Raw genomic sequence first — 909,266 nt, forward strand, 5'->3', positions numbered from 1 at the left:
ACGCCGAGCGCTACATCGCCTCGCACACCGGCGTCGAGGTCGACTACGCGATCAACCTGTGGAGCAAGACTTACTGAACACGCACTGAGCTGCGGTGAACCTGAGCCTCCACTACGGTGAGCAATCGCACCCCGACGTAGGAGGCGCCAAGCCGGAATGGACGGACTGCTGCTCGACAGGCTGCCCGGGGTGCCACAGCGGCTCCAGCTTGTCAGAGGTGAGCAGCGAGCCCTGGTAGTGCCGGATGCGACTACCGCCCGCCGGTTGGCCGATCTGGTCAGCGGACTCGAGGAGCCGTCGCCGGGCGCGACCATCGAGCGCAGCGGCGCCGTCCGCCTCGTACCGGCCGAAGGTGGTCTCCTCCCCCACCTCACTGTGCTCGAGAACGTCGTCCACGGCCACACGGTCACCCACCGCGTCACCCGTCGCGCAGCAGAGGAAGAGAGCCGGGTCACCGCACAACGCTGTGGACTGGAAGACGTACTGAAGAGCTACCCCCACGAGATCACCTCCGGTCGTCGCCGCCTGGCCGGAGTCGCTCGTGCGCTTCGTGCTCACCCCGCTGCGATCGTGCTGGAGGATGCGGCAGGCCTGCCTACCTGGGGATCGCTTCTGTGGTTCGACAACCCCGAGCTGTGGTTCCCGGTGCTCCTGCTCATCACTACCGACCAGGCCCGTACTACGGGATTCCACTATGCCGACTAGCCGCCGGGCCTTCCTCGGCGCCTCCGCCGCACTCCTGGCCACCGGCTGCTCCGGTACTGCGGATGTCCTCGGCCTCCGCCGAGCCGTGCGGATCGCAGTGAGCTGGAGCGGTCAGGAGCTGCGCGCCTTCCACTCCGTCCTCGACGGGCTCGGGCAACTGGATTACCCGGTCGAGGTGTTACCGCTCGGCGACGACATCTCCACCGCCTTCGGACCGCGCTCTGCTCGCCGGCCGGACCTGGTGATGCTCCCGCAGCCGGGGCTCGTCCCACCTCACCAGAAGGATCTGGAATCGATGCCGGACGACCTGGCCGCTCGGGGCCGCGCGCGGCTCTGGGACGAGCTACTGGTGGTCGACGGCACGACGTACGGGCTGCCGTTCAAGACGGCTCACAAGTCCGCGGTCTGGTACCGGCCATCGGTACTGCGTCAGGTAGGGCTCAAGCCGCCCACTCAGTGGAGCGAGTGGCTCTACTTGAACAGGACGTTGTCGCTTAGTGGCATCAGGCCGTTGGCACTGGCGGCTGGCGACGGCTGGGTGCTCACCGACTTCCTGGAGAACGTACTGCTGGGTTCCTCGCCCTCTACGTACCGGGCCTTGGCCACGGCGGCCCATCCTCGGCCATCCGAGCAGCCGGGCGTTGCTGCGGCTCTGCGTCTTCTGGGGACGATGTGGTCGGCACCTGGAGCGCTGGCGGGCGGAGTGGAGCGATCACTCGTGCAGCAGTTCCCCGATGCGATCGTGGAGGTCTTCGGGCATCGCCGGGCGGCCATGGTGCTCGCATCCGACTTCGCCGAACCCGTGGTGCGATCCTTCGCCGCGGATCCTGATGACATCGGCATGTTCACCTTCCCGCCGATCAGTCCTGGCGCAGCGGCGCCCGTGGTGGTCGGTGGCGACGTGATGGTGCTGCCCAAGCCGACCAGCGACGACGCCCGCGACCTCGTACGCCGTTTGGCCGCGCCCGCCGCTGTCGAGCCGTGGATCGCGGAGGGTGGCTTCCTGGCGGACGGTGTGACCAGTGGGTACTCCCCCGAGCTCACCCGGCTCGCCCTGCAGTTGGTGACGCCTGGTGCGTCGCTGCAGTTCGACCTGTCCGACCGGCTCGGGCCACTGGGCGACATCAACGGGCTGTGGCGCGTACTCACCGACTTCCTCGTCCGGATCGGCGGCCGCGGGACCGACGTCGTACCGGAGGCCGTTGAAGCTGCTCTGGCCGAGCTGAAGAAGGTGGAGGGCTGATGGGGCTGCAGAGCAACGGCCTGTCGCTCGAGATCGTCGGGCGTGAGATCAGTGGCCGTCCTGTGCCGGGCAAGCCGCGACGGCCTACAGGCCCTTATTTACTTGGCCTTCCGGCGCTGCTGCTGAGCTGCGTGCTGCTCATCCCCATCGCGGTGACCGTGGTGGCCGCCTTCAAGCGTCCGGACGGATCCTTCGGGCTCGGGAACTTTGCGGTGATGGGCGACCCGGCCGCCTTGCATGCTGTCGGCAACAGCCTGGCGTGGATCGCAGTGGCGCTCGGACTGGTCGTGGTCGGATTCCTGCTGGCGCTGGTCAGCTATCGGCTGCCGGGGTTGTCGACGTTTCTCCAGCCGGCGTTGGTGATTCCGTTCGCTGTCTCGGTGCTGGTGTCGGGGGCGACGTTCCGGCTCATCTATGACGCGACACCCGAGCGTGGCACGGTGACGGCGATCTGGACCGAGCTGTTCGGCTCCAGCCCGGTCTGGCTCGGGCCTGGGCTGTTCTGGCTGGTACTGGTGTCGGCGTTCGGCTGGACCTGGCTCGGGTACGTCGTTTCGCTGTTCCGGGCAGGGCTGGATGCGATCCCGGATGACGTGAGCCGGACCCTGACGACTGAGGGCGTCACCGGGTGGCGACGGCTGCTGGCGTTGGAGTTGCCGTTGCTCAGGCCGATCACCGGGGTGGTGACGCTGACTCTGGTGATCGCGGCGGTCCGGGTGTTCGACCTGGTGCTCATAGTCGTCCCTGGGCCGATGCAGCGCGATGCAGACGTACTCGGGCTGAACTGGTGGCGGGCCACCAGCACCGGCGAGCCTGCGGGCCGTACGGCGGCTATGGGTGTGGTGCTGTTCGCGATAGTGGCCGCTGTGGCGGTGATCGGCGTCCGTGGATTGCGACGGCGCCGGTGGGCGATGCCGGTAAGTGTGGTGCCGGTGAGCGTGGTCCGGCCTTCCGTCGCCAGATCGAGGCCTAGCCGGCGGGCACGGCGGATCGGCTGGACGGTTGGTTTTGCAGTGGGCTTGATCTGGATCCTGCCCGCTCTCGTACTGGTGGCTACTGCGCTGCACTCGCCGCGGGAGGCGGGGCTGCGGGGGTGGTGGTCTCTCCACGGGATCGGGCTGGAGTCCTTTGCGGCTGCCGCCAATGCGGGCTTGTTGCGGGCGCTGCTATCGACACTGTTGATCTCTGCGGTCGCAACCCTTGTTTTATTGGTGATTGCGGTTCCTACTGCCTACCTGGTGGCCTGGGGTGGGTTGCCGCATTGGCTGGGGCGAGTGGTCACCTCGGCCTTTGTGGTGCTCGCGGTGACGCCGGTGCAGATGTATGCGGCGCCACTGCGGGATGCGATCGGCACGGCGGGCCTGGCTGGATCGCGGGTTGCTTTGGCGCTGGTACATGCGGCGGCTGGGTTGCCGTTCGCAGTACTGCTGCTGCGGTCGGCGTTTGCTTCGGCGTCGCCCGTGTTGGTGGCCGAGGCGTTGCAGGGGCCGGCTCGACAGAGCGCAGTACTGGCTACTGTGCAGCGTCGCTACCGGCCTGCTCTGGTGGCTGTTGCCGTGCTGGAGTTCGCTCTGGTGTGGAACGACTTCATCGTCGGGTTCCTGATCAGCGGGCCCGGTACTACGCCGTTGTCGCTGGTCTTGTGGGGAGAGGCCCGGCAGTTCTCGGCATCTAGCGGGACTGTTGCCGCTGCGGCCGTGGTGGCATCGATCGTGCCGGTGGTGTTGCTGCTGTCGTTCTGGCCGACCGTGGTGCGCGGGCTGACTGTGGGGAGCAAGCCGTGACAGCGCCTGAGCCGGATAAGCCCGAGAAGCCCGAGCCTCGGCGGCGGGGCGACATCCTGGGGATCAGTGCCCTCGCGGCCGGGCTGTTGTCCGGGCTGGCCGGCGACAAGCTTTCGCAGAGCATTGACGCCAGCGGCTGGATCAAGGTGGCGGGGATCAGCCTGACGATCGTGCTGGCGCTGATCTGGGCGATCTACAACGCTCCCGTGGGGTTGCGCCGGTATCGACGCTGGCGTTCCCGGACGCCCCGGCAGCCCACTGAGCTGCATGCGGCCGCGGAGGAGGCTGAGCAGTGGCTGGTGTCGCTTGGCTCCGATGCGGGCGGGTTGGCTGCGGCGGAGTGGTTCCAGCAGGAGGAGCCGCGGTTGCGGGAGTTGCTGGTCGCGGAGAAGCCGCAGGAGGCCAATGCGGATGACATCGGCCGGATCTGCGATGCACTGGAGGCTTGGTACCTCCGGCGGCAGGACGGTCGGGGGTTGCTGGAGATCAGTGAGTTGCTGGCGGCGGTGGGTGATGCCTGTGGTCGGCGCGACCTGACAGAACTCGCGGCGGCGCGGGCGGCTACGGCGTACCGGCTTCTTGGGGATCTGGAGGCGGCGAGTACGCGGCTCGGGGTTTCGTCCAATGTGGCGACGCGGGGTCGGACTGCTGCGGCTCTGACCACGCGTCGGCAGGTCGAGCGGGCGCTGCTGCACCTTGCGCGGGCGGAGCAGGCACCGGCTGGGAACGACCGGGATGAGGCGGTACTGAACGCGCGGGACCGGTTGGACGACGCACGGCTTCGGAGGCCAGGGCCGGATCTCGCTGGTGAGATCGCCATCCAGCTCAACCTCGCGATCGTTCACCTCTATCAGCAGGATCCGGAGAGCGCGCTGGATCAACTGCGGCCCGCGGCCGCGCGGGCATCGGTCGCCGGCGATGCCAGCGCGCACGCCCACGCCCTCGAACTGCACGGCGTCGCCGCCTGGATGCAACGAAGCCCCAAAGAAGCCATGCGCTGGTGGCGCCAAGCCGCCCACCTGTACTCCGAGGTCGACGAACCCGAAGGCCGCGCCCGCTGCCTCCAACACCTCGGCTCAGCAGAGGTAGTCGCCCAACGCCTCGACAACGCCCGCGCCTACCTCGAACAAAGCGCAGCCCTCCGAGGCACCGAAACAGGCCACCCCCTCCTAACCCGCTACCTAAAAGCAGCCCGCACCTCCGGCGAACCCTCACCCACACCCGAGGACCCACCCAACAGATCCACCACCAACTGGCTCCGCCAAAAACTCACCCGCTGGCTCCGCTGAACAACCTGTGGATGGGGAACCTCGGTTTGTCGGTGGGGTCAATTAGGTTGTCAGCATGGTGAAGGCAGCGGGGTCGACCAGGTCGAAGGCGGCGGGCAAGTCGCCGTTCGCGTGTAGCGAGTGTGGCTGGACGACGGCTCGCTGGATCGGGCGATGTGGTGAGTGCCAAGCGTGGGGGACGGTCGCCGAGGTCGGCGCCCCCAAGGCTGCCCGGATCACCGCTGGCCCGGTGTCTTCTCCAGCGATGCCGATCAGCAAAGTGTCCGCGGTCGAGGCCGAGTCGCGCCCAACCGGGATCGGCGAACTCGACCGGGTGCTCGGCGGCGGGGTCGTCCCAGGCGCCGTCATCCTGCTCGCAGGCGAGCCCGGCGTCGGCAAGTCGACGCTCCTGCTGGAGGTCGCGGCACAGTCGGCCCGCCGAGGACAACGCACGTTGTACGTCTCCGGCGAAGAGTCAGCCGCGCAGGTCCGGCTTAGGGCGGGCCGCACAGACGCGTTGGTGGACGAGCTGTTCCTAGCGGCCGAGACAGACCTCGGAGCCGTCGTCGGCCAGGTGGATGCGGTCGACCCGAGCTTCCTGGTGATCGACTCCGTACAAACGATGGCCCACCCCGAGGTCGACGGCGCTCCGGGCGGCGTCACCCAGGTCCGCGAGGTGACGGGCGCCCTGGTCCGACTGGCGAAGGAACGCAACATCGCCGTCGTGCTCGTCGGCCACGTCACCAAGGACGGCGCGATCGCCGGCCCGCGGATGCTCGAGCACCTGGTCGACGTCGTGCTCGCGTTCGACGGCGACCGGCACTCCGGCTTCCGGATGGTGCGCGCGACCAAGAACCGCTTCGGCCCATCCGATGAGGTCGGCTGCTTCGACATGGTCGACACCGGCATCGTCGAGGTGAGCGACCCGACCGGCCTGTTCGTGTCCGAGCACGCCGAGCCCGTCGCGGGGACGTGTGTGACCGTGATGATGGAAGGACGCCGGCCGTTGCTGGCCGAAGTACAGGCTCTGGTCGGGCCGTCGGCGGCGCCACAACCTCGGCGTACGACGTCAGGCTTGGAGTCGTCGCGGGTCGCGATGGTGCTGGCCGTGCTGGGCAATCGCGCGGGGCTGAAGCTGACCGACCAAGAGGTGTACGTCGCGACCGTGGGCGGGGTGAAGATCACCGAGCCCGTCGCGGATCTCGCGGTCGCCATCTCGGTCGCGTCGTCGGTGATGGACAAGCCGATCCATCCCGGCCTGATCGCGATCGGTGAGGTCGGCCTCGCGGGCGAGGTGCGTCGCGTCGGCGGCCTGGAGAAACGGCTGGCCGAGGCCGCCCGGCTCGGCTTCACCAAGGCGATCATCCCGGCCGACGTCCCGAACCGGTCCAAGGACTCCAAGCCGATGGACATCGAGGCCAAGTACGGCCTGCGCACCTTCGCAGCCGGTGACATCCGCGCCGCCCTCACCGCCGCCGGCCTCACCTGAGCGGCAGAGCTGGACCCTGTGGTCCAATTCACAGCCGCGGTGTGACGGTGAGACGGGTATCTACGCGCCAGTAGTAAGGAACGTATTCTGAGGGTGCCCCCAAACAACGGCCACCCGACCCAGGCCGTCCCCCTCCCGGAGGAGCACGCGAGATGACCGGTTCCAGAGTTGTCGCCCTCGGCCATTACCAGCCCGAGCGGGTGCTCACCAACGCCGAACTGTCCACCATGGTCGAGACCAACGACGAGTGGATCCAGAGCCGGGTCGGGATCAAGGAGCGCCGGATCGCGGCGCCGGACGAGCAGGTCGACGAGATGGCCTGGCGGGCCGCCGAGAAGGCCGTCGCCAATGCCGGCATCGACACCGCCGAGATCGACCTGGTCGTCGTCGCAACCTGTACTGCGCTCGACCGCTCCCCCAACATCGCCGCCCGGGTGGCCGCCCGGCTCGGTCTGGGCAGCCCGGCCGCGCTCGACGTGAACACCGCCTGCTCCGGGTTCAGCCACGCGCTGGCGACGGCCGACCACGCGATCCGCGCGGGTGCCGCCTCCAAGGCGCTGGTGATCGGCGTCGAGAAGCTGAGCGACTTCACCGACTGGACCGACCGGACCACCTGCGTGCTGATCGGCGACGGCGCCGGCGCGGCGGTCCTGGTCGCCAGCGATGAGCCGGAGGTCGGCCCGGTCGTCTGGGGCTCGGTGCCGGAGATGTCCGACGCGGTCCGGATCGAGGGCCGCAACGGCACGTTCGCCCAGGAGGGTCAGAGCGTCTTCCGCTGGACCACCACCCAGCTGCCGGTGATCGCCCGGCAGGTCTGCGAGAAGGGTGGCGTCACGCCCGAGGAGCTCGGCGGCGTCGTGCTGCACCAGGCCAACCTGCGGATCATCGAGCCGCTGGCCAAGCGGCTCGGCGCGGTCAACGCGGTGATCGCCCGCGACGTGATCGAGTCCGGCAACACCTCGGCCGCGAGCATCCCGATCGCCTTGTCCAAGCTAGTCGAGCGGCGCGAGATTCCGGTCGGGGCGCCGGTGCTGCTGTTCGGGTTCGGCGGCGGCCTGTCGTACGCCGGACAGATCATCCGCTGCCCGTAGTACGGGCCTGGACCCCGGAGCTGCCAGCCTGAGCGCATGAGTCAGTTCGAGCTGGAGACCCGGTACCACCTGCACTCGCCGGGTGGAGCGGTGCAGTTGGCGATGTACCGCTGTGCGGCGTACGCGACCGTGGTCGGGCTGTTCGTGCTGCTCGGCTCCAACTGGCTGGACCGCAGGATCATCACCAGGTCGGCGACCGGGGTGACCCAGGAGCACCTGCATCGCACCGGGCTCGACCTCTACGTCCAGGAGCCGCTGGCGCTCGTGCCGTACCTGGCCGCACTGGTGTTGGCCGTCGCGCGGCCGCCCCAACGGCTCTCCTCGTTGGGCGCCGCGATCGCCGGTCTCGCGGTCGTCGTCCTGACCCTTCCGCTCGCGATCGAAGACCACACGAGCGGCGACACGCGGTACGACGACAGTTGGTCACCTGTTATCGGATTGGTGATCGTGTTGTGGCTGGTGCTGGCCGGAATCGCCGTCCAGGCCCGCCGGGTGGCCAAATAGCGCTCAGCCCGGACCTGCACGATGCGGTTGCACGATGCGATGCACGTGCGTTTGCAAACGCGACCGGATCGCCGCAGCCGCTGCGGCCGCAAAGCCGGTGGTGCGGTCACGCCGGGGCCGCGCGCCGCATAGACTCAGGGACCGTGGCCCCGAATTCCGACAAGAACAGCACCAACGCCCGGATGCGTGCGACCCTCGCCGCGGTGGCGCCTGGTACCGAACTGCGTGAAGGCCTGGAACGGATCCTGCGGGGCCGGACCGGCGCCCTGCTGGTGCTCGGCCAGGACAAGGTGGTCGACTCCATCTCCACCGGCGGCTTCGAGATCGAGGTCGAGTTCACCGCGACCGGCCTGCGTGAGCTGAGCAAGATGGACGGCGCGATCATCCTCGACCGCGACATGTCCCGGATGCTGCGCGCCGCCGTGCACCTGATGCCGGACCCGTCGATCCACACCGAGGAGACCGGCACCCGGCACCGCACCGCCGACCGGGTCGCCCGGCAGACCGGCTTCCCGGTCATCTCGGTCTCCCAGTCGATGCACATCATCGCCCTGTACGTCGACGACCAGCGCTACGTGCTCGAGGACTCCGGCGCGATCCTGTCCCGGGCGAACCAGGCACTGGCCACTCTCGAGCGCTACAAGCTGCGCCTCGACGAGGTGTCCGGCACGCTGTCCGCGCTCGAGATCGAGGACCTGGTCACGGTTCGCGATGTCGCCGCCGTCGCCCAGCGGCTGGAGATGGTCCGCCGGATCGCCACCGAGATCGACGGGTACGTCGTCGAGCTCGGCACCGACGGCCGGCTGCTCACCCTGCAGCTCAACGAGCTCGTCGCCGGTGTCGCCGGTGAGCGCGAACTCGTCGTCCGCGACTACCTGCCGCCCGCGGCCGGCCGTCGCCCGAAGACGGCCGAGGACGTCCTGCTCGAGCTCGACGCCGTCAGCCCGACCGATCTGCTCGACATCGGCCAGGTCGCCCGCGCCCTGCAGCTCGGTGGCGCCGAGCAGCTCGACGCGGCCGTCACCCCGCGCGGCTACCGCCTGCTGGCCAAGGTGCCGCGCCTGCCCGGCGCTGTCATCGACCGCCTGATCGAGCACTTCGGCCACCTGCAGAAGCTGCTCGCCGCGAGCATCGACGACCTGCAGACGGTCGACGGCGTCGGTGAGAACCGCGCCCGCACGGTCCGCGAGGGCCTGTCCCGCCTCGCCGAGTCCAGCATTCTCGAGCGCTACGTCTAGAACTCCCCGTACTACGCAGCGCGGCGCCGGCTGACCTTTGTCAGCCGGCGCCGCGTTTCTTTGCGCCGGGACTTGCCGGGACTTGCCTGGTCTGCCGTCGAAGAGTAATACTCCAGATGGAATAGTTCGTACGGAATGATCGGAGTGGGTGATTTGGCCGCCTTGACGCCACTGGCGATCGCGGTCCTGGCGTTGCTGGCCGAGCGGCAGATGCACGCGTACGAGATGTACCAAGTGCTGCTGCAGCGGCGGAACGACCGGCTGGTCAAGGTCAAGCCCGGCTCGCTCTACCACACGGTCGAGCGGCTGACCGGCCAGGAACTCGTCCGCGCGACCGGCACCGAACGGGCCGGCAACCGCCCCGAGCGGACGACGTACGAGATCACCACCGCCGGCCGGGCGGCGCTCGAGGAGCGCGTACAGGCCGGGATCGAGAGCTACGAGTACGAGTACCCGCTGTTCCCCGTCGCCCTGAGCGAGGCGCACAACCTCGAGGTGATGGACGCGGCCGAGCGCTTCCGTCGCCGGCTGTGCGATCTCGACGAGGAGCTCGCCGAGGTCGAGACCACGATCGCGGACGTGACCGAGCGGCACGTGCCGGAGCCGTTCTGGCTCGCCGCTGGTTACAACCGGGCCATCCTGGCCGCCGAGCGCGACTGGCTGACGACCCTCCTTCAACGGATCGAGAGCAAGGATCTTTCATGGCAACACCGCAAGAACAAGTGACACCCGACGTCCGGCCCTGGCCGGCGTTGTGGGCCCTGGTGCTGGGCTTCTTCATGATCCTGGTCGACTCCACCATCGTCTCGGTGGCGACGCCCTCGATCCTCACCGACCTGCACACCGACGTCGGCAACGTCGTCTGGGTGACGAGCGCGTACCTGCTCGCGTACGCCGTACCGCTGCTGATCACCGGCCGCCTGGGTGACCGGATCGGCCCGAAGAAGCTCTACCTGGCCGGCCTGACCCTGTTCACGATCGCGTCGGTCTGGTGCGGGCTGACCAACTCGATCGAGATGCTGATCATCGCGCGGGTCTTCCAGGGCCTGGGCGCGTCGATGATGACGCCGCAGACGATGGCCGTGATCACCCGGATCTTCCCGGCCAACGAGCGTGGCAAGGCGATGAGCCTCTGGGGCGCCACCGCCGGCGTCGCGACCCTGGTCGGCCCGATCCTCGGCGGCGTGCTCGTCGACGGGCTCGGCTGGCAGTGGATCTTCTTCATCAACGCCCCGGTCGGCGTGGTCGGCTTCGTCCTGGCCTGGCGGCTCGTTCCGGACCTGCCGACGCACGACCACAAGTTCGACCTGGTCGGCGTCGCGCTCTCCTCGATCGGCCTGTTCTGCCTGGTGTTCGGCATCCAGGAAGGGCAGAAGTACGACTGGGGCCAGATCAGCGGACCGATCTCGGTCTGGGGCCTGATCATCGTCGGCCTGGTGGTGATCGGGATCTTCCTGTTCTGGCAGGCGAAGAACAAGGGCGAGCCGCTGCTGCCGCTGTCGCTGTTCAAGGACCGCAACTTCTCGCTGGCCAACACGGCGATCACCACGGTCGGCTTCGCGATCACCGCGATGACGTTCCCGCTGATGCTGTACGCCCAAAGCGTTCGCGGGCTGACGCCGACCCGGTCGGCGTTGCTGTTAGTGCCGATGGCGGTCATCTCCGGCATGCTCGCGCCGTTCGTCGGGCGGCTGACCGACCGGGTGCACCCGCGGTACCTGGCCGGCTTCGGGCTGGCCTGCTGCTCGATCTCGCTGTTCTGGCTCAGCCAGGTGATCGAGCCGACCGTCGCGATCTGGAAGCTGCTGCTGCCGATCGCGTTGCTCGGTGTCGCCAACGGCTTCATGTGGGCACCACTGGGCAGTACTGCGACCCGCAACCTCCCGATGCACCAAGCCGGCGCGGGCGCGGGCGTCTACAATACCACGCGGCAGGTCGGTGCGGTACTGGGCAGCGCGGGCATCGCCGTACTGATGGAGTCGCGGCTGGCCACCAATCTCCCCGCAATGCAAGGGACCGTGGGCGAAGGCGGCGTCGGCAAACTGCCGGAGGCACTGCAGCAAGGCTTCAGCGACTCGATGGCGCAGGCGATCGTGCTACCGGCAGCCGTCTTGCTGATCGGCTTCGTCGCGGCATTGTTCTTCGTCAAGCCGGCATTCATGAACAAGCCGGCCAACATCCCTGCTACCACAGGGGTTGTGGAGAACTAGACAATCATGAAGGCCTGGAGGGTCGAGGCGTGTCCGTCGTAGACCGCCTTGGCCACATAGGTTCCCGGCTTCGCCTGTAGCTGTCCGGGCAGGCAGCCGGGGCGCGACCGGCGGCCGTCCCACGGGATGGTCGTGGTCGATTGCTTGCTCTTGGCAAGGATCAGGGTGGCGCGCGGAACGACCTTCTCGCAGTGTTCCGTGGTCCAGATCTGGTCCTTGCCCGAGGTGATCGTCAGCGACAGCACGGTCGGGTCGACGGCGACCCGGCACTCGTCCCGGACGGCACTCAGCTGGATCACCAGGTTCATCGAGTTGCCCGCGGCGAGCCGCCGGGTCGCCGGTACGACGTCGATCTTCACGTCCTTGCCGGTGCAGTCGACGTCCTTCGGTGTTCCGGTGCTGGTCGGCGCCGAGGTCTTCGTCGTCTTGGTCCCCGAGGTCTTCGCGCCGGGTGTCGGCGTGGGCACGACGGTCGGGGCGGTCGAGGGGTCCTGCCCGGGGTCGCTGGCCGCGGAGTTCTTCGGGTCGTCGCCACCGCCGCCGAGCACCCGGATCAGGACGAAGAGCAGTGCCACCAGTACGACGAGCACAAGTGCGCGCCGGAACCAGTACACGCTGGCGGGCAGATGCCCGACCGGTCGGAGCAGGCTGCTCATGCTCGCACCTTAATGTCAGGATTGTGCTCGACATGTCAGACTCGCCGCTCCTCCCCCCATCAGGCCCAGCATCGGCGCTGCACGAGCCGATCCTCGACTGGTACGCCGAGAACGCCCGCACCCTGCCTTGGCGGGAGCCCGACGCGGGCGCATGGGCGGTGATGGTCAGCGAGTTCATGCTGCAGCAGACACCGGTCGCGCGGGTGCTCCCGGCGTACGAGGTGTGGATGCGGCGCTGGCCCAAGCCGGCTGACCTGGCTGCGGAGGCTCCAGGTGAGGCTGTGCGGGCTTGGGACCGTCTGGGGTACCCCCGCCGTGCGCTGCGGCTCCATGCGGCGGCTAGGGCGATTGTGGAGGAGCACGGCGGCGTAGTACCGGATGACCACGCGGCACTGCTCGCACTGCCGGGCGTGGGGACGTACACGGCGGCTGCGATCGCGTCATTCGCCTACGGCCAGCGGCACGCGGTAGTAGACACCAATGTGCGCCGAGTCTTCGCCCGAGCCCTCACTGGAGCGGCTCAGCCGAGCATCTCGCCCACAGCCGGGGACCTGCGCCTGGCTGTCTCCGCGCTACCCGCAGACGAGTCCACTGCAGCCCGCTGGGCTGTAGCGACGATGGAGCTAGGCGCCCTCATCTGCACCGCCCGCACCCCACGCTGCGCCGACTGCCCGATCCGCGCCCAATGTGCCTGGGTCCAAGCCGGCAGCTCGCCCTACGACGGCCCACCCCGCAAAGGCCAAACCTACGAAGGCACAGACCGCCAGGTCCGCGGCCGCCTACTCGCAGTACTACGAGCCGCCCACGGCCCGGTCGCCAAGAGCGAACTGGACGCCTGCTGGCCGGAGCAGATCCAACGCGAACGAGCCCTCGACGGCTTGGTCGCCGACGGCCTCGTAGACCCAGTAGACAAAAACAGCTACCGCCTACCGGCCTGACCGGCCGGCCCGGACACGGCAACAGCCCGAGCGGCGAGCCGGTCGGGTGGGGTGGTGCGGCCGACCCGGGGAGCGGGCGGGGTGCTGGGGGCCGGCCCGGGATCGGGCCGGCCTCAGCGGGTCGTACGGGTGGTGATCAGTTCTTCTTGCTGCTGTTCGCCGTCGCCTCGTCGGCGTCGTCGGTGAGCAGGTCCAGCGGCATCGCCGGGCTGCCGGACAACGTGGCCAGCATCTGCCGGACGTTGGTCAGCTGCGCGTTGATGCTGTCGCGACGCTGGGTCGCGGCGGCCAGCTCGCGCTCGGACTCGGCGCGGATCCGCTCCGACTTGTCCTTCGCGGCCGCGACGATCTCCTGCGCCTGACGGTTGGCGTCGGCCAGCTGCTGCTGGGCCAGGCGCTCCGCCTCGGAACGGGACCGGTCGGCCTCGCGCTGCACCTGGGCCGCACGGTCGGTGACCGCCGCCAGCTGCTGCTCGGCCAGCGCCGTACGGGCCGCGAACTCCTGCTCGACCTTGCCCCGGCGCTCGGCCAGGGTGGTCTCGAAGGCAGCCGCCGCCTGAGCGGACTTGGCGCGCTCCTGCTCGTACAGAGCCTGGGCCTCGCTGCGGCGCGCGGTCGCGTCGCGCTCGGCTTCGTCACGCATGTCGTCGGCCTGGGTACGCGCCTCCTCGAGGATGCGGGCAGCCTCGGCGTCGACCTCGCTCTTCCAGTCCAGGGAGTACTGCTCGGCCTCCTTGCGGACCTTCTTGGCGTGCACGTCGGCGTCGGCGACGATCGCGTCGGCGTCGGTACGGGCCCGGGTGACCAGGTCGCGGGCCTCGTCGTCGGCCAGCGACAGGATCTTGGCGACCCGCTCACCGAACTCGGTGAAGGTGGGCGTGCGGTCCTTGTTGTCCTCCTGGGCGGTGATGACGGCCGACTCGGCCGCATCCGTCCGGGACTGCAGCTCCTGAACGTGGCGCTGCAGCTGCTCCGACTGCTGCTGCAGTGCGGTCAGCGAGGTGGTCAGCTCACGAACGTGCTGGTCCACCTGGGCAGGCTCATAGCCACGCAGAACGGTGCGGAACGGGGTTGGGGATTCACTGCTCATGTCTTCTGATGCTCACTTCGGTGGGTGGGTGGATCACACATTGTCACTGACAAGGATCTGACTGTCACGTCCTCATCCTGATTCCCCCGTGGAACCCTCGCTACCGGACATTCCACCACCTGCGCGGAACCCCGGTACAGCGAGTGCCTCGATCACACCCGAAAGCTGGGTGAGCTCCTTGGTGATCTCGTCCCTGCGCTGGTTCAGCGCAGCGACCCTCGCCTCGGCGTCGGCGAGAAGTTTTCGGGCCTGCGCGCGCAGCTCGTCGGAGTGCTCGCGGGCCTGCGCCTCGAGGCCCTGGGCCTCGGCGCGTGCCTTGCGGATCAGCTCGTGCGACTGGCGCTGGGCATTGGCCAGATCGTTCGCAGCCTGCTCGCGCAGTACCTGGGTGCTGACCTTGGCCTCGGCCTCGCGGCGGTTGGCCCGGGTGATGATCTCCTGGGCCTCCACCTCGGCGTTGGCCTTCAGCCGGTCGGCCTTCGCCTGCGCCTGCGAGGTCACCTTGTCGGCCTGCTGGGTGATCGAGGCCAATGTCGTCTCAGCCTGCTCGTTGGCCGAGGCCAGCGTCTTCTCGGCGAGCGCGGTCAGCTCCGCGTTCTCCTTGGCGATCGTGGTCTGGGTCTCCTTGAGCCGGCTGGTCGAGCGGCTGACCACGCGGCGCAGGTGCGCACGCTTGGCCCGGGCCAGCTCGGCGACCTCGATCGCGGCCCGGTCGCGGATCCCGCGGGCCTCCTGCTCGGCCGTGGCGACCAGGTCGTCGACGGTCTTCTTGCTCCAGGCGGTCTGCTTCTCGGCCTCGGCGAGCGCCGTCTCGGCCGCCTTGTTCGCATCCTCGACGATCCGCTGCGCCTCCGCGGCCGCCGTACGCCGGTCTGCCTCGATGCTGTCGACGACGAGCTTGGCCTGCGCCCGCGCGTCGGCCATCAGCCGCTCGTTCGCCTGCTCGGTCTCGGCCTTCCGGGCGGCGATCTCCTCGACCGCGGCGGCCCGGAGCTTGTCGATCTCGAGCGAGATGGCGGCGAGCTTGGCGCGCTCGGTCTCCTCGAGCTCAGCCGTCCGGCGCTCGAGCTCGCTCCGGTTCTCACCCCGCAGGCGCTCGATCTCGGCGTGCGCGGCGGCGATCTGGGCGCGGGACTTCTCCCGGGCCGTCTCCGCCTCGCGTTCGACGGTGGTCCGCAGCTCGATCGCCTCGGACTCGGCGCGGGCGATCAGCTCGGCCTCGTTGCGTACCGCGGCCTGCGAGACGAGTGCTGCCTGCTCGCCGGCGTCGGCGACCAGCAACTGGGCCTCACGGCTCGCCCGGTCCACTGCCTGCGCGGCTGCCTCGCGGGCCTGCTTGGCCTCTTCGACGAGATCGTCGGCTTCTTCCTTCAGCTGCGCGGCCTCGGCCTCCGCCGCGGCGATCCGCCGATCGGCCGCTGCCTGCGACTCCTCTCGCAACCGGTCTGCCGTCGCGTGCGAGTCGCTGTGCAACTGCTCAGCAGCCGCCTCGACCTCACTGCGTCGCTTCGCCACCTCGGCATCGACCGCGCTGCGCAACTCCTCAGCAGCGCTCTCCGACTCAGCCTTCAACCGCTCGGCCATCGCGGTCGCCTCGGACCGGACCCGCTCGGCCTCAGCAGTCGACTCGGCCCGCAACCGCTCGGCCGCCTCGGTTGACTCGGCCGTCAGTCGCTCGGCCGCCTCCTGGGCCTCATTGCGAACCCGCTCGGCCTCGGCCGTCGAATCGCCACGGAGCTTCTCGGCAGCGACGGTCGACTCGTGCTGCAAGCGCTCGGCTTCGGCGCGGGCTTCGGAAAGTACTCGGTGAGCCTCATTCTCGGACTCACTGCGAAGCTGCTCGGCCGCGTGCTCGGCATCGCTGAGCAGTCGCTGGGCGCCGGCTTGGGCATCGGCGCGCAGCTTCTGGACCGCTTGCTCGGCCTCCGCACGCAGCGCCTGCGTCTCTTCCTCGGCCGCCGCGCGCAACTCCTGCGCATGCCGCTCAGCCTCAGCCTGCAGCCGCTCGGACTCGGCGCGGATCCGCTCCGCCTCTTCCAGCGCGTTGTCGTTCTCGTACTCCGCCTGCTCGCGCAGGGTGTCCGCGATCCGCTGCGCCCGCTCCAGCACACCGCCCGCTTGCCGCACGCCAAAGGAACCGGCGTCGGGGACCGGTTCCTGGGTCAGCGGCAGACGCTGTGCGTCCATGCGACGAGATGATTCCATCTCCGGCCCCCTCTCCAACAGTCCGGGTCCCAAAGCCGTGGTCACGTAGCTACAACGAGCGAGTTCAGGTGACGGGTAACTTCTTTTCATGCCGCTGCGCGATCTTCCCACTGAATCGAAGGCCGCGGCGGCCCTGCTCCGGACAGAGGAGCTGGGACACCGAAGGACCTTACGACGAACCCAGTGGCAAGGTGTAACCCTCGCGTGTCTCTCGGTGGTCTCCGCGGTGGCCATCCTGTTGCCAGGCAGCGCGAGCACAGGCTGTTACCTCTGGCGGGCAACAACCCAGCCCGTGAGCGGCCGCGGCGCGGCTCTCCTACTACCCCTCACGCTGATCGCCCTGGTACTCGCGGATCGCTTGTCTGCGGACAGAATCGCGCTTCGCCGGCAGGTGCGCGGTTGGGGTGCGGTAGCGGTCGTACTCGTCGCCGCGACCGCATGGACCGGCCTTGCCTGGCAAGGGCGATCAGGCTGCGCGACCTCACCGGCTGTGATCGGTTTCGTCGTCTCGGGCGGGCTGGCAGCGGTCATCGCCACCTATTGGGCGACCAGGTTGCCGACTGTTTCACCGCTGCTCGGCGACTCCTCGGCGGCGGAAAATTCTTCGAAAGAAAGTCTCGATCAGTCCGAATTGCGAGCAATCTTCCTCGAATTGGTCGCATCAACCGAGCGGCCGGCGATCTCGCGCCCGGTCGTCGTCCCCGTTCTGGCCGGCTCGCTCGCCGCGATGCTCCTGCTTTCAACTGTTCTCCCCTGGCGCGAACTCCGCGACCCGGTATCCCTCGGCCCGGCCGGCGCAGAGGCCGGCCTGATCCGCGTCCAACTCTGGGAACTCCCGTACGCCGAGACCTGGGCTGTACTGCTCGCCCTAGCCGCCATCGCCGTGCTCTGCGCAGCTGTCGCTCGGTTGATGCCAGTGCTGCGACCTGCATCCGTACTGGCCGGCACTCTCGTAATAGCAGGCGTTCTCTCGGCACTGGTCCAATTGCCGGACCAGCTGTCCGATGGCGTCGGCTACCGACCGGGGATCGGCGCCTGGCTCGCACTGGGACTCGGCGTCGCGTTGCTCGGCCTCGGGTTGCTCGATGTCGGGTTGCTCGGCGTCGGTGTTGCTCGCGGACGCCAACTGCTTGCGGCCTTACTGGCTGGGGTTGTCGGCGCAACGGCCGGAGCGTTCGCACCTTCCGCTGCAGGTGCGAAGTACGAGCCTCTAGTGGTTGCAGGGGTTCCGCATCGGCTGCTGGATCTGCAGAGCGGGCAACTGGTCGACAGGTTCGGCATGCGCGTCGCAATCGGCACGTCGGACCCGCTGGACTCGATCGCCGGGCGACTGGACGGTTCGCCGGGCCAGTGGCTTCTCGGGCGTACTGGTTCGGAAGGGTCGACTCTGTTCGAGTACCGCGACGGGGTGGCGCTCCCGCGGGTCACCTTGGGGCATGGCGTGACACCACCTGCCCTGCTCGGTGTCGAGGACAACAAGATGGTCATGCTCGCCGGTGGAGCCGGCAGCCGCCCCTGGGCGATCCTGGCCGTCCCACTGACGCTCGTGACGGCCGACGTCAGCCTGAGCCACAAGAACCCCGATAACACGTACTACGTGACGCCCGACGTGGATGTACTTGCTACCGGCCAAGGCCCGGCTCTCACGCATCGCAATGCGGACCGGTCGGTCGTCATCTGGGGAGGCGCAACCACGTGGCAGATCCCGGCCGATCGCTTGCGGCCTGGCCTGGACCTCAGTGCCTACGTGGTGGACCCGGGGCCGGGTGCACCGGGCAATGCGGTCTCTAGCGGGCCGGACGGCACTACTGCTTGGCGAACCAGTCGTACTGGGCTGGCTCTGCTCCGGCCGGGCTCCAAGCCGCAGCAGCTCACCGGGATCGCACCGGCTGGCTGTTCGCTGAGCAGAGACGCTGCTAGCTCGTCGCTGACGGTCGACGCCTTCGCTGTCGACGTACACGGCAACGTGTGGCTCGGGGGTAGCTCCCCGACTGCAGTCGTCACACCAGATGGCGTACTGCGTGAGCTGCCGGGCGGAGCCGCTGGGGTGGACAGCATCGAGGCGCGGCCGGATGGGTCGGTGTTGGTGGGGACGTCGCCTGGTGGTGGCGACCAGGTGCTTGAGATCGCGGGTGCTGCCGATGCGGCCTCGTCATACCCTGCTGCGCCCGAGCCGGACGCACGGTGTGATCGCCGGACGCCGGCTGGTGGGAGTACGGAGTACAGGGCGACTGTGTTGCCGGTGGTGCCTGCTGTGGATCCGCCGGGGAAGGTAGCGGCCGGTACTGCGACTCAGCTCGGGCTGGACGGGACTGGGCGGCTGGTGCAGGTCCGCTTGCCCAATGCGGCGCATGTATGGGCTCCGGACGGTCTGGGCGGTGTCTGGTGGACTGTGAGCGGACCGGGTAAGGCGTCCAACGAAGTCGGTGTCCATCTGGTGGGTGGCTCGACCACGGTCGTACGGGATCCTGCGCCTGGACTGCCTAGCCAGCGGGGCGAGTTCGCGGCTGCTGCTGGGGATCGGCTCGTTACTGCGATCGGTGGGAACCTCTACAACTTCTATGGGCCAGGTGCGCAGGTCAGGCGGGTCCAGGTGGCGGGCGGGCTGCGGCCGGACGGCCTTGTCCAGTTGAGTTCTGGGGATGCGGCGATGGTGCTCGATGAGCGGCTTGTGCTGGTGGGCCGGAACGGGCGGACCACTCCGCTCTTCGGTGGGGCCGCCACCGGCTGGCCGATTTCGTCGACCAGCGTCGCGCCGAGTCAGTGGACGACGGACGGCAGCTGGTCCGCCGGGCCAGACGGCAAGCTCTGGGGGTACGACGGCAGCAACCTGGTCCGCGTCGAGGGTCCTGGACGGATCACCACGATCGGCGGTCCGGCCCAAGGAGTACCGCAAGCAGCCGACGAAGTCACCGTCATCGGCAAGACTCTTTTCTTTGCCTTAGGCAACGACATCGTCCGGCTGGACCCGCGATGACCGAACTGCCACCCGACGAACAACTCCCGGTGAAGCTCGACGCCCTCGAGCAGGAGCTGGCTACTCAACAGCACCGATGGTTCGCCCTCGCGATGCTGCTGGCGGCCGTCGCAACCGGACTCACATTGCTGCTCCCGTGGACCTTCAGCCGCCGCCTGGGCCTGTCCGTCTGGCAACTAGGCATAGAAATCCACCCCACCCTCGCCCTCACCTGGGCAGCCGCCCTCATCACCACCATCCTCACCCTCGCGCTACCTCCCGGCCCCAAATCCCAAGCCAGCGCAGCAACCACCGCCGTCATCACCCTCATCCACCTAGCCACCTGCTGGCAGTCCGAGGCCCTCCCCCTCACCGACACCTGGCCAGGCCCAGGCCCCACCCTCGCCCTTATCACCACCACCATCTGGCTCCTAACCACCACAGCCCACCTCCTAACCACCCACCTCCACCCCCAACCCCCAACCCCCGACTCCCTAACCACCGCCCACTCCCGCCTCCGCCACCTCCACCGCCCCATCTCGCCCACCCCGCCCGGCGCCCCGAACTTGCCGAGCCGAGCCGGCCCACCCGGCGCCCCGAACTTGCCGAACCGAGCCGGCCCACCCGGCGGCCCACCGAACCGAGGAGGCTAATAGCCCGATCCGGGCGTACAACCCACCCCAAAGCCGGCCAGAAACCTCCCCGACCCCACACCCACCCGCTCCCCAAACGGGCGGGCCCCGCCCAACCCCACCACTGGCGACCTCGGACCCCCACCGGCCACCTCGGACACCCCGTGACGACCTCGGACAAGCAATAACTTGTTCAAGGTCCCCAGTTGGTGTCCGAGCCCACCACTGGCGGGCTCGGACAACCACTGGCCACCTCGGACATCCAGTGGCTACCTCGGACATCCAGTGGCTACCTCGGACATCCAGTGGCTACCTCGGACATCCAGTGGCTACCTCGGACAGGCAATAACTTGTTCAAGGTGCCTAGTTGGTGTCCGAGGTCGCCAGTTGTGGGGCGGTGTGGGGCAGGGCGCTTTCTGGGGGGCGTGGCGGGTTTGGGTCGCTCGGTGGAGGGAGGGGGTCCCTCGCGGGGTTGAGGTGGTGGGGGTTGGGGTGCGGGAAGGTGGAGGGGTGAGCCTCATCGCTGTCCGCCGGATGCGGGTGTGGTTGCCCGTGGTGGTGGCTTGCCTGTCGCTGGGGCTCGGGGGCTATGGGGTCGTCGGGCTGTTCGGCGGAGTCGGCGGGGTGTTCGGCGGAGTCGGCGGGGTGTTCGGCGGAGTCGGCGGGGTGTTCGGCGGTGGTCCGGTCGGCATCGGAGGGTTGGCTGGGGTGTTCGGGGCTGATGGGCTCGGCTTCCTGCCGGGGCGGGTGGGTGCGGGGGCCGTGGCAGTGCTGGGGTTGAGCGGAGTACCGGCTGCTGTTGGGCATGGGCGGACTGAGTGGAGTCCGGCGGCGTACCGGCCGTTGTTGTGGTTTACCGGGCTGCAGGTGGTGGGGGCTGCGGGAGTGTTGGTGGCGTCCGGGGCCGGCCCTGGGATGCGGGTGTACGCGGTCGTGCTGGGTGCGGGCTGGGCGGCGCTGGGGGTCCGAGGGCTTCGGGGACTTCGGTACAGCCGCATGAACAGCCACACGATCAGTCGTACGAACTGATGGGGACAGCGAAGGGCCCCGCGGACGTGGCGTCCGCGGGGCCCTTCGGTGCTACTAGGGGACTCAGGTGTCCTGGAGGCCCGAGGTGCCGCCGCCGGCGATCTCGGTGAGTTCCAGGTCCGGGTCCGCAGCGGTGCTCTTCTGAGCGCCGGTGAAGGTGAAGAACTCCGGTACGCCGTCCTCGCTGACGGTGCCCTCGGGGGCGACGTCGACAAGCACGATCTGGCCGGGACGCAGTTCCCCGAACAGGATCTTCTCGGCGAGCACGTCCTCCACGTCACGCTGCAGCGCGCGACGCAGCGGGCGGGCGCCCAGGATCGGGTCGAAGCCACGCTCGGCGACCAGTGCCTTCGCCGCCGGGGTGAGCTCGATGCCCATGTCCTTGTCCTTCAGCCGCTCTTCCACCTGCGCGACCATCAGGTCGACGATCTGCACGATCTCTTCCTTGCCGTGCTGGTGGAAGACCACGATCTCGTCGACGCGGTTCAGGAACTCGGGACGGAAGTGCTGCTTCAGCTCGTCCGTCACCTTCGCCTTCATCTTGTCGTACGACCCGACCACGTCGTTGGCTCGCTGGAAGCCGGTGCTGACCGACTTGGCGATGTCCCGGGTGCCCAGGTTCGTGGTCATGATGATCACGGTGTTCTTGAAGTCGACCACGCGGCCCTGGGCGTCGGTCAGACGACCCTCGTCCAGGATCTGCAGCAGCGAGTTGAAGATGTCCGGGTGGGCCTTCTCCACCTCGTCGAACAGCACCACGCTGAACGGCTTGCGGCGGACCTTCTCGGTCAGCTGGCCGCCCTCTTCGTAGCCGACGTACCCGGGAGGCGAACCGAACAGCCGCGAGGCCGTGTGCTTCTCGGAGTACTCCGACATGTCGAGGCTGATCAGCGACTTCTCGTCACCGAACAGGAACTCGGTCAGTGCCTTGGACAGCTCGGTCTTACCGACACCGGACGGGCCGGCGAAGATGAACGAGCCGCTCGGCCGGCGCGGGTCCTTCAGACCCGCACGGGTCCGCCGGATCGACCGGGACAGCGCCTTCACGGCGTCGACCTGACCGATGTACCGCTTGGCCAGCTCCTCCTCCATCTTCAGCAGTCGCGAGGACTCCTCCTCGGTCAGCTGGAAGACGGGGATGCCGGTCGCGGTGCTGAGCACCTCGGCGATCAGCTCCTCGTCGACCTCGGCGACGACGTCCATGTCGCCGGCCTTCCACTGCTTCTCCCGCTCGGCCTTCGCGTTGATCAGCTTCTTCTCGTCATCACGAAGAGAGGCCGCCCGCTCGAAGTCCTGGGCGTCGATCGCCGACTCCTTCTCCCGGCGCACGTTCGCGATCTTCTCGTCGAACTCGCGCAGGTCCGGCGGAGCGGTCATCCGGCGGATCCGCAACCGGGAACCGGCCTCGTCGATCAGGTCGATCGCCTTGTCCGGGAGGAAGCGGTCCGAGATGTACCGGTCGGCCATCTGCGCCGAGGCGACCAGGGCCGGGTCGGTGATGGTGACCCGGTGGTGCGCCTCGTAGCGGTCCCGCAGACCCTTGAGGATCTCGATCGTGTGTGCGATCGAGGGCTCGGCCACCTGGATCGGCTGGAAGCGGCGCTCCAGCGCGGCGTCCTTCTCGACGTACTTGCGGTACTCGTCGAGGGTGGTGGCGCCGATGGTCTGCAGCTCGCCACGGGCCAGCATCGGCTTCAGGATGCTGGCCGCGTCGATCGCGCCCTCGGCGGCACCCGCACCCACCAGGGTGTGGATCTCGTCGATGAACAGCACGATGTCGCCGCGGGTGCGGATCTCCTTGAGGACCTTCTTCAGCCGCTCCTCGAAGTCACCGCGATAGCGCGACCCGGCCACCAGCGCGCCGAGGTCGAGCGTGTAGATCTGCTTGTCCTTCAGGGTCTCGGGCACGTCGCCACGCACGATCGCCTGGGCCAGGCCCTCGACGATCGCGGTCTTGCCGACGCCCGGCTCACCGATCAGGACCGGGTTGTTCTTGGTCCGCCGGGACAGCACCTGCATGACCCGCTCGATCTCCTTCTCGCGCCCGATCACCGGGTCGAGCTTGGACTCGCGGGCGGCCTGGGTGAGGTTCCGGCCGAACTGGTCGAGCACCAGAGAGCTGCTCGGGGCACCTTCGGTGGCCCCGGAGCCGGCGGTCGCCGTCTCCTTGCCCTGGTATCCCGAAAGCAGCTGGATGACCTGCTGCCGGACCTTGTTCAGGTCCGCTCCGAGCTTGACCAGGACCTGCGCGGCGACACCCTCACCCTCGCGGATGAGGCCGAGCAGGATGTGCTCGGTGCCGATGTAGTTGTGGCCCAACTGCAGGGCCTCACGCAGGGAGAGCTCCAGTACCTTCTTGGCGCGAGGGGTGAACGGGATGTGGCCGCTCGGAGCCTGCTGTCCCTGGCCGATGATTTCCTCGACCTGAGAACGGACAGCCTCCAGCGAGATACCAAGGCTCTCCAGAGCCTTGGCGGCGACACCCTCACCCTCGTGGATCAGGCCGAGCAGGATGTGCTCGGTCCCGATGTAGTTGTGGCTGAGCATCCTGGCCTCTTCCTGGGCCAGGACGACTACCCGACGGGCGCGGTCCGTAAATCGTTCAAACATCGCCAAAGCGCTCCTTGCCTCAGAGGAGTCGGACGTGCCGTGTAGGCCGACCCCCGTACATGCATGCTAGTCCCCGGCACCGACGGGCTCGCTCTCAGCGAACAAGCGAAGTCCTCCGGTACGGCCGCGAAGTGGGGATCACAAGGGAACAACCCCGCTCAGCGCCCCGGTGTTCCCGGCGCGCCCGGTGTTCGCCACCAGCGAATTCATCCGCATTGCTGCCCGGTCAGGGACCGGCTCGCGCCGACCCGCCCGGATCTGTCCACACTGTGAAACGGCCGGAATGCGGACGGTCCCGGCGCCTTCAACAGGCACCGGGACCGGCAAAGTCCGGAAAAAACTACTTCGCGTCGTTGTAGGCCGCGCGGACCTCGGCCGAGATCCGGCCGCGCTCGCTGACCTCGTAGCCGTTGTCCTTGGCCCACGCGCGGATGTCCGCGGAGTCGGTCGCGGACCGGCCGCGGCCGCGGGTCCGGCCGGCGCTACCCCGGCGGCCGGAGACCCGGCGCCCGGCGCCGACATAGCCGGCCAGGGCGTCGCGCAGCTTGGCCGCATTCTTTTTCGACAGGTCGATCTCGTACGTCGAACCGTCCAGTCCGAAGGTCACGGTCTCGTCGGCCTTACCGCCGTCGAGATCGTCCTCGAGAACCACCTGAACCCTTTGCGCCATCTTGTGACAGTCCTTTCCGCGCCCGCCACCGGGCACAATCCCCCTGCCGAATTTCTTGTTACTGATTTCTACAGCACAAACCGGCAACTTGTCATTCAACAGGCGGAATGGGCAGGAAAGATGTGACTAAAGCCTCCGAACCCGCCGACGCAGCGCATCCGTCGTGACGATGGGTATTCATCGCGCTCACCCGCCGGATCGTGGAAAGAATCGGACCCGGGAATGGATTTGGCCGTTGGTTGTGCTATGCAACGGCCGGGTGCCGATTCAGAAAGTCGGCCGGCCGGCCGGGCCCGGCAACGGCTGTGCTACCAGGCGTTCACGCCGGATCACCGGATCGTTCAGCTCCGGATAGTCACCGATAGCCGGCCGAATCCTAATCGCCGATAGCCTGGTGACCGACCGCCACCGGCAACGAATCCTTTGCCCGTACTACGTCCCTCCGGGCCACCAGAACACCCGTAACCACTGCGCAGCCGACGGCGAGCACCCCGGCGACGACGAAGGTGGCCCGAGGCCCGAGCAGCGAACCGGTGACGCCACCCAGGAGTAGAGCCACCAACGAGCACGCGCGCGCAGTACCGGTTAATGCAGCCACTACCCGGCCACGGAGAGCATCGAGCGAGCGGGTCACTACCAAGGTGCTCGTTGCGGCATTGAGCATCCCTCCACCGAAACCCACTGTTACCGCCCCGATCACCAGCGGAACCACTCCACCGGCCAGGCCCATGAGTACACAGGAGGCGCCAATGGCCGCAGTACCGGCCAAAACTGCCCGGGTGCGAGTCAGATCGCTCTTCAACCGGCCCGTGAACCAGGCCCCGGCGATGGCACCTGCTCCCTGGGCGGCCAGTACCAGTCCGTAGCCGGTCGGGCCGAGACCTATCTCGTTCCTGATCAGCAGGACCTCGACCACATTCACCGCCTCCCCGACCAGGATGAACACCCACAGGGCAGGTACGAGCACCTGCAGCAGCTTGTCGGCGAAGAGGCTGCGTAGACCGGCCGTCATGGCCCCACGCTCCTTCGGTGCTCCCGGCAACGGAGTACGGCGGGTCCGAACCAGCTGGGCGATGACGGCCAGCCCGAGGAAGGTCGAGGCATCGACCAGGAGAGCGACCCGGTCACCTGTGAGCCCGACCAGTACGCCGCCCGCGGCCGACCCAACCAGAGTCGCTGCACCGATCAGAGCCTGGCTGGCCCCGGTGGCCCGGCCCACCAGCTCGTCGCCGACGATCCGTGGGATCAGCGCTGCCCAGGCCGGTCCTGCGACCGCTTGGCCGACCTGCAGCAAGCAGACCAGCGCCAAGGTGGCCGCCAGGCCGTGACTGAGGGCGAGCCCGATACCGGCCGCCGCCTGGAGCAACGACGCCAACACCAGTACGCGACGCGAGTCGTACGCATCCACGATCCGGCCCGCGAACGGGATCATCACCACGGTCGGCACGGCGAAGGCCAGCAGCAACGCGGTGATCGCCGCCGTCGAGCCAGTGCCGTCGGAGACCCGGAGCATCAACGCCACCAGGGCGATCGAGTCCCCGGCGTACGAGACCGCGCGGGCCGGCAGGACCAGCCGGATGTCGCGGTGCGACCAGAGCGGAGCCGCTGCCGTAGTACCGGAAGTGTGAAGTGGTTGCTTCATAACTCTGAAGCTAATGCTTCAGATATCGGATCGTCAAGGGACCGGCTACGCTGTCGGGCGTGGCCGCGAAGAAGAAGCGCGTGGTGCTGACCGACCCGCGAGCGATCCGCGCCCTGGCGCACCCGGCCCGGCAGCGGATCATCGACGAGCTGTACTCCGGCCGCGTGCTGACCGCGACCGAATGCGCCGAGCTGGCCGGGCTGACCCCGTCGGCGACCAGCTATCACCTGCGCGCACTCGAGCGCTGGGGCATCATCGAGCGGGCCGAGAGTTCGACCGACGGGCGCGAACGGCCCTGGAAGGCGCCCGCCACCAGCCTGGTGGTGCCGAACCAGCCCAACGGCGCCGGCCGGCTGGCCAGTCAGGCGATCATGCGCAGCAACGTCGACCGGATGATGGAGCAGTTCGAGGAGCTGCCCAGCGACGACCCCTGGGACGGCGTCAGCGCGCTGAACCGCAGCCGGCTGTGGCTCACCAAGGCCGAGACCAAGCAACTCGACAAGGACCTGCTCGAGGTGCTCGACCGCTACCGTCGCGGCCGCTCGGCCGCCAATCACCCGGCCGGCACCCGGCAGGTCAGCACCTTGCTGGCAATTATCCCCACCGGCAAGCCGCCGGCCGACGACTGAACGTCACGGACCGTCACCGAACGATTCAGCCGAAGAAACCCTGAAATTCCCCCGGAATAGCTCCCAGATCAGCTATTCGCTTGCCTCGCGGTGCCAGGATGGGGGTATGGGGGCAACGACATTACATGCGCTGGCGATCGCGATCCCGACCGGTGGGGTGGCGATCCTCGCCTATCTGGTGGTCGGCCTGGTGATCGGGGTCGAGTCGATGGGTGTGCCACTGCCCGGCGAGACGACGCTGATCGCCGCCGCGCTGCTGGCGTCGCAGCACGACCTGAACATCGTCTTCGTGATCGCCGCGGCCGCGGCCGGCGCGATCATCGGCGACTCGATCGGGTACTTCATCGGCCGGAAGGCGGGTCGCGGGCTGTTCGAGCGGCTCGGCCGGCGGTTCCACCACTTCTCCGAGGAACGGATCGTGAAGGCGGAGAGGTACTTCCACAAGTACGGCGTCTGGACGGTCTTCTTCGGCCGGTTCGTCGCACTGCTGCGGATCTTCGCCGGCCCGATGGCGGGCATGCTGCGGATGCACTACCCACGGTTCCTGGCCGCCAACGCGGCCGGCGGTATCGCCTGGTCGACCACGATCGGCGTGGTCGCGTACAAGGTCGGGGACAACGCCGACAAGATCTTCGGCGAGGTGTCGGTCTGGGCCCTGGTCGCGATCGGCGCCGCGCTCGTGGTGGCGTACGCGGTCTACAAGATCCGCAAGCGGCGCCACGCGGTACCGGCGGTCACGGAACCCGCGGCCGACGCGGGCGCAGTACCCGCTGAGTCAGCGGACGCTTAGGGCCAGGGTCTGGGTCGTCTTGCCGAGCATCGGGCGGCCCAGCGACATCGCGGCGGGGACCACGAACCGGTAGGCGAAGATGCCGGGCTGGGTGACCTTGAAGGCGATCACTGCCTGTCCCCTGCGCATCGGGACCCGCAGGCTGACCCAGTGCCTGGACTGCTTGTTCCAGGACTGGAAGGTGACCACCGTGTTCATGGCCGGCCTGACCACGACGATCGCGGTGACCGTCTCGCCGCGCTTCTTCATCGCGCCGCCGAGGAAGCCGGTCGTCTGGATCCGGACGACCGTGCGAGTCAGCCGCGCCTTGCTCGTCGACTGCGAGGCGACCGAGCCGACCTCGCTGTAGTCCTCGGTCATCACCTTGTATGGCCGGCTGGCGCTCGTCACGACCGGGATCTCGTAGTGCCCGCCCGAAGTGGTCTTGCCACGCCCGGCCGGTGTCCAGCGCCCACGGGGAGTCACCTGGGTCAGTACCACGACGGGCAGCCCGGCGGACGTCGTACGTTGCTGCACGCAGCTACCTTCGTCGGCGCAGACAACCTGCTGGAGGATCGACCGGCCGCGGATCTTGATCGGCAGCCCGTACTGCGCGACGGCGGGGATCGAGGCCTCGGTGGTACTGGTCCGGGCCGTGATCTGGCCGCCGACGGCCGTCGACCACTCGTTCTGGGCGCGCAGCTGGAAGAGGTACGGCGGCTTCAGGTTCTTGACCACCTGCCGCGTCGAGGTGGTGCCCGGGCCGGCGCTGCGCAGCGGTTGGCCAGGGCGGCCGACGACGGGGACGTACAGCTGGGTCTGGGCGGCCACGTCGAGCGGGTCGTTCAGGGTGAAGTCCTCCGGCTGGGGCGGTACCGTCCAGCGGATCAGGACGTCGCTCTTGCCGGTCGGGGTCGCCGACGCGCCGTTCGGCCGGACGGGTCCGCTCGTGTCGAAGACCGGTGAGCTGGCGAGCTTGCTGGTCATCCCGCCGGTCGAGGTGCCGATGCCGACGGAGACCTTGTAGCTGCCGTCCGGCGGGAAGGCCGACGCCGGGATCGCCCAGGTGTTGGGGGCGTCGGCGGCGATGAACTTCACGTACGACGGGCTGGTGCTGAGCACGCCCTCGATGGTGATGCGGTTCGGGGCGCTGGAGTCGTCCCAGCTGACCTTGACCTCTTGCCGGGTGCTGTCGGCCCAGGCGATCGTCACCTTGGTCGGGATGGGATCCGACGAACAAGCGGTCAGCAGGGTCGCGCCGATCGCGGTCGCCAGGGCGGCCGATACGACGCTGCGGAACCTCACCATCTGGCCTCACCCAAACTCGCGGACGGTCGCGTAGACCATACCTACCGGCCCCAACCCGGATCCCGGCTAGGGTCGGCAGCGTGCGACTGACTGCGGACACCTGCCGCGAACGGTTCACCGCGGCCGACCATGCCTACCTCGCCAGTATCAGCCCGGGCGACCCACTCCGGCCGCATCTCGTCCCGGTTGTCTTCGCCCTCTCGGCCGACGTGATCGTGATCGCCGTCGATCAGAAGCCCAAGTCGACCACCGACCTGCGACGACTCCGCAACATCGCCGCCAACCCCCAGGTCGCTCTGCTCTGCGACCGGTACGACGCCGACTGGCGGCAACTCTGGTGGGTCCGAGCCGACGGCACCGCCCGGGTGGACGCGGAGAACCCGGCCGCGATCGAACTGCTCGCGGCCAAGTACCCGCAGTACGTCGCCGATCCCCCACGCGGCCCGGTGATCACCGTCGCGATCGAGACCTGGTCCGGCTGGTCCTTCAGCTAACTTGGTAAGTCAGCTCCGAGGGGGAATCTCAGATGGCATTCATCAGTCCGTCCACACCACCACCCGGCTTCCTGGACGACAACCGCGCTGCCGCCGGCCACATCCCGAACTTCGTCGCGATGTTCGCTTCCCGCCCCGACGTCTACGAGGCCTGGAAGCAACTCAACGGCGCGGTGAAGGCCAACATGGACCTCCGCCGCTACGAACTCGCCACCCTGGCCGCCGCCACCGCCCTGAAATCCAGCTACTGCACCCTCGCCCACGGCCAGGTCCTGGCCGACACCTTCCATGAAGACGTCGCAGCCCTGGTCGACTCCCCTGCCCCGGACCCCGTCGACCGCGCCGTGATGGCCTTCGCCCGCAAGGTAGCCCTGGCCGCCGACACCGTGACCCAGACCGACGTCGACGAACTACGCTCCCTCGGCCTCTCCGACGACGACGTCCTCGACGTCTCCCTGGCAGCCGCCGCCCGCTCCTTCTTCTCCAAAACCCTCGACGCCACCGGCACCACCCCGGACCCAGCCTTCAAAACGCAACTCCCCGCCACCCTCGTGGAAAAGCTCTCGGTAGGCCGCGCGATCGAGTGACTACTCCGGCCGGTTGTGGCTGGAGCCGTCGAGGCGGTACGGGGTGGTTACTCCTTCGTACATGAGGTGGGTGATCAGGCCTTGGGCTGCGTGGGGGAGGTTGTGGCAGTGGTCCATCCAGATGCCGGGGTTGTCGGCTACGAAGGCGACTTCGTAGGTTTCGTTGTCTTCTACGTTGAGGGAGTCGGTCCACCAGGGGCTGCCGGTGGCGGGGGTGCCGTTGCGGCTGAGGACGACTACGTGGTGGCCGTGGAGGTGCATGGGGTGGACCTGGCCTGAGGTGTTTTTGATGGTCATCGTGACTACGTTGCCTTCGGCAACCATGAACATGGGGACGTCGGGGTACTGGTGGCCGTTGATCGTCCACCAGAGACCGGGTTTGCCGTTGAAGAAGCCGATGCGGCGGCCGATTCGGTAGTCGAAGTGGCGGTCCGCTTTCGACGGATCGAAGGGTAGGGCGGCGGGCTTTCCGTAGGTCAGGAGGTCTACGCGATCCTTGGGCTCGGTGGCGGTCGGTGCGTCACCGTCGCCGATCACCAGCGTGGTGGGGCCACCGCCCAGGCCGATCCGGACGGCCTTGCCGGGCGGGAGGGTGAGCTCTAGGTCAATGCGGCCGCCTGCTGTCACCAGTACGGACTTCCCCTCGACAGCGGTCGGTCCGTTCACCGCAGTACCGTCCACTGCGAGCACGCGGTAGCCGGTGCCGTTTACCCAGGCCGCCATTGGGCCGTTGTCCGTGTTGATCAGTCGCAGCCGCACGGTGCCGGTCGCTGCGACTCTGCGCTCGCCGTAGCCGCCGTTGACCGTTCGGAGCTTGTCGTAGGTGTGCACGGCGGCCACCAGGTCCGTAGTACCGGGTGAGATGACGAGTACGCCGTACAGGCCCTTCTTCACCTGTTCATGCGACTGCTGGTGCGAGTGGTACCAGTACGTCCCCGCGTCGACCGCCACGAATCGGTAGGTGAACGTCTGGCCCGGCTGCACCGCGTCCTGCGTGACACCGGCGACCCCGTCCTCGGCAGCCGGTACGTCGACGCCGTGCCAGTGCAGGGTCATCCCGTCCGGCACGGACTCGTTGACCAGGGTCACCTCGACCAGATCGCCTTGCCGAGCGTTGATCTGCGGGCCCGGCGAGGTGTGGTTGAGCGTGTACCCCTCCATCGACCCGCGGCCGGCGATGTCGAAGCGTTCCTTGCGCGCAACCAGCCGCACCGAGACGTCGGCGGCCCGATCGGCGGCCGGCTTGAGCTCCGCCACGCTGCTGCCGTGGTGATGCCCAGCCGGCATCGCCGGTCCGCCGCCGTAGTCGGCGTACCCCATGTCCATCGCCGACAGGCCGTCCGGCACCAGGCTCTGCTGCCAGAACCAGCCGATCGGGGCGAGCACCACCAACGTGGCCGCGATCGCGGTCACGGTGCGGCGATGCTTCATCTAGATGGCCGCCTCCGTCCCGGCCTGGACCTGTTGTCGGGCAGGAGCCGCGCGTCTCGCGGCGATCCCCGCGACCCCGGCCAGCGCTACCGCGTTGGCGGCGTGGAGCGCTCCGATCACCGGCAGCGCGAAGGATGCGAAGGCCAGCGCGATCTGCAAAACGACCAGGCCGAACACGATCAGCGCCCATTTGATCCCGCCGTCCACCCGGGCGAAGAACGACACGATCAGCAACAGGATCGCCAGCAGCGGGATCACCGCCGTGCCGACGACGCTGTGCAGCTGGTGGCCGAAGTTGCCGTCGTAGTTCTTGTCGATCACCAGGCCGTCGTCCACGTCCTTGAGGGCGGTGAACCAGGCCAGCCCGATCGCCATGACCTGAACCAGGACACCTACAGCGATCAGGTTCGCGAGTGCGCGATAGATGGATTTCATGATCCTCCCCCGGACCACGCGACCCGCGCGCTGCGACCACAGGACCAGCCCGTGGCCCCGGACCTCCCCGCCCGGGGGTCGCTCACCTCATCGTGATCCTGTGACGCGCTGTGCACAAGACCGCGAGCCGGTGAGACCGGACGAACCGAGAGTGACCGTCAGTTGTTGCGGGTGAAGGCGTAATGCAGGCCTTGCAGGGTGAGGAAAGGCTCGTGGTGCTGGATCTGGCTCGACTCGTCCACGACCAGCGAGGCCAAGGCGCCGGTGGCCACCACGGTGACCTGTTCGAAGCCCTGCTCGGCGATGATCCGGGTGATCAGTCCGTCGACGAGCGACGCGAACCCGAAGATCGCGCCCGACTGCAGGGCCTCGACGGTGTTCTTCGCAACGACCGAGCGCGGACGGACGAGCTCGATCCGGCGCAGTTGTGCCGCTGAGGCACCGAGGGCGTCGACGGCGGTTTCGATGCCCGGGGCGATCGCGCCGCCGATGAAGGCGCCGTTGGCGTTGACCACGTCGACGGTGGTCGCGGTGCCGAAGTCGGCGACGATGCAGGGGGCGCCATACCGGTTGACGGCGGCCAGCGCGTTGGCGATGCGGTCGGTACCGACCTCACGCGGGTTGTCGACGAGCACCGGCAGGCCGGTCTTCACACCGGGCTCGACGACGACACTCGGTACTTCGCGGTAGTACCGAGCAACAACATCCCGCAACTCGTGCAGCACATGCGGTACTGCGGAACACACCGCGACCCCCGACACCGGGGACTCGCCGGCGAGCAGCCCGTCGAGCAGGACGGCCCACTCATCCGCAGTACGGCGTGGATCCGTCCCCACCCACCAGTGGCGCTTGACCGTGCCCTCGAAGATCAGGCCGACCAGGGTCCTGGTGTTCTCAACGGCGACGGCGAGCAGCATCAGGCAGCCTGGAGATCCATCGCGATGTCGAGCACGGGTGCCGAGTGTGTGAGCGCGCCGACCGCGAGGAAGTCCACGCCGGTCTCGGCGACCTCGCGGGCCACCTCGAGCGTCAACCCGCCTGAGGCCTCCAGGCGAGCCCGGCCGGCCACTTTCTCGACGGCCTCACGCAGCATTGGGACCGCCATGTTGTCCAGCAGAATCAGCTCAGCACCGGACTCGACGGCAATCAGAGCGTCCTCGACACTGTCCACCTCGACCTCGACGGACAGGTCCGGGTAAGCCTTGCGGACCAGCCGGAACGCCTCCGCGACGCCACCAGCGGCGATCACGTGATTGTCCTTGATCAGCGCAGCGTCGGACAGTGCCATCCGGTGGTTGCGCCCGCCACCACAGCGGACCGCGTACTTCTCCAGCTGGCGCAGCAGCGGCATCGTCTTGCGGGTGTCGCGGATGACCGCCCCGGTCCCCTCGACGGCCTGGACCCAGCGACTGGTCAGCGTGGCGACGCCGGAGAGGTGACAGAGCAGGTTGAGCGCCGTGCGCTCGGCCGTGAGCAGCTGCCGGGTCTTGCCGCGCACAGTCATCAGCACCGCGCCCGCCTTGACCTGTGCGCCGTCGGCGACGGAGTGCTCGATCTCGACCTCGTCCTTGCCCGCGATCAGCCGCACCACCAGTTCGGCGATCTCCAGGCCGGCCACGACACCGTCGGCGCGGGCCACGAACTCGGCGACCGAGACCTGGTCCGCCTCGACCGTCGCGGTGGTGGTCACGTCGACCCCGCCGGCCAGGTCCTCCTCGATGGTGGCCCGGACGAGGTCCTCGACCCATTGCTTGTCGAGCGTGTCATCCATTACTTGTTCCCCTCAGGTGTTGCTTGCGCCACGAACTTCGCGGCAGGCCGTGCCGAATCATCCTCGGAAGGCAGCGTCAGGTCCAGACTGCCCGACCAGTGCTCGTCGTCGCGATCCGGGTAGTCCTCCCGCCAGTGCGAGCCGCGGCTCTCCTCCCGGGTGGTCGCCGCCTCGATCAGCGCGGACGCCACGGTGGCCAGGTTCGTCGCCTCCCAATCGGGTGTTCCGGGCTGCTCGGCCGGCTGCTCGATCAGCTTGGCGAGTCTGTCACCAGCCTCCGACAGTCCGCTGGCGCTCCGGATCACCCCGGCACCGACCGTCATCACGCGTTGCAGCTCCGGTACTACGTCCGCCGCCACGAGCCCTGGCACGCGATGGTCGGGGGCGGGCTCCCGTAGTACCGGCAGGTCGGCCGCCAGGGTTGCAGCGATCCGGCGGGCGAAGACGAGGCCCTCGAGGAGCGAGTTGGAGGCGAGCCGGTTCGCACCGTGTACGCCGGTGCACGCGACCTCTCCACAGGCGTACAACCCGGGCACGGAGGTCTGGCCCTGCAGATCCGTCCAGACCCCACCGGACGAGTAGTGGCAGGCCGGCGCGACCGGGATCAGCTCGTGCACCGGGTCGATGCCGTGCGAGCGGCAGGAGGCGAGGATGGTCGGGAAGCGCACCCGCCACTTCTCGTCGCCGAAGCCACGGGCGTCGAGGAACATGTGATCCTTGCCTGAGGCAAGCATCTGGCGCATGATCGCCTTCGCCACGATGTCGCGCGGGGCCAGGTCGGCCAGCTCGTGCTGACCCTGCATGAACCGCTTGCCCTCGTGGTCGACCAGGAAGGCGCCCTCGCCGCGGACGGCCTCGGACACCAATGGCTGCTGGCCTTTGGCACCCTTACCGAGCCACAGCACGGTCGGGTGGAACTGGATGAACTCGAGATCGCGCACCTTCGCACCGGCCCGCAACGCGAGCGCCATCCCGTCACCGGTCGAGACGCTCGGGTTGGTCGTCGCGGCGTACAGCTGGCCGAGTCCGCCCGAGGCGAGGATCACCGCGCGGCTGCGGATCGCGCCGACGCCGTCCAGCTGTCCCTCACCCATGACGTGCAGGGTCACGCCGGCAACCGCGCCATCTTCAGCTTTGAGCAAGTCGAGCACCAGTGCGTGCTCGATGATCCGGATGTCGGGCGCCCGCTTCACCGCGGCGACCAGAGCCCGCTCGATCTCAGCACCGGTGGCGTCACCGCCCGCATGCGCGATCCGGTTGCGGTGGTGGCCGCCTTCACGGGTCAGCGACAGGTCTCCCCCGGCGACCTTGTCGAACACGGCGCCAAGCTCGATCAGGTCGCGTACTGCGTCTGGCCCCTCGGTCACGAGCACTCGAACGGCCTCTGGGTCCGACAGCCCGGCCCCGGCGACCAGGGTGTCCTTCAAGTGGTCCTCAGGCGAGTCCTCCGGGCTGAGCGCCGCAGCGATCCCACCCTGGGCCCACTGCGTCGACCCGGAGGCCACGACGTCCTTGGTCACCACCAGTACCGAACCGAGCTCACGAGCCCTCAGGGCGGCCGTCAGCCCCGCTATCCCCGAGCCGATCACCACCACGTCGACCGTGTCGGTCCAGCCAGGTTCAGGCGCAGCCAGCCGCTGCGGCACAGCAGGAGCAGTCATCCCGCGACGGTATCAATCGATTTCACCGGAGGGTTATGGAAATGTTGTCAATGAGACGAGTACTACCTACTCGGGCCGCTATGAGCATCCTGGCCTCGCCGGGGCCGATCACTGGGCCCAGGTCGGGGGCTCTGAGGGCCAGGTAGTCGATCTGCACCGACGGGACGGCCTCCAGTTCCGCGTGGGCCGCAGCAAGTACTGCGTCCGGCCCGTTCATCCCGGCCTTCGCACCGGCAGTCAGGGCGCGGTACAGGACCAGTGCCTCGTCACGCTCGGTCTCATTGAGGTAGCGGTTGCGTGAGGACAGCGCCAGGCCGTCGGGCTCACGGACGGTCTGCACCGGTACTACGTCCACATCCATGTCGAGGTCGCAGACCATCTCGCGGATGAGGGTGAGCTGCTGGTAGTCCTTCTCCCCGAACAGCGCCAGGTCAGGCTGAGTCAGGTGCAGCATCTTCGACACCACCGTCAGCACCCCGGTGAAGTGCCCCGGCCGGACCTGTCCCTCAAGCTCGTCGGCCAGTGGGCCGGGATGCACGGTGATGGACGGCTCGTTCGGGTAGAGCTCGTCGCGGGACGGGTTGAAGACCAGGTCGACGCCCTCGTTCTTGGCGATCGCGAGGTCGCTGGCGAGCGTCCGCGGGTACCGGTCGAAGTCCTCGGACGGCCCGAACTGCAAGGGGTTCACGAAGATCGTCAGCACCACGCTGCCGTCCGGCCCGACGCGTTCGCGAGCCTCGGCGAGCAACGCCGCATGGCCCTCGTGCAGCGCGCCCATCGTCATCACGACCGCACGCGGCCGGATCGCCGCGGCCGCCCGCAGCTCGGCCTTGGTCTGGGTGAGTCTCACCGTGGTGCCTCCCCTGTTCGATCCCGCTCAAGCACAGGTTGCGCTGCCAGTACTTCGTAGAACCGCTCGGCCGTACTGCGCTCCAGCCGGCCGTCCGCCGCCGCCAGGTCCACCGTCGCCCGGGCCAGCTCGGCGTACGTGCTCGCGGTGCGCCCTCGTAGTACCGCCAAGTGGGCTGCCACCGTCTCGACATCGCCGCGCGCAATCGGCCCAGTGAGCGCATCATGACCGGACCGCAGCGTGTTGTCGAGCGTTGCGGACAGCAAGGGTCGCAGAGTCGCCGCTGGGTCGGTGATGCCGGCATCTCGTAGTACGGCGAAAGCCTGTGCGAGCAGGGTGGTCAGGTGGTTGGCGCCGTGCACCACACCCGCGTGGTAGCGGGCGCGCTGGTCCTCGGCGACCCACTGGAGATCAGCCCCTAGTGCCTTGACCAGACGCTCCACTACTGGCCTTGCCCTTTCGGGCGCAGTTGCGGTGAAGGTGATGGCGCTGAGGTCGGGGCGGTCGCCGGTGAAGGTCATGGGCGGGTGCAGCGCTACAGGGATCGCCACTGTCGGTTGCAGGACGGCTAGGCCATGTGCGCCGGACAGGTGGACGACGTATTGCTCTGCTGTCAGCGGGAGACTCCGGGCGACCTCACTGATCGCACTGTCCGGTACTGCGACCAGCACGACGTCTGCCCGAGCCGTCACCTCGTCGGCCGCCAGGACCGGGACGTCCGGAAGGAGTCTCGCGGCGCGATCCAACGATGCCTGCGAGCGTGCCGTGACGCCGGTGACGGGATGCCCGGCCGACGCCAAGGCTGCTCCCAAGGCGCTGCCGGCCCGGCCGGAGCCGATGATGCCGATGCGTTCCATATCCACTCTCGTACGTTCCAGTCCCCTGCCGGGGTACCAGACGAATTGATGCGGTTCAGGACAGCGTAGTGCTCATTTGTCGCCTTGGGTCGAGTGCTCCGTCACAAGTGGGACGATGGGTCGGTGAGTGGACAACCTGACCCCTGGGCGGCGCGGACAGGACTGACTGCGATCTTGATCACGGTCCCCGAGCTGACCGACTTCACCGATCGATGGCGCTCCGTCTCGTACTCGTCTGCGCGCCCGACGGCCGCCCTCACCGAGCTCATCCCGCCGCACGTGACAGTGCTCGTGCCCTGGCTGCAGGACCCGTCGCCGGAGGACGTCCAGCGGCTGCAGGACGCCGTCGTCGACATCGAGCCGTTCGACCTCTGCTTCAAGACCGCTGGGCAGTTCCCCAACGGCACGACCTGGCTGCGGCCAGAGCCGTTCGAGCAGGTACGCGAGCTGGTGGCGACCGTACTGGCGACCTTCCCCGAGTGCCCGCCCTATGGCGGTCAGTTCCCGGATCCGCATCCGCACCTGACGATCTCGTCGTCGGACCAGGGCGGCCCCGGCCTGGTCGCCGAGGCCCAGGCCGCGTTGGCGGGCGAGGAGGTCCCCGCCGTCCGCCTCGACGACCTGACCATCTGGCGCGAGGGCGACGACGGCATCTGGCAACTCACCGGCTCTGTCCCACTGGGCGGGGACCCTGCGCAGTGAGGTTCCGCCAGGCCTGGGATGCGGCGCTGTACGGCCCGTCCGGCTTCTACCGGCGTGAACGCCCCGCCGCCCACTTCCGCACCTCCGTGCACGCGTCACCGCTGTTCGGTCAAGCAATAGCCCGACTGGCCGAGCAGGTGGGCGCCACGCAGGTGAGCGACATCGGCGCCGGCGAAGGCGAACTAGGCCGCGTACTACGAGCCGCCGGCCTCACGGTGGTCGACGTGGAACTGGACGACGACCTACCGCCCCACCTCACCGGACTCGTCATCGCCAACGAGTGGCTCGACAACCTCCCCTGCGAGGTCGCCGAGCTGGATGAGGCCGGAGTACCCCGCTACCTGCTGGCCGACCAGACCCTGGGTGATGTTGTCGAAGGCAACGACCTGACCTGGCTGGACAAGTGGTGGCCCCTGGCCGACCCCGGCGACCGAGCCGAGATCGGCCTACTCCGCGACGAGGCCTGGGCCAACGTAGTCAGCCGCCTGGACGACGGCGTCGCCATAGCGATCGACTACGGCCATGTACTACCCGAGCGACCGCCGTACGGGACGCTGACCGGCTTCCGCGCCGGCCACGAATGCGAGGTCACCCTGGACGGCTCCTGCGACATCACTGCCCACGTAGCCCTCGACTCCCTGGCTGCAGCTGTCGGCGGCGAGCTGACGACCCAGCGCGACGCACTGAAAGCACTGGGCGTCTCCGCCGGCCGGCCCAGCCAGGAGCTCGCCCGCACCGAGCCCCTGCGCTACCTCGCCGAGCTGTCGTCTGCAGGCGAGGCAGCCGAGTTGTTGAACCCGTCCGGGCTCGGCTCGTTCGGCTGGGTCTGGGCGGGCACTGAGTCCGCAGCACGGCGTGCTTCTCGTGCCCTGACGGCCTGAGCCTGTACTAGCGCCGCAGCCTCCTCCTGGTCGCGATGGAGGGCGATAGCGTCCGTCGGACCCTCAGGGGTGTCTACATGGACGTTGGCGAGGCGTAGGCGCCGCTGGAGCGGTCCCTGGTGCAGACGGACCGACTGGGTCTTGTGGTGAAGCACGATGGACGTACGGCGGCTCACCCAGCCTCTAGTAGTCACCAGTACCTGGTCGTCGAAGCCATAGGCCAGATAGCGCCAGCCAACCGGCCGCAGCCACTTCGCTCGCGCCGGTGCCTGATGCATCGCGACAGCGGACAGGTTGAAGCCAGGCAGTACCCGCGAGAGCACCCCGATCACTTCCTGGTGCGGACCAACGGGCAGCAGTTGGGCACCTTCGTTCTCGTCCTCGCCGTCCCCCTTGGAGCCGGCCACCCCAGCGATGTCCAGGTCGACCCGGGACCAGCCGAGCAACCGCCAGATCAACGGCTCGGTGATCAGCAGCCCCTGCACGCGCCCCGGCGGTACGGTCTGCCGCTGTACGTCGAACAGACCGCGCTTGGTGCGCAGACCCTCATGCGTCTCCGAGAGCGTGAACCCGTGGTTGCCGACGACCTGCTTCCAGATCGGCTGCACAACACCGAGCAGGAGCGGCAGACCGGCGAACAGACCGGCATGAGCATCCAGCACGGTGACCGACACGATCAGTACGACCAGACCACCGGCACTGGCGAGCACTGTCGACGACAGCAGGGTCGCACCGAGCAGGCGTCCGGTCGGGACGACCAGTAGCGGCTCGGGCTGGACCTCATCAGCCGGGTGCTGCTGGATGGCGTGCTCACCCTTGGCCCGGACCAGCAGGGTTGCCCGCAGCTTCTGCGCTTCGTCGTACGTGAAGTAGCTCAGCCGCCCGTCGTTCTTGCCGCCGCCCGCCACGTCCATCCGCAGCTCGGCCATCCCGAACAGTCGCGCGACGAACGGCTGCGCGACGTCGATGGTCTGGATCCGGTCGAACCGGATGATCCGGGTCCGCCGGAACAGGAAGCCGCTGTCGACCCGGATCGCGTCGCCGGTGAGCTGCCACTTGGTGAACCACCACGACAGCGCGCCGAGCAGGATGCCGCCGACGAGCACGCCGGCCAGGCCGATGCCGGCGATCTTCAGGTTGGTCCGCAGGCCCTCGTTGTTGGCCATCGCGAACGCCGCGACGACGAAGTACCCCCAGCCCTTCACGAAGGGCGTCAACGGATGCAGCCGCGCGCCCAAGACTTCTTCGGCGATCGGCGGCGCCTGGAGCTGGTCCTGGCGTTGGGGCGGCTCGGTCACAGGCCCCACGCCTGTGCTTGGCCGAGCGCGGACAGGCGGTCACGCAACCGGCTCGCCTCGTCGGGATGCAGCCCGGGGATCTTCGCGTCGGTGGCAGGGGTGGCCGTGTGCAGCTCGACCGTGGCGACCCCGAAGGAACGCTCCAGCGGACCGGCCGCGACATCCACGAACTGCATCCGCCCGTACGGCACCACGACCAGCTGGCGGAACATGATCCCGTGGCTGACCAGCAGCTCGTCCTCGCGCTCGGCGTACTTCCAGGACCGCTGATTCCGCCCGATGAGCACCCATGCCCACCCGTAGCCGAGCACGACGAGCACCGCCGCCAGTACGCCGTACACCCAGTCCAGCAGCATCCCTAGCAACAGGAGCCCGGCGATGGCCAGTACGCCGAACATGACTGCCGCGCTGACCCGGCGTACCGCCGCAAGCTTGGGCGAGACCGGCGTCCAGCTGACATCGGAAGGAGCAAAGAGGTCGTCCACCCTCTTAGCCTGTCACGATAGGGGTCATGAGTACGGAACGCGTGGTGGGAATCGGGGCCGGTGCCGCTGCCTTCGAGCGGGGCGGGACCGATCCGGGGTCCGAGCTGCCCACCACCGACATGGTGCTCAACATCGGGCCGCAGCATCCCGCGACGCACGGCGTACTGCGGTTGCGGCTGACCCTGGACGGTGAGCGGATCGTCGGTTGCGAGCCGATCATCGGCTACATGCACCGGGGCGCGGAGAAGCTGTTCGAGGTCCGCGACTACCGGCAGATCATCGTGCTGGCGAACCGGCACGACTGGCTGTCCGCGTTCTCCAACGAGCTCGGCGTGGTGATGTCGGTCGAGCGGATGATGGGCCTGGAGGTCCCGGTCCGCGCGGTCTGGCTGCGCACGCTGCTGACCGAGCTCAACCGGATCCTGAACCATCTGATGTTCCTCGGCTCCTACCCGCTCGAGCTGGGCGCGATCACGCCGGTCTTCTACGCGTTCCGCGAGCGCGAGACGATCCAGGCGGTGATGGAGGAGCTGTCCGGCGGTCGGATGCACTACATGTTCAACCGGGTCGGCGGGCTGAAGGAAGATCTGCCCTACGGCTGGCTGGATCGGGCGGGGGCGGCGAGTTCCGCAGTACGGCGCCGGCTGCCCGATATCGAGAACCTTGTCCTGGGCAACGAGATCTTCCGGGCCCGGACGGTCGGGGTCGGCCGGCTCTCACCGGAGCTGATCGCGGCGTACGGGGTCTCCGGCCCGATCGCCCGCGCCTCCGGTGTCGACGCCGACCTGCGACGCGACGAGCCGTACCTCGCGTACGAGGAGCTCGCGCGCGACGGCGTACTCCGCGTAGTCACCCGCACCGACGGCGACTGCTTCTCCCGCTTCTCCGTCCTGCTGGAACAGGTGAAGGTCTCCCTGGACCTGGTGGACGCCTGCCTGGACCGCCTCCGCACCATGCCCGCCGGCCCGGTCAACGTCCGCCTCCCCAAGATCCTCAAGGTCCCCGAAGGCCAGACCTACACCTGGACCGAGAACCCGCTGGGCATCAACGGCTACTACCTGGTCTCCCGGGGCGACAAAACCCCCTGGCGCCTGAAGCTCCGCTCCGCCAGCTTCAACAACATCTCGGTCCTCCCCGAGATGCTCCCCAACACGATCATCGCCGACATGATCGCCATCCTCGGCAGCATGTTCTTCGTCGTCGGCGACATCGACAAGTAACCGGTACTCCGCGGCTGCGCCGCCCAAAGGCTCAGCTCCGGCCGGTGCGCCGTCGCCAGGCGGCTGCGGCGGCCACTGCTCCGATGGCGAGTAGCCCGCCTCCCACCACCTGCCCGCCCTTCCGGGCGCAGCCGACGTTGGCGCAGTCGGGCGGTGTGTACGGAACGCCCGGATTCAACTCATGCGTCTCGTCCGCCGACACATAGGCCGTCGTAGCCGGAAAGTCCCAGCCCTCCGCATTCAGCAGCCGATACCAGTACGCGTCGTCCCACGCCTTCGTCCGGCAGACCACGTTCACCGACGGCGACTGATACGGCGACGGCCCCAGATGCCCGATCGGCACATGGTCCTGGTTGTAGACGGTGACCGTGCCCTGCGGGTCGTTCATCGTCACTGCCGGGAAATTCGCGTCCAACCCCATGAGAACCCCTCCCCTTCCCAGCAGTATGGGAGGCAGGTCAGGAAGCTGCCAGACCTCGCAGCTTGAGGTCCACGACGGTGGGGGCGTCGGCCTGCGAGTGCTTGTCGCCGGCAGCGACCACGGTGGCGACTTCCTCGTCGATCTTGTCGAGGCGCTGGTCGATCTTGTCGAGGCGGCGCTGCATCAGGTCGACGAACTCGGCGTTCTCGACGACCCGGGCGCTGGTGATGCGGGAGTACTCCTGGGCCACCTGGGCGCGGTCGTCGCTGTGGGCGAGGCGCTCGATCAGGAGCTGGTGGCGGGTCAGGACGGAGGCGCCGATCGCGACCGCCACGGCGGCGACTGCGGCCGCGCGCAGAATCCACTGGTTCTGGGAGAACAGGGAGACGCTGACCCCGACGCAGATCACGACGAGCAGCACGTTGGCGACCACGAGAACCGTGGCCCTGGTACGACGGCGGCTACCCCTTGACCCCATGGACCGACATGTTAGGGGGTCTCGTCGGGGTCATCGGGGATCCGACACGCCCGTTCGAGCATCAATCCGGCCGTGACGACCAGCACTGAGATCACCGCCGCAGCACCGGCTGTGATCACGCGGTTGCGCGGACCCGAGGAGCTCACCGCGCCCAGGAAGGATAACGCGAACCCTGCGTAAACACCGGTGCACAACGCGCCGACGAACGCGCTCGCTTTTCCGATCAGCAGCAGGAAGACCGCGCGCGACGCCTCGACCCGTTCACGCCGGACCTGGATCCGCTGATGGGTGTTCCGGGCCGCGACGAACAGCAGCGCGGCCAGGAAGCTCCAGGCGACCAGCGTGAGCCACGACACCATCGGCGCGACGCCGCCGCCGGACTCGATCGCCTTGACCAGCGTCCAGCCGATCGCCGCCCCGAGGACGACGATCGCGACCAGCAGCCGACGTGAGGTCGGCCGGACCGTACCGGGCGGCGGCTCCTGGCCGGCTCCCGGCGCCCGGTCCGGACCGGGACCGCCTGACACCACTACTGCAGCTCGATGGTGAGGTCGTCGAGCTTCTTCACCCCGTCGCTGCCCACCTTGGCGAGCAAGTCGGCCACCGGGCCAACCCCGGGCAGGACCGCGTCGGGCTCGATGTCCAGCCAGGGCGCGAGCACGAAGGCGCGCTCTTGGGCGCGCGGGTGCGGCACCGTCAGCTCCTCGGTCTCGATCGTCTTCTTACCGAAGGTGATCAGGTCGACGTCCAGAGTCCGGGGCGCACCAGGTGCCTCGTACTCCCGGCCGAAGGCCTGCTCGACGGCGTGCGCGCGGTCCAGCAACGTGTCGACCGACAGGGTCGTGTCGGCCAGCAGCACGATGTTCAGGTACGGGCCGGACTCCTCCGGACCGATCGGCTGGGTCTCGTAGACCGGCGACACGTCGACGACGACCACGTCCGGGGTGTCCCGCAGCGCGTCGACGCCGCCCTGCAGATTGGCTTCCCGATCACCGAGATTGCTACCGAGCGACAGGATCACCTGCCGGATCGGCTTGAGGCCACCGCTCAGGGTGTCCGCGTCGATCACATAGGGACTAGGGGTCTCAGTCACGAGGATTCTCCGGCTCTGCGCTGCACGGTCAGGACAACGTCGTCGAACGGCACCGAGATCGGCGCCGAAGGTTTGTGGATGGTCACCGCGGTACCAGTCACCCGCCGGTCGGCGAGGCACAGGTCCGCGATCCGTTGTGCCAGTGTCTCAATCAGGTCCACCGGGTCGCTCTCGATGGCCGCGTGCACCTGCTCGGCCACCAGACCGTAGTTCACGGTGTCCGCCAGTTTGTCGGAGGCCGCCGCGGGCCGGGTGTCCAACTCGAGCCGGACGTCCACGACGAATTCCTGCCCGTCGGCCCGCTCGTGCTCGAACACCCCGTGCCGGCCGAATCCCCGGATGCCACGGATCTCGATCACATCAGGCGCGAGGAGATCAGGACCGCTCACTCTGCCTCCTCCTGTCGACCCCCAGACGACAGTACCGGGGAGGCGTGGTGGATCCACAACCGCCAGCCGGAAGTCGTCTTGCGGAAGACGTTGGTGGCCAGCGCCTTGCCACCGGCGAAACCCTCCTCCGGCGCCCCTTCACCGGACGACAGGACATTCTCCGTACACGTGACGTAAGCCACGTCTTCATCCACTCTTACCTGCACGTCGGTCAGGAAGAACTGGATGTACGGCGTGTTCGCGAAGATCATCGCCCAGGCCCGCATCATCTCCGGGTAGCCGTAGATCGCCGCGTTGCCCGGATGGATGCAGACCGGATCGGGTTCCGGCAGCCAGACCGCCGCCATCAGGTCCAGGTCGCCCGCCTCGAACGCGTTGTAGAACGCGGTGTTCGCGTTCAGCACCACGGTCTCCGCGGTCGCGGTACCTCGGCGCGTACCGTCCGGCTCTTCGCTCATACCGCTCCCCACCGGCGCGCAACCCGTACCGCATCCGCACTCGGCGCCACCGCGTGAGCCCGGACACACCAGGCTCCGGCCGCGGCGGCGAGGGCGGAGACAGCCGCGCTCGCGTCGTCTCGTCGTACGGCCGGTCTAGGCTCACCGGTCTCCTCGTCGGCGAGCAGCCTACCCAGGAACGCCTTGCGCGAGGCACCGATCAGCAACGGCCTTTCCAGTACGCCGAACTCGCGCAGCCGGCCCAGTACCTCCCAGTTGTGGTCCGCGTTCTTCGCGAACCCGATCCCGGGGTCGACCGCGACCCGGTTCAAGTCCACTCCAGCCGCATCGATCGCCTCCAGCCGCGCGGCCAGTTCGGCGACCACCTCGGCCACCACGTCCTGGTACTGCGCCCGCTTCTGCATCTCTGCCGAGTGCCCACGCCAATGCATGCACACGTACGGCGTACTACGATCCGCCACCAGCCCGAGCATCTCGGGGTCGGCCAGCCCGCCCGACACGTCATTGACCATCACCGCACCGGCGTCCAGCGCCAAAGCGGCCACGTCAGCGCGCATCGTGTCGATCGAGATGAGCGCGCCCTCGGCGGCCAGCGTCTCGATCACCGGCAGCACCCGGCGGATCTCCTCGGCGGGCGCCGGCCGCTCGGCACCTGGCCGGGTCGACTCACCGCCGACGTCCAGCAGGTCGGCACCCTCGGCCATCAACTCGCGGCCGTGCTTGATCGCGGCCGACGGCTCGAACCACTCACCGCCGTCGGAGAACGAGTCCGGGGTCACGTTGACGACGCCCATCACCAGACAGCGATCGGGTCTGGGCAGGCCTTCGACATGATTCGGTGGGGCAGTTCGCACCCGACCACCGTAGTGGCCGCGCCCGAACTACCCCACCTAGGTACCAGGCCCCCATCGGCTCCGGGCTCCCGCCCGGGGCCGCTAACCCAGTACCAGCGAGGCGCCGCTAGCGGACAGCGCCTCACCGATCGGTTGTGAGTAGGACTCGTTCTGCTGGCCGTGCTTGTCGAGGCACTGCCCGCTGATCAGGGCGGCGCCGCTGGTGATTCCCTGCGCGTAGTCACCGGTCATGTTGGCGCCGCCGGAGTCACCGGCCTCGACGCACGCGGTGTGCTCGATGAGTCCGCGCACGACCTTGTTGTTGCCGTAGTTCACCGTGACGTTGCGGGCGACGATCTTGCCGCAGGTCCAACCGGTGCTCTTTCCAGACTTGCACAGATCCGAGCCCACCATCGCGTCGGCCGTGCCGCGGACCTGGACGTCGGTCGCGCCCCATCGCTCGACCCGGCCCTGCTGGTCCCAGCCCTCGATCACGCTGACCGTGCCGAAGTCGTTGCCGGGGAAGCTGGAGCTGCGGGTGTTGCCGATGATGTAGCCGTTGCGGGAGAAGGACGGCTTGCCCGCCGTACAGTGCCCCGCGGTCACGAAGATCCGGGCGCCGTCGCTGGTGGTGGCGTTGAAGCCGAGCGAGCAGGTGTAGCCGGTGTTCTTGTCGACCTGGTAGCCGCCCAGCAGCCCGAACTGCTCGTCGGTGGTGGTGACCCGGCCGGGCGACCGGCGCAGCGTCACCTTGCCGCCGTTGGCGAGCGCCTTGCGCAGGAACCGCTTGGTGATCGAGTCCTGGACGCCGGTGGGCACGCTGACGACGACGGTGCCGGTGATCGGGTCGACGTACCAGGACTTGACCTGGCCCGCCGTCGAGCCGAGCGCGATGTGGTCGAGCTGCGCCTGTACTGCGAACAGCTGCTCGGCCGTGTAGCGGACGAGCTTGGGGACAGCCCCGGCCTGACGGACGAGTGCCGCGGTCGCCGCATCCGAGACCGCGACCACGAGAGCCCCGGTGTCGTCGACGTAGCTGCCGATCGCGCGCGAGCCGAGCCGGCCGTCGAGCGCTTGCGCCCGGTCCTGGATCTGGAGCACGTGCTGGTCGGCCGTGGGGAGCTTGGCGACTCCCACTGGGACGTCCGCGGCGCCACCGTCAGCCTGGGCGCCGTTCGCCGCGATCAGTCCGGCAGCCGTCAGTACGACGATCCCGGTGAGTGCGGCGCCGACCCGAAAACGCCCTGACATACCTAATCCTCCTCACGCCGGCACCCTGCACCCGAGTCAGAACGCCACTACGGACCGTAGGCGTTCGGACACGGAATGTCCATGGGTTACGGCTTCGGAAGTTCAACGAGCCTGCGGCCGGTGGGGCTACGCGATACCGGAAACTTCCTGCCCAAGCAGGGAGTCAGCCGACGATCAGGCTCATCGCCTCGGCCCGGGTGACCGGGTTGCGGAGCTGGCCGCGGACCGCGGAGGTGATCGTCTTGGCGCCCGGTTTCCGGACGCCGCGCATCGTCATGCACAGGTGCTCGCACTCGATCACCACGATCACGCCACGGGGCCGGAGGATCTCCACCAGGGACTCGGCGACCTGGGTGGTCAGCCGTTCCTGCACCTGCGGCCGCTTGGCGAAGACGTCGACCAGCCGGGCCAGCTTCGACAGCCCGGTGATCCGCCCATCCGTACCGGGGATGTAGCCGACGTGGGCCACCCCGGTGAACGGCACCAGGTGGTGCTCACACATCGACCAGACCTCGATGTCCTTGACCAGGATCAGCTCGTCGTGGCCGAGGTTGAAGGTCGTGGTCAGTACGTCCTCGGCGGTCTGCCCGAGGCCGGCCGTGATCTCGGCGTACGAGCGGGCCACCCGGGCCGGGGTGTCCCGCAGACCCTCGCGATCGGGGTCCTCGCCGATGGCGATCAGCAGTTCGCGAACGGCGGCCGCGGCCCGCGCATGATCGAAGGTCGGCGAAGTCACCCGGCCAACATAAGCGATGCCCCGGGATCCGTTGGGATCCCGGGGCATCGTCTCAGCTGGGTGTCACTCGACCGGCGGGGTCGGGCCTCCGCCGTAGTTCGGGCCCTTGGCCGCCTCGTCCGGTCCGATCGATCCGCCCGGGATGACGTCCTGGAGCGAGCCGTTCTGCTCGGCCCGCGGCAGCGGCATCACCGGCGGCTGCTCGGACGGGATCCGGGTCGAGGACCCGGTCCAGGCCGGCCGCAGCTCGCGCTTCTGGATCGGCTCGAACACCCGGGCGATCTCGGCCTTGTCCAGGGTCTCCTTCTCGAGGAGCTCCTCGACCAGGGCATCGAGCACGGCGCGGTTCTCGACCAGGATGTCGAACGCCTCCTGGTGCGCGTTCAGGATCAGCTTGCCGACCTCTTCGTCGACCGCCGCGGCGATCTCCTCGGAGTAGTTGCGCTGGCTGCCCAGGTCGCGGCCCAGGAACGGCTCGCCGGAGTCCTGACCGAACTTGATCGCACCCAGCCGCTCGGTCATGCCGTACTGCGTGACCATCGCGCGGGCGAGTGCGGTCGCCTTCTCGATGTCGTTGCTGGCACCCGTGGTCGGGTCGTGGAAGACCATCTCCTCGGCGGCCCGGCCACCGAGCATGTAGGCCAGCTTGTCGAGCATCTCCGACCGGGTGGTCGAGTACTTGTCCTCGTCCGGCAGCACCATCGTGTAGCCCAGCGCGCGACCGCGCGGCAGGATCGTCACCTTGTGCACCGGGTCGGAGTGCGGCAGCGCGGCAGCCACCAGAGCGTGGCCGCCCTCGTGGTACGCCGTCAGCACCTTCTCCTTGTCGGACATCAACCGGGTCCGGCGCTGCGGTCCGGCGATCACGCGGTCGATCGCCTCGTCGAGCGCGTTCTTGTCGATCTGCTGCTTGTTCAGCCGGGCGGTGAGCAGCGCGGCCTCGTTCAGCACGTTGGCCAGGTCGGCGCCGGTGAAGCCCGGCGTACGACGAGCGACCGCGCGCAGGTCGGCGTTGTCCGACATCGGCTTGCCGCGGGCGTGCACCTTCAGGATCTTCTCGCGACCCGGCAGGTCCGGCGCGTCGACCGCGATCTGGCGGTCGAAGCGGCCCGGGCGCAGCAGCGCCGGGTCGAGCACGTCCGGCCGGTTCGTCGCGGCGATCAGGATCACGCCGCCGCGGACGTCGAAGCCGTCCATCTCGACCAGCAGCTGGTTCAGCGTCTGCTCGCGCTCGTCGTGCCCACCACCGAGGCCGGCGCCACGGTGCCGGCCGACGGCGTCGATCTCGTCGATGAAGACGATCGCCGGCGCGTTGGTCTTGGCGGTCTCGAACAGGTCGCGGACCCGGGAGGCGCCGACACCGACGAACATCTCGACGAAGTCCGAACCGGAGATCGAGTAGAACGGCACGCCGGCCTCACCGGCGACCGCCCGGGCGAGCAGGGTCTTACCGGTACCCGGCTGGCCGTAGAGCAGGACGCCCTTAGGGATCTTGGCGCCGACTGCCTGGAACTTCCCGGGTTCCTGCAGGAACTCCTTGATCTCGCCGAGCTCCTCGATCGCCTCGTCACACCCGGCCACGTCCGCGAAGGTGGTCTTCGGGGTGTCCTTGGTGATCAGCTTGGCCTTCGACTTGGCGAAACTCATCACCCGCGAGCCGCCACCCTGCATCGAGTTCATCAAGAAGATGAAGACGACCGCGATCAGCAGGAACGGGATCAGCGTCGAGAAGACCTGGCCGATGAAGCTCGGCTTCGGGTTCTCCACGTCGTACTTCTCGATCTTGCCGTCCTGGAACAGCTTCTGCAGGTCGGTGCCCAGCGTCGTGCCCTGACCGTCGACCCAGTGCGCCCGGACCTTGGTCCCGTCGGTCTTCTCGACCCGGATCTCCTGGTCGGGATCGATCAGGGTGACGGACTTGATCGACTTGTCGCTCGACGCCGTGGCCTGCTGGATCAGTTGCACGACCTGGCCCGTGGGCTGGGTCTTGAACCCGGTCGAGCCGGTCAGGAGCTGTCCGATCACCAACACGCCCAAGAAGGCGATGACGATCCAGAACAGGGGTCCGCGGAAGATGCGCTTCACGTCCATGATCAGGGCAGGCGCCCCGTCCCTCCTAGCTCAGCAGGCCCGGGATAACGGGCTTGTGACGGTAATACCAGCTCAAGTGTCTCGTGTCGGGCAAGCGTGCCCACCACGAGGGTCACCGAACGACGGTACGACCCTGTCTACAGCCTGTCACCAAGTCCCCGTCTCGAGGTCCTTGACGGGTCAGCATGCCAGGGTTGCGCGGGACGTCAGGAGTAGACGTGCGGGGCGAGCGTCGCCACGCAGCGCAGGTTGCGGTACTTCTCCGCGTAGTCGAGCCCGTAGCCGACGACGAACTCGTCCGGCAGCTCCAGTCCGACGTACTTCACCGGGACGGCCATCTTGGCCGCATCCGGCTTGCGGAACGCGGTGCAGATCTCGACCGAGGCGGGCTGGCGGGACTGCAGGTTGCTGACCAGCCAGGTCAGCGTCAGCCCGGTGTCGATGATGTCCTCGACGATCAGCACGTGCCGGTTGGTGATGTCGGTGTCCAGGTCCTTCTGGATCCGCACCACACCCGACGACTTGGTCCCCGAGCCGTACGAGGAGACCGCCATCCAGTCCATCTCGACGTGCCGGCTGAACGAGCGGGCGAGGTCGGCCATCACCATCACGGCACCGCGCAGGACGCCGACGAGCAGCAGGTCCTTGCCCTCGTAGTCCTGCTCGATCCGACCGGCCAGCTCCCGGAGCTTCTCCTGGATCTGTTCCTCGGTGAAGTGAATCTGGGCCAGGTCCTTCTCGATGTCCGACGCATCCACGATGCTCAGCCTGTCATACCTTTTGCCAGGATGAGGAATCCGCCCTTTCTTGCTGCTTTGACAGCTTGTGGGAGGTCGATCCAGCGTTGGCCTCGCCAGTCGGTGATGAGGGCGTCGACGGCCGCGATGTGGCCGGCGGTGAGGTCGTTGGCGCGGCAACCGGCTTCCAGCGCAGCTTGTCTGAGCACCCGGGTGCGGAGCGCTGAGGGCTCCACCTCCAGTACCGAGACCTCGCAGAGCACTTCCCCCTCCGCGTGCTGCACGGCGGTCTCTGCCAGGTCAGCAGCCAGTACGTCGAGCGCGTCCGCGTCGGCACGCAGCAGCCCCGCAGTACGGGCCAGGGCCTCTGTCACGCCCGGGCCCAGCGCTTCCTCGAGCACAGGCAGTACTTCGTGACGCACCCGGACCCGCCTGTACTGCGGATCGTCGTTGTGCGGGTCGTGCCACGGGCGCAGACCCGATGCGATGCAGGCGGCGGCCGTAGTGCTCCTAGGCACCTCCAGCAGCGGCCGCCGGAGCGGGCCTGCGGTTGGAGCCATGCCCGCTAGCGAGCGGGCGCCGGAGCCTCTGGCCAGGCCCAGTAGGACGGTCTCTGCCTGGTCGTCGCGGGTGTGGGCTAGCAGGACGACATCCGCGCCTAACTCGTCGGCCGCGTCCCGCAGGGCGTCGTACCGGGCAGTCCTGGCCGCGCCTTCGGGTCCACCCTCGGTACCGACCTCCACTGCCCGCACGACCACGGGCTCGAGGCCCAGCCCGCGACACTGCTCGGCTGCTGTCTCCGCAGTCTTGTCAGACCCGTCCTGCAGCCCGTGGTCAACAACCACAGCTCCAGCCGTCAGACCCAGCTTCGGTGCCTCGAACGCAGTAGCCGCAGCCAGTGCCAAGGAGTCGGCCCCGCCGGAGCAGGCGACCAGCACGGTTGTCCCGCGAGGAAGCTCAGCCAAGGCAACCCGCGTCGCCTCCCGCACCCTCGCGACGGCGGGGTGAAGGCGGGGGCGGCCGGGTGCCCGCTCCTCCGGTGTCGGCTGGCCCATGCCGGCTTGGCGGTCAGCCGTGGAGTCTGGTGACCCAGGCATCGGGGTTGGCGATCTCGTTCTTGGTGGGGAGGGTGTTGGGGCCGGTCCAGACGCGGTTGAAGCCGTCCATGCCGACCCGGTCGACGACATGCCGGACGAAGGCTGCGCCGTCCTGGTACTGGCGCATCTTGGCGTCCAGGCCGAGCAGCTTCTTCAGCAGCTGGTCGAGCGGGTTGCCACCGGTCCGACGCGAGGTGAACTTGGACCTGATCGCGTCGACGGTCGGGATCACGCTCGGCCCGACACCGTCCATCACGAAGTCCGCGTGCCCTTCCAGCAACGACATCACCGCGGTCAGCCGGTCCAGTACCGCGCGCTGCTCCGGCGACTGCATCAGGTCGACCAGGCTCAGCTCCGCCTCACCCTTCACCGACCGCCCGAGCCGCTGAAGTGCCTCACGGAACATCGCCGCGTACGCCGACGCGTCCAGCTCCGCCTGGTCGAGGAACAGCGCGATCTCCGACCGCAGGTGATCCCGCAGCCAAGGCACAGCCGTGAACTGCACCCGGTGGGTCTCCTCGTGCAGGCACACCCACAACCGGAAGTCCCGCGGCACTACGCCCAGCTCGGACTCCACATGCATCACATTGGGCGCGACCAGCAGCAGCCGCCCGGTCAGATCGGGTCGAGCCGGGTCGGGCTCGGCCGGGTAGAACGGGTCGAACTGCCCGAGCACCCGAGAAGAGAGGAAGGCCAGCAGTGCCCCCGCCTCGATGGCGGTGACCCGGGAGCCGACACTGGCGGACAGCCCGCCCATGCGCTCCTGCTTCTCGCGCAGCTTGTCGGCCAGCGGCTGCAGTACCGTCCTGAAGCCGTCCGCGTTCGCCTGCACCCAGCCCGGCCGGTCCACGATGACCACGGGAGCCGTGGCCGAAGTCGCCTGCAGCCCGGTGAAGTCACGCACGTGATGCTCCGAGTCGGCAGCGAACTGCCGCAGCTCGGCGACCACCTGGTCCGCCTCGGCCCGACTGACCGCAGGCCCCGGCCGGAGCAGCTTGCGAGCCACCCCGATCGCCAGCTGCCAGTCGACCATCTCAGTCGCGGTACTACCTTCAGCCGTACTCATACATCGACCCTAGTGGCATGTTCCAACATGCGCTCGCTGTCAGCAGCCGCAGGCGGCCAGCGCTGAGGTCACCCGGTCCAGGGCAGCGCGGGCGTCCAGGGCCTTGGCAGGCGGCGCACTGTCGGTAGCTACGGCGAAGACCAGCAACGTCCCCGACTTGTCCCGTGCATACCCGGCCAGTGAGTGGACGCTGGTGAGAGTGCCCGTCTTGGCCCGGACCATGCCGGTACCAGTGGCCGTCCCCGGTCCGGCGAAGCGCTCCTTGAGGCTCCCGGTGAACCCGGCGATGGGCAGCCCGGTCAGCAGGTGGCGTAGCTGCGGGTTGTCCTCAGAAGCAGCCACCCGGACAGCACCGGCCAGCACCTCCAGCGGCACCTGGTTGGTACGGGACAGCCCGCTCCCGTCCTCGATCCGCGCCCCGCTGACGTCCAGCCCCAGCTTGGTCAGCGTCGCCCGCACCCCGGCCACACCACCGGTATAGGAGCCACCGTTCTTGGTCGCCAGTCCCACCTGCCGCAGCAGGACCTCGGCGCCGTCGTTGTCACTGTGCAGGTTGATGTACTCGACGATGTCGCCCAGCGTCGGCGAATCCACCTGAGCGAGAGCCTTGGCGCCCGCGGGCGCTACTGCCGGCTTCATCCCGGTCGCCTTGATCCCTACCTTCGCCAGCTGGGCAGCGAACGCAGTGGCGGCCGCTGCGGCCGGAGAGTCGGCCCGCTTGGCCATGCCGGCCGACAGCCGCCCCTCGTTCACCCAGAGCGCTGAGGTCCGGGCAGCGATGCCCTCGGTGAGGTAGTTCGGTTCCCACTTCGGGTTGGCGGCCGGCCCGGTGAACAGGCTGGCGTCGTACCCGAACGTGACGTTGGACACCCCATCCGCCTTGAGCGCCTTCGCAGTACTGGCGGCCAGGTCCTGCAGAGTCGCCCGGGCCGGGAAGTCCAGGGGGTCGGTCTGCCGCTTGGCGACCAGCAGCGGGTCACCACCACCGACCAGGATGATCGAGCTGCCGGAACGCACGACCTTGGTCGCGAACCGGTGCTCGGGGCCTAGCGTCTCCAGGGCCGAGACCGTGGTCAGGAGCTTCATGGTCGAGGCGGGGACGTACGGCTTCGCAGTACCGAGCGAGTAGAGCTCCTTGCCGCGGGACGCGTCGTACACGTAGACCCCGTGGTGCTTGCCCAGCGACGGGTCGGCCAGGGCGGCCGCCACTGCCTTCGCGATTCCGGCTGCGGTGGGTGCAGCGCCCTCCGTCTTGGCGGGGGCGAGTACCGGCGGCGCCGCCGTAGTACCGGCTGCTTTCTGCGATGCTCCCGGCACTGCTTGTGCACTAGTGACCAGTCCGGCCAAAACACCAGCGGTCAGCAGCGTGACGAAGACCGCACGGGAAGGACGGGCCACCTGGCTACTCCTGTCATTGCATCGGTCGGAACCGTGACAGTATCTGCCGTATGGAGTTCGACGTCTTCATCGAGATCCCCAAGGGCACCCGCAACAAGTACGAGCTGGACCACAAGACGAACCGGCTGCGGCTCGACCGCACCCTGTTCACGTCCACTCAGTACCCCTCCGACTATGGGTTCATCGAGGACACCCTGGGGCAGGACGGCGACCCCCTGGACGCACTGGTCCTGCTGCCGGAGCCGACCTTCCCCGGTTGCCTGATCAGGGCCCGGGCGATCGGCATGTTCCGGATGACGGACGAGAAGGGGCCGGACGACAAGGTCCTCTGCGTCCCGGCCGGCGACCCGCGCCAGGAGCACCTGCGCGACATCCACCACGTGCCGGAGTTCGACCGGCTCGAGATCCAGCACTTCTTCGAGGTCTACAAGGACCTGGAGCCGGGCAAGTCCGTCGAGGGCGCCAGCTGGGTCGGCCGCGCGGACGCCGAGGCCGAGGTCACCGCCTCCTTCGAGCGCCTGAAGAACGAAGGCCACTGAACCACCGTCGCCTTTCGAACGCCTGAAGAACAAAGGCACTGAACACCGTCGACCCATCAGCCCCGGCCACCGGCCGGGGCTGAGCTGTTTCCCCCGCAGGTTCAGTCTTCGGCCAGGCGGCTCAGTAGGCCCAGCAGCGTCTTCCGCTCGGCTGCGCTGAGGGGCTCGAGCCAGCGCGCCTCCGCAGCCAGTACGAGCTGGTGCAGCTCGCCCAACAGCTTCTCGCCGGCCGGCGTGATGGCGACGATCTTGCGCCGCCGGTCCGTCGGATCGGTCTGCCGCACGACATGACCCAGCCGCTCCAGCTCGTCGAGCACCGAGACGAGATCGCTGCGGTCAAAGGAGATCCGGTCAGCCAGCGCCGCCTGTGCCGCGGCGCCGTCATCGGCCAGGCTCGCGAGCACGTGGTAGTACTGCGTCCGCACGTTCGCCGCCTGCAGCTCGCGCCGGGCCAACCGCTGCCACTGCTGGCTGGCCCTGGCCAACTGCCAGACGACCCGATCGCCGAGGCGGTGCTGGGACGACTTCACCCTGCTCACTCTAGAGCTGACCCCGCCGATCCCTTATCGTAGGAACATCCCATTATTTACAACTCCCACGATTTGGAGCCGGCAGATGCGCGCGATCCGGTACTACGAGCACGGCGGCCCGGAAGTCCTCCAAGTGGCCGACGTCCCCATCCCCGAGCCCACCGACGGCCAGGTGCTGATCGAGGTCAAGGCGGTCGGCGCGAACGCGATCGACACCACGTTCCGCAGCGGCAACACCCCTTGGCCCCGGCCGCTTCCCGGCGCGCTCACCGGTGATGTGGTCGGCCGCATCACCCGAGTTGGGTCGGACGTACGTACCGGCGTACAGGTTGGTCAGCGAGTGGCGGCCTTGTCGGAGGACGCCTTCGCCGAGCAGGTGGTCGTCGACGCCGAGTGGTTGGCGCCGATCCCCGACGATGTCGACGCCGGGCAGGCGACCACACTCTCGATGCCCGCTCCCCTGGCGCTTCGGCTGCTCAAGGCGGGGCAGCTCCAGCGCGGCGAGACCGTCCTCATCCAGTCGGCAGCGGGCGGCATCGGGCATCTGGCGGTCCAGTTGGCCCGTGCACTCGGGGCAGGAACAGTCATCGGTACTGCGTCCTCGGCCAGCAAGCTCGACTTCATCCGTGAGCAGGGCGCTGACCTGGCCGTCGACCTCAGCGACGGCGACTGGACGGAGCAACTGCCGCCGGTCGACCTCGTCCTGGACTCGGTCGGCGGCAAGACCTTCGATCAAGGCCTGAAGGCACTCGCACCGCTCGGCCGGATGGTGACGTACGGCGCGATCAGCGGCGAACTTCCCACCGTCCACGCCAGCAGCCTCTTCAACCTGGTCTCCGTCACCGGCGTCGCCCTGCTCGCCTGGCGATCCGCCCGGCCGGCCGAGGCGCGCGCCGACATCACCGAAGTCACCCGCCTCCTGCAGTCGGGCGACCTCCGCCCCGTCACCAGCACCCACTTCCCTCTCACCGAGGTCAGGAGCCTCCACCAAGCCCTCGACGCTCGCACCAACCTCGGCCGCCTGATCGCGACGCTCTGAAGCGGACCAGCGCCGAGACCGACGAGGCAGTCGCTACCAGCCGATCAGCGAGTACGACATCGGGGCCGTGCGATCGGCGATCGAGTTCAGCTCGCTCGGCGCGTCGGAGCCGCCACGCGTCGACGGCGGCTCCACGACTCCGAGCTGATGGTCCGTCGCCGTCCGAGCCGCCGACCTCGCACCGGCTCGCCGCCGGTTAGCCGGCCGGACCACCGACATCGCAGCCGCGATCATCGAGCTGCTGCGCAATGACTTCATCACTGGCACCTGTCCCGCACGCCGACGGCGGAGATCGGCTGGTCTAGTCGTTCAGGAACTGAAGCGCCTCACGCTTACTGCCCCACGCCGGAAACCTCAGGGGCGGCCGAAGAAGTCCGGGGCTTCCCAGTAGTAGATGCTGTCCGTGGTCACCGGCCGGCCGGGCCGCGGCGCGTGGATCATCCGGCCACCACCGAGATACATGGCCACATGGAAGATCGTGCCGGGGTCGTTCGAGTCCTCGGCCCAGAAGATCAGGTCGCCGGGCCTAAGGTCGTCCTCGGAGATGTGCTTGATCTGCTCGTACTGCGCGACGCTGTAGTGCGGCAGTTGCACACCGGCCTTCTTCCAGGCGCCCATCGTCAGCCCCGAGCAGTCCCACGAGCTCGGACCGGCGGCCGCCCAGATGTAGGGCTCACCCAGCTGCGCGAGCGCGAAGTCGATTGCAGCTCGGGCACCGCGCGAGTTGTGCCCGGAGCCACCATCGTGCTTCTTGCCGCCGCCACCCTTGCTCGGCTTGTGCCTCTTCGGGGGCTTCTTCTCGTCTTGCTTGTTGTTGTTCCGCTCTTCGCGAGCCTTCCGCGCCGCTTCCTCGCGAGCCGCCCGAGCCTCGGCCGCCTCCCGCGCGGCGATCCGCCGACGCAGTTCCTCAGCCTTCTTCGCGGCCAGCGCCGCAGCCCGCTGCCGGGCCAGCTCTTCCAGCCCGCGCTGACGCTGATTGGCCACCTGCACCGAGGTGTTCCGCAGTACGGCGAGCTGAGCAATCTGCTGCCGACGCTGCGTGCCGATCGACGCGACCGCCGACCGCTGCTCGGCCTCGGCCGCCTCAGCCGCCTGCTTGGCCTTGGCTGCCTCGTCGCTCGCGGCCTTCACCTTGGTGACGGCCGCGTCCTTCTGCAGCTTGAACGCGTTGGTGACCACCTGGCTCGCGGTGTACCGGAGGTACGAGCCCTGCATCGCCTGCGACACCGAGCGCGCGGCGCCGGCGGAGTCGAGCAGCTGCTGCGGACCATCAGCGGTGAACAGCGGCCCGAGCTTCGCCAGATCACCACCGCCCTGGTACGACGCTGCCGCGAACCGGCCGATCTGCTGCCGCTGAACCGCGAGCGTCTTCTCGGCCTTGTCGGCGCGATCCCCAGCCGCCTTCGCCTCGGCCTGCGCCTGCTGCAGCCGGTACATCGCGCCGTTGTAGAGCTCACCGGCCTTGGCCGCCTGGACGCCGAGCTGCTCGAGCCTGGCGCCGGCACTCGCGAGCTGCTGCTCGATGGCGGCGACCTGCCCGGCCTTCGCGGCGGCCGCCTTCTTCGCGGCGTCGACAGTGGATTGCGACGGAATGACCGGCGGCTTGGGATCAGCCTGAGCCGGTACCGCGATCAACCCCATGGTTCCCACCAGGGAGACCGCCAGCACCCCCGAGATCGTTCGCATCGGGTCTTCCTTCCGCCGAGCCCAATTGGTCCATCTGGACCCAATACGTGACACTAGTTGCCTCTAGCCCCATTGGGAACACTAATCCCACTAATAACTTTGTTGCACCTGCGTGTCGGCTTGACAAACTACAAGCTTGTAATTCACGCGCAGCAAAATCGGCGCCCACCTGCGCAGGTGGACGCCGACTTGTTGAGCCGAAAGCTACTTGAGCGTGAAGGTGCCCACGACCGGCAGGTGATCGGAGCCGTTGGTGGTGATCACCGCGGACGCCAGCGGCTCGACGCCCTGGCGGGTGTGCAGCAGGTAGTCGATCCGCGCGGTCGGGTTGTCCGCCTCGATCGTGTAGCCGGGACCGACCCCGACCTCGGTCCAGGTGTCGCGCCAGACCTTGGTGAGGGTGGTGATCTCCGGCGAGGTCGGCCGCGCGTTCAGGTCGCCGACCAGGATGGTCGGGATCTTCGAGTCGTCCAGCAGCTCGACGACCTTCTTCGCCTGCTCGAGCCGCTCGGCGTTGTTGTTCGAGGTCAGGTGGGTGTTCGCGAGGCGCAGGTAGACGCCGCGGATCTTGATCGCCGCCACCGACAGCCCGCGCTGCTCACCCGTCGGGTACAGCGGCAACAGGGTGTTCTTGAAGTCCTTGATCGGATTCTTCGACAGCACCGCGGTCCCGTACTGCCGACGCGGCTCACCCGGGTTCAGCGGCGGCAGATCGAGGTTGGCCGCATAGGCATAGTGCATCTTCAGCCGGGCGGCGAACCACGCCGCCTGGTCCACCCAGTTGCTGCGCTCACTCCAGTGGTTGTCGACCTCCTGCAACCCGACCAGGTCGGCGCCGGAGTCCTCGATCACCTTGGCGATCCGCTCGAGATCCAGTACGCCGTCCGTCCCGGCGCCATGGTGGATGTTGTACGTCAGCACCTTCAGCGGCTGGCCGGGCTTGTCCGCTCGGTCGCTGCCCTGCGTGTTCGCGGCGGCCGCCGACGGCAGCACCATCAGCAGCCCCGCGAAGGTGGCGAGCAACCGGGTAGGAAGTTTTCGCATGACCCCATCCTGGCCGTCAACAGGCGACACCCGCGCGAAGTACGGGTGTCGCCACGCTGAACTATCTAGCGGCCAACGGCCAGTCGTGCGACCCGGCCGTCCTTGCCGGAGCCCCAGCAGCCGGCCTTGGCGCCGTGTCCCGCGCACTCCACGCTGTCGAAGTACCCGTCGTCGAACTGCGTCCAGCTCCGCCCACCGTCCAGGCTCACGTCACTGCCCGTCGGCCCGACAGCGACGAAGGTCGCCGCCGACCACGGCACGAAGGCCGACCCGCTGCGGTACTTCTTCGGCGCCTTGTCCGCCGGAACCAGCTTCCAGCTCCGCCCGCCGTCAGACGTGTACGAGGCAGCCTTCACCGCGTCGCCGGTCGTCCCGAAGTCGCCACCGACTGCAACCCCGTGCAGCTGACCACGGAAGGAGAGGCTGAAGATGCCGGCCGCCTCGCCACTGGCCATCGGCGAGTCGGTCACCTTCCAGCTCCGCCCGCCGTCGACGGTCCGGAACACCCGCGGCACCGCACCGCCACCGGTAGCGAACCACGCCGTCCGGCCGGCACCAGCCACCAGACAGGTCCCGCTGGCCGCGAAGGCGAACTCGCCCGGCAGCGCCGCCGGCATGCCCTTGGTCGACTGCACCTTCCACGACTTGCCACCGTCGGCGGTCGCCGCGATCCGGAACTTGCCGTCCACCGGGTCGCTCAACGCGAGTCCGTGCCGGGAGTTGTTGAAGTCGAGGCAGTCGTAGAACGCAGTCGGCTCGGTGTTGCGGAACGCCTCCGACCAGTGCTTGCCACCATCGGCGGTCCGGTAGATCCGCGAGTCCTCACCAACCCCGATCGCCAGGATCACGGCGTGCTGCGCATCGAACGCCTCGACGTCGCGGAACAACAGCGTCTGTCCGGGCGGGCTCACGTTCTGCCACTTACGGCCGCCGTCGACAGTCCGCAGTACCTGCCCCGCACTCCCCGCAACCCACGCCACATTCTTGTCCACCGCGGCCAGCCCGCGAAATTGCGCGGCACTCCCCGTAGGTTTCAAATCCCACTTGTACTTGGGCCCGTGGTGCCCGACCGCTTGAGCCGGCACCAACTGGGACATCGCGAGCAGGACTCCAGCCGCAAGCGCGGCAATGCGCAGGGTCTTCATGTCGGGAAACGTAATACACCGACCCGACAGAACAGAAGGTCCGGACTTGCGAACGGTGTTTCAGTGGCTGTCGGTTGCCAGGGGTCGACGGTTGGTCACGTAAGTGTGGTGTTTGTTGCGGGTTGCTGAGGTGACTGTGATTCGCGGTCTCCGCTGATCCCGCGGAGAGGTATGAGCCGATCAGTCACCTTGACAAAGGTTGTCGAGGGCAACGGGTGGCGACGGGTGCACCCACAACTCGCCGGGGCAAGCACTTACTCCCGCATGTCGGAGCGGATCCTGGAGGTTGTGCCACTGGCGTGATGCTTGACGCCAGCGGCCCGAAACCTGCTGTTGGCCCAGCCCGTCAGGGCCGGGCGACGCGATCCACAGTCCTCACCAGCAGCAACCCCGATTCCACAACACGGAAGCATTGCGCCCGAAGTACCGGAAAGCTCCGGTACTTCGGACGCAGCGCGTAATCGGTCAGCTCAGTTTGAAGGACTGGGTGGCGCCGCCGTTGCAGGTCAGCTGGACCAGTTGGGTGCTGTCGGCGGTGGATCCGCCGGGGACGGTCAGGCACTTGCTGCTGAGGCGGCTGACGAAGTGGAAGTAGCCGCTGCCTTCCGAGACCGCCTGCCATTGCTGGTTGGTGCCGTTGCTGTAGGTCCACAATTGCAGGCCGGCGTTATCGGCTGCCGACACACCCGTCACGTCGATCACCTTGGTGGCGTCGCTGTGGTTGTTGACGCGGGTGAAGCCGCCCGAGGTCGGCTGGAACTGGAACTGCTGGGCCAGGGTGCCGTTGCAGGTGTACTGCTGGATGACGGTGCCGTTCGCGGTACCGGCCGCGCGGGCGTCGATGCACTTGCCGTTGCCCTTGTTGGCCGCGGTGTACCACGCGTTGGCGTCCGGCTGGTCGACCGGCGGGACGGTCGTACCGCCGCCACCGAGCCACTTGATGGAGTCCATCAGGAACTGGTTCTGCGCCGGGCTGTCGAAGGTCGACGAGGTCCGGGTGTTGGTGTCGTAGTTCATCGCGTTGTGGCCGAAGTTGGCGTAGATCACCTTGTAGTTCTTGTTCGTCCACACGATCGGGTAGTAGCCACTCGTCCAGACCTGCGTCGTACCGACCGGGAAGCTGGACGGGTCGATCGACGCCAGTACCTGGATGTTCGGGTTGTTGCGCAGGTCGTTCTGCCAGCTGTACCACTCACTGACCGACGAGCGGAACGTCGCCGGGGTGTTCGCCAGCGCCGGGTGCGACCGGTTCTCGGCCTTCAGTGTGACGGCGGTCGGCAGCCACGTGTTGCTGACGAATCGGCCGGTGCCCAGCAGGGTGTTGTTGAACCACGGCCAGCCACCGCTGGAGTCGTTGTAGTTCGAGACGTGGAAGCCCAGGAAGCCACCACCGTTCTCGATGTAGCGCTGGAACCCGGTCCGCTGCGCGTCGCTGTGCGGCGAGTCGTCCAGGAACATCACCACCGCGGCCTGCGCGGTGGTCAGGGAGTTCAGCCGGTCCCAGTTGTTCGTCTGCTCGTAGGTGAAGCCGTTCTGAGCACCAAACTGCGGGAACCGGACCGCCGCCTCCTTCTCGAAGTCGATGTGCGCGGCGTCGAAGGTGCCGCTGTAGAACGCGAGCACCTTGAAGGTCGCGTCGGTCTTGTCGGGTGCGGCCACCCGGGCGAACGCGCTGGCTGAGGTCAGGCTCAGACAGGCGACCACCAGGAGGGCCAGTAGTCGGGCGATAGTGCTCTTGCGGACCATGTGCATGGGGGCGGGTCCTTCCGTGAATTACTACTTCAATGGGCGATAACGAAGTCCGTATCCGAACGGAAACAGCGGCGTCTGCCCGTCGCCGACGTTGATGGGTTGTTGCGCGGCGCTCTTCATCCACGTCACCGGCAGCTGCCCGGTCGGGTTGTAGTCGCCGAACAGGACGTCAGCGACGCCCTGGCCTTCCGTACCCGGCAGCCAGGCGGCGATCAGCCCGGCCCAGTCGGGCAGCTGCGCTGCGATGTCGAGCGGCCGCCCGGAGATCAGTACGACGACCACCGGTACGCCGGTTGCCTTCAAGCGGGCCAACACGTCCAGATCCGCCTGGTCGAGTCCCATGGCAGCCGGCCGGTCACCCTTGTCCTCGGCGTACGGGGTCTCGCCGATCACCGCGACCGCGACGTCGTACGAGTCGTCGACGCCCGTCGCATCCTTGCTGTAAGCAACGGTCGTCGACGGTGCCGCCGAGTGCCGGATCCCTTCCAGGATGGTGGTTCCGGGCGTGACCGGGCCGCTCGCGCCTTGCCAGCCGACGGTCCAGCCGCCGGCCTGGTTGCCGATGTCGTCGGCGTTCTTGCCGGCCACGAAGATCTTCTGGCCGGCCTTGGCGAGCGGGAGCACCCGGCCGGTGTTCTTCAGCAGTACCTGCGATTCGCGGACCGCCTGGCGGGCCAGGTCGCGGTGCTCCTTGCTGCCGATGGTGTCCAGGAAGCTGCGATCGGTCAGCGGGTGCTCGAACAGCCCGAGCTCGAACTTCTTGGTCAGGATCCGCCGGTTCGCGTCGTCGATCCGGGCCTGCGGAATCCGGCCGGCCAGTACTTCGGCGCGCAGCGTGTCGATGAACTGCTTCCACGCGAACGGCACCATCACCATGTCCATGCCCGCGTTGATCGACGCGGTCACCTCGGCCGGCGTGAACCCGGCCTGGCCGTCGATCTTGTCGATCCCGTTGTAGTCCGAGACGACGATGCCGTCGAAGCCCAGCTCGCCCTTCAGCACGTCGTTGATCAGGTAGCTGTTCGCGTGCATCTTGACCGAGTTGACGCTGCTGTAGGAGATCATCACCGAGCCGACGCCACGACGGACGGCCTCCTTGAACGGCGGCAGGTGGATCGCGCGCAGCTCGGCCTCGCTGATGTTCGTCTCGCCCTGATCCTTGCCACCGTCGGTACCGCCGTCGCCGACGTAGTGCTTGGCGGTCGCGAGCACCGAGCCCGGATCGGACAGGGACTTGCCCTGCATACCGTTGATGATCGGGGCCATCGTCCGGGCGAGCATCGGCAGCTCACCGAACGACTCGTACGTCCGCCCCCACCGGTCGTTGCGCGCCACACACAGGCACGGCGCGAAGTTCCAGTCGATGCCGGTACCGGAGACCTCCTCGGCCGTCGCCCGGCCGATCTTCTCGGCGAGCACTCCGTCGCGGGTGGCGCCGAGGCCGATGTTGTGCGGGAAGATCGTCGCGCCCTTGACCCCGTTGTGCCCGTGCACCGCGTCGACCCCGTAGATCAACGGGATCCCGAGCGGCGACGACAACGCGGTCCGCTGGAACCCGTCGTACATGTCGGCCCAGGTCTCCGGCGTGTTCGGCGTCGGCTGGGAGCTCCCGCCGGACAGCAACGACCCGAGCCGGTACGTCGCCACGTCCGCCGGATTGGTGATGCCCAGCCGCTCGGCCTGGATCATCTGGCCGAGCTTGTCGTCCAGCGTCATCCGCGCCATCAGGTCCTGCACCCGGACCTTCACCGGCTGGGTGGCGTCCTTGTAGGTGGGTACGGCGTCCGCAACCGGCGAGGCCGGCGCAGGCGCGGGAACAGCCAGGACGAGCGCTCCAGTGAGGAGGCCGACGAGGGCAGGCAACAGCTTCCGAGCGGGCATTGGGCGGATCCCCTCAGCGAGCATGGTGTTACGTAGGGTTCAGAAATTCAGGGCTTAAATTAACCCACGGCCGAACCCTGGTAAAGACTTCGGCAAGCCTTTTCCGAAAAGATCTTCAGTTTTCCGCGCCGAGCAGCCGCTGGCTGCCGAGAACGGAGAGCAGTTCGAGCCGCTCGGCGCTCACACTGCCCGGCTGCGCGGTGAAAACCAGCAACGTTTGCTGCTGCTCCAGGTCGTCGAGAAGCTGACAGTGCAGCTCCAGCTCGCCGACGCTCGGATGCAGGAACCGCTTGACCCCCACATGCCTGATCCCGACCTCGTGCACGTCCCAGAGCCGGCGGAACTCCTCGCTGCCCTCCAGCAGAGCCCGCACGATGCTGCCGGCCTGCGACTTGTCTCCGTCGGTGGCATAGACGGACCTCAGCCCCGACACCATGACGCGGCTGTGGTTGGCGCGCGTCTCCTCCTCGGCGTACAGGTCCCGGCTGCCCTCGCTCAGGAACCATCGATGGGCAGCGCTTCGATCGAGTCCCTCGAAGTTCGTCAGGTCGCCCTCGAAGGCGATGTCGAGCGGCGTCTGCAGCAACGTCTCGCCGAGCCGGTTCATCACCTGGGCAGGAGTGTCGCCGAGGCGGTCCATGATCCGCAGCAGGCCGGGGTTCACGTGGTTGCCGCCGCTGGTTCGTGGTGGCACGCCATGGCCCGCGAGCACGTAGAGGTGGTCGCGCTCGTCCAAGGTCAACCGGAGTGCGCGCGCTATCGCGGCCAGCATCTCGGTCGACGGTTGGGGGCCGCGGCCGCCTTCGAGCCGGCTGTAGTAGTCCGTGGACATCACGGCGAGCGCAGCGACCTCTTCGCGCCGCAGGCCCGGAGTACGGCGTCGGCGGCCGCGTGGCAGGCCGATGTCCTCTGGCTGCAACGCCTCGCGGCGCTTGCGCAGGAAGTCCGACAGTTCCCCGTAGTCCATGACTCCATTGTTCAGCAGCTGGGCGCGTTAGCCACTGCTTGTCGAGCAGTGGCTGAACCGGGCCTGGTTGCCCGGCCTTCGAACCTGAAGGCTGGAGCCATGAAAACCACAGGGAACACGATCTTCATCACCGGCGGTACTTCGGGACTCGGGCTGGGCCTGGCGCTGCGCTGGCACGCCCTCGGCAACCACGTGATCATCGGCGGCCGCCGCAAGGAGCTGCTCGACCAGATCGCGACCCAGCACCCCGGCATCGACACGGTCGTCCTCGACGTCGACGACCCGGCCTCGATCCAGTCGGCGTACGACGAGGTCACCACGCGCTACCCCGACCTGAACGCCCTGCTCACGATGTCCGGCATCATGCGGGCCGAGAACCTGCTCGACCCCGCGCACGTGGAGACGGCCGAGGCGATCATCACCACCAACCTGCTCGGCACGATCCGTACCATCGCGACCTTCACACCGTTCCTGGTGACGAAGCCCGACGCGACGATCCTCACGGTGTCGTCGGGGCTGGCGTTCACCCCGCTCGCGCTGACGCCGGCGTACAACGCGACCAAGGCCGCCATCCACAGCTACAGCCAGAGCTTGCGACTGCAGCTGGCCGGCACCGGCGTACAGGTGATCGAGCTGATCCCGCCGGCGGTACAGACCACGCTGATGCCAGGTCAGGAGACCAGCGAGCACGCGATGCCGCTGGACGAGTACCTGACCGAGACGATGGACCTGCTCGCCGCGCAGCCCGACGCCGAGGAGATCACCGTCCAACGGGTCGGCTTCCTCCGCGACGCGGAACGCGAGAACCGGCTGCCCGAAGCGATCGCGGCCCTCAACAGCCACTGACCTCGCGGCGCAGCACTAGTCGGCCAGCGCTTGCTCGATCCGTTCGACCTTGGCGGTGAGCTGCCCTGTGAACCCAGGCCGAATATCAGCCTTCAACACCAAACTGACCCGAGGCGACACAGCAGCAACAGCCTCCACAGCCTGCTTCACCACCGCCATCACCTCGTCCCACTCCCCCTCGATGTTGGTGAACATCGCGTTGGTCTCGTTCGGCAGCCCGGAGGCGCGAACGACGCGGACCGCCTCAGCGACCGCCTCGCTCACGCCCCCGGTCTCGTCCCCACCGGCCGGGCTGATGCTGAATGCAACGATCATGCAGCCCAGCCTAGATGTCGTCCTGCAATCTGCCGGCTGCTTCCTCCTCGGCCCGGCGCTCGGCGCCCGACGTGGTCAGCAGCACCTTCTCCTTGATGAACAGGACAGCGATCAACGCGAGTACCGCGAACGGGACCGACATCATGAACAGGTCGGCGGTTGCGTCGCCGTAGGCGTTCTCGACTACTGTGCGCGCCTGCTCGGGGAGGTCGGCGATGTTGGGGACGGTGCCGCCGCCGGAGGAGGAGCCGCCTGGGTTCAGGGTTTCGGTGACCTTGTTGGCGAGGATCGCGCCCAGGACGCTGACGCCGATCGTGCCGCCCATGCTGCGGAAGAAGCTGACCGCCGACGTGGCCGCACCGAGCTCACGCGCCGGTACGTCGTTCTGCGCGGCGAGTACCAGGTTCTGCATCACCAGTCCGATGCCGACCCCGAGCACCACCATGAACGCCCACAGCATGTACTTCGAGGTGTGCGCGTCGATCGTGCCGAACAGCGCCAGCCCGATCGGCAGCAGCACGCTGCCGATCACCAGGTAGATCTTCCACTTCCCGTACTTCGTGATCAGGCCACCCGCGATCGTGGAGGCGACCATCATGCCGAGGATCAGCGGCAGGCTCATCAGCCCGGCCTTGGTCGGCGAGTAGCCCTGCGCGATCTGGAAGTACTGCGCCAGGAACACCGATCCGCCGAACATCGCCAGACCGACCAGCGCGCTGGCGATGATCGACAACGTCACCGTGCGGTTGCGGAACAGGTCCATCGGGATGATCGGCTCCGGGTGCCGGCGCTCGACCAGAACGGCCGCCACCAAGGCCACCACGGCCACGCCCACCAGCAGGAAACTCCAGCCGGAGGCCCACTCGAACTTGTTGCCCGCGAACGACGACCACACGAGCAGCGTGCTCACCCCGGCGGTGATCAGGAACGCACCCCACCAGTCGATCTTCACCTCACGCCGCACGGTCGGCAGCTTCAGCGTGCGCTGCAGCAACACGATCGCGGCCAGTACGAACGGCACGCCGACCAGGAAGCAGGCCCGCCACCCCAAGGGCGAGTCGACCAGAAAGCCACCGAGGAGCGGTCCACCGACAGTCGCCGAAGCGAAGATGGCGCCGAAGATTCCGGAGTACCGGCCGAGCTCGCGCGGCGGGATGATCGCCGCCATCACGATCTGCACCAACGCGGTCAGACCGCCGGCGCCGAGACCCTGCAGGACCCGGCTGCCCAGCAGCACTTCGATGTTCGGGGCGAAGCCGGCCACCAGCGAGCCGACCACGAAGAAGCTCAGCGACAACTGGACCAGCAGCTTGTTGTTGTAGAGGTCGGCGAGCTTGCCCCACAACGGCACGGTGGCCGTCATCGTGAGCAGCTCGAGGGTGACCACCCAGGTGTACGACGACTGGCTCGCGCCGAGGTCGTGGATGATCCGCGGCAGCGCGGTCGAGACGACCGTACCGGCCAGGATCGCGACGAACATGCCCATCATCAGGCCCGAGATGGCCTGGATCGTCTGGCGCGGGGTGAGCTGGGCGGCCGGGGCGTCGATGACATCCGCCCCGGCCGGGTCCGGCGAGGGCGAAGAGGTCGTTGTCATGCTTGACCTTTCTGATCGGTACGGGAATCTCGGGTCGGGTCGTAGTGCGGATCGAGGCCGGTCGCCAGCAGGCTGAAGCCCTCGTCGACGAGGGCTCTGATCGAGCGGTCCGAGCCGGCCTTGCGCTGCTCGACCGCCACCCGGACGGCCATCGAGGTCGCACTGACGATCAAGGCCGGGAGCGGCGAACCGAGCGGCTCGCCCATCTGGTCGCCCAGCGCCGCCGCGAGGTCGCGCTCGTCCTCGCTGCCGAGCACCACGAACTGGGCCAGCAGGTTGGGCGACTCGGTGATCAGCCGGATCCGCTGCGCCAGCGCGGTCTCCTGGTCCTCGATCGACTCCAGGTCGTCGAGCACCCGGGCCACGATCGCCCGCATCGTGGCGAACGGCGACTCACCGGCCGGCGCCTCGCGGATCCGGCGCAGCGCCAGCTCGAGGTCGTCCGGGTCGCGGCCGAGGATGGCGTGTTCCTTGTGCGAGAAGTAGTTGAAGAAGGTCCGCACCGAGACGTCGGCCGCCTCGCTGATCTCCTCGACCGTGACGTTGTCCGGCCCCTTCTCCAGCGCCAGCCGGAGCGCCGCGGCGGTCAGCGCCGCCCGGGTCTCCCGCTTCTTGCGCTCCCGCCGGCCAGGCGCGGCAGTCTCCTCGATCTCCATCACGGATCCACGGTACTCAAATTTGCAGTCACTGCAAATTGTTATTGCTGCAATTTTGCAGAACTGCACAATCGGGCACGTGACGCTGGTCACCAGCACTGCTACTCCAAGCGTTCGACCCGCTACGGTGCGTCGATGCGCCTTTTGGAGACTGACCCGTCCGTTATGTCCCGCCGCCGGTTCGCCGGCCTGACCGCGTTCACCTCCGCGGCCGCCCTCGGCCTCACCCAGATCAGTACTGCCCGCGCGACCACCTCGTCGCCCAAGCGCGATTTCGTCCCCGCTGTCGTGATCGGCACCGGCTACGGCTCAGCCGTCACCGCCCTCCGTCTGGGCGAGGCGGGGATCACCACGACGATGCTCGAGATGGGCCAACTCTGGAACAAGCAGGGCTTGGACGGCAAAGTCTTTTGCTCGACCCTCAACCCCGACTCCCGCTCGATGTGGTTCAACCGCCGCACCAAGGCGCCGCTCGACACGTTCCTCTGGCTCGACGTGGTCAACCGCGACATCGGTACGCCGTACGCCGGCGTGCTCGACCGGATCGACTTCCCCAATATGGGCGTCTACGTCGGCCGCGGCGTCGGCGGCGGATCACTCGTCAACGGTGGCATGGCGCCGACCCCGAAGCGTTCGTACTTCGAGAAGATGCTGCCGCACGTCGACGCGGAGCAGATGTACAAGCGGTACTTCCCGCTCGCCAACAAGATGCTCGGTGTGAACACGATCGACCCGCGCTATCTCGAGCAGACCCCGGTCTACCGGTACGCCCGGGTGTCGCGCCGGCACGCGCACCAGGCCGGCTTCAAGACGACCGTCATCCCGAACGTCTACGATTTCCGCTATCTGCAACGGGAAGAGCGTATGCAGGTGCCCCGGTCGGCGCTCGCCGGTGAGGTCATCTACGGCAACAACCACGGCAAGCAGAGCCTCGACAAGACCTACCTCGCGGATGCGGTCGGCACCGGCAAGGTGACGATCCAGACCCTCACCCGGGTCACCGCGATCCGCCAGGACAAGACCGGCTACGTCCTGACGCTCGAGCGGATCGATGCCTCAGGCAAGGTTGCCCGCCGCAGCGAGCTGGGCTGCAAGCACCTCTTCCTCGGGGCCGGCAGCGTCGGTACCACCGAACTGTTGCTCAGGGCCCGCGAAACCGATGCCCTGCCCAACCTTTCCGCGACGATCGGCACCGGCTGGGGCAGCAACGGCAACGTGATGACGTCACGCGCCAACCACCTGTGGGATCCGACCGGCTTCCTCCAGTCGACGATCCCGACGCTTGCCATCGACAACTGGGACGACCCGATCCACCCCGCCTTCGCGGAGATCGCGCCCTTGCCAGTCGGCATCGAGACGTGGGCGAGCCTCTACCTGGCGATCACGGCCAGCCCCGAGCGCGGCCGGTTCAGCTACAACTCTTCCACGGATCGAGCCGAGCTGCTTTGGGGCGCGACGCAGAGCAACCCGTCCATTGCGACCGCCCGGGCGCTGTTCGATCGGATCAATCGCGCGATCGGTACGACGTACCGGCGGGATCTGTTCGGTGGGAACCGGGAGTTCGCGGCGGACTTCTGCTACCACCCGCTCGGTGGTTGCGTGCTGGGCAAGGCGACCGACGACTACGGCCGGGTGCGCGGCTACCGCAATCTCTACGTGACGGACGGATCACTCATCCCGGGCTCGATCGGCGTGAACCCGTTCGTCACCATCACAGCCCTTGCCGAACGCAACATCGCCCGAGTGATCGCCACCGACCTTCGGACCTGACGCAGGGCAGTATTGCCTCATGACTTCTGTCGCCACGGACCTGGCCCCTACTGGTGTACTGCGCGCCTCGATCAACCTGGGCAATCCAGTGCTTGCCCAGGGCACCCCATCGGAGCCGACTGGAATCACGGTCGACCTCGCCCGGGAGATCGCGGCGCGGCTCGGCGTGGAGGTGGAGTTCCTCTGCTTCGACGCGGCACGCAAGTCGTTCGAGGCGATGACGTCCGGTGCGGCTGACCTCTGCTTCCTCGCGATCGACCCGGCGCGGGAGGCAGAGGTCGCCTTCACGGCCCCGTACGTCGTGATCGAAGGCGTCTACGCCGTGCCGCAGGACTCGCCGCTCACGACTGTGGCGTCGGTGGACAGCCCGGGAGTGCGGATCGGTGTGAAGCAGGGGTCCGCGTACGACCTGTACCTGACTCGCACCCTGCAGCACGCGACGGTGGTCCGCGGCACCGAAGGTACGGATGCCTTCCGGGCGGAGTCGTTGGAAGCGGCCGCGGGCATTCGTCAGCCGATCACGGCCTTCGTCGCGGCGAATGACGATGTCCGGCTGATCGACGAGCGGTTCATGCAGATCCAGCAGGCGGTCGGGACGACGAAGGACCGGCAGCCGGAGACCGTTCAGTTTCTCAGCGAGTTGGTCGAGGAGTTGAAGGCGAGCGGGTTCGTGGCCGAGTCGCTCAAGCGGGCCGGTCAGTCGGACGCCACGGTCGCGCCCTAGGGATCCACGCTGGGACAGCTTTGCAGTACTCGTCGTATTGCGAGGCGTAGCGCTGGCGGAGTACGGGTTCTTCGTACCAGCGCACGAAGGACGCCATCGTCGTCCAAGCTAGGGCCGCGTAGGCGAGCAGCCACGGGTCAAGGAAGAGCAGTGCCTGGGCCAGGATGATCGCCAGCACGCCGACGTACATGGGGTTGCGGACGAAGCGGAAGTCGCCGCCGATCACCAGGCGCTCGGTCGGTGCGATCGGCGCCGGGGTGCCGCGGCCTTCACGGACGAAGCGGATGAAGGCGCGCACCACGACGAGCAGGCCGGCGATGATCAACAGGGCTGCCGGCCAGAACCTCGGGTCGGCCCAGCCGCTGATCCACCACGGGATCACGCCGGCGACCACGCAGGGCGCCGCGAAGAAGAAGAGCGTGCTGCCGAGGGCTGCCTTAATCATTGGCGAGCCGGGCGATGACGCGGTCGGAGAGGTTGCAGAAGGTTTCGAGCTCAGCCGGGGTGAGATCGGCGAACCAGTCGGCGACGGCCGCGTAGTCGCCTGCGTCTCGTTCCTTCCAGAAGGACGCGCTGTGGTTTGTTGCTGAGAGCAACTTGCGGCGCCTGTCGGCCGGATCCGGCTCGACCTGCAGGAGATCCTTGCGGACCAAAGCGGCGACGATCTGGGCCACATTCTGGTGAGTACTGCCGAGAGCGGCCGCCGCTTCGGCCAGCGACGGGTTGCCGGCTGCCACGACGACGGTGATCAGCGCAGCCTGCTGAGTGGTCAGGCCGTCCTCGCGGAGCCGCTCGTCCATCGCGTAGCGCAGTCGTTGGGCCAGCGTGAGCGTGGTCCGGAACGCCCGGATGGACGGCTCCAGCGCCGACTCAGGGCCGATCCCCAGCAAGTCTTCGGTCTTGTCCCGCGGTGACATAGGCAATATATTACCTATCATCGTCGGAGGGGGCAAGATCGTGATCTGCTTACTGCCACACTGCGCCTACCTGTCCGAGACCTCGCGGATGCTCGAGCTCCACCGCGCCCTGACCGAGCTCGGCCTGCCGGTCCGCGTCGCCACCCATGGCGGTCCGCACGAGCGGCTGTTGGCCGGCATCGCGTACGACGTACTGGGGCCTGGCCTTTCGCCGGCGCGGGCTGCGCGGTTCGTCGGTTCGGCCATCGGGCTGGGCGATCCGGGGCAGAGCATGTACGACGATGAGGAGATCCGTTCGTATGTGCAGGCGGAGGCGGAGTACTTCCGCGCTCATGGCGTCACCGTGGCGGTCACTGGCTTCACACTGACCGCATTGCTGTCGTCGCGGCTGGCCAAAGTACGGGTGGTGACCGAGCATGCGGGGAGTTTCGTGCCGCCGGTCTTCGAGCGGTTTCTCCCGCCGGATCGGAAGCCCGGGCGGATGGACGCCTATTGCTCGGGCTTCAACCGGGTCGCCGATTCCCTTGGTACAGAAGGGATTCCCAGCCTTGCGGCGTTGCTTTTGGGTGATCTCTCGCTGGTACCGGAGGTCGCCGAGGTCTTGGGTGTCTCCGCTCTTGAGCTGGCCGCGTGGAATCCGGACGGTGATCCCGGCTATCGGGCGGGCTCGCGACTCAAAGCCGTCGGCCCCCTCTTCGCGCACCTCGACCTTCCGCTCCCCGATCGGGTCCAGAAGTTCCTCAACCGGCCCGGTCCGACCATCTACCTCGCCATGACATCGACCCCAGCCGCCCAGATCCGCGCCGCCATCGCCTCGCTCAGCACCCTCGATACCCGCATCCTGGTCGCGGGGACCATCCACGATCTGTCCGACCTGGCGACCGACCGCATCCTGATCGAAGGCACTCTCCCCAGCCATCTCGTCATGCCCCAGGTCGACCTCGCCATCACCACCGCCGGCCAAGGCAGCGTGCAGACCGCGATGGCCAGCGGCACACCCCTCCTCGGCATCCCCCTGCATCCCGAGCAGGACCTCAACATCGCCTTGGTCGAGCAGCTCGGCGCTGCACTGAAAGCTTCGGCCGACAATCTCGTCGCCCAGGCAACGCAGATGCTCGACAACAGGTCTTTCGGGGCTGCGGCAGAACGCATCCAGAAGCTCTACGCCGCCGTCGACGGACCAGCCGAGGCCGCCGGGATCATCGCCTCCGTGAGCTGACTCACCCGCTCTGGATATACATAGCATTCCTATGTATAGTCGTCTTACGTGATCGCTTCGACAGATCTTTCTCAGCTCGGGGTCGACGTCGTCGTCGCCTCGGCGCGGTTGACCCGGCTCGCCAGCCGGGATGTGAGCGCGTTGCCGCATGCGGCGATGCGACTGATGGGCCGGCTCGACGAGCTCGGGCCGACCCGGATCAGCGAGCTCGCCAAGGCGGACCGGTGTTCGCAGCCGACGATGTCCAACCTGGTCCAGCGCCAGGAGGAGAACGGCTTCGTACTCCGTGAGCCCGATCCCGCCGATTCCCGGGCCAGCCTGATCAGCCTCACCCCGGCCGGCCGCGACGAACTCGAGCGCGCCCGGCACGAAGCGGGCGAGGCCATCGCCGCGCGACTCCAACTCCTGTCGCCGGAAGACATCGAAACCCTGCAGGCCGCGGTCACGGTCATCCACCGAATTCTCAAGCCCTTGGAGGAGAGCAACCGGTGAGCAGCAACTCGTTCCTGAAGCAACCCAAGTCCGTCTGGGCGGTCGCCTTCGCGTGTGTGATCGCGTTCATGGGCATCGGCCTGGTCGATCCGATCCTCAAGCCGATCGCCGAGCAACTGCACGCGAGCCCGTCCCAGGTGTCGCTGCTGTTCACCAGCTACATGGCCGTGATCGGCGTCGCGATGCTGATCACCGGCGCGGTCTCCAGCCGGATCGGCGCCAAGCGCACGCTGCTGATCGGCCTGGCCATCATCGTCGTCTTCAGCGCACTCGCCGGCCTGTCCAACTCGATCGGCATGATCGTCGCCTTCCGGGCCGGCTGGGGTCTGGGCAACGCGCTCTTCATCGCCACCGCACTGGCCACGATCGTCAACTCTGCCAGCGGATCCGTCGCTCAAGCGATCATCCTGTACGAAGCGGCGCTCGGCGTCGGTATCGCGGCCGGCCCGCTGGTCGGCGGTGAGCTCGGCACGATCTCCTGGCGTGGCCCGTTCTTCGGCGTCGCGGTGCTGATGACGATCGCGCTCGCCGCCACCGCGTTCCTGCTCCCCGCTTCGCCGCCCGCTCCCCGGCGTACGTCGATCATCGAACCACTGAAGGCCCTCCGGCACCGGTCGCTCGCCACCGTCGCGGTCACCGCACTGCTCTACAACTTCGGCTTCTTCACCCTGCTCGCCTTCACCCCGTTCCCACTGGGCATGTCGGCCCGGCAGATCGGCCTGATCTTCTTCGGCTGGGGCATCGGCCTGGCCCTCACGTCGGTCTTCGCCGCCCCCCGCCTCCAACGCCGCTTCGGCACCCTGCCTGTCGTGATGACGTCGCTCCTGCTGTTCGCCGCCGACCTGGCCCTGATGGGCGTCTACGCCCACCACCCGCCGGTACTAGCCGTAGGCGTGATCGTCGCCGGCCTCTTCCTGGGCGTGAACAACACCCTCATCACCGAAGCAGTCATGGCCGCCGCCCCGGTCGAACGCGGCACCGCCTCCGCCGCCTACAGCTTCGTCCGCTTCTCCGGCGGCGCAGTAGCCCCCTGGCTAGCCGGCAAACTAGGCGAAGAAATCAACGTCCAGGTCCCCTTCTGGGTAGGCGCCTTCGCAGTACTACTAGGTGTAGGCGTCCTAGCCACCGGCTGGAAACCCCTAGCCCACCTCCGCACCCCAGTAGCCCACTCCCAAACCGAAGCCACCACCCTCACCGCCGCCGACGCCTGAACCCAATACACCTCAGCAGCCTGGCGCCCTAGGCTGCTGAGGCATGACGAGCGCTGCGGACGAGTGGTTTCTGGACGGCCGCTACTACACAACAACCGTCTTCAGCGAGGGCTCTACCCGGGACGGCCTCGGCTGGGAACTGGAAGACATCGCGCCCGCACCGGGCCGAGGCAAGGCGATGGAGGTCTTCCGCTACGACTCCGCCGCGGTCCCGATCATCAGCTGCAGCACCTTCCTGCCGGTGCCACCAGAGGCCGTCGACCAACTCACCCGGAAGGCCGTCCCCGACCTGCTGTACGACGTTCTCAGCCAGGAGCGGACCAGCCGGTTGGCGCCGGACATAGCCCAGGCGCTGGCGCTGACCGGCCGCACCGTACTCCGGTGGAGCGACCCGGAGTGGCCGATCGTCGAGGCTGTGGATTCACAGCAGCCGCATCACGACGGTGAGCTCCCCACCGGGCTGATCGAGTGGGTCAAGGTCGTCGTGAATGACGACCCGGTCCCGGGCGAGGTGACCCTGGGCATCGGTGATCGACCGGTGGCGTTTCAGCTGAAGTGGTCGGAGTAGCTACGTCATACCAAACAGTATGGTATGTTTTTGGCATGGTGACTACCAAGGCCGATTGGCTTGATGCTGGGTTGAAGGTGCTGGCCGGTGAGGGGTCGCCTGCGTTGACGATTGAGCGGTTGACTGCTGAGTTGGGGTTGAGCAAGGGGTCGTATTACCACCATTTCAAAGGGGCTGGTGGGTTTCGGACTGCTTTGCTTGAGCATTTTGAGAAGAGGTTTACTACTCGGCTGATTGACACCGTCGAGGAGCAACCCGAGGCTGCGGCCGCTAGCAAGCTGACTCAGTTGATGGAGTTGGTGCTGGCTGATGCGGATCATGTGCGGTTGGAGATCGCGGTACGGGCCTGGGCTTTGCAGGATCCGGAGGCGCGAGCTGCGCAGGAGCGGGTTGACCACGCGAGAACCGCTTATTTACAAGAGCTTTGCCGTGGGATCGACTCGGTTGAGGAGCCGGAGCATTTGGCTCGGTTGCTCTATCTGATCCTGATCGGCGCTGAACAGGTCGTACCACCGGTGCCGGCCGCCGAGTTGCGTGCGCTCTACGCGACGACGCTGACCCTGGCCACCGGCAAACCGTTCCTCAGTTGAGGTTGAGAAGGAGCCCGCCATGCCCACCTACGCCGATCTTCCCGAACTAGCCGATCTCCTGCCGTCCGCCGACGTCATCGACGTGAAGACCGTGACTGGTCCCGTCAGCCTCCGGGAGTTCGTGGCCGGTGCCCTGGGCAACAGTTCCGCGGCCGGACGTTTCCTCTTCGCCCTTCGCGTACCAGTGGCCAAGCTGCTCGGCCTGGGGATGGCCGGGATGCCACCCAAGACCAAGCTCACCCCGGAGGACGTCAGCTTCACCCCGGGCGACCACTTGTCCTTCTTCACCGTCGACCGCGGCGAGGAGGAGCACTACCTGCTGCTGAAGGTCACCGACAACCACCTGATCGGCTACCTGGCGATCATCGTCGACGACTCCGGCCCGATCCGCGCCTTCAAGGCCGTCACCCTGGTGAACTACCTCCGCCCGGCGGGCCGCTTCTACTACAACCTGATCCGCCCGTTCCATCACCTCGTCATCCGGGCGATGTGCCACGCCGGCGTTACTCGCGGCCGCCGAGCAAGCTGATCGGTTGCGACTTGGTCGCCACCCAGGCGGTACCGGCGGCGGTGGCTCCGACGACGATCAGGGAGCTGCCGAGGATCAGGGCGAGCAGGCGCCAGGGGATTGCGACGACTACGACGCCGTACGTGCTCGCAGTACCGGTGGCGATGCCGGCCAGGGCGGCGGCTGCCACGATGCAGCCGAGCAGGACGCCGATGAAGACGACGGTCAGCGACTCGACCAGGGCGACCAGAACGACTTGTGCCCTGGTCAGGCCGGCCATCCTTGCGAGTGCGAACTCGCGTCGTCGCTCGGCCGCCGCCATCACGATCGCATTCACGACGGCGACCGCGGCGTAGACACCGGCCAACCCCATCAGTACCGCGAAGATGGCCGTATTGCCGCGCTGCTGCGCCTCGCCCCGGCTCTCCGCCCAGTCGGCCACCGTACGACCACCAAGCCGATGCTTTGCCGCCGTCTGGTCGGCGCCGTCGGCGAACTTGACCAACGTCTCCGTCCGGCCGGTCGGCGTCAGAGCGCGCGGGACGAAGAAGTTGTCACCGATGTCCAGCGTCTCGGGCAGGATCGCGACCACCTTCAGCTTGACCTGGCGCCCGTCAATGGTTGCCGCTAGCACCGAATTGAGTTTGTAGCCCTCGGCGCTCATGCCCGGACCGATCGCGATCGTCCCGCCGGTCAGCCGGTCGAGCGATCCCTTGCGGGGAAGGAGTTTGTGGGTACGCCGCCAGGCAGTCGGGTCGATGCCGATCGCCTCGGAGTACACGGTGGAGCGGTTGCGCCGGACCGTGATCGCCACAGTCGTTTGCGGTGAGGCGACGGCGATGTCGGTGGCGGGCGGGACAGTGCCGCTCACCACCAGATCGGCAGTGACGAGTTGGCGTTGCTCCTCGCCGACCGCTTTGGCCAGCGAGCCGAAGGTCCCCCATAGACCGAGCAGCAGGCCGACCAGCACGATCAACGGAGCGGCTGTCGCGGCGCTGCGGCGTACTGCGTGAAGCACGTTGGCGCGAGCCAGGCCGGCGACGAGACTGCCGCGCAATACGAGCGCGGGGAGCCGTCCGGCGAGCGGTACGGCGATCGGGCTCAGCTGGCTCAGGGCGACCGAGCCGCTGACCATCACCAGCAACGCGATCATCAGTCCGGCGACCAGATCACTCGCCGCTTGAGCGACGACGACGAACAGGACGGTCACGCCGACGGCCGACAGACCCCAGAACCATCGCCACCCCGTCATGACGCGCTGGTTGCTCGGCGCATCCGACAATGCTTCGAGTGCGGTGATCCGTGAGGCACGCCAGGCAGCCGCGAAGACTCCGACGAGCGCGGTCGAGACGCCGACCACGGCCGCGGCCGACAGGGCTCCGGGATCCCAGGGCGCTTTGAACCAGTGCGGCAGCATTCCCAACGAGACAAGGAGTTTCGACTGCGCGAGCGTGCCCAGTACGCCGAGCGGTACGCCGACTGCCGTTCCCAGCAAGCCCAGCAGGAGAGCCTCGCCGAGCAGCATCAGCCGGAGGCTGCCGCGTTGCGCTCCGATCAAGCGGAGCAACGCCAGCTCCCGCCGCCGTTGCGCGACGGTGAAGCCGAACGTCGTACTGACGATGAACACGGTCAGGAAGACGGCGAGCATCACCGCCATTCCCAGCAGGGTCGCGGCGCCCGCGTAGCCGTCGCGGATGTGCGCTCGCTCAGCTCCTGAGAGCCCGGCCGGTAGTACGGGTCGGTCTGTCGCCGCCATCACCTGCAGCGCGGACTGCACCAACCCCACTCCGAGCGCCACCGCAACCACCGCACCGGCGAACAGTTGCCACCGGTCGCGGAGCGCCCCCACAGAAATCCTCAGCATGCCCACCAGCCAACCGGCCGGATCGCTTGCACGCCCTACCCCCAACGCCCGTCGTCGGTAGCGCTGAAGCTACCGACGACGACGGAGTGGGCTACTGCTCGAGGGCTACGTCCAGGGTGATGTCGACGCCGGTGAGGGCCTTGCTGATGGGGCAGGTGGCCTTGGCGTCTGCAGCGGCCTTGGCGAAGCCGTCGGCGTCCAGGCCGTCTACCTCGCCGCGGACCGTGAGCTTGATGCCGGTCAGCTTGAAGCCGCCGTCCGGGTCCGGGCCGAGGGTGACGTCGTCCTGGATCTCCAGCGCGATCGGGGTACCACCGGCCTCTGCGATCAGCGCCGAGAACTGCATCGCGAAGCAAGCCGAGTGGGCCGCCGCGATCAGTTCCTCCGGGCTGGTGGTGCCGTTCGCGCCCTCGGCCGCCCGCTTGGGGAAGGAGACCTCGTAGGTGCCGATCTTGGAGCTGGTCAGCTCGACCTGGCCGGACCCCTCCTGCAAGGTGCCGTTCCAGGCGGTACGAGCAGTACGTGTGGGCATGTCTGTCTCCCTAGAAGTTCGACTGAGAACACAGGTAGACTAACTAGTCACTCTTGCTGAGGTCAATCAAGCGGGCCCGCCGAAGATGGGATAGTGACGGAGATGACAGAGGACACCAGCGCCCCCGAGCGCACCGTCCCCGTGCGGGACCGGCTGATCGAGTGCGCGAGCGAACTGTTCTACGGCGAAGGCATCCGGGCGATCAGCGCCGACCGGATCATCGCCGGCGTCGGCACCACGAAGGCGACGTTCTACCGTCACTTCCCCACCAAGGACGACCTGGTACTCGCGTACCTCGAGCGCCGGGCCGACTGGGAGCGGATCGCGGTGACCACCGCCGCCCGGGACGACGACCCGCGCCGCGCGATGGCCGCGGTCGCCAAGCTGCTGGCCGACTCGAGTTGCCAGCCGGGCTTCCGCGGTTGCCCGTTCATCAACGCCGGCGCCGAGTACGCCGATCCCACGCATCCGATCCGGCGACTGGTCGACGAGCAGCGCAGCTGGTGGTGGACCTTCTTCCGGTCGCTGGCGACCCGGCTGGGCACCCCGGCGGGCAAGCCGTCTTACGCCGTCGCCGACCAGATGCTGATGCTCCGCGACGGCGCGCTGATCGCCGGCTACCTCGGCGACTCCACCCGGGTCGGGGACCGGCTGACCACGGCCCTCAACGCAATCGTCGACGCCGCCCTCTGAGCTGAGTCAGCAGCCCTTCAAGATCAACCAGCAGCGCGGAGCGGGCAGCCAGTACCAGCGCGATTCTCAAGGTCGGCCCGAATCGCGGCCAGCTCAGCCATCCGGTCATCGACGACCTGGATCTTCGCCGCGAACAACGCGGACAACGCCGCCGCCTGATCCGGTACGTCGCTCAACTCGGCGCCATGCCGGCCGATCTCCGCCAGCGAGAACCCCAGCGTCTGCGCAGTGCGGATGTACCGCACCCACTCCACCATCCCAGGCCCGAAATCCCGGTACCCGTTGGCCAGCCGATCGCCGCTGACCAGCCCGACCTTCTCGTAGAACCGGATGGTGTCCTTGCTGGTCCCCGTCCGCGCGGCCAACTCCCCGATACGCATGATCCTCCGCCGGAATCTCGACTTGACCTTGGACAGTACTCCACTGTTTACGGTCACCTCATGAACCGTCCCAGCTACCTTCGCCTCGTCCGGACCAGCGCCTGGTACGACCTCGTCGTCACCGCCGGATTCGCCACCCCGTGGACCTATCGGCTGCTGCACGACCTGATGTCGTCACTGGGCGCCGGCGAGCTTCCCGCGCTCGATCCGATCCAGGTCCTGTACGCGAACCTGATGGGTTCACTCGTGGTCGTCTGGTCCGTCCTCCGCATCGTCAGAGCCCTGCCGGTCTACGGCCTGTACGACGGAATCGCACGTGTGCTGTTCGCGACCTGGCAGGCCTACGCGCTCGGCCAGGGAGCCTTCCGACTCCTGTGGATCTTCCTCGCCTTCGAGGTCGCCTTCGGCATCGCCCAGCTCGCTCCCTGGCTGACGCGGGTCCGCGCCGCTAGCGGAGATGGGTCAGCAGTGCGGTGAAGTCCGCGTGATCATAGGGCCGGGCGCCGATCAGGGACTGGAGCAGGATGCCGTCCAGCGCTGCGACCAGGAGGCTTGCCTTCTGGGGGTCCGTAGTGAAGTTCCGGGCGATCTGGGTGAGCGGTTCGAGCCAAGCGGCGGCGGCTTCACGGAGCGCGGGCCGGCGAGCTGCCAGCAGATACAGCTCGTACTCCGCGAGCGTGCGGCCGCGCCGATAGACCAAGCAGTGTTCGATCAGCCGAGCAAGCTCATCGGCTGGGCGGGCGCCCATCTCGTTGACGCGCTCATGCAACTCGGCCGCCAGGTCATCGGCTGCCCAGGTCAGCGCCGCCACGAGCAGGTCATCCAACGAGCTGAAGTGGTAGGTCGTCGACGCCAAGGAGACCCCAGCCTCGGCCGCCACCGCTCGGTGGCTGACTCCGGCGACACCGTCCCGCTCGATCACGGCCAGCGTCGCCGTCAGGAGCTCCACCCGACGCAACCGACCGCGCGCACGACGCCCATCGACGGCCTTGCCCGCCACCTCATCACCGCCCTCACCACCGGCTCGTCAACCCGCCTGACCTGCGCGAATGGCAAAGTACCAGGACAGACGTACTGATTGTTTTTGCCCCCTGGAATCGGCTGGATCCACTCCGGAGGCGGCCTACGCTTCTTGTCGTGACTGACCCCCAGCAGCCCCCAGCCACTCCCCCGAACGCCCCGATCAGTACCGCCATGCGGCGCGCGCTGAAGCGGGCCGACGACGGCAAGACGCTCGACCCGGCAGAGGTCGAGGTACTGCTGTCCGCCTCCGGCTCCGCGCTCGAACAGCTGATGTCGACCGCAGCCCGGGTGCGTGACCAAGGACTGGCCGACGCGGGCCGGAGTGGGATCATCACCTACTCCAAGAAGGTGTTCATCCCGCTGACCCGGTTGTGCCGGGACCGCTGCCACTACTGCACGTTCGCGACCACGCCCGGCCGCGTGCACTCGCCGTACCTGAGCCCGGACGAGGTGCTGGAGATCGCCCGCCAGGGTGCCGCCCTCGGTTGCAAGGAAGCGCTCTTCACCCTCGGCGACGCCCCCGAGGATCGGTGGGACGCGGCCAAGAAGTGGCTCGAGGAGGCCGGATACGACAGCACCCTCGACTACGTGCGCGCCATGTCGATCCGCGTGCTCGAGGAGACCGGCCTGCTGCCGCATCTCAACCCGGGCGTCATGTCGTGGCAGAACCTTCAGCGGCTGAAGCCGGTCGCGCCGAGCATGGGCATGATGCTCGAGACCACCTCGCGGCGGCTGTTCGAGGAGAAGGGCCAGCCGCACTACGGTTCGCCCGACAAGGACCCGGCGATCCGGCTGCGGGTGCTGGAGGATGCGGGCCGTTCCAACGTGCCGTTCACCAGCGGGCTGCTGATCGGCATCGGGGAGAACCTCGAGGAGCGGGCCGACTCGATCTTCGCGCTGCGCAAGATCGCCCGGCAGTACGGCGGGATCCAGGAAGTCATCATCCAGGGCTTCCGGGTGAAGCCGGACACGGCGATGCGCAACGACGCCGACGTACCGCTGGAGGAGTGGCTCGCCGCGATCGCCGTCACCCGTGTCGTGCTCGGACCGCGGATGCGGGTCCAGGCGCCGCCGAACCTGGTCGACCTGGCCGAGGCGCGGTTGCTGCTCGATGCGGGTGTCGACGACTTCGGTGGGGTCTCGCCGTTGACGCCGGATCACGTGAACCCCGAGCGCCCGTGGCCGCAGATCGACGACCTGGCCAAGGTCACCGCCGACGCCGGTTTCACCTTGCGCGAAAGGCTTACCGCGCACCCGGAGTACCTGCGTGAACCCTGGCTCGACCCGCGCCTGATCTCACACGTCGAGGCTTTGGTCGACCCCGAGACCGGCCTAGCCAACGAGTCCGCGTTCCCGAAGGGCCTCCCCTGGCAGGAACCCGACGGCGGCTGGGACAGCGTCGGCCGCACTGACCTCCACACCGCCATCGACACCGAAGGCCGTCGTACGGAAACGCGCTCGGACTTCGACGCGGCCTACGGCGACTGGGACGTACTCCGCGAAGACGTCAAGAACCGGGTAGCACCAGAACGAATTCAAGGTGACGTCAAAGAAGCCCTGGCGGCTGCTGAACGGGATCCGGCGGGGCTTTCCGATGCGCAAGCGTTGACGTTGATGACGGCAACGGGTCCGGCGCTCGATCAGCTGGCCAAGATCGCCGATGATCTACGCAAGGCAGTCGTCGGCGATGACGTCACCTACGTCGTCAACCGGAACATCAACTTCACCAACGTCTGTTACACCGGTTGCCGGTTCTGTGCGTTTGCTCAGCGACGGACCGACGCCGACGCCTACTCGCTCTCGATGGACGAGGTCGCCCAGCGGGCCGAGGAAGCCTGGGTGATCGGTGCGACCGAGGTCTGCATGCAGGGCGGCATCCACCCCGACCTCCCCGGTACGGCGTACGCGGACCTCGTCCGGGCGATCAAAGAGCGCGTCCCGGAGATGCACGTCCACGCGTACTCCCCGATGGAGATCGTCAACGGCTCGGTCCGTACCGGCCTGTCGATCGAGGACTTCCTGATCTCCGTCAAGGAGGCCGGCCTGGGCAGCATCCCCGGTACCGCCGCCGAGATCCTCGACGACGACGTGCGCTGGATCCTCACCAAGGGAAAGTTGCCCACGGCAAGCTGGATCGAGGTGATCACGACGGCGCACAAGGTCGGTCTGCCGTCGAGCTCGACGATGATGTACGGCCACGTCGACGCCCCGCACCACTGGGTCCAGCACCTGCGCACGATCGCCGCCGTCCAGGACCAGACCGGCGGCTTCACCGAGTTCGTACTGCTGCCGTTCATCCACACCAACTCGCCGATCTACCTGGCCGGCGTGGCCCGCCCCGGCCCGACGTACGACGAGAACCGCGCGGTGCACGCGATGTCGCGGATCATGCTGCACGGCCGGATCGACAACATCCAGTGCTCCTGGGTGAAGCTCGGCACCGACGGCTGCGTCGACGTCCTGAACGGCGGCGTCAACGACATCGGCGGCACCCTGATGGAGGAGACCATCAGCCGGATGGCCGGCTCCAAGCACGGCTCCCGCAAGTCCATCGAAGAGCTCACCCAGATGGCGACGGCCGCCGGACGTCCGGCCCGCCAGCGCACCACGACGTACGGCGAGGTCCCGCAGACCTCGCACACGGCGCTCGAACTGGCCTGAAAAACAAGCGTTTCCCGAAGTACTGGTCCCCAGATTCACAACCAGTACTTCGGGAAAAAGAAACGCCGACCGTGTCGGGCGTCGGTCACCACCTCACTGGCGACCGGCGCCCCGGCGACACGGCCGGCGTCCTGCTTTGCCCCGAGAGGGCGGTTCGGCCCGAAGGAGGGAGGAACCGCGGACTCATTCCGTGACCGGCAGGGGAGGTACAGTCCGGTCGCGGACGGGAGTCGCGGTGCCACCTGGAGCCTTTTCGTCAGCGACCCGTCCGTCGCCGACAACTGAACGTTGTCACGGGGTAGCAGACCGCCGCCATGAGCACGGTCAAACATTTGCATTGATCTAGCGCAGGGCGACGCTGCGTATATACGGCGTCGCTTTCCGTACCCGTCAGTAGACAAGTTGCCTACCGCAACAACAATCCAGCGCTCAACCACCCCGACCGGTCTGGTCCGGTTAGGGGGTCGAGGCAACGATCAGTACGGGTAGGTGTCGTCCCGGCGGGTCGGGTCCAGGTCCCAGAGGGAGAACTGGACGACCTTGTGCGACTCCTCGCCACCGGCCGGGGTGAGGCCGACGGTGTCGTAGTCCTTGGAGCCGAGGCCGTCGAGGTAGCCGAGCAGCTCGAAGGCCGACCGGGCGTCCTCGATGTCGTCGATCACCTCGTCGTTCTGGGCCTCGTCCGCGCGGCTGCGGACGTAGGCGACGAACGCCTCGGGATCGGTCACCACGAAGTCGTACCGGGCCTGGTAGCTGAGCCGGATCCCGTTCTCCGGGACGATCGCCTCGTCCAGGTCGTCCAGGTCGCCGCGCTCGACCATCTCGCGGTAGTCGTCGGGGTCGTCGAAGTCGTCCGGACCCAGCGGCAGGTCGTCCAGCTCGTCGGGGTCGTACGAGTCGATGCCGAGGAAGATGTCTCCCCAGCCGCGCTCGTGCACCGCGTCGGCGAGGACCCGGGCCTGGACCCGGACGTTCTCGATCGCCGTGGTGGCCCGCAGATCGTGCAGGTCCAGGGCGTCGGCTTGCTCCAGCAGCACCTTCGCCAGTTCGCGGGCGGCCTCGGCGGCCGATGCGGGCTCAATCGGCTCACTCATGCTGAGACGGTACAACCATGGGCACATCCACCGCCGCGCCCGGTACGCCGAACGCGTCCACCAGCTCCCCGGCGTACGGGCGAACAGCCGCGCAAAGCTCGTTCACCAGGGCCGTGATCGCCTTCGACCGGCCGCCCGACAACCGCCCGTGCTCGATGTACCAGGCCCGCTCCGCCTCGATCGTCACGAGCGCGTGCAGGTCGTAGAGATCGCGCAGCCGCTCCCGCGGAGTACCTTCCGGCGCAGCCTGTACTGCGGCCAGGAACGCCTCCGACACCACCCGCTCCACATGCGCCCGGCCGGCCGCGATGACGTGATCCTGGCACCGGTTGAACACCTCGAACGCCTCGACTCCATCATCGATCCCGCGCTTGAGCCGTCGAGCCACCCCCGCCAGCATGTGCTCCTCCCGGAAGCGCAGCATGCCGGAGTGGTACGCGTCGTCCCGCAACCCGGCATCCGGGTCGGCCGAGTCGTTGCGGTTCGGCACCACGTCGCGCAGGCGCTCGATCAGCGTCCGCAGCGCCGTCTTCTCCACCGCGATCTCGACCGCCTGCGCCGCGATGAACCGGGCCGTCCCGAGCGGGTCGAGCTTGCCGAACGACTCCCGGTAGTTGGTCAGCAGCCCCTTCGCGACGAGCTGCAGCAACACCGTGTTGTCGCCTTCGAAGGTGGTGAAGACGTCGGTGTCCGCCTTCAGGGTTGCCAGACGGTTCTCCGCCAGGTACCCGGCCCCTCCACACGCCTCGCGGCACATCTGGATGGTCTCGGTCGCATGCCAGGTCCCCAGCGCCTTCGTACCGGCCGCCTGCGCTTCCAATGCGCGCTGGTCATGGTCGTTCTTTTCACCGTCGCCACCGAACAGGCGGACGAACTCCTCCACCAGCTCGGCTTGGGCGAAGTGGAGCGCATACGTCCGGGCGAGTAGCGGCAGGAGCCGGCGCTGATGCATGCGGTAGTCGAGCAGCAGAGCCTCGTCCGCGCTGCCGGGGGCGCCGAACTGGCGGCGGCGATCGGCGTACCGGATGGCGATGGTCAGGGCGACCTTGCTTGCGTTGATCGCGGCGCCGCCGACCGAGACTCGGCCCTGGACGAGAGTGCCGAGCATGGTGAAGAAGCGGCGGTCCGGGTTCTCGATCTCGCTGGAGTAGTTGCCTTCCGCATCGACCTGCGCGTAGCGGTCGAGCAGCGCGGTCCGCGGGACCCGGACCTGGTCGAAGACGATTCGGCCGTTGTCGACGCCGTTCAGGCCGAGCTTGGCACCACAGTCGGAGAGCGTGACGCCGGGCAGCGGGTCGCCGTCCTTTGTACGGATCGGGACGAGCAGGCAGTGCACGCCGTGCGTCTCGCCGCCGACCACGAGTTGCGCGAAGACGGCGGCCATCCGGCCGTGGCGGGCCGCGTTGCCGATGTAGTCCTTGCGCGCGGCGGCGGTCGGGGTGTGGATGACGAATTCCTCGGTCGCGGGGTCGTACGTCGCCGTAGTACCGAGTGCTTGGACGTTGGAGCCGTGACCGGTCTCGGTCATCGCGAAGCAGCCGAGCAGGCGGCCCTCGATCGCGTCGGTGAGGTACTCGTCGTGGTGCCGGGTCGTGCCGAGGTGCAGGATCGCGCCCGCGAACAGACCGAACTGCACACCTGCCTTCACCATCAGCGACAGGTCGCCGAACGCGAGCGTCTCGAACCCGGCGATGAAGCCGCCCAGATCGCCCTGCCCGCCGAACTCCTTCGGGAAGCCGCGGCCGGTGTGCCCCTCGGCGGTGATCTGCTGCATCACCGCTAGCACTTTGTCCCGGTACTCCGACCGGCTCAGCTCGAGTCCAGCGTCCAGCAGTTCGGCGTTCGCCGCCAGCCCGTCGCGGACCAGATCCCTTGCCGCTTTGTGCGGCCCGTCCAGATATTCGCGCAGCCCCGTGCTCATGGTGACAACCTAATCCGCGGGCTCAGCGGGCGCTGTGACGACGCTCGCGTTCGTGGCCGGTAACCGAAAATGGCATACAGAATGCGCAAATGCGGCGATAAGATGCCGTTCATGCCGAATTTGCGGATCAGTGAGGCTGCTGCGCTGCTCGGAGTCAGTGATGACACCGTGCGCCGGTGGGTCGACCAGGGGCGGTTGCCGGCCGTTCAGGACGGTGGCCGGATGGCCGTCGAGGGTGCGGCGCTGGCCGCCTTCGCGCAGGAGCTGGCGGAGTCGCCCGAGCCGGGTGCCACCACGGCCGCGTCGGCCCGCAACCGCATGCGCGGCATCGTCACGCGCGTCGTCAAGGACGGCGTGATGGCTCAGGTGGAGCTGCAGGCCGGCCCGTTCCGGGTCGTGTCGCTGATGAGCCGGGAAGCGGCGGACGAGCTCGGCCTGGAGCCGGGCGTGATCGCTGTCGCGTCCATCAAATCCACCCATGTCGTCGTCGAGATCCCGGAGGCCTGATGTTCCGCCGCACCCTTGCAACCGCCGTCACTGCCGTTGCTGCCCTGACCTTGGTGAGCTGCGGGGACGACACCCCGGCGGCCTCGTCCCCGAGCAGCAGCTCCAGCAGTACTGCGAGCCTCTCGGGCACGATCAACGTATTCGCGGCGGCATCGCTGACCGGGACCTTCACCCAGCTCGGCAAGGACTTCGAGGCCGCGCACCCCGGCGTCAAGGTGGTCTTCAACTTCGCCGGCAGCTCCGCGCTCGCCGAGCAGATCAACCAGGGCGCGCCCGCTGACGTCTTCGCCTCGGCCGCCCCGAAGAACATGGACCAGGTGACCGACAAGGGCACCCCGACCACGTTCGTCAAGAACGAGCTGGAGATCGCCGTCCCCAAGGGCAACCCCGGCAAGATCACCGGCCTTAAGGACTTCACCGACAAGAACCGCAAGATCGCCCTCTGCGCCGTCGAGGTCCCCTGCGGCGCCGCCGCCGACAAGGTCTTCAAGGCAGCCGGCCTCACTCCCCAGCCCGACACCTTGGAGAAGGACGTCAAGGCAGCCCTCACCAAGGTCAGCCTGGACGAGGTAGACGCCGCCCTCGTCTACAAGACGGATGTCCTCGCCGCCAAGGACAAGGTAGAAGGCATCGAATTCCCCGAGGCGTCCAAGGCGATCAACGAATACCCCATCGCCACCCTCACCAACTCCAAGACTCCCGACACCGCCAAGGCCTTCGTCGACTACGTCCTCTCCCCAGCCGGCACCAAGCTCCTAACCGCCGCCGGCTTCGAAGCCCCTTAACCAACCCCGCCCCACACCCGGCCCGAGACCACGGTGCCCCTCCACCCCGCCCCCGCCCCACACCCGGCCCGAGGCCCGTGCCCCCCTCCACCTCGTCCCCATCTCAGGGGTTAACCCCCCACGTTGTGGGTTGCCACCCCATTTTCGCGGGTGGCAACCCACGATTTCGGGGGTTAACCCCCGAAATGGGGACGGGGTGGGTGGGCCGGGGGGCGCGGAGGGATGGGTCGTGGGGTCTACCGAGGGGTGGGTTCGTGGGGGGCTCCACTCTCCTGGCGACTGGTCTGCGTGGAGCGCGGGGCGGCGGGTTCTGGGAGGTGAGGTGAGATCTTGGGTGGCGTGAAGAGGCGGCGGCAGCGGGTTGGTGGGCGGTTGCCTGCTGTGTTGCTGCTGCCTGCGCTGCTCGGGTTGGCCTTTCTCCTAGTACCGCTGGTTGGACTACTGGCTCAGGCGCCTTGGTCGACGTTGCCGGAGCGGTTGTTCAGTGCTGCGGTTGGGGAGGCGCTGAAGCTTTCGTTGATCTGCGCGACGAGTGCGACGGTGATCTGTTTGGTTTTTGGGGTGCCCCTGGCTTGGTTGCTTGCGCGGGCGGAGCTTCCTGGGCGGGGGATCATCCGGGCGTTGGTGACTGTGCCGTTGGTGTTGCCGCCGGTGGTTGGTGGGGTGGCGTTGCTGCTGGTGCTCGGGCGGCGCGGGCTGGTGGGTGAGCGGCTGGATCTGTGGTTCGGGTTCACGTTGCCGTTCACGACCGCCGGGGTGATCGTCGCCGAGGCGTTCGTGGCGATGCCGTTTCTGGTCATCTCGGTGGAGGGCGCGTTGCGAGCCGCCGATCCGCGGTACGAGGAAGCGGCGGCCACGTTGGGCGCCAGTCGGTGGCTGACGTTCAGGAGGGTCACGTTGCCGTCGATCGCGCCGGGCATCGTGGCGGGTGCGGTGCTGTGCTGGGCCCGTGCCCTCGGTGAGTTCGGCGCGACGATCACCTTCGCCGGCAACCTCCCCGGCCGTACGACGACGATGCCCCTCGCCGTCTACCTCGCATTGGAGTCCGACCCCGACGTCGCCGTAGTACTCAGCATCGTGCTCCTGGCGGTCTCGGTCGTCGTACTGGCCTGCCTGCGCGAGCGTTGGATCAGTGGTCTCCGATGACCCTGTACGCCGATCTGCACGTGACCCGCGACGCCTTCCGACTCGACCTCGACCTAGCCGTCGAGCCGGGCGAGGTCGTCGCCCTGCTCGGCCCCAACGGCGCCGGCAAGACCACGGCCCTCCGCGCGATCGCCGGCCTGCTCCCGATCACCGACGGCAGCATCCGCCTCGACGACACCCTCTGGGACGAACCGCCGAAGACCTTCCGCTCGGCCGACCACCGCCCGATCGGAGTCGTCTTCCAGGACTACCTGCTCTTCAACCACCTGAGCGCCCTCGAGAATGTCGCCTTCGGCCTCCGCGCCCGCGGCACCGACAAACGCACAGCCCGCGCCGTGGCGGCCCGCTGGCTCGAGACGGTCGGCCTCACGGAGTACGCGAAAACCCGCCCACGCGCCCTCTCCGGCGGCCAAGCCCAACGCGTAGCCCTGGCCCGCGCCCTGGCCACCTCCCCCGACCTACTACTACTCGACGAGCCCCTCGCAGCCCTCGACGCGAGCACCACCCTCCACATCCGCGCCGAGCTGGGCCAGCACCTCCAGCGGTACGAAGGCCGCACCCTCCTCGTCACCCACGACCCCCTCGACGCGATGGTCCTCGCCGACCGCCTGGTCATCGTCGAGCACGGCAAGATCGTCCAAGAGGGCCCACCCACCGAGATCGCCCGCCGCCCGCGCACGGAGTACGTAGCACAACTCGTAGGCCTCAACCTCTACCGAGGCACGGCAGCCGGTACCACCGTCACCCTCACCGACGGCGGCACCCTCACCATCGCGACTCCCTCCGAGGGCAAGGTCTTCGTCGCCTTCCCACCCTCAGCCGTCAGCCTCTACCCGGAACCCCCGACCGGCACCCCACGCAACACCTGGCCCATGCAGGTAGCCGGCATCGAGCAACACGCCCACACCGTCCGCGTCCGCCTGACCCCTCACAACTCCCCCGCCCCCGCAACCCTCCTCGCCGACATCACCACCGCAGCAGTAGCCGACCTCCACCTCGCTCCCGGCCAAAAACTCCACGCCACCCTCAAGGCCACCGAGGTCCAGACGTACCCGGCATAAGTTCATCTGTCGGTTGCCTGGTGCAACATTCGGGAGGGCGGATACTGGGTGGGACCGCTGGATCCACCCGATGGGAGAAGCCGTGGCCGAGCCGAGTACCGACTGGCGTGAAGTGATCGACCCCGGGGAGGCCGCGCGGCACGAGGCGCAGGGCAAGGCCTTCGCCGAGATGCAGGGGCGGAAGGACGAGAAGTTCGGGACCGGCCGGGCGCTGCACCGCAAACAGCTCGCGGCCATGCGGGCGACGCTGGAGGTACCGGGCGATCTGCCCGCGCACGCCAAGCAGGGCATCTTCTCCATCCAGAACAAGTACGACACCTGGCTCCGGCTCTCCAACGGCGGCTTCAACCGGGCACCGGACAGTACTCCGGACATCCGCGGCTTCTCCATCAAGGTGCTCGGCGTCTCCGGCAAGGGCGCGCTCGGCGGCGAGGCGACCTCGCAGGACTTCGCGCTGATCAACCACGAACGGTTCAGCTCGCCGACCAGCGAGGACTTCACCACAGTCGTCACCACCGGCGGCAGTACCCCGGGCAAGCTCCTGCTGCGGGTGCTCAAGAACCCCGGAATGATCCCCCAGCTGAAACTCGTCCAGACCGCGCTGAAAGAGCCCTTCAGCGGTTTCGCCACGAACGACTTCTTCAGCGCCGCCCCGGTCTCCTTCGGCCCGTACGCCGTCCGGGTGAAGCTGGCCGCTGCGTCCGACCAGGTCAACGCTCAAGCGAGTGAGGACTGGGCCGCCGACCTCTACCAGCGGCTCGACCAGGGGCCGCTGAGCTACGACTTCCAGGTGCAGTTCTTCACCGACGAGCAGCACACCCCGATCGAGGACGCCTCGAAGGTCTGGGACGCGCCGTACCTGACCGTCGGCAAGCTGACGATCTTCCGGCAGCACCCCGACCCGGACTTCGGCGCGGAGGTCGAGTCGGCCAAGTTCGACCCCTGGAACGCACTCGTCGAGCACCGCCCGCTGGGCGAGGTGATGCGCGCCCGAAAGGTCGCCTACTTCGCCAGCCAGCAGCACCGGTCGGCCGAGTAAGACCTCGCACGAGGAAAGTCGCGACAAGTTACGCCCTGTTACGTCACCGCCACTGAATGGCATCATGTAACAGCGTTTTCACCGCTCAAAGTGATCGCGACGTAACAAAGAGTGGTTACTTACCCACTCGTAGGGTGTGAGTTCTTCACGGTCTAGTCGTGACGTCATGCACTACGCCAGCCCTCCTCCCGTTGCCCAAGATGTGCCGGGCACACCAACGAGAGGGGGGATGAATCGTCATGGAAAGTTACGAGCTCTACTGCTTGGCCGACCGGCGGTTCTACGACTCCCCGACCAACCGTGGTGCCGAGCACCCTGACTTCGCGCTCTGTGCGCGGCCGGTCCCGGCCGGCTGGAGCCACGTCCCCGGCGAGACCTGGATGCACTACGCGCCGGACGGTCTCGAGCTGCCGGCCCAGGGCTGGAAGATCCATGTCTCCTCCGGGCTCGAGGACGCCGAGAAGACACTCGCCGTGGTGTGGGACTACTGCGTCCCCCGCGGCATCGCGTTCAAGTTCCTGCGCAACGAGCCCGTGATGGTGATGGTCAACTCGAAGTCCGCCCCGCGCGGTTCGAGCGGCAAGCTCGTCACGATCTACCCGACCGACGAGGCCCAGCTGGAGCTCGTCCTCAAGGAGCTCGACGGCCTCCTGCAGGGCGTCCGCGGGCCGTACATCCTGAGCGACCTCCGGTACGCCGAAGGCCCGCTCTTCGTCCGGTACGGCGCTTTCGTCAGCCGGTACTGCCTCAACGAAGGCGGCGAGCGCGTGCTCGCCCTCTCCGATGACTCCGGCGGACTGGTCCCGGACCATCGCGGCCCGACCTTCTCGATGCCGCCGTGGATCGCCCTGCCGCCTTTCCTGCAAGAGCATCTGGACGCGCGCAACTCGGTCACCACGAACGAGCTGGCGTACACGATCGAAGGCGTCATCCAGTTCTCCAACGGCGGCGGCGTGTACCTCGGCCACCACAACGAGACCGGCGCGAAGGTCGTACTGAAGGAGGGCCGGCCGCTCGCCGGGCTGGACATGAGCGGCCGCGACGCGGTCGCCCGGGTCGGCCACGAGCGCGACATCCTGCAGCGCCTCGAGGGCCTCGACGTGGTCCCGAAGGTGCACGACTACTTCGAGCTGGGCGAGCACCACTTCCTGGTCCAGGAGTTCGTCGACGCGAACCCGCTCCAGCGCGAACTGGTCCGCCGCTACCCGCTGACCCACCCCGACGCGACCGAGGCCGAGCTGGCGGAGTACGCCGAATGGGCCGCGCGCATCGTCACCGACGTCCAGGCCGCTGTCGCTCAGCTGCACGGGCGAGGTGTCGTCTTCTGCGACCTGCACCCCGACAACGTCTTGCTCAGCAACGGTGAGCGGATGGTGCTGATCGACTTCGAGGTCGCGACGCTCGTCGAGGAGCAGGCCCGGTCGGCGCTCGCCCATCCCGGGTACGCCGCTCCCGGCGACCGGCAGGGCCCGGACGTCGACCTCTACGCACTGGCCTGCATCACGCTCGGCCTGTTCGCGCCGCAGACGACGATGCTGCTGAATCTCCATCCCAGCAAGGCTTTCCAGCTCGCCGACATGATCGCCGAGACCTTTTCGGTGCCTCGCCAGACGCTCGATCAGGCAGTCCGCACGATCGTCGGTCCCGAGCTGACCAGCGACCCCGAGATGGAGTCGCTCGCGCTGCCGGGTCGCGCCGAGTGGGTCGATGTGCGAGCGGCGCTCGCCAAGGCGATCGTGGCCAGCGCCACTCCCGAGCGCGACGACAGGTTGTTCCCTGGCGACATCGCCCAGTTCCAGCCCGGCGGGGGGACCAACCTTGCCACTGGTGCAGCGGGGGTGCTTTATGCCCTTGCTCAGACTGGGGGCGGGCGCTTCCCGGAGTACGAGGACTGGCTGCGCAAGCACGCCTTGACCAGCGAGATGGGCCCGGGCCTGTACGACGGGCTGCACGGTATCGCGCATGTCCTCAACGACCTCGGTCATGAGCAGGACGCGCTGGACCTGGTCGAGCGCACGCTGGCCGACGAGCTCGCGACGCGTGAGCTCGGACTGCACAGCGGCCTGGCCGGTATCGGTCTCAACCTGCTGCACTTCACCGGCGAGCCAGTCCTGCGGGCCAAGGCGATCCATGTGGTCGACCTGGTGGCAGACCGACTCGGCGACGTCACCGACGTACCGGAGACCAGCGGTGGGGACAAGCCGCGGGCCGGGCTGATGTACGGCTCGTCCGGACCGGCGCTGCTCTTCCTCGAGGCTTACGAGCTGACCGGCGACACCGGACTGCTGGATCTGGCCGAGATCGCCATCCGGCAGGATCTGCGGCGCTGTCTCCAGACGCCCGACGGCACTCTCCAGGTGAACCAGGGCTGGCGCACACTTCCTTATCTGGAAGAGGGTTCGGCCGGTATCGCCCTCGTGCTGCAACGGTTCCTGGGGCTCCGGCCCGACTCGGAGCTGGCGCCGCAGCTCGAACCCCTGCGACGGGTCGCCCGTTGCTCCTACTACGTCCAGCCAGGCCTGTTCATGGGTCGCGCCGGTCTCCTCCTCGCCGCTCCGGCGCTGGGTGTCGAGACCACCGACCTGGTGCGCGGACTCGGCTGGCACGCGATGCCGTTCGAAGGCGGCCTCGCGTACCCCGGCAACCAGTTGCTCCGTCTCTCGATGGACCTGGCGACCGGATCGGCCGGCGTCCTGCTGGCCCTGGGTGCGGCGCTGCACGAGCAGCGCGTCACCCTCCCGTTCCTCGGACCTCCCCAGTGGTCCGAGTCCCCATCCCTACTCACCTCGAAGGAGGTGTAAACAAATGGCACTTCTCGACCTTCAGGGTCTGGAGACCCCGGGCTACGGTCACGGCGGGCACGGCCACGGTGGCTCCACGCTCACCGTGCTGGGCTGTGGTTCCCAGCGTCCGAGCAACCTGAGCCTTCTGCTCTGCCACTGATCGGGCCACGGGGCCGCGCCGCCGGACGTCGAGTGATGACGAAGGCGGTGTGACCCTCAGGTTCCGGGGGCCCTGGGTGGGCAGCATTCCCACCCAGGGCCGAACCTGTTTTCCCCCAACGGGAGGAGGCACCCGTGCAAGACTTCGACCTGAGCTACCCCGACGCCGAGCGTCTGCCGCTCGTCGATCACCTGCACGGCCACGCGATCCCCGATCCGTATCGCTGGCTGGAAGACGCCGCCACGCCGCAAACCCAAGCCTGGCAGGCGATCCAGGACCAGCTCTGGCTGAACCAGGCGACCACGCTCCCCGGGCGGTACCAGCTCCGCAACCGGGTCCGAGCACTGTCCAGCGTCGGCTCGGTCTCCACTCCCGTCTGGCGCGGCGACCGCTGCTTCGTCCTCCGCCGCTCCGCCGCGCAGGAACATCCGGTCCTGTACGTCGATGACGCGGTCCTGCTCGATCCCCAGCAACTCGACCCGACCGGCCTCACCACGCTCGACAGCTGGCAGCCCTCCCCCGACGGAGCCCTGCTCGCTTTCCAGGTCTCCCGTGGCGGCTCCGAACAGTCGATCCTTCACGTCCTCGACGTCGCCTCCGGCGTCATGGTCGACGGTCCGCTCGATGGTTGCCGCTACTCCCCTATTGCTTGGCTCCCCGATGGGAAGTCCTTCTATTACGTACGATTCCGGCAGGTGCTGCGCCATGTCGTCGGCCGGTCCGACGACGAGCGGGTGCTTCCCGGCGAAGCGTCGTACGGGCTGGATCTCAGTGCCGACGGCCGCTGGCTGACGATCTCGGCGGCGCGCGGTACTGCGAACGATCTGTGGCTCGCCGATCTCACTTCGGACCAGCCGCCGGCCGTCGTCCAGCAAGGCGTCGACGCGATCACCGTCATGTCGGTGTGCCGCGAGGGACGCCTGTACGTCGTGACGACCCGCGATGCGCCGACCGGCAAGATCTGTGTCGGCGATCCCGAGGACCCGACGGTCTGGCGCGACTACGTCCCGGCGGATCCTTCAGCGCCGTTGAGCAGTCTGGCGATTCTCGACAAGGTGGTCCTGGTCGGGCGGACCAGGAACGCGGTCGGCGAGATCGCGATCCACGACCTCGTCACCGGGCGGTACCTGGGCGACGTACCGCTGCCGGGCGTCGGCTCGATCGGTTCACTGGTGAGCCGGCCGGAAGGCGACAACCAGGTCTGGTTCTCCTACACGGACAGCGTCACGCCGGCGGCGGTCTACCAATACGACGTGACCTCGGGTCGTACGACGCTGTGGTCGCCGCCGCCCGGCGCGATCGGCGCCGCGGATGCCGAGTCGTGGCAGGTCGACTTCGCCTCCGCGGACGGCACCGAGCTGCAACTGCTCGTCGTCGGCAAGCCGGGCGAGCACGGCCCACGACCGGCGATCCTTTATGGGTATGGGGGTTTCGGGCAGTCGCTCACCCCGACGTACTCCGCCTTCGCGCTCGCTTGGGTCGCGGCCGGCGGCATCTTCGTCACGGCCACCCTGCGTGGCGGCGGGGAGCGCGGCGACGACTGGCACAGGGCAGGCATGCTCGACCAGAAGCAGAACGTCTTCGACGACTACTTAGCCGCCGCCGAAACGCTGATCGCCGAAGGCTGGACCACGCCCGACCAGTTGGCCCTCTGCGGCGAATCCAACGGCGGCCTCTTGGTCGGCGCCGCCATCACCCAACGCCCAGAACTCTTCGCCGCCGCCGTCTGCTCAGCACCGCTGCTGGACATGGTCCGCTACGAACACTCCGGCCTGGGCGCCAGCTGGGTACCCGAGTTCGGCTCGGCCTCCAACCCGGCTGAGTTGGCGACGTTGCTCTCCTACTCCCCGTACCACCGAGTCCAGCCAGGCGTGAAGTATCCGGCGGTCCTCTTCACCGTCTTCGGCGGTGACACCCGAGTAGACCCCTTACACGCTAGAAAAATGTGCGCCGCCCTCCAACACGCCACCGACGGCGACCGCCCCGTCCTCCTGCGCCTCGAGCCAGACTCCGGCCACGCGGGCGGCTCCGCCAGCAAAGGCATCGGCCTGGCCGCAGACATGCTCGCCTTCCTAGCCCACCACACCGGGCTCATCAAATGACTCCCACCAGCTTTGGCGCTGTCGCCCGGCATGGGGGCTGGTGGTTGCCGGTGATCGCCGTGACCGCATTGGCTGGTAGTGGGGTGGCGCTCGCTTTGCCTTCTGTGCTTGGGCATTCGGTTGATGCGATCGTCGCCGGGGTTGGCTACGGCAAGTGGTTCGCCATCGCCGCCGCATTGATTGCCACCGGCATCATCTGTAGCTTGATCGACGTTTTCGCCGGTACGGCGTGTGTCGCCGGTACGACCGCCTGGCTGCGTCACCGCCTGGTCAGCCACGTCGTCAACGGCGGCCCGGAAGGGACCCGCGAGTTCGACCCCGGCGACCTGGTCAGCCGCGTCTCCGGGAACACCTCCGACGCCGCCCAAGCAGGCCCGGCAGCCGTCACCACAGTCGCCGCGATGGCTCCCCCGATCGGCAGCCTCGTCCTGCTCGCGCTCATCGACCCCTGGCTGGCCGTCGCTTTCTTCGGCGGTGTCATCCTCGTCGTCGGCGTACTTTTCGTCTTCGCCCGCCGCACCGCCGAGCTCAGCCTCGCCTACCAAGAAACCCAAGGCCGCATCTCCGCCCTCCTCACCGAGGCAGTCGCCGGCCTCCGCACCATCTCCGCCGCCGGCACCACGGGCCGCGAGGAACGTCGCATCCTCGGCTTCCTCCCCGACCTCCACAAACACGGCCTCGAGACCTGGAAGGTCCTAGCCCGCTCCGGCGCCCAAGCCGCGATCGTCGGCCCACTGGTCCTCGTCGCCGTCCTCGCCGTCGGCGGCCTCCAACTAGTCGACGGCCGCATCACCGCCGGCGAACTCTTCGCCGCCAGCCAGTACGCCGTACTAGGCGCGGGACTCGGCAGCCTCACCGGCGTCATCGGCGAGATCGCCCGAGCCCGCGCAGGCATCCACCGCGCAGCCGAGGTCTTCGCCATCACCCCCGTCGCCCACGGCCTACTCCACCTGCCGCCCGGCCCCGGCCGCCTGACCTTCGACGGCGTCACCGTCTTCGGCGAAGAATCCGCCCTGCTCCAAAACATCCACCTGGACCTCCCCGGCGGCGCAACCGTGGCCGTGGTCGGCCCCAGCGGCGCCGGTAAGTCCGTCCTCGCCGGGCTGGCCGCGCGCCTCCGCGACCCCCACTTCGGGCAGGTCCTGCTGGACGGCGTACCGCTCCAAGCCCTCAACCGCCAAGCCCTCCGTACTGCGGTCGGCTGCGCCTTCGAGCGCCCGACCCTCGTCGGCACGACCGTCGGCGACGCCATCTCCCACGACGCCATCGGCCCCGTCCGAACCTTGGCCGCAGCCCGTGCCACCCACGCGCACGACTTCGTCAGCCGCCTCCCCGACGGCTACTTCACCCCGTTGCCCAAGGCCCCTATGTCAGGTGGCGAGCGCCAACGCCTCGGCCTGGCCCGTGCCTGGCCAGCGAATCGCCTGCTGGTGCTGGACGATGCGACCTCCAGCCTCGACACCGCGACCGAGATGCAGATCAGCAAGACCCTCACCGAGGACCGACACCACCGGACCCGCCTGATCGTCACCCACCGAACCGCGACCGCAGCCCGAGCCGACCTCGTCGTCTGGCTCGACGGCGGCCGCGTCCGGGCAGTCGGCGAACACCAGGAGCTGTGGCAGGACGAGTCCTACCGCGAGGTCTTCGGATGAGGCGCGAACTCGCTTACGGCGCCGCCGCCCTGCGCAAACGATCGACGGTCAAGCTCGCACTCTGGTCGATCCCGGACATTCTCCCGACGGCCATCTACGGTGTCGCCGTCGCCCACGCCACCGACAACTTCCTCGACGGCCACGCCTGGCAAGGCATCGCCTGGCTCGGCGGGCTGATCGCAGCGGCCTGCTTCGGCGCCGCCGGTTCCCACCAGGTCTACGGCCGCCTCGGCCACCTCGTCGAACCCTTGCGAGACGACCTCGTACGCCGGGTTGTCGGTGGCGCCCTGCGAACCGGTGACGAGGCAGCGGTGGCCCGCTTGAACCGCCAAGTCGAGATCGTCCGCGACACGTTCGCCGGCCTCGTGCTGGTGATTCGCAACTTCGCCGTCACGCTGCTCGGAGTACTGGTCGGGCTGTTGTCGTTGGCGCCTTTGGTCGCGGCGTTCGTCGTACCGCCGTTCCTGGTCGGCTTTGCGTTGTCGCTGGGCGTGCTCGGGATGGCTGCCGATCGGGTGCGTGCCTCGTTGCAGGCCGACGAGGAGTTGGCGACGGCCGCTGGGATGACGTTCAGCGGAGTACGGGATATCGCGGCTACTGGGGCTGAGGAGTTCGCGGAAGGCCTTGTGGGGAAGCCGATCGAGGCGCAGGCGGCAGCCGAGCGATCGCTCGCGAAGGTGGCGGCCCTGCGGACGTTGTGCTTTGCAGTCGGTGGTTGGATGCCGTTGCTGATCCTGATGGCAGTAGGCCCGTGGTTGGTTGGGCGCGGGATCAGCACCGGCACGCTGCTCGGTGGTCTTACCTATGTACTTGTCGGGCTCCAGCCGGCTTTGAGCACCGTGATGGGCGCGCTCGGCGAGAGTGGGCTGCGGTACGTCATCACGCTCGGGCGCATCCTCGATTCGGCGGCCCCGACACCGGCGCCGCGTCCTGTCGATGAGGTGAACGGGTACCAGCTTCGCCTGCGCGGCCTGACCTTCGCCTACGGACCTGCCGCGGATCCCGTGCTCGAGGACCTCGACCTGACCGTGGCTGAAGGCGAGCACCTGGCCGTGGTCGGGCCGAGTGGCATCGGCAAGTCCACTCTCGCCGGACTCGTCTGCGGCATGCTCGCACCGACGAGCGGGCGGCTGTCGCTCGGCGGCGTACCGCCCAGCGAAGTACCGGTCGAGCGGCTGGCCGCGACGCGGGTACTGATCCCGCAGGAGGCGTACGTCTTCAGCGGGCCGTTGATGGAGAACCTCACCTACTTGCTTCCGGACGCGACGATCTCCGAGGTCATGCAGGCCGTCGAAGCCATCGGTGCTGAGCGATTGGTCGAACGACTCGGTGGCTACGGCGCTCGGGTACGACCGAGCGACCTGTCCGCCGGCGAGCGTCAGCTGATCGCGCTCACCCGTGCCTACCTGTCACCGGCGCCGCTGGTCGTCCTCGACGAGGCGACCTGCTTCCTCGATCCGGAGACCGAGCGACGCGCGGAGGAGGCGTTCGCCAGGCGCGGCGGCACGTTGATCGTGATCGCCCACCGGATCAGCTCCGCTCTGCGCGCCCGCCGCATCCTCGTCCTGGATGGCAGCAAGGCCGCGATCGGCACCCACCACACGCTGATGCGGAGCTCACCGCTCTACCGCGAACTCCTCGGCCACTGGCAGCCGACCGCCCATCAGATGCAGGGCGAGCGGGATCAGATCCAGCCCGCGTCCTGAGCCTTGCGGATCGCCTCGATCCGGCTGCGCGCCCCGGTCTTCGCGAGGATCCGGGACAGGTAGTTCCGCACGGTGCCGGCGCTCAGGCTGAGGGTCCGGGCGATCTCCTGCGCGGTCGCGCCGGTCGTCACCTGCCGCAGCACCTCACACTCGCGATCGGTGAGCGGATTGTCACCTGCCTTGAGTGCGGCGACCGCGAGCCGGACGTCGACCACCGGCAGTCCCTTGGCGACATCGCGCACCGCCTCGACCAGCTGGTCGGTCGACGAGTCGGTCGCGATCAGCCCGATCCGGGGCGCCTGCTTGACCAGTGCGAGGCTGGTCGCGGCGATCGCCTCGTGGTCGATCAGCACCAGCACGCCACGGCCGGTCAGTTTGCGGCACAGGTCCTCGATCCCGACCTTGCCAGGCAGTTGGGGATCGAGCAGCACGACGTGCGGCCGGCGGCCGATCGCGATCATCACCTCGTCCGAGGACTCCACCTCGGCCACCACGTCCAGGTCGTTCTCTCGGGACAACACCGCGGCCAGTGCACCTCGCACCATCGTGCCGCGGTGGCCGAGGAGTACTCGGATCACCGCACGCCCCCATCACGTCGATTGCCTCAGCACGGCACCGCCCAGGCGTTGGCCGGGTGCCGTCCTTCCCTCAACGAGCGAACTCCGAAGAGGGCACGCGTGAATCCGGTCGGGTGCCTGAAGCAAGCGCTTGTCCACAAGCTGAGAAGACCGGCCTGAAACCGATCTGTTTCAGGCGGGAAACCGTTCTGTTGTTGGGTTTTCGGGATCTTCGGAGTCTGCGAAATCTTCTGCGGATCTACTCATCCCTCTTGCGTTCCGGGATTCCTTCGAGCACGATGGGCCGATCACGTCGTTACCGATGCGTGATCATTCGGACGCTGTCTCGTGATCTGCCCGGATGCCCGTCCCCTGCACCCCGAAGGGAGTGGTACCTCACCAGACTGCGGAGCCCGGTACGGCCGTTCGAGCTCGGACGGCCGGTGATCCGAGCCTCACGCACCCAGGTGACGTCCACCTTCACCACCCTCCGGCCGCACTTGCCCGGAGTTCTGGTTCTCGGGGCAAGTGCGCACGCGGCTGAATCATCCGGGCAAGAGAAAACTCACCATGCCCACAGCTCATGAGGAGCAGACCCCTGATGTCCAAAGCTCGACATGCCCGCCCCCGGCGAAGTACCCGCCGGGTAGTCCGGACCCTCTCGATCGCCGGCCTCGGTGCCGGGATCACCGCCGCAGGAGCGGGTGGCGCGTTCGCCGCCGACTACAAGGTGAAGGCCGGTGACACGCTGTCGGAGATCGCCCAGGCCAACGGCGCCGACTGGCACCAGCTCGCGAAGCTGAACAATCTGAGCAACCCGAACCTGATCCTGATCGGTCAGACCCTCAAGCTCGACGGCGTGAGCGCGACCGCCGTCCGGCAGACCGAGAAGAAGAAGCGGGTCGCCCCCAAGACCCGGACGGTCAAGAAGTCCACGGTCCACAAGAAGACGTACAAGGCTCGCCCGACCCGCTCGAACGATCGCCCCTCGACCGGCAGCGGCAATGCGAACCTGAGTGGTGCCTGGGCCAAGGTGGCCAACTGCGAGTCCAGCGGCAACCCCAAGGCCGTGAACCCGGCGGGCTACTACGGCCTGTTCCAGTTCGACCTGCAGACCTGGCGCAGTGTCGGCGGCTCCGGCAACCCGACCAAGGCGTCGGCGGCCGAGCAGCTGATGCGCGCGAAGAAGCTGTACGCCCAGCGTGGCGCCTCCCCGTGGCCGGTTTGCGGGAAGTACCTGCGCTGACGCGCCACTGCGGCCCGCGGGCGGACCCCCAACCCCTCGCCCGCGGCCGCAGTTCTTCTTACTTGCTCAGTACCAGCATCTGATCCGCGCCGACCTGGAACTCGTACGGCACCTTGCGGATCTCGGATCGCACCGGGCGTAGGTCTTCGAGCAGCTCCGGTAGATACGAAACCTCCTCGCCCGCTCCCTGCTGCACGAGCGGGAAGATCCGTACCTCCGAACGGCTGACCCGGACAAGTTCCCGCAGCGCGGCGAGATGCCAGTCGCGGTCGTACTTGTCGGCCCAGGTGAAGAGCAGGTGCGAACACAGCACCAGGTCGAACCGCCCGTCCTCGAACGGCAACTCGGGCAGGCTGCCCGCGACGTACCGCTCGGGCGCCGTCATCACATCCTGCAGAAAGCGATCGGCTGCCTCGATCCGCAGGTCGTCCTTCCGGCCGGGATCCCCGTACCAGTGCCAGACGAAACTGGCTGCGTGCTCATCGACGATCTGCGCGCCGGCCGGCAGGCTGCGGCGTACCGTGTCGACGAGGTCCGGCGTCGGCAGCTCGTAGGCCTGGTCGACCGCGACGGCGTCGACGCCCCGAGCGGCCGCCTCGGCGGTGAAGCTCGACCCGCCGGCACAGCAGTCGAGGATCGAATCGGGCAACTCGGTCAAGTCGAACATCGCCTCGTACTCGGCGTACGAGCGAGATGTCACCAACACGGGGAACTACCTCTCGACGGTCTGTCTGCTGAGTCGGCGGTCGAGAAGGGTGGCCCCGGCTGCCAGAGCGAGGAACAGTAGCGCGACGAACAGACAGTTCAACAGGACCTGGCCGTAGCCGTGCAGGCTGACGTCGATGAACGGGTACGGATAGAAGCCGGTGCCCTCGCCGCGGATCAGCGTGAACGCCACCCAGAGCAGCGGATAGACCACCGACCAGGCGACGATCCTGCTGTCGGTCTGCCCGCGCGGTCCGGTCAGCAACCACCCCAGTACGCCGAGCAGCGGAGTGGCCGTGTGGACCAGCAGGTTCGCGACCCACGCCCAGCCGGACAAGCTGTCGCTGCCGGCGAGCACCAGGTGGTACACGATCCCGGTGACCGCGATGCAGAGCACGCCGTTGAGCCGAAGCGTCTTGAAGAGCGTGCCATCACCTGCTTTGCCGAGCGCGAGAAGCAGACAGGTCCCACCGAGCAACAGGTTGGACTGGATCGTGAAGTAGGCGAAGACGTTGAGAACCCGCTCGGGATTCTCCTTGTAGAACCCCTCACCGCCGGCGGACGTCGCCGTCACGAGGCACTGCATGACGACACCCACTGCGACCACCAGCGCCGTCACACCGGCCCAGACCCGCCCCGCCTTTGTCATGCTGAGCAATCTACGGCTTGGGAGCGGGTCTGGCCGGGAGGTCAGGCGGCTTGCTCGACCTTCTTCTTCTCGTCCTCGTCGGCGTCCACCTTGAAGCTGAACGAGACGAACCAGTCGATCACGAGCACGATCGTCCAGGTCCCCGCCGGGCCGAGCAAGGCGTCGAAACCTCTGCCGGACAGCAGGCCGAGAGCGATCATCACGGCTACACCGACGGCGTACGCGAGCAAGTGGCGGTACCAGCCGCGACGCTCGTGCTGCGCCTTCTCGCGAGACCCCTTCTTCAGCTTCCGCGGCCGCGGCCCACCGGCCAGCTTGTACGCCGCCCAGCCGTCTGCCCACTTCAAGCTCTGGTGGCCGAAGCCGACGCTGACCCCGATGAAGATCGCAGCCAGCGAATGCCTGAACGCCGGCTCACCACCGGACCGGATGTCGATCACGCTGGCGACCAGCATCACCACGTCCACCAGCGGCACCATCGCGAGCAACACCATGCCTACCTTCGGCAGGCGCAGCAGGTAGCGCGTCACCATCCCGGCGGCGAGCAGGACCCAGAAGCCGATCTCACAGCCTGCGATCACAGCGAGCAGCACGGAACTCAGCCCTCCATTGATTTCGTACGCTTGTGTTTATACAGCGACTCTAACACGATTGTGCTAAAAAGGGCAGATGCCGAAGATCGTCGACCACGACACCCGCCGCGAGGAGATCGCCCAGGCGCTCTGGCGGGTGGTCCGCCGCGACGGCATCCGCGCCGCCTCGGTCCGCTCCGTCGCTGCCGAGGCAGGATGGTCCGCCGGCGCCGTCCGCTACTACTTCCCCGACCAGGCGGGCCTGGTCGCCTTCGCGATGGACCTGGTCTCCCGCCGGGTCGGCGACCGGATCAGAGCACTCGACACCACCGGCCCGCTGACCGACGTCGTACTGCGCTTCCTCGAAGAGGTGATCCCGCTCGATCCCGAACGGCAGGCAGAGTTCGACATCTGGCTCTCCTTCATCGCCCAGGCCCAGGCCGAGTCCGGCGCCGGCGGCCTGCGCGAAGTACTCACCCCGGTCCACCAAGGCCTCCGCGACCTCTGCAAATCGCTGCTCCACTCGCTGTCCCAGGCCGACGCCCTCCGCCCGGATCTCCACCTCGACCTCGAGACCGATCGCCTCCATGCCCTCATCGACGGCCTCTCCCTGCACGCGGCCTTGCAGCCCACGGCCAGCACCCCGGAACGGGTCCGCGAGATCCTTCGCGCCCACCTGATGGACCTACAACCGTTGCGGCCCTGAAGAATATGGATCAGCCCTGACTAAAAGGCTCTCCCACGTGGCACGATCACCCACATGGAGACCGAGGGGGTGATCGTCATCAGCGGGATCATGGCGGCCGGCAAATCCACCGTCTCCCAACTTCTCGCCGAACGATTCCAATACGGCGTCCATCTGCACGGTGACGTCTTCCGCCGGATGATCGTGAGTGGTAGGGCGTCGGCCGCGACCGACAACGGCGACGAGGCGCAGAAGCAGCTCAAGCTTCGCTACCGGCTGGCCTGCCTGGTGGCCGACGGCTATGCGCAGGGCGGCTTCACGGTAGTACTCGAGGACGTCGTGATCGGCGAGCTGCTGCGGGAGTTCCTCGACGGCATCGAGACCCGCCCGCGCTACCTCGTCGTACTCACTCCACGGCCGGACGTGATCCACGACCGGCTCGGCTACGGCCACGAGCATTCGATCGACGAGCTCGACTACGAGCTGCACGCCTTCAGCCCGCGCCGCGGCCTCTGGCTGGACAACTCCGACCTCTCCCCGCACGAGACCGTCGACGCCATTCTCGGCCGACTCGACGAGGCGAAGTTCGAGTAGTCGGCATGGCTACTCCAGAGTAGGTTGGCTGGATGGCGACCGTACGGCGTACTTCGTGCAATCTGTGTGAGGCCATCTGCGGCGTGCTCGTGACCGTCGAGAACGGCCGCGTCACCGACATCCGCGGCGACGAGGCGGATCCGTTGTCCCGTGGACACATCTGCCCGAAAGCCGTCGCCCTGCGCGATCTCCAGGAGGACCCCGACCGCCTCACCCAGCCGGTACGCCGTACTGCCACCGGCTGGCAAGAGCTCGGCTGGGACGAGGCGTTCACGTACGTCGCCACCCGGCTGCGAGAAGTCCAGCAGGCATCCGGCCGGAACTCGATCGGCGTCTACCTCGGCAACCCGAACGTGCACAGCGTCGGCGCGATGACGCACATGCCGACCGTGGTCCGGCTTTTGAAGACCCGCAACCGGTTCAGCGCGACGTCGGTCGACCAGCTGCCGCACATGCTCGCGGTCCATCTGCTCTACGGGCATCAGCTGATGGTCCCGGTCGCGGACATCGACCGGACGTCGTACCTGCTGATGCTCGGCGCGAATCCGCTCGCGTCGAACGGCAGCATGATGACGGCGCCCGGCTTCGGGCGGCGGCTCAAGGAAGTACAGAAGCGTGGTGGTCGGGTCGTGGTGATCGATCCGCGGCGGACCGAGACGGCCGCGGTCGCCGACGAGCATCAGTTCGTGAAGCCGGGTACGGATGCTGCGTTTTTGTTGGCGTTGATTCACGTCATCTTGGCTGACGGGGTTGTTGCGGTGCCTTCTTATGTCGATGGGTTGTCGACTATTGAGGAGGTGACGCGGGAGTGGACGCCGGAGCGGGCGGCTTCGGTGACCGGGATTGCGGCGGAGGACATCCGGCGGCTGGCGCGGGAGTTCGCGGCTGCCGACAAGGCTGCTTGTTATGGGCGGCTCGGGGTGTCGACCCAACAGTTCGGGGCGATCTGCCAGTGGGCTGTGCAGGTGCTCAACATCATCACCGGCAATCTCGATCGGCCGGGTGGGTCGATGTTCCCGCGGCCGGCGGTCGATACCTTGCGTGGAATCGGGCGGGGGCATATCGGGGCGTGGACTAGCCGGGTACGGTCGCTGCCGGAGTTCGGGGGCGAGTTGCCGGCGTCGGTGATGGCCGAGGAAATTCTGACGCCTGGTGACGGACAGATCCGCGCGATGGTGACGATCGCGGGCAACCCGGTGCTGTCGACCCCCAACGGACGGCGGCTGGACGAGGCGCTGCCGACGCTGGACTTCATGGTGTCGGTCGATCCGTACATCAACGAGACGACGCGGCATGCTGACGTGATCCTGCCGCCTACTCCGCCGTTGGAACGGGAGCACTACGACTTGGCTTTCCACCAACTCGCAGTACGGAACACTGCTCGGTGGAATGACGCCGTACTGCCCCGGCCGTCCGAGTCTCGGCACGACTGGGAGATCTTCCGCGGGCTGGGGCTTGCTCTCCTCGGCCCTGTTGGGCGGAACCGCAAGAAGCTGATCACCTCCCTGCGACTGCGCTTGTCGCCTCGTCGGATCGTCGATCTGGGGCTGCGGATCGGGCCTTACCGTTTGTCCGTCCGTAAGCTGCGGAAGTCTGTCGGTGGGGTGGATCTCGGACCGCTACAGCCTTGTTTGCCGGGGCGGCTGTACACGAAGACGAAGCGGATCGATCTCGCGCCGACGATGATCCTCGACGATCTGCCTCGGGCTTTCACTGCATTGTTCTCTGGTACTTCATCTGGCGCTTCCGAGGATGGGCTGTTGCTGATCGGGCGGCGGCACCTGCGCAGCAACAACTCGTGGATGCACAACTCGGCCCGCCTGGTGAAGGGCAAGCCGCGCCACCAATTGCTGATGAACCCGTCCGACCTGCTGTCCCGCGAGCTCGTCGACGGCCAGTTGGTCGAGATCACCTCGGCGGCCGGCTCCATCTCGGTAGAGGTTGCCTCTAGCAACGACATGATGCCGGGCGTGGTCAGCCTGCCGCACGGCTTCGGGCATGGGCGGCCGGGCGCAAAGCTGTCGGTGGCCAACGGGGTCGCGGGCGCTAGTTCCAACGACATCACCGACCCGCTTTTCACTGACCCCATCGCGGGTACTGCCGCGCTCAACGGCGTACCGGTGAAGGTGACGGCTGCTCGCTGAATCAGGCGGGTGGCGGCCCCGAGCTGCCGCGCACGACCAGCGCGGGGGTGGAGTAGAGGTGCGACTGCGGCATCGCGCCCTCGAGCAGATCGAACAGCCGGTGGGCGACTTCGGCGCCGTAGGCAACGATGTTGTGGCTCATCGCGGTCAGCGTCGGATGGGTCAGCCGGCACAGCGTCGAGTCGTCCCAGGCGACCAGCGTGACGTCATCCGGCGACTTCAAGCCCAGACCGTTGACCACCGACAGACCGGCCACGGCCATCAGGTCGTTGTCGTAGATGATCGCCGTCGGCCTTCCCTTGCTCGCCATCAGCTCCCTGGTCGCGACGGCGCCTTCCTCACCGGAGAAGTCGGTGTGCACGACCCGAGCCTCCAGCCCGAGCCGCCGGCTCATCGCCGCGAAGGCCTGGTCGCGGATCCAGACATGACCGTGCTCCGGCGGCCCGGCCACCCGGGCGATCTCCCGATGACCGAGAGCCGCGACATGCTCGACGGCGGCGGACATCGCCGACGTACCGTCGGTCCAGACGCAGGCCAGCCCGTCCGCGAGCGCTGGATCCCCGACCAGCACCGCGGGCAGCTCGAGCTTGCGCAGCAACGGGATCCGCGGATCGTCGACCCGCAGGTCGACGACGAGCACACCATCCACCCGGCGTTCGGCGGCCCACTTGCGGTAGGTCGCCATCTCGTCGACCAGGTCCGGTACGACCTGGAGGGCGAGCGCGTACGACCGGTCACTCAGCACGGACTCGACGCCACCGACGAAGCCCATGTAGAACGGTTCCTCACTCAGGGTCTTGGCGGTCCGGGCCAGCACCAGCCCGAACGTCTCACTCCGCGCCGCCGACAACTGCCGCGCCGCCCGGTTGGGCACCCACTCCAGCTCCTCGGCGACCTTCAGCACACGAGCCCGGGTGGCCTCACTGACCCCCGGCTGGTTGTTCAGCGCGTACGACACCGCACCTTTGGAGACGCCGGCCCGTCGGGCAATCTCCTTGATCGTGATTCGGGGCACGATGGCCTCCTTCGAACGGGCGGTCCGAACCGTGACGGGCGGTCCGGTAAGCCCCCATTCTGCGACCCCCGTGTACTCCCTGTCTCCAGGTAAACGCTCTCCACCACCCTCCGCAATCATTTGATCAAACATCCAACGTACGACCACGAAACGTAGTCAATCGACTACAACAGCACAGAGCCAACCAACAACCACCAGAGAGAAGAGCAAAACAGAAAGGAAAAGACCTTCAAAACAAGCTAGAGACGGGACCAACGCTCACCCCAAGACCGCGCCCCGCCTCAGTTCGAAGACCCCTGACAAACAAGAACTTCAGAGAGAAGAAGAGTCGGCGACTACCTGGGCTCCTCGCCGCCGGTCCATTCGAAGACGCCTGCTTGCCGGATCTCGGTGCGGGATTCGCCGCCGGACCTGAGGACCAGGTGATACCCCGGGGGCGAACACCAACCGCACATTGCCGCTCTTGAAGACAACACCTGAGACCAGCTTGGTGCCGATCACTAGCCGCAGGTCTTCGATCGGCAGAGGTAACGCCGTGGCGAGGCTGGCTTGGGTCGTGTCCGTCAGTTCGGGTGCCGCATTGCTTGTGACGGTGACACCGCCAGTCAGCTCCAATGTGCAACCGTCAACGGATGCCGAGGCCCGGACGACCTGCTCACCGCGCAACTGCAGGATCCGGCGGTCGTCAAGCTCACTGGGCATCGTCATCAGGAGGTGACTCGGGTGGGCCAGGTGCCGACGAAGAAGTACTCGATCTGGCGGGCGGTTGGAGATTCCATTTTCAGGCCGAGGTCTTCTGTCAGGGACAGGAGCATGTGCACGATGCGGACGAAGGCGTGGAAGTCCGTCCGGAGTACCTGGTCGAAGTCCTCCAAGAGGATGGCGAGGGGCTGCTTGTTCTCGCCTGTCAGTACGTCCCACAGACGATCACTGAAGGCGCCCCAATGGCCGGCGCCCAGGGGCGAGAAGGACAGCGCCTTGCTCAGCACGATGAGGACAGACTCTTCGAGGTCTGGGCCGAGCTCGCCCGCATCTACCCTCACCACCTGAAACTCCAGGGATTCAAGGCTGTCGACGGTCCTGGTGAGCTGGTTCTTCGACAACAGGTACGGGCTGGTGGTGAGCCAATCCATGGCACCTCGGATGTCCACCCACGGGTTGAAGTCCCGTGGAAAGTAAGAGCCCACAGATCATTTTCCCTTGTTCTCGGGAGCCGGGGCCCAGTCGGCGGATGGGGAGGCGCTGGTTTCTAAGGCGTGACTACTTCGAGGCCGGCGGTGTGTTGGAGGTGGGTGTCGGTGATGGTTACGCGGGTGCGCATGCCGCCGGCGTAGCCGCGGGCGCCGGCTGTGTTGGCGGGGAGGGCGGCGAAGAAGGCGGCTGTTTCGGGGGCGCCTAGTTTTTCGAGGATGGCTTGTTGGGCTGCTACTGCGGTGGGTAGGGCGTTGTCTTTCAGGCCGGTGTCGGCGCTGAGGTACAGGCGGCCGATCGAGTCGGGCTTCGAGCCCTTTTCGGCGAACAGGTTGAGTTTGTCCTTTGTGCAGGACAGGCCGGACGAGGTCGGGAGCTCGCAGGAGAAGCCGAGTTGGGTGGCGATCTGTTCGAGTTGCGCGAGCGAGCCTGCCAGCGGCGGTACGGGGCTGGCGGATGGGTTCCAGTCGGCACGCCGGAGAGCGAGCTGGCTGTTCGAGACGGTCGGCCTGCTCATGGTCCCGGTCCCCCAATCGAGAGTCAGGTCCCGGTCGTGCGGGCCGCGGGCCGCCAGGTTCTCAGACACCGTCACCAGGTCGGCCGCCTCGAGTCCCGCCGCCTTGACGACGTCCCCGACCAGTACTTCGAACTCCTCACGCGCGCCATCCTCGTGCCCACCGAGGTAGGCGACCGAGATCGCGATCCTGCCGATCGTGCCGTCGCCCGACGCCTCGAACTCGGTGAGGACATCGTGGTCGAAGTCAGTCCGGTAGCACCCACGACGCAGGCCCAGGCGCTCATCGGCGTACAGGTCCGAGCAGGTCATACCGCGCGCCCGCAGCGCCTCGGTCAACGCACTCGCCTGTCCCTTGGCCGGGCCGGCGGTGTCCGGCATCGGTGCGTACCGGCTCTCCTCGGGCTGAAAGGTCCACCGCACCCCCAGCCAGCCGGCGACGACGACCGCGATCACCACGAGCCCGATCAGCAGGCTACGACTCGGGCGCTTGGGCGCAGGCGACCGCGGCAGGGACGGGGCGGTTGTCATGGCGGCATCATGCCAGTTCGCAGGCTCTCCACCCAGGCGCTGGGTAAGCGCTTGCCTTCAGGGGGTGAAGGCGGCTCGACTGGTGGTTATGGGGTGGTCTGGGGGCGGTTCGCTGGGATAGGCTGCGGCGAGTTACTTAACCGGTTCGGCTAGTCCAGTCCGGGGGCTTCCATGGGCAGCGGGAGTCGCCGAAGACGAGGAGAGAAAAACATGGTCGCAGTGGACAATCTGTCCCTACAGCTCTACACGGTCCGGTACAAGCTGGAGGAGGACTTCGACGCCACGCTCGCCCGGATCGCTGAGATCGGGTACCGCAAGGTGGAGCCCTTCGGTGTCGTCGGCCTGGCCGACCAGCTGGCCGAGGCGCTGCCCAAGTACGGTCTGTCGGCTCCCACGACGCACGCGGGGCTGCTCCGCGACGAGAGCGACCCGATCTTCGAGGTGGCCAAGAAGCTCGGTATCAGCACCGTCATCGACCCGTTCGTCGACCCGGCGCGCTGGCAGTCCGCCGATGACATCAAGGCGACGGCCGCGGCGCTGAACGAGGCTGCCAAAGAGGCGGCCGACCACGGCATCACTATCGGGTACCACAACCACCACTTCGAGCTGGAGTCGGTGATCGACGGAGTGCACGGCCTGGAGATCCTGGCCGACAACCTGTCCGACGACGTCATCCTCGAGCTCGACACGTACTGGGCTGCCGTCGGCGGCGCGGACGTACCGGCTCTGCTCGGCCGGCTCGGCGACCGGGTGAAGGCACTGCACGTCAAGGACGGCGACGGCACCCTGAACAACAAGGCGCAGGTCGCGGTCGGCGCCGGCTCGATCGCCGTCAACGACATCCTCAAGGCGTCGCCGGGCACGCTCCGCGTCGTCGAGCTCGACGACTTCGAGGGCGACATCTTCGACGCGGTAGAGGGCAGCTTCGCCTACCTCACCGGGGAGGACGTTGCATGAGTGCTGTCGGCGTAGGTGTGATCGGCGCCGGAACCATTTCCGACGCCTATATCAAGAGCATGCAGAGCTTCCCCGACCTCAAGGTGGTCGCGATCGGCGACCTGCGCCCGGAGGCCGCGGAGGCGAAGGCAGCGGAGTACGGGATCGAGGCCCACGGCGGCCCCGAGGCCGTGCTCGGCCACCCCGACGTGGAGATCGTGGTCAACCTGACCATCCCGATCGCGCACGTCGAGGTCGCCCTGGCAGCCGTTGCCGCAGGCAAGCATGTGTGGAGTGAGAAGCCGTTCTCGCTCGATCAGGACAGCGGCCTCAAGCTGCTCGCGAGCGCTCAGGACGCGGGACTCCGGCTGGGTTGCGCCCCTGACACCATCCTCGGCCCGGGTCTGCAGCAGTCGCGCCGGATCATCGAGCGCGGCGACATCGGCCAGCCGCTGACCGCGCTGACCCTGATGCAGTCCCCCGGCCCGGAGTCCTGGCACCCGAACCCGGCTTTCCTTTTCCAGGAAGGCGCGGGGCCGCTGTGGGACATCGGCCCGTACTACCTGACGACCCTCGTGCAGCTGTTCGGCCCGGTCGCGGCAGTCGCCGGGCTCGGGTCGAAGTCGCGGGAGAAGCGCACGATCGGATCGGGCCCGCTGGAGGGCACCGACTTCGACGTGACGGTTCCGACGCATGTCAGCGCGATCGCGCGGTTCGAGTCGGGGCAGTCGTCGCAGAGCATCTTCAGCTTCGACTCGCCGCTGTCGCGGGGCGGGTTCGTGGAGATCACCGGCGCCGACGCGACGCTCGCCGTACCGGATCCGAACCGGTTCGACGGTGAGATCAAGATCCGTCGCCGCGGTGACGAGGACTGGGAGGTCCTCGAGACCACCGAGGCGACGGCCGAGCGTGGTACCGGCGTACTGGAGATGGCGCGCGCGATCCGCGAGGACCGCCCGCACCGGGCCACCGGCGCGCTCGCGTTCCATGTCGTCGACGTGATGGCCTCCATCACCGAGTCGATCGACACCGGCTCCTTCGTCGACGTCACCAGCACCGTCGAGGTCCCGCCCGTCCTGCCGGACGACTGGGACGTGCAGGCCTCGACCATCTGATGAACCATGCATTCCTGGATCCCCGGCGGACCATCGTGTTCGCCGGGGACTCCGTCACCGACTGCGGCCGCCGGGACGACCCGGCCGGCCTCGGCGACGGCTACGTGAAGAACCTGTACGACGAGTTGGGCCCGGACCGTCCGCGGATCGTCAATGTCGGCATCTCCGGGAACCGGGCGGTCGACCTCGTCGCCCGCTGGCAGACGGACGTACTCGCGTACGCGCCGGACGTCGTCTCGATCCTGATCGGCATCAACGACACCTGGCGCCGGTACGACAAAGACGACCCAACCTCGACCGAGTCCTTCGAGCACTCGTACCGCGCGATGCTGGACGGGCTGCAGGCCGAGCTCGTCCTGGTGGAGCCGTTCCTGCTGCCGGTAAAGGAAGAGCAGCACACCTGGCGTGAGGACCTAGACCCCAAGATCGACGTCGTACGCCGCCTCGCTGCCGAGTACGACGCCCTCCTCGTCCCAGCCGACGTCGAGTTCAACCGCCAAGCGGCAACAGTCGGCGCGACCACACTGGCCGACGACGGTGTGCATCCGACCGCGGCCGGGCACGCGTTCCTGGCCGACCTCTGGCGCAGGACAGTCCGGGCTTGATCAGCGCCGTCACCTGGGCGGGGTCAGGCGGCCGGCCGGAGCAGGTCGGCGACCCGGCGCATGCGTTCGCGGACCGTGTCGATGTCGGCGGTCGCGTCGACCTCATGATGGATGCCACGGCCGGCGTACAGGGCGACCAGCGGAGCAGTCTGGTCGTCGTACACCTGGAAGCGACGGCGAATGACGTCCTCGGTGTCGTCCGAGCGGTGCTCGATCTCGGCCCGCCGGAGCAGGCGCTTGAGCAGGTCTTCGGGGTCCACCCGCAGGACGACAGCCGCGTCGAGGGACCGGCCCTGGGCGACCAGGATCTCGTCCAGTACGGCCGCCTGATCGAGCGTCCGAGGATAGCCGTCGAGGAGGAAGCCGGCGCGGGTGTCGCCGGCGGCCAGCCGCTCGCGGACCATCGCGTTGGTGACCTCGTCGGGGACGTACTCACCGGCGTCGAGGAAGCGCTGCGCGGTCCGGCCGAGTTCGGTCGCGGCGGCGACCTGGGCACGGAAGATGTCGCCGGTGGAGACCACGGGCACGCCGAGCCGTTCGGCGAGGTGGCCGGCATGCGTTCCCTTGCCGGCTCCCGGCGGTCCCATCAGGACGACAGTCGTCACGGCGGTCTCCCCACTATCGGTAAGTCCCCCAGACTATGGACGCTGCCGCCCGGGCGATACGGCGAACGTCACTCCGGCACTGTGACCTAGAATTTCTTTTGCTCGTCAAGTAATCCGTCCGAAAGAGAGAACCGGCTGTGACATCGACGCTCAGGACTGTTTTGCTGACCACCGCGGGTGGCGCGGCGTGGACCGTGCAGGCGACGGAGGGGCCGGTACCGGAGGGGAGCAGTGCGTTGCTCGCGGCGCCGGTGGCGGCGACTGTTCCCGGGGAGGTCTACAGCGATCTGCTGGCGGCCGGGGTGATTCCGGATCCGTTCGACGGGGACAACGAGGGCAAGCTGCACTGGATCGGGAAGACCGATTGGAGCTACCGGACGGAGTTCGACTGGGAGCCGGACGAGCACGCCGTTCAGGAGATCGTCGCGGAAGGTCTCGACACGGCAGCGCGGGTCGTACTCAACGGCATCGAGATCGGGCAGACCTGCAACCAGCACCGTTCGTACCGATTCGCAGTGACCGGTCTACTGATTGCCGGACGCAACGAGCTGATCGTCGAGTTCGCGTCACCCGTTGCCACCGCCAACCGGTTGCGCGAAGAGTCGGGAATGTGGCCGCACACGAACCTCCATCCCTACAACGCGATCCGCAAGATGGCGAGCAACTTCGGCTGGGACTGGGGCATCGACGTCGCGACGGCCGGGATCTGGCGGCCGCTCCGGATCGAGTCTTGGACCGGCATCCGGATCGACTCGGTCCGGCCGCTCGCCGGGCTTGACGGCGACCGCGGCGTCCTGGACAGCAAAGTCTCCCTGGCATGGTCGGAAGGCGCGACCGATGACGCGACCGTCACCGTCGAGGTCGGCGGTACCACCACCGAGATGACCGTTGCCGCAGGCACCCAAGAGGTCGGCGTCACGTCGACGATCGACGCCGTTGACCGTTGGTGGCCGCGTGGCCACGGCGAGCAGCCCTTGTACGACGTCACAATCTCGGTGGCCGCAGGCAACCACAGCGACGAGCGCCAGACCCGAGTTGGCTTCCGGACAGTCACGATGAACGTTGCCCCTGACAAGGACGGCGGTCCGTTCATCCTGTCGGTCAACGACAAGCCGATCTACATCCACGGCGCCAACTGGATCCCCGACGACGCCCTGTTCACCCGGCAGACCCGCGAGACCTACGCCCGTAGCATCCAGGACGCGGTCGACGCCAACATGAACCTGCTCCGGGTCTGGGGCGGCGGCCTGTACGAGAGCGAAGACTTCTACGACATCTGCGACGAGGAGGGCGTGCTCGTCTGGCAGGACTTCCTCTTCGCCTGCGCGGCGTACTCCGAGGACGAACCGCTCTGGAGCGAGGTCGAGGCGGAGGCCCGCGAGGCCGTCACCCGGCTGAGCAGCCACGCCAGCCTCGCGCTCTGGAACGGCAACAACGAGAACATCTGGGGGTACGTCGAGTGGGGCTGGCGCAAGCCGCTGGCCGGCCGGGCGTGGGGTGAGGGCTACTACATGGACCTCCTCCCCCGCATCGTCGCCGAGCTCGACCCGCGTACGCCGTACTCGGCCGGCAGCCCGTTCTCGTACGACCGCTACATCCACCCGAACGACGAGCGCAACGGCACGATGCACATCTGGGACGTGTGGAATCAGGTCGACTACTCGACGTACCGCAAGTACAAGCCGCGGTTCGTCTCCGAGTTCGGCTTCCAGGGACCGCCCGCCTGGTCGACCCTCACGAGTGTCGTGCACGACGAGCCGCTCGACCCGTACGGCGAGCAGATGCTCGTGCACCAGAAGGCTTTCGAGGGCAACCTCAAGCTGGAGAAGGGGCTCGGCGATCACCTGCCGATGTGGAAGACGATGGACGACTGGCACTGGACCACGCAGCTCAACCAGGCGCGTGCGATTGCCTATGGCATCGAACACTTCCGCAGCCTGTTCCCGTTGAACACCGGCGCGATCGTCTGGCAGCTCAACGACAACTGGCCGGTCGTTTCGTGGGCCGCGGTCGATGGGCTCGGCGTGCGGAAGCCCCTGTGGCACACGTTGAAGCGCGTGTACGCCGATCGCCTGCTGTCCGTGCAACCGCGCGAAGATGGACTGGTGGTGGCTGCGCACAACGACACGGACGTTGCCTGGAGCACCGAGGTGACGGTCGCGCGACGCAGTACGGCGAAGGGTGGCGAGGTGCTCGCCAGCGAGACCTTCGTACTCGAGGTCGGAGCGCGGGACGGAGTGATCAACTCGTTGCCGGAGTCGGTGGCGACGGCCGGTGACGCGGCGGGTGAGTACATCGAGGTGCGGGCGGCTGGTGGCGGTACGGCGTACTGGTACTTCGTCGAGGACACACAACTGCAGGTCGTCGGCGACGCCTATACGTCCGAGGTCACCGCGACCCGCGACGGGTACGACGTGACCGTGACGGCGATCGCGCTGGCCAAGGACCTCGCGCTGTTCCCGGACCGGCTGGAGAAGGACGCCAAGGTCGACAGCTGCCTGATCACCCTCAGCGCGGGCGAGTCGCACACCTTCCACGTCACCAACGCCTCGGCTCCGGTGACGCCGATCGGCAAGCCGGTACTCCGCTCCGCCAACGACCTCATCGCGGAGTAAGCGCCTCGAGGTGTGAGTGCAGTAGCCGCAGCAGGCGTTTGTGGGTGAAGGTTTTCGGGTCGAAGAGGGCTTGTACTACGAGGCCGTGAGTGAAGGCGGCTAGGGCTGCCACCAGGTCGTCGGGGTTGTCTGGTGGTAGGTCGCCGTCGGCTTGGGCTTGTTCGACGAGGGGCTTCAGGCGGGCTCTCCAGCGGCGATAGCGGGCCTTCTCCATGGCGTGGAGTTCGGGGTTGGCCAGGGCAGCGTCCCAGGAGCTGACCCAGACTCGGTTGATCTCGATGCCCTCGGGAGTGAGCGGCAGTACTGCGGTCAGGGCCTGGCGGAGTGCCTCCAGACCGCCGGCCGCATCGACGACGGGGGCCCGCGATCGGGTGCTCGCCTCCGCCAACTCCAGCGCGTGCACGATGAGCGCCTGTTTGGAGGGGAAGTAGTGCGTGACCAGGCCTGTGGTCGCGTTCAGCTCTGTTGCGACGGCACGCAGAGTCAGGCCGCCGAAGCCTTCGGCGGCCAGCACCCGCCAGACGGCGGCGGAGACGTCTCGTCGTCGGGCCTCGTGATCCAGCTTTGCCGGCATCGTCCTATAGTAGGTACATAACAGTTGATATGTACTCCGGGGAGGCAGCATGTTGTTCGGGTCGAAGCTCACCGAGGGCGCCGAACTGAGGGCGCTCGAGCCGTGGCAGGCTGCCGAGTTTCTCGCGCATATCGACAAGGCGAGGGTCAATATCGAGCCGTATGTCTCCTTCGTCGATGTGGTCGTCGACGAGCAGGGTGCGCGTGAGTTTCTGCAGCGGTACGCCGATCGGCAGGCCGGCGACAGCGGGCGGCTTTACGGGATCTGGTTGGACGGCGAGCTGGTCGGCGGGCTGCTGTTCCGGACCTTCGAGCCGCGGACGGGGTGCTGCGAGATCGGGGCCTGGCTCTCCGCCGAGGCCGAGGGGCGCGGCCTGATCACCCGGGCGGTCCAGCAGTTGATCGACTACGCGATCGGTGTCCGCGGCATGAATCGGGTCGAGTGGCGCTGCTTCACCACCAACACCCGCAGCGTGGCGGTCGCCAAGCGGCTCGGGATGACGCACGAGGGCACCCTGCGGCAGGACTTCCCGTACCGCGGCCAGGTCCACGACAGTGAGGTCTGGGCGATGATCCGCGACGACTGGGAGCACCGCACCTGGGCGTGACCGGCGCGCGAGGCATACTCGGACCTCGTGACTGTTCACTGGGGGATCAGGATCGCCGCGCTCGCCGCGGTCGCGTCCGTAGTACTGGCCGGCTGTGGCGACACCCCGGCCACACCAGGAACAGCAGCCGGTACGCCGACGCTCGGCGACCCAGTCCGGACGACGACACCAACACCGCCCACCACCCCGACCACCGGCGCGAGCACCCCGCCAAAGCCGAGCAGCCCGAGCCAACAGCCCAGCGGACCAACCAGTAGCCCGCCGAGCACCACAGCGCGGCCAGGTGAGTCGCACCAGACCAACCTGATGCCGGTGATCCAGCACGGGCCGCGGGGCAAGAAGTGGGTCGCGCTGACCTTCGACGCCGACCTCACCGCCCTCATGCGCAAGCGCCTCCAGCACGGCAAGGTCAAGTCGTACTACAACGAAGCCCTGATCACGAAGCTGCGCCACGACCACGTCCCGGCCACCCTGTTCCTCACCGGCATGTGGATGGAGCAGTACCCCGACCGTGTCCGCGAACTGGCCGCCGACCCGCTCTTCGAGCTAGGCACGCACACCTACGACCACAAGGGCTTCACCAAGCACTGCTACACCCTCGGCACGGTCCCCAAGGCAGACATGCTGCAAGACGTCCGCCAGGCCATAAGCCTGCTCGACCAGCTCGACAGCCACGCCACCAGGTGGTTCCGCTTCCCCGGCGGCTGCTACGACAGCACAGCCTTGCATGAGCTAGGCCCTGCCGGCGTCACCGCGGTAGGCCTCGACGTACCCGGCGCCGACGGCTTCGCCAAGTCCCCGAAGCCGATCGTCAGGCAGGTGCTCACCCACGTCCAGAACGGCTCCATCGTCGTCCTCCACATGCACGGCGGCGACAACGCGCCGTACACGGACGAGGCGATCACCCCGATCATCGCCGGGCTGCGGCACCGCGGCTTCCGCTTCGTCACGGTGACCCAACTGATGAACGGCTGACGACAGCGCCTCACGCCAAGCGGACCGCCGGGGTGGCACCCTGGGGGGACGATGACGACGACAGCTGATTCGCGGTCCCGTGGGCGGAGCCTGCGACGGGACGCACTGGGGTTGGGTACGTCCACCGCGATCGGGATCTCCTCCTCCGCGCCGGCGTACTCGCTGGCCGTAGCGGTCGGACTACTGGTCGCGTACGTCGGTACGGCGGCTCCCATGGTCCTGGCGCTCTCGGCGGTGCCGGTCGTCCTGGTCACGCTCTGCTTCCGGGAGCTGAACAGGGCCGAGCCTGACTGCGGTACGACGTTCCCGTGGACCGAGAAGGCGTTCGGCCTAGGTGTCGGCCGCATGGTCGGCTGGACCACGGTCATGGCCTGTGTGCTCGTCATGAGCAACCTGGCTCAGGTCGCGTCGGTCTACACCTACGTACTGTTCGGCCTGGACGGCGCAGCCGACTCCCGAGTGGCCCAGGCCGGCCTGGGCGCCGTGTTCATCATCGTGATGGCACTGCTCGCCTACCGCGGCATCCAGATCGCCGCCTGGACCCAGGCGATCCTGCTGACGGTAGAGGTCGTCGCACTGCTCTGGTTCGCCATCAATGCGTTCCGGGAGGCGGGCACCCTCAGCCTCCCGACGGACACCGGCGAGGGCAAGTGGGCGACCGGCCTACTGGTCGCAGTGTTCCTCTACTGGGGCTGGGACTCGTCCTTCAGCGTCAACGAGGAGACCCGCGACCCACGCCGCACCCCTGCCATCGCAGCACTCATCGCCAACGGCTTCCTGGTCATCCTGTACGTCGTAGTCGCCTGGTCCGCCGTCGCCTACGCAGGGGTTGGCCCACTAGCCGACATAGCCGACGACGACTTCTTCTCCGTCCTCAGCAACGACCTACTCGGTACTGCGGGCGGCAAGCTCCTCATCGGCGCAGTACTCGTCTCCGCCCTCGCCTCCACCCAGACGACCATCCTGCCGACCGCCCGGACGATGTTGTCGATGGCCCGGCGGGACGCGTTCCCAGGACAGTTCGCGCGGATCTCCACTCGCTTCCACACCCCCAGCGTCTCCACCTTGGTCTTCGCCGTGGCCAGCCTGGTCATCTACGTGACGCTGGTGCTCACCTCGGACGCAGTACTGGCCGATGCCGTCGGGGCCGTCTCTGTGCTCGTGTCGATCTACTACCTGGCCACTGCGATCGCAGTACCGGTGTACTTCACCGGGGCGATCAGGGGCCGGGTACTGCAGCGGGTAGTCGTCCCCTTGCTGGCGGCGGCGTCGTTCGTCGTAGTACTCGTCCTGGCCGTCTCTGAGGTCGGTACCGGGCCCCTGGTTGTCGTGGGTGTAACCATGGTGGTCGGCGCGCTGATCATGTTCTCGATGAAACCGCCGGCCGAGGGGGAAGGCAGGGCATGACGCAACAACCATCAGACAAAGCGCGGAGAAGGATGCGCAGCGCGGGCATCACGCTCGGGCTGACCGCGCTGGTCGCCGCGTCGCTCACCGGGTGCAGCAGCGGTGACGACGAGAAGGCGGACTACGCCGCGATCTGCGTCGACCCGGAGACCCAGCAGCGCACCGACGACGACAAGTGCAAGGACGACCGCGAGTACCACGGCTCCGGGGCCGGCTTCTTCTGGTTCTACATGGCCACCCGCGGCGGCTTCCTTGTACCACCGGTCGGCGGCCGCTACAACGCCGGCGACGGCAGCTACACCAGCTCGAACCTGCGCAACTCCTCCGGCGGTACGGCGACGATCCAGCGTGGCGGGCTGTCCACCAAGGGCGGCAACATCGGCACCATCGCCCGCGGCGGCTTCGGCAAGGCGAGCAAAGGGAGTCACGGCGGCTGATGTGGCGGCACTCGATCAAGCCCCGCCCGGGCTGGAAGGACAAGGTCGTCGAGCAGGGGCTGGTGTTCCCGATGACGGACCTGCCCGACGGCAGCCAGACCCCGTACTGGAACGAGAGCGCCTGGTACGAGGTGACCATGGACGAGGTGCTGCACCTCGAACGGGTCACCGAGGAGCTCTACGAGATGTGCAAGCACGCCGCCTCGGTGATGGCCTCGGGTGACCGCTTCAGCGACGCCCAGCTCGGCCTGGCGTCCGGCACGCTGCCGATGGTCCGGGAGTCGCTGAAGCGCGACGACCCGTCGGTCTACGCGCGGTTCGACCTGGTCTGGAACGGGGTCGAGCCGAAGATGCTGGAGATCAACGGCGACACCCCGACCGGGCTGGTGGAGTCGGCGGTGATCCAGTGGAACTGGCTGGAGGACGTCTTCCCCGACGCCGACCAGTGGAACTCGGTGCACGACCGGCTGGTCAAGTGGTGGGGCGACCATCGGGCGGCCGGTACGTTCCCGGGCAACGAGGCGCACTTCTTCAACTCGGCCGCCGAGACCACCGGCGAAGAGGCGATGACAGTCGCCTACATGCGCGACACCGCCGCGATGGCCGGCCTGGCGACGTACGGGCACGAGATCGAGGACCTCGGCTGGGAGTCGGAGCAGCGTGCGTTCGTCGACTGGGGCGGGCGCAAGATCCACACCGCGTTCAAGCTCTACCCGTGGGAGGACATGCTCGACGAGGAGTTCGGCAAGTACATCCTGTCCGGGCTCGAGCGGGAGCCGGTGCGCTGGATCGAGCCGATCTGGAAGACGATGCTGTCCACCAAGGCGATCCTGCCGATCCTCTGGGAGCTCTACCCCGACCACCCGAACCTGCTCCCCGCGTACTTCGGTACGCCCGGCGATCTGCTCGAGTGGGTGGCCAAACCGCTGCACGGCCGGGAGGGCAGCAACATCCGGATCCACACCATCACCTCGACCGAGGACGATGTGCACGACGGGCCGTACGACACCGACACGATGGTCTACCAGGAGTGGAGCCCGCTGCCGTCGTACGAGGGCAACCGGGCCGTGATCGGCAGCTGGATCGTCGACGGCGTCGCGGCCGGCATGATGGTCCGCGAGTCCGACGGGCCGGTCACCGACTACTACGCGCGGTTCGTCCCGCACGCGATCGGCACCGAGGCCCGCCCGGACGAGGAGACCATCCAGAAATGGCTCGTGGAGTAATCAGTCCACGGCGACCGCGACGTACTTGATCTCCAGGTACTCGTCGATGCCGACGGTGCCGCCCTCACGGCCGAGGCCGGACTGCTTGACGCCGCCGAACGGTGCCGCCGGGTTGGAGACGATGCCCTGGTTGAGGCCGATCATGCCGGTCTCGAGCCGTTCGCTGACCCGCAGCGCGCGGCTGATGTCGTTGGTGAACAGGTACGAGACCAGGCCGAAGTCGGTGTCGTTGGCCATCGCGACCGCCTCGTCCTCCGTCTCGAAGGCAGTCAGCGGGGCGACCGGGCCGAAGATCTCCTCCTTCTGCAGCCGGGCGGACTTCGGTACGCCGGCCAGCACGGTCGGCGGGTAGAAGTAACCGTTGCCCTCGGCAATCGTCGCGCCGGTCAGCACCTCGGCACCCTGGGCCACCGCGTTGTCGACCAGGTCCTTCACCTTGTCCCGCTGCTTGGCGTCGATCAGCGGGCCGAGGTCCACCCCGTCCTCGGTACCGCGGCCGACCTTCAGCGCGGACATCCGCTCGGTCAGCTTGGCGGCGAACGCTTGCATCACGGACGACTGCACATAGATCCGGTTGGCCGCCGTGCAGGCCTCGCCGCCGTTGCGCATCTTGGCCAGCATCGCGCCGTCGACGGCCTTGTCCAGGTCGGCGTCCTCGAAGACCAGGAAGGGCGCGTTGCCGCCGAGCTCCATGCTGGTCTTGAGGACCTTCTCGGCGGCCTGCTCGATGAGCTTCACCCCGACCGGGGTCGAGCCGGTGAAGGACAGCTTGCGAGCTCGGCCGTCGCGGATCAGCGGCTCCATCACGCCGCCCGAGTCTTGGGTGGTGACGACGTTGAGTACTCCCGCCGGCAGACCCGCCTCGGTCATCAGCTCGGCCAGCTTGAGCATCGACAGCGGCGTCTGCGAGGCCGGCTTGATCACCATCGTGCAGCCGGCGGCGACGGCTGGGCCGATCTTGCGAGCACCCATCGCGGCTGGGAAGTTCCATGGCGTGATGAGCAGGCAGGGTCCGACCGGCTGGCGCATCACCAGCAGCCGGCCCTTGCCGTTCGGGGCGACCTGGTAGCCGCCGTCGATCCGGACCGCTTCCTCGGCGAACCAGCGGAAGAATTCGGCGGCGTACGCGATCTCGCCCTTGGACTCCGCGACCGGCTTGCCCATCTCGAGCGTCATCAGCAGGGCCAGGTCGTCGGCCCGTTCGGTCATCAGCTCATACGTGCGTCGGAGGATCTCGCCGCGCTCCCGGGGGGCCGTGGCAGCCCATTCGGCCTGGGCCGCGACGGCGGAGTCCAGGGCGGCCAGTCCGTCGGCAGGACTTGCGTCGGCGACCTGGCACAGCCTCGTACCGGTGGCTGGGTCTTCTACCGCGAGGGTCTTGCCGCCCTCGGCCGGTCGCCACTTGCCTGCGATGAAGAGTTCGGTCGGACAAGCCTCGACGACTTCCTGCTCCCGCGACATCAGCCAGCCTTTCAGTAGTGGACATCGCCCACTTTAGGCCGGGAGGCTCAGGCAGTCGCCACGAAGTGGGGAGTGTGGCGGGGGACGCTGCGGATGGCTCGGGTGAGGCCTGCGGCGACAGTACGGAGGATGGCCGACCGTACGAGGCTGTCGAAGGCCAGTGGGACCAGCATGAGCTCGTCGGCGCCAGTACTGGCTGCAACCGTCGCCAGACCCGCTGCAACACCAGAGCGGGTGCCGACGACGTACCCGGGCTCGTTCAGCAGCCGCTCGGCCTTGAGCCGCTCGCGCCCGGTGATCGGCGGCTCCAGCAGCTCCATGAGCTCCGCCGGCGTCGCCCTGTTGGCCGCAGTCTTCAGCCGCGACTTCACTCGCACGTACTCCCCCAGCCGCGCGACTGCGTCCTCGTCGGTGTCCGCGGCCACCACTGCCACGGTCACCCCGACGTACGACTTCCCTGTCGGCCCAGTCGGCTCGAAGTTGTCCCGGTACGCCGCTGCCGACGCCAGCGTCCCCGCAGGTGCGCTGTGATGCCCCAGGAAGAGCGGAAGCCCCCGTACTGCGGCCACCTGCGCGCTGGCTGGGTTATCGGTCATCACGAAGACAGGCGGCGGCAGTCCGGCCAAGGCGAGCCGTACGTCGCCAACAGGTGCACGCCCCGGCAGACCGTCCCGGAGGAATCGGCAGAGCTCATCCAGTCGCTGAGGGAAGCTATCCCAGCCCTTCTCGGTCAGACCAAGCGCAGCCGCAGTACTGGGCGGAACAGCCGGCGCCCGGCCGACACCTAGGTCGATCCGGCTCGGGTACGCCGCAGCCAGCGCCGCGAACTGTTCAGCGACTACCAGCGGCCGGTGGTTCGTCAGCAGCACACTGCCCGAGCCCAACCGGATCCGGTCGGTCCTAGCGGCCAGTACCGCGGCCAACACGGCAGGGCTTGCGCCACCGGCACCCCGGACGCCATGCTGCTCTGCAACCCAGAACCTCCGGTAGCCAAGGTCATCGGCGGTCTGAGCCACCTCCACGGTCTCGCGAAGCGCCGCCGCGGCAGACTGGCCAGGCAGCTGCGGCACCACATCGAGTACCGAGTGGGCTGAGACCGGGAGTCCGGGCGTCGCGAGGCTATACACCCGCTCACCGTCGCAGCCCGACCGGCTTTGCGCATGGGGGCTCGGCACCCATGTTCTCGTCCACCCGCCCCCACGCTCCCGGGCCGTCGGCCGGGCGCGAAATTGGGTATCCGAAGCCCTTCCTGACCACTCTGCCCGTCGGGCATCGTTCTCGGCGTCGGCAGTTCGGCAGCACCCAGTGGCCGAACGGCCGACAAAACCACCGGTTCCTGCGCCGTACGGCCTTCCACCAAAGGACGTCCGGCACAGGCGATGCTGGACCGCGGGATGGCTACCCCCAGTCGACATCCCGCGGTACAGCACCCTTTTCTGCCCGTCACCAACTCGTTACCGGCCTCGTACGGAATATGGGGGATCCGTACCCATGCCAGAACCCACGCCGCGATGGCACTCTGAGCGCGTGCTCAACTCCGCAACCGCCGGGACCTCCCGGACCGACCAGTCGACAGCCTGGTGGTCTGCCGGGATAGGTCCCCATGAGCAGGGCCTCTCCATGCCTGCCTGGGCGGAGTACGTCGAACGCAGTACGGCCATGCCGGTCAGTAGGGAATCGATGACACAGGGTTGGCAGCAAGCCCTGGTCCGCTGCCTCGAACCTCTGCTGGCAACGGCGCGGCAAGACCTTACCGCGGCCGGGCAGGACGGCGTACTGACCGAGGAGTTCCTGGACCGGCTGGGGCTGCGCCTGGTACGGCTGGCCTCGCGGACCCTGGTGCTGGAACTCTCCCGGGCCCGCAACCGTGGCGAACTGGCCGGCGCGACACCGGCCGAGCGTTTTCTCGACTTCACCCACCGGCTCGTCGGAGGGAGCGAGCTGGCGGAGTTCCTGGCCGCATACCCGGTGCTGGCCCGGGTCCTGGGCGAGGCGTGCCGACAGGCCGTCGAGGGTCACCTCGAACTGCTGGCCCGCCTCGCCGAGGACCGCGAGCAACTCATCACCGAGCTCCTGTCAGGTACCGACCCAGGCCCCCTGCTGAGCATCGACCCCGGCGGCGACCCCCACCGAGGCGGCCGCTCCACCGCCACCCTCACCTTCACCAACGGCCGGCAACTCATCTACAAACCAAGACCCCTGGACCTCCACGCCCACTTCAACGACCTGGTCCACTGGCTCAACGACAAGACGGCGCTGGACCTCCGTACCGTCGCAGTGCTCCGCCGGCCCGGCTACGGCTGGCTCGAGTACATCCCCCACACCCCTTGCCAGGACCTGTCCGAAGTACGCCGCTTCTACCACCGCCAGGGCGCCCTGCTCGCCTTGCTGTACGTCCTCGACGGAACAGACATGCACTACGAGAACCTGATCGCCAACGGCGACCAACCAGTCCTCGTGGACGTAGAAACCTTGTTCCACCCGAGCAACCCGGTCCATGGTGTGCTCAGCCAGGATCCAGCCCACGCGGCCTTGAGCAGCTCGGTGTATCGCACAGCCCTGCTGCCACTGCTGTTCACCGGCGAACACGGCGTCACCGACATCTCCGGTCTCGGCGGCGACGAAGGCGTGGTCTCACCCACGAACCTGGTGGACTGGGCCGACCCCGGTCTCGACTCCATGCATCTGGTCCGGCGGCCAGGCAAGACCCCGGGCGGACGTAACCGGCCAAGGCTCGACAAGACCGTGGCCGAGCCCCGAGACCACGAAATCGCTTTGATTACTGGGTTCCGGGCCGCGTATGAGGCGATCGCCCGGCACCGCGAGGACCTGCTCGGCCAGGACGGTCTGCTCGCCCGCTGTGCCACCGACGAGATCCGGTACGTCGCCAGGCCGACCCAGACCTACGTAGCCCTGCTCGACGAGTCGACCCACCCCGACGCGCTGCGCGCCGCCGACGGCCGGAGCGCCTTGCTGGACCTGCTGTGGGATGCGGATGCGAGCCTGCACCGGCTCGTACCGTTCGAGCTGGCCGACCTGTGGTCAGGCGACGTTCCACTGTTCACCGCTCGCCCGGCCAGCCGGGACGTCTGGGCAGCCGACGGCACCCGGGTCCCGCAAGTCCTCGCCGCCGAAGGGCTCGCAGCGGTCGAGGCCAAGATCGTGGCGATGGGCGAGATCGACCAGCACCGACAGGAGTGGCTCATCTCGGCCTGCCTGGCCACCCGCCCCGAGCCAGTGGTCCATGCCAGTACTACGAAGCGCCTCGGCCCCGGCGCCGTCGAAGCCGACCCGGAGCACCTGCTCGCCGCCGCGACCGACATCGCCGACGAGATCACCGCCCACGTAGTCGGCAACAGCGGCGGCCCGGCGAACTGGCTCGGCCTTGAACTCATCGACGAGCACCACTGGGCAGTCATGCCGATGGGCGCCGGACTGTCCAACGGGTACGTCGGTACTGCGGTGTTCCTGGCCCAGATCGGCGCGCTGACCGGCGCTGAGAAGTACAGCGAGCTCGCCCGCGACTCGATCCGCAGAATCCCTTCCCTGCTTGACGCTCTGGCCTCCGACCTCGACTCCGCCCAGGCCGTCGGTTCCGGCCTCTACGGGCTCGGTGGAATCAACTACGGCCTCAGCAGGCTGAGCCAGTTGCTGGACGACTCAGAGATCGCCAGCTGGCTCACCACCTCACTTGAACTCTCCGCCAGGCTCCCCGTCACCGACGAGTTCCCGAGCTACACCGAGGGCGCCGCCGGTGGGCTGACCGCCATGATGGCGATCTCCGACCATCCACTCGCGACCCAATTGGCCACCCGGTACGCCGGCGAGCTGCTGCGGGCCGTCGAGGCCGGAGTACACCGCGGCCGGCTGGAGCCCGAGGCGGGTTTCGCCCGCGGGTACAAGGGAATCGCCTGGGCGCTGGGGCGGTACGGCGTACCGGGTAACAAGTACAAGAACGCGGCAGCGGTCGCGATCGACCTCGACCGGCAGAGCGGTCCCGCCAACCCTGGTTGGTGTTCAGGCGATGCCGGTACCGCGCTGGCGCAGCTGACCGCGACTGCCCCGACCGACCTCGAGACCTATCTCAAGGTCGCCACAGAACGTCCGGTGCTCGCCGACATGAGTCTCTGTCATGGCGAGCTCGGCGCGGTCGAGCCACTACTGTGGCTGACCGAACGCGAACACCCAGCGATTGAGGCGGTCCGGCGTCGCCGGGCCGGGCTGGTGCTCGCCGCAGTACAGCAGTACGGACCGCAATGTGGTACGCCGAGGGGGGTGACCTCGCCCGGCCTGCTGACCGGTCTGGCGGGTGTCGGCTACGGGCTACTGCGTCTCGGGTTCGGGAGTCGCATCCCATCCGTCCTGCTGCTCGAACCGAAGACGGGTACCGAGCACAGCACCGGTACCGGCCCGAACATCATCGACAGGGGAAATCATGACCGCCCAGCACACGCATGACGATCAACTGGAACCTCAGCACCAGCCTGATGGCGCCGAGTCCGGCACCGATCCGGTGGGTCCGATCCATCTTCCGCTCCGCTCCCGTCTGGGCAGCCGGGCGAACGCGCTGGTCGGTGTCGTCGGCGTCGCCGCCTTCGGCATCGTGATGGCCACTGACGGCTGCAGCACCTGGCCGACCATCAGCAAGCCCTGACTAGGACAGAGGATCGTCATGACCGCCCAGAACCTTCCGAACGAAGACCTTCCCGAAGCCGAGGCCGGAGCCGAAACCGACCCGCTCGGCCCGATCGTGGTACCGGCCCGCTCCCGGATCGGTAGCCGCGCGCTGGCCCTGGTGGGCACCGTCGGTCTCACCGCGCTCGGCCTCGCCAGCGTCCTCGACGGCCCCAGCACCTGGCCGACCATCAATCACCTGTGAGCTCACCGGCTCGCTGATTGCCGGAGACAACGATCAACCAGCGGCCATCCCGGACCCGGCGCCCATCCACAGCGCCGGCTCCGGGTGGTCCACCTCTGACAAAGGACCCCTGCCATGAACACCCAGCCCAACCTGAACGCTCCGACCGACAAGCAGCCCGAGACCGACCCGATCGGCCCGATCATGGTCCCGGTGCGCTCCACCATCGGCGCCCGCGCCCTGGCCCTGGTCGGCACCGTCGGCTTCGCCGCCCTCGCCGTCGCCGTCGCCGACACCTGCAGCACCTGGCCGACCATCAGTGTCAACTGACCGTTCTGCCGGGCCGGCGGACCAGACCAGATCCACCGGCCCGGCAGAACGAACGTTTGACCCAGTCCCGGTCTGGAACATCACGAGGCAGGACCAACGTGCCGATATGACTGCGACGGCAACAAGTCGTCGTTAGAGTAAGCAGGCATGCAGACCCATGCGCCCAAAGTGGTCGGCAGAGCCGGGGAGATCGCTGATCTCGACCGGCTGCTGACCGAGGCTCGTGCCGGTCGTGGGGGTGCGGTTTTCCTGCTCGGCGAGCCTGGCATCGGCAAGAGCAGGCTGGCCGCCGTCAGTACCACCATCGCTCTCGACACCGGGATGGCCACGCTACGCGGCCGAGTAGGTGCAGTGGGCAACATGGTCGCCTTCCGGCCGTTCACCGAGGCGCTGCTGTCGTTGATCCGGCGCGGTGAGATGCCACAGTCGGAGGGGCTCGGACCGTACCGGCAAGTGCTCGGCCGGCTGGTCCCCGACTGGGATGACGGGACGGCCCACGAGACCGCGAGTTCTGCCGTCGTCCTGGGCGAGGGCATCCTCCGGCTGCTGACGCTGGTCGGCAAGGACCGCGGCTGCCTGCTGGTCCTCGAGGACCTGCACGGCTCCGACCCGGAGACGCTGGCAGTGGTCGAGTACCTGCTCGACAACCTCGCCGAGCAACCGATCGCGCTGGTCGCGACCGTGCGCTCCGAGCGCTGCGCAGCTCAGGAGCTGGCAACGCTGTCAGCCCAACGCGGCACCGCCGAGTTGATCGATCTGCAGCCGTTGCGCCGGGACGAGGTCGGCGAGCTCGCGGCGGGGTGTCTCGAGGTACCGGCGGCCGGCGTACCGGATCAGCTGACCGGCCAGCTCTGGCGGGACAGTGCCGGAATCCCTTTCATCGTTGAGGAACTGCTGCAGGAGTTCAGCCGGTCGGGGCAGCTGCTGTCGGCTCCGGACGGCAGCATCCAGCTCGTCGAAGGACTGCAGACCAACGTGCCCGCCGCGGTCATCCGCAGCATCAGCAGCCGGACCAACCAGCTGGGCCCGCAGTCGCGCGACCTGCTGATCCTGGCGGCAGTCATCGGGCATCGCTTTCCCCTGAGCGTGGTCCGTAAGGCGACGGGCACCGACGAGCGTCTGCTGCTCGCGACCCTGCGAGCCGGGCTGGCGGCGCAGCTGGTCGGCCCGGACGAGCCGGTACCAGACTGGTACGCGTTCCGGCACCCGTTGACCGCAGATGCGCTGCTGGCCGGGCTCACGCCGACCGAGCGGGCGATGCTCGCTCGCCGCTGCGCCGACGCGATCGAGGAGCTGCACCCCGGCCTGCCTGGCGAGTGGTGCCAGATGGTCGCCAAGCTTGCCGAGACCGGTGGGGACATGGCTCGGGCGGGGCGACTGTTCGCCACCGCCGGCCGGAGGTCCTTCGACGACGGCTCGATGGGCTCGGCGGTGAACCTGCTCGAGCGGGCCACCACGCTGCTGTCCGACGACCCCGACACCAGCTACCGGGCCGAAGTACTGGGCTCTCTGCTGATCGCGCTCAGCGAGACCGGCTTGTTCGACGAGACCGGCCGGCATGCGGAGACCATCGAGGAGATGGCTGACCGCAACCTGGACAGCCGCAAGGTCGCCGCACTGCACATCCAGCTGGCCAACCTCGAACACATGGCCGGCCACTGGTCTACAGCGATGACCCAGGTCGCGACTGCCCGCTCCTTGCTCGGCCCGGCGGGCAGCGACGCGGACCTGGCGCCGCTGGACGCCATCGCCGCCCACCTCGAGCTGGCCCGGCCCAGCCCTGGTCGGCTCCGCTCGGCCACCGAGCTGGCCACCCGTGCAGCCGAGGCCGCCGAGCGCGCCAAGCTGCCTGCGGTCGCCTGCGACGCGCTGCAGTTGCTCGGCATCCTGTCGCGCGAGCACGACCTGGCAAAGTCGATCGAGTACTTCCACCGCGCCCGGCAGGTCGCCGAAGAGCACAACATGACCTTCCAGCGGGTCTGCTCGCACCTGTTCCAGGCCGGCACCATCTGCCTCACCAACGGGAGCATCGTCGAGCTGGAACGGGCCCAGCAGCAGGCGCTGCGGATCGGTGCCATCCCGCTCGCGTACGAGGTCGACGGCATCCTCGGTCAGCAGGCGATCCTGCGCGCGGAGTACGACAAGGCCGCGGTGATCCTGGAGGAGTGCCTGGAGGTGACCACCCGACTCAAGCTCGGCCGCGGCGCCACCTACATCTTGGTGACCAAGGCGATCATGTACGCCCACCAGGGCCGCCGTGGACTGATGGAGCAGACCCTCCAGGAAGCCGCCGGCTGGGGCGAACGCGGCTCGACCGAGCTCCCCTACTCCTACGGCCTGGCCAGGACGTTCTGCGCCCTTCTCGAGGAGAACCGGGAACTCGCCGACTCGGAGATGGCCCAGGCGCTCGCGTACGACGCCCAGAACCCGACCACCTTCCACACCTCCGGCAAAAACGGTCTCGGCCTGCTGCTCGGTGTACTGGCGAAGCGGCACAGCTGGCCGCACCTCGAAGCGGTGACCGCCACCGCGGCGAGCGGGATGCGCTGGAACCAGCAGTTCGTCCAGTTGGCCCACGCCGTGCTGCTCGGCCGCGACGAACAGTTCGCCGAGGCAGAGGCGATGGTCGCGGAGGCACTGGAGACTTCGTCGCTGTACCCGATGGCTCAGCACCTTGGTCTGCGGCTGGTTGCGGAGGCTGCGGCTGAGGACGGGTGGGGGGAGCCGGTGGTTTGGTTGCGGCAGGCGGAGGATTACTTCCATAACGCTGAGGTGCCGGCGGTGGCTAGTGCTTGTCGGAGTATGTTGCGGCAGTTGGGGGCTACCGTTTCGCAGCGGCGTACTGGGTCTGATCAGGTGCCGGCTCATCTCAGGCAGCTGGGGATCACTACGCGGGAGTTCGAAGTTGTGCAACTGCTGGTGGATCGGATCGGGAACAAGTCGATCGCTTCGCGGTTGCACATCTCGCCGCGGACGGTGGAGAAGCATGTCGCGAGCTTGATGACCAAGACTCAGCAGCCGGATCGGGAGGCGTTGAGCAGCTTTGCGCGGACGGTGCTGCAAGACTGAAGTTGCAGGACTGATCCCGGGCCGGGCGCGTGTGCTGGGCCGCGGGACGTGGTTCGGGTGATAGTTGTCGACTCACGGAAATTCCGGGCGACCGCCCGCCCTGGAAACTCCGGCGGCACACGCGCAACTGGCCGGATAATTTATGAACGCTCGCTTTATATATAGGATGGGCGAGTGGCAGGCAAGGGGTCGGACATGGGCAAGGGAACGGTCGGCGGCGGCGGTACGACGATGCTGCGGCGGATCAACGTCGCCGCAGTGCTGGACGCGGTCCGCCGCTCGGCACCGGCACCGCTGCGCGTCGCAGAACTGGTCGAACGGACCGGACTGGCCAGGCCGACGGTGGCCCAGGCCGTCGACGAACTGCTGGACGCCGGCTGGCTGCAGCAGCACGGTCCTGACTCCGCGGACCGCTCGCTGGGCCGCCCGGCCATCCGGGTCTCCCTTCGCGGGCGCGCGGCGCCGGTGCTCGGGCTGGACGTCGGCCCGCACCGCGTCACGGTCGGAGTCTCCGACCTGGCCGGCCGCAAGCTCTCCCTGGTACGCCGGTCCGGCCCGGGCTGGACGGCCCAGGAGCTGCTGGGCGTCATCAGCGAGGTGATTACCGAGGCACTGGCCGAGGCAGAGGTCCCCGCTGAGGACATCGCGGCAGCCGTCGCAGCCAGCCCCGGCATCGTGGACGAGCACACTGGCCGGGTCCAGCTGGTCCCGTCCGTACCGGGCTGGTCCGCGATCGACCTGACCAAGCACGTCCGCAGCCTGCTCGACTGCCCGGTCATGCTGGACAACGACGCCAACCTGGCCGCGTTGGCCATTGCCGCGGCCCGCGGCGGTACGGGCACTCTCCTGGCTGTTCAGTGGGGTGAGCGGCTCGGTGCCGGCATCGTGATCGACGGCCGGCTCCACCGCGGTACGGGTGCGGCCGGTGAGATCGGCTTCATCGCCACCGCTCCGGACGACGTGATCAACCCCGAGGACAGCCGCGGCCCGCTGGAGCGGGCTGTCGGTTCCGAGGCCATTGCCGAGCTGGGCCGTCAGGCTGCGCTCGCCAACCCGGACTCCCGGCTGGCCGAGCTTGGTCGCGACCAGCTCGACACGGCGGACGTGTTCGCCGCAGCGGCAGAGCGCGACCCGGTGGCGCAGGCAGTGGTCCAGCAGGTCGCCCGGGACTTCGCCCGCGCGCTGGCGCCTGCAGTACTGGTCCTCGACCCCACTGCCGTCGTCATCGGTGGCGGTGTCGCTCGGGCCGGAGCAGTACTGCTCGACGCCATCTCCGACCAGCTCCGGCTGCTCACCCTCAACCACCCCAAGCTGGAGCTCTCCGCCCTGGCCGAGGACGCAGTAGTCACCGGCGCGATGCGGATGGCCCTCGACGAGGTCTGGCAGCGCAAGCTCCCCACCCCCGCCCTCACCACACCTGCCTAAAAGCCTGCGATGGCCTTGGCGATGGCGTCGGGCCGGTCCAGGTGGACCAGGTGCGCCGAGTCAGGCAGTACTTCGACAGTGGCGTTCAGCTTGGCGGCCAGTGCTCGTTGACCGGCCACCCAGCCGTTCGCTGTAAAGCGGGAGCTGCCCCCGGTCGCCACCAGGACGACAGTGGGCGGCAGTACCGCCGGTGGAGACTCCAGTAGCCGGGCAACCTCGGCCGCGAGCTCCCAACTGCCAGTCAGCTCGTCCCAGAACAGCAACCACGAGTCAGCAGCGCCGTACCGGAGCCGGGCCGTCGCGGCCGACAGCAAGTCTTTGTTCCGCGTGCTGCCAACCCGGATGAACAATCGCCGCGCAGTAGTACCAAGCAGCTGCGGTACTCCGAACCGCCCCATCCCCCGCAACACCGCCCTCACCACGCGGTCCCCCACCGTCCCCGGGTAAAGCCACCGCCATCCGGTCTCCGACGTAAGACTCGAGTCGATCAACACCACCCGGTCAACTTCCCCCGGATGCGTGAGCACCCACCGCAACACCGCCAGCCCGCCGATCGAATGCCCGAGCAACCCGACGGGAAGCGTCAGGCCCCGGCGCAACTCCGATACCGGTGCCGTGATCGGCGTGAGCCACGGGTCGAGCACGTGCAGCTCACTGCCGGACAGCATGGAGCGGACCTCGCCGAACTCCTCAGGAGCCTCCGCCAGTCCCGGCACCATCACCCAGCTGCTACTCATCGAGTGAGAGTCTCCCGCAGACCGGGCATCACTGTTGCGAGCATCAGGCAGACCAGTACCACCGACGCGCGTTGGAGGATCCCAGGCGGGTGCGCGTCGTCGCCGTTCAACTCCTGGATGCCGATCGCGACAGTGAGCCAGATCTGGCTGACAAGCGCCGCTCCGGCCATCACTGCGGCGGTCCGGCCGCGCAGCCTGCCCCAGCCCACACGCCGCAGTATCAGAAGAACGAAGACCGCCATCGCCACGCAACCGACCCCGGCGACGGTCGACAGCGTCGCGTGGAGGAACAAGGCCAGACCGGCCCGGCCGCTGTCCTCCGATTCCAGGCAGGCTTGGCTCACCGACGGCGCACAGTCCAACGGGAGGAACACAGTGCCGACCGTCCCGACACCGAAGAGCGCGGTGCTGATCAGGAGCCCAGCGACGTCACGGTGCATGCGGGCGGCCGAGCGGGCCAGCACGGCCGCGAGCACCAGCAAGATCCCGGTAGCCAGGTCCATCGCTCGCGCATAGACACTGGTGGGCTGATCCAGCGCCCCCAGTTCACTGAGCATCGAATACCGGAGACCGAGCGGAAAGCCGGCCGCCAGTTCCAGTAGCAGGCTGCAGTAGAGCACTGCCGCGGCGACCATCAGGCCCCGGATCAACCGGTAGGGAAACAGGGCGGGGACGACCATCATGACCGAAGAGTCGCATATGAGACCAAAGTCAACACCGGAGGATGGGATGATCGCTGGGTGTCGTCGGAACGTGTCATCCCGCAGTGGCAACAGCGCGCGGCCGTCTGGGTCGGGCGGGTCGTCGTGTTCGCCTCGATCTGGTCGTTCCTCGCGATCCCGTTGCACCTGTTCGCGCCCGCCTATGTGAAACGGGTCGACCAGGCCTTCGACTTCTTCGGCATCCCCGCCGGCCACACGTTCTTCTCGGCCGTCTACCTCGCCGTCGTCGGCAGCGCGCTGTTGCGTGGCAAGCGCGCGGCGCTGCTCTGGGTCCTGTGGGTCTTCGAGGCGCTGTGGCTGCTCACCGCGGTCGCAGCGGTGGGGCTGGCCAGCGTCCGGCTGGCGAATCCGCGGGACCAGGACCTGATCAACGAGTTCGGCGAGGCCAAGCCGCAGGACCTCGAGCTGGCCATCGTCCAGGTGATCGTGGTGGCCGCGCTGGTGCTGCTGCTGTGGAAGATCCGCGCCGCCTTCCCGGCCCGGCTCGCGCCCGGTACCCGCCGGCTCGCGGTCGGCGCGCTGATCGGTGGCCTGCTGATCTCGATCACGGTCAGCATCATGCTGACCCAGGCCTTCCCCCGGACGCTGACCGGCCAGCGGGAGAAGGTCGGCTGGGCGGTGATCGCCGCCCTCGGCCAGAGCCGCAGCAAGATGGGCGAGGGGCACGAGGGCCACGGCTGGGTCGGCCTGACCGTCGGCGCGATCTCCGCGGCCTCGCTGGTGTTCGCCTTCGCAATCTTTCTCCGGTCGGTACGCCGGGTCCGCTACCTCAGCCAGGCCGAGGAGCTGCAGGTACGCCGGCTGTTGCTCGAGTACGGCGAACGCGACTCGCTCGGCTACTTCGCCACCCGGCGGGACAAGGCCGTCGTCTTCGCGCCCGACAACCAGGCAGCGATCGCCTACCGCGTCGTCAACGGCGTCAGTCTCGCCAGCGGCGACCCGATCGGCGATCCAGCGGCCTGGCCCGGCGCGATCCAGCGCTGGCTGGCCGAAGCCCAGAACTACGGCTGGTCCCCTGCCGTGCTGTCTGCGAGCGAGGAGGCCGCGCACGCGTATGTCGACGCCGGTCTGCGCGCGCTCGCGATGGGCGACGAGGCGATCATCGACGTCGCGGACTTCACACTCGAGGGCCGGACGATGCGCCCGGTCCGCCAGGCGGTCACCCGGGCACAGCGGGCCGGCTACCACGCCGAGGTGCGGCGTCATGGCGACCTTTCCCCCGAGGCACTCGCGGAGTACGTGAAGCTCGCCGAGAAGTGGCGTGGCGCGCAGACCGAGCGGGGTTTCTCGATGGCGCTCGGGCGGCTCGGCGATCCCGCCGACGCCCGCTGCGTGATGGTCGTCGCGCGCGACTCCGACGGTGCGGTCCGGGGTCTGCTCTCGTTCGCTCCCTGGGGACTGCGCGGGGTGTCGCTGGACCTGATGCGGCGCGATCCCGAGTCCGTGAACGGCCTGATGGAGTTCATGGTCAACGCCCTGGTCGAGGCCTGTGGCGATCTGGGCGTGCACCACATCTCGCTGAACTTCGCGATGTTCCGGGAGATCTTCAGCGACGCCGAGCGCGTCGGCGCCGGGCCGGTGCTGAGGCTCACCAACGCCTTACTGACCGCCGCGTCGAGGTTCTGGCAGCTGGAGAGCCTGTACCAGTCCAACGAGAAGTATCTGCCGCGCTGGTCACCGCGGCTGATCTGCTACTCGCGTGGCGCCTCGCTCGCCCAAGTACTGCTGGCCGCTGGTACTGCGGAAGGCTTCCTGCCCGCACCCCGGCCGTGGACCCGGGTCGACAGCGCCGAGACCGCCGAGCGGCACGCGATCATGGCTGCCGACGGCGGGCAGTTCGCGGCCGCCGTACGGGAGCAGGAGCGAGAGCTGCTGCGGCCGGTACTGCCGGATCGCAAGCTCACCGAGCAGGAGCAGATCCGGCGTGCCAAGCTCGCCAAACTCGTTGCCAAGGGCATCGAACCGTACCCGGTCACGGTGCCGCGAACCGAGACGCTGGAACGGATCCGGGCGCTGCACCAGAACCTGCCGCCCGACCACCACACCGGTCACGAGGTCTCGATCACCGGCCGGGTGCTGCGGATGCGCGACCATGGCGCAATGTCGTTCGCCTTGTTGCAGGACGGTCTGTCCAGCCTGCAGGTGATGCTGTCGAGCGGCGCGGCCGGCGCGGAGTCGGTCGAGAACTGGCGGCGCCTGGTCGACATCGGTGACCACGTCAGCGTCACCGGTGAGGTCGTCACCAGCCGCCGGGGCGAGTTGTCGATCGCCGCGACCGAGTGGTTGATGGCGGCCAAGTGCCTGCATCCCCTGCCCGACAAGCGAAAGGGCTTCACCGACCCGGAGGCGCGGGTGCGGCAACGGCACCTCGACCTGGTGATGAACCCCGACTCGCTGCAGATGATGCAGCAGCGCAGTACGGCGGTCCGGGCGTTGCGGAACGGGTTCGAGACCCGCGGCTTCATCGAGGTCGAGACGCCGATGCTGCAGGCGGTGCACGGTGGCGCCAACGCGCGGCCGTTCGTCACGCACATCAACGCGTACGACACCGACCTGTTCCTGCGGATCGCGCCCGAGCTGTTCCTCAAGCGGCTCAGCGTCGGCGGGATGGGCAAGATCTTCGAGCTCAACCGCAACTTCCGCAACGAGGGCGCGGACGCCACGCACAACCCCGAGTTCACCTCGGTCGAGGCCTACCAGCCGTACGCCGACTACAACGTGATGCGCGAGTTGACCCGTGAACTGCTGATCGAGGCCGCGACGGCGGTGTTCGGCAAGCCGGTGGTGCAACGGCCCGACGGCGAGGTCGACATCTCCGGCGACTGGCCGGTGATCACCGTGCACGACGCGGTCGGTCGCGCGACCGGTGTACCGGTCGATTCATCCACCCCGATCGAGCGTTTGCGTGAGCTGTGCGCGGAGCATGGCGTGCATGTCGGTTTCGACATGTCCGCAGGCGAACTCGTGCTCGAGCTGTACGACGAACTGGTCGAGCCGACGACGACCCTGCCGACCTTCTACACCGACTTCCCGCTCGAGACGTCGCCGTTGACCCGCACCCATCGCAACGACCCGCGGCTGGCCGAGCGCTGGGACCTGGTCGCCTTCGGTGCAGAGATCGGTACGGCGTACTCCGAGCTCGTCGACCCGGTCGAGCAACGGCGGCGGCTCACCGAGCAGTCCCTCAAGGCGGCCGCGGGTGACCCCGAGGCGATGTCGCTGGACGAGGACTTCCTCAGCGCGCTCGAGTACGCGATGCCCCCGACCGGCGGGCTCGGCATCGGCGTCGACCGGGTGATGATGATGCTGACCGGCCAGAACATCCGCGCCACCCTCGCCTTCCCGTTCGTCCGGCCCACTCCGCGCAACTGAAGTGGAACCGGTCCTCGCGTTCTTACGTCTGACCTGCTCTATTGCTGACCTAAAGGGGCCGCTGGGCTCGCGGGGAATCCCTTTGCCACTTAGGGTTTGCTGACAAGGGGAACATCGAGGACCTGGGGGCATTCATGCGCAGAACTCTGTCCATTTCCGCCGGCATCGCCGCGCTGGCGCTGGCGGCAGGATGCGGCGGTTCGGACGACGGTGCGAAGACGCTGGCGAGCGTCGACCCGACGACCAGTACGTCGTCCACCGAACCGACGACCGCACCGACGTCGGCGCCCACTTCGGCACCGGTCTCGACCGCGCCGCCGAAGCCGGCCGGGCCGTTGACGCAGGTGCAGTACCAGGGTGAGCTGCTCGGGATCGACAAGCGGCTGGCCAACGACATCAACGCGCTGGGCCGGGTGAAGACCGAGGACAGCCTCGATACCGCGATGCAGAACCTCACCCAGACGCTGAACGCCGAATCGCTCAAGGTGGGATCGATCAAGCCACCGGCCCGCGCAGTCGCCGCGAACCGGGTCCTGCAACTGCGGTTGAAGAACGCGGCCACCTCGCTGTCGAACGGCGACACCAGCGACATCGGCTGCGGCGGGCTCGCGTACGTCTCGCAGGCAATCCAGCGCCAACTCACCGCGACGCTGTCGCCCGCGGCCGTGCAACTGCGGTCCATCGGGCTGATCTTCGGCCGGACGCTGCCCGACCTCGGCCCGGAGCCGACCGACAACCGCCCGTCGAACGGTGACGTCATCGTCCGCAGCGGCAAGGGCGGCTCCGGCGCGCTGCGGGTCAAGAACGGGTCGTCCACCGATGTGGCGGTCTCGATCGTCACCACCGGCAAGGCGCCGAGCAAGCCGCACATCATGCTGTACGTCCAAGCGAAGAAGACCGCGACCGTCTACCGGATCGGCGGCGGGTACCAGCTGTACGTGAAGAGCGGCAAGGACTGGAACCCGAAGCGGCGCCAGTTCAGCTCCGACTGCTCGTTCAAGAAGTTCGACCAGCCGTTCAGCAAGAACCAGGGCTGGGAGGTCCAGCTGCAGGCCTCGGTGCTGGGCAACGCGTCGTCGAGTGAGGTCGACCCGTACTAGATCTTCTCAGCTATGTGACATCGGCCATGTCACGATGACAGCGATCCACCCCGGGGTCACCATGAGTTCATGAGCGCTACTGCGACCGTGACCGTGGCCGGTGTTCCCGGGGTGGAGATCGCGTACGACCGCAAGGGCGCCGGCCCGCCGCTGGTGCTCCTGCACGGCATCGGCCACCACCGGCAGGCGTGGGACCCGGTGATCGAGCAGCTGGCCGAGTCGCGGGACGTGATCGCGCTGGACTTCCCGGGTTTCGGCGAGTCTCCCGACGTACCGGCCGGCATCCCCGACGAGGTCGACTCCTTCGCCCACGCGGTCGAGGCGTTCTGTACTGCGCTCGACCTCGGCAAACCCGACGTAGCGGGCAACTCGATGGGTGGCCTGGTCGCCCTCCGCCTCGGCCAACTCGGCTCGGTCCGCTCCGTCACGGCACTGTCCCCGGCCGGCTTCTGGACTCCTCGCGAACGTTCCTGGGCCCTCAACGTCCTGACCAACATGCGCCGCGTGGCTCAACGCACCCCCGACGCGACCATCCGCAGAATGGCCCGTACTACGGCCGGCCGGCGCGTGATGACAGGCATGATCTACAACCGCCCGGCCCAACGCAGCCCCGAAGCCGTGGTCGCCGAAACCTTCGCCATGCGCACCGCCCCAGCCTTCGACCGAGTAGCCCGCCTGGCCAAATCCGGCACCACCTTCGAAGGCGACGTACCGGACATCCCAGTCACCATCGCCTGGGGCACCCACGACCGAATCCTCCTCCCCCGCCAAGCCGCCCGAGCCCACCTCCAACTCCCCCAGGCCCGAATGATCCCCCTCTACGCCTGCGGCCACGTCCCCATGAACGACGCCCCAGCCCTAGTAGCCCAAACCATCCTCAACACCGCCCCCTGAGCGAGCCCTCCGTGGCGGGCTTGAACACCAAACGTTGGGCTTGAACATGCTGTGCCCTGTTCAAGGTCACCGTTAGGTGTCCGAGCCCACCACTGGTGGGCTCGCGGGGGACGCGGTGGGCTCGGACACGCAATGGTGGGCTTGAACAGGCAACGGTGGGCTTGAACAGGCAATGGTGGGCTTGGACACGTTATTTCTTGTCCTCAGGCACCGTTTGGTGTTCAAGGTCGCCACAACAACCTCGGGTGGCAGGCCGTTGAGGATCAGCGTTCGCCAGCGCGACGCGCAACTGCCTTGCGGACCTCGTCCTTGGTCGCAGGTTCGCCGCTCCCGTCGAGGTTCGGCCAATCGAGCGTCTCGTCCTCCTCGTCAGTCAGGGCTTGCAGGCCCAGGACTGAGAGGAGGCGGAGTTTTTCGGCGGCTTCGGTGTCGGGGGCGGCTGTATAGACGACCAGGCGGAGGTCGCTGCCGGGGGCGGTGAGGACATCGCAGTCCAGTTGCATCGGGCCTAGTTCGGGGTGGTTGATCGTTTTGACGTTGGACTCGTGGAAGCCGACCACGTGGTCGTCCCACATGCGGGCGAACTTGGGGCTGCCGGTGCGAAGTTCCTGGATCAGGGCGCGGAGGTCGCCGTCGTTGGGGTAGCGCGCGGTGGCTGCCCTCAGGTCGGTGACCATCGCCCGCGTGAAGTCGGCGGCCTGCTCCGGGGTTTGGGCGACGCGGTTGAATCCCACGGTCCCGCCCAGCATGAAGTGCCGCCAGATGATGTTGCGCTCGCGACCCCGTAGTACGGACGGGTCACCGATCAGTGCCGACCAGAGCGGGTTCCAGGTGATCATCGTCCAGGAAGCGGCGCACACGCAGATCGGCGCACCTCCGAGCTGGCTGATCAGCCGCTGCACCCCGGGCGGGATGTACGTCGAGATCGCACCGGGCCGCGGTGGCGTCTGACCGGCCAGGACGAACAAGTGGTCGCGCTCTGAGTCAGTCAGGCGGAGCGCCCGGGCCAGCGCCGTCAGCACCTGGGTCGACGGCGCGGATGACCGGCCCTGCTCGAGCCGGAGGATGTAGTCCACCGACAACCCAGCGAGCAGCGCCAGCTCTTCGCGCCGGAGCCCCGGCGCCCGCCGCCGCCCACCCGCGGGCAGGCCGGCCTCGGCGGGAGTCACGCGATCTCGCCAGGCGTGCAGGGTCTTGCCGAGTTCAGACACGACTCCAGTATCCCCCGCAGCGCCCGGGACAGCCTGGGTACTGCCAGTCCCCAGGACAAAGCGTGCACTACCTGCAACACCGCCCAGCGACGAGATTGGAGCCATGACCACAACATTGATCACCGGGGCCAACAAGAGCCTCGGCTACGAAACAGCCCGTCAACTCGTTGCCCTCGGCCACACCGTGTACGTCGCCGCGCGCGACCCCGAGCGTGGACAGAAAGCGGCCGACGAGCTGGGCGCCCGCTTCGTCCAGCTGGACGTGACGGATGACGAGTCGGTCCAGAACGCCGCCAAGCACGTCCAGGCCGAGGCCGGCCATCTCGACGTACTGGTCAACAACGCCGGTATCTCCGGACCGTTCAGGCCCGCGGACGAGCTGACCGCCGACGACTTCCAGGCCGTCTACAACGTCAACGTCTTCGGCGTCTTCCGGGTCCTGCACGCCTTCCTGCCGTTGCTCAAGGCAAGCGACAACCCGGTCGTCGTCAACGTGAGCAGCGGTCTCGGCTCGATCGGGATGGCCACCGATCCCACCGTCCGCGAGTCCGCCTGGATCCCGACCCCGATCTACAGCTCCTCGAAGTCCGCCCTCAACATGCTCACCGCCCAGTACGCCCACCTCAACCCGGAGATGCGGATCAACTCGGTCGACCCCGGCTACACCGCCACCGACTTCAACGGCCACCGAGGCCACCAGTCCATCCCCGAAGGCGCCGCCAGCATCGTCCGCCTGGCCACCATCGACAAGACCGGCCCCACGGCGACGTACCAGCGCAACGCCGGCATCGTCCCCTGGTGATGGCAGCCAAGGTGGCAACGCGCCTGTCATGACAACGGGTCAGGGACGCAGGGTTTCCAGCAGGGCGACCAGCGCTTCCGCGATCGTCGTCGGGCGCGGGCGCTCCGGCGGGCCGCTCGGGGTGACCGGCGGCTGCCCCGGCGTACTCGGAATGCCAGGCGTGCCAGGAGTGCCAGGCGGTTGGGTGGCCGGTGGCCGGGGTGGCGTTTTAGTTGCCGGAGGCATCGAAGGCAGCGGCCGCTCGGCCACACTCGGCACCGGCTTCAAGGGATGACGCGTACCACCCGTCGGCCCCGAAGTCGGCCCGGCGGTCGCTCTCGGCTCCTCCGGTGAACCATCGGTCGGCGCCTTAGTCGGACCACCCACCGGCGGCTTCGCCGCACGGCAAGCCTGATCCGGCCCCGGCAGGCACGGCAGCTCAGTCTCGCGAGGCGAAACCGGTGGCGTCTGCCCCACTGGCACCGGCGGCAGCGGCTGCCCCGGCTCCCCGGACCTCATCGGCCCAGCAACCGGCTCCGCCGCTTCCGGCCCACCCCCACCCGGCAACGGAATCAGCGGCGCCCCGATCCGCGGCCCACCCAGCACACTCACCAGGAACAAAACGGCATAGACGCCCACCGGCACGGCGACAACAACGGCAACTCGGCGGGGCATCCTCACAAGACCCGCACCGTACCGTTCAAAGGAGTGTTTAAAACACCCCTTGGCCGCATCTTTCCTCGCCAGCGCAGACTATTTCTGAGAACCTGGCCCGCATGTCATCGCTCGTGTTGCTGCATGGACTGGGAGCTACCGGTCGGGTTTGGGATGGGTGGGCGCAGCCGCGGGTTGCGCCGGACCTTCCGGGGCACGGGAGTGCGCCCACGCTTCCGCAGTACACGTTCGGGTCGATGGCTGCCGCTGTTGCCGACGCGTTGCCGGCACGACGTGGGGTGGTCGTCGTCGGGCATTCGCTTGGCGGGGTCATTGCGCTCGAGCTGGCCAGTGGGCGGTACGGCGTACAGGTGGATCGGGTTGTTGCGTTGGGGGTGAAGGTGACCTGGTCGGCGGATGACCTCGGGCGGGCCGGTGCGTTGGCGCAGAAGCCGATCGGGTGGTTCGACAGTCGCGACGAGGCGGCTGCCCGATTCCTCAAGGTCTCCGGACTGCAAGGGCTGGTCGACCCCGCGAGCAACTCCGTCGACCACGGGCTCAAAGAGGTCGACGGCCGCTGGCGGCTCGCCATGGACCCGGGCACCTGGGGAGTAGGCGCTCCGAAGATGGCTGAGTTGATCGCAGCGAGCCAGGCGGACGTCGTACTGGCCAGGGGTGAGCTCGACCCGATGAACACCGATGCCGAACTGACCGCGTTAAGCGGTCCGGTGCTCACCCTGACAGGTCTCGGGCACAACGCTCATGTGGAGGATCCGTCAGCACTCGATCACGTTCACGGCCAGGCCGCCTCGTGACGTCTCCTTGTACTTGATCTTCATGTCGGCGCCGGTCTCGCGCATCGTCTTGATCACCTTGTCGAGCGAGACGACGTGCACGCCGTCGCCGTGCATCGCCATCCGGGCCGCGTTGATCGCCTTCATCGATGCCATCGCGTTGCGCTCGATACACGGGATCTGAACCAGCCCGCCGACCGGGTCGCAGGTCAGGCCGAGGTTGTGCTCCATCGCGATCTCGGCCGCGTTCTCGACCTGCTCCGGAGTTCCACCCAGTACTTCGCACAGCCCGGCGGCCGCCATCGAGCAGGCCGAGCCGACCTCACCCTGGCAGCCGACCTCGGCCCCGGAGATGGACGCGTTCTCCTTGTACAGAACGCCGATCGCCGCCGCGGCCAGCAGGAACCGGACCACACCGTCTTCCGTTGCCCCCGGCACGAATCGCCGGTAGTAGTGCAGTACGGCGGGAATGATGCCCGCGGCACCATTCGTCGGCGCGGTGACGATCCGCCCGCCGGACGCGTTCTGCTCGTTCACCGCGAGCGCGAACAGGTTGACCCAGTCCATCACCTTCAGCGGGTCCACCGAGTACTTGTCGCTGCTCAGCTTGGCGTGCAGCGCGTGGGCCCGGCGCGGCACCTTCAGCCCGCCCGGCAGCGTGCCCTCGGTCTCGCAGCCCTCCTCGACGCAGTCCTGCATCACCTGCCAGATGTGCAGCAGGCCCTCGCGGATCTCGGGCTCGGTCCGCCAGGCCAGCTCGTTGGCGAGCATCACCTCGCTGATCGGCAGCCCCGACTCCTGGCAGCGGACGAGCAGCTCGTTGCCGGACAGGAACGGGTACTTGAGCGGAGTACGGTCCGCGACGATCCGGTCGCCGGCCGCGGCGTTCTCGTCGACCACGAAGCCGCCGCCGACCGAGTAGTACGTCCGCTCGCGCAAACAGGATCCGTCGGCGGCCCGGGCCACGAAGGTCATCCCGTTGGGGTGGTACGGCAGCGCCTTGCGCCGGTGCATGATGAGCTGGTTGTTCTCGTCGAAGACGATCTCCCGCTGCCCGGCGAGCCGCAGCCGGCCGGCCGAGCGGATCGCGGCGACCCGGCTCTCGACCGTACGGGTGTCGACCGTCTCCGGGTCCTCACCCTCCAGGCCAAGGATGACGGCCTTGTTGCTGCCGTGGCCGTGACCGGTGGCGCCGAGCGAGCCGAAGAGTTGCGACTCGACGGCGGTCGTACGGTCGAGTAACCCGTCCGCGACCAGGCCGAGAGCGAAGGTGCGGGCGGCTCGCATCGGTCCCACGGTGTGGGAGCTCGACGGGCCGATCCCGATGCTGAACAGGTCGAACACGCTGATCGCCATGCTGGAGGCCTCCTGGTCGTCATTGACCGATTGGTATGCCTCCCCGCTCTGTCAGGCAGTGTGCCTTCCAGAGGTGCCTCGCCCGTACGGTGAAGGTGCCTGAGAGATTCTTGGGGAGAGTTGCTCCTACGGCGCCCGGGTCTGGCCCGGGTCTCTCCCGCACGGGTTCATGCGGCTGCTGATTTCAGTACTCGCCGCGACGGTACGGCGGACCGGCCGGGCGCGTCAATCCGGCAGCGGGTGAACTCAGGACAACCGGTTGGTGCGCTGCGCCCAGAGCTCGAAGAACCAGGTGAACAGCGGCGGGATGCTGGCCGCCAGCGCGGCCAGCGTGACCGGGACGGTCCAGCGCAGCGGCTTGCGGACCGTCAGCACCGTGATCACGTACGCGATGAAGATCGTGCCGTGCACCGGGCCGAAGATCTTCACGCCGATCTCGTTGTCGGACAGCACGTACTTGAACAGCATGCCGATCAGCAGGCCGGTCCAGGAGATCGCCTCGGCGATCGCCACCGCCCGAAAGACGGTGGCGTGCTTCGATCCGGCTGGGCCTCTATCAGCAGATGCAGTTGCAGCGGTCGTCGTCTCAGTCATCAGGTCAATGACCCTAACAAGTCCCCCAAGGCCGGCCAGGGGTTCGGGTCGGGTCCGTCCCTGATGTGCACTGGAAGACGTTTACCGAGGATCGGGGGATGAAGCTCATCACCTGGGGTGCGGTCGTCGGCGTCATGTTCGCCGGCCTGACCGCGGTACCGGCAACAGCCGTGCAGTCCAAGGCCTTGCAGTGGTCGCAGTGCGAGGTCAAACCCAAAGAAGATCCCAACGTCGTGGCCGGCTCCGAATGCGCGACCCTGCAGGTCCCCGTGGACTGGAACGACCCGAACGGTCCCACCTTCGGCCTGGCCATTGCCCGGCGTACTACTAAAGACCCGATCGGCACGCTCGTGTTCGGCCCGGGCGGTCCCGGCGACTCGGGCGTCGACCGGATCCGGACCGGGATGAGCCGGTTCAGCGATGCGCTGGAGGACAAGTTCGACATCGTCAGTTTCGATCCGCGTGGGATCGCCCGCAGCAACCCCGTCGTCTGTTCGGCCGCGCTACTCGCCAAGCAGCCCTCGCCGCAGATCACCAGCCGGGCCGGGTTCGACCGGACGATCCGCTACAACCGCGAGCTGGCCGAGGACTGCCGCGCCCACACCGGGCCGGTGTACGACCACATCGACACCCTGCAGACGGTCCGCGACGTCGACGCGATCCGCGCGGCGCTGGGTGAGACGAAGATCAGCTTCCACGGCAGTTCGTACGGGACGTTGCTGGGTGAGCTGTACGCCGAGAAGTACCCGCAGCGCCTGCGCGCGCTTGTCCTGGAGAGTGTCTTCAACCATGGCGACCAGACGACCAGCGAGTTCCTCGACGCCCAGGCGGCGACCGCGCAGGACTCGTTCAGCGAGTTCGTGAAGTGGTGTGCTGAGGCGACCGCGTGTTCGCTGCACGACCGCGATATCCATGCACTGTGGGCGGATCTGCTCGCCCGAGCCGGTCGCGGCGAGTTGCCGGATCCACGGCAGGCGAGCGTCAAGGCGACGCCGTACACGCTGACCTTCGGGGTGTTCCGGATGCTCTACGAACCGCAGTGGGCCGCGCTCGCCGACACCCTGAAACGGCTGGAGACGAGCCAGCCACCGACGGGTGAACCGCCGGTACCGACCGGGTTGGCGCCGAATACGCTCGCGCCGTTTTGCCAGGACCTCAGTCTGCCGGTGCGTTCGTACGGCGAGTTCTCGGCGCTCGTACGGCGGCTCGCCCGGAACAACCAGGACCTGAAGATCCCGCCGACGCTGCTCGCGGTGACCAACTGCCTGGGCCTGCCGAAGGCGGCGAATCCCCAGCAGGACTTGAGAATCCACGGTTTGCGGACGCCCGCTCTGCTCGCGAACGCGCTGCACGATCCGGCCACCGGCTACAGCTGGGCAGCCGACGTTGCCCGCCAGTTCGGCCGGCAGGGCGTGCTGCTCACCTACCAGGGCTGGGGTCACGGCAGCTACACCAAGAGTCCTTGCGTCGGGCAAGCAATCGACAACTACCTGATCTCGCTGACCGTCCCACGCCGCGGCACCAGCTGTCCCGCAGTACCGCCGACAGCCTGAGCAGTTGAAACGACGGTCCCCCCGCCGGGCATGGCGAGGGGACCGTTGCTTGGTTCAGACGCAGACCAGGTGCGCTTCCTGTACGCGGGTCAGCGACCCGCTGCGCAGCACCTCGGTGGACAGCTCGAGCAGTCGGGCGCAGGCGCGCTCGAGAGCTTCGGACTGTGACCTGCAGCGGTCGACGAACCAGTAAGGATCGTCGGGCTGCAGATCATCCGTGTCATCGATGTCGGCGTACCAGTGGTGGTCGCCGGCGCACGTACAGTGCACTACCCGCACTCGCAGGTTCATCATGTAAATCCCCCCGTGCCGTAAATCCCTGGGATCCCCCCCGGGTTCCCAGTCGGGGCCAGCTCGGCCGGTGCGCAGCCGCGGCCCCCCACTACCGCGCACCAGGCCGAGATTGACCCTCCCCCGCTCCTTACATCGTGCAGGAAGCCCCGGCGTTACCACTCATAGCTGAATTATTTTAAGTGATTGCTTGACTACCCACAGTCGCTGCTTTGACCACGTTCTGCGAGAACACCAGCAACACGAACCACACCAGCGCCACGAACGCCAGCCCGACCGACAAGAAGCTCAGCAACCCGACGACTTCGCCGATCCGATCGCCACCCGACACCACGACCTGCCGCTGCCCGATCAGCAGGCTCAGCACCACCGAGACCGCCTCCACACCCCGCAACCATCGCGCGCGCTGCTCCAACGATCGATCCCCGGCCTTGTCGGCCGCCCGCATCAATCCGGTGCAGGTCAGGATGATCACCATCCCACCGACCACGGTCAGCAGCACCAGCCGGATCTCGCCACCGAACACGGGCCGGCCGCCCAGCAGCGGGAGCAGCTCGGGCAAGGAGGCGACGGCGCCGACGAAGGCGAAGCCGCAGGCCACCCGGAAGGCGTTGTCGAGTCGCCAGAGGCGGCGCAGCCCGAAGTACAGCATGAGCCAGCCGGCCAGGTCGACGACAACGTCGACGCCTCCGTACCTGAAGTCGAGCAGGACGACCAGCATCCCCCAGCCGATCAGCTTCATGCCATCACGGTACGCAACACCTAGGTCACTTTGGGAGGTGGGATTGGGTCCAGGTTTCGAGGCCGTCGGTGGTGATGGGGAGGGCTTCGGTGAGGATTTCGAGGCGGTCGGAGTGGACGACCACGTTGTCTTCGATGCGGATGCCGATGCCGCGGAGTTCGGGTGGGATGGTTTCGTCGTTGGGGTGGAAGTAGAGGCCGGGCTCGACAGCCAGGGCCATGCCGACGTCCAGGTCGGCGGCGAAGTAGGTCTCGGGGCGGGCCGCGTCGCAGTCGTGGACGTCCAGGCCGATGTAGTGGCCGAGGCCGCAGACGACGTACCGGCGGTGCTGTTGACCGTCCGGCCCGAGCGCCTCGTCCAGCGAGACGTCGAGGACACCCCAATCCTGGAGTCCCTCGATCAGCACCCGCATCGCCTCGTACTGGAAGGCACGGTACGGCGCACCCGGGCGGACCGCTGCCAGGGCGGCGACCTGAGCCTTATGGACCAGGTCGTGCACCTGCCGCTGAGCCGGCGTGTACTCACCGGTCACCGGGAAGGTCCGGGTCACGTCAGCCGTGTAGAGCGTGCGCGTCTCCACCCCGGCGTCGAGCAGGATGACATCGCCCTCGCGGACGGCGCCGTCGTTGCGGACCCAGTGCAGCACCGGTCCATGGTTGCCAGCAGCAACGATTGACGCATAGCCCGGCCCGTTGCCCGCAGTACGGGCTCGCCGGTCGAAGGTGCCCTCCAGCCAACGCTCGCCACCACCCCGTACGGCCTCAGGCAGCTCCCGAGCCACATCCCCGAACGCCTGCACACTCGCGGCGACCGCCTCGCGCAGCTGATCGAGCTCCCAGTCATCCTTGATCCGCCGCAACTCGGCGAGCACCTGCCGCAGCTCCTGCGTGCCACCACCCCCGACGAACGCGTCCAGCAACGGCTCCACGCCGTACGTCGTGAGCATCGCCGGTACTGCGCCGCGCACGGCAGTAGGCAACTCCTCGATCGGCCGGCACGGCAGCTGCAACGCATCGGACCAGTCCTTCAACCCAGGTACCGGCCCGATCCACAGCTCCCCGTCCCGCGCGTTCGCGAAGAAGTCGGCCTCGCCAGGCCCCGCCGTCTCGCGCAGATAAAGCGTCGCGTCGCCATCACCGGAGATGACCAGCACCGAGCCCTCGGCCTGACAACCAGTGAGCCAGACGAAGTCGCTGTCCGCGCGGAACAGGTAATCCGTGTCGTTCGACCGAACCGGCGCCCGGCCGGCAGCGACCGCGATCCGGCGCCCGGGCAGCGCGGCACTCAGCTTGCGCCGGTGCTCAGCCGCGGCATCGGCGAGCCCGTCCGGCAACACCACCGACCGGTCGACCGGCCCCCAGTCCCGTGCGATCGATGCCCGGAACCCGGCCGCGTCGATCGGCCGGTAGGACTTCCGCTGCTCTTCGGTCCGGTCTTCGGTCATCTGCTGCTCCCTATCAGGGCTCGCGATAAACGGCATCCGGCACGTCGGTCACGAACATGTGCCCAGGGGCGTGGGTGATCGCGAACGGGGGCCTGGAATCCATCAACGCAGCTTGAGGGGTGACTCCGCAAGCCCAATAAACAGGAACATCACCAGACTCCGCATCCACCGGGTCGCCGAAGTCGGGATGCCCCGGGTCCGCGATGCCCAACGCTTCGGGCGAACCCACGTGAACAGGCGCGCCGTGCACCCGAGGCATCCGCGCTGTCACCTGTACCGCGGTCGCCACCAACGCCGCCGGGATGGGCCGCATCGACACCACCAGCGGGCCACTCAACCGTCCCGCCGGACGGCACTCGCGATCGGTCCGGTACATCGACACGTTCCGCCCCTGCTCGATGTTGCGCACCGGGACACCCGCGTCGAGCAGCGCGCGTTCGAAACTGAAACTGCAACCGATCAGGAAGCTCACCAGATCGTCCCGCCACAGATCGACGACGTCAGCCGGCTCGTCGACCAGCTCCCCGTTCCTCCAGACCCGGTACTTCGGAAGATCGGTGCGCAGGTCAGCGCCCGGCGCCAAGACCGTGCTGGTCGACCCCGCATCGGTGACGTCAAGCAGGGGCACGGGCTGCGGGTTGCGCTGGCCGAACAGCAACATGTCGTACGCCCAGTCGCGCGGCAGTACGACGAGGTTCGCCTGCGTGAAGCCAGGCGCGTGGCCCGAGGTCGGCGCGACCAGCCCACCCCGGTACTGCGCTCGCGCGTCGGCCGGGGTCAGCATGCGTCACCTCGCCTTGAAGGCGTCCAGCAGTCCTTGCTCGGAGTCACGGAGATACGTGTCGAGTGCTTCGACGGCCTCGTCGTACTTGTGCTCGGAGAGCAGGTCGAACAGGCCACGGTTGCGCGCGATGTACGGCTCGTGCAGCTCCTGCGGCGTCGCGATGACGTGGAAGAGCAAGCGGAGCTCGGCCAGCAGGCGACCGGTGATGTCGTCGAGGCGACTGCTGTCGGCCAGGCCGATGAGGTGACGGTGGAACTGCATGTTCGCAGTACCGACTGCTGCCCAGCGGTTCGTGAGCGCGGCGGCCTCGGCCGTCTCGACCTCGGCCAGCAATGGCTCGAGTCGTGTGTCGGGAAGCTCCGGGACCCGATCCGCCAGGCCGCGGACGACATCGACCTCGAGGACGCGGCGGAGGCGGTACAGGTCGACCACGTCCTGCTCGTCCAGCTCCGGCACGAAGACGCCGCGGTGCAGCTTGTAGACCAGCAGCCCTTCGTGGGTGAGCAGCCGGAAGGCCTCGCGCAGGGTGTTGCGGCTGACGTCGAGGACCTCGGTGAGCTCGATCTCGGAGAGCTGTGCGCCGGGCTGCAGCGCACCCTCGGTGATGCTGCGGCGGAGGATGTCCGCCGCGCGCTCGGCGGAGCTGCTGCGATCCTGCCGGGCCACGTCCGCGGCGACACCCCGAAGCCAGGCCTGCCGGCCCTCGTCGTCACCGCGCTGACTGATGGACATCTCTGCATCATCGCTCACTCCCCGGTGCGGTGGGAAATTTAGATTCAACAAGAGTCTTGCAGGATTGTTGAACAATCTCTACTCTCAAAATCACTCAAGGCGGTCCAATACCTTCCCCGCCCCACCACCCCAGTCAGACACCTACCGACCGTCTGCAGGAGACCGACCGAAAGCTTTCTGAAGACCCAGGAGCCACCGCCATGTCGAAACCCCCGACCAAGCCCCTCTCCAAGCCGCCCCGCCGCCAGCCGACCCGTAGTACCGGCCATTCGTCCGGCCGGCAGCTGCCTCCGGCCGCCGGCAAGAAGACGCCCGACACCGCGATGAAGGCGAGCACCAAGTCGACTCTGATCGGCGCGATGTTCCTGATGGCCACCTCGGCCATCGGACCCGGGTTCATCACCCAGACGACGACCTTCACGGTCTCCCTCGGCGCCGCGTTCGCGTTCGCGATCGCCATCTCGATCCTGGTCGACATCGCACTGCAGCTGAACGTCTGGCGGGTGATCGGCGTCTCCGGCCGGCGCGCCCAGGAGCTCGGCAACCTGGTCGTTCCCGGGCTCGGCTACGTGATGGCGGCGCTGCTGTTCATCGGTGGCCTGGTCTTCAACATCGGCAATGTGTCCGGCACCGGACTCGGCCTGGACGCGATGCTCGGGCTGGATCCCAAGATCGGCGGCGCGCTCTCCGCATTGATTGCCATCGGCATCTTCTTGTCCAAGCGTGCCGGCCTCGCGATGGACCGGGTCGTCCTGGTGCTCGGCACGCTGATGATCCTGCTCACCACCTACATCGCGGTCACGTCCGGCCCACCGGTCGGTACGGCGCTGAAGAACGTGGTGATGCCCGGCCAGGTTCAGTTCCTGTCCATCACCACGCTGATCGGCGGCACGATCGGCGGCTACATCGTGTACGCCGGAGCGCATCGGCTGCTCGACTCCGGGGTGTCCGGCCCGCAGCATGTCCGCGACATCACCCGCGGCTCGATCACCGGCATCCTGATCACCGGCGTGATGCGGATCGTGCTCTTCCTGGCGATCCTCGGTGTCGTCGCCGGGGGCGAGGCGCTCGACCCGAAGAACCCGGCCGCCTCGGCCTTCCAGCACGCGGCCGGCGAGTTCGGGCTGCGGGCCTTCGGGGTGGTGCTCTGGGCGGCCGCGATCACCAGCGTGATCGGCGCGTCGTACACGACCGTCACCTTCGTGACCTCGCGGACGAAGACGACCGACAAGACCCGGACCATCCTGGTGGTCGCGTTCATCGCGGTCAGCACGGTCATCTTCCTGTCCGTCGGCACCGCTCCGACCCAGCTGCTGGTCTTCGCGGGCGCCTTCAACGGGTTGCTGCTGCCGGTCGGCATCGGTGTGCTTCTCTGGGTGGCATGGCAGCGCAAGGATCTGCTGCGTGGGTACTCGTATCCCCGCTGGCTCCTCGCGCTCGGCGGCGCGGCCTGGTTGCTGACCATCTACCTGGCCGTCCGGTCCGTGAAGCCCGTGTTCGAACTCTTCAGTTAGGGGTGACCTGATGGACCTCAATGCCGATCTGGGTGAGGGCTTCGGCTCGTGGACGATGGGCGACGACGGCGCGTTGCTCGACGTCGTCACCAGCGCCAACGTCGCCTGCGGCTTCCACGCCGGCGACCCGTCGATCATGCGCCGGGTGACCGGCCAGGCGGTCGAGCGGGGCGTCGCGATCGGCGCGCACGTCGGGTACGCCGACAAGCCCGGTTTCGGCCGACGCTTCCTCGACATCGAACCCGCCGTACTGCGCGACGAGGTCGTCTATCAGATCGGCGCGCTGGACGCGTTTGCCCGGATCGCGGGCGATCGCGTCCGGTACGTGAAACCGCACGGGGCGCTCTACAACACGATCGGTACGCACGAGGAGCAGGCGGCGGCCGTGGTCGGCGCGATCGTCGACTACGACTCGTCGTTGCCGGTCCTCGGACTTCCCGGGTCAGCCTGGCTCCGGCTCGCCGCCGAGGCCGGGCTGACCGTGGTCCATGAGGCCTTCGCAGACCGCGCCTACACGCCTGCGGGCACTTTGGTGTCCAGGCGTGAGGCCGGCTCGGTGCTGCATGATGGCGCCGAGATCGCGTTGCGCTGTACTGCGATGGCGACGGGCGGGGTGATCTCGGACAGTACGGGCGGCTCCTTGAGCCTTTCGCCGAGGTCGATATGCGTGCATGGCGACACTCCGGGCGCGGTCGAGATCGCGGTACAGGTCCGCAAGGCGCTGGAGGGAGCGGGTGTCACGTTGACCCCGTTCAGCCGCTGATGCGCATTCTTCCGGCGGGCGACCGCGCAGTACTGGTCGAACTCGAGAGCCTCGACGCAGTTCTCGGGTACTACGCGGCGCTCGCCGACTCTCCACCCGCAGGCGTCATCGACATCGTCCCCGCTGCCCGAACCGTCCTCCTCACCACCGACGGCACCGACCTGACTTCGTTGACCCGAGCGCTGTGGGCCGTCCAGCCGACCGACGGCTCACAGACGGCCGGCGATCTGCTGGAGATCCCAGTCACCTACGACGGCGAAGACCTCCCCGACGTCGCCGCCCACCTCAACTGCTCGATCGACGACGTCATCAAACGCCACACCGCCGAAGACTGGACGGTCGCCTTCTGTGGCTTCTCCCCCGGCTTCGGCTATCTGACCGGCACCGGCTCCTGGGACATCCCCCGACGCAAATCCCCCCGCACCAAAGTCCCCACCGGCGCCGTGGCCCTGGCCGGCGAGTTCAGCGGCGTCTACCCCCGCGAATCCCCCGGCGGCTGGCAACTACTAGGCCACACAACCCTCAAAATCTTCGACCAAATCCGCACCCCCGCAGCCCTCTTCCACCCCGGCCGTCGAGTCCGCTTCGTCAAGGCGGAGAGCTGATGAGCCCAGCGACTGCGGCGATCGCCCGGGGGTGGCGATGACGGGGTTGACCGTGCTGGAGACGGGGCCGCTGGCAACTATCCAGGACCGTGGGCGGGTTGGGCAGGCTGCCCTTGGGATCCCCCGCTCCGGAGCATGCGACCAGCGGTCGTATGAGTTGGCCAATCGGCTGGTTGGCAACGAGCCCGGCGCTGCCGTGATCGAGGTGACCTTTGGTGGACTTGCCCTGCGTGCCGAGACCGAGGTCGTCATCGCCACGACCGGCGCTCCGTGTGCCGGCGCGCCCCTCAACGCACCCAGCACCCTTCGGCCAGGCGATGTTCTGCGCCTCGGCCCACCCAGGAGCGGCCTGCGCACCTACGTCGCCGTCAGAGGCGGTATCGCCGTTCCGACAGTCCTCGGGTCCCGGTCGACCGATCTGCTGTCAGGCCTCGGCCCAGCGCCCTTGCGCGCCGGTGATCTCCTACCCGTCGGCGACGAGTACGCGCCGATGCCCGGTGTCGATCTTGCCGCGGTGGCCGATCCGGCGGCAGGCGAGGTCGTAGTACGGGTGACTGCTGGGCCGCGGGCGGACTGGTTCGCGCCGGATGCTTTGCGCGGGCAGACGTACACCGTCAGCAGCAACAGCAACCGCATCGGCGTACGCCTCGAAGGCCCTGCCCTGCAAAGAGTTCAGGAGGGCGAGCTGCCCAGCGAAGGGATGGCCCTGGGCGCAATCCAAATCCCACCCTCCGGCCTCCCCGTGATCTTCCTCGCCGACCACCCGGTCACCGGCGGCTACCCCGTCATCGCCTACGTAGCCACCGCCGACCTCCCCACCTGCGCCCAACTCCGCCCCGGCCAACCCCTCCGCTTCACAACACAAAGCCCGTAGGGAACGGATCCGTCGGGTCGAGCAGATACTGACCCATCCCGGTGATCCAGGCCCGACCGGTGACAGTCGGCACTACGGCCGGCCGATCGCCGACCGTCGTCTCCTCCAGCAGGCGCCCAGTGAAGCGGGTGCCGATGAACGACTCGTTGACGTAGTCCTGGTTGAGGTTGAGTTCGCCCCGGGCATGCAACTGCGCCATCCGGGCGCACGTGCCGGTGCCACACGGGGAGCGGTCGAACCAGCCCGGGTGGATCGCCATCGCGTTGCGGGAGTCGGCGCCGTCGGTACCGGGCGCGGTGAACTGCACGTGCTTGCAGTCGTTGATCGACGGGTCCAGCGGATGCACCGGCCGGTCGGTCGCGTTGATGGCGTCCATGATGTCCAGCCCGGCCTGCAGGATCCGGTCCTTCTCCGACCGGTCGAACGGGATGCCGAGCTGCTCCAGCGGCAGGATCGCGTAGAAGTTACCGCCGTACGCGAGGTCGTAGGTCACCTCACCCAGGCCATCCACCTTCACCGTGACGTCAAGGGCGTGCGAGTACGCCGGTACGTTCTGGATCGTCACGTGCTCGGCCCGACCGTTGCTGACCGCAACATCCGCGACGACGAGCCCGGCCGGAGTGTCCAGCCGTACCTGCGTGAGCGGCTCGGTCACCTTCACCATGCCCGACTCGACCAGCACCGTGGCGACACCGATGGTCCCGTGCCCGCACATCGGGAGGCAGCCGGACACCTCGATGTAAAGCACACCCCAGTCCGCGTCCGGCCGGGTCGGGGGTTGGAGGATCGCACCGCTCATGGCTGAGTGGCCGCGCGGCTCGTTCATCAGGAAAAGACGCAGGTCGTCGTCGTGCGCCAGGAAGTACTCGCGCCGCTCGGCCATCGTCGTACCGGGGATGACGCCGACGCCACCGGTGATCACCCGCGTCGGCATCCCCTCGGTGTGCGAGTCGATCGCGCTCAAGGTCCGGATCGACCTCATACCAGCGACTCCACTGCCTTCTTCATGTCCTGCTCGAGCTGGGCGAGGTGCTCCGGTACCAGCGGTCCGCGCGGCGGGCGGCAGGGACCGCCGTACCGGCCGACGTAATCCATCCCGTACTTGATCGCCTGCACGAACTCGACCCGCGAGTCCCACCGGAACGCGGCGACCAGCGGCTCGTACAGCGCCCGCGCCTCGGCCAGGTTTCCTTCGAGCGCAAGGTTGTAGAGCCGTACCGACTCAGCTGGGAACACGTTGGGGAACCCGGCGAACCAACCGGTCGCGCCCATCAGCAGCGCTTCGAGCGTGAGGTCGTCCGCGCCAGCGACGACGGTGAGGCTCGGCGCCAGCTCGCGGATCTCCAGGATGCGCCGGACGTCGCCGGTGAACTCCTTGACCGCCACGACGTTCTCGATCTGCGCGAGCTCGGCCAGCAGGTCCGGCGTCAGGTCGACCTTCGTGTCGTGCGGGTTGTTGTAGACCATCACCGGCAGTCCGGCCTTGGCGACCTCGGTGTAGTGGTGGATCACCTCGCCGCGGTTGGCGCGATACATGGTCGGCGGCAGACACAGTACGCCGTCCGCCCCGTCCTCCGCCGCCTTCTCGGCCCACGCCCGCGCCTGATGCGCGCCGGCGCCGTGCACGCCGACCACGACGATCCCGTCGTTGCCCACAGCATCGATCGCGATCTGTGCCACCGTCCGCCGCTCGTCATCGGTCAGCGACGAGTACTCCCCCAGCGACCCGTTGGGCCCGACCCCGCGGCACCCGTTCTCCACCAGCCACCGGCAGTGCTCCGCGTACTTGTCGTAGTCCGGCCGCAATCCCGCCGGCGCCGACGCGTCCTCCGCGTACGGCAACGCGGTAGCAACAATCACACCATCAAGCTTCTCGCTCACAAATCCTCCAGTACGTCCGCATCGGCCAAATCCGTCAAACGCACAGGCACCGCAAGCGGCCGCCTGTACCCATCCTTCACCCCGGTGATCCCAGCGACGTTCCGCCCACAAACGCGCCCCTGACACAGGCCCAGCCCGGCCCGCGACGAAAGCTTCAGGCTCCGCGCCGCCTCCACGTCCCGCGCCCCGACCGCCTCGTCAACCTCGCCCCGCGTCACTTCCTCGCAGCGGCAAACCAGCGTGTCCGCACCGCTCCACTTCAGCCATCCGTCCCGCACGGGATAGGCAGCGTCCAATGCCCGCGCGAACCGCTTGCCCTTGGCAACCGCGCCCCGGTCTACCTCCGCCCCGGCGGCTGCGGCTCCGGCGACGCGACCTTCTGCCGCCGACAGAACTGCGCCACCGATACCGGTGAGCTCGCCCGCGGCCCATACCCCGGGCGTACTGGTTTGCTGGCTTTCATCGACGAGTACCGCCGGCCCGTCGATCAGCTGACAACGGGCCGAAACGGCCAGCTCGAGATTGGGAGTGAAGCCGAAGCCCAGGCAGACCGCGTCCACCTCGATGCGCTCTTCCGTACCAGGGATCGGGACCCAGTCGGCGTCCAGCCGGACCGTGGTGACGGCCTCCACGCGATCGGTGCCGTGGGCTGCGATGACGGTTCGGCCGTGGCGGAAGGGGATTCGGTGGCGGGCCAGAAGAGCCGCGTAGCCGAGGCCTTCGGTGAGTTTGGTGGAGGCCGCCAACGGGTCGGTGCGCCAGCCGCGCACGACGGTGCTCGGTTTGTTGGCTTCGAGCAACGCGACCACCTCGGCTCCGACACCGAGCAACGACTCGGCGACGGGCAAGAGGAACGGTCCGGTACCGGCGACCACGACTCGCTTGCCGATGCTGATCCGCTGACCTTTCGCCAAGGCTTGTGCGGCACCTGCGGTGTAGACGCCTGGCAGATCCCAGCCGGGGAACGGCAGCACCCGGTCGTACGCGCCCGTCGCCAGTACGAGCGCAGGTGTCTCGACAGCCGATACCTTCCGCCCGGCCGAGTCAGCTGCGCCGGTCTGCAACCAGAGCCGCGTGCGTGGCGCAGCGGCATTGGCGGCATTGGCGGCATCGGCGGGGCGCTCAAGAGCCCACACGCTCGTCTCCGTCAGATGCGTGATCCTCGGATCGTCGGCAATCCGGTCCCGCAGCCGGGCAAACGCCGACCACCCGTGCTGCAACTTCTCCGGCCGCTTCGCCCCGAACTCGACCGGCAACTGCCGGTTGAACTGCCCGCCAACACTCGCACCGGCATCAACCAGCAACACCGAGCTCCCAGCATCAGCCGCAGCCACTGCCGCACTCATCCCCGCCGGCCCAGCCCCCACCACAACAACAGGCACCACCTGTACGCCATTGCCCAGGGCACCTTGTGCACCACCTGAGCGTTTGGCCTCCTCCAAAACGCTCACACCGAGCACAAAGTCGTCCTGCCGGGCCGCAGGCGGACCCGCAGACGTCCCGGTGGGTGCTGCGGCGGCCGTTGCCGACGGCAGCACTGCGCCGTGCTGCGTCTCGACCTGGTCGCCGGGCCGCAGCACTCGCTGGCAGGCTCGTACGTCCGGCAGGCCGTTCACGACCACCAGGCAGTCGAAGCAGGAGCCGATGCCGCAGAAGACGCCTCGGGCGCGGTCACCGCTACGCGTCGTGCGCCAGGAGTCCCGGCCGTCGGCCATCAGGGCGGCAGCGACGCTCTGGCCCGGCAGCGCCTTGACCGGCTGGCCGTCGACCGTGATCTCGATCGGCTCGCCGGGCTGTGGCTCAGCTGGATCGCCCTCAGCAGGGCGGAGATACGGGCTCATGAGACACCAAGCAGAGCGGGGCGATCCACGCGGAACGGCAAGGGATCGACGTGTGGCGACAACCCGAGGAACAGTTCGGTGATCAGGCGGCCGGTCGATGCGGCGAGCCCGATGCCGGCGCCTTCATGCCCGGTCGCGTGCCACAAACCCTCGACCCGCGGGTCGGCCCCGATCACTGGCAGATGGTCCGGCGCATAGGGCCGGAACCCGCCGTACGCCCGCATCACCGGCACCTCGCCCAGGAACGGGAACAACCCCACAGCCTTCCGCGCCAACTCCCGCAACACCCGAACCCGCACCGAGTCGTCGAACCCGATCCGCTCCCGGCTAGACCCGATCAGCACCGTCCCGCCCCGCGTCGACTCCACCACCGTCGACGTCTGCAGCTCGGCGTCCCCGCTGCCGACCGCCCCGACGTAGTCAGCGTCATAAACCTTGTGCCGTACGCATTCCGGCAACGGCGCGGTCACCAGGATCATCCCGCGTCGCGGCAGGATCGCCAGCGGCCCACCGGCCGCCTCACTGAACGCCCCGGCCCACGGCCCACACGCATTCACCACAGCCCCACATGCGAAGTCCCCCGCGTCCGTCGACACCCCAACCACGCGCCCAGCGGTTCGGAGTACCGACAAAGCCGTCACGCCACCCCGTACCAAACCACCACGAGCCCGTACTGCGGCCAGCAGCGCCGTCGCCGCCAGTACCGGCTGAAGCTGAGCATCATCCGGGTAATGGACCCCGACGGTCACCGCAGGAGTCAGCAACGGCTCCAACTCCAAAGCATCCGCGGGCTTGAGCACCCGAGCATCCACCCCAGCACCCCGTTGCGCCGCAGCGAAGTCCTCCAACGGCCCAGGCTCGCCAGTCGCGACGACCAGCCCGCCCTTCGGCTCCCACTCGACATCCGCAACCCGCCGAGGCAGCCGATCGAGCACCTTGAGCCACTCGGTCCGCGACGCGATCGCCAGGTCGAGCTCCGGCCCGGGCCCCTTGTCGGAGACGAGGATGTTGCCCTCGCCGGCCGCCGTCGTACCGGACGCAGGCGCCCCGCGATCCAGCACGAGCACCCGGACGCCGGCAGCCGACAGGGCTTCGGCGCAGGCGGCACCCACGATGCCCGCCCCGACCACCACCACGTCGACCTCAGTCATCCGAATCCTCGCAGATCGTTCAGTAAAATGAACGATTCGAGAGTACGTCCGTCACCCGCCCCAGGTCAACGGCCGCAGCGATGGCCCCAGTGACAGCCCCGTGACGGCCTCAGTCCAGATGCAGCCCATCCAGCGCGACCGGCTGCACATCCGGCGGATACTCCAGCAGCAACACCGACCGCACCAGCCCGTCCAGCGCCTCGTACTCATGCGCCCCATGAGCCCGAAAAGCTAGATAGTCCCCGGCCCCCAGCTCGAACTGCTGCCCGTGAGCCCCGATCCGCAACCGCCCAGCCAGTACTACGTGATGCTCCGTCCCCGGATGTCCCGCCGACCGCTGCACCGCCCCCGCCCGGATCTGCTGGTCGTACACCTCCATCAGCGCCCCCGGATGCTCCAGCCGCCGCAACATCCGCAGATCCACCGCGTCACCGGTCAGCACGTCGACATCCGCCGACCGCACATGCACCAGGTCGGACGCCGCCGGCTCGTTCAGCAGCGATGACACCGGCACCCCGAGAGCGTTCGACAGACTGAACACTGTCTCGATCGTCGGATTGCCCGCGCCGGACTCCAGCTGCGACAGCGTGCCCTTGGCGATCCCCGACCGCCGGGCCAGCTCCGACAGCGAGATCCCCTGCTCATCCCGCCGAGCCCGCAGATTGACCCCCAGCACCCGCCCGGCGCCCTGGCCCGACCCTTGACCCACCCGTTGACCCACCACAGCCCGGAGCATGCCACACCCACCCCACCCCCACCCGTGGGCGGCCTGGCCGCATCCGCGCCGACCGACTGCCCCCATTTCGGTGGTTAACCCCTCAAATAGGGGGTTGCCCCCCGGGAATCAGGGGTGACAACCCCCTATTTGAGGGGTTAACCACCGAAATGGGGGTGGGCAGGACCGGGGTAAGGGCGGAGGCGGGAGCGCCGCGGCGCGGGGGCGGGGCGGGAGCACTGGGTGGGGTGGGTCAGGGGATGATCCGGTCCCGGCGCAGCGTCTCGAAGATGCCGAAGAACATCGCCTCGGTGTCGACGTACTCGTGGAAACCGGCCCGCCGCGCCTTCGACCCATCGGCGAAGAAGTCGTAGTCCCAGCCGAAGACGAAGTCCGCGAACGGCCAGGACGAGACATCGGCGTACGGCGTCGCCACCAGCCCATGCCCCGCCTGGAGCTCCTTCCACAGCGGCTCCTTGTCAGCCATCACCGTGGTCAAGGACATCTGCAGAGGCGGCGCCACCTCGAGGTCGAACCACCGGGCGAGCTTCGGCCACAGCTCGTTCCAGCGGAACAGATCGCCGTTCGTGATGTTGAACGCCTGGTTCGCCGCAGCTGGCGCGGTGGCCGCCCAAACGGTTGCCTTCGCCAACAACCCCGCATCCGTCATCTCCAGCAGCGAGGAGTACGCACCGGGCTTGCCGGGGAAGCGCAACGGCACCCCCAAGGCCTTCGAGATCGACGCATAGACCGCGATCCCGACCGCCAGGTTCATCGGGTTGCCCAGGGCCACCCCACCGACGACGGACGGCCGCAACGCCGACCACTCCCAGCCACCCCGAGCCGCCCGCGACTCCAGGAACTGCTGCTGGTCGACGTTGAACTCCGGCGGCAGATGCGGCGGGTCGTCCTCCCGGGCAGGAGTCTTGAACGGCCCGAGGTGTGCGCCGTACACCTTGTACCCCTGCATCAGACTCACGTGCCGCAGGCCGCGCGCGACCGGCTCGATCGCGTCGACGACGTTCACCAGCATCGCGAGGTTCGGCGGGACGAGCTCGGCCCAGGTCGGGCGGTCCTGGTACGCGACGTAGAAGACGTGCGTTACGTCCGTCAGCCCGGACAGCTTCGAGCGGGTGTCGTCGGGGTCCAGCAGATCGACCGCAACGTGCTGCACGCGAGCAGAAGAGACACCGCCTCGCCGGGACAACCCGATCACTCGCCAGTCCGGCAGCGACTCCAAGTGCTCGACCAGATTCGTCCCGATCACTCCGCGCGCACCGACCACCAGCGCGACCTTCGTCTGCTCCATATCCCCAGCCTGTGGCTAACCCTGTGGATAAGTCCAACGCATAGTTCTCACCGATCCCATAAGCTCTGTTCATGGCGACGCTCCGGCAGCTCGAATATCTGGTGGCCGTCGTCGACCTGGGCTCCTTCACCAAGGCCGCCGAGCTCCTGCACGTCACCCAGCCCGCGCTCTCCCACCAGATCCGCGCGCTGGAGCGGTCCACCGGCAGCCCGCTCCTCGAGCGCCTCCCCCGTGCGATCCGCCTGACCCCGACCGGCCGCGCGATGCTTCCGCACGCCAGAGCCGCCCTCGCCGACGCCGAGCGGGCAACGTGCGCCGCGCGCCAGGCCGCTGGTCTGGAGGTCGGCGAGCTACAGATCGCGACCCTCTACTCGATCAGCCTCGGCATCCTGCCGACCGCGCTCAAGGCGTGGCGGCGGACCCACCCCAACGTCGGGATCCGCCTCTTCGAGCACCGGCACACCGACGAGCTGATCGAGGCGATGAGCGCCGGCCAGGCGGACCTCGCGGTCGGCCCCACACCGAAGGACTGGCCAGGCAGCACCCACATCCTCGGCAAGGAGGAGTTGGTCGTGGTCGTCGCCAAGGACGATCCGGTCGCGGGCCGGAAGTCGATCCGGTTGAAGGACCTAGCGGGCCGCAATTGGGTCCACTACATGCCCGGCCACGGATTGGCCGACGTACTCAATCAGGCCTGCGCGAAGGCTGGTTTCGAGCCCAAGGTCGCCGTCCACACCGAGCAGACCGCTGCCGCCCCTGCCTTGGCGGCCGCTGGGCTGGGTCCGGCCCTGGTCCCGTCCAATATCCTCCCGCCCGGATTCGACGGTCAGGTACTACGGACCGAGCCGCCGACTCGCCGGACGCTCACCGCCTACACGCGCGGCAGCCCGGATCCACTCGCGGCGGCGTTCATCGAAGTACTGACTGAGACTTGGGTGTAGTTACTGCTGAGGCCGGTTGCCGACGATGGCGGCGATGGGTGGGATGACCGCTGCGACGGCGCTCATGCCGATGGCGGCCGGGATCGAGAACAGCCGGACGACGAACCAGGCGAGCACGATCAGGCCGATGCAGGTTCCCATCAGCCAGAAGTAGACCTTGCGCTTGTCCCGCTTCGCCACGGTCCCAGTCTCCCACCGAACCGGCGAACCTGAAGCTGCGAACCTGAAGCTGCGAACCTGAAGCTGCGCTGAAGGCCGCGCGTCCGTAGTACGGGCGAAGTGCCCAGCGATGGCACGATGGGCGGATGGTGGCGAGAGTCCTCGTGGTCGAGGACGCGGAGGCGATCCGGACCGCTGTCGGGATCGCCCTGGAAGAGGCCGGCTGCGAGGTGCTGACTCGCGCCGACGGCGAGACGCTCGAACGCGACCTCGCCGCCTTCCGGCCCGATCTCGTCCTGCTCGACGTGATGCTGCCCGGCCGGGACGGGTTCGCCCTGCTGGAGGTCGTCCGCAAGGTCTCGAACGCTGGGATCGTGCTGCTCACCGCTCGGGACGCTGTCGAGGACCGGCTGCACGGCTTGCGGACCGGCGCCGACGACTACGTGGTCAAACCGTTCGTCCTCGCTGAGCTGATCGCGCGCGTCGAGGCGGTACTGCGCCGGATGGGCCGGCTGCGGACGGTACTGGAGATCGGCGACCTGGCGATCGACGTCGAGGCCAGCTCGGTGAGCCGTGCCGGTCGCCAACTTGACCTGACGACGACCGAGCTGAAGCTGCTGACGTTCCTCGCCGGACGCCGGGACAAGGTGGTCGGCAAGGCGCAGATCCTGGCCGCGGTGTGGGGGTACGACGACTACGCCGCGAACCTGGTCGAGGTCCACGTGAGCGCCCTCCGCCGCAAACTCGGTACACCCCCACTGCTCCACACCATCCGCGGCGCGGGCTACATCCTGCGAGCGCCTTCGTGAACACCCTCTCGCTGCGCCGCCGGGTGACGATCACCGCTCTCCTCGTCCTGCTGATCGTCCTCCCCATCACCGGCCTCGCGGTGAAGGCGATCTTCGACGCCCAAGCCGAACGCAACCTCAACACCCTGCTCAACGGCCGCGCCCAGCTAGCTCAGCAACTCGCCCGCCAGAACGTTGCCCCCAACAACCTTGTACGCCGGATCGATGCCGACGGCATCCGTGTCACCCTCACCCTCCGCAACGGCCAGGTCTTCGGTGCGCCTGCTGTTGAGGCCGACAAAGGCACCCGGCAGGTCAAGAGCACCCTGACCGCGGGCCAACGCACCCGCGGCGCCACCCTTCTCCTCTCCGCCGACACCTCCCTGCTCGATGGCGCAAGCCGAACCCTGCAACGCGTTCTGTGGCTAGCCGGCGCCGCAGCCCTCGCCATCACCGCGATTGCCCTGATCCTCGGCATGCGTGTCGCCCTCGCGCCCCTCGACGCGATGACCTCGCTCGCCCGCTCGATCGCCGCCGGCCGCCGTGGTGGCCGACTGCAACCAACTCGCCGCGACACCGAGCTCGGCCGTACCGCCGCCGCCTTCGACGAGATGCTCGACTCGCTCGAAGGCAAGGAGCAGTACATGAGGCAGTTCGTCGCCGACGCCGCCCACGAACTCCGTACTCCCGTCACCGGCCTGCAAACCGCCGCCGAGACCCTCCTCCAACTCGACCCAGACGCCCCGACCGAAAGGCGTGAAGAGCTGGAACTCCTCCTGGTCAGGGAATCCCGCCGCGCCGGCACCCTCGTCGCCGACCTGCTGGAACTCGCCCGCATCGACGCAGGCCTAGTACTACGCAGGCAACCCGTCCTGCTCAAGCACCTCGCCCAGACCCAGGCCGATCGCCTCCACCTGATGGCACCGAGCCACACCATCGAGGTCAACGGCCCGGAGCTCGAAGTCGAGGCCGACCCCGACCGCATCACCCAGATCCTCGCCAACTTGCTCGACAACGCCCGCAACGCCACCGGTGACCAAGGCACGATCGAGGTCCTACTCAGCCAGGAACCTGGCCACGTGCGAGTGGTTGTCCAGGACAACGGTCCCGGGGTTCCACCAGATCACCGGGAGCGCATCTTCCAGCGCCTCGTCCACGGTGAGCGCAGTCGCGGCTCCGGCCTCGGCCTCCCGATCGCCCGGGGTTTCGCCCGCGCCCACGGTGGCGACCTGATCGCCACCGACCGGATCGACGGCAAGCCCGGCGCCGCTTTCGTGCTCACACTTTGAGCAGGCCATCGACGTTCCCCTGGTGCCCGTCGAGGATCTTCTCTCCATCAGCACCCAGTACGTCGCGCAGTACCGTCCCGTAGACGTCGCGGAAATCGGTTGTCGCGACCAGATCACCGTTGGACAGGTCGGTCAGACTCGGTTGCGCTCCGTAGAACCCGCCACGGATCTTGTCGCCCAGCATGAACAGCGGTCCGGCCGTCCCGTGATCCGTCCCGTCGCTCCCGTTCGCATGGACCCGCCGGCCGAACTCGGAGTACACGAGCACGACGACCTGCTTGCCGCGATCGGTCTTCCGCATCCGTTGTACGAAAGGCGTCAGCGCGCCATCGAGTTCGCCGAGCAAACGCTCCTGGGTGCCGCGCTCGTCTGCGTGCGTGTCGAATCCGCCGAGGGAGACGGAGTACGCCCGCGTCGGCACGCCTGCCTCGACGAGTCCGGCGACGAGGTCCAACTGGGCGCCGAGTTGCGACCCGCCGCCGGCTGAGGCTCCCTTGGTGCGAGCTTCGTCCTCGTCGTCTTCACGTTCAGCCTGGTCGTGGACGGCGCCGCCTAGTACGCGGACCGCGTTCTGGAGATCGGCTAGCGACTTTGCCGCGGTGGCCTGCCAGTGCTCCTCGTTGGGGCTGGCTTTGGCTAGCGCAGCGTACGCAGTACCGACTTTGCCCTTGGGAAGCTTCAGGCCACGGACGGGTAGTGACGCTGCCGCCGTCGTTGCCCCTGCTAGCAACGGCGGCAGCGTCGGCTCTACCGAGACGGCGTGCAGCGGATCGGCACCGGCCACATCGAGCCAGCGCCCGAGCCAACCCGTCGGCACCGGTGTCTTCGGGGACGCGGTCTGCCAGATCGCCATCGACCGGAAGTGGCTCCGGTCCGGTTGCGGGTAGCCGACCCCGCGCACGATGGCGAGCGCATGGTCGTCCCACAACCCCTTCAGGCCTTTGAGTCCTGGGTTGAGCCCGAGGCCGTCGCCGAGGTCGAGCACCTCGTTTTGCTCGTAGGCGAGGTCCGGCCGGGCTTTCTGGTACTCCGGGTCGCCGGCCGGTACGACGGTGTTGAGCCCGTCGTTGCCGCCGTACAAGGTGACGACGACGAGTACGGAATCCTCACTGTGCAAGGGATTCTCGACCGCCGCGCTCATCAGATCGGACCAGCTCACCTGGGTCGCACCCACCGCGAGCGCTCCGGCGGCGGTGACTCCGCTCATGGTCAGGAACCGGCGTCGGGTCAGGTTGTCCATGATTCTCCTCAGCCACTCACTACGTATTCGGGTGCGCAGGCCGCGACCGCGACCAGCTGCTCGGGATCCGTCAATCCTGCAAGGGCATTCCGCGTCCGCTCAGTCCAGGCGTCGACACCCAGCAGAACCCGTACGCCGTCGACGCGCGCACTCGATTTCGCCAACTGCCCGAGCTCAGCTTCTTTGGCCAACAATTGCGCCAACTGCAAACGGGCTACCCCGGCGGAGGTGGTCAACCAACTCGCCCCCGACGGCCAGCCACCAACGCTCGGTGGCCGGAACGGAACCTGCCCCATCCCCTTCAGCCCAGCAAGCACCTTCAACTTCGTCTTGTCATCAAGCGCCGACGGCCTGATGCCGAGGGCTCGCATCAACCCGACCGCCCACTCCACCGGCTGCTTCACCATCGCCGAAGCACTGTCCCGAAAGGCCGGCTCAGCCGCGATCGCCTTCAACACCGCCTGGATATCGCGCCCACTCCCGTACGCCGCAACCAACCGCGTCAGCGTCGCAGAGGTCGGCGGTGCAGGCGACACAAGCCGGAACCAGAGCCGCCCAACCACAAAGGCCGCCGACTCAGGCTTCGCCAGGGCCAGCTCCGCAAAGCCGGCCGCGTCGATGTCACCGGTCTTACCGAAGATGGTCTTCGGATCCCCGTCATGGCGCTTGGCAACGAAGACCGGCTTCGCCGAAGTACGGCGTACCGTCCAACCGGTCAGCGCCCGCGCACCCTCGAAGACGTCGACCTCGGTGTAGTGCCCGATCCCGAGCGTGAAGAGCTCAAGAAACTCCCGCGCCAGATTCTCGTTGGGCGACCCCTTGCGGTTGTCGTTCCCATCCAGCCACTTGATCAACGCCGCATCCACGATCATCGCCCGCGCCAACCCGGTGAAACTCCCGCGCCCCTGAGCCCGGAAGACCTGATTCTGCGCCAGCATCAACGGCGCACTCCGGACCTTCTGATTACTGGTCGCAAAATGTCCATGCCAGAACCAGGTCAGCCGCTCGGTCGCCCGCTCCCCGGCCACCATCCGATCCAGCCACCAGGCCGAGACCTTCAACTCCTGCCCCGCCCGAGCCTTGTTGGCCGCCTTCTTCGCGTCCTTATCGCCCTTGGCCACCATCCCCAAGCCCGGCAACGCAGGCGCCGCCGCCCCAGCCTCGACCCCAGCACCGAACAACCGCGCCGCAGTCGTCTCGAACCCCATATCCAGCGCCCCAGGCTTCGGCCCAAAGCCAAAGCGATCGTGCAACCGCCGCACAGCAGCGCGCTCCGTGATCTCAGCCATACCCCGATCCTGGCCAGCCCTGCGCCCACTCACCACCCTCCGCCGCCGATCTTCAGCCAACCCACAGCCTGTGGAAATCAAGCGATCCCAGACACCCCATCGGCTTAGACTCCGGCCATGTCACTCGAAGTCGACGCCCGTGCGGTCAACACAGCAGTCGGCCTGGCCCGGGCAGGGCTGGTCGATCGCGAACTGATCGCCGAGGTGGTCGTCCTCTGCGCGGTCGCCGGTGAGCACCTGCTGGTGATCGGCGCACCCGGTACGGCGAAGTCCGAGGCCGTCCGGCGGGTCGCGGCGGAGCTGGGTGGCAGCTACTTCGAGTATCTGCTCGGCCGGTTCACCGAGCCGAACGAGATCTTCGGGCCGGTCGACCTGCGCCGGCTGCGCGAGGGCGTCGTCGAGATCGAGACCGCGGGAATGCTGCCGGAGGCGGAGATCGCGTTCCTGGACGAGGTTTTCCTCGGTTCGACCGCGATCCTGAACACGCTGCTGGGCGTACTGAACGAGCGCACGTTCCGGCGCGGCAGCACGGCACTGACCGTCCCGCTGCGGGTCTGCGTCGGCGCCGCGAACACGCTGCCCGAGGACCACACGCTCGCCGCCTTCGCCGACCGCTTCCTGGCCAGGCTCTTCGTCGAGCCGGTCGCCGACGCCCGCCTGGAGGAGCTCCTCGAAGCCGGCTGGCGCGCCGACCACGCGGTCGCCAAGCCTGGCTCCCACGACCTGCTCGGCTCGGTCGACCGCCTGGCCGCCGCTGCCCAGCAGGCAGACCTCACCCAGGTACGCTCCCTGCTCGGTACTGCGATCAGACGCCTACGCGGAGCCGGTATCGCCCTGAGCGACCGTAGAGCCGTCCGAGCCCAACGCCTGATCGCGGCCGCGACGGTCCTCGACGGTCGATCCGTGGCCTCCGAAGCCGACCTCTGGGTCCTTCCGCTCATCGCCCCGGCCGCCGACACCCAGGTCCTGGCCCGCGAAACCCTCGCCGACCTCCTGACGCGCTCCCGCAACAGCAGCCTCGTCCACTCCGCCGAAGAACTCTCCCGAGGTGCCGATGCAAGAGCGGAACGCCTCCACCAAACAGGCACGGCCTTGCTCGAAGCGCTGGACACCACCCCTGACGCACGTCTCCGCCTGGAGGCCACCCTCCGAGAGATCGACGCAGCCTTCGCCCACACCGACCTCCCGCCCGCCCTCGCAGACCTCCGCACCACCCTCATCACCAAGCTGGAACCGTGATGCCAACCGGGGAGTCCGTCGCCGAGGCGCAGTCCGGATCCGGTGCGCAGGACGTGAAGCCGGTCGAGGTGGTGTGGAGCCGGCGGGAGCCTCCGTTGGAGGTTGTGGGGGTTGCCGCGGGCGGGAACGTGGCCGAATTGTTGCGAGAGGCAACCGTCGCGCGCTTGGCGGAGCAGAGGTACAGGGTTGTGAGTGGGGAGGGGTGGTTGGTGGTGCTCGGGGAGGAGTTGCCTTGGGCTGATGGGGCGATCTACCTCGGCTGGGACAGCGGCGTACTGGTGCCTACTACTGTCGTGCCCAGCCCGCCGGTCGCGTTGCTGCGGAGTGCGTTGCCTGAGGGTGAACTCGTCGTACTGTTGCCGGATCGGGTCCTGGTGGCGGATGCACCGGCACGGGCTGCCGATCCGGCCTTGCTGGGTGGATGAAGCGTGCAGCTCCCTCCTGCCCTTCAACCCTGGGCTGAACCACTCTCCGCCCTCGACGCCGAACTAGCCGTCGCGCTCGGCCCACTCATCCGGCAACTCGATCAGCTCCTCACCCGCCAGGACACCGCCGCCGGCACCCACGGCCCGCTCGACGGGTACGACGGAATCACCCGCCAGGGTTCGCCCACGCGCATGCTCATGTCCGAGTGGGCTCTCGCCGATACCGTCCCCGACGAGTTCCTCCGCCGCGCCGTCAACGCTGAGCTCCTGTACCTCGAACCGGCGTACCAGCAAGACCGCGACCGCGGCTCCGTCGCAGTACTGCTCGACACCGGCCCGGACCAACTCGGCGCGGCCCGGCTCGTCCAGCTAGCCACCCTCATCGTCCTTCTCCGCCGTACCACCGCCCGCGGCCAAGACCTGTCCTTGGGCATCCTCACCTCTCCCCCCGGCACCTGGCACACCGGCGGCCCCAACCACCTCCTCGACAAATGGCTGGCCGCCAGAACTCCCATCGATCCCACCGCTGACTCCGTCGCCACGTGGATCACCGCGGACGCGGAAACCACCTTCGGGGAAGTGTGGGTGCTGGCTGGGCCGCGGCTGGCCAAGGCGTTGCCGGGACAACGGCGAGTGCTGGTGACTCGGGAATGTGCGTGGGACGAAGGTGGAGCGACCGCAGCCGAGGTGCAACTGGCCGGAGATCGCGTCGAGCTTGCGCTGCCTCGGCACGACCTGGCGATCCGCGCCTTGCGTGGCGCCGCCCTCCGCGCTGTCCCCGGCCCCTCGAGCACCCCCACTGGCGCGCACTTCGGGACCTTCACCGGATCCCCTCGCCGACTACTTGCTCGCGGCAACGAACTGAACGAGCTCGTCGCCCTCACCATCACCGGCAGCCCGAACACGAAACCCAAGCGGTACCAGCTCCCCGGCCCCGTCGTCGCCGCTGCCTGCTTCGACCGCCGCACCCTCGCCCTGTACCTACTCGACGACCACTTGCAGATCCGATCGTTCGGCAAGACTCTGGGCCGCCTCACCCAGCTCTCTGTCCCCCTCGACGAGCTCGGACTATCCGTTGCCGACATCAATGACTTCGCCGAACAGGACCTACCACCCCTGTACTTCTCCTCCGGCGCGGTCCTCTTCCACCTGGCCGGCAAATGGTGGCGGCTCTTCCCTGGCGACCCGGCCCAGCCCGCCAACGTCGCAGCCGTAGCCACCGGCAACAAGCTCGACGAGCCGCTCCTGGCCGAGCCTCACAACCATGAACTGGTCCTCTCCCCCAGCTGGGCCAGGCTGGTGAACACCCAGCGAGTGGTCCTCGGCCGGCAGGGCCTCGTCGCCCGCTTCGACGGCCACTCCTGGTGGCTCCGGCAGATTCACCACGCGCAGGACGCCACCGAGCTCCCGCTCGATATCCCGCCCGGCGCGGAACCCTTCGCCGTCCTCGTGCTCGACGAGCATCCGTCGGTCCTCTGCCACACCCCAGCAGACGGCTCGATCCAGCTCTGCACCGACAGCGGCCACCGCACCCTGATCGACCTCCCGAGCGTGCGGCGCACTCCGTCCCTGCATCCCTTCGAGCCTTGGCTGGCCCTTGAGCTCGACCACCGCATCGACGTCATCAACCTCACCGACAACTCGCTGGTCGCCACGCTGCGCGGTGACGAATGACCGCTGACGACCGATCCGCCTTCCGCGGTACTACGCTCGCCCACGCCCTACTCCTCGACGTACCGACGATCGGCATCACCGAAGCCCGTCGGCGAGTCCTAGCAGCCTGGCAATCCGACTCGACGCTCCGAGCCCTCCCCGACGGCACCTGGCTCCTCACCCTGCCCGAGCCACTCGCCGTCCGAGCCGAGTTCGCCCCCGGCCTCCCCCTGATCAAGCACCCCACCGGCTGGACCACCCCTGGCCTCGACCCGATCGAGTCGAGGCCGGCAGGCGAGCTGATCCAGCTCCCGCGGGCAGGCGAAGTCAGGTCGATCCCCATCACGGCGACCACCGAGGTCGAGACCCGCGGCTGGTTCGACCTGTCCGGCCTGCCAGTGCATCGCCTGACCCCGATCGACCGCGCTCCCGAAGAACCCCAGGTCCCGATCGCCGCGACCACACCCCCAACCCCCGACCTTCGCGAAGGTGCCCGCCTAGGCACGCCGTCGTCCGACGCGACCACCTTCCGCAGCGGCCTCACCGAAGCAACCACCAGCCGCACCAGCCGCTTAGGCGGCGCCCCACCCGAGATCCTCCGGCTCCGCTGGATCCTCGCCTCGACAGTGTTCCTAGTCACCGCCGCGGCCGTCCTGATCGCGACCTCCGCTCGTCCCGCATTCCATCTGAAGAGCGTGCTGATCGTCATCGTGGCGAGCACCTTGATCCGGCTCGTCATGGGCGGGAGCTCGGCCGGCGGAGGCAACCGCCGCAGAGCCGCACGAGGTACAGACGCTGGGACCTCAGCCACCCAACCGACCACGCCCCGCGGACCGGGCCTGCTGAACCGACTCTGGTCGGCGCTGGTCTGGCGATCCCCAGCCGGGCATTTCCTCAACCGCAAGCAACAGCGTTACCTGCAGGAGCTGACCCGGAAGTTCGAACGCCGCGAGTTCGACCAGGCCCTCCGCGACGCGATCGGCCTCAACGGCACAGCTCTCAGCAAGCTCGCCTCCCTGCGACTGCCGACCCCACGAACCTCCATCAGGCCCGGCAGTTCGCCACCAGCCACCTCATCGGGCTTCGGCGGCTTCACCAACGCCTACGAGCACCTCAGAGGCTTGTACCTCCAAGCAGCCCGCACCCTCGAGGCTGCAGGCCAGATCGATGAGGCCGCCTTCGTCTACGCGGACCTCCTGGACGACACCCGCGCCGCGGTCGACCTGCTGGAGCGCCATGACCGCCTTGCTCTCGCCGCCCAGCTCGCCGAGAGCAGAGGCCTGGAAGCGCCCCTCGTCGTCCGTCTCTGGTGGCGAGCAGGCGACCGCACGCGCGCCATCGAGGTCGCCCGCAGCCGGGCGGCCTTTGCCACCGGCATCGAACGGCTTCACGCCGTCGATCCGGCCATGGCTCGCGATCTGCGCATCGCCTGGGTCGACTACTGCCGCCAAGCAGGCGACCCGGTGGCAGCAGTGGACGCAGCCTGGCCGGACGCCACCCTGCGCGCGACGGTTGTTCCCGACATCGCCGTCGGCATGGCGATGGGTGGCCCGCGTGCCGCCTACCTGTTTGCTCATCTGGTGACTGAGCACCCGACTCCGGAGAACCTCGACCGGGCCCTGGCCTTGCTCGATTCGGAGGATGCCGAGGCCAGGCAGCGCTTCACTTTCGCCTTGGTGGGCTTACGTAGTACAGATCGAATGCACGACAAACGGCTCGCCACCGCGGCCCTCCGCTCGCTCCTTCGAGACGGCGCGGCCGACCAGCAACCCGTACGCCGAGCTGTCGCGGTACTGCGAGATCGCTGCGACCCCCTCGTCCGCGCAGACCTTCCTCGGCTGCAAGCCAACTCGGCCTCTGTCCCTGGCCAATCGGTGAGCTTCAATCTGGAGGACGAGCCCGGCGCCCTCCCCGTGTACGACGCGGCCGCGTTGCGGGGTGGAGCAGTACTGGTTGCCCACGGCGAGCAAGGAGTACGCCTACTCACCCACGACGGCCGGACCCGGGCGCGATGGGACGTGCCGGTGCACTCGCTCGTGGTCGCTGACCACGGCGGCACCGCGTTGCTGGTGACCAAAAGCGAGTCCCTGCAGACGATCAACCGCCTCGACCTCGCCACCCGGACCGTCCGGCCGTGGACCACCCTGCCCAGTTGGAAGCTGCTGGAGTCCTACGACGGCGGGACGGTAACCGTGATCGACGAGGACGGCCTCTCCTTCGTCGACACCCTGTCAGCGCGCCCCAAAATCCTGTGGCGCGAACTCGACGCCCTGCACGGCATCGTGGCGGTCAACCGTACGCCTGACGTGCTGAGCTTGCTCGCCAACGTGACCTTCGCCGACCGGGTCCTACAGCCCAAGGTCCAGCTTTTCAGCTGGGAGCTCCCGTCGATGACGTTGCGCCATCGACGCAATCTGCCGCCGGAGGGTTTGGGCTGGTCGCAGGCGGTTCTGCCTGATCAGGTGGTCGCCGCCGGCGACGAGCTCACGTCGTACCGGCGGCAGGAGAACCCGGCCACCCGCGAACTGCCGGCGCGCGAGCTGATCAGCAGCGGCAACGCGCTGGGACTGCTCACCGAGGACGGCCGCCTGACCATCGAGTTCGACGGCCGCGAGGTCGCCGCCGTCGACTGCCCGATCCAGCCGCGTCTGCGAGAGCGCGACGGCCTGGTCACGCTCTGGCTCGCAGACGGCCGGATCGCGGTCATCGACCCGGCCGGTCCGACCGTGCTCGCGAACTTCCGCACCAGGCGCGGTAGCTAGACCTTCGCAGTCGGCAAGGCGAGTTGGGCGAGGGCATCTACGAGGGGGGCTAGTTCGGGGAACTCGGCTGCCTTTTGGAGGGCGGTGGTCAGTACTTCGTCGTGGGTTGGCTCGGCCTCGGCGAGGAGGGCGCGGCCGGCCTCGGTGACCTCGGTGTAGATGCCTCGGCGGTCCGTGGGGCAGAGGTACCGCTCGAGCAGGTGCCGGTCTTCGAGGCGGTTCACCAGGCGGGTGGTGGCCGACTGGCTGAGCACGACCGCGTTCGACAGCTGGTTCATCCGCAGGTGGTGCTCGTCCTGGCGGGCGAGGGCGTCGAGGACCGAGTACTCGCTCACGGACAGGCCGTGCTTCTTCTGGAGAGCGCGCTCCAGCTCGTCCTCGATCCGGGCATGCAGGGCCGCCAGCGTCCGCCAGCCCTGGGCGCGCGCCTCGGCCGCGTCGTCTGAATACCCCACAACTCCTCCTCGGATCACCCCGTACGGGGGCCTCGCTTGAGCAATACCGTTGCATGATGCAGTATAGGGCTCATGCAATAGTCCGCGTCTGCAACTATCGCGGACGCCGGTAATAGTCACAAGACTACCTTCAAGGAGAAGAGAAGCCATGCCTGCCGCGTTGCTAGCGCTGGCCATCGGTGCCTTCGGGATCGGCACCACCGAGTTCGTCATCATGGGTCTGCTGCCCGAGGTCGCCACCGACTTCGGCGTCAGCATCCCCTCGGCCGGTCTACTGATCTCCGGCTATGCCCTCGGCGTCGTCGTCGGCGCCCCGCTGCTGACCGCGATCGGGTCCAAGATCTCCCGCAAGACCGTGCTGGTCGCGCTGATGGGCGTCTTCATCGTCGGCAACCTGATCTCCGCGCTCGCGCCGACGTACGGCGTGCTGATGACCGGCCGGATCGTCGCGGCCCTGGCGCACGGAGCGTTCTTCGGCGTCGGCTCGGTGGTCGCCGCCTCGCTCGTCCCGAAGGCCAAGCAGGCCAGCGCGATCGCGTTGATGTTCACCGGCTTGACGGTCGCCAACGTGTTCGGCGTACCGGGTGGTACTGCGCTCGGGCAGGCCTTCGGCTGGCGGTCGACCTTCTGGGCCGTGACCGTGCTCGGCGTGATCGGGCTGCTCGGCATCGTCTTCCTGGTACCTCGGCAAGGGGTGAGCGAGGGGCCGGGGCTGCGCAGCGAGCTGGCCGTCTTCCGCAACCTGCAGGTCTGGCTGGCGCTCGCGATGACCGCGCTCGGGTTCGCCGGGGTGTTCGCGTCCTTCACCTACATCGCGCCGATGATGACCGAGGTGGCCGGCTTCTCGTCCGGCGCTGTCACCTGGCTGCTCGTACTGTTCGGCGGCGGGCTGGTGGTCGGCAACCTGTTCGGCGGCAAGCTGGCCGACCGGTCCCTGATGCCCAGCCTGTACGCGATCCTGGCGACGCTGGCCGTAGTACTGGTGGCCTTTGTCTTCACCGCTCATGGACGGGTACCGGCAGCGGTGACGATCGCGCTGTTCGGCGCGGCCGGCTTCGCGACCGTGGCGCCGTTGCAGAAGCGGGTGATGGACAAGGCGGCCGGAGCACCGGCGCTCGCCTCGGCCGCGAACATCGCGGCCTTCAACCTCGGCAACGCGGTCGGCGCGTACCTCGGCGGCCTCACCATCGAGCGCGGCCTCGGCTACACGGCACCCAACTGGGTCGGCGCCGCCCTGGCCACCGCGGGTCTGGCTGTCGCTCTCACCTCCGGCCTGCTGGACCGCCGCAAGCGCACCGCGGCCACCCCTGAACCCGCTCTTACTACTGTCTAAGAAAGAGATTCTGATGATTCCCACCGTGAAGCTCAACAACGGCGTCGAGATGCCGCAGCTCGGATTCGGCGTCTTCCAGGTGCCCGAGACCGAGACCACCGCGGCGGTCACCACTGCCCTCGAGTCCGGCTACCGCAGCATCGACACCGCTGCCGTGTACCAGAACGAGGCCGGCGTCGGGAAGGCACTCGCCTCCTCCGGCATCGCCCGCGAAGAGCTCTTCATCACCACCAAGCTGTGGAACGCCGATCAGGGATACGAGGAGACGCTCGCCGGCTTCGAGCACAGCCGTGGCCTGCTCGGGCTCGACTACCTCGACCTGTATCTGATCCACTGGCCGGCTCCCGAGCTCGGCAAGTACGCGGACAGTTGGCGCGCGCTGGAGAAGCTGTCCGCCGATGGAGTGGTCCGCGCGATCGGTGTCTCCAACTTCCAGCCGGCTCACCTGAAGCAGCTCGCGGCGGCCTCGTCCGTCGTACCGGCCGTCAACCAGGTCGAGTTGCACCCCTACCTGGTACAGGCCGAAGTACGGGCCTATGGCAACGAGCACGGGATCGCCACCGAGGCGTGGAGCCCGTTGGCCAAGGGCGGCTCGCTGCTGACCGAGACCGCCGTGACGGAGCTGGCCGCGAAGTACGACCGGTCGCCTGCCCAGGTCATACTTCGCTGGCACCTCCAGCTCGGCAACATCGTGATCCCCAAGTCGGTCACGCCGGCCCGGGTTCGGGAGAACTTCGCGGTGTTCGACTTCTCGCTGACCTCCGACGACCTGGCGTCCTTGGACGCGCTCGATCGCGGTGAGCGGACTGGGCCGGACCCGGACACCTTCAACGTCGCCTGAGCGTTCAGCAGGTCGCGTAGAAGTTGCTCACGGCGTGGAAGGACTTCTTCGGTTCCCAGCGGTACTTCGACGCTGGGTCCGAGGAGTTCTGCCGGATCACCTTGCACAGACTGAACGCGGCGATGTCCTCGTCGTACTTGCGTTCTCTTCGGTGGGGGGCATCGGGTGAGATGAACGTGTACGGCGAGGCGCCGAGGAAGCCCTCCTCGGTGAAGACCTCCAGCATGTGCCGCAGATGGTCGGCCTGCTCCTGCTCGTCGCGGTAGTACCTGGGTTTGATCTGGACCGGGTCGACGGTGAAGTCGACGATGTCCCAGCCCATGCCGCCCAGCTCCGGGGCGCCGGTGAAGGTGCAGCAGCCGAACTCCAGGATCATGATCGGCTTCTTCCACCGCTTGAACGGCGCCAGCTCCTTGGTGTGCCCGGCGCGATCCGCGTGGTACGAGTAGTAGTCCAGCCCGACGATGTCGAACAGACTCCAGTCGATCTCCTCCAGATCCGACGCCGCCCCGTAGGTGATCCGCCCCTTGAAGTTGCTCCTGGCAACCTTCACTGCTTTGGCGACGTACACGCTGAGCTTCCGCTGCAGCTCAGCCATGTCGAACTCCTCCTTGGTCAGATACTCGACCCGCTCGAAGAAGTCCGCCCCCGGCACGATCCCCGGCGTGAACAACATGAACTCACACCCGATCACCAAAATCACCTCCGGCCGGTACTTCGTCCGCAACCGCTCCATCTCCCGAGCCGTCTCCCGCAACTGCTCCAACGCGTCAGCTTGCGGCTGATCAAACGCCCGAGGCTGCACCGAAACCTTCAGCCCGGTCTTGAGTGCCTCCTCCGCCGTCTCCCCCAACCGCCGAACGTCGCTCCCATAAACACTCACCCAGTTAGCGTTCAACCGCTCCTTGACAGCCCGAATCTCCTCCCGCATCACCCCCCGACTCCACCGCACCCGACTCTCATCCCCCAAAAACCCAGTCCCCACGTCATAAGCCACCCCCTTGAAAGCCAACCCCCGCCGCCCGCCCCCACCTCCTCCTGCGACCTCCGCGCCTTCCCTTCCCGCGCCCGCCGCCGCGCTATCGGCGGGCGCGGCACCGGCAGCTAGTAGCCCAAGAGCTACTGCTCGAGTGATGAACTGGGCTCTGTTGATGCGCAGGTTTTCCTTCATGGGTTGAGTTTTCGCCGTCCTGACAGCAGATTCATCGATCCTCGGTCGACAGTGCTGCGACTTAAGTCGTGGCACGGGACTGCGCCGTCACCGATGTGCCCGGCGAATTCCTTGCGCTACCCACAGTGAACGCTCGATTGTTCTCTGTATCCGGCCGCATCCGCCCATTCGCGGCCCGAGACAACTCTGGAGTGTGAGGCATGACCGGAAAGCTCAAGTTGCGTGCAGTGCTCGCCATCGGCGTACTCGCCCTCGCGTCGCTCGGCGCGATCGGCACCGCCGAGGCGCGGACCCCACCGGTGACCAACATCGTCGGCGGCAGTACCGAGACGACCGCCAACATCCCGTGGATGATCGCGCTGAACAACAGCCGCTCGTCGTCCCCGGTCGGCCAGTACTGCGGCGCCACCCTGGTCAAGGCGAACAAGATCGTCACCGCGGCGCACTGCGTCACCCAGCCGATCAGCACGTACACCGCGATCCAGGGCCGCGACAACCTGAACTCGAGCACCGGCGGCAAGACCTCGAAGATCTCCAAGATCTGGAAGGACCCGCAGTACGGCCGGGTCGGCGGCCACGACGTCGCCGTCATGACGCTGACCACGCCCTTCACCGGCGTCGCCACCCTCCCGCTGGAGACCAGCCGCGCCAAGGACGCCGTCGGCGCCCAGTCGGTCGTCTACGGCTACGGCGAGACCGAGGGCACCGGCCCGGCGAACCGTCTGCAGAAGGTCCTCGTCCCGGTCCTCGGCGACGCGTACTGCGGTGACGTCTACTCCGGCGAGGGCTACGTCGCCAACGGCGAGATCTGCGCCGGCTACAAGAACGGCGGCAAGGACTCCTGCCAGGGTGACTCCGGCGGCCCGCTGGTCCTGAACGGCCGGCTCTTCGGCGTCGTCTCCTGGGGTCTCGGCTGCGCCGACGCCGGCAACCCAGGCGTGTACGCCGAGGTCGCCTCCTACGCCTCGGCCCTGACCACCCAGATCAACAGCTGACACACCCCCGATCGAATGGCCGGTCCCACGGGGATCGGCCATTCGTTTGCCCGCCACTAAAACGCTGCCTTGCGTGCTGGGACGATGTTTCAGCTAGGATCCGGGGATGGCGCGCGAGGCTGATGAGAAGACTGTGCTCGGGTCGGTCTGGTTGCGGGCCGATCCGGCCGAGACGCGGGCGCCGCTGAGTCGTGAGGACATCATCCGGGCGACGATCGAGATGCTCGACCGGGACGGGCTGGAGAAGCTGTCGATGCGACGGCTCGCGGCCGAGCTCGGTACGGCGGCGACCTCGGCGCTCTACTGGCGAGTGGCGAACAAGGACGATCTGCTCGAGCTGACGGTCGACACCGTCCTGGCGGATGCGCTGGTACCGGCCGACGAGGGCGACTGGCGCGACCGGTTGACGGCGCTGGCGCACGCGGCGTACGACGTACTGGCTGAGCATCCGTGGGCGTCGCAACTGATGGCGAGCCACGCTGGTCTGGGGCCGAACTATCAGGCCTATGCCGAGCGGATGCTGTCGATCCTGAAGTCGGCCGGCTTCAAGGGCGTCTATCTGGACGCGGCGGTTTCTGCTGTCTTCCACTACGTCGTCGGAGCCGCCGTGACGGATGCAGCTTGGAGCGCGACCGTCCGCAGAAGCCGTCTCACAGAAGCCGAATGGGCATCAGCCGCCGGCGATCAGCTCGGAATCGGCGCCGGAACGCTCGCCGCGTACCTCAGCCGAGAGGACTCAGCCGGCCCGGAAGCACGCTTCCAGACCGGCCTCCGAGCCATCTTGATCGGGTTGAGACCCCGTCAGCTGATCTAGAGATCGGCGAGGATCGAGGCCGGCGACTCGAAGGCGTCGGCGACGAAGCGGAGGAAGCCGGCCGCGGTACCGCCGTCGCAGACCCGGTGGTCGAAGACGAGCGAGAGTTGGGTGAGCTTGCGTACCGCGAGCTGACCGTCGACCACCCACGGCCGGTCGATGATCCGGCCGACGCCGAGGATCGCGACCTGCGGATGGTTGATGATCGCCGCGCTCCCGTCGACACCGAAGCTCCCGTAGTTGTTCAACGTGAACGACCCCGCCGATAGCTCCCGCGCGGTCAGCTTCCCGTCCCGGGCCGACGCAGTCAGCCTGCGAATCTCCGCATCCAACCCGCGAGCCGTCAGCAGATGCGCATCAACTACAGCCGGCACGACAAGCCCACGCTCGGTCTGCGCCGCGAGCCCCAGGTTCACTCCGTCGTACTGCACCAACTCTTCACGCTCGGTGTCGACGAACCCGTTCAACTCCGGATACTTCTTCAACCCAGCAACAACAAACCGAGCCATCAACGCCAACAGTCCCGGCCCAGCATCCGTTGCCGTCCGCAACGACTCCCTGACTTCGAGCAGTGCGGTCGCATCCACATCAACCCAGGTAGTAGCCTCCGGAATCTCCCGGCGACTCCGACTCAAGGTCGCCGCCACAGCCTTACGGAACCCACTAACCGGCACCCGCCGAAGCTCAACCAACCCAGTCCGCGACTCAACAGTTTCCTCAACCACAGCAGGCTTTTCGACCTTTGCGGCGATCGCCTGCTCGACGTCTCGCCGGACGATCACGCCGCCAGCGCCGGACCCAGCCAGCGCATGCAGATCAACTCGAGCATCCTTGGCCATCCGCCGTACCAACGGCGAAATCACCAACGGAACGGCTCGCGCCTTCGGAGCCGCTGGAGCGACAGCGACCGCAATACCGCGGGGACGCCGACGGCGGCCGGAAGCTGCTGACTCGGGGGTGCCGTAGCCAATGAGGACGTTGCCGGAGCCGGCCTTTTCCTCTTCGCGGTAGGTTTCGGCGGCGGCCGCCAGTACTCCGACGGTGATCAGCGGTTTGCCGACGTCGATGGTGTCTCCGGCGGCGCCGTGCAGCTCGGCGACGACGCCGGCGTACGGAGTGGGGACCTCGACGATCGACTTGGCTGTTTCGACCTCGGCGACCGGCGCGTCGACAGCGACGACGTCACCGACCTCGACCAGCCAGCGGACGATCTCGCCCTCCGTCAGGCCTTCGCCGAGGTCCGGCAGCAGGAAGGTCTGCGTGTTGCTCACGAGTCCTCCCACTGCAGCGAATCCACCGCGTCGAGGATCCGGTCGACGCCAGGCAGCTGGTGCCGTTCCAGCTTCGGCGGCGGGTACGGAATGTCGAACCCGGTCACCCGCCGAATCGGCGCCGCCAACGAGTGGAAGCACCTCTCGGTGACCCGAGCAACGATCTCCGACGACACACTCGCAAACCCACTAGCCTCGGCAACCACCACAGCCCGGCCCGTACTCCGAACAGCCTCACAAACCGTCGAGTCATCAAACGGCACGATCGACCGCACATCCACAACCTGCAGCGATCGCCCTTCCGCAGCAGCAGCGGAGGCCGCCTCCAACGCAATCGGCACCGACGGCCCATACGCGATCAGCGTCGCGTCCGTCCCCTCGCGCCGCACCACAGCCGTCCCGATCCCCGGCTCCGCGACCCCCAGGTCGACCTCTTCCTTGGCCCAGTACAGCTTCTTGGGCTCCATGAAGATCACCGGGTCGGGGAACTCGATTGCCCTACGCAACAACGTGTACGCATCCGCAACAGTCGACGGGGCAACGACCGTCAACCCCGGCGTGTGCGCGTAGTACGACTCGGAAGAATCGCAGTGGTGCTCGACCCCGCCGATGCCACCGGCGTACGGCATCCGGATCACGATCGGCAGCGACACCTTGCCGCGGGTCCGGTTGCGCATCTTCGCGACATGGCTGACCACCTGCTCGAACGCCGGGTAGCCAAACGCGTCGAACTGCATCTCGACGACCGGCCGCATCCCGTTCATCGCCAGCCCGACCGCCATCCCGACGATGCCGGACTCGGCCAACGGGGTGTCGAAGCAACGATCCTCACCGAACTCCGCGGTCAGCCCGTCGGTGATCCGGAAGACGCCACCCAGCGCGCCGACGTCCTCACCGAACATCAGCACGGTGTCGTCGGCCTTCATCGCGTCCCGCAAGGCCTGGTTCAGCGCCTGCGCCATGGAGAGCTTCTCGTGCGCCATGATCAGGCCTCCTCTCGCGACAGTTCGTCCTGCAGGAAGGCGGCCTGTTCGACCAATTGCGGCGTCGGCGTCGCGTACAGATGCGCGAACAGTTCCGCCGGATCCGGCGACACCTCCTGCATCAACCCGACGCGCAGGTCCTCGGCGACCTTGTCGGCAACGGCAGTCGCCTCACTCCGGTGAGCGTCGTCCAGCAATCCCTCGGTCGTCAGGTACGCGTCCAGCCGCTTCAGCGGATCGCGCTCCAGCCAGGGCTGTACTTCCGCCTCGTTGCGGTAACGCGTCGCGTCGTCGGCATTCGTGTGCGCCTGGACGCGGTACGTGTGTGCCTCGACGAGCTGCGGCCCTTCACCGGCGCGCGCCTTGGCGACGGCTGACCCCAGTACCGACAACAGCCCGGCAAGGTCGTTGCCATCGGCCCGTTCTCCGGGGATGCCGTACCCGATCCCCTTGTGTGCAAGGGATGGCGCGACCGTCTGCCGCGCGAGCGGGACGGAGATCGCGTACTCGTTGTTCTGGATGAAGAACACCACCGGCGCCTTGAACACGGCCGCGAAGTTCAGCGCCTCATGGAAGTCGCCCTCGCTGGTCGCCCCGTCGCCGCAGAGCGCCATCACGACGGTGTCCTCGCCCTTGAGCCGCGCGGCGTGCGCGACCCCGACGGCGTGGATCAGCTGCGTCGCGAGCGGCGTCGACTGCGGCGCCACCTTGCGCTCGTACGGGTCGTAGCCGGAGTGCCAGTCGCCGCGCAGCAGCGTCAGCGTCTCGATCGGGTCGACACCGCGGCTGACGATGGAGACGGTGTCCCGGTACGTCGGGAACAGCCAGTCCTGCTCGCCGAGCACCATCGTGGCGGCGACCTGGCAGGCCTCTTGGCCGTGCGACGACGGGTAGACCGCGAGCCGGCCCTGGCGGACGAGGGCGCTCGCCTGGTCGTTGATCCTGCGGCCCACGACCAACTGTGCGTAGCCGTCGACGAGGGCTTCGACAGGCGGCATCCCGTACTGCGGGTTGTCGTGCCGCTTGCCATGCTCGTCGACAAGCTGGACCGGGTCAGCGGAGGGGAGCAGTTGCTCCTCGACGGTGGTCATGAACCCTCCTGCGCAGGGGAGACGTACGGATGGTTCATGGTCATACTTATGACCATTCGGATCCATAGCTGGGAAAATCCCAGGACGAATGGCTCGCCGAGGCGATGTGGAGGCACAGAATGTCCGATGACGAGAGGGTCCGCGCGACCGAACCTGGACAGATGGTCGTCGCCCCGGCGCTGGACGAGATCGACCGGCAGATCGTGGCCGCGCTGAGCCGTGACGGCCGGCTCTCGATCCGGGCCCTGGCCGACCAGGTGCACATCTCCCGCGCGAACGCCTACGCCCGGGTCGAACGCCTGACCACGACCGGCGTCATCACCGGGTTCACCGCGACTGTCGACCCGCTCAAACTCGGGCTCGCCACCTCGGCGTACGTCACCCTCAGTCTCCGCCAGTCCTCCTGGCGAGCCCTCCGCGAACAACTCCAGGCCATCCCCGAGGTCAAACATATGGCCCTGGTCGGCGGCGACTTCGACGCCATCCTCCTGGTCCGAGCCGCCGACAACGAAGGCCTCCGCCGGGTAGTACTGGAGAAACTCCAGGCCATCCCGGAGGTCCTGGGCACCCGAACAGCGCTCATCTTCGAAGACCTCGGCACCCTCTGACGCTGCCCCTCACCACGACGTACGCTGCCGCATGAACTGGGCGAAGCTGGTCGGGGTGGGGATCGCAGGGTGCCTGCTGGGCGGCCTGACCGGATGCGGGCCGCGCGAGTCGAACGCGCTGGCCGGGATGTCGGTGGACGACCAGGGCAATCCGGTCATCGTGTTGCAGGACTGCGAAGGCGTGATCCAGGAGATCGAGATCTACGACCGCACAAAGACCCGGTCGCATCCGACCACGGGTCCGACCCCTGACTTCGAGTACACCAATGCGCACCCGAAGAAGGCAGTCGTCACGATCCCACTCGCCGGCGACAACGACTGGAAGCCGACCACTGGATCGCCGTCCTGGGAGGCGTCCGGCAACTACAGCATCCAGATCTGGGGCGACCGCCACGAATGGAGGGCCGCCGGAACCGAGTTCACCCTGGCGGACCTCAAGACCTTGAAGCCCGGCCAGGTCCGGTACTTCCCGCCCTTCCGACCGACCGACGACTCACCGACCCCACGCCCGCGTTCCACCGGGCCCGAGCAGCCCGTGGTGACCCCACTCGACGCCTTCACCTCACCCGAATGCCCCTGACCTGTACGCCACGCAGACCGGATCACGCGCCGCGGCGGCGGTGGCGGTCGGCGTAGGAGCGGAGGGCTCGGAGGAAGTCGACCTCGCGGAAGGCCGGCCAGTACGCCTCGCAGAAGTAGAGCTCGGAGTAGGCGCTCTGCCAGAGAAGGAAGTTCGACATCCGTTGCTCGCCGCTCGTCCGGATGATCAGGTCGGGGTCGGGCTGGCCGACGTTGTAGAGGTGCTTGGTGATGTCGTCCGCGTTCAGCGTCTCGGCCAGGCCGTTGAGATCGTTGCCGGAATCCGCCTCGGACTCGAGCAGCGAGCGGACCGCCTCCACCACCTCCTGGCGACCGCCGTACCCGATCGCCAGCGTGATGTGGTTTCCGGTGGCGACGTCCTTGGTCGCGTCGACGGCGTTCTTCAGCGCGTGCGCCGTACTGTCCGGCAGCAGATCGAGCAGCCCGGCGATGTGGACCTGCCAGCGTCCGCCGGGTTGCGCGAGCCGGCCGGCGACGATCTCCTCGACGACCTCCATCAGGTACGCGACCTCGGCGTCGTCGCGCTTGGCGAGATTCTCCGTCGAGCAGAGGAAGACGGTGACATGCGGTACGCCGGCCGTCTCGCACCAGCCGAGCAGGTTCTCGATGTGCTCGGCGCCGCGCCGATGACCGACACTCGGATTGCTGTGCCCCTTACCGCGCGCCCAGCGCCGGTTCCCATCCGTCACCACACCGATGTGCTCGGGCAACGCGCGCCCAGCAAGCTGAGCCCGGAGGCGACGGACGTACAAGGCATACAACGGACTGGTGGCGGGCATGCGGAGTAACTTACTCGTCTCGGTCCGTAACGCACACCTCGTCGACCAGTCCTTGAAACTCCCTTTGCATACTCAACAAACCCACCAGCACAAGGCGTTCTACTCGGCTTCTTTGACCGGTACGTCGCTCAGGATCAGCTTGAGGTCGGCCGACCGGTCGCGACGACGGCGGAAGTAGCCGCGGATCAGCACACCGATCCCGCCGGCGCCGAGCCAGGTGAAGGTGATCGTGCCGCAGAACACCGCCCAGGCGGCGTCGCCGAAACTCAGGTCGCGAACGATCACCCCGATCACACCACCGACCGCCCCCAGGACAAGTCCGCCCCAGAACAGCGGATCCCGCGTCATCGGCTCATCGAATCCCATACCCGCTAGATCGCCTCCAGCGTCCGGGCGTTACGCGGGCTACGTGCCGCGGGTGGCGCGTTGGCGGCGGATCCAGATGAAGAGGACGATGCAAGGGATCAGCAGGCCGCCTAGGCCGAGGACGGCGAAGTCCCAGAAGGCGCCGACGTGGTCGACCAGCCAGCCGAAGTTCTGGCCGAAGAAGCCGGTCACGAAGGTCAGCGGCAGGAAGACGGTCGCGAGGATGGTGAGCTGCTCGATGGTCGCGTTCTGCTGGACGCTGACCTTCGTCTGCTCCACCGAGATCACCGCCATGTTCGCCTCCAGCACGGTCGCGAGCAGGTCGCGTTGGGCGGCGACCTCCTCGTTCACCAGCACGAGGTGGTCGTGGACGTCACGGAAGTACGGCAACAATCCGGTACTCCGCGCTCCGCGTTCGAGCGTCGCCAGTACTGCGAGCAGCGGGTGCACCGCACGGTAGAAGTCGGTCACCTCCCGCCGGAGGAAGTAGATCCGCTCGGTCGGCGCCACGGTTCCGGCGAACACGGTCCGCTCGACCTCCTCGATGTCGCGCTCGAGCTCGGCCACGACCGGCCCGTACGTGTCCACGACCTGGTCGAGGATTGCCCAGAGCACCGAGTTCGTCCCGTTCTCCAACAGCTCGGGGCGTTGCTCGAGCCGGGTCCGGGCGCCGTGCAGCTCGCTGGCGACCCCCTGCCGGACGGTGATCACGAACGACGGTCCGACGAACACGCTGACCTCACCGAAGTCGACTTCCTCGCGCTTGTCGTCGTACCGGGCTGTGCGCAGGATGACGAGCCGGATGTCGCCCTCGTACGGCTCGACCTTCGGCCGCAGATGGAACGTCTGGGCGTCCTCGACAGCGAGCTCGTGCAGCCCGAAGTTCTTGCTGACCTGTGCCAGCTCCTCCGTCGACGGATCGAACAGCCCGAGCCAGACGAACCCGCCCAGCCGGCAATGCGACGCGGCATCCTCCACCGACATCGCCCCGACGTGCTGCCGGCGGCCGTCCCGGTAATAAGCGCAGTCGATGATCATGCTCAGCTCCTCACTGTTCTCCTCCGATGGTGCTCGCCGGTACTACGCCTGCGGTACCCCCAGCCTTGGTGGCTCACGGCTCGGACGGAGGCAACTACAGTGAGGGCTGTGCTTGGCGAGCGGGTGGAATCCTGGGTGCGCTCGCATGAATTAGCTGTCGACGCGGCCTCGGCGGGGTTGCTGCTGAGCGGTTGCTTGCTCTTCGAGGTGATCGCCGGGAGTGACTGGGGATCCTTCGCGCTGACCGTGTTGCTGGTGGTGCCGCTGGTCGTGCGTCGGCGTTCTGCGGTTGTCTGTGCGGCTTTGGTGATGGCGGCTGCGCTGCTCCAGTGGTTGACGGTGCGCGACGGTGCTGGTGCGTTGCCTGCTGATGTCGCCGTACCGATGGCGGTCTACGCCCTGTCGGCGTACGGGCCGCTGTGGGCTGCGCGGGTGGGAGTCGGCTCGGGGCTGGTTGGTGCGGTACTGGGTGGGGTGTCGTGGCCGCAGTTGGCGGTCGGTGCGTCGGCGCATGTGCTGCTGGGTGCGTTCATCGCCAGCACGGTCCTGGCGGCGTGGGCGTTCGGTACGTTGCATCGCGTGCGGTTGGAGCAGTTGGCAGCGCGGGACCGGCTGGCGGTACTGGCCGAGCGCAACCGAATCGCCCGGGAGATGCATGACGTGGTGGCGCACTCCCTCGCAGTACTGATCGCGCAGGCCGACGGTGGTCGCTACGCCGCCGCCCGCTCCCCCGAGGCCGGTACCGCAGCCCTCACCACAATCGCCACCTACGCCCGCCAAGCCCTAACAGAAACCCGCCACATCCTCGGCGTACTACGAGACGCCCCGACCCCGGCTACCCCGCCCCCTCCCGGCCCCGGCCTAGCCGACATCCCCGCCCTCATCACCCAACTCCAAACCAGCGGCCTGCCCGTCACCCTCACCATGCCAGTGGACCCACCCGCCGCCGTCACCAAGCCCGGCCTAGAACTAGCCGCCTACCGAATAGTCCAGGAAGCCCTGACCAACGTGATGAAGCACGCAGCCTCCACCGCCCACGCAGAGGTCTCCCTCCACTGGATCTCCGGCGAACTACAGCTCACCATCACCAACGACGCCGCTCGGACGTCATCCGTCTCCGAGACGCCAACTACCAATGCGGCGCCGGTGCCCGGAGCTGACCCCGACGGGTGGGCCGGAGTGCGCGGTTCCGCGGGCAGCCGGACCGGCCGGGGCGGGTATGGGTTGGTTGGAGTGCGGGAGCGGGCTGAGGCATACGGCGGGACAGTGGAAGCTGGGCCGCGGGCCGAAGGTGGCTGGCGCTTGGAGGTGCGACTTCCGTGGTGACGCCGATTCGGGTGTTGCTGGTGGAGGATCAGGGGTTGGTGCGGGCTGGGTTCCGGATGGTGGTTGAGTCGCAGGATGACCTCACCGTGGTGGGGGAAGCCGGCGACGGGCTCAGTGCGGTGCGGGAGGCTGAGCGGTTGGGGCCGGATGTGGTGGTGATGGATGTTCGGATGCCGGGGATCGACGGGGTTGAGGCGACTCGGCGTACGGTCGCGTTGGAGTGCTCGCCTCGGGTGATCATGCTGACCACGTACGACCTGGATGAGTACGCGCTGGCAGCGATCCGCGCCGGCGCCAGTGGGTTCTTGCTCAAGGATGCGCCGCCGGAAGAGATGCTCGCGGCGATCCGGACCGTACATGCCGGTGATGCAGTACTGGCCGCATCCACCACCCGGCGACTGCTCGAACACCTTGCACCTGGGGAGGACGCGGCCGCAGTACAGGCTGTTGCAGCACTGACCGAGCGGGAGCGAGAGGTGCTGATCGCGATCGCCCGCGGCCGGTCGAATGCCGAGATCGCCGAACAGCTGACCGTCTCGCCCGGCACCGTGAAGACCCATGTCAGCAACCTCCTCGCCAAGCTCGGAATCAGGGACCGAGTCCAAGCGGTAGTAGTCGCCTACGAGGCCGGCCTGGTCCGCCCAGGCCGGCCCTGACCCTGTTAAGCAGGCGGACAGGTGAGGTCGTTCCGTGGCAGCTTGCCTTCGGCGAGGTAGCGGTTGACGGTGTCGTCTACGCAGGAGCTGTAGGGGAAGACGCCGTGGCGGTAGGCGCCGGTGACCGTTAGTTGGCGGGAGCCTTTGAGTGCTCGGTGCATGGCGACCTGTCCGGCGTACGGCGTGGCAGGGTCGCCGCTGGCGCTCACTATCAAGGCCGGCCGGTTGTTGTCGATCACCGTCGGCTGCTCCACCGGAGAGGTCGGCCAGAACGCGCACGGGGTGATGTGCCGAGCCAACGGCCCGTACAGCGGCTCAGCAGCGAGATGCGCCTGGATATCCCGGTAGTAGACCTCCGGATCGCGAGGTGCCGCCCGATCCGCGCACTGGTTGGCATTGGTAGCGCTGAAGCCGAACTCAGGAATCACGTCACCCAGCTCGTACAGCCCGAACCGCTCCTCCTGCATCGCGGTCGGCGTGACCACCAACCCATCAGCCGCATCCCGCAGTACCCGAACCTGCGCGCTGAACTCGCCATACAGCTCATCCGTATCAACCACAGTCAGCAACAGCCCCGGAAGCATCCCCGCATCAACCCGATGCGTACCAACCTGCAGCGGCCGCCGCTTAGCCACCGCCGCGATGTGATCGACCGCCGCAAGCACCCGCGCTTTGGTAGTACCAAGCCCGTACTTCGTATTGCGACGCGCAACCCAACTCGCCCAATCGGCCAGCGCGCCGGCGTCCGCGGACGCCGTCTCACGAGTCCACCGCGGCCCGTAGGAGTCCGGCCCGTGCGAACTGTCGAGGACGAATCGGTCGCTGCGGCCGGGGAACAGCTGGAGGTAGACGGCACCGAGATATGTGCCATATGACCAACCCAGGAAGGAGATCCGCTGCTCGCCGAGCGCCGCGCGGACTCGGTCCATGTCGCGGGCGGTGTTGCGGGTGGATGCGAAGGGGAGCACATCGGCGTACGGGGCACAGCGGTCGGCGAGGTCCTTCGCGAGGGCGACGCTGCGCTTGAACGAGGCGCGATCGGGGGTGCCGAACTGGACGAGGTTCAGGTAGCGGTCGGTCGGCCAGTTGCATTCGAGCGGGGTGCTGCGACCGAAGAAGCGCGGGTCGATGCCGACGAGGTCGAAGGTCGCGGCGACCTGCGGGGAGGCGTCGAGGAAAGCGTTCACTCCCTGCCGTGAGGCTTCGGGGCCGCCGACATTGACGACAAGGGTGCCTTGGCGATGCTTCGTGTCGGTCGCGAGCCGGCGGGCGATGGCGACGGTGATCTGCCGGCCGGCCGGATGGCTGTAGTCGAGTGGAACCTGCAACTCCGCGCACTGCGCGCCCACCGCATCCAGCCGCTGGCCAGTCTCGTCGGCAGGGCCGGTGCTGCACACATGCCAGCCAAGCTTCGGCGCCGCCGTGACTGCGGAGGCCGCTACGGCGGTGTTTGTCGCGACGGAAGTCGCGGCGGTGATGGTCAAGGTTGCGGCGAGGGCCGCTGCCAGGGGTTTTTGCATACCCGAGAACCTAGGAATCCGGGGTGGTCGCGCACATCGCGCCGCGGGACGACCTTCTGGCGGCCGTTCTCTGCCGTCCGGGGGATGGGCCGTCCGTCTCACGGCAGAGGCGGCGAAATAGGGTTGGCGCACGTCCTCGACCCGCGGGAGTTCCGATGTCACGTCCGACTGTGCTGATGCCCGGCCCGATGAACGAGACCGTGCTGACCGGGACCGCGGAGCAGTTCGACGTGATCCGGTTGTGGGAGGCGGACGATCCGGAGGCAGTACTGGCCGAGCGGGCCAAGGACATCACCGCCGTCGCGACCGGTGGTACAGCGATCGACGGCGCGTTCCTCGACCGGCTGCCCGCGGTGCGGATCGTCGCGAGCTTCGGCGTCGGGTACGACAAGATCGACGCGGCAGCGGCTGCGGAACGTGGGGTGATCGTCACCAACACCCCCGGCGTACTGGACGACGAGGTCGCCGACACCGCTATGGGCCTGCTGCTGATGACGGCCCGCGAACTCTCCCGCGCCGAGCGCTATCTCCGCGCCGGCTCGTGGCCCGACGGCGCCTATCCGTTGACCAAGGCAACCTTGAACGGCCGCACGATGGGCATCCTCGGCCTCGGCCGGATCGGCGAGGCGATCGCGAAGCGGGCCCAGGCGTTCGGCATCTCCATCGCGTACCACAACCGCCACCGCAAAGACGTTGCCTACAGCTACTACCCGACCCTGCTGGAATTGGCCGCCGCCGTAGACATCCTGATGATCGTCATCCCCGGCGGCGACGAAACCCGCCACCTGGTCAACGCCGAGATCCTCCAGGCCCTGGGCCCCGACGGCATCCTCATCAACGTCGCCCGCGGCACCGTCGTAGACGAAGAAGCTCTCGCAGAAGCCCTACGCACCAACACAATCCTCAGCGCCGGCCTAGACGTCTTCGAACACGAACCCCAGGTCCACCCAGCCCTCCTGGACCTCCCCAACGCAGTCCTGCTCCCCCACGTAGGCTCCGCCACCATCCCCACCCGCAACGCCATGGGCCAACTCGTCATCGACAACCTCACCAACTGGTTCACCCACGGCACCCCGCTCACCCCTGTCCAGGAATCCGCCGATCTGGTACGAAAGCTGGGTGGCTGACCAGGACGACGTACGCCGGATCGCACTGGCACTCCCAGAGGTCCGCGAGAGCGACGACACCTTCGCCTTCTCCGTGCCCAACAAAGGCAAGGACAAGGGCATCGCCTGGATCTGGATGCGCCGCGACGCCCCGAAGCAGCCGCGCATCCCCGAACCCGAAGTACTCGCGATCCGCGTCAACGGCAACACCGAGAAACAGGCCCTCCTGGCCGCCGACCCCACCAAGTTCTTCACCGAACCCCACTACAACGGCTTCCCCGCCATCCTGGTCCGCCTCCCCACCATCACCCCCGAAGAACTAACAGAACTCCTCACCGAAGCCTGGCGAACCCAAGCCCCGAAAGCCCTGGTCAAAGCCTTCGACGCCTAGCCCCGCCTACTCGTCGGGCAGGTCCCAGATCCTGGCGGTGGACCAGGCGTATTCCCAGGCTTGGATGTCTGGGGGGTCTATGCCGAAGCCGGTGAGGATGGCGCAGATCTGTTCGCGGTGGTGGTTGGCGTGATTCAGGGACTGGGCGATGAAGATGCCGGCGTGGCAGGCGCGGGTGCCGTTGTCGACGATGATGACTCGCTCGACGTCGATCGGTTTGGTGAGGACGTCTTCCCAGAGGAGGCGGGCTTCCTCGGCCCACTCGGCGAGGGTGGCGAAGTCGGCGTCCGGTTTGCTGCCGTCGGCCCACGGGAGCAGGTCGCTGTCCGCCAGCCGGCGCAGGTAGCTGCCGTCGCAGGTGACGATGTGGTGCAGCGTCGCGAGGATGCCGCCGAAGGTGCCGACGCCGGTCACCTCGAGCTGCTCCGCGGTGAAGTTCTGATCCCGGCAGAACGCGATCAGCTGCGCGGTCGCCCAGTTGTTGTGCCGTACCGCGTCGAAGAGCACCTCGTTCACGGCTACTCCAATCTGCCGAGCACCTCGTCCCAGTGGTTGTGCAGACTACCGAGATGCCCCTCCCCCGGACGAACGATTAACGCGGCCTCCGGGATTCGTTCGGCGAGCCACTCACCGTTGCGCACCGACGCATTGGCGTCGAGTTCGCCGTACCAGAGACTCACCGGGCAGCTGATCGCCCCAGGCCGGAAATCCCAACGCCTGAAGGAGATCGCGGCATCGCGCAGATAGCCGGCCGTGTTCACCAGCGCCTCCCGAGTGGCTGCGGCGATCTCCGCAGCAGTCTGCCGACGGACAACCTCAGCATCGAGCGGCCCCAACCCAGCACAGAACCGCCCAGCCAGCGCGTCGTCATCCGGATCCCCAGGCGCGAGCGTCTCGACGTACACCTCGAACTCCGGCCGCATCAGTTCAACCCCCGTCTCCACCGGAAGCTCCGCCAGCGCCTCGAAGAAGTCCTTCTGCTCCGTCGTGAGATCGTCCCGGTGGTACGGCGGATCAAGAGCCGGCACCTCAGCCGGACTCGCCACCACCCCCACCGCCGTCACCCGCTCCGGATGCCTCGCGGCGCACGCCAGCGCATACGGCCCACCGATAGACATCCCCAGTACGCCGTACCGCCCGACGCCCAGCAAGTCAGCCACAGCCGCGACATCATCCGCCACGGACAAATGGCTCGACGCAGCCTCTGTCGACAACCCGTACCCCGGCCGGTTGACCGCGATCAACCGCACGCCCGTACGCCGGGCCGCCACGTCCCCGCAGTACGCCGCGTGCCGTGTGTCCGGGCACCCGTGCAGGAAGAAGACGACCCGCCCATCCGGGTCGCCGCCGCACCAGTACTGCGCCTGCCGTCCATCGGGCAGGCGCAGCAGCTCCGTCGTCAGCTCAGCCCTGTGGTTGGCCGATGTTGATCATCCAGGAGACCCCGAACTTGTCGGCGACCATGCCGAACTCGTCGCCCCACATCTGCTTCTCCAGCGGCATCGTCACCGTGCCGCCCTCGGCGAGCTTGTCGAAGAGCCCGTGCAGCTCGGCACTGTCGTCACCACTCAGGCTGACCGAGATGTTGTTGCCCGGCTGGAAGTCCAGATGCGACGGAGTGTCCGATCCCATCAGCGTGTAGCCCTGCGGCGTCTCCAGCATCGCGTGCATGATCTTGTCGGCGTCCGGAACGTCCGACGCCCCGAACTCGCCGAACGTGTTGAGCGCCAGCTCGCCGCCGAAGACCTCCTTGTAGAACTCGAAGGCCTGCCGCGCGTCCCCGTTGAAGCCGATGTACGGATTGAGTCGTGATGCCATCAGTCTGCCCCTCTTGCCCGAATTTCCCCTGACCGCTCGCACACTAGACCCACCCCCGGACAGTTTTCGAGATCTCCGCCCGGACCGTCAGCGAACGCGATAGAGGGACCCCGCCGGGGTGATTCCGAAGGACGTCTTGACGCCCGCGACGACAAGGTCGACGACGTACGTAGTACCTGACCAGCGGCCCTTGTACTGCACGGATCCAGTGGCCCGTACCGGGGCGATGACCGACAGGATCGAGGCCCGCGTCCCCGAGCGCGCGAACATCAGCGTCGGCGCGGACTTCCGGGTGAAGATGTTCGGGTAGTGCCAGCCCTGGATCGGATTGGTCTGCCCCTGCTTGACCAGGATCGCGCCCCGCGGCAACGGCTGCCGGTACGGGACCTGGAACAGGATGGTCCGAGTCGTGTCACCTGGCTTCATCCCGATCGCCGTCGTGCGCGAGTAGACCGTCGCCTTCTGGTCGGACGGCAGATGCCAGAGCGTCTGGAACTGCTGTGCCTTCGTGGCGCTCGCCCAGTCCAGAGCGACGATCAGATCCGGATTCTTGAGCACCAGCACCCCACGATGCCGGCTGATCCCCGCTCCCGGCACATCGGCGAACTCGTAGAACTCGGAAGTCGGGTTGATCACCGACCGGGTCAACTTGGTGACCGGGCGAGTATCCGCGGCCAACGGAGTCGTCATGGCACTGGCCGCGGCCGGACTGACCACCCAAGTACGCCAGACGTCTCTCTGGTAGCCGGAGTGACCGCCGTCGATCAGGATGTCCCGGCCATGCGACGTGTAGGTGATGGCCGTGTGGTCGCCGTGACCGTGCATGGCCCGCGCCGGCCCGTACCGGATGCTGTACGTCGACTCCTGCGTGAACGGACGCGTCTCGCCCCACCCCGTGCGACCGAATACATAGCCCGCACTGAAGGCACCGATCCGCCGGCTCGGAGGAGTGCCCTCACGGCCGAGGCTCCCCGCGTAAGCCAGCGGCGTACCAGGGTCCGCGCCAGTAGCGACCACTTCCGAGTCGCCGAGCTGGTGCAGTTTGCCGAGGGAGTTGGTAGCGAGCGCAAGCCAGCCGGCCATCAACTTTCGCCGCGCGGTGATCGTCGTACCGGGGTTGGCTCCGCAGGCTGTGAGCGCGGTGACGGCACGGCCCCAGAGGTAGTAGTTGAACTGGGCATAAGCCGTCGACTGCTCGTTGGACGAACCCTGCGAGTCGATCGCGGTGGTGATTCCGGCCGCCAGCCGGTTCTGCGCGGTCGCCTTGTAGTCGTTGCGATTCAGGGTGCAGCCGACGCCGAACAGCGCGATGCTCTCGTCCGTACCGTGGTTCCACGCCCCACTCCAGTTGGCGGTCAGGAACCTGGCGTGGTTGACCAGCGCGACGTCGATCCACTTGTACGCCGCTGGCAACGCTGTGACGCCCAGCCCTGCCATGATGGCTTGGCGCAGGCAGATCAGCACGTTGGTCCGGTGCATCGTCGACTCGTTGGCGCCTACGTCCGCCGTCCAGGAGTACGGATTGTCGGCGACCCAGTCCTTGCTGATCGCGGCGACCCGGGCCATCGCGGTGGTATCCCCCTTGCCGGCTGCGACGATCCCTTGCCCGAGCCAGCGCAGCGAGTGGAACCACATGTACCAGCTGCGGTTCTTGTAGGGATTGAGCCGCCAGTTGATGTTCCCGCTGCCGTTGCCGACCTTGTACGCCGGGTAAGGACCCCACGCGAACTTGTCCGCCTTGAGCATGGCCACAGAGGTCTTGTCATCGACCGTGCTGAAGCCCGTGCAGGTGTAGGTACCAGTCGCGGTCGCCTTGCCTGCCAAACTCTTTACGTCGGCCGCCGGCGGCATGACAGGCGGTACGACGTTGCTCTCGCCCGGCTCGAACTGCGCCACCTCCACCTCGGGCAAGTCGGGCAGCACCGCGATCCCGGGCCTCACCGGCTTGGCAACCGCCATCTCTGGACCAGGCACAAGCGCCCCCAGCGCAAGTGCGAACCCCACCGCGACACTCACAGACCGCCGACCCACCATGACGTCCCCCACCCCGACCGCGGATTTTCCCCGTGCACGAAGCACGATGAGCAAAACGGCCGGAAAGTTACGCCGGGCCCTATTCTAGGCCGGTGCAGCTCGAGTTCAGCGGTGAGATCTGGTTCTGGCGAGGACCCGCGCCCTGGTACTTCGTGACGGTGCCGGAGCCCGAATGCCTCGATCTGCAGGCGTCGTCGGCGTACGTGAGCTACGGCTGGGGGATGATCCCGGTCACCGCCCAGATCGGCGGGACCGAGTGGACGACCTCGCTGTTCCCGAAGGACGGCCAGTACATCGTCCCGCTGAAGACCGCCGTCCGCTCAGCGGAGTCCCTCGACGAGGGCGACACCATCGTCGTCCAGCTGACCGTCGCCGACTGACTTGCGGTCGCCTGCTCCTGCATCCCGGCGGGCCAGCAGGATGAACGGCACAGCGAGGAGCTCGATGCCGGCGCTGACGACATATGCCTGCCCGTAGCTCCACACGTCGGCCGCCCGGCCCAGCGCCGGCTGGATCACCACGCCACCGGCCGAGGCGAGCAGGTTGTCCGACGACAGCACCGTCGCCCGCTGCGCCGACGGGATCAGGCTGTTGAGGAACGCCTGCCGGACGGGCGTGATGGCGGCGAACACAGTCGCCCAGATGGCGAGCAGGACCAGCGCTAGCCAGAAGTTGGAGACCAGGCCGATCAGCACCAGCACGATGGCCGTGACGATCGCGATCAGCAGCAGTACCGAAGTACGGGCTCGGAAGACCCGGCTGACGAGAGGTGCGGTGAAGCCGCTCAGGATCTGCGCTAGGGCGACGATGGCAGCGGACAGCCCTGCAACGGCGTACGAGCTGGTGTTGCCATAGAGCTGCAGGAGGTACGGCTGGGCCGCGTAGAAGCCGTAGAGGCTGACGCCCGCGGTGAAAGGAGCAGCGAGCATCAACCAGCGCACTGGCGGATTGCGAAGCCCGTGGTCGAGCGAGGAGCGCAGGATGTCCCGCATCTCGGCAGTGACCGAGACACGCGGCTTGGGCGCGAATCCGACGTCATGCATCGCCCGCCACGCCACCACGAACGTCAGGACGAGTAATGCCGCGCGTACGAGGTACGGCGTACCCAGGTTGGTCGACTGGGCCAATACGCCGCCAGCGATCGTGCCGCCGACCATCGCGATGCCACCTGCGACCTGCCCCTTGGCGAATGCGGACTCGAGTGACCCCTGGTACCCACTGGCCGCCAGCCCGTCGACCAGCCAGGCCTCAGTCGCCCCACTGAAGAAGGTGAAGCCAAGCCCGAGCAGTGCCGACGCCACCGCCCAGGGCACGAACCCTGCCTTCACCTGCCACAGCAGTAGGTAGAGCAAAGTCGACCCGACCAGCGTGGCCGTGCCCAGCAGGTACGACGCCCGCCGGCCGACCGTGTCCGCGACCACGCCCGTCGGTACCTCGAACAGCACCTGCCCGACGGTGAAGAACGCGTTGGCCGCGAACGCCTGCCCGATGCTCAGCCCGGCGTCCAGCAGGAACAGCGTGTTGATGCCCCAGATCATCGACGAGGCAGCCGTCGACACCACCATAAGCGTCAGGTAAGTCCGTAACAGACGATCTGCCGTCGATCGCATCATCCACCTCTTCCGTAGCCTCACCCGGTACGTCGGAGCGTCCGCACCCATCTCGACGTGGGTTGTCCACAGGCAGCTTCCAGCGTGCTGCCGACGGTCGGCGGAATATGGCACGATCTGTGACATGAGCGGCAAGACGGACGACGACCAGCGACTGCGCGACCTCGCGTTGCTGCGGCGCGTCCGGGACCGGATCGACCGGGAGTACGCGCAACCGCTCGACGTCGAGGCGCTGGCGCGGGGGGTGAACATGTCGGGCGGGCACCTCAGCCGCCAGTTCCGCCTTGCCTACGGAGAGTCACCGTATGCGTATTTGATGACGCGGCGGATCGAGCGGGCGATGTCGCTGTTGCGGCGGGGGGATCTGAGCGTCACGGATGTGTGCTTCGAGGTGGGGTGCTCGTCCTTGGGTACTTTCAGCACCCGGTTCACCGAGCTCGTCGGCGTACCGCCGAGTGTTTATCGCAAACAGGCCGCCGGGGAGCTGGCCGGGATGCCGACGCTGCTGTCGAAACACGTGAGCAGACCGATCAGGAATCGAGAAGCACCCGCCCCCGAGTCACGGCTAGCGTGATGGCCATGGACATCACGATCAGCGCGAGTTTTCTCCCCCACAACGATCCGGATGCCGCGCTCGCGTTCTACCGCGACGCGCTCGGCTTCGAGCTGCGCAACGACGTCGGCTACAACGGCATGCGCTGGCTCACCGTCGGCCCGCCCGGCCAGCCCGGGACCAGCATCGTGCTGCACCCGCCGGCGGTCGACCCCGGCATCACCGAGGACGAGCGCAAGCTCATCACGGAGATGATGGCCAAGGGCACCTTCGCCAGCATCCTGCTCGCCACCCCGGATGTCGATGCCGCCTTCGCCAAGCTGCAGACCACCGACGTGGAGATCGTGCAGGAACCGATCGACCAGCCTTACGGCGTCCGGGACTGTGCCTTCCGGGACCCGTCCGGCAACATGGTCCGGCTCCAGGAAGCGCGCTGACCACGATGGCCACGACACCACATGTTGCTGACAGCCACGACCTGATCCGGGTCCAGGGCGCGCGGGTGAACAACCTGAAGGACGTCAGCATCGAGATCCCGAAGCGCCGGCTGACCGTGTTCACCGGCGTCTCGGGGTCGGGCAAGAGTTCGCTGGTCTTCGGCACCATCGCGGCCGACTCGCAGCGGATGATCAACGAGACCTACAGCACCTTCGTGCAGGGCTTCATGCCGTCGCTCGCGCGGCCGGATGTCGACGTGCTGGAGGGGCTGACGACGGCGATCATCGTCGACCAGGAGCGGATGGGCTCCAACCCGCACTCCACGGTCGGCACCGCGACCGACGCCAACGCGATGCTGCGGATCCTGTTCAGCCGGCTCGGCACACCGCACATCGGCTCGGCGCAGGCGTTCTCCTTCAACGTCGCCTCGATCAGCGGCGCGGGCGCGGTCACCCTGTCGAAGGGCGGCCAGACGACCAAGGAGCGGCGCAGCTTCAGCATCACCGGCGGCATGTGCCCGCGGTGCGAGGGCCGCGGCTCGGTCACCGACTTCGACCTGACCGCCCTGTACGACGCATCGAAGACGATCAACGAAGGCGCGCTGACCATCCCGGGGTACAGCATGGACGGCTGGCAGGGGCGGATCCTGCGTGGCTGTGGCTTCTTCAGCGTCGACAAGCCGATCGCGAAGTTCACCAAGAAGGAACTGCAGGCACTGCTCTACCAGGAGCCGACCAAGATCAAGGTCGAGGGCATCAACCTCACCTACTCCGGCCTGATCCCGCAGATCCAGAAGTCCTTCCTGGCCAAGGATGTGGAGGCGATGCAGCCGCACATCCGCGCCTTCGTGGAGCGGGCGATCACCTTCCAGACCTGCCCCGAGTGCGACGGGACCCGGCTGAACGAGGGCGCCCGGTCGTCCAAGATCAACGGGACCAGCATCGCCGACTGCTGCAAGATGCAGATCAGCGATCTGGCCGACTGGGTCCGCGGGCTGTCCGACAAGTCGGTCGCGCCACTGCTGGAGAAGCTGGAGCACACGCTCGACTCGTTCGTCGAGATCGGGCTCGGCTACCTGTCGCTCGACCGGCCGGCCGGGACGCTGTCGGGTGGTGAGGCGCAGCGGGTCAAGATGATCCGGCACCTCGGGTCCTCGCTCACCGATGTCACGTACGTCTTCGACGAACCGTCGATCGGGCTGCACCCACACGACATCCAGCGGATGAACGAGCTGCTGGTCCGGCTGCGCGACAAGGGCAACACAGTGCTCGTCGTCGAGCACAAGCCGGAGATGATCGCGATCGCCGACCACGTCGTCGACCTCGGGCCGGGCGCCGGCACCGGCGGCGGCACCATCTGCTTCGAGGGCACCCTCGAGGGGCTGCGGGCCAGCGACACGTTGACCGGGCGGCACCTCGACGACCGGGCGTCGCTCAAATCTTCCTTGCGTACTGCTTCCGGGTTCCTGGAGATTCGGGGCGCCAGCTCGCACAACCTGCGGTCCGTCGACGTCGACGTCCCGCTCGGGGTGCTCTGCGTGGTGACCGGTGTCGCGGGGTCGGGCAAGTCATCGCTGATCCATGGGTCGGTACCGCCTTCGGCCGATGTGGTGTCGATCGACCAGACCGGGATCAAGGGGTCACGGCGCAGCAACCCGGCGACGTACACGGGACTGCTCGAGCCGATCCGCAAGGCGTTCGCGAAAGCCAACGGGGTGAAGCCGGCGCTGTTCAGCGCGAACTCCGAGGGCGCCTGCCCGAACTGCAACGGCGCCGGGGTGATCTATACCGACCTGGCGATGATGGCCGGCGTCGCGACTCCTTGCGAGGTGTGCGAGGGCAAGCGGTTCAGGGAAGAGGTGCTGGAGTACAAATTCGGCGGGCGGGACATCAGCGAAGTACTGGCGATGTCGGTCACCGAGGCGGAGAAGTTCTTCGCCGAAGGAGACGCCCGTACGCCGGCCGCGCACAAGATCCTCACGTACCTGGCCGATGTCGGCCTCGGGTACATCAGCCTCGGCCAACCGCTCACGACCCTGTCCGGCGGCGAACGCCAACGACTCAAGCTGGCGACCCACATGGGCGAAAAGGGCGGCATCTACGTCCTCGACGAGCCCACGACCGGCCTCCACCTCGCCGACGTCGAGCAACTCCTCGGCCTGCTCGACCGCCTCGTCGACGCCGGCAAGTCGGTCATCGTCATCGAACACCACCAGGCAGTCATGGCCCACGCCGACTGGATCATCGACCTTGGTCCCGGCGCCGGCCACGACGGCGGCCAGATCGTCTACGAAGGCACCCCCGCCGACCTCATCTCCCAGCAATCCACCCTCACCGGCAAACACCTAGCGGCCTACGTCGCCACCTGATGATCTACACGGCCAACCAAGAGAAGACCTGACCGGCCTGCTCTACTCCTGGAGCATCAGGCGAGGGTCTTCTGGTAGCAGTGGGCCAGTTGGTCGTTGATGTATTTGCCGTACGGCTCGGTCGAGCGGTAGCCGCGGCGTTCGTACAAGGCGATCGCCTCGGGCTGGCGCTCGCCCGTCGCCAACCGGATCGCGCGGTAGCCCTCACCCGCCGCGAGCTCCTCCAACCCACTCAACACAGCCGTCGCGATCCCCCGGCCGCGGAAGGCAGGAGCGACGTACATCCGCTTGAGCTCACCGACGTACGGATCCTCTGTCGGCTGCACCGCGCCACACCCGACTCCTCGCCCGTCCACGGATGCGACCAGGTATCGCGCACCTCCGTGGACGGTTGATCGCCCCTCGCTGCCGTACCGCGCCACCAGCTCTTGGAAAGCTGCCTCCAAGAGCCCGGCCAGCTCCCCGTCCTTGACGTCCCGCTCCTCGATGACCACGCATGAAGGCTATGCGGTCGCGCTTCGGGGCTGGATTTGGGGAGACACACAGCAAGCTCACAGGCTGCGCGGGTCGTGGTCTCAGCAACGCCGTGAACCATCGAGGGAACGTCACTCCGCCCTGCCGATCCTCATCAACGAAACCCTCACCACCCAGTCCGCCACCATCAGCGGCGCCACCGTCACCACCGACGGCTACACCCGCTCCCTACAATCCGCCCTGGACAAAGCCGGCCTCTAACAAGACTGCTCAACCACGAGCAGGTGGTTGTGCTGTTCGTCCTTGAACTCGCCAGCGAGGAAGTCAGTCCAGTCGCCGGCCTCGCGGAGCACCTTGCCGGTCAGATAGGGCTTGATCTCCGCCGAGAAACTCTCGCGGTCCGCCGGAAGTACGTCGCTGGCCTCGTTGGCGTAGACCCGCAGAACCCGCACCTCCGGATCCTTGAGCAACTGTTCAACGCGCTTCCAGGGCATCGATCCATCACCTCGCAACTGCCACCGGACGCCACCCTCGTCGGTGAACTCGCCGTCCACAACCGGCTGACTCCACGCAACTACCGGCCCGCCCGCGCCGCGCGAAGCCTCCACCTCAGCAACGATCGCAGCGAAACTCTTGCCGTGTTCGGCCTTCCGCTTGTGTCCCACCACGCCATCATGGACCCGCCAACGCCGCCAGGTCAGGTGCTTAAGTGCTCGTGGACCATCTGCCAGCGCCCGTCGCGCTTGGCCATGGAATTGGTACCTCGCCCCCGACCCTCGCGCTGCTGCCCGTCGACGAAGCCCACCCAGTGGAACCTGTACCGGACAACGGCGAAGTCGGTGGACGCGTAGACCCAGTGCAGGTCGCTGATCGTGTAGACCTCGTCCCGGATCTGGTCGAAGGTCCGCTGGACGGCGGCCGTGATCGCCTCGATGCCCTCGTACGACCCGTCGGTGAACCAGAAGCTCGCATCGTCCGCGACCAGCTCACGCCAGCGCTCTACGTCGTGCGCGTTGGCCCGCCGGTCGTAGTCCGCCATGAATGCGATGAGTTCAGCGGGCGTCGACTCTGAGTTGTCCACCCGCCCATTCTTGCTGTGAGTTGGCTCATAAGTGGCTGTGGTTCTGGCCTGGGATGTCACGAATCGGGGTGCTGCTCAGTCATCTAGGTAGCCGCGTTTTCGCGGTTGGACTGTGATGGCGAGAGGACCGAGCCGATGGAGCGCTCGTTGAGGATCCTGCGGGGAAGGGTGTTCCCCGACCACTGGTCGTTGCTGTTCGGCCAGATCGCGTTCTACAGCTTCGTCGTCGTGACGATCAGCGGCGTCGTCCTGATGGTGCCGTACGAGCCATCGGTCGACCCAGTCGTCTACGACGGCCCGTACACGCCCCTTCGCGGCCTCTCGATGTCGCGGGCGCTGGACTCGACGCTGGCGATCAGCTTCGAGGATCGCGCCGGCCTGTTGGTACGCCAGGTCCACCACTGGGCGGCGCTCCTGATGGTCGCAGCGATCATGCTGCAACTCCTCCGGCTGTTCTTCACCGGCGGATTCCGTCGCCCCCGGCGGCTGAGCTGGCTGGTCGTCTTCGGGCTGCTCGTCGTCACGCTGGGCGCTGCCATGACCGGTACCTCCCTCCCGGACGACATGCTCTCGGGCTCGAGCCTCGCCGTCCTCGACGGTGTCCTGAAGGCCACCCCGATCGTCGGCCCCGAGCTGTCCGCCCTGCTCTTCGGCGGGGACTTCCCGGGCGACGTGATCACCCGCTTCTACCCCCTGCACGTGTACGTTCTGCCCGCCGTACTCATCGCGCTCTTCATCGCCGGCGCGGTCCTCGCACTCAGGCACGGCCCAGCGCAGTACCCAGGACCCGGTCGTACGAACGACAACATCGTCGGACGTCCGGCGAGGGTGGCCGTGGTCAAGGGCGCCGGCCTGTTCAGCTTCGTGGTCGGTGTCGCGTTGCTGATGGGCGCCACCGCGACCATCAACCCGATCTGGATGTACGGCCCGGCCGACCCGGCGGACGCTTCGGCCGGAATCGGCCCAGCCTGGTACCTCGCGTTCCTCGACGGCGCGCTCCGGCTGATGCCCGGGTGGGAGGTCGTCTGGTGGGGCAGAACCATCAGCTTCGCCATCCTGGTACCGGTCGCCGTCTGCACGCTGTTCCTCGCGCTGTTCGCCGTCTACCCGTTCATCGAAGACTGGATCATCGGCGACCGGACCGACCAGAACCTGCTCGACCGCCCGCACAACAACCCGATCCGAACCGGCATCGGCGCCGCCGGCATCGTCTTCTACGGCACCCTGTGGGCCGCGGCCGGCGCAGACACGATGGCCGTCCAGTTCCACCTCTCGGTCAATGCCCTCATCCACCTCTTCCAGGTACTCCTGGTCCTCGGCCCGCCGATCGCCCTGGCCCTGACCCGCCGCATCTGCATCGGCCTCCAGAACCGCGACCTGGAAATCGCCACCCACGGCTACGAGTCCGGCAAGGTAATCCGCCTCCCCAACGGCGGCTACGTCGAACAGCACAACCCCGTGAACCCCTACCGCCGCTACCGCCTAGCCGGCTACACCCGAGCCACCCCCACCCCGCTCCCCACCACCGACCACCCCATCTCCCCCATCCGCCGCCTCCGCTCCCGCCTCGAAACCCTCCTCGACCAAGACCGCCTAACCCCCTCAACAGACCACCCTCAAAGGCAGCCGATCGATCCATCCCCCAACCACGAGCTGACGAACACCCCCTGAGCCTGGACCCAGCTAGGGTCCTGAGATGCCCACGCCCGCACAGAATCGGCGATGCAACTGGTGGACGGCGATCGGTGTGGTCGTCCTGGTCGTCGTCAACGTGGTCTGGTCCCGGCTCGCAGGCCACTCAGAATGGACTGACTCAGCCATCTACGGCTCCCCCATCGCCGCACTCATCGGAGCGGCGGCCGGATGGGGAGCAGCGGTGCTTGCGGAACGACGTGCCCGTTAGAACGGCCGGCTCGGCGCGTACAGGATGACGAACGGGCAGCGGAAACCTCGTCACGGATATTGACCGGATGCGGGCTGCGCGTCATGATCGTCCGGGAATGATAGGAAAGTTTCCTAACATAGTGCGGCCCAACTCCTAGCGCCCCTAAGGATTGAGGTTCGAGATGCGCTCACGCATGCTCAAGTTCACGACTGCCGCCCTCGCGGCCGGCTCACTGGCCCTCGGTGCGGCAGCCGCCGCCCAGGCCGCTCCCAGCGCGGTACAGGCTGACCCCGCCAGCATCGGCGCGGCGCCGTACCTGTACCTCGGCTGGGGCAACCCGCAGAAGGCGACCGACATCATGAAGGCCGCCGGCAACCAGTGGTTCACGATGGCCTTCGTACTGGCCGACGGCAGCTGTAACCCGAAGTGGGACGGCAACCGCAATCTCACCGGCGGCAACGACCAGTCCGTCATCAACAGCATCCGCGGCGCCGGGGGTGACATCATCCCGTCGTTCGGCGGCTGGGACGGCGACAAGCTCGGTGTGCGATGCACGTCGGCCTCCGCCCTGGCCGGCGCGTACCAGAAGGTGATCAACGCCTTCGGACTGAAGGCCATCGACATCGACATCGAGAACACCGAGTTCCAGAACAACACCGTCCAGCAGCGCGTCGTCGATGCCCTGAAGACGGTACGGGCGAACAACTCCGGGCTGAAGATCTACATCACCATGGGGACCGAGCAGAGTGGCCCGGACTCGTGGGGCAGCGGCCTGATCACCAAGGCGAAGAACTCCGGCTTCACCCCGGACGGCTGGGTACTGATGCCGTTCGACTTCGGCGCGGGATCGGCCAACATGGCCACGTTGACCCAGAAGGCCTCGGAAGGCCTGAAGGGCAAGCTCAAGACGGCTTACGGCTGGAGCGACGACACGGCGTACCGGCACATGGGCATCTCGTCGATGAATGGCAAGACCGACGACGGCGAGACCGTCCGGCTGTCCGACTACCAGGCGATGCTCGGCTACGCGCAGCAGCACCACCTGGCGCGGTTCACCTACTGGGCCATCAACCGCGACCGTCAGTGCGGCAGCGGCGGCGACGCAGGCTCCGACTGCAGCGGGATCTCGCAGAGCGCCTACGCCTTCACGAAGGTCGCCGCCCAGTTCCACGGCTGACACCCCAAAGCGCCCCGGTACCTGCACCGGGGCGCTTTTCGGTAGCTCAGGCGTCGGTCAGCCGGCGACGTGGGCGGTGCTGTCGAGCCAGTGCTGGGCGAGCTCGGTATCACCGTCGATGGTGATACCGACGGCTTCACGGTCGGCGAGCGGGAGCCGCCGGGTCATGGTCAGCAACAGCGCTCCTGCCGGGCCGGTGATCGTCACATCGGCCTGGTGGACGCCAGGCCGCCAGGTTGCCCCGTCGGGCCGCCGCTCGACGAACCACGCGCCCGCGTCACCCTCAGCATCAGTGGCCACCCACTGCAGCGTTTGCCCGGTACCGCGCAGAGCATGAGCCGACTCGGGTCGCCGCATCTCCCAGGTAGGCGAGGTCAGCATCGCGAGGTGATTGCTGATGAGCGCACCCGCAATGTCGGCGTCAACGTCGGTACCGGCGGTTATGCCGGCCGCATTGGCTGTGCCGGTCGCTGTGCTGGCCGCGTTGGCTGCGTCGAAGCCGTGGACGACCGACTCGTTGAGCATGCTGGTCATCCAGAACTCCGTACCCGACCGCTCGTCGCCCGCGGCGTTGAACACCGGCGCCTCGAGCGCATCGTCGGAGCATGCGCCCGCGACTCGCTGCGCCGACTCCGACAGCCACGCCTGCCACTCGCCGGGATCGGCGGGAAGTACCGCCATCTCAGTGGGCAGTTGAGTGGGATCGACGATCCGCCGCTCGATGATCTCCGCAACCCAGTGCTGAGTCTGCCCAACGTGCTCGACCAGCTCGGCAACCGTCCACTCCGGCGCCGTCGGCACAACCGCGTCAGGTCCCGCCGCAACAGCCGATTCCGCCAGCCGCCGAGTGTGCTCGACGATCCCATGCCGGGCCCGTTCCGCAATCAGCTTGCTCATCTGTGTGTCCTCCCAGAGTCATCTTCCGTCTGCCCCAGACTCTGCCGTAGGAGGTTTACGGTTTCTTTCCGGTTCTCTACCGCCCTCGGCAGGTGCCGCAGTTAGCCTTCGATCCATGGACGACGCCGGCGAAGAGACCCAGTGGTCGGATGCAGCGCGCGAGCGGTACATGCGATGCACGGAGGACCTGATCGCCGCGCTCAAGGCGCACTCCGCGCTGACGATCGAGCGCAGCGGTCGCCAGCGCGAGCTCGGGCCGTACTTTTCCTCGAGCGAGGCACTTGAGAAGGCCGCTGAGGCATTCAGCGAGTCCGAGTTCGACTGGTGCGGTTCCTGGCCGTTGAGCCTCACGGACATCGAAGATTCCGACGATGAGGACAACGCGAGGGAGCCTGCGGGACCGGAGCCTGTTCTGTCCGGCCTGTTCCGATGGGACTTCACGGTCACTGACGAGGCCGCCGTCGTCGGGGCCGGAAGGGATGCTTATCGGCGTTCGTGGCCCTCCGACACCGACGAAGACGCTGTCATAGCGGTCCCGGACGTCGTAAGGGCCGCCGCTGAGATCGTTCATGCCGGTGAATGGCCGGAGCTCGAGAACACACCCGGCCTGGAGCACCGTGCAGAGTGGCGGACCTTCGTCTCTCACGACGGCCGCTCCGACACCCCGGACGACGAAGACCCCTTCGCCATCACCCGAGCCCTGCCTCGATGAGGTCCGCTGGGTATCGCGAACCGGTGAGTCTCCCATCAGCCGACCGCGTCGCGACGCTGGGCCTGGGGATCAGCGGTACGCCACCTCGGCGTCCCAGTACGGGGGCAGGTCGGCCGGTTCCCACGATGGATCGGGACGGAAATCCGTGTACCGGCCGTCGAACGGGAACCGGCCGGCCTCGATGTCGCCGATGATGCGCTCGCCGGCCGCGCGGATGCGGTCCGCCTCGGCCGCCGTCCAATACGCCGGATGATCGATCCGCTCGGCCAGCTCGTCCTCGTCCTTTAGCGACCAACTGCGATCGGGCGCGACCACGATGTCGAGCGCGTGATCGAGGATGTCGGTACCGGCCGACCAGCGGCGTACCGGGGACTCCAGGTTCACGTACCAGCCCTCGAACCGCATCTCCAGGTCGAAGAACCACCACACCGAATGGTCCGCCTCGGGTTCGGTACGGATCAGCACGTGCCGGCCTTCCCAATGCCGCGGCCAGAGCATGGACGGCGTACGGTCCCGCTCCGCCAGCGACATCTTCCGGATCAACGCGCCGTCCCGAGTACCACGCAACATGCAGTCCGATCCGGCCGCAGTCCAGGTGACCAACGCCTCCGCGTCGTCACGCACGACGCGCGCGGTCTGCACCGCAGCGATCATCCCGTTGAGATGGACATCGCGACGAGCGATCGACCGACCAGCAGCAAACACCATCGCGCCATGCTACGACTCAGCGCAGTGGGCCGCGTGGGGACAAAAATCCTGGGAATGACAGAACCCCCGGGCGGAGGGAGTGGCCTCTGACCTGGGGGTTTGGGTGGAGCCGCCTGTCGGAATCGAACCGACGACCTTCTCATTACGAGTGAGACGCTCTGCCGACTGAGCTAAGGCGGCGTGGCCCGGGGGCCGATGCAAGAGTGTAGCGGGATGGCGGGCTGATTCCGAATCGGATACCGGGGTGGGGGTGAGCTGGGTGGTGTCGGCGGGCCGGGGGCGGGGCCGGGACGGGTGCGGCGAGGTGGGGAACCGGAGGCGGAAGGGCGGCGTCGTAGCGGCGTACCGGAAGGTGATGGAAATGCCGGGGAATAGATGGTGGGGGAAATGCATTGACTTGGGTTGATGGGATGGGTGAAACTAATGCCCGCAAGGACCGAACAGACTAGGAGAAGCACGTGAGCGGCAAGCAAGAGTTCAGGAAGGCGTGGCGTGAAGAGCGCAACGTCATGCCTGCTTGCCTGCGATCGGTGCTGCGGTATGCCGATATCCACCAGCTCGCAGGGCGCCTGAGCCCGGCGTACGGCGGTCCACCTGACTGATCATCCAGCATCAGTCAGGAGCCGCCAGACCGGGAGAGCCCGGATCTAGGCGGCTCTTTTGTTTTCACCAGACAGCACCAAAGAATGCGCTTTCTGCTGCCCACGGGCAGGCAATTCGAATTATTGACAACTGGATATGCCATTTAGCAATATGCGAGCTGTAGGCCAGCGGCCAGGCCACCTCATTTGGGATGAGGGGATCGGGGGTTCGAGTCCCTCCAGCTCGACCGGGCGCACGCAGAAAGCTCAGCTACCGGCCGAGCGAGCGCCGAACCCTGGGACGTCGGCCGCGATCGGAGGAGGCTCCGAACCGCCACCGCCGCCCACTCACGCGCCCTGCGCCGGAAATCCGAACACTCCGGCGCAGGGCCGGTGAACGCCCGTGGCTCAACTGGAGAGGGCACCTGCCTACGAAGCAGGAGGTTGCAGGTTCGAATCCTGCCGGGCGTACCCAGCGGCTCTAGCCCAATTGGCAGAGGCGCCTGGCTTAGGACCAGGAGGTTCAGGGTTCGAATCCCTGGAGCCGCACCAAGTAGTACCACCCAAGCCGCACCGATAGAGCCGTCCCGGCAACTACCTGTCGGGCACACTGGAGGAGAGGAGGAACCAAGCATGAGCGGTGTCATAGTGCTCAACGCCTCATATGAGCAGCTCCACGTCGTGTCGGTCCAGCACGCCATCCGGATGCTCGTCCGGGAGGTCGCGGTCGTCGAGGAGGCGCACGACGGCGCCAGCATCGGCCCGTTCCCCTTCCCCCGCGTACTGCGCCTGGTCCGGTACGTCGTGACCAAGTGGCGCTACGCGTCCGGCCGACTGCAGTACACCCGGGCCGGCGTACTGAAGCGTGACAAGCACCGCTGTGCGTACTGCGGCCAGGCGGGCGCCACCACGATGGATCACGTCGTACCGCGGTCCCGTGGCGGCCGTGGCGAGTGGCTGAACGCCGTCGCCGCGCACGCACGCTGCAACGAGAAGAAGGGCTGCCGCACGCCCGAGGAAGCCGGTATGCCGCTGCTGTGGCAGCCGTGGATCCCCTCGCGTGCTGAGTTAGCACTCTGACGTAGTACCGACCGGTGCCGCGTCAGAGCGGTGCCAGGTGGGTGACGGCATCCCACCCTCGGTTCTGACCCGAGGTCCCGCAGGTTCGAGCCCTGCCCTGGCAGCTTCGGCATGCCGAAAAACAAGCAGACCAAGTAGAGGAGTGGAGATGAACGTTCAGTACCCGGTTGAGCTGAGTGGGGCGAAGAGCTCCACTCTGATGTGGGCGCAGGAGCATGAGGTCGGGGCGCAGGCGCTGCAGCAGCTACGGAACATCGCTGCGCTGCCGTGGGTGCACGGCGTCCGGGTGATGCCGGATGTGCACCTGGGCAAGGGTGCGACCGTCGGGTCGGTCATTGCGATGTACCAGGCGGTGTCGCCGGCCGCGGTCGGGGTCGACATCGGGTGTGGCATGGAAGGCGTGCTCACCTCGCTGACCGCTTCGGACCTGCCGGACGACCTGGCCGGCATCCGGTCGCGGATCGAGGCGGCGGTACCGGTCGGTTTCCGGGCGCACGAGTACCCGGTCAGCGTGCGGAAGCTCGGGCTCGATCGCGGGTGGGACCGGTTCTGGGGTTCGTTCTCGAGCCTGCACGACGGCGTACAGGATCGCGAGAAGAAGGCACATCAGCAGATGGGGTCGCTGGGTGGCGGCAACCACTTCATCGAGGTCTGCCTCGACGATGACGACCGGGTCTGGCTGATGCTGCATTCGGGTTCGCGCAACATCGGCAAGGAGCTGGCCGAGCGGCACATGCGGATCGCGAAGGCGATGCCGCACAACGCCGACCTGCCGGACCGCGACCTGGCGGTCTTCCTGGCCGGTACGCCGGAGATGGACGCCTACCGTCAGGACCTCACCTGGGCGCAGGAGTACGCCTCGCGCAACCGTGCGGTCATGCTCGCCCTGGTGATGCAGGCGGTTCGGGAGTCGTTCGAGCAGGAGATCACGTTCGAGAAGCCGATCTCGTGCCACCACAACTACGTGGCGGAGGAGACGATCGACGACCTCGATCTGCTCGTCACGCGTAAGGGCGCGATCCGGGCCGGGTTGGGTGACCTCGGTCTGATCCCGGGCTCGATGGGGACGGGCTCGTACGTCGTTCGCGGGCTCGGTTCGGAGCAGTCGTTCTACTCGGCCTCGCACGGGGCAGGCCGGCGAATGAGCCGCAACGAGGCGAAGCGCCGCTACACGGTCGACGACCTGATCGCCCAGACCGCCGGGGTGGAGTCCCGCAAGGACGCCGGCGTACTGGACGAGCTGCCGGCGGCGTACAAGGACATCGAGTCGGTGATCGCGGCCCAGTCCGATCTGGTGGAGGTCGTTGCCCACCTCAAGCAGGTCATCTGCGTCAAGGGCTGATCCTGTCCGCCGTGTTCAGGGGACACGGCGGGCGGATCGGCATACTCAGGAGGATTCAGCATGTCGCTTGCCAGTGCCCTGGACGCGGTGGTCCGGGACCTTCGGAACACCGGTGGGATCAAGCTGCGGATCTCCGAGGAGCCGGCGACCAGCGATCCTGGGTACGAGTCGGTACTGCTGTTGTCCGGTCAGCACTGGTCGACCGGACTGCTGGCGCCGCTCGCGCTGACGGACGACGAGCGGTTGCTCCAGGTCGCCGACCAGGTCCAGGAGTTCGTCTTCGAGGAGCTCCTGCGACTCGAGCTCCCGGTCACCTGGCCGGAGTGCCCGGAGCACCCCGCATCACATCCGCTCACGCCGGTACTGACCTCAGGCCGGCCGTCCTGGCAGTGCCCGAAGTCGGGCGACACCATCGCGCCGATCGGCGCCCTTCAGAAGTAATCAAGTCTTGCCACCGGATTGGCCGGTGGCCTCGGAGAGCCTGGTCGCCGTGGGGGCACGGCGACCGGGCCGAGGTGAGGTCCGCCTGATGGCAAGGGCAGCGGTTTGCTAAACCGTCGACGGGCTCCGGCCCGTCCGTGAGTTCGAATCTCACTCTCACCGCAAGAACACCGAGCAGGAGCGCCACCGTGGGAGAGGTGGGGCGGGCTGTAGACCCGTTGTTCATTCTGAGCAGGTTCGAATCCTGTCTCCTGCACTCCCAGCAAGGGAAACAACAACTAGTCAGAGAGGAGGACCGGCTATGGCCGACCTCAGAAACAAGCGGAGGAAGATTCCCGGCGGTAGGACCGGTGCTCCGGTCCAGCAGGGTCACGCCCTGCGTCGGGTGAGCCTTGCCTGCGGGCACGTTCAGCGCGATCGGATCGCCCACGCGGGCGATCACGTGTGGTGTGAAGCAGACTGCGCCGACTGGGTCCGAGTCGTCTCGGTCGAGGAGTAGCAGAATTCCTGTACGCCGGTCGCATCGACCGGCGTACAGGCGTTTCAGAGGAAGAGCTTGTCGGGGTTGAGCAGGTTGTGCGGGTCGAAGACCGACTTGAGGTTGCGTTGGAGAGCTAGGCCGACTGGGCCTAGTTCTTGGGCCAGCCAGCGGGACTTGAGTTTGCCGATGCCGTGTTCGCCGGTGATGGTGCCGCCCAGCGACAGACCTAGGTTCATCACGGCGCCGAAGGCTTCCAGAGCACGGGCTTCGGCGGCGGGGTCGTCGCGGTCGAAGACGACGGTCGGGTGCATGTTGCCGTCACCTACATGCCCAGGGCAACAAATCAGCACCTCGTACTTCGTACCGATCTCCGCGATCCCCTGCAGCAGCGCCACCAGCTTGCTGCGTGGCACCGCGACGTCGTCGATCAACGTCGCACCAAGCGGCTCCAGCGCCGGATTCACCAATCTGCGGGCCTCCAGCAACATCCTGGACTCCTCCGCATCGGAGGCCTCGGCCACCTCGACGGCCCCGTACTCCGTGCAGATCCGCGCGATCGCGGCCACATCCTCCGCCGCCCGCGGACCACGATCCGACTGCGCGATCAGCAGCGAACCCACATCGGCCGGCAGTCCCATGTCGCGGTAGTCCTGGATCGCCCGCGCCGTCGGCCCGTCGAGGAACTCGAGCAGCGAGGGCCGCAACCCCGAAGCCATCACGGCAGCAGCCGCGGCGATGCCCGCCTCGATCGACAGGAAGGTCGCGGCCGCGGTCAATGCCGCCTCCGGCTCCGGGCGGAGTGCCAGCGTCGCCTCGGTGACGACGCCGAGCGTCCCCTCTGATCCGACGATCAACGAGGTCAGGTCGTAGCCCGCGACTCCCTTCGCCGTCCGCCGACCGGTTCGTACCACCTCACCGGACGCGAGCACGACCTCCAGGCCGCGCACGAAGTCGCCAGTCACGCCGTACTTCACGCAGCACAGGCCACCCGCGTTGGTCGCGATGTTGCCACCGATCGTGGACATCTCCCACGACGACGGGTCCGGCGGGTAGAACAGCCCCTGTGCCAGCACGGCCCGCGAGAGCTCGGCGTTCACGACTCCGGGCTGGACGACGGCGACTTGGTCCTCGACCGAGATCTCCAGGATCCGGTTGAGCCGAGAGGTCGACAACAGCAGGCAACCGTCGAGTGCGTTCGCCGCACCGGACAGCCCGGTCCGCGCACCTTGCGGCACGACCGGTACGCCGTACTCCCCCGCCGCACGCAGTACCTCCTGCACCTCGGCGGTGGACGAAGGCCGCACGAGCACGGCGGGAACCCCGGCCTCGCAGAAGGTCGCGTGGTCATTGCGATGGCTGTCCAGTACGTCGGGGTCGGTGACGACCGCCTTCTCCCCCAACGCGGCGCGCAGCCGCGCGATCAGCAAGTCAGAGCTCATTCCTCATCCTGTTCGGCCAGCAGTCGCAGAATCAGTTCGGCCCGGCGAACCCGTTCGCGCCCGAGCGCCTCGGCCGTCGCGGCCAGGTGAGCGCCGACCGGGTAGATGTTCGGCGCGTTCCGCAAACCCATCTTCAGGTAGACCGGTGCCGCGACGCGGACCACGTCCGGTACGTCGTAGAACCGCACGTGCCCGCCTTGGTCGTCTGGGACCTCGATGTACATGTCGATCGGTACGGTCGTCACCGCGCGGATCTCGGCGAGGACGTTGATCGGGAGGTCCGTCGATACGTTGAGGCTGGTCGCGCCGAGCCGTTCGTAGAGCGCAGCGGTCGATGCGTTAGGCAACGGCATCAGTACGGACGTCTTCAGTACGAGGTCGGCCGGCAGCTCGCCCTCCTTCTTCAACAGTCCAAGGAGTTCCAGTACGCCGAGGTCGCCGACCAGCAAGCTGCGTACACCCAGCTCGACCGCCCGATATGCGTCACACAGCGATGCGGCGACCATCTCATTGCCGCGGGCAACTCCGCCGACGGCGGCTGAGACCTTTGCCTGGCCGCCGATGTCCCAAGCGCCACGCGGGCCGAGGAAGAGGCAGACCTCGACATCGTGATCGGCGCCGAGGGCAAGCATCTCGTCGATCTCGCCATCGGTCAGCATCATCACGCCACTGCCCTGCGAGACGCGATGCACCGTGACACCGCGCGCCGCCGCCTCGTCGAGCACGGTTCGCATCACCGCGGGTCCTTCGCAGCTCGGGATCTCCACCCGGTACTGCGCTCCGTCGCCGAACCGCCCGGTGGAGGTGAAGTCCTGGGCCGGCGTGATCAACCCACGCTCGGCGAGCAACACCCGAGCCTCTCGCAGATTCATGCCTCTCCCCAGCTCATGTCTCTCTCCCGGTTCCCGTCTCTCCGCCGGTTCACGTCTCTCCGCTGGTTCATGTTTCTCCCCAGCCGGTCAGCGACCCCGTCGCGTCGGTCAGGTCTCGCGCTGTGCCGGTGATCTCCAGATCAAACCGCTCCCCCACCTCAGCCAGCAATGCCGGCGTCACCATCAATTCGTTCGGTGACAATGTGTCCGCGATCCTCGCCAGCCGTAGCTCGGACCAGTCGCGCCGGCCGCTCATCGTCACCGCGCCTAGTACTGCGGCCGCATCGTCCTCCAGCACCATCGGCAACCTCGATCGACGTGCTCCGCCTGCGCCGGAGGTCAACGCGTTGACGTAGCTGGCTCGTAGGTCGATCTGTTCGAGCATCGATGCCGGGATGACGTCTGCCAGGCCGAGTCCGGAGGCGTTTCCGTGCGATGCCGCCGACAACCGGTGAACGCTGACGGCGGCGATCGACGGCGACTCGAACTCGGGGATGCCGTAGACCCAGCATCGGCCGAGCACGTTGGTGTCCATCCCGGTGCCGGATTTGTCCTTGCCCATCTCGTCGACGACGAGGACATCCAGGTCATCGAACGGCAGTCTGGCCATCAGGCTGCCTGCTCGCTGCAGCAAGGCGTTCTCGGCTGCGCCCGCGATGCCGTCGGCAACTACCAGCTCGACGGCGGCGGTCTTCTCGTAGGCGTTCTCGATGATCGCCAGGCCGCCCAGGATCTTGCCAGATGCAACTATCGTTCGGGCGGCTGCTTCGATGGAGGAGCCGAGGAGGGGGATGCCGCCGGCGTGGAGGGCGGCGGCGCCCTGGTGGTTTCCGAGTCCGATGGCGAGGATCTTGGCCAGGCCGCTCTCGACCGGGCCGTGGAAGTCGGTATGCGGTTTCACGCGGTTGATGAGGAGGACGCCGTCGGCCTTGGCGGCCAGGGCATCGTGGTGTACCGGCGTACCGTCCGGCAGGTTGCCCAGGACAACCGTCTCCATGGTCGCCTCGATCGGGCAGCCGACCGACTCCGGGGTGACGCCGAGGCCTTCGAGCATCTCACGCTGGCCGTCTGCGGTCGCACCACCGTGCGATCCCATCGCCGGTACTACGAAAGGCTCCGCGCCCTTCGCCCGCAACCAGTCGACGGCCGCCTTCACTACCGTCACCAGGTCGTGGATCCCCCGACTCCCCGCTGTCACCGCAATCCGATCACCAGGTCGGATCGCGGTCGCCAACGGTTCGAGTGCTGCTTGTGCGGCGGCGTACGGGTCGTCTTCGGTGGGCACGTCGTGGAGGATCCGTCGAATGGGAGTGACCTGCGGAAGCACGCCAGTCGGCCTCAAGCCGCGGACAGCTTCGAACGGTCCCCACAATCCAGCCGCGGCAGATGGTGGTGAGGCGGGCGGCTCGGGTGGCGTGGGTGGGGTTGGCATTAGTGGCTCTGGCGGGCTACTGAGGAGCCGGTTCGGCCTATGAGGAAGTCTAGGTCGCAGCCTAGGTTGGCCTGGGTTACGTGGTCTACGTAGAGGCGGGCCCAGCCTCGGTCGGCGCGTACCGATGGGGGTGGGGATGCCTTCCAGTTGGCTCGGCGGGTTGCGAGTTCTTCGTCGGAGACGTCAAGGTGGAGGGTACGGGCGGGGACGTCGAGTTCGATCCAGTCGCCGGTTTGGACCAGAGCGAGCGGGCCGCCTACGGCTGCTTCGGGCGCCACGTGGAGGACGACTGTTCCGTAAGCCGTGCCGCTCATCCGGGCATCCGAGATGCGGACCATGTCGTCGATGCCTTGTTCGGCGAGCTTGCGCGGGATCGTCATGTTGCCGACCTCGGGCATGCCGGGATAGCCGCGTGGGCCGGCGTTCTGGAGCACGAGGACCGTGTCCGCGTCGACATCCAGGTCCATGTCGTCGACGGCGAGGTCGTACTCCTCGATGCTGCTGAACACGAGCGCCTTACCGCGATGCTGCAACAACCTCTCGGACGCCGCGGACTGCTTGACGACGGCACCGTCCGGGGCCAGATTCCCTCTCAGTACTGCGGTTCCGGCGCCGCTGCCGAGCGGGTTGCCGACGGCCCGGATCACGTCGGTATCGACCGTGCGCTCGGTATTCGCAACGTTCTCGCCGATCGTCTTGCCGGTGACCGTGATCGCGTCCGCCTTCAGCAGCGGCAGGATCTCGCGCATGACGGCGGGCAGCCCGCCGGCGTAGTAGAAGTCCTCCATCAGGTACTTCCCCGACGGCTGCAGATCGACCAGCCACGGTACGCCGCGCGCCCACTCATCCATATCGTCCAGCGTCAGGTCGACCCCCACACGACCGGCGATCGCGAGCAGATGGATCACCGCGTTGGTCGAACCACCGATCGCAGCATTCGCCCGTACTGCGTTAGCGAACGCATCACGGGTCAGAATGTCGCTCGGCTTGAGGTCTTCCTCGACCATCTGCACGATCCGCTGACCGGCCTGCTGAGCGATCGCGTACCGGCGGGAGTCGACGGCGGGGATCGCGGCCGACCCGGTCAGCTGGAGACCGAGCGCTTCGGCCATACAGGCCATCGTGGACGCGGTGCCCATCGTCATGCAGTGGCCGTTGCTCCGCGACATGCCCGACTCGGCGGCGGCGTAGTCCTCCTGCGTCATCCGGCCGGCATTGACGTCCTGGGTGAACCGCCACACCGCAGTACCGGAGCCGATGTCGCAGCCGCGGAACTTGCCGTTCAGCATCGGGCCGCCGGTCACCACCAGCGTCGGCAGGTCGACCGAGGCCGCGCCCATGATCGAGCCGGGGGTGGTCTTGTCGCAGCCTGTCAGCAGTACGGCACCGTCGAGCGGGTTGCCGCGCAGCGATTCCTCGACGTCCATGCTGAGCAGGTTGCGGAACAGCATCGCGGTCGGCCGCAACATCGTCTCGCCGAGCGACATCACCGGAAACTCGAGCGGGAAACCACCGGCCTGCCACACACCCCGCTTGACCGACTCGGCCAGGCGGCGCAGGTGCGCGTTGCAAGGCGTCAGCTCCGACCAGGTGTTGCAGATCCCGATGACCGGCCGGCCGTCGAAGACCTCATCGGAGAACCCTTGAGCCCGCATCCACGACCGGTGGATGAAGCCGTTGCGGTCCTTCTCCCCGAACCAGTGATCGAAGCTCCGGCGTCCTGTGTGCTGGACACCGGCGGCTTCGGGCGGTTGCTGCGGGTCAGCGACCGGGGGAAGGTCTTGGTCAATCGGCTTGTCGCTCAAGGGGAACCTCCGCGGTTGTCGGAGTGCGGGGTGGTTAGCGGGGTACTTCGGCGGTGCTGATGGTGCCGTTGATGCGGCGCGGGATGTCGGCGGGGTTGGCGTCTCGCAGCACCTCGGGGAGGACGGCGTCGGGGGTGTCTTGGTAGGCGACCGGGCGTTGGAAGCGGCGGGCAGCGGTGACGCCGACGCTGGTGTGGATGGAGCCGACGGTGGACGGGAAGGGTCCGCCGTGGTGCTGGGCCCAGGAAACGGCTACGCCAGTCGGCCAGCCGTTCCAGAGGACTCGGCCTGCCCGGGCAGTGAGGAGCGGGAGCAGGTTGCGGGCCAGCTCGGTGTCTGCGTCTTCAGCATGGAGGGTTGCGGTGAGGTTGCCCTCGAAGGCCTCGATGGCCGCGGTCAGTTCATCGACGGATGAGTACTCGACGACGATCGAGACCGGGCCGAAGCACTCCTCGAGGATCTCCTCGCGCTGTTCGAGCAGCTCGGCGACCGTCGTACCGAGCAGGGTCGCGGGACCGTCGATCAGTACCCGGAGGCCGTCGACCTTGCGTAGCCGGTCGAGGCCGGACGAGAAGCCGGACGCGATCCGGTCGTTCAGCATCGGCGCTTCGGCGACGCCACCGGTTGCCTCGATCAACTTGTCCTCGAGACCGTGGCCGGCGGGCAGGAAGAGCAGGCCAGGCTTGGTACAGAACTGCCCTACTCCAAGGGTGAACGACCCGACATAACCCGCCGCAATCTCGTTGCCACGGGCATCGATAGCGGCCTGGGTGACGAAAACCGGATTGAGGCTGCCGAGCTCGCCGTAGAACGGGATCGGCTCCGGCCTCGTCACCGCGATCTCATGCAGCGCCTTGCCTGCGGGCACCGAACCGGTGAACCCAGCGGCCGTGATCCGCACGTCCTTCAACGCGGTCACGCCGACGTCGTACCCCTGGATCAAGCCGAGCGTCCCAGCCGGCGCACCAGCGGATCGCAGCGCCTCGATCATCACCTCGGCCGTGCGTACCGACAGGTCCGGGTGACCAGGATGGGCCTTGACGACGACCGGGCAGCCGGCCGCCAGCGCCGATGCGGTGTCGCCGCCGCAGACACTGAACGCGAACGGGAAGTTGCTGGCAGCAAACACCAGTACCGGCCCGAGCGGGACCAGCACCCGACGCAGATCGGGACGTGGTACCGGCTTGGCCTGCGGGTCAGCGGTGTCGATGATGATCTCGAGCAACGACCCCTCGGCGAGCGCGTCCGCGAACATCCGCAACTGGCCGCTACTGCGGGCGACCTCTCCCCGCAGCCGGGGCTCGGGCAGCGACGACTCGCGCATCGCGATCGGCACCAGCTCGTCCGCGGCGGCGTCCAGGGCATCGGCGACCGCGCGGATCCACTCGGCCCGTACTGCGGGCTCCGAGGCAGCGAGCGGACCGGCCGCGGCCGCCGCGTCGCTCAGGGCCTGCTCGAGCTCGGCGGGGGTGGTGTCGGGCGTCATCGGGTCTCCTCCAGAGTGTGCGCTGCCAGGAAGGCGAATGGTTCCCGGCCGACTGCCACCGTATTCGTCAGCGTCCCGACCTCGCTGATCGAGATCACTACCTGGTCACCGGGGCGCAGCGCGAAGTCCAGTTCGGGCACGATTCCGGTACCGGTCGCGAGGATCACGCCGTCGGGGAATTCATTGGCCGCGAACAGTACGTCGATCAGGTCCTGCAACTCACGGACGAGCTGTTTCGTCGACGTCGTACCGGTGAAGACGTCGGCGCCGTCACGGCGGATGACGAGGTCGATGGTCAGGTTCCTGGGGTCCGCGACCTCCCAGGCGGGGCGGATCCCGGTCGCCAGGGCGCAGCCGCCGGCGAAGACCTTGGCCTGCGGGATGTAGAGCGGATTCTCGCCCTCGATCGAGCGGGAGCTCACGTCGTTGCAGATCGTGAAGCCGACGATCTCGCCCCGGCTGTTGGCGACGATCGCGAGCTCGGGCTCCGGTACGTCGTGACCGGAGTCTTCCCGGATACCGATCTCCTCGCCGTCGGTGACGAGTCGCCATGCGGGCGACTTGGGGAAGAGCTCGGGGCGCGGCGCGGAGTACACGCGGTCGTAGACGGACTGCTCCGTGCTCTCCTCCATCCGGGCGCCGCGGGATCGCTCGTACGTGACACCTGCGCACCACACTTCGCCTCGGCCGTCGAGCGGTGGCAGGAGCTTTACGTCGGCCACCGGTACGCCGTCCCCTTGGTGGTCGGTCGCTGTGCGGAGCTCGTCCGCGCTCAGGCGCAGGAGCTCCGCCATCGTGGCGACCCCGTGAACCGGTGCCACTGTGTCACCGGTTCGGACTCCGACTTGGGGTCGTTGTCCAGGGAGCAGGTACCGGACCAAGTGCATGTGGTTCGACCTTTCTGGCTTGTTGGGGTCACATCGAGGTGCCGAGGAGGCCGCGGGTGATCTGGAAACCGACGTTGCCGGACGCAACCGCCTTCGGTACCTGTTGTCTGCTCGCTACCGCGGCCAGGGTCTCGAGTGCGACCGCCGCCTGTTCGCTTGCGTCGCCTGAGGCAACTGCATCCAGGTCGTCGCCGTACTGTGCGACCGTCTCCGGGTCGCTGCTGAACTCGATGACGGGGACGAAGCGCTGGGCCGACAAGGTGCCGCTGGCAACATGTGCGAGTACTTGCTGGACACCGCCGGCGCCGAAGCCGGTGACGGTCTCCATCCAGTCGGTGCCGGGCATCCGCATCACGTGCCAGCCCTTCGCGGCGAACCGCTGGCCGTGGGCGATCGTCGGGCCGACCAGTTCGTGCGAGCCGAAGGCGGCGTACCGGAATCTCTCGTCGTTGAGGAGTGCGCCTCGCGACGAGAGGACTACCGACCCGCCGGCTGTGACGATCTCACGGCCTGTTAGCGCGAGGGCTTTCGCTGTTTCCGGGGTGAGCGGTCCGCGAGCCTCGAGGGCGACGGTGAGCTCAGCGAGGGTGCTCTGTACTTCTTCCGGTGCGGGGAGGTTGAAGCTGCCGAACCAGTCGCGGACTCTGGCGGTGACTGCGTCGAGCCCGCCGTCGGCCTGAATACTCGCCCACCCGAACCGCGACGGATCAGCCCCAGCCTCCACCAGCCGCGACCGGAAGTAGTCGTTATGCGTCTTCTCGCACCCATGCTCAAGCAGCAACGCCATCCGGGTGTTGGGGTGCAGGAGATACCCGAGCATCGTCCGCGCGAAGGTCTCCTCGGACGCACCACCACTCGATCCACAGCCCTCGGTATGAGGCAACGCCACCATCCGAGTCACCGCATCCCCCGCCCACCCCTCCAACTCCCCTTGCCCTGCCAGCCGCAAGGCAATCTGCCCGGAGCACAGACTGGTCGGCAAGATGAGCCCAACAGCCTCGGGAACCACCCGATCATCAACCCGCAACAACCGAACCGCGCCTAGCGGCGCGAGGGCGGGGGAGGCGAGAGCACCGCCGGAGGCAGGCGGTTCGGGGGCGGAGGCGCTCTCCTCCCCACCCTCCTGCGAGCCGGCGTAGCCGGCGAGCTTCAGCGGGGTGCCTGGTAGCGGGGCGTCTCGGGCTTCGGTGGGAAGGTCTTTGAGGTTGCGGGTGGTGCGGCCGTCGGGGGTGATGGAGATGCCGGGGCGGGGGGCGGTTTGGCGCCAGTTGCGCCAAATGGAGACTTGGCTGTGGCCGGCTTGTTCGCCGGCGGAGGGTTCGCCGGATGCGACTCGGATGGTCAGGTCGAGGGTTTCGGTGGTGAGGTCGGCCATCGGCGTACCGGTGAGGTAGCGGCCGGCATCTACGTCCATTTCGGCTGCTAGCAGGTTGTACCGGGTGGTTGTGGTGACGAACTTGATGGTGGGGACGAAGGGGAAGTTGGTGATCGAGCCGTTGCCGGTGGTGAAGAAGATCAGGTTGCAGCCGCTGGCGACCTGGCCGGCGACGGACTCCAGGTCGTTGCCGGGGCTGTCCATGAAGACGAAACCGTGGCCGGGCATGCGTTCGGCATAGTCGATGACGTGATCCAGGCGGACGTCGCGATCCAGTTTGCGGGCGGCGCCGACGGACTTGAGGACGATGTTGTAGAGGCCTCGATAGACGTTGCCACCGGACGGATTGCCTTCGGCGGTGTGCCCGTGCCAGCCGACTCGTTCCTTGAACGATTGGACGGTTCTGAGAAATTTCCTTGCCGTCGGCAAGTCTCTGACGTTCTTGAGAACGTAGCCTTCGGCACCGATCAGTTCGTCGGTCTCAGCCAGTACTGCGATGCCGCCGTGCCGGATCACCTCGCGGGCGACCGCACCTGACAACGGGTTCGCGCTGACACCGGAGAACGCGTCGGATCCTCCACACTGCAAGCCGATCCACAGATCCGCGAGCGGAACCTCCTGCCTCTCCTGCGCGGCAACGATCGGCAACCACGGCTCCACCAACTGCCCGGCGGCCGTGAGATCCGTCTCGAACCCGGCCTTCCTGGTGAAGTATGCATGCGGTACCCGGATCGGCGGATACCCCCGCTCGGCCATGAAGTCCTTGATCGCCTGCCCGGAGACGAGTTCGCCGTCGGTGTCGACGATCAGCACCGCGCCGACATTGGGGTTGAGCGCGAATCCCGCCAAGGTGGCCAGCAGGAACGACAGATTGTTCGGCGTCCCGTCCTCGCCGCCTTCGGTATGAGCAACCGGTACTACGAATCCCTCGCCTTGGTCGAACCGCTTGGCGAGCTCCGTGACGAATCCGCTGCTCCGCGAACTCGTCGCCATCAGTACTACGTGATTGCGCGTACCGGCCGGCCCCTGCTCTCGCGGGTAGCCGAGGAAGGTACCGGGTTGCTCGACGGAGGTGACCTGGCGGCCGAGGTTGAGCGCCGACTCGTCGAGCTCGTACGGGTCGAGTGGCTCGTTCTTGGCGCTGGGCTCGGCGGGGAGGCCTTCGACTCCTCTGGCAGCCACGGCCGCGAGGCTGGTCGGCGTACAGACGTAGTCGCCGATCTCCAGGTCGCGGAGGGCCCGGGCGAACGGGGTGTGCCAGGAGAGCAGCGGCTCGCCGGTGGCGACCGGGCGGGTGACGAAGCGGTGGCCTTCGAGCACGGTGTGCGGCAGCGTCACCGGCGTACCGGAGAAATCGATGACGGTACCGGCCTCGAGGCGGCGCGAGGAGATGGCGACGTTGTCCCCCGGCTCGGGTAGTACGCCGATCTCGTCGAACCTGAGCATCGTTTCCGCCTCCGGCTGGCTGGTCGGGCTGGAATCGTGCATGATGCATGATTACCAGTGCCACCCTGCCGAACTGCGCGGGCTGGGTCAAGGGCACGACCAGTCCCTGGAGAAGGGAGCCCGATGGACCCGACAGTGCGGCCGACGGCGGAGTCGCCTGCTCCCTCGACGATGACGCCCGCCGCGAAGCCGACGGCATCGGCGATGGAACCCGTCGCAGAGGCGCCGGATCGGCGGCTGTTGCGGCGGCAGATGCTGGCCGACGACGTCTACGAGGCGATCAAGACGATGCTGATGGACCACGCGATCCGGCCGGGCGCGCGGATCTCGATCGACGGTCTGGCGCGGGACTTCCAGGTGTCGTCCACGCCGGTCCGCGAGGCGCTCGCGCGGCTGGAGTCGGAGGGGCTGGCGGACAAGGAGCCGCTGAAGGGGTACCGGGCCACTCCCCTGCTTTCGCTGGAAGAGTTCGACGACCTGTACCGCTTCCGCCTGCTGCTCGAGCCCTGGGCAGCACGGCGAGCCGCCGAACTCATCGACGACACCGGCCGCGAACGCCTGACCGCGGAGCTCGCGACCGCGGTCGAACCAACCTCAGTCGACTACGCCGGGTACAAGTCGCTCACCGCGCACGACAACCGCTTCCACACCCTGATCACCGGGTTGTCGGGCAGCGAGCAGGTCCGCCTCGCCTTCCAGCGGACCCACTGCCACCTGCACATCTTCCGTTTGCACTACGACCGCGACACCGGCCCCGAAGTACTGGTCGAACACCGCGAGGTCGTCGAGGCCATCCTGTCCGGCGACCCGGCCGCAGCCGAAGCCGCGATGACCAAGCACCTCGGCAACTCGATGTCAGTCCGCCTCCGCAAGGTCTACGAACAGTAGGTTCCGGTCACGTCGGCGCAGGGCTGGATTCATCTGGCGGGAGTGATCACCAAGGCGTCTCCGACCGGGCGTTCGCCGGTTGCATCCGACGGGGTGTTGAGGACCTTGCTGTTGGCGACCATCGTGGTGGAGCCGCCGCCGTCGAGGTTGATGGCGGATTGGAGGGCGAAGGATTTGGCTACGGCAGCTGCTTCGGCGATGCCGAGACCGAGGCTGTCGACGTTGCGGCCGTCGGCGGTGATGAGGACGGTGCGGCCTTGGGCGTCGACGCCGGCGATGGTGCGGGGGTTTCGCTTGTGGACCCAGCCGTAGTAGAAGTTCGGGTTGTCGGCGGGGGCCATGCCGTCGGCCTTCGGGGTCGCGTTGATGCGGCCGTTGTGGATCAGTTCGGGGCCGCCGTTGACGATTGTCGTGCGGGGTGACAGGCGGACGTCGTGGCCGCGGGTGTCGGTGAGGGAGGCCTTGATTTCAAGGCGTTTGCCGAGCTTGGCGGCCGCCAGGAGTGCGGTGACTTGGGTGCCGGTTGCTTGGATAGTGCGGCCGCCTTCGGGGATCGCACCGCCGCGGGTGGTGGGGCGGATCGCGGTGACGGTGCCGCGGCGGTCGAGGATCACCTCGGCGCCGGGGCCGCTCGGGGTGAGGGCGGCGTAGGTCGAGTCGAAGGCGATCAGTTCGTCGGGGTCGGTACAGGTCACGTCGTGGAGTGGGCTGGAGGTCGGCAGGTCGTCGGCGGTACCGCCGCAGTTGCGGATCAGGCCGGGGATCCGGTTCAGCCCGTCCAGCGGGAGTGGGCGGCCGGCGCCTCTCACCTCACCGTGCCAACGAAAGCGTTCGACGGCGGTACCGCGAGCGTTGTCTGAAATCACCAGGGCAGGGCGGCCGGCGGTCGGCTCGCTGACCAGATGCCCGTCGTAGACCGCCACGCCGGCCGGGTCGCCGGGGGCGCCTGCCTTCGGATCGAGGACGAAGAAGCCGGCGTTGATCGCGGCCGTGGCGCCGGTGAGCGCGGCCAGCGTGGAGGTTGTCTCGCGCGCCTCCAGGTCCAGTCCGTACGACGCGTCGAGGCCGCCGCGGAACTTCTTCGGGTCGATCGTCAGCACCTGGACGTGCCAGGGGCCGGTCGAACCGCTGACGTCGTCGGGCTCGCCGTCCCAGCCGGTGTAGATGCTCGAACCGCCGAGGCCGGCCGCGATGACCTTCGTGCGCAGGGCGTCGGCCTCAGCCTTGGTCGGGAACAAGCCGAGGCGGACGCGGTAGCCGAGTGAGCCGCCGCCGGCGTCCGCGAGCTTGGGAGTTGGGACGTCTTCGACGCGGGGGTCGAGGCCGGCCGTGCGCAGCTTGGCAGCAGCAACCTCAGCCGCCGCCTTGTCGGAGAGGGCGGTGGCGGGCGCGTCCGGGTCGGGTGAACTGGAGGGGATCGCCACCTCGACGGTCCAGAAGGATTGTGCGCCTGCCTGCCCGCGCACGATCGTCGTCAGCGTCACGCCGGGTTGCAGGACCCGGCTCTCACGGGTCTCGGCAAGCGTCGCCGGGCCAAGCGGCAGGGTCGCGGAGGCGCGGGAGGCGGAGGCCTGGGACGGAGACGCTGCGAGGACCGCGTCAACCGACGGCTGGGCGGCCGCAGTACCGGCCAGGGCGGACGCGGCGACTACAGAAGCCGCGACCGCCAGGACCGCAGTACGGGAAGGCAATGCTGGGCGGGAGGTCATAGGACATTCCTATGCCAGTACCTGATCGAAGGGAAGGAAGGAAAGAAGAGGGAGGGGTTGTTAGGCGGGAGCGTCGCCGTGGTCGGGGATCTCCAGTTGGACGCCGCCCTGCAACGCGGACTGGTGGGCGTAGATGCCGGGGAGGGTGTAGCGGGCGGCTACCCAGGCGTTGACCGGCGGGAGCGTCTTGTCGGCTACCGCGCGGACGAAGTCGTCGGCGAGGAAGTGATGGGAGCCCTCGTGGCCGTTGTGCAGGCCGGCGAACTCGGCCGGCAGCCGGTCGCGGTCATGGACGGGCGAGAGACCGGACAGGAAGGCGTCGCGCAGGGCGGGGTCGACGTTGGCGAGGTCGGCGTCGTCGAGCGAGCCGCTTGCCTCGGTCGCCATCAACGACGAGATGTCCTCGGCGCCTTCTTTGGTCTGCCAGACAGTGGTCGTCGCCAGCTGCTCGAAACTGCCCTCCGTACCGAACACACGCAGCCGCGACTCCCGCAGGTGCGACGGGTACCCGACCCGGCGCATCTCGTTGGTCCGCATGATCCCGCCGTCGGCGAGCTTGAACAGCGCGGTCGCGTTGCTGAAGTCGTTGTCGAACTGGCTGATCTCCTTGTCGAACACTCCGTCGCCACGCTCGTCCTTCACACCAATGCAGGAGACATGCGTGGCGTGCTGACCAGTCACCGACAGCACATTGCCGACGGCATGTGTCGGGTAGAGCATGGGCGGGAAGGAAGCGGTCTTCTTCCAGTCCTCGCCACCGCTGTACTGGTACGCCGCGTAGAACCCGAGATCCATGTCGTGGACGTAGTCGCCCTCGGAGTAGAAGACCCGGCCGAAGTCACCCGCGGCCAGCCGCTGACGGCAGTAGACCGACGACGGGTAGTAGAAGCTCGTCTCGCCCATCATGTAGGTCAGGCCGGTCTCCTTGACCAGCTCGATGATCCGGGCGATCTGGTCGGCCTGGATCGCCATCGGCACCGTCGAGTAGACGTGCTTGCCGGCCTCCAGCGCCTGGATCGCCATCTCGCCGTGCAGCCAGCGCTGGGTGAAGATCGCCACCGCGTCGACATCGGAGGCGAGCATCTCCTCGAACGACTGATAGGTGATCGAGACGCCCTGTTTGGCGGCCAGCTCAGCCGTCCGGTCAGGCAGGACGTCGGTCAGCCGGACGTCCCTGACGTCAGGATGCGCCGACCACAACCGCAGGAACGAGGGGGCGAACTGGCCGGCTCCGACCACACCGATGCTGATACTCATGAACCCAGGCAATCACACAATTTCCGATCATGTAAGAACAGTTCCGCACATCAAGACGGAACTACTCCCGTACTCCGGCACGCAACCGCCCGGGATGGTCGGTCGTGATGCCGTCGACCCCGAGCCTCACCGCCTGGGCGTAGACGGCCGGATCGGGCACGGGCCACGCGGTCACCGCGATGTCATGGGCGTGCAGCGTGGCCACAGCCTCGACGGTGAGCCCGGTGATCCCACACAGAGCCCAGCTGGCGGAAGCCGCGCCGACCCGGGCGAGGATCTCGTCCACGCCAGGCGTCAGCCCGAGGATCAACCCGGTCGCGGCCGACGGGACCAGCTGACGTACGGCGAGCAGGATGTCCGCGGAGGACGAGGTGACGAGTACGCGGGTCGCCAAGGCCGGATCTTTCAGAGACTCCGCCAGCAGCGGGACAGCCTCAGGGGCCTTGACCTCGGCCTGGAACCCCACGGAGACGGCCTCGACCGTCTCCGCCCAGGTCGGGACGGCTTCGCCAAGGCCCGCATCAAGAGCGCGCAACTCGGCGAAGGTCAGCGAGGACACCGGACCGTGGCCGTTGGTGGTCCGGTCGACGTCTGCGTCATGCATGACGACGAGTTCGCCGTCGGCGGTGACGCGCAGGTCCAGCTCGATCTCGTCGCACCCGTCGGCGACAGCGCGACGGAAGGACCGCAGCGTGTTCTCCGGTTCGGAGCCGAGAGCCCCGCGATGGCCGGTGATGATCACAGCGAAACGAGGCCAAACGGATCGCGACCGGCCAGCCAGGCGGCGACCGCTTCGGCGGCGATCGAACCGGCTCGCTGGGCGGTCTGCTTGGTCGCGCCCGCCAAGTGCGGCGTCATCACGACATTGGTTGCCGTCAGCAACCGTGACCCGGCCGGGACCGGCTCGATCGGGAAGACGTCGAAGGCGGCGGCGCCCAACTGCCCTGATTCCAGCGCGTCCACAGTCGCGTCGTAGTCGAGCAATCCACCCCGGGCGCTGTTCACCAGTACTGCGCCACGCCGCATCGTCGCGATCTCGGCAGCGCCGATCATCCCGCGCGTCTGGTCGGTCAGGCGGGCGTGCAGGCTGACCACGTCGGACTGCCTCAGCAGGTCCGCCAGCGCGACCACCTCGGTACCGTCCGGTGGCGAGGCCGGATCGAGTACCGGGTCCACCACCAGGACGCGGGCCCCGAAGGCCAGCATCACCCGCGCCACCCGGCGACCGATCGCGCCGTAGCCGACCAGCCCCACGGTCGCGCCGTCGAGCTCCGAGCCACAGTCGTCATAGGCGTAGAGATCGCTGCGCCACTCCCCGTCCTCCAAGGTCTTCTGCAGGCGCGGAAGGTTGCGCAGCGCCGCCAGCATCAGGGCGACCGCATGCTCGGCCGCCGCGACCGCGTTGCGGCCGGGTGTCGACGAGACGGCGATCCCCCGCTTCGTTGCCGCCGGCACGTTGACGTTGACCGGGCCGCCCCGGCAGCAGACCAGGAACCGGAGGTCCGGAGCGGCGTCGAGAACGCGTTCGGTGAACGGTCCCATCTGGGTGATCGCCAGCTCGATACCCGGGAGCGCGGCGATCAGCTGCTCCTCGGCGTCACTGGCCTCGTCCACCTCGGCCACCCGGCCGTACGGCGTGAGCGGCCACGGCAAGGTGACCCGGGTGAAGTCGAACCCGACATCCGGCAGGGCGGACGTCAGCGCCGCTTCGAGCAGGTCGTTGCCGACGAAGTGGTCGCCGGCGAGCAGAGTACGGACGGTTCTCATCGAGCTCCAGAAGGTTGCACAACGGGGGCCGGATCGGCCCAGCGAGGACGGGCCGCTTCGCTGCGGCGCAGGTGGTGCGCGTAGCCCTCGTCGTAGAAAGCTGCGCGGGAAGGATCGGGGTCGATCTGCCGAGTCTCGGCGATCCACTCGGGACCTGCGCCCATCCCGGCTGCGAGCCGCGCGCCGAGCACCGCACCGCGGGCAGCAACCTGGGAGGCCTCGGTGGTGTGGAGCGGGCTGTTCAGGACGTCGGCGAGGATCTGCGTCCACTCCTGGCTGTTCGCACCGCCGCCGCAGACTGTCACCCGGCCTGTCCAGCCCGCTGCCTCGAGGCAGTGCCGAGCGGCGTACGCGATGCCTTCGCAGGTCGCGCGGACCAGGTCGGCCTGGGTGGTCGAGAGCGAGATGCCGTCGATGGTCCCGCGGGCGCGGGTGTCGACGAACGGCGCGCGCTCCCCCGCCTCGGACAGATAGGGCAAGACAGTCACGCCGTTGGCTCCCGCCGGGCTTTCCGCCAGGAGGGCCGGTAGTTGTGCGACCCCTGCACCGACCAGGGCGAGCACTCGATCGAGGGCGGCCGTGCCGACCATCGCGGGCATCGCGCGCAACCAGACGCCAGGAGTCCAGGTGCCGAGGAACAGTCCGGCCGGCTCGCCGTCCACCGGCAGCTCACGGGTGACGACCTGGCAGGCGAGCGTCGTACCGACCGTCAGCAGCGCATCGCCGACCTCGCTCACGCCGGCACCGAGAGCGGCGGCCGGGAGGTCGTACGGTCCGGCGGAGACGCGGGTGCCGAGCGCCAGGCCGAGTGAGGGGTCGCGGAGTTCGCCGATGGGCCCGTCGGCGACGACGGGTGCGAGGAGGTGTGCCCAGTCGGTCAGACCGCAGGCGCTCAAGGCTTCGGCGTCGTACGTGTTGGTGCGCGGGTCGAGGAAGGGTGCCGATCCGTCGGAGACATCGGTGGCGCGCACGCCGGTGAGGCGCTGCATCACCACGTCCTTGCAGTACGCCGCGGTCGCCGCGCTTCGCAACGTATCGGGCTCTTCAGCCAGTACTGCCGCCAGCAGTGGCCCGGACGCACCCGGGAACATCCGGTTGCCGGAACGCCGGAACACCTGCTCCGCAACACCATCGGCCGTCCAGCGCTCGAGAATCCCACTGCTGCGGGCGTCAAGCCACGAGATCGCCGGCCGGACCGGCCGGCCGTCGGAATCGACGAGCCACAACCCATCCCCCTGCGCCGTGATCGCCAGCAAACCCGCGGTAGCACCCACCGACGCCACCAGTTCGCTGACAACTTCATTGACCGAGGCAACTACTTCGGCGGAGTCCTGTTCGAACCGGCCGGGCCCGGGCCGGACCAGCCGGGTAGGCCGGGATGCTTCCGCGATCTGCCGGCCGGCTTCGTCGAAAGCCACCGCTTTCGTGACCGTGGTACCGACGTCCACTCCTACATCCATCCTGGACTCCCTCACTGAAGCCGTCGGGCTAAAGCGGCGCGACCTCCACGGTCGCTCCGTTGTCGCGCAGCGCCGCGATCTGGTCGGCCGGGGTCTTCTCGTCCACCACGACGACGTCGAAACCGGTCAGTGGCGCCAGCCGGTGCAGCGCCGTCCGTTGCAACTTCCCGTGGTCGACGAGCAGCACCTTGGTCCGGGCGGAGCGCAGCATGGCCTGCTTGACCAGCACGATCTCCTCTTCCTGATGGAACGCGTGCGTCGCCGAGACCGCGGAGACGCTGCAGAACAACAGATCCGTGTGCAGGGCCTCGACCGCCTGCGCGCAGGGCATCCCGCCGAACGAGTCGTGGGTCGGCGAGTAGATGCCCCCCAACGCCAGCAGGGTGACGTCCCGCAGCTCGGTCAGCCGGCTGATCGCGGGCAGAAAGTTGGTTGCCACGGTCAACGGAGTGATGTCCTCGAACAGCTCGATCAGGGCGAGCGCGCTGGTCGAGTCGTCGAGCATCACCGACATCCCGGGCTCGATCATCGCGCGGGCATGCCGGGCGAGTGCGGCCTTCTCGGCCTGCGCGGTGTTCAGCCGGTAGGCGACATTGCTCTCGAACACGCTGGTCGGCTGCGCCGTCACCCCGCCGCGGTACTTGCGCACCACGCCCTGACGCTCCAGCTCGTCCAGATCGCGGTGCACCGTCATCACGCTGACGCCGAACGCCTCGACCAGGTCGTTCGCCGAGACCGAGCCGTGCTCGACGACGTACGCGGCGATCTCGGACTGCCGCCGGGCGGGCCGGCTGAGCTCGGACGTGTCGGCCGGGCCAGAACTCATCGGGGGATCTCCGTTCGGACAGCTGGGATGTTGAACGCCTCGAGTCCCACTGTGCCGTCCTGCCAGCGCAACCGCACCAGCGCCGCGGGACCGAGCGCCGGGAGAAGTCTGCGGTACTCCTTCAACTCCAGCCCGAGGACCCGGCAGACGAGCAGCCGGATCAGCGTGTTGTGCGCGACCACCAGCACCTTCCGGCCCTGGTGCTCACGACCGATCTGGTGGAAGGCCTGCTCGACGCGGTCCGCCGCCGCGGCCGGATTCTCGCCGCCGGGGAAATGCGCGCCGACCGGGTCGAGCTCGAATGCTCTGGCGACGGCCGGCGGCAGCTCGCTGAGACTGAGCCCCTCGGCCGACCCGAAGTCGACCTCGCGCAGCCGGTCGTCCACGACGGGAGTCAGCCCCAGCGCCTGGGCCGTCGGCGCGATGGTCTGCCGCGCCCGCAACATCGGCGACGACCAGAGCGTGTCGGGAGCGAAGTCCTCGGCCCATTCCCTCAGGTGCCGCGCCTGCACGTGGCCGACCCCGTCGATCGGCAGATCCGTCGATCCCGTGTACCGGTTGCCCTTGTGCCACTCGGTCCGGCCGTGCCTGGCCAGTACGACGATCGTCCTCATCCGCGGTACCCCCGCCGATCCAGCTCCGCCACGAATTCGCCGTACAGGGTGGTCAGCCGCTCCTGCGGTCGCGGCTCGAGGACCCGGTCGATGCGAACCATCCGCGCAGCGGTCTCCGCCACCGAGGTACCGGTGGATGCCGCGAGCACAGCCATCCCGTACGCCGGGTCCGCGGCCGCGGGGAGCTGGACCGGTACGCCGAGGACGTCGGCGCGGAGCTGGTTCCAGTAGCCGCTGCGCACGGCGCCACCGGTGAGTGAGACGGATCGGACGGGCTCGGCGCCGAGCCGTTCCAGGTGCTCGAACGCGAGCCTCTCGATGAAGGCGACACCCTGCAGGACTCCGCAGTACCGGTGCAGGTCGTCGGGCAGGTCGCCCAGCTCGAATCGCTCGGCAGCCGGAGCGATGAAGGGGAACCGCTCGCCTCGTCCGGTGATCGGGTAGACGGCCGCGTCGATCGCGCCCAGTTCGCGGGCCGCCTGGTCGAGTGCGTCGAGGTCGGCGCCGGGCAGCATCGCGGTGAGCGCGCCGGCGCCGCTGCTGGACGCGCCACCGGGGAGCCAACCGCCGTCGGGGTGACGGTGGCTGTAGACAGCGCCGGTCGGGTCGGTGAGGAGGTCCTTGCTCACTCCCTTGAGGACGAGCGTGGTGCCGAGGACGGAGTTCCAGGCGCCTGGGGCAAGTGCTCCGGCGGCGATCTGGCCCGCGCATCCATCTGTCATGCCGGCGTAGACCGGAGTACCGGCGGGGACCCCGGTGACCTGGGCTTTTGCGGTGTAGACGCGACCCAGCTCGGTGCCAGGGAGGACGACTTCGGGGAGCAACTCAGCGGGGAGACCAAGACTGTCGAAGGCGTCCACCGGCCAGCTGTCGGCGATCAGGTCATAGCCGGTCTTGAGCGCGTGGCTGGTGTCCGTGGCGACGGGACCGCCGATCAGATGGGCGGCGACGACGTCGGCGCTGTGGGCGATCTGACCGGTCTGCTGCTCGAGCAGCCAGAGGACCTTGGGGAGGGCCCAGGTCGGCTGCATCGCGGTGGACCAGCGATCGGGGTCGGCCTTCACGATGCGCTCGAGGTAGCCGGCGGCCCGCGCGTCGTCGTACATGAGAGCCGGCGTGGTCGGTGCACCCGCGTCGTCGGTCAGCAGGACGGTTCCGGAGGTCGAGCAGATGGAGATGCCCTGTACTGCGGGCGTCGCGACCTCGGCGAGCGTGGCATCGACCGCGGCGAGCCAGTCGCGGGGGTCCTGCTCGTGGCGGACGCCGTCGCGAGTGCTGGTCAGCGGCCGGGCGGCGCGGGCGAGGACCTCACCGGCGGCACCCACCAGCACGGAGCGGACGCTCTGCGTCCCCAGATCGACGCCGATCCACGCCGGTTCCAGCACTGGGCGCTCCCCCTCGCGAAGATCCGATGTTAGTTACGTTGATAACATAACATCAGACCGCGATAAGAAGCGTTCAGCCGTTCATCAGGAGCAGCGAGCGATCCGCGGTGGCGAGCTCGACGCGGCCGCAGTCGACGGCGCCGTACGCGCCGATCGGGCCGCTGGCCTTGCGGCCGTGCCGGTTGAGCCAGAAGCCCCAGCCTGCGGGAGCGTCGGGCCACTCAGGGTCGGGCTCCCAACCGAGCGGCGGGCGCCAGGCAGCGGTGGGCGGCTCGGGCCAGCTGGGCGGTGGGTTGAATCTGTGCACGGTGGCCTTCCCCAGTCGATTCGGTGACACGTCCCCAGGAGATCCGATCTTGATCGGCACGTTGTCTGACAACTCAACGACCGGCCCACGCGGAGGTCACGCCTAAATCTTGGTAAAGATTATGGTCTCCACCCTCGTCTTGGCTACTGATGCGGGTAGTGAGCAACCAATTACAGAGCGAGACGATCGGTGACCTCGGCAACCATCGCCGCCGGCCGTCGGCCCTTGACATCGGACGTCTGCGGGCGGACTTTGAATCACAGTCGATCGGCATCATGGGGGGACCATGGATTCTGATCTGTGGAGCAGGTCCTGTACGCCGCGCGAAATCGCGACCGAGGACATCAACGGATTGAGCGCGCGCGGGCTGTACCGCGTCCGGCTCGAGCTGGCCGGCATCGGGTGCGACCCGGTCCGCCTGCGCGAGCTCCAGGTGGCGGTGCAGACCCTGCGCCGACTCGGGATCCTGGTCGAGTACGACCTCGATCTGTTCGAAGGCGGGCCGCCACGATTCGCCAGCGTTCGGGAGAACGTGACGCTGATCCGCGCGATCGTCGCCGACGGCACGACGCCGGCAGCCTTCACGATGAGCCCCGGCACCGGCGTGTGCTCGCCGTGGCTCGACGGCTACCGGGAGCGCGTCACCAGCGCGGTCCAGCCGTGGCTGACCGGATTGTCAGCACGGCTCGCGGAGGCTTGGAGCGAGCTGGTGATCGGCGAGCGCCGGCAGCTCAGGCAGTACGGCGTCGCGGCGTACCGGATCGCGCTGCAGCGGGTGACGCTGCGGAGCAACACGGAGCTGCTGAACCTGGTGGCGGACAGCGCCCGCGAGTACGAGCTGAACGGTGACACCCAGCTCCTCGAGCACGACCTGGTCGCACCCAGGATCGCTTCGCTCACCGAGATATTGGGTGCCCTGAGCAACAAATATGCTCAGGCCGCCATCCTGCCGCTCAAGCGGGCCGGGTAGGCGCCGGCCGCGACCGCCTGGTCGAGGGCGGCGAGCTGGGTGCAGGCGGCGGACAGCGCCTCGGCCTGCGTACGGCAGCCGTCGACGTACCAGTACGGGTCGTCGGGCTGGCGGTCGTCGGCGTCGTCGATGTCGGCGTACCAGCAGTCAACGTCGCCGCGGTGGTAGTGCACCACGCGAACCTTGAGCTTCATGCGAGCTAGGACGTCCCCCATGTTCTCCACGGTTCCACTCCGCGCCGATCCTGGCCAACCATTTTGTTCTGGTGTGAATGGTTCCCAAAGCAACTTCCATCGTTGTAAAACCAACTATGAAGTACATCCGCCCCGCTGTACTCACGGCCGCGCTCGCCGCCGCCGTCCTGCTGACCGGACTACCGGCCACCTCCGCGCCGGTACTGGAGACCACCGTGAAGACGGTCCAATCCCAAACCTTCCGCAACCCCGTCAACGCCGGCGCCGATCCGTCGCTGTTCTACTACGGCGGCCGGTACCACGTGGCGACCACGACCGGCGACCACATCGGCATCTGGTCGTCACCGAGCCTGGCGACGCTGCTGGTCGCGCCGGAGAAGGTGGTCTGGCGCGACACCGATCCGAGCCGCAACACCCAGATGTGGGCGCCGGCGTTCCGGCATGTCGGGAGCCGTTGGTACATCTACTACACCGCTTCCGACGGCGTGGACGCGAACCACAGGATGTACGTGCTCGAGTCGGCCGGCGACGACCCGACTGGGCCGTACAGCTTCAAGGCGAAGCTCGCCGACTTCGGGGAGTACGCGATCGACGGTGAGCCGATCACCCACAACGGCCAGCAGTACTTCGTCTGGACCGGCCCCGGTCGCGGTCAGGGTGGACCGGCCCAGCTCTACATCGTCCGGATGAGCAACCCATGGACGGCAACCGGAGCCCGGGTCGCGATCCCCGCGGACGGTGGCTGTACCGAAGTACGGGAAGGTCCGACGCCGTTGTATCGCAACGGGCGAACGTTCCTCACGTACTCGACCTGTGACACCGGCAAGCCCGACTACCAGTTGTGGATGAAGAGCATCGCGAACGGCGCCGACCCGATGGTCGCGGCGAACTGGGTCCAGCACCCGGGACCGATCTTCTCGCGCAACGACACGACCGGCGTCTGGGGACCGGGGCACCACTCCTTCTTCCAGTCGCCGGACGGTACCGAGGACTGGATCGCGTACCACGGCAAGAACACCAGCACCTACACATACTCCTTCCGGACCGCGCGGGTGCAGAAGATCAGCTGGAACGCGGACGGTACGCCGAACCTCGGCAGCCCACTCGCCGCCGGCGCAACCCAGAACCTGCCGTCCGGCGACCCCGGAGCCGCCACTTCGGTCATCAACGACACCGACGTCGGGACCGGCCAGAACCAGGTCCAGTACGCCGGTACCTGGTCGTCCGGCTCGGGATGCGGGAACCAGTGCTTCTGGGGCAACGACCACTGGAGCAACCAACTCAACGCGTCGGCGACGATCCGCTTCACCGGCACGAAGGTCGCTCTGCTCAGCGTGATGGACACCGGCAACGGCATCGCCGGCATCTCCATCGACGGCGGCGCCGAGCAACGCATCGACTACTACAGCTCCATCCGCGTTGGCGAGCAACTCGCCTACGTCAGCCCGACGCTGCCCGCCGGACCGCACACGCTGAAGGTCCGGGTGACCGGGAGCAAGAACGCCTCGTCGAGCAACACCGTTATCAGTCTGGACCGGGTGGAGGTTTACTAGGGCACCCGGACCGCCAGCACTCACAAAGGTCGTTCGCTGGCAGATGCGGCCGCTCAGGACGACCGCGAAGGTGGCCGTTCGCGGAGGTTTGTGAGTGGCAGCGGTCCGGGCCTGTGGACAAACGCCGACGCTCAGCGTCGGATTTCTGCACCATAAGGTGATGCCTGATGTGGTGGAAGTGCTGGCGCAGCGAGGCGGGAGTGCGGGTTTCGCGGACCTGCGAGCTGTCGTGTCCGCGCGCACTATCCGGAACGCGCTGCAGACCGGCCGGATCCGTCGGGTGGCGAAGGGGGTCTATGCAGTTCCGGAGGCTCCGGCTGCGTTGACCGCGGCTCGGAGCCAGCGCGGGGTCGTTTCTCATCTCAGTGCCGCACAGCACTGGGGGATGAAGATGATCACTTCACCAACGCTGCCTCATGTCACGGTGCCGCGAGGACAGGTCCGGCTGATTACCGGGCAGAAATGTGTACTGCACTGGTCGGCGGCGCCGTCCCTTGACGACGTCACCACCCCGACCCGTACCGTTCTCGACTGCATCAGAAGCCTGCCCCTGGCGGAGGCTCTCGCGATCGCCGATTCCGCTCTGCGCCAGAACATCGTCGACGCCGACGACTTGTTCGCCGCAGCGGCGGCGTTGCGCGGGGCGCATCGGCGGCGCATCCGGGAGGTAGTGGCACTGGCCGACCATCGGGCCGAGTCGGTGCTGGAGTCAGCTTTGCGGGCGATTCTGATCGAGGCCGGCATCGAAGGATTCGAACCGCAGTACGCCGTCCGCGACCGTGACTTCTCAGCGCGCCTCGACCTCGGTCAGCCGAGACTGAGAATCGCTCTCGAGGCTGAGGGGTTCGAGTTTCACGGCACCCGGCAGGCGCTCGTCAAGGACTGCCGCCGGCACGTGAACCTCAGCATCCGCGGCTGGACTCTGCTTCGGTTCAGTTGGGAGGACGTGATGTACGACAAGGACTGGGTGGCCGGGGTGGTTGGTAGGGCGACCGGACTTCCCCCACTCACAAAGCCACTCCGGTTGGCCGGCTGACGACTCCGCTGAGCGTGCCGACGCCCCGAGAACGGCTCTTTGTGAGTGGGGGCGGTCCGGGTTAGTTGCTGTAGGCCTCCAACTCGACGATCCGGGAGTACGTCGGGCCTTCGTTGCTGGCCAGTACGAGTACCCGTACCGCGGTGGCGATGACCGGGGTGAAGGTGGAGCTGACCAGCGGTGCCGTGTTGCCACGGACCTCGGCGACGGTCTGCCAGGCACCGTTGACCTGGACCTGGACGTCCCAGTCCTTCAAGCCGTACCTCGCTGCCGGGTACTGCTTCGAATTCAGGGTGTAGAGGTCCACGCGCCCGACCGTCTGTGGCTGGTCGAAGGTGACTTGCAGCCAGTCGGGGAAGGTGCCTTTGGTGGCGTCGTTCCAGCCGGTGCCCTTGGCCCAGTGCTCCGAGTCACGGTCGCCGTCGACGGCGCCACAGGCCGGGTAGACGGGCAGATGCTCGCTGGACGCGGTCACCGGTACATAGCGAGCGAGGTTGCCGGTGGTGTCGACCGGCGCCTCGCCGACCTCGACCGGCAGGGTGAGCTTCTGGTCACCCGCTCTGATGGTGATCACGTACCGGCCCGGTGCCGTACCGCGAGGTGCGTTGACGTCGATCGGGACCTTGAGCGTGTAGCCGGGAGGCAGGTAGCTCGACACCAGGGAACGCGACAGCGTCAGCGGGGTCGCGGCATCGAGGAACGCGTCGGCGTACACGGCGGTCTTGCCGGTGTTGCCGAAGCGGAGCTCGAAACCCTGCTTGGCACACGGCACCGGGGTCACCGCGACCTGCTCGACATCGGCGGAAAGGCTCAGACCTCTTTGCACAGAACGGTCCGCGACGGCCGGACCGGTGATACCGGCAGCGACGATGCCGGCCAGGACAGCGCCGGCCAGCACGAGCGCGCGGTTTCTCATAGCTCCTCCAGGCCGGGGTTGCCGGCTTCCACCACGAACGAGCGGACGGTCGACACCGGCGCCCCCGGTGCGTCGATGTAGGGCACGACCTTGCAGTCGACCCGGAGTTGCGAGCTGTCGAAGCGCAGCACCGAATAGCCGCGGCGTTCGTCGACGAACTTCAGGTGCGGGTTGCTGTCGAGGAACTTCTGCCCGTTGGCCGACACCGGCACGCCGTTGCCACCGCTGCTGAACGAGGTCGGCACCAGCTCCACGCCGTAGGTCTGCGAGTCGGGGTCGGCGAAGTCGCGCTTCATGTCGAGCGCGTATCCCGCATGCACGTCGCCGGTCAGCACGACCGGGTTGCGGTGGCGGTTGGCAGCGAGTCCGTCGAGCATCACCTTCTGCTCGGCGCCGTACCCGTCCCAGGCGTCCATGTTGTAGAGGTCGGCCGGGGTGGGATCGAGATCCATCCGGCTCATGATCACCTGGTTGGCCAGGACGTTCCAGGTGGCGCGGGAACGGTCCAGGCCTCGCAGGAACCAGTCGGTCTGCTGCTGCCCGGCCAGTACTCGCGCCGGATCGCGGCGGGCATCGGAGTCGGCCTTCCACCCATCACCAGCTGCTTGGTCAGACCTGTACTGGCGAGTGTCCAGCACACTCAGCTCAGCCAGGCGTCCGAAGCTCAGCCGCCGGTAGAGCTGGTAGTTCGGGCCTTGCGGCGCTGGGCCGCGAAGGGGCAGATGCTCCCAGTAGGCGCGGTACGCGTTGGCCCGGCGTACCAGGAAGTCCTCCACTGGCGCGTTGGACTTGGAGACGGTACCGGCGTAGTTGTCCTGTACTTCGTGATCGTCCCAGGTCGTGATCCAGGGGGCATTCTGGTGCGCCGCTTGGAGGTCAGGGTCGGACTTGTAGAGGGCGTACTGGAGCCGGTAGCGATCCAGGGTGTCGGCCTCCGTGCGGAACTGGTTGGGGACCGGTGTGGCGACGTTGCGGAGGCCACCGGCGGCCGCGATGCCGTACTCGTAGATGTAGTCGCCCAGGAACACCACTGCATCCACGTCTTCATCGGCCAGGTGCCGCTGCGCCGTGTAGTAGCCGTCCGGCCAGGACTGGCAGGAGCTCACGCCCAAGGTCAGGTGACCGCCCCGCTGGCCGGGCGCGGGCGCGGTACGAGTTCTGCCTTTCGGGCTGAGGTAGCGATCGGCTCTGAAGCGGTACCAGTAGTGCCGGCCGGGCTGCAGCCCCTGTACGTCGACGTGCACGCTGTGCGCGAACTCCGGACGGGCAGTGGCCCTGCCGGACCGCACGATGCGCTGGAAGAGCTCGTCGGTGGCGACCTGCCACTCGACGCCGATCTCCTTGTAGGGGGCGCCACCGAGTGGCTCATAGGGCTTTGGCGCCAACCGGGTCCAGATGACGACCGCATCCGGCAGCGGGTCGCCGGATGCGATGCCGAGGGTGAACGGGTTGCCGGTGAGTCCACCGGAGCCGCCACTACCGAGCGCTGTGCCCGGCAGGTTGGTTCCGAACGCCACCGCGGTGGCGGCGCCGGTCAGGGTGAGAAATCGGCGCCTGGCCAACCTCACTGCGGGCTTGAGATCTTCGGTCACTTGATCAACCCTTCAGGCCGCTGGCGAAGCCGCGGATGACGTAGCGCTGGAGGATCAGGAAGATGAGCAGGATGGGCAGGGCCGCCAGTACCAGGCCGGCTGCGACGAGGCCGTAGTCGGAGGTGTACTCGTTCACGAAGGCGAACACCCGGACCGGGATGGTCTCCCGGCCGGAGCCGCCCAGATAGAGCAGCGGGGTGAAGAAGTCGTTCCAGATGTGGACGGCGTTGAGGATGAGCACCGTGCCCGTGATCGGCCGCAGCAACGGGAAGATCACGTGCACGAACGCCTGCAGGTGGCTCGCCCCGTCGATCAGCGCCGCATTGGTGTAGTCGGCGGGCAACGACCGGATGAAACCCGTGTAGAGGAAGACCGTGAAGGGCAGCTGGATCCCGGTGTAGAACAGGATCATGCCCTGGTACGTGCCAAGCAGGCCGAGGTTGTTGACGAGCTGGTAGAGCGGGATCATGCCCAGCTGGAACGGCAGGATGATGCCGACCAGGAACAGGATGTAGAGGCTGTAGCTCAGCCTCCCGGCCTTCCTGGCCAGGAAGTACGCCGCGAGCGAGCCGAGCACGATCAGCATCAGCACGCTGGCGACGGTGATCAAGGTGCTGTTGAGCAGAGCGGAGCCGAGCGATGCCGACTGCCAGGCGGTACCGAAGCTGCCCACGGAGGGCGGATCCGGGAGCGACAACGGCTTGTTCGCGATCTGCCCGGGGTCTTTGAAGGCCAGCGTCACGAGCGCGTAGACGGGGAACAGGAAGGCGACGGCGAGCGCCACCATCACGATCTCCAGCAGAGCCGTCCGCGGGCGGTATCTGGTTCTCATGCTGCCGTCTCCCGGGATCGCAGATAGGCGAGCTGGATGAACGAGACGGCGGCGACGAAGAGCGCCAGCACCAGCGCGACCGCCGTGCTGTAGCCGAACTTCCCGAACACGAAGGCCTGCTTGTAGAGCACGGTCGACAACGTGTCGGTGGCGTAGCCCGGACCGCCGTTCGTCATCGCGATGATCTGGGTGAACAAAGTCAGGCCGCCAACGGTCGACAACATGACGTTGATCGTCAGCGCCGGCGCCAGCAACGGCCAGGTGATGTGCCGGAACCTGGCGACGGTACCGGCCCCGTCGACCATCGCCGACTCGTGCAGCTCCTGCGGGATGCCCTCAAGGCCGGCCAGGAAGATCACCATCGAGTAGCCCGCGCACTGCCAGATCACCGTGAACGCGACCGACCAGATCGCGATCGACGGATTGCCCAGCCAGTCCTGCCGCAGCGCGCCGAGCCCGATCGCGTCCAGGGCCGCGTTCAGGCCCGCGTCCGGCGCCGGGTTGTAGACGTACTTCCAGAGGAAGGCCACCATCACCGGACTGACCACCATCGGGGCGAAGAAGATCACCCGCAGGATCATCCGGCTCTTGATCGTGGTGTGGACGCCGAGCGCGAGCAGCAGACCGAGGCTTGTCTGCACCACCACGATCACGACGGTCAGCAGCAGCGTGTTGCGGATCGCGCCGAGCGCCTGGTCGTCGTGCAGCAGCGCCTTGAAGTTCGCCAGTCCCACGAACGAGCGATGCTCACCGACACCTGACCAGTCGGTGAAGGCAGAGCCCGCTCCGGCGATGCTCGGGTAGAGCATCACCAACGCGTAGACCAGCAGGGCCGGGGCCGCGAACAACCAGGGAGGCGCGATCCGGCCTCCCCGGCGGACCCGCTTCACCGGCGCCCGGGGGGCTGCTGCCGGTGGCGAGATGACCGCCGTCACGCGGTCTTCCGGTAGGCCTCGTCCATCTTCTTCAGGGCGCCGTCGACGGTGGTCTTCCCACCCAGCAGTTCCTGTACCACGGCGAAGTGGGTCGGCTGCACCTCGGCGTTGGGCCACCGCTGGTCCATGAACGGAACCGCCTTGTTGCCCGACAGGTAGGGCAGGAACGACTTGAGGACGGGGTCGACCTTCGCCTCGCCGTCGGAGTACAGCGGAACGCAGGCAATGGCCTCGGCCCAGGCGCTGACCATCTCCGGCCGCCCGCAGAACTCGAGGAACTTGCGCGCCTCGTCGGCCTTCTTGCTCTTCGCGTTGACGCCCAGGCCGACGACGATGCCGCCGGGGATCCAGTTGTCGGCCACGACGTCGGTGGCCGGAAGGGGGAACATGCCCAGGTCGTCGGGTGACGGTGCCGCCGCGCGGTAGGCCTGCAGAACGGCGGAGACCTGGACCGCCATCGCCGCCTTGCCGGTGCCGACCATCGAGGTGGCCTGCTCGTACGTCGTACCGTTCGGGTTGTCGTTGAAGAAGCCCCGCTTCTGCAGCTCGAGGTACTTGTTCATCGCGTCGGCCCAGCCGGAGCCGGCGAACGTCGCGGAACCGGCCGCCATCTTGTCGTCGAAGTCGGGTTCCTTGGCGTAGACGGTCCCGGGCACGAGGGCGTAGTTGATCAACTGGGTCACCCACGGGGTCTGTGCGCCGAGTGCGAGCGGGATGATGCCCTTCTTCTTCAAGGCCTCGCAGACCGCCAGCAGCTCACTCCAGGTGGTCGGGATCTCCACCCCGGCCTTGGCGAACGCCGGCTTGTTGTAGATCGCGCCGAGCACGCTCGTCCCTGGCGAGAAGATGTACGTCTTACCGTCCTGCTGGTAGGCGCCCTTGAAACCGGCCGGGATCTTCTGGGTCCAGGCCTGGGCGCTCAGGTCCGCCAAGAGGTTCGCCTTGCTGAGCTGGACCATCGACATCGCGCTGCCGTTGCCCGGGTAGACGGCATGCAGATCCGGGGCGTTGCCCGCTGCGAGCTGGGCCCGGAGCGCGGTCTGCAACTGGTCGGCCGGCGAGAAGGACAGGTTGAACTCGAACGAGCCGTTCGCTTTCTTGTACTCGTCGAGCGCCTTGCGCAGACCGGCCTCCTGGCTGCCCGCGCCGATCACCTTCAACGGGCCGCTGCCGCCGCCACTCGAACCGCCACCGCCGCAGCTCGCCGCGGCGCCCACGGCCGCGGCGCCGCCGATCAACTGCAGGACACGCCGCCGGCTGAGCGGGGTACGGATGATCTCGGATACCACGGTTCCTCCTGAGCCCCGGGGCAGTCGAGCCCGCGGGAAATATCATCCTTGAATGTGAACAAAACGTGAAGAGATGTTAATTTCCCCACTCGGCGTAAGTTACGAAGTCTCGAGTTGGCCTGTCAAGGGTTCGGCGATTGCCGGTTGAAAGGATTCAGTAGGAGTGCGCCGGGCGTTGCCTGAGAAGATGGCGAGATGCCCGAGACCACCCGTGCCCTGCTGACCGCGCAGGCAGCAGCCTGGCAGCGGATCCTGGACCACCCGTTCGTCTCCCGGACCTCCGCCGGTTCGTTGCCCAAGGCCACCTTCGACCGGTGGATCGCCGAGGACTACTTCTTCGTCCAGTCGTTCCACCGGTACCTCGAAGCACTGTCCGCGGCGGCACCCGACGACGAGGCCAGGAAGGTGCTCGCGGGTGGTCTGGCCGCGCTCGTACCAGAGCTCGCGCTGTTCGAGGCGGCTGCTGCCGAGCGTGGTGTCGACCTGACCGCCGAGCCGTCGTTGCTGAACCTGGGCTACTCGGCGTACCTGTTCACCTCGGTGGATGAGGGCTGGCCGGTCGGGATCACCGTGCTCTACGCGGTCGAGAAGGCGTACTACGACGCGTGGGCGTCCGTCCGGGACACGACCGACGCGGACACGCAGTACGCGGGTTTCATCGCGAACTGGTCGTCACCGGAGTTCGCGGCGTACGTCGAACAGCTGGCCGAGCTGGTCGATCGCGAGCCGCTGACCCCGGCGATGACACTGGCCTTCGACCGGGTCCTCCGCTTCGAACTGGCCTTCTGGGACCTGGTGCACGGATGAAGGCTCCGGTCCTGGTGAGCGGCATCGTGCTGCTCGCTCTCCTCGGCGGCGCCGGCGGCTACCTGGGCGGTCAACGGTTCGACGGACGAGTGACGGCCGGCGGGTACGCCGGACCGCTGCCGGCTGATGCCGCGACGTCCCCGCCCCCCGGACCGACCCCATCGGGCACGCCATCGGTCCCGTTGATCCGCAAGACCCCGGAGCCGAACCCGCTCGAGGCCCTGGTCAGCACGAAGATCGACTTCGAGGTGCGCAACTTCACCGTCAGCGGCGAGGTGGCCGGCGAGGTCAAACTGGGGCTCAGAATCCCGGCCGGCTGGCGGTTCACGCCGTCGAAGGACAAGCCGAGCGAGGTCCGGTTCGTCGATCCGAGCGGTGAACGGGCCGTCCGGGTCGAGTCCGCGCTGAACCCCGACAAGTCGGTGAAGCAGGCGATGGAGGACGTGCTGGCCAACGTCCAGTCGAGCCAGCCGTACCAGAACTACGTCCAGACCCTGTTCCAGGGCGCGGGCCAGGTCAAGGACGACGACGGCAAGCTCCGCAACGTGGCGACCCTGGTCTACACCTACATCCCCGGCGCCACCACGCGGTACGTGATCGTCCGTTTCGTCGCGACCGGCGACGGCGACCTGGCCACCATCTCGATGAGCGTCACCGGCCTCCCGAAGGAACAGAAGGCCCTGGAGCGGATCCTCGCCGAGGCGACCGCGTCGGTCCGGATCCGGGACTGATCCACACCGGGATCGGGCGCTGAGAATTCGTTGGCAACCTTTTGCCGGTTTACGGTGTCATAGACGTATCTGGGGCGGACCGTTAGGAGGGGTGGGCGTGGCCGGAAGACGTGTCGGACGCGCGCTGCTCGGTTCTGGCCTGCTCGCAGTCACCCTGCTCGGGGGAGCAGGGGGCTACGGGCTTGGGTTGATGACAACCGACCAGCAGGCATCAGCCGGTACTACGGCAGCTCCGCTGCCCGGGGATTCCGCCGGTATGCCTTCCTCGACACCGTCGTCCACGCCGCCGAAGCACATCGTGCCGGACAACACCGAGCCGCTGCAGGCGGATGACATCCGCTACAAGACGCGAGAATTCACCGTGAGCAGCGTCGTGGAGTCAAGGGTCAGCATGCGGGTTCCCAGCGCCTGGGACATGACGGTGCAGGATCCCCCGAAGTACGTCCGGTTCAATGAGCCGGCCCGGAAGCGATGGATCCGGATCGAGGCCGGCTTCAGCATCACCCGCGCACCCGCCGCGTCGATGGCCGCCAAGATGGCCGAGCTGAAGATCCTCCCGGCAGGTCAGATGCTCACCTTCAAGTCGCAGCACATCGACCCGGAGACCAAGAACGCGACGCTCGTCTACACCTACGTACCGGACCAGTCCGTCCGGTACGTGATGGTTCGCTGGGTGGCCGACCCCGAGGGCCTGTGCATCTTCGAGATCGCCGCCACCGGTCTCCCCCAGGACAAAGCCGCACTGGAAGACATCCTCGACCACGCCACGAACTCGGCGACGCGGTCGGATTCGCCGCTCAACTGACGGCTGGTCGGCTGACGGCGGTCAGCTGACGTCGGCGGGCCAGATGGTGCGGAAGATTGCCGTGCGCAGCCGGTAGAAGCGGCGGCGGCTCGACTGGACCAGGGCAGGGGACGGACGGAGTCGCTCGGCGACGACAACTCTCACGGGGGATCCTTCAGCTGGAAAAGGTGACCGACTCGGCCACCTTGACGGCCTTGTCGCGCTCGGATCCAGGCACCTGAACCTGGATCAGTAACGAGTTGTCACTCCCCGTGCTGACTACTCGCTGGAGCAGCGTAGTACCGTTCCCGCAATTCTCCGAAATCTGCTCCAGGTAGGTCGTCGCGCCCTCGGTCGTGGTGGTCGGAGCGGGGATCGTGGTGCAGCCGTACTTCTTCGGATCCACCAGAATCTTGCTCGGGCTGAAGGGTGTGGCCAGCTGGCCGATGAAGACGCCCGGGGTGTCGTTGTCCGGGGTGTTCCAGTTCGTGTTCTTGCTGACCAGCAGGGCCTGACGTTCCTGCTGGGAGCCCGGCGGATGCCAGGTCGAGGCGGAGACCACGCCCATCCAGTTGCGCGGGGTCTGGACCGAGAAGTGGTCCTGGGTGATCTGCGCGAACCCGCTCGTCGTTTCGAGGTACCTCTGGACGCCGAACCCGGCACCGGCACCCAGCACGAGCGCCAGCACGGCGGCCAGCACCCAACGACCGCGGCGCCGGGGCCGCGAGGCAGACGCTCCGGCGGAGGCTGGGACGGCGTCGGTGGTCCCGGCGGATCCGGCGTCGGTCGTTGCAGCAGCAGCGCCGCCGGCCGTTGCGGCTGTGCGACCCGCGGTTGTGCCTGCTCCGGTGGTTGCGCCTGCTCCGGTGGTTGCCGCGGCGCCTTCGGTAGTTGCCGTTGCGTCCTCGGTGTCGGCGACGGGGTTGCCGGCGGCGTCGGCCAGGACGGTCGTCGCGCCGGGTTTGATGATGGTCGGGGCGTTGGACTCGCTCAGGGCGGTCTTCTCGCCGACCTCGGTCTCGTCCGTGGCTGAGGTCGACCCGGCGGCGGGCGGTGCGACCGGTGCGGTGGTCAGGAGCGCCGCGAAGGCGGCCGGAGTACCGGCTGTTTTTCCGGCGATGAAGCTTTGGGTGGTTTCGTCGAGGCCGCCGACCAGTTCGCGGGTGAACGACTCGATGTCCGGCCAGCGCTTCTCGCGGTCCGGGTCGAGGGCGCGGACGATCGCCGCGTCGACGCGGTCCGGAACGGTGAAGCCCAATGAGCTGGGTGGCGGGGCAGCTTTGACGCGTCCGGCAGCACCCAGGCCGTCGACCTGATGCGGCGACCGGCCGGTCAACGCCGCGTAGGCGACCGCTCCCAGCGAGTACTGGTCTGCGCGCTGGTCGAGCCGCTCCCCCATCGCCTGCTCGGGCGCCACGTACGACGGAGTCCCGCCGGGCATGGTGATTCTCGACACCTCGTCGAGCGACTTGCCGAGCCCCAGGTCGGACAGCACGGCCCGCTCGCCGTCATCGTCGGTACTACGGAACAGCACGTTGGCCGGCTTCACGTCGCGGTGCAGCAACCCACGCCGGTGCAGCGCCTGGAGGCCACGCCCGACCTGGACGATGACCCCGATGGCCGGCTCCAGCGCGAGCGGCTCCTTCTTGAGCCGGTCAGCGAGCGTGCCACGGTCGGCGTACGTGAGTACGAGGAACGGCCTGCCGTCCTCCAGCTCACCCACGTCGTGGACCTGGACGACATGCTCGGACTCGACGCGGCGCAGGAACCGCCCCTCCTCGAGGAAGCGGCGCCGGACCGAGTCGTCATGGGCCCAGTTGTCCGCCAGCACCTTGACCGCCACCTCGGCGTCAAGTTGCTCGTCGTGCGCCAGCCACACCGTGGCGAAACCGCCTGAGCCCAGGCGGCGGCGCACGACGTACCGACCTAGTCTGGAAGGGACCCCCATACAAGGCATTATGGTGCACGCGGAGTCCTACGCTCTGGGGACCATGACAACGAAGGCGCAGATGAGCGAAAGCAGCAGTCCGACCGACGACCTGGCCGTCCTGGCCGAGCGCGCCGCCGGTGGTGACAAGAACGCGATGGACGACCTGCTCAGGCTGGTGCACCCCCGCGTCCTGCGGATCTGCCGCAGCGTGCTGCCGTACTCCGCCGATGCCGAGGACGCGGCCCAGGAGGCACTCCTCAACATCGCCACCAAGATCCACACGTACTCCGGCCGCAGCAGCTTCTCCACCTGGGTGCACTCGGTCGCGGCGAACTCGGCCCGCTCGACGTACCGCAAGCTGAAGCGGACCGCGCAGGCGGCGCACAACCCGGAGCAGATGGACCGGCCGGACCCGCGGACCACCAGCGTGATCGCAGGCACCCGCCTGGACCTGCTGGAGGCCCTGGAGACGCTGGAGCGGGATCGGCCACAGATGGTGACCCCGCTGGTACTCCGTGACGTCTACGGACTCTCCTACGAGGAGATCGCGGCCGAGGTCGGAGCCCCGCTGGGCACGATCAAGTCGCGGATCCACGACGCCCGCGAGGTCGTCCGGCCGCTCCTGCGCCCGAAGGACTGACGAACGGGACCAGGTTCGACCGATGGATGAGACTTTCTGGTCGATCGTCGAGGCGTCTCGCGACGCATCGGACGGTTCGCTGGAGGACCAGGCTGAGCAGTTGGGCGACGCGCTGGTCGACCTCGACGTTGATCAGGTCATCGCGTTCGACGCCGCCTTCACCGAGGCAAGCCGAGGGATCTACAGGTGGGAGCACTGGGGTGCCGCCTCGGTGATGCTCGGCTGGGTCAGCGACGACTCCTTCACCGACTTCCGATCCTGGGTGATCGCGCAGGGCCGTACGACGTACGAGCGTTTCCGGGTCGATCCCGACTCGATCGTCGACGCCGGGCTGGACGACCAGGAGGAGCTGGGCGCCGCCGAGAACTACGCCGCTGTGGCGGCGATGGTGTTCGAGGATCTGTCCGGTGCGGAGATCTGGGACGTCCTGCCGGAGCGTGAAGGGGTCGAGTTCCAGGAGGAGCCGGCCGGAGTCCGGTTCGAGGAGAGTGCCGACGTGATGGCGGAGCGTTATCCGCGATTGACCGCGGTGTACGGTCCGCTCACCCTGGAGCCGAAGGACCCCGTTCGCAACGATCGGTAGGGACTCCCCCAATCGCGTTCCGTGTGCTCAGATGGGCTCATGAAGAAGCTCATCAACGACCCTGCCGATGTTGTGAGTGAAGCGCTGCAAGGAATGGCCGCAGCGCACCCCGATCGCCTCCGGGTGGATCTGGAGAACCGGATCGTCTACCGCAAGGAAGCGCCGAGATCGGGGAAGGTCGGGCTGATCTCCGGCGGTGGGTCGGGACACGAGCCGCTGCACGGTGGGTTCGTCGGGCTCGGGATGCTGGACGCCGCCTGTGCGGGTGAGGTGTTCACCTCGCCGGTGCCCGACCAGATGATGGCCGCGACCAAGGCCGTCGACGCGGGCGCCGGAGTACTGCACATCGTGAAGAACTACACCGGCGACGTGATGAACTTCGAGATGGCCGCCGAACTGGCCGCCGCCGACGCCGGGGTCGAAGTACTGTCCGTCGTCACCGACGACGACGTCGCGGTGCAGGACAGCCTCTACACCGCCGGGCGCCGTGGCGTCGGCGTGACCGTGCTGCTGGAGAAGATCGTCGGCGCCGCGGCCGAGGAAGGCATGCCGCTGCAGCAGGTCGCCGACCTGGCGAAGCGGGTCAACGACAACGGCCGCAGCATGGGCATGGCGCTGACGTCGTGCACCGTACCGGCCGCCGGCAAGCCGACCTTCGAACTGGCCGAGAACGAGATGGAGGTCGGCATCGGCATCCACGGCGAACCCGGCCGGAAACGGTTGCCTTTGGCACCGGCCAAGGACATCGCTGCACTGCTCGTCGACCCGGTGTTGTCGGATCTGCCTTACCAGCAAGGCGATTCGGTGATTGCCTTCGTCAACGGCATGGGCGGTACGCCGCTGCTCGAGCTCTACCTGATGTACAACGAGGTACAGCAGTTGCTGGACCGCGCCGGGATCACCGTCGCGCGCTCGCTGGTCGGCAACTACATCACCTCGCTCGAGATGGCCGGCTGCTCGGTCACCCTGCTGAAAGTGGACGACGAACTGGTACGTCTCTGGGACGCACCGGTGAACACCCCCGGCCTACGCTGGGGAGCGTGAGCATGGGAGTGGAGAACTTCGCGAATTGGTTGCGTGAGGCATCGGGTGTGTTTCATGAGAACGCGGCGTATCTGACCGAGTTGGATTCGGCGATCGGGGATGCGGACCACGGGAGCAACATGGATCGTGGGTTCGCTGCCGTGGTCGCGGTGTTGGACGAGAGCAGCTTCTCTTCAGTTGATGAGCTGATGAAGAAGGCGGGGATGACGCTCGTCAGCAAGGTCGGCGGGGCTAGCGGGCCGTTGTACGGGACGTTCTTCTTGCGTTTCGGGGCGGCGTTGGCTGGTGCTGAGATCACGCCTGCGAGTGTTGGTGACGCTTTGAAGGCCGGTGTTGGCGGGATTCTTGCCCGGGGCAAGGCGGAGTTGGGCGACAAGACCATGTACGACGCTTGGGCGCCGGCGCTGGAGGCGTACGACTCCGCGGTTGCCGGCGGGGCGGATCTTGGCGGGGCGCTCACGGCGGCGGCTGAGGCGGCTGCGAAGGGGCGGGACGCGACTACTCCGTTGGTGGCGCGCAAGGGGCGGGCTAGCTATCTCGGTGAGCGTAGCGCGGGGCATCAGGATCCGGGGGCGACCAGTACGACGTTGTTGCTGGAGTCGGCTGCTCGCACACTTGCATGATCGGGATCGTGGTTGTTTCGCACAGCCGGGCGTTGGCGGATGCGGCGGTCGGGTTGGCTTCGGAGATGGTTGCCGAGGGCGACCGGCCGGTGATCGCGGTGGCGGCTGGGCTGGACGAGACGACGTTCGGGACGGATGCGGCGGCGGTTGCTGAGGCGATCTCGGTTGCGGACAGTGCTGATGGCGTACTAGTTCTGCTTGATCTGGGCAGTGCGGTGATGAGTGCTGAGCTGGCGTTGGAGTTTGTGGATCCTGAGGTTGCTGAGCGGGTGAAATTGTCCAGCGCGCCTTTGGTGGAAGGGCTTGTGGCGGCCGTGGTGACGGCGTCGACCGGGGCGACGCTGGATGCGGTGCTGGCTGAGGCTTCGCGCGGGTTGGCTGGGAAGCAGGATCACCTTGGTGATGCTGTTGCCGTTGAGCCGGTGGTTGCTGAGGGCGACAGTTCCACGGAAGTTGTCGTGAGCAACGAACACGGGTTGCATGCGCGGCCGGCGGCGAAGGTTGTTGGGGTTGCTCAGCGGTTCGATGCGAAGGTGACGCTGACCAATCTGACGACTGGGAAAGGGCCGGTCGACGCGGGCAGCTTGAGCATGGTGGCGACGCTGAATGCCCAGCAGGGGCATCGGTTGCGGATCAGTGCGAGCGGGCCTGAGGCGGATGTGGCGGTGGCGACGCTCAGCGCGTTGGCGGATCGCGGGTTTGATGACTTGCCGTCGGAGGCGGGTACGGCCGACGCGACTCCAGTACGGGCCGGCCGCAGCGGGTCAGGTTTGGATGTGGCGGTCGGGCCGGCGATCGTGGCTGATCAAGACGTTGACTTGAGCGGGTACCAGGCTGGTGATGTCGATGTTGAGCGGCAGCGGGCGAAGGATGGGATGCGGGTCGCTGAGGAGCAGTTGACGGCGCTGCGGGATGAGACGGCGAAGACGGTCGGGGCTGCGGAGGCGTCGATCTTCGATGCGCAGTTGGCTTTGCTCGGCGATGTGATGGTGCAGGATGCGGTCTTCCGGGCGATCACGCAAGGCGAGGACAAGAGCGCGCCGGACGCGTGGAAGGCGGCGTTGGACGCGGTCGCGGCAGACTTCGAGGGGCTTGACGATCCGTACCAGCGTGAGCGCGCCCAGGACGTCCGAAGCGTGCGCGATCGGGTACTACGCGCGCTGGTCGGAACCGCAGCTGGGGGCGACCTTGCGGCGGGCGGCGGTCCTGGCGGAGGGGACCATGCGGCCGCTGGAGTGCTCGTCGTACGGGAGCTTGACGCGGCGACGGCTGCTGGGGTTGATGCTGAGCGGATTGTTGGGATCGCAGTCCGGGCTGCTGGTACGACGGGGCATGGGGTGATCGTGGCTCGGTCGCGGGGGATTCCGGTGATTACTGGGATCGGGGACGTGGTGGTGCCGGCCGGGGCGGTGGTGGGGTTCGATGCTCGGGCGCACGAGTTCGTTGTCGGGCCGGCGGATGGTGGGGAGCGGTTGCGGGCCGTCGTACGGGGGCGGGCGGGTGAGCGGGAAGCGGCGCTGGCGGAGGCTGAGCGGCCTGCGGTGACGTTGGATGGGACGACGATCGCGGTGTTTGCGAACGTCGGGTCGGTGCAGGATGCGGCGGATGCGCGGGGTGCTGACGGGTCTGGGTTGGTGCGGACCGAGGTGCTGTTCGGTGAGCGGCGGGTTGCGCCGACCGTTGAGGAGCAGGTGGAGGTGTTCCGTGCGATTGCGGCTGCCCTTCACGGGAAGTCGATCACGATCCGGACCTGGGATATCGGAGGCGACAAGCCGCTCGCGTTCCTGCCGCAGGAGCGGGAGGCGAATCCGTTCCTGGGTGAGCGTGGGATCCGGGTGTTCCGCCGGCGGCCCGAGCTGCTGCGCGACCAGTTGACGGCGATCTGCCGGGTGGCGGCCGAGACGCCGGTCCAAGTGATGTTCCCGATGGTCACGACGGCCGAGGAGGTCGCGTGGGCGCGCGCGGAACTGGCTGCACTGAAGCCGCCCGAGGGTTTGAAGGTCGGCATCATGATCGAGGTGCCGGCTGCGGCCTTGCGGATCACCACGCTGGCCGCCGGGCTCGACTTCGTCAGCATCGGGAGCAACGACCTCACGCAGTACACGACAGCGACCGATCGCGGGAACAGCGCGGTCGCCGGGCTCGCGGACGGGTTGGATCCGGCGGTGCTGCAGCTGATCGACCGCGTCGTACGCGGAGTGCCGGACGGCGTCGAGGTGGCCGTCTGCGGTGATCTGGCCAGCGATCCGGATGCGGCTGTACTGCTCGCCGGGCTTGGAGTTCACGAGCTGAGCGCTGTCGGTCCGCAGGTACCGGTGATCAAGGCGCGTTTGCGGCAGACCGACCTGGCCGAGGCTGCGACGCATGCCGCCGCATCCCTCGCGATGCCCAGTGCGACCGCTGTGCGAGCTCAGCTGTAGTAGCGGAGCTCCACGACGTTGAAGCCGTTGGTGCGGGACTCCTTCGGCGGGAGGGCGTAGGCGTCGCCGGGCTGGAGGTAGGTGACGTCCGGGCTCTCCAGGTCCAGGTCGACGATCAGGGTCGGGTGTGCGCCGGTGTTCCAGGTGTAGGTCTCGCCGGCGTCGGGAGTGACGTGGATGACCTGTACGTCGGTGTCGTCGACGACCACCTTGGCGGGGATCTCGCCGACTTCGGAGAACCGGCCGACGCCCTCGCCTGGTGCGTACGGCTCGCCGGAGGCTTCCTCGCCGAGGTCGAGGAGTTCGATCAGGCGGTTGAGGTACGGGGAATCGCCGTCGTTGGTGAGCATGTGGACCGGGGACACCGGGCGGTAGACCGAGCCGCCGATGGTCTCGCTGAGTTCGCGGGCCGCGCTGCCGTCGAGCCAGTCCATGTGGCAGGGCGAGGTCGCCAGGCACAGGACGACGTACGGGTTGTGGTGGAGATGCCAGGCCTGGGCCTCACCCGGCGCGAGGGAGACCTCCCAGACACGGACGCGGGTGTTCTCCAGCAGTACCCGGGTACCGATCTCGCCGAGGGTGACCTCGGTACCGTCGGGGGCCTGGACGGTGGTGCCTGCGGTCATCGTTTGTCTCCAAATTGATCAATTGGGCGTTCCATCGCGACCCCGCCCAGCACGACGCCGTCGGGCATCGTCAGCTCGGCGGCCTCGATCTCGGTGAAGCCGAACGACTTGTACAGCGGTACTCCGGGCAGCGTCGACATCAACGCCAACTGGGTGAAGCCGGCGGTGCGTGCAGCGTCAACGCAGGCGGTCAGGATCGCCCGGCCGAGCCCGCGCCGGGTCCAGTCGCCGCGGACGAACATCGCACGGATCCTGGCCGGCTCGGTGGCGGGGTCGAGCAGCCGGTCGTCGGCGCCGGCTGCCGAACCGTTGAAGAGTTTGTTGCGCCGGCTCCAGCCACCGCAGGCGACGATCTCGCCGTTGGCCTCGTGGACGTAGTACGTGCCGTCCTCGATCAGCGCGAGGTCAAGCCCTGCGATGTGTACCTCGGCACTCGCGACCTGTACGTCGTCGTAGTACGCCGGGAAGAGGCTGCGCACGGAGGCCTGCATCAACTCCGTGATGGCAGGCGCGTCCGCGGGCACGGCAAGTCGTTGCAGCGGCTCCACGGGCCCAGGCTATTTCAGCCGCGGGGCGCGTACATGATCAGCCCTACCCCGGCGAGACAGACAGCCGCGCCGGCCACATCCCAACGATCCGGCCGGAACCCGTCGAGCACCATGCCCCAGGCAAGCGACCCGGCCACGAAGACCCCGCCGTACGCCGCCAGAATCCGCCCGAAGTTCGCATCGGGCTGCAACGTCGCCACGAACCCATAGGCGCCCAAGGCAACCATCCCACCGAGCACCCACACCACTCCCCGATGCTCCCGAACCCCTTGCCAGACAAGCCACGCCCCACCGATCTCAGCCACCGCCGCCAACCCGAACAACCCGATCGAACGCAGTACGGTCATGCTCGGAGGTTATGTGATCTGGTTGAGCACCGACACAACCAGAACCACCAGCACCACTACCGCGAAGACCCATCCGGCCGGGGTGATGTGAACCCTGTCGAACTCCTCCGCGTCCGGCTCCATCGCTGGAGGCTCTTCATCCGGCAGCGGCGCGACCGGTTCCGGCGCCATCGGCTTGCGGGCCAGCTCTTGCAGGCCTTCGCTGACTCCGAACAGCTTCTTGCGGCCTGCCACGGTCAGGCAGTACCTCGGGCCGTCGGCGGGCCTGGTCAGCTTGGCGACCATTGACTCCCGGATCGCCTGATCCAGCAGTCGCCCGGTCGCCTGCCCGGACAGTCCCAGGTCCAGGGCCAACTCGGCCCGCGTACGGGAGCCGTCGAGCAGCGCGGCCAGCAGCTTCCGCCGGTCCTGGTGAGAGCCATTAACCACCTGCGCCTTCGCGCGCCGGCGTACCGGTTGTCGTGGTCGCCGCCGGAGCCGCCACGGGGTGATCATCGCCACCTGAAACGACAGTGACGACTCTTGGGAGAACTGCGCGGTGAGTGGCTGTGCGCTTGCCACACCAAGCTCAGTCAGCCCGTACTCCGGTCTGTCACGACCCCCTGGCACCCTCGCCACCAGCGACCGCTGGATCATCGAGTCGATGAGCTCGCCCGCCTGATGCTCGGGGAGTTGCAGCCACGACGCCAGCCGATCACGCGTCGTCAGCCCCGCGGCCAGCACCACCAGCACCACTTGCTCTTCGGGGGTCATCGGCGGCGGGACCTGGACCAGGTGACGTATGTCCCGATCAGCGGGCTGATGGTGAAGATCAAGCCGAACACGGTGTCGGCGACGTTGAACGGTCCGCGGAAGAACGCCAGCCCGCTCACGAAGATCGGTGCCGACAACCCAGCGACGACGAGCCCAAGCGCCGTCGAGCGCCGGGGCGCTGGCGAGCCGTCGCGGGTTCCAGCTGGTGCCGGGACAGCCGGCGCGGCCGACCCGGGTGTTGCCGGGACAGCTGGCGCGGCCGAGCGGACCGACCGGTCCTGGCCGGTCAGCCGGAGCCCTGACGGCCGCAGCTTTCCGGCCGGCTGCTGCACCCGCCGGACTTTTCCGATCGGCTGCCGGAGGCGTCGGCGAGCACCAGGCGAGCGCCGCATCGGTGGTGGCGAACCGGGCGCGATGCTCCGCCGGACCTGCTTCACCCGCTCGTGCAGGTTGTCGCCTGAGTAGTCGGCCGCCTTGATGAGCGCCCGCGCCGCCCCTTGCCCCGTGCGAGTCAGCTCGTACTGCGATTCGCCGCTCAACCACCGCACGCTGCTCACCAGCGAATCGCGGACCAACTCCTCCAGCAACCGCCCAGCCACCTCCTCGCTGACCAGCGCGTCCACCACCACCTGCTCAAGCGTGAGCACCCTCCCCTCGAGAACCACTAACACCGCGTACCGATCCGCGCTCACACCGGCCTCCTGCGAGGCGCGCGTCGGGTACGTCGGTTGGGAGACGACCACCAGAACCAGGCCAAGGAGCTCCAGAGGAGCGCGCTGGCGCAGACGATTGCGCCGCCCCTGAGCTCGCTCTGGCCATCGGGGAACAGCAGATACAGCAGGCCCAGCAGGAAGAACGGCACGGCTACGCCGACCGCCAGCCCGAGTACAACCGAACGCCAGGCTTGTGGCGGCTCGATCGGTAGCTTGGCGGTGGCGAACACCAACCCCGGCAGCCCTTCGAATACCTCGGCCAGGTCAGCGCGGGAGGTAGCGACGTACAAGAGATCGGTACGAGTGATGAGCTCGTCCATCGTCAGCCGCCCGACCGCGTACTGCTGAGCCAGCGCAGCCGAACAGTCCGAACGTTGCTGATCGGTCAGCCGCAACCGTTCCGCCCGCACCCGGGCCACCGGCTGCCGCACCGGCTTGGCAGCGCTCTCGCCCCTCGGTTGCTGGCTCATCGAGGTGGGTTGCTGGTTCGTGAGGAGCGGAGCATGCTGAAGATCGTTCTCAGGGCGGGGTAGGCGAAGAAGATGGAGCCGCCGAGGAACATCGCGGCGCCGAGGAACTCCTCTGGGGTCGAGGCGCCTTTCAGGATTCCGATGCCGGCAAGGAAGAACGGGAGGCAGAAGAGGAGCCTCAGGGCCAGAGAACCGGCCTGGATGGCGGAGCCGACCTGCTGCAACGGGTGCTGCGCAGGCGGCAAGCCCTCGCCATAGAAGGGCGGTGGCCGCAGCCCGTCGAAGACTTCCCGGAGCTGTCCGTGGGTGACCGCCGCCGCCAGCATGCGTTGTCGCCTCATCAACTCGGCCGAGGTGATGAGACGCTGCTCGTGTTGCTGCCTCAGCGAGGCGTCACAGCGGTCCCGATCGTCGTCTGTGAGCGGCACCTCGGCCATCTGTTCGCGGGTGGCGGCGATGCCCGCCTGGTGGTGAGCCGACGACGCCGCCTTCAGGAAGTCGCCCCAGCCGACCGGCCCGTCCTTCGCGAGGCCGCGCATCATCGTCCGCTTGCCGACACCGTGCGGACTCAGCCTGTACTCCGCGCGCCCACCCTGCTCGTACTTCGTGACGTAACCCTCAGCGATGAGCTCCGCCAGCAGCCGCCCGACCTGCTGCCGCTTGACCCCGGAGCTCTCGACCAGCTCCACCAGCGAGTACTGCGTCGTCTCCGACATCGCATTGAGCAGTCGGTACTCAGACTCGGTCGCCTCGGCCATTCGTCCCCCAGCATCCGCCGATCCACCCCAGACCCGCACAGCCAGTAGTTTCCCAGCCCAGACGGTCATCCAGTCGAGAACAGCTCTGCCGGTTGCTGCAATCCGGGTGGGGTGAAATGGGCGGACAGGGTGCCGGACATGTGTGGGGCATGACGCAGACACCGACGAGGGCCCGGCCGGGGCCAGTGAGCGAGGCGGGCGTGGACGACGTACCGCGGGACCGCCGGCAGGAGCGATTCGAACAGTTCTTCGCGGCCAACCGGGAGGCGGTACTCGGGTACCTGCTCCGCCGGACCGGCGACCGGCACGACGCCGCCGACCTGCTCGCCGACACGTTCCTGGTCGCCTGGCGCCGGCTGGACGACGTACCGGCCGGTGACGAGACCAGGCCTTGGCTGTACGGCGTAGCGCGGCGGGCGCTCGCCAACCACCGGCGGGGCCAGGGGCGTCGGCATGCCTTGGCCGACCGGCTCCGCAGTGAGCTGACCGAGGCCGACGGGCCCGCGCCGACCATGCCCGACAACTCCCCCGCAGCCGTCGCCTTCCGCGCTCTGCCCGAGCAGGACAGGGAACTGCTGTCCCTGGTGGCGTGGGAAGAGCTCGACACCGCCCAGATCGCGATCACCCTCGGCATCACCCGCAACGCAGTACGGATCAGGCTGCACCGCGCCCGGAAGCGGTTCGCCAAGTTGCTCACCGCCCCACTGGCCAACCGCCCCCTGGCCACGCTCAGAGAAGAGGCTTCCCATGAAGACGCATGACATCGACGCGGTGACCCGTGGCCTGAACCCCACCCCCCACACCGAGGTCAGCGACGCGGCGTGGACCGAACTGTCCGACGGCATCACAGCGCCCGGCCAGGACAGCACCGGTACGGTCGTGAGCCTGGCCGCTCGCCGTACGCCGGCCCGCCCGCGACTCCTGCTGGCAGCCGCCTGCACTCTGCTGATCGGCGGAGTCGTCGCCGCGACCGTCATCAATCGGCCCGGGCAGGACCTGCCGCAGGCGCTGTCCGTCACCGACCAGGGTGAGTGGCTCACCGTCCGGGTGATCGACGAGAACGCCGATCCGAAGGCCTACAACCAGCAGTTCAAGAAGCTCGGGCTGAACATCAAGGTGATGATGGTGCCGGTCGCGCCGTCGGCCGTCGGCAAGTACGCGACCTTCCAGTACTACAGCGGTAGCGACGGGACGAAGCTCGGCCTGCTCAAGCCAGGTGAGAACTGCCCCGCGACGCTCAACGAGAGCGACCCCGGCTGCCAGTACGGAGTGGAGGTCGGCAAGAAGTTCAAGGGCAGGGCGGAGATCATGTTCGGGCGCGCCGCCAGGCCTGGTGAGCAGTACCAGTACATGCCGGGCGAGGCCAACCGCGCCGGCGAGGAGCTGGCCGGCTTGTCGTACAAAAACAAGCGCGTGGCCGAGGTGCAGAAGCTCATCGCGGCGCGCGGCGTGACCATCGGCGGCTACCTCAACTCGAAGACCGAGATGGTCGACGGCGTCAACACCGCCAAGGACGTCGACCCGGCGCCGGGCGACTGGTACGTCCACGAGGTCTGGCCACGCTCTCCCAGAGTCGTGGAGCTCTGGATCGGTTCGGAGCCGGAGAAGTAGACCTCGACACTGTCCCGCTGGGCCGCTAGGTCCGGCGGGACTTGCGGGTGGGCGCCTTGGCCCAGCGCCACATCACGGCGACCCAGGCCAGAGCCGGTACGCCGAAGACGGCGGCGGCGATCTCGCGGCCGAAGACCAGGAAGACCAAGCCGGTCAGGAAGAACGGCAAGGCGAGCCAGACCGCTCCGACGAAGGCGGCCCAGCGCCAGCGGCCGGGTTGGCGTGGTTTCGGTGCGTAGAGGACTGGTTGTGGGAGTCCGTGGAAGGCCGGTTGGAGGTCGGCGTGGGTGACGGACTCGTTCACGATGTCGACGCGGCGATGCAGCTCGACCTCGTCGAGGCGGCCGATCGCGAACTGCTCGGAGAGCTCGTCGATGGCGACGCGGCGCTCCTCGTCGGTCAGGCGGAGTGGTTGCATCCGGCGGCGCGCGGCGACAGCACGGGCCTCTTGCCCAGCGGCCGCGGCCATCCCGGCCAGGTTGGCCAGATCAGCTTTCGGCCGGCCTTTGTACCGATCGGTCATCCTCACACCCCACTCCTTCCTCCCGAGTGTGCCAGCCATGAGGGCGACACCCAACCGGACGAGCGCGAGATCAGGGACGAGTCAGCCGGTCCCTGAGCTGGTCCAGCTGCTCGAACGTCAGGCCGCTGTTGGTGAGATACCCGGCGACATCGGTCGACCCAAGAAACGCAACCATCGCCAGGCAGTTGTCCGCGCAGTGCTGCTCGAGCGCGTCCGCGGTGAGCGGCGTCTCACCTGCCGCCGGCGTCGCCTCGTAGTACGCGTTGATCGTCCGCAAGCCCAGCTCATAGTCGTCGAGGATGTCGGCGACCGGAGTGCCGACTAGTTGGAGCAGCATCGCGATGACCATGCCGGTACGGTCCCGGCAGGCCTTGCAGTGGACGAGAACGCCACCTTCCGGGGCGTCCGCGATCCGGGCGAATACCGAGGTGACCAGGCCCGGCCAGCGCCGGAGCACCTCGGAGTAGTACGCCGGGCTGTCCAGCCGGTCGCCCCACACCGCCATGAACTCGGAGTCCTGCTGGTCCTCGACCGGATGGTGGTGAATGACATCGAGCACCCGTACTTCGAGCCGCTCGTAGTCGTTCCGCAGGTCGATCACCGTGCTGACGCCCGCATCAGCCAGTTGCTTCCAGCCGGTGTCGGTCAGCAGGTCAGGTCGCGCGGAACGGTAGACCCGGCCCGGCTGGATCGTCCCCGACCCAGCCGGCAGACCGCCGAGATCACGCGCGTTGACCGCGCCCTCCCACTCCAGCTCTCGGCTCACGTCAGCCGAGAGCGTTCGGCAGGGTTGCGCTCCACGTGGTGCGGAGGTCGGTGAGGCTGACCTCGAACTGGTCCTGGACGTCGAGGGACTCGCCGGTCACCACGCCGATCTTGGTGTGGGGGAAGCGGCGGGCGGTGCACATGTCGGTGAAGCGGACCTCTTCGGTGCGCGGGACGGCGACGACCGCGCGGCCGGCCGACTCGGCGAAGAGGAACAGGAACGGGTCCAGGTCGTCCGGCGCCCAGACGCGGGCTCCGACACCACCACGGAGGGCGGACTCGACCAGTACCTGCGCGACGCCGCCGTCGCTGACGTCGTGGGCCGCGTCGATCAGACCGTCGCGGGACGCGTTGATCAGGATGTCGGCGAGCTGCTGCTCGTGAGCCAGGTCGACCGCCGGCGGACGTCCGCCGAGGTGGCCGTGGATGACGTGCGCCCACTCCGAGCCCGACAGTTCCTCCTCGGTCTCACCGAGCAGGTAGAGCTGGTGGCCCTCCATCTCGGCGGTGAAACCGATCGGGGTCCGGCGGGTGACGTCGTCGATGACCCCGAGCACGCCGACCACCGGCGTCGGCAGGATTGGCGTCTCGCCGGTCTGGTTGTAGAACGACACGTTGCCGCCCGTGACCGGGATGCCCAGCTCGATGCAGCCGTCGACCAGGCCACGGATGGCCTCGGTGAACTGCCACATCACACCCGAGTCCTCGGGCGAACCGAAGTTCAGGCAGTCGGTGACCGCGGCCGGCCGAGCACCGGTCGTGGCGACGTTCCGGTACGACTCGGCCAGCGCGAGCTTGGCGCCCGTGTACGGGTCGAGCTTGGCGAACCGGCCGTTGCAGTCGGTGGAGACCGCGACGCCGAGGCCGCTCGTCTCGTCGACCCGGATCATCCCGCTGTCCTCGGGCTGCGCGAGCACCGAGTTGCCGAGCACGTACCGGTCGTACTGGTCCGTGACCCACGACTTGTCGCACAGGTTCGGCGACGCGATCAGCTTGAGCAGCGTGTCCCGCAGCTCAGCGCCAGTGGTTGCCCGCGGCAACTTCTCGGCGCCGTCGGCCTGCAGCTCGTCCTGCCAGGCCGGCCGGGCGTACGGGCGCTCGTAGACCGGGCCGTCGTGCGCGACCGTCCGCGGCGGTACGTCGACGACGCGCTCGCCGTGCCAGTCGATCTGCAGCAGTCCGGTGTCGGTGACCTCACCGATCACATCGGCCTGCACATCCCACTTCGCGCAGATCTTCAAGAACTGCTCGACGTTCTCCGGCGTGACGACCGCCATCATCCGCTCCTGCGACTCGCTCATCAGAATCTCTTCCGGAGCAAGGGAAGCGTCGCGCAGCGGCACCTTGTCGAGCGAGACGTGCATACCGCCGTCACCCGCGCTGGCCAGCTCGGAGGTCGCGCACGAGAGCCCCGCGCCACCGAGGTCCTGGATGCCTTCGACGATCCGGGCCGCGAACAGCTCGAGCGTGCACTCGATCAGCAGCTTCTCCATGAACGGGTCGCCGACCTGTACTGCGGGACGCTTGGTCGGCCCACCATCCGCGAAGGTCTCGGACGCCAGCACCGAGACGCCGCCGATCCCGTCACCACCGGTCTTGGCGCCGTACAGGATGATCTGGTTGCCGACGCCGGTCGCGTTGGCCAGGTGCAGGTCCTCGTGCCGCATGACGCCGACGCAGAGCGCGTTGACCAGCGGGTTACCCAGGTACGTCGCGTCGAACACGACCTCGCCACCGATGTTCGGCAGGCCGAGGCTGTTGCCGTAGCCGCCGACGCCGGACACGATGCCGGGCAGCACGCGCTTGGTGTCCGGCGCGTCCAGCGGACCGAACCGCAGCGGGTCCATCACCGCGACCGGGCGGGCGCCCATCGCCAGGATGTCGCGGACGATGCCACCGACCCCGGTCGCCGCGCCCTGGTACGGCTCGACGTACGACGGGTGGTTGTGCGACTCGACCTTGAAGGTGACCGCGTAGCCCTCGCCGATGTCGATCACGCCGGCGTTCTCGCCGATGCCCGCGAGCATCTTGCCGGCCGGCGTCTCCTGCGGGATCTCACCGAACCGCTTGAGGTGCACCTTGGACGACTTGTACGAGCAGTGCTCGCTCCACATCACCGAGTACATCGCCAGCTCGCAGCTGGTCGGCCGCCGGTCCAGGATGTCGCGGATCCGCTGGTACTCGTCCGGCTTCAGCCCGAGCTCCGCCCACGGCTGCTCCACGTCCGGCGTACTGGTCGCGTTACTGACGGTGTCGGTCGACACTTGATGACTCCTGAACTAGGTGGGACTCGGGTACAACGCTACTGGCCAGCAAGTGGGCCACCAGCAAGGGCAGGGTGAAGCCGGTCATGATCGCGGGCAGGGCGACCCCGGCGTCGTTCAGCAGCATGCCGACCAGACCACAGGTCGACAGCGCCAGCAGAGTCGGCCGGACCATCGGCCGGCTGGCGTAGAAGCGGCGGTACGGCTCAAACGGAACCCGATCCGGCCAGACGCTCGCGTACATGGCCAGCAGGACTCCGGCGAGCATGAACCAGCCCGCGGGCGTGTGGAAGAAGCCCAGCGACATCTGCAGTTTGCGGATCAGGATGTCGCCGACGTCTCCGTCGAGCAGCCGGGCCACGAAGGTGCCGAAGTGGCTGCGCTGGTCCGCGGGCCGGAGGTAGTCGAGGAAGGCGACAGCGGAGACCGCGACCGCTCCCGCGGCGCCGACTCCGACCAGCGCCTTGAAGGAGATGCTGCCGCGCCAGGTCAGCCAGGCCAGCAGCAGTACTGCGGGGGTCAGCGCGATGATGCCGCCGAAGTCGGTCCCCCAGCCGGGCTTGCCGTCCACGATGATCGCGAGCCCGCCGATCGCCAGTACTGCGAGCGCCGCCTGGACGCGGCTCTTCTCGAGCAACTGCTGCGCTGCCCAGCCGGCGATGACGATTGCGGCGACGGCCAGCGTGGCGAAGGTCGAGTTGCCGAAGCCGTAGAAGCGGCCGCCGATCACCGGCCCGTCGGCGAACATGCTGCCGAACTGCAGCGGCGTCCCGAGCACTCCGTCGACCAGCAGGATCAGGTACGCAGCCAGCAGGATGCCCAGCCCGGCCCATTGCTTCAGCACGGCTCTCGCGATCCCTGCGAAGGCCGCGCTGATCGCCAGCACAACGAAGTACAGGGAAAGTCCGGGGGACGGCCAGCGCCACCAGACGGTCGCGGTGGACAGGAAGACCGCGATGAAGAAGCCGCCCTGGGCAAGCATGGTGAATTCACTCGTACTGCGTGCTCGGCGGCTCCGGGTGACCAGGAACCAGCCGAGCGCGATCAGCTGCGCCGCCAGCAAGGTCATCGCGACAGCGATCAGCACTGGGCGCGGGTGCTCGAACCGCTCGTTCGTGTCGAGCCGGTCCTCGATCACCTTGGCCGCATCGGTGTGCCGGTCCCCGCCGAAGCCGATCTCGTTGCCGTCGAGCGGGCCGGGCTGCTCTGCTCCGGCCGGGTCCAACTCCTTCGCCGAGCCGCGGAGGATCGTCGCGGTCACGTCGGTGAGCTGGATCAGGCCGGGTCGGCGGGTGGAGTCGCTGGTCAACCAGCGCGGGCCGTTGTCCGGCGGGAGCTGCATCGCGACCAGCGGCTCCTGGTGCGCGTTGGCCGTCTCCTGGCTGATGCCGACGAGCAGCACCCAGCCGTCGGCCGCGCGGGCCTGCGCGACCAGGTCGGCGATCTTCTTGCGGGCCTCTTCGCGACCTTCACGCAGCGGCAGTGCGCCGGCGTCGATGATCGCGTCACCGCATTGGGTGCTGGCCAGCTTGGCCAGGTCGACCTCGGACTGCCAGTTGGTGACGGTGCCGTCGGTGCGCGCGGTGGCGATCGCGGCGCCGGGGCCGAACCCACAGACGCGGTCACGGCTCTCAGCGAGGCGGCCGAGGGGCGCGCCAGTGTGATGGTCGGCCTGGCGTTTGATGTAGGTCTGCCAGTTGGCGACCTTGCCATCGGTGACAGCGGGCAGGTCGCCACAGGCCTCGTCGGGGACGCTTCCCCAGGCGCGGGTGCCGGCGCTGATGGTCAGCCAGCCGTCGACCGGGCAGGTGTGCGGCCCGGCGGTCTTCACGGTGATCGAGCCGACATGCGACTGATCGACCAGCGCGGTCAGCTCAGGCGACGCCTTCACGTCGTTCCAGCTGAGCCCGGGCACGCCGATCACAACCACCTTCGCCAGCAGGTCCTGCGCGGCCTGCGGCCGGGTGGCTGGTGTGGCGGCCGCGGCGGACGTAGTACCGGCGCAGGCCGCGACCACTGCGGCTAGGAACAGGGTGCGGCGCAGGAGGCGCCGCACCCCACGTGACGTCATCAGGAGGCGACGACGGCCTTCAGGACCGAGGTGAAGAAGCCGAGGCCGTCGGTGCTCGGGCCCGTGAGGGTCTCGACGCAGTGCTCGGGGTGCGGCATCAGGCCGACCACGTTGCCGCGCTCGTTGCTGATCCCGGCGATGTCGCGGTACGAGCCGTTCGGGTTCTCGTCCAGGTAGCGGGCGACGACCAGGCCCTCGCCCTCGAGCCGGTCCAGCGTCGGCTCGTCGGCGACGAACGAACCGTCCTGGTTCTTCAGCACGATGGTGATCTCGTGGTTCGCGTCGTAGTCGCTGGTCCAGGCGGTGCGGTTGTTCTCGATCCGCAGCGGCTGGTCCTTGCAGATGAACTTGCGGCGCTCGTTCTTGATCAGCGCGCCCGGCAGCAGATGCGACTCGCAGAGCACCTGGAAGCCGTTGCAGATGCCGAGTACCGGCATTCCCTCGCCGGCCTTCTTGATGATGGTCTCCATCACCGGGGCGAACCGGGAGATGGCACCGGCCCGCAGGTAGTCGCCGTACGAGAAGCCGCCCGGCAGGACGACCGCGTCGACCCCGTGCAGGTCGGCGTCACCGTGCCAGAGCGCGACCGCCTCGGCACCGGCGACGGCTGCCGCGCGGCGCGCGTCGGCATCGTCGAGCGAGCCGGGGAAGGTGACGACCCCGATCTTCACTGGCCATCCTCAACCGACGGAGTGGCTTCCACGTGGAGGGTGTAGTCCTCGATCACCGGGTTGGCCAGCAGCGTGTCGGCCGCCTTGCGGATCTCGGCCACCTGTTCCTCGGTCGCCTCACCGTCCAGGGTGATCTCGAAGCGCTTGCCCTGACGCACATCGGCCACGCCGTCGAAGCCGAGCCGGCCGAACGCGCCGTGCACCGCCTTGCCCTGCGGGTCGAGGATCTCGGGCTTGAGCATGACGTCGACGACAACGCGAGCCACTGAAACTCCTGGTTCGGACCGGGGATGACGCCTGAATCCTACCGACCACCACCCGATCTGCCCGCATCGGCGACTATTCACTCAGTACATACATCATGTGTATAGTCGTACCCATGGCAACCGCTGAGCTCGTTCTGGGCCTGCTGGCCGATGGCCCGGCACACGGGTACGACGTGAAACGCGGCCACGACGCCTGGTTCCCGGACAACCGGCCGCTGGCGTTCGGGCAGGTCTATACGACGCTCGCCCGGCTGGCCCGCGACGAGCTGGCCGAGGTGGTCGACAAGGGCTCGGAGGGCGGGCCCGAGCGGACCGTCTACGCGATCACCGACAAGGGCCGCAAGCACCTCGACGACTGGCTGCTCGATCCGGTGCCACCCGCCTGGGGCAGCGCCGACGAGATGCTCCGCAAGCTGGTGGCCGCAGTACGGACCGGTGGGGACGCCGCCGAGTTCGTGGCCAGGCAGCGGGCGAGTCACCTGCGCCGGATCCGCGAACTCAACGCCACCCCGGCCGGGGACGACGCCACCTCGCCGCTGGTCCGCGAGTACACGGTGGCTCACCTCGACGCCGACCTGCGCTGGCTCGACAGCGTCATGGAGCGCATCACCGAGCAGAAGGAGACAGGCCGATGACTGCACTGGAGCTGCGCGACGTCGAGTACACCTACCGCCGCAACGTCGCCCTGCGCGGCGTCACCCTCACGGTCGCGCCAGGCGAGGTCGTAGCGATCACGGGCGCCAGTGGCGGCGGCAAGTCGACCCTGCTGCACTGCGCGGCCGGCATCCTCCAGCCCGACAGCGGGACGGTCACCATCGCCGGGCAGGAGCTGTCTGCACTGACGGAGGAGGAGCGCAGCAAGTACCGGCGCAACCACGTCGGTGTAGTGCTGCAGTTCGGTCAGCTCGTCCCTGACCTGTCCCTGGCCGACAACGTCGCACTGCCGCTACTCCTGGACGGCCACGACCGACAGGAGGCCCGAGCGACGGCCATCGAGTGGCTGGACAAGGTGGGTGTCGCCGACGAGGCAGCAGCGACCCCGGCCGAGCTGTCGGGCGGGCAGACCCAGCGAGCTGCTGTCGCCAGGGCGTTGATCACCGGTCCGACCCTCGTACTGGCCGACGAGCCCACCGGGAGCCTGGACAGCCGGGCCGGGCAGGAGCTGCTCGACGTACTGCTGAAGGCGACCCGTGACCGGGGTGCTGCGCTGGTGATGGTCACCCACGACAACGTGATCGCCGCGGTGGCCGACCGTGAGATCCGGCTGCGCGACGGCCTGATCCAGCACGAGGTGAGGCTGTCATGAAGCTCTCCACCGCCATCCACCTCTCCCGATCCCGTACTGCCGCCGACCGCAGCCGGATCCGGCTCACCACCGTGGCAGTCGGCATCTCGGGGGCGCTACTGATCGGTGCGCTCCGGATCAGCCGGCTCGGACCCGGCGACCTGCCGACGGTCAACTACAGCAACTACCTGGCTGAGGAAGATCTTCGGTCCGGCGTCATCACCGTGTTCGTCCTGCTCGCTGCACTAGCCGCAGGTCTTGCTGTTCAGGCTCTTCGGATCGGTGTCGCGGCTCGCGAGCGGCGGCTGAGCGCAGTACGGCTCGCTGGTGGGTCTGCTCGGCAGCTGAAGCAGTTGAGCGCCGCGGACGCTGCACTGGCCGGCCTCACTGGCGGACTGCTGGCTGCACCGATCTACCTGTTCCTGACGCTGGTACTACTGAGCGTCCTCCCCCCGGTGAGCCGGTTGCTGCCCGGACTCGACGCCGCCGACCTGCCAGCCTGGCTGGCCTGCACACTGGTCACCACACTGGCTGGTGCCGTCCTCGGCTGGTCACTGACGAGCGACCGCCGGCCAGACGAACCGGTGTCGGCCTTCGGTGGCCGGAGGCCGGCCATCGTCGTCGCCGTCGCAACGGTCGTCCTGGGCTTCGTCTTGCTCCTCAGCTCGCTGAGCGACGGTGACCTGTTCGTCTTCCTCGCGATGCCGTTCGTCGTCCTGGTCCTGGCACCGCGCTGGACCCGCCGGATCGGGCACCGGCTTACCCGCTCCGGGGCTCCGGTCAACGTGCTCACCGGAGCCCGGCTGGTCACCGACTCCCGGCCGACCGGCCGGATGAGCGCTCTGCTCGCCTGTTGTGGACTGCTGATCGGCTTCCTGGTGAACAGCACGCTGGGTCTCGCGATGGAGAAGCTCCCGGTCGGGGCGGCCGACAGAGCGATGCACCTGACCGGGCTCTCCTTCGGGATCCTCGGGCTGCTGCTGATCGTGGCTACGGCCATCGCCGCCTTGCTGGTCGGTGCCGCCGATCAACTGGTCGACCAGCGACGCCAGTTGGCCTGCTTGACCGCGTTCGGCGTCGACGCCAGGTTCCTGCGCCGCGTGGTCGAGCGGCAGCTGGCCCTCGCGGCGTGCCCCGCCCTGGGGATCGGTCTCTTCCTGGGATGCCTGCTCGGGTTGGGCGCCGGCCGAAGCGCCTTGAGCGACTTCGGGCTCCTGCCGCTGTTCCTGAGCAGTCTCGTACTCGCCGTAGTCGGAGTGGGCCTGGGTCTGCTCGGTGCCCGGCTGGCCGGTTTCCTGCTGCGCAACCAGGTGCACGACGCCCTCGCCCCCGAGAACCTCCGGGCCGCGTGATGGCCGTCGCGCCGATGGTTCTCCACCAGCCCGGACTGCTGCTCGGGCTGCCCAACCGGATCACGCTGGCCCGGACCGTACTGGCGATGCTGATCGCGACGATCGCGTTCCGGACCGGCGATCTGGCCTGGCTGGTCACCGGCTACGCGGCGTACTGGATCGGCGATATCGCCGACGGCGCGGTCGCCCGGCACCGGGACGAGGAGACGATCGCGGGCGCCGTCTTCGACATCGTCTGCGACCGGGCCTGCTGCTTCCTCCTGGCCGCCGCGTTCATGGCCACCTACCCGGCCGTGATCGGGCCGCTGGCGATCTTCCTGATCCAGTTCGGGGTGCTCGACACGATGCTCTCGCTGGCTTTCCTGCTCTGGCCCAGCTGCATCAGCCCGAACTACTTCTACCGGATCGACCGGACGATCTTCCGCTGGAACTGGTCCAAGGTCGCCAAGGCGCTGAACACGGCGGCCGTCGTGGTGTCGCTGCTGATCGACTCCTGGCTCGGCATCGGCTGGCTCCCGTACGGCGTGGCGCTGGCGGGCGTGGTCGTCAAGGTCGGCTCGCTGGGCCGGCTGGTCGCCATCGTGCGCGGGCGGCGGCCGGCAGTACCGGCTGTGGTGTAGATGACAGCGCAGGGTGGTGCTAAGTCCCGTGCCGGGGGCACAGATGGGACATAGCCTCGGGACCATGTGGCTCTGGCAACTGGCGCTGGCGATCGGGTTCGGGATCGGATCCGCCGTCATCCCTGTGCTGAACGCCGAGGTCTACGTGCTGGGGGTCGGTGCCTCCGGCAAGCTCGATCCGGTGGTGGCGGCGATCGGGGTGTCGATCGGGCAGACGATCGGCAAGGTGGCGATGTTCCTGGCGGTGCGGTACCGGCCGGGCTACGCCGCCAAGAAGGGCAAGGAGCCCAAGCCGGTCGACCTCACCACTCGCCGCGGGCGGCTGGTCCAGTGGAACCGCAATGTCAGCAAGCGGCTGCTCGACGCGCTCAGTGACCGGCGCTGGGGCATACCGGTCACCTTGCTGAGCTCCTCGGTCGGCATCCCACCCCTGTACGGGGTGGCGCTGATAGCGGGCGCGAGCCGGATGGGCGTGGTCACCTTCACCCTGTCCGTCCTGGCCGGCCGCGCCGCCCGCTTCATCACCCTTGCTCTGGGTGTCAGCCTCTTCTAGCTACATCTTCTAGCTACAGCGGTAGCTACTCGCCTGCTTGGGATCTCCGTGCCCCCGGTACTTCGAAACGCTCGGGTAAGCACACAGATCGCGGTGCTCAGCGCCGTCCGCGGTTGCCGCCGGCAAGGTCGCGGGTGCCTGCCCCTGCTCGACCCACTTGACCAGCGAGGTGAGCGGATCGGTCGGCGTGATGCCGTCGCCGCAGTGGCCGGCCCCTGGTGCCAGGAAGAGGCGGTAGAAGTCGTTCACCCGAGTACTGCCGCCCAGCTCGCGCTCTACCCGCTTGCGGTAGTCGACAGTGCCCAGCGCCGGGATCAACGGGTCAGACAGCCCGTGCCAGGACAGCAGCTTGCCACCGGAGCGCCGGAAGGCCGACAGGTCCGGAGCGTCGCTACCGATGACCTGGTTGTACTGCGCCTGCGACTGCCGGAACAGCTTGGCGAACTGGCTGTAGGTGAGCTTGTTGGTGTCGTACGCCGGATCCAGCTTCAGGAAGTCACGCACCCAACTGTCCGGTACTACGAACGGCGCCGCCTTCCCATCCTTCGTAGCGGCCAGCCCGTCGAACGACGAACCGCGGGTCAGCCCGTACCAGAGCCCGCGCGGCCCATCCCAGATCTTGCGCACGACCCGGGCGTCCGCGGCCGTGATCTTGACCGGCTTGCCATCGCAGAGCACCGTCTTGCCGATCAGCCGCTCCGGCGCCCACGTGCACTTCTGCGGCTGGTCGATGACGCCGTTGACCACGCCGTCCTTCGCGTCACACGCCTTGACCGCGGCGTTGTTGAACTCGTCGAACACGCACTTGGTCGGGTAGGTGTGCTCCTGGTTCATCACCACGGCCGGCCAGACCGCGGCCACACCCCAGCGATCCCAGTTGACCGCGGGCGACTGGGCGAGGATGCCGTCGAAGTCGTTCGGGTGCTGCTGCGCTTCGATGTAGCCCTGACGGCCACCGGTCGAACAGCCGGTCCAGTAGGAGTAGGCGGCGGCGCGTCCGTAGTACTGGTTGGTGACGGCCTTGCCGACGGTGGCCAGGTCGTGCAGGGAGCGAGAGGCGAAGTTCTGCAGCAGGGCCTGGTTGACCTTGCCGTCCTTGAGCGCCCAGGCGTCCGCGGTGAACGGGGAGGGGCCGACGCCGGCGTCGGTGGAGGCAACGGCGTACCCGGCCTTCACCGCGTTCACCCACGGGATGCCGAACTCACCGGCCTGGTATGCGCTACCGCCGAGCGCCTGGAACCTGCCGTTCCAGCCCGTCGCGGGCAGCCAGACCACCGTCTTGACGTGGTCCCCCGCGCCCGGGTGGCTGAGCTGGACCGTGACCTCGCAGTACGCCGGTACGCCGGTGACCGGGCCACTCGGGAAGGGCGGGTTGGGCGGGATGACCACTGTGCCGCCGGGCTGGTCGACAGAGGTCAGCGAGTCCACATGCGCACCCTGCGGCGCAGCGATGGACAGGTTGGAGCAAGCACTGGCAGTGGACGTGGTCGCTGCCGAACTGCTCGACAGCGGTATCAGCGCGGCCAGCGGGACAACCGCCGCCAGGATGGTCAGGATTCTCTTCATAGGCCAACCACACCAACCAGCGGGAATGGCAACCAGGGATACTTTGTCCTGTGATCCAGCCCACGCTGAACCGGGCCATGCTCGCGGACTTCCTCCGCAGCCGCCGGTTACAGCTCCAGCCGGAGGAGGTCGGCCTGCCGCGCACCCGGCGCCGCAGGTCCGACGGGCTGCGCCGGGAAGAGGTCGCCGAGCTGGCCGGGATCTCCACCGACTACTACAGCCGGATGGAGCAGCAGCGCGGTCCACGGCCGTCGGAACAGCTGCTCAACGCTCTGGCCGAGGCGCTGCGGCTGTCGGCCGACGAACGGGACCACCTGTTCCGGATCGCCGGCTATCCCAACCCACCACAGCACCTGTACGACCGCCCGGCGGCCAACCTGCTCCGGGTCATGCGGCAACTCGAGCACACACCGGCGCAGATCTGCAGCCATCTCGGCCAGACGCTCGTCCAGAACCGGCTGTCGATCGCCGTCTTCGGCGACCACTCACTCTTCCGCGGCTTCGATCGGTACTGGGCCCACCGCTGGTTCCTCGACCCGGCGGAGCGCGAGCTCTACGCGGCGGAGGACCACGCGATCATCGGCCGCGCCATCGTCGCGGAGGTGCTCGCCACCCACGGCGCCGACCCGTCAGCGCCGGAGCCGGGTGCGTTGGTCAACACGCTGCTCGGCAAGAGCCCGGAGTTCTGCGCGATCTGGGCCGAGCATCCGGTCTTCGAGCAGGACTGGCCGCGGTTGCATCTCAACCACCCGGAGGCCGGCCCGCTCGAGCTGAACAGCGACTTCGTCGTCGACGCCGATCGCTCGCAGTTCCTCGCCGTCTACACCGCCGACCCGGACAGCGAGCACGAGCAGAAGCTTCGCCGGTTGGCGAAGGCCAGCGACGACTTCGTCTGGTGAATCAGAACTTCTGGCCGGTAAGGCTTTCATAGGCGTCGATGTACGCCGACCTGGTCCGCTCGATCACCTCGGCCGACAACGGCGGCGGGGCCTCACCCGAGTGCCGGTCCCACCCGGAGTCGAACTGCAGCCAGTCGCGCACGATCTGCTTGTCGTACGACGGCTGCTGCTTGCCCGGAGCCCATTCCGCGGCCGGCCAGAACCGGCTCGAGTCGGGCGTGAGCACCTCGTCGGCGAGCACGATCGTGCCGTCCGCGCGGGTGCCGAACTCGAACTTGGTGTCGGCCAGGATGATCCCGCGCTGCTCGGCGGTCGTGTGCGCCTGCGCGTAGATGTCGAGCGTGAGCTTCCGCAGCGCCTCGGCCAGCTCGGCACCGACGGTCGCCACGACAGCGTCGTACGAGACGTTCTCGTCGTGTTCGCCGATATCGGCCTTGGTGGCCGGGGTGAAGATCGGCTCGTCGAGGCGGGAGCCCTCGACCAGTCCGGCACGCAGCGGGATGCCGCAGACCTCGCCGGTCGCGTTGTAGTCGACCAGGCCGGAGCCGCTCAGGTAGCCGCGGGCGACGCACTCGACCGGCAGCATCTCCAGCTTCTCGCAGACCACCGCACGACCCGCGACCTCGGCCGGTACGTCGGTCGAGATGATGTGGTTCGGCACGCCCAGCTGCTCGAACCACCACAGGCTCATCGCGGTCAGCACCTTGCCCTTGTCCGGGATCGGCGTGTCCAGGATCCAGTCGAACGCGCTCATCCGGTCGCTCGCGACCATCAGCAGGTTGCCCGACTCCAGCTCGTACAGATCCCGGACCTTTCCGGAGTGGAGATGCTTGGCACCGGGGATCTCGACAGCCTGCGGAGGTGTGATCACACCCGTGATTCTTCCACCTTGCGCCGCTTCGCCAGCAATCCGGCCGCTTTGCCGCCTGCGGCGAAGACGGCATCACGGAGTGTGCAGGCGAGTTTGCTGTCCAGTTGGCCGAGTACTCCGATCTGGCGCGACCGCTTGACCAGCTTGGTCGTCGCGGGGCGGCGCTCGGCGTCGTATGCGCTCAGATCCTTGCCTGCGCGCAGTACGCGAGCGAGCGCGCCGGCGTCCTCGATCGCCGAGCAGGCGCCGCGCCCCATGTTCGGCGTCATCGCATGAGCGGCGTCGCCGAGCAGCAGCACGCGCCCGTGGACAAACGGAAGCAACGGCGTCGGTAGATCGTAAGTATCGTTCCGCAGCACGGACGGAGTCGCCGCGAGCAGCGCCGGAATCGGCTCATGCCAGTCCGCAAACAACTCCCGCACGTCATCATCCGCACCGCCCGCCTCACGATTGGACGTCGCATACCAATAGATCCGCCCATCAATCAGCTTCGCAAACCCAAACCGTTGCCCCCGGCCCCAAGTCTCACCCCCGCCATCAGCAACCCCCACCTCAGCAATCCCCCGGTACGCCGTATAGCCGGAGTACCGCGGCCCCTTGTACTCCGGCACCAGCACCCCCCGAACCACCGACCGAATCCCATCAGCCGCCACCACCAACTCAGCCCGGTACTCCGTACCGACCGACGCCGGCCCGCCCGACCCCGCGTCGCCCGACCCCGCATTGCCCGACCTGCCGCCGAATGCCGGCCCGCCTGGCGCAGCGCTTGTTGCCGTGACGGTGACTCCGTCGGCGTCCTGCGTCAGGCCGGTGACGGTCGTGCCGGTGTGGATGGTGACGGCTGGGCCGAGGCGGTCGGTGATCAGTTGGTGTAGTTGTGCGCGATGGAGCATCACCGGCAACTCGATGCCGAGCTCAGCCGCCTCGACGATCCATCGGCCGTCCCACCGACGCATCCCGGCCGCCTCCCCCAGCCGCGCCGCCTTGGCGATCCCCTCGACCCCGAGCTCGTCGAGCACCGCCGCCGCGCCCGGCCAGACCGAGATCCCCGCGCCGACCTCCCCAAGCTCCGCCGCCCGCTCCAACACCGTGACCTGCCAGCCGCACTGCTCCAGCGCGACGGCCGCCGTCACCCCACCGATCCCCGCTCCCACCACGATCGCTGTCCTCATGCCCAAGACTCTACATCTGTAGAGCCATGATGAGTAGAGTGTCCCCGTGACGAAAAAGGTGCCGCTCGGCGAGGACCGCCGAGCAGCCATCGCGGACGCAGCCATCCAACTCGTAGCGACCCGAGGCCTGCGCGGCCTCACCCACCGCGCAGTCGACGAGCAAGCCGGCCTACCCCCCGGCTCCACCTCGTACTACCTACGCACCCGAGGCGCCCTCCTCACCGCCTGCGTCAACCGCATGCTCCAACGAGACCTAGCCCGCGGCGCCGCACCCCCACGCGCAGACCAACCCGGCACCCCATCCGCGGTCCAATCCGGAACGCCGTCCGCCGACCAACCCGGCGAAGCGTTCGCGGACCGCCCTGGCGGCCCACCCCCCGGCCCGCCGACCGACAGCGACCTGCAAGAACTCATGGTCCGCATGGTCGTCGACCTTGCCCGCGACCGCCCTTACGACCTCATCGCGCGTTATGAGCTATCCCTCGAAGCGAGCCGCCAACCAGAGCTGCGCGACGCGATCACCCAAGGCGGCCGCCTACTGCGCGAAGGACTCGCGGATCTTCTAGCCGCCCTGGGTATCCCGGACGCCGACACCATCGCCTGGCCGGTCGCCGCGATGATGGACGGCCTGCTCTACGACCGGGTCGCAGGCGCCAGTACGACACTGTCGCCCGAGGCCTTCGAGCGCTCGGTACACCAGAGCCTGGCGGCCCTTCTGATCGGCCTGCGACACGCGTAGTACCGCCAGCTACTGACACCTTCCGGATCAGAGTCGGTCGGTGAAGGTGATGAAGGTGAAGTAGGCGGTGCCGGCGACCACGCCGAGGTGGCCGAGCAGGGAGAGGCCGGCGCCGCTGCCCCAGGCGTCGGTCGCCTTGTCCCGCGCGTGTTTGCTCGCGCTCGGCAGCCAGCGGGCCAGCAGCAACAACCCGACCAGCGAGAGTAGGTACCAGCCGGCCAGCGCGCCGATCGCGATCTCCTTCCGGCCCGTGACCATGGCAACCACCCAGGCGATCAGCGTCAGCACACCGACCGCGGTGTGCACCTTGACGAAGGTAGCGGAGAAGCTCGCCACGCCGCTGGATCGGCTCGTGCCCTCGGGGTCACCACCCAGCCGGACACGCGTCAGCAGCACGACGACCGCCCCGAGCGCGGTCAGGAACCAGGTGACGTTCGACCATTCCACGCCCGATCCTTACCCGCAATTCAGTCGAACGAACGCTTGAGCGTGTCGTCCGTATCCTGAGACACGGACGACACGCTCAAAGACCACTCAGCTAACTGGTCCGAGTCTGCCCCGGCACAGTGCCCTGCCCCTGCCCAGGCACCGTCCCCTGCTGTCCCTGCCCAGGCACGGTCCCTTGCTGACCCTGACCCTGACCCGGTACGGTCCCCTGCTGACCCTGCCCCGGTGCCTGACCCTGCTGCCCAGGGAACTGCCGGATTCCACCACCGCCCGGCCCGAACTGCGTCGGCGTACTCCCACTAGACCCACCCCAAGCGTGCCCAACAGCCGTCCCACCCAGGAACGCCAACACCGCCAGCAACGACCCAGCCCCGGCCAACACCAGCCCACTAGGCCGACTCCTACCGTCCTTCTCCAGAGCCTGCGGCGCGACCTGCTGCTGACCCTGGTACGACGCCTGACCAGCGCCACCCGGCCCCACCGGCCCACCGGGCCCTGCACCCACGTGCCCGGGAGTTCCCGGCCCCGGCGCAGCGCCCGGGGATGCCGGAGTTCCCCCGCCCGCGTGGGCGGCTCCTCCGACCCAGGACGGGACCGGGTTGTTGGTGTTGGTTGTTTCTGGCATTTGCTTGCTCCCGTTCACTTGCTGGTGAGGTCGTAGATGGTGGTGCCGCCGACGGTCTGCGCCGTGTAGTTCTGGGCGACCCAGGTACTGATCTCGCTCGAGGTACCACCGCGTCCGCCGCCGAAGCCGCCGCCGGAGCTGCCGATGAAGTAGTGGACCTTGCCCTGGGCAACCAATTGCTGGAACTCGGTCAGCGACGGCGCCGGGTCGGTGCCGTTGAAGCCGCCGATCGACATGATCGGGACCTCGGAAGCGATCTGCAGCGGAGCCGCCGCATTCGAGGTGACCGCCGCGGCCGCCCAGGTGTAACCCTTCGCGCCCTGCTGCAGCAACGACACCAGATCACTGGAAACCCCACTGATCCCGCCACCGCCAAGGAAGCCACCCATCCCGCCGCCACCCCGCCCCGGCGCTGCCTGCCCAGTGATGCCCTGCCCGGTCGTGCCCTGACCAGTCGCGCCCTGACCAGTGGTGCCCTGTCCGGTCTGGCCGGGCGGCATACCCATCCGGCCACCGCCGCCGAACCCGCCGCGGCCTCCGGCACCAGCCGGTCCAGCCGTCGGAATCGCACCAGCGTGTGCCGTACTGATCGTCTGCACCGAGTACGCCGCCGGCCCAGCCAGCGCCGTCAACGCGAGCAGCGTCGCCGCGAACAACCCGGTCCGCCGTACCGCCGTCCGATGCAGCTTCAACTCAGGCAGCACCAGCACCAACCCAGCCGCCACCACGCCCAAGATCAGAATCGACCACCGCAACCACGGCATCCACGTCGGCGACGCGTTCAGCAACGAGAAGCTCCACCCGGCCGTCAGCATCGCGCCACCGGCAAGCGTTGCCCGAGGCAACCACTCGGTACGCCGACGCCACAGCACCATCGCCGCCGCACCGATCAACGCACCGATGGCCGGCGCCAACGCGATCATGTAGTAGCTGTGGATGATCCCCTGCATGAAGCTGAAGACCAGCCCGGTCACCACCAGCCAGCCGCCCCACAGAATCGCGAAGGCCCGCGTCCGATTCGTCCGCCCGCCCTTGCCAGCAGCAACAACCAGTACGACGGTCGACAGCAAAGCAGCCGGCAGCAACCAAGCGATCTGACTCCCGAACTCACCGCCGAACAACCGCTGCAGGCCGGTCGCGCCACCCCAACCAGGGTTCCCGACTCCGCCGCCGACCGACCCGGTCTCGTTACCCGTCAACCGCCCGAGCCCGTTGTAGCCAAGAGTCAGCTCAAGAATGCTGTTCGTCGACGATCCACCGACGTACGGTCGCGCCGACGCCGGCAGCAACTCCACGATCGCGATCCACCAACCGGCGCTGACGATCAACGCACCGAGCGCGATCACGCTGTGCACCAACCGCTTCCCCAACGCCGGCTTGCCCGCGATCAGATACGCCAGACCGAAGGCCGGCAGTACCAGGAACGCCTGCAGCATCTTCGTCAGGAAGCCGAAGCCGACCAGAGCACCGGCCAGCGCCATCCAGCGCCACGCGTGCTTCTCCGAGTCGATCGCCCGGGTCACCGCCCACGCGCCCATCACGAGCAGCAGGATCAGCAACGCGTCCGGGTTGTTGAACCGGAACATCAGCACCGCCACCGGCGTCAGCGCCAGCACCGCACCCGCGAGCAACCCGGCGTTGGCCGAGAACCAGCGGCGTACCGACACATAGACGAAGCCGACGCTCGCCACGCCCATCAGGGCCTGCGGAACCAGCATGCTCCAGACGCCGAAGCCGAAGATCCGCCCGGACAGCCCCATCACCCACAGCGAGCCTGGTGTCTTGTCCACCGTGATGAAGCTGGACGAGTCGAAGGCCCCGAAGAACCAGGCCTTCCAGCTCGTCGAGCCGGCCTGGACCGCGGCCGCGTAGTACTCGTTGCCGTAGCCGTTCTTGGAAAGCCCCCACAGGTAGGCGATCGCGGTCAGCGCGAGCAGGCCGCCGTACAGGACCTTGTCGCGGCTGAGCGTGTACGCCGTGACGCGGGTCTGCGCTCTGCCGGGTTTGGCGCGCGACGGCGCCGCTGTCGTCGGTTCGGTCAGGGTGCTCATCAATTACTCCGGGTGCTGTCGAGAACCGCCGTGGGTTCGAGAGTTGGGAAGGTGGGCGCCTCGTCGTCGAAGACCCAGGCCTGGAAGAGGCTGAACCGGACCACCGTCGCGGCCAGGTTGGCGACCGTCAGGACGGTGATCTCGACGCTGTGCGCCGGTACTGCGACCGCCGCGTGCAGCAGCCACAGCGCTGAAGCGGTCAGGGCCCAGCCGATGCCGAAGGTGACGAGTCCACGCAGTTGGTGCTTGGTGCGGTTCTCCACACCCCGGACGCCGAACGTGACGCGACGGTTGAGGGCGGTGTTGCCGACCGCGGTGATCAGCAACGCGAGCACGTTCGCGACCTGGGCCGGCATCGCGTGCCGCAAAGCCAAGTACAGAAGGATGTACGCGAGCGTGCTCACCACGCCGACGCCGGCGAAACGTAGTACGCGAGCAGCCAGTGCCGTCCGCGGGTCAGCGATGGAAGGCCGGCCGAATGCCTGTCGCACGGGCTCCAGCGGGATCCGGCCGCGGCCGAGGTTCTTGCTCAGCCGGGCGATCCCGCGCAGGTCCTCGACGACGGTCTTGGCGATCGCGACCCGCGAGTCGAGGTCGTCGACCCAGTCGACCGGTACCTCGTGGATCCGCAGGCCGGCGCGCTCGGCAAGTACCAGGAGCTCGGTGTCGAAGAACCAGCTGGTGTCCTCGACGAGCGGCAGCAACTCGACGGCGACGTCCCGCCGGATCGCTTTGAAGCCGCACTGCGCATCCGAGAACCTCGCCCCCAAGGTTGCCCGGAGCAACAGGTTGTAGCCGCGCGAGATCGCCTCCCGCTTCGGTCGCCGGACCACCCGCGAACCCCGGGCGAGCCTGGAGCCGATGGCCACATCACTGTGCCCGGCCAGCAGCGGAGCCACCAGCGGAAGCAGCGCGTTGAGATTGGTGGAGAGGTCGACGTCCATGTAGGCCAGGACTTCCGCCTGACCGGACGACCAGACCTGTTTCAGCGCGCGACCACGACCCGGCTGCTCGATCCGGACGATCCGGACGCCCGGCAGCTCGGAGGCCAGCAGCGCCCCGATCTCCCAGGTGGCGTCGGTACTGCCGTTGTCGGCGATGCAGACCTCGGCCGGAAACGGGAACGCACTGTCCAGGAACGCGCGCAGCCGCCGAATATTGGGACCGAGGTCGTACTCCTCATTGCGAACGGGTACGACGATCTCGACCCGAGGATGACCTGATGTCTGCATGTCACCGATGCTGTCCGGTGAACCTTAGCCACTCCCTGTGCCCGGCTGGGAGTTCCCTGGCAGAGTCAGTCCTTGGCTGTGCGACGGAGCCAGAGCAGTCCGAGAATCGGCAGCACCAAGGGGACGTACCCGTAGCCCTGGCCGAAGTGGGACCAGACCGTGGCGTCCGGGAAGTCGTCCGGGACGGCGTAGCTGAAGGCGCCGATGCCGACGACGCCGATCAGCTCGATGATGATCGCGACCGTGGCGACCTTGCGGGAGACGATGGTTGCCTTGGCCAACGCGAAGGTGGCGGCGCAGTAGATGACCGCGGCAAGGGCCGACAGCAGGTAGGCGATCGGGGCATCGGAGAACTGCGTCGCGATCTGTACGACGGCCCGCCCGGTCGCCGACAACGCGAACAACCCGTAGACGGCGATCAGGATCCGGCCCGGACCGTGCCGGGTCGCCGATGCATCCGCCATCTCAGACCGCCCACAGGTCATGGAGCCGCAACTCGAGTACGGGGACCACGATGCAGGCGATCGCCAACGCGCCCGCACCCCAGCGACTGCTCTCGGCCAGCGCCCACAGCGCGCCGATCGGGAGGACCAGCAGCGAGCCGATCAGATAGCCGATGAAGAACGGCCCGGACACGTCGCGATCCGTGCCGATGAGCTGGACGATGCCCACCACCAACTGGCCGACCAGCAAGACCTCGATCACGCCGGTCAGGCCGAGCAACGGCCAGTTGATCCGGCGATCCAGCCCCGCAATCGACAGCGCGAAGATCGTCGCGGCCAGCGACAGAGCCACGAGGGCCAGGGTGAGCGGTTCGTACACGAGCTAGAGGATGTCACCCGGCGTGTAGGCGGCGGCCTCGGGGTAGCGCTTGGCCAGCGTATCGATGCTGGCGACGACCGCGTTGACCTGCGCGACGGCCGCTCCGGTGAACGACAGCGGCTCGCCGACGATGCCGACGATCTGCTCCTCGGTCAGCCCGAGCCGGCCGTCCGTGCCGAGCCGGTGGAACAGGTCGTTCTCCGAGGTGCCCTTGCGCAGGTCGAGCGCCATCGCGACGGCGTGCTCCTTGATCACCTCGTGCGCGGTCTCCCGGCCGACCCCGTTCTTGACCGCGGCCATCAGCACCTTCGTGGTGGTGAGGAACGGCAGGTACCGCTCCAGCTCACGGGCCACGACGGCCGGGTAGACCCCGAATTCGTCCAGCACGGTCAGGAACGTCTCGAACAAGCCGTCCAGCGCGAAGAACGCGTCGGGCAGGGCGACCCGGCGTACGACGGAGCAGAAGACGTCGCCCTCGTTCCACTGGTTGCCGGCCAGCTCGCCGGTCATCGACGCGTAGCCGCGCAGGATGACGGCCAGCCCGTTGACCCGCTCACAGGAACGCGTGTTCATCTTGTGCGGCATCGCGGACGAGCCGACCTGGCCCTCCTTGAAGCCCTCGGTAACCAGCTCGTGCCCGGCCATCAGCCGGATCGTCGTCGCCAGGCTGGACGGCCCGGCGGCGAGCTGGACGAGCGCCGAGACGACGTCGTAGTCGAGCGAACGCGGGTACACCTGGCCGACGCTGGTCAGCACCCGGCGGAAGCCCAGGTGCTGCGCGACCTCGGACTCCAGCCCGGCGAGCAGCTTCTCCTGGCCGTTGAACAGGTCGAGCATGTCCTGCGAAGTACCGACCGGGCCCTTGATGCCACGCAGCGGGTACCGGTCGATCAGGTCCTCGAGCCGGGCGATCGCGACCAGCAGCTCGTCCGCCGCCGAGGCGAACCGCTTGCCGAGCGTGGTCGCCTGGGCCGCGACGTTGTGCGAGCGGCCGGTCATCACCAGCGCCGCGTGGTCGGCCGCCTTCTGGCCGAGCTGGACGACCGTCGCCACCGCGCGATCGCGGACCAGCTCGAGGCCGGCCCGGATCTGCAGCTGCTCGACGTTCTCGGTCAGGTCCCGGCTCGTCATGCCCTTGTGCACGTGCTCGTGCCCGGCCAGCGCGTTGAACTCCTCGATCCGCGCCTTCACGTCATGCCGGGTGACCCGCTCCCGCGCCGCGATCGACTCCAGGTCGACCTGGTCGATCACTCTGCGGTAGTCCTCGATCACCCCGTCCGGTACATCGACGCCGAACTCCTTCTGCGCCCCCAGCACCGCGAGCCACAGCTGCCGCTCCAGCACGATCTTGTACTCCGGCGACCACAGCTGCGCCATCGACGGGCTGGCGTAACGCGCAGCAAGAACGTTCGGGATCCGGGGCTTACCAGTAGTCGGCACGTACCCCATTCTCTCCCAGACTCACCACCCCGCGATCACCAGGGCTCAGCGCCAGAGCCAGCGGAGGTACTGGTCGAAGGGCTCGGGTGGAGTGGGGTGGGTGGGCGGCGGTGGTACGACCGGGCGGGAGTCGCTCGCGGCGAGCTCTTCAACGGCCAGCGTTGTCGGCATACCTAGTACATGTCCTGAAAGGGCAGAAAAGTTGTGCGTGGCGAAAAGTTTCTTCAGATCTCTTCACGCAGAAAACTAGAAACAGCCCACATCAGGAGACGTCGACGGCGATCTTGCCGCTGACCAGACCGTCGACCAGATCGACGATGGCCTGCGGAACGCCCTCGAGCGGGACCACACTGTCGATACTCGGCAGCACCTTGCCCGCGTCGATCAGCTCCGCGAGGACCTTGAGATCGGCGGCATTCTCTTTCGCCAGCAGGCCGGTCAGCCGTTGCCGGACGAACAGCGACAGCAGTTGCGCCCGGAGCTGCCGATCGGTCCCGCCGGAAAGGGCATCGCCACCCTCGCCTCCTGCGATGACGGCGGTCCCGGTCGCGGTGAGTGCCCGGCGCAGTCGCTTGATCGTCGGGGTGCCGGCCATGTCGATGATCAGGTCGAACTGGCGAGTGCCGTCGGCGAAGTCCTCGTGGGTGTAGTCGAGGACATGGTCGGCCCCGAGCTTCTGGACCAGCGCGAGTTTCGGAGTACTGGCGGTGCCGGTGACTTCGGCGCCGAAGGCCTTGGCGAGCTGGACTGCGAAGGTACCGACGCCTCCGGATGCGCCGGTGATCAACACCTTCTGGCCGGCTTGGACCTTGCCTGCATCGCGGAGCGCCTGCAGGGCGGTGGTCCCGGAGATCCCGACCACGGCGGCTTCCGCGAAGCCGAGACCGGCCGGCTTCAAGGCCAGCTTGTCGGCACGCGCGACGGCGTACTGGGCGAAGGCGCCCTCCCCGATGCCGAACACCTCGTCGCCCTCGGCGAACTTGGTCACCCCTTCGCCGAGGGCGACAACGCGACCCGCGAGCTCCCGCCCGAGCACGGGGTTCTTCGGCCGGCGTACGCCGAAGACGAGACGGAGGAGGTACGGCTTGCCGGTCATCAGGTGCCAGGCGCCGCGGTCGAGCCCGGCCGCCTCGACCTGCACCAGCACCTCACCTGCCTTTGGCGTGGGCTTCGGGACCTCGGCGACTCGCAGGACGTCGGCTGTTCCGTAGCTGTCCCGCACGACTGCGCGCATCTTCGTGGTCCCCCCGAGCTTGGTTTCGTACTTAGTATGGCGACCGTACCGTACTTAGTACGAAACTGCTATCGTCCAGTCGATGCCACGTTCACAGGGGACCGCGGAGCGCCCTCAACTCAGCCGCGAGCGGGTACTGCGAGCCGCCGTCGCGGTGGCCGACGGTGGCGGCCTGGCCGGGCTGACGATCCGGTCGCTGGCGACGCAGCTGGACGTCAAGCCGATGTCGGTCTACTACTACGTCGCGAACAAGAACGAGATCCTCGACGGGATCGTCGACCTGGTCTTCGGCGAGATCGAGTTGCCTTCTCCTGGTGGTGATTGGCGTGCGGAGATCAGCAAGCGCGCACACTCCGCCCGGGCGGTGCTGCGACGGCACTCGTGGGCGATCGGGCTGATGGAGTCGCGGACCACCCCCGGGCCGGCGACGTTGCGGCATCACGATGCCAACCTGGGCACTTTTCGCGCGGCGGGGTTCTCGGTGGCGATGACGGCGCACGCCTATGCGTTGCTCGACGCGTTTGTGTACGGCTTCGCAGTACAGGAGGCGTCGTTGCCGTTCGAGGGGTCCGAGGATGCCGCCGAGGTGGCCGGCGCGATGATGGAGCAGTTCAGCTCAGGGCAGTACCCGCACCTGACCGAGCTGGCGACGGAGCACGTCCTCCAGCCCGGTTACGCCTTCGGTGACGAGTTCAGCTTCGGTCTCGACCTGATCCTCGACGGACTTGCTAGGTCGTTGGCTAGCTGACGGGCTCGAGCTCGATCTCGCCGCGGGCTGCCTTGAGGGCGATGTCGGTGCGGTGCTGCGAGCCCTTGATGAGGATCTGGCCGACGCCGGCGTACGCGCGCTGGCGAGCCTCGTCGAGATCCTTGCCGGTGGCGCTGACCGCGAGGACCCGGCCGCCCGACGTCACGACCTCGCCGTCCTCGATCGACGTACCGGCGTGGAAGACGCGGACGCCGCCGGACTCGGCCTGGTCGATACCGCTGATCACGTCACCGCTGCGGGGCTTGGCCGGGTACTTCTTGGCCGCGACCACGACCGCGACCGAGGCGCCGGACTTCCAGCGCAGGGGTTCGGCGTCGGCGAGCTTGCCGGTCGCGGCGGCGTACAGGAGTCCGCCGAGCGGGGTCTGCAGCAACGGGAGCAGGGCCTGCGTCTCCGGGTCGCCGAAGCGGGCGTTGAATTCGATCACCCGGACACCACGGGAGGTCAGCGCCAGGCCGGCGTACAGGAGACCGCTGAACGGAGTACCGCGGCGGCGCAGCTCGTCGATGGTCGGCTGGAGCACCTTCTCGGTGATCTCCTCGACCAAACCTTCCGGTGCCCAAGGCAACGGTGTGTACGCGCCCATGCCACCGGTGTTGGGGCCTTCGTCGTTGTCCGCAAGGCGTTTGAAGTCCTGGGCCGGCTGCATCGGCAGCACGGTGACGCCGTCGGTGATCGCGAACAGCGAGACCTCGGGGCCGTCGAGGAACTCCTCGATCAGCACCTGCTCGCAGCCGGCCGCGTGCTCGAGCGCCTCGGCGCGGTCCGAGGTGACGACGACACCCTTGCCCGCGGCAAGCGCGTCGTCCTTGACCACGTACGGGGGCCCGAACGCATCGATCGCCTCGGCGGCCTGCTCGGGCGTCGTACAGACGTAGGCCCGGCCGGTCGGCACACTCGCCGCCGCCATCACGTCCTTGGCGAAGGCCTTGGACCCCTCGATCTCAGCAGCTTCCTTGGACGGCCCGAACACGGCGATCCCAGCAGCCCTGAGCGGATCAGCCAGCCCCGCAACGAGCGGCGCCTCAGGCCCAACGACCACCAGGTCGGCGCCAACCTCCTGAGCCAGCGCGACGACCGCATCATGATCCGAGATGTCCACCGGACGGCAAACGATCGTTTGCCCGTCGTACGTCGGTTGCAAGGCGTCGATGCCAGGGTTGCCCGGGGCCGCGACGACCTGCTCGACCTCAGGGTCCCGGCTCAGCGCCCAGACGAGTGCGTGTTCACGGCCGCCAGAGCCGATTACGAGAACCTTCACGAGCCATGAGCCTAGTGCACCTTTGCGGGTACCGGTGCGTGGCTTGGGTTGGTGCGGCCCCGGGCGGTGTAAGACTGCGCGTGACTGGAGGTATTCGCTTGACTACGAAATCCATGGTGGCCCGCCCCGGCCGCCGGCCGACACCGGCATCGCTTGCGTCCTGGCTGCTGCTGTTGCCGTGTGTGGTGATCTTCGCCCTGTTCATCGTCTGGCCGCTCGGCAAGTCCGTCTCGCTGTCGCTGCACGGGTCCGACCTGTTCGGCCGCCCCGATGCCTTCGTCGGGTTGCAGCACTACCGGGACATGCTCGGCAGCTCCGAGTTCCGGCACATTCTCTGGGTCACCTTCGCGTTCGTGCTGCTGACGGTGATACCGGGCGTCCTGGGCGGGCTGGCGATCGTGCTGCTGCTCGAACAGCACATCAAGGGGATCCGGATCTTCCGGACCGCCTTCGCGCTGCCGTTCGCGTTCTCGGTGGCCAGCGCTTCGGTGATCTTCGCGACCATCTACAATCCGGCGATCGGGCTGGCCAACGGGATCCTCGGCAAGTTCGGGGTGGACCGGATCGGCTGGCTGACCGACCCGTCGTGGGCACTGGTCAGCGTCGCGATCACCACCGTCTGGATGAGCATCGGCTACAACGTGCTCGTGCTGTCGGCGGGGATCGGCGCGATTCCCACCGAGATCAACGAGGCGGCCACGCTGGACGGCGCCGGCGGCTGGCGGGCGGCCCGGTACATCACCGTGCCGATGCTCGGCCCGCAACTGTTCTTCCTGGTGGTCATCTCGACGATCCAGTCATTGCAGGGGTTCGGGCAGATCAAGATCCTCACCCCTGAAGGCGGCCCCGAGCAGTCGACCAAGACGCTCGTCTACTCGATCTACCACACCGCGTTCGCCAACAACGCCAGCGATTTCGGTGCCGCGTCGGCGCAGGCGATCGTGCTTTTGGTGATCCTCCTGGCGTGTACCGCGATCCAGTTCGGCGTACTCGAGAGGCGGGTGCACTACAAGTGAGGCAACTGACCGTCGGACGGGTGGTCACCTACGCCGTCCTGATCGTGGCCGCGCTCGCGGTGATCTTCCCGGTGTACTACGTGATCGCGGGCTCGGTCATGTCGCCCGGCCAGATCTCGTCGTACCCGCCGGACCTGTTCCCGCACGGGCTCTTCACCGGCAACTACGAGGGCGCCAGTTCGTCCGGTACGCCGATCGGCCGGCAGTACCTGAACTCGATCCTGCAGACCTCGATCATCACGGTGGCCCAACTCGTCACCAGCGTGCTCGCGGCGTACGCGTTCGTCTTCATGAAGATGTGGGGCCGGACCGTACTGTTCGGGCTCTTCCTCGGCACCCTGATGGTGCCGTGGGAGTCGATCGTGCTGCCGAACTACCTGACCATCACCGGCTGGTCGATCGGCGGCGAGCGGCTGACCGCGTCGTACGCCGGAACCATGCTGGCGCTGGTGCTGCCGTTCCTGGCGAACGCGTTCGGGGTGTTCCTGCTGCGGCAGTCGTTCCTGCAGTTCCCGACCGAGTTGCGCGACGCGGCCACCATCGACGGTTGCGGGCACTGGCGGTTCATGCGCCGGATCCTGATCCCGCTGAACAAGCCGGCCCTGATGGCGGTCGGGCTGTACGTCTTCCTGGCCGCCTGGAACCAGTTCTTCTGGCCGTTGCTGATCGGCGACTCCGCGTCGCGGCGCACGCTGCAGATCGGGATCAGCCAGCTCAACGACGCCGAGGCGGCCGACCCCGGCCTGATCCTGGCCGGCGTCACCTTGTCCATCCTTCCGACCCTGGCCATCGTGATCTTCGGCCAGCGTTTCATCGTCCGCGGCCTGACCGCGGGCGCGATCCGTTGATGAGAAAGGCTTTAACGATGCGATCTGTTCGACAACGGCGTACGGCGGCCGCCCTCTCCCTGCTCGCCGTGCTCGCCCTGGTGGCGACCGGCTGCGGCGGCTCTTCCGACAACGGCTCTTCGAGCAGCGGTGGCCAGGAGGCGCCGGGCGCTGACGCGCTGGACAAGGCCAGCGGGGTCACCAAGGTGACGTTCTGGCACGGCATGAAGGGCGCCAACGGTGAGGCCGTCGACAAGCTGGTGAAGGCGTTCAACGCGGCCAACTCCGGCAAGATCGAGGTCACCGCGGTGTACCAGGGCGACTACGACGAGACGATCACGAAGTACAAGACGTCCGTCCAGCAGGGCAGCACGCCCTCTGTGGTGCAGATCTACGACATCGGCTCGCGGTTCATGATCGACTCCAAGCAGACCGTGCCGACGCAGAGCTTCGCCGACAAGGACGGCTACTCGCTCAGTACGATCGAGCCGAACATCGCGAACTACTACTCGATCGACGGCAAGCTCAACTCGATGCCGTTCAACACCTCGATGCCCTTGCTGTACATCAACAAGGAAGCCTTCGTGAAGGCCGGGCTCGACCCGCTGAAGCCGCCGACGAACCTCGACGAGATCATGGAAGCGGCCAAGAAGCTCACCATCAAGCAGGGTGGCAAGACCGTCCAGTACGGCTTCAACGCGGCGATCTACGGCTGGTTCGTCGAGCAGCTGATCGCGCAGTCCGGGACCCAGTACTGCGACAACGACAACGGCCGCAAGGACCTCGCGACGCAGGTGAACTTCGCCGACGCCGAGGGCGTGAAGGTCGCGACCTGGTACCAGCAGATGGTCAAGCAGGGCCTGATGCCGAACACCGGCAAGAAGACCGACGACGCCCAGGCGGTGTTCAAGTCCGGCACCTCGGCGATGCACCTGGAGTCGACCGGCTCGCTGCGCGGCTACCTGGACGCGGCCAAGGGCAAGTTCACCGTCTTGACGGCCCCGTTCCCGAAGCTCTCCGCCGACAGCACCGGCGGCCCGATCATCGGCGGCGCCTCTCTGTGGGTCGATGGCCCGGGTCACTCGGACGCCGAGAAGCGCGCGTCGTGGGAGTTCGTGAAGTTCGCTTCGTCGCCGGAGCAGCAGGCTGCCTGGCACACGGGTACCGGCTACTTCCCGATCAACTCCAAGGCCCTGGACCTGCCGGCCGACAAGGCGTGGGTGGCGCAGTACCCGCAGTTCACCACCGCCATCACCCAACTCCACGACACCAAGCCCTCGAACGCCTCCTCAGGCTGCATCCTCGGCGTCATGCCCCAGGCCCGCAAAGCGGCCGAAGACGGCCTGGAGAAGGCCGTCCTCGGCACCGACCCGGCCAAGGCCATGAAAGACGCCGCCGACTCCATCAAGCCCCAAATCGACCAGTACAACAAAACAGTCAAGAAGTAGCTGTCATCGAGCGGCCGGGTCCCCCGGCCGCTCGAGTACTCCCCACGCGCCCTCCACTTCCGCTCCTACGTCACTCCAGCTCCGGGACGCTCCCACCCACCCGTCCTTGAGAGCCGCGCTGACGCGCGATCTCTGCGCTCCGCTGACGCGCGTCTCCGGCGCTGCCGCGCGTCGTGCGCTGCCGCGCGAATTCGGCGCAGTTGAGCGTCGCGGGCACGCGGCCCCTCGTCAGACAGGGTGCGTCCCGACCGACAGGACATAGTCCGTTGATCAGCCGGCTACTGCGCTCAACTGGTCGGCGCTCCCGACCTCGCGACCGACTATGTCCTGTCAGTCGGCACACACCTTCAGGCTTCTGCGGTGGACGGATGGTGCATCGAGAATTGGCTGAGGAGTACCCGGCCGAGCAACTGCCGATCCGGTGGGCTCACGAGCGAGGGGTTGCTCAGCAGGCGGCTGCGTTGGGGGCGCGGCTTGGTGGGGATGGTGAGGTGTTGGTGGCGGCTGCCTGGTTGCATGACATCGGGTACTCACCGGAGCTGGTCGACACCAGGTTTCATCCTTTGGATGGGGCCAGGTTTCTTCGCAGGAAGGGGATCGACGAGCGGGTCGTCCGCTTGGTGGCGCACCACACGGCGGCGATGCTCGAGGCCGGGGAGCGGGGGCTCGCCGGCGTACTGATCGGTGAGTTCGAGCTTGAGGAGTCGCCGACGGCCGATCTGCTCTGGTACTGCGATCTGACGACTGGGCCGCGGGGACAGCGGCTCACTGTGGTTGAGCGGTTGGCTGAGATCAAGGCACGTTATGGGCCTGAGCATCCCGTCACCAGGTTCATCATGCGTGCTGAGCCGGAGCTACTCGCGGTCGCGGAGCGGGTTGAGGGTGGTCAGTAGTGCCAGTAGTACCTGGCGTCTGCGTTCCAGGCGACAGGGACTGTTGTGTGGTTGGTGAAGGCTGGGCCTTTGCCTCTGGCTATCTCGAGGGTGCGGGAGAGCTGGAGGGAGTACGGGTGGTTGTTGTCGTCCCACCATTGTTCGGACTGGGTGATGCAGGTTTCGGTGGGGAAGTACTGGTTGGAGCAGGGGTGGGGCGGGCTCCACTTTTGGAGGTGGCGGAAGTTCACCGTGGTGGAGTTGTTGGGGGGCTTGATGGTGCCCACGGCATCCAGGCAGTAGCCGGTGGTGGGGATGTTCCACTTCACGTAGTGCTGGCGGCCAGAGGCTGACGGAAGGGGTTGCATACCGGTGCAGGTGGCGGAGCCGATCTTCTCCGAGGTAACTCGTTGGATCTGGGTCAGGGGGCGGCCGGCGCCGTCGTTGTAGCCGTCCAGGAGGACCCAGTCGCCGGAGAGGATGAAGTGTTCGGCGGATTTGGGGGGCCAGGTTTTGGGGTCGCCCCAGGAGATGTCGGAGGTGGTCGCGCTCAGCGGCGTCCAGGCCCACTGGCCGGCAGCGGCGCCGCCTGCCCAGTACTGGCCGGCGGACTTCTCGAACATGAGCGAGTACTGGCCGTAGTTCTCCCCAGCCACCGAAGCAGCGTCCGACGGGCGGGCGAGGGAGAGACCTGTTGCCGCGGCAACGATCGCCGCTGCGCCGAACAGGATCACGAGTTTCTTCCGCATGGGTCTCGACGCTAGCCGTGGAGGGGTGCAACGGGTCTAAGGTGCAGCCAACGAGACCGACCTGAGGAGTTGTCATGCCGGAACCCGTCACCCACACGCTCGCCGTACCGGGCGCGATTCTCACCTACGACGTCCGCGGCGACCTCGCCGATCGCGAGCAGCCGGTACTGCTGATGGTCGGCTGTCCGATGGGCGCGGGCGGCTTCCCGACGCTGGCATCGCACTTCACCGACCGGACCGTGGTGACGTACGACCCGCGCGGCGTCGAGCGCAGTACCCGGACCGACGGCTCCGGCGAGCTCTCCCCGAACGACCACGCCGGCGACCTCGCAGCCCTGATCGAGGCCCTCGATGCCGGACCGGTCGACCTGTTCGCGAGCAGCGGCGGAGCGGTCAACTCGCTCGGCCTGCTGGCCCAGCGTCCCGACCTGGTCAACACGCTGGTCGCGCACGAACCCCCGCTGGCCGCGGTCATCCCGGACAGCGAGGCGGCGCTCAAAGCCTGCGAGGACATCTCCGAGACCTACCAGCGCGACGGCATGGGGCCGGCGATGGCGAAGTTCATCGCGATCGTCGGCTTCGAGGGCGAGATCCCGGCTGACTACACCGAGCAGCCCGCGCCCGACCCGGCGATGTTCGGGCTGCCGGCCGAGGACGACGGCTCCCGCGACGACGCGTTGCTCGGGCAGAACCTGCGCGGCTGTACGTCGTACCAGCCGGACTTCGACGCGCTCGGCGGCGCCACCGGCAAACTGGTGGTCGGAATCGGCGAGGAGTCGGCCAACCAGCTCGCGGCACGCGGCGGGAAGGCGGTTGCCGAGCGGCTCGGACTGACCCCGGCGGTGTTCCCGAGCAACCACGGCGGCTTCCTCGGCGACGAGTACGGAATGCCCGGCAAACCGGCCGAGTTCGCGGCGCGGCTGCGCGAAGTACTGGCCCGCTGACCGATCCGTACCGACCGATCTGGTTAGCTGGAGACATGACTGACAAGCCTGAGATCGAATTTCCGGAGGGGCCGCCGCCGGCGGATCTGGAGATCACCGACATCACCGAGGGCGACGGCGACGAGGCCAAGGCCGGTTCCCGCGTCAACGTGCACTACGTGGGCGTGGCCCACTCCACCGGCGAGGAGTTCGACGCCTCCTACAACCGGGGCGCGCCGCTGGCCTTCCAGCTCGGTGTCGGCCAGGTCATCCAGGGCTGGGACACCGGCGTCCAGGGCATGAAGGTGGGCGGCCGGCGCAAGCTCGTCATCCCGCCGCACCTGGGCTACGGCGACCGCGGTGCGGGCAGCGCGATCAAGCCCGGCGAGACCCTGATCTTCGTGGTCGACCTGATCAGCGTGAGCTGATCCATCCACCGCAGTAACCCACTGGCCCCCGATTGCGTCACAATGACGCGATCGGGGGCTTTCAAGTAGTACTACGCATCCGCGCTGCCGCCCCGGCGAGTTGACTGGGAGGCATGACGACGATGGTTGCCACCACTGCTCCAGCCCGGGCCAAGGCCGACTGGACGAAGTACGCCGCCCTTGTGGCCAAGGTCGCGCTGTTCGCGTTGTTGCTGACAGCAATCATCTGGCCGGACCTCAGCGGCATCAAGGGCAAGGCCTCCGGCGCCCGGCTGGTCGTCTACCCGCTCGGCGCGCTGGTGCTTCCGCTGTGGTGGTTCGCGTACGGACGAACGAAAAGCAAGCTGCACCAGGCATTCCCGTGGCACGCGGACCTGCTGATCACGCTGCCGTGGCTGGTTGACCTGCTCGGCAACCGGCTCAACCTGTTCGACACCATCAACTGGTGGGACGACGCGATGCACTTCATCCTGTGGGCGTTGCTCACGGCAGGAGTCCTCATCGCCTTCGCCCCACCCGAACTCACCCGCGGCCTGACCACCTTCGTCGCCCTCGGCTTCGGCGCCACCGCCGCGGTGATCTGGGAGCTCGGCGAGTACGTCGCCTTCGTCCGCCACTCCCCCGAACTGCAAACCGCCTACACCGACACGCTCGGGGACCTGGCCCTCGGCACCCTAGGCGCCTTCCTGGCCGGCCTGATCGTCTTCCAGGTACGCCGCTCAGCCGCGTAACCCGTCGCCGAGTTGACCGAGCTACCGGCGCCGGCGCCTAGCGGTTGGTCGGCCGGCAGATCCCGTTGGCGGCGGCGGAAGCGGCGAGCGCCTTGGCGGCCGGGTTCTCCGCGGCCGGGTTCTCCGCGGCCGCGACCTGCTCGTTGGCTGCGGGTTGATCGTTGACCGCGAGTTGATGGCCGGCCGAGGGTTGGTCGGTGCGCGTTGTGTGGCGGCCGATCGGGACGACCATCGGGGTGCCGGCGACCGGGTCAGGGATGACCTTGACGGCCAGGCCGAAGACGTCTTGGACGACCTGTTCAGTGATCACCTCGGCCGGGTTGCCTTCAGCAACGATTGCGCCGTCCTTCATCGCGATCAGGTGGTCGCCGAACCGGCAGGCCTGGTTGAGGTCGTGCAGGACGAGCACAATGGTCCGCTGGTCGCGCTTGTTCAGGTCGACGAGCAGATCCAGTACTTCGAACTGATGCGTCAGGTCGAGGAACGTGGTCGGCTCGTCGAGCAGCAGGATGTCGGTCTCCTGGGCGAGCGCCATCGCGATCCAGACTCGTTGCCGCTGGCCACCGGACAGTTCGTCGATCGGCCGGTCGGCGATCTCGAGGACGTCCGTCGAGGTCATCGCGGCGGCGATCGCCTCGTCGTCGCCCTTGGTCCACTGGCGAATCCAGCCCTGCCGGGGGTACCGGCCGCGGCCGACCAGGTCGGCGACGGTGATCCCCTCCGGCGCGGTCGGCGACTGCGGCAGCAACCCGAGCTTCAGCGCCACGGACCGGGTCGGGATCGACTGGATGCTCTTGCCGTCCAGCAGCACGGTGCCGCGGCTCGGCTTGAGCAGCCGGGCCAGCGTCTTCAGCAGGGTCGACTTGCCACACGCGTTCGCGCCGACGATCACGCTGATCTTGCCGGTCGGGATCCGTACCGAGAGGTCGTGGATGATCTCCCGGTGGTCGTAGCCGACGGCAAGGTTCTCCGCGGACAGACTGTGCTCCACGTGTGTCTCCATGTCAGCCACCACTTCCGATCCGGTTGGTCCGGGCCAAGAGGAACATCAGGTACGGCGCGCCGATCACCCCGGTGACGACACCGACCGGCAACTGGGTGTTCCCCAGTGCGTGCTGCGCGACGAGGTCGGACAGCGCCACCACGAGCGCGCCGAGCAACGCTGACGCGACCAGCGCCGGGCCCGGTGAACGGGTCAGCCAGCGAGCGATCGGCGGCGCGACGAAGGCGACGAAACCGATCGGTCCGGCCGCTGCCGTCGCGACCGCGGCCAGCAGGACAGCGACCACGATCAGCCCGAGCCGGGTGCGCTCGACCCGCAGCCCCAGCCCGTACGCCGTTTCGTCGCCGAGCTGGAGGATGCGCAGCCGGTGTACCAGGATCATCGTGATCGGCGCGGACAGTACGAGCATGATCGCCATCGTGCGGACGTGTGACCAGTCCCGCCCGTTCAGGCTGCCGGTCAGCCAGATCAGCGCCTGCTGGGCGATCTCGACCCTGGCCTTGGTCAGCAGGTACGACGTGACGCTGGTCGCCATCGCGCCGATCCCGATCCCGACCAGGATCAGCCGGTAGCTCGACACCCCTCGCCGCCAGGCGAGCAGGTACATGGTGAACGAGGTGATCAGCGCGCCGCAGATCGCGAAGCCGGCCACCGCCCAGCCGGTCAGGCTGAGGGTGACGATCGCGAAGACGGCGAACGCGCTGGCACCGTACGTGACGCCGATGATGTCCGGGCTGGCCAGCGGGTTGCGAGCGATGCTCTGGAAGATCGCGCCGGAGATGCCGAGCGCCGCCCCGACCAGGATCGCGGTCAGCGCGCGCGGCAGCCGGAGCCGGTTGACGATGAACTCGGTCGCCTTGTCGCCGCCGCCGAAGAGCGTCTTGACCACGTCGATGACGGGGATCTTGAAGTCGCCGAGCGACAGCGAGACGCAGAAGATGACGAACACGATGACGGCCAGCACGACAACCACGGCCAGGTTGCGGGCCTGCCGGACTGCCCGCGCCCGGGCGATGACCTGGGCGGGTGAGTGGTCCGCGGTGACGCTGGCCATCAGAGGTCCGCCAGCTTGCGGCGGCGTACCAGGGCGATGAAGAAGGGAGCGCCGATCACGGCGGTGACGATGCCGACCTGGAGCTCGCCGGGCTGGGCGACGACCCGGCCGATCACGTCCGAGCCGAGCAGCAGGATCGGGGCGAGCAGCATCGAGTACGGGAGGATCCAGCGGTAGTCCGGCCCGGTGACGAGGCGGGCCACGTGCGGGATGGTCAGGCCGATGAAACCGATCGGTCCCGCGGCGGCTGTTGCCGCGCCGCAGAGAAGTACGACGGTGATCGCGGTGAAGATCCGGGCCATGCCGACCCGCTGGCCGAGCGAGCGGGCCACGTCGTCGCCGAGCGAGAGGGCGTTCAGGACGCGGCCGGAGACCAGCGCCAGCACGATGCCGATCAGGATGAACGGCGCGACCTGGCCGGCGATGTCCGAGCCGCGGCCGGCCAGCGAACCGACTGCCCAGAACCGGAACTGGTCGAAGGTGTCGACGTCGCCGATCAGCAGCGCGGTCGTGAGCGAGCCGAGCATCGCGGTCAATGCCGCGCCAGCCAGCGCCAGCTTCACCGGGGTCGCGCCTTCTCGCCCGAGGGAGCCGAGGAGATAGACCGCCACGGAGGCGGCGGCCGCGCCAGCGAAGGCGAGCCAGACGTACGAAGTCAGCGAGGTCAGCCCGAACCAGTAGATGCCGGCGACCACGAAGAGGGCCGCGCCGCCGTTGACGCCGAGGATGCCCGGGTCGGCGAGCGGGTTGCGGGTCACGCCCTGCATCAGCGCGCCGGACAGGCCGAGCGCCGCGCCGACCATCAGCCCGATCGCGGTCCTGGGCACCCGCAACGAGCGGATGATCACGTGGTCGGTGTTGCCAGCGTCGTAGTGGCGCAGGGCGTCGATCACGGTCGACAGCGGGATCTGCTTCGAGCCGACGGCGATGCTGAGCAGCGAGACCAGTACCAGCAGCGCGACGCAGACGATCAAACCGATGATCAACGTCGTACGCCGGGCGCGCGGGCGCCGCTGACCGTCAGTCACCACACGGCCGGCAGAGACCGTGGCGGGGACGACCGTGTCGTTTGCTGCGGGCGGGGGCATTGGACTTTGGGATCCTCTTAGGTAAGGCTAACCTCTAGGTGCTTCACCATAACCCGGCTCGATCCCGGCCTGCACCTGAACCCCTGCTTTGTCACTACTTTCCCTGACGGAGACACTGGCATGACGACAGTGCTCGAGCGCCCGATCGACTTCAACGCGGTGCTGGCCACCGTGGCGGCTGTCGACGACCTCAGCCCGCACCTGCGCCGGGTGACCTTCGTGGCCCCGCGGATCGCCGACGTGGTCACGGCCGGCCCGGACCAGCGCATCAAGGTGCTGCTCTCCCCGCCCGACGGCGGCGAGCTGCGGCTGCCCGCCGGCGACAACTGGTACGCCGAATGGTGTGCGGAGCCCGTCGAGGAACGATTCATCATGCGCACGTACACCGTGCGCGCGCTCCGTCCCGAGGTGGCTGAGGTCGACATCGAGTTCGTGCTGCATGGGGTGAACGGGCCCGCGTCGGCTTGGGTCAGCTCGGCCTCCGTCGGCGCTGAGATCGGGCTGATCCTGCCGTTCGCTGTCGACACGACGAGCACCAAGGGCCTGCTGATGTCCGGCGTGGATTACGTGCCCCCGGCAACAAGCGTGAGTCGCGTCCTCGTCGCCGACGAAACCGCGTTGCCCGCCCTGGCCGGCATCCTCGAGCAGTTGCCCGCCGACGTACAGGCGACGGTCTTCGTCGAGGTCCCCGACATCCGCGATATCCGCCCGCTCCCGAGCCCCGGCCGCGTAGACATCACCTGGCTCCCCCACACCGGCGCCCCCGCCGACACCCTCAAGTCGTTGCCAGAGGCCCTGAAATCCGCCACCCTCCCCTTCGATGTCGACTACGCGTGGGTGGCCGGCGAATCCGCCATGATCAAACAAATCCGCCGCCACCTCGTCAACACCGTCGGCCTCCCCAAATCCGCCATCTCCTTCCAGGGCTACTGGAAACGCGGCGAACCGCAGATCTGACGCGCTCTCTCCCGCAATGCGACCTTGAACACCAAACGGCGACCTCGGACAGGTAACAACTTGTCCGAGGTCGCCGCTGGGTGTTCGAGGTAGCTACTCCTGACGGTGGGTCAGCTCGGGTTCTCCGCGTGAGTGAGGGTTTCCCAGGCTACGAAGAGGTCGTTGGTGCCGGCTGGGCGGCGCGACTCGGTCAACGCCTGGGTGTTCGCCATCGCGATGCCCAGGCGGGTGTGCAGAGCGTTGTAGCCGACCTCGGTGATCGGGCCGAGGCCGCGGTTGACGCTGCCACCGCAGAGCCAGGACGGTACTGCCTCGAGGTTGCGCTCCCAGCGGGACTGGAAGCCGAGGGCCTGACGCAGCCGCTCACCGAACTCGGGGTACAGGTCGATGCCCTGGATCCGGGACGTCTCCAGCACGTGCCCGATCGCGGAGATGCCGTACCCGGTGTGGACGAAGTCGCGGCAGGTCTCCTGGGTCAGCCCGGTGACGAAGGTGCCCTGGCCTTGCCAGTAGGCGACGATCTGGGCGCGGGTGGTGAGGTTCTGGCTCGGCTTGGTCTTCGGCAGCGCGCCGTCGGACTCCAGGTACACGAAGGCAGGCACCCGGACCCGGTACAGCGAGATCGCCTTGTCGTAGACGGTCTTGTCCTCGAGGAACACGCCGATGCCCTGGATCGCCTCGGTCATGCTCAACTCCCAGTTGCCGTTGGAGTTCGAGCCGTTGATGATCTCGGGCAGGTAGACGTTGCGCAGCATGGTGCCGAACCGGGCCGAGTTCGGCCAGTTGCCGTAGACGTGCTTGATGATCTCGGCGGCCTTCGGCCACGACGACGCCGACCAGGCGGTCTGCAGCGGCGCGTTGCTGTTGGTGTGGTCCTTGATCGTCGCCGACCAGGCGTCCATCAGCTGGATCGACTTCTGGGCATAGCGATCGTCACGGGTGATGTACCAGATCAGGGCGTCCGTGTACGCCGCGATCGCATCGCCGCGCTCGTCGCGGCAACCGATGTCGGGGTTGGAGTACGGTCCACACTCGACCACCGCGCGGGCCTTCGGCGCCCGGCTCAGCGAGCCGTAGGCGCTGTTCTTGGCCTGGTTGAACGCGTTCGTCCAGGGCTGCGCTCCGGCGTTCACCTTGGCGCGGACGAAATCGAGCTGGGCGGCGCTGACGCCGACACCGGGATGCGTGAAGGTCGCAGGCGCGAGCGGCGCCTGAATCGTCGCCTCGGCCTTCGAAGCCGCGACGGCCGGGCTGGTCAACATGCCGGCGACCAAAGCTGCGCATGCAGCGGCAAGCGCTGGAATAGCTAGTTTCTTTCGCATGGGCGGGTCCTTGCTTGTGGGGGCGGTGCTCTGCGGCTCCCCCCACTACCGCAGAGTCTTTTCGGAAGTTTGACGACAGAGGGTGAAGGCGTCAATATCCAAACCAGCACTAAGTTCACCCTGGAACAAAATTCTGATTTGTCCCATGAAATCTGGAACAAAGTGAGGTCTTGTCCCATGAAACGACGCCACTTCCTGAGCCTCGGAACCGCCGTCATGGCCGCCCCGGCACTACCCTCCGTCACCGCAACCGCTGCTACCGCCGCACCACCTTCGGACATCCTTCCGAGCCGTGCGCAGATCATCACCCTGGTCCGCCGGGTCGCCGATCAATGGATCGCCACCCACGCCGATTCCGGTGACAACGGCTGGGCCCGCGCGACCTTCTTCAGCGGCCTGATGGCCGCCTATCGGCTGACCAACGAGAAGCGCTATCTCGACTACACCCGCAGCTGGGCCGAGAAGCATTCCTACGGAATCATGGGCGGAGTCACCACCCGGCACGCCGACAACCACACGGCCATCCAGCCGTACCTGGATCTCTACGAAATAGAGCCCTCCGCCAACAAGTTGACCGCGGCAACGGACACCTTGAGCCGAATGGTTGCCAGCAGCAAGGTCGACGACTGGTGGTGGGACGACGCACTGCACATGGCGATGCCGCCATTCGCCCGGATCGGCAAGCTGCGTGGCGATCCGGCGTACTGGGCGAAGCTCTACCAGCTCTATCAGGACACCAAGACCAGGCGAGGTCTGTACGTCCCCTCGAGCGGACTCTGGTACCGCGACGACCGATTCCTGCCCGGCAAGATCGTCTCGCCGAACGGCAAGCCGGTGCTCTGGTCGCGTGGCAACGGCTGGGTCGCCGCCGGGCACGTGAAGACGCTGAAGGCATTGCCCGCGACCCAGGGAAATGTCGCCGAGTACCGCAGCACGCTGACGCAACTGGTGGGTGCGTTGAAGCCGATCCAGCGGACCGACGGATTCTGGAACGTCAATCTCGCCGACCCGCAACATCTGCCCGGCCCGGAGACCAGCGGCACGGCATTCTTCACCTACGCGACCGCATATGCGATCAAAACCGGTTTGGTGACAGCCAGTGGCTATCAATCGACCGCGGCCCGCGCCTGGAACGGAATGGTCGCGACCGCCGTCCATACCGACGGATTCCTCGGCTATGTCCAGAAGGTCGGCGACAGGCCGGAATCCAGCCAGCCGATCACCTACGACTCCACCGCCGACTTCGGCGTCGGCGGTTTCCTGCTCGCCGGCTCCGAACTAGCGGGCCTGGCTCGCTAGCTCCGGAGCCTTCACGCCGGCTGCATCGAGCAACGCGGCAGCCATCTTGATTCCGACGCCGTTGAGCGCCTGGGCCCGGACGACGGCCCGGGCGCTCGCGCCGTCGAAGGCCATCGTCAGCTGGACCGCCATCATCTCGGGGTCGTCGACTCCGGCGGCCACCAGCTCGCCGAGGAAGAAGTCGGTCAGCCGCTGCTTGAAGTGCCGCGCGACCACGCTGCCCGGATGCTCCGGGTTCTTCAACTCGACCGCCGTACTGACGAACGGGCACCCGTAGAAGTCGCCGCTGCCGGTCTGCCGGTCCAGCTTCTCGAAGACCGCGAGGATCCGCTCGCGCGGGGTCGACCCGTCCTCGGCCCCCGGCTCCAGCGCGTGCTGGTATCCCGGCCCGACGCTGGCCAGGCTCTCGGCGATCAACTCGTCCTTCGAGCGGAACAGCTGGTACATCGACTTCTTCGAGACGCCGGCCGCCTTGCAGAGCGCGTCCACGCCGATGTTGACGCCGTCTCGGTAGAAGAGTTCGCCCGCCGCGTCCAGCAGCCGCTCGCGGGGTGTCGCCTGGGTGTTCATGAGATCGAGCGTACCGGCTGGATTTGCGTTTGGAAACCGATCGGTTTAGAGTGTGGAAACAGATCGGTTTCCATCCTTCTCTCCCCAGGAGTTCTGACATGACCACCCTCGAAGGCGCCGTCGTTCTCGTCACCGGCGGCCAGCGCGGTATCGGCAAGGCACTCGTCGACGACCTGCTCACCCGCGGCGTCAAGAAGGTCTACGCCACCGCCCGTACGCCGAAGCCGAGCACCGACCCGCGCGTCGTCCCGCTGCCGCTGGAGATCACCGACCAGGCCTCGATCGACGCCCTGCTGCCGCAGGTCCAGGACGTCACCGTGCTGATCAACAATGCCGGCGGCAGCTCACCGGACACCTACCTGGACGTGCCGTTCGAGGCGCTCCGGGAAATCTTCGAGATCAACTTCTTCGGCCCGCTGAACCTGACCCGCGCCCTCGTCCCGGTGATCGAGCGCAACGGCGGCGGCCACATCGTCAACGCGCACTCGGCCCTGTCCTGGGTCGCGCGTCACGGCGCGTACTCCGCCACCAAGGCCGCCCTCTGGCTGGCGACCAACTCCCTGCGGCTCGAGGTGCTGAACCGCGGCATCAACGTGACCGGCCTGCACATGGGCTACACCGAGACCGACATGACGACCGCCGTGACCGACCCGAAGGGCAACCCGGCCGACGTCGCCAAGGCAGCCCTCGACGGCATCGAGACCGACGCGCACGAAGTACTGGCCGATGACACCGCCCGCTGGGCCAAGGCCGCAGTGGCCGGCGACCTCGCCGACGTCTACGCCGAGCTCAAGAAGTAGCCGATCTCAGAGATGACCCAGTAAGAGCACTCGGCGACACGCGCTCGGCATCTTTTCGTAGCCTTCTTGCGTAAAATGGCTGGGGATGATTGATGTCGTTGCGGTGACGCGTCCCGAGGACGTCGTGGTGGACTTCCTCTCCGTTCTCGATCCAGGCTCCGGCCGCGAGGTGCATCTGGTCATCGCCGACCGTGGCGCCTATCTGAAGCTGCCGGCGGGAGTCCCGCTCGCCGGCCGTCTGGCGCCACTGGCCGACCTGCTGCAGACGTCCGGCGAGGGCGCGAAGCCGTTCTCGCCGGGCAGCGCCGCCGACGCGATCGCACTCGAGACCGGCGACGTCGCGGCGACTGTCTGGACGCACTCCCCCGCCGACACCCGGTCAAGCCGTGGGCGGTGGGCGCTCGATCTGGCTTCCGCGGTACGGCGTGCGCCGGTGCGGCATGCGGTGGGCGACGGCCATTGGTTCCAGTGGAAGTCCGATCTCGACGTACGGCTCGAGCGGCCGCTCATCGACGCCAAGCTCGACTTCGTCAACACGCATTGCGCCGACCTGCTCCTCTTGGATGAGGCGGACGAGAACGCCTTGTTGACGCGTCGGATCCACGCGGTCGAGCGGTTCTTCGACGCGGACGCCGACGAGCGCGCCCGGTTGTTCGCGTTGATGGGCAGCATGAGTTCGGACGCGGCGATCGTGCCGGATCCGTGGGAGTTCGCGACTTCGGCGTACGAGCTCGAGCGACTGGACGCGACGGCCTCCTGGGTTCGCCAGCACCTCGATCCCGCCGCCGGCCAGGTCATCGAGGTAGGCGCCTGCGAAGGCGCGCTGACGCGACGTCTCCTGGCCGACGGCTACTCCGTCGAGGCGACCGAGCCCAACCCGATCTTCCTTGCCCGCCTGCACGAAAACGTCGAGGGCGACGTCCGCATCCACCCGCACAGCTTCGAGCAGCTGACGACAACGCGGCGGCTGACAGGTTCGGCGTACCTGCTGATCGAGATGCTGTACTACGGCCAGGACCTGACCCTGCTCGACCGCTTCCCCACCGACCGCCTGTTCGTATCGATGGACCCCGACGTCCTGGCCCAGCAGGTCTGGCCGCCCGCATGGTCAGTGGAACAAGAGCTCACCCTCGCGGCACCACGGGTCGAGACGGTCGTCAACGGACGCGCCTACCTCCGCAAACGAGGCAGCCGCGGAATCCTCTTACGCAGAAGGTGATTCAGCTCTTGTACACGTCCCGGACCCGGGCGTACTCCATCGTCGCCGCGATACCGTCGGCCACCTCGAGCGAGATTTCACGCTCGACGATGTGCAGGGCCAGGTCGATGCCGGCCGTGATGCCGCCGGCGGTGATGAGGTTGCCGTCGTCGACCACTCGGTCTTGTTTGACGTCGGCGCCGAAGGTTTCGAGTTCGTGCCAGGCGCCGCGGTTGGTGGTGGCGGGGCGGCCTTTTACCAGGCCGGCCTCGGCTAGGAGCATCGAGCCGGTACAGACGGAGGCGATCCACTGGGTGTGTGGCGCGACCTCGGCGATCCTTGGGGCCAGTACAGCGCGTTGGGCCCAGGAGCCGCGGTCGGCGCGGTTCATCCAGCCGCCGCCGGGAACGAAGAGGGCGTCGGGGGTGCCGAGTCCTTCTGGTGCCTTGAACTGCAGGCCGTGGAGGCCGGTGATCTCGGCGGGGCCGTCGAGGCCGACCAGTGCCAGCTCGAATTCGGGCCGGCGGGAGGCGTGGCTCCAGACCTCGAACGGGCCCATCACGTCCATCTCGTCCACACCGTCGAAGACCAGGAGCTCGATTCGCATGGGACCACCTCATCGCGACCGCCACCCCGGCGGAAGTGGCTCGATAGACATCGTTCGCTAGATTCCAGCCACCAGGTTCGAACGCCTCCGCACAGAAAGTGGTAGTCACAACCGCTGGGCGCAGGGATCGGACCGCTGGGCGCAGAAAGCTCGCACGAAGGGTGATCGACCCGCTACCCATGGTGGAGACATCCCGCCCATGGAGGTCCGCCCATGCCTCGACGCGTCAACGCCGGCTCGATCGTCACCATCGCCACCACCCTGATCGCCACCACTGCCACCCTGCAGGCGGTGGTCGCACCGGCAGCCGCGACCTTCTCCGGGCAAGCGGCCGCAACCAGCTGCGACACCGCCGCGGTGGGGTTCACGCCGGTCCTGCAACTGGACATCCCACAGCAGGCCGGCTGGCTCAACGAGACCCCGCCGTACAGCCTCGACCGGACCGCCGAGATCGGCCCGAACTTCGACCGGGTCGGGTACTGCGTAGAGCTGAACGGGCCGGACGGACCGCAATGGGTATGGACGGCGATGGAGCCCTTCTCCACCGAGGCGCGACGGATCGGCCTGGCGACGAGGCCTGGTGAACTCGTCCGGCAGCGGGTCAGCGACCTCGACGTCCAGTCCAACGTGCCGAGCGTGACGAGCGGGACCGGCCAGACCGGCTACCTGGAGATGTGGCCGAACCAGTACCAGGAGAGCGCCAGCACACAGGTGTCGAACGCATCGCCGATCACCTTCGACGTCGATGACAACCCGACCTCGCCGCTCGGCTACGGCTCGTTCCAGGTCGCGCAGATCGGCCCCACCCGGCCGTCGAACCTGGCTGCCAAGCAGGTCTTCGCGATCAACACGTTCACCGAGTCGGACAACAGCACGCTGTCCCTCGGCATCGGCACCAACGCTGCAGGCCAGCCGGACTGGACCTTCGCCAACAACGCGAACCGCTACTCCCAACGCAGGTTCACCGCCTACGTCCGTACTGCGGTAGTCGCACTCAGCGAGTCGCCGCAGGACCGGCAGCTGATCCCCCGCGACGCCAAGGGCGGCTCGACGGTACCGGTAGCCGGGCGGGTCACCGACCCCCGAGTACGCCGGGTGCAGCTGCGGGTGAGCAGCAAGGGCCACACCGACACATATAGCTCGACTGGGAGCACCTTCCGCTTCACCCCGAGGATCAAGGCCGGCCTGCAGGAGTACAGCTTCGAGGTACGCGCCACTGGTCCAGGACTCGACCGGGTAGTGGCTCGCCGCGACAGCGTGGTGTCCGGCGACGTCTACGTGGTGCAGGGGCAGTCGAACTCGGAGGCGGCGAAGTACAACGGCGCAGCCAACGTGGAGGAGTCGCCGTATTTGCGTAGCTACGGCTCACCGACCTCGGACGCCAGCATCTCCGGGGCTGACCGGGTCTGGCACTACGCGACCGGCGACGTGACCAACCAGTCCGGCTCGATCGGGCAGTGGGCGATCCGGATGGGCCGGCGCATCGTCGACACCTACAAGGTGCCGGTGGCGCTCATCAACGGAGCACACGGCGGCCAGCCGATCAGCTTCTTCCAGCGCAACGACGCGAACCCCGATGACGTGAACACCAACTACGGGAGGCTTCGGCAGCGACTGACCGGCGCCGGCGTGATCGGCCAGGTCCGGGGTGTGCTCTGGTACCAGGGCGAGTCGGACAACGACAACGCTCCGGTGCATGTCGCTGGGTTCACCGCATTGCTGCAGGACTGGCGGTCCGACTTCGGGACGGCTGCTCGATACTACGTCTACCAAGTGCGCACCTCGCCTTGCGGCAACACGACTGCGATGAGTTTGCGTGAAGCTCAGCGGGAGCTTGGCGACACCGCCGGGGTCACAGTGCTCTCCACCAATGGGTTGTCGGGGCATGACGGGTGCCACTACGCGTACCTGGGCGGGTATCGCGACATGGGCGACCACACGTTCGCAGTGCTGGCCAGGGATCTTTACGGTGGGCCGACTGTTGGGGTGGCACCGCCTAACCCTTCCCGCGTTAGTGCTAGCGGGTCGCAACTCGTAGTACAGCTTCGGTCGACTGATGCGCTGGCTGTTGATGCTGGTGTGGCTGCTGACTTCCGGGTGGATGGTGCTGCGGTCAGCATCACTTCGGTCGCCTACGAGGCGGGCGGCAAGCTCGTGGTCACTCTGACCGGGCCGGCGGCGGGTGTGACCGCTCTGACTTACCAGGGGCACAACGGTGCGGGGCCCTGGATCACCAATGCCACTGGGACCGGGCTGCTCGCCTTCACGTTGCCGGTCACCTAGAAGCCGGGCGCGGTCGGTGCCCTCCGCCCCGAGGCATTGGCCGCGCCAGTACTACTTCGCCTTGTATGCCGCGAGGAACGCCTCGACGCCCGCCTCGGCGAAGTGGGCGAGCTCCTCGGGTGAGTTGGCATCCATCCGGCCGAAGAACATCACCCGGTTGCTCGGGATCCACAGCAGCAGACCGGCCAGGTGGTTGGCGGCGATCGTCGGGTCCTTGATGCTGAGCAGGCCGCGCTCAGCGAGCCTGGCCAGGCAGTCGGCAAGCGTCGGGAGCACGCGGCCGAAGCCACGGTTCCAGTACTCCTCGCCGAGGTCGGGGAAGCGGACCGCCTCGGCGATCACCAGCCGGCGCATCTGCTGGACCGACTCGGTCATGATCCCGCCGACGAAGGCGTCCGCGAGCCGGCGTACGGCTTGGTCGATGTCGTCGGCCTCGGCGACCTCGCGGCCGATCTCGGCGAACGGGTCCTCGACCCGGTCGCTGATCGCGACGATCAGGGCCCGGAACAGGTGTTCCTTGTCGGCGAACTGCTTGTAGACGGTCTGCTTCGACACCGACGCGGTGGCCGCGACCTGGTCCATGCTCGCGCCGACGTAGCCGTTCTCCAGGAACGCCTCGAGCGCGGCGTCCAGGATCTGCTCACGCTTGAGCGCCGCGCGAGTGGTGAGTTCTGCCATCGGTCGTCTCCTTTCGCCAGTACTAGACAGTACCGTACTCGTTTGGGTACGGTACGGTTCAGTACTCAAATCGTGAGGGGAATCCGATGTCCACAGTTCGTTTGTCCGACGGCACCGAGCTCGGCTACTCGCAGGTGGGCTCCGGCCCGGCCGTGATCCTGGTCGACGGCGCCACCGCCTTCCGCGCCTTCAACCCGACCTCGGGCCAGATCGCCGAGTTGCTGTCCGGCTCGTTCACCGTCTACACCTACGACCGCCGCGGCCGGGGCGAGAGCGGCTGGAACGACGCCTCGACCACGCCCGTCGACGACGAGCTCGCCGATCTCGCCGCGATCATCGACGCGGCCGGCGGATCCGCCGCTGTCTGGGGCATCTCTTCGGGCGGGATCCTTGCCCTGGAGGCCGCCCGCGCCGGCCTGCCGATCACCAAGCTGGCCGTCTACGAGCCGCCGTTCATCGTCTCCGACGTCCGCCCGCCGCTGCCGGACGACTACGTCGCGCAGCTGCAGACCGCGGTCGCCGAGGGCCGCCGGGACGACGCCGCGAAGATCTTCCTGACCAAGGCGGTCGGCATGCCCGAGGAGTACCTCGGCGGCATCACCGAGAGCCCGTTCTGGCCGACCATGCTGGAGATCGCGCACACCATCGCCAACGACGGCGCCATCGTCGGCAAGACGATGTCAGGCGACCCCTCCACGCTCGACCGGTACGCCGGGATCGCGGTGGAGACCTTGGTCGCGTACGGGGACGCCACCGACGCCTCCATCATCGAGGGCGACCAGTTGCTCGCCAAGGTGCTGCCGACCGCGACTCTCGAAGTACTGCCCGGTCAGACCCACGACGTCGCCGCCGACGTGATCGCCCCCGTGCTGCAACGGTTCTTCAGCTGAGTCGTTCGTTCGGAGGAGATTCGCCTTTGACGCAACCTGCTGGGGAACGACTGCGTCAAAGGCGGGGAGAAGGGACTCCGTCGCGGGGCAGCGGTTGGGCTGATCCCGACGTACGGTGGATGCCATGTCAGGTACAGGGGGACAGCCTTCGACACCCACGGAGGTGTTGGAGGAGCGGATCGGGCCGTACCGGTTGATCCGGCGACTCGGGCAGGGCGGCATGGGCGTCGTCTACCTGGCGGAAGGGCCTGAACACAAAGAGGTAGCGCTCAAGGTGCTGCGCGCGCACGTCGCGCATGACCCGACCGCACGGGCCCGGTTGCAGCGCGAAGCGACGACGCTGCAGAAGGTGAACCACCCTGGGGTCGCTGGGATCCTCGACCACGACCTGCACAGCGACCGGCCGTACCTGGTGACGCGGTTCGTTCCGGGGCGACCCATGGACGAGCAGGTGGACGAGCGGGGGCCGCTGACCCCGCAGCGCTGGCTACCGGTGGCCGGTTGCCTGGCCGAGTCACTGCAGGCGATTCACCAGGTGGGGGTCATCCACCGCGACCTCAAGCCCGGCAACGTGATGATGTTCAACGGCAAGCCGGTGATGATCGACTTCGGTATCGCCCAGGCCACCGACGACCTCCGCCTCACCCAGACCGGCCTGGTGATCGGTACGCCGGGCTACCTCGCCCCGGAACTCATCGAAGGCGAGATGGTCTCCGAGTCGGCCGACTGGTGGGGTTGGGCGGCCACTGTCGCCTACGCGGCTACCGGTCGCCGCCCGTTCGGCAAGGGCCCCTTCGAGGTGGTCCTGCACCGAGTCCACTCCGGCCAGGCAGACCTGGAAGGCCTGGACCCCCGCCTCAAGCCTCTCCTCGCCGCGGCCCTCTCCCCCGACCGCCGGGACCGCCCCACCCAGACGGAGATCATGGCCGGCCTCAACCGCTACGCCGAAGGCCGCGATGCCCTGATCCCCAACCCCCACACGGCCGCCGAGGCATCCCCCAAGACGGTGCTCGTCAATCCGCCCACTGCGCTGATGACCCGCGTGATGCCGGAAGACGAAGCCTCAGCCGCAGCTACTGCGGACGCCTCGGCCGCGGGCAACCACAACCCTGCTGACGTCGCACAGCTGGTACCACCTGTGATCCCGCCGCTCTCCGCCTTCGCGCCGGCCCGCGACATGCTCCGCGATGTAGCCGCGAAGCAGAAGGCCAAGAAGGCCGCAGGTGGTGCTGCTGGTCTCGGGGCTGGTGCTGCAGTTGCTGGCGCACCTCTTCATCCGGCCACCTACAGCCCTACCCCTAGCGCCGCGGCGCCTGCTGCGTTGCCTGTGAACTACCAGGGCTACCCGCCTCAGGCGTACCAACCGCAGTACCCAGTGCAGCCTCAGTACCCGACGCAGCCGCAGTATCAGCCTCAGTACCAGCCGCAACCTCAACAGCAGCCCCAGCCTCAGGCTTATCGGGGGCAGGAAGTTGCTCGGCGGGACACTGCGGTGCCGGTGGCTCGGGCCGATGTGCCGGCGTCTGGTGACCAGCAGGTGGCTCGTTCTGTGCTGGTGGTCGGGCTCCTGCTGGCGTTGAGCGCGTTGATCGCCTACACGCCGGGCTTCGGGGTGCTGGTGGCCGCGCTGCTCATTGCCCTGGCTCGGACGGTCGATCGCGGCAGTACGGCGATCATGCGCCGCCGTCAGGTCCGCGGGGGTCGTGGCAAGTCCGATGGGCTGGTGGCAGTCGCGGCTAGCCCGATGCATCTGCTGGCGGCCGCTCTGATCACCGTGTTCTGCCTGATCCTGCCGGTCATCATGGGCTTCATCGTCGGCGGCATCGTCACCGCCGGCGCCGCCAACGACCACGGCCTCCAATGGGTGCCGCTGTCCGCGGTCGGCTTCGGCGCGGGTGGCATCGCCGGTCTCCTCACCGCCTGGTGGGGACCTGGCGGTACTTCCCTGCGGCGCGGCTCCAAGATCACCCTGCGCAAGGCCTTCCGCCCCGCCTGGCTGAGCCTGCTCATCGCCGCCATCCTCATCGGTGCGGCGGCACTCACCTTCAAGGACGCAGCGGCGGGCAACGGCGCCAGCTGGGCCCGCCAGCCGATCTCGGCCCCTCAGCTACCCGACCGGCCGGGCCTCGGCGACATCGGCGACTGGCCGATCATCAGGCACCTGCCGGTCATCGGCAACGGCTGACCGGGCTCACACTTCACCGCCTGACAGCTCGCCGCGCAGCACGGAGTACAGGGCAAGCGAACCCCAGCCGATCGACGACCGGCTGGGGTCCACAGGTCAGAAGCGGTTGTCCAGGATGACCATCTGGGAGCGCTCCGGGCCGACGCCGACCGCGGAGATCGGGGCGCCGCTGAGCGCCTCGACCGCCTTCACGTAGGTCTGCGCGTTCTTCGGCAGGTCGTCGAAGGTCCGGCAGCCCGTGATGTCCTCGCTCCAGCCGTCGTACTCCTCGTAGACCGGGGTCGCGTGGTGGAAGTCGGTCTGCGTCATCGGCATCTCGTCGTACCGGACGCCGTTCACCTCGTACGCGACGCAGACCGGGATCTTCTCCCGGCCGGTCAACGTGTCCAGCTTGGTGAGGACGAAGTCGGTGACGCCGTTGATGCGCGCGGCGTACCGGGCGATGACCGCGTCGTACCAGCCACAGCGCCGCGGCCGGCCGGTCGTGGTACCGAACTCGAAGCCTTGCTGCCGCAGCCACTCGCCATCGGCATCCAGCAGCTCGGTCGGGAACGGCCCCTCGCCGACGCGGGTCGTGTACGCCTTCACGACGGCCATCACGCGGTCGATCCGGGTCGGCGGGATGCCCGAGCCCGTGCAGGCGCCGGCCGAGATCGCGTTGGACGACGTGACGAACGGATAGGTGCCGTGGTCGACGTCGAGCAGGGTCGCCTGGCCGGCCTCCATCAGGACCGTCTTGCCCTCGTCGAGGGCGCGGCCGAGCAGCAGCGGAGTGTCCGCGACCATCGGGCGCAGGCGCTCGGCGTACCCGAGCAACTCGTCCATCACCTCGGCGATCTCCACCGCGCGCCGGTTGTAGACCTTCACCAGCAGCTGGTTCTTCTGCTCCAGCGCGCCAGTGACCTTCTGCTCGAGGATCTTCTCGTCGTACAGGTCCTGGACCCGGATGCCGATCCGGTTCATCTTGTCGGCGTACGTCGGGCCGATGCCGCGCCCGGTGGTACCGATCTTCCGGCTGCCGAGGAAGCGCTCGGCGACCTTGTCCAGGGTCCGGTTGTACGGCGGGATCAGGTGCGCGTTCGCGCTGATCAGCAGCCGGGAGGTGTCCACACCCCGGACCTGGAGCGCGTCGAGCTCCTCGAACAGCACGCTGAGGTCGACCACCACCCCGTTGCCGATCACCGGGGTCACACCCGGGGTCAGGATTCCGCTCGGGAGCAGGTGCAGGGCGTACTTCTCGTCCCCGATCACGACCGTGTGGCCGGCGTTGTTGCCGCCGTTGAACTTGACCACGTAGTCGATCTCCGCCCCGGTGTTGCCGAGCAGATCGGTTGCCTTGCCTTTGCCCTCATCGCCCCACTGGGCGCCGACGAGCACGATTGCGGGCATCTCAGCCCTCCTCTTCACGGCGGCGGTCCGGACGGCATCGTCGCCGTGCGGAGCCGGTCGCTAGAAACGGTGAAGCCCGGGCACGGTTCACCAAAGCTTCGCTCAGGTGACGCGTCCAGGCTCTTGCGACCCAACCCTACCGGAACTGCGCATTACCACGTAGTTGCTCGTCGGCGTGGGCAACACGTGACACCGAGCGCGCAATTCACCACGACGGGTTGCCATTTTCCGTGATCACGTGCACACTCTTAGTCAGCGGCCCGCCGAAACTGCCGCAGGGGACGGTTCCGGCGGGCCGCTTTCTTCATGCCTGCAAGGGATTCCGGGTCATTCACAAGCGCTCAAGCTTGTTGCCCCAGGCCTCTGTACTCCGGACCGCCCGGCGGCTCACCGGCGTACCGGCTGGTTGCCCGCGGCGCCGAATCGGGGTGCACCGAGTCCCTGGGATCAATCCGCGTCGAGGCCCTCCGGGTTGGACGCGAGCCACTCCTTGATCCGCCGGTCGGCCTCCTCCGGGGAGACGTCCTCGACCTTGGTCATGATCGCCCAGCGGTGCCCGAACGGATCGATCACCGTGCCGAACCGGTCCCCGGTCATGAACGTCTGGACCGCCTCCACCTGCCGCGCGCCGGCCTCGATCGCCTTCGTGAAGGTCGCGTCCACATCCGGCACGTAGTGCACCAGCGACGAGTGCACCCACTCGCCGGTGGGAGCCTGCAGCCCGATCTGCGGCATCTCGTTGCTCAGCTGCAGCATCGAGTCGCCGAACCTCAGCTCCGCCTGGCCGAGCCGCCCGTCGGGCAGGTCCTGCCGGCTGACCACCTCCGCCCCGAACACGTCCGTGTAGAACTCGATCGCCTTCGGCCCGTCGGACACGGCCAGGTACGGGGTGAGCGAGTGGTAGCCGGGCGGGACGGGGTTCACGTTGTTCGTCGTCATACCGATGATTCTTCGTCGGCGGCGCGGGCCGGGTCTTGTAAGAACGCGACAGCTTTCTGTCGGTCCGCTGCCGTAGGTTTGGAGGGTGTCCAGGCAGCCGTACGACAGCGAGCGCGGCATCCTGCATCCCCGCGAACAGGCCCGGCACCGGAGCCTGAGCCGGCTGCTGCCCAGCCCCGGCATCGACCGGTTCGTGGAGTGGTACTGGATCGTCGAGTGGGACCTTCCTGAGCCGTACGTGGCCGAGGTGCTGCCGTACCCCTGCGTCAACGTGACGTTCGAGGAGCCGGGTGGGGCCTTCGTCAACGGGGTCTGCACCCGCAAGTTCGAGCGCGAACTGGTTGGCCGGGGCCGTGCCTTCGGGGTGAAGTTCTGGGCCGGTGGGTTCGGCGCGATGACCGGGCTCGATGTTGGCTCGTTCCGCGACGAGGTGCTGCCGTTGCGGGAGGTTTTCGACGACGCCGACCGGCTGGCCGACCTGGTCTTCGCGGAGTCGGACGACGTCCGCCGCCGGGCGGTCTTCGAGGCTTTCCTGACCGATCACCTGGTGGCGGCGGACGCGCAGTACGAGCTGGTCCGGCAGGTCATCGCGGCGATGAGCGAGGACCGCGACCTGACCCGGGTCGACCAGGTCACCGAACGCTTCGACCTCCCCATCCGCAAACTCCAACGCCTCTTCCGCCGGTACGTGGGTGTCGGCCCCAAGTGGGTCCTCCGCCGCTACCGCCTCCACGACGGCGCCGACCTCCTCTCCCGCGGCGAACTCACCGACCTGGCCACCCTCTCCACCGCCCTCGGCTACTTCGACCAGGCCCACTTCTCCCACGAATTCAAAGAACAAATAGGCCTAACCCCAGCCGAGTACGCCACCCGAGCCGCCGCCGAATCCCAAATCAGCTACCGCTGACGCACCACGACCGCCATCCCGGTGGCGACCAGCGTCGCGGCAATGGCCAGCCCGAATCCCAGTTGCGGGCCATGCACATCTACCGCCCGCCCAGCCACAGCAGCTCCCATGGCAATGCCGGCCGCACTACCAGAGTTCAACCAGGTAAAGGCTTGCGTCAGTACGGCGGGCTCGACCTCGGACTCGATCAGTACCGACGCCAGTACCTGGATCGGAGCCAGCGCCAAGCCGGGTAAGGCCAGCGCGAGGGCGAGTGCCAGCGGACTGTTGACCACGACCAGGGGCAGGCTGGTGACGAAGAGGATGGCGAAAGCGACGACGTACTGCCGGTGGGCCGGAGTGCGCCAACGCCTTGCTCCATAGGCGATTCCGGCGACCAGACTGATCAGGCTGGTGATGCTGTACAGCGGCCCGGCCAGTGAAGCCGAGTCGCGACTGACCGCGAAAGCCGTGACCGAGACCTGCATGCTTCCGAAGAACAAGCCGATGCCGATCGTGGCGCCGACCAGCGCGAGGAATCTCTTGTGCAGCAGGCGATCTGAGCCATGCTGACGAACCCGCATAGCAGGCGGCGGCGCAGTGCCGCGTTGTGCTGCCAGCGAGAACCCACCCCCGAGCAACAGAGTCGTCGCCAGCACCGAGCCGGCTACTGGGGACACCAAGGCGCTGATGGTTCCGACGAGCGCCGGCCCGACCAGGAAGGCCAGGCTGGTACCCAGAGACTCCAGTGCAAAAGCTGACGAGAGGACCGGGTTGCCGCGTAGGACGTGGGACCAGCGGGCTGCCGTCTGCGCGCCTATCTGTGGGAGAGAGCCACCTGCCAGGACGCCTGCGAGTACCAACATCCACAGGGGTGCTGCTGCGAGGGTCAGGGCAAGTAGTAGGGCCATGGCCGTCGCGTGCAGCAGCAGGGTGATTGGGAGCATGCGGGGTTGGCCGTAGCGGTCTATTAGGCGGGCTACCTGTGGGCCGCCTACCGCTTCGGCTACGGCGAAGCCGCCGGTGACTGCGCCTGCGACGGCGTACGAGTTGGTGGAGCTGTGGACCAGCCAGACGATGCCCAGGCCGGTCATGGCGATGCCGATTCGGGCCGGTGCGGCGGCCAGGTAGAACTTCAACGCTCCCGGGGTGCGCAGGGCGGCTCGGTAGCCGCTCGCTGGCTGCTGCGCGGTCTTCTGCGCCGTCTTCTGGGCAGGGTTTTGGGGCGTGCGGATCCGTCCGGTGAGTGCCGGCACGGTAGTACCTTCCGCTGCCCGGCGGGGCGGTGATCTGACCGTGGGCGTCCTGCTGCGCCGGTCCGTCGTTGCCGCCTACAACCGTCCAAGTTCGGCAGGAAGCGGGGACGCACGCCGCCTGCCGGCTATGTCACCGGGCAGAACCTCGAGGGTTTTGATGACTCGCTGAGTCTACTACCTTGCAACACCGGCACGAGCCCGCTTATGTCCACCTCTGCCGCGATCGTCACATCCCCGGCGAATCCGTACGCCGTGAGCTCCCGCCCGCCGGCGCACTCATGCAGCAGCTCCGGCAGCTCTCCCGCCACCTCCCGGTACGCCGCAACGGCGGCTCGGGCCTCCGGCGACAACGGGCCGACTCCACGGTCGGCCAGCCCTGCCAGGAACCCACCAGCACCCCACAGGTCCTCCACCGCCGGGCGTAGCGAGCCGTCCTTCCACCTCTCACCGGCAGCGATCGCCACCACGGTCAGCGAGGGGTCGTCGGCCAGCTTGCCCGCGGCCCAGTCCGCTGCGGCCTCGCGGTTGCGCAGGGAGACGGCCAGTACGGTCGAGCCGCTGTCGCTGAGCTGCTGGGAGATGGTGGAGCCGTTGGGCGATGGGAGCACCAGTCGCTGCACACCTCGGGCCTGGCGGATGGAGACCGGCGAGAGCGTGATGCCGGGTTGGGAGCGGCCTACGGCTAGTACGGCGTCGTGCTGTTCGGCGTACGCGACTGCTGTCTCGTCGCGCCAGCGGTACGGGTACACGTCGATGCCGAGGTCGACAGCCACCGTGACGGCGGTGGTGAAGGACAGTACGTCCACCACCGCCACAATGCTGCCGGGAACAGCGGCCGCGCCGGCCGGTCCCCAGTCGAAGCCGACGCGGAATCCCTGCTGTGCATAGGGGCTGGTCACCCCCACAACTTACTTAAGCAAGCACCTCGGCCGCGGTGGCCGACGAGTCGCGCAGGAACGTCTTGCAGCGCTCGGCCTCGTCCTTCTCGTCGATGATCGCGGCAGCCTTGCCGAGAACCGCGAGGCAGCGGAGGAAGCCGCGGTTCGGCTCGTGCTCCCACGGGACCGGCCCGTGCCCCTTCCAGCCGTTGCGGCGGAGCGAGTCCAGACCGCGGTGGTACCCGGTCCGTGCATAGGCGTAGGCCTCGATCGTGTGACCCGCCGCGAGGGCCTCCTCGGCGAGCACCGACCAGGCCAGCGAAGAGGTCGGATACTTGGCCGCGAGGTCCACTGCGGCGGCCCCGGCGGCGAGTTCCGCAGCGGCGGGGTCGACGGGGAGTAATGTCTCGGGTGGGCCTGATAGCAGATTGTTCAATTCCATAAAGCACATCTTCGCCGATCACGCCGCCATCCCGGCACGTGACCGTCTGTCGAAATCCGTTGACCGTTCACCTGATGGCCACGGATGCTTGAGACCTTGCGTCGAGACCGCCGTGGTTCCCAGCTACGGCCGGAAGGAGGCACCGGATGAGCGTCATCGTCCTGAACGCGTCATACGAGCCGCTGCACACCGTGTCGATCCAGCACGCCATCCGGATGCTGGTCCGCGAGGTCGCAGTGGTCGAAGAGGCGCATGGTGAACGGACCATCGGTCCCTTCCCGGTGCCACGGGTGCTCCGCTTGGTCCGCTACGTGGTGACGCACTGGCGGTATGCCGCCGGCCGGATGAAGTACAGCAAGCACGGCGTACTGAGGCGGGACAAGTTCCATTGCGCCTACTGCGGTCTGGCCAACGCCGACACGATGGATCACGTCCAACCGAGATCCAGAGGCGGCCGGACGGAGTGGCTGAACGCGGTCGCCGCCCATGCCTCGTGCAACGAGCGCAAAGGCAATCGGACGCCGTCCGAGGCCAATATGCCGCTCCTGTGGCAACCCTGGGTACCAACTCGCGCCGAGCTCGTCATACAGACATGACGGGCTATTTTTATGCCCTCGTCCGGGTTGACTATCCACAGCTTTGAAGTGAGTCGCGGTTCGGGCGGGTGTCCGGTGCACCTTCTTAGGTGTGAACCCACAACTCAGCGTGATGACGCACATCCGTGGCGGGGTGTTCACACGGGCCGATGCGCGCGCGTGTGGCTACCCCGACCCTGACATCGACTCCTATCTGGACACCGGCGGCTGGCGCCGGATCCGGCCGGGCACCTATGCCCCGCACCAGACCCTCACCCTGGTCGACGACGTGGTGCTCCATCTCCGCCGCCTCTTCCAGGTACTACGTCGCGGCGAGCCCGGCCTCATCGCCAGCCACCAATCGGCGATAGCCCTGCACGCCCTCCCCCTCTGGGGCCTAGACCTCACCAACCTCCACCTCACCACCCGCACCGGCGATCCCGGCCTCACCCCCGACGGAATCCACCGCCACCTCCGAGACCCCCTCGGCCCCGGCATCACCCTCTGGAACAAACTCCGCCTAGTAACCCCAGCCCGAGCCGTAGCCGAGGTAGCCGCCACCTCCCCCCTAGCCCCCGCAGTAGCCCTAACCGAAGCCACCTTGTACGCCGGCCTAGCCACCCCCACCACGCTAAAACGCGCCGCCAACCACCTCGTCAGCCAACCTGAGGACCACCCCGGCCGCGGACCTGCCTCCGCCTCTCGCTCCAACGAGTTCACCGAGCGGGCTCACCAGGTGTTTTCTTTGGCCAGTACAGAGTCGGCGTCGGTGGCGGAGTCTCGGCTTCGGCTGATCTTGAGCGAGGCTGGACTGCCGGCGCCGTCGTCTTCGCCACCGCCGATGCCCGATGACTATCCGATCGATCTGGCCTGCGCTCTCTGGTTCCCGGACCAACGGACGGTGGTCGAGTTCGAGCCTCGTTTCCCCTTCTGGAGCGACGAATTCGACGACGGCTCCGGCCAGGCCGCCGACCGCGCATTCGGCGCCACCCCCGCAACAGACCCCGACCCACCCGAGCCGTTGGAGTACTGCTTCATCTCCTGGCAAGACCTCGACTCCCCAACCACAGTCGCGGACCAACTCCGCTCAACCTTCGCCCGAGCCTCCCGCCGAACCGGCGTCCACCTCTTCGACCCCACCCGCTCCCGCCGAACCCCACCACTCATCCGCCGCCCCCACCTCTGCCTCCCCACCGTCCTCCCAGACCAACCCGGCTGACCGGCCTGCCTGACCAACCCGGCTGCCTTTGGCCCTTTGAGGACAACACGCGTCCAGCCGCGGAGTCGCGCTCTACGTTGCCCAGGTGAGAGTTTCCTCGAGGGCAGTCGCCACGCTGACGATGTTCGTCGCAGTCCTCCCCGTCGTCGCCGGCTGCGGTTCCGGAGACGGCCAGAGTGCCCGGTCGCACCCATCAACCTCAGCAACTGCTCCGCCGACGCCGACCGCCTCTTCGCCTGCTACCTCATCGCCGGCCGGGCAACCATCAGCCGGGCAACCCTCGGCCGGGCAATCGTCGAAGGCCGGAGCGGCTTCGACGGCGTTGCCGGGTGAGATGAGCGACGAGCACAAGCAGACTCTGCTGGCCGAACTGGGGACTGCGGCGACAGTCCAGTTATGCGAACCAGCACCAGGGACGCGGGTCGAGTGCGGGCGAGTGTTCGCGGCGGCCAGCCGATTGGTGGCGCAGCTTCAGCTATCGCTCAAGGGCATGCCGAAGACCAAACCGTACGGCGACCTCGCCGGCCAGTTGAGCCTGTTCCAGAAGGCCTATAGCACCTCGAAGAATCTCAGCTGTTTCGGCGCGAAGACACCGAAGAACCCCGACATCTGCCAATCCATCACCAGACTGGCCGCCCTGAGCTACCTGAACATGACCACGACGCTCCTGTACTGACGGCAGATACCGAATCGCGTGCCCAGCCGATAGCACCGGCTGGTCCGGCCGGCGACTCTCACCTGAAGGGGCCCTCGGCAACTATTGCTTCGACATCGGCGCGGGTGGCGCCGGGGTCGATGTCCGTTAGGAGCCAGGAGGCGCCGGCGGCGGCGTACGGTCGCGGGTCGGTGCCGACTGCCAGTGAGACCGCGACGTCGTACGGTGCGGTGGGGTCGGTGCGGAATTCGTGGACGCCAGCGACGGCTTCGGCGAGTTCGTCGGAGGAGGTCAGGTTGACCGGGAAGAAGCCGTCGTAGCGTGCTGCGCGGCGGCGGGGACGCACGTTGCCGGGGAAGCCGGCGATCCAGATCGGGACGCCGTTGTCCTGGGCCGGCTTCGGCAGGAACTCGACATCGTCGACGGTGTAGTGCTCGCCATGATGCCGGACAGCCTCGCCCGACCAGGCCGCCCGCAGGATGTCGAGCGACTCATCCATCATCGCCGCCCGGACCCGATCGTCGGTCTCATCACCGAACCGGCTGAACTCCTCACCGAACCGATCACTGCCCAGCCCCACGCCAAGGGTGAGCCGCCCACGACTCAACACGTCAAGGGACGCGGTCTGCCGGGCGAGCACGGCCGGGCGACGGCGGGCCAACGGCGTCACCATCGGCCCCAGTCGCAGCCTCTCGGTCACCATCGCGGCCGCGGTGAGTGCGACCCACGGGTCGCCAACCTCGCGTACCGGCGCGCGCCACCGCACGTGATCCCACACGAACAACCCGTCCCAGCCCGCTTCCTCTGCGCTCGCGGCCAGCTCGGCGACGACGCGGGCGTCGGCCAGTTCGTCGAACAACGGAAGCCAGATCGCGGATTTCAGTGGGTTCATGCCCTCAACCGTAAGAAGGACAGGGGTCCATGAATAGCGATCATTCCTGATGGCGACGATCAGAATGGGCGATGACTGTCCCCACAGCTAGCCAGTCGCGGGCTTGGTCGGATGGGGTTTGTCGGTGGGTGGATTGTGGGGGACCCGGTAGGCGCCGGCCGTCCGGCTGCCCCCGGCGCGGTTGGGCGGCGACCGGGTCGAGGGTCACCCGAAGCAGCCCGCACCACCCAAAAAGCCGGCAGGGCCCGCCTGACGGCGGGCCCTGCCGGAAAAGCAAGAAGCAAACACCCGAGGTGGGTGCACAGCACCCGGGGTGCGGGTGGTGCACAGCACCCGGAGAGCGGGTGGGTGCTCAGCACCCGGAGAGCGGGTGGGTGCTCAGCACCCGGAGAGCGCGGTGCGGGCCCTCCGGGTGATGGTGGAGTTAGCCGAGCAGGGAAGTGCCCGTGGAGCGGAGGTTTTCGCAGGCTTCTGCTACGCGCTGGGCCATGCCGGCTTCGGCGGCCTTGCCCCAGGCGCGGGGGTCGTAGACCTTCTTGTTGCCGACCTCGCCGTCGATCTTCAGCACGCCGTCGTAGTTGGCGAGCATGTGACCGGCGACCGGGCGGGTGAACGCGTACTGCGTGTCCGTGTCGACGTTCATCTTGATGACGCCGTGGTCGACCGCCGCGCGGATCTCCTCGAGCGTGGAGCCCGAGCCGCCGTGGAAGACCAGGTCGAACGGGCGGTCCTTGCCCACCTTGGCGCCGACCGCGTCCTGGATGTCCTTCAGGATCTCCGGGCGCAGCTTGACCGAGCCGGGCTTGTAGACGCCGTGCACGTTGCCGAAGGTCAGCGCGGTCAGGTAGCGACCGTGCTCGCCGGTGCCGAGCGCCTCGACCGTGGCCAGGCCGTCCTCGACGGTGGTGTACAGCTTGTCGTTGATCTCGTTGGCGACGCCGTCCTCCTCACCGCCGACGACCCCCACCTCGATCTCCAGCACGATCTTCGCCGCCGCGGCCTTGGCCAGCAGCTCCTTGGCGATCTCCAGGTTCTCGTCCAGCGGGACCGCGGAACCGTCCCACATGTGCGACTGGAACAGCGGGTTCTCGCCGCGGGCGACCCGCTCGGCGGAGATCTCCAGCAGCGGCCGGACGAAGCCGTCCAGCTTGTCCTTGGGGCAGTGGTCGGTGTGCAGCGCGATGTTCACGTTGTAGTTCTTCGCGACCTCGTGCGCGTACGCCGCCAGCGCGACCGACCCGGTGACCATGTTCTTGATGGTCGAGCCGGACAGGTACTCCGCGCCGCCGGTGGAGACCTGGACGATGCCGTCCGAGCCCGCCTCGGCGAAACCACGGATCGCGGCGGTCAGCGTCTGCGACGAGCTGACGTTGATCGCCGGGTAGGCGAAGGCGTTCTGCTTCGCCTTGTCCAGCATCTCGGCGTAGACCTCAGGGGTGGCAATAGGCATGTCTCGCGGTACTCCTCACAGCAAAGTTCCATGTGGGTTGAGCTCCAGTATCGCCACCGCGCACCTCGTCGTGCACGGCGGCCCGCCTGCTGAGCCGGTCAGGTGACCGGGGAGCGAACAGCAGGAGAACAGACCAGTTGATGAACAGGACCGATCCAGTTTGTTACGAGAAGCGGGATCAGGCAGCTGAGATGGGCCGGCTGCTTCAAGCCGACCCGGAGCGCGGCCCTCGCGGTGTCAGGGCCATGTGCAGGCGATAACGATCGGCCCGGTACGCCGACCAGGAAAGCTCGACCACCTTGCGGCCGGCGAACGTGGTGCGCTCGAGGACCAGCAGGGGTGCCCGCCGGGCCACTCCGAGCACCCGGGCGACATGACCGTCGGCGTTGTCCGCCCGGACGGTCTGCTCACCCGAGGTGACGACGACGTCGTACTCGCTCGCGAAGACGTCGTACAGGGTGCCGAGCTCGCGGCCGAGCAGACCGGGGAAGAGCGCGGACGGGTAGTAGCCGACCTCGTACGCCATCGGCGACGCGTCGGCCGTGCGGAGCCGCTCGACCCGGATCACCTTGGTGCCCTTGGGCACCCGCAGGCCCTTCGCGGTCTCGTCGGACGCCTCGATCTCGGTCGCCGACAAGACGACCGTGCCGGGCTCCAGACCACGGGCGCGCATCTCCCGCGAGAACGAGGTCAAGTGCAGCTGGGAGTCGACCTGGGGGCCAGTGACGAAGGTCCCCTTGCCATGGACACGCTCCAGCGCGCCCGACTCGACCAGGTCGCTGATCGCCTGCCGCACGGTCACCCGGGAGACGTTCAGCTTGTCCACCAGCGCCCGCTCGGAAGGGATCGGGTCACCCGGGTGCAGCTCGACGTCGATCAGCCGTTCCAGTACCGATCGGACCTGGGCCCGTTTGGTCGCCACCATCGAAACTCGATCCTCCAGACCTCGGCGGTTAACTCGGGGGGTGCCCCGATTCACCGCTCACTGCTATCGTGCGCAGCATACCTGTTAAGACCAGATAGGACCAGTGATCGTCGTGGTGTCAACGCCCGTCCCCGTCCCAGCCACCCAGATGGCACGCGAGATCGCCGAGCAGCCAGCGGCGCTGGCCGCGACGTTCGAGCACGTACTGCCGCTGCGGCACGAGATCACCCGGCTGGCCGCGGGCCGCCGGCACGTGATCTTCGTAGCCCGGGGCTCGTCGGACAACGCCGGCGTGTACGGCCGCTACCTGACCGAGATCCACGCCGGCCGGCAGGCCTCGCTGGCCGCGCCGTCGGTGGCCACCCTGTACGGCGCCAATCTCGACCTGTCGAACTCGCTCGTCGTCGCGGTCAGCCAGTCCGGCGCGACCCAGGAGATCGTCGACACGGCCGAGTGGGCCAAGCGCAACGGCGCCGCGATCGTCGGCATCACCAACGACGGCGACAGCCCGCTGGTCTCGGTGGCCGACGTCGCGCTGATCACCCAGGCGGGCAAGGAGCTGGCCGTCCCGGCGACCAAGACCTACACCACCCAGCTCGCCGCGATCACCGTCGCGGTCGACGCGCTGGCGCAGAAGCCGGGCACGCTGGACGCCGACATCGCCCGCGTACCGGAGGCCGCCGCCAAGATGCTCGAAGGCTCGGTCGACGCCGCCGCCGAGCTGCTCGCCGGCGCCCACGATGTACTGTCCAGCGGCCGCGGCCTGACCTTCGGTACGACGCTCGAGGTCGCCCTCAAGCTCGAGGAGACCTGCCTCCAGCCGGTCCGCGGCCTCTCGTACGCCGACCTGAAGCACGGCCCGATCGCCGTCGTCGACTCCGACCTGGTCACCATCCTGGTCGCCGCCGGCGAAGGCCCCGCACTGCCGGGCATGACCGAGCTCGCCGCGATCGTCCGCGAGAAGGGCAGCAAGATCCTCGGCATCGGCGGCGACGCCCGATTCGCGTCCCTCTGCGACGTCAACCTGGCCGGCCCGGATCTGCCCGAGACCCTCGCCCCGCTGGCCCTGATCATCCCGGCCCAGCGCACGATCGAGGCACTGGCCCGCAAGCTCGGCCTCGACCCCGACGCCCCCCGCGGCCTCCGCAAGGTCACCCAGACCGACTGAGCTTCGTACGCAGAACGCCCGCCACCCCACGAGGGTGGCGGGCGTTTGCCGTTCAGGCGCGGGACTTGTCGTAGGACTCCTGGGCATCGAGGATGCCGGGCATGCTGCTCGTCAGGTAGCCGATCAGGTCGAGGAGCTTGGCGGCCAGTACTTCACCAGTCGGCGTCAGGCTGTACTCCACCTTCAGCGGGAACGTCGACTGGACCTCGCGGTTCACCAGTCCGTCCCGCTCGAGCGCCTGCAGGGACTGCGCCAGCATCTTCTGGCTGACCCCCTCGACCCGCCGGCGCAGCTCGTTGAACCGCATCGGGCCGTCGGCGAGCGCGCCCATCGCGAGCGCGCCCCACCGCCCGGTCACGTCCTCGAGCACCGGCCGGGACGGGCAGGCGGCGCCGAACACGTCGTACTCCACCTCGTCCGCAGCCTTGTCCACAAAGACAGCGTACCTCTGCGGGTACCAGTTACTTGAAGGTTGTAGTACCTTCTGGAGAGCAGTATCTGAAAGTGACTCCAGTTGATCAACCGAAGGATGCGACCCAGATGATCGACCGACGTTCTCTGATCAGGAACAGCAGCGCGGCAGGCTTCGGTGCGCTGGCACTGACCGCGGTGAGCAGTGGTACCGAACTCGCCTATGGCTCCACCGGCCACCCCTCCGGCTTTCCAGAGGGCCTGTCGCGCGGAGAGCGCCGGCATCTGCAGATCTTCGACGAGCTCGACTTCGACGTCTTCACCCACCAGAAGTGGGACCGGCTCGGCGAGAGCCACGCCCGCAACATCCGGGTGCACTGGCCCGACGGGCACTTCACCGACGGCATCGACAAGCACATCGCCGACCTGGCCGCCCTGTTCGTCTGGGCGCCGGACACCCGGATCCGGGAGCACCCGTTCCGCCTCGCCAACGGCCAGCTGACCGCCGTCACCGGCTTCATGAAGGGCACCTTCACCAAGCCGATGCCCGACGGCAAGGGCGGTTTCATCCAGCCGACCGGCAAGGCCTACTCGCTCCCGATGGCCACCGTCGGCATCTGGAACAAGCGCAACACGATGGACGAGGAGTACCTGTTCTGGGACAACCAGACCTTCTACGCCCAGATCGGTCTCGGCTAACTAGACAGGACTAGATCCGCCCGCGCCGGCGCAGCGCAGTACCGATCTGGTCGGCGCAGTCGAGCAGCGGTTCCAGTACTTCGCATTGCAACGACGCGCGGGTGGAGCGGGATGCGTGGGCCGAGACGTTGAGAGCCGCAACGGCTCGGCCACGCGAATCCCTGATCGGTACTGCGATCGACCGCAACCCCAGCTCCAACTCCTGGTCGACCAGCGCATAGCCGTCGACCCCCGCTTGCTTGATCAGCTCCCCCAGCTCATCCACCGACGTCACGGTGTGATCCGTCATCGCTTCCGGCTCCAGAGCTGCCAGGTACGCCGCCACCTCACCCGCGGGCGCATCAGCCAGCAGCACTCGACCCATGGAGGTCACGTACGCCGGTAGGCGCGCACCCACGCCGAGCGCAACCGTCATGATCCGCCTGGTGGGTACGCGGGCGACGTACACGATGTCCGGCAGGTCCAGCGTCGCGATCGAGCAGGACTCGCGGGTCTTGAGGCTGAGCTCCTCCATGAACGGGCCGGCGATATCGCCGAGGTCCAGCGAGGACAGGTAGGCCCAGCCGAGCGCCAGCACTCGCGGTGTCAGCGAGAAGCGCCGGTCGTCGCTCCGGACGTAGCCGAGCTCCTCCAGCGTGAGCAGGATCCGTCGTGCCGTCGCGGGCGTGATGCCGACCTCGCGGGCCACCTCGCTCAAGGTCAGCGTCGGCCGCTCGGCGTCGAACGCCCGGATCACGGCCAGCCCGCGCTCGAGCCCCTGGAGGAACGTGCCACCCGAGCCAGGGGTTGTAGACGCATCACCAACCATGAGCTAGCCTTTTCGTTGAAAGAAGAATCTTTCGCTGAGCGAAATCCTAGCATCAAATATCCCCAGCGGAGTTGCTGATGACAAGTCCAGTGCCCCTCGCCGAGGCGATCGCCGCGCACGTGCACGACGGGGACACGGTCGCGCTGGAGGGATTCACGCACCTGATCCCCTTCGCGGCTGCCCATGAGATCGCCCGCCAGGGCCGTCGCCACCTGACGCTGGTACGGATGACGCCTGACCTCATCTACGACCAGCTGATCGGTCTGGGCTGTGCTGACGAGATCGTCTTCTCGTACGGCGGTAACCCGGGCGTGGGGTCCCTGCACCGGCTGCGCGATGCAGTGGAGAACCACTGGCCGCACCGACTCGTAGTACACGAGCACAGCCATGCAGGGCTCGCCAACGCCTACTCCGCTGGCGCTGCGCGGCTGCCGTTCGCAGTACTGCGGGGCTACCGCGGTACTGACCTCGAGGAGCAGACAGACATCATCAGCCGGGTCACCTGCCCCTTCACCGGCGAGGAGTTGGCCGCGGTGAAGGCGGTGAACCCGGATGTGTCCGTGATTCACGCGCAGCTGGCTGATCGCGAGGGCAACGTGATGCTCTGGGGGATCACGGGAGTGCAGCGGGAGGCAGTGCTCGCTGCCAAGCGGGCCATCGTCACGGTGGAGGAAGTGGTCGACGAGTTCCCGGAGCGTACCGGCGCGGTGATCCTGCCGAACTGGGTGCTGTCGGCGGTGAGCGTCGTACCGAACGGTGCCTGGCCGTCGTACGCCGCTGGGTATTCCGTGCGCGACAACGACTTCTACCAGCAGTGGGACGCGATCTCGCGGGACCGCGACGCCTTCCTCGCCTGGGCTGCCGAGAACGATCTCAAGGAGACCAGCGATGTCTGAGTGGACCAGCGCGGACATGATGAACGTCGCCGCGGCGCGCGAGCTGCTCGACGGGGATGTGTGTCTGGTCGGTGTCGGGCCGCCGAACCTGGCGGCCAACCTGGCCCGGCGTACGCACGCGCCGAACTGCCGGCTGGTCTACGAATCGGGCGCGATCGACGCGAAGCCGAGGAAGCTGCCGCTGTCGATCGGTGATGACGACCTGGCCGCGACGGCGGTGTCGGTGGTGTCGGTACCGGAGATGTTCAACTTCTGGGTCGGGGCCGGGCGGATCGATGTCGGGTTCCTGGGCGCGGCGCAGATCGACCGGTACGGCAACATCAACACGACCGTGATCGGCGACCACGCGAACCCGAAGACCCGGCTGCCGGGCGCGGGCGGGGCGCCGGAGATCGCGGCGGCGGCCGGCCGGGTGATCGTGATCGTGAAGCAGTCGCCGCGGACCTTCGTCGAGCGCGTCGACTTCATCTCGTCCGTCGGCTACGGCCCGACCGGCCGCGAACGGCAGGCGCCAGGTGCGGGACCAACGCTGGTGATCACCGACCACGGGGTGCTGCAGCCGGATCCGGCGACCAACGAGCTGACGATGACGCGCTTGCATCCTGGTGTGACTGTGGATCAGGCTGTCGCTGCTACGGGGTGGGCGTTGAAGGTTGCCGACAGCATCGAGGCTGTTGCTGAGCCGACCGAGGTCGAGCTGACCGCCCTCCGGAAGCTGCGAAACCGGGAGCTCTTCGATGAATGAGTCCTTCACCCACGTCGGACTGGCCAGCCGGGTCGTCCTGGGCGCCGGCTCGCTCGATCGAGTAGCCGACGAGATCGGCCTGCTCGGCATCGACCGAGTGTTGCTGATAGCAACCAAGTCCGCCCGCGACTGGGCCGACCTGGTGGAGCGCTCACTCGGCGACCGCTTCGCCGGCCGGATCGACGAGGTCAGGCAACACGTGCCGAAGGAGAAGGCGGACGCCGCCCGCGCCAAGGCGCTGGAGGTCGAAGCCACGGGCATCGTCGCCATCGGCGGCGGCTCCGCCATCGGCCTCGCCAAAGCCATCGCGCTGACCGCAGAGCTCTCCATCATCGCGGTACCGACCACGTACTCCGGATCGGAGATGACTCCCGTCTGGGGTCAGACCGAGGGCGGAGACAAGACAACCGGTACCGATCTCAAAGTCCTCCCGAAGACCGTCGTCTACGACCCGGTCCTCAGCCACCAGTTGCCGTTGAAGGTGACGGCGGCGAGTGTTGCCAATGCGCTGGCGCATTGTGTGGAAGCCACCTGGACCGAGAAGGCTGATCCGATCACCGATGTCATCGCGGTCGAGGCCGCGCGGGCACTTCGCGAAGGACTCCTGCAGGTGCTGGCGAATCGCACCGACCTAGATGCTAGAAGCAACCTCTTGTACGGCGCGTCGTTGGCCGGCTCGGCGATGGCCAGTGCGGGAACAGGTCTGCACCACAAGCTTTGTCACCTGCTCGGCGGCACCTACAACCTGCCCCACGCGGAAACCCACGCAGCCGTCCTCCCCCAGGTCACCCGGGTCAAGGCGGGCGACGTACCGCACGCGAAGGCAAGGCTCGAGGACGCGTTGGAGACGACCGACCTGGCTGCCGGGCTGTTCGACCTGTTCACCGCAGCCAAGGTGCCGACCAGCCTGCGAGAGCTCGGACTGACCGAAGCCCAGTCGGTTGAAGCGGCAGAACGCTTCCAGGCAACGACCGGCACTGACGTAAGAGACATCTTCGCCCGCGCCTGGGCGGGCGAACGGCCTGAGGGAGCATCATGAGATCCGCCTTTCTGCTGGACGCGGTCCGCACGCCCGTGGGCAAGCTCGGCGGTGCGTTGGCGGGTGGGCGTCCGGATGACTTGGCCGCCGTGGCTCTGCGGGAGTTGCTGGTCAGGCATCCCGGCCTTGATCCCGCGTTGATCGAGGACGTCTTCCTCGGCAATGCCAACGGTGCTGGTGAAGAGAACCGGGACGTAGCGCGGATGGCCGCTCTGCTTGCGGGCTATCCGACCAGTGTTCCCGGTACCACCGTCAACCGCCTCTGCGGATCCGGTCTGGAGGCCGCGATCCAAGCGGCCAGAGCGATCGAGACTGGAGACGCATCCCTCGTCGTGGCCGGTGGCGTCGAGTCCATGAGCCGCGCCCCGTGGGTACTTCCCAAACCAGACAAGGCTTACCCCCACGGCAGCGTGATGGCGGAGTCCACCTCGCTCGGCTGGCGACTCATCAACCCGCGGATGCCGAAGGAGTGGGCCGTCTCACTCGGCGAGGCCACCGAGCAGCTCGCCGACCGGTACCACGTCGGTCGCGAGGCGCAGGATCTCTTCGCCCTCGAGAGCCACGAGAAGGCCGGCAAGGCTTGGGCCGCTGGCAAGTTCGACGCCGAGATCGTCCCCTGGGAACACCTCGCGCCGATCCTCCCGAAGAAGACGACGCCGCTCTCCCGGGACGAGTCCATCCGCGACGGCGGAACCCCGGACATCATGGCGAAGCTCAAGCCCGCCTTCCGCGACGGCGGTACGGTCACCGCGGGCAACGCCTCCACCCTCAACGACGGCGCGTCCGCAGTACTGATCGCCGACGAGGCAACGGCCCAAGGCCTAGGCATCACTCCCCTGGCGCGGATCGCCAGCCGGGCGGTGCACGGGGTCGAACCCCAGTACTTCGGTATCGCCCCCGTCGAGGCCTCACGCAAGGCCCTCGCCAAGGCCGGAATCGGCTGGGACGACCTCACCCTGGTGGAACTCAATGAGGCGTACGCAGCGCAAAGCCTTGCCTGCTTGGGCGAATGGCCCGAGCTGGACCGCGCCAAGGTGAACGTGAACGGCGGAGCGATCGCGCTCGGGCATCCGCTCGGCAGCTCCGGTACGCGCATTCTGACCACGCTGGCGCATGAGCTGCGCCGTCGTGGTGGTGGTTACGGCTTGGCGACCCTCTGCATCGGTGTCGGCCAAGGAATAGCGATGGTCATCGAGGCATGAGGAGCGACATGGATCTGGCTGGGGACGAGCTGACCGATGCGGTCGTGGCGAGTTTCGACGGGAGTACGGACGAGCGCACCAAGACGGTGCTGAGTGCGCTGGTCCGGCATCTGCATGCGTTCGCCCGGGAGGTCGAGCTGACCGAGGAGGAGTGGTTCACCGGGATCGACTTCCTCACCCGGACCGGCCACAAGTCGACCGGCACGCGACAGGAGTTCGTGTTGCTGTCCGACGTACTGGGGTTGTCCATGCTGACCGTTGGCCTGGGCAACAAGAAGCCGGCCGGCGCCACTCAGTCGACCGTGTTCGGGCCGTTCTTCGTCGAGGGTTCGCCGGAGATCAAGCTGGGTGACGACCTGTCCAACGGTGCGCCCGGCCAGCCCTGCCTCGTTTCGGGGCGCGTTCTGGACCTGCAGGGGAACCCCATCAGCAAAGCACTGGTGGAGACCTGGCAGGCGGACGAAGACGGTTTCTACGATGTACAGAAGGACACCGATGGTCCGCAGAATCGCGGGCACCTGACAACCGATGCTGAAGGCAACTACTCGTTCTGGGCGGTACGGCCGGTCGCCTACCCGATCCCGGACGACGGCCCGGTCGGCGAGCTGCTCCGGGCCGGCGGTCGCGGCCCGATGCGCCCGGCCCACATCCACTTCATGGTGACAGCGCCCGGATTCTCCAGGCTGATCACGCATGTCTTCGCCGCCGGTGACGAGCATCTGCACGACGATGCCGTCTTCGGGGTCAAGGACTCGCTGATCGCCGAGTTCACCGAGCACCCGGCCGGTACGGCGCCTGACGGACGCGAACTCGACCAGCCCTACTCGACCGTCCAGTACGACCTGGTGCTCGCCACCATCGAGGAGACCCGATCATTGTGATGGAAACCGATGTGCTCATCGTCGGCACCGGCCCAGCCGGTGGTGCCGCCTCCCTCTTCCTGTCCAGCTACGGGATCGACAACGTAGTACTGACTCGCTACGGCTGGACCGCCAACACCCCGCGGGCCCACATCACCAATCAGCGCACGATCGAGCTGATGCGCGACATGGGTATCGAGGACCAGATCACCGGCAAGGGCACCGAGCATGCGCTGATGGGCCAGACCGCCTTCTGCACAAGCCTTGCCGGCGAGGAGATCGGCCGGATCCGTACCTGGGGAACGCATCCGCAGCGCCTGGCCGACTACACCGAGGCCAGCCCGACACTCCCCTGCGACCTTCCGCAGACGCTGTTCGAGCCGATCCTGGTCAGTACTGCGGCCAGCCGCGGAGCCCGCTTGCGGTTCGACACCGAGTACGTGTCGCTGGAGCAGGATGACGACGGCGTGACCGCGACCGTCCGGGACCGGCTGTCGGGCGAGACGTACCAGATCCGGGCGAAGTACCTGATCGGCGCGGACGGCGGCCGGAGCAAGGTGGCCCAGGACATCGGGCTGCCGATGGCCGGCTCGATGGACATCGAGGGCTCGATGAACATCGTCTTCGAGGCGGACCTGTCGAAGTACGTCGCGCACCGGCCGAGCGTGCTCTATTGGGTACTTCAGCCAGGCGCGCAGATCGGTGGCATCGGCGCCGGCCTGGTAAGGATGGTCCGGCCGTGGAACGAGTGGCTGATCGTCTGGGGCTACGACATCAACCAGCCCGCGCCGGTCGTCGACGAGGCGATGGCGACCGAGATCGTGCACAACCTGGTGGGTGACGACACGATCGACGTGAAGCTGAAGGGCACCTCGGTCTGGAGCGTCAACCACATGTACGCCGAGAAGGCATCGGTCGGCCGGGTGTTCTGCATGGGTGACGCGATCCACCGGCACCCGCCGTCGAACGGGCTCGGGTCGAACACCTCGATCCAGGACGCGTACAACCTGGCCTGGAAGCTGGCGCTCGTCCTCAAGGGTCAGGCGTCGCCGAAGCTGCTCGACACGTACGACGAGGAGCGCACCCCGATCGCGAAGCAGATCGTGGATCGCGCGAACAAGAGCCGCACGCAGTTCGGACAGATCTTCCATGCGCTGGGGATGACTCCGGACGCGCCGGCCGGTCGAACGATCGACTCGCGCAAGGACGACACTCCCGCGGGTGCCGCGCAACGCGAGGAGCTGCGCAAAGCGATCGAGCTCAAGGACTACGAGTTCAACGCCCATGGTGTGGAGCTAGGTCAGCGGTACACCTCGGGTGCGGTCGTTCCGGACGGTACCGACGAACCGGCGTACACCAGGGATCCGGAGCTCTACTACCACCCGACTACCTGGCCGGGCGCGCGGATCCCGCACTGCTGGCTGACCAGTGGCACCGAGACCGTCAGCACGCTGGACGTGGTCGGCAAGGGCCGGTTCACCCTGCTCACCGGGATCGGTGGCGAGGCGTGGGTCAAGGCGGCCCGGGCGATCGCGGAGCAGACCGGCGTGGAGGTGGAGGCGTTCGTGGTCGGCCCTGGCCGGGAGCTGGACGACCTGTACGGCGACTGGGCGCGGCTGCGCGAGATCACCGACAACGGGTGCCTACTGGTCCGGCCGGACGCTCACATCGCCTACCGCTCGCACGAGCTGCCTACCGACCCCACCGCTGCGCTGGGAGACGCGTTCCAGGCTCTGCTCAGCCGGTAGCCAGTACTAGCCAGCCATGCGCCGGTACCAGCAACGGATCCTCCGGTAGGTGACCAGGATCCGACTGCGCTGCAATGACGAGGCCTGCCACTTCCACTGGGAAGCGGTAGGCCTCGTCTCCTACGTTGAGGAGCAGCAGTAGCTGGCCGCCCGCATCGCCGGAGCGCAGCGCGAGGGCCTGGTTGGTCAGGTGGGCAACCTTGGTCCGCGACCGCGTCAACCACGCATTGCGACGCCGTACGCCGATGAGCCGCTGGTGCAGCCGGTACGTCTCCCAATGTGGGTCGACCAGATCGCTTGGCTTGTCGGGGAACTCAGGCCGGACGGCGTCATCCCCACCGACCCTGTCCTCCTTGACGCCCTGCATGGCCTGCTCGTCACCCGCATAGATGCTCGGTATGCCGGCCACTGCGAACAGCACCGCCAGCGCATGCCCAAGGTGCCGTGGATCCTCCAGCTTGCTGGCGATACGCGTCACGTCATGGTTGCCGACGAACGTCTGCGGCACGAGCGGATCGACGAGTTGCTGGTGCCGCTCCAGCGCATACGCCAGCTCGAAGAAGTTCCTGTCGTTGAGCGAACTCCAGATCGCCTTCCACAGCTCGTACTGCGTGATCGAGTCGAGCGTGCTCGTCGCGGCATAGCCGGCGTAGTCGCCGTGGATCAGCTCGCCGACGAACCAGGACTCCGGGAACCGCTCACGGACCTCCGACAACACCGCACGCCAGAACTCCGGCGGCACCGCGTACGCCGCGTCGAGCCGCCAGCCGTCGATGCCCCGCTCGAGCCAATAGCACATCACCTCGATGACGTACTCGCGAACCGCCGGCTCCTCGTGGTTGAGCACGATCAGGTGCTCGTGTCCCTCGAAGCTGGCGATCGAACCGTCGGGCAACTGCTTGAACCATTCGGGCGGCGCCGAGAAGCTCCTGGCCACGTGGTTGAAGACCCCGTCGAGCAGGATCCGCAGCCCGCGTTGCTTGGCGGCGGCAACCAGCGAGTCGAAGTCCTCGTAGTCGCCCAGTCGCGGGTCGATCCGGAAGTGGTCGACGGTGTCGTAGCCGTGCGTCTCCGACTCGAAGATCGGTCCCAGCAGCAGGCCGGAGCAGCCCAGCTCGATCACATAATCGAGCCAGTTCTCCAACCGCCCGAGCCGGGCCGTCCGGAAGCCCGACGGCAGCGCGGCCGGCTCAGCTCCCACGAACCCCAACGGATAGACGTGCCACCAGATCGCGTGATCGGCCCACGGCACCATCTTCTGCACCTCCCAAAGCCTGGAGGACTCACAGTAGACGTCAACTCGCCGCGCTCACCTGCGGCGGGAGCTCGCGGCCGACTTCCTCCACCAACGCGACCACCTCGGCGGTCTCGGCCTCGAGCAGTTTGAGCAGTGCCACTCGCGACTCGTCACTGCGCGCCTCCACGGCGGCGGTGGAGATCGCTTGCACCGTGGCGACCTCGTGGACGAGCGCGCCCCAGATCTCTTCCAGCTGCGCGAGATTCGCCGGTCGCGCGATCTCGACCTGCGCGATCTCGTCGAGCTCCACGGCCCGCCGGACATGCAAATTCGAACTCATGAACTCCCCCACGGTCGTACCTGACCCCGAACCAACGCATGCTGAAGCAGGCGTCGTCCCCGCCCGAGTTGGGACTGACAACACCTCCAACGCAGCTCGCCGGGCCGGGGTTACGGCCCCTGCGCAAACAACTTTCCCGGCAACTTTCTCGCGCTCAACCGCAACAAGACCGGACCGCGGCCGCTCTTACTCCTTCGACAGGCTGTTACCGACGGAAGGGTGATCGTGAGTGCCGACCTCGAGGAGTTCAGCGAATTCGCCGCCGCGCGCGGCACCCAGCTGTTCCGGATGGCGTTCCTGCTGGCCGGCGACCGGCATGCGGCCGAGGACCTGACCCAGACGACGCTCGGCAAGCTCTACGCGTCCTGGTCGAAAGTCAGCCGGGCCGACAACCCGGTCGCGTACAGCAGGACCGTGATGGTCCGCACCTATGTCGACTCCCAGCGCCGGACCCGGCTGGAGCGCCCGACCTCCGAAGTACCGGACAACGGACGGTACGGCGAGGACACCGCGCTGCGGCTGACGCTGTTCGACGCGCTGGCCGAGTTGTCGGGGCGCGACCGGGCGATCGTCGTACTCCGGTACTGGGAGGACCACAGCGTCGAGGACACCGCGGGCATCCTCGGCGTCAGCTCCGGCACCGTCCGGACCCGCAGCCAGCGCGCGCTGCTCAAGCTGCGCGCCCGGCTCGGCACCGATCTCAGCGAGTTGAGCGGGCGATGAACCCGGAACCGGAAGGACCCCTGATGAGCTTCGAGACCGAACTCCGCGACCGGCTGCATGCCGGCGTCGACGACACACCGGCAGACCTCGACCTGCTGCTCACCGGAGGCGTTGCCCACGGCAACAAGTTGGTACGCCGCCGGCGGCTGACCCGGATCTTCGCCGGCGCGGCCACTGTCGCAGTACTGGGTGGAGCCTTCACCTACGCCGGCACGCTCGGCGGCCCCAACAGCATCACTCCCGCGGGGCAGAGCGGGAAGCCCGCTGTAGTACAGGGAAAACAGGGCGCGCTCACCCCACAGGCAGCACTCGGAATCCTGCTCGAACTGCTTCCCGACGCCGAGCTGGCCACCAACCAGCGCGGCGGTTTCGACGGGATGGGCACGGTGCGTGGGGTCTACGCCACCTCCGACTACGACACCACGTCATTGCGGATCGAGGTTCTCAAGAACAAGATCGACGTCCCGCTGCAGTGCTTCGCCACCGACACCTACTGCAAGGTCAGCAAGCTGCCTGACGGCTCCCGGCTTCGACTGCTCGACGTGGGCTATCCCGGCCCGGCCGGGAAGGACGAATACCAACAGCTCCAGGCCAATCTGACCCGCCCGGACGGCCTCAACCTCAACCTGATCGCCGTGAACACCGACCCGGCCCATCCGGTGCTCACCCTCGCGCAACTGAAGGCCATCGCCACCGACGCGCGCTGGCAGCTCAAGGTCGACCAGGCCTTCATCAACCGGAGCGCGAAGCTCTTCACGCCCCGCTTGGTCACCCAGCCGTCAGTACCCCAGCCCATCGGCACACCCCCGACTTCACCTGGAGCAAGCAAATGAGAGCAGCCCTCCTCGCCGGCCTGACCGCCACCACTCTGGTCCTCAGTACCGGGCCCGCGCTCGCGACGCCGTACGAGTGGCACGAGACCCCAACCGGCCTGAAGGGGTTCATCTCGTACGCGATGGACCCCGGCGGCACGTCGCTGTGGACCGTCGGCGCCCTCGACGACGGGCGGAATTTCACCCCGGCCGCGACCGTCTGGGACGGCAAGGCCTGGAAGGCGACACCTCAGCCGGTCACGCTGGGCCGGTTCCTCGACATCGATGCCGTCGGCCCGGGCGATGCCTGGGCCGTCGGGTCTCAGCAGACCCCCGACGACCCCACATTCCAGAGCAAACTGCTGGCTCAGCACTGGAACGGCAAGGCCTGGCAGGTGATTGCGTCACCCACCTTCCACGATGGCAACAGCCGGGAGTTCACCTCGGTCGCGGCGCTCGGCAAGCAGGTCTGGGCGCTCGGCTACGACTCCGGCAGCGAGAGCCAGGCGGCCACCGCCTTCGTCTATCGGTACGACGGGAAGCGATGGACGGCTCTGAACGACGGGGTGATCGGGAACTCGGGCTACCCGTACGACCTGGAGGTGCTGTCCGCGAACAACCTCTGGGTAGCGGATTTCAACGGGATCAAGCATTACGACGGCACGCGCTGGACCCTGGCTAAGCTGCCCGGCCAGGACGCGAACCTGCACCTCACCGATGTGGAGGCCAACAGCCCCAAGGACATCTGGGCGGTCGGGCACCGCGAGGACCCCGAGTTCCGGCGCCGTCCGGTCGCGTTCCACTTCGACGGCAGGAACTGGACCCAGGTGGCCACGCCGGCCGAAGGGGCCGAGCTCAACACGCTCAACCTGGTCAACGGGCAGCCGGTGGCGGTCGGCGAGACGCGGGCCTTCGGTCCGTACATCCTGAAGCTCACCAAGAGTGGCTTCGAGCGGCAGGCCGACCCGGCCGGCGCTGCCGGGCTGTGGGGTTCGACCGTTCTGGCCGGCAAGCTGTGGGTCTCCGGCGCAGGTGACGGATCGGGCTCGTCCGACAGCTACGTCGGGTTCACCCGCGCCAACTGATCGAAGGTGTGGCGGCGGATCCAGGCGTGCATCGCGATGGCCGCCGCCGCGCTGGCGTTGATCGAGCGGGTGGAGCCGAACTGGGCGATCGACAGGACATCGGTGCAGATCTTGTGGGCTTCGTTGGTGAGGCCCGGGCCTTCCTGGCCGAACAGCAGGATGCAGTCGGTGGGTAGCTCGTACGTCTCCAGGGGCACGGAGCCGGGGAGATTGTCGATGCCGATGACGGCCAGCCCGTGCTCCTCGGCGTACGTGGCGAGGTCTGCCAGCTGCGGGTGGTGGCGGACGTGCTGGTAGCGGTCCGTGACCATCGCGCCGCGGCGGTTCCATTTGCGGTTGCCGACGATGTGCACCTCCCTGGCCAGGAAGGCGTTCGCAGTCCGGACGACCGAGCCGATGTTCAGATCGTGCTGCCAGTTCTCGATCGCGACGTGGAACGGGTTCCGCTGGGTGTCCAGGTCGGCGACGATCGCCTCCAGCCGCCAGTACCGGTACTTGTCCACCACGTTGCGCCGATCGCCGGCCGCGAGCAGCTCCGGGTCGTACCGGGAGTCGTCCGGCAGCTGGCCCTGCCACGGGCCGACGCCGACCTCCGCAGTACCGACCATGTCGGCCCCGATGAGGTCAGCGGCGTTGTCACGATTGGCTTCCTGCATGGGTGGGGACGCTACCCTGTCCGCGTGCTCCCAATGATCGCGATGCTGATGCCGAACTGGATGGACCCTGAGTACCTGCTGAACTGGCTGGGCGACTGGTCACTCTGGGGCACCGCCGCGGTCGTCTTCATCGAGTGCGGGCTGCTGTTCCCGATCCTGCCGGGCGACTCGCTGCTGTTCGCGGTCGGCCTGTTCATCGCCCGGGGCAACATCGACGTCCCGCTCTGGCTGGCCTGCGTGATCCTCACCGTGGCCGCGTTCCTGGGCAACGTCTCCGGCTACTACATCGGCCGCGGGCTCGGTACGACGCTGTTCAAGAACCCGAACGCGCGGTTCCTGAAGCCGAAGTACATCGAGCAGACCCACGACTTCTTCGACCGGTACGGTCCGCGCGCGCTGGTCCTGGCCCGGTTCGTCCCGATCGTGCGCACCTTCATCACCGTCGTGGCCGGCGCCGGCCGGATGGACCCGAAGAAGTTCTTCCTCTGGACCGGGATCGGCGCCGTCCTCTGGGCCAGCGGCATCACCCTGCTCGGCCACGCGCTCGGCAAGGTCAAGGTCGTCCACGACCACCTCGAGTCGGCCCTGATCCTGCTGGTCCTGATCTCACTGGTCCCGATGCTGGTCGAGTTCATCCTGGCCAAGCGCCGCGGCCACGGCAAGCTCGCCGACGGCGTCGAGGCCCAGCTCGACCAGCCGGCCAGCCACCGCCGCAAGCACTGAAGCTCAATGCCCAAACGGGCTCAGTGACCAAAGGGAAAGTGCGGGTCTGACCAGACGTAGTCGCCGCTGAGTTCAGCGAGATCCGCGCGATCGACCTGACCGCGCGGCAACGGCCCGACCACCTGACCGGACCCGAGTGAACAAGCCACCCGGATCCGGTCGGCCGCCTGGTACCAGACCAGCGCCCCCCGTGGCGCAGCCCCTTCGTGCAGTAGGGCGTGGTGGTCGAGCCATCGCAACGCGTCTTCCGGATCACGCCAACCGCTGTCCTGCGCGTAGCCGAACGCCATCCGCTGGAACTTCAGCGACCAGTCCTGCCAGGCCGCCGACCCCACCCGTTCCAGTTGCCAGCTCAGCGCGGCATCGGTGTCCCGCGGGTTCGCCGCAAATCCAGCATCGCGGCGCTCCACAACAATCTCCCCCATGGCCGTGCTCCCCCATCCTCCGGCCTTTGCCGTGGTGGTTAGATCTTCACCCGGCCGCATACACCCGCCGTACATTCCTACGGCCGACTACCCACGGCAACGAAAATCGTTGCAGGGTTGAGGAATCAGCCGGCCGCGAGATCGCTGGTCAGCTCGGCCAGCGCCGCGCGGGCCTGGCCGGCCTTGGTGTCGTTGGCAACGAGCTGCCAGACCCGGGCCGCGCGATCGAGGTACCGGCGAGCGAAGTCCACCTTGCCCGCGCTCGCGTAGAGCCGGCCCAGGTCGTACGCCGCCTGGCCCTCGACGCTGCGATCGCCCAGCCGGTGGCCGATCTCGATCGCGTCCAGCAGCATCCGCCGGGCGGCCGCCTCGTCGCCGACACCGACCAGCGCCTGCCCCAGCTCCGCTCGCCCGTACGCCGCGCAGTGGTCGTCCCCCAGGCTGTTGAAGATCGCCAGGGATGCCTGCAACTGCCGTACCGCCTGGTCGTTGCGGCCCTGATGCATCCGCAGCGTCGCGATCCGCCGCCGTACCTTCGCCTCGCGGTGTGAGTCCCCGAGCCGTACCCCAAGCAGGAAGGCCTCGGCCAGGTACCGTCCGGCGATGACCGTGTCGTTGCGGCTCAGCCAGATCGACGCGGCCGCGCTGCGGGCCACCGCCTCCCCGTTCTTGTCGCCGACCTCGACCAGCGCCTCCACAGCACGCTCGTACTGCGCAAGGCTCTCGTCCGGCCGGCCCCGCTCGCGCAGCCAGGTCCCGAGCCCGACCGCGACGATGCCGGCGCCTTGCCGGTCCCCGATCTCCTCGAAGATCGCGGCTCCCTCGGCGAGGTGTTCCCAGGCCACGTCCCAGTCGTCCCGGTAGATCGCGAGCTGGGCCAGGTTGCGCCGCATGATCGCCTCGCCGCGCTGGTCACCGCAGGCGATCGCGCTGATCAGGCCTGGCTGGTGCGACTCGTTCCAGTCGTCGTAGTACGCACGCATATCGAGGTACGGACCCCAGGCGGCCGCGATCCGCCAGGCGTAGTCGTGCAGCCCGTTCTGCGCCGCGGCCCGGATCGCCGGGGCGAAGGTGGATCGCTCGGCGTCGAACCAGGCGATCGCGTCCGACGGGGTGAACGGCTGCGGGTCCGGGGCGAGCAGTGGGCCGGTGTGCTCGAGCACACCGAAGTACCCGAAGGGGAGGGCGGCAGTGGCCCGGCGGACCTTGTGCAGCAGGGAGTCGAAGACAGTGCGCAGGTCCTTGATCGCCTGGGCCTTCTGCTCGTCGTCGCCGACTCCGATGGCGTGCAAGCGGAGCAGGTCGTGCACGCGGTAGCGCGCAGTACCGTTCGCGTCGACCGTGCTGATCTGGACCAGGTTGACCTCGATCAGCCGGTCCATGCTGCGGCGCACCGAGGCAGGCGTGGCGATCGACTCCAGGATGCGGGCGGAGAACTCACCGACCGCGAAGTGCCCGATCAGCCGGTAGAGCCGGGCCTCCTCGGCGCTCAGCGCGTCGTAGCTCAGGTCGGCGCTGGTCCGGACGGCGAGCTCGCCGATGCTCAGCTCGTCCAGCCGGTGCGTCTCGTCGCGCAGCCTGCGGGCCAGCTCGGCCGGGCTGAGGTCGGGACGCTGGGCCAGACGGCTCGCGACGATCCGGATCGCCAGCGGCAGGTTCCCGCAGGCCTGGAGGATCTCGTTGACCGCCGCGGAGTTCGGGTCGACGCGCCCCACGCCCGCGACCCGGCGGAGCAGCTCGGCCGCTTCGCCGTCGTCGAAGGTGTCCAGCGGCGTGCTGTCCGCGCCGGCCAAGTCCATCAGGCGGTTCCGGCTGGTGATGACGACGGCCGACGCCCCAGTTCCCGGCATCAGGGGCACGATCTGGCTCGCCGCGGCCACGTCGTCGAGGATGATCAGCACCCGGCGGCTGGCGAGCTCCGAACGCAATGCAGCCGACCGCCGCTCAGGATCGGGCGGTACCGCCGAATCCGACATGTTGAGGCTCAGCAGCAGGTCGGTCAGCGCGGCCGCCGGATCGCGGGGCTCGGTTGCGCCCCGCATGTCCAGGTAGATCTGCCCGTCAGGGAACGAATCTCGGACCAGGTGGCCGAGCCGGATGGCCAAGGATGTCTTGCCCGTGCCCGGAGCACCCGAGATCACGGCGATCGGCGGACGAACCGGGTCGCGTCCACACACCAGGTCACGCAACTGCTCAAGGTGCTGCTCCCGTCCGCTGAAGTCGGACAGGTCGAGTGGGAGCTGGCTGGGCGGCCGGTGCGGCTCAGTGAGCACTGGCGACGCCATTGGGCCTGCCGGCTCGGGCACTGCACGTTCCGTAGTACGGGTTGCTGCTGGGATGCCTGGGTCTGGCCAGTTGGCCGAGCGGCCGTTCTCTGCTCGGGCGCCGGCGGCTTGGAGCTCTGGGCCGGGCTTGACGTCCAGCTCGTCGGCCAGGGTCTGCACGGCTTTCGTATAGGCGGCTCTGGCCTCGCCGGTGCGCCCGGCGGCCAGTAGGGCGTCTACTAGTCGGCGCCACAGCTGCTCGTCGTACGGGTCTTCGGTGAGGCGGCCGCTGAGCAGGACGGCGGCTCCGCTGGCGTCGCCGTACTCGAGACGCAGGTCCAGCAGGGTGTCGACCAGTCCCCGGTACTGCGCGTCCAGGCGGGCGATGGAGCCTTCCCAGGCGGAGGGGATGGTCAGGTCCTCCAGCGGGTGCCCACGCCACAGCGAGTACGCGCGGGACAGTACGAGCATGGCCTCGCGCTTATCACCCGCATCGCGCAGGTGACCACCCTCTGCGAGCAGCGACTCGAACATGCTCGCGTCGAGTTCATCGACGCCGACCCCGATGCTGTAGCCGGCCGCGGAGGTGTCGATCGGGGCGACCAGCCCGGCATCGTGCAGTACTCCGCGCAAGGCCCGGACGTAGGTACGGATGTTGGCCGTCGCCGAGCGGGGCGGATTGCCCTCCCAGAGCGCGTCGGCGATCAGGTCGGTGGAGACGAACCGGTTGGGGTGCAGCAGGAGCGTCGCGAGCAGCTGGCGCGGCTTACTGGCGCGTAGCGGCTGGCCCGGGACGTGAGCGAGGCGTAGAGGTCCGAGGATCTCGTACCTCAGACTGTCCACTTGCTCGCCCTCTCAACTGTTGGCCCGCCCCATGGTGTCATCCCGCCCGGCCCGCCGGGAAGGTTCGGCGAGTGCGATGTACGTCGCGATGTACGCGCGATGTATGTCGACCCGGCATCGTGGTGGGCGGTACCGGGGGGAGGGCAGGTCCGGGGGTGACGAACTGACCGTCGTCTCCCCCGGGCCTGAATTTCCACAAGCTTTGATTTCCACAAGCTTTAGGGCACTGAGCGGTTGGCCGTGGGGGCACTGGCCAAGGGGGGAGGCTCAGTGCCCTATCGACCGCCGGTGGTCGGTTACTGACCGCCGGTGAAGGGCGGCTGACCGTCCTGCGGACCGGGGGTTCCCGCAGGCGGTCCGCCGACGGGGGGCTGACCGACCGGGGGCTGACCCTCGTACGGCGGCTGGCCGCCGGCCGGCGGGAACTGCGGCTGCTGGGGCTGGTACTGGGGCTGACCGGGCATCTGCGGCTGGATCTGGCCCGAGGACTGCACGCCCGGCTGCATCTGCGGCTGCGCCTGCTCGCCCTCGACCGAGCCGATGGTGCCGAACGAGACCTGCGGGACCGCGCGGACCTGCTCGTCCTTGACCTCGAAGTAGCCGGCCTTCTCGAACTTGAACCGGCCCGCGATCACGTTCGACGGGAACGACTCGACCCGGGTGTTGTAGTCGCCGACGTTGGCGTTGTAGAACCGCCGGCCGGCCGCGATCCGGTCCTCGGTGTCGGTCAGCTCGCGCTGCAGGTTGAGGAAGTTCTGGTTGGACTGGATCTGCGGGTACGCCTCCACCGAGATCATCATCTGCCGCAGCGCTCCGGACAGCTCGCCCTCCGCGGCCGCCCGCTGCTCCGGCGTGGCGCCCTGGACGTTGACCGCCTGGGTCCGCAGCCGGGCGACCTCCTCGAACACGTGCCGCTCGTGCGCGGCGAACGCCCGGACCGTCTCGACCAAGTTCGGGATCAGGTCGTACCGCCGGTGCAGCTCGACATCGATCTGCCGCCAGGACTCCTGGATCAGGTTCCGCTGCTTGACGAAGCGGTTGTACGAGACCATCAGCACGATGGCCAGGATGACGACGATCGCGACGATGATGACGATGGCGACGACCATGTTCACTGCTCCCGATGTGTTGGTGATGCCCGACAGCGACTCTAGCGCCGTGCCGGGTCGGTGTCCGGGACGCTACTTGAGGTGATCTGCCATCGTCAGGACCAGCCGTCCGGCGGCCGGCCCGTCCGCCTGACGTCGCCAGGCCGCGGCGGCGTCGTGCAGCGGCACGGTCTCGTACTCGACCACGATGCGCTGGTCGGCGATATGCCGCAGTACTTCGGTCAGCGCGCCCTGCCGCTGCTCGGGGGTCAGCGAGTTGTTGGTGTAGCCCAGGATCTCCGCGGATCGGCTGCGTAGTACTGCCGAGGAGAAGGTTGCCTCGTCACCCGAGGCTCCCCCGAGGTTCACCAGCCGGCCGCCGTTCGCCAGCAGCCGTGACGCGGCCGTGGCGGCCACTCCGTACACCGCGTCGACGACCACGTCGACCGAACCACCCGTCGCCTCGGCCAACCGGGCCGTCAGATCGTCGACATCCGGGCCCAGGGCAACTACCTCGGCGGCACCGGCCGCCAGCGCGCGCCGACGGGCTTCGGCGGACCGGCAGACTGCGACGACCCGGCCGGCACCGAGCGCCGACGCGGCTCCGATGGCGGCCTGGCCGACCGCGCCGCCACCGCCGAGCACGAGCACCGTCTCGCCGGGTTGAAGCCGGGCGCGCCAGGTCAGCACCATCCAGGCAGCGACACCCGACAGACCGACGGCGGCCACCTCGGCATCCGGAACCGGCGAGTCCAAGGCAATCAGGTCGTTGTCCAGGACGGCACACCGCTCGGCGAAGCTGCCGTCACCGGGCGCCATTCCGGCCGACGTCGCGAAGAACACCCGCGTGCCTGGTGCCAGCACCGCCGACTGCTCGACCACTCCGACCCCCTGGACGCCGGGTACGTACGGCAGCGGCGGCGGACCGAAGTACGACGTACCGGACGCGCACAACAGGTCCAGCGGTACGACGGGTGCGGCGGCGACCCGGACGATGCTCCGGCCTTCGACCGGCTGTGGATCGGGGTGTTCGGCCGGTGACGGTGGTTCGCCATGGGCGCCCAGGACGGCGGCTCGCATACAGATCTCCTTCGACTGTCAGGTGGCGACTGTCAGGTGGCGATGTCGGGGTACGGCAGGCGCAGGTGCTCCATCGCCTTCCCGTAGGCCTTCTGGTACTCCAGCGGCCCGTGGTCACGCTCGAACAGCGCGATGAACAGGGTCAGCGTGAGGAACGGGTGCGCGCCGAGCCCGAACAGCGCGACATGATCGCGCTCGCGCAGCGCCCGACGCTCCTCGTCGGTGAACGCGAGCCAGGTCGACCTCTCTGTCGTGGTGCAGTTGAGCAGCTTGTTCGCCAGCTCTTGCTCCCACCAGGCGACCAGGCCGGCCGGGTCCTCGCGGTACCGCTCGACCAGCTCCGCGTCCCGATCCACCGTGTAGAGAAACTTGTCCAGCAGGTACTTGCTCATGCCGGCGCTCCGTTCGGGTACCAGGTGAAGTACGCCTCCATGGTGTGGAAGAGGTCGAGCGAGTCGACGTGGTCGGCCTTCGCGCCGGCTCCGGCGACGCCCATCATCAGCATGAAGTCCATGAACCCGTGCGTCGCGTTGCCCGGCAGGTGCAGGCTGTCCAGGGTCACCTCGGCCAGGCAGCCTTCGATGTCGCCACTGGCGATCCAGTCGACCGCCTTGCGGTCGAAGGCCGGATCGGGTCCGTGCTCGCCGAACTGCCGCGGGCCGCCGAGCTCCAGGGACAGGTGGCCGGTACCGATGATCGCGACCCGCTTGTCGACCGGCCACGACTCGACCAGCTTCCGGATCGTCCGGCCCAGCTCGACGAACCGTCCCGGCCGGGGCAGCGGCGGCGCGAAGATGTTGGTGTAGATCGGCACGATCGGCAGGTCGGCCTCCGGGCGCAGCGTGATGATCGGGCAGGTGATGCTGTGGTCGATCCGCAGTTCGTTGCTGAAGGCAAGGTCGAAGCCGGCGTCCAGGCCGTCGCGCAGGATGTGCGCGGACAGGCCCTCCTCGCCCGGCAACGTCATCCTGGGCAGGCCGAACTCGCGTTCCTCGTTGGCGAAGTTGGCATCGAAGTACGGCGCCTTGCCGACCAGGAACTGGGGCATGTTGTCCAGCCACAGCTGGTGGAAGTGGTCGCTGCCCACCATCACCAGGATGTCCGGCCGGGCCTTCGTGAGGGTCTCCCGGAACGCCTCGATCTTGGCGACCCACTCGTCGGCGAACGGTGGTCGGTCGGCGCCGACCGACCGGCTGGCGCGGTAGTAGAACGGGTGATGAGTGGAGGCGATGACCGCGGCGACGGTAGCCATGGGGTGCTCCTCTGCGTTCAGCTAGTGGGGTCGACGTAGACGGCGTTGCGGTCGATGGTCAGGTACGCGTCCATCCCGATCGGACGGCGATGCTCCTCGGCGAGCTGACCGAGCAGACCGGCCGCCCTGGCCAGCAGGGCGAACCCGCGCAGCAGCTCGATCGGGAGGCCGAGGTCGGCCAGGGCGGCACCACAGACACCGGCGCCGTTGAGTGGGAGCCGGCGACCGAGGACCTGCTCGTGCACCCGGCCGATGGCCTCGAACAGGCGAAGATGCGGACCGCGCAGGCCCTCTTCCTCGGCGATGGCGATCAGCACCGGCGTCCTGGGATCCCGCACCTTGTGGACGGGATGGCCGAGGCCGGGTACGAACTGCTTGGCTTCCTTGGCCTGCGTCACCACGGTCAGCGCCAGCGCGTCCCAGCCCGCGTCGTCCACTGGCGGCTCGTGATCCTGCAATGCCTTGTGCAGAAAGGCTCCGCAGTCCTCGGTCACTCCCAGGAACCGCGAGCCACCACCCAGCAGGCCGGCGGCCAGCGCGCCCTGGAGCGAGTCCGGCGCCGACAAATAGGTCAGCCGGGCGGCGATCGCCGTCGGGGTGAACCCGTGATCGGCCAGGGCGACCAGGACGGCCTCGAACACCCTGGTCTCCTGCGGGGTCGGCCGCCGCATCGCGACCAGCCAGAACGCCAGCTCGCCGAACCCCACCTTGCCCATCAGGTCGGCGGTGAGGTCCTGGCCCAGCAACCGGATCTGATCCGCGGTCGAGGTTCCGAGCGAGGTGGGGAAGGCGAGGTCGTCGGTCATTCGGTGGTCTCCTTGCCGGTCAGCCAGGCCCGTAGTTCGGCGCCGTGCTCGTCCAGCGACGGCGGCGGCAGCCGGTACTCCGCCTGCGTCGCGGAGAACGTGATCGGGTTGCGGACGGTCGGTGTCGAACCGACGGTGACCACCGGGTCGAGCCCGATCTCGGTGGCGAAGGCGACGCCGCCGTCGATGCTGTTGATCGGGCCGCAGGGCACTCCGGCGGCGATGATCTCGGGGAACCATTCCGCTGTGGTCCGGGTGCTCAGCCGCTCGACCAGCAGCGGACGCAGGACGGCACGGTTGGCGGTGCGTTTCTCGTTCCGGTCGAAGCGCGGGTCGTCGGCCAGGCCGGGGACACCGAGCACCTCGACGAGTTTGCGGAACTGGCCGTTGTTCCCGGCGGTGATGATCAGGTCGCCGTCCGAGCACGGCAGCGGCTCGTACGGGAACAGGCTCGGGTGGCTGTTGCCCATCCGGGTCGGGACCACTCCGCCCGCGACGTACGCGCTCGACTGGTTCACCAGCCCGGACAGCGCCGACGACAACAGGTTGACCTCGACGTGCTGTCCCAGGCCGGTCTCGTGCCGCGCGTTGAGCGCGGCCAGCACGCCGATGGTCGCGTGCATCCCGGCCATCACGTCGAAGACCGAGATGCCGGCCCGGAACGGCTCGCCGTCCGGACTGCCGGTCAGACTCATCAGCCCGGAGATCGCCTGCACGATCAGGTCGTACCCCGGCAGCGCCGCGCCCTTGGGCCCGCTCCCGAAACCGCTGATCGACGCGTAGATCAGCCCGGCATTGGCCGCCGCGAGGGTCGGGTAGTCCAGCCCGAAACGAGCGAGCCCACCCGGCCTGAAGTTCTCCACCAGGACGTCGGCGCGGTGCGCCAGCTCGCGGGCGACGGCCAGGTCGTCCGGATCCTTCAGATCAAGGGCGATCGAGCGCTTGTTGCGGTTGACCGCGAGGTAGTACGTCGAGATCCCGTCGCGCACCGGTGGTTGCCAGGACCGGGTGTCGTCGCCACCCGGCGCCTCGACCTTGACCACCTCGGCGCCCAGGTCGGCCAGCAGCATCGTCGCGTACGGCCCGGCCAGGATCCGGGAGAAGTCGGCCACCAGCAGCCCGGACAGCGGTCCACTCACGCCAGGCTCTCCCGTCGTCGATCTAAGCGGACAACTGTCCGCATTGCGTCGTCGCCAGTTTCAGGCGTCGTGATCGCGACTGTCAAGGGTGGCCGTGCGACCTCTTGACAGCCCTGGAGCAGGCTTCGATAGTGAGCGAAGACCGCCATCCGGACAGTCGTCCGGTCATCTGCCTGGAGGAGCTCATGTCCTTTGCACCCGGCCGGCCGATCGTCCTGCGGGGCGGCACCGTCCTGACCATGGACGACAGCCACACGGTCCTGACCGATGCCGACGTCCTGGTCGTCGACGACCGGATCGCGGCGGTCGGCGCCGCCCTGGACGTGCCCGACGGCACCGCCGAGATCGACGCGCGTGGCGGCATCGTGATGCCCGGGATGATCGACACCCACCGGCACATGTGGCAGACCGCGATGCGTGCCTACGGCGCCGACTGGACACTGTCGCAGTACTTCGTCTGGTACTACCTCGAGCACGGCAAGACGTTCCGGCCCGAGGACATCCATGCCGGCAACCTGTTGTCGGCCTGGGAGTCGCTCGAGGCCGGCGTGACCACGACGGTCGACTGGTCCCACGGGCTGCAGACGGTCGACCACGCCGAGGCGGCGGTGGCTGCCCTGCAGGCGGTACCGGGCCGCTTTGTCCTTGCCTACGGCAACATTCAGGCCGGGCCCTGGGAGTGGACCGCGGATCCGGCGGTCCGGGCGTTCCTGGAGCGCCGGCCGACCGGGGCGAACGATCTGCTCGGCTACCAGCTCGCCTTCGACGTCACCGGCGATCCGGCCTTCCCGGAGCGGGCCGCCTTCGAGGTGGCCCGCGAGCTCGGACTGCCGGTGACGACACATGCCGGGGTCTGGGGCGCGACCAACGACAAGGGCATCCAGCTGATGTACGACAACGGGTTCATGACGCCGGACAGCATCTACGTGCACGCGGCGACGCTGACCACCGACTCGTACCAGCGGATCGCCGCCACCGGCGGGTCGGTCTCGGTGTCGACGGAGTCCGAGCAGAGCGCGGGTCAGGGCTATCCGCCCACCTGGCAGGTCCGCCGGTACGGCATCGACGTCTCGCTCTCGATGGACACCAGTGTGTGGTGGAGCGGCGACCTGTTCTCGGCCATGCGGACGACGCTCGGCGCTGATCGCTCCCGCGAGCATCTCGAGGCGCACATGAAGGGCGAGACCGTCACCCAGGTCCATCTGCGGGCCGAGCAGGTCGTCGACTGGGCTACTCGCGGTGGCGCCAAAGCGCTCGGCCGGGACGACCTCGGCAGCCTCGAGCCAGGCAAGAAGGCCGACGTGGTGCTGATCAAGAACGACGACTCGCCGGTGTCCTTCCCGCTGCTGAACCCGTACGGCCAGGTCGCGTTCCAGGCCCAGCGCGGCGATGTCCACACCGTGCTGGTCGACGGCCGGGTGGTGAAGCACGAGCATCGACTGGTCGACGCCGACCTGCCCGCGGTACGCCGTACCGTCGAGGCGACCGTGGAACACCTCCGCTCCACCCTGGGCGAGGAGGCCTGGCTCGCGGGGATGCATCCAGAACTGCCGGATGAGGACGTCCTGGACAACCCGTACCAGTACACCGAGTACAAGTCCGACTCGAACCGGGAGGCCAGGGGCAGCATCTTCGGCGACCCTGGTTCGGAGAGCTGACGGTACGCCGCCGGGTGGGCACCCCTGGTTGCCGGGACACTAAGCTCGGCGGCGGCGGTCCGGCGTACGGCGAAGGAGGGAACTGATGGCAGGACGAGGCGCAGGTCCCGATTTCGTGGAGTCGTTGGCCCGCGGGCTCGACGTGCTGGCCTGCTTCGACGCCGACCACCGCAGCATGTCCCTGTCCGAGGTCGCGACCGCTGCCGGACTGGCCAGGCCGACCGCGCGGCGGCTGCTGCTGACCCTGGAGGAGCTCGGCTTCGTCCGATCGACCGGTGGCGGCTTCCAACTGACGCCGAAGGTACTGACGCTCGGGATGGCGTACGTCGGCGCGCTCGGCCTGTGGGACATCGCCCGGCCGCACCTGGAATCACTCGTGGCCCGGACCGGCGAGTCGTCCTCGATGGCGCAGCTCGACGGATCCGACATCGTCTACGTCGCCCGGGTCTCGGTCCCCAAGATCATCGCGCTACGGGTGGACATCGGCACCAGGTTCCCGGCCGCGCAGACCTCGCAGGGAAAGGTCCTGCTGGCCGGGCTCCCCGCCGACGAACTGGCCCGGACGCTGGCCCAGCCGAGCCGAGCGGGACTCCCGCCGTACATCGGCCGCTCGCCGGAGCAGCTCGACGCCGAGCTGACCGAGATCCGCGCCCGCGGCTGGGCTCTCGCCGACGAGGAGCTGGCGCCCGGCGTACGGTCCGTCGCCGCACCGGTGCGTGACGGCAGCGGGACGGTCCGGGCTGCCATGAACGTGACTGTTCACGCCGCGGAGACGTCCACCGACCAACTGCTGAAGGACTACCTGCCGCTGCTGCTGCGGACCGCCGGCGATGTCAGCGCCGAGTGGGCGCTGTGGCAGACCCGCCCGCACGTCGAGCTCGAGCCTGGTCAGCTCGCTCGCGGATCCACGCCTGCGTAGTCGCGCCAGACGTAGGGCGGGATGTTGTTGGTGACCAGTTGCAGCAGCTGGAGGCGGTTCATCACCTCGGCCGGCGAGTGCGGGCCGGCGTCCCAGCCGATCAGCGAGTCGCCCTCGATCCGCCAGCCGATCTCGCCATGGGAGAGCAGCAGCTCCATCATCTGCGGGTGGATCACCGCGTGCCCGAAGCGCTCGTCGTCGGCCAGCACGTGAAAGGAGCGATTGAACTGTTCGCTCTCGAAATGCAGGTCGCCGAAACCCAGCGCGTTGGCGACCGCGCCGCCGAACAGCCCTTCGCCGGTGACCTCGAGCCGCGGCAGCGGACCCGGCAGCCGCATCACCACGACGCCGAACTTGTGGGTCGTGGTGGTCCGGCGGCCCTTCCCGTTCGACGAGTGGGTCTGGTAGCTGTAGTCGAAGGCAACGACCTGCCGGCCCTGGTACGCACCGGAGAGCGCGTTGCGGACGCGACGGTGATCGCCGGTCTGGAACGGCGTACCGGCCCACTGCCCGGCCAGTGCCGGGTTCTCCGGCAGATAGCTGAAGCCCTGTTGAGCGGCGAAGGCGGCGAACTCCTCTCGCCGCTTCTTCGCGTTCAGGTAGTTGACGTAGGCAATCCCGCAGCCGATCAACAGACTGACGACGAGCACCACCACGATCGTCAAGAGTCGAGACCCAACTCCTCCAGGCCGAAGACCGTGCGGTACTCCAGCCCTTCGGACTCGACCTTCTCCTGCGCGCCGGTCGCCCGGTCTACGATCACCGCGACCGCGACGACCTCGGCGCCGGCCTCACGCAGTGCCTCGACAGCGGTGAGGACCGACCCGCCGGTGGTGGAGGTGTCCTCGACCGCGAGCACCCGGCGGCCCTTCACGTCCGGGCCCTCGATCCGGCGCTGCAGACCGTGGGTCTTCTCGGCCTTCCGTACGACGAACGCGTCCAGCTTGCGGCCCTGCTGAGCGGCCGCGTGCAGCATCGACATCGCCACCGGGTCCGCGCCGAGCGTGAGCCCGCCGACTGCGTCGTACTCGAGATCAGCGGTCAGCTCCAGCAGGGCCGGCCCGATCAGCGGCGCCGCCTCGGCGTCCAGCGTGATCCGGCGCAGGTCGACGTAGTAGTCGGCCTCCTTGCCCGAGGCCAGCGTCACCTTCCCGTGCACGATCGCCTTGGTCTTGACCTGGTCCAGCAGCGCAGCGCGATCAAAGCTCATGAGGCCGCAGCTTACTTCTTGTCGCCTCTTACTTCTTGTGCGCTGTCACCAGGTGGCCGAAGGCAACCGAGCGGTCCGGGGAGTGGAAGAGGTCCTGGCAGGTGGTGAGGGTGATCATCGAGGTGGTCGGCGTCTCGCGGGGTTTGCCCGGGACGGGTTCGAGCACCCAGTTGTCGGTGGGTTCGACGGTCAGGTCGCGGGGCGAGCCGTCCAGTTCGTAGGTGTAGACGGTGTCGGCGGTCTCGACGATCACCTGGTCGCCCTTCTTCAGCTCCAGCAGCTTGCGGAACGGCGAGCCGTGGGTGACCCGGTGCCCGGCGACGGCGAAATTGCCCGGCTCACCCGGCATTTGAGTCTGCGGGTAGTGCCCGATCCCCTTGGTGAGGTCGCTCTTCTCGACCCCTTCCACGACAGGCTTCTCCCAGTCCTTGCCGAGCTTCGGGATCCGCAGCAGCACGATCGGCGTACCGGCGTCCGGCTTGTTCGGTGGCTTCTCGGCGCTCGGCTGCCAGTCGTCGTGCAGGTCGCGCTTGAGGCCGTCCATCGCGTTGTTCGAGGTGATCCCGGTCCCGAAGTACTGCCAGCCGACCCAGCCGAGCAACCCCAGCCCAGCCACCAGCAGGACGACTCCCAGACCACGTACGACGCCCCGACCCATGGCGACAAGTATGCAGTTGAGCTGCAAAGGCTGTGTACGTCGTGTCGATGGACGGGGGTGGTTGCCTGGTACGACGATGTGCGGAGCAACCACTTTCAGGAGGTACCGGTGAAGGCGCTGGTCAAGGCCGAGAGCAAGCCAGGGCTCTGGCTGCAGGACGTACCCGAGCCGCAGATCGAGGCGGACGAGGTACTGATCAAGGTCAAGCGGACCGGTCTGTGCGGGACCGATCTGCACATCCAGAGCTGGGACTCCTGGGCGCAGAAGAACGTGCCGGTGCCGATGGTCACCGGGCACGAGTTCTGCGGCGAGGTGGTGGAGATCGGCGCGGGCGTCCGCGACGTCGCAGTCGGTGACCTGGTCAGCGGCGAGGGCCACCTCGTCTGCGGCCGTTGCCGCAACTGCCGGGCCGGCCGCCGGCACCTCTGCATCAAGACGCGCGGCCTCGGCGTGCACGTGGCGGGTGCGTTCGCGGAGTACGTGAAGCTGCCGGCCACCAACGTCTGGGTGCACCGCGACCCGGTCGACCTCGACGTCGCCGCGATCTTCGACCCGTTCGGCAACGCGGTCCACACGGCGCTGTCGTTCCCGGTCGTCGGCGAGGACGTACTGATCACCGGCGCGGGTCCGATCGGCATCATGGCCGCGGCCGTCGCCCTGCACGCCGGCGCGCGCAACGTGGTGATCACCGACCTGTCCGACTACCGGCTCGACCTGGCCCGCAAGATCGGCGTCACCCAGGCGGTGAACGTCCGTGAGCGGAGCATCGCCGACGCCCAGCGCGAGCTCGGAATGCGTGAGGGCTTCGACGTCGGGATGGAGATGTCCGGCCAGCCGGCCGCGCTGCGCGACATGCTGGCGAACATGAACCACGGCGGCAAGATCGCGATGCTCGGGCTGCCCGCCGACGAGATCGCGATCGACTGGGGCACGGTGGTGCTCAACATGCTGACCATCAAGGGCATCTACGGCCGGGAGATGTTCGAGACCTGGTACTCGATGTCGGTGATGCTGGAGCGCGGGCTCGACCTCGCGCCGGTGATCACGCACCGGTTCTCCTACACCGACTTCGAGCAGGCCTTCGACGTCGCCCGCGAAGGCGACTGCGGCAAAGTGATCCTGGACTGGACCAACCTGGAGGAGAACCACTGATGTTCGGCCGGATGCGCGACGACCTGACCACCACGATCGGCGAGATCCGCGACGCCGGGCTGTACAAGTCCGAGCGGGTGATCAGCTCACCCCAGAACGCGTCGATCTCGGTTGCCTCAGGCAACGAGGTGCTGAACTTCTGCGCCAACAACTACCTCGGCCTGGCCGACCACCCCGAGGTGATCGCGGCGGCCCGGGATGCCTTGGACCGTTGGGGTTTCGGGATGGCGTCGGTGCGCTTCATCTGCGGCACCCAGCAGATCCACAAGGACCTGGAGGATGCGCTCAGCACGTTCCTGGGCCAGGAGGACACGATCCTCTACAGCTCCTGCTTCGACGCCAACGGCGGACTGTTCGAGACGCTGCTCGGCGCCGAGGACGCGGTCATCTCCGACGAGCTCAACCACGCCAGCATCATCGACGGCATCCGGCTGTCCAAGGCTCGCAGGTTCCGCTACAAGAACCGGGACATGGCCGACCTCGAGGCGCAGCTGAAGGACGCGGCGGACGCCCGGTACCGGCTGATCGCGACCGACGGTGTCTTCTCGATGGACGGGTACGTCGCGCCGCTGGACGAGATCTGCGACCTGGCCGAGCGGTACGACGCGCTGGTGATGGTCGACGACTCGCATGCGGTCGGCTTCGTCGGGCCGGACGGGGCCGGGACGCCGTCGCTGTTCGGAGTACAGGACCGGATCGACGTGCTGACCGGCACGCTCGGCAAGGCGCTCGGTGGTGCGTCGGGTGGTTATGTCTCCGCGCGGCGCGAGATCGTCGAGTTGCTGCGTCAGCGTTCGCGTCCGTACCTGTTCTCGAACTCGCTCGCTCCGTCCGTCACCGCGGCCTCCTTGAAGGCGCTGCAGCTGATCGGCGGCTCGACCGACCTGCGCGACCAGCTGGCCGCGAACACGAAGCTGTTCCGCGCCAAGATGACCGAGGCGGGCTTCGACGTCCTCCCCGGCGACCACCCGATCTCCCCCGTGATGATCGGCGACGCAGCCGAGGCCGGCCGGCTGGCCGAGAAGCTGCTCGAGCTCGGCGTCTACGTGATCGCCTTCTCCTACCCCGTCGTACCGAAGGGCAAGGCGCGGATCCGCACCCAGCTCTCCTCCGCCCACTCGACCGAGGACGTCGAGCGCGTGGTGGCCGCCTTCATCGAGGCCCGGGCTGCTCTAGCCTGACGCAGTGAACACCCTCAGCCCGCGGGCCATCAATCGCGCAACGCTCGCCCGACAGCTCCTGCTGGAGCGCAGTGACTTGTCCGTCGTGCAGGCGGTCGAGCGACTCGCGGGGATGCAGGGGCAGGAGCCGAAGCATCCGTACGTCGGGCTGTGGTCGCGGATCGACGGTTTCACCGATGCGGATCTGACGGCTGCCGTCGAGGCTCGGGACGTGGTCCGCGCGACGCTCTACCGCGGCACCCTGCATCTGGTCAGCGCCGACGACTACCTGCATTTCCGTACGACGCTCAGCCCGGTGCTCGAGGCGGGGCTGAAGCTACTCGGGGACCGGGCCAAGGGGCTCGAACCCGACAAGGTGGCAGCCGCGGCACGCCAGCTCCTGGCGGTCGAACCGCTGACGTTCACCGAGGTACGGGATGCCCTGCAGGCGAAGTTCCCGGACGTGAACGACCGGGCGCTCGGGTTCTGCACGCGGATGCTGGTGCCCTTGGTCATCGCGCCGTCCGAGACCCGCTGGGGATGGACCGCGAACGCGAAGTTCACGCCGGCCGAGCAGTGGATCGGGAAGAAGCTGGGGCGTAAGGCGGTACCGCAGGAGTTGGTCGTCCGCTATCTGGAGGCGTTCGGGCCGGCCACGTCAGCCGACTTCCAGACCTGGTCGGGGCTGCCGCGGGGCAAGCAGTTGTTCGACTCGATGGACCTCGAGGTTCTGACCGACTCGAACGGCAAGACGCTGTACGACGTGCCGGCTGCGCCGCGGCCGTCGGAGGACTTCGAAGTACCGGTTCGATTCCTGCCGGAGTTCGACAATCTGCTGCTGGCGCACGCGAAACGCCAACGAATCATTGCCGATGAGCACCGTCCGGCCGTGTTCACGAAGAACCTGCGGATCAAGTCGACGTACCTGGTCGACGGATTCGTCGCCGGGCTGTGGACGGCCGAGAAGAAACGGGGTGTGGCCACTCTCACGCTCACCCCGTTCGGCAAGACGCTGAAGAAGACGGCGACCGAGCTCGAGCGTGAAGGAACCGCGCTGCTGCGGTTCCTGGAGCCGGATGCGAAGACCTACGAAGTGGTTACGGCCGGTTGATGAGGTTGTTGTCACACGTCGGATGACTGTGCTGGAGCCCCTGCCGGCAGTGGAATAGACGAATGAGCACAGTCCCCATGATCACCCTGGACAACGGCGTCGAGATCCCGCAGCTGGGTCTGGGGGTCTGGCAGGTCGAGGACGCGATCGTCACCGACGTCGTCGCGGCGGCCTTCGCGGCCGGCTACCGGCACGTCGACTCGGCCGCGGCGTACAACAACGAGCCGGGCGTCGGCCGCGCCGTCATCGCCTCCGGGCTGCCGCGCGACGAACTCTTCATCACCACCAAACTGCAGAACGGCGACCAGGGCTACGACTCGACCCTGAGGGCGTTCGACGCCAGCATGGACCGGCTCGGCCTCGACCACGTCGACCTGTACCTGATCCACTGGCAGTCGCTGAAGAAGGACAAGTACGTCGAGACCTGGAAGGCGTTCGAGCAGCTGTACGCCGACAAGCGGGTCCGCGCGATCGGCGTCTCGAACTTCCACATCCCTGCCCTGCAACGGCTTTTCGAGGAGACCGACCTGCGCCCGGCGGTCAACCAGATCGAGCTGCACCCGCAACTGCCGCAGGACGAGCTGCGCGCGTTCAACGCCGAGAACGACATCGTCACGCAGGCCTGGAGCCCGCTCGCCTCGGGTGGGCTGGTGAACGATCCGACGCTGACGGCGATCGGGGCGAAGTACGGCAAGACGCCTTCGCAGGTGGCGATCCGCTGGCATCTGCAGCTCGGCAACGTGGTGCTGCCGAAGTCGAGGACGCCGAGCCGGATCGTCGAGAACATCGACGTGTTCGACTTCGCGCTGGACAACGAAGACATGGCTGCGATCGCCGATCTGGAGACGGGCGTTCGTACCGGTGGCGACCCGGATCTGGTCGACTAGATCAGCTTGAGGAAGGTTCGCAGTACAGGCGATCGGTTGTCCGGCGACCAGGCCACGCAGAGGCCCCATGAGGGCAGGTCGTCGGACAACTCGCGGTAGACGACGGCGCCCGGATCGATCTGCGGGGTCGGCGCGATCAGCAGCGACACCCCGAGACCGGCGGCGACCAGCGACACGATCGTCTGGACGTCGGCCGCCTCCTGCGCGATACGTGGTGTGAATCCGGCGTCCTGGCAATGGCGAACGATCGCGTCGTGGACGGACGGCCCGGTCGCCCGGGTGTAGAGCACGAAGTCGTCATCGGCCAGCTCGGCGAGCCCGATGCGTTTGCGCTTGGCCAGCGGGTGTTTGGCGGGAAGAGCTGCGACCAGAGGGTCTTGGGAGATGACGCGTTGACTCAGCCCGTCGCTGCTTCCTGGTAGCGGCCGGTAGAGGCCGACGTCGATCCGGCCTTCTTTCAAGGCTTTGGTCTGGCGGATCGTGGTCATCGTCTCCAGATCGAGGACTACGTCCGGCTGCGCCTCGCGGAACGCACCGAGCAGCCGCGGCAGCGCCTCGAAGGTCGCGGACTGCACGAACCTGAGCCTCAACGTCCCGAGCTCGCCGCGATGCACGCGCTGGGCGTCCCGCTTGGTCAACTCGGCCTGCTTGAGCAGCTCGCGGGCACCTTGGAGGAACGTCTCCCCGGCAGCCGTCAGCACGAAGCGCTTCTTCACCCGGGCGAACAGCTCGACCTGGAGCTCCCGCTCCAGCGATGCGACCTGGCGGCTCAGCGACGGCTGGGTCAGATGCAGCCTCGTCGCCGCTCGCCCGACGTTCAGCTCCTCGGCGACCATGACGAACGACTCCAGCAGGCGCAGGTCCATGTCATGCACTGTACGCATGAACTAGGCGCAATACTTTCATTGGACGTATCATCTGCCGCTGCCTAGCGTCGAAGCATGGATCCCTTCAGCCTCACGATCGTCCGCACCGTCGCCAGGTCCTCCCGTTCCGGGATGGCCGACGCTCCCGTAGTACCGGACAAACCCAGGCGCTGGCGCTGGTCCCGCCGCTCGCAGTCCTTGTGCGAAGCTGACCCCCGTGATCGAAGTACGCCGGTTGCGAGTCCTACGAGCACTTGCTGACCACGGCACCGTCACCGCGGCCGCCGAGGTCCTGCACCTGACCCCGTCGGCCGTCTCCCAGCAACTGGCAGCCCTCGAATCCGAGGTAGGCCAAGAACTCCTGGAACGCCGCGGCCGCCGAGTCGCCATCACCTCCGCCGGCCGCCTCCTGCTGAGCCACGCCGACACCATTCTCACCGAGGTCGAACGCGCCGAAGACGCAATGACCCTCTACGCCAACGGCACCACCGGCGAAGTACGAATAGCAGCCTTCGCCACCGCCATCAGCCTCCTGGTAGCCCCCACCCTCCCGGTACTACGCGAGTCGGTCCCCGGCCTGCGCCTGTCCGTCAGCGACGCCGAAGGCCACCAAGCGATCGCCCGCCTCCTGGACAACGAAATAGACCTGGCCATCGCCGTAGAACACCGCGGCTCCCCCTCCCCCGAAGACCAACGCCTCACCCGAATCCCCTTGTACGCCGAGCCTTTCGCCGCCATCCTGCCCGCGGGCCATCCCGGCGCCGACATCGAGCAGATCGATCTCGCCACCCTGGCCGCCGACGACTGGATCATGACGTCGACCGGGAATCCGATCCGCGACGTAGTACTCCTGGCCTGCGAACAAGCCGGCTTCGCACCGCGAATCGCCCACCAGTCCGACGACTACACAGCAGTAGCCTCCCTAGTCGCCGCAGGCGCCGGCGTCGCCCTCGTCCCCCAACTAGCCCTCCCCAACCCCGGCACCGCAGTACTCCGCCCCCTCGCACCCCCAGCCCCCACCCGCCGCGTCTACGCCGCAGTCCGAACCGGCCGCGCCGATCACCCCTTGGTCAAGGCGACCATCGAGACCCTCCGCAAGACCGCCGCCGCCCTACCGCTCGGCTAGCCCAGCCAACAGCGCCCGCACCTCATCAGCCCGCGGATCGGCCATCCGGTCGTGCAGCACGATCGCTTCCTCCCACTCGGCCCGCGCCTCCGCCGCCATCCCCAGCCCTGTCAGCGCATGTCCGAGTTGGTGGCGCAGCTCCGCTTCCCGATGCTCGCGCGGATACCGAACGGCGATGGTCAAGCCGTCGGTCAGTGCTTCGCACGCCCGGACATGGTCACCCATCGCAAGCCAGGTCGTTCCGAGCTCCGTCAGAACCAGCGCCTCGAGCGCCTCGGCCTTCGACTCCCGGGACTGCTCGAGGGCCCTCTCGAGCACCGCCAGCGCAGCCTCGCATTGCCCGCTGCTCCGCAACGAACCGCCGATCAAGGTCCTGGCCAGAGCTGCTGTGGTCGGCCTCGGGTTGGGCAACACCTGGAGAGCCCGGTCGAACGTCTGCCGCTGGCGGGCCAGGTCTCCCAGCTGCCCGGCCAGCGTCCCGATGGCGACATTGGCAGCGGACTCGTAGGTCCGCGCGCCACTTTCGAGAATGATCCTGAGGGCCTCTTCGGCGTCCGGCAGTCCCTCGGCCGGTCGGTTCAGGCTCAGCAGATTCGAAGCCCGGGTGATCAGGGACGACGACAGTTGGGTCGGTTCCGCGATCGCGCGAGCCAACGGCAGTTCGATATCGCACCACCGCTGAGCTTCGACGTGCTGACCGAGCCAACCACAGGTGAAGGCCATCTGAGCCATCCGGCCGTGCTCGAGTCTGGGGTCGAGCTCGACCTGAAGACCGACCACGATCGATGTCGCCTCGTGAACCTCGGCGAACCGCATCAGCCCGCGCCCGAGGTGCGGCATCCCCAAGGCGACCTGTACGGCGGTCAGGCGATCGCCTGCGTCACCGTCGGACGCGGCGCGGACCAGCCGCACGAGGTTCGGGAGTTCCACTTCGAGCCATTCGAGGATGCGTTGCCGGTCCGACAGGTCGTCGGCATCGGCGGACCACGAGGGTCCGGTCCAGGCGCCGTAGAGATCCACCAAGTTGTCGCCCTGGGCGAGCTCGACGTAACGCCACACCATGGCTCGGTAGCACTCCAGCTCGCGCTGAAACGCGTCGGTGAGGTCGCCGTCGGCCCGGGTTCTCCGCGCCGATTCCCGGCCGACGTCCCGGACCAGGTCGTGCAGGCGGTAGCGATGCAGGGCCGGAGTATCGACCAGGTGAAGATCGACCAGACGCTCGAGGAGCTCCTCGGTGTCGTCGAGCGATCTGGCCAGAACCTTGGCCGCGGCCCGGAGCGGGAACCAGTCGCCGTCGAAGAGTGCGACCAGCGGGAAGGCCTCGGCGGCCGCGACATCGAGTTCATTGCCGGCGCTCAGCGCCGCCACGGAGAGCCCGATGGTGCTGTTGACAACACCATCGGGGCCGGTCAGGGCATCCAGACGTCCCGGGTCGTCCGCCAACCGTGAGGCCAACTCCCGAAGAGCCTGCGCACTCCGGGAAGCCTGGCCGCCGGCGATACGAACGGCCAACGGGAGCAGGCCGCACCGCTGGACGACCCGCAGGGCGGATTCCGGGTCCTCGGAGACTACAGACGGCCCAACCACCTCACCGAGCAACTGAACGGCGTCACGCTGATCCAGGACGCCGAGGTCGATCGTTTGGGCTCCCGGCAGTTCGGAGAGCCTCTGCCTGCTGGTGATGACGACCGCGGCACTCGACGTACCCGGGATCAAGGGAAGAACCTGATCAACGCCTGCGGCGTCATCGAGTAGGACCAGCATCCGCCTGCCGGCAATCGCGGTCCGGTACCTGCCTGCGAGAACCGCCACGTCCGACGTACCGACCGGAGGGACGCCGAGTGACTGCAGCAGCAACTTCAGAGCATCCACAGCGCTGCGAGGTTCGGTACCGCTGCCGCGCAGGTTCACAGCGAGCTGACCATCGGGAAACTCAGCCGACAGAGTGTGCCCCGCCTGCACGGCCAGGGTGGTCTTACCGACCCCGCCCATGCCCGAAATCACCGCGATCGCCACGGCCACCGCGCCGCTGCGCGGGTGAATGGCTCTGATCAGCCGATCGAGCTCGGGACCACGGCCGGTGAAGTCGGCAACTTCCAGCGGCAACTGTCGTGGAACACCCTGCTGGCCGGTCTCCGTCGACGGTGGCCGTTTCGCGGCGATCACCAATCGTTGAGCATCCGCCTCCGTCAACCGCAGCGCACCCACGAGTCGGCCGATCGTCTCCAGCCTGGGGTATCGACGGCGACCGGTCTCGAGAAGTCCGATCGCGCCGACGCTGAGATCCGCCCGCTCCGCCAAGGCCTCTTGGGTGAGTCCGGCGTGCCCGCGGAACCGACGGAGCAGGCCTGCGAAGTCCGCGAGCGGACCTGGCTCCGATCGGTTCTCAATCATGAGATCCCAGGCCCTTCAAGCAGTTCCACAACCTGTCCGGCACGAGGGTCGGCCATCTGCCGGTACCTCGTCAGCGCCTGGTCCCATTCCAGCCGAGCCTCAGCCGACCGACCTAGACTTGCGTCGAGCATGACGGGCTTGGCTCCAGACTCGGGGGCGGTGGTCCAACCATACGAGCGAGTTCTGGGACCCGCGATCTGCTAGAGGCGGGCGTTGTCGTAGCCGGCGTTGGCTTGCTGGACCTCGGGGACCTTGGACTCCACCCAGTGGGTCAGGGCGTGGATCTGGGTGGCGACGTCCTCGCCTAGCGGGGTGAGTGAGTAGTCGACTCGGGGCGGGATGACGGGCTTGGCATCGCGGAGTACGAAGCCGTCGCGCTCCAGCGCCTGCAGGGTTTGGGCGAGCATCTTCTCGCTTACACCTCCGACGTGCCGGCGGAGCTCGCTGAACCGGTACGAGCGCTCCAGCAGCGCGGCGAGCACGAGCACACCCCAGCGGCTGGTGACATGCTCGAGGATCGCGCGGGACGGGCAGTCGGCCCGGTTCACGTCGGGCACGAAGGTCTCGGTCATGGCGGCCATCTTCTTTCGCTTACCTGGAGATCAGTACCTTACTTCAAAGTGGGTACTGTCGTGAAGCCTGTACACACCATAAAGTAAGTGTCAACAGAACTTCTACTCCTGGAGACAAGCAGCTATGAGCATCGTCATCACCGGCGCCACCGGCCAGCTCGGTCGCCTCGTCATCGCCGATCTGCTGGCCGCGGGCGTCCCCGCCGATGGCATCACCGCCGTTGCCCGCAGCGCGGAGAAGGCGGCTGACCTGGGCGTCAAGGTCGCTGTTGCCGACTACGACGACCCGGCGAGCTTCGCCAACGTGTTCTCCGCCGGTGACCGCGTTCTGCTGATCTCCGGCAGCGAGCCCGGCCGCCGCATCCCCCAGCACACCGCCGTCATCGACGCGGCCAAGGCAGCCGGCGTCGCCCAGCTCGCCTACACCGGCATCTTCGGCGGCCCGGACAACCCGATGCTGCTCGGCGCGGAGCACCACGTGACCGAACAGCTCATCCGCGATTCCGGCGTCCCGTACACGTTCCTCCGCAACAACTGGTACTCCGAAATGGCCGTCCGCGACGTCGCCGAGGCAGTCGAGTCCGGCGTCATCGTCAACAGCGCCGGCCCCGAGGCCCGCCTGGCCACCGCCACCCGCGAGGACTACGCCGCCGCAGCAGCCGCAGTACTGACCACCGACGGCCACCTCAACCAGACCTACGAACTCGGCGGCGACACCGCCTGGTCCTTCGCCGAGTTCGCCGAAGAACTCACCCGCCAGACCGGCAAGCCCGTAGTCCACCAGTCGATCCCCAACGAAGACGTCCTGGCCGGCCTCCAGTCCGCCGGCATCCCCGCCGACTTCGCCAAGGTCCTGGCCGACATCGACATCCAAACCACCGCCGGCGCCCTGGCCGCCACCCCCGGCACCCTCACCAAACTAATCGGCCGCCCGACCACGCCCATCGCCACCACGATCACCAAGCTGCTCAGCTGAGTAGGTCGCGGACCTCGTCGGCCGCAGGGTCGGCAGCTCGGTCATAAAGCGTGACGGCCTGCTCCCAATGCCGGCGCGCGGAGTCGGGTCGGCCGAGAGCTGCGTCGATGGTGCCGAGGCGGCGGCGAAGGTCGGCCTCCCGGTTCTCGCGTGGGGAGCGGATCGCGATCGGGAGGGCCAGCTCGAAGTACTCATAGGCCCTGGGCAGATCACCACGCTGTTGCCAGGCTCGGCCGAGATGGTCGAGGGCACTGAGTTCGAGCATCTCGACGCCGTCGGCACGAGCGCGGTCCAGTACGCCGGTCAGCATCGCCAAGCCGCGCTCGTACTGGCCGGACTCGACCAACGAGAACCCCATGTAGACAAGCTGCATGGGCGGACCGTCTCCGGCGCCGCTGGCTCGGCGGATCGAGAGGACCCGGTCGAAGGCAGCCCCCTGCCCCACCAGATCTCCGGTCGCACCTGCCACCACACCGGACACGAGATTGACCGACGGCGCCAGCGACTGATCGCTCAGCCCAGGCAGCAGAGCCATCATCTCGGCGGCCACCGAGACGGCATCGGCCGACCGGCCGATCTGGACAAGGGCATAGGCGAGGTCAAGCAGGCACGCGAGAACCTGCCGATCGTCGCGACGCGCTCTCGCTGAGGGTAGTGCGGCTTGCAGGCAGTCGACTGCCAGGGCGTACTGATCCAGCGAGGCGTACATATAGGCCAAGGCGAGCAACAGCCTGTCGTCCAACTCGTTGTCCGGCTCGTCGAGCGTCCCGAGCACCACCAGTAAAAGGTCCCGTGCCTCGGCGTAGTGCATCCGCACCAGCGCGAGCCGGTGCATCCCCCAAGCCATCCGGGCCGCGGTCAGCCGATCCTCGCGATCGCCCTCCGCCGCCGTCCGGATCAGCCGGGCGAGATTTCCGAGCTCGTTCGTCAGCCACTCAGCCGCGGTGTCGACGTCGGCGATGTCCCTGGCGCCCAGCGACCACGTGGCCGCCTCAGCGGGAGAGTACCGGCTCTGCAACTCGCTCGACCGCCACAGCATCGAGGAGTAGCAGCTCAGCTCACGCCGCCAGATCGCCTTGCGTTCCTCGGCTGTCAGCCCGGCGACAGCACGCTGGCGGCCGACATCCCGGACCAGGTCGTGCAGCCTGTACTGGTACAAGGCAGGCGTCTCCAGCAATTGCACATCGACCAACCGCTCCAGCAGCTCCTCCGCATCGTCGAGCGAGAGCTCCAGTACCTTCGCCGCAGCCCGCAACGGGAATCGGTCACCGTCGAACAGCGCAAGCACCGCAAACGCTTCCGCACAAGCGGAATCGCCCGGTCGGTTGCTATCGGCAAGCGCTTGGACGGAGAGCCCGATGCTCACTCCCACGCCGGCAGACGGACCACTCAGTACTGCGAACCGCCCACTGTCATCGGCCAGCAGCCCGGCCAGGACGGGTAAGCCATCAAGCTCCTGCCTGCTCGGATGGCCGCCGGCGATCCGGATAGCCAACGGCAGCAGCCCACAGCGCCTCACCACCTCGCGCGCCGCCTCCGGATCGCTCCGGACTCGGTCATGCCCCGCCACGTCGCCCAGCAGCCGGAGCGCCTCTTCCTCGCTCAGCACCTCCAAGCCCAGGTGCCGAACCCCTGGCAGTGCAGTGAGCGGGATTCGGCTGGTGACGACCACCGCCGAACCCGCAGTTCCCGGGATCAGCGGCAACACCTGCCTCATGCTCGCGGCGTCGTCGAGGAGAACCAGGACGCGCCGCCCCGCGAGTGCCGTACGGTAACGCGCGGCCGCCAATTGAACGTCGTCCCGGTCTCCGCTCGGCGGCACGCCCAGAGCCCGCAAGAGGGTCGCCAGCGACTCCGCAGTTCCGACCGGAGCACTGCCACCGCCCAGGTTCAGGTAGAGCTGCCCGTCGGGATAGTGGTCCGCGACCAAGTGACAGGCCTCGACCGCGAGAGCAGTCTTGCCGACCCCGCCCATCCCGCCGACAGCCGAGATCACCACTCCCGCTGTGTCGCCGGCCTTTCCCAACAGGCTGCGCAACTCGTCCAGCTCCGCGGTCCGCCCGGTGAAGTCGACGAGAGCCGGAGGCAGTTGCTGCGGCACCGCCGGTACCTTGCCTGGCGACCGGCTCGCGGCCGCACTCAATTGCTCAGTCTCGGCCTGCGAGAGGGCAAGCGCCGAGGCAAGCTGAGCGACAGTCGTCAACCGTGGATGACGACGGCGACTGCCCTCCAGTGCCCGGATCGCTTCTGTGCTGAGGTCGGCGCGATGCGCCAGGCCCTCCTGAGTGAGGCCGGATCGCGCGCGAAAACCCTTCAGCAGTTGGCCGAAGGAGACTGTGGCCATGCGATCAGCTCAACGCTGCCGGGAACCTGAGGGTCATATGCGGCGGCGGCCGTCGAGGCCGATGGTGGAGAGGCGGGCTATGAGGGTTCTGGGGATGTAGCGGACTGCGGCGACGATGAGTTTGTAGCGGCGGGAGGGGATTGAGATGGACTTGCCTTGCATCAGGTCGGTCCAGGCGGCGTCGACGAGGTCGGTTGCGTCCAGCCACATGAAGGACGGGATGACGGTTTTGTCCATCTCCATGCGTTCGTGGAACTCGGTGTGGACAAAGCCGGGGCACAGGGCCATCACGGCGACGCCTCGGGAGTGGAGTTCGATGGCCAGGCCCGCGGAGAAGTTGGTCACCCAGGATTTATGGGCGCTGTAGCTGCCGCGTTGGACGAAGCCGGCGACGGATGACACGTTCACGACGGCGCCGGAGCCGCGTTCGATCATCGGCAGGACTGCCGCGTGGGTCAGCCGGAGTACGACCCGGGTGAGCAGGTCGAACTGCTTCTCCTCGACCTCGATCGGGTTGGCCCAGAACGGTTTCTTCTGGCCGAAGCCGGCGTTGTTCACCAGTACTTCGATCGGCCCGGTGCGGAACCGCTCCTCGACCACGGCGAGCTGGTCCGGCTGGGTCAGGTCGGCCGCGATCACCTCGCAGGCGACACCGTGCAGCGCGGTGATCTCGGCGGCGGTCTCTTTCAGCCGGGACTCGTCGCGGGCCACCAGCACCAGGTCGTAGCCCTCGAGCGCGAGCTTGTCCGCGAAGGCCCGTCCGATCCCGGCAGTGGGTCCAGTGATGAGCGCGACAGCCACAGCTTCGATCCTCCCGTCGACGACGCAGAGCCCCAGTCTGTCACTACTCTGGAACGATGCTCGCTGACGTCGACACCTGGGTCCTGGATCTCGACGACACCCTGTACCCGCCGGCCAACGGCCTGGCCGACCAGATGAAGGCGCTGATCCGCCGCCGGCTCAGCGACCATTTCGGCACCGACGACGCCGGTGCCCGCCGGATCCAGGCCGAACTGATCGCCGCGCACGGCACCACCCTGCGCGGCCTGATGATCACCGAAGGGCTCGAGGCCGCCGACATCCTGCAGTTCGAGCACCGCATCGACTACTCCGTACTCCGCCCTGACCCGCAACTCGTCGAGGCGATCGCGGCGCTGCCCGGTCGTAAATTCGTCTTCACCAACGGATCGGCGTACCACGCGGAGCAGGCGCTCCCCCGGCTCGGACTCGGTGAGCATTTCGACGGCGTCTTCGACATCCTGGCCGGGCAACTGATCCCGAAGCCGTACCCGGAGAGCTATCGGCGGTTCGTCGAGCAGTTCTCCATCGATCCCACCAGGGCCGCGTTCTTCGACGATCTCGCGGTCAACCTGACGGTGCCGGAGGAGCTGGGGATGGCGACCGTCCTCGTCGGCGGCGAGGCCGCACCCGGCACCGCGCAGTACCAGGTGCTGGCACCGCGGCGGTGGCGGGTGTGGGATCTATCTGCTTTCCTTCTTTCCCTAGGTGGCTAGCCTTCACTCCTTGACGGCGCCGGCGGTCAGTCCCTCGACGATGTAGCGGCTGGCGAAGGCGAACAGGATCATCGTGGGGATGATCGACAGGACGGCCGCGGCCGACATCGAGCCCCAGTCGATGTTGTAGCTGCTGATGAAGCCGTTCAGCGCCGCCGGAATCGTCTTGTTGCTGTCGCTGTTCATCAGCGTGACCGACAAGAACAGCTCGTTCCAGCAGTTCACGAAGTTGAAGATGTACGACGCCGCGATCCCCGGCGTCATCACCGGCACCAGGACCCGGAACAGCGCCGACAGCCGCGAGCAGCCGTCCACCATCGCCGCCTCCTCCAGCGAGGCCGGCACGTTCTCGAAGAAGCCGCGCAGCATCACCGTGCAGAGCGGGATCGAGACCGCGACGTACACCAGTACCAGGCCCCACCGGTTGTCGACCAGGTACAGCCTCGTCATCAGGATGTAGAGCGAACCGAGCGCGATGAAGCCGGGGATCATCTGGGTGACCAGGAAGGCCCCCATCACCGCGCCCTTGGAGACGAACTCGAAGCGCGCGAGCACGTACGCCGCGAGCAGCGAGATCACCGTCGCGAACGCGGCCGCGACGGTCGACACGATCAGGCTGTTGACCAGGAAGACGGCGAAGTTCGACTGCTCGAACAACCCCTGGTAGTTGGCCAGCGACCAGTCGGAAGGCCAGTATTTCAAGGGATAGGCGAAGATCGTGCCCGGCTCCTTGAACGACGTGACCAGGATCCAGTACAGCGGGAAGATCGTGATCAGCAGGCACAGGCCGAGCCCGGTGAACCGCGCGATCTTGCCGCCGGTGCTGTAGTCGCGGATCATCGCATCGCCTTCTTGGGCCGGATGGAGAGCAGGTAGAAGATCGCGAACAGCATCAGCACGAAGACCACCATCACGCCCATCGCCGACGCCCGCCCGTAGTCACCCTCCTGGGTCACCTGGATCATGTACGAGGTGACGATGTGCGTCTCGTTGGCCGGGCCGCCGCCGGTCATCCCGAAGATCAGCTCGGGTGAGTTGAAGATCCAGATCACCCGCAGCAGCACGGTCAGCGCGAGCGTCGTCCGGATCGACGGGATGGTGATGCTGAACAGCGTCCGGACCTTGCCCGCGCCGTCGATCGCCGAGGCCTCGTAGAGTTCCTCGGGCACCGACTGCAGCGCGGCCAGGATCATGATCGCGAAGAAGGTCACGCCGTACCAGACGTTCGCGATGATGACCGCGACCATCGCGTACTTCGCATCGGCCAGCCACGGCACCGGCGTACTGATCAGGTGCGTCTTCATCAGCAGGTCGTTGACCACCCCGAACTCGCCGTTGAACATCCAGCGGAACAGGATGCCGATCAGGAAGCCGGACACCGCCCACGGGAAGAACACCAGCGCCTGGTACGTCCCGCGGAACCGGAACTTGCGCCGCAGCCACAACGCCATCGCGAAGCCGATCAGGAACTGCGGGACCAGCGACCCGACCACCCAGACGACCGAGTTCTTCACCGTGCCGCGGAACATCTCGTCGTGCAGCAGGGTGCTGAAGTTCTTCAGCCCGACCCACGAGGTGTCGGTCAGGTCGTTCAGGTTGTAGTTGCGGAAGGCCATCGAGATGCCATTGGCCAGCGGGTAGTAGGTGAACATGCCGACGAACCCGATCGCCGGCAGCATGAACAGGAACAAGGTGAGCGCGGTCCGCCCGGTGAACTGCCGTCGCCGGGTGACCGGCCGCCGCGGCACCGGCGCCATCGCGGTGCCGCGGCGTTGCGTGTCGGTCAGAGCCATCGGCTCAGTTCCCCGCCCACTTCTTGGTCCAGTACTCGTCCCAGCTCTTCAGGATCTCGGCCGGTTGCGCCTTGCCGGTGATGAGTTTCTGGACGTCCGCGTCGGCCTTGTTGCCCCACTCGGTCGACCACGGCACGCCGCGCGGCTGGGTCACCACGACGTAGGTGTCCGGCGAGGAGTTCATCGCGACGTACGAGGCCCAGGGGCCGTCCTTGAAGTACGGGTCGTCGGCCGCGCTCTTCAGGATCGGGACCAGGCTGTTCTCCTTGGAGAACGTCATCGCCGAGTCACCCGAGGTCAGGAACTTCACCAGTTCCACGGCTTCCTTCTTGTGGGTACTTCCCGCGGCGACACCCCAGCCCGCGTTGGCCAGCGGCTGGGCCGCCTTGCCGGTCGGGCCGACCGGCAACGGCGCCGTCCCCCACTGGTCCTCCTTGATCGTCTTCGACTCCTTGACCGTCGCGATCACCTCGGGGTCCTGGAGCAGGAAGCCGGTCGTACCGGAGGTGAAGCCCTGCACCATCTCGGGGTAGCCCCAGCTCACCGAGGACGGCGGCGAGGCGCTCTTGAACAGGTCGACGTACAGGTTGAGGGCGTCGACCGCCTTCGGTGACGAGAAGATCGTCTTGCCGCTGGTCAGCTTGAACGCGTTGTCCTTGTTGAGGTCGTCGATCACGTAGCCGGAGATCACCGCGATCGCGTTGCCGGCCGCGCCGAGACCGCCGCGGAACGAGTAGCCGTACCGGTTCTTCGACGGGTCGTTGATCTTCTTGGCCTGCTCGACCAGCTCCGACCAGCTCTTCGGCGGGCCGCTGAAGCCGGCCTGCTGGACCAGATCCTTGCGATAGAACAGCGACAGGCCGTAGAAGCCGTACGGCACCATGTACGACTTGCCGCCCTGCTCGGTGACCTTGCGCGCGTTCTCGGTCAGCGCGTTCAGACCGTCCCAGCCCTTGAGGTCGGGGGCCATGTCGTAGATCCACTTGTTGGTGGAGAACGGGCCGACCGTGGTGTCGCGGACCTCGAGCACGTCGACGCCCTTGCCGGACTGGAGCATCTGCTGGATCTTCTGGTCCGCGGTGTTGGTCGGTGGTGAGATCAGCTGGACCTTGATGCCGGAGTTCTTCGCCTCGAAGTCGGCGATCAGCTTCTTCAGCAGCGCGGTCCTGGTCGGGTTGGTCAGACTCTCGACCATCTGCAGCTTGACCTCGCTGCCGCTCTGCGCCTTCTCGGCCGGGCCGGGGCCGCAGGCGGTGGCGGCCACGACCAGGGCAACGGCGGCGGCCAGGGGTGCGAACATCTGTCGGTAACGCATTGGCACTTCTCCTCAGGGGATGTGGGCCAGGGGGACGACTTTGCTCTGACATCAGATGAGTTGTGGAACGATCCCAGCACACTACGCAGATTCACGCTGTGCCGACAAGGACTTAGTGCTGACGTGACCACAAGTGGTCTGAGGACTTACCCTCTGAGGGTGTTCTCACAGGGGAGGTGCTGATGGCAGCCACGGACAAGGCGCTGGCCGGCCTGCGGCAGATGATCGCGTCCGGGGAGCTCGGGCCGGGTGAGAAGTTCCCGCCGGAGCCGGAGCTCTGCGACCATCTCGGGGTTTCGCGCAGCTCCCTGCGAGAGGCGGCGCGCTCGCTTGCGGCGCTCGGAGTGATCGAGTCGCGGCATGGCTCGGGGACGTACGTCTCGGCACTGGATCCGGCCGCGATCATCAGCCGGTTCTCGCTGTCGGTCGAGTTGATCCCGCTCGAGGGAGTGCTGGAGCTGCTCGAAGTACGACGGGTTCTCGAAGCGCACGCGACCGCGGCGGCCGCGGCCCGGCAGGATCCCCTGCTGGAGAAGCAGTTGGACGACATCCTCGACCGGCTGGAGGCGACCACCGACGCCGCCGAGATCCAGGCGCTGGACGCGGAGTTCCACGACGCCATCTGTACTGCGGGTGGCAACCCGACCGTGACTGCGTTGACCGGCGTGATCCGCGGCCGCGGTGGGCATTACCGGATCTTCGAGCCGGGCGCGGACTTCGACGCGATCAAGCAGACCAGCGACCGCGGCCATCGCGCGATCCTCGCCGCCATCGCGCATCGTGACCCGGCCGCGGCCGCGACCGCCGCCTCGGCGCACATCGCCCAGACCGAGCTCTGGCTCCGCGCCCTCCGCCCGGATCCGAAGGTCGCTCTCGGCGACAGCTGACAAAAGATCTTCTCGCCGATGTAGAGAAGGTGCCACCGGCTTCGTCCATGGGTACAAGCAGCGGCCAGGACCGGCCGCTCGACCGAGGAGGAGCACCCCCGTGGCACTGCAGCGCATGGACAACACCGGCATCGTCGTCGACGACCTCACCGCGGCCGTCGCGTTCTTCGAGGAACTCGGGATGGAGCTGGAAGGCAAGGCGCAGGTCGAAGGCCCTTGGGCCGACCAGTGCGTCGGGCTCGACGGCGTCCGCTGCGACATCGCGATGATGCGTACCCCGGACGGCCACAGCCGGCTCGAGCTGGCGAAGTACCTGAGCCCCGCGCCGACCGGCGACGGACCGGGCAGCACGCCGCACAACACGATCGGTATGCATCGGGTCATGTTCGCCGTCGACGACCTCGACGACACCGTCGCCCGGCTGCGTCCGCACGGCGCCGAGATCGTCGGCGAGATCGCCAACTACCAGGACATCGTCCGGATCTGCTACCTCCGCGGCCCCGACGGCATCTTCGTCGGACTCAGCGAGTTCCGTTAGGCAGTACCGCCCGCTTGCCCGATCGGGCAGAGCTCGTGGCGACTTGGTTGACTCACGATGCGTAGCGGGAAGGTTTCAGGCGGACTAGCCTGAATGACGTGGATCTCATCCGCCGCGGGGGGCCTCGGCGGGATCCACCGAGTGGGAGGGGTGGGCTCTGATGACAGAGCTGCGGCTGCAACTGTCCGAGTCGGGCGCCGATGCCGAGCGTCTGGACACACTGACGAGGTACCTGCGCCAGGAACTGGTCGATCTCGAGGTCGGTGAGGTCACGGCGCAACCCGCCGGGCCACCACCACCTGGCACCCGGGCGATCGAGGCGCTCGCGATCGGCGGGCTGCTGGTCACGCTGTCCGAGTCGGCCCAGAGCGTCCGGAAGGTGGTCGCCACGATCCGCGCCTGGTTGTCGGCCGGCGGCAAGACCAAACGGACCGTACGGCTCGAACTCGAAGGCGATGTGCTCGAACTGTCCGAGGTCAGCGAGTCCGAACAGACCCGGCTGATCGAACTGTTCGTCAGCCGGCACACGGGCGCCGGCGGCTGATGGACGGCCGGCGCAAGGCCCTCATCGTCGCCAACGACGAGTACGACCACGAGGGACTGCGGCACCTGCTGTCCCCCGCCGCGGATGCCGAGGCGCTCGCGCGAGTGCTCGGCGACCGGCAGATCGGCGCGTTCGAGGTGGAGACCGTCCGCAACCAGCCGGCCCACGTCATCCAGACGCACATCGAGGATCTGCTCGCCGACAGCAGCGCGGACGACGTACTGCTGCTGCATTTCTCCTGCCATGGCTTGAAGAGCGAGTCCGGTGAGCTGTTCTTCGCGGCCCGGAACACCCGGCCGAACCGGCTCAGCTCGACAGCAATTTCGGCCGACTTCGTTCAGCGCTGCATGCGGGCGAGCCGGTCACGCAGCATCGTGTTGCTGCTGGACTGTTGTTACGGCGGCGCGTTCGGGAAGGGCGTGACGGTCCGCTCGAGCGGCGACGTGAACGTGTCCGACAGCTTCCCGGAGAACCGCGTCGGCGGCGGCCGCGGCCGGGCGGTGATCACGGCGTCGAGCTCGATCGAGTACGCCTTCGAAGGCGACCAGCTGGCCGATGACAACACCCACCGGCCATCCGTTTTCACGACTGCCCTGGTCGAAGGCCTGGCGACCGGCGACGCAGACCGCGACGAGGACGGCTGGGTCTCGCTGAACGAGTTGTACGACTACGTCTTCGAACGGGTCCGTGCGCAGACTCCGCACCAGACCCCGAGCCGTGACGTCGAGATGCAGGGCGAGCTGTACCTGGCCAGAAGCCGGCGCAAACGGATCAAGCCGATGCCGATCCCCGCCGACCTGCAGGCCGCGATGACGGATCCCAATATGTTCTCCCGGCTCGGCGCCGTCAGCGAACTCCGCACCCGGCTGCTGAGCGAGAACCTCCCATCGGCGGTCGGCGCCTATGAGGCGCTGGCCGAGATCGCCCGCACCGACATCCAGTACGTGGCCGACCCCGCCAAGGTGGCACTGGCCGAAGCCGCCCTGAGCCCAAGCCCTGCCTCGATCACCTTCCCGCCTGTCGAACAAGGCGCGGAATCTCCCCAGCAGGAGGTCCGGCTCCAGGGCCCACCGATCGCCCAGGCAGCCATCCCGCACGCCGACGCCCCCTGGATCCACCTCCAGGAGTCCGCCGAATCCTTCGTGGTCACCATCGAGACCACCACTCCGGGCCCCCACACCGGCACCATCACCCTGAAAGGCCCCAGCGGCCAGCAGGCCATCCCCGTAACCAGCAGCATCACCCCACACGCGCCAACCCCCACCCCGGTACCTCCAGCACCCACCCCGGAACCTCCCGCACCCACGCCGGCGCCCGCAGCCCCCAAGGCAGCACCCGCCCAACCACCTGCACCACCAACCGCCTCGCCACCTGTCGCGCCTGTGCCCCGGCCGACCACGCCGGTGCCACCACCAGTCACCGCACAACCGAGCAGCTCCGTACCCCAGCCAGCAAAGCCCCCGCCGATTGCGACGCCACCGCCGAGCAGGACACCGGTACCGCCCGCAGTGGCTGCGCCACAGAGGACAACCCCTGCGCAGCCTCCGCCTGCTGGGCCCGGAGTTGGGTCGGTTTTCTGGGCGTTGATGCCGGTTCTGTCGTTGGGGTTGTTGACGCCTGTGCCGTTCTTCCACGCGGCGGGCAAGCTCAAGGACGGTGGGGTGACCGCTGCGGCGGTCATCTACTCGGTGGTGTGGGTGGGGCTTCTGATCGGCATCGGCTCAGGCATCCAGCTGACCCCGCTGGTGTTTCTGCTCGCCATCGTCGCGACCATCCACGCGTTCGTCCTCCGCCCGCGCGTCTTCGCCCCAACACAGTCGCACCCGGCCCCAGCACCACCAGTACGCCGGCCCGCAACTGCCAGCCCACAAGGGAATCCGGTCACCTTGCTAGCCGGTACGCCGACAACCCGCCGTACGGCCGAAGCGCCAGCCCCACCATCCGTCCCGCACTTCCGCGTGGTCGCACTAGGCGTGGCCGGATCGGGAAAGACCGTCTACTTGTCGAGCATGTTCCACACCGTCAACGTGCCGACGCCAGGCCGGTCCTACTTCCTCGAGACCAATGCGGCCCACCGGGTCTACCTGAGCAAGGTGTTCGACGAGGTGAGCGACACCTCGGAACCCTGGCCCCGCGGCACCCGAACCGGCGAGACCAGAGAGCTCGCCTTCGACTGTGTCTCCTTCGATGCCGGCATCAGGCACACGGTCTTCCGGATCAGCTATCTCGACTACGCCGGCGAACTGCTGGAATCCGAGCAGGAAGCAGGCTCCACCGCCCTCAGCGATCTGGAGACCAGGATCCGCGGCGCGCACGGACTGCTCTGCATGCTCGACGGGTACCGCGTCCTGCAGTACCTCCGCAACGAACCCGCCGGCCGCCGGTACTTCCGCAGCCAGATCCAGCCGATGACCGGCATCATGGCCGGCGCGTCCTGCCCGATCCACTTCGTCCTCACCAAGTGGGACCTGGTCCGCGGCTTCGGCGAGCCCGTCGACGCCGACGAGAACACCCGGCTGAATCTCGTCCGCAACGCCTTGCTCGAGACGGCCCATCTCCGGGCCCTGATCGAGACGCACACGTTCGAGAACCGCGTCATCCGGCTGATCCCGGTCAGCGCCGTCGGCCCCCACTTCGCCCAGATGGACCAGCAGGGCCACGTGCTCAAGCTCCCCGGCGGCGAGGTCGAACCCGCCAATGTCGAAGTACCGCTGACGGCAATCCTCCCCGACCTCTTCCGCCAGGTGGAGTCGTCGCTGGACCCGGCGACCCGTCGGCGCCTCACCGAAGAAGCGCGCGCCAGACGTGCCCAGGCAGGAGGTGCGTCGCTGGACCGCCTCCTCGCGGTACCAGCAGGAGCAGCCCTCCGCCAACGGCTCCACGAGGTGGTCGGCGGATCGTCCGGCAAGGAGGTGATGGGCATGTTCCTCGACTGGATGGGTGGAGCGAGCGCCGAACAGATCCGCGCCACCGGTCGCACCAGGCAGCAGTACCGGGCGCAGGCCCAGTCCATCGAGGCCGCCCGGACAGGAGTCCTGGACGAGTTCGCGACGGAACTCGATCGACTGGAACAACGACTACCGGCATCCCGGCTGAGCGGAAGGCAGGGCGAGTGACCGAGCAGCCAGGATGGGCCTTCCTCGTCGCGCGCGGCCGGCGCAAGGGGTACCAGTCCTTGCTGATGCCGGATTTCCTGGTCCAGAGCAATGAGTACGGCGTACTGGGGCAACTGTCGAGCAGCGACCAGCCTGGCTCGGCGCCAAGGATCTCCCGCATCGACGGCCTCGCCGCCGGCAACCTCACGATTGCCTACGTCACTCACCGACTCACCCTGGCCGACCTGGCCGGAACGCCGGCTGTCGGCCCGGTAACCGATGAGTTCGGCCGCCCCTTGGAACTCCTGTACGGCGTCGTCTGTCGTGGCGTCGACATCGTGGGCCTCGACGACACCGACCTCGCCATAGTCCACGCCGAGGCATTGCAGACGTACCAACGCTTCCTGGCCGACGAGTCCGGCTTTGTCCTCGCCTCCGCCCAGCCGTTCGCGCTCCGCTCGATCACCGCCCCGATACCGGTCCGGCAGCCGACACCGATTCCACCGCAACAACAAACTCTGCTTGAGCAACCTGAGCTCGTTGACCAGCCCCCGCTCCGGCGAAGGCCGCGGTACGTCCCGATCCTGGCCATCGCCGCCGTGGCCGTCATCGCACTGATCGCCGCAATCAACGTCCTCCGCGGCGACGACGGCAAGATCAGCGAGGTCAGCTTCGTCGAGCCCACGACGGAGACCGTCTCCTGCGACGAACCGGTCAAGATCCAGGCCAAGGTCACCGCCGAGAAGGCGACCACCATCAAGTACCACTGGGAGTCGGACCCTGATCTGTCAGCGGGAGCTGGGAACCCAGTGGTCGAGCTGAAGCTCCCCAAGGGCGACACGATCATCGAGACGACAGTCGACCTCTCCGCTGAATCCAACCGCACCGGACTGACCCAGAACCTCGTGATCGACAGCTCCAACGACGACACCGAGGGCGACCACACCTACAAGCTGACCTGCAAGTAGCCGGCTCAGGCGAGAGCGATGGCGACGATTCCGGCCAGTACTACGGCACTGCCGACCAGCCGTCGTTGCGCGCCGGTCTCCCCGAGCACCAGCCACGCGGCCAGCCCGCTGAGAACGATGCTGACCTCGCGCGCCGGAGCCACCAGGCTCACGGGGGCCAGCCGCATCGCGAACAGGACCAGCAGATAGGCGACCGGCGAGAGCGAGCCGACGATCAGCACCTCGCGCCGATTTTCCTTCCACAGCAGGCGAAGCTGGTCCTTGCCGCGGAGCACCTTCGGGGCGAGCATGGCGCTCTGCAGGAGAGAGCCACCGGCGAAGTAGATGACCGGTGGCACGGCGAGCGTCGTCACGGAGTACGCGTCCCACAACGTGTACGCAGCGATCAGCGCGCCGGTCGCTACGCCGTACGTGACTCCTGCTCGCACAGCAGGCGCCTTGGCCCGCCTCGGGCCGCCACTGCTGATGGTGAGTACTCCGGTGACGATCAGCGCGGCACCTGCCAGGCCGATCGGGCCGGGGCGCTCATGGAGCAGCAGTACCGCGAACAGCACCGACAGCAACGGCCCGGTCCCCCGGGCGACCGGGTAAACGACGGAGAGGTCGCCTACGTCGTACCCGCGTTGCAGGACGATCCCGTAGCTCACATGCAGTACTGCGGTGACGGCAGCGGCCAGCAACCAGTTCCAGTGCGGGCGTGCATCCGTGACGAGCAGCGTGATGACCAGCGCCGGAAGCAGGAAGACCGCGGCGGTTGTGTAGTAGGCCCAGACGAAGGTCGCCCCGCCGTGGCGGACCCGCTTGGCGGCGAAGTTCCACGCCGCGTGCAGGAGGGCTGCGACCAGTACCAGGGACAGCGCTTGGGTGTTCACGGAGACTCTTCAGACATCGCTCCGCACTCTACCGAGGGGCCGGTCTTGTGCGGAACTTTCTTCCATCTGTCGAGATCTTGCAGAGAAACGTCGGCATGCGTAGTGTCCGGGCTCAGTACGGCACCGCCTGTGGGGCGGCCGTGAGTTCGAGGGGGATGTCGCCCGTGTCCCAGCTTCTCTTCCGCCGCCGACCGGTCGTGATCGGTACCGTCGTCGGCGCGCTGCTCGCAGTACCAGGTCTGTCCGCGGCCGCCACCGCCAGCCATCACCCACCGCAACCCGCTCCCGTGGTGACCCGCGCGGGGCTTGATCCCGCGCTCGTCCAGGGCCGGGGCGCCACCGTTCCGTTCATCGAGCAGGAGGCGGAGAACGCCGCCACCACCGGCGAGAAGATCGGCCCCGGCCGCGAGGCCTACACCTTGCCGGCTGAGGCGTCGGGGCGTACCGCAGTACGGCTGAACCAGGCCGGTCAGTACGTGGAGTTCACGCTGTCGAAGCCGGCCAATGCGCTGACTCTTCGGTACAGCATCCCGGACTCCGCGTCCGGTGGTGGGCTGCGATCGCCGCTTGACGTGCTGGTGAACGGCAAGCGGACCAAGACCATGACGCTGACGTCGGAGTACGCGTGGTTGTACGGCATGTATCCGTTCTCCAACGACCCGAACGTCGACCCGATCCCCGGCTGGTGGAAGCCGGAGCCGGACCCGGTCGCCAAGCCGTTCCGGCCGAACCACTTCTACGACGAGCAGCGGCTGTTGCTCGGCAAAACGTACAAGGCCGGCGACAAGGTCCGCTTCCAGGTCCCCGCCGGTGCGGCCGCCGCTTGGACCGTACTGGACGTCGCCGACTTCGAGCTGGTCGCTTCACCGCTGCGGCAGCCCGCGCGATCCTTGTCAGTAAGGCTTTTCGGGGCCGATCCCACCGGCCAGCGCGATGCGGCGCCGGCGATCGACGCGACGATCGCGGTGGCGAAGAAGCTCGGCTGGACGGTCTTCATCCCGCCGGGCACGTACCAGGTCAACCGGCACATCGTCGTGGACAAGGTCACCGTCCAGGGCGCCGGCAACTGGTGGACGATCATCAAGGGCAAGGTGCTGCCGCTCGCGGAGCCCGCGCCGGACAAGTCGGTGCACAGCGCGCCTGGCTTCTATGGAAAGTACGCCGATGCTGGTGGCAGTACGAAGGTGCATCTGTCCGACTTCGCGATCGAGAGTGATGTGCGGGAGCGGATCGACACCGATCAGGTCAACGGCGTCGGCGGTGCGATCGGCGGCGGGTCGACGATCCAGAACCTGTACCTGCACCACACCAAGGTGGGCATCTGGCTCGACGGGCCGATGAGCGGGCTGTTAATTAAGAACAACATCGTCACCGATGCGGTCGCGGACGGGATGAACCTGCATCTGGGGGTCTCGAACGTGCGGGCGACCAACAACTTCGTCCGGAACAGCGGTGACGACGGGCTGGCGATGTGGTCGGAGGCGAACGCGGCCGGGCTGGCCAACCACGACAACGTGTACGACCACAACACTGTGCAGACGCCGGTACTGGCCAACAACATCGCCATCTACGGCGGTCGCGACAACGCGGTGACGGACAACCTCGTCGCCGATCCGATCCGCGAGGGCAGCACGTTGCATGCCGGGTCGCGGTTCGGGTCGACGCCGTTCGAGGGGACGCTGTCGTTCGCCCGCAACACGACGGTGCGCGGTGGGCCGCGGGACCTCAACTGGGATCTCGGCCTGGGCGCGATCTGGCTCTACGCGCTGCAGTCGAACATGTCGGGCAAGATCGAGGTGACGGACAGTTCGTTCCTGGACTCGACGTACAACGCCTTCATGTTCGTCGTCGACTGGCCGGTCAAGGACGACTACGCCTTGACGAACGTTGCCTTCCGCAACATCAAGGTGGACGGTACCGGCACCAACGTGGTCAACGCCCGGGTCGGCGGCTGGGCCACCTTCGAGAACGTCGACGCCCGCAACGTCGGCGCCCCGTTCGTCAACAACTGCGGCACCTTTCACTTCACCGGCACGCCGGAATTCGACGTCCGCCTGGGCACCGGCAACGACGGCAACTGGACCACCGACGCCGGATCCCCCGGCCACTGCGAAGACCGCCCCCCAGTAGTTCCCCCGGCTCCCCCAAGCCCATGGAACTAACCCACCACAGTTGGAACCTCCGCCGGCTCAGGCGCCTCAGGCGCCTGAGCCGGCGTTGTCTTTGCACGGAAAGCCAGGATCACCGCGATCGCCCCGATGAGCGCGAAGCCGGCAGCGGTGATCGCCGCGATGTGCATCGAGTGGATGAAGGCGTCGTTCGCCTGGCCGACCAGCTCGGGCCGGCCGAGCACAGCCGCCGTACGCCGGGTTGCCTCGGCCGAACCTTCTGCGACTTCACGGGCGCCGTCCGGCAGTCCGGCGAGCGACGACGCGATCGAATGCTGGTAGACGTTCGACACGATCGTGCCGAGTACCGCGATGCCGAGCACGCTACCCACCTGCCGGATCGCGTTGTTGACGGCCGATCCCGCACCGATCCGCTCCATCGGGAGCGTCGACAAGATGGCAGCACTCGTCGGCGCGACCGCCGTACCGATCGCGATCCCCGCGACGCCGCCGACGACGCAGTACCAGACCAGCGACGTGTCGACGGAGAAGGTGAGGTTGAGCGCATGGCATCCGGCGAACGCGGCGAGCGCAGTACCGGAGACCGCCGCGACACTGAACCGGCGGGCCAGCCGCGCACCGAGAGCGGATCCGATGACCACACCGGTTGCCCCAGGCAAGGACAGCAGTCCGGCGTGCAGGGCCGAGAGCCCGCGAGCGCCTTGCAGGTAGAAGGTGAGATAGAAGCTCTGCCCGGTGATCGTGAGGAAGAGCGCGGCCATCCCGATGTTCCCGGCGGCGAAACGGCGATTGCGGAACAGCCGGGGATCGAAGCTCGGGTGCGCCTCCTTCAGTTCGGAGTACAGGAAGGCCGTGATCAGCAGTACTCCGGCCGCGATGCTGCCCCAGACCTGCCACCGCCCCCAGCCGCCGCTCTGGCCGCCTTCGATCAGCCCGTACGTCACCCCGAGCAACCCGAACGTCGACAACCCCAGGCCGAGCGGGTCGAACCGCCGCCGTTGCGGGCTGCGCGGATTCGGTACGACGAGCGCGGCGCCGATCAGGCCGGCGGCGACGATCGGCAGGTTGATCAGGAAGACCGAACCCCACCAGAAATGATCGATCAGCACACCGCCGAGCACCGGCCCGACCGCGACCCCGAGGCCGGCCGACGCGGACCACGCGGCGATCGCGCCGGCCCGGCGTTCGGGCGGGAACACCCAGCCGATGATGGCCATCGAGGTCGGCATGATCATCGCACCGCCGATGCCCATCAGCGCCCGGGCGAGGATCAGCGAGACGGGCCCGTCGGCCCACGCCGCCCAGGCCGACGAGGCGCCGAAGACGCCCATCCCGGCCATCAGCACGGTCCGATGGCCGAACCGGTCGCCGAGCGCGCCGGCCGCGAACAGGGCGGTGGCGAAGAAGAGCGAGTAGATCCCGAGCGCCCACTGGAGCTGCCCAGGGGTGGCGCCGAGGCCGTCGACCGGATCGGCGAGCCGCTCCAGCGCGATACCGAGCACGGTGGAGTCGATCCAGATCAGGATCGCGGAGACGACAAGAATCGAGAGGATCCGGCGTTGCCGGCGGGGATCGACAGGATGCACGGAAGGCTCCTATGATTGACAGGGTCCTGACAGTGATCGAGTTTGCGTGATCGACAGGTTCCTGTCAATCTCTTTGGGTGAACTCTTGGCTGCTGTGGCCTGCGCGGCAGAATGGCGGCATGGATTCCGTGGATGAAGGCATGTGCGTCACCTTCCTGGTGCGCCACGCCTGGCTGAGCATGCGCTCGGCAGTCGCCGCCGCGCTGGCCGAGCACGACCTGTCCGTCCAGCAGTACGGCACCCTGCTGGTCCTGCGCGAAGCCCCCGGCCAGACGATCGCCGACGTGGGCCGCAAGGTCGGTACGGCCCGCCAGTCAGCGAACGAACTCATCACCGGCATGGAACGAGCCGGCCTCCTGGAACGCCGCGCCAACCCCACCGACCGCCGCTCCCAACAGATCTACCTCACCGACTCCGGCCTCGCCCGCCTCGCCAAAGCGAGCCCCGCAGTACGAGCCGTCGAAGCAGACCTAGAAGCCGACTTCACCCCCACCGACCGAGCCGCCGCCCGCGCCTGGCTAACCCGAATGGTCAACACCGAAGTACCAATCGACGAGGCGTAGGCCGCGGCGGGTCGGGTTAGGGTCGGGGTATGCGCGAACAGGCTGTGCGGTTGCAGGGGCTGGGGACGACGATCTTTGCGGAGATGTCGGCGTTGGCGGTGCGGACTGGGTCGGTCAACCTGGGGCAAGGGTTTCCGGACACTGATGGGCCGGACTCGTTGCTCGAGGATGCGATCGCGGCGATCCGGGGTGGGGCGAACCAGTACCCGCCCGGGCGCGGCATCCCCGCGTTGCGGCAGGCGATTGTGGATCACCAGCAGCGGTTCTATGGGTTGTCGTACGACCCGGATACCGAGGTGCTCGTCACCACCGGCGCGACCGAGGCGATCGCGGCGGCGCTGCTCGCGTACGTCGAACCGGGTGACGAGGTGATCGCACTCGAGCCGTACTACGACTCGTACGCCGCCTGTATTGCAATGGCCGGCGGACGTCGCGTACCGGTCACCTTGCGGGCGCCCGACTTCCGGCTCGATCTCGACGAGCTTCGCGCCGCCGTCACGCCGCGCACCAAGGTGCTGCTGATCAATTCGCCGCACAACCCGACCGGCACAGTCCTCGACGACACCGAGCTGCGCGGCATCGCGTCGATCGCGGTCGAGCACGATCTGGTTGTCATCACGGATGAGGTCTACGAGCATTTGATCTTCGACGGCTTGCAGCACCGGCCGCTCACGGCGTACGAGGGAATGGCCGAGCGCACCGTCTCGATCGGCAGCGCGGGCAAGACCTTCTCGGTCACCGGCTGGAAGATCGGCTGGGTCACCGGTAGCCCCTCGGTGGTGACCGCGGTCAACACCGCCAAGCAGTTCCTCACCTACGTCTCCGGCGCCCCGTTCCAGCCGGCCGTCGCCGGAGCACTTGCCCTAGGCAACGAGTACTTCGACACCCTGCGCTCCACCATGCAAGCCAAACGCGACCTCCTCTGCGACGGCCTGCAATCCTTGGGCTTCGGCGTCCACCGCCCCCAAGGCACCTACTTCGTCACCACCGACATCCGCCCCTTAGGCCACACCGACGGCATCGACTTCTGCCGCATGCTCCCCGAACGCGCCGGCGTAGTAGCCATCCCCACCCAAGTCTTCTACGACAACACCGAAGCCGGCCGCCCCCTGGTCCGCTGGGCCTTCTGCAAGAAGCCAGAGGTCCTACAAGAAGCCCTATCCCGCCTAACCAAACTCTGACGCAATCTGCCCCAACCTGCCCCACCAACGGACGTGACAGCCCACCCGCCGCCGTGTAAGACTTGCATCAGCTCGCCACGGGCTCCTTGGTGAGAAGTGAAGCTGGGATTCCCTCCGGATGAAGGGGCCCAGCTTTCGCGCTTTCTAGCGCACCTCCACGTGTCTGATGTCAACCGATTCGGACAACGTGAGCAGCCATCTAGGCTCACCCAGCTGCGCGGCCGTCACAGCACCCGCCACCACATCCGGCAGCCAGAGCATCGGCTCCTGAACAGGTCTGGCGAAGTCAATCGCCAGGTTGTAGGAGAGCAGTCCCTTGCGTCTGGCGCTGTCCACCAGCCGCCGATCACGGCTGTCCGGTACCGCCTGGCGCGACTCGAACCACGCCTGGGTGACGCCGAACCCATCCAGCTCGTAGAGGAGACACTCGAGGCAGCAGCGCCTAGCGCGCTCCTGCTTCGTCCGATGGACCGGCATCCCCAACGCGACGATCGCGGCGATGTCCAACCCGGCGATCGCATGAGCGATCTGATCACGCCGCTTCTCCGACTCCGCAACCCAGTGCAGCCGGACGACTTTGCGCTCCCTCAAGCCCCGCAACGCATCGCGTAGCCCTTCGGTCGCTGACGAATCCGCAATGACAGACGCAAGCGCGTAAGCCCCCGGCTGGTAGTCATCTCCGACGATGATCGACTCGTCGATCCAGGCGGAGAGGGCGGAAGCAGGCGACTGTTTGCTGAGCATCTCGGGATGATGCAGCGCCAGAGCCCGAAGTGCGGGGAGCCACTCGGTGGGCAGACCGGGGCAGCCTCGGGGCAGATCAGAATCGCGAGTGGAAGCCGAATCGCCTTGTGTGTAAGACTTTTGATAGCTCCCTAGGGCTCCTTGTGGAGAAGTGAAGCTGGGATTCCCTCCGGACGGTGGGGCCCAGCTTTCGCGTTCTATTCGCCTAGTAGGCGGGCGAGGGTTTCTGGGTCTCGGGCGATGGCTGTGGTGCCGTCGTCGGTGGTGAGGATGGGGCGTTGGATGAGGATGGGGTTGGTGATCAGGGCCTCGATCCAGTCGGCGCGGTGGAAGTCGTCCATGGGGAGGTGGGCGACGGCTTTGGCGGCTGGTTCGCTTAGGCGGGTTATGTGCCAGGGGGCCAAGTTCAGGCGGGTCAGGACCGCTTCCAGTTCGGCTGCGGTGGGTGGGTCGTCCAGGTAGCGGCGGACTGTATAGGCGACACCGGCTTCGTCCAATGCGGTGGTGGCTGCTTGGCATTTGGAGCAGGACGGGTTGATCCAGATCTCCATCAGCGGGGGCCGTTGAACCAGCGTTTGGTGGGTTCTTGGAGCATTAGGTAAAGGAGGGTGGCGTGGAGGGCTACGCCGAGGATTGAGGCTGGTAGGGCGGTGATGCCGCCGGCTATGCCTAGGACGGCGACCACGAGCAGTAGGGTGCGGGCCCAGCGGCGGCGTTGGCGGAGGAAGAACGCCGGTAGCAGGTAGAAGGCGCTGCTGATTAGGACGGCGGCTACGACTACGCCTTTGGCGGATGGGTCGCCGGTAAGGGTTTTCGCGATCTCCGAGCCCGCCGAGGTGAGCATGAAGAGGCCGAGGAGGACGCAGAGTACGCCTAGGGCTAGGGAGATCGCGGCGGCGATCTTCACCTGCTTCGGGGGTACGACGCCCGGGCCGGGCACCGAGGAGTACGGGTTCTGGCCGAAGGAACCGCCGTACGGGCCGGGTTGTCCGCCGTACGGCGTCTGCTGTGGTGGCGGTTGCTGCCCGGCCGAGCCGAAGGCGCCCTGATACGGCCCCGGCTGATCGTCGGCAGACCCAGGCCTGCCGTACTGGTCGCTCATCTCCTACACAGTTCCTTCCACCAGGTACCCCTCCCCCGATCCTCCCAGACCCATGCAAAGCGCAGGTGGATGCGGGGTTGCCCGGCCCACTGGCAGGTTCTTGAGCCGCTGGCGTCAAGCATCACGCCAGCGGCACCAAAACCTGCTAGCGAACGGCGGCTGGGACCCCCGGCGACACGAAACGCCATGCGCCCCGGATCGGGGGATCCGGGGCCGCATAGTGGATGCCAGCGTCAGGCGGAGGTGACCTCCAGCGTGTCCTTCGCCTCGCTGAGGCGGACGTGGACCGTGTCGCCGTCCCGGATGGTGCCGGAGAGCAGACCGCGGGCCAACTCGTCACCGATGGCCGACTGGACCAGGCGTCGCAGCGGGCGGGCGCCGTAGACCGGGTCGTAGCCGGTCATGGCCAGCCACTCCATCGCGTCCTCGCCGACGTCGAGCGTGATCCGCCGATCCACCAGGCGCTTCTGCAGGGCGACGATCTGGAGGCCGACGATCTTGGTCAGTTCCTCCGAGCCGAGCGCGTCGAACAGGACGATCTCGTCGAGCCGGTTGATGAACTCCGGCTTGAACGCCTGCCGGACCACGTTCATCACCTGGTCGCGCTTGACCGAGTCCTCGACCGACATGTCCGCCAGGTACGCCGAACCCAGGTTGCTGGTCAGCACCAGGATGACGTTGCGGAAGTCGACCGTCCGGCCCTGGCCATCGGTGAGCCGCCCGTCGTCGAGCACCTGCAGCAGGATGTCGAAGACCTCGGGATGCGCCTTCTCCACCTCGTCGAGCAGGATCACGGAGTACGGACGACGCCGCACCGCCTCGGTCAGCTGGCCGCCTTCCTCGTAGCCGACGTAGCCCGGAGGCGCACCGACCAGCCGCGACACGCTGTGCTTCTCCCCGTACTCCGACATGTCGATCCGCACCATCGCGCGCTCGTCGTCGAAGAGGAAGTCCGCCAGCGCCTTCGCCAGCTCCGTCTTACCCACACCCGTCGGACCCAGGAACAGGAACGACCCCGTCGGCCGATCCGGGTCGGAGATCCCGGCCCGGGCACGCCGAACGGCATCGCTGACGGCCTTGACCGCCTCACGCTGACCGATCAGCCGGCGACCCAGCTCGTCCTCCATCCGGAGCAGCTTGCCGGTCTCGCCCTCGAGCAGCCGGCCGGTCGGGATGCCGGTCCACATCGCGATCACCTCGGCGATCTCGGTCGGCCCGACCTCCTCGTTGACCATCGCGTCCGGTCCGTCGACGACGGGTTGCTCCGAAGCCTCTTCCAGCTCCTTCGCCAGCTGCGGAAGCTCGCCGTACAGGATCCGGGAGGCGGTCTCGAAGTCGCCGTCGCGCTGGGCCCGCTCGGCCTGGCCGCGCAGCTCGTCGATCCGTTCCTTGATCTCGCCGACCCGGTTCAGGCCGGACTTCTCCTTCTCCCAGCGGGCCTCGAGCGCGCGCAGCTCCTCCTCGCGGTCCGCGAGGTCGGCGCGCAGCCGGGCCAGCCGGTCCTGCGACGAGGCGTCCTCCTCACGCGACAGCGCGAGCTCCTCCATCTTCAGCCGGTCGACGGTACGCCGGAGCGAGTCGATCTCGACCGGCGACGAGTCGATCTCCATCCGCAGCCGGGAGGCCGCCTCGTCGACCAGGTCGATCGCCTTGTCGGGCAGCTGCCGGCCGGTGATGTACCGGTTGGACAGCGTCGCGGCCGCCACCAGCGCGGAGTCGGAGATGGCGACCTTGTGGTGCGCCTCGTACCGCTCCTTCAGCCCGCGCAGGATCGCGATCGAGTCCTCGACCGACGGCTCACCGACGAACACCTGCTGGAACCGTCGCTCCAGCGCCGGGTCCTTCTCGATCCGGGTCCGGTACTCGTCCAGCGTGGTCGCGCCGATCATCCGCAGCTCGCCGCGCGCCAGCATCGGCTTCAGCATGTTGCCGGCGTCCATCGCACCCTCGCCGGACGCGCCCGCGCCGACGACCGTGTGCAGCTCGTCGATGAACGTGATGACCTGGCCGTCCGATTCCTTGATCTCGGTCAGCACGGCCTTCAGCCGCTCCTCGAACTCACCCCGGTACTTCGCTCCGGCGACCATCGCCCCAAGATCCAGGCTGATCAACCGCCGCCCGCGCAGCGACTCGGGTACGTCACCCGCGACGATCCGCTGAGCCAGTCCCTCGACCACGGCCGTCTTGCCGACGCCGGGCTCACCGATCAGTACCGGGTTGTTCTTCGTACGCCGGGACAGCACCTGAACCACGCGCCGGATCTCCGAGTCGCGCCCGATCACAGGGTCGAGCTTGCCGTCCCGGGCCCGCTCGGTCAGGTCGACGCCGTACTTCTCCAGCGTCTTCGTGGTGCCCTCAGCCTCCGGCGAGGTGATCCGCCGATTGCCGCGCATCGAGTCGAACGCCTGCAGCAGCGCGTCGGCCGTCACGCCCAGCGCGGTCTGCGCGACCCCCTCGACGGTGGCGAGCGAGATCAGCAGGTGCTCGGTGGAGACGAACTCGTCCCCCAGCCCCAGCGCCCGCTGCTCAGCCTGGTTGAGCACGTCGCTCGTCTTCGGCGACAGGCTCGGCGCTTGCACGCTGCCTCCGCTCGCCTTGGGCAAGCGGCCCATCGCCTCCGCCGTGCGGCGGCGTACTGCGTCGAGGTCACCGCCCGCAGCCTCGAGGAGACCGACAGTGGTCCCCTCCGGCTGCGCGAGCAGCGCCGACAGCAGGTGAATCGGTTCCACGGTCGGGTTGCCGGCCGCAGACGTCTGACGGATCGCGACCGACAGGGTTTCCCGGGCCAGCGTCGTCAACCGCTGAACATCCATCTGGTTCCAGCCTTTCAAGCTCAGTTACAGGTCCTACCAGAGACAACCTATCCAAACTTGAGTCCATTCCACTCAACTCTGCCAAAACCTGGGGATAACTCAGGGACAACCCGAGCCTGGGCGCGCGAAAAGGGGTGCGCGCGACCACGGCGCCCACCCCAGAGATTCAGGACTGGTAAGCGCCTGCGTCCCAGCTGACCACGCCGGCCAGCGACTTGCCCGCGAGGTCGTACGCGAAGCCGGAATTCTCACCTCTCCCGAGAGCCGGACTGCCGGCCTTCGGGCGCAGGTTAGTGGCGCTGGTGAAGAGCGGATCAGCCTTCACCGAGTGCGGGCCGAGCGTGAACTGGTACTGGCTCCCGGAGTACACACCGCGGTCCTCGTCCGCGCTGTCGGCCGGGTTGCCAGTGTCGAAGGCGTCCTCGTAGCCCACCTTCTTGCCGACCTTGATGAGGTTGCTGTGCAGCTTGAGGATGCCCGCGCCACAGCCCTCGTCACAGCTGAAGCCATCGCCGTTGGGCAGATAGACGGAGTTGTTCACCGCCACCGTGCCGCGCACCGGGCCGATCTCGCTACCCGCTCCACGGGTGACCAGGAAGCCACCCTGCGCCTTGGTGGAGGTGACGCTGTTGTAGCCGAACACGTTGCCGTCCGCGGTCTTGCCGGTACCGTTCCGGCCGAGCTCCGTGAACGTCTCGTTGTCGGCGGTCGTGTTGTACTCGATCCGGTTCCGGTTGCCGTTGAAGATCTCGACCGCGGCCCCGTCGAAACCGTAGTCGTAGCTGAACGCGTACTGCCCGGTGATCACGTTCCGGCTGATCACGTTGTCGTTGCCGTGCACCAGGAAACCGAACGCCCCGGCGTCGTCGTCGGGGTCCACATTCTTCGGCGTCAGCACGCTCATCTTGGTGTTGTCCTTGATCGTGCTCCACTTGATCGTGTTGCCGTCCGAGCCGTCGACGATCGAGACCCCGGCGGCGTTGCCGTCGGCCTGGACGGTGTCCATCACGATGTGGTCGCCGAACAGCTCGAAGCCGGCCCACTCGCAGTTGCTCGCGCGCAGGTCGCCGATGGACCAGTACGAGCCGGTGATCTTCACGCAGTCGGTGACCGGCCCGCCGACGACGGGCAGGTTCCCGCTGCCGTAGGCCCCGACGACGATCGGGGCCGCGGCGGTCCCCGAGCTCGACAAGGTGAGGGTGCCGGTCCACGATCCGCCGCGCTTGAAGCTGATCGTGTCGCCGGGCTGGAAGGCGAAGCCGTTGACCTTGGCCAGGCTGCGCCAGGCTGTCGTAGTACTGGTACCGGCGGCGGAATCGCTGCCGGCAGAGGAGTCGACGAAGTAGGTGTTGGTGGCGGCGTGCGCGGTTGCCGGTGCTGTCAGGAGGGCGGCGGACAGGGCAAGTGCAGGTACTGCGGCTAGCTTTCGCATGCGATCCTCGTTCTTCACGGGGTGCTGGCTGCAGCGGCGTCGCAGTTATCTTTCCGGGTTTCCGACCCACCCGTCAACGCTTGACATTCACCGCTGGCCCGCGGTCACCAGGCCCGCGTCGTAGGCCAGGATCACCGCCTGGACCCGGTCGCGCAGGCCGGTCTTCGCGAGCATCCGGCTGACGTGCGTCTTGACCGTGTGTTCGGTCAGGTGCAGCCCGGCCGCGATCTCGGCGTTCGAGTTGCCCTTGGCAACCAAGATGAGGACCTCGCGCTCGCGGGCGGTCAGTACGTCGAGTTGCGCCGCGACCGATGGATCGAGGCTGTTGTCGGCGAACCGGTCGATCAGCCGCCTGGTCACCGGTGGCGCGAGCAACGCGTCGCCGGCCGCGATCACCCGGACCGCGTTGATCAACTCGTCCCGCGAGGACCGCTTGAGCAGAAAGCCGCTGGCACCGGCGCGCAGCGCGTCGTACACGTACTCGTCGAGGTCGAACGTCGTCAGGATCAGCACCCGCGGCGCGTTCACCTGCGCAGCCAGTCGCCTGGTCGCCTCGATCCCGTCCATCACCGGCATGCGTACGTCCATCAGCACGACCCCGAGGTCGAGCACCGCCGCCGCCTTCCGGATCGCGTCCGCGCCGTCGACTGCCTGCGCGACCACCTCGATATCCGGCTGACCGTCCAGGATCATCGCGATCCCGTCCCGCACCAGATCCTGGTCGTCCACGACCATCACCTTGATCGCCGGCGACTCACCAGCCACGATCGGCGCCGCCCCGTCGCTCACTGGCCCACCTTCGCGGCAACGCCGACCGGGATCCACGCCTGTACGACCGTCCCCGCACCCGGCGCCGTCTGAATGTCGAGAGTGCCGCGATGGATCCGCACTCGCTCGCGCATCCCAGCGAGCCCATGCCGACTGCCCCTGCGCGCCGCCACGAGATCGAACCCGTGCCCGTCGTCCGTCACCGTCACAGCGATCCCCTCGGCGCTGACCTTCACGGCCACCACGACTCTCGTCGCCTCCGCGTGCTTCGCCACATTGGTCAACGCCTCCTGCACCAGCCGGTACGCCGTGAGCTGGTGACCTGCAGGCGGTACGCCGGGATCGCCGTCCAACTCCAACTCGACCGAGAGCCGGTCGTGCGACACGTCCCGCACCAATTGTCTGAGCTCCGCCAGCCCCGGCTGCGGCGCCAACTGTGGATCCGGCACCCCGTCAGCATCCCGCAACGCCGACAGCAACCGGTCCAACTCGCCGAGCGCCCGTCGCCCGGTGTCGCCGATTCGCTGGAATCCCTCCAGCACGTCCCGATCCCCACGCTGCAACAGATCCGGCCCGGTCTCCGCCTGGATCACCATCAGATTGACCGCGTGCGCAACCACATCGTGCAGGTCGCGCGCGATGTTCGAGCGCTCGGTGAGCACGACCTGCGCCGCGTCCTGCTCCTCGCTACGCCGCTCCAGCTCCGCTTCACGCGCCGCGGCAACCCGGTTCCGCCGATAGAGCCGAGCCAGTACTCCGGCAGCCACCGCCAACGCCAACGCGGCCGACAGCAGGACCGGCCACTGGTGATCGACCATGATCTCGTACGGGAAGTTGCGCAGCCGGCCGGTGAAGCCGTCCCAGTCCAGATACCCCTTCAGCTCCGGGAAGATGAGCTTCATCTGCGAGTACCGGATCAGCTCGGCGATGACCGGCAGCGCACCCAGCACGACCGTTGCCACTGGCAAGGAAACCCTGATCTGCCGGTTGGAGGCCAATGAGTACAGGGCGATCGCCAGCGCGCCGACCAGACTCCAACTGAACGAGGTCTGCCAGTACGCCAGCAAGGCGCCGATCGCGAGCACCACCACGGGAACGACCGGCCACTTGCGCCGTAGTACCAACGTCAGAGCCGAGAAGGCGATGGCATAGGTCATCCAGCCGGGCGCGGTCCACCACAGGCCCTTGGCGAGGTCCCGTCCGAGGTCCAGCAAGATCAAAGAGGTGGCCGCCATCGCCAGCACCGCATCGAGCGCGACCGTGGTCGGTACGAAGGCGCGAAGATCCTCGAAGCGCCCCCGGATGCCTCGCTCGACCACCGTGCGCCTGCGTGCGAGCCGGTAGACCAGACCCAGCACGCAGACTGCGAAGAGCGCGATCGAGAGCCAGGTCGGCCACTGCAGCGCCAGGATCCGGCTGTAGCTCCCCGGAGAGAAGTCGACGGCAGTGTTCGAGTAGTCGACCGCGCCGTCATAGATGGCTGGAAAGAGCCTGTCCGCGACGAATCCCCAGCTGACCTTGGCTGCGATGGGCAACGCGGTGATCACCGCGCCGGCCACCAGCGCCGTGACGAGTCGGCAGCGCGAGGCCAACGACCACAGGGCGAGCGCCGTCCCGGCCAGGAGTACGAAGTCGATGTCCCCGACCACGACCGAGCAGAAGGTACCGATCAGCAGCCCCACCGACGCGAGCACCGGATCCACTCGGCGGACGGCGATCAACGCGGGAGCGACCGCCAGGAACAGCTGGACCGCGAGCGATCCATGCGGCCAGCCCCCGTGCACCTTGATCAACTGCACCTGCGTGATCGCCAGCCCGATGACGGCCAGCGCGATATCGGCCTGGGTGCTCGCCAGGAAGGCTCTGAGCCGCCGCGCGCCGGTGCGCAGGCCGGCGGGCAAGGAGGGTCCTGTCACCCGTCCATTCTGCGACGACGGAGGGGCCCGCGCCGTCACTCTTTGGAGTGATGGCTTGTTGCGATCGGTCATCCGTTGCGGTGAGCAAGGAGGGCTCTTGACGGCGATGTGCGGGCAGGGGTCCGGCGGCGAGGCTCGAAAACATGACCACAAGTCCCGTTCTCGAGCCGGTGAAGACCCGGAACCTGCTGCCGTACTTCGCCCTGGCGGCCGTCGCGATCGTCGCTCTCTGTGTGGCGATCTGGCCCCCGTCGTCGTCGATGTCCGACCTGCGCGTGTACTACGCGGCGGCCAAGGGCTTCGTCGACGGCGAGGACATCTACACGATCCACCACAAGTACCCGGGGATGGGCCTCGGCTTCACCTACCCGCCATTCGCGGCGATGATCATGGCCCCGCTGGCGATCGGCCAGCACTTCGCCCGGGTACTGATGACCGTACTGTCGGCCATCTCCCTGATGACGATCGCCTTCGTCACCGTCCGCGCGGTCCGCCCGCAGTGGTCCAGGGACCGCGCTCTCACCGCCGGGCTGATCGTCGCGCCGCTGGGGCTGGCCCTCGAACCTGTACGGTCGACCTTCGGCATGGGCCAGATCAACCTGGTCCTGCTGGCGCTGCTCCTCGTCGATCTGCTCGGCCATACCCCGAAGCGGTTCCGGGGTGTGCTGATCGGTGTTGCCACCGGCATCAAACTGACGCCGGGCATCTTCATCGTCTTCCTGCTGGTCACGAAGCGCTTCCGCGAGGCCGCTGTCGCTACCGCCGCGACCGCGGGCACCCTGCTGCTCGGCTACCTCGTGATGCCCGGCCCGACAGTAGACTTCTGGACCCGCTACATCTTCGACCCGGGCCGCCCGGGGCCGGCGCACTACATCAGCAACCAGTCGATCCGCGGCGCGATCGCCCGGATCACCCACGGCTCGACCATGACCGCCCCGCTGTGGTTGCTCGGAGCAATGATCCTCGGTACCGCCGGCCTGCTGATCGCCCGCCGCCTGTACGCCGCAGGCCGACCGCTGGATGCCTTGGTGGCGACCGGCCTCACCGGACTGCTCGTCTCGCCGATCTCCTGGTCGAACCACTGGGTGTGGGCACTCCCCGCCGTCGCCGTGGTGTGGTCGTGGGCCGGTCGAAGCAAGGCGATGAAGGTGTTCGCCGGCGCGTGGACAGCCGTCTTCCTGGCCGGCCTGCCATGGCTCGCACCGTGGGCGCACGATCAGGAGTTCCACCACACCTTCCCACAAGCGCTGGTCGGCAACTCCTACGCCATCGCCGCAATCGCCTTCCTGGCAACAAGTCTGACCACGCTGGCCAGCCGGCCAGCCGCCGCGAAGGTGCTCGGATGACGGCGCTGTTGAACCGCCGCCTCCAAATCCTGATCCTCGCAGTCATCCTCACCCCGCTGCTCTACTTCAGCTGGTCGGGCAACGTCGATCTGAACGTCTACCGCACCGGCGGCTTCGCCTACCTCCACAACATCAGCCTCTACTCGGAAGAGTTCGGGCAACACGTCCCCTGGATCGCCCTGCCCTTCACCTATCCACCACTAGCCGCAGTGCTCTTCGTCCCGCTACATCTGCTCCCGATGCCTCTGGCCGACCTGGCCATGTGCGTCGGCAGCGCAGCGGCCCTGACAATCACGACATTGCTGGTCGCGTACCGGCTGCGCGGCTGGAACAAGCAAGCCATCACGCTCGGCCTGGCCGCAGCCGTCGCGGCCTTCGCGTTCGAACCGATCCGGTCGACGATCGGCTTCGGACAGATCAACCTCATGCTGATGGCCCTCGTTGCGCTGGACTGTCTGCTGCCTCAGACCCGCTGGCCGCGCGGCGTTCTGGTCGGCCTCGCTGCGGCGATCAAGCTCACGCCCGCCGTGTTCGTGGTCTATTTCCTGGTACGCCGGCAGTACCGCGAGGCAGCCGTTGCGGTGGCGACGTTCCTCGGCCTGGGCGTGCTCGGATTCGCGCTCGCGCCGACCGACTCCGCGAAGTACTGGTTCGGCGTGCTGCTCGACCCGGATCGGATCGGCGGGGCGACGTACGCCTACAACCAGAATTTCCAGGCGATCCTGCAACGCGTGATGAGCGACGGGCCGGTCCGGTCCCTGCTGTGGCTCGGGTTGGTGGCGGCGACCGGCGTACTGGCTGCGGTGGCTGCTCGCCGGGCGCGTGCGGCAGGTGATGACGTCCTCGCGCTGCTGGCGATCGCCACCTGGGGACTGCTCGCGTCACCGGTCAGCTGGTCGCACCACTGGGTGTGGATCGTCCCGGCTGCCCTGTACTTCGTAGTGCACCGGCGCTGGTGGATGCTGGCGGCAACCATCGTGTTCGCCGTCGGCCCGCACCAGTTCCTCGACCCGGAAGGCCGCCACTGGTCTTGGCCCGAGCAGGTCCTCGGCGCCAGTTACGCAGTACTGGGTCTGGCGTTCCTGGTCACCGTCGCGCTGCCTCAGCCTTTGAACTCCGAGGCGCGGATCCGGTACACCTGCAGGTTGAGGTCGTAGTACTTGTCGGTCTCGCCGACCCACTCCATCCCGAGCCGGGACGCGGTCGCGATGGCGCGCTTGTTGTTCGGCCGGGCGACCGCGAACAGCTCGTCGATCGAGCCCTCGTCGAACGCGTACTTCATCAGCGTCCGGCTGGCCTCGCTGGCGAACCCGTTGCCCCAGGCGCTCGGCCGCAACTGCCAGCCGATCTCCAGGTCCTCCTCGTACGGCGGCAGCAGCCGGATCAGCAGCCCGCCGACCACCTCGCCGTCGTCCTTCCGGGTCACCGCCCAGCGGCCGGCCGGTACGACGAAGTTCGGCTGGGCCTCGATCCAGGCCTGCAGGATGACCCGCATGGTCGCGGCATCGGTGACTTTGTCGATCGCCGGCGACAACCACTGAGCCACATCGGCCGAGCCGTAGATCTCCAGCGCGGCATCGGCATCGTCTTCTTCCCAGTCCCGGATCAGCAACCGGTCGGTCTGCAAGGTGAGCGTCACCTCGCCAGCGTATGCGGTGACCATGAACACCAAAAGGCAGAAGCCCCCGGACCGGGGTGGGTCCGGGGGCTCTGGCCGGGGGCCGTCTGGGGGGACGGCGCGCCCGGCACGGCCGGAGTCGTCTGGGGGAGAGACAGACTCCGGCGGGGGCCGGAGACACCTGAGGGGGTTCAGTGTCTCCGGGCGCCGGCAGCATCCGTGGATGCCGCCGGCCGAAGCCGGGCGCCTCGCGGGGGTTGAAGCGCCCGGAAGTCTTGGCCGATCTCTCCGGGAGCCTCGGGTGAGGCTCCCGGGGAGGATCAGCGTTGGCCCAGCTCGAGGGGCTGGGTGCGGATCCAGCGGGTGGTGGTCTGCTGGCGGCCCATGGCGATCACGTCGCCGGCCGGTCCCGCCGAGAAGACCCGGCTGCGCTGGGTCTGCTGGCGGGAGACGCCGACGCCACGCTGGACCTCGGCGAGGAGCTGGTTCACCCGGTGGCGCAGGCCCTCGACCTCCGACTGGAGCTCGAGGATGTGCCGGATCCCCGCCAGGTTCACCCCCTCCTCCTGGGAGAGGTGCTGCACGTACCGCAGCTTCGCCACGTCGTACGCCGAGTACCGCCGCCCGCGCCCACTCGCCCGGCTCGGCGTCACGAGCCCGAGCCGGTCGTACTGCCGCAAGGTCTGCGGGTGCATGCCGGCCAGTTGGGCCGCCACCGAGATCACGTAGATCGGGGTGCGGTCGTCCCAGGTCGGCACCTGGCTGAACGGGATGCCCATCAGGAACTCCCGAACAACCCGGCGCGCAGATCAGGCTGGGCCGAAGCGGTGTTGAACTCCTGCAGCTTCTCGCGCTGCTCGTCGGTCAACTCGTGCGGCACCTGCACCTCGATGGTCAGCAACAGGTCGCCCTTCGACCCGTCCCGGCGGACCGATCCCTTGCCGCGAACGCGCAACTTGCTGCCGTTCGCAGTACCGGCCGGGATCCGGACCGTCACCGGCAGGCCGTCGAGCGTCGGGACCTTGATCTCGGCGCCCAGCGCGGCCTCGGTGAAGCTCACCGGCACCGCCAGGGTCAGGTGCTCACCCTGCCGGCCGAAGATCCGGTGCGCCTTGACGTGCACGCTCACGTAGAGATCCCCTGCGGGTCCCCCACGCTCGCCTGCGGCGCCCTTGCCCTTGAGCCGGATCCGCTGACCGTCCTGCACGCCCGCGGGGATGCGGACCTGCATGGTCTTGCTCGACTGGCCGCGGCCGGAGCCGTGGCAGGTCTCGCAGGGCTGGTCGACAACCAGGCCACGACCCTTGCACTCGGTGCACGGCTCGGTCATCGCGAACACGCCACCCTGGACCGAGGTCTGCATGCCCGTGCCTTCGCACTTCAGGCAGACCTTCGGCACGGTCCCGTACTTCGCCCCGGTGCCGCGGCACGTCTTGCAGGGCTCGTCGCTGGTCATCCGGAGCGCGACGGTGACACCGTTGACGGCCTCGGCGAACTCGATCGTCGCCTCGGTCTCGATGTCGGCGCCACGCCTCGGGCGGGCCGTCGAGGTGGTGGTCGTCGTGCGGCCACCACCACCGAACATGCCGCCCAGGATGTCGCCGAGACCGCCGCCGCTGTTGGTCTGGCCGGAGCGGTTGAACAGGTCGCCGACGTCGAAGCCGAATCCCTGTCCGCCACCCTGACCGGCGCCACCCGGCATCCGGAAGCCACCACTGCCGAACAGCCGGCGGGCCTCGTCGTACTCCTTGCGCTTCTTGGCGTCCCCGACGACGTCGTACGCCTCGGAGACCTCCTTGAACTTGGCCTCGGCCGACGCGTCCCCGGCGTTGGAGTCCGGGTGGTACTTGCGCGCCAGCTTGCGGTAGGACTTCTTGATCTCGTCCTGCTCAGCCGTCTTGGAGACGCCGAGAACCTTGTAGAAGTCCTTCTCCAACCAGTCTTTCGTACTCATCGACGCCCCACCTCCTCGCTAAGAATGCCTTACTCCGTTGGCTTGCCGGCCTCGTCAGCATCGGCCTGGTCGGCCGGGAGCTGCTCGGTCGGTTCGGAGACCGCGACCCGGGCCGCGCGCAGGATCCGCTCGCCGAGGCGGTACCCCGGTTGCATCACCAGCGTCGCGGTCGGACCGTCGACCTCGTCGGAATAGTTGTGCAGCAGGGCCTCGTGGATCCGCGGGTCGAAGGCGTCCCCGATCTCGCCGTACTTCGTCAGGCCGAGCTTCTCGGTGACTCGCTCGACCGACTCGGCGACGGCCTTGAAGGCGCCTTCGAGTTCACCCGCCTCGCGGGCCCGGCCGATGTCGTCCAGCGTCTGCAGCAGTTCGGTCAGCACCGAGCCGATGACCAGCTCGCGGTTCGTCTCCCGGTCCCGGTCGACCCGGCGCTTGTAGTTCACGTACTCCGCCTGCAGTCGCTGCAGGTCGGCCGTACGCTCGGCAAGCGCCTCGGTCAGCAGGGCTTCCTGGGCCGACGGGCCGGCGATCAGGTCGGACGGATCACGCGGCGGCTGGGCGCCCGGCGTACCGGGCATCCCTGCTGCCGCGCCACCGGCGGGGGCGGCTGATTGCTCAGCCGGCTCCCGCAGGTTGCCCGTCTCCGGGTCGATCCGGCGCTTGTCCCGGACGACGGGGTCACCGTCGCCGAACTCGCTGCCTGGGTCGCGATCGGTCACTTGTCGTCCTCAGCCTGAGAAGATCCACTCTGCTTGTCCTGCGGACGCTCGTCGTCGACGATCTCGGCGTCGACGACACCGTCGTCGTCGTTGCTGCTGGAGTTGCTGTCGTCCGAGGACGCGCTCTCGTCGGACCCGCCGGCCGCCTGGGCGTTCGCGTACATCGCGGCACCCATCTTCTGGCTGGACTGGGACAGCTTCTCCGAGGCCGCCTTGATGGCCGCGTCGTCGGTGCCCTCGAGCGCCTTCTTCAGCTCCGCGACGCCGTCCTTGACCTCGGTCTTGACGTCGTCGGGGATCTTGTCCTCGTTCTCCTGCAGGAACTTCTCGGTCTGGTAGACCAAGCCCTCGGACTGGTTACGGGACTCGACCGCCTCGCGGCGCTGCCGGTCCTCCTCGGCGTACTGCTCGGCGTCGCGGACCATCTGGTCGATGTCGGTCTTCGGCAGCGCGGAGCCACCGGTCACCGTCATCCGCTGCTCCTTGCCGGTGGCCAGGTCCTTGGCATTGACGTGCACGATGCCGTTCGCGTCGATGTCGAAGGTGACCTCGATCTGCGGCACGTTGCGCGGCGCCGGCGGCAGGCCGGTCAGCTCGAAGTTGCCGAGCGACTTGTTGTCGCGGGCCATCTCGCGCTCGCCCTGGTAGACCTGGATCATCACCGACGGCTGGTTGTCCTCGGCGGTGGTGAAGATCTCCGAACCCTTGGTCGGGATCGTCGTGTTCCGCTCGATGATCTTGGTGAAGACGCCGCCCTTGGTCTCGATGCCCAGGCTCAGCGGGGTCACGTCGAGCAGCAGGACGTCCTTGACCTCACCCTTCAGCACACCGGCCTGCAGGCTGGCGCCGACGGCGACGACCTCGTCCGGGTTGACGCCCTTGTTCGGGTCCTTGCCACCGGTCAGTTCCTTGACCAGCTCGGCCACCGCGGGCATCCGGGTGGAGCCACCGACGAGGATGACGTGGTCGACCTTCGACACGTCCACGCCGGCGTCCTTGATGACGGCCTTGAACGGCGCGCGGGCGCGCTCGAGCAGGTCGTTCGTGAGCTTCTGGAACTCGGCCCGGGAGAGCTTCTCCTCCAGGTGCAGCGGGCCGGAGTCGGTCAGGCTCAGGTACGGAAGGTGGATGCTCGTCTCGGCGGCGCTGGAGAGCTCGATCTTGGCCTTCTCAGCGGCCTCCTGCAGACGCTGCATGGCCATCTTGTCGCCGGACAGGTCGGTGCCGTTCTTGTTCTTGAACTGCTTCACCAGCCAGTCGACGATGCGCAGGTCCCAGTCGTCACCACCGAGGTGGTTGTCACCACTGGTGGCCTTCACCTCGAAGACACCGTCGCCGATCTCGAGCAGCGACACGTCGAAGGTGCCGCCACCGAGGTCGAAGACCAGGATGGTCTGCTCGGTGCCCTTGTCCAGGCCGTACGCCAGCGCCGCCGCGGTGGGCTCGTTGACGATCCGGTGCACGTTCAGCCCGGCGATCTCGCCGGCCTCCTTGGTCGCCTGGCGCTGCGCGTCGGAGAAGTAGGCCGGCACGGTGATGACCGCGTCCGTGACCTGCTCCCCGAGGTACGCCTCGGCGTCCCGCTTCAGCTTCTGCAGCACGAAGGCGCTGATCTGCTGCGGGGTGAACTTCTTGCCGTCGATGCTGACCGACCAGTCCTCGCCCATGTGACGCTTGACGGACCGGATGGTGCGGTCGACGTTCGTGGTGGCCTGGCGCTTGGCCACCTCGCCGACCAGGACCTCGCCGTTCTTGGCGAAGGCCACGACCGAGGGCGTCGTGCGCGCTCCCTCGGCGTTGGGGATGACGGTGGGCTCGCCACCTTCCAGTACGGCGATGACGGAGTTCGTCGTACCGAGATCGATACCGACCGCGCGGGCCATGTGTGCTACCTCCACGAAGTTGAGTGATACAGACTCAAGTTTGCCTCCCGGCCTGTCCGGATTCAAATCGGACCGAGGGTCCAGATCCGCAGACTTGAGTTCACCTGGCTCAACATTGCACCACCGCCGGTCCATTCCCAACCCCGGCCCCCGAATTTCAGGGTTCGGGCCCGGTAAGGCCCTGATCGGACCCCTGCCGCGGAAGGGTCTCCGCGTGGGAAGGTGTGCTCGTGAAACTCCGCCCCATGACGTCAGCCGACGAACCGGCCGTGCTCGCCCTGAACGCCGCCGCCGTCGAGCAGACGGACCCGCTGGGCCCCGACCGGCTGGACTGGCTCCGGCTGATCGCCGCCCACGCCGCCGTGGTGGAGATCGAGGGCGAGATCGCCGCCTTCGTCCTCACCTTCGTGCCCGGCTCCGCCCATGACTCGCTCGACTTCCAGTGGTTCGTCAACACCTACGCCGACCGCTTCCTGCACCTCGACCGGATCGTCGTCGCCGAGGCGCACCGCCGGCAGGGCGTCGCCACCGCGGTCTACCGGGCCGTCGAACGCGCCGCCAAGCCCTACGACCGCCTGGTCGGGCGAGTCCAGTTGGACCCGCCCGACACCGCCTCGCTGGCCTTCCACACCGCCCGCGGCTTCGTCGAGGTCGGCAAGCTCCGCCGCCCGAACGGCACCACCAGCGCGATGCTCTCCAAGGAGCTCGCGGACTAAAGCGTCCGTACGTCCAGCAGCGCCCTGATCGGCAGGTCATGGCGCAACCGGGGGTCCGTCAACCCGTCCACGATGACCGCGGCGCCGATCCACTGCGCGCCGCAGTCATCTACCAACTGCCGCACCACCCGCGCCGTCGCCCCGGTATCGGCCCAGTCGTCCACCATCAGCACCCGGTCGCCGGCCTCCACCAGCCCGCGCCGGAACCCGAAGTCGACATGCCGATCCTGATAGTCCGGCCCGGTGGTCCGCAGTACCCACCGATCACTGTCATGCGCGGGCCCACCGTTCTTCCGCACCTCGACGAACCCAACGCCGAGCGCGGCCGCAGTCAACGCCCCGACCAGCGACCCCCGCGACACCGGCCCCAGCACCACAGTCGGCGTCGCCTCGTACAGGCTCCCCAGCGCCGGCCCGAGCTCACGGAGCAGCGCAGCATCACGCCACCACCCGGTCAGGTCGGCGTAGTTACTTCAGGTCCCACCATCGGTCTGCCACCGGAACGCGTGGCGTAGGCGGCGGCGCAGCTCGACCGGACCCGTTGGTTGCGACATGCCTCCCAGGATGGGCCCTCCGCGGCTTGGTCGCACCGCAATATCCGACCGCCAGCCCATCAAACGACGGCCGTCGGTCGATCGCTCTGCGTGCAGGAGCCTGGCCCGGAGCCCATTGATGGGCTGGCCGTCGCGGGCCTGTGGACAACCCCCGACGCTCCGGCCCGAAATCGGCCACCATCGCACAATGGCGGTCGTCAAGCTCCTCCAGCTCGCGAACGGCACGGCCACCTTCGCCGAGTTGCGAGCCTCGGTGTCCGGCGACGCCATCCGGAAGGCACTCGCGGCCGGATCGATCCAGCGCATCGCCAAGGGGGTGTACGCGCTTCCACCCGCCAAGGACCCCGTCGCGGCCGCTCGTGCTCAGGGCGGAGTCGTGTCGCACGTGAGCGCGGCCGTCCTGCACGGACTCGATGTGCTCGCAGCGCCGACGACGGCACAAGTAACGGTCCCGCGGGGGCAACACCGACGGGCGAGCACGCTCGCCTGCGACCTGTACTGGGCGGACGACGTCCCAGCTCTCGACGACAGGACGACCAAGCTGCGGACAGTCCTCGACTGCGCTCGCACGCTGCCATTCGCGGACGGCCTCTGCGTGGCCGACTCCGCGCTTCGCAAGGGTGCGATCCAGCGCGACCAACTGATTACCGCGGCCGCCACCCTCGCCGGTCCCGGCAGCGCGCGAGTCCGGCAAGTAGCCGCAGCTGCCGACAGCCGCGCAGAGTCGCCTCTGGAGTCCGTACTCCGTGCCGTGCTCCTCGATGCCGGCATCGACGGGTTCGTCCCGCAGTGGGTGGTACAGGACAAGACCTTCTCGGCCCGGATCGACCTCGCCCATCCGAGGCTGAAGCTCGCACTGGAAGCCGACAGCTTCGCTCACCACGGCAGTCGGAGCGCCCTCACGCGGGATTGCCGGCGGCACGCCAACCTGACCATCCGGGGCTGGCGGCTGATCCGGTTCTCCTGGGAAGACGTGATGCTGGATCCAGGGTGGGTGGTGGACGTGGTCTCGAAGGCTCGCCAACCGCCAGACCATCAATCGACCCGCGCCGTCACGCCGGTACGGCTGACGCGAGGCGCCGCAGCGGGGGTTTGATGGGCTGGCGGTTGGCCTACCCCTCCCGACCAGCCACGAACGTCCGATGCACCAGGGGTACGCCGGGGCGGTAGGCGAGGTGGAGGTAGGAGGGGGCGTCTAGGACGGCTAGGTCGGCTCGGGCACCGACGGTGAGGCGGCCGATGTCGGTACGCCGGAGTGCAGCGGCTCCGCCTGCGGTGGCTGACCAGAGGGCCTCGGCGGGCGTCATCCGCATCTCACGGACGGCCAGGGCGATGCAGAAGGGCATGGAGGAGGAGTAGCCGGAGCCGGGGTTGCAGTCGGTTGCCAGCGCCACCGTCACACCCGCATCCAGCAGCCGCCGGGCATCGGGGTAGGGCGAGCGAGTGGAGAACTCGATGGCCGGGAGGAGGCCGGCCACCACGCCGGCTGAGGCTAGGGCGTCTATGTCGGCGTCCGTTAGGTAGGTGCAGTGGTCGGCTGCGACGGCGCCGACCTCACAGGCGACCTGTACGCCGGGCCCCTCACCGAGCTGGTTGGCGTGGACGCGCGCCGCCAGCCCCGCCGCCTGGCCGGCGCGCAGGATGGCGCGGGCCTGGTCGGCGTCGAAGGCGCCCCGCTCGACGAAGACGTCGACCCACTTGGCGTGCTGGGCCGCGGCCGTCAGCATCGGCCCGGTCACCAGGTCGACGTACCCCGCCGGATCGTCGGCGAACTCCGGCGCCACCACGTGCGCCCCCAGGTACGTCGTCTCGTCGGTGAAGCCCGAGGCGATCGCCAGCGAGCGCGCCTCGTCACCGACGGTCAGCCCGTAGCCCGACTTGATCTCCACCGTCGTCGTGCCCTGGCGGCGCATCTCGGCGACCAGGCGGCCCACGTTCGCCGTCAACTGCTCGTCGGCGGCGGCACGGGTCGCGGCGACCGTCGTACGGATGCCACCCGCGCTGTACGGCTGCCCGCTCATCCGCGCCGCGAACTCCTCCGCCCGATCCCCGGCGAACACCAGGTGCGAGTGCGAATCCACAAACCCGGGGATGACCGCGCGATCGCCACAGTCGGTCGACGCATCCGCCGCGGGTGCCGCGCGCCGCGGGCCGACCCAGGCGATCTTGCCGCCCTCGATCACCAGCGCCGCGTCGTGCAGCTCACCGAGCGGCCCGCCGTGCGCCGGATCGTTGGTCACCAGCGAACCGATCCCGGTCAGCAGGAGGGAGCTCATCGCGTCACCGCCTCGATCGAGGCGGCCAGTTCGGCACCGACCGCCAGCTTCACATGATTGCCTTCGGCCACAACCTGTACGCCGCCGACCACCACATCGGTCACATCCGCGGCCGAGGCAGCGAACACAGCAGTCTCCACGGACCCACCGGTCCCCGCAGTGCGCGGACTGTCCAACCGCAAGGCAACCAGGTCGGCCCGCGCGCCGACCTCGATCACCCCGGCGTCGCCGAACCCGATCGACCGATGTCCGGTCACAGTCGCGGCGGCCAGCAACTCAGCAGCCGACCAATGCCCGCGCTCCTGCGAAGACAGCCGCTCGTCCAGCTCGACCGCCCGCATCTCCTCGAACAGATCGACCACCGCGTGACTGTCAGATCCCAACGTCAGTGGCGATCCCGCGTCCCGCAGCGCCACCGAGGGACCGATGCCGTCGGCAAGGTCCCGCTCGGTCGTCGGGCAGAAACACGAGTACGTCCCGGTACTCCCGAGCAGCCCGACATCCACCGGCGTCAGGTGCGTCGCGTGCACCGCGCTCGTCCGCGGCCCGAGGAACCCGCTCTCATCCAGCAACTGCGACGGCGTCCGTCCGTACGCCGCCAAGCAAGCCTCGTTCTCCGCGACCTGCTCGGACAAATGCACATGCAAAGGGGCCTCAGGCAACACTGCGGCGACGACTCCGAGCTGATCGTCAGGCACCCCACGCACCGAGTGCGCCGCCGCTCCGATCACCACATCATCCGCGCCCCGCAACTGCCGGACCCGACTACCCCAGGCCACCGCATCCCCATCACTGAAGCGTTTCTGCACCTCGTTCAACGGCTGATCGATGCCCCCGGCCACATAACACGTGTCCAGCAAGGCAATCCGCAGCCCGGCATCCCGCGCCGCCGCGATCAACGCCTCACCCATCGCGTTCGGCTCGTCGTACCGCTTCCCGCCCGGCCCATGATGGAGGTAGTGGAACTCCCCCACCGACGTGATTCCGGCCAGCACCATCTCGCCATAGACCGCGCGTGCGAGCCGGTAGTAACTGTCCGGCGTGAGCACTGACGCGACGGAGTACATCTGCTCGCGCCAGGTCCAGAACGTCCCACGCTCGGTCTGCGTACGACCCCGCAGAGCCCGGTGGAATGCATGGCTGTGACAGTTCGCCAGCCCCGGAATGACCAGTCCCTCAAGCCGTACGGCGTCACCAGCCTCGGCGCCGGCGACCACCGACGTGAACCGGCCGTCGGCAACGGAGACCAGCACCGACGACGCGAGACCCGTTGGCAGCAAGGCCTGTGAGCACCAGTAGGAGGTCATCGCGCAAGCTCCTTCAACACCGTCGCTAGCGCCTCGACTCCCGCCAGGCAATCATCCATCTCGGCATGCTCGGCCGGCGAATGCGAGACGCCGGTCGGATTCCGCACGAAGAGCATCGCCGTCGGGATCCCCGCATCGGAGAACACCCCCGCATCGTGCCCGGCCCCGGTCGGCAGCACCGGCGCATCACCCAGTACTGCGCTCAGCCGATCCCGCAACCCCGGCTGGAAGTCCACGACCGGCGAGACCGACTCCGGCACCATCTCGACCGTCGTCCCGTCCCGCTCAGCCCGTTCCGTCGCCTGCCGAGTGATTGCCGCGAGCAACGACTCCAGCACCTCGGCGGAAGCGGCCCGCGCATCCAGCCAGGCGGTCACCTGCGACGGTACTGCGTTAGTCCCATTCGGCTCGACAGCAAGCCTTCCGAAGGTCGCCCGCGCACCCGCCAGCCGTGCCTGCTTGTTCGCCGCGAGGGCCGTCATCGCGTACGTCAGCATCGGATCGTGCCGGTCCTCCATCAACGTCGTACCGGCGTGGTTGGCCTCACCGGTGAAGGTGAACCGGAACCGCCCGTGCGGCCAGATCGAGCTCGCGACACCCACCGGCGCGGTCAACGCCCGCCCTTGCTCCACATGCAATTCGACGAAGGTGCCCATCCGGGAGAGCAGCGAGGACAGTCCCACCCGACTCGGGTCGACCTCGGCTCGCGACAGCGCGTCGTACAGGCTGACTCCGGCGCGATCCTCCAGCGCCAGGGCCTTCTCGGGCGTGAGTACGCCGGTGGCGATCCGCGAGCCGAGACAGGGCATCCCGAACCGCGAACCCTCCTCCTCGACGAACGCTCCGACGCCGATCGGCACGGACGGCACGAAGCCCTCAGCGCGCAGGCGGTCCACCGCCGACAGGGCCGAGACGACCCCGAGCGGGCCGTCGAAGGCGCCGCCGTCGATCACCGAGTCGAGATGGCTGCCGGTCACAACGCCAGGGAGTCCTGCCCCCTGGGATGCCCCCGGCTCCCACCAGGCGACCAGGTTGCCGATGCCGTCGGATTCGACCGCCAGCCCGCGCTGAGCGCACTGGTCGAGGAACCAGCCGGTCGCCTCGCGCTCGGTCGGCGTCCAGCCACCGCGGTGATAGCCCCCGGTCGAGGGGTCCTTACCGATCGCGGCAAGATCCGCCCACAGCTGCTCGAACGACTCGGTCACGCGCACTCCTCCAACGAAAACAGACATGACAAGGGGTCGCCGGGAACCTGTCCCAGCGACCCCCGGCGTTACTTCAGGACAGCGGGTTCTTGCTCAGCCAGTCGGCGGCGACCGCCTTCGCGGCCTCCTTGCCGACGTCGATCCGCTTGACCAGCTCGGTCAGCGACTCGGTGGTGAGCTTGGCCGACACCTTGTTCAGCACGTCGCTGATGTTGGCGGCGTTGTGGTCGGTCCGGATCAGCGGAACGATGTTGTTCGGCGGCAGGATGTTCTCCGGGTCGTCCAGCTGGACCCAACCGTTGTCCGCGATCACCGACTGGGTGGTGAAGAAGTTCGACAGCTGGATCTGGTTGGTCTGCAGCGCCTTGGTGCTCAGCGGGCCGCCGGCGTCCAGCGTCTTGTACTCCTTGAACTCGACGCCGTACTTCTCCTTCAGCCCCTTCAGCCCGGCCTCGCGGACCTTGAACTCCGAGCTACCGCCGGCCACCATCTCCTTGGAGTGCGCCTTCAGGTCGGTCAGCGACTTCAGGCTGTACTTGTCCGCGGTCGCCTTGTTCACCACGATGGTGTCCTCGTCGGCGGCCGGCGACTTCTCCAGCACCTCGAGGCCGGCCGGCAGCGCCGCCTTCAGCGCGTTGTACGCCGCGTCGTCCTCGGTCTCGGTGGCGCCCTTCTTGAAGTAGTCCAGCGCCGCGCCGGTGTACTCCGGCAGCAGGTGCACCGAACCGTCCTTGATCGCCGCCATGTACGTCTCGCGGTTGCCGATGTTCTGCTGGTACTTGACGTCGACCCCCTTCGCGGCGAGCGCCTGGCCGTAGATCTCGGCCAGCAGCTGGCTCTCGGAGAAGTCGGCCGAGCCGACGGTGATGCTCTTCACCTCGTTCGGTGCGGACGTGTTGCCCGCGTCGCCACCGGACAGCGGATCGCCCCCACCCCCACAGGCAGCCAGACCGAGGACCGCGACCCCGGCAATCGCAGTACGGATGAGTGTGTTTCTCAACACGGGAGCCTCCAGGATTTCGATGGATACCGGCGAACGCCGCCGGTGTTCGGTGCCGAGGGATGGGTTCCGGCCATCAGTCGACCCGCAGTCCTTTGGAAACGGTGATCCGGCCGGCCAGCGCGAACAGCAGGTCGAGCAGGATCGCCAGCAGTGCCACCAGCAGCGCGCCGCTGAACATCTGCGGGAAGTCGCGCAGCTTCAGTCCGTCCACGACGTACCGGCCGAGTCCGCCGAGCGAGACCAGCGCGGCGATCGTCGCGGTGGAGACGATCTGGAGGGTGGCCGCGCGCAGACCGGAGATGATCAGCGGCAGCGCGATCGGGATCTCCACCTTGGTCAGGATCTCCCGGCCGGTCATCCCCATCCCACGCGCCGCGTCGATCGTGGCCGGATCGACACCCGACAGCCCGGCGTACGTCGAGGTCAGGATCGGTGGGATGCCGAGTGCGACCAGCGCGATCAGTACCGGCAGGAAGCCGATCTGGTTGGTCAGCAGCACCGCGATCATCAGCAGCCCGAGGCTGGGTAGCGCCCGGGCGGCGTTGCCGATGTTGATGGCCAGGAAGGCGCCGCGCCGGGTGTGGCCGATCCGCAGGCCGATCGGCAGCGCGATCAGCGCGGACAGGCCGAGCGCCGCGAAGGTGTACCAGATGTGCTGGATGATCCGGGCCGTGATGCCTTCCGGACCGGACCAGTTGAACGAATCGAAGAGGTACTCGAGCATCTCAGGCCTCCTTCACCGACGCGACCACACGGGCCCAGGGCGTCAGGAAGCGTTGCAGGGTGACGATCAGCAGGTCGGCCAGCAACGCGAGCAGCAGGGACAGCACCACGCCGACCACGACCGGGGTGAGGAAGTCCTTCTGGAAGCCCAGCGTGAACAGCTCGCCCAGACCGCCGATGCCGATCACCGCGCCGACGCTGACCATCGAGATGTTGGCCACCGTGACGACCCGCAGACCGGCGAAGATCACCGGTACGGCGATCGGCAGGTCGATCGTGAGCAGCCGCCGGGCCGGGCCGTAGCCGACCGCGATAGCCGCCTGCCGGACGTCCGGCGGGACCGAGCGCAGACCGTCGATCACGTTCCGGATCAGCAGCGAGACCGCGTAGATGGTGAGCGCGATGATGATGTTGATCCGGTCCAGCACCTTGGTCCCGAGCAGCACCGGGAGCACGATGAACAACGCGATCGAGGGCAGCGAGTAGAGCACGCCGCCGAGCGCGATCAGCGGGTTGGCCAGCCAGGCGAACCGGGTCGCGACGTAGCCGAGCGGGATCGCGATGAGCAGCCCGAAGATCACCGGCAGGATCGCCAGGTAGATGTGCTCGCTGAGCTGCTGCCAGATCAGCGAGAGGTTGTCGCCGATCCAGGTCATGACCGCAGCGCTCCGGCGAGGATGTTGTGGTCGACGATGCCGATCGCCTTGCCGGTCTCGTCGACGCAGACGCCCTGCTGGGTCGGCGAGGTCAGCAGCGAGTCGAGCGCGGCGCGCATCGAGTCGCTCTTGGTGAAGACCGGGCCGACCGGAAGCAGGTCCGCGGCGCCGTTCTTCCAGCCGGCCGGGCGGCCCGCCTCGTCCAGCACGAGCTCGGCCGGCAACGGCCCGAACTCCAGCTGGTCGATCTGCAGGAACGTAAGCGCCCGGTAACCGCGATCCTGGCCGACGAAGCTCTCCACGAAGTCGTCGGCGGGGTTGGCGAGGATCTCCGACGGCGGCGCGAACTGGGCCAGCTTGCCGCCGACCTTGAGCACCGCGACGTTGTCGCCGAGCTTGATCGCCTCGTCGATGTCGTGCGTGACGAAGACGATCGTCTTGCCGATGTCGCGTTGCAGGCGGAGCAGTTCCTCCTGCAACTGGTGCCGCACGATCGGGTCGACGGCGCTGAACGGCTCGTCCATCAGCATGATCTTCGGGTCCGCCGCGAGTGCCCGGGCGACGCCGACTCGTTGCTGCTGGCCACCGGACAGCTGGGCCGGGTACCGCTCGGCCAGCTTGAGATCGAGACCGACCCGCTCGAGCAGCTCCATCGCCGTGGCCCGGGTTTTCTTCTTGTCCCAGCCCAGCAGCTTCGGCACCGTGGCGACGTTGTCGACCACGGTCTTGTGCGGGAACAGCCCGGCATGCTGGATCACATAACCGATCCCGCGCCGCAGGGTGACCGGATCGCCGGCGTTGATGTCCTCGCCGTCGATCGAGATCGTGCCGCTGCTGCGCTCGATCGTCCGGTTGATCATCCGCAGCGAGGTGGTCTTGCCGCAGCCCGAAGGTCCGACGAACACGGTGATCTCGTTGCTCGGGATCCGCATGCTCAGCGTGTCCACGGCGACAGTGCCGTCGGGGTACTGCTTGGTGACGTCTTCGAACTCGATCATGGCGCCCCTTCGCGCTCGTCGGAGATCGCCCGAACGATCCTAGGGGAACGAGAGCCCGCAAACCTGCTATTCGCGGGTATCTCGCCCCTCAAGAAAGTGCACCTTAGCGCTACGGATTGCCTCGGTCGCACTGTGCAGCGATCAGCTCTCCCGCATCGGGATCCTGACGCCTCGTTCAGCGGCTACTTCTTCTGCTCGTTCGTACCCGGCATCGACATGCCGAATCACACCCATGGCCGGATCGTTGCTCAGCACCCGTTCCAGCTTCTGCCGGGCCAGGTCGGTGCCGTCGGCAACCGATACCTGGCCGGCGTGGATCGACCGGCCCATCCCGACGCCGCCGCCGTGGTGGATCGAGACCCAGGAGGCGCCGCTGGCGACGTTCACCATCGCGTTCAGCAGCGGCCAGTCGGCGATCGCGTCCGAGCCGTCCAGCATGCCCTCGGTCTCCCGGTACGGCGAGGCGACGCTGCCGGTGTCGAGGTGGTCGCGCCCGATCACGATCGGCGCCTCCAGCTCACCCGAGGCGACCATGTCGTTGAACCGCACGCCCGCCTTGTCCCGCTCACCCTGGCCGAGCCAGCAGATCCGGGCCGGCAGCCCCTGGAAGGCCACCCGCTCCTGCGCCATCTTGATCCACCGGGTCAGGTGCTCGTTCTCCGGGAACAGGTCGAGGATCGCCTGGTCGGTCTTGTGAATGTCCTTGGGGTTTCCGGAGAGCGCGGCCCACCGGAACGGGCCCTTACCCTCACAGAACAACGGCCGGATGTACGCCGGTACGAAGCCCGGGAACTCAAATGCCCGGTTGTAGCCGGCCTTCCGCGCCTCGTCCCGGATCGAGTTGCCGTAGTCGAACACCTCGGCACCCGCGTCCTGGAAGCCGACCATCGCCGCGACGTGCCTGGCCATCGAGGCCTGCGCGCGCTCGGTGAAGCCGGCCGGGTCCTTCTCGCGGGCCGTCGTCCAGTCGTCGAAGTCCACGCCCACCGGCAGGTACATCAGCGGGTCGTGGGCCGAGGTCTGGTCGGTGACGATGTCGATCGGCGCGCCCAGCTCGAGCAGCTCCGGCACGATCACCGCGGCGTTGCCCAGCAGGCCGATCGACAGCGGCCGGCGAGCCTTCTTGGCCTCTTCGGCCAGCCGCAGCGCGTCGCTCAGGTCCTTGGCCCGCACATCGAGGTACCGGTGCTCGATCCGGCGGTCGATCCGGCTGCCGTCGACGTCGATGCAGATCGCGACGCCGTCGTTCATCGTGACGGCCAGCGGCTGCGCGCCGCCCATCCCGCCGAGTCCCGCGGTCAGCGTGATGGTGCCGGCCAGCGTACCGCCGAACTTCTTCGCGGCGACCGCGGCGAACGTCTCATAGGTGCCCTGCAGGATGCCCTGGGTGCCGATGTAGATCCACGAGCCGGCCGTCATCTGGCCGTACATCGTCAGGCCCATCGCCTCGAGCTTGCGGAACTCCTCCCAGTTGGCCCAGTCGCCGACCAGGTTGGAGTTCGCGATCAGCACCCGCGGCGCCCACTCGTGGGTCTGCATCACGCCGACCGGCTTGCCCGACTGGACCAGCATCGTCTCGTCGTTCTTCAACGTGGTCAGCGTTCTGACCATCGCGTCGAAGGAGTTCCAGTTCCGCGCGGCCTTGCCGGTACCGCCGTAGACGACGAGCTCGTCGGGGTGCTCGGCCACCTCCGGGTCGAGGTTGTTCTGCAGCATCCGCAGCGCGGCCTCCTGCGGCCAGCCCTGGGCGGTGAGGGTGGTGCCGCGGGGGGCGCGAACAGGACGTGGTCCGGACATGTGTGATCCAGCCTTTCGAGTCGTCAATGGTCAGGACAGCGGGCCGGTGACGGCCTCTACAGCGGACAAGTAGGTGCCGTCAGCAACGAGCTGGACGGAATGTTCGATCTCCGGGGCCAGGTGCCGGTCGGTGCCAGGTCCTTCGACAAGTTCACGCAGCTTGCTTCGTACTGCGCCCGTGGCGGGCGAAGGCTCCAACGGTGCACGCATGTCGATCGCGCGAGCGGCGGTCAGGATCTCGACCGCCAGAACCCTTTGCAGGCCGTCGATGCTCTTGCGCAGCTTGCGGGCGGCGGACCAGCCCATCGAGACGTGGTCCTCCTGCATCGCGCTGCTCGGGATCGAGTCGACGCTGGCCGGTACTGCGAGCCGCTTGAGCTCGGACACGATCGCGGCCTGGGTGTACTGCGCGATCATGTGCCCGGAGTCGACGCCGGGATCGTCGGCCAGGAAGGCGTTCAGCCCATGGTTGCGGGCGACATCGAGGAAGCGGTCGGTCCGGCGCTCACTGATGCTGGCGACGTCGGCGACGGCGATCGCGAGGAAGTCGAGCACGTAGCCGACAGGGGCGCCGTGGAAGTTGCCGTTCGACTCCACGCGGCCGTCGGGGAGTACGACCGGGTTGTCGATCGCGGCGGAGAGCTCGTAGCCGGCGACGGATGCGGCGTGGGTGGCGGTGGCGCGGGCGGCGCCATGCACCTGCGGGGAGCAGCGGAGCGAGTACGCGTCCTGAACGCGGTTGCAGTCAGGACCGCGGTGGCTTGCCACGATCCCGCTGTCGTTGAGTACTGCGCGCAGGTTGGCGGCAGAGTCGGCCTGCCCGGGGTGGGGGCGGAGTGCCTGGAGGTCCGCGGCGAATACGCGATCGGTGGCGAGCTGACCTTCGACGCTCATCGCGGCGGCGATGTCGGCCGTCTTCAGCAGCCGGTCGAGGTCGGCGAGCGCGAGCACGAGCATGCCGAGCATGCCGTCGGTGCCGTTGATCAGCGCCAGGCCTTCCTTCTCGGCCAGGACGACCGGCTTGAGCCCGTGCTCAGCCATCGCCTCGGCCGTGTCGCGGAGATTGCCGTCTGCGTCGCGAACCTTGCCTTCGCCCATGACTGCGAGCGCGACGTGGGAGAGGGGTGCGAGGTCGCCTGAGCACCCGAGGCTGCCGTATTCGTGGACGACCGGGGTCAGCTGAGCGTTCAGCAGGCCGGCGTACGCCTGGGCGGTCTCGACCTTCACTCCGGTACGGCCGGTGGCCAGCGTCGAGAGCCGCAGCAGCGCGAGTGCGCGGATCACCTCGGTCTCGACCTCGGGGCCGGAGCCGGCCGCGTGCGACCGGATGAGGCTGCGCTGCAACTGGGCGCGGAGCTCGGGCGCGATGTGCCGCGTCGCGAGTGCGCCGAATCCGGTGGAGACCCCGTAGTGCGGGGTGTCCGCATGCGCGAGCGCCTCGATCGCCGCCCGCGACTTCGCGATCTCCTCGAGTGCCTGGTCGTCGATCCGCACGGGCGCCCGGTAGCGCGCCACCGCGACGACGTCCGCCGGGCTGAGCGGCCCGACACCGACTGTCACTACCTGGGCTGTTCGCCCCTGAGCTGTTTGCGTGGTCACCCGCCCATTGCACCGCGCCCCGCCGCCCACCGATAGCACCGCCACCCCACCACCCATCTCAAACCCGAGACACCTCCATCCCACGCACCTCGCCCACCCACAAATCCGCCCACCCCGCCCACCCCGCCAACCCACAGCCCCGCCCACCCCGCCAACCCACAACCCCGACCACCCCTGTCCCCAGCCTGGTCCCGCGCCAGCCCACCCGGCCCTGGCCGACATTTGAGGGGTTAACCCCCGAGCCGGTGGGTTGCCTCCCCAGTTTCCGAGGGGGCAACCCACCGTTTGAGGGGACAACCCCTGAAATGTCCGGAGGGCCGGCGCCAGCTCAGCCCCGGTTGGTGGGGGGTGGGGCGGACCTTTGAGGGGTTAACCCCCGAGCCGGTGGGTTGCCTCCCCAGTTTCCGAAGGGGCAACCCACCGTTTGAGGGGACAACCCCTGAAATGTCCGGAGGGCCGGCGCCAGCTCAGCTCCGGTTGGTGGGGGTCGGGTGGGCCTTGAGGGGAATAGGGTCGGGGGATGGGGTTCGAGGTGCGGGTGGCTACGCCTGGTGATGCGGTGGGGATTGCTGGGGTTTGGGCTGCGGCTATGCCTCATCTGGTGAAGACGGCTCGGGGGATCGAGGCGGAGCTTCGGAAGACGACGACCCGGGTGGTGCTGATCGCGGTCGACGGCGACGAGGTTGTTGGCTACGGGAACGTGTATCGGCCGGCTCCTGAGGAAGTGGCGCCTCGGGTGCGAATCACCGTGCAGGTGCCGCCGGCGGAGCGCGGGCGTGGGATCGGGAGTGCTCTCGCTGACCAGGTGTCCTCGGTGGCTGTGGAGGCGGGCGCTCACAGGCTGCTGACCGTCGTGGCCGACGAGGACGCGTCGAAGGAGTTCGCTGCGCGGCGTGGGTTCGAGATCGGGCGGCGGATGAGTCACTCCCGGGCCGACTTGAGCGCAGTCCCGGCGCCGGCGCCTGTACCAGAGGACTTGCGGCTTGTTGATTACACCGGGGTCGACCCTCGCCGGCTGTGGGAGGCTCATGCGGCGACGGCTGGGGATGATCCGAGCGGGTTGTCGCACATGTCGCCGTACGAGGACTGGCTGAGGCACGACTGGGACCACCCGGATCTGCGGCTGGACCTGAGCGCCGCGGTGCTGGCCGGCGATGAGGTCGTCTCCTTCGTGACGACGACTGCAGATCCTGAGCGACGGGTGATCTGGTCCAACCTGACCGGTACCGTTCCGGCGTACCGGGGTCGTGGGCTGGCGAAGGTGGTGAAGTCGGCCGCGCTCACCCGGAGCCGGGAGGCCGGGTTCGAGCAGGCGTTCACCGGCAACGACGCGAACAACAAGCCGATGCTCGCGGTCAACGAATGGCTCGGCTACCGGGTGTCGGCCGGCGCCTGGACCGCGGAGAAGGCGCTCTGATCCGGCGCGGACGCACCGAAGCCCGTCAATCGTCCGAAATCTGAGACGGGCGGGCTACCCTCACTGTTGTGAGCGGCAACGTTCCCGCCTCGACCCGCACTCTGCGGGTGCTGACGTTCCTGGCCACCCAGCCCGGACCGGTACCGATGGAGCGCATCGCCTCCGCGGTCGGACTGCCACGCTCTTCGACCTACCACTTGCTGAAAGCAATGATCAGCGAGGGCTTCGTGGTGCACCTCCCGGAGGAGAAGCGGTACGGGCTCGGCGTCGCCGCCTTCGAGATCGGTTCCGCGTACCTCCGGCACGACCCGCTCGAGCGGCTGGCCAGACCGTTGCTCGCTCAACTCGTCGCCGAGGTCGGCCAGACGGCACACCTGGGCGTCCTCCACGGACGCGAGCTCGTCTACCTGCTGAAAGAACAGCCACCGAGGCCGGTCACCCTGGTCACGGACATCGGCGTCCGCCTACCTGCGACTCTGACGGCATCAGGGCGCGCTCTGCTCGCCGCATTGCCGCCCGCCCAGGTCCGAGCCCTGTTCCCCACTCCCGAGAGCTTCGTACGCCGTACTGACCACGGGCCGCAGACATTGAGTCAGCTCCGGCGGATCCTGGCCGACGAGAAGCGGCAGGGGTACGCGGTGGAGGACTCGCACATCACCCCTGGCGTCGCCTCGGTCGCGAGCGCGGCCGTCGACTATGCGGGGCATCCGGTGGCCGCCATCAGCATCAGCTTCCGCACGGACGCGATCCCGGTCGGCGAACGGTTCCTGCTGGCCCGCCGGACCCGGCAGGCGGCGGACGCTCTGACCCGCCGGCTGAGCCACTGAAGGCCACTGGAAAAGCCGATAAAAGGTCTGGAAACACATTAAGGGCCACCCCTTGCGGGGTGGCCCTTAACAGTGTGAATGTCCGGCGACGTCCTACTCTCCCACGACCTACCGGTCGCAGTACCATCGGCGCTGTCAGGCTTAACTTCCAGGTTCGGAATGGAGACTGGGTGTTTCCCTGACGCTATGGTCACCGTAACTCTATAGAAATATCAACCAACCACACACTCAGCCACTCCACCCCCGTGTGGGGTGGGTGTTGCTGGGGGTTGACCGTATTTCGGGAACCGTATAGCGGACGCGTACATCTTCGCAGCAGTAGTCTGTCGCCAACCGATGGTTGGTGTTGAGACAAGCCCTCGGCCTATTAGTACCAGTCAGCTCCACACCTTACGGTGCTTCCACTTCTGGCCTATCAACCCAGTGGTCTACTGGGGGCCTTACCCGATTAACTCGGTGGGAGACCTCATCTTGAAGCGTGCTTCCCGCTTAGATGCTTTCAGCGGTTATCACTCCCGAACGTAGCCAACCAGCCGTGCTCCTGGCGGAACAACTGGCACACCAGAGGTTCGTCCACCCCGGTCCTCTCGTACTAGGGGCAGCCCTTCTCAAGTCTCCTGCGCGCGCAGCGGATAGGGACCGAACTGTCTCACGACGTTCTAAACCCAGCTCGCGTGCCGCTTTAATGGGCGAACAGCCCAACCCTTGGGACCTACTCCAGCCCCAGGATGCGACGAGCCGACATCGAGGTGCCAAACCATCCCGTCGATATGGACTCTTGGGGAAGATCAGCCTGTTATCCCCGGGGTACCTTTTATCCGTTGAGCGACGGTGCTCCCACATGCCACCGCCGGATCACTAGTTCCGACTTTCGTCCCTGCTCGACATGTCTGTCTCACAGTCAAGCTCCCTTGTGCACTTACACTCGACACCTGATTGCCAACCAGGCTGAGGGAACCTTTGAGCGCCTCCGTTACCTTTTAGGAGGCGACCGCCCCAGTCAAACTACCCACCAGGCACTGTCCCTGATCCAGATAATGGACCTAAGTTAGACAGCCAGAACAACCAGAGTGGTATTTCAACGATGACTCCACCCGAACTGGCGTCCGAGTTTCACAGTCTCCCACCTATCCTACACAAGTTGTACCGACCACCAATACCAAGTTGTAGTAAAGGTCCCGGGGTCTTTCCGTCCTGCTGCGCGTAACGAGCATCTTTACTCGTAATGCAATTTCGCCGAGTCCATGGTTGAGACAGCGCCCAAGTCGTTACGCCATTCGTGCAGGTCGGAACTTACCCGACAAGGAATTTCGCTACCTTAGGATGGTTATAGTTACCACCGCCGTTTACTGGCGCTTAAGTTCAAAGCTTCGCCGGCCTAAACCAGCTAACCTGTCCCCTTAACGTTCCAGCACCGGGCAGGCGTCAGTCCGTATACATCGAATTACTTCTTCGCACGGACCTGTGTTTTTAGTAAACAGTCGCTTGGGCCTGGTCTCTGCGGCCATCAACGCTTCCACGGGCAAGCCGTGTAACGTATCCGGCCCCCCTTCTCCCGAAGTTACGGGGGCATTTTGCCGAGTTCCTTAACCATGGTTCACTCGATCGCCTTGGTATTCTCTACCTGATCACCTGTGTCGGTTTGGGGTACGGGCGGCTCTAACACTCACTACGAAGTTTTTCTCGGCAGCATGGGATCATCCACTTCCCCTGAACGGGTCCGCCTCGGTTCTCAGGCTATGAGAGACACGGATTTGCCTATGCCTCGCCCTACCACCTTGCCCGCGGATCAGCTTGCGCCTACCATCGCCGCGGATGGACTGCCCTCCTGCGTCACTCCTTAGTGCACCTAATACCAGTTCGGGTCAACAGATCCCCTACTCAACCCGAAGGTCTTGTAGCTTCTCGGTTTTAGCATCACCGGGTTCGGTCGGGTCGTGTTAATGCCGGTACGGGAATATCAACCCGTTGTCCATCGACTACGCCTGTCGGCCTCGCCTTAGGTCCCGACTTACCCAGGGCAGATTAGCTTGACCCTGGAACCCTTGATCATTCGGCGGACGGGTTTCTCACCCGTCATTCGCTACTCATGCCTGCATTCTCACTCGTGCAGCATCCACAACTAGATCACTCTGCTGCTTCACACGCTGCACGACGCTCCCCTACCCATCCACACACCTGGACCAGGTAAACCTGGCCGGGTACAAGTGTGAATGCCACAGCTTCGGCGGATTGCTTGAGCCCCGCTACATTGTCGGCGCGGAATCACTTGACCAGTGAGCTATTACGCACTCTTTCAAGGGTGGCTGCTTCTAAGCCAACCTCCTGGTTGTCTGGGCAACTCCACATCCTTTTCCACTTAGCAATCGCTTAGGGGCCTTAGCTGGTGATCTGGGCTGTTTCCCTCTCGACGACGGAGCTTATCCCCCGCCGTCTCACTGCCGCGCTCTCACTTACCGGCATTCGGAGTTTGGCTGATTTCGGTAAGCCGGTAAGCCCCCTAGACCATCCAGTGCTCTACCTCCGGTAAGAAACACGCGACGCTGCACCTATATGCATTTCGGGGAGAACCAGCTATCACGGAGTTTGATTGGCCTTTCACCCCTATCCACAGGTCATCCCCCAGGTTTTCAACCCTGGTGGGTTCGGTCCTCCACGCGGTCTTACCCGCGCTTCAACCTGCCCATGGATAGATCACTCCGCTTCGGGTCTAGAGCATGCGACTAAAGCGCCCTATTCAGACTCGCTTTCGCTACGGCTACCCCACACGGGTTAACCTCGCCACATACCACTAACTCGCAGGCTCATTCTTCAAAAGGCACGCCGTCACACCCACACAAGGTGAGCGCTCCGACGGATTGTAGGCAACCGGTTTCAGGTACTATTTCACTCCCCTCCCGGGGTACTTTTCATCTTTCCCTCACGGTACTAGTCCGCTATCGGTCACCAAGAAGTATTTAGGCTTAGCGGGTGGTCCCGCCAGATTCACACGGGATTTCAAGAGTCCCGTGCTACTTGGGAAAACACTCGGAAGTCACTGTCTTACGCCTACGGGGCTCTTACCCACTACGGCTCAACTTTCCAGAAAATTCGACTTCAACAGTGATTTATAACTCCCTGACCCCACGGCATTAAGGTCTGAATGCTCCCACAACCCCATATACGCAACGCACGCCGGCTATCACACGCACATGGTTTAGCCTCATCCGCTTTCGCTCGCCACTACTCACGGAATCACTATTGTTTTCTCTTCCTGCGGGTACTGAGATGTTTCACTTCCCCGCGTTCCCTCCAGAACCCTATGTGTTCAGGCACTGGTAACTGGCTTTAGAATGCCAGCTGGGTTTCCCCATTCGGACACCCCCGGATCACAGCTTGGTTGCCAACTCCCCGGGGCTTATCGCAGGCTCCTACGTCCTTCATCGGCTCTTGGTGCCTAGACATCCACCGATTGCCCTTAGTAGCTTGTCACAAAAACGACAAAAAATTACTACTGAAGATGCTCGCGTCCACTATACAGTTCTCAAAATACGGGCAGGAAAACCAACCCTGAACACCACCTACATCGAAGACCCCAATCACCCAGGGAAAACACACCCAGACTTTCAGAGCCTCACCAGCGGTTTGGTGAGAGCCGGCCCCAGCCACACGACCACACCGATCAAGATCCGCAAAGATCCAACCGGTGTAGCAAGTGACCCAGAAAAACCGATCCAACCTGTTACCAGGATGGCCCGATTCCTCAGGACCCAACAGCGCGCCTCGACCTTTCACACAACCCCACTCACGTTCCACGCTCACCCTCCGAAGAGAGTTCGCAGTACTTGCTCGATCAGTTGTGATCCCGGCCTAATGGTCAATGTTCCACATTCCGAAGCATCATCGCCCTAGAACGGACGTCTAGGAAACGACGAGTAGACAACCAGTCACTTACGTGGCCTGGCTGTCAATGCTCCTTAGAAAGGAGGTGATCCAGCCGCACCTTCCGGTACGGCTACCTTGTTACGACTTCGTCCTAATCGCCAGCCCCACCTTCGACGGCTCCCTCCACAAGGGTTAGGCCACCGGCTTCGGGTGTTGCCGACTTTCATGACGTGACGGGCGGTGTGTACAAGGCCCGGGAACGTATTCACCGCAGCGTTGCTGATCTGCGATTACTAGCGACTCCGACTTCATGGGGTCGAGTTGCAGACCCCAATCCGAACTGAGACCGGCTTTTTGGGATTCGCTCCACTTTGCAGTTTCGCAGCCCTTTGTACCGGCCATTGTAGCATGCGTGAAGCCCTGGACATAAGGGGCATGATGACTTGACGTCATCCCCACCTTCCTCCGAGTTGACCCCGGCAGTCTCCTATGAGTCCCCACCATAACGTGCTGGCAACATAGGACGAGGGTTGCGCTCGTTGCGGGACTTAACCCAACATCTCACGACACGAGCTGACGACAGCCATGCACCACCTGTATAGGACCCTTACGGACCCCCCATCTCTGGAGGATTTCCCTATATGTCAAACCCAGGTAAGGTTCTTCGCGTTGCATCGAATTAATCCGCATGCTCCGCCGCTTGTGCGGGCCCCCGTCAATTCCTTTGAGTTTTAGCCTTGCGGCCGTACTCCCCAGGCGGGGCGCTTAATGCGTTAGCTGCGGCACGGAGGACGTGGAATGTCCCCCACACCTAGCGCCCAACGTTTACGGCGTGGACTACCAGGGTATCTAATCCTGTTCGCTACCCACGCTTTCGCTCCTCAGCGTCAGGTAAGGCCCAGAGAGCCGCCTTCGCCACCGGTGTTCTTCCTGATATCTGCGCATTCCACCGCTACACCAGGAGTTCCGCTCTCCCCTGCCTACCTCTAGTCTGCCCGTATCGGAAGCAGGCTCGGAGTTGAGCTCCGAGTTTTCACTCCCGACGTGACGAACCGCCTACGAGCCCTTTACGCCCAATAATTCCGGACAACGCTCGGACCCTACGTATTACCGCGGCTGCTGGCACGTAGTTGGCCGGTCCTTCTTCTGCAGGTACCGTCACTCTCGCTTCGTCCCTGCTGAAAGAGGTTTACAACCCGAAGGCCGTCATCCCTCACGCGGCGTTGCTGCGTCAGACTTTCGTCCATTGCGCAATATTCCCCACTGCTGCCTCCCGTAGGAGTCTGGGCCGTGTCTCAGTCCCAGTGTGGCCGGTCGCCCTCTCAGGCCGGCTACCCGTCGACGCCTTGGTAGGCCATTACCCCACCAACAAGCTGATAGGCCGCGAGCCCATCCCCCACCGCCAGAACTTTCAACCCACCACCATGAAGTAGTGAGTGATATCCGGTATTAGACCCCGTTTCCGAGGCTTATCCCGAAGTGAAGGGTAGGTTGCTCACGTGTTACTCACCCGTTCGCCGCTCGTGTACCCCGAAGGGCCTTACCGCTCGACTTGCATGTGTTAAGCACGCCGCCAGCGTTCGTCCTGAGCCAGGATCAAACTCTCCGTTGAAATCTATATGTAACCCACCCGAAGGCAGGGAACAGACTACTTTGAGTGATCCTTTGATATCTCAGAAACAATCAAACTGACTTGAATCATAATTTCTCAAAGGAATCCGAACACAGACAAAGAACAACCCCACACCAAGAACCAGAATGGCCCCAGTGATAGGAGATCGCCCAATGCCGTGAAACGGGATAAAACAAATTCGGCATTGACTTTCGGCACGCTGTTGAGTTCTCAAGAATCGGACGCACACCGCGCTTCACTCTTCCAAGTTCAGCTCCGGGGCAACCCGCCAAACATTACTGTTTCGTTCAGCGCCAGTCAAATCGGTGCTTTTCGATCCAGTCACCCGGCAAGACTCAGCGGCTGAAGTCCGCACTAAGCGTGCTTCAGCTTCTGGCATCCTGCTGGGAGTTCGAAGCGACCGGCCGCTTTCGCGTCCCGCACTCGCTCCGACAAAGAGAACAATACACGCTCCTGGGAGTGCTTTTGACCAGGGGTACCTACCGCCCGTTCATCACCAGGACGACTTGGTGATCCCCGGCAGTTCCCCACGGTGCGCCATCGCGCGGAACCGGACTCGGGAGATGCCCGCCTTGCGCAGGAAGCCACGTGGCCGGCCATCGGCCACGTCCCGGTTGCGAACCCGGATCGGGCTCGCATCGCGGGGCAGCTTCTGCAACTTCAGCTGGGCGGCGCCGCGCTCGTCGAAGCCCGACGCAGGATCGGCGATGATCCGCTTCAGCTCGGCCCGGCGCTCGGCGTACAGGGCGACGGTGCGTTTGCGCTGCTCGTTCTTCGCGATCTTGCTGGTCTTCGCCACGGAGCGTCTACCGCTCTTCGCGGAAGTCGACGTGCTGGCGGACCTTCGCGTCGTACTTGCGGATCACCAGCCGGTCGGGGTCGTTGCGCCGGTTCTTCCGGGTGACATAGGTCGTCCCGGTGCCCGCGGTGCTCCGCAGCTTGATGATCGGGCGGACATCGTTGTGCTTGGCCATCAGACCTTCCTTCCGGGCACCGGTCATGGTGCCGTTGAACTCTCTGTACGGCTGAACGCCGGCCACCCGGGCTGACATTCCCGTTCCGTGGAGTGTACGTTGTACTGGTTATCGTTTTCAATAAGGCGGGAGTCCAGATGCTACCGGTGACCTTGCTGACAGGTGTCGACGAGCGGTTCCGGGCCGCCATGGCAGGCGAGTTGCTGTCCGTCGCCGGCGCCGGCGTTCTCGTCGAGTACGACCTCACCGGCCTGGCCGCGGGCTCCGTACTCCGGATCGCGCGCACCACGAGCGGGGTGATCGACCGCGAGGAGATCCGGATGGGTCATCCCTGCGTTTCCTGTGCGATGCGTGGCTCGCTCGTCCCCCTGCTGGTGAGCATCGCCGCCACGGAGAAGTACGGCGCGGTGATCGTCTCCGTCCCCGGGGCCGGTGACACCCAGGCGCTGGCCGAGGAGATCACTCGCGATGCCGCTGACGAGCTCCGGGTCGAGGCGGTGCTGACTGCGCTCGACACGGCCACCTTCGCCAACGACGTCAGTGGCGAGGACCTGATCCACGACCGAGGCATCCCGACTGCGGCTGAGGACGGCCGGGCGATCGCCGAGGTGCTGATCCGGCAGGTCGAGTACGCGAACGCGGTCATCCTGAGTCAGCCGGACGAAGTGGTCGAGGGCCTGGCGAATGCCCTGAACCCGCAGGCGCTGGTCCACCCGGCATCCACCGCCACCGAGCTGTTCGGAGTACGGCTGCATGATCCGGATGCGGCTGAGGCGTGGGTCGAGCCCGGGTCGACCAGCGCTCCGCTGCAGACCGGCGGGCCGGTCCGCACTCTCGTCTGGCGGTCGGATCAGCCGTTCCATCCGGAGCGGCTGTACGACGTACTCGAGCAACTCGTCGCCGGCACCATACGCGGCAAGGGGACGGTCTGGCTCGCGACCCAACAGCGGGCGCGACTCGGGTGGGACAGCTTCGGTACGAACATCTCACTCGGCGTGCTCGGCCGGTGGCTCGCCGACCTGCCGGCGGACCGCTGGTCGGAGGTCGGCCAGACCCATCAGGCCCGGTCGGCCCTCGAGTGGCACCCCGACCACGGCGACCGTGCGACGTACCTGTCGATCACCGGGATCGATCTGGATATCCGGGAATTAGAGCGGCTGCTCGATGGTTGTGTCCTTCGTGCGGGTGAGTCAGCAGACAAGCTGACCGATCCGTTCGCCCCTTACCTGGAAGGAAGTAGCGCAGCATGAAGAAGGACATTCACCCCGATTACCGCCGGGTCGTCTTCCGGGACAAGTCCGGCAACTTCAGCTTCCTGACCGGCTCGACCCGCGAGAGCAACGAGACCATCGAGTGGCACGACGGGAACACCTACCCGGTCGTCGACGTCGAGATCTCCTCCGCGAGCCACCCGTTCTACACGGGTCAGCAGCGCGTGATGGACACGCAGGGTCGCGTCGAGAAGTTCAAGAAGCGCTACGGCAAGGCCTGACCAGCCCCGCTTGACACAGCCCGTCGATCCAGGTGGATCGACGGGCTGTTCCGTTGTCCGGCACCGGGAGGGTGTCTCGAATCTCAGACAGATGCTGCTCGGCGGTACTACGTGCGCTGAGTCACAGGACTCACACTGGGCGGGTGGAGCCGGTGGAGATTGTCGGGGCGGGACTGTCGCCCCTGGATGCGGTAGCGCTGGGCCAGCGCCGGACGGCCGTGCGGCTGGGCGACAGCGCCCGCAAACGGATGGCCGATTCCGCCGAGGCGGTCGCCGAAGTCGCCTTGCGCCAACCGGTCTATGGCCGTACCACCGGAGTCGGCGCCAACAGGGACGTACTCACGTCCGACCCCCAGCATGGAGCCCGGCTGCTCGCTTCACACTCGACGACCGGCACAACGTCGTACCCGAAGGATGTCGTCCGGCTCGGACTCCTGATCCGGGTCAACCAGCTGGCTTCGGGTGGCTCCGGACTCCAACCCGAGGTGGCCGACGCGATCGTCGCGCTGCTCAACGATGACGAGTTGCCCGATCTCCACCGAGGTGGCGCCATTGGCACCGGCGATCTCGGTGCGCTGGCGGAGCTCGGACTCGCACTCGGCGATGTCATCGACGGCACCAGCGCACTCCCCTTGCTGTCCAGCAACGCGATCACCCTCGCCGAATGCTGTCTGGCCTTTGTCGAGGCGGCGACCCTGATCAACGTCGTACCGCTGGTCGGTGGGCTCTCGCATGTCGCCCTTCGCGGCAATGCCGAGGTCTACGACGAGCGCGTCCACGCAGCCCGTCCGCAACCTGGTCAGGTCCGGGTGGCCCGCCGAATGCGCGGGCTCCTCGACGAGTTGCCGATCCCGCCGGCCCGCGTGCAGGACCCCTTTGGTCTGCGGGCCTTCGCCCAGGTACTCGGCCCAGCCGTTGACCATGTCGATGCCTTGGGCAACGCATTGGCAATCGACATCAACGCCTCCGCGGAGAACCCGCTGGTGGCCGGCGACACCGTGCTGCACAACGGTAACTGGCACGCGATGCCGATCGCGCTCGCGCTCGACTCACTCCGGCTCAGCCTGCACTCGGTCGCCACGCTGTCCACGTCCCGGGTCGCGAACCTGGTCGACCCCGACTTCACCGGCCTGAGCCGGTTCTTGGCCAGCGGCGCCGAGGCGAGTTCGGGCGTGATGATGATCGAGTACGTCGCCCACGACGCGCTCGCCTCGGTCCGCTCGACGGCACAGCCCGCGACGCTCGGTACGGCGACTCTCTCCCGGGGCGCCGAGCACCACGCGAGCTTTGCGCCGCAGGCCGCAGTACTGACCGGGTCGCTGCTGGATGCGCTCCGGGATGTGTTGGCGTGCGAGCTGGTGACGGCGGTACGGGCCGCACGGCTGGCCGGAATCCACCCGGAGAAGCTGGCGCCGGCCGCGATCGGGCCTTGGCTGGCCGATGCGCTGGCGGCGCTTCCCGACGTACTGGCCGACCGCTCCCTGCGCGACGACCTGGAGATCGCCCGTGGTCTGTTGACCCAGTGGGGCGATCGCCAAGTCGAGCATCCTGCCGAGGCGGGCTAGAGCCTGCCGTAGGCCTTCAGGGTCCTGAGGGCCCCGACCGTCACGATGCCGCGGTACTCGAGGGTCGCGGCGACGCCCGGCGGTTCCCAGGTGATCGCCCAGCCGCCGTCTTCCTGCTGGTCGGCGACCAGCCGGTCGAGATGGCCCTCGATCTGCTCGTCGGTGAAGAGTTGCCGCCAGAAGCTGTCCGGTGTCGGCGCGAACTGCAGCGGCGTCACCCCGTACTCCGGATCGGCCGCGTCGGCGCGGTAGAAACCGAGCTTCGGCAGCCACTCCTTCACCGCGGCCACATCGGGTGACGACGTGTGTTCGAGGAACTCCAGCGACTCGTGCATCCCGTGCGCATCCTCCGGGAACCCCTTGGCCAACTCGCTCGCACACCAGGCGGCGGCCTGATCGCGCCACGGGTGCTCGAAGCCCATCGTCTGCAACCGTCCGACCAGCCCGGCAGTCGGGTTGAGCGCCGGCACATAGGTCCACTCGGACATGTGCTCGGCTCGCGGATACCCCTCGATCGCCGGGGAGGCCAGCGAGACGGCGCCCTCCTCGGTCGCCACCGATTGCAGCCAGTCGCAGGCTCGGCGTACCAGGTCGTCGTCACGAATGCCTGCGGCAAGCAGTACGTCGAAGGCCGTCTCCACATCGAGCCCCGTACTGTCCGGACACCGCTTGTCGGGCTCCAACCCGTGCCCGAACCCGCCATCCGCGTTCTGATAGCCGCGCAGCGCGTCCACCACCCCGCCCGGATCGGCACCCTCGAACAACGTCGCGAACAACCGCCGCTCCACCAACCGCGCATCGCGCCGGACGAACTCCCGTGCCGCCTCGAAAATCTCCATGCCCCCAACAGTGCCCCGTCGAGCCCTCCCCAGTCTTGAAGAAATCGGCCATGATCCCAGCCATGACTGACGACGATGTGCTCGACGAGCGCCTGATCCGCCCGGACGGTCGGACCGTGGCCTGGACCCGAACCGGCAAGGGCAAGCCGGTACTGCGCCTGCCCGGCACCCCTGGGTCGCGCTGGAGCATCCGAGCCGACCGGGGACTGTGGAACGAGCGTGGGCTGCAGACGATCACCACCGAGCGACCGGGATTCGGGGCGTCGAGTCGGCTGGCGGGGCGTAAGTACCGGGAGCACTCGGACGACTTGGCCGCGATCCTGGATCACCTTGAGCTGGACCGGGTCTATCTGACCGGCGGCAGCGGCGGCGGACCGCACGTGCTGGCGTTCGCGGCGCATCATCCGGACCGGGTGATCGCCGCGACGATCACCGTCGGGTTCCCGCAGCTGAACGACGACGAGTACGACCAGATGATCCCGTTCAACACGACAGCCTTCCGGCTCGCCCGGGACGGTGAGGAGCAGGCCCTGCGCGAGCAGCTGGCCGGCGCCTACGAGGTGGTCAAGACGGCACCGCTGGCCCCGCTCGACGCTGCGATGGCGACGGCGCCGCCATCCGACCTCGCGGTGATGAGCGATCCGAGCTGGCGAGCCGGTCAGGAGCGCGCGACCGCGGAGGCCTTCGCCCTGGGCATGGACGGCTGGTACGACGAGATGCTCGCGATGGGCGGCGAGTGGACCGACATCGACCTGACCGCGATCAAGACCAGCCTGACCTGGTGGCACGGACCGACCGACCGCAACTGCCCGTACGCCGCGGCCGAACGGCTGGTCAACAAGTTGCCGACGGCAACACTCAGACCGCTCGACGCCGGCCACTTCGAACCGTACAAACGCGAAGGCGACATCCTCGACGAGCTGCTCAGCCGGGGCTAGACACTAGAGCCAACCGCGGTATTTGAAAGCTCGGTGGAGGCCGAAGCCGACGAGGAGCATCAGGAGGATGGCGAAGGGGTAGCCGACCTGCCAGTGCAGCTCGGGCATGTGGGTGAAGTTCATCCCGTAGATCGAGGCGACCAGGGTCGGGGCGAAGAGGATGGCGGCCCATGAGGAGATGCGTTTGACCTCCTCGTTCTGCCGCAGGCTCAGCTCGGACAGCCGCTGGGTCTCCTCGTTCTGGCGCTGGCCGACCATGGTCGCGTTCACGCCGATCAGGTTGATCAGCAGCACTTTGAAGCCGGCCGCCTGGTCGACCACCCGCTCGACATGGTCCGCGACGTCGCGCAGATAGCGCTGCAGCTCCAGCCCGATGCCGTACTTCTCCGCGCCCAGCCGTAGATCCGCGATCATCCCCGGCAGCGACTGGGTCGCGCGGATGAACCTGACGACCTCCCGCAGCAGCTCGTAGATCCGCCGCGACACCTCCGGATCGGCGCCGAAGACCTGGTCCTCGATCTCGTCGATGTCACCCTGCAGCCCGTCGATCACCGGCTGGTACTCGTCGACCACCTGGTCGAGGATCGCGTAGAGGACGGCCTCCGGACCGAGCTTCAGCAGCTCGGGCGTCTCCTCCATCCGCTTGCGGACCAGGCCGAGATCGGGCGATTCGGCATGCCGGACGGTGACGACGAAATCCTTGCCGGTGAAGACATGCAGCTCCCCGAACTCGACCCGCTCGACGTCGTCGAGGTAGCGGGCGGAGCGCAGTACGGTGAAGAGCACGTCGCCGTACCGCTCCAGCTTGGGCCGTTGATGCGCGGAGATCGTGTCGTCGACCGCGAGCCGGTGGATGCCGAACTCGGCGGCGACAGACTCGATCTCGAGCGGATCCGGCCGGTACAACCCGATCCAGCCCATCCCATGCCTCTCGCGGAGCAGCTCGTACGTCTCCTCAAGGGTGTCCGGCTCACACGATCGATGCCCGTCCACGTAGACGGCGTTGTCGACGATCGCCATCTGAGCCTCCTCAGGGTTCGAAGCGGTAGCCCATGCCGGGTTCAGTGAGCAGGTGGACAGGTCTGGCCGGGTCGGCCTCGAGTTTTCGGCGGAGCTGGCCCATGTAGAAGCGCAGGTTGCCGCTCGCCGTCTCGTAACCGGGCCCCCAGACCTCGGTGAGCAGCTGCCGCTGGGACATCAACTTGCCGGGATGCCGGATCAGCACCTCCAGCAGATGCCACTCGGTCGGCGTCAGCCGGACATCCTCGCCGGACTCCAGCGTCACTCGCTTCGCCGACAGATCCACCTGGGCGCCACCGACCGTCACGACCGGCTGGTCCTGCGCGAGGTTGCTGCGCCGCAGTACTGCGCGCATCCGCGCCAGCAGCTCGTCGATGCCGAACGGCTTGGTCACGTAGTCGTCCGCGCCCGCGTCGAGCGCCTCGACCTTGTCCGTACTGTCGGTCCGCCCGGAAAGCACCAGGATCGGCGCCTCCGTCCAGCCGCGCAGCCCGCGAATCACGTCGACACCATCGAAGTCGGGCAGCCCGAGGTCGAGAATGACCAGGTCAGGCGGGTACTGCGCGGCCACCTTGAGCGCCGCCGTCCCACTGCCCGCGACGTGCACCTCGTACCGCCGCGCCTTCAGGTTGATCTGCAACGCCCGCACGATCTGCGGTTCGTCGTCGACCACCAGGATCCTGGTCATGACTGCCCCTCCGCCGCGGACCGCTCACGGCTGCCCGGTACCGGCGCGTCGGCCGCCTTCAAGGTTGCCACTGGCAACGAAACGACCATGGTGAGACCGCCGCCCGGCGTGTCCTCCGGCTGCAGCGAACCGTGCATCGCCTCGGCCAGTCCGCGGGCCAGCGCGAGCCCGAGCCCGACGCCGGTGGTGTTGTCGGTGTCGCCGAGCCGCTGGAACGGCGCGAACACCCGGTCCCGCTCCTCGCGCGGGATGCCCGGCCCGCGGTCGACCACCCGGATCTCGACGATGTCACCGAGCGAGCTTCCGGTGAGCAGCGGCGGCCGCCCGGCCGGCGAGTACCGCACCGCGTTGGCCAGCAGGTTGGCGATGACCCGCTCCAGCAGCGCCGGGTCCGCCTCGACCAACGGCAGTGTGTGCGGGATGTCGACGATGACCTCGGTAGCGTCGCCGAGCTCGGCGAGCGCACCTGGCATGATCTCGTCGAGCGCCATCGGCCTCGGGAACACCGGCAGTACTCCGGCCTGCAACCGGCTCAGGTCGAGCAGGTTGTCCACCAGCCGAGTCAGCCGGTCGAGCGATTCGTCGGCCGTCTCGAGCAACTCGTCCCGCTCCTCGTCGGTCCAGTCGACGTCCGAGCTGCGCAGGCTGGTGACCGACGCCTTGGCCGACGCGAGAGGGGACCGCAGGTCGTGGCCGACCGCGCGGAGGAGGGCAGTACGGAGCTTGTCGGCCTCGGCGAGTGGCTTGGCCTCAGCGGCGGCTTCGCTCAGCCGGGCCTTGTCGACGAGGGCTGCCGCGTGGGCTGCGAAGGCTCCCACCAAACGGCGTTCGTCCGCGGCCAGGGAGCGGCCTTGCAGGACGAGTACTAGGTCATCGCGACCGGGGATTTCCGCATCTCCGTCCTCCGGGCGCCGACAGGTCGGAGTACCGGCTGAGGCCAGCGGGCGCCAGGTTTCGGTCAGCTCGTCGGTGTCGACGCGTTCCATCAGGCAGGCGCTGGTCATCCCGAATGCTTCGCGGACTCGCTCGAGCAATGCGGGGAGGGCGGTTTCTCCGCGGAGTACGGAGCCTGCCAGGGTCGCCAGCGTCTCGGACTCGGCTGCCGACCGCGCGGCCTGGCGCGTACGCCGGGCCGCCCGGTCGACCACCGACGAGACGAGCGCCGCGATCAGCACGAAGATGCCCAGCGCGAGCGCATTGTTCGGCTCGGTGATCGTGAAGGACCGCTTCGGTGGGGTGAAGAACCAGTTCAGCACCAAGGTGCCCGCGATCGCGGTCAGCAGAGCCGGCCACAACCCGCCGACCAGGGCCACCACGACGACGGCGAACAGGAAAGCGAGCACGTTGCTGGTCAGGTTGAGCCTGTCGTCGCCGATGCTGAACAGGAAGGCGAACAGCGGCGGCAGGACGATCGCGAGCATGAACCCGTAGATCAGCCGCCGGCGCGACAGACTGCCGTGCACCCGGGGCAACCGGCCACGGCCCATCTCCGCGTGCGTGACGATGTGGACGTCGATATCGCCCGACTCACGAATCGCGCTGGACCCGATGCCCGGGCCGGTGAACAGCGCGGTCAGCCGGGAACGGCGGCTACCGCCGAGCACCAGCTGGGTGGCGTTCTCGGCGCGGGCGAAGGACAGCAGCGCGTCGGGGATGTCCTCGCCGACGACCTGGTGGTACGTACCACCGAGGCTCTCGACCAGGGCGCGTTGCTGGGCCAGTGCGGTCGGGTTGGCGCCGGTCAGCCCGTCGGAGCGGGTGATATGGACGGCGAGGAGGTCCCCGCCGGAGGAGCGGGCGGCGATGCGGGCGGCACGCCGGATCAGGGTCTCGCCTTCGGGTCCGCCGGTGAGCGCGACGACAACCCGCTCGCGCGCCTCCCAGGTGGAGTCGATGTCATGCTGCGAACGGTACTGCTGCAGGCCCGCGTCGACCCGGTCGGCGAGCCAGAGCAGCGCGAGTTCGCGCAGGGCGGACAGGTTGCCGACCCGGAAGTAGTTGCCCAGGGCAGCGTCGATCTTGTCCGCGGCGTAGACGTTGCCGTGCGCCATCCGGCGGCGCAGCGCCTCCGGGGTCATGTCGACCAGCTCGATCTGGTCCGCGGCCCGGACCACCCGGTCGGGCACGGTCTCCTGCTGCGGTACGCCGGTGATCTTCTCGACGACGTCGTTGATCGACTCCAGGTGCTGGATGTTGACCGCCGAGATCACGTCGACCCCGGCGGTCAGCAATGCGTCGATGTCCTCCCAGCGCTTGGCGTTCCGGCTGCCCGGAACGTTGCTGTGGGCAAGCTCGTCGACAATCGCCACCTCCGGCCGGCGGGCCAGTACTGCGTCCAGGTCCATCTCGGTGAAGCTGGCGCCGCGGTAGTCGATGATTTTGCGCGGCACCACCTCGAGGCCGTCGAGCATGGCGGCGGTGTGCTCGCGGCCGTGCGTCTCGACGTACCCGATCACGATGTCCGTACCGCGCTCACGCCGGCGCTGCGCCTCGCCCAGCATCTTGTAGGTCTTGCCGACGCCGGGCGCGGCACCCAAGTAGATCCTCAGGTGCCCGCGACCGCTTCTACTCATACCCTCATCGTCTCAGTTGTCTACTTCTGGGCAGCCAGGTCGGCGTTCAGGGTGACCACGTTCACCGTGGGCTCCCCGAGGAAGCCGAGCGTCCGCCCCTTGGTGTTGTCCTTCACCAACTGTTGCACCTTGGCGACGTCGAGCCCACGCTCCCGGGCAACCCGGTTCACCTGCAGCGCGGCGTACGCGGGGCTGATCGCCGGATCGAGGCCGGAACCGCTGGCCGTCAACGCGTCCGGCGGCACCTGGGACGGGTCGACACCCTCGAGTTCGGCGACCGTCTTGCGACGCTCCGCGATCAGGCCCTCCAGGTCCTTGTTGTTCGGCCCGTACTGCGACCCGGCGCTACCCGCCGCGTCGTAGTCGACCGCCGACGGCCTGGTCTGGAACCACAGCGGGTCGGCGACCATCACCGGCTTGCCGTCCGAGTCGACCTCGGGCTTGCCGTCCTTGGTCGCCTGCTTCGTGTACGCCTGACCGATCAGGTCGGAGGCGACGTCCTTGCCGTTGACCTGGATGACCGAGCCGTTGGCGTTGTCGTGGAACAGGGCCTGGGCGGCGCCGGTCATCGTCAGCGGGTAGATCACCCCCAGGCCGATCGTGAAGACCGCGATTGCCCGCGTTGCGACCCCGAACTGACGGAAAGTCGCGGGAAGTCTGCTGGACATTGTTTTCTATCCTTCTCAGCCGATGCCCGGGATGAGCGAGATCAGCAGGTCGATGAGTTTGATGCCGATGAACGGGGTGATCAGCCCGCCGACGCCGTAGATCAGCAGGTTGCGGCGCAGCATCGCCGACGCGGACGACGGCTTGTACTGCACCCCGCGCAGCGCCAATGGCACCAGCGCGATGATCACCAACGCGTTGAAGATGACCGCGGACAGGATCGCCGACTCGGCCGAGTCCAGCCGCATGATGTTGAGCTTGTCCAGCCCCGGGTAGGCCGCCGCGAACAGGGCCGGCAGGATCGCGAAGTACTTGGCCACGTCGTTCGCGATCGAGAACGTGGTCAACGAGCCCCGGGTGATCAGCAACTGCTTGCCGATCTCGACGATCTCGATCAGCTTGGTCGGGTTGGAGTCGAGGTCGACCATGTTGCCGGCCTCCTTGGCGGCCGACGTGCCGCTGTTCATCGCGACGCCGACATCGGCCTGCGCGAGCGCCGGAGCGTCGTTGGTACCGTCACCGGTCATCGCGACCAGCCGGCCACCCTCCTGCTCCTTCTTGATCAGCGCCATCTTGTCCTCGGGCGTCGCCTCGGCCAGGAAGTCGTCGACCCCGGCCTCCTCGGCGATCGCCTTCGCCGTCAACTGGTTGTCACCGGTGATCATCACGGTCCGGATGCCCATCGCGCGCATCTGGTCGAAGCGCTCGCGCATCCCTTCCTTGACGACGTCCTTGAGGTGGATGACACCCAGCGGACGGGCCACGCCGTTGTTGCTCTCAGCCACTACCAGCGGAGTCCCGCCGGAGGCGGAGATGCCGTCGACGATCTCGCCCAGGGCATCGTCCCCAGCGCCGCCCTGGCTATGGATCCAGGCGTTGACCGCACCGGCCGCACCCTTGCGAACCTGGCGGCCGTCGACGTCGACACCGCTCATCCGCGTCTGCGCGGTGAACTCGACGAAGGTCGCGTGCGGCAGCTCACCGGTGTGCCGCTCCCGCAGCTCGTACTTCGTTTTGGCGAGCACCACGATCGAGCGGCCCTCGGGCGTCTCGTCGGCCAGGCTGGACAGCTGCGCCGCGTCCGCCAACTGGGTCTCGGTCACCCCCTCTACGGGGATGAACTCCGATGCCTGCCGGTTGCCCAGCGTGATCGTGCCGGTCTTGTCGAGCAGCAGCGTGTTCACGTCACCGGCCGCCTCGACCGCGCGGCCGGACATCGCCAGCACGTTGCGCTGGACCAGCCGGTCCATACCGGCGATACCGATCGCAGACAGCAGCGCGCCGATCGTGGTCGGGATCAGACAGACCAGCAGCGCCACCAGGACGACGATGTCGAGGTCGATGCCCGCGTACTTCGCGAACGGCGGCAGCGTCACGGTCGCCATCAGGAACACGATCGTCAGGCTGGCGAGCAGGATGTTCAGCGCGATCTCGTTCGGCGTCTTCTGCCGCGAGGCGCCCTCGACCAGCGCGATCATCCGGTCGATGAAGCTCTCACCGGGCTTGGTGGTGATCTTCACGATGATCCGGTCCGACAGCACCTTCGTACCGCCGGTGACCGCGCTCCTGTCGCCGCCGGACTCCCGGATCACGGGCGCCGACTCACCGGTGATGGCCGACTCGTCCACGCTCGCGACGCCCTCGATCACGTCCCCGTCGCCGGGGATGATCTGGCCGGCCTCGACGACCACGAGGTCACCGAGCTGCAGCGAAGCGGCCGGTACCTCCTGCTCGCTCAGCCGGTCCGCGGACAGCTTGCGGGCACTCGTCTCGGTCTTCGCCCGGCGCAGCGTGGCCGCCTGGGCCTTGCCGCGTCCCTCGGCGACCGCTTCCGCGAGGTTGGCGAACAGTACGGTCAGCCAGAGCCAGACGACGATCCACCAGACGAACACGCTGGAGTCGGTGAAGGCGAGGACCGTGGAGGCGAGTGCGCCCACCTCGACCACGAACATCACCGGGTTCTTCACCATCACCCGCGGATCGAGCTTGCGCAGCGCGTCCGGCAGCGAGGTGAGCAGCATCTTCGGATCGAACAGACCCGACGAGGCCTTCTTGGGGATTGCCTCCGCCTTGGGTGCGGGCGGCCTTACTAGCGTGGTCACAGTCCCTCCGCGAGGGGTCCTAGAGTCAAAGCAGGGAAGTAGGTCAGGCCGGTCACGATGATCACGACGCCGACGAGCATCGTCACGAACAGGGCCTTGTGGGTGGGCAGCGTGCCCTCGTTGACGGGCACCGGCTGCTGCCGGGCGAACGACCCGGCCAGGGCGAGCACGATGACGATCGGCACGAACCGGCCGAGCAGCATCACCAGCCCGAGAGCCGTGTTGTAGAAGGGGATGTTCGCGCTGATACCGCCGAACGCGCTGCCGTTGTTGTTACCGGCCGAGGTGAACGCGTAGAGCACCTCGGAGAACCCGTGCGGGCTGTCCGTGTTGAAGATCGAGGCTCTGGCCGTGGCCAGCCCCATCGCGAGCGCCGACCCGACGAGCACCAGGCTCGGGGTGGCCAGGATGTAGAGCGAGACGAGCTTCATCTCGCGCGCGGTGATCTTCTTCTTCAGGTACTCCGGGGTCCGGCCGACCATCAGTCCGGCGACGAACACGGCCAGCACCGCGAGTACGAGCATGCCGTACAGGCCCGTACCGGTTCCGCCCGGACTGACCTCGCCGAGCATCATGTGGAACAGCGCCGTGCCGCCACCCAACGGGGTGAAGGAGTCGTGTGCCGAGTTGACCGCGCCGGTCGACGTACCGGTCGTCGAGCTGGCGAACAGGGCCGAGGCCCATTCGCCGAAGCGGGTCTCCTTGCCCTCCATCGCGGCGCCGGCCGCTTGCGTCGCAGTACCGGCGCCCTGGTTCTCGAAGAACGTCGCGGAGAAGGTGAAGGCGGCCCACAGGGTGCCCATCACGCCGAGGATCGCGTAGCCCTGCCGCTTGTCCTTGACCATCAGGCCGAAGGTGCGGGTCAGCGCGACCGGGATCATCAGCAGCAGGAAGATCTCGAACAGGTTGGACAGGCCGTTCGGGTTCTCGAACGGGTGCCCGGAGTTCGCGTTGTAGAAGCCACCACCGTTGGTGCCGAGCTCCTTGATGATCTCCTGGCTGGCCACCGGGCCGCCGGGAAGGTGCTGGGCCTGGCCCACCACCGAAGTGACCTCGTGACCGCCGGAGAAGTTCTGCACCACGCCCATCGCGACCAGGACCAAGGTGCCCAGGACCGCGATCGGCAGCAGGACGCGGACGACCGTGCGGGTCAGGTCGACCCAGAAGTTGCCCAGCCGGTCCGTCTTCGAGCGCGCGAAACCGCGGATCAGGGCGATCGCGACGGTGATACCGACCGCGGCCGAGAGGAAGTTCTGCACCGCGAGGCCGGCGAACTGGACCAGGTGGCCCATCGTGACCTCGGGCGAGTAGGACTGCCAGTTGGTGTTCGAGACGAAGGACGCGGCCGTGTTGAAGGCCAGTCCCTGCTCGACGTTCGGCAGCCCCAGCGAGAGCGGCAGATGCGACTGCAGTCGCTGGATCAGGTACAGGAGGATCAGTCCGACGGCGGAGAACGCCAGCAGGGACCGTGCGTACACGGCCCAGGTCTGGTCGGCCTTGGAGTCGACCCCCAGCAACTTGTACGTTCCGCGCTCGATCCGGGTGTCCTTGTCGGACGTGTAGACCCGGGCCATGTAGCCACCCAGCGGGCGGTACACGGCGGCCAGGAGCGCGACCAGCAGGCCGACCTGGAGCAGGCCGGCGGCGGTGTCGGACATCAGAACCTCTCGGGGAAGATCAGGGCGGCGATCAGGTAGAGGACCAGGGCCGCGGCCACCACGAGGCCGGCGATGTTCTCGGCGCTCACAGCTTCTCCACCCCTCGCAGCGCGAACCAGACGGTCGCGAAGGTCGCTACACACAGGGCGAGGTACAGGACATCTTTCACGGCCGGCCCCACCTCTCGGCACCTGTGTCATTTATTGGGCTCATATGCTCACTGAACTGCTTTGTTTGCGCAGTCAGGAGCGTTCTCGCAGGTCTCTCACACCCGCCCACGCAGCTCTCACACATCTCTCGCATACTTACGGCTGGTACGAGCAGCCCCCCGACCAGAGTTAAGGAAGACCGCAGTGACTGAAGTGGACAACCAGGAGTTCTCCGCCACCGGGGAGCAGTTCTTCTCCGAGGAGAGCCGCAAGGCGCTGGCCGAGGCCAGCCGCCAGCTGGCCGAACGCCTGCAGGCCCACACCGAGGCCCTGCTGGCGATGACCGGTGACGAGGACCAGAACACCCTCTACGAGCAGAACGCGGCGCTGGAGGAGCTCGTCGAGGGCTGGAACGACGCCGTCTTCGAGCACACCGGGACCGCACCGCTGCTGCTGGACGACGAGGTCGGCGAGGACGAGGACGACGAGGAGGCCGAGGAGCGGGACCAGGTGATCAGCGTGGTGTCGCGGTTCGACCTGCGGGTGGTCGACCTCGACGCGCTGCTGGAGGCCGGCAAGTCGGCGCAGGAGCGGCACCCGGCCGAGCTCGACGAGTCCGGCGAGCGGGAGCCGGTCGAGACGGCCGAGCAGGCCATCTACGAGATCAGCCGCGAGGTCGGCGAGGCGTGGTTCGAGCTGCCGGGTGTCGATCTGGTCGCCGGGGCGCGCGCGTACGTCGTACCGGAGTGGCCGTTCGAGCCGCTGGAGGCGGACGCCGAGGACGTGCTCACCGAACTGAGCGCGCCCAACGGCGCCATCACCCACGCGGAGACCTGGGCCTGACGGTCCAGCTCAGCCTGCAGCGACTGCTTCGATCTCGAGGAGCCATTCCTCGGCGTAGATGTCGCAGATGATGATCGTCAGTGCCGGGGCGTGCCGGCCGAGGATCTCTTCACGGATCTTCGAGTTGAGCGCCCGGTACTGGCGGTCGGACAGATAGGTCGTCACCTTGACCAGGTTGGCGACCCCGAGGCCGGCCTCGGCGAGGACGGCGAGGACGTTGCGCCAGACCATCCGGCACTGGTCCTCGAAGGAGTCCGGGATCTTGCCCTGGGCGTCGCCCCACGGCACCTGGCCGCTGACGAAGACGAGCCGGCCGGCCCCGTCCACCTGGACGCCATGCGTGTAGTTGCCCGTCGCGGCCGGTAACAGCCGCGGATTGAGCGGCTGGATCGAGAGTTGTGGCATCGAGTGGTCCCCCCACGTTCGCGGTTTCGCCATGTCTATCGTGCGAACGCTGAACCGGCCAGACCTTTCGCTCGTGTGGGTGGTGTTCGACTTCGCCAACCGACAGGAAAGTGTCATGTCGCTTCGCTTCAAGGGACGCCCACTCGCCGCCGCCACCGCACTCGTCGGCGGACTGGCACTGGTCGTTCCCGCCACCGCCAGCGCGCACGAGTCCTACGGTCACGACTCGCGCAACAACCTCGCCCTGCACCAGGTCAACCTGGTGTCCGACGTACCGGGCAAGGCCGCGCTGCTCGATCCCGACCTGGTCAACCCGTGGGGCCTGGCCCTCGGCGCGACGTCACCGCTGTGGGTGTCCAACCAGGGCACCTCGTCGTCGACGCTGTACTCCTCGGCCCCGGGCGCGACCACGGCGACCAAGGTGCCGACGGTCCGCGTCAACGTACCGGCCCCGACCGGACAGGTCGCCAACGCCAGTACCGGCTTCCAGCTGGCGCCTGGTGTGTCAGCCAGGTTCATCTTCTCCACCCTGACCGGGCAGATCGCCGCCTGGGGTCCGCCGGCGACGCCGTTGATCGGCGACGCCCAGATCAAGGCCACCACCCCGGGCGCGGTCTATACCGGCCTGGCGCTCGCCACCGCGACCAAGGGCGACCAGCTGTACGCCGCCGACTTCGCGCAGGGCAAGATCGACGTCTTCGACAACGCCTTCGCCCCGGTCGCGCAGCCCGCGTGGGCCTTCAAGGACAAGCATCTGCCGAAGGGCTACAGCCCGTACAACGTGCAGACGCTGAACGGCCGGATCTTCGTCGCGTACGTGAAGGTCGACCCGGTGACCCACCGCCCCGCCAGCGGTAAGGGCCTCGGCATCGTCGACGAGTACTCGGTGGACGGCAAGTTCGTCGACCGGATCGTCTCGCACGACTCGCTGAACGCGCCGTGGGGTCTGGCGATCGCGCCTGCTTCGTGGGGTAAGCAGGCCGGCGCGCTGCTGGTCGGCAACTTCGGCGACGGCCGGATCAACGTCGTCGAGGCCAAGAACCACGGGCGCTTCCAGCACAAGGTCGCGAGTCAGGTGCGCGACGCCGCGACCGGCAAGACCGTCGTCATCCCGGGGCTTTGGGCATTGCTCCCGGGTACGGCGGCAACGGGTGGCACGGACGCGATCTGGTTCTCCGCAGGGATCGCGAACGAGACGCACGGCCTGCTCGGCGTGCTCCGGAAGTGACATCTGCAGGTTGATACGGAGGTGTCTGTAAGGGGCTGAGGATGCCAGGGGGATCCTCAGCCCCCTTCCCCGTTCGTCACTTAGCGTGCATGCTGTCTCCTGGGGAAATCACTGTGGGGGTGGCGATGGCGGACGTGTACTGCCGGTGGGAACGCCGGCGCTTCGAGGACTCGGAGTTCGAGCCGGCTGACAACGGGGTGCTGGTGCATGTGGGCAGCCGCCCGCTGCACACGGTGAACGGGCGGCTGGTCGATCCGGGCGAGCTGGAAGCCGCTGACGCCGATCCGGATGATGAGTAGTCGGCTGTTGCGGCTGCCTCGTGGTCTGCCTCGACCGGCCACCAAAGAGGAACGGGCCGCCTTCTACGCTGCCCGGATAGCTGGGGCCACTGCGAAGTACGAGGCCGAGCTGGCCGAGCGGGCTGCCGTCGCCGCGGCGGCTCGGACCGAGCGGACTGCTGTGGCGACTGCGGACCGGACCGAGCGGGCTGCGGTGCTGGACGCCGATCGGGCCGAGGGCAAGGCCGATCTCGACGCCGATCGCGCGTCGGCCGCCGCGTTCAGCGACGCGATCATGACCGTCGCCAAGGGCGGGATCGATCGGGCCCGGGCGAGTGCCGAGTTCGTGCAGAAGGGCGCCACGGCGATCTTCGCGCTCTACACCGGCGCGCTGACGCTCGCCTTCTCGGTCACCGACAACCCGTTGCCGGCCCGCGGCATCCTGCCCAGCCTGTTCCTGGGGTTCGCGATTCTGCTGGCGACCGCATACCTGGCATTCCTGACCAGGGGAAACAAGGTGAAAGAGCCGGCCGACGCTTCTGGCACACCGCAGGCGCAGCTGAATCGCACCCGGACCTTCGTGGCCTGGACCAACACCAGCGTGCTCAACCGGGCACCGCTGCTGCGCTGCGCAGTCGTTGCCTTAGGCATCGGTGTGGTGTCGTTGCCGGCGCCTTTCCTGACGCCGCCTTCCCATCAGCCGGTGGCGAGCATCGTTTGCTCCACTGGTCAGGAGAAGGATCCGACGTCCGGCGCCTGTCTGGCCGCCTGGCCGAGCGTACCGACCGGCACCGCGGCGGATGCGCCGTTGCGACAGAAGCTCTACGAAGCCCAGCTCGCCGAGGTCACAGCGAGCCGCGCTTCGGCCCGGTCCGGCGCGACCGCGGCACCGGACGACACCAGCTGGGTCATCGCCGCCGCGGCGATCGGGCTGTTCCTCATCTTCGTGCCGCTTCTGCTGGCCGGTCTCGGCATCGCGTTCCGCAAGCTGTTCGGCAAGCTGAAGAACGCCGAGGCGCCCGGCTTCCTGTCGACGCTCGCCAACTTCAGTCCGTTCAAGTGGTGAGCTTCTTCTCGAACCAGTGGTGGGCGTAGGGCTCGTCGTTGAAGGCCGGTACTTCGGTGTAGCCCGCCGCCCGGTAGAGCGCGATGGCCTCGGTGAGGTTGCGGTTCGTCTCCAGTCTCAAGGCTGGGGCACCGTTGGCGGCTGCGTGGTTCTCGAGCTCGGTGAGGAGGCGGCGGCCGAGTCCGAGGCCGCGGATCTCGGGTGAGACCCACATCCGCTTGGCCTCGGCCGGTTCGTCGCCGTGGAACTTGAGGGCGCCGCAGCCGACCGGCTCGGAGTGGAGGGTCGCCACCAGGAGCAGGCCGGCTGGTGGAGTGAGTTCGTCGGTGCTGGCCGAGAGGGTGCGCGCGTGGTCGAAGCCGGCATCGAAGCGGGCGCCTAGCTCATCGAAGTACGACTGCAGGCAGTACTTCGCGTCCGGGTGCCGGGGATCGATGCTGCCGACGGTGACCGTCGAGGCGATCAGCAGGCGCTCGACCTCGGCCATCGCGGTGATCAGGCGGGCGCGCTGAGATTCGCTGAGCGGATCGAGGATCGACGCGGCCAGGTCGTCGGAGCGCTGGTCCAGGACCGTTCGCTCCTTCAGGCCCTGGGCGGTGAGCCGGGCGGTGCGGACCCGGCCGTCGTCGCCGTTCTGCTCGACCTCGACGAGGCCATCGTTCTCCAGGATGCGGAGCAGGCGGCTCAGGTACCCGGAGTCGAGATCGAGCCGGGACCGCAGCGAACGCACATCGCAGCCGTCCGGCCCGATCTCCCAGAGCACCCTGGCCTGACCCAGCGGCCGGTCGCGCGCCATATAGGTGTCACTGAGCGCGCCGATCCGCTGGGTCACCGTGCGGTTGAATCTCCTGACATCGGAAATGCTCATTCTCTGACTATAGTCAGAGAAATATCAGATCAATAGGATCCCGCCGCTGATAAGGCCGCCACTCCGTCAGATACGGATGCACAAGCCACCGAATCCGCCCCGTCTCCTCCATCCAAGTCCCCGGCGCCGGCACCCACCCCTTTGGGCCTGAATGCAGCACCCCACCCGCCCCCACCACCTGCTCCCTATCCACCGACCCCTCAACCACAAAAAACAACCACCGCCGCTTAGCCGGCGCCATCGCGGTAGGACAGCTCGCCTTCAACCGATGGTTAAGCACAGCCCCGTACTCCGCCGGCAACTCCATAACGTCAAAACCCTCAGTCACCAAAGCAATCCCCCACCTCCCCACCCCACCAACCACCCGACCTGCCGCCACCTCAGCACCCCCACCGGGCACCACTCCCGCCCCGCCCGGCTTCACCCCACCAGGCATCGCCTCAGCACCCATCCCACCGGGCACGACTCCCGCCTCCACCCCACCCGGCTCCACCCCACCCGGCTCCACCTCAGAGTCGGCCACACCACGCCCCAGCTCAGCGCCGGCAGCGCCCGGCATCGTCCCCACCCTGCGCAGTTCCGCCTCGGCGGCTGGCTCACCTGGCAGCAGGTCGGCCGTGGTCCAGTGGCGTAGTGCACCTGCGGCCAGTTCCGAGTCGTCCAGGCGGCGTCCCCTGTCAGCCGCCTGCCTCGAGCGACGGGTCCAAGGCACCACGCGACGACCTGGCTCGGGCCAGACCACAGCCGCGCGGTAGCCGTCGCGGATCACCTCGCCAGCCAGGTGTGGATCCAGACAGCTCCCACCACAGGGACAGACGCCGTCCCGCGGGATTGCGAGGGGCGCGACGGGCCAGCCGTTGGCGGCGTAGCGGACGGCTTCTTCGTGGAGCTTGCGGTGGTGGTACCGGTCAAACACGCTGACCGACCGCGAAGAGCAGCGAGCTGGCCGGGGTGAGCTCGGGGTGGCGGTCGGCTAGCCGGGAGCACTCCAGCGCGGTGTCCATCGGTGGCGGCTGCTGGAGCAGGTCGGGAAGCTCGATCTCACCGAAGTACCGGTCGATCGCGACAGTCAGCCAGCCACCCGGGCCGGTCAACCCGTGAATGGTGACGGACGCCAGACCTGCGTTGACCAGCTCGGTCCGCAGCTGGGTGGTGGTGTGGTAGACCGTCTCCGCCATCCGCTCGTTGTCCGGGCTGAACCCGGTGTCGAGAATGTCCGTCACCACCTGCTGCCGGGTCAGCAACGTGTTGGCGATCGTCGAGCCGATCAGATTCGCCGCCCGGTTGATCGCCACCACCGCGATGAACCCACCCGGCCGCACCACCCGGATCGCCTCCCGCAACGCCAGCCGCCGATCCGACGCCTCGGTCAGGTGATAGATCGGCCCCGCCAGCAACGCCGCATCGAAATGCTCGTTCTCCCAAGGCAGCCGCCGCGCATCCCCCAGCACTGCGTTGATCCCAGCCGCCGTGGCCTGCTCGATATGCCGCTCCACGGGATCCAGCAACTCGACCTCGTACCCGCGTTCCTTCAACCAGCAAGCATGTACTCCCGGCCCGCCCCCGATATCCGCCACCTCAGCCGGTGCCTCCGGCAAGTACTGCATCAACAGATGCTGCATCCGCGCCAACTCGAACCGCCCCCGCCAAGTACCCCGCAGCCGAACCTCCTCGTCACACCGCTCCGTGTAATGAACCTCAACACCAACCTGAGCCTCTGCAGTCATACCAACCACCCTGCAGACGACGCCCCCTCCACAGCAGGCCATTTCCCAGGGCACCTCAGGGGCACCTCGGGGCAGATCGCTAAGCCCTCCCTTCATCCACAGATCTCGCTTCCCTGTGGACAACCTGACCGAATCCGGCCATCCAGAAAGCCCTTATAGATAACGGGTTCCCGGCTTCGGAAACTGTCGGTGGCGGTGTCTAGGGTTGTGTCTATGGAGATCTCGCAGCTACGACCCGCGTACCTCCAGAGCGACAGTGAAGTGATCGTCACTCTGGACACGGTCGAAGCTGCCCTGAACACCCTCGGCTCCTACCGTCTCGAACTCCTCGGCGACGTCGAGTCCCGTGGTCTGGCCAAGGAACTCGACGCCCGCAACACCATCGAACTCCTCGAACTACGCCATCGCCGCGACCCCGCCGACACCCGCAGCGACCTCAAATTCCTCAAGAACCTCCCGAAGTACGAGGCCGTCGCCGCAGCCCTCGCCGTGGCCGTGGCCGTGGCCGGCGACGATCCGACCGGGCTGACCCCGGGTCACGCGAAAGTCATCGTGACCATGTTGGAGAAAGCACCCTCCACGGTGCCCGCCGAGACGCTGCGGGTCGCCGAGGAACAGATGATCGAAGCCGCCCGCCACGTCACCCCCAGCGGCCTGCGTGACTTCGGCCGCCAGGTCCTCGACCGCCTGGACACCGACGGCCCCGAACCCGCCGAAGAAGAGGCGTATCAGAACGAGAAGCTGTGGATCCGGCCCGCCGACCACGGCGTGAAGTTCGGTGGCTACCTGGCCGGCGCCAACGCCGAACTGCTCAAGACCGCGATCCACGACCTGGCCAAACCCCACCGCACCGCCGACGGCGAACTCGACCCCCGCTCCCACGAAAAGCGCCAGGCCGACGCCCTGACCACCATTCTCGACATCGCCACCGGCGCCGACCCCACCACCGGCGTCCCCGGGGTCCCGCACCTGACCGTCACCATCGACTTCACCGACCTCAAAGCACTCACCTCGGCCGCCGTCGGCGAACTCGTCTTCGGCGACAACATCTCCGCCTCCGCCGTCCGGCTCCTCGCCTGCGACGCCGCCATCCTCCCCATCGTCCTGGGGACGGATTCTCAGCCGCTGGATGTGGGGATGGAGTACCGGTTCGTCACCCGCTACATCCGCCGCGCCCTCAACCGCCGCGACAAAGGCTGCGTCATCTGCAAAGCCCCGCCCTCGCACTGCCACGCCCATCACGTCATCCACTGGATCGACGGCGGCCCCACCTCGATCACCAACCTGGTGTTGCTGTGCGGCGCCCACCACCGCGCCGTCCACGCCGGCCATTGGGCTGTCTCCATCACCAACGGCGTCGTCCGCATCACCCGCCCCAACTGGACCATCCCCACCCCGACCAACCCCAACCCCTGGCTCACCCAACTCCCCCTGAACACCACGAACCTCAACACCACCGAACCCCGCGCCGCCCACGCCTCCTCCACCAGCGCGGCGTCATGGATGGCCACCGCCTCGTCCACAGGATCAGCACCAGCCCGGTCTGCCGGCAGCACTACGCCCCACCCCGACCACCCACGCTCGCCCCACACCGCCACGGCCTTCTCCCCAGCCACCGCTTCGGTGATTTCCCCTGCAGCCGCGGGCCTGTCCTGGCTCACCCCCGAATACGCCACCACCCTCAACCCCTGGGGCGAATCCGGCACCCCCTCCACCGGCCCGTAACCCACCCGCACCACGGCCCCGGCCGTGCACGCGCCGTCCGAGACCATCAACCGGAGGCGCCAATGACGCACGCCCAACCCCAAGCAACTGGACGCTGCTGGCGTCGGTCCAGATGCGGCAGCCCCTTCATCCGGCGTGCCCGCCGTACCTCACGCACTCGCCCGCCCCCGGACCGACTGCTGCCTCGTTCTCAATAGCGCCACTCGCTGTTTCCAACACCAGCACTCATTCCTGACCCCACCGGCGCCTCCCGCCGCCCTTCACCTACTCCGCCAACAAGACAAGCGCTCCTTCACCCAGGTGATGGTGAAGGAGCGCCTGTTGGAAGCCGGGCGGAGGCTGCGGACCGACTCAGCCGCCGGAACTATCGATGTTGTTGGTGCTGGGGTTAGTCGAGGGGGCGGAGTTCGTCGGCGTAGGAGACGGAGACTCGGCGGAGGACGCCTTCTTTGACTGAGTACTGGCCCATGCGCCAGAGCGGGGGGCTGTAGGCGTGGACGGTGACGCTGCCGGGGGCGGAGCCTACGACTCGGTGGATGTGTTCGGGGCCGAAGCCGTAGACGTCGCCGGCTTCGATGGTGGTTTCGATGGGTTCGGTGCCGATGGCGAGATTGTGTTCGACGAGTTCGCCGCGGGCGACTGCGACGGCGCCCGAGGAGACGTCGTGGTCGTGCCAGCCGGTGTCGTTGACAGGGGTCCAGCAGATCAGCCAGACGTCGACGTTGGCGTCGCGGTGCAGGGAGGCGAAGACGCGTTCGTCGTCGCTGTAGGCGACCTTGTCCTCCCACAGGTGCGGCTGAGCGGCGAGGCCGCCGGCCAGCTCGGCCAGTTCGGCGGGGGTGAGATCACGTCCTGGAAGGTTGTCGAGCGACAGACAGTCGTTGAGCTCCACGAGCCGGCTGGCCTGGCGCGCGGGTACGACGGGTGCGTCGGAAACGGGCTGAGCAGTCACTGCACTCCCCTCTCAGGAGGTGGCACCGGTCCGAACAGGAGCCGGTGCGGGTTGTTGTGTTGGATCACCGCGGTTGCCGCGTCGCCCTGACGGAGGTCGACGGGTCCGGCGTACGGCCGGTCGGTGCCGTGCACGACCTGGTCGATGCCGAGGACCCGGGCGACCGCGTCGATACCTTGCGGGCCGTAGCTCGAGGTGTCGACGTACAGGTTGGTGTCGATGGTGCCGAGGCGGCCGCCGCGGGCAGCGAGCCGCTCGTGGTGGACCGGCGCGAGGCCGGCCGCCGCGACGAAGCAGAGCCTCAGCAGCGGGTACGTCGTACGCCCGCCAAACGCATGCCAAGCCCACCAAGCGGCCTGCAGCTGAGTCGTGTAGTCGACGACCGGCGACCACCACCCGGGCAGCTCTTCACCAGGCGGCAAAGGCGTCCCGGGATGGACGAGGATCGGCTTGTTCAACCGCTCGGCAAGCGCGAGCAACGGGGCGACGGCGGCCCAGCCGGCTGGCGTACCGAGCACTTGAGCAGGCAACTGAAGACCAAGAAACCCCTGGCCCAGAAGGCTTTCCAGCCCAGCGAGATCAGGCTCCAGCAAATCTACGGCAGCCCATGCCTTGAAGGGCTCGGGCAACGATGCAGCACCGGCATGCCAAGCATCCAGCAGCAGAGAATCACCGAGGTGCTCGATCCCGAGCGGCGAAGACAGCGACACCCCGACCAGCGAGGTCCCCGCGTCCAGCTCAGCGGCGACGCGCTTGTCTACGGCATGCGCTGCCGGATCCACCTCGTACGGCGCTTCGCCGGTCGTATGCAGCGTCCAGCCGTCCAGGTACGGCGCCGAAGTACGGGCTCGGAGCCGGTCGACGAACTCGGTCGGCCAGAGGTGCTGGTGCACGTCGATCACATCGCTCACGAACCCCTCACCTCCCCGCTCGACTGAACTTTGAAGCGCTTCAAGACATCTGTAGTGAAGCGCTTCAAAGCCTAATCTGTCAAGCGCCGTTCCAGCGCAGGCCATCCTTCGACAGGTTTTTGTCGCCGCCGTGCCCTAGGGTCGATGACATGTCCGGAACAGGCCGCAGGCCGACCCTCAAGGACATCGCAGCGGACACCGGCCTCTCGATGGCCGCCGTCTCGTACGCGCTGCGAGGTCTGCAAGGAACGCCGGAGACGCAGCAGCGGGTGCAGGAAGCCGCCGAGCGTCTCGGGTACCAGGCCGACCCCGTGGCCCGCGCCCTCGCCTCCGGCCGGAGCGGTTCGGTCGGCGTGCTGTGCGCCTCGCTCGAGGACCTCTGGCAGCAACGCCTGGCCGCGGCGCTCGGCCGCGAGCTGCTCGCGCCGGACCGCAACGCCTGGATCATCGACTCGGCCGGTGACGCCGATCGGCAGCTGCAGCTCGCCCAGCACCTGGTCGACCATCGCGCCGACGCGATCGTGGTGATCCCGATCGATCCGGGCGCCAAGGGCTGGGCCAAGATCGCCCAGCAGGCGCCGGTGATCGCGATCGGCGACGCGCTGCCGGCCGCGAAGGCGAAGTCCGAGGTGCTGTTCGACAACGAGACCGGAGTCAGTACTGCACTGCGCCGGCTGGCCGACGCGGGTCACCGCGACGTCGCCGTACTGAGCCCGTCCCGCCGGTTCGAGGTGGAGCGGCCGGCCGAGGAGATCGCCCAGCGGGTCGCGTTCGGACTGAAGCTCAAGGTGCGGATCGTGCCCTGCCCGCATGATCTGGCCGGCGCGACCGAGGTCGCCCGCGAGTTGCTCACCGGGGACTGCCGGCCGACCGGCATCCTGGCCCTCGCCGACTCGATGGCCTTCGGCGTGTACGCCGCCTGCAAGGAGCTCGGCATCCGGGTGCCCGAAGATCTGTCCCTGCTCGGGTACGACGACCAGCCGATGTCCCAGCTGCTCAGCCCGCCGCTGTCCACCTTCCACTGGCCCCTCGACGACCTGGTCGCCGACGTCGTGAGCCGCGTCACGTCCGCGGTCGACACCAACCGCCGGGTCCGCCGGACCACGGTCGAGCCGACCCTGATCGAGCGTGGCTCGGTCGCCGCCCCGCCGCCTAGTTCGCTGAACTGAACTGCGGCGTGACGACGACGCTGAGTCACCCACGACGGTCACACCTGCGAAACTAAACTAGTTCACTGCACTTAAAATCCACTGTCCAGATACTGAACGCCAGCGCTCAGCCCGCGAGCCGGTCCAACCGGGCAGCAACCGCGGGCCGCCGATGGTCCCCAGCTGGAAGATGCTGGTCGAGCACCTCGAAGATCTCGAGATCCTCCGCTCCCGTCGGCGTCTGCGCGAACCGCCACAGCAGGTCCGCGTCGGCACGATCCAGTACTGCGCGCCGCAGCGTCGCATCCAACTCGTCACGCTCCACCCGCAAGGCCGGCGCATCCGAGCGCCCGAGCAGCGGCCCGGAGTACAACTCCAACGCCTTGCTCAGGTCGCCAACCCGCAGCGCCAACTGCACGTCCGTGACGTCACCCGACACGTCCGCGACGATCCGATACGGCTTGGTATCGAGCACCCCACCGCCCAGCAGATTGCGCAGCCGGTGCATCTCGGCCCGTACCGTCGCCGGATTGCCCTCGTCGCCATAGAGCTGCAGCATCAGCTGCTCAGCCGTCAGCCCAGCCGGATGGAGCAGCAGCAACGCGAGCACCTCGGCCCGGCGCAGCGTCAGCGCGATTTCACGAGTCCCGACGACAGCGACTGGCTGGTCCGAGCCCAGCAACCTCAATCGCAGTAGCGGGCGGCGTCGGCGTACCGGGCCTGGGATGCGCAGCAGGTAGCCCTCGTCCAACTGCTCGACCACGGCTTCCCGCCCATCGCCGAGCTCGATCCGCGAAGCGCCGGAAGAGACGTCGAGGCGATCCGGCAACCAGGCCAGCGGCTGGACCGCGAGAACGCGACCAGTGGGAGTCAGCAGAGCACCAGGTGAGTCACCCAAAGCGATGAGGTGGCGCATGTTGCGAGCGCGGAGTTGCTCGTCGGCCGCAGCCATCCGGACCCGGAGTTGCCCCTCGGCCAGCTGAGCCGCCGCGGTCACCAGCGCCATCATGGCCGGGTGGACCGTGCGCAACGGACCGCTGACGTCGACGGCGCCGATCAGCTTGCCGGTATCCGGGTCGTGCACCGGCGCCGCGGCACACGTCCAGGCGTGGATCCGGCGTACCAGGTGTTCGGCCGAGTGGATCTGGACCGGCTGGTCGGCGGCTAGCGCAGTACCCATGCCGTTGGTGCCGATCGCGTCCTCGGACCAGATGGCGCCCTCCGACAAGGCGATCCGGTCGGCCTGCCGGCGTACGTCGGCCGCGCCTTCGCGCCAGAGGATCAGCCCCTGCGCGTCGGTGATGATCATGATGTGCGACGCCTCGTCGGCGATCGTCGTCAGGGTGCTGCGCAGGAGCGGTAGTACAGCGCTCAGCGGATGGTTCTCACGCAAGGACTCAAGCAACTCGGACGGGATGACCACCGGCGGTGCGTCGAGCTCCGGGTCGACCGCGGCGGCCAGCGACCGTTCCCAGGAGGCGGCGACAAGAGGGCGCGGGACACCGGGCACTCGGCCGGCACCGAGCACCTCGTCGTACAACTCACTGAGCCGGCGCGCCTTCTCCGCGGCGTCCACGCTCCAGACTCGCCCGGAACGGACGGGCAAACAAGTGCCGAAGCTATGCAACGTCGGTGCAACGTCCCCCCGCCTAGTTTTCGGAGCACCGCTCTTTTCTGCAGGAGGAGACGAATGACCATCTACGCATCGCCGGGCAGTGACGGCTCTCCGATCACGTTCAAGTCGCGCTACGACCACTTCATCGGGGGCGAATGGGTACCACCGGCCAAGGGTGGTTACTTCGAGAATCCGACTCCGGTGACCGGTGAGAACTTCACCGAGATCGCGCGAGGCACCGCCGACGACGTCGAGGCCGCTCTCGACGCCGCGCACGGGGCGGCGCCGGGCTGGGGCCGGACGTCGGCGGCGGAGCGCGCGAACGTCCTGAACAAGATCGCCGACACGATCGAGGACAACCTCGAACTGCTCGCCGTCGCCGAGACCTGGGACAACGGCAAGGCGGTCCGCGAGACGCTGGCCGCGGACATGCCGCTGGCGGTCGACCACTTCCGGTACTTCGCCGGCGCGCTGCGCGCGCAGGAGGGCTCGATCTCGCAGGTCGACGACGACACCGTCGCGTACCACTTCCACGAGCCGCTCGGCGTGGTCGCGCAGATCATCCCGTGGAACTTCCCGATCCTGATGGCGACCTGGAAGCTGGCGCCCGCGCTCGCGGCCGGCAACGCCGTCGTACTGAAGCCGGCCGAGCAGACACCGGCCTCGATCCACGTGCTGATGGAGCTGATCGCCGACCTGATCCCGCCGGGTGTGCTGAACATCGTCAACGGGTTCGGCGTCGAGGCCGGCAAACCGCTTGCCTCCAGCAACAGAGTCGCCAAGGTCGCGTTCACTGGTGAGACCACGACCGGCCGCCTCATCATGCAGTACGCCTCGGAGAACATCATCCCGGTGACGCTGGAGCTCGGCGGCAAGAGCCCGAACCTGTTCTTCGACGACGTCGCCAGCTCGCGCGACGACTTCTACGACAAGGCGCTCGAGGGCTTCACGATGTTCGCGCTGAACCAGGGCGAGGTCTGCACCTGTCCGTCCCGGGCGCTGATCCAGGCCGGCATCTACGACTCGTTCCTGACCGATGCGAAGGCGCGCACCGAGGCGGTCAAGCAGGGCAACCCGCTGGACACCGACACGATGATGGGCGCGCAGGCCAGCAACGACCAGTACGAGAAGATCCTGTCGTACATCGACATCGGCAAGGCCGAGGGCGCGAAGGTGATCACCGGCGGCGAGAAGGCCGACCTCGGCGGCGACCTGAGCGGCGGCTACTACATCCAGCCGACCATCTTCGAGGGCGACAACAAGATGCGGATCTTCCAGGAGGAGATCTTCGGGCCGGTCGTCTCGGTGACCAAGTTCGACGACTACGCCGACGCGATCAAGATCGCCAACGACACCCTGTACGGGCTCGGCGCCGGCGTCTGGTCGCGGGACATGAACACGGCGTACCGGGCCGGCCGCGAGATCCAGGCCGGCCGGGTCTGGACGAACTGCTACCACGCCTACCCGGCACACGCGGCCTTCGGCGGGTACAAGAACTCCGGGATCGGCCGGGAGAACCACAAGATGATGCTCGACCACTACCAGCAGACCAAGAACCTGCTGGTCAGCTACAGCCCGAACAAGCTCGGCTTCTTCTAAATCCCATGGTCGACCGGGTTTCCTACACGGAGGAGGCGGCGGAGTTGCTCCGCCGCCTCACCGAGATCCATGGCCCGCTGATGTTCCATCAGTCCGGCGGGTGCTGCGACGGCAGCTCGCCGATGTGCTACCCCGACGGCGAGTTCAAGACCGGCAACGCGGACATCCACCTGGGTGACCTCGACGTGGCCGGCCTGGACAAGGCCATCTCGTTCTGGATGTCGAAGAACCAGTACGAGTACTGGAAGCACACCCACCTGACCGTCGACGTCGTCAAAGGCCGCGGCAGCGGCTTCTCGGTGGAGGCCCCCGAAGGCGTCCGCTTCCTGATCCGTTCCCGCCTCTTCAGCGACCAGGAGTCCGAGGCCCTAGGCCTGCTTTGACGCGGCCCCCCAAGCGAGTGCCGACCGCCCGGTGGCGTTGCCGGACGGCCGGCACTCTTCATCTGCCCAAGTAGGCAGCAAGTTCTCCGGTACTACGTACGCCGTGGTCGAGTACTGCTGGATAGATGTCCGAGCCGCCGATGACGTCGGGGTAGCCGGGGTAGGTGCTCTTGAGTCGCAGGATCGCTTCCTTCTGCTCGGCGGTTGCTGCCCCGACCCGCAGCGCGTCCTCGACGTGTGGGCGGTCGACGGCATGGAGCCAGATGGTCAGGTCGACCTTCCAGTTGGCGTGGTCGAGTACCGCGTAGAACCGCTCGTCGGTGAGTTGCGGGGTGGGGCGGCGGTCTCCCCGTTCGTCGCGGAAATCGACTGAGAGCAGCTCGACGCGCGCGGCGATGTCGGCGAGCCCCGTCAGCACCTCGGAAGCCTTGGCCGCCGGTGCCGTGAACATGACGTCCAGGTCGCGCAGCACCATCAGCCCCGAGCGGGCGCTGCCGATCAGGAGTGGCGGGCCGAGGGAGGGGAACGCCCGCTCCAGATCGAGCTTGCGGAGTACTGCGTGCGCCTCTGCTTGGAGCGCCTCGGCGCGGGCGATCAGATCCATGCCGACGACGCTAGGTTCGGCGGCTCTGGGCTGCCAGCCAATTGCCAGGAACCGGGAACCTTCGGCCGGTTCGGGAAAGTCGGGGGGAATCCTTCATCCCGCGCCAGGCAACGGATCTGGGCGCGATTGCGGGGAAAACCACGGCATTACGGGGTGTGTCCGGGCGGCTACCCATGACATTTGTCAGGGATGGGATCGCTGGATTCGGGTGTCTGCGCAGGCGCACGATTCCGAACACCAATCACGCCGGTTCCGCCCCGACCGAGATGATCAGGGTGGGCCTGCCCAGCTCGAGGAGTTCTGTTGAAGCAACGGATTCTCGTGTCCGCCCTGGGCGTCGGCGCACTAGCCGTCGCAGGACTGACCAGCCAAGGGGCCGCCGCGGCTCCCACTCCGTACACCGCCGGAAAGCACGCCGCACAGGTCTGCTCCACCGCGAAGGCGGCCCACACCGCCTCGTGTCATGCGCTCAAGCTCGTCGACGCCGCCGGGAAGTCGGTGACGTCGGCTTCGCCGCCCGCGACCGGTCTCACCCCGACCGGCCTGCGGGACGCGTACAAGCTCAACGGGCTGAGCGCCAACGGCCGGACAGTCGCGATCGTCGACGCCTACGGCTACCCGAACCTGGAGCGTGACCTCGGCGTCTACCGCAGCCAGTTCGGGCTGTCCGCCTGTACGGTCGCCAACGGCTGCCTGCGCATCATCAACCAGACCGGCGGCACCACGCTGCCGACCTTCAACGTCGGCTGGGCCGGCGAGCAGGCGCTGGACGTCGACGCGGTGTCGGCCGCCGCGCCGGACGCGAAGATCGTTGTAGTACAGGCGAAATCGGCCAGCTTCGCAGACCTCGGCACCGCGGTGGTCACCGCCTCCAAGCAGGCTGGCGTAGTGGCGATCTCGAACAGCTACGGCGGCGGCGACGCCTCCGACTCGACGTACGGGACCTACTACAACCACCCGGGCATCGCTGTCACCGCTTCGACCGGTGACGACGGCTACCAGGGCGGCAGCTACCCGGCTTCGTCCTCCTACACAACGGCTGTCGGCGGTACCTCCCTGGTCTCGGCCAGCAACAGCCGCGGCTGGTCGGAGAGCGTCTGGAGTGGCGCGGGCTCGGGCTGCTCGACGTACAACACGGCACTGAGCGCTGCATCCACATTCAGCACCGGTTGCTCGAAGCGTGCGATGGCTGACGTCTCGGCGGCGGCTGACCCGAGCAAGGGCGGGATGGCGATCTACTACCCGACCAGCAAGACCGCCTCGACCTGGGCGCAGTTCGGTGGGACGAGTGAGGCCGCGCCGATCATCGCCTCGGTCTACGCGCTGTCGGGCAACACGGCCGGCTACGCGAACGCTCTGCCGTACGCGCACCCCAGCTCACTGTTCGACGTGACGTCCGGCTCCAACGGCAGCTGCCCCACGACCCAGTGGTGCAACGCCCGTACCGGCTGGGACGGCCCGACCGGCCTCGGCACTCCGAACGGAGCCGCCGCCTTCTGACGGGTCCTTCACAGCAGCCGGTCCATTGGTTGCCCTGGGCATTGACACGCTTCGTAGCCGGGTCGATGCTCAGGGCGACTATTGCTGTGTTGCTCGCAGTATTACTCCGCGCACGAAGGACAACCCTCGCTTCCGCGTCATTACGGTGATAACCCTTCCCCGGGCCGATCACCAGGCTTAAGGTCGGCCCGGACGGGTCGTGGAGGGCGATCCGCGCGACTTTCTCTGGAGCGCTGTTGTGAAAGTTTCTGCCAAGGGACGGGGGCTGCTCGCGGTTTCCGCCGTGAGTGCCACCACCGTCCTGGCTGTCCTGGCCGGCGGTGGCGCGGTAGCCGCCACGTCCGCCACCCCGGATCCCAAGGCCCCGGCCGAGGCGTCCAAGTCGATCTCCGGCAAGGAGCGCAAGGGCAACTACGACGCCCGGACGCCCAACGCCCGCGCCAACTACGCCCGCGCCGCGAAGGTGGTCGGCAAGGAGACCGCGGCCTCGGAGAAGTTCCGTACCTCCCTGGGCAGCCAGGGTGTCGTCGCGGTCGACGAGAACACCGGTACGCCGGCCCAGGTGACCAAGCTCAACGGCTTCCTCACCGCCAAGAGCACCAAGAAGGCGACCGCGATCGCGCTGGCCTACGTCAAGGCCCACCCCGAGGTCTTCAAGCTCTCGACGTCCGACCTCGGCACCCTCAAGCTGCGCAAGGACTACGTCGACGACCTCGGCACCCACCACATCTCCTGGGTCCAGGAAGTCGACGGCATCGAGGTGTTCGGCAACGGCCTCATCGCCAACGTCACCAAGGCCGGCCAGCTGATCTCGCTCCAGGGCGCACCGATCTCCGGCCTGGTCTCCCAGGCGCAGGCCCGGGACAAGGCGGCCACCTCGGTGATCAGCGCCGACGCCGCTCGCAGTGCGGCCGGCGAGGACGTCGACGCCAAGCTGGCGAAAGCCAAGGCGACGACCGCCGCCGGCACCACCAAGTGGAGCAGCGGCGACACCGCCAAGCAGGTCTGGTTCCACACCGCCGACGGCCTGCGCAAGGGCTGGCTGACCTACGTCAACGGCGGCGACTCCAAGATCTACAGCCACGTCATCGACGCCCAGACCGGCGGCCTGCTGTACCGCAAGGACCTGGTCAGCGAGGGCAACGGCGACGCGCTCGTCCAGGACAACTACCCGGGCGCGGCCAAGGGCGGCGTCCAGCGCACCGAGAACCTGATCTACAACAAGTGGCTGCCGAAGAACGCGAAGACGCTGCTCGAGGGAACGTCTGTCGCCGCCTTCGCGGACGTGAACGACGACAACCAGCCGAACGCCGGTGAGACGGTCAAGGTGCCGGGTACCCCGACCACCTCGCAGTACAAGCTCGTCCCGTTCCAGTCGAGTAGCTCGTTCTGCTCGGCGGCGTTCATCTGCACCTGGGACCCGGCCAAGCCGGACTCCTGGAAGACCAACATGAACCAGGACGTCACCAACGCGTTCTACCTGGCCAGCAACTTCCACGACTGGCTGGCCAAGCCGCCGATCAGCTTCACCCCGGCGGCCGGCTCGTTCGACGCCGCGGGCGGCGACCCGGTACACCTGAACGCTCTCGACGGCGCCGCCACTGCTGCCGACGGCGGTCCGGACGCCAACCACATCGACAACGCGAACATGTCGACCCCGCCGGACGGCACCCCGCCGACCATGCAGATGTACCTGTGGCACCAGCCGGGCGCGTCGGACGCGGAGGACGGCTACGTGCCCTCCAGCGGCGCCAACGACGCCAGCATCCTGTACCACGAGTACACCCACGGTCTGTCGAACCGCCTGGTCGTCGACGCGACCGGCAACTCGACGCTGAACAGCATCCAGGCCGGCTCGATGGGTGAGGCGTGGAGCGACTTCTACGCGATGGACTACCTGGTCTCGCACGGCCTGGAGAAGGACACCACCGCTCCGGGCGAGGTCCTCGAGGGCAAGTACGTCGCCCACGGCGATCTGTTCCGCACTGAGGCGATCGACTGCCGCGTGAAGGCGGTCAGCCCGAACTGCGTCGCGGCCGACGGCACCAAGGGTGGCTACACCTACGGCGACTTCCCGACCATCGGCGGCGCACCCGAGGTGCACTCGTCCGGCGAGGTGTGGGCCCAGACGCTGTGGGACCTGCGCGAGCGCTTCGGCCGTACCTACGCGCTGAGCATCATCACCCGCGCGATGGAGCTGTCCACCGCAGACCCGACGATGCTCGACATGCGTAACGCGATCGTCCAGGCCGACCTGATCGCCAGCGGCGGCAAGAACTCCAAGATCATCTGGCAGGTCTTCGCCAACCGTGGCATGGGCTGGTTCGCCGGTCTGCTCGACGGCGGCGACTCGCACCCGGTCGAGGACTTCCACATCCCGCCGACCGGTGCCACCACCAGCATCACCGGCACCGTCACCGACAAGGACACCGGCGCACCCGTCGCGGGCGCACTGGTCTTCATCGGTGGACACGCGTCCGGCTACGCGGGCGACTACTCCGCCGTGACCGGCGCCAACGGCAAGTACACGATCACCGGCGTTCTTCCGGGTACCTACGGCAAGTTCGTCGTCTCCGGCGCGGGCTACGAGGTTCTGGGCAACGCGCTGGCGGTCAAGGCCGGCGGCACCACCGCGAACTTCGCACCGCGGCGCAACTGGGCGGCAGCGTCCGGCGGCGGTTCGGTGAAGGCGTTCACCGGTCCGGACTTCTCGCCGCAGTGCGGCCCGCAGTACGCGATCGACTCCAGCCAGGGCACCGGCTGGGGCAGCACCACCGGTGACGACGCCGGGACCCCGACCAACGTGATGATCCCGAAGAACATCGACATCGCGCTGCCGGAGGCCGTGAACATCAGCAAGTTCTCGGTCGACCCGTCGAACACGTGTGGCGACCCGGGCAGCGCCGCGACCGGTAAGTACCGGATCGAGACGTCCGTGGACGGCACCACCTGGGCCACGGCCCTGGAGGGCGAGTTCGGCGCCGCCAACCGCGGCAAGTACAACGAGGTCACGCCGACCGGCAATGTCACCGGCGTGAAGTTCGTCCGGTTCGTGATGCTGAGCCCGCAGGTCCCGGACTTCGCCACGAACTGCCCGAACGGCGGCTACGGCGGCTGCCAGTTCACCGACATGACGGAGCTGCAGGTCTTCGGCACCAAGTGACGACCTGAGTTCCACCCGCGAGGGCCGGCCGAGTATCCACTCGGCCGGCCCTCCGGCTTCTGTCCCAACAATATTCTGGAGTGATGTTTGTGAGAGTTTCCGGCAAGGGACGGGGGCTCGTCGCGGTCACCGCGGTCGGCGCCGCGACCGTCCTGGCGGTCACGAGCGGCAGTGGCGCGATGGCCGCCACTCCCGATCCGAAAACACCCGCCGAGGCGACGAAGTCGATCAAGGCCAAGGAGCGCAAGGGCAACTACGACGCCCGTACTCCGAACGCCCGCGCGACCTACAACCGCGCCGCGAAGGTCGTCGGCAAAGAGACCGCCGCCTCGGAGAAGTTCCGTACCTCCCTGGGCAGCCAGGGCGTCGTGGCGCTCGACGAGAACACCGGTACGCCGGCCCAGGTGACCAAGCTCAACGGCTTCCTCACCGCCAAGAGCACCAAGAAGGCAGCCGAGATCGCGCTGGCCTACGTCAAGGCGCACCCGGAGGTCTTCAAGCTCTCGGCCGCCGACCTCGCCAGCCTCAAGCTGCGCAAGGAGTACGTCGACGACCTCGGGACGCACCACATCTCCTGGGTCCAGGAAGTCGACGGCATCGAGGTGTTCGGCAACGGCCTCATCGCCAACGTCACCAAGGCCGGCCAGCTGATCTCGCTCCAGGGCGCACCGATCTCCGGCCTGACCACCCAGGCCGCGGCCCGCAGGGCTGCTCCCTCGGTGACCGCCGCCGGGGCTCGCTCCGCCGCGGCCAAGGACGTCGACGGGACCGCCAAGAGCGCGACCGCCAAGACCCTCGGCACCACCACGACGTGGAGCAACGGCGACTACGCGAAGGAAGTGTGGTTCCACACCGCCGACGGCCTGCGCAAGGCGTGGTCGACGTATACGAACGCGGGCAGCACGCTGATCTACACCCACGTGATCGACGCGCAAACGGGTGGTCTGCTCTACCGGCGCGACCTGTCCAGCAACGACAAGGGCGACGCGCTCGTCTTCGACAACTACCCGGGCGCGCCCAAGGGTGGCGTCCAGCGCACCGAGAACCTCATCTACAACAAGTGGCTGCCCAAGGGCGCGAAGACGCTGCTCGAGGGCACGTCGGTGGCGGCGTTCGCCGATATCAACGACGACGACCAGCCGAACCCCGGCGAGACGGTCAAGGCACCGGGAAGGCCGGGCGGTTCGGAGTACAAGCTGGTGCCGTTCCAGTCGGTCCCGCTCTGCACGCCGACGACCATCTGCACCTGGGACCCGGCCAAGCCGCAGTCCTGGAAGACCAACATGAACGAGGACGTCACCAACGGGTTCTTCTTCGCCAGCAACTTCCACGACTGGCTGGCCAAGCCGCCGATCAGCTTCACCAAGGCGGCCGGCTCGTTCGACGCCGACGGCGGCGACGCGGTCCAGCTGAACTCGATCGACGGCGCGGCCACCGCTGCCGACGGCGGGCCGGATGCCAACCACATCGACAACGCGAACATGAACACCCCGCCGGACGGCACGCCGCCGATCATGCAGATGTATCTGTTCGGCAGTGTCGGCGACGACGCGACGGTGGCGACCAGCTCGTCGAACTCGGCCGAGATCCTGTACCACGAGTACACCCACGGCCTGTCGAACCGGCTGGTCGTCGACGCGAGCGGCAACTCGACACTGAACAGCATCCAGGCCGGCTCGATGGGTGAGGCGTGGAGCGACTTCTACGCGCTCGACTACCTGGCCTCGCACAACCTGGAGAAGGACACCACCGCCAACGGTGAGATGCGGATCGGCCGGTACGACACCGGCGGCGGCACCATTCGCACCATGCCGAACGATTGCCGGGTGAGGGCCAAGGAGCCGGCCTGTGTCGGCATCGATGGTTCGCAGGGTGGCTACACCTACGGCGACTTCCCGACCATCGGCGGTACGCCGGAAGTGCACTCGTCCGGCGAGGTCTGGGCCCAGACGCTCTGGGACCTGCGCGAGCGGTTCGGCCACACCTATGCGCTGAGCATCATCACCCGGGCCATGGAGCTGTCCACCGCCGACCCGACGATGCTCGACATGCGCAACGCCATCGTCCAGGCCGACCTCGTGGCCAGCGGCGGCAAGAACGCCAAAATCATCTGGCAGGTCTTCGCCAACCGAGGCATGGGCTGGTACGCCGGTGCGCTCGACGGCGGCGACTCGCGGCCGGTCGAGGACTTCCACATCCCGCCGACGGGTGCCACCACGACCATTTCGGGCACCGTGACCGACAAAGACTCCGGCGCTCCGGTGGCTGGCGCACTGGTCTTCATCGGTGGCCATGCGTCCGGCTACGCGGGCGACTACTCCGCTGTAACCGGCGCCAATGGCAAGTACACGATCACTGGCGTCCTGCCCGGTACCTACGGCAAGTTCGTCGTCTCGGGTGCGGGCTATGAGGTACTGGGTAACGCGTTGGCAGTTAAGGCCGGTGGTACCACCGCTAACTTCGCACCGCGGCGCAACTGGGCCGCAGCCTCTGGTGGCGGTTCGCTGGTGGACTTCAACGGCCCCGACCTCACCTCGCTCGGCTGTGGCCCGGCGAACGTGATCGACTCCAGCCAGGGTCCCGGCTGGGGCAGTACGACCGGTGACGACGACGGCACCCCGACCGGCGTGATGATCCCGAAGAACGTCGACATCGCGCTGCCGGCGGCCGTGAACATCAGCAAGTTCTCGGTCGACCCGTCCAACAACTGCGGCGATCCGGGCAGCTCCGCGACCGGCAAGTACCGGATCGAGACGTCCGTCGACGGCACCACCTGGGCCAAGGCCCTGGAGGGCGAGTTCGGCGCCGCCAACCGCGGCAAGTACAACGAGGTCACGCCGACCGGCAATGTCACCGGCGTGAAGTTCGTCCGGTTCGTGATGCTGAGCCCGCAGGTGCCGGACTTCGCCACGAACTGCCCGGACGGTGGCTACGGCGGCTGCCAGTTCACCGACATGACCGAGCTGCAGGTCTTCGGCTCCAAGTAGTCCCTGAGTTCCACCCCGCAAGGGCCGGTCGAGGTACGTACTCGGCCGGCCCTCCGACTTGGTCAGACCACCCGTTGCCGCATTCTCAGCGCGAACGCGGTCACCCCGTACGTCGAGATGGGCAGCAGCATCAGCAAGGCGGCGAGGACGGCCGGGGTGAGCCCGATCGAGGTGACGGCGCCGATGATCGCCACGTTCGCCGGCTTCGGATCCCCGTAGGAGCCGTAGATCGAGATGAAGGCGGTCACCACGAAGACGATGTACGTGCAGGTCGCGATCATCTGGGCATAGAGCGGGATCATCGCCAGGCCGACGATCCGGGCCGAGCGGCGCAGCGCGGCGAGGTCGCCGGCGACGAAGTACCGGACGGCCGTTCTGAACGTCACCAATGGCACGACCGGGAGGAGCAGCAGGACGAACTCCACCGGCGGGACGGCGTTGAGCACGAAGATTCCCTCCGTGACGAATCCGCGGTGCTGGTCGGCCAGCCAATAGAGCGCGACCAGGATCAGCCAGACCGTCGAGAGCAAGGATCCCGCGATCAGCACCCCGGCCAGCAGATTCCTCGACACCACGCCAGGTCGGCGGCTGATGCCGAGGATGTGCCGGGACGACTCGACCACGACGACCGTACTGGGCACGTCGACGACGAACAGGAACTGCAGGGTCAGGTTGACGCCGAAGAAGACGCGCCCGATCCGGTCGTCCTTCCTGAGCAAAACCAGACAAGCCACCGTGTACGCCGAGGTCGGCAGGAACACCAAATAGGTCAGCACAAGGAAGAGCAGCGCGGCGACGATGCCATCGATACCGTCGTCGGAACCGATCAGCGCGACCGCCTCGACGAGGGCGACGAAGTTCAGCACGAAGAACCCGGCACCGACCAGCTTCACCAGATTCGCCGAGCGCTGCAGGGCATCCAGGTCGCGGCGCTGCGCCAGCCGGACCGCATCGGCGATGGCGAGTGCCGCCAGGACGAGGTACACCGCCATCCATCCGCCCAGCAAGACGAAGGGGACCGTCAGGTCTCCGGGTTCGTCGATCCGGAACGGTTCCTTCAGCCCGATCGCGGCAGCCACCAAGGCCATCAGGATCGCGCCCACTCCAAGACACCCACCGAGCGCTTTCGCCATGGCGGTTATCTTTGCGGCCCGTTGGGTCAGTCCAGGGCCCGCTGAATGCCATGCGGAATGTGAATGGTGGCCGGGCGAGTCGGCGACTTCCTGGCATCGATGACAGGTGGGCTGCGGATCAGGTCGGTGGTGACGGGCACGCAAGGGGCAGATTACCCGCCGTGACGCCCGGGCAAACAGAAAGCCCAGGTCGGGGAACATCCCTCTGACCTGGGCTTTTGTCATGTTCGGACGATGGAGCGGGTGACGAGAATCGAACTCGCACTGTCAGCTTGGGAAGCTGATGTTCTGCCATTGAACTACACCCGCGCGCTGCCGGTTTCCCGGCGGACTCAGAGGATCATACCCGACCCGATCGGCGGTTTGCACGGGGGGTTATCGGGCAGTTTTCCACAAAGGGCACGCCCAGGACTGGGCAGGCCGGTCATCTTCTGGCAGATTAGAACGCGTTGCCGGGGGCAACATTCGACGCAACGTGAGGATGCGGTCCTGACTGGGGCCGGACAAGATGGTTGCGGGGCAACTGAAAAGAAGGGGTGAACGGTGGCAACTGACACTAACGACGCACTCGAGAACCTGGAGAAGGAACTCGTCACGCTGGCACGCCGGCTGCGCAGTCTGCAGCGGACGCTGTCGGACGAGGCGCATCCGGATCTGGAGCCGGCCCAGTACGCGTTGCTGAACCACGTCGAGGAACTCGCACCGGTCCGGATGGCGGACCTGGTTGCGGCCCTCGAGGTGGACAAGGGTCCGGTCAGCCGGGCCTGCGCCAGACTCGAGGAAGAAGGTCTGCTGAAGCGGGCCGCCGACAAGTCGGACGCGCGCGCGACCCTGTTGACGCTGACCGCGAACGGCAAGCGCAAGCTGGCCGCCGCCCGCAAGAAGCGCCACAAGGTGATCGAGGACCTGCTCAAGGACTGGTCGCCGGCCCAGGTGAAGACGTTCGCCGGCCAGGTCTCGAAGTTCAACAAGCTCGCCAACTGAGCCGTTGCCGAAGGCCCGTAGCCGCGTCGACGGTCCGGGGAGCTGAGGGCTCCGGAACAGGTACGCGGCCAGGTCCAGGCCACGCCCGGCACCGATCGGATGATCCGTCGGGGCCGGTAGACAGGCGGAGTTGCAGCACGCTGCGGTAAGTTGCGTTCGTGCTGCTCTCCGACCGTGACATCTTGGCCGAGCTCGACGCGAAGCGGGTCCAGCTGGACCCGTTCGATGCTGCGATGGTGCAGCCGTCGAGTGTCGACGTACGGCTGGACCGATTCTTCCGGGTGTTCGAGAACCATCGCTACCCGCACATCGATCCGGCCGAGGAACAGCCCGACCTGACCCGTCAGGTCGAGCCGGAGGGTGACGAGCCCTTCATCCTGCACCCGGGCGAGTTCGTGCTCGGCTCGACGTACGAGCTGGTGACGCTGCCCGACGACGTGGCGGCGCGGCTGGAGGGCAAGTCCTCGCTGGGCCGGCTCGGGCTGCTCACCCACTCCACCGCCGGGTTCATCGACCCCGGCTTCTCCGGCCACGTGACGCTGGAGCTGTCCAACGTCGCGACGCTGCCGATCAAGCTCTGGCCCGGGATGAAGATCGGCCAGCTCTGCTTCTTCCGGCTGTCGTCGCCGGCCGAGCACCCGTACGGCTCCGCGAAGTACGGGTCCCGCTACCAGGGCCAGCGCGGCCCGACGCCGTCGCGCTCCTACCAGAACTTCCTCCGCGGCGGCATCTGACCGGTCGGCCTCGGTTGCTGCTCAGCCGATGGCCTTCTGGACCACCAGGATCTTCTCGGTGCGCGGCGAGGCCTTGTTGCCGGGCTCCTGCAGATAGACGCTGCCGTACTTCGACACCATCGCCGGCGACTGCTGATTGCCGAACATCAGCGAGGTGTCACCCCAGCCGCCGACGTTCCCGCTGCCGAACGACGAGCTGTCATCAGGCGTCGTACCGTCGGTCGGAGTGCCCGTCGGGGTGGCGGCCGGAGCCGGGACGTCCTCGCCGGTCTTGGCGTCCAGCAACACCGCCTTGTCGTCGGCCGTCCCGTAGACCAGGCCGTTGAACATCGTGGTGATGGCCGGTACCACCCGGTTGGCCGACGAGTCGTAGCTCCAGGCAAGCTTCCCGGTCGCATCGTCGAACCCGGCGATGGCCTTCTTCTGGTCAGCCAGGGAGCGGTTGCACACCACTGCGGCCAGGTGGTCGGAGAAGCAGGTCGCGTCGTCGCCGTCCGCCGAGGGCGGCAGCTTGGTCTCGACCACGGCGCCGGTCGCGATGTCGACGGCGTAGAGCGAGTTCACATGGTCGACGCTGTCCTGGGCGCCGTTCAGGTAGCCGGTGCCGGCGAAGTAGCCGTGCTTGCTGCCCGAACCGGCCGGGCGCAGGTAGTTCATCGCCGGTACCGGCACGGACTTCTTGATCGCCCCGGTGACGCCGTCGGCCTGGACGATCGCGTTGTCCTTCGCGCCCTCCTGCTGGCTGCCCTTGACGCCGACGACCGTGCCGTTCAGTACGCCGGCCACCTCCACCGACGGGATCGTCGTCGCCTTCTGGGTGGCCGGGTCGGCGAACACAGTGAACTCGTGGACCTTCGACGTCGGCTCCGAGGACTGGGTCGAGAGGCTGACGGCGATCTGGCCGGTCGCCGGGTCGTAGGCCGGAGCCAAGAAGTCGGAGGCGCCGGTGCCCGGCCCGATCAGGGTGGTCAGATCGGCGGCGGCCGCGGCCAGCACCTTGCCTTCGAGCGGGTCGATCCACTGGAAGCTCACCTGGGCGTGCGCCTTCTGGGTGCCGCTGCCTTGAACCATCTGCGCGTACGCGATCGCGATGACCTCTTTGCCGTTCAGCTGCACAGCCATCGGCGGGGTGAGGTCGGCGGTCTCCGTGCTTTGGACGTCCGCGGACGGCAGCTGCCAGCTGTTCGCGCTGAGGGTGACGGCGGTCAGACCGGTGCGCTGTGCGTACAGCGAGGTCTGACCGACCATGCCGGCCTTGAGGTAGTACCGGTTGGGCTGACCGGCGACGTCGCCTTCGGCCAGCGCCGAGACCGGTGCGAACGCCTTGGGTGGATCGAAGGTCGCCAGGTCCGGCCCGGACGGAGTCGATGAGGCCGACGTCCCGCCGGACGGCTGGTCGGTGGACTTGTTGTCGTCGCCACCACTGCAGCCGGCCAGCACGGTCAGGGCGATGGTTGCCGTGGTCAACGGACGGAGCATGCGCAGGTCTCTCATCACGTCAGCCGATCGCCTTCAGTACCTGGAGGATGCCGCTGGTCTCGTCGGACAGCTCCTGCTTGTGCAGGTAGACACCGCCGTACTCCGAAACGCCTTCCGGCGACTGGAGCTCGAAGTCCGGCTGAGCCGGCACCGGGACGCCAGGAGTGCCACCGTCTGTATTGCCGTACGTCGGCGTCGTGCCATCGGTCGGGCCGACGGTCGACGTTGCGCCGTCGCCAGGCGTGGTGCTCGCGCTCGGAGTGGCCGTCGGTGTCGGGGCCGGGATGTCCTGGCCGGTCAGTGCGTCCATCAGGACCGTCTTGTTCTCGGCCGTGGCGTAGAGAACTCCATGGAAGGCCGCGGTCACCTCCGGCACCACCCGGCCGGCATTGGCATCGGTGTAACCCCAGATCTTCTTGCCGGTGGTGTCGTCGAAGCCGATGATCTCCGCCTCGCTGGCCTCAGGTCGGTCCGCCGTGCAGACGACCGTCTTCTGACCATCGGCGAGGCAGGTGTAGTTGAGCAGGAACTGGGTCTTCGTCACCGCCGACTTGGTCTGAACGACAGTTCCGGTGGCCGGGTCGACGGCGTACACGCTGCCGACGTATTCGCCGTCGCCGAGGTTCTTGTCGTACTTCTGGCCGTACAGGTAGGCATACTTGCCGCCGCTGCTCCCGGTCGGGGTGAGACCCCACAGTCCCGGTAGCAGGCCGCCCTTGGTGACGCGGCCGGTGGCGGCGTCGACGAGGGCCAAGGAGCGCTGGGTGTTCTCTTGGCCCTGGGCACCGACCACCACCCCCTTGCCGATCCCGGCCGGCCGCATGAACGGCACCCCGGCACCCTTCTTCGTGGCTGGATCGCCGGTCACGGTGATGATGCCGGACTTGGCACCGATCAGGCTGGTCGGCGCGACGCCGACCGCCAGCTGGCCGGTGGCCGGATCGGCGACGAAATCGGTGAGGATACCCGGCAGATTGGAGTTGACCTCGTCGTCGCCCAGCAGCGCGGTGGCGTCGACCGTTGCCTCGGACAACGGCTTGCCGTCGGCCGGGTCGAGCCAGCGGAACAGCACCGAGACGCCGGGCTTCTGCGTGCCGGAGCCTTTGACCCGCTGGTAGTACGCGACCGCGACGGCCGGCTTGCCGTCGAGCTGGACTGCGATCGGGCGACTCGCGTCGTTGACCACCACGCTGTCGTCGGCGGTTTCGGTGACCAGGGTCTGCCAGGGATTGCCGCCGGTCGTGCTCTGGCCGACGGCGCCGCTGTAGCTGTTCGCCACCGCGGTCGTGCCGACCATGGCGACCTCGGGCTCGGCGCTGCTGTGGCCCTTCTCCTCCGGGAGCGAGGACGCAGCGACGGCTTGGAAGGCCTTCGGTGGGTCGAATGGTGTCGGGGCCGGCGGGCTCGGCGTACCGGGCGTTTGGCCCTTCGAGGTGTCGTCCGCGGACTTGTCGTCTCCCCCGCTGCAACCGGTCAGCAGCACGGCGGCAGCGGCCACGGCGATCAACGGACGCAACATCTTTTCACTTCTTCCCGAGTCTGGCCTGCGTTGACGGCCAGCACGCTAGCAGCGTCAGCGGCCTCGGGAGGTCAATAAACCAAGGCGTTGCAGCAAGCTGCAAAGTGCTTGAGAAGTCATCGAAATCACCGGACGACGGACAAGCCGGTACGGCGGTGGCGCGGCTGCGGCTCCAGCCGGTCGGCCAGCCGGCGCAGGACGCCGGCCAGCTCGTGCCGCGGGCCGACGGCCTCTCCGTTGGCCCGCAGCGCCTCGAGATGTTCCTTGCTCTGGGCCCGTAGTTCGGCGACCCGGATCTGTTCGGCCACCCGGTAGCGGGCGACCTCTTGGTGTTCGCTGATCATGGCGTTCTCCCCTCACTGGTCCCCGTTGACGAATGTGGTTGGTGTTCAGACCCGGACGACGGTGATGTCGCCGGAGACGGTGCGGGCTCGCAGCATCAGCGAGTGCTCGCCCTCGGCCGGCTTCTCACCGGGCTCGAGGTCGCACCGGATCTGGCCAGTGACCGTCTTGAGGTCGAGGTAGGTCGGCACACCGTCCGGTACGCCGATCTGCACGTCCCCGCGAGCGGTCTCCGCCCGGACACTGGGGCCCTCCGCGGACTCCACCCGGACGTCGCCGGAGCCGGAGGTCGCGACCGAGTGGTCCCGGATCCGCTCGATGGTGATGTCACCCGAGCCGACCTTGACCGTCGTCGGGCCGGCCGCGTCGCCGACCCGGACGTCGCCGGACCCGGTGGACAGACCGGCCGTGCCGACCGTCTCATTGATGTCGATCACTCCGGAGCCGGTCTTGGCGCGGACGCCCTGGCCGGCGTACCCGACCCGGACGTCGCCGCTGCCCGTGTTGGCCGCGAGGTCGCCCTCGATCCGCTCGGCGCGGATGTCACCCGATCCGGTCGACAGCCGGGCCTCGCCCAGCGCCGCCCGGGCGGTGATGTCACCGGAACCGGTCTGGATCCGGGCGTCCAGGACCGCCGGGGTGGCGATCCGGACCCGGACCTCCGGGCCGCGGCGGAGGTTCTTCGGGGTCTCGACGATCAGCTCGCCGTTGACCACCTCGAACACCACGTCGCCCTCGTTACCGCTGTCGACCTCCAGGTCGACGACGGTCTTGTCACCGTCGGCGGGGCGGATCTCCACCAGCCCCGCGCCGATCTCGATCCGGACCCGCTCGATCTCGCCGGCCTCGCCGATCAATTGGCTGCTGTAGCTCACTGTGCCCACCCCTGCATGCGCTGGCCCGGGCCACGTCCGCCCCGGCGCTGTCCTTGGTCGTGACCGCGGTCGCGGCCCCGTTCACGGCGGTCGCTCTTGTCGCCACGGTCACCCCGGCGACCTTCACCGAACATGCCGTCCGGTCCGAAGACACCCTCCGGCCCGAAGACACCGTCCTTGCCGAAGATGCCGTCGGGGCCGAGCGGTCCGTCCGGTCCGAGCGGTCCATCGGGAGCGAAGATTCCGGGGCGGGGCGGCCGCGGCGGCCGGGGCGGGCGGGCGTAGACACCGGCACCACGGCCGGTCAGCGCCGTCATCACGGTCCGCATCAGCCACGCGTTCGAGGAGATGCCCTCGGCGGTCGCGGCCTCGTCCACCTTGTTCTTCACCGACATCGGCAGCCGCAGCGTGATCCGCGCGGTCGGCTCGTCGGCGTCCAGGGCGAGCTCCTCGGCCGCCGGCTCGGCGACGTCGTCGTCCAGGTCGTCGTCATCGTTGCCGGTCAGCTGGCTCGGGGCCGGCGTCACGACGAACTCGGGACGGCCACCGGCCATCCGGAGCTCGACCGATCCGGGCGACAGCTCGCGGCTGATCTCGCCGGCGGCGTCGGACAGGGCTGAGATGAGGGCCAGGCGGCCGGCGTCATCCAGCGTGGCTCCGAGGCGCTGTGCCACGGAGCGAGTTTGGTCGTCGGCCAGCGCGGTGGCGTTCTCCACGCTACGGCGGACCGACTCGAGGTAGTGGTCAAGTTCCATGACGCAATACTGACGTCACTGTGACGTCACTGTCAACCCCCTTTGATGTCATCGATGCCGCCATGGCGATGTCAGGACCTGTTGAGAGGCAGAATGAGGGCAGCCGAGGAGAGGGGATCGCAGTGTCCAGAGGAGTGCTCGTCACGGGTGCGTCGCGCGGTGTCGGAGCGGAGGTCGCGAAGGTGTTCGCGGCGGCCGGCGACCGGGTCGTGCTGCATTGCCGCGGCGCGGTCGACAAGGCTGAGGAAGTACTGGCCGAGCTGCCCGGCGAAGGGCACGCGGTGATCTCGGGTGACCTTGGCGATGCAGCCGGAATCCCTTTACTTGTTGAGGAATCTGCGAGTGCGCTCGGGCGGATCGACGTACTGGTGAACAACGCGGCGCTCTTCGTCGACGACCCGGTCGCGGGGTCGCGACGGATCGGGCATCCGCTGCTGGAGACCTCGTACGACGACTGGGTCTCGGCTTGGCGACGGACGCTCGCGGTGAACCTGGAGGGTGCCGCCCACCTCACCTGGTGCGTGGCGCGGCAGATGCTCGAGGTGGAGCCCGCCGATGGCGTCAGGCGGGGCGCGATCGTGAATGTCGGGTCGCGCGGGGCCTATCGCGGGGAGCCCGACGTACCGGCGTACGGGGCAAGCAAGGCGGGGCTGCACTCCTTCGGGCAGTCGATGGCGGTCGCACTGGCGCCACATGACATCACCGTGACGTCAATCGCCCCCGGTTTCATCGCCACCGACATGGCAGCCCAAGGCCTCAACGGCCCCGGCGGCGACGCCATCCGAGCCCAAAGCCCCTTCAACCGAGTAGCCACCGCCCCAGAGGTCGCCAAAGCCATCCACTGGCTAGCCTCCCCCGACTCAGGCTGGTCCAGCGGCGCCATCCTCGACTTCAACGGCGCCTCGTACCTGCGTTAGCCCGTCTTGGCGATCATCCTTGCTGAGGGAGCCGTGATCGGGGCGACCGAGTTGTACCCGGTCACGGTGACTTGGGTACCACCGGCCGTCGTCTTGTAGGTGAGCCGGTCGTTTCCCAGCCACATGGACTGGCTCGACGTCTTCGGCGCACCGGCTGGGAGCTTCAGCCCGAGCACCCGGAACATGGCGGCGTTGTTCATCGTCACGTCGTACTTCTCGACCCGGCGGAATCCGATCGTGTCGTGCCCCGCGTACTTGACCTTGACGATGGCTTTGCCCATCGCGTTCATTGACTTCGACGAGTCGGCGCTGTCCATCAACTGTGCGAACAGGACGGCAGCCGGCTCCTTGCTCCGCTTCGGATCCAGCTTCAGGTACTTGCCGTGCAGCTCAGCGATCGGCAGATGCAGGTACAGCACGCCGTCGACCAGGATCCCGTGCGCCGCGCCGCCAAGCTGCGGACTGCTCAGGTCCACCCGGGTCTTGGTCGGCCGGTAGGTCTGCGTGATCGTCGCTGTGACGGTCTGCCCGCCGGCACTGATCCGCATCACCCCGGACCACGACGTCACCTTGGCGTAGGCAGCCGCCGTCACCGGCGCGAACGTGGCGGTCGTCAGCCGCGCAAGCGGCTTGGCGGCCTTCTGATTCGCCACCGGCTTCTTCACGTCGGCCTGCGGCTTGACCGCCACATCGTCGGTGCAGCCCGCGATCCCGAGAACCACCACAAGAGCGGCGGCCAATGCCGCCGCTCTCGACCGGAGCTTCATGTCAGCGTTTGCCGACGATCTTGTTCGCCGCGGGGGCGGCGATGGTGATGGGCTTGTTGTAGTCGGACATCGTCATCAGCATGTCGACGCCGGCCATCGAGAACGTCATCCGGTAGATCAGCTTGTCGCTGCCCATCCAGATCGAGTAGGTCAGCGACTTCGGCACGCCCTTCGGCACCGGCTGGCCGGTCGCCTTCAGCGACTTGGCGGTGTCGACCGTTACGTCGTACCGGTCGAGCTTCTGACCGCCGATCGTCTCGGACTTGACGAACTTGACGTTCGACAGCGCCTTCTCCCAGCCCTTGTAGGACTTGGTCGGGTCGCCGCTCTCGAGCAGCGAGCCGAACGACTTGACCGTCGGGTCGCTGCTGTTCTTCAGGTTCAGCTGGATGAACTTGCCGGCCCCGGTCTGCTTCGGGATCGACAGGTACAGGTTGGACTTGACCAGGATCATCTGCATGGCGCCACCCGCCATCGGGTTGACCATGTCCATCTTCATCGCCAGCGGATTGGTGGTCTGCTCCGACGTCATGGTGATCTTCTGGCCGCCGACCGTCATCACGGTCGACGCCTTGAAGGACTTGGCCTTGGCGGTACCGGACTTCAGCGCCGGGATGAAGCTGGCGTTGGTCAGCCGCAGCGGCTCCTCGGCCTTCGGCGGCGCCGGAGTGCTGACCTCCGGCGTACTGCTGGTGGCCGGTGCGCTGGTGGACTGGGTCGCCGTGGGCTGGGTAGCTCCACCGGCAGCCTTGTCGTCTCCCCCACCACAAGCTGCGACACCGAGAATCATCGGTAGGGCGATGGCCGCGGCCGCCGCCCGAGTACGAAACTTCACGAAATTTCCCTCCCCATTGGAACAACCAACGGATCCTAAAGGTCAGACCTGCTGACTGGGAAGGGAAATTGCAGCAAGCTGCAATGAACTGCAGAAAAAGCTTGCGGTGGTGGGGTGCGCTGCAGTGAACGGTTTATTCGCCGCGCTTGACCGAGGCGAGCAGGAGCTGGGCGACGTCCTGGACCTCGACCGACTCGCGAGCCGAGCCATCGGCCTGCTTGGCGGTCAGACCGTCCGAGAGCATCACCCGGCAGAACGGGCAGCCGGTGGCGATCTTGTCCGCCCCGGTCTCGACCGCCTCGGTGGTCCGGTTCAGGTTGATCCGGCTGCCGGTCTTCTCCTCCATCCACATCCGCGCGCCACCCGCACCACAGCAGAACGACTTCGTCTGGTTGCGCGGCATCTCGGCGAACTCGGCGCCCGGGATGATCTCGAGCAGCTCACGCGGGGCGTCGTACACCTGGTTGTGCCGGCCCAGGTAGCACGGGTCGTGGTAGGTGATCTTCTGCCCGTTGAGCGAGCTGTCGGCCGGAGCGACCGGGGTCAGCTTGCCCTCGCGGACGAGCCGGTTGAGCAGCTGCGTGTGGTGGATGACGTCCAGCTCGACGCCGAGCTGGGAGTACTCGTTCTTCAGCGTGTTGAAGCAGTGCGCGCAGGTGGAGACGACCTTCTTCGCGCCGGTCTCCTTGAACACCTCGGCGTTCTGCATCGCCAGCTGCTGGAAGACGAACTCGTTACCCGCGCGCCGCGCCGGGTCGCCGGTACAGGTCTCGCCATCACCCAGTACGGCGAACGAGACCCCGGCGATGTTCAGCAACTCGGCGACGGCCTGCGTCGTCTTCTTCGCCCGGTCCTCGAACGCCCCGGCGCAACCGACCCAGAACAGGTACTCGACCTCGGCCAGCGTCTCGACGTCGGTACCGACCGTCTTGACCTCGAACGGCAGCCCCTTGGCCCAGTCCATCCGGCCGGACGGGTTCATGTTCCACGGGTTGCCCTTGTTCTCCAGGCCCTTGAACAGCCCGTTGAGCTCGGACGGGAACGACGACTCGATCAGCACCTGGTACCGGCGCATGTCCATGATCGCGTCCACGTGCTCGATGTCGACCGGGCACTGCTGCACGCATGCGCCACACGAAGTACAGGCCCAGAGGGCTTCCTCGTCGATCACGGCGACGTCGGCGGGACCGACCAGCGGGCGCTCCTGCTCGGCCAGTACCAGCTCCGGCAGCGACTTGCGGGCGTCATCGTCGGCAGCGAGCAGGTACGGCGCTTTGGCGTACGCGTGCTCGCGCAGGTTCATCATGATGAGCTTGGGCGACAGCGGCTTCTCGGTGTTCCACGCCGGGCACTGCGACTGGCAGCGGCCACACTCGGTACAGGTGGTGAAGTCGAGCAGGCCCTTCCAGGTGAAGTCCTCGATCTTGCCGACACCCAGCGCGGCGTCCTCGTCGAGCTCCTCGATGTTCTCGAAGTCGATCGGCTCACCCTTGACCATGATCGGCTGCAGCGCGCCGAGCGCGGTACCTCCGTCCGCCTTGCGCTTGAACCAGATGTTCGGCCAGGCGGTGAACCGGTGCCAGGCGACGCCCATCGTGGCGTTCAGCGAGATGGTGATCATCCAGGCGAACGAGATCAGGATCTTGACCATCGCGGTCAGGTAGATCGCGTTCTCCAGCCCGTGCTCGGACAGCCCGCCGAAGACGCCGGACCCGATGAAGAACGTGCTCGGGAAGTGGAACTTCGAGGCGCCGGTCAGCTGGTACTCCAGCCCGCGCAGCGCCAGGATGCAGACCAGTACGCCGAGGATCGTGTACTCGACGTAGTACGCCTGCCAGGCCGTCGACCCGAAGAACCGGCTGTACCGGCCCTTCTCACCGCGCGGCAGGTTGCGCAGCCGGATCACCATCAGGCCGATGATCGAGACCAGACCGGTCCAGCTGAGGAACTCGCTGACCCACTCGAAGACGAACCAGTGGCCGATCACCGGCAGCACCCAGTGCGCGCTGAACAGCTGCCCGAAGGCGGTCACCAGGCTGAGGAACAGCCCGATGAAGCCGAACGCGACGAACCAGTGCAGGACGCCGATGTGGCTCCACTGCAGCATCCGGGTGTGCAGCAGCGACTCCTTGGCCAGCGTCGCAGTGCGCTGCCCCGGCTGGTCGGTCCGCGACACCGGCTGACCGAGCTTGATCACGCTGATGATGTGCCCGATCGTCTTGCCGAACAGCGCGACGCCGACAGCGGCGATCGCGAGCGAGACGACGATGGCGAGGATCTGCATACCAGCGATGTTATTGGTTGGTTACCGGTCAGTCATGTCGGTGTCGGCCTCATCACGCCCCGCGTGTTGCGTCTCACTTGTCGCGGAGACCGGAGACGGACACGTTCCTGACAACTTGCCGACATCGGATCGGGAGTCTGGAGCCGACCTGTTCCCGGCTGTGGAGGATCTGTTCGGATGAGACGTCCTGTATCTCGCAAGCTGCTTCTGGTGGGCTTCGTCACCGCGGGGGTGCTGGGTGGAGCGGTCGCGCCCGCAGCAGCCGCCGGTACGCCGTACGCGCGACTGCTGACCGGTCAGCCGGCCCTGTTCCTGGCCAACCTGGATGACGACGGGGGCCGGTGCCAGGCTGCGGCGCTCAAGATCGCGGCGGCCGCGGTCGATCGCGAGGCCGCCAACGACGAGGCGTTCTACAAGAAGAAGGAGGAGCTGGCGCAGCGGCCCGACCAGGACGAGGCGCAGAAGGAGTACGAGGTACTGGTCAAGGCGCATCAGGTGGACCAGAACCTGGCCGATCGCGAGATGGCCGCCTGCAACGACGCGTCGGACTCGGTGGTCAACGGGTCGGCCGACGCGAAGGACCTGGCCCGGATTCGGACGCTTCCCTGGCTTGGCGCTTCGAAGGACGCCACCGGACAGCTTGCGGTGAGCCAGGCCAACCGGGTGCACCTGTTCGTCAAGCGAGCGCAGGGCTGGCAGCTGGTCGGGCCTGGCACCCGGCTGACCGCCGACGAGGTGCGCCACGGGGTCGAGCTCGGCCTCGAGGGCAAGGACATCATCCGCGACTCTGCCGTCTGGGACGGGCGGGTCGACGTGACGCTGACCGTGACGGCCGGCGGCAAGACGGCGACCAACCGGGTGACGCTGAAGGAGGCGCCGGTACTGACGCAGCTCAACACGCAGCGGTTGGAGCAGGTGTTCTCGTCTTTGAGCGATGACGAGGAGACCAAGGGGTGGCAGGACGTCGTACGGTCGCAGGCTCACGCGTCGGGTGCCTCGCTGAAGATCCTCGACCAGAGCGGCGACTCGTGGACGCAGGACATCTTCGAGCCGGCGTACATGTCGATGCCTGGTTCTGGTGGTCAGCAGCAGAGCATGAAGGTGCTGCTGGGGTCGGTCAACGACAGCCGCCGGGTCGGCTCGCGGGTGATCTTCACCGAGCTTGCCGGGCGTGATGTGGCGGCCGTGCATACCGAGCATGTGCCGGTGCTGGAGCCGTACGAGAACGAGAGCTACGACTCGATGGGCAACCTCGAGACGATGCCCGCGACACCTGGGCACCCGAACGGCCAGATCGTCATCGGTGGCGACGGCGTCGGCCACAAGACCGGCCCGGCCGCCGAGATGGTCACCATGCTGAAGTCGCAGGGCAAGCAGAATCCGATCCCCGTCGACACGTCCTGGCTGTCGATCGGCCATGTCGACGAGTTCATCCAGTTCGTACCGGTACCGGCGAGCCCTCGTGGGTGGAAGGCCGTGGTGGCCGACCCGACCGCCGGGCTTGAGTTGCTGCGCGGTGTGGTCAAGGCCGGGCATGGCGGCGAGATCATGCACGGCGGCCTGCCGAAGCTCGAATGGCCGTACGACGAACGCATCGACCAGCGCACGACGAACGAGTTCCTAGCCGACGAGCAATTCGTCGGCACCAACACCCGCGCCGCCTCGAAGATCGCCGCCAACCTCAACATCCTGCGCCAGCACGGCCTAACCGACGCCGACATCATCCGCATCCCCGCGCTCTACACCGCCCGCGGCCTTGACTACGGCATGCTCGAAACGCAGATCCGCTCCACTCCCGACGGCCCCGAAAAAGACAGACTGACCGCCAAGCTCCACGCCATGCGAGACGCCGTCGCCGAAATCCCCGGCACAGTCAACGGCCTGGTCCTCAACGCCGGCCGCTACGTAGCCCCCAAAACCTACGGCCCCCTCCTCAACGGCAAAGACATCTTCGCCACCGCCATCACCAAGTCCTTCGCCTCAATCGGCTACCAAGTCACCTACGCCAACGACCTAACCTCAGTCCACGTCAGCGAAGGCGAAATCCACTGCGCCACCAACACCCTCCGCACCACCCCAACGCTGGGTTGGTGGCAGAAGCAGTAGCCCCCGTACTGCGCAGGTGCTGTTGTTGCGTGGTGCTGTGGTGAGGGACTGTGGTTCGCAGGATCCCGCGGAGGGGTATGAGCCGATGGTTCACCTTGGCACAGCCGGTCGTGTTGCGGGGTGCCGATGGCAAGGCCGGTCGGGGTGGGCTGGCTGGCCGACTTTGTGCACGACGTGAGCAGATCCACCGCCGGGAAGTGCTCAGGTGGTGCACAAAGTGCCTCAGGCAACTGCTTTTCGGCGTCGGCTGGCGGGTTTTGGTGCGGATGGCGTGATGCTTCAGGCCAGCGGTACGAAACCCTGCCACTGGCCAAGAAAATCGGACTGCAACCGCGGTGGTGCCCCACCCATCAGGGCTGGCTGTGCGCACGCTCCCGCCGCCGGAGCGTGCGCAGTACCGCGTCTACGGCACTGTGATTTGGCCGGTGGCGGTGGTGGTTTTTAGGTTGAGGGTGGTGGTGGCGGTGATGGTGATGTCGCCGGAGATGGTCGCCGCGTGGACTATGGCGTTGGTGGTGGCGTGGATGGTGATGGCGCCGCTGGTGGTGTCGGCGGTGAGTTTGGGGCCCTGGAAGTCGGCGATGGTGATGGTGCCGCTGACTGATTTCGTGGTGAGGTTGCCGGTGATGGTGCCGAGACGGATATCGCCGCTGGTGGTGTGGGCGGTTACGCGGTTGCCGGTGATGATCGAGAGGGTTCCGGAGTGGGTGGTGACGGTGGCGTCGGTGGAGCGTTGGATTGTTACGTCGCCGGAGGCTGACTCGGCGTAGACGCGGGTGGCTGACGGTACGGCGATGCTGCCGGAGCCGCTCTTGAGGTCGACCTCGGTGAGGCCGGCGACGCCGATGTTGGCGCTGTCGGTTCGGGCGATGAGGGTGCTGCCAGGCGGCGCGAACACGGTGATCTCCACCGGCGCGACACCGGAACCCGAGCCGGAGCCCGAGGAGTCCGAGCCGGAGGAGCCGGAGGAGCCGGAGGAGCCTGAGCCCGAGGAGCCGGAGCCGTGGAGGGTGACTACCAGGCGGCCGTCTTCGCCGGATTCGACGAGGGCGTCGCGGACGGCCGTGGCTGCCGGGCCGTCGTCGTCGGTGGTGGCGAGGCCGAGTTTTGCTCGGGTGCAGTCGGGCTGGACCTGTACCTTCACCCAGCCGTTCTGCGCGAACATCCCGATGTCGACGGTGATCGGCCCGTCGACTGCTGCCTCGTAACCACGTTGCATCACAGACTCCCTCGGTGGACCGAGGGCTAAAACTAGGCGACGCGGATGCCGCCGTCGAGGTGGAGGTCGATGGCGTTGGCGGCGCCGTTGCGGAGGAGGAAGTCGGTCGCGTCGACCACCTCGGCCGTGGTGGCGGCGCGGCCGGTGGGGGTGCGGGCGGAGATCATGGACTGGTCGCGGTCGGCCCATGCGGGGCTGTCGCCGACGATGCCGGGGTGGAGTGCGTTGACGCGGACCGGGGCGAGCTCGACGGCGAGGGTGCGCATCACGCCGGAGACCGCGCCGTTGGTCGCGGTGATCATCGTCGAACCCGGGTACGGCCGAAGCTTCCCCAACCCACCGAACAGCACGATCGACGCCCCCGGACGGAACCGCTCATGCAGCACCCGCGCGACCTCCGTGTACCCGACCAGCTTCACCGTCGAGGCGCGCACCGCGTCGGCGATGCTGAAGTCCTTGACCGTGTTGCCGTACTGCTCGATCGCCGTGATCACCAAGTGGTCCACCTCGCCGACGTCGACGAGCGCCTTCTCGATCGTCTCCGGCTCGGCCAGGTTCACGGCCAGCCCGCGCGTGTCCCCGCCGATCTCCGTCGCGGCCTGCTCAGCGCGCTCGGCGGACCGGCTGGTGACGACAACCGAGTCACCGCGCGACGCGTAGTACCGGGCGATCTCCCGGCCGAGGCCACCGCTTCCTCCGACGATCAGCACTGACGACACTGAGCCCACCTCTCATGAAGTTGAATTTTCATCTAAAGCATACACCGGTAAGCGATTGCCGTAACTAACTTTCTCCTGATTGACTCGCGGCGTGAGGTTTTTCCCCTTCGCCCGGGAGTACCAGTGGACATCACCCGTCGCCGCCTGCTGTCTTTCGTCCCCGCCGCCGCCCTGCTGACCGCGGTCAATCCCGCGCCGGCCCAGGCCCAAGCCACCTCGGAAGCAGCACAACTGCTCGCCAACACGCTCGAGATCTTCACCGGTACGCCGGAATCGAACGCCCGCCCAGAGGTCAAGGCCAAGCTCGCCGCCATCGACCAGACCGCCCGCACCTGGCTGGCCGCACTCGACCGCGCCCAGCCCGGTGAGCTCTTCGCCGGTCTCCCCCTCGGCACGAGCGACCCCAACCTCAGCGCCTCGTTCCAGCATCTTTACGAGATCGCCCTCGCCACCCGGCGACCCGGCCCGGCATCCGAGTTGCAGGGCAACACCGCAGTACAGGCGAGGGTGCTCGACAAGCTGCGCTGGCTGCACGCGAACTACTACGGCGACCAGTCGAAGGGGTACTACGGCAACTGGTTCACCTGGGAGATCGGCATCTCGCAGTACGCCGGTAAGACGCTGGCCCTGCTCGACGCGCCGGCCGACCTGATCACCACGTACGTCGCGTCGATGGACGCCTACCTCCGCAACGGCAAGAACGGCGACGTCGACCTCGACTCCCGCTTCCACACCGGCGCGAACCTCGCCGACATCACCGCCAACCGCATCCTGCAGGGCGCGCTGCTAGACGACGACGCCCGGATCCGGAAGGCGTTGCAGGACCAGTTCACCGTCTTCGCGACGATCGACCCGTACCACCTGCAGCACGGCGTCACGGACGGCTACTACGCCGACGGCTCCTTCATCCAGCACGACTCGGTCGCGTACACGGGCTCTTACGGCAAAGGCCTGCTGACCCGCGTCGTGCAGACGGTGAAGACGCTCGACGGCACGGCGTACGCGTCGAGCGACGAGCTCGTGAAGGTCGTGCAGGGGTGGGTCGAACACGGTTTCGCGCCGCTGATCTTCGAGGGCTGGATGATGGAGATCGTCAAGGGCCGCGCGATCTCCCGGCCCGCGACCGGGTACGACGATGTCGCGGTGGTCGTCGAGGCGATCGTCGACCTGGCCGGCTACGCGGCGCCCGCCGATGCCGCCAGACTCCAGAGCTACGTGAAGTTCACCGCCCGCCCGACGCTCAACCCGACCAGCTTCGTGTCTCCGGTCAGCATCACCCGCTTCGCCGACATCGTTGCTAATAGCAACATCAAGCCGATGGATCTCAACCCGGCCGCGAGTTCTGTCGCGTTCAACTCGATGGACCGGACCGTGCACCGAAGGCCGGGATACGCCTTCGCGCTGGCCCGCAGCTCACAGCGGATCAGCAAGTACGAATACATGAGCGGCGAGAACCTGATGCCGTGGTTCCAGGGCGACGGCGCCTACTACCTGTACCTGAGCGGCCAGGACCAGACGCAGGCGTACGGCGTCGACTACCTGACCACTGTGTCGCCATACGGGCTCGCTGGGGTCACTGCGCCCGTAGAGCAACGCAAGTCGATCCCCGAGCTCTACGGCACCGCCTACTACGACAACCCGCCCGACTTCACCGCGTCGTCGGAGCTGCAGAACAAGTACGTCTACTTCCCCGTCGGCACCAACCAGTACTCCGGTGGCGCGACGCTAGGCGCCTACGGGGCGGCCGGCTGGGTCCAGTCGAGCGACCAGGCCTATGCCGACCGCTTGCAGCTCCCCGCCGGCTTCGTGACCTACCGCAACGCCGAGTCGACCAAGTCGTGGTTCCTGCTCGACGACGAGATCGTCGTACTGGCCGCAGGCGTCGGTGATGCGGCCGGCCGCGCTGTCACCACCTCGCTCGACGCACGGCTCGCTGCACCGACTGACGCAGTACAGCTGACCGGCGTACTACGCAACGGCCGCCCCTGGTCGGGCCCAGGCCAAGCCGACCTGGCCTGGCTCCGCTATGCCAACGGATCCACCTCGCTCGGCTACTACTTCCTCCAGCCGACCCCTGTAACTGCAGGCCTTGAGCAAGTGACCCGCAGCCGCCGCGTGATCCGCACAGCCAACCCAGACACCCAGGTCAGCAAGCAGGTCTTCACCCTCACGCACGAGACGACCCACCAGACCACCCGCCGGGCATCCCTCGCCTACGCCCTGATCCCCCACGCCACCGAGGCCACCCTGCGCTCCTACCGCGGCCGCCTCCACCTGCTCTCCAACACCCCACGCCTGCAGGCGATCCACCACCCAACCCTCAACCTCACAGCGGCCAACACCTTCGCCCCCGGCCACCACCAGGTCCTCAACTACACCATCGAAGGCGCCGCGTCCTTCCTGGCTCAACGTCGAGGCAGCACAACTACCATCGCCATCTCAGACCCCACCACAACCCGCTCCACCATCACGGTGACGGTCCTCGGCCAGTGGCTCAGCAACGTCACCGCCGATCCAGGCGTCAAGCTTCAGCACACGATGACCGGCACTCGCCTGACCTACGACACCCACCAGACCTACGGCCGCACGATCAGCGCCACATTCCGTCGCTGACCAGGCTCGGCGGATCTGCCTGGACCGGCCACCGGTACCCGTCCAGCGCAGCATCCGCCGGCCGCCCGGCGACGAGGTAGTCGACGTACTCCGCCTCCACCAGACCCGCATTCACCCAGCGATCCATGGCCGCCCCGGCCAGCCGCCTCGCCGTCTCCAGCGCGAGCTCGGGTTCGTCGGCGCGCGCGATCAACCGCCCGAACCCGTCCTCCTCGTCCCGCACTTCCAGCGACGGGAACTCGCCGACGTCGAAGAACTGGTCGGTGCCGATATCCTCCGCGAAGTACAGGTAGAGCTCGTACCTCGCCGCGGGACGGATCTCGAGGTACCGGATGCCGGCCAGCTCGAAGCCCGTCGCGGGCCCCAGGAACTGCTGGATCGGCTGACCGCGTCGCAGTGCGCCGATCGCCAGTTGCTTTGCCAGGTAGCGCATGTCAGCTCCCCCCGCCGCCGACGACCTGGGTGCGGATGGCAAGGACCCGGGTCTTGCCGGTGGGTGGGATGACCATGGCGACCTCGTGGAGATAGTCCTGACGGAGGGTTTGGTAGTACTTGACGTTCTTGCTGTACGCCGAGACCGCGCCGCTGGTCCAGTTGGCGTAGTTGCCGGGCTCGACCTGCTGCAGGAACTGCTCGGTCAGGTTGAGGAACACCAGCGCGTCACCGTTCGAAGCGATGAAGACGGTCGGCTGGCCGGTCGGCCGGAACGTGTCGGTGACCGTTGAGATGTAGTCCTTCGCGACCTGGCTCTGCTTGTCCTTCGCACGGTTCGCGAGCACCTGGGTCAGGTCCGTCGACGCCACGAATCGCGCCGCCTGCTTGGAGGCCGGTCCCTCCGACAGGTACTGCGCGAGGTTGCCGCCGGCCGCCTGGGGCAGCAGCGGAAGCTTCGCCATGTCCGTCTTGGTCGGCATCCGCACACCATCCATCGGCGGCACGTTCTCAGTGGCGAGCGGGAAGACGGCATGCGTCAGCAGCCACGGCGACCCGGCGTTCTTCCGCTCCCACACCCCGAGCTGTCCGCGCGTCGGGTCGGTGGACAGCTTCGCCGTACTGACGAACTTCATCGGGTACGCCGCGAACTCGGGCGCGCCGATCTCGATGTCCTCGTAGCTGTCGGCCGACGCCGTGTCCTTGCCCGCCGGATCGAGTTTGCGACTGATGAAGGCGCCGGCGCGGGACTGCTCGAGCCGCGGGCCGGCCTCGATCGACTCGGCCAGCTTGGCGTCCCTGGTCTGGTTGACCCGGCCGCGGACCTCGGCGTACCGGTCCATGACGGCCTGCCCGTCGGCCAGCGTTACGGCAGGCTTGGTGGTCACCTCCTGGCTGACGTTCTTCGGCGGTATGCCCGAGCAACCTGTTGCCGTGAGCAACACCACCGTGGCGACCCCGACTGCCCGGCGGACCGAGCTGGGCCGGGGCGAATCGGCCGGTGGGGTGTAGGGCATCACGGGTTGCAGATTCAGCGGCTTGACGACCGGGACCGGCGGGAGTGGTTGCCGACGGCGCCGGACGAACATCAGCAGCAGGCCGATGAACAACGCCAGCAACCCGCCGCCGAACACCATCAGGCAAGTACCGAACAGACCTTCGATCTCCACCCCGAAGGTCACCTTCGCGTCGACGCCGGGGGAACCGTCGGCGTTCATCACCACCACGTCGTACCGGCCGTCGGCGATCTGCCACCCGACCGACTGCTTGCCGGGGCCGTTCGCCTTGGCCGTCCACCAGTCCAGACCGGCCGGCGCGGGCAGTGCCGCGACCGTCCCGGTCAGCTGCTGGCTGTCGAACGTCGCCGGCAGGTCGAAGTGCATGATCCGCGTGTACTGCGAACCGCCGAGGTAACTGGCCACATCGATGTCCTGGCCGATCCCGACGAAGACCGGCTTGGCCGCCGTCGCGGTGACGTGCAGCGTCGGGCCGTGCCGGTCGATCAGGTCGGGCGCGGTCATCACCGCCAGCCCCTTGCTCGCCAGCGACTGCGCGCCGGTGTCGACGGTGTTGTCGGGGCCGACCAGCCAGAAGGCCGCGACCCCTCCCGCGGCGGTGATCAGCAATCCCACCAGAGCCAGCAGCAGGCCGAAGGCGATCCGGGCGACACGCATGAAAGAACTCCCCGTTGGTACGGCAAAGGCGGCCCAGAGCGGAGGCCGTCATCTCGGATAACTGAGGCTGCAGTGATCTGTTACTCTTCCGGCAGTTAGTGAACAGTCATTCGTAAACTCTGCGGCGGGAGATCCATGGCCAGACCACGCCTGATCAGCGACGACGCGATCCTGGACGCGACCCGTCAGGTACTGGCCGAACTGGGCCCCACCAAGCTGACCCTGGCCGCGGTCGGCGCCCGGATCGGGCTCGCCCCGCCGACCCTGATGCAGCGGTTCGGGTCGAAGCGCGGGCTGCTGCTTGCCTCGGCGGCCCGGTCGCCGCTGATGGTGCTCCGGGCGGTCGCGGAGGCGGAGGCCAGGAACACCTCCCCGCTGGCCACCCTGCGCGACTTCGCGCTGTCGAGCGTGGCGCATATCCAGCACCGCGAGGAGCTCGGCAACGGGCTCGGGTTCGTCCAGCTGGATGTCGCGGACCCTGAGTTCCGGGCGCACGCGCTGGCGCATACGGCCGCGATCGTCGACAGCTCCGCCCGGCTGTTGGCGGCCGCCCAGGAGGCCGGCGAGCTCAAGCCGGACGTCGACATCGCGGCGCTGGCCCGCCTCACCCTGGTCTGCTTCAACGGCGCCCTACAGGTCTGGGCCGTCACCGGCTGGGGCTCTCTCACCGACTTCCTGCGAGCCCAGCTCGACCTGCTGCTCTCGCCCTACACGACGGAGTAGACGGATGTTCTTGCGAGTACTGGTGTTCTACGTGACCACCATGGTCTTCTCAGGCGGCCTCAACGCGCTGCAGTCCGGAGTCGGCCCCGATCCCGACCTGATCCAGCTGGTGCAGTTTGCCCCGGCCCTGGCGGTCGGGGTGATGTACCTGCTGTTCAGGCGCAGTACCAAGGTGCAGGTGCGCTTCACCCCGGCTGCGGACGTCGCCGGGCGGTCCGCGGTCATGGTCGGCATCGTGCTGGCGGCGATGGCGGGCTCGATCGCCATCCACGCGGCAGCCGGTCACAGCTGGTGGAGCGGCGGGCTGCCCTTCCCGGTCTGGGCAATGGTCCTGACGATGGTCGTCGGGGCCGCAGGCGAGGAGCTGGGCTGGCGCGCCTACCTCCAGCCCTACCTGCAGACCCGTTTCTCCGCACTACGTTCCTCGCTGATCGTCGGCCTGCTGTGGGGCTTCTGGCACATCGGCGGCTTCGAGTACGGCCTCGTCTACATGGGCCTGTTCGTCGTGATGACGGTCGGCCTGTCGGTCGTGATGGGCGCAGTACTGCAGTCGGCCCGTGGCGCCAACCTGGCCGTCGCCACCGCCGGGCACGCAGCGGTCAACCTCTGTATGTTCGCGCTCTTCGACGAAGAGGACGGCGACAAGTTCTCGATGGCCGCCCTGGCCGCGGTCTGGGTGATCGCGGCAGTAGTCACCCACTACGTCTACCGCCGGCCGCGGACGTCCGTCAGCGCCAAGGCGGGAGCCTTGGTCTAGTACTGGCTAGTTGCGGCCGCGGGGGGCGTAGAGGGCACGGCGGAGGCGGAGCTCGTCGCGGATCGACGGTGGGATCGGCAGGTTGCGCTCGCCCAGGGCGGCCGCGCAGGCCTCCAGGCTCTGCAGCAGGCGGTCCGCCCGCGGGCCGCCGACCGCCCCGATCCTGGGGGCGCCACGCTCGACCTGGTTCGCCGACCGGGCGGCGTTCAGCTCGGCGAAGATGACGCCCAGCGTGATGTCGGACGGCCGGAGCCGCAGTGGCTCGGTCTGGCCCTGGCCGGATGGCACGAGCTGAGCGGACGGCAGGAACAGGGGTAACGACATCTACATCGCCTCGTCACACCGGAGGTTCAAAGGCGCGCTCGACCTTGAGGCGCCACCGACTCCGATGTCTCAAGGTACTCCTACTACTGCTGTCCGGACGCTTCGACTACTCAGCAGAGTCGCTCCTGCGAGCGCTGTGCCCGCCGCGCAAGTCAGTACTGCGACCTGCGCGCCGGTACTCGCCACGCCCCCGAGCAAGTTCATGGAGACGACCAGTGGCAGCGTCTGGGCCAGGGACAGCAGGGACTGCAACCGGGTCAGGTGGGAGCGCGGAGTACTGGCGACGAACAGCGGCGCGAGGTGAGACGTGAACAGCCCGACCCCAACCCCCTGGACGAACGCCGACAACACCGCCGCATAGCCGACTGACGACAGCCCAAGCCCGGTGATGCCTCCCGCAGCCACTAGGCACCCGAAAGCCGCCGCCGCACCGGGTACAGCAAACCCGCCGCCCCTGGCCACAACCAGCGTCACCAGCAGGCTGCCGACGACGGTCGCCCCGACGATCAGCCCAGCCTGCGACGCCGGCCAACCCTGTGAGCGCGCGAGGAGTGGGACGCACAGCGACGTCACCGGCAGCACGAAGGCCGCTGTCAGGCCGACGGTGAGCAGCAGGGCACGGAGTACCGGCTCGGACCAGGCGAGGCGGATGCCGTCGAGGGCCTCCTTCACCACGGACTTGCCAGGAGCTGCGTCCGTGCTCAGCGGAGGCCTGATGGCCAGCAGGCAGGCGAAGGCGACCCCGAAGGTCATGCCGTCGATCAGCAGAGCACCGACCAGACCGGCGGTCGCGACCAGGAGGCCGCCGAGTGGGCCGGCCGCGAGGGTCACCACCTGTTGCGTTGAGGTGCGCAGAGCCATCGCCTTGGGCAGCGTCGCGTCGTCGGCGAAGAGGCGAGGGAACGCGCCCGCTGCGGGTAGGGCGAAGGCGTCGACCGTGCCGATGACTCCGGCGGTCAGGAGGAGCAGCGTTGCCGTAGTACCGGTCAGTTTGAAGGCGAGAGCCAGCAGGAGAGTCAGGAAGGCTAGTAGGAAGTAGCAGGTGAGCAGTACTCGGCGTGGGCCCCAGCGGTCACCCAGGACGCCGCCTGCGAGGAGTAGTACGGCTCTGGGCAGGGTGAAGCCGGTCAGGACGAGACCGGCCACGTGCGGGCCGAGTGCCGACGCTGCCCAGCCAAGGGCGAAGAACAGCGTCGTATCTCCGAAAGACGAGAGTGTCGCGCCTGCCAACCAGCCGTAGAAGCTCCGGTTCACCCGTCGAGGCGGGTCGGCATCACCAGCGTGGTGAACGTCCCCTGGTCGGCCGAGCGAACCACTACCGGCCGGTCGACGGCAGTCAGCTCCAGCAAGACGTCCGGCCCGACGCTGACGCTCAGTGCTGCCGCCAGGAGCGAGGCGGAGAAGCCGAGCTGCGCAGCCCCCGACCCGATCCCCTCCAGTACTCCGAGCAGCTCGCCGCGCGCATAGCCGACCGGCTCCACCGCCGTCACCGTGACCTTGCCCGAGTCGATGTCGAGGGCAACCGTCTCACCGGTCAGCACGGCCATGAACTGCTGCCGGTCCACAACCACCCGGCAGGCCGGCGGAGTCAGTCCGTCGAGGATCGACTGGTACGCCGGGAACTCCTCGTCCACGACCGGTACCACCCGAGACTCGCCGTCGACGACCAGCGCAGTACCGGCCGGGCCAGTCTCCAGCCGCACCTCGACAGCAGCGCCCACCCACCGGGCCAACGCCGTCAGCTCGGACGCCCGGACCAGCAGGTTGCGCGGGTACCCGGCAAACCCGAGCGGCTGAAGCTTCCGCACCGACAGCCGGTAGCGATCGGTCGCCACCACCGCCACCTCGTCCTCACCAAGCTCCAGGAAGACACAGGCCAGCGCAGGGATCTCATCCGACGAGGCCGCAGCCGCAGCCACCTGCCGGATCGCTGAAGCCAGCTCGGCCCCACCCAACGTGACCGCGCACTCGTAGGGCACAGCCGGCAGCGAGGCCAGGATCCGCGCAGTAGCCCGCCGAGCCGCCTCCGCCTTCCCCTCCACCGTCTTCAGATGCGCCTGCACTACGGCCACCCCCTCCGCCGCCCCCTCGTCGAGCACCACCCGTACCTCCGCCAGTGGCAGGTCGATCTCGCGCAGGTCGCGGAGCAACGCAGCACGTGCCTCCTGCGACGGGGCGTAGTACCGGTAGCCGTTCTGGTCGTCCACCGAGGCCGGCCGGAGCAACCCACAGTCGTCGTAGAAGCGCAGCGCGCTCGGGGTCAGCCCGACCTGGCGGGCGAAGGCGCTGATCGTCAGCAGCTCGTCTGTCATGCCGCCGATCCTGGGTCTTCGACCAACTCGAAGGTCAACACGGCAGGGGTTGCGGGCGTCGCGGAGGTCGGCACGACAGGGGGTTGCGGAGGTGTTGAGAATAGAGGCGTGACGAGGTTGTTCGTGGTGTGCGGCGCGCCGGGCGCCGGCAAATCGACGGTGATCCCGGAGCTCCTGCGGCTGCGCTCGAAACAGCTCGTCGTGATGGACATGGACGAGCTGCTGGACCACGAAGGCCGGGTGCTCGGGGTGACGATCGCCGACCCGTCCGCCGCGCGGCACTGGCCCGCGTACAACGCGTTGTGGCTGCGGATCACCGAGCTCGTCCGCCGGTCCGGTACTCCCATGCTGCTGCTCACCCCGGGCATCCCGACCGAGCTGCCCGAGGGCCGCTGGCTGCACCTCGACTGCCCGGACGCGATCCGCCGCAAGCGCCTGACCGAGCGCGACTGGCCGGAGCAGCAGATCGCCGGCGCGCTCGAGGACGCCGCCGAGATGCGCAAGCTGGTCCCCCGGTCCGTGCCGGGCGACGGCACGCCCGAGGAGTCAGCCCGGCTGATCCTTGCCTGGGTCAACGAGTGAACCAGTCGCGCAGGATCGCGGTGTAGTCCTCACTGATCCCCTCCACCGAGCGATCCGGCGTACCCGGCCAGTGACCGACTCCTGGGATCCGGACGCTCTCGACGGCAGTGTTGCCCGACGCGGCCGCGGCCCGTCGCCAGACCTCCAGCGTCTCCGGTACCGGCAGGTTGGCCTCGTCCTCGCCGTGCATCAGCAGTACCGGGCACTTGACGGTCGCGTAGAGCGGCTCGGATGCGAAGTCGATCTCATGCCATACCGGCAGCTCGTCGCCCAGGTCGACGGGGATACCGGCCAGGTCGAACCACGGCTCGCCCGACCGCCGCTGCAGCAGCTCATCTACAGCCACCCGCTCCGCCGAGTCCCGTGCCACCTCACCCCGCGCCTTGCCCCGCAGCAGCTCAGCGACGGCATCACGGATCTCCAGAGCCCCGGCAACGGCCTCATCGCCGTACCCGGCCCGCCGGACCGACAGCTCCGTCGCATGCCGCATCTGCTCCGCAGGACTCACCCCGGCGCACCCGAGCAGCAGCAGGAACGCCGTCTCGGGCAACTGCTGCGCAGCGAGCGCCGCCACCCACGTCCCCTGGCTAACACCCCAGAACCCGACCGGTACGTCGTAGTGCAGCTTCAACTCTTGATACGCGGCAACAGCACCCGAGGCCTGGACGGCGTACGGGATGTCCACGTCGTCATACGGCCAAGGCGCCCGCTCGAAAGCCAGGACCGCGATCCCCAGCGGCGCAAGTGTCGCCGCAAGGTGCTCGAAGATCGGCTGCTCAAATGACGAGCTGCTAGACCCGTGCAGCGCGACAACCCCCGCCCGGACCGGTACTTCGGTAGGCACGGTCAACAACGCGGGCCGCCCGTCGACGGCGATCTCCTGGGCCTTGATCATCGCTGGATCGTCACACGATGCCCGGGTCAAGCAGTAGGCCCACCGGTGCCCACTTGGGCCGCGGCGACACCGGCAGAGGCCCTGCCCCAGGCGTGATCGACCCGAGCACACTGGTGTGCCGTGCGCCGGTACAACTCGGCACAGTCCCGCCAAGCCCGTTCACCGTCAGGAACCCCAGTACTGCGAACGCATACGCCTCCTTGGCCGCTGACGGCATCCCCAGCTCATCAGTGGCCAGCAACGGCACGTCGCCAAGCTCAGACGCCAGCAGATGCATCAGTACCGGGTTGCGGATCCCACCCCCGGCCGCGATGACCTCTGTCCCGCCATGGGCGCGTACTGCGTCCGCGACCGTCCGAGCCGTCAACGCAGTCACCGTGGCGACCAGGTCATCCGGTTCGACCGGCGGGAGCCCACTCATCGCCTCAGCTAGGTAGCCGAGGTGGAACAGCTCCTTGCCGGTGCTCTTCGGCGCGGGACGCGCGTAGTACGGCTCGGCCAGCAGGCGGTCGAACAGCTCTTGGTGGACCTGGCCACGCCCGGCCATCACTCCGTCGGCGTCGAAGGTGGACTCACCAGCGGTGAGCTCACGCACGACGGCGTCGATCAATGCATTGGCCGGGCCGGTGTCGAAGGCGAGCGGGTCATCCACAGCCGGGACGACGGTGATGTTGGCGATCCCGCCCAGGTTGAGGGCGACCGGCGTACCGGGGCGGCCGCGCAACCAGAGGACGTCCACGATGCTCACCAGCGGCGCGCCCTGCCCGCCGGCGGCGACGTCGCGGGTCCGCAGGTCGGAGACGACGGCCGTACCGGTCGCTTCGGCGATCCACGCGGGTTGCCCGAGTTGCAGCGTGCCACGGACCTTGCCCTCGTCGACCCAGTGAAAGGCGGTCTGCCCGTGCGACACGATCAGGTCGGCGTGCCCACCACACAGCTGCTCAACGGCCTGCGCTGCAACGCCCGCGAACGCCTGGCCGATCCCGGTGTCCAGCCGGCAAACCTCCTCCAGCGTTGTGGTTGCTGGAGGCAACGATGCAGTCAGTTCCGCCTGCAGCGCAACGGGATACGGCTGACTCAGCAGGCCCAGCGGAGTCAGTACGATCTGCCCGTCCTCGATCCGCAGGTCGGCCGCCGCGGCGTCGATCGCGTCGAACGAGGTGCCGGACATCAGGCCGATGACGCGCATTAGTCGCGCAACTCGCGCTTGTGGTCGTCGCCGCGGAGCGTCAGCAGGGCGATCACGGAGACCGCGCAGGTGGCGATCACGTAGTACGCCGGGATGTCGACGTTCTTCGTGCGCTTGATCAGCTCCGTGATGATCAGGCCGGCCGAACCCGAGAAGACGGCGTTCGACAGCGAATAGGCCAGCCCGAGACCGGTGTACCGCGCTCTGGTGGGGAACATCTCTGCCAGCATGGCCGGTCCCGGCCCAGCCATCAACCCGACGACGAGTCCCGCCGCGAAGACCGCGGCCCCCTTGGCCGCATTCGAGCTGCCGGTGTCCTGGAGCAGGTTCATCAACGGCAACGCCAGTACGACGACCAGCGCCGCGCCCGTCACCATCACCGGCCGTCGCCCGATCCGGTCGCTCAGCCAGCCCGCCGGCATGATCGACACGGCGAACCCCAGGTTGGCCAGCACGGTCGCGACCAGCGCCTGCTGGAAGCTCGCGTGCAACGTCGCCTGCAGGTACGACGGCATCACGACCAGGAACGTGTACCCGGCCGCCGACCAGCCCATCAATCGCCCGATGCCGAGCGCGATCGCCTTGGCCACCTCAGCCTTGTCTGCCGGCGGCTGAGCCTGAGCCTGGGCCTTCGCGAAGCTAGGTGTCTCATCGAGCCTGAGCCGCAACCACAACGCGACGAGTCCGAGCGGCAGCGCCAGGAGGAACGGCACCCGCCAGCCCCAATCGTTCAGTGCCTCCTTGCTCAGTACGGTCGCCAGGACCGCCGCGAGCCCAGCCCCCACGAGCAGCCCGAGCGCGACGGTCAGAGACTGCCAGGCGCCGTACAGCCCACGCTTCGTCTTGGGCGCGAACTCCGTCATGATCGACACCGCGCCACCGAACTCACCACCCGCGGACAGCCCCTGCAGCGCCCGTACCAGGGTCAGCAGCCACGGCGCCGCCGCCCCAACGGTCGCGTACGTCGGCAGGACGCCGATCAGCGTGGTCGAGCCAGTCATCAGCAGCAGGACCAGGATCAGCGTCGGCCGCCGCCCGATCCGGTCGCCGACCCGGCCGAAGACCGCGGCCCCGATCGGGCGGAAGAAGAACGCCAGCGCGAAGGAGGCGTAGGTCTTGATCAGGCTCTCGGCGTCGCTGGTCGAGCTGCTGCTGAAGAAGTTCGCCGCGATCACCGTCGCGAAGAAGCCGTACGCCCCGAACTCGTACCATTCGACGAAGTTGCCGACCGTCCCGGCGACCAGCGAACGCCGGGTCCGGCGGGCATCGACGCTCAGCTCTGCGGCAGTACCAGGTGCAGTGCTCATGGTTCTCCTTCCGTAGCCGTCTCCAAGCAACCTTCCCCATCGGGCCGGTGTCATTACCGGTAACCAGAACAGAAGGGGGTCGAATGGTCACCCGGGGCGACGACTTCGACGACTTCGTGCGGGGAACCTCGACGAGGTTGCTGCGTACGGCGGTACTGCTCACCGGCGACCGGCCTGCGGCGGAGGATCTCGTCCAGGAGGTCTACGAGCGTGTCTACGTGCGCTGGCGCTGGATCCATACCGCTCCCGAGGCGTACGCCCGCAAGACGCTGGCCAACCTGGTCGCGAACCGCTGGCGGCGCAAAGGGCGCAAGCCGGAGTCTCTGGTCTCCGAACACGCCGACCAACCGAGCCCTGACCGCGCCGACGACATCGTCACCCGCGACCAGCTGGTGACGGCGCTCCAGGAGTTGCCGCCACGGATGCGGGCCGTGATCGTGCTCCGGTACTACGAAGACCTCACCGAGGCCCAGACGGCCGAAGCGCTCGGCTGCTCGGTCGGCACGGTCAAGAGCCAGACCTCGAGAGCCCTCGACAAGCTCCGCCTGACCACCGAACCAGCGATCCTGGAAGGACTGCGATGACCGACACCGAGCTCAAGCACCGACTGACCGCGGCGGTCGACCACATCGACGCCCCTTCCGACCTGGTCCACCGGGTCCGCAAAGGCGGCACCTCGCGGTTGCGCCGTCGCCGTCTGACCGCTCTGGTCGCGGCCGGGCTGACCCTGGTCGCCATCGCCGGGGCGAGCACTGTGATCCAGTACCTGCCGACGCCGGCCCCCGCCCATCCGAACATCAGTGACTCCGGCGGCATCGGCAGCGGCGACCCGTACGGCTTCATGATGAAGGGCAAGACCCGCGGCGACCTAGCCGGCGACAAGGCGTTCCTCGCGGCCGCGGTCACCGCCTGGGAGCAGGGCCGGATGAAGGGGTACGACAAGGAACGCGGCATCTACGACGACCTCCGCGGCGAGTCGAAGGTCTACTGGGCGGGCAACACCCCGGCGGGCAAGGCCGCGATCGTCGTCCAGAACTCGTTCCTGCACGAGCACGGCAACATGCAGATCGACCAAGAAGGCATCCACACCCTGGTCGGCTACGTCGGCACGGACGCCACCGGCAAGACGGTGTACATCACCGGCAGCTACCCGACCCCCGGCCCCTCGCTCGACGCCGCGGTCGTGACCGGGCCGGCCAAGAAGCAGCAGGCGATGGTCGTGATCGACCTGGGCAAGGACATGGGCTGGGCCTACAAGCGCGAGTACACGAAGGCGGGCGGCAGCGTCCGGAAGTACACGCCGCTGAAGTTCGAGGACGGCGTCAGCGTGGTGAAGGTCCCGCTCGGCACCGACCCGTACGCGCTCCAGGTCAGCCTGATGCCACCGGACGAGAAGGAGGGCTACCGGGTCGTCAACGGGCTGGCGCCGGCGACGAGCACCGAGGACTTCGACCAGCGACTCTGGACCGGGGACAAGCAGGCTGACGGTTCGGTCAAGAACGTCACCTGGCCGATGACGAGCGGCGCCGGCGCCCTGGCGGCGAGTGCGAACGAGAACTTCGTGCTGGCGCTCATGGGTGGGAGCGATCCGAGCGCCCAAGGCACCTATCTGCCGGCCTGGGTGGGCTACGGGATCACCCCGAACGGCTCGACGGTGCTGCTGAGCGAGCTCCAGTTCGACCCGGATCCGACCCATCTCTACGCGGTGATCATCCCGAAGAGCGGCCAGGCGAAAATCGTCGAGGGTGGCGTACCGGACCCGGCGGTGCCGCTGCCGGTCAGCATCAAGCTGCCCGGCAACCAGGGCTGGGCCGTCGCCGCCAAGGACGCCGACCTGTCCTACCGGTTCGGCACCGCCGCTTGGAGCGCTCCCCGCAAGAACGCGCTCCTCGTCCCGGCCGGCGCGGGCGCCTCGGTCAAGGTCACTCGCGGCACCAGTACGAAGATCGTCCGGCTGCTCTGAGCGACGGCTGTCACTGTCCGCAGTGACATCTTGACACAACGTCCGCGCCGGTTGAGGATCGGGTCGCTATACCGGTTTAGCGATCACCCGCCCGCCCTCCACCAGGAGCTGATCGATGAGTCCAGCGAACATCAGTAGACGAACCCTGCTGTCCGGTCTCGCGGCGACCACCGCCGTCGCCGCGACCGGCGCGGCGATCCCCGCCGAAGCCGCCGCCACCCGCGACTGCCGCGCCGCGGCCAAGACCGGGCCGGTGACGGTCGCCTACATCGAGGTGAATGACCACAGCATGCTGAGCGCCGGCAAGTACACGCTGGCGAACGGCGGTGCGCAGGTGATCGACGTCGCGGTGATCTTCGCGGCGAACATCAACTACGACACGACCGCCAAGAAGGCGTACCTGTCCTTCAACCCGCAGGTGACGAACGTGCTGAACAACGTCGCCACCCAGGTCCGCCCGCTGCAGCAGAAGGGCATCAAGGTCCTGCTCTCGATCCTCGGCAACCACCAGGGCGCCGGGTTCGCGAACTTCCCGACCAAGGCCGCCGCCGAGGCGTTCGCCCAGGAGCTGGCCGACGCGGTCAACCGGTACGGCCTGGACGGGATCGACTTCGACGACGAGTACGTCGAGTACGGCAACAACGGCACCGGCCAGCCGAACGCCGACTCGTTCATCTGGCTGGTCCAGGCACTGCGCGCCAAGCTCCCGAACAAGCTCATCACCCTGTACGACATCGGCCCCGCGGCCGACCGGCTGGTCAGCGGCAGCCAGAGCATCCGCGAGACCTTCAACTACGCCTGGAACCCGTACTACGGAACGTGGGGCGTCCCGAGCGGCCCGAGCTCCAAAGCCAAGCTCTCGCCCGCCGCCATCTCCTACACCGCCACCAGCCAGAGCACCGCCGTCAGCCTGGCCCAGCGCACGGTGTCCGAGGGCTACGGCGTCTTCCTCACGTACAACCTCACCGAGTCCAACACCGCCACCTACCTCTCCGCCATCACCCAAAAGCTCTACGGCAGCAACACCGTCTATACGCCGTAGATCCACCCTGGCTGCCAGTCGAACGGCGCAGCCACCAGCTCCTCCAGCGACTCCTCGGCCAACAGGTGCTGCAATGCCCACCTGTTGGCCGAGTGCGCAACCACCAGCACCGTGCTGCCGGCATACAGGCGTCTGATGTCCCCGAGGAACGACCTGGTGGATTCGACGACCTCTCGATAGCTCTGCCCGCCAGGAAACGGCACGTCCACCCGCGCGCCCCGAGGCTCCAACTCTGCCCGCGGCCGCCCGTTGAGATCCCCGTAATTGCACTCCCGCAGCCGCCAGTCGATGAAGTGCGGCGCCTGGAGCCCGGCTAGCTCGACCGTCTGCACCGCCCGCCGCAGGTCCGAACTGAAGACCACGTCGACCCCCTGCCGCCTGGCGCCCAACGCGGCCGCCTCCTTGCGCCCTGCCGCGGACAGCTCTCCCGCCAACCACCCGGTGGCGATGCCGTTCTCGTTGTCCAGCGTCGTCGCGTGCGTCTCGTAGATCAGCGTCGTCGGCATGGCTCACAGTCAATCTGCTTTGCGTTCATTACTGGCCGGTATATACTCAAGTTACTCGTGAGTAAAGCTAGAGGTAGGGGAACCCTGTGAGCCACTACAAGTCGAATCTGCGGGACATCGAGTTCAATCTGCTCGAGGTGCTCGGGCGCGGTGAGGTGCTCGGACAGGGCCCGTACGCCGACATGGACGTCGACACCGCCCGTGAGGTGCTGTCGGAGATCGACCGGCTGGCGAAGAACGAGATCGCCGGATCGTTCGAGGACGCCGACCGGAACCCGCCGGTGTTCGACCCGGCCACCCACGAGGTGACGATGCCGGAGTCGTTCAAGAAGAGCTACCACGCCTACATGGACGCCGAGTGGTGGAAGCTCGAGCTGCCGCCGGAGCTCGGTGGCCAGCCGACCCCGCCCTCGCTGCGCTGGGCCGCCGCCGAGATGGTGCTGGGCGCCAACCCGGCCGTGCACATCTACGCCGCCGGACCGAACTTCGCCCACGTGCTCTGGCGCAACGGCACCGACCGCGACAAGAAGATCGCCCAGATCATGATCGACCGTGGCTGGGGCGCGACCATGGTGCTGACCGAGCCGGACGCCGGCTCCGACGTCGGCGCCGGGCGCACCAAGGCGACGCTGCAGGACGACGGCACGTGGCACATCGAGGGCGTCAAACGCTTCATCACCTCGGGCGAGCACGACATGACCGAGAACATCGTCCACCTGGTGCTCGCGCGTCCGCAGGGCATCGAGGGCGCCGGCGGTCCGGGTACCAAGGGTCTGAGCCTCTTCATCGTGCCGAAGTACGACTTCGACCCGGAGACCGGCGAGCTGACGGGTGAGCGCAACGGCGCCTTCGTCACGAACGTCGAGAAGAAGATGGGCATCAAGGTCTCCACCACCTGCGAGATCACCTTCGGCGAGAACACCCCGGCGAAGGGCTACCTGCTCGGCGAGGTGCACGACGGCATCGCGCAGATGTTCCAGGTGATCGAGTACGCCCGGATGATGGTCGGCACCAAGGCGATCGCCACCCTCTCGACCGGCTACCTGAACGCACTCGAGTACGCCAAGGAGCGGGTGCAGGGCGCAGACCTGACCAACCCGGCCAAGGACGCGCCCCGCGTGACGATCACGCACCACCCCGACGTACGGCGCTCACTGCTCACTCAGAAGGCGTACTCCGAGGCGCTGCGCGCGCTGGTGCTCTTCACCGCGACGTACCAGGACCGCGCGGAGCAGGCCCGGTACGCCGGTGAGCACGACCTCGAGGCCGAGCGGGTCAACGACCTGCTGCTGCCGCTGGTGAAGGGCTACGGCTCCGAGAAGTCGTGGACGCTGCTCGGCACCGAGTCGCTGCAGACCTTCGGTGGATCCGGCTTCCTGCAGGACTACCCGATCGAGCAGTACGTCCGCGACGCCAAGATCGACACCCTGTACGAGGGCACCACCGCGATCCAGGGCCAGGACCTGTTCTTCCGCAAGATCATCAAGGACCAGGGCCAGGCGCTCGGCCACCTGTCCGAGCAGATCCAGGCGTTCGTCGCCTCCGAGGCGGGCAACGGGCGGCTGAAGGAGGAGCGCGGGCTGCTCGCCAAGGGCCTCGAGGACACCCAGAAGATCCTCGGCGTGATGGGCCAGGCGCTGATGTCGAGCAACCCGCAGGCCGAGAACGGCGACCCGCGCAACATCTACAAGGTCGGCCTGAACACCTCCCGGCTGCTCTACGTGCTCGGCGACGTCGTCTGCTCCTGGCTGATGCTGCGGCAGGCCGAGGTCGCGCTGGAGAAGCTCGGCGGCGAGCTGTCCCCGGCCGACCAGGACTTCTACACCGGCAAGCTGGCCGCCGCGCAGTGGTTCGTCCGGTCGACGATGCCGACCGTCCGCGCCGAGCGGATCAAGGCCGAGCTGACCGACCTCGACGTGATGGACCTGCCCGAGTCGGCCTTCTGAGCTGAGGGGCGACTCCGCGGACGGTACCCCCTCCCTTCCGCCGAGTCGCCCTTCGATCCGCCCCGTTCTGCCCCTTGGCTGCCCGTCGATCTGCCCTGTCCGGGGCGCTCGATCCACGGAAGAGTTTCGCCCGAGTGGTACCGCATCCCTGGCCCGGTCTCCCCTGTCCGGGCCAGGGCAGCGGCTATTCACCGGAAGCTTCGGAACCGGTACGACCACAGCGGCGTCAGTGCAGAGGTGAACCACTCGAGACGTCGTAGGCTGAGCGCGATGTCCGCCCGAATCCCCCGCCTCGGCGCGCTTCTTGCCGTCCTCGCGTTCCTCGCCCCGTCCCCCGCCGCCGCGACGCCGCCGGCCCCACCCGAGCTTCCGGATCAGATCGCCGCCGGCTGGAAGACCGACCGCATCTACGTGTACGACGCGTTGCGGCCGGGCATCCCGGCGTCCGAGCTGGCCCGGATCAAGGCCGCCACCCGTACCGTTCCGTTCGCCGTGTACGTCGCACTGTTGCCGCGTACGCCGAACCCGGACGAGGAGTGGCTGGACCTGCCCACCCTGCTGCAGGCACGCGTCGGGCAGCCCGGCCTCTACCTGGTGTGGACCGTCTCCAACGACTACTGGTCCGGCAGGGAGATCCTGATCCGGCCGGGCGGACTACAGGGGCGGGACCTCACCGGAGTACAGCTCGATGACAAGCAGGACAACGACGTCATCCCGGACCGGCCGGCGCCGCGCATCGTGCGGACGATCCAGCAGGCGGCGACGGCGTGGGACGGACGGGCCCTGCCGCCGGTCGCGGCCGACGATCTGATCAAAAGGCGCACGTACGACGACGAGGGCATGTCCGCGACGGACAAGGGCGACCGGGCCGCGTTCATCGGGATGGGCGTCGGCGGGGTGCTCGGCTTCTTCCTGGTCATCACGCTCACCCTGCGGCACCGCCGTAAGGCCAGCACCCCGCGCAAGCGTGGCACCGAGAGCGGCGTCACCAGGCCGGTCGACGTCTGGTCCGTGCGGGGCAAGGCCGACCGGTGGATCGTCAAGGCGGGCAAGACGCTCAAGCGCCTCGAAGCGCAGATCTCCCGGACCGATGTCACCTCCGAGGTGCTGGACCAGCGCGACGACGCCAAGGCACGGCTGGCTGCAGCCCGTACGTTGCGCGCCGACGAGACCGGCGACCTCACCGCACCCGCTGGTGCGTTCGTACTGGCCCGGCAGGCGCACCAGGCCGCTAGTGGCCTCGATGTCCAGCCGCCGTGCTTCTTCAACCCACTGCACGAGCCGGGGACCGTACAGGCCTCCTGGTCCGACGAGACGGAAGTACCGGCTTGTGGGAGCTGTTCGAAGGTACTGGCGCGTGGCGAGACTCCGCGGGGGTTCCTGGTGTGGAAGAAGTCCGGTCTGCTGCACCTGGACCGCAAGGCCGTGCCCTACTGGACTCTGAACCCGAAGGAGCAGCCACTGGTGGCTACCGGCTTCGGTGCTCTCGAGGACGACCTGACCGAGCGCGTCAGCAGGGGTGACCGATGAAGCGCCTTGGACTGTTGGTCCTGGCCGGCCTGTTCCTGTTCTTCACCTCTGTGCTCCCTGCCTCGGCTGCTGGGATCCCCAGCGACCCACGGGTGACAGCAGCGGTCGCTGCCTGGAAGACCACACCTCTGTACGTCGATCCGCTCTACAGCTCGCTAGACACCAAGGGCGTCGTCGAGCGGGTCTCCTCTGCACAGGTGCCGGTGTATGTCGCTCTGGTACCGACGGGGACCTGGTTCCAAGAGAAGGGCGACACCGTGCTGCTGGCGGGCTGGCTGGCCGCGGCCAACGGGAAGCCCGGTATCTACCTGGTCGTGGACGGCTACACCGTGATGGGCGCGGCTCACCTGGTCGCGGCGCAGGCCTACGGCAGCGCGACGTACGCGACCAAGGACGAGAGTGTGGCCGGGCAAGTCGGCGACTACCTGGACACTGTCCGGTTCAGCGACCGGTACGAGAAGGAACCCGCCCGGACGACGCCCCAGCCGCCGAGGCCGGAGCGGACGTACGACAGGGACGAGGACCGGTTCACGGTGAAGTCGGCGATCGGCAACAGCCTGGGCGGGCTGACGCTCGGGCTACTCGGCGGGGCACTCCTCGCCGTACCTGTACTGGGACTGGCCGCACTGGTCGCCCATCGACGTGGAGGTCGGCTGTGAAGCGCGTACTGGTCCTGCTCGCCCTGCTCTTCGTCGCGGCTCCGTTGACCGCGACAGCCGCCGGGAACCAGACGCCGGCCGAGCGGGCGAAGCAGATCGCGACGGCGCTGACCAAGGACCCGCTCTACATCGACCCGGTCTACGCCCCGGCGATGCCGGAGGCCCAGCGGACCGGAGTACGGGCGAAGGCCAAGGCACTCGGCTATCCGGTCTACACGATCATCCTGCCGCTGACGCCGGGCGACGCCTTCCAGGGCAAGGAGTCCAATGTCATCACGCTGGTCTCCGACGCGCTCCGCAAACCCGGCCTGTACGTCGTGGTCGACGGCGGTGGACGCTTCCCCTGGTACTCCGCGAAGGACCTCCCGCAATTGGACGAGGACAAGCTCAGCCCGGCTCGCGATCGCGCGCTGGACGACACCGGGTACGACGCGGGGCCTACTGAGGTTTTGACCCGCTTCTACGAGCTGCTGGCCGGTCCTGCGCTGCCTCAACCGACGCGCACGACCTCCAGCGGCGGAGCTTCTTCTTCTGACAGTGATGACGAGGAGAGTGGTCTGTCGGGTGGGCAGATCGCGCTGGGGGTCATCGTGGCCGTCGTCGCGCTGATGGTCGCTCTTGGCCTCTTCCTCGGTCTCCGACGCCGTGGCGGTTCGGCCCAGCTGAGTCCACGTAAGGAGAAGGCGTTCAGCATTCCGCCGCACGTCGCCGCGACCGTCGCCGCCGAGCGCCGGCGCCGGTTGACTGCTGAGAACACTGCGGAACTCACCAAGCTCGGCTCGGATCTGGCCGCCTTGCCGACGGTGGCCGGCGCAGGGTTGCGACACCAGCAGCTCGCGTTGGATTGCCACGACGCTGCGGGGCGGGTGCTCGACGCTTCCCGCGACCTGGTCGACGTGGTGGGCGCGATGGTGCTGCTGGATCAGGGGCGACGCGAGTACGACGTCGCGCAGGCGCTCGCGGCCGGGCGCAAGCCTGTCGCAGTACAGCCGCTGTGTGCCTTCAATCCCTTGCATGGAAGGGCATCCGGGCGACCGACCCAGGTCGAGTCCGACGGCGCCACATTGACGCTGCCGTTGTGCGCGGACTGCCGACGGGCGTTGAGGAGTGGCAACGCGCCGGCCTCGTTGCCTGGCGATGACGGGCCCTACTGGCATGGCGATGACCTGTGGGCGCGGACGTTCTTCGGCGCGTTGACGGATGACCTTCCGGCTGCGGTGAGCCGGGGTGAGTACCGGTCCTGACGCCCCTGTCCCTGAGCCTGGCGTCAGGGCTGGTCTGGGGGTTCTGCCTGATCCGGCGGTCCGTAGTACCGGCCTACTGTCTTGCCACCAGGTGGGGACGAGCAGAGGTGGATGGCGATGGCTACGACCGGGCAGGTGGGCGCACTGCTGTTGGTGGCGGGGGCCGGGATGGCGTTGTGGACGTTCGGGGACAAGGACTCGAACAGCACGCACGAGGTGACCGACAAGATCTCCGTCGTCCGGCTGGACTCGCCGAACGCCGACGTCACCATCAAGGTGGCCGACGTCGACAAGACGACGGTCGAGGAGAAGCGGTCGTACTGGCTGGTCAAGCACGGCGACGCGTTCACGGTCGACGGGGAGACGCTGAAGCTCGACGGCAACTGCGGCTGGCAGTGCCGGGCCGACTTCGTCGTCACCGTGCCACGGGGGACGAAGGTGACGGGCTCCAACGGCAGCGGTGACCTGTCCGTCACGGGGGCCAGTGGGGTCGAGGCCAGCTCGCGGTCGGGCCAGGTCAAGCTGACCGACGTGACGGGTGACGTGAAGCTCGACCTGACGTCGGGGGACGTCGAGATCGACCGGCTGGCCGGCAAGCTCGAGGTCACCGCGAATTCGGGCGACATCGAGGCCAAGCACCTCAAGGGCGGTCCGGTGACCGTCGAGACCACCTCGGGAGATCTGCGGCTCGAGCTCGACGAGGCCACCGACGTACGGGCGAAGGGGACGAGCGGCGACGTCGAGGTGACTGCGCCGTCAGGGGACTACAAGGTCTCCACCAAGACCCATAGCGGCGAGGTCGACAACGGGCTCGGCAACAACCCCGACGGCGGCCACACCATCGACGCGGACACGGTCAGCGGTGACGTCACGCTCGCTGCGGGCTGACTCTCCGTAGGTTTACGCTCGGGTACCTCGTACGCTGGAGTCACATTCGCTACGAGGAGGGCTCGACATGAGCATCGGTGTGGGGATCTTCCTGATGGTGGTCGGCGCGATCCTGGCCTTCGCCGTCCGTGACAGCTGGGATGCCGTCGATCTGACGGCGGTCGGCTACATCCTGATGCTCGCCGGACTGGCCGGCATCGTGCTCTCGTTCTACATCACGAACCGGCGCCGCCGCGTCCCGACCGACGCGATCGACCCGGCGATCGAAGAGGAGTACCGGGTCGTCGAGGAGCACCACCGCGACATCAAGGAGTAGCTCCCGACAGAACCAGCTCAAGCCGGGCACTGCCATCGGCGGTGACCCGGATTGGCACGCCCCAGTCCTGCCGGTGCATGTGACAGGCCGGGAACTCCACCGCTGTCGAGTCGTCACAAGAAGCGGCCTGTACTGCGACGTGCAGCACGCCGTCGCCGACCCGCTCGTCGATCACGAGCTGCCTGGTCAGGTCCGTCGAGTCGCCCGCCCCCTCTTTGAGCAGTGCCTCCGGCGTTGATGAGACGAGCAGCCGCGTGGACGGGCCGTAGCGGTCGTCCAGCTTCTGGCCCGGCGGCGGGGTGAAAACGACGTCGAGGGTGACCTCGCCGGCGGCGATCTCCATCGGTGGGCGCTGGGTGCGGGTGCTGAACTCGTCCGCCTTGGCCGAGGCGCCGAGCGGGACCCGGGTCAGCCGGTGCGCTGCCGACTCGACGACGAGCAGGTCGTTGCCCGCGACAACAGCTCCGCTGGGCTCGGCCAGTCCGGTGGCCATCGTTTCGACCGTGTTGGTGGACGGGGCGTACCGGCGTACGGCGCCGTTATAGGTATCTGAGATCGCGATCGACCCATCCGGCAGCACCGTCACCCCGAGCGGGTGCTGCAGCAACGCCTCCTCGGCCTTGCCGTCCCGCAGCCCGAAGTCGAACAGCCCGGTCCCGATCGCGGTATGCACCTCAGTGCCTTCGACCCAGCGCAGCGCCGAGATCTCCGAATCGGCCAGCCAAAGCCTGTCGCCGTCTGCCGCGAGCCCCGAAGTCTGCGCAAACCACGCCTGCTCCAACGCCCCGTCGCGCAGCCCTTCGTTGGTCGTACCCGCAGCCACCTCGGTTGTCTTGGTGAATGGATCGAAGGTCCACAACTGATGAACCCCAGCCATCGCAATCCACACCTTGCCCTGCCACCACGCGACATCCCACGGCGAACTCAGTACGCCGGTCCCGTCGCCATCCATCCACTGCTTCCCCGTACCAACCAGCGTGCTCACTTCGCCGGTCTCGAGCTTGATCCCCCGCAGCGCATGGTTGACGGTGTCCGCCACCACCACGTCGTACCCAACCTCCAGCGCAACCTCCGCCGGCAAAACCGTCACCCCGTTGGGCTCAGAAAACCCAGCCTGTGTACCGTCCTCGAACCCGCGCTTCCCGGTCCCGAACCTCCGCACCACGGTCGTCGCGTCAGCAGCCAACTCGACAACGCTGTGATTCCCAGCATCCGCCACCAAAAACCCGTCGCCCAAGGCAACAACCTTCGCCGGAAACCGCAACTCCCCCGCCTCAGCCACCGGCGCCACATAGGGCGACTTCCCCCGAGTCAGCGTCCCCGCCTTCTCATGCTCCGCAATCAACTCCGCCAGCTGAGCATCCAACGCATGCTCATGCCCCTCCCCGGAGTACTGAGCCACGATGTACCCATTCGGATCCACCAACACCAACGTCGGCCAGGCCCTCGCGGTGTAATTCCCCCAGGTCACCAGCTCCGGATCATCCAACACCGGATGCCCCACCTCATACCGCTCCACCGCAGCCTTAACCGCGGCTTCTTCCCCCTCATGCGCAAACTTAGGCGAATGCACCCCCACAATCACCAACGCATCCCCATACTTCTCTTCCAGGGGCCGCAACTCGTCAAGAACATGAAGACAGTTGATGCAGCAGAAGGTCCAGAAATCGAGGAGGACGGCGCGCCCGCGGAAGTCCGAGATCGAATAGGACTTGCCACCGGTGTTGAGCCAGCCGCGTCCACGGAGCTCGGGCGCGCGAACGAGGGGACGACGGGGACCGGATGCTGAGCTTGCAGAAGTCACCCGCCCATTGTCCCCACGTCGGCAAAGAGCCCGATCAGCCGTCCACCGGCCGGTCACTCGCCCATCCGATCACCAGACGGCTGCTCGGCTCGAACCTCCGGCCCTGCATGCCCTGATTCACCCGGACCTCCCGGATGGCCAACTCCAGCAGGCCACGCCTTTCGACGACATCCGTCGCCGACCACCGCTCCTGCAGTCGTGCCGGCTCCAGGAAGAACGCCAGGTCGATCTGCGGGAGGCGAATGCGTTCGAGACTCTGGCGTAGGCCGTCCATCCTCCGCGTTACCGCCTGGCTCAACGACAGATAGCGGTCACGATCGATGAACCGCCGAACGTAGTAGTCCTGATCCAGAACGGACAGCGCCGAGCGCTCATCCTCCAGCGCAGAAAGAACAGAACGATGCCTGGCGACACCTGCCGGATCCTGCCGGAAAGCCAAGCGATCTGCCACCACCGTCAACAGTGGATCACCTTCATCAGCAGTGGTCAGCCGACAAAACCACGCCTCCTGTACGGCGTTGTCCAAGGCCGGCCTATAGGCGCCTCCGGGAGCCGGGCATTGACGTCCGAGGCGGACCGCCTGGCAGCGATACGAATTGCCTGATCTGCTCATCCGCTCGCCGCATTCCGCACAACGGAGCAGTCCGGTCAGCAGGTACTGACTCTCGACTGCCTGCCCTCCCTTACTCCGCCCGTACTTCGACAAGATCATCCGCTCGTCGAATGCCGCCAGGATCCGCACCTGGTCCATCTGGGAGATCAGCGGTTCCTGGCCAGGCCCCATGATCGATATCGCCTGGCCGGTCTCGGGGTCTCGCCATGGCCGCACCTGCCCGGAGTACCGGCCGTCGTCCTTCTTGATCGTCTCCGGCATCAATCCCACCACCGTCGGTCCACGCACCAACGACGCGATCGTTCCAATGCCCCATCGTCCACCCCGCGGCGACGGCACTCCGGTCGCATTCAGCCACCGCGCGACGGCTGTGAGCGACTCACCACCCAGCAGGCGGCGCGCAATCTCACGCACGACAGCGCCAGTCTGCGGCTCGACGTACAGCTGGCCGCCCCTGTTGACCAGGCCGTAGGGCGGTGCGCCACCGATCCAGCGACCCTGCGCACGGAGAAACGTCTTGGCCGAGCGGATCCGGAGGCCGAGGTTCTCGGATTCCGAATGAGCCAGCTTGGCGAGCAGACCGATCACCTGGCGATCTTCTGCCTTCGACGTATCGAGATTGTCCTGGACGGATACAAGGCGCCCACCTGATGCGCTGATCTCGTCCAGTACAAGCCCGACCTCACCTATCCCCTGCCGAGACAGCCGGTCGAGCTTCCAGACAACCAGTGTTCCTACGACACCTGACGACACGGCCGCAAGCGCGTCCCTCAAGCCTTCCCGATCGACTCCCGGCGAATAGGCCGACCGACCACGATCGACGTGGCTCTGCCGGACCTGCAGCCCGCTCCTCCTCGCCCAAGCCCGGCAGTCCGCCTCCTGCCGCTCGATGGTGGTCTTTCCTTGCTTGTCGATGGAGATCCGCAGATAGAGGTCCGCATACTGCCGGTTGATTGCCATCGAAGACTCCCTTGCCACCAAGCGTTTCCGGTATCGCTGGTGCCACCGGTCTACCCGACGCAACCGACAGTTTCGGCCGCAGACAACGCCTGGTGCGCCGGTCACCCTGGCGCGGGGTAGTTTGCGGGCGTGGGTATGTATCTCTTCAGCGTCGGCGCCGAGGACTGGTTCGATGACAGCGAGGGTGGCTGGGCCGAGACCGCGATGGCTCTGAACGCCGAGCTCGAGCGGCTGGGTCTGCCGCCGTACCACCCCGGGCCGGCGGCGACCTCCGATCCCAGCACGTCCTTCGAGGAAAAGCTGGTTCCTCCCATGGACGGCTTCAGCATCCTTGGCGGGCAGCATCTTTCGACGCAGGAGTTCGAGATCCTGTGCAGCTGGACGGTCCTGGTCCCGGTATCCCTCGATCACCCGATCCACTTACCGATCGAGTCTCGCTACACCGAGTCGACCACGATCGCCGGAGCCCCGCAGGTACAGGCAATCGCCGAGAAGCTGGCGAGCGCCATCGCTTTACCCTCCGAGGTCCCCTCCGCGCCGCACAACTTGGACCTCACCAGCTGGTTCCTGGACGGCCCCGCGAAAGACCTCGCCGCCACCCACCCGGGCCAGTGGACCAACGACTTGGACGCATCTTTCTACGTAGCCCTCTACCTCCGCGCAGCCCAACACTCCCTCCACCACCAAACCCCCATCACCTACTCCTGACAACCCATCCCACTCGCACTTTCAGCGGGGCAGGATCAGGGTGTCTGTGAGGAGTTTGGCGGTTTTGCGGAGGGTGGGGGCCGACGAGGAGAGTTCGGCGGCTAGGGCTTGGGGGGTTAGGGGTTCGCCGGGGCCTACCAGGCGGTGGCGGTGGGCCTGGAGCCAGACGATGGCTCGGGGCCAGGTGGAGAGGCGGGCCTTGGTGAGGAGGTCGGGGGCTTCTCGGACCAGGCGGTCGGCTATGTCGAAGGCTTCGGCGGCGTAGCTGGTGCCTAGGGTTTCGCCGGCTAGGAGCCAGGCGTGGGGAGCCAGGACGGAGAGGGTTGCTGCTTGGGACTTGTCCAGGCCTCGTAGGTCGGGGCGGGGAGGGGCGCCCAGGCCGGCGAGGGTGCGGTAGGCCTCTTCTAGGTCGGCGCTGGTGTCGTCCAGGAAGACTCGTTCGCCGGACAGCGGGCGAATCGGGTCAGTTAGGGCGACTGCCTCCAGGGCAGGGCTCCAGACGTCTACGGCGTCTGCTGCTTCCTCTATCGCGTCCAAGTCAAGGGCCGTGCGCTCGCCGGCGAAAGCCAGCCAGGCTTTGACCACCGGTGGTACGGCGGCGAAGTAGGTGCTGTCGGCAAGCACCTTGCGGGGCAGCCAGTGCGAGAGGAAGAGCTCCACCAGTACTGCGCTCACCCGCAGCGGCCCGCCAACCGTCTGATCCACGGCGTGGTCGATCCACAGTCGCGCGACATCGGCCGCCTCATCCGGCAGCCCAACAGCAAAAGGCGATTCGAGGAACTCGTCCACCAGCTGATCCCGTTGCCGCGCGGACAACTGCGCCCGCACCGGCGGTCGCACCGGCCGCTCCGGCAACTGCGTCAGCCGATTCACCAGCAATCCGGAGAAGAACTCGAAGTCCTCCGTCACCGGCGGATCGTCGGAGTCGTGCGTCTCGCCCAACGCCTGCAGGATGATCCCCGCCGCTGTCGCCGGCCGCACAGTCCGCACGCTCACCCGCCCACCGCGCTGGTATGCCTCGACCACCCGATCCACCGGCGGCCCGACAAACACATCCTTCGCGATCGCACCAAGATTGTTGTCCACAAACACAACCACGGTGTGCGGATGCTGCTCGTCGTCATAATCCAGTACGACGCTCAGCCCATCCCCCGTGACGTCCTCCGACACGATCGCGCTCGTCAGCCGGAACCCAGCGATCCGCGCCACCCAGTCCGGTACGTCGTACTGCGTACGCCCCCGCGACAAGTGAGCCCGCTGCAACGGCAGCCGGCCAGCCGGTCCGACGGTTCGAGCCAAACTCGTCAACAACACAAAGGAATCCGCGTCGCGCCGTTCCCCCAGCACGCGGGCCGCATCAGCCCAGAAGAACCGCTCGACCTCGCCGATCTCGTCAGGCTGGCCAGCCGGCCACAGCTGGTCGGCCAGCATCGCCGCGGACCGAGCCACTGATGCCTCGGCGATGACCGGATGGAGCGCGGGCGGGGCCGCCGCCAGGTCGAGCAGCAGCGTCTCCTGCAGGGTGTCCAGCACGGCGACGCTCGGCGTGGTGTCGAGGTCTGTCCCCACGACACCCGCCGGCGGCTGCCCTGGGGTCGGGCCTGAACCGGAGTCGACCAACCGTAAGTGGCTGCCGCGTCCGTCCCGGCCTCGTGACTTTGTCACTCTGGCGAGATTACCGCCGACCGGCTGTCTGCCGCAGGCCGGTGCGCGCGTCCTGTGGACAACGATATCGACACGCCGTCACGACATACCTACGGCCCGTACCTCCAGTACGAAGTACCGGAGGTACGGGCCGTGAGAAAAGTCAGCCTTTCAGCGCACCCGCCATCAGGCCGCCGATGAACCAGCGGCCGAGCAGGATGTAGACCAGCAGCGTCGGGAACGAGGTGATCAGCGCGCCCGCCATGCTGGCCGCGTAGTCGACCTTCTGCCCGCCGGCCAGCGCCGCCAGACCGAGGGTGACCGGGCCGTTGTTCTGCTGGGTCAGGAAGAGCGCGAACAGGAAGTCGTTCCAGACCGAGGTGAACTGCCAGATCAGCGTCACCACGAAACCCGAGATCGAGACCGGCAGGATGATCCGGATGTACGTCTGGATCAGACCCGCGCCGTCGACCCGGGCCGACTCGATGATCTCGGTCGGGATCACCGTCGCGTAGTAGTTGCGGAAGATCAGCGTGCAGATCGGGATGCCGTAGATGACGTGCGTGATGAGCAGCGTCGGGATACCCCGGGTGACGTCCAGGTCCTGGTAGGTCTGCCGCAGCGGCAGCATCACGGCCTGGTACGGGATGAACATGCCGAACAGGATGAACGCGAACACCAGGTTCGCGCCGGGGAACCGCCAGCGGGCCAGCACGAAGCCGTTCGCCGAGCCGATCAGCGACGCGATGATCGCGGCCGGGACGGCCAGCGAGAGCGAGCGGACCATGTACGGCTGCAGGACGTCCCAGGCCTTGCGCCAGGGCTCGATCGTCCAGGTCTCCGGCAGCGACCACTGCGCGGCGGCGGTGGTGTCGCTGGAGGTCTTGAAGCTGGTGATGATCACGACGTACACCGGCGTCAGGACGAACAGCAGGAACAACAGCAGCAGGATGTAGCGAACGGTCCTGCTCTTACGGGTCGAACCGTCGGCGATCGTACTGCGCTGCGGCTTCTTGCTGATCGCCGCGGCCGCCTTGCCGGTTGCGGCCGAGGCATCCACGACGGTCATTCTTCGGTCTCCTGCCGGACGGTGTAGGCCACATAGGGGATGACGAGGACTGCGACGACGGCCAGCAGCACAATGGCTATCGCTGCCGCCTTCGCCATGTCACTGCGGAGCAGGGTGTTCCACATGTAGACCGAGGGCACCTCGGTGCGGAACTGGTTCGGCCCGGTGATCGCGTAGATCAGGTCGAACAGCTTCAGCGACATGTGGCCCAGGATGATCAGCGCGGACAGCGCGATCGGGGACAACTGCGGAAACAGCACGTACCGGTAGAGCTTGAACTCGCTGGCGCCGTCCACCCGGGCCGCCTCGCGCAGCTCGGCCGGGATGCCCCGGAAGCCGGCCAGGAACAGCGCCATGATGTAGCCGGACAGCTGCCAGACCGCGGGTAACGCGATGGACGCCATCGTGGTCCACCGGTTCCCCGCGGTCCACCAGGGATTCTCCAGGAAGTTCAGGTGCAGGATGTCGAACAGCCGGTTCAGGCCGCGCGCGTCATCACCCTGCGAGGGGTTCAGCAACCAGCCCCAGACGACGCCGGAGGCGATCATCGAGATCGCCATCGGGAACAGGAAGACCGACCGGAAGATGCCCTCTCCGGTCACCCCCTTCTCCAGCAGCAGCGCCCAGAGCAGGCCGAAGATCAGCGTGCCCACGATGAACGCCACCGTGAGCACGCCGAGGTTCTTCAGCGAGTTGAGGAACCGGTCCTCACCGAACAGGTTGACGTAGTTCTCGAACCCGACGTGTTTGGTCGGGACCGGACGGGCGTTGTGCTTGTCCGTCAACGAGGTGTTGAAGGTCCAGGCGATCAGCCCGTAGACGAAGTACCCGAGCAACAGCACCGTGGGCAGCAGCACCAGCGCTCCTGGCCCCCAGGTGCGGATTCTTCCGTGCATGACTCAGGACTCCCGGTCGAAAACGGTCAGGTCGAGATCAGTCAGGTTCGGCGAGGACTGCACTACTCGATCAGCTCGGCTTGGCTGCGGCGACCAGCGCCTTCTGCAGCACACCGACGTCCAGACCGCTGCTGAACTGACCCATCGCCGACAGGATGCTGTCGTTCTGGCCCAGCGTGCAGGCGGCACCGTGCGCGCAGGACGGCACGATCGTCTTGGACTTCCAGTCGGCCATCGCGCCCTGCTGGTACTTCGGGTAGTCCGCCGGGGACGCGTCCGAACGAGCCGGGATCGAGCCCTTCTTGGTGTTGAAGGCCTTCTGGCCCTCGGCGCTGCCCACCGTCTTCAGCCAGCACTTCGCGCCTTCGGGGTCCTGACCACCGGTCGGCAGGGTGAAGGAGTCGGCGAGGAACTGGAAGTCGGCCGAGGTTCCGGGCGACGGCCAGTAGGTGTACGCCGTGTCCGGCACCTTGTCGGACAGCTGCTGCGCGGCGACCCAGTCACCCATCAGGGTGTAGCCCGACTGGCCCTTGTTCACGTACTGCAGCGCGTCCGGCCAGTCGATCGCCTCGCGGTCGGCGTTGGCGAACGACAGCACCTTCTTGAACTTCTCCAGCGCGGCGGTGACATCGGCGCCGGCCATGTCGGTCTTGCCGTTCCACAGCCCGGTGAACTTCTCCGGACCGAGCTCGGCCAGCAGCACGGCCTCCATCACCATCTCTTCGGCGAAGCCCTTGGAGGTGGCCAGCGGAGCCTTGACCCCGGCCGCCTTCAGCTTCTCCATGTCGGCGATCCAGGCGTCGACCGAGGCCGGTGCCTTGGTGGCGTCGATGTTCGCCTTCTTCAGCACCGCCGGGCTGGCCCAGACGACGTTGGCGCGGTGCACGTTGGCCGGCACCGAGTAGATCTTGCCGTCGACGGTCAGGTTGTCCAGCAGGGTCTGCGGGAACGCCTTGTCGAGGCCGAACTCCTTGTAGAGGTCGCTGACGTCGTCGACCTGGGCGTTCTTGATGTAGTCGCCCAGCTCGGCGCCGGCGTGCGCCTGGAAGGTCGACGGCGGCTTCTTGGCCTGCAGGTCGTTCGCCAGTACCTGTTTGGCGTTCGAGCCCGCGCCACCGGCGACAGCGGAGTTGACGAAGTTGTAGTCCTTGCAGTCGGTCTTGAACACCGAGACCAGGCCGTCCAGCCCGGCCTTCTCGCCACCGTCTGCCCACCAGGTGAAGACGGTCACGTCCTTGTTGGCCGCCGCGTCCCCACCACTGCCCGAGTCGTCGCTGTTCCCGCAGGCACTGACCGCGAGAAGACCCACGGCACCCACCACCGCGAGGGTCTTGCTCCAACCACCACGCATTTTTTCACTCTCCGATCAGCTCAGGGAGCTGTTTGACAACGAATGCCCCCTCGACGCGCCCAACTCTGGGCCGGGGCCGGTCGGGTGTCAACGCTCCGCGCAAGCGCGTTGCGCAGACGTGATCCCTCGTGCACACCTGGTGTGAGAGCGCGTACAAAGCGCTCTTGTAAGGCCAGTGCAAGCAGTGGTACTGGGCGTTACGGCCTGAGCAGGACCTTGATCGCCCGTCGCTCGTGCATCAATTCGTAGCCCTCGGCCACATCTTCCAGCGGCAACTCCCGATCGAAGACCAGCCCCGGATTGATCGCTCCCGACAGTACGTCCGCCATCAGCTCCGGCAGGTACTGACGCGCCGGAGCCATCCCGCCGGCCAGCCCCACGTTGGTCCGGAACATCCGCCGGAACGGCACCTCCACCCCGTGCGGCATCCCGACGAACCCGACCGTCGCCCCAGGCCTGGCGACGTCGAAGGCGGTGTTGAACGACTGGTCCGTACCGACGCATTCCAGCACCGCGTCCGCTCCCACGCCTGAGGTCAGCTCCAGCACGGCAGCCTTCGCGTCGTCCCCGCGCTCGGCGATGATGTGCGTCGCGCCGAACTGCCGCGCGATCTCCTGCCGCGATTCGTGCCGGGAAAGCGCAATCACCCGCTCGGCGCCCATCCGGGAAGCAGCCAGTACTCCGCACAGCCCGACCGCCCCATCACCCACCACAACCACGGTGTCGCCAGCCTTCACCCGGGCCGACCGAGCAGCGTGCCAGCCGGTCCCCATCACATCCGACAACGTAAGCAACGATGGGACCAGTGCATCATCTGGTACGCCGGGAGTCGCCACCAGCGTGCCATCCGCCCACGGCACCTTCGCGAACTCACCCTGACCCCCGTCGGCCTGGTCGCTGCCGATCCCGATCAGGTTCTGGCAGGCCGACTGCATCCCGGCCAGACAGTTCGGGCAGGTACCGTCGCTGGCCACGAACGGGGTGACAACGAAGTCACCGGGACGCACTGTCCGCACGTCAGCGCCGACCTCCTGGACGATCCCGACGTACTCGTGCCCGATCCGGCTGCCGGGGGTGATCTTGTTCTCGCCCCGATAGGGCCACAGGTCCGACCCGCAGATGCAGCCGGCGACGATCTTGACGACGGCGTCCGTCGGCTTCTCGATCACCGGATCCGGCACCTCGCTCAACCGGATGTCAAAGGGCGCGTGGATCGTGGTCGCTCGCATGTCCTCACTTTAAGCACGAGCCACCGGACGCCGGGGCAGGGGTCATCGACTGCCGTCTGGCCAGAACCGGTCGTCTTCGTTGCCCCGGCTCCGGGCGGCGACCCAGGATCCTCAGATGGACTCCGGCGAGCACTCCGTCCCAGCACTCCCCGGCATTCTGACCACGTCCGGGAGCCTCCCACTGACCCGGCGAGCCGTGCTCGCCATCGCGGCGGCCACGGCCGCGGCCGCGTCCCTGCCGGCCCTGGATGCGCAAGCAGCCCCAACGGGCCGCCCCTCCCGCACGATCGACGCGGCGCGGTTCGCGAACCCACCCGCCGACAGCCGCCCGATGGTGCTCTGGTTCTGGAACGGCCCGGTGACAACGGCCCTGGTCGACTCCCAGCTGGCCGAGCTCCGGGCGCAGGGGGTCGAGGAGGTGCTGGTCTTCCCCTTCGAGACCGATGCCCTGCGGCCGTTGTTCTTCAGCGAGGACTGGTTCACGCTGATCGAGTACACGTTGCGCGAGGCCGACCAGCACGGCATGCATGTCTGGCTGTTCAACGACGACTTCTTCCCGAGTGGCCGGGCCGGCGGGTTCGTGGTCAAGGGCGGCCAGGTCGGCGACCGGGTCTACCCACCACGCCCCGAGCTACGGCTGCACGGTGTTCAGCGGGCCCGGGCGACGGTCGACGGCGGCGCTCCGGTCCAGCTCGATCAATTGAGTCGTGGGCTGGAGGTGCGGGACGGCCGGCTCATTGTCGACGCGAGCATGCGCGATGGCATCACCCTGCTCCGCGCGGGCGCCGATTGGCAGGACTACGAGATCACGGCGAAGGTCCGGGTCGAGCGGGCGACGGCAGGCCTGATGTTCCGTTGCACGGACGAGTCCAATGGCTATCTGGCAGACCTCGGCTCCGACGGCCGGCTCGACATCTGGCGCCAGTCGGGCGGAGCGTTCAGCCTGCTCAGCGGCGGGAATCCCTTACCTGGCTTCGATCCGGCGATCGACCATACGCTGGCGGTTCAGGTGCGCGGCGACCGGATCACGGCGTCGATCGACGGGGTTGCGCGCCCTGAGGTCGTCGACAACACGTTCAGCCGGGGGCGGATCGGCGTACGGGCGACGGCGACGCAGCTCTCGAGTTGGGATCGCTTGACCGTCGCAGGCCGGTACGACGAGGAGTTCGCTTCGGTGGCGGCTCTTGATGCTTTCGATCTGCCCGCCGGGTTCCCCGGTCCGCTGGTCGCGGTCGCCGCCCGGCAGGAGGGATCGCAGGACATCTCGGCCATCCGCGATCTCACCTCGATCGCGCAGTCGGGCGAGAGCTGGGACGCGCCGGCGGGCCGCTGGCAGGTGGACGTCTTCACCAGCCGGGCGCTCGTCGACGACGGCGGCTTTCGCCGGTACTACCTCGACCTGCTCGACGACAAGGCGGTCGGGCTGTTCCTCGACATCGTGCCGGGCGAGTACCTGCGCCGTTTCCCGTGGGCTGCCGGCCGCGTACTCCGCGGCTTCGCCGACGACGAGCCGTTCCTCGCCTCGGCGTCCGCGCACTTCAACGCCGTACCGTGGTCGGGCTCGCTCACTGCCGAGCTGGCCAGGCTCGGCACCACGCCGGCGATCGCGTTGACCGCGATGCACAACGATCTCGGCGCCGCGGGTCAGCGACTGAGCGGGGTCTACTGGCGAGCTGTCTCCAACCGGTATGCGGCTGCGTACTACAAGCAGCAGGGGCAGTGGATGGACAAGCGTGGGGTCGCATTCATCTCCAATCCACTGTGGGACGAGTTCGGGCCGGCCGAGCAGCTGAAGAGCAGCGGGAACCTGAACACCACCAACCAATGGGCGCAGATTCCGGGGACCGATCTGATCGGCGACCACTATCAGCAGGGGTTCTACCGGACCTTGTCGCGCTGGCCGGCGAGTACGGCGCACCAGCTCGGCAAGGAACGCGTCTACCTGGAGGCGATGGGCGCGGCGGGGTGGACGATCACGCCGGCGCAGGTCCGCGAGGCGATCGGCTCGTTCGCGGTGCGCGGGGTGAACAAGACCTTGCTGCACGCGATGTTCAGTGATGAGCGGACGATCTTCTATCCGCCGCCGTTCCAGCGGGTGAATCCCTGGTATCCGTTGTCGGCGCCGCTGAACTTGTGGATCGGGCGGGTGATGGAGGCAGGCCGGGCCACTGCGGTCGCGCAGACCGCGTTGCTGCAGCCTCAACGCGCGGTCGAGAACGTACAGGGGACGGCTGAGGCGCGGCGGCTGGATGACGCGTTCGTCGCGGCGGTACATGCGCTGGAGGATCGTCAGGTCGACTTCGACCTCGTCGATGAAGGGGCTCTGAGCAACGACCCTGCCCTGGTGGCGCACGGCCGGGCGCGGAACGGCGCGCTGGTGGTCGGGAAGCAGCGGTACCGGACGGTGGTGGTGCCGGCGACGCCGGTCATTGCCTTGGGCACCGTTCGTACGCTGACCGCGCTGGTGCGGCAGGGCGGGTCGGTTGTCGTCGTCGGCGAATGGGCGAAGCGGGAGGCAGGCGGAGCGGACAGTGCACTCGCTGCGGCTTGGTCGGAGCTCGCCGGCGCGGGGCGGGCCTCGCGCGTTGGTACGGCGGTAGAAGCTGCCGCGGTGGCTGTGGGCGAAGGGCGGGCCGCGGTGGCGCTGGTTCCGGCGGTGGCCGAGGTTCGAGCACTTCGGTTGGAGGATGAGGATTCGGAGGCGTTCCTGCTGGTCAACGAGCGGTCCGAGCGCGTCAGCGTGACCGCCACCTTCCCGGCCGACGGAGTGCCCGGCGTGTGGGATGCCGACACCGGGCGGGCGGGGCCGGCGATGATCTGGCAGCGGCGAGGCAAGCAGACGGAGATCCCGCTCACGCTGGAGCCCAAGGCCGCAGTTCTCGTGGTCTTCACCAAGGGCAAGGAGCAGCCGCACGCGATCTCGGCGTCGGCTCCGGTGGAGGCTGTCGAATTCAGCGCGCAGGTCAAGCGAGCGACCGTCCGGGTTACCGCTCCGGGGCTGGTCAGCGTCGCCGCGACTGACGGGCGCAACGTCGTCCGGGGGGCGACGACGGTGCAGGATCCGCTCGCCGCCATCCCGCTCGACGGTGACTGGGACTTCCACTTCGATCGAGCAGGCGCGGTGACCGTACGCAGGCCGCTCGACTCGTGGACCGCGATCGAGTCCGGGTTCTCAGGTACCGGGGTCTATCAGAAGAGCTTCACGCTGGACGCCGTCGCAGGGCGAGGGTGGACGCTCGACCTCGGGGTGGTCCACGAGGTCGCGGAGGTCTCGGTCAACGGGAAGGCGCTGCCCGCCGGGCTGTGGGCGCCGTACCGGTTCAACGTGACCTCGGTACTCCGCTCCGGCGCCAACACCATCGTCGTGAAGGTGACCAACACCGGCGCCAACAGCCACGGACAGCCGATCCCGTCCGGGCTGCTCGGCCCCGTGCAACTGCAACCCGACCTACAGGTGCAGATCGAGCTGCGTTAGAAGGTCGTGTACCGACCGCGGCGGTGGACGAGAGCGGGAAGCTCGTCCTCCGCCAGCTCGACCTGCACGATTTCCAGCTGCACCTGCAAGGCCCACCCGACCTCGGGCGGATCCGGCGTGACGAGCCGGCAGCCGGCCCAGGTGCTGACCCCGACCGGCGCCGGGCCCCATTCCGTCTCGGTCCAGTCGATCATCCGGAACGGCCCGCCCGGCGCCGGCGCGACATACCCGAAGGCGTCGGCCAGTTGCTGATGCGGGCCGCCGAGCAGGCTGACGACCGCTGTCCTTGCCTTGTGCAACGTTTCCCAGAGATCCGAGTCCGGGTCGATCAGGCCGATCACGTACCCGGGCTCGCCGTCCGCGACGAGCATCGACGAAACGGTCAGCCCGGCCCGCTTGCCCTCATGGGCAGTCGTCCACAACCCGACCGGCGACGGCAGACGGCCACGGAACCGCCGTACCGGGCTCCGCTCCGACTCCGGCGGCAAAAACGGATGATCCCCGTGAATGGTCATGGGGCCTCCCGGCCTGGACTGAGGAGTGGAGGGAGCGAAGCGACCGGAGGGACGAGGGAAGGCCGGGAGTTTAGCCCCATGGCCCGCCGAGCCGGAGGCGAGGCCGAAAGCAGAGTCATGCCTGAACGCTACTCACCTGCACTCGGTCGGGCAGCGTGAAGCCTTCGATCGGGTGGGCGAGGAGGCCGCTGGAATCGCGTACCGACTCGACCGAGCCGGTCGCGGTGAAGGTGTAGCGGTAGGTCTCGCCGACCGCCTGGTAGCCGGAGCCGCCGACCGCTCGGAGAGCGTCGTCGCCGGCCGGTTCAAGCGTCGTCGGTTCGGCGGTCGGGTCGAGGGAGGCGGGATCGAGCACGTAGAGCCGGCCGCCGAGCAGTGCGATGTCGAAGACGCCCCACAGATTGGCAAACCGGCCCGTGAACCGAGCCAGCCCGGCATCCACACCGGCTTCAGGCCCGGCCTCAGGGCGCGGCTTCGACTCGGCCAGGTCGACGAACTTGAGCAGCCCCTCGGCCAACTGCGTCGCAGGCCCGTCGATCGCGTTCGTCAGCACCGACACGACCAGCCGGCGCTCGGCATCCACGAACGAGCGGGTGATGTGTCCGGGATAGCCCCCGCTGTGCCCGAAGATCTGCCGCTCACCCACCTTGGAGATCTGCAGCCCGAGCCCGTACTGCGGCCAGTCCTTGTCCGAGGTCTTCCACGCCGCGTGCTGCATCTTCCGCTTCGAGTCGTCGGTGAGCAGCCGGACGTCTCCGTCGAGATGGGCCGACCAGAAGGACACCAGATCGCGTGCGTTGCCGAAGAAGCCCGTCGCCGAGGCGAGCGCCCGGGTATCGACGTGATCGATCGGGACCCGGCTGTCGGCGTAGGCCAGCGCGCTGTACCCCGTGGCGTACTCGTTGCTCCGGGCCGGGTCGAGCTCCGGCCCGAGTCCGGTCAGGCCGAGCTTGTCGACGATCTCGGTCTGCACGTAGGTGTTGTACGGCGTACCGGACGCTGCTTCGACCACCAGACCGAGCAGGCCGTAGCCGATGTTGGAGTACTTGAAGCGCTCGCTGTCGGCCAGTACGGCGGCGCTGGGGTCCTGGAGCACCCGCAGCAGGTGCTCGCGATCCGGGAACGGCGCGCCGAGCTGCCAGAAGTCCGCGCTGTCGCTGTCCCTGGTCACACCGGCGGCGTGGCTGAGCAGCTCCCGGATCGCCCGCTCGCCCAACGGAGTACCGACGATCTCGGTGACGTACATCTCGACCTTGTCGTCCAGCCGGACCTTGCCCTGCTCGGCCAGTTGGAGCAGGGCGGTCGCGGTGAACGACTTGGAGTGCGAGGCGATCCGGAACAGGTGCTGCTCGGTCAGCGCGACGCCCTGCTCGACGTCGGCCGATCCGTACGCCGCCGAGAACGCGATCGCGTCCTCGGCGAAGACCGCTGCCTGGACTCCGGGTATGCGCTGAAAACGCTGGCTGAACGCCAGCCAGCTGTCGAAGTACGAAAGGGCTTCTTTCAGATTCTGCGCATCAGGCATGACGCCTAGACTGAATGACGCGGAAGCGACTCGCAACGTATGCGCCGTCCGTGTACGTGGCGTTAGCCGCCGGGTTCGCTCCGGTGCCGTGGAAGTCGCTGAAAGCAGCCGATTGATTGACGAAGACCTGGCCGGTCAGGTTCTCCGACAAGGCGACCCCGACCTCGAGGGCAGCCTCGCGGACCTCGTCCAGCACAGCAGCGTCGGTGGAGTAGACGCCGGCCGTCATCGCGCCGCCGTCGCCGACCGTCTGGCGGAACAGCGCGATCGATTCGGCGGTACCGCTGGTGTGGACCAGGAAGGACACCGGGCCGAAGCACTCGCGGCTGAAGACGTCCTCGTTCTTGGCGTCCAGAGCGACCAGCAGCGGCGTCCGGACGACGGCATCGGGGTATGCCGGGTGCGTGATCGCGCGGGACTCCAGCACGACATCGCCGTACTCCGGGGCGAGCTCGAGCCGGTTGACGACGGCCTTGTTCACGATGCCGCCGAGCAGCTCGACCGCGCGGGCGTCGTCGCCGAGCAGCTTGCTGATCGAGTTGGCGATGCCGGCCCCGACCTCGTCGAAGGTCTTGTGGCCCTCGTCGGTCTCGATGCCGTCGGCCGGGACGAACAGGTTCTGGGTGGTGGTGCACATCTGGCCGGAGTACAGCGAGAGCGTGAAGGCGAGGTTGTTGCAGAGCGCCTTGAACGAGTCGGTCGAGTCGATGATGACCGCGTTGACGCCGGCCTTCTCGGTGAAGACCTCGGCCTGGGTCGCGTTCTGCTCCAGCCAGTCGCCGAACTCGGTACCACCGGTGAAGTCGATCAGCTTGACCTCGGGGCGCAGCGCGAGCGGCTTCGCCAGGCCGTCACCGGGGCGCTCGGCGGCCAGGGTGACCAGGTTCGGGTCGTACCCGGCCTCGGCGAGCACCTCGCGGGCCACCTCGACGGTGATCGCGAGCGGCAGTACTGCCAGCGGGTGCGGCTTGACGATCACGGCGTTGCCGGTGACGAGCGAGGCGAACAGGCCCGGCCACGAGTTCCAGGTCGGGAACGTGTTGCAGCCGATCACCAGCGCGACGCCGCGGCCGGTGACGGTGAAGTTCTTCTCCAGCCGGATCGGGTCGCCCTTGGCCGGCTTCTCCCAGATCGCGGTCGCCGGGTAGCGGCTCATCTCCTCGTACGCGTAGGCGATCGCCTCCAGCGCCCGGTCGAGCGCGTGCGCGCCACCGGCCTGGAACGCCATCACGAACGCCTGGCCGCTGGTGTGCTGGACCGCTCCTGCCAGCTCGAAGACCCGCTTGTGCAGCCGGTCGAGGATCTCCAGCGTGACGCCGACGCGGCCGTCGATCCCGCCCTTTCGCCAGTCGCTCAGGCCCTTTCGGGCAGCCGCGAGCAGCTCGTCGAGGCCGGCCTCGACGGTGCGCGGGTACTCGACGTCCAGCGGTACGCCGAACGGCGACTCCTCGGAGCTGACCGTGCCGACAGCGCCCGGCGTCTCGAGCGCGTACGTCGTACCGCGGTACGCCTCGAAAGCGGCCTTGCCGTCCTCGGCTGCCGTCTCCCCGTAGACCCGCGGGCTCGGCGACTCCGGGAACGCCGAGTAGTAGCCACGACTGCGGATCGCAGTCAGCGCGCCGTCGAGCCGTTCGCGGTGGGCAGCCAGCCAGTCAGTAGTCATGACAGTGATGTTACAGTCCATGACCAGATCGGGGCTAGAGTGTCACAACCACTCCCTACCGCTGGGTGGACCGAATGGGCAATGAGCTGGCAAGCCGCGTCGCGGCCGCCATGTGGGCCGATGACTCGGCCAGCGCGGGCCTCGGCATGCGCCTGGTCTCCGTCGCCGAAGGCACGGCCGAGCTCGAGATGACGGTCCGCGACGACATGGTGAACGGCCATGGCATCGCGCACGGCGGTTTCATCTTCACGCTGGCCGACTCGGCCTTCGCTTTCGCCTGCAACTCCCGCAACCTGGTGACCGTGGCCCAGGCGTGCGACATCGTGTTCATCGCCCCCGCGCAACGCGGCGATCTGCTGGTCGCCGAGGCGCGGCAGCGGACGCAGTACGGGAAGAACGGGATCTACGACGTGACGGTCCGGCGCGGCGACGACGTGATCGCCGAGTTCCGCGGCCGCAGTCGTCAGTTGTCGGGCACCATCGTCAAGGAGGATTCATGACCCGCGTGGCCTACCTGGTGGACGGCGTCCGCACCCCGATCGGCCGGTACGGTGGCGCGCTCGCCGCCGTCCGCCCCGACGACCTCGCCGCCCACGCACTGCGAAGCCTGCTCGCGCGGCATGCGAATCTCGACCCGGCGACGATCGACGACGTCTTCCTCGGCTGCGCGAACCAGGCCGGCGAGGACAACCGCAACGTCGCCCGGATGGCGCTACTGCTGGCCGGGCTGCCGGACAGCGTGCCGGGCTCGACGATCAACCGGCTCTGCGGCTCCGGGCTGGACGCGGTCGCCGCGGCCGCCCGGTCGATCGTTGCCGGTGACAACGAGATCGTGGTCGCCGGTGGCGTCGAGTCGATGTCGCGGGCGCCGTTCGTGATGCCCAAGGCAACAAGCGCGTACTCCCGCCAGGCCGAGATCTTCGACACCACGATCGGCTGGCGGTTCGTCAACCCGGTGCTGAAGAAGCAGTACGGGATCGACTCGATGCCGGAGACGGCGGAGAACGTCGCCGCCGACTTCTCCATCTCCCGCGAGGACCAGGACCTCTTCGCCTACCGCAGCCAGCAGCGCGCCGCGAAGGCTCAGGCCAACGGCCGCCTCGCCGAGGAGATCGTCGCCGTCGAGGTGCCCGGCAAGCGCGGCGCCGTGACGGTTGTCGACGTCGACGAGCACCCGCGCGAGACGTCGCTGGAAGCCCTGGCCGGCTTGAAGACTCCGTTCCGGGACCCCGGTACGGTCACCGCCGGCAACGCGTCCGGCGTCAACGACGGCGCCGCCGCCCTGCTGGTGATGAGCGGCGAAGCGGTCGAGCGGCTCGGCGTCAGGCCGCTGGCGCGGATCGTCGGTACCGCGGCAGCCGGCGTACCGCCGCGGATCATGGGCATCGGTCCAGTCCCGGCTTCCCGCAAGGTGCTCGCGAAGGCCGGCATCGAGCTGTCCGACCTGGGGGTCATCGAACTCAACGAGGCGTTCGCGGCCCAGTCCCTCGCAGTACTGCGTCAGCTCGGGCTGCCCGACGACGCGGAGCACGTGAATCCGAACGGCGGCGCCATCGCCCTGGGTCATCCCCTGGGCATGTCCGGCGCGCGTCTCGCCCTCACCGCCGCCCTGGAGCTTCGCCACCGCGACGCCGGGTACGCACTCTCCACCATGTGCATCGGAGTCGGCCAGGGCATCGCGACCCTGCTGGCTCGCCCGTGAGAGGCCTGTTGAATGACTGAACGATTCCTCGGTGAAGCTCCGTCGGCGGACCTGCTCGACGACGGCGAGAAGCTGTCGGTCGACGAGCTGCGGTCGAAGCAGTTGGCCGGCCTGCAGACCACCGTGCGCGCGGCGTACGAGAACGTCCCGCACTACCGGGCGGCGCTGGACGGCGTCGGCTTCAAACCCGATGACCTGCAGGACTTCTCCGATCTGGCCCGGCTGCCCTTCACCGGCAAGCAGGATCTGCGCGACAACTACCCGTTCGGCATGTTCGCGGTGCCGCGCGAAGAGGTCGTCCGCGTGCACGCCTCCTCCGGTACCACCGGCCGCCCGACCGTCGTCGGTTACACCCGCGACGACATCGACAACTGGGCCAACCTGATCGCCCGGTCGATCCGCGCGGCCGGTGGACGCGCCGGCGACGTCTGCCATGTCGCCTATGGCTACGGACTCTTCACCGGTGGCCTCGGCGCCCACTACGGCGCCGAGCGGCTCGGCTGCACCGTCGTACCGATCTCCGGCGGGATGACCGAGCGGCAGGTCGACCTGATCCGCGACTTCGGCGCCCGGATCATCATGGTGACGCCGTCGTACTTCCTCTCCATCATCGACGAGATGGTTGCCCGAGGCATGGATCCGCGGGAGACCTCGCTCCGGGTCGGCATCTTCGGCGCCGAGCCGTGGACCGAGCAGATGCGGACCGAGGTGGAGAACAAGACCGGCATGCACGCGGTCGACATCTATGGCCTGTCCGAGGTGATGGGCCCGGGCGTCGCACAGGAGTGCGTGGAGACCAAGGACGGCCTGCACATCTGGGAGGACCACTTCTACCCCGAGATCATCGACCCGGTCACCGGCGAGACGCTGCCCGACGGCGAGGTCGGCGAACTGGTCTTCACCACCCTCACCAAACAGGCCTTCCCGGTACTTCGGTACCGCACCCGCGACCTGACCCGCCTGCTCCCCGGCACCGCCCGCCCCGGGATGCGCCGGATGGAGAAGATCACCGGCCGCACCGACGACATGATGATCGTCCGCGGCGTCAACGTCTTCCCCACCCAGATCGAGGAACAACTCCTGCTGGTCGAGGGCCTGACCCCGCACTACCTCTGCGTCCTGACCCGCCCCAACCGCCTCGACGAACTCACCGTCCAGGTCGAAGCCGCCCCGGACCTCCCGACCTCGTCCTACGCGTCAGCCGCCATGGCCCTGTCCCGCCGGGTCAAGGACCGCGTCGGCGTCACCGCCAAGGTCGACGTACTCCCACCCCACGCCCTGGAACGCTCCCTGGGCAAGGCCAAGCGGATCAGCGACCAGCGGAACCGCTAGCTAGAACACCTCGAGGGGCACCCATCGGGCGGGCGCCCTGTTCACTCAACCCACTGGCAGGTTCTCGGGTCGCTGGCGTCAAGCATCAGGCCAGCGGTACAAAATCCCGCCAGCCGGCGCCGGGATCACTGCCCTTAACCGGTTCGGGGAGGATCTTGTCGGGGACCGCCTCCGTCAATCCCCAGAAACAGTTGCCTGAGGCACCTTGTGCTCCACCTGAGCATCTGGCCGCCGCCAGAACACTCACGTCGAGCACAAAGACGCCAAAACAGGCCAGCCCGGCAATCCGCAACGCGCGACTGCAGTTCGCGTCGAGGCGGTTGTGCGCCGGCGAGGGGTGCCGCGTTTGTCAGGGGATGAGCAGCTTGGGCAGGATCTTCTCGACGCCTTCGCGGAGGTCGTCGAGGGCCTTGGGCTCGCCCGAGAGGTGGCGGAGCAGCGCCTGCTGGAAGAGGCCGTCGAAGAGGGCGTAGGCGGTGGAGGGCGAGACGGTGATCTGGGTGCCGCTCAGGTCGCCGTACGTGCTGACGATCCGCCAGATCATCAGCTCGAGGGTCTTGTCGATCTCCAGCACGTCCTCGCGGAAGTGCTCCTCGAACAGGGCCTGGTTGCGCAGGTCGTACCAGAGCCGGTGCATCGTGCCGTCCTCGTCGCAGGTGACGGCGAGCGCCTGGGCGAAGTCGGTCCGCAGTTGGTCGGCCGACCGCGCGGTCGCGACGATCTGGTCGTACCGGGTGACGCACTCGGCCTTGTAGAGCTTCACGCAGTACGTGATCAGCTCGACCTTGTCGCGGAAGTAGTAGTGCAGGACGCCGTGCGAGAAGTCGGAGTTCTGAGCGATCTCCCGCAGGCTGGTGCGGGCATAACCAAGCTCGGACAGGGTATGTAGCGCCGAGGTGGCCAGCTGAGCACGACGCTCAGCGAACTTGTCCACCTGACGGCGCGAGATCCGGTCCGTCACCTCGGTCACGGTCTGCCTCCTGGGTTCATCTCTTGAAAGCTTAACCCGGCAATGAGATTTTCTTGACAGCTGTCCAAGGAACTCTTGACGACTGTCAAGAAAGTGGCAACGCTGTGTGGATCGCCCGGTCACCGCACCTCACCGGTGATCGGGCGGACTTGAAGGTCCAGCAGCCGGCCGAAGGGGAGAGTCATGAGCGGGTACGACCTGACCGGACGAAAAGCCTTGGTGACCGGGGGTGCGCGCGGACTCGGGGCCGGCATGGCCGAAGCTCTCGCGGCGGCCGGGGCCTCGGTCGTGATCGCCGACATCGCGGAGGATCTCGGCAAAGCGACCGCCGACGCGCTCAACGACGGCGGCGCGACCGCGGCCTTCGTACCGCTCGACGTGACCGACGACGCGAACTGGGAGGCGGCGATCAGCGCCACCATCACCGAGCTCGGCGGTCTGGACATCCTGGTGAACAACGCCGGCGTCGAGCTGTCCGGCCTGGTGATCGACCTCGACCCGGCCGACATCCGCAAGATGCTGGAGATCAACGTCCTCGGCACGGCGCTGGGGCTGAAACACGCGTTCCGCGCGATGCGGCCGGAGGGACCCGCCGGGACTGGTGGCTCGGTGGTCAACATCTCCAGCGTCGCGGCGACCATCCCGTTCCCCGGCATCTCCGGCTACTCCGCGACCAAGTCGGCGGTCGACCGGTTGACCCGGGTGGCGGCGATGGAGTCCGGCAAGCTCGGGTACGGCGTACGGGTGAACTGCGTGTACCCAGGTCTCGTACCGACCGAGATGGGCATGAAGCTCGCGGCCGACATGGTCACCCTCGGACTCTGGCCGTCGGCGGAAGCAGCCGTCGGGGACGTCATCGGACTGACCCCGCTCGGCCGGCTCGGCGAGGTCGGCGACATGGCCGACGCGGTCGTCTTCCTGGCCTCGGACGCGGCCAAGTTCATCACCGGTGCGGGCCTGCCGGTCGACGGCGGAATGGGAATGTGACGATGAGCAAACCCGTCGTCGTCTACGGCGCCTCCGGCTACACCGGGCGGCTCGTCTGCGAGTACCTGCGCGAGTTCAACGTCCCGTTCATCGCGGCCGGCCGGGACAAGAAGCGCGTGCAGGAAGTACTCGACCGGGTGCCCGGCATCGACACCGTCGACCACGAGGTGGTCGAGGTCGAGCACGAGGTGAGCGCGCTGACGGATCTGTTCCGCGGCGCGAAGGTGGTCAGCAACATGGTCGGCCCGTTCGTCAAGTACGGGCCGGAGGTCGTCGAGGCGAGCCTGGCGGCCGGCTGCCACTACCTGGACACCACTGGTGAACAGGACTGGCTGCTGGACGCGCAGAACGGGTGGGGTGACAAGTTCACCGCCGAAGGACTGTTGCTTGCTCCGGGAGTCGCTCAGATGTACACGACCGGCGAGATCGCGGCGAACATCTGTCTGGAGACCCCTGGCCTCGACACCCTCGACATCCTGGTGCTGTGGAAGGGTTTCCCGACCTACGCGTCGACCCAGACCATCTTCACGATCCTCAAGGCGGACTGGCACTACCTGGAGCAGAACGAGCTGGTGAAGTGGGACCCGCTCAGCACCTTCGAGGTGAACGTCCCCGGCCAGCACGCGTCGGCCCTGGCGCTGCCCTGGGGTGGCACGAGTCATCCGGTCTGGTTCAAGAGCGATCCGCGGGTGGCCAACGTCAAGGTCGTCGGCGGCGTCTTCGACCGGACCGTCATGCAGGGTGTGGTCGAGGCGGTGAAGATGGTCGAGTCGCAGATCAAGACCCTGCCGGTGGAGCAGCAGGACGCCGCTCTCGCCGAGGTCGCCGCGTCGGTCCAGGCCAGCATGCCGCCTCGTGAGAACCCGCGGATCAACACGTCGCTGGACTCGGTCCACGCGTCCGGGCCGCTGGGACGCGCGCATTGCGTGATCCACGGCAACAGCAACTACAAGCAGACCGGGGTGCTGCAGGCGTACGCCGCTTATTCGCTTCTACAGCAGCCGCCCAAGCGGGTCGGGCTCGCCTCCGCCTGCCAGGCCTTCGGTCACCGCGAGCTTCTCGGCGTACTGCGGAGCTTCGGACTGGTCCTCGAACCTGTAGTGACCGTCCACCACTGAGACCGGGTGCGGGGGTGCCCAACTCTCACCCCCCCAAGGGTCCCCCCGCACCTGTACCACCTGGAGTTCGCGTGAGGCTGTACGACTATCTCGACAAGGGCGCATCGCTCGGAGCCGATGCGCCCTGCCTGACGATGGCCGGTACTTCGCTCAGCTACGCCGAGGTGCAGCAACTGTCGTGGCAGGTCGGCCGGGCCCTGCATCGCTCGACGGTGCTGCCAGGTGACAAGGTGGCGATCCTGTCCGCGAACAACCCGATCTCGTTCGCCTGCGTCTTCGGCATCGCCCGGGCGGGCGCGATCTGGTGCCCGATCAACCCGCGCAACGAGGCGGCCGAGAACCGCGACCTGCTCGACGCGTTCGACTGCTCCGCGTTGATCTTCCAACGGGCGTTTCTTCCACTGGTAGAGAAGATTCTGCCCGAGCTGCCCAAGCTCACCACGGTCATCTGCCTGGACGACTCATTGCCTGGGGCAATCAGCTTGGCGGAGTGGCTGACGGATGTACCGGCTGATCCCTGGTCGCTGGAGCCTGCCGATGACACGGCGCTGCTGGTCGGCACCGGCGGTACCACCGGGCGACCGAAAGGGGTGATGCTGACCGAGCGCAACCTCGAGACGATGTCGGCGATCACCCTGATGAGCTATCCGTTCGACGGCCGGCCGGTGTACCTCGCGCTGGCGCCGCTGACCCACGCGGCGGGCGTACTGTGCTTTCCCGTCCTGACGCTCGGCGGCGAGATCGTGATCATGCCGGCGCCCGACCTGGACGAGTTCCTGGCCTTGGTCGAGCGGCATCGGGTCACCCACACCTTCCTGCCGCCGACCGTGATCTACATGGTGCTGGCGCATCCCGCTCTGGCCACGACGGATCTCAAGTCACTGCAGTGCTTCTGGTACGGCGCGGCACCGATGTCCGCGGCGCGGTTGGAGGAGGCACTGACCCGGATCGGGCCGGTGATGGCGCAGCTCTTCGGTCAGAGCGAGGCGCCGATGATGATCTCCACGATGGCGCCGGCCGATCACTTCCACCCTGACGGTTCTTTGGCGGTCGAACGGTTCACCTCGGCCGGACGGCCCTCGCCGCTGACGCAGGTGGCGATCATGGCGGACGACGGGCGGCTGCTGGGAGCTGGAGAACGCGGCGAGATCGTCGTACGGGGTTCGCTGGTGATGGCTGGGTATTACAAGGATGCGGCGGCGACCGCCGCCGCATCGCAGTACGGGTGGCACCACACGGGTGACATCGGGTTCCTGGACGAAGACAACTACCTCTACATAGTGGATCGGGCGAAAGACATGATCATCACGGGCGGATTCAACGTGTACTCGGCTGAGGTCGAGCAGGCGCTGATGACGTACCCGGCGATCCGCGACTGCGCGGTCGTCGGCCTACCGGACGAGAAGTGGGGCGAGCGGGTCACCGCGGTGCTGCAGCTGCACCCCGGGTTGACGGTCACCGAGTCGGAGGTCCGCAACTACGTGAAGAGCAAGCTCGGCAGCGTCAAGGCGCCGAAACAGGTGGTGGTCTGGCCCGATCTGCCGCGCTCGAAGGTCGGCAAAGTATTGAAGAGCGAGGTCAAGGCGAGGCTGCTAGGGTCGGAATGAACCGAGAGGAGGTGAGCGCGATGTCTACGACTATCGTGCTGCCTGCCTGTCGCGTCCGCGGCTGACAGGTGGCTTGTCTTCACCACCTCAGGAGCTGCAATGACCGTGGTATCCCGTCCGCCGCTGACCTCTGACGAGCGGACCCAACTCACCGGCTGGCTGGACCTGCAGAGGTCCTTCGTCCGGATGAAATGCGAAGGCCTGACCGAGGCCGACGCCCATCGGGTGATGCTGTCCACCTCGCCGTTGATGACGATGGCGGGGCTGGTGGCTCACCTGCGCTGGAACGAGTACTCCTGGTTCCAGCTGAGCCTGATCGGCGTACCGGACACCGGCCAGACCCCTTGGACCAAGGACGGCCACCCCGACGCCGAGATGTTCGTCGACGACGTACCGCTGGCTCAGCTGCTCGACGAGTACGACGAGGAGTGCGCCCGCTCGAACGCAACCATCGCGAACCTGTCTTTGGACGCACTCGAACAAGGCACCGGCGACGACGCCCCTGCCTCCCTGCGCTACATCCTCTGCCACATGATCGAGGAGACGGCCCGCCACGTCGGCCACCTCGACATCATCCGGGAACTCATCGACGGCGCCACCCGCTACGACTGGCGCAACCCGTGAAGGCACTCCTGACCGCCGACGAGCGTGGGAGCCTCATCGGCTGGCTGGACGTGCAGCGGGCGCTGGTACGACCGAAGTGCGAGGGCCTGAGTGAGGCCGACGCGCATCGCCAACTCCTCCCGACCTCGCCACTCACCACCGTGGCCGGCCTGGTCTCACACCTGCGCTGGGTCGAGTACTCCTGGTTCACTGAGAACCTGCTCGGCACCCCCGACACGGGCCAAACCCCTTTCACCGAAGGCGGCCACCCCGACGCCGAGATGTTCGTCGACCACCGGACCCTGCCCGATCTGCTCGACGAGTACGACGCCGAGTGCGCCCGCTCGAACGAGATCCTCGCCGGCTTCACCCTCGACGACGTGGAGACGGTGACCCCGCCCCGCCCGTCGGGACAGCCGGCCTCGGTCCGCTACATCCTCAACCACATGATCGAGGAAACGGCCCGCCACCTGGGCCACCTCGACATCCTCCGGGAGCTCCTGGACGGCCGGCGCGGCTGACCTCTTGCGGATTTAGTCTGCGCGGAGATAATCTTCGCGCAGACTAAATCGAAGGAGCTTCTGCCATGTGGGTTCACGAGCACACCGCCGAGACCGCCGTACCGCGCGAGCTGATCTGGAAAACCCTGGCCGACATCGACGGCTGGACCGCCTGGGACACCTCGATGGCAGCGATCAAGCTGGACGGCCCGTTCGCCGTCGGCAGCCGGGTGCTGATGACGCCCGCCGGCCAGGACCCGATCGAATCAACCATCGTCGAGATCACGCCCGGCGAACGCTACGCCGACGAAACCACCTTCAACGGCGCGACCCTGGGCTTCAGCCATACCCTCTCCACCCTCGCGGACGGCACCACCCGCATCGTCCACCGCCTGGAGATCACCGGCCCCGACGCGGACAGGCTGGGCCCCGAACTCGGCCCGATGATCACCGAGGACTTCCCCGAGGCGATGACCGCCCTGATCGCCCACGCCGCCAGATGACCCGCTACCCAGGCGGCCCCGCCGAAAGCCCCGGCTTCCTCCTCTGGCACGTAACCCACACCTGGCAACGAGCCATCACCACAGCCCTGGCCCCCTTGGACCTGACCCACGTCCAATTCGTCCTCCTAGCCTGCACCTGGTGGCTGACCAACGAAGGCCACACCCCCAACCAGCAAGACCTGGCCCACCAGGCAGGCACCGACATCAAAATGACCTCCCAAGTCCTGAAAACCCTAGAAAACAAGGGCCTCCTGACCCGCCAACCCTCCCCCACCGACGCCCGAGCCAAAACCCTCACCCCCACAAAGGCCGGCGTCAACCTGGCCAAGAAGGCAATCACCGCGGTCGAAGCCGTCGATACCAAATTCTTCGCCCCCGTCTCCACAGAAGCCTTGCTGAAAACCCTCACCAAGTTGACGGCCGCCCAGGGCAGCTAGGGGCAGATCGGCTTTATCCACAGGAGTTCCGACCAGGTCGCCGGCAAATCGGTACTCTTCGCCTGGTGCGGATCAATGTCTACATCGACGGCTTCAACCTGTACTACGGCTGCCTGAAGGGCCAGCCGTACAAATGGCTGAACCTCGAGCACCTGGGCAGCTTCCTGACGAAGCCGACCCGCATGGCACTTGCCTCGCCCTCGCCGACCGGACCGCGCACCGTCGAGGTGATCAAGACGGAGGAGAAGGGTTCGGACGTCAACCTCGCCACCTACCTGCTCGTCGACGCGTTCCGCGATGACGCCGACGCTTTCGCCGTGGTCAGCAATGACTCCGACCTGACCGAGCCGATCCGGATCGTCTGTCATGAGCTCGGCAAGCTGGTCGGGCTGCTGAACCCACAACCGAAGCCGAGTCAGCGGCTGATGCAGTCCAAGCCGTCGTTCGCCAAGCCGATCCGTGCCGGCGTGCTCCGGGCGAGTCAGTTTCCGGCGGTAGTCACCGACCCGGCCGGCGGCCGGATCACCAAACCCACGGGCTGGTAAAAAGCAGAAGCCCCACCGAAGTGGGGCTTCGCGCCCAGCCACCGAAGCAACTGGGGGGATGACGTCACTCTATCCAACGCCCAGCGACCGGGCAAACTCAGGCGACCTGGATCAGTCGAGCCATTCGCCGAAGGCGTAGGGGTGGCGGGTGCAGAGGTAGGTGGCCCAGTGGAGGGTGGTGGGGGTGCCGGAGGGGTCTCGGGTGATGCGGAGGAGTTCGCCTGCTTCTCGGCCGGAGATCGTGCGGTAGACGTCTTCGGAGATTTGCTCGAAGACGGCTGGGGGCTTCCAGTCGGGGGCGCCTTGGGCTACTGCTTGGAGGGCGCCTTCGCGGACGGAGAAGACGAAGGGGCTGCCTTCGGAGTACCAGGTGCCCAGGAGGCCGGTGAGGTCTTCGGGGACTGTGGTGCCGGGGGTCCAGGGCTTGGGCTTGGCGGGGTCGTCTTCCAGGACCTTGATGAGAAGGTCGGTGGCGAAGCCGGCCGGGTCGGGGGCCGAAGTGGTGTTCATCAGGGCGATTCCGGCGGTACCGGACGGGCGGTGGACGAAGGTGCCGGTGATGTGGCCGGGCATGCCGCCGGTGTGGCCGACGGTGACGCGGTCGCCGAGGCGGAGCAGCATGAAGCCGAGGCCGAAGCCGAGGACCCAGCGTTCGTCGACCATGATCTGCGGCTGGCACATCTCCTCGACGGTGTCCGCGGACAGCACCGAGTCGACCGGGTCGGCGATGAAGGAAGCCCACTTCGCCAGGTCTGCGGCAGTACTGGCGAGACCGCCGCACGCGTTCATCGCGCCGATGTCGAGCACCGGCTCCTTCACCGGTACGTCAGACCACGGCGGCACGTAGTACCCCTGAGCGGCCGGCCCGCCGTCGAACCCGATCGTCGTCCGGCTCATCTCCAGCGGCTGCAGGATGCGCGCCTTGATCGAGTCGTACCAGCTGCGTCCCTCGAGCCGCTCGATCACCTCGCCGAGCAGCGAGTAGACCAGGTTCGAGTAGTGGAACCGGTGGTGCGGCTTGCCGATCCGCTCGGCGTCGTTCCAGCCGGTCAGCAGCTGGTCGCGGTTCGGGAACGACATCGTGTCCCAGACGTCGCCGACCGGTTCGCGCTGCATGCCGCTGACGTGGCTGAGCATCTGCCGCACGGTGACGCCACCGTGCTTGGTCTCGGGCAGCAGCTTGTCGAGCTGATCGTCCAGGCTGAGCTTGCCCTCGTCGCGCAGCGCCAGGATCGTCACCGCGGTGAAGGTCTTGCTGTGCGAGGCGATCAGGTACTGCGTATCGGCGGTCGGCGCGACGCCCGGCTGGTCCAGATCGGCGGAGCCGACCCCTTCGGACCAGGCCAGCGCACCGTCGCGGGCAACGGCCCCGACAAGCCCGGGCACCCGCCCCTTGGCCTGGCGGTCGGCGACGATCCGGCTGAGCGCGGACTGGGTCTGAGCGGAGATCTCGGTCACTGATCGACAGTAAGCCATCCAAGGGCCGGTATGGATGTGACAAAAGACAGGGGTCTGAACGGGCACTTATGGGAGGGTGGGAACGTGCGCATAGCGGTGCTCGGTCCTCTCGCCATGTGGGCGGCCGACGGATCTCCGCTGGACGTCCGCGGAGTCCGGCTGCGCGGCCTGCTGGCCAGGCTCGCGCTGAGCGCGGGCCGCCCGGTCGGCATCGACACCTTGGTCGACGGTCTGTGGGGCACCGAGGCACCCAGCGCGAACGCCTTGCAGTCGCTGGTCTCGCGACTGCGCGGCGGCCTGCCCGCCACCGAGTCGAGCATCTCGGTCCAATCCGGCCCGGCCGGCTACACGCTGACCATCTCGCCCGAGTCCGTCGACGCGCTCCACTTCGAGGACCTGGTACGCCGGGGCCGCGAGCTGCTCACCACCGATCCCAGCCAGGCCAAGGCGCTGCTCACCCAGGCCGAGCGACTCTGGCGTGGTGACGCCCTGGCCGACCTCCGTGACCTGCCGTTCGCCGCGATCGAGGCCGACCGCCTCGAGGAGCTCAAGCTGGGCGCCTCCGAGGACCTCGCCGAGGCAGCCGTCGCCAGCGGCAATGCCCGCGAGGTAACCCCCGAGCTTGAGCGCCTCAGCGCCACCCACCCCCTCCGCGAACGCGTCCACGAACTCCTCATCAGAGCCCTGTACGCCGACGGCCGCCAAGCCGAAGCACTAGCCGCCTACGAGCGAGTCCGCTCAACCCTCGCGGACGAGCTCGGCGCAGACCCCGGCGCCAGACTCCGCGAGCTCCACGTGTCCGTACTACGCGGAGACGCGATCGACCCAGTCGCCACGACTCCCGTAGTACCGGCTGTCCAGACATCGGCGCCGCGCAGCAACCTGCGTGCCCCGATGACCAGCTTCGTCGGCCGGGCCGGTGATGTGGCCGAGCTGGCCCGCCTGCTCAGCAACGGCACCCGGCTCGTCACCATGGTCGGCCCCGGTGGCGCGGGCAAGACCCGGCTGGCCACCGAGACCGGCCGCTCGCTAGTCGATCAGACCGGTGACGGCATCTGGTTCGTCGAGCTGGCCCCGCTCGCCGATGCAGCCGACGTGGCGCCCGCGATCCTCGGCGCGCTCGGTGCCAGCGAGTACGTCGACAACATCCAGTCAGGTCTCGCGCCGAAGCACTTCCCCACCAGCCGAGCAGCCACCCAGCGACTCGTCGAGGTCGTTGCGGATCGACGCGTGCTGCTCGTGCTCGACAACTGCGAACACCTGGTCCAAGAGGTGGCCGACCTCGTCGACTCGCTGCTCGCCGCCTGCCCCCGGCTGCGCGTGCTGACCACCAGCCGCGAGCCACTGAGCATCCCTGGTGAACACCTGCATCAGGTGGGATCCCTCGGACTGCCGCCGGTCGACAGTACCGACGACAGCTACCCATCGATCCAGCTGTTCGTCGACCGGGCCCGCGCAGTCCGCCCCGACTTTGCCGTCACCAGCGCGAACCGGCAGGCGATCGCCGAGATCTGCCGCCGCCTCGACGGCATGCCCTTGGCGATCGAACTCGCCGCGGCCCGTCTGCGCGCGCTCACCCCGCTGCAGATCGTCGACCGGCTCAATGACCGATTCCGCTTGCTGACAAGCGGTTCCCGGACCGCGCTCCCCCGGCATCAGACTCTGCGCGCGGTTGTGGAGTGGAGCTGGGACCTGCTCGACAGCGACGAGCAGGCAGTTGCCCGCAGACTGTCCCTCTTCTCCGGCGGCGCGACCCTCGAAGCCGCCGAACGCGTCTGCAGCGGACCCGGCCTGCCACCGGAGGCAGTGCTCGGAGTGCTGGCCTCACTGGTCGACAAGTCGCTAGTCGAAGCTGCTGCCGACGACTGGTCGGTTCGCTACCGAATGCTCGAGACGGTGAAGGCGTACGGCGCCGAGCAGCTCGCGGCATCCGGCGAGACGGCACAGGTCCGCCAGGCGCATACGGCGTATTTCACCGAGCTGCTCCAGCAAGCCCGGCCCAAGCTGCACACCGGCGAGCAACTGCAGTGGATCGCCCGGTTCGACGCGGACAACGAGAACCTGCTGGACGCGCTCCGTACCGCCGTCGACGCCGGCGACGCGCAGACCGCGCTCGAACTCGTCTCGGTGCTCGGCGAGTACTGGAACATGCGCGGCCGCCCCACCGAGGCGATCACCTGGTTCGAGGCCGCGCTCGCGGTACCGGGCCCGAGCCATCCGCTGAGCCGGGCGACCACGCTGATGATGTACGCGATCGGCACCATCTCGAACGGGGAGGATCCGTCGGCGTCGTTCGGTGGTGCGATCCGCGGGCTGGCCGAGGTACGGATGCTCAGCCGCAGGCACCGGGTGGTGGCCGAATCCGGCATCGGCCGGTTCACGAACTCAGTCTGGGCGATGGTCCGCCGCGACAAGGCGACCTCCTTCCGCGAACTCGAGGCGGCCCGGCACGACGAGGACCCGTGGACCCGGAACATGGCCGGGATGATGACCGCAATGTTCCGCGAGAACGAAGGCCAGGTCGAGGAGATGGCCGTCGATCTCGCGGCGGCGCTCGACGGCTTCCGGACGCTGGGCGATCGCTGGGGAACCTCGATGGCGCTACGCGGGCTGTCCAGCTTCCAAGCCGCCTCCGGCGATCATCAGGCCGCGCTGGCCTCGCTCACCGAGGCGCTACAACTGGTCGACGAACTCGGTACCACCGAAGGGGTCTCGCAACTGCTGGCCAGCTCGGCCGGCAGCCGGGCAGAGCTGAACGACTACGACGGCGCCCGGAGCGATCTCGTCCGAGCGCTGCAGCTGGCCGAGGAGCACGGAAGCGCCGGCGGGCAGGCGATGGCGCTGATCGGGTTCAGCATGCTCGCCCGGCGGGAGGGCAAGCTGGACGAGGCCAAGCAGTTGGCCGATCGGGCCTACTCGATGCTCGACCTGGTCTCCGAACGGATCGCGCCGCATGGCGAGGCGATGGTGCTCAGCCAACTCGGTCTGGTTTCCGTCGCGCGTGGCGAGCTCGCCGAGGCCCGTGAGTACAGCAAGTCGGCGGTCAGCCGGGCGGTCACCACCGAGGACATGCCGCTGGCCTCCGGCATCGTCGAAGCCGCCGCCGCGGTGGACCTGCTCGCCGGGGATCTCGAACTCGCCGCCCGGACCCTCGGCATCGCCGCGGCTCTGCGCGGGATGCGGACCATTCCCGGCCACGAGGTGCGCGCGACCGTCGACCGGCTGCGCGCCGAGCTCGGCGAGGCGCAGTACGAGAACGCGTACGACGGCGGCGCCCGGCTGAGTCGCGAGGACGCGACCGCCGAGCTCCGTAAGCGGTTCGACATCCCTGACCCGCGAAACGTGATCGGACTGCTCATGCAAGGCCAGGACAGTACGGAGGGCTCGATGCGGATCAGTTCCGGGCCGACGGGCTCGTTGCGAACGGGTAGCTCAGCTCAGCATGAGTGAGACCGCCAGATCGCGCAGCGCGGTCTGGACCTGCTGCTCCGGTGGGCGTGGCTCGGTCAGCATCCAGTCGTAGACGACGGTGTTGACCGCGCCGATGAAACACAGCCCGAGGAAGCGGAAGTCCTTACGGGTCAGCTCGTTGCGGGTCACCGCCACCTCGCCGACCCCGACGACGCTGGAGATCAGCAACTCGCGGAAGGCGATCCGCTGCTCCTCCACCGCCGGGCTCGCGCCGACCACTTCGACGAACGAGATCCGGGCCCGGCGCAGATCGGCCATGATGGTCCGCAGGTAGCCGTCGACGGCCGCCACGATCCGGTCCCGGACGGGCGCGTCGGCGGTCTTCGTCAACGCCTCACCGGTACTCCGGACCGCCAGCTCGATCACCTGGGCGTGCACCGCGAGCAGCACGGCTTCCTTGTTCTGGAACTCGTGGTAGAAGTGCCGGGTCGAGACTTTCGCCTGCGCACACAGCCGTTCCACCGAGGTCGCGGGGTAGCCATCGGTCCCGAACAGCTCCAGCGCGGCATCCAGCAGACGTTCCCGTCGCGCCGCCTTCCACTCCTCGACGGAGCGACCGGAGTAGCGGCGTTCGGAGGGTTCGCTCATTGCACCTCTTGTCGATACCCCGTGCGTGAACTCTTGCCATCTTAGCCAGATCCGCTCTACATTACTGACCAGTTTCCAAGTGAAAAGACTACTTTTCACTTATTCTCCGGAGGCTGCGTATGAAGTCGGCCGACAAACTGCGTGCGGTACGGGTACTGCGCGCCGCCGGGCTGCTCGATCTGAGCCGCCCGGTTCTCACCGCGACCACTTCCCTGGCGATGCGGCGGCTGGGACCGATTGCAGGTGCGGCACACATCGCCGCCCGACGAGATCCCGATGACCTCGCTCTGATCGACGAACTCGGCGAGCTGACTTATGGCGAGCTCGACCGACGGGCGAATGCCTTGGCCCGCGGCTGGGCGGCGGCAGGCGTGACGCCGGGTCAGGTGATCGGTGTGCTCTGCCGGGATCATCGCGGGGTCGTCGACGCGATGATTGCCTGCGGCAAGCTCGGAGTGCGATTGGTCTTGCTCAACACGGGTTTCAGCCGGGTTCAGCTGGCCGATGTGGCCCGCAGGGAAGGGGTTTCGGCGCTCGTCCACGACGAGGAGTTCGACGACCTGCTGTCCGCAGTATCGGCTGAGGTTCGCAGGTTCGTTGCCTGGGGCACCTCAAGTGACCTTGAGGCGATGATCGCCGCGCACGACGGCGGACCGTTGAAGTTGCCTCGCCGGCAGGCCGGGATGGTGCTGCTGACCGGCGGCACGACCGGTACGCCGAAAGGCGCGCCCCGGCAGGTCCGGTCCCCGTTGATGGCGGCGCAGTTCCTCGACCGGGTGCCGTTGCGGCGTGGCGACACCGTCTTCATCGCGGCGCCGACGTTCCATGGCACCGGGCTGACGCAGTTCATCATGACGCTCGCGCTCGGCTCGACGATCGTGCTCCGCCGCCGCTTCGACGCGACCGCCACCCTCGAAGGAATCGAACGGCATCGGGCCACCGCGCTGATCGTCGTACCGACCATGCTGCAAAGGATTCTGGCGGCCGGGCCAGAGCGCTACGACACCAGCTCTCTGCGGGTGATCATGAGCGCAGGTGCCTTGCTGCCAACGGATCTGGGCAACCGGACGATGGACGCGTTCGGCCCGGTGCTGCACAACCTCTACGGCTCGACCGAGTGCGCCGTCGCCACCGTCGCGATGCCCGACGACTGGCAGGCAGCGCCCGGAACTGCCGGCCTCCCGCCCGTCGGTTGCCAGGTCCGCCTGTACGACGAAGCCGACCGGCTGATCCAGCAGCCCGGCACCGCCGGGCGGATCTTCGTCGGCAACGGACTCAGCTTCGCCGGCTACTCCGGCGGCGGTCACAAGGACATGATCGACGGCCTGCTGAGCACCGGCGACCTCGGCCATCTCGACGCCGGCGGGCGGCTGTTCGTGGACGGCCGCGACGACGACATGATCGTGTCCGGTGGCGAGAACGTCTTCCCGATCGAGGTCGAGAACCTGGTGGAGGCGATGCCCGGCGTCGCGGAGGTCGCCTCGCTCGGCGTACCGGACGAGGAGTTCGGCCAGCGGCTGCGGCTGTACGTCGTACTGGCCGACGGCTCCACCCTCGACAGCGACGCGATCCGCCATCACGTCAGGGAGAACCTGGCGCGTTACAAAGTGCCCCGCGAGGTCGTTTTCCTCGATGAGCTCCCCCGAACGGCGACCGGCAAGGTCTACCGCCCCCACCTCGAAGGTAAGGACACCGCATGAACCGTCCACGCAAAGCACTGATCGCCATCGCCGTCTCGATAGGGCTGCTGGCGACGGCCTCACCATCGGCTTCGGCAGCGACGACGGCCCTCACCGAGCCTGACCAGGACGCGTTCTACCAGCCAGCGCCGGGCTACGAGTCGAAGGCACCCGGTACGGTCCTGAAGAAGCGGTCCGTGACGGTGACGGGCCTCGGGATTCCCTTGCCGGTCAAGGCATTCCAGCTGCAATCCCGGAGTACCGACGCCAAGAACCGGCCCGTGACGGTCATCTCCACGGTGATCGTTCCACTCATCCCGTACCTGGGTCAGCGGCCGTTGTTGTCGTACCAGCCGGCCACCGACTCACTCGGCGACCAGTGCAACCCGTCGTACACGCTGCGGACGGGGTTGGAGAAGGAACTCCCGCTGCTGGCTCTCGGGGTCGCGAAGGGCTGGGCCGTCGTGGTGACGGACTACCAGGGACCGCGCGATGCGTATGGCGCCGGACGGATGGAGGGGCACGCGGTACTAGATGGCATCCGGGCAACGCTGGCTTCACCCGAGGCCGGACTGACCCCGACGACGAAGGTCGGCATCTGGGGGTACTCCGGCGGCGGCCTCGCGACCGGCTGGGCGGCGGAGTTGCAGCCGTCGTACGCGCCTGAGCTGAACCTGGTGGGCGTCGCCTCTGGTGGTACTCCGGCCGACCTGGCGGCGGCCGGACGCCAGATGGACGGCGGCCCGTTCTCCGGGCTGTTCCTCGCGGCGGCGATCGGCGTCACCCGGGAGTACCCGGAACTCCTCACCATCTTCAATGCCAAGGGCAACCAGTTGATCGCCGCGATGGACGACCTGTGCGTCACCGAGGAAGCGCTCTACACGTTCCAGAGCGTCAAGCAGTACAGCGATTCCCCCGACCCCCTGTCCGAGCCGATCGCCCGACAGGTCCTCACCACCAACAAAATGGGCGCCAACGCCCCCAAGGCTCCCGTCTACCTCTACCACTCGAAGTTCGACGAACTGATCCCCTGGGCCGTAGGCAAATCCCTCAACGACGCCTGGTGCGCGAAGGGCACAAAGGTTGCCATGTACACCGACTACGCCAGCGAACACAACGTCCTGGCAGTCACCGGCGCCCCGGCAGCAGTCGCTTACCTGAACGCGCGGTTCCTCGGACTCAAGGCTCCGAGCACCTGCTGAAGAAATAGAACAGCCGGTGGAGCCCCCAGGGCTCCACCGGCTGTTCGTTCGTCTGGCTCAGACCCGCCGGCGGTAGGCGCGGAGGGCGAGCGGCGCGAAGACCGCGATCAGGCCGGCCATCCAGGCGAAGGTGATCAGCAACGGCTTCTGGATGTCGCCACCGATCATCAGGCCACGCATCGCGTCGACCAGGTAGGTGATCGGGTTGACCTTCGTCCATGACTGCAGGAAGCCGGGCAGCGTACTGGTCTGCACGAAGATCGGACTGCCGAAGGTGAGCGGGAACATCACCAGGAAGGCGATCCCCTGCACCCCCTGGGCGGTCTTCAGCGTCAGCCCGAGCCAGACCCACACCCAGCACAGCGCCAGCGCGAAGCTCAGCACGAGCAAGCAGGCGAGCAGCCCGTAGGCGATCCCGTTCTCGAACCGGAAGCCGAGCGCGAACCCCGACACCATCAAGATCACGACCGAGGTCAGGTAGCGCACCGCATCGCCGAGCACCGCACCGACCAGCGGTGAGATCCGCGAGATCGGCAAGCTGCGGAACCGGTCGAAGACACCCTTGGCGAAGTCGTCGTTCAGCCCGACGCCGGTACCCAGGGTCGAGAACACCACCGACTGCACCAGCACACCCGGCAACAGGAACGGCAGGTAATCGTGCCAGGTACCGCCCTGCGTCATCGCGCCGCCGAAGACGAACAGGAACAGCAGCAGGAAGATGATCGGCTGGAAGGTGACATCGGCCAGCGCTTCCGGGTTCTGCCGGATCCGGACGATGTTGCGCCAGGCCAGCGTCAGGCTCTGCTCGACCCAGGCGAACGGCCGGGCCCGGCGGGCCGCGTGAGCAGGTGGTACTTCGAGTGTGGCGGTGCTCATCGGACCGCTCCTTCCAGGACATCGGCGGGGGCTTCTTCAGCGGTGTGACCGGTCAGCGCGAGGAAGACCTCGTCCAGGCTCGGCAGCCGCAGGGACAGTTCGGTGACGGCGATCCCGGCCTCGTCGAGCCGGCGGACCACCACGGGCATCGACGAACCGTCCGAGACCGGAACGCTGACCAGCGCGTTCACGACGTCGACGGTCGGCCGGGTGCCGACGGATTCGGAGACGATCGCGGCGACCCGCTCGAGGTGACCCGGCTCGGCGGGCCGGACGTCGAGCGACTGCTTGCCGGCCTGCGCCTTGAGCTCGGCCGGCCGCCCCTCGGCGACCACCCGGCCCTTGTCGAAGACCATGATCGAGTCGGCCAGCGCGTCGGCCTCTTCCAGATACTGCGTGGTCAGCAGCACCGTCGTACCGTCGAGCACCAGGTTGCGGATGGTGTCCCACACCCCGTTGCGGGCGTGCGGGTCGAGACCGGTGGTCGGCTCGTCCAGGTACAGGATGCTCGGGTTGCCGACCAGGCTCGCGGCCAGGTCGAGGCGGCGGCGCATGCCACCGGAGTACGTCTTGGCGATCCGATCCCCTGCGTCGGACAGCTCGAAGCGCTCCAGCAGCTCGGCCGCCCGCGTCTTGGCCTGAGCTCGCGGCAGGCCGAGCAGCCGGCCGATCATCACCAGGTTGCGGCGTCCGGACATGTCCTCGTCGACCGAGGCGTACTGCCCGGTCAGGCCGATGATCTCGCGGACTCGCGGCGCCTGCCGGACGACGTCGAAGCCGCCGACGGTGGCGTGCCCGGCGTCCGGGCGGAGCAGCGTACCGAGGATCCGGACCGCGGTGGTCTTGCCGGCGCCGTTCGGTCCGAGGACCCCGAGCACGGTGCCGGTCGGCACGCTCAGGTCCACGCCGTCCAGCGCGGTGGTGCTGCCGTACTTCTTGACCAGGCCTTCGGCCGAGATGGCGACATGGCTATCGGTGGACATTGGTTCCTCCCAGATGACTGTTACTGGGACAACCGTGCGCCCGAGCACTGGCAGGCGCCTGGCACTGGACTGATAGCCCGTGCCAGCCCGTGCCAGCCGCTGGCCTGCGCCCCGTGTAACTTTCATGTCAAACGCCCATTTGAACAGGAGTTCCTGAGTTGCAGCTCATCAGAACACTCGCAGTGACCGCCGCCGTCGGCTCCGTCGTTGCCGGCCTCGGTACGATTCCGGCCCAGGCAGCCACCGGCTACGCGCGCTGCCCGGCCAACCGCTTCTGCGTCTTCACCGGCACGAACGGTAGCGGCGTGATGGCCTACTTCAACGACGCCAACGACCCGAACCTCGGCGACACGTCCGGGCCGAGGGGCATGAACAACAACATCGAAAGCATCTGGAACCGCCGCGGCGACGAGTGGGGCCTGTACAACGACGCCAACTACAAGGGCGGCCTCACGTTGATCCTGGCCGGTGCCAAGGGCAACATCGAGGCGAGGTACCGCAACCTGGCCACCTCGGTCCAGGACCTCCGCGCCTGATTCCCCGGCCGAGAACCTGGAACGGGCCCGGAGCGTTGTCGCTTCGGGCCCGTTTCTCGCGTCAGCTGACCTTCGTGAGCTCGGCCGTGTCGGCCTTGAGCGGGACGATCTGGTTGGCCCGGAGCGCTTCGTAGATCTCCGGGTTGTACCGGGCCAGCGTCGCGCGGGCGCGGCGGCGGTAGCGGAGGATCTGGACGGTGCCGATCGTCCACAGCACGTACTGGAACGCCAGCGCGATCTTGAAGTCGCCGAGCGTCTGCGGAGCACCACCGGACGAGGCGTCGAGCAGGATGCCGACCATGCCGATACAGATCAGCATCGCGATGAAGCCACCGGTGTTGACCATCCCGTTCGCGGCGCCGAAGCGGGTCGTCGGGTTGAAGGTCCGCGCGTAGTCCAGGCCGAGCATCGACCCAGGACCGCCGGCCGCCTGTACGACGATCAGCAGGAGCAGTACCGGCATCGGGGCGCGGCCAGGCCAGGCGAGCACGATGGTCCACATCAGCACCGACCCGGCGATCACCGCCAGGACGATCCAGGAACGGTAGTACGGGAACTTCGCGGCGTACCGGCCGACCAGCGGGCCGTAACAGAAGCCGGCCAGCACGGGCAGGATGAGCATCGCGGCGGCCGTAGTGGGTGCAACGCCTTGTCCCTGGACCAGGAACGGGTAGCCCCAGAGCAGGCCGAAGGTGCCACCCGAGAAGCTGGTGGTGAAGTGAGTCCACAGGCCGAGGCGAGTACCGGGCTCACGCCAGGCCCGGCGGAGGTTCCGGCGTACCAGGGAGAGCGGCTGCTTGGTGCGGTGCGGCGATACGTCGTACGGGCTGTCCTTGAGCAGGAAGAGGACGGCCAGGCCGGCCACCAGGCTCAGCAAGCTCGCGCCCGCGAAGGTCGGAGTCCAGCCGAACGCGTGGAATGCGGCGGCCATCGGCACCGTGGACACGATCGCGCCGAGGCCACCGAGCATGCCGGTCACCTGCGACATCACGGGCTGCTTGAGCGCGGGGAACCACGACATAACGACCCGGAGCACGCTGATGAACACCAATGCGTCCCCGACGCCGAGGACTGCCCGGGCAGCGAGTGCGGCCGGGTAGGAGTCGACCAGGCTGAACGCTGACTGCGCGGCGAACAGCAGACCTGAGGCCGCGATCAGCAGTCGCTTCGAGCCGTACCGGTCCAGCAGGATGCCGACCGGCACCTGCATCGCGGCATAGACGGTCAACTGGACAACGGTGAAGCTCGCCAGCGCGGAGGCGGAGATGTGGAAGCGCTCGGCCGCTTGTAGACCCGCGACGCTCATGGAGCCGCGGTGCAGCACGGTGACCAGGTAGGTGAAGACAGCAGTGGCCCACACCGCCCAGGCTCGCCGACCGCCCAGGGGGAAGACGAGTTCGGTCACTGCCCGCCCCGCAGATCCGTCGCAGCGACGTGGATGTGGTCGATGACGAGCTCGCGGAAGCGCTTGGCGCTGTTGCCGCCGAGCGCGTCGATCATCTCCTGGTGCGCGGCGATGGACTTGTCCATCCGGGCCGGCTCCATCTCGATCCCGGGCACGCCCATCCGGACCTGCCGGTCGCGCAGACTGTTGTAGAGCTTGGCCAGGATCTCGTTGCCCGCGGCACCGACGATCGCCTCATGGAAGACCCGGTCGGCGACCAGGAAGCTCTTCGCGTCACCGGCCTTGCGGTGGTCGCGCATCTCCTGGACCAGCGGCACCAGCTTCTCGGCCAGCTGCTTGCGGCGCGGCCAGACCTTCGCCGCGGCGTGCGTCTCGATCAGCTCGCGCGCTTCCAGTACGTCGTTGACCTCCTGGGCCAGCACCGGCAGGACGAGCGCGCCCTTCTTCGGGTACAGCTTCACCAGGCCGGATTCCTCCAGCCGGAGCAGCGCCTCGCGGACCGGAGTACGGGAGACTCCGACCGCGGCCGCCAGCTCCCCCTCGGTCAGCAGCTCGTTGCCCGGGTAGACCCGGTCAAGGATCGCTGCCTTCACATATGCGTAGACGCGCTCCGCCGCGGGGATCTTCTCCACCCCAGGCGCCGCGTCCGCGACTATCCGTGCAATCTCTGTTGTTTCGTCGCCCAATACCAACCCACTCACCGGCCCATCGCCGGGCACCCCGCTACCCACAACACCCCTCACGTCACGTATCTCTGTTGTATCTATCTTACACGCAACAGAATCCAGCGCTCGTTTCATTCCCACCCACTGAGTTATCCACAGGTTGGTCCACAGATGTGGGCTGTTGTGGACGAAGGGTTTCCCGTGCTTTCCGAGTCGATCGGCCCGTGGCATCGCGATGCGTTCTAGAGTTCGGCCAGCGTTCCCGTCCGATCGCCCCTGATGAGGAGATTGTCTTGACCCCACGCTCGCGTACCCGTCGGCTGAGCGCCGGCCTGGCCGTCGTGGCCCTGGCGTTCGTCGGCGCCGGTACCGCCGCTGCCCACGCCACCCCCGTCTCCGTCACCGGATCGGGCGCCGCCGCGGCCGCGCCGGGGATCCTGATGAACTACGTGGTCAACACCAAGCCGGTCGCGATCCACGTCGACCGGGCCGAGCAGGCGATCGAGGCGGCCGGTGGCACCGTCGTCCAGTCGTACGGCGACATCGGCGTGATCATCGCGCAGTCGACCAGCACCACCTTCCGTACCGACGTAATGCTCGGCAAGAACGGCAAGAGCGTCCAGTCGGTCGGCGCCACCCGGACCGCCGCCGTCTCAGAGGGCCCGGTCGGTGCGGCGAAGCCCGCCCAGGCCGCCGCCAAGGGGCTGCAGGCCGGCGAGGCCACCCCGGTGCTCGACCCGCGTGAGGGCGAGCAGTGGGACATGGCCCAGATCAAGGCGGACCAGGCCCACCAGGTCACCGACGGCTCGCGCCGCGTACTGGTCGGCATCAACGACTCGGGCGTCGACGACACGCACCCGGACCTGGCGCCGAACTTCGACGCCGCCGACTCGGTCAACTGCGTCAACAACGGCGTACCGGACACCACGCCCGGCGCCTGGCGGCCGACCACCAGCTCGCACGGCACGCACGTCGCCGGCACCGTGGCCGCCGCGCGTAACGGCGTCGGCATCGTCGGTGTCGCCCCGGGCGTCCGGATCGCCTCGGTGAAGGTCGTGAACGACGACGGCTTCATCTACCCGGAGTACTCGATCTGCGGGTTCGTCTGGGCCGCCGAGCACAAGATGGACGTCACCAACCACAGCTACTTCATCGACCCGTTCGAGTTCTGGTGCAAGAACGACCCTGACCAGGGCGCGGTTCAGGAGGCAGTCCGCCGGGCCGTCGCGTTCGCGACCAGCAAAGGCGTGCTCTCCGTCGCGGCCGCCGGCAACTCGAACTACGACCTGGCGAACAAGACCACCGACTCCGCCAGCCCGAACGACACCACTCCGGTCACCCGGACGATCAACAACGACTGCCTGGACATCCCGACCGAGCTCCCGGGCGTGATCACGGTCGCCAGCACCACCAACACCAAGGCACGCAGCGGCTTCTCCAACTTCGGCCTGAACAAGATCGACGTGGCCGCACCGGGCAGCAGCATCCTGTCCACGCTGCCGGGCAACCGGTACGGCCTGTCGAGCGGTACCTCGATGGCGTCCCCGCACGTCACCGGCGTCGCCGCGCTGATCAAGTCGTCCCGCCCGTGGCTGAAGCCGGCCGAGATCGAGAAGGCCCTGCGCGTCGACGCTGACGACCAGGCCTGCCCGGCTGTCGTCGACGCCCGCTGCACCGGCACCACCGCCAACAACGCCTTCTTCGGCGAGGGCCTGGTCGACGCCCTGGACGGCGTCAAGAAGTACTGACCCACCCGGCCGTCACAGACTGACCCGGCCGCACAGACAGAGAGAGGGGATCCCCCGCCCGGGATCCCCTCTCTCCTTGTATTTGCCCAGAGATCCCCGGAGGATGCGGCTCTACGTCGTAGCCGTCCAGAGAAGGGATCCGGCCATGGGCTGGTTCAGCCGCAAGCCGCGGTCTCGCTTACCCGGTGACATGACCCGCCGTCTGGAGATGTTCGGCCGGTTCGAGTACGACACTCAGGGATCCGGTGTGGATGCCGCCGAGATCTACCCGACCTGCATCGAACCGGTTTACGCGTACGCGACGGAGGACCGGGACGGATTCGTCGCAGCTCTCCGCACTGTCGTCGCCGACGACGACGGCTTCGCCACCTACGGGGCGAGTTGCCTCGTCGTCGAGCTGGCAGGTACCGGCGTGCGCACGCCGGACGCGCTGGCGCTCCTGGACGCCGCGATCGAATTCAAGCGAGTTCGTCGCGTGCCGAGCGCCATGCTCAAAGGGTACGAGTGGGAACGCTGGCTGGAGGTCAACGGACCTGACAGCTGGCCGGACGGGCCCGTTCAGCTGCCGCTGTAGACGCGAGCGCCCGGAGAGTCGGGAGCCGTAGCCCCCGGTTCTCCGGGCGTGCGTGGTGCTCAGAACATCAGTGCGCGGGCTGGGTCCTCGAGGATGGCGGCTACGTCGGCGAGGAAGGTGGAGCCCTTTTCGCCGTCGATCAGGCGGTGGTCGAAGGACAGCGCGAGGGTGGTGATCCAGCGGGGGACGATCTCGTCGTTGACCACCCACGGCTGTTTGCGGACCGCGCCGAAGGCGAGGATCGCGGATTCGCCGGGGTTGATGATCGGCGTACCGGCGTCGACGCCGAAGACGCCGACGTTGGTGATCGTGAACGAGCCACCGGCCTGGTCGGCCGGCTGGGTCTTGCCCTCGCGGGCGACGGCGACCAGGTCGTTCAGGGCGCCGCACAGCTCGGGCAGGGTGAGCGATTCGGCCGACTTGATGTTCGGCACGATCAGCCCGCGCGGGGTGGCCGCGGCGATGCCGAGGTTGACCGCGCTCTTGATCACGATCTCCTGGTTGGGCTCGTCCCAGGTGGCGTTGATGATCGGCGTACGCCGGGCCGCCAGGGTGACCGCCTTGGCGACGATCAGCAGCGGCGAGACCCGCAACTCCTTGAACGCCTTGTCCTTCTTGAGCCGCTCGACCAGCTCCATCGTGGCGCTGACGTCGACGGTGATCCACTCGGTCACATGCGGCGCGGTGAACGCACTGCTCACCATCGCCTGCGCCATCACCTTCACCACACCCTTGATCGGAATCCGGGTGTCCCCCTGCGCACTCACCACAGGAGCAGCAACAGCAGCCACCGCCGCGGGCGCCGAGGTGTGGTTCTCCACATCCCCGCGGGTGATAACCCCACCCGGCCCGGTAGCAGTCACCTGCCCGAGATCAATCCCCAGATCCTTCGCAAGCTTCCGCACCGGCGGCTTCGCCAGCACATGCACCCGCGCCTCGTTGCCTCCGGCAACCTCGGCCGGAGCCGGGGTGAAGGTAGGCGCGACCGGCTCGTTTACTACGGGGGCGACCTGAGCCGGAGCCGCCGGGGTCGGCGTGGCCAGGCCTTCGGCCGGCCCGCCTGCTCCGCCCTTGCGGGGGCGGCGCTTGGCTTCGGTGGTCTTCGGGCCGTAGCCGACCAGGACCGCGGTGCGGCCGCCGGGGGCGGTGCCGCCGATCTTGCCTGGTTCGATCGTCTCTTCGTCGGGGATCGACGGGACGAGGTCCTCGGGGCTGCCGGCATCTTCCGTCTGGACGGAGATGATCGGCGTGCCGACGTCGACCGTTTCGCCTTCGGGGACGAGGAGTTCGGCGACGACGCCGGCGAACGGGACCGGGAGTTCGACCAGGGACTTGGCGGTCTCGATCTCGACGACGGTGTCGTTGAGCTTGACCGTGTCGCCGACCTTGACCTTCCAGCTGACGATCTCGGCCTCGACCAGGCCCTCACCCACGTCGGGCAGGCGGAACTGCTGGATCCCCATCAGTACCCCATCACCCGGTCGACGGCGTCGAGTACCCGGTCCAGGTCGGGCAGGTACTCCTCCTCCATCCGCGACGGCGGATAGGGGGTGTCGAACCCGGTGACCCGCAGTACCGGCGCCTCGAGGTGGTAGAAGCACTCCTCGCTGACCCGCGCGGCGACCTCCGAGCCCGGGCCGAGCGACAGCGGCGCTTCGTGCACGACGACCGCGCGCCGGGTCTTCTTGACCGACGCGAAGATCGTCGCCAGGTCCAGCGGCGCGATCGAGCGCAGGTCAACGACCTCCAGGTTGCGCCCGTCCTCGAGCGCCGCCTCGGCCGCCTGCAGACAGGTCTTCACCATCGGGCCGTAGCAGAACAGCGTCGCGTCGGTGCCCTCGCGGACCACCTTCGCCTTGAACAGCGGGTACGCCGCCCCGGTACTCTCGTCCAGCTCCGCCTTCTCGTGGTACCGGCGCTTCGGCTCGAAGAAGACCACCGGGTCGTCGGTCGCGATCGCCTGCTGGATCATCCAGTACGCGTCGACCGGATCGCCGGCCGCGACCACCTTGAGCCCCGGGACGTGCGCGAACAGCGTCTCCGGCGACTCCGAGTGGTGCTCGACCGCGCCGATGCCGCCGCCGAACGGGATCCGGATCACGATCGGCATCTTCAGCTTGCCCATCGACCGGTAGTGCATCTTGGCGACCTGGTTGATGATCTGGTCGTACGCCGGGAAGACGAACCCGTCGAACTGGATCTCACACACCGGCCGGTACCCGCGCAGCGCCAGGCCGACCGCGGTCCCGATGATGCCGGACTCGGCCAGCGGGGTGTCGATCACCCGGTCCTCGCCGAAGTCCTTCTGCAGCCCCTCGGTGACCCGGAAGACGCCGCCGAGCTTGCCGATGTCCTCACCCATGATCAGGACCTTCGGGTCCTTCTCCATGGCGGCCCGCAGGCCCTGGTTGATGCCCTTGCCCAAGCTGATCTTCGCCATCTCACTGCTCCCCTTCGAAGGAGGCCGCATAGGCGTCGTACTGCGCCCGCTGCTCGACGAGTTGCGGGGTCTGCTCGACGTACGCGTGCTCGAAGAAGTCGGTCATCTTCGGGTCGGGCATCGCCAGGCAGCCCGCGCGCAGGGTCGCGGCGACCTGGTCGGCCTCGGCCTCGATCTGCTCGAAGAACTCGTGCTCGACACCGATCGAGCGGGCCAGGTAGGCCTTCACGCGCTCGATCGGGTCCTTCAGCTTCCAGTACTCCAGGTCCTCCGACAGCCGGTACTTCGTCGGGTCGTCGGAGGTGGTGTGGGCGCCCATCCGGTACGTGTACGCCTCGACCAGCGTCGGGCCGCTGCCCTCACGAGCGCGCTTGAGCGCCTGCTGGGTGACCGCGTACGTCGCCAGTACGTCGTTGCCGTCGACGCGGACGCCGGGGAAACCGAAGCCGGCCGCGCGCTGGTACAGCGGGATCCGGGTCTGCCGGTCGATCGGCTCCGAGATGGCCCACTGGTTGTTCTGGCAGAAGAACACCACCGGCGCGTTGAAGACCGAGGCGTAGATGAAGGCCTCGTTCACGTCGCCCTGGCTGCTGGCGCCGTCGCCGAAGTACGCGATCGTCGCCTCGCCGTTCTCGTCGCCGACCGCGTGGTCGCGCTGCTGCCCCATCGCGTACCCGGTCGCGTGCAGCGTCTGAGCGCCGATCACGATCGTGTAGAGGTGGAAGTTGTTGTCGCGCGGGTCCCAAGCGCCCTGGTCGACGCCGCGGAACAGGCCAAGCAGGTTGAGCGGGTTCACGCCCTTGCACCAGGCGACGCCGTGCTCGCGGTAGGTCGGGAAGACCATGTCATTGGTGTGCAGTGCGCGGCCGGAGCCGATCTGGGCGGCTTCCTGCCCGAGCAGCGAGGCCCACAGGCCCAGCTCGCCCTGCCGTTGTAGCGCGGTCGCCTCGGTGTCGATCCGGCGAACCATCACCATGTCGCGGTAGAAGCCCTTGATCGCCTCGTCGTCGAGGTCGAAGGAGTAGTCCGGGTGCTCGACGCGCTCACCTTCGGGCGTCAGCAGCTGGACGAACTCCACCTCCTCGACAGGCTGGGTGGGACTGACCGGCGCCTCACCGGGCGCGAACACTTCCGGGGCAAGGCCCGGCACCGACTCACTCACATGCACTCCTCGGGGTTCGAGCGCGGGATCGCCGCGATCGCACGTTGCACGGGCCCCGGCCCAGCCAGCCGGGTGAGGCTTCGCAGGCGGGACCGCGTGGATCCAGGTTGATGCAGGGTGGTACTCACCGCTCGGCAGTGAACCTCCTCACTGGTATCACTGCCCATCTTGCCGGACACCGTACCCAGCAGGTTGCTGTTGCGCTAACTGTCTGGACGCCGACTTGTACCGCCGTACCGAAAGGCGTCTCGCGATGAGACACCAGTCCAGCCACTGGTCATATCTCTGACCGTCGTCAGGCTTAAATCGGCCGACTGTGACGTTACCGAGAGGTTTTGTGCGATCTGCGTCACAAACCGGTGTCGATCAGGGCAACTGCTCGAGGCGTACCAGTTTGAAGTTGGTCCCCTCCCGGTCACCGTCACCAGGGGTGTTGTCACCGTCATGGACGGCGAGCAGTCCGTGCGGGAAGAGCGGGCCGAGCGGCTTGGTCGTGACAGCGGCGCCGTCGCTGTGCTGTACGCCGTCCGCGGCCGGACCGTCTACGACCTGGAAACCATTGCGGTACTCGAGGCCCTTTGCGCTGATCCGGTAGTTGGCGAAGGTGGAGTCGCCCTGGCTGGATGCGTAGAGGGTCTTGGCGGCGCCGCGGTACGCGATCGTCAGGCCTTCCGCGTCGGCGCTGAGGTGCTTGCCGCCGTCCTTGGAGACCGGGCCGGTGGGGGCGCACTCCTCGGTCTCTTCGTCGTACGCCCCGGGCTGGCCGAATTCGCGGGTCTTCTCGAGCAGCGTGGGCCGGCCGGCGAACGGTACTCGCCAGATGCCGATGTCTTCCTGCGCGGCGTACAGGGTGGCCGTCGTCTGGTCGAAGACCATGCCCTCGACCTGCGGGCGGTCGCCCGGGTCCTCACACGGTGACCAGGTAGAACCGTTGGACAGACGGAAGGTCGAGGGCAGGTCCAGCTGCTTCACGGCTCGGTAGCTGATCTTGCCGCCCCGGTCGGCGACCAGGCGGAACAGCCCGATCCGGGTCTCACTGCGACGGCTGACGGCGACGAACGCCTGACCACCGAGGTTGACCGCGGCGACACCGTACGCCGTGCGCTGTTCCTCGACCTCCGCCTCGTCCTTACTGAACACGAGAGGAGCGGTGGGGCTGGTGACATCGGTCAGCACCTTGTCCTTGGCGTCCGACCCGCGCTGGTCGACGGCGTACACCCGGAGCTTGTCCAGCCCCCGATCGGAGACCACGGCAAGATCCCGCCGCTTCCCACCGATCGCCACCCCGGTCACCAGGTCGACGTTGTTGAACCGCCCATCCGGCGCGGTCGCCACATGCTGCAGCTCCTTGCCGCCCAGATCGAAGACGCTCAACCCACCGTTCTTCAACGTCCCCAACACCACACTCTTCGCCGCCACCCGCGAATTGACCCAAATCGCCGGATCGTCGGCATTCGCATCCCCACCAGCCTCGTCATCCCAATTGGGCGCCGTCTCAGCCACCGCCCGTACCTCCGCGAGCCGGGCCTGCCCGGATCGCCGCGCGGTCAGCGCCGTGCCTGCCACCAGCGCGGCTCGCGGCGGAGCCGCGGTTGGCGCGCCACCCACCACCAGGCGCGGCGCCTCTCTCACCCCCACTTCCTGGGCCGATGCCGGAGGCGAGGCGAGTGCGGATGCGGCGGCGGCCGTCAAGAGAACAGCTAGTGGGATGCGCATGCGGTCAGGCTCAGGGGTGTGGATGACGGGCAGCCGACCACCAGATGAAAAGTGGCTTGTGGGCCGGAGCTGCGCGGGACTAGTGTCAGCATCGTTCTTGCATTTGACCCATGACATCGGAGGGGAACCGCGATGACCGCCGCCGCGCCAGCGCCCGCAGTACTACCGGAGGCCACCGTCAAGCCGGCCTCGGCGGCGATGATCTGGTCGGCCCTCGCGGTGGTCTACGTCGTCTGGGGCTCGACCTACCTCGGCATCCGGATCGTGGTCGAGGCCAAGATCCCGCCGATGCTCGGCATGGGCGCCCGCTTCCTCGTGGCAGCCGTCCTGCTGGCCGCATTCCTCTCCATCAAGTCCGGCATCGGCCGGCTCCGGATCACCCGCCGCGAACTACTCGGCGCCGCCGTGGTCGGCCTCCTACTGCTTGCCTTCGGCAACGGCGCGGTCGCGATCGCGGAGAAGACGGTCCCCTCGGGCCTGTCCGCACTCCTGGTCGCCGCGGTACCGCTGTGGCTGATGCTGCTCCGGGTCGGCGGCGGCGAACGCCCGCGCGCGCTGACCTGGCTCGGCGTCCTGATCGGATTCACCGGCGCAGCACTGCTCGCGCTGTCCGGCGGCGACACCAGCGCGAAGCCGTTCTCGGTCGCGATCCTGGTCGCCGGCACGATCAGCTGGGCAGTCGGCTCCCGCTTCTCCCCGCGACTCGGGCTCCCCAAGGATCCGCTGGTCGCCACCCTGTACGAGATGGTCGCCGGCGGTACGGCGATGGTGCTGATCGGCGTACTGGCCGGTGAGCCCGGCCGGCTGCACCTCGACTCGATCGAACCGAAGGGCTGGATCGCCCTCGCCTACCTGGTCGTCTTCGGCTCGCTGCTGGCGTACTCCGCCTACTCCTACCTGCTCGCCAACGCCCCGATCTCACTGATCGGCACCTACGCCTACGTGAACCCGGCGGTCGCGGTGCTGCTCGGCTGGCTGATCCTCAGCGAGCCGGTCACCCTCGAGATCCTGCTCGGCGGCGCGATCGTCGTCGTCGGCGTCGCCCTGGTGGTCAGCGCCGAGCGCCGCCGCACCGTATAGAACAGCCACCCGAAGCAGCGAGGCCCTGGAAAAGGAAGGACCCGGGCTCCCATGGGGTGCCCGGGTCTCCCACCGCTGCCGATGCGCGCGGCAGCGGGTCCGTGTTTGCCGAGCCGGCGCCGTGCCCCGAAAAAACACGGCGCGAAACTCCGGCAATGATGCGTGACAATCCGTTTCGTCATGGTAATGCCATTTCGCCGGCCACCGAGCCCGCCGAAAATACCCCATGAATGACGGGCAATCGTTCGCCCGCGATCAGACAACGACGAAACCGCCGATCGGTTACGGGCCCGCGAAAACGAATTCCGTTCACCTCCCGGCTCCCGCGGGGTGAGCCGCCTGGGTGACAAGTTGCCTGGTCAGAGACAGATTCCTGCTGCGGCAACGAACCCATCACTCGTCTGCTATGGGCTACCCCGGGATTCGCGCCTGAACCGAAAATGGGGCGAAGAAATTTGTAACCCGCCCCATCGGGCGTCGTTACCCACTAAGACGAATCCGTCATACCCGAAAGGAAACCTCGCATAATGCAGGTAACACGCAAGATCGCCGCTGCAGCGGCAGTGGCGACCGTTGCCACGCTGGGCCTGGCCACCGTCGTCAGCGCGAACATGATCGACGACAGCACCAGCGGCGCCACCAGCGGTGTCACCGACGCCTCGGCGCTGAAGGGCTACGCCAAGGGCGGCAAGGTCTGGTACTTCGTCCGTCAGGGCGGCGGCCTGGTGAACGTTGACGACAACAACGTCGGCCCGTTCCAGGCCTGCCACAACGTCGCCGCGGTCGCCGGCGCCGGCGGCGCCGTGCCGGTCTCGGACATCGTCGGGATCGTCGGTCTGTTCAACGACGGCAACCACGCCACGGTCGTGAAGACCTGCGAGCAGGGCTCTTCGCAGAAGAACCACGGTGGCAAGTGGTACCGCGTCGGCGACGACGGCCTCGTGTCGGTCTCCCGCAACAACGTCGGCCCGTTCCAGGCCTGCCACAACGACGTTGCGGCCAGCGTCCTCGGCGGCGCTGTCCCGGTCAACTCGATCTCCGGCGTCCTGGGCCTCGGCAACGACGAGAACACCACGGACATCCTGAAGACCTGCGAGCAGGACTCGTCGCAGGACAACTGACCACTCCCTGGTCAGCAGTGATGATGGACACCGGACGGATCGCCTCGGTGGGGTGATCAACCGGTAGCAACACCTCGAAGCGGCATCGGGAACTAAGCCTCACTACTTCCCGGTGCCGCTTCGCTGGCTCCAAGAGCTTCGGTACGACGATCGCCCGGCCCCCGTCCCAGCGGGGGCCGGGCGATTGCGTTGTCCAGACGATGGTGAGGGTCAGGCGGGGAGATCGCGGAGGTCGAGCACGGACCCGGTCGGGTACTGCGCGTCGATGACCGACCACAAGCCGGCCGCGGCTTCTTCCGGCGTGGTCAACCCGCCCGACCGCTTGAGCTCACGGAATCTCTCGACCGCAGGGAAAGCCTGCTCGTCCACCGCGCGGATCTCACCCTGCATCGCCGTGTCCACCACTCCCGGCGCCACCGCGATCACCCGGCAGCCCTTGACCACACCCGCACTCTCACGCTCGATCGCCGCCTCCTCGAGCCCGACCGTCCGCACCCAGTGATCGACGGCCGCCTTGCCCGCGTTGTAGGCGGACCAGCCCGGATACGCCTTGGTCGCGGCTCCCGACGACAGCATCACCAATTGCCGCTCACAGTCGAGCCCAGCAGTCGCCCGAAGAAACGCCCGCCCGAGCACCTGCGGCGCAGCCGAGTTCAACAGCACCGCCTTCGCATACGAGGCGGCGTCCACCGTCGCGGCCGGTCCGATCGGTACGACCGTCCCGGCGTTGTGCACGAAGATCACCCGCTCGCCGTCGAACCCGGCCAGCTCCGCGGCGAAGTGCTCCTCGACCCGCACCCAGTCAGCCGGGTCGGCAAGGTCCGCCGCGAAGTGCTCGACCACTCCACCCCTCCGGGACAGGTCGATCACCCGCGCATCGGCGTACGGCGTACTGACGGCCAAGGCCGCCCCGATCCCGGATGATGCGCCCGAGATCCAGATCAGGTTCCTCACCGGCGCCAGGCGCACGCGATCGTCAGGAAGAGGTCGTTGGCCTCGCGCTCGCCGATGGTCACCCGGGCGCCCTCGCCGGGGAACGGGCGGACCGAGACGCCCTCGGCCTGGACGGCTTCGGCGAAGGCCAGCGTCTCGTCGCCGAGCGGCATCCAGACGAAGTTCGCGTGCGTCTCGGGTACATCCCAGCCGGCCGCGCGCAGTTCGCCGACGACCCTGGTCCGCTCGACCACGAGCGCCTCGACCCGGTCCAGCAGCTCCTTCTCCGCGCGCAACGACGCCACCGCGGCCGCCTGGGCGATCTCGCTGACGCCGAAGGGCAGCGCGCACTTGCGGATCGCGGCGATCACCGGGGCGTGTCCGATCGCGTAGCCGATCCGGAACCCGGCCAGCCCGTACGCCTTGGAGAAGGTCCGCAGGACGACCACGTTCGGCCGGTCCCGGTACATCTCGGTGCAGTCGGGCGTCTCGGTGTCGCGGACGAACTCGCGGTAGGCCTCGTCGAGCACGACCAGGACGTTGCTCGGTACTGCGTCGAGGAACGCGACCAGCTCGTCGCGATGGACGACCGGGCCTGTCGGGTTGTTCGGCGTGCAGACCATCACGACGCGGGTTCGGTCGGTGATGGCCGCCTCCATCGCCTTGAGGTCGTGCCGGGCATCCTCGGTCAGCGGGACCTGGACGGAGGTCGCGCCGGTCAGCTGCACCGCGATCGGGTACGCCTCGAACGACCGCCACGCGTAGACGACCTCGTCGCCTTCGCTGCAAGCAGCCTGCAGCAAGTGGTAGAGCACCGCGACTGAACCCGTCCCGATGGCCAAGTCCGTGACCGGTACGTCGAAACGCTCGGACAGAGCCTCCAGCAACGGCAGGGCGCCCATGTCCGGGTACCGGTTCATGTTCCCGGCCGCCTCGGTGGCTGCGGCGAGCACGCCCGGCAGCGGAGGATACGGGTTCTCGTTGCTCGACAGCTTGAACGACGGGCGGCCGTCGGTGCGCTCCGGCGGCTTGCCCGGCTTGTACGCCGCGACATCATCCAGCACGGAACGGAAGCGCACCTCGTTGTCAGCCGTCATGGCGGCAGGCTAGCTCCATCCCCGCCCGCTTAGAACCCCGTGAAATCGGACTGGACAAATTGCTCAACCGAAGGCGGGAAGCAGTAGTTGTCAGGCATCAAAATGGCCGGGCCGCCCGTCCATTCGTCCAGCAAAGACGCTGAACCGTGGGCAAGCGCCCGGCCATCGATCCGGCCGTACCGGACTGCCGTGACTAGCTCGGCAGGACGACCTCGCCACCGGGTACGGCGATGGCGCTGAGGTCGAAGTCGAGGGGGTTGGTCATGCAGCGGGCCGAGCCGCCACCCTTGTGGAACTCGGAGAGGTCGAGCACGACGACCCGCAGGCCGAGACCGGTCAGGATCTCGCGCAGCCGCGGCGAGCAGGCCGGCATGATGATCGTTTCGTTCACGACCAGCGAGTTGCCGCTGAAGGCGAACGCCTCCTCGTCGGTGAGCACGATCGGGTCCGGCACGATGCCGAACAGCTCGGCCTGGCTGGCGGCGTCGAGGGCCGGCGGGTAGACCATCGCGTGGGTGCTGTCGACCGGGCAGAACGGCAGGTCGAGGTGGTACATGCCCTCGTGCTGGATGCGCAGGCCGCGGACCCGGATGTTCCACTCGGTCGCCAGGTGCTTGAGCGCGTCGGCCTCGGTCCGCGGGCCGTAGCCGACCACCAGGCTGTCGCCGAAGATGAACGCGTCGCCGGACTCGAAGTGCGGGCCGACGCCGTCGCCCCCGGTGCGCTTCAGCTCGAAGTCGTGGCCCATGAACCACTCGGCCGCGGTCAGCGACTCCTTGCGGCGCGGCTCGAACCGCATGTGCGACAGCATCGCCTTGCCTTGGGCGGTGGCGAAGCCCAGGTTCATCGCGTAGACCATGTCCGGCGAGTCGTCCCGCTGGGCCAGCACCTCGACCTCACCGCCGGCGTCGACGATCGCCTGCCGGAGCGAGTCCCACTGCTTGAGCGCCAGCTCCGGGTCGGGCTGGTCCTGGGTCGACATGTACGGATTGATCACATAGTCGATCCGGAAATGGTCCGGCCGGACCATCAGATAGCGGCGACCCCACCCCAGCGACTGACCCATGTGCACACCTCTGCGCTCCCGGACCGGACATTGACCGATCCCCTGATTGTCCGACAATCAGTCAGTGTGCAGGGCGACCGGGACCGCGTCAACATGAGGTACGCCTCGGCGGATGACGAGGCGTTCGCAGTACCGGCGAGCAGGCTCAGCTGGTGGTGTAGATCAGGTCCAGCGAGTTCGGATCCCAGCCGTTACCGGTGATCCACTGGAGCGCTTCGGTTTTGCCGGAGGGGCCGTAGACATCGATCTTGACCGAGATCGCCTCGGGGTTGCTCGGGTCCGACTTCGACTTCTGGTAGGTCGCCTTGAAGTCGGGCCCGATGTACGGCAGCTGGGCCAGGATCGGGTACTTCAGCGCCAGCCGGCTCTGGATCTCGTCGAACTTGCGCCCGGCCTCGGCCTCGGTCTCGAGCTCCTGCTCCGGATTGTTCTTGCCCCACTCCCGGCCGACCGGGCCGTTGGCGTAGAGGTAGACCTTCACCGACAGCGGGTCCTTGCCGCGCACGGTGATCGTCTGGGTGTAGCTCTGGAAGCCGTTCCGCTCGCCGGTCAGCGTGTGCGTCCCGGGCCGGACGTCGGTCTTGCCGTTCGCCGCGATCGGCGCACCGTCGAGCGTCAGGGTCAGGTCGTTGGGGATCGACTTCACGGTCAGCTCCGCCTTGGGGTCGTGCCGCCAGATCAGCACCCCGCCGATCACGATGACGACCACCAGCAGGGCTACCGCACCCATCACCAGCGTGCGCCGGCCGTCCTCCTCCATCAACTGCTCCTACTCGTCAGCACTAGGGCTTCTTCTCTGGCGCGGGCTGGTTCTTCAGGCGAGCGACGGCGAACTGGTACTTCTTGCCGACGTTGTACGCGTACCCGGCCTGCGGGACGTGGCCGCCCAGCGATCCGGCCACCGAGTTGAACTTGCCGTACTTGCCGACGAACAGGTACGTGTGTCCCTCCCCGATGAAGATGTCACCCGGTACCAACTGGTCCTCGGTGATGTCGTCGATCACCTGGTACTTCGGCGAGGACCGCAGGTAGGCGTCCTGGACGCTCGTGCCCACCTCGGGATAGTCCGGATCCGCTCCGCTCATGTGCATCACGGTCGAGACGAACCGCCCGCAGTCGCTCCACACCCGGTCACCCTGGTCACTGTTGTACTTCGGCAGTGCCTCCTGGTACGCCGGAGTCGCGTCGCCCTTGTCCGGGCCGTGCCCCTCGTCCGGCCAGGCCAGCGAGATCGCGACCGCCGCGATGTTGCCGCTGCCGGCCGCACAGGCGGTCGCCGGCCCGGTCCCGGGCTTGCCCGGCTCGGCGGCACCGCCACCGAAGGTCTTGAACACCTCCCGGGCAGTGGCCTGACGCCGCCCGTACTCGGGGTCGTTCGGGTTCGTCGTGAAGATCTCGAACTTGGCCGCGAAGGTGTAGGCCGCGTCGTCGACCGTCTTGGTCGCCTTCATCGCGGTCCCGACGGCCGGCAGCGGCACCTTGCCGGTGCCGTCGAGCTGGTGGATCAGGAAGTTGAGCTGGAACTCCAGCGTCTCGATCTGGCTGTCGGTGGCGCCCGTCGAGCGGCCCGCGTTGATGACCTTGCTGGCCGGATACCACTGGACGATCCCCCAGGCCTTGTTGCCCAGCCCGACGGCCGTCGCGGCCGGCGTTTTCGTGCCCGAGGTGGTGCCGTTGAGTCGTTGGGGCTCGACGCTCGACTCGTGGATCATGTTGCCGACGATGCCGGCGGCCTGCTCCTTGGAGTAACCGTTCGTGACCAGGAAGTTGAACGCCTTCTCCTGGTTGTTGCCGCCGACCAGCGGTCCGCCCGATCCGCCGCAGCCACAGCCGCCACCCGCGCCGGCGGAGTCCGTCGTGCTGAAGAGCGTCGCCGGGTCGGTCTGCTTGAGGTCGCTGCCGTCGGAGTCGGACGCCGCCCAGACCTCGAAGTGGAGGTGGGCGCCGCTCTTGCCCGGGGCGGACTCGTCGCCCTCGCCCGACGTGCCGATCACCTGGCCGCGGGTGACCGGGTCGCCCTTCTTGACCGCCTTGGTGTCGAAGAACCGGTACCAGGTCTCCAGGCCCTCGCCGTGGCTGATCTTGATCCAGTCGCCGTCGACCGATGTCACGTCGCCGTCCTCGACGGCATACACCTTGCTGCCCTTGTCGACCACGAAGTCGACGCCCTTGTGGGTCTCGTCGCCCTCGTCGTCCCAGCCCTGATCGGGCGTGTGGTTGTCGGTCGGCCAGGCCATCGAGGTCTCGCCGGCGCCGGACGACGGAGTGCAGGCCGCGGCGGTGCCCATGCTGCTCAGCACGCCGACGATCATCGCGATCACGATGATCAGCGGCAGGAAGAACACGAGCATGACGCCACCGATGATCGGCAGTGCCTTGCTGTCACCCACGGCGCTCTCCTTGCTGTGACATCGGGGCGGGCCAGGAAAGGGGCGGCCACTGGGTCAAAGACTGCCCGAAAACCAGGTCATTATGTCGAGAGTTATCCACAGGTTGACCGTCGGCCGTGCCCCGGGCGGGTGCCGAACGCGACAACGGCGGCCGACTGGACGACAATCGCTGCATGTACGAACGGCTGCGGGTGGACCGCTCGACCACGGTGGACCGGGTCGTCGACGCGCTCCGCGCCGCCCTCTTCTCGGGTGACCTCGAGCCCGGTACGCCGCTGCGCGAGCAGCCTCTGGCCGAGGCGCTCGGCGTCGCCCGCAGTACGGTCCGCGAAGCGATGACCATGCTGGTCACCGAGGGACTCGCTGTTCGCGAGCCGAACAAGGGCGTCAGCGTGGCGATCCTGCACCCGGCCGCGGTGGCGGACATCTGCCGGGCCCGGTTCGTCCTCGAGTCGGCCGGGATCAGGGCCTGGTTCGACGCCGACGAGGTCGCCCGCGAGCGCGTCCGCGCCGCGATGCGAACCTTCGCCGCCACCGCCAAGGAGGGCGCCGACCCCGAGGCGATGACCGAGACCCACCTGGCCATCCACCGCAGCCTGGTCGCGCTCACCGGCAGCGAACGCCTGACCGCCACCGCCGACTCGATCACCGGCGAGGCGAGACTCGCGCTGGCGCGCGTCGACGCGCTCCGGCAGGACGCCAAGCAGCAGGTGGCTTCGCACCGCAAGCTCGTCCGGCTGCTCGAGAAGGGCGAGCTGGACGAATGCGTCGAGGAGCTGCGCCGGCACCTGGCCGGCGCCGAGGAGTCCCTGCTCGAAGCCATCGCCACACCGCCCTCCTGAAGTCACGTCCCGTCCGACGCACGAGTGGTCCTCCTGGATCCGGCTGCGGCGTGGGACGGGTGTGGTGAACCCCGGGGTGGCAGGATCGGTGTATGAAGAACTTGATCATCAAGTTGCTCGCCAACGCGGTCGCGCTGGCGGTTGCGAGCTGGGTCGTCAGCGGCATCACGCTGCAGGGATCGACCACCGGACGCCGGGTGCTGACGCTGCTGATCGTGGCGGCCATCTTCGGGATCGTGAACGCGGTGGTGAAGCCGATCGCCAAGCTGGTCTCGCTGCCGTTCATCATCCTCACGCTGGGTCTGCTGATCTTCGTGATCAACGCGCTGATGCTGCTGCTCACCTCGTGGATCACCGGCAAGCTCGACGTGCAGTTCCACGTCAGCGGGTTCGGCGCCGCGCTGCTCGGCTCCCTGGTCATCACCCTGGTCGGCATGCTGCTGAACGCCGTCCTGCCGGACGAGGCCGAGATCCGGTGACCGGCAGGTGAGCTCGACAGTGAGGCGCGTCGAGGTCGTCTGCACGGGCAACATCTGCCGCTCCCCGATCGGCGAGGTCGTGCTGCGCGCGAAGCTCGCCGACGCGGGGATCGACGACATCGTCGTGACGAGTTCGGGTACCGGCGGCTGGCACATCGGCGATCCGATGGACTCCCGCGCCGCCGCCGCGTTGGCCCGGCGCGGGTACGACGGGAGCCAGCACCGGGCACAGGAGTTCCGCAGCAGTTGGTTCGCGGACCGCGACCTGGTGCTCGCGATGGACTCTGGCCATCTGTCCGCCTTGCTCAGGCGCGGCGGAGACGACCTCGCCGTACCGGTCGAGCTGTTCGCGGACAGCGACGTACCGGATCCGTACTACGGCGACGACGCCGGTTTCGACGACGTGCTCGATCAGATCGAAAAGGCGGCCGACCTGTGGGTCGACCGCCTCTCGCACTAGCCGTTCGCTACTTGGTCTGGCCGATCTCCGTCAGCAGGCCGGCGAACCACTCCACGGAGGGGTCGAACTCCTTGCCGCCGGCGATGCGCGGGAACTCGATCGCGCGCAGCTCGTCACCGCGCTCCTCGTCATGCCCGACGACACCGCTCTCGCCGCGCAGGGCCGCGTCGACCGCATAGTCGGTGCACTGCTTGATCAGCGCGAGGTCGGCGTCGTTGGCAGCGGCCGACCGGCTGAAGTAGCCGCTCTTCTGCACCATCGTCTTCTCCGCGCCGATCCGCTCGGCGAACTGCTTCGCGAACCATGCGCCCGGGTTGACCGCGTCGAGCTTCACGTGCCCGAACGGGTCCCGCGGCACGTCCTCGCCCTTCGCCTCCAGCTCGGCCACGATCGACGGCACGCCGGCGCCCTCGGACAGGAAGATGGTGACGCAGTCGTTCTCGTCCATCACCGCCTTCAGCCGCTCGGCCTCGGCATCCAGATCGATCGTTGCCTCAGGCACGTAAACGGCGTGCACGTCCCAGCTGCCCGCCTCCAGGCCGATCCCCGGGTTCCACTCCTGCGCCTTGAGCCACTTCCGGTACTCCGCGGCTGTCGCCGCCGTCAGCCACCCGCAGTTGCGTCCCATCACCTCGTGGACGACGAGCATCCGCGGGTTGGAGCTGTGTTCCGCGATCACGTTCTTCGCGAAGATCGCACCCTGCTCCGCGGCCGTCCAGGCGCCGAGGCTCTGCTTGATCGGGATGACGTCGTTGTCGATCGTCTTCGGCAGGCCGACCACGGTCAGGTCGTAGTCGTGCTCCTGCAGGTACGCCGCCAGGTCCGCCGCGGTCGTGTTGGTGTCGTCGCCGCCGATCGTGTGCAGCACGTCGACGCCGTCCGCGACCAGCCGCTCGGCCGCGACCTGGAGCGCGTTCTGGCCGTCCTCGATCAGACCGCGCTTGATCAGGTCGGCGGTGTTGGTCAGCTTCACCCGGCTGTTGCCGATCGGGCTGCCGCCGAACTTGTGCAGCACTCCGGCCTTGGCCCGGACCTCGGGCGTGACGTCGAGGTGCCGGCCGCTGAGCAGCCCGTGGTACCCGTTCAGGTAGGCGATGATCTCCACGTCGGGCGCGACTTCGCTGTAGCGCTCGATCAGCCCGCCGACGGCGGACGACAGGCAGGGCGCGAGCCCGCCCGCGGTGAGAAGGGCAACTCTGCGGACAGACTTGTCGGCAGCCATGGTCAGGTCCTTCCAGAGGTCACTGAAGTCGCCCTCAGCCTAGTGATGCAGACCACTTCTAACGCTGGTTGGGGTTCAGGTTCCGGACAGGCCGGGGCTCGATCGGGCTGGAGACTATGAAGGAGCTGGTGGTCTGGCCGTGGACGATGAACTTGTCGAGGACCTCCTCCAGGCCGGCGATGGCGGCGACCTGGACGCGCATCAGGAAGCAGTCCTCACCGGAGATGCGATGGCACTCGACGACCTCGGGGGTGCGCTCGGCGAGTTCGATGATGCGCGGGATCTGACCCGGCCCCGGGCGAAGGCGGACCCAGGCAGCGACCGGTAGGCCGAGCGCGGCCGGGTCGAGGTCGAGGCGATAGCCGCGGATCACGCCGGACTCCTCCAGCCGCGTCACCCGCTCCCGCACGGTCGGCGCCGACACTCCCAGGCGGCGGGCCAGCTCGGTCGTCCGCAGCCGCGGGTCAGCGGAGAGTTCGGTCAGCAGGCGGATATTCAGCTCATCCAGGGCCGGCTTTTCAGTTTGAAGGCTCAGGGCCGCTATCGCATTCGCTTCGGTAATCATCAGGCGCCTCTCTGGTTCGTATCGCCATGGGAAAGCGACGATGACCTTCCTAGGATAAACAGCGTGACGACAGTCGTGGAAGCCTCTCCCAAAACCCTGCTGGTGACCGGCGCGGCCACAGTGTCCGTGCTCCTGTGGGGTTCCTCCTTCGTAGCCATCCGTCACGCCGGTACGGAGTTCTCAGCCGGCTCGATGTCCCTGGCCCGCCTCCTGGTCGGCAGCGTCCTGCTCGGCGTCTACCTGTACTTCCGTGAGCGCCCGACCCGATCCAGCTGGCCAACTAGACGCGACTGGCCGCCACTACTCGCCTGCGGCCTGCTCTGGTTCGGCGTCTACAACGTGGCGCTCAACGCAGCCGAGCGCCGCCTGGACGCCGGTACCGCGGCCATGCTGGTCCACATCGCTCCCCTCCTGATCGCCCTGCTAGCCGGCCTGACACTGGGCGAAGGCTTCCCGCGCCAACTCATCATCGGCAGCCTGATCGCCTTCGGTGGCGTAGTCCTGATCGGTACTGCGACCTCCACCGGCTCCGCCGAGACCTGGGGCGTCATCCTCTGCATCATCGCCGCCATCTCGTACGCCGTCGGCGTGGTCGCCCAGAAGCCGCTACTGACCCGCCTCCCGGCCGCGCAGGTCACCTGGCTGGCCTGCATGATCGGCACGGTCGCCTGCCTCCCCTATGCCCCCACCCTGGCCAGTGAGCTCAGTACTGCGAGCGCAGGCACCATCTGGTGGGTCATCTACCTAGGCGCCTTCCCCACTGCCCTCGGCTTCACCACCTGGGCCTACGCGCTGCGCCGGTCCACGGCCGGCCGGATGGGCGTGACGGTGTACGCCGTGCCGGTCGTCGCCATCGGACTCGCCTGGCTGCTCCTGGGCGAGACGCCGGCTCTGCTCGCACTCATCGGAGGTGCGCTCTGCCTCGGCGGAGTCGCCGTCTCCCGTAGTACCGGCCGTCGTAGTGAGAGGAAGGTCGGATGAAGTTCGGAGTCTTCGTACCGCAGGGCTGGCGGATGGACCTGGTCGAGCTGGCCGACCCGGTCGAGCAGTGGGAGGCGATGACCGCCGTCGCGAAGAAGGCCGACGCCGGGCCGTGGGACTCGATCTGGCTGTTCGACCACTTCCACACCGTGCCCGAGCCGGTCCGCGAGACGGTCTTCGAGGTGTGGACCGCGACCGCCGCCCTCGCCCGCGACACAACGAGGGTCAAGATCGGCCAGCTGGTCGGCTGCAACGGCTACCGCAACCCCGCGCTCTACGCGAAGATCGCCGCGACCGTCGACGTCGCCAGCCACGGTCGCCTGTACGCCGGATTGGGCGCCGGCTGGTCCGAGGAGGAGTGGACGGCCTACGGCTACCCGTGGACCAGCCTGAAGGACCGGATGAGCTCGTTCCGTGAGTCGGTCGAGCTGATCCACCGGCTGTGGCACGAGGAGGACGTGGTCTTCCACGGCAAGTACCACTCGGTCGACAAGCCCTACATCGAGCCGCGCCGGCAGCCGCCCTTGTGGATCGGCGGTGGCGGCGAACAGGTCACCCTCAAGCTCGTCGCGCAGTACGGCGACGCCTGCAACTTCGGCACCGGCCGGGCCGACGTGATCAAACACAAGCTGTCGGTATTACGAAAGCACTGCGACTCCGTCGGACGCGACTACGACGAGATCGTGAAGTCGACCAGCCTCAACTTGTTCCCGATCGATTCCGGCGACGACCCAGCCACCGCCACCGCGAAGGCACGTGGCCGTTACAGCCTGGACGAGTTCCGCGCGCTCGGGTCAGCCGGCAGCGCGATCACTCAAGCCGACATCCTTACCAGCAAAGAGATCCGGACCCAGTTGGAGCAGCTCGAAGAGGTCGGTGTCCAGTACGTGATCACCTACATCCCGGGCGTCGCCTACGACCACTCTCCCTTGGAGCGGTTCGCGGCGGACGTAGTACCGGCCTTTGCTTAAAGGGTTGCGGCCACGTCGCGCAGGTGAGTGTGAATGTTGCTATAGGCATCGGCTTTGGGGAGCAGGCGCTTGGCGACCTTGGTGACGACGCTGTAGTTGGCGTCGACGACGTTGGCCAGCGGGACCTCGCTGATCTGGCTGAGGAGCTGGTAGGCGTCCAGCTTGTCGAGGCCGTAGAGGTCGCCGAGCCAGCCGACCATGTCGACCTGGCCGGCCCGCCAAGCGTCTTCGAGCGGGCGGCTGGAGCCGACGACGGCCAGGTGGGTGTCGTTCTCGATCCGGGGCCAGGCCGGGCCGGGGGTCTTGAGGAGTTCGACGATGAGGACGACGTTCATCGCGCCTTCCACCGCCGTACCGCAAGACTCGCCCTCGCCTTGGCGGTAGTGGCCGTCGCCGACGGAGAACAGCGCGCCCTCGACGTTGACGCGGAGGAAGCAGGTCGCTCCGGCCCGCATCTCGGGGGTGTCCATGTTGCCGCCGAAGGTGTCGGGCACCAGCGACGAGCGAACCTCACCCGCCGCCGGGGCGACTCCGACCGTACCGAGCATCGTCTCGATCGGCAGCGCCAGCTCCAGGTCGCTGCCCTGCGCCTGGAATCCGACCGTCTGCCGCTCGGTGTCGACCTCGTAGATCCAGGTCCGCTCGGGCAGCGGCTCCTGCAGCGTCGCGGTCCGGTCCGTGCTGGTCAGGCCGCCGAAGAACGGGATGGTCGCGGACGCGCCCCAACTGCGGGCGGGGGTGAGCTCGACGAAGTGCAGCACGAGCGTGTCGCCCGGCTCGGCGCCCTCGACGTAGAACGGGCCGGTCTGCGGGTTCACGAACGGCATGTTGAGGCTGGCGCCGGCCAGATCGGTCGTACTGCGCAGCCGGCCGCAGAACGCATCCTCGGTCCACAGCCGCATCGCCGTACCGGGTTCGACCCTGCGCAGCGGCGCCGCGCCGCCGAAGGTCCAGGTGAGCTGCTCGTTCGACGGGGTGAATTCGACGATGTCCACGCTGGAAACCTACGTCGGACCAGCCTCCTTCGCGACTGATCAGCGGGTTCTCAGCGGATTCTCAAACAGACCGCATATCGTCGGGAGCCGGAGTTCAACCGGACTTCGGCTTGGACTGCGGGCGAGCGGGAGCGCGAGATGCGGGTACTGGTGGTGGACGACGACCGGGCGGTCCGGGATTCGCTGCGCCGTTCGCTGGAGTTCAACGACTTCGAGGTGGTGACCGCGTCCGACGGCGCCGAGGCGCTCGCGGTGATCGGCAACGTCGAGCCCGACGTGGTCGTGATGGACGTGATGATGCCCCGCCTGGACGGGCTGGAGACCACCAAGGCATTGCGGGCCGCGGGCAACAACGTGCCGATCCTGGTGCTGACCGCGCGGGATGCGGTGGCCGACCGGGTCGACGGGCTGGACGCGGGTGGCGATGACTACTTGACCAAGCCATTCGCCTTGGAGGAGTTGCTCGCCAGACTGCGGGCGCTGCTCCGCCGGAGTACGACGCCGGGCGAGGGCGGCCCGCGCGGTGAGGTGCTCCAGTACGCCGATCTGGTGGTGGACGTCGATGCGCACGAGGTGCACCGCGGCCAGACCCCGATCCCGCTGACCCGGACCGAGTTCTCCCTGCTGGAGCTGCTGATCCGCAACCCGCGCCGGGTGCTCGAACGCGCGGTGATCCTGGACGCCGTCTGGGGCTACGACTTCCCGACCACGGCGAACTCGCTCGAGGTCTACATCGGCTACCTCCGCCGCAAGACCGAGGTCGACGGCCTACCCCGCCTGATCCACACGGTCCGAGGCATCGGCTACGTCCTGAGAGACACCCCACCGTGACCACCCAACCCCCACCCGACGACTTCCCGAAGTACGTAGCCGGCACCCCCGACGAAGAAACCCTCGAATTCGGCCCAAGCCACAACCGCCCGGACCGCCGGCCGGCCGGCTATACAGCCGGCTCTACGCCAAAGGGCTCACCCCGACCGACCCCGGCTGCTGGCGCGGCCGAGGCCGAGGCCGGACCGGCTCTGGAGGAGCCTGCGGCCAACGGGAACCGGATGGCCGCCGCTGCCGCGCGCACACAGGGCTGGTGGCAGGAGAAGCTGCATCAGCTGAGCCTGCATGCCCGCGTGACCCTGCTCGCCGCCGTCACGGTCGGTCTCGCGGTGATGATCGTCAGCATCTCGGCGTACTTCACGGTCCGCCAGCAGATGTACCACAACCTCGACGAGAGCCTGATCTCGCGTGCTCAGCTCGCCGCACAGCAGCAGGTCATCACCGATCCCGACATCATGCAGAAGGTGCCGCCGGACGCGCTGGGCCTGAGCGATATCCGGATGGGCCTGCTGACCGAGAACGGCGACACCCTGGGAGCGCCGACCGCGTACCTGCCGCCGATGGGCGAGGACGAACTCAACATCGCCAAGACCCAGAGCACCGAGCCGAGTCTTCGCACCGCCGGTGTGCCCAGCTCGCCGCACTACCGAGTGGTCGCCGTACCGGCTCCTATTCGCGACAGCAAGGTCAAGGTCGCGCTGGTCGTGGCCCAGTCGCTGAAGCCGATCGACCAGACCCTCCACAACCTCGGGATCGTGTTGTGGGCTGTCGGGCTCCTTGGTGTGATCGGGGCGGCGTTGGCTGGGAACGCGATCGCGCAGTCCGGGCTCAGGCCGTTGGCTCGGTTGACCGGAGCCGCGGAGACGATCGCACGGACCGAGGACCTGCGGCCGATTCCGGTGACGGGTTCCGACGAGATCACCAGACTGGCTGTGGCGTTCAACGCGATGCTGGCTGCACTTGCCCGATCGCAGGATCGGCAGCGGCGGTTGGTTGGGGACGCTGGGCATGAGCTGCGGACGCCGTTGACAAGCATTCGTACCAACCTGGATCTGCTCGCCCAGGCGGACAAGCGCGGTGGCCTGAGAGCCGAGGACCGGCAGCAACTTCTCGACGACGTCCGCGCCCAGATGGACGAGTTGACCGCGCTGATCGGCGACCTGACCGAGCTGGCCCGCGACACCCCGCAGGTCCGCGACGCCGAGTTGATCGAGATGCAGAACGTCGTCGAGGACGCCTTGATCAAGGTCCGCCGCCGCGCCTCGGGCGTCGAGTGGGACGTGCAACTGTCGCCGTTCCCGGTCTGGGGTGACGAGCGGCTGCTCGGCCGAGCCGTGACCAACCTGCTCGACAACGCCGCGAAGTACAGCATCCCCGACGACTCGGGACCGCGGCCGCCGGAAGGCGAGCCACTCGGGCGGGTCACCGTTCGCCTGCTGGACGGCGTACTGACCATCACCGACAGCGGCCCGGGTATCGCCGACGCCGACCTACCGCACGTCTTCGAGCGCTTCTACCGCTCCAGCGAAGCGCGCAGCCGCCCCGGCTCCGGCTTGGGCCTGGCGATCGTCAAGCACGCGGCCGAGCAACACGGCGGCATGATCTACGCCCGCAACGCCCCCGGCGCCGGAGCCCAGTTCACCCTCTGGCTCCCCCACGCCGCGACCCAGTCCCGCTGATCGCAAGCAGTTAAGAGGGCGACCGGTCAGCTCTGCTCGTCGTCGCCGCGGAGTTCGGCGTTGATCCGTAAGGCGTCGGCGAGCTGATCCTCGAGGATGATGATCCGGCAGGCCGCTTCGAGGGCGGTGCCGTTGTCGACCAGCTCGCGGGCCCGCGCGGCCAGGCGCAGCTGGTAGCGGGAGTAGCGGCGATGACCGCCCTCGGACCGCTGGGGCGTGATCAGCTTCGCCTCATCCAGGCTTCTCAGGAAACCCGGGGTGGTGCCGAGCATCTCGGCGGCCCGGCCCATCGTGTAGGCGGGGTAGTCCTCGTCGTCGAAGTTTGACGGCTGGCTGTCTGCTTCGCTCAAAATCTGCTCCACTTGCGGGCTTGGGGTCATGCCACCTCCGTGTCGAGGGCCCCGGCGCTGTGCGCCGGGGCCCTGGGTTTGGACTTTTCACCAACTACCAGCTCGTGAGCCGGCCTCTGCTACCGCTGTTTCGCCGTACCGGCCGAACCCAGCAGGGATCGCTGACTGCGTAACCGAGAACCACCTCCGTACGACGATGGGACTGCGGTACCCGCCCGGCGAATCTCAGCCCCGGCGGGCGATCCTGGTGATGTCGTCCTCTCCTTCTCCTCGGTGATCTTCGTAGTGCCAGTTCGTCTTGCGGTCTACCGCCGACCTTGCTCACTTACCCGGCCGACACGAGAAACAGTAGCCACCTCGAAGCCAAAAGTCTACTTCCATCACGTTAGATTTTCATTTAGGTCCGGTAGAGCTTCACTCCGGCCGCCGGCCAGGTTTCTTCAGCGGATCTTCATGGAGTTCTTCGGTAGCTCTGACCGGATCTTCAGCGGGTTCTCAGGTGCAGCCGCCAAGGTTGACCCATGACCGAGAACCAGCCGCCCCAGCCGCAGAACCAGCCCGGTGACGACACTCCGGCGCAGGGTTCGACGTTCGGAAACCAGCCTGCGCAGCAACCACAGCAGCCTGGGATGCCGACGTACGGCTCGGGTTCACCTGAGCGCACACAGCAGCTGCCGATGGGTGGCTACGGCCAGCATCAGCAGCAGCAGTACGCGCCGCAGGGTGGGCAACAGCGGCCAGGGCAGCACCCCACGGGCGGTGGCGGTGCTGCGTACCAACAGGGCGGGCAGTTCGGGATGGCCGGGACGCATCAGGGGGCGTCGCCGGGCCCGAACTGGCCGTTCGGCCCGCAACCGGCCCACTCCGAGCCCCCGAAGCCGCCGAAGCGGCGCGGTCTGGCTCTGGTGGCAGCCACCGCGTTGCTGGTCGGTGCCGCCGGCGGTGTTGGCGCCGCGGCCGTCTACTCGGCCACCAACGACTCCAGTACTTCGGCGCCGTCGGTGACGGCACCGCTCAACGGCAGCCAGGCGGCGCCGGTCTCCGCACCTGACGGCTCGGTGCAGAACGCCGCCTCCAAGGTGCTGCCGAGCGTGGTGAAGATCGGCGTCGCGACCTCCCAGGGCGCGGCCACCGGCTCGGGCATCGTGATCAGCAAGGACGGCCTGATCGTCACCAACAACCACGTGGTGGCGGGCGCCGGCAACGGCGGCAAGATCCAGGTGATGCTGAACGACGGCCGGACGCTGGACGCGACGATCGTGGGTACCGATCCGCTGACCGACCTCGCGGTGATCCGGGCGAACGCCAAGGACCTCACCCCGGCCGTACTCGGCAAGAGCGGCACCCTCGGCGTCGGCCAGGGCGTCGTCGCGATCGGTTCGCCGTTCGGGCTGGAGGCGACCGTGACGAGCGGCATCGTCTCCGCGCTCAACCGGCCGGTCACCTCGGGCGACGAGCAGCAGGACAGTACGACAGTCTTCCCAGCAATCCAGACAGACGCCGCCATCAACCCGGGTAACTCGGGCGGCGCACTGATCGACCTCGCCGGCCAAGTGGTCGGAATCAACAGCGCGATCAAGACCGCCGGAGGATCGGGACAATCCGAAGGCGGCAACATCGGCCTGGGCTTCGCAATCCCGATCGACCAGGCCAAGCCGATCATCGACGAGCTGGTGGCCAAGGGCAAGGCCACACATGCACGGCTCGGAGTGGGTGTCGGCGACGCGCAGTCTTCCGCGGCGTTCCAGCAAGGAGCGACGATCGGCGAGGTGACGTCCGGCGGTGCGGCGGACAAGGCCGGCCTGAAGACCGGTGACGTAGTCACCGCGATCGACGGCAAGGTGATCGCGTCAGGGGACGCGTTGGTCGCCGCGGTCCGTTCGCACCGCCCGGGCGATGAGGTGACCATCACCCTCACCCGCGGCGGCAAGTCGCAACAGGTCAAAGCCACCCTCGGCTCCGACAACGGAAACCCGACCGGCTGACCCCCCGATCTCCGTCGTCCCTATCCCCCCCGGGGACGGCGGAGCACCTCCCTGGTAGGGACTCCGACCGCCCACCGAGCGGCCGGAGTCCCGTTTTTTCTGGGTACCGCCCTCCACTCAGATGAACTGATTGCGGAAGGAGGCCAGGTCGCAGTTGATGACGTCGTTGCGCTGGACGTCGCGCAGACACAACTGGACCTCCATCCGCAGGACGTTCTTGTCCGGGTTCGAGAACCCGGAGCTGACGGAGCCCTCGGCGTGGTCCGCACACCCGGACGAGTCCCCTTGCCACGGCGACCACTCCGAGTACGCGCCGTTCCCCCAGATCACCCTCGACCGGACGTACACGCCGTACCCGTCACCGGAGCCGTCACCGGCACAGTGGTCCTGGGCGTAGCCCTGTTGAAACACCTTGTGCTTCCCGGTGAAAATGACTGACCCGTCGGCGCTACCCCAGCCACTCGGGTACACCGAGTTCGTCGATTGGAGAAAGTAGCTTCCGTCGGCGAACGCCGACTGGGTACTGGCGACCAGACCGGCGCCGACCAGGCACAACGCGGACAGAATCCTGACCATCTTCACAACGATCACCCCTGACAGGTCGCCACCTCGAAGGCGGCAGGCGGAACGGACTGGCCGGACTGTAACGCCCAGATCGCCACGCCGGAACCCTCTGCGAACCCAGGATCCGCAGCTAATTGTGGTGCGGCCGCGAGGGTGAGGCACTACCGTCCGGCCGTATGACGATGTCTCGGGAGCGACCGCCGTACGTGGCGGATGAACGGACCCTGCTGGTCGGCTGGCTGGATCAGCAGCGGGCGCTGGTCCGATGGAAGTGCGAGGGTCTCGCCGCGGCGGACGAGCAGCGGTCGGTACTACCGACCTCGCCGCTGATGACGGTGGCCGGCCTGGTCTCACACATGCGCTGGACCGAGCACTGCTGGTTCAACGTGCTGTTCCTGGGTGAGTCGCACGCTGACAACCCGCAGTTCCAAGAGGAGCCCGACGACGCCGACATGCTCGTCCCCGGCATCCCGCTCTCCCAACTCCTGGACGACTTCGAAGCCCAGTGCGCGAAGTCGAACGAGATCGTCGCCGCGCACTCCCTCGACGACACCGGCAAACACCCCGACTTCAATGCCGCCCAGGCAACGCTGCGCTGGATGCTCCTCCACATGCTCGAGGAAACCGCCCGCCACGTAGGCCACCTCGACACCATCCGCGAACTACTGGACGGCGAAAAGGGCTACTACTAGTCGGTCATCTCCCACAGGAGGAGCTCGGCGCCGGCTGGTCCGGCGGTGAGGCGTTGGCCATCGGCTTGGTGGATGCGGGCCGCATCGGCCGGGCCGAGGTCACCGGTGGCTTCCAGAGTGATGTTGCCATCAGCAACGAAAAGATGCGCCTGTGGCGCCTGCGGTAGTTGGACCGTGTCGCCGGGAGCCAGGCGGGCGACCGAGAGGCCGGCTCTGGGTTGATTGATGGTGATGGCCGTGGTGGTTGCGTGCTTCGGCAGGCCTGATGCGATCGGCATGAACTCGCCGGCTGGGCTGACTTCTGCTTGCTGGTACGACGGGGTGAGGTCGTACTCGCCGGGGCGGACCCACATCTGCACGTAGCGGACTGGCTCTTCGGCGTCATTGCGTTCGGAGTGCTGGATGCCGCTGCCTGCGCTCATGCGTTGGACCAGGCCGGGGTAGATGATGCCGCTGTGGCCCTCGGAATCCTGGTGGAGCAGGGCTCCCCGGAGTACCCAGGTGACGATCTCGACGTCCTGGTGCGGATGCGTGTCGAAGCCGGTGCCGGGAGCAACTACTTCGTCGTTGTGAACCATCAGCAGGCCGAAGCCGATGTTGGCGGGATCGTAGTACGGGCCGAAGGAGAACGAGTGCCGCGAGTCCAGCCAGTCGCTCTGCGTCCGGAACCGGTCGTCGGCACGATGGATCTCGACACTCATGCGCCCAGTCTCGCACCTGCTCAGAACAGCGCCTCTTGGTCGTCTCGCCGCGGCGCCGGCTCGAGTTTCTCCAGCGGGACGGCGAGTTCGGCAGCTTCGGAAGTCCGGCCAAGCGTCCAACCAGCCAGCAAGTGGGTATCGAGCAAGAGCAACCCGGCCGTCGTCTCGAGGTATAGGTCGGCTCCGATCGCGCACACGATCTGCCCGACGATCACGCCACCTGGTACCGGCTCAACCACCGCCACCTCAGCATGTAGTCCCTCGTCCGGAAGGCCGTAGCGCGCGACGTGATCCCCGACCCGCGGCTCACACCTCACTTGCCCCTCAGGCCAATCCAACTCGCCCGTCTGCTCAACCACGCCCAAGAGCCCGGTACTACGCTCCGCCGCGCTCCCCCGCTGCTGTCGTGCAGCCCTCTTCCGGCTAGTACTGACCCGATCCGGCAGCCCCAGCGTCGACCCGAGCAGGATCTCCACCCGCCGAGCCCCCACCGAAATCATCGTCGAAGCCAACGCCCCCTGCTCCAGCAACCGAGCCTCACCCCGCTCCACCGCCGTGATCCCCACCTTGATCACGCTCCCGTGATGCGCCAGATACACGTGATACGGCCGCGGATCATCCAACCGAGTATCCGCCGCAACCGAGTTGGCCCGCTCCATCCCCTGGCAGTCAACGCATTGCCCACTACGCCCACCCGCCGCCAGCACCGTCCGCGTAGAACACCCCAACCGCCGCCCCGCCCGCCAGAACCCAACACACCGCCGCTCCCCCTCAAAGGCAAACGACAACTCACTCCCCACCACCAACGGACTCCGCCGCCCGCCTTCCCGCCCATCCACAACCCACTCGAGCTGAGCAACCCCATCCATCCACCCAACCCCGCTAACCCGCCAACCAGCCCCCGCGCCACCACCCATCCAGCATTCCTACCACCCCCCCACAGACATGTCGCCGTACGTCGACATTCAGATGATGTCGACGTACGTTTACATTCCACGAATGTCGCCGTACGCTGACAAAGTAAGTGTGTCGCCGTACGTCGACAGAGGAGCCGAGCGTGGAGATCCACACCCCACAAGCTCTTGGAGCGACCGTGCGTGGCCAGCGCCAGAGGATGCACTTGACCCAGGCGGCCCTGGCCGACGCCGCAGGTGTCTCGAGAGCATGGCTGATCGAGTTCGAGAAAGGTAAGCCCACCGTCGAACTCGGCCGGATCCTGGCCGTCATCGAGGCCCTCGGCATCACCTTGGAAGTCCGGATCGGTGACCCACCGGCGTCATCGGTACGCAGCGAACTAGACACCCTGCTCGACGAGTACAACCAGGACGACAACCATGCCTGACCTCCTCTTACTTCTGGGCAAGGACGTCGCCGGGACGGTGAGCCGCACGTCAACAGGTTCATTGGCCTTCGCCTACGACTCCTCCTACATCACCAAGGAGCCGGCGACACCGGTCTCTGTCTCGATGTCACTCCAGCTTGCGCTGCACACCGACAGCCAGATCAGCCCATGGCTGTGGGGGCTACTGCCCGACAACGACGCCGTGCTGAATCGGTGGGCGCGTGAGTTCCAGGTATCAGCCAGGTCACCCTTTGCGCTCCTCTCGACTCCGCTGGGCGAAGACTGCCCAGGGGCTGTACGACTGATTCCACCGAATCGGCTGGAAGCGATTCGGGCCGACTCGCCGACGCTCGCTGACATCGAATGGCTGACCGAGGCCCAAGTCGCCCAGCGGCTTCGAGATCTCAAGACCGATGCCACCGCCTGGCTGGGTTCCGGTGGGACCGGACGGTTCAGCCTTGCAGGGGCGCAAGCAAAGACCGCTCTCTTCCGCGACGGACAGCGGTGGGGGCAACCTCAGGGCGCGCTGGCCACCTCACACATCCTCAAGCCGGCAATCACCGGTCTGGACGATCACGACCTGAACGAGCACCTCTGCCTGTCCGCGATGCGTACTGCGGGATTGCGCGCGGTGCGGACCTGGATCGAACGCTTCGAAGACCAGAGTGCAATCGTCGTCCGTCGCTACGATCGCGCCATCCAGGGTGACGAGCAGATCCGCACCCATCAAGAAGATCTATGCCAAGCGCTCAGTGTGCACCCGGAGAACAAGTATCAGAATCAAGGCGGCCCCGGTCCTCGCGAGATCGCCGATCTGTTCCGCCGAAGCATGTCGCCTGCCGCTGCCCTCGAAGCCACCGGTCACTTCCTGGATGCCCTCGTGTGGAACTGGGTAATTGCCGGCACCGACGCACATGCGAAGAACTACTCGCTACTGCTGTCCGGGCGCGACCTGAGGCTGGCTCCGTTCTACGACGTCGCCTCAGCTTTGCCGTACGACATCGCTGAACAGAAACTGCGCCTCGCCATGAAGTTCGGTGGCGACTATCGCGTCAACCCGGGCGGCAGCCCCTGGCCCCATCTCGCGCGGGCGCTACAACTCCCTGAGGAGGTCGTTCGTCACCATGCCGACAGGGTCATCGGATCGGTACCCGATGCCTTCTCCGCTGCTGCGGCCAATCCAGAGATCCAGGCGCTTGGCAGTCCACTCCCGCAGCGTCTTCTCGACCTTGTAGCAGCACGAGCACGACGATGCGCGAGATACCTGCAGTAACTCCATGCCCGCCAGCCCGCATCACCAAGCGAGCGACGAAGGAGCACGCGCAAGCGCCCAACGCAGGAGTATGAGGGCAGGGTGGGCGGGAGCGACCGGAGCGGGGAGTGACGAAGGAGCGGACTGCGGAGGTCGCGTGGGGAGTACCTACCCGGCGTACTAGGTGGTTTGTTCGCTCATGGTCCAGACGTGGCGGAGGGATTGGCCGGCCAGGCCGTCTGGGTTCTGGGCGAAGCTTTCGACGAATTGGCTCATGTGGTCTTGCCAGCGGCGGTCTACCGGGTCGTTGGCGAGTTGGGCGACGGCGGCTTCGTAGTCGTCGCACTCGACCAGGTGGAACAGGTCGCGGCCGCTGCGCCAGATGCTCCAGTCGTGGATGCCGGCCTGGTTCATGACGGTGATCAGTTCGGGCCAGACGCGGGCGTGCTCGAGCTCGTAGGCCTCTTCGGTACCGGGGATCAGCCGGCTGTGCAGTGCTAGGCGGGTCACAATCGTGCAGGATACGCCGGGGCTTGATCGAACCGTTATCCGAACTCCCGGTGATCGTCTCGACGTGGCCGGTAGTCCCTGGCAGGTTAAGGGGCTGTTCTGGACACCGCATTCCCGGCAGGAGGACCCATGGTCGAGCGGAGCGTCCCGTGGCCGCCTGGTACGCCGAACTGGGTGGACCTCGCCGCCGATGACGCGGACGCCGCTGCCCGGTTCTATTGCGGCTTGTTCGGCTGGAAGTGCGAGCGGCAGGCCACCCGCGACTACCGAGTCTGCAAGCTGGACGGCTCGGACGTCGGCGGTATCGGCCCCAAGCAGCCCGGCACCGAGCATCTCCCGAGCCGCTGGACCACCTACCTGGCCACCGACCACCTCGACCGCACGCTCGACGCGGTGACGGCGCACGAGGGCACCGCGCTGCTCACCCGTGAGGTCGAACAACATGGCCGGATGGCGATCGCGGCCGACCCGAACGGCGCGATCTTCGGGCTGTGGCAGGCCGCCGACCACATCGGCACCGAGCGCAGTACCGATCCCGGCATGCTGGTCTGGAGCGAGGCGCTGAGCGAGGACTTCGAGACGGCGCGGGAGTTCTACACGGCCGTCTTCGACTACCGGGCCGAGGAGATCGGCGGTTACAACCGGTACGCCGCGCTGTACGCGGCCGACAAGCCCGTCGCGGGCACCGGCGAGCTCCACCCCGACTTCCCCGCCGGTACGCCGCCGCACTGGCTCCCGTACTTCGCTGCCGCTAGTACCGACCGAACGGTCGAGCAGGCCATCGCAGCAGGCGGGGAAATCCTCGGCGAGCCACTCGAAACCGACTTCGGCCGGCTGGCCGTCCTGACCGACCCCGAAGGCGCCCGCTTCGCCATCATTCAACTCGGCTGACGCCAGGAGCCAACTACTCGCGGCAGCTATGCGTCGTACGAGGGTATGGCCGGCGCCCACTGAGTATTTTCCCTCTCGTGGCAGGCTGGCCACACGCCGAAGACTGTTCCAGGTGTGTACCCGTCGCCGTGCGAGAGTTGAGAACGTGAAGCGAACTGCTGCCGTCGTCTGTCTGAGTGCCGTCCTCGTCACCGCTGGTTGTACCGACAGCAAGTCGGGCAGCGGAGGCAAGCCAGACCCCAACAACGAGAAGCAGGCCTCCGCGGAGGTCGTCAAGAACTTCGCCGCCGCCTGGGTCAAGGCGTGGGCGCCGGACGGCAAGCCCGACGAGGCGGCCGCGCTGACCGATACCCCGGCCACGTTCGGGAAGCGGCTGGACGAGGTCGACTCCGCGCTGGTCGCGCAGTCGGTCACCGTGGCGCCACAGGGCGACCCGAAGTGCTCGGACGACAACAACTGCACCCAGGATCTCGCCGTCGAGGCGATCCTGCGCGGAATCGGCACGATGAAGTGGACGAGCACCGCGGCCGCTGTGAAGACCGGTGACGCCTGGAAGATCAAGGCCTCCGGCGACACCATCTACCCGGGGCTCGGCGCGTCGAACTACCTGAAGCGCGTCCGCGCGCTGCCGGCCCGCGCATCGATCCTCGACCGCAACGGCCAGCCGCTGACCGCGAACCGCCAGGTCGTCATCGTCGGAGTTGCCTCCGGCAACGTCGCGACCGCGGCGACGTACGCGGCCTTCAAGGCCAAGCTCGACGTCGACGGCGCCAAGCTGAAGGCCCGCGCGGTCGCCGCACCGGCTGGTCAGTTCGTGGACGCGATCACGATCCGGTCGGAGGAGTGGCAGGCGCTCGCGCCGACCTTCGGCAAGCTGCCGGGCGTGCTCACGATGGGCGGCACGCAGTCGCTCGCGGAGAGCCCGACCTTCGCCCGCTCACTGCTCGGCACGATGAAGACGGCGACCGCCGAGACGCTGAAGAACGCCGGCCCGACCGCGTCGGCCGTCGACCAGGTCGGTACGACGGGCCTGCAGTACTCGTACCAGCAACAGCTCGCCGGTACGCCGGGTGGCACCGTCACCTTGCGCGACGGCAAGTCCAAGCTGACCATCAAGACCGTCTTCTCCCAGCAGGGCAAGGCCGGTACGCCGGTGAAGACCACCCTCGACCCGAAGCTGCAGCGCTTCGCCGAGGCAGCGCTGGCGACAAGCAAACTGCCGGCCTCACTGGTCGCGATCCAACCGTCGACCGGGCAGATCCTCGCCGCGGCGAACGGTCCGACCCTGACCAACTACAACCGCGCCTTCCTCGGCCGATACGCGCCCGGCTCGACGTTCAAGATCGTCACCTCGGCCGCGCTGCTCGGGAGCGGGCTGACCGTCAACACCCCGCTGCCGTGCACGAACACGATCAACGTGTTCGGCAAGACGTTCAAGAACTACGACGGCCTGGCGGCGTACGGCGCGGGCCCGATGCAGAAGGCGTTCAACCAGTCCTGCAACACCGCGTTCATCTCCCAGCACGCCCGGCTCAAGTCCGACGGGATGACGAAGGCCGCGGCGATGTTCGGTATCGGCCAGGACCTCAAGCTCTCGGTTCCGGCGTACGGCGGTGAGGTACCGGCTCCGAAGGACGACGTCGCCGAGGCGGCCTCGATGATCGGCCAGGGCACCGTCACGGCCAGCCCGCTGGCGATGGCAGTGGTCGCAGGTGCGGTCCAGCACGGTACTGCGCTCAAGCCGGTGCTCGTCCCGGGCAAGGACCCGGCCGGCGCCGCCGCCAGTCCGTTGCCTGCAGCAACCGTTGCCGCCCTCCGCACCTTCATGCGCACCACCGTCACCGGCGGCACCGCGCACGCGCTGGCCCCGTACGGCGCAGCCGCCGCCAAGACCGGTACCGCCGAAGTAGTAGCCAACGGCAAGGTCATCACCAACGGCTGGATGGTCGGCTACCGAGGCGACGTGGCCTTTGCCGTCATCGTCGAAGGCGGCATCTCCGGCGGCAAGGCAGCCGGCCCCATCCTCGCCAACTTCATCAGCAAGTTCAGCTAGTCCGTCGAGAACTGTCGGCGGCGGCCACTACCGTCGCCGACATGACTGATACCGAGCAGAGCCGGGAGGCAGTCCGGCGGTACTTCGACACGATGGCCGCCCATGACTGGGACGCCTTTGGCGCGGTGCTCGCCGACGACGTCGTCTACGAGCTGCCGCAGACCGCGGAGCGGATCACCGGGCGCGATCGGCTGGTGCGCTTCAACCGTGAATATCCTGGCGACTGGCAACTCAGCGTGAGTCGGCTGATCGTCGACGGGCAGAGCGCCGCCGGATCGATGAACTTCACCGTCGGTGAAGAGGAGATGGTCGGGCTCGTGTACCTCGAGCTCGCCGATGGGCTGATCGTCCGGGTCACCGATTTCTGGCCGGAGGCCTACGAACCGCCTGCCGGGCGGGAGCATCTGACCGAGCAAGGAGTTGGTGGACTCGACCGGCTCAGCCGTCCGGGTGGTTCCTAAGAAATCTTCGACGAGTTGTTCGACTGAGGGTTAGTGGCGGCGGCCGTGGAAGGCGGGTTCGCGTTCTTCCTCGGTGATGCCGCCCCAGACGCCGTACATCTCGCCGACGACGGCGGCGTGGTCGGCGCATTCGCGGCGGACCGGGCAGGTGCCGCAGAGTGACTTGGCGACCAGTTCGCGGGCGCGTTTTCGCAGGCCGCGTTCAGACTCGGCGGCGAAGAACAGCTCGGGATTCACGCCCTGACAGGCGGCGTGGTCCTGCCATTCCCAGTTCTCGATCATCGCGGAAGGCAGACCTTCCGGCGCCTTGGTGACCGCCCCGGCGGGCGGCTTGCGCCTCACCGGCGGTTCCAGAGTTGCTGCTCAGCCATCACAGACACCTCGTACCTGGTCGGGTTCCGCACGGCTGTCTGCATAGCCGCCGGCCCCGACCAGGTACCCAGGTTCAAACGTGGACTACTTCGCGATCACGATCCGCATCGAGGTGCCGAGCTGGCTCATCACCCGGATCGTCACCCCGGCATGCGGCACCTTCACGCCGTACGACGGGATCTTCGAGGTCCAGAAATCCTTCCGGTCGTCGAAGGCCGGTACTGCGTCCGCGCCCCGCACGTAGTTCTTCTTGCCGGCCACGGTGAGGGTGAACGAGTCCGACTTCTGCAACCCGAAGGTCGAGTCGTAGCTCTGGATCGTGCTCCGCCAGTACGCGCCGTCCAGCCGCACCCGCGGTTCCGGGTTCGCGTCGATCGGCAGCCACTGCCCCTCGCCGGGGTGCACGGCCGTCTCGTTGTTGTTCTGCGAGGTGTCCCAGTACGACACCAGCAGCCCGTCCTGGTACGGGTAGTGCTCGACCCAGTTCGGCCGCGGCGCTCCGACGAAGTTGTACGGGCCGTACTGAAGGTACCGGTTGAACGAGTTGTAGGTGTAGTTCGACGCCAGGTAGTAGTTGTCGAAGTCCCGCGTCACCGACTCCCCGGACGGCTCGAACCCGACCGCGGTCCACCCGTTCGCGCCACCCTCCGCGCCGTCGGCCAGCAGCGTCTTGCCGCCCGCCGTCAGCTTGATGTCGTCGGCGAAGAAGCCCAGCTCGTGGGTCGCGGCGTCCGTCGCGTACCGGAATCGCAGGTCGATCGTCTTCCCCGCAAAGGCGGACAGGTCGAACGACGCCGGCTGCCAGCCCTTGCTGTCCCCGTCGATCCCGTTCGCCTCGGCCGCCTTGGTGATGCTGCCCGGGATTGCCTTCCAGCCCGAGCCGTCGTTCACCTCGACGTACGCGTAGTCGCACGCGTCCGCGCCACAGTCCTCGATCTTCCAGTTGGCCTGGAAGTCGAGCGACGCCTTGCCCGCCGGGAGAGTGACCTTGCGGGTCAGCGTGTTCGACAGCTTGTCGCCCGTACCGCTCCACCACGACTTGGCACCGGTGACAGGCTTGACCAGCTGCGTCGTCACCTTCTTCTTCGGCAGTACGACGACAACGCCCTGGGCTCGTTTCGAGTTGTACTCGTGCGGCCCGAGGTCGACCGTCTTGGTCTGCCCGGCCTTCACCGTCTCGTAGTCGAGCCAGCCGAGCTGCAGCTTGTCCCAGGTACCGAGGTCCTGCGGCTTCAGCCCGATGCCGACGTCGCCCTTGGAACCCGAGCGGGACTGCGACATCACGCTCCACCAGTTCACCGGGTTCTGACTCGGCTTGCCGGAGGTGTCGTAGTGGTCCGGCAGGCCCAGGTCGTGACCGTACTCGTGCGCGAAGACGCTCAGCCCGCCGTTCTCCGGCTGGATCGTGTAGTCGCCGACCCACAGCCCGGTGCTGCCGATCTGGGTACCGCCGAGCTTGTTCGCCGACGGCCCGTTGGTGTGGTTGCTGAACGCGTACCAGCGGTGCGACCAGATCGCGTCCTCGCCCTGGCGCGGGTCACCGTCGGCCTGGTCGCCGCCGGCGTGCACGATCTGGAAGTGGTCGATGTAGCCGTCCGGCTCGTTGAAGTTGCCGTCACCGTCGTAGTCGTAGCGGTCCCACTGGTCGTACGACGCCAGCGTCGCCTTGATCTGCGCGTCGGTCTTGCCGGTCGCCTCCTGGCCCTTGACCCACTGCCCGACGGCGTCGCTGATCAGGTTCCAGGTGTTGCCGCAGATGTTGTCGTCGCAGGGGACGCCGTTGCTGCGCCCGTACCGCGCCTCGTTGTAGGGCACCTTCACCCAGTCCGAGACGGTCCCGTCGACGCTGTACCGGCCTGACGACTGCTTCTCGTAGTACGTCTTCACCGAGTCGCCTTTGCCGAAGTACAGCTGGCGATAGTGATCGGGTGAGTAGTCAGCCTGCCAGACGGTGGAGTTGTCGGTACTCCGGTCAGGCGCGGGGATCGCGTTGTGCAGTGGCCCGTCGAAGGTGGCCGGCCCGTCCGTGTTCGGGTCGGTGTCCTTGTCCGGGAAGTCCGGGTGCCGCTTGTTGCCGAACTCGGCCAGGATCACGAAGATCTTGTCCGTCTTCTCGCGCGCCAACTCGACGTACTGGTCCTTGCGCTTGGCCGCGAGCTTGTCCTGACCACTGGTCGCCGGTACGTCGACCTGCCGGCCAACCCTGACCACCTTGCTGGCGCCGCGCTGCTCAACCTTCGCCGAGCCGTTCAGCACGTTGGTCAAGGCACGTTCGCGCAGGTCGCGGCGCTTGTCCTCGAGAGCGTTGGGTAGTTCGTCCGGTCCGGCCTTGACCGCGGCCGGTCCGCTGGGGGCATCACCGTCGGCCGGAGCCGGTCCGGCGACGGACTGCGGCAACTGGCCGAGCCCGGTCAGCACCGCGAGACTCAAGACCCCGATGGCCGTCGTCCGTGCGGGTTCGAAGCGCACACATCCTCCTGGAGGTTCGCCGGCTCCCGACGGCGCAGCGGCGGCCCCGCACCAGACAGAAGCCGGTGGCAACTATCCCGCGCGAGGCTACCGCACCCAGGGTCACCGCCTGGTGACCTTGAGCGATGGCCGCCGGGGTGTCCGTTCTCGATGCGGCGACCTGCCACGGCGGTATCTTCGCCAGATGAGCACACCGTCCATCGCTCTCCGGACGCCGACCGCCGACGAGTACGACGGCTGGGTGACGCGCGGCTGCGAGGGCTACGCGGAAGAGATCGGCCCCGCCCGCGACCTCGATCCCGCGACCGCGCTGGAGACCGCCTATCAGGAGTTCGGCGCTCTGCTCCCCAAAGGCCTGGAGACCGAGAACCAGCTGGTCTGGCTGGCCTGCCACGACGGCGAGCCGGTCGGCAGCCTGTGGATCAGCACCCTGAAGAAGACCCCGTTCATCTACCTGGTCGAGGTACTCGCGGAGCAGCGCGGCAAGGGATACGGCCGGGCGATCATGCTGGCCGGCGAGGAGGAGTGCCGCCGCCGCGGCTACACCCACCTCGCCCTGAACGTCTTCGGCAGCAACAGCATCGCCACCAGCCTGTACGACTCCCTCGGCTATGTCGTCGTCACGCAGGAGATGCGCAAGGAGCTCTAGCGGCCCTTGGCGAGGTCGGCCACTGCGTCCAGGTGCTTCGGCGTCCAGCCGAGTTCACGCTTGGCGCGGTCACCGGTCATCCGCTGATCGAGGACGTACGCCTCGGCGATCGGGCCCATCCGCTCGGCCGCCTCTGCCGCGGTCAACTGCTCGAAGCGTCCCGGCCGTCCGGCCGCCTCGGCCAACGCCGGAGCCAGCTCCTTGAACGGCACGCTCTGCGCAACTCCCAGATACAGAGCTCCAGCTGGTGCATCAAGCGCAAGCACATACAGCTCGGCGATGTCCTCGACATGGACGAGCGTCGTGTGGTTCACCCCGTCATCGATCACCGGTACTGCGCCGGTCGCGCGCGCAGGCTCGACGAAGAACGCCTCGATCAACCCCGCCGACCGCCCGTAGACCAGCCCGGGCATCACCAGCACCGGCCGCGATCCGCTCGCCGCCGTCGCGAGCACGCGCGACTCGTTGTCCAACCGCCAGGCGGTGATGGCCGGCGGGTTCATCTCCGCCGTCTCGTCGATCACGCCATCGGTATCGCCGTACACCCAGACTCCACCGGTATGGACGTACGCTCCACGCCCGTCGAGCCCCTCGAGCATCGCCTCGGCCGCGGCCAGGTCGATGGTGGCTGCCTCAGGGCTGTTGACGGCGCCGAGGTGAATGACCCCATCCGCGGCCGCGGCGGCGGTACGGAGTACGGCGAGGTCCGTCAGCTCGCCGACGACCGCCTTGGCGCCGAGGGCGGTGACTGTCTCGACCGCTCGGTCGCTGCGGGCCAGCGAGGTCACCTCGTGGCCGTGCCGGAGCAGTGCCTCGATCGTCGCGCGGCCGATGTAGCCGGAACCGCCGGTCAGAAATACCTTCATCTGCGTTCCTTTCTGTCCTCTCCAGCCTCCGTTGGTCGCGCTCCGTAGTCCAAGACCTGTTCTGCCGTCTGTGATACCTCTGGGGTATGAGCACCTCACCTGGCTGGTGGTTGCTGCACGTCGACATGGACCAGTTCATCGCTGCGGTGGAGATCCGCCGTCGCCCTGAGCTGCGCGGGCTGCCGGTCGTGGTCGGCGGATCGGGTGATCCGACCCAGGCACGCCAGGTGGTCGCCACCGCGTCGTACGAGGCACGCAAGTTCGGCGTGCATTCGGGGATGCCGTTGCGGGCCGCTTTCAAGAAGTGTCCGGACGCGGTCTTTCTGCCGACCGATCCGGCCACGTACGACGCGGCCTCGGCCGAGGTGATGGACACGCTGCGGTCGTTCCCGGTGATCGTGGAGGTCTGGGGCTGGGACGAGTGCTTCGTCGGTGCGTCGACGGATGACCCTGAAGCGCTGGCGGCCGAGTTACGCGCCGCTGTCCTGGAACGGACCGGGTTGTCGTGTTCGATCGGGATCGGCGACAACAAGGTGCGGGCCAAGCTCGCAACCGGATTCGGCAAGCAGGACAGCGGAAGCGGTGAGGGTGTCTACCGGCTGACCGCGGCCAACTGGGTCGAGGTGATGGCTCATCGGCCGGTCCGTGAGCTGTGGGGTATCGGCAGCCGGATGTCGCAGAACCTCAACGAATTAGGGCTTTTCACGGTCGCCGACCTCGCGGCGGCGGACGTTGACGTGCTGACTAAGCGGTTCGGGCCGAAGATGGGCACGTGGTACCTGGCGCTCGGGCGCGGGCTCGGGGACACCGAGGTGACCGACGTACCGCGCGAACCGGTGTCGCGTAGTCATGAGGAGACGTTCGCGACCGATCTCGCCACGGCCGAGGAGGTCGCGCGAGAGCTGCGGCGGATCGCTCTGACTGTCACTCGTGAGGTGGTCGCCGAGGGGCGGAGCGTTCAGCGGATCGCGGTGAAGGTGCGGTTCACGTCGTTCTTCACTCCGATCAAGAGCCGAAAGCTACCGGAGATCACCCAGGATCCGGAGGTGGTCGCCGCGGCGGCGCTCGTGTTGCTGGAGAAGTTCGAGCTGCGCCGGCCGGTACGGCTGCTCGGCGTCCGGGTGGAGTTCCCGCGGGACTGAACTTCTCGCATTGGGTCGGCGTCCAATGGGGCATGCTCACCCGCGCAACCGTGATCGGCGTAGCTGTCGCCGTCCTTGCTACCGGCGGTCTGGCCACGGCTGCCGTGGCTCACTCGCATTCTTCGTCCGATGGTGCCTGGAGCGGGGTCGGCGGGGCCTCGGCTGTGAAGAAGTCTGCGGCTACTCACCAGAAGCCGGTCGACAAGGTGCCGGCGTTGAAGGCGGCACAGGTGCGGTACCAGCATCAGAGCTGGGGTGATTCGACGGTCGAGGCCTACATCGGCATCTGGGCTCCGACGGGCTGGAAGAAGGTGAAGCTGTCGCCGTTGGAGGCCAAGTTCACCAGCCCCAACGGCTTGTGGAACCTGCGGGTCGACGCCACCGAGAAGGACCAACTCCTCAAGGCGACCGCCGACAACCGGTACGCCGTGATCAAGGCGTCCGTCGCGGACTTCCACCTGATCTCCCGCGTCACCGGCAGCACCCGAGCCACCAACGCGAACTACCAGGGGATGGTCTTCCACCACCAGACCCTCACCTACACCTACACAGACCCCACCCGCGGCCCGCGCCTGGTCATCGACCGCTTCGTCTCCCTGGACACCAACCCCCACCCCCTCTTCGAAACCACCACCGGCGGCCGCCCCCAAGACGCCGCGGCCCTGTCAGCCGTCACCACCAAGGCAACCGAAGACTTCATCCGCCTCCCCTAGCGCCGGTTCGCCCGCCCGCTGGCAGGTTCTCGGGCCGCTGGCATGAAGCATCACGCCAGCGGCACCAAAACCAGGCAGTGAGCGCCGTTTGTCGCCGGCGGGCACAGCCGTCGCCCCGCGCCGCAGTCGGGTGGGCGGACCGCCGCGCACGCATAACCCTCGCGAACAGCACCGACGCGACCGGGGCAATCGCTGGCCTTGGGGAGTTATGCGTGCACTGGCGGGCACCGTTGCCGCCAGCAACCAAAGGCCGGGTGGGGACAGCCCGGCTGGGCGGGGTTGGGGAGGGGCGCCGTCAGGTGAGGTTGTAGGTGCGGCGGGCGGTGGTGGCGAAGATGGCGTTGCGTTCGGTGGTGGTGAGGGTGGAGGTCAGGTCTTCTGCGGCTTGGACTACCTCCGCATACGATGCGGCGAGGAGGCAGACGGGCCAGTCGGAGCCGAACATGACTCGGTCGGGGCCGAAGGCGTCGAGGACTACGTCGACGTAAGGCTGGAGGTCGGAGACCTTCCAGTCGGTCCAGGACGCCTCCGTGACCATGCCCGAGAGTTTGCAGGTGACGTTGGGTTGGGCTGCCAAGGCGCGGATGCCGGTGGCCCAGGGCTCCAGGTCGCCGCCGATGACCGGCTTCGAGATGTGATCGACGACGAACGACAGCTGCGGAAGCGCCTGCACAGTCTCCACAGCGGCAGGGAGGTGCGGAGTCTTGGTCAGCAGGTCATAGACCAGACCGGCATCGGCGACCGCTGTAAGACCAGCCCGTACGTCGTCGCGGCACAGCCACCGAACATCCGGCTCATCGTGCACCTGGTGCCGGATACCCTTCAGCCACTCGCCGTCCGGCCGTTGCTTCAGCCCCGCCAGGGCATCCGCGACATCAGCCGCGGTGAGGTCCACCCAGCCAACGACACCGGCCACCAAGTCGTTGCTAGCAGCAACTTCCAGGAACTCCGGCGTCTCGGCCGCCGCGCCGACGGTCTGCACCATCACCGTCGACGTCACGCCGGCCGCGGCCGCCAACGGCGCCAGGTCGTCGATCGAGTAGTTGCGCCGGACCGGGTCCAGCTCCGGCCCGACCATCCAGGTCTGCTCCCGAACACTCAGATCCCAGATGTGATGATGCGCATCGACTCTTCCGCTCATGCTGCTTTGGTTCCTTCCGCGTGGATGAGGCGGATGACCTGCTGGCTCATCGTGTCGTAGTCGTGGTCGTTCGGCACCTCGCCGCGGACCTGGAAGTCCCGCATCACGACCACCCGGTCGGCCAGCGTGATCATCTCCGGCAGGTCCGAGGTGATCAGCAGGATCGCCAGCCCGTTGGCCGCGAGATCCCAGATCAGCGTGTGGAAGGCGTCCTTGGTCCGCACGTCGATGCCGACGGTCGGCTCGTCGATGATCAGGATCTCTGTCTTCGCCGCCAGCCACTTGGCCAGCGACACCTTCTGCTGATTGCCGCCCGAGAGCGTGCCGGCCATTTGCTCCGCCGACGCGATCCGGATCCCGAGCTGCTCGACGTAGTCGGCGACCAGCGCCGATTCCGCCTTCTTCGGGACGTACGACAGCCCCGGGATCCGGCCCAGCCGCTTCAGCAACCGGTCCCAGACGGTGACCGCGATGTTGCGGCTCACCGACTGCTCGAGGAAGACGCCCTCCTCCTTGCGGTTCTCGGTGACGTATCCGATCTTGTGGTTCTTCAGCGCGTCCCGGACATTCCGGATCCGCACCGCCTCACCACGCACCCGTACTTCGCCCGCCGTGATCCGGTCCAGCCCGAGCAACGCCTTGGCCAGCTCGCTCCGGCCGGCGCCGACGAGTCCGTAGAGCCCGACGATCTCACCCGGCCGGACGGACAGATCCACATTCACGTGGCCGGTCGCAGTACCGACTCCTGAGAGCTCCAGCAGAGGTGCCGCCTCGGGGACAGTACGCGGCGGCAGCGTGAGCGCCTCGTGCACTCGACCGACCATCAGGTCGACGACCTGGTCACGCGTCAGGTCCGACAGGGCGCCCGACTCGAGCACCGACGAACCGTCGCGCAGCACGGTCACCGTGTCGCAGATCTGGAAGACCTCTTCGAGCTTGTGGCTGACGAACAGCACCGACCGTCCGTCGTTCTTCAGCTTCTCGACCACCCGGAAGAGCCGCTCGGCCTCGTTCGGCGTGATCGACGCGGTCGGCTCGTCGAGCAGCAGCACCCGGCTCTCCACCGAGAGCGCCTTCGCGATCTCGACCAGCTGCGCCTGCGCGACCGACAACTCCGTCACCGGCAGGTCCGGGTCGAGGTCGAGGTCCAGCTCCGCCAGCCAGCGCGAAGCCTCGGACCGGATCCGGCCGCGGTCCACCAGTCCGCGGGAGGTCGGCAGCTTCTGGAGCAGGATGTTCTCCCCGACCGTGAAGCCCGGGATCAGGTTTCGCTCCTGGTGCACCACGCCGATCCCGGCCGACGCCGACTCGTGCGGCGATCCGAAGGCCACCTCTTGCCCGTCGAGCAGGAGCCGCCCGCCGTCCGGCTTGTAGAGCCCGGTGATCACTTTGATCAGCGTCGACTTGCCGGCGCCGTTCTCACCCAGCAGCGCATGCACCGAGCCCGCTTCAAGCTTCAGCGTCACGCCGTCGAGCGCCCGGACACCCGGGAACAGTTTGTCCACCTCAGAGGCTTCGAAGAGCGTCATGAGACACCTCCGGCGACAGCCGCGTCCGGCGCTTTGACGACGGTTCTTCGCTCTTGCCTACGGGTTCGGACCTGGCCGAGCACCACCGAGCCCAGTACGACGGTGCCGACGACGAAGTTCACCCAGCTCGGTTCGAGCGAGAACTCGGCCCGGGCCGTGTCGACGAACCGCACGATGAAGGCGGCGAGCACGGTACCGAGCACGACGGCCGAGCCACCGGTCAGCAGGGCGCCACCGATGATCGGCGCGGCGAAGCTCGGCAGCAGCCAGTCGCCACCGATGCTCTTGTTCACGCCGGGCGACGACGCGATGGTCAGGATCGCCGCGACGCCGAGGATGGCGCCCGACAGCGTGTGCGCGATGATCACCGACCGGTCGTTGGAGATCCCGGAAAGCCTTGCGGCGATGGGGTTTCCGCCCGAGGCGAGCAGTTGCCGCCCCGGTACCGTCCGGCGCAACATCAGCGCGAGCAGTCCGGCCACCACCAACGCGACCAGGAAGATCAACGGGAGCACCCCGAACACGGCGTACGAGCCGAAGCTCTTCAGGCCTTGGGGATACGCGTCGACGGTGCGCGTGCCGACCAGCCGGTACTGGACGCCGAGCAGCACGGTCATCGTGGCCAGCGTGACGATGAACCCGTTGATCCGGGTGAGCACCACGAGCAGGCCGTTCGCCAGGCCGGCCAGCGCTGCGAGCAGGAAGCCGATCAGCAGCGCGAGCGGGACGGGCACACCGTGGTCGGCCATCAGCACGCCCATCGCGCACGCGGCGAACCCGCCGACGGCACCGACGGCGAGGTTGAGTTGACCCACGGCTAAGACCACCATCTGAGCCAATCCGATCAGGACCGGCACCGCAAGGAACTGAAGGAGCACTCGCAGTGAATTCGCCTCGAGCAGATCACCCTGCGAGGCGATCACCAGGAAGACAAAGAACACCACGCCGATGACCAGCAAGGTCATCTCGGTCGTCCGCGCGAATCTCAGCAGCGACTTCATCGTTCCTTCACCCCCTGCCGGTCGGACAGCACTGTTCGGAACCGGTCGGTCGACAAGGCGACGAGCAGGATCAGCCCGAGATAGATGTTCAGGCTCTCCAGTCCAACCCCCAAGAGATCAAGGCCTTTCCGGATCACGGTCGTCAGCGCGGTACCGAGCAACGTCCCCCAGATGGAGATGAACCCGCCCGCCAGCAACGTCCCGCCGAGGATCGGTCCGAGGAACGACGGCAGCATGAACTCCTCACCGATCGTCGCCTTGATCGATCCGGTGCTCACCGCGAGCATGAAGCCCGCCAGCGCCGCCAGGCAGCCCGACATCGCATGCGCGGTGATCACCCGGCGGGCGGTCGGGATGCCCGACAGTTCGGCCGCCTTCACCGACGTACCGGTCATCAACAGCTCACGGCCGAGCTTGGTGCGGCTGTAGATCCAGCCGACCACGATCATCGCGATCACGGCGAACATCGCCAGCTGCGGTACCGCGGGCGATCCGCAGACGTTGCCGATGCAGACGTCCGCCAGGGAGTAGTTGCGCAGCTCGCGCATCCCCGGCGGCTTGGTGACGAAGGCGGCGTTGTCGGTCAGCCCGGTGTAGACGAGGGGGATCAACCCGAGCAGCAGGAAGTCGAGTGCGAGCGTGACGACGAAGGAGTTCACGCCGGTCTTGGCGATGACCCAGCCCGCGAGCGCGCCGATCGCAGCCCCGGCGACCAGGCCGACCAGCAGTCCGGCGTACAGGCTGAAGTGCCACAGGTCGTACGAGATGCCGGTGATCATCATCGAGAAGGCCGCCATCCGGCCGACGGCGAGGTTCATGTGGCCGATCGACAGCACGCACATCTGGGCCAGGCCGACGACGGTGAACATCGCGATGTCACGCAGCAGCGGGAAGACGACGAGCTGCTGGTTGAAGAACGCCGGGCGCAGGATCCCGAACAGGGCGGACAGCGCCACGACCAGGATCAGCAGGCCGATCCGCTGGTTCGCCCACCACGGAGTACGACCTCCGCGCGGTTGCTCGACGGGCGCGTCCGGTTCCTGCAGGGCCGCGGTGGCTGTCTCCGAGACGGGTGCGCTCACGAGACCCGCCGGTCGTCGATCGCGTCGCGGTCCCAGTCGATCCCGAGCCCCGGCTCGTCCGGCGCGACGGCATGCCCGTCGGCGATCTCCATCTCGGTCTTCGTGATCGCCCGCAACTGCGGGATGTGTTCGACGTACCGGCCGTTCGGTACCGCCGCAGTCAGGCTCACGTGGAGCTCCATCAGGAAGTGCGGGCAGACCTCGAGGTTGAAGGTCTCGGCCAGGTGTGCCACCTTCAGCCACGGGGTGATGCCGCCGATCCGGGCGACGTCGACCTGGACGATGCCGGCCGCGCCCGCGGCGACGTACTCGCGGAACTGCGAGATCGAGTACATCGACTCGCCGACCGCGATCGGGATCGAGGTCGACTCGGCCAGCCGGACGTGCCCGGTCAGGTCGTCGGCCGGCAACGGCTCCTCGAACCAGCTCAGGTCGAGCGGCTCGAAGGCCCGCGCGCGGCGTTTCGCCTCGGCGTACGTCATCGACTGGTTGGCGTCGACCATGATGTCGAGGGCCGGCCCGACAGCATCCCGTACCGCCGACAGCCGCTCGAGGTCCTCGTGGACGCGCGGCTTGCCCACCTTGAGCTTCACCCCGGGCCAGCCGGCCTTCTGCGACTCGAGCGCACCGGCGACGAGCTGGTCCGTTGTCAGGTGCAACCAACCGCCCTCGGTGTCGTACAGCGGGACCCGTTGGCGGAACCCGCCCGCAAGACGCCAGAGCGGCTCGTCGGCCCGGCGGCAGCGCAGATCCCACAGGGCGGTGTCGACGGAGGCCAGCGCGAGCGAGGTGATCGCTCCGACCGTGGTCGCCCGGGTGGAGGCGAACAGGTCGAACCAGATCGCCTCCACGTTGCGGGCGTCGGCCCCGATCAGCCGCGGCAGCAGGTGGTCCCGCAGCATCGCGAGGATCGACGTACCACCGTTGCCGATCGTGTAGGAGTAGCCGAGCCCGACGTACCCGTCGGTGGTCTCCAGCTCGACGAAGACTGTCTCCTGCTTGAGGAAGGCCTGCACCGCGTCGGTCCGGACGGTCTCCACCTCGAGGTCCACCAGGAAGGCCTCGGCGCGGCTGATCGTTGTCTTGGGCAAGATGTGCGCTCCGGTCACTTGCAGCTCAGCTGGGCCGCGAAGTCCTTCTGCAGCTCGGTCGTCTTGGCCTTGCGCTCGGCGTCGTAGGTGTCGACGTTGGCCTTGGTGACGACGAACGAACCGGAGTCGACGATCACGCCGGGCGTCTTCATCGTGCACTGCTTGGAGCCGAGCAGGGCGAGCAGCCAGCCGCCGACGTACGCCTGGCCGACCGGGTTCTGGGTGACCGTCGCGGCGACGCCGCCGGACTTGATCCCGGACAGGATCTTGGCGTCGTCGTCGATCGCCACCACCTTGATCGGAAGCTTGCTGCTGGCAACCCCGTCAGCCGCGGCGACGGCCGGGTTGTAGGCGGTGGTGACGATGCCCTTGATCTCCTTGCCCTTCGAGGCAAGCAGGTCGGCGACCGCCTTCTGCGCGGTCTGCAGGTCCTTGTCGATGTCGGTGATCACCGGCAGCTCGGTGACCTTGCCGTTGGTCTCCGCGATCGCCTTCTTCACGCCGGCGATCCGGCGCTGGGTGTTCGAGTCGACGTTGTTGCCGGTCAGGTGCACGATCGTGCCCGAGCCGCCGATCGCCTCGATCGTCGCCTTGGTCGCCTTGTACGCCGCCGCCTCGACGTCCGTGGACAGGCAGAAGTCGGCCGAGTTGGTGTCACCGGCCGGGCAGGACGCGAGCGAACCGACCGCGAACCCCTTGCCCTTCAGGTCCTCGAAGGTGGAGTTGATGTCGGTCGGGGACACCCCGAAGATGCCGAACGCGTTGTAGCCCTGGGCGGCGAGCGAGTTGATCACGTTGTTCTGCTTGCCCTGGTCCCACTCGCCGGTTTCATTGAACGTCACACCACCGAGCTTGAAGTCGGTCTTGTCCAGGTCGGCGGTGGTCTTCCAGGGCTGGAAATAGGGGTGCGCGCCGCCGGGGATGAGGGCAAGCTTGACGCTGGAGCCGTCCTTGAGCTCGACCGGGCCGGTCGACGTACCGGTGGAGGCGTCGTCTCCGGTGGTACCGGTGGAGTCATTTGAGCTCTTGGTGCTGCAGCCGGTTGCGGCCAGCGCAACGACGGCCAGCCCGACGGCGGTTTTCCGGTAGATCGAGTGGACGGTCATGGCGCTGGCTCCTCAAAGATCCTATAGGATATTGCGTAGCTGATGCTGCCGCTTCACACTGGTGGCGTCAAGACTTGTCGTCATAACGACTGTGCACACCCGCCGGTCGGGCATGATGGGGGCTTCGGGAGGAGCGACGGTGACAGATGCGCATGTGGGTCTGGCGGGGCAGCTCGCTCGCCTGCCTCAGCGACAGGTACTGAGCGACGACGTCTACGAGACCGTCAAGGGCCTGATCATGGACAGCGTGGTCGAGCCGGGCACCCGGCTGAACATCGACGCGCTGACCCGGGAGCTGGGCATCTCCCAGACGCCGATCCGCGAGTCGCTGGCCCGGCTGGAGTCCGACGGGCTGGTGATCAAGGAGCCGCTGCGGGGGTACCGGGTGTCTTCCCGGCTGACCCGGGAGGAGTTCGAGGACCTCTTCGAGTACCGGCTGCACATCGAGCCGTGGGCGGCCGGACGAGCGGCTGAGCGGACCGGGGCGGACGATATGGCCCGGCTCAAGGACGAGATGTTGAGCTATACCGACGTACCGGATCGTCCTGACTACGACAGTTACAAGGCGATGGCCGCACACGATCAACGGTTCCATGACCTGGTACTGGAGCTGTCCGGCAACGAGACGGCTCGGCAGTCTTTCGCGCGCACGCACTGCCACCTGCACCTGTTCCGCCTGTACTACGGCGGCGGGATCGCGACCAAGGCGTTGCGCGAGCACAAGACCGTCGTGGCCGCCGTTCGCAAGGGCGATCCCCTTGAGGCGGCTGCTGCGATGAAGGCACATATCGAAGCGTCCCGGGCCCGGTTGCGGCCTGTGTTCGATCAACTCTGACCACTTCTTAGGAGTGTTTGTGGAACTGCTGCGCCTCGGCGCGGTCGGTGAGGAGCGCCCGTACGTGCGCGCCACCGACGGCACCGTCTACGACCTGAGCTCCGTCACCGCCGACATCGACGGCGCCTTCCTCGCCTCGGACGGGATCGCCCGGGTGCGTTCAGCTTTGGAGGCCGGCTCGCTCGCGGCCGCTTCGGTCGAGGGGCTCCGCGTGGGCGCCCCGATCGCGAAGCCGGGCGCCGTCGTCTGCATCGGCCTGAACTACGCGGCCCACGCGGCCGAGTCGGGCGCCGAGCCGCCGAAGAATCCGGTCGTCTTCTACAAGCACCCGAACACGGTCGTCGGCCCTCATGACGACATCCTCGTTCCCCGCGGCTCGACGAAGACCGACTGGGAGGTCGAGCTCGCCGTCGTCATCGGCAAGACCGCCCGCTACCTGTCCACCGACGAAGAGGCACTCGCCTGCATCGCCGGCTACACGGTCTCCAACGACGTCTCCGAACGCGCCCTGCAGCTCGAGGTGTCCGGCGGCCAATGGTCCAAGGGCAAGTCCTGCGAAACCTTCAACCCCCTCGGCCCTTCGCTGATCCCGGCCGACGAAATCTCCGACCCGCAGGACCTGGCCCTGAAGTCCTGGGTCAACGGCGAGGTCCGCCAGAACTCCAACACCCGCGACATGATCTTCTCGGTGGCGGCGTTGATCCGCGACCTCTCGCAGTACATGACCCTCGACCCGGGTGACCTCGTCAACACCGGTACTCCGGAAGGCGTAGCCCTCTCCGGCCGCTTCCCGTACCTGTCCCCCGGCGACACCGTCGAATGCGAAATCCAAGGCCTAGGCAAACAATCCCAAACCCTCACCAAAGCCTGACCCCCGGAGCTGCGTGGGGTGGCTAATCCCCCACGCAGCCTCCGCCCGGCCGCGGCCACCCGCGCCAGCGTCAGGCGGAGATGCCCTGGCCGAACCCGGGCCGACAGTCCTGCCTGAAGTGCTACGGATCTCCTCGATGACGGCTGGTCAGGCGGGTGCGCCGAACCACTTGGTTAGGTGGGTTTCCAGGGATTGTTGGTCTTCGCCGATCCAGATGACGTGGCCGTCTGGGCGTAGTAGGGCGGCGGGGAGGTCCAGGTCCTCGCTGGTGTCGATGACGTGGTCGATTCGGTCGGCCCAGCCTCCGATCGAGAGGTGGCCGGTCTGGTCCAGGAGTAGGCCGCGGCCCTGGTGCATCAGGGCGTACAGGCGGTCGTGTTTGAGTTGGATGTCGCGCAGGCGGCGGCCTAGGAGGTGCGGGCCGTCGCCGAAGTCGTAGCGGATGTCGACCGACATGATCATCTGGGTCAGGTACCGGTTCACGTCGTCGAAGTCCATCAGGTCCGACACCAGCCGGCGTACGGCCCGCCCGGCCGGGTCGTTGGACATCATCACGCCTTGGGCGACGACGTTGTCCAAGACGCTCGAGGCGACCGGGTGCCTCTCGAGGTGGTAGCTGTCGAGCAGGCCTTCCGGCGCCCAGCCGTTGACCTCGGCAGCGAGCTTCCAGCCGAGGTTGAAGGCGTCCTGGATCCCGAGGTTGAGGCCCTGCCCGCCGATCGGTGGGTGGACGTGTGCCGCGTCGCCGGCCAGCAGCACCCGACCGGTCCGGTACTGCTCAACGAGCCGCGTGGCGTCGGTGAAGCGGGACGTCCAGCTCGGCGAGTGCACCCCGAAGTCGGTGCCCGCGGTGGCGATCATCTGCTTGCTGATCTCTTCGATGGACGGTGGGATCCGCGGGTTCTCGGACACCCCGGCTGCCGGTACTACGACGCGGAACATCCCATCACCAACCGGCCCGGCGCCGAACCACAGCTCAGTCTTGCGAACCTCGGTCATCACCTCGGTGACGGTCTCCTGCGGTGCAGTCAACTGCACCTCGGCCAGCAATGCCTCCTTCGTGGCCTCCTGGCCGGGGAAGGCGACGCCGAGCAGCTTCCGCACCGTACTGCGACCGCCGTCGCAACCCACGAGGTAACGCGAGCGGAGTTCGGTCCCGTCGGCCAACTCGACCGTCACGCCGTCTTCGTCCTGGCTCAGCCCGACCAGCTCGGCACCGGTCCTGATGTCGGTGCCGACCTCGACAGCATGCTCGGTCAGTACCCGATCGGTGACGGGCTGCAGGATGCTGAGGGTGTACGGATGGCTCGTGTCCAGCCGCTCGGGCGTGGGCTTGCGAATGCCCGCGAAGAAGCCGCCCACCGGGTACTTCGTGCCGAGCGCGAGGAAGCGTTCCAGCAGCCCACGCTGGTCCATCACCTCCACGGTACGCGCATGCATACCGAGTGAGCGGACGATAGGAGACGGCTCGAGCAGCCGCTCCAGGACTACTACCTGGACGCCGTGCAGTCGCAGCTCGGCGGCCAGCATCATGCCGGTCGGTCCACCACCGGCAATGATCACGTCAATCATTCAAGATCCCCCAAGGTCGCTTTTGCCCTGATTTTGTTCAGGATTCTGGCTACGGCGAGTGATTCTCCAGCACACCCTGGGTCTTGCGGCAAGCCCACCCCTGCGCTATAAATTAGTTGTGGCGAGGAGATGCACTTCTCCTTGCCTATTGTTTTGCCCATGACCTCCGTTGTGCGCACAGTGACCTTCGACGCCCGCGACCCCTACGAGTTGGCCGGCTTCTGGCTGAAGGTGCTCCGCGCCGAGCGCCCGGACGACGACCTCCCCGGTGAGCAGTACGCCGCGGTGAACACGCCCGAGGTGAAGCTCCTCTTCGAGCAGAACAACGACGAGAAGGCCGTCAAGAACCGCCTCCACCTCGACCTCCAGCCCGACACCACCCGCGACGCCGAGGTCGACTGGCTCCTCACCCTCGGCGCCACCATCGCCGTCGACCGCCGCGAACCCGACGGCACCGGCTGGGTCGTCATGCACGACCCCGAAGGCAACGAATTCTGCGTACTCCGAAGCGCCGCCGAACGCGCAGCCACCAGCTGACGCAACGGCGGGGCGAACGTCTTGCGGTGTCGCCAAGGGTGCCGGACCGCCACCACTACCCAACCCGCCGGGCAACCGTTTACCGCCTTGGGTTCGGGTGGTTTGCTGGGGTTCGGTAGTGGTGGCGGTCCGGGTGACACGAGGAGGTGCTGGGTTTGGCTGTTCTTGGCGGGGCGACCGCCAGTGCATCAAACGGGCGGCCGGACGGGGGACGGGTGCGCCAGGGTGATGAGGCCGGGGTTTGATGGCGCGGGCGTACCCACTCAACCGGCGACTTCGGAGCGAAGGGTGGGTACGTCGGGAATCAGCTGGTCGACGGGGTTTGACCGGTGAAGGTTATTCGCCAGTCTGTGGTCCAGGCGTGGACTGTCACGTCGAAGCCGTTGTGGTGGGCAACGACTCGGTGATGGCCGGCTTCTTCTGGGGAGATCTCGGCGCGCCAGCCTCGGGCCTGGAGGGCGGCTGCGGCGGCGGCTACTGCCCAGGCGGGGTCGGTGGAGGTTGGGTTGCCGGTTTCTACGGTGACGCTGGAGACAGTGGCGGGGGCTCGGCCGTCGAAGAGGGCGCCGGGGTTTACCGGGCCGGGGTCGTGGGTGACGACTGGGTGCTGGGTTGGTACGACGATTGCCGCTACCGCTAGCAGCTCTTCGCGGAGGAACTCTCGGGCGTCCATCATCGCTGCGGCCCCTCGGGTCGTTGTGAGTGCACAGAGCCAGTCGAGACGCGGGCGCCATCCGAGGAGCCGGTCTCGCGGGCACCATCCGCGGCGTGCTGGGCTGCCGCGGAGCGGGAAGGACGACCGACTGCCGCCACTCCTGCATACACCTTCGCGGCCGCTCCCGAGAGACCCCGGAGGCCCGGCCCCCAAGCAAGTCGAGTCTCCTGCATTGGGGTGGTGTCGGTGCGCGAGATGTGCGCCAGATCCCCGCGCACCACCCGCCCAACGTTCCGCAGCGATTCGCTGTTCGTCCGGTAGTACTCGTTGTGCCAGTGCACCGACACCGCCTCGTCGCCCGCGAAAGGATCAGCCGTCGCCATCCGGATCGCGTCCGGGAAGTCGGCCGGATCAGGGCCGTGCCACTGGGTGTAGGCCACATAGTCACCAGGCGCGCGTTCGACGTACAGCCGCGTCGGTGGAGCGACCAGATCCGTTGCCTGGTCGACGTGTTTGTCGATCCCGGGGCTGCCGGTCATGACGACCCGGTCCGGGGACGCGCCGTTCAGCAGGGCCTGCCCGACGACCTCCGTACCGTAGCTGTGCCCGACCATCGTGACCTTTGCCGACGGCAACTTCACCGCATCCAGCCCGTCGACGAAGGAGGCCAGCCGAGGCGCGGCCTCCAGCGCGGGCGCCTTGCTCATCGCGGCCGGGATCCCCTGCGGCGAGTCGTAGTCGAGCCAGACGATCACCGCGGTACCAGGACCAGCCTCATGCCGGATCGCTTCACCACGGTCCGCCTGACCACCAAAGGTCTCCAGCGAGTTGCCCATGCCAGGCACCAGCAACGCCACATTGCGCGCCGACGAGAGCTCGCCGAGCACCTCGACCGCCCGTCCCTGTCCCTCCGGGTCGACCGACCAGAACCGGCGGTACTGCTGCACCGGTACGACGTTGCCCGAGGCATCAACCTGCGCGGTCAGTACCGGCCGGAGGAAGTCGTTGACCGTGTCCAGCCGGGTACGGTCCTGCTTGCTCGCGGTATCGGTGTCGACCGCCGCCTGCAACCGGTCACGCGCAGCGACCAGCAGCGCATGGTTAGCCGCGAACCGCGCCTCGAGCTCGTCCACCATCCAGCAACTCCCCGTCAGTCACCAAAGTCCCACGCAGTGTGGCACCCGCAAACCCCTGACGGGAAGAGCTGACTAGCCGAAAGTGAGCGACCAGCTACCAGCGTGGGCCGACAACCGGACCACCGACAGCGGCCGTACGTCGACATGCCGCAGCGACTCAGCAGGCGCGTCGAGCACGTACAGCACAGCTGCCCGGACCACCGCCGGATGCACCACCGCAGCCACCGTACGCCGATCCGCCTGGCCCCGGCTCTCGTTATCCACAGCCTCGGCGCGAGTCAGGTCCCCGAGCCAATCCGCCACCCGAGTGATGACGTCGTTCTCGGTCTCACCGCCGGGCGGAGCGGTGTGCGGCCGCTCGAGCCAGGTCGCGACCGCACCCGGCGATGCCTCGAGCAACTCCTCGAGCTCGCGCCCGGTCCAGTCGCCGTACTCCCGATCCCGCAGCGCCGGCGCAACGACGGGCGCCAGCCCAAGCGCCGACGCGGTGGCCAGCGCGGCCGTTTCCGGTCCGGCGTACACCTCGTCGGCGACGATCTTCAGCTCCCGGGCCGCCTCGACCCCGGCTGGATCCGGCGCGGCGTCGCCGCCGAGAACGAGTCCCCGCAGAGCAGGGGTCAGCGCGTGCGCGACCAGCGTCAGGGACGTCAAGCGGCAACCACCTCAGAGTCGACCTTCGCCGTACGACGGTCGATCGCCGCCGCGTAGCCGAGCCCGAGGAGTAGCCAGAGCGTGGTCTGGGTGCCCAGCGAGGCCAGCCGGAACTTCCAGAGCAGCGTAGCGGGGAACGTCTCCGGAACCTCGTTGATCGCGGGCAGCAACAGGTACGCGGCGACCACGGTCACCAAGAACGCCGCTCCCCCGACCGCAAGCCGGATCCAGGGTGCCGTGCCGAAGCGGGCCGACCAGCGCGACGCGGCGACACCGGCCCAAACCGCGAGCAGGCCGATCACCAGGGTCAGCAGGTAGGTGATCGTCCGTTTGGTGATCGTGTCCGGATCACCGACAGCGGGCGGGTTCGGCGGGTACTTCAAGAAAGGTACGAGCACGATCCCGACGTACCCCGCGGCAGCGAGCCCGAGGGCGGCGTACGAGTCACTGGAAGTGCGCAGGCGACGGCGCAGGAGGGTGAAGCCGACGGCGAAGATGCCGCCCAGCGCAACGCCGTACAGGGAGGTGGCCAGGAACAGCCCGAATCGCTGGCCGTCGCGGCTGACGAGGGGCTTCTCCTCGGCGTCGTGGCTGTGCTCGGCGGTCGAGCCGTCGTCGTGGCTGTGCGCGGCCGCGTTGGCCTCTTCGATCGCGATCGCGGAGTCGATGTGCGGTTCGCCCATCACGTACGCGAAGGTTCCGGCCAGCAGGCCGGCGAAGAGTCCGACGATCAGTCCGCGCACCAGGAGGGATCCGAAGGTGCGCATGGCAGTCCTGTCGTTCAGAGAGGTGGTACTACGGCAGGACTCAGTGGCACGGAACGCCGAGCAGGTGCCGGCCGTCGTGCATCAGCTCGTGCAGGTACATGCCGGAGCGCGACAGCGCACCCTGGTCGAAGCCCACCAGGTAGGCGAGCATCAGCGCCAGTACGACGGTGACGAGGGCGATCGCGAGCAGCCGGGGCGAGATCGCCGGGACTGCGACTGAGCGAGCAGGCGTGGTTGCCGACATCGGAGACCTCCTAGGGAAGTGCGCGTCCCTAATCGAAAGGCTGCTGGTGCCTGAGCGTCCTGACTCACGAGCAAGCTCGTTCACAGTGGCGCGGCCGTACCGGTCTCTCACCGGTTTCCCTCATGGCACCGCAGGTTGTCCCCCGAAAGGTAGTCGCCCGCTTCCACCGTGGTCAACGCGCAGGCATGGCTCAGGTGGGAAAGATCACCCGTACTCCGTGAGCCCGCACCAGCTGGCCGGCCTCGATGATCAGCTGCCGGGCCAGCTTGTCGGACACGCCGCGCAATCCGGCGACGACGTCCGGAGCGGCGCTGCTCAGCGTGACCAGGTCCGGAACCCCAGCCCGGACGAGTTCGACCGCCCGGGCCTTCCCGACCCCCTTGACCGCCGTCAGCGGCAGCTCCGTCCGGGCTCGCGACACCACGGCGGGGCCGGTGGTCAACGAGGGCCGGTCCGGGATCCGGAAGCGTGGCAGGTGGATCTCCGGTGCCATCCTCAGCCGTCCACCCAGGCGTACCCGATCGGTACCGCAGGTCGGGCAGCTGGTGAGCGTGGCCGGCCGCCCGGCTGGGGTCGTGACCGCGACAGGTCGGCGTACCGGCCGGTCTTCGCCGCAGGTCGAGCAGTAGCACTCCTCGCCGTCCGGCCCATCGCCGGCCGGGGTGGACGGGCAGAGGCCATCAGCAGGCAGCGGCGACGCGATGGGGACGCCCTCGTCCAACTGAACCGACACCCCGGTCATCGTCAGGTCGCCAGGAGCCTGCGAGACGAAATTCAGCGCGACCTGTTGCGCGGTACCGCAGGTCAGCGACAGGCCGGACAGCTCCACCACACCACCCGCCGGTACTACGAACCGCAGCCGCGCGACCGCCGCGCCCGCCGGCACAGTCCCGCTCATCGCACGGTCCTCGAAGTCCAGCGGATCGAGCTGCAGCGTCAGAGCGGTCCCGATCGGTGCCTCGGTCTCATCGCCGAAGCTCACCTCGACCGCCGCACCCGGATCGCTCGCTCGAGCGCTCAGCCGAAGGTCGAAGAAGTCCGCCTGGTCCACCGGCACCAACTGAGTCACGAGAGCGTCGGTCGCGCCGGAGTTCGTCATGGTGACGCCCGTACCTGCCGACGGCGTGACCACGGCGCCGGCCGGAGTCCAGGCGGACGGCACCGTGGACGCGGCGTCCGCAGTACCGGCCAGCGTCACGCGGTCGACGGCGGTCAGGCCGCCCGGGGTGAAGAACCTGATCTCCACCTGGGTCGAGCCGGCCGGCGAGGTCACCACGAGTTCGTGCCGGGGGACGTGCTCCAGCGCGGTCTGCCGATCCGCGTCGAACGAGGTGACGGGTATCCGGTCCGTCCGGCCGAGAGCACAGGCCGAGCCGCGCCAGATCAGCTGAGCGACGGCATCCTCGTCCTCACTGATCCCGTCGAAAGCGAACCGGTACCGGGTAGCCGCCAGCACCCCGACAGCCTGCGAGATCGCGGCCGGCTCCAGCACCTTGTGCTCACGACGCTTCAGATCGCCGAGCAGCGCGAACACCTCACCGGTCGACGGGAAGGCGAAGGGCTGGACAGCGCCGGCCGTCAGCTCCCAGTCCACCGGTTGAGCGTTGCCCAGCGTCAGCAACTGCGCTCTGGCCCCGTCCTCGAGCGTCACCACGGCGTGCGTCCCGGCCGGGCTGACGGCGATCTTGGCGCCGTCAGCGGTGTTGTCCATGACGGCACCGCTCTGCTCGATCAGAGCCCGTCGGCGGACGTCGATCGCCAGTACCGCGCCGTCCTGGATCACCAGACCCAGTTCGCCGGCCGGGTCGACGCCCAGGCATTGCGGACTCGAGCGAGTCGGCAGGTCGAGCCTCCCGGCCGGCGTCAGGTCGTTCGCCCGCAGGAACTGCACGGTCTGCTGGCCGAGGAAGATCACTTGACCCCTGGACGACACAACCGCCACGTCGACGGCTCCGTCGGTCAACTCGACCGAGAGCGTGTTGCGCGACAGCAGGCCGGACCGATCGGGGTAACGCATCAGCGTCGCCTTGCCGTCGCCCCGGAGCAGGAGATAGATCGCGCCGTCGGCACCGGTCGCGAGTGCTCGCGGGCTGCCGATTACCCGGTCGGACGGCAGCTTGGACCAGTCCGGTGCGCCCCCGCGCAGGTCCGCCCAACCGACGAAACGCACGACGGCATCGTTCGCGGCATCCCAGCAGAGCAGCAGGACACCCGATCCGTCCGCCACCCGGACCACGTCCAGCACCACTTCCGGTACGCCGATCGCCGGGCCGATCGGCCGCCCGTTCACGGTCGAAACGAGCTGCAGCACGGCTCCCGAACCACTCCCGCCGGCCACCCTGCCGATCGCGGTCAACGCGACCACAGCCTGTGTGCCGGACGGATCGATCGCCATCGCGACCGGATCCCCCGCCGTCCCCAGATCCGCGTCGAACCCTGGTTCGCGGGTGAGAACGTCATAGGAACGCAGCCGTCCGCCCTGTGCGCCGACCAGCACGGTGCCGCTGTCCGGCAAGAAGGCCGCGGCCCGGCCGAGCTTGACGTTCTCGCTGCCGAGTTCGGCCGGTCCGCCGATCCCGGTACCGACCCGGTACCAGTCGTCGAAGTTGCCGTTGGCAACATGCTCGGCGGTCACCTGGGCAACGCCCTGTCCGGCCGCTGCCGCATTGACCGCGCCGGCGACTTCCGGGAAGTTCAGGTCGAGGTCGATCGACCCCTGCGCCGCGAATCGCTGCAGCGACACCGCGACCTCCTCGGTGCCGGCGGCGACGCGCAACTCCAACGGCATCTGGAAGGTCGTGGTCAGCTGCCGCAATCGCAGTTGCGCGCCGGCTCCGCCGACCGATCGCCAGGACAACCCACCGTCGGTCGTCCGCTGCAGACCTTCGGCCGCCGGCCCGGCACCCCAGGCTGCGACGCCTTCCTTGGCCTGCACGATCAGCCAATGCCGTACGCCGCCGGGCAACTCGAGCTCGGCGGGCAGGACCACGTTCATCCAGGTCGGCGATCCGGCCGAGTCACGGGTCAGGGTCAGCTCCGCCGGCTTGCTCAGTGACGACACCCGCCCTGGCTTGCCGTCCAGGTCGTTCACCAGGTCGATCGCCAGCTTCGCCTCGGCGGTCACCGACGTCAGCAGCAGGTCGACGGAGCTCGCCACCTCAGCGGCATCGAGCGTGAACGGCTGCGCCAGCGGCCCCGCACCCGACACCTCCACGTGCTCGGTCGCAACCGGCGTCAACGCCCCGAACACGACCGTGCTCGCCTCGAATCCACCTTGCACCCGGCCGGCCGTCCCACCCGGTACTGCGATCAGCCCCGGCGGCATCGCGATGCTCAAGGCCTGGGCCGCGCTAGGCGTACCGGCGTACTGGTAGCTGGACTGGATCATCGTCAGGTCAGGCGGTGTTGCCGAGACCGCGACGGTGTAGTCGATCTCCCAGCTGAGGTCGAGGCGGGAGATCGAGTTCGACGTGATGACCAGCGGGACCACGTAGCAGCCGTTGTCGAGCGGGAGGTCCGGCAGCATCGTCTGCAGGACAGCGGAGAAGTCCGGGGTGGTGACCGGTTCGACGAGGTCTCCCGGGCGGTTGTAGAAGACCGGACCGCCTTCGATGGCGAGGGTGAGGTCGCTGGGTGGAGAGACGACCTTGAGGGTGGAGATGTCCGGGCCCACACCCGCGATCCGCAGACCCGTGACGGTCAGGCCGGGCAGGTCCATCGTGTTGGCCAGTTGCAGGGCGGGCCCGTCCCCGAGACCGCCGGAGGCGTTGACGCCGAGGTACCCGCCACCCAGGTCGACCAGCAGGGTACCGGCCCCGGTCAGGCCGCTGCCGGTCAGCGCCGCCAGCTTCCGGCGGGCGTGGAGCTCGATCTCCACCGCGCCGGTGGGCAGCACCTTGTTCGCGCCGAAATCGCCGACCGGTCCGGGGAAGGCGAGCGTCTCCAGGAATCGCCGGCCCGGGTCCACGCTGTGCGGCGTCACCGTCAGCACGGCGCGGCTGACCACCGCGCCGGCCGGGAGCCGGCGCAGCACCAGCCGGCGGAGCCGCTCGAACGGCGCCGACTGTCCCGTGTACCTGGTCCGGATCTTCATCGGGTCAGACCTTGAGCAGGATCATGACCGCGAGCTCGTCGCCGTAGTCGCCTTCCAGGTAGTCGGCGACCTCGCCCACCTCGGGCCCGCCGTGCACCGCGTCGCCCGGGAACCAGACAGCTGTCCGGTTCAGGTCGAGGTGCTGGACCTGCAGGTTCGCCGGCGCCGGGATGCGGACCTGGTTGTCGTTGCCGAAGGCGGGGCCGGCCGGGAAGTTGACCGTCTTGCGTGGCCGGAACTGGAACAGCAGGTCGTTCCAGTCACCGCTGGCCTTCAGCTCCTCGACGGTCGTGTTCTGCTTGCAGCAGCGCTCGAACCAGGGCGAGTGGCAGTACGTGTCGTCGCCGAACTGGTCGTTCGGATCCTTGAAGAACGCCTTCCAGAACTCGGTCTCCAGGTCGTCCAGCGACGAGCTGTCCGTGTACGGCACCTGGTAGCGGGTGAGAAGGTCGGAGAACTGGATGCCCAGCTCCGGGAAGTCCTTCGGCTGGATGTCGACCGCGACCTGGGCGTTCGCCGCGTTGCGGACCCGGACCCGGCGTTCGCTGCGATGGTGCAGATAGAACGTCGCGAAGGCCAGCCGGGTCTCGTCGTCCTCGCGGCAGACCACCTTGAAGTAGTCCAGCTCGTAGACGTCCACCAGCGGGCAGCTGCCGAGGTTGTGCACCAGCTCGGTGATGTCGTCCTTCTTGAGCATCTTGAAGAGCTGCTGGTACCCGGTCCGGCCGCGGACCTGGTCGAGCACCCGGCGGGTCACCTCGTCGGTGAGCGCGTTCAGGTCCTTGCCCTCCAGGTGATCCGCATCGTCGGCCGTCGCGACGTGGGTGACCCCGTCGGCGGCTGCCTGCGACGTGGTCCGGATGTCGGCGTAGATCTTGCGCTGGACGGTGTTCCAGTCCTCGGCGGTGAGCAGGTCACCGGGTGCCCGCTCGACGTACGGCGTGGTCTCGGTCATGGGTTCTCTTCCTCCGTCTGTGCAGGTCCGGCCACCCGGTCCCTGGTCACGTCTGCATGGATGCCGGCCGCCTTCGCGAGGCCGACGCCGATCGGTCCGGGCCGCAGCAGGGCGGCCGCGAGCGATGGCAGCGGCGGCCCGAACACGGTCTGCCGGGCGGACTCGAAGCGGCCACCGGGGAAGGCCACCTCGAGGTCGTAGACGGCCGGGCCGGACGCCCGGCCGGTGATCCGGATTTCGTTGCCCCAGGCGCCTTCTTCGGCGGCGGACAGCTCGATGAAGCCGGCCAGCCCGGGCTCGGACAGGAACATCCGGGCGGCTGTGCCCGGCCGGCCGCCCGTCAGCCGGACGGGTTCGCGGAACGGCAACGCGACGGCCCGCCAGCCGATCGGCACGACGTCGGCGAGTTTCGCGATCACCAGCTTCGAGCCGGTCTGCAGATCGTTCAGCCGATCGACCAGGAACTGTTCGTCCGTCAGCGGCTCGGCGACCACCCCGGCATGCAGCTCGGGCACGGCCGCGCCGAACCGGCCGTTTCCGGTCGCGGTGGCACCGGCACCGCCGGCTCCGAAGGCGACGCCGAAACGGTCGTCCAGCTCGGCCGGGAGATTGACCGAGAACGCGCCGGCCTGGTGTGAGTCCCAGTCGACCCGGATCTCCGCGGTCGGCCGACGGACCACGGCGGCAGCGAAGACGGCGTTGGGCTGCGCGCCCTGCGGGCCAAAACAGCTCAGGCCGAAGACGGCTTCCTCGCTCCCGGCGCCACCCGCGAAGCGGTCGGCCTCGAAGTACGCGGCATCGAAGCGAGCGGCGCGGCACTCCGAGAAACTCCACCCGTTCAAACCGCGCCGTACGCCGAGCAGGCCGGTGCCGGCCGTCTCCACGGTCACCGCGGGCCGTGAGGCCCCGTTCTCGGTGATCACCGCGCGTACCGTGCCGTCGTCGGCGAGCTCGATCGTGCAGGTGCCGCCGGCGCCGATCGCCTCGCGGATCCGGATCGACCAACCGGCCACCGGGTCGGCGATCCGGGGGTCGGACACGCCGGCCCCAGTGGTCAGGGTCACCCGCCCGGTCACGTCGGAGGCGCCGGCGTTGCGGAAGCGCAGAACGGTGCCGTGGGCAACGGGTCCGGACGCCCAGGCGGGCTGGGCCGGATACTCGGCCACCTCGAGGAAGCGCAGCGGGATCACTTCGAGCGCACTGTCCGCGCCATCGGCCGGGGAGGTGAGGCGCAGCTTGTCCTCCGGTGTGAGGGTCGCGAGGCCGGGAGCGATCTCGTTGATCGCGGCAACGATCTCGCCGGCGAAGGTGGTGGCTGGAGTGGCGCCGGCGATGTCCACGTCGAAGGGCGGCTCGCCGTCGACCGCCAGACGCAGTACGGATCGCTTGGCGAGGTCGAGCGGGGCGAGGAGGTCCACGGTGCCGTCGATGACAGCTGGGCCCGGCGCCTTGCCGGTGGCTGACGTTTCGCCGAAGAGGAGCGGGGCGGCGTCACCGGTACCGGTGCGGCTGACCTCGATGCGACTGGACAAACCGCTGGTGGGCGAGGCGATCCGCAGAGCCAGACCGCTCGGGATCGCCACCGATGACGCGTTGGCGGTGGTCGCCGCATTGATCGCGGTGGCCAGCTCCGAGAGCGTCACCGCCTCCGGATGGGCGGCCGCCGTGGTGAGGTCCACAACCACTGCTGGGCCGCCATCGACCGCGACCGTCAACTGGTTGGCAATGGACAACTCGACCGGGCCGGTGAGGTCGATTCGGCCGATCACCTCTGCCGGGGTGGCCGCGCCACCTCGGTAGGTGCGCGGCGCAACGATGCCCAGGACTTCTGGAGCGACGTCGGTACCGGTGGTGGGAGGCGACAGCTCCAGGCGGCTGGTGGCACCGACGGTTGGCGAGGTGAGGAGCAGGTGGATGCCGTCGTGGGCGGCTACCTGGGCGACCAGCGCGACGTTGATGGCGGCGACCAACTGACTGAGGCTGCGTGGCGTTGGGCCGGCTGGATCGCCGAGCGGGATGTCGATCGCCGCGCCGCCGTCGACGGCCAGCCGGATCGCGGCGTCGGCAGGCAGGGCGACTCCGGCGGACAGGTCGACCGTGCCCGTGAATCGGACTCCGCCTGGCGCGGCACCACGGGTCAGCCCCGGCTCGACCTTCAGGACCTGGTCCAGGGCATCCCGCTGCCGGGGGGCCTCCAGCACGATCGAAGGCACTCGGCCGCTCGTCACGGCGGCCGAGCGAAGCGTCAACGTCCTGCCATCGGTGAACGCAAGCGCCGGCACCGTCTCGCCAGGGGGCGGGGCCGGCAGTGCGGCTTCCACGGCGGTGTTGATCTTGGCGACGATCTCGGTCGGGGTGGTGGCGCGGCTGCGGGGGCCGGCGCAGTCGACGTCCAGGACGAGGCCGTCGTCCGTCGCGATGCCCGTCGGGGTCGTCTCGGTGAGGTGGATCCGGAGGTAGTGGTTGGTGCTGAGGTCGGCGCCGCCGCTCAGGTCGTTCTTGCCGCTGAGCTCGGCCGCCTCGCCCGCAGTACCGACGGCGCGAGCGGCCGTGAATCCCAGGACTGACTGAGCAGCGTCATCGGTGACCCGGGCCCGCGTCAGGTAACGCCTGCGGCTCGTACTGCGTTGCGGTACGACCCGCACGCTTCCACCGGCGCCATCCGTCGGTGAGACCAGGATCAGGTGAGCGCCGTCGTCACTCGCGATCTCCTGCCCGACGGCGGCGTTGATGGCGGTCGCGAGTTCGTCCACGGACGCCTGGGTCAGATCGGCGACTCCCCGGCGAAGGTCGACCTCGACCGGCTCGGCGCCGTCGACGGCCAGCGACAGGGTGTGACGAGCGGACAGGTCGACCTTCGCCGACAGGTCCGCAGCACCGGTGAAGGATGCGGTCACCGGCGGTTTGCCCCGGCTGCTGCGGGGGCGCAGGCCGAGGATGTCTTCCGCGACGTCGCCGGCGACTTCCTCGACACGCAGCCGGCCGGCGGGTCCAGGGCTCGACGAGGTCAGGGTCAGTTTGCTGCCGTCATGACTGGCGACCGCGTCGCCCAGACCTTCGTTGATCGCGGCAACGAGCTCGGCGGGCGTAGTGGCGGCCGGGTCGGTGCCGGCCAGGTCGAGGGTGACCGGCGGCTCCGCGTCCACGGCGAGCCGGAGACTCGACCGGTCCTGGAGATCGACCCCGGCGCCGAGATCCCGATCGCCGGCGACGCGCGCACTTCGGGCAGCCTCGCCCACCGCGATCGGCGCGATCTGGCCGAACAGCCGCGCTGTCGCGTCCTGGGCTGCCGGGGTCTGGAAGGCGATCTGCCCGGCCGCGCCCGGAGTCGGCGAGGTGAGGGTGAGGAACCGGCCGTCGTCCGTGGCGACCGGCACCCCCAATCCGGTGTTGATCGCGGCAACGATCTCGCCTATCTCGACCGCGGCTGGATCCGCTGCCGCGCCGGCGCAGTCGATCTCGGCCAGCTGATTGCCATCGACAACTATTCGCAGATAGCGCGGACCGGTCAGATCGACCGCGGTGCTGAGATCCACCCGGCCGGTCACGACGGCATGGCTGGGTTCGGCGCCGTGATAGAGCCTGGGCCGAAGCCCGAGCACGAGATCCGCCGCGTCACCCGGCCCGTCGTCGACCGTGATCGCCCCGGCCGCGCCGGCCGTCAGCGAGTTCAGCCGCAACCGGCCGCTGGACAGGCTCGCGATCCCTGCCACGCCGAGCTGGTCGTGGATCGCGGCGACGATCTCCGCCGGCGTCACCTTCGCGGGATCGGCCGCGCCGGTGGTCAGCTCGATCGACTGCGCCCCGCCACCGTCGAGGGCGATCCACAGCGTCTCCCGCGCGCTCAGGTCGACGCCGCCGCGCAGGTCGACCTCACCGGCAAGGGTCGCGCGCGTCGCGTCCGCGCCGTACCGGTCAACAGCGGGTTGCCCGAGCACGAGCGTGGCCGCGTCAGCGCCGGACGGGAACGAGGTGACGAGGATCGGCTCACGCCCTGGCGTCCACCAGCTGTCCAGCGCCTCGTCCTCGATGTGCAGTCCGAGCGTCTCGGCGGTGATCCGCAGGATGCCCTGAACGGTGACCGTGCCGTCGAGGAAGGTTTTCACGTAGCGCAGCAGGTGCTCGCGGAACTCCTCCACCGACTCGTCCGGCCGCGGCGCCAGCCCGTACAGCGCACCGAACAACCTGAGGTCCTGGATCACCGATTCGCCGGCGTCGGCGAAGTCGACCCAGTGCGATCGCATCACCGCGACCAGGCTGTTCTCGGCCGCCTGCAACTCACCGCCGTACGCGTCCGCCAGCGCCCGCAGCGCGGACGGATCGCCCAGCGTCCGGAACGTCGGCGGCAGGTTCGCGAGGATGCGGTCGGCCTTAGGCACCCGGGGCCTCCTGGCAGGCGACGTCCGCCGCGGTCATGTCGAGCGCGATCCACCACTGCTCGCCGTCGACGGTCGCCGAGACGCTGAAGGTGCCCGCCTCGATCTCCTCGTCGGTGGCCGGTACGCCGGTAGGCCCGAGCAGCAGCGAACGGTCGGGGATCCGCGCACCGGTGGGAGCCTGCGAGCCGGCAGTCTCGACTGCGGCCGTCAGCGCGGCGCGCAGACCATCGGCGGGCGCGGTGGCGACCGCGGTGAGCAGAGCGTCGATCAACGTGCCGTCACCGGTATCGCCGGACAGGTCGGCCCGGGCGACGACGACATCCACGATGGTGGCGTCGAGGATGTCGTCGACACCCTTGACCGCGGTGAGCAGGGCCGCGCCGTCCGCGGCGCCACCGGCGGTGAGGCCGTCGACGACCGCTTGCAACGCGGCCACCACGTCCGCGGCGATCTGGGCCTGCCCGGCCGCCGAGATGTTGGGGGTGATCGTGGCCGTGATCCGCGGGGTGATGAAGACGTACCGCGCGACCAGCGTCGCCAGTACTCCGGCCGCCCGGGTCTCGTGCACGGCAGCCGTCAGACCGGGCAGCCGTTCGGGCTCGGCATCTACCACCACGGTGACCGTGCCCGGGTCCGACCGGTTGGCCGGCGGGCCGTTCGGATCGAAGAACTCGACCGGCTCGCCGTCGCCCTCCAGGATCACCCGTTGGAGCGCCATGATCGTCGCCTTGCCCAACGCGCCCAACGCCGCCCGGGCCCGGTCGCGCAGTTCTTCGTCCGTCTCATCGGCCGCCGCGCGGATGGTCGGATCGAGATTCGTGACGCGTTCGATCCCACCCACCCGCTGGGACATCTCGTTGATCACGCCGGCCGCCACCAGCCCCGCGTCACCCGCGAACCCGATGTCGGCCCGGACCGGTACGTCGATCCGCACCTGGCCGCGCTGCAACGTCCGCTGCTGGGTCGAGACGAAGACGACTCCACCACCGGACAGCCTGGTCCCCACCGGGATGGTGATGTTGCCGTCGAAACCGGTGGAGCGGAAGAAGGTGATCAGCCCTTCGGCGAACTCGGCCGACTTGCGATGGACATCCAGAATCGACACCACGTAGTCCAGCGACTTGCCCTCCGCGGTATCGACGAACGCGGACTCGTAGGCCAGGTTGATCTGCTGGTAGACCGTGGCGATCTCCCGCCCGACCGCCTCGGACAGCGTCCGGGTCACGCTGCCGACATTGATGTCGCTCAGCGGCGAGCGGCTCTCGATCCGGAAGTAGTCGACGTAGAAGGTGGTGTCGCCCTTCGGCAGGGTGCCGTCCTCGAGCCAGATCACCACATTCGTCCCGGCGCCGAAGGTGAAGTCGATGTCGAGCACGAACGTCCGGGGCTTGCCGTCCTCCGCGGTACCGGTGATCCCGCGGACGCCGCCCGCCGGCTCGGCCAGCGGGTAGGTCAGCACCTTGACGTCGAACTCGATCGGCTCGTTCACGACGCCGCCGACGACCGAGGTGAGGATGTCGTCGACCAGATCGCCGTACGGGCGGTGGATCAGCGTTGCGGTGTCACCGTTCATGCCACGCTCCCGCCGAGGTCGACCGGTATCACCAGGTTCAGTGGAGTGGCTTCGCCGATGGGCAGCACCACCGCCACGATCTCCAGCCAGGTCTCGCCGCTGAGGTCGACCCGGCCGGCCCGGCGCGCTCCGCGGCCCGTCTTCACCGTCACCGACTGCACCGCCGCGATCCGCGGTTCACCCTGCAGCGCTTGCAGGGCGAAGAGTTTGGCGCGGTTGCGGATGGCCTCGGTGTCCGGCTCACCGACCAGCTCGTGCAGCCGGCTGCCGTACTCCGGATGGCCGAGGTGGGCCAGTTCGCCGACCTGGGTGAGGAAGCGCAGCAGCAACGCCTGCTGGAGGTCCTCCTTGCCGGTCAGCCGCTGCAGGTCGGCCTTCGACGAGACCGGCCGGTTCGCGGTCAGCAGATCGGTGCCGCGCTCGCGTTGCTCGGCGAACTCCAGATCGCCCAGCAACCGCAGGTCGGCGCCGAACAGAGCGTCGGGTTCCATCACAGCCTCCTAGTGCTGGTCACGGCGGCCAGCCGTCCGTGAGGTAGGTGGCCGCGGGTGGGCCGAGCACGAGCAGTACTCCGGGGGGCGAGGGGATCCGGTCGCCGACCCGGACCAGCGCCTTGCCGCCGACCTTGACGCCGGAACTCGCCAGCGGCCCGATCACCAGCGGATAGGGCACACCGGTGAACGAGTTGACCATCAAGCAGATCGAGCCGCTGGTGGCCAACGGCATCCCACCGGCGGTGACGAACGGCGGCAGCACCACCATGATCGTCCCGCTGTCGGGCGCGCCGGCGGCACCAGGCGTCACCATCACCGACGCCCCCACCGACACCGGCAATCCCGGCATACCGACCTCCCCCACTCACAATCTGCCCCTCCCCTTCCTACGCACCCCCGGTCTCCCCGCCGTCTCGCCCGCGTCTTCACGGGCTGAACGAGGTGGTCCCCTGGACCGTGACGCTGGTGCCTTTGAGGGTTGCGCCGGCCCCGCCTTCGACGGTGGCCTGGAGGCTGCCCTTGAGGGTGGCCCGGGAGCTCGCCTCGACGGACACGTTGCGGCCGGCCTTGAGGGTGATGTTGCCGTTGGCCTCGAGGGTCAGGTCCTGGGCTGCCTTGAAGGAGACCGAGCCGGCTGAGTCCAGTACGACGTCGCCGTCCTGGGTGAGAGTGATGGTCGTGCGGCCGGCCGTCACCTTGACCGTGCCGCCGCTCTCGCCGGACTGGTCGAGTTTCAGTTCGGTCTTGCCGGCCGTCGCGGTGACCGTTCCGTCGATGATCCGGACGGTGATCTTCGGTGGCATCTCGATCACGAGCTCGCGGGCCGGGTCCTGGTCCTGGTGGTTCCGGATCGCGCCCAGGACCGACTTGTCGTCCGCCTCGGCGAGCGGCAGCCGGAAGACGAGCTCGCCGGTCGTCGACAGCGGTGGGCGGTCGACATCGTCGTACAGCCGGGCGATCACGATCGGCGCGTTCACGTCACCGTGGTCGTAGGCGAGCAGCACCAGGTCGTTCACGTTCGGGATCGCGACGCTGCCGACATGTCCGGTGCCGACCGGGACGCGTTTCAGCTCCAGTCCGCTGCCGCGCAGCTTGACGTCGACGCCGTAGTTGTCGTCGTCGTCCTTCCCGGTGTGCGGGTGGACCGCGGTGACCACGCCGAGCTCGGTGGTCCGGTGCCCGGCCAGCTCGTCGCGGACGATCGCGGCGATGGTGTCGACGATGGTGCTCACGGTGCCACCCCCTGCAGGCTGCGGAACTCGACGTCGGTGATGAGCCCGCCGGCCTTGGTCAGCTGATGCCGGACGCCGCGGACCTGGTAGGTCCCTTCCAGCTCATCGACGCCGGCCTTGTCCGGGAAGCCTTCGAGCCGGATCAGGTCCCCGAGGAACAACTGCGGCCGGCCCTGAATCCGGACCCGCCCACGCAACGCCTGCTCGGTCAAGGTCTCGGCCGCCGAGGCCGCTACGGCCGCGGCGAGCTTGCTGGTCCGGACGGCCGGCCGCTCGATCAGCAGCATCGGCTTCGTCGTACCGGAGGTTCCGTGCCGCGGCCCGAAGTCCTTGGTCAGCCAGGCCCAGGACTCGTCGCCACCGGAGCCAGGGCTGTCTCCCCATACCTGCACGGTTCCCGCGCGCGGGCTGACCCGCTGGAGCTCAGCCGCCAGCACGTGCTCCCCGTACTTCAGCTTGTGCACCGTCCGATTCCCGCTGAACCCCTCGAACACCAGCTTGCCGTCAGCGGTGACGTAGGTGTCGAACCCGGCCAGATACGCCAGGTCCCGCAGGTGCCGCGCGATCGGCCGCCGCCCGTCGACCACGTACGCCGGGAACGGTGGCCCGTCTTCTACCGTGTCGACCTCGATCCCCGCTTCGGACGCGAGCGCACGCACGATGTCGCCGGCCGTGGTGTCCTCGAACGTCTTGTCCACAAAGGTCTTCAGCAACTTGCCGCCACCCGAGTGGCCGGTGATCCGCTTGACCTCCAGTCCCGGCTCGACCGCGACCACGCTCCCGGTCAGCACCCGGAACAGTTGCTGGTCCTCATCGGCGTACCCGAGATCGACCGACAGCTCATCACCAGGCTGCGCCCGCAACCCGCCGACCTGCCCCTGCCGCAACGTCACCGAGTCCGCGGGCGTATCGAGATCCAGCCGCACGGTCAACTCGATCGCCGTACTGGCCTTCGCCTCGACCGTCGTATCGACGACCTTGTCCCCCACCACGATCCGGTACGCCGGCCGCAACATGCTCACGCGCCCCCGATCCAGTCCCGCAGTACGCCGGGCAGCTGCTCGTCACGAACTCGCAGCTCCAACTCGGCTTGGTCCGCGAAGACCTCCGGTACGCCGATCCGGGTGGGCGCCTGCAGCAGATTCGGCACGAACGTCTCCAGCAACCGCTCCCGCAACGCCGAGCTGCCGGGATCGAAAGCGGCCCGGAACATCGCCCGCACCAGCCGCGCCCGCGACGGCGTCGGCAGCTCGCCGGTGACCGTCGCGTCCTCGTACGCCGCCAGCAGGTACGCGTCCTGCGCCTCGGTCCGCGACCGGCCGTCCTCCGCGATCCGCATCAGCAGGTTGAAGCGATCCGCCGACGCGACGACCGCGTCCCGGACCTGCACCCAGACGAACCGGGCGAACAGCGCACCCGCCTCGGACCGAACCCGATCCGCCTCTGCCAGCCACTGATCGGCCGTCATCGGCCGCCGCCCGGCCACCAGCCGCAGATCGGCCAGCACCACCTCGGCAACGACCAAAGAGGAGCAGTGCTCGTCGGATACCTGGCTCGCCAGGTCCGGACTCATCCCGTCGCAGAAGGCGACCAGCTCGGTCCCAGGGGCGGTCGGGACCGGCGCCCAGATCCCGTAGCTGTCGAAGACGAGCCCGCCACCGCCGTGTTCGACGATGGGCAGCTCGACCACGCCACTCGCCGCCACCGCGCCCTTGAAGGTCTCCAGCACCCGGACGCCGAGCGTGCCCGTCCTGCTGACTGCGCCCTGCCAGGCCGGGAGTTGCTCGTCCTCGATCCGCAAGTGCACGACCAGGCCGGCCGCGGCGTACTCCGAGATCACCGGTGTCGTTGTCATAAGCGCGCATCCCTGGTGGCCAGCGGGACGGCCGCCGGGGGCCGGACCTCGACGGCGGCACCGGAGGCGACCACCGCCGGTGAGGTCTTGGTCTTGCCGGACAGCACCGTCTTGGGCGCGCTCACCTGGGTGATCGCGCCGGTCGCGATGTCCAGCGACCACTTCCCGTCGAGTTGCCAGTTGAGCCGCTCCAGCACGACGTACGACCGGTTGGCAGCCTGGACAGCGGGAGTCGCGACCGGGCTGGCGCCGCTGACCGCGTTCTGGTTGGTCCACAGCACCAAGTGGCAGCTGAATCTGATCTTGACCTCCAGGCTGGACAGCTTCGCGGTGGCGAAGGTCGGGTGCGTCGGGCGGACGGCCCCGGCCGGGGCGCCCGGGCTGTCGACCGCCTCGACGATCCAGCGCTGCCCGGCCGGCTGGTTCGTCCGGGACCGGATCCGGCTCCGGCCGAGGGTCGCGGTGTCGCCACCGGCGCCTTCACCCGGCGTCCGGCCGGTGTCGAGGATCGCCGGCACGACCAGTGCGGGGGCGGGGTCGCCGGCCACGAACGAAGTGGCCGCCCCGGTCGCCAGGGCCCGGTTCGAGGCCAGCACGAAGGGGGCCGGGTGCACCTTGTTGGGTGTCACCGCCGGGTCGGTGTACGCGGCGTTGAAGGTGGTACCGGCGGTCAGGTTGTTGACCCAGCCGCCGAAGAACTGGCCGATGATCCGGCGCCCGTCGGCGCCACCGGTGACGACGTCCACCTGGGCGTTCATGTGCAGCGCGGCGGTGGCCGGGTTGGCGATGTCGAAGGACCCCGACGAGGTGGCGATCCCGCCGCCGACCACCGGGGCGACGGTGTGGTTCGCGTCGCTGGCGACCGAGCTGTCCAGGAACAGCGTGGCCTGGCCGAGCACCAGGTTCAGGATCCGGTTCGGCTCGCGGTCGATCTTGTGGTCGAAGATGCCGTTGCCGTTACCGTCCACGAACGGCCGGACGTGGAAGGTGCCGCAGTTGTCGGCCAGCAGGGTCGCCTGCAGATTGTTGCCGGTGACAACTTTCACGGTCGGCTTCTTGGCCGTGTGCAGGGCGACGATCGCGGCCGCGTCGTCACCACCGTTCGCGGCGGGGATCCCGGAAGCGCGCTGGGCGTCCCAGCTGACCGGCGTACCGGCGGGTTTGACGTCGACCGTCAGGCGGACCGGTGCCGCGAGGGTGACGGCGTTCTCGAACAGCGGCAGTGGGAGGTTGACGGTCGGGTCCTCGTCGAAGCCCTTCGCGCCGACGGTGAAGGTGTGGTCGGCGGTCGGGCCGTTGGCCAGCCGGGCGATCTTCGGCGGCGTACCGGGGATGGTCGCGACCAGGTTGCTGAACTCGACCACCGTCATCCGGACCCGGTCGCCGTCGACCTCCAGCCCGTCCACGCCGAGCTGGAACCCGGCATCGCGGATCGTGGTGCTGACCTTGGCGCCCTCCACCCAGAACTTCACCCCGGCGGCCGGGATCGGGGCGGGAACCTTGACGCTCGCGCCGAGCGAGGCTTGGCCGGCGGCGGCAACCTCGTCCGCGGCGGCGAAGAGCTTCTCGCGCGGCGTGGCGTCGAGGACGTCGAAGGCGCTGAGCACCAACGTGCCGGTGAAGCCGGCCGGCTTGGGCGGCCGGACGGTGATCATCGCGCGGCCGTGGTGCAGGTCGGTGTCCTGGAGGTGGACGAACCGGCCGGGGTTCATCTTGGTCGCGGCGGTCAGCGGCAACGGATCGGCGGCGGTTGAGGTGCGGCTCTGGTGCAGGTCGAGGAACAGTTCGACGGCCGTCATCGCCTTCTTCGCCGCCAGCCCTTTCTTGCCGTCGACGGTCAGGCTCAGGGTGAGCACGACATCGCCGACCTTGTCGCTCGCCTTCGCGCCCTCGGCGAAGATCGTCACGCCGGCCAGCAACTGCGCGCTGGTGAAGGTCGCGCCGCTGGCCACCACGCCACCGGCGGTGACCGCGTCGAAGAACTTGATCCGGTCGGCGAGCGCGATCGTCAAGGCTCCGGAACCGTTGAACGCGGTCGAGCACTTGAGCACGACGGGGCGCCGCGCCGGAACCGTCGTCGCCTTCTTCACCACGACCGCGTCCAGCCCGGTGACCGTCGGCTGCGGTGCCGGTGGAGGTGGTCCGGGCGGCGGGGCGGGCGGTTGGTCGAGGATGATCTGTGGCTGCACGAACGCGACCGCCCGGTCGACCACGACGATGTCGGCGTCGGCCGAGCCGTCCAGCCGGAAGCAGACGGCGTTGCCCTTCACGTCGTCGAGGGACTGGGTTCCGGCGCTGACCACGAAGGGGCCGTCGACCTCGATGCTGAAGGTGCCGGGGCCTTTTTGTTTCTTGTACTCGAAGCTTCCGTCGGCCTGGGTCCGGCCGGGGATCGGGGTGCCGGCCGGAGTCGCGCCGGCGGTCTTGTGGGCCTCGTCGTCCATGTACTCGCCGTCGGCCGCGATCAGGATGTACTTGCCGACGAAGGGCGTGCCGTCCTCGAAGTGGATCCGGCCTTGGACCACAAAGGAACCCTGCTCGGCCGGCTTGCGGCACCAGGGACGCTTCGGGTCGGGTGGACCGGTCGGGCACGGTTTGTCCCACGGGACGACGAAGCAGTTGACGGCGGTCGCCGTACCGTCGTCGAGGCACCAGCCACCGCCGCCCGCGCCTTCCGGGACGAGGTCGAGCGTGACCGGTTTCGGTACCTGGCACGGCATCACAGGTTCGTGCACGAACATCAGCTCGGTCCGCCGGTTCGGCCGGTGGGCGTCCTCCGTGACGAACACCGGGTCCTGCTCGTTGCAGCCGAGCCAGCGCAACGGACCCGAGTCGCAGCCGGTCGCGTTCTTGTTCGGTAGCAGCCGGGCGGTGGGGAGGTTGAGCGGTTCGTGGCCGAGGTACGCCTCGATCAGGACCGGCCAGGTGGCGTCGCCGACGATGCCGTCGGCGGCCAGACCGTGGTCCTGCTGGAACTTCTTGATCGCCGTGTCGGTGAGGGTGCCGTCCTCGCCGGACGTCTTGCCGACATTGCCGAGGTACAGGCCGAGGTCCTGCAGCATGTGCTGGATCTCGCGGGTCCCCCAGGTGTCCCGGACGGTGGTGATCGTGCCGCTCGGGCGTTCCTTGCGCAGCTCGTTCCACTCGGCGATCGACTTCTGCGGTTCGCTGCCGAAGGTCAGCATCGCGTACGTCGCCCGCCCGCGCCGCTCCGACAACGCCTGGTTGTACGCCGGTGAGCCGACCAGGTCGGTATGCCCGGAGATGACCAGTACCTCGTCGGGATGTTTGTCGGAGTACGCCGCCGCGGCCTGCAACACGTGTCGCAGGCACGGCTCGACGAATGCCTTGTCGAAGCGGAAATGGATCGCGAAGACCGTACCGACCTTCGCCCCGCGCCGCAGGATGACCGTCACCGCCGCGACCTGGCCGTCCTGCACCTTCACCGCCGCCGAGCCGGTCAGAACCTCACGCTGACCGGTCGGCGTCGCGGTGTCGTCGACCAGCGCGTCGACCGTGTACTCGCCGGCCGGGAAGGGGTCCTCGAACCAGACGTCCGGGCGAATCCGGTTGGTCAGGGTCCGGTCGAGCTCCTTCGTGGACTCGGTCTCGACCCCGTGCACGGTCAGCTTGACGCGATCCATGTCGAAGGCCGGATCGCCTTCCACCACGACCGTCACCGACAGCTTGCCGGTCTCCACGTCCGGCGGCGGTGGTGGCGGGATGATCACGTCCTCGGTGTCGATCTTCTCGGCCGGCAGGAACTCGCGCAGCGCGAACCGGTACTCGAACGCGTTCGGCCGGCCGGCCGCCTCGCGGACGTCCATCCGCTCGATCAGCACCCGGTCGACCAGCGTCGCCGAAGTGATGTCGGAGACGAACGCGACCGGTTCGCCGGCGTGGAAACTCTTCCGCAGGTCAGCCAGGTGCGGCAGCGTGTCCGCGGCTGTCAGCACCCCGGTCAGCCGGACCTGGGCGGCGCGCCGGCCGAGGTCCTGCAGGAAGTCCCCCTCGAGCCCGGGGACCTGGTGGCGGGTGACCACCTGGTCCTCCCCGGTCTCGACCAGCTGGACCTGTTCCAGCTCGAGGTCTCCCAGCATCGGCCGGACCATCGGGTCAGCCCTTCAGGCTGTTCAGGTGCGCGACGATGGCAGCGATCAGGGCGAGGATCTCGGCTTTCACGGCGTCGACGCTCGGCAGCCCGGTGACCACGTCGGTGATGCTCGCGATCGAGTCGATGCTCGCGGTCTCGTTCGGCAGCAGCTTCTTCGCCGCGTCGAGCAGGGCCGGGATCTTGCTGGTGAACGCCGACACCTCGGCCAGACCCGGGATCGCCCCGACGTCGAGGTTCTCCAGCGCGGCCTTCAGCTTGTTCATCAACTCGATCAGCTGGTCGAGCAGGTCGTTCACCTGCGGGACCAGCGACGCGATCGCCTGGATCGCCGGCTTGATCGTCGGCACATTGGTGTCCAGGAAACTCTTCAGGTCCGCCAGCACCGTCTTCAGCTGCTCGAACAGGTTCTCGTCGGCCATCGTCCTCTTCTCCCCCTGGTTGCTCCGGTCACGGCAGGTCTGCCGCGAACTTGGTCAGCCGGTCCAGCAGTTCGTTCAGCGGCTCGACGAACCGCTCCAGACCGGTCGCGAACGGCACGGCGAAGTCGAGCCCGTCCAGTACGCCGCCCAGCAGGTCGGTCGCGTCGCCGAGGATGTCGTCGCCGAGTGGGTCCGCGGCGGCCGGCTCGACCGGTTCGATGAACTCCCGCAGGGTCAGCACGTACCCGAACCGGTCGGGCCGGCCGGCCAGCTGCCGGACCTGCAGGTCGTCGATCAGTACTGCGTCGATCGCGCAGTCGGTGGTGATGTCCGCGACGAACGGAACCGCCTTCCCGGTCCGCAGGTCCTTCTTCAACGTCTCGACCAGCTCCAGCGCCTTCGGGTCGGTGGCGACGCCGGTCACCGTGACGGTCGTCGGCGCCCGCCCGAGGTTCTGCAGCAGGCTGCCGTCCTTGCCGATCGGTTTGTGCTCCGCCAGCGCCCGGCGATCGCTGGTCCCGATCTCCTGTACCTGCGGCAGTTCGGTGCCCGCCAACATCGGCCGCATCCCTCACACCTCGATCCCGTACCGCCGAGCCGCGTCCCCGAGCACCCGCTCCAGCACCCGCTCCACATCCGAGTCATCCCAACCACCAGGCCCACCCGCCCGACCCACCTCATCCGACTCCGCCGACCTGTCCGGCTCACCCGGCCATCCCGACCGCCCCGACTCACCCGGCCATCCCGACCCAGCCGACCGACCCGACCCGACCGACTGCCCCGACCCGATCGGCTCACTCGGCTCACTCGGCTGACCCGGCTCACTCAGCCCCGCCAGCCCACTCGACCCAGGCAGCCCACCAGGCCCATCCGACTCACCCGACCAGCCCGACCTCGGCTGCTCGCTCAAACCGCCCGACCTACCCGACTCGCTCCGCTCACCTGCCGCGTCCGCCCTGCCCCGTCGGCCCGCCCGGGCCCGTCCCCCCGAACTCCCCAGCTCTGGCCCGCGCCGCTCGACCTCCGGTGCCGTGTCCGCCCAGCCCGACGGCAACCTGTCCGAGCCCGCCATACGCGACCCGGGCCCCGGCGCCTCGGCACCGCCCGTCGCCGGCCCACCGCGCACGCCTTCACGCGAACCGGACTCCGAGCTCCCGGAGAGACGGCCGTCCTCGATGCCAGCAGGACCTGCCTCAGCCGGTTCTTCCACCAGCCGTAGCCGATTCAGCAACTCCGCGGGCGCCATCTGACCACCCCGCGGCGCGCACCGCAGTACGTCGAGAAGCCGATCCGGCTCAGCAGCGATCCGCCGTCCCACCGCCGCACTCAGCAGCGCCGGGACCTCACCGGCCTCAACCACCCGTTCCGGCACCCCGGACGGACAGTCCGCCGCCCCAACCGCCCGGAGCCGCGGCCGCCGTACCGGCCAAGGATCCGCCCGGGGTACCGCCTCCGTCCGCTGTGGCGCCTGGGCCAGCGCACGGAGCCGCCTTTCGTCAACAAAACAAGCCGATTCACCGACCACAGCAACCGAAGGGCCGCCGTCTACCTCAGGCGTGGCCACCCTCCGCCGCTTCCTGGACGGTTCCACTACCGCACAAGCCGCCTGCTCTGTCTCCTCCACCACTTCAGCCGGCGATCCCACCCCGAGCAACCGGATACCACCCAGACTCGGCACTGGTACCGCGGCGGCCCGGCAGGCCCGGACGGCCGGCCCGAGGCGATCCAGCCGGTCCGCCTCCTCCTGCATCTTGTTGCGCCAGGCAACCAATGCGCCGGCGTGGGCGAGGGCGGACATCAGCTGACCTCGGCGCTGCGGCCGGCCATCTCGACGTACATCAGGATCTGGCCGACCGTCATCGCGCTGACCTCCTCCGGGGTCCAGCCGAACTCGTCGGCGAGCACGAAGCACGCCTTGGCCAGCGGTGTCTGGACCAGCTCACCGAGCCGGTCGCGGGGCGTGTCGATCCCGCTCAGCTCGTTGATCCGGTCGACCAGGAAACGCGCCAGCCCGGCCGGCAACCGGCCGGCCTGGTCCACCGTCAGAACCGGTTCGACCAGCGCCTGCTGGATCATCAACCCGGCCGCCAGCTCGCGGTCGTCGCGGGAGGCGTGCGCGATCCGTTGCACGTCCCGGACGGTCAGCGGCCGGATGGTGACCGCACCGGCCGGTCCGCCGGGTGGCAGCTCGACCTCGTGGGTGAGCGCGCTTCCGGCCAGCAGATCGTCCGCGGTGAGCATGGCGCCGGCCTCAGGCGAAGGCGACGTTGGTTGGCGGCGCCTCGCCACCACCGGCGTCGCCGCCGGAGCCGTCCCGGTCGACGACCCGGACGGTCAGCGCCTTGAAGCACAGGTTCTCCATCACGAACTCGTCCTCGGGCAGCGACCAGCTCCAGTTGGAGAATTTCACCCCACCCAGCTCCAGGCTGAGCGAGTTGGCCGGCCGGGCCGGATCGCTCAGCCGCAGCGTGATGCTGAAGGTCGGTTGCACGTACGGCTCCGGCGTCGCGGTCGGGGTCGCGCCCCGGCCGAGCAGCAGGAACAGCAACGCGCCGTTCACGTACGCCCGGCCGACCGTGCCCGAGATCGCGATGTCGCCCGGACTGAGCGAGACCGGGTGCCTACGGCCGACCTCGTAGAACTCCTTCAGCGCGGTGTCGACGCGGACCTTCACGTCGCTCAGCCGGCCGACGGTCTGGATCGCGAACGTGTCGACGATGGCCTTCGCGTCCGCGCCTTCCGGCGTGTCCTCGCTGGCCAGCGTGAGGGTGCCGTGCGCACCCGTGAACACCTCTGTGAGTGCCATGACTGTCCTTACCGTTAGCCGAGGAAGATGGTGACGACGATGAAGTCGATGCTGAAGGTCGGCAGGATGACGAGGTCGACCAGCGCGCGGCCGCGGATCTCGTCGTCCCGGCTGGCGTGCACGTCGAGCTGGTAGCTGACCAGCATCTCGCTGGTCACCATCGACGCCAGGAAGCCGTTGATCGTCGCTCGCAACGCGCCCCGGACCCGCTCGTTGTTCAGCAGCCCGATGTACGGCGTGGCCGCGGACCGGACGCCGAGCTTGGCGTAGTCGACGATCCGCCGGGTGGTGATCTGCGTCCACGCGGTGTTCGTCGAGGTGGTGATGCCCTTCACGACCCGGAAGCCCTGCCGGTTCTCCAGGGTGAGCACCCGGCTCAGCACGAGTTGCTTGAGTTCCGCGTTGCTGAAGTCGTGCTCCAGCTTGTCGACCGCGAGCACCTTGTTGGTGAGGCTGATGTGCGCCGGCTGCGACGCCAACAGCCCGGCCACTGCGGCGGCGGCGTACGTGCCCGGCAGTACTACGGGCAGCGGCGGGCTCTGAGATCGGTCGGCTGTGCCTATGCCGGGTCCGACGAACAGGAGGCGGTCGCTGTTGAGGCTGTGGGCCGACGTGTTCGACAGGAACGTCGGACGGTCGGTGGCAGGCGCAGTACCGACTACTGCGATCCGCTCCCGCTTGATCTCGTCACCGGAGGCTGCCGCGCAGTGTGCTGCGAGGTCGTCGCCGAAGGTCTGGTCTTGTCCGGCCGCGACGATGATGTGCGCTTCTACGCCGAGCAGCGCGTCCAAGCCTGTCTGGTAGTCGGCACCCGCGGCACCGTTCGCCCCGCCGACAAATGGAGTCGCAGTAACCGCGTCGGGCAGCTCATCCGGGTGGTAGGCCGCAGGAGCCGGTGGCGAGGCCGGTGCTGACCCACTGACGAGTGCTGAGTTCGCCAGGTCGGAGATGAGGTCGTCGCCGGAGACGACGCTGTAGGTCTCCTCCGCCTGGATGCCGAGCTTCACGGTGACCTTGCGGGCGGCCGACTTGGCCACTGTGTAAGTGGCAAGCACTACATCGCCGGCAGCAGGAGCAGTACCGAAGGTCAGCTCGCCACTCGCTGTGTTGACGCCTACCTGAGTCGGGTTGGGCGGCGCGTCGTAGACGATGCCCGGCACTTGGTCAGCACCACCAGCAGAGGGCCGTACGACGATCCGGTTGGTCGCGCTCTGGATCACGGGTGCGTGCGCGAGTGTCGGCGGCGTACCGGCGACCTCTTCGCTGCGGACCTGGGCGTTGGTGTCTGCGGTCGACACTGCGACTGTGAGCGCGTTGCCCCAGGTGCCGGGCGACTTGGCGGTCAGCTGCACACAGGGTCCACCAGGCGAGGCCAGGTCGACCACTGCGGGCGCAGCGTTGTTGTCGGCGATCCGTACCGCCCAGACGGTCGTGGCGCCGTACTTGTAGGCCTGTTCGATCGCCCGGGTCAGCGTGAGCTCGCCGGAGGCACCGTCGACCCAACGGTCGTAGCCGCCGTACTTCGTCAGCGCGTCGGGGTAGCTACCGAGCACCTGCGGTACGCCGATCGGGCCTTTGCCGGCCGTGCCGACGACTCCCAGGTTTCCGACGGTGACGGCACCGGGGACGATGAGTGCCTCGGGTCGCACCTCGATCAGTACGCCGGGCAGAACTGCTTCGGTCATGTCTCCCTCTTCTCCGTGAGCCGTAGGTAGACCACGGCGGTCTGGTCGAGGCCAGGCCCCGAGTAGGTGATGCTCAGCCGGTCGGATCTGGCCAGCAGCCCGATCGGCGGGTCCAGTACGCGGTTGAACCCGGCGTACTCGTCCGGCACCGCGTCGACGTTCCAGTCGCCGAGCGTCAGCCCGGTACCGGCCGGCCCGAGGCTGGCGAAGAAGACGCCTGGTGACAGGGTCACTTCGGCCGGCCCGATGGCGGCCAGGAAGCTCGCCAGGTCGGGCTGGACGACAGGCGGCGCGCCGGAGGCGTCGGTACGGCGTACCGTCACCGCGCCGCCGAGCGGTGGGCCGGCCTGGAAGACGAGTGCGCTGATCCGGCGGATCGTCGCGGGACCGGTCAGGACGAACTCAGGCGTCTCCTGGTCGTCCCAGCGAACCAGGTCGTCGGTGACGGTCTCCTGCTCGCGGGCCGGACTCGGCGACTCTTCCGGATCGGTGGTCACCTGAATCCGGGTGATCAGGCTGTCCGCGTCATCGCCCGCGTCATACCGGTACTCGTAGAGCAGGTCGAAGCTGGTGGTCTTGCGCCAGGCGGTGAGGGAGTCGAACTCCTCGGCAGGCGGGGTGTCGGCGACGTTGAACCGCAGGAAGCCCGCCGACCGCAACTCCTCCCGGTCGTCCAGCAGGTCGGAGTGCAGGGTCAGCACCGCGGAGTCGACCAGCGGCGCCGTACCGCCCCACAGCTGGAACCTGACCCGCGCATCCAGCCGCCCGGCCCGCAAGGTACGTACCCCCAGGGCGGCAGACTCGGCGCCGGTCTGGTTGCCCAGGCCTGCCAGCTTCTCGGTGACTCGCTCCAGGGTCACATTGGGCTGTGGCAACGCCGGTATCGTCGCCGGCAGCCGCGCGCCCAGTACGGCCAGCATGTCGGCCACCACCTCGGTCAACGTAGGTCCGGCCACGGCCAGCCTCCGTCGACGTGGGACAGCGGGCACCGCGACCGCCAGCTGCCGCTCGATGAACCGCGCGATGTCGGCCGGCCGCCGCCAGCCCTGCCGTTGCCCGGTGACCGCGTCGGTGACGAAACCCGCCCAGCCGACGGCCAGACCATCGGCTGGTTCGAGCAGCGCCCGGACCACGAACGAGCGTGCCGACACGAGGTCGTCGTCGATCGAGCTGACCGGTCCACCGCTTCCCCCACTGCCGTCGGCGTTCACACTGTCTGCTGCCGCTTCATCGGTCCGCGATTCCCCCTTCGCGAGCCCACTCGCGAGCCCTTCCGCCTCCCCACTCCACTCGCCTCCGGTCTCGGCGCCGTCTCCCCGCCGTCTCCCGAACGCCTCCCACGACAAACCGGCCCGACCCCACGACTGGGGTCGGGCCGGTTGTCTCCCAACCGGTGCCGGCTCGGTACCTCGGATGCGGCTGACGGGCCCGTCCGGGGTGGAGCTCAGGCAGGTGAGTTGCGGAGCTGGCGGCTGATGGCGTCCACGCTCGCCCGGAGCGCCGCCAGTTCGGCACGGAAGCTGTCGAGCGCCGCAGGCGGTCCGAGATCGGCAGGAGGTGGGCTGTGGCCGGAAACGATGACAGGCGAGGGCGGCTTGCCGGTTCCTATCTCGACGGCCAGAGCTTCCGTCCTCGCCTGCGGGCACACCCCCAGCTCGTCGGCCAGCACCTGCTGGCAGCGGCGGTACTGGCGGAGCGCCCGGGTTCGGTCGTCGGTCAGGTAGTACAGGCGCATCAACCGACGGTGGCTGCGCTCGTGGGCCGGCTCGATCTCCAGCAGCTTCTGCGCCCATTGGATCGCCGCCTCCGGCCGGCCCCGACGTTCGCAGCCGCTGCTGAGCTTGTCGAGCAGCGTGATGTGCAGATCTTCCAGCTGAGCCCGCTCGGCCAGGCACCACTCCTCGTAGCAACTGGTCAGCAGCGGGCCGCGGTACAGCGCGCTGGCCTGGTCCATCGTGACCAGGTCGGCGTCGGTGAGATCTTCGGTCCGGGTCAGTTGCGCGGTCCGGGCCCGCTCGGTGAACGCGTCGACATCCGTCCAGAGCGGACGGTCGGGATTCACCCGCAGCAGGTCCCCGTCGGTCAGGACGAGCCGTTGACTGTCCTGCCCATCGGGGTCCGTGACCTGGTGGATCTGCCAGAGCGCCTGCCGGATCGCCTTGCGGGACGCCTCCGGCCCGGCATCCGGCCAGACGACCTCAGCGGCCAACTCCCTTCGGACATTGCGTTGTGGTGCGAGCAGCACCAGTGCCAGCAGTTCCTGGGCCTTCCGCAGGATCGACCCGGCCACCTCACGGTCGGCGGACACGATCTGGAACGGCCCGAACAAATGGACACGAAGCTCGAGCACAGCAGAAACCTCCCCCCACACGACCAGCGACCCGGGCGCCTCTGCGACCCCGGTCCCCCCGCCGGCCGAACACACCGCCGGCACGCAACGTCCGGCCCCCCGAGCGGCGCGTGTGATTGGTGTCCTTCCAGGATGCGCGCCCCGGTCGCTCCCGGCAAGATGCGAGCGGCGGCCCGATTTCCCCTTGATTTACGGGAGGTTCCGCGTCTTGCCTGCTTGAAGCGAGTGTTCGACTGATGAAAAGGCCCGGCGCCGCGATCATCGGCCTCGGCGCCGGCATCGCGGTTACGGGAGCGAAGGACTAGCAGTCCGGCGGCCGGCGAAGACGCCTGCCAAAGCCAGCAGGGCGGGTAGGCCGAAGGCGGTGAGGTAGGCCGTGGTGGGTGAGTGGGGGTAGATGGCGGCGAAGAGGGTGCCGCCGATGGCCAGGACGGTGGCGGTGGCGAGGGCGTCGCTGAGTTGGAGGGCGGAGCTGTTCGAGCCTTGTTCTTCGCGGCTCGAGTACTCGAGGATCAGTACCGAGACGGTCGGGAACACGATGCCCATCCCGAGTCCGGTCAGCCCCCAGCCGAGGATGCCGACGAGCACGGGGACGTGCGGGTTGAGGGTCAGCGTCGCGGTCACGATGCCGAGCACGATCGAGACCATGCCGGCCTGCAGGAAGACCGCGTGCGAGAACGGCTGCTTCGGCCGGCCGCGGTACCACGAGGCCGACGTCCAAGACAGCGCGCTGACCGTCAGTACCAGCCCTGCGAAGGCCGGCGACAGGCCACGCTCGCGGGTCAGCATCAGCGGCAGGAACACCTCGGCGCCGAACCCCGCGGCCGCCACGAGACCGCGCAACACGATGACCGCGGGCAGTCCGGAGGCGATCCGGAACGTTCCCCTAGGCAGCAACTTCGGCGCGAAGACCGCCACGGCCACTAGCCCGAGCACCACCAGGACCGGCTGAAGCAGTCCGCGCTGCTGACCGCCGTAGCTCAAGACCCCGACGCCCACCGCGGCCGCAACTGCCCATAGCGCCTGCCGGTCCCACAAGGATCCCTCCCGCACCTCCGACCCGGAGTTGGCGCCCGCCAGCCCTGGCCGCATCACCAGCACCGCAGGGATCGCCAGCGCCGGTACTGCGAGGAACACGATCCGCCAGCTCGCGTGCTCGACGATCAACCCGGCGATCGCCGGCCCGATCAGCGACGGTACGACCCAGCCGGTCGCGAAGGCGGCGAAGATCCGCGGCCGAAGCTCCGACGGGTAGAGGTGCCCGACGACGACGTACAGGGCGACCGTGACCAGGCCGCCGCCGAACCCCTGGATGATGCGCCCGGCGACCAGCACCTCCATCGTCGGCGCGGCCCCGGCGATGATCAGCCCGACCAGGAACCACCCGGTGCCGTACCAGAGCGGCCGGATCGGCCCCTTCAGATCACTCCAGGTGCCCGACACGACCATCGCGACCACACTCGACGCGAGCGGTCCGCCGAACGCGAGCGCATACAGCGCCAGCCCGTCGAGCGCCTGCGCCACCGTCGGCATCGCGGTGGTGACGGCGAGGTTCTCGAACGCGATCAGGGTGATCAGCGCGACCATCCCGATCGTCAGCGCCCGGTACTGCGGCGCGAGCACGCTGGTGGCCCGGGGTTCGATCGTGGTGTCGGCCGGCTGGTCGGCGGTTGTCGTCATGCCGAGCAGCCTCCGACATCAAGTGCACTTGAAGTCAACGCGACGACCTCAAGTGCACTTGAGAACTCAGAGAACGGCGGCGAGGACGAGCGCGATGATCGGCGGTCCCGCCTGCAGCGCGGCCGAGCGGGCCATCCGGCGGTCGGAGGCGATCAGCACGAGGCCGGCGCCGGCCATGCACGCGCAGGAGAACAGCGCGATCGCGTGCCCCTTGTCGCCACCGGCGATGAGTCCGCCGAGCGCGCCGAGGGCGAGGAACAGGTTGTAGAAGCCCTGGTTGAAGGCCCACGGCCTGGCAATCGCTGCCTCGGCCTCGTTCCGGATCAGGAACCGCTGATAGGTGCTCGGCTTCTTGAAGAGCAGGCTCTCCATGGCGAAGACGGCGAGGTGGAAGACACCGGCGAGGGCGACGAAGATCTGCGCGATCGTGTTCACTCGCGAACGGTACCGCGAGTCAAGAAGGCGCGAGCCGGATTGTCGACGAACAATCGGGTGGCGATTTCGGCGCCGAAGGTGCGGATCAGGCGTGGACGCAGGCCGGTGAGCAGATAGGGCATGCCGGGGCCTTCGCCGGTGGCGGCGCGGGCCCGGGCGGTGGTCGTGTCGCCGCCGAGCAGCAGCCGGTCGGCATACCCGGCGTCGATGAGCGCGGCCAGACAGTCGAAGAGCCGCGGATCGGTCGCGTTGTTCGCCCGCGACGGACCGTCGAAGGCGAGGAACGACCCACGCGCGGCCAACTCCAGATGGAACCGATGGTCCGGGAACCTGTTCAGATGCCCGAGGATCACACTCTCCGGCGCGACTCCGGACTCATCGACCAGCAGATCCAGTACTGCGTCGGCGGCGCTCCCCAACTCGTGATGGATCGCGATCGTCGCGCCGGTCGCGTGCTGCGCCTCGGCCGCGGCGATCATCACCACCCGCGCATGCTCGTCGAGAACATGGAAGCCACCGGCGACCTTGATCAGCCCGGCCTTCACCCCGCTGTCGCCGATCCCCTCCGTCAACTCCCGGACGAAGATCTCGGCAAGCCGCGGCCGTACCTCGTCCACCAGCCCGGCGGGATAGTGCTCGGCCCGGTGTAACCCGGTCGCCGCAACCACGTGAATCCCTGTGTCAGCAGAGATCTTGGCCAGGTCGGCAGCCCGGCGCCCGAGCCCGTACGGCGTCCACTGCACAATCGCCTGACCGCCTGCGGCTTTGAAGTCGCGTACTTCAGCAGCTGCCGCGTCGGCGTCATCAAGCTCCTGGCCCGGCAGCAACGCACTCCGGAAGAACAGATGGTCATGCGAGTCGGTGACCCCGAGCTCCTCAGCCGGCAGGTCCCCCAGCACAGTCCTGACCTTCATGCCTTGTCCTTCCCCACAAGCGAAGTTGAGCCCGGCCAGGCTATGCCTGACCGGGCTCAACTCACTGCCTGGTGGGTACAACGGCGGCACTGCCGGTACTAACCGACTGCGGCGCGCCGATTCTTGCTAGCGGCCGCGACGGCCGCCGGCGCTGGCGGAGAACGCCGCCGCCCCGGCGGGACGGCTGCTCGAGCCGGGGGTGCTGGTGCTGTAGCTCTTCGGCGCAGCAGAGCCGCCGCGTCCCTGGGACCGGGTCTTGGTCGCCTGGCTTCCGCCGGACCGTCCACCACCCTGTCCACCGGAGCCGTTGCCGCGACCGCCACCGCTTGCACCGCGGCCGGCGCCTGCGCCGCTCGCGGAGCCGGAGCGCTCGGAGCGAGCGCCTCCCGTGCTCTTCCCGGAGCCGGAGCCAGCGCCGCGAGCCGAGCCGGAGCCAGTCGCGCCGCGACCAGCGCCACGGCCGCGACCACGCCCGCCACCGCCGCCTGCGCGGCGTACCTCGTCGTCCGCAACCACCTTGATGGTCGGGGTGACGAAGGTGCGCTCGCCCGGCGCCAGCTTCTCGAGCAGCGGGTCGCCGACGCGGAGCTTGGTGACCGTGGCGGCGATACCGGCCTTGCGGGTGAGGTCCCGGACGTCGCGGACCTGGTCATCCGTCATCAGCGTGACGACGGTGCCCTCGGCGCCGGCGCGCGCAGTACGCCCGGAGCGGTGCAGGTAGGCCTTGTGCTCGATCGGCGGGTCCGCGTGGATGACCAGCGTGATGTCGTCGACGTGGATGCCGCGCGCGGCGATGTCGGTCGCGACCAGCGTCTTGGCCGAACCGTCGGAGAAGGCCTCCAGGTTCCGCGTACGAGCACCCTGCGACAGGTTGCCGTGCAGCTCGACGGCCGGGACACCCTGCGCGATGAGCTTCTTGGTGAGCGACTTCGCGCCGTACTTCGTCCGCGTGAAGACCAGCGTCCGACCCGGTGCAGCGGTCAGGTCGACAAGTACCGGCAACCGGCTGTCGGACTGAACATGCAGCACATGGTGGGTCATCTTGGTCACCGGCGACTGCGCCGAGTCGACGCTGTGCGTGACCGGCGACTTCATGAACCGCTTGACCAGGACGTCGACACCGGCGTCCAGGGTGGCCGAGAACAGCAGCCGCTGGGCGTTCGCCGGGGTCGCCTCCAGGATCCGCCGGACGGCGGGCAGGAAGCCGAGGTCGGCCATGTGGTCGGCCTCGTCCAGCACGGTGATCTCGACCTGGTCGAGCTTGGCGTGACCGGTCTTGACGTGGTCCTCGAGCCGGCCCGGGCAGGCGATCACGATGTCGACGCCGCGGCGCAGCTGAGTGATCTGCGGGCCCGCGCCGACGCCACCGAAGATGGTCATCGTGCGCAGGTCGAGCGCGTCGGTCAACGGCGTGATGGACGCCTGGATCTGGGTCGCGAGCTCGCGCGTCGGCGCCAGGATCAGCGCGCGCGGCTGGTTCGGCCGGCGCTTGCTGGTGCTCGTGGTGAGCCGGGCCAGCACGGGCAGGACGAACGCGTAGGTCTTGCCGGAACCGGTCCGGCCGCGGCCGAGCACGTCCTTGCCGGCCAGCGAGTCCGGCAGCGTCGCCGCCTGGATCGGGAACGGCTTGAGGATGCCGGCGGCCGCCAGCGCCTTGACCAGACCGGCGGGAACACCGAGGTCGTCGAAGGTCAGGTTCTCGTCGACGACGGTCGGCGCGACCTCGGCGTACGAAGCCTGCTTGCTGTCGGCAACGCGACCGTTGTCGGCGGAACCACGGCGGCCGGTCTCGGAGGCGGTCACCGGGCGGCCGGAGCCGGCCGCGGAGTTGTTGCCATCGGCACCGGTACGGCGCCGGCGACGGGGGCGCGCCGGGGCCTCACCCTGGGCGCGCGGGGGTCGTGCGGAGGTAGAAGGGGTGGAAATGGGCGTGGTGTTGCTGGGGCGGCGTGCCGCCATGAAGTACTCCAAAAGATCGGGGGGTCGTCCTGCCCGGCGCAGCTTTTGAGCCGCGGCGCGTGGTGGTCGACTGCTAGCGCAGCGTATGCACTGAGATCGGCCCGAGGCAGAACTGGGCGGGCCGTCACATTCAGTGTACGGCACTGGCCGACCTCTGGCAGAGAGTCACCTCAAGTGGGTATCTTTCCGCCGTGACCGCCGCTGAGGAGTACCGAGTCAATCCGCCGACCGTGGGCGATGAGCGCGACCTGCTGCAGGCCTATCTCGACTTCCACCGCGGCACCCTGCTGTGGAAGGCCTCGGGACTGACCGGCGAGCAGCTCACCGGGAAGGGCATCGAGCCGTCGACGATGAGCCTGATCGGGCTGGTCCGGCACGCGACCGAGGTCGAGCGGTACTGGGTCCAGATCTGCCTGGACGGCCGCTCGTTCGACCTGCTGAAGACGTGGAGCCAGGAGTTCCCCGACGGCGACTTCGACCTGGTCGACCCGGCCCACGTCGAGGAGGACCTGGCCGACTTCCGCGAGACGGCCAAGCTGAACGACGAGATCCTGGCCGGCTACGACCTCGACCACACCTTCACCCGGCCGCGAGTCGGCACCGAGCACACCGTGCGCTCCCTCTACCTCCACCTGATCCAGGAGACCGCCCGCCACAACGGCCACGCCGACCTCTTCCGCCAACGCCTCGACGGCCTCACCGGCGAGTAGTTCTTCAGACGCCCTTGAGTTGGCGGATCACGCCGACCAAGTCGTTCACCACGCCCTTGACGCCAGGGACGCGGGTCAGCCGCAGGAGCCTGTCCACCAGCGGAACAGTGCTGGTGATCAGCAACTGCGTGCGCCGCAGTCCTTTGCTGTCGTCGTGGACCCAGAACAGGACGATCCCCATCTGCATCAGCCAGAGCAGCTCAGGCAGCTCTGCCCGGAGGTCGGCGGGGAGCTTGAGATCCGAGCCTTCCACCACCTGACGGAAGATCTCGATACTCGCCTCCCGGGCCGGCCGGGACTCTTCGCTGAACGGCGACAGCGGGCTCTTCGGCTCGGCCGCCGTCTTGAAGAACGTACCGGCGAACTCGTGGTACGGCTCGGACACCTCCAGCCAGGTCCGCAGTACGCCGGTGAGCCGCTTGGTGAACGACTTGTCGTCGGCCAAGATCGCCTGCACTGCTTCGCGATGCTGCACCTGGAGGTGGTCGTAGTACGCCTGCATCAGGTGCTCTTTGGAGCTGTAGTAGTAGTACGCGTTGCCGACCGACACACCCGCCTCGGCGGCGATGGCCCGCATGGTCGTCTTGCCGTAGCCCTGCTCGCGGAACAACCGCAGAGCCGTCGACAGGATCAGCTCACGCGTCTGCTCACCCTTGGCGGTCGCACTGTCCGTCACATCCGTCAGCGTAGTCACCTCCGATCAACTCCGAGTTCCTGCTCCGCAACCCCGCCGCCACCTGCACCATCGCCCGCGCCACCGGCCGCATCGCCGGACTTGCCAGCCGTACTGCGGTAGCCCGGTGCTCCCAGGTCGCCCACAGACACACGATCCACGCCCAGTCGCCGACGTAAACCGCTCCGTCGTCGGCAACCACCGTCACCTCGCGCAGTGTGGCCAGGTGGTCCAGCTCCGTCAGTAGCCCTGCGGCATCGGGTGCTGGGTGCCGGTCAGCGGAGGCTGGAAGGGGCCCGTGCCGACGAAGGTGTTCGGCGGGACCGGAGGCGCGGTCATCTCCTCCATCCGGCTACGGCGGCGGATGGCGTTGAAGGTCCACACGTTCAGCAGGTGCAGGACACCGAGAACAACCATCACGATGCCGACCTTCACGCTGAGCTGCTCGATCACCCCGCGAGCGTCGACCACGGTGCTCCCGGTCCGCAGGAACAGCGTCACGAAGCCCAGGTTGACCAGGTAGAAGCCGACCACCAGCAGCCGGTTCACCGCGTCGGCGAAGTCCTCGTTGCCGTGGAACACGTCGACCAGGAAGATCCGTCCGTTCCGGCTCAGCGTCCGCGCCACCCAGATCGTCAGCGGCACCGCGATCAGCAGGTAGATCAGATAGGTGACCACCGTCATTCTCATCACGTCCTCACATTTTGAACACGTTCAATTCTCTGACATGACGAGAGTAGGCCCGATTCTTGAACATGTTCAAGAAGGGCCAGAGTGAGCTGGGTCTCAGCGGATGCGGTGCCCGCGGAGGACGACGGCCGCGGGGGTGGCCAGTACTTCGGGATGCTCGCGCGGGTCAGCTTCGTAGGTGACCAAATCACCCTCGCTGGCAAGCCCGAGGAACTGGCGTGCCGAGGTGCTCGCGGCCTCCAACGCCTGGGTCACCGAGAGGCCGTGCCGTACGAGCTGTTCCACCTCACCGGCGACCGTGCCGACGACATCTGAGCCTGCCAGTACACGTACGCCGTAGTGGTGAGCCAAGCGCAGCATCGACGCGGCCTTCTCCGATCGGTCCCGTCTGCGCGCGCTCCGCTCAGGGGTGTCGTTCTCGGCGCCGAACATGGCGGCCGAAAGGGTTGGAGTCCAAGCACCGCCTCGGGCACCCAGTACCTCGAGATCCTCGGCCGTGAGGTCGTCGCCGTGCTCGACAGAGTCGATGCCGGCCCGGACGAGGTCGCTGACCAATGGAGTCTGGGTGTGCGCGGCGACCCGGGCACCACGAGCGTGGACGGCGGCGACCAGCTCGGCCACGGCGTCGAGCTCATAATTGGGCGTCACCGCGCTGCCGCGGATCGGACCGTCGGGGCCGACCGCGGGGAAGTCGCCGACGAGCTTGATCCAGGTGGCGCCGGCGTCGATCTCGGCCTCGACCGCAGCGATCAGCCCCTCGGCCGGTACGGGTTCGTACATGCCCGCGAAGTAGCTGTCGGCCGGCGCGATGAACCGGCCGGCCGCGAGTACGACGGGCCGGCCGTCTTCGGGGCTGGCGGCAAGCTTCAGGGTGACGGATCCGTTGCCGCCGACATCCCGGAGCGCGCCGACGCCAACCTGGGCGAGGTCGTCGAGCATCGTCCGGGCCTCGGTCTCGCCGAGTAGTACCGGTCCACGCTCACCGACGCCGAAGGTCAGGTGGCAGTGCGAGTCCACCAGCCCTGGCAGCGCGAATCGTCCAGGCAACGACTCGCGGTCGCCCGTACCCGCTTCGAGATGAACCTGCTCGCCGGCCGGCAGGCCGATTCCGTCGAACACCCAGGTCGCCATGCCCCCGATCCTCCCCGCCAACCGGTTCACCGTGTCTGGCGCGTCCCTGCCGTCTGCGCACGGCAGAATGCTCGCCATGGCGCTGAAGGAGAGGCACCTGGATCGCTGGGTGAAGGCGTACCGGCGAGCCTGGGAGTCGAACGATCCCGAGCACATCGCCGCCCTGTGGACCGAGGACGCCGCCTTCTACCGGCGCCCGGACGAGGACCCGGTACTCGGCCGGGAGGCGATCGTGAACGCCTGGCTGGAGGTCGCCGACGCGCCGGGCGAGACGCTCTTCGAGTACCAGGTACTGGGGTTCGGCGACGGCGTCGGCTTCGTGCGCGGCTGGACGACGTACCAGACCGACCCACCGGGCGAGTACAGCAACCTGTGGGTGATCCGCCTGGACAAGGACGGCCGGGCGCACGAATTCACCGAGTGGTGGATGGAAAAGCCCTGAAGTCGTACGATCGGGTCAGGCGCTCAGGGTGCCACCGGTCCGCGGGAAGGGCTCAGCCCACCTGATCTCGAGTTCTGAGTTGGTGTTACCCACCTCCTTTCTCGCCTGACGACGCGGACAGCAGGCACGTAGAGAGGAGGTCGCCATGCCGACCCGTAATCTCCCGAACTACCCGCGCCTGGAGCACCTGAAGAACCAGGCCAAGACGCTGCTCAAGCAGGTCCGCGCGGAAGATCCTTCAGCCGTTGCGCTGGCGGCCGAGTTCCATCCGGTGAGCACGCTCGCCGACGCGCAGGTGGCGATCGCCCGCAGCTACGGCTTCGCCAGTTGGCCGCGGCTCGTCCACCATCTCGAGCAGGTCGACAAGTACACCCGCTCGCCGCACAAGGTGCCAGCCGGCGGACCGCCCAGTGACGAATTCCTCCGGCTGGCCACGCTGCACTACGGTCAGGACGATCCGGCCCAGCAGGTAGCCGCCCGGGAGCTGCTCAATGAAGTTGCTCTGAGCAACATCTACACGCAGGTGGTCGCCGGCGAGGTGGAGGCTGTCCGCGCATCACTGGCGGCCGATCCCTCGCTGGCCCGGCGCGAGGGCGGGCCGCTGCAATGGGAACCCCTGGTGTACTTGACCTATTCACGCCTCGACGCACCTGCCCAGCTGGAGATCGCGAAGTTGTTGCTGGCCAATGGCGCCGACCCGAACGCCGGCTATCTCTGGCAAGGCCTGCCGTCGCCTTTCACGGCGCTGACCGGCGCCTTCGGTCGAGGCGAAGGCGACCAGCCTCCGCATCAGAACCGGCTGGAACTGGCCCGGCTGCTGCTCGAAGCCGGCGCCGACGCGAACGACAGCCAGACGATGTACAACTGCGGGCCGGGCTGCCCGCCGCCATGGGACGACGACCACCTGGAGTTGCTGCTCGAGTTCGGCCTGGGCAAGGGCGACGGTGGTCCCTGGCACGCGCGAATGACCACGGCCCATCCGACTCCGAGGCAACTGCTGGAGGACGAGCTCGTCTTCGCTGCGTCGCGTGGGCTGCTGCACCGGGTCGAGTTGATGCTTGCCCAAGGCATCGACCCTGATGCGCGCGGCACCGAACATCCCGGTTTCGTCGGGCATCGGGCCTACGAGCTGGCGGCCACGCAGGGATTCGACGAGGTGGCCGCGCTCCTGCTCGCGGCCGGCGCGGCGCCGCTCGACGAGGTCCACGAGCTGTACGCCGCCGCGTTCCGCGGTGGACCGGTCGATGCGAGTCCGGAGCTGGCGGCCCGCGCGGTACGCCGGAATCCGCACCTCCCGCTCAAAGCGGCCGAGCTGGGTCGTACCGAAGCCCTGGAACCGTTGCAGGCCTTGGGTTTCGATCTCTTCATGACCGGCCGGATCACGCCGCTGCACCAGGCGGCGTTCGCGGGTCACCTCGACACGGTCAAGAAGCTGATCGCGCTCGGCGCCGATCCCACCCTCGTGGAACCGGCGTACAACAGCACACCGCGCGGGTGGGCCGAGCACAACCATCAGCAAGAGGTCGTCGACTACTTCGACAGCCTCAAGGGCTGACCGTCAGGAAGAGGAACGAGCCGAAGATCATCAGGTGGACCGCGCCCTGCAACAGGGTGGCCCGGCCGGTCGCCAGGGTGAGCATGCTGACCACCACGGTCAGCGCGAACAGCACCATTTCCTTGCCACCCAGGCCGAGGACGAGCGGCCCGTCCAGCCAGATCGACGCGATGGCGATCGCCGGGATCGTCAGTCCGATACTGGCCAGGGCCGAGCCGAGCGCGAGGTTGAGGCTGGTCTGAAGGCGGTTCCGCAGTGCGGCCCGTACTGCGGCAACCGTCTCCGGCAGCAGTACCAGCAACGCGATCACGACCCCGACGACCGCGAGCGGCGCACCCGCCGACTCGACCGCGGACTCCAGCTTCGGCGAGACCGTCTTCGCCAGGCCGACCACCGCGATCAAACAGCCGAAGAGCAGCGCGAGGCTCAGCAACGCGACCTTGGTGCTGGGCGCTTGCGCGTGGGCGTCGTCCTCGCCGTCGCCGTCAAGGTCGGCCAGCCCCTCGGCCTCGGCCTCGCGGGCCGCTTTGGCGGTGGGGTCGACCGCGGGATCGGCGTTGGGCAGGAAGTAGTCGCGGTGCCGGATGGTCTGGACGAAGACGAAGACTCCGTACATCACCAGCGAAGCAACCCCCGCGAAGGCAAGCTGCGCGGCGCTGAACGTGGCGCCCGGAGTACTGGTCGTGAAGGTCGGCAGCACCAGGCTGAGCGTGACGAGCGCCGTCATCACCGCGAGCGCACTCCCGGACGCGTGCACCCGGAACTCCTGCGTCTTGTGCCGCAACGAGCCGACCACGAGCGCAAGACCCAGAATGCCGTTGCAGGTGATCATCACGGCGGCGAACACGGTGTCACGCGCGAGTGAGGCCGCCTTGTCGCCGCCGGACGCCATCAGCGTCACGATCAGTGCGACCTCGATCACCGTCACCGCGAGCGCCAGGATCAGCGTGCCGAACGGCTCGCCGACACGGTGCGCCACGACCTCGGCGTGATGGACGGCCGCGATCACCGCCGCGCCGAGGCCGGCGCAGATGAGGATGAGCAAGATCACCCCGGGCTTGCGGCCCCAGGAAACAGCGAGGACGACGAGCGCGAGCGGGGGGACGGCGAGGCTCCAGCGCGGCAGCCCGGAAAGGACATGAGAGTTTGTCATCCCCTGTGATTCTATCTGCTGCATGGAGATCCGAGAGGCCGTCGCAGCGGATTGGGACGCGATCTGGCCGTTCTTCCGCGACATCGTCACCGCGCAGGAGACCTACACCTACGACCCCGAGCTGACCTTCGAACAGGCACAGGCGATCTGGATGTCGCCTTCCTCATCCGAGCTCGCCCGGACAACGGTCGCGATCGATGCCAAGGGCAAGGTTCTGGGCAGCGCCAACATGTACCCGAACCGGCCCGGCCCGGGCGCGCACATCGCCAGCGCCAGCTTCATGGTCGACGCGGCCGCCCGCGGTCAGGGCGTCGGCCGAGCGCTCTGCCAGGACATGATCGACTGGGCCGGCCGGAGCGGGTTCCGGTCGATCCAGTTCAACGCGGTGGTCGAGTCCAACACCACCGCGGTCAAGCTCTGGCAGTCGCTCGGCTTCGACATCATCGGCACCGTGCCCGAGGCCTTCCTCAGCCCGTCACACGGCTACGTCGGCCTCCATGTGATGCACCGCCCGCTCTAGAAGGAGGCGAGTTCCTCGGGAGTGAAGGCGCGGAGGATGCAGAACTCGTTGCCCTCGGGATCGGTCATCACGACCCAGGAGACGGAGTCGTCCTGACCGACCGACGCGCGCTGGGCGCCGAGCTTCTCGACCCGGGCGATCTCGGCCTCCTGGTCGTCCGGGCGCAGGTCCATGTGCACACGGTTCTTCAGCGACTTCTTCTCGTCCTCCGGTACCCGGACGAACAAGATGTCGGGCACGATGCCGTCCTCGGGACTCCCCTCCGGCGGCTCGAGCACGGACTCCTTCTCCACCTCGTGGGTGATCCGCCAGCCGAGAACCTCCGCCCAGAACCGCGCCTGCGCGGCTGGATCGATCGCGTCGTAGATCACGCACTGCACCCGAATACTCATGGCCGCAACCCTCTCATCCGAGGGGATCGATCTGCTTTGATCGGGAGCATGACCGACTCGCGAGCCCGCCGCCTGTGGAAAGTCCTCGAGCCGTACCACGCGATCACGTACTTCGCGCCCGACACCCGCAAGGCCACCGACGCCCTCGGCCTCCGCGGCGGCTGGATGAGCTACTTCGCCTGCCGAGCAGCTCCGCTAGGCGCCGTCGGCCCTGAGTTGGTGACGGCGGTCTTCTACAACTTCCACCCATCGATGGTCGCCCGAGCCATTCCTGACGCGTGGAACTTCGCCACCCCCGCGCAGCTCCTCACCACTCGCCTGCAGGCGGTCGACAGCGCAGTACGCCGCTTCCCCAACGCCGATACAACCAGTACGCCGGTACGCCGCGCCGCCGAATTGGCCCGCAAGGCCGCCGAGCTGGCCCCAACCGCCGGCCGCCCACTCGCGGCGGCCAACGCAGCACTCGACTGGCCCGACGAGCCGCATCTGGTGTTGTGGCAGGCCACCACGATCCTGCGGGAGTCTCGCGGAGATGGACACGTCTCCGCGCTGGTCGGTGCGGGGCTGTCTCCGTGCGAGGCGATCGTCACCCTGTCCGCTGCGGGTGGCCCGTCGAAGGAGGTCTTCCAGCTCAACCGGCGCTGGAGCGACGACGAGTGGGCGACGGCCGAAGACGATCTCAAGGCACGCGGGCTGCTCACGGCTGACGGCGTACTGACTGATGCCGGGCACGCGCTGCGGCAGTCGGTCGAGGACACGACCGATCGCCTCGCCGAGCAGGGGTGGACCGCCTTCGGGGACGAGAACGCTGAGGAACTCGACCGGCTCGTCCGGCCGATCAGCGGCGCGATCATGGCCTCCGGGGCGGTACCGGACGACAACCCGATGGCGATGCGCTGGGACTAACGCTTCTTCTGCGGGCCGCGGAAAGTGACGTAGAGCAAGGAAATCCCGAAGGCCGCGACCACCGGGCCGATGACTGCCCAGATCTGCTTGCCCGACATCGAACTGCCGCCGATATAGCCGAGGCCCTGCAACGCCCAGACCACACCGAGGACCGTCAGCAGCAGCCCGAAGGCCGCCGGAAGCGCTTTCTTCATCTCACGACCCTAGCTGGGTGGCGACCAACTGGATGGCCTTGGCCAGGTCATCGCCGGTGGGTGCCTTCTCGGGGTCGAAGAGCGAGAGGGCGATCACGCCGAGCATCAGCGCCTGGTAGAAGGTGCCGACCTGCTGGACCGTGTCCGGATCGGTGTTCTCGTCGGCCGATCCGAACAGCGTCGCCAGGCCTTCACGCGCCTCACCCTGCATCTTCGACAACGCTTCGAGCAGCTCGGGCACGTGCATGCTCAGCACCTCGAACTGGGTGACCCACAGCGCGCGCGTCTGCGGCGACTCCAGCGTCTTGACCGCTTGACCCCAGGTCGCGGCGAACCGCTCGCGGCCATCGACCTCACCCGGAAGCTCGGCGCTCATCGCCTTGCCGACGTCGACGCCCCACTCGTCCAGCGCCTGGCGCATCGCCTCGTTCATCAGCGCTTCCTTGGACCCGAAGTGGTAGCCGATCGCGGCCAGGCTCACCCCGGCCGCCGTCGCGATGTCACGAGCGGTGGTCCGGCTGTAGCCCTTCTCCATCAGGCAGGTCTTCGCGCCCTCGATCAGCGCTTCGCGGTTTCCCATCTCCCGATCCTAGTCGATGTCTGACACAAACGTCTTGCACGACCGTCTAAGACCATCGTACAGTCGCCTCATCACCCCCATTTCCAGGAGCTGACGATGACGAACAAGACGGTGCTGATCTCGGGTGCGAGCGTCGCCGGACCCGCGCTGGCCTTCTGGCTGGAGCGCTTCGGCTACATCCCGACCGTGGTGGAACGGGCACCGGAGCCCCGGCCCGGCGGCTACGCGGTGGACTTCCGCGGCGCCTCGCTGAAGGTGCTCGACCGGATGGGCCTGCTGGAGCAGGTCCAGGCGAAGGCGACCGAGCTGGGCGAGATGACGTACGTGAACGAGGCGGGCAAGCCGGTCGCGGTGATGAACTCGACGGTGCTCAGCGGCGAGCTCGAGGTCCTCCGCGGCGACCTGGTCGAGATCCTGTACGACGCGACGCGAGCTCGGGTGGAGTACCTCTTCGACGATTCGATCACCGCTCTGACGCAGGACGACACCGGTGTCGAGGTCACCTTCGAGCGCGGCGGGTCGCGGCGGTTCGAGCTGGTGATCGGCGCCGACGGGCTGCACTCGAACGTACGCCGGATCGCATTCGGGCCCGAGTCGCAGTACATCCATGATCTCGGCTACTACAACTCCGTCTTCACCGTCTCGAACCACTTGGGGCTGGACCACACAGCCCGGTTCGTGAATGTGCCGGGCAAGACGGCCGGCACCTACAGTGCGCGGGACAACACGGAGGCGAAGGCACTCTTCTACTTCGCGTCGGAGCCGTTGAAGTACGACCGGCACGACGCGGCGGCACAGCAGGAGATCCTTGCTGATGCGTTCGCGGGGGTTGGGTGGGAGGTACCGCGACTGTTGTCGGGGATTTCGTCGTCGCCGGATTGGTACTTCGATTCGGTCAGCCAGATCAAGATGCCGAGCTACTCGATCGGGCGGATCGCCTTGGCCGGTGATGCGGGGTACTGCGCCTCGCCGCTGTCCGGGATGGGAACCAGTCTCGCGATCGTGGGAGCGTATGTGCTGGCGGGTGAGTTGGCGGCGGCTGGCGGGGATCACGTGCGTGGCTTTGCAGCGTACGAGGATCGCATGCGCGGGTTCGTCGAAGCTTGCCAGAAGCAGGGAAAGGACAGTGGCCAGTGGTTCGTGCCTGGTAGCAAGGCGTTTCTGAAGCTCCGCAACCTGAACTTCAGGCTGTTGCCGTACTTGCCCTGGCGCAAGCTGATCGACGAGCTGCCGTTGAAGGTGGGCAACTCGATCGACCTGCCGGACTACTCGGCTAACGCGTCCGCAGGCCTGCCTCAGCAGCATGGAGCACAGCAGCGGTGAGGGCGTCCAGGACGGCGGAGTCGAGCTTCCAGTGCTGCCAGTACAGCGGCACGTCGACGTACTTGCCGTGGGCAACTTCTACCAGGCGGCCGTCGGCCAGCTCGTCCTCCACCATCTCCTCCTCGATCATCCCCCAGCCGAGGCCGAGCCGGATGGCCCGGACGAACGGCCCCGGCGCGGGGATCGAGTGGGTCGGCGGATCGAGCCGGCGCCGGGTGACCTTGCGGAGCAACCGGTGCTGGAGCATGTCCTTGGCGTTGAAGACGATCATCGGCGCCGTTTCGAGTGCCTCGGGCAACGGCTTGCCGGCTAGCCAGCGGTCGGCGAACTCAGGGGTCGCGACGGACAGGTACCGCATCTTGCCGAGCGGCTGCACCCGGCAACCCTGTACCGGCCGGGGATCGCCGGTGACCGCGGCCAGTACGGTGCCGTTGCGGAGCAGTTCGGCCGAGTGGTCCTGATCCTCCTGGCGCAGGTCGAACGCTGTCACCAGCTCGGGCGGTACGGCGAAGAGCACGGGGAGGAACCAGTTGTTGAGGGAGTCGGCGTTGACCGCGATGGGGATTCTCAGGCCTTCCAGCCTTCCCTTGACGGCGGCGATCGCTTCGACTTCCAGCAAGGAGACTTGGCGGGCGAGGCGTAGTACCGGCTCACCTGCTTCGGTGGCGCGGGCGGGTTTGGTGCGCTGGACCAGGACGTGGCCGAGGCGGCTCTCCATCGCTTTGATCCGCTGGCTGACCGCCGACGGGGTGATCCGCAGTTTGCGCGCCGCCGCGTCGAAGCTGCCCTCGTCGATCACCGCCGCGAAGGTGTCCAGCTGTGCCGAGTCGAGCTGCATTGTCAGCGCCCTTAAGGATTGCTAATGGTGATGCAGAAACTTTAGCTGGTTTGTGGGACGGCCGGCTTCTACGGTCGAGGTATGCCCCTCCTCGCCGGTTTCGCCACGACGCTGTCGCTGATCGTTGCGATCGGCGCGCAGAACGCCTTCGTACTCCGTCAGGGTCTGCGCCGCGAACACGTGCTGCCGGTGGTACTGATCTGCTCGCTGTCCGACGCCCTCCTCATCTCGAGCGGCATCGCCGGCCTCGGCGCCCTCATCACCAGCAGCCAAACCGCTCTGCACATCGCCCGCTACGGAGGCGCCCTCTTCCTCCTCACCTACGCCGCGATCGCCGCCCGCCGAGCCTTCAACCCGGCCGTTCTCACTCCCGCTGAGCACACCCCGACCGCGCTTCGCAGCGTCGTACTCACCTGCCTCGGCTTCACCTACCTCAATCCGCACGTCTACCTGGACACGGTCGTCCTGCTCGGCTCGCTGGCCAACCAACGCGGCGCCGACGGCCGCTGGATCTACGGCCTCGGCTCGGTCGCCGCCAGCTTCGCCTGGTTCTCCACCCTCGGCTTCTTCGCCCGCAAACTGGGCCCGATCTTCGCCCGCCCGCGCTCGTGGCAATACCTGGACGGCACGATCGCCCTTCTGATGGCTACGTTGGCCACATGGATGCTGCTGGGATAAGAGGCGAACTCGTCACGCAGACCTTCGACTACGACGGCGGCCGCCAAGTCACGGTCTACGTCCCACCGTCCCCACCCGAGGCAATCGTGTTCGCCGGCGACGGCCAACTGATCTCCTCCTGGGGCGGCACCCTGGAGGCGGCCGACGTCCCACCCACCATGATCGTCGGCGCCCACCACACAAGCGATCCGGATGAGATGGCGCGCATCAAGGAGTACTCACCCTCCTTCGACGAGGAACGATTCGCGGCCCACGAACACTTCTTCGTCCAGGACGTCCGCACCTGGGTGCAATCCCACTTCGGCCTGGCCCTGCCCCCCGAACGCACGGCCGTCTGCGGCGTCTCAGCCAGCGGAGAACTATCCCTAGCCCTAGGCCTCCGCCACCCAGACATCTACGGCCACATCTTCTCCGCCTCCCCCGGCGGCGGCTACCACCCACCCGCAGTACTCCCGCCCCACCTCCCCCGCACCTACCTAGTGGCTGGCACCCAAGAACCCTGGTTCCTAGAAAACGCCACCCGCTGGCTAACCGCCCTCCAAGCCGCCAACGCCGACGTCATCCTCACCGAACGCCCCGGCAACCACGGCGACCCTTTCTGGCAAGCCGAATTCCCCCTGATGGTGGCGTGGGCCTTCTCAGGCCACGAGTAAGCGGAGGCCGAGTTCTGCGGCGTCGAGCGCGATGAGTTCGCTGTTGAGCTCGGCCCAGCGACCTGAGGCGAGGTCTTCGCGGAGGCTGTCGACTGCCCGCTGCTCGGCGTCCGGTCCGACTCTGGTCCATACAGAAACTGCGCGACGTACCTGGTCGTCCAGGTACGCCTCGGGCCGGCGCCAATAGGCCTCGAAGAAGCCGTCAGCGCAGTCCCACGGAATGAGCACCGGCTCAATCCGGCCGCCGATGGCATCGGCCAGTTGGTCCACCGAAGGGCGGCCTGCGACGAGACCGGCAACCTCAGGCAAGTAGTCGCGGGTGAGCCAGAACCGGTGACGCCAACCGGGGTCGCTGGCATCGTGAGTGAACACCACCACCCGGCGCGCCACGCGTCGCAGCTCGCGCAGGCCGGCGATCGGGTCGTGCCAGTGGTGAACCGTGCTGACGGCCATCGCGGCGTCGAAGGACTGATCCTCGAACGGCAGCCTCTCCGCGCTGGCGTCCACGCAAGGGGCCGCGCCCGCTGGACGCTGTGCCCGCATGACTGCCGACGGTTCCACTGCGGTCACGTCGCGGTCGGCGGGTTCGTACGATCCAGCGCCCGCCCCGACGTTCAGTACCGTCTGGGCATCCCCGAGCGCATCCCAGATCCTCGCGGCGATCCGCGGCTCGGTACGCCGCGTCGCCGGGTAGGCAGGCCCGATGGCTTCGTACAACTGCGCACCGAACACCTTCAGTTGCGCCTCTGGCGTCGCCTTGATCCCCATCGCCCGCTCCTTCAGTTCAGTGTCGATGGCCGTCACCATGGCCGCGGCCCGGTCGCGTTGCTCGAGCAGTAGCCCGTACTGCCGTTGGAGGTGCGCGACCGCGTCGATGTCCGGGTCGTCCACCAGCGCGGCTATCTCGCGCAATCCGAAGCCCAGCCGGCGGTAGACGAGCACCTCCCGCAGTCGCTCCACGTCGCCTGCCGAATAGGCCCGGTAGCCGCCCGCGGTCCGCGCGGACGGCTGCACCAGGCCGATCTCGTCATAGTGATGCAGTGTGCGGACGCTCACGCCGGCCAACTCGGCCACGCGCCCAACGGTCAGGTGTTCCGCCATGCCACGGACTATGCGGTATGACGTCGCGTGAGGGTCAAGCACTTCGCACCTACGGGCGGAAAGGGGGATTCGGGTGGACGTGACGGTCTTGTGTGATGCGGTGGCGGTGTTTCCGGAGAAGGTGGAGACCGCGCTGCCTGGGTGGTCGGCTGCGCAGCAGGAGTGGACGGTGGGGGCTGCGCCGGGGAATGTGGCGGCTGATGGTGGGTGGTGGCTGCATTTTCATAGTTACTTGGTGACTTCGGCGGCTGGGGTTGTGCTGGTTGATACGGGGATCGGGCCGGCTGGAGGGGAGGCGGCTGAGTGGTTGGGGACGGCTGGGCGGTTGCCTTCGTTGCTCGAGGCGGCTGGGGTGTCGGCTGCGGAGGTCGACACTGTGGTGTTGACGCACATCCACCTGGATCACGCGGGGTGGAATATGGCCGCGGCTGTACCGCGGTTCACGAACGCGACGTATGTGGTGCAGCAGGCTGAGGTGGAGCATGCGCGGGGGTCGGCGACGTATGAGCGGTTGGTTCGGCCGCTTGCTGATGCTGGGCAGTTGCGGACGGTGGACGGAGAGGTGTCGCTCGACAGTGTGGTGCGGTTGTTGCCTACGCCGGGGCACACGCCTGGGCATCAGTGCGTGGTGACTTCTCGGGCGGTGCTCGGGGGTGATGTGCTGGTGCATCCGGCGCAGGCGCGGTGGCCGGAGCTGACGTATGTCTACGAGAGGGACCCTGCGATTGCGGTGACGTCGCGGCACGCAGTACTGGCGTTGGCGGCGGCTACCGGAGTACCGATTGCTGCTGCGCATCCGCATGCGGCGCTGACCAGCTCTGCTTTGCCCTTGCCCGCTTCGGGTTCTGGCAGGGAGGTCTGCTCGCCGTACAAGCTCTAGGCGGTCAGCGGTAGCCGGTGGTGTCGGCAGGCTTGCCCTGGGACTCGACCTCGACGATGTAGCGCCAGGCGTCGGGCTGGCTGCCGTCCAGGTCGGTGAAGCCGTAGATCTTGGCCAGTTCGCCGCTCGACAGTGACTTGCCGTGGTACCGGGAAACGTCGGGGTCCGCGGCCAGTGCTGCCACCGCGCGACCGACGTACGAGGGACTCTCCGAGATCGCGAAGTGTGGGATCCGTTCGGTCGCGTCGCGCCAGTTGTCCTCGGTGACGCCGAAGCCGTCGAGCATCGCCTCCGAACGCAACCAGCCGGGGGTGAGCAGGATCGAGGTCGTTTTGTGCGGCTTCAGCTCGTGGGCCAGCGCGAACGCCATCCGGCTGACCGCGCCCTTGGCGACGTCGTAGAAGAACGAGACGCGGTAGTTGGTCGCGTTGTACTCGTCCGTGCCGTCGGTCATCTCGATCACCAGGCCGCCGGGCGACTTGATCAGCAACGGCAACGCGAAGTGGCTGGTGATCGCGTGCGTCTCGACCCCGAGCCGCAGCAGCCTGAGCCCGTCGTCGAGCGGCGACTCCCAGACGGACTTGTCCCAGCTCGGTTCGCCGGTCTGGCCCCAGATGTCGTTCACGAGGACGTGCAACGCGCCCTGTTCGGCCTCGATCCGCTCGACGAGCGCCTTCACCTGCTCGGGATCGGTGTGATCAACCCGTACTGCGATCCCGCGACCGCCGGCTTTGTCGACGAGCTCAGCGGTCTCCTCGATCGTCTCGGGTCGATCCATCTCCGAACGCTGCGCCCTGGTGGACCGGCCCGTCACGTAGACGGTCGCGCCGGCCGCACCAAGCTGAACCGCGATGCCGCGCCCGGCGGCCCGCGTCCCCCCAGCCACCAACGTCACTTTGCCCGCCAAGGCCTTCCCATCCATCTGCTGCCTCCCGCTGTAGCCATACACTGTATGATTTCGTACCATACGACGTATGGTTAAAGCTGGCAAGCCGGTTCCGGGCCGATCGGGACGGCCAAGGGCGGGAGAGGAGCGGCTGAGCCGGCTCACGATCCTTGAGGCCGCGCTGCGCATCGTCGACACCGAGGGGCTGGACGCGATGACGATGCGCCGCCTCGCCTCGACCCTCGGCGTGAACCCGATGTCGATCTACCACCACCTGCCGAACAAGGCAGCCGTCTTCGCCGGCCTGGCCGAACTCGTCTTCTCGCAACTGGAGTCCACCCCGCCGGACGACAGCGTCCCGTGGCAAGACGAACTCAAAGCCGCTGCCGCCGCCTACCGCGACGCCCTACGCGCCCACCCGAATCTCGCCCTACAGGTCCTCTCGGACACGTCAGCGGTCTCGGACGTCGTCGTAGTCACCGTCGAACCGTTCTACCGAGCCCTGGACCGAGCCGGCGCCGAACCCCGCCAGATCGTCGAGGCCGTCAACACGATCATCGACTTCATCCACGGCTTCAGCCTCGGCGAAGCCGCCGTCCGCAACGACACCTTCGACCTAGCCCCCGACCTACTAACCCGAGTCAGCAACCTCCCACCCGGCAAGGCCCCCACCCTCACCCGCGTGGTGACCGAACTCGGCGCGGACGGATTGGCCTACGACTTCAACACCGGCTTCGCCACTGGCATCGCGCTACTCGTCGACGGAATAGCCAGCCGGTACGCCCTCTGAGCTGCACGTTCCCCGATCAGCCCAGCCGGTAGCGCACCCGCACGTCATGACCCCCACCAGACGTGTCGATCTCGACGCTGCCCCTGATCCCGGCCAGTTCCCCGGATCCGGAGCCCGGCGCGAACTCGTAGTACAGGGTCGTCTCCCCATCCATAGACCCAAACTGCTGCAGCACCACACTGCCGCTCAGCCCATCAATCCGCCCCTGAAACAACTCAAGCGCCACATACCCCGCCTTCCCCGCCCCCGGATCCCCCGCCGACAACATCACCCCGGCGCTGGTCCCATCCATCCCCCCAGTCCACACCTTCGTGAAATCAAACCGCCCAGTTGCCTCCAGCAACGAATCCCCGGGTTGCAGCTCAATGCTGAACGCCGCCACCGTCTCCCGAACCCCAGCCACAGCCGTCGATTTCTCAGACATGCGATGGACCCTAGCCCCGCCGCCTGACCCATCGCTTGTAAGAACACGACAACCACCAACAGCTCGTCCGTCGCCCACCCCCGCGGGCAACCGACGAGCGGCCGGAGCGCCGGTGTGGGGGGCCTTCGGGTGGGCTGATAATCGGGGGGTCCCCCACCGCTCGGAGGTTTTGATGCGTGCGAAGGTTTTGTATGTCAGTGATCTGACGTATCCGGCTCGTGGTCGGCGGTACGGGGACGAGGACGCTTATCTCACCCGGGAGCTGCGAGAGCACTTCGATCTGGCGTTGTGTCATCCGTTGGATGCGGTCGGGCTGATGGACCGGTTCGATGCGGTCATCGTGCGGAACAGCGGGGCGGTGCTGCACTTTCAGGCGGAGTACGACGAGTTTCGGGCTGAGGCGGTCGCGCGGGGGACGCGGGTGTTCAACCAGCTCAGCGGTAAGGCTGACATGGTCGGCAAGCAGTATCTGGTGGAGTTGAGCGACGCGGGTTATCCGGTGATTCCGACGACGGACAGCGACCCGTCGACGTTGCCGGAGTCGGCGGGCTATCTGGTGAAGCCGAAGCTCGGCTCGGACTCGATCGGACTGCGCAAGGTGTCCCGCGACGAGCTGAGCACCCTTGCGCTCGACGGACTGCTCGCGCAGCCTTTGGTCGACTTCCAGTACGAGGTGTCCTTCTATTTCGTCGATCGCGAGTTCCAGTACGCGCTCTACACCCCAGATCCCAACCACCGCTGGGAACTCGAGCCGTACCAGCCGACCGACGCCGACCTGACCTTCGCCCAGCGCTTCGTCGACTGGAACACGATCGACCACGGCATCCAGCGCGTCGACGCCTGCCGCACCACCACGCCGGCGCTGGCGACAGCCGCGGAGAACCCCGCCGGCGAGCTGCTGCTCGTCGAACTCGAGGACCTCAACCCCTTCCTTTCCCTGGCGTCGACCACGGACGACCACCGCACCGCGTTCGTCAACCGGGTCGCCTCATCCCTCGGCACCCTGCTCACACTGTGAAGCCACTGGGAGTTCTATAAGGTTTTTTGCTGATTCAGTCGAAGTACTGCGCCAAGTAGTTGCTCATCCCTCCTCGTGTTGTGAAGCCGGCGGCGGTAGCGCCGCCGGCGTGATTAGTGCAGTCACGAACAACGGGATCGTCAGACCGGCCACCAAGACAGGCAGCGCGAACCTGACCGCTCCCAGCGCGAACCCGGCGTAGACCATGACCGCGAAGACCTCGGCGAACAGACCCGACACCGACGTCACCGTCGCGCGCGCCGGACCCGTGATGGCATCCTGCAGCCGCGCCTCGGCGACGATGATGACCAGCTGCATCACGCCGTAGCCGATCGCGATCGGCACGAACCCACTGGCCGTCCCGCTCAACGCGCCCCACGCCAGCATCCCGGCCGACAACGCCAGCCCGACGCCGAGCAGCCACCCACGCATCCGGTACGCCGGACCCGCGAGCGCGCCCCCGATCGCCTGAGCAGCAACCGTGCCGGCGATCAGCAACGGCACCAAGGCCGTCGATGCGCCGATTCCCCTTGCCAGCAAGGGGAAGTACTCGTCGAATGCCAGGAAACCGCCGAGCAGGGCAACGAGCACGACAGCCTTGCGGACAACGCGGCTGGTTGTCACCTCCGACAACCCCGCCCGCAACATCACCACGTACCGTGCAAAGACACTGTCGCCAGGCGAGCTCCCACCCATGGGGCTCGCACCGGCCAGGTGCGCTCCGGGCAACTCTTCTCCAGCCAGGCTGTCAGTCTCGGCCTCCATCTCCTTTGTTTCGTCGGCTGTGGCGACAGGGGTCGCCTCAGGTAGGGACAGCGCTACTGCTGCCTGGGCAAGGCAGCTGAGCACGCTGACGGCACCCAGCAACGGGTAGCCGCCGAGCTTGAACAGCGGTGCTGCCAACGCGGTCGCCGCGAGGTTCAGTACCAACGCGGCCGACTTCGCCCGACCGATCAGGCCGGCGTACCGGTCGGCGGCTCCCCGCGCGGCGAGTTCGTCGTACACGAGGGCTTCGAACGTGCCAGAGATCAGCGCGGAGCTGATTCCCCACAGGACGAAGCCGAGCGCGAACCCGGCGTACGAGGGAACGACGATCCAGCCGGCGAAGCCCAGGCCGCGGACAAGCGTGCCGAGCACCAGCAGTTTGCGTCGGGAGAAGACATCCGCCCAGGCCCCAGAAGGCACCTCGAGCAGGAAAGCGGTCGTCGACCAGATGATGAACAGCGACGAGACCTCCGTCGCCGAGAGCCCGTGATCGGTGAACAGCAACTGGTACACCGGATACAGCGGGATGAAGTCCTGCAGCGCCTCGAAGGCGACGATGCGTGCCGACAGACTGCGCGGCACAGCGTTGGGTTGGCGGCGGTCAGGTTGTCAAAGGTGCGGCGCTGAGTAGTTCATACCAAAGAAGATATCCGCGAACCCGCTACCCGAACAGCTGCTTTGTTCCGGGTGTGGATAAGTGCAGCACCTGGTACCGCGTCCCCGGCACGGTCCCCGGTTCGCCACTCCACAAAGTGAAGTGCACCAACTCCCACCGCCCCGGATCCACCGCGATCGCCGAACTGTGGACACCCGGCATCTCCACCATCCGCTCCAACGCCGCCCTCGCCTCCGCGACCGGCTCAGTCGGGTCGACCTCAGCCGGCAACTGCCACACGTTCTTCGTCGCACTCACCGCCGGCTGATCCACATCACCCCCGGCCATCACCGCAGCCCCGGTCCACTGCCGCACACTCGGCCGCCCGAACGACTGACAGATCCCACTGAAGAACCCACCACCCCACAGGAACCGGCTCATCCCCGCCGCGTCGTTCCACAGATAGAACGGCGCGTACTGATTGACCACCGCCCCGTTCGCCTGGTCCTGCACCAGGTACGCCTTGATCCCCAGCCCGCCGAAGTCATCCGTCCGATCCCCGAATGTCTCCACCCGGCGCCGGATGATCCCCATGTCGTAGTCCGTCGGAAGATTCAGCTCGTACTGCATCGCGTACATGCCGTACATACTAGTTGGTACAGAGCGAAATTGAGAAGCGTTCCCAGCCAAGATCCGGCAGGCTTTGGGGATGGGAGACGTAGGCGAGCGTGTCTGGCGCAAGGTTCCTGCGGGGGCACGGGAGGCGCTCACGACCGGGCTCAGTCCGTCGGAGTTGCAGACGGCGTTGCTTGAGGTGAGCCGGGAGCGGGCGGGGGCGGTGACGCCGGCGCGGTTGGTGCAGCGGTGGCGGGAGGACCGGTTCGTGCGGCCGTCAGAGGTTGATCCGCGGGCGCTGGTGAAGACGCAGGCGATGTTGTGGGAGCGGCTGCCGGAGCGGTTCGCGGGGGTGGAGTTGTCGCCGCTGACGCCGTTGGGGACGTGCTCCGCGGTGGCGACCATTCACCAGAACATGGTGGTCAGCACAATGCGCAGTACCGAGGTCGCGAGTGATCCCACCAACGAGTTGGCGATCGAGGCTTCGGTACGCCGACGCGCCGGGCAGGACCGCGTGGACCTGGCTACCTGTCAGCGGGTGGTTCGCGCGCAGGCGGTCGACGGGCCGGGGATGTTCGCACATTTCCAGCTGTTCGCGCTGGTGTCTAGCGCGCGGGACACCGGGTCGGCACGGATCGAGGCGGAGCTACTGGTCGACCACTTGCGCTTCTGGCACGACGTACTGGGTGATCAGGCGCAGTTCACGTTCACTACGTTCGAGCGGACCGCAGTACGGGAGCGGATCGACGACACTGTGCTGCCTGCGCTGAAGGTGGAGTTCGCCGAGGATCCTGAGCGGCAGAAGGGATCCGGCTACTACGCCGGTACTGCGCTCGGCATCGGCCTGGGTGATGCCGAGCTGGGCGACGGCGGGTTCACGCGATGGACCGCCGAACTGCTCGGAGACGCCAAGGAGCGTTGCCTGATCTCCTGCGTCTCGACCGAGCGGCTGACCGCAGTACTCAGCGAAGCTTGAGGAGAGCCGCTTCGGTGGGCGAGAAGCCGCAAGCCTTGACGTAGAAGTCCGTGAGGTGCGGCTCGTAGTCGACATGCAGCCACTCGCAACCCGCTGCCTTCGACTCGTCGGCGGCGATGCGAACCAGCTCCTTGCCGATGCCCTGACGCCCGTACGACGGGTGGACGGCGGTGTCGAGTACGAACGCGTGCGCGCCGCCGTCCCAGCAGACCTGTACGAACCCGACCAGCTGATCGTTGCTAAAGGCGCCGATCCAGGTGAGCGCATGCCGCTCGAGCCGCTCGCTCCACGGCTGCACCTCTACCTGGTACTCGAAGGCGAGCGCATGCAGCATGGACAGCTGGGCGTCGTCCACTGGGAAGCGGGTCCGGTACTCGATCACGAGGCAGCCTCCGTACTGATCAACACGACCCTGCTGGACCCGGTCAGCGGCAGCAGCTCGCGCGCTGCTCGGAGGCCGGCCAGCGTGGCGGCTCCACTGGCACCAGAGGAGATCCCTGCTCTGCCGAGGTCCTGGACAGCGCGGATCGCCTCGTGCTCCTCCACTGTGACTGCTGCGTCCAGCCCGGCCCGCAGTACCGGCCAGGCGAGGCTTGAGGGCGTACCGCAGTTCAGGCCTGCCATCACCGTCTGACCTGTGGAGATAGTAACCAGGTCATCGGCCTCCAAGCTGCTGGTGACGCAGGCCGCGTTCGCCGGCTCTACCCCGAGCAGGGCAGGAGTCACTGAGCCACTGCGGTAGTGGGTGACAGCAGCCTGGGCAATAGAGCCGACACCCATCGGTACTACGACAAGGTCTGGCTCGACATCGATCTCACGGAACAGCGTCGAGTACCCGTCGACGATGTACTGCGGGATGGCCTCATACCCGGGCCATGCCGAGTCCTGAATGAGCAGCCTCTCCCCTGTCGCCATATCGGCGGCAGCAGCCACCGCAGCGTCGTACGAGTCGTCGACGATGGTGACAACGGCGCCTTCCGAGCGGATGGCCTCGATCGCGCGCTCGCTGACCACGGCAGGGATGAACACGTGTGCCTTGAGCCCGAGCATCGCGGCCATTCGGGCTACTGCTCGACCGTGGTTGCCGTCGGTCGCGGTGACGAGCTCTGTGGTCGCCGGCTGGTCTTGCAGCGCACGGTGGATCGCCCACCAGGCTCCGAGCGCCTTGAAAGCGGGCAGGCCGAGCCGCTGCGACTCATCCTTGACCAGGACCTCCGCTACGCCAAGCTCAGCCGCCAGGACCGGTACTGGGGTCAGCGGGGTCGGGCGGTAGCCGTCGAGGCCCTGGTGGAAGGTGAGTACGTCAGCGGGCGCAGCCGTAGTACGCCATGTCCTTGCGGACGGGTTGCTATGCCAAAGCACTCTGACTAGGCGACCAGGGCGAAGGCTTGGGCTGAGGTGGAGTAGGCGTTCGGCGAGGAGGTGGCCACGCGTTGCGGGGCGGACTCGGTGACGCGGATCGAGGAAGTCTGGAGGTGTACGGGCAGCGTGGCGCGGACCGCGGTGGCGAGGTCGAACTGCACCTCGGCCAGCAGGTCGGCGAGCTCGAGGTTCAAGGCCCGGCAGATCGCCGCGAGGATCTCCGAGGAGGGCTCCTTGCGGCCGCGCTCGATCTCGGAGAGGTACGGCACGGAGACCTGGGCCTGCTCGGCTAGCTCGCGCAGGGTGATGCCCCGCTCGCGCCGCAGCCGGCGGAAGACGTTTCCGATCACCTGGCGTAGCAACACGTCTGGGTCCTCCCCTGCTCCGGTGTCCTTAGGTCGAGTGTGCCACCCCGGGCAGGTCTGCGGTGGGCAGATCTGCCATGGGCAGATTCCTGGGACTCAGCCGCGCGCGGCGGCGACGCTGGACAGCATGAGCGAGACCACTGCACCGAATGCCCTCGACAACCACATCTATCAGCGCCTGCTCTGGCAGCGCATCGTCGTGCTCGGCGACGAGATCAAGGACGAGAACGCGAACGCCCTGTGCGCCCAGCTGATCCTGCTGAACGCCGAGGACCCGAAGGCGGACATCTCGCTGTACATCAACTCCCCCGGCGGATCCGTGTCGGCCGGGCTGGCGATCTACGACACGATGAACTTCATCAGCAACGATGTCGCGACGTATGCGATGGGGCTGGTTGCCTCGATGGGTCAGGTGTTGCTGGCGTGTGGGGCGGAAGGTAAGCGGTATTCACTTCCGCACGCCCGGATCATGATGCACCAGCCGACCGGTGGGATGGGTGGGACGGCGACGGACATCAAGATCCAGGCGGAGCAGTCGGTACTGGCCAAGAAGGACCTGGCTCGGTTGCTGAGTGTGCGGACCGGGCAGCCGGTCGAACGGATCGAGGAGGACTCCGACCGCGACCGCTGGTTCACCCCCGAGCAGGCCCTCGACTACGGAATCATCGACAAGGTCCTCCAGCAACCGGCGCCTGCGCTCACCTAGGCCCGGGCGAGGCCACACGGCCTAGGTGAGCACCGCAGTGTCCGGCACGGATGAGCTGGGTCAGCCCAGGGCTTGGGCCAGATCGGCGGTGAGGTCCTCGGGGGACTCGAGGCCGATGCTTAGGCGGAGGAGGTTGTCGTGAGGCTTGGCTGCCTCGTCTACCAGGCGGTGGGTTAGGCCTGCTGGGTGTTGGATGAGGGTGTCTACTCCGCCGAGGGAGACGGCGTGGGTTACTAGGCGGAGGGATGCTGCTACCCGGGCGGCAGCGTCGTAGCCGCCTGCGGTGGTGAAGGCCAGTACGGCGCCAGGGCCAGCTTGTTGGCGGCCGACCAGGCCTAGCGGGTCGCACTCGGGCAGGCCCGGGTAGTAGACGTTATCCACAGCCGGGTGGGTGCTCAGCCAGTCAGCGACCTTCTCCGCCGACGCCTGCTGCGCCCGGACCCGTACCGGCAGCGTCTGCAGTCCCCTGTGCAGCTCGTACGCCGCCAGCGGGTGAAGCAGGCCTCCGGTGAGTGCACGGACCTGCCGGAGCCTGGCGGTCCATTCGGCGTCCGCCGCGACTACTCCACCCATGACGTCCCCATGACCGCCCAGGTACTTCGTTGCCGAATGCAGCACCAGAGTCGCGCCGTGCTGTGCGGGTTGCTGGAGCACAGGCGTCGCGAAGGTGTTGTCCACAAGCACCGGTACGCCGTTGGCCTGGTGGACAGCTGCTGCGATGTCCACCAGCTCCACCGTCGGGTTGGCCGGGGTTTCCACCAGGACGAGTCCGGTGTCGGGGCGGATGGCGTCGGCGATTCCAGTGGGGGTTACCCAGCTCACCGTCGTACCGAGTAGGCCTGTGGACAACAGGTGGTCCGAGCCGCCGTAGAGCGGGCGGACGGCGACTACGTGCGGGCGGCCTGCGACGACGGTGGCGAGCAGTGCGGCGGACAGGGCGGCCATGCCGGAGCCGTAGGCGACTGCGCCTTCGCAGTACTCGAGTTCTGCGAGGGCCTGTTCGAAGCGGGCGACATTCGGGTTCCACAGCCGCTGGTAGACGAGGCTGCCGCCGTCGGGGCCGTTGCCGAGCGCCAGGGCGTCGTACGAGGCTCCGCCGCTCGCCACGCCGGGCAGCGGGTAGGTCGTGGAGAGGTCGATCGGGGGGACGTGCACGCCAAGCGCTGCGAGATCGTCGCGGCCGGCGTGTACGGAGCGGGTGTCCAGCTGGGTCATGGTCGCCTCCTCGGGGGGATGCGCCCGAGGATGGAATCTTCTGCAGATTCACCGCAAGAGTTCCGAATAAAATTCGTCCACAGAGTTGTCCACACGCTGTGGATTCTGTGGATGGGACTTACAGTGGGGGCATGCCGAAGAATCGTCGGACGCCTGGACCGGCCCCGCGGCCGCTTCCGGCTGCGCTCGACGAGGTCGACCAGGAGCTGGTCCGGCTGTTGACGGCCAACGGCCGGATGCCGAACAACGCGCTCGCCGAGGCGACCGGGATCGCGCCGTCGACCTGCCTGAGCCGGGTCCGCTCGTTACGTGAGCGCGGCGTGATCCGCGGTTTCCACGCGGATGTGGACCTGGCGGCGCTCGGGCGCCCGCTCCAGGCGCTGGTGGCGATCCGGATCGGCGCTCACTCGCGCGACGACATCGACCGCTTCCGCGCCGCCGCGCCGCGGCTTCCCGGCGTACTGGCTCTCTTCCATGTCAGCGGCGCCAACGACTACCTGCTGCATGTGTCAGCCGAGAACCCGGACGCGCTCCGCGATTTCGTCCTGGACCACCTGACCGCAGATCCTGCGGTCATCCACGCCGAAACCAGCCTCATCTTCGAACACGTCCGAGGCACCCCCAGCTGAACAGCCTGTGGATAACTCAGAGTGCGTCGGAGCGGCCGGCCTCGATGCGGGACCACTGGGCTATCGGCCGGCCGTTGAGGATCTTGGGCTTGCCGGGCTGCCACTCCTTGGGCCAGCCGGCCGGTGAGTCCTCCCATTGCTCCCGGCGCCCGTAGACGGTGAGATCCATCAAGGCGTAGCTGTAGTCCATCGCCTCCACGCCGCGGAGAGTCGTCCAGTAGGTCTCGAAGACACGGTCGCCATCGCGGACGTAGCAGATGAGGTGCATAGAGGCTCGAATGCTCGCCAGCTCAGCATCGAAGGTCTCCCGGTCGACTGCTGTGGGCAGGTTCGTCATACCTGGTACGTCGGAGCCTCGCCGGCGTACTCGACACGGTTCAGCGGGGCTTGAGGCCCCAGGCTGTGGCCAGGAGGTCGTAGGAGTGGCGGCGTTCGGCTGGGTTGTGGATGTTGGTGGTGATGATCAGCTCGTCGGCGCCGGCTGAGGTGGCGCGGCGGGTCAGGTCTGCGGCTACCTGGTCGGGGGTGCCTACCGAGACTAGGTTGGCCCACTCCTCGACGGCTGCTCGTTCGCCTTCGGACCAGGGGTAGGCGGCGGCTTCCTCGGGTGACGGGAGCGGGCTGGGGCGGCCTGAGCGGAGGCGGAGCATGGAGAGCTGGTTGGCCAGGCTTAGTTGCTGGGCGCGCTCTTCGGTTTCGGCGACGATCGCGGCTAGGGCCAGGATCGCGTGGGGCTCCGACTGCTCGGGGCTGGGTTGGAAGAGTTCGCGGTATGAGCCGATGACGCCGGCTGGGTCTAGGTTGCCGAAGTGGCCGGCGTACGCGAAGCCGGTACCGAGGGCAGCGGCTGCCTGACCGCCGTACGCGCTCGAGCCGAGTACCCACACGGGCGGCAGGGGGACGTCGTCCGGCTGGGCGGAGATCGGGGCGAACGGGTGACCGGCGGGGAAGCCTTCGGCGTACGCGCGAAGCTCGGTGTACTGGTCGAGGAAGTCGTCGGCGGTGAGGGCCTCGCGGCTGCGGCGGAGGGCCAGTGCGGTGCGCTGGTCGGTACCGGGGGCGCGGCCGAGGCCGAGGTCGATGCGGCCGGGGTAGAGCCCGCCGAGTACGCGGAAGCTCTCGGCGACCTTCAGGGGTGAGTGGTTCGGCAGCATGATGCCGCCGGAGCCGACCCGGATGGAGGAGGTCGCGGCGGCGACGGCGGCGATCATCACCTCGGGGCTGGTGCTCACGACGCTGGGGATGTTGTGGTGCTCGGCCAGCCAGTACCGGTGGTAGCCGGCTGCCTCCGCGCTCTTAGCCAGCTCGAGGGTCTCGTGCAGCGCCTCGGACGGGCGGGTGCCGGTCGGTACCGGGGAGAGGTCGAGCACGGACAGGGGCATCGGCTCAGCAGTCACGTACAACGCCAACCACCGGCTGTGGCCAACTATTCCGCCGGTACGACGGGTTGGCGCGGGTCGGGCGTACTAGGCGGGGTACGGCGTGGTGGTGCGGGCTTCGCGGAGGGGGCGGGACCACCAGGCGAGTTGGGTGAGGAGGGTGGCGGCTGCTGCGGGGGTGGTGGGGTCTAGTGGGGTGCCGTCGGGGGTGAAGGGGTCGGTTGGCTGGTGGAAGCTGAGGGTTTCGCGGATGGTGACGGCGTGGAGTTCGCCGAAGACCTGGCGGAGTTGCTCGGCTGCGCGGAGTCCGCCGGAGCGGCCGCCGTAGACGAGGAAGGCGACTGGTTTCGCGTACCAGGGGCGGCGTACGGCGTCGATCGCGGTTTTGAGATCGCCTGGGTAGCCGTGGTTGTACTCCGGGGAGACGATCACGATCGCGTCGGCCTCGCCGATCCTTGCGGGCAGGTCGGCGGTCGATGTGCGGCTGAGGTCGATGAGGTCGAGTTTGAAGTCGTCTCTGCTGTCGACCTCCCGCGCGAACCAGTCGGCCAGCACGGTGCCGAACTTGCCCGGCTCGGAGTTCCGGACCAGCAAGGCGAGGCGGAGAGGGTGCACAGTCACTCCTCCGACGGTAGAACCTCAACAACACTTGAGGTCAAATGCCAGCTTGCTTCCGCGGCCGACCACTCCGCAGTGGTCGGGTCGGCACCGGCCGAGTTGTTGTTCCGTGGGCCGCTCAGGTGGGGTTGGCTGGGTGCTGGGGCTCGTTGGCTGGGGCGGGGCGGCGGTGTCCGGGGGCCGGGGCGGCGGTCCGTCGGCGGGGCTCGCCCGGGCTAGGGCCTGTGGGCTGGGGATGGCTGGGCTGGGCTCGTCGAGCTAGGGCTGGTTGGGCTCGGGCTCGTCGGGCTGGGGTGTTGGGGTCGCGGCGTCCGGAGCGGGGGGCTGGGGTGCGGCATCCGCAGCGGGTGCGTCCGGGGTGGGGGTGTCCGAGGCGGGCGCGTCCGGGGTGGGTGCCTCCGGGGCGGGGGGAGCCGCGTCTGGGGTGGGGGCGGGGGGTGCGGCTGGTGGGGTGTTTAGGGGGAGGGAGGTGTTGGCGGCTCGCATTAGTTCTACTGATTCGGGGGATTGGGGCTCGGTGGGCGCCGGTTCGGGGTGTTCGGCGGTGGGGAGGTCGACGCCTACTGATTGCCAGGCGGTTGCTACTGCGGTGGCTTCTGGGGAGGTGGGGCCGTACATGTTGCTGGCCGTTCTGTGAGTTGCTTCTGCGAAGGCGGTGAACGTGGTGGTGGGGGTGAGGTTGCCTGAGGTGAGGGTGGTGTACCAGATCTGGCCGGGCTTGTCGTAGGCGTTGCCGCCCAGGGCGGTGGCCAGTAGGTAGAACGCGTGGTTGGGGATGCCGGAGTTGAGGTGGACGCCGCCGTTGTCCTCGGTGGTCTCGACAAAACCCGACATGTGGGCCGGTTGCGGATCGCGGCCGAGGCGGGGGTCGTCGTACGCCGTACCGGGGGCCTTCATCGAGCGGAGGGCGACTCCTGAGACGCCAGGGCGGAAGAGCTCGGCACCGATCAGCCAATCGGCATCCGCAGCCGATTGCCCCAGGTGGTGCTGTTTGGCGAGCGAGCCGAAGACATCGGACAGGCTCTCGTTGAGCGCGCCCGACTGACCTTCGTAGACCAGCCCCGCCGTGTACTGCGTAACGCCATGCGTCAGCTCATGCCCGGTGACGTCAATCGAGCGGGTGAAGTCGCCGAAGATCTCCCCGTCGCCATCGCCGAAGACCATCTGCGTGCCGTCCCAGAAGGCGTTCGCGTACCCATGGTCGTAGTGCACCGTCGAGTTCAGCGGCAGTCCGGCGCCGTCGACCGAGTCCCGCCCGAAGCATTCCTTGAACATCGTCCAGGTCGCCCCGGTGCCGTCATACGCCTGGTTGACGGTCTCGTCGGCCACCGGCGCCTCGCCCTCGCGCCGAACCACCGGGCCCGGCAGCGAGGTGCCGTTCTCCGCATCGTGGACGACCCGTCGCGCGTTCGCGCCATCACCGTCAGGCTGGACAGTGCCTTCCAGCTGGACCGAGCCCTGCCCGAGTGCGGCCGGGCGGCTCCGGAGTACGGCGTCGTGCTGCAGCGACAGGCGGTAGCGAGCGCGCAGGTTGGGGTCGTCCGCGGTGCGCTCGAGGTGTTCGAGCAGGTACGGCGGGACGATGTGATGGACCGTCATGCTGCTGATCGTGCCCTCTCCACCGGGTAGCGCAAAGGGCGAAATGCGATAAACTCAAGGATTTGTGGCTGCGACCAGAGAATTGCCGAAATCGGCACCGGGAACCAACGAGCTGCATTTTATCACGAGGGGTTGGAATTGCTGAATCCGGTCGAGGCTGAACAGGTTCACCTGACGGCTTTCTACACGACCCTCGACCGTGAGCGGGAGCGTACGGAGGGTCGCCGGCAGGAGGAGCAGATCGCCGGTACGCGGAACGCGCAGGCCCTCCACCAGCGCGACGGCCGGGTCCGTGACCTGAACGCCAGGCTGTCGCGGTTGAACGCGGCCGAGGAAGGTCTCGCGTTCGGCCGGCTCGACGACGAGGACGGCGGCGTCCTGCACATCGGCCGGATCGGGTTGCACGACGACGACTACGAACCGCTGCTGGTCGACTGGCGCGCCCCCGCCGCACGCCCGTTCTACATCGCCACCGCGGTGGTCAACGAGGGCATCGTCCGGCGCCGGCACATCCAGACCCGGCTGCGCCAGGTGGTCGATGTCCAGGACGAGCAGCTCGACCTGGACCGGACCGCGGACGGCGCGTCCCAGCCTGGCACCGGCGTGGTCGGCGAGGCGGTCCTCCTGAGCGCGCTGGAGGCGCGGCGTACCGGCACGATGGAGTCGATCGTCCGGACGATCCAGGCCGACCAGGACCGGATCATCCGCTCCGACCTGGCCGGGGTGCTGGTCGTGCAGGGCGGGCCGGGGACCGGCAAGACCGCAATCGCGCTGCACCGGGCCGCTTTCCTTTTGTATACACACCGCAATCAACTGGAAAAGCGCGGCATTCTGGTAGTCGGCCCCAATTCCACCTTCCTGAAGTTCATCGGCCAGGTGCTGCCGTCGCTCGGCGAGGACGGCGTCCGGCTCGTCACCGTCGCCGAGCTGTACCCCGGCCTGACCGCGACCCGCCCCGAACCCGCCGAGGTGGCCGAGGTGAAGGGCCGCGCCGTGATGGCCGAGGTGATCGAGACCGCGGTCGCCGACCGCCAATGGGTGCCGGCCAAGCCCGTCGAGCTGACGGTCGACCGGACCGTACTGCGGCTGGAACCGGCCGTCGTCGAGGAACTCCGCAGCGCCGCCCGCGCCCGGCAGTTGACGCACAACCAGGCGCAGCCGTTCTTCAAGACGACGGTCATCGAGCACCTGGTCAGCCAGTACGCCGACATCATTGGCGAGGACCCGCTCGGCGGAGAGAACCTGCTCGACGACTACGACCTGGAGGAGTTGCGCAACGAGGTCGTCGCGGACCCCGGAGTACAGGCATTGCTCCAACAGCTCTGGCCGGTGCTCAGCCCGCAACAACTCCTGATCGACCTGTACGCCGATGAGCAGCGCCTCAAGTCCGCCGCGCCCCAACTGTCCGACCTCGACCGCGAGCACTTGCTCAGGTACGGCGCTGACTGGAGCCCGGCCGATGTGCCGCTGCTCGACGAAGCTGCCGAACTCCTCGGCGACGACGGCCGTGACCTCAAACGCGAACGGGCCGAGCGAGCACGTGCGATCGCTTATGCACAAGGCTCTCTGGATGTGCTGTCCGGCTCGGGGTCGACCGACTTCGACGAGGACGACGAGGCGGAAGTCCTGTCGGCGAAGGACATCCTCGATGCCGAGATGCTGGCCGAGCGGTATGAGGCCGATGACGATCGCACGCTGGCCGAGCGCGCCTCGGTCGACCGGCGCTGGACGTACGGGCATGTGATCGTGGACGAGGCGCAGGAGTTGTCGCCGATGGCGTGGCGGGCGATCGCGCGGCGCTGCCCGTTGCGGTCGATGACGCTGGTCGGCGATGTCGCCCAGACGGGTGCTGCCGGGGGCGGGACGAGTTGGCGGCAGGCGCTGGCGCCGTCGTTCGGGGATCGCTGGCGGCTGGCGGAGCTGACGATGAACTACCGGACGCCGGCTGAGGTCATGGAGCTCGCCGCGGATGTACTACGTGAGGTCGACCCCACTGCGAAGGCACCGCAGTCGGTGCGGGCGACTGGTGTCAGGCCGTGGCATCTCGACGTACCGGCGGCTGAGCAGGCGGCGTATGTGAGCAAGGTGGCTGCCGAGGAGGTGCAGTACGGGCAGGTCGGTGTCATCACCTCGCGGCACCGGCTCGAGCTGGTGCAGGAGGCAGTGGGCGACGTAGCCGGCATCACCGTGCTCACTGTGGCCGGTGCGAAGGGTCTCGAGTTCGACTCGGTACTGGTCGTCGACCCCGACGGCATCCTGATCGAGTCGCCCCGAGGCCTCCGCGACCTGTACGTCGCCTTGACCCGCTGTACTCAACGCCTGGGCGTCATCGGCGCACTGCCCGAAGTACTGCAGGACTCAGACGCGTGGGGCGAACGGGCCTAGTGGTTGGCGCAGCACTTGATTTGGTGCTCCACCTCGAAGGGGATGAGTACTCCGCCGACAGCCGGCTGGACCAGGAGGACTACCTGGCCTTTGCGGCGGATGGGGCGGATGAAGTCGCGGGTGTCGACCAGAGTCGTGTCCTCGACGGGTAGGCCGCCGATGGCTTCCACCTGGTCGATACCGCACATCGCTACGAGCTCTGCTGCGGTCAGGGTGCCGTGGGCGTTCTCCTGGCCGGGGAACCTGACCAGGCGTCCCGCAGTACCGAGTGCTGTTTCCACTGCGGCCACGTAGGCGCCGCGGACTAGTTGGCTCGGGCCTGCGACCTCCGGCTCGGCTGCACCCGCGTGGATGACGGCTGAGCCTACGTCCTGGGTCAGGGCCGCTTGATCAAAGCCAGACGTGCTGATGGAGACAGCCAAGTGGCCGCCTGGCACCACGTGGGTGCAGGCGACCACTGAGCCTGTCGCGGACTCCAGCAGGCGGTGGAGGACGTGTTCGGCCTCCACGGTGTCTGCGGAGTCCGCATCGACGGCGATGATCACTTTGTCGGAAGCACCCAGATCGGGTTCGTGTAGAACCACAGGTCCGCCCACGGGTCAGCGTCGCCGACCACGTCGAGCTGCGGACCCTTCGGGTCGATCGCGGCGCCGAGGAAGCCGGCCTGGCTGCGGTTGCCGTCCGTACCGCGGACGCGCACGTAGAACGGGTTCTCCGGGTCCGCCTTGCCGAGCGGCAGGACGAGCTCGAAGGTGCCGCGCTTGCCCGAGGTGTCCCACTGCTTGACGACCTTGGTGTCCGGCGCCGTGAAGGTGTCCTTGTCGCTGACCGCGCCCTTCACCGCACCCACGATCGCGTCGACGCGGTTGAGCGACGGCACGAAGTTGGCCCAGTTCGGCACGTTCTGCGCGGTGATCCGGATGACGAGTTCGACCGCGCGGCCCGGGCGGACGTGCAGCGCGCCACCGAGCGGCTCGCCGTGCGTCTTGCCGGTCTCGCGGACCTCCATGTCGATCGCCTTGACCAGCGCGCCGTGGTCGACCCAGACCCGGCCGTTGCGCAGGCCCTCCATCACCGCGCGGTAGTCGCGGTTGTCGGCGCCGACGTGCGTACGGCTGTAGTAGCCCGGGAAGAAGTCGGCAGCGGTGCGGTTGACCGTGCCACTGTAGACCGGGTCCATGTAGCGGCCGTCGCGGTCGAACTGCGCCTGGTCCGAGCCGTCGGGGCGACGGGAGGTCTCGTTCCAGTTCACGTGCGAGTCGGAGTTGGCGCTGATCCACCACGGCTTGCCCTCGGCGAGCAGGCTGTCCCAGAGGCCGCCGACCGTGGCGGTCATCCAGTCGAAGCCACCCCAGGTCCGGTATGACTCCGGCGGGAAGCCCGGGAAGGAGTTCGCGCTCGGGGCGTTGCCGTAGAGGCCACGGGCGCCACCTACGCCGACCCCGACGGGCAGACCGCCGGCCTGGTGACCGGGCGCGCCTTCGAAACCGACGGCGATCCGCGGGTCGGCGTCGCGCCAGTTGCGGATCTCGTGCGGGCTGTCGATGCCGTTGCGGGCGGGGTGGTTCGCCAGGAACAACGCGTCGGCGACCCGGCGCTGGTCGACCTGCTGGCCGAGCCAGTGGATGCCGTCGAGGGCGAGCTGCTCGTTGGCCGGTGTGTTGGCGCCCGCGTTCTTCACGCTGCCGTCGTAGCTGTTCTCGAACTGCTTCAGTACCTCGACCTCACGGCTACCCGGAGCGACGAAGACGGTGCCGTGCTCGGCGGCCGGGATGTTCCACTCCAGCCCCTGGAAGATCAGCGTGTTCTTCAGCTCGGCCCGGGCCGCCTTGATCTGCGGGTTGACCAGGTCGACGCCGATCCGGGCGTGGGTCGCTCCACCGTGGTCGGTGATGACCAGCCAGTCAAGGCCGTTCGCGGCCGCGTGGTGCGCCTGGTCGATCACCCGGTACATGCCATCCGAGCTCAGCTGGGTGTGGATGTGGTGGTCGCCGGCCAGCCAGACGTTCGGCCGGCCACCGGAGGTGAACACGTGCGAGGTCGGCGAGGTCGCGGCGGCGAACTCGGCACCCGAGACGGCCAGCGCGGCGGCGCCCCCGAGGATCCCGGCCGAGCGGAGCAACCCACGACGCGACAACTCGGTCGGCGACAGGTCGGTGTCCGGAATCGACTCGTCCAGCGCCGCGCTGGTGGCGGCGTCCAGCTCGGTGTTCGGGTGGTGATGGTCGTGATCATGACCATGCCCATGACCGTGCCCGTGCTCATGGCTGTGATCGTGACCATGACCGTGGCCGGTGTGGTCGTGGGAGTGTCCCATTCGTGCGTCCTCTCGGATGACGGAATCCGGCCGGATCATCGCCGTCCTTCATGACATCCAGATGTTGTCCACATGAACCCCTGCCGCCGGTACTTGCCCCGAAACCCCTTGCTTTGCGACGATGTCGCATTTGCGGCTGTGCCCGTGCCGGCTGTTACGGTGAGGCCCAGTGAAACGCTCGGTGTGGGTGCTCTTGTTGTCTGCTGCCTTGGTGGTCGCCGGCGGCGGACTGATCGTGCTCACCGCAACCGGCGCCTTCGATCACTCGGAGTCGCGCGAGCCGGTCACGCCGACGCCCACCACCGCTCAGACCGCCCCACCGAGGTCCGTACCGACTGTTGCCAGGAGCACCGAACGTAAGACGGTCCCGACCACCAGGTACGTCTTTCCTATCGGTGGTTGTCGGGGGGATGCTTCGCAGAGTCATCATGATTATCCGGCGTCGGACATCTTTGCGGATAAGGGGTGCCGGTTCGTTTCGCCTGTGGATGGGCGGGTTGATGAGGTGACTCGGGTGGATACCTGGAACAAGAAGACCAACGTCGGGCGTGATCGTGGTGGGTTGTCGATCTCTGTCGTTGGGGTCGACGGGGTTCGGTACTACGGGTCGCATCTGTCGGCCATTGGAGCCGGCATCAAACCCGGGCTGGTCGTGAAGGCCGGGCAGACCCTGGCGCTGACCGGGAAGACCGGGAGTGCTCAGGTGACGCCGCCGCATCTGCATTTCGGGATCAGCTGGCCAACGCCGGCCGGGCACTGGTGGATTCGGCGAGGGGCTGTGGCGCCGCAGACGTTCCTCAATGCGTGGCATGAGGGGCGGCAACTGTCGCCGGTGGCGTTGGTAGGGAAGACGCGGCGGGCGTACGGGGTGGACCGCGGGTGCCGGTCCTACTGCTGACGTAGGGGTCGGAAGAAGGCTCGGATGTCGTCGACCAGGAGGTCGGGGGCTTCCAGGGCGGCGAAGTGGCCGCCTCTCGAGTACTCGGTCCAGTGCGTGATGTTGTGCTCGCGTTCGAGGATGTGGCGCATCGCGGGGTCGGTGGGGAAGACGGCGACTCCGGTTGGAACCTCGCTGCGGGCAAGACGCCTGGCTGCCCGGCTCTCGTAGTACAGGTTGGCGGAGGTTGCGCTGGTGTTGGTGAACCAGTAGATGGAGACGTTGGCCAGCAGGTGGTCGAGGGTGACGGCGTCCTCGGGGAGCGCGCGCGACGGGTCGGTCCAGTCGTGGAACTTCTCGAGGATCCAGGCGAGCTGCCCGACGGGTGAGTCGCTGAGGGCGTACGAGACGGTCTGCGGTTTGGTCGACTGCAGTTCGGCGTACCCGGTGCCGGTCGCGCGGATGTGCTCGGCCGTCGCGAGCTTGGCCTGATCCGTCGCGTCGAGCTCGTCGAAGTCCCCCGCCTCGGCCGCTGGGAACGCGAGCCCGCCATTGATGTGTACGCCGATGACGCGCTCCGGCGCCAAACGCCCGACGAGGGGTGACACGACCGATCCGGTATCGCCGCCCTGCGCGCCGTACCGGTCGTAGCCGAGGCCGGCCATCAACGAGATCCACGCGCGAGCGATCCGTACGTGATCCCAGCCGGTCCCTTCGAGCGGCACCGAGAACCCATGCCCCGGCACCGACGGCGCGACCACATGGAACGCATCCGCAGCGTCACCGCCATGCGCACCCGGCGAGGTCAGCGGCCCAAGCACCTCAAGGAACTCAGCCACCGACCCCGGCCACCCATGCGTCAACAGCAGCGGGATCGCTCCGGGCTCGGACGACCGCGCATGCAGGAAGTGCACGGTCTGCCCGTCAATCCGAGTCCTGTACTGCGGTACTGCGTTGAGCCGCGCCTCCCAAGCCCGCCAGTCGAACTCGATCCACCGCTCGACCACCCCACGCAAGTACTCCACCGGTACTCCGCGAGCCCAGTCGCTCGACAGCGACCGCGGCCAGCGGGTAGCGCGCAGCCGGCGACGGAGGTCGTCGATCGCGTCCTGCGGGATCTCGATCCGAAAGGACTCGGCCTGGTCCATGCCGAGCAGCCTACGGACGGCGGCAGGTCAGAGGTTGGCGTAGTACTCGGGCTTCATCTGGATGATTTGGACGTAGTTGCCGTCCGGGTCGATCAGGGTGGCGAAGTAGCCGGGGCCGCGGTCCTCGGGTTCGACCAGCCAGTTGACGTCGAGGGTGCGGAGGTGGGCGGCGGTTTGTTCGATGTCCTCGACGGCGAAGTTGATGATGAACCGGCCGGGTTCGGGGGCCTTGGCGTCGACGTCGTCGCGGTGTTCGACGATCAGGCCGAAGCCACCGAGGTCGAGGGTGCCGTAGTGGTTCGTCTCGGCCTGGAAGCCGTCGCGGTACCACGCCTTGAGACGGTCGGGGTTCGTACTGCCGAGCAACATGCTGTTCAGCACTGGGCGGTCCATGGCTGTCTCCTGTTCCGAGCCGGCGATCGGCTCACGACCGGTACGTCGGAAACGCGGGCCTGAACTCGACATACCGGCAGAACTGAATGCGGAGACAGAAAACATCCGCACCGGTGAGGTTCGGTGCGGACGATGAAGTGTTTTCGTTTTTACTTTTCCAGGCGCATTGTTCGAGGGGCTAACGGGGGGCTACATCCCACATGCGCTCGCCGGGCAGGGGGTCGGGGAGCCGGTCGACGACGGGCATCGGGTCGTTGGTGACCCGGAGTCCGGCGAACCGACGGCTCATGGCGTGTGCGTACCGCTCGGCCAACGCCGGCTCGGCGTTGTAGTCGGCGATCACGTGCTCACCGAACCAGACGCGTACACGTCGGCGCTCAGACGTCTGGGTGGCGGTGGCGGTTGTCACTTGTCCTCCATGCAGTTCCAGGGTGGTCGGCCTTAGTCGCGGAGCGAGCGCGGTGCCGGTGCGCCGTGTGTTCACCGTCACGTCAGATCCAACGGATGAGCAGAACGGAAGGTCACGCACGAAATCTGGGCAATTGTCCAGAACGTCTTCACCCGCTGTTCACCCGCTTCGAAGCCTTGTTCGATTGTCTTGGGAGACGCAATTCATAGCGTTTCCTCAGGTACGACACGCCGAGGCGACCTGACGGCCTCCGTACGCTGGTGAGGTGACCATCGAAGACGCTGGGACCAAGGCCCTGGCAGTTCCCGACCGGGTCGTTTCACCGACCGGGATCGCCACCGTCCAGACCGAACACCTGATCGGCGACATCAGCGACGCGCTCCGCCTGCTGGACGCCGTCGAACGAGTCCGCGGCCACGCCCACCCGCTGATCCTCGGCCTGCAGGACGCCATCGGGATCAAGATGCCGGCCGCGCTCGTGCTCAGCGCGATCTCCAATGGCCGCGACTCCGCCGAGTCCGTCGCCGCCCAGGTCGGCACCACGACAGGCGAGGCCGAGCTGGCCATCGCCGAGCTCGCCGCCCTCGGACTGGTCCGTACTTCGCCGGTCCTGATGGTGACCGGGATGGGCCAGGCCCGGCTGTCCCAGCTCGACGGCCTGACCGTCCGCGTCCTCGACGTGGTCACCGGCATCCTCGGCCCGGCCGACGCTGCCCAGTTGATCCGCCTCCTGCACACCGTCGCCGACGGCCTCGAGTCAGCCGCGATCACCGCCACCGTCTCCGACCAGCTCCCACCGACGATCCTCCACAACTAGTTGCTGGGCGTCGGGTCGTCGTACTTGCCCAGCTGGCCCTCGTAGCGGCGGCCGTTCCGATACGGCCAGGCGTACGCCGTACAGCCGTGCAGGCCTAGCGTCTGCTGCTGCATCACGGGAGCCGGCTGGCCTGCGCCTGGGCACAGCTCATGCGCATTGCCGAGGCGATGGCCGGTCTCGTGGTTGATCATGTACTGCCGGTACGCCGTGAGGCTCGCCCCGTAGTTCGGTACTCCCCTGGCCCAGCGCGCCACGTTGAGCACGACCCGCTCGCCGATCCGGCAACTCGTGTACTGGTCGAAGCCGCCGCCGCAGTACGTGTCCCGAGTCGCGGGCGTGACGAGCATCAGCTTGAAGTCAGCCGCCTGCCCGGGACCGACCTGGCGGAACCGGTACTTCCCTGCGGAGGCCCAACCTTCCGGAGCGCCGTAGGTCTCGCGGACGAAGCTCGCGAACGCCGCCGGGTCGACACCCTTGATGCCACCCTCGATAGCGATCTGGAAAGTGTAGACCTTGCCCGACCGGCCGATCGTCGCCGGGTCGCCCGGCAAAGTCGTGAACTCGACCGTGCCGCGTACTGGATAGGTGATCCCCGGATCCCCTTGCCCAGGCGCCGCATTGGACTCCGGAGACCCCGGTACTACGGGAGTCCCCGACTCGGCCGGCTGGCCGGACTCGTTGGGCTGGCCGGGCTTGGCGGGCTTGCCTGAGGCGGCGAACTTCGGGGCGGACTTCGCGGAGTGGGTCGACGTCTGGGCTACTGGTCGCGCTGGGTGATCCTGGCGGGAGAACGGGCTGGCCGGCAGTTGGAGCAGCGCCACGACCGCGACCGCCCCAACGATCCCCAGGGCGGCGATCCTCGTCTTGCGCATCAACAGCTCCTCACCCCGCGCTCTGGTTGAGCGCGTCCTCACCCAGTACTTGCCTGATCGGCCGAAACCCCTTCTCGGCCGTCGGCCGCAGCCCGTTGCTCACTCGCCCTCCTCCCCTGGGTGGAGATCCGGATCTCCGCCTGCCTGATTCCGCACGACCGTGTTAGTTTCGTGGAAACAATACGGACGTGCGAATACAGGGAGTGAGATGAAGCGCTGGACCACGAGCCTCGTCGTCATGACGCTGGCGCTCAGTTCAAGCCCCGTGATGCTCGCCTGGGGCACCACCTCGGCGTCGTCGGGAGCCGGGCTGACTGCGGATGTGAACCGGGATGGACGACTGACTGCGGCCGATGAAGCCGGAGAGGATCGGTGGACCGGCGGCCGCGGTGCGATCTTCCTGCCGAATCTCGATGATGACGAGCGCCGCTGCACCGTCGATCCAGCCGAGCTGGACAAGGCCGGCGCCGAGGTCGATCAGAAGCTTGCCGCTTGCAACGATGCCGCCGACGACCGGATCAACGGCCGGGGCGACGCGGCCGACCTGGCGCCGCTCAGGGTCGATGCCCAGGGCAACGTAAGCAACCAGGCCGGCGGGCGGCTCAGCGTAGTACCGGCTGATAAGGCGCGGGTGTTCGTTGATGGGAAGGCGGTCGAGACGCTGACGGCTGAGCAGTTGCGGCACGGAGTACGGGTTGGGTTGGAAGGGCGGGATGTGGTTCGGGATCCGGCCAAGTGGGACGGTCAGGTGTCCGTCACGTTGACCGTGGCCGATCGCGGGCGGACGAGTAGCGATGTGGTGAGGCTGAGGGTTGCGCCTTTGATGTTGCAGAACGATTTGCAGCGGGCGGAGACGGTACTGGCCGCCAAGCCGAACCAGGGGCCGGGCTGGCCGGGTGGGCAGGCGCCTTATCCGGAAGGTGTTCCGAGCGAGTGGGAGCCGTTCGCGAACACCCTTGGCAAGGCGACGCGTTCGACCGGGGCGAAGCTGAGGTTCGTCCAGGGGACCGCGGACGGCTGGAAGGATCTCTGGTTGCAGGACACCTTCGAACCGGCTACGGCCAGCATGCCGGCGATCGGTGGCAGCCAGACGATGCGGATCCTGATCCGCTCGGGCAACGTGTGGGAGCTCCCCGGCGCGGACGGCAAGCCGATCGCAACGCCGCGGCCGGCCGGGCGGTTGATCTACCGCGATCTGCGCGGTCCGGATGTCGGGGTCGTGCAGGAGTTGAGCCCGGTCGCGTCGAGCGGGCTCAACGACCTGCTCAACATGGGCGGCAACATCGAGTCGCTTCCGCCGTACGCCGGGTATCCGCAGGGCCGGATCGTTTATGGATCGGGCTCAAGGCATCCCGATCCGGCGTTCATCACAATGGTGACGAGCCAGGGGTATCAACCGCCGGTCGTGATCGACACGTCCTGGCTGATGGTCGGGCACGCGGACGAGACGACGCACGTCGTACGGGCCGACAACGCTCGAGGGTGGACGCTTGCCGTTGCCGATCCGCGGTTGGCGGTCGAGTTGCTGCGGGAGGCGCAGCACAAGGGGGCGGGCGGGGCGCGGCTCTTCGCGGACACTCATTCGGCATCGAAGCCGACAGCCGATCAGGTCCTTGCTGATGGCAACTGGCTGGCGGACAACGAGGCTGCTGCGGGGCACATCGATGACCAGCTGGAGATTTTGCTCAAGGCAACTGGTTTGCGGTCGAGCGAGCTGGTCCGATTGCCGGTGCTGTTCGAGAAGCAGAAGGACTTCGGGTTGTTGCGGGCGGTCACTCCTGGGTTGGTCAACGGCTTGTCGCTGACCGCGCGGGACTTCGCAGTACCGGATCCGCACGGTCCCAACGTCAACGGTCGCGACCTCTTCCGGCAGGCGACGGAACGGGCGCTTGGGCGCAACGGCGTACAGGTGCACTGGGTCGAAGACTTCTTCTGGGCCCACCTGGCCGGCGGCGAAGTCCACTGCGCCACCAACGCCCTCCGCGACACCCACTCCACCAACACCTGGTGGAAGTCAGCGGACGACCTTTAGCCGCTGCGCCGGGTAGGTGCTGTCGGCGAATCCAAGGGCTCGGTAGAGGCTGTCGCCCTGCTCGGTGGCGTGCAACTCGATCTGCCCGACCTCGGTTTCGTCGCGGTACCAGTCCAGCAGCCTGATCACGCAGGCCTTCGCCAGGCCGCGACGCCGGAAGTCCGGTTCGGTACTGACGTTGTAGAGGTAGCCCCGGGTGATGCTCAGGTCCTTCGGGCTCGGTGGGTGGATATTGCATTGGCCCACCGCGCCCGCTACCACCCCGGCCTCGGGGTCGTCGACGACGAAGGCTGCGAAGGTCTCCGGCGAAGCAAGCCCGGCCGCGAAGAAGCCGAGCGCTGCCTTCCGCCAGGGTGCGTCCTCGCCGCCGATATCGACGCCCATCGCCGCAATCATCAGGCCGCGCAGGCGCACCAGGGCTTCGGCATCATCGGGTTTGGCTCGGCGTACCTCGATCGTCGTCACCCTTGGATTATCGGACCCGGTCGGTGAGGAACGCTTCCCAGGTGTGGGTGCCGGTGGCGTTGGCGGGGGCGAGGTTGACGCCGGTCCGGAAGGCGCGCGGGGCCTTACCGGGGAAATGGATGGGGAGGAGGGGGCGGCGGCGGTTGGTGGCCTTGAGGTAGGAGGTGACGATCTCTTTCAGGGTGTAGATCTTGGGGCCGGCGATGTCGGGGACGAGGCCGGACGGTTCGCCTTGGGCTAGTTCGACCAGGCGAGCGGCGACGTCGCGGGCGTCGATCGGCTGGACCCGGAAGCCAGTGGGAACCGGTACTACGGGGAGCTTGGCGAGCGTCTTGGCCAGGGTCAGTACGAGGTCGTTGAACTGCGTCGCACGAACCGTGGTCCACGGCAGCCCGGACTCCGCGATCACCTGCTCGGCGCCGCGCTTGAACCCGAAGTACGCGAAGGACTCCTGGTCGGCACCGACGACCGAGATGTAGACGAGGTGCGGCTTGCCACCGGTCGCAGCCACCGCCTTGACGAGCGTGCGCGCCTTCTCGTCGTCACCCTTGGCGTCGCCGGCCAGGTGGACGATCGTGTCGACCCCGGCGACTGCCGCGTCGATGCCTTCGCCGGTGGTGAGATTCCCAACGACGTACTCGATCCCGTCGGCCGCCTCGTGGCTGCTCCGACTGAGCACCCGCACCTTGAATCCTGCGTCCCTCAGCAGCGGGGTGGTCAGCCGCCCGAGCGTTCCGGTGCCGCCGGTGACGAGGACGGTTGCGCTCATGATGCTGTCTCCTGTCGGTCAGTACGGCCGCGGTTCTCGCGGCTCTACTTGTCCGACTCGCGCCAGGCGACGAATGTGACAGCAGGCTGGATTCAGGCGCCCTGGCGCTTGCGCCTCATCCTTTCGAGAGGATGCCGGCGCTGGCTGCCGCGGCGGCGTCGCGGGCGTAGCGCTCGGCGTCGGCCATCGTCAGGTGCTGCCGCAGCAACGCGAGTTGGTGGAAGAGGGGTGCGGTCGAGGTCAGCAGGACGCGGTGGGGGTCGGTGTCGGCGGGGATGTCGCCGCGGTCGATGGCTCGGGTGACGACGATTCCGCTGCGCTCGTACCGGTCCTTCCAGAAGTCGTGCAGCGCGGTGGCGGCCTCGGCTGTTCGGAAGGAGGCTGCGATGACGGCGACCGTGAGGGATGGCAGGACCGCTAGCGAGGTGTGGATCTCGCGGTTGAGCTCGACCAGGTCGCCTTCGAGCGAGCCGGTGTCGGTGGGGACCCAGGCGTCGTCGGCGCCACTCGCGAGCAGGTCGATCAGTAAGCCGTCGACGGTGCGCCAACGGCGGTACACAGTGGTCCGGTGTACGCCGGAGCGCGCGGCGACGCCGTCGATGGTGAGTCCGTCGTAGCCGTGCTCGGCCAGCTCTGCCTCCACTGCTGCGAGTACGTCCGCCCGAACCCGCGCGGTCCGGCCACCCGGCCTAGCCCTCTCGGCGGCCTGGGTTGCGTTGTCGGGAGCGGGCATGGCATGATCTTAACGCAACATTCGTGGCATTAGCAGGAGGTAGTCGTGGATCTCTGACCCGCCGTCGAACCGGCCCCGCCCGTCTCGGGTGCGCGCCGTCCGTTCCAGCGAGTCAGGAGGACACGTATGTCTACCCAGCTGTCGTTGCAGGAGATCTCCAAGTCGTACGACCACCGCCCGGTGCTCGAGCGGGTGAGCTGCGCCTTCCCGCCCGGCGAGGTGAGCGGGCTGATCGGCGAGAACGGCTCGGGCAAGTCGACCCTGCTCCGGATCCTGGCCGGGATCGAGCCGCCTGACCTCGACGGCAAGGTGATCCTTGCCGGGAGCATCGGTTTCCTCGGTCAGGACAACCCGTTGCCGCTTCACCTTGACGTGTCCGCCGTACTCGACCACGCGCTGGCCGAGTTGCGGGCGATCGAGCGGCGGTTGCTGGAGCTCGAGGGGTTGCTTGCTGACGGCAACGTTTCGGTGCTGGACGAGTACGGCGAGCTGCAGACCGCGTTCCAGGTGCGCGAGGGGTACGACGCCGAGGCGCGGTTCCAGCGGGCGCTGGCCGGGCTGGGGCTGAGCTCCTTGCCGGGCGATCGGGTGTTGTCGTCGCTGTCGGGTGGTGAGTTGGCGCGGCTGCACTTGGCCGCGGTACTGGTTGCCGGTGCTGAGGTGTTGTTGCTCGACGAGCCCACGAACCATCTCGACCTGGCCGCGACGGTTTGGCTGGAGGATCATCTGCTGGCGCGCTCCGGTACGACGGTGGTCGTGTCGCACGATCGCGCGTTCCTGGAGCGGGTCGCGTCGACGCTGTTCGAGGTGGACGGGCGACACGCATCAGGTGACTCGGTACGGGAACGGCTACCAGGGATACCTCGCGGAGAAGGCGGCCGAGCGGGCCCGGATCGCGCAGGCGCGGCAGGTCTGGGAGGACGAGGTCGCCGTGATGCGGTCGACCGTGGGGACGGCGGCTGATCGGGTCGCTTATGGCCGGCCGATCCAGGACAACAACAAGATGGCGTACGGCCGCGCGGGCGATCGCGTGAACGAGGCTGAGCGGAGCAAGATCCGCAATGCCAAGGAACGGTTGCGGCGGCTGGAGGAGAATCCGCCGCCGGTGCCGTCGAAGCCGTTGCGGTTCACGGCTGCAATGCGGACGGCAGGGTCGACTGGGGTGCTGCTCGACGCGGTGGATGTGTCGGTCGCTGGTCGGCTGCGGTCCACGTCGGTCTCGGTGGCGAAGGGTGATCGGTTACTGATCACCGGTCCGAACGGGGTTGGGAAGTCGACGCTGCTCGAAGTACTGACCGGTGTGCTCGCGGCCGACTCCGGGACGGTGGTGCGGCAGGGGCAGGTCGGGTATCTGGCGCAGGACGTTGTCGAGGATCGGCCGGATGCGACGCTGCGGGAGGAGTTGATGCGGCATCGCGGATCTGGGCGGTTGGGGTTGTTCAAGCGGGAGCAGTTGCAGACGCGGGTCCGTGAGTTGTCGACCGGGCAGCGGCGGCGGTTGGCGCTCGCGCGGTTGCTGACCACGCAGTACGACGTGCTGGTGCTGGACGAGCCGACCAATCACTTGTCGCTGGTGTTGGTGGAGGAGCTGGAAGCCGCGCTGGATGCGTATGACGGGGCGCTGGTGGTGGTGAGTCACGATCGGCGGTTCGTGTCGCGGTGGCGTGGCGAGGTGCTCGAACTGGAGGAGAAGAGCTTTGCGGAGTACTGAGATTGTCGTTGCTGAGGGCAACGAAGGCCCATACGGCGTGGCGGTGGGCGGCGCTGGTGAGGTGTGGACGACGTTGGTGCATGCCGGGGTGGTTTCCCGGGTTGATCGGGATGGGGTGGTATCGCGGTTCCCGGTCGGCGCGGATGGGAGCCGGCCGAGTGTGATCGTGGCTGGTCCGGATGGGGCGGTGTGGTTCACGCGGAACGGGGATGACCGGGTCGGGCGGATCTCTGGCGATGGTCTGGTGTCGGCCTTCGAGGTCGGGTCGGGGCCGTACGGGTTGTGCGTGGGTCCGGATGGGGCGCTGTGGGTCACGTTGATGAACACTGATCGGATCGGGCGGGTGAGCGTCGACGGTGAGGTGTCGTCGTTCGCGATCGGGAGCAGTGGTGGGTTTCCGGCGATGATCACGGCTGATGAGGGCGGGGTGTGGTTCACGCTCAACCAGGGAAACGCGATCGGGCGGATGTCGCTGGACGGCTCGGTGGTGATTCATACGTTGCCGACCGAGGCGGCCGGGCCGGTGGGGATCAGCGCCGGGGCCGGCAGGGTGTGGTTCACCGAGTTGCTGGCCGGGCAGGTCGGACGGATCTCTCCTGACGGGAAGATCGTCGAGTACCCGCTGCCGGACCGCTCCGCTAAGCCGCACGCAGTCGCAGCAACAGACGACGGCGGCTGCTGGGTGACCTTGTGGGGCTCCGGCTCCGCGATCCGGCTCGACGCGCAGGGTGCGGTGGTCGAGGAGATCCCCCTCGGCGAAGGCTCCGAGCCGCACGGCCTGGGACTGGGCGCTGACGGGGACGTCTGGGTCGCACTCGAGATCGGTGTTCTGGCCCACATCCACGCCTGAGGTGAGCCGATTCACCCGCGCGAGGGAAGCAGGACGGCGGTTGCAGGAGCAGTGTGGTTTGCGTGACCACACTGGTGGGACAAAGAGTTGTTCGGGTACCTCGCGTACGGGATGTACTCGCGGTGGGGCGGCCGGCGTTCTGGGTGGTTTCGGTGGTGCCTTACTACGTGGGCGTTCTGCTCGCTACGCATCGACTGGTGCCTGCGGTTGACGACTGGCCGCGGTTGCTGGTCGGTGCTGCTGTGATGGGGCCGTTGTTGTGGTTGTCGGTATTGGCGGTTAACGATGCTTATGACCTGCCGGGTGACCTGATCAATCCGCGGAAGTCGAAGTCGCCGTTGCTGGATGGGCGGGTGACGGTGACGGAGGCTAAGTGGCTGGCGGTGGGGGCTGGGGTGGGCTCGGTCGGGGTTGCGCTGGTGGTCGGGTGGGTGTTTGCGCTGGGGGTGGCGCTGGCCGTCGTGTTGGGGTTTGCGTACAGCGTGCCGCCGGTGCGGTTGAAGACTCGGGCTGGGTTTGACGTGGCGGTCAACTCGCTGGCGTTGGGGACCTTCGGGCCGTTGGCGGGGTGGGCTGCAGTTCGGCCTGAGTTGGGTGGGTTTCCTTGGGTGATGGCGTTGCAGGGGACGTTGGCGGCGATCGGGTTGTACCTGCCGACGACGCTCGCGGACCTCGAGGCGGATCGGGCGGCTGGGTATCGGACCATCGCGGTGCGGCTTGGTGCGCGAGCGACGTACCGGCTGGGGTTTGCGTTCTGGATCGCGGCGGCGGGGCTGTCCGTCGTACTGGCTGCGTTGGATGCGGTGATTCCGCGGAGCATGCTCGCGCTGGAGATCGTGATGGTGCCGGTGCTCATCGCGGCGTACCGGCGGTTCATCGGGCCCGGGATGACCTTCAAGGGCGTGGTGATCCTGGCGTCACTGTTCCTCCTCCCCTGCGCCACCTTCGCGCTCACCTACACCGGCGTCCTCTGACTCACACCTCTGCGCCGCCAGCCGTTCCAGCTGTATGGACTGGAGAGAAGAGCTCGACGAACATGGCTGTGCGCTGACGGACGAGCTGCTGACGCCGGAGCAGTGCGAGGAGATCGCCGGCCTGTACGACGACGTGCGTCGGTTCCGCTCGACGATCGACATGGCGCGTTATCGCTTCGGCTCAGGGCAGTACCGGTACTTCGATCACCCACTGCCCGACCTCGTCACCAAGCTCCGCGAGGAGTTCTATCCCCAACTCCTCCCGGTCGCGCGCGAATGGGCGGCCAAGCTGGGTCGGCCGGCTCCGTGGCCGGACACTCTCGAGGAGTGGCTCGACGACTGCCACCGCGCGGGGCAGACGAAGTCGACGCCGATCCTGCTCAAGTACCAGGCCGGCGACTGGAACGCGTTGCATCGCGACCTCTACGGCGACCTCGTCTTCCCGCTGCAGATCGTGATCGGGCTGAACAGGCCGGGCGTCGACCACGAAGGCGGTGAGTTCTTGCTGGTCGAGCAGCGGCCGCGGGCGCAGTCGCGCGGCACCGTCACGATGCTGCCTCAAGGACGCGGGCTGATCTTCACCACCCGCGACCGTCCGGTGAAGTCAGCTCGCGGCTGGTCCGCCTCGCCTGTTCGCCATGGCGTGAGCACCGTCCGCTCAGGAATCCGGCACACTCTCGGTCTCGTGTTTCACGACGCCGCTTGAGTCCAGTGATGGGGCTGTCCGCGGTGGCCGGCCCGATTTGATCCGCAGCCGGAACGACCGGCGATCGACAGCGGCAACCACCTCATCGAGGATCTGGGCGAGTGGCGCCGAGAGCTCCGCGTCCAGCTCGGCCAGCGCGGCAGTGGTCGCCTGCCACTCCGCTTCGATGATCGGCAGCAACGAGCGGGTCTTGTCGGTGAGCTGCACGATCCGCTGCCGCGCGTCCTCGCCCGGCTCGAGCGTGACGAACCCGGAACGGTTGAGCTGGGCAACCGTCTGGCTGGCGGCGGAGTGCGTCACCCCGACCGCCGCGGCCAGCGCCCGGATCGACAACGGGCCTTCGGCAACCAGTGTCCGGACGATCGGCGAGAACCGCGGCCGGTACTCCGGCAAGCCCGCGTCCACGTAGACCTTGGCCACGTCGCCGTCGAGCAACTCGAGCACGTGCCGCAGCCGGGTACCGATCGCACCTTCCATGGGAGTAATCTAACAGCACTGTTACATCCACGCGATCGACGGAGGCGCCCCGATGCAGACCGAGCCGTACGACCAGGGCATGCTCGACGTGGGAGACGGGCAGCTCGTCTACTGGGAGGTCTGCGGCAACCCCGACGGCAAGCCGGCTGTCGTGTTGCATGGCGGGCCGGGGTCCGGGGCGGGCGCGTTCTGGCTTCGGTTCTTTGACCTGGCGAAGTACCGGGTGGTGTTGTTCGATCAGCGCGGATGCGGACGCAGTACGCCGGACGCGGCGGAGCCGGATGCTGACCTGAGCACCAATACGACCTGGCATCTGGTCGCCGACATCGAGCGGTTGCGCGAGCACCTGGGCATCGAGAAGTGGCTGGTGCTGGGGGCGTCGTGGGGAGCGACGCTGGCTTTCGCGTACTCCGAGCAGCATCCGTCGGCGGTCTCGGAGATTGTGTTGTTCAGCGTCACGAGCACGACGCCGCGCGAGGTCGAGTGGGTCACCCGGGAGATGGGCCGGATCTTTCCCGAGGAGTGGCGGCGTTTTCGGGACGTCGTACCGGCCGGGGAGCGGGACGGGAATCTCGCGCTCGCGTACAGCCGGCTGCTGCACGATCCCGACCCGGCGGTACGGGATCGTGCTGCGAAGGCTTGGTGCGAGTGGGAGGACACGCACGTGTCCACGTACCACGGGTACAAGCCGGATCCGCGCTACGAGGACCCGGTCTTCCGCTTGCGGTTCGCGCGGCTGGTGTCGCACTACTGGGGTCACGCTGCCTGGATCGACGATGGTGCGTTGCTCCGCGACGCGGGCAAGCTGGCCGGGATTCCTGGCGTGCTCGTCACCGGGCGGCTCGACATCAGCAGTCCGCCGAACACCGCATGGGAGCTGGCGCAGGCCTGGCCGGATGCCGAGCTGCACATCGTCGGAGACGCCGGCCATGGCGCCGGCAAGGCAAGCGTCTCCGACCTCGTACTGGCCGCAATCGACCGATTCGCGTCCCAGCCTTAAAGCTGACCGCCGGTACTAACGCCTGCTGCGCATCTCCGCGTCGAACGAGTCCTGCAGCACCTTCATCGCCGCCGCCTCGGCCGGATCGGCGAACAGCTCGGGAAGCGACGCGGGGTCGACGTCGTACAGATGTGTCTGCAACCACCAGATGTTGCCCTGCGGATCCTTGATCCGGCAGCCCCGATCCCCCACGATCCGCGACGTCGTCAACTCGGTGATCACCGACGCCCCAGCCTCCAACGCCCGGGCCAGCACCGCATCCACATCATCCACAAACACACTCAGCAAGCTCGGCGTATCCGGCCAGTCCGGCTTCGCATCGAACGCCATCAACACCGAGTCCCCCACCATCACCTCGGCATGCCCCACAGTCCCGTCCTCGTTCAGCACCACGAACGCCTTCTCCGTCGCGAACGTCCGCTCCACGAACTCCAACCACCCCACCGCCCCCCGCACCGCAACGTAAGGAGTAACCGTCCCTTTACCACCAGGATTCTTCGTCATACCCCGAGTCTCACAGCAGTAGCGGCCAACTCCTGACCTCTACTTCAAGCTGTAGGGATCGGCCAAAGTGATCGGCGTTCGGGCGATCTCCAAGACCGGTTCCGGAAATCGCGAACCGGCGATGTAGTAGCGGGCGCGGGTCCTGCCGACCGGCTCCAGGTACTGGGCCGTCACAAGGTCGCGGAGATCGCGTTGGGCCTGTTGGAGATTGAGTCCCTCGGAGTGTTCGTACCGAGAGCGCCTGACCCGTCCCTCCATCGCGATGTCGTGGAGGGCGCTGACGACCCGCTCGTCGAGGCCCGCCTGCTTGACGAAGTCACCGAGCGCAGTCCATGTCCGTCCTGAGCGGTCGAGCCGACTCTGGACGGTCTGGGCCTGCTGGTGATAGGCGACGAGGTTGAAGCGGATCCAGCCGGCGACATCCTGGTCGGGAAGATAGACGGCTCCGCGGAGAGTGAGCTCCCGGTAGTACTCCCAGGTGTTGCCGGGTCGTCCGAGCCACGCCTCGATGGAGGAGAACTCGGGGGCCAGCACTCCTTCGCGCGCGATCATCAGCGTCTGTAGCGAGCGAGACATCCGGCCGTTGCCATCGGCCCATGGATGGATGGAGACCAACTGCAGGTGTGCCATCGCGGCTCGAACCAGGAGGTGGGTCGAGTCTTCCGCGTTCAGCCAATCGACCAGCTCCGTCATCAGCGCGGGCAACTCGTCGGCAGGCGGGGCCGTGTAGGCGGCGATGCTGGGATCGCGTACGTCGGTGACGTAGACAGCACCCTTGCGCCATTGCCCGGCCGGCTTGCGAGCAGTGTGCCGGTGGCCCTGCAACATCCAGTGCAGCGCGTTGAGGAATCCCTTGCTGTAGGCGAAGTCCTCGACGTCGTGCAGAGTCTGGAGATAGGTCATCATCCGCTGGTAGGCCAGCGTCTCTTCGCGGTTCTCGTCGGAGACCTCGACGTCGCGTTCACCCGCCATCAGATCCTCGACGTCGACGGTCGATACCTTGAATCCCTCGATCGAGTTGGATCCGGCGACGGCGTCGGCGGTCAGGAACTTCCGCAGACCTGCGGTCCATTTGGTGGGGGTGGCCAGCACTTGATGGCGCAATGCCTCCCGCATCCTGTCGATATCGGCGAGTACCCGCCGATCATCAGCCGCAAGAGCCGGAGTCGGGAAGAGCATGTATCCGACAATAGATTGATATAATCATTGCGTCAACGCTTCATCGGAACACTCAAGAAGCTGCTGAGGTGTAGCGGGCGGCTAGTTGGTGGGCTGCATCCTTTAGTTCTTTAGGGCCTTCGAATTCGAGGTCGGATTCGAACATGCCGAAGGTGGCGGCGAGGCCGGTCCAGGACCAGCCGTTGAGGGTTAGGCGGCAGGTAGTGGGGGTCAACTCCTCGACTAGGGCGTCGCGGCCGGCCCAGCGGGCTATGTCGGAAGCCTTGGCTTGGAGGATTGCGGTGCCTTGGCAGGGCCATTGGTTTTGGGGTGAGAAGCGGTCGGAGATGTACGTCGAGATGTCGGGGGCGGGGAGTTCGCGCGGGGTGAAGCGGGGGCCGGTTGGGGTCTTGGGGAGCATTCGGTCCACCCGGAAGGTGCGCCAGTCGTTGCGGTCGAGGTCCCAGCCGACCAGGTACCAGCGACCGCCCCAGGTGACGAGGTGGTGCGGCTCGACCTTGCGGGGTGGGACGAACTCGTCGCCCGTCGCGCCTGGTGAGGCGTAGTCGAAGCGGAGTACCTCGCGGGCGCGGAGTGCGGAGCCGATCGCGATCAGGTGATCGGAGTCGATCTTGATCCGGCGCGAATCGGCGTACTTGTCCACGGTGGTGACCTGGAGGGCGTCGACCCGTTGGCGCAGGCGCGCGGGCATCACCTGGCGGACCGTGGCGAGGGCGCGCAGAGCGCCTTCCTCGATACCGGTCACCGTGGTGGTCGCGGTCTGCAGGGCGACCGCGACGGCGATCGCCTGGTCGTCGTCGAACAGCAGTGGGGGCAGGTCGGCGCCCGCGTCGAGGCGGTAGCCGCCGTCCGGTCCCTTGCTCGCGCGGACCGGGTAGCCGAGGTCGCGCAGGCGGTCCACGTCGCGGCGGACCGTGCGCGGGCTCACCTCCAGCCGTTCGGCCAGCAGCGCGCCCGGCCAGTCGCGGCGCGCCTGGAGCAGGGACAGCAGCGAGAGGAGTCGAGCCGAGGTTTCGGACATGACCTCAGATTGCCACGAGTAACGGCCAGAAGCTGTCCTCTACTGCTGGAAATGTCGTCTCCAAGAGGCCCCCGACCAAGGAGACATCGTGATCAGCATTCGACAACTCACCAAGGACTTCGCGGTGAGCCGTACCGAGACCGTGCACGCGGTCCGCGGCATCAGCCTCGACGTCGAGCCGGGCGAGCTCGTCGCCGTCCTCGGCCCGAACGGCGCCGGCAAGACCACCACGCTGCGGATGCTCACCACCCTGATCACCCCGACCTCCGGTACTGCGAAAGTCGCCGGCTACGACGTCATGTCGGATCCGAGTAGGGTGCGCCGCCGCATCGGGTACGTCGGCCAGGGAAACGGCGCCGGCCACAACCAACGCGTCCGCGACGAGCTCTCCGGCCAAGGCATCATCTACGGCCTCGACCCGCAAGCGGCGAAGCGGCGTACCGGTGAACTGCTCGAGTCGCTCGAACTCGGCGAGCTGGCCAAGCGCAAGGTCTCCGAACTGTCCGGCGGCCAGCGTCGCCGGCTCGACGTCGCGATGGGTCTCGTGCACGCGCCCGGACTGTTGTTCCTGGACGAACCGTCGACCGGGCTGGACCCGCAGAACCGGGCCAACCTGTGGGACCACATCCTGCGGATGCGCGAGCAGCACGCGATGACGATCGTGCTCACCACGCACTACCTGGACGAGGCGGACTCGATGGCCGAGCGGGTCGTCGTGGTCGACCACGGCGAGGTGATCGCCGACGACACCGCCGATGCGTTGAAGGCCGACCTGGCCGGCGACCAGCTCGACGTCACCGTTGCTCCTGGCAACCTCTCAACGCTCGTCGGGCTAGCGGACAAATTGCCCGGCGCAAGGGAGGTCGTTGCCGAGGGCGACCGGTTGACCGTGCGCGTCGCGGACGGGCCGCGAGCGTTGCCCGAACTCATCGCGGCGGCGCAGCAGTACGGAGTACCGGTTGCCACTGCTCAGGTGCATCGGCCGACGCTCGACGACGTGTTCCTCAACCTCACCGGCCGCAGCCTGCGCGAGGCCGACTCCACCGGAAAGGCCGCAGCATGACCACCCTGACCATCCCGGCCACCACGCCCACGACCGTCGAGCCGGTCAACCGCAACCTGTTCCGAGACACGTCGTTCGTGATGCGGCGCGAGCTCAGGCCGGTACTGCGCGATCCGTTCTCGTTGATCTTCGGGATGATCCAACCGCTGGTCTTCCTGGCCCTGTTCGGTCCGCTGCTCGCGGGGTCGCTCGGTGGCTCGCTCGACGGCGGGGTCTGGCAGTGGTTCGTACCAGCCATCCTGGTGATGACGACCTTGTTCGGCACCTCGACGACCGGGTCGAACCTGTTGATGGAATTCCAGACCGGTGCGCACGAGCGGATGCTGGTCACGCCGCTGTCCCGGTCGTCGCTGCTGATCGGGCGGGCGCTGAAGGAGATGGTGCCGCTGTTCGGGCAGGCGGTGATCGTGGTCGCGGTGATGATGCCGTTCGGCTTCGACCTGCATCTCGGCGGGGCGATCGTCGGGCTCGCTTTGCTGGCGGTGTTCGGGATAGGGCTGGGTTCGTTCAGCTATACGCTGGCGATCGCGGTCCGCAAGCAGGAGTGGATGTTCTGGGTGGTCCAGCAGACGTTCCTGTTCCCGTTGATGATCCTGTCCGGGATGCTGCTGCCGCTGGAGACCGGGCCGGAGTGGATGCGGGTGGCGTCGAAGTTCAACCCGCTGTCGTACCTGGTCGACGCCGAGCGCACCCTCTTCTCCGGTGAGGTCACGTCGACTGCGGTCCTCTGGGGCTGGCTCGCCGCCCTGATCACCGTCGCCCTCGGCCTGACGGTCGGCATCCGCTCGATGCTCCGGTCGGCAGACTGACCGACCGCGCGCATTGAAGAACCCGAGGCACCCAGCCTCGGGTTCTTCAACGTGGTCAGAAGCGCAGATGCGCGGCGGTGACCTGGTTGAGGTGGATGAGGATGTCGTAGCTCGGGCCGAGCCGGATCGGCAGGTCGGGCGTCGGGTAGCCGGTGCCGATGTCGCGGGTCGGACGGCGTACGTCGAGCCAGGCGCGAGTACTGGCCGGCAAGCGCCGCAGGTCGACCAGGTAGTCGCGGTACGGGACCTTGTCGAGCGTGTACTCGTTGTTGCCCGGCGCCGCAGGCGGGAGCGTGAAGGTCTTCAGCTCTCCGTTGGAGATGTCCTGCGAGTTGAACGACCCGTGGTCGAAGGACGTCCCGATGGTCAGGTAGTCGCGCCCGAGCTGCTCACGCAGGAACGTGCCCTGGGCCTTCGGGTAGTCCGCCGGCGATCCTGTCTCGAGCGCGACGTGCCCGTTGTGCGCCGACAACATCACCTTCGCGCCCGTCGTGCGCGCCCACCAGGCGGTGTTGGCCGCCATCGACTGGTCGCGGAAGTACATCGCCTTCGGCAACACCTTCGGGTCCGTGACGTCGAACGAGAAGAACTTCGCGACCTGCCAGATCGCCCGCGCATGCTGCGCCGCCCAGGTCCGCTCGGGGCTCGGCGGCAACGACTCCACCAGTACTACGGCCCGCCGCGCCGCTGCCTCGAGGTGGACCCGGTCGGCGAGCGGCTTGGTGAGGTATGCCTCGCTCCAGGCCGCGTATTCGGCGTCGGAGCGGATACCGGCGTACAGGCTCTTGATCTCGGGAAGCCTTGCCGGGTTGGTCTTGCCGACGTAGTTGATGACACGGTCGAGCAGGGCGGGGCTGGCATAGCCGAGGTCATCGCCGACGAAGTGCAGCTTGCGGGCGTGGGTGCGGTTGTAGGAGCGCATCCACTCGAACAGGTCGAGGTACTCCTGCGCGTTCCAGAACTTGTACGAACCCTGGAAGTCGCGCCGCATGATCTCGCGCGGATCGCCGACCCCGCTGACGATGTATCGGTCGAGGTCGAGCCCGGTACTCCACGACGCTTCGAGCGCGAAGGTGGTGAAACCCTTCTTCTCCACCAGCTCGCGGAAGATCTTGTGCTTGAGCGTGAACAACTCGCTCGAACTGTGGGTCGCCTCGCCCACCCCGACGACCCGTGCGCTGCCCACCATCGCGGCCAGCGGTCGCAGGTCACGCAGACTGCTGTCAGCGTCGGTACTACGAATCGGATGCGCCGCCGCAGTCAGCGCAGGCACAGGGTTCGGTGGGGCAGCAATCGCACTAGACATAGGCAGCGCCGCCGCGAGGAGCAGGGCGGGGACCGCCAGGAGCCGCTTCATCAAGGTCCTCCGGAGAGTCGGAATCAAGTACTTCCAACCCTGTCCGCCGGCACTCCCCCAGCCCATCCAGCAGCCACCCCAACCGGGGTGACGCAGGCTCTACCCTTCGAGCTTCTCCAACGCGGTCCGCATCCCGGCCTCGGCCTCGTCGCCGAGCTTCTTGAACTGGGTCTTGAAGAGGGGCTCGATCAGGCGGGTGACGCCCTTGAACTCGAACTCGGCGCGGTACGTCACCTCGGTGCCGCCGCCGTCGGTCGCGCGGAACGTCATCGTGTCGAGCGCGGTGACCGTCTTGTTCTCCCCGCGCAGCTGGAAGACGCGACCAGCTTCCCGTTGCTGCACGACGTACTCGAGCTCGGTCTCCCGGCCGGCGAACGAGGACTTGTTCCGGTACTTCGTACCGGGCCCGCCGTCGCCGTCCAGCTTCACCGTCGACACCGTCCCGGGGTCCCACTCGGTGGTCGTCTCGAAGTCGGACAGGTAGGCGAAAACACTCTCGACGGACTTCTCCACAGTGACAACGCGCTCGATGGTGATCACGCTCGCCACGCTACCGGCCCGGCCAACCCGAAGTTATGCGCCGACCCGACGATCCGACCGGCGAGCCAACTCCGTGAAGAAGGCCCGGTACAGCGGTTCGTCGGCGGTCTGGATCTCGACCATCGCGAGCAGTTGACCGGGCGCGCTCGCGTAGAGCGGATCGTCCAGTTGCTCGACGTTGCCGAAGTACAGGCGGCTCAGCCCTTTCTTCCGTACCTCGACCCGGACCTTCGCCCACTTCACCGGCGTCCGGTACGACCCGATGATCCGGTTCCGCCGGAACAGCTCAAGGATCCCGTGCTCGACGTGCAGGTAGACGTCATTGTGCTCGAACACCATCGGTTCCACGGGCGAAACCTACTTGGCTGCTGTGATGGCGAGGATTTCGGGGATGGCGGTGTCCCAGGTGGGTCTGGGGATTTCGTGGCCGGCGCCTTCGAGGAGGACCAGGCGGGCGTTGGGGATCTCGCGGGCGATGGCTTCGCCGTGGGCCGGTGGGAAGAGGGGGTCCTCGGTGCCATGGAGGACTAGAGCCGGTACTGCGATGCCGGCGAGGTAGCCGCGGAGCGCGCCGCTGGGGGCGACCGCCCAGTGGTTTGTGGCCGAGGCCGGGTTGATGCTGCGGGCGAAGGCGTGGGCGTAGAGGGCGCGCCGGGCCGGTTCGTCGTACGGGAGGGTGCCGGCGTACAGGCGGTCGTCCTCGATGAGTCGGTCGAGGGCCGCCTCGGTGTCCGACCAGTCGATCGGGGGTGCTTCCTCGGAGAAGCTGGCGCTGAGCTTCTCGGTCGGCGGCGGGAGGTCCGGATCCGAAACGCCGCTGGGGCTGGTCGCCGCGACGGTCATCGAGGCGACGCGCTCCGGGTGCTCGACGGCGAGCTGCTGCACGATCGCGCCGCCCATCGAAAGGCCGACCAGGTGTGCCTTGTCGATCTTCAGTGCGTCGAGGATCCCGAGCGGGTCGGCGACCAGATCTGCTCCCGTGTACTTCGGGTTGCCCGGCTCGTACGTGGTCGACTGGCCGGTGTCGCGATGGTCGTAGCGGATGACGTACCGCGGACCGGCGGCGAGGCGTTCGCAGAACTCCGGCTCCCAGTGGTCCATCGACGCGGAACCCCCGTGGATCAGCAGGATCGCTGGGTCCGCGGGGGATCCGAAGGTGTCGATGCACAACTCGACGCCGTTCACGGGGAGCAGGCTCGTCATGCTCCGACAGTAGTTGTGAAAGGGGCCGCCGGACGCTGGGTTCCTGTCTGGGTTGAGTTCCCGGCGTGGAGGGCCAGGGCGAAGGCGATGACGGCGAGGGTGCTGGTGATGGCGCGGAGGTTGTTGCTGGGGTTCCACTTGGACAGGTAGTTCAGCCATTCCGCAGTACCGGCCGCGGAGTGCGGGTCGACGGCGGCGAGCTGGTCGTTGAGCGGGATGTTGACGGCGAAGCTGAGCACGATCACGCCGACCAAGTAGAGGGCGGCGCCGGCCAGCATCCACCACTTGCCCGGGGTGTTCTTGACGAGGGCGATGATCGCGAGTGCGACGCAGACCAGCGCGGTACCGCAGAAGATCAGCAGGAAGAGCGGGTTCTGGATCCTGCCGTTGATCAGGTTCATCGCGGTCGCGCCTTGGCCGGCCGGCATCCGCTGCAGCGAGCTCATCACGGCGGTACCGAAGGCGAAGAACACCCCGGCCATCAACGCGCTGCCGACAAGGGCAGTGAGAGTAAGGATCTTGGTGAGGTTCATGCGGACCACACCCCGGTCTTCGCCGTCTCGCGCGCCCAGTCGGCGAAGTCGCGAGGAGCCCGGCCGAGGACCTGCTGGACGCCCTCCGACACGTACTCCGACCGGTGGTGGCGGATCACCGCGAACAGATCGCGAACGGCCTCCGCGTCTTCCAGCGGCTGGCCGTAGCTGACCAGCTCCGCGACGAATTCCTCGGGTTCGAGATCGACGTACTTGACCGGCCGACCGGTGACCGTCGACAGCTCGGCGGCGACCTCGGCCATCGTCAGCGTGCGCGGCCCGGACAGCGAGTAGCTCTCACCGGTGTGCCGCTCGTCGAGCAGCGCGGCCGCCATGACGTCACCGACATCGTTTGTGTCGATCCAGGCCTCGCTGCCGTCCCCGGCCGCCACCCGGATCTCGCCGCCGGCCACGTAGTCGAACAGGAAGTCCTCGCTGAAGTTCTGCGCGAACCAGGCGGGCCGGACGATGGTCCAGTCGGCGCCGCTGGCCCGGACCGAGTTCTCCAGCTCGACGCTGCTCTCGTAGACCGCGAAGTCACGGCCGGGGCTGCCGACACCGCGTCCGGACAGCAGCACCACCCGGCGCAGCCCTTCGGCCGCCGCCTGCTGGATGAACTTGCCGGCCTGGGCGAGTCCGGTCGGGCCGACCGGCGGTGCGAGGTACGCCGTGTCGACGCCGGCGATCGTGGGCGACCAGGTGCTCTCGTCGTACCAGTCGAAGCGCTGCTCGCTCGACCGGGAGGCCAGTCGGTAGGAGACGCCGCGGGCGTCCAGTTGCTCTGCGACGCGGCGGCCGGTCTTGCCCTTGCCGCCGATGATCAGGAACGGTGTGGTTGTTGTCATGGCTTAAGTTCATCGCGACCGAGTGAGACAAACCATGGTTGTCTGGCGCAATTCGATGTCTCAGAGTCTCACTTCAGGGGTAGGCTGCCGGATATGGACGTCCTCGATGATCTGCTCGCCGGCACCCGCGCACGCGGTGGCGTGTTCAATCTGACGATCCTGGATCCGCCCTGGGGTCTGCACATCATCGACGAGGCGCCGCTCGCGCTCGCCACTCTGGTCCGCGGCTCCGCGTGGATCCTCCGGGACGGCCAGCCGCCGGTCCGGATGGAGGAACGCGACGTCGCCGTACTGTCCGGTCCCGAGCCGTACGTCGTGGCCGACCAGCCGGACACCGAGCCGAACCTGCGGATCCACCCCGGCGGCATCTGCGAACCGTTGCCTGGGGCCCCTATCGACTACAGTGCGCGGCTCGGCGTCCGGACCCATGGCGGTCGCCCGGACGGCGAGGCGATGGTGGTCAGCGGCACGTACGAGTTCGAGGGCGATGTCGGGCGACGGCTGCTGGCCGCGCTTCCGCCGGTACTGGTGGTGCCGGCTGCGGAGGTCGCGGGTCATGTGATGGACCTGGTGCTCGGCGAGATCCAGCGAGACGAGCCGGGTCAGCAGTCCGTGCTCGATCGGTGGCTGGACCTTGCGTTGATCACCACCTTGCGCGCGTGGTTCGCTCGGCCCGAGTCGCATGCGCCGGGTTGGTACCAGGCGCAGAGTGACCCGGTGGTCGGGCTGGCGTTGCGGTTGCTGCACGAGGAGCCGGCTTATCCGTGGAGTGTCGTCGAGCTGGCCGATCGGACGGGGGTGTCTCGGGCGAGTCTGGCGCGGAGGTTCAGTGGGCTGGTTGGTGAGGCGCCGATGGCTTATCTGACGGGGTGGCGGATCGCGCTGGCTGCCGACATGTTGCGTGAGACGACTGACACGGTCGAGGCGATCGCGCGGAAGGTCGGGTATGCCAACGCGTTCGCGCTGAGCGTCGCGTTCAAGCGGGTGCGTGGCACGAGTCCGACCGCACACCGTCGGGCGAGCACTGCAGCCTGATGCTCACCGGTTGAGGATCCAGGCGAGGTCGGTGGTGGGGAGGTACGGCTCGAAGACGGGTGGTTCGGCGATGCGGTCCCAGAGGTCGCCGGTGGTGCGTGACGGCAGGTAGGCGTTGGCGAAGGCGCCGTGGTCGACGCTCACCAGGGTGGCTTCTACGGTCTTCACCCGGCCAGGGAAGGCGGAGCGGAGTACGGGCTCGGCGGCGGTGAGCAGGGCAGGGAGCTTCGACGGTTTCCCGTACGCCGTCCGCAACTGTCGGCGGTAGGAGTCGAAGCCTGGCCAGCCGGTCTGGAGGGCTTGGTCGAATTCGAGTGGCTGTACGGCTTCGGCGTACGGGACCTGCGTGGTGAGCAGATGTTTGACCGCCCAGCTCTCAGGTGGCACCGGTCCGGCGTCGACGAAGAGCCGGTCGGCCAGGACAAAGGTGGTAGCCAGTACGCGTGGGCTCGGGTCGGTGCGGTCGGCCTTACGGTGGTCCGCGTAGGTTGTCGAGCGGTCGGCGTAGTTGGGGATCAGGTGGATGATTCCCGCGCGCAGCAAGGGTTCCGCGGTGCGGATGCGGTCGCCGAGCGCGGTCAGGTCCGGGGTGTGGATGCCGAGCTGCATCTCGGTGTAGTTGCGCCGGCGTTCGGGTTCGTGCGTCATCGGGTCGTCCAGCGGCGCCTGGTTGCTGCTCGACACCATCAGCGGATGAAAGGACCCCGGCCGATGGTCGGGCAGCACCAAGGTGTCGACGATCAGACGGGTCCGTTCGAGCATCCAGGGCTCGTCGACGGCCGGTACGACGGAGACGGCGAACCGCTCGCCCTGCCGCCAGCGGAGCCCATCCGGGCCGGTGATGAATCGCTTCGCGTACTCCTTGGCGACCAGGTCCGCGGTCGGGGCGAGCCGCCGGAAGAAGCGGTTCATCCGGCGGCTCAGCGCAGGATTGCGGCTGTACCCCTGCGCCACGGGCTCAGGCGGTGGTGGCGTCGATGAACGCGAGCGCCTGCGGCCACGAGAGCCGGTAGGCGTCGGCATTCACCTGCTTCTCCTGACGCGAGCGGTCGGTATAGCCGTGCTCGGCACCGGGGTAGAACTGGGTGATCGTCGCCCCGGTGTCCCGGCTCTGCAACGCTGTCTGCAATGCCTCGAAGTCTGCGACCGGTACTGCGGCGTCGGCTCCCGGATAGGCGATCAGCACCGGCGCGGTGATCCCGATGGAGTCCGCGATCGCGTCGTACGAGTGGTTCGGCCGGAGCTCCGAGGGGACCGTCGGATGGAACGCCACCACGTTCGCGAGCCGGTGATCCCTTGCCCCCAGCAATAAAACGAAGCGGCCGCCGAGACACCAGCCGACCGACCCAACCTTGGTGCAGGCAAGTTCGCCGTAGAGGTGGTCCAGCAGCGCGACCTGCTCGGCGAGGACGGTGTCGTCGTCCAGTCCGCTGAGCAGGCCTGCCAGCTCGTCGATCGTCGAGTTGTCGGTACTCCGGCCCTTGAACGGATCCCAGACCAGCGCGGTGATCCCCCGCCCCGCCAGCTCCTCCGCCCACGCCCGGAGCTGCTCGCCGATCCCCGTGATCATCGGCAGCAGCAACATCCCCGGCCCGGCCGGCACTCCCACCGGCCGGGCGAGGTACGCACCCAGCTCTCCGACCTGTACCTGACCCGCATCAATGTCCACGCGTCGGAGGCTAACCGAAGATCAGGCGCGGTTGGCCTTCAGCATCCGCTGGCCGGCCACGTTGACGAGGACGAAGATGATCGCGGAGAAGATCAGCAGGGCGAGCTGGTCCGGGAGCAGCGCGACGCCGACGCCGACTGCGAGGACCGGGAGCGCGAGTCCGGCGTACGCGATCAGGAAGAGCGCCGCGAGCACCTCACCGCGCGAACCGGCATCAGCCAGCGATGCCGCGGTTGCGACGGCGCCACGGAAGACCAGGCCGACGCCCGCACCGGCGACCACGCCGCCGACGACGAACAGCCACAGGTTGGGAAGCAAGCCGCCGACTGCGACCCCGACGAGGCCGACTGACATCAAGACCAGGCCGAGTCGGAGTTGCTGCGGACGGCTGAACCGTACGAAGACGACCTGACTGGCCGCGCCCGCGACGAAGACCGCAAACGTCACGACGCCGGCGAGCAGACGCGAGGTGTGGTGCAGCGTGCCGGCCAGGAACGTCGGCGCGAGCGAGGTGAACAGCCCGAAGATCGCGAACGCCGCGAAGGCTCCGACCGCGCTGGCGAAGAACTGCGGCTTGGTAGCACTCGGCAACGCAACCCGCTGCGGCCGGTACGCCGGACGCTCCTCCAGCCGCTCGACGGTCTCGGGCACCAGCGCGATGCCGACGGCGCTCAGCAGCAACAGCACCAGGAACAGCTCGTACGGACGATCCAGCGGCTTCGATCCGTACTCCGCGAGCAGCCCGCCGACGAGCGGACCGAAGGCGAGCCCACCCAGGTTCACCATCGAGGAGATCAGCGCGGAGTGACTCGGGTCCTCGTCCGGCCGCGAGATCCGACGCAATTCGGACAGGTGAGCCGTCGCTGTCGCCGTCAGCACACCGACGCCGACACCGCTGATGAACCGCGCGAGCAGCAGCCCGGGCACGTCCTGCCAGAGCAGGAAGACCACAGCGGCCAGCGCCTCGGTCAGTACCGCGAGGAGCGCGATCCGGCGACGGCCGAGCCAGTCGCTGACGTGGCCGGCGAGGTACAGGCTGACCATCACGCCCACTGCGTAGGCGGCGAAGATGACCGTGATCAGGAAGGTCGGGAAGCCATCCCGGCGCTGGTAGATGGCGTAGAGCGGCGTCGGAACCGTAGAGAACGCCATCGTGGTCAGGAAGGCGACGGCGATCATCCAGAAGCCGGCGCTGTGCGCGAACCCGACGCGCGGACCGGCCTGGTCGAGCGAGCGGGAGCCGGAAAGAGTTGTCATGTTTCCTAGAATGCGCTGGTTGATCTATTCATTCCAACGAATCTTCTTGCACTGTCTTATCGACGCTGTCGATAATTGGGGCTGTGGACAGCAGACAGCTCGAGTACTTCGTCGCCGTGGCCGAGGAATTGAGCTTCACCCGGGCGGCGCAGCGGCTCTTCACCGTCCAGTCGACCGTCTCGGCCGCGATCCGCGCGCTGGAGACGGACCTGAAGACGACGCTGTTCGACCGGTCGACCCGGCGGGTGACGCTGTCGGATACCGGCGAGGCGCTGTTGCCTGAGGCGAAGGCCGCCCTGGAGGCGTTGGACCGGGCGCGCGCCGTGGTCGAGGAGGCGTCGACCGGGCTGCGTGGAAGTGTGCGGATCGGGACGATGACGAGGCTCGGGCTGGTCGATCTGGCCTCCTTGCTCGGTGAGTTCTATCAGCGGTATCCCCTGGTCGACGTCCAGGTGACGACTTCGCCGACCGGGTCGAGCGGGCTGGCTGATGACGTACGGCACGGGCGGCTCGATGTGGCCCTGGTCGGGTTGGGCGCGGCGGAGATGACGGGGCTGGAGCCTCGCGAGCTGGCGACGGTGCGGTTCGTAGTACTGGTGCCTTCGTCGCATCGGCTGGCTGGGGGTGGTGAGGTCCGGTTGGCGGAGCTGGCGGGTGAGCGGTTTGTGGACATGCTGCGGGGGTTCGGGAATCGGACGACGGTGGATCGGGCTTTCGACGCCGCCGGCATTCCTCGGCGGGTCCAGGTGGAGGTACCGGATCTGACCACTGTGCCGGATTACGTGCGGGCTGGGTTGGGGGTTGCCGTCGTACCGGAGATGGATCTGGAGGAGACGGCGGGCGTGATCCGGCTGCGGTTGGCGGACGCGGAGCTGACCTGGACGCTGTCGGCGATCACCTTGAGCGGCAAGCGTCCGAGCCGTGCGGTGACGGCCCTTCTGGCTTTGTTGATACATCACCAACGCGACGTATCCTTGCCGTAGACACCCACTCCTGGGGGCCTTTGCTACGGATCGTCCGGCACGTTCCTGCCGGCGAAGGAAAGGAAGTCAGCGACATGGCAACTGTGTCGTTCAAGGGAGCGACCCGGGTCTATCCGGGCACCGAGATCGCGGCCGTCGACCGGCTCGACCTGGACATCCAGGACGGCGAGTTCGTCGTACTGGTCGGGCCGTCCGGCTCCGGTAAGTCGACCGCGCTCCGGATGCTCGCGGGCCTCGAAGAGGTCAACGAGGGCTCCATCTACATCGGCGACCGCGACGTCACCAACAGCCCGCCGAAGGACCGGGACATCGCGATGGTGTTCCAGAACTACGCGCTCTACCCGCATATGTCGGTTGCCGACAACATGGGGTTCGCGCTGAAGATGCAGGGCATCCACAAGGAGGAGCGGGCGAAGCGGGTCGCCGAGGCGGCCAAGCTGCTCGGCCTCGAGGAGTACCTCGACCGCAAGCCGAAGGCACTGTCCGGTGGCCAGCGCCAGCGGGTCGCGATGGGTCGCGCGATCGTGCGTGACCCCCAGGTGTTCCTGATGGACGAGCCGTTGTCGAACCTCGACGCCAAGCTCCGCGTGCAGACCCGTACCCAGATCGCCGAACTGCAGCACCGACTGGGCGTCACCACGGTCTACGTCACGCACGACCAGATCGAGGCGATGACGATGGGCGACCGGGTGGCGGTCCTGAAGGACGGTCAGCTCCAGCAGGTCGACACTCCGCTGAACCTGTACGACACCCCGAAGAACCTCTTCGTCGCGGGCTTCATCGGCTCTCCGGCGATGAACCTGATCGAGGCCGAGATCGTCGACGGCGGCGCGAAGATCGGCGACTACCTGGTACCGATCGCCCGCGACCTGCTCGCCAAGGCCGGCGACGACAAGACGATCATGCTCGGCATCCGCCCGGAGTCGTTCCACCTGGCCGACGAGGGGCTGGCCGTGAAGGTCTCAGTGGTCGAGGAACTCGGCTCCGACGCCTACCTGTACGGCAGCGCGGTCCACACCGACGACCAGCAGATCATCGCCCGCGTCGGCACCCGCCTGCACAGCGACAAGGGCGCCATCGTCCACCTCGCCCCGCAGCCGGAGAAGCTCCACCTCTTCTCCACATCCACCGAACTCCGCATCACCGCTTGACCCCCGCCCCACCATTTGAGGGGTTATCCCCTCAAATGGTGGGTTGCCTGACCGGATCCCGAGGGGGCAACCCCCGCAATGCGGGGTTATCCCCTCAAATGGGCGCGGGGGGTGGCCGAGGGGCTAGCGTCGGGGGATGGGGATGTGGGAGGAGGGCGGGGCCGGGGTGATGCGGTTGCCGTCCGGGCGGTTGGTGCGCGGGCGTGGGCTGCGCGACGGGGTACCTGGCGGGGCGCTGCCGGAGTACGGGGTGTATTTGCTGGGGAAGCAGCCGCCTGAGGTCGAGTGGGAGTCTCGATGGGTGCGGTGGCCGGACTTCAGGTTGCCTGCTGACGACCGCGATGCGCGGGACGCGTTGGTGGGGGTGCTGGCGAGGGCAGGCGACGAGCGGGTCGAGGTTGCCTGCGAAGGCGGGCGCGGACGAACCGGTACTGCGCTGGCCTGCTTGGCGGTGCTCGATGGGGTCTCGCCGGCCGATGCCGTGGCCTATGTGCGGGCGAACTATCACGCCAAGGCGGTGGAAACCCTTTGGCAGAAGCGTTATGTCAGGCGTTTCCGGGCGGCGAGTGACTCTTGATCCGGGGCGCCGAGGCTGGTGAAACTCGCCCAAGTCGTTCATAACGGTGAGATTGGTTACTGTCACGCAGATGGATGAGGTTGCTCCGGAGAAGGCGGGTTATCGGCGCTCGGCCGGGTCGGCGCGTGGTGAGGCGCGGCGGCGCGAACTGCTAGAGCGCGTCACCGACGAGGTCGGGGCCAACGGGCTGGTGGACTTCTCGCTCCGGCGGGCCGCCCGGGCCGCCGGTACTACGCACAAGGTGCTGCTCTACTACTTCGACGGGCCCGAGGACTTGCTCACCCAGGCCGTGCTCCAACTGCGCGAACGGCGGATCGACCGCAGCCTGGTCGCCGCGGGCATGGCCGGCTCGACGCTGGCCGACCGGGTCCGGGCGATGTGGCCGGTCCTCGTCGGGGACGAGTCGTGGGTACTGGACCAGGCGATCGGTCTGGCGATGTACGACTCCGTCCGGTACGCCGAACTCGCCCGGACCGCATCGGTGCGCTACCTGCCCGCGCTGATCTCGATCTGCCCGGATCACTGGCCGGACGCGCGTAAGCACGAGGTGTCCGAGTTCATCCTGGCCGTGCTGCGTGGATTCCTGATCGAGTGGCGGACGAGTGGCGACGGCCCCGGGATCGAGTCCGGCTTCGCCGCGTTGAGCCGCGCGCTCGACCACGAGGAGGCCGCCTCCTAACCCACTCGACTAGCCTCTCGACAGTTTGCGAACCGCGTGGTTCACTTTTGGCATCGGAGAATTTCGCCAGAGGTGGGGTGCGTCATGGAACGCGAGTCAGTGCGGTTCTTCAGCGGGGACGCGGAGTGTGTTGCCTGGTACTACCCGGGGAGCAACGGCGGATGTGTGGTGATGGCCGGTGGCTTCGGGGTGACGAAGGAACCGGGGACGGATCTGTTCGCCGAGCGATTCCAGCGCGCCGGCTTCGGCGTACTGGCCTTCGACTACCGGCGGTTCGGGGAGAGTGGTGGCGGGCCGCGGCAGGTCGCGCGGGTCGGTGAGCAGTTGGCCGACTGGCAGGCTGCGATCTCGTACGCTGCTGAGCGGCCGGGCGTGGAGAAGGTCGCGATCTGGTCGTTCTCGTTGTCGGGCGGCTACATCTTCCCGATCGCCGCGCGGAATCCGCAGTTGGCCGCGGCGATCGCGCAGACACCCAACGCGGACGGGCCTGCTGCCTCTCGCAACGCGGCCCAGCATCAGAAGCCGTTGGCGATGCTGCGGTTCGCCGGACGTGCGGTGCTGGACGCCATCGGCAGTCTGGTCGGGCGGCCGCCGCTGCTCGTTCCGTTGGTCGGGTTGCCCGGCACTGTCGCGTTGCTGACGACGCCGGACTCGCTGCAGACGAACGAAGCACTTAACCCGGGCAACAAATACAGCGAGTGGATCCAGGCAGTCGCCGCGCGGTCAGCCCTGCGAATCACCATGTATCGCCCCGGCCGAGCTGCCTCGCGGGTGAAGGTACCGCTGCTCGTCGTTGTCGCCGACCAAGATCAGACGGCGCTGGCCCAACCTTCTGTCGACGCTGCGACCCAAGCACCTGGCGCAGAGCTGTTGAGAGTGCCCGGCGGGCACTATGCGCCCTTCCTCGAGGAGCACGAGGTCGTAGTCGAGGCTGAGATCACCTTCCTGACAAAGCATCTCGTCGCCCAGTCGGCCGACCCGAGCCGGCGCTGATGGTGGGTGCGTGAGGTTCCTGGAACACGGGATATCCGTTTGACGGCGGGCGGTCGGTCGCGTTTGCTTCCGGGAGTGACTATCGAGCGAGTCAATCCCCCGTCCCTGCATGCGACTCCCGGCTACCACCATGTGACAAAGGTCCGCGCCGACTCCTTGGTCATGTTGGCCGGGCAGTGCCCGCTGCTGACGTCGGGCGAACTGGCTGAGGGCGGCTTGGCCGGGCAGACCGACCAGGTGATCCAGAACATCCTGCTCGCCCTCGACGCAGCCGGCGCTGGTCCGGCAGATGTCGTGCGGACGGTGATCTATGTGGCCAGCCCGGTCCGCGAGGAACTCAGCGCGGTGTGGACCCAGCTCAACGAGTCGCCGCTCGCGCCGGCTTTCACCAGCGCGAGCACGCTGCTCGGCGTCGCCCAGCTCGGCTTCCCCGGCCAGCTCGTCGAGATCGACGTCACCGCAGCCCTGTGACGGCGCCTGCTCAGGTGATCGGGTGATTGGCGCGGAGCATGCCGTCCGGGTCGTAGACGCCACGGAGCCACTTGAGCCGTTCATAGCCGGCGGGCTCGAAGGCTGCTTGGAGTTCGCCGTCGGTAAGTGGGCCCATGCTGAAGTTGAGGGATCGCCCAACGACGTACTCGGCCCACGGGGCGAGGATCGAGTCGTGGAGGGCTCGCAGGTCGTCCTCTCCTGGTGACAACACGGTCAGCGAGTACTGCGCGTCGCGGTGCCCGACAGCGTTCTCGACAACCGGCTTGTGCGCCAACACGCCCCCAAGGTGCCTGATCCCAACCACACACATCACCGGCGCCTCTGGACCGGCCAGCTTCGGAATGGTGGCGAGCGCCTCCGGGTCAAGCTCACTCAGCAACACATTCCGAGAACTGAACGCATCAGGCCGACCAGGCTCGTCGAAGATCTTCCCGGACTCGGTGAACGGCAACTCACCCACGGTATCGACGAGCGGCTCGCCCAAGACGTCGCGCAGGCTGCTGACCAACCCGGGAGAGTCGAGGGTCTCCGGGATGATGCTCAGCTGGATCTGGGCGATGTACTTGCCTCGGAGTTCGGCGGGGATCTGCTTGATGTCAGGGAGCGGGAGGACGGCGACGGCAGAGGTGACCGAGTCGGGGACAGTCTGGGTCCACTCGCGCCAGGCTGTTAGGACGTTGGGGGTCGCCGCGAGGTCGTAGTACAGGCTGCCTCCGTAGAGGGTTGGGACGGGGAAGAGGTCGATCTCCATCGCGGTGACGACGGCGAAGTTGCCGCCTCCGCCGCGGAGGGCCCAGAAGAGGTCGGGGTCGTCCTCGGCGTTGCGGAGCTCGCCGTCGGGGGTGACGACCTCGATCCGGCGGACGTGGTCGGCGGCGTAGCCGTAGCGTCGGGCCATCAGGCCAAGGCCGCCACCGAGCGTGTACGGAACCGCGGTGACGCCGGGGAAGCTGCCCGACAACGGCGCGAGACCATGCGCGGCCGCCGCGTCGATGACCTGCTGCCAGGTCGCTCCGGCTTGGACCCAGGCGGTCCGGTTCTGCGGATCCACGGTCACTCGATCGAGGCGGGTGGTCGTGATCAGGAGCCCGCCGTCGAGGGGAGCGCCGTGTCCGTGCCCGCTTGCCTTGACCGCGATCTCGAGATGGTGCTCGCGGGCGTACCGGACCGCGCGCTGCACGTCCTCGGGAGTCGTCGCGCCGACGATGTGCGCCGGCCGGTGGGGGTCGCGCCGCTGGAAGCCGAGCCGCTCCTCCTCGTACCCGGGAGTGTCTGAGGTCCAGTGCTTTCCGGTGAGCTGATTCATGTCACCGACGCTAGAAGCCCTTCCGGACACATCTTGTCCGCAAGGTATGCCAATCTGGGATTCGTGAGTACGCGGAAGGATCTGCCCGGGCGATTGCTGCGGCTGCTCGCGCTACTCCAGAGCCGCCGCGAGTGGTCCGGCAGCGAGCTGGCCGAGCGCCTGGGCGTCACCGATCGGACCGTACGCCGCGACGTCGAGCGCCTTCGATCCCTCGACTACCCAGTCACAGGGACAACCGGTACTGCGGGTGGCTACCGGCTCGCATCAGGCAAGAACGTGCCGCCGCTGGTACTCGATGACGACGAAGCCGTCGCCGTGGCGATCGGATTGGCCGGCGCCGCCGCGAGTGGAGTCACCGGGATCGCGGACAGCTCGATGAGCGCACTCGCCAAGCTCGAGCGGGTCTTGCCGGCCCGGCTCCGACCATCGGTGGCGGCCGTCGGGGCGGCGGAGGTGGTCGGGCGGGAAGGGGCTCCACGGGTTGATCCGGGGCTGCTCGCCGTACTGGCCGCTTGCTGCCGGGATCTGGAGATCGTTGCCTTTAGCTACAAAAGTCGGCGCGGCGAGGACAGCCGACGTCGGGTTGAGCCGACGCAACTGGTCTCGGTGGTCGGCCAGTGGTACCTGCTCGCTTTCGATCCGGAGCGGGAGGACTGGCGTACGTTCCGGGTGGACCGGATCGGCGAGCTCGCGCCGACCCGGCATCACTTCACCCCGCGCGAACTGCCCGCGGCCGACGCGGCGTCGTACCTGGCCGAGTCGTTCGCGGGCGCGGCGTACCGGCACAGTGTCCGGATGGTCGTACAACTGCCGGCCGAGCAGGTACGGGGGAGTTTCTTCCACGGCTCCCCCGGGACGATCTCGCCGCTTGGGCCGGACAGTTGCGAGTACCGATTGAGTGCCGACTCCCCCGGGATCCTGGTCCAGTACGTCGCGGCGATAGTTGCCCTGGGCGCCGACTACACGTTGGACGCGTCGCCGGACGCCGCTGCGTTGTTGCGAACGGTCGGGTCGCGCCTGGTCAGGCCGTGATCAGCCCCAGGCCAAGGGTCACCACGCCGATCGCCAGGGAGAGCGCGCCCAGCCAGAGGACCCAGATGAACTGATTCGGCTTGGTCAGGCCCTTGCCGGCCGATGAGGCGAAGAAGCCGCCGGACATCAGGATTGCCGCGACCGGGATGCCGAGCCGGCCGAGCCAGATCCAGACGCCGTGAAGGCCGGTCTGGTCGACGTACAGGAGGCCGACCAGGCTCAGGATCACCAGTACGCCGGCATGGCCGTGGCCGGCGCGCGCGAACGACTTCTGGAAGTCGGTCATCGGGACGTCGCCACGGACGATCTTGGTCATGAACCAGCCGCCGATCTGGATCGTGACGATGGTGAGCAGGATCGCTCCGGCGATGATCCGGGACGCGTCGCTCAACTGCATGGGCCTTCTCCTTGCATGGATAGTGACGGTATCCGTTTATGGATACTGCTACTATCCATCACAGTCCAGGGGAAGGCAAGGCAATATGCGGATCGCCGAGTTGAGTCGAATCTCCGGAGTGCCGGTGCCGACGATCAAGTACTACCTACGCGAGAACCTGCTGCCGCCCGGCGAGCTGACCAGCCCCAACCAGGCGTCGTACGGCGACTCCCACCTGCACCGGCTGCGCCTGATCCGCGCACTGGTCGACCTCGCCCACGTACCGGTCGCCGGCGTGAAGGAGGTACTGGAGGGCCTCGACTCCCCCACCATGCCCCTCCACGACAAAATCGGCCGCGCCCACCGCGCGATCACGCCCCAACCCCAGCTCACCTCAACCCCAGCCGCCCGCGAGGCCGCCACCACTCAGGTGGAGGAACTACTGACCTCGCGCGGCTGGTCGGTGGAACCCGACGCTCCCGCCCTCAACACCTTGATCGAAACGATCGCCGCCCTGAACACCCTCGGCCAAGGCCACCTGGCCGGCTTCCTGGACTCCTACGCCGGCGCCGTAGAAACCTTCACCGACCTGGAGGTGGCCGCCGTGACCTCCACGCCCACCACCCCAACCCCGGACCAGATCGCCGAAGGCGTCATCCTCGGCACCATCCTCGGCGAAACCCTCATCGCCAGCCTCCGCCTCCTGGCCCACGAATCCATCTCCGCCAAACGCTGGTCACATCCGCGCGGGAGCCTCGATACCTAGCAGGCCAAGGCCTTCTTCGAGAACCCGCAAGGTCAGCACGCACAGAGCCAGCCGGGACTCGCGGAGCGCCGGCTCGGCCTTGATGACCGGGCAGTTCTCGTAGAAGGCGGAGAACGCCTGGGCCAGCTGGAAGAGGTACGCGCACAGCCGATGCGGCTCGAGCTCGTCGCCGACCTGGGTGACGACGGTGCCGAACTCGAGCAGGGCGAGGCAGAGCGCCCGCTCGGCCTGCTCCTGGATCTCGACCGTGCTGGTGGCCGCCGCCGGCTCGAGTCCGGCGTTGCGGAAGATCGACCGGATCCGCGCTGCGGCGTACTGCAGGTACGGGCCGGTGTTGCCGGTGAGGGCGACCATCCGCTCCAGATCGAAGACGTACTCACTGTCGTGCGCGACGGACAGGTCGGCGTACTTGACCGCGCCGATGCCGACCTGCGGCGCGATCGTCGCGCGGGTCTCCTCGGGGAGGTCGGGCCGCGCTTCGTCGATGACCGCTCGCGCCTTGGCCACCGCCTCGTCGAGCAGCGTCAGCAGGCGAAGGGGCGCACCCGACCGGGTCCGCAGGATCTTCCGGTCCTCGCCGAGCACGTTGCCGATCTGGGTGTGGACAGGAACCACCGTGTCCGGCAGCCAGCCGGCCTTGCGGGCGGTGTCCCAGACCATGTTGAGGTGCAGGGCCTGCGGTGCGCCGATGACGTAGACGATCCGATCGGCCTTCAGGTCCTGCACGCGATGCTTGATCGTCGCGAGATCCGTGGTCGCGTAGCCGTAACCGCCGTCGGACTTGCGGATGATCAACGGCACCGGCTTGCCCTCGCGGCCGGTGTACCCGTCGAGGAACACGCACAGTGCGCCTTCGCTCATGGTCGCCAGCCCGGCGGCCTCGAGCTCGTCGCAGATCGCCGCGAGCTGGTCGTTGTACGTCGATTCGCCGGCCAGGTCGGCGTCGGTCAGGGTCACGCCCAGCCGGGTGTAGATCCGGTTGAAGTAGTGCTTGGAGAACTCGACCAGCTCGCCCCACAGCCGCAGCGTCTCGGCGTCGCCGGCCTGGAGTGCGACGACCCGGCCCCGCGCCCGGTTCGCGAACTGATCGTCGGCGTCGAACTTGGCGCGGGCGGCCTGGTAGAAGCCGTTCGGGTCGGTCTCGACCAGCCGGGCCTCGTCGGTCCCCTCGCCGACGTCCAGCAGGTGCTCGATCAGCATGCCGAACGGAGTACCCCAGTCACCGATGTGGTTCTGCCGGATGACGTCGTGGCCCAGATGCTCGAGCGTGCGGGCGAGCGCATCGCCGACGACCGTGGTCCGGAGATGCCCGACGTGCATCTCCTTGGCGACGTTCGGCGCCGAGTAGTCGATCGGAATCCGCTGCGCCTCCTGCACCGGCACGCCCAGCCTCGAGTCACCCGCCATCGCCGCGACCTGCCCCGCGACCCAGCCGTCCTTCAGCGTCAGATTGAGAAACCCAGGCCCACTGATCTCGACCGTCTCACAGACATCACCCAACTCAAGCCGCTCAACCAGCCTCGCCGCGACCTCCCTGGGCGGAAGCCCCACCCGCTTCGAGAGCGCAAGCGCCGCATTCACCTGGATATCGGCGAATTGGCTCGGCCGCAGCACCGGATCCGCACCCCTGAACTCCGCCCCAAATGCTTCCTCGATCGCTACGGAAACTCGAGGCGCAAGCACAGCCGACGGCGAAAACATGCCCACAGCCTAGGCCCCGCCCGATCAGCGATCGCAGACACCGGCCGCTCAGCCCGATGCGGCGCTCAGTTCTCGCCGAGTTCCCGCAGCAGTCCCCGGAGACGTCTCCGATCGAGCTTGCCATGGCTCGTCAGCGGCAGCTCACCGATCGTCCGGACCACCCGCGGCACCATGTGCCGTGGAAGTAAGGGCCGAATCCCGGCGGCTAGGCCGGAGAAATCCTCGCCATCACCGCCCACCACGCCGCCTACCAGCACCCCGTCGACGATCTCGGCGACCACCTGGCGTCCCGGTGCCAGCGAGGCCAACGCAGTCTCCACTTCACCCAGCTCGACCCGGTATCCGCCGATCTTCACCTGATCGTCGGTTCGGCCCTCGTAGTACAGGAGCCCGTCTTTCACCGATACCAGGTCGCCGGTGTCGTAGACACGCAGGCCGTCCTGGTAGCGAAACCCTCCGCGCCGGTCGCCCAGATACCCATTGGCGAGGCACTCCCCTGACAGGGAAAGGCCGAACTCGGAGCCCGTGGGGACCAAGCCGAGCTGAATGCCTTCATGCGGCCGGCCGATCGGCACCGGCCCGGTCGCGCGCAGGGTCGCCGGGAAGGAGTGGATGATGCATCCCACGGTCGCCTCGGTGGGGCCGTACTCGTTGTGCAGCGTGACTCCCTCCGCGTCCCGCAGCCACTCGCACTGCTCGTAGGACAGCGCCTCACCACCGATGACGAAGGATCCGCTCAGCGCCCGTACGGTGCGCGGCTCCAGCAATCTGCCGAGCAGCTGGATCTGACTTGGCGTCGTCTTCAGGACAACGGGACTTTCCGTCTCCCGAAAGAAGTCGCTCAGCAGAGCGGTTACCGGCCTGGCCCCCGCCAGCGGAACGCAGACCCCACCGTGGACGAGGGGCAGTAGGTACGAAGTGATGGCCGCATCGAAGGTCGGTGGGAGCTGGAAGGGAAACCTTGCCGGCCCGGCTGGAGCATAAAGGCGCCCCGCTTCCCGGAGATAGCCGTAGAGAGCGCGATGCCCGACCGAGACCCCCTTCGGCTCACCTGTCGAGCCCGAGGTGAAGATCACGTACGCCTCGTCGTCGTACTGCGGGCGTTCATCGACCGCGACCGGCTCGAGGGCGCTCACCTGGACCTTGCCGTCATCCGCCTGGTGGGTCCAACCGCCACGATGAACGACCAGCTTCGCCCCCGCGGTCCGCGCGATCCGGTCGAGGCGGGGACGAGGATCCGATGAGGTGACGGGAACGTAGGAGGCGCCGGCCATCCATGCCGCGAGAACCGCGACGACGAAATCCGCTGACGGTGGCAGGTCCACCATGATCCGATTCCCGGGTACCGCGCCGAGTACGCCGAGCCGGCGAGAAAGAGCGTCCGCACGCTCCAGTAACTGCTGGTGCGACCAGGTCTGACCGGCAGGCTCCTCGAGTACCAGTGAGCCGGGTGATCGCGAGCAATGAGCTTCGAGGGCACTGATGATCTGGTTGTTCTCAGCGGTGTGCACGGGAGCTCCTCACGAGTCCGCGAAGCCGGGCAGGCCGCCGTCTGCGGTGAACGACGCATCGAGCAGGGACGTGACCGCAGCCGCGCCGTCGTGAAGCTCGGGCTCCGAGCCTGCCGACAGCACGACGTTGCAGAGGCGTCCGTCCCCATCGGATCTGGCGGCGCCGGTAGCCGCGACCCACTCGACGGACCGTACTCCGGCGAGCTGGGTCAGCTCGCCCTTCTGAAATCCGCCGCGGACTGTTCCCCGCAGGTCGCGAAATCCGGGAAAGTAGCCCAAGGCAACGGATCCGGTCGGCACGTCGGCGGTCGACAACGGTCTGCCCGCCGCCGTCTCCAAGGCGCTCCGGACCAGATCGAGCCCGGACGTGTGGCCCAGCAGCCGATTCAGGAAGCCACCCATCCGCCCGTTCACCTCGACGACCTCGAATCCGTCGCCGGTCGCGAGCAGCTCGGTATGCGTGACCCGGCCGCGTACGCCCAGCGCGGTCAGCGCCTGGCAACACCTCTCGTGCAGCTCGGCCAGCTGGATGTCGTCCAGGAACGCCGGATGGACGTCTCCGCAGACTCGTACCGTCCGCTGGAGCGCGCCGTCCGAACCTTCGCTCACCACCACCTCCTGCATCGGGACCTTGGCGAAGGTGGTCATGACGGTGTGTTCCCCCAGCGCGTTCGTGCTCACCTCCACGGAGAAGAGGGGGCCGAGCCACGGAACGTTCGGGTGGCTGGGCAACAACGGGATCGCCTGCTCGAGCACCTGCGCTTCACCGGCGAGCCCGCGGGCGGCCGCCTCCACCTCATCGGCCGTCCGCAGTTGAAGGACTCCCGCCCCGCCTGCACCACGGATCGGCTTGAGGAAGGCAGGAAGGCCGACCATCGAGACACCGGCGATCAACTCCGCCGGAGTCCTGACCTCGATACCGGTGACCTTCGACAGTCCGGTGTCTCGCAGGGTCCGGCGTTGCGCACTCTTTGACCAGACGTCCGCTCCCGCGATCGGCGTACCGGTGGTAGCGGAGCCGGCCAGCCTGGCCGTGAGCTGGTCGGCAAACTCGAGTTCGTGGTCGGAGAACGTCAGCACCGCCGTGATCCCGGCCAGATCGACGTCGCGAGGATCGTCTGTCACGACCCGGACAGGCAGCATCCGCTTGCACACCTCGACGAGCCCGGGGTTCCGCGCCGCCACACACTCCCGGAAGAACAGGATCACCTGCGGGCCGGAGCCGGCAGCGACCAGGATCTCGCGCAGGCTCGCTGCGGCGAAAGGCGCGTGGACGACTGCGACAGTCGGTGGATCCAGGGCCGTCAAGAGCGTTCAGACCTGCCCGTTGACGGCAGCGGGCTCGCTGACTGCCACACACATCGCACCGAAGCCGCCGTCCGAGAACAAGACGTCCAGCGGGAAGGGACTGCCGGTCGACTCCTCGAAGGTGGTGGCCATCTCGAGCGCGAGCAACGAGTCTCCACCCTGCTCGAAAAAGTTGTCCGCCGCCGCCACCTCGGTGACGTCGAGCAGTCGCTGCCACAGCTTCTCCAGCGCCACGACGTTGTTATCCACAAGATTCCTCTCTCAGGCTCACGATGGCCCCATGCTCATCGCGAGGATTCAGCTGGGCGGACAGATGCGCCGCGACGAGCCGATGGAACGTGGCCACGGTCGCGCCGCTGTAGGAGTCGCTGTGCCGGACGCTCAACCCGCAGCCGGTGGCGCCCACGCTCGCCAGCAGGCTGAGCCCCGGCTCGCGACGGGTCAGGTCCGCCGCCTTCTCGGTACCTTCCGAGATCTCGATCCCGTCGGCGACGGCGGCGAATCCGGGCTGCGCCTTGATGTCGAGGTACACGTAGGGCACAGAAGATATCTCATCGATGTTGTCCGGGAAGAGCTCGTTGATCACCTGTCCCTGCGGGAACCGGTCATGCATCATCGCCGCGGCGACATTGCTCTGTACCTCGCCACGCAGCTCCTGGTAGGTGGTGGCCGCCCAGCGCACCGAGGCTCGCATCGGCACCATCTCGGCGAACTTCCCGACCATCCGGGCCGCCCCCGGCCAAGTCCTGCCCGGCGACGGGAAGATCAGCCCGACCAGGTCACGCTCGCTCCACTCCCGGATCGCCGCCAGTACCGCCGAACAGATCAGGACGAACGGGGTGGTGCGCAGCTCCCGGCTCCTGCCAGGAAGATCCGTCACCGCAAGACCGCGCTCGAACACCAACTCGGGCTTCGGCACGGCTGGATCGTGCGGCGCCTCGACCGGGAGACCGAGTGGTGGGTTCAGACCGAGGTCGGCGTACTGCGCGGCCCAGTGCGCCAGACCCGCCCGGCCCGCAGGCGATCCGATCCACTGCCGCTGCGCCCGGGCGAAGTCGAAGTAGTCGTGCTCTGGCAGTTCCCGGGATACCCCGGCCAGCTCCAGTGCGAGATCGTCCATCAGGAGGCGGGCGGACAACCGGTCGAAGATGATGTGGTCGACCAGGAGCCGGCATTCGAGCGTCTCCCCCGGAGCCTCGAGATGATGGAGCTCCGCGAGCGGCCCGCGCGCCAGATCGAAGCCACGGCGGTCCATCTCGGTGAGCAGCTGCTCACCGGCTTCCTCGACGCTGGCCGCCGGGTGGCTGACAACTGTGTACCGCTCGGGCGCAAGCACCTCTGCCACGGTGACGTCGTCGGAGGGAAAGACAGAGCGAAGCACCTTCTGCCGGAGCACCACCCGTTGCCAGGCACCTTGCAGGTCGGCTACGGTCGCGCCGGCGACCCGGAGGGGCACCGACACGAAGGTCTTCCGCGGCCCCTGGCGGCCCTTGTCGATGGTGAGTCGATCAGCTTGCGCGATCGACGTCACCAACCCCGGCGCGCCGGGATCAGTCAGTTCGGACATGGATGTTCCCCTCGGTGAGAATCGATCGCCCGGTAGCGACGACCTTCGCCAGCACGTCATCGACCAGCTGACCGGTGATCCGCGGATTGCTCGACATGAAGCGCAGCGGGTAGAGCAACTGCCCCTTGGCCAGCACGCCTGGATCGGGAAGCGAGAACTGGTGCAGGTACCAGTTCCCGTCCTGCAGAAGCCTGCGATGGATCTCGCGGTTCACCTCGTTCACGAGGTCCGGCCCTGCCTGCCGGAGTTCGTCGGGGGCGAAGAGGAAGACCACCGCCATCAGGTCCGGCTCGTTGAGCAGCAACAAGTCGTCACGACCGCGGACCTGGTCCGCGAAGTACGAGGCCGCGGCAACCCTCGAGGTCGCCAACTGCGACAACCCGTCGCGTCCGGCCGACCTCATCGTCATCCACAGCTTCAAGGACTCCCACGCCTTGCTGCCGATGAACGGGCTGACCTGTCCGAGCGCGAACTCCTCCTGCATGATCAGATCGGAATACGTCGAGACGCTCCGCAGCACCGCGGGGTCGCGAACCAGCAGTGCCGACAGTGCATAGGGGATCCCGAGAATCTTGTGCGGGTCCAGCGTCACCGAGTCGAAGAGCTCGATCCCGGCCAGCCTCGGCCGCAGCTCGTCGCTCAGTGCGCACAGCCCTCCCCAGCAGGCATCCGCATGCAGCCAGATGGCCGGGTCGTGTGCCCTGACGGTCTCGGCCACCGCGGCCAGGTCGTCGATGGTCTGCGTGCGGCTGTCGCCGGCGTAGGCGACGACCGCGGCGATTTCACCGCGATGGGCTCGCAGCGCACGGCTCAGGTCCGTGCGGTCGTACCGGTAGCCGTTGGTCTCCACCTCGATGACGCTCGCCCCACAGCCGATCCAGGTCATCGCGGCCTTGATGCTGTAGTGGTTGATCCCGCGCGGCACCACCAGGCCGAACCGGTGCGGATCGGTGACGCCCGAACTCATCGTTCCGGGGGCCATCCGCTCCCTGGCCAGCATCATCGCGATGGTGTTGGACATCGTGCCGCCGTGCGTCATCACCCCGCCGACCGACCACACGTCGGTCAGCTCGGCGGCCGGCCGATCGGGATAGCCGATCAGTTGCCGAAGCCAACGAACGACGGTCAGCTCGACGAAGGTGGCGGCCGGGGAGTCGAAGCTCTGGTTGATCATGTTCTGCTGCGTCAGCATCGCGATCACGGCGCCGACCATGGCGCCGACGTTGCTGCCGGTGTCGCCGAAGCCCATGAAGTACGGGCTCGCTTCGTTCTTCGACAGCGGCAGGATCTGGTCGCGGAGCTCGATCAGCAGCTTGTCCACCGACGTGCCCGACTCCTCCAGCTCGACCATCACCTGGTCGCGGATGGCGATCGGGTCCTGGCGATCGAGGAAGATCCGGTTCCGCAGCTTGAAGTCGAGCCCGACCTGGATCGCGTCGGTGAGCAGCTCACGGACCTCCTCGGCGTTGTCCGGGGTCAGGAATCCTTCCAGTCCGGGGTCTTGTCCGGCAGTTGCGGTGCCGTGTCTCACGAGGTCACTCCTTCGTCGGATACATCGACTGTGGACGGCTTCAGCCCGGGATGCCGCAACGTCACGGCCAGCAGCACGCTGAACAGGACGAAGGTGGCAGCGATCAGCAGCCAGCCGATCGCGAGCTTCTCCACGAGAAACCCGAACGCGACCGGAGCGAGCAGACTCGGCGCGGTCGCGCCGATCCGCCAGACAGCCTGATAGGCGCCGAGCCGCGACGCGGGCGCCAAGGACGACAGCAGTCCCCAGTCACCGGCCGCCAACCGGATCTCCCCCAGGCTGAGGACGGTGAACAACGCGAGCAGTAGCAGGATGATCGTCGCCACTCCCGCGTGGCCGGCGACAAATGCGAGCACGCTGGCAGCGGCGACCAGGTAGGCGCCCTGCCTGGTCGCCCGGGTCGCGCCGGAAAGGTTCGAGGCGCCCCGGGAGAAGACCACCTGCAGCGCCACCACCACGACGGTGTTGAGCACGAACAGCAAGGGAACCATCGTGGCGGGCGCCGACGTCTGGGTCACGATCCAGACCGGCAGGACGAAGTTCAGCAAGGTGGCGTCGGTGAGCAGAACCCCGTTGAGCAGGGCCAGAACGACGAACGGCCAGGCCCGGTAGGCGCGATCGGGCTGAGCGGTCACCTCCTCAGCTGCCTCGTCCGGAGCTGGTGTCGCGATCGTCGCGAGCCGTCGTACGTAGTACGCGTTGGCGATCTTGACGCCCGCGGCAACCAGCGGAAGGGCGATCAGCGCGTTTCGTTCGGCGCCGACGGTCAGCGCCGCGAACAGCAGTCCCGATCCGGCGAAGCCGATGTTCAACGCGGTCCGGATGTAGGCGAGCCCCTCGACCCGGTTCGAGCTCTGCGCCAACGCGGCGAACGTGTAGCGCTGCCGGGCAGCGGTGCCGACAGCCGCCACCGTGGAGGCCAGCACCACGACGACGAGATAGCCGGGAACGTCGGTGACCAGCAGATAGCCGCAGAAACTCAGTGCCTCCACAAGGCTCGCCAGCCACCAGATCCGCTGTGCTTCGTAGCGATCGACACACCATCCAGCGGGTAGGGCGACGATCAGGGACGCGGCCACACCGGCGCTGACGCCCAGGCCGATCTGCGCGAGCGACAGATGCGCGTACCCGGTCAGGAACAGCGCGCTTCCGGCGAGGAAGAAGCCCTGGCCACAGGCATCCAGCAGCGTCTGGAAATAGAGCGCGCGGGTGGTTCCGGCCGGCGGATAGATGTGCGAGATCACCGCCTGCAGCCGTCCCCCACTCAACTCTGGCTGCCGGCGCTGTCGAACCGCCAGAGGCCGGCGCCCGCCGGGGCTACCAGTCCGGCGTCGCTCATCGCTGCCAGGCCGCGCGAGACCACGCCGAAGAGATGCACCGGGCTGGAGAACCCGAGATAGTCCTTGCCCTCGGCCCCAGCCGGCGATCGCAGCAGCGCCTCCACCAACGGCTCCGCGGTGAAGTCGGCGGTCGGCATGGTCAGCATCAAGCCCAGCCGGGCGACCGCTTGTTCGGCGGCAGCAGTCGCCGTGGACAGGGCCTCGATCGAACCCCAGATCAGCGCATGCGGTGTCGTCAGAGCGTTGAGCAGCAGCCGGAGCCGGAAGTCCTCGCTGTACAGATACGGATCCGACTCGGTGACCGGCCTGGCCTGCTGCGAACCCAGCTGCGGAAAGCAGGTCAGGCTGCAGGCCGCGGCGACGTCCTCGTAGGTTGCGGTCAGCTTGTTCTCGTAGGGGACCTCTTGGTCGATCGGCAGGCCGTGCCCGCTGTGCGCCTGCCGGATCCCGGTGGCGAGCGTGGCCCGCAGCTGGTCCGTGAGCGGCTCGGCAGTCACCAGCACGAAGTCGAGATCGCTGGGCGCCGTCCGCGCGTCGCGGGTGACAGACGAACCGTAGACGAGCCCGAAACCGTCGGCGACCGATGAGAGGTCCGCCAGGCAGGTCGTCACCATGGCGACGCCGCCGAGCGCCGTCACCGCGGAGCCTGGGCGGCCGGGTGGTCCTGGCGCTGGAACTCGATGAAGTACAGGCCGGTCGGAAGGACCACTGAGGAATCCGGCCGGCGCCAGCGCCCGACGAACTCCTCCACCTCTCGCCTGACCTGCGCCGATTCGACAAGCTGCGGAAGGTTCTTCAGGTGCACCTCGAGCATCCACCGCACGGCGGCGTGCTCATCGGCGGCAACCGCTGCTCCGCCGAGGCGTTGGTACGAGACCGTGCCCGTGCCATCGCGCTCCTCGTCCAGGAGTGCGTTGATCAGGAGGTCCCGGGTGTAACTGCGGCCACCTTCGGGAAAGGGCGCGACCCGTTCCCACTGCCTGGTGACGAACTGCTGTTCGGCGGTCTCGGAGTCGAAGAACATCGCCAGCAGGCGGCCCCCCGGCGCCAGCAACCGGACGATGTCGCGTACGAATCCCTGCGCCTCGACCCGGGCGGCCTGCTGATCCTCGACCGGCGTGATACCCGTCGCGGTGAGCTCTTCGAAGTACTCACCGAGCGGGTAGCTGAGCGACCAGAACGCGCCGATCAGGTCCAGCCGGCTCGCCATCCCTTGCTCGTGCAGGTCGGTCACCGCCGCTCGGGCGCCCGCATGAAGCGGCGTACTCCCCGGGAACCTGGCGGTCAGCTCCTTGATCATCTGGGCGCTGTAGTCGTTCACGATGAGGCTGTCGGCGAAGGGAGCCAGATGCTCGGTCATCCGCCCGGTGCCGGCGCCGAACTCGGCGACTCTGAGCGCGCCCAGCGACTCGGCGGAGTACAGCTCGGCCAGGCGTCGCCGGAGCAGCTCCGCGTCATCCACACCGCCGTAGAAGTGGGGCAGCAGTAGCTCGTCGTAGAACCCTTCCTTCTCGTAGACGGCCCGGAAGTCGGTGGCGTCGGACACTCGGTGGGTCCTTTCCAAGCTTTGCGGCGCACCGGCGGGCCGGCGCACAGGCCGGTCCGCCGGTGAGGCGTCGTCGAGGCGGCTTCGTTGCCCCCTCCTGATGCCGCAAGCACGATCTGCGGCCAGAAGCCCAGCTGCGAGCGGCCGCGCCGACCGGCGGGTGACCCTCGCAGGGATCTTCGAAGGACCTTCTTACGGGCCTTCGCTTTGTCCGGTCAAGGATTTCGCCGTCGCCTTGCAGCAACCTGCAATGCGCGCCGAGTGGATTTGACGTCAGCCGTCGTGGGCCATGTCGACGAAGCGGGAGTAGTGGCCCTGGAAGGCTACGACGATGTCGGCGGTGGGGCCGTTGCGGTGCTTGGCGACGATGAAGTCGGCTTCGCCGGGGCGGGTGGATTCGCGTTCGTAGGCGTCCTCGCGGTGGAGGAGGATGACTACGTCGGCGTCCTGTTCCAATGACCCGGATTCGCGGAGGTCGGAGGCCATCGGGCGTTTGTCGGAGCGTTGTTCGGAGCCTCGGTTGAGCTGGCAGATGGCGATCACCGGGAGCTCTAGTTCCTTGGCGAGGAGCTTGATCGAGCGGGAGAACTCGGAGACCTCGAGCTGGCGGGACTCGACCTTCTTGCCGGACGTCATCAGCTGGAGGTAGTCGATGACGATGAGTTTGAGGTCGTGCCGCTGCTTCAGCCGGCGGGCCTTGGCGCGGATCTCCATCATCGTCAGGTTCGGCGAGTCGTCGATGAACAGCGGCGCCTCGGACACCTCGCCCATCTTGCGGGCCAGCCGGGCCCAGTCCTCATCGGTCATCTTGCCGTTGCGCATGTGGTGCAGCGGCACCTTCGCCTCGGCCGACAGCAACCGCATGGTGATCTCGTTGCGGCTCATCTCCAGCGAGAACACACACGAGGTCAACCCATGCTTGATCGACGCCGACCGCGCAAAATCCAGCCCCAGCGTTGATTTGCCCATGGCGGGGCGGGCCGCAACGATGATCATTTGGCCGGGGTGGAGGCCGTTGGTCAGTTCGTCGAGGTCGGTGAAGCCGGTGGGGACGCCGACCATGGCGTCGCCGCGGGAGTCGATCGCCTCGATCTCGTCGAGGGCGCCCTCCATGATGTCCTTCAGCGGGGCGTAGTCCTCGGTGGTGCGCTTCTCGGTGACCGAGTAGATCTCTGCCTGAGCCTGGTCGACGACGTCGTCGACCTCGCCCTCGCCGGCGTAGCCGATCTGGACGATCTTGGTGCCGGCCTCGACCAGGCGGCGCAGGATCGCCTTCTCCCGGACGATGTGCGCGTAGTAGCCGGCGTTGGCGGCCAGCGGCACCGAGGCGACCAGGGTGTGCACGTACGGCGCGCCGCCGATCCGGCCCATCTCGCCGCGCTTGGCCAGCTCGGCGGCGACGGTGATCGCGTCGGCGGGCTCACCGCGGGCGTACAGGTCGGTGACCGCGTCGAAGACGATCTCGTGGGCCGGCCGGTAGAAGTCCGTGCCGCGCAGGGTCTCGATCACATCGGCGATCGCGTCCTTGCTGAGCATCATCGCGCCGAGCACGCACTGCTCGGCCGCCAGATCCTGAGGTGGGGTGCGGTCGAAGCCCATCTCCGGACTGCGTTCTTCGTTCCCGCCGCCCGGCCCCCCGCGGAACTCCGCAACGCTCACTCGTCCAGCCTCCTCGTTCGGCCCGGTTCGAACACCTGATCGAACCCTAGCGTCCATCGCCGACAGTTTCGCGGGCAGTCACGCGACCGTACGCCCCTCACGCCGACCCCTGGTAGCCAGCCATCCACAGGGGGTGTGGACAAGCCGTGCATAACCCCACAATGAGCTGTGCACAGGTTGGGCATATCCCTGTGGATATCTGGGGACAAAGCTCCACAACCCCGCTCTGACCTGCGGTTTTGTCTACACACAACTGTGGAGAAGAAAAAGATTCGGTCCCCACAGGTCCACTGCGCTGTGCACAGGCGTGGCCAGGCACAATGATCCCCATGCCCCTTACCAGCTGGTCGCAGGATCGGGAGATTCTCCGGCTGGCGGTACCGGCCTTCTTCGCCCTGGTGTCCGAACCGCTGATGCTGCTCGCCGACTCGGCGATCGTCGGCCACCTCGGTACGCCGCAACTCGCGGCCCTCGGCGTCGCGGGCACCATCCTGCAGACGCTCGTCGGGATCTGCGTCTTCCTTGCCTACGGCACCACCTCCGCGGTCGCCCGGCGGATCGGGGCGGGCGACCATCGGGGCGCGCTGACGCAGGGCATCGACGGACTCTGGCTGGCCTTGCTGCTGGGCGTAGCACTGGCCGTAGTCGGCGGAGTAGTGCTCGCCCCACTGGCCATCAGCGGCTTCGACCCATCACCGGACGTCGCGGACTACGCGGTGACGTACCTGCGGATCAGCTGTCTCGGCATCCCGTCCATGCTGCTGCTACTGGCGGCTACCGGCGTACTGCGGGGTCTCCAGGACACCAAGACACCCATGATCGTGGCGATCTCCGCCAACCTGGCCAACATCGCCCTGAACCTCTTCCTGGTCTACGGACTCGACCTGGACATCGCCGGCTCAGCACTGGGCACGGCTATCGCCCAGACGGCAGCAGGAGTCGCCCTGGTCTGGGTAGTGGTCCGCGGCGCCCGCCGGGACGGCGCCAAGCTGCGGCCCGACCGCCCTGGCATCCTCGCGTCGGCACAGGCCGGAATCCCTTTGGTGGTTCGCACCCTGACGTTGCGCGCGGCAATCATCCTGGCAACGTTCGTCGCCACCTCCCTCGGTACTACGTCACTCGCGGCCCACCAGGTCGCCTTCACCCTGTGGTCCTTTCTGGCGCTCGCACTCGACGCCATCGCGATCGCCGCGCAGGCGTTGACCGGCCGCGCGCTCGGAGCGGGCGACGTCGAGGGGACCCGCACGATCACGCGACGGATGATGTGGTGGGGCCTGGTCTCGGGCGTCGTCGGCGGACTCGCGCTGTGGGGGCTGCACGGCCTGTACATCCCGTGGTTCACGTCCGATCCCGAAGTACGGCACACGCTGGCCGCGATCCTGCTGGTGGCGGCGCTCTGGCAGCCGGTCAACGGGGTCGTCTTCGTGCTGGACGGCGTACTGATCGGGGCCGGCGACGGGCGGTACCTGGCGGTCGCCGGGGTGATCGCCATGGTTCTGTACGTGCCGCTGGCGCTCAGCGTGCTGTGGTTCGACGGCGGCGTGGTGGCTTTGTGGTGGGCCTTCGGTGGGTTCATGCTGCTCAGGCTGCTGACCTTGCTGACCCGCGAGCGCCGCGACGGCTGGCTGATCACCGGAGCTGTCCGCTGACCTGGTTTTGCGGCATCGTGGGCACCGAGCGGAAGGAGCGGCATGGCCGACACGGACGACGAGCTCGCAGCCAAGCACGCTGAGGAGGATGAGCAGCAGTTCGACGAGGAGGTCGAGCTGGACGCGCTCGAGGAGCGTGAACTCATCGACAACCGGCGCCAGCGCGAGGCTGATGCCGACATCGCCGACGCGATGCGCCGTGCCGACGTCGCCGAGCGGAACCACGGCTACTTGCGCGCCAAGGCGGCCGATGAGCGCCTACTGGGCCATGCCGACACCGCCCATGCAGCTCATCTCCGCGATGGCGCAACCGGCCGGGACGACGCTCAGTCGGATGCCGATCTGAAGGCGGCCGACCGCGCCCAGGCCAGAGCCAACTCCCGGTACCGCACCGCGGCCGACGACGACCGCCGGGCCGACTGGAACTACGCGGAAGGCCGGGAGCAACGCAGTCGTGCCGAGCAGCCGCCCGCCGCGGAGGCCGTCCGCAGCGCACCCGACGAGCCCCCGGTGGCCCGGAAGAACGTCAAGCGCCCCCGCGACCAGCGGAAGAAGTCGAAGGCCCTACGGGAGTTCGGCCTCGGCGACTGAACTAGCCGGTGGTGATGTGGCCGGCGCGGATGATCACAAGATTGGCTGCAACCACCAGGACGAACACAGTGGCCAGGATGTGGTGGTCGCGCGTCCACAGCGCCAGGCCTGCCAGGCCGAAGAAGGCGACCTTCACGACGGTCGTGATCACCGGGTTGCCGTAGCTCGCCGTGGGCGCCGCGAACAGCCCCCAGAAGACGGCTGCGATCACCGGCAGCCCGACGGCGAGCAGGACTCGGAGCACCGTACTGCTGCTCGCGTTCCAGCCCCACCAGGCGAACACCGCCAGGCCTGTCAGCTCCACCAGGAACGCCAGACCCAGGTTGCTCCAGCGCCAGATCTCGTACACCTAGATGCCGCGCAGGTTGGGTTGGCGCTGGTCGAAGAAGAGGCCGGCCGGGGGCTCCTCCACTGGTAGCGGTGGGATCGGGTAGTCGCTGTGCGCACCGCGGCAGGCCGCGAACGGGCCGTCCGGGTCGAGCAACGCCTGCATGTGCGGGTCAGCGTGGTCACGCCACCAGACCGACATCCCGGTCGCCGGGTCCAGCCGCAGGTGCTCCCAGGCGCGCCAGATCGAGTCCAGGCGGCTCAGTGCCTCGGCATGGCGGAACCACTCCGGGCACCACATGTACTGCTGGCCGATCCGCCGGCAGTACAGGTAGACCAGGCGGTCCTCGACGAAGGCCGCGACGTGCGGGTAGAACAGTTCCTGCTCACCATCCACGGCGCTGCTCCTCAGTCTGCTCCCACACCGGTACCGGCGGGCCCGCCGGAGCAGGCGGCGCCTGGGGCGCCCCACCCGTACCAGCTGCCACCCATGCGTTCGCCCCACCCTGCGCCGCCAGGCCAGCACCAGCACCCGGGTCGTGGTGGGCCAGCGAGGCCTTCACTGCGCCCGCGTCGGCACGTGCCATCCACGGCACAGTCTTGATCATCGTCGCCGGGATACCGGACGGGAAGATGACCGCGCGACCGGGCGGCATCGAGGCGAGGTCGGAGACCTCCATGATGTGGTGCCGCTGGGTCTGCTTGCTGGTGCCGCGCTCGCCCTTGTTGTACGAGACCGAGCTGGACAGGATGTCGTAGTCGCCGATCAGCTTGCTCAGCCGCTCGAGGAAGTTCGCGTCGGACGCGCCACCGCCGTAGACCCGGATGTTCGCCGCGGACCAGAGCTTCTCCATCCCGCGCTCGCCCCAGCACTCCATCCCCTGCGCCCAGGACTGCAGGATCGTCATCAGCACGATGCCGCGGGAGCCGAAGTGGCTGTAGAGGTCGGGCAGGTTCTTCCAGCGGCAGACGTTCGCCGCCTCGTCCAGTACGCCGACCAGCGGGTTGGGCAGCCGGCCCATGGGGCAGGTCTTGGCGTAGTCCTCGGCCGCCTCGACGACGGCCACCGTCAACGCGGTCACCAGCGGGCCCGCAGTACCGGCGCCTTCCTTGGACAGGCTGTACAGCGTGCCGCCCTCGCGGACGAACTGGTGCGGGTTGAACTGCGGCCGGTTGTCGTTGGGCCCGTTCGGAATCACCCAGCGGGTGACCTTGCGGTTGATCAGGAACTGGGCGCTCTGCTGCGCCGTGCCGTAGACACCGGCGCGCTGCTTGTCGGGCGCGTTGATGACACCGGCCAGCGCGTCCGCGGACAACTGCAGGCCGGGGGTGGCGCGCAGGATGCGCTCTGGCTCGTCGTTGCGCTGGTCGGCGAGCCAGCTGTAGACCTGCGTGATCGGGCGCTTCGCGACCGCGGCCGCGAGCAGCAGACCGGCCAGCAGGTCCGTACCGGCGGAGTCGAAGAAGGCGTCCGTCTGGGCGCCTTCCTTACGCTGCGAGGCGACGAAGTGCTCCGCCAGCTCCCGCGCCTTCGTCTCGTCGGTGATGTAGCTGAGCGGGTTCCACCACCAGTTGTTCGGCTCGCCGCAGACCTCCTGCGGGTCGAACACCCAGACCTGCCCCTTCTTCGAGCGCGGATCCCGGGTGGCGTCGACGATGTCGCGCTTGTTCGAGGTGGCCACGACGGCCCCCGGAGCATCCAGGATCGCCGGCACTGCGCGAGACGTCGTCTTACCGGTTCGTGGACCCCAGATGTCGACGTGCATGTCTTCCCAGGACCCGAAGACCTCAAGGTTGTCGCGGACAGTCCGGCCGATCATCACGCCGGGACCCGCGTGCCCGGCGCCCAGCCGGTTGGCGATCTCCTGCGCGCCTTCCCGGGTGAGCTTGTAGATCTCCTTGCGCTTCGACATCAGCTGCGCGGAGCGGTCTACCCGGGAGCCGCGGTCCCGCGCCCGGCCGACCAGGTAGAAGCCGGCCACGGTCAGCAGGCCGAGTACGACGATCTCGATGATCAGTACGCCGGTCGCCGCGCCGGACCAGCGGACCCGGCCGTTGATCATGTCGACCAGGTTGCTCATCGGGTCGCTGACCGGATGGGTGTGGTTGATCGCCGCGGCGATCTTGGTCGCCACCCAGGTGCCACCGACGACGATCGCGAACAGCCCGATCCCGATGAAGACCAGGACCGACTCCGCGGACAGCCCGCCCGGGCCCGTACTCCGCTTGCCTTCAGCCATTACTCATCAACTCCCGTGCGGGCGACCACACGGGTGGTCGGGTCCGGTGGCGGCAGGGCCGTCATCGCCGGGTCGTCGAAGGTGTACTCCTCGACGACTTCCTCGGTGCCGTCGTCGGCGATCTCCACCTTCAGCGGGCGGCCGTCGACGCCGGTCTTCCAGAGCTTGTTGGTGTCGTTGATCTCGCGCTCGACCGAGGTCAGCCCGACGTGCACCGGGATGCCCGGGCGGCCACCGACCTTGACCAGGAAGTTTCCCCGGCCGGGAGGTGCGGCTTCCTCACCGGTGGCCGGGTCCCACGCGGGTGGGTCCTGCCAGCCGATCAGCATGTTCTTCTCTTCTTCGGACATCGGTACGACGGCCGACAGGTTCTCCATCTCGGCCCGCGGCAGACCACCGCAGATGACCATCCCGGACCGCTCGACGAATCCCTTCGCCTTCATCCGGTCCTCGGAGTGCTCGAGCGCCAGCAGGTCGGACATGGTGTGCGAGATCATTGCCATCCCGACACCACGCTGCCGGTTCAGCCGGGTCAGCGCGTCCACCCGGTCGACCAGGCCGCGGCCGGCCCGGAGTACTCGCCAGAGCTCGTCGAGGATGACGAAGTAGTGCCGCCGGGGCTCGAGGCCGGCATCCGCGAGCGCCTGCGAAACGGCGACCGCGCCGAACCCGTACGACCAGCAGGCCAGCAGTACGGCGGCCTGCAGGCTGGTCTCGGAGTCGTCGATGTTCGAAACGTCGAAGACCACCGGCCGGTCCATCTTCATCGGCTGGTCGGTCTGCTCGGAGAAGATCTCACCGAGCCGGCCGCCGCCGACCAGACCGATCAGGGACGCCTCCAGGCCTTCAGTGATCTGGCGGTAGCGGTCCATGCTGCCGCGGTCGAGCGCGACATCGCGGACTCGGTCGGGAGCTTCCTGGACGACCTGCAGCAGGTCACGGAGTACCGGGGTGCCCTCGTGGCGCTCGTCGAGCACCTTGAGCGCCTCGTCGAGGATGGTCTCCTCGCGGTCGGTCGGCGGCGCGGACCGCATGATCGAGATCAGCGCCGAGACCATCGTCGAGCGGCGGCCGTGCGCGTCGGCCTGGATCGCTTGCCGGGCACTGCCGGTGAGCCGCAGCGCGGCCTGCCGGGACTCACCCGGGTCGAGCACGTTCAGGTGCCCACGGCCACGACCGAGCTGGATCACCTGGCCGCCGAGGGCCTCGATCAGGTCCTTGTAGTCCGGCTTGAGGTCGCCGAGGACGAGCGGCATCACGCCGTACCCGGCGAGGCCGAGCGCCATCCGCCGGATGATCGTCGACTTGCCCAGACCTGGCTTGCCGAGCACGAAGACGGACGGGTTGGAGATCAGCTTGGCGCGCATGAACCAGCTGATCGGGTCGCAGCACATGGTGGCGCCGGACAGGATGTTGCGGCCGATCGGCACGCCCACCATTGGGCTGCCGGTACCTGCCGCGAACGGCCACATGCCGCAGACCTGGACCGTCGTACCGCGCCACTCCTGTGGGGCCTGCAGGTACGTCGAGTAGCCACGGGCCGGGCCGGGCCAGCCCCGCGGCATCGGCCGGCGGCCGCCACGGCTCGGGTCGGCCGGCTTCTTCTCGTTCTTGCTCACGCTGACTCCCGCTGGGTCATAGCGATTCCCGGAGACCGGCCGGGACCGACAGGTGGCTCTGGAGCACGACGCCGAGCGGCAGCGCCGCCACGAAGGACGAGTCCTGTGACCCGTACGCCGGGCGCAGCAGGATCCGGGCGGTCGCACCGAGGTTGTCGATCGCGGCGACCATGTCCGGAATCTGCTCGGCCGTCATCACCGTGCCCGTGACGACCAGGCCGAAGTTGACCAGGCCGGCGCCACGCGCCTCCTCCTGCGCGGTCCGGTCGGCCGCCCGTGCCTCGGCGATCGAGCGGGCCGACGGGCGCGACGACGTGGTCGCCCGGAACGACGCGTTGCGCTTGTCGGCCTCGACCATCCGGGCGGAGGTCGCGGCGTCGAGCGGACGGTAGAGCAGGGTGACGCGCTTGCGGTCGATGTCCGGGTGCGGACCGACCAGCTGGGACAGTACGGACGAGAAGACCTCGCCACGCGGCGCCTGAGTCATCTGCCAGGTGACAGACCACGCGCTGTCGTGCCGGTACTTGTCCCAGAAGGCCTGCGCGCCGGCCGGGCCGACATCCGTCCACTGCAGCTCGGGCGACATGCCTTGGCTACGGGCCTCGTCGATCAGCCCCGCGGCCGCCGGGTCGTACGCGATCCGGATCGTCTCGCAAAGCTCCTGCGCGTTGACCGGACGAGCGGCGCCCGCACCCGTGGAGTTCAGGCTCTGGGTCAGCGCGGGGAGCCGGGACGCGAGCTCGCGGCCCATGTCCTCTTCCTTGCGCCGCTTACCGCTGCGGTCGGTGCCCTTGAAGGTCAGCGCGACCCGGGCGGAGACCAGCGCCGAGCCCTCGGGGTAGGTCTGGACGACCTCGGTGAGCATCGCCCGGGCGATCGCCGGGGTGCCTTCCTGCATGTTGTTGCTGACCTCGCGGCGCAGCCGGATGCCGGTGTCCGGGGCGCTCTCGACCGTCACCGAGGCGGCGATGATGCCCGGTTCGTGGCCGAGCGAGGCGAGCCACTGACCCCAGTGCGCGACCCAGACGTCGATCTGGTCCTCGTCGACCAGGGACGCACCGTCCGGCTCGGCGTTGATGATCACGGTGAAGTGCCGCGTGCTCGGGTAGAACAGCAGCGCGAACGGCCGGCCGTAGGAGTCCTTGTACTCGCTCAGCTGGGAGGCCGCCGCCAGACCGGGCAGCTGGAACTTGCCCCACGGCGTCCGCCCGAGCGGACCGGAACGGTAGATGTTGTGCTTGGCCATCTTTGCTCGCTGCCATCCAATACGGGTCGAGAGCCGTTGCAGGGCGGACTGGTTGTGTTTGTCCTTCATCATCAGCAGCAGCAGGGAGCTGCCGACGATCAGCAGCACGATCAGCGCGGCGACCAGACCGCCCGCGGTCAGGGCGATGATGGTCATCACCATGCCGCCCATCATGATGCCGGTGCCGAGCGTCCCCAGGCCGCCGATACCGGCCGAGGCCGGCTGGCGCCAGTTCCCGTAGGTACGCGGGACGCTCCGGACGTTGTCAGCCGCTGCCACTTGGTCCCTCATCCATCGCGTCGTTGTTGATCGTCTCGTTCGCGCCCGCCTGGGCCGCGTCCTTGGTCACGTCGATGCCCTTCTTGACGGCAGCCGCAGTGGCGACCACCGCGATGCCGACCGGGCCGGCCGCAGCACCAGCGCCTGCTGCCGCTCCACCAGCTGCGGCTCCACCGCCTGCGGCAGCACCACCCGCAGCGGCACCTCCGCCACCAGCAGCCGCACCGCCCGCAGCACCACCGCCCGCGCCACCAGCAGCACCGCCACCGGCCCCACCGCCCGCACCGCCGCCTGCGCCACCACCGGCACCTCCGCCGCCGCCTCCGCCTCCGCCGCCCCCACCACCGGAGTTAGCGGGCGAGGCGCCGCCGCCTGCCCCGCCGCTGCCACTGGGCTGGGGTGAGCCGCTCGGACCTGACGGAGCTTGCTGACTCGGCCGGCCGACGTTGCGAGCACCGCTCGGCCCATCTCCCTGGCTCTGGGTCGATTCGTTCACCTTGTCGCCGATCTTGTCGGCGCCGATCAGCTTCGCCGCGATCATCCCGGCACCGGCCGAGCCCGCCGTCGCGGCGACCATCGGCGCGATGAAGCGCATCAGAGCCGGCAGCGCGAAGAGGGCCAGCACCAGCATCGTGATGCCGACGACCATGTTCATGATCTGCAGGCCGACCGGGTCCTTCACCTCGCTGAAGTTGAAGCCGTGGCCGTTGTTCGACGCCAGCATGATCGCTGTCGCGTAGACCAGGGCGGCCACCGGTTTGTACAGGATGAAGGCGAGCAGCCAGGACACGATCCGCTTGAACCAGGCCTTGCCCATCTCGGTGTTGGTCGCCGCCGCCGCGATCGGCAGCACGCCGAGCAGCAGGATCAGCATTCCGCTGCGAACCACCATCAAGACGATCTGGATCACCGAGGCGAGCAGGGTCAGGATGCCGATCGTGATCAGCAGCCCGATCCCGAGCCCGCCGGTCGCCGCCGCCGAGAAACCCATGATGCCCTTCATGGCATCGCGGAAACCGTCGCTGGCATGGAGCACCTTGTCCGGTTCGTCCAGCGGGATGCAGGTCCAGCCCTGCGCGTCCGCCGCCGGATCACCGGTTGCCGTCACCGAGGTGGTGACGATGCAGTTCGCGAACTGGTCGCCGAACGCGATCAGTGCCTGGACCACCGCGATGGCGAAGACCGAGGCCGCGCCGAAGGTGGCCAGCGAGCGGATCAGGTCGCGGGCGGTCTCGCCGCGCTGCGTGAACGCCATCTGGATCGCCGCCACCATCACGCCGAGCACGGCGACGAAAACGCCGATGTACTGCGTATGGGTCCAGATCCAGCCGACCGTCCCACTGGCCGGCTGGCCGGTCGCCTCGCTGCCGACGGCCGGCGTGGGGATGTAGACCCAGAAGGTGGCGATGGTGGCGAACATGCTCGCCACGGCCTCGGCCAGGGCATCGAGAATTGGCTGGAACACGAGTTCGATCAACTTTCCGACGGCGGTTCCGAGTGCTTCCACGACCCAGCCGAGCAGGCAGTCGTACCAACTGCCGGCGCAGAGCGCGATCCTGATCATCTCAACCTGCCTTGGGGGAGACGAAGCGCAACAGGGCGGGGAGCGCGACGATGCCCATCACCATCATCGTCACGCCCGTGATGACCTTGAGTGAGTCGTCAGCTGGTGCTTCCATCAGCTTGATCGCGGTGGCGTAGATGAGTGCGGCCACCGGTTTGTAGAGCACGAAGGCGACCAGCCACGAGATCGACCGCTTGAACCACATCATCCCCATCTCGGTGTTGGTCGCCGAGGCGGTCAGCGGCACCACACCGACCAGCAGGATGAGCATCCCGTAGCGGATGATCATCAAGACCAGCTGGATCAGTCCGCTGATCACCATCAGGATCCCGACCAGGACCACCAGCGCCAGTCCGATCCGGCCCTTGAGCGGATCGGTGAGCTTGGCGGTCAGACTGTCCTCGAAGGTCTTGCCCGGGCCCAACGCCTCGCCGATGATCCAGCCCGCGAAGCTGTCCGAGGCCGAGATCAGCAACGCGGCGAAGCCGGTGATACCGGCCGACACCATCGCCATCGTGATCAGGCTCTTCAGGATGTCGCGGAGCGGCTCGCCGCGCTGCGAGATGGCCATCTTGATCGCGCCGAAGATCACCGCGATCGACGCGGCGAAGATCAAGATGTACTTGGTGTGGCCGGAGACGAAGCCGATCGTCTCGTTGCCCTCGAGGTTCGGCGACTGGATGTCGAGCCAGAGGAAGCCGACCGCCTTCACCACGGCGACGACGGCCTCGATCACCAGCGCCTTGATCGCGTCGAAGATCAGCCCGAAGAAACCGCCGAGGGCGAAGTTGATCGCCTTGCCCAGGTACTCGGTGATGCAGTCGTCCCAGTTCGGCGGCCACCAGCAGTTCATCAGCGGGATCATCACGCGCCCCCGAACCGGACGTACCCGGTCATCGACTGCAGCAGGTCGGGCTCGGTCGCGCCGTTGAAGCTGCCGTCGGTCTGCAGCACGCCCTTCCAGTCACCCTTCGACCAGGCCATCGTCACCGGGATCGACGCGACGTTCTGGTCGTCGATCCGGACCGCGATCGCGATGATGGCGCGGTTCGGCAGGTAGTCGAGCACCTTGAAGGCGGTGAACTGGGCCACCGTCTTGGTCTGCCCCGGCGTGGGCGGCGTCGCCTTGCCCTCGGCCAGCGCCAGCTTCAGTCCTTCGTTCGGGACGAACCGCTGGCGCAGTACCGGAATGGTCAGGTCCGGGTTGCGGATCTGCCCTAGCGTCACCAGCGCGGCGAGCACCGCGCCGGTCGGCGAGTGGGCGAAGCAGGAGCGGACTCCGGCACTACTTGTCATGGCCGGCCCACCTTCCTGCTGCGTCGGGATCAACATGTCCGCCTCGAACTCCCAGGTGACCGCGGTCGGCGTCGTCCTGGGGATGCGCTGGTCCGGGTTCAGGGTCTTGCAGCCGCCGTGACCCGGCTTCGGGCGCGGCGGTACCGGCGTGGTCGTACCGGTCGGCTCCGCGGGCGGGGTCGCCGTCGAGCCGGTTGGTTCCTCGGTGGGCTGCTCGGTGAGAGCGGTGCTGCTGGTCGGCGTCGACGGCTGGCTCGCCGGGGTGTTGCTGCCCCGGGCGAAGAACCAGACCAGCAGACAGACCAGCACCGCGCCGACGACGATCACCGAGGCGACGAAGCCGCGCCCCTGCCAGACCGATCCGTCGTCCCCGGTGCCACCGCCGGCGTCGGAGTCACCGTCCCTGCTGAACAATCCCACTCCCGGTCAGCCTTCGGCGATCAGGCGCGGACCCTGGTCCAGGGTCACGTCAGCGCCCCGACGAGGACGGTCGCGGAGGCGATCACGATGCAGGCGGCCAGCACCCAGCCGAGCCGGGCGGCGTGCTCGCCACCTTCACCACGACGCTGGCCGACGGCCATCATCGCGCCGGCGATCAGGATGCCCAGGATGCAGACGGTGAAGGCAATCCAGCGCACCCAGTCGACGACCTTGAGCAGCTTGTCCGAACCGGGCGGCGGCGTTCCGCCGTTGCCCATGATCAGGTCGGGAATCATGTGTGCCAACATCATCATTGCGGTGTTGCCTTTCAGTAAGGGGCGGGGTATCCCGCTGGATTCGACGCGCGAAGAGCGTAGATGGATTCAAGGACTTCGAAAACCTCGTCCGGGGTGTTGTCAGGGGTGGGATCCTCCCCCCTTCGCCACTCCTCGATCCACGGAATGTCCCAGACCCTGGGCACCCCTCCGCCGACGATGTCGGCGAAATCGTCCAGCACTCTGGGCAACCGGCCGGGTGCGTCGGCGATCAGCACCAGGCCGAGCACGGCCACTCCCTGGACCACTCCGGAGGCCCACTCGATCGCAGCGCGCTGGGCCGCCCGCAGACCCGATCCATGGGTCCGGGCGACCAGTACCACCGGAGTCGGCACCGGTGGCGGCGGGATCGGCCACCGGTGGCCGGCCGCCCTGGTGCCGGGCAACAGTTGCGACATCGTCGTCTCGCCGGCTCCACCGTGCACGCCGACCCACCACAGGGTGTCGGCCGCTGGAATGGCGAACTTGGGCAGCCGTTGGTCCTCCGCCGGCGCCGGGACGCCGTGTTGCGGCGTCGCCGGGCCTCGCGGAGACAAGTCTGGCTGAGGCGGGCCCTGTTGCAGCTGCTGCGGACCGGGATCCGGCTGTTGTTGCCGTGTCCACGGGTTCTGCGGCGGTTGCGTCATCGGCCCTCCTCTCGCGGTGTGTCACAGGCTGTCGCCCACAGTATTCTCTCGCTATCCGGGTGTACTGGCGTGACCCATCCACAGGCGAGGATGTTTCTACCCCCTTGTCGGGGTCAGACGAGCCGGGGTCGGCTCGCGTTCTGGCATGCCATCGGGCGGAAGCATGAGTTACGGGCGGACGACATGCTAGAACGGCATCGAGACAGACGCTTCAACGAGGGAGTTTTGTGGCTGGAATGAGAGGTCACCATGGCTGAGAAGGGCATCCCGTCCTGGCCGAAGGTGACGATCCGGCTGTACGACGACCACAACGCCGAGGTCAAGATCGCCGGCCGAAGCCACCCGGTCAACCACCACGACCCACGGCAGGCGGCGATCCAGCTCGTCAGTGAGCGCGCGGCGCAGCTCGGCCGACCGGTGAAGGCGACCGCGGTGGAGTCGGACGGCGCATCCTGGCCGCTGATCATCCACCCGGACGGCCAGGTCGAGTCGGTCGACGTCGATGCCAAAAGCAGCAAACCGATCTGGCCGATCATCGTGGCCACGATCGTGGCCGGTGTGCTGATCGCTGCGACCGTCATCTATCTGGCCGTGCTGCGACCGGGGGGCGACGACGTGACCAAGCCCACGGTCTCGCCGAAGCTGCCGGAGCTGCCCGCGCCGAGCGTCGGCCCCGATCAGTTCGCGGCCAGGCCGGTACCACCGGGCTGGACCGCCAACGCCAGCTGGACTGTGGATATCAATCCGGACACCGCGCCCGCCGTCTCTCCCGACGGCAAAGAGGTCGCGATCATCACGCCGGACGAGAAGATCGCCGTCTTCGACAGCGCCGGCAAGGTGCTCTGGCAGGACAAGGTGCCGCGCGGCGCCGAGACGCCGGTCTACACGACTGTCGACGGCAAGCGCGTCGTGGCCGTTGTCGCACCGGAGTCCTTGTACTACTGGGCCGGCGACGGCGCCGAGGCGGTCGAGCTCGATCTGCCGAACTCGGCCACCGTTCAGTTCTTCGGTACTTCACCACTCGTGATCCTCAGCGGTGATGCCGGTGCGAGCGTGGTGACTGGCGGTGCGCTCAAGCCGCTGCCGACTCCTCAGCGACTGACCACACTGCTGCTGGCCGAAGCCGACAAGGCGCTCTCCGCGCGGTACGCGGGTCCGTTGTACTGGGACCAGCCCGACAAGGACGCGGTCCCCGTCATGCCGACGCTGCCCAAGGGGGCGACGGCCATCGACCACATCGTTGCCGCCAGCCCCGGTAGGGCGCTGGTGATCTACAAGACCAAGGTTGCCGAGCAGGTGATCCCGGCAGTGGTCGACAGCCGCACCGGCAACGCGGTCGCGATCTGCCCGACCGTCGCGCCGAATGTGGCGGCCGGCTGGCAGTGGGTGCCGGACGACGCGCACAAGGTGGCGGCGTGGGGCGAGTGCCTGATCAACTTCGCCAGCAAGAAGACCGTGTACTCCAAGGACTTCGAGCCGCTGTCGATCACCGGCGTGACGGTCTACGGCCAGAACAACAGCAACCTGCTCTTCGGTACGCCGGGAGGTCCCTTCCGCACCATGGCCCCCGGCACCGCCCGCCCATGGGGCGTCGCCGGTACCCACGCGATCGTCGTCCACGACGGTGTCCTCTACGCACTGGACAAGCCGAAGTGAAGCGCCTGTCGGCCGCCCTGTGCGCCACCCTGATGTTGTTGCTGCCAAGCCTCCCGGCCGCCGCAGCCGGCGACGACCCAGCGCCCCAGTCCTGGCCGACCATCGATGACCCGGGCACCAGCGGCGCTGCAGCCAACGACCCCAAAACAGTCGACTGGCCCGAAATCGCCAAACCGGACGACGGCACCAACAACGACCCCCAACCCAAAGACTGGCCCTCCCCGGAACAGGGCTGAGCCTCGCGACGCTTCGGGGCTGTGCGACAGCGGTTCCGGGTAACGACAGCGGTTCCGGGTAAAGCGAAGGCCCGCTCTCCTGGGAGAGCGGGCCTTCGTTGGTACTGCTTGAGCTTGTGGCTCAGACCGCCTGGACCTCGAGGCGGACGGTGGCGGCCACGTCGGGGTGCAGCTGCACCGAGACCTGGTGCTTACCGGTGGTCTTGATCGGCGAGCCGATGGAGATGGCGCGCTTCTCGACCAGCGGGCCACCTGCGGACTTGATCGCCGCGGCGATGTCCGCCGGGGTGACCGAGCCGAACAGGCGACCGGTGTCGCCGGCCTTCACGTCCAGCGTGACGCCGAGCTGCTCGAGCTGGTTCTTGACCTCGCTCGCGTGCTCCTTGCCCTGGATCGCCCGGGCGTCACGCGCCCGCTTGATCGACTGGATCTGCTTCTCCGCACCACGGGTCCAGCCGATGGCCAGACCACGCGGGACGAGGTAGTTACGGCCGTAGCCGTCCTTGACCTCGACAATTTCGCCGGGGGCTCCGAGGCCCTCGACTTCCTGCGCCAGGATGAGCTTCATGTCTCAGACCTCCCTCAGCGAGCGGTGCTCGTGTAAGGCAGCAGAGCCACCTCGCGAGCGTTCTTGATAGCGGTTGCGACATCGCGCTGGTGCTGGACGCAGTTGCCCGTCACCCGACGCGCGCGGATCTTGCCGCGGTCGGAGATGAACTTGCGCAGCAAGCCGGTGTCCTTGTAATCGACGTACGTTGCCTTGTCCTTGCAGAAGCCACAAACCTTCTTCTTGGGCTTCCGAATGATCTTGGCCATTGTGGTGCTCTCTTCCTACTAGCTAGAGCCCGGCTACTGCCGGAATGGTCATTCGGTCCAACAGTCCTGCGACGAGATCAGAACGGAGGCTCTTCCATCGAGCCGCCGCCACCCTGACCTGCCCAGGGGTCGTTCTGCGGAGCAGCGGCTTGACCGCCGCCACCGCCACCACCGGCCGGAGTGGCCCACGGGTCGTTCGCCGGGGCGCCGCCACCCTGGTTGCCGCCGAAGCCGCCACCTTGGTTGCCGCCGCCACCGCCGCCGAAGCCACCACCGCCCTGGTTACCGCCGCCACCACCACCGAAGCCACCGCCACCGCCGTCGGTGCGCGAGGTCTTGGAGATCTTGAGCGTCGCGTACCGCATGCTCGCCCCGATCTCCTCGACGTCGCACTCGAAGACGGTGCGCTTGTTCCCGTCGCGGTCGTCGTAGCTACGGGCCTTCAGCCGGCCGTGCACGACGACGCGGGAACCGCGGGTGAGGGATTCGGCAACATTCTCGGCAACTTGGCGCCACACCGAGCACGAGATGAAGAGGGTCTCCCCGTCCTTCCACTCGTTGGATTGCCGGTCCAGCGTCCGCGGGGTGCTCGCGATGGTGAAATTCGCCACCGCGGCGCCCGAGGGCGTGAACCGCAGTTCCGGATCACCCGTCAGATTTCCGATCAGGGTGATAGGTGGTTCGCCTGCCATTGCCGTTCCTCCTGCATTCGGGTGTGGCTGTGTCTACAGCTATCAGTAGCGGATGGCACCGACACTGGAGCTGTTGACGACCCCAGGGATCAGTGCTGGTCCGGACGGATGACCTTGGTGCGCAGGATCGACTCGTTCAGCGTGAGCTGACGGTCGAGCTCCTTCACGACCGCCGGCGTGGCGGTCAGGTCGATGATGGCGTAAATGCCCTCGGACTTCTTCTTGACGTCGTAGGCCAGCTTGCGACGGCCCCAGATGTCGAGCTTCTCGACCGTGCCACCTTCCTTGCGGACGATGTTCAGGTACGTGTCGAGGGACGGTTCGACGGTGCGCTCTTCGAGCTCAGGGTCGAGAATCACCATGACTTCATAACGACGCATGCGCGAACTCCACCTCCTTCGGACTTTGGCGGCCACGGTCTTTCCGTGGCAGGAGGGCGATGCGTGCCCGCCGCCGACAATCGCCGTCAGCGCCGGGCCGGGTCAAACTTTGGGTCAAGCAGTAAGCCCGGTCGAAGGACCGGGCCCACACCAACAGAATACCAGCGCCTGGACACACCCTTGACCACTATCCACAGGCCTGCTGGTCGCGGGTTGTCGGTGGCCGGTCATAGGGTGACCGGCATGAGCTTGAAACTGGGTGCGCACGTCGAGCAGAACGACCCGCTGGCGGAGGCGGCTGACCGGGGCGCCGAGGTGGTGCAGTTCTTCCTGGGCGACCCGCAGGACTACAAGGCGCCGAAGGTGGCGTACGCCGACGGGGCCGAGGCGCTCAAGGTGCGGGCCGAGGCCGAGGGGATCGACCTGTTCGTGCACGCGCCGTACCGGCTGAACGTGGCGACGCTGAACAACCGGATCCGGATCCCCAGCCGCAAGCTGCTGCAGCAGACCCTGGACAAGGCGGCCGAGATCGGCGCCAAGGGCGTCATCGTGCACGGCGGCCACGTCGGTGAGGACGACGACCCCGAGGCCGGCTTCGACAACTGGCGCAAGTGCATCGAGCGTGCGGACCTGCCGGTGCCGCTGCTGATCGAGAACACCGCCGGCGGCGAGAACGCGATGGCCCGCAAGCTGGAGCGGATCGCCCGGCTGTGGGACGCGGTGCAGAGCTCCGGCAACGAGCACGTCGACCGGGTCGGCTTCTGCCTCGACACCTGCCACTTCCACGCCGCCGGCGAGGTCCTGCCGACCGTGGTGGAGCGGGTTGTCGCGATCACCGGCCGGATCGACCTGGTGCATGCGAACGGCTCACGGGACGCGTTCGGCTCCGGCGCGGACCGGCACAGCAACTTCGAGGAGGGCGAGATCGACCCGGCCGAGATCGTCGCGGTCGTGAAGGCCGCCGACGCTCCCGTCGTGGTCGAGACCCCGAACGGCGACCACGGCCAGAAGGCCGACATCGACTACCTCCGCGCCCACCTGAAGTAGCCCGCAACTGCGCCTCGGAGCACCACGCCTGGAGTGCAGCAGGTTGGCCAGCAGTCAGCAGTCAGCTGGCCGACTGGCTGTCCGCCGGTGGGCGGTTCAGGTTGTGGAGCCAGTAGGTGATGCCCCACGGCAGCAGGAGCGCCAGGCTGCCGGTGTCGCGCCCGGGGATGAGGATGTCGGCGCCCACCGCGATCACCAGGCAGATGGCCGAGAGTTGGAACAGGTTCGTCGGGCCGACCTTGGTACCGAGCGTGACCTGCCCCAGTCCGCAGGCGACGTACAGGGTGGCCAGCGCGAGGATGGCCAGCCCGGCAAGTGCGATGCCCACCCAGGCCGCCGTGTCGTACTTGTCCCCCGACTTGACGATGTCGGCGACCAGGAAGACGCCGATGAACGCGGTCAGCACGGCGCAGCCCCAGAGTAGGCGGTTGGTGGTGCGCTGAGCGCGCTCGGGGTTCGATTCGGCAGCAGCCATGCGCCGGACGGTACCGCAGACCCGCAAGCCGTCGGTGCACCAGCGGCAGACGAGAATGGCCCGATGCAGACCTGGGCCGACCGACTTCCCGACCTGTACGCCCCCGGCCACTGGGGTTGGGGTGAGCTCGACGTCCAGTTCACCACCGAGCAGCCGGCCGACGAGCTGATCAGCAACGCGCACGTGGTCGGCCGGACCGAGGGCGGCATCGTCGTCTGCGCCAACGACCTCGGCTGGCGGTTCCTGCCCGGTGGCACCCGCGAGCCGGACGAGACGATCGACACCCTGGTGGAGCGCGAGCTGCTCGAAGAGGCCGGCGCCCGCCTCACCGGCCCGCTCATCTGGCTCGGCGGCCACCGCGCTGATCACCGCCGGCCAGCGCCGTACCGGCCGCATCTGCCGCACCCGGTCTCGTACTGGGCGAACTACGTCGTCGACGTCGTGGTCGACGGCCTGCCGACCAATCCGGAGGACGGCGAACAGGTCACGGAGGTGCTCGTGTTGCCCCCGGACGAGGCGATCGCCTACCTCGACGCGATGGACGACAACCACGGCGTGATGGGCAACCTGGTCAGGCTGGCTCAGGCAATGGAGCTGATCTAGCCGACTGCCACGGCAGCACGAAGGCAGACACCAGACACATCCCGCCCGCGACGAACATCGCCGTACGCAGGCTGGTCAACCCGGCCAGTACTCCGCCCGCCGCCATGAACGCGGGCTGGACCGACCGCGATGTGATCGACCACGACGCGACCACCCGCGCCATGAACCCGTCCTGCGTGACCTCCATCCGGTACGTCGCGAACGACGGGTTGAAGGCGCCCGCCGCAACCAGCAGCCCCGTCTCGGCCACGATCAGCAGCACGAACCCGTCCACCCCGGACGTCGCCAAGGGCAGCAACAGCAACCACGGCGTCCGTAGTACGCCGAAGACCAGCAGCATCCGGTGCAGCCCGAGCCGACGGGTCAACCGCGGTGCGAGCCAAGCCCCCACCACACCACCGAGGCACGGCACCCCGGCGACCAGCCCGTACTGCCACGGCTGCATGTGCAGGTCGCGCAGCATGAGCACGGGCAGCAGTGGCGACACCATCATCAAGGGACCACCGAACAGCTGCGAGTTCCAGAACAGCGACCGGAGTCCGCGTTCACGCCAGATGTACCGCCACCCGGCGGTGAGGTCGCGCTTCGATTGCCGCGCGACCGGCTCCGGCTCAGCTGAGCGAATGCGCCGAACCCCGACGGCGGACAACAGATACGACACGGCATCGATCGCCAGCGTCAGCGGAGCACCGACCAGACTGACCAGCGCGCCACCGATCGGCGGCCCGACACTCAAAGCCGTCCAGGTGGTCGACTCGAACCGACCGTTCGCTTCGGCTCGCCCCGCGGCCGGCACCAACACCTTCAGATGCGCACCACTCGCCGCCGTGAACGCGATCAACGCCGCCGACTGAACTACTCCGACCACACACAGCTGTGGATAAGTCAGCACATCGAAGACGACCGCGACCGGCACGCTCAGCAACGCGACGAACCGCACCACATCCGCAGCGATCATCACCGGCCGCTTGCGGCGCTCCTCGATGAAGTCCCCCATCGGCAACGCCAGCGCGGCACCCGCCAACGCCGACAACGCCGCCAGCAGCGCGACTTGGAAGGTGCTCACATCGAGCACGAGGACCGCGATCAACGGCAGCGCGCCGTACCCGATCCCGCTCCCGATCGCGCTGATTGCATAAGCGGCCCACAGCCGCCGGAAGTCCTGACTCAATGACGGCACCGGCCGATCCTAGGATCCGCCACCGACGTTCAGGGACTCAAACTGCCGGCACAGGTTCATGCTGCGGGGGCCGGCGTGGTGCGCCGAGAGGACGCCTGGACCTGGTGGTGTCCGGGCGTCCTCCGGATTTGGGGCGAGGGTCAGTTCGCCAGGGTTACCGCGGCACCGGAGGCCGCCGTGTCGCGGGCGATGCCGCCACCGAACAGGCCGCGGGGCGGGTCGCGGTACTCGGAGGCAGCATCGACGACCTGGACCCGGCTTCCGGCTCCCAGAGTTCCACCGTGGAAGCAGGTGGCGGCGGCATTGACGTCAGCCCGCCGGAAGGTGGCCGACAGGGTGGTGGCGCCGCTCAGCACCGCCGTGCTGAGGCCAGGTCCTTCGGGTCCGAAGTACGCAAGGCACGCCGCCGTGGGCTCTTCCTCGCCGGAGCGGTTGTCACCGTACAGATGGGCCTCGGTGTCGAAGCGGACGAACAGTCCCGGCGCGATCGTGCTGGTGAACGTGTAGTTGCCGGTGGCAAGCTGCGCCGCGGTCGGCGCAGCCCCCAGGCCGAAGGACACCGTTACGGTGCTCTCGTCGAACTGCGCGTTCGCAGATAGCAGGTCGGCGGTCGGAACGTTGCGCAGCACGATCCTGGCGTCGCCGGACCGGTCTGTGGTGGTAGCGGTGACGGATGAGGCCGCTGCGGCGGGGGTGAGCAGCAAGGCGGTGCCGGCGAGCCCGGCGAGGAGTGTTGCGCTGATCCGGCGTGATACGAGGATTGACATCGACGGTTCCGTTCGTTTGGCGGGGACCTCTCCTGGCGACCATCTCCCGACCCGGGACCCAGCGGTGTTACTCCCGCCTTACGCCCGATTACCCGGGACGAACGCAAACCTCCTGCGCCACAACTCAGCGCAGGTTGAGGCCGCCGTCGAGCACGATGACCTCGCCGGTCAGGTAGTCATGCGCGGCGATCATCGCGATCAAGTCGGCGACGTCGGCGGGGCTGGCGGCTCTGCCCATCGGGCTGATGGTTCTCCACAGATCGTGGGCCTCGGTCCAGTCGGCCGTCATCGGGGTGTCGACGAGGCCGGGGGCCACTGCGTTGACGCGGACCTCGGGGCCGAGGGCGGCGGCCAGAAGTTTGGTGACGTGGTTGAGGGCGGCCTTGGTTGCCGCGTAGGCGATCGAGCTGCCTTTGGGGCGGACGCCGGCGTGGCTGGTCACGTTGACGATCGCCCCGCCTGACTCGCGCAGCGCCGGCAACGCCGCAGTACAGAGCAGCCAAGGCGCAATCAGATTGACCTCGAGCAGGCGGCGCCAATCAGCCGCCGACAACCCATCGAGTTCCGCATGCGGCACCGGCCAGCTGATGCCGGCGTTGTTCACCAGTACGTCGAGCCGCCCGAACTCCGCAAGCACGCGAGGCACCAACCCAACAGCCTCGTCCTCATGCGACAGGTCAGCTTGCAGATAGGACCCACCCAGCTCGGAAGCCAGCGCGGCCCCCGCATCCCGACTGCTGCGGGAGTGCACCACCACAGCCAGACCGTCGGCGGCGAACCGGCGTACCGTCGCCTCTCCGATCCCAGAGGTCGACCCGGTCACCAGCGCCACCTTCTGCATGGCCTCACCCTAGGAGGCGCGGTACCGCAGGCCGTCCATCAGCAGGTCGAGCAAGCGGCCCGCCTGCTCGCGGTTGGAGCTCGCGGCGAGCGCAACCCCACTCAGACTCATCAGCACATCGTCGGCGGCGAAGTCCGGGCGGATCTCGCCGGCCGCGGCGGCTGCCTCGAGCAGCGGCTGGATCGCGCCGACCAGCAGCTCGAAGCTGTGCGCGTACGGATCCGCGCCGGAGGCGATCAGCGCCCGGAGCGCGTCGGCCATCCCGATCTTGCGGGTCATGAAGTCGACGAAGCGATCCATCCAGGCGCGGGTCGCCTCGACCGGCGGCATCGCGGCGAGCAGCTCGGGCGCAGCCCCGCAGACTGCAGCCAGCTCGCTGCGGTAGACCGCCTCGACCAGCGCCTCCCGGGTCGGGAAGTGCCGGTAGAGCGTGCCGATGCCGACACCGGCGTTCTTCGCGATGCCTTCGAGCGTCGCGTCCGGGCCGCAGTCGGTGAAGGCCTTGCCGGCGGCGTCGAGCAGCAGATCGCGGTTGCGCTGAGCATCCGCCCGCAGCGGCCGCTCGTTGGTGGCACCCATCCCGATCCCCCTCTCGACGCCTATCCGATGCCCCGAACCTAGCCGACCCCGGCGCAGGCGGCGCTCGACCCGGAGGTGGCGACTCTGCTCTGGGAGGTCTCGCTCGACCTGCTCGCTGAATAGTCAAAGTATTTCTTGCCAGAGTTAAGTAACGGTCGTACGGTCCCTCTATCTGCTCTCGATGGAGGGACCGCCCCGATGATCTCCACTCGTGTACTGCGAATCGCCCTGCTCCTGCCGCTCCTGGCGGCACTCTCGCCGGGTACAACCGCCGAAGCCAGAACCACCACCGAAGCCAAGGCCAGCTTCGCCAAGCCCTTCATGGGCTGGAGCAGCTGGAGCGCTGAGTCGACCACCCGGCCGACGTACGGAACGGCGTGGCTGACCGAGGCGCACATCAAGGACGCCGCCGACGCGGTGGCGACCAAGCTGAAGTCGGCCGGGTACAGCTACATCAACATCGACGCCGGCTGGAACGCGACGACGGCGTGGAGTTTCCACAGCGACGCCAACGGCATCCCCGATCCTGATCCGGCCCGATTCCCGAGCGGGATCAGTGGGATCGCGAGCTACATCCACGGCAAGGGCCTGAAGGCCGGCATCTACATGGCCGCCGGGCTGGAGCAAGAGGCGTACAACAAGAGCGCACCGATCGTCGGTACCAGTTGCACCGTCCGCGACATCGTCGTCCTGCCGCTGACGCCCACCAACAAGTGGGGCGGCAACTGGAAGGTCGACTACAGCAAGCCCTGTGCGCAGCAGTACTTCAACTCGATCATCAACAAGTACGCCTCCTGGGGCGTGGACTTCCTCAAGGTCGACGGGGTGACCGCCGACAACGTGCCCGACATCCAGGCGATCTCCCAGGCGATCGACCAGTCCGGCCGCTCGATCTGGCTGACCGCGAGCGCCTGGCCGGTCGACCTTGCGGCAGGCGACGGACTCCGGCCGTGGGCGAACGGCGTACGGATCGATACCGATGTCGAGTGCTACTGCGGTACGACGTCGACCTGGACCGGCTCGGTCGACGACCGGTGGGACGACCTGCCCAACTGGCTGAGCAAGCTCACCTCGAGCTACCTGCCCGACCTGGACTCGATGCCGATCAACAACAACACCGGCAGCGCGCTGCAGGACGGGATCAACGACGCCGAGCGGCAATCGGTGATGACGTTCTGGTCGATGGCGTCGGCTCCCCTGTACGTCGGTGGCGACGTCTACTGGATGGACAACTCGGCCATTGCGATCCTGACCAACCCCGAGGTGGTCGCGGTCGACCAGGCGGCCGTGCTGCCGACCCGCATCACCTCGGGCAATTCACAGGTCTGGAAGAAGATCATCAATGGTGTCACCTACGCCGCCGTCTACAACCTCGGATCGTCGAGCACCAACATCACGGTGAGCTGGAGTTCCCTCGGCCTGAGTGGCATCAAGACCGTCCGCGACCTGGTGGCGCGTGCGGATCTGGGCAGCTTCAACAACAGCTGGACAGCCTCCAACGTGCCCGCGCACGGGTCCCGTTTGATCAAGATCAGCTGAGCGGTCAGCGGTCAGGTTCCCGGCTCGGCTACGGTCTGGCGCCTCGGGCCGGTAACCTGACCGACCGTGAGTGACTTGAGCATCCGGACCATCTCCGCCGAGCAGCACGCCGCCTATCTCGCGGCGCAGCCCTCGGCCAGCTTCCTGCAGACCCCTGGCTGGGCGGCGGTGAAGAGCGAGTGGAAGGCCGAGTCACTGGGCTGGTTCGATCCGGCGGCTCCGAACGATCTGCTGGGCGTTGCACTGGTGCTCTACCGCCAGATGCCGAAGGTCAAGCGCTACCTCGCCTACCTGCCCGAGGGCCCGGTGATCGACTGGGACGCGATCGACCTCGGCCGGTACCTCCGCCCGCTGGCCGCGCACTGTCAGGAGCAGGGCGCCTTCGGCCTGCGGATGGGGCCGCCGGTGCCGATGCGGCGCTGGCACGCGCAGACGATCAAGGACGCCATCGCCGGTGGGCAGCAGCCCAAGCTCGGCGATGTCCGCCCGGATGTGATCGAGCCGTCCGGCGCGACCGTGGCGGCCCAGTTGCGCGCGCTGGGCTGGAAGGCGCCGCGGGCGGTCGAGGGATTCGCGGCCGGCCAACCGCAGTACGTCTTCCAGGTGCCGCTGGCCGGTAAGACCGAGGCGGACCTGCTGACCGGGATGAACCAGCAGTGGCGGCGCAACATCAAGAAGTCGGCCAAGCTGGGCGTCGAGGTCACCCTGGGCACGCCCGAGGACCTGAAGGCCTTCCACGCGCTGTACGTCGAGACGGCTGAGCGGGACCACTTCACCCCCCGGCCGCTGCCGTACTTCCAGAAGATGTACGAGGCGATGTCGACCCAGCCGGCCGACTGCTGTGACTTCCGGCTCTACAACGCCTACCACGAGGGCGATCTGGTCGCATCGACGATCTGGGTCCGGGTGGGCGGTCATTCCTGGTACTCCTACGGTGCCAGCTCGACCGCGAAGCGAGACGTCCGTGGATCGAACGCGATCCAGTGGCGAATGATGAGCGACGCGCTGAACTCCGGCGCGTTCGTGTACGACCTACGGGGCATCACCGACACCTTGGACCCGAACGACTCGCATGTCGGGTTGATCCAGTTCAAGACCGGCACCGGCGGCGAAGCCGTCGAGTACGTCGGTGAGTGGGATCTGCCGTTGAACAAGGCGCTCTACACCGCATTCGACCTCTACATGAGACGGCGATGACAACATGCCCCTGATCCTGCACATCGATTCCGATCGATGGCGCGACCATCTACGTTCCACGTGGAACCCCGACATCGTCCCGGTCGCCAAGGGCAACGGGTACGGCGTCGGTAACACCCGGCTGCTGGCCGAGTCCCGGGCGCTCGGCGCGCGGACGGTGGCGGTCGGGACGTACAACGAGGTCCCGCCGGACTTCAAGGACGACGTCGTGGTGCTCACGCCGTGGCGGCCGTTCCTGGAGATCCCGCAGGGCAAGAACGTCATCCACACGGTCAGCCGGCTGGCCGACCTGGTCTCGATCCCGGCCGGCAGCCGGGTACTGATCGAGGTCCAGACGTCGATGCGGCGGCACGGCATCGGCGCCCGCGAACTGCGCCACACGATGCTGCTGAACGCGCTGGACCGGATCAAGTTCGAGGGCTGGTCGCTGCACTTCCCGATGGGCGCGGGCGGTACGTCCGCGAACATCAGGGAGGCTCAGGAGCTCAGTCGCGCCGCCCGCGCGGTCCGCAACGGACCGGTCTGGGTGTCGCACGTACCGGCCCAGAAGCTCGCCGACATCGGCGAGAACGTGAAGCTCCGGATGGGTACCGGCCTCTGGCTCGGTGACCGTGGCGCGTTCACCGTGCGGGCGACCGTGCTCGACGTGCACTCGGTCCGCCGCGGCGAACGTGTCGGCTACCGGCAGCGCCGGGTGGCCGGCGACGGGCACATTCTGGTGGTCTCCGGCGGTACCGCCCACGGCGTCGGCCTGGAGGCACCGACCGCGGCGGCGACCGTCCGGCAGCGCGCGATCGCGATGGCCAAGGGCAGTCTGGACGCCGCCGGGATGGCGTTGTCGCCGTTCACGATAGAGGGCAAGCAACGCTGGTTCGCCGAGCCGCCGCACATGCAGGCGAGCATGCTGTTCCTGCCGTCCTCAGTGGCGCCGCCGGCCGTCGGCGACGAGGTGGGCGTCGACGTCCGCTTCACCACCACGGTGTTCGACAAGATCTCGATGGACTGAGCCCGGGCTTGACTTCAGGTGCACCTGAAGTTCGAGCCTTGGCTGTATGGCTGAACACAACTTCTTGGCCGGCCTCCGGCTCGGCGCCGGGGACACCTGTGTGGATGTGGGCTGTGGCGACGGGGGCGCCACCGCCGAGCTCGTCCGCGCGCACGTGAAGGCGATCGGTGTCGACCCGGATCCCGCGGTGATCGCCGCCGCGAGCGCGCGCACACCGGGGGCGGTGTTTCACGTGGCACATTCCGGCGACCTGCCGCTCGAGGACGAATCGGTCGACGGCTACCACGCCGCCAACCTCTTCCACCTCCTGCCCGATCCACTGCCCACCTTGGCGGAGGCCCAGCGGGTACTACGCCCTGGCGGGCGGATCGCGCTGATCGGCCAGGACTACGGCTTCCTGATGCTGGACAGCGACGACCAGGATCTGACCGACGTGATCGGCCTCGGTCTGGAGTCCCGATGGGTGGCGCCGCGGGCCGCGCGGAGTTATCGCGATCTCCTCCTCGGCACCGGGTTCGACGAGGTGGAGGTCAGGGTCCACGCGCGGGTGACCACCGACTACGGGCAACTGGCCGATGACCTGGCGGAGGCCGCATCGGCTTCAGTCAAGAAGGCGTTGATCACCCGAGAGGACGCCGACGGCTGGCTGGCCGAGCAGGCCGACCGAGGCCGGCGCGATCGCTTCCTCGGCATCGCGCCGATCCTCATGGTCACCGGCACCCGTTAACTCACAGCCCGAGCCTCAGCCGGCCTTGAGACCGCCGCGCCAGCGGACGGTCGGGAGCAGGGCTTCCAGGTTCACCCGATCCTTGTACTCGGCAACGATCGGGAACAGCGACTCGATCAGCGTCTCCGACAGCAAGTGCGGCTGCAGGCCGAGGCCGACCAGGCCGGTGTGCTTGACGTTGTAGTAGTGCTCCGGCTGCTCGACCCGCGGGTTCTCCAGGTGGTCGACCTGGACCGGACCGGGGAAGCACTCGGCCACCTTCTCGGCGATCTCGCCGACCGAGTAGCTCTCGGTCATCTGGTTGAAGACCCGGAACTCGCCCACGTCCGCAGGGTTCTCGACCGCGAGCCGGATGCACTCGATGGTGTCCCGGATGTCCAGCAGGCCACGGGTCTGGCCGCCGGTGCCGTAGACGGTCAGTGGCTCACCGAGCACAGCCTGGATGACGAAGCGGTTCAGCACCGTGCCGAACACGGCGTCGTAGTCCAACCGCGTGGCCAGCCGCGGATCCCGGATCGTCTGAGGCGTCTGCTGGCCGTAGACCACGCCCTGGTTGAGATCGGTGACGCGCAGTCCCCAGACCCGGCAGCCGAACTCCAGGTTGTGCGAGTCGTGCACCTTGCTCAGGTGGTAGAACGAGCCCGGCTTCTTCGGATAGAGCATCCGGTCCTTGCGCCCGTTGTGCTCGACCTCCAGCCAGCCCTCCTCGATGTCGATGTTGGGGGTTCCGTACTCCCCCATCGTGCCGAGTTTGACCAGGTGGATGTCCGGGTCGATCTCGGCCATGGCGTACATCAGGTTGAGGGTGCCGATCACGTTGTTCTGCTGCGTGTACACGGCGTGCTGCCGGTCGATCATCGAGTACGGAGCGGCCCGCTGCTCGGCGAAGTGCACAATCGCCTCGGGCCGGAACTCACGAAGTACCCGGTAGAGGAAGTCGGCGTCGCACAGATCACCGGTGTACGCCGTGATCTGTTGCCCGGACACCTCTTGCCAGGCGGCGACCCGGGTGTCGAGGTCTTCGATCGGGACCAGGCTGTCGACACCGAGTTCACGGTCGTAACCTCGCCGCGCGAAGTTGTCGAGCACCGCTGTCTGATGTCCGCTGTCGGACAGATGCAGTGCTGTCGGCCACCCCAGGTAACCGTCACCACCCAGGACGAGAACGCGCACGGACCAACCACCTTCCGGACGGAAATGTTGCCTTTGTCCTGTCATGTGTACCCAGCCAGTGCAGGATTCACCTGCGTGGAAGCTGGCAATCTCCTGTGAATTCGGTCGCAGCGGCAACGGTTGGGGCGGACGATGCAGAATGGGCTGGATGCAAGAACATGCCGGAGCCTTCAGCAACGCCACCGGGCGCGCCCTCGAGCAGGGCGGCGCCGACCAGCCGCGGTATCGCCGCTATCAACGAGAACTGATCGCGCCGTACTGCGGACGCTCCGTGCTCGAGGTGGGTGCGGGACTCGGCGAGTTCGCGGCCGAGTTCACCGGTCTGGACCGGTTAGTTGTCACCGACGCCGATCCGGGCGCGGTTTCCCTGCTGGACAAGCGTTTCAGCGACCGCCCCGAGGTCGAGGCCCGACAACTTGCTTTAGGCAATGACTTTGAACTGGCCGAGCCGGTCGAGTCGGTGATCGCGATCAACGTGCTCGAGCACATCGAGGACGACGCCGGCGCGCTGGCCGCGTTGGCGAAACTCGTCGTGCCCGGCGGGACCATCGTGTTGTGGGTGCCCGGGTACCAGCAGCTGTACGGCGAGTTCGACCGTCGCGTCGGGCACTTCCGCCGCTACACGCCGGCCACCGTCAGCGACGCCGTACTCCGGGCAGGCCTGACCGTGGAGGTCGCCAAGCCGGTCAACCTGCTGGGCGGAATCGCTTGGTGGGCAGCGGTCCGACGCGGCGGCAGCACCGCGCCCAATCCGAAGCTGGTGGCGGTCTACGACCGCGTTGTAGTACCGGTCACGCGGGCGGTCGAGCGTCGGGTGCGCGTTCCTTTCGGCCAAACCGTACTGTGCGTGGCACGTACTCCCGCAGCCACGTAGTGGTCATCACCCGCGCATAGTTGGCGCCGTAGACGAGCCCCGGCCCCTTCTTGCTCGTACCGTCTCCCCTGCGCCGCATGGTCATCGGCAACTCGACCACCCGAGCACCACTGGCCAGTACTCCGAGCAGCAGCTCCGACGACTGGTACTGCGGTTCGCGCAACGTCACCTTGCAGGCAAGGGCTGTCCGCATCGCGCGGAACCCGAACGACGTGTCGGTCAGGCGCCGACGCGTCAGGATCGACGCCAGCACAGCGAAAACGCGCACCCCCAGCCAGCGCAGCCGACTGTCCGCATCCTCGGCACCCAACCGTCGCGACCCGGTGACGAAGTCGGCCTTACCCTCCAGGATCGGCTGCAGCAACACGTCGAGCTCGTCGTTGTCGTACTGCCCGTCAGCGTCGGTAGTAGCGACGTACTCCGCTCCGCCCTGCCCCGCAAGGTGATAGCCAAGTCTCAAAGCTGCGCCTTGCCCACGGTTGCGCGGGGCAACACAAACGTAGGCACCGTGCGCTGCAGCGATCTCCGCCGTGTTGTCCTCAGCCCCGTCGACCACCACGAGCACATCGACCGGCATCCCCGCACAGGTCTTGGGCATGTTCGCCAGCACGGCGCCGATGCCACCAGCCTCGTTGTACGCAGCAATCACCACAACGACCGGCGCGAAAGCCACAACGCCATGCCTGGCCTGAAAATCGTCCAGCGCCTCCGAATCAGTCTGCTCCGGATAACTCCCCAGCGCCGGCCGAGCCTGATCCTTGCCGAGGATCGCTCGCAACCCGATAGCTCCGGCGAGCGGGAAGAACACCAACCCCGGCAACTGATAGCGCCAGGAGAACTCAAAGGCGGCCGACCCGAGCAAGAGGAGCACACCTGCTGCAGCCGGCAGGAGGGCAGCCGAGCGCAGCCTGGACTGCTTAGCTCGACCAACGCCGGCCACAGCGGCCAGGGCGATCAGTACGGCGAGTCCTAGCGCCAGACCCGACGTGTAGCCGCCGTTGAGCTGATAGGCGCGCAGTACAGCGGCCGGGCCGTGATTGACGTGTGGAGCTTGGCCACCCCACTCCCGCGACGCCTCAGCGGTGTGAGAGTCCTCGAGATTGGGATAGGTCAGCTGGAACTGCCACCGCTCGAGCGGTACGTCATCCGGCGAGGTGGTCCGGGTCGGCGCGAAGCCCTTGAGGAAGTCCTCGAAGGCAGCCCACGCGACATCGACCGGCTGATGCTTGATCACCAGGGCGCTGAACTCCTGCGCCAGCTGCTGCTTCGTAGTACCGGGTGGCAGCGGTCCTGGCCAGTTCGGGTCGCCGTAGCGGTTGTGTGCGTACTTATCGACGCCCAGCCGCTGGCCGAGCGGCTCCGTCGGGCAGAACAGCTTGGTGCCCTCGTTGAGCGGCAGCTTGGCGCAGTCGGCGACCACTGCGGTCCGGCCGTACAGGACCTGGTTCTCCGCACCGGAGATGGCCCACTTGCCCGTCTCACTGTGGATGTAGCCGATATAGGAGCCGGCAACCAGAGCGAACCCGGCGAGGGCGGCAGCGGTCCGCAGTACGAGGCGGCCGCGGTGGCGACGCCAGTCGGAGCCGACCACTACGAGGTACAGGACAGCGGTGACGATCAGGGTGATGCCGATGGTCCGTACGACGAAGGCGGCGCCCAGGAGGAGCCCGGCCGCGAGCGCCCGCTTCCAGCCTGGCTTGCCCCAGCCGAGCAGGAGCCAGAGCACCCCGACGAGCAGTACGTCGAAGGTGGTCTCCGCCATGATGTTCTGCTCGATCTGCACCTGGTAGGCGTCGAGCAGAATCGGTGCGGCGGCCAGAGCAGCTAGCCACTTGTAGACGGTCAGTCTGCGGGCCAGTGCATAGATGGCGACGCCCATGGCCAGCCCGGCGAGGTGCTGCACGATCACCACACCAGTGAGGCCGCCCAGGTCGACCAGGGGCTTCAGGACGAAGTCGTAGCCGATCGGGTTGAGCTGGTCGGGGCGCAGCTCCTTCATGTTGGTCAGGTACTGCACCGAGTCCGTGTAGATGATCGCCGGCCGGTAGGCGACGGTCGCCAGGACACGCAGTACCAGGCCCGCCACCAGGAAGATGGCGAGCAACCAGTGCGTCCGGAGAGCCCTTCTCACTGGGCTTGGAAGTACTGCCAAGTCCGTGCCAAGCCGTCCTCCAGCGAAACCGTGGGCCGGTAACCGAGCGTCTCCGCGCTGGCGGACACGTCGACCACCACTGCCGGCATCTCGCCCGCCGGTGCCTCCACATGCTCAGCCGGTACTTCGGCACCCGTCACCGCGCGCACTGTCTCCACCAGGTCGAGCACGGAGACCGAGTTGCCCGAGCCGACGATCGCGCGACCGTCGAAGCGAGTGTCGAGGGCCAAGAGCACCGCGGCGACCACGTCATCGACGTACACGAGATCCCGGCGCTGCTTGCCGTCGCCGTAGACCTTCACCCCGGTACCGGCGAGGGCTGCTCGCATCATGCGCGGCACGAAGCTGTCCTTGTGCGACATGCCCGGGCCGTAGACGTTGGTGAAGCGCAGGGCAGCCGTGGCCAGCCCGTAGCTGCCGGAGTACGCCGAGAGCAGCATCTCGCCCGCTGCCTTCGTGGCGCCGTACGGCGTGAGCGGGCGTAGCGGTTGGTCGGCCGTGATCGTCTCGGTGCCGACATCGCCGACCACGGCGTTGGTGGAGGCCATCACGAAGCTGTCGACGCCACTGCCCCGGGACAGCTCGAGCAGCACCTGGGTGATGGTGACGTTCTCGGCGAAGGTACGCATCGGGGCGTCGACTGAGCGCAGTACCGAGGTCAGCGCCGCCAGGTGCACAACCCCCCGCGGCCGCGTCTCGAAGGCCGCGATGCAGACCTCCTGCTCGGCCAGGTCGCCGGTGATCGCCGTGATGCCGTCATCGGAGGCCCACGACGCATCCGGCGGCTCCCGGTCGACCGCTGTCACCGGGAGGTCTCGTGCTCGGAGCGCAGCCACCACGGCCCGCCCGATGAAGCCCGAGGCACCCGTCACGAGCACCCTGTCGTCGAATCCGTCCATAGCAGCAACCTACCGGTGAGGGTCCAACTCGCCGACGGCCGGAAGCGGTCCGCCACGAACCCTTGACCAGGGGTGACGATGATGGGGAAGATCACCCCGGACGCGGGCTGACAACCTTGTCATCGGGGCCGCGTAAATCTCCGGCACACGGCCATCGCCGTACGCCGGTCTCGTCGTGCAAGGAGCGTTGATGGATCTCCGCCGCCCCCTGGGGCTCGTCACGGCCGTCGGGCTTGTTGTGACAATGTCTGCCATGTCCTCCACGTCAGCGAGTGCCGGCTCTACCGAGAATTCGGCCGCCGAAGCACAGCCGGTTGTCTCCGGTTCCAGCTTCTACACCTCCTTCGAGCCGGGCCAGCCGCAGCCCGGGTACACCGACGCGGTCGAGACCGGCCCCGACGGGCAGCCGCGGGCCGGTGGCGTCGAAGGCCCGACGCCGACCGGGATCGGCGGCAGCGAGATGGACAAGGTCACCAAGGTGACCGCGAACGGCGAGAACACCGGCGGCGGTGAGATCGCGTCCAACGCGGCCGACGGCGACAAGTTCACCAAGTGGCTGGTCTTCGAGCCGACCGGCTGGCTGACCTACGAGACGTCGGCGCCGGTCGTGATCCGCAAGTACGCGCTGACCTCGGCCAACGACGCCGACGGCCGCGACCCGCAGAACTGGACCGTCTCGGGCTCGAACGACGGTACGACCTGGACCACCTTGGACACCCGGACCGGCGAGAGCTTCGCCGACCGGTTCCAGACCAAGGAGTACAGCTTCTCCAACGAGACGGCGTACAAGTTCTTCAAGTTCGACGTCACGCTGAACCACGGCGAGGACATCGTCCAGCTGGCCGACTGGTACCTGTCCAACGGCGCCCCGCTGCCGCCTCCTGATGAGACGGCCGAGTCGCGCCTGGACTCCGGCCCGACCAGCGCGTACAACGCCCGCGCCCGGACCGGCTTCACCGGCGTCAAGTCCTTCCGGTACGCCGGTCGCCAGACCGCCGAGGGCCGGGGCTACACCTGGAACAAGATCGCCGACGTCGACCTGACCGTCGGCCCGGACACCCAGCTCGGGTACAAGATCTTCCCCGAGCACGTCGAGGGTGACCTGAGCTACCCGAGCACCTTCGCCGCCGTGGATCTGGCGTTCTCCGACGGTACCTACCTGAGCGATCTGAAGGCCAAGGACCACCACGGCTTCGAGCTCAGCCCGCGCGGTCAGGGCGACGCCAAGGGTCTGTCCACGAACCAGTGGAACAACATCGAGGCCGACCTGGGCAAGGTCGCGGCCGGCAAGACGGTGAAACGGATCCTGGTCGGCTACGACAAGCCGTCCGGCCCGGCCGACTTCCGTGGCTGGATCGACGACATCCGGATCAGCAAGGCGACCACCTCGGACGCCGCGTCCCAGCTGACCGCCCGGCACCACCCGTCCGACCTGGCGATCACCACCCGCGGCACGAACTCCACCGGCGGCTTCTCCCGGGGCAACAACTTCCCGGCGACCGCCGTCCCGCACGGCTTCAACTTCTGGACGCCGGTGACGAACGCCGGCTCGATCTCCTGGCTGTACGACTACGCCAAGGGCAACAACGACCAGAACAAGCCGGAGATCCAGGCCTTCTCGGTCAGCCACGAGCCGAGCCCGTGGATGGGTGACCGGCAGACCTTCCAGGTGATGCCGTCGACGGCCGACACGCCGACGGCGAACCGCGATGCTCGGGCCTGGGCGTTCAGCCATGACAACGAGATCGCCCGGCCGTACTACTACGGCGTCACCTTCGACAACGGCAACGCCGCCGAGCTGACCCCGACCGACCACGCCGCGATGATGCGGTTCTCGTTCCCGGCCGGCAAGGCGTCGCTGGTGTTCGACAACACCAGCAACCTCGGCGGCCTGACGCTCGACGCCGCGACCGGTGTGGTCACCGGCTACAGCGACGTGAAGAGCGGCCTGTCCACCGGCGCCGGCCGGCTGTTCGTCTACGGCGTCGTCGACCAGAAGGTCGTTGCCAGCGGCAAGCTCTCCAACGGCGGCGGTGCGAACGTCGGCGGGTACTTCTCCTTCGGCCCGTCGGTGAAGCAGGTCCAGCTGCGGATCGCCACCTCGCTGCTCGGTACCGCTCAGGCGAAGAAGAACCTCGAGATGGAGCTCGCCGAGGGCAGCCGGTTCGAGAAGGTCCGCAACGCGGCCCAGAACGCCTGGGACGCCAAGCTGTCGACGATCGAGGTCGACGGCGCGACGACCGACCAGCTGCACACGATGTACTCCAACCTGTACCGGCTGTTCCTCTACCCGAACAACGGCTCGGAGAACACCGGTACCGCCTCGAAGCCGGTGATCAGCTACGCGTCGCCGACCTCGCCGAAGGTCGGTGCGGACACGCCGACGACCACCGGGTCGAAGATCGTCACCGGCCAGACCTATGTGAACAACGGATTCTGGGACACGTACCGGACGGTCTGGCCGGCGTACAGCCTGTTCTCGCAGGACGACGCGGCCGATCTGGTCAACGGGTTCGTCCAGCAGTACAAGGACGGCGGCTGGATCTCGCGCTGGTCCTCGCCGGGTTACGCCAACCTGATGGTCGGTACCAGCTCGGACGTGGCCTTCGCCGACGCCTACCTCAAGGGGATCAAGGGCATCGACGTACAGGCTGCCTACGACGCGGCGCTGAAGAACGCCGCGGTCCGGCCGCCGACGGACAACGTCGGGCGCAAGGGGCTCGACCACTCGGTGTTCGAGGGCTACACGGCCAACACCACCGGTGAGGGCTTCAGCTGGTCGATGGACGGCTACATCAACGACTTCGGCATCGCCAATCTGTCGAAGGCGCTGTACGACGCGGCCAAGAGCAACGACCCGCGGAAGCAGGAGTACAAGGACAACTACGACTACTACCTGAACCGCGCGCGCAACTACGTCACGCTGTTCGACCCGGCGCTGAACTTCTTCCAGGGCAAGAACGGTGACGGCACCTGGGGCAACTCGCCGACCACCTTCGACCCGATGGACTGGGGTCACGACTACACCGAGACGAACGCCTGGAACATGGCCTTCTCGACCCCGCAGGACGGCGCCGGCCTGGCTGCCCTGTACGGCGGCCGCGACGGTCTGGCGAAGAAGCTCGACGAGTTCTGGAGTACTCCGGAAGACGCGCTGCACACCGGCGGCTACGGCGGCACCATCCACGAGATGCTCGAGGCGCGGGACGTGCGGATGGGCCAGTACGGGCATTCGAACCAGCCGTCGCACCACATCGCGTACATGTACGACTTCGTCGGTCAGCCGTCGAAGACGCAGGAGAAGGTACGTGAGGTGCTCGACCGCCTGTACCTGGGCTCCGAGATCGGCCAGGGCTACCCGGGCGACGAGGACAACGGCGAGATGTCGTCCTGGTACCTGTTCAGCATGCTCGGCTTCTACCCGCTGCAGGTCGGCTCGCCGAACTACGCGATCGGGGCGCCGCTGTTCACCAAGGCGACGGTCCGGCTGTCCGGTGGCAAGAAGCTGACCATCAGCGCGCCGAACAACAGTGCGACGAACAAGTACGTGAAGGGCGTCAAGGTCAACGGCAAGGCGTGGACCTCGACCAACCTGCCGCACGACCTGATCGCCAGCGGCGGCAAGATCGAGTTCGACATGACGGACCAGCCGTCGACCTGGGGCTCCGGCCGCAACGACGCCCCGCCGTCGATCACGACTCCGGGCGAGGACCCGAAGACGTGGCGCGACTCGACCGAGGACACCGGTGCGGTGACCTCGGCCGGTGGAGTGGACGTCTCGGCGCTGACCGACAACGACTCGAAGAAGCAGGTCACGCTGACCGGCGCGACGCCGACCGTTTCCGTCCAGCTGCAGCAGGGCCGGCCGGTCACGATGTACACGCTGACCAGCGGCAACACCGGGGTCGCGCCGTCGGCGTGGACGTTGGAGGGTTCGAACGACGGGACCACGTGGACCGAGGTGGACAAGCGGGCTGGTGAGTCGTGGGCCTTCCCGGCGTACACGCGGTCGTTCAGCGTGGCCGCGCCGAAGGCCTACACGCAGTACCGGCTGGTGATGACTCCGGCGGCCGGCGCTACCGGCGTGACGCTGTCCGAGCTCGAACTGCTCGGCACGCTGAAGGGCGTCGAGGCGGGCACCCACCCGAGCGACAAGCGGGTCGCCCAGACCAAGCCGAGCGTCACCCCGTCCCAGCCGATCGACCGCAACTTCGGCTGACCGGAGACAGAAAAATCCGGCGGAACCTGCCCCTGAGAGGTTCCGCCGGGAAATTATGGAGGGGTGGCGACCCCGCCCGGCCTGCCACCCCAACACCAGTACTGACGAGCAGCACTCCGCTTAGGTTGCCTTGACCCAAATCTGTCCACATCCTGGACAGATTTGGGTGTCAGCCGGTCCAGCGGCCGGTGAAGAAGGCGGCCGCCCAGATGGCTGCCAGGGGTACCGCCACCGCCAGGTAGAGGCGGCCTAGCCAGGGTTTTCGTTCGGCTAGGACCGCCAGGCCGATCCAGAGCGGCCACCACAGGAGGGTGGCGCGGGTCAGGGAGTAGATCCAGAACGAGGTGACGAAGGCGGCGATGGTGCTCGCCACCCAGGCGGCCTCGCCCCAGGAGTGGCGCCAGAGCAGCCAGGCCAGCAGGATCAGCCCGACGGCGAGCGCGACCAGCTCTGCCCGGAACATCCAGGTCCAGTCGCTGCGGTCAGCCGCGAAGTGGCCCTTGGTCGCGGCCTCGACGGTGTGCATCAGCGAGATCCACGGCTTGGTGAACTCGCGTGCCCAGCCCTTCTCCTGCGCCTCCTGCCAGGCGAACCAGGAGCCGTGGATCTGCTTCAGGTACGCCATGAAGCCGAGCACCGGCACGAGCGGCAACGCGAGCCACGGCACGGAGTACCAGTCGCGTTTCTTCGAAGTGAGGAACTCGACGCCGAGCGCGAAGATCAGGAAGATGCCCGACACCCGGACCGTCGACGCGAGCGCGACGAACAGCGCCGCCCGCGCCCACCTCCCCTGCCGGGCCGCGAGCCAGCCCGGGAAGGCGAAGGCGCAGAACAACGCCTCCGTGTACGGCGCCGCGAGAAACACCCCGACCGGCGCCGCGAACCAGATCAGCGCCGCCTTCGGCCCGAGATTGGTCAACTGCGGAAACTCGTACTGCGCCAGCCGCGCAAGGTAGACCCCCGCGACCGCACTGGCCACCAGCGAGACCACCACTCCGCCGGCCACCGGCCCGATCCCGGTCCAACCGACCACCCGCATCAGATAAGGCAGCCCCGGAAAGAACGCCGCCAACGGAGCCCCCGACGGCTCTCCATGGTTGTACCCGAACTCCGCGATCGCCTTGAAGTGCCACACATCCCACTGCAACCAGGCGTGCCACACATTGGGGTAGTCCGTCCCCCGGTTGAACAACATCGGCGCCGAGATCGACAGCACAAAGATCCCGACCCGGCTGACCAACCACCACCCAAGCGTCTCCCGAAAGGTGACATCCGGCCGCCACCGAACCCCCAGCACCGCCCCCGCCTTGGCCCGCCGAGCCCGCCGCGGCTGCTCATCCTCGGCCGCCCGCTCAGCCACCACCAGACGCCCGTTTCTGCGCACAAAACCCCCGCCGCGCAACCTTCCACCTAGGCGCCTTCACACCCCCATCGTGCCCCATCCGATATTCCCCAGTCGAACAAGCCACCCCACCCCTGAACCTCGCCGACGCCGCTGACTCAAGCCGGCTTCCGGGTCGGGCGGCGGGAGACGATCACGCCGCCGGTTGCCATCGACCCCAGGCCGAGGCCGATCAGTACCAGCGGAATGACCGTCGTCCGGGCGGACACCAGCTCGATCTCGGCCTCACTCCCCGGCCACCTGCACCGAGAACTGATCGGAAAGAACCCCGGCTCCGCAACGGGAGCCTGCGCCCGAGGCGGGCCCGGCCTGGCGTCCTCGCAGGCCGCCGCGTCACTACGAATCGGGTGATAGACGAGGAAGGCGAAGACCGCGTAGACAACCACGCCAAGAACCAGCGACCCGAGCCCCACAACCAGCCCCAGGATCCCCCAGACCGGCCGGCCGTTCGCGCTCGCCATCGCAGCCTCGCCTCCACCTCGTCCGAGCCCGACACGGATGGTCAGGACACCACACCCTGCTGACGCTGGAAGGCTGCGGCGCGCCTCAGGCTACTGGCCGTGAACGGTAACTCTTCACCGGTACCCGGTCCGTACCCCGGCTGGTCGACGTAACCGGTGAAGACGGCAGCGAGGTCTGCCAGCCGGCGATCGCCGGGAGCGACGTCGATCTGGAAATGCCCCTCGTCGGCAGTCCTGGGATAGTCGCCGCCCCACCGGACCACGCCACGGCACTCAGCCACGATGTCGCGGATGACGGTCACCTGCCAGGGGTACAGCCCTCCCTGCACGCCCAGGGGATAGTGCCCCGGCAACACCTCGATCGCCGTACCTGAGCAGTGGTTGCTCTGGTGCTGCGAAGCGAACTTGGCCGGCGGCCGGAATCCGGCGATTCCCCCGGGCGGCAATGCGGCGACCTCGTAGTGGAAGCGACGCGCGACATGCAGCAGTACGGCGCTGACATCCGCCCGGCCAAGCAGCTCGACCGTCGCGTCCGACCCTTCGATCCCGACCACGGACCGGCGTACGGACGAACCGATCGGCCAGCCGTTGGCGCTGACCGAGCGCCCGGCCGGAGACCACGGCTGGGCGTCTCCGGAAGTTGCCGCCAGCAACGGGCTGGCCGACGCCGACCCCGCTGTGATTTCAGGGATCGCTGCGAGGGCGGCCGCGGCGGCTCCGGCCCGGAGTACGGACCGTCGGGAGAAACCGGTCCGGCCTGCGTCGGGATGGTCTGTCGTGGTCATCGTCGTCCCCTCTCCAGTTGCTGCCGCTGCCGTTCGGCCGCTCGGGCGAACAACGCCTTTTCGTTCCCGGTCCGGGCCAGCAGGGTGTCGGCGAATCCGGAGCAGAATCGCTTGATCGTGTTCCGGTGAGTGGCTTCGCCCCAGATGTCCGGGATGTCTCTGGCCAGCGCGGCCCGCAGGGCTTGGTAGAGCGGGTCGGTCAGCAGGAACAAGGCGGCGTCGGCGACCGACTGCTGGTTGTTCCCGAACCGGCCGGACAAGAAGTTCCGGAACCTCTTCGCGACCCGGACCTCGGCCGTGTTCGCGGCGACCGTGTAGTAGGACTTGACCGTCGCCGAGAACGAGCCGTTGGCCTGCAGCAACCGGGCCAGGTTGAAGCTGTCGATGTCCTCGAGCAGATTGCGGTTGTCGAACGAGTTGTCGATGCCGATCTTGCCCAGGTTGTTCTGAATCCAGACGTAGGCGTCGGCGTTCTGCTCCCGCACCCGCCAGTACTCCGCGAACAAGGTGATCAGGTCACCACCCCAGCCACCGAGGTCACCGAAGTGCGCCTCGTCGGCCGGATCGAGGTCCGACCAGGTCCGGGCGGACTCGATGGACGCCGCCCAGTGCGTCACCTTGAGATCGGCGAACGTCATCGGCTCGGTGAAGTAGCCCATCCGGGTCGGGAACCCGGCGTGGGCCAGGGCGGCATCGGCGACCGCGGTGAAGGGCCCGCCGGCGGGCTGCAGCCGGAAGTAGGCGAGCCAGTACGCGTCGTTGTACTCCGGTAGCCGCAGGTACCGCAGCGTCAGATCGATCGCCCGGTCCGCACCCTGGTCCTCACCGTGGGCGAAGTCGAGTGCCGCCGCGTACAAGGCGGTCAGGTAGGTGTTGAACTCCGCAAGTACGGGGACATCGTGCCGGATCGACCGCACCCCTGGGTCGCGCCCCGAGCGGACGTTCTTGTCGATGTCGATCTTGCCGGTGCCGGAGCCGAGCGTCAGCGTCTGGATCTGGTTGAAGGACCAGTTCGGCGGCAGCGGAAACCCCATGTTGCCGCTGAAACCGGTCGACATCCCGCTGACGAAACTGAACCTCGCGTACGTCTCCGAACTCACCTGGGCGCACAGGTTCCGCGATCCGTAGACGCCATGGGCGTAGACCTTGCCGCGTGATCTCAGCCCCGCCTCGACGCCGTGGAAGTACGGAACGATGTTGCTCTCGATCTCGTCCTGGGTGGCGTCGTAGTCGACCGCGAAGTACAGCGTGGTGGCCGGCTCGAATCCGTAGCCGCGCGCGGCGTCATGGGCTTCCAGCGCGTTGGCGAAACCCTGCGTGTAGGTGAAGTCGGTGACCACCCGGCCGTTCGCCTGGTAGATCGGGAACAGGGTCAGACCGGCGTCGAAGATCGTGGCGATCTCGCCCGGCTGGATCTTCTTGTTCTTGGTGGATCCCGGCACGTTCGCCAGATAGCGCCCGACCGTCTCGTACTTCGCTGCGGTGACAGTCGCCGCCCGTTCCGGAGTGATGTAGTCCAGGCTGCAGTCGAAGGCGGTTCCGGGGCGGTCCGGATCTCCGGTGCTGACCAGCAACTGGGCCCAGGTCTGGAAGTCTCCCCGGCCGTTCTGCGGCAGCATCGAGAACTTCTGGAAGAGCCCGACCTCGCCGGCCAGGTCGCCGCTGAAGTTTCCGTCGAACCCACTGTCGTAGTTGTTGAACAGCATCGCGGCCTGGAAGAGATGGACGAACTGCTTGGCGCCGTCGGACGAGCCCTGTTGGACCAGACCCTGAGACTTCAGGTTGGCCTGGGTGGTGGGGCCGAAGGTGCCGTTGGCCTGGGTGTCGGTCAGGCCGAGCTCGAACTGGAGCGAGAAGATCAGTGCCTTCTGCACGTCCCGGGAGAAGTGCCCGTCGCACGGCATCATGAAGAACGGCGCCCGGTCGTAGTAGCGGTTGTTCATCCATTGCTGAACGGTCCGGATGCTCTCCAGGCCGCCGCCCAGCAGCACGTAGGCGTCCATCGTCAGCAGGGCCTTGAACACCTTGGGACTGAGCTTTCCGTTGACCCGGCCGAGCAGACCCAGGTCGTTCATCATCAGGTTGATCGCGAGTGCCGTGTATTTGTCGTACTTGCCGTCCATACTGGCCGGGTTGTAGCCCTTGCAGTAGCAGCCGCACTGGATGATCTTCACCAGGTTCTGGTTCGGCTCATCGGCGCCGATGTCGCCGTGCGCGATCAACGCGCTGAGCGTTCCGGGGCCGAAGCTGTTGGACAGCGCCGTGATCCCGAGTTCGTGTTGCAGAGCCCGGGTCAGCGAGTACATCGTCGCCCAACCGGTCTTGCCCGTCTCGGGCGCGGCGACGTACCCGGAGACGCCTCCGTAGGTCGCATTCACCCATTTCTGGGCTTTCAGCACCATCTCGTCCATTGAATCCCTCTCGGCTGCGCTCGTTGCTGCGGGCTGCGAAAAGCGGTGGGACCGGCATCGATCCCACCGCTTCGTCGTCGACCGATCAGTCGCAGGAACCCATGGCGATCCGGTCGTCCACAATGGTGGCGCCGGCGGAATTGCGCATGATGCTGCGCACCGAGACGCAGAAGTCCTTCTTGTTGATCGGGCCGGCGTACTGCTTGAAGGTGCCGGCGTCGGTGCTGCAGTTGTTGCCGTCGGCGCAGACCGTCAGGCTCATGTACTTGCTCATGCCGTTGTAGATGCCTCGGGCAACGAGTTTGACGCAGGTGTAGTCGCCGTTCGACGACCGGTAGTCGTAGACGGTCGCTGCCAGCCGGCCGGCACTGTCCTCGTAGTCCACCTTGCTGTCCACTGCCGAGGTGCAGACAGCCTGTGTCGTCGCCTGCGCGGCCGGTGCGACCATCGCGAGCGAACCTCCCGCCAGCAAGGTTGCCGCGGCGAGGCCGGCAGCGAGGCGGCGAGGGGAGGTGGTGGCGAAAGGCATGCGGTACTCCGGTTTCGTCGGGCGATGGGAGGCCGATCGCGGGGATCGGCACGGCCGCAAGATTAGGCAGCGGGCGGATCCAGCAGCAACGAAACCGGAGCATTTTGCACGTTGTTGCAGGCGGCCACAAAGTTGCCTGTGGCCACAAAATGAAGACGGCACCCCGGTGATGGGATGCCGTCTTCTGGAGCTACTGGCCGTCGCCGCCCGGTGTTTCGGGGGTGTTGGTCGGTTTGGTCGGTTTGGTGGGGATCGGCGGCCAGCCCGGTGGTTTCGTGGTCTTGGTGTTCGTCGGGGTGGGCGGCGTCGGACTGTTGGTATTGCTGGGCGGCGGCGGGGTGTTCGACGACGGCGGCGGCGTGTTCGACGGGGGCGGGGTGTTGGTCGGCGTCGGCGTGAACGTCGGCGTCGGCGTGAAGGTCGGCGTCGGGCTGTCCTTGATCGCTTCCTCGTCGGCCGGCGCGAACTCCTCGGGCGACGTGCCCGCGAGAGCCGGCTCCATGTAGGCGAGCCAGGTCCTTACCGGCCAGTTGCCACCGAAGAACGCCTTGTCGCTGCTGTACGGGTCGAGGTCGCCTTCACCGGTCGCACCAGCCCGGTACAGCACCGCCGTGGACAGCTGTGGCGTGTATCCGGCCCACCACGACGTCAGGGTGTCCTTGCCTTCCTTACAGCCATCGCACGCGGCGTTCGCCTTGCGGTGCTCGAGGGCGGTACCACCAGCAGTGCCGGTCTTGCCCGCCACCGGTCGGTCGAGGGCCTTCGCCTTGTCGCCCGTGCCGTGCTTGCCGTCGACCACGTTCTGCAGGACGTAATTGACCATGTTGGCGACCTCGGGCGTGAAGTTCTGCTTCGCCTTCTTCGCGATGATTTCCTTCTGGTCCGTCCAGGTCTTGAAGTTCGGGCCGGTGACGGACTTCAGGACGTGCAGCGGCACGAACTTACCGCCGGCGGCGAAGGTCGCGTAGGCGTTGGCCATGTCGACGGGCGCCGCGTACGGGTCCGGGCCGAGCACGGTCGACGGGTTGTTCCGGCCGCGCTCGAGGTCGGAGGTCTTCGGGATGCCGGCGGCCTCGGCTGCGTCGACCACCTTCGAGGGGCCGTCTTCCATCTGCTTGTCGACCAGGTCGTAGAAGGCGGTGTTGATCGACTGCTCGGTCGCCTCCAGCAGGTCGACGTCACCGTAGTCGTCGTCGAACTCGTTGTTGAGTTTCTTGCCCTGGACAATGATCGGGCTGTCGCCCTGGAAGGTGTCGTAGATGCTCCGGCCGTCCTGCAGCGCGGCCGCGACGGCGAACGGCTTGAACGACGAGCCGGGCCGGCCCTTGGCGGTGGCCCAGTTCAACTGGCTCTTCAGGTAGTCGGGACCGCCGTACATCGCGACCAGCTGGCCGGTGCCCGGCCGGACCGAGGCGAGACCGACGTGCAAGCCTTCCCGCTTCTTCGGCAGCTCCTCCTCACCGGCCCGCACGATCGCGTTCTGCTTGTTCACGTCGAAGGTGGTGATGACCTTCAGGCCGCCGCCGCTGATCTGGTCCTGGGGGACGAGCTTCGCGAGTTCTTTCTTGGCCATGTCGAGCAGGAAGCCGTTCGGGCCCTGGTACTTGCCGCCTGACTTCTTCGGCTTCTTGATCTCCGGAAGCTTCGCGCCGTACGCCGCCGCCTTCGTGTCCGTGATCGTGCCGCTCTGCCGCATGCCGTCGATGACGTACTGGTACCGCTCCAGGATCCGCTTCTGCGCGGCCGCCGACTTGTTGTCCGGGTCGAACCGGGTCGGATTGTTCAGAACGGTTGCGAGGAAGGCAGCCTGCGGAACGCTCAGCTTGTTCGGGTCGGGGACGCTGAAGTACGCCTCACCCGCGGCCGCGACGCCGTACGCGCCCTCGCCGAAGTAGATGGTGTTCAGGTAGCCCTCGAGGATCGACTTCTTGTCCTGGGACCGGCTGAGCTTGGTGGCGATGAACAGCTCGGAGAACTTCCGCGAGAAGGTCCGCTCCTGGTTCAGGTACATGATCTTCACGTACTGCTGGGTGATCGTGGAACCACCCTGCAGTTGCTGGCCGCGGGCGATGTTGAACGCGGCCCGCGCCATGCCGGACGGCGAGACGCCCGGGTTGGTCCAGAAGGTCCGGTCCTCGGCGGCGATCATCGCGTCCTGGACGTACTTGGGGATCTGCTCCAGCGGCACCGAGCGGCGGTTCTGCTCATAGAAGGTGCCCATCACGGTCTTGCCGTCCGAGTAGTAGACCGTGGTCGTGTTCGCCGCGAACTCCTTGTTGGGGTCCGGGATGTCGGTGGTCTGGTACCCGATGAAGAAGGCCGCGACCACGCCGATCACACCGAGGAAGAACAGTGCCAGCAACCAGCCCGCTACTCTCAGTGCCCAGTGTTTCTTGCGGCGTGCGCGGGTAGGAGCCTTCCTACGACCTTCACTCACAGTGCAATCCTCGACGATCTCGCTGAAGTCATTGCGTCACAGAGTACGGCGGATGTGGTAACGGTCCCTATTCCGCCTTGGATCGTAGCCGCCGGTACCGGTCACTGCCGACTCAGCCAGTCACGTGCGGTGCGAGGAGCGTCACAGCAATCAACGCGGCGGGGAAGCAAGCCAGGAACATGGTGAAGGTGTAGCCCATGATGTCGCGCGCCTTGAGTCCGAGGATGGCCAGCGTCGGCAACATCCAGAACGGCTGCAGCAGGTTCGCACTGGCCTCGCCCAGGTCGTACACGACGACCATCCAGCCCGCGTCGACATGCAGCTGGTTGGCCGCGTCCAGCACGTACGGCGCCTCGATCACCCACTTGCTGCCGCCACTGGGCACGAACACGCCCAGCACGCACGAGTAGATCGCCACCAGCGGCGGGAAGAAGAACTGGTTGCTCGCCTGTACCAGCCACCCGGCCAACCGGGCCGAGATGCCGGTGTAGGCGATCATGCCGAAGATGCCCCCGTACAACGGGAACTGCAGCAGCACTCCGGCCGCCGCCGGCGCCCCGTCACGCACCGCCCGGGCCATCCGCCACGGACGCCAGTGCAGGAGCATGGCCAGCAGGAACAGGATCAGGTTCACCGTGTTCAGGTCGAGCGCGTTGAAGAAGCTCTTGCCCTCGAAGTACCGCACCAGGTAGATGGCCCCAAGCAGGACGACCAGCAGGCTGAACAGCGGCGAGTGCTCCAGCCAGTCACCCGGCCGGCGCTGCTCGTCCTCAGCGCCATCCACCCGCTTCCCGTTGGCTCGCTGCCCGTTGTCTCGCTGCCCGTTGTATGGCGAACCGCGACCGATCAGCGGCCGTAGCTCGATACCGATGTCCTCGGCCGTCTTGGCGTTGCCCTCCCCGGGTGCGACGAACCACGCCATCGTCACGCCCACGGCGTACACGATCAGCGTCGCGACGATCGCCTGCCAGGTGAAGATGGTGTCGCTGAGCGGGATCAGCCCACTGGCATGACCACCCGCCCGGATCACCTCCTGGACCGGACCGGGACTACTGCTCGCACTCGCGACCTGCAGAGCCGCCGAGCCGGACAGGCCCTGTGCCCAGACCGTGCCGAGCCCCAGGAACGCCATTGCTCCCAGTGCCCGGTAGTCGGCCTTGGGGACATTGCGGGCGACCTCACGGGCCAGGATGGCGGCGAAGATCAGGCTGAAGGCCCAGTTGAGGTACGACGCCAGCATCGCAACCGCTGCGACGAAGGCCACCGCGGTACGGGGTGACTTGGGGATCCGGGCCAGCCGGGTGATCAGCCGGGCGACCGGGCCGCTGGTGGCCACGGCGTACCCGCCGATGATGATCATCGCCATCTGCAGCGTGAAGGTGATCAGGCTCCAGAACCCGAGCCCCCAGGCGTCGACCATTCCGTAGCCCTTGGTCGCCGCGGGGTCGTCGGGGCGCTTCAGCAGCGGCTCGCCGGTGATCAGCCCGAAGACGAGCACCACGAAAGTACCGACCAGCACGAACCCGAACGCGTCGGGCAACCACTTCTCGGTGAAGGCGGTGAAGCGCAGCGCGGTCCGGGCCAACGGGCCCTCGCCCTCGGTGCCGTGCTTCGCGTGCTTCCCATGGCTGTCCGCCATGACCCTCCGCTCCTGGCCCACGACTCTGTGTCAGCTGATTAACGCAGATCAGCGCCTGACGTAACAGGTTTTGTCGCAGCGGGTCGTGGGATAGCTAACAAAGCCCGTCTTTGTCAGGAGTTGTCCACAGTCGACCCCGGTGCTTACAGTGGCGGAGCGATGTATCAACTCGATACATCAGGTCATGACAAACCATGACAAAATGGTCGAGGGAGGTGGGTCATGGGAAACCGCAGTGGGGTCCTGGAACTCGCCGTACTCGGCCTGTTGCACGAAGCGCCGATGCACGGTTACGAGCTCCGCAAGCGCGTCAACGCCCAGTTCGGCTGGGGTCGCGTGCTGTCGTTCGGATCGCTCTACCCGGGTCTGAAGGCGATGCTCCGCAACGGACTGATCTCCGCCGACGCCGGTACGCCGGACGCCGGCCGGAGGCAGAAGATCGTCTACACGATCACGGCCGACGGCAAGGACCACTTCGCCCAAGCGATGCACGACGCCGGACCGTCGGCGTGGGAGGACGACACGTTCGGCGTCCGGTTCTCGTTCTTCGGCCGGACCGATCCGGCCACCCGGTTGCGCATCCTCGAGGGCCGACGGGCCCGGATGGAGGAACGGCTGGCCAACTTCTCGGCCGCGATGAGCCGGACCGCGGAGCGGGTCGATGCGTACACCCTCGAGCTGCAACGGCACGGCCTGGAGTCGGCCGAGCGCGAGGTCCGCTGGCTGAACGAGCTGATCGACGGCGAACGCAGCCGGCAGCGGCCCCCTGAAGAGCACCAACCGCCTGTTCCACCCCCCAACTAAGGAGTTCCAGATGACTTCGATCCGCGTAGCGATCGTCGGTGTCGGCAACTGCGCCAGCTCGCTCGTCCAGGGCGTGCACTACTACCGCGACGCGAAGCCCGACGAGCGCGTCCCCGGTCTGATGCACGTCCAGTTCGGCGACTACCACGTCCGCGACGTCGAGTTCGTCGCCGCGTTCGACGTGGACGGCAAGAAGGTCGGCCTCGACCTCGCCGACGCGATCGGCGCCAGCGAGAACAACACGATCAAGATCTGCGACGTACCGCCGAGCGGTGTCACCGTGCAGCGCGGTCACACCCTGGACGGCCTCGGCAAGTACTACCGCGAGACCATCACCGAGTCCGACGCGGCGCCGGTCGACGTCGTCGCGGCGCTTCGTGAGGCGCAGGTCGACGTACTGGTCTGCTACCTGCCGGTCGGGTCGGAGCAGGCGGCGAAGTTCTACGCCCAGTGCGCCATCGACGCCAAGGTCGCGTTCGTCAACGCCCTGCCGGTGTTCATCGCCGGTACCAAGGAGTGGGCGGACAAGTTCACCGAGGCGGGCGTGCCGATCGTCGGCGACGACATCAAGTCGCAGATCGGCGCCACCATCACCCACCGGGTGCTGGCCAAGCTGTTCGAGGACCGCGGCGTCACCGTCGACCGGACCTACCAGCTGAACGTCGGCGGCAACATGGACTTCAAGAACATGCTGGAGCGCGACCGGCTGGAGTCCAAGAAGATCAGCAAGACCCAGTCCGTCACCTCGCAGCTGGTCGACAAGATCGACCCGCGCAACGTGCACATCGGCCCGTCGGACTACGTGGCCTGGCTGGACGACCGCAAGTGGGCCTTCATCCGGCTCGAGGGCCGCAACTTCGGCGACGTGCCGCTGTCGCTGGAGTACAAGCTCGAGGTCTGGGACTCGCCGAACTCGGCCGGCATCATCATCGACGCGATCCGCGCGGTGAAGATCGCCAAGGACCGCGGCATCGGCGGCCCGATCCTGTCCGCCTCGTCGTACTTCATGAAGTCGCCGCCGGAGCAGTACGCCGACGACGTCTGCCGCGACCTGGTGGAGAAGTTCATCAAGGGCGAGGTCGAGCGCTGAGCTAGCGCCTGTACTACGGAAGGCCGCCCTGCTCGTCTCGAGCAGGGCGGCCTTCCATCGTCGAGCTGGGATCTCCTGTCTGGTTGGTCAGCGGGCCTGGGCTGCGTCTATGTCGAGTAGTAGGTCGGCGCGCGGCGTACGGGAGTACAGGACTCTCTTGCCGTCTCGCCGGGAGCTGCACAGGCCGGCTGAGACGAGTACGGCGAGGTGCTGGCTGACGGTGCCCGGGCTGAGACGGAGGGACTCGGCCAGGGAGGTCGTGGAGAGTGGCACGCTGAGTCGCGCGAGGATCGCTGCCCGGGAATGGCCGATGAGGGCGTCCAGGCCGCCGATGATCGACTCGACCGGGCGTTCCCAGAGCTGGCCGGCGCCGCGCGCGGAGTACGCGATCACTGGTGGGGTGGAGTTGTCCGCGAGCATCACACCCGGCCCCCGGAAGACCAGTGGCAGCAACCACAGCCCCTGGCCGGTGGACGGCAGCCGGACCTGCCCCTGGCCTAGGGCGAGACTCAGGCCGTCCCCTGCCCAGGTGACTGCGTCGTGCAGCTCGTCCAGCGCTCGTTCGAGTCCGTCCGAGGCCAGTGCGACCGACCGGTGAGCAATGTCAGCACCGGTGATCGCCTCGATCCGCTCCCACAAGGGCTCCAGTACTGCCGACCAGTACGCCGCCATGGCCTCGGCTGTGCGTTCGGCGTACTCGCGACAGCGCATCCGCCCGATTCGCGAGCCGAGCTCACGTAGTACGCGCAGATCCGAGTCGAGGACCTGCTCGTCCATCGAGGCGAGCCGCGCGAACTGGTCGAGTGGATGGGCCGGGCGGGCCGAGGGCATCGGACCGAGGAGATCGGGGATGAAGTGATCCGCCTGGGTGAGCTCGAGCAACAGGGCCAGGTCGAAGTCCGGGTCGCGCGGCACCCGCGGCTGCAGGTGCCGATGCAGCTGGAAGTGCTGCCGGTGGTTGATGAGCGTCAGACTCGCCGTCGTCTCCCAGACGGCGTCACTGGTGAGCCGGACCTTGGTGAGGTCCTGCACCGTCAGCTCCAGCTCGATCATGGCGTTCTCCTCGCCTTATCCGGCTGAACCGACGTGTTCTTCGAGCAACGTGCCCTGGTCGAGGACGGTCAGCCAGCGGCCGTGCTTGTACTCGTAGGTGACCGCTGTGACGGCCGTGAACCAGTAGTCGAGGCGCGGAATAGCGTACTTCGTGGTGTAGACGATGAAGCCGGTCTTGCAGCCGTCGACCTTGCGGGTCAGCTCGGTCCACGACCAGACCGAGTCCTTGCTGATGAAGCGCGGCTTGCTCGCCTCGGCCACCGCGTCCAGGCCGACCCGGACGCGACCGTCCGCCACGATGCTCACCACGCCCTTGTCGTGCCCGGCGAGCCATTTGTCCCGGTCGAAGTCGCGGAACGACTCCATGTCGGTGCGCTGCGCCTGGTCGAACTTCTGGGCGCAGGTCTTGGCTTGCGTCTGGTTGGTTGCGGTGGCTGTTGTGGCTGCGTTGGCGGCGCCCGGTACGGCGACGATCGCGGCTGCGGCAGCGAGCAGGCTTGCTGCGCGGCGGGTGACAGATTGGTCCATGACGTCTCCTTGTTCCGAGGCCCCGTGCGGATGAGGGCACGAAGGAAGGCTCGGGGTGTGGGGGCTGGGTCTGCCACGATTCGGTGGCAGCCAAAAGGTCGGGTTCGTTGCCGGGGCTTGTCGGTGGGGTTCGGTAGCGTCTTGGCTCATGCAGCTGCATGTGGGGTGCGCGATGTGGACGCACACGCCGTGGAACGGGCGGTTCCTGCCGCATCCGCTGCCTGCCTCCGAGCGGCTGGAGGCGTACGCGACCTGGTGCAACGCGGTCGAGGGCAACACGACCTTCTACGCGACACCGGCGCGGGCGACGGTGGAGATGTGGGCCGCGCAGGTCGCGGCTGATTTCCGCTTCGTACTCAAGCTGCCGAAGGTGATCACGCATGACCTGCGGCTGCATGACGCGGCCGACGCGGAGCTGCGGACGTTTCTCGAGGCGATGCGGCCGCTCGGGTCTCGCGCGCATGCGTTGTGGATTCAGTTGCCGGCGTCCTTCGGTCCGTCCGAGCTGGGGGCGTTGGCGGCGTTTCTTCGCCGGGCGCCGTCGGCGTTCAGGTACGCGGTCGAAGTACGGCATCCGGCGTTCTTCTCCGACGAACGGGTGACGCAGCAACTCGAGCAGGTGCTCGGGCAAGTGGGTGCCGAGTGGGTGCCGTTCGACACCGTGACGCTGTTCGGGACGGCTGCTTCGAGTTATGGCGAGCGGGAGGCCTGGCTGAACAAGCCGCGGTTGCCTCGCCGGACGCGGGCACTGACGCAGTACCCGATCGTGCGGTACATCGGGCGGGACGACGTCGAGGTGACCGCGGCAGGCTGGCGTTACCTCGCGGATCAGACTGCGTCGTGGCTGCGCGAAGGGCGGTCGCCGACCGTCTTCCTGCACACGCCTGACAACGTCGAGGCGCTTGCGCTGGCTCGGCGGTTCTACGACGACGTCCGTGCGCTGGTACCTGAGCTGGTACCGGCGTTGCCGTCGCCGGTAGCTGTGCCGGCGGAGCCGCCGACCCTGTTCTGAGGGTTATCCACAGCTGGGAAGTCCACGGCTGAGCGTGGCGTGAAAGTCCATATGTTCCCCGGTGAGACCAATCTCCCGGGAGGACAGCCATGGAATCCACTGAAGATCGCTACATCCGTACCCAGCAGCTGATCGCCGATCTGCGCCGGCGCGCGGATACCTGCGAGAACCCGCAGGAGCAGACCAACCTGCGACGATCCGTGGACTCCCTGATCCGCGTGGCCCTGGCGCTCAAGCCGTGATCGCCTCACTCGAAGACCTGCTGGAGCAGCACGCGTGGGCGGCGCTGAGGATCAGCGGCGCCGACCAGACCGCGTGGAACGGCGAGATCGTCGAAGCCGGTGAGGGAATCCTCGGCCTGGCGCACTGGGACGGCACGCTGCATCTCGACCGCGACTGCATCCTCGAACCCCTGCGGGATCTGTATGACCGCGCGGGCGAGCCGCGGACCGAGGCCGAGCTGCTCCGCTGTCGCGAGGCCTTGGTGACGCTGCTGCACGAGCAATCGCATTTTCTCGGCCCAGCAGGTGCGACGCAGGAGGCGGCGCGTGCCGCCTTCAAACTCCCTGGCAGCCGGGCCCTGGAGGAGGGTGTCGCCGAGGCCTGGGCGCACGACCATCTCAACGACTACATCCGCGAGCTCGGCATCGACAAAGTTGCCCCCGGCATCCTTCACGTCCGCAGCGAACCGTCGTACGCCGCCTTCGTCCCCGGCGTCCGCCTCTTCGCCTCCGACCTGGACCGACTCTCCGGTGCACCAGCCGGCGAAACCCTAGCCCTGCTCAACCGCCAAACCGCCGAAGGCCAATGGCATCAGGCAGTCACCCGGATCTATCACTCCACCCAACTGCCGCACCTGGTCCCATCCGACCAGGCTCCAACCGTCCGCCTCCACCTCGAACAAGCCCTGCGCTCATCCTTCAAAGGCCTGGAACTCTACGAACCCCTCCCCCGAGGCTTCGCCGCCTCCCGCTCCCACGCCGCCACCACCAGAACCCTGACCTTCCTCCACCAGGAGCTAGCCACCGCCGAACGCCACTACACCCCAACCCCGCCCCGCACCCGAATCCACCTGACCCCACCGACCTCGCTCAACCCACCAACGACCCTGCCCATCCCACCAAAACTGCCTGCGCCAGCTGAGTCCTCAACTGGAGCGCACCGACTTACTCCGGCCGACTCCCACCAAGCCGCCGCACACGCCTTCGCCGGCGTCAGCCCGCCAACCGCCGGTACGCCGGCCCCTCCCGCCGCCATAGCCAAGATCCCCACCCCGGCCGGCGCCGCTACGGCTGTAAGAGACCTGGAACGCTGACCATGCCGGTGTTCCCAGCAACCGTGATCACCTGCCCGTCCTCCACCGCACTCATCACGCCGGCAACCCCAAGCACAGCAGGAATCCGATGCTCCCGAGCAACGATCGCCGCATGCGACAATCGCCCACCCACCTCGGTCACCACTCCCGCAACCACCCCGAACAAGGCAGTCCACGCGGGATCCGTAAACCGGCAGACCAAGACGTCCCCCTTCTCAACCCGCCCGAAGTCCCCAACCCCCTCCACCACCCGAGCAGGCCCGGTCGCGACTCCCGGGCTTCCACCGACTCCGCGTAGTACGCCGGGCTCTTCCTCCACCGGGTCGACGACCGTGAGTGGAGCGGTGATCGGCCTCGCCTGCAGAAGCCAGACCCGCTCGCCCTCCACCGCGAACTCGATGTCCTGCGGACCACCAAGCTCATCCGCGACAGCCCGGCCCAACTCCACCACCCGCCGAACCAGCCCCTCATCAAGACAGAACCGCTCACGCTCCTCAAGCGAGACCTCACTGACCACGACCCCACCCGCAGGCCCAGCGTCCCGACGGGTGGCCTTCGTGCCGAGCTGACGGGTAAGGACGCCGGAGATGGTCAAGGTGTAAGCGTCCGGGGTGACCAACCCTTGAACCACGCTCTCCCCCAACCCCCAGGACGCCTCCAGCACTGCGGTGGGCGTGCTGTCGTCGGGGGTCCGCCGGTCGGCCGTGAACAGCACTCCCGCAACGTCCGCACGCACCTGCCGCTGCACGATGACCGCAATCCCCGGCGCGGTTTCCTCCGGCTGCCCCGGCTCCTGTCCAAACGCCCGGCGGTAGGCCACCGCACGGCGCCCCCAGAGCGAACCCCAGATCGCCCGCACCCTGTCGACAACGACCGGCACACCCCGAACCCCCAAGAAACTGTCGTACTGTCCCGCCGCCGAAGCCGACGAGCCGTCCTCACCCACAGCCGACGACCGCACCGCCACCGGCTCATCCCCCCACCCCTCCAACACCCCACCCAACTCCTCAACCAACCCCGCCGGCACCGCCAGCGTGGCCGGCTCGTCAACGAACCCCGCGTGGTCCTCGACCGACCCCGCCAGCAGCGCCTGCCCTTCGTCCCACCCCTCCGGTACGGCCGCGCCCTCTACCGACCCGGCGGGCACAGCCTGCTCCTCGTCCAACCCCGCGGGCACGACCCGCTCCTCGACCAACCGCCCAGGCACGGCCTCCCCCTCGACCAACCCCGTCGGCACAGCCTGCTCCTCGCCCGACCGCCCAGGCACCGCCTGGTCCTCGCCCGACCGCCCAGGCGCCGCCTGCTCCTCGACCAACATCGCCGGCGCTGCCTGCCCCTCGCCCGACCCCTCAGGCACCGTCTGGTCCTCGCCCGACACCCCGGGCACGGCCCGCTCCTCGACCGACCACCCGGGCACGGCCTGCTCCTCGATCGACCCCGCGGGTACCGCGTGGTCTTCGGCTGGCCGAGGGGTCTCGTTGGGGTTGGGGAGGGGGTGTGGTTTGGGTGGGTCGGGGTGGGTGGTGGCGGTTCGGTGGGTGTTGATGGGGATGACGAAGCCGGGTGGGACTGGGAAGCCGGCTCGGAGGAGGCGGCCTAGGACGGCCGCCTTGGTGCCGGAGTTGGCTGGCGTGGCTTCGGCGAGCGGGATGATCAACGGGGTCTCCTCGTGATCGTCGAGCCTCGACCTCAACACCGGTGCGTTCATCGAGTCGTCGACTTCAACAGAATGTTGACAACGTTTTGTTGATGATGGACTGTTTCGGGGTGGAGCGCAACGTGGGTGCGGGTGGCAGTGGCGATCAGGAGCAGGCCGAGCTGGAGCGGGCGGCTCGGGAGGTGTTGCTGACGGCCGGGGCTGATCAGCTTGGGCGGCGGCCGTGGCAGGTGGGGAAGATGCCGCCGTCGGCGGTTGATCTCTTGCAGTTCTTTCTGTGGCGGTCGGGTTCGGCGGAGTTCGGCGCGGGAGCCGATGCGGACCGGGAGATGAGCGACGCGGTGGTTGCAGCGTTGCAGTTGTTGCCGGCGGCGAGGGCGGAGATCGATCAACTGGAGACTGGGCTGCTGTTCGCCGCGCGGGGTCTTGGGCTGACTTGGGCGCAGATGGCCGGTGCGCTGGGGCTCAACTCGCCACAAGCCTGCCAGCAACGCCTCGACCGCCTCACCGCCCGCAACAGCCGCCCAACAGAAGGACCCACACCGTGACAGACCCATCAGTACCGCTGACTGGCCCCCTCGGCGGCAGCGGCAGCACCAGTGGCGACAGCCGAAGCAGCGATGGCGGTGGCGGTCGCAGCGGCGAGGGCGGCGATACCGGTCGCGGCGGCGGTGGCGGCGAGGGCGGCAGTGGCGGCGGCAGCGGTGATGGGGGCGGTCGTGGTGATGGGGGCGGCGGCGAGGGCAGCGGTACCGGTCGCAGCGGCGGCAGTGGCGGTGATCGTGGCAGCAGCGCCGGCAGCAGTGATGGTGGCGGTCGTGGCGGCGAGGGGGATGGGGGCGGTCGGGGGATGGCTCGGCGGGCGGTGGGTTCTGTGGCGGGGTTGTTGGTGCTGCATGGGGTTCGGCTTAAGGGTGTGGCTGATGATCGGGGCGTTGCGGGGAGGTTTGGGCTTGGTCAGGAGGTGGTCGCGGATTTGTTGTTGGACTACCAGGCTTATGGGTGGATCGGCTGGAGTGAGTTTGCTGGGTCTGGTGGGTGGTCGCTGACCGACGCTGGGCGGGTGGAGAACGAGCGGCAACTGGCGGCGGAGCTTGAGCAGGTGGGTGGGCGCGAGGTGATTCAGGAGGTCTATGAGGGGTTTCTGCCGCTCAACGGGCGGTTGCAGCAGGCCTGTACTGACTGGCAGATCCGGCCGACGGCGACCGACGCGCTCGCCTTCAACGATCACAGCGAGGTGGACTGGGATCGGAAGGTCATTGGGGAATTGGAGAGTCTGGGGCAGGAGCTTCAGGGGATCTCCACCCGGGCGAGTGCCGTGTTGGAGCGGTTCCGCGGGTATGACACTAGGTTCGCTGCGGCAGTCGACCGGGTGCGATCCGGGGACGGCAGTTGGGTTGATCGGACCGGGGCTGACTCCTGCCATACCGTGTGGTTCGAGCTTCACGAAGACCTGATAGCGACCCTCGGCCTCCAGCGAGGCGCGCACTGATGGGTCCGATTCGGCATGTGCTCTTCGATGCTGACGGGGTCCTGCAGGACCTGCCCGGTGGCTGGTACGCGGCGATGGAGCCCTACCTCGGCGACAGCACGCGGGAGTTCCTGCACCGGACCTGGAAGGACGAGCTCCCGATGCTCGCGGGACACGGCGACTACCTGCCGTTGCTGGCGGCAACGCTCGCGGAGTACGGGGTGGAGACTCCTGTCGAGGTCGTCTACCAGGACGTGTGGCATCGGATCGTCCCGGTGGAGGAGTCGTTCGCAATCGTGGAAGCCCTTCGAAAGAAGGGCTATGGCGTGCACCTGGGCACGAACCAGGAGAAGTACCGCGGCGGACACATGCGGACGACTCTCGGCTACGACGACCTCTTCGACGTCAGTTGCTACTCCTATGACCTCGGCGTCGCCAAGCCGGATCCGGGCTTCTTCGTGGCGGCGGCGCGACGGATCGGGGCTGAGCCCTCGAGCACTCTGTTCATCGACGACAGCCTGCCCAACGTCGAAGCCGCGAGAAGTGTTGGGTTCGTTGCTGAGCGGTGGGACCTGAGCCAGGGGCACGGCACTCTCCGTGCCCTGCTGCTGGAGCGCGGCATTGAAGTGCTCCCGCCCTCGGGGTGAGGGCGGGAGCCGGAGAGTTAGGACGGGTTGATGGCCAAGGCGTAGGCGCCTCGGCTGCCGTAGGTGGAGTAGCCGGTGTTGAGGGGGTCTCCGTAGCCGACGTTGTCGATGCGGAGGTAGTAGGTGCCGGGCTGGAGGGTGCTGGTGACGGTGGCGCTCAGACCCGTCGGGGTGCCGGCGTTGGACTGGCCGGAGGCTGGGTCGGCTGAGGTGACTACCGTGCCGGCGGAGTTGAGTAGGTCGAGCTTGATGTCGAGGTTGGCGCCGATGGCTGCCGCGCTCGCGGTGGCGGTGTAGTTGCCAGCGGTGGTGACGTCTACGCGGTAGACGTCGGTGTCGGTCTCGGCGGCGATGAAGCCGTTGGCGGTGACGCCGACTGCGAGCGTTGCAGCTGCGCCAGTGGTGTCACCTGCTTCGTCGGTACGCAGGGCGAGGCCGTGGGTACCGATGACCGAGTAGTCGTCCTCGGGGTTGTTGGCGCCGGCGTACTCGCCCTTGCTCCACTGGCTGATGCCGCGGTAGTAGCCGACGCCCATGATCGGCGCCCAGGAGCCGTGGCCCTCGTAGTACCCGACGGAGGCGGTGCCGTCGTGGCCGAGGCCGACGTTGTGACCGGCCTCGTGCGACGCGGCCTCGGCGATGTTCTTCGCGCCGGTACCGACGCCCTTCGTGAACACCAGCGCGGGCTGGTAGTAGTCGTGCTGGCTCGAGTTGTCGTAGACACCGATGTAGGCGACACCGCCACAACCGCAGCCCGACTGGTACCAGGTGTCAGGATCGATCAGTACGCGCGTGCCGTACTGCTGGTCGGTGGTGCTCGTCCGGTTGATCGCGTCCTGCGACGGCTGCTGCGTCGTCACGTCGACATCGAAGGCGGCGTAGTCCTCCGCAACCCGCGCCCACACCTCGTGTACGACGTCCTGCTCGGCCGTCCCGAACACCGCTGGGTTCCCGTCGGTGTCGTACGCCGAGACGTTCACCGGGTCGATCGCCTTGTCGGCGTTCCACGCGGTGCCGGTGATGGTGTGCCCGTCGAAGTCCAGGTAGAGCACCCGGTTCGAGCCAGGCTTGCTGTGCAGCTCGAAGGCTGACCCCTCGGCGGCGGCGACGGCTTCGGTCGCCCAGCGCGGTGATGCCTCAGGAGCCTTCTGCGCGGGGGTCAGGACGGGCTCACGGAAGAACAGCCGGCCGGCCGAGTCGAGCCAGGCGGTCTTGTCGGTGGCGAGCGTGTCCCGCAGCCGGGCCTCGGAGAGACCGTTGCGCTGGGCAACTTCTGCAAGCTGCGACTGCAGGTTCACCAGCGCGGTCTTGCCAGGAGTGGGTTGGCCGAGCAGTTGGTCGAGCGGTTGCTGTTGCGCGTCGGCTTGGTTGCCGGCAACAACTGCCAGCGCTCCGAAGACGACGGCACCGGCACCTACAAGCGCACCGGTACGGCGGAATTTGCTGATCATTCGGAATCCTCCTCACAGGATTCCCCCCAGAACTACGTCCCCCCGTGGACGTAGCCGAGGACATGTGGACGGGCCGAGCGTCCACATGTCCCGGGCCACAACTAGGTGGGTCAGCCGGCGGTGACCTTGACGGAGTACGCGCCGCGGCTGCCGTACGTCGAGTAGCCGGTGTTCAGCGGGTTGCCGTAGCCGGTGTTCTCGACGCGCAGGTAGTACCGCCCGGCGCTCACCTGACGGCTGATGCTCGCGCTCAGGCCGGTCGGCGTACCGGAGTTGGTCTGCCCGGATGCCGGGTCGGCCGTCGCGACGACGGCGCCGGACGCATTGAGCAACTGCAGCTTGATGTCCAGATCGCCACCGACCGCCGCCGAGTTGGCCGCGAAGGTGAAGGTGCCCGCGGACAGGTCGACCCGGAAGGTGTCGACGTCGGAGTCGTTGGCGTAGATGCCGCTGACCGCAGTGCCGACCGTGAGCGCGGTCGCGTCCGAGGTGCCATTGCCGTGGTCGTCCGCCCGCAGCGCCAGGCCGTTCTGCCCGACCACCGCGAAGTCGTCTTCCTTGTTGTTCGCGCTCGAGTACTCGCCCTTGCTCCACTGGCTGATCGCCTTGGAGTAGCCGACGCCCATGATCGGCGCCCAGGATCCGTGGCCGCTGTAGTAGCCGACCGACGCGGTGCCGTCGTGGCTGAGCCCGACGTTGTGACCGGCCTCGTGCGACGCGGCCTCGGCGATGTTCTTCGCGCCGGTACCGACGCCCTTCGTGAAGACGAGCGCGGGCTGGTAGTACGAGTGCTGCGACGTGCTGTCGTAGACACCGACGTAGGCCACGCCACCACAGCCGCAGCCGGACTGGTACCAGCTGGTCGGGTCGATCACGACGCGAGTGCCGTACTGCTGGTCGGACGAGCCGGACCGGGTGATGGCCGACTCGGCCGGCGCCTGCGTCGTCACGTCGACGTCGAACGGCGCGTAGTCCTCGGCGACCCGGGCCCACACCTCGCGGACCACGTTCTGCTCAGCGGTGCTCCAGTTGCCGGTGTTGCCGTCGGTGTCGTACGCCGTGATGTTCACGGTGGCCGGCTTGCCGTTGGCGTTCCAGGCGGTCCCGGTGATCGTGTGCCCGTCGAAGTCCAGGTAGATGACCCGGTTCGAGCCGGCCTTGCTGTGCAACTCGAAGGCCGGGCCGGTCGCGGCGGCGACAGCCTTAGTGGCCCACTTCGGGGACTTGGCGGTGGCGGAGCGCTGCTTGGCGGTGGCGACCGGCTCCGAGTAGAAGAGCTTGCCGTCCTTGTCCAGCCAGCTGGTCTTGTCGGTGGCCAGGATCCGCTGCAGCTTCTGCTCGGCGATGCCGTTGCGCTCAGCCAGTTCGGCGAGTCGCGGCTGCAGCTTGCCGAGGGCGGCCTTACCTTGGAGCGGCTGGCCTCCGAGCAACGAGGCCAATGGAGCGGGAGATGGTTTCTGGTCAGCGCCTGCCTGGTTGGCGGCCACGACGGCCAGCGCTCCGAAAAGTACGGCGCCGGCACCGACCAGGGCACCGGTTCGGCGGATCCTGCTTTGCATTCTGGGGTCCTCCTCGGGGACTCCTGACTACTGCTCGGCGAGTACGCCGGGGCGGCGGGGAGCAGCAGTCATGCCTCACTTGTGGTGCGCTCGCGCGCACTCTGCGCAGAGTGCCCCATCGGTTGGCTCGGTGTACACATTCCCCCAGCGAATTTACATTTGCCGTGTGACGTGGATCACATCAAGACGGTTGTCGATCCAGCCCGGCCTCACCCGACGCGTCGTCGAAAGCAAGTCAGACCGGACGACGAATCGGAGAGAACCATGAAGCTCACACTGCACACCTTCCTCAGCATCGACGGCGTCATGCAGGGCCCGGGCGGCTTCGAGGAGGACCGCAGCGGCGGCTTCGACCGCGGCGGCTGGCTGATGCCGTACGGCGACGAGGTGATGGGCGAGATCGTCGAGGGCTGGTTCGCCAAGGCGGACGCGATCCTGCTCGGCCGGACGACGTACACGATGATGCAGGCGTACTGGTCGCAGATCCACGACGGCAGCAACACCGCGACCGGGCTGAACGACCTGCCGAAGTACATCGCCACCTCCACCCCGCTGGAGCCGGTCTGGAACGACAGCACCGCGATCAGCGGCGACATCGTCAAGCAGGTCGAGGAGCTCAAGGCGAAGCCCGGCGGCGAGCTGCAGATTCACGGCTCGTGCGCGTTGGCCCGCTCGCTGCACGCGGCCGGCCTGATCGACGAGTACCGGCTGATCACCTTCCCGGTCGCGGTCGGCACCGGCAAGCGGCTGTTCACCGAGGACGCGCCAGCGACCGGCTTCAAGCTGATCGAGAGCCGTGTCACCGGCACCGGCGGCGTCTACTCCGTACTCACCCCGACCCCGTTTCTGACCGGTACCGCGGTGATCGAGGACGGCAGTTCCACTTTCAGCGTCGAGTCCTGAAGTTCCGGAACCACAGGCTCTTGACGAGGTGAATCACCTCTCTGATAGTTAGGAAAGTTTACTAACTATCAGAGAGGTGAAAGATGCGTAAGTTCCGCCCCATCGCACTTGCCCTCGCCCTGTTCGGCGCCGCGTTACTGGTGCCGACCGTCGCGACCTCAGCGTCCGCAGCGACCACCACCTACCAGGCCGAGAACGCGGCCCGGACCCAGGGCGTGGTCGAGTCCAACCACGCCGGCTACACCGGCACCGGGTTCGTCAACTACGACAACGTGACCGGCTCCTCGGTCACGTTCACCGTGAACGTCGGCACGGCCGGCAGCGCGTCGCTCGCGTTCCGGTACGCCAACGGCACCACGGTCAGCCGGCCGATGACGATCGCTGTCGACGGCACCACCGTCGCGACCCCGCAGTTCGCCAGTACGAGCGTCTGGACCACCTGGAACACCACCACGGTGAACGCCACGCTGTCGGCCGGCTCGCACACCATCAAGACCACCGCCACGACCGCCAACGGCGGCCCCAACCTCGACTCGCTCACCGTCACGGACGCCGGTGGCGGTGGCGGTGGCGCACCGACCGCGGCCGAACTGCTCGCCAAGGTGACCACCTGCAGCCAGATCTCCAACGGCACCTACAAGACCGACGAAGAGCTCGGTCGCACGATCCCGGTCTGCGGCAAGAACGGCGCCGTCTTCTGGAAGGCCGACATGGACATCGACTGTGACGGCATCCGCACCACGCAGTGCAACGAGAACACCGACTGCTGCTTCCTGCCCGACACCGCCTTCCACACGTCGGCTGACGCGCCGTTGAACGCGGCGCAGCTCCCGTACGTCGTGGTCCCGAGCCCGAGCAGCACCTGGAACTTCCAGAACTTCCAGATCGCCGGCGGCGGTGTGGTCGCGGTGATCTACAACAACCAGGTCACCTATGCCGTGGTCGGTGACACCGGCCCGACCGACATCATCGGCGAGGCCTCGTACGCCGCCGCGCAGCAGCTCGGTATCAACCCCGACCCGAGCAACGGCGGCACCGACTCCGGCGTCACCTACATCGTGTTCAAGAACTCGACCATCAACCCGATCGAGAACCACAACCTTGCCGTCACCCGTGGCCAGGAGCTGGCGCGGACCTTCATCAACAACAACTAAAGGAGCAGCACCTGGCGGATCGAAGTACCGGCCGCCAAGGTGTCGAAGGCTTCGTTGAGGCTCTCCAGGCGGACCGTCGAGGTCAGCAACCGGTCGACCGGCAGACGGCCCGCCTGGTAGAGCGCGATGTACCGAGGGATGTCGCGGCTCGGGATCGCCGAGCCCAGGTAGGAACCCTTGAGCGTGCGCTCCTCCGCGACCAGGCTGACGGCCGGGATGCTCAACGTCTGCGAGGGATGCGGGAGCCCGACGGTCACCGTCGTCCCGCCGCGACGGGTCGCTGCATAAGCCTGCCCCAGTACTGCGGCACTGCCGACGGTCTCGAAGGCGTAGTGCGCACCCCCACCCGTCGCCTCCCGTACCTGCTCGACAACATCGTTGCTCCGGGCATCGATTGCGTGAGTGGCACCCAACTCGAGGGCAAGGGAAAGCTTCTCCGGTACGACATCCACCGCGACCAGTGGATGCGCCCCCACCAGCGCCGCGCCAAGCAGCGCCGACAACCCCACACCACCGAGCCCGAACACAACCGCGCTCTGCCCGGCCTGGACCCTTGCCGTGTTGACCACAGCGCCGACGCCGGTCATCACCGCACACCCGAAGAGCGCCGCGATCTCGGGTGGGAGACCAGGGTCGATCTTCACCGCAGAACGCGCCGAGACCACTGCATGATCGGCGAAGCCGGAGACGCCGAGGTGGTGGTGGAGGTCCGAGCGACCGAGTTGTCCAGAGGACTCGTCGAGGCGGCCGGCCAGGCTGTCGGCGCCAGTTGGCGCGGGGTCGGTTGGCGGTGGATCAGCTGCGGCGGTGAGGCGGCGAGTGCCGCCGAGGAGTGTTCCGGCGGTGTTGGCGGCGGCTCCTGGTTCGCAGAGGGCGGCTCGGCCTTCTGCGCAAGGGGGGCAGGTGCCGCAGGCCGGTACGAAGGCGAAGCCGACTGTGTCGCCGGGGGCGAAACCGTCGGCCTTCGAGTCGATGACCTCGCCGGTGGCCTCGTGGCCTAGGAGCATCGGCATCACGCGGGGGCGGGAGCCGTCGATGACGGAGAGGTCCGAGTGGCACAGGCCGGCGGCGCGGATGCGGACCAGCAGCTCACCTGGGCCGGGTGGCGCGAGCTCGACCTCCTCGATGGTGAGCGGCCGCGATTCGGCGTACGGGGTGGGCAGACCCATCTCCCGCAGTACTGCGCCTCGCACTCTCATCCCGTGATCCCTTCCAGCGCGGTCCGGATCCCGGGTGGGATCGGGGCGGGTCGGCGGTCGGAGCGGTCCACGAACACGTGCACGAACCGGCCGGTCGCGGCGGGCTCCGCAACACCGTCCCGGAACAGCCCGATCTCATACGTGACGCTCGAGTTGCCGAGCTTCGCGACCCGCAACCCCGCATCCACGGTCTCCGGAAACGCCAGCGACTGCTTGAAGCTGCATTGCGACTCCACGCACAGCCCGATCACCTCACCGTGATGGATGTCGAGCTCGCCCACCCGGATCAGGAACTCGTTGATCACCGTGTCGAAGAAGCTGTAGTACTCGACGTTGTTCACATGCCCGTAGACGTCGTTGTCCTTCCACCGCGTAGCGATCGCGAGGAAATGCGGATAAGCGCTCCGATCCATTCGCCCAGCCTAGGCTGATCGGCATGACCTACCTGCTGATTCCCGGCGCCGGTTGCACTCCTTGGCACTGGCATCCGCTCACCGAGGAACTGGAGCGCCGCGGCCAGCAGGTGATCCCGGTCGATCTCCCGTGTGACGACCCGACGGCGGGTCTCAGCACGTACGTCGAAACGGTCGTCAACTCGTACTTCGAGTTCGCGGACGAGCCCGGCGAACTGGTGGTGGTCGCGCACTCGCTGGGCGGGATGACGGCGCCGTTGGTGTGCGACCAGTTGCCGGTCGACCTGCTCGTGTTCGTCGCCGGGATGGTGCCGGCGCCGGGTGAGCGGCTGCGCGAGTGGTGGGGCAATACGGAGTACGAGTGGAAGGACGGGGATGCCGACGCCTTCTTCCACGATCTGCCGGCAGCGTTCGCGGCCGAGGCCAGGCGGCAACTGCGGGTGCAGGCCGAGGGGATGCTCGACGACCCGAGCCCGATGGAGGTCTGGCCGGAGGTGCCGACCCGGGCGGTGATCGCCCGGGACGACCGGCTGTTCCCACCGGCGTTCCTGCGGCGAGTGACGGAGCAGCGGCTCGGGTTCGCGCCGACGGTGATGTCCGGGGCGCACTTCCCGATGCTGAGTCATCCCACCGAGCTGGCCGACCTGCTGGAGGGCTGGCGACAGGCAAAACCTACGGTTGCGTAACTTACGGTGCCGTAGGGTGGGGGTACCCGCCGACGAAGGAGATCCGGTGAACGAGAAGCTGGTGACGAACCTGCTGCACGAGCTGGAGCCTGTGGTCGAGGAGAATCTCGAGCGGCATCTGGCCATCACGAAGGACTGGAACCCGCACGATTACGTGCCGTGGAGCGAGGGCCGCGACTTCGCCTTCCTCGGCGGCGAGGACTGGGCGCCGGAGCAGTCCCGGCTCGACCCGGTCGCCAAGGTCGCGATGATCACCAACCTGCTGACCGAGGACAACCTGCCCTCGTACCACCGGGAGATCGCGACCCAGTTCGGGCTGGACGGCGCGTGGGGCACCTGGGTCGGCCGCTGGACCGCTGAGGAGGGCCGGCACGGGATCGCGCTGCGCGACTACCTCGTGGTCACCCGCGGCGTCGACCCGGTCGAGCTCGAGGTGGCCCGGATGGCGCACATGACCGCCGGGCACCAGGTCGACAAGAACATGCTCGAGGCGATCGCCTACGTCAGCTTCCAGGAGCTCGCCACCCGCGTCTCGCACCGCAACACCGGCAAGGCGACCGGCTGCGCGATCGCCGACCAGCTGCTGGCGCGGATCGCGACCGACGAGAACCTGCACATGATCTTCTACCGCAACCTGGTCTCGGCCGCCTTCGAGTCGGCGCCGAACGAAACCATGCGGGCGGTCGTCAACGAGGTTCGGGACTTCTCGATGCCGGGCGCCACGATGGAGGGGTTCGCCCGGAACTCGGTGACGATCGCCAAGGCCGGCATCTACGATCTGCGGCTGCACCACGACGAGGTGGTCGCCCCGATCCTGCGGATGTGGAAGGTCTTCGAGCGTGAGGACCTCAGCGGCGACGGCGCCAAGGCCCGCGACGAGCTGGCCGAGTTCATGGCCGCGCTCGACGCCCAGGCCTCCCGCTTCGTCGAGCAGCGAGCCCGCCTGCTGGAGCGCCAGGCAGCCCGCGCCAACTAGCCCGTACTACGTACGCCGCGCCTCGGCTGTCTCACAGTCGAGGCGCGGCGACTTGCCGTAGCGCTGGGCAGAGGCGCTCTGCTGGGCCAGCCGACGGAGGGCCAGCAGGACCGGTCCGCCCAGCGCGGTGACGACAACGGTCGCCTCGACGGTCCGCTGGCGATCGTCCGACGGCAAGCTGGCCACCTCGGCGTTGGCCACTCGCGCGGCCGCCGCTGCGTAGGTCTTCAACAGGTCGTCGTCGAGGTGATAGCCGACCTTCTCCAACGCGTCGAGCGCGTTCGCGAGCAGCATTCGGTCCGGTGATCCGCTGTCGACCCGCCAGCCTTCCTCGGCGATGAGGTCGTCGACCCGGCTGCGCGTCTGGTCTGTCGCCGTGAGGTCGGTGGGGATCAGGGCGCCATGGGCCGCGCCCAGCACGTCGTGCATCTCGCGGGTCTCCTCGTCGACCTCGGCGAGCACGTTGCGAACCCGGGCCAGCGACAGGCCGCCCGCCTCGACGAGTGCGCGGATCAGGCGGAGGCGGCGGACGTGTGTTTCGTCGTACCGGGCTCTGGTCGCGCCGACCGCTTCACCGGCCGGCAGCAGGCCTTCGCGGAGGTAGTACTTGATCGTCGCCACCGACACCTCGGTCTGCCGGGACAGTTCAGCGATCCACATGTGCGTCCTCCTCTTGACTTTTGGAGAGTATCACTTTCCAATATTGGGTAGTAGAACTATCCAATGAGGGGTTGTCATGGGCATTGTCGAGGGACGGCAGACGGCGGCGTACGACGGAGAGATCGTCGTGTTCGTGATCGGCTTCCGGGTGAACAAGCTGCGCGCGTTCCGGCAGTGGCTGCCGGTGGCGCGGGCGATGGTCCCGATGCTGCGCGAACTGACCGCCGGTAAGGACAGCGGCCTGCTCGGCTTCCGCACCTTCCCCGGCCTGCGGACCACGACGATGATCCAGTACTGGGAGTCGGCCGAGAAGCTGCAGGCGTTCGCCAACGACCCCGGCCGCACCCACCGCCCGGCCTGGACCAACTTCTTCAAGTACGCCTACCAGGGCAACAACGTCGGCATCTACCACGAGACCTACGTCGTCCCAGCCGGCCACACCGAAACCATCTACGGCAACATGCCCATCACCGGCCTCGGCACAGTCGCAGGCGTCGTACCGGTGAACAAGCGGGGTCAGACCGCGGCCGATCGGCTGGACGTCAAGTAAGTGTGGTTACAGTGCAGGCGTGCAGTTCATGCGGGACTTGGGGCGGTTGTTGCGGCGGGGGGATTTCCGCCGGCTGTTTGCTGTTCGGTTGACGTCGCAGTTCGGGGACGGGGTTTTTCAGGTCGCGTTGGCGGCGTATGTGTTGTTCTCGCCGGAGCGGGCGCCGGATGCGGCGGCGATCGCGGGGTTGTTCGCGGTGGCGTTGCTGCCGTTCTCGGTGCTGGGGCCGTTCACCGGCGTACTGCTTGATCGGTGGTCTCGGCGGCAGATTCTGTTCGGGGCGAATCTGACCCGGGCGGTGCTGGTGCTCGTGGTCGGCGCGATTGTTGCTGTGGGCAACGCTGGGGTGCCGTTCTATCTGGCGGTGCTGCTGACACTGGGGCTCAATCGGTTTCTGTTGTCAGGGTTGTCCGCGGGGTTGCCGCACGTGGTGGAGCGCGACGAGCTGGTGATGGCGAACGCGGTCACACCTACATCCGGTACTGCGTTGTTCCTGATCGGCGGTGGTGTCGGGGCCGGGGTCAAGCTCATCACCGACTCGGACCTGGCAGTGCTCGGTACTACGGCCGCCGTCTACCTCACCGCCGCCCTCCTCGCGTTGCGGCTCGGGCGCAAGCAGCTCGGCCCGGACCTGACCGGTGACGAGCCGGGTGTGCTCGAGGCGATCCGCGGCATCTTTGCCGGGCTGATCGACGGCGGACGGCACCTCAAGGAACGGCGCCAGGCTGCCCTCGGACTCGCGGCGATCGGGTCGCTGCGGTTCTTCTTCGGACTCGTCACGGTCGCGATGATCCTGCTGTACCGCAACAAGTTCTACGGTCCCGACCAACTGGACCAGGCATTCGGCGCGCTCGCCCTGGCGACCGGAGCGGTCGGCGCCGGCCTGTTCATCGCCGCGCTGGTGACGCCGTGGGCGACCCGGGTGCTGACGCTGCGCAAGTGGATCACCGTACTGTTCGTCGCGGCCGCCGTGGTGACGGCCGTACCCGGCGGCCTCTACACGCAGCCCGCCATCCTCGTCTCCGGATTCCTCACCGGCTTCTGCGCGCAAGGCGTGAAGATCAGCGTCGACACCCTCATCCAGACCGGCGTCGACGACATCTACCGCGGCCGTGTCTTCTCGCTCTACGACATGATCTTCAACGTCGGGCAGGTGTCCGCGGCCGCACTCGGCGCGGTCATCCTGCCCGACGACGGGAAGTCCTACCCGGTTCTCACCTTCGTGGTCCTCGGCTTCCTGCTGACCGCCTTGCTGTACTCACGGTCCTCCTCGACGATCAGGCACTCCCCCGCAATGCAGTGATCGGCTGGATCGCGGACGCCTTCCAGGCCGGGTAGGTGCCGGCGATCAGGCCGATCACCGCGCCGAGGAAGGGCGCGCCGAAGGTCAGCTTGTTGTCCAGGATCGGGGTCCAGTCCCGCGCCCAGGAGACGCCGACGGTGAGCAGTACTCCGACGGCTGTTCCCAGCAGACCACCGAGGAAGCCGACGATCACGCTCTCCACCAGGAACTGACCGGCAACGTGTCGTCGCGCGGCGCCCAGGGCTCGGCGCAGGCCTATCTCACTCACGCGTTCGAGCACTGACAACAGAGTCACGTTCGCGATGCCGAGGCCGCCGACCAGCAGGGCCACCGCACCCAGCAACAGGAACAGCGCGTTCAGGTTCGACTCCACGCCCTTGCGGACGCCGCCCTGCTTCGGCGGCGCGTCGACCTTGAGCGAGCTCGGGTTGTTCGGGTCGATCGCGACCGGTGCCTGCTTGGCGATCAACTGCGCCGCTCCCACCGACGTACGGACCTCGACCGACTCCGGCGCCTTCAGGTTGTACGCCGTCTTGGCCGTCCCGTTGGGCATGATCACCGAATCGAGCAGCTCGGCCTTGCCGCTGACCGAGTCGAGGATGCCGATCACCGTGTACGCCTGATCGCCGATGAAGACGGCCGGCTGCGAGTCGACCCGGTTGATGCCGAGCCGCTTGGCCGCGTTCTTGCCCAGTACGACGACCTTGTCGCCGCGAGCGTCATGACCAGCATCGAAGAACCGCCCGGTCTTCAGTACCGACCGAACCGCATCGAACAGCCCACCCGATGCGGCCATCACCTGCAGGTTCAATCCGTCCTTCTGCCCGTCCAGCCCGGCGACACTGTGGACCGTGTCATCCCCGACGTCGACGTTGCTGACCGTGCCGGCCGCGTCCACGCCGTTCAGCCGGACGAGCCGCTGCGGTGCATCCCACGGCAACTGGGTCGCCGATTCGTCCGACTGGCCGTTGCTGTCCGGACTGACCACCACGCGAGTCGCGGCCGCCAGGTCGAACAGCTGGGTGATCTGGCCGGCAGCAGTTTGCCCGAGCCCGACAGTGCCCACCAATGCGGCGATGCCCAGGACCGTACCGAGCGTGGTCAGTACCAGCCGCGTCGGTCGGGCTGCGACGCCCGCGAGCGCCTCGTCGAGCAGGTCGCGCAGCGCTGGGCCGCTCTTGCGTCGAGGGCTCCCGGGACGCGTCGGCCGCTGGTCATCTCGTCGCGCCCCGGCGACTCGCCGTACCACGCCCGCCAGCGCAAGCCGCCCCGACTTGCGCTGGCGATGCGAGGTGGACGGCCCGCCGGCGGGATCCGGGGGGCCTGCTTGAGGGGACCTCCGCGTGCGACGCCAGCTCACCATTGCAGCGTCCCGTCGACGATCCGGACCCGGCGCTGGGCGCGCTCGCTGACATGGTTGTCGTGGGTGATGACCGCGAGCGTCATGCCCTCGTGATGGAGTTCGTCGAACACCTCGAGGATCGCCTCCGCGTTGGCACTGTCCAGGTTGCCGGTCGGTTCGTCGGCGAGCAGCAGACTCGGCTCGGCCACCAGCGCCCGGGCAATCGCGACCCGCTGCCGCTCGCCGCCCGACAGTGTCGTGGGCCCGAACTCCATCCGGTGTGCCAGCCCGACCCGTTCCAGGGCGAGTCGTGCACGCGCCATCCGCTCCTTCCGGGGCACTCCGACGTAGACCATCGAGAGTGCGACGTTCTCCAGCACGGTCCGGTGGTCGAGCAGATGGAACGACTGGAACACGAACCCGATCCGCTCACCCCGCAGTACGGCGCGACGCCGCTCGCGCAGGCTCATCGTGTCGACGCCGTCGAGCCGGTAGACGCCGCCGGTCGGGTTGTCGAGCAGCCCGAGCAGGTGCAGCAGCGTCGACTTGCCGGAACCAGAGGGCCCGACGATCGAGAGGTACTCGCCCTCGCGGATCGTCAGGTCGATCTCCCGGATGGCCTGCACCTCAGGCGGTCCTGGGAAGAACCGCCGGACGCCGATCATCTCGACGACGGGTGCCGGCAGGGCCACGGCTGTCGCGGTCATTTGCCGACCACCACTTGGTCGCCCTCGGACAGCTTGGCGTCTCCGGTCGCGGTCACCTGGGCGAAGCCGTCGGCCGACAACCCGACCTTGACCGGGATCAGCTCGACCTTGCCGTCACGGAGTACCTCGACCCGCGAGCTGCCGTCCGAGCCTGCTGACAGCGCGGCCAGCGGGACGGTCAGCACCTTGCCGTTGGTGCTCTTGAGCGGGATGGTCACCTTCACGTTCGCGTCCCGCAGCCGGTTGAGCTGGGCCGCGGTCAGCGACTTCGGCGAGATCACCACGCTGTACTCGTCCCCGCTGCCGGTGATCCGGACGATGGTCGCCTTGATGATCGTGCCGTCGCCGATGTCGAAGGTGGCCGGCATCACGGCCTTGAGCCGGTCCTTGGTCGCCGCGTCCACCTTCACACTGACCACCAGGGAGGCGCCGCTGGCCGACATCACCACGCCGCTGACCGTTCCGCCGCGCTCGACCTTCACCTCGTCGACCCGGCGCGGCAGGGACTTCACATAGACGATCTCCGAGACCGGCACCGGCGTACCGGCCTTGAACTCGGCCTCGTTCTTCGCCTCGACCGCGTCGGCCAGGTTCTCCTCCGCGTCGTCGACCGCGCCCTGCTGCACCGTGGTGTCCGCCTTGCCCGGGCCGGCCTTGGCCTGCTTGAGCGCGAGCTTGGCCTGCCGGAGCGCGTTCTTCATCGCGTCGACGTTCTTGTCGGCGGCGTCCACGGCCTGCTTGAGCTGCTCATCGGGCTCCGGTGCGTCGTACCCGGCGGCCTCGTAGAGCTTCTCCACCGCGTGCGAGGTATCGGTCGTGTACTTCGTATCGACCTTGCCCGGGTCGAAGCCCAGCTTCTCCAGCGTCTGCTCGAGCTGCAACACGTCCGGCCCCTTCGACCCCGGTGCCAGTGCCCGGTACATCGGCAGTACGCCGGGAAGCCCGATCACTGGCCGACCCGCGATCTCCAAAAGCGCCTTGCCCGCCTGGAGAGTGGAACCGACCTTCGGAACCTTGCCGGTCACCACGGCCGGCGTCTGGAGTCCGCTCGTCTCGACCCGGATGTTCACCGCTCCGTCGAACGAGGTGTCCCCCCGTCCGACGACCTTGCTGGACAACGCCTTCATCTCCACCGGCACGGTGATCTGGGAAGCCTTCGGTGGCGCCGTCTTGGCCGCCGCGTCCTCCGGCGACATCAACCGGCTGCCGGCGGCGACGCCCACTCCGAGCGAGAGGATCGCCACCCCGGAGACTCCGACCAGGACCCGGCGGCGCGATTTGGGTGAGGCGGTCACCGCTCCGACACCGAGTCGCGGTACTGCTCGAGCTGGGTCTTGTTCGCGTCGACGAACTCCTTCTCCAGCTCGTACTGCGCCTTCTTGAACGGCTCCTCGTAGACCTTCTTCTTGCAGCCCTGGTCAGCCTTGGCCAGCTCGATCTCGTCCTTGCGGAGGTCGGCCAGCTTGGCCGCGTCGACCTTGTCCAGCGACGGCGCGCCGATCACCGCGCTCGGTCCGTCGGACTTGCCCGAGCCGCTGTTCTTGTTGGCACCGGTCAGCGCGTCGAGCTTCTTGCTGATCGATTCGCGCGGCTCGTCGACCTTCTTGAAGCCGCTGTGCCCGGCGTCGGCGAGACAGTCCGACCAGGCAGCGGTCGCGTCGACCACCCGCTGGTCGGCCTCGATCCGCTTGCGCAGCGCCTCGATGTCCTTGAAAAGCGAGTCGAACTTGCTGAAGTCGGCCGCCTTGTCATCAGGCTTGCCGTAGACCTCCTCGACCGCCTTGCCCCGGCACCCGGTGTCCTGTGGCTTGCCCTTGCCGCCACCGGACGGCGCCACCGCGATCACCCCGCCACCTTGAACGGTCGTGAGCTGACCGTTGAGCGCCTTGTCGTAGGCCTTCTGCGCGGACGGTGACAACGCCTTGCGGATCTTCGCGTTCGGGTCGTTCTTCTCCGCGTCGTCCGGCTTGCCCCAGTCGATCGTGCTGATCCCGTAGCCGTACTGCTCGGCGAACTTGTCCGGCGGCAGCTTGAACGCCTCGTCGAACTTGCCCTTGCCCTGCTGCTCCGGCGGCACCACCGTGTAGTCGAACCCGGCGGCCTTCATACAGGCGGCGGTGGACTCCTCGATCTTGCGCTGCTTGGCCAGCTGTTCCTCGGAGGACTCCTGCGGTCCGCCGATGGACCGGGTGGCCATCATCATCCCGCCGCCGGAGCTGATGAACCCATCGCCCATGTACTCCGCGAGCGGGCTCTTGTCCTCGCCGTTCTTCACCGGTTCCTTGTCAGCTGCCGAGCTGCTCGCTCCGCAGCCGGCGAGTGCCAGGACGGCAACCAGGGAGAGCGCTATACGTGAGTTCTTCATGGCACGGAGCCTGGCCGGAACGCTGTGAAGAACCTGTGAAGGACCGATCAGCACCTGATGCTCTCAGCCGATCTTCATCGAAATCTCATGAAGATCAGTCATCGTCAAGGCATGCCAGCCCGGATCCTTGTCGCCGAAGACGATCTCAAGCAGGCGGAGCTGATCCGGCGCTATCTCGAGCGTGAGGGCCACCTGACCGTGGTCGTGCACGACGGGCGGGCGGCGATCGACGAGGCCCGCCGGCGCAGCCCCGACCTGCTCGTCCTCGACGTGATGATGCCCAAGGTCGACGGGCTCGACGTTTGCCGGGTGCTGCGGGCCGATGCCGCGGGCAACGGGGACGTGCCGATCATCATGCTGACCGCCCGGTCCACCGAGGACGACCTGCTGCTCGGCCTCGATCTGGGCGCCGACGACTACCTGACCAAGCCGTACAACCCACGCGAGCTGGTAGCCCGGGTCCGGACCGTACTACGGCGTACGCGGATCCGCTCCGAGGGTGAGGTCTATCGGGTCGGCGCGCTGGAGATCGACCCGGTACGCCACGAGGTACGGCTGGACGACGAGCTGGTCGAGGTCACCCCGGCCGAGTTCAAGATCCTCGCCTGCCTGGCAGCCTCCCCCGGCCGGGCGTTCTCCCGGCAGCAACTGCTGGAGCACGCGTTCGGCTTCGACCACTACGTGTTCGACCGGACGATCGACGTCCACGTGATGAACCTGCGCAAGAAGATCGAGCGAGCACCGGCCAGCCCGGCGTACCTGAAGACCGTGTACGGCGTGGGCTACAAGCTCGCGGACAAGGTGGTGGCGACCGATGCGCCGTAGCATCCTGCTCCGATTCCTCGGCCTCTCGCTCGCCGTCGCGCTCGGCGCCGTCATCGCGACCGCCGTGATCGCCACCTACAGCACCACGGAGAAACTCCAGGGCGAGCTCGACCAGAACACGTCGCAGCTCCAGGTCGACGGCGACATCTACAGCCAGCTCAGCACGTACGCCGCCGACAACGCGAGCTGGTCGGGCGTCGACAAACTGGTCTCCTCGCTCTCCGACAAGACCGGCCGGCGGATCGCGCTGACCCAGCCCGACGGCACGGTGCTCGCCGATTCGGCCCGGATGCTCGGCGCCGGCCCGGATCTCCCCTCGGTGCCCGCGGCAACAATCGATGTGAGCGCCCAGGGCGGCGCACTACCGATGGCTGCCGTCTCCGCCGCCGTGCCGCGCTCGATGACTCTGACCAAGGCAGCGACCGCGGGCGTCTCGATCAACGGCCAGTACCCAGGTGCGCCGGACTGGGGCCTCACGCCAGACGAGAGCCGCCAGCGCGAAGAGCTCGCGAACCAGGCGGTCGCCTGCCTCCAGGCCACCGGCCGGAACGCAGAGGCGGTCAAAACCGCCGGTGGAGGCTCCCAGTTGACCTACGAGTCGGGCAAGACGGCGAATGGCACGGCGGTGATGCAGTTCCAGCCGGCCATCGCGCCGGTCAAAGATCCGTGCATCCCCGACGAGCTGAACGCCCCCAGTGCGAAGGCCAAGAAGGTCAACGAGGACGAGGTACGCCGGGCGACCAGCTGTCTCGACGCGGCCGGCGAGACGTACCAGCTGACCGCCACCGCGCCGGACGGTCTGTACGCCGCGGTGCCGATCGACAGCGAGTCGCCGATGTCGGACAGCTTCGCGTCCTGCGTCGACACGGCCCGGACCGAGGCGCTCGCACCGTACGTCGCGCCGGAGGCCAAGCTCTACCTCGGGGCCAAGAGCACCTTCAACGTCTTCTCCGGCGAAGGCCTCGCCCGTACTGCGGCGACCGCGCTCGGCGTACTCCTGATCGCGGCCCTGGTGATGGTGTTCACCGGTCGCCGGCTGGTCCGGCCGATCCTGGCGCTCACCGGCGCGGCCCAGCGGATGACGAACGGCGACCATGCCGCCCGGGTCCCGGTGACCGGTCGCGACGAGGTGGCCCGGCTCGGGCATGCGTTCAACGCAATGGCCGAATCGATCCAGCATCACGACCACCAGCGCAAGGCGATGGTCAGCGACGTCGCCCACGAACTGCGGACGCCACTGGCCAACATCAAGGGCTATCTCGTCGCCTCCGAGGACGGAGTGGTTCCGCTCGATCGGGAGCTGGTGACCTCACTGCTGGAGGAGGCCGGGCTGCTCGAGCGGCTGGTCGCGGATCTGCAGGATCTGGCGCTGGCCGATGCGGGCAAACTTCGCATCCATCCTGAGCTCAAGGACCTGTCCGAGCTGGCGCAGCAGGTCGTGTCGGCGCACCGCCCGGCGGCAGAAGGTGCGGGAGTCACCCTGACCGCTTCCGTTAGCGGCCCCGCACCAGCGGTGGTGGATAACGCCCGAATCCGGCAAGCTCTCGGCAACCTGGTCTCGAACGCGATCCGCTTCACTCCCGCGGACGGCAAGGTGATGGTCGGCGTCCGCCGGGTCGGCAACGGCTACAACCTCACGGTCACCGACAACGGGACGGGCATCTCGGCGGAGCATCTGCCGTACCTCTTCGACCGCTTCTACCGAGCCGAGCACTCCCGCAGCCGGGCCACGGGCGGCAGCGGACTCGGGCTGGCCATCACCAAGCATCTGGTCGAGGCGCATCGAGGCACGATCGCGGCGGCCAGTCGGCTGGGCCAGGGCTCGACTTTCACCATACACCTGCCGGCCCGCTAACTAGACTGCGGGGATGGCGAGGAGTCGGAAGGCTCGGGTGGCGGACGTGCACGCGGTCGCGGCGGGGATGCCGCACGTGACGGTGGTACAGGGTGGTGGCGAGAACCCGGTCTACCAGGTCGGCGGCAAGTCGTTCGTGTTCTTCCGGACGCGGCGGCCGGACGCGTTCGATCCGGAGACGGGCGAGCGGTACGACGATGTGATCGTGTTCTGGGTGCCGGCCGAGGAGGACAAACTCGCGCTGGTGGCGGACGAGAGCAACCCGTTCTTCACCACGCCGCACTTCGACGGGCATCTGTCCGTACTCGTCCGGGGCAGCCGGTTGGGTGAGCTCTCCGTGCAGGAGCTGACCGAGGTGGTCCAGGACGCGTGGCTCTCCCGCGCCTCGAAGCGCCGCGCCACGACCTGGCTCGAAGAGCATCGACTGGCATAGACCCCTTTGCTGCAAGACTACGAAGGGTGAGCTCACCGACACCTCCTCCTGGTCAGTACGGACCTCAGGGGTACGGACCGCCGCCACAGGGGTACGGTCCGCCGCCGCAGGGCTACGGCTATGGGACGCAACCTGGCTACGGGCCGCCGCCCGGGTACGGACCGCCGCCGCCGAAGCGGAGCAACCTCGGGCTGATCATCGGGATCGTGATCGGTGCCGTCGTGCTGCTGATGGCGATCGGCGGCTTGTTCCTGGTCATGCAGGGCGACGGCGAGGGCTCGACGGGGCCGCAGACCCAGCCGAGCCAGGGGCTCGGTCAGGAGACACCGAGCCCGCCACAACCCACCGAGCCGAGGCCCAGTACGCCGCCCAGCACGCCTGCGGCGGATGCGCCTCGGGTGACCGCGGCGACGGCGTTGGCCACGCGATTCGTGGCGTTCATGAGCACGAACAAGCAGAAGGAGGCCGCGGCACTCGGCTGCGAGGACTCGAAGCAGCTGCTGCCCGGCGCGCTCATGCTGATCGTGGACGAGCAGACCAAGCTCAAGGTCAGCGGCAAGGCGATCGTCCAGGAACCCGGCACGACCGCCTACCCGATGCGGATCGTGCTGGTCCCGATCGCCGGCAAGACCCGCTTCGGGCCGGAGAGCGGTTTCGTGCGGATCCAGGACATCTCCGGTCAGCCGCTGTGCGTGCGGATCTACGAGCTGAAGTGACTCAGCCGGCCAGCAGCATGTCGAGCAGGCCGTAGGCGGCGACCCCGAGCAGGCCGAGCGGGATCAGCAGCAGGAATCCGGTCACCCGGTCGCGGCTGCTGTGCGCGAGCGAGAGCGGCGCCAGGATCGCGGCGATCAGCTCCAGCCAGCCGGACGCGTGCTTGTTCTCCACTTGCCAGAGGAAATGGATGCCCTCAGCAAGGAGTACGGCACTCACCAACGCCACCGCGACGACCGACCGGCTGAAGTGCCACAACCGCGCCTCGGCCCGGTCCGACTCGCCATCCGTACTCAACCACGACCCGGTACTCCGCACCGCGCCATCCTCACTCCACCAACTCCCGGCGACCCCGAAGACGGGTCCACCCACGAGCGCGGCGAGCACCCAGACGGCCATGGTCGACACGGTGCTCGTGGCGCCCTCGATGAAGCGTGCCGATACGTAGTACCCGGTCAGTGCACCGAACAGCGTGATGAAGCCGAGCAGCGCGGACCAGCCCGTCGACAAGCGCCAAGCGGCGGTCACCATGAACGCGACGAGCACCCAGACGACGCCCGAATTGGCCAGGGTGTTCCAGTTGCCGGGCAGCTCGCCCTGCAGGTACTGGGTGAGGAATCCCAGCCCGAGCCCGACCACCAGCGCAGCCGCCACGGCCCTGACTATTCGTGAGGGATCGGTCACCGGATCAGTCTGCTGCACGGCGAGGGGCAAGCGCTGCCGGGACGCGCGAACAACTGGCGGTCCGGATGGACCTCTCGCTGCCACACTTGCCTTGTGAGCTACCCACCGCCGCCCGGTCCGCAGGGTCCGCCGCCGCAGAATCCGCCCAGTCAGAACCCGGGTTGGCAGCAGCCGACGTACCAACCGCAAGGCGGCAACTGGGCGGCTCCGCCCTACGGCACCCCGCCGCCGAAGAACCGGGCCGGCCTGATCATCTTCCTGATCGTGCTGCTGGTGGCCGCCATCATCGGCATCGTCGGGTTCGTGAGCTACCGGCTCACGTCCGGCGGGAGCGACGACGGCGGTACCGCGCCTGCGGCCCCGGTGAGCACCAAGGCGACCACGGCACCCTCAAAGGCACCGACCCAAGCTGTGCCCAGCAAGCCCGTGGCCAGCAAGCCGGTTCCTACCAGGACCGTGCCGAGCAAGCCCGTGACGAGCAAGCCGGCGGCCGCTACGAAGCAGGCCGCGTTCGCGCTGGCCGGGCAGTTCGCGGCTGCCCTCAACGCGGACAACACCGACGCGGCGGTGGCGCTCGCCTGCCCCGACACGAAGGAGATCTTCCCGTCCCTGATCTCCGCCTGGATCAAGGCGCCGACCAAGCTCACGGTCACCGACGCGGTGATCGGGGAGAATCCCTTCCTGGTCCCGATCTCGGGCACCACGCACGGTCAGAAGATGGGCGGCATGGTGATCGTCCAGGGCTCCTGCATCCGCGCCTTCGCGATCAACCAGTCCTGACGTCGGGCGCCAGCGCGCGAGCCGTCTCCAGCAGGTCGGCGCCGGTCGGGAGGGTGGCGAGGATCGGGGTGTCGAGGCCGTTGGTGACGTACTCGTTGATCTGCGCCCGGCAGTCGGCGGCCGAGCCGTGCACGACCAGATCGTCGATCACCTCGATCGGTACGGCGGCCATCGCGGCGTTCCGGTCGCCGGCCGCCCAGGCGTCGCGCATCGGTTTCATCGCCTCGCCCCGACCGAGCCAGTCGTGGAAGGCGGCGTACCCGGGCACGGTCAGGTAGGTCGCGATCAGGAACCGGCCGATGTTGCGGGCCATCTCGGCGTCCTCGGTGACGCAGACGAAGATCCGCGCCGCGAGCTCCTTGCCGTCGCCGAGTTCGGCGCGGACCTGCCGGACGTCGCCGGCCGAGAGCCAGTTGGTGATCGCGCCGTCCGCCTCTCGGGCCGCCAGCCGCAGCATCTGCGGGCGGAGTGCGGCGAGCATGATCGCGGGCGGGACGTCGGGCGCCTTCTCCAGCCGGAACCGCTTGATCGTGAAGCTGTCGAACTCGCCGTCGACCTTCTCCCCGGCGAACGCCTGCCGCAGGAACCGCAGGACGTCGCGCGTACGGGCTAACGGCGGGTCGTACGCGATCCCGTTCCACCCGGTGACGATGGTCTCCGACGAAGCCCCGATCCCCAGCACGAACCGCCCGGGCGCAAGATCGGCCAACGCGGCCGCACTCATCGCGAGCGCCGCCGGCCCACGCGTGTGAACCGGTACTACGGCCGTCCCCAACCGCAGCTGCTGCTCCCACTCCGACGCGAGTACCAACGGGGTGAACGCATCGGCGCCGGCCACCTCGGCCGACCACAAGTCGGTATACCCAAGCGTTGCCAGCTCGGTGATCAGCGGCTTGTGATCCCGGATCGGCACTCCGGTCAGCGGAACTGTCAGACCCCAGCGCATCAGATCATCCTCTTCACGAGCGGCAGCGGAGCGTACTTGAGAACCCTTGCCAGCAGCACCCAAGGCCAGGCCGGCACGAACGCCTTCGCCTTCTCCGCCTCGATCGCGGCCACCATCGCCCGCACGCCGGGCACCGTGTCGACGATCAGCGGGGTCTTGGCGACGTGCTCGTTCAGCTCCGACTTGATGTAGCCAGGAGAGATCGTACTCACCGTGATCGGCTTGCCGAGCAGTTCGAGCTGGAGGCCTTCGGACAGCGTCGCGACAGCAGCCTTCGTCGCCGCATAGGTGGTGACAGCCTTCGGCAGGCCGCGCACACCGGCGACCGAGGAGATGAAGACCAGGTGGCCGGCGTTCCTTGCCCGGAACAACTCCATCGCAGCTTCAGCCTGGGCGAGGACGGCGGTGAAGTTCGTCTGCGCGGTGATCAGGTTGGCGTCGAACCGGCCGGTGCCGAGCGGGGCGCCCTTGCCGATGCCGGCGTTCACAATGATCCGGTCCAGGGTCAGCTCGGCGTCGATCGCGCGGAACGTCTCGAAGACCGCGTCATGGTCGTTCACGTCGAGGGTGTGGACCAGGATCGTCAGCCCAGGATGCTTCGTGGTCAGCTCGGTCTGCAGTGCCTTCAGCCGATCCTCGCGCCGGGCGGTCAGCGCGAGGTTGTGGCCCTTGGCGGCGAACTGCCGGGCCATCTCCTCACCCAGTCCCGAGCTCGCCCCGGTGATCAGGATGTTGCGTCGCATCAGGTCGCCCTATCTGTAGGAGAGCAGTTCGGTGCCGTCGAGATGGCCGTGTTCGTTGTAGCTGACCAGGGTGAGCCCGCTGCGGCCGACGGTGAGCTTGGTGATCGCGGTGTTGACGGTGACCGGGTTGAGCTTGAGCCACAGGTCGTCGGTGCCGCTGAGGAGGCGGCTGGTGACCGCGGCGATCGGGCCGCCGGAGGTGAAGACGACGGCGGTCTCGCCTTTGCCGAGTCGGGTGGCAGTACGGCGTACCGCGTCCTCCGATCGTTGGCAGAAGGCTTGGAAGGACTCCGGGTAGTCGACGCCGTCTGCTTCGGCCCAGCGCTGGGTCGCTGCGGTGAACATCTCCTGGAACGCCCTGGCCGGGTGACCGGTGCGGGCGAGGTCGGCCAGCAGTACTGCGCGTCGCTTGTAGGCGGGCTTGTACGCGACGATCACGTGGTCGTGGTCGAACTCGTTGAGGCCTTCGTCAATCTCGACCGGTACTTCGATGCCCGCTGTCTTGAGGGCGATCTCGGCGGTCTGCGCGTGGCGCCGCATCGCGCCCATGACGACCAGAGCCGGCTTGATCCCGCGTTCGGCGAGCGCCTTGCCCAGTACTGCGGACTGCTGCTCGCCCTGCGGCGACAGCCGGTCGTAGTCGCTGCGCCCGAACGACGCCTGCGCGTGCCGGATCAGGTAGACGGCCGGCATTCAGCGGCTCATGATCTTGCGACAGCGCCGCTCGAGCAGGTTGACCGGCAGCCAGAGGTTCTTGAAGCGCGGGTTGCGGGTCTGCTTGTGGTGGTACCGGTAGTAGATCTGCTGCGCGATCACCGCGAGCCGGAACAGCCCGAACACCTCGTAGAACGCCCAGTTGGACGCGTCGAGACCGGTCTTCTCGCAGTAGTACCGGACGATCTCGTCCCGCCCGATCATCCCCGGCACATCAGACGGCTGCAGCCGGAACCTCCTGAAGGCCCAGTCATCGTCTGCTTGCACCCAATAGGCGAGCGCTGATCCCAGATCCATCAACGGATCCCCCAACGTCGCCAACTCCCAGTCCAGCACCCCGACGATCTTCAACGGGTCATCGGGCGCGAGCACGACATTGTCGAGACGGAAGTCGTTGTGGATAACGCAGATCCTGACATCAGCCGGCTTGTTGGCCTCAAGCCACGCCATCACCTTCTCGAAGCTCGGCACGTTCCAGGTCTTGACCTTCCGGTACCGCCCACTCCACCCGCCGACCTGCCGCTCGACAAACCCCTCGCCCTTCCCGAGGTCCCCGAGCCCGGCCTTCTCCGCATCCACCTGGTGAAGGTCGACGAGCGTGTCGATCAACTTGTGCCCAAGCTGCTTCGCCTGCTCCGGCGTCAACTCGACACCCAACTCGGACCGCCGCGGAATCGTCCCCGCAATCCTCTCCATCACGTAGAACTCAGACCCGATCACCGCATCATCGGTGCAGTGAGCAACCATCCGAGGCACATACGGAAACACCGGCGCCAGTTGCTCCTGAATCCGATACTCCCGCCCCATGTCATGCGCACCCTTGGCCTTCGTCCCAGCCGGCGGCCGGCGCAGGATCAGATCGCGATCCGGGTAGCGCAGGAGGTAGGTGAGGTTAGAGGCTCCGCCTGAGAACTGCCGGACCTCCGGCAACCCTTCAGGCAGCGGGCTCGCCTCCGATGTCGAGCGAAGCGAAGACGAGCCAGGGCGGGCGTCGGCTGGCGTACCGCCTGGCCCTTCATCCGAGGTCGAGCGAAGCGATGACGAGCCGGGGGTGGCGGCGTGCGCCTCGCCCACCTCCCCGGCCGAGGCCGAGCGGAGCGATGGCGAGGCCGCGGCGGCGCGTAGCCAGGTGTCGACTGCAGCGACGTCGAAGGCGTCCTCGTCGCGCACGGCGCGGGCACCTTCGACAGCGCTTGGGTTTGGTGGCATCAGCGGTCCCCGGCGGCCTGCTTCGGGGATTCGGCTCGGTCTCGGGCTCGGGCGGCGATTTTGCGCATTTGGCGGTCGTACAGGGGGCGGGCGAAGCGTTTGGTGCGCCAGGCCAGCAGGGCTGGGCGGTCGGGGATGATGAGGAACTGGTGTTTCTTGATGCCGGCGATGACGTTGGCGGCGATCTCGTCGGCGGTCCGCGGCGACTTCTCGATCAGCTTGCGGGCGGTGGCGCGCATCTCGAGGTCTTCGCCCTGGATCGAGTCGCCGAGGTTGGTACGGAAGAAGGACGGGCAGACGACCGAGACGGTCACGCCGTACGGGTGCAGTTCGTGCGAGAGCGTCTCCGAGAGCGCGACGACGCCGGCCTTCACCGTGTTGTACGAGCTCATCATCGGCGGATGCACCAGCCCGGCTGCCGACGCGGTGTTGACGATGTGCCCCGAGCGCTGCCGCTTGAAGAGTGGCGTGAACGCGCGGCAACCACGCACGACACCCATCAGGTTGATGTCGACGACGCGGTCCCACTCGTCCAGCGACTCGACGTCGATCCGGCCGCCGGTCGCGATCCCGGCGTTGTTCACCAGGATGTCGAGGCCGCCCCAGTTCTCCTCACACCAGGCGACCGCCTTGTCCCAGTCACCCGCATCGCGCACATTCAACTGCCGGTACTCCGCGCCGGCCGGCGGCGTCGACTCCGCCGCCACGTCGGTACTGAGCACTTGGTGGCCTTCAGCAACGAACCGGGCAACGAGCGCCGCCCCGAGTCCACTGGCGCCACCGGTGACGAGAACCCTGCTCATTCGGACTCCTTGTACTTCGCCAGCTCGATCTTCGCGACCACTCCACGATGCACCTCGTCCGGCCCGTCGGCCAGCCGCAGTGCTCGCGCACTCGTCCATGCACCCGCCAGCGGGAAGTCGTCGGACAGCCCGCCACCACCGTGCAACTGGATCGCCATGTCGATCACGTCCTGCGCCATCCGCGGTACCGCGACCTTGATCTGGCTGACCTCGCTCAACGCACCGGCCAGGCCCTTGGTGTCCAGCAGGTACGCCGTCTGCAGCACGAGCAGCCGCGCCTGGTTGATCGCGATCCGCGCGTCGGCGATCCGCTCGCGGTTGCCACCGAGGTTGACCAGCGGCTTACCGAACGCGGTCCGGCTGGTCCCGCGCAGGATGGCGAGCTCGAGCGCCTTCTCCGCAAGGCCGATCAGCCGCATGCAGTGGTGTACGCGTCCCGGACCGAGTCGTCCTTGGGCGATCTCGAACGCGCGACCGGGACCGACCAGGATGTTTTCCACGGGCACCCGCACGTCGGTGAAGGAGACCTCGCCGTGGCCGTGCGGTTCGTCGTACCGGCTCATGGCGGGGAGCAGGCGCTCGACCTTCACGCCGCGGGCGTCTCGCGGTACCAGGACCATCGTGTGGCGGGCGTACCGGTGGGCGTCGGGGTCGGTGAGGCCCATGAAGATGAGCAGGTCGCAGTCCGGGTGGCCGACGCCTGTACTCCACCACTTGCGGCCGTTGATGACGACCTGGTCGCCGTCGACGATCGCGGTGGCTTCCATGTTGGTCGCGTCGGAGGAGGCGACATCGGGCTCGGTCATGCAGAACGCGGACCGGATCGTGCCGTCCAGCAACGGCTCCAGCCACTGCTGCCTCTGCTCGGCGCTGCCGTAGCGGAGCAGCACCTCCATGTTGCCGGTGTCCGGGGCGTTGCAGTTGAACACGTACGGCGCGATGAACGAGCGGCCGGTCAACTCCGCGATCGGCGCGTAGTCGAGGTTGCTCAGCCCTTCGCCGTACTGCTCGTTGCCGGGCTCGGCGGGTGGCAGGAACAGGTTCCACAGACCCTGCTTGCGGGCCTTCGCCTGCAACTCCTTGAACGCGGGCAACGGCTCCCACGGATCACTGGCGGCCTTGGTCGCGGCATGCAGCTCGGCCTCGACCGGCTCGATCTCGGTCCGGATGAACCCGTCGACCTGCCCGATCAACTCCTGCGCCCTCACGGACGGTTCGAACCCCATCACGTCTCCTCGCTCGGCTTCCTTGACGGTAGCGCACTTACTGAGCAATGCTCAATAGCGTGAATACGCCGAAAGCCCCGCGAGCCGCCGCGCAGGCGGTGCCGGACGCAGCGGCTGAGGCGGACGGCACAGCGACAGCGACGCCCACGGTGGGTAACGGCGAAACGCCGGTGGTGGCCGCGGTGGGTGACGAGACGCCGGTGGCGCCTGCGGTGGGTGGCGAGACGTCGGTGGTACCGGGTGGGCGGCGGAAGCGGCTGACTGCGGAGGATCGGCGGAAGCAGTTGGTCGGTATCGGGCTGATGATGCTGCGCACCCAGCCGATCCACGAGCTCTCGATCGACGCGGTCGCGGCCGAGGCGGGGATCTCGCGCGGGCTGCTGTTCCACTACTTCCCGACCAAGCGCGACTTCTACGTCGAGGTGATGAGCGCTGCCGGCCGCCGCCTGCTCCGCGTCACCAAGCCAGACCCGGCCCTGCCGCTCGACGAGCAGCTCCGCCAGATGCTCTTGTCGTTCGTAGCCTTCGTCACCCGCCGCCGCGACTCCTACATCTCCTTCGTCCGCGGCGCCGCCGGCGGCGACAACTTCGTCGTCGAGGTCTACGCCGCAACCCGGGCCGGCCTCACCACCCGAGTCCTCACCCTCCTCGACCACCCCGACGCGACGGAACCCGCCTCCCCGATCCGCCTCACCGTCCACGCCTGGCTCGCCTACGTAGAAGACCTAACCATCGAATGGTCCGGCCTCCCCGACCCCGACCGCCCCACCACCCCAGACGAGCTGGTCACCCACTTCATCACCGCTCTACAGGCGCTCCGCTCGCTCTGACCTCCCACAAGTGGCGGGCTTGAACACCCAGTGGTGACCTTGAACAAGTTATTTCGTGTCCGAGGCCACCGTTTGGTGTTCAAGGTCGCGGCTTCTTGCGCTAGCGGGGTGGGGCGGTCGAGTCTCGTACTACTAGCTCGGTGGCTAGTTCTACATGGAGGGCTTCTAGTTCGTGGCGGTCCAGGAGGCGGATGAGGAGGCTTACTGCCATTCGGCCCATCTCCTGGAGGGGTTGGCGGACGGTGGTGAGGCTTGGCGTGGTGGAGCGGCTGATGTCGATGTCGTCGAAGCCGGCGATTGAGAGGTCGGTGGGGACGGAGACGCCTCGGATGGTGGCGGCTTGGAGGGCGCCTACTGCTGCTTTGTCGTTGAAGGCGATCAAGGCGGTGGGGCGGTCGGGGAGGTCCAGGAGTTGGCCGGCGGCTCGGTAGCCGTGCTCGGTGGTGGGTTGGATCGGGCGTACCAGCGACGGGTCGGGGAGGATGCCTGCGTCGGCTAGGGCGGCTGCGTGGCCGCTGAGGCGGGCGTCGGAGGCCAGCCATTCGCTGGGGCCGCCGATGACGCCGATCCGGGTGTGGCCCAGGCCCACCAGGTGGGCGGTGACCTGCCGCGCGCCGGCGAAATGGGCTGCGGAGACGGCTGCGATGTCGCGCGGCAGCGGAGTACGGGGGTCGACGACGACGAACGGGAAGCGGCGGGCGCGGAGCTGGATCAGCTCGTCGCTCGTCTCCGGCGGCAGGATCAGGATCGCCCCGGCGAGGTCGCGTTGCGCGGGCAGCTTGGTGAGGACCTGGTCGTGCTGAGTCGCCTCGCCCGCGTTGAGGACCAGCCGACGCCCATGCCGATCGAGCGTCTCCGCGATCGACGAGACGATCAGTCCGAAGTAGTCCGTCAGCACATACGGACACCGCAGATACACCGCCCCTCCGACCGGCTTCGGCGACCCACCGCGCGGATTAGGCGCCCGTACGCCGAGCCGCTCGACCACCCGCTCGACCAGCTCACGGGTCTCGGGCGCGACGTTCCCCTGCTGGTTGAGCACGCGCGAAACCGTCGCGATCGAGACGCCGGTCTCCGCCGCGACGTCCCGGACAGTCGCCCTACCCGGCATTTGTTACATCGCCTTGTTTCACACTCAGGACGATAGCCGATCTTGACAGCCTCCGCCTGCCGTCGTTTGCTGAGGCGCAGATGTTGCGTTCTTGTTTCATTTGTTACATCGGGGTTGACCTGAGGAGAACGATGAAGAGACCTGCGATCGGCGCCGTCGTGGCCGGCTCCGCCCTACTACTCAGCGGGCTGTCCGCCGGTGCCCAGGCGGTCGAGCTGCCCGCCGCTCAGAACAGCACCACGAAGAGCACCACCAAGGCGAGCGTTTGGGTCACCACCCCCGACCGCGCCGAACTGATGCACCAGCGTCCCGACGTAGCCTTCGGCAAAGGGCAGAGCACGCAGACGACCATCACGGTCGACCCCGCGACGAAGTACCAGACGATGGACGGCTTCGGCGCCTCGATCACCGACTCGTCGGCAGCGGTGCTTTACCGCCTGACCCCGGCCGTGCGCGACCAGACGATGCGGTCGCTGTTCGATCGCAACCAGGGCATCGGCGTGAGCTTCCTGCGTCAGGTGGTCGGCTCCTCCGACTTCACCGCGGCGCCACAGCACTACACCTACGACGACGTACCGGCCGGGCAGACCGACTTCGCGCTGCGGAACTTCAGCATCGCCCATGACCAGACGCAGATCCTGCCGCTACTCCGCCGGGCCAAGCAGCTCAACCCCTCGCTCAAGGTGATGGCGACACCGTGGAGCCCGCCGGCCTGGATGAAGACCGGCGACTCCCTGGTCGGTGGCCGGCTCAAGGACGACCCCAAGATCTACAACGCCTACGCGCGCTATCTGGTGAAGTTCGTGAAGGCGTACGAGGCGGCCGGCGTACCGGTGGACTTCATCTCGGTGCAGAACGAGCCGCAGAACCGCAAGCCGAGCGGCTACCCCGGCACGGACATGCCGGTCCGCCAGGAGGCCGCGGTGATCGAGCAACTCGGCCCCCTGCTCCGTGCGTACAGCCCGCGGACCAAGATCCTCGGCTACGACCACAACTGGACGACTCACCCCGGCGACGTCAACAGCACCCCGCCCGGTGAGGACCCGGAGACCGACTACCCGTACCAGTTGCTCGACAGCCCGGCCGGCAAGTGGCTGGCCGGTACGGCGTACCACTGCTACTCCGGCAACCCGAGCGACCAGAGCAACCTCCAGAAGGCCTTCCCGAAGAAGGGAATCTGGTTCACCGAGTGCTCCGGCTCGCACGGCGCGAGCGACACTCCGCCGCAGATCTTCCGCGGCACGCTGACCTGGCACGCCCGCACGCTGATGCTCGGTACGACCCGCAACTGGGCCAAGTCGGTCGTCAACTGGAACATCGCGCTGGACGACAAGGGTGGCCCGTACAACGGTGGTTGTACCACCTGCACCGGACTCGTCACCGTGCAGCCGGACGGCAGCGTCACCACCGACGCCGAGTACTACACGATCGGACACCTGTCGAAGTTCGTCCGCACCGGCGCGGTACGGATCGCCAGTACGTCGTACGGGACGACCGGCTGGAACGGGCAGCTCATGTCGTCGGCCTTCCGCAACCCGGACGGCTCGACCGCGTTGGTCGTGCACAACGAGAACGACGACCCGCGGACCTTCGCGGTCGCAGTCGGCGACGAATCCTTCGAGTACACGCTGCCGGGTGGCGCCATCGGCACCTTCGTCTGGCAGCGCTCGCCCAAGACGCTGACCCCGGTGTCGCTGGCGGGCGCGACGGCTAGCGCGGTACCGGCTGCCGATGCGGCGCTCGCGTTCGACGCCGACGGTTCCACTGTCTGGCAGTCGAAGGCGGCGCAGGCTGCTGGCCAGTACGTGCAGGTGGATCTCGGTACGGCGAAGCAGTTCCGACGGGTCGCGATCGACACCGGCGGCAACCTCGGCGACTTCGCCCAGGCCTGGCAGGTGTCGACCAGCTTCGACGGCACCACCTGGCGACCACTGGCGACTGGCACCAGTAACGGCCAGCTCACCAACGTCGACGTGAAGCCGACGCGGGCCCGCTACGTCCGGATCACGAACACCGGCACCAGCGACCACTGGTGGAGTCTCGCCGACGTGCGCCTCTACAACTAGACCACCCCGATACTGAAGCCCTCCTGCGCCACAGAGCAGGAGGGCTCAGTGTCTGCGAGACGTGATCCGCAGGTAGTACCCGTCAGGGTCGTGCAGGCGAAAGTCCCGGAGCCCCCACGGCTGCGTCTGCAGTCCGGCCGCGATCGGCCAACCGGTCTCCTGAACGCGAGCGAGCTCCGCTTCCAGGTCGTCCACTTCGAGCACGATCTCCGTCCCCCGGGGCGTGTGCCGGGTCGCCGGGTCGATCGCGGCGTCCCCGGCACCGATCCCGATCCGGGCGCTGCCGCGACCCATCCACAGGTACTGCGCCGGGCCGTCAGCCGGCTGCCGGGACAGTTCGTCGAAGGCCATCACTCGCCGGTAGAACTCACCCGATGCCTCGACGTCCGCCACGAAGACCTCGATCCGCAAACTCATCACCATGACGGCATCCTCGAACTTCATGCTTTGTTGAGGTCAAGGTGGCCGGTGATCCAGGTTGCCACCGCGCCGGCCAGTTGGTTGCTTCTGGCAATGATTTGGAGGCCTACCGGGAGGCCGGCAGTCTTCAGCGGGATGGTGATGGCGGGGACATCGGCGATGTTGGCCAGGCGGATGTGGCGCATCAGGGTCGATCGAACGTCTTGTGCATCGAGCAGTGGAGCCACGATGGGCACTGTGGGCAGGACTATTGCATCGACTTGGTCCAGTAGCTCGGACAGTTGTCTGGCCAGGTCGGCTGCTGTCGCCCGAGCTTGCACGTAGCGCCAGGCCGGTACCTCTGCCGCCTCCCGGAGGCGTTGCTGGACATCGGGCTGGTAGAGCTCAGTGGACCTGCCCATGTGGTTGGCCACCGCCTCCGGACCTTGCAGGTCTATGCCCGTCCGCAGCGTGGTCGCCCAGTCAGGCAGCTCGACCTCAACTGTCGGCAGCCTCTCTAGCGCCTGCTCCCATGCAGCGCTGACCTCGGCGTCGTACTCCCGGTACTCCGGGTTGCCCGGCACCCCCAGTCTTGGCGCGTCGATGGCCGGCCTGCCGCCCCCGGAGAGCGCAGCGACCGCATAGACCGCGTCCGCGACCGTATTGGTCAGCACCCCCACCACATCCAGGCTCTGCGCGAGCGGGAACACCCCATCCGCCGGCAGCGTGTCCCGCGTGGGCTTGTAGCCGACGACCCCGCAGAGCGCTGCAGGAGTTCGCACCGAGCCAGCCGTGTCGGTACCAATCGCCAGCGGTACGACTCCGGCCGCTACTGCTGCGGCTGCCCCCGAACTGGAGCCACCCGTCATCCGCGACAAGTCATGCGGGTTGAGGCACGGCCCGGTGCGATTCGACGTACCGGTGCAGCCGTAGGCGAACTCATGTGAGTGGCTGAGCCCGATGACGACGGCACCGGCCGCGCGCAACCGGCGTACGACGTCCGCGTCCCTAACCGCCGGCCCATCCATCGAGGCCGATCCGCAGCGGTACGGCAGCCCCTCGACCTCGATGATCTCCTTGACCAGCACGGGGATGCCCGCGAGCGCACCCGTCCTGCTGTGGGTAGCAGCCACGGCACGAGCACCCTCGACGTCCAGGTGGACCACTGCGTTGAGCCGCGCTGCGTCAGTCGCTCGCTGCAGGGCGGCCTCGACCAGGTCGACGGGGTCTAGTTCACCAGCACGGACAGCGGCCGCAGTGGCCTCCAGAGAGGGCATGCCCCATCAGATCACCTCTACTGTCGAGCTCCCCCGCGCAGTACGCACCTGGTAGCTGGTGCTGACGCCAGCGTTGGCGTGCAGCTTGTCCACCGCTCGGTAGGAGAGCTTGGCGTCGTCCTGGGTCACCTCGAGTACGCCGTACCCGTGCTGCCGCATGTCGACCTGCTTCAGGTGCGGGTTGTACTGCAACCGCTTCTGCTCCTCCGCCTTCGCGCCGGCCACGCCCTTCGTGTCGCCGGTATTGGTCGAGGACACGGACGGTACGACGAACTCGACCCCGGCCCGCCGAGTACCTCCAGGGTTGCCGGGGGTGCCCGGTGCGAAGCCGGTGTCCCACAGCTCGCCGGAGAAGGTGTCATGGTCGTCGCCGGTCACCACGACCAGGTCGGACACCCGCTCGGCCGCCAGCGACAGCAACTCGGTGCGCTCGGCGCCGTACCCGTCCCAGGTGTCCATGAACGCGCGCTCGCCGGCTGCGCCGGTCACCATGCCCATCATCATGTTCGGGTTGGCGAGCACCTTCCAGCGCGCGCCCGACGATCGCAGCCCGTCCTCGAGCCACGCCTTCTGCGCCGGGCCGAGCATGCTGCGACCAGGCGCGTCGGCGGCCGCGCAGACGATCGAGCCGCCGTCGTCGCAGGGCTGGTCGTCCTTGTACTGACGGTTGTCGATGGCGAACAGCTCGACGGTCCGGCCGAGCTTGAGCGAGCGATAGGTCCGGGTCATGTCGTCGGCGTACCGAGGTACCGGCATCCGCTCGAACCAGGCGTGCCAGGCCGCGCTCTTCTTCTCCTGGAAGAACAGCTCGGGCAGCGTCCAGTTGTCCTTGCTGTAGTTGTTGCGGAACTCGTGGTCGTCCCACAACGGCAGGAACGCGTGCTGCGCGTGCATCGCCTTGAGATCCGGATCGCTGCGATAGAGCGTGTACTTCGCTCGCATGCTCGGCAGGATCTGCGGATAGAGGTTGAGATCGATGCCGCGGACTCCGGGGACGGTGGCCTCGTAGACGTAGTCGCCGAGGCAGACCACGAGGTCGAGGTCCTCGGCCGCCAGGTGCCGGTGCGTCGCGTAGTACCCCTCGGTGAAGCCCTGGCAGGTGAAGAAGCCGATCCTGACGGGCTGGTTGGAGTCGGCCGGGCGCAGGGTCTGGAACCGGCCGACCGGGCTCACGGCGTCCTGGCCGCGGAACTGGTAGAAGTACTCCGCGCCGGCGGCGAGCCCGTTCGCCTGGAAGTGCACGCAGCCGTCCCACTGCTTCTCCGCGATCACCGTCTCGACGATCTCCGGGCTGCTCAGGTCGCGCTGCTTCGACACTACGATCGCCAGCTCGGCGTCGCCGTCGAAGAGTCCACGCGGGACTCGCGTCCACAGCGTCGCGCCGTCGGTGCGTGGGACGCCGGCCATGATCCCCTCCGGGAAGGTGGCGCCGCGGACGAGGTTCGGCGAGGCATCGGCGGCGGTGCGGAGCATCGGAGTACCGGAGCTCCAGGCGACGGCCGGAGCTGCAGCGGTGGCTCCAGCGACGGTCAGAGCGCCGAGGACGGTCCTGCGGGTGAGGTCAGCCATGCAGAAATACTGAGAGGTAATGATGAATCTGGGAAGACCTCAGCGCGACCGATCGGTGACGCCCTGTCGACCTCACTGCCGGCTCCAGCGGCAGTGAGGAAAGCGAAACAGCAGCGTCACGCCTGATTGCTAGCGTCGGCCCATGGAGCTGATGGAGGGCGTCGAGCTACGCCACGCCGACCGCACCGATCCAGCCGTGCTCGCGCTGACCACCGCCCAACAGACCGAACTGGCCGCCCTCTACGGCGAAGACCAGCCGCTGGTCGCCCTGCACCCCGACATCGAGTTCATCCTGCTCACCCTCGACGGCGCCCCGGTCGGCTGCGTCGGTCTGCAACCGATCTCCCCCGGCCTCGGCGAGATCAAGCGCATGTACGTAGAACCATCCTCCCGAGGCTGGGGCCTCTCCCGCCTCCTCCTGACGGAGATCGAGTCCCACGCCCGCACCCGAGGCCTGACCACCCTCCGCCTCGAGACCGGCACCAAACAACTTGAAGCCATCGCCCTCTACACCCACCACGGCTACACCGAGACCCCGCGCTACCCACCCTTCGAAACCGAAACAGTCTCCCGCTGCTTCGCCAAACACCTCGACTAGCTGGGGCGTCGGTACAGATCGTCAAGGCCCACGGTCAGCACGCTCGGGTCCAGGTCCGGCTCGAAGCCGGCGCCGCTGTAGCAGGCGAGGATCGTGTCCGACGTGTCGTAGTCACGGGACAACAGTTGCCGAGCCCGCTCAAGGCGGCTGACATGGCGTTGCCCCATCACCTCGCCCCACTTGGCCTCACCCAGCGACAGCACCTTGCGCCGTCGGCCGGAGATCGCGGGCGCGAGGACGGCAACATCCACTTCGATCTGGCTCCGATTGGCGTGGTCCGCCACGACGCCCGCTCCGATCTCACCCGGCAACTCGCCGTACAGCTCGGCCGGCGCGGATATCGCGTAGTCACGGCAGAGTTGCTCGAAATGCGGGCCGACGACCTGCGAGGAGAAGCGCGGCCTCGCCGCTTCCCAGACGTTCGCGGCCCGGCCACTCTCGAGCAGACCCCACTGCGGCCGCATCACCACCTGGTAGAAGACGATCAGCGGCTCGGCGACCTCGTAGCCCGTTCGCCCCGATCTGAAGACATCGGGCCGGCGCCGCAGCAGCCCGCTGTCTTCCAGAACGATCAGCTGGTGCCCAATCTCAGTCGCCTTGCGCCCGACGTAGTTGGCGATCCCACCTCTCGTATGGTTGCCAGAGGCAACCGCTGCGAGAACCGAGTGGTAGAGCGCGCCGTCACGGACGTTCATCTCCTCCTCGAGCAGGTATCGGGCTTCGCGAAACAGCGGACTCGCCGGGCTCAGCACGGTACGCAGTACCCAGTCGTCGAAGTCGTCGAGCGAGTCCGGCCCGTCGTCGTTCACGAACCGCCGGTACGCCGGTGTGCCACCGACGACAGAATGCAGCAGCGCGGCAAGCCTCGGATCGCGAATGCCCCAGTACTCGGACGCCAACAGGTAGTCGAACGGCCGGACCACCAGTTCGAGCGTTGCCCGGCCGCGCAAGGGAGCCGTGCCACCCAGCAGGCCACCCATCACCGACATCGCGGACCCACACACCAGCACCTTGGTCCGCCTGCCCGCCGACGCCGCCTGGTCGATCTCCCGCTGCAGGATCGAGGGCAGTGCGGGCGATACCTGGCTCAGATATGGAAACTCGTCGATGACGAACGGGCCGCCGGCATCGATCGAGAAGAGGAAGCGGATGGCCTCGTCCCAGCTGTCGAAGCGAGGCGGCGACGGAGCGCCGAGGTGTGCGCCGATCGCTGCGGCGAACAGCGCGAGCGACTCAGTCTCGGTCGCCTGGGTGGCGCCGAAGTACAGGCCGCCGGACTGTTCGGCGAGGCCTTCGACCAGATAGGTCTTGCCCTGCCGCCGCCGGCCGCTGACCACCCCGAACTGGGGTCGATCAGCCGACGACGCGGCGAATCTCGTCAGCTGCGCCCACTCCTGGTCGCGAGCGAAGATCCGTTCAGGCTTCCTCATGTTGTAGAACAATACTTATAATAAATATAGTTCTACAACTTTGTTCTTGGTCAGTCCGGCAGGTCCAGGACGAGGTGGTCGCCTTCGGGGTGGAAGCCTAGGTTTTTGAGGTAGCCGTCCATGGCGTTCATGCGGGGTGGGGCGAGGACCTGGTGGAAGCCGTGGTCGGTGAAGACGTCGCTGCGGCGGTAGACGAACTCGCCGGGGGTGAAGTCGCGGTACTCGGGGAGGACGTAGTCGAGGTCGATCTGGGCGCGGCCGGAGCCGGCGTCGTGGGCCAGGACTACGCCGACTGTGCGTTCGCCGCGTTGGACCAGGAAGGCGTACGGGCTCGTCGCTGACGTGAAGCCGGGGTTGAACTTGGAGATGTCCTTCTGGTGCGCGGTCAGCACGTGGCTGAGGTAGGCGTCGCCGCTGTTCACCTCGAGGACCGCGTATTCCAGGTCGTCGTGGCGATGCCGGAGCAGACGCCACATGTGGACGACGTTGATCACGGCGAGGACGGCGTTCATACCGACCATCGGCCAGACCGGGATGGCCAGGTTGAAGCCGACCAGGATGACGCAGCCGATCAGGTTCAGTACACGCAGTCGCAGGATCCGGGTCTGCAGCAGGGACACGACGACGAGCGCCGACCCACCCCACCCGATGATGCTCAAGAGGTCCACGCGGTGAGACTAGACCAGCCTGGGCAGTGGACTGGTGCCTGCAGACTGCTGTTGTGACCCACCTCGTACAGCTCAACGACGCACCGCTGACCCTCGACGACCCAGCGTTGCTGAGCGCAACCAGCTACGGCCACTTCACCTCGATGCAGGTCCGCGATGGCAAGGTCCGCGGCCTCGACCTGCACCTGGAGCGGCTGGACCGCAGCTCCCGCGAACTCTTCGGCCACGGCGTCGCCGCCGACCGCATCCTGACCTACCTCCGTACTGCGCTCGCAAGCTCGCCGTCAGGCAACCTCTCGATCCGCATCAACGCCTTCGCCCGCGACCGTGCCTTCGTCGACGGCACCCCCGTCGAACCCGACCTCCTGCTAACGCTGACCGACCCCATCGAGCCTGCGTCCGAGCCGCCGCGCCTGCTCGCCGTCGAGCACGAGCGGACCGCGCCGCACCTCAAGCACACCGGCACCTTCTCGCTCACCCACGAGATCCGCCGTGCCCGCCTGGCCGGCTACGACAACGCGCTCTTCTACAACCGCGACGGCCATGTCTCGGAGGCGTCCATCTGGAACATCTGCTTCGCCACCGAGGACCGCATCGTCTGGCCGGCCGCCGAGGTCCTGCCCGGCATCACCATGCTGACCCTCCAGGCCGGCCTCGAGGCGCTCGATGTTGCACGTGAAACTGTCGACATTCCGCTGACCGCGGTCGGCGACTACCGGGCCGCGTACCTGACCAATTCGATCGACCCCGCGCTCCCGGTCGCCTCCATCACGAGTCCGGGTGGCACAACGCAGTACGAGCCGAACCCGGATTCGGCCGCCCTGATCGCAGGGGCGTACCTCAAGATCCCGCTGCAGGAGATCTAGTACTCCACCACTCCGAACCTGGACGCCGAGCGGCAGGGCGATCACCATGACGGTGTGAACGACGGTTTCCGCGTGCCGAGCATCGCTGAGCTGAAGGCCTGGGCCGTCGGTCTCGGAGCCGACCTGCCGGACGAAGACGCCGCACGCCTGCAGTGGAACCTCAGGGTGTCAGTGCAACTGTTCACCAAGTCGGCGCTGGCGTCCGCAGTCATCGCCCTGGCGGGGATCGCGGCGACGAGCTTGATCGGCCGCAGTAGTCCCACGGCCTTCTGGCCGGTCTACGCGGTGATCGTCTCCGTCTCGCTGGCGCTCATCTACTCGCATCGCGCACTGGTTGGCACGCTGTGGCCGAGGATGGCCGCTGAGTACTACCTCGTCGCGACCATCAACCGGCTGCGCGCCGGCCCGCGCTTCGGCCAGTCCGACGCTGACTACCTCCGGATCATCCTGCCCAGCCTGGAAGAGAGCCTGCTGCGGAACTCGATGATCGGAACGCTGGCCGGCAGCCGTGCTGCCCGGCAACGGTTGCGGTCGACCCTGGTGCTCGTCATCCAGGACATCGGGGAGGCTGAGCTGATGCTCGCCGATCACACCCGGGCCGACCGTGGAAAGACGGCCATCCTTCTGCACGATCAGTTGGGTGGCGTACTGCTGGCGATGCACCTCGGCCGGATCCCATCTCTGCGTGCCACGCCCCAGAACTCGCCGCCGCCGAGTTCGGACGACCCTCAACCGGCCACCGGCAGTTGGCGTGCGCAGGTGGCCGAGAAGGCGGCGTCAAAGGGCCTCGAAACGCTGTTCGGAGCAGTCGTCGCGGTCCTGCCACTCGTCCTCGGACGAACCAGCTGACCGTCAGGACCGAGAGTTCCACCAGCTGAGGAGTTTCTCCTTGGCCGCTTCCTCGCCGAGTGGGCCTTCGTCCATGCGGAGTTCCATCAGGAACTTGTAGGCCTCGCCGACCTCGCGGCCGGAGCCGATGCCGAGCAGCTGCATGATCTGGTTGCCGTCGAGGTCGGGGCGGATCGAGTCGAGTTCCTCTTGCTCCTGCAGGCGCTCGATCCGCTTCTCGAGGTCGTCGTACGCCGTCCGGAGTGCCTCGGCCTTGCGCCGGTTGCGAGTGGTGGAGTCGGCGCGGGTCAGGACGTGCAGGCGGCTGAGCAGGTCGCCGGCGTCGCGGACGTACCGGCGTACGGCGGAATCGGTCCACTCGCCGGTGCCGTAGCCGTGGAAGCGCAGGTGCAGCTCGACCAGCTTGCCCACCTGGTCGATCTGCTCGTTGCTGAACCGCAGCGCCTTCATCCGCTTCTTCGCCAGCTTCGCGCCGACCACGTCGTGGTGGTGGAACGTGACCTTGTTCCCGTCCTCGAAGCGGCGGGTCTTCGGCTTGCCGATGTCGTGGATCAGCGCGGCGAACCGGACCACGAAGTCGGGCAGCTCGACGCCGAGCCGCGGCTCCAGGTCGATCGCCTGCTCGAGCACGGTCAGCGAGTGTTCGTAGACATCCTTGTGCCGGTGGTGCTCGTCCAGCTCCAGCCGCAGCGCGGGCAGCTCGGGCAGTACGTGGTCGGCAATCCCGGTCGCGACCAGCAGGTCGAGGCCGATTCGCGGGTACGGCGCACAGACCAGCTTGATCAGCTCGTCGCGCACGCGCTCGGCCGACACGATCGTTATCCGCTCGGCCATCTCCTTCATCGCGGTCACCACGGCCGGGTCCGGCGTGAAGCCGAGCTGGGCGGCGAAACGGGCCGCGCGCATCATCCGCAGCGGGTCGTCGGAGAACGAGTCCTCGGGGGAGCCCGGGGTCCGGATCACCTTGTTGGCGACGTCCTCGATCCCGCCGTACAGGTCGACGAACTGGTGCGACGGGAGCATCACCGCCATCGCGTTCATCGCGAAGTCGCGGCGGGCCAGGTCGCCCTGCAGGTTGTCGCCGTAGGCAACCTCCGGTTTGCGCGAGGTGGGATCGTAGGACTCCGACCGGTAGGTCGTGATCTCGAGAATCCACTCGCCCTTCTGAGAACCGATGGTGCCGAACGCCTTGCCGATGTCCCAGACGTGGTCCGCCCAGCCGGCCAGCAACCGCTCCACCGCCTCCGGCCGGGCCGAGGTGGCGAAGTCGAGATCCTTGCTCCCCCGACCGAGCAGAATGTCCCGGACAGGACCCCCGACCAGGGCGATCTCATGGCCGGCGGCGGCGAACCGGGCACCCAGTTCGTCGACCACCGGAGCGATCTTCAGCAGTGACTGGACACCTTGCCGCTGGACGGCGGACAACGATCCGGCAGAGGCTGAGCGGTCGGGAGTAGAGGACACGGGGAACTAGGTTACGGTGACGGCGTGTTCAGACGGCGACTGAGGCTCTCCGCGGCGGCGGGCGCGAGCCTGCTGATCGCTGCGTCGGCCGCTTCGCTGGCCCCGACGCAGGCGGTCGCGGCCGCGGCGGAAGAGAACCCGATGGTGGATGTCGCCATCGACTCGTTCAGCCCGTCCACCCCTGTTCCCGGCCAGCCGGTCACCATCACCGGCCGGGTCACGAACACCAGTCAGACCACCTTCGAGGCCTCGCAGGCGACGGCCTGTATCGAGCGCGACCGGCTGTCGACGGCCGCCGCGATCGCGGGCATCCCGACCGAGGCCGACGTCCCGGTCAACGACCGCAACGACTGCTCCGGCCTGACCAACCCCGAGGCGACCACCTTCCAGGAGTTCGACGCCCCACTGGCCCCCAAGGCCTCGGTCACGTTCAAGCTGGTGGTGCCGTGGAGCGAGTGGAAGATCTCGAGCCAGCCCGGCGTCTACTCGGTCGGCGTGCGCTTCCGCGGCAACGTCAGCAAGACGGATCGCACCACCGCCGGACTGACCCGGATCCTGATGCCGGTGATCAGCAAGACGCCGATGCCCGGCCGGGTCAACGCTGCCGTCGTACTGCCGTTGACGCACCGCCCGACGCTGCTGGCCGACCACCTGTTCGCCAATGACTCGCTGGCCGAGTCGATGGCGCCGACCGGACAGCTCGGCCGCCTGCTCGCGCTCGGGCAGAGGCGGCTCGTCACCTGGCTGGTCGATCCGGCGATGATCGACGAAGCCCGCACGATCGCCGAGTCGGACAGCTACAAGGTCGCGAGCGGACCTGGGCAGACGAAGGCCGGTACCGGCCGTGCTGTCGTCAAGGCCTGGCTGGACGGGTTCGACAAGAGCCGCAGCGTCAACCAGACCGTGCTGCTCCCGTACGGCGATCCGGACATCACCAGCCTCGCCGGCGCCAGCGGCCCGGCCGGCAAGAACCTCATCAACAGCGCGCGCTCGACCAGCGAGCGGTACAACCTGCGCATGCCACTGTCCGACGAGGGCAACCCGTCAGGCCTCTGGCTCGGCGACGGCCAGGTGGACAGCAAGACGCTGGTCGCCGGTTCCTTCGGGTTCGCCGCCCAGCGCGACGACGACGTGAACATCCTGCCGAGCTCGGCCTGGGCCGCCAACGAGCGCCCGAAGCTGCAGCCCAGCCCGGTGTACCGCGTGCAGACTCCCGAGGGTCCCGCGCCGAAGTTCGTCAAGGCCCTGATCGCCGACTCCGCTCTCCTCGCGGGCGGCCCCGATCCGGCGAGCGCGAAGCAGCCGCTGCAACTGCAGCAGCGGTTCGCGGCGGAGACCTCGTTGCTGGCCGGCCGCGCCGGCACGTCGACCGTCGTGGTCGTACCGCCGCGCGGCTGGGACAACGACGGCCTGTCCACGGCGGCCGTCCTCCAGTCCATGGCCACCAGCCCCTGGATCACTCCGGTTGGAGTCAAGCAGGTGACCTCCCTCACCGCGGGGCAGACGAAGGTACCGGCCGCTCCCGTCGGTACTCCGGGCCTCTCGGGCGGGCAGCTGGACAAGATCCAGGACCTGAGCGCCAGCACCACGACGTACCAGGCGCTGCTGCCGGACCCGACCGCGCAGACCCCGGCCAGCATGAGCCAGGGACTGCTCCGGTCCGCCTCGCTCGAATGGGTCAACACCCCGAACGAGGCGCAACGCTTCGTCAACTACCAGCGCAACGCCGTCACCAACCAGCTGAAGAAAGTCCACCTGGTCACCAACCGGAACAAGGGCCAGCACGAGGGCATCAAGGTCAACCTCTCCGGCAGCAAGGGCAGCTTCCCGCTGACCGTCGAGAACGGGCTGGACGTGACGATCCGGGTCGGCCTGGAGGTCACCGCGACCGGCAACCGGAACGACCTGAAGATCGACCAGCTGCACACCCTGCTGCTGCCGGCCGGCCAGAAGGGCACCTTCCAGGTCAAAGCGAGCGCGGAGCAGAACGGTGTCATCAACGCCAACGCCCAGCTGATCACCGCCGCTAAGCAGCCGGTCGGCGACTCGCAGCCGCTGGTGATCCAGGCGGCGCAGTACGGCAGTGTCGGCTGGATCCTGGTCGGCGCCGCGGTCGCGCTGCTGTTCGGTACCTCGATCGTCCGGATCTACCGCCGGGTGCGCTCGGAGCGACGCAACCCGACGCCGAAGTCCGAGGCCGACGCGCTGCACCCGGAGCCGCTGGCGCTCGAGGACCTCGGCCCGGCTCCGGACGATCCGGCCGCCAACGGCAGTACCAACGGCGTCTCCCGCCCGGAGTCGCCGGCGCCGCTCGTCCCCGGACAGAGCGACCTCGAGAGCCTGAAAGAAGGAGTCGGAACGAAGGATGGCTGACCGCACCCTGCGCTCCGCGGCGGTGATGGCAGCCGGAACGGTGCTGTCCCGCCTGCTCGGATTCGTCCGGATCGCCCTGCTCGCCGCCGCCATCGGCACCGCGTTGCGCGGCGACATCTTCACCGCCGCCAACACGATCCCGAACAGCCTGTACATCCTGCTGGCCGGCGGCATCTTCAACACCGTGCTGGTGCCGCAGCTGGTGCGCGCGATCAAGAATCATGACGACGGCGGCCAGGACTTCACCAACCGGCTGCTGACCTTCGGCTTCCTGGTCCTGGCCGTGGTCACCGTGGCCTGTGTGGTGCTGGCGCCGCAGATCTCCGAGCTCTACCTGCCGAAGGAGCTGCACGACCCGTCCCGGATCGCCGAGAAGAACTCGATGATCATGTTCGCCCGGCTCTGCCTGCCGCAGATCTTCTTCTACGGCGCGTTCGTGCTGGTCGGCCAGGTGCTGAACGCCCGGCGCCGGTTCGGCCCGATGATGTGGGCGCCGATCGCGAACAACGTCGTCGCCTGCGCCTCGATCGTGATCTTCCTGATGATCTACCGGGCCGGGGACACTCCGCCGACCTTCAGCCACGGCGAGGAGCTGCTGCTCGGCCTCGGCCACACGCTGGGGATCGCGGTGCAGTTGCTCGTCCTGCTGCCGTACCTGAAGGCCAGCGGCCACACCTACGTGCCCAAGTTCGGCCTCCGCGGCACCGGGCTCGGCCAGACCGCCAAGCTCGGCACGTGGACCGTGCTGTTCGTCGCGGTCAACCAGGTGACCCTGGTAGTCGTCACCAAGCTCGCGATCGCTGGTAGCGCCTCGACCGACCCCGGCGCCAAGGCTGGTCTGTTCGCCTACAGCACCGCCATGCTGATCATCCTGGTCCCGCACGGGATCGTCACCGTCTCCCTGGCCACGGCCGCGCTCCCGCAGATGTCGGCGCTGGCGGCGGCGGGCGACGTGACCGAGGTGGCCCAGCTGTCGGCCCGTTCGATCCGCCAGACGCTGGCGATCGTCGTACCGGCGGCCGCGGCGATGATCGCCTTCGCGTACCCGATCGTCACGGTGATCGCCGGCTACGGCTCCGGTAAGAACAACCTGCAGTTGATGGCGTACACGCTGATGACGCTCGCGCTGGGAATCGTGCCGTTCACGGTCCAGTACTTCCAGCTGCGCACCTTCTACGCGTTCGAGGACACCCGGACGCCGTTCTTCATGCAGTGCGTGATCGCCGCGACCAACATCGCCGCCGCGCTGATCGGCGTACGGGTCCTGCTGGACGAGTCCCACCTGCGGTTCAGTGGTGTGGTGCTCGGTGCCGCCTACGCGCTGGCGTACACGGTCGCCGTCCTGATGTCCCGCCGAGTGCTTCGCCGCCGGGTTCCCCGGGTGGCCGGCTCGGGGATCGGGCTGCCGCTGGTCGCGATGGTGATCGCCGCCGTGGCCGGGGCGGGCATCGGGCGACTGGTACTGACCCTCTTCGACTCCGCCGTCGACTGGACCGGCCCGCTCGCGGCGGTCGTCCAGCTCGCGGTCGGTGGTGTGGTGATGCTCCCGGTGTACGTCGGTGTGGCGCGGGTACTCCGTATCCACGAGGTCACCGACGTGGTGGCCGCGGTCACATCGAAGCTCCCTGGCCGCTCCCGAAGGTCCTGATCGGACCGCTTGTGCACTCGTGCACCACTTGTCCGGTCAGCGGGGCACTAGCATGGGGGCTGCGATCGGACCGCCAACCGTTCGCACCTGCCTGGATCAGCCGAAACTGGCCGCCGACCGGATCCAGGGCGGAGACGCAGGACGACCAGTGCATCGAGGAGGGCGAGAGACACCGTGTCGAACCAGACCGTCAGTCCTGGTGCCCTGCTCGCCGGCCGGTACCGGATCGCCGAGTTGCTCGCGGAGATCGACGGTGCGCGGGTGTGGCGAGCAGTGGACGAGGTGCTCAGCCGGGCAGTGGTCGTAGACGTCCTGCCGGTTGGCGACCCGAGGACCAACCAACTCTTCGACGCGGCCCGGCGTGCCGCGGCGGCAGCCGACCCGCGGTTCCTGCGGGTGCTCGACTGCGACATGCACGAAGGCGTGACGTACTGCGTCCGCGAGTGGGCCGGTGGCCGGCCGCTCGAGCGGATGCTCACCGCCGGACCGCTGACCGGTCAGCAGGCCGGCTGGCTGGCCCGCGAGGTCTCCGAGGCGCTGGAGAACCTGCACCGCACCGGCCACTCGCACGGCTCGATCAGCCCCTCCACGGTCGTCGTGACCGACGCCGGAGCGATCAAGGTCGTCGGCCTCGCCACTGAAGCCGCCCTGCGCTCCACCGGCCCCGGTTCGCCGGAGGAGGACGTCCGCGCGCTCGGAGAGCTGCTGTACGCCTCCCTGACCGGCCGCTGGCCCGGGCCTGCCCCGGCCTGGGGGCTCCAGCCCGCTCCGGTCGAGCACGGCCGGCTGCTGAGCCCGCGCCAGGTCCGCGCCGGAGTGCCGCGCTCGCTGGACGACATCTCCGACCGGTTGCTCGGTGATCCGCCCCGGCACCACTCCGTCCCGATCACCAGCGCGGCCGGCCTGTCCGCTGCGCTGTCCGGGGTCATCGGCAGCTCGCACGAGCCACCGAGCCAGATGGACGAGACGGTCGCGGTCGCCCGGCAGAACGGCAGTGTCGACGACGCCACCCAGGTCGCGCCCGCGATCCAGGCGCCGCCGGCGCTCGACCCGACGCCGCAGATTCCGGAGTACCAGCAGAGCGCCTACGCCGAGAACAACGGCCGCACTCCGGCCCAGCCTGCCTACGCGACCGCAGCGGAGACCCAGCCGGTACGCCGCCAGACCCCGCCCCCGCAAAACGGTGGCCGGCGTAAGCCGCCGCCCGACGAGCCGAAGCAGCGCGGCAGCTGGGGTGGCCGGATCCTGATCCTGCTCGCCATCCTGGCGCTGCTGTCCGTGGTCGCGATGGCGCAGTTCCTGGTGAAGGGCGCCATCAACAAGGACCAGGGCAACGACAGCAAGACCAATGCGCCGCCACCAGCCACGTCGGCGCCGCCGGCCGCTTCCGGCGCTCCGGCGAAGATCGTCGGCGCCAAGGACTTCGACCCGCCGCCGGACGGTAGCGGGTCCGAGCACCCCGAGGATGTCCCGAACACCTACGACGGCAAGCTCAGCACGACCTGGACGACCCAGTCGTACAAGCGCAAGCCCGAGCTCGGTGGCACCAAGGACGGCGTCGGCATCATCTACGACCTCGGCGCGCTCACGGACGTCTCCAAGGTGACCGTCAGCCTGGTCGGTGACGACACCAGCCTCTCCCTGATGATCCCGAAGGCCGACCCGAGCGTCTCGGCGCCCGCTGCGGACGGCTGGAAGGCAGTCGCCACGCTCAAGGACCAAGGCGCCCAGGCCGTGCTGACGCCTGCCGCGCCGGTCAAGACCCGCTACGTGCTGGTCTGGCTGACCAAGCTGCCGAAGGCGGACGGCGGCTTCCGCGGCGAGATCGCGGAGGTCGCGGTCCAGAAATGACCTCCCTGGATTCGAGTCCCAACCCACCGCCCCGGTCTGACATCACCCGGATCGGTCCGGCCGACGGCGGAGCTACGGCGCCCCCGGCGGCGTACGACACGATGGACGACCACGAGCTGCTCCGGCTGCACGTGGCCGGCAACCCCGACACCTTCGGCGTGCTGGTCAAGAGGCACCGCGACCGGATGTGGGCGGTCGCCATCCGCACCCTCGGCGAGCCCGAGGAGGCGGCCGACGCACTGCAGGAGGCTTTCATCTCGGCGTTCCGCCGGGCCGACTCGTTCCGCGGCGACGCCAAGGTGACCACCTGGCTGCACCGGATCGTGGTGAACGCCTGCCTGGACCGGATCCGCCGCCGGCAGGTCCGCCAGGCCGATCCGCTGCCGGAGGACGAGGACCGCGCGGCCGAGCTGGCCGGGCCGGTCGAGGAGGACGCGGCCGAGGTCCGTGAGCGCCGCCTCGACGTCCTGAATGCGCTGAAGCAGATCAACGTGGACCAGCGCAGTGCGCTCGTGCTGGTCGACATGGAGGGCTACTCGATCGAGGAGGCGGCGGCGATCCTCGGTTGCGCTCCGGGCACGGTGAAGAGCCGATGCGCCCGCGGGCGAGCCCGGTTGCTGCCGTTGCTGCGCCATTGGCAGGTCACCCGCGGCGGCTCCGACGTACCGGAGAAGACAGCCGCGGAATCGGTGGGAACCGAATGACCGCCGTCCCCGTCGAAGCAGAGTCGCCATCCTGCGACCCCGTGATCGCCGACCGGAGCTTTTCACCGATGACCACTCTGCGCACCTCCCGTGAGGAGGCGAGTTCCCGATGACCGAATCCGGTCTGCCGACCAGTGAGCACCTCGAGCACCTGGACACGGACACCATCGCCGACCTGATCGAGAACCTGCTCCCCGCACCCGACGCGCATCGCGCTCGTGAACACGTGAAGGCCTGTCCGGACTGCCAGCAGACGTACGACGCGCTGCTGCAACTGACCGAGGACCTGGCCGACGAGGGCCGCGCCGACATCCCGATGCCGGCCGCCGTGGCCGAGCACCTGGACTCCGTCATCGTCTCCGAGTCCGTACTCCGCGCCTCCACGGTCGGCGTGCACTCGCTGGTCCAGATGCGGGAGGAGCCACGCCGGCACCTGCCGAAGCTCATGCTGGCCGCGGCCGGCGTGCTCGCGATCGCCGCGATCGGCGTCGGCGTCGCGCTCGGCACCAACGGCCACGGCAACGAAGGCGCCGCCGGGATCAACCCGACCGTGCCGATCGACTCGATCCCGTCGCTGTCCACCGACCAGGTCGGCCCGAACGTGCAGCGCTGGCTCGAGAACGCCAACGGCCCGCTGTTGCACGCCACCCCGACCGAGGTCGACTGCGCCCGGAGCTTCGCGGCCGGCCGGTCCAACCCGGACCTGCAGCTGGTCCAGCAGGCGAAGGTCGACGGCAAGCGGGCGACCGTGATCGGCGTACAGGGCAGTTCGCCGAGCGATATCCAGATCACCGTGGTCACCGGATGTAACACGTCCGGTGGCGTCGCCACGCCGTTGTACGAGACGACAGTGACGCTGCGCAACCGCTAGTTCCGCCCGGTGAGCCGATTGGGCGGCACCTCGGATCCATGGGTACCGTGGGAATGGTCGGCCTCATGGATCCGTTGAGTACGACGTACCATCCGTCTCGACGACCCGAGGAACGCCTGAATGAGCGAGGCAGAAGTCCGCAACGTCATCATCATCGGCTCCGGCCCGGCCGGCTACACGGCCGCGGTCTACGCAGCACGCGCCCAGCTGGCGCCGCTGGTCTTCGAAGGCTCTGTCACGGCCGGTGGCGCGTTGATGACCACCACCGAGGTGGAGAACTACCCGGGCTTCTCCGCAGGCATCATGGGCCCGGCGCTGATGGACGAGATGCGCACCCAGGCCGAGCGCTTCGGCGCCGAGCTGGTCGCTGACGACATCGTCGCCGTCGACCTGACCGGTGAGATCAAGTCCGTCACCGACTCGGCCGGCACCGTGCACCGCGCCAAGGCCGTCATCCTGGCGATGGGCTCCGGCTACCGCAAGCTCGGCCTGGAGCACGAGGACCGGCTGTCCGGCCACGGCGTCTCCTGGTGTGCGACCTGTGACGGCTTCTTCTTCCGGCAGCACGAGATCGCCGTGATCGGCGGTGGCGACACCGCGATCGAGGAGGCGACCTTCCTGACCCGGTTCGCCGACAAGGTCACCATCGTGCACCGCCGCGACGAGCTGCGCGCCTCCAAGATCATGGCCGAGCGGGCCTTCGCGAACGAGAAGATCGAGTTCGCGTGGAACTCCGAGGTCGCCGAGATCAAGGGCGACGAGAAGCTGAGCAGCATCGTGCTGCGGGACACCGTCAACGGTGACACCCGTGAGCTGCCGGTGACCGGCCTGTTCATCGCGATCGGCCACGACCCGCGCTCGGAGCTGATCAAGGGCCAGGTCCACCTGGACGAGGACGGCTACGTGCTGGTCCAGCCCGACAGCACCCGGACCAACCTGCCCGGTGTGTTCGCGGCCGGCGACCTGGTCGACCACACCTACCGCCAGGCCATCACGGCGGCCGGCACCGGCTGTTCCGCGGCCCTGGACGCCGAGCGCTTCCTGGCCACACTGGAGTTCGAGGCGACGGCCTCGGCGGCTGAGGCCACCGAGCCGGTCACCGTCTGACTCCGAACACCTTCGCCACTTCGAGCAACAACCTTCTAAGGAGATCGCCATGGGCGACAAGATGAACGCAGTCACGGACGCCGAGTTCGACGCGACCGTACTGAAGAGCGACAAGCCGGTGCTGGTGGACTTCTGGGCCGAGTGGTGCGGACCGTGTCGTCAGGTCTCGCCGATCCTGGAGGAGCTGGCCGGCGAGCACAGCGACAAGGTGACCTTCCTCAAGATGAACGTCGACGAGAACCCGGTCACCCCGAGTACTTACCGCGTCACCGGCATCCCTACCATCAATGTCTACGTGAACGGTGAGCTGGCCAAGTCCATCGTGGGTGCGAAGCCTAAGGCCGCGCTGCTCAAGGAACTGGCTGACTTCACCGGCTGAGACACTGCTTTAGACATCCCTGCGAGGGGACGTTTTCCGCCGCATGGCAAGGAGCATTGATGGCAGCCTCCCAAGGCATCTACCGAATCGGCGACAGCGGTGAAGCTGTCGCCGAGATCATCGGAAAGCTGCAGCGACTGGGGCTGCTGCAGCCGGGTGGTCACGACGTCTACGACGAAGCGACCGCTCATGCCGTCCGGGGGTTCCAGCAGCAACGCGGGCTGATGATCGACGGCATCGTCGGCCCGCAGACGTATCGCGCGATCGACGACGCCCGTTGGCGGCTGGGTGACCGGCTGCTGACGTACGTCGTCTCGCACCCGCTCACCGGCGACGACGTCCAGGCCCTGCAGGCAAAACTGCAGGAGCTGGGCTTCGCCGTCGCCCGGGTGGACGGCATCTTCGCTGCCGACACCCAACGCGCAGTGACCGAGTTCCAGCGCAACATGGGCCTGCCTGCCGATGGCACCTGTGGCCCGTCGACTTTCAAGGCCCTGCAGCGGATCCGCCCGATGGCGACCGGCGGCCGGCCTGACGCACTGCGCGCATCGGAGGCCGTTCGCGCGGCCGGCCCGCGGTTGTCGGGCAAGACGGTCGTGATCGACCCCGGCCACGGTGGCTTCGACTACGGCTGGGAGGGCTTCGGCCTTCGCGAGTCGGATGTCGCGTACGACCTGGCTTCCCGGATCGAGGGGCGGCTGGGCGCTACCGGCGTACGGGCCTATCTTTCGCGTGGGCGGGATCAAGGGCCGGACGAGCTGGCCCGGGCCGCGTTCGCCAACGAGACGGACGCGAATCTGTGCGTCTCGCTGCATACCGACGGGTCGATGAACCCGGAAGCGCAGGGCATCGCGACGTACTACTACGGCAACGACCTGCACGGCGCGTCGTCCAGCGTGGGCGAGCAGTTCGCCGGGCTGGTGCAGCGGGAGATCGTTGCTCGCACCGACCTGCTGAACTGCCGTACCCACGAGAAGACCTGGGACCTGCTGCGCCGGACCAAGATGCCTGCGGTCCGGCTCGAGATCGGGTACGTGACGAACCCGCACGACTCGTCCCGGCTCGCCGACCCGGCCTTCCGCGACGTGATCGCCGAGGCGATCGTGGTCGCGATCCAGCGCGTCTACCTCCCGCCGGAGCAGGACGCCTCCACCGGCATGCTCCACTTCGGCCAACTCACCGTCTGAGCAAGCCCCGCGCTATCGCTAAGAATGAACGAGTTCAGCCGGTACTACGTCAGCCGGCTCCTCCCGCTCGAGCGCTATCACCGGGAGCAGCCGGTCGAGCCAGCGAGGCAGCCACCAGGCACGCGCGCCCATCAGGCGTAGTACCGCCGGGACGATCACGCAGCGGATGAGCAACGCGTCGAGCAGAACGGCGACTGCCAGCCCGAGACCGAACTGGTTCAGCATCCGGTCCGGGCTGAGCAGGAAGGCGCCGAAGACCACGATCATGATCGCCGCGGCGGCCGTGATCACGCTGCCGGTGTTGGCGAGCCCCTCCCGCACCGCCTCCCGGGCATCACCGGTCCGCCGCCACTCCTCGTGGATGCGCGAGACCAGGAACACCTCGTAGTCCATCGACAAGCCGAACACGATCGCGAAGATCATCACCGGCACGAAGGCCTCGATCGGCCCTTGCTGCGCGCCGAACCAGCCGTGCTGGAAGACCAGCGTGATGACGCCGAGCGAGGCGCCGATGCTGAGCAGGTTGAGCAGTGCTGCCTTGAGCGGGATCAGCAGCGAGCGGAAGACCGCCATCAGCAGCAGGGCGGACAGGCCGACGACGACCAGCACGAAGATCGGCAGCCGCTTGCTCACCGCACTCGCGAAGTCATCAGCTGCCGCGGTCGATCCACCGATCAGGTAGGTCGCCTTCGTCTCGTTCGCGAGCGGCGGCAGCGTCTCGTCGCGCAGGCGTTGGACGAGGTCGCTCGTCGCCTTGTCCTGCGGCCCGGAGGTCGGGAAGGCGAGCATGGTCGAGACCGTGCCGTCGGCCAGCGGTTGCGGCGGGGTGACGGCCGCGATGCCAGGATCCTTTGCCAGCAAGGCGTTCAGCTGCTTGGCCGCGTCAGCACTCCCCTCCGACATGACAATCAGCGGACCGTTGAAGCCGGCGCCGAATCCTCCGTCCAGCAGGTCGTACGCCTTGCGGCTGGTCTTCGCAGGAGCATCCGTACTGGCGTCAGCGAACCCGAGTCGCAGGTCGAGGGCCGGCAAGCAGAGCGCGACGAGCGCGACCGTACCGAGGACGAGCGGCACCCACGGTCCACGCTGGACCGCCGTCGCCAGCTTGCGCCAGCCATCGCCTGGGTGCCGTCGCGACTTCGCCGCGTGCTTGCGGATACTGCGCTCGATCCGCTTGCCGAAGAGCGTGAGCAATGCGGGCAACAGGCTCACGGCCGCGAGCATCGTCATCAGTACGGTGACCGTGACGCCCAGCGCGAGACCTTGCAGCGAGCCGAGTCCGAGAGCGAGCAGGCCGAGGAGGGCGATCACCACGGTGCAGCCGGCGAAGATGACCGAGCGGCCGGCGGTGTCGAGGGCGATCCGCCCGGCGTTCGCTCGGTCGGCGCCCTTGATTAGCTCACCGCGGTACCGGGAGAAGATCAGCAGCGCATAGTCGATGCCGACGCCGAACCCGACCAGCATCATCACCGGGGCGGTGTAGCTCGGGATGGTGAAGACATGCGAGGCCAGCACCAGCAGGCCGAGGGTGCTGCCGACGGCGAAGACGGCGGTCAGGACCGGAAGGCTCGCGGCGAGCAGGGAGCCGAAGAGGAAGACGAGAATCACCAAGGCAGCAAGGATTCCGGCGCCTTCGGAGGCTCCGCCCGCACTCTCCTCTGCGCTGCGGACCAGGTCACCGCCGAGCTCGACCTGCAGACCATCGGTCGCGATCCCCTGGGCTTTGTGGATGATCGTCCGGACGTCCTCGGCCGGCATGTCGGCCGCGGCGACATCGAGGTCGACGGTCGCGTAGGCCGTTTTGCCGTCGGTCGACAGGGAGCCTTTGGCCGTGAAGGGATCGGCGACGGCCGCGACATGTGGCAGCGCGCCGACCTGGGCCAGCATGCCGGCGATCCGGGGCTTGACGGCGGTGAGGCCGCTTTCGGCGTACAGGACGATCTGGACCGAGTCGGTCGCGCCCTCCGGCTGGTGCTCGCGGAAGATGTCGATCACCCGCTGGGAGTCCGTCCCCGGCAGTGAGTTCGTGTTCTTGTAGGCGCTCCCGATCAGCGTCGCCCCCGCGGTCACAACGATCAGTGCGACCAGCCACAGTACGACGGCCAGTCCCGCCCGCCGCATCGCCCACCCCGCCACCCGCTGCACCATCGTTGCTCCCTACATGTAGCCGATCTACTTATAGATCACGACGGTAGCACTTCTATGAGTAGACTGCCTACATGAAGGCGGATGCGCTCCGAGGACATCTGGACCCGATGATCCTGGCCGTGGTCGAGTCAGAGCCGCTGCACGGCTACGCGATCATGGAAGCCCTGCTCGAGCGCAGTGGCGGCGTACTGGACCTGCCGACCGGCACTCTGTACCCGGCGCTCAGGCGGCTGGAGCGAGCCGGTTACCTGGCCAGCGAGTGGAGCACGGTGAGCGGGCGCAAGCGGCGCACGTACCAGCTGACGTCGGCCGGCCAGAAGATGCTTGCCACCGGCAAAACCGAGTGGGACGCCTTCCGGGCTGTCGTGGAAGGCGTGCTGCGGCCTAAGCCAGCCGCAGGCAGCGGTGAGCTGAGCGGCTGACCAGCACGAGCGGGCCGACGACGAACGCGCCCACCACGAGCAGGCCGACGGCGCCGGTGCCGTTCGCGAGGGCACTCGCCGTACTGAGCAACACAGCGATGAGGCTCACCGAGGCGCAGCTAGCCAGCGCGAAGCGTGCGGTCGCCTTCACCGCCCGGTCGCGGATCGCTGGGTAGCGCAACCCGATGCCGGTGGCGAGCAGGACCAGGACACCACCCGCGATCGACAGTCCGCCGACCGCCATGACGAGCTGGTTGAGGAAGACGACCACCGGGTTGTCCACGTCGGGGTGCTGGTTCCAGGACCAGACGCCCTCCTTCCAGATGATCGGCTGAGCCATCATCACCAGCAGGAGCAGTACCGCCGTACGCCGCCCCTGCGCGATCCCCAGCTCCGCCCGGTACCCCGGCACGACCTCGTCCAGGTCGCCGAAGTCGGCCACCGCCTGCTCAGCCGCCTCGGCCGGGCTCAGTCCATCGGCCTCGTACGCCTCGGTCGCGTCGACGAGGCTGTCCCGCGCCTCGGCCAGCAGGTCGGCCTTACGCCGGCGTGGACCTCGCAGCGCGCGACTCAGACCGGTCAGATACGCCTCGACCGGGTCCTGGACGACGGTTCCATGACTGGACACGGCTACCAGTATGGGGACGAACGGGCCGAATCACGTCCGGGTCTCCACTGAACGATCCCTGGTTCGCCGGCTGACGAAGTACAGGCCGACGTAGGAGATGACGAGCAGCGCGAAGCCGACCTTCTCCGCGACCCAGGTGTAGCCGGCCGGATAGAGGGTGCCGTCGATGTAGTGCTGGATGAAGCCGTCGGGGTACGGCTGCTCGCCGCCCTCGCGCCGCCAGTGCTTCTCCAGCGCCGTCACCGGGCAGCCGAAGTCGAGGATCACGATCGCCAGGTTCCAGACGCCGACGAACAGATGCGCCCAGATCACCCGCCGCCACTTCCAGGCCAGGAAGCCGCCGATGAGGAAGAACACCAGCAGGGCACCGTGCACGATCGCGACCAGGTCGGCCAGCACCCGGTAGATCATGACGGCTTGCGGGTCAGGGTGTCGCGTACCGCGGCCGGCGCGGGGCGGGCTGGCTCGGGGCGGATCGCGCCCATCAGGCGTTCGACCGCTGCCTCCATCTCGCTGCGCCAGGTGATGACCGAACGCAGATCGAGCCGCAGCCTCGGATTGCGCGGATGCTCCCGTACTACGCCGAACCCGACCGCCTGGAGGAAGTCGGTCGGCCAGACGCAGCCCGGTCCGTCCCAGCGCGAGTCCCCGAAGGCCTCGACCGCCCGGAAGCCGCGCTTGAGCACATCCTTGGCGACGGCCTGGATGAGGACCTTGCCGAGTCCCATGCCCAGGTACCGGGGCAGGATGCGGCCGGTCGCCAGTACTACGGCGTCCGGGCTCGGTGGTGCGGTCGGGAAGGCCTGGATCCGGGGCAGGTACGCCGCCGGCGCGTAGAGGGCGAACCCGGCGGGTGCGTCGTCGACGTACAGGACGACTCCGGCAGTACCCCAGTCCAGCAGCAACTGGGAGAGCCAGGCTTCCTTCTCCAGTTGGGTGTCGCCGGTACGGCTCGCCTGTCGCGCGGCGACCGGGTCAAGCTCCCAGAACACGCAGGAACGGCAGGGGACCGGGAGCTCGTCGAGGTTGGCGAGCGTGAGCGGTTCCAGCCGTCGTGCCATCAGCGCACCGGGAGGATCACCGAGCGGCCGGTGCCGGGGTGCGGGCGTCGGGGGTCTCTGCCGCCTCAGGGGCGACGTATCTCTGTTGCACCTTGGCGGCCGGTTGCCGTCTGAACAGCTCCCCCGCGAACCCGGCCAGGACGCCGAACAGCAGTCCGCCCAGCGCCAATCCGATCGCCTTGCCCATGCTCATCCGATCCCGCCTTCCACCGCACTCCAGGTGGTGCCCCAGGGCCGGCGGCCGTCTCAGCCACCAGTCGGCACCATGGTCGAACCTGCCCCTATAAGGCATGGTAGTGAGAGGTGGCGCCGATCGGCAGTCCGGGCACGCGAACACGCTCGGCTACTTCGGCGTAGCCTGGTGCCTTCCCCGGCATGCCCCTCGTCGCCTGTTCTTGGAGCCGCTCCGTGAGTGCTGACCTGCCTGATGTCCGGCAGACCCGTCTCGACAACTACGTCGACCGGTACGCAGCACGGACCAAGGGTATGACCGCGTCGGAGATCCGGGCGCTGTTCTCGGTCGCCAGCCGCCCCGAGGTGGTCTCACTGGCGGGCGGAATGCCCAATATTGCAGGGCTTCCGCTCGATGTGGTCGGCAGCGCGGTCCGCGATCTGGTGGTCGACAACGGCGCGGTCGCGATGCAGTACGGCTCCGGCCAGGGCGACCCGACGCTGCGCGACCAGATCTGCGACGTGATGAAGCTCGAGGGGATCGAGGCCCATCCGGACGACATCGTCGTCACTGTGGGTAGCCAGCAGGCGGTCGATCTGGTCACTCGCGTGTTCTGTGATCCCGGTGACGTGGTGATCTGCGAGGCCCCGTCGTACGTCGGTGCACTGGGTGTTTTCCGGGCGTACCAGTGTGAGGTCGTTCACGTTGCGATGGACGACGACGGTGTGGTGCCGGAGGCGCTGGAGCAGGCGATCGCCGCGGTCCGGGCGGCCGGCAAGAAGATCAAGTTCTTCTACACGATCCCGAACTTCCACAACCCGGCCGGGATCTCGCTGTCCGACGAGCGGCGCCGGCGCGTGCTGGAGATCTGTCAGCGCGCCGATCTGCTGATCCTCGAGGACAACCCGTACGGACTGCTCGGGTTCGACGGTGAGCCGCAGCGCGCGTTGCGGGCCGATGATCGTGAAGGGGTCATCTATCTCGGCTCCTTCTCCAAGACCTTCGCTCCTGGCTTCCGGGTCGGCTGGGCGGTGGCGCCGCATGCGGTGCGGGAGAAACTCGTGCTGGCGCAGGAGTCGGCGACGCTGTGCCCGCCGGTCTTCAGTCAGCTCGCGATCTCGTCGTACCTGATGCGGCACGACTGGCTCGGTCAGGTGAAGCAGTTCCGCGAGATGTACCGCGAGCGCCGGGACGCGATGCTCGCGGCCCTCGCCGACAAGATGCCTGCGGCAACGACCTGGACCCGGCCTGGTGGTGGGTTCTACGTCTGGCTGACGCTGCCCGAAGGCCTTGATTCCAAGGCGATGCTGCCGCGCGCAGTCACCGCCCGGGTCGCGTACGTTCCCGGCACCGCCTTCTTCGCCGACGGTTTCGGCTCTCAGTGCATGCGGCTGTCCTACTGTCACCCGACGCCCGAGCGGATCACCGAAGGGGTTGCCCGGCTCGCCGCGGTGATCAACGAGGAGCTCGAGCTGCGGCAGACGTTCGGTCCGCTCAAGCCCGGCGCGGGTCGTGACTACGACGCCCCCGGCCCAGAGCTTAGTTAAGGATTTACTGGGCACCGGTCATAGACGGCCGGTGATGGCGGTACCGTTCAAATGGGCCTCGGGACCGGCGCCCGCCGGAAGTCGCCTACTAGCGATCGGGAAGTTTCTATGAGTGATCTGGGTCGAGTGCTGGTACTGGCCGGCGGACTGTCGCACGAACGGGATGTCTCGCTGCGCTCCGGCCGACGCGTCGCCGACGCCCTCCGTAGCGTCGGGGTCGAGGTCGAGCAACGCGACGTCGACGCCAGCCTGGTGGAGCGCCTGCGCAACGACCCACCCGATGCGGTCTTCCCGGTCCTGCACGGGGTCACTGGTGAGGACGGCGCACTCCGCCAGGTCCTCGACCTCTACCACGTGCCTTACGTAGGTGCCGACGCGGAAGCCTGCCGGACCGCCTTCGACAAGCCGGTGGCCGCGACGATGGTCACCTCCGCCGGACTGCACACGCCGCCTTCCGTCGTCCTTGGCCATGACACCTTCCGCGAGCTGGGCGCCGCTGCGCTGATGGAGGCCGTGATCGGACGGATCGGGCTGCCGCTGGTGGTGAAGCCTGCCCGTGGTGGTTCAGCGCTGGGAGCTTCGATCGTGCGGGCGGCGGATGAGCTGCCGTCGGCGATGGTGAACTGCTACGCCTATGGACCGGTCGCGTTGATCGAGCGGTACGTCGATGGCGTCGAGGTGGCCGTGACCGTGGTGGACACGGGTGATGGGCCGCGTGCGTTGCCGGCGGTGGAGATTCGGCCGGATTCTGGGTTCTACGACTACGAGGCTCGGTATACGGCCGGCGCTACGCAGTTCGTCGTACCGGCTCGGCTTGAGGCCTCGGTGGCTGCTGCGTGCGCTGCGGCGGCGGTGACCGCGCACACGGCCCTGGGGTTGCGGGATCTGTCGCGCTCGGACCTGGTCGTCGACGCCGATGGCGTGCCGTGGTTCCTCGAGGTGAACGTGGCTCCGGGGATGACCGAGACTTCGCTGGTACCGCTGGCCGCTGAGGCAGCCGGTATCGAACTCGGAGTGCTGTGCCGCGATCTGCTGGCCGCGGCCGCTGCTCGTTGAGTCTCCTCTGATGTCTGTCGCGCCTCCACCTTCGCCTGTTGCTTCCCCGTCGTCGGCGCGACCCTTGTGGCGAACGGTCTTCACCCCGCGCTGGATCGCCCTGCTGCTGCTCGCCCTGGCGATCGCGGCCACGATGTCGGTGCTCGGCGTGTGGCAGCTGGACGTCTACCACTCGAAGACCGCGGCGGCGACGGCGAAGCGTGCTGAGGGCGCGCCGGTACCGCTTCAGACTCTCTTCTCGATCGACGAAGGGCTGACCTCCAAGGCGGTCGGGCGCAAGGTGACTGTTGCTGGGACGTGGGGTCCTGCTGCAGACCAGCTCTACATCTCGGACCGCCGGCTGGGCGACAAGAACGGCTTCTGGGTCGTCTCGCCCGTCATGCTGGATTCGACCGGGAGCGCGGACGGCTCGACCGGTGCCGTGATGGTGATCCGTGGCTGGGTGCCGACCGTCACGGATCCTGCCGTCAAGCCGCTGACCGGCCGGGTCGAGCTTACTGGCGCCGTCGCACAGTCCGAGGCCCAGGATGCCTCCGGTGACGCCGCGAAGGGACGCACCCTGCAGTCGCTGCGGATCCCGACCATCGTCGATCTGGTGGACTACCGCATCTACGACGCTTTCGTCGTCCTCTCCTCGATCGACAAGCCGGCTGCGTCATCGGCTGCCGCTCTGGCACCCGCGATCGTGCCCGCCCCGTCCCCGCCGACCGACCACGCAGGCCTCCGCAACGTCGCCTACGCCTTCCAGTGGTGGATCTTCGCCGCCTTCACCCTGTGGATGTGGGGCCGGATGGTCCTCGACGCCCACCGTTCCGATGACTCCGACGAACCGGCCTCGAACGAACCTGACCAACCCGACTCCGACGACGCCGGCCAGCGTCGTACTGGCGAGGCGGACCAGGCGTCCGGCGAGCTGGAGTCGAGCGGTACCGTTTCAGCGTGACCTCCCCCGCAGACCCCGCCACGTCCGCTCTGTCCCCGGCCGTGAAGGGCGCACTCACCCGGTACCGCGTGATCGCCTACATCGTCGGCGTCATGCTGCTTGTCCTGGTCTTCGTCGCGATGCCGCTGAAGTATTTCGGCGACAACCCTTCCGCGATGAACGTGGTCGGCCCGCTGCACGGCTTCCTGTACGTCGTGTACCTGCTCGGCGCCTTCGACCTGGCCCGCCGAGTCCGCTGGAGCCTCCCCCGCCTCGTCCTGGTAGCACTGGCCGGAACCATCCCGTTCCTGTCCTTCTACGCCGAGCGCAAAGTCAGCCACGAGCTCAACCGCAACTGAGCAGGTCGCTCGTCCCCTCGTGCTCGGCCATAAATGCAGTGCTTCAACTCCAGCACTGACCTAGCTTCACCAGCATGAACGCTTCCTTCGAGCACCTCACCGAAGCCAACCGCGCCAGCTGGAACCGGATCGCCCCCTCCCGTCACGGCGAACCCGCCGAGTTCTTCCGCGACGGCGGCCTGGCCCTCGAAGACTTCGAACTGGCCCTCGCCGGCGACGTCCGCGGCCGACGCGTTCTCCAGCTCGCCTGCTCCTGCGGCGACCAGGTCCTCTCCTGGTCCACCCTCGGCGCCACCGCGATCGGCATCGACATCTCGGATGTCGCCATCACCATCGCCCAGCAGAAGTCCGCCGTCGCAGGCATACCGGCCGACTTCCGTCGCGCAGACATGTACGACCTGCCACCCGACCTGGTCGACCTGGACCTCATCTACCTGAGCTGGGGCGCCATCTGCTGGGCCCCCGACCTGAACCGCCTGGCCGAGATCCTCACCACCCGCCTCCGTCCCGGCGGCTCGATGCTCCTCGCCGACCACCACCCCATCTGGGAAGTCCTGGCCGTCCGAGGTGAGAACCACCTGGCGGTTAGCGGTGACTACTTCGGCCGAACCACACCCCGCCCCGAAACCGACAACGCCAAACTCCCCACCGGCGCCCGCGATACCCCGGCCCCGCCACCCTTCAACGCTTTCATCTGGCCCACCAGCGACGTAGTCATGGCCCTCCTCACGGCCGGCCTCCGCCTGGACGCCTTCACCGAGTCCCCCTCCCCCGACATCTACTCAGGCCTCGGCCCCACGGCCGCCCAGCTCCCGGCGTACTACGTCATCAAAGCCACTCGCCCCTGAGCCCTGAGTCCCGGGTTTCACGTGAAACATCGGGCCGATAGGTCGCTAAGTAGTCATGTCGACAAATCCCAGCGGTGTGTGCTGAGCGCTACTCCGCACTGGGTCCGGTTCCTCAGAAAGCGTTTGGGCACAAATGTCGAAAGGGCGAGAGGCGGTTCGTAGACAGAGTGAGAGACCGGCGACGGTCCGGTTCGAGGCGAGGAGTACGGACGATGGAGAACGTGGCGCAGCAACTCAAGGATCTGTTCGTACCGATTCACGAGGTCGCCTACATGGCCGACGAGCCGAACGAGGAGCTCCAGGCGCTCGGCTATGAGGGGTACTGGCCGTTGTACTTCGCCTCGCGCTCAGCGCCGCTGGGACGTGTGCCGGCCGAGGTCGTGGACGCACTGTTCTACAACTTCGCGCCAGGTGAGGTCGCTGCGTGCATCCCCAGCGTCTGGGAGGTGGCCACACCGGAGGCCGTCCTCGCCGCCCGGCAGCGCGGCTGTGTGGCGGCCCTCCGCGGCATCCTCGGCGACCTGGCCGACAGCCCGGTGATCGCGCGAGCCGCCGATCTCTTCATGAAGGCCGCGGTCAGCGCGCCCGTCGAGGGCAGGATGCTGTTCGCCGGGCTCCGCTCGCTCCCCGTACCCGACGAGCCGCTCGCTCGACTCTGGCACGCGGCCACCCTGCTTCGTGAGCACCGCGGCGACGGCCACCTGGCCGCACTGGTCGCCAACGGCATCAACGGCCAGGAGTCGCACGTCCTGATGGCGCTCTTCTGGGACATGAAGCCCCGCGACTTCGGCCGCCTCGACCCGCTCACCGACGACCAACTGGAAGAGGTCATCAACGGCCTCCAACAGCGCGGCCTGATCGGCAACGACGGCTGGTTCACCCCAGCCGGCCGCAAACTAAGAACGGACATCGAAGACCTAACCGACGCCCTAGCCGCCCCGGCCTACACCTGCCTCTCCCCCCAGGAGGTAGACGAACTAACCACCAACCTCACTCCCCTAATCAAGAAGATCAAAGCCGCCAGCCCGTTCTAACCCGACGACTGCCACCGGAGACGACCCGTCCGGCATCAGCGCTCGCCTGCAGCCGCGGCAACGAAACAACACAGCCGGACCCAGCCGGACGGCTGACGGCTGACGGCTGACGGCTGACGCCAGAGACGACCCCGTCCAGCACCAGCGGGCTCGCCTCCAGACGCGGCAGCGAGACGACGCAGCCGAGCGGAGAGCCCGGCGCCCAGGGTGCAGCCGGATCCAGTCCGTCGGCCGAGCCCGGCGCCCAGGGTGCAGCCCGCTCGCGGCGCCCAACCGTGCGGCTGCGGTCTCCGTCCTTTCACCGCTCGCCGCCAGATCGCGAGCAACACTGCAGGTCGATGGTCGAGACGACCGCCCAGCGCACCTGACCCCACCGCTGAGGCCAGCCAGACCGAGCCAGGTACCGGCCATCACCTAGACGTTCCACGTGAAACACGACCTCGCACGCCCCGTTCTCCCCGCTGCCCCTGCACGCCCCGTCCTACCCGCCCCCGTCCTGCTCTGCATACCCGCCCCGCCCCCGCCCCCGTCCTGCCCTGCCCAGGCTGGGCCGCCTGCCCGCCCCGCCTGCCTGACCCGCCCGCCTGCCTGACCCGCCCCGCCTGCCCGCCCCGTCCTGCTCTGCTGCCCGCCCCGCCTGCCTGACCCGCCCTGCCTGACCCGCCCTGCCCGCCCCGCCTGCCTGACCCGCGTGCCTGGGCGCCGCGGCCTCCTCGCCCTGGGAGCACGGGCCCAGTGGAACATCGCCGACCTTCTGCCGGAGGACTTCCAAGGACATCGCCGACGCCGCGCACCCGCGAACATCCCCCCCAGTCGACAGCTGGCAGACCTGCATTCCGCGCCCGGTAGGTGCGCCGGTTGGGGAGGACCGCACGCAGCGTGTGCGACCGACTTGACCTCACCGGCGAGACGTTCCAGCCAATCGGCATGACTTCCCCGATCCCGTGTCCTGACCGAGCCGATCCGTGCCTTCGTGGGAGTGGACGTCTACTCGCCTCGCGCCCGCCACGGTAGTTGGCAATGCCTCGTGCGCTCGCCGGAGCAACCGGCCTTGCTCGGTTGGCGCCTGCGGGTTGGCGCCTATACGCGCAACCGCCTGTACCCGCCCCAACCACAGGCGGCTGTGCTCGCGTCTGGCGCGGTTGCGTAGCTCCGTCCCTAACCAGGCCGGCGCAGATGCGCGACCGCGCCCTGCGGATGGCCCGCCGCCTCGACTTTGTCTCGCGTCTGCTTAGGGTCCGGCGGTAGCGACACCTGCCGCAGCGACGGTCGTCGGGCGTAGCCGCGTAGCCGCGTAGCGCAAGGATCGCTGGCGGTCGTCGCGGGGAGTAGCGGGTGGGCTGGGTAGCCGCTGCCGGAGTTCAGCCGCCTTCCGACAGAGCTAGGCAGCACGACGCCCTGTGGCATCGGGTGTGATGCCACAGGGCGTGGGGGTCGGGCAGCGGATGAGCGCCGCGCCAACGTGAGTGGGACGATCTGGTGTGGCGCCGAGTACCTGGCGCCGAGTACCTGGCGCCGCTCTGGGTGGCGCCGCTCTGGCCGGTGCCGGGCTTAGGACTCGCGGGAATCTGTGGAGTCTGTGGACGTCTTGTTCGGGTCCATCAGGGTGACGATTCGTTCTAGGTCGTCGATGGTGGCGAACTCTACGGTGATTCGGCCCTTGGTTTTGCCTAGGTCTACCTTGACTCGGGTTTCGAAGCGATCCGAGAGGCGATCGGCCAGGTCGACCAGGCGGGGGGCTACCGGCTTGTTGCGGCGGCGGGCTGGGGTCGGGTCGTCGGCGGACATGTCGCCCATGGCGACGATCTCTTCGACGGTACGGACCGACATGCCTTCGGCGACGATGCGCTGAGCGAGGCGCTCGATGGCGTCGCCACTGGGGAGGCCGAGGAGTGCGCGGGCGTGGCCGGCGGAGAGGACGCCAGCGGCTACTCGGCGCTGGACCGAGGCCGGGAGCTTCAGCAGACGAAGGGTGTTGGAGATCTGCGGGCGGGAGCGGCCGATCCGGCTGGCCAGTACTTCCTGGGTGCAGCCGAAGTCGTCGAGCATCTGCTGGTAGGCCGCCGCTTCTTCAAGCGGGTTCAGCTGACTGCGGTGGAGGTTCTCCAACAGAGCGTCGCGCAGCATGACGTCGTCCGAGGTCTCACGGACGATCGCCGGGATCGTGGTGAGGCCGGCCAACTGGGTCGCGCGCCAACGGCGTTCACCCATCACGAGCTCGTACGTCGTGTCGGTCAGTCGACGGACGACGATCGGCTGGAGCAGGCCGATCTCCTTGACCGAGTGCACGAGCTCCGCCATCGCGTCCTCGTCGAAGACACTGCGTGGCTGCTTCGGGTTCGGGGTGATCTTCTCGACGTCGATCTCGGCGAACTCCGCGCCGGGGACAGCGGCGAGTTCGGGGCCGGCCGGTACGGGCGGCGCTCCCGGAATCGAGCTCGACTTGCTCCCCAGGCTGTTGGTCGTACCGGGAGCAGGTGTGCTGGGAATCAGCGCACCGAGTCCGCGTCCGAGTCGGGTGTTCATCGCTGCTCCCTCGAGTTCAAGTGCTTCGGATCGATCAAGTGTCGTCGACAGCAACTGCGCCACGGTAGCTGGTCCGGCGAGGCGACCGCTGAGCCGGTCCCCTTGCTGTGGAGAACTCCTCCACCAGTCACCCGTTTCACGTGGAACGTCATCCCCAGCTCGCGTTCCAGTTTCCCGTGGAACGCCTTCCCCGCATGGGCTCCGGTCTTGCGTGGAACGCCATGCCTGCAAGCGCTTGGGTTTCACGTGGAACATCACCAGTCGGATCGGCGGGGGTTTCACGTGAAACGCCGGTTGTACAACAATCGGCTCGCCAGCGGGGCCGGCGAGCCGTTCGTCTGTTCGGATCAGGAGACGTTGTTGCGCATCGCGATCTCGCGCGACGCCTCCAGGTAGGACAGCGCACCGGCCGAGGCCGGGTCGTACGCGAGCACGGTTTGTCCGTGGCTCGGCGCCTCGGAGATACGGACCGAGCGCGGCACCGCAGTCCGGAGTACCGAGTCTTGGAAGTGGTTGCGGACTTCGGTCGCCACCTCGCCGGCCAGCTTGGTGCGGGCGTCGTACATGGTGAGGAGAATTGTCGACACATCGAGAGTTGGATTCAGGTGCGACTTCACCATGTCGATGTGACGCAGCAACTGCGACAGACCTTCCAGTGCGTAGTACTCGCTCTGGATCGGGACGAGTACCTCGCGGGCCGCGGTCAGCGCGTTCACGGTCAACAGACCGAGCGACGGCGGGCAGTCGATGAAGACGTAGTCGTACCTCTCACCCGCAGCCTCGGTCTCGGCCAGGTGCTGGTCGAGCGCCTTCTTGAGCCGGCTCTCCCGGGCCACAATGCTGACCAGCTCGATCTCCGCACCGGCCAGGTCGATCGTGGCCGGCACGACCACGATGCCGGGGTGCTCGGCGCAAGGTGCGAGTAGCTTGCTCAGCGGCTCTCCCTCGATGACCGCCTCGTAGACACCGGGGGTGCCCTCCGAGTGCTCGATCCCGAGCGCCGTCGAGGCGTTGCCCTGGGGGTCGAGGTCGATCACCAGGATGCGTGCGCCGTACAGCGCGAGGCCGGCGGCGACGTTGACGGTAGTTGTGGTCTTGCCGACGCCACCCTTTTGGTTGGCGACCACGAAGACCCGGGTCTCTGCGGGCAGCGGGAACTCGCGGCCCATCGTGCGTCCTTCATTCACCAGCAGGGTCCGTTCGGTGGCGGCGGCGATCGGAGTTTCGAGAAGTCGTCGCTGAAGCTCGTCCGAGGTGGCCCGCGCGGCGATCTGTGCGGCAGTCATAGCGCCCATTCCGATAGGTGCGGTACTTGGCCCGAAGAGGATGTCGGTGGGGGTCGGAGCGGCTTTGCCCCCAGGTTTATCCACAGCCCTCTGTGGATGAGTTCCCGCGTAAGTAGGCGTGTCCAGGGGGTAGTCATCCACAGGCCGGGGAGATTCGGGGAACTCTTCGTCGGCCTTCTCGGCGGCGGCCGATTCGGGCGAAACGGCCTCTCCGGTTTCACGTGAAACGGCTTCTGACGGCGTCGCGTCCGGCTCGTCACCGAGACCGATCGAAGCGGCCGCCTGAAGCGCGGACTGCCCTTCGGAGGTCCCGTCAAAGTCTCGCTCGCCGGACCCGTCCAACTCAACCTGGTCCGCGGAATCGATAGACGACTCCGGCCGAACAGGCGGAGTAAACACCGGCGCAGCAACAAACCCATTCGCCGGAGCCGCGGTCACCGCAGGCGGCGTGTCGGTGGCAGGCGATGCGTCCGTCGCAGGCGATGCATCGGTTGCAGACGAAGCATCGGTTGCAGGTGATGGCGCGCTGCCGCTTCCGTCAGAGTCCGCCATAGGGGCGCCCTTTACGTCGACGACAGGAGCGGCGGGTGTCCTGGGGTCGCTCGGCGCGATGGTGGCGCCGAGCGGATGGGCTGTAGATGACGCAGGGGTGTTCTGAGCAACTGTCGGGTCCACCGATGCGGAGGTAGGTGTTGCGGGGTCGCTCGGCGCGAGTGCGGCGTCGGGCGCAGCCAACTCAGCTGAGGCATGGGCGCTCTCCACGCCTGCCGGGTCCACAGATGCGGTGGAGACAGCTGCAGGGTCCCGCTCGATGGCTGCCGTGTCAGCTGCAGGCGCGTCGGGTGCCGCGGAGTGGCTTGGCGTGAAGGGGGCGTTGGAGGATGCCGGCGCAGGTGAGGCTGGGGCGTTCTCCATGACTGCCGCGTACCCGGGGGGACGAGCTCCTGCGTGCGCGGAGGCAGAGGATGTCGCGGGCTCGCTCGGCGCTCCCACGGGCAGGCTCGTCGCGGGCGCAGACTCGCTTGGCGGTCCCGCGGGATCGCTTGGCGCGGGCGCAGAGTCGCTCGGTTCTACTGGAGTGTCTGCAGGAGCTGGGCTCGGAGCCGGCGAGTCGCTTGGGGCAGTGGAGCTTGGTGTTGGGGCTGAGTTCGTGGGCGTGGTGTCCGGGTCCGGCGGGACTTGGCGAATGCTGGTGGGGTGGTCGGCCGGCCAGCCGATTCCTTGTGACACCTGAGGTTCACCGGTGCTTTTCTCAGGCCATCCGAGGGCACGACTCACGAACCCGATCACCTCCCGCGTCTCCGGTGCTGGGATCCCCGCGCAGCACGTCCGGCCACAATACTCACGACTGTCGTCGGCTGGGCCAGTTCATCGACACCGAGTTGGTGTACGTGCCATTCCTCGGCACCCAGGGCCTCGAGTTCGGCTTCGGAAGCGGCGAGTTCCTCCTCCGCGGAGGCCCCCTTCATCGCCAGCATCAGCCCGCCCTCGGCCGTCAGCGGCAGGCACCAGCCGGCCAGCTTGCCGAGTGGAGCGACCGCCCGCGATGCCACCACGTCGTACGGCGCCTGGCCGCGAGCGGCGCCAGCAGCACCGGAGCGGGTACCAGGGATGAGGTCTTCAGCACGAGCGCGGACGACCACGGCGTTGGTGCAGCCGAGCAGGTCCACCGCCTCTTCCAGGAAAGTGGTGCGCCGGAGCAGCGGCTCGACGAGCGACACCTGGAGATCGGGGCGTACGAGGGCGAGCACGATGCCCGGCAGGCCTGCGCCGGTGCCGATGTCGGCGACGGTGGACTCCTCCGGGATCAAGCGCTCCAGCACCGCACAGTTCAGCAGGTGCCGATCCCACAGCTTCGGCACCTCGCGCGGACCGATCAGTCCGCGCAGGGTTCCTTCGGTCGCCAGTAGGTCGGCGTACGCCGACAACCGCTCCGCCGCTCGTGGGTACAGCTTCTCCACGAGCGGCGGTGTTTCACGTGAAACGTCGTCCGTCACGAGCAGGACACGGCGATCACGCGGGCTGGACGACGACCCGGCGACGCGGCTCCTCGCCCTCGGACTCGCTGGTCAGCCCGGCGGCCGCGACGACGTCGTGTACGACCTTGCGCTCGAACGGCGTCATCGGGGCGAGCTTGACCGCCTCACCCGAGGCCTTCACCTCGTCGACCGCCTTGCGTCCGACCTCTTCCAGCTCGGTCTTCCGGTTGGCGCGGTAGTTCGAGACGTCCAGCATCAACCGCGACCGCTCACCGGTCTCCCGGTAGACGGCCAGCCGGGTGAGCTCCTGGAGCGCCTCCAGCACCTTGCCGTTCTCACCGACCAGGTTGCTCAGGTCGGCGCCGACGATCGAGACCGCCGCCCGGTCCCCGTCGATGTCCATGTCGATGTCGCCATCGAGATCGGCGATGTCCAGCAGCTCTTCCAGATAGTCGGCCGCGATGTCGCTCTCGGCCTCCAGTGCCTTCAGACGGTCGCCCGCCTGGCCTGCCGGTGCGGACTTCTCCGCAGCCTCGGTGTTCTGCATGCCGTCGCTCACGGCCACTCCTTCACGTTTCGAGATCCGCCCCACGGGGACCCAGGTCGTACACAGCAGAGAAAACGGGATGCCGGGTCAGCCGGCCGTCCGGACGCCAGTCGTCAGGAGCGGCCGGAAGAGCCACCGCCGGGCTTCTTCTGCGCGGCCTTCTTCTGGGCGGCCTGGCGAGCGGCGCGAGACTTCGCAGCCGGCTGGCGCTTGGCCCCCGAGGTCTGTCCGGAGGTCTGCTTGGCCGCGGCCTTCTTGACCGGCTGCAGGCCGTTGCTCGACGCCTTCGGGGTGTCCTGCACCTTGGGCGTGTCCTGTACCGCGGACTCGCCGGCCGCCGGGGCGACCGTCTTCCGGGTGCTCCGGGACTGACGCTTCGGCTGCTGCCGGTTGGCCGGACGGCGATCGGTCGCGACCGCGCCCTCCTCGGCGCCGCCCAAGCCCTCATCGGCCGGTCGGCCCGCACGCAGGTTGTGCTCGCGCTTGCGGGCCTCCATCGCGTCGAAGGCCGGCGTACCGGGGGCCGGGTTGCGGCGGATCACGTAGAACTGCTGGCCCATCGTCCACACGTTCGAGACGAACCAGTAGATGAGCACACCGATCGGGAAGTTGAAGCCACCGATCAGGAAGAACACCGGGAAGACGTAGAGCATGATCTTCTGCATCTGCGCCGCCTGGCCCTCGAGGGCCTCCTTCGGCATGTTCTTGCGCATCAGCTGCAGCTGCGTGGTGAACATCGTCGCGGTCATCAGGATGATCAGCACGATGGCGACCACCTTGACGTTACCGGCGCCGTCGCCGTTCGCCTTCAGGAAGGTCTGCGAGATCTCCGCGCCGAAGATCTTCGCGTGCTGCAGCGAGTTGACGTGGTCCTTCATGATCTCGCTGTGCCACTGGCCCTTGGCCGCGTAGTCGAGCACCCGGAACAACGCCAGGAAGATCGGCGACTGCAGCAGCAGCGGCAGGCACGAGGAGAACGGGTTGGTGCCCGTGTCCTTGTACAGCTTCATCATTTCCTGACCGAGCTTCTCCCGGTCATGGCCGTACTTCTTCTGCAGCTCCTTCATCTTCGGCTGCAGCAGCTGCATGTTCCGGCTGGAGCGGATCTGCCGCACGAACAGCGGGATCAGCAACGTCCGGATGATGATGGTCAGTCCGGCGATGGACAGCGCCCAGGCCCAGCCGCTGTCCGGATCGAACACCTGTGACAGCAGCCAGTGCCATCCCACCAGCAGCGCCGACACCGCCCAGTACAGCGGTGTCATCACGGCGTTGAAAATGTCTACGATCCCGTCCCACAACGCGAGTTCGGGGATGGCCAGAAGAGTCACTCAAGCACCTCGCTGCACAGGCCCACCGTCGGTAGACGGCTCGGGCTGGTTGGCGGAGACGGCATCTCCGCGCTGGTCGACATCTGTGGGTGGAACGGGGTCGTAGCCTCCGGGGTTCCACGGGTGGCAGCGGGCGAGTCTCCTCGCCGCCAGCCAGCTACCGCGCACCGCACCGTGGCGTTCGACCGCTTCCAGGGCGTAAGCAGAACAACTGGGATAGAACCGGCACACCTGCCCGTACATCGGGCTGACGAACTTCCGGTACAACTTCAGAAAACCGATGATCCCGTACTTGACGGGCGCGATCTTCATCGCAGGACCCGGGACAGCGCGGCCTGCACGTCGGCCACCAGCTCCTCGAACGACGAAGAGCCCGACGGCGGCAGGGCCCGGACAACAGTCAGGCTGCCGGCCGGCAGGCCGGGGAGCTGCGCCGCCATCACGGCACGCAGGCGGCGGTGGACGCGGTTCCGCAGAACCGCATTGCCCACCGCCTTGTTCACCACGAATCCGACACGAGCAGGCTCGGCCGTCGGACCGGGCCCTGGCAACAAATGGACCACCACGGCGCGCCGACCCGCGCGGCGTCCGGTCCGGACGGCGCGACGGAAGTCGTCGGACCGGCGCAGCCGATTCGACGCGGGTAACACGAGGTGGTCACCGTCGCCAGCTCAACGGCGTCAGGCCGCGAGGCGCTGGCGACCCTTCGCACGACGGGTTGCGAGGATGGCGCGACCCGCACGGGTGCGCATCCGAAGACGGAAGCCGTGCTTCTTGTGCCGGCGCCGGTTGTTCGGCTGGAAGGTCCGCTTGCTCACTGGAATGACTCCGGTTACTCGAGATCACATTTGTCGACAAATCCACTGATAGATCTGTCCCTGGTGCAGGTCCTGCCCATCGCCTCGAGAAACCTTCAATGGAACAAGGTCACGCGGGGAGCGCAGCACGAAACGGCCGGCTCAACACCGACTGATCCACGGTACGTGGCGCCCTGTGGACAGGTCAAACCAGCCATCCCCATAGTTTTCCACAGGCCTGTGGACGAAACAGCCCGTCAGAGGCCGGTCACAGCCAGGTCACCAGTACTACTGACCGCGACAACCCGCCCGTACTCCGAACACGACTACGCTCCGGCGTCTACCCGACACGCCGCAGGTTGCCCCCAATTTACGTCCCATAGCCTGTGGATGACGGCTTGAAGCGGTGTGGGCGGACTTGTTAGCGTCAGCCCCTCACACCAGAGGTCCCACACCCCGACACCGGTAACCAACTGGCTCCACGCTTCGTTCACAACTGTGGACAACGATGTGGACAATGAGGAAAACCGGCTGAGGAGAAAGCAACTGCTACGTGCGGCCGACCGGCGGCACGGGTGGGGTGCCGGGTCGAATGGTCGCGTGGCACCGGGGACCAGCCCGGGAGCGTCGGCCACCGCAGCGAAGGATTCGGGGAGCAACGCGTGGTCGAGGACCAGTCCGCCAGTGCGGAAAGCAAGGCGGAAGTGAATGATCTGGACGTTGCCTGGACCAGGGTCCTCGCCGGACTGCCACCCAACCAGCGCGCCTGGCTGACGAATTCGCGGCCGGTGACGCTGCACGAGAGCACCGCGATCGTCGCCGTACCGGACGATTTCACCCGGGGTCAGTTGGAGACCCGGCTGCGGCCGGACCTGGAGCGCATCCTCACCGAGAGCTTCGGCCGCGACATCCGGATTGCCGTCACGGTCGACCCATCGCTCGATCCTGAGCTGCGCGAGCCGACGCCGGCGCCGCAACCCGTAGTACGGGAGCAGGCGCCGGTTTATCAGTCGCCGATCAACCAGCCGCCGAACCGGCCGCTGACCCAGCCGTTCGGTCAGCCCGTCGAGCAGCCGTACGAGCAGCCACAGCACCAGCCGATGCAGCAGCCAGTACAACAACCGGCGCAGCACCCGATGCACCAACCGCAGCACCAGCAGACTGAGCAGCTGACCCCGGCGCCTACGCTGCAGGAGCCGACGCATCTTCAACAGCGGCCCGAGCCGATCCAGCAGATCCAGCCGCCGCCCCCGCCGCTTTCGGTGGCGCCGCCGCCGAACGGGGCGGCCCAGTTCCAGCCGCCGACCGACTCGCAAGGTGAGGCGCGGCTCAACCCGAAGTACACGTTCGAGACGTTCGTCATCGGTAGCTCGAACCGGTTCGCTCACGCCGCCGCTGTCGCCGTCGCCGAAGCGCCGGGCAAGGCGTACAACCCGCAGCTCATTTACGGGGACTCTGGGCTAGGAAAAACGCACCTTTTGCACGCGATCGGGCACTACGTCCGCAGTCTCTACACCGGCGCCCGCGTCAGGTACGTCTCCAGCGAAGAGTTCACCAACGACTTCATCAACGCGATCCGCGACGACAAGGCGGCCCAGTTCCAGCGCCGCTACCGCGACGTCGACGTGCTGCTGATCGACGACATCCAGTTCCTGGAAGGCAAGATCCAGACCCAGGAAGAGTTCTTCCACACCTTCAACACGCTGCACAACGCGAACAAGCAGATCGTGATCAGCTCCGACCGCGCGCCGAAGCGGCTCGAGGCGCTGGAGGACCGGCTGCGGAACAGGTTCGAGTGGGGCCTGATCACCGACATCCAGCCGCCCGACCTCGAGACCCGGATCGCGATCCTGCGGAAGAAGGCCGCGACCGAGCGGCTGACCGCGCCGCCCGAGGTGCTCGAGTTCATCGCGAGCAAGGTGCAGACCAACATCCGTGAGCTCGAGGGCGCGCTGATCCGGGTGACCGCGTTCGCCAGCCTCAACCGGCAGCCGGTCGATCTGTCCCTGGCCGAGATCGTGCTGAAGGACCTGATCCCCGAAGGCAGCAAGCCCGAGGTGACCGCCAGCATGATCATGGGCCAGACCGCCTCGTACTTCGGACTGTCGATCGACGACCTCTGCGGTTCGAGCCGCAGCCGGGTGCTCGTGACGGCACGGCAGATCGCGATGTACCTGTGCCGCGAACTGACCGACCTCTCCTTGCCGAAGATCGGCCAGCAGTTCGGCGGCCGCGACCACACCACCGTCATGCACGCCGAGCGGAAGATCCGCCAGCTGATGTCGGAACGGCGCAGCGTCTTCAACCAGGTGACCGAGTTGACCAACCGGATCAAGCACCAGGCCAAGCAGCAATGAGGCGTCGTGTGACCGGGTCGGGATGCGTGTACGCCGAGCGCTACGACGCGGTCACACGAACCTCACAGGCTGGGGACAGTCCTGTGGATAACTGTGGGTATCTCGGTGGACACACTTCCGCAATCTGTGGATTGGCTGTGTGGAGAAAATCCTTCGTACCCAGCCGTCCAGAGGTTGCCCCCATTTCATCCACAGCTAGCCCACAGGGCAAAACAGGGTCTGACCTGCGAACTCGCGCCTTTTCCACAAGATCCACAGGTGCGAAGAACCCTATGGAATCCCTAATGAGGCTCCAGGGCAGAAAAGGGTCTGGCCGCCCTTCCTGGGGAAAACTCCGATTTCGCACCTGCCCGACGGCCCGCTGGACAGGCCTGTCAGGCTGTCCCCACGAGCACCGAGATGCTCGTGACGCGACCCGCCCGAACCGCCACGTCAAGCCCGGTTGGCGCACATCACATCTGTCCGTGGCAGGATCTGCCTGGCACACAGCCGAAACAGGAGGCACCCAGCGGTGAAGTTTCGCGTCGAGCGTGACGTACTGGCCGAGTCGGTGGCCTGGGCCGCGCGCAGTTTGCCCAGTCGTCCCAGCGTCCCGATCCTTGCCGGACTGTTGGTCGAGGCCGAAGAAGGCCAGATCACTCTGTCCGGCTTCGACTACGAGACGTCCGTCCGCGTGACCGTCCCGGCTCAGGTGGCCGATACCGGCAAGTGCCTGATCTCCGGCCGGCTGGTCGCCGACATCTCGAAGAGTCTCCCGAATCAGCCCGTGGACATCTCGGTGGACGGTGCGAAGGCGCAAGTCACCTGCGGCACCTCGAGATTCACGCTCCAAACGCTTCCTACAGAGGAATATCCGGCTCTGCCCGATCTTCCGGCCGCCAGCGGCACCGTCCGGAGCGACGTTTTCGCTCAGGCTGTCGCTCAGGTCGTCACCGCGGCCGGTCGCGAAGACACGTTGCCGGTGCTCACCGGCGTACGGGTCGAGATCGAGGGATCCACGATCTCGTTGCTGGCCACCGACCGGTACCGGTTGGCGATCCGCGAGCTCGAATGGAACCCGCAAAGCCCAGATGCCTCTGCTGCAGCCCTTATCCCGGCCCGCGTCCTCTCGGAAACCGCGAAGGCGATGACCGGGACCGACATCATCGTCTCCCTGGCAGCTCCTGGCAGCGGTGAGGGCATCGTCGGATTCGAAGGCGAGGTCTCCGGCGGCAACCGGCGTGCGACCACCCGGTTGCTCGACGGCGAGTTCCCGAAGGTCCGCGGCATCATCCCGACCGACGCGGCGATCGCGACCCGGGTACGGATCGACACCGCGACCCTGGTCGAGGCGGTCAAGCGGGTCGCCCTGGTGGCCGAGCGCAATGCCCCGGTCCGGCTGACGTTCTCCGACGACACCGTGACGCTGGACGCCGGCAGCGGCGACGAAGCGCAGGCGTCGGAGTCGATCGAGGCTCGGGTAGTTGGCGAGCCGGTTACCGTGGGATTCAACCCGACGTACCTGCTCGACGGTCTGAACGCGATCGGCACCCCGGTCGCGCACCTGGCCTTCACGCAGGCGACGAAGCCGGCCGAACTGACCGGCGTGAAGGATTTCGACGGCGACCCGATCAGCGAGTTCCGGTACGTGCTGATGCCGGTCCGCCTGAACAGCTGATCAGCGAAACGCCAACAGAACAAGGGGATTCACGATGGAGCTCGGCCTTGTCGGTCTCGGCAAGATGGGCGGCAACATGCGCGAGCGGATTCGCGGCGCAGGCCTCACCGTCGTCGGTTTCGATCACAACCAAGCCATCTCCGATGCGACAGACCTGGCCGACATGGTCGGCCAGCTGACCGCGACCGATCAACCGAAAATCGTCTGGGTGATGGTGCCGGTCCAGGCCATCGATCCGGTACTGACCGAGCTCGCTGAGCTCCTCTCCGAGGGCGACATCGTGATCGACGGCGGCAACAGCCGCTGGACCGATGACATCCGGCGCGCCGAACTGCTGTCCCACAAGGGCATCAAGTTCGTCGACTGCGGCGTGTCCGGTGGCGTCTGGGGTCTGGAGAACGGCTACGCGCTGATGTGCGGCGGCGAGACCGACACGATCACCACGCTGATGCCGATCTTCACCGCGCTGAAGCCGGCCGGCGATTTCGGATTCGTGCACGCCGGCCAGGTCGGCGCCGGGCACTTCGCCAAGATGGTCCACAACGGCATCGAGTACGCGATCATGCAGGCGTACGCCGAGGGATTCGAGCTGCTCGAGGCCGCCGAGATCGTCGAGAACGTGCCGGAGGCGTTCGACTCCTGGCGCGAGGGCACGGTGATCCGGTCCTGGCTGCTCGACCTGATGGTCAACGCGCTCAAGGAAGACACCCACCTCGACAAGATCCGCGGCTACGCGGACGACTCGGGTGAGGGTCGCTGGACCGTGGAGGCCGCGATCGACCACGCCGTACCGGTGCCGGCCATCGCCGCGTCGCTGTTCGCGCGGTTCGCGTCCCGCCAGGACGACTCCCCCGCGATGAAGGCGATCGCAGCGATGCGCAACCAGTTCGGTGGCCACGCCGTCAAGGGCGCGGGCGAAGACCCGTCGTACGCGACGCCGCCGATCCAGCACTGAGCACCAAGCACTGAGCATCAGGTCCGGGTCGCCGCTACGTTCGGCGGCCCGGACTCTGTACGATCGGCGACCCAGGGCCACCGCCCTCAGGATCCGCCCAGCAGAGGAATATAAGTGCCCCGTGAGCAATGTGTCTTGGCACCGACGGCGCCCAGGCACGCACCCCGCCGCGTTGGAGAAGCAATCATGATGGAAAAGCATCGTGATCGCTTCTCCGCCTTGCGGGGCACGCACCTGAACACCGTCGGCACTCAAGACACATCACCCACGGGGCACTAGTGTTTGTCACCGCGCTCGGACTGATTGACTTCCGGTCGTACCAGCAGGCGGAGGTCCAGCTCCAGGCGGGCGTGACCGCTTTCGTCGGGCCGAACGGGCAGGGCAAGACCAATCTGGTCGAGGCCATCCACTACACCGCGACCCTCGGTTCCCACCGGGTCGCCAACGACGCGCCGCTGGTCCGGGCCGGCGCTCCGCGCGCGATCGTGCGGACCGAGATCCGCTCCGACCACGAACGCGATCTCGTCGTCGAGCTTGAAATCAATCCTGGGAGGGCAAATCGGGCCCGGATCAACCGGTCCCCGGTCCCCCGGCCGCGCGAAGTGCTCGGATTGCTCCGTACGGTGCTTTTTGCGCCCGAGGACCTCGCGCTCGTCAAGGGCGATCCGTCCGAGCGGCGCCGGTTCCTGGACGAGTTGCTCACCCTGCGGTCGCCCCGGTTCGCCGGCGTACGGCAGGACTACGAGCGGATCCTCAAGCAGCGGAACTCGTTGCTGAAGAGCGCCGCGGTGGCCAGACGCCAGAATCGTTCTGGTGGAGCAATCGAGGGCCAACTGCGCACGCTGGACGTCTGGGATTCGCACCTCGTCACCACTGGAGCAGAGCTCCTGGCGGCAAGACTCGATCTGCTGGAATCCCTTCGCCCGTTGGTTTCCGGCTCGTACGACGCTGTTGCCCGGGGCAAGGGTGATGCGCGGCTGGAGTACAAGTCGTCGGTGCAGTTGGAGCCCGGGGTGGCCAGTCGGGAGCAACTTGCTGAGGTGTTGCAGAACGCAGTACGGGACCGGCGGAACGACGAGCTCGATCGTGGTGTCTCGCTGGTCGGGCCGCATCGCGACGACGTAGTACTCGGGCTCGGGGACTTGCCTGCGAAGGGGTATGCGAGTCACGGTGAGTCCTGGTCGTTCGCACTCGCGCTGCGGCTGGCGTCGTACGAGTTGCTGCGGTCGGACGGGGGTGAGCCGGTGCTGATTCTGGATGACGTGTTCGCCGAGCTGGACACCAGCCGGCGCGACCGGCTGGCGGAACTCGTCGCGCCCGCCGAGCAGGTACTCGTCACGGCGGCCGTCGGCGCCGACGTACCGGCGGAGCTGAGCGGCGCCCGGTTCGACGTCGGCGAGGGCTCGGTCCGTCGTGCCTGAAGGCCCGAACTCCGTTGAGAAAGGCCAGAATTCCTCTGACAGCGGCGTCGAGAGCGAGTCCGTCGAGGCGGCCGAGCACGACAAACGCGGCCTCGAGCTGGCAAAAACGCTCGCCAGCCGGATCAAAGGGGCGGGCCCGATCCAGCCTGTCAAGAAGACCCGCCGACGTCGCCCGACCGGAAACCAGGTCAGCAGCGCCCGCGCCGACGACCGCGACCCACAGTTGCTCACCAACACCCTCGGCCGGCTGATGCGCGAACAGGGCTGGGAGGTCGACGTCGCCGTCCACGGCGTGATGGCCCGCTGGCCGTCGATCGTCGGCCCCGAGATGGCCTCCCACTGCCAGCCGGAGAGCTACACGGACACCGAGCTCACCGTCCGTACAGACTCCACCGCATGGGCCACCCAGGTCCGCCTGCTGGCCCCTGACCTGGTCCGCCGCCTCAACGCCGAACTAGGCGACGGCACCGTCACCCGGGTCAAGGTAGAAGGCCCCAACGCCCCCAGCTGGCGCAAGGGCCCGCGCACTGTCCGTGGCGGCCGAGGCCCGCGAGATACCTATGGCTGATCGGCTGCTGTAGAGACCCATCCGATCACCTAGGATCGGGCGCGATGCGCGCGATCGTTGACGGTTTTCGAGAGATGGTCCACCTGATCGGAGATACCTTCCGGTTGTGGTGGCGCAACCTGTTGCCCCTGGTGACCTGGTTCCTGGCCGGCTACGTCGGCTTCCGCGCGTCGATCCAGGCCGCGATCTGGCTGGACGAGCACCAGCATTCGAGTCTCGGCGTCGGAGTGTTCTCGACCGGCGTACTGATCCAGATCGCTGCCACAGTTGGCATGATCCGCACCTGTGCGACCTCCCTCTACCGCTGGCGTGACGCCGCCAGCAACAAGGCTGAGGAGACCGCTGACCCCACCCAGCAAGGCCTGATGGAGTTGCTGGCCGTCACTCTGCTGCCGATGATCGCGGTCTGGTCGGCCTGGGGATTCCTGGACGACCGGGTCAACGAGCTGTCGATCAGCAACATCGTCCAGCGCGGAGTCGGGAGCGGCGCGGCGTTCTTCGACATCGCCGGCAACGCCTGGCACGCCTACCTTCCGGCGATCGGGATCCTGCTGGTCCTCCGGCGGATCCTCGAGGCGGTCGACGACCGGTGGCCGAGCCGGCCGGTCCGGTTCGCGCAGGTCTGGGCCGAGGCGTTCTTCGTGCTGCTCACGGTCGTCGTGGTGCCGTTCGCCGTCGCGGATCTCAAGGGCTGGTTCAAGGACCGGGACTTCTGGTACATCTCGACCGGTTGGTGGGACGGACTGAAGGACTTCTTCTCCGGGATCCACATCCCGATCCCGGCCGGTATTGAGTTCCTCTGGGGCACGTTCTGGGACACCCTGTGGCCGCTGTTCAAGCTCGGCGTGGCCGAACCGCTGACCTGGCTCGCGATCACGACGGTGGTCTTCGGCCACCGGGTGCTCGCGAGCGGTGGCGTGTTCCGCGGCACCAGGATCGAGCGGCGGCTCGGCGGCCGGCTCACCGAGGAGGATGCGTCGAAGCCGAATCGCTTTGTCGCCATGACCAACCAGGCACCGAACCTGCTGCTCGGTGGGTTCCGGGAGAAGTTCTACCCGGCCCTGACGGCGTTCCGGTTGCTGGTCCGGGTCGGTCCGGTCTACCTCGGCGTGGTCTGCATGGTCTACACGTTCTGGTTGCTGGGAAGCGACTGGGCGTTCGCCGGTGCGGTCCGGCTGGTCGGCATTCACGGCGTCGGCACCGACTGGGGGCTGATGAACCACGAGATCGTCACCCTGGTTCGCGACGCGGTCTTCGAGACACTGCGCATCGCCTTGCTGGCGGCGGCTTTCGACCTCTGTATCTCGGTCGGCGCCGAGCGTCGCGCCGAGGTGGAGGAAGCCAACGCGGCGAAGGATCAGTCCGTACCGGCCTGATCAGCGGGTGATCAGGACCCGCCGGTACTCCCGCTGGTTCTCGACCTGGATGCCGGTCAGATGCGGCACCGCGGACTCCGGCACCACGAAGACCTGCGCGAGCTGATCGGTCCGGTTCAGCTTGAACGGGTGCTCGTCGTCGGTGCAGCTCGTCGGCAACGCGAGACCGGTGGCGTACTGGCTTTCCCAGAGGTTGCCACGATCGTCGCGGAGCTTCGCCGAGCAGACGGGAGTGCTGACACCGGGCAGCGGGGTGAGCGCGATCGTGGCGAGGATCACCACCGAGCCGGCCGGCTGCTCGAGCGTGATCTTCTTCTTCTCCTGGTCCACCAGTTGGGTGTAGACCTCGAGTGACTCCAGCTTCCATTGGATGTGGTCGATCGTCACCGGCCCCTGGGTCACCTCGCTGACGGTGCCCTGGCGGTAGATCCGTTCGCCGTCGTCGTCGAGGTACGGGCGGAGCAGCAGGACCGTACTGGTCCCCGCCAGAGCGACCAGCAGCGAGATCTGCGCGGCCAGCCGGAGCACGCGCTGGGAGCTGATCATGAGGCGACTCGCGTGACGCTGTGCGGGATCAGATATTCCGCCGCGGCCTGGTCGACCAGCCGCTGCGCCACCGCGTCGTCAGGTACGGCGAGATCGAACGCGAGGTCCTGGGTCAGCACGGTGAACAGCGGACTGCTGCGGACCTTGAGGGTGAGCCCCGCGAGATCGGCGGGGTTGACCTCGAACACGACCACGCCGGTCACGCCGAAGCCCGGGGCCGCGAAGTCGAGGCTGCTTCCGTAGGTGTCGCTGATCGGCGCGTACGCCGTGCCGGCGTCGGTCGCCAACTCGAGTCGGGGGTTGGGCACGTTCTCGGTACCTCGCACGGTGTCGTACTCGACGACGGCGTAGATCCCGCTCGTCTCCACCGCCTTCTCGTCGCTGTCGCTCGACAGGTAGGCCCGGGCGAACTTCAGCCGGTCCACCTTGACGGTCGACTCGCCGAACCGGAGCGGCTCGCCGATGGTGCCGTGCCGAACGGTGCGGTTGGCCTCACCGTCGTACACATGGTCCGGTTCGGCCAGCCGGGTCAGCCCGCCGAGTAGGACGAACATGATGCCGACGAGCACGGTGGCCGGCCGATACAACTTCATTCGGTCTCCGTCGTCATCGTTGTCTTGACCCGGACCACGGCCTTGGGCGCCTCGTTGTGCCAGTACGGATTCTCCGACGCTCCGAACAGGCCTTCGTCGGAGTCGTAGCTCTCGGCCCAGACGGCGAACTCCGTCTGGTCGGCCCTGAAACTGGGTGACACCTCGAAGGTCGCGACGCAAGCCTCGGCGGGCAATCCGTAGACGAGCGGGCTGCCGATGATCTTCTTGTCCTTGCACTTCACGTTGTCCGGCTTGATCAGGTCCTTGCCGGGGACGACCCAGTTGAACAGCTTGTCTCCGGAGAAGTCGACGCTGGCGTGCTCTTCCTCGTCGATGTTCTTCAGTTGGAGCTCGACCTCGAGGCGGGCCTTGGCCGGGCTGTACTCGGTCTTCGGGGTTCTGATGATGGTGGCGGTGGTGACGCCGATCTCGAACCGGCCGGCCTTGAGAGTGGTCGGTGCGTCGAGGGTGTCGACGGTGCGGCCCTTGTGCTCTTTCCAGCCGCCGGTGAAGAAGATGATGACGGCCAGGACGAGGATCGCGGCGACGGCGATCAGCCATTTCCGGCGGTGCCGGTGGATCACCCGGTCGGCGATCATGGCGTCGATGACGTCGTCGAGACTTTCCACGGCAGCGATCTTAGGGGGCATCGGGGGCGGTGGTCGCGGGGTGACCGGGTCTCGGTTCGCAGACAGTCAGGGGCGATCCAGCCAGAAGCCACTGAGCGCCATGAGCGCTTTCCGAGCCCCCACCCCGCGTGGGGGGACATGGCGAGGAGTCCGAAAAGACGCCCTGTCCACAGTTCTAGCCGCCTGGTGGCAGGTTCTGCTTCGGTCGACGGGTAAGATGGAGGTGTTGAGAAAGTCACCCCACTGATGAACACAGTAGGGGCGGCTTCTACTGTGCATCGATGCCTCGCGCACGCGGGGTCCGAGGAGGACAACAGCCGGTGACCGACGAGCCGACCGAGATCGACGAAACAACGTCCGCCGACAGCACCGGTATCGAAGAAGCACCGCTGACCGCGATCAGCCGAAGTGCGGTAGAGCGCGAGTACGACGCCAGCGCGATCCAGGTCCTCGAAGGCCTCGACGCCGTGCGCAAGCGCCCTGGCATGTACATCGGGTCCACCGGTGAGCGTGGTCTGCACCACCTAGTTTACGAGGTGGTGGACAACGCCGTCGACGAGGCGCTGGCCGGGTTCTGCGACAAGATCGTCATCACCCTGCTGGCCGACGGCGGCGTCCGGGTGGTCGACAACGGCCGTGGTATTCCGGTCGACATCGTCGAGTCCGAGGGCAAGCCGGCCGTCACGGTCGTGCTGACCGTGCTGCACGCCGGCGGCAAGTTCGGCGGCGGCGGGTACAAGGTCTCCGGTGGTCTGCACGGCGTCGGTGTCTCGGTCGTGAACGCGTTGTCCAGCAGGCTCCGGGTGGACGTGCACAAGAACGACAAGGTCTACATGCAGTCCTTCACGGTCGGCGTGCCGGACGAGGACCTGAAGGAGATCGGCAGCACGGACACCACCGGCACGACGATCACCTTCTGGCCGAGCCCGGACGTGTTCGAGACGACGGTCTACTCGTACGAGACGCTGGTCACCCGCTTCCGCGAGTACGCCTTCCTGAACAAGGGTCTCGAGTTGGTCGTCCGCGACGAGCGTCCGGACCACACCGAGGACGGCAACCCGACCGAGCAGTCCTTCAAGTACGACGACGGCCTGGTCGACTACGTGAAGTACCTGACCGGCATCCGCGAGACCGTGCACCGCGACGTGATCGCGTTCGAGGCGGCCACCGGGGAGGACACGCTCAGCCTCGAGGTCGCGATGCAGTGGAGCGGCTCCTTCCAGGAGTCCGTGCACACCTTCGCGAACGCGATCAACACGCACGAGGGCGGCACCCACGAAGAAGGCTTCCGGGCCGCGCTCACCTCGCTGGTCAACTCGTTCGGCGAGGACCAGGGCATGATCAAGAAGAAGGAGGACAGGCTCACCGGCGACGACATCCGGGAGGGTCTGACCGCCATCATCTCGGTCAAGCTGGCAGAGCCGCAGTTCGAGGGCCAGACCAAGACCAAGCTCGGCAACACCGAGGTCAAGGGCTTCGTCCAGCGGGTCGTGAACGACCGGCTGGGCGCGTGGTTCGAGCAGAACCCGCAGGAGGGCAAGGAGATCATCCGCAAGGCCACCGCGGCCGCGAGTGCCCGGATCGCCGCCCGCAAGGCGCGCGACCTGGCCCGCAACCGCAAGGGCCTGCTGGGTGGCGGCGGGCTGCCGGGCAAGCTGTCCGACTGCCAGTCGACCAACCCCGAAGAGTGCGAGGTCTACATCGTCGAGGGTGACTCGGCCGGTGGCTCCGCCAAGGGTGGCCGCGATCCGAAGTACCAGGCGATCCTGCCGATCCGGGGCAAGATCCTGAACGTCGAGAAGGCGCGGATCGACCGGGTCCTGCAGAACAACGAAGTACTCGCGATCATCTCGGCGCTCGGCACCGGGATCCACGAGGACTTCGACGAGGAGAAGCTCCGGTACCACAAGATCGTGATCATGGCCGACGCCGACGTCGACGGCCAGCACATCCGGACGCTGCTGCTCACCCTGCTGTTCCGGTTCATGCGGCCGCTGATCGAGCGCGGGCACGTGTACGCCGCACAGCCGCCGCTGTACAAGATCCGCTGGAGCGGCCAGCCGCACGAGCTGGCCTACACCGAGCGGGAGAAGGACGGCCTGCTGGAGGCCGGCGTCGAGGCCGGCAAGAAGCTGCCGAAGGACAACGCGATCCAGCGCTACAAGGGTCTGGGCGAGATGAACGCGCAGGAGCTGTGGGAGACCACGATGGACCCGGCCAACCGGGTGCTGCTGCAGATCACCCTGGACGACGCCGCCCGCGCCGACGAGACCTTCGCGACGCTGATGGGCGACGACATCGAGGCCCGTCGCAACTTCATCCAGCGCAACGCCAAGGACGTCCGGTTCCTTGACATCTGAGGGCCGCCCGGGCCGTGCCCGGGCGGCTTTCGCGCAGCGCCGACCTCACCGACGTACTGACACGAACGGGACGAGCACCAGATGACCGAGACCCCCATTTCTCCGGGACACGACCGGATCGAGCCCCTCGATCTGCAGACCGAGATGCAGCAGTCGTACCTCGACTACGCGATGGCCGTCATCGTCGGCCGGGCGCTGCCCGAGGTCCGCGACGGCCTCAAGCCGGTGCACCGCCGGATCCTCTACGCGATGTACGACGGCGGCTACCGTCCCGACCGCGGTTTCTCCAAGTGCTCCCGCGTCGTCGGTGACGTGATGGGTCAGTACCACCCGCACGGTGACTCGGCGATCTACGACACCCTGGTCCGGCTGGCCCAGCCCTGGGTGATGCGCGCGCCGATGATCCAGGGTCAGGGCAACTTCGGTTCACCGGGTAACGACCCGGCCGCCGCGATGCGGTACACCGAGTGCCGGCTGGCCCCGCTGGCGATGGAGATGGTGCGCGACATCGACCAGGAGACGGTCGACTTCCGCCCCAACTACGACGGCCGCTCGCAGGAGCCGGTGATCCTGCCCAGCCGGTTCCCGAACCTGCTGGTCAACGGCTCGGCCGGAATCGCCGTCGGTATGGCCACGATGATCCCGCCGCACAACCTGCGCGAGGTCGCCGCCGCCGCCCAGTGGTGCCTCGAGCACCCGGAGGCCACCCAGGAAGAGGTCCTGGCGGCGTGCATGGAGAACATCAAGGGCCCGGACTTCCCGAACGGCGCGCTGATCGTCGGCTACAAGGGCATCGACGACGCCTACCGCACCGGCCGTGGCTCGGTCACGATGCGCGCGGTCGTGGACGTCGAGGAGGACGCCAAGGGACGGACCAGCCTGGTCGTCAGCCAGCTGCCGTACATGGTCAACCCGGACAACCTGGCGCAGAAGATCGCCGAGCTGGTCAACACCGGCAAGATGACCGGCATCGCCGACATCCGTGACGACACCTCGTCGCGGACCGGCCAGCGCCTGGTGATCGTGCTCAAGCGCGACGCCCAGCCTCGGGTCGTACTGAACAACCTCTACAAGCACACGCAGCTGCAGGACACCTTCGGCTGCAACATGCTGGCGCTGGTCGACGGCGTGCCGCGCACGCTCAGCCTGGACCTGTTCATCACGCACTGGATCGACCACCAGATCGAGGTCATCCAGCGGCGGACCCGGTACCGCCTGCGCGAGGCCGAGAAGCAGGCGCACATCTACCGCGGACTGGTGAAGGCGCTGGACGCGCTGGACGAGGTCATCGCGCTGATCCGCCGCAGCCCGGACGTCGAGGAGGCCCGCACCGGCCTGATGTCGCTGCTGGAGATCGACGAGGTCCAGGCCCAGGCGATCCTGGACATGCAGCTGCGCCGGCTGGCCGCCCTGGAGCGGCAGAAGATCGTCGACCGGCTGAACGAGCTCGAGGTCGTCATCGCCGACCTCGAGGACATCCTGGCCGACCCGGTCCGGCAGCGGCACATCGTCCGCGACGAGCTGGCCGAGATCGTCGAGCGGTACGGCGACGAGCGGCGGACCGAGATCATCGCGGCCGACGGCGACCTGTCCGTCCAGGACCTGGTGCCGGACGAGGAGGTCGTCGTCACGATCACCCGTGGCGGGTACGCGAAGCGCACCAAGACCGACCTGTACCGCACCCAGAACCGCGGCGGTAAGGGCGTCCGTGGCGCGACGATGCGGGCCGAGGACGAGATCGGCCACTTCTTCGCCACCACGAACCACCACTGGATGCTGTTCTTCACCACCAAGGGCCGCGTGTACCGCGCCAAGGTGTGGCAGCTGCCCGAGTCCGCACGCGACGCCAAGGGCTCGCACGTGGCCGGTCTGCTGTCGTTCCAGCCGGACGAGGAAATCGCCCAGGTACTGACGCTGCGCGACTACGAGCAGGAGCCGTACCTGCTGCTCGCCACCAAGCGCGGCCTGGTGAAGAAGACGGCGCTGACCGACTACGACTCGGCCCGGCAGAGCGGCATCATCGCGGTCAACTTCCGCGAGGAGGACGACGAGCTGATCGGCGCCGAGCTGGCGTCGGCCGAGGACGACCTGATGCTGGTCTCCAAGAAGGGCCAGTCGATCCGCTTCACCGCGAACGACGAGCAGCTCCGCCCGATGGGCCGGGCCACCTCGGGTGTGACCGGGATGAAGTTCCGCAACGGCGACGAGTTGCTGTCGATGGCGGTCATCCGGGCCGGCTCGGAGGAGGACACGCAGTTCGTCTTCACCGTGACCGATGCGGGTTACGCCAAGCGCAGCCGGGTATCTGAGTACCGGCAGCAAGGTCGCGGCGGACTGGGCATCAAGGCGGTGAAGTTGAACGACGAGCGTGGTTCGCTGGTGGGTGCGCTGATCGTGGTCGACAGCGACCAGGTGCTGGCGATCAAGAACAGCGGCCAGGTCGTTCGCAGCCGGGTCGACAGTGTGCCGGTCAAGGGCCGCGACACGATGGGCGTGAAGTTCGCCGGGGTCGGCGAGTCCGACGCCGTGGTCGCGATCGCACGTAACACCGACCTCACGGTCAGTGACGACGAGGCAGAGGACGTCGAAGGCAGCGAAGAAGTTGCCCAGGATGTGGACGGTTCGACAACCGAAACCCCCTCCACGAGCGTCAGCACTGATGACCAGCATTCGACGGACGTCGACGGCGCGGCTACGGTCGAAGACGACGAAGCCGGCCAGGAGGGTACCTGATGACCAACCGCGCGAGGCCGACCTGGCCTGATGGAGCGGACAGCCCCAATTCCCAGCGACCGCAGAGCGGCGCCGGGAAGGGCCAGTCCACCCCAGCTGCCACTCCGGCCTCCAACGGTCGTAGCAGTTCGAACGGCAACGGCCAGACCAGATCCGGTACTGCGAACGGCCAGCGGCCCGGCGATGCGCGCCAGCCGCGTCCGGGTGGACCGTCGGCAGCACCGTCGGGCGCAGGCTCGACCGGTACGCCGACGCGGCCGCCGCAGCAGCCTGCGGTCCGCCCGGCGCCTGCCACGCCGTCGAACGCTGGGGCTCCTCGACCGGGTGCCGCCGCTGCGGGGAGCCCGTTCCAGGCCACCCCGAGTACGCCTGGACGGCCGGAGCCGCGGCTGCCCAGTTCGGGCAAGGTGGGGGACGGTGGCGGGTCGGCGTACGGGCAGACCGGCAAGCTGGCGACGCCGACGCATACCCCGACCGAGAGCTTCAGCGACAAGCTGAACGCGGCGAAGCAGGCCGTGCTCGGCCGGGCCAGCGCGCTGAAGGAGTCCGCGACGTCCTCTTCGGCGGCGGTCGTCGAGCCGAAGGCCAAGGTCGACCACGACTTCACGCCGGCCGTCGAGGCGGCGCCGAAGAGCTCGGGCCGCACGCAGACCCGGAAGGCGCGGCTGCGGATGACCCGGGTCGACCCGTGGTCGGTGATGAAGACCGCGTTCCTGCTGGCGATCGCGTTCGGCATCGTCACCTGGGTGGCCGTCTTCATCATCTGGTCGGCGATCGGCGCGGCCGGTGTGTTCGACAACATCAACAACACGGTCCGCGAGGTCCTGGGCAACCAGGAAGGCGCCGATCCGTTCCAGATCGAGGACTACATCAACACCGGCAAGGTGATGGGCTTCACCACCCTGCTGGCCTGCGCCGATGTGCTGATCATCACGGCGCTGGCGACCCTCGGATCGTTCCTCTACAACATCGCGGCCACCCTGCTGGGCGGCCTCGAAGTGACGCTGGCCTCAGAGGACTGAGCCCTGGTTTCTGGATTCGGCCGGACCGTGCTCCGGCCCGGCCGAATCCAATTTGGGAGCCAGGCACCGGGTGCGGTAATCTCTCCGAGTTCGTCCCCCGCAGTTCGCGGGCCTATAGCTCAGTTGGTTAGAGCGCTGCCCTGATAAGGCAGAGGTCACAGGTTCAAATCCTGTTAGGCCCACCCCTGATCGACATCGATCCAAGGAGAATCCCCGGTGCTGAAGAAGATTCTGCTGGTCCTGCTGGCCAGCGTCGGTGGATACTTCGTCTACAAGAAGACCCAGCAGGCCCGCGCCGAGCAGGACCTCTGGGCCGAGGCCGTCGACCCGGTCACCCCGGGCCGCTGATCAAAACCCCCACGGGGGCGTAGCTCAACTGGCAGAGCACTGCCTTTGCAAGGCAGGGGTTAGGGGTTCGAGTCCCCTCGTCTCCACCCCAAGAAAGCCGGTTCCCCCGCGGAACCGGCTTTCTCCTTGTCCCGCGAACCCCCCACGCGCCCTCCGCCACTCGCTCCTACGTCGCTCACCACTCCGGGCGCTCCCACCCACCCTTCCTCGAGTACCGCTCCTCCGTCGCGTGAGTACTTGCCTAGGCGCGCCGTGGACCCTGCCGGAGCGTTCCACCGTCGACCAGGCCGACCGTCCCACGGCGAACTCCCAGCGCTCGCGGGCGCGGATCTGTCGAATGGCGCTGCGTGCTCAACAGCAGGACGCCTCCCCATCCACGCGGTCCTGCCGCCAGCGAACGCCAACTGACGTCTGACCACCGATAAACCCGCGTTCGAGTCGCGTCGATGACCGTGTGCTCAGGACCTGAGGCCGTCCGGCTGGACTACTGAATGTGCCTTCAAGCCATGGCACCATGCGCTGGTGACAAGTGACGAATGGTCGCGGACGTCCATCTCGGTGTTTGACTCTGCGGGTGGGCTCGTGGAGACCACTGACTTGCCGGGATCTGGCCTAGAGCAGCAGTTGGAAGCCGCAGAGGTCTGGTTAAGAGAGTCGCACCTTCCCAGAGCGGCCAGTGGCGATGCATCTAGAGTGCGCCTGTTCTGTAGCTGGAGCCCTGCCGACGGCCAACATGCGATGACTCTTCCAGAAACACTCATCAAGGCCCTAGCCAGTGCAGACGGAGTCGTCTGGATGGACGTCTACCCACCTACCGACTGAGCTCCTCGACTTTTAGGTGGTCAGACGTAGTTGTGGGTGCGGGAGAGGTTGGTGGACAGGTTGGGGTTGCCGTCTTCGGCTATGCGTTGGGCGAGGGCTTTGGTGCGGTCGGTGGCGCCTTCTGGGGAGGTGCCGGCGATCCAGTCGAGTTCGGGTTGGGTGATGCCGACCAGTTGGATGAAGTCGACTCGGCCGTGGAGTGTGTCGATGCCGTTGACCTCCGTGTCCGGCACCGTCAGGTAGCTCGTCAAGAGGGTGTTGCTGTCGGTACGCAGGGGCTGGCCGCGGCCGCTGATGAACTGGAAAGGTTCGAACCAGCGCTTTGATGTGTAGGTGTAGCGAGCGAGGTTGCTCATCGAGCTGACGGCCCATCCGCAGTCGTCCGGTCCGTCGGCTCGGACCTTCATCGTCATCTCGTAGCCCCAGCCGCTGAACTCGCCGCCGTACGACTCTTCATCGACGTAGAGCGTGGACATCCCGTATGTGAGCAGGTGCTGGTAGCCGTTCGGGCTGGGGAAGATGCTGCACCCGTCGAGGTACTCCTCGCCCCCGAACATGGCGCGTGCGGGAAGGAGTGTGCCGAGGTGCGCCGGCGTGATGCCCGGATAGTGGGTGTCGAATGCCGCGTCGATTGCAAGCCACCCAGGCGCCCAGTCGTCTTCGACTGCAGCCTTGGCGAGGTACTCCGCCTTGGTCATCATCGGCCGATCATGACAGCCGCCGGGGCGACGGCGAGGAAAGGGAGCGGCAGGCATACTGCGGTAGGTGCGGGCGCGGCTGCGGCGAAGGGGCGGTGGTGGGGCGGTGTTTCTGCTGCAGATGTCGGGGGTTCCGGGTTCTGGGAAGTCGACCGTTGCCGCGCATGTCGTGGAGACGTTCGGTGCGGTTGCCTTGGACTACGACGTCATCAAGACGGCTGTTCTCGATTCGGGCGCTGACCTCGACGCTAGTGCCAAGGCGGCGTACGAGGTGATGTACGCGTTGGCTCGGCAGGTGCTTGGTCAAGGGCATCCGGTGATCATGGACAGTCCGTGCGGTTGGCCGCGCATCGTCAATGAGGGCAGGGAAATCGCCAAGGCGCACGGTGCTGGCTACCGGTACATCGAGTGCCAGGTTCGTGATTTGAAGCTGCTCGACCAGAGGCTTGCTCAGCGGCCGCGGCTGCGGACCCATCGTCGCGGCGTGGACCAGCCGCCGGTGGATCTCGGTGACGAGCCGATGGATGGGGCGGCGCTGTTCCGCGTCTGGATGGACCGTGTCGAACGGCCCTCGGACAACTACCTTCAGCTGGACATGCACCGACCGCTGTCCGAAGTACTACCCGAGGTCGACCTTTACCTCAAGGCATCCGGCAACTGAGGGCCACGGCGGAGTACACGGCCGGCCGAGGGCAGCTCCCGGCCCAGGCTCAGCCGCTGCCACAACACGTGGTACCCGCTTGCTTGCCTCTTGCCCTGGCTGAGAGGGGCTCTAGCTCTGAGTCCGAACGCCAGAAGGGTTATCAGCAACTGGCCGGCGACAAACACGCACCCGCCAACGATGACCTGCGCTCCCCTGCCACCAGTCGCCTAGTACGTGCTTGCTGAGTTGAGGGCGCGCGAGCCGATCTCTCATCGGACCGAGTTGGGGACGACCCGCGCCGACTTCGAGGCGCAGACGACGGGCGACGGTTTGGCGTCGGGGTGACTCCGGGTGGCAGGCGGTCTACGACCAAGGGACTGTCGTGGGCTAAGGCAGGTCGGGGGTGCTGGTGCGGAGGTGGGTGGCGTGTTGGCCGGGTAGGGTGCCGAAGAGGCGGCGGTATTCGCGGTTGAACTGGGAGGGGCTGTCGTAGCCGACCAGGTGGCCGATGCCGGCTACGTCGCCGGGGTGGGCGGCCAATAAGGACCGTGCCTCCTGGAGGCGGATGCGTTTCTGGAACTGGAGTGGGCTCAACGCCGTGATGGCGCGGAAGTGGCGGTGGAAGGCGGCTGGGCTCATGCCGGCCAGGCGGGCCAGGTCGGCGATCCGCATCGGTTCGGCGTAGTTGTCGCGGATCCAGCGGATGGCTCGGCTGATGTGGGTGAGGCTGCTGTCGGCCAGGCCGATCTGGCGGATCACCTCGCCGTGCGGGCCGGTGAGCAGGCGCCAGAGGATCTCGCGCTCGAGCATCGGGGCCAGTACCGGGATGTCGTCAGGCGTGTCGAGTAGGCGGAGCATGCGGGCCGCAGCGTCGAGGATCTCCGGGCTGGCGGGACCGGTGGCCATCGCCGGGGTGCTTGCCGTACTACGGGATCGCTGGCCCACCCTGGATTCCAGGAGCAGCGGCGCGATGGCGGCCGGGCGTAGTACCAGGCCCAGCCCCAGCGAAGGCACCTCCGGCGATGCCTCGATGAAGTGGCCGGTGACCGGCAGGTCGGCCGTCACGATCAGGAGCTCGCCCGCGCGGTACTCGAAGACCTCGTTGCCGAGCAGGAGCTGCTTGCCGCCCTGAGCCATCACGACCAGCAGCGGCTCGGTGAGCGAGTACTCCTGGGCCGAGGACTCCATCCGGGCGAGCGACAGGCCGTCGATCGGAGACTGCAGATCCGGCCGGGCATGGGTCGCGAGCCGGTCCCGGATCTCGGCGAGCAGTACGGAGCTGTCAGGCATGATCCCAGCAAATCACAGTCAGACACGATTCGGCCGAAGATGATCGGAATAGGCAACAGCCAGCGCGGATCAATCTACCGCCAAAGCACACGAAGACGCTTCGATAGTGGCAACACCAAAACCACGAACTGGAGCATGATCATGCAACTCGATCACTATGTCACCCTCGGCCGTTCCGGCCTGCGCGTCAGCCCGTTCTCGCTCGGCGCGATGACGTTCGGCGAGGACCCGGGCGGCGCCGGCACCACCGTCGAGGAGTCCGAGAAGATCCTCGCCACCTTCCTCGACCTCGGCGGCAACTTCGTCGACACGGCGAACTTCTACACCAACGGCCACTCGGAGAAGATCCTCGGCGACTTCTTCGCCGCCCAGCCCGGCCGCCGCGAGCACGTAGTACTGGCGTCGAAGTTCTTCGGCAACATGTTCCCCGGCGACCCGAACGGCGGCGGCGCCGGCCGCACATCGATCCGCGCGCAGCTCGACCAGACGTTGCGCCGCCTGCAGACCGACTACCTCGACCTGTACTACCTGCACAACTGGGACCGCCACACCCCGATCGAGGAAACGCTCAGCACGCTCGACGACCTCGTCCGGGCCGGCAAGATCCGCTACGTCGGCTTCTCCAACACGCCCGCGTGGTTCACCGCCCAGGCACAGACGACGGCCCTGCTGAAGAACTGGACCCCGTTGATCGCGCTGCAGGTCGAGTACAGCCTCCTGGCCCGCACGGTCGAGGGCGAGGTCGCCCCGTTCGCGCTCGACCAGGGCATCGCGCTGACGCCGTACAGCCCGCTGGCTCACGGCTTCCTCTCCGGCAAGTACCGGCGCGGTACCGAGGTCACCGACTCGGCCCGTACTGCGTACGTCGGCAGCCCCACCGAGGCCCAGTACGTCGTCATCGACGCCGTCGCCAAGATCGCCGACGAACTCGGGACCAGCTCGGCAGCCGTCTCACTGGCATGGCTGCGAGCCCGGCAAGGCACCGTCGTACCGATCATCGGAGCCCGCCGGGTCGAGCACCTGGAGAGCAATCTGGCGGCGCTCGCCGTGACCCTGACACCCGGACAGCTGAGCACCCTGGACGAGGTCTCGGCGCCGACCCTCAACTACCCCGCCCCGATGCACGGAGCGCCGCGGGACATGCTCCAGTTCGCCGGCACCACGGTCGATGGGGTGCCCTCGACGGTCTACCCGCCACTCCTGCAGAGCGACGTCCGCTACTGAGGCTCCGCCGAGAAGACCCGGAAGCCGCGGCTCTGGTAGTTGCCGAGGGCATGGGCATGATCGTCGGAGGAGGTCTGCAGCCAGACCCGCTTGGTCGGCCGGCCGAGTTGCCAGGCCAGCTGGGTCGCGGCGGTCAGGAAGGCGGCTCCGAGTCCTCTCCCCTGGTACGCCGGAACGAGGCCGAACACCACGATGCCGACCTCACCGTCCGCGCTGAGCTCCAGCTCCACCACGCCGGCCGTCTCACCCTCCAGCCGGGCAATCCAGGTCCGGATGGCGGGATGGGACAGCTCGGCGACCCACTCCTCGTCGCTCCACTCCAACCGGCCGTGCGCCTTCAACGGCTCCCAGATCCACACGTAAACGGACCGCACGACAGCAGCGTCATCCGGCCCCACCTCGACCAACTCGATGGACACATCCAGCAGCTCCCCCGAAACAAGCTGATCGGGAGAAGTCATCTCCAGGCGCGTGATGATTTCGGTAGCTCCCAGGTCTGTTCGCAGGTCAGGTGCGGGTAGATCGTGTGGAGATGAAAACTGAAGTGTGGATCTGAAGTATGTGGGGGGCAAGGGGTAAGCGATCGGTGGGGGGACTGCTGATCGCACTGGCACTACTACTGACCGGCTGCGGCATCGAAACCTCGTCACCGCGGGTCGCCGGCCGGGTCACCAGTACGACGGACCCGGGCGCCGCAGCGTCGTCTGACGCATCGGCCGAGCCATCGGCAACCGAGGCCGTCACGCCGTCAAGCACACCGAGCACGCCGCCGAGCACCTCGGCCGGTACGCCGTCCGTGCCGCCGCCTGCTCTGGTGTCGAAGCCGGTCAAGGCGACGCCGGTCGTGGTGACCAAGAACGTGGTCGTGGTGCGGTCGGTGGCGTTCAAGAAGAAGAACGTACGGGACCCGGAGCGGCCACAAGGTGAGAGCGCCGTCACCACGCGAGGGGTGAAGGGCAAGAAGCAACTCACCTATGCGGTGACATATACGGACGGCAAGGAGACCGGTCGGCGGCTCGTCCGCGAGGTTGTCACCGTTGCACCGGTCACCCAGATCACGTCGATCGGCACGAAGAAGGAAGAGACCGGCGGTGGATGCGACCCGAACTACACCGGGTGCGTCCCGATCGCCAGCGACGTCGACTGCGAAGGTGGCACCGGCAACGGGCCGGCGTACGTCGCGGGCCCGGTCGAGGTGATCGGCTCCGACATCTACCGCCTCGACGCCGACCACGACGGTATCGGGTGTGAGGACGGGTAACCGGATCTGTTGCCTGGGGCTACTAAATTGATTGCCTGGTGCATCGATAGGGGGAGGGCGTGACAGTTCGTGTACGGATTGTCACGGGGAACTCACTGTTTGTTTGCGGGTGCGTGCAGATGTCCTGAGTGGCCTAGCGGTCGGTGGAGTGGACGCCGGAGTCTCTGTGGAGGAAGACAGCGGGCAAACCACTGACGACGTGATCGCGCGGACACCTACCGGAACTGCGCGGGCCGGTCGACGACGGAGGTTCCGGACGCGTGCTCGAGACCTATCGCGGTATTCCGCACCTGTTGGACACCTGGGTCGTGCTGACCGGGATGACGGTTCCGATCGCCATCTCGTCGGCGCGCCGGCCAGGTAGTCCGGTCCCACGGATCGCGGCTCTGCTGATGCCCGCTGCCTTCGCGCTGATCCTCGCGGCCACGCTCAGCCCGACCAGCCACCGGCTGCCAGGGATCGGCAGTTGCGGCACACACCTGACCACCACCGGTGGGCTCACCTCGATCCAGGGCCTGCTGAACGTCCTGCTCTTCATCCCGGCGGCGGGGCTGCTGACCCTGGCGAGTGGCCGGCCCGCGGACGGGATCGCGGCGGGGATCGGGATGTCCGCGGCGGTCGAGGCGGTCCAGGCGCTGATCCCACCGCTCGGCCGGTCGTGTCAGCTGCACGACCTGATCGCGAACACCGGCGGCGCGTTCGCAGGCGTCGGCCTGGCCGCGGGTCTCCAGGTCGCGCTGCGGGCGGCGACCCGCCCGGTCATTCTGACGAACCCCGGGTACGTCGTGGAGCACAGCGCGATCCTGGTCAGACGCCCGGCCGCCCGCCATCGCCGCCCCGAGCTGGCCCCCGTACTGGCCAAGGCCCGACCCGTCGCCCGAGCCAGATGAGCTGGCCTTGCATAGTTATCCACAGGTTGTGGGTAAACCGGGGGATGAAGGGTCATAACCCTGGAGATATCCACAGGCATGCCTCGGGTCAGGGGCGTACCTCCAGGCCCAGCGAGGTGGTGATGACGATCGCCTGGGGCAGGTCCACGATCGCGTCCCTGAGCGTGGCGGTGAGCGGATCGAGCGTCGAGAGGTCGGATCCGCGTAGGTCCGCGCCGGTGAAGTCCGCCCGTTGCATCGAGGCGCCGGACAGGTCCACGTTCCGCAGTACGGCCTTGGTCGCGCGCAGACCGGTGAGATCGGCCTCCCGCAGCTTCGTGCCGCTGATCTCAGCTCCGGTCAGGTTCGCACCAGCCAGACCCACGAACGACCAGTCGCCGCCCTCGACCTTCATCAGGTTGTAGGTGCAGTCGTCGAACATGCTGCCCATCAACTTGCACCGGGTGAAGGTGCTGTCGAAGAACGAGCACCGGACGAAGGTGCAGTTCACGAACGCGGCCTCCTGGTGCACCGACGCGTTGAACCGGACCCCGCGGAAGACGCACTCCTCGAACACCCCGCGCTGGTTGTTCACCTCGGTCAGATCCGAGTCGATGAACAACACCCGGCTGTACGTCTGCCCGGACGGATCGGCCTCGTCCCAATCGCGGATCGTGGACTCGGTCTTGGGTGCTGACCTGTGCTGCGCCATGGCACTCCCTTCGGTTAGCCCGCAGTTTGCCCTGATCCACCGACAAAGTTCAGATCGAGCGGGAGGATGGCCGATGTGACCGGATCAGAGCGAGTGATGGTGTTCGGCGCCGGCGGGTTTCTCGGGGGCACGATCTGCCGGCTGCTGGCGGAGCGCGGGATCGAGTACCGCGGGTTCACCCGATCGACCGGCGACCCGCATCGGCGCTTCGACCTGGCCAGCGGGCACTGTTATGCGCTGGATACCCAGCTCGGAGCGTACAAGCCGACGGTGATCGTCAACGCCGCGGCCGCCACCCATGGCGACGTCCTCGAGCTGACTCGTGGCAACGTCGTCGCCGTCCAGTCGCTGCTGTCCTCGATGAACGGGCACGCGACCAACGCGCGCTTCATCCAGATCGGTTCGGCCGCGGAGTACGGCGGCGCGCCACGCGGTACTAGCCAAGACGAGCAGGCTGAGCTCCGTCCAGGAGCGGCGTACGGGTACACCAAGCTGGCCGGTTCCGAGCTGGTACTCCGCGCGCAGCGCAACGGCGCCGATGCCGTCGTGGTGCGCTCCTTCAACATCACCGGCCCGGGATCGCCACCGAGCACCCTGTTCGGCCGGGTACTCCGCCAGCTCGGTACGACCGGCACGATCCAGCTCGGCTCGCTGGAGGCGTGGCGGGACTACGTCGACGTCCGGGATGTCGCCGAAGCCGTCCTGGCGGTCGCGACGGCGGACGGCAAACTGCCGCCGGTCCTCAACGTCGGATCGGGCAAGGCGACGCTGGCCCGGGATGCGATCAACAAGCTGATCGAGGTCAGCGGCACCAAGACCCAGATCGTCGAGGGTGAGGCGCACGCCGGCCACGCGGGCTCCCCCGCCGACGCGGTCGCCTGGCAGCAGGCCGACACGTCCCTGATCAGCAAACACCTCGGCTGGTCCAGCAAGATCCCGCTCGACCAGTCCCTCACCGACACCTGGACCGCCCGCCCCCGAGAATGAGGCTGTGGATATCTGGTCGGTCTGTGAGCCTGCGCCGGATCGGGAAGGGCCGAACGAGGACCTGGTGATCAGTGGGCCGGACTTCGTGGTGGTGCTCGATGGTGCGACCGCGCCGAAGGGGATCGAGTCGGGTTGCGTGCACTCGGTGGCCTGGCTGGTCGCGCGGTTGGGGACTCAGTTGGCGCTCCCACTGCTCGGGCGGTCGCAGTCGCCGCTCCCCGAGCTGCTCGCGGACGCGATCACCGCAGTACGGGCTGAGCACGTGGACACGTGCGATCTGGCCAACCCCGACAGCCCGTCGTCGACCGTCGCGATGGTGCGGGTGAGTGACGAGCAGGTCGAGCACCTGGTGCTGGCTGATTCGCCGATCGTGCTGCGCGCCCCCGACCAGCGCGTGACGGTGCTCGCGGACAACCGGGTCGACCTGCTGCCGGAGTACACCTTCGAAGCCGTACGCCGGTTGCGCAACCAGCCGGGTGGGTTCTGGGTCGCGAGTACCGAGCCCAAGGCGGCGTACGAAGCAGTCGCCGGTACTACGGAACGCGCAGCGGTAGAGCTGATCTCCTTGCTGACCGACGGCGCCTCCCGCTACTCCGAGCGCTACGGCCACACCTGGGAGGACCTGGTCGACACGCTCGCGACAGCCGGTCCGCAGACCCTGATCGACAAGGTCAGGCAGTACGACGCTGATGCCCCCGTCGGCACCTTCCGCGGCAAGCGCTACGACGACGCAACCGCCGTCCTCTGCCGACTGCCAAGGTCATAGTCGAAGCCGGCGTCAGGGCCACGGTTGTCGCGGTGACGGCGCGTACGGCGGCGGAGCCAACGACGACGGTGGGTAAGGCGCGTAGGACGGGAAGTCTGGCGGCCGGGGAGCGTATTGCGGCGGCCCGGCCGGCGGCTCGGTGATCCGCGGCGCCATCCGCTCGTCCTGCCACACATTGGTGCGGAACATCAGCCAGACGATCGCCACCCCTGCCACGGCAAGAAGCACAGCAGCGACCGTGAAGCCGATGTTCACCGCGAGCGCCGTCCGGACCATGAAGCTCTGCAGGTCGTAGATGTCCACATAGTCCCCGGTCGCGTCGGCCACTTCCTTGCGATGCACCAGCCGCACCACCCACACGATGAAGCTGGCCAGCGCGAAGCCGCTCCCGCCGACGATGATCAGCCAGAACGTCGTCCAGGCGGCCCACCAGGTATAGAGCAACCCTCTCGACGACTTCGCCCGACCCCGACCTGGCTGCTCGGTAGGCGGCGCGCTGGCGCGAACCACATCCTCGACCACCTGCAGCGGATACCAGAACTGGACGATCGGGCAGATCCAGCTACCGATCACCCAGCCTTGCTCGCGCCGGTGCACGCCGTTGCCGAGCCGCTTTGCCCCTTGATAGACGACACCTGCGGACGGCGTGAAGACCTCGGTGTTCTCTCGCGCCTTCCACAGCCAGATCACGAAGAAGACCCCGGTCGCGGGGACGAGCAGGCTGACCAGGTCGAGCAAGGGACCGCTGTTCCCGATCGACTCCACGCCGCGAGCGAGCTCGTCCTCGGAGAGCAGTCCGTAGACGAGCCGCTTCACGTCGTCGTACGACCGCCACATCAGCACCGCCTGGAGGACGGCGACGAGCGTGGTCAGCACCATCAGGACAAGGAAGACCACAGTGATCTGCCGCAGCGGCTTGTACGTCCGCGCCGGCGGCCCCATATACGGCGATGGGTGATAGCCGGGCGGCCCCGGATACGGCTGACTCACCGACCTCACCTCCCCACAGACAAGTTAACCCGGAGGTGGGAGCGGCGAGGAGTTGTCCACAGGCCAAAAGCTGCAAACCTCAGACTGCGGCGAACGCCTCCCGCGCCGCTGGCAGGGCCAGCTCCCGATCCGTCGCCGACAACCCGATCCGGGTCCGCCGATCGAGCAGGTCCTCCTCGGTCAACGCCCCTTCATGCCGTACTGCGAAGCGCAGCTCCGCATGCGTCGTCGCCAGCCCCGGCGCGATCGGCGCGAGCAACTCCGGCTCGACCGCGATCACGTCCGTCGCCTCCACGCCGTACCGGTCGACGAAGCGCGAAGGCGCCCGCACCGCCGCCAACTGCACCCGGCTCGCAGCACCCACCAGCGGAATCCGATGCGTCAGACAAGGCCGCCGCACCTCGACCGATGACTGAGCGAGCGCCTTGTCGAGCGTGTCCTGCGCCATCCGCCGGTACGTCGTCAGCTTGCCGCCCACGATCGTCACGACCCCGTCGGGACTCGTGATCACCGCGTGCCGCCGGGAGATGTCCGCCGTCTTGTCCAACCCCTTGTGATGCCCCGTGTCGAGCAGCGGCCGCAGACCCGCGTAGCTGCCGAGCAGATCGTCACGCGTCAGCGGCACCCGCACCGCCGCGCTGATCGTCGACAGCAGGAAGTCGATCTCGGCCTCCGTTGCACGTGGAACATCACTGACCGGACCAGGCGCCTCCTCATCGGTCAGCCCGACATAGACCCGGCCGTCGGGCGCTGGGATCGCCATCACGACCCGCCGCAACTCCCCCGGCACCGGCACGGTCAGTACTGCGGACAGCCCGCGGAACGCCGATTGCGGCAACACCAGATGCGTCCCCCGGCTCGGCCGGAGTTTGATGCCCGAGGCAACTTGATCGGCCCAGATGCCGGTCGCGTTGACCACGATCCCGGCGTCGAGATCGATCCGCCGGCCGGACAGTTGGTCGACCAGTACCGCGCCTCGGCCGGTCACCTCTTCGGCGGCGCAGTGCGTGATGACGCGAGCCCCGTACGACGCTGCGGTGCGTGCGATCGCGACGACCAGCCGCGCATCGTCGTACAGCTGGCCGTCCCAGGTGAGGAAGCCGCCGCGCAGGCCCTGCGGGCGGACGGTCGGTGCGTAACGTAGTACCTCCGCCGAGCTGACCCGGCGGGAGTGCGGCAGGTAGTCGTCGCTGGTGCGGGCGAAGGTGCGGAGTACGTCGCCGCCGAGGAAAGCGCCACGCAGCAAGGCCGCCTGGGCATACCGCGCCTCCGGAAACCAGGGCGCGACCTGCGGCACCGGATGGACGAGATGAGGTGCGGTCGTCTTCATCAGGATGCCGCGCTCGACGGCGCTCTCGTACGCGATCCCAACATGGCCTGAGGCGAGATAACGCAGGCCGCCGTGAACGAGCTTGGAACTCCAGCGGCTGGTGCCGAAGGCGAGGTCGTGCTTCTCGACCAGGGCGACGGTGAGACCGCGTGCGGCCGCGTCGAGCGCGACGCCGGTGCCCGTGACGCCGCCGCCGATCACGAGGACGTCGACCCGGCCGGTCGTGTCGAGCCAGTCGAGCTCGCGCGTCCGCCGGGCCGCGTTGAGGCTGGCGTTGCCGACCGCGATCATGGCGTCAGGTACCTGGTGAGCATCACCCGCAGCTCCTCGTCCAGCTCGGGGTACTCCTTCGGCTCGGCGAGCACCGGTCCGGACACCGCCGACGCGAGCGAGACCAGGATGATCTGCCGCGAGAGCCAGTCGGAGTCGCCGTCGCGGATCGAACCGTCGGCCTGACCGGACTCGATCCCGGCCTTCACGAGTGCGAGATGCGCGACGGTGCTACTGCCGCGTCGCTCGAGCAGGTACGGCGTGAGGAACTCGGGGTCGAGCTCGATGATCTTGCGCATCAGCGGGTGGGTCCGGGTCTTCGCGACCACCTCGACGACGCCCTCGACCAGGCGCGCGCGGCCGTCGACGGCGTCGGGCTGGAAGGCGGAGACGAGCGCGGTGGTCCATTCGCGGGTCATCAGCGCGGCGACCACTGCCTGTACGTTCGGCCAGCGGCGGTACAGGGTGGCGCGGGAGACCTCGGCGTGCCGGGCGATGTCCGCCATCGTCATCCGGCGCATGCCGATGGCCAGCAGCAGCTCGTACGCCGCGTCCAGGATCCGCTCCTCGCCGATGGCGTTGGCCGGCGTCGGGCGCGACGATCCGGTCGAGCTGGAGGAGGTATCGGTTTCGCTGCTACGCTGAGACATCACACGTCAGAGTGTATCAGCGACTTCCCCGACTTCAAGAGGGGTTGCGCCCCTCGGCGACGCTACCTGCCGAGACCTCAGATGAGGAGCCTCCATGACCGAATCCGACCTCCCGGTGGTCAACCTCACCCCCGGCCGCTGGGGCGACCCAGCCCACGCCGTCGACCTGCCGGCCGCCGCGCTAGAAGCCCTCAAACACCTCGGGGTACACCGCCCGGCATCTACGGCGTCGGGCGAAGTGGATGGCACGGGCGGGCGGGAGCTTGGTGGGGGTGAGGTGGAGGGGCTGGTGGAGCTCCTTGGTGCTGAGTTTGTGGTGACGGACTTCGAGAGCCGGTGGGCGCACACCCGGGGGTACTCGACTCCGGATCTGTTGCGGTATCGGGCGGGCGATACCAGCGAGATGCCGGCGGCGGTTGTTTACCCGGGCTCGCATGATGAGGTGCAGGCGCTCTTGGGTGTCTGCTCGGAGCGGGGTATCGCGGTGGTGCCGTATGCGGGTGGGACCTCGGTAGTGGGTGGGCTTGCGCCGCAAGGCACCACGTTTGTCGCCGTTGACCTGCGCAGGCTCGACAAGCTGGTGGAGATCGACGAGGTTTCCCGGACGGCCACGATCGAAGCGGGTGTGAGGGGGACGGCGGCTGAGGGGTTGCTGGCTGCGCGGGGGTACACGCTCGGGCATTTTCCGCAGTCGTATGAGGGCGCGAGTATCGGTGGGTATGCGGCGACGCGGTCCAGTGGGCAGTCGTCGGCGGGGTACGGGCGGTTCGATCAGATGGTGGTTGGGCTGACGGTCGCGACTCCGCGGGGGACGATCGAGTTGGGACGGGCGCCCATGTCGGCGGCTGGGCCGGATCTCCGGCAGCTCATCCTCGGCTCGGAAGGCGCGCTCGGCATCATCACCAGCGTCGTACTCCGGATCCGCCCCCGCCCGACCGAGCGCTCCTTCGAGGGCTGGCGGTTCGCCGACTTCGAGCAAGGCCTGGCAGCGATCCGCCGCCTCGCGCAGGACGGTCCGCTGCCGACTGTGCTCCGGCTGTCCGACGAAGCCGAGACCGCGATCAACCTCGCCGACCCCGACGTCCTCAGCGGCGGATCCGGCGGAGTCCTCGCCATCGTCGGCTTCGAAGGCGCCCGTACTCCGCAACGCCGCGCCGAACTGGCAGAGGTCCTCACGGCTGCCGGTGGCGAGTCCCTGGGCGAGGGACCCGGCGAGACCTGGCGCCAAGGCCGGTACCGGGCTCCGTATCTCCGCGACCCCCTCCTGGACGAGGGCGCGCTGGTCGAGACGCTCGAGACGGCCGGCTTCTGGTCGACCCTCCCGGCGCTGAAGGCGGGCGTGACCGAGGCGCTCGTCAACGAACTGACCAGCCAAGGCACCCCGCCGATCGTGCTCTGCCACGTCTCGCACGTCTACGAGACCGGCGCCTCGCTGTACTTCACCGTCATCTCCGCCCAGACCGACGACCCGGTCGCGCAGTGGCGTCTGGCGAAGACCGCGGCCAACCAGGCGATCGCCAAGGCGGGCGCCACGATCACCCATCACCATGCGGTTGGCACGGACCACCGCGACGCCTACGCCGCCGAGATCGGCCCGCTGGCGGTCGAGACGCTGCAGGCCGTCAAGCGCGTCCTCGACCCGAACAACATCCTCAGCCCCGGCATTCTGATCCCCCCAGCGAGGGAAGAAAGCAGTGCGGAGCGCAGGGAGCTCTCGGAGTACGAGATCGACGGCCGGTAACGCTTGACCTCAAGCTAGCTTGAGGTATGAGGGTGACGGGCATGACGAACCAATCTCTGACACGTCCTGTTGCTCTCATCACCGGCGCCAGCGCGGGGCTCGGCCTCGCGCTGGCGCACGGTCTGGCCGACCGTGGCTGGGCCCTGATCATCAACGCCCGGGGCGCGGATGCGCTCAAGAACGCGGCCGACGTGCTGGCCGCGAAGACCGACGTCGTGCCGCTGGCCGGTGACGTCACCGACGCCGAGCACCGGGCCGACCTGGTCGATGCCGTCGGTGAACTCGGCCGGCTCGACCTGCTGGTCAACAACGCGAGCTACCTCGGCGCGAGTCCGCTGCAGCGGTTCGCCGGTACCGATCTCGACGAGCTGCGGCGCGTCTACGACGTCGATGTGATCGCGCCGATCGCGTTGAGCCAGGCGCTGCTGCCGGATCTGGCTGCGTCCGCCGGGATCGTGATCAACATCAGCTCTGACGCCGCGGTGGAGGCATACGAGGGGTGGGGCGGCTACGGGTCGGCCAAGGCGGCGCTGGATCACGCGAGTGCTGTACTCGCTGCGGAGCAGCCGGGGCTGGCTGTGTACGCGGTGGATCCGGGTGACCTTCGGACGGCGATGCACCAGGCGGCCTTTCCCGGGGAAGACATTTCTGATCGGGCCGAGCCTGCGAGCGTCGTACCGGCGTTTCTGCAGTTGCTGGACAGTCGACCGGCCAGCGGTCGCTACCGCGCGGCCGAATTCGCGCCGGCGGTCACGTCGTGAGAGTCCATCCACAGACCAGGTTCACGCTGCCCGACGAGCTGAACGCGGTCGAACCACCGGAGGCACGCGGGCTGGCCAGGGACCAGGTGAAGCTGTTGGTCGCGGAGGGGTCGACCGTCACGCACACGAGGTTCGATCGGATCGGCGAGCACCTGCGGCCCGGCGATCTGTTGCTGGTCAACACCTCGGGGACGCTGGGCGCCGCAGTGGACGGTACTTGGATCACTGGCTCGGGTGTCGCTCCTGTGGTCGTGCACTTCTCAACTGAGCTCGACGACGGCAACTGGGTGGTCGAGCTGCGCAACGGCGGCCTGCCGATGTTCGGTGGTTCGGCAGGCGATCGGGTGGAGTTGCCGGAGGGAGTACTGACGCTGCTGGAGCCGTACGAGCCAAGCAGTCTGCGGTTGTGGAAGGCCAAGCCGCCGGTGGCAGACGTCGTCAACTACCTATGGAGGAACGGGCGGCCGATCACCTACAAGTACGTCGGCAAGCAGTGGCCGCTCGCGCTGTACCAGACGGTGTTCGCGAATCAGCCGGGCTCAGCGGAGATGCCTAGCGCGGGCAGGCCGTTCAGCTTCGAGCTGGTGAGTCAGCTGGCGGCTGCCGGCGTACTGATCGCTCCGATCCTGCTGCATTGCGGAGTGTCGTCGCTGGAGAGCCATGAGCTGCCACTGCCCGAGCGGTACGAGGTAACTGACCACACTGCGAACCTGGTGAATTGGGTGAAGGCCAACGGCAGCCGGGTGATCGCAGTCGGCACTACCGCGGTGCGCGCGATCGAGTCGGCGGCCCAGGCTGACCGTGTGGTCGCAGCGAAGGGCTGGACCGACCTGGTGCTCGGGCCTGACCATCCGGCGCGTGTTGTCGATGGGCTCATCACAGGAATGCACGCGCCGGAGGCTTCACATCTGTTGTTGCTGGAATCGGTGGTCGGGGGCGACGTCGTGCAGCGTGCTTACGACGCCGCCCTCGAACACTCTTACCTGTGGCACGAATTCGGTGACGTCAGTCTTTTGCTCCGTCGGTGACCTCGACGGCCACCTCGGCTTCGGCCGGTTCGATGGTCTCGAACTCGGCCGTGGTCACTGGAGGTCCGGCCGGCCCCGGGGTGGCTTCGTTACCCGGCCGGGCCCGCTTGTCGACCGCCCGCGGGCTCACCGCGGCCACCACCTGATGTCGGTACGCATCATGAATGTCCTTACCTTGCAAGGTCCCCCGTTGGGACTTCACTCCTTTGACGAGTGATCAGTGCCCAACGTCATGCGCCGACGCGAAATTGTGGCCTAGCCCTTTATTAGTTCGCCTTTCAACCGTTGCCGGCCGGGCACCACATCCGTGCAGAAAGGTGTGGACGCCGCTGGTGACCGTTGCGCGGATCTCCGCTGAGGAGTCGGAGATCAGGAGGCAGAAGTGCAACGCTGCCTGCATCGGGTCCTCGAAGTCGAGCAGGCCGTCGTCGGCAAGGGTGTTGAAGCGGTCGGCCAGCACGCGGCGAACCGTCAGGGTCTGCTGCCAGGCGTCGATCGCCCCGTCGGGGAGGTGGCCGGCCTCGGCGTTGACCTGCCGGACCAATGCGGCGTGATCGGCGTAGTCCGGCATCGGAGTCCGCCAGGCGATCCCGAACTCGACCAGGTCCGCCTCGAGATCGGTGATCCTGCGCAGGTACCGGTCGACAATCTCCAGTCGCGCACTGGTGACCCGCTCGGCGCTGTCCTGGATCACCGCATGAAACAAGCCGGCCTTGTCCTGGAAGTGGTTGTAGATCGTCCGCGTCGAGACCTTCGCCTCCGCGGCGATCACGTCGATGCTCGCCCGGGCGTAGCCGTCCCGCGCGAACACGGTCAGCCCGCCCGCAAGCACCGCTTGCCGCTTGTCCATGGGAGTCAGCCTCTGGTCGGTACAACGCTCGTTGTACAACTACAACGAGCGTTGCACCTCCGGGTCATGACAACCAGGTCAGCGTTGCCGGTAGGGCCTCGGCCAGTGGTGGCAGGTGCGGGTGCCACTTCAGCTCCCATTCGAGGGAGAGCCAGTAGTCGGTGCCTTTGAGGGTCTGCAGAAGGTCGGCGATCGGGTAGTCACCGGCGCCGATCGGTACCGGCTTGTAGTCCTGGGTGGAGTCTTCGTCCTTGATCTGGATGAAGTCGATCCAGGGTTTCAGCAGGTCGTACGCCTCGGCAGGGGTCTCGCCGCGGCTCCAGGTGTGGGCGCTGTCCCAGAGCACCTTCACGTTGTGGCTGGGTGCTTCGGCGTCCAGCAGCCGGCAGAGCTGGGCCATCTTTTGTCCGGCCGAATGCGAGTCGTGCGTCTCCAGCAGGATCCGGGAGTCCTTCGGGGCGGACGTCACCCGGTCCAGCGCGCGGATCTCGCCTGGGGTCGGACCCTCTGCGAGGTGCTCCGCTGGGTCATCGCCTGGGAAGACGCGGACACCGCGGGCACCGAGGTCGGCGGCCAGTTCGAGATGCGCCTCGAGCGGTTGCTCCTCGACCGCGCAGAGTTTCACGTAGCTGTTGACGGCGAGGATCTCCAGCCCGGCGTCCTCGATCCGGGTCCGCAGCGCGCGGCGCTCGGCCGGGGTCAGTCCGAGGTGGGTGAACTCGTCGTCGGCCGTCCGCAGCTCCAGCCCGGCAATGTTGTTGCGTTTGGCAAGCTCCAGGACGTGGTCCAGGGGCTCGCCGGGACAGCCGAGGGTGGAGAAACCGAGCGGGAACACTCGGTCAGACCCAGCGACGGCGCGGGTGGGTGCGGGGAGCGGTGGTCTCCGAGTCGTCCTTCTCCGGAGCGGCCGGAGTGGTCGGAGCAGCCGGGGTGGTCGGCTCGGCCGGGGCCTCGTACGAGTACGGGGACGACTGGTAGTCCGTCGCCGGCTGGTCGGAGTAGCTGGTGCTGTAGTCCGAGGTGTACTCGCTGGAGTAGTTCTCCTGCGGGTAGGTCGGGCTGTAGGAGCTGTCGTAGCTCGTGCTGTAGTCGTCGGTGGCCGGTGCCGTGTAGGGGGTCTCCGGGGCCGGCGTGTACGAGTCGTAGCCGGTGTTCGAGCTGTACGTGTCGTACGAGGATTCCGACGAGTAGCTGTCGTAGCTCGGGTTGCTGCTGTAGTCCGAGGTGTACGTCGGCTCGGGCGTCGTCGGCTCGGTGTACGACGAATAGTTCGACGAGTACTCCGAGGTGTAGGACGTCTCGTACTCCGGGGTGGCCACCGGGGCCGCCGGCTCTTCGTACGGCGCGTAGGTCGGGTCAGGCGTGTAGGTCGGAGCGGTGTAGCTGGTCTCCGGCGTGTACGACGGCTCGGGACCGTACGACGGGACGGTCGGCAGCGGCTTCGACGGCGTGAGGTAGTCGTCCTGCGCCGGCAGCGACGGCGCCTGCTGGTAGTAGCTGTCCGAAGCCGGTACTGCGGCCTGAACCGTCGACGGGCTGTCAACCGCGACCCGAGCGGCCCTGCGACCAGCGCGCGCAACAGGCGCGGGCTCAGGCTCGGGTGCGGGCTCCGTGGAGGTCAGGTAGTCAGAGGTGGTGCTGCTGCTCTCGTACGAGTAGGGCTCGGAGTACGAGCTGGCCCAGGAGGGCTCCGACGGCTCAGTGGTGCGGGCGGCCGGCTGGTACGCGTACGGGTCGGGCTGGGCCGGCGGCGCGACGGTCTCGGCCTGCCAGCTCGGCAGCGGCGCGGAGGAGAGCAGGTCGTTGCTCGGCGTCGGGGGGTACGGGTTGGAGGGGCTCGACCAGGTCGGCGTCTCCAGACCGGAAGCGGTCTGCTGGTACGACGGCTGTGCCTCGATCACCTGGCCGGTGTCCTCGCGCCAGCTCTCGATCGGGCTGAACTGCTCGGTGGCCGGGCCTGCGTCCTCCCAGGACGGCGCGGCCGGGGCCTCGGCGGCCGGGGCGAACGGGCTCCACTTCGGAGCCTCCTCGGCCGGCGGCGCACCGGCGGCGAGCGCCAGCGCGGGCTGACGGTCCAGCCGCGGTTGGGCGATCGGCTCGGCGATCGCGGGCTGCTCGGAGGTGTCGTCGTCGGCAGCGACCCGGTACGACGGGACGGCCACCAGCTTCGGCTCGCGCTGGTCCCACCAGGGCATCCATTCGCGGCTGGTCTGCATGCCGTTGATCTTGCGGATGATCAGCGTCGCGCCGGTGGCGGCGACGGCCGTCAGGATCAGCGACGCGGTACCGGCGAGGGCGATGCCGCGGAGCGAGCCGACGGTCGCCTCCATCCACATCAGCGCCCGGCGGATCACCACGTCGAACACGAGAGCGCCGACCCAGGCTACCCACCACACGTTCGTGAGGAGAGGCTTCCTGAGCCGGCGCAGGTCGTCGGCGTACACAGGAGTCTTCGGATCGCTGGCCAGCCAGATGTCGTCGACGATCTGTTTCGGGTAGATCAGGTTCGGGCCGGGGACGAACCAGCTGGCCAGCACCCAGCCGTGGCTGCGGCGGTGGTCCGCCTGGCAGAAGACCTCGGAGTTGACCCGCACTCGCCACAGCCAGATCACGAAGACCACGGCGGCGGCGACGGAGATGATGACGTTCGGGATCGAGGTGATCCGGGAGATCGCGTCGGCGCGGTTCAGATCCGCGTCGTCGACGTTCGGGCCGCCACCGAGGTAGCCGTTGACCACGCCGTAGGTGTTCCAGTCGGACCACGTACACAGCAGATGAGTGACCGTTGAGGCGCCGAGCAGACCGATCGCGATCTTCCCGACCGTACCGACCTGCTGGAACTCTTCGGCGGCATGTGGCTGCCACTCATCTTTTGCTTCAACAGCAGAAAGAACTGCTCGTTGCGGGTGGCTCACGTCTTGCGTCCCTCGCGTTGCTGGAACTCCGTCTGTTCGGCGTTTCGATCGTGTCCTGCCCCCGCGTGACCGAGCCACATTGATACCACGAAGTAAGTACGCCTGTGGAGTCGATGCCAGCACGGAGGGTATCGACTTAACGCGCTCTTTTCGTACGCCCATCACCACTTGTAACGACGTACTCCACGGTCTGTAACGGTTTGGTTTACAGAGCAGGAGGTTGGTAGCCCCGATCGACCGGATATCCGGCCTGGTCCTGGGCCCACCACGGCGTCCACGGCCGGCGCAGCTGGAGTTCGTTGATGCGCTGAACCAACATCACTGCGAGTACTGCCGCGGCGGTTGTGCTGATCGCGGAAATGCCGGACATCACAGCATTCGTCCGAAGTTCGGAGAGTTGCGGGGCGCCGTTCAGCACGCTGCGCTGGGCGACGTTGTCGAGGACCAGCCCGACCACCCAGGTCAGCCACCAGGCCCAGACCAGCCGGGTGCCGGGGATACCGCGCAGCGACTCGATCCCGGTCGGCGTCCGCGGGTCGCTGGCCGCCACGATGTCGTCGACCACCTGCTTGGGGTACCAGAGGTTCACCACCGGGCAGATCCAGCTGCCGAGCACCCAGCCGCGAGTGAACCGGTGCTCGCCGCGGCAGAACATCTCCGCGTTCCAGCGGACCCGCCAGAGCCAGACGATGAAGACCGCCGCGGCCGCGAACAGGGCGATCGCGGCGACGATGCCGAGCGAGCCGGAGATCAGGTCGGCCCGGGCGAACTTGTCGTCGTTGCCTGGATAACGCTCGAGGGTGCGGAAGGAGTACCAGTCGGACCACGCGGTGGCCCAGCCGAGCACGGTGACAACGCCGATCAGTACGGAGGCGGCCAGGCCCATCGCCTCCTCGGAGCTGAACCATCGGTCCATCGGCGGCTGACCGGTCATGTACACCTCCTCGGGCAGGCTGGCAACGGCGAGGCATCAGAAATAGCACACAGACAGTGATCGTCCGCGAACCTTGTGTGCGGCACCGGCAGGTGTCGTTGCGCGGTAGCGGCCGCGGCCTGCCATAGTGTCGGTCCTTGGGTGGACCATAGGACTATGCGCTGGTCCGTGTTCGATTCGCCCATCGGTGAGCTGTCCGTCGCCGTTGACGACCACGGCCTGTGCCGGTTGCGGTTCGGCGCCATCGAGCTCGGGCCGGACCGGGCCCGCGACGAGCTGCTGATCGCTGCCGAGGAGCAACTGAAGGCGTACTTCGCCGGCGAGCTGACCGAGTTCGACCTGCCGCTGTCGGTGCGCGGCGGGTCGCAGTTCGAGCGCGCTGTCTGGGAGCGGCTGAAGCAGATTCCGTACGGCGAGATGGAGACGTACGGCGAGGTCGCCAAGGCCGTTGGCGACGCGGGGGCAGCGCGGGCCGTCGGGGTCGCCTGCAACCGCAACCCGATCGCGGTGATCGTGCCCTGCCACCGGGTCGTCGGGGCCGGCGGCAAGATGGTCGGCTTCGGCGGTGGCATCCCGCTGAAGCGGCACCTGCTCGAACTCGAAGCACGGATCACACTCGAAACGCGCTGGCTCTGAACACTCAGTGAAGAAGTTGCAGATGAAGCGTAAAGAAGTTTCCGCCGTGCCGTTGCGATGACAGGTATCGGTCAGCCAAGCGCTAATGTCGCGGTGTGCGATCACACTGACACAGTTCGATCACACGTTTGACTGGTTCCGCCCCGACCTGCCCGGAGACGATGAATGACGCAGCCCAGCTCGGCGCCGCATGACGACCTGAGCCAGTTGATGGACAAGAGCGCCGAAGAGTGGTCCGCGCCGGAGATCCAGGACGCGGCCAGAACGGCCCTTCAGATGCATGCACCGGATCGTGAGCCGCTGACCTGGATCAAACGGTTCGGCGTACTGCCCTGGCTGCACCGCAACGACGCCGTCTGCCGCGAGTGCGGCGGCAGCTACCCCTGCATCACCCACCGCTACGCGACCCAGCTGCTCTCGGCCGGCCGGATCTCCACCACCCGCCCCGACCGCTCCGACGGCGAACCCGCGGACGAGACCCTGAACTGACCGGTCCTGGCTGACCGGCGCTGAACCGGCCGGCGTTCATCTGACCGGCCGCTGAACTGACGAAGGCCGCGACCTCCACCTGGGGGTCGCGGCCTTCGCCGTTGCGGTGTCGAGGGTGGCTCAGGAGTCGGTCGGCTTGGTGTCGGTCGACTTGCGCGGAGTGGCAGCCTTCTTCGCGGCACCGTTGGAGGAGGCCTTCGCGGCTTCCTCGGTCTCGGCCTTCGCGTCCTCGGTCTTGCCGTTGGCGGACGGAGCGTCCGTCTTGGCTTCAGCCTTCGGCGCGGCGGCCGCAGGCTTGTCGGCGGCCGGGCGCGACGTCGTACCGGCCGGGGCCGAGCTGTAGTCGCGGCCGCTGGTCGGGGTCGACTGCCAAGCCGGCTCCGGCGGGGTGAGCAGCTTCTTCACTGCCGCGGCGGCGAGTGCCCCGAAGCCGAGGAACAGCACCACCTTGCGCAGCTTGTGGCTCTTCTTCGGGACGTCGATCTCGCCCTTGAGCGCGGCCTTGGTGGCCTTGCCCCGGCGCGAGCTCTCCTCGATGACCGGCTCGGCCGCGGCGGCAAGCGTCGCAAGCGCGGCGGTCACCTTCGGCAGGACGTCGTCGTTGAACCGCTCGCGGGCCCGCTCAGCAGCGTGCTCGGTGGCCGGTCCAACCTTGCTCAGAGCGTCGTCGATGACCGGTCCGGCCTTCTCCACCGCGGCGTGCGCGACGGCGGCACCACGCTCGACCGCCTTCTCGGCGTACGGCGACACTCGCTCCCGTGCGCTGCCCACACTGTCCCGTGCGGTGCCCACGGCCGACTCGGCCAGCGGTCGGACCTTGTCCTTCGCGGTCTCGACCCGGCCCTTGGACTTCAACAAACCCACGGTTCCTCCATGGACGCTTTCGATTCGACTTCTGGACAGATCCGGCTTTGTTTGCATCGTACGACGTACCCAGCCGATAAACCCCTCGGCCACACCCTGAGATGCCCCTGGGCACGTCGATGCGGCCCGGACTTGTGGCCCATGACAGGATCGATGCCGTAAGCCGTAACCCCGATGAGGAGTATTCCCGTGGCCGAAGAACTGTTCGCGACGCTGCAGACGACGAAGGGCGACGTCGTCATCAAGCTGTTCCCCGATCACGCGCCCAAGACGGTGCAGAACTTCGTCGGCCTCGCCGAGGGCACCAAGGAGTGGACCGACCCGACGACGGGGCAGGCCAGCACCGCCCGCTTCTACGACGGCCTCGGTTTCCACCGGGTGATCGACGGATTCATGATCCAGGGTGGCTGCCCGCTCGGCACCGGCACCGGTTCGCCGGGCTACAGCTTCGACGACGAGATCCACCCCGAGCTGCAGTTCGACCGCCCGTACCTGCTGGCGATGGCGAACGCGGGCATCCAGTTCGGCAAGGGCACCAACGGGTCGCAGTTCTTCGTGACCGTGGTCCCGACCCCGCACCTGAACCGCAAGCACACCATCTTCGGCGAGGTCGTCGACGACGACTCGAAGAAGGTCGTCGACGCGATCGCGACCGCGGACACCACCGCGGGCGACCGGCCGACCGAGCCGATCGTGATCAACAGCGTCAAGATCGAGCGCAAGACCGTCTGATCCACCGCGGGCCGGCCACCTGACGGGCGGCCGGTCCGCACCTTTTCTGACTGTGGAGGACCAGGGCGTGACCGAGACCGTCTGCTACCGGCACCCGGATCGGCCCGCTGGGGTCCGCTGCCAGCGGTGCGACCGGCCGATCTGCCCGGCCTGTATGAACGACGCCTCCGTCGGCTTCCAGTGCCCGTCGTGTTTCAACGAGGGTGTGAAGTCGATCCCGCGCACCCGGACGTCGCTGGGCGGTGTCGCGCGCGGCAACAGCCCGTACGTGACCTGGACGATGATCGGGCTGAACGTGCTCGTCTTCATCGCCGTCCGCAGCGGCAGCCCGAAGCTGCTCAACGATCTCGTGATGGTCCCCGTGCTGGTGGAATCCGAGCCGTGGCGGCTGCTCACGTCGGCCTTCACCCATGTGGCGATCTTCCACATCTTCTCGAACCTGTTCATGCTCTGGCAGGTCGGTCCGATCCTCGAACAGATGATGGGCCAGGTCCGGTACGCCGTGCTGTACCTGCTGTCGGCGCTCGGTGGTGGGGTCGCGGTCTGGCTGCTCGGCTCCCCCGGCGGCGCGACGCTCGGTGCTTCCGGCGCGGTCCTCGGGCTGGTCGGCGCGCTGCTGGTGATCAGCAAGGCCCGCGGCATGGATGTCACCTGGATCATCGCGTACGTCGCGATCACGGCGGTCATCTCGTTCGCCGTCCCGAACATCTCGTGGGAGGGCCACCTCGGTGGCTTCGTCACCGGTGCCGCAGTCGCCTGGCTGTTCCTTCTGGACACCAAGCGCCGCCGCAGCAAAGTCAATCGCTAACCCTCCCGCCCCCTCATCCCTCCCCCCGGCCTGCCCCGCCATTTGAGGGGTTAACCCCTCAGATGGTGGTGGGTGGAGCCGTTAGGTAGCGGGTGATCGTCGGCCCCAGCCAGGCGACCGCTTCCTCGCGGGTCAGCGCGGCCACCGGCGGCAGGGCTAAGACATAGCGGCAGAGCGCGAAGCCGAGCGCTTGGGTGGCGACGAGGCCGGCGCGGGTTGCCGCGTTGGCGGTGGCCGACGAGACGGCGTGGCTGCCGTGCTCGGATCCGGGGCTTGGCGGGCCGGTGCGGCTTCTGCCGGACGGGGTGCTGAGGCTCATGATCGCTGGGCCCAGTTGGTCGGCGAAGAGTTGGCGCATGCGGTCGGCGGCGGCCTCGTTGGTGACGCTGGCTCGGAGTAGTGCCTTGAGGGACTCGTCGTCTTCCCAGCGGTCGAGGAAGTGGTTGGTGAGTGCTGCCCCGACCTCTTCCCGCGGGAGCTTGCTCAAGTCGGGCAACCGCAGGTCGAACTCCGCTGCCGCCGCGAACAGCTTCTCTTTGTTGCCGAAGTAGCGCATCACCATCGCGGGATCGATCGCCGCGTCCGCCGCGATCGCCCGGATCGTCGCCCGCTCATAGCCGTCCGCCGCGAACCGCTCCCGCGCCGCCGCCAGGATCACCGCCCGGGTCCGATCAGCCGACCGCTTGCCTGGCGCTGCGCCGCCCGAGCCGCCTTCGGCCGCCGCGGACTGCTGTTCGTCTGCCGTCTTGCTCATGGCGACACCGTAGGTCAACAGGTGTTGACTTGGCCAGTTCGGCGTGTCTACAGTGAAGTCAACAAGCGTTGGCCAACAGATGTTGACTTAGGAGGAGGGTCGGAATGATTCCGGAGCAGACCGAGGTGCTGGTGGTGGGTGCCGGGCCGGTGGGACTGGCGGTGGCCGTCTCGCTGGCCGGGCACGGCCGGCAGGTGACGGTCGTCGATCGACAGGCGGCGGGGGCAAACACCTCGCGCGCCTCAGTCGTGCACCCGCGGACGCTGGAGTTGCTGGAGCGGATCGGGGTCAGCGAGCGGCTGACCGAGCTCGGCATCCACGTCGAGCAGTTCAACATCGCCGACGGCGACCGGACACTCGTCCCGGTCCGCTTCGACAAGCTGCCGACCGAGTACCCGTACGTCCTGATGATCCCGCAGAACGTCACCGAGCAGGTGCTGCTCGACCGGCTGACTGAACTCGGTGGCACCGTCCACCGCCCGTACGTCGCAACCGGGCTGCGACAGAGCGCTGACGGAGCCGAGGTCACCCTGGAGTCCGGTGAGTTGATCAAGGCGCAGTACGTCGTGGCCGCCGACGGGATGAACAGCCGGATGCGCGACCTCGCCGGACTCGGCTTCGACGGAGCCGATGCGCTGCCGCTGAACTTCACCCTCGTGGATGTGCGCGTCGAGAGCGGGCTGCCGGCCGACGAAGTACTCCTGTACTTCTCCAGGCCCGGCATGTTGGTGGCGGCTCCGTTGCCCGATGGCACGTTCCGGCTCGTGGCTGAGGTGGAGGAGGCGCCGGAGCGCCCGGATGTCGCCTATGCCCAGCGGCTCCTCAACGCGCGCGGCCCGCAGGAGCGGACCGCGAGGGTGACGGAGGTGGTCTGGGGTTCACGCTTCCGGATCCACGAGCGGGTGGCCGACCGATACCGCGAAGGCCGGGTCGTACTGGCCGGCGATGCCGCCCACACCCACAGCCCAGCAGGCGGCCAAGGCATGAACCTCGGCCTCCGTGACGCAGTCGTCCTCGGCGACGCGCTGGCGGACGCCCTGACCGCCGGCGACGAGACCAAGCTCGACGAGTACGCGAAGGCCAGCCGCGAAGAAGCAGTCCGAGTGGTAGCCCTCGCACACCGACTCACCCGCCTGGCGACAGCGCCGACCGCGCTCAGGCCGGCGCGCAACGCAGGACTTCACTTCCTTTCACGTCTGCCTGCTTTCCGTCGCACCCTCGCCGAGCAGCTGTCGGCCGTCGGTCATCGCTGAGGGTTTCCCCGCACAGTTGGCGGAACTGCTTCCACCTGAACCGCTCCGCGCCCTACCCTCCAGTTACCCATTGCAACAACCTCACTACTGGAGGTCACCGTGTTCCATCCCGCCCGATGGCACCGACTTGTCCCCCTCGCGATCGCGGCCGCCGTCGTGGTCGGTGCCGGCAGCCAGGTCCAGGCTGTCGCGCCACCCGACCGCAAGGTGCAGGCCTACGAGAAGGCCGAGCTGATCCAGCTGCTCCGGATCGACACCCCGACCCTGGCCGACCGCAAGCGGCTGACCACGCTGGATCTCGACCTGGCCGAGTCGGCGGGCAAGAACTACGTCGACGTGGTTGCCTATGGCAACCAGGATCGGCGGCTGCTGAAACTGGCCGGCTTCACCTGGTCGGTGATCGAGGACGACCTGGTCGGCGCCGACCAGGAACGCGAGCGCGCCGACGCGGCGTACGCGAAGGCGGTGAAGACGCGGGCCATCCTGGCCACCCTGCCGAGCGGGCGGACGGCGTACCGGACGCTGGCCGACTACACCAACGACCTGGCGGCGCTGGCGTCGCAGTACCCGACGAAGGTCAAGCAGATCACGCTGAAGAACACTTCGCTCGAAGGCCGCACGATTCGCGGCATCGAGATCAGCCGGGACGTGAACGTCAGCAACGGCAAGCCGGTGTTCATGATGATGGGCCTGCACCACGCGCGGGAGTGGCCGTCGGGTGAGTTGACGATGGAGTTCGCGTACGACCTGCTGAAGAACGACGGTGTGGTGCCGCGGATCACCAGCATCCTGGACAAGGCGCGGGTCGTCATCGTCCCGGTGGTGAACCCAGACGGCTTCAACCTCAGCCGCACCCTCGGCTACGAGATGAAGCGGAAGAACTGCCGCGTCACCAACGGCCAGATCCCGACCACCGGCCAGTGCGCGCAGTCGTCCAACCAGTCGCGCGGTACGGACCTCAACCGCAACTACGCCGGCTTCTGGGGCGGCCCGGGCGCGTCCACCAGCCTGACCTCGGAGACGTACCGCGGCGCGAGCGCCTTCAGCGAGCCGGAATCGCGCAACATCCAGGCACTCGTCTCGTCGTACCAGGCGACCACGCTGATCACGAACCACACCTACTCCAACCTCGTACTCCGTGAGCCCGGGTATGCCGGTGCCGGCAACACCCCGGACGAGGCGCTCTACAAGTCGCTGGGCGACCAGATGGCGGCCCAGAACGGCTACGACAGCCAGTTCGGCTACGAGCTCTACGACACGACCGGTACCACCGAAGACTGGTCGTACTACGCGACGGGCGGACTCGGGTTCACCTTCGAGCACGGTACGAGCAGCTTCCACCCGGCCTTCAGCAATGTCGTCAACTACTACTACGGCTCGGGAAGCACCGCAGGCAAGGGAAACCGCGAGGCCTACCTGATCGCCGCGGAGAGCACGATCAACCCGGCCCGGCACTCGATCATCACCGGTACCGGCCCGGCAGGCGCCGTCCTGCGGCTGAAGAAGTCGTTCAACACCAAGACCTGGAACGGCACCCTGATCCCCGACGTCCTCGACACCACGATGACCGTGCCTGCCGGAGGCACGTACACCTATCACGCCAACCCCTCGACCCGGCCGATCACTGCCCAGCAAGGCGGTACGGAGGCGTGGACGCTGACCTGTGAGCGCCCGACCGGTCAGGTGCTGGAGACCCGTCAGATCACCGTCGCCAGGGGTGCGTCTGCTACGGCGAACCTCACCACCTGCGCGGCGGCGTTCTAGCCACCCACCCCCCACCCCTTTTGCTTTTAGCTTTTGGTAGCTGTGCTTTCCCTGATCTGCAGTGTGTAGGGGACGGTGAGGTCGCGGCGGTCGACCTCACCGGTTCCCGCGATCCGGTCCAGCAGCAGTCCGACGGCGTTTTCCGCGAGCCACTCCTTGTCCGCCGAGATCGTGGTCAGCGACGGCGAGTGGTAGCGGCCGTCCTCGATGTCGTCGAAGCCAACGACCGCGACATCCCCAGGCACCGACAGTCCGGCGTCGGCCAGCGTCCGCAAGGCTCCGAGCGCGAGCAGATCGTTGAAGCAGAACACGGCATCCGGCGGCTCAGGCAGGGCGAGCAGCTCTCGCATCGACGCCGCTCCGTCCTCGCGGTGATACCCCGTACCGGCCAGCTCCAGCGTCGGATCGAGCGGCAGGCCCGCCGCCTTCAACGCCTTGCGGTACCCCTTCCGCCGTACTGCGCCGGTCCCCGCGCCGCCGCCGACCCCGATCGCGGCGATCCGGCGCCGGCCGATCGAGATCAGGTGCGTGGTCGCGTCGAAGGACGCCTGGACCGAGTCGACCGCGACGTGGTCGAGGGTGCCGCCGGCGTGCCGCTCACCGAGCAGGACCAGTGGTTTCGCGTTCGCGGCGAGCTCGATCTTGGCCGGCGCGGTGGTGATCGGCGAGAAGATGATGCCGTCGATCAGCTGCCCGCGCATGCCGTCGAGCACCAGTTTCTCGGCGGCCGGTTCGCCCTCGGTCTGGTCGATCAGCACGGTGATGCCGCGTTTCTTGGCCGCTCGGCTGATGGCGGCGCCGAGCTCAGCGAAGTACGGGGAGGCCATCTCCGGGATGGCCAGCGCGATGAAGTCCGAGCGGCCCTTGCGCAGCGAGCGGGCGCTCACGTTCGGGGTGTAGTCGAGGGCCTCGATCGCGGCCTCGACCTTGGCCCGGGTCTGCGCGGTGATGTGCGGGTAGTCGTTGATCACGTTGGAGACCGTCTTCACCGACACCCCGGCGCGCGCCGCCACGTCGCTCAGTCTGGTCGCCATCCGTCTTCCCTTCGCCCGCTTGTCGCCTGAGTGTGCCACGGCCATCTACAGCCAGCTCTTTACAGCGGATGTCAATCGTTGTAAAAACTCAGGTTAATCGTTGTAGAGATTTCTCTGGAGGATCTGTGGCGCGTCTTGCGGTCGACCCCGCGTTCGTAGTCGGTGCACTCGACCGGCGGCTGTTCGGCTCGTTCGTCGAGCACATGGGGCGGTGTGTCTACACCGGGATCTACGAGCCGGGGCATGCGACGGCTGACCCGGACGGGTTCCGGGAGGACGTGCTCGCGCTGGTGCGCGAGCTGGGCGTGACCGCGGTTCGCTACCCGGGCGGCAACTTCGTCTCCAACTACCGCTGGGAGGACGGCGTCGGCCCGAAGGACCAGCGGCCGCGCCGCCTCGACCTCGCCTGGCGCGCGGTCGAGCCGAACCAGTTCGGCACCGACGAGTTCGTCACCTGGTCCCGCAAGGCCGGCGTCGAGCCGATCTGGGCGGTCAACCTCGGTACCCGCGGTATCACCGAGGCGGTCGAGCTGCTCGAGTACTGCAACCTCCCAGCCGGTACTGCGACCGCCGACCGCCGCGTCGCCAACGGCACTCCCGAGCCGCACGGGATCAAGGTCTGGTGCCTGGGCAACGAAATGGACGGCCCCTGGCAGATCGGCCACAAGACCGCCGAGGAGTACGCCCGCCTCGCCGAGGAGACCGCGAACGCGATGCGCCGCGTCGACCCCGGCGTCGAGTTCGTCGCCTGTGGCTCGAGCAACCGGCACATGCCGACCTTCGGCGAGTGGGAACGCACCGTGCTGGAGCGGACGTACGACCTGGTCGAGCACATCAGCCTGCACGCGTACTACGAACCGAAGGACGGCGACCAGCAGAGCTTCCTCGCCGCCGCCGAGGACATGGACCGGTTCATCGACTCCGTCGTCGCCACCGCGGATCACGTGAAGGCGCTCAAGCGCAGCGACAAGGAGATCACCTTGTCGTTCGACGAATGGAACGTCTGGCGCCAGCAGGACTTCCCCGGCGAGCTCGGCCTGGACGTCCGCGAGGTCGGCCCGCTGATCGAGGACACCTACACGGTCGACGACGCGGTGGTCGTCGGCAGCCTGCTGATCACCCTGCTCCGGCACGCCGATCGGGTGAAGATCGCTTGCCTGGCGCAACTGGTCAACGTGATCGGCCCGATCCGGACCGAGCCGGACGGTCGCGCCTGGCGGCAGACGATCTTCCACCCGTTCGCGCTGACCGCGAAGTACGCGGGCTCGACGGTACTGCGCACAGCGGTGGCCGGCCCGGAGATCGACACCGCGGCGTACGGGCGGGTACCGGCGCTGTGGAGCACGGCGACGTACGAGGAGAGCACCGGCGAGGTGGTGCTCTTCGTGGTGAACCGGAGCGAGACGGACAAGGTCGATCTCGAAGTACCGGTACTGCCCGGGTTGCAGGTGGTCGAGCACGTGGCCCTGTACGACGGCGACCGGAGCGCGGTCAACACCGCCGAGGACCCCGACCGGGTGGTGCCGCGACGCATCGACGGCACCGAGGTCACCAACGACAGCTGTACGGCCACGCTGGCCCCTGCCTCGTGGCACATGATCAGGCTCTCCCCTGGAGGTACAAGGTGAACACCATCAACCGTCGAATGATGCTGGGCGGAATCGGCGCTCTGGGGGCGGCCGGCGTCCTGACAGCGTGCGGGTCCGGCTCGGCCGGAAAGCCCGGAGCGGCGCCCGCGGCCGGCGACGGCGGCGCGAAGGGGTACGACGGGCCGGCCGTCGAGCTCGATTTCTGGAACGGGTTCACCGGCGGCGACGGCCCGTTCATGCGCAAGATCGTCGACGCGTTCAACAGCGAGCACCCGAACATCAAGGTCAAGATGACCGTGATGCAGTGGGCCGACTACTACACCAAGCTGCCCACCGCGGTGAGCAGCGGCCGGGGTCCGGCGGTCGCGATCATGCACGTCGACTCGCTCGCCACCAACGCCGCCCGGAACGTGATCGAGCCGCTCGACGACGTCGCGAAGGCGCTGGACCTCAAGCAGGAGGACTTCGCCGATGTGGTCTGGAAGGCCGGCGAGTACAACGGCAAGCGGTACGGCATCCCGCTGGACATGCACCCGCTCGGCTTCTTCTACAACAAGACGCTGATGACCCAGGCGGGTCTGGACCCGGCCAAGCCGCCGGCCACCGCGGACGAGTACATGGCCGCCCTGGACGCCCTGAAGGGCAAGGGCATCCAGGGCCACTGGGCGACGCCGTTCCAGTTCACCGGCGTGATGAGCGTGCAGTCGCTGCTCTGGCAGTTCGGCGGCGAGTTGTTCAATGCGGACTCGAGCAAGACCACCTGGGCCGACGAGCCCGGCGTCAAAGCCCTGACCTGGTTCACCGATCTGGTGAAGAAGGGCTACAGCCCGAAGAACGTCGCGCAGGACGCCGACAACATCGCGGTGATGAACGGCAAGAACGCGTTCGTCTGGAACGGCATCTGGAACATCAACACCTTCAAGGAGAAGAAGGGCCTGGAATGGGGCGTCGCGGCCATTCCGAACATCGGCGGCAAGCCCGGCGCCTGGTCGGGCTCGCACCAGTTCTGCCTGCCGAAGCTGAAGACGCCGGACGCGAACAAGTCCACGGCCGCCCGGGTGTTCGTGAACTACGTCAGCCAGAAGTCGATCGAATGGGCTCGCGGCGGTCAGGTACCGGCGCGCAAGCAGGTCCGTGAGTCGGCCGAGTTCAAGGCGCTGCCGGAGCAGTCGATCCTCGCCACCCAGGTCAACGACCTGCACTTCCCGCCACCCGTGCCGGGCATCGGTGACGCGCTGGCCGAGCTCAACAAGGCGGTCAACGAGGCCGTCCTGCTCAAGACCGAGCCCGCCAAGGCGTTGTCGGACGCGGCCGGCCGCTCCGACAAGATCCTGGAGGCCAACCGCAAGAAGTACGGGGCATGAGGGGATACGGCCGGGCTACGCCGTACCTCTTCCTGGCGCCGTATCTCGCGCTGTTCCTGCTGTTCGTCGTCGGACCGGCCATCTTCGGCCTGTGGATGAGCCTGCACGACTGGGACTTCCAGTTGCCGGGCAAACCGTTCGTCGGGCTGCAGAACTACAAGGACCTGTTCGACACCCAGTCGACCACGGCCGAGCCGTTCTGGCACGGGATGCGGGCGACCGGGATCTTCACGCTCGCGTCGGTGCCGTTCCTGGTGACGTTGCCGCTCGGGCTGGCGGTCGTGCTCAACCGGCGGTTCCCCGGCCGGACGTTCTTCCGGGCGGTGTTCTTCGCTCCGTACGTGCTCGGGGTCGCGGTGGTCGGGCTGATGTTCCGGTACATCCTGGACACCAGCTTCGGCGTGCTGAACGCGTTCCTCGGGTTGTTCGGGATCGGCGAGATCGGCTGGACCACCGAGCAGCCCTGGGCGTTCGCGTCGCTGGTCGGGATGACGGTGTGGTGGACGATCGGCTTCAACGCGATCATCTACCTGGCCGGGCTGCAGGACATCCCGGCCGACCAGTACGAGGCCGCGGAACTGGACGGGGCCAACCGCTGGCAGGCGTTCCGCCACATCACCGTGCCGGGACTGCGGCCGGTCGTCACGTTCGTCGTCACGATCACGATCCTTGCCTCCGCCAACATGTTCGGTCAGGCCCTGCTGGTGACGCAGGGCGGTCCGGGTGACACCACCAGGACCGCTTTGATGGTGATCGCGGACACCGGCCTGGCGCAGTTCCGGATGGGGCAGGCGACCGCGATGAGCTACGTGCTGGCGGCCTGTCTGGCGATCGTCTCGCTGATCAACTTCGCGCTGCTGAGGGAGAAGAAGTCATGAGGCAGCGGAGGTCGCCCGGGTTCTGGGTGCTGATCGGCCTGCTGACGTTGGTGTTCGTCGCGCCCCTGCTGTGGATGTTGCTCACCTCGTTCAAGCCGATCGGCGAGTCCCAGCAGGCGCCGCCGACGATCATCCCGTCGGACCCGACCGGGCGTGCGTACGGCGAGGTTCTCACCACCGGCGGACAGAACCCGGTACTGCGCTGGTTCATCAACTCGCTCGTCGCGGCCACGCTGCATTCCGGGCTGGTCGTGCTGGTCGCGTCGATGGCCGGCTATGCGCTGGCCCGGATGGAGTTCCGCTTCAAGAAGCCGATCTTCGCCGTCATCCTGGCGACCCTGTTCGTCCCGGGCTTCGTCTTTCTGATGCCGAACTACCTGCTGATGGACAAGCTGGCCTGGCTGGACACGCTCTGGGCGCTCGTCGTCCCGGGCGCGGCCGGCGCCTTCGGGGTGTTCTTCATGCGGCAGTTCTTCCTCGCCCTGCCCAGGGAGCTCGAGGAGGTGGCGATGATCGACGGCGCGAACGCGTGGACGGTCTTCACCCGGATCATCCTGCCGAACGCGAAACCCGCGCTCGCCACGCTGACCGTGCTGTCCTTCCTGGCCAACTGGAACGACTTCATCTGGCCGCTCTACGTGCTCTTCTCGCCCGAGCGGCTGACCCTGCCGGCCGGGCTGAAGCTGCTGCAGGGCGCCTACACCACCGACTACCCGGTGATCCTGACCGGCGCGACCGTCGCGTCCGTGCCGGTCCTGATCCTCTACATCTTCGTCCAGCGCTACGTCATCGAAGGTGTCGCCCGCAGCGGCATCAAAGGCTAAGAGAGGAACCCGCCAGTGCCTCCCAGACGTTTGCTCGCAGCAGTTCTCGCCGTCGCCGCAGTAGCCACCAGTACTACGGCTGCCGCGATGCCACCGAAACCATTGGTCACCCAGAACGCGATCTCATCACCCTTCGCCGACACCTTCGCCGACCCGTCGATCATCCAGGGCCGCGACGGTTACTGGTACGCCTACGCCACCTCCGATCCCCTGGTAGCGAACGGCCCGTTCGGCCTGATGCACATGGCCAGGACCAAGGACTTCGGCTCCTGGGAGTACCTGGGCACGGTCTTCAACGACAGCACCAAACCCGCCTGGGCCGCGCCCGGCTCGTTCTTCTGGGCACCGGACATCCGGTACTTCGGCGGCCGGTACGTCATGTACTTCACCGTCACCGACACCCTCGCCAACCCCGGTGGCGATCCGGGGATCGGCGTGGCCACCGCCCCGACTCCCGCGGGTCCCTGGACCGCCACCGACGGCCCGGTCGTCGCCCCGAAGCCGGACGGCAACGGCGGCTACTTCGGCACGATCGACCCGGCGATGCTCACCGCGGCCGACGGCAAGCGCTACCTCTACAGCGGCGGTTTCTACGGCGGCCTCTCCGTCACCGAGCTCTCCCCCGACGGCCTGCACTCGGTCGGCACTCCCACCCAGGTCAGCGTCGGCGACCGCTACGAAGGCTCGTACGTCGTCTACCGCGACGGCTGGTACTACCTGATGGGCTCGTCGAGCAACTGCTGCGCCGGCCCGACCACCGGGTACTCCGTCTTCGCCGGCCGCTCCAAGTCGCCCCGCGGACCGTTCCTCGACGCCGACGGGGTCTCGATGAACGAGTCGCGCGTCGGCGGTACGACCGTGATCACCCAGAACGGCAACAAGTGGATCGGCCCTGGCCACCACGCCTTCATCACCGACGCGGCCGGGCAGGACCACATCGTCTACCACGCGATCGACCGCGGGACCCCGTGGCTGACCGACCCGTTCGGGATCAACCGGCGCCCGCTGCTGATCGACGACATCGACTGGATCGACGGCTGGCCGCGCACGCGAGCCGGTGCTGGTCCGTCCGACACCCCGCAGCCTGCGCCGACTACGGGCTCAGCAGCCGGGATCAACTCCACGGATCCGGCTGGCGGTCTCCGGGGTGCGACCAGGCTGGCTGGTGACTCGCTTGGTGGACCCACTGCTTCCATCCGTGGGGCTGCGACGACGCGGCAGTCTGCGCCCGCCGGTTCGGTGCGGGTCGAGGCTGATGTGCGGCTTGGGAGCAGCTTTACTACCGTGGTCGGTGGTGGCGGGAATATGGTCACTGTTGGACGGGACAAGATCACCGTTGTTGCGGGTGGGCAGGCTGCGAGTGCGGCTTTGCCCGGGGACTTCGTGCGCGGGCAGTGGAATCACCTTGTGGTGCAGGTTTCTGGGGCCACCGTTACCGCTCGAGTCAACGACGCGGGGTTGGGCGATCTCTACGCGGAGGCACGGCTCGACGTACACGGCTTGAAGGTACGAGCGGCTCCGGTGAGCTGGCTGGGGACAGCAGAGGTGGACAACCTGACGGTCCGTTCGGTCGCGGAGCCGGTACGCCGGGCCGCCGCGGTCCCGGTCGCCGGGAAGGTGCTGGCCAACGACGACTTCAACGGTGCGGCCCTTGGTGACAAGTGGTCGTGGGTGCGACCGGACGCCAGTGCTGTTGTTGCTAATGGCAACTTATCGTGGCCGTTGCAGAACACCGATCTGGTCGGGTCCGGCAACAACGCCGGGCTGCTCTTCCACCAGACGCCGGCCAGGGACAGCTGGATCGCGGAGACGAAGCTGCACCTGGACCTCGGGGAGGGCGACATCCGCAACTACCAGCAGGCCGGGATGATCGCGTATCTGAACGACGACGACTTCGCCCGGCTCGGCGACGTGTCGATCTGGAAGACGCGGCAGACCGAGTTCGGCCGGGAGTTGGTGGCTCGACCGTCTGACGGCGCAACGATCTACGGCGGGGCGGCGATCGGGCGGCCGGCGCCGACGATGTGGATGCGGCTGGCCTATCACCGCAATGCGGCCGGGGAGCACGTGTACCGGGCGGGTACGAGCACCGATGGGAAGAAATGGACCTGGGGTGCGTCTTGGGTGCTGCCCGCTGGGGTGACGCCAAAGCTCGGTCTGTACGCCCATGGCGACCAGACCGGATCCAACCCACCGCCGGTGGCCACGTTCGACTACTTGCGGTTCTACGCGAGCAAGTGATGCCGCGCTGGCCGGGGTTGCTGCTGCTGGTATCACTGGCGGCGGGGTGCAGCAACCCCGGCGGTGCTCATCCCGGGGCTCCTTCTGAAGGGACTGCGATGGGTTTCACGAATCCGGTGTACGACGGCAACTTCGCCGATCCGCAGGTGATCGCGGTCGGTGCGCAGTACTACGCGTTCGCGACGAACGGGCCGCTCGGCAACATTCAGACGCTGAAGTCCACGGACCTGGTGTCGTGGGACCAGGTCGGCGATGCGCTGCCGTCGCTGCCTGACTGGACCTCGGCCGGGAAGGTCTGGGCACCGGAGGTCGCAGTCCATGGAGACGACCGATTCGTCATGTATTACACGACTTCCGACGATGCAGCGGGGCGGCAGTGTGTGGGTGTCGCGGTGGCCGCCGAGGCCAAAGGTCCATATGTCGACAAATCGAGGAAGCCCTTGGTCTGTCAGGTATCCGAGGGTGGATCGATCGACGCCAGCCCGTTCCAGGACTCGACCGGGCAGCGCTGGCTGTACTGGAAGAACGACGGCAACGCGATCGGCGTCGACACCTGGATCTACGTCTCCAAGCTGTCGCCCGACGGGCTGACGCTGGTCGGCGAGACGACCCGGCTGATCAAGCAGACGCTGCCGTGGGAGGGCAACCTGGTCGAGGCGCCGTACGTTGTCGAGCGCAACGGTAAGTTCCACCTCTTCTACTCGGCCAACGCCTACGACAAGGCGGAGTACGCCGTCGGTCACGCGCTCTGCGAAACCCCGGCCGGCCCCTGTGTGAAGTCGGGCGATCCCGTCCTCACCACCTCGGCCGACGCGGCCGGCCCCGGCCACAACATGGTGCTCGTCAAGGACGGCCGATACTGGTTCGTCTACCACGCCTGGGACCCGGCTCTGATCGGCGTCGATCCGCCCGGCCGGACGATGTGGCTGTCCGAGCTCACCTGGAACGGTGACGAACCTGTCGTCCAGCCGCCACAGCAACGTAATCCGGCGAAGCCCTAAACCTTTCTGGTCCGGTCCGCATCTAGAGGTATGAAAGCGATACACGCACGGACCAACCGTTTAGGGGACGATTGTGACTGCACGAAACCTCTTCCGCGCCGGCCTGGCACTCGCCGGGACGGCCGCGCTGAGCACCGCCGCGCTGGCCGCACCCGCACACGCTGCCGGCGCCTCTGCGACAAGTACCGTCGCGGCCTGCGAACTGAGCGCCGGATCGGTGACCGCGCTCGGCGGGCAGACCACCGGCTCGGTCGGCGGCATTCCGCCGGTCAAAGGCCAGACGAGAACGGCACACGGCGTGTACCAGCCGGGCAAGGTGCGGGTCAGCTCCTACTTCATCAGCGAGCCGAACATCTCCGGCCTGGACATCTTCGGCTACGTGCTCCAGGGCGACGGCCTCTACCGGCACTCGTACTCGCAGGACGGCACCGGTGAGATCGACACCTCCACGCCCAACTCGCTGACCAAGGTCGGTGGCGGCTGGACGAACTTCAAGGCGCTCGAGACCTCGGCCTACATCTCCGGCAACACCCAGCGCCACACGGCCTACGGGCTGCGGACCGACGGCAGCCTGTTCCGCTGGGACAACTCGGGCTCTTCGTGGCGCTCGACCGGCTCCACGGCCGGCTTCCAGTCGGTCAAGTCGCTGGCGCTGATCGGCAAGACCGCCACGTACGACACGTTCCTCGCCAACCTCAGCGGCGGCGCGCTCTACACGATCAAGATCCCGGCCACGAGCCCGATGAAGCCCGTCGTCACCAAGGTCCGCCCGTCCGGCTGGGGCGGCTTCGAGAAGCTGATCGCCAACAAGTGCGGCGTCTCCGGCACCCTGCTGCTCGGCATCGACAACGACACCAAGTCGGGTTACACCTACGCCGTCAGCCACGCCAACGGCGCTGCCACGGTCATCCAGAACCTGGGCAAGGTCAACGGCACCTTCCCCGACGCGGTGAACTTCCGTTGGGGCGTCGTCGCGGACCTCGACCCGCTCACCGGCGGCTGAGCACTTCGCAGAGGGTGTCCAAGGCCTGGTGGAAGTCTGCGTCGGTTGGGGTGGCGTAGCCGATCACCAGGCCTTGGGGGCCGGGGATGGAGCGGCGGTAGTCGGAGAGCGGGGCGACGATCACGCCGGCCGCTCGGGCCGCCGCGGCGATGGCGGAGTCGTCTGCTCCTGGGGGGAGGAGCAGGGTGATGTGGAGGCCTGCGTCCTGGCCGACGATCTGGCCGTACGGCTCCAGCACGGCACACGTGTGGTTGCGGCGTTCGGAGTACAGGCGTTTCGATCGGCGGATGACCTGGTCGAGGTAGCCGTCGCGGAGCATGGCCAGGAACGCGACCTGAATCGGCCAGGCGGGCCAGTCGCTCGCCTCTTCCCGGTACGCCGCCAGCCGGTCGACCGTCTCGGCGGAGGCGACCAGCCAGCCGAGTCGCAGCGACGGGCTGATGAGCTTGGACAGTGTGCCCAGGTGGACCACCCGGTCGAGGTCGAGCTGGGCAAGGGCGGGCAGCGGCGCTACGTCGTACCGGAACTCGCTGTCGTAGTCGTCCTCGATCAGCGTCGCGCCGGTCCGGCGTGCCCAGCGGATCAACTCGTTGCGTCGGGCAACGGGTAGCCGGCCGCCGAGCGGGTACTGATGCGACGGCGTGACGTAGACGGCCGCCAGGTCCGAGTCCAGCTCGGACACCACCAGGCCGTCCTCGTCGACCGGGATGTCGACCACCTCGAGCCCGTGCTGCCGGGCGGTGATCGCCGCACTGAGGTAGCCCGGGTCCTCAACGGCGAACCGTTCGCCGGGCCGGCCGCGGACGGTCAGCAGCAGGTGAAGCCCGTGCATGGTGCCGTTGGTGATCATCACGTTCTCGGGTCCACAGGAGATGCCACGGACCCGACCGACATGCTCGACCAGGGCGGCCCGTAGCTCTGGAAGGCCAGCGGGATGGTCGTAGCCACGCGCCGGTGGTTGAGCCGCCACTTCCCGCCAGGCGCGCTTCCAGCCGGCGTCCGACGTCGGCCCGACAAACGGGATGCCGGGGCGGAGCGTCAGGAGTTCTTCGTCCGCAGGCTCGGTCGGCCGCGCCCGCGGTCGGCGTACCGGCGGCAGCGGTACTACGTCCGCCACGTAGGTGCCCGAGCCGGTTCGCCCCGCGATCCAGCCCTCCGCGTGCAGCTGGTCGTACGCCGCCTGTGCCACCGAACGCGACACGGAGAGGTCCTTCGCCAGATCGCGAGTGGACGGCAGCCGATGCCCGGCCTGCAAGCGCCCGTCGCGAATGGCCGCGCGGAATTGTTCGGCCAGCTGGAGGTGCAGCGGGCCGGTGCCGTCGCGGCTCAGGACGAGCGGGAGCGAGCTCTCCAAAGTGGACTACCTGATTCGGGCGGGAATGGACCGTGCCAGCATGCCACTGAGCCGTCAAGCTGGAAACATGACCACCACACCACTCTCCCCGACCACCCGGACCAAGCTACGCCGGGAGAAGGAACGCGCCGCGACCGAACGCACCGCGCTGCACGAGGTCCTGCTCGACGGCATGTTCTGCCACCTCGGCGTGATCGTCGACGGAACCCCGCTCGTGCTGCCCACGGCGTACGGAGTGGACCTCGACGCCGGCGACGACGGCACCCTCTACCTGCACGGCTCGGTGGCCGCGCGCAGCGTGGTGGCCTCGCCCGACCAGACGATCTGCGTCACGATCACCCACACCGACGGCCTGGTGCTCGCCCGGTCTGCCTTCCACCACTCGGTGAACTACCGCTCGGCGGTCATCTTCGGCGTCCCCCGGCTGCTCACCGACTCCGACGAGAAGCTGCATGGCCTCAACCGGATCGTCGACCACCTCGTCCCCGGTCGCTCCACCGAAGTCCGCCCGCCGAACCGCAAGGAGCTCGCCAAGACCTCGGTCCTGGCCCTCTCCCTCACCGAGGCCTCGGTCAAGTCCCGCTCCGGCGCTGCGAACGACGACGAGGAAGACCTCGACCTCCCGCACTGGACCGGCCTGATCCCGCTCCGCGTGGTGGCCGGCCCGCCGATCACCAACCCGGACTGCAACGTGATGGTCCCCCGTCACATCGACTCGAGAGCCAACAACCTCGGCGCCGCAGCCCTCATCTGACGGCCCGCTCCAGCACGGCGCGTAGCTGCGAGACTACTTACTGTGATATGTAGGTGACGGCGTCCGCCCGCCACCGACGAACGGGGATCACGGATGGGTCGGCTACGCCTAGGGCTTGCACTGCTGCTCGTCGCCGGATTCGGTCTGGTGCCCACGGCAACAGCCCGCGCGGAAACGATCCGCACCTTCGGCAAGGTGTTCGGCGCCCAGACCAACGGCGGGATCCGGATCACCGGCAACGCGCTCGAGACCTGTGACACCGCGGACACCGCCTGCAGGTCGGCGCTGGGCGGCAGCAGTGCCGGCGCCTCGAACAACGAATGGACGATGCGCCTGCTCGACGCGGACTCCGATGCGACGACGAAGTCCTCGTCCGCGGCCACGGTCAGCCTGCCCGACGGCGCGAAGGTCCTGTACGCCGGTCTGTTCTGGGGATCCAGTCGCGCCGCAGGCACCGGCGGTACGGCGAGTGCCGGCGACGGCACGACGATCAAGCTCAAGGTTCCGGGAGAGCCGGCGTACCAGACGATGACGGCCGGGCGGACCGACTATCTGAGCGCCGGGACCAAGGACTACTCCTCCTACCTCGACGTCACCGGGGAGGTGCAGAAGGCCGGCAGCGGTAAGTACTGGGGTGCAGATATCGCCGCAGGCACAGGATCCGACCGGTACGCCGGCTGGAGCCTGGTGATCGCCTACGAAGACCCGGACGAGCCACTGCGCGACCTGACCGTCTTCAACGGCTACGCGCGGGTGACCACGGGTGACGTGATCAAGACCAGCATCTCAGGCTTCTTGGCCCCGCCGAGCGGCGCGGTGAACGCCCGCTTCGGCAGCGTCACGTACGAAGGCGACGCCGGCATCAGCGGCGACTACTTCGCGGTGAACGGCACCCGGCTCGCGGACGGCCAGAGCCCGTCGGCGAACTTCTTCGGCAGCCGGGTGACCGATGCCGGCAGCAACCTCACCGACCGCCAGCCGGCGGCGCTGAACAACCTCGGTCTGGACGCGAAGGTGGTGGACGGCGCCGGCATCCTCGCGAACAGCGCCACCAGCGCCGAGCTGACCTTCGCCAGCACCGGCGACTTCTACTACCCGGCCGCGCTCACCACCCAGATCGACCTCTACGCCCCGGCGATCAAGGGCACCAAGACGGTCCGCAACCTGGCCGGCAACGCTCCGGCGAAGATCGGCGACACCCTCGAGTACGCCCTCAGCTACGGCAACACCGGTGACGACGACGCGCTGAAGGCCGTGGTCCGCGATGCCCTGCCGTCGAACACGACCTACGTACCGGGCTCGCTCGCGGTGTCCGCGGGCGCTGGGGTGGGCGCCAAGACGGACCAGCCCGGTGACGACCAGGCGGAGTACGACGTCGCCTCGCGAACCGTCCGCTTCCGGGTCGGCACCGGAGCGAACGCAACCACCGGCGGCCGCCTGAAGAAGAACCAGAGCACCACGGTCCACTTTCAGGTCACCCTCGACGACGCCTCGGCCGGGACCACGGTGGTGAACACCGGCTACCTCGACTACACGGCCGAGACCCTCGGCAAGCCGTACACCTACCGCGCCGACGAGGTCCGTACGCCGGTCGCGGCGTCGGCCGATCTCCAGCTCACCAAGACGGGTACGCCGGATCCGGTACCGGCCGGCGCCGACCTGACCTACACGATTGTCGCCAAGAACAACGGTCCGAGTACGGCGAAGGACGTCGCGGTCACCGACACCCTGCCCGACGGCGTCGAGCTGGTCGCGGCCAAGCCCGCCCAAGGCACGTGCACGCCGGCCGCCGGCAAGGTGGACTGTGTACTCGGGGAGATCCCGTCTGGTGCGAGCGTTTCGATCGCGGTGGTGGTCCGGGTTCCGGCCGCCGGCACGGCGACTGGTCTGACGAACGTCGCCACCGCGACCACCTCGACCTCCGACCCGAATCCCGCCAACAACACGGACTCGGTCACCACCCCGGTCACCCACGTCGCCGACCTCTCCCTCGACAAGGCGGTCGTCCCGACCAACCCATCGGCCGGTGAGAGGGTCAAGTACACGCTGACCATCCGCAACAACGGCCCGTCCGAGGCGCAGCAGGTCCGGATCGCGGACTCGCTCCCGGCCGGTCTGACGATCGTCGATGCGCAGGCACCGCCTCCCGCGGGATGTTCGGCGGCCGGCCAAGAGATCACCTGTCTCGTCGACAGCCTGGCAGGCAAGGCCACGCTGGTCGTGCAGATCACCGCGACCCTCGATTCGGCGTACCAAGGTGGTCCGCTGACCAACAGCGCTGCGGTCTCCAGCACGACTCCGGACCCGGACCCTTCCAACAACACCGGTACGGCGACGCTCACGCCGGGCGATCCGAAGGCCGACCTGATCGTCGGCAAGCAGACCGTCACGACTCCGGTGGTCCCGGGCAAGCCGGTCACCTACCGGATCTCGGTGCACAACGACGGCCCGTCGGATGCCCGCGCGGTCCAGGTGGCCGATGACCTGCCGGCGGCCTTGAGCGAGGCGACAGCCGACTCGACGGCCGGCTCCTGCACGGTGTCGTCCGGGCAGGTTCGCTGCGTGCTCGGCGACCTCGGAGCGGGCTCGACCGCCACGATCACCGTCACGGCCAAGGTGTCCGCGACGGCCACCGGGACGCTGGTCAACAGCGCGACGGCGACCAGTACGACGCCTGACCCGGAGACTGCCAACAACACCGGCCGTACCTCCGACAATCTCAGCGCGAGCGCGGACCTGGCGATCACCAAGACCGCGCAACCCGCGCCGGTCCAGGCCGGCAAGCCGGTCACCTACCTGCTGACGATCACCAACAATGGTCCGTCCGCCGCGCGATCGGTGACTGTGACAGACCCAGTTCCGGCCCCGCTGAAGTACGTCTCGGCCGCCTCGTCGAAGGGCTCTTGCGACCAGGCCGACGGCACGGTCACCTGCGCGGTCGGAACCGTTGCCCCGGGTGACGAGATCACCATCAGTGTGGTCGCGAACGTCCCGTCCGGCACGCCGCCGAACGAGCTCGCCAACACAGCCGAGGTGTCATCGCCGACCCCGGATCCGGTGGCCGGCAACAACACTGCGACGTACACACTGCTCACCGGCGCGCAGGCGAACATCACGCTGACCAAGTCCGTCAGCCCGGACCCGGTGGTCGCTGGCGCGGCGATCACCTACACGCTGACCGTCGGGAACGTCGGGCCCTCCGACGCCCAGAGCGTGAGCATGGACGACGACGTACCGGCCGCCGTCACCGGCGTGAGCGCGTCGGCGACCGGCGGCGCGACCTGCAAGGCCACCGACGATCGAGTCACCTGTGAGCTGGCAACACTGGCTGCGGGCGACAGTTTCGTGGTCACGGTTACCGGCACGGTCGCTCCGGCCACCCCGCCAGGAGCGCTGACCAACACCGCCTCGGCCGGTGCGAAGACGCCGGAGGATCCGACCGACTCCGACAACACCGCGACCAGTACGACGACAGTCCAGGCGCGGGCGGATCTCTCGATCGCCAAGTCCGCCCCCGCGACCGTTGTTGCAGGCAACGAACTGAGCTACACGCTGACGGTTCGCAATTCCGGTCCGTCCGACGCTGTCGGCGCCGTGGTCACCGACACGTTGCCCGCGGGGACGACCTACGTCCGCGGCTCGAGCTCGGCCGGCGAGTGTCTGCAGGATCCGTCGGTCTCGGAGCCGGTCGTGATCTGCCCGGCCGGTCGCCTCAGGCCGGGCGCCGAGCTGATCGTCACCGTGCTGACCAAGGTCGATCCGGCCATTGCCCCCGGCAAGCTGGCCAATGCCGCGACGGTCAGTTCGCAGACGCCCGATCCGAACGACGCCAACAATCGGGACACCGCCGAGACTGTGGTGACTGCTGAGGCCGACCTGTCGATCAGCAAGTCCGTGAAGCCGGATCCGCTCATCGCGGGCGGCGATGGGCTCTACACCCTGACGGTGCACAACGCCGGTCCGTCCAGCGCTCAGGCGGTCACGGTGACCGACACCCTGCCGGCCGGCGTATCGGTGCTAGAGGCAACCAGTGCTGACGGCGACTGTACGACAGCCGTGAGCTGCACGCTCGGGGCAATGAGCCCGGGCGCCGACGCCGTCGTACAGATCCGGGTCAGGGTCGACTCGAAGCAGACCGCTCCGATCACCAACGCGGCCGGTGTCACCAGCACGACACCGGACCCGAACGAGTCGGACAACACCAGCACGATCACCACCCAGGTCGACCAGGCCGCCGACGTCGAGGTCATCAAGACCAGCGACGAGAAGTCGGCGACCGCCGGCGGTGGCGTGACCTATCGCCTCACCGTCGTCAACCACGGCCCGTCCGACGCGACCTCGGTCGTCCTGACCGACACGCTCCCGGCCGGACTCACCGTGCTGAAGGTCGAGCCCGATTGCAAGGTCATCGGGCCGAAGATCGAGTGTGCACTCGGCAAGCTTGTTGCCGGCGGCTCGGCGAAGGTTGTCGTCACCGCGGCGCTCGACTCCGGCTACACCGGCACGACGGTGGAGAACACCGCAACGGTGACCTCGCCGGTGCCCGATCCCGATGACACCAACAACAGCTCGACCGTCACGATCCCGGTCGGAACCAGCGCGGACGTCCAGGTCACCAAGCAGTCCCAGCCGGGGACCGTTACCCCGGGCAGTACGTTCGACTACGCGATCGTGGTGACCAACACCGGCCCGTCGGTCGCGCGTTCGGTGGTCGTGACCGACCCCGTCCCGGCCGGTCTGACCATCGTGTCGGCCGGCACGCCGTGCCAGGTCGACGGATCCACGGTCCGCTGCGCACTCGGCGACGTACCGATCGGGCAGCTGCTCCTCTCGGTGCGGGTCAAGCTGGCCGCCGGGTACGACGGCGCGCCGGTGACCAACACCGCGACCGCCACGTCACCGACGCCCGATCCGGACAAGGACAACAACACCGGTACGAGCGTCTCGCCAGTGGTCGCTCAGGCGGACCTGGCCATCACCAAGACGATGGCCCCGGCCGACCCGGTCGCCGGTGCGAAGGTGACCTACACGCTGACGGTGAAGAACAACGGCCCGTCCGACGCGCACAAGGTCGTCATCACCGACCAGTTGCCGCGCGGCCTGACCAACGTGTCTGCGACGGCCCCCTGCGTCCTGTTGCCGCCGACGACGCCGGGTGCGCCCGATGCTCCGGACGCTGGGACAGTCCAGTGCGGTACGGCGTCGCTCGCGGAAGGCGCGACTCTCACGGTGACGATCACGGCGACCGTCGTACCGGGGTTCAACGGGGAGCTGGAGAACGTGGCGCGGGTGGGGTCGGCCACGCCGGATCCGGTGACCACCAACAACGAGGCGAAGGTCAGCGGTCGCCCGGGCAGGTCGGCGAACCTCGAGGTCTTCAAGACAGCGTCAAGTCCGACCGTGGTCGCCGGTGGGTCGTTGCGTTACCGGATCGCGGTGCACAACACGGGTCCGTCGACGGCGCTGAAGATCTCCGTCACCGATGAGCTGGCGGCCGGACTGCGGTTGCGGACGACACCGGCACGGTGCAAGGCCACCGGGCAGCTCCTCACCTGCTCGCTCGACCGGCTCGACCCTGGTGCGACGGCGGTGATCGTGCTCGACGTTGTGGTGGATCCGAAGTACGGCAGCAAGTCGGTGGTGAACACGGCGACCGCGACGTCAGGAACTCCTGACCCGGACCCGAAGGACAACACCAGCACAGTCACGGTCACTGTCGCGCCGCCCGGTCAGCCCAAGCCGACACCGCATGTACCGGGTGGTGATCTGCCGGACACCGGTAGCCCGTTCGGGTTCGGGGTGGCAGCCATGGCGCTCATCCTGTTGGCGGCCGGGACCGTGCTGATCGTGGTCGACCGGCGAACCGGTCGACGCAGTCGCTGAACGCGAGGCCCTTACGGGCTGAGTGGCCGCAGCTTCCGCCTGACGACGCGGCTGGTGACCGGGCCGAGGTTGTCCAGCTCGGTCAGCAGGGTCTCGGTCAGTACTGCGAGCTGCTCGAGCGACCCCAATGCGCGGGTCGCGCCGGCGGGGTCGATCCCGTCGAGCAGTTCGATGCCGACGAATCCCGCCGAGATCGCCCTGGCCAGACCGCCCAGGTCGACCAGCGGGAGCAACGGGCTGCCGGCAAGCACTCGCTGCAGGGTCTTCTCCACCTCGACCACCCAGAGGTTGATCGCATCGGCGACCGCTGCCCCGACCACCTCGTTGCCGCGAGCACCAGCGAGCAACTGAGCCAGTACTGCGACGTTGCCCTCAGCATGCTCCGTGTCGTGCACCCGGCGGCCGACTGTGAGTAGCTCGGCGAACGTACTCGCCTTGTCGAACTCATCCCGGTAGAGCGCGATCCGCTGCTCCGTACTGGTCCGGCAGGCCTCGGCAATCAGCTCGTTGACCGTGCCGAAGTGGTAGAAGACCAGCGCCTGGTTCTGCCCGGCAGCCGCGGCGATGTGCCTGGCGGAGGCCCCGGCGAAGCCGAGTTCGCCAATGGTCTGCAGCGCGGCCTGTAGCAAGCCTGCCCGGGTGTCCTTCGCCATCATGTCTCCTTCGCCATCGGCAGCTGCCGTGGTCCACCGCCCATCCCGTCGACCAGCAACTGCAGCATCGGGCGGACCACGGGCAACCTGATCGACCAGCCCAGGTATGCCCATCCCGGACCGCTGTGCTCCAGTCCACGGGCCACAGCTGCCAGTCCGCTGGCCTGGAGGCCGTCGGGTCCGACGTACAGAGCCCGGCGCAGCCCGGCCACCGTATATCCCTCGGCAGCACGGATAGTGAGGTCCCGTGGGTTGGTGCACTCAACTAGAGCCCGCGTCTGCCGGCAAATGATGCAGGTGTCCGATAGATAGAGCGCAGCGGGTTCTGCCACGTACGGCCTGCGCCTGACTCGCCACTGCTTCACCTCCGCGTCATAGGCCAGCCACTGCCTTCCCAACCGGCTCGCCAGATCGCCGCGCTCATGCAGGTCCGCCACGAAGCGGACGAACGCCAGTGCCCCGACTGCCGCCGCCGCAAGGGACCAGCTGTGGGTCCCAACGGCCAGCAAGGCGAGCATCAGTACTGCGGACACCTGCATGGGGTTGGCGATATAGGCGTACGGCCCGGTCGTGACCAGCCTGCTCGGCGGATCCCACGGGTACGGCGTACCACCGCCACGGACAGCGAACTCGACCATCCCCGACAACGCCGGTACTGCGGCCAGCGCCATCAACTGCAGGACGCTGGAGCTCCGCCACAGCGGGTCGTCGACCAGATGACTCCAGCCGCCGTCGCCACGAGCCATCACCGCCGACGGGAGTAGCCAGAGGGTCAGCCCGGTGAAGGTGAGCAGTTGCAGGACCACTCGACAAGCGAGCTGCTGCTGGTCGATGGTCCACCTGCCCAGGAGCAGGGCGGGTGGCACTCCCAGCAGGAGGCTGACCAGTTCGCCGTACAGCCAGTGGTGGTTCAGCTGGAACAGGCTGTCGAGGCTGGGCATGAGGAGGACGTCCAGCCAGCCGTAGAAGAGCACCACTGCCCAGACCGGCACGCGACGCCGGAGCAGGAGCGGTATCGGTCCCCAGAGAACGGCCCAGCCAAGCCACAGGTCCAGCGGGACGTCTAGGAAGAGTCCGCCGGTCACCTTGAACTGCCACCAGCCAGCGGCAAGTGCGACCTGGTTGGCCACGCCGACACCGACGAAGGCACTCAAGAACGACAGCAGGACTGCTCCGGCCGTCCTGTGATCAGGTCGCCGCCACAGGACGACGGCCAGCCCGACCGGTACGACCAGGCAGAGCCAGCGCAGTACCGCGGTCTCAAGCATCGTCGACCAGCCCGAGCGAGTCGGCGAAGTGATCGAGACCTGCTCCGACCATCGCGCCCTCGATAGGTCCGAAGTACCAGCTGGGGTCGAGCCGGCGGGTGAAGGAGAGCTCCATTGTCACCGCGGTGTCTCCGTCTGCCCGCGGAGTCAGCCGGATCACCGCTCGTTGCCAGCTGAGCCAGCGCTGCGTCTTCGACTGGTCCGAGACGACCGCGAACTCGATCCGCCGATCGTCCCGCGAGCGGACCTCGGTGACGATCGGTCCGCCGGCCATCGTGAAGGTCCACCTGGTCCCGACGGCGAGCCCGTCGCCACTCGCGGCCGTCGGCGTCGGGTAGCCGCTGAACCTCAGCAGGAACGGCCGGGTGGCCGAGAAGTCCGGTCCGCGCTGGAGCCGCTGCTCGACCTGCTGCGGCGACATCGCGACCACCCGCTCGGTCGTCACGGTCTGGACGGGGTCGACCCGGTAGGCGGTGCCCTCGAGGCTGGCGAGCAGCAGGAGCGGTACGACGGCGAGCGCGGCGCGCCTGCGTTCGTCGTACTGGCGGGCCTGCCGAACGATCTCGGCGCCGAGATGGCCGACGCCGTAGACAAGGGGTGCGGCCATCAGTACGCAGGCGGCGCCCTCGTGCAGGAAGGCCGAGGTGATCAGCAGGCCGAAGGTGACCACCCGGAAGGTCAGTCCGTGCAGGCTCTTGGCCGGTGGGGCGAGGGCGATGATCACCGCCAGAACCAGCGGCACCCCGACGAAGAGCGCGGCGGTGTCCAGGTGTCCGCAGCGCACGAGCAGAAACGGCGCGGTCACCCCGGTCACCGCGACGATCCCGAGGGCGGCGACGCGACCGCCCCGGCTCCCTGGGGTGGGAGCCGGGGCCGGTTCGGGCGCCGGGTACGGCGGTTGGTGGTCGGACGGGTCTGGAGGCTCAGCGGGCGTCATGCTCGCCAGCATAGACCCAGTTTTGAGCGACCGCTCAAAACTGTGACTTTCAGGCGGCGGTGCCCTTGTTGTAGGTCTTCTGGGCCCAGAAGTAGCCGACCAGGGCGATGGCCACGCACCAGGCGACGGCCAGCCAGCCGGTACCGCGATCCATCGGCATTCCGAGCAGCAGGTGCCGGAGGGTGTCGATGACGGCGGTGAAGGGCTGGTACTCGGCGAACCAGCGGATGCCGCTCGGCATCGCCTCCAGCGGGATGAAGGTGTTGCTCAGGAAGGGCAGCAGCAGGCTGATCGGCAGGACGATGTTGCTCGCGCCCTCGGCGGTCTTGCTGGTGAGGCCGAGCGCGATCGCGAACCAGGTCAACGCGACGGTCAGCGCGATCAGCAAGCCCGCAGCCAGCAGCCAGTCGACGACCGACGCGTTCGGGCGGAACCCGATCAGGACGGCGAAGCCGACTACCAGGACCAGGCTGACGGTCGTCAGGATCACGTTGCCGAGCACGTGCCCGGTCAGCACGGCGGGCCGGAAGATCGCCATCGTCCGGAACCTCGCGACGATGCCGTCGGACACGTCCATGGCGGCACCGACCGCGGGGGACATCGTCCCGGACGCGATCGACATCAGCAGGATGCCCGGCGTGAGGAAGTCGATGTAGTCGAAACCGCCGGCGCCGCCGATCCCGGCTGAGAAGGTCTTGCCGAAGACCAGGCCGAACAGCAGCATCATGATCACCGGCATCCCGAGGGCGCCGAGCGACAGTCCGGGGTAGCGCTGGGCGTGCCGCAGGTTGCGGCGCAACATGGTGGCAGTATCGGCCAACGGGTAGCTCACGGTGCTCATTTGCTCATCACTTTCTGGGTGTCGGTGTCGGTGCTGGTGGGCTGGCCGGTGACGGCGAAGAACACGTCATCCAGGTCAGGGGTGTGGACGGTCAGTTCGTCCACCTCGAGGGAGGCGTTGTCGAGCTGGGCCAGTAGGGCGCGCAGGGCCTGCACGCTGCCGTCGTTCGGCACCTGGAGGACCAGGGCCTCCTCGTCGCGGTGGGAGGCCTGAAGTACCTGGCCAGCAAGGGCGAACTCGTCGGGTGCGTTGAACCGGAGCCGGACATGTCCACCCGGTGCGAGCCGCTTCAGTTGCTCGGGCGTGCCCTGGGCAACCAGCTTGCCGTGGTCCAGTACCGCGATCTGGTCGGCGAGTTGGTCCGCTTCCTCCAGGTACTGCGTGGTGAGGAGGACCGTGACGCCACCGGCGACCAGTTCGCGGATGATCTGCCACATGTTGTGCCGGCTGCGCGGGTCCAGCCCGGTCGTCGGCTCGTCCAGGAAGATGATCCGCGGGCTGCCGACCAGCGTCATCGCCAGGTCGAGCCGGCGTTTCATGCCACCGGAGTACGTCATCGCGGGCTTCTTGCCCGCCTCGACCAGGTCGAACTGTTCGAGCAACTCGGCTGCCCGGCGGCGTCCTTCCACCCGGCCGAGGTGGTACAGGTCGGCCATCATGATCAGGTTCTCCGTGCCGGTCAGCAGACCGTCGACCGCGGAGAACTGACCGGTCACGCCGATCGCCGCGCGGACCGCCTCGGGGTCGGCGTTGAGGTCGTGGCCCGCGACCCGGATCTGGCCGGCGTCGGCGGTGATCAGGGTGGACAGGATCTGCACCACGGTGGTCTTGCCGGCGCCGTTCGGGCCGAGCAGGGAAAAGATGGTGCCTTCGGCAACATTCAGGTCGATGCCGTCGAGCACGAGGTGGTCGCCGTAGGCCTTGCGCAGGCCGGTGACGTCGAGCGCCGGGGTTGAGCTGTTCATGGGTCCTCGCTTGGTTTCGGGCAGGGTGAACCTGACCCAGGTGGTGTGAGAGGTGTGGAGGAGGAGATTCAGGGCGTGCGGATCCAGCCGGCCGGCTCGTTCGTGAGCCGCCGTCGGCGGGAGCTGTTCAGTTGGGGACTGCGGGGATCAGATGTCGAGGTCCTCGACGGTCGGCTGCTCGGCCGCGTCCTCGACCAGGGTGTAGAGGTCGTCCGGGATCAGGTCCCGGAGCTCTTCCACCGTTTCCACGATGTGCAGCGTCGACTCGCCCTGGGCCATGCTCCAGGTCTGGTTGCTGCTGAAACTGCCGATCCAGCTGCGCCAGCCGGTGGTGTCCTGCTCCTCGCCGTTGACGGTGCCGGCGTGGTCGTACAGGTTGCTCCGGTCGGCGTGCAGGACGAACTTCCCGGTCCGGCTCCGGTAGACCTTGAAGGCCTCGTAGCCGTTCTTGTTGGACCGGCCGCCCTCGGCCAGCAGGACGCCGGAGAACCGCTGCTTGCGGCCGGTCCCGCGGCCGACCCGGACGGTGATCTCGTCGAAGCCCTCGAGTCGGCCCTCCTCCATCTCGACGTACCGCCGGAGCGCGGTCGAGATGGCCTGGGACAGGTTGCCGGCGAGTTCCTGGGCCCGCTTGTAGAGCGCCAGGTCGTCGTCGGAAACGTAGATCGTCTTGTTCGGCATGATGTATCTCCTCCTACGTAGAACTATACGCACAGCTCTACGTAGACGTCTACATATATGGCAGGATTACCTGGGTGGAGACTCCAGAGGACCGCTACGACCACCTGACCGACCGCATCTCCACCCTGTACGACGAGGGCCTGCAGCCGGTCGCCTTGGATCTACTGGACGCCGCCGACTCCGACCTGGAGCCGTGGGCTGCGGAGCTCGCCCACCTGCGCGCCTGCCTCCTCGGCTCCATCCACGAGACGACCGAGGCGCTCACCACCCTCCAGCAGGCGAGCGCTGCCGGAGCCTGGTGGGCCGAAGAGATCCTCACGGACGACGACGACCTGGCCGCCCTCCAGTACCTACCCGCCTTCCAGCAGATCCTGGAGACCTCCCGCGCCCGCCGCGTCACCGCGGAGGACCCACCACTCGTCCAACTCCCGCAATGGTCGAGCGACCCAACGCCGGCGAGTGAGGCGGGGCCGGCTGAGGCGGGGCCGGACGACGCGGGGCCGGGCGAGGCGGTGGGCCGCCATCTCTGCGGAGTTGTGGTCGCTCTACATGGAGCCGGGCAGCGGGCTCGGCATGCGATGCGGGACTGGGCCGGGGTGCTCGAGCTCGGCTATGCGCTGGTCGGAGTGGAGTCATCCCAGCTGATGTCGCCGGCGTACAGGACCTGGCCAGACCCGGCAGAGGCGGCGAAGGACATCGCTCGGGCGCTCGACCAGCTTCCCGCGCAACTGCGGGAGCTGCCGCTGATCGCAGCTGGGTTCTCGGCCGGTGGACGGGTGGCGCTCAACTGGGCCGTCGAGGCCAACCCTGTGCCGGCGGGCGGAGCCGTAGTACTGGCTCCTGCCCTGCGGGGCCTGCCGGAGAGCGCGCAGAACGCGTTGTCACCAGCCAGCATTCTGATCGGCACGGCCGACGACCTGCTGGAGGTTGTGGACGATGCCGAGGGACAGCTGGCCGGGCTGGGCTTCACCGTGGACCGGCTGCCGGGCCTCGGGCACGAGTTTCCCCAGGACCTCGCCGCGCGGCTCGAAGGATTACTCCCCAGCTGTGGATAAGACGGTGATCAAACCTTCTTTATCCACAGATTTCGGCGAATTCCCCCCAGATCCGGCCGGATCCCGGGGAAAACCTGGGGACAAATCGGCCGAAATCTGTGCACAGCTGGGGATACCCATGTGGATAACCACAGCTCTGTAATTCAGTCGTGGACCACGAAACCTCAGCCGGTTGCGCCCGATCGCCGGCTGAGGTTCGCGCTACCAGTACGTCAGGAAGCGACTAGATCCACTGGGTGGAGACGACGAAGCCGCCCGCAATCAGGCCCATGCCGATCAGCAGGTTCCAGTTGTTCAGGTCCCGCATCACCGGGATGTCCTGGCCGGCCACGTAGAAGACGACCAGCCAGGCGAGTCCGAGCAGCCAGCACGCCAGCATCAGCGGGGCGACCCACACCCGGCTGGTGGTACGCGGCTTCTTCGGAGTCTTCTCCACCTTGACCTTGTCGGTGGCGGACTTCTTGGTCTTGCGACTGCTCGACTCGGGCACGACTCGACTCCTCGTAACGGACACCTACTGCGGACACATAAGCTAGCTCTGGCCTCGGTTAGCGTAGTGCAGACGAGAGCAAGGGGATCACGGGTGAGCAAGCTGCGGCGTTTTTCGCTCTGGCGCGCAAGTGCGCCGGTGGCGTTGCTGTGTGCCGGGTTGCTCTTCGCGACCAGCGCAACGAACGCCCGCGGTACCGATCTGCGTCCCAGTCGTAACACTACGCTGGCGGGCCTGGTCGAGGAACAGAGCCGGCGCAGCGCCAGCCTGACCCGGCAGCACGCGGCGCTGACCCAGGACATCGAGAAGCTGCAGGCCCAGCAGGGCTCGATCGAGCCCAAGCTGGCCAAGCAGCTGAAGGACCTGTCCGAGGAGGTCGGCACGACGCCGGTCACCGGCGCCGGCCTCACCGTCACGCTCAAGGACGCCCCGCCCGAGGTGGTCAAGGACAACCCGGACGTGGACGCCGACTGGCTGGTGATCCACCAGCAGGACATCCAGGCCGTGGTGAACGCGCTGTGGGTCGGTGGCGCCGACGCGATCTCGATCCAGAACCACCGGGTGATCTCGACCACGGGCATCAAGTGCGTCGGCAACTCGGTCGTCCTGCACGGCGTGCCCTACCTGCCGCCGTACAAGATCACCGCGATCGGCGATCGCAAGAAGCTGCAGCAGGCGCTGGACGACTCGAAGTACATCGAGAACCTGCAGGACTACGTGGTCCGCTTCCAGCTCGGCTACGAGGTGAAGAACGAGTCCTCGATCGCGATGCCCGCCTACGAGGGCACGCTGGAGCTGCAGAGCGCGACCGTGCCGGGCTTCGAGAAGTCGCCGAGCACCAGTCCCTCGGCGACCGGCGGCTGAGCAAGGCCCCGCTTCGGCCGGTCTGTGACAATGGTCCGCATGCCGCGGATCCTCGTCGTCGACAACTACGACTCCTTCGTCTACAACCTCGTCCAGTACCTGCAGCAGTTGCAGGCCGACACGACCGTGCTGCGCAACGACGAGGTCACCCCTGACCAGGTCTCGGAGTACGACGGTGTCCTGCTCTCCCCCGGCCCCGGCACGCCGGAAGAAGCCGGCGCGTGCGTGGAGATCGTCAAGCAGAAGGGCGGCGAGGTGCCCATCTTCGGCGTCTGCCTCGGCCTGCAGGCGATCGGTGTCGCGTACGGCGGTGTGGTCGGCCGCGCGGACGAGTTGCTGCACGGCAAGACCAGTCAGGTCTTCCACGAGGGTGCCGGCGTACTGGCCGGGTTGCCGTCGCCGTTCACCGCGACCCGGTACCACTCGCTGGCGATCGCCCAGGACAGCGTGCCGGACGAGCTGCAGGTGACCGCGCGGACCGAGGCGGGCGTGATCATGGCCGCCCGGCACCGCGACCTGCCGGTCGAAGGCGTGCAGTTCCACCCCGAGTCGGTACTGACCGAAGGCGGCCACCGGATGCTCGCCAACTGGCTCCAGATCTGCGGCGACCCCAGCGCGGTCGAGCGCTCCGCCGGGATGGCCCCGGTCGTCAGCTAAGTCCCAGCAAACTGGTCCCAGCAACGCAAAAGGCCGCCGGAGCAGGTGCTCCAGCGGCCTTTCGTGTCTGCGGTACTACGGCTGCGGTACTACGGGTCAGCCGTTGCCCTCGCCGCCGCCACCCCCGCCACCGGGGATGATCGGCGTTTCGGTGTTGCCCGGATCGGTCGGCTCCGTGCTCGGCGGCGTCGGCGGGGCCTTCACGGCGATCGAGAGAGTCACCTTGGTGCCCTCCTGGACCTTCGTGTTCGCGGCCACGCTCTGTTTGGTCACCGTGCCCTCGGGCGCGTTCGGGTTGGTGTCGTCGTTGACGTACCCGACCGACAGGCCCAGCGCCTTGAGCTGCGCGGTGGCGTCTTCCTTGCTCAGCTGGGTGACGTCGGGCACCGTGACCTGGACCTGTCCGGTCGAGATGGTCAGGGTGAACTTGGTGCCCCTGGCGTACTGACCGTCCTGGCCCGGGTCGATCGAGAGCACCGTGCCCTTGGGGGCCTCGTTCTCGACCTCCTTGGACTTGGACGCGACCTTGAACTGCCCGGCCGCCCCCTCGAGCGCCTTGCGCGCGGCGTCCTCGGACTTGCCGACCACGTTCGGTACGGCGAAGGTGTCGCGGCCGGCCGATACGACGAGGGCCACCGATGCGCCCTTGTCCAGCTTGGTGCCCGGCGCCGGGTCCTGGCTGATCACCGTGCTCTTCCCGACCGTGTTGCTGGCCTGGGAGGTCTGGGTGATCTTCAGCCCCTGATCGGTCAGCAGCTGGGTCGCCTCGGTGATCGAGAGTCCCTCGACCTTCGGTACTTCGACCTGCTCGACGGGCTGACTGGTGTTGGTGCTCGGCCCCGCACCGTTGTTGTTGCCCTTGTCGCCCATGTTGGTGATGATCGCGTAGGCGCCGACGGCGATCGCCACGATCGCCAGGCCGAGCAGGAAGTACGCGAGACCCCGGTTGCGCCGGGCTCGTGCGGTCTGCGCTTCGTCGTCCCCGTCGTCGGGCGGCATCAGGTCGTGCGTCTGCGGCTGGTAGGCCTGGGTCGCAGCGGCCGGCGCTACCTGGGTCGGCGCCATTGCGCGCGTCTCGGCGACGGCTGCCATCGGCGCGGTCACCTGTTGGCCGGCCAGTACCCGGTGGATGTCCTGGCGCATCTCGTTCGCGCTCTGGTACCGGTGCTCGCGGTTCTTCGTCAGCGCCTTCAGGACGACGGCGTCGACCTCCGGCGGGATGTCCGGGTCGAAGGACGACGGCGGCAGCGGCTCTTCCCGGACGTGCTGGTAGGCCACCGACACGGGCGACTCACCGACGAACGGCGGCCGGCCGACGAGCAGTTCGTACAACAGGCAGCCGGTCGAGTACAGGTCGGAGCGGGCGTCCACGGTCTCGCCGCGGGCCTGCTCGGGCGACAGGTACTGCGCGGTGCCGATGACGGCCGCCGTCTGGGTCATCGTGGACGACGTGTCCGCGACCGCCCGGGCGATGCCGAAGTCCATCACCTTGACCTGACCCTGCGGGGTCAGCATCACGTTGCCGGGCTTGATGTCGCGGTGCACGATGCCGGCCCGGTGGCTGTAGTCGAGCGCCTCGAGCACGCCGGAGGTGATCTCCAGGGCGCGCTCGGGCATGATCTTGCGGCCCTCGCGGATCAGGTCGCGCAGCGTCTTGCCGGTCACCAGCTCCATCACGATGTACGGAATGGTGATGCCGGAGCCGTTCGGGTCCGGCTCCTCGCCGGTGTCGTAGACCGACACGATGGTCGGGTGGTTCAGCGAGGCGGCCGACTGGGCCTCCCGCCGGAACCGCGCCTGGAAGGTCGCGTCGCTGGCCAGGTCGACGCGCAGCCGCTTGATCGCGACGGCCCGGCCCAGACGGTTGTCGATGCCCCTCCGGACGTCTGCCATCCCCCCTCGACCGAGCGGTTCGCCTTCTTCGTAGCGACCGCCGACGAGACGTGCCTGCGATGTCATTACTCTGCCTTCCAACCTGCGCGGATCGAACTCGGCCAAATCTCACTCAAAGTGCCCACGGTAGCCCGGACCATCCACCGGACACTGTCGGCCGGACGCTCTGTCACCGGGTTATATCGCATCGTCATCACCGGCCGAGCACCGCTTCCATCATCTTCTTCGCGACCGGCGCGGCCAGCTTGCCGCCGGCGATGTCGTCGCGGCCCACGCCGACCGCGTCCTCGATGATCACCGCGACCGCGATCTGCGGGTCGTTGGCCGGCGCGAAGGCGGTGAACCAGGCGTACGGCGGCCGGTCCTTCGCGCTCTGCGCCGTACCGGTCTTGCCGGCCACGTCGATCCCGCTGATCTGGCCGGGCTTGCCGGTGCCGTTCTTGACGACATCCACCATCATCGCGGTCAGCTCGCTGGCGACCTCCGGGCTGACCGCCTGGTGCAGCTCCTCCGGCTTGGTCTCCGAGACCGTCTTCAGGTCCGCGGTCCGGACGCTCTGCACCAGGTACGGCTTCATCACGGTGCCCTTGTTGGCGATCCCGGCCGCCACCATCGCCATCTGCAGCGGGGTGGCCCGGACGTCGAACTGGCCGATCGCGGACTGCGCGACCTGCGGTTCGTTCGGGTCGCCGGGGAACTGGCTGGCGGCCGCGCCCAGCTCGGGCAGCTGCCGCTCACCGAAGCCGAACTTCTCGGCCTGCTCGCGCAGCGCGTCCGCACCGAGGTCGAGACCGACCGAGGCGAACGCGGTGTTGCAGGACAGTCGCAGCGCGACCGTCAGGGTGGCCCGGTCGCTGCCACCGCAGTTGCGGCCGTTCTCGTTCGGCAGCGGGACCGTGGTCTGCGGCAGCGGCAGGCTGGCCGGCGAGTTCACCTGGGTGTCCGGCTTGTACTTGCCGCTGGACAGCGCGGCCGCCGAGGTGACCAGCTTGAAGGTCGAACCCGGCGGGTAGAGCTCTTTGATCGCCCGGTTCGACATCGGCTTGTTCTTGCTCGCGTTCAGCGACTTCCAGGCGTCGCTGGCCTTGCTCAGGTCGTGCGAGGCGAGCAGGTTCGGGTCGTACGACGGCTTGCTGACCAGGGCGAGGACCTTGCCCGTCTTCGGCTCGATCGCGACCGCGGCGCCCTTGTTGTCCCCGAGGGCGGTGTACGCCGCCTGCTGGGCCGCGGCGTTCAGGGTCAGGGTGACGCTCGCGCCCTCCTGAGCCTTGCCGGTGAGCACGTCGACGACCCGGCGGAACGCCAGCGACGGGTCGGAGCCGTTCAGCTCGCTGTTCTGGTTGAGCTCGATCCCGCCGCGGCCGAACTGGTACGAGTAGTAGCCGGTGACGGGCGCGTAGAGCGGACCGCTGGAGTACGTGCGCTGGTACTGGTACTGGTCCTTCGACGGCACGCTGCGGGCGATCAGCGTGTTGCCGATCAGGATCGGGCCGCGGTTCACCGAGAACTGCTCGTTGCGGACCCGGCGGTTGTCGTTGCGGCCGTTCAGCTCGTTGGAGCGGAAGGCCTGCAGATAGGTCGAGTTGGCGATCAGCGCGAGCATCAGGATGATCGCCGCCACGGCCAGTCGTCGGATCGCTGAGTTCACTGCTTCTGCACCGCCATGGCGATCGTTTCGTCGGAGACCGGCGCCGCAGGGGTCTGCGGCCGCCGGGCCTGGTCACTGATCCGCAGCAGCAGCGCCACGATCGCCCAGTTGGCGACCAGCGACGTACCACCCAGGGCCATGAACGGCGTGGCCAGACCGGTCAGCGGGATCAGCCCGGTGACACCGCCGACGATCACGAACACCTGCAGCGCGAACGACATCGCCAGACCGGTCGCGACCAGCTTGCCGAAGATGTCCCGGCAGCCGAGCGCGGTGCGCAGGCCGCGCTCGATGATGAGCGTGTAGATCAGCAGGATCGCGATCAGCCCGGTCAGCCCGAGCTCCTCGGCGAACGAGGAGATGATCATGTCGCTGTTGCCGTAGAGGGTCCATTCGGGGTGGCCCTGGCCGAGCCCGCGGCCGAGGATGCCGCCCCAGGCCTGGCCCAGCAGGCCGCCGGCGATCTGGCCGCCGTCGATCGAGAACGGGTCCAGCCAGTCGGTGATCCGCGAGTGCACGTGCCCGAAAGCCGTGTAGGCGAAGAAGGCGCCGCCGACGAACAGCAGGCCGCCGATGATCAGCCAGCCGGCCCGTTCGGTCGCCACGTACAGCAGGAACAGGAACAGGCCGAAGAACAGCAGCGACGACCCGAGGTCGTTCTCGAACACCAGCACACCCAGGCTGACCACCCAGGCGATCCCGATCGGTCCGAGGTCGCGGGCGCGCGGCAGGTCGAGGCCGAGGAACCGGTGCCCGGCGAGCGTCAGGACGTCGCGCTTGACCACCAGATAGCCGGCGAAGAAGACGACCAGGCACAGCTTCGCGAACTCACCGGGCTGGAAGGACATCCCGGCCAGGTGGATCCAGATCCGGGCGCCGTTCAGGTTGACGCCGAGACCGGGGATCAGCGGCAGGACCAGCAGCACCAGACCGGCCAGGCCGGCCGTGTAGGTGAGGGCCTGCAGCCGCCGGTGGTCGCGGATCACCAGGACGACGACCAGGAAGAGCACCACCCCGACAGCCGTCCAGGTGATCTGTTGCGGCGCGGCGGCCGCCTTGGCGTCCAGGCCCCGGGCAAGCCGGTCCTCGGCGATACCGAGGTCGATCCGGTGGATCATGGCGACGCCGAGGCCGTTCAGGAGCACCGCGCAAGGCAGCAGCACCGGATCGGCGTACGGGGCGCGGTAGCGCAGGGCCAGGTGGGCGATCAGGGCGAGCAGGCCGATGCCGGCCGCGTAGTACCCGGTACTGGCCGGGACCTTGTCCTGCACCGTGAGGCCGATGTTGACGTATGCGGCCACCGAGACGCCGACCGCCAGGATCAGCAGCATCAGCTCCACCCCACGCCGGGTGCGCGGGATGATCTGGATGACGGAGGTCGAAGCGATACTCATCTGACGCCGTCACAGTCGTCGGGGTTGACCGTGCCGTTGCTCGGGGTGGAGCCCGGCGTGGTCGCCGGAGTCGAGACAGGCGTGGTCGCCGGCGGCTTGGGCGGCGTAGTGACCGGCGTACTGGGCTTCACGGAGGTGGTCGGCTTCGGGGTGGTGCTGGGCTTCGGGGTCGGCTTGGTGGCGCACTCGTCGGCGGTGCGCTGCAGCTCGGTGACGATCTGCTTTGCCGCGGCCAGGTTGTCGGCCTGGATCGTGCCCTCGACCTGCTCCCGGCTGTACGTCGGCAGCTTGTCGACCAGCAGCGTCTGCTTCTCGTAGACGGACGACAGGTTGAGTCCGGGGACCACCTCGTCGACGCCCTTGAAGATCACCACGTAGTCGCCGTCGGTACCGACGTAGTACTGCTTCTGGGTCCAGCTGTAGGCGAACCAGCCGCCACCGCCGATCAGCCCGAGGATGACGACCACCACGGCGAGCCGCCGCAGCCACAGGAACCGCTTGGGCGGCTGCGGCGCGTAGCGGAGCTCCTCCGGGTCGAGACCCCGGGCACCGCCACCTCCTCCGCCGCCACCCTCGCCCTGGGCGCGCATGGTCGTGGTGGCCGGACCGGTCCCGCCCTGGGCGAGCTCGGCCGCTGCACCGACCAGCTGGGGCTGGGTGCCGCTCGAGGGCTCTGTCTCGACCACATCGGCGACGACGCAGGTGACGTTGTCGTTGGATCCCGCCTCGAGCGCGTGGGTGATCAGGTCGACCACCACGGAATCCGGCGTGCCTTCGGCCATCGACGTGGCGATGACCTGCTCGCTCACGTAGTCGGGCAGGCCGTCGCTGCACAGCATCAGCCGGTCGCCGGCCTGGACGTCGAGCATCTCCAGGTCCGGATCCGAGTCGGGGCGGCCGTCGAGCACGCGGAGGATCAGGTTCCGGTGCGGGTGGGTGAAGGCCTCTTCCTTGGAGATCCGGCCCTCGTCCACCAGCGACTGGACGAACGTGTGGTCGTGACTGAGCTGGTAGAGCAGCCCGTCGCGCATCCGGTACGCGCGTGAGTCGCCCAGATGGGCGAGCCCGAGTTGCTGGCCGTCGAAGAGCAGCGCGGTGACGGTCGAGCCCATGCCCTCGCGCTCGGGGTCTTCCTCGACCAGCTCGGACAGCCGTTCGTTGGCCCGGTGGACGGCGCCCGCGAGCGCTTCCATCATGTCGGGGCCGGCGATCCCGGGCTTGTCCAGCCGGCGGATCACCTGGACGGCGGCCGAGCTGGCGACCTCACCGGCCGCGGCGCCGCCCATTCCGTCGGCGAGCAGCAGCAGGTGCGGACCGGCGTACGCCGAGTCCTCGTTGTTGCGGCGCACCCGTCCGACATCGGACAGTGCTGCGTAGTCGAGCGATAGCGTCATGACCGGCGCCCTACTTCGCGATGTTCAGCGTCGTGCGACCGATCCGGATGGAACCGCCGATCTCTGCCGGGACCGGCCGGGTGACCCGCTGGCCGTCCAGGTACGTGCCGTTGGTCGAGCCGAGGTCCTCGACCCACCATTCGCCCTCGGACAGGAACACCCGTGAGTGCCGGGTCGAGGAGTAGTCGTCGTCGAGCCGGATCTGGCAGTCCGAGCCGCGGCCGATCACGACCGGCTCGCTCACCAGGGTCGCGCCGACACCCGCCTGCGGGCCGTCGGCGATGGTGACCGAGCCGGGCAGGCCCTTGCGCTTCTTGGCCGGCTTGGCCGGTTTCGGGGTCCGGCCGTTGGGCTGCGGCGACGAGGCGGGCGCGATCGCCCGGGCGTCGACCTTGGCACCGAACAGGTCGGAGCGGATCACGGACAGCACCGCGAGGACGAACATCCACAACAGAGCCAGGAACCCCAGTTTGATCAGGGTGAGAGTCAGTTCCGACATGGAGGTTCCGTCACCACCCGCTGCTAGGCGGCTGGGCGATCGGCTCGTCCGCTAGGCGCAGCGTCATGGTGGTGTTCCCGATCCTCACGGTCGATCCGTCGGTCAGTTCGGCCTCGGCGGCCCGGCGTCCGTTGACCAGGGTGCCGTTGGTCGACCCGAGGTCGACCAGGACCACCCTGACACCTCCGGGGCCCTCCGGCATAAGCCGGATCTCCGCATGCCGCCGGGAGACGCCCGGATCGTTGATCTGGATGTCCGCGTCGGTACCCCGGCCGAGCACGACGCCCGGCGGGTTGATCGGCCGGCGCCGGCCGTTCACCTCGAGCATCACCTGCGGGTGGCCGCGGCGTACCGGCGGGGGGCCGGGGGGCGGCTGCACGGGAGCGCTCTGGAGTTGGGTCGCATTGGGGTCGGGGGCCGGCGTGTACGACGGCTGCGGCGGGGGCTGCGGCGGCCGTTGCTGGTTGCCGTGGGTGGCGCTGACGACGCGGAACTTCCCGGTCGGCAGGTCGTCTTCCTGGGTCAACTCGATCTCGATCGGTCCGGAGAAGGTGTAGCGCTGGATGTCTGCGTGGTCACGCAGTTCGTTCGCGAGCTCGTGGTTCAGCGTCCGGCCGTAGGCGTTCAGCCGCTCGAAGTCGCCCGGGCCGAGCTCGATGGTGAAGTGGTTCGGCACCAGCCGGCGGTCCCTGGACAGGATCCGCGCGGTGTTGTCGATCTCTCGCTTGAGGGCCGCGGCCAGCTCGATCGGCTCCACGTCTCCCTTGAACGCGCGCGCGAAGACACCACTCACGATGCCCTCGAGGCGTCGCTCGAAGCGCTGCAGCGGTCGCACGCGTCCTCCTCCACGGTCGGTCGTCGGGTGGACCCAACGATCGTGCTTGCCGTACGGCACCTTCAAGAGGCTCGCCGTACCCCGTGCTCACCGGTGCGTGGGTGAACACACTGGTACGACGATCGATCGTATCGGCAGGTTCGACCGAACCCGCAATGTCAGAGTCTGCCTGAGGCCGTGCTAGTGTTTTCTCTCGGTCGCAGATGGCAGTTTAATCAGCTCAAAGTGACCAGCGCGCGAGTGGCGGAATAGGCAGACGCGCACGGTTCAGGTCCGTGTGCCCGAAAGGGTGTGGGGGTTCAACTCCCCCCTCGCGCACAGCAACTCCCAGTCAGATCATGACTGGGAGTTTTTGTTTTCCCGAACCCGGGACTGCTCGTCCCCGGCTGTGATCTAGCCCTCAGGATCCGCCGCTCCGCAGCTGCCCCGGACTCGAAGTTCGGGCCGGAGCAGCACCTGGTGCAGCGGCCGGGCCGGCTCGGCCAGGCGCTCCATCAAGAGCTTCACGGCCGTCGCGCCGACGGCTGACCGCGGCGGTGCCACCGCGGTCAGGGGCGGATCGGACAGTGCGGCCAGCTCATCGTCGTACGCGACGACGGCCAGCTCACCCGGTACGTCGATCCCCGCCTGCCGCAGCCGGCTCACCAACGGCAACGCGGCGACGTCGTGGTGCACGATCAGCGCGTCGAGCAGCCCTGCGCGCACAGCGCTGATGATCGCCGCGGCCTTTTCCTCTAACTCCTGTGGACTCTCGTCACGCAGGTCTCGCGGTACCTCCGATGACGGTGCCGGCAGGCCGAGTGCGGCCAGCGCCGCGTCGTACCCGGTACGGAGCCGGGGAGCGGTGATGGTGGTGAAGAGCAGGAGCCCGATCTGCCGATGACCGAGCCGGGCGAGATGCTGGACCGCGTCGTACGCGCCCTGCTCGTGATCGGTGGCGACGTGCTCGACGGTCCCTGATTGCCGGCCGGCCCGGCGCTCGGCCAGCACGACCGGTACCGGGATAGACCGGAGCCAGGACTCGGTCTCGGGTGAGCTCTGCGGGTCCAGCCGGCTGGCGATCACCAGTCCGTCGACCCCGGAGTCGAGTAGCCGGGCGACCTGGGCGCGTTCTTCGGCGACGTCGTTCTGGGAGACACCGAGGACGAGTCGGGCGCCGAGCGGTTCGGCTGCGTCCCGGGCGCCGCTCACGACGGCCGGGTAGTAGTAGGACGCGTGCGGCACGACCATGCCGATGGTGCGAGTCGCAGTTGGCGCCGTCCGCGTGCGGTCCGGAGTCGTCCTGAGGTCGCCGACGCGGGTCACGCCGCCGTGCACGCGGTTGAGCAGGCCGCGCCGGGCCAGCTCGCGCACGTCGCCGCGAACGGTGACTGCCGCTACCCCCAGGGCCTCTGCCAGCTCTTGGCCGGTCACACTTCCCCGTGCCTCGACCAGGTCGAGGATGGCGCGGTGCCGCTGGTCGGCTTGCAGCCGCGATTTCTTCGCTGGGTCGGCCGTCATGGCCGAAACGATATCATTTGGCGTCGCTTTTCCCGCCTAATGAGCCATTGACAGATATCGAGTGACATCATTTGATGTCACTTATGACGGATCTCTCGATAAGTAGGCGCACAGTGCTTCAGGCCGGCGGAGCGATCGGCCTCACGGCGGCAGTCGGGCTTCCCGCGGCGGCGGCCACCAGGACGAAGATCACCGACCTCGGGCCGGCCCTGGTCCAGTTCGCGCTGATGAGTTCGGTACTGGTCGGCGACGTGATCTACATCGGCACCCGCAACACGCTCCCGGCCCGGGTCGTCGCGTTCCACGTACCGACCCGCAAGGTGATCGGCCAGACCGACCTCACCACCGGCTACGCCATCCAGGCGATCGCGGCCGACCCGACCGGGCGCTACCTGTACGCCGGTGTGCTGCAGAAGTCAGGCGGACCGCAGGCCAACCTGCATCGCTGGGACCTGTCGACTCCGGACCAGCCCGCCGTGCCGATCGGCCGGATCGGCGACCGTGACGTCCGGGACATCACCGTGGCGCCGGACGGTGTGGTCTTCGCGGTCGGCGGTGGCAGCCCGACGGCTCCCGCGCTCTGGCAGTACGACCCCGGCACCGGTGCGGTCAGCAATCTCGGCGTACCGGATCCGGCGTCGACGCTGGCCCGTGCCGTGGCCGCCACCTCCGACGCGGTCTTCTTCGGGGCGGGCAGCACGCTCGGCGGTGGCGGGACCACGAGTCGTGCCTCGCTGTTCGCCTACGACCGGGCGGGTGGTGGGTTCGCCAACATCACCCCACGCGAGATGCTGGCCGATCCGAGCCTGCGCGACTTCGCGGTGGTCGGCGATCGGCTGCTGGCGGGGTCGGCGGGTGGGACCGAACCGGCGAAGATCGCGATCATCGAGTTGGCCGACACCTCGAAGTACAAGCTGGCCACGCTGAGCAGCCAGGTGACCAAGATGTACGCCGCCGACGGAGACACCGTGTACTACGCGACGGACTCGCTGATCGAGTCGATCTCGCTCTCGACCGCCGCCGTCACCAAGGTGCCGTTCGACGGGCCGTCGCTCGGTGAGGTGTGGGGCGTAGAGGTCCGGGCCGGCAAGGTCGAGGTGGTGTCCGGCTACGGGTTCGTGGCGGAGATCGACCCCGCGACCCGCGGTTGCGTGGTGACGGATCTGATCGCGGCCGGTGCTCCGGCCGGTCCGCAAGCCGTGATGGGGATCGCGGCCGGCTGTGGGTTCGTGTACGTCGGCGGCAACGGCACGATCGCCCGGCACTCACTGCACGGCGGTCCGACGAAGTACGTGCAAGCACCCGGTGAGGCCAAGGATGCCGAGGTCATCGACGGAGTGCTCTACACCGGGCAGTACAACTCGCAAGGGATCTGGACCTACGACCCCAAGACCGGCCGGCCGCCGCGTCAACTGGCTGAGTTCCCCGGAACGCAGAACCGCCCGCTCGACACCTGCTGGGACGCCGACAACCGTCGGCTGCTCGTCGCGGTGCAGTCGGACACCGAGGGCGGTGGGGCGTTGTGGACCTACCTGCCTGACACCAAGAAGGCCGCCAACTTCCCCAACCCGATCGATGGCGTGCAGCTCGTCCGGGCGGTCGCTGTTCGGCGGGGCATCGCCTATCTGGGCGGTGACAACGCGCAGACCACCGGGCCGCGCGGGACTGTCGTCGCCTTCGATCCGGTGCGGGGCAAGGAGTTGTGGCGGATCGAGAGCGGGCAGGCCTACGGAGTCGGCTCGCTGACGGTCCACGGCAAGTACCTGTACGGCATGGCCCTGAAGGGTGGCTTCTTCGTCATCGACCTCGATCAGCGCAAGATCGTCCACACGGCTGACCATCGGCCGGTCTGCCCGCAGTGGTCCTCGATGGTGCTCAACCGCGGACGGATCTACGTTGCCTCCGACACGACGCTGATGCGATTCGACCCGAAAACCTTCGCGATGACTGTGGTCGCGGCACAGCTCAACGGCGGCTGGTACAGCGGCTCACACGTCAACCACGACGAACACGGCGTCCTCTACACAATGCGCGGCACAAACCTGGTGGCGATCGACGACCGGGTCTGAGGGGACCTTCAGGTTGCGGGTTCAGACGGTGGACATAGCGAGGTCACCCCCAGCATGCTCAGTCGCTGGGGGTGCAATGACAACGTATCGAAGGCAGGGTCATTGGCGTCGCGGCCGCAACGGTCAGTGGCACTGGGTTTCGCCTCATCTGGTGACACGCTCGTCGGGTATCTCAAATCGGAGAAATTCGTCGGTACGCCGGATCAGGAAACCGCCTCGCAATGGTCTCCCGCAGATGCCAATCTTCGTTGCCTACAGTCAGCGATGGGCCTCGCCCAACGCTAAGTGCCCGTTGTGCGGAGCTGCCGTCTATTTCTATTGGAACGAGAATGGCGGACGGGTCTACTTCGACGAGATGGGTCCACCTTGGCCGAAGCATCCTTGTATGGACACGCGCTTGTCGGCCCAGCGACCACCCGTTCCGCACGCGTACCCGTTCGCCTATGGGCGCCGAGCGCTCATACATGCCCGGCAGGCGAAGATCGGTCAGGCTTCGACCTACCGCGACCGTTACCGCGAGTCTCCCGCACAGGCCTGGCTGGTCCTCGCCCAATGGTCGGTCGCGGAGGGCACTGTCCTGCATCTGCATCTGGCCTACCAGTACGGTCCGCCGACCGCGTGGATGACGCCTGCACGGACGGCACTGCGTGCTGGTGATTTGTTGTTCATGCGGAACGGCATGCTGTCGTACTTCGACTCCGAACGATTTGCTGTCGTGACAGCGCCAATCCGGTACCTGCATCAACTCCCACAGCGGTCGTTCCTCTGGCGCCTGCAAGCACGTTTGAAGGGTGAGTCGCCGTTGTGATCTGAATTTCCATTCAGCGGGTCCACAGGCCTGCGGTGCGGAGGAGGTTGAGGACCTGGGTTTCGAGGTAGCGGGCGTCGGGGGCGTCTGGGGTGACGGACCAGGCGACCTCGAGGTCCAGGCGGAGGACGGCTTCGCGGGCCCAGTCCTGGGTGCGTTTGGGGCCGTGGGCGTGGAGGTCCTGGAGTTGTTGCTCGAGCCAGGCAGGGTCGGCCAGGGCGCGGTCCAGGGCCGCTTCGCCGAATCCGCTGATGGCGCCGCGGCCGTTGCTGTAGATGCGGAGCCGGCCGTAGAGGCCTTGCGGGCGGCCGCCTCCCGCGCGTTCGCCGGCCATACCGACGTACCGGATGATCGCGGTGATCGGCTCGCGGAGCAGGTAGACGCCGGGTTCGCGGGGTGCGGACGGGATCGCCGCCTCGAAGGGCATCCAGTCGGACCACTCGGCCAGCTCGCGGACCTCGGCGTACCGCTCGCGCAGGGTGAAGTCGTGGACGGCGGACCAGCTCATGCGGCCAGCATGCAGGTCGGTACCGACAATCCGGACAGCTTTGTGACGGTCGTCGCGTCCGGGCGGGATTGTCGGTCGGGGATGGGACCGTGGGGCGATGACGGGGATTCGTATTGCTGTTGCAGAACCGATGATCACCAAGGATCCAGCCGAGAACGGGGCGAAGGTCCGGGAGCTGATGAAAGTGGCGGCCGGCCAGAAGGCGCGGCTGATCCAGTTTCCGGAAGGTCAGCTGTCGGGGTTTCCGAACGAGCAGTTCCAGGACTGGTCCGAGGTCGACTGGGCGCTGGTCCGCGAGGAGCTGGAGAAGATCCAGAAGCTCGCCGCCCGGCTGGAGCTCTGGGTGGTGCTCGGCTCCGCGCACCCGCTGACCCCGCCGAACCGGCCGCACAACAGCCTGTACGTGATCTCCGACCAAGGCCGGATCGTCGACCGCTACGACAAGCGGTACTGCTCCAACACCGAGCTGACCCGGTACTTCAGCCCCGGCTTCGAGCCGATCGTCTTCGATGTCGACGGCTACCGGTTCGGCTGCGCGATCTGCGTCGAGGTCAACTTCCCCGAACTCTTCGCCCACTACGAACGCCTCGGCGTCGAGTGCCTGCTGCTGTCGGCATACCCGGCCGACGCGATCTTCGAGGTGAAGGCCCGCGCCCACGCGGCGATCAACAACTACTGGATCGCCATGTCCCTCCCGGCCCAGACCGCCGACCTGATGCCCTCCGGCGTGATCGCCCCCGACGGCACCTACGTCTCGACGGTCACCGCCCCCGCGGAACTCACCATCGCCACCCTCGACCGCGACGACCCCGCCTACCAGACCCCCCTCACCAAACTCCGCCCCTGGCGCACCCTCGCCCGCAAGGGCGACATCTACACCACCCGCCGCGTCACCGGAGACCCCCGCTCCACCAACCACACGATCAGCTAGTACTCCGACCCAGGTACGTGACCACGTCGACGTCGGGGACCGGGATGTGGTGGAAGCCGAGGCGGTCGTAGAAGGCTCGGGCCGGGGTGTTGCTGGTCAGCATGGTGAGGTGGACGGCTGGGATGCCGGCTGTGGACAACGCGTTGAGGAGTGTGGTCATCAGGGCTCGGCCGTGGCCGGAGCGTTGGTACGCGGGGAGTAGGTCGATGTGGAGGTGGGCGGGGTAGGCCGCTACCTCGGGGATGACCAGGCGCTCGGGGTTGTGCATGAGGCTGATCATCTGGTCGGTGGGGGTTTCGGGTGCGCGGGTCGGCGGCGGGTAGCGGTCGGCCAGGCGAGGGAGCCATTCGGTGCGGAAGCGTCTCGCGAAGGTGGGGGTGTCGGCGGCGCCTAGGACGTAGCCGACGGGGTGGTCGGCATCGGTGAGGACGAAGGCGTAGTCCGGTTCCAACTCGGCGTACGGGAGGGCGAAGATGCTCGGCATCAGGTCCGGGTCCGGGTAGAGCGATCGGGAGTCGCCGCCGTTGTCGGCGGTGCGGACGCAGATGTCGGCGACGGCGTCCCGATCGCTCGGCCGGTACGGCCTGATCTCAGGCATGGACCCCTCCAACAGGCTTGAGAACGCGCTTGAGAGCGCTCCCACACGGTAGCCGATCGACAGGCCTGAAGGCTTGTGTTAACTTCTGAACGTGCGTTCAGAAAATGAGACGTTTATTGAGGCGGCTCGCCGCGCTCAGTTGGCGGACTGTGCCATCGAGGTGATCGCCGAGAGTGGGATCGGCAAGGCCTCGATGGCGCGGATCGCTGAGCGGGCCGGGGTCAGCGTGGGGGTGATCTCGTATCACTTCGGCAACAAGGCGGGGCTGATCGCGGCTGTTGTCGGGCAGGTCGCCAAGACCGCGGTTGCGCTGATGGAGCCGCGGATCGTTGGGCAGGCGACCGCGACTCTCGGACTGCGGGAGCTGATCATCAGCAACCTCGAGTTCATGCGCGAACACCCCAACGCCCTGCGTGCGCTGCTGGAGATCATCCGCGCGGACGACGGTGTGTACGCCGGACAGGGCGCGCAGGCCATCGTTGACGTTCAGCGTGTCCTGCACTGGGGTCAGCAGACCGGCGAGTTCGGCAGCTTCGACACCCGGGTGATGGCGATCGCGATCCGATCCGCCATCGACGCGGTGCCGCTGGTGCTCGGCGCCGACGAGGACCTGATCGCGTACGGCGAGGAGCTCGCCGCCCTCTTCGAGAGAGCTACCCGGAAGGAGGCTTTCTGATGGAAGCCCTCGAGTTGATCGGCCTGACCAAGACCTTCGGTGACCAGCGAGCGGTCGACCAGCTGAGCCTGACGGTGCCCCGCGGCTCCTTCTTCGGCCTGCTCGGTCCCAACGGCGCAGGCAAGACCACCTCGCTCTCGATGGCGGTCGGCCTGCTCCGCCCCGACGCGGGTACGGCGAAGATCTTCGGCGTCGACGTGTGGGCCGACCCGGTCCAGGCGAAGGCCCTGGTCGGCGTACTCCCCGACGGTCTCGGCATGCCCGAGCGGCTGACCGGCCGAGAGGTGCTCACCTACCTCGGTCTGCTCCGCGGTCTTCCGGCGCCCGAAGTGCAAGCCCGTACTACGGAACTGCTCGAAGTACTCGAATTGGACCACGAGGACGACAAACAGGTCATCGGCTACTCCACCGGAATGCGCAAGAAGCTAGGCCTGGCCGTCGCCCTGCTGCATGCGCCAAGGTTGCTCGTCCTCGACGAACCCTTCGAGGCCGTCGATCCGGTCTCGGCCGCGACCATCCGGACGATCCTCAACCGCTTCATCGCCGGCGGCGGCTCGGTGGTGATGTCGAGCCACGTGATGGCCCTGGTCGAGCAGCTCTGCGATCGCGTCGCCGTCGTCACGGCCGGGAAAGTAGTTGCTGAGGGCACCATTTCGGAGGTGCGGGCGGGTGGCACCCTGGAGGATGCGTTCGTCTCGCTGGTCGGCGCCTCGACGCGTGGGGCGGAGGGACTGGCATGGCTCTCGGTCTGACCTACGCCACCTCCGAGACACTGGTCCGGATGCGGCTGGCCGCGTTCAGGCATGCCTTGCGCGACCAGAACCGGGCGGCGTCGATCGGTGGTGGCGGGTTCGTCGGTCTGGTGCTGGCCGGCGGGACGATCTGGGCCGCCGCGAAGGGCGACGCCGACGTGGTCGCCGTGGCAATCGCGGTGTGGATGTTGGGCTGGATCGTCGGGCCGCTGTTCGCCGGTGGTGGCGACGAGACGCTCAAGCCGGAGTACTTCACCATGCTCCCGCTGCCGCCCCGTACCTTGTCCGGCGGCCTGCTGGCGGCTGCACTCGCAGGGGTTGCACCGGTGGTGAGCCTGGTCGCGCTGCTGAGCCTCGTAGTCGTCGGTGGGCAGCTCTCGGTGGGTGCTGCGCTGGTAGCCGTCCCTGCCGTGCTCTTGCAGTTGCTGAGCTTCGTACTGGCGTCGCGGCTCGCAGTAGCCATCTACGGCCTCCTGCTGCAGGTGCGGTCGGGCGCAGTACTGGCTGCTGTCGTCAACGCGTTCATCTTGGCCTTCACCGCACAGGGGTGGGCGTTGATCGCCGCCTACGTCAGTACGGACGTGCAGGGCACCATGGCCCGCGCAGCCCGCATTGCGCCGTCTGGTTGGGGTTTGGCCGCGGTGGAAGCCGCTGGCCGCGGTGACTGGCTGTGGGCGCTGCTGCCTCTAGTAGGTCTGGCTGTGCTCGGTGCAGCCATGTTCGCCGCCTGGTCCGCTCTACTAGTACGCCGTACTACGGCCACCCGCGCCGGCGTCCGTCCGAGGCGACCACTGGTCGCCAGCAACGCAAGGACTGCCTCCGACGCCAAGGAGATCCGCTCCTGGACACGCGACCTGCTCTACGGCCATCGGGCGGTATTCGCGATCTGCTACGGACTCTTCTTCTGCCTGATGCCACTGGCGATCGGCTGGAAGGGCATGCTGCCGTGGGCCGGCGGTGCCGCTGTCGTGATGGGTGGAGCGATGTTCGCCAACCTGTACGGCGCGGACGGTACGGCGTACTGGCTGACCCTCATGACCCCCGGCTCGGCGCGGCTCGACATCCGGGCGCGGCAGCGAGCCTTCCTGGTGGTCTTCGGGCCACCCGCCCTCGCGATCACCTTGGCATTGACCTGGTGGTCAGGTGAGGAGGTCTGGCCGCTCGTGCTCAGCCTGGTGCCCGCACTGCTCGGCGGTGCGGCCGGTCTGATCGTGCTGTCGTCGGTCTTTGCGGCAGTACCGACCACGGATGCCCACAAGCGCTCCGGCAATCCCCTGAGCTCAGGTGAGAACGACGGCGAGACCATGGGCCTCGTCTACGTGATGCTGGTGCTCATCTCGCTCACCGGAGCACCGGCACTGCTCGCAGCACTCGCCTGGTCATGGTGGGGCGTCCCTGTCGGGCTCGCGTCAGCAGTACTGACCTGGTGGTACTTCGGCAAGCTCGCGGCGACTCGACTGGAGCGGCGCGGCCCTGAGCTGCTCACCCTTCTTCGGCACGGGCGCACGACGGCACAACAGGCCAGCAGGACGAGCAGCATCCAGCAACTCCCCAAGTGGCGGCGCACGCTCGCCGGCCTCTGTCTGGGGTTCGGTGCCATCCCGCTGTTCCCGCAGGCCGTAGTACCGGCGATCTTCAAGCTGAACGGTGTGGACGCGAAGGCCTGGTTCCTCGCGCTCTATGTGGCTCCGGGCGTCCAGTGGCTGGTGATCGCGGGCATGGCTGCGCTCGGCCTCGGCATGTACGCCTACGGTGGGCTGACCTATTGGAACGCGAGGCGCCCCTCAGCGGAGCCTGAGCCGGGCCAGTAGACGGTGGCCCTGGGCCCGGTGGCGGCCTGAGATCGGGCGGGTTGCGGCCGGGTTTCCGGAATGTCGTGGCGCACCGCGGCTCGGCGTGGTGGTGTTGGTGCCCAGCAGGGTCCAGCCGGCGAGTACCGCGGCAGCAACCAGGCCGGTGAGGCCGGCGTAGTCCGTCCAGTTCATGGTGCTCTCTCTCGATGGCGGCTCGGGCGGGAGGTCCGCGATTGCGTCTTTCACCGGTAGTGACGCCGTGCCGTGGATTTCGTGACGGCACTTCGGTGCCACGATTAGGTGGAGTTTCGAGGAGGTGAGCACGATGCACGACGGATCGTTGCTGGACGCCGAGGAAGAGCAGGCGTACCGGCTGCTGGTCGGCCTGTCCGTGGCGCGGTCGGCGGAGCTCGCCGAGGTGGCCAAGCTGCCGCAGCACGAGGCGGTCGAGGTGCTGCAGCGACTGCAGGCGAAGGGCCTGGTCGCGGTCCAGCCGGGTGAGGATCCGCTCTTTCGCCCACTGGCTCCCGATGTGGCGCTCGGTACAACGTTGTTACGGCGGCAGGAGTCGCTGGAGTCGGCCCGGAAGACAGTGGCGTCGCTCAGCGAGGAGTTCCGGGCCAGCGCCAGCCGGCGGGACGCACACCACCTGGTCGAGGTGATCGTCGGGGCGAACGTGCTGCGCGACCGCCTCCGCGACCTGCAGGAGTCCGCGCGGACAGAGATCCTCTGGTTCTGCCGTGCCAACCCACTGGCAATGCAGGGCGCGGAGAACACGGAGGAGTACGGCGCACTCAGTCGCGGTGTCCGCTATCGGGCCATCTACGAGCGGGCGCTGCTGGAGACTCCAGGCGAACTGGACACCATCGCCGAGGGAGTGAGCTGGGGTGAGGAGGCACGGACGCTGCCAACGCTCCCAGTGCGGCTGGCGATCGTGGACCGCGCTACTGCGGTCTGCCCGCTCGTACGCGACGAGGAGGCGGGCATTGGCGAGCCGACTGCCGCAGTGATCGGCAGGGGTCAGCTACTGGACGCTTTGCTCGCCCTGTTCGAGAGTCACTGGGAGGCGGCGACTCCGGTACGGATGCAGTCCGATGAGGCGCAGGACCCCGAGGGCCTGGACGACAACGAGCGCTTCCTGCTGTCGCTGCTCGTCGCCGGCGTACCGGACAAGTCCATCGCGTCCCAGCTCGGCATCAGCCGTAGAACGGTGCAGCGTCGGCTCGACCGGATGATGTCGCTGGCCGGCGTGGACACCCGCACCGGCCTGGCCTTCCAAGCCGCCCGCAGGAAGTGGCTGTAGCCGGGGGTCCCCGCCCATGGGGCCCCCGGCTACAGGGATCTACTTGAGCCCGTAGGCCCTGATGACGGTCTGAGTCACCTTGTTGCCGGCATTGTCACCAGCAACGACCTTCAGCGACACAGTCCCCTTGCCAGCCGGTACTACGGCCACGTAGCGACCCCGTGCCCCGACGGCGATGATCCGCTTCCACGTCTTGCCCTCATCGAAGGACACCGACGCCTGCAGCGAGGTAGACCGCGCAGCAACCGCACCCGCCTGCTGCTTGACGCTGAACCCGATGACATGCGGCCGAGCGGCCACTCGCCCGGTCAGATCAACCGGAACGTCGTACCCGACCTGCAGCAGCGACAGCGGGACCGCCTTGTCCGCCGGAGCCTGCTTGGACCGGAAGTCCCAGACGGTGTGAGTGCTGGTGCCCCAGTTCCACTCCCCCTCCGTGTCCTTCCGCTCAGTCGACAGCTCCAGCTTGTACGCCGCATCGCCACCGGTGGTGATCACATCCCGCCAGGCGTCGGGCAGCTCCGACACGACAGCACCATCCCGGCTCAGGACTGCAGAGGCGGCAGTCGTCTCCCCGATCGTGTAGTGCCCGTCGGCGTCCACGAAGGCCGGCACCCGCAGCGACAGCCGGTCACCTGTCCGAGTGGAGACGACGCCAGGAGCAGCCGCCGGCCGGACCACTGGGCCGAACCAGGTCTCGCTGGACGAACCCGGCTTGTAGGTGCGCGGCCCCGACGTCATCCCGCCTGCCAGCGGGTTCATGTCGTCCCAGGTGAAGAGGTGGTGCACCCGGTGCTGCCAGAGCGAGTCACCGGTGGTCACCCACTCCTCCCGGACCTTCGGGGTCTCGACGAAGCGCTGCGCGTCGTTCCAGGAGTACTCCTGCCAGGGGCGCCAGCCGAACCGCTGCTCCTTGGCCCAGTTGAAGCCACCGTTGTCGGCGTACGAAGTGCTCACCCGGGCGCTGTTCGCCGAGGTCACCTTGTAGTCGATCTTCTTCGGGATCGAGCCGGTCGACACCTGCTGTACGTCGTACAGGTACGGGCTCGAGGTGGTCAGCGTCAGGTCGATCGTGGCCTTGCCCTTGCGGATCCGGTCGAACAGCTTCTGGCCGTCGTTGCTGCCGGTCACCAGCGCCACGATCGGCTCCCGGTCGCCGGTCGGCTTCCACACCGTCCATGCTGACCAGTCCGCCGGCCGGACCAGGATGATGCCCGCAGCACCGGCCTTGGCGGCCGCGTCGATCTGCGCCTTCTCGTCGCCGTCCTCGTTGGTCTTGATGACCGCGATGGCACCCTTCACCCCACGCAGGTCAGCACCGGGCGCGACCAGGGTGAACCGCTTCTTGCCCTCGAACGACGGCGACTGGTGCAACAGGTTGATGTCCAGCGGCCCGCTGACTCCCGGGATCGCGGCCTGTACCAGCGGCGCGACCAGTTGCCAGCGCGACGAGAACTCGAAGCTGCCGCCCGCAACGGGCTTGGTCGGCGTCACGAGTACCTGCTTGACCGTGCTGAAGTGCATCACGCCGTGGCTGATGCTGCGGCCGTTGGGATACACGCGATGCACGTAGTAGCTCAGTACCGCCTGCTGCTCGGACGGCTTGGGCGTCGAGATCGTGATCGGTACCGCCTTGCGGGCGTCGATGACGATCTCGGTGTCCTTGGTGATGGAGATGTTCGGGTCGGTGAAGAGACTGACCTTCTCGTCCTGCACGTTGTAGTCCTCGACCAGCGAGTGCAGCAGGTATGTGCCCTCCTCCACCTCGGCCGTGTACTCGCCGCCGTCCCCGATCCACGCGAGCACGTCGGACCGCGAGTTGTCGCCGAACAGGCTGATCACCGGTACGCCGGTGGGCTTGCCATCAAGTCCGACGGCGCGCAGCGTCACCTTGTGCTGCGGCCCGGCCTTGAGCGTGCCGACCGCCGTGTGGGTGACCACGCCATCGGGGCCAGTGGCAACGATCCAGCCGCTGTAGAGGCCGCGACCGAGCTTCGCCGAGTCGAGAGCCAGCGGTACGTCGACGCTGCTACCGGCCGGGACGGTGACGGTGCTCGGCACCGAGAAGGCCTGGGTCTCAGGCGTCTTCGAGTCGAGGTTGTCCACATCCACCGCCAGCGCCAGGGTCACCGGGGCGGCCGAGTCGTTGCGGTAGGTGATCGTCCTGGTCGCGCTGGCGCTGACCAAGCCGAAGTCGGCCGTCGCGGTCGCGGAGACCTTCTGGGTAACGGCGCGACCGACGTCCACCCGTCCGGCGCCCTGGGCGTAGACGCTCAGGTCCGGGTTCGTCTTGGCGGTGCTGACCAGCCCGTTCTTGAGCTGCTCGGCCTTCCAGTCCGGGTGCTCCTGGGCGAGCAGCGCGGCCGAGCCGGCGACGTGCGGGGTCGCCATCGAAGTACCGGAGGCTGCTGTGTAGAGGTCGTCGATCGGCTGGCCCATGATCGTTCCGGCCGCGCGGGCAGCGACGATGTCGACGCCGGGCGCGGTGATCTCGGGCTTCAGGCCGTTGTCGCCGAGTCGCGGTCCGCGGCTGGAGAAGTCGGCCAGCTGGTCATTGCGGTCGACGGCGCCGACGGTGAGCGCGGACGGCGCAGTACCGGGGGTGCCGATGGACTGGTCGGCGCCGTCGTTGCCGGCGGCCACCACGAACAGGGTGCCGGACGCGGCGGTGATCCGGTCGACGGCCTGGCTGAGCGGGTCAGAGCCGTCGGTGGGGCCGCCACCGAGGCTCATGTTGACGACCTTCGCGCCGGAGGCCGCTGCCCACTCCATTCCGGCGATGATGGAGGACTCGTCGCCGAAGCCGTCGTCGCCGAGGACCTTGCCGATCAGCAGGTCGGCCTTCGGGGCGACGCCCTTGCGAGTGCCACCTGCGCCGGCGCCGGTACCAGCGATCGTCGCCGCGACGTGGGTGCCGTGACCGAAGTGGTCCTCCGGTCCGGTCGGGCTGCCAGAGAAGTCCTTGGCCTCCTTGACCTTGCCCTGCAGGTCAGGGTGGTTGGCGTCGACACCGGTGTCCA

862 protein-coding genes, 11 tRNA genes, 3 rRNA genes, 3 pseudogenes and 2 riboswitches (2 of these 881 only partly in view) are annotated in these 909,266 nt (G+C 67.8%); of the genes and pseudogenes, 392 read left to right on the forward strand and 487 right to left on the reverse strand.

Features of this window, described 5'->3' with window-relative positions; all coding sequences use genetic code 11:
• From OHA70_RS07575 to OHA70_RS07625, 11 genes are all read left to right on the forward strand, one after another.
• On the forward strand, positions 1-77 hold the final stretch of the coding sequence (locus OHA70_RS07575) for a class I SAM-dependent methyltransferase (RefSeq protein WP_328330003.1). It extends 565 nt beyond the left edge of the window; only the last 77 of its 642 coding nucleotides appear in the window; its start codon lies off the left edge, out of view; it ends in the stop codon at positions 75-77.
• Between the two features lie 79 nt (positions 78-156).
• On the forward strand, positions 157-705 hold the full coding sequence (locus tag OHA70_RS07580; protein WP_328330005.1) for a hypothetical protein: 549 nt from the start codon (positions 157-159) through the stop codon (positions 703-705).
• Entirely contained in the window at positions 695-1,948 is a 1,254-nt protein-coding gene (locus OHA70_RS07585) for an ABC transporter substrate-binding protein (RefSeq protein WP_328330007.1), read from the forward strand. Before OHA70_RS07580 ends, OHA70_RS07585 begins: the two co-directional genes overlap by 11 nt.
• Positions 1,948-3,732, forward strand: coding sequence for a sugar ABC transporter permease (locus tag OHA70_RS07590; protein ID WP_328330009.1), 1,785 nt, complete (start codon positions 1,948-1,950; stop codon positions 3,730-3,732). Before OHA70_RS07585 ends, OHA70_RS07590 begins: the two co-directional genes overlap by 1 nt.
• Positions 3,729-5,021, forward strand: a complete 1,293-nt coding sequence (locus OHA70_RS07595; RefSeq protein ID WP_328330011.1) for a hypothetical protein — start codon at positions 3,729-3,731, stop codon at positions 5,019-5,021. Before OHA70_RS07590 ends, OHA70_RS07595 begins: the two co-directional genes overlap by 4 nt.
• Before the next feature lie 55 nt (positions 5,022-5,076).
• Complete coding sequence (radA, locus tag OHA70_RS07600) at positions 5,077-6,489, forward strand: DNA repair protein RadA (protein WP_328330013.1); 1,413 nt, start codon at positions 5,077-5,079, stop codon at positions 6,487-6,489.
• 152 nt (positions 6,490-6,641) lie between these two features.
• On the forward strand, positions 6,642-7,580 hold the full coding sequence (locus OHA70_RS07605; protein ID WP_328330015.1) for a beta-ketoacyl-ACP synthase III: 939 nt from the start codon (positions 6,642-6,644) through the stop codon (positions 7,578-7,580).
• 36 nt (positions 7,581-7,616) lie between these two features.
• A complete protein-coding gene (locus OHA70_RS07610; RefSeq protein ID WP_328330017.1) occupies positions 7,617-8,084 on the forward strand; it encodes a hypothetical protein in 468 nt (155 codons plus the stop codon).
• A gap of 182 nt (positions 8,085-8,266) precedes the next feature.
• Complete coding sequence (gene disA / locus OHA70_RS07615; protein WP_442913903.1) at positions 8,267-9,322, forward strand: DNA integrity scanning diadenylate cyclase DisA; 1,056 nt, start codon at positions 8,267-8,269, stop codon at positions 9,320-9,322.
• 144 nt (positions 9,323-9,466) lie between these two features.
• Positions 9,467-10,048, forward strand: a complete 582-nt coding sequence (locus tag OHA70_RS07620) for a PadR family transcriptional regulator (protein WP_328330021.1) — start codon at positions 9,467-9,469, stop codon at positions 10,046-10,048.
• A complete protein-coding gene (locus OHA70_RS07625) occupies positions 10,024-11,532 on the forward strand; it encodes a DHA2 family efflux MFS transporter permease subunit (protein WP_328330023.1) in 1,509 nt (502 codons plus the stop codon). The genes OHA70_RS07620 and OHA70_RS07625 overlap by 25 nt, the downstream gene beginning before the upstream one ends.
• Here the strand turns inward: OHA70_RS07625 and OHA70_RS07630 are convergent.
• Entirely contained in the window at positions 11,529-12,188 is a 660-nt protein-coding gene (locus OHA70_RS07630; protein ID WP_328330025.1) for a hypothetical protein, read from the reverse strand. The two genes, OHA70_RS07625 and OHA70_RS07630, sit on opposite strands and share 4 nt — an antisense overlap.
• Positions 12,189-12,220: 32 nt before the next feature.
• Here OHA70_RS07630 and OHA70_RS07635 point away from each other — a divergent pair, with 32 nt between their 5' ends.
• Complete coding sequence (locus OHA70_RS07635; RefSeq protein ID WP_328330027.1) at positions 12,221-13,126, forward strand: A/G-specific adenine glycosylase; 906 nt, start codon at positions 12,221-12,223, stop codon at positions 13,124-13,126.
• A gap of 136 nt (positions 13,127-13,262) precedes the next feature.
• Here the strand turns inward: OHA70_RS07635 and OHA70_RS07640 are convergent, their stop codons facing one another.
• Together OHA70_RS07640 and OHA70_RS07645 are read right to left on the reverse strand one after the other, a co-directional pair.
• Positions 13,263-14,216 (reverse strand): DivIVA domain-containing protein, encoded by a 954-nt coding sequence (locus OHA70_RS07640; protein WP_270135943.1) that lies wholly within the window; start codon positions 14,214-14,216, stop codon positions 13,263-13,265.
• Positions 14,217-14,288: 72 nt separating this feature from the next.
• On the reverse strand, positions 14,289-16,403 hold the full coding sequence (locus tag OHA70_RS07645) for a kinetoplast-associated-like protein (protein ID WP_328330031.1): 2,115 nt from the start codon (positions 16,401-16,403) through the stop codon (positions 14,289-14,291).
• 310 nt (positions 16,404-16,713) lie between these two features.
• On the opposite strand from OHA70_RS07645, the gene OHA70_RS07650 reads away from it, so the two are divergent.
• The 3 genes from OHA70_RS07650 (at position 16,714) to OHA70_RS07660 (ending at position 21,038) form a co-directional block, all read left to right on the forward strand.
• A complete protein-coding gene (locus OHA70_RS07650; protein ID WP_328330034.1) occupies positions 16,714-19,398 on the forward strand; it encodes a hypothetical protein in 2,685 nt (894 codons plus the stop codon).
• The gene (locus OHA70_RS07655; RefSeq protein ID WP_328330036.1) at positions 19,395-20,030 is read left to right on the forward strand and encodes a hypothetical protein; all 636 of its coding nucleotides are present in this window, start codon (positions 19,395-19,397) and stop codon (positions 20,028-20,030) included. The genes OHA70_RS07650 and OHA70_RS07655 overlap by 4 nt, the downstream gene beginning before the upstream one ends.
• Positions 20,031-20,519: 489 nt before the next feature.
• The gene (locus OHA70_RS07660; RefSeq protein ID WP_328330038.1) at positions 20,520-21,038 is read left to right on the forward strand and encodes a hypothetical protein; all 519 of its coding nucleotides are present in this window, start codon (positions 20,520-20,522) and stop codon (positions 21,036-21,038) included.
• Between the two features lie 63 nt (positions 21,039-21,101).
• Here the strand turns inward: OHA70_RS07660 and OHA70_RS07665 are convergent, their stop codons facing one another.
• The 3 genes from OHA70_RS07665 to OHA70_RS07675 form a co-directional block, all read right to left on the reverse strand.
• Positions 21,102-23,648 (reverse strand): ATP-dependent Clp protease ATP-binding subunit, encoded by a 2,547-nt coding sequence (locus tag OHA70_RS07665; protein ID WP_328330040.1) that lies wholly within the window; start codon positions 23,646-23,648, stop codon positions 21,102-21,104.
• Positions 23,649-23,988: 340 nt separating this feature from the next.
• Positions 23,989-24,318, reverse strand: coding sequence for a histone-like nucleoid-structuring protein Lsr2 (locus OHA70_RS07670; protein ID WP_328330042.1), 330 nt, complete (start codon positions 24,316-24,318; stop codon positions 23,989-23,991).
• A 376-nt stretch (positions 24,319-24,694) separates the two neighbouring features.
• A complete protein-coding gene (locus OHA70_RS07675; RefSeq protein WP_328330044.1) occupies positions 24,695-25,960 on the reverse strand; it encodes an MFS transporter in 1,266 nt (421 codons plus the stop codon).
• 59 nt (positions 25,961-26,019) lie between these two features.
• Here OHA70_RS07675 and OHA70_RS07680 point away from each other — a divergent pair, with 59 nt between their 5' ends.
• Together OHA70_RS07680 and OHA70_RS07685 are read left to right on the forward strand one after the other, a co-directional pair.
• A complete protein-coding gene (locus OHA70_RS07680) occupies positions 26,020-26,589 on the forward strand; it encodes an ArsR/SmtB family transcription factor (RefSeq protein WP_328330046.1) in 570 nt (189 codons plus the stop codon).
• A 106-nt stretch (positions 26,590-26,695) separates the two neighbouring features.
• Positions 26,696-27,379, forward strand: coding sequence for a DedA family protein (locus OHA70_RS07685; protein WP_328330048.1), 684 nt, complete (start codon positions 26,696-26,698; stop codon positions 27,377-27,379).
• Here the strand turns inward: OHA70_RS07685 and OHA70_RS07690 are convergent.
• The gene (locus tag OHA70_RS07690; RefSeq protein ID WP_328330050.1) at positions 27,365-28,666 is read right to left on the reverse strand and encodes a hypothetical protein; all 1,302 of its coding nucleotides are present in this window, start codon (positions 28,664-28,666) and stop codon (positions 27,365-27,367) included. The genes OHA70_RS07685 and OHA70_RS07690 overlap by 15 nt on opposite strands.
• 80 nt (positions 28,667-28,746) lie before the next feature.
• On the opposite strand from OHA70_RS07690, the gene OHA70_RS07695 reads away from it, so the two are divergent.
• Together OHA70_RS07695 and OHA70_RS07700 are read left to right on the forward strand one after the other, a co-directional pair.
• On the forward strand, positions 28,747-29,160 hold the full coding sequence (locus tag OHA70_RS07695) for a TIGR03668 family PPOX class F420-dependent oxidoreductase (protein ID WP_328330052.1): 414 nt from the start codon (positions 28,747-28,749) through the stop codon (positions 29,158-29,160).
• Positions 29,161-29,192: 32 nt separating this feature from the next.
• A complete protein-coding gene (locus OHA70_RS07700; protein ID WP_328330054.1) occupies positions 29,193-29,747 on the forward strand; it encodes a carboxymuconolactone decarboxylase family protein in 555 nt (184 codons plus the stop codon).
• Here OHA70_RS07700 and OHA70_RS07705 read toward each other — a convergent pair whose 3' ends face one another.
• From OHA70_RS07705 to OHA70_RS07735, 7 genes are all read right to left on the reverse strand, one after another.
• On the reverse strand, positions 29,748-31,178 hold the full coding sequence (locus OHA70_RS07705) for a multicopper oxidase family protein (RefSeq protein WP_328330056.1): 1,431 nt from the start codon (positions 31,176-31,178) through the stop codon (positions 29,748-29,750).
• On the reverse strand, positions 31,179-31,613 hold the full coding sequence (locus tag OHA70_RS07710; RefSeq protein WP_328330058.1) for a hypothetical protein: 435 nt from the start codon (positions 31,611-31,613) through the stop codon (positions 31,179-31,181).
• A gap of 158 nt (positions 31,614-31,771) precedes the next feature.
• Positions 31,772-32,530, reverse strand: coding sequence for a type III pantothenate kinase (locus OHA70_RS07715; RefSeq protein WP_328330060.1), 759 nt, complete (start codon positions 32,528-32,530; stop codon positions 31,772-31,774).
• The gene (gene nadC / locus OHA70_RS07720; protein ID WP_328330062.1) at positions 32,530-33,384 is read right to left on the reverse strand and encodes a carboxylating nicotinate-nucleotide diphosphorylase; all 855 of its coding nucleotides are present in this window, start codon (positions 33,382-33,384) and stop codon (positions 32,530-32,532) included. The genes OHA70_RS07715 and nadC overlap by 1 nt, the downstream gene beginning before the upstream one ends.
• Positions 33,384-35,045, reverse strand: a complete 1,662-nt coding sequence (locus OHA70_RS07725) for an L-aspartate oxidase (RefSeq protein WP_328330064.1) — start codon at positions 35,043-35,045, stop codon at positions 33,384-33,386. Before OHA70_RS07725 ends, nadC begins: the two co-directional genes overlap by 1 nt.
• A gap of 22 nt (positions 35,046-35,067) precedes the next feature.
• Positions 35,068-35,895, reverse strand: coding sequence for a pantoate--beta-alanine ligase (panC, locus tag OHA70_RS07730; RefSeq protein WP_328330065.1), 828 nt, complete (start codon positions 35,893-35,895; stop codon positions 35,068-35,070).
• Positions 35,892-36,752, reverse strand: a complete 861-nt coding sequence (locus tag OHA70_RS07735) for a Rossmann-like and DUF2520 domain-containing protein (RefSeq protein WP_328330066.1) — start codon at positions 36,750-36,752, stop codon at positions 35,892-35,894. Before OHA70_RS07735 ends, panC begins: the two co-directional genes overlap by 4 nt.
• Before the next feature lie 123 nt (positions 36,753-36,875).
• Here OHA70_RS07735 and OHA70_RS07740 point away from each other — a divergent pair, with 123 nt between their 5' ends.
• Together OHA70_RS07740 and OHA70_RS07745 are read left to right on the forward strand one after the other, a co-directional pair.
• The gene (locus tag OHA70_RS07740) at positions 36,876-37,454 is read left to right on the forward strand and encodes a 2'-5' RNA ligase family protein (RefSeq protein ID WP_328330068.1); all 579 of its coding nucleotides are present in this window, start codon (positions 36,876-36,878) and stop codon (positions 37,452-37,454) included.
• A gap of 224 nt (positions 37,455-37,678) precedes the next feature.
• A pseudogene (locus tag OHA70_RS07745) lies at positions 37,679-38,101 on the forward strand (SAM-dependent methyltransferase); the annotation flags it as partial.
• Between the two features lie 101 nt (positions 38,102-38,202).
• Here OHA70_RS07745 and OHA70_RS07750 read toward each other — a convergent pair.
• Complete coding sequence (locus OHA70_RS07750; protein ID WP_328330070.1) at positions 38,203-39,633, reverse strand: PH domain-containing protein; 1,431 nt, start codon at positions 39,631-39,633, stop codon at positions 38,203-38,205.
• Positions 39,630-40,118 (reverse strand): PH domain-containing protein, encoded by a 489-nt coding sequence (locus OHA70_RS07755; RefSeq protein WP_328330072.1) that lies wholly within the window; start codon positions 40,116-40,118, stop codon positions 39,630-39,632. The genes OHA70_RS07750 and OHA70_RS07755 overlap by 4 nt, the downstream gene beginning before the upstream one ends.
• Positions 40,119-40,144: 26 nt before the next feature.
• On the opposite strand from OHA70_RS07755, the gene OHA70_RS07760 reads away from it, so the two are divergent.
• Positions 40,145-41,338 (forward strand): NADH-quinone oxidoreductase subunit D, encoded by a 1,194-nt coding sequence (locus tag OHA70_RS07760; protein ID WP_328330074.1) that lies wholly within the window; start codon positions 40,145-40,147, stop codon positions 41,336-41,338.
• A gap of 31 nt (positions 41,339-41,369) precedes the next feature.
• Here OHA70_RS07760 and OHA70_RS07765 read toward each other — a convergent pair whose 3' ends face one another.
• The 14 genes from OHA70_RS07765 to dacB all read right to left on the reverse strand — a co-directional run bounded on the left by OHA70_RS07765 (position 41,370) and on the right by dacB (position 53,386).
• The gene (locus tag OHA70_RS07765) at positions 41,370-41,759 is read right to left on the reverse strand and encodes a hypothetical protein (protein ID WP_328330076.1); all 390 of its coding nucleotides are present in this window, start codon (positions 41,757-41,759) and stop codon (positions 41,370-41,372) included.
• A 37-nt stretch (positions 41,760-41,796) separates the two neighbouring features.
• Positions 41,797-42,237, reverse strand: a complete 441-nt coding sequence (locus OHA70_RS07770; protein WP_328330078.1) for a hypothetical protein — start codon at positions 42,235-42,237, stop codon at positions 41,797-41,799.
• Positions 42,238-42,248: 11 nt separating this feature from the next.
• Positions 42,249-42,764 carry a DUF3180 domain-containing protein gene (locus tag OHA70_RS07775; protein ID WP_328330080.1) on the reverse strand — a complete coding sequence of 172 codons (516 nt, stop codon included), beginning with the start codon at positions 42,762-42,764 and terminating at the stop codon, positions 42,249-42,251.
• A 2-nt stretch (positions 42,765-42,766) separates the two neighbouring features.
• The gene (folK, locus tag OHA70_RS07780; RefSeq protein WP_328330082.1) at positions 42,767-43,330 is read right to left on the reverse strand and encodes a 2-amino-4-hydroxy-6-hydroxymethyldihydropteridine diphosphokinase; all 564 of its coding nucleotides are present in this window, start codon (positions 43,328-43,330) and stop codon (positions 42,767-42,769) included.
• On the reverse strand, positions 43,327-43,719 hold the full coding sequence (folB, locus tag OHA70_RS07785; RefSeq protein WP_328330084.1) for a dihydroneopterin aldolase: 393 nt from the start codon (positions 43,717-43,719) through the stop codon (positions 43,327-43,329). Before folB ends, folK begins: the two co-directional genes overlap by 4 nt.
• On the reverse strand, positions 43,716-44,177 hold the full coding sequence (locus OHA70_RS07790; protein ID WP_328330086.1) for a nuclear transport factor 2 family protein: 462 nt from the start codon (positions 44,175-44,177) through the stop codon (positions 43,716-43,718). Before OHA70_RS07790 ends, folB begins: the two co-directional genes overlap by 4 nt.
• Positions 44,174-44,971, reverse strand: a complete 798-nt coding sequence (folP, locus tag OHA70_RS07795) for a dihydropteroate synthase (protein WP_328335055.1) — start codon at positions 44,969-44,971, stop codon at positions 44,174-44,176. The genes OHA70_RS07790 and folP overlap by 4 nt, the downstream gene beginning before the upstream one ends.
• Positions 44,972-45,112: 141 nt before the next feature.
• Entirely contained in the window at positions 45,113-46,261 is a 1,149-nt protein-coding gene (locus tag OHA70_RS07800) for a S1 family peptidase (RefSeq protein ID WP_328330088.1), read from the reverse strand.
• 163 nt (positions 46,262-46,424) lie between these two features.
• The gene (folE, locus tag OHA70_RS07805; RefSeq protein ID WP_328330090.1) at positions 46,425-46,997 is read right to left on the reverse strand and encodes a GTP cyclohydrolase I FolE; all 573 of its coding nucleotides are present in this window, start codon (positions 46,995-46,997) and stop codon (positions 46,425-46,427) included.
• 63 nt (positions 46,998-47,060) lie between these two features.
• Positions 47,061-49,088, reverse strand: coding sequence for an ATP-dependent zinc metalloprotease FtsH (ftsH, locus tag OHA70_RS07810; protein ID WP_328330092.1), 2,028 nt, complete (start codon positions 49,086-49,088; stop codon positions 47,061-47,063).
• 206 nt (positions 49,089-49,294) lie between these two features.
• Entirely contained in the window at positions 49,295-49,846 is a 552-nt protein-coding gene (gene hpt, locus OHA70_RS07815; RefSeq protein WP_328330094.1) for a hypoxanthine phosphoribosyltransferase, read from the reverse strand.
• Positions 49,847-49,851: 5 nt separating this feature from the next.
• Positions 49,852-50,922: a tRNA lysidine(34) synthetase TilS gene (gene tilS, locus OHA70_RS07820; protein WP_328330096.1), complete on the reverse strand. Its 1,071-nt coding sequence runs from the start codon at positions 50,920-50,922 to the stop codon at positions 49,852-49,854.
• Entirely contained in the window at positions 50,894-51,988 is a 1,095-nt protein-coding gene (locus OHA70_RS07825; RefSeq protein ID WP_328330098.1) for a zinc-dependent metalloprotease, read from the reverse strand. The genes tilS and OHA70_RS07825 overlap by 29 nt, the downstream gene beginning before the upstream one ends.
• 39 nt (positions 51,989-52,027) lie before the next feature.
• Positions 52,028-53,386, reverse strand: a complete 1,359-nt coding sequence (dacB, locus tag OHA70_RS07830) for a D-alanyl-D-alanine carboxypeptidase/D-alanyl-D-alanine endopeptidase (RefSeq protein WP_328330100.1) — start codon at positions 53,384-53,386, stop codon at positions 52,028-52,030.
• Positions 53,387-53,436: 50 nt separating this feature from the next.
• On the opposite strand from dacB, the gene OHA70_RS07835 reads away from it, so the two are divergent.
• Positions 53,437-53,925: an inorganic diphosphatase gene (locus tag OHA70_RS07835; protein WP_328330102.1), complete on the forward strand. Its 489-nt coding sequence runs from the start codon at positions 53,437-53,439 to the stop codon at positions 53,923-53,925.
• A gap of 101 nt (positions 53,926-54,026) precedes the next feature.
• Here the strand turns inward: OHA70_RS07835 and OHA70_RS07840 are convergent, their stop codons facing one another.
• Complete coding sequence (locus tag OHA70_RS07840; RefSeq protein WP_328330104.1) at positions 54,027-54,455, reverse strand: MarR family winged helix-turn-helix transcriptional regulator; 429 nt, start codon at positions 54,453-54,455, stop codon at positions 54,027-54,029.
• An 85-nt stretch (positions 54,456-54,540) separates the two neighbouring features.
• On the opposite strand from OHA70_RS07840, the gene OHA70_RS07845 reads away from it, so the two are divergent.
• Positions 54,541-55,494 carry a quinone oxidoreductase family protein gene (locus OHA70_RS07845; RefSeq protein ID WP_328330106.1) on the forward strand — a complete coding sequence of 318 codons (954 nt, stop codon included), beginning with the start codon at positions 54,541-54,543 and terminating at the stop codon, positions 55,492-55,494.
• 33 nt (positions 55,495-55,527) lie between these two features.
• On the opposite strand, the gene OHA70_RS07850 is transcribed toward OHA70_RS07845, so the two are convergent.
• From OHA70_RS07850 to OHA70_RS07880, 7 genes are all read right to left on the reverse strand, one after another.
• Positions 55,528-55,752, reverse strand: a complete 225-nt coding sequence (locus tag OHA70_RS07850; protein ID WP_328330108.1) for a hypothetical protein — start codon at positions 55,750-55,752, stop codon at positions 55,528-55,530.
• Between the two features lie 96 nt (positions 55,753-55,848).
• Complete coding sequence (locus tag OHA70_RS07855) at positions 55,849-57,180, reverse strand: C40 family peptidase (RefSeq protein WP_328330110.1); 1,332 nt, start codon at positions 57,178-57,180, stop codon at positions 55,849-55,851.
• 204 nt (positions 57,181-57,384) lie between these two features.
• Positions 57,385-58,224: an endonuclease/exonuclease/phosphatase family protein gene (locus tag OHA70_RS07860; protein WP_328330112.1), complete on the reverse strand. Its 840-nt coding sequence runs from the start codon at positions 58,222-58,224 to the stop codon at positions 57,385-57,387.
• A gap of 65 nt (positions 58,225-58,289) precedes the next feature.
• Positions 58,290-59,369, reverse strand: coding sequence for a WD40/YVTN/BNR-like repeat-containing protein (locus tag OHA70_RS07865; RefSeq protein ID WP_328330114.1), 1,080 nt, complete (start codon positions 59,367-59,369; stop codon positions 58,290-58,292).
• Between the two features lie 465 nt (positions 59,370-59,834).
• The gene (locus OHA70_RS07870; RefSeq protein WP_328330116.1) at positions 59,835-61,121 is read right to left on the reverse strand and encodes a ThuA domain-containing protein; all 1,287 of its coding nucleotides are present in this window, start codon (positions 61,119-61,121) and stop codon (positions 59,835-59,837) included.
• A gap of 24 nt (positions 61,122-61,145) precedes the next feature.
• Positions 61,146-63,002 carry a glycoside hydrolase family 3 protein gene (locus tag OHA70_RS07875; protein ID WP_328330118.1) on the reverse strand — a complete coding sequence of 619 codons (1,857 nt, stop codon included), beginning with the start codon at positions 63,000-63,002 and terminating at the stop codon, positions 61,146-61,148.
• Positions 63,003-63,117: 115 nt separating this feature from the next.
• The gene (locus OHA70_RS07880; protein ID WP_328330120.1) at positions 63,118-63,969 is read right to left on the reverse strand and encodes a helix-turn-helix transcriptional regulator; all 852 of its coding nucleotides are present in this window, start codon (positions 63,967-63,969) and stop codon (positions 63,118-63,120) included.
• A gap of 99 nt (positions 63,970-64,068) precedes the next feature.
• Between OHA70_RS07880 and OHA70_RS07885 the strand changes: the two genes are divergently transcribed.
• Positions 64,069-64,815, forward strand: a complete 747-nt coding sequence (locus OHA70_RS07885) for an SDR family oxidoreductase (RefSeq protein ID WP_328330122.1) — start codon at positions 64,069-64,071, stop codon at positions 64,813-64,815.
• A 15-nt stretch (positions 64,816-64,830) separates the two neighbouring features.
• On the opposite strand, the gene OHA70_RS07890 is transcribed toward OHA70_RS07885, so the two are convergent.
• Genes OHA70_RS07890 through OHA70_RS07900 form a run of 3 tightly spaced genes read right to left on the reverse strand, consistent with a single transcriptional unit; the run spans position 64,831 to position 67,383 of the window.
• A complete protein-coding gene (locus tag OHA70_RS07890; RefSeq protein WP_328330124.1) occupies positions 64,831-65,130 on the reverse strand; it encodes a thiamine-binding protein in 300 nt (99 codons plus the stop codon).
• 10 nt (positions 65,131-65,140) lie between these two features.
• Positions 65,141-66,727 carry an MDR family MFS transporter gene (locus OHA70_RS07895; protein ID WP_328330126.1) on the reverse strand — a complete coding sequence of 529 codons (1,587 nt, stop codon included), beginning with the start codon at positions 66,725-66,727 and terminating at the stop codon, positions 65,141-65,143.
• Positions 66,724-67,383: a TetR family transcriptional regulator gene (locus OHA70_RS07900; protein WP_328335057.1), complete on the reverse strand. Its 660-nt coding sequence runs from the start codon at positions 67,381-67,383 to the stop codon at positions 66,724-66,726. The genes OHA70_RS07895 and OHA70_RS07900 overlap by 4 nt, the downstream gene beginning before the upstream one ends.
• Positions 67,384-67,518: 135 nt before the next feature.
• On the opposite strand from OHA70_RS07900, the gene OHA70_RS07905 reads away from it, so the two are divergent.
• Both OHA70_RS07905 and OHA70_RS07910 read left to right on the forward strand, forming a co-directional pair.
• Positions 67,519-69,153 carry a GMC oxidoreductase gene (locus tag OHA70_RS07905; protein ID WP_328330128.1) on the forward strand — a complete coding sequence of 545 codons (1,635 nt, stop codon included), beginning with the start codon at positions 67,519-67,521 and terminating at the stop codon, positions 69,151-69,153.
• 19 nt (positions 69,154-69,172) lie between these two features.
• Positions 69,173-69,877, forward strand: a complete 705-nt coding sequence (locus OHA70_RS07910) for a transporter substrate-binding domain-containing protein (protein ID WP_328330130.1) — start codon at positions 69,173-69,175, stop codon at positions 69,875-69,877.
• On the opposite strand, the gene OHA70_RS07915 is transcribed toward OHA70_RS07910, so the two are convergent.
• A complete protein-coding gene (locus OHA70_RS07915) occupies positions 69,837-70,322 on the reverse strand; it encodes a methyltransferase family protein (RefSeq protein WP_328330132.1) in 486 nt (161 codons plus the stop codon). The two genes, OHA70_RS07910 and OHA70_RS07915, sit on opposite strands and share 41 nt — an antisense overlap.
• A complete protein-coding gene (locus OHA70_RS07920; RefSeq protein WP_328330134.1) occupies positions 70,315-70,794 on the reverse strand; it encodes a MarR family winged helix-turn-helix transcriptional regulator in 480 nt (159 codons plus the stop codon). The genes OHA70_RS07915 and OHA70_RS07920 overlap by 8 nt, the downstream gene beginning before the upstream one ends.
• Before the next feature lie 40 nt (positions 70,795-70,834).
• Between OHA70_RS07920 and OHA70_RS07925 the strand changes: the two genes are divergently transcribed.
• Genes OHA70_RS07925 through OHA70_RS07950 form a run of 6 tightly spaced genes read left to right on the forward strand, consistent with a single transcriptional unit; the run spans position 70,835 to position 75,403 of the window.
• Entirely contained in the window at positions 70,835-72,013 is a 1,179-nt protein-coding gene (locus tag OHA70_RS07925) for a glycosyltransferase (RefSeq protein ID WP_328330135.1), read from the forward strand.
• A gap of 48 nt (positions 72,014-72,061) precedes the next feature.
• Entirely contained in the window at positions 72,062-72,505 is a 444-nt protein-coding gene (locus tag OHA70_RS07930) for a MarR family winged helix-turn-helix transcriptional regulator (RefSeq protein WP_328330137.1), read from the forward strand.
• Complete coding sequence (locus OHA70_RS07935) at positions 72,502-73,716, forward strand: MFS transporter (RefSeq protein ID WP_328330139.1); 1,215 nt, start codon at positions 72,502-72,504, stop codon at positions 73,714-73,716. Before OHA70_RS07930 ends, OHA70_RS07935 begins: the two co-directional genes overlap by 4 nt.
• Positions 73,717-73,759: 43 nt before the next feature.
• On the forward strand, positions 73,760-74,284 hold the full coding sequence (locus tag OHA70_RS07940) for a hypothetical protein (RefSeq protein ID WP_328330141.1): 525 nt from the start codon (positions 73,760-73,762) through the stop codon (positions 74,282-74,284).
• 35 nt (positions 74,285-74,319) lie between these two features.
• Positions 74,320-74,874: a TetR/AcrR family transcriptional regulator gene (locus OHA70_RS07945; protein ID WP_328330143.1), complete on the forward strand. Its 555-nt coding sequence runs from the start codon at positions 74,320-74,322 to the stop codon at positions 74,872-74,874.
• Positions 74,875-74,893: 19 nt separating this feature from the next.
• Positions 74,894-75,403: a DUF2867 domain-containing protein gene (locus tag OHA70_RS07950; protein WP_328330145.1), complete on the forward strand. Its 510-nt coding sequence runs from the start codon at positions 74,894-74,896 to the stop codon at positions 75,401-75,403.
• On the opposite strand, the gene OHA70_RS07955 is transcribed toward OHA70_RS07950, so the two are convergent.
• Both OHA70_RS07955 and OHA70_RS07960 read right to left on the reverse strand, forming a co-directional pair.
• On the reverse strand, positions 75,378-77,246 hold the full coding sequence (locus OHA70_RS07955) for an FtsX-like permease family protein (protein WP_328330147.1): 1,869 nt from the start codon (positions 77,244-77,246) through the stop codon (positions 75,378-75,380). The genes OHA70_RS07950 and OHA70_RS07955 overlap by 26 nt on opposite strands.
• Positions 77,247-77,337: 91 nt before the next feature.
• Positions 77,338-77,778 carry an OsmC family peroxiredoxin gene (locus OHA70_RS07960; protein WP_328330149.1) on the reverse strand — a complete coding sequence of 147 codons (441 nt, stop codon included), beginning with the start codon at positions 77,776-77,778 and terminating at the stop codon, positions 77,338-77,340.
• Between the two features lie 102 nt (positions 77,779-77,880).
• Between OHA70_RS07960 and OHA70_RS07965 the strand changes: the two genes are divergently transcribed.
• A complete protein-coding gene (locus OHA70_RS07965; RefSeq protein ID WP_328330151.1) occupies positions 77,881-78,471 on the forward strand; it encodes a TetR/AcrR family transcriptional regulator in 591 nt (196 codons plus the stop codon).
• A gap of 23 nt (positions 78,472-78,494) precedes the next feature.
• Here the strand turns inward: OHA70_RS07965 and OHA70_RS07970 are convergent, their stop codons facing one another.
• Positions 78,495-78,908, reverse strand: coding sequence for a MerR family transcriptional regulator (locus OHA70_RS07970; protein WP_328330153.1), 414 nt, complete (start codon positions 78,906-78,908; stop codon positions 78,495-78,497).
• 3 nt (positions 78,909-78,911) lie between these two features.
• Here OHA70_RS07970 and OHA70_RS07975 point away from each other — a divergent pair, with 3 nt between their 5' ends.
• On the forward strand, positions 78,912-79,328 hold the full coding sequence (locus OHA70_RS07975) for a hypothetical protein (RefSeq protein ID WP_328330155.1): 417 nt from the start codon (positions 78,912-78,914) through the stop codon (positions 79,326-79,328).
• Here OHA70_RS07975 and OHA70_RS07980 read toward each other — a convergent pair.
• Positions 79,300-79,800 carry a TetR/AcrR family transcriptional regulator gene (locus tag OHA70_RS07980; protein ID WP_328330157.1) on the reverse strand — a complete coding sequence of 167 codons (501 nt, stop codon included), beginning with the start codon at positions 79,798-79,800 and terminating at the stop codon, positions 79,300-79,302. The genes OHA70_RS07975 and OHA70_RS07980 overlap by 29 nt on opposite strands.
• Before the next feature lie 188 nt (positions 79,801-79,988).
• Between OHA70_RS07980 and OHA70_RS07985 the strand changes: the two genes are divergently transcribed.
• Positions 79,989-82,535: a bifunctional FO biosynthesis protein CofGH gene (locus OHA70_RS07985; RefSeq protein WP_328330159.1), complete on the forward strand. Its 2,547-nt coding sequence runs from the start codon at positions 79,989-79,991 to the stop codon at positions 82,533-82,535.
• A 476-nt stretch (positions 82,536-83,011) separates the two neighbouring features.
• Here OHA70_RS07985 and OHA70_RS07990 read toward each other — a convergent pair whose 3' ends face one another.
• Positions 83,012-83,629, reverse strand: coding sequence for a hypothetical protein (locus OHA70_RS07990; RefSeq protein ID WP_328330161.1), 618 nt, complete (start codon positions 83,627-83,629; stop codon positions 83,012-83,014).
• Positions 83,622-85,550, reverse strand: a complete 1,929-nt coding sequence (locus OHA70_RS07995; RefSeq protein ID WP_328330163.1) for an acyl-CoA dehydrogenase family protein — start codon at positions 85,548-85,550, stop codon at positions 83,622-83,624. Before OHA70_RS07995 ends, OHA70_RS07990 begins: the two co-directional genes overlap by 8 nt.
• A gap of 102 nt (positions 85,551-85,652) precedes the next feature.
• Here OHA70_RS07995 and OHA70_RS08000 point away from each other — a divergent pair, with 102 nt between their 5' ends.
• The 10 genes from OHA70_RS08000 (at position 85,653) to OHA70_RS08045 (ending at position 98,494) form a co-directional block, all read left to right on the forward strand.
• Positions 85,653-86,057 carry a TOBE domain-containing protein gene (locus OHA70_RS08000; protein ID WP_442913875.1) on the forward strand — a complete coding sequence of 135 codons (405 nt, stop codon included), beginning with the start codon at positions 85,653-85,655 and terminating at the stop codon, positions 86,055-86,057.
• Positions 86,057-86,842 carry a molybdate ABC transporter substrate-binding protein gene (gene modA / locus OHA70_RS08005; RefSeq protein WP_328330168.1) on the forward strand — a complete coding sequence of 262 codons (786 nt, stop codon included), beginning with the start codon at positions 86,057-86,059 and terminating at the stop codon, positions 86,840-86,842. The genes OHA70_RS08000 and modA overlap by 1 nt, the downstream gene beginning before the upstream one ends.
• A 339-nt stretch (positions 86,843-87,181) precedes the next feature.
• Positions 87,182-87,988 (forward strand): molybdate ABC transporter permease subunit, encoded by an 807-nt coding sequence (gene modB, locus OHA70_RS08010; RefSeq protein WP_328330170.1) that lies wholly within the window; start codon positions 87,182-87,184, stop codon positions 87,986-87,988.
• Positions 87,985-89,049 (forward strand): ABC transporter ATP-binding protein, encoded by a 1,065-nt coding sequence (locus OHA70_RS08015; protein ID WP_328330172.1) that lies wholly within the window; start codon positions 87,985-87,987, stop codon positions 89,047-89,049. Before modB ends, OHA70_RS08015 begins: the two co-directional genes overlap by 4 nt.
• 70 nt (positions 89,050-89,119) lie before the next feature.
• On the forward strand, positions 89,120-90,088 hold the full coding sequence (locus OHA70_RS08020; protein ID WP_328330173.1) for a catalase: 969 nt from the start codon (positions 89,120-89,122) through the stop codon (positions 90,086-90,088).
• 239 nt (positions 90,089-90,327) lie between these two features.
• The gene (lanKC, locus tag OHA70_RS08025) at positions 90,328-92,889 is read left to right on the forward strand and encodes a class III lanthionine synthetase LanKC (RefSeq protein ID WP_328330175.1); all 2,562 of its coding nucleotides are present in this window, start codon (positions 90,328-90,330) and stop codon (positions 92,887-92,889) included.
• Between the two features lie 4 nt (positions 92,890-92,893).
• Positions 92,894-93,031 carry a SapB/AmfS family lanthipeptide gene (locus OHA70_RS08030; RefSeq protein ID WP_328330177.1) on the forward strand — a complete coding sequence of 46 codons (138 nt, stop codon included), beginning with the start codon at positions 92,894-92,896 and terminating at the stop codon, positions 93,029-93,031.
• Between the two features lie 134 nt (positions 93,032-93,165).
• Complete coding sequence (locus tag OHA70_RS08035) at positions 93,166-95,133, forward strand: prolyl oligopeptidase family serine peptidase (RefSeq protein WP_328330179.1); 1,968 nt, start codon at positions 93,166-93,168, stop codon at positions 95,131-95,133.
• Entirely contained in the window at positions 95,130-96,788 is a 1,659-nt protein-coding gene (locus tag OHA70_RS08040; protein ID WP_328330181.1) for an ABC transporter ATP-binding protein, read from the forward strand. Before OHA70_RS08035 ends, OHA70_RS08040 begins: the two co-directional genes overlap by 4 nt.
• Entirely contained in the window at positions 96,785-98,494 is a 1,710-nt protein-coding gene (locus OHA70_RS08045; protein ID WP_328330182.1) for an ABC transporter ATP-binding protein, read from the forward strand. The genes OHA70_RS08040 and OHA70_RS08045 overlap by 4 nt, the downstream gene beginning before the upstream one ends.
• On the opposite strand, the gene OHA70_RS08050 is transcribed toward OHA70_RS08045, so the two are convergent.
• Positions 98,473-99,072 carry a response regulator transcription factor gene (locus OHA70_RS08050; protein WP_328330183.1) on the reverse strand — a complete coding sequence of 200 codons (600 nt, stop codon included), beginning with the start codon at positions 99,070-99,072 and terminating at the stop codon, positions 98,473-98,475. The two genes, OHA70_RS08045 and OHA70_RS08050, sit on opposite strands and share 22 nt — an antisense overlap.
• Positions 99,073-99,652: 580 nt before the next feature.
• On the opposite strand from OHA70_RS08050, the gene OHA70_RS08055 reads away from it, so the two are divergent.
• On the forward strand, positions 99,653-100,297 hold the full coding sequence (locus OHA70_RS08055; RefSeq protein WP_328330184.1) for a transglycosylase family protein: 645 nt from the start codon (positions 99,653-99,655) through the stop codon (positions 100,295-100,297).
• 58 nt (positions 100,298-100,355) lie between these two features.
• On the opposite strand, the gene OHA70_RS08060 is transcribed toward OHA70_RS08055, so the two are convergent.
• From OHA70_RS08060 to OHA70_RS08070, 3 genes are read right to left on the reverse strand one after another with little or no spacing between them, the layout of a single operon-like run.
• Positions 100,356-101,003: a class I SAM-dependent methyltransferase gene (locus OHA70_RS08060; RefSeq protein WP_328330186.1), complete on the reverse strand. Its 648-nt coding sequence runs from the start codon at positions 101,001-101,003 to the stop codon at positions 100,356-100,358.
• Between the two features lie 6 nt (positions 101,004-101,009).
• Entirely contained in the window at positions 101,010-101,651 is a 642-nt protein-coding gene (locus OHA70_RS08065; RefSeq protein WP_328330187.1) for a Pr6Pr family membrane protein, read from the reverse strand.
• 41 nt (positions 101,652-101,692) lie between these two features.
• Positions 101,693-102,244 (reverse strand): 2TM domain-containing protein, encoded by a 552-nt coding sequence (locus OHA70_RS08070; protein ID WP_328330189.1) that lies wholly within the window; start codon positions 102,242-102,244, stop codon positions 101,693-101,695.
• 76 nt (positions 102,245-102,320) lie between these two features.
• Between OHA70_RS08070 and OHA70_RS08075 the strand changes: the two genes are divergently transcribed.
• The 3 genes from OHA70_RS08075 to OHA70_RS08085 are packed head-to-tail and all read left to right on the forward strand — an operon-like array spanning position 102,321 to position 105,646.
• Complete coding sequence (locus OHA70_RS08075) at positions 102,321-102,929, forward strand: TetR/AcrR family transcriptional regulator (protein ID WP_328330191.1); 609 nt, start codon at positions 102,321-102,323, stop codon at positions 102,927-102,929.
• 54 nt (positions 102,930-102,983) lie between these two features.
• Complete coding sequence (locus OHA70_RS08080; protein WP_328330192.1) at positions 102,984-103,502, forward strand: AAA family ATPase; 519 nt, start codon at positions 102,984-102,986, stop codon at positions 103,500-103,502.
• A 32-nt stretch (positions 103,503-103,534) separates the two neighbouring features.
• Positions 103,535-105,646: a molybdopterin-dependent oxidoreductase gene (locus tag OHA70_RS08085; RefSeq protein ID WP_328330194.1), complete on the forward strand. Its 2,112-nt coding sequence runs from the start codon at positions 103,535-103,537 to the stop codon at positions 105,644-105,646.
• 1 nt (position 105,647) lies between these two features.
• On the opposite strand, the gene OHA70_RS08090 is transcribed toward OHA70_RS08085, so the two are convergent.
• The 3 genes from OHA70_RS08090 to OHA70_RS08100 all read right to left on the reverse strand — a co-directional run bounded on the left by OHA70_RS08090 (position 105,648) and on the right by OHA70_RS08100 (position 108,897).
• Positions 105,648-106,661 (reverse strand): LacI family DNA-binding transcriptional regulator, encoded by a 1,014-nt coding sequence (locus OHA70_RS08090; RefSeq protein WP_328330196.1) that lies wholly within the window; start codon positions 106,659-106,661, stop codon positions 105,648-105,650.
• A 707-nt stretch (positions 106,662-107,368) separates the two neighbouring features.
• Positions 107,369-107,794, reverse strand: coding sequence for a hypothetical protein (locus OHA70_RS08095; protein ID WP_328330198.1), 426 nt, complete (start codon positions 107,792-107,794; stop codon positions 107,369-107,371).
• Positions 107,795-107,910: 116 nt separating this feature from the next.
• Positions 107,911-108,897: a hypothetical protein gene (locus tag OHA70_RS08100; RefSeq protein ID WP_328330200.1), complete on the reverse strand. Its 987-nt coding sequence runs from the start codon at positions 108,895-108,897 to the stop codon at positions 107,911-107,913.
• A gap of 210 nt (positions 108,898-109,107) precedes the next feature.
• On the opposite strand from OHA70_RS08100, the gene OHA70_RS08105 reads away from it, so the two are divergent.
• Genes OHA70_RS08105 through OHA70_RS08115 form a run of 3 tightly spaced genes read left to right on the forward strand, consistent with a single transcriptional unit; the run spans position 109,108 to position 111,553 of the window.
• Positions 109,108-109,854, forward strand: coding sequence for a sugar phosphate isomerase/epimerase family protein (locus OHA70_RS08105; protein ID WP_328330202.1), 747 nt, complete (start codon positions 109,108-109,110; stop codon positions 109,852-109,854).
• Positions 109,851-110,948 carry a Gfo/Idh/MocA family protein gene (locus tag OHA70_RS08110; RefSeq protein WP_328330204.1) on the forward strand — a complete coding sequence of 366 codons (1,098 nt, stop codon included), beginning with the start codon at positions 109,851-109,853 and terminating at the stop codon, positions 110,946-110,948. The genes OHA70_RS08105 and OHA70_RS08110 overlap by 4 nt, the downstream gene beginning before the upstream one ends.
• Complete coding sequence (locus OHA70_RS08115) at positions 110,948-111,553, forward strand: SGNH/GDSL hydrolase family protein (RefSeq protein WP_328330206.1); 606 nt, start codon at positions 110,948-110,950, stop codon at positions 111,551-111,553. Before OHA70_RS08110 ends, OHA70_RS08115 begins: the two co-directional genes overlap by 1 nt.
• A 23-nt stretch (positions 111,554-111,576) precedes the next feature.
• Here the strand turns inward: OHA70_RS08115 and OHA70_RS08120 are convergent, their stop codons facing one another.
• Entirely contained in the window at positions 111,577-112,158 is a 582-nt protein-coding gene (locus tag OHA70_RS08120) for an adenylate kinase (protein WP_328330208.1), read from the reverse strand.
• Between the two features lie 137 nt (positions 112,159-112,295).
• On the opposite strand from OHA70_RS08120, the gene OHA70_RS08125 reads away from it, so the two are divergent.
• A complete protein-coding gene (locus OHA70_RS08125) occupies positions 112,296-114,773 on the forward strand; it encodes a glycoside hydrolase family 2 protein (RefSeq protein ID WP_328330210.1) in 2,478 nt (825 codons plus the stop codon).
• On the opposite strand, the gene OHA70_RS08130 is transcribed toward OHA70_RS08125, so the two are convergent.
• Positions 114,760-115,347, reverse strand: a complete 588-nt coding sequence (locus OHA70_RS08130; RefSeq protein WP_328330212.1) for a TetR/AcrR family transcriptional regulator — start codon at positions 115,345-115,347, stop codon at positions 114,760-114,762. The two genes, OHA70_RS08125 and OHA70_RS08130, sit on opposite strands and share 14 nt — an antisense overlap.
• 49 nt (positions 115,348-115,396) lie before the next feature.
• Here OHA70_RS08130 and OHA70_RS08135 point away from each other — a divergent pair, with 49 nt between their 5' ends.
• The 5 genes from OHA70_RS08135 to OHA70_RS08155 are packed head-to-tail and all read left to right on the forward strand — an operon-like array spanning position 115,397 to position 119,999.
• Positions 115,397-115,954 (forward strand): GNAT family N-acetyltransferase, encoded by a 558-nt coding sequence (locus OHA70_RS08135; protein WP_328330213.1) that lies wholly within the window; start codon positions 115,397-115,399, stop codon positions 115,952-115,954.
• 27 nt (positions 115,955-115,981) lie between these two features.
• Complete coding sequence (locus OHA70_RS08140; protein WP_328330215.1) at positions 115,982-116,929, forward strand: polysaccharide deacetylase family protein; 948 nt, start codon at positions 115,982-115,984, stop codon at positions 116,927-116,929.
• 51 nt (positions 116,930-116,980) lie between these two features.
• Entirely contained in the window at positions 116,981-118,336 is a 1,356-nt protein-coding gene (locus tag OHA70_RS08145; protein WP_328330217.1) for an APC family permease, read from the forward strand.
• A gap of 32 nt (positions 118,337-118,368) precedes the next feature.
• Positions 118,369-118,773: a hypothetical protein gene (locus OHA70_RS08150; protein WP_328330219.1), complete on the forward strand. Its 405-nt coding sequence runs from the start codon at positions 118,369-118,371 to the stop codon at positions 118,771-118,773.
• Positions 118,773-119,999: a glutathionylspermidine synthase family protein gene (locus OHA70_RS08155; protein WP_328330221.1), complete on the forward strand. Its 1,227-nt coding sequence runs from the start codon at positions 118,773-118,775 to the stop codon at positions 119,997-119,999. The genes OHA70_RS08150 and OHA70_RS08155 overlap by 1 nt, the downstream gene beginning before the upstream one ends.
• On the opposite strand, the gene OHA70_RS08160 is transcribed toward OHA70_RS08155, so the two are convergent.
• Together OHA70_RS08160 and OHA70_RS08165 are read right to left on the reverse strand one after the other, a co-directional pair.
• The gene (locus OHA70_RS08160; protein WP_328330223.1) at positions 120,000-121,460 is read right to left on the reverse strand and encodes an NAD-dependent succinate-semialdehyde dehydrogenase; all 1,461 of its coding nucleotides are present in this window, start codon (positions 121,458-121,460) and stop codon (positions 120,000-120,002) included. It abuts the gene before it with no gap.
• Between the two features lie 47 nt (positions 121,461-121,507).
• Positions 121,508-122,587 (reverse strand): MsnO8 family LLM class oxidoreductase, encoded by a 1,080-nt coding sequence (locus OHA70_RS08165; RefSeq protein ID WP_328330225.1) that lies wholly within the window; start codon positions 122,585-122,587, stop codon positions 121,508-121,510.
• A 493-nt stretch (positions 122,588-123,080) separates the two neighbouring features.
• On the opposite strand from OHA70_RS08165, the gene OHA70_RS08170 reads away from it, so the two are divergent.
• The 6 genes from OHA70_RS08170 (at position 123,081) to OHA70_RS08195 (ending at position 131,142) form a co-directional block, all read left to right on the forward strand.
• Positions 123,081-125,918 carry a type 2 lanthipeptide synthetase LanM family protein gene (locus tag OHA70_RS08170; RefSeq protein ID WP_328330227.1) on the forward strand — a complete coding sequence of 946 codons (2,838 nt, stop codon included), beginning with the start codon at positions 123,081-123,083 and terminating at the stop codon, positions 125,916-125,918.
• The gene (locus OHA70_RS08175; RefSeq protein ID WP_328330229.1) at positions 125,896-126,114 is read left to right on the forward strand and encodes a hypothetical protein; all 219 of its coding nucleotides are present in this window, start codon (positions 125,896-125,898) and stop codon (positions 126,112-126,114) included. The genes OHA70_RS08170 and OHA70_RS08175 overlap by 23 nt, the downstream gene beginning before the upstream one ends.
• An 18-nt stretch (positions 126,115-126,132) precedes the next feature.
• Positions 126,133-126,339, forward strand: a complete 207-nt coding sequence (locus tag OHA70_RS08180) for a hypothetical protein (protein ID WP_328330231.1) — start codon at positions 126,133-126,135, stop codon at positions 126,337-126,339.
• Positions 126,340-126,453: 114 nt separating this feature from the next.
• A complete protein-coding gene (locus tag OHA70_RS08185; RefSeq protein ID WP_328330233.1) occupies positions 126,454-126,648 on the forward strand; it encodes a hypothetical protein in 195 nt (64 codons plus the stop codon).
• A gap of 147 nt (positions 126,649-126,795) precedes the next feature.
• The gene (locus OHA70_RS08190) at positions 126,796-129,717 is read left to right on the forward strand and encodes a helix-turn-helix transcriptional regulator (RefSeq protein ID WP_328330235.1); all 2,922 of its coding nucleotides are present in this window, start codon (positions 126,796-126,798) and stop codon (positions 129,715-129,717) included.
• Positions 129,718-129,891: 174 nt separating this feature from the next.
• Positions 129,892-131,142 (forward strand): ROK family transcriptional regulator, encoded by a 1,251-nt coding sequence (locus tag OHA70_RS08195; protein WP_328330237.1) that lies wholly within the window; start codon positions 129,892-129,894, stop codon positions 131,140-131,142.
• On the opposite strand, the gene OHA70_RS08200 is transcribed toward OHA70_RS08195, so the two are convergent.
• Both OHA70_RS08200 and OHA70_RS08205 read right to left on the reverse strand, forming a co-directional pair.
• Positions 131,139-131,879 (reverse strand): alpha/beta hydrolase, encoded by a 741-nt coding sequence (locus OHA70_RS08200; protein WP_328330239.1) that lies wholly within the window; start codon positions 131,877-131,879, stop codon positions 131,139-131,141. The two genes, OHA70_RS08195 and OHA70_RS08200, sit on opposite strands and share 4 nt — an antisense overlap.
• Positions 131,876-132,562, reverse strand: coding sequence for a DUF998 domain-containing protein (locus OHA70_RS08205; RefSeq protein ID WP_328330240.1), 687 nt, complete (start codon positions 132,560-132,562; stop codon positions 131,876-131,878). The genes OHA70_RS08200 and OHA70_RS08205 overlap by 4 nt, the downstream gene beginning before the upstream one ends.
• Positions 132,563-132,619: 57 nt before the next feature.
• Here OHA70_RS08205 and lysX point away from each other — a divergent pair, with 57 nt between their 5' ends.
• The 3 genes from lysX to OHA70_RS08220 all read left to right on the forward strand — a co-directional run bounded on the left by lysX (position 132,620) and on the right by OHA70_RS08220 (position 137,967).
• Positions 132,620-135,973, forward strand: a complete 3,354-nt coding sequence (lysX, locus tag OHA70_RS08210; protein ID WP_328330242.1) for a bifunctional lysylphosphatidylglycerol synthetase/lysine--tRNA ligase LysX — start codon at positions 132,620-132,622, stop codon at positions 135,971-135,973.
• A gap of 134 nt (positions 135,974-136,107) precedes the next feature.
• Positions 136,108-137,073, forward strand: coding sequence for a hypothetical protein (locus OHA70_RS08215; RefSeq protein ID WP_328330244.1), 966 nt, complete (start codon positions 136,108-136,110; stop codon positions 137,071-137,073).
• 69 nt (positions 137,074-137,142) lie between these two features.
• Positions 137,143-137,967, forward strand: coding sequence for an alpha/beta fold hydrolase (locus tag OHA70_RS08220; protein ID WP_328330246.1), 825 nt, complete (start codon positions 137,143-137,145; stop codon positions 137,965-137,967).
• 263 nt (positions 137,968-138,230) lie between these two features.
• On the opposite strand, the gene OHA70_RS08225 is transcribed toward OHA70_RS08220, so the two are convergent.
• A complete protein-coding gene (locus tag OHA70_RS08225; protein WP_328330248.1) occupies positions 138,231-139,178 on the reverse strand; it encodes a helix-turn-helix transcriptional regulator in 948 nt (315 codons plus the stop codon).
• A gap of 103 nt (positions 139,179-139,281) precedes the next feature.
• Here OHA70_RS08225 and OHA70_RS08230 point away from each other — a divergent pair, with 103 nt between their 5' ends.
• Entirely contained in the window at positions 139,282-139,980 is a 699-nt protein-coding gene (locus OHA70_RS08230) for an SDR family NAD(P)-dependent oxidoreductase (RefSeq protein ID WP_328330250.1), read from the forward strand.
• 39 nt (positions 139,981-140,019) lie between these two features.
• Here OHA70_RS08230 and OHA70_RS08235 read toward each other — a convergent pair whose 3' ends face one another.
• Positions 140,020-140,634 (reverse strand): hypothetical protein, encoded by a 615-nt coding sequence (locus OHA70_RS08235; RefSeq protein ID WP_328330252.1) that lies wholly within the window; start codon positions 140,632-140,634, stop codon positions 140,020-140,022.
• Between the two features lie 101 nt (positions 140,635-140,735).
• Here OHA70_RS08235 and OHA70_RS08240 point away from each other — a divergent pair, with 101 nt between their 5' ends.
• Positions 140,736-141,428, forward strand: coding sequence for an alpha/beta fold hydrolase (locus OHA70_RS08240; RefSeq protein ID WP_328330254.1), 693 nt, complete (start codon positions 140,736-140,738; stop codon positions 141,426-141,428).
• Here OHA70_RS08240 and OHA70_RS08245 read toward each other — a convergent pair.
• Positions 141,390-142,763 (reverse strand): L-serine ammonia-lyase, encoded by a 1,374-nt coding sequence (locus tag OHA70_RS08245; RefSeq protein WP_328330256.1) that lies wholly within the window; start codon positions 142,761-142,763, stop codon positions 141,390-141,392. The genes OHA70_RS08240 and OHA70_RS08245 overlap by 39 nt on opposite strands.
• A 77-nt stretch (positions 142,764-142,840) precedes the next feature.
• Positions 142,841-142,933: riboswitch (glycine riboswitch) on the reverse strand.
• A gap of 76 nt (positions 142,934-143,009) precedes the next feature.
• Positions 143,010-143,357: a DUF3817 domain-containing protein gene (locus tag OHA70_RS08250; protein WP_328330258.1), complete on the reverse strand. Its 348-nt coding sequence runs from the start codon at positions 143,355-143,357 to the stop codon at positions 143,010-143,012.
• 98 nt (positions 143,358-143,455) lie between these two features.
• Between OHA70_RS08250 and OHA70_RS08255 the strand changes: the two genes are divergently transcribed.
• A complete protein-coding gene (locus OHA70_RS08255) occupies positions 143,456-144,910 on the forward strand; it encodes an alpha/beta hydrolase (protein WP_328330260.1) in 1,455 nt (484 codons plus the stop codon).
• A 54-nt stretch (positions 144,911-144,964) separates the two neighbouring features.
• Here the strand turns inward: OHA70_RS08255 and OHA70_RS08260 are convergent, their stop codons facing one another.
• The 5 genes from OHA70_RS08260 to OHA70_RS08280 form a co-directional block, all read right to left on the reverse strand.
• A complete protein-coding gene (locus OHA70_RS08260) occupies positions 144,965-145,201 on the reverse strand; it encodes a hypothetical protein (protein ID WP_328330262.1) in 237 nt (78 codons plus the stop codon).
• A gap of 178 nt (positions 145,202-145,379) precedes the next feature.
• A complete protein-coding gene (locus tag OHA70_RS08265; protein ID WP_328330264.1) occupies positions 145,380-145,943 on the reverse strand; it encodes a hypothetical protein in 564 nt (187 codons plus the stop codon).
• A 25-nt stretch (positions 145,944-145,968) separates the two neighbouring features.
• On the reverse strand, positions 145,969-147,387 hold the full coding sequence (locus OHA70_RS08270) for an aminopeptidase P family protein (RefSeq protein ID WP_328330266.1): 1,419 nt from the start codon (positions 147,385-147,387) through the stop codon (positions 145,969-145,971).
• A 13-nt stretch (positions 147,388-147,400) separates the two neighbouring features.
• The gene (locus tag OHA70_RS08275) at positions 147,401-148,171 is read right to left on the reverse strand and encodes a putative hydro-lyase (protein WP_328330268.1); all 771 of its coding nucleotides are present in this window, start codon (positions 148,169-148,171) and stop codon (positions 147,401-147,403) included.
• Between the two features lie 3 nt (positions 148,172-148,174).
• Positions 148,175-148,903, reverse strand: a complete 729-nt coding sequence (locus tag OHA70_RS08280) for a GntR family transcriptional regulator (protein WP_328330270.1) — start codon at positions 148,901-148,903, stop codon at positions 148,175-148,177.
• A 200-nt stretch (positions 148,904-149,103) separates the two neighbouring features.
• Here OHA70_RS08280 and OHA70_RS08285 point away from each other — a divergent pair, with 200 nt between their 5' ends.
• Genes OHA70_RS08285 through OHA70_RS08300 form a run of 4 tightly spaced genes read left to right on the forward strand, consistent with a single transcriptional unit; the run spans position 149,104 to position 152,659 of the window.
• On the forward strand, positions 149,104-150,417 hold the full coding sequence (locus tag OHA70_RS08285) for an NRAMP family divalent metal transporter (RefSeq protein ID WP_328330272.1): 1,314 nt from the start codon (positions 149,104-149,106) through the stop codon (positions 150,415-150,417).
• Positions 150,418-150,427: 10 nt separating this feature from the next.
• Entirely contained in the window at positions 150,428-151,180 is a 753-nt protein-coding gene (locus OHA70_RS08290; protein ID WP_328330274.1) for a LamB/YcsF family protein, read from the forward strand.
• A complete protein-coding gene (locus OHA70_RS08295) occupies positions 151,180-151,785 on the forward strand; it encodes a 5-oxoprolinase subunit B family protein (RefSeq protein ID WP_328330276.1) in 606 nt (201 codons plus the stop codon). The genes OHA70_RS08290 and OHA70_RS08295 overlap by 1 nt, the downstream gene beginning before the upstream one ends.
• 37 nt (positions 151,786-151,822) lie before the next feature.
• On the forward strand, positions 151,823-152,659 hold the full coding sequence (locus tag OHA70_RS08300) for a biotin-dependent carboxyltransferase family protein (RefSeq protein WP_328330278.1): 837 nt from the start codon (positions 151,823-151,825) through the stop codon (positions 152,657-152,659).
• Here OHA70_RS08300 and OHA70_RS08305 read toward each other — a convergent pair.
• From OHA70_RS08305 to OHA70_RS08330, 6 genes are all read right to left on the reverse strand, one after another.
• Complete coding sequence (locus tag OHA70_RS08305; RefSeq protein WP_328330280.1) at positions 152,640-153,641, reverse strand: proline racemase family protein; 1,002 nt, start codon at positions 153,639-153,641, stop codon at positions 152,640-152,642. The two genes, OHA70_RS08300 and OHA70_RS08305, sit on opposite strands and share 20 nt — an antisense overlap.
• A complete protein-coding gene (locus OHA70_RS08310; RefSeq protein WP_328330282.1) occupies positions 153,638-154,540 on the reverse strand; it encodes a dihydrodipicolinate synthase family protein in 903 nt (300 codons plus the stop codon). Before OHA70_RS08310 ends, OHA70_RS08305 begins: the two co-directional genes overlap by 4 nt.
• Entirely contained in the window at positions 154,537-156,381 is a 1,845-nt protein-coding gene (locus OHA70_RS08315; RefSeq protein ID WP_328330284.1) for an FAD-dependent oxidoreductase, read from the reverse strand. The genes OHA70_RS08310 and OHA70_RS08315 overlap by 4 nt, the downstream gene beginning before the upstream one ends.
• Entirely contained in the window at positions 156,378-157,532 is a 1,155-nt protein-coding gene (locus OHA70_RS08320) for an NAD(P)/FAD-dependent oxidoreductase (RefSeq protein WP_328330286.1), read from the reverse strand. The genes OHA70_RS08315 and OHA70_RS08320 overlap by 4 nt, the downstream gene beginning before the upstream one ends.
• 109 nt (positions 157,533-157,641) lie before the next feature.
• On the reverse strand, positions 157,642-158,241 hold the full coding sequence (locus OHA70_RS08325; protein WP_328330288.1) for a helix-turn-helix domain-containing protein: 600 nt from the start codon (positions 158,239-158,241) through the stop codon (positions 157,642-157,644).
• A gap of 259 nt (positions 158,242-158,500) precedes the next feature.
• Positions 158,501-159,556 (reverse strand): SDR family oxidoreductase, encoded by a 1,056-nt coding sequence (locus tag OHA70_RS08330; RefSeq protein ID WP_328330290.1) that lies wholly within the window; start codon positions 159,554-159,556, stop codon positions 158,501-158,503.
• A gap of 71 nt (positions 159,557-159,627) precedes the next feature.
• Here OHA70_RS08330 and OHA70_RS08335 point away from each other — a divergent pair, with 71 nt between their 5' ends.
• Positions 159,628-160,497 (forward strand): LysR family transcriptional regulator, encoded by an 870-nt coding sequence (locus OHA70_RS08335; protein WP_328330292.1) that lies wholly within the window; start codon positions 159,628-159,630, stop codon positions 160,495-160,497.
• On the opposite strand, the gene OHA70_RS08340 is transcribed toward OHA70_RS08335, so the two are convergent.
• A complete protein-coding gene (locus OHA70_RS08340) occupies positions 160,498-160,677 on the reverse strand; it encodes a DUF3099 domain-containing protein (RefSeq protein WP_328330294.1) in 180 nt (59 codons plus the stop codon). It lies immediately after the preceding gene.
• Positions 160,678-160,802: 125 nt separating this feature from the next.
• On the opposite strand from OHA70_RS08340, the gene OHA70_RS08345 reads away from it, so the two are divergent.
• Positions 160,803-161,465, forward strand: coding sequence for a response regulator transcription factor (locus OHA70_RS08345; protein ID WP_328330296.1), 663 nt, complete (start codon positions 160,803-160,805; stop codon positions 161,463-161,465).
• Positions 161,462-162,733: a sensor histidine kinase gene (locus tag OHA70_RS08350; protein ID WP_328330298.1), complete on the forward strand. Its 1,272-nt coding sequence runs from the start codon at positions 161,462-161,464 to the stop codon at positions 162,731-162,733. The genes OHA70_RS08345 and OHA70_RS08350 overlap by 4 nt, the downstream gene beginning before the upstream one ends.
• On the opposite strand, the gene OHA70_RS08355 is transcribed toward OHA70_RS08350, so the two are convergent.
• Together OHA70_RS08355 and OHA70_RS08360 are read right to left on the reverse strand one after the other, a co-directional pair.
• Positions 162,723-163,973, reverse strand: a complete 1,251-nt coding sequence (locus OHA70_RS08355) for a DUF1501 domain-containing protein (RefSeq protein WP_328330300.1) — start codon at positions 163,971-163,973, stop codon at positions 162,723-162,725. The two genes, OHA70_RS08350 and OHA70_RS08355, sit on opposite strands and share 11 nt — an antisense overlap.
• A gap of 8 nt (positions 163,974-163,981) precedes the next feature.
• Positions 163,982-165,262, reverse strand: a complete 1,281-nt coding sequence (locus tag OHA70_RS08360; protein ID WP_328330302.1) for a DUF1800 domain-containing protein — start codon at positions 165,260-165,262, stop codon at positions 163,982-163,984.
• A gap of 117 nt (positions 165,263-165,379) precedes the next feature.
• Here OHA70_RS08360 and OHA70_RS08365 point away from each other — a divergent pair, with 117 nt between their 5' ends.
• The 4 genes from OHA70_RS08365 to OHA70_RS08380 are packed head-to-tail and all read left to right on the forward strand — an operon-like array spanning position 165,380 to position 171,341.
• The gene (locus OHA70_RS08365) at positions 165,380-166,501 is read left to right on the forward strand and encodes an AAA family ATPase (protein WP_328330304.1); all 1,122 of its coding nucleotides are present in this window, start codon (positions 165,380-165,382) and stop codon (positions 166,499-166,501) included.
• On the forward strand, positions 166,501-166,926 hold the full coding sequence (locus OHA70_RS08370; protein WP_328330306.1) for a bpX5 domain-containing protein: 426 nt from the start codon (positions 166,501-166,503) through the stop codon (positions 166,924-166,926). The genes OHA70_RS08365 and OHA70_RS08370 overlap by 1 nt, the downstream gene beginning before the upstream one ends.
• 3 nt (positions 166,927-166,929) lie before the next feature.
• Positions 166,930-168,600 (forward strand): hypothetical protein, encoded by a 1,671-nt coding sequence (locus OHA70_RS08375; RefSeq protein WP_328330308.1) that lies wholly within the window; start codon positions 166,930-166,932, stop codon positions 168,598-168,600.
• Complete coding sequence (locus tag OHA70_RS08380) at positions 168,597-171,341, forward strand: bpX6 domain-containing protein (protein WP_328330310.1); 2,745 nt, start codon at positions 168,597-168,599, stop codon at positions 171,339-171,341. The genes OHA70_RS08375 and OHA70_RS08380 overlap by 4 nt, the downstream gene beginning before the upstream one ends.
• Here OHA70_RS08380 and OHA70_RS08385 read toward each other — a convergent pair.
• Positions 171,338-171,796, reverse strand: a complete 459-nt coding sequence (locus OHA70_RS08385) for a MarR family winged helix-turn-helix transcriptional regulator (protein ID WP_328330312.1) — start codon at positions 171,794-171,796, stop codon at positions 171,338-171,340. The genes OHA70_RS08380 and OHA70_RS08385 overlap by 4 nt on opposite strands.
• Positions 171,797-171,944: 148 nt before the next feature.
• Here OHA70_RS08385 and OHA70_RS08390 point away from each other — a divergent pair, with 148 nt between their 5' ends.
• Both OHA70_RS08390 and OHA70_RS08395 read left to right on the forward strand, forming a co-directional pair.
• Positions 171,945-173,129, forward strand: a complete 1,185-nt coding sequence (locus OHA70_RS08390; protein WP_328330314.1) for an MFS transporter — start codon at positions 171,945-171,947, stop codon at positions 173,127-173,129.
• A gap of 13 nt (positions 173,130-173,142) precedes the next feature.
• On the forward strand, positions 173,143-173,970 hold the full coding sequence (locus OHA70_RS08395) for an aldo/keto reductase (protein WP_328330316.1): 828 nt from the start codon (positions 173,143-173,145) through the stop codon (positions 173,968-173,970).
• A 4-nt stretch (positions 173,971-173,974) separates the two neighbouring features.
• Here OHA70_RS08395 and OHA70_RS08400 read toward each other — a convergent pair whose 3' ends face one another.
• A complete protein-coding gene (locus OHA70_RS08400) occupies positions 173,975-174,853 on the reverse strand; it encodes a hypothetical protein (RefSeq protein WP_328330318.1) in 879 nt (292 codons plus the stop codon).
• Between the two features lie 488 nt (positions 174,854-175,341).
• On the opposite strand from OHA70_RS08400, the gene OHA70_RS08405 reads away from it, so the two are divergent.
• Positions 175,342-176,136, forward strand: a complete 795-nt coding sequence (locus tag OHA70_RS08405) for a S1 family peptidase (protein WP_328330320.1) — start codon at positions 175,342-175,344, stop codon at positions 176,134-176,136.
• A 106-nt stretch (positions 176,137-176,242) separates the two neighbouring features.
• Positions 176,243-176,950 carry a TetR/AcrR family transcriptional regulator gene (locus tag OHA70_RS08410; RefSeq protein WP_328330322.1) on the forward strand — a complete coding sequence of 236 codons (708 nt, stop codon included), beginning with the start codon at positions 176,243-176,245 and terminating at the stop codon, positions 176,948-176,950.
• On the opposite strand, the gene OHA70_RS08415 is transcribed toward OHA70_RS08410, so the two are convergent.
• The 3 genes from OHA70_RS08415 to OHA70_RS08425 are packed head-to-tail and all read right to left on the reverse strand — an operon-like array spanning position 176,947 to position 180,295.
• Positions 176,947-178,221, reverse strand: coding sequence for a dihydrolipoamide acetyltransferase family protein (locus tag OHA70_RS08415; protein WP_328330324.1), 1,275 nt, complete (start codon positions 178,219-178,221; stop codon positions 176,947-176,949). The genes OHA70_RS08410 and OHA70_RS08415 overlap by 4 nt on opposite strands.
• Complete coding sequence (locus OHA70_RS08420) at positions 178,218-179,204, reverse strand: alpha-ketoacid dehydrogenase subunit beta (RefSeq protein ID WP_328330326.1); 987 nt, start codon at positions 179,202-179,204, stop codon at positions 178,218-178,220. Before OHA70_RS08420 ends, OHA70_RS08415 begins: the two co-directional genes overlap by 4 nt.
• A 2-nt stretch (positions 179,205-179,206) precedes the next feature.
• A complete protein-coding gene (locus OHA70_RS08425; RefSeq protein ID WP_328330328.1) occupies positions 179,207-180,295 on the reverse strand; it encodes a thiamine pyrophosphate-dependent dehydrogenase E1 component subunit alpha in 1,089 nt (362 codons plus the stop codon).
• A gap of 119 nt (positions 180,296-180,414) precedes the next feature.
• On the opposite strand from OHA70_RS08425, the gene OHA70_RS08430 reads away from it, so the two are divergent.
• Positions 180,415-180,903 carry an Lrp/AsnC family transcriptional regulator gene (locus OHA70_RS08430; RefSeq protein ID WP_328330330.1) on the forward strand — a complete coding sequence of 163 codons (489 nt, stop codon included), beginning with the start codon at positions 180,415-180,417 and terminating at the stop codon, positions 180,901-180,903.
• A gap of 31 nt (positions 180,904-180,934) precedes the next feature.
• Positions 180,935-181,483 (forward strand): hypothetical protein, encoded by a 549-nt coding sequence (locus tag OHA70_RS08435; protein ID WP_328330332.1) that lies wholly within the window; start codon positions 180,935-180,937, stop codon positions 181,481-181,483.
• Positions 181,484-181,505: 22 nt separating this feature from the next.
• On the opposite strand, the gene uppS is transcribed toward OHA70_RS08435, so the two are convergent.
• From uppS to OHA70_RS08450, 3 genes are all read right to left on the reverse strand, one after another.
• Positions 181,506-182,282, reverse strand: a complete 777-nt coding sequence (uppS, locus tag OHA70_RS08440) for a polyprenyl diphosphate synthase (RefSeq protein ID WP_328330334.1) — start codon at positions 182,280-182,282, stop codon at positions 181,506-181,508.
• Positions 182,283-182,381: 99 nt separating this feature from the next.
• Positions 182,382-182,630: a hypothetical protein gene (locus tag OHA70_RS08445; protein WP_328330336.1), complete on the reverse strand. Its 249-nt coding sequence runs from the start codon at positions 182,628-182,630 to the stop codon at positions 182,382-182,384.
• Positions 182,631-182,687: 57 nt separating this feature from the next.
• Positions 182,688-183,686 (reverse strand): magnesium and cobalt transport protein CorA, encoded by a 999-nt coding sequence (locus OHA70_RS08450; protein WP_328330338.1) that lies wholly within the window; start codon positions 183,684-183,686, stop codon positions 182,688-182,690.
• Positions 183,687-183,794: 108 nt separating this feature from the next.
• Here OHA70_RS08450 and OHA70_RS08455 point away from each other — a divergent pair, with 108 nt between their 5' ends.
• Together OHA70_RS08455 and OHA70_RS08460 are read left to right on the forward strand one after the other, a co-directional pair.
• Complete coding sequence (locus OHA70_RS08455) at positions 183,795-185,012, forward strand: sensor histidine kinase (RefSeq protein ID WP_328330340.1); 1,218 nt, start codon at positions 183,795-183,797, stop codon at positions 185,010-185,012.
• A complete protein-coding gene (locus OHA70_RS08460) occupies positions 185,006-185,668 on the forward strand; it encodes a response regulator transcription factor (RefSeq protein WP_328330342.1) in 663 nt (220 codons plus the stop codon). The genes OHA70_RS08455 and OHA70_RS08460 overlap by 7 nt, the downstream gene beginning before the upstream one ends.
• Positions 185,669-185,673: 5 nt before the next feature.
• On the opposite strand, the gene OHA70_RS08465 is transcribed toward OHA70_RS08460, so the two are convergent.
• Positions 185,674-187,188, reverse strand: a complete 1,515-nt coding sequence (locus OHA70_RS08465) for an alpha/beta hydrolase (RefSeq protein ID WP_328330344.1) — start codon at positions 187,186-187,188, stop codon at positions 185,674-185,676.
• A gap of 155 nt (positions 187,189-187,343) precedes the next feature.
• Here OHA70_RS08465 and OHA70_RS08470 point away from each other — a divergent pair, with 155 nt between their 5' ends.
• Both OHA70_RS08470 and OHA70_RS08475 read left to right on the forward strand, forming a co-directional pair.
• Positions 187,344-188,315 carry a 2-hydroxyacid dehydrogenase gene (locus OHA70_RS08470; protein ID WP_328330346.1) on the forward strand — a complete coding sequence of 324 codons (972 nt, stop codon included), beginning with the start codon at positions 187,344-187,346 and terminating at the stop codon, positions 188,313-188,315.
• Positions 188,308-188,685 carry an MmcQ/YjbR family DNA-binding protein gene (locus OHA70_RS08475; RefSeq protein WP_328330347.1) on the forward strand — a complete coding sequence of 126 codons (378 nt, stop codon included), beginning with the start codon at positions 188,308-188,310 and terminating at the stop codon, positions 188,683-188,685. The genes OHA70_RS08470 and OHA70_RS08475 overlap by 8 nt, the downstream gene beginning before the upstream one ends.
• A gap of 6 nt (positions 188,686-188,691) precedes the next feature.
• Here OHA70_RS08475 and OHA70_RS08480 read toward each other — a convergent pair whose 3' ends face one another.
• The 4 genes from OHA70_RS08480 to OHA70_RS08495 all read right to left on the reverse strand — a co-directional run bounded on the left by OHA70_RS08480 (position 188,692) and on the right by OHA70_RS08495 (position 192,462).
• Positions 188,692-189,201, reverse strand: coding sequence for a DinB family protein (locus tag OHA70_RS08480; protein WP_328330349.1), 510 nt, complete (start codon positions 189,199-189,201; stop codon positions 188,692-188,694).
• Between the two features lie 2 nt (positions 189,202-189,203).
• The gene (locus OHA70_RS08485; RefSeq protein ID WP_328335059.1) at positions 189,204-190,088 is read right to left on the reverse strand and encodes an alpha/beta fold hydrolase; all 885 of its coding nucleotides are present in this window, start codon (positions 190,086-190,088) and stop codon (positions 189,204-189,206) included.
• Between the two features lies 1 nt (position 190,089).
• Positions 190,090-190,503: a VOC family protein gene (locus OHA70_RS08490; RefSeq protein ID WP_328330351.1), complete on the reverse strand. Its 414-nt coding sequence runs from the start codon at positions 190,501-190,503 to the stop codon at positions 190,090-190,092.
• An 87-nt stretch (positions 190,504-190,590) separates the two neighbouring features.
• A complete protein-coding gene (locus OHA70_RS08495; RefSeq protein WP_328330353.1) occupies positions 190,591-192,462 on the reverse strand; it encodes a heparinase II/III domain-containing protein in 1,872 nt (623 codons plus the stop codon).
• A 167-nt stretch (positions 192,463-192,629) separates the two neighbouring features.
• Here OHA70_RS08495 and OHA70_RS08500 point away from each other — a divergent pair, with 167 nt between their 5' ends.
• Positions 192,630-192,917 (forward strand): DUF1905 domain-containing protein, encoded by a 288-nt coding sequence (locus tag OHA70_RS08500; protein ID WP_328330355.1) that lies wholly within the window; start codon positions 192,630-192,632, stop codon positions 192,915-192,917.
• Here OHA70_RS08500 and OHA70_RS08505 read toward each other — a convergent pair.
• Complete coding sequence (locus OHA70_RS08505; protein WP_328330357.1) at positions 192,858-194,096, reverse strand: MFS transporter; 1,239 nt, start codon at positions 194,094-194,096, stop codon at positions 192,858-192,860. The two genes, OHA70_RS08500 and OHA70_RS08505, sit on opposite strands and share 60 nt — an antisense overlap.
• A gap of 175 nt (positions 194,097-194,271) precedes the next feature.
• Between OHA70_RS08505 and OHA70_RS08510 the strand changes: the two genes are divergently transcribed.
• The 3 genes from OHA70_RS08510 to OHA70_RS08520 are packed head-to-tail and all read left to right on the forward strand — an operon-like array spanning position 194,272 to position 197,506.
• Positions 194,272-194,721 (forward strand): helix-turn-helix transcriptional regulator, encoded by a 450-nt coding sequence (locus OHA70_RS08510; protein WP_328330359.1) that lies wholly within the window; start codon positions 194,272-194,274, stop codon positions 194,719-194,721.
• Between the two features lie 5 nt (positions 194,722-194,726).
• Entirely contained in the window at positions 194,727-195,137 is a 411-nt protein-coding gene (locus tag OHA70_RS08515; RefSeq protein WP_328330361.1) for a VOC family protein, read from the forward strand.
• A 5-nt stretch (positions 195,138-195,142) separates the two neighbouring features.
• Positions 195,143-197,506, forward strand: coding sequence for an excinuclease ABC subunit UvrA (locus OHA70_RS08520; RefSeq protein WP_328330363.1), 2,364 nt, complete (start codon positions 195,143-195,145; stop codon positions 197,504-197,506).
• A gap of 56 nt (positions 197,507-197,562) precedes the next feature.
• Here OHA70_RS08520 and OHA70_RS08525 read toward each other — a convergent pair whose 3' ends face one another.
• The 3 genes from OHA70_RS08525 to OHA70_RS08535 all read right to left on the reverse strand — a co-directional run bounded on the left by OHA70_RS08525 (position 197,563) and on the right by OHA70_RS08535 (position 199,061).
• Complete coding sequence (locus tag OHA70_RS08525) at positions 197,563-198,000, reverse strand: GNAT family N-acetyltransferase (protein ID WP_328330365.1); 438 nt, start codon at positions 197,998-198,000, stop codon at positions 197,563-197,565.
• Positions 198,001-198,237: 237 nt separating this feature from the next.
• Positions 198,238-198,645, reverse strand: a complete 408-nt coding sequence (locus tag OHA70_RS08530) for a hypothetical protein (protein ID WP_328330367.1) — start codon at positions 198,643-198,645, stop codon at positions 198,238-198,240.
• A gap of 32 nt (positions 198,646-198,677) precedes the next feature.
• Positions 198,678-199,061, reverse strand: a complete 384-nt coding sequence (locus tag OHA70_RS08535) for a YybH family protein (protein WP_328330369.1) — start codon at positions 199,059-199,061, stop codon at positions 198,678-198,680.
• Between the two features lie 135 nt (positions 199,062-199,196).
• Between OHA70_RS08535 and qcrB the strand changes: the two genes are divergently transcribed.
• The 3 genes from qcrB to OHA70_RS08550 all read left to right on the forward strand — a co-directional run bounded on the left by qcrB (position 199,197) and on the right by OHA70_RS08550 (position 202,123).
• Entirely contained in the window at positions 199,197-200,732 is a 1,536-nt protein-coding gene (gene qcrB / locus OHA70_RS08540) for a cytochrome bc1 complex cytochrome b subunit (protein WP_328330371.1), read from the forward strand.
• A 25-nt stretch (positions 200,733-200,757) separates the two neighbouring features.
• Positions 200,758-200,964 (forward strand): hypothetical protein, encoded by a 207-nt coding sequence (locus OHA70_RS08545; protein ID WP_328330373.1) that lies wholly within the window; start codon positions 200,758-200,760, stop codon positions 200,962-200,964.
• A gap of 163 nt (positions 200,965-201,127) precedes the next feature.
• A complete protein-coding gene (locus OHA70_RS08550; RefSeq protein WP_328330375.1) occupies positions 201,128-202,123 on the forward strand; it encodes a chitinase in 996 nt (331 codons plus the stop codon).
• Positions 202,124-202,180: 57 nt separating this feature from the next.
• On the opposite strand, the gene OHA70_RS08555 is transcribed toward OHA70_RS08550, so the two are convergent.
• Positions 202,181-203,020 carry a maleylpyruvate isomerase N-terminal domain-containing protein gene (locus OHA70_RS08555; RefSeq protein ID WP_328330377.1) on the reverse strand — a complete coding sequence of 280 codons (840 nt, stop codon included), beginning with the start codon at positions 203,018-203,020 and terminating at the stop codon, positions 202,181-202,183.
• Positions 203,021-203,135: 115 nt separating this feature from the next.
• Between OHA70_RS08555 and OHA70_RS08560 the strand changes: the two genes are divergently transcribed.
• Positions 203,136-203,732 carry a hypothetical protein gene (locus tag OHA70_RS08560; protein WP_328330379.1) on the forward strand — a complete coding sequence of 199 codons (597 nt, stop codon included), beginning with the start codon at positions 203,136-203,138 and terminating at the stop codon, positions 203,730-203,732.
• 69 nt (positions 203,733-203,801) lie between these two features.
• Here OHA70_RS08560 and OHA70_RS08565 read toward each other — a convergent pair whose 3' ends face one another.
• Together OHA70_RS08565 and OHA70_RS08570 are read right to left on the reverse strand one after the other, a co-directional pair.
• On the reverse strand, positions 203,802-204,440 hold the full coding sequence (locus OHA70_RS08565; protein ID WP_328330381.1) for a DUF402 domain-containing protein: 639 nt from the start codon (positions 204,438-204,440) through the stop codon (positions 203,802-203,804).
• A gap of 104 nt (positions 204,441-204,544) precedes the next feature.
• A tRNA-Thr gene (locus OHA70_RS08570) sits at positions 204,545-204,620 on the reverse strand.
• A gap of 278 nt (positions 204,621-204,898) precedes the next feature.
• On the opposite strand from OHA70_RS08570, the gene OHA70_RS08575 reads away from it, so the two are divergent.
• The 10 genes from OHA70_RS08575 to OHA70_RS08620 all read left to right on the forward strand — a co-directional run bounded on the left by OHA70_RS08575 (position 204,899) and on the right by OHA70_RS08620 (position 208,140).
• Complete coding sequence (locus OHA70_RS08575) at positions 204,899-205,042, forward strand: hypothetical protein (protein ID WP_328330383.1); 144 nt, start codon at positions 204,899-204,901, stop codon at positions 205,040-205,042.
• Positions 205,043-205,196: 154 nt separating this feature from the next.
• Positions 205,197-205,269 (forward strand) — tRNA-Pro (locus OHA70_RS08580).
• A gap of 149 nt (positions 205,270-205,418) precedes the next feature.
• Positions 205,419-205,492 (forward strand) — tRNA-Arg (locus tag OHA70_RS08585).
• A 4-nt stretch (positions 205,493-205,496) separates the two neighbouring features.
• A tRNA-Leu gene (locus OHA70_RS08590) sits at positions 205,497-205,573 on the forward strand.
• Positions 205,574-205,654: 81 nt separating this feature from the next.
• Positions 205,655-206,101, forward strand: coding sequence for an HNH endonuclease (locus tag OHA70_RS08595; protein ID WP_328330385.1), 447 nt, complete (start codon positions 205,655-205,657; stop codon positions 206,099-206,101).
• A 31-nt stretch (positions 206,102-206,132) separates the two neighbouring features.
• Positions 206,133-206,205: transfer RNA gene (locus tag OHA70_RS08600), tRNA-Gln, on the forward strand.
• Between the two features lie 44 nt (positions 206,206-206,249).
• Positions 206,250-207,443 carry an RtcB family protein gene (locus OHA70_RS08605; RefSeq protein ID WP_442913876.1) on the forward strand — a complete coding sequence of 398 codons (1,194 nt, stop codon included), beginning with the start codon at positions 206,250-206,252 and terminating at the stop codon, positions 207,441-207,443.
• A 60-nt stretch (positions 207,444-207,503) separates the two neighbouring features.
• A complete protein-coding gene (locus OHA70_RS08610; protein ID WP_328330387.1) occupies positions 207,504-207,884 on the forward strand; it encodes a hypothetical protein in 381 nt (126 codons plus the stop codon).
• Between the two features lie 73 nt (positions 207,885-207,957).
• A tRNA-Ser gene (locus OHA70_RS08615) sits at positions 207,958-208,046 on the forward strand.
• A 12-nt stretch (positions 208,047-208,058) separates the two neighbouring features.
• Positions 208,059-208,140: transfer RNA gene (locus OHA70_RS08620), tRNA-Tyr, on the forward strand.
• Positions 208,141-208,427: 287 nt separating this feature from the next.
• Here the strand turns inward: OHA70_RS08620 and OHA70_RS08625 are convergent.
• From OHA70_RS08625 to OHA70_RS08655, 7 genes are all read right to left on the reverse strand, one after another.
• Entirely contained in the window at positions 208,428-209,804 is a 1,377-nt protein-coding gene (locus OHA70_RS08625) for an FAD-binding oxidoreductase (RefSeq protein WP_328330389.1), read from the reverse strand.
• On the reverse strand, positions 209,801-210,676 hold the full coding sequence (locus OHA70_RS08630) for a U32 family peptidase (RefSeq protein ID WP_328330391.1): 876 nt from the start codon (positions 210,674-210,676) through the stop codon (positions 209,801-209,803). The genes OHA70_RS08625 and OHA70_RS08630 overlap by 4 nt, the downstream gene beginning before the upstream one ends.
• Before the next feature lie 67 nt (positions 210,677-210,743).
• Positions 210,744-211,961: a DUF2088 domain-containing protein gene (locus OHA70_RS08635; protein ID WP_328330393.1), complete on the reverse strand. Its 1,218-nt coding sequence runs from the start codon at positions 211,959-211,961 to the stop codon at positions 210,744-210,746.
• A 146-nt stretch (positions 211,962-212,107) separates the two neighbouring features.
• On the reverse strand, positions 212,108-213,913 hold the full coding sequence (locus OHA70_RS08640; protein ID WP_328330395.1) for an IlvD/Edd family dehydratase: 1,806 nt from the start codon (positions 213,911-213,913) through the stop codon (positions 212,108-212,110).
• 34 nt (positions 213,914-213,947) lie between these two features.
• The gene (locus tag OHA70_RS08645; protein WP_328330397.1) at positions 213,948-215,399 is read right to left on the reverse strand and encodes an aldehyde dehydrogenase (NADP(+)); all 1,452 of its coding nucleotides are present in this window, start codon (positions 215,397-215,399) and stop codon (positions 213,948-213,950) included.
• Positions 215,396-216,286, reverse strand: a complete 891-nt coding sequence (locus OHA70_RS08650; RefSeq protein WP_328330399.1) for a fumarylacetoacetate hydrolase family protein — start codon at positions 216,284-216,286, stop codon at positions 215,396-215,398. The genes OHA70_RS08645 and OHA70_RS08650 overlap by 4 nt, the downstream gene beginning before the upstream one ends.
• Before the next feature lie 28 nt (positions 216,287-216,314).
• Entirely contained in the window at positions 216,315-219,149 is a 2,835-nt protein-coding gene (locus OHA70_RS08655; RefSeq protein ID WP_328330401.1) for a UxaA family hydrolase, read from the reverse strand.
• Between the two features lie 81 nt (positions 219,150-219,230).
• On the opposite strand from OHA70_RS08655, the gene OHA70_RS08660 reads away from it, so the two are divergent.
• A complete protein-coding gene (locus OHA70_RS08660; protein ID WP_328330403.1) occupies positions 219,231-219,995 on the forward strand; it encodes a GntR family transcriptional regulator in 765 nt (254 codons plus the stop codon).
• Between the two features lie 29 nt (positions 219,996-220,024).
• On the opposite strand, the gene OHA70_RS08665 is transcribed toward OHA70_RS08660, so the two are convergent.
• From OHA70_RS08665 to OHA70_RS08705, 9 genes are all read right to left on the reverse strand, one after another.
• Positions 220,025-221,704 carry a phosphodiester glycosidase family protein gene (locus tag OHA70_RS08665; protein ID WP_328330405.1) on the reverse strand — a complete coding sequence of 560 codons (1,680 nt, stop codon included), beginning with the start codon at positions 221,702-221,704 and terminating at the stop codon, positions 220,025-220,027.
• A gap of 60 nt (positions 221,705-221,764) precedes the next feature.
• Positions 221,765-222,961 carry a Gfo/Idh/MocA family protein gene (locus tag OHA70_RS08670; protein ID WP_328330407.1) on the reverse strand — a complete coding sequence of 399 codons (1,197 nt, stop codon included), beginning with the start codon at positions 222,959-222,961 and terminating at the stop codon, positions 221,765-221,767.
• A 61-nt stretch (positions 222,962-223,022) separates the two neighbouring features.
• Positions 223,023-223,703 carry a glycerophosphodiester phosphodiesterase gene (locus tag OHA70_RS08675; protein WP_328330409.1) on the reverse strand — a complete coding sequence of 227 codons (681 nt, stop codon included), beginning with the start codon at positions 223,701-223,703 and terminating at the stop codon, positions 223,023-223,025.
• Entirely contained in the window at positions 223,700-224,728 is a 1,029-nt protein-coding gene (locus OHA70_RS08680; protein ID WP_328330411.1) for a 2-hydroxyacid dehydrogenase, read from the reverse strand. The genes OHA70_RS08675 and OHA70_RS08680 overlap by 4 nt, the downstream gene beginning before the upstream one ends.
• Positions 224,725-226,188 (reverse strand): FGGY-family carbohydrate kinase, encoded by a 1,464-nt coding sequence (locus OHA70_RS08685; RefSeq protein WP_328330413.1) that lies wholly within the window; start codon positions 226,186-226,188, stop codon positions 224,725-224,727. The genes OHA70_RS08680 and OHA70_RS08685 overlap by 4 nt, the downstream gene beginning before the upstream one ends.
• A gap of 28 nt (positions 226,189-226,216) precedes the next feature.
• Positions 226,217-227,014, reverse strand: a complete 798-nt coding sequence (locus tag OHA70_RS08690; RefSeq protein WP_328330415.1) for a DeoR/GlpR family DNA-binding transcription regulator — start codon at positions 227,012-227,014, stop codon at positions 226,217-226,219.
• Positions 227,011-227,628, reverse strand: coding sequence for a histidine phosphatase family protein (locus OHA70_RS08695; RefSeq protein WP_328330417.1), 618 nt, complete (start codon positions 227,626-227,628; stop codon positions 227,011-227,013). Before OHA70_RS08695 ends, OHA70_RS08690 begins: the two co-directional genes overlap by 4 nt.
• Complete coding sequence (locus OHA70_RS08700; RefSeq protein ID WP_328330419.1) at positions 227,625-229,013, reverse strand: FGGY-family carbohydrate kinase; 1,389 nt, start codon at positions 229,011-229,013, stop codon at positions 227,625-227,627. Before OHA70_RS08700 ends, OHA70_RS08695 begins: the two co-directional genes overlap by 4 nt.
• Positions 229,014-229,086: 73 nt before the next feature.
• Positions 229,087-229,320: a hypothetical protein gene (locus tag OHA70_RS08705; protein ID WP_328330421.1), complete on the reverse strand. Its 234-nt coding sequence runs from the start codon at positions 229,318-229,320 to the stop codon at positions 229,087-229,089.
• A 286-nt stretch (positions 229,321-229,606) separates the two neighbouring features.
• On the opposite strand from OHA70_RS08705, the gene OHA70_RS08710 reads away from it, so the two are divergent.
• Positions 229,607-230,290, forward strand: a complete 684-nt coding sequence (locus OHA70_RS08710; RefSeq protein WP_328330423.1) for a hypothetical protein — start codon at positions 229,607-229,609, stop codon at positions 230,288-230,290.
• Here the strand turns inward: OHA70_RS08710 and OHA70_RS08715 are convergent.
• Positions 230,254-230,484 carry a hypothetical protein gene (locus OHA70_RS08715; RefSeq protein ID WP_328330425.1) on the reverse strand — a complete coding sequence of 77 codons (231 nt, stop codon included), beginning with the start codon at positions 230,482-230,484 and terminating at the stop codon, positions 230,254-230,256. The genes OHA70_RS08710 and OHA70_RS08715 overlap by 37 nt on opposite strands.
• A gap of 116 nt (positions 230,485-230,600) precedes the next feature.
• Here OHA70_RS08715 and OHA70_RS08720 point away from each other — a divergent pair, with 116 nt between their 5' ends.
• Positions 230,601-232,037: a family 43 glycosylhydrolase gene (locus OHA70_RS08720; protein ID WP_328330427.1), complete on the forward strand. Its 1,437-nt coding sequence runs from the start codon at positions 230,601-230,603 to the stop codon at positions 232,035-232,037.
• 160 nt (positions 232,038-232,197) lie between these two features.
• The gene (locus OHA70_RS08725; RefSeq protein WP_328330429.1) at positions 232,198-233,073 is read left to right on the forward strand and encodes a hypothetical protein; all 876 of its coding nucleotides are present in this window, start codon (positions 232,198-232,200) and stop codon (positions 233,071-233,073) included.
• 61 nt (positions 233,074-233,134) lie between these two features.
• Here the strand turns inward: OHA70_RS08725 and OHA70_RS08730 are convergent, their stop codons facing one another.
• The 5 genes from OHA70_RS08730 to OHA70_RS08750 are packed head-to-tail and all read right to left on the reverse strand — an operon-like array spanning position 233,135 to position 238,637.
• Positions 233,135-233,989 (reverse strand): discoidin domain-containing protein, encoded by an 855-nt coding sequence (locus tag OHA70_RS08730; RefSeq protein ID WP_328330431.1) that lies wholly within the window; start codon positions 233,987-233,989, stop codon positions 233,135-233,137.
• Complete coding sequence (locus tag OHA70_RS08735; protein ID WP_328330433.1) at positions 233,986-235,581, reverse strand: alkaline phosphatase D family protein; 1,596 nt, start codon at positions 235,579-235,581, stop codon at positions 233,986-233,988. Before OHA70_RS08735 ends, OHA70_RS08730 begins: the two co-directional genes overlap by 4 nt.
• Before the next feature lie 4 nt (positions 235,582-235,585).
• Positions 235,586-236,413, reverse strand: coding sequence for a carbohydrate ABC transporter permease (locus OHA70_RS08740; RefSeq protein WP_328330435.1), 828 nt, complete (start codon positions 236,411-236,413; stop codon positions 235,586-235,588).
• Positions 236,410-237,348: a carbohydrate ABC transporter permease gene (locus OHA70_RS08745; protein WP_328330437.1), complete on the reverse strand. Its 939-nt coding sequence runs from the start codon at positions 237,346-237,348 to the stop codon at positions 236,410-236,412. Before OHA70_RS08745 ends, OHA70_RS08740 begins: the two co-directional genes overlap by 4 nt.
• Positions 237,345-238,637, reverse strand: a complete 1,293-nt coding sequence (locus tag OHA70_RS08750) for an ABC transporter substrate-binding protein (protein WP_328330439.1) — start codon at positions 238,635-238,637, stop codon at positions 237,345-237,347. The genes OHA70_RS08745 and OHA70_RS08750 overlap by 4 nt, the downstream gene beginning before the upstream one ends.
• 195 nt (positions 238,638-238,832) lie before the next feature.
• Between OHA70_RS08750 and OHA70_RS08755 the strand changes: the two genes are divergently transcribed.
• The 3 genes from OHA70_RS08755 to OHA70_RS08765 all read left to right on the forward strand — a co-directional run bounded on the left by OHA70_RS08755 (position 238,833) and on the right by OHA70_RS08765 (position 240,980).
• Positions 238,833-239,444, forward strand: a complete 612-nt coding sequence (locus OHA70_RS08755) for a transcriptional regulator (RefSeq protein ID WP_328330441.1) — start codon at positions 238,833-238,835, stop codon at positions 239,442-239,444.
• Positions 239,441-240,175, forward strand: coding sequence for a hypothetical protein (locus OHA70_RS08760; protein ID WP_328330443.1), 735 nt, complete (start codon positions 239,441-239,443; stop codon positions 240,173-240,175). The genes OHA70_RS08755 and OHA70_RS08760 overlap by 4 nt, the downstream gene beginning before the upstream one ends.
• A 97-nt stretch (positions 240,176-240,272) precedes the next feature.
• Positions 240,273-240,980: a hypothetical protein gene (locus OHA70_RS08765; protein ID WP_328330445.1), complete on the forward strand. Its 708-nt coding sequence runs from the start codon at positions 240,273-240,275 to the stop codon at positions 240,978-240,980.
• 21 nt (positions 240,981-241,001) lie between these two features.
• Here the strand turns inward: OHA70_RS08765 and OHA70_RS08770 are convergent, their stop codons facing one another.
• Complete coding sequence (locus OHA70_RS08770) at positions 241,002-241,124, reverse strand: hypothetical protein (protein ID WP_328330447.1); 123 nt, start codon at positions 241,122-241,124, stop codon at positions 241,002-241,004.
• Positions 241,125-241,134: 10 nt separating this feature from the next.
• The gene (locus OHA70_RS08775; protein WP_328330449.1) at positions 241,135-242,874 is read right to left on the reverse strand and encodes a serine/threonine-protein kinase; all 1,740 of its coding nucleotides are present in this window, start codon (positions 242,872-242,874) and stop codon (positions 241,135-241,137) included.
• A 76-nt stretch (positions 242,875-242,950) separates the two neighbouring features.
• On the opposite strand from OHA70_RS08775, the gene OHA70_RS08780 reads away from it, so the two are divergent.
• The 6 genes and pseudogenes from OHA70_RS08780 (at position 242,951) to ptsP (ending at position 248,199) form a co-directional block, all read left to right on the forward strand.
• Positions 242,951-243,529: an RNA polymerase sigma factor gene (locus OHA70_RS08780; RefSeq protein WP_026163541.1), complete on the forward strand. Its 579-nt coding sequence runs from the start codon at positions 242,951-242,953 to the stop codon at positions 243,527-243,529.
• Positions 243,530-243,551: 22 nt separating this feature from the next.
• Positions 243,552-244,112 (forward strand): DUF4240 domain-containing protein, encoded by a 561-nt coding sequence (locus OHA70_RS08785; protein WP_328330453.1) that lies wholly within the window; start codon positions 243,552-243,554, stop codon positions 244,110-244,112.
• 39 nt (positions 244,113-244,151) lie between these two features.
• On the forward strand, positions 244,152-245,156 hold the full coding sequence (gene dhaK, locus OHA70_RS08790; protein ID WP_328330455.1) for a dihydroxyacetone kinase subunit DhaK: 1,005 nt from the start codon (positions 244,152-244,154) through the stop codon (positions 245,154-245,156).
• A 2-nt stretch (positions 245,157-245,158) separates the two neighbouring features.
• Complete coding sequence (gene dhaL, locus OHA70_RS08795) at positions 245,159-245,779, forward strand: dihydroxyacetone kinase subunit DhaL (protein ID WP_328335063.1); 621 nt, start codon at positions 245,159-245,161, stop codon at positions 245,777-245,779.
• Positions 245,776-246,186: pseudogene (gene dhaM, locus OHA70_RS08800) on the forward strand (dihydroxyacetone kinase phosphoryl donor subunit DhaM); the annotation flags it as partial. The gene dhaL and the pseudogene dhaM, both read left to right, overlap by 4 nt.
• 15 nt (positions 246,187-246,201) lie before the next feature.
• Positions 246,202-248,199 carry a phosphoenolpyruvate--protein phosphotransferase gene (gene ptsP / locus OHA70_RS08805; RefSeq protein ID WP_328335065.1) on the forward strand — a complete coding sequence of 666 codons (1,998 nt, stop codon included), beginning with the start codon at positions 246,202-246,204 and terminating at the stop codon, positions 248,197-248,199.
• Here ptsP and OHA70_RS08810 read toward each other — a convergent pair.
• The 7 genes from OHA70_RS08810 to OHA70_RS08840 are packed head-to-tail and all read right to left on the reverse strand — an operon-like array spanning position 248,190 to position 252,483.
• On the reverse strand, positions 248,190-248,825 hold the full coding sequence (locus OHA70_RS08810; RefSeq protein WP_328330457.1) for a hypothetical protein: 636 nt from the start codon (positions 248,823-248,825) through the stop codon (positions 248,190-248,192). The genes ptsP and OHA70_RS08810 overlap by 10 nt on opposite strands.
• Positions 248,822-249,373, reverse strand: coding sequence for a GNAT family N-acetyltransferase (locus OHA70_RS08815; RefSeq protein ID WP_328330459.1), 552 nt, complete (start codon positions 249,371-249,373; stop codon positions 248,822-248,824). Before OHA70_RS08815 ends, OHA70_RS08810 begins: the two co-directional genes overlap by 4 nt.
• Before the next feature lie 14 nt (positions 249,374-249,387).
• On the reverse strand, positions 249,388-249,720 hold the full coding sequence (locus OHA70_RS08820) for a YnfA family protein (RefSeq protein ID WP_328330461.1): 333 nt from the start codon (positions 249,718-249,720) through the stop codon (positions 249,388-249,390).
• 9 nt (positions 249,721-249,729) lie between these two features.
• Complete coding sequence (locus OHA70_RS08825; RefSeq protein ID WP_328330463.1) at positions 249,730-250,473, reverse strand: hypothetical protein; 744 nt, start codon at positions 250,471-250,473, stop codon at positions 249,730-249,732.
• Positions 250,470-251,165, reverse strand: coding sequence for a hypothetical protein (locus tag OHA70_RS08830; RefSeq protein WP_328330465.1), 696 nt, complete (start codon positions 251,163-251,165; stop codon positions 250,470-250,472). Before OHA70_RS08830 ends, OHA70_RS08825 begins: the two co-directional genes overlap by 4 nt.
• A complete protein-coding gene (locus tag OHA70_RS08835) occupies positions 251,162-251,656 on the reverse strand; it encodes a DUF1707 SHOCT-like domain-containing protein (RefSeq protein WP_328330466.1) in 495 nt (164 codons plus the stop codon). Before OHA70_RS08835 ends, OHA70_RS08830 begins: the two co-directional genes overlap by 4 nt.
• The gene (locus OHA70_RS08840; protein ID WP_328330469.1) at positions 251,653-252,483 is read right to left on the reverse strand and encodes a hypothetical protein; all 831 of its coding nucleotides are present in this window, start codon (positions 252,481-252,483) and stop codon (positions 251,653-251,655) included. Before OHA70_RS08840 ends, OHA70_RS08835 begins: the two co-directional genes overlap by 4 nt.
• An 80-nt stretch (positions 252,484-252,563) precedes the next feature.
• On the opposite strand from OHA70_RS08840, the gene OHA70_RS08845 reads away from it, so the two are divergent.
• A complete protein-coding gene (locus tag OHA70_RS08845; protein WP_328330470.1) occupies positions 252,564-253,175 on the forward strand; it encodes an RNA polymerase sigma factor in 612 nt (203 codons plus the stop codon).
• The gene (locus OHA70_RS08850; protein WP_328330472.1) at positions 253,162-254,025 is read left to right on the forward strand and encodes a hypothetical protein; all 864 of its coding nucleotides are present in this window, start codon (positions 253,162-253,164) and stop codon (positions 254,023-254,025) included. Before OHA70_RS08845 ends, OHA70_RS08850 begins: the two co-directional genes overlap by 14 nt.
• Positions 254,026-254,050: 25 nt before the next feature.
• Here the strand turns inward: OHA70_RS08850 and OHA70_RS08855 are convergent, their stop codons facing one another.
• The 6 genes from OHA70_RS08855 to purS form a co-directional block, all read right to left on the reverse strand.
• Positions 254,051-254,548 (reverse strand): DUF1707 SHOCT-like domain-containing protein, encoded by a 498-nt coding sequence (locus OHA70_RS08855; protein WP_328330474.1) that lies wholly within the window; start codon positions 254,546-254,548, stop codon positions 254,051-254,053.
• Between the two features lie 70 nt (positions 254,549-254,618).
• Entirely contained in the window at positions 254,619-255,314 is a 696-nt protein-coding gene (locus OHA70_RS08860; protein WP_328330476.1) for a tyrosine-protein phosphatase, read from the reverse strand.
• A gap of 1 nt (position 255,315) precedes the next feature.
• Entirely contained in the window at positions 255,316-257,577 is a 2,262-nt protein-coding gene (purL, locus tag OHA70_RS08865; protein ID WP_328330478.1) for a phosphoribosylformylglycinamidine synthase subunit PurL, read from the reverse strand.
• Entirely contained in the window at positions 257,555-259,648 is a 2,094-nt protein-coding gene (locus OHA70_RS08870; protein ID WP_328330480.1) for a hypothetical protein, read from the reverse strand. The genes purL and OHA70_RS08870 overlap by 23 nt, the downstream gene beginning before the upstream one ends.
• Positions 259,648-260,319, reverse strand: a complete 672-nt coding sequence (gene purQ, locus OHA70_RS08875; RefSeq protein ID WP_328330482.1) for a phosphoribosylformylglycinamidine synthase subunit PurQ — start codon at positions 260,317-260,319, stop codon at positions 259,648-259,650. Before purQ ends, OHA70_RS08870 begins: the two co-directional genes overlap by 1 nt.
• A complete protein-coding gene (gene purS / locus OHA70_RS08880) occupies positions 260,316-260,585 on the reverse strand; it encodes a phosphoribosylformylglycinamidine synthase subunit PurS (RefSeq protein WP_328330485.1) in 270 nt (89 codons plus the stop codon). Before purS ends, purQ begins: the two co-directional genes overlap by 4 nt.
• Positions 260,586-260,698: 113 nt before the next feature.
• On the opposite strand from purS, the gene OHA70_RS08885 reads away from it, so the two are divergent.
• The 5 genes from OHA70_RS08885 to OHA70_RS08905 all read left to right on the forward strand — a co-directional run bounded on the left by OHA70_RS08885 (position 260,699) and on the right by OHA70_RS08905 (position 264,395).
• A complete protein-coding gene (locus OHA70_RS08885; RefSeq protein ID WP_328330486.1) occupies positions 260,699-261,220 on the forward strand; it encodes a PadR family transcriptional regulator in 522 nt (173 codons plus the stop codon).
• Complete coding sequence (locus tag OHA70_RS08890; RefSeq protein ID WP_328330487.1) at positions 261,217-261,891, forward strand: ABC transporter ATP-binding protein; 675 nt, start codon at positions 261,217-261,219, stop codon at positions 261,889-261,891. Before OHA70_RS08885 ends, OHA70_RS08890 begins: the two co-directional genes overlap by 4 nt.
• The gene (locus OHA70_RS08895; RefSeq protein WP_328330489.1) at positions 261,888-263,222 is read left to right on the forward strand and encodes a hypothetical protein; all 1,335 of its coding nucleotides are present in this window, start codon (positions 261,888-261,890) and stop codon (positions 263,220-263,222) included. Before OHA70_RS08890 ends, OHA70_RS08895 begins: the two co-directional genes overlap by 4 nt.
• 14 nt (positions 263,223-263,236) lie before the next feature.
• Positions 263,237-263,842, forward strand: coding sequence for a CDP-alcohol phosphatidyltransferase family protein (locus OHA70_RS08900; RefSeq protein ID WP_328330491.1), 606 nt, complete (start codon positions 263,237-263,239; stop codon positions 263,840-263,842).
• A gap of 64 nt (positions 263,843-263,906) precedes the next feature.
• Positions 263,907-264,395: a hypothetical protein gene (locus OHA70_RS08905; protein WP_328330493.1), complete on the forward strand. Its 489-nt coding sequence runs from the start codon at positions 263,907-263,909 to the stop codon at positions 264,393-264,395.
• 9 nt (positions 264,396-264,404) lie between these two features.
• On the opposite strand, the gene OHA70_RS08910 is transcribed toward OHA70_RS08905, so the two are convergent.
• Entirely contained in the window at positions 264,405-265,961 is a 1,557-nt protein-coding gene (locus OHA70_RS08910; RefSeq protein WP_328330495.1) for a tannase/feruloyl esterase family alpha/beta hydrolase, read from the reverse strand.
• 50 nt (positions 265,962-266,011) lie between these two features.
• Here OHA70_RS08910 and OHA70_RS08915 point away from each other — a divergent pair, with 50 nt between their 5' ends.
• Positions 266,012-266,860, forward strand: coding sequence for a helix-turn-helix transcriptional regulator (locus OHA70_RS08915; protein WP_328330497.1), 849 nt, complete (start codon positions 266,012-266,014; stop codon positions 266,858-266,860).
• A 1-nt stretch (position 266,861) separates the two neighbouring features.
• Here OHA70_RS08915 and OHA70_RS08920 read toward each other — a convergent pair whose 3' ends face one another.
• A complete protein-coding gene (locus tag OHA70_RS08920; protein WP_328330499.1) occupies positions 266,862-267,731 on the reverse strand; it encodes a phosphoribosylaminoimidazolesuccinocarboxamide synthase in 870 nt (289 codons plus the stop codon).
• The gene (locus OHA70_RS08925) at positions 267,728-268,903 is read right to left on the reverse strand and encodes an FAD-dependent monooxygenase (protein ID WP_328330501.1); all 1,176 of its coding nucleotides are present in this window, start codon (positions 268,901-268,903) and stop codon (positions 267,728-267,730) included. Before OHA70_RS08925 ends, OHA70_RS08920 begins: the two co-directional genes overlap by 4 nt.
• Before the next feature lie 46 nt (positions 268,904-268,949).
• Between OHA70_RS08925 and OHA70_RS08930 the strand changes: the two genes are divergently transcribed.
• Positions 268,950-269,642 (forward strand): TetR/AcrR family transcriptional regulator, encoded by a 693-nt coding sequence (locus OHA70_RS08930; RefSeq protein ID WP_328330503.1) that lies wholly within the window; start codon positions 268,950-268,952, stop codon positions 269,640-269,642.
• Between the two features lie 27 nt (positions 269,643-269,669).
• Here OHA70_RS08930 and OHA70_RS08935 read toward each other — a convergent pair whose 3' ends face one another.
• From OHA70_RS08935 to OHA70_RS08970, 8 genes are all read right to left on the reverse strand, one after another.
• Positions 269,670-270,089 (reverse strand): hypothetical protein, encoded by a 420-nt coding sequence (locus tag OHA70_RS08935; protein ID WP_328330505.1) that lies wholly within the window; start codon positions 270,087-270,089, stop codon positions 269,670-269,672.
• 639 nt (positions 270,090-270,728) lie between these two features.
• Positions 270,729-272,765 carry an ArnT family glycosyltransferase gene (locus tag OHA70_RS08940; RefSeq protein ID WP_328330507.1) on the reverse strand — a complete coding sequence of 679 codons (2,037 nt, stop codon included), beginning with the start codon at positions 272,763-272,765 and terminating at the stop codon, positions 270,729-270,731.
• Positions 272,765-273,997: a bifunctional glycosyltransferase family 2/GtrA family protein gene (locus OHA70_RS08945; protein ID WP_328330509.1), complete on the reverse strand. Its 1,233-nt coding sequence runs from the start codon at positions 273,995-273,997 to the stop codon at positions 272,765-272,767. The genes OHA70_RS08940 and OHA70_RS08945 overlap by 1 nt, the downstream gene beginning before the upstream one ends.
• A 65-nt stretch (positions 273,998-274,062) precedes the next feature.
• Positions 274,063-274,461 (reverse strand): hypothetical protein, encoded by a 399-nt coding sequence (locus tag OHA70_RS08950; protein WP_328330511.1) that lies wholly within the window; start codon positions 274,459-274,461, stop codon positions 274,063-274,065.
• A 1-nt stretch (position 274,462) separates the two neighbouring features.
• Positions 274,463-274,819, reverse strand: a complete 357-nt coding sequence (locus tag OHA70_RS08955) for a hypothetical protein (protein WP_328330513.1) — start codon at positions 274,817-274,819, stop codon at positions 274,463-274,465.
• Positions 274,820-274,822: 3 nt separating this feature from the next.
• Entirely contained in the window at positions 274,823-276,268 is a 1,446-nt protein-coding gene (gene purB / locus OHA70_RS08960) for an adenylosuccinate lyase (protein WP_328330515.1), read from the reverse strand.
• A 36-nt stretch (positions 276,269-276,304) separates the two neighbouring features.
• Positions 276,305-276,430: a hypothetical protein gene (locus OHA70_RS08965; RefSeq protein ID WP_328330517.1), complete on the reverse strand. Its 126-nt coding sequence runs from the start codon at positions 276,428-276,430 to the stop codon at positions 276,305-276,307.
• A 91-nt stretch (positions 276,431-276,521) separates the two neighbouring features.
• On the reverse strand, positions 276,522-277,493 hold the full coding sequence (locus tag OHA70_RS08970; RefSeq protein ID WP_328330519.1) for an NAD(P)-dependent alcohol dehydrogenase: 972 nt from the start codon (positions 277,491-277,493) through the stop codon (positions 276,522-276,524).
• An 82-nt stretch (positions 277,494-277,575) separates the two neighbouring features.
• Between OHA70_RS08970 and OHA70_RS08975 the strand changes: the two genes are divergently transcribed.
• Positions 277,576-278,241, forward strand: a complete 666-nt coding sequence (locus OHA70_RS08975) for a TetR/AcrR family transcriptional regulator (protein WP_328330521.1) — start codon at positions 277,576-277,578, stop codon at positions 278,239-278,241.
• Here the strand turns inward: OHA70_RS08975 and purD are convergent.
• Complete coding sequence (gene purD / locus OHA70_RS08980) at positions 278,234-279,523, reverse strand: phosphoribosylamine--glycine ligase (RefSeq protein WP_328330523.1); 1,290 nt, start codon at positions 279,521-279,523, stop codon at positions 278,234-278,236. The two genes, OHA70_RS08975 and purD, sit on opposite strands and share 8 nt — an antisense overlap.
• Before the next feature lie 98 nt (positions 279,524-279,621).
• Here purD and OHA70_RS08985 point away from each other — a divergent pair, with 98 nt between their 5' ends.
• From OHA70_RS08985 to OHA70_RS09000, 4 genes are all read left to right on the forward strand, one after another.
• A complete protein-coding gene (locus tag OHA70_RS08985) occupies positions 279,622-280,539 on the forward strand; it encodes a carbohydrate ABC transporter permease (protein WP_328330525.1) in 918 nt (305 codons plus the stop codon).
• Complete coding sequence (locus OHA70_RS08990) at positions 280,536-281,387, forward strand: carbohydrate ABC transporter permease (protein ID WP_328330527.1); 852 nt, start codon at positions 280,536-280,538, stop codon at positions 281,385-281,387. The genes OHA70_RS08985 and OHA70_RS08990 overlap by 4 nt, the downstream gene beginning before the upstream one ends.
• Positions 281,388-281,404: 17 nt before the next feature.
• The gene (locus OHA70_RS08995; protein ID WP_328330529.1) at positions 281,405-282,814 is read left to right on the forward strand and encodes an ABC transporter substrate-binding protein; all 1,410 of its coding nucleotides are present in this window, start codon (positions 281,405-281,407) and stop codon (positions 282,812-282,814) included.
• A gap of 368 nt (positions 282,815-283,182) precedes the next feature.
• Positions 283,183-283,707 carry an HD domain-containing protein gene (locus tag OHA70_RS09000; protein WP_328330531.1) on the forward strand — a complete coding sequence of 175 codons (525 nt, stop codon included), beginning with the start codon at positions 283,183-283,185 and terminating at the stop codon, positions 283,705-283,707.
• Here OHA70_RS09000 and OHA70_RS09005 read toward each other — a convergent pair.
• Positions 283,701-284,435 (reverse strand): hypothetical protein, encoded by a 735-nt coding sequence (locus OHA70_RS09005; protein ID WP_328330533.1) that lies wholly within the window; start codon positions 284,433-284,435, stop codon positions 283,701-283,703. The two genes, OHA70_RS09000 and OHA70_RS09005, sit on opposite strands and share 7 nt — an antisense overlap.
• A 74-nt stretch (positions 284,436-284,509) precedes the next feature.
• On the opposite strand from OHA70_RS09005, the gene OHA70_RS09010 reads away from it, so the two are divergent.
• From OHA70_RS09010 to OHA70_RS09020, 3 genes are all read left to right on the forward strand, one after another.
• On the forward strand, positions 284,510-285,379 hold the full coding sequence (locus tag OHA70_RS09010) for an alpha/beta fold hydrolase (protein WP_328330535.1): 870 nt from the start codon (positions 284,510-284,512) through the stop codon (positions 285,377-285,379).
• A 35-nt stretch (positions 285,380-285,414) separates the two neighbouring features.
• Entirely contained in the window at positions 285,415-285,786 is a 372-nt protein-coding gene (locus tag OHA70_RS09015; RefSeq protein ID WP_270135720.1) for an FKBP-type peptidyl-prolyl cis-trans isomerase, read from the forward strand.
• Between the two features lie 113 nt (positions 285,787-285,899).
• On the forward strand, positions 285,900-286,517 hold the full coding sequence (locus OHA70_RS09020; protein WP_328330543.1) for a hypothetical protein: 618 nt from the start codon (positions 285,900-285,902) through the stop codon (positions 286,515-286,517).
• A 37-nt stretch (positions 286,518-286,554) separates the two neighbouring features.
• Here OHA70_RS09020 and OHA70_RS09025 read toward each other — a convergent pair whose 3' ends face one another.
• Genes OHA70_RS09025 through OHA70_RS09035 form a run of 3 tightly spaced genes read right to left on the reverse strand, consistent with a single transcriptional unit; the run spans position 286,555 to position 289,662 of the window.
• On the reverse strand, positions 286,555-287,520 hold the full coding sequence (locus tag OHA70_RS09025) for an ABC transporter ATP-binding protein (protein ID WP_328330545.1): 966 nt from the start codon (positions 287,518-287,520) through the stop codon (positions 286,555-286,557).
• Between the two features lies 1 nt (position 287,521).
• Positions 287,522-288,574 carry a FecCD family ABC transporter permease gene (locus OHA70_RS09030; protein WP_328330547.1) on the reverse strand — a complete coding sequence of 351 codons (1,053 nt, stop codon included), beginning with the start codon at positions 288,572-288,574 and terminating at the stop codon, positions 287,522-287,524.
• Complete coding sequence (locus tag OHA70_RS09035) at positions 288,574-289,662, reverse strand: FecCD family ABC transporter permease (RefSeq protein WP_328330549.1); 1,089 nt, start codon at positions 289,660-289,662, stop codon at positions 288,574-288,576. The genes OHA70_RS09030 and OHA70_RS09035 overlap by 1 nt, the downstream gene beginning before the upstream one ends.
• Before the next feature lie 120 nt (positions 289,663-289,782).
• On the opposite strand from OHA70_RS09035, the gene OHA70_RS09040 reads away from it, so the two are divergent.
• Complete coding sequence (locus tag OHA70_RS09040) at positions 289,783-290,619, forward strand: siderophore-interacting protein (protein WP_328330551.1); 837 nt, start codon at positions 289,783-289,785, stop codon at positions 290,617-290,619.
• A 110-nt stretch (positions 290,620-290,729) separates the two neighbouring features.
• On the opposite strand, the gene OHA70_RS09045 is transcribed toward OHA70_RS09040, so the two are convergent.
• On the reverse strand, positions 290,730-291,881 hold the full coding sequence (locus OHA70_RS09045; protein ID WP_328330553.1) for an alginate lyase family protein: 1,152 nt from the start codon (positions 291,879-291,881) through the stop codon (positions 290,730-290,732).
• Positions 291,882-292,118: 237 nt separating this feature from the next.
• On the opposite strand from OHA70_RS09045, the gene OHA70_RS09050 reads away from it, so the two are divergent.
• Positions 292,119-293,240 (forward strand): glycoside hydrolase family 88 protein, encoded by a 1,122-nt coding sequence (locus OHA70_RS09050; protein ID WP_328330555.1) that lies wholly within the window; start codon positions 292,119-292,121, stop codon positions 293,238-293,240.
• Here OHA70_RS09050 and OHA70_RS09055 read toward each other — a convergent pair.
• Complete coding sequence (locus OHA70_RS09055; protein ID WP_328330557.1) at positions 293,220-293,810, reverse strand: TetR/AcrR family transcriptional regulator; 591 nt, start codon at positions 293,808-293,810, stop codon at positions 293,220-293,222. The two genes, OHA70_RS09050 and OHA70_RS09055, sit on opposite strands and share 21 nt — an antisense overlap.
• Positions 293,811-293,908: 98 nt before the next feature.
• On the opposite strand from OHA70_RS09055, the gene OHA70_RS09060 reads away from it, so the two are divergent.
• Both OHA70_RS09060 and OHA70_RS09065 read left to right on the forward strand, forming a co-directional pair.
• Positions 293,909-294,610 carry an SDR family oxidoreductase gene (locus OHA70_RS09060; RefSeq protein WP_328330559.1) on the forward strand — a complete coding sequence of 234 codons (702 nt, stop codon included), beginning with the start codon at positions 293,909-293,911 and terminating at the stop codon, positions 294,608-294,610.
• Positions 294,611-294,695: 85 nt separating this feature from the next.
• On the forward strand, positions 294,696-295,829 hold the full coding sequence (locus tag OHA70_RS09065; RefSeq protein WP_328330561.1) for an SAM-dependent methyltransferase: 1,134 nt from the start codon (positions 294,696-294,698) through the stop codon (positions 295,827-295,829).
• A gap of 1 nt (position 295,830) precedes the next feature.
• On the opposite strand, the gene OHA70_RS09070 is transcribed toward OHA70_RS09065, so the two are convergent.
• Positions 295,831-296,415: a DJ-1/PfpI family protein gene (locus OHA70_RS09070; RefSeq protein WP_328330563.1), complete on the reverse strand. Its 585-nt coding sequence runs from the start codon at positions 296,413-296,415 to the stop codon at positions 295,831-295,833.
• A 213-nt stretch (positions 296,416-296,628) separates the two neighbouring features.
• Between OHA70_RS09070 and OHA70_RS09075 the strand changes: the two genes are divergently transcribed.
• Positions 296,629-298,698 carry a sialate O-acetylesterase gene (locus tag OHA70_RS09075; RefSeq protein ID WP_328330565.1) on the forward strand — a complete coding sequence of 690 codons (2,070 nt, stop codon included), beginning with the start codon at positions 296,629-296,631 and terminating at the stop codon, positions 298,696-298,698.
• A gap of 51 nt (positions 298,699-298,749) precedes the next feature.
• On the opposite strand, the gene OHA70_RS09080 is transcribed toward OHA70_RS09075, so the two are convergent.
• Entirely contained in the window at positions 298,750-299,376 is a 627-nt protein-coding gene (locus OHA70_RS09080) for a TetR/AcrR family transcriptional regulator (protein WP_328330567.1), read from the reverse strand.
• A gap of 86 nt (positions 299,377-299,462) precedes the next feature.
• On the opposite strand from OHA70_RS09080, the gene OHA70_RS09085 reads away from it, so the two are divergent.
• On the forward strand, positions 299,463-300,266 hold the full coding sequence (locus OHA70_RS09085) for an alpha/beta fold hydrolase (RefSeq protein ID WP_328330569.1): 804 nt from the start codon (positions 299,463-299,465) through the stop codon (positions 300,264-300,266).
• Between the two features lie 124 nt (positions 300,267-300,390).
• A complete protein-coding gene (locus OHA70_RS09090) occupies positions 300,391-302,451 on the forward strand; it encodes a serine/threonine-protein kinase (RefSeq protein ID WP_328330572.1) in 2,061 nt (686 codons plus the stop codon).
• Between the two features lie 96 nt (positions 302,452-302,547).
• Here OHA70_RS09090 and OHA70_RS09095 read toward each other — a convergent pair whose 3' ends face one another.
• Positions 302,548-303,840: an adenylosuccinate synthase gene (locus tag OHA70_RS09095; RefSeq protein WP_328330574.1), complete on the reverse strand. Its 1,293-nt coding sequence runs from the start codon at positions 303,838-303,840 to the stop codon at positions 302,548-302,550.
• 447 nt (positions 303,841-304,287) lie between these two features.
• Entirely contained in the window at positions 304,288-304,779 is a 492-nt protein-coding gene (locus OHA70_RS09100; protein WP_328330576.1) for a VOC family protein, read from the reverse strand.
• A gap of 85 nt (positions 304,780-304,864) precedes the next feature.
• Between OHA70_RS09100 and OHA70_RS09105 the strand changes: the two genes are divergently transcribed.
• Entirely contained in the window at positions 304,865-305,686 is an 822-nt protein-coding gene (locus OHA70_RS09105; protein ID WP_328330578.1) for a helix-turn-helix transcriptional regulator, read from the forward strand.
• Here OHA70_RS09105 and OHA70_RS09110 read toward each other — a convergent pair.
• The 3 genes from OHA70_RS09110 to OHA70_RS09120 all read right to left on the reverse strand — a co-directional run bounded on the left by OHA70_RS09110 (position 305,677) and on the right by OHA70_RS09120 (position 308,241).
• Positions 305,677-306,921 (reverse strand): MFS transporter, encoded by a 1,245-nt coding sequence (locus tag OHA70_RS09110; protein WP_328330580.1) that lies wholly within the window; start codon positions 306,919-306,921, stop codon positions 305,677-305,679. The two genes, OHA70_RS09105 and OHA70_RS09110, sit on opposite strands and share 10 nt — an antisense overlap.
• Before the next feature lie 125 nt (positions 306,922-307,046).
• Positions 307,047-307,820, reverse strand: a complete 774-nt coding sequence (locus OHA70_RS09115) for a 2-phosphosulfolactate phosphatase (protein ID WP_328330582.1) — start codon at positions 307,818-307,820, stop codon at positions 307,047-307,049.
• Between the two features lie 13 nt (positions 307,821-307,833).
• Entirely contained in the window at positions 307,834-308,241 is a 408-nt protein-coding gene (locus tag OHA70_RS09120) for a DUF3151 domain-containing protein (protein ID WP_328330584.1), read from the reverse strand.
• 146 nt (positions 308,242-308,387) lie between these two features.
• Between OHA70_RS09120 and OHA70_RS09125 the strand changes: the two genes are divergently transcribed.
• From OHA70_RS09125 to OHA70_RS09135, 3 genes are all read left to right on the forward strand, one after another.
• Positions 308,388-308,837, forward strand: coding sequence for an HNH endonuclease (locus OHA70_RS09125; protein WP_164601105.1), 450 nt, complete (start codon positions 308,388-308,390; stop codon positions 308,835-308,837).
• 91 nt (positions 308,838-308,928) lie between these two features.
• Positions 308,929-310,035 carry a type IV toxin-antitoxin system AbiEi family antitoxin domain-containing protein gene (locus OHA70_RS09130; RefSeq protein WP_328330589.1) on the forward strand — a complete coding sequence of 369 codons (1,107 nt, stop codon included), beginning with the start codon at positions 308,929-308,931 and terminating at the stop codon, positions 310,033-310,035.
• An 85-nt stretch (positions 310,036-310,120) separates the two neighbouring features.
• Positions 310,121-310,711, forward strand: coding sequence for a hypothetical protein (locus OHA70_RS09135; protein WP_328330591.1), 591 nt, complete (start codon positions 310,121-310,123; stop codon positions 310,709-310,711).
• Between the two features lie 58 nt (positions 310,712-310,769).
• Here OHA70_RS09135 and OHA70_RS09140 read toward each other — a convergent pair whose 3' ends face one another.
• The 3 genes from OHA70_RS09140 to OHA70_RS09150 form a co-directional block, all read right to left on the reverse strand.
• Positions 310,770-311,582: an LLM class flavin-dependent oxidoreductase gene (locus OHA70_RS09140; RefSeq protein WP_328330593.1), complete on the reverse strand. Its 813-nt coding sequence runs from the start codon at positions 311,580-311,582 to the stop codon at positions 310,770-310,772.
• A 424-nt stretch (positions 311,583-312,006) separates the two neighbouring features.
• Entirely contained in the window at positions 312,007-313,032 is a 1,026-nt protein-coding gene (fbaA, locus tag OHA70_RS09145; protein WP_328330595.1) for a class II fructose-bisphosphate aldolase, read from the reverse strand.
• A gap of 205 nt (positions 313,033-313,237) precedes the next feature.
• Entirely contained in the window at positions 313,238-313,957 is a 720-nt protein-coding gene (locus tag OHA70_RS09150; protein WP_132215972.1) for a GntR family transcriptional regulator, read from the reverse strand.
• A 148-nt stretch (positions 313,958-314,105) separates the two neighbouring features.
• On the opposite strand from OHA70_RS09150, the gene OHA70_RS09155 reads away from it, so the two are divergent.
• On the forward strand, positions 314,106-315,125 hold the full coding sequence (locus OHA70_RS09155; protein WP_328330599.1) for an SIS domain-containing protein: 1,020 nt from the start codon (positions 314,106-314,108) through the stop codon (positions 315,123-315,125).
• 52 nt (positions 315,126-315,177) lie between these two features.
• Here OHA70_RS09155 and OHA70_RS09160 read toward each other — a convergent pair whose 3' ends face one another.
• Positions 315,178-315,558, reverse strand: a complete 381-nt coding sequence (locus OHA70_RS09160; RefSeq protein ID WP_328330601.1) for a winged helix-turn-helix transcriptional regulator — start codon at positions 315,556-315,558, stop codon at positions 315,178-315,180.
• 107 nt (positions 315,559-315,665) lie between these two features.
• Between OHA70_RS09160 and OHA70_RS09165 the strand changes: the two genes are divergently transcribed.
• Positions 315,666-316,235 (forward strand): ester cyclase, encoded by a 570-nt coding sequence (locus OHA70_RS09165; RefSeq protein ID WP_328330603.1) that lies wholly within the window; start codon positions 315,666-315,668, stop codon positions 316,233-316,235.
• A 10-nt stretch (positions 316,236-316,245) separates the two neighbouring features.
• Here the strand turns inward: OHA70_RS09165 and OHA70_RS09170 are convergent, their stop codons facing one another.
• Positions 316,246-317,043 (reverse strand): IclR family transcriptional regulator domain-containing protein, encoded by a 798-nt coding sequence (locus tag OHA70_RS09170; RefSeq protein ID WP_328330605.1) that lies wholly within the window; start codon positions 317,041-317,043, stop codon positions 316,246-316,248.
• A gap of 77 nt (positions 317,044-317,120) precedes the next feature.
• On the opposite strand from OHA70_RS09170, the gene OHA70_RS09175 reads away from it, so the two are divergent.
• The 6 genes from OHA70_RS09175 to OHA70_RS09200 are packed head-to-tail and all read left to right on the forward strand — an operon-like array spanning position 317,121 to position 323,533.
• Complete coding sequence (locus tag OHA70_RS09175; RefSeq protein ID WP_328330607.1) at positions 317,121-317,939, forward strand: CoA transferase subunit A; 819 nt, start codon at positions 317,121-317,123, stop codon at positions 317,937-317,939.
• Positions 317,932-318,684, forward strand: a complete 753-nt coding sequence (locus tag OHA70_RS09180; RefSeq protein WP_328330608.1) for a CoA-transferase subunit beta — start codon at positions 317,932-317,934, stop codon at positions 318,682-318,684. Before OHA70_RS09175 ends, OHA70_RS09180 begins: the two co-directional genes overlap by 8 nt.
• Positions 318,677-319,723 (forward strand): maleylacetate reductase, encoded by a 1,047-nt coding sequence (locus OHA70_RS09185; protein ID WP_328330610.1) that lies wholly within the window; start codon positions 318,677-318,679, stop codon positions 319,721-319,723. The genes OHA70_RS09180 and OHA70_RS09185 overlap by 8 nt, the downstream gene beginning before the upstream one ends.
• The gene (locus OHA70_RS09190; RefSeq protein WP_328330612.1) at positions 319,720-320,925 is read left to right on the forward strand and encodes a thiolase family protein; all 1,206 of its coding nucleotides are present in this window, start codon (positions 319,720-319,722) and stop codon (positions 320,923-320,925) included. The genes OHA70_RS09185 and OHA70_RS09190 overlap by 4 nt, the downstream gene beginning before the upstream one ends.
• Before the next feature lie 8 nt (positions 320,926-320,933).
• Complete coding sequence (locus OHA70_RS09195) at positions 320,934-321,806, forward strand: intradiol ring-cleavage dioxygenase (RefSeq protein WP_328330614.1); 873 nt, start codon at positions 320,934-320,936, stop codon at positions 321,804-321,806.
• On the forward strand, positions 321,806-323,533 hold the full coding sequence (locus tag OHA70_RS09200; RefSeq protein WP_328330616.1) for an FAD-dependent oxidoreductase: 1,728 nt from the start codon (positions 321,806-321,808) through the stop codon (positions 323,531-323,533). The genes OHA70_RS09195 and OHA70_RS09200 overlap by 1 nt, the downstream gene beginning before the upstream one ends.
• On the opposite strand, the gene OHA70_RS09205 is transcribed toward OHA70_RS09200, so the two are convergent.
• Both OHA70_RS09205 and OHA70_RS09210 read right to left on the reverse strand, forming a co-directional pair.
• On the reverse strand, positions 323,523-324,788 hold the full coding sequence (locus tag OHA70_RS09205; protein WP_328335067.1) for an alpha-amylase family glycosyl hydrolase: 1,266 nt from the start codon (positions 324,786-324,788) through the stop codon (positions 323,523-323,525). The two genes, OHA70_RS09200 and OHA70_RS09205, sit on opposite strands and share 11 nt — an antisense overlap.
• A gap of 40 nt (positions 324,789-324,828) precedes the next feature.
• Complete coding sequence (locus OHA70_RS09210; protein WP_328330618.1) at positions 324,829-325,110, reverse strand: hypothetical protein; 282 nt, start codon at positions 325,108-325,110, stop codon at positions 324,829-324,831.
• A gap of 225 nt (positions 325,111-325,335) precedes the next feature.
• Between OHA70_RS09210 and OHA70_RS09215 the strand changes: the two genes are divergently transcribed.
• From OHA70_RS09215 to OHA70_RS09225, 3 genes are read left to right on the forward strand one after another with little or no spacing between them, the layout of a single operon-like run.
• Positions 325,336-325,833 carry a SigE family RNA polymerase sigma factor gene (locus OHA70_RS09215; protein WP_328330620.1) on the forward strand — a complete coding sequence of 166 codons (498 nt, stop codon included), beginning with the start codon at positions 325,336-325,338 and terminating at the stop codon, positions 325,831-325,833.
• A 23-nt stretch (positions 325,834-325,856) separates the two neighbouring features.
• A complete protein-coding gene (locus OHA70_RS09220; protein ID WP_328330622.1) occupies positions 325,857-326,666 on the forward strand; it encodes a hypothetical protein in 810 nt (269 codons plus the stop codon).
• A complete protein-coding gene (locus OHA70_RS09225; RefSeq protein WP_328330624.1) occupies positions 326,663-327,730 on the forward strand; it encodes a hypothetical protein in 1,068 nt (355 codons plus the stop codon). Before OHA70_RS09220 ends, OHA70_RS09225 begins: the two co-directional genes overlap by 4 nt.
• On the opposite strand, the gene OHA70_RS09230 is transcribed toward OHA70_RS09225, so the two are convergent.
• Positions 327,703-328,386: a TrmH family RNA methyltransferase gene (locus OHA70_RS09230; protein ID WP_328330627.1), complete on the reverse strand. Its 684-nt coding sequence runs from the start codon at positions 328,384-328,386 to the stop codon at positions 327,703-327,705. The genes OHA70_RS09225 and OHA70_RS09230 overlap by 28 nt on opposite strands.
• Before the next feature lie 33 nt (positions 328,387-328,419).
• Between OHA70_RS09230 and OHA70_RS09235 the strand changes: the two genes are divergently transcribed.
• Entirely contained in the window at positions 328,420-329,109 is a 690-nt protein-coding gene (locus OHA70_RS09235; protein WP_328335069.1) for a DedA family protein, read from the forward strand.
• A gap of 20 nt (positions 329,110-329,129) precedes the next feature.
• Here OHA70_RS09235 and OHA70_RS09240 read toward each other — a convergent pair whose 3' ends face one another.
• From OHA70_RS09240 to OHA70_RS09275, 8 genes are all read right to left on the reverse strand, one after another.
• A complete protein-coding gene (locus OHA70_RS09240) occupies positions 329,130-329,534 on the reverse strand; it encodes a hypothetical protein (RefSeq protein ID WP_328330629.1) in 405 nt (134 codons plus the stop codon).
• A 125-nt stretch (positions 329,535-329,659) separates the two neighbouring features.
• Positions 329,660-332,641: an AfsR/SARP family transcriptional regulator gene (locus OHA70_RS09245; protein ID WP_328330631.1), complete on the reverse strand. Its 2,982-nt coding sequence runs from the start codon at positions 332,639-332,641 to the stop codon at positions 329,660-329,662.
• Between the two features lie 296 nt (positions 332,642-332,937).
• A complete protein-coding gene (locus tag OHA70_RS09250) occupies positions 332,938-333,750 on the reverse strand; it encodes a LemA family protein (protein WP_328330633.1) in 813 nt (270 codons plus the stop codon).
• A 72-nt stretch (positions 333,751-333,822) separates the two neighbouring features.
• Positions 333,823-334,809 (reverse strand): quinone oxidoreductase family protein, encoded by a 987-nt coding sequence (locus tag OHA70_RS09255; protein WP_328330635.1) that lies wholly within the window; start codon positions 334,807-334,809, stop codon positions 333,823-333,825.
• A 32-nt stretch (positions 334,810-334,841) separates the two neighbouring features.
• Positions 334,842-335,201, reverse strand: coding sequence for a hypothetical protein (locus OHA70_RS09260; protein ID WP_328330637.1), 360 nt, complete (start codon positions 335,199-335,201; stop codon positions 334,842-334,844).
• Positions 335,198-336,061 carry a hypothetical protein gene (locus tag OHA70_RS09265; RefSeq protein ID WP_328330639.1) on the reverse strand — a complete coding sequence of 288 codons (864 nt, stop codon included), beginning with the start codon at positions 336,059-336,061 and terminating at the stop codon, positions 335,198-335,200. The genes OHA70_RS09260 and OHA70_RS09265 overlap by 4 nt, the downstream gene beginning before the upstream one ends.
• Before the next feature lie 17 nt (positions 336,062-336,078).
• Positions 336,079-336,867 carry a citryl-CoA lyase gene (locus tag OHA70_RS09270; protein ID WP_328330641.1) on the reverse strand — a complete coding sequence of 263 codons (789 nt, stop codon included), beginning with the start codon at positions 336,865-336,867 and terminating at the stop codon, positions 336,079-336,081.
• A complete protein-coding gene (locus OHA70_RS09275) occupies positions 336,864-338,006 on the reverse strand; it encodes a CaiB/BaiF CoA transferase family protein (protein ID WP_328330643.1) in 1,143 nt (380 codons plus the stop codon). The genes OHA70_RS09270 and OHA70_RS09275 overlap by 4 nt, the downstream gene beginning before the upstream one ends.
• Before the next feature lie 131 nt (positions 338,007-338,137).
• Between OHA70_RS09275 and OHA70_RS09280 the strand changes: the two genes are divergently transcribed.
• Together OHA70_RS09280 and OHA70_RS09285 are read left to right on the forward strand one after the other, a co-directional pair.
• Positions 338,138-339,664, forward strand: a complete 1,527-nt coding sequence (locus OHA70_RS09280; protein WP_328330645.1) for an amidohydrolase family protein — start codon at positions 338,138-338,140, stop codon at positions 339,662-339,664.
• Positions 339,665-339,749: 85 nt separating this feature from the next.
• Complete coding sequence (locus OHA70_RS09285) at positions 339,750-340,583, forward strand: IclR family transcriptional regulator domain-containing protein (RefSeq protein ID WP_328330647.1); 834 nt, start codon at positions 339,750-339,752, stop codon at positions 340,581-340,583.
• Here the strand turns inward: OHA70_RS09285 and OHA70_RS09290 are convergent.
• Genes OHA70_RS09290 through OHA70_RS09300 form a run of 3 tightly spaced genes read right to left on the reverse strand, consistent with a single transcriptional unit; the run spans position 340,553 to position 342,451 of the window.
• Complete coding sequence (locus OHA70_RS09290) at positions 340,553-341,239, reverse strand: hypothetical protein (RefSeq protein ID WP_328335071.1); 687 nt, start codon at positions 341,237-341,239, stop codon at positions 340,553-340,555. The two genes, OHA70_RS09285 and OHA70_RS09290, sit on opposite strands and share 31 nt — an antisense overlap.
• A 5-nt stretch (positions 341,240-341,244) precedes the next feature.
• The gene (pyrE, locus tag OHA70_RS09295) at positions 341,245-341,793 is read right to left on the reverse strand and encodes an orotate phosphoribosyltransferase (RefSeq protein ID WP_328330649.1); all 549 of its coding nucleotides are present in this window, start codon (positions 341,791-341,793) and stop codon (positions 341,245-341,247) included.
• Positions 341,794-341,821: 28 nt separating this feature from the next.
• The gene (locus tag OHA70_RS09300; protein WP_328330651.1) at positions 341,822-342,451 is read right to left on the reverse strand and encodes a class E sortase; all 630 of its coding nucleotides are present in this window, start codon (positions 342,449-342,451) and stop codon (positions 341,822-341,824) included.
• A gap of 108 nt (positions 342,452-342,559) precedes the next feature.
• Between OHA70_RS09300 and tdh the strand changes: the two genes are divergently transcribed.
• From tdh to OHA70_RS09320, 4 genes are all read left to right on the forward strand, one after another.
• The gene (gene tdh, locus OHA70_RS09305) at positions 342,560-343,603 is read left to right on the forward strand and encodes an L-threonine 3-dehydrogenase (RefSeq protein ID WP_328330653.1); all 1,044 of its coding nucleotides are present in this window, start codon (positions 342,560-342,562) and stop codon (positions 343,601-343,603) included.
• The gene (locus tag OHA70_RS09310; protein WP_328330655.1) at positions 343,603-344,784 is read left to right on the forward strand and encodes a glycine C-acetyltransferase; all 1,182 of its coding nucleotides are present in this window, start codon (positions 343,603-343,605) and stop codon (positions 344,782-344,784) included. Before tdh ends, OHA70_RS09310 begins: the two co-directional genes overlap by 1 nt.
• Before the next feature lie 4 nt (positions 344,785-344,788).
• Positions 344,789-345,874: a winged helix DNA-binding domain-containing protein gene (locus OHA70_RS09315; RefSeq protein WP_328330657.1), complete on the forward strand. Its 1,086-nt coding sequence runs from the start codon at positions 344,789-344,791 to the stop codon at positions 345,872-345,874.
• Positions 345,875-345,936: 62 nt separating this feature from the next.
• Positions 345,937-346,761: an aldo/keto reductase gene (locus OHA70_RS09320; RefSeq protein ID WP_328330659.1), complete on the forward strand. Its 825-nt coding sequence runs from the start codon at positions 345,937-345,939 to the stop codon at positions 346,759-346,761.
• Here OHA70_RS09320 and OHA70_RS09325 read toward each other — a convergent pair.
• Positions 346,758-347,627: a LysR family transcriptional regulator gene (locus OHA70_RS09325; RefSeq protein ID WP_328330661.1), complete on the reverse strand. Its 870-nt coding sequence runs from the start codon at positions 347,625-347,627 to the stop codon at positions 346,758-346,760. The genes OHA70_RS09320 and OHA70_RS09325 overlap by 4 nt on opposite strands.
• Positions 347,628-347,844: 217 nt before the next feature.
• Here OHA70_RS09325 and OHA70_RS09330 point away from each other — a divergent pair, with 217 nt between their 5' ends.
• Positions 347,845-348,753 (forward strand): LysR family transcriptional regulator, encoded by a 909-nt coding sequence (locus tag OHA70_RS09330; RefSeq protein ID WP_328330663.1) that lies wholly within the window; start codon positions 347,845-347,847, stop codon positions 348,751-348,753.
• On the opposite strand, the gene OHA70_RS09335 is transcribed toward OHA70_RS09330, so the two are convergent.
• Positions 348,739-351,147, reverse strand: coding sequence for an NB-ARC domain-containing protein (locus OHA70_RS09335; RefSeq protein ID WP_328330665.1), 2,409 nt, complete (start codon positions 351,145-351,147; stop codon positions 348,739-348,741). The genes OHA70_RS09330 and OHA70_RS09335 overlap by 15 nt on opposite strands.
• A 200-nt stretch (positions 351,148-351,347) precedes the next feature.
• Entirely contained in the window at positions 351,348-351,719 is a 372-nt protein-coding gene (locus OHA70_RS09340; protein WP_328330667.1) for a winged helix-turn-helix transcriptional regulator, read from the reverse strand.
• A gap of 124 nt (positions 351,720-351,843) precedes the next feature.
• On the opposite strand from OHA70_RS09340, the gene OHA70_RS09345 reads away from it, so the two are divergent.
• Positions 351,844-352,695, forward strand: a complete 852-nt coding sequence (locus tag OHA70_RS09345) for an SDR family oxidoreductase (RefSeq protein ID WP_328330669.1) — start codon at positions 351,844-351,846, stop codon at positions 352,693-352,695.
• Here OHA70_RS09345 and OHA70_RS09350 read toward each other — a convergent pair.
• Entirely contained in the window at positions 352,688-355,039 is a 2,352-nt protein-coding gene (locus tag OHA70_RS09350; protein ID WP_328330671.1) for an NB-ARC domain-containing protein, read from the reverse strand. The two genes, OHA70_RS09345 and OHA70_RS09350, sit on opposite strands and share 8 nt — an antisense overlap.
• Before the next feature lie 33 nt (positions 355,040-355,072).
• Positions 355,073-355,840, reverse strand: a complete 768-nt coding sequence (locus OHA70_RS09355; protein WP_328330673.1) for an SDR family NAD(P)-dependent oxidoreductase — start codon at positions 355,838-355,840, stop codon at positions 355,073-355,075.
• A 56-nt stretch (positions 355,841-355,896) separates the two neighbouring features.
• Between OHA70_RS09355 and OHA70_RS09360 the strand changes: the two genes are divergently transcribed.
• Positions 355,897-356,553 (forward strand): pyrimidine 5'-nucleotidase, encoded by a 657-nt coding sequence (locus OHA70_RS09360; protein ID WP_328330675.1) that lies wholly within the window; start codon positions 355,897-355,899, stop codon positions 356,551-356,553.
• A gap of 3 nt (positions 356,554-356,556) precedes the next feature.
• Here OHA70_RS09360 and OHA70_RS09365 read toward each other — a convergent pair whose 3' ends face one another.
• From OHA70_RS09365 to OHA70_RS09375, 3 genes are read right to left on the reverse strand one after another with little or no spacing between them, the layout of a single operon-like run.
• The gene (locus OHA70_RS09365) at positions 356,557-357,393 is read right to left on the reverse strand and encodes a carbohydrate ABC transporter permease (RefSeq protein WP_328330677.1); all 837 of its coding nucleotides are present in this window, start codon (positions 357,391-357,393) and stop codon (positions 356,557-356,559) included.
• Complete coding sequence (locus OHA70_RS09370) at positions 357,390-358,346, reverse strand: carbohydrate ABC transporter permease (protein WP_328330679.1); 957 nt, start codon at positions 358,344-358,346, stop codon at positions 357,390-357,392. Before OHA70_RS09370 ends, OHA70_RS09365 begins: the two co-directional genes overlap by 4 nt.
• 4 nt (positions 358,347-358,350) lie before the next feature.
• On the reverse strand, positions 358,351-359,661 hold the full coding sequence (locus tag OHA70_RS09375; protein WP_328330681.1) for an ABC transporter substrate-binding protein: 1,311 nt from the start codon (positions 359,659-359,661) through the stop codon (positions 358,351-358,353).
• Positions 359,662-359,843: 182 nt separating this feature from the next.
• On the opposite strand from OHA70_RS09375, the gene OHA70_RS09380 reads away from it, so the two are divergent.
• The 5 genes from OHA70_RS09380 (at position 359,844) to OHA70_RS09400 (ending at position 365,693) form a co-directional block, all read left to right on the forward strand.
• Positions 359,844-360,548 carry a FadR/GntR family transcriptional regulator gene (locus tag OHA70_RS09380; protein WP_328330683.1) on the forward strand — a complete coding sequence of 235 codons (705 nt, stop codon included), beginning with the start codon at positions 359,844-359,846 and terminating at the stop codon, positions 360,546-360,548.
• Between the two features lie 100 nt (positions 360,549-360,648).
• On the forward strand, positions 360,649-361,086 hold the full coding sequence (locus OHA70_RS09385) for a VOC family protein (RefSeq protein ID WP_328330685.1): 438 nt from the start codon (positions 360,649-360,651) through the stop codon (positions 361,084-361,086).
• 160 nt (positions 361,087-361,246) lie between these two features.
• A complete protein-coding gene (locus OHA70_RS09390; protein ID WP_328330687.1) occupies positions 361,247-361,630 on the forward strand; it encodes a hypothetical protein in 384 nt (127 codons plus the stop codon).
• A complete protein-coding gene (locus OHA70_RS09395; RefSeq protein ID WP_328330689.1) occupies positions 361,630-364,746 on the forward strand; it encodes a caspase family protein in 3,117 nt (1,038 codons plus the stop codon). The genes OHA70_RS09390 and OHA70_RS09395 overlap by 1 nt, the downstream gene beginning before the upstream one ends.
• Complete coding sequence (locus OHA70_RS09400) at positions 364,743-365,693, forward strand: hypothetical protein (RefSeq protein WP_328330691.1); 951 nt, start codon at positions 364,743-364,745, stop codon at positions 365,691-365,693. Before OHA70_RS09395 ends, OHA70_RS09400 begins: the two co-directional genes overlap by 4 nt.
• 5 nt (positions 365,694-365,698) lie before the next feature.
• Here OHA70_RS09400 and OHA70_RS09405 read toward each other — a convergent pair whose 3' ends face one another.
• Positions 365,699-366,565: a DMT family transporter gene (locus OHA70_RS09405; RefSeq protein ID WP_328330693.1), complete on the reverse strand. Its 867-nt coding sequence runs from the start codon at positions 366,563-366,565 to the stop codon at positions 365,699-365,701.
• A 155-nt stretch (positions 366,566-366,720) separates the two neighbouring features.
• Between OHA70_RS09405 and OHA70_RS09410 the strand changes: the two genes are divergently transcribed.
• Entirely contained in the window at positions 366,721-368,727 is a 2,007-nt protein-coding gene (locus OHA70_RS09410; protein WP_328335073.1) for a glycosyl hydrolase family 28-related protein, read from the forward strand.
• On the opposite strand, the gene OHA70_RS09415 is transcribed toward OHA70_RS09410, so the two are convergent.
• Entirely contained in the window at positions 368,724-370,280 is a 1,557-nt protein-coding gene (locus OHA70_RS09415) for an MFS transporter (RefSeq protein WP_328330695.1), read from the reverse strand. The genes OHA70_RS09410 and OHA70_RS09415 overlap by 4 nt on opposite strands.
• A gap of 119 nt (positions 370,281-370,399) precedes the next feature.
• Between OHA70_RS09415 and OHA70_RS09420 the strand changes: the two genes are divergently transcribed.
• A complete protein-coding gene (locus OHA70_RS09420) occupies positions 370,400-370,843 on the forward strand; it encodes a MarR family winged helix-turn-helix transcriptional regulator (RefSeq protein WP_328330697.1) in 444 nt (147 codons plus the stop codon).
• A 29-nt stretch (positions 370,844-370,872) separates the two neighbouring features.
• Positions 370,873-372,024 carry a pyridoxal phosphate-dependent aminotransferase gene (locus tag OHA70_RS09425; RefSeq protein WP_328330699.1) on the forward strand — a complete coding sequence of 384 codons (1,152 nt, stop codon included), beginning with the start codon at positions 370,873-370,875 and terminating at the stop codon, positions 372,022-372,024.
• 144 nt (positions 372,025-372,168) lie between these two features.
• Here the strand turns inward: OHA70_RS09425 and OHA70_RS09430 are convergent, their stop codons facing one another.
• From OHA70_RS09430 to OHA70_RS09460, 7 genes are all read right to left on the reverse strand, one after another.
• Positions 372,169-372,768 (reverse strand): hypothetical protein, encoded by a 600-nt coding sequence (locus OHA70_RS09430; protein WP_328330701.1) that lies wholly within the window; start codon positions 372,766-372,768, stop codon positions 372,169-372,171.
• A 197-nt stretch (positions 372,769-372,965) separates the two neighbouring features.
• Positions 372,966-373,319 (reverse strand): ArsC/Spx/MgsR family protein, encoded by a 354-nt coding sequence (locus tag OHA70_RS09435; RefSeq protein ID WP_328330703.1) that lies wholly within the window; start codon positions 373,317-373,319, stop codon positions 372,966-372,968.
• A complete protein-coding gene (locus OHA70_RS09440; protein WP_328330705.1) occupies positions 373,319-373,870 on the reverse strand; it encodes a hypothetical protein in 552 nt (183 codons plus the stop codon). Before OHA70_RS09440 ends, OHA70_RS09435 begins: the two co-directional genes overlap by 1 nt.
• Positions 373,871-374,103: 233 nt before the next feature.
• A complete protein-coding gene (gene clpB / locus OHA70_RS09445; protein WP_328330707.1) occupies positions 374,104-376,683 on the reverse strand; it encodes an ATP-dependent chaperone ClpB in 2,580 nt (859 codons plus the stop codon).
• A 166-nt stretch (positions 376,684-376,849) separates the two neighbouring features.
• Entirely contained in the window at positions 376,850-378,115 is a 1,266-nt protein-coding gene (locus OHA70_RS09450) for a hypothetical protein (RefSeq protein ID WP_328330709.1), read from the reverse strand.
• An 87-nt stretch (positions 378,116-378,202) separates the two neighbouring features.
• The gene (locus OHA70_RS09455) at positions 378,203-378,904 is read right to left on the reverse strand and encodes a response regulator transcription factor (RefSeq protein ID WP_328330711.1); all 702 of its coding nucleotides are present in this window, start codon (positions 378,902-378,904) and stop codon (positions 378,203-378,205) included.
• Positions 378,901-380,799, reverse strand: a complete 1,899-nt coding sequence (locus OHA70_RS09460) for a sensor histidine kinase (RefSeq protein WP_328330713.1) — start codon at positions 380,797-380,799, stop codon at positions 378,901-378,903. The genes OHA70_RS09455 and OHA70_RS09460 overlap by 4 nt, the downstream gene beginning before the upstream one ends.
• A 143-nt stretch (positions 380,800-380,942) precedes the next feature.
• On the opposite strand from OHA70_RS09460, the gene OHA70_RS09465 reads away from it, so the two are divergent.
• Together OHA70_RS09465 and OHA70_RS09470 are read left to right on the forward strand one after the other, a co-directional pair.
• Positions 380,943-382,145: a glycosyltransferase 87 family protein gene (locus OHA70_RS09465; RefSeq protein WP_328330715.1), complete on the forward strand. Its 1,203-nt coding sequence runs from the start codon at positions 380,943-380,945 to the stop codon at positions 382,143-382,145.
• A complete protein-coding gene (locus OHA70_RS09470; protein WP_328330717.1) occupies positions 382,142-383,302 on the forward strand; it encodes a glycosyltransferase 87 family protein in 1,161 nt (386 codons plus the stop codon). Before OHA70_RS09465 ends, OHA70_RS09470 begins: the two co-directional genes overlap by 4 nt.
• On the opposite strand, the gene OHA70_RS09475 is transcribed toward OHA70_RS09470, so the two are convergent.
• The 5 genes from OHA70_RS09475 to dnaK all read right to left on the reverse strand — a co-directional run bounded on the left by OHA70_RS09475 (position 383,248) and on the right by dnaK (position 388,319).
• Entirely contained in the window at positions 383,248-383,784 is a 537-nt protein-coding gene (locus OHA70_RS09475) for a GNAT family N-acetyltransferase (RefSeq protein WP_328330719.1), read from the reverse strand. The genes OHA70_RS09470 and OHA70_RS09475 overlap by 55 nt on opposite strands.
• Before the next feature lie 299 nt (positions 383,785-384,083).
• Entirely contained in the window at positions 384,084-384,542 is a 459-nt protein-coding gene (locus OHA70_RS09480) for a heat shock protein transcriptional repressor HspR (protein ID WP_328330721.1), read from the reverse strand.
• Positions 384,542-385,717, reverse strand: a complete 1,176-nt coding sequence (dnaJ, locus tag OHA70_RS09485) for a molecular chaperone DnaJ (RefSeq protein ID WP_328330723.1) — start codon at positions 385,715-385,717, stop codon at positions 384,542-384,544. The genes OHA70_RS09480 and dnaJ overlap by 1 nt, the downstream gene beginning before the upstream one ends.
• A gap of 29 nt (positions 385,718-385,746) precedes the next feature.
• Positions 385,747-386,436 (reverse strand): nucleotide exchange factor GrpE, encoded by a 690-nt coding sequence (gene grpE / locus OHA70_RS09490; RefSeq protein WP_328330725.1) that lies wholly within the window; start codon positions 386,434-386,436, stop codon positions 385,747-385,749.
• Positions 386,433-388,319: a molecular chaperone DnaK gene (dnaK, locus tag OHA70_RS09495; protein ID WP_328335075.1), complete on the reverse strand. Its 1,887-nt coding sequence runs from the start codon at positions 388,317-388,319 to the stop codon at positions 386,433-386,435. The genes grpE and dnaK overlap by 4 nt, the downstream gene beginning before the upstream one ends.
• Positions 388,320-388,549: 230 nt before the next feature.
• Here dnaK and OHA70_RS09500 point away from each other — a divergent pair, with 230 nt between their 5' ends.
• Positions 388,550-389,035: a GNAT family N-acetyltransferase gene (locus tag OHA70_RS09500; RefSeq protein ID WP_328330726.1), complete on the forward strand. Its 486-nt coding sequence runs from the start codon at positions 388,550-388,552 to the stop codon at positions 389,033-389,035.
• Here OHA70_RS09500 and OHA70_RS09505 read toward each other — a convergent pair.
• On the reverse strand, positions 389,032-389,493 hold the full coding sequence (locus tag OHA70_RS09505; protein ID WP_328335077.1) for a phosphoribosyltransferase family protein: 462 nt from the start codon (positions 389,491-389,493) through the stop codon (positions 389,032-389,034). The two genes, OHA70_RS09500 and OHA70_RS09505, sit on opposite strands and share 4 nt — an antisense overlap.
• 283 nt (positions 389,494-389,776) lie before the next feature.
• Between OHA70_RS09505 and OHA70_RS09510 the strand changes: the two genes are divergently transcribed.
• Positions 389,777-390,685, forward strand: a complete 909-nt coding sequence (locus OHA70_RS09510; RefSeq protein ID WP_328330727.1) for a DUF559 domain-containing protein — start codon at positions 389,777-389,779, stop codon at positions 390,683-390,685.
• A 16-nt stretch (positions 390,686-390,701) separates the two neighbouring features.
• Here the strand turns inward: OHA70_RS09510 and hutI are convergent, their stop codons facing one another.
• From hutI to hutH, 9 genes are all read right to left on the reverse strand, one after another.
• The gene (gene hutI, locus OHA70_RS09515) at positions 390,702-391,865 is read right to left on the reverse strand and encodes an imidazolonepropionase (RefSeq protein WP_328330728.1); all 1,164 of its coding nucleotides are present in this window, start codon (positions 391,863-391,865) and stop codon (positions 390,702-390,704) included.
• Positions 391,862-393,172 carry a formimidoylglutamate deiminase gene (locus OHA70_RS09520; RefSeq protein WP_328330729.1) on the reverse strand — a complete coding sequence of 437 codons (1,311 nt, stop codon included), beginning with the start codon at positions 393,170-393,172 and terminating at the stop codon, positions 391,862-391,864. The genes hutI and OHA70_RS09520 overlap by 4 nt, the downstream gene beginning before the upstream one ends.
• A complete protein-coding gene (locus OHA70_RS09525; RefSeq protein WP_328330730.1) occupies positions 393,169-394,377 on the reverse strand; it encodes an allantoate amidohydrolase in 1,209 nt (402 codons plus the stop codon). Before OHA70_RS09525 ends, OHA70_RS09520 begins: the two co-directional genes overlap by 4 nt.
• Positions 394,378-394,450: 73 nt before the next feature.
• Positions 394,451-395,380 carry an ABC transporter substrate-binding protein gene (locus OHA70_RS09530; RefSeq protein WP_328330732.1) on the reverse strand — a complete coding sequence of 310 codons (930 nt, stop codon included), beginning with the start codon at positions 395,378-395,380 and terminating at the stop codon, positions 394,451-394,453.
• A 73-nt stretch (positions 395,381-395,453) separates the two neighbouring features.
• Positions 395,454-396,104 (reverse strand): ABC transporter permease, encoded by a 651-nt coding sequence (locus tag OHA70_RS09535; protein WP_328330734.1) that lies wholly within the window; start codon positions 396,102-396,104, stop codon positions 395,454-395,456.
• A gap of 1 nt (position 396,105) precedes the next feature.
• Positions 396,106-396,759 carry an ABC transporter permease gene (locus OHA70_RS09540; RefSeq protein ID WP_328330736.1) on the reverse strand — a complete coding sequence of 218 codons (654 nt, stop codon included), beginning with the start codon at positions 396,757-396,759 and terminating at the stop codon, positions 396,106-396,108.
• Positions 396,756-397,757 (reverse strand): ABC transporter ATP-binding protein, encoded by a 1,002-nt coding sequence (locus OHA70_RS09545; RefSeq protein ID WP_328330738.1) that lies wholly within the window; start codon positions 397,755-397,757, stop codon positions 396,756-396,758. The genes OHA70_RS09540 and OHA70_RS09545 overlap by 4 nt, the downstream gene beginning before the upstream one ends.
• A 141-nt stretch (positions 397,758-397,898) precedes the next feature.
• A complete protein-coding gene (gene hutU, locus OHA70_RS09550; RefSeq protein WP_328330740.1) occupies positions 397,899-399,554 on the reverse strand; it encodes a urocanate hydratase in 1,656 nt (551 codons plus the stop codon).
• Between the two features lie 30 nt (positions 399,555-399,584).
• On the reverse strand, positions 399,585-401,153 hold the full coding sequence (gene hutH / locus OHA70_RS09555) for a histidine ammonia-lyase (RefSeq protein ID WP_328330742.1): 1,569 nt from the start codon (positions 401,151-401,153) through the stop codon (positions 399,585-399,587).
• Between the two features lie 520 nt (positions 401,154-401,673).
• Here hutH and OHA70_RS09560 point away from each other — a divergent pair.
• Both OHA70_RS09560 and OHA70_RS09565 read left to right on the forward strand, forming a co-directional pair.
• Positions 401,674-402,570: a GNAT family N-acetyltransferase gene (locus tag OHA70_RS09560; RefSeq protein WP_328330744.1), complete on the forward strand. Its 897-nt coding sequence runs from the start codon at positions 401,674-401,676 to the stop codon at positions 402,568-402,570.
• 68 nt (positions 402,571-402,638) lie between these two features.
• Positions 402,639-403,397, forward strand: coding sequence for an IclR family transcriptional regulator (locus tag OHA70_RS09565; RefSeq protein WP_328330746.1), 759 nt, complete (start codon positions 402,639-402,641; stop codon positions 403,395-403,397).
• 80 nt (positions 403,398-403,477) lie between these two features.
• On the opposite strand, the gene rrf is transcribed toward OHA70_RS09565, so the two are convergent.
• From rrf to rpmG, 5 genes are all read right to left on the reverse strand, one after another.
• Positions 403,478-403,595: ribosomal RNA gene (gene rrf / locus OHA70_RS09570) — 5S ribosomal RNA — on the reverse strand.
• 149 nt (positions 403,596-403,744) lie between these two features.
• A 23S ribosomal RNA gene (locus OHA70_RS09575) occupies positions 403,745-406,868 on the reverse strand.
• A gap of 489 nt (positions 406,869-407,357) precedes the next feature.
• A 16S ribosomal RNA gene (locus OHA70_RS09580) occupies positions 407,358-408,873 on the reverse strand.
• Together the 16S, 23S and 5S rRNA genes form the textbook arrangement of a ribosomal RNA operon.
• A gap of 514 nt (positions 408,874-409,387) precedes the next feature.
• Complete coding sequence (gene rpsN / locus OHA70_RS09585; RefSeq protein WP_328330748.1) at positions 409,388-409,693, reverse strand: 30S ribosomal protein S14; 306 nt, start codon at positions 409,691-409,693, stop codon at positions 409,388-409,390.
• A 7-nt stretch (positions 409,694-409,700) separates the two neighbouring features.
• Complete coding sequence (gene rpmG, locus OHA70_RS09590; protein WP_328335079.1) at positions 409,701-409,868, reverse strand: 50S ribosomal protein L33; 168 nt, start codon at positions 409,866-409,868, stop codon at positions 409,701-409,703.
• Between the two features lie 137 nt (positions 409,869-410,005).
• Between rpmG and OHA70_RS09595 the strand changes: the two genes are divergently transcribed.
• The 3 genes from OHA70_RS09595 to OHA70_RS09605 all read left to right on the forward strand — a co-directional run bounded on the left by OHA70_RS09595 (position 410,006) and on the right by OHA70_RS09605 (position 412,925).
• Positions 410,006-411,118 (forward strand): CobW family GTP-binding protein, encoded by a 1,113-nt coding sequence (locus OHA70_RS09595; protein WP_328330750.1) that lies wholly within the window; start codon positions 410,006-410,008, stop codon positions 411,116-411,118.
• Positions 411,115-411,360, forward strand: coding sequence for a type B 50S ribosomal protein L31 (locus tag OHA70_RS09600; protein WP_328330752.1), 246 nt, complete (start codon positions 411,115-411,117; stop codon positions 411,358-411,360). Before OHA70_RS09595 ends, OHA70_RS09600 begins: the two co-directional genes overlap by 4 nt.
• Positions 411,361-411,512: 152 nt before the next feature.
• Entirely contained in the window at positions 411,513-412,925 is a 1,413-nt protein-coding gene (locus tag OHA70_RS09605; protein WP_328330754.1) for an aromatic amino acid lyase, read from the forward strand.
• On the opposite strand, the gene OHA70_RS09610 is transcribed toward OHA70_RS09605, so the two are convergent.
• Positions 412,922-413,764, reverse strand: coding sequence for a hypothetical protein (locus OHA70_RS09610; RefSeq protein ID WP_328330756.1), 843 nt, complete (start codon positions 413,762-413,764; stop codon positions 412,922-412,924). The two genes, OHA70_RS09605 and OHA70_RS09610, sit on opposite strands and share 4 nt — an antisense overlap.
• A gap of 62 nt (positions 413,765-413,826) precedes the next feature.
• Between OHA70_RS09610 and OHA70_RS09615 the strand changes: the two genes are divergently transcribed.
• Positions 413,827-414,702, forward strand: a complete 876-nt coding sequence (locus OHA70_RS09615; protein ID WP_328330758.1) for an alpha/beta hydrolase — start codon at positions 413,827-413,829, stop codon at positions 414,700-414,702.
• A gap of 3 nt (positions 414,703-414,705) precedes the next feature.
• Here OHA70_RS09615 and OHA70_RS09620 read toward each other — a convergent pair whose 3' ends face one another.
• From OHA70_RS09620 to kdpF, 7 genes are read right to left on the reverse strand one after another with little or no spacing between them, the layout of a single operon-like run.
• The gene (locus OHA70_RS09620) at positions 414,706-415,722 is read right to left on the reverse strand and encodes a magnesium and cobalt transport protein CorA (RefSeq protein WP_328330760.1); all 1,017 of its coding nucleotides are present in this window, start codon (positions 415,720-415,722) and stop codon (positions 414,706-414,708) included.
• 10 nt (positions 415,723-415,732) lie between these two features.
• Positions 415,733-416,410, reverse strand: coding sequence for a response regulator (locus OHA70_RS09625; protein ID WP_328330762.1), 678 nt, complete (start codon positions 416,408-416,410; stop codon positions 415,733-415,735).
• Positions 416,407-418,983 (reverse strand): sensor histidine kinase, encoded by a 2,577-nt coding sequence (locus OHA70_RS09630; RefSeq protein WP_328330764.1) that lies wholly within the window; start codon positions 418,981-418,983, stop codon positions 416,407-416,409. The genes OHA70_RS09625 and OHA70_RS09630 overlap by 4 nt, the downstream gene beginning before the upstream one ends.
• A 20-nt stretch (positions 418,984-419,003) precedes the next feature.
• Complete coding sequence (locus OHA70_RS09635; protein ID WP_328330766.1) at positions 419,004-419,651, reverse strand: potassium-transporting ATPase subunit C; 648 nt, start codon at positions 419,649-419,651, stop codon at positions 419,004-419,006.
• 15 nt (positions 419,652-419,666) lie between these two features.
• Entirely contained in the window at positions 419,667-421,751 is a 2,085-nt protein-coding gene (gene kdpB / locus OHA70_RS09640) for a potassium-transporting ATPase subunit KdpB (RefSeq protein WP_442913877.1), read from the reverse strand.
• Complete coding sequence (gene kdpA, locus OHA70_RS09645) at positions 421,748-423,409, reverse strand: potassium-transporting ATPase subunit KdpA (RefSeq protein ID WP_328330768.1); 1,662 nt, start codon at positions 423,407-423,409, stop codon at positions 421,748-421,750. Before kdpA ends, kdpB begins: the two co-directional genes overlap by 4 nt.
• Positions 423,409-423,498: a K(+)-transporting ATPase subunit F gene (gene kdpF / locus OHA70_RS09650; protein WP_137256202.1), complete on the reverse strand. Its 90-nt coding sequence runs from the start codon at positions 423,496-423,498 to the stop codon at positions 423,409-423,411. The genes kdpA and kdpF overlap by 1 nt, the downstream gene beginning before the upstream one ends.
• A 264-nt stretch (positions 423,499-423,762) precedes the next feature.
• Here kdpF and OHA70_RS09655 point away from each other — a divergent pair, with 264 nt between their 5' ends.
• Positions 423,763-424,401, forward strand: a complete 639-nt coding sequence (locus OHA70_RS09655) for a hypothetical protein (RefSeq protein WP_328330773.1) — start codon at positions 423,763-423,765, stop codon at positions 424,399-424,401.
• Between the two features lie 9 nt (positions 424,402-424,410).
• Here OHA70_RS09655 and OHA70_RS09660 read toward each other — a convergent pair whose 3' ends face one another.
• Positions 424,411-424,806, reverse strand: coding sequence for a RidA family protein (locus OHA70_RS09660; protein ID WP_328330775.1), 396 nt, complete (start codon positions 424,804-424,806; stop codon positions 424,411-424,413).
• 115 nt (positions 424,807-424,921) lie between these two features.
• On the opposite strand from OHA70_RS09660, the gene OHA70_RS09665 reads away from it, so the two are divergent.
• The 3 genes from OHA70_RS09665 (at position 424,922) to OHA70_RS09675 (ending at position 427,378) form a co-directional block, all read left to right on the forward strand.
• On the forward strand, positions 424,922-426,034 hold the full coding sequence (locus OHA70_RS09665; RefSeq protein ID WP_328330777.1) for a TIGR03118 family protein: 1,113 nt from the start codon (positions 424,922-424,924) through the stop codon (positions 426,032-426,034).
• Between the two features lie 89 nt (positions 426,035-426,123).
• Positions 426,124-426,333 (forward strand): hypothetical protein, encoded by a 210-nt coding sequence (locus OHA70_RS09670; protein WP_328330779.1) that lies wholly within the window; start codon positions 426,124-426,126, stop codon positions 426,331-426,333.
• On the forward strand, positions 426,326-427,378 hold the full coding sequence (locus OHA70_RS09675) for a hypothetical protein (protein ID WP_328330781.1): 1,053 nt from the start codon (positions 426,326-426,328) through the stop codon (positions 427,376-427,378). Before OHA70_RS09670 ends, OHA70_RS09675 begins: the two co-directional genes overlap by 8 nt.
• Here the strand turns inward: OHA70_RS09675 and OHA70_RS09680 are convergent.
• Both OHA70_RS09680 and OHA70_RS09685 read right to left on the reverse strand, forming a co-directional pair.
• Positions 427,368-428,246 carry a bifunctional helix-turn-helix transcriptional regulator/GNAT family N-acetyltransferase gene (locus tag OHA70_RS09680; RefSeq protein ID WP_328330783.1) on the reverse strand — a complete coding sequence of 293 codons (879 nt, stop codon included), beginning with the start codon at positions 428,244-428,246 and terminating at the stop codon, positions 427,368-427,370. The two genes, OHA70_RS09675 and OHA70_RS09680, sit on opposite strands and share 11 nt — an antisense overlap.
• Positions 428,247-429,154: 908 nt before the next feature.
• Entirely contained in the window at positions 429,155-429,973 is an 819-nt protein-coding gene (locus OHA70_RS09685) for a class I SAM-dependent methyltransferase (protein WP_328330785.1), read from the reverse strand.
• A 213-nt stretch (positions 429,974-430,186) separates the two neighbouring features.
• Here OHA70_RS09685 and OHA70_RS09690 point away from each other — a divergent pair, with 213 nt between their 5' ends.
• Positions 430,187-431,698, forward strand: a complete 1,512-nt coding sequence (locus OHA70_RS09690) for an HNH endonuclease signature motif containing protein (protein WP_328330788.1) — start codon at positions 430,187-430,189, stop codon at positions 431,696-431,698.
• A 388-nt stretch (positions 431,699-432,086) separates the two neighbouring features.
• Here the strand turns inward: OHA70_RS09690 and OHA70_RS09695 are convergent, their stop codons facing one another.
• Entirely contained in the window at positions 432,087-432,650 is a 564-nt protein-coding gene (locus OHA70_RS09695) for a cysteine dioxygenase (RefSeq protein ID WP_328330790.1), read from the reverse strand.
• Positions 432,647-433,561, reverse strand: coding sequence for an amidohydrolase family protein (locus tag OHA70_RS09700; protein ID WP_328330792.1), 915 nt, complete (start codon positions 433,559-433,561; stop codon positions 432,647-432,649). The genes OHA70_RS09695 and OHA70_RS09700 overlap by 4 nt, the downstream gene beginning before the upstream one ends.
• A gap of 149 nt (positions 433,562-433,710) precedes the next feature.
• Between OHA70_RS09700 and OHA70_RS09705 the strand changes: the two genes are divergently transcribed.
• On the forward strand, positions 433,711-434,730 hold the full coding sequence (locus OHA70_RS09705) for a LacI family DNA-binding transcriptional regulator (protein ID WP_328330794.1): 1,020 nt from the start codon (positions 433,711-433,713) through the stop codon (positions 434,728-434,730).
• 106 nt (positions 434,731-434,836) lie between these two features.
• On the opposite strand, the gene OHA70_RS09710 is transcribed toward OHA70_RS09705, so the two are convergent.
• Positions 434,837-436,285: a helix-turn-helix domain-containing protein gene (locus OHA70_RS09710; protein ID WP_328330796.1), complete on the reverse strand. Its 1,449-nt coding sequence runs from the start codon at positions 436,283-436,285 to the stop codon at positions 434,837-434,839.
• A gap of 114 nt (positions 436,286-436,399) precedes the next feature.
• On the opposite strand from OHA70_RS09710, the gene adh reads away from it, so the two are divergent.
• Both adh and OHA70_RS09720 read left to right on the forward strand, forming a co-directional pair.
• Positions 436,400-437,923, forward strand: coding sequence for an aldehyde dehydrogenase (gene adh, locus OHA70_RS09715; protein WP_328330798.1), 1,524 nt, complete (start codon positions 436,400-436,402; stop codon positions 437,921-437,923).
• A 5-nt stretch (positions 437,924-437,928) separates the two neighbouring features.
• Positions 437,929-438,306, forward strand: a complete 378-nt coding sequence (locus OHA70_RS09720) for a DUF779 domain-containing protein (protein WP_328330800.1) — start codon at positions 437,929-437,931, stop codon at positions 438,304-438,306.
• 58 nt (positions 438,307-438,364) lie between these two features.
• Here the strand turns inward: OHA70_RS09720 and OHA70_RS09725 are convergent, their stop codons facing one another.
• Positions 438,365-438,910: a hypothetical protein gene (locus tag OHA70_RS09725; RefSeq protein ID WP_328330802.1), complete on the reverse strand. Its 546-nt coding sequence runs from the start codon at positions 438,908-438,910 to the stop codon at positions 438,365-438,367.
• Between the two features lie 303 nt (positions 438,911-439,213).
• On the opposite strand from OHA70_RS09725, the gene OHA70_RS09730 reads away from it, so the two are divergent.
• From OHA70_RS09730 to OHA70_RS09740, 3 genes are all read left to right on the forward strand, one after another.
• Positions 439,214-440,410: a S53 family peptidase gene (locus OHA70_RS09730; RefSeq protein WP_328330804.1), complete on the forward strand. Its 1,197-nt coding sequence runs from the start codon at positions 439,214-439,216 to the stop codon at positions 440,408-440,410.
• 283 nt (positions 440,411-440,693) lie between these two features.
• The gene (locus tag OHA70_RS09735) at positions 440,694-443,573 is read left to right on the forward strand and encodes a M36 family metallopeptidase (protein ID WP_328330805.1); all 2,880 of its coding nucleotides are present in this window, start codon (positions 440,694-440,696) and stop codon (positions 443,571-443,573) included.
• An 83-nt stretch (positions 443,574-443,656) separates the two neighbouring features.
• Positions 443,657-446,560: a M36 family metallopeptidase gene (locus tag OHA70_RS09740; protein WP_328330807.1), complete on the forward strand. Its 2,904-nt coding sequence runs from the start codon at positions 443,657-443,659 to the stop codon at positions 446,558-446,560.
• A gap of 62 nt (positions 446,561-446,622) precedes the next feature.
• Here OHA70_RS09740 and OHA70_RS09745 read toward each other — a convergent pair whose 3' ends face one another.
• Both OHA70_RS09745 and OHA70_RS09750 read right to left on the reverse strand, forming a co-directional pair.
• Positions 446,623-447,693: a DUF6652 family protein gene (locus OHA70_RS09745; RefSeq protein ID WP_328330809.1), complete on the reverse strand. Its 1,071-nt coding sequence runs from the start codon at positions 447,691-447,693 to the stop codon at positions 446,623-446,625.
• Between the two features lie 235 nt (positions 447,694-447,928).
• Positions 447,929-448,002 (reverse strand) — tRNA-Gly (locus OHA70_RS09750).
• A 234-nt stretch (positions 448,003-448,236) separates the two neighbouring features.
• On the opposite strand from OHA70_RS09750, the gene OHA70_RS09755 reads away from it, so the two are divergent.
• Together OHA70_RS09755 and dcd are read left to right on the forward strand one after the other, a co-directional pair.
• Positions 448,237-448,677, forward strand: coding sequence for a MarR family winged helix-turn-helix transcriptional regulator (locus tag OHA70_RS09755; protein WP_164601271.1), 441 nt, complete (start codon positions 448,237-448,239; stop codon positions 448,675-448,677).
• Between the two features lie 158 nt (positions 448,678-448,835).
• Positions 448,836-449,411: a dCTP deaminase gene (gene dcd / locus OHA70_RS09760; protein ID WP_328330812.1), complete on the forward strand. Its 576-nt coding sequence runs from the start codon at positions 448,836-448,838 to the stop codon at positions 449,409-449,411.
• A 21-nt stretch (positions 449,412-449,432) separates the two neighbouring features.
• On the opposite strand, the gene OHA70_RS09765 is transcribed toward dcd, so the two are convergent.
• The 5 genes from OHA70_RS09765 to OHA70_RS09785 form a co-directional block, all read right to left on the reverse strand.
• The gene (locus OHA70_RS09765) at positions 449,433-450,905 is read right to left on the reverse strand and encodes a hypothetical protein (protein WP_328330814.1); all 1,473 of its coding nucleotides are present in this window, start codon (positions 450,903-450,905) and stop codon (positions 449,433-449,435) included.
• A gap of 4 nt (positions 450,906-450,909) precedes the next feature.
• Complete coding sequence (locus OHA70_RS09770) at positions 450,910-452,409, reverse strand: hypothetical protein (protein ID WP_328330816.1); 1,500 nt, start codon at positions 452,407-452,409, stop codon at positions 450,910-450,912.
• A gap of 125 nt (positions 452,410-452,534) precedes the next feature.
• Positions 452,535-452,753: a hypothetical protein gene (locus OHA70_RS09775; RefSeq protein ID WP_328330818.1), complete on the reverse strand. Its 219-nt coding sequence runs from the start codon at positions 452,751-452,753 to the stop codon at positions 452,535-452,537.
• A 45-nt stretch (positions 452,754-452,798) separates the two neighbouring features.
• Positions 452,799-453,626, reverse strand: a complete 828-nt coding sequence (locus OHA70_RS09780; RefSeq protein ID WP_328330820.1) for a DUF4097 family beta strand repeat-containing protein — start codon at positions 453,624-453,626, stop codon at positions 452,799-452,801.
• Complete coding sequence (locus OHA70_RS09785) at positions 453,623-454,381, reverse strand: hypothetical protein (protein ID WP_328330822.1); 759 nt, start codon at positions 454,379-454,381, stop codon at positions 453,623-453,625. The genes OHA70_RS09780 and OHA70_RS09785 overlap by 4 nt, the downstream gene beginning before the upstream one ends.
• A gap of 122 nt (positions 454,382-454,503) precedes the next feature.
• Here OHA70_RS09785 and OHA70_RS09790 point away from each other — a divergent pair, with 122 nt between their 5' ends.
• On the forward strand, positions 454,504-455,298 hold the full coding sequence (locus tag OHA70_RS09790; protein WP_328330824.1) for an SDR family NAD(P)-dependent oxidoreductase: 795 nt from the start codon (positions 454,504-454,506) through the stop codon (positions 455,296-455,298).
• On the opposite strand, the gene OHA70_RS09795 is transcribed toward OHA70_RS09790, so the two are convergent.
• The 3 genes from OHA70_RS09795 to OHA70_RS09805 all read right to left on the reverse strand — a co-directional run bounded on the left by OHA70_RS09795 (position 455,295) and on the right by OHA70_RS09805 (position 459,184).
• Positions 455,295-456,065: a hypothetical protein gene (locus OHA70_RS09795; protein WP_328330826.1), complete on the reverse strand. Its 771-nt coding sequence runs from the start codon at positions 456,063-456,065 to the stop codon at positions 455,295-455,297. The two genes, OHA70_RS09790 and OHA70_RS09795, sit on opposite strands and share 4 nt — an antisense overlap.
• A 1-nt stretch (position 456,066) precedes the next feature.
• Positions 456,067-456,900 (reverse strand): hypothetical protein, encoded by an 834-nt coding sequence (locus tag OHA70_RS09800; protein ID WP_328330828.1) that lies wholly within the window; start codon positions 456,898-456,900, stop codon positions 456,067-456,069.
• Positions 456,901-457,033: 133 nt separating this feature from the next.
• Positions 457,034-459,184 (reverse strand): (Fe-S)-binding protein, encoded by a 2,151-nt coding sequence (locus tag OHA70_RS09805; RefSeq protein WP_328330830.1) that lies wholly within the window; start codon positions 459,182-459,184, stop codon positions 457,034-457,036.
• Between the two features lie 177 nt (positions 459,185-459,361).
• On the opposite strand from OHA70_RS09805, the gene OHA70_RS09810 reads away from it, so the two are divergent.
• Positions 459,362-461,290 (forward strand): protein-arginine deiminase family protein, encoded by a 1,929-nt coding sequence (locus tag OHA70_RS09810; RefSeq protein ID WP_328330832.1) that lies wholly within the window; start codon positions 459,362-459,364, stop codon positions 461,288-461,290.
• Between the two features lie 403 nt (positions 461,291-461,693).
• On the opposite strand, the gene OHA70_RS09815 is transcribed toward OHA70_RS09810, so the two are convergent.
• Positions 461,694-462,509, reverse strand: a complete 816-nt coding sequence (locus tag OHA70_RS09815) for a DUF4097 family beta strand repeat-containing protein (RefSeq protein WP_328330834.1) — start codon at positions 462,507-462,509, stop codon at positions 461,694-461,696.
• A gap of 32 nt (positions 462,510-462,541) precedes the next feature.
• On the reverse strand, positions 462,542-463,228 hold the full coding sequence (locus OHA70_RS09820) for an SDR family oxidoreductase (protein ID WP_328330836.1): 687 nt from the start codon (positions 463,226-463,228) through the stop codon (positions 462,542-462,544).
• 123 nt (positions 463,229-463,351) lie between these two features.
• On the opposite strand from OHA70_RS09820, the gene OHA70_RS09825 reads away from it, so the two are divergent.
• Positions 463,352-465,841 (forward strand): polysaccharide lyase family 8 super-sandwich domain-containing protein, encoded by a 2,490-nt coding sequence (locus OHA70_RS09825; protein WP_328330837.1) that lies wholly within the window; start codon positions 463,352-463,354, stop codon positions 465,839-465,841.
• On the opposite strand, the gene OHA70_RS09830 is transcribed toward OHA70_RS09825, so the two are convergent.
• A complete protein-coding gene (locus tag OHA70_RS09830) occupies positions 465,819-466,274 on the reverse strand; it encodes a hypothetical protein (RefSeq protein WP_328330839.1) in 456 nt (151 codons plus the stop codon). The genes OHA70_RS09825 and OHA70_RS09830 overlap by 23 nt on opposite strands.
• Before the next feature lies 1 nt (position 466,275).
• Positions 466,276-467,946, reverse strand: coding sequence for a hypothetical protein (locus OHA70_RS09835; RefSeq protein WP_328330841.1), 1,671 nt, complete (start codon positions 467,944-467,946; stop codon positions 466,276-466,278).
• Positions 467,947-468,081: 135 nt separating this feature from the next.
• On the opposite strand from OHA70_RS09835, the gene OHA70_RS09840 reads away from it, so the two are divergent.
• Entirely contained in the window at positions 468,082-468,669 is a 588-nt protein-coding gene (locus OHA70_RS09840) for a TetR/AcrR family transcriptional regulator (RefSeq protein WP_328330843.1), read from the forward strand.
• 4 nt (positions 468,670-468,673) lie between these two features.
• The gene (locus OHA70_RS09845; RefSeq protein ID WP_328330844.1) at positions 468,674-469,426 is read left to right on the forward strand and encodes a CPBP family intramembrane glutamic endopeptidase; all 753 of its coding nucleotides are present in this window, start codon (positions 468,674-468,676) and stop codon (positions 469,424-469,426) included.
• 6 nt (positions 469,427-469,432) lie between these two features.
• On the opposite strand, the gene OHA70_RS09850 is transcribed toward OHA70_RS09845, so the two are convergent.
• The 3 genes from OHA70_RS09850 to OHA70_RS09860 all read right to left on the reverse strand — a co-directional run bounded on the left by OHA70_RS09850 (position 469,433) and on the right by OHA70_RS09860 (position 472,062).
• The gene (locus OHA70_RS09850) at positions 469,433-469,750 is read right to left on the reverse strand and encodes a hypothetical protein (RefSeq protein WP_328330846.1); all 318 of its coding nucleotides are present in this window, start codon (positions 469,748-469,750) and stop codon (positions 469,433-469,435) included.
• 69 nt (positions 469,751-469,819) lie between these two features.
• Positions 469,820-471,004, reverse strand: coding sequence for an MFS transporter (locus tag OHA70_RS09855; RefSeq protein ID WP_328330848.1), 1,185 nt, complete (start codon positions 471,002-471,004; stop codon positions 469,820-469,822).
• Positions 471,001-472,062, reverse strand: coding sequence for a DNA polymerase III subunit beta family protein (locus OHA70_RS09860; protein ID WP_328330850.1), 1,062 nt, complete (start codon positions 472,060-472,062; stop codon positions 471,001-471,003). The genes OHA70_RS09855 and OHA70_RS09860 overlap by 4 nt, the downstream gene beginning before the upstream one ends.
• Before the next feature lie 108 nt (positions 472,063-472,170).
• Here OHA70_RS09860 and OHA70_RS09865 point away from each other — a divergent pair, with 108 nt between their 5' ends.
• A complete protein-coding gene (locus OHA70_RS09865; RefSeq protein ID WP_328330852.1) occupies positions 472,171-472,644 on the forward strand; it encodes an AAA family ATPase in 474 nt (157 codons plus the stop codon).
• Here OHA70_RS09865 and OHA70_RS09870 read toward each other — a convergent pair.
• The 3 genes from OHA70_RS09870 to OHA70_RS09880 are packed head-to-tail and all read right to left on the reverse strand — an operon-like array spanning position 472,634 to position 476,035.
• Entirely contained in the window at positions 472,634-473,539 is a 906-nt protein-coding gene (locus OHA70_RS09870; RefSeq protein ID WP_328330854.1) for an alpha/beta hydrolase family protein, read from the reverse strand. The two genes, OHA70_RS09865 and OHA70_RS09870, sit on opposite strands and share 11 nt — an antisense overlap.
• 10 nt (positions 473,540-473,549) lie before the next feature.
• A complete protein-coding gene (locus OHA70_RS09875) occupies positions 473,550-474,728 on the reverse strand; it encodes an anhydro-N-acetylmuramic acid kinase (protein ID WP_328330856.1) in 1,179 nt (392 codons plus the stop codon).
• Positions 474,728-476,035 carry an MFS transporter gene (locus OHA70_RS09880; protein WP_328330858.1) on the reverse strand — a complete coding sequence of 436 codons (1,308 nt, stop codon included), beginning with the start codon at positions 476,033-476,035 and terminating at the stop codon, positions 474,728-474,730. The genes OHA70_RS09875 and OHA70_RS09880 overlap by 1 nt, the downstream gene beginning before the upstream one ends.
• Before the next feature lie 83 nt (positions 476,036-476,118).
• Here OHA70_RS09880 and OHA70_RS09885 point away from each other — a divergent pair, with 83 nt between their 5' ends.
• From OHA70_RS09885 to OHA70_RS09895, 3 genes are all read left to right on the forward strand, one after another.
• The gene (locus OHA70_RS09885; protein ID WP_328330860.1) at positions 476,119-476,619 is read left to right on the forward strand and encodes a SigE family RNA polymerase sigma factor; all 501 of its coding nucleotides are present in this window, start codon (positions 476,119-476,121) and stop codon (positions 476,617-476,619) included.
• The gene (locus OHA70_RS09890; RefSeq protein ID WP_328330862.1) at positions 476,616-477,998 is read left to right on the forward strand and encodes a hypothetical protein; all 1,383 of its coding nucleotides are present in this window, start codon (positions 476,616-476,618) and stop codon (positions 477,996-477,998) included. Before OHA70_RS09885 ends, OHA70_RS09890 begins: the two co-directional genes overlap by 4 nt.
• A 115-nt stretch (positions 477,999-478,113) precedes the next feature.
• Entirely contained in the window at positions 478,114-479,040 is a 927-nt protein-coding gene (locus OHA70_RS09895) for an endo-beta-N-acetylglucosaminidase H (protein ID WP_328330864.1), read from the forward strand.
• Here OHA70_RS09895 and OHA70_RS09900 read toward each other — a convergent pair.
• The gene (locus OHA70_RS09900; RefSeq protein WP_328330866.1) at positions 479,028-479,546 is read right to left on the reverse strand and encodes a histidine phosphatase family protein; all 519 of its coding nucleotides are present in this window, start codon (positions 479,544-479,546) and stop codon (positions 479,028-479,030) included. The two genes, OHA70_RS09895 and OHA70_RS09900, sit on opposite strands and share 13 nt — an antisense overlap.
• An 86-nt stretch (positions 479,547-479,632) precedes the next feature.
• Between OHA70_RS09900 and OHA70_RS09905 the strand changes: the two genes are divergently transcribed.
• The 6 genes from OHA70_RS09905 (at position 479,633) to OHA70_RS09930 (ending at position 486,129) form a co-directional block, all read left to right on the forward strand.
• Positions 479,633-481,492, forward strand: coding sequence for an acyl-CoA dehydrogenase (locus OHA70_RS09905; RefSeq protein WP_328330868.1), 1,860 nt, complete (start codon positions 479,633-479,635; stop codon positions 481,490-481,492).
• 270 nt (positions 481,493-481,762) lie between these two features.
• Positions 481,763-483,022, forward strand: a complete 1,260-nt coding sequence (locus OHA70_RS09910; RefSeq protein ID WP_328330870.1) for a hypothetical protein — start codon at positions 481,763-481,765, stop codon at positions 483,020-483,022.
• Entirely contained in the window at positions 483,019-483,681 is a 663-nt protein-coding gene (locus OHA70_RS09915; RefSeq protein WP_328330872.1) for a hypothetical protein, read from the forward strand. Before OHA70_RS09910 ends, OHA70_RS09915 begins: the two co-directional genes overlap by 4 nt.
• On the forward strand, positions 483,678-484,925 hold the full coding sequence (locus OHA70_RS09920) for a hypothetical protein (RefSeq protein ID WP_328330874.1): 1,248 nt from the start codon (positions 483,678-483,680) through the stop codon (positions 484,923-484,925). The genes OHA70_RS09915 and OHA70_RS09920 overlap by 4 nt, the downstream gene beginning before the upstream one ends.
• A 117-nt stretch (positions 484,926-485,042) precedes the next feature.
• A complete protein-coding gene (locus OHA70_RS09925; protein WP_328330876.1) occupies positions 485,043-485,813 on the forward strand; it encodes a DUF4097 family beta strand repeat-containing protein in 771 nt (256 codons plus the stop codon).
• A gap of 67 nt (positions 485,814-485,880) precedes the next feature.
• Entirely contained in the window at positions 485,881-486,129 is a 249-nt protein-coding gene (locus OHA70_RS09930; RefSeq protein ID WP_328330878.1) for a DUF6458 family protein, read from the forward strand.
• On the opposite strand, the gene OHA70_RS09935 is transcribed toward OHA70_RS09930, so the two are convergent.
• Both OHA70_RS09935 and OHA70_RS09940 read right to left on the reverse strand, forming a co-directional pair.
• Positions 486,119-487,933 (reverse strand): NHL domain-containing thioredoxin family protein, encoded by a 1,815-nt coding sequence (locus tag OHA70_RS09935; RefSeq protein ID WP_328330880.1) that lies wholly within the window; start codon positions 487,931-487,933, stop codon positions 486,119-486,121. The genes OHA70_RS09930 and OHA70_RS09935 overlap by 11 nt on opposite strands.
• A gap of 34 nt (positions 487,934-487,967) precedes the next feature.
• Positions 487,968-489,611, reverse strand: coding sequence for a recombinase family protein (locus OHA70_RS09940; protein ID WP_328330882.1), 1,644 nt, complete (start codon positions 489,609-489,611; stop codon positions 487,968-487,970).
• A gap of 24 nt (positions 489,612-489,635) precedes the next feature.
• Here OHA70_RS09940 and OHA70_RS09945 point away from each other — a divergent pair, with 24 nt between their 5' ends.
• Positions 489,636-490,214, forward strand: a complete 579-nt coding sequence (locus OHA70_RS09945; protein ID WP_328330884.1) for a hypothetical protein — start codon at positions 489,636-489,638, stop codon at positions 490,212-490,214.
• Positions 490,215-490,235: 21 nt separating this feature from the next.
• Here the strand turns inward: OHA70_RS09945 and OHA70_RS09950 are convergent, their stop codons facing one another.
• The 5 genes from OHA70_RS09950 to OHA70_RS09970 form a co-directional block, all read right to left on the reverse strand.
• Positions 490,236-491,879, reverse strand: coding sequence for a hypothetical protein (locus OHA70_RS09950; protein WP_328330886.1), 1,644 nt, complete (start codon positions 491,877-491,879; stop codon positions 490,236-490,238).
• Between the two features lie 142 nt (positions 491,880-492,021).
• Positions 492,022-492,927 (reverse strand): carbohydrate ABC transporter permease, encoded by a 906-nt coding sequence (locus OHA70_RS09955; RefSeq protein WP_328330888.1) that lies wholly within the window; start codon positions 492,925-492,927, stop codon positions 492,022-492,024.
• Positions 492,924-493,823, reverse strand: coding sequence for a carbohydrate ABC transporter permease (locus OHA70_RS09960; RefSeq protein ID WP_328330890.1), 900 nt, complete (start codon positions 493,821-493,823; stop codon positions 492,924-492,926). The genes OHA70_RS09955 and OHA70_RS09960 overlap by 4 nt, the downstream gene beginning before the upstream one ends.
• Positions 493,824-493,893: 70 nt before the next feature.
• Positions 493,894-495,174, reverse strand: coding sequence for an ABC transporter substrate-binding protein (locus OHA70_RS09965; protein WP_328330892.1), 1,281 nt, complete (start codon positions 495,172-495,174; stop codon positions 493,894-493,896).
• 197 nt (positions 495,175-495,371) lie between these two features.
• Positions 495,372-496,403: a zinc-dependent alcohol dehydrogenase family protein gene (locus OHA70_RS09970; RefSeq protein WP_328330894.1), complete on the reverse strand. Its 1,032-nt coding sequence runs from the start codon at positions 496,401-496,403 to the stop codon at positions 495,372-495,374.
• Positions 496,404-496,518: 115 nt separating this feature from the next.
• Here OHA70_RS09970 and OHA70_RS09975 point away from each other — a divergent pair, with 115 nt between their 5' ends.
• Positions 496,519-499,878 carry a glycosyl hydrolase gene (locus tag OHA70_RS09975; RefSeq protein ID WP_328330896.1) on the forward strand — a complete coding sequence of 1,120 codons (3,360 nt, stop codon included), beginning with the start codon at positions 496,519-496,521 and terminating at the stop codon, positions 499,876-499,878.
• On the opposite strand, the gene OHA70_RS09980 is transcribed toward OHA70_RS09975, so the two are convergent.
• From OHA70_RS09980 to paaN, 3 genes are all read right to left on the reverse strand, one after another.
• Entirely contained in the window at positions 499,875-500,393 is a 519-nt protein-coding gene (locus OHA70_RS09980; protein ID WP_328330898.1) for a flavin reductase family protein, read from the reverse strand. The genes OHA70_RS09975 and OHA70_RS09980 overlap by 4 nt on opposite strands.
• Positions 500,394-500,508: 115 nt before the next feature.
• Entirely contained in the window at positions 500,509-501,918 is a 1,410-nt protein-coding gene (locus tag OHA70_RS09985) for a serine hydrolase domain-containing protein (RefSeq protein ID WP_328330900.1), read from the reverse strand.
• Positions 501,911-503,581, reverse strand: coding sequence for a phenylacetic acid degradation protein PaaN (paaN, locus tag OHA70_RS09990; RefSeq protein WP_328330903.1), 1,671 nt, complete (start codon positions 503,579-503,581; stop codon positions 501,911-501,913). Before paaN ends, OHA70_RS09985 begins: the two co-directional genes overlap by 8 nt.
• Positions 503,582-503,655: 74 nt before the next feature.
• On the opposite strand from paaN, the gene paaI reads away from it, so the two are divergent.
• Genes paaI through paaK form a run of 3 tightly spaced genes read left to right on the forward strand, consistent with a single transcriptional unit; the run spans position 503,656 to position 506,615 of the window.
• Positions 503,656-504,081 (forward strand): hydroxyphenylacetyl-CoA thioesterase PaaI, encoded by a 426-nt coding sequence (gene paaI / locus OHA70_RS09995; protein ID WP_328330905.1) that lies wholly within the window; start codon positions 503,656-503,658, stop codon positions 504,079-504,081.
• Positions 504,078-505,283, forward strand: a complete 1,206-nt coding sequence (pcaF, locus tag OHA70_RS10000) for a 3-oxoadipyl-CoA thiolase (RefSeq protein ID WP_328330907.1) — start codon at positions 504,078-504,080, stop codon at positions 505,281-505,283. Before paaI ends, pcaF begins: the two co-directional genes overlap by 4 nt.
• Before the next feature lie 12 nt (positions 505,284-505,295).
• Positions 505,296-506,615 carry a phenylacetate--CoA ligase PaaK gene (gene paaK, locus OHA70_RS10005; protein WP_328330909.1) on the forward strand — a complete coding sequence of 440 codons (1,320 nt, stop codon included), beginning with the start codon at positions 505,296-505,298 and terminating at the stop codon, positions 506,613-506,615.
• 349 nt (positions 506,616-506,964) lie between these two features.
• Here the strand turns inward: paaK and OHA70_RS10010 are convergent, their stop codons facing one another.
• Complete coding sequence (locus OHA70_RS10010; RefSeq protein WP_328330911.1) at positions 506,965-507,585, reverse strand: TetR/AcrR family transcriptional regulator; 621 nt, start codon at positions 507,583-507,585, stop codon at positions 506,965-506,967.
• Between the two features lie 183 nt (positions 507,586-507,768).
• Between OHA70_RS10010 and OHA70_RS10015 the strand changes: the two genes are divergently transcribed.
• The 8 genes from OHA70_RS10015 to OHA70_RS10050 all read left to right on the forward strand — a co-directional run bounded on the left by OHA70_RS10015 (position 507,769) and on the right by OHA70_RS10050 (position 513,885).
• Entirely contained in the window at positions 507,769-508,572 is an 804-nt protein-coding gene (locus OHA70_RS10015; protein ID WP_328330913.1) for an SDR family NAD(P)-dependent oxidoreductase, read from the forward strand.
• A gap of 2 nt (positions 508,573-508,574) precedes the next feature.
• Positions 508,575-509,690: a DUF5938 domain-containing protein gene (locus OHA70_RS10020; RefSeq protein WP_328330915.1), complete on the forward strand. Its 1,116-nt coding sequence runs from the start codon at positions 508,575-508,577 to the stop codon at positions 509,688-509,690.
• 71 nt (positions 509,691-509,761) lie between these two features.
• A complete protein-coding gene (locus OHA70_RS10025) occupies positions 509,762-511,297 on the forward strand; it encodes an AMP-binding protein (protein WP_328330917.1) in 1,536 nt (511 codons plus the stop codon).
• A gap of 99 nt (positions 511,298-511,396) precedes the next feature.
• Positions 511,397-511,921 (forward strand): DinB family protein, encoded by a 525-nt coding sequence (locus OHA70_RS10030; RefSeq protein WP_328330919.1) that lies wholly within the window; start codon positions 511,397-511,399, stop codon positions 511,919-511,921.
• The gene (locus OHA70_RS10035; RefSeq protein WP_328330921.1) at positions 511,918-512,421 is read left to right on the forward strand and encodes a DinB family protein; all 504 of its coding nucleotides are present in this window, start codon (positions 511,918-511,920) and stop codon (positions 512,419-512,421) included. The genes OHA70_RS10030 and OHA70_RS10035 overlap by 4 nt, the downstream gene beginning before the upstream one ends.
• A 65-nt stretch (positions 512,422-512,486) precedes the next feature.
• Entirely contained in the window at positions 512,487-512,903 is a 417-nt protein-coding gene (locus tag OHA70_RS10040) for an SRPBCC family protein (RefSeq protein WP_328330923.1), read from the forward strand.
• Positions 512,900-513,340 carry a MarR family winged helix-turn-helix transcriptional regulator gene (locus OHA70_RS10045; protein ID WP_328330924.1) on the forward strand — a complete coding sequence of 147 codons (441 nt, stop codon included), beginning with the start codon at positions 512,900-512,902 and terminating at the stop codon, positions 513,338-513,340. The genes OHA70_RS10040 and OHA70_RS10045 overlap by 4 nt, the downstream gene beginning before the upstream one ends.
• A 65-nt stretch (positions 513,341-513,405) precedes the next feature.
• Complete coding sequence (locus tag OHA70_RS10050; RefSeq protein WP_328330926.1) at positions 513,406-513,885, forward strand: NYN domain-containing protein; 480 nt, start codon at positions 513,406-513,408, stop codon at positions 513,883-513,885.
• A 111-nt stretch (positions 513,886-513,996) separates the two neighbouring features.
• Here OHA70_RS10050 and OHA70_RS10055 read toward each other — a convergent pair whose 3' ends face one another.
• Positions 513,997-515,343: a serine hydrolase domain-containing protein gene (locus OHA70_RS10055; protein WP_328330928.1), complete on the reverse strand. Its 1,347-nt coding sequence runs from the start codon at positions 515,341-515,343 to the stop codon at positions 513,997-513,999.
• Positions 515,344-515,427: 84 nt separating this feature from the next.
• On the opposite strand from OHA70_RS10055, the gene OHA70_RS10060 reads away from it, so the two are divergent.
• Positions 515,428-518,793: an ATP-binding protein gene (locus OHA70_RS10060; RefSeq protein ID WP_328330930.1), complete on the forward strand. Its 3,366-nt coding sequence runs from the start codon at positions 515,428-515,430 to the stop codon at positions 518,791-518,793.
• Here OHA70_RS10060 and OHA70_RS10065 read toward each other — a convergent pair.
• Positions 518,776-519,402 (reverse strand): TetR/AcrR family transcriptional regulator, encoded by a 627-nt coding sequence (locus tag OHA70_RS10065; RefSeq protein ID WP_328330932.1) that lies wholly within the window; start codon positions 519,400-519,402, stop codon positions 518,776-518,778. The two genes, OHA70_RS10060 and OHA70_RS10065, sit on opposite strands and share 18 nt — an antisense overlap.
• Positions 519,403-519,521: 119 nt before the next feature.
• Between OHA70_RS10065 and OHA70_RS10070 the strand changes: the two genes are divergently transcribed.
• On the forward strand, positions 519,522-521,102 hold the full coding sequence (locus OHA70_RS10070; RefSeq protein ID WP_328330934.1) for an AMP-binding protein: 1,581 nt from the start codon (positions 519,522-519,524) through the stop codon (positions 521,100-521,102).
• Positions 521,099-522,283 (forward strand): lipase family protein, encoded by a 1,185-nt coding sequence (locus OHA70_RS10075; RefSeq protein ID WP_328330936.1) that lies wholly within the window; start codon positions 521,099-521,101, stop codon positions 522,281-522,283. Before OHA70_RS10070 ends, OHA70_RS10075 begins: the two co-directional genes overlap by 4 nt.
• Positions 522,284-522,340: 57 nt before the next feature.
• Here the strand turns inward: OHA70_RS10075 and OHA70_RS10080 are convergent, their stop codons facing one another.
• A complete protein-coding gene (locus OHA70_RS10080; RefSeq protein ID WP_328330938.1) occupies positions 522,341-523,159 on the reverse strand; it encodes an ABC transporter permease in 819 nt (272 codons plus the stop codon).
• A complete protein-coding gene (locus OHA70_RS10085) occupies positions 523,156-524,142 on the reverse strand; it encodes an ATP-binding cassette domain-containing protein (protein ID WP_328330939.1) in 987 nt (328 codons plus the stop codon). Before OHA70_RS10085 ends, OHA70_RS10080 begins: the two co-directional genes overlap by 4 nt.
• 158 nt (positions 524,143-524,300) lie before the next feature.
• On the opposite strand from OHA70_RS10085, the gene OHA70_RS10090 reads away from it, so the two are divergent.
• Positions 524,301-524,678: a peptidase inhibitor family I36 protein gene (locus OHA70_RS10090; RefSeq protein ID WP_328330941.1), complete on the forward strand. Its 378-nt coding sequence runs from the start codon at positions 524,301-524,303 to the stop codon at positions 524,676-524,678.
• Between the two features lie 61 nt (positions 524,679-524,739).
• Here the strand turns inward: OHA70_RS10090 and OHA70_RS10095 are convergent, their stop codons facing one another.
• Positions 524,740-526,083: an MFS transporter gene (locus tag OHA70_RS10095; protein ID WP_328330943.1), complete on the reverse strand. Its 1,344-nt coding sequence runs from the start codon at positions 526,081-526,083 to the stop codon at positions 524,740-524,742.
• Positions 526,080-526,715: a GntR family transcriptional regulator gene (locus OHA70_RS10100; RefSeq protein ID WP_328330945.1), complete on the reverse strand. Its 636-nt coding sequence runs from the start codon at positions 526,713-526,715 to the stop codon at positions 526,080-526,082. The genes OHA70_RS10095 and OHA70_RS10100 overlap by 4 nt, the downstream gene beginning before the upstream one ends.
• 326 nt (positions 526,716-527,041) lie before the next feature.
• On the opposite strand from OHA70_RS10100, the gene OHA70_RS10105 reads away from it, so the two are divergent.
• Entirely contained in the window at positions 527,042-528,496 is a 1,455-nt protein-coding gene (locus OHA70_RS10105) for a S8 family peptidase (RefSeq protein WP_328330947.1), read from the forward strand.
• A 190-nt stretch (positions 528,497-528,686) separates the two neighbouring features.
• Positions 528,687-529,070, forward strand: a complete 384-nt coding sequence (locus tag OHA70_RS10110; RefSeq protein ID WP_328330949.1) for a hypothetical protein — start codon at positions 528,687-528,689, stop codon at positions 529,068-529,070.
• A 59-nt stretch (positions 529,071-529,129) separates the two neighbouring features.
• Here the strand turns inward: OHA70_RS10110 and OHA70_RS10115 are convergent, their stop codons facing one another.
• The 4 genes from OHA70_RS10115 to OHA70_RS10130 all read right to left on the reverse strand — a co-directional run bounded on the left by OHA70_RS10115 (position 529,130) and on the right by OHA70_RS10130 (position 534,304).
• Positions 529,130-530,533 carry a dihydrolipoamide acetyltransferase family protein gene (locus OHA70_RS10115; RefSeq protein WP_328330952.1) on the reverse strand — a complete coding sequence of 468 codons (1,404 nt, stop codon included), beginning with the start codon at positions 530,531-530,533 and terminating at the stop codon, positions 529,130-529,132.
• Positions 530,533-531,510 (reverse strand): alpha-ketoacid dehydrogenase subunit beta, encoded by a 978-nt coding sequence (locus tag OHA70_RS10120; RefSeq protein ID WP_328330954.1) that lies wholly within the window; start codon positions 531,508-531,510, stop codon positions 530,533-530,535. The genes OHA70_RS10115 and OHA70_RS10120 overlap by 1 nt, the downstream gene beginning before the upstream one ends.
• Before the next feature lies 1 nt (position 531,511).
• Positions 531,512-532,672, reverse strand: a complete 1,161-nt coding sequence (gene pdhA / locus OHA70_RS10125; protein WP_442913878.1) for a pyruvate dehydrogenase (acetyl-transferring) E1 component subunit alpha — start codon at positions 532,670-532,672, stop codon at positions 531,512-531,514.
• 366 nt (positions 532,673-533,038) lie between these two features.
• Complete coding sequence (locus tag OHA70_RS10130) at positions 533,039-534,304, reverse strand: phytase (protein WP_328330956.1); 1,266 nt, start codon at positions 534,302-534,304, stop codon at positions 533,039-533,041.
• Between the two features lie 216 nt (positions 534,305-534,520).
• Here OHA70_RS10130 and OHA70_RS10135 point away from each other — a divergent pair, with 216 nt between their 5' ends.
• Positions 534,521-535,468, forward strand: coding sequence for an EamA family transporter (locus OHA70_RS10135; protein WP_328330958.1), 948 nt, complete (start codon positions 534,521-534,523; stop codon positions 535,466-535,468).
• Positions 535,469-535,995: 527 nt separating this feature from the next.
• A complete protein-coding gene (locus tag OHA70_RS10140; RefSeq protein WP_328330960.1) occupies positions 535,996-536,589 on the forward strand; it encodes a hypothetical protein in 594 nt (197 codons plus the stop codon).
• Between the two features lie 210 nt (positions 536,590-536,799).
• Here OHA70_RS10140 and OHA70_RS10145 read toward each other — a convergent pair whose 3' ends face one another.
• The 5 genes from OHA70_RS10145 to OHA70_RS10165 all read right to left on the reverse strand — a co-directional run bounded on the left by OHA70_RS10145 (position 536,800) and on the right by OHA70_RS10165 (position 542,075).
• The gene (locus tag OHA70_RS10145) at positions 536,800-537,543 is read right to left on the reverse strand and encodes an SDR family NAD(P)-dependent oxidoreductase (RefSeq protein WP_328330962.1); all 744 of its coding nucleotides are present in this window, start codon (positions 537,541-537,543) and stop codon (positions 536,800-536,802) included.
• Positions 537,540-538,619, reverse strand: a complete 1,080-nt coding sequence (gene hisC / locus OHA70_RS10150; protein WP_328330964.1) for a histidinol-phosphate transaminase — start codon at positions 538,617-538,619, stop codon at positions 537,540-537,542. The genes OHA70_RS10145 and hisC overlap by 4 nt, the downstream gene beginning before the upstream one ends.
• 193 nt (positions 538,620-538,812) lie before the next feature.
• Positions 538,813-539,685 carry a dimethylarginine dimethylaminohydrolase family protein gene (locus tag OHA70_RS10155; protein ID WP_328330966.1) on the reverse strand — a complete coding sequence of 291 codons (873 nt, stop codon included), beginning with the start codon at positions 539,683-539,685 and terminating at the stop codon, positions 538,813-538,815.
• Between the two features lie 145 nt (positions 539,686-539,830).
• Positions 539,831-540,445 (reverse strand): PEGA domain-containing protein, encoded by a 615-nt coding sequence (locus OHA70_RS10160; protein ID WP_328330968.1) that lies wholly within the window; start codon positions 540,443-540,445, stop codon positions 539,831-539,833.
• A 22-nt stretch (positions 540,446-540,467) separates the two neighbouring features.
• Positions 540,468-542,075, reverse strand: coding sequence for a phage tail tip lysozyme (locus tag OHA70_RS10165; RefSeq protein WP_328330970.1), 1,608 nt, complete (start codon positions 542,073-542,075; stop codon positions 540,468-540,470).
• Between the two features lie 173 nt (positions 542,076-542,248).
• Between OHA70_RS10165 and OHA70_RS10170 the strand changes: the two genes are divergently transcribed.
• The 3 genes from OHA70_RS10170 to OHA70_RS10180 all read left to right on the forward strand — a co-directional run bounded on the left by OHA70_RS10170 (position 542,249) and on the right by OHA70_RS10180 (position 543,856).
• Positions 542,249-542,917, forward strand: a complete 669-nt coding sequence (locus OHA70_RS10170) for a GntR family transcriptional regulator (RefSeq protein ID WP_328330972.1) — start codon at positions 542,249-542,251, stop codon at positions 542,915-542,917.
• Between the two features lie 92 nt (positions 542,918-543,009).
• A complete protein-coding gene (locus OHA70_RS10175) occupies positions 543,010-543,396 on the forward strand; it encodes a phage holin family protein (protein WP_328330974.1) in 387 nt (128 codons plus the stop codon).
• 7 nt (positions 543,397-543,403) lie between these two features.
• Complete coding sequence (locus OHA70_RS10180; protein WP_328330976.1) at positions 543,404-543,856, forward strand: low molecular weight protein-tyrosine-phosphatase; 453 nt, start codon at positions 543,404-543,406, stop codon at positions 543,854-543,856.
• 7 nt (positions 543,857-543,863) lie between these two features.
• Here the strand turns inward: OHA70_RS10180 and OHA70_RS10185 are convergent, their stop codons facing one another.
• Together OHA70_RS10185 and OHA70_RS10190 are read right to left on the reverse strand one after the other, a co-directional pair.
• Positions 543,864-545,078, reverse strand: a complete 1,215-nt coding sequence (locus OHA70_RS10185; protein WP_328330978.1) for a pyrophosphate--fructose-6-phosphate 1-phosphotransferase — start codon at positions 545,076-545,078, stop codon at positions 543,864-543,866.
• A gap of 58 nt (positions 545,079-545,136) precedes the next feature.
• A complete protein-coding gene (locus OHA70_RS10190) occupies positions 545,137-545,643 on the reverse strand; it encodes an Lrp/AsnC family transcriptional regulator (RefSeq protein ID WP_328330980.1) in 507 nt (168 codons plus the stop codon).
• 63 nt (positions 545,644-545,706) lie between these two features.
• Between OHA70_RS10190 and OHA70_RS10195 the strand changes: the two genes are divergently transcribed.
• Positions 545,707-546,624: a DMT family transporter gene (locus OHA70_RS10195; RefSeq protein WP_328330982.1), complete on the forward strand. Its 918-nt coding sequence runs from the start codon at positions 545,707-545,709 to the stop codon at positions 546,622-546,624.
• On the forward strand, positions 546,621-547,595 hold the full coding sequence (locus OHA70_RS10200; protein WP_328330984.1) for a TIGR03560 family F420-dependent LLM class oxidoreductase: 975 nt from the start codon (positions 546,621-546,623) through the stop codon (positions 547,593-547,595). The genes OHA70_RS10195 and OHA70_RS10200 overlap by 4 nt, the downstream gene beginning before the upstream one ends.
• On the opposite strand, the gene OHA70_RS10205 is transcribed toward OHA70_RS10200, so the two are convergent.
• A complete protein-coding gene (locus tag OHA70_RS10205; protein WP_328330986.1) occupies positions 547,592-548,590 on the reverse strand; it encodes an acetamidase/formamidase family protein in 999 nt (332 codons plus the stop codon). The two genes, OHA70_RS10200 and OHA70_RS10205, sit on opposite strands and share 4 nt — an antisense overlap.
• 138 nt (positions 548,591-548,728) lie before the next feature.
• Here OHA70_RS10205 and OHA70_RS10210 point away from each other — a divergent pair, with 138 nt between their 5' ends.
• Together OHA70_RS10210 and OHA70_RS10215 are read left to right on the forward strand one after the other, a co-directional pair.
• The gene (locus OHA70_RS10210) at positions 548,729-549,421 is read left to right on the forward strand and encodes a response regulator transcription factor (RefSeq protein WP_328330988.1); all 693 of its coding nucleotides are present in this window, start codon (positions 548,729-548,731) and stop codon (positions 549,419-549,421) included.
• Positions 549,418-551,100, forward strand: coding sequence for a sensor histidine kinase (locus tag OHA70_RS10215; RefSeq protein WP_328330990.1), 1,683 nt, complete (start codon positions 549,418-549,420; stop codon positions 551,098-551,100). The genes OHA70_RS10210 and OHA70_RS10215 overlap by 4 nt, the downstream gene beginning before the upstream one ends.
• 26 nt (positions 551,101-551,126) lie before the next feature.
• On the opposite strand, the gene OHA70_RS10220 is transcribed toward OHA70_RS10215, so the two are convergent.
• Positions 551,127-551,450, reverse strand: coding sequence for a MerR family transcriptional regulator (locus OHA70_RS10220; RefSeq protein WP_328330992.1), 324 nt, complete (start codon positions 551,448-551,450; stop codon positions 551,127-551,129).
• 521 nt (positions 551,451-551,971) lie between these two features.
• Here OHA70_RS10220 and OHA70_RS10225 point away from each other — a divergent pair.
• Positions 551,972-553,435, forward strand: a complete 1,464-nt coding sequence (locus tag OHA70_RS10225) for a S1C family serine protease (protein ID WP_328330994.1) — start codon at positions 551,972-551,974, stop codon at positions 553,433-553,435.
• A 117-nt stretch (positions 553,436-553,552) separates the two neighbouring features.
• Here the strand turns inward: OHA70_RS10225 and OHA70_RS10230 are convergent, their stop codons facing one another.
• Positions 553,553-554,011 (reverse strand): hypothetical protein, encoded by a 459-nt coding sequence (locus tag OHA70_RS10230; RefSeq protein ID WP_328330996.1) that lies wholly within the window; start codon positions 554,009-554,011, stop codon positions 553,553-553,555.
• A gap of 164 nt (positions 554,012-554,175) precedes the next feature.
• Between OHA70_RS10230 and OHA70_RS10235 the strand changes: the two genes are divergently transcribed.
• Positions 554,176-554,691, forward strand: coding sequence for a DinB family protein (locus OHA70_RS10235; RefSeq protein ID WP_328330998.1), 516 nt, complete (start codon positions 554,176-554,178; stop codon positions 554,689-554,691).
• On the opposite strand, the gene OHA70_RS10240 is transcribed toward OHA70_RS10235, so the two are convergent.
• The gene (locus OHA70_RS10240; RefSeq protein WP_328331000.1) at positions 554,688-555,392 is read right to left on the reverse strand and encodes a pirin family protein; all 705 of its coding nucleotides are present in this window, start codon (positions 555,390-555,392) and stop codon (positions 554,688-554,690) included. The genes OHA70_RS10235 and OHA70_RS10240 overlap by 4 nt on opposite strands.
• A 20-nt stretch (positions 555,393-555,412) precedes the next feature.
• The gene (locus OHA70_RS10245; protein WP_328331002.1) at positions 555,413-556,309 is read right to left on the reverse strand and encodes a DUF2797 domain-containing protein; all 897 of its coding nucleotides are present in this window, start codon (positions 556,307-556,309) and stop codon (positions 555,413-555,415) included.
• 140 nt (positions 556,310-556,449) lie between these two features.
• Here OHA70_RS10245 and OHA70_RS10250 point away from each other — a divergent pair, with 140 nt between their 5' ends.
• Both OHA70_RS10250 and OHA70_RS10255 read left to right on the forward strand, forming a co-directional pair.
• On the forward strand, positions 556,450-556,734 hold the full coding sequence (locus OHA70_RS10250) for a helix-turn-helix domain-containing protein (protein ID WP_328331004.1): 285 nt from the start codon (positions 556,450-556,452) through the stop codon (positions 556,732-556,734).
• Positions 556,727-558,007, forward strand: coding sequence for a type II toxin-antitoxin system HipA family toxin (locus OHA70_RS10255; protein WP_328331006.1), 1,281 nt, complete (start codon positions 556,727-556,729; stop codon positions 558,005-558,007). Before OHA70_RS10250 ends, OHA70_RS10255 begins: the two co-directional genes overlap by 8 nt.
• A 159-nt stretch (positions 558,008-558,166) precedes the next feature.
• On the opposite strand, the gene OHA70_RS10260 is transcribed toward OHA70_RS10255, so the two are convergent.
• Positions 558,167-558,496, reverse strand: coding sequence for an L-rhamnose mutarotase (locus OHA70_RS10260; protein WP_328331008.1), 330 nt, complete (start codon positions 558,494-558,496; stop codon positions 558,167-558,169).
• Positions 558,497-558,625: 129 nt separating this feature from the next.
• Between OHA70_RS10260 and OHA70_RS10265 the strand changes: the two genes are divergently transcribed.
• From OHA70_RS10265 to OHA70_RS10275, 3 genes are all read left to right on the forward strand, one after another.
• Entirely contained in the window at positions 558,626-559,387 is a 762-nt protein-coding gene (locus OHA70_RS10265; protein WP_328331010.1) for a VOC family protein, read from the forward strand.
• 145 nt (positions 559,388-559,532) lie between these two features.
• Positions 559,533-561,440, forward strand: a complete 1,908-nt coding sequence (locus OHA70_RS10270) for a penicillin-binding transpeptidase domain-containing protein (protein WP_328331012.1) — start codon at positions 559,533-559,535, stop codon at positions 561,438-561,440.
• A 41-nt stretch (positions 561,441-561,481) separates the two neighbouring features.
• The gene (locus OHA70_RS10275) at positions 561,482-561,901 is read left to right on the forward strand and encodes a nuclear transport factor 2 family protein (protein ID WP_328331014.1); all 420 of its coding nucleotides are present in this window, start codon (positions 561,482-561,484) and stop codon (positions 561,899-561,901) included.
• Positions 561,902-561,931: 30 nt separating this feature from the next.
• Here OHA70_RS10275 and OHA70_RS10280 read toward each other — a convergent pair whose 3' ends face one another.
• The gene (locus tag OHA70_RS10280; RefSeq protein ID WP_363826562.1) at positions 561,932-562,243 is read right to left on the reverse strand and encodes a WhiB family transcriptional regulator; all 312 of its coding nucleotides are present in this window, start codon (positions 562,241-562,243) and stop codon (positions 561,932-561,934) included.
• A gap of 114 nt (positions 562,244-562,357) precedes the next feature.
• Positions 562,358-564,742, reverse strand: a complete 2,385-nt coding sequence (locus tag OHA70_RS10285; protein ID WP_328331016.1) for an immune inhibitor A domain-containing protein — start codon at positions 564,740-564,742, stop codon at positions 562,358-562,360.
• Between the two features lie 184 nt (positions 564,743-564,926).
• Between OHA70_RS10285 and OHA70_RS10290 the strand changes: the two genes are divergently transcribed.
• Positions 564,927-565,391 (forward strand): GNAT family N-acetyltransferase, encoded by a 465-nt coding sequence (locus OHA70_RS10290; protein WP_328331018.1) that lies wholly within the window; start codon positions 564,927-564,929, stop codon positions 565,389-565,391.
• On the opposite strand, the gene OHA70_RS10295 is transcribed toward OHA70_RS10290, so the two are convergent.
• On the reverse strand, positions 565,388-566,257 hold the full coding sequence (locus OHA70_RS10295; protein WP_328331020.1) for an NAD-dependent epimerase/dehydratase family protein: 870 nt from the start codon (positions 566,255-566,257) through the stop codon (positions 565,388-565,390). The genes OHA70_RS10290 and OHA70_RS10295 overlap by 4 nt on opposite strands.
• 86 nt (positions 566,258-566,343) lie before the next feature.
• On the opposite strand from OHA70_RS10295, the gene OHA70_RS10300 reads away from it, so the two are divergent.
• A complete protein-coding gene (locus tag OHA70_RS10300) occupies positions 566,344-567,399 on the forward strand; it encodes a DNA polymerase IV (protein WP_328331022.1) in 1,056 nt (351 codons plus the stop codon).
• Positions 567,400-567,431: 32 nt separating this feature from the next.
• Positions 567,432-568,112 carry a hypothetical protein gene (locus tag OHA70_RS10305; RefSeq protein WP_328331024.1) on the forward strand — a complete coding sequence of 227 codons (681 nt, stop codon included), beginning with the start codon at positions 567,432-567,434 and terminating at the stop codon, positions 568,110-568,112.
• A gap of 295 nt (positions 568,113-568,407) precedes the next feature.
• Here OHA70_RS10305 and OHA70_RS10310 read toward each other — a convergent pair whose 3' ends face one another.
• The 6 genes from OHA70_RS10310 to OHA70_RS10335 are packed head-to-tail and all read right to left on the reverse strand — an operon-like array spanning position 568,408 to position 575,062.
• Positions 568,408-569,253, reverse strand: coding sequence for an amidohydrolase family protein (locus OHA70_RS10310; protein ID WP_328331026.1), 846 nt, complete (start codon positions 569,251-569,253; stop codon positions 568,408-568,410).
• The gene (locus OHA70_RS10315; RefSeq protein WP_328331028.1) at positions 569,250-570,782 is read right to left on the reverse strand and encodes a sugar ABC transporter ATP-binding protein; all 1,533 of its coding nucleotides are present in this window, start codon (positions 570,780-570,782) and stop codon (positions 569,250-569,252) included. The genes OHA70_RS10310 and OHA70_RS10315 overlap by 4 nt, the downstream gene beginning before the upstream one ends.
• Positions 570,779-571,783, reverse strand: coding sequence for an ABC transporter permease (locus OHA70_RS10320; protein WP_328331030.1), 1,005 nt, complete (start codon positions 571,781-571,783; stop codon positions 570,779-570,781). The genes OHA70_RS10315 and OHA70_RS10320 overlap by 4 nt, the downstream gene beginning before the upstream one ends.
• Positions 571,780-572,865: an ABC transporter permease gene (locus OHA70_RS10325; RefSeq protein WP_328331032.1), complete on the reverse strand. Its 1,086-nt coding sequence runs from the start codon at positions 572,863-572,865 to the stop codon at positions 571,780-571,782. Before OHA70_RS10325 ends, OHA70_RS10320 begins: the two co-directional genes overlap by 4 nt.
• A complete protein-coding gene (locus OHA70_RS10330) occupies positions 572,862-573,956 on the reverse strand; it encodes a mandelate racemase/muconate lactonizing enzyme family protein (protein ID WP_328331034.1) in 1,095 nt (364 codons plus the stop codon). The genes OHA70_RS10325 and OHA70_RS10330 overlap by 4 nt, the downstream gene beginning before the upstream one ends.
• 14 nt (positions 573,957-573,970) lie before the next feature.
• Complete coding sequence (locus tag OHA70_RS10335) at positions 573,971-575,062, reverse strand: sugar ABC transporter substrate-binding protein (RefSeq protein ID WP_328331035.1); 1,092 nt, start codon at positions 575,060-575,062, stop codon at positions 573,971-573,973.
• Positions 575,063-575,201: 139 nt separating this feature from the next.
• Between OHA70_RS10335 and OHA70_RS10340 the strand changes: the two genes are divergently transcribed.
• Together OHA70_RS10340 and OHA70_RS10345 are read left to right on the forward strand one after the other, a co-directional pair.
• A complete protein-coding gene (locus tag OHA70_RS10340; protein WP_328331037.1) occupies positions 575,202-575,897 on the forward strand; it encodes a GntR family transcriptional regulator in 696 nt (231 codons plus the stop codon).
• A 19-nt stretch (positions 575,898-575,916) separates the two neighbouring features.
• Entirely contained in the window at positions 575,917-576,768 is an 852-nt protein-coding gene (locus OHA70_RS10345) for a fumarylacetoacetate hydrolase family protein (RefSeq protein ID WP_328331039.1), read from the forward strand.
• Positions 576,769-576,915: 147 nt separating this feature from the next.
• Here the strand turns inward: OHA70_RS10345 and rox are convergent, their stop codons facing one another.
• A complete protein-coding gene (rox, locus tag OHA70_RS10350; RefSeq protein WP_328331041.1) occupies positions 576,916-578,340 on the reverse strand; it encodes a rifampin monooxygenase in 1,425 nt (474 codons plus the stop codon).
• Between the two features lie 159 nt (positions 578,341-578,499).
• Here rox and OHA70_RS10355 point away from each other — a divergent pair, with 159 nt between their 5' ends.
• Positions 578,500-578,877, forward strand: coding sequence for a VOC family protein (locus OHA70_RS10355; protein WP_328331043.1), 378 nt, complete (start codon positions 578,500-578,502; stop codon positions 578,875-578,877).
• Positions 578,878-579,181: 304 nt separating this feature from the next.
• Here OHA70_RS10355 and OHA70_RS10360 read toward each other — a convergent pair whose 3' ends face one another.
• The 27 genes from OHA70_RS10360 to OHA70_RS10490 form a co-directional block, all read right to left on the reverse strand.
• Positions 579,182-579,553 (reverse strand): hypothetical protein, encoded by a 372-nt coding sequence (locus OHA70_RS10360; protein ID WP_328331046.1) that lies wholly within the window; start codon positions 579,551-579,553, stop codon positions 579,182-579,184.
• A complete protein-coding gene (locus tag OHA70_RS10365) occupies positions 579,550-580,668 on the reverse strand; it encodes an alpha/beta hydrolase (RefSeq protein ID WP_328331048.1) in 1,119 nt (372 codons plus the stop codon). Before OHA70_RS10365 ends, OHA70_RS10360 begins: the two co-directional genes overlap by 4 nt.
• A gap of 72 nt (positions 580,669-580,740) precedes the next feature.
• Entirely contained in the window at positions 580,741-581,319 is a 579-nt protein-coding gene (locus OHA70_RS10370; RefSeq protein WP_328331050.1) for a histidine phosphatase family protein, read from the reverse strand.
• Positions 581,316-582,086 (reverse strand): CbtA family protein, encoded by a 771-nt coding sequence (locus OHA70_RS10375; RefSeq protein ID WP_328331052.1) that lies wholly within the window; start codon positions 582,084-582,086, stop codon positions 581,316-581,318. Before OHA70_RS10375 ends, OHA70_RS10370 begins: the two co-directional genes overlap by 4 nt.
• 40 nt (positions 582,087-582,126) lie before the next feature.
• Complete coding sequence (locus tag OHA70_RS10380) at positions 582,127-582,330, reverse strand: CbtB domain-containing protein (protein ID WP_328331054.1); 204 nt, start codon at positions 582,328-582,330, stop codon at positions 582,127-582,129.
• A 54-nt stretch (positions 582,331-582,384) separates the two neighbouring features.
• A riboswitch (cobalamin riboswitch) is annotated at positions 582,385-582,449 on the reverse strand.
• 71 nt (positions 582,450-582,520) lie between these two features.
• Positions 582,521-586,423 (reverse strand): helix-hairpin-helix domain-containing protein, encoded by a 3,903-nt coding sequence (locus OHA70_RS10385; RefSeq protein ID WP_328331056.1) that lies wholly within the window; start codon positions 586,421-586,423, stop codon positions 582,521-582,523.
• 4 nt (positions 586,424-586,427) lie between these two features.
• Complete coding sequence (locus OHA70_RS10390; protein ID WP_328331058.1) at positions 586,428-587,378, reverse strand: hypothetical protein; 951 nt, start codon at positions 587,376-587,378, stop codon at positions 586,428-586,430.
• Positions 587,375-591,757: a hypothetical protein gene (locus OHA70_RS10395; RefSeq protein ID WP_328331060.1), complete on the reverse strand. Its 4,383-nt coding sequence runs from the start codon at positions 591,755-591,757 to the stop codon at positions 587,375-587,377. Before OHA70_RS10395 ends, OHA70_RS10390 begins: the two co-directional genes overlap by 4 nt.
• Positions 591,750-593,330, reverse strand: a complete 1,581-nt coding sequence (locus tag OHA70_RS10400) for a baseplate J/gp47 family protein (RefSeq protein WP_328331062.1) — start codon at positions 593,328-593,330, stop codon at positions 591,750-591,752. Before OHA70_RS10400 ends, OHA70_RS10395 begins: the two co-directional genes overlap by 8 nt.
• Positions 593,327-593,821: a GPW/gp25 family protein gene (locus OHA70_RS10405; RefSeq protein ID WP_328331064.1), complete on the reverse strand. Its 495-nt coding sequence runs from the start codon at positions 593,819-593,821 to the stop codon at positions 593,327-593,329. Before OHA70_RS10405 ends, OHA70_RS10400 begins: the two co-directional genes overlap by 4 nt.
• 19 nt (positions 593,822-593,840) lie before the next feature.
• Positions 593,841-594,173: a hypothetical protein gene (locus OHA70_RS10410; RefSeq protein ID WP_328331066.1), complete on the reverse strand. Its 333-nt coding sequence runs from the start codon at positions 594,171-594,173 to the stop codon at positions 593,841-593,843.
• Between the two features lie 76 nt (positions 594,174-594,249).
• Entirely contained in the window at positions 594,250-595,056 is an 807-nt protein-coding gene (locus OHA70_RS10415) for a hypothetical protein (RefSeq protein WP_328331068.1), read from the reverse strand.
• Entirely contained in the window at positions 595,053-596,072 is a 1,020-nt protein-coding gene (locus OHA70_RS10420) for a hypothetical protein (RefSeq protein WP_328335087.1), read from the reverse strand. The genes OHA70_RS10415 and OHA70_RS10420 overlap by 4 nt, the downstream gene beginning before the upstream one ends.
• A 2-nt stretch (positions 596,073-596,074) precedes the next feature.
• Positions 596,075-596,911 carry a hypothetical protein gene (locus OHA70_RS10425; protein WP_328331070.1) on the reverse strand — a complete coding sequence of 279 codons (837 nt, stop codon included), beginning with the start codon at positions 596,909-596,911 and terminating at the stop codon, positions 596,075-596,077.
• Positions 596,908-601,011: a peptidoglycan-binding protein gene (locus OHA70_RS10430; RefSeq protein WP_328331072.1), complete on the reverse strand. Its 4,104-nt coding sequence runs from the start codon at positions 601,009-601,011 to the stop codon at positions 596,908-596,910. The genes OHA70_RS10425 and OHA70_RS10430 overlap by 4 nt, the downstream gene beginning before the upstream one ends.
• Before the next feature lie 16 nt (positions 601,012-601,027).
• Entirely contained in the window at positions 601,028-601,444 is a 417-nt protein-coding gene (locus OHA70_RS10435; protein ID WP_328331074.1) for a hypothetical protein, read from the reverse strand.
• Positions 601,445-601,472: 28 nt separating this feature from the next.
• Positions 601,473-602,012: a hypothetical protein gene (locus OHA70_RS10440; RefSeq protein ID WP_328331076.1), complete on the reverse strand. Its 540-nt coding sequence runs from the start codon at positions 602,010-602,012 to the stop codon at positions 601,473-601,475.
• Between the two features lie 3 nt (positions 602,013-602,015).
• Positions 602,016-603,242, reverse strand: coding sequence for a hypothetical protein (locus tag OHA70_RS10445; protein WP_328331078.1), 1,227 nt, complete (start codon positions 603,240-603,242; stop codon positions 602,016-602,018).
• Complete coding sequence (locus OHA70_RS10450) at positions 603,242-603,685, reverse strand: hypothetical protein (RefSeq protein ID WP_328331080.1); 444 nt, start codon at positions 603,683-603,685, stop codon at positions 603,242-603,244. The genes OHA70_RS10445 and OHA70_RS10450 overlap by 1 nt, the downstream gene beginning before the upstream one ends.
• Positions 603,686-603,695: 10 nt before the next feature.
• Positions 603,696-604,250 carry a hypothetical protein gene (locus OHA70_RS10455; protein ID WP_328331082.1) on the reverse strand — a complete coding sequence of 185 codons (555 nt, stop codon included), beginning with the start codon at positions 604,248-604,250 and terminating at the stop codon, positions 603,696-603,698.
• Between the two features lie 14 nt (positions 604,251-604,264).
• Entirely contained in the window at positions 604,265-605,935 is a 1,671-nt protein-coding gene (locus tag OHA70_RS10460; protein WP_328331084.1) for a phage tail sheath subtilisin-like domain-containing protein, read from the reverse strand.
• Positions 605,932-607,146 carry a hypothetical protein gene (locus OHA70_RS10465; RefSeq protein WP_328331086.1) on the reverse strand — a complete coding sequence of 405 codons (1,215 nt, stop codon included), beginning with the start codon at positions 607,144-607,146 and terminating at the stop codon, positions 605,932-605,934. The genes OHA70_RS10460 and OHA70_RS10465 overlap by 4 nt, the downstream gene beginning before the upstream one ends.
• A 233-nt stretch (positions 607,147-607,379) precedes the next feature.
• A complete protein-coding gene (locus OHA70_RS10470; protein ID WP_328331088.1) occupies positions 607,380-608,285 on the reverse strand; it encodes an AfsR/SARP family transcriptional regulator in 906 nt (301 codons plus the stop codon).
• Between the two features lie 285 nt (positions 608,286-608,570).
• Entirely contained in the window at positions 608,571-609,965 is a 1,395-nt protein-coding gene (locus OHA70_RS10475; protein ID WP_328331090.1) for an MFS transporter, read from the reverse strand.
• A 66-nt stretch (positions 609,966-610,031) separates the two neighbouring features.
• Positions 610,032-610,400, reverse strand: a complete 369-nt coding sequence (locus OHA70_RS10480) for a DUF1304 domain-containing protein (protein WP_328331092.1) — start codon at positions 610,398-610,400, stop codon at positions 610,032-610,034.
• The gene (locus OHA70_RS10485) at positions 610,397-611,314 is read right to left on the reverse strand and encodes a phosphotriesterase family protein (RefSeq protein ID WP_328331094.1); all 918 of its coding nucleotides are present in this window, start codon (positions 611,312-611,314) and stop codon (positions 610,397-610,399) included. The genes OHA70_RS10480 and OHA70_RS10485 overlap by 4 nt, the downstream gene beginning before the upstream one ends.
• Before the next feature lie 126 nt (positions 611,315-611,440).
• Positions 611,441-613,273, reverse strand: a complete 1,833-nt coding sequence (locus OHA70_RS10490) for a DEAD/DEAH box helicase (RefSeq protein WP_328331096.1) — start codon at positions 613,271-613,273, stop codon at positions 611,441-611,443.
• Between the two features lie 191 nt (positions 613,274-613,464).
• Here OHA70_RS10490 and OHA70_RS10495 point away from each other — a divergent pair, with 191 nt between their 5' ends.
• Positions 613,465-613,983, forward strand: coding sequence for a DinB family protein (locus tag OHA70_RS10495; protein ID WP_328331098.1), 519 nt, complete (start codon positions 613,465-613,467; stop codon positions 613,981-613,983).
• Positions 613,984-613,987: 4 nt separating this feature from the next.
• On the opposite strand, the gene OHA70_RS10500 is transcribed toward OHA70_RS10495, so the two are convergent.
• The 4 genes from OHA70_RS10500 to OHA70_RS10515 all read right to left on the reverse strand — a co-directional run bounded on the left by OHA70_RS10500 (position 613,988) and on the right by OHA70_RS10515 (position 616,477).
• Entirely contained in the window at positions 613,988-614,659 is a 672-nt protein-coding gene (locus OHA70_RS10500) for a TetR family transcriptional regulator (protein ID WP_328331100.1), read from the reverse strand.
• Positions 614,631-614,864, reverse strand: a complete 234-nt coding sequence (locus OHA70_RS10505) for a hypothetical protein (RefSeq protein WP_328331102.1) — start codon at positions 614,862-614,864, stop codon at positions 614,631-614,633. Before OHA70_RS10505 ends, OHA70_RS10500 begins: the two co-directional genes overlap by 29 nt.
• 32 nt (positions 614,865-614,896) lie before the next feature.
• On the reverse strand, positions 614,897-615,346 hold the full coding sequence (locus OHA70_RS10510; protein WP_328331104.1) for a hypothetical protein: 450 nt from the start codon (positions 615,344-615,346) through the stop codon (positions 614,897-614,899).
• Between the two features lie 96 nt (positions 615,347-615,442).
• Positions 615,443-616,477: an amidohydrolase family protein gene (locus OHA70_RS10515; RefSeq protein WP_328331106.1), complete on the reverse strand. Its 1,035-nt coding sequence runs from the start codon at positions 616,475-616,477 to the stop codon at positions 615,443-615,445.
• 76 nt (positions 616,478-616,553) lie between these two features.
• On the opposite strand from OHA70_RS10515, the gene OHA70_RS10520 reads away from it, so the two are divergent.
• Together OHA70_RS10520 and OHA70_RS10525 are read left to right on the forward strand one after the other, a co-directional pair.
• The gene (locus tag OHA70_RS10520) at positions 616,554-616,919 is read left to right on the forward strand and encodes a nuclear transport factor 2 family protein (protein WP_328331108.1); all 366 of its coding nucleotides are present in this window, start codon (positions 616,554-616,556) and stop codon (positions 616,917-616,919) included.
• Positions 616,920-617,064: 145 nt separating this feature from the next.
• Positions 617,065-618,474 (forward strand): ankyrin repeat domain-containing protein, encoded by a 1,410-nt coding sequence (locus OHA70_RS10525; RefSeq protein WP_328331110.1) that lies wholly within the window; start codon positions 617,065-617,067, stop codon positions 618,472-618,474.
• Here the strand turns inward: OHA70_RS10525 and OHA70_RS10530 are convergent.
• Positions 618,464-619,627 (reverse strand): calcium:proton antiporter, encoded by a 1,164-nt coding sequence (locus tag OHA70_RS10530; RefSeq protein WP_328331112.1) that lies wholly within the window; start codon positions 619,625-619,627, stop codon positions 618,464-618,466. The two genes, OHA70_RS10525 and OHA70_RS10530, sit on opposite strands and share 11 nt — an antisense overlap.
• Before the next feature lie 22 nt (positions 619,628-619,649).
• Here OHA70_RS10530 and OHA70_RS10535 point away from each other — a divergent pair, with 22 nt between their 5' ends.
• On the forward strand, positions 619,650-620,147 hold the full coding sequence (locus tag OHA70_RS10535; protein ID WP_328331114.1) for a GNAT family N-acetyltransferase: 498 nt from the start codon (positions 619,650-619,652) through the stop codon (positions 620,145-620,147).
• Here OHA70_RS10535 and OHA70_RS10540 read toward each other — a convergent pair.
• Positions 620,144-620,539, reverse strand: coding sequence for a VOC family protein (locus OHA70_RS10540; protein WP_328331116.1), 396 nt, complete (start codon positions 620,537-620,539; stop codon positions 620,144-620,146). The genes OHA70_RS10535 and OHA70_RS10540 overlap by 4 nt on opposite strands.
• A 48-nt stretch (positions 620,540-620,587) precedes the next feature.
• On the opposite strand from OHA70_RS10540, the gene OHA70_RS10545 reads away from it, so the two are divergent.
• On the forward strand, positions 620,588-621,445 hold the full coding sequence (locus OHA70_RS10545) for an SCO6745 family protein (RefSeq protein ID WP_328331118.1): 858 nt from the start codon (positions 620,588-620,590) through the stop codon (positions 621,443-621,445).
• Here OHA70_RS10545 and OHA70_RS10550 read toward each other — a convergent pair.
• Together OHA70_RS10550 and OHA70_RS10555 are read right to left on the reverse strand one after the other, a co-directional pair.
• Complete coding sequence (locus OHA70_RS10550; protein ID WP_328331120.1) at positions 621,442-621,639, reverse strand: hypothetical protein; 198 nt, start codon at positions 621,637-621,639, stop codon at positions 621,442-621,444. The two genes, OHA70_RS10545 and OHA70_RS10550, sit on opposite strands and share 4 nt — an antisense overlap.
• Before the next feature lies 1 nt (position 621,640).
• Positions 621,641-622,219: a TetR/AcrR family transcriptional regulator gene (locus tag OHA70_RS10555; protein ID WP_328331123.1), complete on the reverse strand. Its 579-nt coding sequence runs from the start codon at positions 622,217-622,219 to the stop codon at positions 621,641-621,643.
• A gap of 96 nt (positions 622,220-622,315) precedes the next feature.
• Between OHA70_RS10555 and OHA70_RS10560 the strand changes: the two genes are divergently transcribed.
• Positions 622,316-623,542 (forward strand): FAD-dependent monooxygenase, encoded by a 1,227-nt coding sequence (locus OHA70_RS10560; protein ID WP_328331125.1) that lies wholly within the window; start codon positions 622,316-622,318, stop codon positions 623,540-623,542.
• On the opposite strand, the gene OHA70_RS10565 is transcribed toward OHA70_RS10560, so the two are convergent.
• On the reverse strand, positions 623,493-624,380 hold the full coding sequence (locus OHA70_RS10565; protein WP_328331127.1) for a LysR family transcriptional regulator ArgP: 888 nt from the start codon (positions 624,378-624,380) through the stop codon (positions 623,493-623,495). The two genes, OHA70_RS10560 and OHA70_RS10565, sit on opposite strands and share 50 nt — an antisense overlap.
• 81 nt (positions 624,381-624,461) lie before the next feature.
• Here OHA70_RS10565 and OHA70_RS10570 point away from each other — a divergent pair, with 81 nt between their 5' ends.
• The gene (locus OHA70_RS10570) at positions 624,462-625,058 is read left to right on the forward strand and encodes a LysE/ArgO family amino acid transporter (RefSeq protein WP_328331129.1); all 597 of its coding nucleotides are present in this window, start codon (positions 624,462-624,464) and stop codon (positions 625,056-625,058) included.
• Positions 625,040-625,711 carry an alpha/beta hydrolase gene (locus OHA70_RS10575; RefSeq protein ID WP_328331131.1) on the forward strand — a complete coding sequence of 224 codons (672 nt, stop codon included), beginning with the start codon at positions 625,040-625,042 and terminating at the stop codon, positions 625,709-625,711. The genes OHA70_RS10570 and OHA70_RS10575 overlap by 19 nt, the downstream gene beginning before the upstream one ends.
• Here OHA70_RS10575 and OHA70_RS10580 read toward each other — a convergent pair.
• Complete coding sequence (locus OHA70_RS10580) at positions 625,697-626,812, reverse strand: MerR family transcriptional regulator (RefSeq protein ID WP_328331133.1); 1,116 nt, start codon at positions 626,810-626,812, stop codon at positions 625,697-625,699. The two genes, OHA70_RS10575 and OHA70_RS10580, sit on opposite strands and share 15 nt — an antisense overlap.
• A gap of 73 nt (positions 626,813-626,885) precedes the next feature.
• On the opposite strand from OHA70_RS10580, the gene OHA70_RS10585 reads away from it, so the two are divergent.
• A complete protein-coding gene (locus tag OHA70_RS10585; RefSeq protein WP_328331135.1) occupies positions 626,886-627,692 on the forward strand; it encodes an MBL fold metallo-hydrolase in 807 nt (268 codons plus the stop codon).
• Between the two features lie 4 nt (positions 627,693-627,696).
• Here the strand turns inward: OHA70_RS10585 and OHA70_RS10590 are convergent, their stop codons facing one another.
• Positions 627,697-628,614, reverse strand: coding sequence for an SDR family oxidoreductase (locus OHA70_RS10590; protein ID WP_328331137.1), 918 nt, complete (start codon positions 628,612-628,614; stop codon positions 627,697-627,699).
• 52 nt (positions 628,615-628,666) lie between these two features.
• Here OHA70_RS10590 and OHA70_RS10595 point away from each other — a divergent pair, with 52 nt between their 5' ends.
• On the forward strand, positions 628,667-629,368 hold the full coding sequence (locus OHA70_RS10595) for a TetR/AcrR family transcriptional regulator (RefSeq protein WP_328331138.1): 702 nt from the start codon (positions 628,667-628,669) through the stop codon (positions 629,366-629,368).
• Positions 629,369-629,384: 16 nt separating this feature from the next.
• On the opposite strand, the gene OHA70_RS10600 is transcribed toward OHA70_RS10595, so the two are convergent.
• Positions 629,385-629,792 (reverse strand): DUF3224 domain-containing protein, encoded by a 408-nt coding sequence (locus OHA70_RS10600; protein ID WP_328331140.1) that lies wholly within the window; start codon positions 629,790-629,792, stop codon positions 629,385-629,387.
• Positions 629,793-629,964: 172 nt separating this feature from the next.
• Here OHA70_RS10600 and OHA70_RS10605 point away from each other — a divergent pair, with 172 nt between their 5' ends.
• On the forward strand, positions 629,965-630,810 hold the full coding sequence (locus tag OHA70_RS10605) for a hypothetical protein (protein ID WP_328331142.1): 846 nt from the start codon (positions 629,965-629,967) through the stop codon (positions 630,808-630,810).
• A 63-nt stretch (positions 630,811-630,873) separates the two neighbouring features.
• Here the strand turns inward: OHA70_RS10605 and OHA70_RS10610 are convergent, their stop codons facing one another.
• Together OHA70_RS10610 and OHA70_RS10615 are read right to left on the reverse strand one after the other, a co-directional pair.
• Positions 630,874-632,157 (reverse strand): MFS transporter, encoded by a 1,284-nt coding sequence (locus OHA70_RS10610; protein WP_328331144.1) that lies wholly within the window; start codon positions 632,155-632,157, stop codon positions 630,874-630,876.
• A gap of 79 nt (positions 632,158-632,236) precedes the next feature.
• Positions 632,237-632,809 (reverse strand): DUF4865 family protein, encoded by a 573-nt coding sequence (locus OHA70_RS10615; protein ID WP_328331146.1) that lies wholly within the window; start codon positions 632,807-632,809, stop codon positions 632,237-632,239.
• A gap of 70 nt (positions 632,810-632,879) precedes the next feature.
• Here OHA70_RS10615 and OHA70_RS10620 point away from each other — a divergent pair, with 70 nt between their 5' ends.
• Complete coding sequence (locus OHA70_RS10620; RefSeq protein WP_328331148.1) at positions 632,880-633,761, forward strand: hypothetical protein; 882 nt, start codon at positions 632,880-632,882, stop codon at positions 633,759-633,761.
• Here the strand turns inward: OHA70_RS10620 and OHA70_RS10625 are convergent.
• From OHA70_RS10625 to OHA70_RS10635, 3 genes are read right to left on the reverse strand one after another with little or no spacing between them, the layout of a single operon-like run.
• Positions 633,748-634,143: a GNAT family N-acetyltransferase gene (locus OHA70_RS10625; RefSeq protein WP_328331150.1), complete on the reverse strand. Its 396-nt coding sequence runs from the start codon at positions 634,141-634,143 to the stop codon at positions 633,748-633,750. The two genes, OHA70_RS10620 and OHA70_RS10625, sit on opposite strands and share 14 nt — an antisense overlap.
• Complete coding sequence (locus OHA70_RS10630; protein ID WP_328331152.1) at positions 634,140-635,123, reverse strand: pyridoxal-phosphate dependent enzyme; 984 nt, start codon at positions 635,121-635,123, stop codon at positions 634,140-634,142. The genes OHA70_RS10625 and OHA70_RS10630 overlap by 4 nt, the downstream gene beginning before the upstream one ends.
• 5 nt (positions 635,124-635,128) lie before the next feature.
• The gene (locus OHA70_RS10635) at positions 635,129-635,488 is read right to left on the reverse strand and encodes a helix-turn-helix domain-containing protein (RefSeq protein WP_328331154.1); all 360 of its coding nucleotides are present in this window, start codon (positions 635,486-635,488) and stop codon (positions 635,129-635,131) included.
• Positions 635,489-635,558: 70 nt separating this feature from the next.
• On the opposite strand from OHA70_RS10635, the gene OHA70_RS10640 reads away from it, so the two are divergent.
• On the forward strand, positions 635,559-636,194 hold the full coding sequence (locus OHA70_RS10640; protein ID WP_442913904.1) for a ClpP family protease: 636 nt from the start codon (positions 635,559-635,561) through the stop codon (positions 636,192-636,194).
• A 60-nt stretch (positions 636,195-636,254) separates the two neighbouring features.
• Here the strand turns inward: OHA70_RS10640 and OHA70_RS10645 are convergent, their stop codons facing one another.
• A complete protein-coding gene (locus OHA70_RS10645; RefSeq protein ID WP_328331158.1) occupies positions 636,255-637,409 on the reverse strand; it encodes a trans-sulfuration enzyme family protein in 1,155 nt (384 codons plus the stop codon).
• 131 nt (positions 637,410-637,540) lie between these two features.
• Here OHA70_RS10645 and OHA70_RS10650 point away from each other — a divergent pair, with 131 nt between their 5' ends.
• Positions 637,541-638,038: an Lrp/AsnC family transcriptional regulator gene (locus OHA70_RS10650; RefSeq protein WP_328331160.1), complete on the forward strand. Its 498-nt coding sequence runs from the start codon at positions 637,541-637,543 to the stop codon at positions 638,036-638,038.
• 16 nt (positions 638,039-638,054) lie between these two features.
• On the opposite strand, the gene OHA70_RS10655 is transcribed toward OHA70_RS10650, so the two are convergent.
• From OHA70_RS10655 to OHA70_RS10670, 4 genes are all read right to left on the reverse strand, one after another.
• Positions 638,055-638,375 carry a DUF899 family protein gene (locus OHA70_RS10655; protein WP_442913879.1) on the reverse strand — a complete coding sequence of 107 codons (321 nt, stop codon included), beginning with the start codon at positions 638,373-638,375 and terminating at the stop codon, positions 638,055-638,057.
• A 40-nt stretch (positions 638,376-638,415) separates the two neighbouring features.
• Entirely contained in the window at positions 638,416-639,435 is a 1,020-nt protein-coding gene (locus OHA70_RS10660; RefSeq protein WP_328331162.1) for an LLM class flavin-dependent oxidoreductase, read from the reverse strand.
• 69 nt (positions 639,436-639,504) lie between these two features.
• Complete coding sequence (locus OHA70_RS10665; RefSeq protein ID WP_328331164.1) at positions 639,505-640,038, reverse strand: NADPH-dependent FMN reductase; 534 nt, start codon at positions 640,036-640,038, stop codon at positions 639,505-639,507.
• A gap of 255 nt (positions 640,039-640,293) precedes the next feature.
• Positions 640,294-641,634, reverse strand: coding sequence for a M4 family metallopeptidase (locus OHA70_RS10670; protein WP_328331166.1), 1,341 nt, complete (start codon positions 641,632-641,634; stop codon positions 640,294-640,296).
• 132 nt (positions 641,635-641,766) lie between these two features.
• On the opposite strand from OHA70_RS10670, the gene OHA70_RS10675 reads away from it, so the two are divergent.
• Positions 641,767-644,019 carry a HelD family protein gene (locus tag OHA70_RS10675; protein WP_328331167.1) on the forward strand — a complete coding sequence of 751 codons (2,253 nt, stop codon included), beginning with the start codon at positions 641,767-641,769 and terminating at the stop codon, positions 644,017-644,019.
• On the opposite strand, the gene OHA70_RS10680 is transcribed toward OHA70_RS10675, so the two are convergent.
• Both OHA70_RS10680 and OHA70_RS10685 read right to left on the reverse strand, forming a co-directional pair.
• Positions 644,016-644,564: a hypothetical protein gene (locus OHA70_RS10680; protein WP_328331168.1), complete on the reverse strand. Its 549-nt coding sequence runs from the start codon at positions 644,562-644,564 to the stop codon at positions 644,016-644,018. The genes OHA70_RS10675 and OHA70_RS10680 overlap by 4 nt on opposite strands.
• Positions 644,561-646,336: a PHP domain-containing protein gene (locus OHA70_RS10685; protein ID WP_328331170.1), complete on the reverse strand. Its 1,776-nt coding sequence runs from the start codon at positions 646,334-646,336 to the stop codon at positions 644,561-644,563. Before OHA70_RS10685 ends, OHA70_RS10680 begins: the two co-directional genes overlap by 4 nt.
• Positions 646,337-646,571: 235 nt before the next feature.
• Between OHA70_RS10685 and OHA70_RS10690 the strand changes: the two genes are divergently transcribed.
• Complete coding sequence (locus tag OHA70_RS10690; RefSeq protein WP_328335089.1) at positions 646,572-647,234, forward strand: M23 family metallopeptidase; 663 nt, start codon at positions 646,572-646,574, stop codon at positions 647,232-647,234.
• Here OHA70_RS10690 and OHA70_RS10695 read toward each other — a convergent pair.
• The 3 genes from OHA70_RS10695 to OHA70_RS10705 all read right to left on the reverse strand — a co-directional run bounded on the left by OHA70_RS10695 (position 647,225) and on the right by OHA70_RS10705 (position 649,163).
• A complete protein-coding gene (locus OHA70_RS10695; RefSeq protein WP_328331172.1) occupies positions 647,225-648,361 on the reverse strand; it encodes an epoxide hydrolase family protein in 1,137 nt (378 codons plus the stop codon). The genes OHA70_RS10690 and OHA70_RS10695 overlap by 10 nt on opposite strands.
• A 27-nt stretch (positions 648,362-648,388) precedes the next feature.
• The gene (locus OHA70_RS10700; protein WP_328331174.1) at positions 648,389-648,754 is read right to left on the reverse strand and encodes a VOC family protein; all 366 of its coding nucleotides are present in this window, start codon (positions 648,752-648,754) and stop codon (positions 648,389-648,391) included.
• A gap of 178 nt (positions 648,755-648,932) precedes the next feature.
• Positions 648,933-649,163, reverse strand: coding sequence for a hypothetical protein (locus tag OHA70_RS10705; protein ID WP_164602023.1), 231 nt, complete (start codon positions 649,161-649,163; stop codon positions 648,933-648,935).
• Between the two features lie 265 nt (positions 649,164-649,428).
• Here OHA70_RS10705 and OHA70_RS10710 point away from each other — a divergent pair, with 265 nt between their 5' ends.
• Complete coding sequence (locus tag OHA70_RS10710; protein ID WP_328331178.1) at positions 649,429-649,980, forward strand: MarR family transcriptional regulator; 552 nt, start codon at positions 649,429-649,431, stop codon at positions 649,978-649,980.
• Here the strand turns inward: OHA70_RS10710 and OHA70_RS10715 are convergent.
• A complete protein-coding gene (locus OHA70_RS10715; RefSeq protein ID WP_328331180.1) occupies positions 649,977-650,852 on the reverse strand; it encodes a DUF3152 domain-containing protein in 876 nt (291 codons plus the stop codon). The genes OHA70_RS10710 and OHA70_RS10715 overlap by 4 nt on opposite strands.
• Before the next feature lie 208 nt (positions 650,853-651,060).
• On the opposite strand from OHA70_RS10715, the gene OHA70_RS10720 reads away from it, so the two are divergent.
• Entirely contained in the window at positions 651,061-652,884 is a 1,824-nt protein-coding gene (locus OHA70_RS10720; protein WP_328331182.1) for a protein-arginine deiminase family protein, read from the forward strand.
• Here OHA70_RS10720 and OHA70_RS10725 read toward each other — a convergent pair.
• The 3 genes from OHA70_RS10725 to OHA70_RS10735 form a co-directional block, all read right to left on the reverse strand.
• The gene (locus OHA70_RS10725; RefSeq protein WP_328331184.1) at positions 652,867-653,349 is read right to left on the reverse strand and encodes a GNAT family N-acetyltransferase; all 483 of its coding nucleotides are present in this window, start codon (positions 653,347-653,349) and stop codon (positions 652,867-652,869) included. The genes OHA70_RS10720 and OHA70_RS10725 overlap by 18 nt on opposite strands.
• A 7-nt stretch (positions 653,350-653,356) precedes the next feature.
• On the reverse strand, positions 653,357-654,118 hold the full coding sequence (locus OHA70_RS10730) for an SDR family oxidoreductase (protein WP_328331186.1): 762 nt from the start codon (positions 654,116-654,118) through the stop codon (positions 653,357-653,359).
• A gap of 115 nt (positions 654,119-654,233) precedes the next feature.
• On the reverse strand, positions 654,234-654,851 hold the full coding sequence (locus OHA70_RS10735; RefSeq protein WP_328331188.1) for a TetR/AcrR family transcriptional regulator: 618 nt from the start codon (positions 654,849-654,851) through the stop codon (positions 654,234-654,236).
• 126 nt (positions 654,852-654,977) lie between these two features.
• On the opposite strand from OHA70_RS10735, the gene OHA70_RS10740 reads away from it, so the two are divergent.
• The 5 genes from OHA70_RS10740 to OHA70_RS10760 all read left to right on the forward strand — a co-directional run bounded on the left by OHA70_RS10740 (position 654,978) and on the right by OHA70_RS10760 (position 659,092).
• Positions 654,978-655,814 carry an ATP-binding cassette domain-containing protein gene (locus OHA70_RS10740; protein WP_328331190.1) on the forward strand — a complete coding sequence of 279 codons (837 nt, stop codon included), beginning with the start codon at positions 654,978-654,980 and terminating at the stop codon, positions 655,812-655,814.
• 175 nt (positions 655,815-655,989) lie between these two features.
• Positions 655,990-656,562: an ATP-binding cassette domain-containing protein gene (locus OHA70_RS10745; protein ID WP_328335091.1), complete on the forward strand. Its 573-nt coding sequence runs from the start codon at positions 655,990-655,992 to the stop codon at positions 656,560-656,562.
• Positions 656,549-657,412: a Vgb family protein gene (locus OHA70_RS10750; protein ID WP_328331192.1), complete on the forward strand. Its 864-nt coding sequence runs from the start codon at positions 656,549-656,551 to the stop codon at positions 657,410-657,412. The genes OHA70_RS10745 and OHA70_RS10750 overlap by 14 nt, the downstream gene beginning before the upstream one ends.
• Before the next feature lie 155 nt (positions 657,413-657,567).
• On the forward strand, positions 657,568-658,386 hold the full coding sequence (locus tag OHA70_RS10755) for a UbiA prenyltransferase family protein (protein WP_328331194.1): 819 nt from the start codon (positions 657,568-657,570) through the stop codon (positions 658,384-658,386).
• Between the two features lie 34 nt (positions 658,387-658,420).
• Positions 658,421-659,092 (forward strand): 2OG-Fe(II) oxygenase, encoded by a 672-nt coding sequence (locus OHA70_RS10760; RefSeq protein ID WP_328331196.1) that lies wholly within the window; start codon positions 658,421-658,423, stop codon positions 659,090-659,092.
• On the opposite strand, the gene OHA70_RS10765 is transcribed toward OHA70_RS10760, so the two are convergent.
• Positions 659,045-659,569: a MarR family winged helix-turn-helix transcriptional regulator gene (locus tag OHA70_RS10765; protein WP_328331198.1), complete on the reverse strand. Its 525-nt coding sequence runs from the start codon at positions 659,567-659,569 to the stop codon at positions 659,045-659,047. The genes OHA70_RS10760 and OHA70_RS10765 overlap by 48 nt on opposite strands.
• 52 nt (positions 659,570-659,621) lie before the next feature.
• Between OHA70_RS10765 and pip the strand changes: the two genes are divergently transcribed.
• Positions 659,622-660,569: a prolyl aminopeptidase gene (gene pip, locus OHA70_RS10770; protein ID WP_328331200.1), complete on the forward strand. Its 948-nt coding sequence runs from the start codon at positions 659,622-659,624 to the stop codon at positions 660,567-660,569.
• A 15-nt stretch (positions 660,570-660,584) separates the two neighbouring features.
• Here pip and OHA70_RS10775 read toward each other — a convergent pair whose 3' ends face one another.
• From OHA70_RS10775 to OHA70_RS10785, 3 genes are all read right to left on the reverse strand, one after another.
• Positions 660,585-660,995 carry a VOC family protein gene (locus OHA70_RS10775; protein WP_328335093.1) on the reverse strand — a complete coding sequence of 137 codons (411 nt, stop codon included), beginning with the start codon at positions 660,993-660,995 and terminating at the stop codon, positions 660,585-660,587.
• 117 nt (positions 660,996-661,112) lie between these two features.
• Positions 661,113-662,252 carry a Fic family protein gene (locus OHA70_RS10780; RefSeq protein ID WP_328331202.1) on the reverse strand — a complete coding sequence of 380 codons (1,140 nt, stop codon included), beginning with the start codon at positions 662,250-662,252 and terminating at the stop codon, positions 661,113-661,115.
• A 52-nt stretch (positions 662,253-662,304) separates the two neighbouring features.
• Positions 662,305-663,273: a helix-turn-helix transcriptional regulator gene (locus OHA70_RS10785; protein WP_328331204.1), complete on the reverse strand. Its 969-nt coding sequence runs from the start codon at positions 663,271-663,273 to the stop codon at positions 662,305-662,307.
• Between the two features lie 88 nt (positions 663,274-663,361).
• Between OHA70_RS10785 and OHA70_RS10790 the strand changes: the two genes are divergently transcribed.
• Positions 663,362-664,336 (forward strand): ATP-binding cassette domain-containing protein, encoded by a 975-nt coding sequence (locus OHA70_RS10790; protein ID WP_328331206.1) that lies wholly within the window; start codon positions 663,362-663,364, stop codon positions 664,334-664,336.
• On the forward strand, positions 664,333-665,145 hold the full coding sequence (locus tag OHA70_RS10795; RefSeq protein WP_328331208.1) for an ABC transporter permease: 813 nt from the start codon (positions 664,333-664,335) through the stop codon (positions 665,143-665,145). The genes OHA70_RS10790 and OHA70_RS10795 overlap by 4 nt, the downstream gene beginning before the upstream one ends.
• A gap of 55 nt (positions 665,146-665,200) precedes the next feature.
• On the opposite strand, the gene OHA70_RS10800 is transcribed toward OHA70_RS10795, so the two are convergent.
• The 6 genes from OHA70_RS10800 to OHA70_RS10825 form a co-directional block, all read right to left on the reverse strand.
• Positions 665,201-666,502, reverse strand: a complete 1,302-nt coding sequence (locus tag OHA70_RS10800; protein ID WP_328331210.1) for an erythromycin esterase family protein — start codon at positions 666,500-666,502, stop codon at positions 665,201-665,203.
• Between the two features lie 99 nt (positions 666,503-666,601).
• Positions 666,602-667,042 (reverse strand): SRPBCC family protein, encoded by a 441-nt coding sequence (locus OHA70_RS10805; RefSeq protein WP_328331212.1) that lies wholly within the window; start codon positions 667,040-667,042, stop codon positions 666,602-666,604.
• 33 nt (positions 667,043-667,075) lie between these two features.
• Entirely contained in the window at positions 667,076-667,390 is a 315-nt protein-coding gene (locus tag OHA70_RS10810; RefSeq protein ID WP_328331214.1) for a hypothetical protein, read from the reverse strand.
• Positions 667,391-667,399: 9 nt separating this feature from the next.
• Positions 667,400-668,245: an alpha/beta fold hydrolase gene (locus tag OHA70_RS10815; protein ID WP_328331216.1), complete on the reverse strand. Its 846-nt coding sequence runs from the start codon at positions 668,243-668,245 to the stop codon at positions 667,400-667,402.
• Entirely contained in the window at positions 668,242-668,778 is a 537-nt protein-coding gene (locus OHA70_RS10820; protein ID WP_328331218.1) for an anthrone oxygenase family protein, read from the reverse strand. The genes OHA70_RS10815 and OHA70_RS10820 overlap by 4 nt, the downstream gene beginning before the upstream one ends.
• The gene (locus OHA70_RS10825) at positions 668,775-669,623 is read right to left on the reverse strand and encodes an NAD(P)H-binding protein (RefSeq protein WP_328331220.1); all 849 of its coding nucleotides are present in this window, start codon (positions 669,621-669,623) and stop codon (positions 668,775-668,777) included. Before OHA70_RS10825 ends, OHA70_RS10820 begins: the two co-directional genes overlap by 4 nt.
• A gap of 93 nt (positions 669,624-669,716) precedes the next feature.
• Here OHA70_RS10825 and OHA70_RS10830 point away from each other — a divergent pair, with 93 nt between their 5' ends.
• Positions 669,717-670,658, forward strand: coding sequence for an AraC family transcriptional regulator (locus OHA70_RS10830; protein WP_328331222.1), 942 nt, complete (start codon positions 669,717-669,719; stop codon positions 670,656-670,658).
• Positions 670,659-670,661: 3 nt separating this feature from the next.
• On the opposite strand, the gene OHA70_RS10835 is transcribed toward OHA70_RS10830, so the two are convergent.
• Genes OHA70_RS10835 through OHA70_RS10845 form a run of 3 tightly spaced genes read right to left on the reverse strand, consistent with a single transcriptional unit; the run spans position 670,662 to position 673,584 of the window.
• Positions 670,662-671,612 (reverse strand): hypothetical protein, encoded by a 951-nt coding sequence (locus tag OHA70_RS10835; protein ID WP_328331224.1) that lies wholly within the window; start codon positions 671,610-671,612, stop codon positions 670,662-670,664.
• Positions 671,613-671,616: 4 nt separating this feature from the next.
• Positions 671,617-672,327: a dienelactone hydrolase family protein gene (locus tag OHA70_RS10840; RefSeq protein ID WP_328331226.1), complete on the reverse strand. Its 711-nt coding sequence runs from the start codon at positions 672,325-672,327 to the stop codon at positions 671,617-671,619.
• A 21-nt stretch (positions 672,328-672,348) separates the two neighbouring features.
• The gene (locus OHA70_RS10845) at positions 672,349-673,584 is read right to left on the reverse strand and encodes an MFS transporter (protein WP_328331228.1); all 1,236 of its coding nucleotides are present in this window, start codon (positions 673,582-673,584) and stop codon (positions 672,349-672,351) included.
• Positions 673,585-673,667: 83 nt separating this feature from the next.
• On the opposite strand from OHA70_RS10845, the gene OHA70_RS10850 reads away from it, so the two are divergent.
• The 6 genes from OHA70_RS10850 (at position 673,668) to OHA70_RS10875 (ending at position 678,438) form a co-directional block, all read left to right on the forward strand.
• Positions 673,668-674,567, forward strand: coding sequence for a LysR family transcriptional regulator (locus OHA70_RS10850; protein ID WP_328331230.1), 900 nt, complete (start codon positions 673,668-673,670; stop codon positions 674,565-674,567).
• A 74-nt stretch (positions 674,568-674,641) separates the two neighbouring features.
• Positions 674,642-675,718, forward strand: coding sequence for an ABC transporter ATP-binding protein (locus OHA70_RS10855; protein WP_328331232.1), 1,077 nt, complete (start codon positions 674,642-674,644; stop codon positions 675,716-675,718).
• A gap of 136 nt (positions 675,719-675,854) precedes the next feature.
• Positions 675,855-676,295: a protein-tyrosine phosphatase family protein gene (locus OHA70_RS10860; RefSeq protein WP_328331234.1), complete on the forward strand. Its 441-nt coding sequence runs from the start codon at positions 675,855-675,857 to the stop codon at positions 676,293-676,295.
• A 70-nt stretch (positions 676,296-676,365) separates the two neighbouring features.
• Positions 676,366-676,974: a TetR/AcrR family transcriptional regulator gene (locus OHA70_RS10865; RefSeq protein WP_328331236.1), complete on the forward strand. Its 609-nt coding sequence runs from the start codon at positions 676,366-676,368 to the stop codon at positions 676,972-676,974.
• Positions 676,975-677,058: 84 nt separating this feature from the next.
• Positions 677,059-677,967, forward strand: coding sequence for an alpha/beta hydrolase (locus tag OHA70_RS10870; RefSeq protein WP_328331238.1), 909 nt, complete (start codon positions 677,059-677,061; stop codon positions 677,965-677,967).
• A 75-nt stretch (positions 677,968-678,042) separates the two neighbouring features.
• Entirely contained in the window at positions 678,043-678,438 is a 396-nt protein-coding gene (locus tag OHA70_RS10875; RefSeq protein ID WP_328331240.1) for a RidA family protein, read from the forward strand.
• A gap of 10 nt (positions 678,439-678,448) precedes the next feature.
• Here OHA70_RS10875 and OHA70_RS10880 read toward each other — a convergent pair whose 3' ends face one another.
• Positions 678,449-679,765: an FAD-binding oxidoreductase gene (locus OHA70_RS10880; protein WP_328331242.1), complete on the reverse strand. Its 1,317-nt coding sequence runs from the start codon at positions 679,763-679,765 to the stop codon at positions 678,449-678,451.
• A 63-nt stretch (positions 679,766-679,828) separates the two neighbouring features.
• Here OHA70_RS10880 and OHA70_RS10885 point away from each other — a divergent pair, with 63 nt between their 5' ends.
• A complete protein-coding gene (locus OHA70_RS10885) occupies positions 679,829-680,797 on the forward strand; it encodes a helix-turn-helix transcriptional regulator (protein ID WP_328331244.1) in 969 nt (322 codons plus the stop codon).
• On the opposite strand, the gene OHA70_RS10890 is transcribed toward OHA70_RS10885, so the two are convergent.
• On the reverse strand, positions 680,787-681,194 hold the full coding sequence (locus tag OHA70_RS10890) for a hypothetical protein (RefSeq protein ID WP_328331246.1): 408 nt from the start codon (positions 681,192-681,194) through the stop codon (positions 680,787-680,789). The two genes, OHA70_RS10885 and OHA70_RS10890, sit on opposite strands and share 11 nt — an antisense overlap.
• A gap of 85 nt (positions 681,195-681,279) precedes the next feature.
• Here OHA70_RS10890 and OHA70_RS10895 point away from each other — a divergent pair, with 85 nt between their 5' ends.
• A complete protein-coding gene (locus OHA70_RS10895; protein WP_328331248.1) occupies positions 681,280-681,939 on the forward strand; it encodes a MerR family transcriptional regulator in 660 nt (219 codons plus the stop codon).
• Here OHA70_RS10895 and argS read toward each other — a convergent pair.
• The 10 genes from argS to dnaB form a co-directional block, all read right to left on the reverse strand.
• Complete coding sequence (gene argS / locus OHA70_RS10900; RefSeq protein WP_328331250.1) at positions 681,910-683,640, reverse strand: arginine--tRNA ligase; 1,731 nt, start codon at positions 683,638-683,640, stop codon at positions 681,910-681,912. The genes OHA70_RS10895 and argS overlap by 30 nt on opposite strands.
• A gap of 65 nt (positions 683,641-683,705) precedes the next feature.
• Positions 683,706-685,151 carry an AMP-binding protein gene (locus OHA70_RS10905; protein WP_328331252.1) on the reverse strand — a complete coding sequence of 482 codons (1,446 nt, stop codon included), beginning with the start codon at positions 685,149-685,151 and terminating at the stop codon, positions 683,706-683,708.
• A 9-nt stretch (positions 685,152-685,160) separates the two neighbouring features.
• Positions 685,161-686,459, reverse strand: coding sequence for an ATP-grasp domain-containing protein (locus OHA70_RS10910; protein ID WP_328331253.1), 1,299 nt, complete (start codon positions 686,457-686,459; stop codon positions 685,161-685,163).
• A 6-nt stretch (positions 686,460-686,465) separates the two neighbouring features.
• Positions 686,466-686,708 (reverse strand): phosphopantetheine-binding protein, encoded by a 243-nt coding sequence (locus OHA70_RS10915; protein WP_328331255.1) that lies wholly within the window; start codon positions 686,706-686,708, stop codon positions 686,466-686,468.
• Complete coding sequence (locus OHA70_RS10920; protein WP_328331257.1) at positions 686,701-688,026, reverse strand: condensation domain-containing protein; 1,326 nt, start codon at positions 688,024-688,026, stop codon at positions 686,701-686,703. The genes OHA70_RS10915 and OHA70_RS10920 overlap by 8 nt, the downstream gene beginning before the upstream one ends.
• Entirely contained in the window at positions 688,010-689,557 is a 1,548-nt protein-coding gene (locus tag OHA70_RS10925) for a pyridoxal phosphate-dependent decarboxylase family protein (protein WP_328331258.1), read from the reverse strand. Before OHA70_RS10925 ends, OHA70_RS10920 begins: the two co-directional genes overlap by 17 nt.
• A complete protein-coding gene (locus OHA70_RS10930; RefSeq protein ID WP_328331260.1) occupies positions 689,554-690,825 on the reverse strand; it encodes an MFS transporter in 1,272 nt (423 codons plus the stop codon). The genes OHA70_RS10925 and OHA70_RS10930 overlap by 4 nt, the downstream gene beginning before the upstream one ends.
• The gene (locus OHA70_RS10935; RefSeq protein WP_328331262.1) at positions 690,822-691,535 is read right to left on the reverse strand and encodes a hypothetical protein; all 714 of its coding nucleotides are present in this window, start codon (positions 691,533-691,535) and stop codon (positions 690,822-690,824) included. The genes OHA70_RS10930 and OHA70_RS10935 overlap by 4 nt, the downstream gene beginning before the upstream one ends.
• Positions 691,532-692,443 carry a class I SAM-dependent methyltransferase gene (locus OHA70_RS10940; RefSeq protein ID WP_328331263.1) on the reverse strand — a complete coding sequence of 304 codons (912 nt, stop codon included), beginning with the start codon at positions 692,441-692,443 and terminating at the stop codon, positions 691,532-691,534. The genes OHA70_RS10935 and OHA70_RS10940 overlap by 4 nt, the downstream gene beginning before the upstream one ends.
• Before the next feature lie 273 nt (positions 692,444-692,716).
• The gene (dnaB, locus tag OHA70_RS10945; RefSeq protein WP_328335095.1) at positions 692,717-694,042 is read right to left on the reverse strand and encodes a replicative DNA helicase; all 1,326 of its coding nucleotides are present in this window, start codon (positions 694,040-694,042) and stop codon (positions 692,717-692,719) included.
• Between the two features lie 389 nt (positions 694,043-694,431).
• Between dnaB and OHA70_RS10950 the strand changes: the two genes are divergently transcribed.
• Positions 694,432-695,751, forward strand: a complete 1,320-nt coding sequence (locus OHA70_RS10950; protein WP_328331264.1) for an MATE family efflux transporter — start codon at positions 694,432-694,434, stop codon at positions 695,749-695,751.
• Between the two features lie 42 nt (positions 695,752-695,793).
• Complete coding sequence (locus tag OHA70_RS10955; protein ID WP_328331265.1) at positions 695,794-696,342, forward strand: hypothetical protein; 549 nt, start codon at positions 695,794-695,796, stop codon at positions 696,340-696,342.
• Position 696,343: 1 nt separating this feature from the next.
• Here the strand turns inward: OHA70_RS10955 and OHA70_RS10960 are convergent, their stop codons facing one another.
• The 10 genes from OHA70_RS10960 to OHA70_RS11005 are packed head-to-tail and all read right to left on the reverse strand — an operon-like array spanning position 696,344 to position 706,294.
• Positions 696,344-696,691 carry a YrdB family protein gene (locus tag OHA70_RS10960; RefSeq protein ID WP_328331267.1) on the reverse strand — a complete coding sequence of 116 codons (348 nt, stop codon included), beginning with the start codon at positions 696,689-696,691 and terminating at the stop codon, positions 696,344-696,346.
• Entirely contained in the window at positions 696,692-697,066 is a 375-nt protein-coding gene (locus OHA70_RS10965) for a DUF4913 domain-containing protein (RefSeq protein ID WP_328331269.1), read from the reverse strand.
• Positions 697,056-698,909, reverse strand: coding sequence for a type IV secretory system conjugative DNA transfer family protein (locus OHA70_RS10970; RefSeq protein ID WP_328331271.1), 1,854 nt, complete (start codon positions 698,907-698,909; stop codon positions 697,056-697,058). Before OHA70_RS10970 ends, OHA70_RS10965 begins: the two co-directional genes overlap by 11 nt.
• Positions 698,909-700,528: an ATP/GTP-binding protein gene (locus tag OHA70_RS10975; protein WP_328331273.1), complete on the reverse strand. Its 1,620-nt coding sequence runs from the start codon at positions 700,526-700,528 to the stop codon at positions 698,909-698,911. Before OHA70_RS10975 ends, OHA70_RS10970 begins: the two co-directional genes overlap by 1 nt.
• A 16-nt stretch (positions 700,529-700,544) precedes the next feature.
• The gene (locus OHA70_RS10980; RefSeq protein ID WP_328331276.1) at positions 700,545-702,065 is read right to left on the reverse strand and encodes an SCO6880 family protein; all 1,521 of its coding nucleotides are present in this window, start codon (positions 702,063-702,065) and stop codon (positions 700,545-700,547) included.
• Positions 702,040-703,617, reverse strand: coding sequence for a hypothetical protein (locus OHA70_RS10985; protein ID WP_328331278.1), 1,578 nt, complete (start codon positions 703,615-703,617; stop codon positions 702,040-702,042). Before OHA70_RS10985 ends, OHA70_RS10980 begins: the two co-directional genes overlap by 26 nt.
• A 1-nt stretch (position 703,618) precedes the next feature.
• Entirely contained in the window at positions 703,619-704,482 is an 864-nt protein-coding gene (locus OHA70_RS10990) for a hypothetical protein (protein WP_328331280.1), read from the reverse strand.
• Positions 704,482-705,333 (reverse strand): hypothetical protein, encoded by an 852-nt coding sequence (locus OHA70_RS10995; protein ID WP_328331282.1) that lies wholly within the window; start codon positions 705,331-705,333, stop codon positions 704,482-704,484. The genes OHA70_RS10990 and OHA70_RS10995 overlap by 1 nt, the downstream gene beginning before the upstream one ends.
• 44 nt (positions 705,334-705,377) lie before the next feature.
• On the reverse strand, positions 705,378-705,629 hold the full coding sequence (locus OHA70_RS11000; RefSeq protein WP_328331284.1) for a conjugal transfer protein TrbC: 252 nt from the start codon (positions 705,627-705,629) through the stop codon (positions 705,378-705,380).
• A gap of 32 nt (positions 705,630-705,661) precedes the next feature.
• Complete coding sequence (locus OHA70_RS11005) at positions 705,662-706,294, reverse strand: DUF6668 family protein (RefSeq protein ID WP_328331286.1); 633 nt, start codon at positions 706,292-706,294, stop codon at positions 705,662-705,664.
• 249 nt (positions 706,295-706,543) lie between these two features.
• On the opposite strand from OHA70_RS11005, the gene OHA70_RS11010 reads away from it, so the two are divergent.
• Both OHA70_RS11010 and OHA70_RS11015 read left to right on the forward strand, forming a co-directional pair.
• Positions 706,544-707,950 carry a hypothetical protein gene (locus tag OHA70_RS11010; protein ID WP_328331288.1) on the forward strand — a complete coding sequence of 469 codons (1,407 nt, stop codon included), beginning with the start codon at positions 706,544-706,546 and terminating at the stop codon, positions 707,948-707,950.
• Positions 707,947-708,186 carry a hypothetical protein gene (locus OHA70_RS11015; protein ID WP_328331290.1) on the forward strand — a complete coding sequence of 80 codons (240 nt, stop codon included), beginning with the start codon at positions 707,947-707,949 and terminating at the stop codon, positions 708,184-708,186. The genes OHA70_RS11010 and OHA70_RS11015 overlap by 4 nt, the downstream gene beginning before the upstream one ends.
• A gap of 121 nt (positions 708,187-708,307) precedes the next feature.
• Here the strand turns inward: OHA70_RS11015 and rplI are convergent, their stop codons facing one another.
• The 4 genes from rplI to rpsF form a co-directional block, all read right to left on the reverse strand.
• On the reverse strand, positions 708,308-708,754 hold the full coding sequence (gene rplI / locus OHA70_RS11020) for a 50S ribosomal protein L9 (protein WP_328331292.1): 447 nt from the start codon (positions 708,752-708,754) through the stop codon (positions 708,308-708,310).
• Between the two features lie 14 nt (positions 708,755-708,768).
• Entirely contained in the window at positions 708,769-709,002 is a 234-nt protein-coding gene (rpsR, locus tag OHA70_RS11025; RefSeq protein ID WP_020390880.1) for a 30S ribosomal protein S18, read from the reverse strand.
• 77 nt (positions 709,003-709,079) lie between these two features.
• Positions 709,080-709,694, reverse strand: a complete 615-nt coding sequence (locus OHA70_RS11030; protein WP_328331295.1) for a single-stranded DNA-binding protein — start codon at positions 709,692-709,694, stop codon at positions 709,080-709,082.
• 89 nt (positions 709,695-709,783) lie between these two features.
• Positions 709,784-710,074 carry a 30S ribosomal protein S6 gene (gene rpsF, locus OHA70_RS11035; RefSeq protein WP_164601910.1) on the reverse strand — a complete coding sequence of 97 codons (291 nt, stop codon included), beginning with the start codon at positions 710,072-710,074 and terminating at the stop codon, positions 709,784-709,786.
• Positions 710,075-710,317: 243 nt separating this feature from the next.
• On the opposite strand from rpsF, the gene OHA70_RS11040 reads away from it, so the two are divergent.
• Positions 710,318-711,121: a deoxyribonuclease IV gene (locus tag OHA70_RS11040; RefSeq protein ID WP_328331301.1), complete on the forward strand. Its 804-nt coding sequence runs from the start codon at positions 710,318-710,320 to the stop codon at positions 711,119-711,121.
• 61 nt (positions 711,122-711,182) lie between these two features.
• Here the strand turns inward: OHA70_RS11040 and OHA70_RS11045 are convergent, their stop codons facing one another.
• Complete coding sequence (locus OHA70_RS11045) at positions 711,183-711,596, reverse strand: hypothetical protein (RefSeq protein ID WP_328331303.1); 414 nt, start codon at positions 711,594-711,596, stop codon at positions 711,183-711,185.
• Positions 711,597-711,659: 63 nt separating this feature from the next.
• On the opposite strand from OHA70_RS11045, the gene OHA70_RS11050 reads away from it, so the two are divergent.
• Positions 711,660-712,199: an NUDIX domain-containing protein gene (locus OHA70_RS11050; protein ID WP_328331305.1), complete on the forward strand. Its 540-nt coding sequence runs from the start codon at positions 711,660-711,662 to the stop codon at positions 712,197-712,199.
• Here OHA70_RS11050 and OHA70_RS11055 read toward each other — a convergent pair.
• The 4 genes from OHA70_RS11055 to OHA70_RS11070 form a co-directional block, all read right to left on the reverse strand.
• Entirely contained in the window at positions 712,168-713,379 is a 1,212-nt protein-coding gene (locus OHA70_RS11055; protein ID WP_328331307.1) for an MFS transporter, read from the reverse strand. The two genes, OHA70_RS11050 and OHA70_RS11055, sit on opposite strands and share 32 nt — an antisense overlap.
• Positions 713,380-713,519: 140 nt before the next feature.
• Positions 713,520-714,146 carry a hypothetical protein gene (locus OHA70_RS11060; RefSeq protein ID WP_328331309.1) on the reverse strand — a complete coding sequence of 209 codons (627 nt, stop codon included), beginning with the start codon at positions 714,144-714,146 and terminating at the stop codon, positions 713,520-713,522.
• A gap of 124 nt (positions 714,147-714,270) precedes the next feature.
• Positions 714,271-714,987, reverse strand: a complete 717-nt coding sequence (locus OHA70_RS11065; RefSeq protein WP_328331311.1) for an SDR family NAD(P)-dependent oxidoreductase — start codon at positions 714,985-714,987, stop codon at positions 714,271-714,273.
• 9 nt (positions 714,988-714,996) lie between these two features.
• Positions 714,997-715,566 carry a TetR/AcrR family transcriptional regulator gene (locus OHA70_RS11070; RefSeq protein WP_328331313.1) on the reverse strand — a complete coding sequence of 190 codons (570 nt, stop codon included), beginning with the start codon at positions 715,564-715,566 and terminating at the stop codon, positions 714,997-714,999.
• Between the two features lie 198 nt (positions 715,567-715,764).
• Here OHA70_RS11070 and OHA70_RS11075 point away from each other — a divergent pair, with 198 nt between their 5' ends.
• The 4 genes from OHA70_RS11075 to OHA70_RS11090 all read left to right on the forward strand — a co-directional run bounded on the left by OHA70_RS11075 (position 715,765) and on the right by OHA70_RS11090 (position 720,035).
• Positions 715,765-717,105 (forward strand): glycoside hydrolase family 27 protein, encoded by a 1,341-nt coding sequence (locus OHA70_RS11075; protein ID WP_328331315.1) that lies wholly within the window; start codon positions 715,765-715,767, stop codon positions 717,103-717,105.
• Positions 717,106-717,171: 66 nt separating this feature from the next.
• Positions 717,172-718,302, forward strand: a complete 1,131-nt coding sequence (locus tag OHA70_RS11080; protein ID WP_328331317.1) for a lipid II:glycine glycyltransferase FemX — start codon at positions 717,172-717,174, stop codon at positions 718,300-718,302.
• A gap of 4 nt (positions 718,303-718,306) precedes the next feature.
• The gene (locus tag OHA70_RS11085; protein ID WP_328331319.1) at positions 718,307-719,308 is read left to right on the forward strand and encodes an alanine racemase; all 1,002 of its coding nucleotides are present in this window, start codon (positions 718,307-718,309) and stop codon (positions 719,306-719,308) included.
• A gap of 46 nt (positions 719,309-719,354) precedes the next feature.
• Entirely contained in the window at positions 719,355-720,035 is a 681-nt protein-coding gene (locus tag OHA70_RS11090) for a methyltransferase domain-containing protein (protein ID WP_328331321.1), read from the forward strand.
• A gap of 15 nt (positions 720,036-720,050) precedes the next feature.
• On the opposite strand, the gene OHA70_RS11095 is transcribed toward OHA70_RS11090, so the two are convergent.
• Positions 720,051-721,208, reverse strand: a complete 1,158-nt coding sequence (locus OHA70_RS11095) for an NAD-dependent epimerase/dehydratase family protein (protein WP_328331323.1) — start codon at positions 721,206-721,208, stop codon at positions 720,051-720,053.
• A 148-nt stretch (positions 721,209-721,356) separates the two neighbouring features.
• Here OHA70_RS11095 and OHA70_RS11100 point away from each other — a divergent pair, with 148 nt between their 5' ends.
• Entirely contained in the window at positions 721,357-722,082 is a 726-nt protein-coding gene (locus OHA70_RS11100; protein WP_328331324.1) for a class I SAM-dependent methyltransferase, read from the forward strand.
• Here OHA70_RS11100 and OHA70_RS11105 read toward each other — a convergent pair.
• Entirely contained in the window at positions 722,000-724,213 is a 2,214-nt protein-coding gene (locus tag OHA70_RS11105; protein ID WP_328331325.1) for a glycosyltransferase family 2 protein, read from the reverse strand. The genes OHA70_RS11100 and OHA70_RS11105 overlap by 83 nt on opposite strands.
• Positions 724,210-725,133, reverse strand: a complete 924-nt coding sequence (locus OHA70_RS11110) for an NAD-dependent epimerase/dehydratase family protein (protein WP_328331327.1) — start codon at positions 725,131-725,133, stop codon at positions 724,210-724,212. The genes OHA70_RS11105 and OHA70_RS11110 overlap by 4 nt, the downstream gene beginning before the upstream one ends.
• 253 nt (positions 725,134-725,386) lie before the next feature.
• Here OHA70_RS11110 and OHA70_RS11115 point away from each other — a divergent pair, with 253 nt between their 5' ends.
• Entirely contained in the window at positions 725,387-729,352 is a 3,966-nt protein-coding gene (locus OHA70_RS11115; protein ID WP_328331329.1) for a GH92 family glycosyl hydrolase, read from the forward strand.
• 169 nt (positions 729,353-729,521) lie between these two features.
• Here OHA70_RS11115 and OHA70_RS11120 read toward each other — a convergent pair whose 3' ends face one another.
• The 7 genes from OHA70_RS11120 to OHA70_RS11150 all read right to left on the reverse strand — a co-directional run bounded on the left by OHA70_RS11120 (position 729,522) and on the right by OHA70_RS11150 (position 739,016).
• Positions 729,522-730,736, reverse strand: coding sequence for a mannosyltransferase family protein (locus OHA70_RS11120; protein WP_328331331.1), 1,215 nt, complete (start codon positions 730,734-730,736; stop codon positions 729,522-729,524).
• 116 nt (positions 730,737-730,852) lie between these two features.
• A complete protein-coding gene (locus OHA70_RS11125) occupies positions 730,853-731,215 on the reverse strand; it encodes a hypothetical protein (RefSeq protein ID WP_328331333.1) in 363 nt (120 codons plus the stop codon).
• A gap of 41 nt (positions 731,216-731,256) precedes the next feature.
• Complete coding sequence (locus OHA70_RS11130) at positions 731,257-732,000, reverse strand: M15 family metallopeptidase (RefSeq protein WP_328331335.1); 744 nt, start codon at positions 731,998-732,000, stop codon at positions 731,257-731,259.
• Positions 731,997-734,411, reverse strand: a complete 2,415-nt coding sequence (locus tag OHA70_RS11135; RefSeq protein ID WP_328331337.1) for a glycoside hydrolase domain-containing protein — start codon at positions 734,409-734,411, stop codon at positions 731,997-731,999. Before OHA70_RS11135 ends, OHA70_RS11130 begins: the two co-directional genes overlap by 4 nt.
• An 85-nt stretch (positions 734,412-734,496) precedes the next feature.
• Positions 734,497-734,940, reverse strand: a complete 444-nt coding sequence (locus OHA70_RS11140) for a hypothetical protein (RefSeq protein WP_328331339.1) — start codon at positions 734,938-734,940, stop codon at positions 734,497-734,499.
• Positions 734,941-735,130: 190 nt separating this feature from the next.
• Positions 735,131-737,377, reverse strand: a complete 2,247-nt coding sequence (locus tag OHA70_RS11145) for a transglycosylase domain-containing protein (protein WP_328331341.1) — start codon at positions 737,375-737,377, stop codon at positions 735,131-735,133.
• A gap of 112 nt (positions 737,378-737,489) precedes the next feature.
• Complete coding sequence (locus tag OHA70_RS11150) at positions 737,490-739,016, reverse strand: short-chain fatty acid transporter (RefSeq protein ID WP_328331343.1); 1,527 nt, start codon at positions 739,014-739,016, stop codon at positions 737,490-737,492.
• Positions 739,017-739,238: 222 nt separating this feature from the next.
• Here OHA70_RS11150 and OHA70_RS11155 point away from each other — a divergent pair, with 222 nt between their 5' ends.
• Both OHA70_RS11155 and OHA70_RS11160 read left to right on the forward strand, forming a co-directional pair.
• On the forward strand, positions 739,239-739,820 hold the full coding sequence (locus tag OHA70_RS11155; protein ID WP_328331345.1) for a PadR family transcriptional regulator: 582 nt from the start codon (positions 739,239-739,241) through the stop codon (positions 739,818-739,820).
• 10 nt (positions 739,821-739,830) lie between these two features.
• Positions 739,831-740,910, forward strand: coding sequence for an inositol-3-phosphate synthase (locus OHA70_RS11160; protein ID WP_328331347.1), 1,080 nt, complete (start codon positions 739,831-739,833; stop codon positions 740,908-740,910).
• 87 nt (positions 740,911-740,997) lie between these two features.
• Here OHA70_RS11160 and OHA70_RS11165 read toward each other — a convergent pair whose 3' ends face one another.
• The gene (locus OHA70_RS11165) at positions 740,998-741,963 is read right to left on the reverse strand and encodes an ArsR/SmtB family transcription factor (protein WP_328331349.1); all 966 of its coding nucleotides are present in this window, start codon (positions 741,961-741,963) and stop codon (positions 740,998-741,000) included.
• A gap of 15 nt (positions 741,964-741,978) precedes the next feature.
• Positions 741,979-742,491 carry a hypothetical protein gene (locus tag OHA70_RS11170; protein WP_328331351.1) on the reverse strand — a complete coding sequence of 171 codons (513 nt, stop codon included), beginning with the start codon at positions 742,489-742,491 and terminating at the stop codon, positions 741,979-741,981.
• 148 nt (positions 742,492-742,639) lie between these two features.
• On the opposite strand from OHA70_RS11170, the gene OHA70_RS11175 reads away from it, so the two are divergent.
• The 3 genes from OHA70_RS11175 to OHA70_RS11185 all read left to right on the forward strand — a co-directional run bounded on the left by OHA70_RS11175 (position 742,640) and on the right by OHA70_RS11185 (position 744,818).
• On the forward strand, positions 742,640-743,503 hold the full coding sequence (locus OHA70_RS11175) for a DUF72 domain-containing protein (RefSeq protein ID WP_328331353.1): 864 nt from the start codon (positions 742,640-742,642) through the stop codon (positions 743,501-743,503).
• An 89-nt stretch (positions 743,504-743,592) separates the two neighbouring features.
• Positions 743,593-743,745: a hypothetical protein gene (locus tag OHA70_RS11180; protein WP_328331355.1), complete on the forward strand. Its 153-nt coding sequence runs from the start codon at positions 743,593-743,595 to the stop codon at positions 743,743-743,745.
• Positions 743,742-744,818, forward strand: coding sequence for a hypothetical protein (locus OHA70_RS11185; protein ID WP_328331357.1), 1,077 nt, complete (start codon positions 743,742-743,744; stop codon positions 744,816-744,818). The genes OHA70_RS11180 and OHA70_RS11185 overlap by 4 nt, the downstream gene beginning before the upstream one ends.
• Here OHA70_RS11185 and OHA70_RS11190 read toward each other — a convergent pair.
• Positions 744,790-746,514, reverse strand: coding sequence for a PEP/pyruvate-binding domain-containing protein (locus OHA70_RS11190; RefSeq protein WP_328331359.1), 1,725 nt, complete (start codon positions 746,512-746,514; stop codon positions 744,790-744,792). The two genes, OHA70_RS11185 and OHA70_RS11190, sit on opposite strands and share 29 nt — an antisense overlap.
• 71 nt (positions 746,515-746,585) lie before the next feature.
• Here OHA70_RS11190 and OHA70_RS11195 point away from each other — a divergent pair, with 71 nt between their 5' ends.
• Positions 746,586-747,023 carry a hypothetical protein gene (locus OHA70_RS11195; protein ID WP_328331361.1) on the forward strand — a complete coding sequence of 146 codons (438 nt, stop codon included), beginning with the start codon at positions 746,586-746,588 and terminating at the stop codon, positions 747,021-747,023.
• Positions 747,024-747,031: 8 nt separating this feature from the next.
• On the opposite strand, the gene OHA70_RS11200 is transcribed toward OHA70_RS11195, so the two are convergent.
• Complete coding sequence (locus OHA70_RS11200) at positions 747,032-747,373, reverse strand: hypothetical protein (protein WP_328331363.1); 342 nt, start codon at positions 747,371-747,373, stop codon at positions 747,032-747,034.
• A gap of 18 nt (positions 747,374-747,391) precedes the next feature.
• Between OHA70_RS11200 and OHA70_RS11205 the strand changes: the two genes are divergently transcribed.
• Positions 747,392-747,967 (forward strand): transcriptional regulator, encoded by a 576-nt coding sequence (locus OHA70_RS11205; protein WP_328331365.1) that lies wholly within the window; start codon positions 747,392-747,394, stop codon positions 747,965-747,967.
• Positions 747,967-748,593 carry an HAD family hydrolase gene (locus OHA70_RS11210; RefSeq protein ID WP_328331367.1) on the forward strand — a complete coding sequence of 209 codons (627 nt, stop codon included), beginning with the start codon at positions 747,967-747,969 and terminating at the stop codon, positions 748,591-748,593. Before OHA70_RS11205 ends, OHA70_RS11210 begins: the two co-directional genes overlap by 1 nt.
• A 17-nt stretch (positions 748,594-748,610) precedes the next feature.
• Here OHA70_RS11210 and OHA70_RS11215 read toward each other — a convergent pair whose 3' ends face one another.
• Positions 748,611-750,044, reverse strand: coding sequence for a pre-peptidase C-terminal domain-containing protein (locus tag OHA70_RS11215; protein ID WP_328331369.1), 1,434 nt, complete (start codon positions 750,042-750,044; stop codon positions 748,611-748,613).
• A gap of 110 nt (positions 750,045-750,154) precedes the next feature.
• Positions 750,155-751,603, reverse strand: a complete 1,449-nt coding sequence (locus OHA70_RS11220) for a pre-peptidase C-terminal domain-containing protein (protein WP_328331371.1) — start codon at positions 751,601-751,603, stop codon at positions 750,155-750,157.
• Positions 751,604-751,867: 264 nt separating this feature from the next.
• Between OHA70_RS11220 and OHA70_RS11225 the strand changes: the two genes are divergently transcribed.
• Positions 751,868-752,506 carry a dihydrofolate reductase family protein gene (locus OHA70_RS11225; protein ID WP_328331373.1) on the forward strand — a complete coding sequence of 213 codons (639 nt, stop codon included), beginning with the start codon at positions 751,868-751,870 and terminating at the stop codon, positions 752,504-752,506.
• 83 nt (positions 752,507-752,589) lie between these two features.
• Complete coding sequence (locus OHA70_RS11230) at positions 752,590-753,660, forward strand: glycoside hydrolase family 75 protein (RefSeq protein WP_328331375.1); 1,071 nt, start codon at positions 752,590-752,592, stop codon at positions 753,658-753,660.
• On the opposite strand, the gene OHA70_RS11235 is transcribed toward OHA70_RS11230, so the two are convergent.
• Positions 753,657-754,859: a zinc-dependent alcohol dehydrogenase family protein gene (locus tag OHA70_RS11235; RefSeq protein WP_328331377.1), complete on the reverse strand. Its 1,203-nt coding sequence runs from the start codon at positions 754,857-754,859 to the stop codon at positions 753,657-753,659. The two genes, OHA70_RS11230 and OHA70_RS11235, sit on opposite strands and share 4 nt — an antisense overlap.
• Positions 754,856-755,272: an acyl-CoA thioesterase gene (locus tag OHA70_RS11240; RefSeq protein ID WP_328331379.1), complete on the reverse strand. Its 417-nt coding sequence runs from the start codon at positions 755,270-755,272 to the stop codon at positions 754,856-754,858. Before OHA70_RS11240 ends, OHA70_RS11235 begins: the two co-directional genes overlap by 4 nt.
• A 23-nt stretch (positions 755,273-755,295) precedes the next feature.
• Between OHA70_RS11240 and OHA70_RS11245 the strand changes: the two genes are divergently transcribed.
• Both OHA70_RS11245 and OHA70_RS11250 read left to right on the forward strand, forming a co-directional pair.
• Positions 755,296-755,958 carry an alpha/beta fold hydrolase gene (locus OHA70_RS11245; RefSeq protein ID WP_328331381.1) on the forward strand — a complete coding sequence of 221 codons (663 nt, stop codon included), beginning with the start codon at positions 755,296-755,298 and terminating at the stop codon, positions 755,956-755,958.
• A gap of 46 nt (positions 755,959-756,004) precedes the next feature.
• Positions 756,005-756,934: an acyl-ACP desaturase gene (locus tag OHA70_RS11250; RefSeq protein WP_328331383.1), complete on the forward strand. Its 930-nt coding sequence runs from the start codon at positions 756,005-756,007 to the stop codon at positions 756,932-756,934.
• Positions 756,935-756,940: 6 nt separating this feature from the next.
• On the opposite strand, the gene OHA70_RS11255 is transcribed toward OHA70_RS11250, so the two are convergent.
• On the reverse strand, positions 756,941-757,594 hold the full coding sequence (locus OHA70_RS11255; RefSeq protein WP_328331385.1) for a MerR family transcriptional regulator: 654 nt from the start codon (positions 757,592-757,594) through the stop codon (positions 756,941-756,943).
• Between the two features lie 76 nt (positions 757,595-757,670).
• Between OHA70_RS11255 and OHA70_RS11260 the strand changes: the two genes are divergently transcribed.
• Complete coding sequence (locus tag OHA70_RS11260; protein ID WP_328331387.1) at positions 757,671-758,144, forward strand: DUF4188 domain-containing protein; 474 nt, start codon at positions 757,671-757,673, stop codon at positions 758,142-758,144.
• Positions 758,145-758,172: 28 nt separating this feature from the next.
• Entirely contained in the window at positions 758,173-759,447 is a 1,275-nt protein-coding gene (locus OHA70_RS11265) for an MFS transporter (protein ID WP_328335097.1), read from the forward strand.
• On the opposite strand, the gene OHA70_RS11270 is transcribed toward OHA70_RS11265, so the two are convergent.
• Genes OHA70_RS11270 through OHA70_RS11285 form a run of 4 tightly spaced genes read right to left on the reverse strand, consistent with a single transcriptional unit; the run spans position 759,422 to position 763,861 of the window.
• Complete coding sequence (locus OHA70_RS11270; protein ID WP_328331389.1) at positions 759,422-760,807, reverse strand: ABC transporter permease; 1,386 nt, start codon at positions 760,805-760,807, stop codon at positions 759,422-759,424. The genes OHA70_RS11265 and OHA70_RS11270 overlap by 26 nt on opposite strands.
• Positions 760,804-761,496 (reverse strand): ABC transporter ATP-binding protein, encoded by a 693-nt coding sequence (locus OHA70_RS11275; RefSeq protein WP_328331392.1) that lies wholly within the window; start codon positions 761,494-761,496, stop codon positions 760,804-760,806. Before OHA70_RS11275 ends, OHA70_RS11270 begins: the two co-directional genes overlap by 4 nt.
• Positions 761,493-762,791, reverse strand: coding sequence for a peptidoglycan-binding protein (locus tag OHA70_RS11280; protein WP_328331394.1), 1,299 nt, complete (start codon positions 762,789-762,791; stop codon positions 761,493-761,495). Before OHA70_RS11280 ends, OHA70_RS11275 begins: the two co-directional genes overlap by 4 nt.
• On the reverse strand, positions 762,788-763,861 hold the full coding sequence (locus tag OHA70_RS11285) for a hypothetical protein (protein ID WP_328331396.1): 1,074 nt from the start codon (positions 763,859-763,861) through the stop codon (positions 762,788-762,790). The genes OHA70_RS11280 and OHA70_RS11285 overlap by 4 nt, the downstream gene beginning before the upstream one ends.
• A gap of 111 nt (positions 763,862-763,972) precedes the next feature.
• Between OHA70_RS11285 and OHA70_RS11290 the strand changes: the two genes are divergently transcribed.
• The 4 genes from OHA70_RS11290 to OHA70_RS11305 are packed head-to-tail and all read left to right on the forward strand — an operon-like array spanning position 763,973 to position 767,690.
• On the forward strand, positions 763,973-764,686 hold the full coding sequence (locus OHA70_RS11290) for a response regulator transcription factor (RefSeq protein ID WP_328331398.1): 714 nt from the start codon (positions 763,973-763,975) through the stop codon (positions 764,684-764,686).
• Positions 764,676-766,541: a sensor histidine kinase gene (locus OHA70_RS11295; RefSeq protein WP_328331400.1), complete on the forward strand. Its 1,866-nt coding sequence runs from the start codon at positions 764,676-764,678 to the stop codon at positions 766,539-766,541. The genes OHA70_RS11290 and OHA70_RS11295 overlap by 11 nt, the downstream gene beginning before the upstream one ends.
• A 13-nt stretch (positions 766,542-766,554) precedes the next feature.
• On the forward strand, positions 766,555-766,974 hold the full coding sequence (locus OHA70_RS11300) for an MmcQ/YjbR family DNA-binding protein (RefSeq protein WP_328331402.1): 420 nt from the start codon (positions 766,555-766,557) through the stop codon (positions 766,972-766,974).
• 26 nt (positions 766,975-767,000) lie between these two features.
• On the forward strand, positions 767,001-767,690 hold the full coding sequence (locus OHA70_RS11305) for a hypothetical protein (protein ID WP_328331404.1): 690 nt from the start codon (positions 767,001-767,003) through the stop codon (positions 767,688-767,690).
• A gap of 1 nt (position 767,691) precedes the next feature.
• On the opposite strand, the gene OHA70_RS11310 is transcribed toward OHA70_RS11305, so the two are convergent.
• The gene (locus OHA70_RS11310) at positions 767,692-768,456 is read right to left on the reverse strand and encodes a DUF6518 family protein (protein WP_328331406.1); all 765 of its coding nucleotides are present in this window, start codon (positions 768,454-768,456) and stop codon (positions 767,692-767,694) included.
• 9 nt (positions 768,457-768,465) lie between these two features.
• On the opposite strand from OHA70_RS11310, the gene OHA70_RS11315 reads away from it, so the two are divergent.
• Positions 768,466-769,152: a hypothetical protein gene (locus OHA70_RS11315; protein WP_328331408.1), complete on the forward strand. Its 687-nt coding sequence runs from the start codon at positions 768,466-768,468 to the stop codon at positions 769,150-769,152.
• Here OHA70_RS11315 and OHA70_RS11320 read toward each other — a convergent pair.
• From OHA70_RS11320 to OHA70_RS11345, 6 genes are read right to left on the reverse strand one after another with little or no spacing between them, the layout of a single operon-like run.
• Positions 769,139-770,098, reverse strand: coding sequence for an LLM class F420-dependent oxidoreductase (locus OHA70_RS11320; RefSeq protein WP_328331410.1), 960 nt, complete (start codon positions 770,096-770,098; stop codon positions 769,139-769,141). The genes OHA70_RS11315 and OHA70_RS11320 overlap by 14 nt on opposite strands.
• On the reverse strand, positions 770,098-770,841 hold the full coding sequence (locus OHA70_RS11325; protein WP_328331412.1) for an SDR family oxidoreductase: 744 nt from the start codon (positions 770,839-770,841) through the stop codon (positions 770,098-770,100). Before OHA70_RS11325 ends, OHA70_RS11320 begins: the two co-directional genes overlap by 1 nt.
• Positions 770,842-770,850: 9 nt before the next feature.
• Positions 770,851-771,534 (reverse strand): histidine phosphatase family protein, encoded by a 684-nt coding sequence (locus OHA70_RS11330; RefSeq protein ID WP_328331414.1) that lies wholly within the window; start codon positions 771,532-771,534, stop codon positions 770,851-770,853.
• Positions 771,535-772,725, reverse strand: coding sequence for a phosphotransferase family protein (locus OHA70_RS11335; RefSeq protein ID WP_328331416.1), 1,191 nt, complete (start codon positions 772,723-772,725; stop codon positions 771,535-771,537).
• A 38-nt stretch (positions 772,726-772,763) separates the two neighbouring features.
• The gene (locus tag OHA70_RS11340) at positions 772,764-773,567 is read right to left on the reverse strand and encodes an SDR family NAD(P)-dependent oxidoreductase (RefSeq protein WP_328331418.1); all 804 of its coding nucleotides are present in this window, start codon (positions 773,565-773,567) and stop codon (positions 772,764-772,766) included.
• The gene (locus OHA70_RS11345; RefSeq protein ID WP_328331420.1) at positions 773,564-774,793 is read right to left on the reverse strand and encodes an acyl-CoA dehydrogenase family protein; all 1,230 of its coding nucleotides are present in this window, start codon (positions 774,791-774,793) and stop codon (positions 773,564-773,566) included. Before OHA70_RS11345 ends, OHA70_RS11340 begins: the two co-directional genes overlap by 4 nt.
• A 59-nt stretch (positions 774,794-774,852) precedes the next feature.
• Here OHA70_RS11345 and OHA70_RS11350 point away from each other — a divergent pair, with 59 nt between their 5' ends.
• On the forward strand, positions 774,853-775,623 hold the full coding sequence (locus tag OHA70_RS11350) for a TetR/AcrR family transcriptional regulator (protein WP_328331422.1): 771 nt from the start codon (positions 774,853-774,855) through the stop codon (positions 775,621-775,623).
• Between the two features lie 100 nt (positions 775,624-775,723).
• On the opposite strand, the gene OHA70_RS11355 is transcribed toward OHA70_RS11350, so the two are convergent.
• Complete coding sequence (locus tag OHA70_RS11355) at positions 775,724-776,734, reverse strand: LacI family DNA-binding transcriptional regulator (RefSeq protein WP_328331424.1); 1,011 nt, start codon at positions 776,732-776,734, stop codon at positions 775,724-775,726.
• Between the two features lie 131 nt (positions 776,735-776,865).
• Between OHA70_RS11355 and OHA70_RS11360 the strand changes: the two genes are divergently transcribed.
• Positions 776,866-778,800 (forward strand): discoidin domain-containing protein, encoded by a 1,935-nt coding sequence (locus tag OHA70_RS11360; protein WP_328331426.1) that lies wholly within the window; start codon positions 776,866-776,868, stop codon positions 778,798-778,800.
• Positions 778,801-778,845: 45 nt separating this feature from the next.
• On the opposite strand, the gene OHA70_RS11365 is transcribed toward OHA70_RS11360, so the two are convergent.
• The 3 genes from OHA70_RS11365 to OHA70_RS11375 are packed head-to-tail and all read right to left on the reverse strand — an operon-like array spanning position 778,846 to position 782,045.
• Entirely contained in the window at positions 778,846-779,244 is a 399-nt protein-coding gene (locus OHA70_RS11365; RefSeq protein ID WP_328331428.1) for a VOC family protein, read from the reverse strand.
• Positions 779,241-780,476, reverse strand: coding sequence for an amidase (locus OHA70_RS11370; protein ID WP_328331430.1), 1,236 nt, complete (start codon positions 780,474-780,476; stop codon positions 779,241-779,243). The genes OHA70_RS11365 and OHA70_RS11370 overlap by 4 nt, the downstream gene beginning before the upstream one ends.
• Before the next feature lie 6 nt (positions 780,477-780,482).
• Entirely contained in the window at positions 780,483-782,045 is a 1,563-nt protein-coding gene (locus tag OHA70_RS11375; protein WP_328331432.1) for an alkaline phosphatase D family protein, read from the reverse strand.
• A 142-nt stretch (positions 782,046-782,187) separates the two neighbouring features.
• On the opposite strand from OHA70_RS11375, the gene OHA70_RS11380 reads away from it, so the two are divergent.
• Entirely contained in the window at positions 782,188-782,643 is a 456-nt protein-coding gene (locus OHA70_RS11380; protein ID WP_328331434.1) for a GNAT family N-acetyltransferase, read from the forward strand.
• On the opposite strand, the gene OHA70_RS11385 is transcribed toward OHA70_RS11380, so the two are convergent.
• Entirely contained in the window at positions 782,640-784,073 is a 1,434-nt protein-coding gene (locus OHA70_RS11385) for an AAA family ATPase (protein ID WP_328331436.1), read from the reverse strand. The genes OHA70_RS11380 and OHA70_RS11385 overlap by 4 nt on opposite strands.
• Before the next feature lie 50 nt (positions 784,074-784,123).
• Entirely contained in the window at positions 784,124-784,741 is a 618-nt protein-coding gene (locus OHA70_RS11390) for a hypothetical protein (RefSeq protein ID WP_328331438.1), read from the reverse strand.
• 53 nt (positions 784,742-784,794) lie between these two features.
• Here OHA70_RS11390 and OHA70_RS11395 point away from each other — a divergent pair, with 53 nt between their 5' ends.
• On the forward strand, positions 784,795-785,607 hold the full coding sequence (locus OHA70_RS11395) for an aminotransferase class IV (protein ID WP_328331440.1): 813 nt from the start codon (positions 784,795-784,797) through the stop codon (positions 785,605-785,607).
• Positions 785,608-785,661: 54 nt separating this feature from the next.
• Positions 785,662-786,456 carry a hypothetical protein gene (locus OHA70_RS11400; protein WP_328331442.1) on the forward strand — a complete coding sequence of 265 codons (795 nt, stop codon included), beginning with the start codon at positions 785,662-785,664 and terminating at the stop codon, positions 786,454-786,456.
• A 3-nt stretch (positions 786,457-786,459) separates the two neighbouring features.
• Here OHA70_RS11400 and OHA70_RS11405 read toward each other — a convergent pair whose 3' ends face one another.
• Complete coding sequence (locus OHA70_RS11405; RefSeq protein WP_328335099.1) at positions 786,460-787,881, reverse strand: CCA tRNA nucleotidyltransferase; 1,422 nt, start codon at positions 787,879-787,881, stop codon at positions 786,460-786,462.
• Between the two features lie 63 nt (positions 787,882-787,944).
• Between OHA70_RS11405 and OHA70_RS11410 the strand changes: the two genes are divergently transcribed.
• The 8 genes from OHA70_RS11410 (at position 787,945) to OHA70_RS11445 (ending at position 798,040) form a co-directional block, all read left to right on the forward strand.
• The gene (locus OHA70_RS11410) at positions 787,945-790,293 is read left to right on the forward strand and encodes a hypothetical protein (protein WP_328331444.1); all 2,349 of its coding nucleotides are present in this window, start codon (positions 787,945-787,947) and stop codon (positions 790,291-790,293) included.
• A complete protein-coding gene (gene murJ, locus OHA70_RS11415) occupies positions 790,286-791,941 on the forward strand; it encodes a murein biosynthesis integral membrane protein MurJ (protein ID WP_328331446.1) in 1,656 nt (551 codons plus the stop codon). Before OHA70_RS11410 ends, murJ begins: the two co-directional genes overlap by 8 nt.
• 174 nt (positions 791,942-792,115) lie before the next feature.
• Positions 792,116-793,792, forward strand: a complete 1,677-nt coding sequence (locus OHA70_RS11420; protein ID WP_328331448.1) for a protein kinase family protein — start codon at positions 792,116-792,118, stop codon at positions 793,790-793,792.
• Positions 793,789-794,496, forward strand: a complete 708-nt coding sequence (sigM, locus tag OHA70_RS11425; RefSeq protein WP_442913880.1) for an RNA polymerase sigma factor SigM — start codon at positions 793,789-793,791, stop codon at positions 794,494-794,496. The genes OHA70_RS11420 and sigM overlap by 4 nt, the downstream gene beginning before the upstream one ends.
• 109 nt (positions 794,497-794,605) lie before the next feature.
• On the forward strand, positions 794,606-795,367 hold the full coding sequence (locus tag OHA70_RS11430) for an anti-sigma factor family protein (RefSeq protein ID WP_328331450.1): 762 nt from the start codon (positions 794,606-794,608) through the stop codon (positions 795,365-795,367).
• A gap of 120 nt (positions 795,368-795,487) precedes the next feature.
• Positions 795,488-796,474: a thioredoxin-disulfide reductase gene (gene trxB / locus OHA70_RS11435; protein WP_328331452.1), complete on the forward strand. Its 987-nt coding sequence runs from the start codon at positions 795,488-795,490 to the stop codon at positions 796,472-796,474.
• Between the two features lie 49 nt (positions 796,475-796,523).
• The gene (gene trxA / locus OHA70_RS11440; RefSeq protein WP_328331454.1) at positions 796,524-796,853 is read left to right on the forward strand and encodes a thioredoxin; all 330 of its coding nucleotides are present in this window, start codon (positions 796,524-796,526) and stop codon (positions 796,851-796,853) included.
• Between the two features lie 59 nt (positions 796,854-796,912).
• Entirely contained in the window at positions 796,913-798,040 is a 1,128-nt protein-coding gene (locus OHA70_RS11445; protein WP_328331456.1) for an N-acetylmuramoyl-L-alanine amidase, read from the forward strand.
• Positions 798,041-798,058: 18 nt separating this feature from the next.
• Here OHA70_RS11445 and OHA70_RS11450 read toward each other — a convergent pair whose 3' ends face one another.
• Entirely contained in the window at positions 798,059-800,188 is a 2,130-nt protein-coding gene (locus OHA70_RS11450; protein ID WP_328331458.1) for an MMPL family transporter, read from the reverse strand.
• Between the two features lie 71 nt (positions 800,189-800,259).
• Between OHA70_RS11450 and OHA70_RS11455 the strand changes: the two genes are divergently transcribed.
• Positions 800,260-800,610 (forward strand): PadR family transcriptional regulator, encoded by a 351-nt coding sequence (locus OHA70_RS11455; RefSeq protein ID WP_328331460.1) that lies wholly within the window; start codon positions 800,260-800,262, stop codon positions 800,608-800,610.
• Here OHA70_RS11455 and OHA70_RS11460 read toward each other — a convergent pair.
• The 4 genes from OHA70_RS11460 to OHA70_RS11475 are packed head-to-tail and all read right to left on the reverse strand — an operon-like array spanning position 800,573 to position 802,492.
• The gene (locus OHA70_RS11460; RefSeq protein ID WP_328331462.1) at positions 800,573-801,238 is read right to left on the reverse strand and encodes a permease prefix domain 1-containing protein; all 666 of its coding nucleotides are present in this window, start codon (positions 801,236-801,238) and stop codon (positions 800,573-800,575) included. The genes OHA70_RS11455 and OHA70_RS11460 overlap by 38 nt on opposite strands.
• Positions 801,239-801,268: 30 nt before the next feature.
• On the reverse strand, positions 801,269-801,649 hold the full coding sequence (locus OHA70_RS11465) for a DUF2784 domain-containing protein (protein WP_328331464.1): 381 nt from the start codon (positions 801,647-801,649) through the stop codon (positions 801,269-801,271).
• Entirely contained in the window at positions 801,646-802,299 is a 654-nt protein-coding gene (locus OHA70_RS11470) for a GNAT family N-acetyltransferase (RefSeq protein WP_328331466.1), read from the reverse strand. The genes OHA70_RS11465 and OHA70_RS11470 overlap by 4 nt, the downstream gene beginning before the upstream one ends.
• 16 nt (positions 802,300-802,315) lie before the next feature.
• The gene (locus tag OHA70_RS11475; RefSeq protein ID WP_328331468.1) at positions 802,316-802,492 is read right to left on the reverse strand and encodes a hypothetical protein; all 177 of its coding nucleotides are present in this window, start codon (positions 802,490-802,492) and stop codon (positions 802,316-802,318) included.
• A gap of 215 nt (positions 802,493-802,707) precedes the next feature.
• Here OHA70_RS11475 and OHA70_RS11480 point away from each other — a divergent pair, with 215 nt between their 5' ends.
• The 6 genes from OHA70_RS11480 to OHA70_RS11505 all read left to right on the forward strand — a co-directional run bounded on the left by OHA70_RS11480 (position 802,708) and on the right by OHA70_RS11505 (position 808,237).
• Positions 802,708-804,018 (forward strand): aminotransferase-like domain-containing protein, encoded by a 1,311-nt coding sequence (locus OHA70_RS11480; protein WP_328331470.1) that lies wholly within the window; start codon positions 802,708-802,710, stop codon positions 804,016-804,018.
• A gap of 108 nt (positions 804,019-804,126) precedes the next feature.
• A complete protein-coding gene (locus OHA70_RS11485; protein WP_328331472.1) occupies positions 804,127-805,074 on the forward strand; it encodes a D-alanine--D-alanine ligase family protein in 948 nt (315 codons plus the stop codon).
• Between the two features lie 10 nt (positions 805,075-805,084).
• Positions 805,085-806,017, forward strand: coding sequence for an SURF1 family protein (locus tag OHA70_RS11490; protein WP_328331474.1), 933 nt, complete (start codon positions 805,085-805,087; stop codon positions 806,015-806,017).
• Complete coding sequence (locus OHA70_RS11495; protein WP_328331476.1) at positions 806,014-806,355, forward strand: DUF3817 domain-containing protein; 342 nt, start codon at positions 806,014-806,016, stop codon at positions 806,353-806,355. Before OHA70_RS11490 ends, OHA70_RS11495 begins: the two co-directional genes overlap by 4 nt.
• Before the next feature lie 74 nt (positions 806,356-806,429).
• On the forward strand, positions 806,430-807,203 hold the full coding sequence (locus tag OHA70_RS11500) for a class I SAM-dependent methyltransferase (RefSeq protein WP_328331478.1): 774 nt from the start codon (positions 806,430-806,432) through the stop codon (positions 807,201-807,203).
• 212 nt (positions 807,204-807,415) lie between these two features.
• The gene (locus OHA70_RS11505) at positions 807,416-808,237 is read left to right on the forward strand and encodes an SCO6745 family protein (RefSeq protein WP_328331480.1); all 822 of its coding nucleotides are present in this window, start codon (positions 807,416-807,418) and stop codon (positions 808,235-808,237) included.
• A gap of 1,551 nt (positions 808,238-809,788) precedes the next feature.
• Here OHA70_RS11505 and OHA70_RS11510 read toward each other — a convergent pair.
• The 8 genes and pseudogenes from OHA70_RS11510 to rpmH all read right to left on the reverse strand — a co-directional run bounded on the left by OHA70_RS11510 (position 809,789) and on the right by rpmH (position 816,724).
• Positions 809,789-810,763 carry a ParB/RepB/Spo0J family partition protein gene (locus tag OHA70_RS11510; protein ID WP_328331482.1) on the reverse strand — a complete coding sequence of 325 codons (975 nt, stop codon included), beginning with the start codon at positions 810,761-810,763 and terminating at the stop codon, positions 809,789-809,791.
• A gap of 347 nt (positions 810,764-811,110) precedes the next feature.
• Positions 811,111-812,049 carry a ParA family protein gene (locus OHA70_RS11515; RefSeq protein WP_328331484.1) on the reverse strand — a complete coding sequence of 313 codons (939 nt, stop codon included), beginning with the start codon at positions 812,047-812,049 and terminating at the stop codon, positions 811,111-811,113.
• A 1,286-nt stretch (positions 812,050-813,335) separates the two neighbouring features.
• Positions 813,336-814,010 carry a 16S rRNA (guanine(527)-N(7))-methyltransferase RsmG gene (gene rsmG / locus OHA70_RS11520; protein WP_328331486.1) on the reverse strand — a complete coding sequence of 225 codons (675 nt, stop codon included), beginning with the start codon at positions 814,008-814,010 and terminating at the stop codon, positions 813,336-813,338.
• A gap of 52 nt (positions 814,011-814,062) precedes the next feature.
• Entirely contained in the window at positions 814,063-814,575 is a 513-nt protein-coding gene (locus OHA70_RS11525) for a Jag family protein (RefSeq protein WP_328335103.1), read from the reverse strand.
• A 350-nt stretch (positions 814,576-814,925) separates the two neighbouring features.
• Positions 814,926-815,840, reverse strand: a pseudogene (yidC, locus tag OHA70_RS11530) (membrane protein insertase YidC); the annotation flags it as partial.
• 66 nt (positions 815,841-815,906) lie between these two features.
• The gene (gene yidD, locus OHA70_RS11535) at positions 815,907-816,218 is read right to left on the reverse strand and encodes a membrane protein insertion efficiency factor YidD (protein WP_328331490.1); all 312 of its coding nucleotides are present in this window, start codon (positions 816,216-816,218) and stop codon (positions 815,907-815,909) included.
• Positions 816,215-816,556: a ribonuclease P protein component gene (gene rnpA, locus OHA70_RS11540; protein ID WP_328331492.1), complete on the reverse strand. Its 342-nt coding sequence runs from the start codon at positions 816,554-816,556 to the stop codon at positions 816,215-816,217. The genes yidD and rnpA overlap by 4 nt, the downstream gene beginning before the upstream one ends.
• A 30-nt stretch (positions 816,557-816,586) precedes the next feature.
• A complete protein-coding gene (gene rpmH / locus OHA70_RS11545; protein WP_083933330.1) occupies positions 816,587-816,724 on the reverse strand; it encodes a 50S ribosomal protein L34 in 138 nt (45 codons plus the stop codon).
• Positions 816,725-817,365: 641 nt separating this feature from the next.
• On the opposite strand from rpmH, the gene dnaA reads away from it, so the two are divergent.
• From dnaA to OHA70_RS11575, 6 genes are all read left to right on the forward strand, one after another.
• Complete coding sequence (gene dnaA, locus OHA70_RS11550) at positions 817,366-819,060, forward strand: chromosomal replication initiator protein DnaA (protein WP_442913881.1); 1,695 nt, start codon at positions 817,366-817,368, stop codon at positions 819,058-819,060.
• A 511-nt stretch (positions 819,061-819,571) separates the two neighbouring features.
• Complete coding sequence (gene dnaN, locus OHA70_RS11555) at positions 819,572-820,717, forward strand: DNA polymerase III subunit beta (protein ID WP_328331498.1); 1,146 nt, start codon at positions 819,572-819,574, stop codon at positions 820,715-820,717.
• A gap of 34 nt (positions 820,718-820,751) precedes the next feature.
• The gene (gene gnd, locus OHA70_RS11560; protein WP_328331500.1) at positions 820,752-821,672 is read left to right on the forward strand and encodes a phosphogluconate dehydrogenase (NAD(+)-dependent, decarboxylating); all 921 of its coding nucleotides are present in this window, start codon (positions 820,752-820,754) and stop codon (positions 821,670-821,672) included.
• 278 nt (positions 821,673-821,950) lie between these two features.
• Positions 821,951-823,093: a DNA replication/repair protein RecF gene (gene recF, locus OHA70_RS11565; RefSeq protein WP_328331502.1), complete on the forward strand. Its 1,143-nt coding sequence runs from the start codon at positions 821,951-821,953 to the stop codon at positions 823,091-823,093.
• On the forward strand, positions 823,086-823,661 hold the full coding sequence (locus OHA70_RS11570) for a DUF721 domain-containing protein (protein WP_328331504.1): 576 nt from the start codon (positions 823,086-823,088) through the stop codon (positions 823,659-823,661). The genes recF and OHA70_RS11570 overlap by 8 nt, the downstream gene beginning before the upstream one ends.
• Positions 823,662-823,705: 44 nt before the next feature.
• Positions 823,706-825,037, forward strand: coding sequence for a hypothetical protein (locus tag OHA70_RS11575; protein ID WP_328331506.1), 1,332 nt, complete (start codon positions 823,706-823,708; stop codon positions 825,035-825,037).
• Here OHA70_RS11575 and OHA70_RS11580 read toward each other — a convergent pair whose 3' ends face one another.
• Genes OHA70_RS11580 through OHA70_RS11590 form a run of 3 tightly spaced genes read right to left on the reverse strand, consistent with a single transcriptional unit; the run spans position 825,038 to position 826,805 of the window.
• Positions 825,038-825,583, reverse strand: a complete 546-nt coding sequence (locus OHA70_RS11580) for a hypothetical protein (protein ID WP_328331508.1) — start codon at positions 825,581-825,583, stop codon at positions 825,038-825,040.
• Positions 825,580-826,176, reverse strand: coding sequence for a hypothetical protein (locus OHA70_RS11585; protein WP_328331510.1), 597 nt, complete (start codon positions 826,174-826,176; stop codon positions 825,580-825,582). Before OHA70_RS11585 ends, OHA70_RS11580 begins: the two co-directional genes overlap by 4 nt.
• Positions 826,173-826,805: a hypothetical protein gene (locus tag OHA70_RS11590; RefSeq protein WP_328331512.1), complete on the reverse strand. Its 633-nt coding sequence runs from the start codon at positions 826,803-826,805 to the stop codon at positions 826,173-826,175. The genes OHA70_RS11585 and OHA70_RS11590 overlap by 4 nt, the downstream gene beginning before the upstream one ends.
• A 281-nt stretch (positions 826,806-827,086) precedes the next feature.
• On the opposite strand from OHA70_RS11590, the gene gyrB reads away from it, so the two are divergent.
• From gyrB to OHA70_RS11620, 6 genes are all read left to right on the forward strand, one after another.
• Complete coding sequence (gyrB, locus tag OHA70_RS11595; protein ID WP_442913882.1) at positions 827,087-829,165, forward strand: DNA topoisomerase (ATP-hydrolyzing) subunit B; 2,079 nt, start codon at positions 827,087-827,089, stop codon at positions 829,163-829,165.
• 81 nt (positions 829,166-829,246) lie between these two features.
• Entirely contained in the window at positions 829,247-831,898 is a 2,652-nt protein-coding gene (gyrA, locus tag OHA70_RS11600) for a DNA gyrase subunit A (RefSeq protein ID WP_328331516.1), read from the forward strand.
• Positions 831,898-832,920, forward strand: a complete 1,023-nt coding sequence (locus OHA70_RS11605; RefSeq protein WP_328331518.1) for a DUF3566 domain-containing protein — start codon at positions 831,898-831,900, stop codon at positions 832,918-832,920. The genes gyrA and OHA70_RS11605 overlap by 1 nt, the downstream gene beginning before the upstream one ends.
• A 108-nt stretch (positions 832,921-833,028) precedes the next feature.
• Positions 833,029-833,102 (forward strand) — tRNA-Ile (locus OHA70_RS11610).
• A gap of 34 nt (positions 833,103-833,136) precedes the next feature.
• Positions 833,137-833,268, forward strand: coding sequence for a DLW-39 family protein (locus OHA70_RS11615; RefSeq protein ID WP_420488750.1), 132 nt, complete (start codon positions 833,137-833,139; stop codon positions 833,266-833,268).
• Between the two features lie 13 nt (positions 833,269-833,281).
• Positions 833,282-833,354, forward strand: a tRNA-Ala gene (locus OHA70_RS11620).
• A gap of 756 nt (positions 833,355-834,110) precedes the next feature.
• Here the strand turns inward: OHA70_RS11620 and OHA70_RS11625 are convergent.
• Positions 834,111-834,791: a suppressor of fused domain protein gene (locus OHA70_RS11625; RefSeq protein ID WP_328331520.1), complete on the reverse strand. Its 681-nt coding sequence runs from the start codon at positions 834,789-834,791 to the stop codon at positions 834,111-834,113.
• 103 nt (positions 834,792-834,894) lie between these two features.
• On the opposite strand from OHA70_RS11625, the gene OHA70_RS11630 reads away from it, so the two are divergent.
• A complete protein-coding gene (locus OHA70_RS11630; protein ID WP_328331522.1) occupies positions 834,895-835,449 on the forward strand; it encodes an AAA family ATPase in 555 nt (184 codons plus the stop codon).
• A gap of 369 nt (positions 835,450-835,818) precedes the next feature.
• Here the strand turns inward: OHA70_RS11630 and OHA70_RS11635 are convergent, their stop codons facing one another.
• Positions 835,819-836,721 (reverse strand): AraC family transcriptional regulator, encoded by a 903-nt coding sequence (locus OHA70_RS11635; RefSeq protein ID WP_328331524.1) that lies wholly within the window; start codon positions 836,719-836,721, stop codon positions 835,819-835,821.
• Positions 836,722-836,862: 141 nt separating this feature from the next.
• Between OHA70_RS11635 and OHA70_RS11640 the strand changes: the two genes are divergently transcribed.
• A complete protein-coding gene (locus tag OHA70_RS11640; protein ID WP_328331526.1) occupies positions 836,863-837,945 on the forward strand; it encodes an aldo/keto reductase in 1,083 nt (360 codons plus the stop codon).
• Here the strand turns inward: OHA70_RS11640 and OHA70_RS11645 are convergent.
• Positions 837,939-838,406, reverse strand: coding sequence for a GNAT family N-acetyltransferase (locus OHA70_RS11645; protein WP_328331528.1), 468 nt, complete (start codon positions 838,404-838,406; stop codon positions 837,939-837,941). The two genes, OHA70_RS11640 and OHA70_RS11645, sit on opposite strands and share 7 nt — an antisense overlap.
• A gap of 125 nt (positions 838,407-838,531) precedes the next feature.
• Here OHA70_RS11645 and OHA70_RS11650 point away from each other — a divergent pair, with 125 nt between their 5' ends.
• Entirely contained in the window at positions 838,532-839,206 is a 675-nt protein-coding gene (locus OHA70_RS11650) for a G5 domain-containing protein (RefSeq protein ID WP_328331530.1), read from the forward strand.
• A gap of 260 nt (positions 839,207-839,466) precedes the next feature.
• Complete coding sequence (locus OHA70_RS11655; protein WP_328331532.1) at positions 839,467-840,096, forward strand: VanZ family protein; 630 nt, start codon at positions 839,467-839,469, stop codon at positions 840,094-840,096.
• 88 nt (positions 840,097-840,184) lie between these two features.
• Here the strand turns inward: OHA70_RS11655 and OHA70_RS11660 are convergent, their stop codons facing one another.
• Positions 840,185-840,787: a pentapeptide repeat-containing protein gene (locus tag OHA70_RS11660; protein ID WP_328331534.1), complete on the reverse strand. Its 603-nt coding sequence runs from the start codon at positions 840,785-840,787 to the stop codon at positions 840,185-840,187.
• A 75-nt stretch (positions 840,788-840,862) separates the two neighbouring features.
• On the opposite strand from OHA70_RS11660, the gene OHA70_RS11665 reads away from it, so the two are divergent.
• Complete coding sequence (locus tag OHA70_RS11665; RefSeq protein WP_328331536.1) at positions 840,863-841,774, forward strand: NAD-dependent epimerase/dehydratase family protein; 912 nt, start codon at positions 840,863-840,865, stop codon at positions 841,772-841,774.
• A 4-nt stretch (positions 841,775-841,778) separates the two neighbouring features.
• Positions 841,779-842,540 carry a protein phosphatase 2C domain-containing protein gene (locus OHA70_RS11670; protein WP_328331538.1) on the forward strand — a complete coding sequence of 254 codons (762 nt, stop codon included), beginning with the start codon at positions 841,779-841,781 and terminating at the stop codon, positions 842,538-842,540.
• A 12-nt stretch (positions 842,541-842,552) separates the two neighbouring features.
• On the opposite strand, the gene OHA70_RS11675 is transcribed toward OHA70_RS11670, so the two are convergent.
• The 3 genes from OHA70_RS11675 to OHA70_RS11685 form a co-directional block, all read right to left on the reverse strand.
• On the reverse strand, positions 842,553-843,530 hold the full coding sequence (locus OHA70_RS11675) for a DUF4328 domain-containing protein (protein WP_328331540.1): 978 nt from the start codon (positions 843,528-843,530) through the stop codon (positions 842,553-842,555).
• Between the two features lie 79 nt (positions 843,531-843,609).
• The gene (locus tag OHA70_RS11680; RefSeq protein ID WP_328331542.1) at positions 843,610-845,151 is read right to left on the reverse strand and encodes a glycerol-3-phosphate dehydrogenase/oxidase; all 1,542 of its coding nucleotides are present in this window, start codon (positions 845,149-845,151) and stop codon (positions 843,610-843,612) included.
• Complete coding sequence (locus OHA70_RS11685) at positions 845,148-845,780, reverse strand: TetR/AcrR family transcriptional regulator (protein ID WP_328331544.1); 633 nt, start codon at positions 845,778-845,780, stop codon at positions 845,148-845,150. Before OHA70_RS11685 ends, OHA70_RS11680 begins: the two co-directional genes overlap by 4 nt.
• Positions 845,781-845,874: 94 nt before the next feature.
• On the opposite strand from OHA70_RS11685, the gene OHA70_RS11690 reads away from it, so the two are divergent.
• The 3 genes from OHA70_RS11690 to OHA70_RS11700 are packed head-to-tail and all read left to right on the forward strand — an operon-like array spanning position 845,875 to position 849,310.
• Positions 845,875-847,521: an FAD-binding oxidoreductase gene (locus OHA70_RS11690; protein ID WP_328331546.1), complete on the forward strand. Its 1,647-nt coding sequence runs from the start codon at positions 845,875-845,877 to the stop codon at positions 847,519-847,521.
• A gap of 41 nt (positions 847,522-847,562) precedes the next feature.
• Complete coding sequence (locus OHA70_RS11695; protein ID WP_328331548.1) at positions 847,563-848,282, forward strand: SDR family NAD(P)-dependent oxidoreductase; 720 nt, start codon at positions 847,563-847,565, stop codon at positions 848,280-848,282.
• On the forward strand, positions 848,279-849,310 hold the full coding sequence (locus OHA70_RS11700; protein ID WP_328331550.1) for an S-adenosylmethionine:tRNA ribosyltransferase-isomerase: 1,032 nt from the start codon (positions 848,279-848,281) through the stop codon (positions 849,308-849,310). Before OHA70_RS11695 ends, OHA70_RS11700 begins: the two co-directional genes overlap by 4 nt.
• Here OHA70_RS11700 and OHA70_RS11705 read toward each other — a convergent pair.
• From OHA70_RS11705 to OHA70_RS11725, 5 genes are all read right to left on the reverse strand, one after another.
• The gene (locus tag OHA70_RS11705) at positions 849,288-849,440 is read right to left on the reverse strand and encodes a hypothetical protein (protein WP_328331552.1); all 153 of its coding nucleotides are present in this window, start codon (positions 849,438-849,440) and stop codon (positions 849,288-849,290) included. The two genes, OHA70_RS11700 and OHA70_RS11705, sit on opposite strands and share 23 nt — an antisense overlap.
• Before the next feature lie 87 nt (positions 849,441-849,527).
• Positions 849,528-850,160 carry a TetR/AcrR family transcriptional regulator gene (locus tag OHA70_RS11710; RefSeq protein ID WP_328331554.1) on the reverse strand — a complete coding sequence of 211 codons (633 nt, stop codon included), beginning with the start codon at positions 850,158-850,160 and terminating at the stop codon, positions 849,528-849,530.
• Between the two features lie 64 nt (positions 850,161-850,224).
• Positions 850,225-850,995: a sugar phosphate isomerase/epimerase family protein gene (locus OHA70_RS11715; RefSeq protein WP_328331555.1), complete on the reverse strand. Its 771-nt coding sequence runs from the start codon at positions 850,993-850,995 to the stop codon at positions 850,225-850,227.
• 4 nt (positions 850,996-850,999) lie between these two features.
• Positions 851,000-853,075, reverse strand: a complete 2,076-nt coding sequence (locus tag OHA70_RS11720) for a DUF4328 domain-containing protein (RefSeq protein WP_328331557.1) — start codon at positions 853,073-853,075, stop codon at positions 851,000-851,002.
• 205 nt (positions 853,076-853,280) lie between these two features.
• Complete coding sequence (locus OHA70_RS11725; protein ID WP_328331559.1) at positions 853,281-854,009, reverse strand: DUF4328 domain-containing protein; 729 nt, start codon at positions 854,007-854,009, stop codon at positions 853,281-853,283.
• 156 nt (positions 854,010-854,165) lie between these two features.
• Here OHA70_RS11725 and OHA70_RS11730 point away from each other — a divergent pair, with 156 nt between their 5' ends.
• Both OHA70_RS11730 and OHA70_RS11735 read left to right on the forward strand, forming a co-directional pair.
• On the forward strand, positions 854,166-854,645 hold the full coding sequence (locus OHA70_RS11730; RefSeq protein ID WP_328331561.1) for a methylated-DNA--[protein]-cysteine S-methyltransferase: 480 nt from the start codon (positions 854,166-854,168) through the stop codon (positions 854,643-854,645).
• Positions 854,646-854,810: 165 nt separating this feature from the next.
• Positions 854,811-855,134, forward strand: a complete 324-nt coding sequence (locus OHA70_RS11735; RefSeq protein ID WP_328331563.1) for a hypothetical protein — start codon at positions 854,811-854,813, stop codon at positions 855,132-855,134.
• A gap of 120 nt (positions 855,135-855,254) precedes the next feature.
• Here the strand turns inward: OHA70_RS11735 and OHA70_RS11740 are convergent, their stop codons facing one another.
• Positions 855,255-855,998: a hypothetical protein gene (locus tag OHA70_RS11740; RefSeq protein ID WP_442913883.1), complete on the reverse strand. Its 744-nt coding sequence runs from the start codon at positions 855,996-855,998 to the stop codon at positions 855,255-855,257.
• A 174-nt stretch (positions 855,999-856,172) separates the two neighbouring features.
• On the opposite strand from OHA70_RS11740, the gene OHA70_RS11745 reads away from it, so the two are divergent.
• Positions 856,173-856,730 carry a peptidylprolyl isomerase gene (locus tag OHA70_RS11745; RefSeq protein WP_328331567.1) on the forward strand — a complete coding sequence of 186 codons (558 nt, stop codon included), beginning with the start codon at positions 856,173-856,175 and terminating at the stop codon, positions 856,728-856,730.
• Positions 856,731-856,797: 67 nt separating this feature from the next.
• A complete protein-coding gene (locus OHA70_RS11750; protein WP_328331569.1) occupies positions 856,798-857,538 on the forward strand; it encodes a rhomboid family intramembrane serine protease in 741 nt (246 codons plus the stop codon).
• Positions 857,539-857,596: 58 nt separating this feature from the next.
• Here OHA70_RS11750 and OHA70_RS11755 read toward each other — a convergent pair whose 3' ends face one another.
• Positions 857,597-858,292 carry a TetR/AcrR family transcriptional regulator gene (locus OHA70_RS11755; protein WP_328331571.1) on the reverse strand — a complete coding sequence of 232 codons (696 nt, stop codon included), beginning with the start codon at positions 858,290-858,292 and terminating at the stop codon, positions 857,597-857,599.
• A 104-nt stretch (positions 858,293-858,396) separates the two neighbouring features.
• Between OHA70_RS11755 and OHA70_RS11760 the strand changes: the two genes are divergently transcribed.
• Together OHA70_RS11760 and OHA70_RS11765 are read left to right on the forward strand one after the other, a co-directional pair.
• Complete coding sequence (locus tag OHA70_RS11760; protein ID WP_328331573.1) at positions 858,397-859,545, forward strand: FAD-dependent oxidoreductase; 1,149 nt, start codon at positions 858,397-858,399, stop codon at positions 859,543-859,545.
• Positions 859,546-859,644: 99 nt separating this feature from the next.
• The gene (locus OHA70_RS11765) at positions 859,645-861,309 is read left to right on the forward strand and encodes a M14 family metallopeptidase (protein ID WP_328331575.1); all 1,665 of its coding nucleotides are present in this window, start codon (positions 859,645-859,647) and stop codon (positions 861,307-861,309) included.
• A gap of 26 nt (positions 861,310-861,335) precedes the next feature.
• Here the strand turns inward: OHA70_RS11765 and OHA70_RS11770 are convergent, their stop codons facing one another.
• A complete protein-coding gene (locus OHA70_RS11770; protein WP_328331576.1) occupies positions 861,336-862,343 on the reverse strand; it encodes a LacI family DNA-binding transcriptional regulator in 1,008 nt (335 codons plus the stop codon).
• 125 nt (positions 862,344-862,468) lie between these two features.
• Here OHA70_RS11770 and arfA point away from each other — a divergent pair, with 125 nt between their 5' ends.
• The 7 genes from arfA to OHA70_RS11805 all read left to right on the forward strand — a co-directional run bounded on the left by arfA (position 862,469) and on the right by OHA70_RS11805 (position 871,243).
• Positions 862,469-863,971: an arabinosylfuranosidase ArfA gene (gene arfA, locus OHA70_RS11775; RefSeq protein ID WP_328331578.1), complete on the forward strand. Its 1,503-nt coding sequence runs from the start codon at positions 862,469-862,471 to the stop codon at positions 863,969-863,971.
• Positions 863,968-865,296, forward strand: coding sequence for an ABC transporter substrate-binding protein (locus OHA70_RS11780; RefSeq protein WP_328331580.1), 1,329 nt, complete (start codon positions 863,968-863,970; stop codon positions 865,294-865,296). The genes arfA and OHA70_RS11780 overlap by 4 nt, the downstream gene beginning before the upstream one ends.
• Complete coding sequence (locus OHA70_RS11785) at positions 865,293-866,174, forward strand: carbohydrate ABC transporter permease (protein ID WP_328331582.1); 882 nt, start codon at positions 865,293-865,295, stop codon at positions 866,172-866,174. The genes OHA70_RS11780 and OHA70_RS11785 overlap by 4 nt, the downstream gene beginning before the upstream one ends.
• Entirely contained in the window at positions 866,171-866,998 is an 828-nt protein-coding gene (locus tag OHA70_RS11790; RefSeq protein WP_328331584.1) for a carbohydrate ABC transporter permease, read from the forward strand. Before OHA70_RS11785 ends, OHA70_RS11790 begins: the two co-directional genes overlap by 4 nt.
• A 15-nt stretch (positions 866,999-867,013) precedes the next feature.
• Entirely contained in the window at positions 867,014-869,239 is a 2,226-nt protein-coding gene (locus OHA70_RS11795; RefSeq protein ID WP_328331586.1) for a family 43 glycosylhydrolase, read from the forward strand.
• Positions 869,240-869,337: 98 nt separating this feature from the next.
• On the forward strand, positions 869,338-870,240 hold the full coding sequence (locus OHA70_RS11800; RefSeq protein WP_328331588.1) for a glycoside hydrolase family 43 protein: 903 nt from the start codon (positions 869,338-869,340) through the stop codon (positions 870,238-870,240).
• Positions 870,241-870,313: 73 nt separating this feature from the next.
• Positions 870,314-871,243: a hypothetical protein gene (locus OHA70_RS11805; protein WP_328331590.1), complete on the forward strand. Its 930-nt coding sequence runs from the start codon at positions 870,314-870,316 to the stop codon at positions 871,241-871,243.
• Here the strand turns inward: OHA70_RS11805 and pdxR are convergent.
• Positions 871,230-872,597 carry a MocR-like pyridoxine biosynthesis transcription factor PdxR gene (pdxR, locus tag OHA70_RS11810; RefSeq protein WP_328331592.1) on the reverse strand — a complete coding sequence of 456 codons (1,368 nt, stop codon included), beginning with the start codon at positions 872,595-872,597 and terminating at the stop codon, positions 871,230-871,232. The genes OHA70_RS11805 and pdxR overlap by 14 nt on opposite strands.
• A 67-nt stretch (positions 872,598-872,664) precedes the next feature.
• Between pdxR and OHA70_RS11815 the strand changes: the two genes are divergently transcribed.
• On the forward strand, positions 872,665-873,351 hold the full coding sequence (locus OHA70_RS11815) for a pyridoxamine 5'-phosphate oxidase family protein (protein ID WP_328331594.1): 687 nt from the start codon (positions 872,665-872,667) through the stop codon (positions 873,349-873,351).
• Positions 873,352-873,444: 93 nt separating this feature from the next.
• The gene (locus tag OHA70_RS11820; protein ID WP_328331596.1) at positions 873,445-879,234 is read left to right on the forward strand and encodes a hypothetical protein; all 5,790 of its coding nucleotides are present in this window, start codon (positions 873,445-873,447) and stop codon (positions 879,232-879,234) included.
• An 11-nt stretch (positions 879,235-879,245) separates the two neighbouring features.
• Here the strand turns inward: OHA70_RS11820 and OHA70_RS11825 are convergent, their stop codons facing one another.
• The 6 genes from OHA70_RS11825 to OHA70_RS11850 all read right to left on the reverse strand — a co-directional run bounded on the left by OHA70_RS11825 (position 879,246) and on the right by OHA70_RS11850 (position 884,579).
• Positions 879,246-879,887 (reverse strand): TetR/AcrR family transcriptional regulator, encoded by a 642-nt coding sequence (locus OHA70_RS11825; RefSeq protein WP_328331598.1) that lies wholly within the window; start codon positions 879,885-879,887, stop codon positions 879,246-879,248.
• Positions 879,887-881,155, reverse strand: coding sequence for a methyltransferase family protein (locus OHA70_RS11830; RefSeq protein WP_328331600.1), 1,269 nt, complete (start codon positions 881,153-881,155; stop codon positions 879,887-879,889). Before OHA70_RS11830 ends, OHA70_RS11825 begins: the two co-directional genes overlap by 1 nt.
• The gene (locus tag OHA70_RS11835) at positions 881,148-882,092 is read right to left on the reverse strand and encodes an SRPBCC family protein (protein WP_328331602.1); all 945 of its coding nucleotides are present in this window, start codon (positions 882,090-882,092) and stop codon (positions 881,148-881,150) included. Before OHA70_RS11835 ends, OHA70_RS11830 begins: the two co-directional genes overlap by 8 nt.
• 49 nt (positions 882,093-882,141) lie before the next feature.
• Positions 882,142-882,933 (reverse strand): ABC transporter permease, encoded by a 792-nt coding sequence (locus OHA70_RS11840; RefSeq protein ID WP_328331604.1) that lies wholly within the window; start codon positions 882,931-882,933, stop codon positions 882,142-882,144.
• A complete protein-coding gene (locus tag OHA70_RS11845) occupies positions 882,930-883,898 on the reverse strand; it encodes an ATP-binding cassette domain-containing protein (protein WP_328331606.1) in 969 nt (322 codons plus the stop codon). Before OHA70_RS11845 ends, OHA70_RS11840 begins: the two co-directional genes overlap by 4 nt.
• 147 nt (positions 883,899-884,045) lie before the next feature.
• Positions 884,046-884,579 (reverse strand): EXLDI protein, encoded by a 534-nt coding sequence (locus OHA70_RS11850; protein WP_328331608.1) that lies wholly within the window; start codon positions 884,577-884,579, stop codon positions 884,046-884,048.
• 74 nt (positions 884,580-884,653) lie between these two features.
• Between OHA70_RS11850 and OHA70_RS11855 the strand changes: the two genes are divergently transcribed.
• Positions 884,654-885,634 (forward strand): alpha/beta hydrolase, encoded by a 981-nt coding sequence (locus tag OHA70_RS11855; RefSeq protein WP_328331610.1) that lies wholly within the window; start codon positions 884,654-884,656, stop codon positions 885,632-885,634.
• Positions 885,635-885,857: 223 nt separating this feature from the next.
• Here OHA70_RS11855 and OHA70_RS11860 read toward each other — a convergent pair whose 3' ends face one another.
• The gene (locus OHA70_RS11860; protein ID WP_328331612.1) at positions 885,858-886,124 is read right to left on the reverse strand and encodes a cell division protein CrgA; all 267 of its coding nucleotides are present in this window, start codon (positions 886,122-886,124) and stop codon (positions 885,858-885,860) included.
• A gap of 93 nt (positions 886,125-886,217) precedes the next feature.
• Between OHA70_RS11860 and OHA70_RS11865 the strand changes: the two genes are divergently transcribed.
• Both OHA70_RS11865 and OHA70_RS11870 read left to right on the forward strand, forming a co-directional pair.
• Positions 886,218-886,988 carry a DUF881 domain-containing protein gene (locus OHA70_RS11865; protein WP_328331614.1) on the forward strand — a complete coding sequence of 257 codons (771 nt, stop codon included), beginning with the start codon at positions 886,218-886,220 and terminating at the stop codon, positions 886,986-886,988.
• A gap of 39 nt (positions 886,989-887,027) precedes the next feature.
• Complete coding sequence (locus OHA70_RS11870; protein WP_328331616.1) at positions 887,028-887,645, forward strand: aminodeoxychorismate/anthranilate synthase component II; 618 nt, start codon at positions 887,028-887,030, stop codon at positions 887,643-887,645.
• Positions 887,646-887,741: 96 nt separating this feature from the next.
• Here OHA70_RS11870 and pknB read toward each other — a convergent pair whose 3' ends face one another.
• The 6 genes from pknB to OHA70_RS11900 all read right to left on the reverse strand — a co-directional run bounded on the left by pknB (position 887,742) and on the right by OHA70_RS11900 (position 895,308).
• Positions 887,742-889,604: a Stk1 family PASTA domain-containing Ser/Thr kinase gene (gene pknB / locus OHA70_RS11875; protein WP_328331618.1), complete on the reverse strand. Its 1,863-nt coding sequence runs from the start codon at positions 889,602-889,604 to the stop codon at positions 887,742-887,744.
• Between the two features lie 127 nt (positions 889,605-889,731).
• The gene (locus OHA70_RS11880; protein ID WP_328331620.1) at positions 889,732-891,186 is read right to left on the reverse strand and encodes a peptidoglycan D,D-transpeptidase FtsI family protein; all 1,455 of its coding nucleotides are present in this window, start codon (positions 891,184-891,186) and stop codon (positions 889,732-889,734) included.
• Entirely contained in the window at positions 891,183-892,580 is a 1,398-nt protein-coding gene (locus OHA70_RS11885) for an FtsW/RodA/SpoVE family cell cycle protein (RefSeq protein WP_328331622.1), read from the reverse strand. Before OHA70_RS11885 ends, OHA70_RS11880 begins: the two co-directional genes overlap by 4 nt.
• Positions 892,577-893,974 (reverse strand): protein phosphatase 2C domain-containing protein, encoded by a 1,398-nt coding sequence (locus OHA70_RS11890; RefSeq protein ID WP_328331624.1) that lies wholly within the window; start codon positions 893,972-893,974, stop codon positions 892,577-892,579. The genes OHA70_RS11885 and OHA70_RS11890 overlap by 4 nt, the downstream gene beginning before the upstream one ends.
• A 10-nt stretch (positions 893,975-893,984) precedes the next feature.
• Positions 893,985-894,473 carry an FHA domain-containing protein FhaB/FipA gene (locus OHA70_RS11895; protein ID WP_328331626.1) on the reverse strand — a complete coding sequence of 163 codons (489 nt, stop codon included), beginning with the start codon at positions 894,471-894,473 and terminating at the stop codon, positions 893,985-893,987.
• A gap of 10 nt (positions 894,474-894,483) precedes the next feature.
• The gene (locus tag OHA70_RS11900; RefSeq protein ID WP_328331628.1) at positions 894,484-895,308 is read right to left on the reverse strand and encodes a DUF3662 and FHA domain-containing protein; all 825 of its coding nucleotides are present in this window, start codon (positions 895,306-895,308) and stop codon (positions 894,484-894,486) included.
• A 234-nt stretch (positions 895,309-895,542) separates the two neighbouring features.
• Between OHA70_RS11900 and OHA70_RS11905 the strand changes: the two genes are divergently transcribed.
• A tRNA-Leu gene (locus OHA70_RS11905) sits at positions 895,543-895,626 on the forward strand.
• Between the two features lie 75 nt (positions 895,627-895,701).
• On the opposite strand, the gene OHA70_RS11910 is transcribed toward OHA70_RS11905, so the two are convergent.
• Positions 895,702-896,808 carry a substrate-binding domain-containing protein gene (locus OHA70_RS11910; protein ID WP_328331630.1) on the reverse strand — a complete coding sequence of 369 codons (1,107 nt, stop codon included), beginning with the start codon at positions 896,806-896,808 and terminating at the stop codon, positions 895,702-895,704.
• Between the two features lie 113 nt (positions 896,809-896,921).
• On the opposite strand from OHA70_RS11910, the gene OHA70_RS11915 reads away from it, so the two are divergent.
• Complete coding sequence (locus tag OHA70_RS11915) at positions 896,922-898,877, forward strand: outer membrane protein assembly factor BamB family protein (RefSeq protein WP_328331632.1); 1,956 nt, start codon at positions 896,922-896,924, stop codon at positions 898,875-898,877.
• Positions 898,878-899,262: 385 nt separating this feature from the next.
• Positions 899,263-899,685, forward strand: a complete 423-nt coding sequence (locus OHA70_RS11920) for a hypothetical protein (RefSeq protein WP_328331634.1) — start codon at positions 899,263-899,265, stop codon at positions 899,683-899,685.
• Between the two features lie 13 nt (positions 899,686-899,698).
• Here OHA70_RS11920 and OHA70_RS11925 read toward each other — a convergent pair whose 3' ends face one another.
• Positions 899,699-900,193 carry a hypothetical protein gene (locus tag OHA70_RS11925; RefSeq protein ID WP_328331636.1) on the reverse strand — a complete coding sequence of 165 codons (495 nt, stop codon included), beginning with the start codon at positions 900,191-900,193 and terminating at the stop codon, positions 899,699-899,701.
• Positions 900,194-900,290: 97 nt separating this feature from the next.
• Here OHA70_RS11925 and OHA70_RS11930 point away from each other — a divergent pair, with 97 nt between their 5' ends.
• Positions 900,291-901,124 carry a carbon-nitrogen hydrolase family protein gene (locus OHA70_RS11930; RefSeq protein WP_328331638.1) on the forward strand — a complete coding sequence of 278 codons (834 nt, stop codon included), beginning with the start codon at positions 900,291-900,293 and terminating at the stop codon, positions 901,122-901,124.
• Here OHA70_RS11930 and OHA70_RS11935 read toward each other — a convergent pair.
• Entirely contained in the window at positions 901,117-901,722 is a 606-nt protein-coding gene (locus OHA70_RS11935) for a GNAT family N-acetyltransferase (protein ID WP_328331640.1), read from the reverse strand. The genes OHA70_RS11930 and OHA70_RS11935 overlap by 8 nt on opposite strands.
• A gap of 91 nt (positions 901,723-901,813) precedes the next feature.
• On the opposite strand from OHA70_RS11935, the gene OHA70_RS11940 reads away from it, so the two are divergent.
• Genes OHA70_RS11940 through OHA70_RS11950 form a run of 3 tightly spaced genes read left to right on the forward strand, consistent with a single transcriptional unit; the run spans position 901,814 to position 904,961 of the window.
• Entirely contained in the window at positions 901,814-902,398 is a 585-nt protein-coding gene (locus tag OHA70_RS11940) for a TetR/AcrR family transcriptional regulator (RefSeq protein WP_328331642.1), read from the forward strand.
• Positions 902,398-903,150: an ABC transporter ATP-binding protein gene (locus OHA70_RS11945; RefSeq protein WP_328331644.1), complete on the forward strand. Its 753-nt coding sequence runs from the start codon at positions 902,398-902,400 to the stop codon at positions 903,148-903,150. The genes OHA70_RS11940 and OHA70_RS11945 overlap by 1 nt, the downstream gene beginning before the upstream one ends.
• On the forward strand, positions 903,135-904,961 hold the full coding sequence (locus tag OHA70_RS11950; RefSeq protein WP_328331646.1) for a hypothetical protein: 1,827 nt from the start codon (positions 903,135-903,137) through the stop codon (positions 904,959-904,961). The genes OHA70_RS11945 and OHA70_RS11950 overlap by 16 nt, the downstream gene beginning before the upstream one ends.
• Here OHA70_RS11950 and OHA70_RS11955 read toward each other — a convergent pair.
• Positions 904,935-905,135 (reverse strand): hypothetical protein, encoded by a 201-nt coding sequence (locus tag OHA70_RS11955; RefSeq protein WP_328331648.1) that lies wholly within the window; start codon positions 905,133-905,135, stop codon positions 904,935-904,937. The genes OHA70_RS11950 and OHA70_RS11955 overlap by 27 nt on opposite strands.
• Positions 905,136-905,268: 133 nt before the next feature.
• Between OHA70_RS11955 and OHA70_RS11960 the strand changes: the two genes are divergently transcribed.
• Positions 905,269-906,246, forward strand: coding sequence for a helix-turn-helix domain-containing protein (locus OHA70_RS11960; RefSeq protein WP_328331650.1), 978 nt, complete (start codon positions 905,269-905,271; stop codon positions 906,244-906,246).
• A 39-nt stretch (positions 906,247-906,285) separates the two neighbouring features.
• On the opposite strand, the gene OHA70_RS11965 is transcribed toward OHA70_RS11960, so the two are convergent.
• Positions 906,286-909,266, reverse strand: partial view of a S8 family peptidase gene (locus OHA70_RS11965; protein ID WP_328331652.1) — the 3' portion only. 688 nt of this gene lie beyond the right edge of the window; 2,981 of the gene's 3,669 nt are visible here — the last part of the coding sequence; the start codon falls outside the window, past its right edge; its stop codon occupies positions 906,286-906,288.

This window comes from Kribbella sp. NBC_00382 (assembly GCF_036067295.1).
Taxonomy (GTDB): Bacteria; Actinomycetota; Actinomycetes; order Propionibacteriales; family Kribbellaceae; genus Kribbella.

Excerpts from the sequence above, each read along its gene's own strand:
- OHA70_RS09220 (WP_328330622.1), top strand. The coding sequence starts at position 325,857 with ATGAGCTTCGAGACCGAACTCCGCGACCGGCTGCATGCCGGCGTCGAC.
- OHA70_RS07920 (WP_328330134.1), bottom strand. The coding sequence starts at position 70,794 with ATGTCACCGCGGGACAAGACCGAAGACTTGCTGGGGATCGGCCCTGAG.
- OHA70_RS11135 (WP_328331337.1), bottom strand. The coding sequence starts at position 734,411 with ATGGACGAGATGGTGCTGAAAGCCCAGAAATGGGTGAATGCGACCTAC.
- OHA70_RS08380 (WP_328330310.1), top strand. The coding sequence starts at position 168,597 with ATGACCGCTGACGACCGATCCGCCTTCCGCGGTACTACGCTCGCCCAC.
- OHA70_RS09680 (WP_328330783.1), bottom strand. The coding sequence starts at position 428,246 with ATGAGCATTTCCGATGTCAGGAGATTCAACCGCACGGTGACCCAGCGG.
- OHA70_RS11695 (WP_328331548.1), top strand. The coding sequence starts at position 847,563 with ATGACGAACCAATCTCTGACACGTCCTGTTGCTCTCATCACCGGCGCC.
- OHA70_RS11735 (WP_328331563.1), top strand. The coding sequence starts at position 854,811 with ATGACGCAGCCCAGCTCGGCGCCGCATGACGACCTGAGCCAGTTGATG.
- OHA70_RS07855 (WP_328330110.1), bottom strand. The coding sequence starts at position 57,180 with ATGCGAACGATCTCGGGGGTGCTGGCGGTCTCCCTGGTGGGAACCATG.
- OHA70_RS08660 (WP_328330403.1), top strand. The coding sequence starts at position 219,231 with ATGGACCCGACAGTGCGGCCGACGGCGGAGTCGCCTGCTCCCTCGACG.
- OHA70_RS11100 (WP_328331324.1), top strand. The coding sequence starts at position 721,357 with ATGCAAGAACATGCCGGAGCCTTCAGCAACGCCACCGGGCGCGCCCTC.
- OHA70_RS10400 (WP_328331062.1), bottom strand. The coding sequence starts at position 593,330 with ATGAACGGTGACACCGCAACGCTGATCCACCGCCCGTACGGCGATCTG.
- OHA70_RS09705 (WP_328330794.1), top strand. The coding sequence starts at position 433,711 with ATGTCCGGAACAGGCCGCAGGCCGACCCTCAAGGACATCGCAGCGGAC.
- OHA70_RS09350 (WP_328330671.1), bottom strand. The coding sequence starts at position 355,039 with ATGGCCACAGTCTCCTTCGGCCAACTGCTGAAGGGTTTTCGCGCGCGA.
- OHA70_RS10020 (WP_328330915.1), top strand. The coding sequence starts at position 508,575 with ATGAGCAAACCCGTCGTCGTCTACGGCGCCTCCGGCTACACCGGGCGG.
- OHA70_RS11830 (WP_328331600.1), bottom strand. The coding sequence starts at position 881,155 with ATGCTTGAGACCGCGGTACTGCGCTGGCTCTGCCTGGTCGTACCGGTC.
- OHA70_RS11850 (WP_328331608.1), bottom strand. The coding sequence starts at position 884,579 with ATGCCGAACAAGACGATCTACGTTTCCGACGACGACCTGGCGCTCTAC.
- OHA70_RS10530 (WP_328331112.1), bottom strand. The coding sequence starts at position 619,627 with ATGACAAACTCTCATGTCCTTTCCGGGCTGCCGCGCTGGAGCCTCGCC.
- OHA70_RS09850 (WP_328330846.1), bottom strand. The coding sequence starts at position 469,750 with ATGTCGTTACCCCTGTTCCTGCCGTCCGCTCAGCTCGTGCCATCCGGC.
- OHA70_RS07995 (WP_328330163.1), bottom strand. The coding sequence starts at position 85,550 with ATGAGCACGGGGCTGCGCGAATATCTGGACGGGCCGCACAAAGCGGCA.
- OHA70_RS08715 (WP_328330425.1), bottom strand. The coding sequence starts at position 230,484 with ATGAAGCTCAAGGTTCGCGTGGTGCACTACCACCGCGGCGACGTTGAC.
- OHA70_RS11725 (WP_328331559.1), bottom strand. The coding sequence starts at position 854,009 with ATGACCGGTCAGCCGCCGATGGACCGATGGTTCAGCTCCGAGGAGGCG.
- OHA70_RS07870 (WP_328330116.1), bottom strand. The coding sequence starts at position 61,121 with ATGCACATGGTCCGCAAGAGCACTATCGCCCGACTACTGGCCCTCCTG.
- OHA70_RS11150 (WP_328331343.1), bottom strand. The coding sequence starts at position 739,016 with ATGGCGGACAGCCATGGGAAGCACGCGAAGCACGGCACCGAGGGCGAG.
- OHA70_RS10320 (WP_328331030.1), bottom strand. The coding sequence starts at position 571,783 with ATGAAGTCGCTGCTGAGATTCGCGCGGACGACCGAGATGACCTTGCTG.
- OHA70_RS09120 (WP_328330584.1), bottom strand. The coding sequence starts at position 308,241 with ATGGAATTGAACAATCTGCTATCAGGCCCACCCGAGACATTACTCCCC.
- OHA70_RS10580 (WP_328331133.1), bottom strand. The coding sequence starts at position 626,812 with ATGGCGGAACACCTGACCGTTGGGCGCGTGGCCGAGTTGGCCGGCGTG.
- OHA70_RS08155 (WP_328330221.1), top strand. The coding sequence starts at position 118,773 with ATGTGGCGGCACTCGATCAAGCCCCGCCCGGGCTGGAAGGACAAGGTC.
- OHA70_RS08720 (WP_328330427.1), top strand. The coding sequence starts at position 230,601 with ATGAAGTACATCCGCCCCGCTGTACTCACGGCCGCGCTCGCCGCCGCC.
- OHA70_RS11840 (WP_328331604.1), bottom strand. The coding sequence starts at position 882,933 with ATGAGCACCGTGAGCTACCCGTTGGCCGATACTGCCACCATGTTGCGC.
- OHA70_RS11625 (WP_328331520.1), bottom strand. The coding sequence starts at position 834,791 with ATGATGACCAAGGCGGAGTACCTCGCCAAGGCTGCAGTCGAAGACGAC.
- OHA70_RS07850 (WP_328330108.1), bottom strand. The coding sequence starts at position 55,752 with ATGAAGTCATTGCGCAGCAGCTCGATGATCGCGGCTGCGATGTCGGTG.
- OHA70_RS10175 (WP_328330974.1), top strand. The coding sequence starts at position 543,010 with ATGAAGAACTTGATCATCAAGTTGCTCGCCAACGCGGTCGCGCTGGCG.
- OHA70_RS09630 (WP_328330764.1), bottom strand. The coding sequence starts at position 418,983 with ATGAGTAGAAGCGGTCGCGGGCACCTGAGGATCTACTTGGGTGCCGCG.
- OHA70_RS08255 (WP_328330260.1), top strand. The coding sequence starts at position 143,456 with ATGAAGCTCATCACCTGGGGTGCGGTCGTCGGCGTCATGTTCGCCGGC.
- OHA70_RS08520 (WP_328330363.1), top strand. The coding sequence starts at position 195,143 with ATGGCCACGACACCACATGTTGCTGACAGCCACGACCTGATCCGGGTC.
- OHA70_RS10230 (WP_328330996.1), bottom strand. The coding sequence starts at position 554,011 with ATGGTCAGGATTCTGTCCGCGTTGTGCCTGGTCGGCGCCGGTCTGGTC.
- OHA70_RS11265 (WP_328335097.1), top strand. The coding sequence starts at position 758,173 with ATGCGGGACTTGGGGCGGTTGTTGCGGCGGGGGGATTTCCGCCGGCTG.
- OHA70_RS10475 (WP_328331090.1), bottom strand. The coding sequence starts at position 609,965 with ATGACGACAACCGCCGACCAGCCGGCCGACACCACGATCGAACCCCGG.
- OHA70_RS09545 (WP_328330738.1), bottom strand. The coding sequence starts at position 397,757 with ATGATCGAGTTCGAAGACGTCACCAAGCAGTACCCCGACGGCACTGTC.
- OHA70_RS09155 (WP_328330599.1), top strand. The coding sequence starts at position 314,106 with ATGGCACGCGAGATCGCCGAGCAGCCAGCGGCGCTGGCCGCGACGTTC.
- uppS (WP_328330334.1), bottom strand. The coding sequence starts at position 182,282 with ATGCCCGCCACCAGTCCGTTGTATGCCTTGTACGTCCGTCGCCTCCGG.
- OHA70_RS09070 (WP_328330563.1), bottom strand. The coding sequence starts at position 296,415 with ATGCGAATCGAGCTCCTGGTCTTCGACGGTGTGGACGAGATGGACGTG.
- OHA70_RS09450 (WP_328330709.1), bottom strand. The coding sequence starts at position 378,115 with ATGCGAAAGCTAGCCGCAGTACCTGCACTTGCCCTGTCCGCCGCCCTC.
- OHA70_RS11815 (WP_328331594.1), top strand. The coding sequence starts at position 872,665 with ATGACCACCACACCACTCTCCCCGACCACCCGGACCAAGCTACGCCGG.
- folP (WP_328335055.1), bottom strand. The coding sequence starts at position 44,971 with ATGGGCGTCGTCAACGTGACCCCGGACTCGTTCTCCGACGGCGGTGAG.
- OHA70_RS10225 (WP_328330994.1), top strand. The coding sequence starts at position 551,972 with ATGACCGAGAACCAGCCGCCCCAGCCGCAGAACCAGCCCGGTGACGAC.
- OHA70_RS09665 (WP_328330777.1), top strand. The coding sequence starts at position 424,922 with ATGTCGCTTCGCTTCAAGGGACGCCCACTCGCCGCCGCCACCGCACTC.
- OHA70_RS11030 (WP_328331295.1), bottom strand. The coding sequence starts at position 709,694 with ATGGCAGGCGAACCACCTATCACCCTGATCGGAAATCTGACGGGTGAT.
- OHA70_RS11510 (WP_328331482.1), bottom strand. The coding sequence starts at position 810,763 with ATGAACACCCGACTCGGACGCGGACTCGGTGCGCTGATTCCCAGCACA.
- OHA70_RS09285 (WP_328330647.1), top strand. The coding sequence starts at position 339,750 with ATGGCAGGACGAGGCGCAGGTCCCGATTTCGTGGAGTCGTTGGCCCGC.
- OHA70_RS09200 (WP_328330616.1), top strand. The coding sequence starts at position 321,806 with ATGGAAACCGATGTGCTCATCGTCGGCACCGGCCCAGCCGGTGGTGCC.
- OHA70_RS09255 (WP_328330635.1), bottom strand. The coding sequence starts at position 334,809 with ATGCGAGCCGCCGTCCTGGGCGCCCATGGCGAACCACCGTCACCGGCC.
- OHA70_RS07705 (WP_328330056.1), bottom strand. The coding sequence starts at position 31,178 with ATGAAGCATCGCCGCACCGTGACCGCGATCGCGGCCACGTTGGTGGTG.
- OHA70_RS08130 (WP_328330212.1), bottom strand. The coding sequence starts at position 115,347 with ATGCCGGCAAAGCTGGATCACGAGGCCCGACGACGAGACGTCTCCGCC.
- OHA70_RS10155 (WP_328330966.1), bottom strand. The coding sequence starts at position 539,685 with ATGGGTCAGTCGCTGGGGTGGGGTCGCCGCTATCTGATGGTCCGGCCG.
- OHA70_RS09955 (WP_328330888.1), bottom strand. The coding sequence starts at position 492,927 with ATGACCGTCGTGGATGCCTCGGCCGCAACCGGCAAGGCGGCCGCGGCG.
- OHA70_RS11685 (WP_328331544.1), bottom strand. The coding sequence starts at position 845,780 with ATGTCTCAGCGTAGCAGCGAAACCGATACCTCCTCCAGCTCGACCGGA.
- OHA70_RS09205 (WP_328335067.1), bottom strand. The coding sequence starts at position 324,788 with ATGGTGCCGTGGGCCGATCACGCGATCTGGTGGCACGTCTATCCGTTG.
- OHA70_RS10920 (WP_328331257.1), bottom strand. The coding sequence starts at position 688,026 with ATGTCCGAACTGACTGATCCCGGCGCGCCGGGGTTGGTGACGTCGATC.
- OHA70_RS10600 (WP_328331140.1), bottom strand. The coding sequence starts at position 629,792 with ATGTCTGAGAAATCGACGGCTGTGGCTGGGGTTCGGGAGACGGTGGCG.
- OHA70_RS08465 (WP_328330344.1), bottom strand. The coding sequence starts at position 187,188 with ATGCAAAAACCCCTGGCAGCGGCCCTCGCCGCAACCTTGACCATCACC.
- gyrA (WP_328331516.1), top strand. The coding sequence starts at position 829,247 with ATGACCGAGACCCCCATTTCTCCGGGACACGACCGGATCGAGCCCCTC.
- OHA70_RS08845 (WP_328330470.1), top strand. The coding sequence starts at position 252,564 with ATGACGCAGACACCGACGAGGGCCCGGCCGGGGCCAGTGAGCGAGGCG.
- OHA70_RS10335 (WP_328331035.1), bottom strand. The coding sequence starts at position 575,062 with ATGACCGTCCACTCGATCTACCGGAAAACCGCCGTCGGGCTGGCCGTC.
- OHA70_RS08685 (WP_328330413.1), bottom strand. The coding sequence starts at position 226,188 with ATGGATGTAGGAGTGGACGTCGGTACCACGGTCACGAAAGCGGTGGCT.
- OHA70_RS11505 (WP_328331480.1), top strand. The coding sequence starts at position 807,416 with ATGGAGAACGTGGCGCAGCAACTCAAGGATCTGTTCGTACCGATTCAC.
- OHA70_RS08235 (WP_328330252.1), bottom strand. The coding sequence starts at position 140,634 with ATGCCCCGCCGAGTTGCCGTTGTTGTCGCCGTGCCGGTGGGCGTCTAT.
- OHA70_RS08645 (WP_328330397.1), bottom strand. The coding sequence starts at position 215,399 with ATGACGCCCGACACCACCCCCGCCGAGCTCGAGCAGGCCCTGAGCGAC.
- OHA70_RS11485 (WP_328331472.1), top strand. The coding sequence starts at position 804,127 with ATGAGTGATCTGGGTCGAGTGCTGGTACTGGCCGGCGGACTGTCGCAC.
- OHA70_RS09090 (WP_328330572.1), top strand. The coding sequence starts at position 300,391 with ATGTCAGGTACAGGGGGACAGCCTTCGACACCCACGGAGGTGTTGGAG.
- OHA70_RS10865 (WP_328331236.1), top strand. The coding sequence starts at position 676,366 with ATGGATGAGGTTGCTCCGGAGAAGGCGGGTTATCGGCGCTCGGCCGGG.
- OHA70_RS11255 (WP_328331385.1), bottom strand. The coding sequence starts at position 757,594 with ATGTGGATCGCTGAACTGTCCCGGCAGACCGAGGTGTCGGTGGCGACG.
- OHA70_RS09615 (WP_328330758.1), top strand. The coding sequence starts at position 413,827 with ATGACTGACGACGATGTGCTCGACGAGCGCCTGATCCGCCCGGACGGT.
- OHA70_RS09975 (WP_328330896.1), top strand. The coding sequence starts at position 496,519 with ATGGACTCCGGCGAGCACTCCGTCCCAGCACTCCCCGGCATTCTGACC.
- OHA70_RS08965 (WP_328330517.1), bottom strand. The coding sequence starts at position 276,430 with ATGCCGACAACGCTGGCCGTTGAAGAGCTCGCCGCGAGCGACTCCCGC.
- rplI (WP_328331292.1), bottom strand. The coding sequence starts at position 708,754 with ATGAAGCTCATCCTGGCGCAGGAAGTCGAGGGCCTCGGAGCCCCCGGC.
- OHA70_RS09175 (WP_328330607.1), top strand. The coding sequence starts at position 317,121 with ATGACAAGTCCAGTGCCCCTCGCCGAGGCGATCGCCGCGCACGTGCAC.
- OHA70_RS09880 (WP_328330858.1), bottom strand. The coding sequence starts at position 476,035 with ATGAGCACTGCACCTGGTACTGCCGCAGAGCTGAGCGTCGATGCCCGC.
- OHA70_RS10390 (WP_328331058.1), bottom strand. The coding sequence starts at position 587,378 with ATGACCGAGACCACGCCGTACGTCGAGCGGGCACCCGGTGACCTGCTC.
- OHA70_RS08680 (WP_328330411.1), bottom strand. The coding sequence starts at position 224,728 with ATGAGAACCGTCCGTACTCTGCTCGCCGGCGACCACTTCGTCGGCAAC.
- OHA70_RS08545 (WP_328330373.1), top strand. The coding sequence starts at position 200,758 with ATGCCCACGCCCGCACAGAATCGGCGATGCAACTGGTGGACGGCGATC.
- OHA70_RS11260 (WP_328331387.1), top strand. The coding sequence starts at position 757,671 with ATGGGCATTGTCGAGGGACGGCAGACGGCGGCGTACGACGGAGAGATC.
- OHA70_RS07845 (WP_328330106.1), top strand. The coding sequence starts at position 54,541 with ATGCGCGCGATCCGGTACTACGAGCACGGCGGCCCGGAAGTCCTCCAA.
- OHA70_RS10425 (WP_328331070.1), bottom strand. The coding sequence starts at position 596,911 with ATGACAACGACACCGGTGATCTCGGAGTACGCCGCGGCCGGCCTGGTC.
- OHA70_RS09390 (WP_328330687.1), top strand. The coding sequence starts at position 361,247 with ATGACAGAGCTGCGGCTGCAACTGTCCGAGTCGGGCGCCGATGCCGAG.
- OHA70_RS10085 (WP_328330939.1), bottom strand. The coding sequence starts at position 524,142 with ATGTCCACCGATAGCCATGTCGCCATCTCGGCCGAAGGCCTGGTCAAG.
- OHA70_RS08835 (WP_328330466.1), bottom strand. The coding sequence starts at position 251,656 with ATGAGCCAGCAACCGAGGGGCGAGAGCGCTGCCAAGCCGGTGCGGCAG.
- OHA70_RS08995 (WP_328330529.1), top strand. The coding sequence starts at position 281,405 with ATGCGATCTGTTCGACAACGGCGTACGGCGGCCGCCCTCTCCCTGCTC.
- OHA70_RS09020 (WP_328330543.1), top strand. The coding sequence starts at position 285,900 with ATGACGACGATGGTTGCCACCACTGCTCCAGCCCGGGCCAAGGCCGAC.
- OHA70_RS11090 (WP_328331321.1), top strand. The coding sequence starts at position 719,355 with ATGGCTGAACACAACTTCTTGGCCGGCCTCCGGCTCGGCGCCGGGGAC.
- OHA70_RS09190 (WP_328330612.1), top strand. The coding sequence starts at position 319,720 with ATGAGATCCGCCTTTCTGCTGGACGCGGTCCGCACGCCCGTGGGCAAG.
- OHA70_RS10070 (WP_328330934.1), top strand. The coding sequence starts at position 519,522 with ATGAAGTCGGCCGACAAACTGCGTGCGGTACGGGTACTGCGCGCCGCC.
- OHA70_RS09380 (WP_328330683.1), top strand. The coding sequence starts at position 359,844 with ATGGCAGCCACGGACAAGGCGCTGGCCGGCCTGCGGCAGATGATCGCG.
- OHA70_RS08075 (WP_328330191.1), top strand. The coding sequence starts at position 102,321 with ATGCCGAAGATCGTCGACCACGACACCCGCCGCGAGGAGATCGCCCAG.
- OHA70_RS09225 (WP_328330624.1), top strand. The coding sequence starts at position 326,663 with ATGAGAGCAGCCCTCCTCGCCGGCCTGACCGCCACCACTCTGGTCCTC.
- OHA70_RS08095 (WP_328330198.1), bottom strand. The coding sequence starts at position 107,794 with ATGGATTGGCTCACCACCAGCCCGTACCTGTTGTCGAAGAACCAGCTC.
- OHA70_RS10420 (WP_328335087.1), bottom strand. The coding sequence starts at position 596,072 with ATGTTGCGGCCGGCGTACCGGATCGTGGTGGGGGACAAGGTCGTCGAT.
- OHA70_RS09000 (WP_328330531.1), top strand. The coding sequence starts at position 283,183 with ATGGTGCATCGAGAATTGGCTGAGGAGTACCCGGCCGAGCAACTGCCG.
- OHA70_RS10190 (WP_328330980.1), bottom strand. The coding sequence starts at position 545,643 with ATGATTACCGAAGCGAATGCGATAGCGGCCCTGAGCCTTCAAACTGAA.
- OHA70_RS10510 (WP_328331104.1), bottom strand. The coding sequence starts at position 615,346 with ATGAGAATGACGGTGGTCACCTATCTGATCTACCTGCTGATCGCGGTG.
- OHA70_RS11690 (WP_328331546.1), top strand. The coding sequence starts at position 845,875 with ATGACCGAATCCGACCTCCCGGTGGTCAACCTCACCCCCGGCCGCTGG.
- OHA70_RS09840 (WP_328330843.1), top strand. The coding sequence starts at position 468,082 with ATGGCCAGACCACGCCTGATCAGCGACGACGCGATCCTGGACGCGACC.
- OHA70_RS08595 (WP_328330385.1), top strand. The coding sequence starts at position 205,655 with ATGAGCGGTGTCATAGTGCTCAACGCCTCATATGAGCAGCTCCACGTC.
- OHA70_RS08895 (WP_328330489.1), top strand. The coding sequence starts at position 261,888 with ATGAAGCTCTCCACCGCCATCCACCTCTCCCGATCCCGTACTGCCGCC.
- OHA70_RS07690 (WP_328330050.1), bottom strand. The coding sequence starts at position 28,666 with ATGGTGAGGTTCCGCAGCGTCGTATCGGCCGCCCTGGCGACCGCGATC.
- OHA70_RS10765 (WP_328331198.1), bottom strand. The coding sequence starts at position 659,569 with ATGGAAGGTGCGATCGGTACCCGGCTGCGGCACGTGCTCGAGTTGCTC.
- OHA70_RS07725 (WP_328330064.1), bottom strand. The coding sequence starts at position 35,045 with ATGACTGCTCCTGCTGTGCCGCAGCGGCTGGCTGCGCCTGAACCTGGC.
- OHA70_RS07645 (WP_328330031.1), bottom strand. The coding sequence starts at position 16,403 with ATGGACGCACAGCGTCTGCCGCTGACCCAGGAACCGGTCCCCGACGCC.
- OHA70_RS08265 (WP_328330264.1), bottom strand. The coding sequence starts at position 145,943 with ATGAAGCTGATCGGCTGGGGGATGCTGGTCGTCCTGCTCGACTTCAGG.
- OHA70_RS11515 (WP_328331484.1), bottom strand. The coding sequence starts at position 812,049 with ATGACTGCCGCACAGATCGCCGCGCGGGCCACCTCGGACGAGCTTCAG.
- OHA70_RS11115 (WP_328331329.1), top strand. The coding sequence starts at position 725,387 with ATGTCCTCCACGTCAGCGAGTGCCGGCTCTACCGAGAATTCGGCCGCC.
- OHA70_RS08810 (WP_328330457.1), bottom strand. The coding sequence starts at position 248,825 with ATGACCGCAGGCACCACCGTCCAGGCCCCCGACGGTACCGAGGTCACC.
- OHA70_RS10985 (WP_328331278.1), bottom strand. The coding sequence starts at position 703,617 with ATGATCAGGATCGCGCTCTGCGCCGGCAGTTGGTACGACTGCCTGCTC.
- OHA70_RS08900 (WP_328330491.1), top strand. The coding sequence starts at position 263,237 with ATGGTTCTCCACCAGCCCGGACTGCTGCTCGGGCTGCCCAACCGGATC.
- OHA70_RS07590 (WP_328330009.1), top strand. The coding sequence starts at position 1,948 with ATGGGGCTGCAGAGCAACGGCCTGTCGCTCGAGATCGTCGGGCGTGAG.
- OHA70_RS11165 (WP_328331349.1), bottom strand. The coding sequence starts at position 741,963 with ATGATCGAGCTGGAGCTGACGGTGCAGGACCTCACCAAGGTCCGGCTC.
- OHA70_RS10015 (WP_328330913.1), top strand. The coding sequence starts at position 507,769 with ATGAGCGGGTACGACCTGACCGGACGAAAAGCCTTGGTGACCGGGGGT.
- OHA70_RS09420 (WP_328330697.1), top strand. The coding sequence starts at position 370,400 with ATGGATTCCGTGGATGAAGGCATGTGCGTCACCTTCCTGGTGCGCCAC.
- OHA70_RS10460 (WP_328331084.1), bottom strand. The coding sequence starts at position 605,935 with ATGACCGAAGCAGTTCTGCCCGGCGTACTGATCGAGGTGCGACCCGAG.
- OHA70_RS10845 (WP_328331228.1), bottom strand. The coding sequence starts at position 673,584 with ATGACAACTCTTTCCGGCTCCCGCTCGCTCGACCAGGCCGGTCCGCGC.
- OHA70_RS10445 (WP_328331078.1), bottom strand. The coding sequence starts at position 603,242 with ATGTCCGCCCTCGCCCACGCCGGCGCATTGGTTGCCTGGCGCAACAAG.
- OHA70_RS08670 (WP_328330407.1), bottom strand. The coding sequence starts at position 222,961 with ATGAGTATCAGCATCGGTGTGGTCGGAGCCGGCCAGTTCGCCCCCTCG.
- OHA70_RS09335 (WP_328330665.1), bottom strand. The coding sequence starts at position 351,147 with ATGATTGAGAACCGATCGGAGCCAGGTCCGCTCGCGGACTTCGCAGGC.
- OHA70_RS09775 (WP_328330818.1), bottom strand. The coding sequence starts at position 452,753 with ATGATCAGCGAACACCAAGAGGTCGCCCGCTACCGGGTGGCCGAACAG.
- OHA70_RS11945 (WP_328331644.1), top strand. The coding sequence starts at position 902,398 with ATGGAAGCCCTCGAGTTGATCGGCCTGACCAAGACCTTCGGTGACCAG.
- OHA70_RS07585 (WP_328330007.1), top strand. The coding sequence starts at position 695 with ATGCCGACTAGCCGCCGGGCCTTCCTCGGCGCCTCCGCCGCACTCCTG.
- OHA70_RS09690 (WP_328330788.1), top strand. The coding sequence starts at position 430,187 with ATGGAGATCTCGCAGCTACGACCCGCGTACCTCCAGAGCGACAGTGAA.
- OHA70_RS08320 (WP_328330286.1), bottom strand. The coding sequence starts at position 157,532 with ATGACTGAGGTCGACGTGGTGGTGGTCGGGGCGGGCATCGTGGGTGCC.
- OHA70_RS11160 (WP_328331347.1), top strand. The coding sequence starts at position 739,831 with ATGACTTCGATCCGCGTAGCGATCGTCGGTGTCGGCAACTGCGCCAGC.
- OHA70_RS08695 (WP_328330417.1), bottom strand. The coding sequence starts at position 227,628 with ATGAGGACGATCGTCGTACTGGCCAGGCACGGCCGGACCGAGTGGCAC.
- OHA70_RS09670 (WP_328330779.1), top strand. The coding sequence starts at position 426,124 with ATGCTGTCTCCTGGGGAAATCACTGTGGGGGTGGCGATGGCGGACGTG.
- OHA70_RS07835 (WP_328330102.1), top strand. The coding sequence starts at position 53,437 with ATGGAGTTCGACGTCTTCATCGAGATCCCCAAGGGCACCCGCAACAAG.
- OHA70_RS08275 (WP_328330268.1), bottom strand. The coding sequence starts at position 148,171 with ATGCTGACCCCGGCCGACGCGCGAGCGCAGTACCGGGGTGGGCTGGTC.
- OHA70_RS10185 (WP_328330978.1), bottom strand. The coding sequence starts at position 545,078 with ATGGCTGCCGACAAGTCTGTCCGCAGAGTTGCCCTTCTCACCGCGGGC.
- OHA70_RS08840 (WP_328330469.1), bottom strand. The coding sequence starts at position 252,483 with ATGACCGTCTGGGCTGGGAAACTACTGGCTGTGCGGGTCTGGGGTGGA.
- rpsF (WP_164601910.1), bottom strand. The coding sequence starts at position 710,074 with ATGCGTCGTTATGAAGTCATGGTGATTCTCGACCCTGAGCTCGAAGAG.
- OHA70_RS10290 (WP_328331018.1), top strand. The coding sequence starts at position 564,927 with ATGAGCACACCGTCCATCGCTCTCCGGACGCCGACCGCCGACGAGTAC.
- radA (WP_328330013.1), top strand. The coding sequence starts at position 5,077 with ATGGTGAAGGCAGCGGGGTCGACCAGGTCGAAGGCGGCGGGCAAGTCG.
- OHA70_RS11580 (WP_328331508.1), bottom strand. The coding sequence starts at position 825,583 with ATGATCAGCTCCCAGCGCGTGCTCCGGCTGGCCGCGCAGATCTCGCTG.
- OHA70_RS07990 (WP_328330161.1), bottom strand. The coding sequence starts at position 83,629 with ATGAGTGAGCCGATTGAGCCCGCATCGGCCGCCGAGGCCGCCCGCGAA.
- OHA70_RS09785 (WP_328330822.1), bottom strand. The coding sequence starts at position 454,381 with ATGGAACTTGACCACTACCTCGAGTCGGTCCGCCGTAGCGTGGAGAAC.
- OHA70_RS08045 (WP_328330182.1), top strand. The coding sequence starts at position 96,785 with ATGAGGCGCGAACTCGCTTACGGCGCCGCCGCCCTGCGCAAACGATCG.
- OHA70_RS11000 (WP_328331284.1), bottom strand. The coding sequence starts at position 705,629 with ATGATTCCCGACCTGATCATGGGCAACGGCGGAACGCCGCCGCCCGGT.
- OHA70_RS11230 (WP_328331375.1), top strand. The coding sequence starts at position 752,590 with ATGCGTAAGTTCCGCCCCATCGCACTTGCCCTCGCCCTGTTCGGCGCC.
- OHA70_RS09195 (WP_328330614.1), top strand. The coding sequence starts at position 320,934 with ATGGATCTGGCTGGGGACGAGCTGACCGATGCGGTCGTGGCGAGTTTC.
- OHA70_RS07675 (WP_328330044.1), bottom strand. The coding sequence starts at position 25,960 with ATGAAGCAACCACTTCACACTTCCGGTACTACGGCAGCGGCTCCGCTC.
- OHA70_RS10670 (WP_328331166.1), bottom strand. The coding sequence starts at position 641,634 with ATGACGGTCCATCACATCGTCCCGCCGTACCTGCTCGAACACCTCGAG.
- OHA70_RS10720 (WP_328331182.1), top strand. The coding sequence starts at position 651,061 with ATGAAGCGCTGGACCACGAGCCTCGTCGTCATGACGCTGGCGCTCAGT.
- OHA70_RS08665 (WP_328330405.1), bottom strand. The coding sequence starts at position 221,704 with ATGACCTCCCGCCCAGCATTGCCTTCCCGTACTGCGGTCCTGGCGGTC.
- OHA70_RS08250 (WP_328330258.1), bottom strand. The coding sequence starts at position 143,357 with ATGACTGAGACGACGACCGCTGCAACTGCATCTGCTGATAGAGGCCCA.
- OHA70_RS08905 (WP_328330493.1), top strand. The coding sequence starts at position 263,907 with ATGTGGCTCTGGCAACTGGCGCTGGCGATCGGGTTCGGGATCGGATCC.
- OHA70_RS08410 (WP_328330322.1), top strand. The coding sequence starts at position 176,243 with ATGGCGCGCGAGGCTGATGAGAAGACTGTGCTCGGGTCGGTCTGGTTG.
- OHA70_RS11225 (WP_328331373.1), top strand. The coding sequence starts at position 751,868 with ATGAAGCTCACACTGCACACCTTCCTCAGCATCGACGGCGTCATGCAG.
- OHA70_RS07885 (WP_328330122.1), top strand. The coding sequence starts at position 64,069 with ATGAAAACCACAGGGAACACGATCTTCATCACCGGCGGTACTTCGGGA.
- hutU (WP_328330740.1), bottom strand. The coding sequence starts at position 399,554 with ATGTCCGGACCACGTCCTGTTCGCGCCCCCCGCGGCACCACCCTCACC.
- OHA70_RS09540 (WP_328330736.1), bottom strand. The coding sequence starts at position 396,759 with ATGACCTGGATCGGCGACAACCTCTCGCTGATCTGGCAGCAGCTCAGC.
- OHA70_RS08820 (WP_328330461.1), bottom strand. The coding sequence starts at position 249,720 with ATGACCGTACTGCGTTCGATCGGGTTGTTCGGGTTGGCGGCGGTGGCT.
- OHA70_RS07605 (WP_328330015.1), top strand. The coding sequence starts at position 6,642 with ATGACCGGTTCCAGAGTTGTCGCCCTCGGCCATTACCAGCCCGAGCGG.
- OHA70_RS09600 (WP_328330752.1), top strand. The coding sequence starts at position 411,115 with ATGAAGAAGGACATTCACCCCGATTACCGCCGGGTCGTCTTCCGGGAC.
- OHA70_RS08370 (WP_328330306.1), top strand. The coding sequence starts at position 166,501 with ATGCCAACCGGGGAGTCCGTCGCCGAGGCGCAGTCCGGATCCGGTGCG.
- OHA70_RS08245 (WP_328330256.1), bottom strand. The coding sequence starts at position 142,763 with ATGGCGATCAGCGTGTTCGACCTGTTCAGCATCGGGATCGGCCCGTCG.
- OHA70_RS08220 (WP_328330246.1), top strand. The coding sequence starts at position 137,143 with ATGAGCGCTACTGCGACCGTGACCGTGGCCGGTGTTCCCGGGGTGGAG.
- OHA70_RS10870 (WP_328331238.1), top strand. The coding sequence starts at position 677,059 with ATGGAACGCGAGTCAGTGCGGTTCTTCAGCGGGGACGCGGAGTGTGTT.
- OHA70_RS11730 (WP_328331561.1), top strand. The coding sequence starts at position 854,166 with ATGCGCTGGTCCGTGTTCGATTCGCCCATCGGTGAGCTGTCCGTCGCC.
- OHA70_RS07905 (WP_328330128.1), top strand. The coding sequence starts at position 67,519 with ATGCGCCTTTTGGAGACTGACCCGTCCGTTATGTCCCGCCGCCGGTTC.
- OHA70_RS11070 (WP_328331313.1), bottom strand. The coding sequence starts at position 715,566 with ATGGGTGCCACCAACGAGCGGCCGCTGCGGGCGGATGCTCAGCGCAAC.
- OHA70_RS10380 (WP_328331054.1), bottom strand. The coding sequence starts at position 582,330 with ATGTCGGCAACCACGCCTGCTCGCTCAGTCGCAGTCCCGGCGATCTCG.
- OHA70_RS10385 (WP_328331056.1), bottom strand. The coding sequence starts at position 586,423 with ATGAAGATCCGGACCAGGTACACGGGACAGTCGGCGCCGTTCGAGCGG.
- OHA70_RS11935 (WP_328331640.1), bottom strand. The coding sequence starts at position 901,722 with ATGCCTGAGATCAGGCCGTACCGGCCGAGCGATCGGGACGCCGTCGCC.
- OHA70_RS10520 (WP_328331108.1), top strand. The coding sequence starts at position 616,554 with ATGGCGCTGAAGGAGAGGCACCTGGATCGCTGGGTGAAGGCGTACCGG.
- OHA70_RS08760 (WP_328330443.1), top strand. The coding sequence starts at position 239,441 with ATGAAGGCTCCGGTCCTGGTGAGCGGCATCGTGCTGCTCGCTCTCCTC.
- OHA70_RS11770 (WP_328331576.1), bottom strand. The coding sequence starts at position 862,343 with ATGGCGACCAGACTGAGCGACGTGGCGGCGCGCGCCGGGGTGTCGGTG.
- OHA70_RS08785 (WP_328330453.1), top strand. The coding sequence starts at position 243,552 with ATGGATGAGACTTTCTGGTCGATCGTCGAGGCGTCTCGCGACGCATCG.
- OHA70_RS09845 (WP_328330844.1), top strand. The coding sequence starts at position 468,674 with ATGTTCTTGCGAGTACTGGTGTTCTACGTGACCACCATGGTCTTCTCA.
- hutI (WP_328330728.1), bottom strand. The coding sequence starts at position 391,865 with ATGAGCTCCCTCCTGCTGACCGGGATCGGTTCGCTGGTGACCAACGAT.
- OHA70_RS08405 (WP_328330320.1), top strand. The coding sequence starts at position 175,342 with ATGACCGGAAAGCTCAAGTTGCGTGCAGTGCTCGCCATCGGCGTACTC.
- OHA70_RS08030 (WP_328330177.1), top strand. The coding sequence starts at position 92,894 with ATGGCACTTCTCGACCTTCAGGGTCTGGAGACCCCGGGCTACGGTCAC.
- OHA70_RS09725 (WP_328330802.1), bottom strand. The coding sequence starts at position 438,910 with ATGGATCTGATCGCCCGCGCCGAGGCGCTCCAAGCAGAGGCGCACGCA.
- OHA70_RS10715 (WP_328331180.1), bottom strand. The coding sequence starts at position 650,852 with ATGCGCAAGACGAGGATCGCCGCCCTGGGGATCGTTGGGGCGGTCGCG.
- OHA70_RS10315 (WP_328331028.1), bottom strand. The coding sequence starts at position 570,782 with ATGACGCTCTTCGAAGCCTCTGAGGTGGACAAACTGTTCCCGGGTGTC.
- OHA70_RS08550 (WP_328330375.1), top strand. The coding sequence starts at position 201,128 with ATGCGCTCACGCATGCTCAAGTTCACGACTGCCGCCCTCGCGGCCGGC.
- OHA70_RS09985 (WP_328330900.1), bottom strand. The coding sequence starts at position 501,918 with ATGCCTGATGCGCAGAATCTGAAAGAAGCCCTTTCGTACTTCGACAGC.
- OHA70_RS11245 (WP_328331381.1), top strand. The coding sequence starts at position 755,296 with ATGACCTACCTGCTGATTCCCGGCGCCGGTTGCACTCCTTGGCACTGG.
- rpsR (WP_020390880.1), bottom strand. The coding sequence starts at position 709,002 with ATGGCCAAGATCATTCGGAAGCCCAAGAAGAAGGTTTGTGGCTTCTGC.
- OHA70_RS11645 (WP_328331528.1), bottom strand. The coding sequence starts at position 838,406 with ATGACTTCTCCCGATCAGCTTGTTTCGGGGGAGCTGCTGGATGTGTCC.
- OHA70_RS09375 (WP_328330681.1), bottom strand. The coding sequence starts at position 359,661 with ATGCGTTACCGACAGATGTTCGCACCCCTGGCCGCCGCCGTTGCCCTG.
- OHA70_RS10560 (WP_328331125.1), top strand. The coding sequence starts at position 622,316 with ATGACGAACAAGACGGTGCTGATCTCGGGTGCGAGCGTCGCCGGACCC.
- OHA70_RS11040 (WP_328331301.1), top strand. The coding sequence starts at position 710,318 with ATGAGCTTGAAACTGGGTGCGCACGTCGAGCAGAACGACCCGCTGGCG.
- OHA70_RS10860 (WP_328331234.1), top strand. The coding sequence starts at position 675,855 with ATGGGGATGTGGGAGGAGGGCGGGGCCGGGGTGATGCGGTTGCCGTCC.
- adh (WP_328330798.1), top strand. The coding sequence starts at position 436,400 with ATGACCATCTACGCATCGCCGGGCAGTGACGGCTCTCCGATCACGTTC.
- OHA70_RS08925 (WP_328330501.1), bottom strand. The coding sequence starts at position 268,903 with ATGAGGACAGCGATCGTGGTGGGAGCGGGGATCGGTGGGGTGACGGCG.
- OHA70_RS09960 (WP_328330890.1), bottom strand. The coding sequence starts at position 493,823 with ATGCACGGAAGAATCCGCACCTGGGGGCCAGGAGCGCTGGTGCTGCTG.
- OHA70_RS09675 (WP_328330781.1), top strand. The coding sequence starts at position 426,326 with ATGAGTAGTCGGCTGTTGCGGCTGCCTCGTGGTCTGCCTCGACCGGCC.
- kdpA (WP_328330768.1), bottom strand. The coding sequence starts at position 423,409 with ATGTCCGACACCGCCGCCGGCCTGCTCCAGGTCGGCCTGCTGGTCGCG.
- OHA70_RS11640 (WP_328331526.1), top strand. The coding sequence starts at position 836,863 with ATGCAACTCGATCACTATGTCACCCTCGGCCGTTCCGGCCTGCGCGTC.
- OHA70_RS07715 (WP_328330060.1), bottom strand. The coding sequence starts at position 32,530 with ATGCTGCTCGCCGTCGCCGTTGAGAACACCAGGACCCTGGTCGGCCTG.
- OHA70_RS11790 (WP_328331584.1), top strand. The coding sequence starts at position 866,171 with ATGAGGCAGCGGAGGTCGCCCGGGTTCTGGGTGCTGATCGGCCTGCTG.
- OHA70_RS11010 (WP_328331288.1), top strand. The coding sequence starts at position 706,544 with ATGGCTGAGAAGGGCATCCCGTCCTGGCCGAAGGTGACGATCCGGCTG.
- OHA70_RS09180 (WP_328330608.1), top strand. The coding sequence starts at position 317,932 with ATGTCTGAGTGGACCAGCGCGGACATGATGAACGTCGCCGCGGCGCGC.
- OHA70_RS10700 (WP_328331174.1), bottom strand. The coding sequence starts at position 648,754 with ATGGACCGCCCAGTGCTGAACAGCATGTTGCTCGGCAGTACGAACCCC.
- OHA70_RS11870 (WP_328331616.1), top strand. The coding sequence starts at position 887,028 with ATGCCGCGGATCCTCGTCGTCGACAACTACGACTCCTTCGTCTACAAC.
- OHA70_RS08885 (WP_328330486.1), top strand. The coding sequence starts at position 260,699 with ATGGCAACCGCTGAGCTCGTTCTGGGCCTGCTGGCCGATGGCCCGGCA.
- OHA70_RS07895 (WP_328330126.1), bottom strand. The coding sequence starts at position 66,727 with ATGACAACGACCTCTTCGCCCTCGCCGGACCCGGCCGGGGCGGATGTC.
- OHA70_RS11710 (WP_328331554.1), bottom strand. The coding sequence starts at position 850,160 with ATGGACAAGCGGCAAGCGGTGCTTGCGGGCGGGCTGACCGTGTTCGCG.
- OHA70_RS11835 (WP_328331602.1), bottom strand. The coding sequence starts at position 882,092 with ATGACGCCCGCTGAGCCTCCAGACCCGTCCGACCACCAACCGCCGTAC.
- OHA70_RS07700 (WP_328330054.1), top strand. The coding sequence starts at position 29,193 with ATGGCATTCATCAGTCCGTCCACACCACCACCCGGCTTCCTGGACGAC.
- OHA70_RS07865 (WP_328330114.1), bottom strand. The coding sequence starts at position 59,369 with ATGAAGACCCTGCGCATTGCCGCGCTTGCGGCTGGAGTCCTGCTCGCG.
- OHA70_RS09065 (WP_328330561.1), top strand. The coding sequence starts at position 294,696 with ATGATTGATGTCGTTGCGGTGACGCGTCCCGAGGACGTCGTGGTGGAC.
- OHA70_RS07625 (WP_328330023.1), top strand. The coding sequence starts at position 10,024 with ATGGCAACACCGCAAGAACAAGTGACACCCGACGTCCGGCCCTGGCCG.
- OHA70_RS11045 (WP_328331303.1), bottom strand. The coding sequence starts at position 711,596 with ATGGCTGCTGCCGAATCGAACCCCGAGCGCGCTCAGCGCACCACCAAC.
- OHA70_RS10120 (WP_328330954.1), bottom strand. The coding sequence starts at position 531,510 with ATGGCGAAGATCAGCTTGGGCAAGGGCATCAACCAGGGCCTGCGGGCC.
- OHA70_RS09165 (WP_328330603.1), top strand. The coding sequence starts at position 315,666 with ATGATCGACCGACGTTCTCTGATCAGGAACAGCAGCGCGGCAGGCTTC.
- OHA70_RS08610 (WP_328330387.1), top strand. The coding sequence starts at position 207,504 with ATGTCGCTTGCCAGTGCCCTGGACGCGGTGGTCCGGGACCTTCGGAAC.
- OHA70_RS09660 (WP_328330775.1), bottom strand. The coding sequence starts at position 424,806 with ATGCCACAACTCTCGATCCAGCCGCTCAATCCGCGGCTGTTACCGGCC.
- OHA70_RS08135 (WP_328330213.1), top strand. The coding sequence starts at position 115,397 with ATGTTGTTCGGGTCGAAGCTCACCGAGGGCGCCGAACTGAGGGCGCTC.
- OHA70_RS08015 (WP_328330172.1), top strand. The coding sequence starts at position 87,985 with ATGACCCTGTACGCCGATCTGCACGTGACCCGCGACGCCTTCCGACTC.
- OHA70_RS11110 (WP_328331327.1), bottom strand. The coding sequence starts at position 725,133 with ATGGACGGATTCGACGACAGGGTGCTCGTGACGGGTGCCTCGGGCTTC.
- OHA70_RS08305 (WP_328330280.1), bottom strand. The coding sequence starts at position 153,641 with ATGAGGTCGATCCGGACCTTGAGCGCGATCGACTCGCACACCGAGGGG.
- OHA70_RS11820 (WP_328331596.1), top strand. The coding sequence starts at position 873,445 with ATGGGTCGGCTACGCCTAGGGCTTGCACTGCTGCTCGTCGCCGGATTC.
- yidD (WP_328331490.1), bottom strand. The coding sequence starts at position 816,218 with ATGAAGATCGCGCCCGTCAAGTACGGGATCATCGGTTTTCTGAAGTTG.
- qcrB (WP_328330371.1), top strand. The coding sequence starts at position 199,197 with ATGGAGCGCTCGTTGAGGATCCTGCGGGGAAGGGTGTTCCCCGACCAC.
- OHA70_RS11300 (WP_328331402.1), top strand. The coding sequence starts at position 766,555 with ATGGCGAGGAGTCGGAAGGCTCGGGTGGCGGACGTGCACGCGGTCGCG.
- OHA70_RS09685 (WP_328330785.1), bottom strand. The coding sequence starts at position 429,973 with ATGACTGCAGAGGCTCAGGTTGGTGTTGAGGTTCATTACACGGAGCGG.
- OHA70_RS08150 (WP_328330219.1), top strand. The coding sequence starts at position 118,369 with ATGCGCAGCGCGGGCATCACGCTCGGGCTGACCGCGCTGGTCGCCGCG.
- OHA70_RS09185 (WP_328330610.1), top strand. The coding sequence starts at position 318,677 with ATGAATGAGTCCTTCACCCACGTCGGACTGGCCAGCCGGGTCGTCCTG.
- OHA70_RS09005 (WP_328330533.1), bottom strand. The coding sequence starts at position 284,435 with ATGCGGAAGAAACTCGTGATCCTGTTCGGCGCAGCGGCGATCGTTGCC.
- OHA70_RS09510 (WP_328330727.1), top strand. The coding sequence starts at position 389,777 with ATGGCGGTCGTCAAGCTCCTCCAGCTCGCGAACGGCACGGCCACCTTC.
- OHA70_RS07790 (WP_328330086.1), bottom strand. The coding sequence starts at position 44,177 with ATGAGCGAAGAGCCGGACGGTACGCGCCGAGGTACCGCGACCGCGGAG.
- pcaF (WP_328330907.1), top strand. The coding sequence starts at position 504,078 with ATGACCCGCGTGGCCTACCTGGTGGACGGCGTCCGCACCCCGATCGGC.
- OHA70_RS09560 (WP_328330744.1), top strand. The coding sequence starts at position 401,674 with ATGGGGTTCGAGGTGCGGGTGGCTACGCCTGGTGATGCGGTGGGGATT.
- OHA70_RS11285 (WP_328331396.1), bottom strand. The coding sequence starts at position 763,861 with ATGAAGAACTCACGTATAGCGCTCTCCCTGGTTGCCGTCCTGGCACTC.
- OHA70_RS10440 (WP_328331076.1), bottom strand. The coding sequence starts at position 602,012 with ATGCGGCCGATGTTGGCGGGCACCGAACTGCCGCAGGTACAGGAGATC.
- OHA70_RS11525 (WP_328335103.1), bottom strand. The coding sequence starts at position 814,575 with ATGCAGAACACCGAGGCTGCGGAGAAGTCCGCACCGGCAGGCCAGGCG.
- OHA70_RS09900 (WP_328330866.1), bottom strand. The coding sequence starts at position 479,546 with ATGCCGACGACGCTGATCTACGAGACGCACGCGACGACGCTGGACAAC.
- OHA70_RS07640 (WP_270135943.1), bottom strand. The coding sequence starts at position 14,216 with ATGAGCAGTGAATCCCCAACCCCGTTCCGCACCGTTCTGCGTGGCTAT.
- OHA70_RS07975 (WP_328330155.1), top strand. The coding sequence starts at position 78,912 with ATGAACCGTCCCAGCTACCTTCGCCTCGTCCGGACCAGCGCCTGGTAC.
- OHA70_RS10430 (WP_328331072.1), bottom strand. The coding sequence starts at position 601,011 with ATGCTGGGAGACCTCGAGCTGGAACAGGTCCAGCTGGTCGAGACCGGG.
- OHA70_RS11290 (WP_328331398.1), top strand. The coding sequence starts at position 763,973 with ATGCCAGCCCGGATCCTTGTCGCCGAAGACGATCTCAAGCAGGCGGAG.
- OHA70_RS08655 (WP_328330401.1), bottom strand. The coding sequence starts at position 219,149 with ATGCACGATTCCAGCCCGACCAGCCAGCCGGAGGCGGAAACGATGCTC.
- OHA70_RS07610 (WP_328330017.1), top strand. The coding sequence starts at position 7,617 with ATGAGTCAGTTCGAGCTGGAGACCCGGTACCACCTGCACTCGCCGGGT.
- OHA70_RS11950 (WP_328331646.1), top strand. The coding sequence starts at position 903,135 with ATGGCTCTCGGTCTGACCTACGCCACCTCCGAGACACTGGTCCGGATG.
- OHA70_RS11005 (WP_328331286.1), bottom strand. The coding sequence starts at position 706,294 with ATGACGCAACCGCCGCAGAACCCGTGGACACGGCAACAACAGCCGGAT.
- OHA70_RS08315 (WP_328330284.1), bottom strand. The coding sequence starts at position 156,381 with ATGAGCCCGTATCTCCGCCCTGCTGAGGGCGATCCAGCTGAGCCACAG.
- OHA70_RS08780 (WP_026163541.1), top strand. The coding sequence starts at position 242,951 with ATGACAACGAAGGCGCAGATGAGCGAAAGCAGCAGTCCGACCGACGAC.
- OHA70_RS09050 (WP_328330555.1), top strand. The coding sequence starts at position 292,119 with ATGAAACGACGCCACTTCCTGAGCCTCGGAACCGCCGTCATGGCCGCC.
- OHA70_RS08360 (WP_328330302.1), bottom strand. The coding sequence starts at position 165,262 with ATGGCTGAGATCACGGAGCGCGCTGCTGTGCGGCGGTTGCACGATCGC.
- OHA70_RS11175 (WP_328331353.1), top strand. The coding sequence starts at position 742,640 with ATGCAGCTGCATGTGGGGTGCGCGATGTGGACGCACACGCCGTGGAAC.
- trxA (WP_328331454.1), top strand. The coding sequence starts at position 796,524 with ATGGGCGACAAGATGAACGCAGTCACGGACGCCGAGTTCGACGCGACC.
- OHA70_RS07580 (WP_328330005.1), top strand. The coding sequence starts at position 157 with ATGGACGGACTGCTGCTCGACAGGCTGCCCGGGGTGCCACAGCGGCTC.
- dhaL (WP_328335063.1), top strand. The coding sequence starts at position 245,159 with ATGGGAGTGGAGAACTTCGCGAATTGGTTGCGTGAGGCATCGGGTGTG.
- OHA70_RS07945 (WP_328330143.1), top strand. The coding sequence starts at position 74,320 with ATGGTGACTACCAAGGCCGATTGGCTTGATGCTGGGTTGAAGGTGCTG.
- OHA70_RS09625 (WP_328330762.1), bottom strand. The coding sequence starts at position 416,410 with ATGACCAGGATCCTGGTGGTCGACGACGAACCGCAGATCGTGCGGGCG.
- OHA70_RS10545 (WP_328331118.1), top strand. The coding sequence starts at position 620,588 with ATGACCGACTCGCGAGCCCGCCGCCTGTGGAAAGTCCTCGAGCCGTAC.
- OHA70_RS07965 (WP_328330151.1), top strand. The coding sequence starts at position 77,881 with ATGACAGAGGACACCAGCGCCCCCGAGCGCACCGTCCCCGTGCGGGAC.
- OHA70_RS11635 (WP_328331524.1), bottom strand. The coding sequence starts at position 836,721 with ATGCCTGACAGCTCCGTACTGCTCGCCGAGATCCGGGACCGGCTCGCG.
- OHA70_RS10980 (WP_328331276.1), bottom strand. The coding sequence starts at position 702,065 with ATGAGGGACCAAGTGGCAGCGGCTGACAACGTCCGGAGCGTCCCGCGT.
- OHA70_RS11075 (WP_328331315.1), top strand. The coding sequence starts at position 715,765 with ATGATCTCCACTCGTGTACTGCGAATCGCCCTGCTCCTGCCGCTCCTG.
- lanKC (WP_328330175.1), top strand. The coding sequence starts at position 90,328 with ATGGAAAGTTACGAGCTCTACTGCTTGGCCGACCGGCGGTTCTACGAC.
- OHA70_RS09830 (WP_328330839.1), bottom strand. The coding sequence starts at position 466,274 with ATGCGCTACCTGGCAAAGCAACTGGCGATCGGCGCACTGCGACGCGGT.
- OHA70_RS10115 (WP_328330952.1), bottom strand. The coding sequence starts at position 530,533 with ATGGGGATCCAGCAGTTCCGCCTGCCCGACGTGGGTGAGGGCCTGGTC.
- OHA70_RS08710 (WP_328330423.1), top strand. The coding sequence starts at position 229,607 with ATGGATTCTGATCTGTGGAGCAGGTCCTGTACGCCGCGCGAAATCGCG.
- OHA70_RS11910 (WP_328331630.1), bottom strand. The coding sequence starts at position 896,808 with ATGACGGCCGACCCAGCGAAGAAATCGCGGCTGCAAGCCGACCAGCGG.
- OHA70_RS09810 (WP_328330832.1), top strand. The coding sequence starts at position 459,362 with ATGAGACGTCCTGTATCTCGCAAGCTGCTTCTGGTGGGCTTCGTCACC.
- OHA70_RS10615 (WP_328331146.1), bottom strand. The coding sequence starts at position 632,809 with ATGTACGCGATGCAGTACGAGCTGAATCTTCCGACGGACTACGACATG.
- OHA70_RS08020 (WP_328330173.1), top strand. The coding sequence starts at position 89,120 with ATGGGAGAAGCCGTGGCCGAGCCGAGTACCGACTGGCGTGAAGTGATC.
- OHA70_RS08190 (WP_328330235.1), top strand. The coding sequence starts at position 126,796 with ATGCAGACCCATGCGCCCAAAGTGGTCGGCAGAGCCGGGGAGATCGCT.
- OHA70_RS08000 (WP_442913875.1), top strand. The coding sequence starts at position 85,653 with ATGCCGTTCATGCCGAATTTGCGGATCAGTGAGGCTGCTGCGCTGCTC.
- OHA70_RS09075 (WP_328330565.1), top strand. The coding sequence starts at position 296,629 with ATGCCTCGACGCGTCAACGCCGGCTCGATCGTCACCATCGCCACCACC.
- OHA70_RS08145 (WP_328330217.1), top strand. The coding sequence starts at position 116,981 with ATGACGACGACAGCTGATTCGCGGTCCCGTGGGCGGAGCCTGCGACGG.
- OHA70_RS09745 (WP_328330809.1), bottom strand. The coding sequence starts at position 447,693 with ATGGCGAAAGCGCTCGGTGGGTGTCTTGGAGTGGGCGCGATCCTGATG.
- OHA70_RS08055 (WP_328330184.1), top strand. The coding sequence starts at position 99,653 with ATGTCCAAAGCTCGACATGCCCGCCCCCGGCGAAGTACCCGCCGGGTA.
- OHA70_RS10815 (WP_328331216.1), bottom strand. The coding sequence starts at position 668,245 with ATGACGAGCCTGCTCCCCGTGAACGGCGTCGAGTTGTGCATCGACACC.
- OHA70_RS09465 (WP_328330715.1), top strand. The coding sequence starts at position 380,943 with ATGACCACAAGTCCCGTTCTCGAGCCGGTGAAGACCCGGAACCTGCTG.
- OHA70_RS11060 (WP_328331309.1), bottom strand. The coding sequence starts at position 714,146 with ATGTCAATCCTCGTATCACGCCGGATCAGCGCAACACTCCTCGCCGGG.
- OHA70_RS08200 (WP_328330239.1), bottom strand. The coding sequence starts at position 131,879 with ATGAGTAGCAGCTGGGTGATGGTGCCGGGACTGGCGGAGGCTCCTGAG.
- OHA70_RS09125 (WP_164601105.1), top strand. The coding sequence starts at position 308,388 with ATGAGCGTCATCGTCCTGAACGCGTCATACGAGCCGCTGCACACCGTG.
- OHA70_RS08240 (WP_328330254.1), top strand. The coding sequence starts at position 140,736 with ATGTCATCGCTCGTGTTGCTGCATGGACTGGGAGCTACCGGTCGGGTT.
- OHA70_RS09925 (WP_328330876.1), top strand. The coding sequence starts at position 485,043 with ATGGCTACGACCGGGCAGGTGGGCGCACTGCTGTTGGTGGCGGGGGCC.
- OHA70_RS09885 (WP_328330860.1), top strand. The coding sequence starts at position 476,119 with ATGGTCACCCGGGGCGACGACTTCGACGACTTCGTGCGGGGAACCTCG.
- sigM (WP_442913880.1), top strand. The coding sequence starts at position 793,789 with ATGACCTCCCTGGATTCGAGTCCCAACCCACCGCCCCGGTCTGACATC.
- OHA70_RS08185 (WP_328330233.1), top strand. The coding sequence starts at position 126,454 with ATGAACACCCAGCCCAACCTGAACGCTCCGACCGACAAGCAGCCCGAG.
- OHA70_RS07880 (WP_328330120.1), bottom strand. The coding sequence starts at position 63,969 with ATGGACTACGGGGAACTGTCGGACTTCCTGCGCAAGCGCCGCGAGGCG.
- OHA70_RS08740 (WP_328330435.1), bottom strand. The coding sequence starts at position 236,413 with ATGAGAACCAGATACCGCCCGCGGACGGCTCTGCTGGAGATCGTGATG.
- OHA70_RS10450 (WP_328331080.1), bottom strand. The coding sequence starts at position 603,685 with ATGCTCACCGCGGACGATCTGCTGGCCGGAAGCGCGCTCACCCACGAG.
- OHA70_RS11295 (WP_328331400.1), top strand. The coding sequence starts at position 764,676 with ATGCGCCGTAGCATCCTGCTCCGATTCCTCGGCCTCTCGCTCGCCGTC.
- OHA70_RS09930 (WP_328330878.1), top strand. The coding sequence starts at position 485,881 with ATGAGCATCGGTGTGGGGATCTTCCTGATGGTGGTCGGCGCGATCCTG.
- OHA70_RS10405 (WP_328331064.1), bottom strand. The coding sequence starts at position 593,821 with ATGGAACCCGACGCTCTGTTCGGCGCCGACCTGCGGTTGCTGGGCGAT.
- OHA70_RS08435 (WP_328330332.1), top strand. The coding sequence starts at position 180,935 with ATGAACTGGGCGAAGCTGGTCGGGGTGGGGATCGCAGGGTGCCTGCTG.
- OHA70_RS10740 (WP_328331190.1), top strand. The coding sequence starts at position 654,978 with ATGTCTACCCAGCTGTCGTTGCAGGAGATCTCCAAGTCGTACGACCAC.
- OHA70_RS10550 (WP_328331120.1), bottom strand. The coding sequence starts at position 621,639 with ATGAAGAAAGCGCTTCCGGCGGCCTTCGGGCTGCTGCTGACGGTCCTC.
- OHA70_RS10240 (WP_328331000.1), bottom strand. The coding sequence starts at position 555,392 with ATGAGTGTCGAGATCCATCGTGCCGACGACCGGTTCCGGACGCAGAGC.
- OHA70_RS10800 (WP_328331210.1), bottom strand. The coding sequence starts at position 666,502 with ATGAAGCGGCTCCTGGCGGTCCCCGCCCTGCTCCTCGCGGCGGCGCTG.
- paaK (WP_328330909.1), top strand. The coding sequence starts at position 505,296 with ATGACTGAACGATTCCTCGGTGAAGCTCCGTCGGCGGACCTGCTCGAC.
- OHA70_RS11500 (WP_328331478.1), top strand. The coding sequence starts at position 806,430 with ATGAACGCTTCCTTCGAGCACCTCACCGAAGCCAACCGCGCCAGCTGG.
- OHA70_RS10745 (WP_328335091.1), top strand. The coding sequence starts at position 655,990 with ATGCGGACGGCAGGGTCGACTGGGGTGCTGCTCGACGCGGTGGATGTG.
- OHA70_RS08105 (WP_328330202.1), top strand. The coding sequence starts at position 109,108 with ATGGTCGCAGTGGACAATCTGTCCCTACAGCTCTACACGGTCCGGTAC.
- OHA70_RS10295 (WP_328331020.1), bottom strand. The coding sequence starts at position 566,257 with ATGAAGGTATTTCTGACCGGCGGTTCCGGCTACATCGGCCGCGCGACG.
- OHA70_RS08515 (WP_328330361.1), top strand. The coding sequence starts at position 194,727 with ATGGACATCACGATCAGCGCGAGTTTTCTCCCCCACAACGATCCGGAT.
- OHA70_RS08510 (WP_328330359.1), top strand. The coding sequence starts at position 194,272 with ATGAGCGGCAAGACGGACGACGACCAGCGACTGCGCGACCTCGCGTTG.
- OHA70_RS09095 (WP_328330574.1), bottom strand. The coding sequence starts at position 303,840 with ATGCCCGCAATCGTGCTCGTCGGCGCCCAGTGGGGCGATGAGGGCAAA.
- OHA70_RS09040 (WP_328330551.1), top strand. The coding sequence starts at position 289,783 with ATGACGACAGTGCTCGAGCGCCCGATCGACTTCAACGCGGTGCTGGCC.
- OHA70_RS10080 (WP_328330938.1), bottom strand. The coding sequence starts at position 523,159 with ATGAGCACCGCCACACTCGAAGTACCACCTGCTCACGCGGCCCGCCGG.
- OHA70_RS08825 (WP_328330463.1), bottom strand. The coding sequence starts at position 250,473 with ATGACCCCCGAAGAGCAAGTGGTGCTGGTGGTGCTGGCCGCGGGGCTG.
- OHA70_RS07825 (WP_328330098.1), bottom strand. The coding sequence starts at position 51,988 with ATGAGTACGGCTGAAGGTAGTACCGCGACTGAGATGGTCGACTGGCAG.
- OHA70_RS07900 (WP_328335057.1), bottom strand. The coding sequence starts at position 67,383 with ATGGAGATCGAGGAGACTGCCGCGCCTGGCCGGCGGGAGCGCAAGAAG.
- OHA70_RS09765 (WP_328330814.1), bottom strand. The coding sequence starts at position 450,905 with ATGAGAGACCTGCGCATGCTCCGTCCGTTGACCACGGCAACCATCGCC.
- rox (WP_328331041.1), bottom strand. The coding sequence starts at position 578,340 with ATGATTGACGTGATCATTGCCGGTGGTGGACCGACCGGCATGATGCTG.
- OHA70_RS09060 (WP_328330559.1), top strand. The coding sequence starts at position 293,909 with ATGACCACCCTCGAAGGCGCCGTCGTTCTCGTCACCGGCGGCCAGCGC.
- OHA70_RS11785 (WP_328331582.1), top strand. The coding sequence starts at position 865,293 with ATGAGGGGATACGGCCGGGCTACGCCGTACCTCTTCCTGGCGCCGTAT.
- OHA70_RS09470 (WP_328330717.1), top strand. The coding sequence starts at position 382,142 with ATGACGGCGCTGTTGAACCGCCGCCTCCAAATCCTGATCCTCGCAGTC.
- OHA70_RS10525 (WP_328331110.1), top strand. The coding sequence starts at position 617,065 with ATGCCGACCCGTAATCTCCCGAACTACCCGCGCCTGGAGCACCTGAAG.
- OHA70_RS11330 (WP_328331414.1), bottom strand. The coding sequence starts at position 771,534 with ATGCCGGCCGTCTACCTGATCCGGCACGCGCAGGCGTCGTTCGGGCGC.
- OHA70_RS10895 (WP_328331248.1), top strand. The coding sequence starts at position 681,280 with ATGCGGATCGCCGAGTTGAGTCGAATCTCCGGAGTGCCGGTGCCGACG.
- murJ (WP_328331446.1), top strand. The coding sequence starts at position 790,286 with ATGGCTGACCGCACCCTGCGCTCCGCGGCGGTGATGGCAGCCGGAACG.
- OHA70_RS10075 (WP_328330936.1), top strand. The coding sequence starts at position 521,099 with ATGAACCGTCCACGCAAAGCACTGATCGCCATCGCCGTCTCGATAGGG.
- OHA70_RS07940 (WP_328330141.1), top strand. The coding sequence starts at position 73,760 with ATGACGAGCGCTGCGGACGAGTGGTTTCTGGACGGCCGCTACTACACA.
- OHA70_RS11470 (WP_328331466.1), bottom strand. The coding sequence starts at position 802,299 with ATGGCACGACGGCTGGAACCGCTCACGCTCGCCAACCTCGACGAGCTC.
- OHA70_RS11180 (WP_328331355.1), top strand. The coding sequence starts at position 743,593 with ATGGAATCCACTGAAGATCGCTACATCCGTACCCAGCAGCTGATCGCC.
- ftsH (WP_328330092.1), bottom strand. The coding sequence starts at position 49,088 with ATGGACGTGAAGCGCATCTTCCGCGGACCCCTGTTCTGGATCGTCATC.
- OHA70_RS08335 (WP_328330292.1), top strand. The coding sequence starts at position 159,628 with ATGGCGACGCTCCGGCAGCTCGAATATCTGGTGGCCGTCGTCGACCTG.
- OHA70_RS08690 (WP_328330415.1), bottom strand. The coding sequence starts at position 227,014 with ATGAGTTCTGGCCCGGCCGACACGTCCGAGCTCAGCCGGCCCGCCCGG.
- OHA70_RS10685 (WP_328331170.1), bottom strand. The coding sequence starts at position 646,336 with ATGGGACACTCCCACGACCACACCGGCCACGGTCATGGTCACGATCAC.
- OHA70_RS08170 (WP_328330227.1), top strand. The coding sequence starts at position 123,081 with ATGCCTGCCTGGGCGGAGTACGTCGAACGCAGTACGGCCATGCCGGTC.
- OHA70_RS09535 (WP_328330734.1), bottom strand. The coding sequence starts at position 396,104 with ATGCTCGAGTACCTCTTCGATTCGTTCAACTGGTCCGGTCCGGAAGGC.
- OHA70_RS07955 (WP_328330147.1), bottom strand. The coding sequence starts at position 77,246 with ATGCTGAGGATTTCTGTGGGGGCGCTCCGCGACCGGTGGCAACTGTTC.
- OHA70_RS10880 (WP_328331242.1), bottom strand. The coding sequence starts at position 679,765 with ATGAATCAGCTCACCGGAAAGCACTGGACCTCAGACACTCCCGGGTAC.
- OHA70_RS11125 (WP_328331333.1), bottom strand. The coding sequence starts at position 731,215 with ATGGCGAGCGCGAACGGCCGGCCGGTCTGGGGGATCCTGGGGCTGGTT.
- OHA70_RS08430 (WP_328330330.1), top strand. The coding sequence starts at position 180,415 with ATGTCCGATGACGAGAGGGTCCGCGCGACCGAACCTGGACAGATGGTC.
- OHA70_RS08870 (WP_328330480.1), bottom strand. The coding sequence starts at position 259,648 with ATGACGTCACGTGGGGTGCGGCGCCTCCTGCGCCGCACCCTGTTCCTA.
- OHA70_RS08490 (WP_328330351.1), bottom strand. The coding sequence starts at position 190,503 with ATGGCATCACGACTCAATCCGTACATCGGCTTCAACGGGGACGCGCGG.
- OHA70_RS07655 (WP_328330036.1), top strand. The coding sequence starts at position 19,395 with ATGACCGAACTGCCACCCGACGAACAACTCCCGGTGAAGCTCGACGCC.
- OHA70_RS09030 (WP_328330547.1), bottom strand. The coding sequence starts at position 288,574 with ATGGCCAGCGTCACCGCGGACCACTCACCCGCCCAGGTCATCGCCCGG.
- modA (WP_328330168.1), top strand. The coding sequence starts at position 86,057 with ATGTTCCGCCGCACCCTTGCAACCGCCGTCACTGCCGTTGCTGCCCTG.
- OHA70_RS08850 (WP_328330472.1), top strand. The coding sequence starts at position 253,162 with ATGAAGACGCATGACATCGACGCGGTGACCCGTGGCCTGAACCCCACC.
- OHA70_RS10255 (WP_328331006.1), top strand. The coding sequence starts at position 556,727 with ATGCCTGACCTCCTCTTACTTCTGGGCAAGGACGTCGCCGGGACGGTG.
- OHA70_RS09895 (WP_328330864.1), top strand. The coding sequence starts at position 478,114 with ATGAGTCCAGCGAACATCAGTAGACGAACCCTGCTGTCCGGTCTCGCG.
- OHA70_RS09360 (WP_328330675.1), top strand. The coding sequence starts at position 355,897 with ATGCTCGCTGACGTCGACACCTGGGTCCTGGATCTCGACGACACCCTG.
- OHA70_RS10375 (WP_328331052.1), bottom strand. The coding sequence starts at position 582,086 with ATGCGCACCTTCGGATCCCTCCTGGTGCGCGGACTGATCGTCGGACTC.
- OHA70_RS11370 (WP_328331430.1), bottom strand. The coding sequence starts at position 780,476 with ATGCCCTCTCTGGAGGCCACTGCGGCCGCTGTCCGTGCTGGTGAACTA.
- OHA70_RS10135 (WP_328330958.1), top strand. The coding sequence starts at position 534,521 with ATGACCGCCGCCGCGCCAGCGCCCGCAGTACTACCGGAGGCCACCGTC.
- OHA70_RS09910 (WP_328330870.1), top strand. The coding sequence starts at position 481,763 with ATGTCCGCCCGAATCCCCCGCCTCGGCGCGCTTCTTGCCGTCCTCGCG.
- OHA70_RS09875 (WP_328330856.1), bottom strand. The coding sequence starts at position 474,728 with ATGCGCGTCATCGGCCTGATGTCCGGCACCTCGTTCGACGCGATCGAC.
- OHA70_RS09860 (WP_328330850.1), bottom strand. The coding sequence starts at position 472,062 with ATGACAGACGAGCTGCTGACGATCAGCGCCTTCGCCCGCCAGGTCGGG.
- OHA70_RS08230 (WP_328330250.1), top strand. The coding sequence starts at position 139,282 with ATGACCACAACATTGATCACCGGGGCCAACAAGAGCCTCGGCTACGAA.
- OHA70_RS10655 (WP_442913879.1), bottom strand. The coding sequence starts at position 638,375 with ATGACGAACCTGCCCACAGCAGTCGACCGGGAGACCTTCGATGCTGAG.
- OHA70_RS09170 (WP_328330605.1), bottom strand. The coding sequence starts at position 317,043 with ATGGTTGGTGATGCGTCTACAACCCCTGGCTCGGGTGGCACGTTCCTC.
- OHA70_RS08910 (WP_328330495.1), bottom strand. The coding sequence starts at position 265,961 with ATGAAGAGAATCCTGACCATCCTGGCGGCGGTTGTCCCGCTGGCCGCG.
- paaI (WP_328330905.1), top strand. The coding sequence starts at position 503,656 with ATGGGCAATGAGCTGGCAAGCCGCGTCGCGGCCGCCATGTGGGCCGAT.
- OHA70_RS10575 (WP_328331131.1), top strand. The coding sequence starts at position 625,040 with ATGGATGCTGCTGGGATAAGAGGCGAACTCGTCACGCAGACCTTCGAC.
- OHA70_RS11755 (WP_328331571.1), bottom strand. The coding sequence starts at position 858,292 with ATGAGCAAGACGGCAGACGAACAGCAGTCCGCGGCGGCCGAAGGCGGC.
- OHA70_RS07770 (WP_328330078.1), bottom strand. The coding sequence starts at position 42,237 with ATGGGGTCAAGGGGTAGCCGCCGTCGTACCAGGGCCACGGTTCTCGTG.
- OHA70_RS11680 (WP_328331542.1), bottom strand. The coding sequence starts at position 845,151 with ATGATCGCGGTCGGCAACGCCAGCCTCAACGCGGCCCGGCGGACGCGC.
- OHA70_RS08110 (WP_328330204.1), top strand. The coding sequence starts at position 109,851 with ATGAGTGCTGTCGGCGTAGGTGTGATCGGCGCCGGAACCATTTCCGAC.
- OHA70_RS10535 (WP_328331114.1), top strand. The coding sequence starts at position 619,650 with ATGGAGATCCGAGAGGCCGTCGCAGCGGATTGGGACGCGATCTGGCCG.
- OHA70_RS11360 (WP_328331426.1), top strand. The coding sequence starts at position 776,866 with ATGAAGAGACCTGCGATCGGCGCCGTCGTGGCCGGCTCCGCCCTACTA.
- OHA70_RS11475 (WP_328331468.1), bottom strand. The coding sequence starts at position 802,492 with ATGAGCATGGGCAAGGCGATCGGATTGGCGCTGGGCGGACTGCTGTTC.
- OHA70_RS07875 (WP_328330118.1), bottom strand. The coding sequence starts at position 63,002 with ATGCCCGCTCGGAAGCTGTTGCCTGCCCTCGTCGGCCTCCTCACTGGA.
- OHA70_RS10955 (WP_328331265.1), top strand. The coding sequence starts at position 695,794 with ATGGCCGACACGGACGACGAGCTCGCAGCCAAGCACGCTGAGGAGGAT.
- OHA70_RS08450 (WP_328330338.1), bottom strand. The coding sequence starts at position 183,686 with ATGATCATCGACTGCGCTTATTACCGGGACGGCCGCCGGCAGCACGTC.
- OHA70_RS07890 (WP_328330124.1), bottom strand. The coding sequence starts at position 65,130 with ATGATCGTTGCATTCAGCATCAGCCCGGCCGGTGGGGACGAGACCGGG.
- OHA70_RS10170 (WP_328330972.1), top strand. The coding sequence starts at position 542,249 with ATGTACGAACGGCTGCGGGTGGACCGCTCGACCACGGTGGACCGGGTC.
- OHA70_RS10570 (WP_328331129.1), top strand. The coding sequence starts at position 624,462 with ATGCCCCTCCTCGCCGGTTTCGCCACGACGCTGTCGCTGATCGTTGCG.
- rpmG (WP_328335079.1), bottom strand. The coding sequence starts at position 409,868 with ATGGCCAAGCACAACGATGTCCGCCCGATCATCAAGCTGCGGAGCACC.
- nadC (WP_328330062.1), bottom strand. The coding sequence starts at position 33,384 with ATGGATGACACGCTCGACAAGCAATGGGTCGAGGACCTCGTCCGGGCC.
- OHA70_RS07765 (WP_328330076.1), bottom strand. The coding sequence starts at position 41,759 with ATGGGGTTGGACGCGAATTTCCCGGCAGTGACGATGAACGACCCGCAG.
- OHA70_RS09270 (WP_328330641.1), bottom strand. The coding sequence starts at position 336,867 with ATGACCGACGACCTCGCCTTCCCCACCTCGCTCGGAACCTCGACCGCG.
- pyrE (WP_328330649.1), bottom strand. The coding sequence starts at position 341,793 with ATGAGCTTTGATCGCGCTGCGCTGCTGGACCAGGTCAAGACCAAGGCG.
- pip (WP_328331200.1), top strand. The coding sequence starts at position 659,622 with ATGCAGACCGAGCCGTACGACCAGGGCATGCTCGACGTGGGAGACGGG.
- OHA70_RS10970 (WP_328331271.1), bottom strand. The coding sequence starts at position 698,909 with ATGGCTGAAGGCAAGCGGAGTACGGGCCCGGGCGGGCTGTCCGCGGAG.
- OHA70_RS09890 (WP_328330862.1), top strand. The coding sequence starts at position 476,616 with ATGACCGACACCGAGCTCAAGCACCGACTGACCGCGGCGGTCGACCAC.
- OHA70_RS10855 (WP_328331232.1), top strand. The coding sequence starts at position 674,642 with ATGGCAACTGTGTCGTTCAAGGGAGCGACCCGGGTCTATCCGGGCACC.
- OHA70_RS08270 (WP_328330266.1), bottom strand. The coding sequence starts at position 147,387 with ATGACCGAAGACCGGACCGAAGAGCAGCGGAAGTCCTACCGGCCGATC.
- OHA70_RS11340 (WP_328331418.1), bottom strand. The coding sequence starts at position 773,567 with ATGAGCAGGGTTCTCGTCACCGGTGGCGCCAGTGGACTCGGGGCGGCG.
- OHA70_RS08205 (WP_328330240.1), bottom strand. The coding sequence starts at position 132,562 with ATGATGGTCGTCCCCGCCCTGTTTCCCTACCGGTTGATCCGGGGCCTG.
- OHA70_RS07685 (WP_328330048.1), top strand. The coding sequence starts at position 26,696 with ATGGGGGCAACGACATTACATGCGCTGGCGATCGCGATCCCGACCGGT.
- OHA70_RS11320 (WP_328331410.1), bottom strand. The coding sequence starts at position 770,098 with ATGCGCTGGGGTCTGACAGTTCCGCTGACCGGAGTGCCGATCCGGGAT.
- OHA70_RS09805 (WP_328330830.1), bottom strand. The coding sequence starts at position 459,184 with ATGCAGATCCTCGCCATCGTCGTCTCGCTCGCGATCGCCGCTGTCGGC.
- OHA70_RS11490 (WP_328331474.1), top strand. The coding sequence starts at position 805,085 with ATGTCTGTCGCGCCTCCACCTTCGCCTGTTGCTTCCCCGTCGTCGGCG.
- OHA70_RS10645 (WP_328331158.1), bottom strand. The coding sequence starts at position 637,409 with ATGACCCAGCTGGACACCCGCTCCGTACACGCCGGCCGCGACGATCTC.
- OHA70_RS11130 (WP_328331335.1), bottom strand. The coding sequence starts at position 732,000 with ATGACCACGACAGACCATCCCGACGCAGGCCGGACCGGTTTCTCCCGA.
- clpB (WP_328330707.1), bottom strand. The coding sequence starts at position 376,683 with ATGGATGTTCAGCGGTTGACGACGCTGGCCCGGGAAACCCTGTCGGTC.
- OHA70_RS09795 (WP_328330826.1), bottom strand. The coding sequence starts at position 456,065 with ATGAAGCTCCGGTCGAGAGCGGCGGCATTGGCCGCCGCTCTTGTGGTG.
- OHA70_RS09430 (WP_328330701.1), bottom strand. The coding sequence starts at position 372,768 with ATGCTCAGCAAACAGTCGCCTGCTTCCGCCCTCTCCGCCTGGATCGAC.
- OHA70_RS10045 (WP_328330924.1), top strand. The coding sequence starts at position 512,900 with ATGACCCGCTACCCAGGCGGCCCCGCCGAAAGCCCCGGCTTCCTCCTC.
- OHA70_RS08650 (WP_328330399.1), bottom strand. The coding sequence starts at position 216,286 with ATGCACTTGGTCCGGTACCTGCTCCCTGGACAACGACCCCAAGTCGGA.
- OHA70_RS11220 (WP_328331371.1), bottom strand. The coding sequence starts at position 751,603 with ATGCAAAGCAGGATCCGCCGAACCGGTGCCCTGGTCGGTGCCGGCGCC.
- OHA70_RS08945 (WP_328330509.1), bottom strand. The coding sequence starts at position 273,997 with ATGCAGACATCAGGTCATCCTCGGGTCGAGATCGTCGTACCCGTTCGC.
- OHA70_RS11760 (WP_328331573.1), top strand. The coding sequence starts at position 858,397 with ATGATTCCGGAGCAGACCGAGGTGCTGGTGGTGGGTGCCGGGCCGGTG.
- OHA70_RS09635 (WP_328330766.1), bottom strand. The coding sequence starts at position 419,651 with ATGTCCAGCAGACTTCCCGCGACTTTCCGTCAGTTCGGGGTCGCAACG.
- OHA70_RS11065 (WP_328331311.1), bottom strand. The coding sequence starts at position 714,987 with ATGCAGAAGGTGGCGCTGGTGACCGGGTCGACCTCTGGGATCGGAGAG.
- OHA70_RS09240 (WP_328330629.1), bottom strand. The coding sequence starts at position 329,534 with ATGGGGGAGATTGTTGTGGAGCGCCGCGATGCTGGATTTGCGGCGAAC.
- OHA70_RS11885 (WP_328331622.1), bottom strand. The coding sequence starts at position 892,580 with ATGAGTATCGCTTCGACCTCCGTCATCCAGATCATCCCGCGCACCCGG.
- OHA70_RS08040 (WP_328330181.1), top strand. The coding sequence starts at position 95,130 with ATGACTCCCACCAGCTTTGGCGCTGTCGCCCGGCATGGGGGCTGGTGG.
- OHA70_RS09010 (WP_328330535.1), top strand. The coding sequence starts at position 284,510 with ATGCCGGAACCCGTCACCCACACGCTCGCCGTACCGGGCGCGATTCTC.
- OHA70_RS11375 (WP_328331432.1), bottom strand. The coding sequence starts at position 782,045 with ATGGCTGACCTCACCCGCAGGACCGTCCTCGGCGCTCTGACCGTCGCT.
- dnaJ (WP_328330723.1), bottom strand. The coding sequence starts at position 385,717 with ATGAGTACGAAAGACTGGTTGGAGAAGGACTTCTACAAGGTTCTCGGC.
- OHA70_RS08855 (WP_328330474.1), bottom strand. The coding sequence starts at position 254,548 with ATGACCGATCGGTACAAAGGCCGGCCGAAAGCTGATCTGGCCAACCTG.
- OHA70_RS11155 (WP_328331345.1), top strand. The coding sequence starts at position 739,239 with ATGGGAAACCGCAGTGGGGTCCTGGAACTCGCCGTACTCGGCCTGTTG.
- OHA70_RS09610 (WP_328330756.1), bottom strand. The coding sequence starts at position 413,764 with ATGGAGATTTTCGAGGCGGCACGGGAGTTCGTCCGGCGCGATGCGCGG.
- OHA70_RS09595 (WP_328330750.1), top strand. The coding sequence starts at position 410,006 with ATGCTACCGGTGACCTTGCTGACAGGTGTCGACGAGCGGTTCCGGGCC.
- OHA70_RS11345 (WP_328331420.1), bottom strand. The coding sequence starts at position 774,793 with ATGGGGTTCGAACCGTCCGTGAGGGCGCAGGAGTTGATCGGGCAGGTC.
- OHA70_RS09235 (WP_328335069.1), top strand. The coding sequence starts at position 328,420 with ATGATCGCGATGCTGATGCCGAACTGGATGGACCCTGAGTACCTGCTG.
- OHA70_RS08290 (WP_328330274.1), top strand. The coding sequence starts at position 150,428 with ATGGACCTCAATGCCGATCTGGGTGAGGGCTTCGGCTCGTGGACGATG.
- OHA70_RS09425 (WP_328330699.1), top strand. The coding sequence starts at position 370,873 with ATGCGCGAACAGGCTGTGCGGTTGCAGGGGCTGGGGACGACGATCTTT.
- OHA70_RS08470 (WP_328330346.1), top strand. The coding sequence starts at position 187,344 with ATGTCACGTCCGACTGTGCTGATGCCCGGCCCGATGAACGAGACCGTG.
- OHA70_RS11355 (WP_328331424.1), bottom strand. The coding sequence starts at position 776,734 with ATGCCGGGTAGGGCGACTGTCCGGGACGTCGCGGCGGAGACCGGCGTC.
- OHA70_RS10540 (WP_328331116.1), bottom strand. The coding sequence starts at position 620,539 with ATGAGTATTCGGGTGCAGTGCGTGATCTACGACGCGATCGATCCAGCC.
- OHA70_RS09025 (WP_328330545.1), bottom strand. The coding sequence starts at position 287,520 with ATGGAGACACACGTGGAGCACAGTCTGTCCGCGGAGAACCTTGCCGTC.
- OHA70_RS11585 (WP_328331510.1), bottom strand. The coding sequence starts at position 826,176 with ATGAAGTTGTATCGGCCGGCCACCGTGCTCGTCGGCATCATGTTCGTC.
- OHA70_RS10160 (WP_328330968.1), bottom strand. The coding sequence starts at position 540,445 with ATGGAGGAGGACGGCCGGCGCACGCTGGTGATGGGTGCGGTAGCCCTG.
- OHA70_RS11445 (WP_328331456.1), top strand. The coding sequence starts at position 796,913 with ATGGCAGCCTCCCAAGGCATCTACCGAATCGGCGACAGCGGTGAAGCT.
- OHA70_RS10595 (WP_328331138.1), top strand. The coding sequence starts at position 628,667 with ATGGTTAAAGCTGGCAAGCCGGTTCCGGGCCGATCGGGACGGCCAAGG.
- OHA70_RS08730 (WP_328330431.1), bottom strand. The coding sequence starts at position 233,989 with ATGAGAAACCGCGCGCTCGTGCTGGCCGGCGCTGTCCTGGCCGGCATC.
- OHA70_RS08355 (WP_328330300.1), bottom strand. The coding sequence starts at position 163,973 with ATGGACAACCTGACCCGACGCCGGTTCCTGACCATGAGCGGAGTCACC.
- OHA70_RS10300 (WP_328331022.1), top strand. The coding sequence starts at position 566,344 with ATGAGCACCTCACCTGGCTGGTGGTTGCTGCACGTCGACATGGACCAG.
- OHA70_RS09260 (WP_328330637.1), bottom strand. The coding sequence starts at position 335,201 with ATGAGCAAGTACCTGCTGGACAAGTTTCTCTACACGGTGGATCGGGAC.
- OHA70_RS09410 (WP_328335073.1), top strand. The coding sequence starts at position 366,721 with ATGTCGCCCGTGTCCCAGCTTCTCTTCCGCCGCCGACCGGTCGTGATC.
- OHA70_RS11140 (WP_328331339.1), bottom strand. The coding sequence starts at position 734,940 with ATGCCTTTCGCCACCACCTCCCCTCGCCGCCTCGCTGCCGGCCTCGCC.
- OHA70_RS08395 (WP_328330316.1), top strand. The coding sequence starts at position 173,143 with ATGATTCCCACCGTGAAGCTCAACAACGGCGTCGAGATGCCGCAGCTC.
- OHA70_RS08365 (WP_328330304.1), top strand. The coding sequence starts at position 165,380 with ATGTCACTCGAAGTCGACGCCCGTGCGGTCAACACAGCAGTCGGCCTG.
- OHA70_RS09980 (WP_328330898.1), bottom strand. The coding sequence starts at position 500,393 with ATGACCATTCACGGGGATCATCCGTTTTTGCCGCCGGAGTCGGAGCGG.
- OHA70_RS09300 (WP_328330651.1), bottom strand. The coding sequence starts at position 342,451 with ATGGGTCGGGGCGTCGTACGTGGTCTGGGAGTCGTCCTGCTGGTGGCT.
- OHA70_RS10235 (WP_328330998.1), top strand. The coding sequence starts at position 554,176 with ATGACGATGTCTCGGGAGCGACCGCCGTACGTGGCGGATGAACGGACC.
- OHA70_RS07710 (WP_328330058.1), bottom strand. The coding sequence starts at position 31,613 with ATGAAATCCATCTATCGCGCACTCGCGAACCTGATCGCTGTAGGTGTC.
- OHA70_RS09340 (WP_328330667.1), bottom strand. The coding sequence starts at position 351,719 with ATGACCGAGACCTTCGTGCCCGACGTGAACCGGGCCGACTGCCCGTCC.
- OHA70_RS11960 (WP_328331650.1), top strand. The coding sequence starts at position 905,269 with ATGCACGACGGATCGTTGCTGGACGCCGAGGAAGAGCAGGCGTACCGG.
- OHA70_RS08390 (WP_328330314.1), top strand. The coding sequence starts at position 171,945 with ATGCCTGCCGCGTTGCTAGCGCTGGCCATCGGTGCCTTCGGGATCGGC.
- OHA70_RS10490 (WP_328331096.1), bottom strand. The coding sequence starts at position 613,273 with ATGGCGGCACGCCGCCCCAGCAACACCACGCCCATTTCCACCCCTTCT.
- OHA70_RS10825 (WP_328331220.1), bottom strand. The coding sequence starts at position 669,623 with ATGACAACAACCACACCGTTCCTGATCATCGGCGGCAAGGGCAAGACC.
- OHA70_RS08215 (WP_328330244.1), top strand. The coding sequence starts at position 136,108 with ATGCGCAGAACTCTGTCCATTTCCGCCGGCATCGCCGCGCTGGCGCTG.
- OHA70_RS09015 (WP_270135720.1), top strand. The coding sequence starts at position 285,415 with ATGACTGACAAGCCTGAGATCGAATTTCCGGAGGGGCCGCCGCCGGCG.
- argS (WP_328331250.1), bottom strand. The coding sequence starts at position 683,640 with ATGTTTTCGCCGTCGGCTGTGCTTGCGCCTCGAGTTTCCGTAGCGATC.
- OHA70_RS10210 (WP_328330988.1), top strand. The coding sequence starts at position 548,729 with ATGCGGGTACTGGTGGTGGACGACGACCGGGCGGTCCGGGATTCGCTG.
- OHA70_RS09435 (WP_328330703.1), bottom strand. The coding sequence starts at position 373,319 with ATGGAGATCTGGATCAACCCGTCCTGCTCCAAATGCCAAGCAGCCACC.
- OHA70_RS11450 (WP_328331458.1), bottom strand. The coding sequence starts at position 800,188 with ATGGTGCAGCGGGTGGCGGGGTGGGCGATGCGGCGGGCGGGACTGGCC.
- OHA70_RS08560 (WP_328330379.1), top strand. The coding sequence starts at position 203,136 with ATGGACGACGCCGGCGAAGAGACCCAGTGGTCGGATGCAGCGCGCGAG.
- OHA70_RS08940 (WP_328330507.1), bottom strand. The coding sequence starts at position 272,765 with ATGAGCACCCTGACCGAACCGACGACAGCGGCGCCGTCGCGCGCCAAA.
- OHA70_RS10590 (WP_328331137.1), bottom strand. The coding sequence starts at position 628,614 with ATGGATGGGAAGGCCTTGGCGGGCAAAGTGACGTTGGTGGCTGGGGGG.
- OHA70_RS09365 (WP_328330677.1), bottom strand. The coding sequence starts at position 357,393 with ATGATCCGCGACTACAGCACCGGCGGCAAGATCGCGCGGTTCACCGGG.
- OHA70_RS09035 (WP_328330549.1), bottom strand. The coding sequence starts at position 289,662 with ATGCCCCCGCCCGCAGCAAACGACACGGTCGTCCCCGCCACGGTCTCT.
- OHA70_RS08565 (WP_328330381.1), bottom strand. The coding sequence starts at position 204,440 with ATGGTGTTTGCTGCTGGTCGGTCGATCGCTCGTCGCGATGTCCATCTC.
- OHA70_RS11925 (WP_328331636.1), bottom strand. The coding sequence starts at position 900,193 with ATGAGCTGGTCCGCCGTCCACGACTTCACCCTGCGCGAGCGGTACGCC.
- OHA70_RS10455 (WP_328331082.1), bottom strand. The coding sequence starts at position 604,250 with ATGGCACTCACAGAGGTGTTCACGGGTGCGCACGGCACCCTCACGCTG.
- OHA70_RS08115 (WP_328330206.1), top strand. The coding sequence starts at position 110,948 with ATGAACCATGCATTCCTGGATCCCCGGCGGACCATCGTGTTCGCCGGG.
- OHA70_RS11325 (WP_328331412.1), bottom strand. The coding sequence starts at position 770,841 with ATGCGACGCAACATCCTGATCACCGGGGCGAGCTCGGGACTGGGTGAG.
- OHA70_RS10200 (WP_328330984.1), top strand. The coding sequence starts at position 546,621 with ATGAAGTTCGGAGTCTTCGTACCGCAGGGCTGGCGGATGGACCTGGTC.
- OHA70_RS07950 (WP_328330145.1), top strand. The coding sequence starts at position 74,894 with ATGCCCACCTACGCCGATCTTCCCGAACTAGCCGATCTCCTGCCGTCC.
- OHA70_RS09520 (WP_328330729.1), bottom strand. The coding sequence starts at position 393,172 with ATGACCTCCTACTGGTGCTCACAGGCCTTGCTGCCAACGGGTCTCGCG.
- OHA70_RS11800 (WP_328331588.1), top strand. The coding sequence starts at position 869,338 with ATGGGTTTCACGAATCCGGTGTACGACGGCAACTTCGCCGATCCGCAG.
- OHA70_RS08890 (WP_328330487.1), top strand. The coding sequence starts at position 261,217 with ATGACTGCACTGGAGCTGCGCGACGTCGAGTACACCTACCGCCGCAAC.
- OHA70_RS10890 (WP_328331246.1), bottom strand. The coding sequence starts at position 681,194 with ATGCAGTTGAGCGACGCGTCCCGGATCATCGCCGGAGCGATCCTGCTC.
- OHA70_RS11955 (WP_328331648.1), bottom strand. The coding sequence starts at position 905,135 with ATGAACTGGACGGACTACGCCGGCCTCACCGGCCTGGTTGCTGCCGCG.
- OHA70_RS11275 (WP_328331392.1), bottom strand. The coding sequence starts at position 761,496 with ATGACCGCGACAGCCGTGGCCCTGCCGGCACCCGTCGTCGAGATGATC.
- OHA70_RS08080 (WP_328330192.1), top strand. The coding sequence starts at position 102,984 with ATGGAGACCGAGGGGGTGATCGTCATCAGCGGGATCATGGCGGCCGGC.
- OHA70_RS10735 (WP_328331188.1), bottom strand. The coding sequence starts at position 654,851 with ATGCCCGCTCCCGACAACGCAACCCAGGCCGCCGAGAGGGCTAGGCCG.
- OHA70_RS08280 (WP_328330270.1), bottom strand. The coding sequence starts at position 148,903 with ATGTCCATCAGTCAGCGCGGTGACGACGAGGGCCGGCAGGCCTGGCTT.
- OHA70_RS10780 (WP_328331202.1), bottom strand. The coding sequence starts at position 662,252 with ATGCTCTTCCCGACTCCGGCTCTTGCGGCTGATGATCGGCGGGTACTC.
- OHA70_RS09970 (WP_328330894.1), bottom strand. The coding sequence starts at position 496,403 with ATGCGAGCGACCACGATCCACGCGCCCTTTGACATCCGGTTGAGCGAG.
- OHA70_RS08260 (WP_328330262.1), bottom strand. The coding sequence starts at position 145,201 with ATGAACCTGCGAGTGCGGGTAGTGCACTGTACGTGCGCCGGCGACCAC.
- OHA70_RS07800 (WP_328330088.1), bottom strand. The coding sequence starts at position 46,261 with ATGTCAGGGCGTTTTCGGGTCGGCGCCGCACTCACCGGGATCGTCGTA.
- OHA70_RS11465 (WP_328331464.1), bottom strand. The coding sequence starts at position 801,649 with ATGATCTACCGGGTGCTGGCCGACCTGGTCGCGATCGTGCACGGTGCC.
- OHA70_RS09480 (WP_328330721.1), bottom strand. The coding sequence starts at position 384,542 with ATGGGCATCCCGTTCAGCCAGGTGCCGACCTGGGACGACCGCACCCCG.
- OHA70_RS09325 (WP_328330661.1), bottom strand. The coding sequence starts at position 347,627 with ATGGACCTGCGCCTGCTGGAGTCGTTCGTCATGGTCGCCGAGGAGCTG.
- OHA70_RS11380 (WP_328331434.1), top strand. The coding sequence starts at position 782,188 with ATGGAGCTGATGGAGGGCGTCGAGCTACGCCACGCCGACCGCACCGAT.
- OHA70_RS08425 (WP_328330328.1), bottom strand. The coding sequence starts at position 180,295 with ATGACCACCGTCGAGGAGCAACTGCTCCCCTCCGCTGACCCGGTCCAG.
- OHA70_RS10990 (WP_328331280.1), bottom strand. The coding sequence starts at position 704,482 with ATGATCCCGCTGATGAACTGCTGGTGGCCGCCGAACTGGGACGACTGC.
- OHA70_RS07860 (WP_328330112.1), bottom strand. The coding sequence starts at position 58,224 with ATGCGAAAACTTCCTACCCGGTTGCTCGCCACCTTCGCGGGGCTGCTG.
- OHA70_RS08975 (WP_328330521.1), top strand. The coding sequence starts at position 277,576 with ATGCCACGTTCACAGGGGACCGCGGAGCGCCCTCAACTCAGCCGCGAG.
- paaN (WP_328330903.1), bottom strand. The coding sequence starts at position 503,581 with ATGACTACTGACTGGCTGGCTGCCCACCGCGAACGGCTCGACGGCGCG.
- OHA70_RS07760 (WP_328330074.1), top strand. The coding sequence starts at position 40,145 with ATGAGTACGGAACGCGTGGTGGGAATCGGGGCCGGTGCCGCTGCCTTC.
- trxB (WP_328331452.1), top strand. The coding sequence starts at position 795,488 with ATGAGCGAGGCAGAAGTCCGCAACGTCATCATCATCGGCTCCGGCCCG.
- OHA70_RS09345 (WP_328330669.1), top strand. The coding sequence starts at position 351,844 with ATGAGCATCGTCATCACCGGCGCCACCGGCCAGCTCGGTCGCCTCGTC.
- OHA70_RS11455 (WP_328331460.1), top strand. The coding sequence starts at position 800,260 with ATGAAGGCGGATGCGCTCCGAGGACATCTGGACCCGATGATCCTGGCC.
- OHA70_RS09150 (WP_132215972.1), bottom strand. The coding sequence starts at position 313,957 with ATGGTGGCGACCAAACGGGCCCAGGTCCGATCGGTACTGGAACGGCTG.
- OHA70_RS11170 (WP_328331351.1), bottom strand. The coding sequence starts at position 742,491 with ATGGACCAATCTGTCACCCGCCGCGCAGCAAGCCTGCTCGCTGCCGCA.
- OHA70_RS08330 (WP_328330290.1), bottom strand. The coding sequence starts at position 159,556 with ATGGAGCAGACGAAGGTCGCGCTGGTGGTCGGTGCGCGCGGAGTGATC.
- OHA70_RS07960 (WP_328330149.1), bottom strand. The coding sequence starts at position 77,778 with ATGCCCACACGTACTGCTCGTACCGCCTGGAACGGCACCTTGCAGGAG.
- OHA70_RS09835 (WP_328330841.1), bottom strand. The coding sequence starts at position 467,946 with ATGCGTGTCGCCCGGATCGCCTTCGGCCTGCTGCTGGCTCTGGTGGGA.
- OHA70_RS08100 (WP_328330200.1), bottom strand. The coding sequence starts at position 108,897 with ATGACAACCGCCCCGTCCCTGCCGCGGTCGCCTGCGCCCAAGCGCCCG.
- OHA70_RS11895 (WP_328331626.1), bottom strand. The coding sequence starts at position 894,473 with ATGTCGGAACTGACTCTCACCCTGATCAAACTGGGGTTCCTGGCTCTG.
- OHA70_RS08160 (WP_328330223.1), bottom strand. The coding sequence starts at position 121,460 with ATGTCGCGGGAGCAGGAAGTCGTCGAGGCTTGTCCGACCGAACTCTTC.
- OHA70_RS09250 (WP_328330633.1), bottom strand. The coding sequence starts at position 333,750 with ATGGTCGTCGCCATCGTCATCATCGTCGCGATCGTCGTCATCCTGGCC.
- OHA70_RS11745 (WP_328331567.1), top strand. The coding sequence starts at position 856,173 with ATGAGGAGTATTCCCGTGGCCGAAGAACTGTTCGCGACGCTGCAGACG.
- OHA70_RS11385 (WP_328331436.1), bottom strand. The coding sequence starts at position 784,073 with ATGAGGAAGCCTGAACGGATCTTCGCTCGCGACCAGGAGTGGGCGCAG.
- OHA70_RS11085 (WP_328331319.1), top strand. The coding sequence starts at position 718,307 with ATGCCCCTGATCCTGCACATCGATTCCGATCGATGGCGCGACCATCTA.
- OHA70_RS09770 (WP_328330816.1), bottom strand. The coding sequence starts at position 452,409 with ATGTTGCGTCCGTTGATCGCCGTGGCCGCTGCCGCCGTGCTGCTGACC.
- OHA70_RS10065 (WP_328330932.1), bottom strand. The coding sequence starts at position 519,402 with ATGAGCGAACCCTCCGAACGCCGCTACTCCGGTCGCTCCGTCGAGGAG.
- OHA70_RS10485 (WP_328331094.1), bottom strand. The coding sequence starts at position 611,314 with ATGAAGGTCAGGACTGTGCTGGGGGACCTGCCGGCTGAGGAGCTCGGG.
- OHA70_RS10410 (WP_328331066.1), bottom strand. The coding sequence starts at position 594,173 with ATGCCGGGATTGCCGGTGTCGGTGGGGGCGTCGGTGATGGTGACGCCT.
- OHA70_RS08295 (WP_328330276.1), top strand. The coding sequence starts at position 151,180 with ATGCGCATTCTTCCGGCGGGCGACCGCGCAGTACTGGTCGAACTCGAG.
- OHA70_RS08065 (WP_328330187.1), bottom strand. The coding sequence starts at position 101,651 with ATGACAAAGGCGGGGCGGGTCTGGGCCGGTGTGACGGCGCTGGTGGTC.
- OHA70_RS11430 (WP_328331450.1), top strand. The coding sequence starts at position 794,606 with ATGACCGAATCCGGTCTGCCGACCAGTGAGCACCTCGAGCACCTGGAC.
- OHA70_RS09370 (WP_328330679.1), bottom strand. The coding sequence starts at position 358,346 with ATGGCTCTGACCGACACGCAACGCCGCGGCACCGCGATGGCGCCGGTG.
- OHA70_RS07635 (WP_328330027.1), top strand. The coding sequence starts at position 12,221 with ATGTCAGACTCGCCGCTCCTCCCCCCATCAGGCCCAGCATCGGCGCTG.
- OHA70_RS08085 (WP_328330194.1), top strand. The coding sequence starts at position 103,535 with ATGGCGACCGTACGGCGTACTTCGTGCAATCTGTGTGAGGCCATCTGC.
- tilS (WP_328330096.1), bottom strand. The coding sequence starts at position 50,922 with ATGCCTGGGTCACCAGACTCCACGGCTGACCGCCAAGCCGGCATGGGC.
- OHA70_RS09440 (WP_328330705.1), bottom strand. The coding sequence starts at position 373,870 with ATGAGCGACCAGTACGGCAGGCCTGGGTCTGCCGACGATCAGCCGGGG.
- dnaB (WP_328335095.1), bottom strand. The coding sequence starts at position 694,042 with ATGGGCTTCGACCGCACCCCACCTCAGGATCTGGCGGCCGAGCAGTGC.
- OHA70_RS07735 (WP_328330066.1), bottom strand. The coding sequence starts at position 36,752 with ATGGAACGCATCGGCATCATCGGCTCCGGCCGGGCCGGCAGCGCCTTG.
- OHA70_RS10730 (WP_328331186.1), bottom strand. The coding sequence starts at position 654,118 with ATGAGCGCAACCGTCCTCGTCACCGGCGGCACCGGAACGCTCGGGCGG.
- OHA70_RS09055 (WP_328330557.1), bottom strand. The coding sequence starts at position 293,810 with ATGAACACCCAGGCGACACCCCGCGAGCGGCTGCTGGACGCGGCGGGC.
- OHA70_RS09395 (WP_328330689.1), top strand. The coding sequence starts at position 361,630 with ATGGACGGCCGGCGCAAGGCCCTCATCGTCGCCAACGACGAGTACGAC.
- disA (WP_442913903.1), top strand. The coding sequence starts at position 8,267 with ATGCGTGCGACCCTCGCCGCGGTGGCGCCTGGTACCGAACTGCGTGAA.
- OHA70_RS11200 (WP_328331363.1), bottom strand. The coding sequence starts at position 747,373 with ATGCAGCACCAACAACCCCGCCACAGAACCCACCGCCCGCCGAGCCAT.
- OHA70_RS11210 (WP_328331367.1), top strand. The coding sequence starts at position 747,967 with ATGGGTCCGATTCGGCATGTGCTCTTCGATGCTGACGGGGTCCTGCAG.
- OHA70_RS10275 (WP_328331014.1), top strand. The coding sequence starts at position 561,482 with ATGACTGATACCGAGCAGAGCCGGGAGGCAGTCCGGCGGTACTTCGAC.
- OHA70_RS10515 (WP_328331106.1), bottom strand. The coding sequence starts at position 616,477 with ATGGCGACCTGGGTGTTCGACGGAATCGGCCTGCCGGCCGGCGAGCAG.
- pknB (WP_328331618.1), bottom strand. The coding sequence starts at position 889,604 with ATGACATCGCAGGCACGTCTCGTCGGCGGTCGCTACGAAGAAGGCGAA.
- OHA70_RS11215 (WP_328331369.1), bottom strand. The coding sequence starts at position 750,044 with ATGATCAGCAAATTCCGCCGTACCGGTGCGCTTGTAGGTGCCGGTGCC.
- OHA70_RS08175 (WP_328330229.1), top strand. The coding sequence starts at position 125,896 with ATGACCGCCCAGCACACGCATGACGATCAACTGGAACCTCAGCACCAG.
- OHA70_RS11845 (WP_328331606.1), bottom strand. The coding sequence starts at position 883,898 with ATGAACAGCTCAACCCCGGCGCTCGACGTCACCGGCCTGCGCAAGGCC.
- OHA70_RS10365 (WP_328331048.1), bottom strand. The coding sequence starts at position 580,668 with ATGGTGGACGAGCTCGAGGCGCGGTTCGCGGCTAACCATGCGCTGCTG.
- OHA70_RS07910 (WP_328330130.1), top strand. The coding sequence starts at position 69,173 with ATGACTTCTGTCGCCACGGACCTGGCCCCTACTGGTGTACTGCGCGCC.
- fbaA (WP_328330595.1), bottom strand. The coding sequence starts at position 313,032 with ATGCCTATTGCCACCCCTGAGGTCTACGCCGAGATGCTGGACAAGGCG.
- OHA70_RS10110 (WP_328330949.1), top strand. The coding sequence starts at position 528,687 with ATGACCCGCCGTCTGGAGATGTTCGGCCGGTTCGAGTACGACACTCAG.
- OHA70_RS08180 (WP_328330231.1), top strand. The coding sequence starts at position 126,133 with ATGACCGCCCAGAACCTTCCGAACGAAGACCTTCCCGAAGCCGAGGCC.
- OHA70_RS07665 (WP_328330040.1), bottom strand. The coding sequence starts at position 23,648 with ATGTTTGAACGATTTACGGACCGCGCCCGTCGGGTAGTCGTCCTGGCC.
- OHA70_RS09080 (WP_328330567.1), bottom strand. The coding sequence starts at position 299,376 with ATGGCAGAACTCACCACTCGCGCGGCGCTCAAGCGTGAGCAGATCCTG.
- OHA70_RS07670 (WP_328330042.1), bottom strand. The coding sequence starts at position 24,318 with ATGGCGCAAAGGGTTCAGGTGGTTCTCGAGGACGATCTCGACGGCGGT.
- OHA70_RS08630 (WP_328330391.1), bottom strand. The coding sequence starts at position 210,676 with ATGAATCTGCGAGAGGCTCGGGTGTTGCTCGCCGAGCGTGGGTTGATC.
- OHA70_RS10030 (WP_328330919.1), top strand. The coding sequence starts at position 511,397 with ATGACCGTGGTATCCCGTCCGCCGCTGACCTCTGACGAGCGGACCCAA.
- OHA70_RS11920 (WP_328331634.1), top strand. The coding sequence starts at position 899,263 with ATGGACACGCGCTTGTCGGCCCAGCGACCACCCGTTCCGCACGCGTAC.
- OHA70_RS08625 (WP_328330389.1), bottom strand. The coding sequence starts at position 209,804 with ATGAGCTCTGACTTGCTGATCGCGCGGCTGCGCGCCGCGTTGGGGGAG.
- OHA70_RS11825 (WP_328331598.1), bottom strand. The coding sequence starts at position 879,887 with ATGGCGAAGGACACCCGGGCAGGCTTGCTACAGGCCGCGCTGCAGACC.
- OHA70_RS10265 (WP_328331010.1), top strand. The coding sequence starts at position 558,626 with ATGGTCGAGCGGAGCGTCCCGTGGCCGCCTGGTACGCCGAACTGGGTG.
- OHA70_RS11235 (WP_328331377.1), bottom strand. The coding sequence starts at position 754,859 with ATGAGAGTGCGAGGCGCAGTACTGCGGGAGATGGGTCTGCCCACCCCG.
- OHA70_RS09965 (WP_328330892.1), bottom strand. The coding sequence starts at position 495,174 with ATGCGTGGTGGTTGGAGCAAGACCCTCGCGGTGGTGGGTGCCGTGGGT.
- OHA70_RS10360 (WP_328331046.1), bottom strand. The coding sequence starts at position 579,553 with ATGATGGACGCCCGAGAGTTCCTCCGCGAAGAGCTGCTAGCGGTAGCG.
- OHA70_RS10695 (WP_328331172.1), bottom strand. The coding sequence starts at position 648,361 with ATGGACCAGGCCGAGTCCTTTCGGATCGAGATCCCGCAGGACGCGATC.
- OHA70_RS11890 (WP_328331624.1), bottom strand. The coding sequence starts at position 893,974 with ATGACGCTATCGCTCGACTACGCAGCACTGTCCGATGTCGGACGGGTG.
- OHA70_RS11605 (WP_328331518.1), top strand. The coding sequence starts at position 831,898 with ATGACCAACCGCGCGAGGCCGACCTGGCCTGATGGAGCGGACAGCCCC.
- OHA70_RS08950 (WP_328330511.1), bottom strand. The coding sequence starts at position 274,461 with ATGGCGGATGCATCGGCGACCCGGCACGGTCCGGGCCGGATCCTGATC.
- OHA70_RS10830 (WP_328331222.1), top strand. The coding sequence starts at position 669,717 with ATGGACGTCCTCGATGATCTGCTCGCCGGCACCCGCGCACGCGGTGGC.
- purB (WP_328330515.1), bottom strand. The coding sequence starts at position 276,268 with ATGGGGTACGTGCCGACTACTGGTAAGCCCCGGATCCCGAACGTTCTT.
- gnd (WP_328331500.1), top strand. The coding sequence starts at position 820,752 with ATGGAGCTCGGCCTTGTCGGTCTCGGCAAGATGGGCGGCAACATGCGC.
- OHA70_RS11660 (WP_328331534.1), bottom strand. The coding sequence starts at position 840,787 with ATGGCGCAGCACAGGTCAGCACCCAAGACCGAGTCCACGATCCGCGAT.
- OHA70_RS10435 (WP_328331074.1), bottom strand. The coding sequence starts at position 601,444 with ATGGCCGACGAGAACCTGTTCGAGCAGCTGAAGACGGTGCTGGCGGAC.
- OHA70_RS10355 (WP_328331043.1), top strand. The coding sequence starts at position 578,500 with ATGACCTCCGTTGTGCGCACAGTGACCTTCGACGCCCGCGACCCCTAC.
- OHA70_RS10555 (WP_328331123.1), bottom strand. The coding sequence starts at position 622,219 with ATGGGAAACCGCGAAGCGCTGATCGAGGGCGCGAAGACCTGCCTGATG.
- OHA70_RS08755 (WP_328330441.1), top strand. The coding sequence starts at position 238,833 with ATGCCCGAGACCACCCGTGCCCTGCTGACCGCGCAGGCAGCAGCCTGG.
- OHA70_RS09870 (WP_328330854.1), bottom strand. The coding sequence starts at position 473,539 with ATGATCAAGGCCCAGGAGATCGCCGTCGACGGGCGGCCCGCGTTGTTG.
- OHA70_RS08495 (WP_328330353.1), bottom strand. The coding sequence starts at position 192,462 with ATGGCGGTTGCCAAGCCGGTGAGGCCCGGGATCGCGGTGCTGCCCGAC.
- OHA70_RS10620 (WP_328331148.1), top strand. The coding sequence starts at position 632,880 with ATGGGAGACGTAGGCGAGCGTGTCTGGCGCAAGGTTCCTGCGGGGGCA.
- OHA70_RS09915 (WP_328330872.1), top strand. The coding sequence starts at position 483,019 with ATGAAGCGCCTTGGACTGTTGGTCCTGGCCGGCCTGTTCCTGTTCTTC.
- OHA70_RS10820 (WP_328331218.1), bottom strand. The coding sequence starts at position 668,778 with ATGAACCTCACCAAGATCCTTACTCTCACTGCCCTTGTCGGCAGCGCG.
- OHA70_RS08445 (WP_328330336.1), bottom strand. The coding sequence starts at position 182,630 with ATGACGCGGGATCCGCTGTTCTGGGGCGGACTTGTCCTGGGGGCGGTC.
- OHA70_RS09140 (WP_328330593.1), bottom strand. The coding sequence starts at position 311,582 with ATGAACCCACTGAAATCCGCGATCTGGCTTCCGTTGTTCGACGAACTG.
- OHA70_RS09045 (WP_328330553.1), bottom strand. The coding sequence starts at position 291,881 with ATGTTGACCAGCCCGGCCGTCGCGGCTTCGAAGGCCGAGGCGACGATT.
- OHA70_RS09210 (WP_328330618.1), bottom strand. The coding sequence starts at position 325,110 with ATGAGTTCGAATTTGCATGTCCGGCGGGCCGTGGAGCTCGACGAGATC.
- OHA70_RS10785 (WP_328331204.1), bottom strand. The coding sequence starts at position 663,273 with ATGTCCGAAACCTCGGCTCGACTCCTCTCGCTGCTGTCCCTGCTCCAG.
- OHA70_RS10950 (WP_328331264.1), top strand. The coding sequence starts at position 694,432 with ATGCCCCTTACCAGCTGGTCGCAGGATCGGGAGATTCTCCGGCTGGCG.
- OHA70_RS10245 (WP_328331002.1), bottom strand. The coding sequence starts at position 556,309 with ATGGGTGGTGGCGCGGGGGCTGGTTGGCGGGTTAGCGGGGTTGGGTGG.
- OHA70_RS08970 (WP_328330519.1), bottom strand. The coding sequence starts at position 277,493 with ATGCGCGCAGTCGTGCGGGACAGCTACGGAACAGCCGACGTCCTGCGA.
- OHA70_RS08420 (WP_328330326.1), bottom strand. The coding sequence starts at position 179,204 with ATGGCGCACGAGAAGCTCTCCATGGCGCAGGCGCTGAACCAGGCCTTG.
- OHA70_RS08605 (WP_442913876.1), top strand. The coding sequence starts at position 206,250 with ATGAACGTTCAGTACCCGGTTGAGCTGAGTGGGGCGAAGAGCTCCACT.
- OHA70_RS10305 (WP_328331024.1), top strand. The coding sequence starts at position 567,432 with ATGCTCACCCGCGCAACCGTGATCGGCGTAGCTGTCGCCGTCCTTGCT.
- OHA70_RS10565 (WP_328331127.1), bottom strand. The coding sequence starts at position 624,380 with ATGCAGCTCGACTCGGCACAGCTGGACACCTTCGCGGCGGTGATCGAC.
- OHA70_RS10795 (WP_328331208.1), top strand. The coding sequence starts at position 664,333 with ATGACCACCCTGACCATCCCGGCCACCACGCCCACGACCGTCGAGCCG.
- OHA70_RS11365 (WP_328331428.1), bottom strand. The coding sequence starts at position 779,244 with ATGAAGTTCGAGGATGCCGTCATGGTGATGAGTTTGCGGATCGAGGTC.
- OHA70_RS11930 (WP_328331638.1), top strand. The coding sequence starts at position 900,291 with ATGACGGGGATTCGTATTGCTGTTGCAGAACCGATGATCACCAAGGAT.
- OHA70_RS09100 (WP_328330576.1), bottom strand. The coding sequence starts at position 304,779 with ATGACGACGAACAACGTGAACCCCGTCCCGCCCGGCTACCACTCGCTC.
- gyrB (WP_442913882.1), top strand. The coding sequence starts at position 827,087 with ATGCCTCGCGCACGCGGGGTCCGAGGAGGACAACAGCCGGTGACCGAC.
- OHA70_RS08725 (WP_328330429.1), top strand. The coding sequence starts at position 232,198 with ATGCCTGATGTGGTGGAAGTGCTGGCGCAGCGAGGCGGGAGTGCGGGT.
- OHA70_RS09310 (WP_328330655.1), top strand. The coding sequence starts at position 343,603 with ATGTTCGGCCGGATGCGCGACGACCTGACCACCACGATCGGCGAGATC.
- OHA70_RS07915 (WP_328330132.1), bottom strand. The coding sequence starts at position 70,322 with ATGATTAAGGCAGCCCTCGGCAGCACGCTCTTCTTCTTCGCGGCGCCC.
- OHA70_RS07630 (WP_328330025.1), bottom strand. The coding sequence starts at position 12,188 with ATGAGCAGCCTGCTCCGACCGGTCGGGCATCTGCCCGCCAGCGTGTAC.
- OHA70_RS09815 (WP_328330834.1), bottom strand. The coding sequence starts at position 462,509 with ATGCAACGTGGTTACGAGGCAGCAGTCGACGGGCCGATCACCGTCGAC.
- OHA70_RS08555 (WP_328330377.1), bottom strand. The coding sequence starts at position 203,020 with ATGAGCAAGCTGATTGCGGAACGGGCCCGGCATGGGATCGTCGAGCAC.
- OHA70_RS08300 (WP_328330278.1), top strand. The coding sequence starts at position 151,823 with ATGACGGGGTTGACCGTGCTGGAGACGGGGCCGCTGGCAACTATCCAG.
- OHA70_RS08285 (WP_328330272.1), top strand. The coding sequence starts at position 149,104 with ATGTCGAAACCCCCGACCAAGCCCCTCTCCAAGCCGCCCCGCCGCCAG.
- OHA70_RS08345 (WP_328330296.1), top strand. The coding sequence starts at position 160,803 with ATGGTGGCGAGAGTCCTCGTGGTCGAGGACGCGGAGGCGATCCGGACC.
- dnaK (WP_328335075.1), bottom strand. The coding sequence starts at position 388,319 with ATGGCCCGCGCGGTCGGTATCGATCTCGGTACGACGAACTCCGTCATC.
- OHA70_RS10605 (WP_328331142.1), top strand. The coding sequence starts at position 629,965 with ATGCGTGCGAAGGTTTTGTATGTCAGTGATCTGACGTATCCGGCTCGT.
- OHA70_RS10040 (WP_328330923.1), top strand. The coding sequence starts at position 512,487 with ATGTGGGTTCACGAGCACACCGCCGAGACCGCCGTACCGCGCGAGCTG.
- OHA70_RS09085 (WP_328330569.1), top strand. The coding sequence starts at position 299,463 with ATGTCCACAGTTCGTTTGTCCGACGGCACCGAGCTCGGCTACTCGCAG.
- OHA70_RS09320 (WP_328330659.1), top strand. The coding sequence starts at position 345,937 with ATGAGCACAGTCCCCATGATCACCCTGGACAACGGCGTCGAGATCCCG.
- OHA70_RS10650 (WP_328331160.1), top strand. The coding sequence starts at position 637,541 with ATGCCGAAGAATCGTCGGACGCCTGGACCGGCCCCGCGGCCGCTTCCG.
- OHA70_RS09620 (WP_328330760.1), bottom strand. The coding sequence starts at position 415,722 with ATGGCGATCGTCGACAACGCCGTCTACGTGGACGGGCATCGATCGTGT.
- hisC (WP_328330964.1), bottom strand. The coding sequence starts at position 538,619 with ATGACGGCTGACAACGAGGTGCGCTTCCGTTCCGTGCTGGATGATGTC.
- OHA70_RS10310 (WP_328331026.1), bottom strand. The coding sequence starts at position 569,253 with ATGAGCGGAAGAGTCGATGCGCATCATCACATCTGGGATCTGAGTGTT.
- OHA70_RS11240 (WP_328331379.1), bottom strand. The coding sequence starts at position 755,272 with ATGGATCGGAGCGCTTATCCGCATTTCCTCGCGATCGCTACGCGGTGG.
- OHA70_RS10760 (WP_328331196.1), top strand. The coding sequence starts at position 658,421 with ATGGACTGGAGAGAAGAGCTCGACGAACATGGCTGTGCGCTGACGGAC.
- OHA70_RS09740 (WP_328330807.1), top strand. The coding sequence starts at position 443,657 with ATGTTTGTGAGAGTTTCCGGCAAGGGACGGGGGCTCGTCGCGGTCACC.
- OHA70_RS09230 (WP_328330627.1), bottom strand. The coding sequence starts at position 328,386 with ATGCAGGAAGCCAATCGTGACAACGCCGCTGACCTCATCGGGGCCGAC.
- OHA70_RS10140 (WP_328330960.1), top strand. The coding sequence starts at position 535,996 with ATGCAGGTAACACGCAAGATCGCCGCTGCAGCGGCAGTGGCGACCGTT.
- OHA70_RS09720 (WP_328330800.1), top strand. The coding sequence starts at position 437,929 with ATGGTCGACCGGGTTTCCTACACGGAGGAGGCGGCGGAGTTGCTCCGC.
- OHA70_RS11575 (WP_328331506.1), top strand. The coding sequence starts at position 823,706 with ATGCGCGCGATCGTTGACGGTTTTCGAGAGATGGTCCACCTGATCGGA.
- dhaK (WP_328330455.1), top strand. The coding sequence starts at position 244,152 with ATGAAGAAGCTCATCAACGACCCTGCCGATGTTGTGAGTGAAGCGCTG.
- OHA70_RS09265 (WP_328330639.1), bottom strand. The coding sequence starts at position 336,061 with ATGGCTACCGTCGCCGCGGTCATCGCCTCCACTCATCACCCGTTCTAC.
- OHA70_RS11050 (WP_328331305.1), top strand. The coding sequence starts at position 711,660 with ATGCAGACCTGGGCCGACCGACTTCCCGACCTGTACGCCCCCGGCCAC.